The following is a 922746-nucleotide window of genomic DNA, read 5'->3' as shown; positions in this document are numbered from 1 at the left end:
AAGGATGGCAGATATGAAGATCAATACTGGCGCACGCGTTTTCGCCTTGTCCGCCCTGGCAGCAATGATGATTTCCGCACCGGCGCTCGCCAAAATTGAAGAAGGTAAACTGGTTATCTGGATTAACGGCGACAAAGGCTACAACGGCCTGGCCGAAGTGGGTAAAAAATTCGAAAAAGACACCGGCATTAAAGTGACCGTTGAACACCCGGATAAACTGGAAGAGAAATTCCCGCAGGTTGCCGCGACCGGCGACGGTCCAGACATTATCTTCTGGGCGCATGACCGTTTTGGCGGCTACGCGCAATCTGGCCTGCTGGCTGAAGTCTCCCCAGATAAAGCGTTCCAGGACAAACTGTTCCCCTTCACCTGGGACGCAGTGCGTTATAACGGCAAGCTGATCGCGTATCCGGTCGCCGTGGAAGCACTCTCGCTGATTTATAACAAAGACCTCGTACCGAACCCGCCAAAAACCTGGGAAGAGATCCCGGCTCTGGATAAAGAGCTCAAGGCGAAAGGTAAGAGCGCGCTGATGTTCAACCTGCAAGAACCGTACTTCACCTGGCCGCTGATTGCTGCTGACGGCGGATATGCGTTCAAGTTTGAAAACGGCAAATACGACGTGAAAGACGTGGGCGTGGACAGCGCTGGCGCGAAAGCCGGTCTGACCTTCCTGGTAGACCTTATCAAAAACAAACACATGAACGCGGATACTGATTATTCCATCGCAGAAGCGGCGTTCAACAAAGGCGAAACCGCGATGACCATCAACGGTCCGTGGGCTTGGTCTAACATCGATAAGAGCAAAATCAACTACGGCGTCACGCTGCTGCCTACCTTTAAAGGCAAGCCGTCTAAACCGTTCGTTGGCGTGCTGAGCGCGGGTATCAACGCCGCCAGCCCGAACAAAGAGCTGGCAAAAGAGTTCCTCGAAAACTACCTGCTGACCGATCAGGGTCTGGATGTGGTGAACAAGGATAAACCGCTGGGCGCCGTCGCACTGAAATCCTTCCAGGATACGCTGGCGAAAGATCCTCGCATTGCCGCCACCATGGATAACGCCCAGAAAGGCGAAATCATGCCAAACATCCCGCAAATGGCGGCGTTCTGGTATGCCACACGTACTGCTGTGATCAACGCGGCAAGCGGTCGTCAGACAGTGGATGCTGCGCTGAAAGACGCTCAGGGTCGTATTACGAAGTAATGCTTTTACCCCTTATTTCTCAGGGAATAAGGTTTATTGAATACGTTGTTTACGCAACATCATTCGCGTTGCATCGAGGCGGCAAGGATGCAAATCCCCGGGAGCTTACAACAGTAAGTGACCGGGGTGCGCGTCCGCAGCCAACAAAGAGGCAGCGTGAAGGATAAAGTGTAAAGAGGAAGATCCCCATGGATGTCATTAAAAAGAAGCACTGGTGGCAAAGCGACACGCTGAAATGGTCAGTGATAGGTCTGCTCGGCTTACTGGTGGGCTACCTTGTTGTTTTAATGTATGTACAGGGGGAGTACCTGTTCGCCATCATGACGCTGATTTTAAGCTCAGTTGGCCTGTATATTTTTGCCAATCGCAAAGCGTACGCCTGGCGCTACGTTTATCCGGGTGTCGCCGGGATGGGGCTGTTTGTCCTGTTCCCGCTGATTTGTACTATCGCTATCGCCTTTACCAACTACAGCAGCACTAACCAGCTCGCTCAGGAGCGCGCCCAGCAGGTGCTGATGGACCGTTCCTATCAGGCAGGAAAAACCTTTAACTTTGGTTTATATCCGGCGGGAGAGGAGTGGAAGCTGGCGCTGTCTGACGAGGAAAGCGGGAAATATTATGTCTCCGACGCCTTTAAGTTTGGCGGCGAACAAAAGCTGACGCTCAAAGAAGCGAATGCCCTGCCAGAAGGCGAACGCGCCAATCTGCGCATTATCACTCAGAATCGCCAGGCGCTGACGCAGCTCACCGCCGTGCTGCCTGACGAAAGCAAAGTCATCATGAGCTCGCTGCGCCAGTTCTCGGGCACGCAGCCGCTGTACACGCGGGCGGATGACGGCTCGCTGACCAACAACCAGACCGGCGTGAAATATCGTCCAAACAACGATATCGGCTTCTATCAGTCCGTGAACGCCGATGGCAAATGGGGTGACGATAAACTCAGCCCAGGCTATACCGTCACCATCGGCTGGGAGAACTTTACCCGCGTCTTTACCGACGAGGGCATCCAGAAACCGTTCATGGCCATTTTCGTCTGGACAGTGGTCTTCTCAGTCCTGACGGTGATCCTGACCGTGGCGGTCGGCATGGTGCTGGCGTGTGTCGTGCAGTGGGAGTCCCTGAAAGGCAAAGCCATTTACCGCGTACTGCTGATTCTGCCCTACGCCGTCCCGTCGTTTATCTCGATTCTGATTTTCAAAGGCCTGTTCAACCAGAGCTTCGGTGAAATCAACATGATGCTGGGTGCGCTGTTTGGCATTAAGCCAGCGTGGTTTAGCGACCCAACGACGGCTCGCTCGATGATTATCATCGTCAACACCTGGCTCGGCTATCCGTACATGATGATTCTGTGCATGGGCCTGCTGAAAGCGATTCCGGACGACCTGTACGAAGCCTCCGCGATGGACGGCGCGGGCGCGTTCCAGAACTTCTTTAAGATTACGCTCCCACTGCTGATCAAGCCGCTAACGCCGCTGATGATTGCCAGTTTTGCCTTTAACTTTAATAACTTCGTACTGATTCAGCTTCTGACCAACGGCAGCCCAGACCGCCTCGGCACCACCACGCCAGCGGGGTATACCGACCTGTTAGTGAGCTACACCTACCGCATCGCCTTTGAAGGCGGCGGCGGGCAGGACTTCGGTCTGGCGGCAGCGATTGCCACCCTGATCTTCCTGTTGGTTGGCGCGCTGGCGATTGTGAATCTGAAAGCCACGCGTATGAAATTCGATTAAGGGAGATAACGAAAATGGCTATGGTCCAACCCAAATCTCAAAAGCTGCGTCTCTTCGCGACGCACTTAGGTCTGCTGATTTTTATCGCAGCCATTATGTTCCCGCTGCTGATGGTTATCGCCATCTCACTGCGCGAGGGCAACTTTGCTACCGGCAGCCTGATCCCTGAGAAAATCTCATGGGAACACTGGCGACTGGCGTTAGGGTTTAGCGTCGAGCATGCCGATGGCCGCGTGACGCCGCCGCCGTTCCCGGTTCTGCTGTGGCTGTGGAACTCCATCAAAGTGGCCGGTATTACCGCCGTGGGAATTGTGGCGCTCTCAACCACCTGTGCTTACGCCTTTGCCCGTATGCGCTTCCCGGGAAAAGCGACGCTGCTGAAAGGGATGTTGATTTTCCAGATGTTCCCGGCGGTGCTGTCGCTGGTTGCGTTGTACGCGTTATTTGACCGTCTCGGTCAATACGTGCCGTTTATCGGTCTGAACACGCACGGCGGCGTCATCTTCGCCTATCTGGGCGGCATCGCGCTGCACGTATGGACGATTAAAGGCTATTTCGAAACCATCGACGGATCGCTGGAAGAAGCGGCTGCGCTGGATGGCGCAACGCCGTGGCAGGCCTTCCGCCTGGTGCTGTTACCGCTGTCGGTGCCGATTCTGGCCGTGGTCTTTATTCTGTCGTTTATCGCGGCCATTACCGAAGTGCCGGTCGCGTCTCTGCTACTGCGTGATGTGAATAGCTACACGCTGGCAGTCGGTATGCAGCAATATCTCAACCCGCAAAACTACCTGTGGGGCGACTTTGCCGCAGCCGCTGTACTCTCCGCCATCCCGATTACCGTCGTGTTCCTGCTGGCTCAGCGCTGGCTGGTTAACGGCCTGACGGCAGGCGGTGTGAAAGGTTAAGTTTCATCATGTAATGCCACTGCAACCCTCAACTTTGACGTAATTTTTGACCCAATACTCAAAATATTTTGCGGTGCTGGAAGGCGGTAAGCGAGTAAATCCCAGGAGCTTGCGAAAGTAAGTGACTGGGGTGAGTGAACGCAGCCAACCCATCAGCAGCGTAAAATATGAAAAGTAAACTTGTGACTGTTGTTAGGCGGCCCTCGGGCCGCCATTTTTTTATTCGCGCTTTAGCCGTTTCGAGTTGCACAGCCACAGGGTGATCACCAGCAGCAGGATCGCCGCCGAGTAGATCAGCACGTCGAGCGGTGATTTATGATCGACGATGATCAGCCGCACAATCGCGGTGATCCCGATATAGACAAAATAACGCAGCGGGAAGTGAAAGCCGGATTGAAAGTATTTCACAATCAGGGCGATAAATTCGAAGTAGAGAAAATAGACTACCAGTCCTTCCACCAGCTCATATTTGCTGGTTTGCTCGGGGGCGAACAGCACATCAGCCAGATGCACAGTTTCTTTGCCCAGAAAGACGACCAGTATCAGGCCAAGGCTCAACAGACCCATATTCAACACGGTCTGGAGAATCGTTGAGATAAACTCAACGCGCGGACGCGTCAGTGATGTCATACAGCACCTCAATCTCAGGGGCGAAGTACCTGTATAACGCAAAATTGTGACGGAGATCTATATTTTTTGTTTATGTTTTGTGCAAAGCGGAATTATTCCCTCTCCCTGACAGGGGGAGGGAATAAAACATCAGCGGAAGTTCACGCTCCGATCGCTGGTCATGTCGTACAGCTGGAACTTACGCCCAAGCTGCTGACCCCCGTCGCGCGTCAATGGCGTCCAGCCAATGGCCGCACGGCTGCGGGTTGGGCCGGATGAGAACAGATCAAGCGGAATCGATACATACACGCCTTTGGTGAAGTCCCCTTCGCCGTATTCGTCTGGTGAAACGTTGGTAATCGTGGCGTAACCGCCGACGACCACGCCGCTGTCGAAGCGTTTGGCAACCTCCAGCGTACCGCCTTTATCCCCCGCCAGATATTGCCCAACGCTGGCTTTCACCAGCACATCCTGCGCAAACGACGGCGTCCAGTAGGCAGTCAGATGACCGGTTTTGACGCTGTAATCGGTGAACTTCATCATGTCCTGCGCGCTACGCCAGTCACGCTGTTTCACGTAGTTGGCATCAAGGCCAAACGCCCAGTTGCTGTCGACCGGGCGGTACAAGAGTTCTGCACCCGCGCCGCCGTACATGGTTTCCAGATAACCGCCATACACCTGGCCATAGAAACTGTTGCCAAGATACTGGAAATAGTTGGCCTGCATGTTGTTCACATACACATCGTTCTGCACATATTCGCGCACGCGGGTTCGAACACGCGGCAGTTTTGAGTCGCTTGGCGGGTTGGTGTAGTTAAATTTGTCGTAGTTGTTGGCGATATTGCCAAACAGGCTACCGGTGGTCAGGAGGTGATCCGTCACCCACAGATCCGCCGTGGCCATCACGCCCAGCTGGTACATATAGAAGTTTTCTGGCCCACCAACGGACTGGTTCAATACCGGATCGACATGGAAATCAAAGCGGGATTTTTCGATATACCAGCCCTGTTCGGTAGTTTCTGGTACCACCGGTTCTACACGTTTTTGCACCAGTTCGGTTTCATGCCCCAGCGGTTCGCCTTCGAGATGACGCTTCAGGCTGGCCACGTCCGTTTCGGTCGTCACCTGCGGCATGTTGAGGCGATTTTCCGTCACGCGGATCGTACGGATCCCCTCCGGCAGATCGTTCATGATGATCCGATTCGCGCGCTCTATGCCTTCACGGGAATCGCGATATTTTACCTGCTCGCCCGTCACGTACAGCGTGTCACCTTTTGCCTGGATTTTAGGATCGGCCAGGCCCGCATTGTATTTCAGCAGCGTGAGCTGATTCGCCACCACCGAGTGCTGGATGATCGCGTCCTGCGGCTGCGGCTGATATTTTGGTCGCGCATTGTCGTTATAGGACGGCCGCATATCGTTAAAGTTAGTCCGCAGCGTGAAACCAAACATCACGGTGTTGCCGCGCTCGTAGCTGAGGTTAACGTCGGCCCAATCGGTGACCCGGTAAATAGCACCCACGTTAAACTTGCTCTTCTGCTCGATCTTGCCCGCAAAGTCCTCGGTGTAGTTGTTGCCTTCATATTCCAGCTTCAGACGCAGCGGCTGCCAGGGCGTTTGATATTCCACGCCACCAAACAGCGATGCCGGGCCGTGGAACATCTGGTCACCGCTCACCGAACCGGCTTTTTTATAGCTGTTGTCGCGAGAGCAATATTTGTCGCTGTAGGAGCAGAATGGGTTTTTCACGTTGCCGCTGGTGCCGAGATACCCCCAGCCCAAACCAAGTGAAAAATCGAACGGTCCCCAGGCTTTGCTGGCGACCAGATATTCCGCATCAAAAAGCCCTGTACCGCCGATATCACGCGCGCCCACGGACACCTGCGGCATCCAGTAACTCTCTTCCCAGAGGCGCAGTTTGAGGTCGAACGCTTTGTCTTTGTAAGTCTGGTTGCCGGAAAACGCATCAACGCTGCTGTACTGTTTGGTTCGAACATCCGTGTAGCGCAGCGTCGTTTCCAGCCACGGGAAAAGCTGTACGGAGGCCGAGTAGTAGCGGTACTGGTCGTTATCGCGATAGTTAAGACTGAGTTCACCCTCACGCGCCATGCGCGCGGTGGGGGTTTGCATGAGCCCTACACCGCCAAAATCTGACTGTGACGGACCAATGGGTGCCGGATACGTTTCGGCATGACAGGCAGCGCTTACGCAGAGCGCCAACATGCTATAGAGATAAGTTCTTTTCATTATTCCGGTATCCGCTGCGTCAGAGAGCGAAGAATGTCGGTGTTCAGCCCGTCATACGCTTTCGTCCAGAAGTGATCGGCAAAGCCGACAAAAATCACGCTGCCCGGCATGGGTTCGATGTGACGCTTATTCCAGTACGCCACGGGGACGTTTTGCCTGCGGCCATCGGGATAAATCACCCACGCGTAGCTGTTTTCCGCGCCACTCAGCAACTGTTGTTCATCCAGATAACTCGCCACGTCGCGTCCTGGCGTAAAGGGTTTTTGGCCTGGGCTGCTGACCAATCCCAGCACGGTGACGGTTGAAGGTTTCGCCACGATCCACAGCGTGTAGTCCCCTTCCAGCGTCGGGTTGCCGTTTTCCGTTACGCGCACTTCGTCGGGATCCAGATTCACCCGCTGACGTCCGGTCACGGTGATCGCCTGCAACTGCTGGCGTACCGCATTGATTGCCGCCGCCGTGTCGCCCTCTTCCTGCCCTGCCAGCCCGGTCAGGCGAGCCAGCAAAGCCTGGTGTTTTTGTTCAGCTATCGCCGTTGCCTGACGCTCGCTGATAATGGCGCCTGGCCACCAGCTGTTTGCCAGCCGGGGCTGCCCAACGAGATCGATCAGATGTTCGGCATTGGATAATGTTTTTGGCTCTTTGTTGTCCGGGGTATAGACCTTAATGGTTCCCGCAGACCACGCCAGCGGCGCGACGAGCGTGACGATCAGCGCAACGCTTGTGATGATTTTCATGATTTCGCCGCCTTGATCAGGGTGGCTTTCACCGGGAAGAAATCTGCGCCAAGGTACTGTAACGACTGACGAATCTGCCCTTCCTCATCTATCCAGAAGCGGTTGTGCCACGTCGCCCGATCGGTTGTGACTTCTTCATCCAGCACGCGGACCTGAGTTTCGTCGCTGCCCAGCGTCACGGTATCTGTCCCGTCCCAGCGGAAAACAGAACGCGCGGTGGCGTAGCGGACCTGCTTGTGCTCGGTCCAGCCCATGATGCGCGTCCAGCTTGCACCATCAACGATTTGATTCGGTTTGATGAGCGGGTCCGCCGCGAGGTTATTCACCTCAAGCAGGTTGTCACCGCCCAGCAGCGTTTTCACGATACGCCCATGCTGCGTCACGATGGTGGCCTGGTCTTGCGTCACCCATTTCTGCTGCCCGTTTTCATCGAAAGCGAGCACCACAAAAAGCTGCGGGCCATCGTTTAACTGCATGTACTGGCTGGCATACGGCATGTTTTGGATGTCATCGTCCGTAAGATGTACGCCAGGCGTGCCAAACACGCTGTCCCACAGTGAGTTGCCCAGCCCTTTTGTGGTGGCTGAGCATGCCTGTAAAAGCAGGCAAATCAGAATGATTGCAGGTCGCTTCACGACTCTTCTCCGAAGGGGCGAAATAACCACACCGAAGTGTGGTTATGATTAAAACACCCGTGATTACTGAGTGCTGGTTGTCGTGGTGGTCGTGGTTCCGGTATTGGAGCCATCACCGCCACCGGTTGCCGCCAGAGCGACACCCACGGCCGAGCCTACGGTGCTTGTCGCCGTCGCGGTAGAACTCCCCGCTGAGGCAGACGTTGCCGCTGAGCCTGCTGCTTCCCCGACCTGAACCGGAGCCGCATAGACAGACGTTGCCGCAAGCGCAGTTATGGCAAAAATGCCATACAGTACTTTCTTCATAACAATTTCCCTTCAATGAATGAATGGAGATTTGCCCAAAAAGAAATTCGGGCGGATTCGAGTATACACAACTAAAGCAGGCGGATTGACGTACGGGGAAATAGCCAGGCGGTTTTAGGATAAATGGATGAAAGGAAATATAAAACGCAAATATAAATTAATAAAATTATTTATATTCAATAACTTAAAATATAACTCTCAATATTAATACTCCGTATTTTCCTAAAATAACCCGCAGTTATTAACGGGGTAATCAGGCTTTTCGGATTAAACTTATAATAGAAATTTGCGTCAGGTAACGGACAACCGGAATTATCCGATAAAAAAATGCCGGCAGGTCGCCGGCATTCATTACGGAATAAAGATTATGCGCGCCAGGATTTATAGCGATTAATCAGACCATTTGTTGAACTGTCATGGCTGTTAATATCTTTATCGTCACCCAGCTCTGGCAGAATACGGTTCGCCAGCTGTTTGCCCAGCTCAACGCCCCACTGGTCAAAGGTGAAGATGTTCAGGATAGCGCCCTGAGTAAAGATTTTATGCTCATACAACGCAATCAACGCGCCCAGGCTGAACGGCGTAATTTCACGCAGCAGAATGGAGTTGGTTGGGCGGTTGCCTTCGAAGACCTTGAATGGCACCACGTTTTCCAGCGTCGCCGGATCTTTACCCAAATCGCGGTATTCCTGCTCAACCACATCGCGCGATTTACCAAACGCCAACGCTTCGGTCTGCGCAAAGAAGTTAGACAGCAGCTTCTGGTGATGATCAGACAGGGCATTGTGGGTTGTCGCTGGTGCGATGAAATCACACGGAACCATTTTGGTGCCCTGGTGAATCAGCTGATAGAACGCATGCTGACCGTTAGTACCCGGCTCACCCCAGATGATTGGGCCCGTCTGGTAATCCACCGCGTTGCCGTTACGGTCAACGTATTTGCCGTTGGATTCCATGTTGCCCTGCTGGAAGTACGCTGCAAAGCGGTGCATGTACTGGTCGTACGGCAGGATCGCTTCGGTCTCAGCACCAAAGAAGTTGTTGTACCAGATGCCGATCAGGGCCAGCAGAACCGGCAGGTTTTTCTCTGGTGCCGTGTTGGCAAAGTGTTTGTCCATCGCGTGCGCGCCGGAGAGCAGCTCAACGAAGTTGTCGTAACCCACGGACAGAGTAATCGACAGGCCGATTGCCGACCACAGAGAATAACGACCGCCAACCCAGTCCCAGAATTCAAACATGTTGGCGGTGTCGATACCGAATTCACCCACCGCTTTACCGTTTGTGGACAACGCCGCGAAGTGTTTCGCCACGTGTTTGTTGTCACCCGCCGTTGCCAGGAACCAGTCGCGCGCGCTGTGGGCGTTGGTCATGGTCTCTTGCGTGGTGAAGGTTTTCGACGCCACCAGGAACAGCGTGGTTTCTGGATTCACTTTCTTCAGCACTTCGGCGATGTGGGTGCCATCGACGTTAGACACAAAGTGCATGTTCAGATGATTTTTGTACGGACGCAGCGCTTCGGTCACCATGAACGGGCCGAGGTCAGAGCCACCGATACCGATGTTCACCACGTCGGTAATCGCTTTGCCGGTATAGCCTTTCCAGCTCCCGGAAATGATTTCTTCTGAGAAGGTTTTCATCTTCTCCAGCACCGCATTGACTTCAGGCATCACATCTTTGCCATCAACCATAATTGGCGTATTGCTACGGTTACGCAGCGCAACGTGCAGCACGGCACGGTCTTCGGTACGGTTGATCTTCTCACCGGAGAACATGGACTTGATAGCCCCTGCCAGATCGGTCTCTTTCGCCAGATCCTGCAGTTTCGCCAGCGTCTCTTCCGTGATGCGGTTTTTGGAGAAATCCACCAGCATCTGGTCGTCGAAGGTTGCGGAGAATTTGCCAAAACGGTCGCCGTCTTTCGCGAACAGATCCGCGATGGAGACGTCTTTCATTTCGTCGAAGTGTTTTTGTAGTGCCTGCCAGGCAGAAGTCTGCGTTGGATTGATGTTTTTCATTAGCAATACTCTTGTGATTTGAGAATTGTGACTGCGGTCGATTGTAGCGCCTGCGCGGAGAAATTGTGATGGTTTTTATGCCATTGGCCTGGCCTGTATCAAACGCGAGTGAAAAGACCCAAAAAGTATAGCTGCTGAATCCTGAGCCTGCGGGCGGTCAAAAGTAGCCCGTTCAGCGGTAAAGTGAAGGATAAAATAGCGTCCTTTTATAAGTCCTGTTACTCAGGGGGTACCCCCCATGAAAAATCCGCATAATCCCAGCGTTGACAGGACTCCTCCCGCATTTTATTTATAGGGCGGTATTTGCGCCTGCACCTGTTTTCATTTCATTCTTGTGCCAGGGTCGCTTTATTCTTTTCCTACACGAGGATGTTATGACGAGTTTTGTTGTCGCCAAGTTTGGCGGGACCAGCGTGGCCGATTACGCTGCCATGAACCGCAGCGCCGATGTGGTGCTGGCCGATCCGAATACCCGCCTGGTTGTTCTTTCTGCATCAGCAGGAGTGACTAATCTGCTGGTTGCGTTGTCTGAGGGACTGGAAGCGACAGAACGCTTTGTGAAGCTCGACGCGCTGCGCAAAATTCAGTTCGATATCCTCGAACGTATGCAAAATCCTCACGTCATTCGTGAAGAAGTTGAACGCCTGATGGAAAATATCACCACCCTGGCCGAAGCGGCCTCGCTGGCGACATCCACGGCGCTGACCGATGAACTGGTGAGTCACGGCGAGTTGATGTCCACCCTGCTTTTCGTTGAGATCCTGCGTGAACGCGACGTGATGGCGCAGTGGTTTGACGTGCGCAAAGTGATGCGCACCAGTGACCGTTTTGGTCGTGCCGAGCCGGACGTTGCTACGCTTTCTGAGCTGTCAAAACAGCAGCTGGCTCCGCGCCTTGCAGAAGGCATCGTGATTACCCAGGGCTTTATCGGGAGCGAAGCCAAAGGCCGCACCACGACGCTTGGCCGTGGCGGAAGCGACTACACGGCAGCCCTGCTGGGTGAAGCGTTGTATGCGACGCGCGTTGATATCTGGACCGACGTCCCTGGCATCTACACCACCGATCCTCGCGTGGTACCTGCCGCTAAACGTATTGATGTGATTGCATTCGAAGAAGCGGCTGAGATGGCGACATTCGGCGCAAAAGTGCTGCATCCGGCCACATTATTGCCCGCCGTGCGCAGCGATATCCCTGTGTTCGTCGGCTCCAGCAAAGATCCGAAAGCGGGCGGCACCCTGGTATGTAAAAACACTGTGAACCCACCGCTGTTCCGCGCGCTGGCGCTGCGCCGTAAGCAGACGCTGGTCACGCTGCACAGCCTGAATATGCTGCATTCGCGCGGATTCCTCGCCGAAGTGTTCGGTATTCTGGCGCGCCATAATATCTCGGTTGATTTGATTACCACGTCGGAAGTGAGCATCGCGTTAACGCTGGATACGACCGGCTCAACGTCAACCGGCGATACGCTGCTGACTCAGTCGCTGCTGATGGAGCTTTCGGCTCTGTGCCGCGTGGAAGTGGAAGAAGACCTGGCGCTGGTCGCGATCATCGGCAATAAGCTGTCACGCGCCTGCGGCGTGGGCAAAGAGGTGTTTGGCGTTCTCGACCCGTTCAACATCCGCATGATTTGCTACGGCGCATCCAGCTACAACCTGTGCTTCCTGGTGCCGGGCCACGAAGCCGAGCAGGTCGTGCAGAAACTTCATCATAATTTGTTTGAATAAAATTCCTTAGCAGGATAAACAATACCTATCAGCCGGGCACAGACCCGGCTTTTTTATAACAAAACAACACACTAAAATCGCAAGGAAAGACTATGTTATCCGCCATCACCCGGCTGTTCCCGTTATGGGCGCTGCTGCTCTCTGTGCTCGCTTATTACACGCCAACCACCTTCACCCCGATCGGCCCGTGGGTCACCACGCTGCTGATGCTGATTATGCTTGGCATGGGCGTGCACCTGAAAATCGACGACTTTAAGCGCGTGCTGTCACGCCCTGCGCCCGTCGCGGCGGGTATTTTCCTGCACTATCTGGTGATGCCGCTGGCCGCCTGGCTGCTGGCGATCGCCTTTAAGATGCCGCCGGATTTATCCGCGGGAATGGTTTTGGTCGGGAGCGTCGCCAGCGGTACGGCGTCAAACGTGATGATCTATCTGGCGAAAGGCGATGTGGCGCTGTCGGTCACCATTTCATCCGTTTCGACACTGGTGGGCGTGGTCGCCACACCGTTGCTGACGCGCCTGTACGTGGATGCGCATATTCAGGTCGATGTGATGGGAATGCTGCTCTCGATTCTGCAAATAGTGGTGATTCCGATTGCGCTAGGTCTGGTAATTCATCATCTGTTTCCGCGCGTGGTGAAGGCCGTTGAGCCGTATCTGCCCGCCTTTTCCATGGCGTGTATTCTGGCGATTATCAGTGCGGTGGTCGCGGGTTCAGCCTCGCACATCGCTTCTGTCGGTTTTGTGGTCATCATCGCGGTGATCCTGCATAACGCCATTGGCCTGCTGAGCGGTTACTGGGGCGGAAAACTGTTTGGCTTTGACGAATCCACCTGCCGTACGCTGGCAATTGAAGTCGGTATGCAGAACTCGGGTTTGGCTGCCGCGCTGGGTAAAATTTACTTCTCTCCGCTTGCGGCACTCCCCGGCGCATTGTTCTCGGTCTGGCATAATTTGTCTGGATCGTTGCTGGCGGGCTACTGGTCAGGGAAACCGATTGAAGAACCGCACAAGAAAGATAGGGTGAAAGCGGGTTAATTCGCTTCGCGCCAGGTCTGGCTTGCTTTACACTGAAGCCTCTTCTACAGGAGGCTTCAGCGATGGCTACACCGAGATTGACCCAGAAAGACATGACGGAGAGCGAACAGCGCGAGCTGAAAACCCTGCTCGATCGAGCACGCATCGCCCATGGACGCACGCTGACCAACGCCGAGACCAATCAGGTCAAAAAAGAGTACATCGACAAACTGATGGCTCAGCGAGAAGTTGAGGCCAAAAAAGCCCGCAAAGTCAAAAAAGCGCAGGCTTTTAAGCCCGACACCGAATCAACATTTTCCTGGTCAGGCAATACGGCACCACGTGGAAGGCGCTAATTAGCGCCCTTTCTTTTTGCGGCCAGGCTGAACAAAACGCTTTCCGGCTGGCTTGTTGCGTTCTTTTTCGGCAGATTTTGGTGCACTCACCACCGGGCGTTTAATTCCCTGCGTTTTCGGTTTTGCTTTCGTCTTCGGCTTCGCTTCCGAGGACGAATTTTCAATCAGTTTAAAAAGCTCAATCAGTTCATCACCGTTCAAATCACGCCATTCCCCGAGCGGAATACCCGCAAGGCTCACGTTCATAATACGTGTGCGTTCCAGCTTTGTGACTTCAAAACCAAAGTGCTCGCACATACGACGAATCTGTCGGTTTAAACCCTGAACCAGGGTAATGCGAAACGCAAACGGCGCCTCTTTTTTGACTTTACACTTCTTGGTGACGGTGCCCAGAATTGGGACGCCAGCGCCCATTCCACGAATAAAATCGTCAGTGATCGGTTTATTGACCGTGACCACATACTCTTTTTCGTGGTCGTTACCCGCACGCAGGATTTTATTGACCAGATCGCCGTGGTTGGTCAGGAAAATCAGCCCTTGTGAATCTTTATCGAGACGACCAATCGGGAAGATACGGCTGCTGTGGTTAACGAAATCCACGATATTATCGCGCTCGCCGTCTTCCGTGGTGCTGACAATGCCAACCGGTTTGTTTAGCGCGATAAACACCAGATTTTCTTCGTCTCTTGGCTCGATTAACTGACCATTCACTTTGACCACATCGCCAGGGGCGACCTGATCACCGATAGCCGCGCGTTTACCATTGATGAACACGTTACCCTGCTCGATGTAGCGGTCAGCTTCGCGGCGTGAGCAAATCCCGCTCTCGCTAATGTATTTGTTTAATCGGGTTGATTGGTTGGGCAGCATAATTTCTCCTTTATAGGCGAAATATACCTTAGGTTGCGGCGAGTAAAAAGATTAGCCGCCAATATCTCAGTCGAGTTTGCGGCGTGCTTTCAGGATCTCCACGTTAGTCATTTACTCCCCTACAAACACCTTCTAATTTCCTTCCATTCGCCAAACTGACACTGTAGTTTAAAAACAACATGGAGTAGTATGAAGGAGATTGTTCAAACAGAATCCTTCCGTTGCTGGGAGCAAAACGTAAACGATCCACGTGCAAAAACGCTTATTGCAGCGCGTTTATTCCGCCTGGCTAATGGTCTGCCGGGGGATGTAAAACCTGTTGGAGAAGGTATCAGCGAGCTACGGATTCATTACGGCCCGGGTTACAGGATCTATTTTAAATCGCAGGGAAACGTACTGATCATTTTGCTCAGTGGCGGCAATAAAAATAGTCAGGATAAAGACATCATTCTGGCAAAGACACTCGCAAGATCACTCGAACATCGGGAGTTTATACACCATGACTGAACTCACTCATTACGATCCTGCCCGGGCGCTTATCAATGATGATGAAATTAGCGTATTCATGGCTGATGCGCTAGAAACTGGCGATTCTGCCTACATTGCTAAAGCATTAGGGATCGTTGCCCGCGCAAAAGGAATGTCTACCATTGCGACACAAACGGGTTTGTCTCGCGAACAGCTGTATCGCTCTTTTAGTGAAAAAGGTAACCCAACGCTTAAAACCACGCTTGCCGTTATGAAAGCGCTGGGTCTTGGATTGACGATTAAAAGTGCTGAAGATTAATAATCATCCCTTTCGTCATCTTCGTCCGGCTGTTCCATCACGCTATAGGCCACGGCGCAAAACAGCGAGTTGAGACGTTTCATATCGCCGAGCAGCCCCAGGTGCAGAGAGCTGGTTTCGATACTTTGCACGTTTTGTTGATGCAGTCGGTCAACGTGCGCATGCGAGTAGCGGCGATTCAGAATACGGAAGCGGTGCTTATTACGGCGCAAACGGCGCGCGCTGGGCACGTCGCTGGAGAAGAAGACCGACATCGCCAGCTTCAGGTTATTGAGTAACAGTTCCAGCAACGCGTCCAGCTCGGCGACGCCCTCCAGGGAAAATGCCCGACGTGCCGCCAGCGATTTATCGGCAATCTCGCTGCCCATACGCTCGACAATATCGGATGCCTGCTCAAGGTTTAGCGACATCTCGATAATCTCCGCCCAGCGGCGGGACTCCTCTTCGGCCAGCTCATCCTGCGGCATGCGCGCCAGATAAAGTTTGATGGCGGTATAAAGCACGTTGATATCGTCAGCCAGCTTACGCAGCTCTTTTTCTTCGCGCGGCTCACCGTGCATGACCTTTTTCAGGCCATCCAGCATCGTTTCCATCGCATCGCCAATGCGCAGCGTCTCGCGCGCTGCATTGGCCAGCGCCAGCGCAGGCGTATCCAGTGCGGAGGTGTCGAGGTGTTTCGGCTTCAGGCGCGCGTCGAGCTCTGGCTCATCGCGGATCATCCGCTTGCAGAAACGCGCCATTGGCCCGGCAAACGGCACCATCGCCAGGCAACGTACCAGGTTGTAGAAAACGTGGAAGTAGATAACCAGCTCCGCTTTCGGCAAGGGCAAATTATCCATCGCGTTCGCCAGCGGATGCACAAACGGCAGAATAATCAGGCTGCCCACCAGCTTAAACAGCAAACTGCCGAGCGCCACACGACGGGCGGCGGCGTTGGCGCCGCTGTTGTTCAGCATTGCCAGCAGTCCCGAGCCAAGGTTGGCACCGATCACCAGACACAGTGCCACCGGGAATGAAATCGCGCCCGCTGCCGTCAGAGTCGCGGTCAGCAAGACCGCGGCCAGGCTGGAATAACTGACGATGGCGAAGACCGCACCGATCAGTGCATCGAGCATGATGTCGCCGGTCAGCGAAGCGAAAATAACCTGCACACCGTTAGCCTGGGTAATCGGCGTGACGGCCTGAACAATCAGTTCCAGTGCCAGCAGGATCAGGCCGAGGCCAATGCCCACGCGCCCAAGCTGGCCTTCGCGCGTCTGTTTACGCCCCAAAAAGAAGATCACGCCGATGAAAATCAGCAGCGGCGAGAGCCAGGAGAGATCGAAGGTCAACACGCGTGCCATCAGCGCGGTGCCCACATCCGCGCCCAATACGATGACCAGCGCGGGCGTCAGCGCAACCAGGTCTTGTGCCACAAACGAGGTGACGAGCATCGTGGTCGCATTGCTGCTTTGCACAAGCGCGGTGACGCCAATACCCGCGCAAAAGGCGAGCGGTTTCTTCTCAACGCTGCGGCTGAGAACAGTACGTAAGCGTGCGCCAAACACACGCATCACACCGGTACGGACAATATGAGTGCCCCATACCAGGAGAGCGACGGCAGAAAGCAGGTGTAACAGTGTCAGCACGGAAGTGGGTTCTCCTTATCGTTATGTGTTCCTTTGGTTCCCTCCCCGCTTTTTCACGTGAGGAAAGACCTTCTTCCAGTATAAGGCTTTAAACGTAATAAAGAGACAGGGCGCCGCATGAGCGCCCCGTATGTTGTAAGGAAAAGTGAAATATCCCGATTTATCTAGCGTCTGGTACGGGCTGGCAAGTAATGAAGTTTAATATTGACCGTCGGCGGCGCAGCCAGATTGCACACCAACTGCTCGCAGCGAGGGGAGCGTACACAGAGTACGTGACTCGAGCGAGAACAGCCCTGGTGCGAGCTGGCAAGTAATGAAGTTTAATATTGACCGTCGGCGGCGCAGCCAGATTGCACACGGACTGCTCGCAGCGAGGGGAGCGTACACAGAGTACGTGACTCGAGCGAGAACAGCCCTGGTGTAAGCTGGCAAGTGAGCCAGGTCAATCCGCATCGTAACCCAGGTTAGGCGCCAACCAGCGCTCCACTTCCGACACGCTCATCCCTTTACGCATGGCGTAGTCTTCCACCTGGTCGCGTTGAATTTGCGCGACCGCGTAGTATTTGCTGTCAGGATGGCTGAAATACCAGCCCGAAACAGACGCGCCTGGCCACATGGCGAAGGATTCCGTCAGCTTCATGCCGGTATGGGTTTCGACATCCAGAAGTTGCCAGATCGTTCCTTTTTCGGTGTGCTCAGGGCACGCCGGATAGCCTGGTGCCGGGCGAATACCCTGGTAATTCTCGCGGATAAGTTCCTCATTGCTGAGGTTTTCATTCGGAGCATAACCCCAATGCACTTTGCGCACGCGCTCATGCAGATATTCCGCGAAGGCCTCGGCCAGACGGTCCGAAATCGCTTTAACCATGATTTTGTTGTAATCGTCGTGCTGCGCTTCAAACGCCTCCGCGAGAGCGTCTTCTTCAAGGCCCCCGGTGACAGCGAATGCGCCAATGTAGTCCGCTTTGCCGCTGAGTTTAGGCGCGACAAAATCGGCCAGGCAGTAGTTCGCAAAGCCGACTTTTTCGGTTTGCTGGCGCAGATGACGGCTGACCGCCAGCACGCTGGTGCGGGTTTCATCGCGATAAATTTCGATGTCATCGCCCACGCGGTTAGCCGGGAACAAGCCAACCACACCGCGCGGATTTAGCGTTTTTTCTGCACTTAGCTGGTCAAGCATATCGTTGGCATCGTTGAACAAGCGCTTGGCTTCTTCACCCACCACGTCGTCCTCGAGGATGCGCGGGTATTTCCCCGCCAGCGACCAGGTCATGAAGAACGGCGTCCAGTCGATGTAGTTACGCAGCGTTTCGATGCTGGCAGTAACGTCCTGCACGCCCAGACGGTGCGCCACGGGCGGCGTATAGCTTGACCAGTCAAAAGCCAGATCGTTTTCGCGTGCGGCGGCCAGCGTCACCGGCGGCGTGCGCGGCTTTTTACGCGCATGCTGGATACGCACGGTGTCGTACTCTTTGCGCGTTCGCGCTACAAAATCATCGCGTTGCGTGTCGGACAGCAGCGCAGAAACCACGCCAACGGTGCGCGAGGCGTTCTGCACGTACACCGTTGGCCCACTGTAATTCTGCTCGATTTTGACCGCCGTGTGCGCTTTTGAGGTGGTCGCCCCGCCAATCAGCAGCGGAATGGTAAAGCCCTGCCGTTCCATCTCTTTTGCCACGTTAACCATCTCGTCGAGCGACGGGGTGATTAACCCGGACAGGCCAATCAGATCGGCATTCACTTCACGCGCGGTTTTGAGAATTTTATCCGCCGGAACCATCACGCCTAAATCGATGATTTCGTAGTTATTACACTGCAGGACCACGCCGACGATATTTTTGCCGATGTCATGCACATCGCCCTTCACGGTGGCGATCACCATCTTGCCGTTACTGGAACTTTTTTCTTTGCTGGCCTCAATATAAGGCTCTAGATAGGCCACGGCTTGCTTCATGACACGCGCGGATTTCACCACCTGCGGCAGGAACATTTTCCCCTCGCTGAACAGATCGCCCACCACGTTCATGCCATCCATCAGCGGCCCTTCAATCACTTCAATAGGACGTGCAGCCAGCTGGCGCGCTTCTTCGGTATCCAGCTCGATAAACTCCGTGATCCCTTTCACCAGCGAATATTCCAGACGCTTTTTCACATCCCACGCGCGCCATTCCGCCTGCTGAATATTCGCGCTTTCATCCGCTTTGCTGCCGCGATATTTCTCTGCCAGATCCAGCATGCGTTCAGTAGCATCATCGCGACGGTTTAAAATCACATCTTCAACCCCCTCGCGCAGCTCGGCAGGCAAGTCATCGTAAATCGCCAGCTGTCCGGCGTTGACGATACCCATGTCCATCCCGTTGCGAATCGCGTAGTAGAGGAACACGGCGTGGATCGCTTCACGCACCGGATCATTACCACGGAATGAGAACGACACGTTGGAAACGCCGCCGGAGATCAGCGCATGCGGCAGCTCGCGTTTGATGTCTTCACACGCGCCAATAAAATCCTGCGCATAGTTGTTGTGCTCTTCGATGCCGGTCGCGACGGCGAAAATATTCGGATCGAAAATAATGTCTTCCGGCGGGAAGCCGACCTCTTCGGTCAAAATCTTGTAGGCGCGTCGGCAAATCTCAATTTTGCGCTCGCGGGTATCCGCCTGACCGACCTCGTCAAAGGCCATCACCACGACGGCCGCGCCATAACGGCGCACAAGTTTGGCGTGGTGGATAAACGGCTCAATCCCCTCTTTCATCGAGATGGAGTTAACAATGCCTTTACCCTGAATGCACTTCAGCCCTTTTTCGATGACATCCCATTTCGAGGAGTCGATCATGATCGGCACGCGGGCGATGTCTGGCTCACCGGCAATCAAATTCAGGAAACGCACCATCGCCGCTTCGGCGTCGAGCATCCCTTCATCCATGTTGATGTCGATGATCTGCGCGCCGCTTTCGACCTGCTGACGCGCAACATCCAGCGCTTCGTTGTATTTCTCTTCTTTGATTAACCGTTTGAATTTGGCAGAGCCGGTGACGTTAGTACGTTCACCGACGTTCACAAACAGGCTCTCTTTGCTGATGGTCAGCGGTTCAAGACCCGCCAGACGACAGGCCACCGGCAGGTCCGGCAGCGTGCGCGGCGGCAAGCCCGCCACGGCGTGACTCATCGCGGCGATATGTTCTGGCGTTGTGCCGCAGCAGCCACCCACAATATTCAGGAAGCCAGACTCCGCCCACTCGCGAATTTGTGCTGCCATGGTCACCGCGTCGAGATCGTATTCCCCAAAAGCGTTTGGCAGGCCCGCATTCGGGTGCGCGGTGACATAGCAATCGGCGATACGTGAAAGTTCCTGGACGTACTGACGCAGTTCGTCAGGCCCCAGCGCACAGTTCAGACCGAAGGTCAGCGCGTCCGCGTGGCGCAGAGAGTTATAAAACGCTTCGGTTGTCTGCCCGGAGAGGGTACGTCCGGAGGCATCGGTAATGGTGCCAGACACCATGATCGGTAAGTCAACGCCCAGCGCTTCCATCTCTTCTTTTACGGCGAAGATGGCGGCTTTGGCATTGAGCGTATCGAAGACCGTTTCGATCATGATCAGATCGGAACCGCCTTCCACCAGCGCTTTGGTGGATTCACGATACGCGGCCACCAGCTGATCGAAAGTGACGTTACGGAAAGCGGGATCGTTAACGTCTGGTGAAATTGATGCGGTACGGTTGGTCGGCCCCAGAACACCGGCCACATAGCGTGGCTTTTCCGGCGTGCGCGCGGTCCATTCATCAGCGCAGGCGCGAGCAAGCTTTGCTGCGGTGAAGTTGATTTCCGCCGACAGGGATTCCATCTGGTAATCGGCCATGGCGATCGTTGTCGAGTTGAACGTGTTGGTTTCGACAATGTCCGCACCCGCCTCAAAATAGGCGTGATGAATCGCCGCAATGACATCGGATTTACTGAGCACCAGCAGGTCATTGTTGCCTTTCAGGTCGCAGGGCCAGTCGGCGAAACGTTCGCCGCGGAAATCGTCTTCGCTCAGACGGTAGCTCTGGATCATGGTGCCCATGCCGCCGTCCAGCACCAGAATTCGTTCGTTTAACTGCGCACGCAGTTGGTCTATTTTGCTGCTCACACTTGCTCCCGACAACGCTCACCCAGGCCACCAGGCCAGTTATCCATACTGGCATAATCTGACTGAGCGGAGAAGCCACACTGCGTTAACATGAGACATGTTCACTATCACTCCTCCGATCAGTCAGGATAACGGTTGCAAAATCACCAAATAAAACGAAAATGATTTCCACGATACAGAAAAAGGAGTTCGCTATGGTTGCCACCGTTCCCGCTAAACGCGGCAGAAAACCTGCTGCCACTACTGCCGCTCAGCCTGCGGGTCAGGTCCAGTCGTTGACGCGTGGATTAAAGCTGCTGGAATGGATAGCCGAATCGCACAGCAGCGTAGCGTTAACAGAGCTGGCGCAGCAGGCGGGCTTACCGAACTCCACAACGCATCGTCTGCTGACCACCATGCAGCAGCTGGGTTTTGTCCGTCAGGTTGGCGAGCTTGGGCACTGGTCGGTAGGCGCGCATGCGTTTATCGTCGGCAGCAGCTTCCTGCAGAGCCGTAATTTGCTGGCGATTGTGCATCCGATTCTGCGCAAGCTGATGGAAGACTCCGGCGAAACGGTCAATCTGGCCGTCCTGGACCAGAGCGATCATCAGGCGATTATTATCGACCAGGTACAATGTACGCAGTTGATGCGTATGTCTGCGCCGATTGGCGGCAAGCTGCCCATGCACGCTTCTGGCGCGGGGAAAGCGTTCCTGTCGCAGCTCAGTGAGGAGCAAGTCACTGGCCTGCTGCATCGAAAAGGGCTGCATGCCTATACGCATGCCACCCTGGTTTCACCGGTACATCTGAAAGAAGATTTAGCCCAGACCCGCAAACGCGGCTACTCGTTTGACGATGAAGAGCACGCGCTTGGCCTGCGCTGCATTGCGGCATGTATTTTTGATGAGCATCGCGAGCCGTTTGCCGCGATCTCCATTTCCGGACCGATTTCACGCGTGACTGACGATAGCGTAACGGAGTTGGGTGCGCTGGTGATCAAAGCGGCCAAAGAAGTGACGCTGGCCTATGGCGGGATTCGTTAAGGCTTTTGCGGCTTGATGCCCTCACCCCAACCCTCTCCCACGGGGAGAGGGAGAAGACACTAAAACGGCAACCGGGTTGCTGTTTGCTTTTACTCTGTGCGGCCTGATGCCCTCAGCCAGCCCTCTCCCACGGGGAGAGGGAGAAGACACTAAAACGGCAACCGGGTTGCTGTATGCTTTTACTCTGTGCGGCCTGATGCCCTCACCCCGGCCCTCTCCCACGGGGAGAGGGAGAAGACACTAAATCGGCAACGGGGATGCCGTTTACTTTTACTGTGTGCGGCCTGATGCCCTCACCCCGGCCCTCTCCCACGGGAGAGGAGAAGACACTAAATCGGCAACGGGGATGCCGTTCTGCTTTATTCTCGCTGGCAAAAGCGCTGCCGTTTGCGGTACGCGTACACATCTTCGACATGCCCCTGTTTGATTCGCGTTTGCAGACCGCGCCAGTAATCGGCGTGGAACAGATCGTCGTGCATCTCTTCAAAGAGCGGCCCGATGCGCGGGTCGGCGCAGAGCCAGTGGCGAAACTCCTCCGGGAAGACATCGCCCGGCGAGACGCTGTACCACGGCTCGCTGGCGAGTTCATCCTCTGGATATCTCGCTGCTGGAATGGTGCGGAAATTTACTTCAGTCATGTAGCAAATTTCGTCGTAATCGTAGAACACCACGCGTCCGTGACGGGTCACGCCAAAGTTTTTAAACAGCATGTCGCCGGGGAAAATATTGGCAGCGGCAAGCTGGCGGATCGCGTTGCCGTACTCTTCAATTGCATCGCGCAATTGCGCGCCTTCAACCTGCTCTAGCCAGATATTTAGCGGCACCATGCGACGTTCAATATAAAGATGGCTGATAGCAATTTTATCGCCCAAATCGGTGATTTTACCCGGCGCTTCCTGAAGGAGTAACGCCATCAGCGTGGGATCGATCTGGCGCTTATCCAGCACAAAGTTTTCAAACTCTTGCGTGTCCGCCATGCGCCCGACGCGATCGTGCTCTTTCACCAGCTGATAACAGGCGCGAACGTGCGCCGCCGTCATCTCTTTTTGTGGGGCAAACTGATCTTTAATGACTTTAAACACGCGGTCAAAACCGGGCAGCGTGAACACCAGCATCACCATGCCGCGGATACCCGGCGCTTCAATAAACTGCTCATCGGTGCTGGTGATGTAGTGCAAATATTCGCGATAGCTTTCGGTCTTAGCGTGCTTCTGGCAACCAATCGCCATGTAGAGTTCGGCGGTGGTTTTGACAGGTAATATCTCGCGTAGCCATTCGACCAGGGCGGCGGGAAGCGGGGCATAGACCATGAAATACGAGCGGGCGAAACCGAAGACAATACTGGCCTCCGCGCTGGTCGTCAGGCAGGTATCAACAAACAGTTCGCCGTCATCAGAGCGATGGATGGGCAGTAAAAAAGGGATCGTGGCTTCCGGTGTGATGAGTTTGCCAACCAGCCATGCCGCTTTGTTACGGAAAAACAGTTCGTTTGCGACCTGTAAGTGGCTGTGGCGCAACGTCTCTTCACCCAAGGTGTCGATCAGATGTGCAGCGATGTAGCCGACATCACGTGCTTTATTCTGCCAGGGCAGTCGCAGGGGTAAATCTGACAACACGTTGTTGAGGGCATTTTCCCAACCCGGTTCGGGAAAAAAATCTTTCGCCAGTGGACGGGGAATCGCCCGAAAGCGGCGCTCCGGCTGAGAACTGAAAATAAATAACCGCTCAGGAGATAACGAGCGGTGGTCAAATAACCGACAATAGACGGAGTTGAAAAAGCTCTCCGCAATCTCGAAGCGCGGGTAATCCGGTAATAAATGGGTGTAATGCTCTTTCACACGCAGCAGAAAATCCGCATCGGTGCTTTTACCCTCGGTGATGCAACGTAACTGCTCCACGACGAGACCAACATGGTGATCGTAAAGGTGAATACGCTGCTTCATGGCTTGCTGAACGGCGTGCCAGTCGGCGTGCTCAAAGCGCTGCTGTGCGCCTGACGTGACCTCCAGAAAACGACCATACTGCGCATCAAAGCCCTGCAGAATGGTTTGTGCAATCAGTAACTCCAGACCTCGCGACATAGTTTTCCCTCGCCCCCTCCCGGAGGGAGAGGGAAAAATGCGGTTAGAACTGTGATTCTTCGGTCGAGCCGGTCAAGGCGGTGACGGATGAGGCGCCGCCCTGAATAATAGTGGTGACTTTGTCGAAGTAGCCCGTGCCCACTTCCTGCTGATGAGAGGCGAAGGTGTAACCTTTTTGACTCGAAGCAAATTCCGGCTGCTGCACTTTTTCGACATAGTGGCGCATCCCTTCACCCTGCGCGTAGGCATGCGCCAGGTCGAACATGTTAAACCACATGCTGTGAATGCCCGCGAGCGTAATAAATTGATATTTGTAGCCCATCTCGGACAACTGCTGCTGGAAGCTGGCGATGGTGCTGTCATCCAGATTCTTCTGCCAGTTAAACGAGGGCGAGCAGTTATAGGCCAGCAGTTTGCCGGGGTATTTTGCGTGAATGGCATCGGCAAAGCGTTTCGCCAGCGCCAGATCCGGCGTGGAGGTTTCACACCACACCAGGTCCGCATACGGGGCATAAGCCAGACCACGGCTGATCGCCTGTTCGATACCCGCATGAGTACGATAGAAGCCTTCGCTGGTACGCTCACCGGTAATAAATTCGCTGTCGTAAGCATCACAGTCGGAAGTGATCAGGTCAGCGGCGTCGGCATCGGTACGGGCGATAACCAGCGTCGGGACACCCAGTACATCTGCTGCCAGACGCGCGGCGACCAGTTTCTGAATGGCTTCCTGAGTTGGCACCAATACTTTGCCACCCATATGCCCACACTTCTTCACGGACGCCAGCTGATCTTCAAAATGAACGGCCGCTGCACCGGCTTCAATCATGGATTTCATCAGCTCAAACGCGTTCAGTACGCCGCCAAAACCGGCTTCTGCATCGGCAACGATCGGCAGGAAATAATCGACATAACGCGGATCGTTTGGCTCAATCCCCGAAGACCATTGGATCTGATCGGCACGACGAAATGTGTTGTTGATCCGATCGACAACCGATGGCACAGAGTTAGCCGGATAGAGTGACTGATCCGGATACATGCTGGATGCCAGGTTAGCATCGGCCGCCACCTGCCAGCCGGAAAGATAGACCGCTTCGATTCCCGCTTTCGCCTGCTGTAACGCCTGGCCGCCCGTCAGCGCCCCGAGACTATTGATGTACCCTTTTTTCGATTCACCGTGCAGCAGACGCCACATTTTGGCCGCACCAAGCTGCGCAAGCGTACATTCAGGATTGACCGAGCCGCGTAATTTCACCACGTCCTCTGCGCTATACGGGCGTTGAATGCCTTCCCAGCGCGGCTGTGTCCACTCTTTTTGTAATTCTTCGATTTGTTGGGTGCGCGTTTTCATGTGCAGATGCTCCGTATTGTTATGGGGTGGATTTATGCAAGCAGGCGGTAACCTGGCAGGGTGAGGAAGTCGATTAATTCATCCGACGTCGTGATATGTTCCATCAGACGCGCGGCGTCGTCGAAACGACCGCTGCTAAAGCGGTGCTCGCCCAGCTCGTCCTGGATGGTCATCAGCTCTTCGGCCAGCATCTGGCGGAACAGCGATTTCGTCACCGGTTTGCCGTTGCTGAGGGTCTTCTGGTGATGGATCCACTGCCAGATGGAGGTACGCGAAATCTCAGCCGTCGCGGCATCTTCCATCAGACCGTAAATCGGTACGCAGCCGTTACCTGAAATCCACGCTTCGATGTACTGCACGGCAACGCGAATATTGGCGCGCATACCGGCTTCAGTTCGTTCGCCTTCGCAGGGTGCCAGGAGTTCCTCTGCGGTGACAGGCGCATCGTCTTCACGACTAACGAAAAGCTGGTTCTTGTTATCGCCTAATGTCCGGTTAAAAACGTCCATTGCCGTGTCAGCAAGGCCTGGATGCGCAATCCACGTACCGTCGTGACCGTTGTGGGCTTCCAGCTCTTTATCCGCTTTTACTTTGCTCAGCACCTGATTGTTGCGCTCGGCATCTTTGCTCGGAATAAACGCAGCCATTCCGCCCATCGCGAATGCGCCGCGCTTGTGGCAGGTTTTTATCAGTAAACGCGAGTAAGCGTTCAGGAAAGGTTTATCCATCGTGACCGCCTGACGGTCGGGTAAAACGCGGTCAGGATGATTTTTCAGGGTTTTGATGTAGCTGAAAATGTAGTCCCAGCGCCCACAGTTCAGTCCTGTGATGTGGTCACGCAACGCGTGCAGGATTTCATCCATCTGGAATACCGCAGGCAATGTTTCAATCAACAGTGTGGCTTTGATGGTCCCGCGCGGTAAATTAAAGCGATCCTCCGCATAGCTAAACACTTCACTCCACCAGGCCGCTTCTTTCCAGGACTGGGTTTTTGGCAGATAAAAATAGGGACCGCTGCCTTTTGCCAGCAAATTTTGATAGTTGTGGAAGAAGTACAACGCAAAATCAAACAGGCTGCCGGGAATCGGTTCATCACGCCAGGTGACGTGTTTTTCTGGCAGATGTAGACCTCGTACGCGGCAGATTAAGACCGCAGGATCCGGTTTGAGCTGGTAGATTTTCCCGGTTTCGTTGGTATAGCTGATCGTCCCATTAACCGCATCGCGCAAGTTGATTTGCCCTTCAATCACTTTGCGCCAGTCCGGTGCGAGCGAATCTTCGAAATCCGCCATAAACACTTTAACGTTGGCATTCATGGCGTTAATGACCATTTTGCGCTCAACCGGGCCGGTGATTTCAACGCGACGATCCTGCAAATCCTGAGGAATACCGCGAATCTTCCAGGCCGAATCACGAATGGAAGCAGTTTCCGAAATAAAGTCAGGCAGTTTGCCGTTATCTATATCCTGCTGTTGCTGAATGCGCGCCGCCAGCAGCGTTTGGCGCTTTGGCGCGAAGCGCGTGACCAGCTCAGCGAGAAATTCGACAGCCTCTGGCGTCAAAATCTGCTTTTCCTGCTCCCCGTGTGGCTGATTAAAGGCCAGTTCGTCTGCTGTCGTTGCCTGTTGAGTCATTACGCTGCTCCTCATCAAAGATCCCAATACACTCATCCAGTGCGAGCGAAAGATCGTTGGACAGTTTTCGCTCAGCAGAGTTAAGACTATCTATTATTTTTCTAAAATCAAAAATAATTTCCATTTTAATAATTAAATGAACTTAACTCACTGATTAACAATGCGTTAAATATTTTCTGGTTGTCGGTTTGTATTTCGGAAATAAAAAAGGCACCCGAAGGTGCCTTATCTGGAGAGCTGAAACGCTTTAGGATCGTTTGAGTCAGTCAATTATTCTAGCGTTGGATTCATATGTCGCAGATCGTATGGCGTGATCTGGTAGACGTAATAATTGAGCCAGTTGGTAAACAGCAAATTACCGTGGCTGCGCCAGGATGCTCTGGGCGTGTTTTGCGGATCGTTTTTAGGGAAATAATTGTACGGCACTTCCGGGCTCAGGCCTGCTTCAACATCGCGGAAAAACTCGCTTGCCAGCGTATGTGCATCGTATTCAGGATGCCCCGTGACAAAGGCAATACGCTTGTCCCTGCTGGCAAAGAGATAAGCATCGCCATCTTCCGTCTCGGCGAGGATTTCCAGATCGGTGTAATCGCGAATGAGCGCGGCCGGGAAATCAGCATAGCGCGAGTGAGGTGCCAGGAAAAAGTCATCAAAACCGCGCGTCAACAACGCGTGGGGATGCAGAATATGGTGTTCGTAGACGCCAGACAGCTTGTCTGAACGCGTCTGTTTAGGGATGCCATAAAGAATATTCAGTGCAGCCTGGACGGCCCAACAAACAAATAGCGTTGAAGTCACATGATCTTTCGCCCACTCCAGCACCTGTTTGATCTGCGGCCAATAGGCGACATCGTTAAATTCGACCAGACCAAGCGGTGCCCCGGTCACAATTAATCCATCGAAATTATCATTACGGATATCTTCAAAATCACAGTAAAAGTTGTTGAGGTGCTCAGAAGGGGTGTTGCGTGACTCGCGTGCATCAATACGTAAAAGCTGAACATCGACCTGCAGCGGTGAGTTCGAAAGAAGGCGAAGGAACTGGTTTTCCGTTTCGATTTTTTTGGGCATCAGATTGAGGATAAGGACCTTCAGCGGACGAATTTCCTGACCTGTCGCACGCGAGGCCTTCATTACAAAGACGTTTTCTTCTCGCAAAAAATTGACGGCTGGTAGCTCGTCCTGCACCCGAATCGGCATAGCCTTAAATCCTCACAGCATACGTATAAACGTTTAGACATCCAGATAGCTGACAATAACGAAGATTCATGTGAATGTCGAGTCTGTATGAGAAAGGTGAGAAAGTTTCACGGCGGGGGGAATGGATGAGATTGTCGATTTTATTGAGGAGTGGCTACAGACGCAGTAAACATCTGGCCAACGTATCAGACTGGCTTGTTTTCTGCGCAGCTCACCCAAAAAACACAAGCAAAAAACCCCGGACCTTGCGGACCGGGGTTCTTCTTTATTGATGCCTGGCAGTTCCCTACTCTCACATGGGGAGACCCCACACTACCATCGGCGCTACGGCGTTTCACTTCTGAGTTCGGCATGGGGTCAGGTGGGACCACCGCGCTAAAGCCGCCAGGCAAATTCTGTTATCAACATGCATCTCTGCACGTCAATTAATCTGTTATCAAGCTGAATATCGTCTCTTTCCGCCAAAACAGCTTCGGCGTTGTAAGGTTAAGCCTCACGGTTCATTAGTATCGGTTAGCTCAACGTATCGCTACGCTTACACACCCGACCTATCAACGTCGTAGTCTTCAACGTTCCTTCAGGACTCTCAAAGGAGTCAGGGAGAACTCATCTCGGGGCAAGTTTCGTGCTTAGATGCTTTCAGCACTTATCTTTTCCGCATTTAGCTACCGGGCAATGCCATTGGCATGACAACCCGAACACCAGTGATGCGTCCACTCCGGTCCTCTCGTACTAGGAGCAGCCCCCCTCAATTCTCCAGCGCCCACGGCAGATAGGGACCGAACTGTCTCACGACGTTCTAAACCCAGCTCGCGTACCACTTTAAACGGCGAACAGCCGTACCCTTGGGACCTACTTCAGCCCCAGGATGTGATGAGCCGACATCGAGGTGCCAAACACCGCCGTCGATATGAACTCTTGGGCGGTATCAGCCTGTTATCCCCGGAGTACCTTTTATCCGTTGAGCGATGGCCCTTCCATTCAGAACCACCGGATCACTATGACCTGCTTTCGCACCTGCTCGAGCCGTCACTCTCGCAGTCAAGCTAGCTTATGCCATTGCACTAACCTCCTGATGTCCGACCAGGATTAGCTAACCTTCGTGCTCCTCCGTTACTCTTTAGGAGGAGACCGCCCCAGTCAAACTACCCACCAGACACTGTCCGCAACCCGGATTACGGGTCTACGTTAGAACACCAGCCATTAAAGGGTGGTATTTCAAGGTTGGCTCCACGCAGACTGGCGTCCACGCTTCAAAGCCTCCCACCTATCCTACACATCAAGGACCAGTGTTCAGTGTCAAGCTATAGTAAAGGTTCACGGGGTCTTTCCGTCTTGCCGCGGGTACACTGCATCTTCACAGCGAGTTCAATTTCACTGAGTCTCGGGTGGAGACAGCCTGGCCATCATTACGCCATTCGTGCAGGTCGGAACTTACCCGACAAGGAATTTCGCTACCTTAGGACCGTTATAGTTACGGCCGCCGTTTACCGGGGCTTCGATCAAGAGCTTCGCGTTACCGCTAACCCCATCAATTAACCTTCCGGCACCGGGCAGGCGTCACACCGTATACGTCCACTTTCGTGTTTGCACAGTGCTGTGTTTTTAATAAACAGTTGCAGCCAGCTGGTATCTTCGACTGATTTCAGCTCCACGAGCAAGTCGCTTCACTTACCATCAGCGTGCCTTCTCCCGAAGTTACGGCACCATTTTGCCTAGTTCCTTCACCCGAGTTCTCTCAAGCGCCTTGGTATTCTCTACCTGACCACCTGTGTCGGTTTGGGGTACGATTTGATGTTACCTGATGCTTAGAGGCTTTTCCTGGAAGCAGGGCATTTGTTACTTCAGCACCGTAGTGCCTCGTCATCACACCTCAGCGTTAATAAGCGTCCGGATTTACCTAAACGCTCCGCCTACATGCTTAAACCGGGACAACCGTCGCCCGGCTAACATAGCCTTCTCCGTCCCCCCTTCGCAGTAACACCGAGTACAGGAATATTAACCTGTTTCCCATCGACTACGCCTTTCGGCCTCGCCTTAGGGGTCGACTCACCCTGCCCCGATTAACGTTGGACAGGAACCCTTGGTCTTCCGGCGAGCGGGCTTTTCACCCGCTTTATCGTTACTTATGTCAGCATTCGCACTTCTGATACCTCCAGCATCCCTCACAGGACACCTTCGACGGCTTACAGAACGCTCCCCTACCCAACAACGCATAAGCGTCGCTGCCGCAGCTTCGGTGCACAGTTTAGCCCCGTTACATCTTCCGCGCAGGCCGACTCGACCAGTGAGCTATTACGCTTTCTTTAAATGATGGCTGCTTCTAAGCCAACATCCTGGCTGTCTGTGCCTTCCCACATCGTTTCCCACTTAACTGTGACTTTGGGACCTTAGCTGGCGGTCTGGGTTGTTTCCCTCTTCACGACGGACGTTAGCACCCGCCGTGTGTCTCCCGTGATAACATTCTTCGGTATTCGTAGTTTGCATCGGGTTGGTAAGCCGGGATGGCCCCCTAGCCGAAACAGTGCTCTACCCCCGAAGATGAGTTCACGAGGCGCTACCTAAATAGCTTTCGGGGAGAACCAGCTATCTCCCGGTTTGATTGGCCTTTCACCCCCAGCCACAAGTCATCCGCTAATTTTTCAACATTAGTCGGTTCGGTCCTCCAGTTAGTGTTACCCAACCTTCAACCTGCCCATGGCTAGATCACCGGGTTTCGGGTCTATACCCTGCAACTTAACGCCCAGTTAAGACTCGGTTTCCCTTCGGCTCCCCTATACGGTTAACCTTGCTACAGAATATAAGTCGCTGACCCATTATACAAAAGGTACGCAGTCACCCTGATAAATCAAGGCTCCCACTGCTTGTACGTACACGGTTTCAGGTTCTGTTTCACTCCCCTCGCCGGGGTTCTTTTCGCCTTTCCCTCACGGTACTGGTTCACTATCGGTCAGTCAGGAGTATTTAGCCTTGGAGGATGGTCCCCCCATATTCAGACAGGATACCACGTGTCCCGCCCTACTCTTCGAACTCACAGTATGTGCATTTTTGTGTACGGGAGTATCACCCTGTACCCTGCGACTTTCCAGACGCTTCCACTAACACACAAACTGATTCAGGTTCTGGGCTGTTCCCCGTTCGCTCGCCGCTACTGGGGGAATCTCGGTTGATTTCTTTTCCTCAGGGTACTTAGATGTTTCAGTTCCCCTGGTTCGCTTCGTTAAGCTATGTATTCACTTAACGATAGTGCAACGGATTGCACTGGGTTTCCCCATTCGGAAATCGTCGGTTATAACGGTTCATATCACCTTACCGACGCTTATCGCAGATTAGCACGTCCTTCATCGCCTCTGACTGCCTAGGCATCCACCGTGTACGCTTAGTCGCTTAACCTCACAACCCGAAGATGTTTCGTAAAACACCCGCAGTGTTGCGAAAATTTGAGAGACTCGAACACACCGCTTATCTGCTCTTATTACGGAGAGCAGACACAGTGTGTCGTTTCAATTTTCAGCTTGATCCAGATTTTTAAAGAGCAAATATCTCAAACATGACTTACTGTTTACACAGTGCAATCAGTTTTGAGATACAGAGGTCGGCGACTTTCACTCACAAACCAGCAAGTGGCGTCCCCTAGGGGATTCGAACCCCTGTTACCGCCGTGAAAGGGCGGTGTCCTGGGCCTCTAGACGAAGGGGACACTGAAGTCTCAATCGCAAGACGCCTTGCTATTTACTTTTCATCAGACAATCTGTGTGGACACTACAAAGGCAGGTTCTTCAGGTAAGGAGGTGATCCAACCGCAGGTTCCCCTACGGTTACCTTGTTACGACTTCACCCCAGTCATGAATCACAAAGTGGTAAGCGCCCTCCCGAAGGTTAAGCTACCTACTTCTTTTGCAACCCACTCCCATGGTGTGACGGGCGGTGTGTACAAGGCCCGGGAACGTATTCACCGTAGCATTCTGATCTACGATTACTAGCGATTCCGACTTCACGGAGTCGAGTTGCAGACTCCGATCCGGACTACGACATACTTTGTGAGGTCCGCTTGCTCTCGCGAGGTCGCTTCTCTTTGTATATGCCATTGTAGCACGTGTGTAGCCCTACTCGTAAGGGCCATGATGACTTGACGTCATCCCCACCTTCCTCCAGTTTATCACTGGCAGTCTCCTTTGAGTTCCCGGCCGAACCGCTGGCAACAAAGGATAAGGGTTGCGCTCGTTGCGGGACTTAACCCAACATTTCACAACACGAGCTGACGACAGCCATGCAGCACCTGTCTCAGAGTTCCCGAAGGCACCAAAGCATCTCTGCTAAGTTCTCTGGATGTCAAGAGTAGGTAAGGTTCTTCGCGTTGCATCGAATTAAACCACATGCTCCACCGCTTGTGCGGGCCCCCGTCAATTCATTTGAGTTTTAACCTTGCGGCCGTACTCCCCAGGCGGTCGACTTAACGCGTTAGCTCCGGAAGCCACTCCTCAAGGGAACAACCTCCAAGTCGACATCGTTTACGGCGTGGACTACCAGGGTATCTAATCCTGTTTGCTCCCCACGCTTTCGCACCTGAGCGTCAGTCTTTGTCCAGGGGGCCGCCTTCGCCACCGGTATTCCTCCAGATCTCTACGCATTTCACCGCTACACCTGGAATTCTACCCCCCTCTACAAGACTCTAGCCTGCCAGTTTCGAATGCAGTTCCCAGGTTGAGCCCGGGGATTTCACATCCGACTTGACAGACCGCCTGCGTGCGCTTTACGCCCAGTAATTCCGATTAACGCTTGCACCCTCCGTATTACCGCGGCTGCTGGCACGGAGTTAGCCGGTGCTTCTTCTGCGAGTAACGTCAATCACTGTGGTTATTAACCACAATGCCTTCCTCCTCGCTGAAAGTACTTTACAACCCGAAGGCCTTCTTCATACACGCGGCATGGCTGCATCAGGCTTGCGCCCATTGTGCAATATTCCCCACTGCTGCCTCCCGTAGGAGTCTGGACCGTGTCTCAGTTCCAGTGTGGCTGGTCATCCTCTCAGACCAGCTAGGGATCGTCGCCTAGGTGAGCCATTACCCCACCTACTAGCTAATCCCATCTGGGCACATCTGATGGCAAGAGGCCCGAAGGTCCCCCTCTTTGGTCTTGCGACATTATGCGGTATTAGCTACCGTTTCCAGTAGTTATCCCCCTCCATCAGGCAGTTTCCCAGACATTACTCACCCGTCCGCCGCTCGTCACCCGAGAGCAAGCTCTCTGTGCTACCGCTCGACTTGCATGTGTTAGGCCTGCCGCCAGCGTTCAATCTGAGCCATGATCAAACTCTTCAATTTAAGTTTGATGCTCTTGAATTAAACTTCGTAATGAATTACGTATGTTCACTCAGAGACTTTGGTATTCATTTAGCGTCCGAAGACGTTTAGAATCCATGTCACTTTGAGTGCCCACACAGATTGTCTGATAAATTGTTAAAGAGCAGTGCAACGCGGCTTTCGCTCACCGTTGCGAGGTGGCGTATATTACGCTTTCCTCTTTCAGAGTCAATCCTTTATTTCAGGATTTTTCTCTTCAACCGAACCGGCTGTTTGTGTGAAGTGATTCACATCTGCCGTGTCGATGGAGGCGCATTATAGGGAGTTCTCGATCATCCGCAATACTTAAATGACAGAAAAATGACTGACTGCTGCATTCCACAGCAAAACCCCGCCTTATACCTGTTTTCACACAGACTTATCCACAATGCTGCGAAAATTTGAAAAATCACGAGCGGTGCGCAAACGTTTTCGTTAAAATGCACGCGCTAAACAAGGATGCCCCGTTAGGGGTGTTAGATGAGTTTTTTGCGAAAAATTCATCTAACACTCTCTGTCATCGTGAAATCCAGGGGATTTACCATGCAACAACGTCGTCCAGTCCGCCGCGCTCTGCTCAGTGTTTCTGACAAAGCCGGTATCGTCGAATTCGCTCAGGCACTTTCTGCACGTGGTGTAGAGCTGCTATCCACTGGCGGCACCGCTCGCCTGTTAGCAGATAAAGGTCTGCCGGTAACCGAAGTGTCCGATTACACCGGTTTCCCGGAAATGATGGATGGACGCGTAAAGACCCTGCATCCGAAAGTACACGGCGGCATTCTTGGTCGTCGCGGCCAGGACGACGGCATTATGGAGCAACACGACATCGCCCCGATCGATATGGTGGTCGTTAACCTTTATCCGTTCGCCCAAACCGTCGCCCGCGAAAACTGCTCACTGGAAGATGCCGTTGAGAATATCGATATCGGTGGCCCGACCATGGTGCGCTCCGCGGCGAAGAACCATAAAGATGTTGCCATCGTAGTAAAGAGCAGTGACTACGACGTCATTATTAAAGAAATGGATGCCAACGAAGGTTCTCTTCTACTGGCGACCCGTTTTGACCTCGCCATCAAAGCGTTTGAACACACTGCCGCTTACGACAGCATGATCGCTAACTACTTTGGTAGCCTGGTCCCGGCCTATCACGGCGAAAGCAACGAACCTTCTGGTCGTTTCCCACGTACCCTGAATTTGAACTTCATTAAGAAGCAGGATATGCGTTACGGCGAAAACAGCCACCAGAACGCTGCCTTCTATATAGAAGAAGAAATTAAAGAGGCATCCGTCGCAACCGCTCAACAGGTTCAAGGCAAAGCCCTCTCTTATAACAACATCGCTGATACCGATGCGGCGCTGGAGTGCGTGAAAGAGTTCAGTGAGCCAGCATGCGTCATCGTGAAACATGCAAATCCGTGTGGCGTTGCCGTCAGCACATCTATCCTTGAAGCCTACGACCGGGCTTACAAAACCGATCCGACGTCCGCATTCGGCGGCATTATCGCGTTCAACCGCGAACTTGATGCCGAGACGGCACAAGCCATTATTTCCCGCCAGTTTGTTGAAGTGATCATCGCGCCTTCCGCAACGGAAGAAGCCCTTAAAATCACCGCAGCCAAACAAAACGTTCGCGTACTGGTTTGTGGCCAGTGGGCAGAGCGTGTTCCAGGCCTGGATTTCAAACGTGTTAATGGTGGTCTGCTTGTTCAGGATCGCGATTTAGGTATGGTGACTGCGGGCGACCTGCGCGTCGTTAGCCAACGTCAACCAACCGAACAGGAACTGCGTGACGCGCTGTTCTGCTGGAAGGTCGCCAAATTTGTTAAATCCAACGCGATTGTATATTCGAAAGAGAATATGACGATCGGCATAGGCGCAGGCCAGATGAGCCGCGTTTACTCTGCCAAAATCGCCGGTATCAAAGCCAGCGATGAAGGCCTGGAAGTAAAAGGCTCCGCAATGGCATCTGATGCCTTCTTCCCGTTCCGCGACGGCATTGATGCAGCAGCAGCCGTTGGCGTGACCTGTGTTATCCAGCCGGGCGGATCCATTCGTGATGACGAAGTCATCGCCGCCGCTGACGAACACGGCATCGCCATGATCTTCACCGATATGCGTCACTTCCGCCATTAATCCCGGAGTCAGTAATGAAAGTATTAGTCATTGGTAACGGCGGGCGCGAGCACGCTCTGGCATGGAAAGCAGCGCAGTCGCCGCGGGTGAGCACCGTTTTTGTCGCGCCGGGTAACGCCGGTACGGCACTGGAGCCCACTCTGCAGAATGTGGCTATCGGTGTAACCGATATTCCGGCGCTGCTGAATTTTGCGCAGAGCGAGAAAATCGATCTCACCATCGTCGGTCCAGAAGCACCGCTGGTGATTGGCGTTGTTGATGCATTCCGCGCCGCGGGTCTGAAAATCTTTGGCCCAACCGAAGGTGCTGCGCAGCTGGAAGGCTCTAAAGCGTTCACTAAAGATTTCCTCGCGCGTCATAAAATCCCGACGGGCGAATATCAGAACTTTACTGAAGTCGAACCTGCGCTGGCTTATTTGCGTGAAAAAGGTGCACCGATCGTCATCAAGGCCGACGGTCTGGCGGCCGGTAAAGGCGTTATCGTTGCGATGACGCTCGAAGAAGCCGAAGCTGCCGTTCAGGATATGCTGGCGGGTAACGCCTTTGGCGATGCGGGTCATCGTATCGTGATTGAAGAGTTCCTCGACGGTGAAGAGGCCAGCTTTATTGTCATGGTTGACGGCGAGCACGTTCTGCCGATGGCCACCAGCCAGGATCACAAACGCGTTGGCGATGCAGACACCGGTCCAAACACCGGCGGAATGGGCGCTTACTCTCCGGCACCGGTTGTGACTGATGACGTTCACCAGCGCACCATGGACCGTATCATCTGGCCAACCGTCAAAGGCATGGCCGCGGAAGGCAATACCTATACCGGTTTCCTGTACGCTGGTCTGATGATCGACAAACAGGGCAATCCAAAAGTTATCGAATTCAACTGCCGCTTTGGTGACCCTGAAACGCAGCCAATCATGCTGCGCATGAAGTCCGATCTGGTTGAACTGTGTCTGGCTGCATGCGAAGGCAAGCTGGATGAAAAAACATCCGAGTGGGACGATCGTGCTTCTCTGGGCGTGGTGATTGCTGCGGGCGGTTATCCCGGTGATTACCGCAACGGCGACGAAATCCACGGTCTGCCGCTGGAAGAAGTCGACGGCGGTAAAGTGTTCCACGCCGGGACGAAACTGTCTGACGACGATCGCGTAGTGACCAACGGCGGGCGCGTTCTGTGCGCAACGGCGCTGGGAAATACGGTCGCGGAAGCGCAGAAGCGTGCGTATGCGTTAATGGCCGATATTCACTGGGACGGCAGCTTTAGCCGCAGCGACATCGGTTATCGTGCAATTGCACGCGAGCAAGGCGAGTAATTTACGCTAGCCCTCTCCGTCTGGAGGGGGTTTTCAATCAGAAGTTTTTTTCTGTCGGCTGCCAGGTACAAAAATCTTCATTTGCCACCAGCAACAGCTGCGAACCTTCGGATGCTTCAAGCCAGGCCACACTCACTTCTATTGACGAATGACGTTGACGCCTTTCGATGTGTTCCTTTGCCCACGTGTCCAAATCGGGTTTCACCGTTTGACCTTCGCAGGTGGTCACCGAGCCATCGGCATGCCAGCGCCCCTGATGCAGCACAACGCGCCCCTGACGCAGCGCATCGCTGGTCTGACGGATTTGGTCGGCACGATAACGGTATAAGGCGATTTGATCGCTCGAAAGCTGCTGTTTTTGGCCGTCAACTTCGCGCTGCATGAAGCTCAGCTCGCCGCGACTATCAAACCGGACACGAATGTGTTCAGGCGTTTTACTGTAGATGTTGAGCTCAATCAGCGACAGCGCATCATCCTGCCAGCGGTATTCCGCTGTAGAGGTATTGCCCTTGTGCCAGGGACTGAATGCAGAAAGGAGATGGACTTCACCATTGACGTCTTTACGCCAAATTCGCACCGCACCCTGATCGCCTGCGTATCCACTCGCGGTGAATGGCGGCAAAGCAGAGTCATGGCTACAGGCCGAGAGCAACAGCACGCCTGCCAGCGCCAACGTTGAGCGCCAGACAGACAAAAGGGGCGAAACCGCCCCCTTGTTAAAACTGTTCACTGCCACGCGGCTTACTTAACTGCGTCTTTCAGTGCTTTACCAGAAACAAATGCTGGTACGTTAGCAGCAATTTTGATTTCTTTACCGGTCTGCGGGTTGCGGCCAGTACGCTCAGCGCGGTGGTTCACTTTGAAGGTACCGAAACCAACCAGTTGTACAGCATCGCCTTCTTTCAGAGACTCAGTAATAGCAGCCAGGGTGGATTCCAGTGCAGCTTTAGCCTGCACTTTAGACAGATCAGCCTTGTCCGCAATTACATCAATCAGTTGAGTCTTGTTCATAAGTTATCCTTTCAATGTGTTTATCGCTTGCTAAGCATCGAGTGCGACGAAAATGCCAAAAAAGCACTCTCCTGCATACACGCACCGATAGCCACTTTTTTTCGCCCCCCAAATGTAGACCAGACGGGGGGCAGAAGGGAAGAGTAGAGGTGCGACAAAACAGGCGTTAAATCACGTTTTATTGTCTCACTGGTTAAAAATTATACCAATATTACTCTCACCCGCCTCGCGTAAGTCCGCGCGCAGGCCTTTTATCAGTTCAATATCGCGTTCTTCGCAGTCGGCCAAAAGTCGGAATATTTCCCACTGAATGTCCCATTCTTGTTCAACAGCAGGGTTCACTCTCAGCTCTTCATCGGTCATTTCACGACCTTCCTGCGTCATTTCCAGCATCGCAACGGTGGTAATCGACGCCTTACTCACTTCGATGGCGTGCTCCAGGGTTTCACCGCTTAAACGCGAATGCACCAGTTCACTCAATGCCACGCAGGCGTCGATCGCTGGATAGACACCATACATATCGTAGTCATCCGCCGATGGGATCGCCTCTTCCAGCTTTTCGAGCTGGGAGTCAAAGTTCACCTTCGCGTCTTTAACCGTCAGTGTTTCCCAGATCAGGTCGAGAATACGGCGATAAATCTGGCCTTCACCAAATTCGGTTTCCTTGCAGAACGTCGCATAATTGGGATACATGCGCTCGCACAGGCAAGCCATAAAGGTGACATGCTGCCAGCTTTCCAGCTTCTCAAGGCGCAGATGAATCGGGTTTTGTAACATGATGATGTCTCGAATCGGAAATTAGCGGCAGTTTACCTGAATCAAGGCTGAATTTCCTGCCAACGAATAAAAGCCGGGCGCGCCGATGCGACCGCATCAGCCCAGCGCGTCGGCTCTGGTAAACGGTAACCTTTCATACAACGCTGCACCCACGCAAGCGCACTGTCTGTGCTCACGCGATGCCCTGTCGCCACGAACAGCGGATTGCATCGTGCTTTGCTGCGCCAGACCCACGCCAGCTGTTCGCCTTTATCCATCAACGGTGCCAGCGCGCCCGGCTCAGCAGAAAGTGGCTCAAATTTCCCACACAGGCGCTTTTTCGCCACGCCAATTGTCGGGACATCCACCAGCAAACCAAAATGGCTGGCCACGCCCAGACGACGAGGATGGGAAATCCCATGACCATCAACGAACAGCAGATCGGGTTTTTGCGAGAGTTGTTCCCACGCTGCCAGCAGCGCGGGATATTCACGAAAGGAGAGAAAGCCAGGAATGTACGGCATGGTGGTGGCGATTCGCGCCACCTTATATTCAACCAGTTCCAGCGAGGGATACGTCAACAGCACCATCGCCGCTCGCGTCACGTCACCACCCTGCTCAAATCCCACGTCGGCGCCGGCGATCAACTGCGGCGGATCCTTATCCAGACCATCCTCACGGATCACTGACGAGGCAAGTTCGATTTGCTGAGCGCGTAACGACGCGAGATCCATAACAACTCCTTACAGATGATACTGGGCAGAATGTCGGTGCACCGCCTCCACAAACGCGCCAGCGTGCTCTGGCGGTACATCCTGATGAATTCCGTGACCCAGGTTGAAGACGTGACCTTCGCCCTGACCGAAACCTGCAAGTATAGACGCAACCTCTTCTTCGATACGTGCAGGCTGAGCGTAAAGCATAGACGGGTCCATGTTGCCCTGCAGCGCGACGGTGTCGCCCACGCGACGACGTGCGTCGGCAATATCAGTGGTCCAGTCAAGGCCCAGCGCATCGCAACCGGTGGCCGCCATGGCTTCCAGCCATTGTCCGCCGCCTTTGGTGAACAGCGTTACCGGCACACGACGACCTTCATTTTCACGTAGCAGGCCATCGATAATTTTGTGCATGTAATAGAGAGAGAACTGCTGATAATCGCGCCCGGTGAGCACGCCGCCCCAGGTATCAAAGATCATCACCGACTGCGCGCCCGCTTTAATCTGCGCATTGAGATACAGCGTGACGCTTTTCGCCAGCTTATCAAGCAACGCGTGCAGGGCCAGCGGCTCGGCATACATCATCTTTTTAATAACGGTAAAGGCTTTGCTACTGCCGCCTTCAACCATATAGGTCGCCAGCGTCCATGGGCTACCGGAAAAACCAATCAGCGGTACTTCGCCTTTTAGCTCGCGACGAATGGTGCGTACCGCGTTCATCACGTAACCCAGTTCATCTTCAGGATCCGGAATCGGCAGCTTATCAATATCGGCTTTGCTCTTAACAGGAGACGTAAAGCGCGGACCTTCGCCCGTTTCGAAATACAGCCCAAGCCCCATGGCATCCGGGATAGTCAGGATATCTGAAAAAAGGATCGCCGCATCAAGCGGGAAACGGCGCAGTGGCTGAAGCGTCACTTCACAGGCCAGCTCCGCATTTTTGCACAGCGACATAAAATCGCCCGCCTGCGCACGCGTAGCTTTATATTCCGGAAGATAGCGGCCTGCCTGGCGCATCATCCACACCGGGGTAACATCAACGGGTTGGCGCAGCAGCGCACGCAGATAACGATCGTTCTTCAGTTCGGTCATTTTGCAGGTTCCTTAAGCATCTTGCCGCTAGTGTATCACGTCATTCAGGCTTCATAGTCGGCCCGACACATTGCCACGGTATCTTCTATCAGGCGACGCGCCACGGTGCCCGGTGGCGGTAACAGCGGTAAATTGTCGTAGCGATACCAGTTTGCTTCCAGCAACTCTTTCGGGTCGATAACGATCTCGCCGCTGTCATAGTCAGCCATAAAGGCCGTCATCAGTGACATCGGGAAGGGCCACGGTTGAGAGGTAACGTAACGCAGATTTTTGACTTTAATCCCGCTCTCTTCCATCACTTCACGCGCGACGGTTTGCTCAAGCGTTTCGCCGACCTCAACAAATCCAGCCAGTACCGTGTGAATACCATTCCGGTGGCGGACATGCTGCGCCAGTAAAATCGAATCATCACGACGAATAGCAACGATGATGCACGGTGCAATTTGCGGGTAATAGCGCTCACGGCAGTGGCTGCACAGTAGCGCCCATTCGGTTTTACTTGGATGCATAGGATGACCGCAATAACCGCAGAACTTATGCGAACGGTAGAATTCGGCTAACTGCACCCCGCGTCCGGCCAGCTGAAACAGCCCCGCATCATGATCCATCACCTGACGTACCGATCCCATATCCTGACGGCGATTCTGTTGGATCAACCACACAGCATCGCCCTGCCATTCACCGATCTTTAATGCCGATTGCCCCACAAGATCGAATTGCCCGGCTTCGCCGTAAGGTAACTCTCCGGCGGGCAACCATAATTTTTGCTCATGGCTGACGATCCACCAGCCACGATCTAATTTTTCAATTATACGATCCATATCTATTGCACTACCTTCGCTTCACAGGCATGTTGATAACAATATTCTTACAAATTTAGGCGGGCAGCTTTTAACCTTAACCTTGCGGAGTCAAACATGCTAAACCAGCTAGAAAGCCTGACAGAGCGCGTTGGAGGAAGTAATAAATTGGTCGATCGCTGGCTGCACGTGCGTAAACAATTGCTTGTTGCCTACTATAATCTGGTTGGCATTAAGCCTGGCAAAGAATCCTATATGCGCCTGAATGAAAAAGCGCTGGATAATTTTTGTCAGAGTCTGGTGGATTACCTTTCCGACGGCCATTTCAATATTTATGAACGTATTATCCGTGAAATGGAAGGAACGAATCCGTATTTAGCGGCGACAAAACTCTATCCGCAGCTGGAAGCGAACACCCAGCAGATTATGGATTATTACGACTCCGCGCTCGAAAACGCGATCGACCAGGATAACTATCTGGAATTACAGCAGGTGCTGTCCGATCTGGGCGAAGCCCTGGAAGGGCGATTTACGCTGGAAGATAAGCTGATTGCCCTCGTGCTGGACCACAATTTGAAAGCCAGTAACGAAGATAACGTCGCGCGACCTGCTTGAGTTATTAATCGTTAACGCGTAGTTTACAAACACGACCCTCTCTGGAGGGGCATTACACGAAATTTTTCACGCTGCTTTTTGGACAGATGAAGAATACGTGTAAATTCTTGTCGGAGTGCCCAGTGCGTAAGCCGGGCTGAGACCGTTAATTCGGGATCCGCGGAACCTGATCAGGTTAATACCTGCGAAGGGAACAAGAGTCAAAACCCATTACACAAAACCATTCAAGTTGCATCTCCCCAGGAGCTTACCGAGTAAGTGACTGAGGTGAACGAAGGCAGCCAGCGCAGAGGCCGCTTGAGTGATGAAGTGTAATCTCCTCTTGGTTCATCCGTTGTCTGACAAGCCACTTCCTTTACTTTTATGGAATGAGCTATGTCTGCAAAATTGACCCGCCGCGAACAGCGCGCACAAGCACAACACTTCATCGATACGCTCGAAGGCACTGCTTTCCCGAGCTCAAAACGCATTTATATTACCGGTTCACAGGCTGATATCCGCGTGCCCATGCGTGAGATCCAGCTCAGTCCGACGCTTCTCGGCGGCAGCAAAGAAAATCCGCAGTTTGAGGATAACGAAGCGGTCCCGGTGTATGACACCTCCGGCCCCTATGGTGATACCGACGTTGCCATCAACGTTCAACAAGGGCTGGCAAAACTGCGCCAGCCCTGGATTGACGCGCGTAATGACACCGTGGCGCTCACCGTTCGCAGTTCCGCATACACTCAAGAACGCCTTGCAGATGAGGGGCTTGATGAACTGCGCTTTACCGGTCTGCTGACGCCAAAACGTGCGAAATCAGGAAAATGCGTCACGCAGCTGCATTATGCCCGCCAGGGTATTGTGACCCCGGAAATGGAATTTATCGCGATTCGCGAAAATATGGGCCGTGAACGTATTCGCAGCGAAGTGCTTCGCCACCAGCATCCGGGTGAAGGTTTTGGCGCGCGCCTGCCGGAGAACATCACGCCCGAGTTTGTCCGTAACGAAGTGGCAGCAGGTCGCGCCATCATCCCCGCCAATATTAATCACCCAGAATCTGAACCAATGATTATTGGCCGTAATTTCCTGGTGAAAGTTAACGCCAATATCGGCAACTCCGCCGTGACGTCATCCATTGAAGAAGAGGTCGAGAAGCTGGTGTGGTCTACACGCTGGGGGGCAGACACGGTCATGGATCTCTCTACCGGGCGCTACATCCACGAAACCCGCGAGTGGATTTTGCGAAACAGCCCCGTTCCTATCGGAACCGTGCCGATCTATCAGGCACTGGAGAAGGTCAACGGGATCGCGGAACATCTGACCTGGGAAGCGTTCCGCGACACGTTACTTGAGCAGGCGGAACAAGGCGTTGATTACTTCACCATTCACGCAGGCGTACTGCTGCGCTACGTCCCGATGACCGCCACGCGTCTGACCGGAATTGTCTCGCGCGGGGGCTCTATCATGGCGAAATGGTGCCTGTCACATCATCAGGAAAATTTCCTCTACGAACACTTCCGCGAAATTTGCGAAATCTGTGCGGCCTACGATGTATCTCTTTCGTTGGGCGATGGGTTGCGTCCTGGCTCCATTCGCGATGCCAACGATGAAGCGCAATTTGCCGAGCTGCATACGCTGGGCGAACTGACCAAAATCGCGTGGGAATATGACGTGCAGGTGATGATCGAAGGTCCAGGCCACGTCCCGATGCAGATGATTCGCCGCAACATGACCGAAGAGCTGGAGCACTGCCACGAAGCGCCGTTCTATACGCTGGGGCCGTTAACGACGGATATCGCGCCGGGCTACGACCACTTCACCTCAGGCATTGGCGCAGCAATGATCGGCTGGTTTGGCTGCGCGATGCTCTGTTACGTCACGCCAAAAGAACACCTGGGCTTACCCAACAAAGAAGATGTCAAACAGGGATTAATTACCTATAAAATTGCCGCTCACGCCGCTGACCTGGCGAAAGGCCATCCGGGCGCGCAAATCCGCGATAACGCCATGTCTAAAGCGCGCTTTGAATTTCGCTGGGAAGATCAGTTTAACCTCGCGCTCGACCCCTTCACCGCACGCGCGTATCACGACGAAACCCTGCCGCAGGAATCTGGCAAAGTGGCGCACTTCTGTTCCATGTGCGGACCAAAATTCTGCTCGATGAAAATCAGCCAGGAAGTGCGCGATTACGCCGCGAAACAGGCTATCGAAGTGGGTATGGCCGATATGTCAGAAAACTTCCGCGCGAAAGGTGGTGAAATCTACCTTAAAAAGGAGAAGGCATAATGTATCAGCCCGATTTTCCCTCCGTCCCCTTTCGCTTAGGTCTTTACCCCGTAGTAGACAGCGTGGCGTGGATCGAGCGGCTGCTTCAGGCGGGCGTTAAAACGCTCCAGCTACGCATCAAAGATAAACGCGATGAAGACGTTGAGACTGACGTGGCACATGCCATAGCGCTGGGGCGCCGTTATGGCGCTCGCTTGTTTATCAACGATTACTGGCGACTGGCCATTAAGCATCAGGCGTATGGCGTGCATCTGGGCCAGGAGGATCTGGAAACCACCGATCTCATCGCCATCCGCAACGCCGGTTTACGCCTGGGCGTTTCGACACATGACGATATGGAGATCGACATGGCGCTGGCGGCACGACCGTCCTATATCGCGCTCGGACATGTTTTTCCGACGCAAACCAAGCAGATGCCCTCCGCGCCGCAGGGTCTTGAGCAACTGACTCGTCATATTGAACGACTGGCAGATTACCCGACCGTCGCCATCGGTGGCATTAGCCTTGAACGTGTCCCTGCGGTACTGAAAACCGGCGTCGGGAGTGTTGCGGTGGTCAGCGCGATTACTCAGGCTTCAGACTGGCAGGTAGCCACAGCACAGCTATTGCAACTGGCAGGAGCGGGCGATGAATGACAGTGACTTCATGCGTTATAGCCGCCAAATCATGCTGGACGATATCGCCATCGACGGGCAGCAAAAATTGCTCGCCAGCCGGGTACTGATTATTGGTCTTGGCGGTTTAGGTGCGCCGGCGGCGCAATATCTGACGGGGGCGGGGATTGGAACGCTGGTATTAGCTGACGATGACGATATCCACTTAAGCAATTTACAACGGCAAACCCTGTTCACGATGGACGATCTCGGTCAGTCAAAAGCAGAGGTGACAAAGCAGCGGCTCGCCAGACTGAATCCTGATATTGAGCTTGTCGCCTTGAGGGAAAAACTCGCAGGCGAAAGCCTTCGCCACGAAGTTGATCGTGCCGACGTGGTGCTGGATTGCACCGACAATATGGCCACACGTCAGGCGATAAACGCGGCTTGTGTTGCCCTCAACACACCGTTAATTACCGCCAGCGCAGTGGGTTTTGGCGGACAGCTCATGGTGCTGACGCCACCGTGGACGCAAGGCTGCTATCGCTGCCTGTGGGCTGATGACGATGAGCCCCAGCGTAACTGTCGCACGGCCGGTATTCTCGGCCCGGTGGTCGGCGTGATGGGTACCTTGCAGGCGCTTGAAGCCATCAAACTGCTGAGCGGTATGGAAACCCCACGCAATACGCTGCGGCTTTTTGATGCTCGCGTCGGGGGCTGGCGGCAACTGGCGTTACAACGCGCCAGCGGATGCCGTGTCTGCGGGGGACATCATGCGAATTCTGTTTAACGACGAACCGATGCAGTGTGTGGACGGGTTAACCATCGCCACACTGCTTGACCAGTTGCAGCAGCTAAAACCTGGCGTGGCGCTGGCACTTAACCAACAGGTCCTGCCGCGCGAGCAGTGGGAGCTTCAGCAGGTGCGCGACGGCGATCAGATCCTGCTTTTTCAGGTCATTGCGGGAGGGTGAGATGCTACGTATTGCTGATAAAACCTTTGATTCACATCTATTTACCGGTACAGGAAAATTCGCCTCTCCACAGTTGATGGTAAACGCCATCCGCGAGAGCGGCAGCCAACTGGTGACGCTGGCGATGAAGCGCGTGGATCTGCGTAATCATAACGATGCCATTCTTGCGCCACTGCTTGAGGCCGGTGTGACCCTGCTGCCCAATACGTCTGGTGCAAAGACCGCTGAAGAGGCGGTCTTTGCCGCACAGCTGGCACGCGAGGCGTTGGGCACGAGCTGGCTGAAGCTCGAAATCCATCCGGATGCGCGCTGGTTAATGCCCGATCCTATCGAGACGCTGAAAGCCGCTGAGCTGCTGGTCAAACAGGGATTTACCGTTTTGCCTTACTGCGGCGCAGACCCCGTTTTGTGTAAGCGCCTCGAAGAAGTGGGCTGCGCGGCGGTCATGCCGCTCGGCGCACCTATCGGTTCAAACCAGGGGCTGGAGACCCGTGCGATGCTGGAGATCATTATCGAACAGGCCACTATTCCGGTGGTGGTGGATGCCGGTATCGGTGTGCCAAGCCACGCGGCACAGGCGCTGGAGATGGGAGCAGACGCGGTATTGGTCAACACCGCGATTGCGGTGGCTGACGATCCGCTGATGATGGCGCGTGCCTTTCGTCTGGCGGTAGAAGCCGGTGTATTGGCGCGGCAATCAGGGCCAGGGTCTCGCCGAACGCAGGCGCAGGCCAGCAGCCCGCTAACCGGATTTCTGGAGGCGTACTCATGAGCACCTTTGTCGAACGCTGGCGACAACTCAATTGGGATGAGATCCGCCTGCGGATCAACAGCAAAAAACCTGCAGATGTCGAGCGTGCGCTGCATGCGCGCCACCCCACCCGCGAAGACATGATGGCGCTGCTCTCCCCCGCTGCCAGCGCTTATCTGGAACCCATGGCACAACGTGCACAGCAGCTGACCCGCCAGCGATTCGGCAATACGGTCAGTTTTTACGTGCCACTCTATCTTTCCAATCTCTGCGCCAACGACTGTACCTATTGCGGCTTTTCGATGAGCAACCACATCAAGCGTAAAACCCTTGATGAGGTCGAGATCGCCCGTGAGTGTGCGGCGATCCGCGAAATGGGGTTTGAGCATATTTTGTTAGTAACGGGGGAGCATCAGGGAAAAGTCGGAATGGACTATTTTCGGCGTCATTTCCCGGCTATTCGCGGCCAGTTCGCTTCATTGCAGATGGAAGTCCAGCCGCTGTCTGAGGACGAATATGCCGAACTTAAAACGCTAGGGCTGGACGGTGTGATGGTCTATCAGGAGACCTATCACGAAAAAATATACGCTCAGCATCACCTGAAGGGAAAAAAACAGGACTTCTTTTTTCGCCTGGAAACGCCTGACCGGCTCGGGCGGGCGGGAATTGATAAAATCGGCCTTGGCGCGCTGACGGGGCTGTCAGACAGCTGGCGGGTTGACAACTATATGGTGGCGGAGCATCTGCTATGGCTACAGCAACATTACTGGCAGAGCCGTTACTCGATCTCTTTCCCTCGTCTACGTCCTTGTACTGGCGGTATCGAGCCGGCATCGATCATGGATGAACGACAGTTGGTGCAGGCTATTTGTGCCTTTCGTTTACTGGCACCGGATGTGGAACTATCGTTATCAACGCGGGAAGCGCCCGACTTTCGCGATCGGGTCATTCCGTTGGCGATTAATAACGTCAGCGCGTTTTCGAAAACTCAACCGGGCGGCTACGCCGATGATCATCCTGAGCTGGAGCAATTTGCCCCTCATGATGGCCGTCGTCCTGAAGATGTTGCAAAGGCGCTTACGGCACAAGGGTTACAGCCGGTGTGGAAAGACTGGGATAGCTGGCTGGGGCGCGCCTCGCAGCTTCGTTGAAACGCTGTGCAACGACGCGGAAATTTGACAAAGCGGCTCGTAATACCGTGAGCAAGTGATTGTCGGACGACGTGCGATTTTTTACTCTTATGCCGTCAGCAACGGATGCTGACCAGGGCGAAAAGCTCTTCCTCGTTTCGCCCTGCCTTCACATGATGGATGCCAGAAACGAAAAAACCCGCCATGGCGGGTTTTTTATTCACTATCACTTATCTGCTCAGGCTCTGGCCTTCATCGCTATTGTAAGCGTTAGCGAGATTATCGGCGATTACAGCGCGATAACGTTAACCGCTGACGGGCCTTTAGCGCCGTTCTCGATTGAGAACTCCACTTTCTGGCCTTCGTCTAAGGTTTTGAAATCGCTGCTCTGAATCGCTGAAAAATGTACGAATACATCTTTGCTGCCATCCTGAGGAGTGATGAAGCCAAAACCTTTTTCTGGGTTAAACCATTTTACTAAACCAGTCATTTTGTTAGACATAGATATTTCCTTTCTTATTTGAGAGCCACTCACGCGGCGAATTTGGCCTGTTTTTCAGAATTTAACTTATGCGGCACTTAGGAGGAGGCTCATGAAGAAGGGGTATCCAGGATAACGCTTGAACTGAGGACTGCTTTACTAAAACTGCTTTCATAAGGTCTGTGTTCCAAACCGATGACGCATAGTAGGCTTGGTTTGATTTATTAAGCAAGGATTAATTTTCAACTGTTCTGGAGGCGTAAAACGAAAAGCTGCTGACAAGCGAAGCGAAAGACGCGTTTTAGAAAGGCTGGATCTTATTGAATCTACAGATAAAAGCCCTGACCGTTGCAGCCAGGGCTTTTATGGTACTACTAACTTCAGATTTAACATTAATTGACTTAATAGTATTTACTGCTAATGGTACTGCTTTTAAATGTACACGTTTATTACAGATAATATTGGATACTGATACTAACTAATAGGCTCCTCTATTTACCGTTATACATATCCCGTCGGCCTGATAAAAGAACTCAAGGGCGACGACTTAAACAAGTACACTCCCCATCGCGACATATACTCTTTGATGCGTGGCCTTACTGCCGTTGCGACATTCTCTCAAAAAACATCGCAAATAGTACTAAAAAACATAGCCTTACATCGTCGCGCTTTATTCACTACTTTGCGATTTCATCTATCAACTACATGGCCTTTAAAGCATTAGCGAAGCAAGAATATTGGTTCATCTCACGTCGACTATCCCAAACAACAATACTTCGTGGCCTTCATCGCAATCCCCAGTAATACTCAACTTATACTTCCTGGATAAACAGCAAAATACTTTCTCTCTGCTGTTGAGTACTAAGTTACGCACTTCCAAAATCAAGTCAATACTGTTTTTAATAACATGTTTTTTTTGACAGTAGTCATCAAATTATTCATCCGGGCGAATTTCATAGAGATTTTTGATAAGAGTCACAACAGATAAAGACACGGCATCGAGCACCCACTTTCCCGTGACTAACCCACCTTAGGCCATGCCCACAGCTGAAGAAAAATTTCATATCGCGCTAAAATTGAAACCGGTTTCATTCAATTCCGATTTCTTTGTGATGCCTGACACACAATCGGGGTAAAGCGGTTGTTGAAGCCGTCTGCACGGGATAATTATCATTAAACACATATAGATCGAGGCTGACTATGAAGAATATCGTTTTGTGTTGTGCTGCGGGAATGTCTACCAGCATGTTGGTTCAGCGTATGAAAGACGCCGCGCAAAAAAAAGGCGTTGAAGTCACTATCAAAGCCGTTCCGGTTGCAGAGTTTAAAGACTATATCGCCACAGCCGACATCGTATTACTGGGGCCACAGGTAAAATACGAACTGGCAAAACTTCAGGCTCAGGCTGAACCGCTGGGTAAACAGGTCGCGGTGATCGATATGATGGATTACGGCATGATGAAAGGTGATGTCGTCCTTGAAAAAGCGCTTAAACTGCTGGAGCAATGAATGGAAGATTTAGAAACAACCATCATGGAGTTGCTGGTAAACGCCGGCGCTGCGCGCAGTGCTGCGCTGACGGCACTGCAACTCGCACGTAAAGGCGAGTTTGACGAAGCCGAAAAAGCGATGGAAGAGTCGCGCGAATATGTCAAACATGCGCACGTTATCCAGACACAGCTTATTGGGTTGGACGAGGGAACAGGAAAACTTCCGGTAAATTTGATTACCGTCCACTCTCAGGATCACCTGATGAATGCGATGGTGATTCAAGATTTGGCAGGTGACATGATCGAACTCTATCGCCGGTTGCCGCTTCTGAAGTAACCCTTTTCTCCCTTTTTTGTCAGACATAAAAAAACCCGCCGAAGCGGGTTTTTTATTAGCTCAAAGCACGATTAATCGTTATCAGAGCCGCCCAGACCTGCGTTCAGCAGTTCTGCCAGGCTTGCAGAAGCATCTTCCGCAGTGACCTGAGGTGCAGCTGGCAGTTCGCCCGCAGCACGACGACGCATACGATCCTGGTGATACGCATAACCCGTACCCGCTGGGATCAGACGACCCACGATAACGTTCTCTTTCAGACCGCGCAGTTCATCACGTTTGCCCGCAACAGCAGCTTCGGTCAGGACACGAGTGGTCTCCTGGAACGATGCAGCAGAGATGAAGGACTCGGTTGCCAGAGACGCTTTGGTGATACCCAGCAAGTCACGGGAGAACAACGCCGCCACTTTGCCATTCGCTTCCAGATCGCGGTTCGCAATCTTGACGCGAGAGTATTCAACCTGCTCGCCTTCCAGGAAGTCGGAGCTTCCAGCGCTATCGATGGTTGCTTTACGCAGCATCTGACGAACGATAACTTCAATGTGTTTATCGTTAATCTTAACGCCTTGCAGACGGTAAACGTCCTGTACTTCGTTGGTGATATAACGCGTTACCGCGTGTACGCCACGAAGACGCAGAATGTCGTGTGGAGCTTCTGGACCATCGGAAACCACATCACCACGTTCTACACGTTCACCTTCAAACACGTTGAGCTGACGCCATTTTGGAATCATCTCTTCGTAAGGCTCGCTACCGTCTAACGGAGTGATAACCAGACGACGTTTGCCTTTGGTTTCTTTACCGAAGGAAATGATACCGGTAATTTCCGCCAGGATTGCAGGCTCTTTCGGACGACGTGCTTCGAACAGGTCAGCAACGCGTGGCAGACCACCGGTAATATCTTTGGTACCACTGGATTCCTGAGGAATACGTGCCAGAGCGTCACCCGCACTGATCTGGATACCATCTTCCAACTGAACAATCGCTTTACCTGGCAGGAAGTACTGAGCAGGCATATCGGTGCCTGGGATCAGAACATCATTACCGTTGGCATCAACGATTTTCAACGCTGGACGCAGATCTTTACCGCCCGCGGTACGTTCTGCAGAATCCAGAACAACCAAGGAAGACAGGCCGGTCAGTTCGTCGGTCTGACGAGTAATCGTCTGGCCGTCGATCATATCGGTGAAGCGAATGAAACCACTCACTTCGGTGATAACTGGCATGGTGTGTGGATCCCAGTTTGCTACGGTTTCGCCGCCTGCAACCTGCTCGCCATCGCCTTTGCCCATTACCGCACCGTAAGGCACTTTGTAGCTTTCTTTGGTACGACCAAATTCGTCGATCAGCTTCAGCTCGGTGTTACGAGAAGTCACTACCAGTTTACCGGCAGAGTTCACAACAGACTTCGCGTTGCTGAGCTTGATGCTACCTTTGTTTTTCACCTGGATGCTGGATTCAGCAGCAGAACGAGATGCCGCACCACCGATGTGGAACGTACGCATCGTCAGCTGTGTACCCGGTTCACCGATGGACTGTGCCGCGATAACCCCGATTGCTTCACCTTTGTTGATGATGTGACCACGAGCCAGGTCGCGACCATAGCAGTGTGCACAGACGCCAAAGTCAGTTTCGCAACCTACAACGGAACGTACTTTCACGCTATCAACAGAGTTGAGTTCTAACAGGTCACACCATTGCTCATCGAGCAGGGTGTTACGTGTTACCAGGATATCAGCCGTACCCGGCTTGATGATATCTTCAGCCGTTACACGACCCAGAACGCGGTCGCGCAGTGGTTCTTTAACGTCGCCACCCTCGATAACCGGAGTCATCAGGATGCCTTCGTGAGTTCCACAGTCATCTTCGGTCACAACCAGATCCTGCGCGACGTCAACCAGACGACGAGTCAGATAACCGGAGTTAGCCGTTTTCAGTGCGGTATCGGCCAGACCTTTACGCGCACCGTGCGTGGAGATGAAGTACTGGAGTACGTTCAGACCTTCACGGAAGTTCGCGGTGATTGGCGTTTCGATGATTGAGCCATCTGGCTTAGCCATCAGACCACGCATACCTGCCAGCTGACGAATCTGTGCTGCTGAACCACGCGCACCGGAGTCGGCCATCATGTAGATGCTGTTGAAGGAAACCTGCTGCTCTTCTACGCCGTCACGGTTAGTGACGGTTTCAGTTTGCAGGTTATCCATCATCGCTTTGGATACACGATCGTTCGCCGCTGCCCAGATATCGATAACTTTGTTGTAACGCTCACCTGCGGTTACCAGACCAGACTGGAACTGCTCCTGAATCTCAGCAACTTCCGCTTCCGCTTCAGAGATGATCTCAGTTTTCTTGGCTGGGATGACCATGTCATCGATACCAACGGAGACACCTGAACGCGCTGCATAAGCAAAGCCGGTGTACATCGTTTGGTCAGCAAAGATTACCGTAGGCTTCAGACCCAGAATACGGTAACAGGTGTTCAGCATTTTGGAGATTGCCTTCTTGCCCAGCGCCTGGTTGACGATAGAGTAAGGCAGACCTTTCGGTACGATCATCCACAAAATCGCACGACCTACGGTAGTGTCGATAATGCTGGTTTTAGCAACGAACTCGTCGTTAGCATCTTTTTCGTATTCAGTGATACGCACTTTGACGCGCGCATGCAGTGAGGCCAGACCTGCGCGATAAATACGCTCAGCTTCTTTAGGGCCAGACAGCACCATGCCTTCGCCTTTAGCGTTAACACAGTCACGGGTCATGTAGTACAGACCCAATACAACGTCCTGAGACGGAACGATGATTGGCTCGCCGTTCGCAGGTGACAGGATGTTGTTGGTAGACATCATCAGCGCACGCGCTTCCAACTGAGCTTCAAGCGTCAGTGGGACGTGTACTGCCATCTGGTCACCATCGAAGTCGGCGTTATAAGCCGCACAAACCAGCGGGTGCAGCTGGATAGCTTTACCTTCGATCAGTACTGGCTCAAATGCCTGGATACCCAAACGGTGCAGAGTTGGTGCACGGTTCAGCAGTACCGGGTGTTCGCGGATAACTTCGTCCAGGATATCCCAAACGACAGCTTCTTCACGCTCAACCATCTTCTTCGCAGCTTTAATGGTGGTAGCAAGACCACGCAGTTCCAGCTTGCCGTAGATGAACGGTTTGAACAGCTCCAGTGCCATTTTCTTCGGCAGACCGCACTGATGCAGACGCAGGTATGGACCTACGGTGATAACAGAACGACCAGAGTAGTCAACACGCTTACCGAGCAAGTTCTGACGGAAACGACCCTGTTTACCTTTGATCATATCGGCCAAAGATTTCAGAGGACGTTTGTTAGAACCTGTAATCGCACGACCACGACGACCGTTATCCAGCAGGGCATCAACGGCTTCCTGCAGCATACGTTTTTCGTTACGTACGATGATGTCAGGCGCAGCCAGGTCGAGCAGGCGTTTCAGACGGTTGTTACGGTTAATGACGCGACGATACAGATCGTTCAGGTCAGACGTCGCAAAACGACCACCATCCAGCGGAACCAATGGACGCAGATCTGGCGGCAGAACCGGCAGAACCGTCAGGATCATCCACTCTGGCTTGTTACCAGACAGGACAAACGCTTCCAGCAGTTTGATACGCTTGGTCAGTTTTTTACGCTTGGTTTCGGAGTTAGTTTCGTTCAGCTCCTGACGAAGCTGCTCGCACTCTTGCTCCAGATCCATGTTTTTCAACAAGGCCTGGATCGCTTCCGCACCCATCTTCGCGTCGAATTCGTCACCGAACTCTTCCAGCGCGTCCAGATACTGTTCTTCGGTCAGAATCTGATTACGTTCCAGATTCGTCATACCGCCTTCGATAACCACATAAGATTCGAAGTACAGAACACGTTCGATATCGCGCAGCGGCATATCCAGCAGCAGGCCGATACGGGACGGCAGAGATTTCAGGAACCAGATGTGAGCAGTCGGAGACGCCAGCTCGATGTGACCCATGCGTTCACGACGCACTTTAGTCTGGGTCACTTCAACGCCGCACTTCTCACAGATCACACCACGGTGTTTCAGGCGCTTGTACTTACCGCACAGGCACTCGTAGTCTTTTACTGGCCCGAAAATACGCGCACAGAAAAGGCCGTCACGCTCAGGTTTGAACGTACGGTAGTTGATGGTTTCCGGCTTCTTAACTTCACCGAAAGACCATGAACGGATCATGTCTGGCGAGGCCAGAGCAATTTTGATCGCATCAAACTCTTCGGTTTTAGTCTGCGCTTTCAGAAACTTTAATAAATCTTTCACGGATTTGCTCCCGTCGGAGTTAGCACAATCTGGTGCCGGGTATTACGCCGGCACCAGTGACCTGTTTGAGCGAGAGTTACTCGTCTTCCAGCTCGATGTTGATACCCAGGGAACGGATCTCTTTCAACAGTACGTTGAAGGATTCCGGCATGCCCGGTTCCATCTGATGGTTGCCGTCCACGATGTTTTTATACATCTTAGTACGACCATTCACGTCATCAGACTTAACGGTAAGCATTTCCTGCAGGGTGTATGCCGCGCCATATGCTTCAAGCGCCCACACTTCCATCTCACCGAAGCGCTGACCACCGAACTGAGCCTTACCACCCAGCGGCTGCTGAGTAACGAGGCTGTAAGAACCGGTAGAACGCGCATGCATCTTGTCATCAACCAAGTGGTTCAGTTTCAGCATGTACATATAGCCAACGGTAACCTGGCGCTCGAATTGCTCACCAGTACGACCGTCGAACAGCGTGATCTGACCGGAAGTCGGCAGGCCACCCAGCTGTAACAGCTCTTTGATTTCAGACTCTTTCGCACCGTCAAAGACTGGCGTTGCGATTGGCATACCTTTTTTCAGGTTCTCAGCCAGACGCAGAACTTCATCATCACTGAAGGTGTTCAGGTCAACTTTCTGACGAACATCAGTGCCCAGATCGTACGCACGCTGGATGAACTCGCGCAGTTTCGCGACTTCTTCCTGCTGCTTCAGCATGGCGTTGATTTTCTCGCCGATACCTTTAGCAGCCATACCCAGGTGGGTTTCGAGGATCTGACCAATGTTCATACGAGACGGTACGCCCAGCGGGTTCAGTACGATATCTACCGGCGTACCGTTAGCATCGTGCGGCATATCTTCGATCGGGTTGATCTTAGAAATTACACCCTTGTTACCGTGACGACCTGCCATTTTATCACCAGGCTGAATCTGACGTTTAACTGCCAGATAGACCTTAACAATCTTCAGCACGCCTGGTGCCAGATCGTCGCCCTGAGTGATTTTACGGCGTTTCGCTTCGAGTTTTTTCTCGAACTCGTGTTTCAGTTCGTCATACTGCTCAGCCAGTTGTTCCAGCTGATTTTGTTTCTCTTCGTCGGTCAGGCCCAGTTCCAGCCAGCGATCGCGTGGCAATTTGTCAAGCTTCTCAGCTTCAACACCACCAGAGACCAGCACCGCGTAGATACGACTAAACAGGCCAGCTTCGAGGATCTGCAGTTCTTCAGACAGGTCTTTCTTCGCCTGCTTCAGCTGCATCTCTTCGATTTCAAGCGCACGTTTGTCTTTTTCTACGCCATCGCGAGTAAAGACCTGAACGTCGATGATCGTACCGGAAACACCGTTTGGTACACGCAGAGAAGAGTCTTTAACGTCAGACGCTTTCTCGCCGAAGATTGCACGGAGCAGTTTCTCTTCTGGCGTCAGCTGGGTTTCACCTTTCGGCGTTACCTTACCAACCAGAATGTCGCCGCCGGTCACTTCTGCACCGATGTAAACGATACCGGATTCATCCAGTTTAGAGAGCGCAGCTTCACCCACGTTCGGGATATCAGCAGTGATCTCTTCAGGCCCCAGCTTAGTGTCACGGGACACACATGCCAGTTCCTGAATGTGAATCGTGGTGAAACGATCTTCCTGAACCACACGCTCGGAGACGAGGATGGAGTCTTCGAAGTTGTAACCATTCCACGGCATGAACGCTACGCGCATGTTCTGACCGAGTGCCAGTTCACCGAGATCGGTAGACGGACCATCAGCCAGCACGTCGCCGCGCTCAACTGGCTCACCCAGAGACACACATGGCATCTGGTTGATACAGGTGTTCTGGTTAGAACGGGTGTATTTGGTCAGGTTGTAGATATCGATACCCGCTTCACCTGGGTACATCTCGTCTTCGTTAACTTTGATAACGATACGGGAAGCATCAACGTACTGAACGGTACCGCCACGTTTCGCAACCGCAGTTACACCGGAGTCAACGGCAACAGCACGTTCCATACCGGTACCAACCAGCGGCTTATCAGCGCGCAGAGTCGGAACCGCCTGACGTTGCATGTTCGCACCCATCAATGCACGGTTGGCGTCATCGTGTTCCAGGAATGGAATCAGTGACGCACCAACAGAAACGATCTGCTGGGTCGAAACGTCCATATAATCCACCTGATCATTGCTGAACAAGCTGGATTCGCCTTTGCTACGGCAGGTAACGAGATCGTCAACGAAACGACCTTCTTCGTCCAGGTTGGTGTTCGCCTGAGCGATGACGTAGTTACCTTCTTCGATAGCAGACAGGTAATGGATTTCGTCGGTCACAACACCGTCAGTCACTTTACGGTACGGCGTTTCGAGGAAGCCGTATTCGTTTGTCTGTGCGTACACGGACAAGGAGTTGATCAGACCGATGTTTGGACCTTCAGGCGTTTCGATAGGACACACGCGACCGTAGTGAGTCGGGTGTACGTCTCGAACTTCAAAGCCTGCGCGTTCACGGGTCAAACCGCCCGGGCCAAGTGCAGAGATACGACGTTTGTGCGTAATCTCAGACAGCGGGTTGTTCTGGTCCATAAACTGTGACAGCTGGCTGGAACCGAAGAACTCTTTCACTGCTGCAGAGATTGGCTTGGCGTTGATCATATCCTGAGGCATCAGGGTATCCAGATCGCCCAGAGACAGACGCTCTTTAACGGCTCGCTCTACACGTACCAGGCCAACGCGGAATTGGTTTTCCGCCATTTCGCCAACGGAACGGATACGACGGTTGCCGAGGTGGTCGATATCATCCACTTCGCCTTTGCCGTTACGGATATCAATGAGCTTCTTCATCACTTCGATGATGTCTTCTTTGCTCAGGATACCGGAACCTTCAATCGCATCACGCAGCAGAGAACGGTTGAACTTCATACGACCAACCGCAGACAGATCGTAGCGGTCTTCAGAGAAGAACAGGTTCTCAAACAGGTTTTCAGCTGCTTCGCGAGTTGGCGGCTCACCAGGACGCATCATGCGGTAGATTTCTACCAGTGCGCTCAAACGATCGCTGGTTGGATCGACACGTATAGTCTCAGAGATATACGCACCATGATCCAGGTCGTTGGTGAACAGCGTTTCAATGCGCTTGTGGCCAGACTGGCTCAGCTTAGCCAACAGATCCAGGCTCAGTTCCATGTTGGCTGGGCAGATCAGTTCGCCAGTTGAAGCATCAACGTAATCTTTTGCGGCAACTTTTCCGGCAATGTATTCAACCGGGACTTCGATCTGCTTGATGTCATCTTTTTCGAGCTGGCGAATGTGGCGCGCAGTAATACGGCGACCTTTTTCCACATACACTTTGCCGTCGAATTCGATATCAAACGAGGCGGTTTCACCACGCAGACGCTCCGGCAACAGCTCCATTTGCAGCTTGTTGTCGCGAATTTCGAAGATAACTTTCTCAAAGAACAGATCAAGAATCTGCTCAGTGGTGTATTGCAGCGCACGCAAAATGATGGTTGCTGGCAGTTTACGACGACGGTCGATACGGACAAACAGGTTGTCTTTCGGATCGAATTCGAAGTCCAGCCATGAACCACGGTAAGGGATGATACGTGCGTTATACAGTACTTTACCGGATGAGTGTGTTTTACCTTTATCGCTGTCGAAGAAGACGCCCGGGCTACGATGCAGCTGGGAAACGATAACACGCTCAGTACCGTTGATAACGAAAGTACCGTTGTCAGTCATGAGTGGAATTTCACCCATGTAGACTTCTTGTTCTTTGATGTCCTTAACGGTGCCTTCCGGCGCTTCACGCTCATAGACAACCAGGCGCAGTTTCACGCGCAGCGGTGCAGAATAGGTCACACCACGGATCTGACATTCCTGAACGTCAAATACCGGTTCGCCAAGACGGTAGCTGACATATTGCAGCTCAGAATTACCGCTATAGCTTTTGATTGGGAATACGGAACGGAAAGCTGCTTCCAGACCATACTGCCCTTCAGGATCTTGCTCGATAAACTTCTGGAACGAGTCAAGCTGGATAGAAAGGAGATAAGGTATATCCAAAACTTGTGGACGTTTACCAAAATCCTTACGAATACGTTTTTTCTCGGTATAGGAGTAAACCATTAGGGTTCCTCAGCTCGCTGACAAGTCGACCCATCTGCCCGACGGAGGGACAGTTTGTGCAACACCATTTTGTTGATCGGAAAATTGAATACTTTCCGCAATACCTGTTGCTATCACGCTTAAACCATTTCGTTGCAATTTACACAGCCCGTGAGGCTGTCGCAGTATATTAAGACGTCGATAGAAACAAGCATTGTCAGGACAGCCAGCAGTCAAACAGTGTGAAATGCTACTGGCGCCTTACAGCGCAAAAAGGCTGGTGACTAAAAAGTCACCAGCCATCAGCCTAATTTCTCAGGCTGCAACCGGAAGGGTTGGCTTATTTAACTTCAACTTCAGCGCCAGCTTCTTCCAGAGATTTTTTCAGTGCTTCTGCGTCATCTTTGCTCACGCCTTCTTTCAGAGCGGCTGGAGCAGATTCTACCAGGTCTTTAGCTTCTTTCAGACCCAGGCCAGTTGCGCCACGTACAGCTTTGATAACTGCAACTTTGTTCGCGCCAATACCTTTCAGAATAACGTCGAATTCAGTTTTCTCTTCAGCAGCTTCAGCTGGGCCAGCAGCTACAGCTACAGCAGCAGCAGCAGAAACGCCGAATTTTTCTTCCATTGCAGAGATCAGTTCTACAACGTCCATTACGGACATAGCTGCAACTGCTTCAATGATTTGATCTTTAGTGATAGACATTTAAATTGTTCCTGAAAATCAGAATAAGTTTATACGTAAGCGAATGCTTTATAAAGTTAACGGCTATTAAGCCGCTTCTTTCGCATCGCGAACAGCAGCCAGAGTGCGAACCAGTTTGCCAGCCGAAGCTTCTTTCATGGTTGCCATCAGGCGTGCAATTGCTTCTTCGTAGGTCGGCAGTGTAGCCAGGCGATCGATTTGCGATGCCGGGATCAACTCACCTTCAAAGGCTGCGGCTTTGACCTCAAATTTTGCATTCGCTTTCGCGAAATCTTTGAACAGACGAGCAGCTGCGCCCGGGTGTTCCATAGAATATGCAATCAGGGTCGGACCAACGAACGCGTCTTTCAGGCACTCAAACTGAGTACCTTCAACAACACGGCGCAGCAAGGTGTTACGAACAACACGCATGTATACGCCGGCTTCGCGACCTGCTTTACGCAGTTCAGTCATTTTGTCTACAGTAACGCCACGGGAATCCGCAACTACTGCAGACAGCGCGCCTTTGGCTACTTCGCTGACTTCAGCAACAATCGCTTGTTTGTCTTGAAGATTTAAAGCCATTAGCTTTGCTCCTGGATGTTTGCCAGGGCTCATGCCCTGGAACTCACTTCACTCTTCTCAAAGAAAAGAGCGTCTTAATACGGTGAGCAGAAACAAGCCAGAGTATCAGAAATAATCTTAGCGTTCTGTCACCGTCTACGCAGGGGATTAAGCCTCTTACGAGACACCTGCGGTCTTCGACGGAGGCCTGGATCAGGCCAGGCTCCAACGAACAATTCTTTTACCTGCTAACTTTAGTTAGCAAACATGGGGGTAAGATTGTAGACAAATCCACCGCCCACGTAAAGGTATTAGTTTGCTACAGCAGTCAAGCCAGCCTGATCTACTGCAACGCCTGCGCCCATGGTGGTGGACAGGCTAATTTTCTTGATGTACACGCCTTTAGCCTGTGTAGGTTTCGCTTTTTTCAGCGCAACCAGCAGAGATTCCAGGTTTTCTTTCAATTTTTCGGTTTCGAAGTCCACTTTACCGATGGTAGTGTGGATGATACCGTTTTTGTCGTTACGATAACGAACCTGACCTGCTTTAGCGTTCTTAACCGCTTCAGCAACGTTAGGCGTTACAGTACCAACTTTAGGGTTTGGCATCAGGCCACGTGGACCCAGAACCTGGCCCAGCTGGCCAACAACGCGCATTGCATCCGGAGAAGCAATAACAACGTCAAAGTTCATTTCGCCTTTCTTGATCTGATCAGCCAGATCTTCCATACCTACCAGTTCAGCGCCTGCAGCTTTAGCAGCTTCAGCGTTTGCACCCTGAGCAAATACAGCTACGCGAACGGAACGGCCAGTACCGTTTGGCAGTACAGTTGCACCACGAACGTTCTGATCAGATTTACGAGCATCAATGCCGAGGTTAACAGCAACGTCAACGCTTTCTACGAACTTAGCAGTAGCCAGTTCTTTCAGCAGTGCGATAGCTTCGGTGATGTCGTACTGTTTGGTCGCATCAACTTTGTCACGAATTACGGACATGCGCTTGGTCAGTTTAGCCATTTCTTAATCCTCCACTACCAGGCCCATGGAACGTGCAGTACCTTCAATGGAGCGAGTCATCGCTTCAATGTCAGAACCAGTCATGTCGGCAGCTTTGGTCTGCGCGATTTCCTGCAGCTGAGTGCGGGAAATTTTACCAACTTTGTCTTTGTTCGGCTTACCGGAACCAGACTTGATACCAGCCGCTTTTTTCAGCAGAACTGCTGCCGGCGGGGTCTTGGTAATGAAGGTGAAAGAACGGTCAGCGTAAACGGTGATGACAACCGGAGTTGGCAGGCCTTTTTCCAGGGATTCTGTTTTGGCGTTAAACGCTTTACAGAATTCCATGATGTTAACGCCCTGTTGACCCAGTGCTGGACCAACCGGTGGACTCGGGTTTGCCATACCAGCTGCAACCTGCAGCTTAACGTAGGCTTGTACTTTCTTAGCCATTCTAAAATCCTCTAATTGGGTTATAGCGCCTCGATGAGGCTCCCCGTGATAAAATTCGTTTTACGGGCGTAACCCATAAAAACAAAAGGCGCGAAATTGTATTCCAATCTCGCGCCCCGTGCAACGATTAAATCGTCGCTTTTTTACTCGGCTACTAGGCTTTTTCGACCTGGGCAAAGTCCAGTTCTACCGGGGTCGCACGACCAAAGATAGAAACTGAAACTGTCAGACGGGACTTTTCATAGTCCACGTCTTCAACCACGCCGTTAAAGTCAGCAAACGGACCATCACTAACACGGACCATTTCACCCGGCTCAAACAGCGTTTTAGGACGCGGCTTATCACCAACCTGCTGCAGGCGGTTCATAATCGCATCGACTTCTTTGTCGCTGATTGGCGCTGGACGGTCGGAAGTGCCGCCGATAAAGCCCATTACGCGTGGTACGCTGCGCACGAGGTGCCAGCTTGCATCGTCCATCACCATCTGGACCAGCACGTAACCCGGGAAGAATTTGCGCTCGCTTTTGCGACGCTGGCCACCACGGATCTCGACGACTTCTTCAGTCGGAACCATGACTTCACCAAACAACTCTTCCATATTGTGTAATTTGATATGCTCACGCAGCGAAGTGGCTACGCGGCCTTCAAAACCGGAGAACGCCTGAACGACGTACCAGCGCTTTTTAGGGGCTTCAGACATCTTAGAACCTCAGGCCAGTGATAAAGGATACCAGGCGAACCAGAATACCATCTAGTCCCCACAGGATCAGTGACATTACAGCAGTCACCGCTGCCACGATCAGCGTGGTGTGCAATGTTTCCTGGCGAGTAGGCCAAATGACCTTGCGAACTTCGGTTCGCGCTTCGCGGGCAAAAGCAACTGTCGCTTTACCTTTTGTCGTCAACAGCGCGACACCACCCGCTGCAGCAATAAGAATTACTACGGCCAGCGCACGCAGCGGCAGCATCATGTCACGATAAAGGAAGTTGCCAACGATAGCTACGATCAGCAGCACGGCTACAACTACCCACTTCATCGCTTCCAGGCCGCGACCGCTCCCTTGAGCTTCGGTATTCGCACTCATAAACCAACCTGTCAGAAGAATTCTACAAACATTTTCACCCCGCGATTGCGAGGCGAGCCAAGCCGAAATGCACTGCAGCTTTTCGGACTAAACGCCCTCTACAGAGCCTGTCTCAGCAATGATTATGACAAAAAAAATCACTGATGAGCCAGGTTCTGGTTCGAAAGCGTGCAAAAAGGGCATCAAATGATGCCCTTTTAATGCGCATTACGTCAAATGTTATCAGCGATTAGCTGATAACTTTAGCTACAACGCCAGCGCCTACAGTACGGCCGCCTTCACGGATTGCGAAACGCAGACCGTCATCCATCGCGATTGGGTGGATCAGGGTAACAACCATCTGAATGTTGTCGCCTGGCATTACCATCTCTACGCCTTCTGGCAGTTCGATGGTGCCGGTCACGTCAGTTGTACGGAAGTAGAACTGTGGACGGTAGCCTTTGAAGAACGGAGTATGACGGCCGCCTTCATCTTTGGACAGAATATAAACTTCAGATTCGAATTTGGTGTGCGGCTTGATTGAGCCTGGCTTAGCCAGTACCTGACCACGTTCGATTTCTTCACGTTTGATACCACGCAGCAGAACACCAACGTTCTCACCAGCACGGCCTTCGTCCAGCAGTTTGCGGAACATTTCAACGCCAGTACAGGTAGACTTAGCAGTCTCTTTGATACCAACGATTTCAACTTCTTCGCCAACTTTAACGATACCGCGCTCTACACGACCGGTTACAACAGTACCACGGCCGGAGATAGAGAATACGTCTTCGATTGGCAGCAGGAATGGCTTATCGATAGCACGTTCTGGTTCCGGGATGTAAGAATCCAGGTAGCCAGCCAGCTCAACGATTTTAGCTTCCCACTCTGCTTCGCCTTCCAGCGCTTTCAGAGCAGAACCACGGATGATTGGAGTGTCATCACCTGGGAAATCGTACTGAGACAGAAGTTCACGAACTTCCATTTCTACCAGTTCCAGCAGCTCTTCGTCATCAACCATGTCGCATTTGTTCAGGAACACGATGATGTAAGGAACGCCTACCTGACGACCCAGCAGGATGTGCTCACGCGTCTGTGGCATAGGGCCATCAGTTGCAGCAACAACCAGGATCGCGCCATCCATCTGAGCAGCACCGGTGATCATGTTTTTAACATAGTCGGCGTGGCCCGGGCAGTCTACGTGTGCGTAGTGGCGAGTCGGGGTGTCATATTCAACGTGGGAAGTGTTGATGGTGATACCACGAGCTTTTTCTTCTGGTGCGTTATCGATCTGATCGAATGCACGCGCAGAACCACCGTAGGTTTTTGCCAGAACGGTAGTGATTGCAGCAGTCAGCGTTGTTTTACCATGGTCAACGTGGCCGATAGTACCGACGTTAACGTGCGGTTTTGTACGTTCAAACTTTTCTTTAGACATCGATTGTCCCTCTAAGACACGGATAAATCGGTGATATCACCACATCAACCAGGCAAAATGCCTGAACTGTTGAATGTTTTTTAAAAGTTAACAGAGAGAAACGGGAGGGAGAAGTGAAGTGGTGCTGATACCCAGAGTCGAACTGGGGACCTCACCCTTACCAAGGGTGCGCTCTACCAACTGAGCCATATCAGCACGTCTTGGAGCGGGCAGCGGGAATCGAACCCGCATCATCAGCTTGGAAGGCTGAGGTAATAGCCATTATACGATGCCCGCATCCTGAAACTCGGCTACCCAGTTCTTTCTGTAACAAAAAAGAGATTTCTCTCTTTTTATGTTTGAGCTGATTAATGTTTTAGCCAGCTCAGGCGGCGATTACGCTGCCAGAAAGTGGTGGTGGGGGAAGGATTCGAACCTTCGAAGTCTGTGACGGCAGATTTACAGTCTGCTCCCTTTGGCCGCTCGGGAACCCCACCGGACTTGATGGTGCCGACTACCGGAATCGAACTGGTGACCTACTGATTACAAGTCAGTTGCTCTACCTACTGAGCTAAGTCGGCATCAAGTAGCGCGCATTTTATGGAGACATGGGCAGTCATGCAACTAAAAAATTGCATAAATTGTTCATTCGCTCACATTTTGTGCGCAAACAGGGAAAAACGCTGTTATTTCATGCAAAGCAGGCTAAATATTCAGCATAACGAGCCCAAATACACTGTGAAAGCGTACCGTGATGCCCTCCGCGTTAAGCATCACTCGCCCATATTTTTTCTTATTATTCGCGTCATCTGGTGTTAACCTCCTGCCCATTGTCCAAAATTAACTACTAAGTGATGGGCTATTACCTGTGACAGTTCGTAAATGTGCAGATAAATGGTTCACTGAAGCCTGCTTATGAGCAAAAAAGAGCAATCGTTAATGACACCTTATCTTCAATTTAACCGCAGCCAGTGGGCCGCCCTGCGTGATTCGGTTCCCATGACGCTCACGGAAGGTGAAATCGCGCGTTTAAAAGGGATAAACGAAGATCTGTCGCTGGAAGAAGTTGCCGAGATTTATCTGCCACTGTCCCGCTTGCTTAACTTCTATATAAGCTCCAACCTGCGCCGCCAGGCCGTACTGGAACAGTTCCTCGGTACCAACGGGCAACGCATTCCTTATATCATCAGTATTGCGGGCAGCGTGGCGGTAGGTAAAAGCACCACCGCACGCGTCTTACAGGCATTGCTGAGCCGTTGGCCAGAACATCGCAGCGTGGAGTTAATAACGACTGACGGCTTTCTGCACCCGAACGAGGTGTTAAAAGAACGCGGTCTAATGAAGAAGAAAGGTTTTCCGCTTTCTTATGATATGCACCGTCTGGTGAAATTCGTTTCCGATTTGAAGTCTGGCGCGCCAAACGTCACGGCACCGGTTTACTCTCATCTTATTTACGATCGTATCCCCGATGGCGATAAAACCGTTGCCCAGCCAGATATACTGATTCTGGAAGGGTTAAATGTTTTGCAAAGCGGCATGGATTATCCCCATGACCCGCACCATGTCTTTGTCTCCGATTTCGTCGACTTCTCTATCTATGTCGACGCCCCCGAAAATCTGCTGCAAAACTGGTATATCAACCGCTTCCTAAAGTTCCGCGAAGGGGCATTCACCGATCCTGATTCTTACTTCCATAATTACGCCCAGCTTTCCGAAGACGAGGCCGTTAATGTCGCCACCGCGCTCTGGAATGAGATCAACTACGTGAACCTGAAAGAGAACATCCTGCCGACACGTGAGCGAGCCAGCCTGATTCTGACCAAGAGTGAGAATCACGCCGTTGACCAGGTTCGGTTGCGGAAATAGCAAACGTGCAGACATAAAAAAACCGGCGATTATCGCCGGTTTTTTTGTTTACGCATTATGGGTGCGGTTTCTCACCGTTTTCATCCTGGTCGACCGCAAAGCAGGCAACCAGCTGACCACCGTACTCTTTCAACTGTGGCTGCAACTGCGTGCACGGCCCAAAGCGACGACGGCAACGGGCGTTGAAAGCGCAGCCCGGTGGCGGATTCAGCGGGCTTGGCAGCTCGCCGGTCAGCTTGATACGCTCGCGACGGTCATCCGGATTCAGGCGCGGTGTTGCCGAGAGAAGCGCCTGCGTATACGGATGTCGAGGATTATTGAAGATCTGATCTTTCGTCCCCTTCTCCACGCAACGGCCCAGATACATCACCATCACTTCATCAGCGATATGCTCAACCACAGACAGGTCATGGGAGATGAACACATATGACAACCCCAGATCCTGCTGCAAATCCATCATCAGGTTCAGCACCTGCGCACGTACGGACACGTCGAGCGCAGAAACGGGTTCGTCCGCAATCACCACATCTGGATCTAACATCAAACCACGTGCAATCGCGATACGCTGGCGCTGTCCACCTGAGAACATATGCGGATAACGATCGTAATGCTCCGTTTTGAGCCCCACTTTCGCCATCATCGCCAACGCTTTTTCGCGGCGCTGCTCTTTATTGAGCGTGCTGTTAATTTGCAGCGGCTCTTCCAGAATCTGTCCCACTTTTTTACGTGGGTTCAAAGAACCGTACGGGTTCTGGAACACGATCTGGATTTTTTGGCGACGCAGTTTCTGCGCTAGCGGGTCATGCTTGAGCAGATCCTGGCCCTGATAATAGAGTTCGCCACCGGTAGGTATCTCAATCATCGTCAGCAGACGGCCCAGCGTTGATTTACCACAGCCGGACTCACCCACCACGGCCAGCGTTTTGCCACGTTCAAGGGTAAACGATACCCCGTCCAATGCTTTGACCAGACGTTCAGGGGCAAAAAGCCCCTTCTTCACCGGGTAATACTTTTTCAGGTCGATGGCCTGCAACAAAAGTTGTTGTTTGGCGGCCTCTTGCGTACTCATAGTGTAGGCCTCCCGGCATCATCGAGTGGGTAATGACATTTAGACTGACGACCATCGTTCAGGGTAAAGAGTTCTGGCTCTTCGGCACGGCATTTATCCGTCGCATACGGACAGCGCGGATTCAGCAGGCAACCCGTCGGGCGGTCATATTTGCCCGGGACGACGCCCGGCAGTGATGCCAGACGCGCTTTATCCTGAGCAAACTCCGGCAGCGCACGCAATAGCGCCTGCGTATACGGGTGACGCGGTGCGCGGAAAATCGCGTTCGCGCTTCCGGTTTCCACCACCTGCCCGGCGTACATCACGATGATCTTGTGCGCGGCTTCCGCGACCAGTGCCAAATCATGCGTAATCAGAACCAGCGCCATATTCTCTTTCTGCTGTAACTCCAGCAGAAGTTCAATGATTTGCGCCTGAATGGTCACATCCAGTGCCGTCGTAGGTTCATCGGCAATCAGCAGTTTTGGTCGACACGCAATCGCCATGGCGATCATTACGCGCTGACTCATACCGCCCGAAAGCTGATGCGGATAAACATCCAGACGTGAGGCCGGATCGGGGATCCCCACCTGCGTGAGCAAGTCAATCGCACGCTGGAGACGGGTTTTCTTATTGCCGCCCTGATGCACTTTAATCGCTTCCATAATCTGGAAACCGACGGTGTAACAAGGGTTCAGGCTGGTCATTGGGTCCTGGAAGATCATCGCCACTTCGGCACCCACCAACTGTCGGCGCTGCTTCTCGGAGATACGCTTCAGGTCCTGACCGTTAAACTCAAGGCTTTCCGCCATCACGCGGCCTGGATAGTCAATCAGTCCCATGATCGCCAGCGAGCTGACTGATTTACCGGAACCGGACTCCCCCACAATACCGACCACTTCACCTTGATTCACGCTGTAGCTGATACGGTCTACGGCACGAAACTCGGAGCCAACGTCACCGAAGTGCACCGATAATTTATCTACATTTAATAACGCCATCTCGTGCCTCTTACTGCTTCAGTTTGGGATCAAGTGCATCACGCAGACCATCACCCATCAGGTTAAATGCCAGCACCGTGAGCAGAATCGCCAGACCCGGGAAGGTGACGACCCACCAGGCGCTTTGCGCGAACTGCAACACATCGGCGAGCATGGTGCCCCACTCCGGTGTTGGCGGTTGCGCACCCATGCCCAGGAAGCCAAGAGCAGCCATATCGAGAATGGCGTTAGAGAAACCAAGCGACGCCTGAACGATCAGTGGCGCAAGGCAGTTTGGGAGAATATTGATGAACATCTGACGCAGCGCGCCCGCACCCGCAACGCGAGACGCGGTTACGTAATCGCGGTTCACTTCTACCAGCACCGCCGCTCGGGTTAATCGCACATAGTGCGGTAACGCGACGAACGTCAGCGCCAGCGCCGCGTTGCCTATCGAGGGCCCGAACACCGCCACCAGCACCAGGGCTAGCAACAGGCTTGGCAGCGCCAGCATGATATCAACGACACGCATGATGATGTTGTCGATCAGACCACCGAAGTAACCGGCAATCAGCCCGAGGATAACGCCCAGAATCAGCGACAGTACCACCACCAGACAGCCAACCAGCAGCGACAAACGCGCACCGTACATCAGGCGTGATAAGACATCGCGGCCCACATCATCCGTTCCCAGAAGATGCGCAAACGTCCCGCCATCCTGCCAGGCTGGCGGAGAAAGCAGCACGTCCCGGAATTGGTCCGCCGGGTTATACGGTGCCAGGAAATTCGCGAAAACCGCAATGATCAGCATGATGATGACATACACCAAACCGACCACCGCGCCTTTGTTACGCTTGAAGTAGTGCCAAAACTCCTGCAGCGGCGTCATAGGCACCGGGGCAGCAATAACTTTATTTTGAGTAACTTGTGACATGATGGCCCCTTACTTCTTATGACGAATACGCGGGTTCACCACGCCGTAAAGCAGATCGACCAGCAGGTTGACGAGGATAATCATCGTCGCCACCAGCAACACGCCGCCCTGCACTACCGGATAGTCACGGCGTTGCAGCGCATCGATCAGCCAGCGCCCCAGGCCAGGCCAGGAGAAAATGGTTTCGGTCAAAATCGCCCCTGCGAGCAACGTCCCCACCTGCAGACCGATAACGGTCACCACGGGCAGCATCGCGTTACGTAAGGCGTGAACGATAATGACGCGCATACGGGTCAACCCTTTGGCGCGAGCGGTGCGGATATAATCCTCGCCCAGCACTTCCAGCATGGAAGAACGCGTCATACGCACGATGACCGCCAGTGGAATGGTCCCCAGTACTATCGCAGGCAAAATCATATGCGCGACGGCATCAATGAAGTTGCCCTCTTCACCCCAGATGGCGGTGTCGATCAGCATAAAACCAGTAAGCGGATTCGAATCATCCAGGAAGACCATATCGCTGACGCGCCCGGAAACCGGCGTCAGGTTCCATTGCACCGAGACCAGCATGATCATCATCATGCCCCACCAGAAGATAGGCATGGAATAACCGGTCAGCGCGAGGCCAACGGCGGTGTGATCGAAAATAGAGCCACGCTTCACGGCAGCCAGTACGCCGACTGGAATACCGACAGCGACGGCAAACATCATGGCGCAGACACCGAGTTCAAGCGTCGCTTTAAAACGCGGCACAAACTCGTCCCACACCGGAAGACGGCTTTTCAGCGAAATCCCTAAATCACCGTGCAGCACGCCCCAAATGTAATTGAGGTACTGCTGCCACAGCGGCTTGTTCAGGCCGAGTTCGGCCAACAGCTGCGCATGGCGTTCAGGGGAGATACCACGCTCACCTGCCATAATCATTACCGGGTCGCCGGGGATCATATGGACGAAGGCAAAAGTGAGAAGGGTGATACCGATAAACGTGGGGATGACAAGTCCCAGACGTCGGAGGATGAACTGCAACATAACCCGGATTCTCTGTAATGACGCACCATCAAAAGCGTGACGTCTTTATTGCTCACAAATGTAAATATCCTCTCCTCTGGGGAGACGATAAGGGTGAGAGGAACGGTTAAATCCCTCTCACCCCGACCCTCTCCCATCAGGAGAGGGGGACACCCTACTTATTATTCAACCGATACGTTTTCGAAGTGGTGTTTGCCCAGTGGATCTACCACGTAGCCTTTCACTTCTTTACGCACTGGCTCGTACACGGTGGAGTGAGCCACGATCAGCGCCGGAGCCTGGTCATGCATCACTACCTGAGCCTGCTTGTACAGTTCGATACGTTTGTTGTGGTCGTCGGTCGCACGCGCCGGCTGAATCAGATCTTCAAACGGCTTGTAGCACCAGCGAGAGTAGTTGGAGCCTTGTTTCGCTGCATCACAGCTGAACAGGGTCGCGAAGAAGTTATCCGGATCCCCATTGTCCCCGGTCCAACCCATCATCACCGCCTGGTGCTCACCAGCTTTGGCACGCTTCAGATACTCGCCCCACTCGTAGGTCACGATCTTGGCCTGAACGCCGATTTTAGCCCAGTCAGCCTGAACCATCTCAGCCATACGGCGAGCGTTCGGGTTGTATGGACGCTGTACAGGCATCGCCCACAGCTCAACGGTAAAGCCTTTATCCTGACCCGCTTCTTTCAGCAGTGCTTTCGCTTTCTCAACGTCGTAAGTGTAATCCTTAACGTCGTCGTTATAGCCCCACATGGTTGGTGGAATCAGGTTTTTCGCGGCAACGCCAGCACCCTGATAAACCGCCTTGATGATGGCTTCTTTGTTTACCGCGTAAGTCAGCGCCTGACGCACTTTCACGTCATCAAACGGTTTCTTCTCGGTGTTGAAGGACAGGTAACCTACGTTCAGGCCCGCCTGCTCCAGCAGGTTGATGTTTTTGTCCTGCTTCATACGCGCGATATCAGCCGGGTTCGGGTATGGCATAACCTGGCATTCGTTTTTCTGCAGTTTTGCGTAACGCACAGAGGCGTCAGGCGTGATGGAGAAGACCAGACGGTCGATCTGCGGTTTAGTACCCCAGTAACCTTCGAACGCTTTGTACAGAATGCGCGAGTCTTTCTGGTATTGCAGCAGCTGGAACGGACCGGTACCGATTGGGTTCAGATCCACTTTTTCCGGCGTGCCCGCTTTCAGCATGTTATCCGCATATTCTTTCGACAGAATAGACGCGAAGTCCATTGCCAGGTCAGCCAGGAATGGTGCTTCCGGACGGCTCAGAACAAACTGAACGGTTTTATCGTCAACTTTTTTCACTTCGGTAATCAGGTCTGGCAGACCCATACCTTCGAAGTATTCGTAGCTGCCGCCAGACACTTTATGGTACGGGTTCTGGGCATTTTTCTGACGATCAAAGGAGAACACAACGTCGTCGGCATTCAGATCGCGAGTGGGTTTAAACTCTTTGCTATCCTGCCACTTCACGCCCTGACGCAGGTGGAAGGTATAGGTTTTGCCGTCTTCGCTGACTTCCCATTTCTCCGCCAGACCCGGAATAACTTCCGTGGTACCGATTTTGAATTCAACCAGACGGTTATAGATAGGCACAGAGCTTGCGTCGTACGTGGTACCCGAGGTGAAGAGCTGTGGGTTAAAGCCTTCCGGCGAGCCTTCAGAACAGTAAACCAGGGTTTTCGCATTTACGCTTGCCGCGACGGTCAGAGCAACCAGGCTCAGACCAAGCTTCAGCATCCCTGACTTCTTCAAGGAAATACTCATTATTCTGCTCCAATGTGATGTTTTGCTTTGTTGTGTTACGCCGCCTGACCTTTATTTATTATTTACCCGGTCCGGTCGGTGATGCCCGAAGGCGTTATAAGGGATGGAGAATCCTTTCAGAAGAGCGACAGAGTTGCAGCGCAGATCGTCCCTGAAATGCCCCTCGTGCCCTACAATCTGTCAACAGAATGTGAAAACGTCAATACAGGTGGCGGGGATTTACGTTGAGGGTGAGAAACGGCAAACAAAGATTAAAAAAACTCCAGGCATCTATTTTCAGCAGGGAAATTTATGCTACTCGCCATCTTGCAGCACAAAACTCTTCATATTTCGCAACAATCAGTGATTAACATTTATTCATATCGCGTAAATTTTCTTACAGAATGGTGATTATCTGAGCACTTAATGCCATGAACGTTAAAACGCACAGCGGAAAATGCTGAGGTTATCCATAAGCAACGCGAAAAAAGATCAATCTATATATAAAAAAATACAATGGATTATGTCACAAAATCGTTAACAGGCAGGGGTAAACGAGAGGTAAGGTCTGTTTTGACAGGTTGCCACAGGTAAGTCCCTAACGCAAAACCTCGCTTGAGGGGGAGTTTCACATTTGGCTAATGCTTTTCCATTCGCAGAAGGCAAAAAGGGCCAACCTTACGGTTAGCCCTTTTTTAAATGTGGTCGGCGAGAGAGGATTACTTGCCGCTACGCGGCTCGCCCTTCGGGCCGTTGCTGAAGCAACGTTCTCTCGCTTCGCTCGAGTCAAACCTCCTTCGGAGGTTCCGCGCAGCTATTTAGGTAAAATTTATCAGGTGTGTTTCGGGGTTTTAATGCTCAACTCACACCGGAAACACCGCCAGTGCCGTTCTGACGGTGCCGATAATACAGATGTTATGGTAAATCTGTGCGGTAGACCTATTGGTTAGGCTAGTCGATATCAGAAAGCGAACCATAGTCGATATAACAGTCCATTGAACTGATAACGTCCTTGTTTTTTGATACATCTAACCACGCAGATGCTTCGTGCTCATCGCTAACTCTGTTTAGACTTTCGGTTATCGTGTAGCTATAGATACCATTTTTAAACTCTATAGAGCTGTTTAGTCCTGTACCAACAGGGATTTCTTGCGTGATACTTAGTTGTTCCTTCTTTCTTGTTAATTCCATTTCTGGCTGGGTGTTTTTCTTTCCGAATGTATATGTTAAATTTTCTCCATCCTTGTAGACTGAAATTGACTTGTTGTTTTCCGTCGAGCATTTGAAAATTAATTCGTGTGCACTAACATTTGTTGATAATGAAAATACAGCCATTATTGCCAATGTAATTAAACATCTCATACTTCTCTCCGAAGCTGGTTTGACTCTGGTTTCTCGTTTTTCATTTCACCATGCTCATTTGGAAAACGCATTTCAGTAAGAGTTGATATAGCACTGCCGTACACACAGCAACGAGCATCAAATCCATTTAACCCTCTATAGTGAGTGTCTCCAATACGTCCTGGTAGGTTGACTGACGAGCTAGCTTTCCAAAATGCTTGGCTGCGATAACAAACTTTTGTTCCTTTGTTTGTTCTTACTGAGTGTCTTTCTAGTGAGTGTTCAGCGTCGGCATATTTAGCCATTACGTTTAAACTCCAGTAGAATCCAGCACTATCAGTTGACTCATAGCTGCTATTTTCAAGGTTATCTCTCCACTCAATAACGTTACTTGGCAGATCGGCATTGTTCGAATCACCAAGATGGTTGTCTGTATCTCTCAATACACTGTTGTTATAGAGTCTCTTGTATTCAGCAGAAAGCCTATTTTTGACGTTATCAGGATAATTTCTCCCCCTAAAGCTGAAGTATTTGAAATAATTGTCAGGGCTTGTTAGCTGCAAAATACCTCTACCATGCCACGGGTAGTACCAAGCATTATGATGTCCTATAACGGCTCTTGTATGTGGATCCCTGTCGGTATACCTATATGCTTCATGAGTGGTACTCAGCCAAGCTGTTTCTTGTATTGCATTACCAAGGAAACAGGCCACTCGGAAAGGTGTATTGATCAAGTATTTCTGCATTGTGATGTTAAGGCTGCTATGAATTTTATTAGCAACACTATTTTCTTGATCATTATATTTAACTGAATCCCAATGTGTATTACTGATAGCATGCAATGGAATTAGCTGTTTTAGTTCTGGCTTGCTGAGCCAGCCACATTTGCGGAAATGGCTGATAAATGCGGCAGGGTGGAAATGCCAAAGTCGGCCTGTGCCAAGTGCTCCTGTATCAAAGCACAGAGCGGAGGCATGCTCCTTGATTTTGCTGTACTCCGTATCCGACATGACGGGTACATCTTCGCTGCCTTTTTTCAGCCAGGCATAGCGCTGGTCAAAGGTGGCTGCATTCCATTCCAGCGGAAAATAGCAGACAAGTTTGCTGCTCAGTTCGCTGAGATGCCCGCTTTTCTGTAAATCCGCAATGAGCGGGGAATTACATTGGCTGTTATTGTCCGTGTCATCGTCCACCATCCACCACCCCGTCCAGTGGGGAAAGTCGGCATCGCTGAATTTTTTTATGTCAGGAGAGGCCAGGTTAACCATTCCCTTACCTCCAGGAAAACTGACGGTACGCCACAGCGGAGCGTTGGCAGGTGTCAGGGTTTCATGTTCGGTGTTGATGACCCGCCCGAAGCGGAGGAGTTCGAACCCGGCTGACGGATTTTGTGGATATAGACGGCATGCAGTACGGTACAGACTGTACTCATAGCTAACAGGTTTACCGTCCTTATTTTTTTCGCTGTCTGCATCCACCAAGGGATCGCCCACCGTGTCATAGACAAAATCACTGGTCGCATTTTTCCTTCGCGTGACTATCGTGCAGCTACCGTTTTCAAAAGTCATGCTGATGAACAGCGGCGCTGTACTGGTGTGAACCTTATTCAGATTGCCCGTATCAGGTGAACCTGCATCGGCTACCTGCTCATAAAACGGCGTTCCCGAAGGCAGATAAAAATGAATATCGCCGTAAACCGTGTCCGTTCTGCCGTCTGTGGCAATGTTCAGGCCTGGTGTTGATCGCCCGGTCAGTTTCAGCATGTTCTCGTCATCACAGAACACCTGAAAGTGAAAGGCATTTACGTTATCCACTATGCCATTCTGCCCGATGGGATCCTTTCGCCAGATTCTGGCCCCGGCCTTAATCGCCGGATCTAACCTGTCCCGCAGGTGCATGTACAGGGAGTAGAACACGACGGTGCCACTGTCACCGGAACCGATGGCGGTTTCGTGTTTCAGCAGAACATAGCCGTCATCGGTTTTACCAATATAATTCAGCGGGAATGCATCACGCTTATCTGTGTTGGACGGTTTACGGAAAGAAACAACTTCTCCATCCGCAATGGCACGAACAACTTCAATACGGTCGTACCCTTCCTCATAGCGGTCAGTGTGGAGAACATGCACACCACCGTGCCATGATGCATGTCTGTTGAGCGGGAAATCCCGGTTTATATCCACGGGCATCATTCTGCTGACCCATGACGGATCACTTTCTCCGGCATTCCGGGGGCGGACAAACGGCGGGCTGATTACCATAATCCCCTCCATGCAAGTTGCAGCAGGATGTATTGCCGGGAGATATTTCGGGAAAGGGGAAAGCAGTTACATATGTACGAATGGCTCATTCTGTATTCCTTTCAGAAAGCATTAACAGGCAATACTTTAGCCTTGCAGAAAGAATATACAACGGCTTTACTGTAATGAAATTAACAGTAATTACAATGAATTATGATTTTTATGCGGCTCATATATGAAGTGAATGCATCCGCGGGAAATTTTTTTAATTTCGCGGGTACAAAAATTTGACGATGCGGGCTGTCATGCCGAACAAGAGACACAGGGATTGTCATACCCCCTGTGAATCTTTCGGGTCAGATATACCGCCCGGTATTCCTTTGCCGCCTGTCTGACCGTGCGGGAGAACTTTTCCACAGACAACGGCTTCCCGAGGTTGTGGTATTCCATAAACGCCAGATAGCAGTGATAGAGGTAGCGTTTCGGCTCCGGCTGGCCTGCCCATGTTCCACCGCCCATCATCATGCCTTTTGGCTCAGTCATGAAGTACAGCGCCGCGCACAAGTCAATCACCGGGTCCGTGCCGCGCTTGATAGTGAGCGCTTCCAATGAATCCCGCTGTTCGCATAAAAGCTGGCGGGCGTTCTCCGGTTCTGCAAAGGTGGACAGCAGGCGGCGAATGATAACGGGCAGTTCTGTGGCGATTTTCTCCGTAAGCATCGGGTCTTTGTCTGCTTCTCTCACCGGGTTATCAAACGGAAATATCACCCGGCGGCGGGCAATGCCCCCGTTGCGCTCCGTGAATATAATCGGTTCGTTATTGGTTGCCAGAATGACAGTGCGTAACACAGTGGTGTACTGCTACTCATACTTGCCGTCGATTTCCACCGGGTCGCCGCCCGTGATGGCCTTAATTCCGATGCCTTCTCCCGTATATCTCGGCTGGTCAGGGAGGATAATCAGACTCTTGCCGACAAACTGCGCCCGACCTCTGGCCTCATCCAGTGCTTTCATGTTGCCGCTGGCGGTGTTGTGTGCACCTGTGAGCAGTGAGGCAATGGCGGTAAACACGCTTTCCCCGCTGCCGCCTTCGCCCGTGACCTCAATAAATAGCTGCCAGTCATGGCGGTTTGCCAGCACCATAAACAGCGCCGCCAGAATACGCTTCGCCCGGTTAGCATCACCGCCTGCACCGTGCATCAGCCAGCGGTAAAATGCGGGGCATGGTCTTTCAGACTTTCGCCAGGCGTGGCCTCCGTCCAGATGATGCCATTGTGGTGCAGCAGGCCATTGTCCGGGCTGTGTGGCTGAAACTGCCCGGCATTCAGGTCATAAACCCCATTCACAAAGGCCACCTGCGCCCTCCCACTGGTGGGCAGGACCGGAACCATTATCCGCATGGACTCAATGGCGGCCTCGATACCTTTCGGGTTGTACGGAGTCTCGTGGGCTTCAAATATTGCTGCCAGCGTGCGTTTCAGGAGCGTATCCGGCTGATGCTGCCAGATGCCTTCCTGATACTGATACACCGTGCCGCTGTCGGGGTTAACTGCCACCTGTTCATAATATGCCACCAGCACCTTGCCCCGCTCACAGGCTGCCATGTGGGCAAGGTCGGCTCCGTCAGCCAGACAAGCTATCACTGCCGGAACAACGCTGCTTTCTCCACGTTCAGCCTCCGCTTTCAGTCCGGCAAGGCGAGGTGTCCAGTCCTCCAGCAGTTCGTGACTTTCAGAATAAAAACGGGCTTCCCTGACATTTGCCAGCGCCAGCCGGGTGGCAATGGTGGTGATATGGCGTTCTGACAGTGGTCCGGCACGGCAGACGCGTACAAACCGTCGTCCGTTGTCAGTGATGCTCAGATTATGCAGATTATCCAGCTCACGTCCTGCCAGTACCACAGGCGGCACGATATCCCCGGCGCGGTTATTATGCTGCCAGTCTTTTGCATGTACCCAGGCGTCAGCTCCGGCAAAAATCACCTGCTCTGTAAATCTGTCGGCAGGCTGTTGCTTCAGGTTCGGCGCTTTTTTCATCGTATCGACTCCTGGTCAGGAGAGGCCGGAGGAATGACCAACCATCCGGCACGGCGGGCTAATTCCGTGAAGCACAGCAGGCTCATTGCCATTTCATCCGGGCGCAGGAGTTGCTCTGGTGGACAACCTCGCCGTCCTCGATGGTCAGCAGTACCTGAATGCGGCAACCGTGCAGGGAGCATCCTTTCCCCGTGTCCTTCCCTGTCCGGTGCTGGCAGCTACTCATCGCGGCGTTTACGGGCCTCCGAGAGCGCCACATCGTCCAGTGAACCGAAACTGACCAGCGCACGCTTTTTATCGTCGGGGCGTACATAATTGAAACGCCAGATTTTAGCGCCGTTAGGTTTAACGAGAAGATAAAGCCCGCTACCGTCCTGTAAGGTGTGTATTCCTTTTCAGCCGGGCGCGCGGCACGAACTTCTGTTGCGGTGAGAGGGGTAGTGACTCGCGCCATGTTATACGTTCCTTTGTTATATCGGGGGTGTATAACAAAACGTATAACTAAAATATCTGGCTGTAAATATATCGGTCTGGTCTGAACAGAACGAAAAAAAGCCGCAATCCCTTAGAGATTGCGGCCTGACTTACCTTTTCTGGTCTGGACTGAACCACACCGTACTGTAATTTGGTCGGCGAGAGAGGATTCGAACCTCCGACCCACTGGTCCCAAACCAGTTGCGCTACCAAGCTGCGCTACTCGCCGAATGCGGAGCGCATCTTACTGCTGGGGTGCGCTCCCGTCAATCCCTTATCATGAAAAAGCCATTCGATTGGCGATAAACTCGCCAGACCGGTTATTGCGTGGCTTTTGTTGCACTATCAGGGATATGACACCAGTTGTTATTTTCGTTAACCCCGCCATTCGGCGAGGTATAACCGAGGCAACCCATAATCGTGTCGTACAGCTCAACGTGGCGGCGCGGCACCTTCATTTCTGCCTCTTGTTTCAGATGAGCGAACATTTTCGCTTTATCCGGGTTCTCCAGATATTTATCTGACATCCAGACCATCATCGGCACGCGGAACTGCTCTGGCGGTGCCATTTTACGCGGGGTTCCGTGCAAGTGCTCAAACTCATTGATTGACTCACCATGGTCGGCGGCATAGAAAACAATGGCTTTCTTATCGCGCACCTGATCAATCACGCTATCAATGAAATGATCGACATACAGCACCGAATTATCAAACGAGTTAACCAGCTCGTCTTTGGTGCAGTCTTTATCCACACCTACGCACTCCGGCGTCCATTTGGCGAAATTACGCGGATAACGCTGCGTATAGTTGAAGTGTGATCCCTTGGTATGCAGGATAATCATATGCTTGCCATCAGGATTGCCATTCAACGAGTTCTTCATTTCGTCAATCAGCAGCATGTCATCCACGCTCTTACCGCGGTTACGCGGCTCGGCACCGATTTGCTCGCGATAAGCAATGTTCTGCGCCATGGTGTTGCTGTAGAACCACATTTCACTCTGCATGGCGTAAAGGTCGGACGTAAACCCAAGCTGGCGCAGAACCGAGAAGACGTTTTGCTCTTTCAGCGTACGCTGAGGGTTATCATCCGCCCCGCCTTCGCGCACAAACATGCAGCGCAACGAGAGTTTAGTGGCGGTATCACAGGAGTACCCGCGATAGGCAATCAGGTTCTTTTCCTGCGACAGTTTCGGTGTCGTGTCGCGATCGTAGCCAAGAATGCCCATGTGATCCCAGCGCGTCGTTTCACCGATAATAAAGATAAAATAGGTATCATCGATGTCTTTAGGCGCTTGGTATGTAAACAATTTGGCGGGATTCTTTAACGATTTATTATCAGATGATTCGTCGACCTGCGCCCAGGCGTAAAGGCCCAGCGCCGATATCCAGTTAGAAGGAAGATAGGAATTAGCCACGACGCCGCCGTAGCTCGGCATATCTACGCCAGAGGTACGCTCATCGTATTTTTGCTTCACATCCAGCAGGCGAATCGGCCCCCAGACCATCAAACCTGCCAGCACCACCAGCGTAACGCTTCGGATGCGTTGCCCAGGTGTGCGCATTTGCCGAAGCAAAGTATAGCGGCAGCGGTTGCTCCAGATGAACAGCAGCGGCAGCGCGCTCACGCACACCAGCCAGAGAATAAAGTGCAGACCCACCACCTCTTTCGAGAGGTCAATATCCGTCGTCATGACCGAGGCAATAATGCCGTAGCCAATGACCACGTTCATGAAAGTCATGTAATAACTGGCACCCGCAGAGAACACGACCACCAGCGAGGCGAGCACACGCCACATGCGTCGACCAAATAGCGAGAGCAGACGTAACAGGAAGAACGTCACCAGAACGGTAGCGACCAGTTCAACTACTGCGGAGATTCCTTTCAAGACAGTAAAATCTTGTGCGTAACCATCAAACCGACGGAAAAAAACAGCACCATTCATAAACAGGCCGATGTACAACGCCAGCAAAAAGCTCAGCTTTTGTTGTGTCATCGATTTGATGTATTTCATGCATTCAACCCGGAAAAAGGGAGAGTAACCCCGCTTCACTTCATATGAAAAGTGAACAGACTATATATGCGCTTAGGAATCCATTATCAGAAATGTCTAAAGCGTGGTAAGTAGACCACAACGATGGAAAAAAGTGGCAGGAGAGTGTGTGATTGAAGCGGATATTTACAAAAAAACAAACTAAAGGTATCCAACCTTAAGTTTTCCTTAGATTTCATCGCTAAAAAAGGCCGGAAACCCGGCCTTTTTCGTTGTTTGTTTACGCATGCGCCTCATTATAGACTTCGCGCTGCGGTTGGCGAATCGTCGTCGACAGCGCCAGCGAAATAATCAGTAAGGCAAATATCACGCAGAAGGTCACGTAGAAGCCGCCAAACAGCGACGCGATAAGCGAACCGCAAATGCTGCCGATCCCAAACCCTAAATAAATCACGCCGTAATTCTTCGCCAGATTGTTCAGGCCAAAGAATTCGCTCACCAGTGAAGGGAAGACGGTAATGGTGCCGCCAAAGTTAAAGGCAACGCAGGCGATAGCGGCAAAGAAGGTCATTTCATTCAGCGGCGCGAACAGCAGAGCGGCCATACCGACCAACGACACGACCTGTCCCATGGTAATGACACGGATACGCGAGATTTTGTCAGACAGGATACCCAGCACCAGTCGGCCTGACAGGTTAGCAATGGAAATCACCGTCACTGCGTTGGCTGCGGTTGCCACATCCAGTTTCACCATTCCCTGAGCAATATCCTTCGCCACACCGATGACATACAGGCCACTCATACAGGCAGTCAGGAACATCACGGCCAACATCCAGTACTGCGGTTGACGCATGGACTGCGCCAGCGTGAAGTCATTTTCCACCACGCCATTCACCGTTTTGACTGCCTGCTGAGGCGCATCTTTCATCAGCGTGGCACCGAAAAGAATCATCACCAGCACAATCGCACCCCAGATCATGAACGTCTTTTCCAGACCAACAGATTCCAGTAAATGCGAGTCGATAAATTTAAAACCAAGGCTGCCCAAGCCGTAAGAACCGATTGAGAATGCGGAGATTAAGCCTTTACGTTCCGGGAACCATTTCACGCAGTTGGACAGCGTCAACAGATAGCCCGCACCGTCCGCCAGGCCAACCAGCACGCCCGCACTGAGCCACAGCATCATCAGGCTATTGGAATGCGCGGTCAGGAAAAAGCCCACACCCAGCATAATACCGGAGGCCATAGTCACGCGCTTCACACCGAAACGCTCCTGCAATTTGCCTGCGACGGAAGACGAAAGCGCTAACCCCAGACTCAGCAAGCCGAAGGAAAATGCCACCTGACTGACCGGTGCTCCCAGTTTGTCGGACAGCGCGCTGTTAAACAGGCTCCAGGTATAAACCGATCCCAACGCAAATTGCGTCACGATGGTGCCGAAGAGTGTCAGCCAACGAGTGCGGTTATAGGTTGATGTGTTCATGGCAGTTGTCCTGCAAGAGAAATTAAGGGAATTCGCTGCAGACAACGATATACAAATCCCTTTATTGCCAGGGGAGAAACGGCATGGAATGCAGTAGAGACGGAATGAAATGCCTGAAATCAGGAATGAATGACCTTGCCAGATTTCGCAATGCACCTTTGTTAGTGACTGCTATCGCCACAGGGCTTGCTGTTATTGTGTTCAAGATGTTATGGAAGCGTTACCGGAAATAATAATTTTAGAATCTCGCACTCACCCCCAGGGTATAAAGATAGTCTTCGCCTGTCATCGTACTTTCCGCCTGGGATAACGACGCATACGCCGCCAGATGGGGATAAAGCAGCACGTCGGCCCCCACCGTCACGTCCATCCAGTTGTCATACTGCAATGATGTAGGCAGTCGGCTCATCCCGGACTGCGATTTCCATTGGTTATCACCAAACTGCTGGTTATAGCTCACCTGCGCCCAAGGCCGTAAATCACCCACGCGCGTATCCACCCGCCAGCCAAGCGTGCTAACGCTGGCGTGCCAGAGCGGATCGGTGAGCGACGTTGAACTGCCGTTATCACCAAACTCGTTGTACATCATTTGCGTTGAACCATCGTAGTGCCACGCCGCCACAGGCCCGGTTGTGGTGTTGCGGGTGACCGGTATATTCAACCCCACGCTCAGGGTGCTCGCCGATTCCGCCGGGTAATTATCCGGCATATTGAGGGCCAGTCCCGGTACGTTCTGCGAAGAACGAATTCGCTCCGCAAGAATATCGTCATAGCGCGGTTGGTGATCGGCGTCCCATGTATAGCGTTCAGTCGTATGACTTTGCGCATCTGAAACGATATATTCCTGTTGCCAGGCAGAGGCTGTGCTACAAAAAAACAAACAGACTGATACACCCACCAGGCCAGAAACAGCATGGCGACCACTGATTTTTTTTATCATCATCAAAGCGACTCCAGAGAGAGCCGAGTTCGGCGATATTTGTCATTGTTTAAGAAGCGATATGAGGGCATAACCCTTAATTAAATATTGTCTTTTTAACACTCACGTCAAGCCAGGTTGGCTGAATTTTTGCGGATTCACAATCAATAAGGGAAATAACCTATGCAACGTTGCGGATGGGTAAGCCAGGATCAGCTTTATATCGATTATCACGATAAAGAGTGGGGCGTGCCGGAAAAAGACGGCAAGAATCTCTTTGAGATGATCTGCCTGGAGGGTCAACAGGCGGGATTATCGTGGATTACCGTCTTGAAAAAACGGGAAAATTACCGTAACGCCTTCCATCATTTCGACCCGGTACGCGTTGCCGCGATGACGGAAGAAGATGTCGAAAGACTGGTGCTGGACGCCGGTATCATCCGTCATCGCGGTAAGATTCAAGCTATTATCGGCAACGCGCGTGCATACCTGGCGATGGAAGAAAACGGCGAGCCTTTTTCAGATTTTGTCTGGTCGTTTGTTGACCATACCCCGAAGATCACCCAGTCCGCGACGCTGGCTGAAATCGACACATCCACGCCTGCATCCGATGCCCTTTCTAAAGCGTTGAAAAAACGTGGATTCAAGTTTGTTGGCACCACAATTTGCTACTCTTTCATGCAAGCGTGCGGCCTGGTTAACGATCATGTGACGGGCTGCTTCTGCCATCCTGGAGGACAACATGATTCGCAAATGGCAAAGTGAGAACACCGCGCCGCTGCTGAGTTTATGGCTGGAAAGCACCACCGATGCGCATCCGTTTATCGATGCGCAGTACTGGGTTGAAAGCGAAGCGCTGGTCCGTGATGCTTATCTGCCGTCAGCGGAAACGTGGGTTTGGGAAGAGTCTGGTGAAATCAGAGGCTTTATCAGCGTCATGCAGTTTCAGTTCATCGGCGCGCTATTTGTCGCCACGCCCCATCTGGGGAAAGGGATCGGGCACGCGCTGATTCAGCATGTTCAGCAGACGTACCCGTCCTTAAGTCTTGAGGTTTACCAGAAAAACAGTCGGGCGGTGAATTTCTACCATGCTCAGGGTTTTCGCATTGAAGACAGCGCCTGGCAGGAAGAGACGCAACACCCGACGTGGATTATGAGCTGGCAGGCGGATCAAACGCCGTCAGCGTAAGTTCCGGTCCCTGATATTTTTCCACCCAGGCGAGCGCCGTATTTCCCGCGCAACCATTCCCCAGCTTCGAGCTGGGGAGATCTTTGGTTAACACGTTCACCGCGCCGTTTTTACAGATTCCGCCTTCATCGCGATCCAGATCGGGCCACGCGCCCTGGTGAATACAGATCACACCAGGTTTAATCCCCGTACTGACCACGGCTCCCGCGAGCACCTGTCCGCGCGTGTTCCAGACCCGCACCACATCACCGTCGGCAATTCCACGCGCGTTGGCGTCATCCGGATGCAAGGTGATCGGCTCACGTCCCGCCACGGCGTACTGTTCACGCAGTGACGAATAGTTAAGCTGGCTGTGCAGACGATGTGCCGGATGCGCGGACAGCACCTGTAGCTGCTTCGGCTGCGCGTTACCGTGCCACTCATCGGGCTCAAGCCACATCGGATGGGGTGGGCAATCGGCATAGTTAAAGCTGGCGATACGCTGCGAATAGATCTCGATTTTGCCACTTTCCGTTTTTAGCGGATGACTCTGCGGATCGCGGCGGAAATCAGCAAAACGGACAAACTGCGCGTTCTCTTCGCTCTCCGGCATTTCAAAAATAGCATTCTCTTCCCAGAACTCTGCAAACGGCGGCAACGTCACGCCCTGCGATTCACCGCGCTGCCCGGCAATCTGGTAAAACGTCTCGAGCCATTCCAGATCCGTTTTGCCTTCCGTGAAGCGCTCGCGACCGCCCGGCTCCCACAGCTCGCTCAATGCTGCAAACACCTCAAAATCGTCACGCGCTTCGTCACGCGGCGGAACCACACGCTTCATCGGCACCATGTGCTGATTGCTGTAATCGCCAGTCATGGTCAGATCGTTACGCTCAAATGAGGTGGTCGCTGGCAGCACAATATCAGCGTGCTTCGCCGCTGCGGTCCAGAAGCACTCTGAAATGACCACCAGCTCTGGTTTCTGCCACGCACGAATCAGGCGGTTGGTATCCTGATGATGGGTAAAGTTTGCGCCGCCCGCCCACCAGACAAAACGGATATCCGGGAAATGCCGATCCATGCCGTTGTGCTGATAAAAACCGCCTGGGTTTTCCAGCGCTTCAACGATACGAGCAACCGGAATTTTATCGACCGCATCAATCCCGTTTTGCACAGAACCCTGCATCGAGGCCAGCACCGCCGCGCGGCGTGTCGGATTCCCGCCGTTGGCAAAGTGATACGACAGGCCAAAACCGCCGCCCGGCGTACCAATCTGGCCGAGCATCGCGGCAAGCGTCACCAGCATCCAGTGCTTTTGCTCGCCAAACTGCTGACGCTGCATTCCCCAGCCCGACATCAACATGGTGGTGTTTTGATGGAATAACGCCGCCAGTTCGCGAATTTTAGCGGCATCAACGCCGCAAATTTCGGCAGCCCATTCAGCGGTTTTCGCCACTCCGTCAGATTTACCGGTCAGATACTGCGTAAAGATGTCGAAACCGGTTGTACAGCGCGCCAGGAATTCAGCATCATGCCAACCGTTTTCCACTAGCGTATAGGCCACACCCAGCATCATCGCGACATCGGTGCCCATATGCGGCGCGATCCACTCGGCGCTGTCCCCGAGAAAATCGAGCGTTTCAGAACGCATAGGATCGATGCAGATCAACCGCTTACCGCTTTTACGCAGCGCGTCAAAATAGGCAATCCCCTGCTCATCGCTGGCATTCCACGCAATCTTCAGCGTGTTAAGCGGGTTGGCGCTCCACAACACCACGACGTCCGTATGTTCCAGCACCAGCGGCCAGCTGGTTTGCTGCTGATACACCTCATTGCCCCCCACGACATACGGCATGATCGCCTGGGCCGCACCGGTTGAATAATCACCCAGATGCCCCGTGTAGCCGCCCGCCAGGCTCATATAGCGTTGCAACAGCGTCGCCGCTTTATGCAGCACGCCGTTGGAGCGCCAGCCGTAAGACCCGGCAAAGATAGACGACGCGCCGTAGCTGTCGCGGATGCGTTTGTGTTGTCCGTGGATGAGCGCCAGCGCATCGTCCCAGCTCACACGTACAAATTCATCTTGCCCACGCACGCCCTGCGGATTATCCGGCGACGCTAAAAAACCTTTACGCACCATCGGCCAGCGCACACGGGTTTTACTGTGCACCTGATCGCGCACCGCAGTTTGTAATGAATTGGGATGATCGGTGGGCAGCGCCCCGCGTGAAGACAGCACGTTCTCGCCGTCGGTTTCAACCAGCATGGGCCCCCAGTGGGCTGCGGTCAGAATGGTTTTTATTGAGGTGGTCAAAGCGTGCGCTCCTGGGTTGCCTGTTGCAGGTTTCACGGCCTTCTTTGAAGCCGTTTATGGTTTGACACAAATTTCAGAGTTATCCCCGGAATTTTCTGCATAACTGGGCGTCATAATCAACCGCCACGTCCGTCGTGGCAAAGAATAAAAAGGATTAAGGAAATAAGATGAATAAACGCGTATTGGCTATTGCCGCTCTGGTGAGTGGCGCACTGGCGGTTTCTGGCTGCACAACAAACCCTTACACCGGCGAGCGTGAAGCGGGTAAATCCGGCATTGGCGCAGGTATCGGCTCATTGGTTGGCGCGGGTGTTGGCGTGCTCTCCTCATCGAAGAAAGATCGCGGCAAAGGCGCGCTGATCGGTGCAGCGGCGGGAGCGGCGCTGGGTGGCGGCGCCGGTTATTACATGGATGTTCAGGAAGCAAAACTGCGTGACAAAATGCAGGGAACCGGCGTGAGTGTGACGCGAAATGGCGACAACATCATTTTAAACATGCCGAGCAATGTGACCTTTGACAGCAGCAGCGCTACGCTGAAACCTGCCGGGGCGAACACCCTGACGGGCGTCGCGATGGTCCTGAAAGAGTACAGTAAAACCGCAGTCAATGTGATCGGCTATACCGACAGCACCGGCAGCCAGGACCTGAATATGCGTCTGTCTCAGCAGCGCGCGGACTCCGTAGCCAGCTCCCTGATCGCTCAGGGCGTGGCGGCCAACCGCATCCGCACTAGCGGGATGGGGCCGGCAAATCCAATCGCCAGCAACAGCACGGCAGAAGGCAAAGCCCAGAACCGTCGCGTCGAAATCACCCTCAGCCCGATTCAGTAAGTTTTTGTCTTCCCCTCTTCCTCTGGGAGAGGGTCGGATGAGGGCATCTGCCGCCTGTATCATCCGATATGAAGCACTTGCCATCGCTGATTTTCACGTTAAGGTGTTCTCACTTAATTCAGAGAAATCAGCGATGAGCAAATCAACACGGTCCACCATCAGCGACGTGGCGAAAGCTGCAAAAACCGGTAAAACCAGTATTTCACGCTATCTGAATGGCGAGAAACATCTGCTTTCCGACGCGCTGCTGGCACGTATCGAACATGCTATTGCTGAACTCGACTATCGCCCAAGCCTCATGGCTCGCGGGCTAAAGCATGGTCGTACCCGCCTCATCGGCCTGATTATCGCCGATATCACCAATCCCTACTCCGTCAATGTGCTGAGCGGCATCGAAGCTGCGTGTCGTGAAAAAGGCTTTACGCCGCTGGTCTGTAATACGAATAACGAGCTAAATCAGGAATTGCACTATCTTGACCTGCTGCGCAGCTATCAGGTGGAAGGTATCGTGGTCAATGCCGTGGGTATGCGCGAAGAGGGGCTTAACCGTCTCCAGCAGTCCGCGCTTCCGATGGTACTCATCGACCGCAAAATTCCGGAATTTGCCTGCGATGTCGTCGGACTGGATAACACTCAGGCCGCCACGACCGCCACGGAACACCTCATCGAGCAAGGTTTTGAAGCGATTTTGTTTATGAGCGAACCGTTGGGAATGGTCAATACCCGTCGCGATCGCCTCAGCGCTTTTCGTGCGACTCTGGCGCGCTATCCCGGCGTGATCGCCGAGAATATCGAAATTCCACTGCATGAAGCCGACCAGATGGATAACGCGCTACGTCAATTTCACACCCGCCATCGCGGAATGCGTAAAGCCGTGATTTCTGCCAACGGGGCACTCACGCTCCAGGTGGCGCGATCCCTCAAACGCATTGGCCTCCACTGGGGTAGCGATATTGGCCTGCTAGGCTTTGACGAACTGGAATGGGCAGAGCTGGCAGGCGTAGGAATCACCACGCTCAAACAACCGACCTGGCAGATTGGCTATGCCGCAGTAGAACAGGTGGTTCGCCGAATTGAAGGCATGACAGACGCCGTTCGCGAGCAGGTTTTCTCTGGCGAGCTGATCGTACGCGGTTCGACTTCCCGCTAAATTCCCTTCGTGATGGCGATCATAAATTCAACACCCTGGGCTTTTCTTTGGAACCGGTTCCATCTAGCGTGATAACTATCAGCTACGAATGGGAGTCAGCCAATGGGCAGAAAAATTATCGTCGTGACCGCGGCATACGGTGCGGATCAGGTACGTCAGGCAGGCGGCCAGCGGGCCATGCTGCCCGTCATCGCAGCGGGTGGCGCAGATGGTGTCGAAATACGTCGCGAACTCTTCAGCGAGCAAGAGCTGCAAACCCTTCCCATGCTGGCCCAATCTATCGAGCTGCTTGGCTTGCTGGTCTGTTACTCAGCACCAGCCGCATTGCTAATGCCCGATGGGACGCTTAACCCGGATCTGCCACGTTATCTTGCCGAAGCCAACGCGTTAAATGCCTTGTGGTTAAAGGTTTCTTTGGGCCATTTCCGCGATAAGGCGCCGCTGGAAGCACTACGTGAATTACTCAATGACAGCGGCATGGCGCTGGTGGTTGAAAACGATCAAACTGATTGTGGCCAACTGGCACCGATGCAGCGATTCAAAGCGGCCTGTCGGGTGATGCAATTGCCCGTCACGCTGACGTTCGATACGGGCAACTGGTTATGGGTGGGCGATTCGCCTGAAGAAGCCGCTCGTCTTCTCGCCCCTGCCGTGAGCTATATCCACGTCAAAGCGGCCATCCCGCACAATCAACACTACCGCGCTATCGCACCGGATAACGCCGATGCGCGCTGGATGGCGCTTCTGGATCAACTTCCCGCAGATGCACCGCGCGGGATTGAATTCCCACTGGAGGGTCCGGATTTAGCCGCAGTGACCCGCCATTACGTCAATCTGCTGCGCGAGGAGTCACGCCATGTCTAAGACTTTGGACGTCATCACCATCGGTGAAGCAATGGCGATGTTCGTTGCCACCGAAACGGGTACGTTAAGCGCTGTTGAACACTTTATCAAACGTGTGGCAGGCGCAGAACTCAACGTGGCGACCGGACTGGCGCGCCTGGGTATGAACGTCGGCTGGGTCAGCCGCGTAGGCAACGACAGCTTCGGTCAATTTGTCGTGGATTCGCTCAAAAAAGAGGGGATCGACGCGGCTGGCGTCACGCTCGACAGCCGTTTCGCCACAGGTTTCCAGCTAAAGTCTAAAGTTGAAAATGGAACCGATCCCATCGTGGAGTATTTCCGCAAAGGATCGGCGGCCAGTCATCTCTCTCTTGCCGATTATCACTCTGCGTACTTCTCGTCAGCACGCCACCTGCATTTGAGCGGAGTGGCGGCGGCATTGTCGAGCAGTTCGTATGAGCTACTCGATCACGCAGCCAGCACCATGAAAGCTCAGGGTAAGACGATTTCATTCGATCCCAATCTGCGTCCAGTGCTGTGGAAAAGCGAGGCCGAGATGATTAATCAGCTCAATCACCTCGCCTTCCAGGCTGACTGGGTTTTGCCTGGTATAAAAGAAGGGATGATTTTGACCGGAGAGTCATCCCCCGAAGGGATCGCCGATTTTTATCTGAATCAAGGTGTGAAAGCCGTGGTGCTGAAAACGGGAGCCGAGGGTGCATGGTTCAAGACGGCAGAAGGTGAAAAAGGGACGGTTGCCGCGATGAAAGTCGAGAATGTTGTCGATACCGTCGGCGCTGGCGATGGTTTCGCTGTCGGCGTAATCAGCGCCCTACTCGAAGGGAAAACGTTACCGCAGGCCGTCGCACGCGGTAACAAAATTGGCTCGCTCGCCATTCAGGTTCAGGGCGATAGCGAAGGATTACCGACGCGGGAAGCCTTAGGGGAATCAATCCTCGCAACCGCGAATTAAAAACACAGCCCCGCGTACCCTACATACAGCGGCGGAAGTCACCTCAACAACAGAGGCAAGTCTATGAACAAATCGACCAATGCAGTCAAACGCTGGTGGTACATCATGCCGATCGTGTTTATCACGTACAGCCTGGCGTATCTCGATCGCGCGAATTTCAGTTTCGCTTCCGCCGCGGGGATCACCGAAGATCTGGGGATCACCAAAGGGGTCTCTTCCCTGCTCGGCGCGTTGTTCTTCCTGGGCTATTTCTTCTTCCAGATCCCAGGCGCGATATATGCCGAACGCCGCAGCGTGCGCAAACTGATCTTCGTGTGTCTGATTCTGTGGGGAGCCTGTGCATCGCTCACCGGTATGGTCAACAACATTCCGGCGCTGGCCGCCATTCGGTTTATTCTTGGCGTGGTAGAAGCCGCCGTAATGCCTGCGATGCTGATTTACATCAGCAACTGGTTTACCAAATCCGAACGTTCGCGCGCCAATACTTTCCTGATCCTCGGTAACCCGGTCACGGTACTGTGGATGTCCGTCGTCTCTGGCTACCTGATTCAGTCATTCGGCTGGCGTCATATGTTCATCATTGAAGGGATCCCCGCGATTATCTGGGCCTTCTGCTGGTGGGTGCTGGTAAAAGATAAACCGTCCCAGGCGACATGGCTCTCCGAAAGCGAAAAAGCCGCGCTTCAGGCGGAACTGGAGAAAGAGCAACAGGGGCTGAAACCGGTACGTAACTACGGCGAAGCATTCCGCTCCCGCAACGTGGTACTCCTTTGCATGCAGTACTTCACGTGGAGTATTGGTGTGTACGGATTTGTGCTGTGGCTGCCGTCCATCATTCGCAGCGGCGGAGAAAACCTCGGCATGGTCGAAGTGGGCTGGCTGTCATCCGTGCCTTATCTGGCGGCGACTATTGCGATGATTGTGGTGTCCTGGGCATCGGACAAACTGCAAAACCGTAAGCTTTTCGTTTGGCCGCTGCTGCTGATTGCCGCATTCGCGTTTATTGGTTCATGGGCAGTTGGACCCGATCACTTCTGGATTTCTTATACCCTGCTGGTCATCGCAGGTGCCGCGATGTACGCGCCTTACGGTCCTTTCTTCGCCATCATTCCCGAGATGCTGCCGCGTAACGTTGCGGGCGGCGCGATGGCGCTCATCAACAGTATGGGCGCGCTGGGATCGTTCTTCGGCTCGTGGTTTGTGGGTTATCTGAACGGCACGACCGGCAGCCCGTCCGCCTCGTACATTTTTATGGGGGTGGCACTTTTCGCTTCAGTGTGGCTTACTTTGATTGTTAAGCCTGCTAATAATCAACACGTCCCTGCTGGCGCACGCCACGCCTGAACCCTTTAACATCAACGGAGATTAGCATGAAGCCGTCCGTCATTTTGTATAAAGCACTGCCCGAGGATCTGCAAAAACGTCTTGAAGAACACTTCACCGTCACCCAGGTGAAGAATCTTAATCCGGAGACCGTCGCAGAGCATGCTGACGTATTCGCCAGCGCAGCAGGATTGTTGGGATCAAGCGAAAAAGTGGATACCGCATTGCTGGAAAAAATGCCGAAGCTTCGTGCGACGTCCACCATTTCAGTCGGTTACGACAATTTTGATGTCGATGCCTTAAACGCACGCAAAATCCTGCTCATGCACACGCCTTATGCGCTGACCGAAACGGTCGCAGATACGCTGATGGCGTTGGTCCTAAGCACGGCGCGCCGGGTGGTAGAAGTTGCTGAGCGTGTAAAAGCGGGCGAATGGACGAAAAGTATTGGTCCCGACTGGTTTGGTGTGGACGTGCATGGCAAAACGCTGGGGATCGTGGGGATGGGCCGTATTGGGCTGGCGTTAGCCCAGCGCGCGCATTTCGGTTTCAACATGCCGATTCTGTACAACGCCCGCCGTCATCACAGCGAAGCGGAAGAGCGTTTCAACGCACGTTACTGTGAATTAGAGACGCTGCTGCAGGAAGCTGACTATGTTTGCCTGATCCTGCCGCTGACGGATGAGACGCATCATCTGATCGGTAAAGCAGAATTTGAGAAAATGAAGAAGTCGGCGATTTTCATTAATGCCGGGCGCGGGCCCGTGGTGGATGAAAAGGCGTTGATTGAGGCGCTGCAGGACGGGGAGATCCACGCTGCCGGTCTGGACGTGTTTGAGCAAGAGCCGCTGCCGGTTGATTCTCCGCTGCTGACATTACCGAATGTCGTTGCCCTGCCGCACATTGGGTCTGCTACGCATGAAACCCGCTACAATATGGCCGCAACGGCTGTGGATAATCTGATCAACGCACTCAACGGAAACGTTGAGAAAAACTGTGTGAATCCGCAGGTTAATGCCTGAAACGAAAAAACCCGCCAGAGGCGGGTTTTAAAATTCTTTGCTGCTGAGTTGGAAGCTTACAGGCTTACAACGTTACCAGCTGCTGGGCCTTTAGCGCCGCTTTCGATGGTGAAGGAAACTTTCTGGCCTTCGTCCAAAGATTTGTAGCCTTCGTTCTGGATAGCAGAGAAGTGTACGAATACATCTTTAGAGCCATCGTCAGGAGTGATGAAGCCGAAACCTTTATCAGCGTTGAACCATTTTACCAGACCAGTCATTTTACCAGACATAGATTTTACCTTTTAAATATTTGTTTTGCCTTCCGGCGCGATGATGGAATGTGTTACAGATTTTTAAGCGATGAAGGAAGGGTCACTACGAAGGGTATCTTTGGATAACTCATCTGGACTACTTACTTAACTAAACTGCTTTAGGTCTGTGTAACAAACCGACGAAGCTATAAAACCATAAGTGGGGTGGAGATGACAAGTTTTATTTTCAACAATCATAAAAAACCCGCTTCTCAGCGGGTTTTTTATGTTATTCCGTGGCGGTCACTGCCGAACTCCATGCCTGGCTGAAGGCCTGGTGCTGCGAGGCTAGCGGCCCAATCAGCGTGTTGTACTGGCTGGCTTGCTGAGACGTCGGGAACTGGATGCCGTTAGAGACAAAGCTCACCTGGGTTCCCTGCTGAGAGATAAAATCACCCACCTGGACCAGTTGCTGACTAAATATCTGCGCGGCCGGAATCAACGGCTGCATCGCATCTGAGGGTTTAGTCACCACTTTCTCGTACACTTTATCGAATACAGGCTTCAGATCTTCGCCTTGCTTCAGTGCGGATCGCGCCGCATCTGCCTGCATTTTTGCATTCTGCAACTGCTGGCTCAGCACGCCAAGCGCACCGTTAGACTGGCGCAGAGGCTCGCGCTGGGTCATGTAATCCTGCGGGACGCGAATCGCATTGACGCTATCCACAACGGGACGAAGGCCAGAATCCATTGCCTGATTCACTTGTTGTGAATAACCATAAAGGATGGCGTAATCAGAAACGAAGGGGCCGAACTGTTTTTTCTGATCCGCAGTCAGCGTTGGTAAATGCTCACCACTGCGCATCACGTTATTCTGAAGAAAATCGATAAACGCTTTGCGCTGATCGCCTTCTTTATCAAAACACCCGCTCAGGCTAACTACCATCAACAACGCCGCAACAGGCGCGAACCAGCGAGAGCAGGACTTTCCTGTCGCCATTTTATTACTCCTTTCACCCAAAAAAGCACATACTGGCACTGGCGTGCCTGACGTGGACAAGAATAGTCCAGGTACGCCGCGCAAGATACTCTTTTCATGCAAAATGGCTATTGCCGGTTTCTTTCTGACGATTTACAAAAAAATACCATACGAAGCCTGCTTATGATTAATCAGGTAATTAGCATAACTATCCGCTTTGCTGAAACGAGCAAGGCAATACTTACCGCACAATTAATCACGCCCGTGACGATCCGCCGACTCCTTTACAGTCTATTCTTAACAAGCTCTATGAAGTTCATGATCCTGTAGTGTGATTTATGAGGAGTTCTTAATGGAATCTAAAGATACAATGTTTGAGCTGTTAACCAGCCTGGAACAAATCGTTTTTAAGGATCTGTCGCAAACAGTAACCCTGTCCCAAAAATCCAATCCCTTTACAGAATTTGAGCGATTGCGCAAAGGGACAGGACTGAAGACTATTGATTTTGCAAGAGAAATGGGTGTCAGCGTGGCGACGGTGCAAGAGTGGGAATCAAAACGTGTTAAACCCTCTATGACCGAGTTAAAGCTGATGCGTCTGATACAGGCGGCCCCAACGCTAAGCGCATAGTCTTTAAAGATAGATTCGTATCGCCCCCGCAATTGCGGGGGTTTGTGTTTAAAAGCCTTTCTATTTTTCATCCCTAACGCGCTAAATTTTGCGAGCATCTTTCCAGAAATGGTAAGATCTTCATCTGCATAGACAATATCGATTGTCGCCCGCTTCAGTCAGCAGTATGTTCTCCCCACACCTGCAAAATCAGGTGTCAGGATTGGAACCCTGACTCACTTCACTGGCGACACCGCTTTTTTGTGTCGTGCGGCCTGCTACATCTCAATGGTGGGCCGGGCGGGGGCGCTGTAAAGCGCGCTGGTGTCAGTGAGGCCAGTAGTTCCAACCCTGTTCGGTTCCGCCGCTATGAGATTGGAACCTCTGGTGGTGGTTAAAACGCAACTCACTGAGGTTTATTGTTATATCTGCGACTCACTCGTTATTCACCCTTCCCTTCAACCATGGCACCGAATTTATCGAGCTGACTGATAACTGTGAACGCTTCACAGAGGCGTTAGTCGAGAGTGAAGATTCCGAACATAAATGGCGCTTTGCGCACGACTTTCCACCTGTCTGGAACTGCTGCAACAGACACTCCTCGATCCCATTCCCGAATATTTAAAAGAGAATCTGACCGTAGAAGACCTACCTTCTCGCACGCCAGCCTTTAAACCTGATGCGACACAATTGGGACGCTACCACCAGGAAATCACCCAGCTACTGATAAACGGTTCACTTCAGCCAAAATCGGCTATCGTGATGGAAGACTTACTCTGCGAGCTGATCGACTACTTTGCCGACACACTGAAAGCACTGCGCTGGCTAAAAACCGAGATCGGTTTGATCGCGATCGAATAAGGGGCCATAAAAAAACCCGCCATCAGAGGCGGGTTTTTTAACGTGACATGAATTACTGCAGTAGCGAAATATCCGCCACGCGCAGGAATAACTCGCGCAATTTTTCGAGCATAGAGAGACGGTTAATGCGAAGCTCTTTATCTTCAACATTTACCATCACTTTCTCGAAGAAGGCATCAATCACTTCACGCAGTTCAGCCAGTTCCACCAGCGCTTCCTGATAACGGCCTTCAGCGAAGAATGGCTCCAGCTTGTCACGCAGCACCACAACCTGCAGCGCCAGCGCAATTTCTTCCGGCTCTTTCAAGGTCGCAGCGTTAACACGCTCGTTCAGCGTTTCGTCGGATTTCGCCAGAATATTGGATACGCGTTTGTTGGCGGCAGCCAGCGCTGACGCGGCTTCCAGTGTACGGAAATGCGAAACCGCCTTCATGCGCGCATCAAAATCTGCCGGACGGGTCGGACGACGCGCCAGAACAGCCTGAATAGTGTCGACGGTATAACCTTCGTCCTGATACCAGGCGCGGAAGCGACCCAGCATAAAGTCGATAACGTCATCCACCACTTTCGCGTTGGTCAGCTTGTCACCGTACAGACGCACCGCTTCTTCGGTGAGGGTCTGCAGATCCAGATTCAGGTTCTTCTCAACGATGATACGCAGCACACCCAGTGCAGCACGACGCAGCGCAAACGGATCTTTATCGCCTTTCGGATGCTGGCCGATACCGAAGATACCCGCGAGGGTGTCCATTTTGTCGGCAATCGCGACGGCACACGCAACAGGGTTAGACGGCAGATCATCACCCGCAAAGCGCGGCTGATACTGTTCGTTCAACGCAACGGCCACATCTTCGGCTTCGCCGTCATGACGGGCATAGTGCATACCCATCACGCCCTGGGTGTCGGTAAACTCGAACACCATGTTGGTCATCAGGTCGCATTTGGACAGCAGACCTGCGCGGGTAGCGTGATTCACGTCGGCACCGATTTCACGGGCGATCCAGCCGGACAGCTCCGCAATACGGTCAGTCTTGTCGCGCAGCGTACCCAACTGTTGCTGGAACAGAACGGTTTGCAGACGCGGCAGGTGATCTTCCAGACGCTTTTTGCGGTCGGTATTAAAGAAGAACTCCGCATCCGCAAGACGCGGGCGCACCACTTTTTCGTTACCGGAGATAATCTGAATCGGATCTTTGGATTCGATATTCGCCACGAAGATAAAGTTCGGCAGCAATTTGCCGTCATCCGCGTAAACCGGGAAGTACTTCTGGTCACCCTTCATGGTGTAAACCAGCGCTTCAGCCGGAACTGCGAGGAATTTCTCTTCAAACTTCGCCGTCAGAACCACTGGCCATTCGACCAGAGAGGTCACCTCTTCCAGCAGGCTTTCGCTCAGATCGGCGTTGCCACCGATTTTGCGCGCCGCCTCTTCAGCGTCCGCTTTGATTTTTGCTTTACGCAGTTCGTAGTCAGCAATGACTTTACCGCGCTCAAGCAGAATTTGCGGATACTGATCGGCATTGTCGATGGTGAATTCCGGCTCGCCCATAAAGCGATGGCCGCGAATCACGCGATCGGACTGAATACCCAAAATCGTTGCCGGAATAACGGTATCGCCCAGCAGCAGGGTCACCGTGTGAACCGGACGCACAAAGTGCACGTCGGACGCACCCCAGCGCATCAATTTAGGAATAGGCAGCTTCGCCAGCGACGTTGCAATCATGTTTGGCAGCAGCGCCTCTGCGCTTTCGCCTTTCACGTGCGCGCGATACAGGAGCCATTCGCCTTTATCGGTTGTCAGACGCTCGGCCTGGTCAACGGTGATACCGCAACCACGTGCCCAGCCTTCTGCCGCTTTGCTCGGTTTCCCTTCAGCGTCAAACGCTTGGGCAATCGCCGGGCCGCGTTTTTCAACTTCGCGATCCGCCTGAGAAGCCGCCAGATTCGCCACTTTCAGCGCCAGGCGGCGCGGTGCAGCAAACCATTCGATTTTACCGTGCGTCAGGCCAGCGTTATCCAGCTCAGCGGTTACGTTCGCAGCAAAGGATTCCGCAAGGCTGCGCAGGGCTTTTGGTGGCAGCTCTTCAGTGCCGATTTCCACCAGGAAAGTTTTATCAGACATGGCCGCCTCTTATTTATTTCGGTTGCACATCGGGAAGCCAAGGGCTTCACGGGACGCGTAGTAAGCTTCTGCAACGGCTTTGGTCAGCGTGCGAATACGCAAAATGTAGCGCTGACGTTCAGTCACGGAGATGGCTTTACGGGCATCCAGCAGGTTGAAGCTGTGGGCGGCCTTCAAAATACGCTCGTAGGCTGGCAGCGGCAGTGGGGTTTCCAGCGCCAGCAATTGCTGCGCTTCTTTCTCGTACTGCTCGAAGCAGGTGAACAGGAAGTCCACATCCGCGTATTCGAAGTTATAGGTGGATTGCTCCACTTCGTTCTGATGGAACACGTCGCCGTACGTGGTTTTACCCAGCGGGCCGTCGCTCCAGACCAGGTCGTAAACGCTGTCTACGCCCTGAATATACATGGCCAGACGTTCCAGACCGTAGGTGATTTCACCTGTGATCGGTTTACATTCCAGACCACCAACCTGCTGGAAGTAAGTGAACTGCGTCACTTCCATGCCGTTCAGCCACACTTCCCAGCCGAGACCCCAGGCACCCAGCGTTGGGTTTTCCCAGTTATCTTCCACGAAGCGAATATCGTGAATGGTCGGGTCCACGCCAAGCTCTTTCAGGGAGCCGAGATACAGTTCCTGAATATTGTCCGGGGAAGGTTTAATCACCACCTGGAACTGATAATAGTGCTGTAAGCGGTTTGGGTTTTCGCCATAACGACCATCGGTCGGACGACGAGATGGCTGAACATAGGCCGTTGCCATGGGTTCTGGCCCCAACGCACGTAAGCTGGTCATAGGGTGTGAAGTGCCGGCGCCAACTTCCATGTCCAAAGGTTGAACGATGGTGCAGCCCTGACGAGCCCAGTAATCCTGTAAAGTCAGGATCAGGCCCTGGAAGGTCTTGGTATCAAACTTTTGCATAGTATTTCGTGCTGGATACGTGTGTTTTGAATGGAAGCGATCAGTATACCCGCTGACTGCAAGATATACAGTATGAAACGGGTTTGTTTAGGGAAAATTGGGAAATAAGGCGTCAAGCCAGTGCAGCAAGCGCACTGGTCAGCAAGAACGCAGGCGCGTTAACGCATAGAGAGATGTAAAAACTGCCCTTCCGCATCAAAAGAACAGACAAAGCTCTCTTTACGCGTGGTATACCCACGCATTTCATAGCTGCCCTGAAATTGCTCGAACCCGGTCACGTCAATTTTTTGCGCGCCCGTGTTGTACCGATGTGCTGCCTGGTCCTTGCACAATTGCTCCATATTTAATGAGCGTTCTGGGCTGACTTTACTTTTTTGCGCTCTTTGCGCCGGTGCTTCTTCTTGTGAACCACATCCTGCAAGCATAACAATCACAATCAGTGACGCAGCACGCTTCATCATCATTTTTATTACCGCCGTGGTTTCTGGCTGTTATTTTTAATCGTAAAGCTTTTATAGCTGATCGACCCGCATTCTGCGAATAGCGCGATGTTCACACAAGTCCGATAATTCAAACTCAGATTTATCCAGTGAGAGGCTGGAACACAATACGAGTCAGAACATATTTACCGCATAAACAGAGGAACTGATGCAGTCAAAAATTAACTGGATTGATAATTTGCGAGGAATAGCCTGTTTGATGGTCGTGATGATTCACACCACCACCTGGTATATCACTAATGCCCACAGTATCAGCCCGGTAAACTGGGACGTCGCGAATATTCTGAACTCGGCGTCCCGCGTCAGCGTTCCGCTGTTTTTCATGATTTCTGGTTTTCTCTTCTTTGGCGAGCGCAGCGCGCAGCCGCGTCATTTTTTGCGCATCGGGCTTTGTTTGCTGTTTTACAGTGCCATTGCGCTCCTCTATATCACCCTTTTTACATCAATCAACGGCGAACTGTCGCTCAGAAATTTACTGCAAAAGCCCGTTTTCTATCACCTGTGGTTTTTCTTCGCCATCGTCGTGATTTATCTGGTCTCACCGCTGATTCAGGTAAAAAACGTGGGGGGTAAAATGCTGTTGGCGCTCATGATCGTCATTGGCGTACTCGCCAACCCGAATACTGTCTCGCAAAAGATAGGCGGTTTTGAGTGGCTGCCCATAAACCTTTATATCAATGGTGACACCTTTTACTACGTGATTTACGGCCTGCTCGGGCGCGCAATCGGCATGATGGACACGCGCAAATCATGGCTGACGTGGCTCTGTGCCGCACTATTTATCACCGCAGTTTTTGTGATTTCTCGTGGGACATTACATGAGTTGCGCTGGCGTGGGAATTTTGCCGATACCTGGTATGTGTACTGCGGTCCAATGGTGTTTATCTGCGCGGTTTCTCTGCTCACGCTGGTCAAGAACACGTTAAACGCGCGACCACTCCCGGTGCTGGGGTTGATTTCACGTCATTCGCTGGGGATTTACGGTTTTCACGCGCTGGTGATCCACGCCCTGCGCACGCGAGGTGTTGAGTTTAAAAGCTGGCCGCTGTTGGACATCGTATGGATTTTCACCGCTACATTACTGATTAGCTTGCTCCTGTCGATGCTGTTACAGCGAGTCGATACGCGCCGCTTTGTCAGCTAACGATACGCTGTCTGGCGCGATGAAACTGACGCGGTGACGAAAATCCCGCAGCCGTGGCCGCGTGTTCAACGCCGCGTCCTTGCACTAGCCACTGCTCAGCAACCGCCAGCCGCAGCTGTTCAAGATAATCGCGCACGCTAATGCCTAAATGTGCCTGAAAAAGTCGGGTTAAATGGCGTGGGCTAACGTGCGCGAGATCCGCGATATCAGACAGTTGCCAGCCCTTTTGCGGCTCCGCCGTCAGCGCATCTTGCGCACGATGAATGGCCGGATGCAGATGATTGCGGTAACGCAGCCACGGCGAAAGCTGCGGATCGTCTCCTGAACGCCGGAACCAAACCACCATTTCGCGCGCCACCGCCAGGGCCTTTTCTGGCCCACACAGGCGGTTAATCATATGCAACGCCAGATCGATTCCCGACGTAATACCCGCGCTGGTCCAGATGTTTTGGTCCTGCACAAAAATACGATTCTCTTTGACCAATGCGCCTGGCGCTGCGGCACGAAGACGGCCAATGACGTCGTGGTGGGTGGTGCACTGTTTACCATCAAGCAGACCTGATTTCGCCGCCAGCAGCGCGCCGGAGCAGACGCACATCACGGTAATATGATGCCGATGGATCTCGGGCTGCAGGCGCATCAGCCAATGCTGAATGCTTAGCGCCTGAGGTGTGGAAAACTGATGGCTGGAATCGCTGACGCCCGACAAAATCAGCAGGCTCCCCGCTGGCAGAGCTTCCGGTAACGGTTTGATACCGCTCATCGTCAGGCCAATAGATGTCGGCACTTCTGGTTGCGGGCCAACGAAATGCAGGCGAAACGCATCGCCCGCCAGCGCAAAGGTTTCGGCCGGGCCGGTCATGTCCAACGACAACACTCCCGGCAACATCACAAACCAGACATCGGTACTCATCAAAGTGACTCCAGCGTCTCCGCTACGGTTTTGATTTCAGCAAAACGCCCATCCAGCACCGTTTCAGTACGATGGCGAAGGTCATCGGTATCCAGCGTAATGCCCTTGTGCGTCATCGGGAATGTCAGCGTGGCTTCACTGACAAAAGTGACGGCATAGCCTAAATCGGACGCGACTCGCGCCGTGGTTTCGCAGCACTGTTCAGTCCGAAGACCGCAAATGATCAGGTGATTAATATCCCGCTCACGCAGCCAATGATCAAGGCCGGTATCGGTAAAGGCATTATGGACATGTTTTTGGAAAACTACCGCAGGCTGATGACGTAAAAAGGACATTGGCTCAACGAAACCGCTTTCCAATGAGAACGGCCCGGTATCGTCTACGTGAAAGATATCAACAACGGGGATGCCATGAGATTCACAACCTTCGATAAGCCCCAGCATCGCCTGCTGGAACTCAGCGAAACCTTTTTCCTGCCAGTATTCACGGTGATGAAATGACTGCTGAGTATCGATGTTGATTAACGCGGTACGTGACATGGTGATTCTCCTCGCCAGTGGGTGTAACCCTATACTGACGAGGAGACGCACGGACGAGAAGACCAAAAAAGGACATCCTCACGCCGCATCGGGACAACGTGGGATCACGACATCAATGGCCGAAGCTGCTGATAGATTTTGCGGAACACGTCGCGCTGTTGAGCGTAATGCGCATGACGCACGGAATCCGGGTGATGCTCTTGCTCCAGCGGTAATTGTGGCAACAGCTGTGCGAGCGGTTTTGCTGGATTCATTGCAATTTGCGCCAGACGCGCGGCCCCCAACGCGGGCCCCACATCGCCACCGGTGCGGTAGTCCAGCTGTAATCCACTGATATCGGCCAACATCTGCCGCCAGTAGCTGCTGCGCGCGCCGCCGCCAATCAGCGTAATGCTGTGGGGCTTCAGTCCGCAATCGTGCACCACATCCATGCCATCTGCTAACGCAAAACCCACGCCTTCCAGCACTGCGCGCGCCAGTTCCGCCGGACCGTGCTGATGCGTTAAGCCAAAGAAAACGCCTTTCGCCTGCGGGTTGTTGTGCGGGGTACGTTCGCCCGAAAGATACGGCAGAAACCAGACGGCACCTGCACTTTCATCAGCCTGTTGTGCAGCGGCGATCAGCGCCGGTACATCGCCAAAACCCGTGAGCTTCGCAGCCCAATCCAGGCATGAAGCGGCACTCAACATCACCGACATCAAATGCCATTTACCCGGTAACGCATGGCAGAAGCTGTGAACGGCATTTTCCGGATTGCTGCGATAACCGTCGCTCACGGCAAAATAGACGCCCGATGTACCCAGCGATAACATTGCCTGACCGGCATCAACCATTCCAACGCCGACGGCACCCGCCGCATTATCCCCGCCACCCGCAACAAGCGGCACCGCGGGCATATTCCAGCGCTCGGCAAGAGACGATTGTAATGTTCCCGTCATTTCACTGCCTTCGAAAAGGGCAGGCATATGCTGACGCGTAAGCTGACAGGCGGCGAGCATCGCTTCACTCCAGTCGCGCTGAGCAACATCCAGCCACATGGTGCCTGCCGCGTCCGACATATCGCTGGCAAAGTCACCGGTCATACGAAAACGCAGATAATCTTTTGGCAGAAGCACTTTTGCGACCTGACGGAAAATCTCAGGCTCATGACGTTGCACCCACAGCAGTTTTGGCGCAGTGAAGCCCGGCATCATCAGGTTGCCGGTGATCTCGCGAGAAGTCGGCACGCGTTCTTCGAGAATGGCGCACTCTTCAGCGCAGCGACCGTCGTTCCACAAAATCGCCGGGCGCAGAACGCGATGCTCTTTATCCAGCAGCGTCGCGCCGTGCATTTGCCCGGCAATGCCCAGCGCTTTCACATTCCGTAAGCTGTGCTGTTCGCCCAGTGCTTTTATCGCGCGATCCGTCGCTTGCCACCACTCTTCAGGATCCTGCTCAGACCATAGCGGGTGTGGGCGCGAGACGTGCAGCTTTTCAGTTTGCGTAGCCAACACATCGCCCTGTTCGTTTAACAGTATGGCTTTCACACCCGACGTGCCAAGATCAATCCCGATATACATGCGGTGACTCCTTAAAAGAGAAGCCCGGTAAGGGGGTACCGGGCAATGCTGATTACTTATCGAACAGGTAGTGATTCACCAGGTTTTCAAGCAGTTCCTGATGACCGCTCTGATGGCTCGGTGCCAGGCTGTGCTGTTCAGCGTACTTCGCTATCTCAGCAAGCGATAACTGGCCTTTCAAAATTTGCTGGCCCAGCTCACTGTTCCAGCCGGCATACCGCTTCGCAACGCGTTTATCCAGCTCGCCATCTTCAATCATGCGGGCCGCCACTTTCAGCGCCAGCGCCATGGTGTCCATTGCGCCAATATGTCCATAGAACAGATCGTATTTATCGGTACTTTGACGGCGTACTTTGGCGTCAAAGTTCAGGCCGCCAGTGGTAAAGCCGCCCGCTTTGATAATTTCGTACATCACCAGCGCATTTTCTTCGACACTGATTGGGAACTGGTCAGTATCCCAGCCCAACTGCGGATCGCCACGGTTGGCATCGACAGAGCCAAAGATACCTAGCGCGATAGCAGACGCAATTTCGTGATGGAAAGAGTGCCCCGCCAGCGTCGCATGGTTCGCTTCAATATTCACTTTGATCTCTTTTTCCAGACCAAATTGTTTGAGGAAGCCGTAGACGGTCGCCACGTCATAATCGTACTGATGTTTAGTCGGTTCCTGCGGTTTAGGCTCAATGAGCAACGTGCCACGGAAACCAATTTTGTGTTTGTGCTCCACCACCATCTGCATGAAGCGGCCGATTTGTTCACGCTCCTGGCGCAGATCGGTATTAAGCAGGGTTTCGTAGCCTTCGCGGCCACCCCACAGAACATAGTTTTCACCGCCGAGTTTGTGCGTGGCATTCATCGCGGTCACGACCTGCGTTGCCGCCCAGCTGAACACTTCTGGATCCGGATTGGTCGCCGCACCCGCGCCGTAGCGAGGATTGGTAAAGCAGTTCGCCGTGCCCCACAGCAGTTTGACGCCGCTTTGCTGTTGTTTTTCTCCCAGGTAATCGACCATCTGCGCAAAGTTATTCAGATACTCTTTCAGCGAGGCGCCTTCCGGGGAAACATCGACATCGTGGAAGCAGTAATACGGCACATTCAGCTTGTGGAAGAATTCAAACGCGACATCCGCTTTGCGCTTCGCCAGCTCCAGCGCTTCGCCGGGTTGCTGCCACGGACGGTCAAAAGAGCCTACGCCGAACATATCCGCACCGTTCCAGCAGAAGGTATGCCAGTAGCAGGCAGCAAAACGCAGGTGATCTTCCATGCGCTTACCCAGCACCAGCTCGTCGGGATTGTAATGACGAAATGCGAGAGGATTAGTGGATTTCGGGCCTTCGTAACGAACACGATCGAGTTGGTCGAAATAAGCTTGCATATTTAACTCCATAATCAAGAGGTGCGGCGAATAACCGATACTGAAACTAATAGTGAATATTCATTGTGATTTGCTCAATTACGTTATTTCACACTGGTATTGAGAGAATGCTCAAACGTGCGCTGGCTCCCAAAAAAAATAATACGCAAGCAAACGATTCCTCAGCGATTATTCCAGAATGTTGTGTAATGAATAAGTTATGCATTTTAAAATCAGATCACGGTCATAAATTCGCAAATAAACCAAATATCGTAATGGGAAGATAAAAATCTGTAATTGCTAGTTTGTCGCTCCCCGTTAAGAATTTGCTGCGTATCTGACAAGAATCATCCTTTTCTCTCTGAATCTCTACCCTACAGAAAAAGGTAATAATAATTATGAAGATAAGAAACCTGTGCCTTACAATCTGCGCTTCGCTGCTGCTGACAAGCGTTGCGAGCCATGCAAAAGAAGTCAAAATCGGAATGGCTATCGACGATCTGCGTCTTGAGCGCTGGCAAAAAGATCGCGATATTTTTGTTAAAAAAGCAGAATCTCTTGGCGCAACTGTTTTTGTTCAGTCGGCTAACGGCAATGAAGAAACACAAATGTCGCAAATCGAAAATATGATTAACCGCGGCGTTGATGTGCTGGTTATTATTCCTTACAACGGTCAAGTGTTAAGTAATGTTGTGAAAGAAGCCAAACAAGAAGGCATTAAAGTTTTGGCGTATGACCGTATGATTAATAATGCCGATATCGATTTTTATATTTCCTTTGATAACGAAAAAGTCGGTGAAATTCAGGCGCAAAGTCTGATCAAAAAAGTGCCTGAAGGGAATTACTTCCTAATGGGTGGCTCACCTGTTGATAACAACGCCAAATTGTTCCGCGAAGGGCAAATGAAAGTGCTCAAGCCGTATATTGATGACGGCAAAATTAAAATCGTAGGCGACCAATGGGCTGACGGCTGGCTGCCAGAAAACGCCCTCAAAATTATGGAAAACGCTTTAACCGCTAACAACAACAAAATTGATGCAGTCGTCGCGTCAAACGATGCAACAGCCGGTGGGGCAATTCAGGCCCTTAGCGCACAAGGCCTGGCAGGTAAAGTCGCTATCTCAGGACAAGATGCCGACTTGGCTGGCGTAAAACGTATTCTTAATGGCACCCAAACCATGACGGTATATAAGCCGATCACTGAACTCGCCAATACGGCAGCTGAAATTGCCGTTGAGTTGGGTAATGGTCAACAGCCAAAGGCAGATTCCTCATTAAATAACGGTCTGAAAGACGTCCCCGCCCGTCTGTTGACGCCGATTGAAGTCACCAAAGACAACATTGATGCCACCGTTGTGAAAGACGGTTTCCACAGTAAGAGCCAATTGTAATCCAGCTATGCCCCTGTTCTGCAGGGGCATGCCGACTTGTACGGGTATTCCTTCGGGTCTTGTGGAGCAGTTATGTCTTATCTACTGGAAATGAAAAGCATCACCAAAGCTTTTGGCGCGGTGAAAGCCGTCGACAATGTAAGCCTGCGCTTGAATCCCGGCGAAATCGTCTCGCTGTGTGGTGAAAATGGCTCTGGAAAATCCACGCTGATGAAAGTGCTGTGCGGTATCTATCCGCACGGAAGTTACGAGGGCGAAATCGTCTTTGCCGGAGAGACGCTACAGGCGACTCATATTCGCGATACCGAGCGGAAAGGTATTGCCATCATTCACCAGGAACTCGCGCTGGTGAAGAATTTAACCGTGCTGGAGAATATTTTTCTCGGCGCTGAGCTTTCGCGTCACGGGGTGCTGGATTACGACACCATGACGCTGCGTTGTGAAAAACTGCTGGCGCAGGTCAGCCTTGCTATCTCACCCGACACGCGTGTTGGCGATTTGGGGTTAGGCCAGCAACAGCTCGTTGAAATCGCCAAAGCTCTCAATAAGCAGGTGCGCCTGTTGATTCTTGATGAGCCGACCGCATCCCTTACTGAACAGGAAACCGCGGTGCTGTTAAACATCATCCGCGACCTGCAAAACCACGGCATCGCCTGCGTTTATATTTCGCACAAGCTGAACGAGGTTAAAGCGATATCGGACACCATCTGTGTTATCCGCGACGGACAGCACATTGGCACCCGCGACGCAGCAGGTATGAGCGAAGATGACATTATCACAATGATGGTGGGCCGCGAACTCACCGCCCTTTATCCGAACGAACCCCACGCCACGGGTGATGAAATATTACGCGTTGAAAATCTCACCGCCTGGCATCCGGTCAATCGCCATATTAAACGCGTTAACGATGTCTCTTTCTCACTGCGACGTGGGGAAATCCTCGGGATTGCGGGGCTGGTCGGCGCCGGGCGTACCGAAGCCGTGCAGTGTCTATTCGGCGTATGGCCCGGACGCTGGGAGGGCAAAATTTTTATCGACGGCCAACCGGTGCAGATCGCTAACTGTCAGCAGGCGATTGCGCTCGGTATTGCGATGGTGCCGGAAGACCGTAAAAAAGACGGCATCGTGCCGGTAATGGCTGTCGGCAAAAATATCACGCTGGCCGCGCTTGATCAGTTTTCCGGTCCGCTGAGCAGCCTGGACGATGCTGCCGAACAGCAATGTATTCTCCAGTCCCTCGCCCGCCTCAAGGTCAAAACCTCTTCGCCCGAGCTGGCGATTGGCCGACTGAGCGGCGGCAATCAGCAAAAAGCCATTCTGGCCCGCTGTCTGCTGCTCAATCCTCGCATCCTGATTCTTGACGAACCCACTCGCGGGATCGATATCGGTGCGAAATACGAAATCTACAAACTGATTAACCAGCTTGTACAGCAGGGCATTGCCGTCATTGTGATTTCGTCTGAGCTACCTGAAGTTCTCGGCCTGAGCGATCGCGTTCTTGTGATGCACGAAGGCAAACTGAAAGCCAATTTGAACAACCAAAACCTGACGCAAGAACAGGTGATGGAAGCCGCCCTGAGGAGCGAACGCCATGTCGAAAAGCAACCCGTCTGATCTTAAAGTCCCTGTTCACACACCCGGTGTGTTTTCGGGGCTCAAGGCGCTCAATTTACAGGTTTTCGTCATGATCGCGGCCATTATCGCCATCATGCTGTTCTTCACCTGGATGACCGACGGCTCATATTTGAGCGCGCGTAACATCTCTAACCTGCTGCGCCAGACCGCTATCACTGGCATTCTGGCCGTCGGCATGGTCTTCGTCATTATCTCTGCGGAGATTGACCTCTCAGTGGGCTCGATGATGGGACTGCTGGGTGGCGTTGCCGCCATCTTTGACGTCTGGTTAGGCTGGCCGTTACCGCTCACCATCGTCGTAACGCTTGTGCTGGGTCTGCTGCTCGGCACCTGGAACGGCTGGTGGGTCGCGTACCGCAAAGTACCGTCCTTTATCGTCACCCTCGCGGGGATGCTGGCATTTCGCGGGATTCTGATTGGGATTACCAATGGCACAACCGTATCCCCCACCAGCGCGTCCATGTCGCAAATTGGGCAAAGCTACCTCTCTGACGGTCTTGGCTTTACGTTCGGTGCCATCGGTCTCATGGCGTTTATCGCCTGGCAATGGCGTGCGCGGATGCGCCGTGAAGCGCTGGGACTGGCCGCACCCGCATCAACTTCTGTCGTCGGACGCCAGGCATTAACGGCGGTCATTGTGCTGGGCGCGATCTGGTTGCTGAATGATTATCGTGGGGTGCCAACGCCCGTGTTGATACTGACGCTGCTGTTACTGGCAGGTATGTTTATGGCCACTCGCACTGCTTTTGGTCGCCGTATCTACGCCATCGGCGGCAACATCGAAGCGGCACGTCTGTCAGGTATTAACGTCGAACGGACTAAACTGGCGGTGTTTGCGATCAATGGCCTGATGGTAGCGATTGCTGGGCTCATTCTGAGTTCACGTTTGGGTGCCGGTTCGCCGTCAGCCGGGAATATCGCCGAACTGGATGCCATCGCAGCCTGTGTCATTGGTGGAACCAGCCTCGCAGGCGGGATCGGTAGCGTTGCCGGCGCCGTGATGGGCGCATTTATTATGGCGTCGCTGGATAACGGAATGAGTATGATGGACGTGCCGACCTTCTGGCAGTATATCGTTAAGGGCGCCATCCTGTTGTTGGCGGTCTGGATGGACTCCGCAACCAAGCGACGGGCCTGAGAATCACAAATTTGGGAAAGATAAGCCATGTTTGAGAAGCGTCACCGCATTACGTTGTTATTCAATGCCAACAAAGCCTATGACCGCCAGGTCGTGGAGGGCGTGGGTGAATATTTGCAGGCGTCGCAATCCGAATGGGACATCTTCATAGAAGAAGATTTTCGTGCCAGCATCGAGACAATTAAAGACTGGTTAGGTGACGGGGTTATCGCAGATTTTGATGACCCCGATATCCAAAAAATGCTTGTCGATGTCGACGTCCCCATTGTGGGCGTCGGCGGTTCTTACCACTTGCCCGAAAAATATCCGCCGGTACATTACATCGCGACCGATAACTACGCGCTGGTCGAAAGCGCGTTTTTGCATTTAAAAGAAAAAGGCGTTCACCGCTTTGCCTTTTATGGTTTGCCAGCGTCCAGCGGTAAGCGATGGGCGATGGAGCGCGAACACGCTTTTTGTCAGATTGTGGCCCAGGAAAAGTATCGTGGCGTCGTTTATCAAGGGCTGGAGACCGCACCTGAAAACTGGCAACACGCGCAAAACCGTCTGGCCGACTGGCTGCAAACGTTGCCACCGCAAACGGGTATTATTGCGGTCACAGACGCGCGTGCGCGTCATGTCCTCCAGGTATGCGACCATTTGCACATTCCGGTTCCTGAAAAACTGTGCGTCATTGGCATCGATAACGAAGAGCTTACTCGTTATTTGTCACGCGTCGCTCTGTCATCGGTTGCGCAGGGAACGCGTCAGATGGGCTATCAGGCCGCGAAATTACTTCACCGATTGCTGGATAACGAAACCCTGCCGCTGCAGCGTCTGCTGGTGCCACCTGTCCGCGTGGTGGAACGACGCTCTACCGATTACCGCTCTTTAAACGATCCTGCGGTGATTCAGGCGATGCACTACATCCGTAACCATGCCTGCAAGGGAATCAAAGTGGATCAGGTGCTGGATGCCGTGGGCATTTCTCGCTCAAATCTGGAGAAGCGTTTTAAAGAAGAGGTCGGGGAAACGATTCATGCGGTCATTCACGCCGAGAAACTGGAAAAAGCCCGCAGCCTGTTAGTGTCGACGTCGCTGTCGATCAACGAGATTTCGCAGATGTGCGGCTATCCATCGTTACAGTATTTCTATTCGGTGTTTAAAAAAGATTATGACACCACGCCGAAAGAGTATCGGGAGCGGTACAGCGAGGTGCTGATTTAGCGCTGGCTGAGTAAAGAAAAAGGCCTTCCGATGGAAGGCCTTTTTTATGGATTACGGGATTACATATGGGCGGCGATCAAACGCTGATTATCCTGGTACATCGCAAACAAGTAATTGTTGTAGCTCTGTCCTTGAGTGGAATAACCTTTCAGCTTGTGAATCATCGTGCTCGCCGTCACTTCCTGATCGGCTTTACGCAGCTGAGCGCGTGATTTACGGAATGAAGCGTACGCCGGATGCGTGTTCAGATTCACCACGTAGGCATTCACTGAATCTTTCACCGATTCGAACTGCGAATACCCTTTCACCTTGCCAGGCGCGTTGGTACAGCGGCCTTTGGTGCACTTCATGCCGAAGAGATTATTGTTGGTGCGGGCCAGTTTTGATGTCCCCCAACCACTCTCCGCAGCAGCCATTGTCGCCACCATGCTGCCTGGAATAATGTCTACGCGTTCAAGCAGTGAGTTCCACGGAACACGACGTGTATTACCGTTCCAGCTCACATTGTAGCGTTTAGCGATCTCTTTCAGACGCGTACGCTCGGTCGGCGACCAGCGGCTAGCGTACTGTTTTGAGATCAACCAGTTACGATCTGCGGTAATCGCAGAATTTTGGCTTGTAATATAAGGCATTACCGTCCGGAGAAACGCTTTTTTTCTTGGTGTCCCGGAAGGGTATTTTCGCAAATCAGGCAGTGAACTACTCTTAACACTATTGCGAGAATACTCTTTCTTACTGCTAACCTTACTCTTACTGCTTGTTGTCGTCGTCTTTATGACGTGGGCTTTCTTACTCGTTGTATCCGTGTGCGTTTTAGCAAGCACCTCACCTGAAAAAGTCACGGTGAGCAACATGAGTATCGTAGCCCCAAATCGTCGTATGGGAGTCGATATCATTAGGTCTCCTGGTCGGATATTTATGTTCCAACCCTTTATTTTTTTCACAAAATTGAGAGCGGAATCTCAAATCATAGCAAAAATAACCTTTAAGAGCATCCAAAGAAATAGTCTAATTCCGAAACTATGTCACCTGAAACTTGCTCATATAAGCATCATTCCTGCAAATTTGTGTGCGATATCGCAGATAACAGCCTAATTTTGCGCGAGATCACTCATCCTTGCCCCTCCACCTGAAAGATCGCGTCTGGGGATGAGTCCTGCACATACGCCTGGTGGCACACTGGTTAAAATTGCCACAACAGGAAAAAGGAATGAAACGCTCCGCTTTAGCCCTCTTGCTCTTACCCGCGATGGCAAACGCTGGCTGGTCATCCCCGGATTTCTCTACGTTTAAAGCAGAAGGAACCGGACTTTTCACAGGCCATGCAACGCTCGCGAAGGGTACGCGTCCTCTTACGCTCAGTTTTGACAATGCGTGCTGGCAGCCAACCGAAGCCGTAAAACTCAACGAAATGCTCTCGCTTAAACCGTGCGAAGGAACCCCACCGCAATGGCGCTTATTCCGCGAAGGGGATTACCAAATGCGCATTGATACGCGCTCTGGCACACCTACGCTGATGCTTACCGTGCAAAGTGTAACCGACAAACCTGTCACGGACGTCACTCGACAATGTCCTAAATGGGACGGCAAGCCCCTCACCCTTGACGTAACGAATACGTTCCCGGAAGGCTCCGTCGTACGAGACTTCTACAGCAAGCAAACCGCTATGGTGCAGCAAGGTAAAATCACACTTCAGCCTGCAGCCAACAGCAATGGCCTACTGCTGCTTGAGCGCGCCGAAACTGAAAAAACAGCGCCCTTTAGCTGGCAAAACGCCACCGTTTATTTCGTCCTGACGGATCGTTTTGTAAACGGGGATCCGTCAAACGACAACAGCTATGGCCGACACAAAGACGGCATGCAGGAGATTGGGACTTTCCACGGCGGCGATCTCAAAGGGCTCACCACTAAACTGGATTATTTGCAAAATCTGGGCGTCAACGCGCTCTGGATAAGCTCGCCGTTAGAGCAAATTCATGGCTGGGTCGGCGGCGGAACCAAGGGCGATTTCCCACATTACGCCTATCACGGCTACTACACGCAGGACTGGACACGACTCGACGCGAACATGGGCCAGGAGGACGATTTACGCCATCTGGTCGACGAGGCACACAAGCGCGGGATACGCATTCTTTTTGATGTGGTCATGAATCACACCGGCTACGCCACCCTTGCGGATATGCAGGAATATCAGTTCGGCGCGTTGTATGTCCAGGGTGATGAATTGAAAAAAACGCTGGGCGAGCGCTGGACCGACTGGAAGCCAGGCGCGGGGCAAAGCTGGCACAGCTTTAATGATTACATTAATTTTAGCGACAAAGCGGGATGGGAAAACTGGTGGGGTAAAAAATGGATCCGCACCGACATTGGCGATTACGACAACCCCGGTTTCGATGATCTGACCATGTCGCTGGCCTTCTTACCCGATCTCAAAACGGAATCCGCTGCGCCTTCCGGTCTGCCTAATTTCTATCGGCATAAGCCGGACACGCACGCCAAAGCCATCGCTGGTTATACCCCACGCGATTATTTAACTCATTGGCTGAGTCAATGGGTTCGCGATTACGGCATCGATGGTTTTCGCGTGGATACCGCTAAACATGTTGAAATGGCGGGCTGGCAACAGCTGAAAGAACAGGCTACTGCGGCGCTGAAAGACTGGAAAACAGCCAATCCGGAGCAAAAGCTCGATGACGCTCCGTTCTGGATGACCGGCGAATCCTGGGGTCATGGCGTGATGCAAAGCGACTATTATCGCCATGGTTTCGACGCCATGATCAATTTTGATTATCAGGAACAGGCAGCAAAAGCGGTGGATTGTCTGGCTGATATGGACCTGACCTGGCAACAAATGGCCGAAAAACTGCAGGGTTTCAACGTCCTGAGCTATCTCTCCTCTCACGACACGCGCTTGTTCCGCGAAGGTGGCCAACGTGCAGCCGAACTGCTGCTGCTCGCGCCAGGTGCCGTACAACTCTACTATGGCGACGAATCTGAACGCCCGTTTGGCCCGACCGGTTCCGATCCGCTTCAGGGGACACGCTCCGATATGAACTGGCAAGCGGTGTCGGGCAGCCAGGCGCAAACGGTCGCTCACTGGCAAATATTGGGGCAGTTCCGCGCCCGTCATCCGGCCATTGGCGCAGGCACTCAAACCACGCTATCCATGAAGCAGGGCTACGGTTTTACCCGTCAACACCAGACCGACAAAGTGATGGTGGTGTGGGCGGGAAATCAGTAAACCGCTCCGTCTCCGCTCCCCAAAAGAGCGGAGACCCACCTGGAATAATCAACCACCCAACCAGAAATCCATAGCACAAAACAATAATCCGCTTCGCCTTTCACGATTTGCACCTGCGCATTTGTAGCGTTATGGTGGCGCACTCTTAGAATAAGTACGATAGATCACCTGCTATGACCTTTTCACTGTTCGGCGATAAATTCACCCGCCATTCAGGCATTACCCGCCTGATGGAGGATCTCAACGACGGCCTGCGCACACCGGGCGCCATCATGCTCGGCGGCGGAAACCCGGCGCAAATCCCGGCCATGAATGAATATTTTCAGGACCTGCTGACGGAGATGATGCAAAACGGCAAAGCCGCTGATGCACTTTGCAATTATGACGGCCCGCAGGGAAAAACCGAGCTGCTGTCGCTTCTGGCAAATATGCTGCGCGATGAACTGGGTTGGGATATCGAACCACAGAATATTGCACTGACAAATGGCAGCCAGAGCGCATTTTTCTACTTGTTTAATCTTTTCGCAGGACGACGCGCAGACGGTACGACCCGGAAAGTGCTTTTCCCACTGACCCCTGAATACATTGGCTATGCCGATTCCGGGCTGGAAGAGGACCTGTTTGTCTCAGCACGCCCCAATATAGAGTTGCTGCCGGAAGGACAGTTCAAGTATCACGTCGATTTTGAACATTTGCACATTGGTGAAGAGACCGGCATGATTTGTGTGTCGCGACCGACCAACCCAACGGGCAACGTCATCACAGACGAAGAGCTGATGAAGCTGGATGTGTTGGCGAATCAGCACGGCATTCCGCTGGTGATCGATAATGCTTATGGCGTGCCATTCCCGGGCATTATCTTTAGCGAAGCGCGCCCGCTGTGGAATCCGAATATCGTCCTTTGCATGAGCCTGTCTAAACTTGGCCTGCCGGGCAGCCGCTGCGGCATTATTATTGCCAATGAAAAAATCATCTCCGCTATTACCAACATGAACGGGATTATTAGCCTCGCACCTGGTGGTATTGGCCCAGCAATGATGAGTGAAATGATCAAGCGTAACGATCTGCTGCGCCTGTCAAATGATGTGATTAAGCCGTTCTACTATCAGCGCGTTCACGAAACGATTGCGACAATTCGCCGCTATCTTCCCGAAGATCGTTGCCTTATTCATAAACCCGAAGGAGCCATTTTCCTTTGGTTATGGTTTAAAGATCTGCCGATTTCAACCGAACTGCTGTATCAGCGCCTGAAAAAACGCGGCGTATTGATGGTGCCCGGCGATTACTTTTTCCCTGGGCTGGATAAGCCATGGCCGCACACTCACCAGTGCATGCGCATGAATTACGTCCCGGACCCAGAAAAGATCGAGGCCGGTGTTAAAATTCTTGCTGAAGAAATTGAAATCGCCTGGAGCGAAAAGTAGTAGCACATAAATAAGGCGCTTCAACTGGAGTGCCTTATTTTTTGTGGTCTCATATTGAAAATAAAATATTCTAATCCTAGAACACCTTATCTCCATGATTAATTTAATAAATGGTCGATTTTATTTACATTGCATCGATCAAATAATGCTTTTGAAAAATGACGATTATTCCCACAAGCGTATCCCTTTTATTTTTCCAACAATATATTTATTTTTCTACCCGTTGATATTGTTATAGGCCGTAACCAACCCAAAAAATAAAAATATGCTCGCTGATACGCCGCTCGGCGTTTTATTAAGTGATGCTACCTAATAACGTCAACCGAAGCAGCGTTATTACTGTCGCGGTCCTGCTCGCATTTTCTCTTTCTGCCTACAGTGGAAGCGGCGCGTCCGGCCGGCAACATTCCGTCAGACAGCAGCAACCGCGACTGGCGCTACAGCCTAACGCTGACGTGGAATTTCAATAACTTACTGTAATCTCTCAGAACGCAGTTGGGCGACGTCGACACAAGAGAGCGCATGTGTTGGGCAGGCCTCTACGCAGGCAGGTCCTTGCGTCCTGTGATGACATAAATCACATTTGATCGCCTGTGCACGGTGGTGATTCACCACGACCCGCAACGCGCCAAACGGACACGCGATCATGCAGCTTTTACATCCAATACACTGGCGCTGATCCACCGCTATTCTGCCCTGCTCACGCCGAATGGCACCCGTTGGGCAAACATTGCCACATGGCGCATCTTCACAGTGATGGCAGGTCACGGCCGTCGAAAAGGTATCCCCTTTCACCACCTGGATTCGCGGGAGAAAAGCCTCTGCTGAAAGCTGCGCGCAGTCCTGTTCTTGCTGATGTGCCACGACGCAGGCCACCTCACACGTGCGGCAGCCGATGCATTTTTCCGAATTCGCCACGATAAACCGGTTCATCCCCTACTCCGCGCAACAGGTAAAAAAACCAGAGTGCCCGAAAAGCACGACAGGGTGCTTTGATCCTAAACGGGGAAGGCATCAGATTTGTGGTTTCTGCCATCCTTTACGGTCGTTTGCCAGAGATTTAATTGAGCACTGTGATGTTAATCATTTCAATTATGTGGAAATAATCACAGTAGCGGCACAGTCCACAGCCCGCCCAGTCAAGGTTATAAAGAGATTTAGGCGATACATTCTGCATGGTGATCATCTACATATATAACATTATTTATGTATCTATCTTTGTAAGTACATTTTTATTGTTAATTCGTAATTGTGATCATTGCCTCGGAATCATTTATTAAAACTAAAACATCAGGACACCTTATTGAAAAAAATAAAATTTAATGATATCTCATTTATCACACAACTAATCTTGAGGTTTTAGAATGGACTTTACTGAGAGACTCAACGTTTTATCTGTTAAAATAAAACAACAACTCAATGCTATTACTACTGAAGAAGCAACAAAAACAGCATTTGTTATGCCATTTATTCATAACGTTCTCGGTTATGATGTTTTTGATCCTTCCGAGGTTACCCCTGAATTTGTTTGTGATGTGGGAACAAAAAAAGGTGAGAAGATTGATTATGCGATAATTAAAAACAATGAGGTACAAATACTTATAGAATGCAAAAAAATAGGAGAACCCCTGAATATTAATCATGCCTCACAGTTATTTAGATACTTCCATGTTACTAATGCACGAATATCCATTTTGACTAATGGACAAATCTACCGCTTTTATACGGACTTGGATGCGCCGAATAAAATGGATGAGAAACCTTTTTTAGAAATTGATCTATTAGATATTGATGAAAACATTATCCCTGAGTTAAATAAACTCACTAAAGCTTCTTTTGACCTTGAGTCAATAATAAATGCAGCAGGCGAGTTAAAATACGTCAGCCAAATTAAGAAAATCATTCACACACAACTAAACAATCCAGAAGATGATTTTGTAAAATTTTTTGCCTCAAGGGTATATGATGGAATATTGACGCAAAAAGTGAGAGAGTCTTTCCTAAATCTAACAAAAAAAGCTGCAAGCCAATATATTAACGATCAGATTAACGAAAGATTGAAATCAGCTATCACTGGAATTCCGTCGATTAGCTCAGAGCCACAAAGTGAAGCATTACCTGAAGACGAAGACACTCAAAAAGATGATAGCGATGTGGTCACAACTCTCGAGGAACTTGAGGGGTATCATGTAGTCAAAGCGATCACAAGGACTGTATTGGATGCATCTCGAATTACTCAACGTGACACAAAAAGTTACTTTGGCATACTTGTTGATGATAATAATCGCAAGCCAATCTGCCGACTGCACTTTAACAGATCGCAAAAATACATAGGGTTATTTGATATAGAGAAAAATGAGACACGTCATCCTATAGGCACGGTAGATGACATCTATTCTTTTGCAGATATTTTAAAAGCTACTGCCAGCTTGTATATATAGTAAGGAAATTAAGTAACATTTCCCAAACTACTCATTTTGAATGATGTTTTCGGCGTCAGAAAGGCTAATACGCTTTATATTATCTTTCCGCTGCCTTGAGATTCGTAAACGTCCACTTTCATCAGTACAGAATCCCAATTAATGTAAACAAAACTAGATATGAGCATTCAACAGACCTCTTAAGCCAACTTAATAAACCCGGTGGCGCTAAACATACCCAGGCTGTATTTCACAGGCCGGGTAGGTACAGCACCACCGGGTAGAGTGTGGGGTTGCCCTCATCCTTGAGGGCAAATGCAGGGGGCTTAGAAACGCCAGCTCAAGCCAGTCATCAGCGCGAGACTGTCTTGCTTGTCAATCATTGGGCTGTTCTTCACGTCGTCAGGTAATACGGTATAGGCGGCGCTGGCATTCAGGATAAGGGTATCCGTCAGCTCATATTTGGCAACCAGAGCCACGTATGGGTTCCAGCTATCTCCGGCGGAGTAGCGTTCCATGCCGCTGCGGCGTGACTCTTTACCAGAAACACCGTAGTAGTAATCGTTGAAGCTTTCGTCATAATACAGAACGCCAACCGATGGAATCAGAGTCAGGTAGTCCATGCGAATCGGCTTGAAATACGATATTTCGCCGACCACACCACCGCTTTCATCCATGGCGTCCGCCGCGACAGCAAACTTCATGCTGCCCCATTTTTCATGACGGTAATAAGCACCTCCCAGCATCGCAGAGGCTTTACGTTCATCGAGTTTTGCCATGGCGTGGTCGTCATTGTCATCCGGATCGAAGTGCAGTGGCATCCATGAAGCCGTCAGGCTTAATTCATTTTTGCTATCTTTCCAGAATGTCCAACCCGCCGTAAATTGACGCACATAGAAATTATCGCCTTCATAACTGATTAAAGGAATTGCTAAAACTTTCTCGTTATATCCTTTATAAGCCGATTCATTAAATACCGCCCCCGCACCCAGTGAAAAATCACTGGCCATGGCTGAAGATGCAGAAAATAATGCCGCGACGATAAGTAAATTCTTTTTGATATTCATTCCCTGTAATCCATTAAATGCCAAATAGCAGGCGAATAATAATGGTTACAAATTTATCTATGCAATGGCGCAAATAGTATAATATTATATACAAAATCATATAAATGGCTTTTCACGATGAATGATTTACAGATTAAACTGCGTGAGTTAAAGATCATTTCCGTCATTGCTGCAACACACAGTATCGGAGATGCCGCCGCCCTGTTAGGCATGGCGCAGGCAAATGTCAGTAAATATCTTTCCGATTTTGAAATGCGTGTTGGGCTGAAAGTATTCGAACGGACAACGCGACAGCTGGCGCTGACTCAGTTCGGGGAAGCGCTGGTGCCCTATGTCAATGCTTCACTGGATAAAAATAGCCAACTCATTAATTTTATTGCCGATTACAAACACGAAAAGAGCGGCCGCGTAACAATTTATGCCCCTACCGGAATCATCACCTATCTTGCGCGTCACGTCGTACATGAGATTGAAGATATAGGGGATATTCATCTCGCGTTGAAAACCTACAATCTTGATCGCAACGAATTTGCCGAAGGCGTGTCCTTTCCGGATGATTGCGATATATTAATTACCTATGCACAACCTAAAGACGAAAATTTAGTGGCCAGCGTACTGACAAAATATTCTGTGACCGCGTTCGCCACTGAAGCCTATTTAAAGCAACATCCCATTCAAGGACCAGATGATTTAATTCATCACTCCTGTATTTTGATTGATTCAATGCTGGTCGATGATGCAAATATTTGGCGATTTTGCGTTTATGACAGCAATGAAATACGCGACTACAAAGTTACCGGAAATTATATTTGTGATAATACGCAAACAGCGTTGGAATTAGCGCGTAATAATTTAGGTATTGTCTTCGCGCCGAAAGAAAGCCTGCAGCAGGAGATCAATAAAGGAACGCTGATTCCCTGCTTTCCGCATCGGGAGGAGTGGTGGCTCGATCTAACCGCCATTTTCCGTAAGCGAGAGTATCAACCGTGGCGTGTCCAGTACGTGCTTGACGGCGTTCTAAACAGCTTACGCAAGCATATTTCTCAGGCCGTCCAGGGACGGCCTTCACCAGATAATTAGAACAATCCCAGCGGCTTATCAGAATAGCTGACCAGCAGACATTTCGTTTGCTGGTAATGATTCAGCATCATCTTATGCGTTTCGCGCCCAATTCCCGACTGCTTATATCCGCCAAACGCGGCATGGGCCGGATAGGCGTGATAGCAGTTTGTCCAGACGCGTCCGGCCTGAATTCCGCGCCCCATTTTATACGCCAGATTGCCGTTGCGGCTCCAGACGCCTGCACCAAGGCCATATTGCGTATCGTTGGCCAACTCCAGCGCATCCTCCATGGTTTTAAACGTTGTCACTGCCAGCACCGGACCGAATATTTCCTCCTGGAAAACGCGCATATCATTTTTGCCAAACAGAATGGTTGGTTCGAGGTAAAAGCCATCTTTCAGATCGCCTTCAAGCATTTTTCGACGCCCACCCGTCAGAATATCTGCGCCCTCTTTTTTACCGATATCAATGTAATTGAGGATAGTCTCAAGCTGCCCCTGAGAAACTTGCGCCCCCATCTGCGTGACGCTGTCCAGAGGATTACCGCTGCGGATAGATTCCACCCGACGAATAGCCCGTTCCATAAAGCGTTCATAAATAGATTCCTGCACCAGCGCACGGCTTGGACAGGTGCACACCTCGCCCTGGTTAAAGGCAAACAGCGCAAACCCTTCCAGCGCTTTGTCGAAGAAAGCGTCCTCTTCATCCATGACATCGGCAAAGAAAATGTTCGGCGATTTACCACCCAACTCCAGCGTGACCGGAATGATATTTTGAGTCGCATACTGCATGATCTGTTGGCCCACTTCCGTGGAGCCAGTGAACGCGACTTTCGCGATACGCTTAGACGTCGCCAGATATTCACCGATTTCGCCGCCCGCCCCGTTCACAACGTTAATCACGCCCGGCGGAACCAGGTCGCCGATGATTTCCATCAGCAGCAATACGGACAGCGGCGTTAAGCGCGCCGGTTTGAGGATCACACAGTTGCCCGCCGCCAGCGCGGGTGCCATTTTCCAGCTTGCCATCAGCAGCGGGAAGTTCCACGGAATAATCTGCCCCACGACACCCAGCGGCTCGTGGAAGTGGTAGGCAACCGTTTCACTGTCAACTTCGCTGATTCCCCCTTCCTGAGCACGAATACAGGAGGCAAAATAACGGAAGTGGTCGATAGCCAGCGGGACGTCCGCGCCGGTGGTTTCGCGGATCGGTTTGCCGTTATCCCAGGTTTCAGCCGCTGCCAGCAGCTCGAGGTTTTGCTCCATCCGATCGGCAATTTTCAACAGAATGGCGGCGCGATCCTGAACCGAGGTATGTCCCCACTTCTCTTTCGCTTTATGCGCCGCATCCAGCGCCAGATCGATATCTTTTTTGCCTGAACTGGCGATTTCGCACAGCGGTTGCCCAGTGACAGGCGTTAGGTTTGAGTAATATTCGCCGTCGACGGGAGCAACCCAGCCGCCGCCTATGAAGTTGTCGTAACGGGGTTTTAACTTGAGGGGATAACCATACTCGCCAGGCTGCAAACGCGTTGAGGGAGGATTATTCGTCATGACCGTCTCCTTGCTGTTGATGTCTAACAAGGGTAGTCACGACTGGCGATTTTTTCGCCAGCCGCTTACAGCTTTACGACAGGAATCACGGATTACATCGCCGCACGATAAATCGTCATAATTTCATCATGCGTGGCCTGGACTGGATTAGTAAATCCACAGGCGTCTTTTAGCGCGTTGGTCGCCAGAATCGGGAAGTCCGCTTCCTTCACGTTGAGGTCACGCAGTCCCGCCGGGATATTCACCTGACGCGCCAGAGAGCGAATCTCTGCGATACACGCCTGTGCGCCCTGTTCTGCTGTCATTTGACTGACATCAACACCCATCGCCTGGGCGCAATCACGCAGGCGCGAGGCCGCCACTTTACAGTTAAACGTCTGCACGTGTGGCAACAGTATCGCATTGCACACGCCGTGCGGCAGATCGTAAAAACCGCCCAGCTGATGCGCCATTGCATGCACATACCCGAGAGACGCATTGTTAAATGCCATACCCGCGAGGAATTGCGCGTAGGCCATTGCTTCACGGGCGGCAGCGCTGCTGCCGTCTTCTACCGCGTGCGCCAGGTTCTCGGCGATCATCGTCATTGCTTTTAATGCGCAAGCGTCGGTAATTGGCGTGGCTGCCGTGGAAACATAAGCTTCTATCGCGTGGGTCAACGCATCCATGCCGGTTGCGGCCGTCAGGGATTTCGGCATGCCAACCATCAGCGAAGAGTCATTCACGGACAAAACAGGCGTGACATGTTTATCGACAATGGCCATTTTAATATGACGCACTTCATCGGTAATGATGCAGAAACGGGTCATTTCGGATGCTGTACCCGCAGTGGTATTAATCGCAATCATGGGTAACTGCGGTTTTGCCGAGCGATCGACGCCCTCATAGTCACGAATATCCCCACCGTTTGCCGCGACCAGCGCAATGCCTTTCGCGCAATCATGTGGAGAACCACCGCCGAGCGAAATAACGCAATCACAGCTATTTTCTTTTAATATTTTCAGCCCTGCAGCGACATTAGCAGTGGTTGGATTAGGGTGCGTGCCATCAAATACAACGCTAACAATATCGCGTTCCTGAAGCGCGTTTTGAATATCGGCAACCATCCCCATTTTGTTTAAAACCGCGTCAGTCACAATCAGGGCGCGACGCCAGCCGTAATCGCGCATAGTATCCATTGCGCTAACTAATGAATCAGAGCCTATAATATTCACCGAAGGAATATAAAATACGGATGCTGCCATAGTAATACCTCGAAGGTGTTAGAGTTCAAGGCAGAATACAAAAATGAGAATATAAAAACATGATCAGAACGGTAATATTGCGTAGATATTCGCAGGCTTTTTATTTTTAAGCCTGCGAAATATATTATTTAGTATATAAACTTATCTTTTTGTTAATTTGTATTATGGAATGATGTTATCTCAGGAAATAATAACGAATCCCGTAATAGATGATCATTACCACGACGACGCGTAAAACCAATCCGGTTAAAATATTCCAGAATTTGAATCGCCAGCTTACGCCCGACATTAAGCCGATCGCGGAAGTCAGCCGCACAGGTCGATCCCTTTTCCTGATCCAACTCGCGAATCAAATTGGCAAACGTCACGATCCGATCGTTGCGGTAGTAGCGATCTTTCACGATCGCGGTAATCAGACCCTGCTGCGCTGAATGGCGCAATACCTGGCGCATTAGCTGCTCGTCTGTCCCCGTTTTCTGGGCCAGATCGCGCACCCACCAGGGTTCATCACCAAATAACGGCGCCGCTTTTTGCCATATCGCGTCTTGTGCAGGCGTAAAGCCCGCTTTGTGGTCCGGCAGATGCAGCCAACCGTGGTGGCTTTGAATGACGCCGCTTTCACGCATCTTTTCAATCAACAGCAGAACCAGCGCGTCATCTTCCATCGGCAGAGCCATACGGCGCAGCCGTTCGCGCCCAGGCCCTGGCTCGTCCTGATGCTGTTCGTGATAAGTCGCAAGCGTTGTCAGCACTTTACGCTGCCAGCGCGCGGCGACCGTCGCATTCAGTAAATTATTACCCGCCTGAATAAAATCGGGCTGCTGCGACAATCGGTGCAGCCCGTCGTCACTCAGCTGGCGCGCCCAGGCAAAATCAGCAAGATTTACCGCACCACGCTCAAGATGAACCGACAGCGCAGCGCTATCATTCTCTGTCAGCGCGAGCGCCGTCAGCCATTGCAGATATTCAGCTTTACGTTTGCCGCGACGCGGTGGGTTTAACGTCACCACGCGTGCCCCCGCCAGCGTGGTCCGCGCGGAGATATCGCGCAGTACCAGTCGGTCATTATCAGCAAGCCAAAGCGGCGTATCGAATACCAGCTCTGCCAGATCGTTTTCCAGCAGAGAAACGCGGCCCGTAACGTGGCTGGCGGCATGGTGGATGTGCAGCGGCTGCCACTGCGTCAGCGGCACAGGAGTTTGCAGAGAAACAATCACGCGCTCGGACGGTTCCGGTGGGGCGTCTGACAGCAGCCAGTCGCCGCGGTTGAGCTGTTCTTTTTCGGCATCGCCCGCAATGTTCAGCGCGATACGCTGCCCGGCATGTGCCTGTTCAGATGGCTGATTCTGCGCGTGTAGACCCCGAACACGCATCGGTTTGTTGACGCCCGTCAGCCACAGGCTGTCCCCCACTTTCACTTCACCGCTCAGCGCCGTACCGGTGACGACCAGTCCAGCCCCTTTCACGGTAAAGGCGCGGTCAATCGCTAAACGGAAGCGATGATCGCGGGTTTGCTCACGCGAGGAAAGCTGCTGAAGATGTGCACGAAGTTCGTCGATTCCCCGCCCTTCTGTAGCGACCGTGACAAAAATGGGCGCATTGGCAAAACCGTATTCCTGTAATATCGCCTGAAGCTGTTGGCGTACTTCATCAATACGGCTCTCATCGACGCGATCCGCTTTCGTCAGCGCAACCGTGAGCTGCGGATTTCCGGTCAAGTGCAATATGGTCAGATGTTCGCACGTTTGCGCCATCACGCCGTCATCACAGGCCACCACCAGCAGTGCATGGTCGATTCCGCCAACGCCTGCCAGCATATTCGAGAGAAATTTCTCGTGCCCAGGGACATCGATAAAACCCAGCACCCGGCCATCAGGTTGCGGCCAGTAGGCATATCCCAGATCGATGGTCATGCCGCGTTTTTTCTCTTCGGGCAAGCGATCGGCATTCACACCCGTGATGGCCTGCAGCAGCGTGGTTTTCCCGTGGTCAACATGACCGGCAGTGGCAATAATCATTTCAGCAACATCTCCAGAAACTGTTCTTCATCTTCAAGGCAGCGCAGATCCAGCCACAGCCGCCCATCATAGATGCGGCCAATAATCGGCGTAGACAAGGCCCGCCAGCGAGATGACAGCGCTTCGAGCTGGCTACCGCGCCCGTCGCGAGGCGTAAACGTCAGCGCCGCACTCGGCAGGCGATCAACCGGTAACGATCCGCTGCCAATCTGCGACCGACAGGATTCGACATGCACATCAAACGCCACAAAATGCGCAGCGATTTTTGCGCGCAATAACTCGGCCTGAGCACGAATAGACGCCGCATCACGCGACAGCAATCGCAACGTGGGTAACCGTTCCGCCAGTTTTTCTGGATGGAGATACAGTTGCAGCGTGGCTTCAAGCGCCGCCAGCGTCATTTTATCGGCGCGAAGCGCGCGCTTTAGCGGATGCTGCTGTAGCTTTTCAATTAGCTCGCGTTTGCCAACGATAATGCCCGCCTGCGGACCGCCCAGCAGCTTATCGCCAGAAAAACTGACCAGGCTGACGCCTGCGGCGATCATCTCCTGCGGCATCGGCTCTTTCGGCAAGCCGTACAGACTGAGATCCACCAGCGAACCGCTGCCCAGATCGGCAATCACCGGCACGTTCAGCTCGCGGCCGATCTCTGCCAGTTCCGCCTCTTCAACGGTTTTGGTAAAGCCGTCAATCTGATAATTACTGGTGTGGACTTTCATCAACAGCGCGGTGTTTTCATTTACCGCAGCGCGATAGTCTTTCGCATGCGTCCGGTTTGTCGTCCCCACTTCATGCAGGGTGCAACCAGCCTGGCGCATCACATCCGGAATGCGAAACGCCCCGCCAATCTCCACTAGCTCACCGCGCGACACCACAACCTCTTTTCCGCTTGCGGTCGCCGCCAGCATCAGCAGCACTGCCGCCGCGTTGTTATTCACGACGCAGGCATCTTCCGCGCCCGTAATCTGGCACAGCAGATCCGCCAACGCCCGGTCGCGATGACCACGGCCTGCGCCATCCAGATCGTATTCCAGCGTCACGGGCGAACGCATCGCCTGGGTAACAGCCTCAATTGCCTCTTCAGCCTGCTGCGCGCGGCCTAAATTGGTGTGAAGTACGGTCCCAGTGAGATTAATGACCGGGCGCAATGCGCTCTGCGCTTTCGCCTTCAATCGCTTTTCTACCTCCAGCGGCCAGTCGGCACACCACTGCGGCAGTGCATTTTCAGCCTGAATATGCTGGCGAGCTTCATCCTGTAACACACGTAATAACGCGACGGCGCGAGTATGTCCGAACTGTTCAAGAAGGGGAGTGAAACGAGGATCACGCAGCAGGCGATCGGACGCAGGTATCTGGCTGTAGAGGGAATGATGAGTCGTCATTGTCATGCCTGGAAATGGGGTATTTATCCCCCTCCCGACGGGAGAGGGAGTCAATTTCTAAAGGGATTGTACAGGGTAAAGAGGAGAAGTGTTATAACCCGCATCAAGCCTTCGGCGGTTCCGTACGCGCAAAACTTTCGCGCTGGAAGAGCGTTTCAGCGAGTTTGACCAGCAGCGGACGTTCTACGCACCAGCCAGGCGAAACATGGCGGAAATTGAGATAACCCACCGCGCAGGCAATGGCAATCGTGGCCAAATTCAGCGTATCAGTTTTAATACGGCCGTCATGCAGCAGCTGTTCGCACCAGTCAAGACTGCGGCTGATTTTTTCCCGCTGACGCAACAGCTCAGTTTCGGATTGCTGCGCCGCAGGGCGGGCTTGCTCGCGCACGGACGCCAGCGCCGCATCCATAATGCCATCCGCCAGCGCTTCGATTTGCCTCACGGCAAGCGCGGCTTTCGGTTCTCGCGGCACCATCGCAGGCGCAATGCCGAGCAGTTCGATATATTCCGCAATAATCGGTGAGTCAAACCAGTATTCGCCATCATCGGTGACCAGCGCCGGGACTTTACCCAACGGGTTATACTGCGCCACGCCATTCTCTGCGTTGTAAGGCTGTTCATTCACAAACTCGAACGTGATGCCCTTTTCCAACAGGAGAACCGAAATTTTACGCACGAATGGGCTGGTGTAGCTGCCGATGAGTTTCATTGCCTGATCCTTGATGCTCCCAAAAGGGTAAGTATGGATCAGGCAACGAAAAAAGGCAGAATCTTAATGATCGAGGTAGAGGTAATGCATCCAGCTGGTCATGCGCAGCAGCACTTTTCGCATCACCGAGACGTGGGAGAAATGGTCGGAATAGACGGCCACTTGCGCATAGATGCCGTCCGGCAGTGCTTCGACATCCGCATTTGGCTCAAGCTCAATCGTGCCTATAACCCCATCCATACCTGGAGTCACCGTTAAAGATTGCAGCGCACCTTGAGCCTGATAAGAGCCACCCGGTACAACCGGCAAAATGCTGGTGAGCTTACCGCTGAAAACCTGGCCCGGCAGCGCGTTGAATACCACTTCGGCTTCGTCACCCGGTTTCAAGCGCAGTAACGAGTTCTGGCGGAACTGCGCCACGATGAGACGTTTCTGCTCTGGAATAAACACCATCACCGGACGTAACGGCAGCGCGGCAGCATACGTCCCCGGACGGATCAGCACCTGAGTGACATAGCCGTTGCTGGGCGCGCGCACCACGGTTTGTTCGAGGTTGTAGTTGGCTTCCGTCAGCTGAGCGCGTAGCGAGACAATTTGCGATTGTTCGCCGTTAACCATGCTGTCTAACTGACTTTTGATTTGCGCTTGATCCGCAATGGACGCTTTGACCATCGCATCCTGCGCCAGATAGTTTTGCCGCGCGTTATCAATGTCGCTTTCTGAGAAGGGATTGACCTTCGCCTGGCTGCCCTTCAGATAGCGCTGGAAATCTTTATAAAGCCTGTCGCGTTCGGCTGACACGCGTGTCGTATTGGCTTCGGCTTCAGAAAGCTGCGCTTTAAGGACATCAATATTGTGTGTCGCCGTCACCAAATCCGCTTTAAGTCTGTCGACTCTGGCCTGATAGCGCACCGGATCTAGTTTAAATAACACATCGCCTTTTTTAATGAGCTGATTATTTTTATCCGTCACTTCACTTACTATCCCAGTGACCTGCGGGGTAATCGGAATAGAAATTACCGCTTTCTGTGCCGTGAACGTATACGGATGGTTGTAGTTCATTAATAAAATCAAACCCGCGACAATAAATACCCCGCCTAATGCGGCAGTAGACAGCGTCCATTGATTAACCGGTATGCGAAAGATTTTAAATATTGCCCACGCAAACGCCACGTAAGTCAAAATAATGAGCAGGTCCATACTTAGCCCTCCGCCATATTTTTATCTGCAGGCGTTTTATCAGCGGGAGTTGGCGCGGCAGCAAGCTGCTGTTCCAGTGCGGCAATGCGTTTTGACAGGGCATCAATATCCGGTTGCTGCGGGCCTGGCACCGTGTGGTTTTGCATACCCCATCCGCGCTCAGGCTGGTACAATGTGGCCCAAATCCACAGGAACGGCCAGATAATGTGGAGTGTAAACAGACTGACCCAGCCCGCCGTATGGATTGCATCAGCGTGGGGATGATTACGCTTTTTTGCCATTAAATAAGGGATGTCGTGGATGGCAATGACTCCATAGAAAATAACAAGGAAAACGAAAATCAAAGCACCCAGCGCAAAATAGTTTAAAAACATATTTGCCTCACTCAAAACAACGTCAACTCATTAAAATAATTAAATGGTAAGCAACCAAATTAATTTGTTTTAAGCACATTCTTATGCGCTTATATTTCAGAGCGGAGGAGTATGATTTTTTATTATATCTCCATGCAAGTTTACAAACGTGACAAAATATATCATGAAGAATAAATATACTTAAGTTTACATAATGAGCTTAATCCAGGTTCTTACTTTTCGCCATAAACTAAAATATGAAATGAGTTTAGCTTTTCGTGTGACCTCGTGCTGGCTTTGGATGGCGATACAGAGTTTGCCGCCGATCACATCCAGAGAAATCCGCATAAAAATATTTTGTGAAATCAATCACAATAACGAGACAAACACTCAGTTGTAAAATGTGATCAACTTCACATTAACATGCCTGATACGCTACTTTTCTCTCCATTGTATTTTTTTCATACTCTCATTTTGTGACGACGATCACTTCAATCTTATCCGCACCCCCTATATTTGCGTGACGAAGATCACATAAATTTTCGTTGTCTGGACAGTTGAACGATTCGGTGCCAGATTTCACAGCAACAGAACAGGGCTCAGCAACCTCTGCCGCCGCACATTAACGATAAACCTCGGGCTGAAAGCCTAAGCGTAAACATAAGAAGGGGTGTTTTATGTCATCCGATTTCAAGATCAAAGTACAAAGCTTTGGTCGTTTCCTCAGCAACATGGTGATGCCAAATATCGGCGCGTTTATCGCGTGGGGTATCATCACCGCTTTGTTCATTCCAACAGGATGGTTGCCGAGCGAAACCCTGGCGAAGCTTGTTGGCCCAATGATTACCTATCTGCTGCCCCTGCTCATCGGTTTTACCGGTGGTCGTTTGGTCGGCGGTGATCGTGGTGGCGTAGTCGGTGCAATTACGACCATGGGCGTGATCGTCGGCGCGGATATGCCGATGTTCCTTGGTGCAATGATCGCTGGTCCGCTGGGCGGCTGGGCGATTAAGAAATTCGACGTTTGGGTTGATGGCAAAATCAAATCCGGCTTCGAAATGCTGGTGAACAACTTCTCCGCTGGCATCATCGGTATGATCCTGGCGATTCTGGCGTTCCTCGGCATTGGCCCAGCGGTTGAAGTGCTGTCAAAAGTGCTGGCTGCTGGCGTTAACTTCATGGTCGTTCACGACATGCTGCCGCTGGCGTCTATCTTTGTTGAACCGGCGAAAATCCTGTTCCTCAACAACGCAATTAACCACGGTATCTTCTCGCCGCTGGGTATTCAGCAGTCTCATGAACTCGGCAAGTCCATTTTCTTCCTGATTGAAGCAAACCCAGGTCCGGGTATGGGTGTTCTGCTGGCGTATATGTTCTTTGGTCGCGGCAGCGCGAAACAGTCTGCAGGCGGCGCGGCAATCATCCACTTCCTGGGTGGTATCCACGAAATTTACTTCCCATACGTGCTGATGAACCCACGTCTGATCCTGGCCGTTATCCTCGGCGGTATGACGGGTGTGTTCACTCTGAGCGTGTTGGGCGGCGGTCTGGTTTCTCCCGCGTCTCCAGGTTCTATCCTGGCGGTACTGGCGATGACGCCAAAAGGCGCTTACTTCGCAAACATCGCAGCGATTTGTGCTGCAATGGCGGTCTCCTTCGTAGTGTCTGCCATCTTGCTGAAAACCAGCAAAGTGAAAGAAGAAGACGATATCGAAGCAGCGACCCGTCGCATGCATGATATGAAGTCCGAATCCAAAGGCGTTGCAACGCCGCTGTCTGCTGGCGACGTGTCTAACGACCTGAGCCATGTGCGTAAAATCATCGTGGCTTGCGATGCGGGTATGGGTTCCAGCGCCATGGGTGCCGGTGTGCTGCGCAAAAAAGTCCAGGATGCGGGTCTGACCCACATCTCCGTGACCAACAGCGCCATTAACAGCCTGCCGGGGGACGTTGACCTGGTCATCACGCACCGCGATCTGACTGAACGCGCTATGCGTCAGGTTCCGCAGGCACAGCATATTTCGCTGACCAACTTCCTGGATAGCGGTCTGTACTCCAGCCTGACCGAACGTCTGGTTGCCGCGCAGCGCCACACCGACAACGAAGTGAAAGTTCGTGATAGCCTGAAAGACAGTTTTGATGCGAACGACAGCCACCTGTTTAAACTGGGTGCGGAGAACATCTTCCTGGGCCGCACGGCGAGCCACAAAGAAGAAGCGATTCGCTTTGCCGGTGAGCAACTGGTAAAAGGCGGCTACGTTGAGCCAGAATACGTTGATGCCATGCTGGAACGTGAAAAGCTGACCCCAACCTATCTGGGCGAATCCATTGCGGTTCCGCACGGTACGGTTGAAGCGAAAGACCGCGTATTGAAAACCGGCGTGGTGTTCTGTCAGTATCCTGATGGCGTGCGCTTTGGCGAAGAAGAAGACGATATCGCCCGTCTGGTGATTGGGATCGCCGCTCGCAACAACGAGCACATCCAGGTGATTACCAGCCTGACAAACGCGCTGGATGATGAAACCGTTATCGAGCGTCTGTCACAGACCACCAGCGTTGAAGAAGTGCTGGCTCTGCTGAACAAATAAGGCCTATCCCCCTCTCCCTTTGGGGAGAGGGTTAGGGTGAGGGAAAAGCCTCATCCCAGCCCTCTCGGGTAAAAACATTGATGAAGGTTAATACGATGAAAGCATTACATTTTGGCGCAGGTAATATCGGTCGTGGCTTTATCGGCAAACTGCTGGCAGACGCAGGCATTACGCTGACATTCGCCGATGTGAATCAGGTGGTGCTCGATGCCCTGAATGCCCGTCATAGCTACGATGTTCACGTTGTCGGCGAAAACGAACAGGTTGAAACCGTCTCAGGCGTAAACGCTGTTAGCAGCATTGGCGACGATGTGGTTGACCTGATCGCCAGCGTTGATCTGGTGACCACCGCCGTCGGGCCGGTAGTGCTTGAGCGCATCGCCCCTGCCGTCGCAAAAGGCCTCGCAAAACGCAAAGCGCAAGGTAACAACACTCCGCTGAACATCATCGCCTGTGAAAACATGGTACGCGGTACCACCCAACTGAAAGGCCACGTTCTGGCCGCCGTGGCTGATGAAGATAAAGCCTGGGTTGAAGAGCACGTCGGTTTTGTGGATTCTGCCGTTGACCGCATCGTTCCCCCATCCGAATCTGCGACCAACGATCCGCTGGAAGTGACCGTTGAAACCTTCAGCGAGTGGATCGTCGATAAAACCCAGTTCAAAGGCGCGCTGCCGGCTATTCCTGGCATGGAATTGACGGATAACCTGATGGCCTTTGTCGAACGCAAACTCTTCACGCTGAACACCGGGCATGCTATAACCGCGTACCTCGGAAAATTGGCCGGTCATCAAACCATTCGTGATGCGATTCTCGATGAGAAAATCCGTGCTGTGGTAAAAGGTGCAATGGACGAGAGCGGCGCGGTTCTGATCAAACGCTACGGTTTTGATGCTGAGAAACACGCGGCATACATTCAGAAAATCCTCGGTCGTTTTGAAAACCCGTATCTGAAAGATGATGTTGAGCGCGTTGGCCGCCAGCCGCTGCGTAAACTCAGCGCGGGCGACCGTCTGATCAAACCTCTGCTGGGCACGCTGGAATACGGCTTGCCACACGCCAATTTAGTGAAAGGTATCGCCGCCGCGATGCATTATCGCAGTGAGCAAGATCCGCAGGCAATTGAGCTGGCAGAACTGATTGATACCAAAGGCCCGCAAGAAGCGCTGGCGCAGCTTTCTGGCCTTGAAGCGAAGAGTGACGTAGTGCTGGAGGCGGTTAACGCATACAACGCGACGAAATAATGATGCAGGTTCTGGCGCAGGTCGCCCTGCGCCCGATGGATAGATTGTCAGATATGCAGGCAATAATGGAACAAACCCAGGCCTTTGAAAATCGTGTGCTTGAGCGTCTGAATGCTGGCAAAACCGTACGAAGTTTCCTGATTGCTGCCGTCGAGTTACTCACCGAGGCAGTCAATATTCTGGTTCTTCAGGTGTTTCGCAAAGACGACTACGCGGTAAAATATGCTGTAGAACCGTTACTGGACGGAGACGGACCGCTGGGCGATTTGTCAGTACGCCTGAAGCTGATTTATGGTCTTGGCGTGCTCAGCAGGCATGAATATGAAGATGCTGAATTGCTCATGGCGTTGCGCGAAGAGTTAAATCACGACGGCAATGAATATGCTTTTACCGATGACGAAATTCTTGGGCCCTTCGGCGAGTTACATTGCGTCACAGCGCTGCCGCCTGCTCCGCATTTCGATAATAGCGATCCTGAATTGTATGCGATGCAAAAGCTTCGTTATCAACAGGTTATGCGGTCAACGATGGTACTTTCCCTGACTGAGCTGATTTCCCGAATCAGCTTAAAGAAAGCGTTTCAGAAGTAAGACCGCCCACATTGGTGTATCCTTCCTGTAATTCCCCCGTTTTTAGAGCAATATGTGATGAAAGAAGTCGAAAAGAACGAAATTAAACGCCTGAGTGACCGTCTGGATCTGATCCGCCACCAGCAGGCTGATATGTCTCTTGTTGAATCTGCCGAAAAATATGCAGAGCTTGAAAAAGAGAAAGAGAAAATCGAAGGCGAAATCGAGCGCCTGCGTGCCGTTAAAGGCCATAAGCTGAGCAAAGAAGCGCAAAAGCTGATGGGCATGCCGCATCGCCGTGCGATCACCAAAAAAGAACAAGCCGACATGGGCAAGCTGAAGAAAAGCGCGCGCGGCCTGGTCGTTGTACACCCGATGACTGAGCTGGGTCGTGAAATGGGCCTGCAAGAGATGACTGGGTTCTGTAAGACTGCGTTCTGATTTTCCCTCTTCGGATGTGAGAGGGGCATTGTGAGCCTGTTGCCCTTCTCACACTTAAATAGGTGTTGGCTTTTTATTTCTCCCTCCCCGTGAGGGATGCTGAGAGAAAACACCCCTGTGGCCGCTATGCAGAAACGACAAGGCCTGAGTCCGGAAGAGTGCCGAATCAGGCCTGGTTGCTTTCTTATATAAAACGCACCACTTTACGTGAGCAGCGGCTTTTATCTTCAGATCCCCGCCATCGTTTATGATTTACAGGAATCCGAAGAATGAAGAGAAGACGTTTTTACAAACGTTCGATTTCCACGGTCAACGTTCCTTTCATAGAACCCGCAGTTGCACTCTGACCTGACAGTTTAACCGATTGCAAACCTAAATTAGCGGTACCATCTTTTTTAACTTCCAGGTTGCCGTTATTAATTAAAACGGGTTTGGTTGTGTCGTAATCATATATCCCGATACCTACACCGGTGGCAGTGCCGGAATTTTGTAAAACGGTGCCAGTGGCATTGTCGCCCTGCCCTGTTAATCTTAACGCCAGACGGCCATTCTGAATAACATCATAGCAATCCGACAGGTTCTTCACGCCATAAATATGCAGTGGAACAATTGTCATATGCGTACCGTTTTCATCTTGATTAAGAAGATCGGTATCATCCATAGATTCAAGTAAAATGGTGTTACCACCAATAACGCCCACAGAGCATCCGGCGACCTCGCTGTCAGTGACAGAACCTGAGATGTTCAACGTTGCTGATTGATCGGTAGGATTTACCCCGGCATTCACGGTACCGGTAATAAATAAGGACAGTAAACCAGATAGAATAACCTTTCGATTTAACATGCAAATTTCTCCTCAATAAAATTAATTGTATTTCTTAGTAAAAAATCACATGGTAGATATGTTATGGGTTTTATTTTTATGAACACATTATTAATGATTCCAATTTTAGATAAGGATAAGACTTCGGCATCAAAGGGAATTAACATGTTATTAGACGTATCTATTTGTAAGATTTATCAACTGAAAATCAGGCATATGTATCCGTTTTATTAGCAGTAATAGGTTTTGAATATTATCTGGTGATGTTCAAAACCTATTACGGATGAAAAAATAGTTTTCCGAGTGAATGGCTATTCATAATTTTACACCTTGAATTCTACGCTACGATTCTTGAATGCTCTTTCTTGCCAATACGTTGACTTTTTTCCCGCAGCCTTAGGAGTGAAAGCCTCTAAACACCCATCGAAAAATTGGCCCAACCAATATGACTGGCGCGCCTTCCTGGTTCACATTTCCATTATTCTTACTCACAAAATCATTGCCCATCCATAACATTTGATTAACCATTCATTGTCATTCACCCTACATCACACTATTGGCAGGACCACTTTTACACTTATTGTGACGCGATAATGAGCTTAGACTCACCCGTGTGACGTGAAGCGTGGTCCTCAGGAGACCTGCATGAGCCTCTGGCAACAAAATTACGACCCGGCCGGTAATATCTGGTTGTCTAGCCTGATCGCATCGCTACCGATCCTGTTCTTTTTCTTCGCGCTGATTAAACTCAAGCTGAAAGGCTATCTGGCCGCGACGTATACCGTTGCTATCGCGCTCGCGGTAGCGCTGTTGTTCTACAAAATGCCGGTCGACCATGCGCTGGCATCCGTCGTTTACGGCTTTTTCTACGGCCTGTGGCCCATTGCGTGGATCATCATTGCCGCGGTATTTGTCTATAAAATCTCGGTTAAAACCGGTCAGTTTGACATTATCCGCTCGTCGATTTTGTCCATCACACCGGACCAACGCCTGCAAATGCTGATCGTCGGCTTCTGCTTCGGGGCGTTCCTCGAAGGGGCCGCGGGATTTGGCGCACCGGTGGCGATTACCGCTGCACTGCTGGTAGGGTTGGGCTTTAACCCGCTGTACGCTGCGGGCCTGTGCCTGATCGTTAACACCGCACCGGTGGCGTTTGGCGCGATGGGCATCCCGATTCTGGTTGCCGGACAGGTCACCGGCCTGGACAGCTTTGAAATCGGCCAGATGGTGGGCCGCCAGCTACCGTTCCTGACCATAATCGTGCTGTTCTGGATCATGGCGATTATGGACGGCTGGCGCGGCGTGAAAGAGACCTGGCCTGCGGTGATGGTCGCAGGTGGCTCGTTCGCCATCGCGCAGTATCTCAGTTCGAACTTCATAGGCCCGGAACTGCCGGACATTATCTCGTCGCTGGTGTCATTAGTGTGTCTGACTCTGTTCCTGCGACGCTGGCAGCCGGTGCGCATCTTCCGCTTTGGCGATATGGGCGCGTCGCAAGTCGATCAAACGCTGGCACGGACAAACTACACGGTTGGACAAATTATCCGCGCCTGGTCGCCGTTCCTGTTCCTGACGGCCACCGTCACCCTGTGGAGCGTTCCGCCGTTTAAGGCGCTGTTCGCCCCAGGCGGCGCGCTGTATGACATGGTGATCAACATTTCCGTACCGTTCCTCGACAAAATGGTGGCGCGCATGCCGCCAGTGGTTCACGACGCCACGCCGTATGCTGCGGTGTATAAATTTGACTGGTTCTCCGCCACCGGCACGGCGATTTTGTTCGCGGCGATCCTTTCTATCGTGTGGCTGCGTATGAAGCCAGCCGCGGCGATACAGACTTTCGCCAACACGCTGAAGGAACTGGCGCTGCCGATTTACTCCATCGGGATGGTGCTGGCGTTTGCGTTTATCTCGAACTATTCCGGCCTGTCATCGACGCTGGCTTTAGCGCTCGCCCACACCGGCCACGCGTTTACCTTTTTCTCGCCGTTCCTCGGCTGGCTGGGAGTATTCCTGACCGGTTCGGATACGTCCTCAAACGCACTGTTTGCCGCATTGCAGGCGACCGCTGCCCAGCAGATTGGCGTGTCGGACGTGCTCTTAGTCGCCGCCAACACCACGGGTGGCGTGACGGGAAAAATGATTTCGCCGCAGTCTATCGCCATTGCCTGTGCCGCAGTGGGACTGGTCGGTAAAGAGTCGGATCTGTTCCGCTTTACCGTTAAACACAGCCTGATTTTCACCTGCATGGTCGGCGTCATCACCACGCTGCAGGCTTACGTCTTAACCTGGATGATTCCATGATAGTGATGCCAAAACGCTTGTCCGACGAGATCGCCTCTCGCGTGCGGGCGCTGATTGCAGAACAACAGCTGGAAGCGGGCATGAAATTGCCCGCCGAACGCCAGTTGGCCGCCCAGCTAGGCGTGTCGCGTAATTCACTGCGCGAAGCGCTGGCGATGCTGATCAGCGAAGGGGTGCTGCTGAGCCGTCGTGGCGGCGGGACGTTTGTGCGCTGGCAGCACGACGACTGGTCCGAACAAAACATCGTCCAGCCGCTGAAGACGCTGATGGAGAACGATCCCGATTACAGTTTCGACATCCTGGAAGCGCGCCACGCGATTGAAACCAGCACCGCCTGGCACGCCGCGATGCGCGCTACGGACAGCGATAAAGAGAAGCTCAAAGCCTGCTTTGAAGCCACGCAAAGCAGCGACCCGGATATCGCCTCGCAGGCAGACGTCCGCTTTCATCTGGCGATTGCTGAGGCCTCACACAACGTCGTGCTGCTGCAAACCATGCGCGGATTTTTCGATCTGCTGCAATCGTCCGTTAAGCAGAGTCGCCAGCGCATGTATCTGGTGCCGCCGGTTTTCGCACAGTTGACTGAACAACACGAAGCGGTGCTGAACGCCATTCTGGCCGGTGACGCCGAAGCCGCACGCAAGGCGATGATGGCGCATCTGGGCTTCGTACATACCACCATTAAACGATTCGATGAAGATCAGGCCCGACAGGCACGCATTACCCGCCTGCCCGGCGATCATGATATGTCCAGGGAGAACAACACATGATTATTTCCGCAGCCAGTGACTATCGCGCAGCGGCGCAGCGCATCCTGCCCCCGTTCCTGTTCCATTACATTGACGGCGGTGCCTATTCGGAATACACCCTGCGTCGCAACGTGCAAGATTTGTCAGAGGTGGCTCTGCGCCAGCGCGTGCTGAAAAATATGTCAGATCTGAGCCTTGAGACAACACTCTTCAACGAGACGCTGTCGATGCCCGTAGCCCTTGCGCCCGTTGGATTGTGCGGTATGTATGCGCGCCGTGGTGAGGTCCAGGCTGCGGCTGCGGCTGATGCGAAAGGGATCCCATTTACCCTTTCAACCGTGTCCGTTTGCCCGATTGAAGAAGTTGCACCCACCATCAAGCGCCCAATGTGGTTCCAGCTGTACGTGCTGCGTGACCGCGGCTTCATGCGTAACGCGCTGGAACGCGCCAAAGCGGCGGGCTGTTCCACGCTGGTGTTTACCGTCGATATGCCGACGCCGGGCGCACGTTATCGTGATGCGCACTCCGGAATGAGCGGCGCAAATGCGGCGATGCGCCGTTACTGGCAGGCGGTGACGCATCCGCAATGGGCGTGGGATGTCGGCGTTAACGGCCGTCCGCACGATCTGGGGAATATCTCGGCCTATCTCGGGAAACCGACCGGTCTTGAGGATTACATCGGCTGGCTGGCGAATAACTTCGATCCGTCGATTTCATGGAAAGACCTGGAGTGGATCCGCGAGTTCTGGGATGGTCCTATGGTGATCAAAGGGATCCTCGATCCGGAAGATGCCCGTGACGCGGTGCGCTTTGGCGCGGATGGGATTGTGGTGTCGAACCACGGTGGACGACAGCTGGACGGCGTGCTTTCTTCTGCACGTGCCCTGCCTGCGATTGCCGATGCGGTGAAAGGGGATATTGCGATCCTGGCCGACAGCGGCATTCGTAACGGACTGGACGTGGTGCGCATGATTGCGTTGGGCGCAGACAGCGTGCTGCTGGGGCGGGCGTATCTGTACGCGCTGGCGACGCACGGCCAGGCAGGTGTGGCCAATCTGCTGAATCTGATCGAGAAAGAGATGAAAGTGGCGATGACCCTGACCGGCGCGAAGACCATCAGTGAAATCAGCAAAGACTCGCTGGTACAGGAGTTGAGCCGAGTTCCTGCGGCGCTGGCACCGCTCGCGCAGGGGAGTGCGGCGTAAGGTATTGTGGTCGTCTGTTGCCCTCACCCCCTCTCCCACAGGGAGAGAAAAGAGGCAGATTCTGCTATCCTGCCCCCGCATTTTCAGAGCCTAATCCAGTTGGCGTTGATTGTTGCAGACAGTTTGGACGCGGACAGCGCGGAACACCCGGAGCGAACACACGGTACGCGAGAAAGGTGAGCACTGCCAACGTCCAAAATGGCAAATAAAATAGCCTAACGGGATAGGCTCAGGGGACAGCATGCTTAACATCGTACTATTCGAACCAGAAATTCCGCCTAATACCGGCAATATCATTCGCCTGTGTGCCAATACCGGTTTTCGTCTGCATATTATTGAGCCGATGGGCTTTACGTGGGACGACAAACGCCTGCGCCGCGCGGGACTGGATTATCATGAATTTACGGCCGTCGTTCGCCATCACGATTACGCGGCCTTTGTGGAAGCGGAAAATCCGCAGCGCATGTTTGCGCTGACGACCAAAGGCACACCGGCGCACAGCGCAGTGAGTTATCAGGAAGGCGATTATCTGATGTTTGGTCCGGAGACGCGTGGCCTGCCAGCCACTATTCTGGATGTCCTGCCCGCTGAGCAAAAAATCCGTATTCCAATGATGCCGGATAGCCGCAGCATGAACTTGTCTAACGCGGTGTCGGTCGTGGTGTATGAAGCCTGGCGCCAGTTGGGATATGCCGGCGCCGTGCTCAGAAGCTAGATACCGTCACCATACTCAAAGGTATGGTGAATGCCGTTGAAATGCTGATCCATATCCATCGCCGGTTTATCGCTCTCGGGTTTGCCCACGATGCGCGCTGGAACACCCGCGGCGGTGGTGTGCGGCGGAACAGGTTGAAGCACAACCGAGCCTGCGCCAATTTTCGCACCGCGTCCGACTTCAATGTTGCCGAGAATTTTCGCGCCCGCGCCAATCATCACGCCTTCGCGAATTTTGGGATGGCGATCGCCACTGGTTTTGCCGGTACCACCAAGGGTCACGGATTGCAGAATTGACACGTCATCTTCGATAACCGCCGTCTCACCGACGACAATGCCGGTGGCGTGGTCAAGCATGATGCCGCGACCAATTTTCGCTGCCGGGTGGATATCCACCTGGAACGTCACGGACACCTGATTTTGCAGGAAAATAGCCAGCGCACGGCGGCCTTCGTTCCACAGCCAGTGGCCGATGCGATAGGCCTGTAAAGCATGAAAACCTTTGAGATACAGCAGCGGCGTGGAGTATTTATCCACTGCCGGGTCACGCGTTCGCACGGCCTGAATATCGCAGGCAGCGGAGGCGATCATTTCGGGATCGGCGGCATACGCCTCTTCAACGACTTCGCGGATGGCAATGGCGGGCATGATTGAAGAAGCGAGTTTGTTCGCGAGCATATAGCTCAGGGCGCTGCCGAGATTTTCATGCTTGAGTAACGTCGCGTGGTAAAAACTGGCCAGCATGGGCTCGCAGTCGGCTAAAGCCCGGGCTTCGGCTTTAATATTGTTCCAGACGATATCCAGTTCTTCACACGGCATTGCATACTCCAGGCGTAATTAGACGACCGGCCAGTCTATGCTGGCCGTGTCGTTGGGCGACAACGGTTCCCTATTAGCTACTGCTGCGCTCTTCCTTGCGTGAGCGACCTAATAAGGTCAATGCTGCCTCGCGCGCATTTTTTCCGCAATACAATACCTGATAAATTTCCTCGGTTATTGGCATTTCGACACCAAAACGGTGCGCCAATTCCCGAACTTCTTTGGTATTGCGATAGCCTTCGACCACCTGACCAATCTTTTCCTGCGCGCCCATCACATCCATGCCCTGTCCGAGCATCATGCCAAAGCGGCGATTACGAGACTGGTTGTCGGTACAGGTCAGCACCAGATCGCCCAAGCCAGCCATCCCCATAAAGGTGGCGGGATCGGCACCCAACGCTTCGCCAAGACGCGACATCTCTGTCAGTCCACGGGTGATCAATGCCGTACGCGCATTCGCGCCAAAGCCGATACCGTCAGACATACCCGCGCCGATCGCGATAACGTTCTTCACCGCACCGCCCAGCTGTACACCGATAAAATCCGGGTTGCTGTAGACGCGGAAGCTTTTGCCACAGTGCAGCAAATGCTGAAGATCGTCGGAGAAGGTTTGATCGGTTGAAGCCAGAGAAATTGCCGTCGGCAGGCCAGCGGCCAGCTCTTTGGCAAACGTCGGTCCGGAGATCACCGCCAGCGGAATATCATCACCCAGCACTTCACGGGCCACATCCTGCAACAGACGTCCCGTTTCCGCTTCCAGCCCTTTCGTTGCCCACACAATGCGCGCATCAGCACGCATCAGCGGCTTGATCTGGTGCAGCACCTGACCAAACACATGGCTTGGCACGACAACTAAGATATTGCGGCTGGCAGCAAGCGCCGTGGCGAGATCGCTTTCTAAGTGCAGCGAATCAGGGAAAGGAACATCAGGAAGGAACGCAATATTACAGCGATCGTGCTGTAACGTCGCGATATGTTTGGGATCGTGGCCCCAAAGCACCACTTCGTGACCATTTCTTGCCAGGGTAATAGCAAGAGCGGTGCCGTACGAGCCGGCACCGATCACAGTCATTGACGCATTAACTGTACTCATCAGGCATCCTGATGTTCTTCAGTACCTTCGCCAGCTTGCTGCTGCAGATAGTTCATGAACAGCGCATCAAAGTTAACTGGCGCAAGGTTCAATTGCGGGAATGTACCGCGTGATACCAGGCTGGTGATGCATTCGCGAGCATACGGGAACAGAATGTTCGGGCAGTATGCACCCAGGCAATGCGCCAGCTGATTACCTTCAATACCGCCAACGGAGAAGATACCACCCTGCTGTACTTCACACAGGAATGCCGTTTCTTCACCCAGCGCAGCGGTGACGGTCACGCGCAGTACAACTTCATACACGTCGTCTGCCAGTTGGGTAGACGCAGTATCAAGATCAAGTTTAACCTCTGGCTGCCAATCTTTCTGGAAAACATGCGGCGCATTTGGCGCTTCGAAAGAGACATCCTTGGTGTAGATGCGCTGAATCTGGAAACTCATTTCGTTGTTGTTTTGTTCTGACATGGAAATACCCTTTTTAATTGTCCTAAAACGCTATTACAGCAGGGGATCAAGCCCACCACGTGCATCAAGCGCATACAAGTCATCACAGCCGCCAATGTGCTGCGCATCAATAAAAATCTGCGGAACCGTCGTACGGCCACTACGTTTGATCATCTCTTCACGTTTTGCCGCGTCGCCATCGATAGGCAGTTCCTGAAAGGTGACGCCTTTGCTGCTCAGCAGCGCTTTCGCGCGATGGCAGAACGGGCAGGTCGCTTTGGTGTACATTTCGATATTGGCCATAACGTCGTTCCTCTTATTTACCGCGAACTAAAGGCAGATTCTCGCCGCTCCAGCCGGAGACGCCGTCTTTCAGCACATAGACCTTTTCAAAACCCGCCTTGATCAGCGCGCTGGCCGGATCTTGCGCCTGCATACCGGTACCGTCGACAACGATAATCGGCTGCGCTTTATGCTTGTCCAGTTCACCAACATTATTTGCTTTGATTTCAGCAGGCAGCAGATTGATAGAACCTGCAATATGACCTTTACGGAAATCATCACGCTGACGCAGATCCACAACCACGGCGTCTTCTTTATTGATAAGACGCGTTGCTTCGCCACGAGTGATAACCTTCACTTTAGAGGTAAGGCCTTTGAACGTGGTGAACAGCACAGCTGCCAGTAAACCAATCCACGCGATACTCAGTACCGGATGGCGGCTAACAAATTGCATAATTTCTTGCATGGGGGGTAACAACTCCCGACGTAGTGATTAAAAAAACCAGGACAGGAGTATACCTGTGCGGTGTGGCAAATACAGCCAGCGGGAATAAGCTAATCCATTTTCTGCGGCATGCCACGAAAAAAATAGTGCAAAATCGCCTTCATGGCCCCTGCCCCTGCGTTTTCTTTGATCTTCTGAGGCTACTTTATCGATTCAGCTGTAGTAAAATTACGCAAATTTTTTGTCTCTTGAGCATGAGGATGTCGCAATGTCGGTTTCTAAAAAACCTATGGTACTGGTGATTCTGGATGGTTATGGCTATCGCGAAGACAGCCAGGATAATGCCATTTTCAACGCAAAAACTCCGGTAATGGATGCGCTGTGGGCACAACGTCCGCATACCCTGATTGATGCGTCCGGCCTGGAAGTGGGTCTGCCAGATCGCCAGATGGGCAACTCCGAAGTCGGACACGTCAACCTGGGTGCGGGCCGTATTGTTTATCAGGATCTGACCCGTCTGGATGTTGAGATTAAAGAACGCACGTTCTTCTCCAACCCTACGCTGACCGGTGCTGTCGATAAAGCCGTGAACGCAGGCAAAGCGGTTCACATTATGGGTCTGCTCTCTGCGGGCGGCGTTCACAGCCACGAAGACCACATCCTGGCGATGGTAGAAATGGCAGCGGAACGCGGCGCAGAAAAAATCTACCTGCATGCTTTCCTGGACGGTCGCGACACCCCGCCGCGCAGCGCCAAATCGTCACTGCAAACCCTTGAAGACAAATTTGCCGAGCTGGGCAAAGGCCGCGTTGCCTCGATCATTGGCCGTTACTACGCGATGGACCGCGATAACCGCTGGGATCGCGTTGAGCAAGCGTATGACCTGATGACTATGGCAAAAGGTGAGTTCCAGTTTGATACCGCCGTTGCCGGTCTGGACGCCGCTTACGCGCGTGATGAAAACGACGAGTTCGTGAAAGCGACCGTGATCCGTGCTGAAGGCCAGGCTGACGCAGCGATGGAAGGCGGCGATGCGCTGATCTTCATGAACTTCCGTGCCGACCGTGCGCGTGAAATCACCCGTGCATTCGTGAATGCCGATTTTGACGGTTTCGCCCGCAAGAAAGTGGTGAACCTCGACTTCATTATGCTGACCGAATACGCCGCTGATATCAAAGTGCCCTGCGCATATCCACCAGCGTCACTGGCTAACACCCTGGGCGAGTGGATGGCGAAGCACGACAAAACGCAGCTGCGCATTTCCGAAACCGAGAAATACGCGCACGTGACGTTCTTCTTTAACGGCGGCGTAGAAGAGCCGTTCAAAGGCGAAGACCGCATTCTGATTAACTCCCCGAAAGTGGCGACTTACGATCTGCAGCCAGAAATGAGCTCTGCTGAGCTGACTGAAAAACTGGTCGCGGCAATCACAAGCGGCAAATACGACACCATTATCTGTAACTATCCGAACGGCGATATGGTCGGCCATACCGGCGTGATGGAAGCGGCCGTGAAAGCGGTTGAAACGCTGGATCACTGCGTTGAGCAAGTAGCCAAAGCCGTTGAAGCCGTCGGCGGTCAGTTGCTGATCACCGCCGATCACGGTAACGCTGAGCAGATGCGCGATCCGTCGACCGGTCAGGCGCATACGGCGCACACAAACCTGCCTGTTCCGCTGATTTATGTGGGTGAGAAATCTCTGAAAGCGGTGGAAGGCGGTAAGCTTTCTGACATCGCACCAACCATGTTGACGCTGATGGGGATGGAAATCCCGAAAGAGATGACTGGCAAGCCGCTGTTCATCGTGGAATAATCCTTCCCCATGAGGGGAAAGGCGATTTTTTCAATCACATGGGTCGTGAAGCTGCTACGGTTTTCAGTCAGGCCTTTGCTTTACGCCAGCGCGCTTAGCGCTGGCGTATTGTTGTGCGCCACATCCGCCCACGCTGACGATCGCGATCAGCTCAAATCGATTCAGGCCGATATCGCCGCGAAAGAGCGCGCGGTTCGCCAGCAGCAACAGCAACGCGCTTCACTGCTTGCGCAACTAAAGCAGCAGGAAGAAGCCATCTCCGCCGCCGCGCGGAAATTACGCGAAACGCAAAACACCCTTTCACTGCTCAATAAGCAAATCGATGAAATGAATGCGTCGATTGCCAAACTAGAACGCCAGCGCGACGCCCAGGAACGTAATCTTGCGGCCCAGCTGGATGCGGCATTCCGTCAGGGTGAGCATACCGGTATTCAGTTGATTCTCAGCGGTGAAGAGAGCCAGCGCGGCCAGCGCTTGCAGGCCTATTTTGGTTATCTTAACAAGGCTCGCCAGGAGACCATCGCGCAGCTTAAGCAGACGCGCGAAGAGGTCAACACCCAGAAAGCGGAGCTTGAAGAGAAGCAAACCCAGCAGCAGACCCTGCTTTACGATCAGCAGGCGCAACAGGCGAAGCTGGAACAGGCGCGGAATGAGCGTAAGAAAACGCTTTCCGGTCTGGAGTCATCGATCCAGGAAGGTCAGACGCAGCTGGGTGAAATGCGAGCCAACGAATCAAAACTGCGCAACAGCATTGCACGTGCCGAAGCAGCAGCCAAAGCACGGGCCGAAAAAGAGGCGCGTGAAGCGCAGGCCGTAAAAGATCGCCAGCAAGAAGCATCGCGTAAAGGTTCAACCTATAAACCGACCGAAAGCGAGCGTTCGCTTATCTCGCGTACCGGCGGACTCGGTGCCCCACGCGGACAAGCGTTCTGGCCCGTTCACGGTTCAATTCTGCATCGCTATGGCGAACAGTTGCAGGGTGAGCTACGTTGGAAGGGTATCGTTATTGGTGCCTCCGAAGGTAGCGAAGTCAAAGCCATCGCCGATGGCCGCGTGATCCTCGCCGACTGGCTGCAGGGCTACGGTCTTGTCGTGGTAGTTGAACACGGCAAAGGCGACATGAGTCTTTACGGCTACAACCAGAGCGCATTGGTCAGCGTAGGCACACAGGTCCGTGCCGGACAACCCATCGCCCTTGTGGGCAGCAGTGGCGGTCAGGGCCGCCCGTCACTCTATTTCGAAATTCGTCGCCAGGGTCAGGCGGTCAATCCACAGCCGTGGTTGGGAAGATAAGTTTTGCTTCAATTTCGTCGTCTTGTTTTATCCGTCGTCAGCGCACTGGCGCTGGCTTCACCGGTTTACGCAGGCAAACTTGCCATCGTCATTGATGATTTCGGTTATCGCCCGCACAACGAAAATCAGGTGCTGGCGATGCCCACTGCCGTCTCCGTTGCCGTGTTACCCAATGCCCCACATGCGCGCGAAATGGCGACCAAAGCCCACAACAGCGGGCACGAAGTGCTGATCCACCTGCCGATGGCCCCCCTCAGTAAACAACCGCTGGAAAAAGACACCTTACGCCCGGACATGAGCAGCAGCGAGATCGAGCGCATTATTCGCGATGCTTATGGCAAAGTTCCCTTTGCGGTTGGGCTGAACAACCACATGGGCAGCGCGATGACGTCCAGCCTGTTCGGCATGCAAAAAGTGATGCAGGCGCTAGAGCGCTACAATCTCTATTTCCTCGACAGCATGACCATTGGCAATAGCCAGGCTCTGCGCGCCTCTCAGGGCACTGGTGTAAAGGTAATTAAGCGCAAAGTCTTCCTGGATGACACGCAGAACGATGCGGATATTCGCGCTCAGTTCAATCGTGCGGTTCAGCTCGCACGCCGCAACGGGTCGGCTATCGCGATTGGGCATCCCCATCCGTCCACCGTGCGCGTCTTGCAGCAAATGCTGCCATCACTGCCATCGGATATCACGCTGGTCCGGCCGAGCGATCTGCTGAATGAGCCGCAAGTGGATACCTCACGGCCAGACACGTCATCGCCGCCTGGCACAAACCCGGCGACAAAACCGCGAAATCCGTTTAAGGGTGTGACCCTCTGCAAGCCGAAACAGCCGCTGGAACCTGTGTATGCCACCCGGTTCTTCTCGGTGATCGGTGAAAGCGTGGGCCAAAGCTCGCTGGTGAAATACGTCCAGCATCAGTGGCAAGGTTGGGGGAAAAAGGCGTAATTCATTGCTGTCCGCCATCATTCGATGAGATGAGAATCCACGGGCTTTTCTGCCGTGGACTCTTCTTGTTCTTTATCCTGATCCAGATACCAGGCCTTAAAATATTTCAAAAAACTGTATGAGACCGCGTACAGCCCCGTCACGACCCCCACTTTCCCTTGTCGCCATGCGCCGCTGAACAGATACCATTTGAAAAATGCACCCGTGGCGCTGATCACCCCGCGCCCGATAGACGGCCTCACTTTCTGGTATTTCACCAGCCGCGACGTGTAGCTATTCAGCTTATTAAAGACTTCATGAAGCGTGTAAAACGTGTCATGCCGCACGCGTCCCGGCATTTTGGTGGTCTGCACATTGCCTTCAACTTTGTCATCTACCGGACGGTAATTGAATCGCGCCCGCGTGCGATTGAACAGGCGTACCGGATAATCCGGCGAGGAAATGGGGTAAATCGTTCGCACTTCTTCACCCAATACATACCAGTAACGTGCGATACGCCAGGCACTGTTGGCCGCAGGCGCTTCGCCCGCTTTCAGTGCCAGAATGAAATCGACCGTTTCGGCATCCATGATTTCATCGCTGTCCATGCACAGCACCCAATCATGCGTTGCCAAATCAATCGCATAATTCATCTGCGCGCCGTGCATAGCGTAAGGATGATGATGAACGGAAAGGCCGTACTCTCGACAAATAGCCAGAGTCGAATCGGTACTTCCGGAATCCACCACAATAAATTCGTCCGCCACGGTCAGTAACGGAGGCATGACTTCGCGAAGCAAACGCGCGGAATTACAGGTCAATAAACAAACGGTAAGCTTGAGCATAGGCGCTGTAAAAGTAAACGAATGTTAAACAAACTTTATAAGCGTGTGGGTAAAAAAGCGAAGGAATAGTGGAAATAATCCGATTGCGGATGCCAGAAGTGTGAATGGGTCGAGAAAAAGCGCCCGCAGGCGCTCTCTTTTTTAATCCCAGCTCAGAATGACTTTTCCTGACTGGCCCGAGCGCATTGCGTCAAAGCCTTTCTGGAAATCATCAATTCCGAAATGGTGAGTAATGATCGGCGTCAGATCCAGACCAGACTGGATCAGTGCCGCCATCTTGTACCAGGTTTCAAACATCTCGCGGCCATAAATGCCCTTGATGAACAAACCCTTAAAGATAACTTTATTCCAGTCAATCGACATATCTGACGGAGGAATTCCCAGCATGGCGATACGTCCGCCGTGGTTCATTGTATCCAGCATAGAGCGGAACGCAGGCGGCGCGCCGGACATTTCCAGACCGACGTCGAAGCCCTCGGTCATGCCCAGCTCAGCCATTACGTCGTTCAGGTTCTCTTTAGAGACGTCCACCGCGCGGGTGACACCCATTTTACGCGCCAGCGACAGGCGGTATTCGTTAACGTCGGTGATCACCACGTTACGTGCACCAACGTGTTTCGCCACGGCAGCGGCCATAATGCCGATAGGGCCAGCGCCGGACACCAGCACGTCTTCGCCGACCAAATCGAATGACAACGCCGTGTGAACCGCATTACCAAACGGATCGAAGATAGAAGCCAGATCGTCAGAAATATTGTCCGGGATCTTGAAGGCGTTGAACGCCGGGATCACCAGATATTCTGCGAAACAGCCCGGACGGTTCACGCCCACGCCCACGGTGTTACGGCACAAATGCGTGCGTCCGCCACGGCAGTTACGGCAATGCCCGCAGGTGATGTGGCCTTCGCCGGAAACGCGATCGCCAATTTTGAAACCTTTCACTTCCTGGCCAATGCCAACCACTTCACCGACATATTCGTGGCCCACAACCATTGGCACGGGAATGGTTTTTTGTGACCATTCGTCCCAGTTATAGATATGCACGTCAGTGCCGCAAATCGCGGTTTTGCGAATTTTGATCAGCAGATCGTTATGACCGACTTCCGGCTCCGGCACGTCGGTCATCCAAATCCCTTCTTCGGCTTTCAGTTTGGATAACGCTTTCATCACACGTCCTTAGGCAATTACGCCCAGTTGTTTGCCGATGCGGATAAAGGCTTCAACCGCACGCTCGATTTGTTCAGGTGAATGCGCCGCAGACATCTGGGTGCGGATACGCGCCTGACCTTTTGGCACCACCGGGAAGAAGAATCCGGTGACGTAAATGCCCTCTTTTTGCAGTTCACGCGCGAAGTTCTGCGCTACAACTGCATCGCCCAGCATCACGGGGATAATCGCGTGATCGGCACCCGCCAGCGTAAAGCCCGCCGCGCTCATTTTTTCGCGGAACAGACGGGCGTTGGACCACAGACGATCGCGCAGTTCAGCGCCGGACTCGACCATTTCCAATACTTTGATGGACGCAGAAACAATCGCTGGCGCCAGGGAGTTGGAGAACAGATACGGACGCGAGCGCTGGCGCAGCCACTCCACCACTTCCTTGCGTGCGGCGGTGTAACCGCCGGAAGCACCGCCAAGCGCTTTGCCCAGCGTACCGGTGATGATGTCTACGCGGCCCATCACGTCACAGTATTCGTGGGAACCGCGACCGTTTTCGCCAACAAAACCGACTGCGTGAGAGTCATCGACCATCACCAGCGCGTCGTATTTATCTGCCAAATCGCACACGCCTTTCAGGTTGGCGATCACACCGTCCATCGAGAACACACCGTCGGTGGCGATCAGCACATGACGCGCACCCGCTTCACGGGCCTCTTTCAGACGCGCTTCCAGCTCGTGCATATCGTTGTTGGCGTAGCGGAAACGCTTCGCTTTACACAAACGCACGCCGTCGATGATGGACGCGTGGTTCAGGGCATCGGAGATAATCGCGTCTTCCGCGCCCAGCAGCGTTTCGAACAGGCCGCCGTTAGCATCAAAACAGGAAGAGTAGAGAATCGCATCTTCCATGCCGAGGAAATCGGCCAGCTTCTTCTCAAGCACTTTGTGGCTGTCCTGCGTACCGCAGATAAAGCGCACAGAGGCCATTCCGAAGCCGTGAGTGTCCATCCCCTTTTTGGCGGCAGCAATCAGATCAGGGTGATTCGCAAGACCTAAGTAGTTGTTCGCGCAAAAGTTGATCACATGGCTGCCATCAGCGACGGTGATATCCGCCTGCTGCGCAGAAGTGATAATACGTTCTTCTTTGAACAACCCTTCCGCGCGAGCGGTTTCGAGGTCGCTGTCTAACTGTTTGTAAAAATCACCACGCATTGCAATTCTCCAGACTCGGCAAATTTCGGCACATATTACCCAAAGCTATACGTCGATACGAGATGACGCATCATGAGTTCTCGTTTTTGCAGCATAAATCACGTGTAGCATTTATTGCATATAAACAAAATCATGCAAGTTGCATCAAGGCGGCAAGCGAAGAAATCCCCGGGAGCATAGATAACTCTGTGACCGGGATTTCTAAGCGCAGCCACCGTAGAGGCAGCTTGAAGGATGAAGTGCATATCGGTGAATGGCTGAAGACAGCGCATTGTGATGATATGATAAAGATATTAGCGTCCGGGATTGTCCCCAGACTCCACACTTCAAAGGTTACCGTTATGATCATCGTTACCGGCGGCGCAGGCTTTATCGGCAGCAATATTATCAAAGCCCTGAATGACAAAGGCATCACCGACATTCTGGTGGTGGACAATTTGAAAGATGGCACCAAGTTCGCGAACCTGGTGGATCTGAATATTGCCGACTACATGGATAAAGAAGATTTTCTGATCCAGCTTATGGCGGGTGAAGAGTTCGGCGAAATCGACGCCATCTTCCATGAAGGCGCGTGCTCTTCCACAACAGAGTGGGACGGCAAGTATATGATGGATAATAACTATCAGTACTCAAAAGAAGTGCTGCACTACTGCCTGGAACACGAAATTCCGTTCCTGTATGCCTCTTCTGCTGCCACCTACGGCGGCCGCACGTCTGACTTTATCGAATCCCGCGAATACGAGCAGCCGCTGAACGTGTACGGCTATTCCAAATTCCTGTTCGACGAATATGTGCGTCAAATTCTGCCAGAAGCGAACTCCCAAATCGTTGGCTTCCGCTATTTCAACGTCTATGGTCCGCGCGAAGGCCACAAAGGCAGCATGGCGAGCGTTGCTTTCCATCTGAATACCCAGTTGAACAACGGCGAAACCCCGAAACTGTTCGAAGGCAGCGACGGCTTTAAGCGCGATTTCGTCTACGTGGGCGACGTGGCAGCGGTCAATCTGTGGTTCTGGGAAAACGGCGTATCCGGCATCTTTAACCTGGGCACAGGCCGCGCAGAATCCTTCCAGGCCGTGGCTGACGCAGCGCTGGCCTTCCATAAAAAAGACAGCCTCGAGTACATTCCATTCCCGGAAAAACTGAAAGGCCGTTATCAGGCATTCACTCAGGCTGATCTGACCAACCTGCGTGCTGCCGGTTATGACAAGCCATTTAAGACTGTCGCCGAAGGTGTAGCGGAATATATGGCCTGGCTGAACCGCAACTGAGTGAATCCCAGACGCATTGAATAACGGTGTGTCTGGGGTAAACAAAGGCAGCCAACGCAGAGACAGCTTGAAGGATGAAGTGAATGAGAATACTGGTGATCGGCCCGTCATGGGTGGGCGACATGATGATGTCGCAAAGTCTTTATCGCACGCTCAAGGCGCGCTATCCCCAGGCGATAATTGATGTGATGGCACCTGCGTGGTGCCGTCCGCTTTTATCGCGCATGCCGGAAGTGAACGAAGCGATCCCAATGCCACTCGGCCACGGGGCGCTGGAGATTGGTCAACGCCGCAAGCTGGGTCACATTCTGAGTGCGAAACGCTATGACCGCGCTTACGTGCTGCCTAACTCCTTTAAATCTGCCCTCGTGCCCTTCTTTGCAGGCGTGCCGCACCGTACCGGCTGGCGTGGCGAGATGCGCTACGGTTTGCTAAATGACGCGCGCGTGCTGGATAAAGACGCCTGGCCGCTGATGGTCGAGCGCTATGTTGCTCTGGCGTACGATAAAGGCGTGATGCGCACGGCGAAAGATTTACCGCAGCCGCTGCTGTGGCCGCAGTTGCAGGTGCATGAAGGCGAAAAATCGCAAACCTGCAATGCCTTTAATCTCTCTTCCGAACGCCCGATGATTGGTTTCTGTCCTGGCGCAGAATTCGGTCCGGCAAAACGCTGGCCGCACTATCACTACGCCGAATTAGCCAAACAGCTGATCGACGAAGGCTATCAGATTGTGCTGTTCGGCTCGGCGAAAGATCACGAAGCGGGCAACGAAATCCTCGCGACCCTGAGCAATGAACAACAGGCCTGGTGTCGGAATCTGGCCGGCGAAACGCAGCTTGAGCAGGCGGTGATTTTACTGGCCGCCTGTAAAGCGGTGGTGACGAATGATTCAGGTCTGATGCACGTTGCAGCGGCGCTCAATCGCCCGCTGGTCGCGCTGTATGGCCCAAGCAGCCCAGACTTCACGCCGCCGCTGTCGCACAAAGCTCGCGTCATCCGCCTGATCACCGGCTATCACAAAGTGCGAAAAGGTGACGCCGCCGAAGGGTATCACCAGAGCCTGATCGACATTACGCCGCAGCGCGTCCTGGACGAACTCAACGAGCTGTTGTTGAGCGAAGAAGGATAACGAATGCGGGTCCTGATCGTTAAAACCTCCTCAATGGGCGACGTATTGCACTCCCTGCCATCGCTGACGGATGCGATGCGCGCCATCCCGGGTATCCGTTTTGACTGGGTCGTAGAAGAAGGCTTCGCGCAGATCCCTGGCTGGCATGAAACGGTCGACCGCGTGATCCCGGTGGCGATTCGCCGCTGGCGTAAAGCCTGGTTTTCCGCTCCGGTGAAAGCCGAACGCCAGGCCTTTCGCGATGCGGTACAGGCTCAGCAGTACGATGCAATTATCGACGCGCAGGGGCTGGTGAAAAGCGCCGCGCTGGTGACACGTCTGGCACACGGTGTGAAGCACGGTATGGACTGGCAAAGCGCGCGCGAGCCGCTGGCCAGCCTGTTCTATAACCGCCGTCACCGCATCAGCAAGCAGCAGCACGCCGTCGAACGCACTCGCGAGCTGTTTGCCAAAAGCCTGGGTTATCAAAAACCGGAAGCGCAGGGTGATTACGCTATTTCGCAGCATTTCCTGCATGGCGCTTCGCAAGACAGCCAGCCTTACTTAATTTTCCTCCACGCCACTACGCGTGACGATAAACATTGGCCGGAATCACACTGGCGTGAGCTGATTGGTTTGCTCGGCGAATCCGATGTACGCATCAAACTTCCGTGGGGCGCGCCGCATGAAGAGGCGCGCGCCAAACGTCTGGCAGACGGCTTTGACTACGTTGACGTTCTGCCTCGCATGAAGCTGGATGGTGTGGCGCAGGCATTAGCGGGCGCAACGGCGGTGGTGTCGGTTGATACCGGTCTCAGCCACCTGACGGCTGCGCTGGATCGCCCTAATATTACGCTCTACGGCCCAACGGATCCGGGTCTTATTGGCGGCTACGGAAAAAATCAATATATCTGCCGCCCGGAAAATTCTTCGCAGTTGAGCACGCTCAGCGCCGCTGCGGTTTATGCGCAATTAGAGCCTTTGCTGGCAGCAGAGAGAGCCTATGTCTGAATTTTTCTCAGCGGAGCGCCCACCCAAGCGCGTGCTGATCATCAAGCTGCGTCACCACGGTGACGTTTTGCTGACCTCTCCGGTCTTTACCGTATTGAAAAAAAACTGGCCAGACGTCCAGGTTGACGCACTGGTGTATGACGACACCCAGGCGATGCTCACCAGCCATCCCCATATTGATCAGGTACATACGATAGGCCGAAACTGGCGCAAAAAAGGCTGGTTTGAGCAGTTCCGTCTGTATCGTGCACTGGTGAACACCCTCAAAGGCCGCCAGTACGACGTCCTGATTAACCTGACTGAACACTGGCACGGTGCGCGTCTGGCACGTCGTTTAAAACCGCGCGTATCCGTGGGTTTCAAACCGGACAAACGCAGCGGGCTGGCGCGCCGTCGCTGGGTCAAATCATTTACGACCCTGTACCCCGCCATTCAGGACAACAGCCGTCATATGGTGGAAGTGAACCTCGACGCGCTGCGTCGCATCGGCATTCACCCGCAATGTGATGAAGATAAACACACGCTGTTTGTCCCCGGCGATGCGGCGGAAGCGTCTATCGCCGAGAAACTGGCGGGATTCGGGCTGACCTCTAAATCGTATATTTTGGTGCATCCGACGTCACGTTGGATGTTCAAGGCCTGGGAAATCAACAAGCTGGCGGCGACGATCAATAATCTCGCATCACGCGGGCTGCCAATCATTCTTTCCGCTGCGCCGTCAAAAGAAGAGTCAGCTTACATGGATGAGTTGCGTGCTGCGCTCACTCACCCGGTGTTTGATTTAAGCGGGCAACTCAATCTGAAAGAGCTTGGCGCGCTGATGAAACACGCGCGCGTTTACTTTGGCGTGGACTCCATGCCGATGCATCTCGCCAGCGCCGTTGGCACCCCAACCGTTGCCATCTTTGGCCCGACCGGCGCAATAAAATGGGCACCGTGGGGCGTGAATTATCGCGTGATTACCGCCGGATTCACCTGCCAGCCTTGCGGTAAAGCGGGCTGCGGTGACGGAGGCGTTTCCGACTGCATCACGGCGATTACCCCGCAGCAGGTCTTGAGCGCGATCGATACGATGCTGCTGGAAACCCTTCCATGAAGCTGGCGATCGTTCGACAGACTTACAATCCCAACGGCGGCGCAGAGCGTTTTGTGTCACGCGCGCTTAACGTGCTGGCGCAGGACACCGCGCTGGATGTCACGCTCATCGCTCGCCAGTGGGAAGACGCCGCTGGCTGGCAGACGCTGACGGTGAATCCGCCATTTAGCAATCGTCTCGGCCGCGAATCGGGTTTTGCTGAGGCCGCCGCCGCAGAGTTTGCCAGGTTCGACATCGTTCAAAGCCATGAGCGTATTCCAGGCGCCACGATTTTCCGTGCGGGTGACGGCGTGCATGCCACCTGGCTTGAGCAGTACAGCCGCATTTTGTCGCCGCTGGCGCGCTGGGCGCAGTCATTAAGCCGCTATCACCGCTACATTTTGCAGGCAGAAGCCCAGATGTTTACCCATCCGCAACTGCGAAAAGTGATCTGTAACTCGAAGATGGTGCGCGATGACATCGCCCGCCGTTTCGCCTTGCCTGACGATAAGCTGACGGTTATCTATAACGGTGTTGATACCACGCATTTCAGCCCGGACGTGCGCGCGTTTTCGCAGCGTGAGGTGCTGGGTATCCCACCTACTGCACCGGTGCTGGCGTACGTGGGCTCAGGCTTTAGCCGTAAAGGCGTTGCGACGGCGCTGCGTGCGATTGTGCCGCATCCCGATGTCTGGCTGCTGATCGCGGGTCGCGATAAACACGCACGCAAATTCGAAAAGCTGGCGGCAACGCTGGGCGTGGCTTCGCGCGTACGTTTCCTGGGGCCGGTCGCGGATGTGCGTCAGGTTTACGGCACGGCTGACGCCTTGATTTTACCGACACTCTACGATCCCTTCCCAAATGTCTGCGTGGAAGCGCTGGCCTGCGGATTGCCGCTATTAACCAGCCACGGCTGTGGCGCGGCAGAATGGGTTGAGGAAGGCGTGAACGGCTGGGTGCGTGACGCGCTGGATAGCAAAGGTTATCAGCAGGCGATCGGTGAATGGCTACAAGGCCGTGAACAGGGCGTTAACTACTCTGCGGCGGCACGCGCCACCGCAGAACCCTACACCCTGGATCGTATGGCTAAAGAGTTGCAGGCGCTTTATCGCGACGTGCTGCGCTGAGCCGCATCGGAAAAGACGTTCTCCATCGCATCCAGCATGCACTCGCGAGTGAAATGGGCGCAAAGGTAATCGAATCCTTGCTGCGCCAGTTGCTCGCGAAGATTTGCATCGTCATACAGTTTGACGATTGCGTCTTGCAGCGCAGTTTCATCACGTTGAGCAATCAAAATCCCGGTTTTACCATTAATCACCGCATCTGCGGTGCCACCCGCGTCGGTGGCAATGGTAGCTATCCGCGATGCCAGGGACTGCAATACGCCCTGCGGAACGCCTTCCATGTCGTGCGAGGGACTCAGGGCGATATCAAACGCCGGGAACCATCGCTCAGGATCGCTGCGATGCCCTGCCATCACCACGCGTTGCTGTAATCCCAGCGCCACAATTTCTTGTTCCAGCGTCGCCTTATGCGGGCCTTCACCCACGATCGCCAGCTTAATACGTGGATTGTCGATCTTTGCCAACGCACGCAGCAACACGCTATGGCCTTTGTTCGGACGCAGATGCGAGACCACGCCGAGCCAAAAATCATCCTGCGAGAGGCCACAATGCGCTCTGGCATCGTGTTTATCAGCGGGATGAAAGCGTTGCGTATCGACGCCGCTCGGCACCGACGTGCTTTGCGCCAGCGGGACGCCGATATCCGCCACCTGATGGCGGAGCGCTTCGCCGGTAGTGACGATGTGTGTACAGGCTTTGCGAAACAGCCAACGGGTTGTCCAGTTATTACGCGGTACACCCGATGCATGACGCGTTCGCACCAGCGGAATCGGATTCGAAAGCGTGAGATTCGCGAGTGCCACCAGCCAGGTATCGGCTGAATTGTGACTATTGATGACATCAATAGATTGGCGATGGCTTTTGAGCCAGTGACGCAGTGATTGCAGATTTTTAAGGTTTTTACGTCTGAGAGGCATGGTCACGACTGTCAGCCCGGCATCTTGTGCCAGGGCGTGCAACGGTGCGCTTTCCGGGCAGAGAATGGTCACCTGATGGCCGCGCTGAATCAGCCCGAGCGACTCATTAATAATACGTAATGGTTGCCCGCCTTTGCCGCCATCTGCTTCAGTGTGAACGATATGCATAAATTTCCTGTTGATGGGCTGAAACCTGGCTAATCAAGGCATTATATACGCTGTCAGCTGCAGAATGTACAAAGTCAGGCTTACCTAAAAATGAGCAGATTATTCTTGCTTACAAACATTGTCCTTCTGTAGTTAGGGCTTCTGTGGTAATTTTCTCTGACTTTTATTCCCTCCGGATATCCGTGGAATTAACGTACACCACTGTTAAATAACCCGTTTAAAAGCCGAAATTCTTAACCATTACCATAATTATGACAAATATTCGTAACATCCTGACGGGCCTTTTAGTACTGGCTGTACTGGCATTGTGTTTTATGTGGCCGATTCCTAATGACCAGCTTCCTTTCCACCGTAATGGTCTCATCTATCCCATTATTGTGGTTGCATTAGGGCTGTTCTTTAGCTCTTCTCAGGCCAAACAGAGGCTGAATTTAAGCAAAATTAAGTTTGTTCTTATCGTTGTATGGGTATTAACGTTCTTCATTTTGATCAACGGATTTTTTGTCGCTCCCGATATAAAAGAGATGTTTTCTACCTGGGATGGGCAATGGCTTCGCCCGGTATTACTGTTCTGCGCAGGACTGGTATTATTACCGGCCATTCAGGATAAATTCCCCTCTATATCAGCAGCCCGCTATTTTACCCTGATCGTTCTCTTCTTCTGGGGTGTGGTTTGTGTCCATTTATTGGATACGGTTTGGCTCTACTGGCGCGACGGCGTGATCCACTGGGGTGAAACGCGGATTGTCTTCAATCGCACGCGCATGAGCTTCCAGGTCAATATGATCACTGGCTTCATTCTTGCCGAACTGCTGGCGCGTGGCTTACTGCATCAGCGTTTCATGCGCCTTAACACGCCCTTCCTCGCTTTTATGCTGCTGTGTAATTTGCTTTGCACCGCGCTGGTTGATACCCGCTGGGGCACCATTGGGCTGGTAGGCAGCTTGTTTTCTACCTTCATTTTGCTGAGTTTTCACAGCATGCGCCGCAGCCGCGTGGTATTAACGGGTACCATTCTGATCGGGATTTTCGCGGCTTCCGCGTTACTCGGCTACGCGTCGTGGAAAACGGATCCGCGCTGGCAAAGCCTTGAAAGCGATGCGGTTACCGGCTGGAACGCCCCCTTCACCAGTTTTTGCTACAACAAAACAAGTGGGACGATCCCCAAGAACGATTTAGGTCGTCCAATGAACCATTCAAATGGCTGTCGCGCAAGTTTCTTCCGCCAGGGTTGGGGATTGGTTGCGGAACACCCGGCAGGTATGGGCCCTCGCAAAGAAGCCTTCCGTTACGTGCTGCGGCGCGATACGCAGGATAACCGAATTAACATTCCACACAGCCACTACGGCTTGATTGAGTTTGGTATTCAGAACGGTATTGCCGGTATTGCGGGCTGGTTGATTTTGCTGGCGGGTTGCTGGTACATCGGCTGGCGCGAATTCCGCCATGGCAATACGATGATTGGCCTGTTCCTTCTGCTGTTTACGATCGGATTTTTCTCCAGAACGATGGTCGATCACAATCTGAAAGACCATTACCTGGAGCAATACATGATGTTGACCGGGCTGCTCATTGGTATGTGTGCGCTACGCCCTCTTCAGGATCATAAGAAAATTTCCTGATGATGTATCACCTGCGCCAGGGTCAACGCCCTGGCGTAAAAAAGACGGAGTAAGCATGTCTGACGCGCCGCAATTAAGCCTCATTATCGCTGTATACAACGGCGAATCCTTTCTGAGCGCCTTTTTTGACAGCATTAAGAAGCAGAATCTGGAAAGCCTGGAACTGATCGTTGTTAATGACGGTTCCACCGACGGTTCTTCTGAGATTATCGCCCGCTACGCCAGCGAATTCAGTGATTATAACGTTATCGATCAGGCCAATGGCGGCGTATCAGCGGCTCGCAACGCGGGACTTGCTGTCGCGAAAGGTCAATATGTGGCGTTCCCGGATATCGATGATGTTATTTATCCGGGAATGTACCCTCGCCTGCTGGAGATAGCGCTTGCCGGCAACCTGGATGTCGCCACCTGTAACGGCACCTATATTTACGATGACGGGCGTCCGTCGAAAAAGATTTTCCCCTCTGACAAGCTGACGTCAACGGGTGTGCTGGATGGCCCAACATGGCTGCAAATGGCGCTGGAATCGCGCAAGTTCCTGCACGTCACCTGGCTCAATATCTACCGTCACGCCTTCATCAAAGAGCAGGGCTTTACCTTTGAACACGGCCTGCGTCATCAGGACATCCCGTGGACGACTGAAGTGTTGCTGACCGCCAAACGCGTGCAGTATATCGATGAAGTGTTTTACGATTATCTGATTCACTCGGCATCGGTTTCACACACGCCTGGCACCGACGATACCCGCATGCGCTCCTCTCGCCATTATATGAAAATCCTGGAAATGCTGGATGCCATCAATAAACGCCATCCCGATTTGGTGAAACGCGTACCCGCTTGCCAGTGGCAAATTGCGAAAGAAGGCTTAGGCATTCTGCACAGCATCAACAATATCGACGATATGGCGAAAAAGCGTGAGATCACGCGCGAGCTTTTTGAGCGCGGTATCTGGTCTATGATCTGGCGCAACGCGCGCGGTTTCCGCCAGCGCTGGCGTTTAGGACGTCGCTATTTCCGCCTTAAAAAAATTCTCGGCTAACGGACAATATGAGCAAACTCAAACTCCACGCGGTTTCCCGCGCAGACTTCATCGCGAAAAACTACGCAGATTTTCAGACGCTGCTGGATAACCGCGTTAATCCGGATGATATCCCTGAACGTTTCTATTGCGGTGGACGTGGCGGCTGGACGTTTCAAACCACGCTGGCGTTGAAACATTATTACGGCGACGATATTGAATGTTCGTTTGGCTCTGAATGCCGGCCGGATGCTATCAACCTGATGCACAATGATGATTTCGGCTCTCGCGTTAAACCGTGGCGCGGATTTACCGTCGTTGCGCGTGCCGATCGCCCTCCGGTTGTGGGCGCCGATATTGTCGTTGACCAGAATCCTGAAGTTGACGGGCACAGTAACCGCATTTTCGTGCCTTACTGGCCGCAGCCTGGCGTTAAACCGCGTGAACGTACCGATGAAACGGTGAAAACCGTGGCGTTTTTCGGCCGTGTTGACAGCTTTCCGCAGGAATACCGTGAAGGTGATTTTAAACAACGGCTGGCCGAGCAGGGAATTGACCTGCGCATTTCATTTGATAACTGGACGAACTATCAGGACGTGGATGTTTGCATCAGTTTCCGCAAATCGCACGACCACAAGCTTGCGCGCAAACCCGCCAGCAAATTAATTAATAACTGGCTGGGCAAAACCGTGATGGTGTGTGATGACGAACCGTCTTACCGCGCTATCCGTGAAAGCGATCTGGATTATCTGATTGCCAAAAATCCTGACGAAGCCTTTGAGGCGATTATGCGTCTGAAGAATTCTCCTGAGCTGTATCGCCAAATGCGTGAACAGGGAGAAAAACGTTTGCAGGTCTATTCCCGTGAAGCGGTTGCCGCTCGCTGGTTTGCCCTGTTTGAGGATATCTGGCGGAAAGGATTGCACAATCGCCCCACGCTGGTTCGCGCGCTGCGCTTTGGTTTTGGTAAAGCGATTCGTCCGCTGACTAAAAAGTTCTGAGTTAGATTGAGTCTGAACATGTTCAAAACATCTGCACAATCATCACTCACGCTACGCCGCAATATCCTGCGAACCGTGGTGTTGACGCTGGCTTTCCTGGTGCTGTTTTCACTTTCTGAAATCATCATCCTGTTAAAAGACCATGTCTATCAACCGAAAGCCGGTGATATCTCGCTGTATCTGATCATCTCGCTGCTGGCTGCCGTCAGCGCACGTTTCTTCGTTACGCGCCTTCTGCTGGCCGTCACGTTTATTGTGCAGATATCAGAAGCGATCTATTACCAGTTTTATGGCCAGTTCTACGGCCCAAGCGAAGTCTGGCTTGCGTTTGTCGAAACGAAAGATATTGCCAGCGGAATTACCGACAGCCTCGGATCGCTGGGGATTTACTTCGCGATCATGGTCCTGGCAGTCGTGTTTGCACTGGTCTTCACCCGTCGCATGGCACCTCAGTGGCATAAAGGTCTCGCGATGCCCTGCCTGCTCGCCATCGTTGTTATGTTTGCCGGCCAGTTTTACAAGGCCATCGATGGTCAGATGTACAAGTTCAACCCAGACCTGCGCCACTCTTTACTGCGCAACGGTCTGTCAGCCATGAGCTTTAGCGCCATTCGTCTGATCCCGGAAGCCCTGTCTGGCGAAAACCAGAGCGTGACCCATTACGAACCTTATAAGGTGACGCCGATTGAGGGATCGCATGCAGGCAAATACTCCATCATCCTGGCGATTGGCGAAAGCCTCAACCCGCATCACGTCAGTGCGCTGGGCTACGAGCGCGATACCACGCCAGAGCTGAAAGCCCTGATGAAGCAGTATCAGGGTACGGGTCGTCTGGTGGTATCGAACGCCGTGTCAACGCGTGTCGCCATTCCTATGCTGGTGAACAATCTGCGCGAGCCGGATAACTACGGCGCGTATAAATCCAGGTCGACCAATATCTTTGCGAATGCGAAAAAACAGGGTTATCAGACCGCATTTATCTCAGCGCAAGGTCTGGAAGGGTTGAGCAACTGGATCGGTATCCACGACATTGACCTGTGGGAAGACACGCAAATTCGCCCGGCTCCGGATGTGGGCGCGGACGTGGTACTCACGCCATCGGTCGAGAAAGCCACGCTGGACTGGAGCAAACCGTTCCTGATGGTGCTGAACAGCCGCGCACCGCATATCCCTTATGAGCGTAATATCCCGCAGGGATTTGCGGAATTCTCGACGCCGCATCTGAGTAATGACGTTGAGCAGAAGAAAAATGAGTACGACGATGCAGTGCGTTTGTACGATAAAGAGCTGGCGTCCGCCATCCGCACGACGATGGCGAAATCCAAACTGCCTGTGCTGGTGTTCATTACCTCGGATCACGGAGAGCGCGTGGGCGACGGCGGACTGTTTGGTCATTCGGTTGTGGAAATGCCAATTGCCCAGGTGCCATTCCTCTATTTCAGCAACGACCCGGCGTATTCAATGAATGCGATCAGCCCGCAAGTCCCGCTGAACCACTATCAGGTTGCGACGCTTATCAACAAAATGCTGGGCTATTCTGTCAGCAACCCGAATCAGAAAGATGACAGCTTCTTCATCACGGGCGGCGATATTCGTGGTCTGTCGGAGCGTGTGACCTACCACTTAAATGCGCTCCCTGAAGCAGAGCGTTAATCTGCAAGTCATCAAACGGGCAAACACTGCCCGTTTTTTTATCGTTGAATGAACGTAACGCAGGCAGACAAGTGAGCTAAAATGCCAAAGAGATAGCTTTAAACGGCCTAAATGCTTAGAATTTGCCCGCTGAAACTGAAAAACGGATAATCGCTTGGAATTGTTGTATACCGCTTTGCTCTACATTATTCAGCCGCTGGTGTGGCTAAGACTGCTGCTTCGTAGCCGTAAAGCGCCTGCGTATCGAAAACGTTGGGCTGAACGTTATGGCTACTGTCGTAATAAAGTTGTGCCAGACGGTATTCTGCTGCATTCCGTATCCGTCGGTGAAACGCTGGCGGCCATCCCGCTGGTCCGCGCGCTGCGCCACCGTTATCCCTATTTGCCGATTACCGTCACCACCATGACCCCCACGGGTTCTGAACGCGCGCTGTCGGCATTTGGCAAAGACGTGCATCACGTTTACCTGCCTTATGATTTACCCTGCGCCATGAACCGCTTCCTCAACACTGTGCGTCCAAAGCTGGTGATTGTGATGGAAACCGAACTCTGGCCAAACATGATTTCCGCCCTGCATGCCCGCAAAATTCCGCTGGTGGTGGCGAATGCTCGCCTGTCTGAACGCTCCGCGAAAGGCTATGGCAAGCTGGGTAAATTTATGCGTCGCCTGCTGTCCAAAATTACGCTGATCGCCGCCCAAAACGAAGAAGATGCCGCGCGCTTTATCTCCCTGGGGCTGAAACGCAATCAGCTCGCCGTAACCGGTAGTCTAAAGTTTGATATTTCCGTCACGCCAGAACTCGCGGCGCGTGCCCTCACGTTACGCCGCCAGTGGGCACCACGCCGTCAAGTGTGGATCGCAACCAGCACCCACGATGGCGAAGAAGAGATTATTCTGCAGGCGCATCGCAAACTGCTCGAAACATTCCCGGACTTACTGCTGATTCTGGTTCCTCGTCATCCCGAGCGCTTTAAGGATGCCCGTGAATTGGTACAGAAAGGCGGATTTAGCTTCACGCTGCGCAGCAGCGGTGAGATCCCATCGGGTAGCACTCAGGTGGTGATTGGCGACACGATGGGCGAACTGATGCTGCTCTACGGCATTGCCGATCTGGCGTTCGTGGGCGGCAGCCTGGTCGAACGCGGCGGACACAATCCGCTGGAGCCGGCCGCACATGCCATTCCTGTGCTGATGGGTCCCCACACGTTTAACTTCAAAGATATCTGCGCCAAATTGCAGCAAGCCGACGGCTTGATTACCGTAAACGATGCGGACTCCGTGGTGAAGGAGGTATCAACCCTGCTCACCGATGAAGATTACCGTTTGTGGTACGGTCGCCATGCCGTGGAGGTGCTGCATCAGAATCAGGGCGCATTGACCCGTCTGCTGCAACTTCTTCAACCTTACTTGCCGCAGCGGAGTCATTAATGTCAACGCGTCTGTCGGTCGTAATGATCGCCAAAAACGCTGCCGACCTGCTTCCGGACTGCCTCGCGTCTGTTGCCTGGGCTGACGAAATTGTCTTGCTGGATTCCGGAAGTGTGGATAATACGGTTGAAATCGCCCGTGCCGCAGGCGTGAACGTGTTCATCGATACCGACTGGCAGGGCTATGGCATTCAGCGTCAGCGCGCGCAATCTTTTGCCACTGGCGACTACGTGCTGATGATCGACACTGACGAGCGCATCACGCCGGAACTCCAGCAGGCCATACAAACCGTACTGATGTCGCCGAAGCCTGGCGTTGTGTACAGCATTGCGCGCCGGAACTATTTCCTGGGCCGCTTTATGCGTCACAGCGGCTGGTATCCCGACCGCGTGATGCGTCTTTACGAGCGCGATCGCTATCAGTACAACGCCAATCTGGTTCACGAAGCTCTGGATTGTCATCAGGCTCAGGTGATGATGCTAAGCGGCGATCTGCTGCATCTCACCTGCCGGGATTTTGCGAGCTTCCAGCGCAAGCAACTCAACTACGCCACGGCCTGGGCACAAGAGCGCCACCAGCGCGGTAAAAAGGCCTCTCTGACGGGAATTTTTGCGCATACGCTAGGTGCGTTTTTGAAAACACTGCTGCTGCGCGGCGGTGTCCTGGATGGCAAACAAGGCTGGTTACTGGCAGTGGTGAATGCACAGTATACTTTCAACAAATATACCGAGCTGTGGGCGTTAAACCGCGGCTACTCAGAGAAACGTGAGCCATGAGCACAAAAGCGATTTATCCGGGTACCTTCGATCCCATCACTAACGGTCATATTGATATCATTACGCGTGCTGCCAGCATGTTTGATCGCGTGATTCTGGCGATTGCTGCCAGTCCCAGCAAAAAACCCATGTTCGATTTAGATGAACGCGTCGCGCTCGCCACTACCGCGCTTCAGCACCTGCCGAATGTTGAAGTCATGGGCTTTAGCGATTTGATGGCCAATTTCGCCCGCGCACAGCAAGCCAATATTCTGATTCGCGGATTGCGTGCCGTGGCTGATTTTGAATACGAGATGCAGCTGGCACACATGAACCGTCATCTGATGCCGGAACTGGAAAGCGTCTTCCTGATGCCGTCAAAAGAGTGGTCGTTTATTTCGTCATCACTGGTGAAAGAAGTGGCGCGCCACGCGGGGGATGTGGCGCATTTTCTGCCTGCGAACGTTCACCAGGCGTTGATGGAAAAGCTCAAATAATTTATTTCTGACACTGGCGGCAGTAAAACGTCGCACGCTGCGCATGTTTCGATGCAACGATGGGAGTGCCGCACACTCTGCACGGCTCGCCTTTACGGCCATACACCTGCAGTTCCTGCGCAAAATACCCCGGCTTACCGTCACTTTGCAGGAAATCCTTCAGCGTCGTCCCGCCCTGCTCGATTGAGCGCAGCAAAACGGCTTTGATGACTTTCACCAATATCTCGCACTCGTGCTCTGAGAGCGACGATGCGAGCCTGTCAGGGTGAATCCCGGCCGCGAAAAGCGACTCGCTGGCATAGATATTCCCAACCCCCACCACCAGCTTGTTATCCATCAGCCAGGGTTTGATCGGCGTTTTCTTTTTGGCGCACCGTGCTTTCAGGTAGTCAGCGTTAAATGCTTCGCTCAGCGGCTCTGGGCCGAGATGCGCCAGCACGTTGTGCCCCTCAAGCTCTTTAGTCCACAACCATGCGCCAAAGCGTCTAGGGTCGGTATAGCGCAGCACTTTGCCGTTACTCATGACCAAATCCACGTGATCGTGTTTTTCGGCAGGTAACTCTTCACTGAGGATACGCAAACTCCCGGACATCCCAAGATGGATGATTATCCAGCCGTCGGGCAGCTCCAGCAGCAGGTATTTTGCGCGTCGCTGCACGCTCAGAACCGGCTTGTCGCTCAGGGTATGTATCTCATTGGAAACGGGCCAGCGAAGACGACCGTTACGCACGACAGCATGAAGTATGGTCGCGCCCACCAGATGCGGCTCGATACCGCGACGGCTGGTTTCTACCTCAGGTAATTCAGGCATGTTTCCTCCATTGAGAGACACAGACATTGAGAAACGCAGAATGCAAAAAACCCCGCGATTGCGGGGTTTTTCTTTACAAGGAATCTAAAATTATTTGATTTTAGCTTCTTTGTATAAAACGTGCTGACGGACAACTGGATCGAATTTTTTCAGTTCCAGTTTTTCCGGTTTAGTACGCTTGTTCTTCGTGGTGGTGTAGAAGTGACCAGTACCAGCAGAAGAAACCAGCTTGATTTTCTCACGAATACCTTTAGCCATGATTTATTTCCTCTTTAAGTACTTAGTACTTTTCGCCACGGGCACGCAGTTCGGACAGAACTGTATCGATGCCTTTCTTATCAATAACACGCATACCTTTAGCAGATACACGCAGGGTGACAAAACGCTTCTCGCTCTCAACCCAAAAACGGTGAGAGTGCAGGTTCGGCAGGAAACGGCGTTTAGTCGCGTTCAGTGCGTGGGAACGGTTGTTACCGGTCACCGGACGCTTGCCAGTAACTTGGCAGACTCGGGACATGTCTATTCTCCAAAAATCAAATTAGCTCGAGCTTCGTATGGGGTATCGGCGCCTCGTCAGGCTTTACAGCCCGGTCATCGCGGTTCTAAGTGAACACTCGATTGCCAGGCCCAAATGCCAAACCCGAGATTCTCAAAGGTGGCGTAGTATACGCTGACTCGACGATGTGCTCAAGTCCCGAACAGACAAAGATCCCGATGGATCGCGAGAAAAGGTCTAAATCCAACCACGTTCAGCTAAAGAAACATACTCTCCACGTCCCACAATAAAATGGTCAAGTACACGAATGTCCATGAATTGACAGCATTTGATGATACGTTCGGTGATCTCTTTGTCGGCTTTACTCGGTTCAGCGCAACCAGAGGGGTGATTATGCGCGAGGATCACGGCGGCTGCATTCACTTTTATCGCTTCTCGCACAATTTCTCGCGGATGAACCTCAACATGCCGCAATGTTCCCGAAAACATGCGGCTATGTTTCACCACCCGATGTTGATTATCGAGAAAGATCACCATGAAGATTTCACGTTCTGCATCAGAGAGCTGACTCTGTAGAAAATCTTTTGTCATTTCAGGATTTAACAGCGGATTATCACCAAGTACCCGCACGCTATGATAGCGTCGGGCAAGCTCGGCAATGCCCTTAAGCTGCGCAAATTTAGCCAGCCCGATTCCTTCGACATACCGAAATTCGTCAAGATCGGCGTTCAATAACCCGTGCAGCGATCCAAAATGCTGTAACAGTTCCTGCGCTAATATAAACACGCTCTTTCCTGATGTACCGGTGCGCAAAAAAAGTGCCAGTAGCTCGGCATCCGTCAGTGATGTGATACCAAAATTCAGCATTTTCTCCCGCGGCAAGAGCGCCAACTCATCATCCATGTCCCGTCTCCCTGTTTTGCTTTCGTTATGCTGGCACAGGAATTCTCACTACTCGACGGGTACTTTTCGTTCTTGCGTAGCGCCTCGCAAAGTGGACCGCGCACATTTTTACGTCGATTTTCGTATTGTGATAAAATGTTTCCCTCTGGATAAACCCAACAGGAAAGAATCATGATGAGCCTGGCTGGCAAAAAAATCGTTCTTGGCGTGAGCGGCGGCATCGCCGCGTATAAAGCGCCAGAGCTGGTGCGCCGCTTGCGAGATCGCGGGGCAGAGGTGCGGGTCGCGATAACGGAAGGCGGCAAAGCGTTTATTACCCCGTTGAGCCTACAAGCCGTTTCAGGGTATCCGGTATCCGATAGCCTGCTCGACCCGGCCGCCGAAGCCGCAATGGGCCATATTGAACTGGGCAAATGGGCAGACCTGGTTATCCTCGCTCCCGCAACGGCGGATTTAATCGCACGCGTTGCGGCAGGCATGGCCAACGATCTGGTTTCAACGATTTGTCTGGCTACGCCCGCACCTGTCGCCGTCGTGCCAGCGATGAACCAGCAGATGTACCGCAATGTCGCGACCCAGCATAACCTTGAGATTCTGGCCTCTCGCGGGTTGCTCATTTGGGGTCCAGATAGCGGGAGTCAGGCATGTGGGGATGTGGGTCCAGGACGCATGCTCGATCCGCTTGCCATTGTCGATATGGCCGCCACGCATTTTGCGCCTGTCAACGATCTGCAACATCTCAACATCATGATTACTGCCGGTCCGACACGCGAACCCTTGGATCCCGTGCGATACATCACGAACCACAGTTCCGGCAAGATGGGGTTTGCCATTGCCGCGGCAGCAGCAAAACGCGGAGCAAACGTCACGCTGGTCAGCGGGCCGGTCTCTTTAGCTACGCCACCTTTCGTGCAACGCATTGATGTTACTACCGCACTGGAAATGGAAGCAGCCGTTCAAGCGCACGCACAGATGCAGCAAATATTTATCGGCTGCGCGGCCGTCGCCGATTACCGCGCCGAGACCATTTCTGATGCCAAGATTAAAAAGCAAGGCGATGAATTAACGATAAAAATGGTGAAAAATCCTGACATCGTTGCCGGTGTTGCCGCACTAAAAAGCCATCGACCTTACGTCGTTGGGTTTGCCGCCGAAACAAATAATGTGGAAGAATATGCCCGGCAAAAACGGACCCGCAAAAATCTCGATTTGATTTGCGCGAACGATGTTTCGCTGGCGACACAAGGATTTAACAGCGACAGCAACGCATTACACCTTTTCTGGCAGGATGGAGATAAAGTCTTACCGCTTGAGCGCAAGGAACTCCTGGGCCAACAATTACTGGACGAGATCGTTACCCGTTATGATGAAAAAAATCGACGTTAAGATTCTGGACCCGCGTGTTGGCCAGCAATTTCCGCTGCCAACCTATGCCACCTCCGGCTCCGCCGGTCTTGACCTGCGAGCCTGTCTCGATGACGCCGTCGCGCTGGCGCCAGGCGCCACCACGCTGATCCCGACAGGTCTGGCGATTCACGTTGCAGACCCTTCACTGGCAGCGATGATTTTGCCTCGCTCTGGTCTTGGTCATAAGCATGGTATTGTGCTGGGCAATCTGGTCGGGCTCATTGATTCCGACTACCAGGGTCAACTGATGGTCTCTGTATGGAACCGTGGCCAGGACAGCTTCACGATTGAGCCGGGCGAACGTATCGCGCAGATGGTCTTTGTGCCTGTGGTTCAGGCTGAATTTAATCTGGTAGACGATTTTGATGCCACCGACCGTGGCGAAGGCGGCTTCGGCCACTCTGGGCGCAAATAAGCCCAACGATACGCACCTCACAGCGTAATAATGCAATAACACACCGCAAACGCGTGTTTGCGGTCGCTGTGTGGATGCCAGCCGGACAGGCGCTTATTTTCAGGGGTATTTTGTAACATGGCAGAAAAACAAACCGCGAAAAGGAACCGTCGCGAAGAAATACTTCAATCTCTGGCGCTGATGCTTGAATCCAGCGATGGCAGTCAACGCATCACTACCGCAAAACTGGCGGCCTCTGTCGGCGTATCAGAAGCGGCGCTGTATCGTCATTTCCCCAGCAAAACGCGGATGTTTGATAGCCTCATCGAGTTTATCGAAGACAGCCTCATTACCCGTATCAATCTGATTCTTAAAGACGAAAAAGACACCACCGCCCGCTTGCGATTGATTGTGTTACTGATTCTTGGTTTCGGCGAACGCAATCCCGGCCTGACGCGAATCATGACTGGGCATGCGCTGATGTTTGAGCAGGACAAGCTCCAGGGACGTATCAATCAGCTTTTCGAACGCATTGAAGCCCAGTTGCGCCAGGTTCTGCGTGAAAAGAAAATGCGTGAAGGTGAAGGCTACACCACGGATGAAAATGTGTTGGCTGGGCAGCTGTTAGCATTCTGCGAAGGAATGCTTTCTCGCTTTGTACGCAGTGAATTTAAATATCGCCCAACGGATGATTTCGACACCCGTTGGCCGCTCGTGGCTGCGCAATTGCAGTAAACGCGTTGAAGCCCGGTCAGCATCACGCGACCGGGCAAATGCCTTAAACGCCAAACTCTTCCCGATACGCGCGCACCGAAGCCAGATGATCCGCCATCTCAGGTTTCTCTTCCAGGTAGGCAATCAGGTCTTTCAACTTAATAATTGAAATCACGTTGCAGCCATAATCACGCTCAACTTCCTGAATGGCTGAAATCTCGCCACGGCCACGCTCCTGGCGATCGAGAGAAATCAAAACGCCAGCAAGCGAAGCGCCATTGGCCTGAATAATTTCCATCGACTCACGGATTGCCGTGCCTGCGGTGATCACGTCATCCACCAGCATAATTCGCCCCTGCAATTCACTGCCAACCAGATTGCCGCCTTCACCGTGGGTTTTGGCCTCTTTGCGGTTGAAGCAGTACGGGACATCGCGATCGTGATGTTCCGCTAGCGCAACTGCCGTGGTGGTCGCAATCGGGATACCCTTATACGCAGGACCAAACAGCAGGTCGAAATCAATCCCGGAATCCACAAGTGCTTCGGCGTAAAAACGGCCTAATAAAGCCAGATCGCGCCCAGTATTAAACAGCCCGGCGTTGAAGAAATAGGGGCTTTTACGCCCGGATTTCAGCGTAAATTCGCCAAACTTAAGTACCTGCTTGTTAAGCGCAAACTCAATAAACTGGCGCTGATAGGGTTTCATGGATTTGCTCCTCAAGACTTTTCTACGGACAAAAAAAAGGGCGACAACGTCGCCCTTACATCAATCTTCTAACGCCGCTTTCTGCGTCGTGACAATAGATTCAATTCCCCCTCGGGCTAACGCCAGCAAGGTAAGAAGCTCTTCGTGAGTAAACGGCTCGCCTTCTGCCGTGCCCTGCACTTCAATGATACGACCGTCTTCGGTCATCACCACATTCATGTCGGTTTCGGCTGCGGAGTCTTCAACGTATTCCAGATCGCAAAGCGCTTCGCCGTTTACGATACCTACAGAGACAGCTGCAACCATTCCCTTCATCGGGTTCTTTTTCAACTTACCGGCAGCAATCAGCTTGTTCAGCGCATCGGCCAGTGCAACGCATGCACCGGTAATGGATGCCGTGCGCGTACCCCCATCAGCCTGAATTACATCGCAGTCCAGGGTAATGGTGAATTCGCCCAGCACTTTCAGATCGACAGCCGCACGAAGTGCGCGAGCGATCAAACGCTGGATTTCCATGGTACGACCGCCCTGCTTGCCTTTTGCCGCTTCGCGGGCGTTACGGGTATGCGTTGCGCGCGGCAACATACCGTATTCAGCCGTGATCCAGCCCTGGCCCTGGCCTTTCAGAAAGCGCGGTACGCCCTCTTCAATAGAGGCAGTGCACAGTACTTTAGTGTCGCCAAATGCAACAAGCACGGAACCTTCAGCGTGTTTTGTATAGTTACGGGTCAGGGTGACGGGACGCACCTGATTGGCGCTACGGCCTGATGGACGCATGATGATATCTCCGGCTTGAAACGAATGTGGCTGCGCATTATACGGATTAAAGTCGCTTATTCCTATCCTGTGAAAGCCACGAAAGCTATAATCCCCCATCTCTCCTCTAAAAACGGGAATGTCTATGATACGCAGTATGACCGCCTACGCCCGGCGTGAAATCAAAGGTAGCTGGGGTAGCGCTACCTGGGAAATGCGCTCGGTGAACCAGCGCTATCTGGAAACTTATTTCCGTATGCCAGAACAGTTTCGCAGCCTTGAGCCGGTCGTGCGCGAGCGCATTCGTGCTCGACTGACGCGCGGTAAGGTTGAATGTAACCTGCGTTTTGAACCCGATGCGAGCGCCCAGGGGGAGCTGATCCTCAATGAAAAACTGGCTAAACAGCTGGTAAATGCCGCGAACTGGGTCAAAATGCAGAGCGACGAAGGTGAAATCAACCCGGTTGATATCCTGCGTTGGCCTGGCGTTATGGCCGCTGGAGAGCAGGATTTGGATGCGATCACCACCGAAATCCTCGGGGCGCTAGACGGCGCTCTGGATGATTTTATTGAGGCGCGGGAGACTGAAGGTCAGGCATTAAAAGCGATGATTGAACAGCGCCTCGAAGGGGTCAGTGCAGAAGTCGTCAAAGTACGCGCTCATATGCCTGAAGTCCTGCAGTGGCAGCGCGAACGCCTGATTGCCAAACTGGAAGATGCCGAAGTTCAGCTGGAAAACACCCGCCTTGAGCAAGAGTTAGTGCTGATGGCTCAGCGTGTTGACGTCGCGGAAGAGCTTGATCGACTCGAAGCTCATGTTAAAGAGACGTACAATATTCTGAAGAAGAAAGAAGCAGTTGGCCGTCGCCTCGACTTTATGATGCAGGAATTTAACCGCGAATCGAACACGCTGGCATCTAAATCCATCAACGCCGAAGTCACTACGTCAGCCATTGAATTAAAAGTGCTTATTGAGCAAATGCGCGAGCAGATTCAGAACATTGAGTAACGCCATTTCCTCCCGATCCTGAATAAAAAAAGCCATTATAAAAATGGCTTTTTTTGTGCCTCACGCAGTAAGGATGACTCAAATACCTCCAAAACCTCTTCAGGTTAACCCTTGCCTACCATCCGTCTTGCGATGTGCGATGTGCGATGTGCGATGAAAAGTGTGATCGGAAACAAACATACAGTCATGAAAAAAACTAATGCCTTAAACTCCATAAACCTTTCCATAGGCACTGATAGCAGCAAAAATATATGAGTAAAAGTATCCCTTGAGCTGTCGGGCATAAAAAATCTAAATCGTGATGTGTTGTGTAAAACGTTACCCTAGCGCGCTCAATCTGGGGGAAGAGATGCTGCTACACATATTATATTTGGTCGGTATTACGGCTGAAGCCATGACAGGAGCGCTGGCTGCTGGACGCCGTCGCATGGATACTTTCGGCGTCATTATTATCGCCACAGCAACCGCCTTGGGCGGCGGCTCCGTTCGCGACATACTGCTAGGTCACTATCCGCTGGGCTGGGTCAAACATCCCGAATACGTGGTGATCGTTGCGGTTGCCGCGGTGCTGACTACGATTGCGGCCCCGGTGATGCCCCATTTGCGACGTTTATTCCTCATTCTGGATGCCGTGGGATTAGTGGTCTTTTCTATTATCGGCGCGCAAATTGCCCTTGATATGGGGGAAGGACCGATCATTGCCTCAATCGCTGCCGTTGTGACGGGTGTTTTTGGCGGTGTTCTCCGTGATATGTTCTGTAAACGCATTCCACTCGTGTTTCAGAAAGAACTGTATGCCGGCATTTCTTTTGCTTCGGCGGTGTTGTACATCGCTTTGCAACATTATGTCTCAAGTCTCGATGTCGTTGTCATCGCGACGTTACTCTTCGGTTTTACCGCGCGGATGCTCGCGCTACGCTTAAAATTGGGGCTTCCCGTATTTCATTACACCCATGACTCACACTAGGTTTTCGACAGGTTCACTTTAAAACCCGTCAATACCTTGTTCACCGAGCCAGGTCGCAAGACGCGTGATCTGCGGATCGTGTACAAACTCTACCAACTTTCGTGCCTTTTCTGCGCCGATACCCGGGAGCTGGCTCCAACTGCCCGCATTTTTGTCTTGTAATTGGCGCCAGGAATGAACGCTCAATGCTTTGGCTGCGACTTGCGGTAAGGGTATGCCAAGCGCATTTATCCATCGCTTGAAAGGCTGATGGCGAGCAAACTCGAAACGATGCCATAGCTGTAAACGTCGTCCTGGATTCAAACCAGGTGTCTTTTCTATTTGTTCCTGCGTTAAAGCCAGCCAGGAAAAAATGTGTTCAAAATGATAAGTCTGATGTAACAGTCGCCAGTTGGAATCACCCAACCCTTCCATATCGAGAACCGGCTTTGAGCTGAGCCATACCAGGCGGGCAAAAAATTGCTCCAGACATTCTGGTGAAGCATAAAAACAAGTGAGTGGGTGATAGTGCGATGCAGGCGGCACTGGCTTTTTTCGATCGCTTCCACGCCATACGACTTTATCCACTCGCGGGATACCCTGCCCGGCAAGACTCACCAGTACCTGATCACCCGGCGCAATATCCAGAGCCTGCCAACGGCTCACAGAACCGAGGTTAACGCGCTTCACACGTTTATCATCCAGTTGTATCGATTCCAGTGTGGCCACAACAGAAATCTTACCCGTACGCCCAATCGCAAATTGAATAGCGTTAACTTCCGCTACCTGTGAAACAGGCGAGTACTTCCACGCGACGACCCAATCCCCTTCTCCCGGTAACCAATGCTCACCGATTGGCTCAACCGAGGATCGAACTATAATGCCGTCAGTCACAAAAGGAAGAGGTGACGTCAGCCATTCCTTTCTGTTTTTTTCAACCTCATCTGCCGTGCTCACTGCTCGCGTGTACCGTGCTGTCAGGTTAAAACCGGCTTTTGTGAGCTCAGAAAGACGTTGCGGCATAGACTGCGGACCATCAGGCCATGCCCAAATAAAGACACCGAGATTATCCAGATCCCTCTTGTCATTCAGGCGCATCATCATTCCCGCTGCTTTAGCTCTGGCATTCATCCCTCCCATCTGCTGCTGAATATGCCCTTCACGCAGTAAAAAAATTTCTCCTTGAAGAACGCTTTCCGAAAGCACGCCCTGCACGCTTAAAGGAATAGAGGGGATTGCTTGTACTCTTGCGGTCCAGTCTTCACCTTTCACTCCGTCGCCACGACTGATCGCCTGCGCCAACTTCCCTTTGCGATAAACCAATGTGACTGCCACACCATCGACTTTAGGTTGCACCCACAAATCGCGTCGTGAGTGCATCCACTGACGCAACTCTTCTTTATCAGCCACCTTGTGCACACCCGTATGTGCAAAAGGGTGTCGTAGTGTTCCGTTGGTGTGAGGAATATCCTCTTTCACATGCTCATGATTAAAGCACTGCTGCCACTGCTTTAGCCTGGTATTCAATTGATCATAAACCTCATCGCTCACGTCGCTTTTACCTTCTTGCCAGTAAGCATCATTCCAGCGAGCAATCTGAGCGTTTAACCCCGCAATTTGTTGTTCTGCTTTGGCATGCGACCACGCGGGGCATACCGCTATTCCATAGCTACTCCACACCATCATGACTACGCCAGCCCATTTCCACATCGTTAATCCTCCCTGGTTTGGGGAAGTTATAACGGTCCGATTTGAGTCTGACTACCCGCAAAGATGCACTTTACGAGGAGCTTTCCATGTAATATTTTTTTGGCTGCAAAGGGACAAGAAAATTGGAAAACGCCACGCAAAAATCAACAATCCAAGGGAAAAAGTGTGACAAAGACTACGTCACACCGTGGCGACGTGTATAATAAGCCCGTATGTAGGACTTAATCGCTAACACATACGAAAGACTCTCATGGCTCAAGGCACGCTTTATATTGTTTCTGCTCCAAGTGGCGCGGGTAAATCCAGCCTGATTCAGGCACTGTTAAAAACCCAACCGTTGTACGATACGCAAGTGTCGGTATCTCACACCACGCGTCAGCCGCGGCCTGGTGAAGTGGACGGTGAACATTATTTCTTTGTCAGTCATGATGAATTTAGAACGATGATTAGCAGAGATGCGTTTCTTGAACACGCAGAAGTCTTCGGTAACTACTATGGTACCTCTCGAGAAACTATCGAGCAGGTTCTGGCAACTGGCGTCAATGTGTTCTTAGACATCGACTGGCAAGGCGCCCAGCAAATCCGTAGTAAGATGCCGCAGGCTCGCAGTATTTTTATACTACCGCCGTCGAAAGAAGAGTTGGACCGCCGTCTTCGCGGACGTGGTCAGGATAGCGAAGAAGTTATTGCGAAACGTATGGCACAGGCCGTTGCAGAAATGAGCCATTACGCTGAATATGATTACCTGATTGTGAATGATGATTTTGATACCGCTCTTGGCGATCTTAAGACTATTATTCGCGCCGAACGACTGCGTATGAGCCGCCAGAAGCAGCGACATGACGCTTTAATCACCAAACTGTTGGCAGACTGAACCCACATTCAGTATCATGCCCAGTCATTTCTTCATCTGTGGAGCACTATAAGTATGGCACGCGTAACTGTTCAGGACGCTGTAGAGAAAATTGGTAACCGTTTTGACCTGGTACTGGTCGCCGCGCGTCGCGCTCGTCAGATGCAGTCCGGCGGCAAAGATCCACTGGTACCAGAAGAAAACGATAAAACCACCGTTATCGCATTGCGCGAAATCGAAGAAGGTCTGATCACCAATCAGATCCTCGACGTACGTGAGCGCCAGGAGCAGCAAGAGCAGGAAGCCGCAGAACTGCAGGCCGTAACCGCCATTGCTGAAGGCCGTCGTTAATTAAACCTGCGGGTCGCCCTTGTATCTGTTTGAAAGCCTGAATCAGCTGATTCAACACTACCTGCCAGAAGACCAAATCAAACGTCTTCAGCAGGCGTATCTCGTTGCACGTGACGCTCACGAGGGCCAAACACGTTCAAGCGGTGAACCCTATATCACGCACCCGGTAGCGGTGGCCTGCATTCTGGCCGAGATGAAACTCGACTACGAAACGCTAATGGCTGCGCTTCTGCATGACGTGATCGAAGATACCCCCGCCACCTACCAGGATATGGAACAGTTGTTTGGCAAAAGCGTTGCCGAACTGGTGGAAGGGGTCTCTAAGCTTGATAAGCTGAAATTCCGCGACAAGAAAGAGGCGCAAGCCGAAAACTTCCGCAAGATGATCATGGCGATGGTGCAGGATATCCGCGTCATCCTTATCAAACTGGCTGACCGTACCCACAATATGCGCACGCTGGGCTCATTGCGCCCGGATAAACGTCGCCGCATTGCCCGCGAAACGCTCGAAATCTATAGCCCACTGGCGCACCGTCTAGGTATCCATCACATTAAAACTGAGCTTGAAGAGCTGGGTTTTGAAGCGTTGTACCCAAACCGCTATCGTGTGATTAAAGAAGTCGTTAAAGCCGCGCGTGGCAACCGTAAAGAGATGATTCAAAAGATCCTCTCTGAAATTGAGGGACGCTTACAGGAAGCGGGAATACCGTGCCGCGTCAGCGGTCGCGAAAAGCACCTGTACTCTATTTACTGCAAAATGGTGCTCAAAGAGCAGCGTTTTCACTCAATCATGGATATCTACGCGTTTCGCGTTATCGTCCATGACTCGGACACTTGCTACCGTGTTCTCGGTCAGATGCACAGCCTTTACAAACCGCGTCCAGGTCGTGTTAAAGATTACATCGCCATTCCAAAAGCGAACGGCTATCAATCTTTGCATACCTCCATGATTGGTCCACACGGCGTACCGGTTGAAGTGCAAATTCGCACCGAAGACATGGATCAAATGGCGGAAATGGGTGTTGCAGCGCACTGGGCTTATAAAGAGCACGGTGAGACCAGCACGACCGCGCAAATCCGCGCGCAGCGCTGGATGCAAAGTTTGCTGGAGCTACAACAAAGCGCCGGCAGCTCGTTTGAATTTATCGAGAGCGTTAAATCCGATCTCTTCCCGGATGAGATTTACGTTTTCACACCAGAAGGGCGAATTGTCGAACTGCCCGCAGGCGCTACACCGGTCGACTTCGCTTATGCCGTGCATACCGATATTGGTCATGCCTGCGTTGGCGCACGCGTAGACCGCCAGCCGTATCCGCTTTCACAACCGCTCACCAGCGGCCAGACGGTAGAAATCATTACCGCACCGGGTGCACGTCCAAACGCGGCGTGGTTGAATTTTGTCGTGAGCTCCAAGGCACGCGCCAAAATTCGTCAGTTGTTGAAAAACCTCAAGCGTGATGACTCCGTCAGCCTGGGTCGCCGTTTGCTCAACCATGCGTTGGGTGGCAGCCGTAAGCTTGCCGAGATCCCGCCGGAGAATATCCAGCGTGAACTTGAGCGTATGAAGCTCGCTGCACTGGACGATCTGCTGGCAGAAATTGGTCTCGGTAATGCCATGAGTGTTGTGGTGGCGAAAAACCTGCAGCAAGGCGACGCCTCTTCTGTGCAGTCAACCACGCAGGGCCACGGCCATTTACCGATAAAAGGCGCAGACGGTGTCCTGATTACCTTCGCGAAATGCTGTCGACCGATTCCTGGCGATCCAATCATTGCACACGTGAGCCCGGGCAAAGGTCTGGTCATCCACCACGAATCCTGCCGTAACATCCGTGGCTATCAGAAAGAGCCTGAGAAGTTTATGGCCGTCGAGTGGGATAAAGAGACCGAGCAGGAGTTCATCACCGAAATTAAGGTGGATATGTTCAACCACCAGGGTGCGCTGGCTAACCTGACGGCAGCAATCAACACGGCTTCTTCCAACATTCAAAGCCTGAATACAGAAGAAAAAGATGGCCGCGTTTACAGCGCCTTTATTCGTCTGACGGCCCGTGACCGTGTGCATCTGGCAAACATCATGCGTAAAATTCGCGTCATGCCAGACGTCATTAAAGTCACCCGTAACCGTAACTAACCTGATGAATTCTCAGCGTTATGCTCGTATCTGTGAGATGCTCGCCAGACGTCAGCCCGATCTGACGGTCTGTATGGAGCAGGTCCACAAACCTCATAACGTCTCTGCCATTGTGCGTACCGCTGATGCCGTGGGTGTTCATGAAGTTCACGCGGTCTGGCCAGGCAATCGCCTACGTACCATGGCGTCCAGTGCAGCCGGCAGTAACAGTTGGGTGACGGTCAAAACGCATCCGACGATTTCAGAGGCTGTTGCGCAGTTGAAAGCGGCCGGAATGCAAATCCTGGCAACCCATCTTTCTGATAAAGCAGTTGATTTTCGCGAGATCGATTACACCCGCCCGACCTGTATTTTAATGGGACAAGAGAAAACCGGGATCACCCAGGAAGCGCTGGATCTCGCCGATCGCGATATTATTATCCCGATGATCGGCATGGTACAGTCCCTGAATGTGTCTGTTGCCTCCGCGTTAATTTTGTATGAGGCACAGCGCCAGCGTCAGAATGCAGGTATGTACGAACGTAAAAACAGCATGCTGCCAGAAGAGGAACAGCAGCGATTGTTGTTTGAAGGCGGATATCCGGTGCTCGCCCGCGTAGCAAAGCAAAAGCAATTGCCTTACCCCCATGTTAACGCGCAGGGCGAAATCGAAGCGGATGCCGAGTGGTGGTCCACAATGCAGTACGCAGGATAAATCATGAAGGGCCGCCTGCTGGATGCTATCCCGCTGAATTCACTCACTGGTGTTGGCGCGGCGCAAAGCAGCAAACTCGCTAAAATCGGTCTGCACACCGTGCAAGATCTCCTGCTTCACCTCCCCTTACGTTACGAAGACCGCACTCAGCTTTATGCCATCGGTGATCTGCTTCCCGGAATTTATGCCACGGTTGAAGGTGAAATCCTGAACTGTAACGTCACCTTTGGTGGCCGTCGAATGATGACCTGCCAAATCAGCGATGGCTCCGGCATCCTCACCATGCGTTTTTTCAATTTCAGTGCTGCCATGAAAAACGGTCTTGCTGCGGGGCGACGGGTGCTGGCCTATGGCGAAGCAAAACGGGGCAAATTCGGCGCGGAGATGATCCACCCGGAGTATCGCGTACAAGGCGACCTCAGTACCCCGGAATTACAAGAAACGCTAACGCCCGTTTATCCAACGACTGAAGGTATTAAACAGGCGACACTGCGCAAACTTACCGATCAAGCACTTGAGCTATTAGATACCTGCGCCATTACTGAACTGCTGCCACCTGAACTGGCGCAAGGAATGATGAGTCTGCCTGAAGCGATTCGTACCCTCCATCGCCCCCCGCCCTCTTTACAGCTTGCTGACCTGGAAAGTGGAAAACATCCTGCGCAACGGAGATTAATCCTCGAGGAATTACTGGCACATAACCTGAGCATGTTGGCGCTCCGCGCAGGAGCGCAGCGTTTCCACGCACTACCGCTCGCTGCCCGTGACGATCTTAAACATAAACTTCTGGCATCACTGCCATTCAAACCGACAAATGCGCAGGCGAGAGTCACGGCGGAGATAGAACGTGATGTGGCGTTAGATATTCCCATGATGCGTCTGGTGCAGGGCGATGTAGGTTCCGGTAAAACGTTGGTAGCGGCACTGGCAGCCTTACGTGCAATAGCGCATGGCAAGCAAGTCGCATTAATGGCGCCAACGGAACTGCTGGCGGAACAGCATGCCAATAACTTCCGAAACTGGTTCGCGCCGCTTGGGATTGAAGTAGGTTGGTTGGCGGGCAAACAAAAGGGTAAAGCGCGACTGGCACAGCAAGACGCCATCGCGAGCGGACAGGTGCAGATGATTGTCGGAACCCATGCCATTTTTCAGGAACAGGTGAAATTTAACAGTCTCGCCCTGGTCATTATTGATGAGCAGCACCGATTCGGCGTGCATCAGCGTCTGGCGCTGTGGGAAAAAGGGCTTCAGCAAGGGTTTCATCCGCATCAGTTAATAATGACGGCCACGCCTATTCCGCGCACCCTGGCAATGACAGCCTATGCCGATCTGGACACGTCAACCATTGATGAACTACCACCGGGCCGCACGCCGGTGACTACCGTCGCTATTCCTGACACCAGACGGAGCGAGATTGTCGATCGTGTGCGAAACGCCTGCATCCAGGAAGGTCGTCAGGCCTACTGGGTCTGCACGCTCATTGAAGAATCCGATTTACTGGAAGCCCAGGCCGCGGAAGCCACATGGGAAGAACTTAAGCTGGCGCTTCCTGAACTCAACGTCGGGTTAGTGCATGGCCGTATGAAATCATCGGAAAAACAACAGGTCATGCAGGATTTCAAGCAAGGTGAGCTGCATTTACTGGTTGCCACTACGGTTATCGAAGTCGGTGTGGATGTACCCAATGCCAGCCTGATGATCATTGAAAATCCGGAACGCTTAGGGCTTGCTCAGCTTCATCAGCTGAGAGGCCGCGTAGGACGTGGTGCGGTGGCGTCACATTGTGTGCTGTTGTTCAAATCACCGCTGTCCAAAACGGCGCAGTTGCGATTGCAAGTACTGCGCGACAGCAATGACGGTTTTGTCATTGCGCAGAAAGATCTTGAGATCCGCGGGCCAGGCGAGTTATTAGGAACGCGTCAGACGGGGAATGCGGAATTTAAGGTCGCAGACCTGATACGGGATCAGGCAATGATCCCGGAAGTGCAAAGACTTGCACGCCACATCCATGAGCGTTACCCCGACCAAGCGGCAGCGTTGATTGAGCGCTGGATGCCCGAAACCGAACGCTACTCCAATGCGTGATTGATAATTCATGCATATTATTGACTAATATATAATCCCCACGCATTAATTAATAAATAAACAATACATTCTTAAAGCAAATAATATCAATTTATCTAACCACCGATCGTTTTAAGTGTAAATTTAGAACTCTCTACGCTATCCATCCCCCTATCCTGGCATTATATTTATAAGAGTAATTACTGTTACTCATTTTTGGGGTTGGGCAATTCAATGGAGATGAAGAATGAATCTTAAAATCACATTACTTACTGCAATTTGTCTTTCGACTTGTGCCGCCGTCTATGCACAAGAAGCACCAAACGATGTTTCAGCAACTCTACAGGTGGCGGGAACAGTAAATGATACTGAATCAACTTGCGATCTCTCACTGAGTGCTTCAAGTATTGCGATCAAAGATGTAAAAGTGAGTGAATTACCTGTTCAGGGAAGTGATGCAGAACCGTTAAAACTCGATTCTATTGGCATCCATTTGAACGGAGAAAAATGCAACAAAACGAACTTAAAGTTTATTGCTTCTACCGATCCAACTGCTCACGATACGCTGCTAAATAGTTCTAATAATACCACATCAGCTAAAGGTGTTGGAATTGGCGTCTATGATGCACGTGGGTCCGCAATAGATCTTACCAAAACGATTTCTTCTGACTGGTGGATAGATTTCTCCAATGTTTATCCAATTTATTTCCGCACGGTCAAACTTGCGGGAGCAACGCCCACCGGAGGTGATGTTCAGGCATCATTAACGGTTCAGTTAGAAAATCTCTAATCTTTTCGTAAAATTAATTTTTTAGAACACCGAGTTTAAAATGAAACAAACACTTCTCGTATCACTGCTTGCAACTTTTTTATGGTCAACAGTATCTCATGCATCATTAACGCTTAATGTAGATCGCCTTGTCTATAAAGAAAGTGAAGGAGATGCCTCTCTTACGGTTCACAGTACCGAGGAGCGCGCTTATCTAATTCAATCATGGCTGGATGCGGGTGACAGTACGGTCAAAAAGGATTTACCTTTTGTCGTTACGCCTCCATTATTTCGCCTGGCTCCGCACAGTGATAACGTTATTCGTATTATGTATTTAGGTAACGGCCTTCCTAAAGATCGCGAAAGTCTTTACTGGTTAGATGTTAAAGGAGTGCCAGGTCTTAATGATGAAGAATCAAAGGCCGAAAGCCGTATGGTGCTTGCAATTAACAATCGGATTAAATTCTTCTTTCGCCCATCTGCATTAAAAGGAGATCCAGGTGTGGCGATGAAAGATCTCCATTGGACGCATGCGGGGAGCACTATTACAGCTAAAAATGATTCACCTTTTTATCTTGTGTTAAATAATATCGTTTGTGACAAAGAAAACATCCCGGTTTCTGTTGTTGATAACAATACTGTTATCCCACCATTTGGCAGCAAGTCCTTTAAGTTGAAACATGAACCTGCTGGCGGTTCTAATGTTGAATGGAATGCACTTAACGATTTTGGTATTGCATCTAATACTTTTACGCAGCGTTTTTAATTAATTAGATGGATGTATGCGTTGTTTTAAATTTACCTGGTTAATGCCTTTTGCCGTTTCAGCAGTGTGTTCTCACTCATCCTGGGCGGGTGAACATTTTGACCCTGGATTATTACAATCAGTTAATGGAAGTTCGGTAATCAATGACACCGCACTTCTCAGTCAGGGGTTTCAGCCTCCGGGAACCTATTCTGTACATATTGATGTTAACGGTAAAAGCGTATTGGTAAGTAGTGTTCGGTTTGAGGCAAACAACGATAAACAACTGGTTGCTTGCCTCTCATTTGAGGTCTACAAAAAACTGGGGGTCGATATGAGTAAGCTCAAATCGGGAGCAGAGGATAATGCGCTGAAAGGAGGCTGTGTCTCTATTGAAGAGCAAATTCCTGGTGCAAAAACAAACTTCGATTTTTCAAAGCTTAAACTCGAGATCGCGCTTCCTCAGACCGTATTGAGAGATGAGTCATTACAAGGCGTGCCTCAGGAAGAATGGGACGATGGGATCCCTGCATTACTGACCATGTATCAACTCTCAGGCCAGCAATACATTAAGCACGATGATACGACATCTGATTCGCTCTACGCCAACCTGACAAACGGCATCAATATTGGGCGTTGGCGTTACCGCAATAATTCTACCGTCAGTAAGGAAGAAGGCTGGAAAAACATTAGCAACTATGTTGAGACAGCGGTTCGCACTTTGAAAGGTGAGCTCACGCTGGGTGACGCCAGCACGCCGGGAGATATTTTCGATGGCTTGCTCATCCGAGGTGTTCAACTAAGTTCAGATGATGATATGACGCCAGACCAGCTCACAGGGTTCGCTCCAATGATTCGCGGTATTGCGAAGAGCAACGCGCGGGTGACTGTCAGAGAAAATGGAAACATTATTTATCAACGCTCCGTTCCTGCGGGTCCCTTTGTCATTACCGATCTATCCTCTGTTTCAAACGGCGGCAAACTTGACGTAACCATCACAGAGGCTGATGGCTCAGAAACGCACAGTACTGTCGCATATTCCAATGTGCCGCAGCTGCTTCGCACAGGCCAGATGAAATACAGCCTGTCCGCGGGGAAATACCTGTCGGGCTCAAGCGGCGTTGAGAAGAAGCCGGAAGTGTTGCAATCAACCCTCTCTTTGGGGCTTCCGCTCAATACAACCCTCTATGGAGGCAGTCAATTTCATGAGAAATTCCTCGCGTTTAGCCTTGGGCTAGGTTTTGACTTGCACCGCGCAGGCGGCGTGGCCGTTGACATGACGACCAGCAAAGGCCGACATGACAATGTCGATCAAACTCGGGGAGAAATGGTACGGCTCACTTACCGCAATAGCATCCCCGAAACTGATACACAAATTCAGATGGATAGTCGCTTTTATGAGCATGACTATCAATCGTTTAGCGACTGGGCAAATAGCAACGACGAGTATCAAGACACGCGCAAACGTCGTGAATATAACCTGACAGTTAACCAGTCTTTAACTGAAGAACATAGTTTTTATGCGACGGTCAGCCGCTCTGAAAATACTGACAATACCATTTCGCGGATGTGGCAGTTGGGTTGGAATGGCTCATTCAAAATCGCCAGCTTCTCTCTTGCTTACAGTATGACCCGTGAAGATAGCGCAGCAGAGTGGGATAAACAGCTCGCACTGACCGTTTCGGTTCCCTTTAGTGAGCTTTTCCCGAAATCGCAGCCGATGGTTAGCCTCACGACGATGTCCACACTGAAAAGCGATTTATCCAACCAGCTTGGAGTGACAGGAAAAGTCGGCGATCGTCAGGATTTGAACTGGAATACGCAACTCTCCTACGCCTCACAAAAAGACGAGGAAGACACGAAAAGTGGTTCAGCTGGGTTGAGTTATCAGGGCCGTTACGGCGATCTGGATGTGACATGGAATGCTGATAAAAATCAGTCTATTAGCTGGAATGCGTCTGGTAATGTTATTGCACACCGACACGGCATCACTGCGGGACGATATTCGAACGGTAGCATGGCACTTGTCGCCATTCCCGGCGCAGCGGATGTCGCGCTTGAGGGCGGCCAAAATACGTTAACGGATTCTCGAGGATACGCCATTGTCCCGGATCTGCGTAGTTATCACCGAAACGCCTTAAATATCGATACAAGAGCCAGTAAGAACGTCGATTTCGCGAGTACATCCACGCAAGTCACACCGACCAAAGATGCCGTTGTGCTGGCAAACTTCAAAGCTATCATCGGCCGAAAAGCGGTGATGACGATCAAATATAAAGGTGAATACTTACCGTTTGGCACGCGAGCACGAATAGAAGGAAGTGACGACACGTACTATGTGGGCGATCAGGGTCAAGTCTATTTAAATGCCGCACCGGAAGAGGGTGTCGTCAATTTCAAATGGGGCGATAAACAGACGTGCTCCACTCCATTCAAAATTGATGTAACTGATAATTCACTACCTATTACGTTACTCTTACTGGATTGTCATTAAATAAAATGAAAAATTTTTTCTCCATAATATTACTTATTTTACTTCAGAATATTACGCTGGAAGTCATGGCTGACACCTGTATGCCACAGACACCGGTTAGAGCAAAGAATTTAACAGTTCCATTAGTCGTACAGTTACCGATTCAGACCGCTACTGCGCCAACGGGTACAGTCCTCTTTAAAAAGGAGGCTTCTCTCGCGCAATTAACCGGGTCCCACAGCCTGATCGCTAACGACTGTTTGAAGAAATTTAAAAAAATTCTGAGCGGACGAATGACCACAACACAAAGTGGATCGGGTGTATTTACAACGTCTACCGAAGGGCTTGGCCTACGGGCAACGCTCGTTTTTGATAAGGCGAACCACCCACATAAAGAATGGGTTCTCCCGTTTAACGAGCCCGTTACCGACCTGGCGAGCGATGCAATTACAACTGATGATATAAAATTACGCTTCGAAGCAATCAAAACAGGAATGATTAAAGGTGGCACGATGAGCGTGCAATTGCCTTCTTTGCTTTCTTTAAATGATAACTCATTGGTGGTCAACCTTGCGATGAAAATTCTGGCGGCGAAATCGCATTGCTCTATTCAAATGCTTACGCCACAAATTGACTTGCCAGCAATCGATGCCGCCACTATCGAGAAACAAAGGACGTCAAAAGCCTACCCTGCCAATGTTAATTTACTTTGCTTTAACACTCAAAAAGCAAGTATTAATATTGAAGGCAATAACAATGCTAATACGCCTTCTGTATTTAATAACCTGGCAACAGATAACGCCGCATCCGGCGTGGGCATTGAGATGCTCTATGATGGCAGCACTTTAACGCCGGGTAGACCAATAGATATTGTATTACCAAACCAAAGTAATTATGCGCTACCTATTAGCGTACGTTATGCACGATTAAATGAAAAAATCAAAGAAGGAAACATAAAGGCGCAAATTACGCTACGAATTAACTACCTCTAAAGAAATAAGGAAGCACAATCGTCTTACGATGATTGTTCTTCACCTATTTCATATACATTACATATAAGGATATTATTATGAATAAGTCTATTTTAGGACTGGCAATTTCTACCATTTTTATGGTTGGCGCAGCTCAGGCTGCTGTGAATCCAAACGATGTTTCAGCAACGCTGAACGTTACAGGTTCCGTTACACATAACGTAACTTGTACCGTGAATCTCAGTACTCCTTCCGTAACGCTTTACGCAGACTTGGATAAAATGCCAACTCAAGGGGACGGTAATGTTGACGGCGCAACCATTGTTGATCTGACCCTGAGCGGCGAAGGATGCAGCGATATGGCCACCGATGGCAAGATCGCCTATACCTTCACCGGCACTGCCGACTCTGCAGATGGCACCGCTCTGGCAAATACCTTATCAGCAGGTGATGCTGCACAGGGTGTTGGCATTGCGCTCTACAATACCGGAGCGGGTAATAGTTTGATTCGCGTTAACCGGGACAATGTGACTGCAGTGGCAGCACCTTCTAGCAATAAACTCGGCCTCACCCTGGTCAAACTGAAAGACCAGACTGCAAAAGCCGGTGCCGTTCAAGGTTCCGTCACCATTCAGATTGAACGTCTGTAATTATCCTTACCCCTCTCCTCGTTTAACAAAAGGATATTGAAATGAAAAAGACACTATTGGGTTTGACTTTTGCGTCTCTGTTTATGGCAGGCGCTGTGCAGGCTGAAGACCATTCTGCAACCATTGATATCAGCGGTAATGTTACTGCCGATCAGATGGAATGTACCGTCTACACTGATTCTTCAACCGTAAATCTGAGCGGTAAAATCGCCGATCTCCCTTCTCAGGGCGGTAACGCGACGAATGATATCGCGGTGCTCAATTATTCCGTGGGTTCAAATAATTCCTCACAATCCTGTTACGGGAAAGTAGCGTTACAGTTCCACGGTATTCCTGATCAAGCTGATGGCACTGTGCTTGAAAACAGCGATACCAGCGCGACAGCAGCTAAAGGTGTGGGTATCGGAATTTATGATTCCAACCTCAACCCATTATTCGTTAACGTCAACACATTAGAACCACAAGCAAGTGGCCAAATTTATCTGCAGATGGTCAAGCTGAATGGGCAAACGCCTGTTGAAGGCAGCGTACATGGTTCACTGACTATCGACATCGTGCGTCTGTAATCGCCTCAAAACATGCACCTTAATTCGGTGCATGTTTTACCGATCAGCGCGTTTAGAAAACGCGTTAGAAAGAATGTGTTGTCATTAATGACTGGCCGCATTCATTTCTCTGCAGAAAATAAGGATTTTGAAAATGAATAAGACTTTATTAAGTTTGACGTTTGCGTCGCTCTTTATGGCAGGCGCAGCGCAGGCCGCAGATCATTCTGCTGTAGTTGATATTAGCGGCTCCCTTACCGGCGATCATTCAGAATGCACCGTGCAGACCGATCTTTCATCCGTCGATCTTAGCGGCGAAATTGTCGATCTTGCTCCACAGGGTAGCTTTTTACATGACAAAGCCAAAAAGCTTAACTATACGGTAGAGTCAACAGGTGAGTCCTGTTACAACCGAGTCGCATTGCAATTTCATGGCGTAACAGATGCCACGGGTAAGGTGTTGGCAAACATCGATACCGGTGAAACCGCAGCCAAAGGGGTGGGCATCGGCCTGTATGACATGTATAAAGAACCACTGGATATTAATAGTCAGATTACTGCGCATACTGAGGGCTCGCTTTATTTGCAATTGGTTAAGTTGGATGGACAAACGCCGGTGGAAGGAAACGTTAACGGCGCACTGACCATCGACATTGTTCGCCTGTAAACATTCTCACTGTTAGAGAAAATAATTAATCAGCTGTTATTTCCGTTAATTAATTAAATTTCTCTGAAATATAAAAGGATTTTTATATGAAAAAGACCTTAATGGCTTTGACATTTATGTCGTTGGCCATGGCTAGTGCAGCGCAGGCAGAAGACCACTCTGCGACTGTCAACATACATGCCTCTCTGACAAACAATATCGTTAAATGTCAATTTGACCCGGTAGACACGACAGTAAATTTAAAAGGCGACATCGGTGATTTTCCTATTGAAGGAGAAAATGCCAAGGCGCCAACTAAAATCGCATATCATATATCCGACTCATGCGATATCAACACGTTTGCGTTGCAACTTCGTGGAATTCACGGTAGCACCGGTGGAACTATATTAGTCAATTCAGATGAAAGTGAGGTGGGTGCAAGAGGTATTGGTGTTGGCGTCTATGACAGCAATTTATCACCAATGCAGGTTAATAGTGTTATTGCTATCCCGCCGACAATATCAGCCCGTTATATCAATGTGGAACTGGCTAGATTTAAAAACCAGCTTCTAAAACCCGGTTACATCAGCAGTGCCTTAACTATCGACATCGTTCACCTTTAATTATCGTTGTCACGTCGAAGAGTGTTTATTGATGTTCCATAGCCACTTCTTCATAGAGAGAGAATACAATGAAGAAATTAGTATTAGCATTAACCCTAAGCGGTATTTTTTTAACGGGTGCCACCAGCGCAATGGCTGACATATCTCATGGCCTGTCGATTATGGGTCGTCTGGAAACAGCCAAAAGCGGTTGCACGGTATTAATGAGCAAATATGTGGTGAGTCTTTACCACGAAGACAAATCATTGCCGGTTCAGGGCACAACGATTAACTCCGCTGTATCTGATGATCAGGTTTACATTCAGCTGGGTGGCGAACATTGTGATGCCAATGAAACTAGCGGTAATATTGGTCTGAAATTTATTGGTACACCTGATAATTCCATGGGGAATACCCTGGCTAATATCGACACCGGAAGTGATGCGGCCAAAGGTGTTGGCGTGCAACTATCTGATATGCAAAATCAGATTCTGATTCCTAACGTGTCGATTGGAAAATTTTTTATATATAAAAACGGCGACGGAGAATATGCCCATTCCAATTCTTTCCCTCTGAATTTCGCCCTGGTTCAGTTAAAAGGTCAAACGTCAACACCAGGCAATATTCAGACAAACATGACGGTACAAATTGAGCGGCTGTAAGCCCGGTACATATAAGTTATTAAAGGGATGAAAAATGACTAAACGTTTATTAACAAGCTTCGCGATTTCGGCGCTCCTTGCAGCAGTGCCGGCACTGGCGGTACAAACGGACAATACCAGCACCACGATTCAGATTAACGGAGTTGCCACATCCGACTATGAATTGGTTTGTGCCGTAGTTCCGAGCGAAAGCTCCGTTTCACTGCTGGAAATGCCAGATACGCTGATTAAGCAAGGCGCTGATGCAACCTCACCGGTACAGGTCCATTTGGCAGTTCAGGGTCCTGTCGACAAATGTGATCCACTGGTGGAAGCGGGTAAAATTGCCTTCCGTTTCTCCGGTAAAATCGACAATGCCGACGGCACTGTGCTGGCCAACAGCCTGACCGATGACTCCGCAGCCAAAGGCGTTGGGGTGGGTATTTTTGATGCCGATAACAGGCCTGTGAACGTTAATGGTGGCTTAGTGCATGCTCAGAAAGATACCGTGATTGGCCTGCAGATGGTCCAGCTCAAGGGTCAGGAAGCGGTAGCAGGTAACATCAATAGTTTTGTGACTATCGACATCGAGCGCCTGTAACATTCAGGCCCATCTCAGGATGGGCCTTTCATCTGTGAACGTTATCATTCCCACACACTCATCAATCCATATCCCCTCAGAGCTGAATAGCACCCTTACCGCCCATTTCAATGCACACGCCACGGTATTTATTTCACTCGCAAACGTTTGCTTTTACCAACCGGTCAGATAAAATGCCCGCTTTTCCACCGTGGGATTGCCGCCGATGTCTGCGAACGCCATTGAGTCTCAGGATGCGCAACCGATTGCGCCTATTCAGCATAACAGTGAATTAATTTACCGCCTCGAAGACCGTCCGCCATTGGCGCAGACCCTCTTCGCCGCCTGCCAGCATCTGCTGGCGATGTTTGTCGCGGTGATCACCCCCGCTCTGCTGATTTGTCAGGCGCTGGGTTTACCGGCACAGGACACGCAACACATCATCAGCATGTCTCTTTTTGCCTCTGGCGTGGCATCAATTATCCAGATAAAAGCCTGGGGCCCGGTGGGTTCCGGCCTGCTCTCCATTCAGGGCACCAGCTTTAACTTTGTTGCACCGTTAATCATGGGTGGCACAGCCCTCAAGACCGGTGGCGCAGATGTCCCCACCATGATGGCGGCGCTTTTCGGCACGCTGATGCTGGCAAGCTGTACAGAGATGGTAATCTCACGCGTACTGCATCTGGCGCGTCGTGTTATCACGCCGCTGGTTTCTGGCGTGGTCGTCATGATTATCGGGCTGTCATTAATTCAGGTGGGCCTGACGTCCATCGGTGGCGGTTACGCAGCCATGAGCGACAATACCTTCGGCGCACCCAAGAATTTGCTTTTAGCGGGGGTCGTGCTGGCCATCATTATTCTGCTCAACCGTCAGCGTAACCCGTATCTACGCGTGGCTTCCCTGGTGATCGCCATGGCCGCCGGATATCTGATGGCATGGGCGCTGGGCATGTTGCCGGAAAACATCGCCCCCACCAGCAGTCCGATGATTATGGTGCCAACGCCGCTGTACTATGGTTTGGGCATCGACTGGAACCTGCTGCTTCCGCTGATGCTGGTCTTTATGATCACGTCTCTGGAAACCATCGGTGATATCACCGCAACGTCAGACGTTTCAGAACAACCGGTTTCTGGCCCGGTTTATATGAAGCGCCTGAAAGGCGGCGTACTGGCGAACGGTCTGAATTCATTCGTCTCTGCGGTGTTCAATACCTTCCCGAACTCCTGCTTCGGCCAGAACAACGGTGTGATCCAGCTGACCGGCGTGGCCAGCCGCTATGTAGGCTTTGTTGTTGCGCTGATGCTGATCGTGCTCGGCCTGTTCCCGGCGGTGAGTGGCTTTGTGCAGCACATTCCGGAACCGGTTCTGGGTGGTGCCACGCTGGTGATGTTCGGTACCATCGCGGCATCTGGCGTGCGCATCGTGTCGCGCGAGCCGCTGAACCGCCGCGCAATCATGATTATCGCGCTGTCTCTGGCCGTCGGCCTGGGAGTGTCTCAGCAGCCGCTGATTTTGCAGTTCGCACCAGACTGGGTGAAAAACCTGCTCTCCTCCGGCATCGCTGCGGGCGGTATCACAGCCATTGTATTGAACCTCGTTTTCCCGCCCGAAAAGAACTGATCGACAACACAGCAGGCATGAATCGCCTGCCGTGAAATCTAAATACACCATTCCCGCCTTGAGGATTGCGTATAAATCGTGCATAACTCCTCTATGTGCGTTTGACGGGATGGAAGACCATGAAATTTATTGGAAAGCTGCTCATCTGGATCCTGATTGCGGTACTGATCGTAATTCTGGCTCTCTATATTCTGGTGCAAACCCGCTGGGGCGCGGCTCAGGTGAGCAGTTGGGTCACGGTGAATACCGATTACGAGCTCAATTTCGACCTGATGGATCACCGCTTTTCATCGCCTTCACATATCCTTCTCGAAAACGTCACCTTTGGTCGTGATGGCAAACCCGCGACATTGGTCTCAAAGACTGTCGATATTGGCCTAAGCAGCCGCCAAATCACCGATCCACTGCACATGGACACCATCACGTTGCGCGATGGCACCCTAAATCTCTCGCCACAAACCGCGCCGCTCCCCTTCCAGGCCGATCGTCTGCAATTGAATAATATGGCGTTTAACAGCCCCAACACCGAATGGGATCTGAGCGCGCAAAAAGTCACTGGCGGCGTCAGCCCATGGCAGCCAGAAGCGGGGAACGTGCTGGGTAAAAAAGCGCATATTCAGATGAGCGCCGGATCGCTCACCCTCAACGGCGTTCCCGCCAGCAACGTGCTCATTCAGGGCGAACTCAACGGTAAAGAAGTGGTTCTGAGCACCATTGGCGCGGATATGGCGCGCGGATCGCTCACCGGTACCGCACGGCGCAACGCCGATGGCGGTTGGGTCATCGACACTCTGCGGCTCAACGATATTCGCCTGCAAAGCGACAAATCGCTTCTGGATCTCTTTGCACCGATCACCACGCTGCCGTCGTTACAGGTGGGTCGTCTCGACATCACCGATGCGCGTCTGCAAGGCCCGGACTGGGCGGTCACCGATCTCGATTTAAGTCTGCGTAATCTGACGGTGAGCAAAGGCGACTGGCAGACGCAGGAAGGGCGTTTATCGATGAACGCCAGCGAATTCATTTACGGTTCGCTGCATCTTTTCGACCCGATTCTGAATGCGGAATTCGCCCCGCAAGGGATCGCGTTGCGTCAGTTCACTTCCCGCTGGGAAGGCGGCATGGTCCGCACGTCCGGCAACTGGCTGCGTAACGGTAAAGCGTTGGTGCTGGATGATGTCGCCGTTGCCGGGCTGGAATACACCCTGCCACAGAACTGGAAAACATTGTGGATGGAGCCGCTCCCGGAATGGCTCAACGCAGTGACCCTGAAAAAATTCGGCCTGAGCCGAAATCTGGTGATTGATATCGACCCCGCGTTCCCATGGCAAATCACCTCGCTTGACGGCTACGGTGCAAATTTACGTCTGGCGAAAGATCGCCAGTGGGGCGTGTGGGGCGGCAACGCCACGTTGAATGGTGCAGCGGCGACGTTTAACCGCGTGGATGTGCGTCGCCCGTCGCTGGCACTCGCAGCCGACGCCTCAGCGGTGAACATTACGGAGTTGAGTGCATTCACCGAGAAAGGGATTCTGGAAGCGACAGCGGCGGTCTCACAGTTGCCGCAACGCCAGACCACCGTGAGCCTGAATGGGCGCGGCGTACCCTTTAAGATTTTGCAACAGTGGGGCTGGCCTGAGTTACCGATTACGGGTGACGGCAACGTGCAACTCACCGCCAGCGGCAGCATTCAGGCGAAAGCGCCGCTAAAACCCACGGTGAACGGTAAGCTGAGCGCGGTGAATATGGATAAACAGAAGGTGGAACAGACGATGACGCGGGGCCAGGTGAGTACGACGTCGCAGCCGACTGTTACACCCTCACCCCAGCCCTCTCCCTGAGGGAGAGGGAGAAAACCGGAGCCAGCCGTCGCACTTGTTTCAGCGGAAACCGCACTGAACGATTCTCTCCCCCAGACTGGTATCGGAGGAAAAGCAGCACCAAACGATTCTCTCACCTGACTGGGACCGAGGGAAAAGCAGCACCAAACGATTCCCTCACCCTGACTAGGATCGAGGGAAAAGCAGCACCAAACGATTCCCTCACCCTGACTGGGATCGGGGGGAAACCCGAACCCAATTACGGCGTCTCTGTGCATCAATCCGCACCGAACTATTCCCTCTCCCTGAGGGAGAGGGTGAGGGTGAGGGCAATGAGAAAACGCAGCACTACAGCGTAACAACCACCTCATTCCCCTGGGCGCTCACCACCACGCCCCACTCGCTTCCAGCCTGAGAACCGCCCGTCACGCCGCTTATCCGCTGCACGTTACGCAGACAAATCGACCAGTTCAGCGCTTTGCCCTCAGCGCTAAACGTCACTTTGTCACCAATACGAGATGCCACCAGCGTAAACACTACCGAGCCGTCCGCCGCAGGTACTTCGCTTCTCGCCGTACACCCGTCCGCCAGACTAAACAGCTGGAATTGTGTCCCTTCGCTCCACGCATAATCAGGTTTCTGGCGATTGTTGCCGAGCGCCAGCAAGGTATTTTCGCGCACATAAACAGGCAGGCTCTGGAAGTCGTGCTGCTGCGTATGCCAGCGACTGCCCTGCACTTCGTCGTTATGCCACAGATGCGTCCAGCGGCCTTCCGGCAGATAAAACTGTACATCGCCCGCTGAAGTAAAGACCGGCGCAACCGCGATGGAATCACCCAGCATGTACTGGCGATCGAGATAATCGCACGCCGGATCGTCCGGGAATTCCAGCATCATCGCGCGTAGCATCGGCGTACCACACTCGCGGGCCAGCGCCGCCTGGCGGTACAGGTACGGCATCATCCGGCATTTCATCTGCGTGAAATGGCGCACCACATCACACGACTCGTCATCGTACGCCCACGGCACACGATAGGATTTACTCCCGTGCAGGCGGCTGTGACTCGACAACAGCCCGAACGCACACCAGCGCTTATAGACATCCGCCGGTGCCGTGTTTTCAAACCCGCCAATATCATGACTCCAGAAGCCAAAGCCCGACAGGCCGATAGACAGCCCACCGCGCAGGCTTTCCGCCATCGATTCATAGTTGGCATAGCAGTCGCCGCCCCAGTGCACCGGGAATTTCTGCGCACCGACGGATGCGGAACGCGCAAACAGGACCGCCTCTTCTTCGCCCACGGTCTCTTTCAGCACGTTCCACACCAGCTCGTTATAGATATAGGCGTAATGGTTGTGCATTTTCTGCGGATCGGAACCGTCATGCCACAGCACATCGGTCGGGATGCGTTCACCAAAGTCCGTCTTGAAGCAATCGACGCCGATATCCACCAGGCCTTTCAGCTTGTCGGCGTACCATTTGCAGGCGTCTGGATTTGTAAAATCGTAAATCGCCAGCCCCGGCTGCCACTTATCCCACTGCCACACCGAGCCGTCCGGGCGCTTCAGCAAATAGCCCTTTTGTTTCAGTTCCTGGAACACCGGTGATTTCTGGCCGATATACGGGTTAATCCACACGCAGACTTTCAGCCCTTTGTCCTTGAGACGGCGAATCATCCCTTCGGGATCGGGGAACGTCACCGGGTCCCACTCAAAATCGCACCACTGGAACGCCTTCATCCAGAAGCAGTCGAAATGGAACACGTGCAGCGGCAGGTCGCGCTCGGCCATACCGTCGATAAAGCTGTTCACCGTCGTTTCGTCATAATTCGTCGTAAACGACGTGGTGAGCCACAGGCCAAACGACCAGGCCGGCGGCAACGCGGGACGACCAGTAAACTGCGTATAGCGATCCAGCACCGCTTTCGGCGTCGGCCCGTCGATCACGAAATATTCCAGATATTCGCCTTCAACGCTGAACTGCACTTTCGAGACTTTTTCGGAACCCACTTCAAACGACACGTTCTCCGGATGATTCACCAGCACGCCGTAGCCGCGATTGGTGAGATAGAACGGGATATTTTTATACGACTGTTCAGTGCTGGTGCCGCCGTCGCGGTTCCAGGTTTCGACGTTCTGGCCGTTACGCACCAGCGCCGTGAAACGCTCGCCAAGACCGTACACCGCTTCGCCCACGCCCAAATCCAGACGCTCAAACACATAATTGCGCTCGGTGTTGCCGTCCTGCACATAACCGTTATTTTTGAGCTGACTGCCGGTGATCCGCTGCCCTTCACGCAGGAAATCCAGCGCCCAGGATTCGCCTTTGGTCACCCGCGCGCTGATGCTTCCGCTTTTCAGCTCGGCAAATTCTGCGTTGTTCTCGATCTGCACGTTTACGTCTTTCAGAACATTGAGCGGATAATGCGGGCCGTTATCCAGCGCGCCCTGGAAATGCTCGATGCGCACGCCGACGATCCCTTCCTGCGGAGCAAACAGGCGCACCGTAAACATCAAGGTATCGAGCTGCCAGGTGCGCTCGCGCACGTCACGCGGCGCCACATACACCACCAGGTCGTAGCCCTGCTGCTCCACGTCAAACACCTGTACAGGATACGTCACGTTCAGACCCGGCTGAATGAGCCAGTTTCCATCACTGATTTTCATCTTTCGTCCTCTTAGTTCTGCAATTCTTTGCTGACCGGCACGCTGTCAAATTCCTGCTGGTTGCGCCGCGCGCCTTGCGCCAGCTCGCCCATGATTTTGGTCAGGAAGGGGGTTTTCAGGGTGTAATAGCGTTTGGCGACAATCGCGCTCAGCACGTAGCACAGCGCTGGCGCCAGCGTGAACAGACCGATGATGATGTTGAGGGTGGCGCCGTTTTGCGTTTTGGCTGCGGCATCGTAACCGCCTCCAGCAAGCATCCAGCCGATCAACGCGCCACCCAGCGCCAGTCCCAGCTTCAGCACGAACAGCGTCCCGGCAAAGCTGATGCCGGTGAGGCGTTTACCGGTGGTCCACTCGCCGTAATCAACGGTGTCGGACATCATCACCCACTGAATTGGCGTCACCAGTTGATGCAGCACGCCAATCACGAAGATAAAGCTGAACATCATTACCGTGGCGTGCATCGGCACGAAGAACATCGCCACGCTCGCCACTGCCAGCAGGGCATTGGTCCACCAGAAGACGCTGACTTTGCATTTCCAGTCGGTGAGCGGCTTAGCCAGCGCGGAGCCGATGAGGTTGCCGACGCAATAGGTGGTGAGGAACGCGACGAAGATTTCCGGCGAGCCGATAATCCAGGTGCAGTAATACATCATCGCCCCGCCGCGCACGCACACCGCGAGAATGTTGAGAATGGTGAGCACGCCCACGATACGCCACTGGTCGTTTTGCCAAATATCACGCAGGTCTTCGCGCATGGACGTGGTGCTCGGCGGCACCTGGATACGCTCTTTGGTGGTAAAGAAACAGAACGCCAGCATCAGGAAGGCCACCACCGACAGCACGGCGATCCCGCCCTGGAAGCCCAGAGCCTTATCGTCGCCGCCAATCAGATTCACCAGCGGCATCATCAGCACCGTTGAGAGCATGCCGCCCGCGGTCGCCAGCACAAAGCGCCAGGATTGCAGGGAGATGCGCTGCGTCGGGTCGTTAGTAATGACGCCGCCGAGCGCGCAATAAGGGATATTGACCACGGTATAAAGCAGCGTCAGCAGCGTGTAGGTGATGGCAGCGTAGATCATTTTGCCGTTCAGGCTGAGATCTGGCGTGGTGTAAGCCAGCACGCAAACCAGGCCAAACGGGATCGCGCCAAACAAAATCCACGGACGGAATTTACCCCAGCGGCTGCGGGTACGGTCGGCCAGCAGGCCCATACAGGGGTCCGAAATCGCATCCAGCGCGCGCGCCAGCAGGAACATAGTGCCGACAAACCCGGCAGGGATACCGAAAATATCGGTATAGAAAAACATCATATACAACATGACGTTATCAAAAATGATATGGCTGGCGGCATCTCCCATGCCGTAGCCAATCTTTTCCTTAACATACAAGACTTCGCTCTTCATTGTTTTAATCCTTTGACGCTGTAGGGGCGCTGAGACCGGTTACAGACGTTGTAAACTATCCCTGATAGAGCAGGTATTCTGTTTTCTGGTTAATAACTTACGATTCTTCTTTTTTGTGATCGCGTTAAAACTCGCCGCACGCAAAGATAACCTGAGGATTTTCTTAAGATTTAAGGTAAACGAATTAATGCAGATCAAAAGAGACGTGAAAAAGATGTGCGAAAGGATGGGGTAAACGATTGAAAGTAGCTATACTGCGCTCCGCCTCCATGTAGCAATCGAGGCGCGGAAGATCGTCATCTCCGGTGAGGTGGCTGGATTTCAAATCCAGTTGGGGACGCCAGCGTTCCCGGGCAGGTTCGACTCCTGTGATCTTCCGCCAAAATAACTCTAAATTTCATTTACTGCTCTCTTTAAAAGAATAAAATCATCATGGCTTTTGGTGTTGTGATAATTGAATTATTTTAAGGAATAAAATGAACAAAATATTTGAAATGGAATATAAAGATATAATAATGACGGCAGCAGTAATTATTGGTCCAATTCTTGCCGTTCAAGCACAAAAAATTATTGAGCAATTTAGAGAGCGAAAACGTAGTCGTTTATCAGTTTTTAGAGTCTTAATGTCGACTAGAGCTCAAAGACTAAATCGAGAGCATGTACAAGCTTTAAATATGATAGATATTGAATTTTATGGTAGGAAAATTCCTTTCTTAAAAATCAGATATCAAACAAAAAAAGAGCAAGCTATAACACATGCTTGGAAAAGTTATAATAACCATCTAAGTAAGGTTCATGATTATCCTGACATAAACATATGGATCTCTAAATCAGATGATTTGTTCACTGAGTTATTATATGCTCTTTCCCAAGCGATGAATTATGACTTTGATAAAGTACAGTTGCAAAGAGATTGTTACCGACCCATTGCTCATGGTGATTTAGAAACTACACAGGCCAATATTATTAAAGGGCTTGAGAAAGTATTCTCCGGGGAAAATGCTTTGCCTATGTATATAACAAATTTTCCCGAAAATATCCCAAACGAAGGCGAAACCCCATCAGATGAACCATCCGATTTGGATGCTAATGTTCGCTAGTTAATTAAGCTTTAGGTTCGATTCCTTTTAGTCGCAAAGCCTCTCTTGCCAGCTCTTTCAACCAGCTGGCAAGACTCACCCCTTCCTCAGCAGCTACAGCATCCAACTGTTCTTTCAATGCCGGATCAATACGCATTTTAAACTGCGGAGACTGTCCGCCGCCTTTTGGTTTTTTTTCGCGCGATATGATTGACATGGGGCCACCTATCCAACTAATCTAAACATAATTAGGAGGCCACTTAATCCTCCTTTTAAGCAACGCTTCGATGTGCAGGAACACAAACGAAGCGTCTAACCTCACCAACTATCAAGGAGTTGATTATGGCTGATTCGCATTCTACCCCAGACGCCGCAGAAACCGGAACTGAGCGCACGATAATTGTGGGATATCGCCCGCAAGCTCTCGATAAATCCACGCCGAATATCATGCTTTCCGGCAAATGGCTGCGCGCCGCAGGGTTTGAAACCGGGCAACAGGTGACGGTCAAAGTCATGAACGGGTGCATCGTTCTGCTGGCTTACAACGAGCAGGAACAGCGGTTGCTGGGTGAATTAAAACAGGCGCAGGCGAAATTGAAAGGGATTGAGGGGGCGCTAGTCGGGATTCATTAAGGACGGCGCGGGCTTTTTCCCTTATCCCAACCCTCTCCCCGAAAGGGAGAGGGAAACGATCGCGCACGTCTTGTTGGTTGGCCGTTCTCAACGCCCGCTTTGTATAAACCCCATATGGTGACAAAATTCCACGCTCTGCGATTTTTGCTCGTTAACATCTACCTCATTCGCGTCAACATGGTAAAAGGCATATTTCAGCAATAATTCCCCTACATCTTTCCGCGGATTGCATCGTCGATAAAGGCATTTCGATACTTTTTCATCGACGGCTAAAAGCCATAAATTATTCCGGCGTTATCTAAAGCAATCGCGACCTGTAAGTTGGGAGGATAAGCGTTGAGCAATAACGGGCGCAATACCGCGATACCGCCGTCATGTAAAAGTGATCCATAGCGTGAACGGAGGATTCCCAGACTACGACGAGACGTCTGTATTGTGAAAGGATTGCAGTTTCTATTTTCATGATGGGATCATGCTGATGCAAAGGTTTTAAAGCTAGCGAGAACCATCACTAGGCCATCATTTCCCTTTCCCCCAACGAGATCCAAATATTTTCCGCACGATTTCGCATAAAACTTTTTTGTAAGAAGAGTATGAATCAATCTCAACCACAAAAAGTATAAGGAAATCATCATGTCTGTCCCCGCTTATTTATGGCTTTACAATAAATCAGGCAGTCTCATCCAGGGCGGTAATCAGGTTCTTGGGCGTAAGGGCGCAATAGAAATGCAGAGTTTTAATCATGGGTTACATATCCCCTACGATCATAACTTTGGTCGGCTCACCGGAACTCGTGTTCATGATCAATTGAGTATTTCTAAAGAGTTTGATAAAGCAACACCGTATCTTTATCGTGCTGTATCAACAGGAGAACCACTTCAGAAAGCAATAATTAAATGGTATCGAATTAACGAGACGGGTATTGAAGAAGAGTTTATGCATTTTATTCTCGACAATGTGAAAATTGTCGCTGTGACACCCGTAATGCATAATTTTAAAAGTACATCTGGACTAAATAACAATCCTACTGAGTCGATATCTTTAGCCTATGAGAAAATCACTTGGTTATATCTTGACGGAAATATCCAATTCTCAGATTCATGGAATCAGAGGATGACAGCGTGATTCATTGTAATGTCGACTTTAATAACCTTTATGATGAAGGGCGTGTTGCACGCATTGATGTAGGGGGTGTTGGTTCATTTCCTGTATTCAGTGGCCTTGGCGAGTTAGCAAATAAATCCGAATGTTCATACCTGGCAAATGCAGCCGTTCCACCTGGTAGCTATTGGATTGTCGACAGACCATCTGGGGGTGCGCGGTCAAGTGCTGAAACATGGTTGAAACATGCCTTCACGGGGAATAATTATTACGACTGGTTTGCACTTTTTCGCAAAGATGGCGTTATTGATGATGTTATGCGATTTGATATAGGTACTTTCCATTACAACCGCAAACATTTTCGGCTTCACCCTCCCCGCCCCGACGGTTCAGGAATCAGTGAAGGTTGTATAACGTTCTTTCGTAGTACGGATTTTTACACGGTAAGAGCTGCACTTTTGCGAGCACATAAACATAGAATTCTTGGAGGAAATGAGTTGTGGGCTTACGGTGATATCACTGTGATCGGTAATACCGATGGGGCTTGCAATGTCCAAACGCGCTAAATGGCTACTGCGGACTTTCACTTTCCTGGTGATGATGTATCTTCTCTTAGTAAGTGGAATATTTTATCCGTTGGCTCAACGCCTGCAAATCCCCTTTGCCAGCTTTATGAATTATTTTAATTTTGGCGATCCCGTACTTTTTACAGATTATTACTCGGACAATCTCGAACACATCTGGTTATATATTTATGTATCTATGAATATTTTTTCGGGAGTCACTCTTGTCACATTTTTCGAATTCTTAGTTAAACTTGCAAAAAAGAATGGTTGAGGCCGTCTCTGCGGGCTTTTCCCCTTCCCCCACCCCTCTCCCGCCGGGAGAGGGAATCACATACTCAAACCCGCACCTCCAGCACCGCATACACTCCGTCTTTCGGCACCACCACGGTGACGTTTTCCGGCGGCACACCTGCCGCGATATGAATGTCCTGCAACTGCTGTAGCGAGCGCGGGAAGATGGGTGCCCAGCCGATGCAGCGGAGGATAAAATCAATCTGCGGGCTGGTCGTGAGCATATTCGACACAATCACCGCCCCACCGGGTTTAACCAGCCGCAGAGCGCGCTGCAGGAAAATCACTGCGTCGGCATCGTTGAAATATTCGAAAATCCCCAGCGCATCCACCAGTTCGGCCTGATGCTCGCCCAGCTCGAGCAGCAGATCGTCGTTGCGGATAAATTGATGAAGCAGATGGCGATTCAGCAGCGTCAGCTGCTCACCCACGTTTAACCCCTCCTGCGCCGCCATTGTCTCGGCCCACCGTAAGGCGACAGGGTCGTTATCCACGAGCGTAAGATGTACTTTTTGCCCATCCAGTTTTGCGGTGCGCAGCGCCTCCAGCACCGGGATAGCCGCGCCGCTCGCCAGGCTTATCCAATCGCTTTCGATATCGTTATGGATGTATTTTTCGACCAGTGCAGCCAGCACCTGCGCGCGGGAGCGTACGCCGATGGCATCATTGGCGTGAATAAACCACTGGCGGCTTTCGCTGTCCATTTTGGTGCCTTCCGGCAGCCGTTCTTCCAGCGGATTTTGCACCACAAACAGCGCTAACGCCCTGGGGACAAGTCGTGCGCGCCAGGCCGCCATCGCCGGACGCGTGCGATACGCCTGTTCAGACCAGGCATGCCGCGGAGTCAGCATTGGTAACCCATTCTCGCCTTCCTCAAGCAGCGGCGGCAAGAGCTCGGGGTTAGCCTTCATGGCCTGATTCAGCGCGTTAATCTCTCTGACAACGTCGTCTTTCATCGGCCATTGATCGCTAATATCGGGAAATGACGCGCTAAAAATCGTCATGTTTTTCGGCGCGTCACCGCGAAAAGGTTGCCAGTTCATCTCGTTATCTCCCGTTCGACCCTAAACGGAAGTCTATCTACGCGCCGCGCCATTGCCCTACGAAAAAAGCACGAAATGACGCCGCGCGTTATGCTACTGCTTCACCCACACCAGTTGGTCGACGCGGAACCCCAGGCCGCGAGCGATGCTCACGTAATCCTGCTTCACAGCGTCCGGAATGGTCGGCGTGCGCGACAAAATCCACAGATAGTCGCGGTTCGGCCCGCTTACCAGCGCATATTGGTACTCATCATCCAGCGCGATCACGTTATAGCCGCCATAGAAAGGCCCGAAGAAAGAAACTTTCAGCGCGGCGGTGGTCGGCTCACCGGTGAAATACGCTTTACCTTCGCTCTCGTTCCATTTGTTTTTCACCGGATCGTAGCCCCGGTTGAGCACGCTTATTCCGCCGTCGCTGCGCTTACCGTACGTGGCAGTGACCTGCTCAAGCCCGCGCTCAAAGCGGTTTTCCAGACGGGCAACTTCATACCATTTGCCCAGATAGCGCCCGGCATCAAAGTGGGTGATAGGCTTAACGCCTTTCGGTGGCGTCGGGGATTGGCAGGCAACCAGCGTCAAGGCGATCGCAACGCCTGTCAAAACGGGCCATAGCTTCATGTGAACTCCTTTCATATGCTCGTGGGAGATATACCCAAAATAATTCGAGTTGCAGGAAGGCGGCGACACAGTGAGTCAAAAACTTGACTGGAGAAAACGAGTAATGCCAACGCCCCTGCAACGTGAAGTATGACGGGTATAAGTGTAGTGCACGCATCAGGCTCTTCATTCAGCCGACGAATATTCGTAGTATATTGAGACTAATCTTTCTGATCGGACGTATCCATGTCTTACTCCATCGGCGAATTCGCCAGACTTTGCGGAATCAACGCCACCACGCTTCGGGCATGGCAGAGCCGCTATGGTCTGCTGAAACCGCTGCGCACCGATGGCGGGCATCGGCTTTACAGCGATGACGATGTGCAACAGGCGCTCAAAATTCTCGACTGGGTGAAAAAAGGCGTGCCCGTCAGTCAGGTCAAACCGCTGCTGGCGCGCCCTGGCGTGCGACGGACCAACAACTGGGTCACATTGCAGGAGTCGATGCTCCAGCGGCTCAGAGAAGGCAAAATCGAATCATTGCGCCAGCTGATTTACGATGCGGGCCGTGAATATCCGCGCCCGGAACTGGTGACGCAAGTCCTGCGGCCGCTGCGCAGTTCTGTCTCGGCCAACACACCGACCATGATGACGCTGCGCGAGGTGCTGGACGGCATTATTATTTCCTACACCTCGTTTTGTCTGGAAGGCGATCGCAAAGCGCGCGGCGATAATTTCCTGCTGACCGGCTGGCACCTCACCGACCCGTGTGAAATCTGGCTCGAAGCGCTCAAGCGCACCGGCCAGGGCCATCGTATCGATGTGCTTCCACTTTCGCCTGCGGCGCTGGCACCTGAAATGTTTCCCGAACGCCAATGGCTGCTGATCACCAGTGGCAAATTAACCATTGCACGTAAAAAACAAATAGAGAAATGGCGCGAACAGGTTAATTTCCTCGAGGTCGTCACCTTGTAAAAATAACGGACGTACCAGTTATCACGGAAAGTTGAATATTATTTTTCCCGTAGAGTGCTAAATTTTTTCCTGTTATTTTCATCTGACAGGATTTCAACATGAATAAGATTTCTGGCCTTATTGTTCTCTCTTCTCTGGCATTCATTCCGGCGGCGTTTAGCGCCCCGGTCGGCACGTTGAGCGTGCACATTCTTAATCAGCAGACCGGGTTACCCTCACCTGACGTCACCGTAACGCTGGAAAAACAGCAGCAGAACAGCTGGACCACGCTGGCAAGCGCGAAAACCGACCCTGACGGACGCATCAAATCGCTTTATCCGCAGGAGCAGGATATGCAGCCTGGGGTTTACAAAGTGACGTTCAAAACCAGCGAATACTTCCGCAGCCAAAAGCTGGATTCATTCTTCCCGGAAATCCCGGTGCAATTCACCGTCACCCGCACCAATGAAAAGCTGCATATCCCTCTGCTGCTGAGCCAGTACGGCTACTCCACTTACAAAGGAAGCTAAACAATTTGTGGCGTTTAAACCAAAAATTAACGCCACAAAAACATTGATTATTAAGGAAAATAAAATTAAACCTCAATAAAACTTAGACAATAAAACACATTTGTCTAAGTTTTAGCTATACTGTTTTCATCAGCCCATAACAGGTAGCCAGAGGTGACGTCATGAACAATCAACCCGTACTCGGTATCAGCGGATGCCTGACCGGATCGGCCGTGCGCTTTGATGGCGGCCACAAACGGATGGGTTTTGTGATGGACGCCCTGGCAAAAGAGGTAACGTTCAAACCGGTTTGCCCCGAGATGGCGATTGGCCTACCTGTCCCACGACCTGCTCTGCGCCTGGTGAAAACGCCTGTCGGCGATATTCGCATGCGCTTCACCCATGCTCCCCATGACGATGTGACCGATAAAATGGCGGATTTTGCCGCGCAATATTTACCGTCAATCGCGAATCTGGATGGATTTATCGTCTGCGCCAAATCGCCAAGTTGCGGTATGGAGCGGGTGAGAGTTTACGATGAAGCGGGGAATCGAGGCGCGAAGGAAGAAAGTGGCATATTTACCGCCGCCATGATGGCGCGGTATCCGTGGTTGCCGGTGGAAGAGGACGGACGCTTGCACGATCCGGTGCTGCGGGAGAATTTCATTGCGCGCGTTTTTGCCCTTCACGAGCTGAACGCCGTACGCGCCAGCGGTCTGACCCGCCGTGCGCTTCTGGCCTATCACAGCCGCTACAAGCTGCAGCTGCTGGCACACAATCAAGCCGGATACCGTGAGATTGGTCCGTTCGTTGCCGCCATGCATGAATGGAAAGATCTGGACGCTTTTTTCGAAGCCTATCGGGAAAAGCTGATGGCGATTCTGAAACAGCCCGCCTCCCGGAAAAATCACACCAACGTGCTGATGCATATCCAGGGCTATTTCCGCGAACAGCTCAACACGCGCCAGCGCCTCGAGCTGCGTGAAGTGATCCTGAACTATCGCGCCGGATTGTTACCGATTCTCGCACCGCTGACGCTGCTGAAGCACTATCTGGCCGAGCATCCGGACGATTATCTCCTGACGCAAAACTACTTTAACCCCTATCCCGATGAGCTGGGCCTGCGCCTGGCGATCGCCTGACGATTTCATAACGCGAAGGCCCCTAGCCCGAGAGGTCCGAACACGTAATACCTTTAGACGACATCCTCACTGTCGTCTTTTTTTGGTATCGATAAAAATACTGTTATTATATACAGGTTAAAACAACATCGGATGCCAGTAATGATCAGAACGCTGCACATTGAAAACTACCGCTCCATTCGCCGTATGTCGCTGGAGCTGGAACAGCTCAATATCGTTTTTGGGCCGAACGGCACCGGTAAGTCGAATATTTATAAAGCGATTCACCTGCTGCACAGCGCGGCGCAGGGTCAGTTTTCGCAGGCACTGGCGAATGAAGGCGGCATTTTAAAGGTATTTTGGGCGGGAAAAACGCGCAGCGACCAGCTACGCCGCGTGAATCTGGCGGTGGAAACCGAAACCTACGAATACGAACTTCAGGTGGGATTTGTCGAAAAGCTGCCCTATCCCTCTCAATTCCAGCTCGACCCGGTCATTAAAGAAGAGACCATCTGGCTCAGCGATCACCATCGTCGCCCCTCGTCGCGCCTGATGCAGCGCAAAAACCAGACCGTTTTTCTTAACAACGTTCATCACGAGAAAGTGACCCACAGCGGCACGCTTTACGAGAATGAATCGGTGTTTGGGCAGTTGGGCGAGCCGCATCTTTACCCCGAGGTATCACAGATGCGTGAAGCACTGCGCAACTGGCGTTTTTACCACGAATTTTCCGTCTCTTCCGGCTCGGCGATGCGTGCCCCTCAGGTGGGATTCCGGTCACCCGTCTTAGCCAGCGACGGGGCAAATCTGGCGGCAGCGTTCCAGACGATTGTAGAAATTGGCGACGAACTGCTGCTGATGCGCATCCTCGATCAGGCGTTTCCCGGCTGCGTGTTTTACAGCGACAATTCCGACGGACGTTTTCGGATGATGATGCAGCGTGAAGGGTTAAGCCGGGCGCTGGAACCGGCAGAATTTTCAGACGGTACGCTGCGTTTCTTGTGCCTGGCGGTGGCGCTGTTAAGCCCGCGCCCGCCGGCCTTTATCGCCCTTAACGAGCCGGAAAATAGCCTGCATCCGCAAATGCTGCCCGCGCTGGCGAGCCTGATTGCCGAAGCCAGCCGCTACTCGCAGATCTGGCTCACCAGCCACTCGCCGGAACTGGCGAATTTAATCGAAAAACACTGCGCGTTTTCGCTCTATCAACTGTCGATGGAGGAGGGGGAAACCCGGATCGCACGACAGGCATAACGTGATTCAGTATCAGCGTGTTAACTCAGCGCATCATACCAATAAAGGGCCCAAGATACCCTATCCGACTCAACCATAAAAAAGGGCTCGTCAGGCCAGAACGCCGGAAATTTATGAGTTCTTTCATGGGGGCCAGACCGTCATTTTTGATATTCTCGCTCTTCGCGCGATATCGACAGTGCAAGATTAAAAAAACAATCCCGGCAATACCCAGGCCAAAATAACTGTCGGGGCTTCCCCAAAAGTGGGGTTGTTTTTTTACATAAATCATCCCCCATCCCCCCAGTAAAAAAATGATAAAACAACTGGCGGCAATATTCATATCGCGCTTATTTCCCAGCCCGAAAAAGATGGCATCAAAAAAATGTAGTGACGTGAAAGGCGCTTGCAGGCTTCTTTTTGTCGCTTTACTGAATCGATAAAATATTACTGTTCCCATGGTAAACGCAGAAAGTGAGATAAAAAGCAGAATATAAATATACATCATTGGTTTAATCCTTTCTGTTACAACAGAAATAGCATAGGGAAGGGAGTACACCACCGGACATCAAGGTATCTATTGCAGCTACAGCCATTTGGCAGGACAGTGGTGTATTTCCGCTACAGGTTTCTTTGATTGCCGCCGCCAGTACACTCGCCAGCGAGTTATTCTCCACTGCATTTTTACCGAAAACCGCTCTGATATTTTTATTGCCCGAAATTTCTCCAGGCTATAGCATGCTTTTGAGATTCTATTCCAAGATTTTGTACAATCTTACCCCATAATTCATCATTTCCATCTGATGCATTTACAAGAGACTCAACCAACCCGGTAGCTACCGCTGTGGCCAAATCATCATCATTGGATAGCATTCCATCTTCTATATGTTGGAACAACATGGCCTTATCAGCGTCGTTAAACATGTTAAACTGATTTACAAGAGATTTCCCTATTACGGAAAACAGCAATATTAACGGAGCTTGTTCAGGCGCCCAATAATCCAGGCATCGATTAACTGCATTCTTTATATACACTGATCGTTCAGTAAACATACTTATATAACTATTTGTTAAACTGTTCATCATTTACCCTTAAGTGCATTTTGCATGTCTTTAAGAACATTTTCAGCAGCGGCTTTATCACTTGTCGAAGCTTGCGGGTTTTTGTTTAACCAATCCTGTAAAGCTTTTGAATAAGTTTCAGCTTTTTCAATATGACCTCTACCACCGACTTTTTCGCCAGTGGCTATTTCGTACCGGACCGCATCAGCAGTGCTCCCGCTTCCGATCTTAGCTTTAGGTCTATATAAATCATCGATTATATTACTCAGATTCTCATTCTGGACATTTGGTTTTTCCATTGACGCTCGTAAAGAATCAACATACCTCTCGTACTCTGCCCTATTTTAAGGGTTACCCGTAGACTCATTTTTCCTGGCATTTTCCTCATCTTCAGGCCCATGTCCACCTGAAGTTCCAGTTCCAGTTCCAGTTCCAGTTCCACCATACTCAGCTTTTTCATCATCAGTAAGATTTTTACCGACATTAGGTCCAGTTTCCTGGTCTATATCATCCGAAGAACATGCACCTCCAAAGCTACATTGTGTCGCCTTATCAATGGCATCAAAAACATCATCCAGGGAAGAAGCCATTTTATCGTTAGCATCTTTGATGACTTTATCACCAGGACTAACAGGAACGCCTGGAATTGGGACCGGGATAGGGGCTGGTACAGAAAGAGCATTATTCTCAACCGCATTTTTCCCGGCCTGAGCGCCCGCCGTCGTGCCACTGGCGTTACCGCTGACGATGTTCCCCGCCAGTCCCGATGCTAGCGTTGCCAGGTTGCTGACCAGTTGCTTATCCGCTTCATCCAGATCGCTGTTACCCTTTCCCGCAGTTGAGCGGTAAAGCCGTGCGCAGCAGTGGCTGCCGCGCGGCAGAGGATAGGCGCTAAAAATCCCGGCTCGGTGGCCGGGATTTGTCATTTAACGTTTCAGGCTCTTATAAAAATCTAAAACACTGTCTAGATCACTTCTCCATTCAGATATTTTCATACCCTCTTCATTATGAGTAGTTCGCTCATCAATAAATTCGTTTATCTTCTCCGGAGAAAAAATTTTGTGCTCCTCAAGAAAGATAATGCTATTTTGCACATGAACTATTTCAGCCTTAAAGTATAACACCCAAACAAAAACAAAATTTGCTAGCTCAGGCTCATAGATTGAGACAGCAAGAGCTGCATGGTTTCTCTTTATTAATCCCTCTTCAAGTGACTTCAACCAACTTTTTTTATAATCATTAATATTCCAGTAACTTAAGGGAATATTCATAGATTCTCTAAAGTCACCAATAACGATTGACGCAGGTGCAAAAATCGCACCATCAATGTCATTCTGCTTATCCTCAGGGAAGATACCAAACATATATCAGTCCTTAATTTTGTTTAGCTCACTATCGTAACACCACAACTGCCGCCTGCGAGCTACAGACGCACTATTACACTGTGGGCTACTGGCGGCCCAACCAAGGTCAGCCGAACCCGCTGCCTCAACTGACCATCAATGGCCGCTGGCTCGGGTAAGCGCGATTCAACGTCACAGAGAACCCTTTCCAAAGCACGCGGCGGATGAAGATCGGTTATGTCAGTATCCGGCATTTTGACCCCCGCACCTGCATGACCACGTACTATTCCAGCGGCCCCAGCCGGCGCCTGAACGGCAACTGGCTGGCAGAAGCGGGATTCAGCACCGATACGCCGGTGATAGTCAGCGTGGAACAGGGAAGACTGGTGATCGAGCCGGTTAAGGGCTGACGGGTAAAAGACGATCCCGGCGCAAGGGCCGGGATCGTCTTTAGGTATGAGATAATTTATCTATCTTTACTATGTCCATAACCACTTGGCTATCAAGACTGGTTTTATCCAATTGATTTAAGAAAGAACTAATGCGTCGAAGAGAAGGCAACGAAGACTTTATCTCACCATGACCTAAAGAAGCTATAGAGGATATTAATTGTCCATCATAGTCTTCCCCAGCCAGAGGATCTTTCTGTAAAATAATTTCAGCCTTTGGCAAAATATATTCCAAAAATATATCTTGTCTTATTGCTCTAGCAACATCACCAACTTCTAATTCATCGATAGGGACATCCAGAATTCCGCTAAACCATTCATCCAAAGAAGAACGACTGTTGGGTTCATAATTACTATTATTAACCAATAACAACTCTCTAAATGTTGTCATATACCATGACCCTTTATTGCTGATTCAAGTTTATTAATGGCATCAGTTGCTCTTCCATATGCTGCTTGCGCTTCGGGATTATTGACATTTTTTAAGGTGTTCGCATGATTTTTCAACCCATTGAGAGTGTCTTGCATTTCCTTCATATGATTCCAATATTTCCCACCGCTATCTGGTTTTATTATCGGATTACCATCCATATCTTTCAACGTACCAGTAATATCATGATCCTTGATCGAGTTTTTTATCAAATTATCAATCTTCCTGATTGAGCTTTCCTGCTTCTGATTCAGCTTTTGTTCAGCGTTCTTATTTTGCTGATTAGAATCATTTTCCGGCGGTGGTGGTGTACCGGTTCCTGAACCGGTACCACCCAACTCAGCCTTCTCCACATCTGTCAGATCTTTGCCAATATTTGGATTGGCGGCATTTCCAGAGTCGTACTTATCCTGCAGCGAACTGAGATACTTACTGGTGACCTCATCATTACCCATCATTTCAAGGGTAACAAGATGATCCAGTTCATCAGCAGTCAGCTTGTCGGCAAGTGTTTTCGCCACGGCGCCAGTAATACCGGCTTTGACCCCGATTTCCAGCAACTGTTCAGCGACTTTTGTACGACAGGGAGCTGCAATCGCACACCCTTCTACCAGAGCCTTACCGAGCAGGTTATTCTCAACAACAACTCGATCCTGTGCACTTTGCTGTGATGATAACTGTTTTTACCTTTACTATAAGATATCTAAATCCGTTTTCTCTGTTGTAATTCCGGAACGGCAACTTTTTGCCCCGACGCGCCTTTTTCGCCTGAGCAAGCTACCGCTTCGGCTAACCTAAGTCCTATTTGGATCGTTAGATTAATCCGAAGCTTTCCCGTCATATGTGAATCCACCTTTGATTCCGGGATTCATCTAACTTACTTTTTTTTCTGTTCTTCGTAATTTTGCAGATATTCTTTTAGAGGATGTGCGGTACCAAACACATGAATCTCACCCGTGTCTTTATCAACTATAAAAGGAGCGTTTCCAGCAAGTAATGCAGAAGTTTCTCCTGTTTCGAGATACTCTCGGGACTGAAAGCAAAAAAACCACCCTTCAGAAAAACGTCCTAAAGACGTTATCACCACAGGGATATCAGCATCACCTAGATAGTGATGGGCTTTTTGTATAGCATCTTCAAATGTAATCATTAATTAGTTCTCAACATTTTGAATGACTCGAATTTGCTAAGATCAGCAACTTTACCAGTTTGACCATCCAGGAACCGAATTGTCCCATTTTGGTTAACGACATTGAATACATGCCCTGGCTGATCTGGACCATAAGAGCCATAAATAATACCTCTAGCTCCATTCCCCGCATCTAACATTTTCTGCGCAATGGCATCAGGAGTGGATATATTTACAAACCTATTCCCAAATTGCCTCTCAAGAACAGTTAATGAAACTCCTGCTGTTGAATTTATAGGCAATGCAGATGCAGGATTACCCGCTAAAGTGGCATCCGTTGCTACGGCACAGTTTACACAGTTGTGCGTACGACCGGGCTCAGGGTATCCAGGATTCACGTCTCTAATTGAACCAGCAGTAGGAGCTTCCCCGCCCCACCAATCGCCGCAGTCGTATGGATGACAGTCATTGTGTCGTAAAGCGTTGAGGCCGTTTCCAGGCTTACACCCCAGTTCTGCACAATACGCTGAACATCGGTATCGCGCTGTGCTTTCGCATCGGCAGTAGCGTATTGCCATTGCTGCCCGGCAATTTTATCGGTACCGTCCTTGTACACGCTGCCAAGAGTACCAACATACTGCCCGTCCATCTGCTCATCATAGCTCCGGCCCATCGCCGCCAGTTCCTGACGCATCCCCTTACAGGCATCTGGCGACACTCCATTACAGGCTTTATCCAGCGCAGTATCGAACGCTTTATCTTTCGCATCGAGATCAGCAACCAGTTTTTCAGCCTTCGCTTTCTGGTCTGCATCTTTGATGTACGGAAGTGACCACTTCGCATCCTGCCTTTGTTTCTCATCTTTAGCAGACAGTGAGTTATTCTCAGCGCAGCCGTGGCAACCGCGCGGCAGACGACTGGCGAAAAAAATCCCGGCGCGGTGGCCGGGATTTTATGTTTATTTTATAAGGGTAACTCTGGATAAATTATCATTCTGATTAAATTGTAAATGAAGGGCATACCCATCTTTTTCATACTTTATCCAACGATCAATATAACCCATGAGCGCATCCATTTTCCCACCACCTGAAGCCGAAGGGTGGCCTAATATTTGAACAGCCTCATGCTCCGAACTGTTAATCGATACTGGTAGCTCCCCTTTATACTCAGAAAAACCCTCGCCCTGCTTTGCATAAAAAGTAATCTGATCTACAACTTCATCTTCTAATAAAAATGAAACACCTGAATGTAAAAAAGAGTAATAATTTCTGTCACCTAAAACACTCTCCTCAATTGCAGGCAACTCATTAAAATCACTTGAAATTTCAATAAACTTACCATCAAGTTTTGAGCAACCTAATAACTTAATAAATTCATTCCATATCAACATTATTTTGTTACTCCTGTTTGAGTATTTCTTTCCTTGAGTTGTCTTATTGCATCATCGACCAGCTTAGGATCATATCCCCGATCCAGCATATTCTTTCTCAATGCATCTGTATCACGACATTCTGCACCACAAAGATTTATTGCGTCTTGTTTTACCTGGGATGGAGTATTTTTACCACCATAAGTAGGGCCAGCCTGATGTACATCTTTAGGTACTTCAATAGTTGTTGCATTGTTATATAAGGTTTTTTCTTCTGCTGGAGTTAACTTTCTCCCCAGCTCATTTTCTTTTGCCTGACGGATAGCAGCAAATGATGGGATATGATCGTGCTCTAATCCGTCGCCAACTACTGAACGATCTTTAAGTTCTCTATATGAACCAACATCTAATGGCTTGACTGCCTGAATCTCATCACTGGCCTTATTAATCAGTCTTGAAGCTTCAGCCACATCACCTTTCTTCAGCGCCGTTTCTGCTGCCTTGATAGCTTTACCTGCCGCATCACCTGCACCCGGTATCAGCCCAATTGCCGCCGCAAGATAATCCAGTGCCGACTGCGCTTCCGCAAAGCTTTTGATATCACCCACAACAGGCACGAAGTCAGCGCCCAGTGATCCCGTTTCTTTCAGCGCTTCACGCCGCTCTTCGTACATCTTCACCGAGCAGGCTTCGGCGCTCATTCCGCCGCAGTTTGCCTTTTTATATCGCTCGTTTTCGGCCTCAACGTACTCGCCTGCCTTCTGCTCAAGCGTCTTGCCTTCAGCCTGCGCCTGCGCAATATCACTCAGCGAGTTATTCTCAGCCGCATTTTTCCCGGCCTGAGCGCCCGCCGTCGTGCCACTGGCGTTACCGCTGACGATGTTCCCTGCCAGTCCCGATGCTAGCGTTGCAAGGTTGCTGACCAGTTGCTTATCCGCTTCATCCAGATCGCGGTTATCTTTACCCGGGAAAAATTGCGCTTTTATGGCGCGTGCGGCAAGTTCTCCCGTCAATGCTCCCGCAGCACCTGCACCGGCACTCTTACCCTGCAACGAGGCCACCACGCCGCCCAGCAGCGCATGAGCTATCAGCGCGTCATTGTCGCTGAGGCCAGAATGGTGCCCGATGATATTTGCCAGCTCCGGGGCCGATGCCGCTGCCAGTGCGCCCGCAAGGTCGCCACCACCAGCCAGCACGGTCAGGGCTCCTGTGGTTGCCTGAATACCGCGCTGAACCGCACCACCCGTGCCATAGAGCGACGACGTATTGTTGTACGCACGTTGTTCCACAGCAGCATCTGTGACCGCTTTTCCTTCAACAGCCAGCTGCTGGCGTGCTTCTTCCAGTGATGCCGGGTCTTTCGCTGCTTTACGCCCGGCCAGCTCGCCCTGCGATCTGGCTACGTCTGCGGCCTGACCCGCGATATCACTGATAAGCCCCACCGCTTTCAGGCGGTTCTGCTCTTTTTCCTTATCGAAGATCGGGCTGATGCTGTCATTGGCATGCGCCGTGTCGCGACTCAGGTCTGCCACGTCCTGTTTCTGGCTGGCCTTATCGCGGATGGTGACAGAGCCGTCAGAGATTGCTGCCTGAGATGTTCCCTCTGCGTGGCCTTTGCTCCCACCGCCTGCCAGCAGGGTACTTGCCGCATTGCTGGCAAACTGCCCGGCGATACTGCCCCCGCTGTTAAACGAGCCGCCCGCGTGCTGAGTTTTAAAATCCGCCTCGTTGTGGATATCACTAAAGCCCAGCGTCCCGGTGTCGAGGCTATTTTTATCTGCCGTCGCCGTCGAAGCAATGACCGCACCGTCGAGCTGAGTGTGATTGCCAACGGTGATGTCGAAGCCACCAGCACCGGCAAACAGCCCGGTCTGTTCGGCCACGGAGTCGAAGCGACTCTTCATCTTATCCTGGCTGACGCTGATGTAGCCCGAGCCGGTCATGGAGCCAAACGTGAAGCTGCCTCCTCCCGCCACGCTGGTCTGTTTGCTATCGTATTTATTCGTGTCCTGCTGGCTGCTCATCAGCAGGTCGTGACCGACGTCAGCGATAATTGTATTGCCGTTGACCTGCGCCCCGTCGAGTACCGTGTCATGCCCGCTGTTGATGGTCACGGTTTTGCCGCTGTCGATCGTGGTCTCGGTCCAGTCGGTACCGTTGCCTTTGTCCTTGCCGTGCGCAGAGTTAGCGTTGGCAAATACACTGATGCCCCAGCCACCGCTGCCGACGCCAATACCGACCCCAACGCCCCCACCGCTGCTGCTGTTCTTGCTGCTGGTTTGCTGAGTGTTCGCTGCCCCTGCGAGCACAATATCGTTCTGTGCATCCAGGGTGGTGTCGCCGCCCGCTTTCAGCTGGCTGCCCGCGATCACAATATCGCCACTATTCGGGCCTTTGCCTTTCCCGTTCGCGATGATGGAGAGGTTATTGCCCGCATTCAGCGTGCTGCCCGTCACCGCATCGCTTTTCGCATGCTGTTCAGATTTAGACTTCTGCGTGGTCAGCGAGGCACTGACACCAATTGTATTGGTGTTTTCAGGCTGTTCACCCCTGGCGGCGTCCAGCGCGACACCCTGTCCCGCCTGCACGCCGGAGAGCACCGCTTTTGTGGCCTGCAACGCCGCCACGCGACCATCACTTTCCTCTTTCGCGGCCTGCGCCGACTGCACCGCGCTGTTAATCGCGCTCCCTACCGCACCCGAAAGGGCGACTGTCAGGCCGCTGGCTTTTTGTTCAAACGTCTCATCACGCGTGCGTTTATCGTGCCCCGGTTCGATGATGACGCTATCGCCCTTCAGCGCGAGATCTTTGCCCGCCACCAGATCCGCGCCGCCGACATGGAGCTGATTACCGGCCGCGATATCAACATTGCCGCCCGTTGAGCCCACGGTGCTAAAGCTCTGGCTCTGAGTAGTGCCCTTCTCACGGAGATCGTGCGTGGATTTACTGCTGCCGATGGTGAAACCAATTCCACCGGTTCCCATCAGGCCGCTTTTTTTCTCCTCTTTGAAGCGCCAGTCGGTGTTGCTGTTGGTCGCCGCCACAATATCGACGTTGTTACCGGCTTTCAGCCCAACCTCATCTTCGACGACAGTCGGGAATGTTTACTGGATAATTAATTTTCTTAAATGTTTTAAGCTAATGTCATTAACATCCATTTTAAGATCATTACAAATATTTATAGCTAAATCATACTCAGACTGACTAATCGGTACTTCATACTCGCTTAAATGATCGCAAATCGTTTCAAAAGCTAACCCCTCTTTCACCATGCCCTACATACCCTACGGCATCCTGAAGCATTTCATTATCTAACCACCCCTTAAAAAGGTCGCCTAAAAAATATTTTTTAATCTAAATCAATCATTTAAACACCATAATTGTTTAATCTTTTTATAACTTCTCGGTATCAAGCCATTATCAGGAAAAGCTGTAACAATTTTGCCCCGACATGCGTTTTTGGCCCGGAGACGCTGCCGCACCATTATCACATCAGCATGAAGACGTGATGCCACGACACACGCCTTAGAAGCGTCTGTAAGTGACTGTTGTCAGTAAAGCCGCGGGATATGCGTTGCCAGGTTTATTCTGTATCGCCCGTGCTTTCACGCTCTGCCGGGTGGGTCGTGGCATGCACCGCCTGTAACGCCCGCACCGATACCTGCGTGTATATCTGCGTGGATTCAACACTGGCATGGCCCAGCATCGACTGTATCCAGCGCAGGTCTGCGCCGTTTTCCAGCATCTGGGTCGCCATCGCGTGGCGGAACAGGTGACAGCTTCCGTGCGCTCCCAGCCCGGAAGCTTTCATGTAGGGGCTAACGGCGTTAGTGACGCCGTTCGGCCCCAGTCCTTCCACACCGTCGAGTGCGATTAACGGCGCCTTACAGTGCGCATTGACCTGCACCTGCGGCCGCACATGGTGGTCAGAATTGATAAACTACGTTGTAGCTGCTACCGAGTTCTTCTTGTAACTTTATTGCTAGCTTCCTGCCATCCTCAATGAAAACACTCTCCATCATTTCATTTTCAAACCCAGACGAGGCCGGATCATCCATATTAAGAGTCAAATCATATCTCGCAGCCCAATCATGCAAGTTATTCTTAAGTTCTAAAGAAATAGGCAAATCATCAGGAGATATGTCACCAAAATCATCTGATTCCATTCCCCATAATGGGTGACATTGATAGTCAGCCATTAGTTTTATTTTTTTCATTTCACCGCACCTCTAAGGTTTGCTCCGACGATAAATCCATTGTTGCCAACCGTTACCGCGATATTATATTTCTTGTCATTATCGTCGTCTCATATATTGGCCGATCAGCTCCGCTACCGCCATGCTATCAGCCAGCACATCACCATATTTCTGCTGTCAAGTCGTAGGATTGATCGCACAGTCTCTGATAAGCTGCTGTTGCTGGGAGGTACTTGTTCCTCATACTTTCTGATAATGCCATCACAGTCACCGCCGCCGACCTTACAGGATTTCATTTCAGCAGACCAGGCACCTATCTGTTTGCTGCTAAGATAGTTATTCTCAACTTGAGATATAACTATTTAAATAAATGCAAATACACCCACAAAATGTAAGCCAGCCTGACCACCCACAGTATTATGTAACGTGGTTTTAAAGCTAAATTCAAAAAAAACTCTCTAAATATAAGTGTTTTTTGACCACTCTGAAAAAGTTATCCCTGAGCAATACCTGCAGTGAATAAATAATAGAATAACAGGTATCATCCATGCTAATTCCTCAGCAAGATTCCCCGCCCCTCCAGATCTAAAAAAATCAGAAAAAGATAAGAAAGCAAATGAAAGAATCATTGTAATAGCGGCCCCGTTAGCCTTCCATCCCGAGCTAAAGAGCATGAAATCAAAGAATAAAAAAAGTCTCTTCCGAACTTAACACCCCCAATTACCTTATATATAAAATGAACAAAAAAAAACACTTGTGATCAACATGAATAATGCAGCAAGCGTCATGAATAAATTTGAATTATTTAAAGTCATGTCGATAAACCTCCTTTGTCCCGCTTCCATTAACGTCTACACCATTAAATTTTGTTCCAGATATACCCCAAGATGGGCCGACTCCAATATACAAGCTAATACCATCTTTACTATTGGTCACACTGAATGTCCCAGCCCCATGCTTGCATTGAATGAATAATCACTAGTTGGTGTTCCAAAAGTACCTTGCAAATATGGGCCAAAATTTAAGCCTACGGAACCCCCAGTTTGCAATCCAACAGTAGTGGAATCTCCACCGTTAGCTGAAAAATGATTGTCATCTATTGTGGTACCGAAAGTCTCACCTTTCACAAGTAAACCGCCATTGACACTCGCTTGCACTGTGGGGTGAACTTTATATTCAGTCCCCCATGACGGCCCTATATGAGAAGCATCTATTGCATCACCAACCTCTTCGGCACTCTTTCCTTGTTGATTCGGACCAAACGCCAGAGAAGTATCCTGCTGTACGCGAGGCGGCACAAGCCCAGACATTGAGTTATTCTCAACAACAACTCTCTCTGACGCGGATTCAGCAGGCCGCGCAGAGTTTTTCCAGCACACTCAGCAGGTTAGAAGTACTTTCTCCACTGTATTTTAATGGAGAGGCACCAGTGCCCTGATACGCGATTTTGCTCCCCGTTTTCCATTTTCCATTTTCCCGGTGCTATTAAAGAGCATACTCCCAAAGGACTACGTACTATTCCTGCCAACCCAGTCTGCACCTGAACGGTAACTGGCTGAGAGAGGCGGGATTCAGCACCGACACGCCGGTTTTTGTCAGCGTGGAAGAGGGACGACTGGTGATCGAGCCGGTTATGGGCTGACGGAAAAGAGAAGATCCCGGCGCTAAGGCCGGGATTTAGTTTATAGATATTTAGCTGGTACATGAGATAACTGCTCTTCTAAGGGCCAACTCTCAGGCTCAGATTTTTTATGGTACCACTTGGCACCATTATCTAACCATTTCGACCGGTACATCTTAATTCCCTGTAAGGTTGAATCTTCATAGCCAAACTCTACTCCACAACAATCACATATATCGTATGTTGGTGATTCACCATCATCACCCCAGGGAGCATCTACCTGTTCGGAACCACATATACGACAAATATATAGCTCATTATTTTTGTGCATTGAAATAGTCCAAATTTGTTGGATAACCATGATCTTTTGGATCCGGTCTAAACATTGTTTTTGGCACGCCGTCAGCATTTTTTACGGCAAAAGTATTAGATGATTGGTTGTAATAAATCGTATCACCGTTTTTACGTGTTGTTGTAAGCGTACCTGCGGGCGGATTATTTACAAAGGTATGAGTGGCTTCCGCATATTGTTTTGCATTTTGATACTCCGGAAATTCTTTCCCATGTTTTGTCCAGTGCCCCTAAGCATTACTCACAGGCTCCGCTTTCTTGGTTTCTGTCCAGATCTGAGTATCTTTAGATTTACCACCTTTCAGCAGGTCTCCATCTCATCTATCACGCCCATCTTCAGCATGGGGTTAATGTCGTAGATACATTGGGTTTCGATTCCTAACTTGAATCATCCGAAGAACATGCACGCCCAAAGCTACACTGAGTGGCTTTATCAATCGCATCAAACAGATCATCCACAGCTGACGCTATTTTGTCATTGGCATTTTTGGTGACCTAATCTCCCGGGCTTACCGGAACCCCGGGAACAGGCACCGGAACCGGAGGCGCAACACCCAGCGTGTTATTCTCAACACCATCGTAAGTGCCTATCCGTTTATCTAATTACTCTTTTCTTAGGTATACCAGCAAACCATTTGTATTATTTATCCTCTGCGGGCCTCAGCCCTGGCTGTATTGCCCGGCTATCTTGCGGGAGGTGTGAAGTACACGCAGGATGCGCATACGAGCGCTTTCTGCGACATACACGATGATGAACGGGAAGTGCGGCACCACCAGTTTACGCTGCTTCTCTAAACGTCCGGCTTTCACTCCGGCAAGCGGGTTTTCCGCAAGAATAGTGACCATACCTGCCAGACGGTCGTCAGCCGCGATAGCCACCATTGCCCCCGCCTCGCGGTTCAGGTACCGGAAGAGGTTTTCTCTGTCATGCTGTGCGCGTTTTTCCCACTCAACCCTGATGCTCACGCTTACCCCGCATGGCCTGTTGTTTCAGCGTGTTCATCCGGCTTTCCATATCATCATTGCTGATGTACTCACCTTCACCTGCATCATGGCGGCTGAACGCCTGGGCTATCTGTGTTTCCAGCCAGCCTTCATGCTCGCTGTTCTGGTAGCGGCGCTCTTCTGCGGCCAGCTCTTCGGCCCGCTGGCGCATCAGTTCCGTCAGGCTCATCTGCTGGCGCTCTGCGGCCTGCATTGCCAGCCGCTTGGTTTCTTCGTCGATACGGAAGTGGATAGTGCTGCTCATCGTCATAACCTCACGTGGTGTCAGTTGTGTTGTCATTATGATGTCACTCTTCCGTATTGTCATCTTTTGCCATGCATCTGTATTTCTCCGACAGACGGGTGAACACGCTCTCTGCACTCAGACTGTCACCGCTATTGATGCCTGCGGCAACGTCATCTGTCAGCACTTCTGCGTCACGCTCTGCCGGGTACGTCGTGGCATGCACCGCCTGTAACGCCCGCACCGATACCTGCGTATAAATCTGCGTGGATTCAACACTGGCATGGCCCAGCATCGCCTGTCTCCAGCGCAGGTCTGCGCTGTTCCCCGGTATCTGCGTCGCCATCGCGTGACGGAACAGGTGGCAGCTTTCGTGCGCAACCAGCCCGGAAGCTTTCATGTAGTGACTGACGGTGTTAGTGATGCCGTTCGGTCCCAGCCCTTCCACGCCATCGAGTGCGATGAACAGTGCTTTACAGTGTGGGTTGACCAGCAACTGCGGCCGCACATGATGCAGATAACGCTGTATCCACCACAGCGCACGTTCACCCACCGGCACCACACGGTCCTGCTTTCCCTTGCCCTGCACGATGGTCAGGGTGCGGCGGTTCGCATCGACGCTGTATACCTCAAGTCCTGCGGCCTCGCTGCGTCGTATGCCCGTGGACCACAGCACTTCCATCAGCGCCCGGTCACGGATACCGCCGGGAGTCGTCAGGTCAGGCAGCGCCAGCACCTGCTCCACTTCATCCACGCTCAGGATGTAACGCGGCAGGCGCTTTTCCAGTCTCGGCAGCTCAAGGTCTGCCGCCGGGTTCGCCAGTAACAGGTTCTGTTGGGTCATCCAGCGGAACCACACCTGTATCGGCTGTACGGCCGTGCGCTGGGTCCGGGTGGTCAGCGGGTCGCCGTTGCGTTTGCGGTACTGGTACAGATGACGCTGGTAGCGTTCCAGCACCGGACGCGTTATCTCTGCCGGATGGTGCAGACCGCGTTCAGCCGCCCACAGGATGAAGCGGTAGCTGTGATGGGTCTGCACCTTAAGCGTGGTTTCTGACCAGTTGCGCTCCCGTCGCCACGCCACGAACCGCAGCAGCAGGTTATACAGGCTTTTCGGGTCGGAGGCAGGACCGACTGCCTGACTGTCTTTCACTGTGACTATTTTTCCTCTGCCATGATATTGCAGATGCAGTTTTAATGTACTGTTACGCATGACTGATGCTCCTGTATGCTTTTCCCACGCATCACCATGCATCACTCACGCTCTGTTCCGCATTATCATGCACGCCCGTGCACAGGGGCGCATGATTACGCATCGATAAATAAAACGATACCAGAAGTAATATAGTAGGCTTATTTTTGGCGACCCATGGAAGGGATTCAAAGGGCAACCCTTTAGCACGCGACTGTGTATACAGTCGGTAACGTGCCTCTGTCAGATAATGCAACTAAAGACCAAATCAGGGGAGTTTCGTTAAGTTGCATTAAATTTCATTAATGCCAGTTCTTGTTGCAATAAGTTGCACTAAATTTCATTAATTTGAATTAACTATCGCAACAAAAAAAATTATCAACAGTAGATCCACCCAGTCGTTTCTCTGCGATACAAATAAAACATCACGGTTCATTTTTTATTAAAATATTTTTGAGAGTTATTTATACTGATATTATTCGCCTTTTTTGTAGAGTCGGATTAGAGTCGTTAATAATATTTATGGGATTCACATCAGATTCAATGGCTAAAAAATGACGACTCTACTCCCTGTAAAAATCAGAGTGCACTCTAGAGTATACTCCACTTAAAGCCTTGCTACATGTGGGCATACTCTAATCAGACTCTAGAGTGTACTCTAATCAGAGTCTATGTAGAGTCGTCGGCGACTCTGTTTCATTATCCGGCGTTAAAATCACCATAACATTTTCCAATTAACCATATGAATTTAAACAATAATCATGCAAGATGCAATCTTGCGAGGGGTGTGGGGATTTTGAGGTGAGAAGCAGGCTATCGTAAAATAGCCTGCCGGAATGGATTCAGTATTTATCGAAATAATTGCGAAGCAAAAAAAAATCCCGGCGCGGTGGCCGGAATTTCGCTTAGCCTTTGTAAGGCTGGTAGTCTTCATATTCCCAGGCGAATACTCGAGAAAGTTTTTGCGCTATTTCCATCCAGTCTTCCCCCTCGCACTCCTCGATATAATCTGTAATCGTCTTTTTAATTTCATCCAGATCGTATTTGCGAACCAGAAGAGTGTGGCGCATTAACCCCGGTACCCAGCGGTTTTTAGCCAACCATTCGGGGGTACAAACTAATACTTGATAATCATGTCCTCCCGCTTGCTTTTCAGGGCCAATACACAAATTTATCCATACACCAAAGCAGTCAACCTCTTCAGGTTGATAAGTTTCTGGAGTGTAATCAGCAGAATTAACTCCTAAGGATTTGAGTTGTCCTTTCATTGAGTTATCACCATGTGTGCATTACCGACTTTTTTTCCATCTATTAGTGTTTCGAAATTAGCCTGAACACCTGTCGGGCTTAATTCCTCTGGTGTATTTGGCTTCGATGCAGGATAGCGATAAACACGAGTTCCATCAGCGCTTATTAAACCTTTTCCATCACTAAGTGGCCTTGCGCCGTCACCCACCCAAATTTTCCCCAGCTCATCTGCTTCCGTTTTTGAGCCTGAACCAACACCATAATTCAGCTTGCCGTTGTCTCCCTTAACCACTGCTGCAAGCCTCGGATCCTGCTTCGCAATATTACTCAGGTTCTGTTGTACCAGATCGTCTTTCAGCTTTGGGTATGTCGCCACATTATAGGCGGAGATATCATCGCTGGCTTTATTGATCAGCCTCGACGCTTCAGCTACATCTCCTTTCTTCAGTGCCGTTTCCGCCGCCTTGATGGCTTTTCCTGCCGCATCACCGGCACCCGGTATCAACCCTACCGCTGCGGCAAGATAATCCAGTGCGCTCTGTGCTTCCGCAAAGCTCTTAATATCACCAACGACAGGAACAAAATCTACGCCAAACGAAGCCATATCTTTCAGCTCTGCCTGACGCTGAGTGTACATTTTCACAGAGCACGCTTCTGCGCTCATCCCGGCACAGTTTTCTTTCTTATAGCGCTCGTTTTCTGCCTCGATACGTTCTTTCGCTACCTGCTGAGGTGTCTTATTCTGAGATACCGCGTCCAGTACATCACTGAGCGCGTTATTCTCAACAACAACTCTCTCTGACGCGGATTCAGCAGCCTGTGCAGAGTTTTTCCAGAACACTCAACAGGTTAGAAGTACTTTCCCCACTGTATTTTGATGGAAAGGCACCAGTGCCCCGATACGCGGTTTTGCTCCCCGTTTTCTCTTTCCCCATCGCTGTTAAAGAGCCTGTAAACGCGATTCTACGCCAAAGATCTTTTTCCAAAGCACAGCGGCGGATGAAGATCGGCTATGTCAGTATCCGGCATCTTTACCACCACAACTACACTGCCACCTGGTTTTCCCGCAGCCCCAGCCTGCGCCTGAACGGTAACTGGATGGCAGAAGCGGGATTCAGCACCGACACGCCGGTCATTGTCAGCGTGGAACAGGGATGACTGGTAATAGAGCCGGTTAAGGGCTGACGGTTAATAAGAAGATCCCGTCCTGAGGCCGGGATTAGTCATAGCTATCAGGATGTTATTTCTCTGGATTGATATATGTATATCTACTATCTATTTCTAGTCCAAGATCATTAGCTATTTTAAGCACTTGTGTGTATTCATCTTTGCTAATCACAACATCATAATCAGCGATGTGATCACATAGCGTTTCGAATGCTAATACGTTCTCTGAGAACCCAATATAATCTAGGGCAAAGTCAACTAGCGAAGGATCCAATCGGTCCTTTAACCCTTCACCTAAAGATCTAATTTTGTCATTAATATCCATTGCGACCACACTATTTCTTAATTGGCTTTAAAGCTGGAGGTGTCGGATTATTATCCGGGAACGCTGTTACTATTTTCCCACTAGCTGGCTCGTATACCACACGAACTCTAACACCCTCTCGCTCTTCCCAGGCAACCCATCTTGCTGGTCTTCCTGCATTTGTATACGTCCCGCCCGTTCCGGTCTGGGCAAACCATTTGGTATCGGGTGAAGTGGCTATATCACTCACAGTATGAACAACCTTGTCTGCTGACCAACTTTGAGGGAAAACTGTTTTGCCTGGATTTCCGGGATACAGATGTCCACCTTATGTGGTGCTATCCCCATATAAAATATGCTGTTTCGCTTCCGGCGAAAGGATATCCACATATTTCTGGTTTGCAGGTGATAATCCAAGATCGGAGCTTTTCGCAACAGATAAAAACGCTTTAGCTGCTACATACTGAATCAGTTTTGCTTCACTCGTCGGCACACCACTCGCCAGGATTTCCGCCGCTTGTTGCGGTGTCATTTCTCCATTTGCGGTCAACGCACTGACCGGAACCCCAAAGAATTCGCCCCAGGCAGTCAACAGACCTTTAACGGCATCCTGCCCTTCAGGTATCTGACCCTGTGAGTTTTTAATCAGTGCTTCTGTTAACTCATCTGCCGTAGCGCCATTCTGGATCATACTGGCTGCAAGCGACTGCTGGGATAACCCCATATCAGCCATGCCTTTTCCGAAGCTGTTCGGACCCAGCGCATTATTCTCAACCGCATTTTTGCCAGCCTGCGAGCCCGCCGCTGCTGACAATGTGCTATCGCCTGCTAACCCTCCGGCTATTCCCGCTGAGATAGATGCCAGCGTACTGATCGTCTGCTTTTGATCTTCTGTCAGTTTATCTTTCGGTACATTCGGGTAAAGTTGGCTGGCAATCACTTCACCAACGGCAGCCCCCGCGGCCCCTGCCATTGCATTGTTACCTTGCAACGCCGCTACTGCACCGCCAAGAATGGCGTGGGCAATCGCTTTGGTCGCAGGGTCATCATCAATACCCATATGATGACCGATAATATTAGCCAGCTCCGGTGCAGACGCTCCCGCCAGTGCGCCAGCGATATTGCCGCCTGCCAGCCCTTGAAGCGCTGCTGTTACCGACTGAATACCGCGCTGGAGAGTACTGCCCGTACCAAAGTTCGCCATCTCTTTTTGATAAGCCGGGGAACTGCGCAAATCCTTCACATACTGTTCGCGCTCTTTATCTGTGGCGTTTTCCTTAAGGGCAGGCACCTCTTTTTTCGCCGCTTCCAGGGCATAGATATCGCCTTGGGTTTTGGCAATATCCGCTGCCTGGCTACCAATATCGCTAATCAGGCCAACCGTTTTCAGGCGATTTTGCTCTTTCTCTTTGTCGAAGATCGGGCTGATGCTGTCGTTGGCGTTTTCGGTATCGCGGCTGAGGTTTGCCACATCTTGCTTCTGGTTAGCGGTATCGCGCACGGTGATGGTACCGTTCGCCACCGCCGCCTGGGTGGTGCCCTCTGCGTGCCCACTATGGCTTGCCGCTGAAATCATCCCACCCATCGAAAAATCACCGCCCGATGGCTTACTGCTGCTCAGGCTGATCCCCGTATGGCTCACTTTATAATCTGCTTCATTTTGCAGATCGCTAAAGCCGAGCGTGCCGGTATCCAGACTGTTTTGCGCGATACCGCCGCCAGATACCCGGTCAGCAGATTGGTACTCTCGCCAACCACCCCGCACGCCGCCATATCTGCCGTGATGCGCGCTGCAAGGTCGGGGGATTTCAGCAGGGCCAGCGCCGCCGCCTCGTCTTCGCCGCTGACCACAACAACTAGTCAGGAGTAGTTATTATGGCTAAGCGCGATTCAACGTCACAGAGAACCCTTTCCAAAGCACGCGGCGGATGAAGATCGGTTATGTCAGTATCCGGCATTTTGACCCCCGCACCTGCATGACCACGTACTATTCCAGCGGCCCCAGCCGGCGCCTGAACGGCAACTGGCTGGCAGAAGCGGGATTCAGCACCGATACGCCGGTGATAGTCAGCGTGGAACAGGGACGACTGGTGATCGAGCCAGTCAGGGGCTGACGGGTAAAAAGATCCCGGCGTGGTGGCCGGGATTATTGTTAATTACTAATTGATATTGAAGGACTAATAGAGGCTAAAATATCTATTACATCGTCCATAGTTGAGAACATATAATGAACGACTCCATCATGTATATTACCGTTTTGCTCATTAAACCATTCTAGATATTTAGATTTTTCAACGCGATAAAGTCCTGTAAGCATCATCCCTTTTTGCTCTTCCTGCATTTTCAATAGGTCACCTTCATCCGTCACTCGGAAGGAATAAATCCAATCGAACAGCACCTTAACTTTGCTGCCTTCAGCGTTATCACCTGAAGATAAAATCAACTCTAGGGAACCAGAGGAATATCGAAAATCCTCAAGTTGACTATTATGAAGAGAACCCTCAGCAAGGGGGATTTTAATCAATTTTTCAGACATATATGATTACTCGTCATACCTAAATTTGATCCTATTCTTCCCTGATTGGATCTCCAAAGTTGGGCGACCATCAGTACTACGCTCACGTACGATAACCGTTCGCCCATCGGGTAGTTTACCGACCCTTCCGCTTGGTATTTCTTTAATTTCTGTGGGAGATAAGGCATCGAACTCTTTATTAGCAGCATTACTACCACCTGTTCTTTCGAAAAGTTTTGAACGCCCTGTAGTTTCAGGCCCTTTCGATGATGTCGAGGTTAAATCCTCAACAGTAATATTTTGCTTTTGACTGTTCCGCGCATTCTCCTCATCCTGCGGCTCCCAGCCTCCCGGCGAGCCTGAACCCGCACCGCCAAGTTCTGCTTTCTCACCATCCGTCAGATCCTTGCCAATATTCGGGTTCGAAGCACTCCCTGAACCGTACTTATCCTGCAGCGAACTGAGATACTTACTGGTGACCTCATCATTACCCATCATTTCAAGGGTAACAAGATGATCCAGTTCATCAGCAGTCAGCTTGTCGGCAAGTGTTTTCGCCACGGCGCCAGTAATACCGGCTTTGACCCCGATTTCCAGCAACTGTTCAGCGACTTTTGTACGACAGGGAGCTGCAATCGCACACCCTTCTACCAGAGCCTTACCGAGCAGGTTATTCTCAGCCGCATTTTTCCCGGCCTGAGCGCCCGCCGTCGTGCCACTGGCGTTACCGCTGACGATGTTCCCTGCCAGTCCCGATGCTAGCGTTGCCAGGTTGCTGACCAGTTGCTTATCCGCTTCATCCAGATCGCGGTTATCTTTACCCGGGAACAATTGCGCTTTTATGGCGCGTGCGGCAAGTTCTCCCGTCAATGCTCCCGCAGCACCTGCACCGGCACTCTTACCCTGCAACGAGGCCACCACGCCGCCCAGCAGCGCATGAGCTATCAGCGCGTCATTGTCGCTGAGGCCAGAATGGTGCCCGATGATATTTGCCAGCTCCGGGGCCGATGCCGCTGCCAGTGCGCCCGCAAGGTCGCCACCACCAGCCAGCACGGTCAGGGCTCCTGTGGCTGCCTGAATACCGCGCTGAACCGCACCACCCGTGCCATAGAGCGACGACGCATTGTTGTACGCACGTTGTTCCACAGCAGCATCTGTGACCGCTTTTCCTTCAACAGCCAGCTGCTGGCGTGCTTCTTCCAGTGATGCCGGGTCTTTCGCTGCTTTACGCCCGGCCAGCTCGCCCTGCGATCTGGCTACGTCTGCGGCCTGACCCGCGATATCACTGATAAGCCCCACCGCTTTCAGGCGGTTCTGCTCTTTTTCCTTATCGAAGATCGGGCTGATGCTGTCATTGGCATGCGCCGTGTCGCGACTCAGGTCTGCCACGTCCTGTTTCTGGCTGGCCTTATCGCGGATGGTGACAGAGCCGTCAGAGATTGCTGCCTGAGATGTTCCCTCTGCGTGGCCTTTGCTCCCACCGCCTGCCAGCAGGGTACTTGCCGCATTGCTGGCAAACTGCCCGGCGATACTGCCCCCGCTGTTAAACGAGCCGCCCGCGTGCTGAGTTTTAAAATCCGCCTCGTTGTGGATATCACTAAAGCCCAGCGTCCCGGTGTCGAGGCTATTTTTATCTGCCGTCGCCGTCGAAGCAATGACCGCACCGTCGAGCTGAGTGTGATTGCCAACGGTGATGTCGAAGCCACCAGCACCGGCAAACAGCCCGGTCTGTTCGGCCACGGAGTCGAAGCGACTCTTCATCTTATCCTGGCTGACGCTGATGTAGCCCGAGCCGGTCATGGAGCCAAACGTGAAGCTGCCTCCTCCCGCCACGCTGGTCTGTTTGCTATCGTATTTATTCGTGTCCTGCTGGCTGCTCATCAGCAGGTCGTGACCGACGTCAGCGATAATTGTATTGCCGTTGACCTGCGCCCCGTCGAGTACCGTGTCATGCCCGCTGTTGATGGTCACGGTTTTGCCGCTGTCGATCGTGGTCTCGGTCCAGTCGGTACCGTTGCCTTTGTCCTTGCCGTGCGCAGAGTTAGCGTTGGCAAATACACTGATGCCCCAGCCACCGCTGCCGACGCCAATACCGACCCCAACGCCCCCACCGCTGCTGCTGTTCTTGCTGCTGGTTTGCTGAGTGTTCGCTGCCCCTGCGAGCACAATATCGTTCTGTGCATCCAGGGTGGTGTCGCCGCCCGCTTTCAGCTGGCTGCCCGCGATCACAATATCGCCACTATTCGGGCCTTTGCCTTTCCCGTTCGCGATGATGGAGAGGTTATTGCCCGCATTCAGCGTGCTGCCCGTCACCGCATCGCTTTTCGCATGCTGTTCAGATTTAGACTTCTGCGTGGTCAGCGAGGCACTGACACCAATTGTATTGGTGTTTTCAGGCTGTTCACCCCTGGCGGCGTCCAGCGCGACACCCTGTCCCGCCTGCACGCCGGAGAGCACCGCTTTTGTGGCCTGCAACGCCGCCACGCGGCCATCGCTCTCCTCTTTCGCTGCCTGCGCCGACTGCACCGCGCTGTTAATCGCGCTCCCTACCGCACCCGAAAGGGCGACTGTCAGGCCGCTGGCTTTTTGTTCAAACGTCTCATCGCGCGTGCGTTTATCGTGCCCCGGTTCGATGATGACGCTATCGCCCTTCAGCGCGAGATCTTTGCCCGCCACCAGATCCGCACCGCCGACATGGAGCTGATTACCGGCCGCGATATCAACATTGCCGCCCGTTGAGCCCACGGTGCTAAAGCTTTGACTTTGGGTTGTGCCGCTTTCGCGCAGATCGTGCGTGGATTTACTGCTGCCGATGGTGAAACCAATTCCACCGGTTCCCATCAGGCCGCTTTTTTTCTCCTCTTTGAAGCGCCAGTCGGTGTTGCTGTTGGTGGCCGCCACGATATCGACGTTGTTACCGGCTTTCAGCCCCACTTCACCGTCGCCGACCACCGAAGAGCCTTGCACCAGCAGGTTATTTCCCGCCGTGACCTTCACGTTATCCCCGCTCAGCAGCGTTCCGGCTTCGCGTGTCGCACTGCTTTCCTGGATGGTATGGGTGGTTTTTTTGCTGAGGAAACCGCTCTTGGTTTTGGTTTGCTCTTTGTAGTAGTAATCGCTTTCCGTCGTCGTCGTCAGATTAACGTCGTGACCCGCAGCCACACCGATATCGCCCTGCGCGGTCACCTGCGTGGCCTGCGCATTCACATCACGTCCGGCGATAATCGCGGTGTTGCCGCCGCTGGCGATTTCGGTTCCCTGCTGGCGCACGGACTCGTTAATAACGGTTTTCTTGCTCGACTTGTAGCTGTCGCCTTCGCCGGTCGACTGGGCCGCGAGATTCACATCGCGTCCGGCCTGTAGCCCGACGTTTTTCTCCGCCGCCAGCGCTGCCGCCTGTGCATTGATGTCCTGTCCGGCTTTCAGCACCAGGTTTTCACCTGCAGAAATCGTCGTGCGATCGACGTCGGTGCTGTGCGATTCACTCTTCCCGTTACGGCTGCTTTCGCTGGTTTGCGCCGCGTTCAGGTTCAGATCGTTGCCCGCGCTCAGTCCCGCGCTGCCGCCGGCTTTGACGTCGCTGGCGGTGAGATCGATATTGTGTCCGGCATTGACGATGAGATCGCCGCCCGCGCTGACGCTACTTCCCTGATACGTCACGGATGAACGGCTGGTTTTGGCCTGAGCAGAGCTGTAGGCGTCATTCACCTGATTGGCGTTGACGGCGATATCGCCCCACGCGTTCAGCAGCATATCGCCGCCGGATGCCAGGTTCGCGCCGGTGACGGTGATGTTTTTCCCCGCCTCCAGCGACAGTGAATCCTGCGCGGTAATCGACGCCGTGGAGCCCAGCACGGTGTCTTTGATCGTCACATTGTTGCGTTTGCCCTTCGCATTGATATCAATCTGGTCCGCCAGCGTCAGGTTATTGATGCTGCCGTCCAGGCTCTCCAGCGCCACCGTCTTACCGCTGATGGTTGAGCTGATATTATTGATATCGCCTATAGCGCTGAGGTTCAGCGCGCCGCCCGCTTTCATCAGGCCGTCGTTGAGGTTGCTGATGCTGTTCTGGCTGTCGATCGTCAGGCTGTTATTGGCCAGCAGGGAGCTGCCGCTGTTGGTGATGTTGCCGCTTTTCAGGGTGACGTTGCTGCCGGCAATCACGCTACCGTTGTTGACGGTGACATCTTTCGGCGACAGGTAAACCTTCGGCACCATCACCGTTTCGCCGTTGATAGTCGCTTTTTCCCACCAGATGATGCTGTGGTCGAGCGCAGCAATCTGATCGGCGTTGAGCGAGACGCCAAACTGCAGGCCGAGCGCCTGCTGCTGCGCGGCGGCGTTGTCCATCAGATAGCGCATCTGATCGAGATCGGAGCCGATACCGTTCAGGTAGCGGTTGCCGGTCTGATTGAGCACAGTGTTGCTGACGTAGCGGGTATCAAACGCCGCATCGCCGAGGAAGCGGTAGTCGTAGTCCGGATTGAGGTTCAGACGTCCCAGCATGTAGGACGAGCCGAGCACCTGTTTTTCATCGGTATACGCGGTGCGCGTTTCTTGTGGTGCAGCTGTCGACGGTTTAACGCCGAGCAGTGCATTCAGGTCGGTAAACAGCGCCGGATCCAGTTTCCCGAGGTCGTTGAGTTTCGGGTTGACGTTAATCAGGTACGGGCTTTTCGGGTTATCCGAAATCACAAAATAGCCGTTGTTGCCTGACGGCAGCGGGTAGGCGCTGGTATCCACGGTTTTACCCTGGTACTGCCCCGTCGCGCCGCCTGTGGCGCTGTTCAGCGCCGCGGTCGTAACGCCCGCGTTCGCCAGGCTGCCCAGTTTGCCGAGGTTGGCGTTGCCTTTTTGGGTGGTAGAAATGTTGGTCAGCGCGGCGTTACTCGCGCCGTTGCTGTCCAGCGCGCCGCCGCCGTTGATCTGCTGCAACGCGCCCTGGAGCTGATCGTTCCATTCCGGTGAATTGACCGCCACCGTACCGGTATTCGCCAGGCTCTGCTTTTGCGCCCCGCTACCAATGGTTTGATTGCTGAGCGTATTCAGCGATGGCGCGGAAATGGTATTGCTGACGCCGCCCGCATTGGCTGTGGTATTGGTGTTGCTGATGTTACTGGAGAAGTTTGCCGTAACGTTGCCACCGGCTTGAATGACGGCGCGGTAGATTTGGCCAATCTCTTCGCGAATTTCATGCCCAACTAATGTTAATGATATGGAGCTTTTGACGGGTGCTTTAGTAGTGTCCTGCAACCCACCACCACCGCCTGAGTTCGATACCGATCCAGGAACAACAGTGCCGGCAATAACTCCCTTGTACTCATAAATCAGATAGTCTGTTTTAACGCTGGTCTGGAAGCTAGAGTTATTAAGCGTGTTTCCCGCCAGAGATATATTATCGTTTGCCAATATATTGCTGGCGGTATTCTCTAAATTGACAGCATTAATATTAATATTCTTGCCAGAAGAAATACGCGATGCGGGGCTTTCACTGTCAACGGTAAGCGTTTCCTTACTGCCCGCCAGCGCTTTTTGGACGCCCCTCTCTTTTAGGGCATAAACTTGTTGCATGATATGGTATTCAAAACACCAGTGGCTGCTACATGAACCAGCGTGAATCACATTATCAATCGCGTAAGTACCGTATTCTCCCGCTTCAAAAAATGAGAGTGGAACGTCCGCGACAGCATCTCCTAGCCATGGATAAGCCTGGCTTAAATCTTCCTTAACAGAAGTGGCATGTAACCCATCACGCTGATTTAAAAGCTGCGCCGTTTTTATCGTGATATCACCGCGCGTGGTCTCGATAGTCCCCGACGTATTAGTCACCTGGCTGTTGGCATTTCCCGCCGCGTCTTTCTGCATCCACAGGTTATTTCCGGCGAGGATATCGCCGCGCTGGTTGGTGATGATGTTGGCGTACAGCGCCAGATTATTGGCCGCGTACAGCAGCGCGGTGTTGATGATGGAACCCGGCGCACTCAGCGTCAGGGAACCGCGCGTGCCGGTAAAACCGTCAACGGTAATATTGCCGCGGCTGGCAATGTTGATATCGCCGCCGCCCTGAATGGTTCCCGCACCGTTAAGCGCCACGGTACTGCCGGAAAGCGTGCTCGCCCCGGTTCCGGTGGTGATCTGTCCGTTATTCGTTAACTGCCCACCCGCCGTCAGATTGACCGCCTGCCCCTGCATCACGCTGCGGTTATCGATCGCTCCATTGCTGCTGATCGCGAGCGTTTTACCCGCGGCCAGCGCCGTTTTACTGGTAAACGCGTTGGTGAGTTTTAAGGTCAAATTGCCGAGCGAGACGACCTGCCCGACCACATCCAGCCCTTTGCTGTCGAGCCACAGATCGCCGCCGCTGAACAGTTTACCCGCTGCGTTCTGATTCACCTGATCGGCATCAATCGTCAGCTGCGTATTGCCCAGCAGTGTGCCGCTGTTGGTCAACTGGGTGTAATTCACGGCAAGCGTGCCCGCCTGCGTGGTGCCCTGATGGGTAAGGGTGTTGCCCGTCAGCGTCGCCCGATCGGCGACCCAGGTGCCGCTGTTGGTGGCAGTCGCGGCGTTCAAAATGAGATTCGTCGCCTGCAGCCAGCCCGCGCCGGTGTACTGCGGTGTGGTCAGCGTGAGGCGCGCGCCAGACAACAGTTTGCCGTCGTTCCGCGCCTGGCTGGTAGCGGTGACGCTGGTTTCGCCGCCGCCCTGTATCAGCCCGTAGTTAAACAGGGAAGGCGTCGTTACCGTCAGCGCCTGACGGCTGACAATTTCCCCGCCCGCGTTATTGATCAAATTGCCGCTGAGGCCAAGCGTGACGCCGTTATCGCCCTGCAAACGCCCGTTGTTGGTCAACGCACCGGTGGTGACCCCGAGCGTCGCACCCTGAATTTTGCCGTCGTTGTTGACGGACTGAGCGTTCACATTCAGCGCCCCGCCGGAGAGCATCGTCCCGCTCTGCTGCTGAGTCACTGCCCCCGTTTGCGCCAGCGTGAGGCCGTTAACGCCGCTGATCGCACCGCTGTTGCTGAGCGTCGTGCCTTTCAGCGTCAGATTTTTGGCCACCCAATGCCCCTGATTGCTGAGCGACAACGCCTGCAGCGTCGCCGTGCCCATCGCGGTAATTTTGCTCCCCGCACTGCTGGTCAGAGTATTCGCCAGCGTCAATTGCAGCGCATCGGCACTCTGCACCGCGCCGCTGTTCGTCAGCGACTGAGCGTTAAGCAGAATGTTTTGTCCCTGCCAACTTCCGGCGTTCGTCACGGCCCCGGACGTGATATTCAGCGTGCCCTGCGTGAGCAGCGCGCCGCTCGCACCGTTGATTAACTCCTGCTGCGGCGCGGCCATCGCCATACGCGCCATCAGCTGCTGACGGGCGTCGATCGTCAGGCTGTCCAGCCCGGTCAACGTTCCCTGGTTGTTGATGCTGGTCTGATGCAGGGCGAGATTTTTCCCCTGCACCGTGCCGCTGTTTTTCAGCATCGCGCCGCCGAGCGTCACGTCGCCTTCGCCGAGCAATTGCCCACGGTTATCCAGCGTTTGCGCCGTCACGTCCGCCGCGCCTTTGCTCATCAGCGATCCGGTTGAGGTGAGCGTCCCGCCAACATTCGCGGTCAATCCGCCCAGGCTCAGAAGCGATCCGCCGTGCGTCCAGCCGTCAGACGTGACCTCGACGTTGTTGCCCTGAAGCTTGCCCTGCGTGGTCAATTGGCCTGCATCCAGCGTTAACGTGCCGCCGGTCAGCGTGCGGGAGGTCGCCATGGTGGCAAGCGTATCCCCGGTGAGCGTCAGGCCATCCGAGCCCTGCCATAGCCCGCTGTTAGTGAGATCGCGGGCATTCAGCACCAGAGTTTTACCGGTCATACGGCCCGGGTTGAGGATGCCGTCGGCGCTGACATTCAGCGCGCCGCCGCTCTGTATCTGTCCGCTGTTGGTCAGTTTTCCGCTAAACGTCCCGGTGAATCCGTTAAGTCCGTTGAGTGTTCCGCCGTTGTCCAGCGACGTCGCCGTGAGGCCAATCGTCGCCCCCTGTACTGCGCCAGCATTCGTCAGCTGGCCGCCGTTGAGCGTCAGCGCCCCGCCAGAAATCCACTTGCCCGCCGCGTCGTTGGTGATACGGCTGGCCGTCGCGTCGGCGTTGTCATTGCCCTGAACCAGCCCGCTGTTGCGAATATCCGTGCCGCTCAGGGACAGGGTTTTCCCCGCCAGCGTTCCGCTGTTGGTCAGCGTTGGCGCGTTCAGCGTCGCGCCGTTTCTGGCCACAATACCGCCCTGATTATTCAGCGTTTTGCTGAGCGCAAAATCCAGCGCATCCGCCTGAATATCGCCGCGGTTAAGCAGATCCTTTCCCTTCAGCGTGAAGCGCTGATTTACCTGCATCAGCCCGGCGTTGTCGAGCTTATCGAGATCCAGATCCAGCGCACCGCCGCTGACCAGCTGCCCGCTCTGCGCGTTCGTCAGGTTGCGGGTTGTCAGCGTCAGGCTGTCGTTACCCTGCAGGGTGCCGGTGTTGGTAAGCTGCGGGGTGTTGAGCGTCAACGATTTGGCTGCCAGCTGGCCGTCGTTAAACAGCTGCGCCGCCGTCAGTTCAAACAGATTTTGGCTGAGCATCGCGCCCTGATTATCCAGCCGCCCGTCGACGTTGAGTTTCAGGCGATCCAGCGCCTGCACCGAGCCGCTGTTGGTCAGCGTGTCGGCGGTGAGCGCCGCGTCGCGCGACTGAATTTGCCCCTGATTGTTCAGACTGGTTCCGGAAAGGGTCAGCGTTTCGCCGCCCGTCACCTGGCCCTGCGCCTGGTTGGTAAACTGGTCGCCCGTCCAGGCCAACGCATCGCTGCCCTGCAACAGCCCGCTGTTGAGCAGATCGCCGTGCAGCGTCAACACTTTCGCCAGCAATTGTCCCTGATTTGTGATGTTGGGGGCGTTCAGATCGAGCTGCTGCTGGCTCAGCACGTTGCCCTGATTAGAGAACGATCCGCTGACCGTTGCCGTTACGCCCGCTTCGCCCAGCGCGTTGCCGCTGTTGATCCACTCGCCCGTCGCCAGGTTGAGGGTTTTGCCCTGCAACAAACCGGCGTTGGTCAACGTGGCGTTTTGCAGATGCAGTTCACCGCCGGAGAGCAGCTTGCCCGCCTGTTGGTTTTCAAGCCGTTTGCCCGTCGCGGTCAGCGCATTTGTCCCTTGCAGCGTCCCGCTGTTGAGAATAGCGCCCGCGTTGAGTTGGGTGTTTACCCCCGCCAGCAGCCCGCTGTTGAGCAGCTCTGGCGCGGTGAGCGTCAGGCCTTTTTTGGCGATAATTTTGCCGTCAGCGCGGTTATTCATCTGGCGCGTCAGCGTGAAAAGCAGATCGGTGGCGCTCAGCTCACCTGCGTTCTCAAACGATGCGCCGCGCAGATCCAGCGTGCCGTCGCTGAGCAACGCACCGCTGTTGTGTATCTCTGCGGCGTTCAGCGTCAGCGCCTTATCGCCCTGCATCACGCCGTGGTTTTGCAGGCTATCTGTCGTCAGCTGCAGGGTGTTCGCCGCCATCTGACCGTCGTTAACCAGCGCCGTGCCCGTAACATTCAACTGGTCATCTGCCAGCAAACGACCCGCCGTCTGATTCGCCAGGCTGGCGTTATCGAGACGCAGATTGACGCCGTTAATTTCGCCAGCGTTAGTCAGGACATTGCCCTTCAGCCACAGATTTCCATCGGTGGTGATCAGTCCCTGGTTGGTGAGTTCCGGCAGATCGAGCGTCAGATCGCGAACGCTGTACAGCGCACCGCTGGCAAGGTTATCCAGCGCATCGGCGTGCAGGTTGAACTGGGTATTCGCCTGCAGCAGACCGCCGTTGGTGATGCGCTGCCCGTCAAGGGTCAGGCCGTCGGCCACCAGCGTTCCGCTGGACGTGATGAATTCCGGGGCGGTAAAAGTGATATTTTTGGCTTTCGCGATGCCGCTGTGGGTGATGCGTTGTCCGTGCAGAGAAATACTGTCCGCCGTGAATTCGCCGCCGGTGGTAATCCCTTCTGTGGCGCTAAACGTCAGCGTTTTCGCTGTTGATTGACCGTCGTGGTCGAGCGTCTGCGCCGTAACGTTAAGCGCCCCTTTCGCCGCCTGAATGCCGTTGAGCGTGACGTTTTGCGCCTGCAACGTCAGATCCTGGCCGCTCTGGAGATGTGCATCCGCGCGAGTGTTCAGATTTTTGGCGCTGACGTTCAGCGCTCCTGCGGCATCCGTCTGGCCGTTAAGATCCGCAAGCTGCGCGGCAGTCAGCTGGATATTGCCCTGGCTGGTGGTGCGCGACCCTTTGCCGCTGGTGAGACTGTCGGCGTTGACGCTCAGCGCTTTCGCTCCTGAAAGCACACCGTTTTGCGCCAACGCGCCGGTTTTGACCGTTAGCCCGCCGTCAGCGAGCAAATCGCCGCTGTTTTGCAGCGTTTCGCTGACGTTGAGATCAACGTCCCCTTTGGCACTGAGCATACCCTGCTGGTTCAGCGTCCCGGCATTGATCGCCAGCTGGCTGCCGCTTTGCAGCGTGCCTTTATTGATGACGGTTTGACCTTGCAGCGTGACGCCGTTGCCCTGCAGCGAACCGCTGTTATTCAGCGCGCGCGTTTGCGCATCCACCCGGCCTTTTGCCGCCATTTGGCCGCTGTTATCAACGCTATTGCCGGAGATCGCCAGATCGCCAGCGGCATTGATTTGCCCCTGATTCGTTAGATTTTCGCCTTCAAGACGAACGTTACCGCTGGCATCCGCGCGGTTGCGGTTGTCCAGCACCAGCTGTTGGCCTTTAAGCGTGAGATCTTTACCCGCCGACAACGACCCGGCGTTCGCCGTAAGCGTTCCGCCGCTGGTTAGCGTGGTGCTGGCATCGCTGCCCACCGCCGCGTTGGCGACAGTCATGCCCTGTCCGCTGGTGACGCTGAGTTCACCGCGACTGCTCAGGCTGCCGCCGTTAACGGTCAGCTTGTCGCTGGCAGCCAGCGTCGTTTTTCCCTGCCCAACCAGCGTCGTGTTGGTGAGCGTCATCTCTTTCTGGTTGGAGACAACCAGCGCGGCGCCGTTGCCCGACACGCCACCGCCGTTGATGTTCAGCTTACCGTTGCTGCTGAGCGTGGTATTTCCCTGGCCCACCAGCCTGGCATTCGTCAGCGCCATATCCTGGCTGCTGTTTACCGTCAGCGCGCCTTTGCTGGTCGCTCCGCCGCCAGTCGCCTGGAGTTTGCCGTCGCTCGTGAGGCGCATCTCGCCGCCGCTGGTGAGCGACGCGTTGTTTAGCGTCATGTCCTGCGTACTGGCAACGTTCAGCGCGCCGCCCGCCTGTTGGCTGCCTTTCAGCGTCACGCCTGCGCCTTTCGCGGTTAGCGATCCGCTGGCAAGACTGTTGGCAACCGTCAGTTTGCCGCTGGCATCGAGCTGAATATCGCCCTGCCGCGCGTTAAGATTCCCGAGGTTAACGCCCACGCCTTTATCGCTCGACACCAGACGAATGCGGTTTGCGTACATCCCGCCCAGTGCACCCGTATCAACCGCCACGGTCGGCGTCGCACCCTGTCCGGCAATCGCTTTAACGTTGCCGTCCGCGCTCACACGATTCGCACCGGCGGTAACGCTCAGATCGTTGGCGTGAATGGCCGCATTGACCTCGGTCGCGCGGGAGATAATCGACAGTGCATCGCTTTTGCTGGCATCCAGCCCCTGACCTTCAACCGTAATCGCCCCTTTGGTGACGTCCAGCGCCATCAAATTACCGCTGGCATCAAACTGCGGCTTACCAGTGGTTAAGGTCACATTCGGCGTATTGATGAATCCGCAGCCGTTACACGTAATTCCGTAAGGGTTGGCGACCATCACGTTCGCCGGTTTCCCGCCGACTTCGGTATAGCCCTGAAGCTGCGAGCGGCTCCCGCCCGTCACTTCGTTGATAATCCCTTTCGCTTCACGCCCCGCCTGCAAATTGGGGTTGTTCTGGATCAGGCCGCCAAGCTGGGTTGCGGTCAGGCGATCGGTCGCGTTATTGAGGATCACGCCCTCTTTGCCGACGTTGTAGCTGTTGAACTGGTTATGGGAAATCCCCGCCCCGTTCGGCGTGGCGATATTCACCACCGGCACGCCGTTCCCGGCCTTGTCCATCGTGGTGTTGCCGGTCGGCGTCATTACCGCCGCAAAAGCCGGTGCCATCGGCTGCCAGATCATTAAGCCGCAGACGACCCAGCTAATCAGACGCTGAGAGAAACGAACAGGAGGGTGACGGGTAGCCATAGTCGTATGATTCTCTTAAAGCATAAACGCGATGCGCCAGTTGACGCTGACGTGATCCGGGCCAAGCCAGTCAGGGTAATGCACGGGTGTACCCACTGAAATCTGGCTGCTGTACCAGCGGCCTGAACTGCTGAGGCCAACAGATGCGCCCCACAGCGTGCCGGAGGCGAAGCGGTCCTCACGGTCTTTTTCGAGCCAACCGCCGTCGAACGCGACGGTCGCGCTGACCTGTCCGATCACCGGCAATGTGAAAAGCGTGTAGCCGAGTTCATTGCGCAGATAGCCGCCGTTGTCGCCGGACAGATACTGCTCCTTAAAGCCACGCACTGAGCTTTCGCCGCCGAGCGTCAGGCGCTCAGCACCGTACAATCGGTCGGGCGACCACTGGCCGTAGACGCTGGTGAGCCATCCCAGATCCTGGGTTAGCGGGCGCTGAAAACTGGCATTCAGGCTCCATTTGCGGAACAGCGCTCGCGGCGCGTCGCCGGTTTTGTCTTCATCGGTTTCGGCGTTAAACCAGGGCATGCCGTGGCTGTAGGTGGGGTTGAATGTCGCCACGCCACCGGCCATTTTTTGCGTGTGGGTGATGCCGAGGATCAGGCTGGAGAGATTCCGCGTGCTGCTTTGCAGCGGCGCATCGTTGAGCCAGTTTCGGCTTGAGCGTTGCACAACGCCTGCCGCCAGACCTGTTTTCACGTCACCGTTGCGATAGACGACCCAGGAGGCGTTAAGGCGGTGCGTTTTGGTGTCACCCCTCGAAACCCACGGATATCCAACGTTGTCGATTGTGGTGCGGTAGTTGCTCCACGCGTAGCTGTAGTCCAGCAATCCATAGCCGAACGGTACGCTGACGCCCGCCTGGAAATTTTGCGCGTCATAAGCACGGGCGAAATCGCTGCTGCGACCGCCGCTAACGAACCATTTATCGGCAATGCCGAGCATATTATTGCCCGTCAGTGAGCCATTCAGTTGTTCTTCGCCGGTACTCTTCTGCCCGCTATTATCCAGACTGATTGATGCACTTAATGGAAATTCAGGCTGAGCGGTAAGATTAACCACTGAATAACCAGGCTGCGATGCCGGGATAATTTCAATTTGCACCGGCTGGACACGCAAACGATTAATTTGCTCCATGCCTTGTTCAATATCCCGCAAATTAAGCACGCGCCCTTTCAGCCCTGGAAATGCCATTTTCAGCATCAAGGGCGTTTTACCGTCCAGGCGAATTTCAGCCAGTTTTCCTTCGAGTACGACAATATTGAGCTGACCGCTGGAAAGATCTTGTTCCGTCAGAAAGGCACGGCTGGTGATATAGCCCCGGCTGATATACCAGTCGGAAATGGCCGTGGTTAATTCGGTTATTTTTGCCATGTTCAGGCACTGGCCTTCCCACGGCGAAACCAGCGTGTGCTGGGCTTTGGCGGAAATTAAGGTCACACCCGATAAGGTGATATTATCGATACGAAAACACGGCCCAGACCCCGAGGATACTGGCTTTTCAGGAGTGGGCGCGGGTAATAAAATACTGCGTTCCAGCTCATCACGCTGCTGCTGGTTTTGTAATAACAGCTGCTGTTGCTGCTGCTGAATAGCATCACGATCGCTTGGCAAAAGAGGTGCGGCGTGTAGCGTAAAAGAAAAAACGCCTACCGATAAAATAGCGTAAATATAATTTCTGGATGAAATTATTATAAATTTGAAGGTGCTAAACGCCCTGTCCATCTTTCCCTGAATGAAAACATGTCTGAATATTTCCGAGACTATAAGGCGAGTCTCAAATAAGGGGTACAAAATTTAAGTTAAGCGTTATATTTTTGCAAAATATGTGATTTAGATTAAATATTACATTCAGCCTTAAAAAGATATTTAATATATCGGCACCGCATCATATCCGTTTGTTTATCCCTGCGCCGCCGATACGTCATATGTGTCGCCATTCTGCCACTTCCAGTAAAACCCTGCGGTGGCTTATTAACACCACCGCAGCCAGCAATTAACCCACATGCCACCAGGCACGCGAGCATCGCTTCTTAAGATTCCAGAACTTGACTGGCGTTTTCTCATAGTGTTTCACGACGCTATCCTCGCTGACGTTAGGGTCGGGGATAAAACTCGCTGGTACCTCAACAATCTTGCTGCCAGAGGCAATGTAATAGTATTTGCCAGCCTCAGGAATAAAGGAAGAGTCCGAATCGATCAGGTAGCTGCCCCTATTTTTGATCTGTGAAACAGAATACTGAGCACCAGGTTTAACCCTGCTGACAATCACTTTTCCTTTAGATTCGAGGAAATTCGATTCCAGCTGGTACCTGTCGACCATATCGTAGCAGGCATCTTTTTCATTAAATTTGTAGCTGCCCAGATAAATAGTGCCGACGTTGCCCTGCTGATTCAGGGTATAGATCGTTGCCGCATCACTGCCCTGATAATTAGTATAATCAAGGGGTAATAACCGAGAACATGCACTTAGCGCCAGAGGAATAATGGCAGCGAGCACGATGCTTTTAATCTTCATTTTTCTTTCCTTGTCTGTGCAAAATAAGCCACCCACCCCAATCAAAAACCGGGCGGGGAGCTTATTTTGCGTGCTTTCCTTAATATCAAAAGCCTATTAAACGACCACTCTATGCCCCTTATTAACCATTAACATGGTGTGGGTTTCATTCCCAGCCCGGAACTGCCCCGCCGTTAAAGATTTTTTCTGCCGCTTTCGCCACTTCCGGTGACTGATAGGACTGAACAAATTCTTTTACGTTCTCTGCATCTTTGTTGTCTTCACGGGTGACGACAATATTCACGTAAGGTGAGTTTCCGTCTTCGATAAACACGCCGTCATGGACAGGCGACAGGCCCGTTTGCTGGAGATACGTGGTGCTGATAATCGCCACGTCTACTTTTGGGTCGTCCAGCACGCGCGGGAGCTGTGCGCCTTCCAGCTCCATGATTTTCAGGTTCTTAGGATTGGCGGTGATGTCCAGCGCCGTTGGCAGCAGCCCGGTATCCGGTTTAAGCGCGATCAGCTTTTGACTTTGCAGCAGCAACAGCGCACGGCCAAGATTGGTTGGGTCGTTTGGAATGGCAATCGTTGCGCCCTCTTTCAGCTCGGAAACGGATTTCACCTTGCGCGAATACCCCGCCATCGGAAAGACGAACGTATTGGCGACCGCCACCAGCTTATAGTTGTGCGCTTTGTTATCCTCGGCCAGGAAAGGGCGATGCTGGAACACGTTGGCGTCCAGTTCGCCCTGATTGGTTGCATCGTTTGGCAGAAGCGACCCGCTGAAGCCCACCAGCTCAACCTCCAGACCGTATTTCTCTTTCGCCACCTTTTTGGCAACTTCTGCCACATCTTGCTCTGCGCCGTTGATGACCCCGACTTTAATATGTTTAGCATTGCTGCCGCTTTGGTCACAGCCCGCGAGCAGCAGGCCCGCCAGCAGTAATGCGCCGAATTTCAGTTTCACGAGACCGCTCCTTTTGATAGACGTTTTCACGACTATATCGATAACGCAGCGGCGCGCGAAAAACCGAAAAGGAATCAATCAGAAGAAAAAAATCTATCCCGCTCAACGGTGCTTTTTTTCATGGGCGATGAGCCACGCTTTACGCGCTATTCCGCCGCCATAGCCGGTCAATGAACCGTCTTTGCCGATAATGCGATGGCAGGGAATGACGATCGCGACTCGGTTTGCCCCATTTGCCCCCGCCACGGCACGCACCGCTGCGGGTTTGTCGATCTGTTTTGCCAGCGCCTGATAGTGTGACGTTTCGCCAAAAGGCACGGCCTGTAACGCCTCCCAGACGGTGCGCTGAAATTCGCTTCCAGGCATGTCGAGAGTGACCTCGAATTGCTGACGAGTGCCTGCAAAATATTCCCCCATCTCCGCTTCCATCTGACGGGTATGCCGATTTTCACCCGCCATGATTCTGGCCTTCAGCAAACGCTGTAAGTCGCTGAACTCGGTTTCCAGCATCCGCCTGTCGACAAATTCCAGCAAACAGATGCCGCGCTCCGTCGCACACACAAACATCGGGCCGAGAGGCGTGGTAAAGCGATGGATCAGAATCACCTGGCGGCTTTCACTCGGCGCATGCCCCGTGAGCTTTTTACAGGTGTAGCCAAATCCACTCAAGGATTCATAACCGCTGTCGAACGCCACGTCAGTCGCCGTGCGGCCACTTTTTAGCTCCTGCAACGCCACGTTAACCCGCTGCATCCGCTGAAATGCCTGAAAGGTCATGCCGTGGTTTTGCAAAAACCAGCGGCGGACGCGTTCCGGGCCGATCCCTTTTTGGCGCAGCTCAGTGTCACTCACGCGCGCTTTTGGATTCTCGCGCAGCATACCGAGTGCCTGCGCAATGAAATCCGGGGCGGTAAAGGCATTTTCTGTGGGACGACATACTTTGCAAGGGCGAAAACCCGCGTCCAGCGCAGATTTAAAATCATCGTAGAAATCGACGTTTTCACGCTTTGGCTTGCGCGCCCGGCAGACCGAGATGCAGAAGACGCCGGTGGTTCTGACGCCCACGAAAAAGACGCCCGTGAACTCCGACGCACGGTCGAGCAACGCCTGATACCAGGTATCGCACTGGCTGCTGTCAGTGACTTTCATGGCTGAAAACTCCCGCGAAGGACTGCTCATTTTGGATCGTTAACAGTAAATCCTTTAGGCGCGTTTGTATCGAAGAATGGACAAAATTTCCCATGGAGATACGCCGCACGCCTGATACGGCGAGCGTAGCGAAATCAGCCAGAGTGGGCATACACATCACATTTAGCGGCAGGGGAACATCACGAACGAGCGCGCGGATATGCTCTTCTCGGGTCACGCCAGGCACGAAAAAGCCGTCAGCACCCTGCGCCGCATAAAGCTGGCCGCGACGGCGGGTCTCGTTCAGCGCGTTGTCGTCATTTAGCAGAAAACCGTCGGTGCGAATATTCAGGAACATTTCAGGGCACGCTTGACGAATTTGCCCGAGCTTTGTGGCAAATGCAGAAGCATTTTCCGGCTGACGTACGCCCTCAATCACCCGGCTGTCTTCAAGATTAACGCCCACAATGCCGAGCTGCGCCAGACGCTGAATATTTTCAATGATGCCGTTTGTCGTTTCGCTGTACCCGGATTCCAGATCGACGCTGAGCGGCAACGTGGTGACCGCCTGAATGCGCGTCACCATAAACAACAGCTCATCAAACGAGATCGCCTCGCCGTCTTCGTAACCCAGCAGGGCAGCAATCGCCGCGCTGGATGTGCCGAGTGCAAGATATCCAGCCTGGTGGGCCGCCAGTGCGCTGCTGGCATCCCAGACGTTGGCGATAATGAGCGGTGCGGGTTGATGATGAAGCGCGGCAAAATTCATGGTTGTCTCCGGTTATAGGGTGTGCCGGATGAGTGTGGCGCGTTCGGCTCATCTCCCACAACCGAAAATCGGACGACCATTTTTACGCGCTACGGATGCCCATTATCCCGGCGCAGCGGCGATTCGCGTAAAAACCACGACAGAGCAAACGCCAGCACCATAATCCCAGCCGCAATCATAAATACGGCGTGGATCGCAGAACCAAACGCGTCAAGATAGCCCAGGCGCAGGGCATCCGGCAGATGATGAATAGCGACAGGATTGAGTTCGCGCGGCAGTTCGGTACCTTCCGGTAAGCGTTCAATCAGTCCGGATTGCAGGACATGCGTGAACACTGCACCAAACAGCGCGACGCCAATCGCCCCGCCAATCGAGCGGAACAGCGTCACGCCGGATGTCGCCACGCCGTACTGGCTGGACGAGACGCTGTTTTGTACCGCCAGCACCAGCACCTGCATCACCAGCCCTAACCCCATTCCCAATACGCCGGTAAACAAGTACAGCTGCCAGGTCGGTGAATCAATGGTAATCCGTGTCAGTAACGCCATACCGATCACGCCCAGAAGGGTGCCGAGAATCGGAAACAGCCGGTATTTTCCGGTGCGGCTGATGATGCGCCCGCTGATGATAGAGGTCAGCAGCAGGCCGCCCATCAGTGGAATCAACTGCAGCCCCGCCTGCGTCGGGGTGGCATTTTTGACCACCTGCAAATAGAGCGGCAGGAACGTCACTGAACCAAACAGCGACATCCCGATAATAAAGCCGATCAGACTGCACAGCAGAAAGCTGCGATCGCGGAACAGCGACAGGGGAATAATCGGCTCCCACGCCAGCCGCTCCTCATAAATAAACCCGGCAATCCCCGTCAGCCCGAAGGCTAAAATGCACCATAGCTGCGGATCGCTCCACTCGCGTATTGTGCCCCCTTCGGTGGTGAAAAGAATAATGCACAGCAGCGCCATGCTGAGATAAAACGCCCCGAGATAGTCGATCTCATGCGCGCTGCGTTTGCTACTGCTGTGGAACACCGCACCGATCACCAGCAGGGCGAATAGCCCAAGCGGCAGGTTGATATAGAAAATCCAGCGCCAGGAGGCGTGCTGCACGATAAATCCGCCGATCAGCGGCCCGATAACCGTAGCCAGACCAAACACGCCGCCAAACAGACCCTGATAACGGCCGCGATCGGCAGGAGGAATCACATCCGCCACCGCGGCCATGCTGATCACCATCAACCCACCGCCGCCCAGGCCTTGCAGAGCGCGCATGAGCACCAGCTGGGTCATATTTTGCGCCAGCCCGCAGAGCGCGGAGCCCACAAGGAAGAGTACAATCGCGATTTGCAGAACAATTTTTCGGCCAAATAGATCGCCAAATTTACCGTATAAAGGCACCGCTATCGTTGAGCTGAGAATATAGGCGGTCACCACCCACGAGAGTTTATCCAGCCCGCCCAGCTCCCCGACAATCGTCGGCAGGGCAGTGGATACAATGGTCTGGTCGAGCGCCGACAGCAACATCACCAGCAGCAATGCGCTGAACAGCAGACGCACCGATGGCGCGTTTTGTTGCACAGCGTTTTGGGTTTGAGTCGAAGGTTCAGACTCCATAAAACACCACTTGAAATTAATTAATGAGATAATTAATATTCATCCAAGTGATGAACCACGTCAAGGAATCCGCGTACTATGCCAGCACAAAAGGACCATTCTGAATCCACGCCGCAAAGCCGTCGCCCCGGACGCCCGCGTGGAACAAAGCCCACAGCCACCGGCCGGGAACGATTGCTGGACATTGCCCTTGATCTGTTTTCCCGCCAGGGCATCGCGAATACGTCCCTCAATGCCATTGCGAAAGAAGCGGGCGTGACGCCAGCAATGCTGCATTACTATTTCAATTCTCGTGAGCAATTACTCGACGCCATGGTCGAGGAGCGTTTTCTGCCACTTCGCAGCGCGATCGGCGCGGTTTTTGACGCACATCCAGATGATCCCGTCACGGCGCTGACTTTGATGGTAAAAAAACTGGCAGAACTCGCCGGGCAATATCACTGGTTTGCGCCGCTGTGGATGCAGGAAGTGATTGGCGAAATGCCGGTGCTGCGCACCCATCTGCAGGCACGCTTTGGAGATGATAAATATCAGGCGACGCTTGCCAATATTGCGCGCTGGCAGCAGGAAGGCAAACTGAACCGCGAGCTTGCGCCAGAGTTGCTCTTCACCACCCTATTAAGCCTGGTGCTGGTGCCGTTCTCGCGGATGCGAAACGACGAAAGGCTAAAAGCGCTCTCACCGGAGATTATCGTGAGACATGCGCTTGCGGTGATTGGCGAGGGGATCGGCGGTTAGAGCACTTTCGACAGGTAATGCCGCTGCATGCCCTTTTGCGGAAAATCATCCAGCGTCATTTGCAGCCGATAGCCCTGCTTTTCATAAAACGGGCGGGCCTGAAAGCTAAACGTGTCCACCAGCGCATGGAGGCATCCCATACGTTTTGCCTCTTCTTCGGCGGCCTGCATAATTTGGCTCCCAAGTCCGGTGCCGCGCGCATCGCTGCTGACCCACAAATAGTCAATGTTCAGCCATTCTCCTTTGCGGTTGCCCATCAGCCCACCGATCATCACGCCCTTTTCATCACGCGCATAAACCGCAACGTCGCCGCTCACGTTGGCAAAGTTAATAAACTGACGGTTGTAAGAGCGTAATCCGCTCAGGAGTTCATCTTTCTCATGTGCGGTAATCGTGTTGGTGACGCTCAGTTGCATTTTATCTCCTTGTTTTTAGCCCAATGATTCTCTCAAGAATAATGTGCGGGTCCCGCGAATAGCAAACGCACAGCGTGTATTCGCGACAGCGAATAAATATTTTTTCAGGCAATAGAGAGCGGCAAAATCTGCGGCTACGCTTAAAACGTCTCATACCCGCGAACGATCAATTTCATACTTTCGACTTGAATCGCAACCATGAATGTAACGATATATTTCAGAAGACAATGCGTGTTTTTTTCGGGGGTTTCAATGAAAGTTGCACACCTGTTTTGCCTGGTTGTCTGTTTACTTTTTGCCGCCTTCGCCCATGCGAAGGAGACGCGAGATCCGGCTAAAGATGAGAAAATTAAACAAGTCGTGATGAAAGATATCAAAAAAGTCTGTTCGCCTCAGAGCAAGCAGACGGATAAAGAGTGGCAGACCATGATTATGTCATCGGAGGCGAATAAGCTGCTGATTAAAAACGCCGTGCTGGCGATGGAACGCGACAATCTGGACAACTACTGGGAGGCGGTTGGAAAGGTCGATTGCATGGAGGATTACTGAGCGTGAAGCCTAAGCTTCACGCTTTTTTTTAACGCTTGCGGATATCTGGAATAATCAAATCACCACGCAAAACGTATGAGCCGAGCATCTGCGTTTTTTCATTGAGCCACGCCACAATACGCGCCGCCATGGCATCCATCGAATATTCAATCGCCGGAATTGTTGGAATCCCTGGCAGATGCAGCGAACCGGCCAGACTAAAGACCATGATGTCTTCCGGCACCGATTTATTGAACGCCTGCAGCTGCGGGATCACGCGATGTGCTTCTTGCTCATCAGCCACCAACAGCGCATTAAAATTCAGCGTCGTGGCGTTATTGAGCAATTCCTGCAACGCCACGGATGACGATGTGGCATCCATAAACACCAGATTACGATTAAACGGCAGGAAGTTTTTCTCCAGCGCGTGTTTGTAACCGAGCAGCACCTGATCGGCAAAACCACTGCCCTGCGGCTGGATCAGCGCAATCTGGCGGCGGCCCTGGCTGGTCAGATAATTACAGGCGGTTTCGGCGGCAAAGGCGTGATCAAACTGGATGCTATTGGCATTATCAGACTCCATGCAGTCCACCAGAATGACGTTTTCCTGATCGACTTGCAGAGGGAAGCGCGCACCGATAATCAGAATGTCATCGCACAGTCCGCAGGAGAGTTCATCAAGTGCATTAAGCACTTCACTTTTCGTGTTTGCGAAGCGCAGCAGCAGGTGTTTTTGATGCTGACTGAGGTGTTTTTCCAGCGCGTACAGATAGCCCGTCGTCTGGTTGATATTATCCTGCGCGCAAATAACACCGATACAGCCGGTCGATTGGCTCAGCAGCGACTGCGCAATGACGTTTGGCCGATAGTTCAGCTCATCCGCCGCTTTTAATACGGCCTCACGGCTGGCTTCCTTAACGCCGCGCGACCCGCTCAACACCCGTGATACCGTGGCTTTTGACACCCCGGCCAGACGTGATACATCGTTGATTGTAGACATCATATTCCCCTGACAGGCCCCACGTAGCCTGTAATTCCCGTTACCGCTTCGGCTCACAATATAGCCAATCAGGAGTATATCCGTTTCCGTTTTCCATGGAAACCGATTTTCCGTTTCCACTCATTTTGATATTGAAAACGCCAAATTTCGTGACGCAAATCCTATTAATAAGCCCCGTGAGTAACGGACTTTGAAGGATGTCACACTTCTGTCCTTTATGAATGGAAACCGGTTTCCATATGTTATCCAATCAGCCCCGCAATAACTTTTTACATTTATAGGATGGTTGTCGATGTTCAAGATTATGCTGTGCTGCTCTGCCGGGATGTCCACCAGCCTGCTGGTGAGGAAAATGGTCGAGGCAGCAGAAGAACGCGGTCTACCTGTGAAAATTGATGCGTACGGCGTGTCCGAATTTGATACGCAGTTTCCGCAATACCAGGTCGTGCTTCTCGGACCCCAAGTGAAATACATGTTAAAGACACTCGCAGACAAGGCTGCTACGCAAGGTATTCCGGTACAAGCCATCGATATGATGGACTACGGAATGCAGCGTGGTGATAAGGTTCTGGACTACGCTCTGTCGCTCATCGAAGCGGCACACTAAGAAGGTGTTCTCATGAGTTCGTTATATCAATCCATGGTTGCGGTGATCGAGCAGTCCATCACCCCGCTGGCGGCCAAACTGGGTCAGCAAAAGTACGTGATTGCGATCCGTGACGGCTTTACCGCCGCCCTGCCGTTTATGATCATCGGCTCGTTTATGCTGGTGTTCATCTTCCCGCCGTTCTCCGCGGATACGACCAACAGCTTTGCACGCGGCTGGCTTGATTTCTCCCAGACCTACCGCGAACAGCTGATGCTGCCGTTTAACCTCAGCATGGGCGTAATGACCTTCTTTATCTCGGTGGGCATTGGTGCAAGCCTGGGCCGCCAGTTTAATCTCGATCCGGTGATGTCAGGCCTGCTGGCGTTTATGGCGTTCCTGCTGGTCGCCGCCCCGTATGCCGACGGCAAAATCTCCACGCAGTACATGTCCGGCCAGGGCATTTTCACCGCGTTGATTACCGCTATCTACTCCACCCGCGTTTATGCGTGGCTGAAGGAAAACAAAGTAACAATCCGTCTGCCGAAAGAAGTCCCAACCGGCGTGGCGCGCTCCTTTGAAATCCTGATCCCTGTGATGGTCGTTATCGGTACGCTGCACCCGCTGAACCTGTTCATCGAAGCGCAGACCGGCATGATTATCCCGCAGGCGATTATGCACCTGCTGGAGCCGCTGGTTTCTGCATCGGATTCCCTGCCAGCCATTCTGCTTTCCGTCCTGCTGTGCCAGATCTTCTGGTTCGCGGGTATCCACGGCTCGCTGATTGTCACCGGTATTATGAACCCGTTCTGGATGGCGAATCTGTCGGCAAACCAGGCTGCACTGGCGGCTGGCACGGCGCTTCCACACGTTTATCTGCAAGGTTTCTGGGATCACTATCTGCTGATCGGTGGCGTGGGCTCGACTCTGCCGCTGGCGTTCCTGCTACTGCGTAGCCGTGTGGCGCACCTGCGCACTATCGGCAAAATGGGTGTGGTGCCAAGCTTCTTTAACATCAACGAACCGATTCTGTTCGGCGCACCGATCATCATGAACCCAATGCTGTTCCTCCCGTTCGTGTTCGTGCCGTTGATTAACGCCTGCCTGGCGTATGGCGCAACTAAACTCGGCTGGATCGCACAAGTTGTATCTCTGACGCCATGGACTACGCCTGCCCCAATCGGCGCATCGTGGGCCGCCAACTGGGCGTTTAGTCCGGTCGTGATGTGCGTTATTTGTATGGTGATGTCAGCAATCATGTATCTGCCGTTCCTGCGTGCTTACGAGCGTTCTTTGATGAAAAACGAAGAACAAAAAGCCCAGGCAACCGTGGGTGCAGCTGAACCAGCCAGTAATTAAGTCAAAGAGGAAGCATCATGAAATATTCATTTCCCGATAACTTTTGGTGGGGTAGCGCAAGCTCCGCGTTGCAGACCGAAGGGGACCGCCCAAGCGACGGAAAGGGACTGACCACCTGGGATCACTGGTTCGGCCGCGAGCCAAACCGTTTTCACCAGGGCGTGGGGCCGCAGGATACCTCAACGTTCTGTCAGAACTGGAAAGCGGATATTCAGCTGTTGAAGCAGCTGAACCATAACAGCTTTCGCACCTCGATTAGCTGGGCGCGTCTGATTCCAGACGGTGTCGGTGAAGTGAATCCGCAGGCGGTAGACTTCTACAATCAGGTGTTCGACGAGCTGCTTGAACAGGGCATTACGCCGTTCATCACCCTGTTCCACTTCGATATGCCGATGGCGATGCAGGAGATTGGCGGCTGGGAAAACCGTGACGTCGTGGCTGCGTATTCCCGCTACGCGCAGATTTGCTTTGAGCTGTTTGGCGATCGCGTGCTGCACTGGTTTACCTTCAACGAGCCGATTGTGCCGGTAGAAGGCGGTTATCTTTACGACTTCCATTATCCGAACGTGGTTGATTTCCGTCGTGCGGCGACCGTCGCGTACAACACGGTGCTGGCTCATGCACAGGCGGTTCGCGCCTTCCGCGCCGGGCATTATCCCGGTGAAATTGGCATCGTGCTGAACCTGACGCCGTCGTATCCGCGGTCGCAAAACCCGCAGGATGTGAAAGCCGCGCACTACGCGGACCTGATGTTCAACCGCAGCTTCCTCGATCCGGTTCTGCGCGGCGAATATCCGGCCGATTTGGTCGCGCTGTTGAAGTCCTACGATCAGCTTCCTGCCTGTCAGCCTGACGACAGCGCGGTGATTGCGGAAGGCACCATCGATTTGCTGGGCATCAACTACTATCAGCCGCGTCGCGTGAAATGTCGTGACAGCGCGGTGAATCCTAAGGCGCCGTTTATGCCGGAGTGGTTCTTTGATAATTACGAAATGCCAGGCCGTAAAATGAATCCGTACCGTGGCTGGGAAATCTACGAGCCGGGTATTTACGATATTCTCGTTAATCTGCGCGAAAATTACGGCAACCCACGCTGCTTCATTTCTGAAAATGGTATGGGTGTCGAAAACGAGCAGCGTTTTATTGAAAACGGTCAAATTAACGATCAGTATCGTATCGACTTTATTTCCGAACATCTTAAATGGGTACATAAAGGCATTAGCGAAGGCAGTAATTGTCTTGGTTACCATATGTGGACATTTATTGATAACTGGTCATGGTGTAATGCGTATAAAAACCGCTACGGCTTTATTCAGCTGGATCTGGCGACGCAGAAACGCACCATTAAGAAAAGTGGAGAATGGTTTGCTGCCACGTCTCTGAATAATAGTTTTGATAAAGAGTAATGAATGATGATCGCATTAGAAGAAGCCGTAATGGAAATTATCGTCAATGCGGGTCAGTCGCGCAGCCTGTGCTTTGAAGCACTGCACGCTGCGCGTCAGGGCAATCTTGACGAAGCGAAGAGTCTGCTGCGCGAGGCCGATGGCTACGCGCGCCAGGCGCACCATATGCAAACCAAGCTCATCGAACAGGACGCGGGCGAAGCCCGTCAGCCGATGACTTTAATTATGGTGCATGCCCAGGATCATTTAATGAACTCGCTGCTGGCCCGTGAATTATCCGAAGAGATTATTCACCTGTATCAGCGTTAATAATTAAATATCAGTGATGGAGAAATCGTTACGATAATACTGTAGACCCTCTGTACCTATAAAATATCGACCCCCCTTATTTTGGTGATAGCGACAATTTATGTCAGTCCAGAATGGGACGGTTATTGTCTGAATAAAATTTAAATATATTGAGATGACAATGAAAATTATTAAAAAACTTCCATTAACAATGGCGGTTATCGCCGCGCTTTGCCCAATTTCTGTACTTGCGCAGGATTTCACACAAGAGCAAATCGACGCCATTGTGGCCAAAGCGGTGGATAAAGCCCTGGCAGATCGTCAGGCAAAAATGGACGCTGCCGTCGCCAAAAAAGTCGACGTTGTGACGGAGCCGCAAAGCGCGGCGCAATCACCGGATATGGCGATTCCCTTTGGCGTTAAATTTACCGGTTATGCCCGCTACGGCGCGCACTTCCAGGCTGCCGACCAGAAATACGTCGCCGTCGACGGTTCCTATAATGGCGGCTCCGCGATTGGTCGTCTGGGTAACGAAGGCAACGGCGGTGAATTCCAGCTCTCAAAAGCCTTCAAAGGCGAGAACGGCGCGATCTGGGACATCAACGTCATGATCGACCACTGGGGTGACGAAGTTAACCTCAAAAAAGCCTACGCTGGCGTGACCAATATTATGGCATCCAACCCGAACGCCTATTTCTGGGCCGGTCGTGATTTCCACCAGCGTCCGCAACAGGGCATCAACGATTACTTCTGGATGAACCACGACGGCCAGGGCGCCGGGGTGAAGAACTTCGACATCGGCGGCGTGCAGTTTGACGTCGCAACGGTCGCCGCCGTTGAATCCTGTAATCCGGAAATTGAAAACGATGGCTCTAACCCATCGCGCATTTCCTGTACCGGCGGTTCCGGCACGGGCGATAAAGGCAACTATGCGGCAACCTCCAAAATTCACGGCATGAAAGTTGGTCCGTTGGATCTGGAACTGTACGCCAACTACGGCTTTGACTCGAAAGCCATCGAAAGCGATGAACGCCTGAACGCCTGGCAGGGCGGCGTGGTGCTGAGCCACACCAACGACAGCGGCGTGAACAAAGTGATCGCCCGTTACTCTGATAACTCAGACAACAGCGTGTTCAACAAAACCGAAGACTTGACCACGGTATACGCTAGCTTCGAAGGGTTGTATAAATTCACCCAGGCTACACAGGTGGAGTACATCCTGGCCTTCCACGACTATGACAATAGCCGCGACAACACCGACAACCGCAAAAACTACAACGCGATTGTGCGTCCAATGCACTGGTGGAACGACGTTCACTCTACCTGGCTGGAAGCAGGCTGGCAGCATGTTGACTATGACAACGGCGGCGATAACAAAGGCTGGAAGCTGACGCTTTCCCAGAACATGTCTATCGCAATGGGACCGGAATTCCGTCCGATGCTGCGCTTCTACGTGACCGGCGGCAAGGTGGATAACGAGCGTACCGCGCGCGTAAATGGCACCAAAGACGAAACGCTCGACGATTTCAACGTCGGCGCGATGTGGGAAGCCTGGTTCTAAGCAAGGCAAAAGCAAAACGGCAGCCAGACGGCTGCCGTTTTTGGTGTCCGCCCCCTCTCCCCGTGGGAGAGGGCTGGGGTGAGGGCATCAGGTTACGCCGATGTCCGCCCGCGCCTTCTCGAATCCATCGAAATCAGCACGACCGACGAAACAATCAAGAACGTCCCCAGCCAGTCCGGCAACGAAAACGCCACGCCTAGTAGCATTACGGAAAGCAGCGCGCTGCTGAGCGGTTCGGCGCAGCTCAAAATACTCGCTTTAGGTCCGCCGATCATCTGCGCCCCTTTCAGATACAGGCTGAATGTCAGCGCCGTGCCGATCACCACCAGATAGAAAAACGCCAGCAGCAGGCTGCCATCGATCACAAACGTGGTTCCGCGCCCGGCGTAGAACGGTGTAAGCATCAGCCCTGCGAGCAGCATACTCCAGCCGACAATCGGCAGCGTGCCGTAACGGGCAATCAGCGTGGAGGGATAGGTGGTGTAAAACGCGGCGGCAAAGGCCGAAGCGATACCCCACGCAAGCGCGGCCGGAGAAATGGTGAGCGACGTCGGATCGCCGTGCGTGACCAGCAGGAATGTGCCGATAAGCGACGTCATAATCGCCGCGAAGACAAATATCCCAGGACGCTTTTTACGCACCAGCGCGAACCACGCCACGATAATGGTTGGCGATAAAAATTGCAGCACGGTGGCGGTGGCGGCGTTGGATTTCTCAATCGTCACCAGGAAAGTGAGCTGCACGACCAGCGCGCCGAAAAGCGAAAAAATCAGCAGGCTAAGGGCGTCTTTGCGATTTTTGATGACCGAGAAAATTTTGTCGCCGTGGACGAAGGATAATGTCAGCAGAATCACGCCGGTGAACAGCAGGCGGATCATAGTTAAATACGGCGAGGAGATCTGGCTTTTCTCCATGATGTACTGCGCGCAAACCCCTGAACTCCCCCATAAAACGGCGGCGATCAGGACGTTTAGCATCCCTTTTCTTGTGGAACCCATGTTCTCCCCTGCGATGTATTGGTCTCTTTTTCGGTCAACAGCATAGCATGGGATTTTACCTGATGCGGTGCGGTCTGAAGCCCTCACCCCGGTCTGTACCCCCATGGGGAGAGGGAGAAAATGCGTCACTCACTCCGCCACGAGAGATAACGTGCATGATTTCCTCTCCCTATTGGAGAGGGTTAGGGGAACCTACTTCGCCTTTACTTTTCCTGCCACCAGCAGCGCGGTGAGCAGCATCAGCGTGCCGGACAGCACCAGCGGCGACGTCAGGCCTAAATTATCCAACGCGTAACCGCCTACTGCGGCACCACAGGTATTCGCCAACTGAATGACAGCCACCTGGATAGATCCGGCTTTTTCTGCCTGATCGGCGAGAGAGCGGGTGATCCACGTTGACCAGCCAACCGGCACCAGCGCGAAGGCAAAGCCCCAGATAATCGCAATCGCAGACGCCACCCACTTATCGCTGCCCCAGAAAATCAGCACGGCGGCGCTTATCGCCAGCACCAGCGGTGCGCCTGCCAGCGCCACTTTCAGCGAGCGTTTCAGGAACTGTGCCGACAGTGACGTACCGACAAAACTGGCGATACCAAAGCTCAACAGCACCAGAGTCAGGCCGTCGACGTCAAAGCCCGAAAGCGTGGTGAAAATCGGACGAATATAGGTGAAGAACGCAAACTGCCCGGCAAAGGCCATAAAGATGGCGGTCATCCCCGCCAGTACGCCAGGGCGTTTGAGCAGGCTAAACATATTCTCTTTGTGGTGCGCAGGCTCACCTGGCAGCGACGGCAGCGCTTTCCACACCCAGAAAATACACAACACGCCCATCACCGCTGCACCGTTAAACACATTGCGCCAGCCAATGATTCCGCCGAGGAAACTGCCCAGCGGCGCGGCGATCACCAGCGCGATTGAGACTGCGCCGAAGATAACGGACAGCGCTTTTGGCACTTTGCGCGCCGGCACCAGGCGCATCGTCAGCGACGCCGACATCGCCCAGAATCCGCCTAATCCCAACCCCAGGCAGGCTCGCCCCAACAGCAGCAGGGTAAAGTTATTGGCAAACGACACCAGCACGCAGGAGAGTGTTAACAGCACTGCGAACAAAATGACCACTTTGCGGCGATCGACAGTCCCGATGACCTGGGTGATAAACAGGCTAGCGAACATTGCAACAAATGCCGTGACGGTAACGGACTGACCGGCCACGCCTTCGGAAATCCCCAGATCCTGCGCCATCGGTGTGAGCAGGCTAACCGGCAGAAATTCCACGGTAATCAGGCAGGCGACGCAAAACGCCACGGAAAAAACCGCCGACCAGTTCGGGCGCGAGACCTCTTTGGTATGCGGTGTGGGCGTTGATGGAGTGTGTTCTGTCATGGCGTTACCTGATGATAAACGTGCGGAAAAGTCGCACAGTTTAGCATCAAAAGTGTGACCAATTTAACGTTTTGACAACTTTTGTGGTTTTGCCAGGCGGTGCGATCAGCCCATTTTGATGCCGATACGCTGCCCGACAAGACGGATAGCGCTTGCGTGCATCCGATGAAATCAGTGCAAAAAGAACACGCCCTCTTCCGGCAGGAACAATTGGTTGTAGCGCAGCTGGAAAGCGTTCAGCTCATGCGCTTCCGGCTCCATTTCGCGCATAAAACCGAGCGCCAGGCGAATTTGTGCGTCGGTTATTGGCGCGGCCAGACGCGCTTTGCGCAGCAATCGATGCCAGGTTTGCAGATTATCTTCGCTGCCATCAACGATGCAGACCTGCCAGATCAGCAAGACCTGCGCGGCGTTTTGCAGATGGGCCTCATCCGGACGCTCAAGATAGCGGATAAACTCATTGCCTGCGGTTTTACCAAACTGGTCAATCATCGATTCCAGCGGCACCGGCGTGATACCCAGACGTTCAGTTAAACGTTTGATGGCGCGGCGGGAATCGGACGTCAGGATGCGAAACCCAACGATAAACACCACTGCGAGGGTGGCCAGCATTATCCAGACCATGCGTTCTCCTTAATTTTAGCCGCTCATGATATCGGGAAACGCGCGGAGTCAACAGCGGACGACACGATAATAGTGAACTGGAAAAATTGGAAAGGTGTCGAAAACAGAAACGGCAGGCTTGAAGAGCGACGCTCTGGTCAATAGGCATAAAAAAGCCCGGCGGTCAGCCGGGCAACGCATTACTGCATACTCAAGCCATTTTCAGGCGCTGGATACGTTTCTCGCGGCGGATTTTGCGCTCTTCCAGTACGGCGACCATCGCCATCAGGCAGATACAGGCAATCGCGGCGGCGTCCAGCGCGGCGAAGGTGCCCGCCCAGCCGGTCAGACCGAAAATCGGGGTGCCGTCGGCAATCATTCCCAGGCCTAATTTTGCGAAACTGTCGCCGATCAAATAGGCGAAGGTGCCTTTAATCCCATCGGCTGCGCCGATCGCTTTTTTCGGCACAAATCCGACGGCCGCGACGCCAATCAACAGCTGCGGGCCAAACACCAGGAAGCCAAGCGCAAACAACGACGCCAGATACACATATTGATTGCTGGCGTGCTGATAAACACCGAGCGTGGCGATGATCAGTGCCAACGCAACACACGCTACCAGCGCGCGGCGACCGTTCGCCAGATCCGACAGCCAGCCCCACAGCAGCGTGCCAACCAGCGCACCCACTTCAAACAGGGTAAAGCCCTGAATCGCCACCTCTTTCGACAGTTTTAGCTCCTGGAAGGCATACACGGTAGACCACTGATCGATACCGATGCGTACCACGTACAGGAAGATATTGGAGAAACACAGCAGCCAGATGACTTTGTTTTTCAGCACATACTCCACGAAGATCTGCCATTTGGTCATCGACTCATCTTCGGCTTCTTTGTCTTCTTCGCTTAGCTCTTCGTCAAACAGCTCTTCCGCTTTGCCCAGGCCATAGGATTCCGGGGAGTCGCTGCCGTAGCGCAGGCCGATAAAGCCCACAATCAGCGCGATAATCGACGGGAAGATAAACATACCAATGACGTGACCGTCGAACAGGACGTTTGCGCCGAACAGCGCCACGCCTGCTGCACCCGCCCCGCCGAGGTTGTGGGAGATATTCCACATGCCGAGGTAAGACCCACGCTTGCGGCGCGGCGTCCATTTGGTGATGGTCGAATAGCTGCACGACCCGCCGGTACTCTGGAAGAATCCGCTCAGGGCGTAGAAGGCGATCATCATAAACAGGCTGACCGAGCCGGTGCCCATGCTGGCGCTAAAGCCGAGCATACAAATGGCAGAGAGGATCAGCATAAACGGCAGGAACTGTTTGGTATTTTTGCCGTCCGCGTAATAGGACACCACCGTTTTGCCTACGCCGTAGGTGATGGAAAAGCCCAGACCGATCATCCCCAGCTGCGTCATGCTCAGCCCGTAAGTGGTGATCATGTCGTTCTGTGCGATGTTGAAGTTTTTGCGGATCAGATACATGGTCAGGTAGCCGATAAAGACCACCAGATAGGACTGCATGAACGGCTTAAACCACATCTTGCGCCGCACATCGAGCGGCAGATCCAGGGTCGGCTTGCGCACCTGATTGAGGAAGGCCAGCATGGGTATCTCCTGAGCTGATTTTTTGTCCTGCGAATGGCTGGCATTGTAAAAATCAGCGGAGAGACTCGCCTGAGACAGCGTCCAGGCGAAACCGAGAAAATTTCTTAGTTTTGCCCCGGTTGGGGTGAAAAGGTGAGGCGCATCACGCTTCGCTCACCGCGCGCGGGGCTTGAGCATTCAAAAAGGGCAGCAACAAGAGGGCAGAAATCCCCGCCGCGATGGCGATGACCGCAAAGAAACCGCTCCAGTGCCAGACGTCGATCACCCGCGCCAGCGGCCAGCCAGAAAGCGACGCGCCCAGATAGGCAAACAGGCCGACAAAACCCGTTGCCGCGCCCGCCGCCTCTTTGTGAGAACACTCTGCAGCCGCCATACCGATCAGCATTTGCGGGCCGAACACGAAGAAACCGGTGGTGAAGAAACACGCCGCCTGCATCACATAGCTGGCGAACGGCATCAGCCATAGCGACCCCACGGAGAGCAGGATCCCGGCGGCAAAAATCAGGTTCATCGGGCCACGATTGCCATTGAACAGTTTGTCCGACCCCCAGCCTGCGACCAGCGCGCCGATAAAACCGCCCAGCTCAAACATCGTCACCGCCGAGTTGGCCGTCACCAGATCCACGCCCAGCGTCTCGGACATGTACAAATTGCCCCAATCGTTGATCGCCGCACGCACCACGTACACCAGCACGTAGCACAGCGATAACAGCCAAATGTACGGATTCAACAGTACGTATTTGGTGAGGATCTCTTTGCGGGTGAGTCCTGCCCCCTCCTGCTGCTGGGCGATTTCCATTTCGTCATGCCGCCAGTCGCCCACCTCCGGCAGACCGACGGTTTGCGGCCTGTCGCGCAGACGCCAGCAGAGGAACAGCCCGGCGAGAATCGCCAGCCCGCCCGCAATCATCATCCCGGTCCGCCAGCCATAGTGCAGCGCTGTCGCACCAACCACCATCGGGATCAGCGCCCCGCCGACGTTATGCGCCGTATTCCAGATGGCCCACCAGCCGCCGCGCTCGTTGCGTGAATACCAGGTGGTCAGCAGACGGGCGCACACCGGCGCGCCCCATCCCTGGAAAAAGGCGTTCAGCGCCCACAGCAACGCAAACGCCCACAGCGACGTCGAAAAGCCGAACAGGATATTCACCACGCCGGTGGCAATCAGCCCAAGACCCATAAAATAGCGGGCGTTGGAGCGGTCGCTGACGATGCCGGAGAAAAACTTCGACAGCCCATAAGTGATGTAAAACAGCGTTGCCAGCAGGCCGATATCGGTGCGCGTCATCACGCCGCTGGCGAGAATTTCCGGCGCGGCGGCGTTAAAGCTTTTGCGGGTGAAATAGAACAGCGCGTAGCCCAGCCAGATGGTCATCAAAATATGGCGTCGCCAGTAGCGATAGCGCGCGTCGATTTCCGCTTTATCGGCCATCGGCGCGGCGTTTGCAGGCGTTTTTAGGAAGGTAAACATCATCGGTCCTTAGGCAACGCGTCGCGGCAAACTGACGCTGACGCGCGTGCCGTGGGTGCATGAAATCGCCAGCGTGCCGCCGAGCGCCGTCACGCGCTCGCGCATCCCCGCCAGGCCAAAGCCCTGCTGGCCTGACCCTGGCGGCAAGCCGCAGCCATCGTCTTCGATAAGCAGCATTAGCCGCTCATCCTGTTGCCAGCCCTTCAGCGTCACCGCGCGGGCGTTGGCGTGCTTAACGATATTATTCAGCCCTTCCTGACAGACGCGGAACAGCGTGACGCGCTGGCCTTCGCTCAGGGTTGATTCGTCAATGTGCCACTCGAGATGGCTGACGATACCGCGACTTTCCAGCTCCATCTCACGCATCAGAGAACGCACCGCCTGTTCAAGCGTGAGGTCGTCGAGCTGGCGCGGACGTAAACGCCCAAGCAAACGGCGCACCGAATCGTACACCCCGAGCGAAAGCTGTTCGATATGCGCCCCGCTCTGGATCACGCCGCCGTTTTCCGGCGCAAGGCGCTGAACAATCCCTGCCTGGGTGCGAATGGCGGTAATTGTCTGGCCGATATCGTCGTGCAGTTCGCGCGCCACTTCCTGCCGCACGCTCTCTTCGGTTTCGACCAGCCGTTCTGCCAGACGTCGGTTGCGTGCCAGCTCGTTTTGCAATGACTGATTGAGTTCACGCAGGCGCTGAATACCCGCGCCCAGCAGCAGCCCGGTCAGGCTTTGTGCCAATAGCGAGAGCAATAAATCGACGGGATGATCGTGCCAGGTCTGGCTGGCAATCAGGGCGATAGCGTTCATCAGCGTGGCGATAAGCGCCCCTTGCCAGCCGTAGTGCCACGCCAGCGCAATAATCGGCAACGCCAGACAAAACGGCGTAAAGCGCGAAAGTTCAGCGGGCAGGCCGAGCTGTAGCCAGAGGCTGACCACAAACAGCAGCAGATACCAGATCAGATGCCGGGCGCGCCAGTTCACCGGCTGGGAAACCAGCGCAGGGCCGAGCGGCTGCCAGACGGTGCTGGTGAGATAGTGCCAAATCACGAGGCAAGTGGGCGCGAGCGTCAACCCTCCGGTGAGCGTCAGCAGCAAAGCGTTGAGCATGTCTTGCTGGCCTAACCACGGCAGTGACTGCAGGAGCGCGGCGGCAATCAGCGCCGCGCCCTGACCGAGCAACGTGCGCCAGTCACGCTGGTGGCGATAGCGCGAGATCAGCGCCACGGGCAGGAGCGTCAACACGCCGCCGAGAATCAGCAAAGGCAGGTGCGCCAGCGCCACTTCCTGTGCGAGCCAGAACAGCATTAACCATTCCGCGCCCAGCAACACGGGCCAGTAACTGCGCGGGCATTGCAGCATCAGCCCGAGGCGCAGGCCAAACGGGAACAGCAACACGGCCAGTTCGGGCCGTTCGACCAGATGCAGGCTGATGCTCCACAGGCAAAACCAGGCGGCAGAGAAGATAAAGAAGCTTGCGACACCGGAGACCAGTCGCGAGAAAAACGGATTCATTGCCAGCCGTCAAACATGCGGCGCGCCAGTTCAACGTCATTGCTCACGTCGAGTTTCTCCATCAGGTTGGCGCGGTGGACGTGAACGGTTTTGGGTGATAACCCCAGCTCGACGGCGATTTCTTTCACCGCCATTCCCTGCGCCAGTTTTTCTGCCACCTGTCGCTCGCGTTTCGTCAGCGGGTCCTGACGCCCTGCCGCAAGCTTAATGGCGATCTCCGGGGTGAGATAGCAGCCGCCCGCCGAAACGGTGCGCACCGCAGAAATCAGTTCATCGGGGCTACAGCGTTTAGACAGAAACCCGCGCGCGCCCGCGTTAAGCGCCTGTTCCACCAGCGCCGGGCTGTCGTGCACCGAGAGCATAATGGTCGACAGACCTTTTGGCAGTTGGCTGAGCAAGTCCAGTCCGGAAAGGTCCGGCATCGAGATATCACAAATACAGACCTGCACACCGCGCCCCGGCAGACCCACCAGCGCGTCGCGGCCCGAACCGAATTCGGCGACGACCTGAAAATCCGGCTCCAGGCTCAGAAGCTGGGCAAAACCGGAGCGGACGATAAGGTGATCGTCGATGAGGGCGATGGTGGTCATGTTGCTGTCCTGGCGGGTTAAAAAACGCGCTTACCATAACGGTATGCGCGTCATCCTTCAAGCTGCCTCAGCGATGGCGACGTCTGCTCACCCCAGTCACTGACCTGAGCCAGCTCCCGGGTATCCGCGCATTTGCCGCCTTGAGGCAACGTGAATGACTTTGCGTATTAGCGCGTAACCATTCCGGCGATGAGCCGCTTATTCAAAGAACACTGAAATTTTGTTGAACATCGTGGGATCGGACTGGTTGCGCACCACTTTGGTCACGTCTTCCAGCTTATCGATCTGGGCCATCATCTGTTCGAGGCGCTGATCGTCATTCACTAACAGCCAGATGCGGCTGTGTTCGCTGCCCTGAATTGGCAAGCAGAGAATGCCTTCGACGTTAAACGCACGGCGGGCAAACAGCCCGCAGACGTGAGTCATGACGCCAGGGTGGTTGCGGACGGTGAGTTCCAGAATGACGTTATCATGTTGTTTCTGCATGGTTTATTCCCCCACCATTTCAGTATTGGCCGCACCTGGCGGGACCATCGGATAGACTTTTTGCTGTGGATCGATACGCACGTGGATCAGCGCCGGTCCTGGGCGCGAAATCGCGTCCTGCAACGCCGCGTGCGGATCGGCTTCCTCGTTCAAATCGCAGGCGTGCAGACCAAAGCCCGCGGCGATCTGCATAAAGTTGATCATCCCAGGATAGGTCGCAGCAAACACCCCCTGCGTGTAGAACAGGCTCTGCTGCTGATGCACTAAACCCAGCGCCTCGTTGTTCATCAGAATGATTTTTACATCCAGCTGATTTTCAGCCGCCGTCGCCATTTCCTGAATGTTCATCATCAGGCTGCCGTCGCCGGAGAAGCAAATCACTTTGCGATCCGGATTGGCCAGCGCCGCGCCGACCGCAGCAGGCAAACCAAAGCCCATCGTCCCCAGCCCGCCGGACGTCAGCCACTGGCGCGGACGGTTCAGCGGATAGGCCTGCGCGGTCCACATCTGGTGCTGACCGACGTCGGTGGTGATGATAGCGCTGTCGTCAACGCAGGCGGCCACGGCGTTGATCAGCCCGTAATGGCTCAGCGGATCGCCTTCGGTTGGGATCGCGCTCGGGAATTCACGTTGCAGATCGGCCACCAGCTGGCGCCATTCTGCATGTTCATTCGCATGCGTTTGCGGAATTAATTGCGCCAGAACTTCGGCGACATCGCCTTGAATCGCCACGTGCGGCTGCTTGATTTTACCGAGTTCAGAGCGATCGATATCGACATGAATAATTTTGGCGTTCGGGCAGAACTGCGCGGTTTTACCAATCGCCCGGTCATCAAAACGTGCACCGAGAACAATCAGCAAATCAGACTCTTGCAAAATATAGTTAGTGCTGCGCGCGCCGTGCATCCCCAGCATGCCCAACGACAGCGGGTGCGCTTTTGGCAACATCCCGAGCGCCATTAAGGTCATGGTGGTTGGCAGATGGGCTTTTTCAGCAAATTCACGTACGGCTTCAGAAGCGTCGATTGCTCCACCGCCCAAATACAACACCGGGCGTTTGGCGGCGTTAATCATCGCTGCCGCGTCACGTACGCTGTCGGCGCTAAATTCTGGCGCGGGTGCACGGTCGCCCGGCTCCGGGAAAACGTCGATATCGATTTCAGCGGTTTGCACATCCTTAGGAATGTCTATCCACACCGGGCCTGGGCGGCCGGATTGTGCGATACGAAACGCATCGCTAATAACCTGCGGTAATTCGGCGATATCGCGAACTAAATAGTTATGTTTGGTGATGGGGATAGAGATGCCGTAGGTGTCGACTTCCTGGAACGCATCGGTACCGATCATCGAAGAAGGGACCTGACCTGTAATACAAATCAACGGGATGGAGTCGAGGCGCGCATCGGCGATAGCAGTGACCAGGTTGGTCGCGCCCGGTCCGCTACAGGCCATGCAGACTGCCGGCTTGCCCTGGGTTCGCGCCATTCCTTGCGCGATAAAACCTGCGCCCTGTTCGTGACGCGCCAGTACATGGCGGATTTGCGTGCTTTGGCTTAACGCGTCATACAGCGGCAGAACGGTACCGCCAGGGATTCCAGAAACGATGGAAATGCCCTGTCGTTCCAGTAAATGAACGATTAATTGCGCGCCAGTGAAACGCGTCTTGGTTGTTGTCTTGCCCGAACTTGTCATGCTCCAGTCCTTTTCTTCTGAGCCGACTTTACGCGTCGTCGTTCACGTTGCAGATGTGTTGGCTGCGTTCACTCACGCCGGTCACGTACCTGTGTACGCTCCCGAAGATTTGCTCACTTGCCGCCTTCCTGCAACCCGAACGACTTAGCGTTTCCGGGGGGCGTTTAAAACTAAAAACCCCGCCCGGTTTGCGCCGGCGGGGTTTTGGATTCGTGTGTTGATCCAGTCCCTACGGCGCATTGCCGACGACCACCACCACACGCACGACGACCACTGCGGCTGGTAGCGCAGTTTTTAGTAGGGTCGACGTCATCATGGAAGTTGTCATTTAGGACCTGTGTTTGGAATCATTGATGGAATTTATACAACCACAGGTTCCTGAGCGTGACAATGGAAATATTTTCATCTGGTCAAAAATGCTTCAGGGATCACGTTTCAGTACGTTGCTCGCTCATTCCAGGAGTCACTATAGATGACATTGCCGTCGCAATGCTTCCAGGTGATTTTCTCGTAGCGTATTAGAACCGTTTCAAGGTGTGTTCCGGTGTTTGCGTCGGGATACAGGTCTGGTGTGATTGAGGTTATTTTCACATTCTCCAGGAGGATATTAAAATATTCCTGTTCTAAACCCGCCTCATTAATCTGATACATCTTAATGGTGGCTGACTGGAGCGTTCTTCCCGTACTCAGCGCCCGAAATAAAATCGGGGTTACACGATCAAATTCCTTCTGAAACATGACGGGCATGTGTATGCGCGTGCCCGTCAATTTCCCGGTATTCCCGTCTACCGGGATGTTTACATTATGAGTGAACGATTTGAGTTCAATTGCGCCTTCACGCCCTGACACAAGGCAAGGACCAATCATGGGAGAACCATTTTCATCATTTAGAAATAAATAAGCCGGATTTGACATAAAAACTCCTTTTTATAAAATTCAATCGTATTTATCAAAGCGGCCGAAAATTATCGGATGGACAATAATAAATACCACGATAGCAATGAACGTTAGTAACACCCAGTGGTCAGGCAACAACCACAGGAACAAAGAGGCGCATGCAAAAATATAAACGGGGAATAAAATATCCGTAAATAGAATTGATAGCAGACTCTTAAACATGCTACTTGTCCTTTAAGTCGTCATAAATCGCATCGAAATCCCTGTAGAATCCCATTTGCACCTTCTTAATGAGTTCAGACAGGAATGGCTCAAAAAAGTAGTAAAGCATCTCCAGTTGTGCGGCATAGAGGGTGGCGTAATATTTTGGGTCCAACGTTTTCAAGCGACGGGCAGCAAGAGCACACTTCTGGTCCGTGCCAATCAGTTGAAGCGCCATGACAACGTTAGGTACGCGGCGTGCAAGCCGCTCGACGACAATTTCTGAGAGCAGACCAGATTCGGAAAGATATATTGCCAGCCCCCATGCTATCGCTAAACGCGCTGCCTTGCTTGTCGGTATGTTTTTAACAAGCCCGGTTAATTTTGTATCCGTCTTGCGAACGCGATTTTGTTCATTTCCATTTTCAGAGTCCGTTATAATACCTTCAAAATAAAGATAGAGCATGTGTGCTATTACATCGCGATAACGGTAAACAGACACAATTGAGAGGTACATCCTCTTTTCTTCTGAAAGAAGCTCATCACATACATCGTGATTGCTGGGGATTAAGCATGATGAGTACCAGCTTACACGTTCCATTCCTGAGTAAATATCAGAGCCGATCCCCTTTAATGCTTTCCATGTCCCTGTAATGCCTTGCTGTCCATAAATAGCCAACTGCCTGTCACTCTGGAACTTCATCTTTAAATAATCAGATGCTTGCATAATGTATCCATACAGTATTTTCGGCCCTAGAAATATACAATGAAAATCTCTGGAATTCAAACCAGTGAAATTATTTAAACTAAACATTCACGTAAATAATAAGTTGGCTAGCTTTTATTTATTACTATTATAGGCGGAACAATTTAATTACTTGAGGGCTATTAGTCGTTATATGAGTTTATAAATTTAGTGGTGTTATCTTACAAAATGAGCCTAATACCTCTCCTTTAAATAGAGTTGCTTAAGCGATCCTAACTAGTCCACAGCGAAGCCAAATAGCAGAACCCTCGCTAATCCAGCAGTTTTTATGGATAGAACAGAAAACAAAAAACCCCGCCGGAGCGAGGTTTTTTCAGGGTTATGCGGTTGGTTTCCGCAGAACACACTGTGTTACGTCAACGCACAAAGTATACGCGATCGGCGACGAACGCGCAATTTCAGGCACGGATTTTGACGTAATGGAGTATGGATCGCCCGTTGAATTTTGTCCACAAATACCTGTTCATGCATACAGTATTTATCTATACTGATGTTGTTCGCAGTGCGTAAGGGGGCCGCAAGCAGTACACCGGCGCAACGAAGTCCTGGCTGAAACGGGTGGTGCCGTCAGTGCCTTAACCCCTGAAGTGAGCACACTGTGTTACGTCAATAAAGGTGCTGGCAACAGGCGGCGGAGAGGTACGTCAGCACCGTGCTCCTTTTGACTAAAAGGAGACGCGTATGGGCGCCGTGGATATGGTGATACTTATCCTCAGACTCATTGTTGCGGTACTGCAACTGCTTGATGCCGTCCTGAAATACCTGCGGTAGTTCAGGTTCAAGTCGCACCTGAGAGGGGCGGGCAACCGCCCCTCTTTAATCACGAGGGAATGCTATGTCGCGTTTGTTAATTGAGCCTATTACCCCTGATGAACCGGGCTATATAGCCCTAAAAGCGGAAAGCCTCGCGCTAAATTTCACTATGCTGCACAGGCTCGAAGAGAACTGGCAGCGCGGCGAAAACCGCTTTAACGCGCCGGGTGAAAAGCTGCTGGGTGCATTTCTGAACGGGAAGCTGGTCGGCGTGTGCGGAATCAACCGCGATCCCTTTAGCCAGCAGCCTCGGGCCGGGCGCATCCGCCATCTTTACATCAGCGAAAAGTGCCGTGGCCTGGGGATCGGCAAACAGCTGCTTGCGGTGGTGATGGCCGATGCCAGCATCTGGTTTGATTTCCTCAATACTCATGCACCAAAGGCCGCGTACGGATTTTACCATCGTGCTGGGTTTAGCCTGGTCGCCGATGAGCCGCGCATCACACACCGCCTTTTTTGCGCGGTATAACGCCCCCCGTTTACCCTGACCTGCTGGCAACATAAGTTGCCGAGCATTGTTTATAAATCCTGCCTTATCCCGCTCAATCATTCACCTTTGTAATGATTAATTCGTCACGCCGCTGTGGTAGATTCCACGCGCAATTACGGCAAACCGTAGTCACTTATTCTTCATTTATCTCTTTTGGCGAACGTATTTAGCGACATGAAAAAACAACGGAACGTTAATTTACTGTTGATGCTGGTGTTACTGGTGGCCGTCGGTCAGATGGCGCAAACCATTTATATTCCGGCCATTGCCGACATGGCAAAGGATCTCAGCGTGCGCGAAGGCGCAGTCCAAAGCGTAATGGCCGCCTATCTGCTGACCTATGGCGTATCGCAACTCTTCTACGGGCCGCTGTCCGACCGCGTCGGGCGTCGTCCGGTGATCCTGGTTGGGATGTCGATTTTCATGCTGGCCACGGCGATCGCCATGACGACGCACAGCCTGACCCTTCTGATTGCCGCCAGCGCGCTGCAAGGCATGGGAACCGGCGTGGGCGGCGTGATGGCCAGAACGCTGCCGCGCGATATGTATCAAGGCACGCAGCTGCGCCACGCGAATAGCCTGCTGAACATGGGTATTCTGGTCAGCCCGTTGCTGGCTCCGCTGGTTGGCGGCGTGCTGGACAGCATCTGGTCATGGCGCGCCTGTTACGCTTTCCTGCTGGTGCTGTGCATCATCGTTACGTTCAGCATGGCGCGCTGGATGCCCGAAACGCGTCCAGTTGGCGCACCGCGCACAAAACTTATCGCCAACTATAAAACGCTTTTTGGCAATGGGGCGTTCAGCTGTTATCTGCTGATGCTGATTGGTGGCCTGGCAGGCATTGCGGTGTTCGAGGCGTGCTCCGGCGTGCTGCTGGGCGCGGGTTTGGGGCTGAGCAGCATGGTGGTGAGTATTCTGTTTATCCTGCCGATTCCGGCGGCATTTTTTGGCGCATGGTTCGCCGGTCGCCCGAATAAGCGCTTTTCGACGCTGATGTGGCAATCGGTAATCAGCTGCTTGCTGGCTGGCGTGATGATGTGGATCCCCGGTTTGCTTGGGGTGATGACGGTCTGGACGCTGCTGATCCCCGCCGCGCTGTTCTTCTTTGGTGCAGGTATGCTGTTTCCGCTGGCCACCAGCGGCGCGATGGAGCCGTTTCCGTTCCTCGCCGGCACCGCGGGCGCGCTGGTGGGCGGTTTGCAAAATATCGGTTCCGGCGCGCTGGCCTGGCTTTCAGCGATGATGCCACAGACCGGTCAGGCTAGCCTTGGCCTGCTGATGACGCTGATGGGGCTGCTGATTTTGCTTTGCTGGCTACCGCTGGCGTCGCGTGAACCGCATCACGAGCAGATGGTTTAACCGCATGATGGCCCGGCGTCTCGTCGGGCTTTTCGCAAACCGGTGTCATCATCACCTGCAATAACGGTTCTGGTGCCGACCGCCACGCCCCCTCTTCCCCGTCATAAAACTGAAAATCCGCGTTAATTGCATAGGGGATTTTGGCCTGTTGTAGCTCGCAAGCCATAAAGCTGGCGAAGGCCATCTGCTCCACCGACGGCGTCAGGCGGCTGGATTCACCCACGCCCCAACCGCCCACCCAACTGACGTGTCCGGTTTTTTGCTGCCAGCGCAGCGCCACGTTTATCCGGCTACGAATAGCCGATTTTTCTGCCGCCGTGCCCGACGTCCACGGGTATTTGCCACTATTTTTGAGCGGTCCCCACGGGAAAATATGCCATTCAGCCAGCACATAGTTTTGGCTGTGCGCGGGGAGTTTCAGGCTGGAGAGATCTTCCGGTGCCGCGCGTAAGCGCGGAGCGACAAAAATCATTCTTTGCGCATCGATGCCGTGAATAGTTTTGATCGTTTTGTCGTAGACGCGATTCAGGGACGCCAGATTGTGATTCAGCTTATCCGCGGGCTCATAAATCAGGTCGAATCCCAGCAACGGCGAGCTTTTTTCGAAGTAGTGCGCCACGGCAATCCACCAGTTCACCACCTCTTTTTCGTTTTCCACTTTCGGGTCGTTTTTATATTCATCAGCCTGATAGGCGATAATCGGAATGACGCCGTATTGATCGCAGGCCTCCACCAGTTTGCGAAGATGGATCAGACGCGCTTCCGTGGGTTCGCCCGCCACGCGAATACGTACGTGGGTAAACCCTTTCGCGCGAAAATCGCGGACCACCAGCGGATCAAACTCACGGATACCGCGCTCGGTGCGTGCCCAGTCTACGTCGATACCCACGCCGAGTGCTTGCGCATAGCGCGCAGCCGTCAGCGGGGGATCGGCAGCAAAACAGAAGCCTGCAGAGAAAATGAGCGCAGCAGCAATCAACGGTTTTAACACGGTTAACCTTGCGTAAAATCGAAAGCAATACTCTGTATTTAGCACGCTTTTTCGTCAATGGTGTAGAGTCAACGCGAACTTATTCTGAGAAAAATGATGAATACAACTGCAATCCGCTCACTCATCGCCCAGTTTCCTTTGGTCGCAGATCTTATCGCCCTGAAAGAGACGACCTGGTTTAATCCGCACACCACCACGCTTGCCGAGGGTTTGCCGCATGTCGGCCTCACCCAGGCGGATGTTGACGATGCCCATGCGCGCCTGGCGCGTTTTGCACCGTATCTGGCAAGCGCATTTCCAGAAACGGCTGAGAAAAACGGCATTATCGAATCCGACGTGGTCGCTATCCCTTCCATGCATCAGCATCTGGAAAAGAGATCGGGTGAAAAAATCCCTGGCACACTGCTGCTGAAAAAGGACAGTCACCTGCCCATTTCTGGCTCCATCAAAGCCCGTGGCGGGATTTACGAAGTGCTGACGCATGCCGAAAAGCTGGCGCTGGAAGCCGGACTGCTATCGTTAACGGACGATTACCGCATTTTACTGGAACCCCGCTTTACGGATTTTTTCAGTAACTACAGCATCGCCGTGGGCTCCACCGGCAATCTGGGCATGTCGATCGGGATAATGAGCGCGCGTATCGGCTTCAAGGTCACGGTGCATATGTCCGCCGACGCCCGCGAATGGAAAAAGGCGAAACTGCGTAGCCATGGCGTAGACGTGGTTGAATACGCACAGGATTACGGTGTCGCCGTCGAGCAGGGACGCAAAGCCGCCGAAAGCGATCCAAACTGTTTCTTTATCGATGACGAAAACTCACGCACGCTGTTTTTAGGCTATGCGGCGGCCGGCGAGCGTCTGAAAGCGCAATTCGCAGCGCAGGGGCGGGTCGTGGATGCGGAACATCCGCTGTTTGTCTATCTGCCGTGCGGGGTCGGCGGCGGTCCCGGCGGCGTCGCGTTCGGGCTGAAGCTGGCGTTTGGGGATAACGTTCACTGTTTCTTTGCCGAGCCGACGCATTCGCCGTGCATGCTGTTAGGCGTCTACACCGGACTGCATGACCAGATAGCGGTGCAGGATCTGGGCATTGATAACGTGACGGCGGCGGACGGGCTGGCCGTGGGGCGCGCATCCGGGTTTGTGGGCCGTGCGATGGAGCGCCTGCTGGACGGATTCTACACTCTCTCCGATCAAAGTATGTACGACATGCTGGGCTGGCTGGCGCAGGAAGAAGGCATCCAGCTTGAGCCGTCTGCGCTGGCGGGCATGGCCGGGCCAATTCGCGTTTCAGCGAGCAAAAAATACGTGCTGGATAAGGCAACGCACCTGGTCTGGGCCACCGGTGGCGGTATGGTTCCGCAGGATGAGATGGCGAAATATCTGGCGAAGGGAAGGTGATTTTTCTGCGGCTGGCGCGTTCATTTCATGCAGAACGTCAGCCGCAGCGGTTTAGCGCCTGTTATTTACGATCTTAAAAACAGAAAAATTTGCTGTAGGTGCGTCACCGCAAACAGTAATGCGAGGGAGAGCACCGCGAGCGCAATCAGGAATTTGTCACGCACGGCTTTCGGCTGCACGAAATCAGCGTGAGTCACGTCCATCACATTGCGATTGCGCGTGTAGCGCCACAAAATAATCCCGACCAAGGCCAGTACCATAATCGATATCCAGAATGGCAGTCCCGTACGATGCCAGTTGTGCTTAATCGCCAGCGCGATCAGCGCGCCGTAACCCAGCATCGTGCGCAGCCAGGCGAGCGAGGTGCGCTCCGGTTGCAGGCCGGGATCGGCCTCGCGCCGCGCTTTGCGGCTATCCACCATAAAACACCAGCACCATTACCACGGCAGCCACCGACAGCAACATCACGCTGATGATGAACAGCCCGCGCGTATAGGGCAGATCCTGCTTGAGGCGCATCGCTTTTTCATTGCGCAGCCAGCGCAAGTAGCCGTAGATCGCCAGGATACCCGCAAACAGGCAGAGCAGTAACGCCAGCACTTCGCGAATCAGCGGCGTGGCGAAGTCCGGGGCAAGCTGGTCCAGCCCAACGCCTGCCGCCAGAAAGCCCAGCGCAGTGCGGATCCACGCCAAAAATGTACGTTCGTTTGCCAGCGAAAAGCGATAATCGGGCGCTTCGCCGAAGCGGGAAATTCTCATGAAAACTCCTTGTCGTGCCGCATGCTGGCCTCAGCATAGCGTAAATCGACACGGACAAGGAGACCGGCATCAGGACGATGCCGGTGGTCAGGATTAATGCAGTTCTGGCCAGTAATCTTTATTAGCGTCGATCAGGTCATCAAGAATGGCTTTCGCCACAGAAGCGCTCGGCACAGTTTTCGACAGCGTAATCGCCTGCCACAGTTTGGTGTAGGAGCGCTGTTCCCAGGCATCAACCACCAGTTTTTCGACGGCCACCTGCTGGCCCATCAGCCCTTTCTGGAAGTGCGGAATATCACCCACGGTTAACGGTTCCGGGCCATTTTTGCCTACCAGGCACGGAATTTCGACCATCGCGTCCGCATCAAAGTTATGGATAGCGCCGTTGTTTGGCACAATCAACAGCATGCGTTCTTGTGTGTTGAAGGCGATAGCGGTCGCCAGATCGACGATGTACGACGCATGTTCGTCGATTTCCAGCTCACCGGCGGAGGATTTCCCGGCTTCGATAATCGCCCGACACGAGCTAAATACGTGCTTCTCACGGTGATCCATCACTTCATTCGCCCGGGTGCGTTCTGGATTGGAGTGTGCCACCACGTAGTCCGGGAAAAGGTAATATTTGAGATAAGTGTTTGGCATCGTGTCCGGGTCCAGCGCCTGAACGTCTTTCGCCTTGGCAAAGGTATCGTTCCAGCTCGCTTCGGTATGCACATCGTCAGACGGCGGCACATAGCCATGTTTCGCGACATATTCACGCAATTTCGGCATCAGATCGTTACCGTTTAAATCTTCAATCGACGTCCACCAGCCAAAGTGATTAAGACCGTAGTAACGCACACGCATCTCTTTGCGATCCTTCAGGCCGACAATCTGCGCCATGCGCCCTTCAATGCCGATCGGCATATCACAGATGTTGAGGATTTTGGCGTTCGGGCGCAGCCGACGGGTCGCTTCCGCCACAATCGCCGCTGGGTTGGAGTAGTTCAGCATCCACGCGTTCGGCGAGTATTGCTCCATATAATCCACCAGTTCAAGGACGCCACCAATAGAGCGCATACCGTAGGAGATCCCGCCAGGACCGCAGGTTTCCTGACCCAGCACGCCGTGACGCAGCGGGATTTTTTCGTCTTTTTCACGCATCGGATATTTGCCGACGCGAATATGCGCCATCACAAAATCAACGTCGGTAAACGCCGCTTTCGGGTCGGTGGTGTAACTAAAATCGACCTCGGGTGCCTGTTCCTGAAGAATAATTTTGCACGCCTCGGCGATGGTTTCCTGACGTGCGCCGTCGTTGTCATAGAATTTCAGCGCGCGGAGCGGAAAGCGATCGCGGTTTGCCAACAGCATCAGAACGATACCCGGTGTAAACGTGCTGCCGCCGCCTGCGATAACAACTGAGAATTTTTTCATGATACAGCCTCTGTCATGGTGGATGATTCAAGGGGAGAAGGCGTTTTCATCAGCGATTCAAGCTGATCGCGCACCTGCGGGACGTGCAGGCCGACAATCACCTGAATGCCGTTGCCGCGACGCACCACGCCGTGGGCGCCAAGGGATTTGAAGACGTCGTCACTTTGTGTGTTTGCCATATCGACCAGCGTGATACGCAGCCGGGTGGCGCAGTTATTGATGCTTTCGATGTTGCCCGCCCCGCCCAGCGCCTGCAGATAACCCACTGCCTGGCCTGAGGAGGTATTCGCCGCCACGGTGGTTTGCCCACGCGCAGCCTTATAGTCGGCCTTACTGTAGAGTTTGATTTCACTCTCTTCGCGGCCCGGCGTTTTGAAGTTGAAGCGTTCGATCAGCGTTTTAAAGACCATGAAGTAGAGCGCGGTGAAGCACAGGCCGATGCCTATCTGGGTGAACATCATTGAGGCATGGTTGTGGAACATCGGGATCCAGTTTTGCGGCAGGAACTGGTCAAGCAGCCCGCCGCCCATGTTGCCCACTACGCCGAACATGTACATCACCATCGCCATGGTGGCAGCCAGCACGGCGTGAACGGCAAACAGCAGCGGCGATATAAACAGGAAGGTGAATTCAAGCGGTTCGGTAATGCCTACCAGCACCGCGGTGAGCGTCGCGGGGATCAGCAGCCCGGCAACCTTGACGCGGTTTTCCTTTGCTGCGGTGTACCACAGCGCCAGCGCAATCCCGACAGAGCCAAACACTTTCGAATTACCGTGCAAGGCAAAGCCGCCTTCCGGGAACAGGGTTTTCAGCGGTTCGGTGCTCTGGCTAAATTCCTGTAAGTGCTGCGCCCAGTACACCTGAATGCCGCCCTCTACCGCTGCCGGACCGAAAATAAACGGACCATAGATAAAGTGATGCAGGCCGGTTGGGATCAGAATGCGTTCCAGGAAGGTATAAACCCACACACCGAGTGCCCCGGCGGAGCGTAAAAAGACCTGAAGGGATTCAATGCCCATCTGAACTTTCGGCCAGCCGAGCAGCGTGAGCCACGCACATGGAATCATCACAAAGAACGCGATAATCACCACAAACGAGGTGCCCTGGAATATGCCGAGAAAGACGGGAAGCTGTTTATCGAAATAGCGGTTGTGAATTGCCGTCACTAGACCGGAAATAATAATCGCACCAATAATGCTGGTATCGAGGGTTTTGATACCGGCGATCATCGCCAGCCCGCTGCCGGCTGTGGGCTCGGCCATAAAGTTCACACCAAAGAAGTGACCCCAGGTCATTCCCATCGCGTTAATAAAGTAGTTCCAGGTCAGGAAGCTAATCAGCACGGCCAGACAGGCGCGGCCCTGAGCCTGTCTCGCCAAACCAATCGGTAAGCCAACGGCGAAAATAAGCGGCATATTACGAAATACCGCCCAGCCGCCCTCTTCAATAATATGAATAATCTGTGCAAATAAATTATCGGGAGCGGTTAAGGCCTCGCCCACAAAAAGCGGATTGCTAAGCATGATGGCAATACCGACCACAATGCCTGCGAAGGGAAATAACAGCACCGGGGTAAACATGGCGCCGCCAAAACGTTGTATTTGACTGAGCATCTTTAAATCCTCATTTCACAACCTGTAGGAGTAGAGGCCTTTATGGTTTTTTGCTGGCCTGAAATCAGAATAAGAATTTGCTCAGTCGTTAACATCGCGCGCCGCTGCGATTCGTGATCGTATTCATGGTTTTATTTTGCCCAGTGAGGTCTACTTTTTACTTAAAATCTGGACATGTTTGAGCGGAATGACCGGATAAATACGGACAGAGAGGTCTACAGGTGATCTACAAATCTATTGCTGATCGGTTACGTTTGCGGCTGAATTCATCCGACTACAATATCGGTAGCCCTTTACCCGGTGAGAAAACGCTGGCGATCGAGTTTGGCGTCGCCCGTATGACCGTCCGTAAAGCCATCGATCTACTGGTGAGCTGGGGCCTGGTGGTGCGTCGTCACGGCAGCGGCACCTTTGTGGCGAGAAAAGACGTCCATCATGAAACCACCAACCTGACGGGGTTAGTGGAGGTGCTACGCCAGCAGGGAAAAGAGGTGCAGAGTAAGGTGTTGCAGTTTGAAGTGATGCCCGCGCCGCCTGCCATTGCCAGCCAGTTGCGCATTCAGATTGATGAGCGGATCTATTTTTCGCGGCGGGTGCGTTACGTCGAAGGGAAACCACTGATGCTGGAAGACAGCTTTATGCCAGTAAAACTGTTCCGCCATCTTTCCCTGGCGCATCTTGAAGGGTCGAAGTTTGATTATATTGAGAAAGAGTGCGGGATAACGATCAGCGGCAACATTGAGAGTCTGACGCCGGTTTTAGCGGATAAGCAGCTTGCCAACTATTTGAACTTACCTGAGCATACGCCGCTGCTGCGGATAACGTCTCTTTCCTACAGCGACAGCGGCGAGTTCCTTAACTATTCCGTGATGTTCCGTAATACCAGCGATTACCAGGTGGACTACCACCTGCGGCGCATCCATCCGGACGCGCTATTAGCCCATCCCCCAGAACAGCACAGCCAGTAGCTGTGGGGTGATGATGCGCATGAACATCACCAGCGGATAAACCGTGGCATAGGACAGCGCCGCCGCGCCGCTGGTAGCGTGGAGATTATTGGCAAAGGCCAGCGCAGGCGGATCGGTCATTGAACCCGCCAGCATGCCGCACAGCGTCAGGTAATTCATGTTGGTGAAAATTCGCGCCAGAATCCCGACCGTCAGCAGTGGGACGGCGGTGATGAAAAAGCCGTAACCAATCCAGCTGACGCCCTCTCCGTGGGTCAGCGTATCAATAAAATCCCCCCCCGATTTGAGCCCGACAACGGAAAGAAACAGCACGATCCCCAGTTCGCGTAACGCCAGGTTAGCGCTTGGCGGCATAAACCAGTACAGCTTACCAATGCAGCCGATACGTCCAAGGATCAGCGCCATGATCAACGGCCCACCCGCCAGACCGAGCTTCAGCGCCACCGGAAAACCCGGCACATACAGCGGAATAGACCCGAGCAACACGCCAAGACCAATGCCGATAAACACCGGCAGCATCTGTACCTGCTGCAATTTTTGCTGGGCGTTGCCCACCATATCGGCCACGGCGTCGATAGAGGACGGACGCCCCACCAGATTGAGGATATCGCCAAACTGCAGACTGGCATCCGGGCTGGCGACCAGCTCCACGCCCGCGCGATTAAGACGGGAGATCACCACGTCGTAACGCTCTTTTACCTGCAGATCGCGGATTTTCTTGCCCAACACCTGTTCATTAGTGACCACCACACGCTCCACGCGCATATCGGTTCCGCGTGTGGAAAGAGAGGTCTCAACCTCCTGGCCGATCACCAGCTGCGCGCTGTGTAAATCACCCGGCTGCCCGACGAGATGCAGTAAATCGCCGATTTGAATGATGGTCCCAGGTGACGGCACCATCAGCATATCGCCACGTTTGAGGCGTGAGCAGATGATACTGATGCTGTTCAGAATCGGTACATCCTGAATCGCCATATTACTGAGGTTGGGATTTTCGACGCGGATATTGATGGTTTTGATCAGCGCGTGGCCGTTAGTCATCGCGGATTCGTGCTTTTTAGCTTCGTCGTCAACGTTGATCCGAAACAGAACGCGCACCAGCCACATGGTCAGCAGAATCCCGCAGATCCCGAACGGATAAGCCATCGCATAGCTCATCCCCATCTGGTCTACGACGCCAGGCGCGATGCCCAGATCGCGCAATATTTGCTGTCCTGCGCCGAGGGCGGGCGTGTTGGTGACCGCACCGGAGAAAATCCCCAGAACCACCGGAAGCGGTATTTCGAAGAGTTTGTGCAGAATGGCGGTCACTACGCCGCCCATCACCACAATCCCGAGCGCAAAAAGGTTGAGCCGTAAGCCGGAGACGCGCAGAGAGGCGAAAAAGCCCGGGCCCACCTGAATGCCGATGGTGTACACAAAGAGGATCAGGCCAAACTCCTGGATGAAATGCAGCATCTCAGCGCTGAGCGTGATGCCCAGTTGCTCGGCGAAATGGCCAACGAAAATCCCACCGAATAGCACCCCGCCAATGCCAAGCCCAACACCACGAATTTTGATATTGCCAATCCACAGCCCAACCACCGCCACCAGGGCCAGCACGCTAACCGTTAATGCGATATCACTCATGATCGATTCCCTGAGCATAACCTGAGTTATTTTAAGGATTCTCTCAGAGCGCAAAGGCGTTGTATGGGCGATGGCGCACAAAAAAGCCCTGCCGAGGCAGGGCTTTATCTTTTCACCCTCTCCCTGTGGGAGAGGGTCGGGGTGAGGGCATCAACCCGCAGAGGATTAGCTGTTCAGTGCCGGACGCTCGCTGATGGCGATACGCTGCGGAGCCAACGCTTCGGGCACGTTACGGGTCAAATCGATATGTAACAGCCCGTTGGTAAATGTCGCACCGGTAACTTCCATATGGTCAGCCAGCGTGAAGCTCAGGCTGAACGGCTGAATAACCAGCCCCTGATGCAGCCATTTGGTTTCGGTTTCCGGTTTTTCAGGCGTCCCTTTCACGGTTAAACGTGTGCCTTCGAGCTGGATATCCAGATCGTCCTGACGGAACCCGGCCAGCGCCAACGTGATGCGATAGTGGTTGTCATCGCTTTTTTCGATGTTGTACGGCGGAAAAGCCTGATGTTCAGCGGTGCTTTGCAGGGCGTTAGCCAGTTTGTCAAAACCAATCCACTGACGCAGAAGTGGGGATAAATCATGATTACGCATACTATTTTCTCCTTCTGAGAAGCGAGTTCAGCACATTTTTTGTGCGCAGTTGTACCTGCAAATCCCTGTGGATTCGCATTTGCTCCCTTACGGCAAGCAATTCTGGATGGGCCGCCAGCGCGACCCGCTTAATTAGTTAATCTCGATACGGCGCGGTTTTTTCTCTTCCGGAATCACACGTTCCAGATCGACAAACAGCAGACCGTTGACCAGGTTTGCGCCTTTGACATGAATGTTTTCGGCGAGCTGGAATTTGCGCTCAAAGTTGCGCTCAGCGATGCCCTGGTAAAGATAGGTACGCTCTTTTTGCTCGGCCGTATGCGCGCCTTTCACCACCAGCAGGTTGTCCTGCGCGGTGATCTCCAGTTCGCTTTCTGCAAACCCGGCGACGGCAATGGCGATGCGGTAGTGGTTTTCGTCCACCAGCTCAACGTTGTAAGGAGGGTAGCCGTTACTCTGGCTTTGATTATTTTCTAAGTGGTTGAACAGACGGTCAAAACCAATAGCAGAACGGTAAAGCGGAGATAAATCGAAATTACGCATAAGTCAAAGCTCCTGAAATCAGCAAGTCATGTTTGCCTTCCACTATGGACAGGCCACTGAGCCACCGAACACCCCGCAGGCGTGTTCGTTCTCGGGCTACACACATAAAATGGGTCCGCTTCCGTTCTTTTCAATACTCATCTTGTAAGATTTTTTTGCACTTTGCTGGCACTCGCATAGACTTGGGGCTACAGCACAAAGGGGTAAATTGCGATGGCTGCCACAGAGCAGTGCTTTACACCTATTCATTTCGCACATGGCTCGTTATAAATTGATATTGCTATTCTATCGGGCCATTAACGTTGATTAACTGATGATGAAAAATGTTCTGATAAAGCTGACGGCGTGCAGCGTGCTGGTTTTACTTTGCGGGTGTTCGAGCGTGATGTCTCACACTGGCGGTAAAGAAGGAACATATCCTGGCACGCGCGCCAGCGCTGAGATGATTTCGGATGACGAGACAAACTGGGGCACCAAATCCCTGGCGATCCTGGATCTGCCTTTTACAGCGGTAATGGATACGTTATTAGTCCCATGGGACCTGTTCCGCACCGACAGCTCCGTGCGCTCACGGGTCGAAAAAAGCGAGAAACAGAATCTGGCGACCAATGCTGTTATCCCGCCTGCTGCAATGCCTGCCCCGTAATTACTTTCCGGTTTCCGTTACCCAAAGTTGACGGAAACCGGCAGTCTCTTCCATCCACGCAATAAACTGTCCATCCGGCGAAAAGACGATGGCGTCACCTGACGGTGGATTACCGTGATCGGATGTCAAAAAGGTCACTTTCCCGGTGTGTGAATCCGCAAGCGCAATGCGATTTTCCAGCACAAACCCCAGCGCGTCGCCCGACGGATGCCAGTTAAACGCCGACTGAATGTCGCTGGCGTGATGCGTCAGTTGGCGCGGTTCTCCGCCTTCTGGTGCGATCAGCCATAGTTGCACCACACCGAACTCATCACGCATCAGGAACGCAATTTCTGTGGCCTGCGGATGAGTACGCACCCAGTGACGCGGGATATTGACCAGACCGGGAAAACGATTTTGATGGGTAAAGGTTAAACGCCGTTGCACCACGCCGGCAGGCGGTGCGGGCATCTTCTCAGCCGTTCCTTCCAGCGGCTCACGGCCTGCGCGTTTCCAGCCCTGCTCGTCTTTTGGCAGATCGACAATAAACAGTTCTGGCACTTTTTCGCCGCTTTTACTCAGCGTATCGCCGATAAACGCCACACGATCGTTACCCACCCACCCCTCTTCATAAGCGCGGTTGATCTCATCGCTGTCTGGCACTGGCGTTGGCGTCGTGCGGCTCACCAGCACGCTCCAGAATGCGCCTGCATATTCTCGCGGATGATTGCCGCACGGCGTTACCGGGCCAAAGGGTGCGGCCACGCCCACGTTGCGTAAATCGAGTTTTGCATCGCGCTCGTGCAGCACATGGTCGTTGTAGGTAAAACTAACAAACTGGCCGTTGGGACTAAATACATGGACATGGCTGCCGCCGCGCAGCGCACCGGGCGTGTAGGGCGCGGTGATGTCCATTGCGTCGAGATTTTCTACCTGCGCGTTTTGCACCGTCACACCCTGGCGATGATGAAAATCGTACTGCCAGCTCGCATCCGGATTTTCCGGGCCGTGGATAAATACGTATTTGTCATCGGTCGGATGAACGGTCACCACGCCAACGTGCGCGCCATGGCCGGAACGATAAATCACCTCGCACTCACCTGTTTCGACATTCACACGTTCAATGGTTTCGCCGGTAAACGACGCGCCGGACGGACGCACGTCAAACACCAGCCAGTGGCTGTCGGCAGTCCAGGTATTGATATTGGTGAGTTGATGATGGCGGGGAGCGAACGTGATTTGTTTCATAGGGATACCCTGATGCGCGGTTATCGCATCAGGGTAAAGCATCGCAAAGCTTTAGCCTACACGTTTCACATCGCCAACCAGCAGGATGTAAGAGAGTGCGCCAATCAGCGCCACGGCAGCGATATACACCAGCGCCGGGCCAAAGCCGTAATCCTGCGCCAGATAGCCTACCACCAGCGGAACCGTGATCCCGCCGAGGCCGCCGACGAAGTTAAACACGCCGCCCGTCAGGCCGATCAGACGCATCGGCGCAAGCGATGAAACCAGCGACCAGGTGATCGACGCAAAGCCGTTACCGAAGAACGCAATCGCCATCAGGGTCATAATCCACACCGGATCGTTGGTGTAGTTTGCGCCCATAATGCAGGTCGAAATCAGCAGGCCGCAGATAATGGGCGTTTTACGCGCCACACCCAGCGAATACCCTTTTTTCACCAGCTTATCGGCCAGCCAGCCCGAAAGCAGCACGCCGAAGAACGCCGCCAGGAACGGTACGGTGGTCATGAATCCGGCTTTCAGCGCGGTAATGCCTTTTTCCTGCGTCAGATAGTTCGGGAACCAGGTCAGGAAGAACCACAGCGTTGACGTGACCGCAAACTGCCCGATGTAGACCCCCACCAGCTTGCGGTTGAAGACCAGTTTCCAGTCCGCTTTGGTCATCGGCTGGCGCGATTCTTTTTTGACGGGCGCGTCGCCATCGATCAGACCGCCACCGTCACGAATGTACTCCAGCTCGGCTTTGGTGATGCTTTTGGTCAGGCGCGGCGGCTGATAAACCTTAATCCAGATAAACGACCAGATAATGCCGATACCGCCGGTGACAATAAACACCCAATGCCAGCTCAGCAGTTCCTGAATCCAGATCAGCAGCGGCGTCAGGAAGGCCAGGCCGACAAATTGCCCCGAGGTGTAAAAGCCCACGGCAGAAGCGCGTTCGTGCTCCGGGAACCAGCTGGTGACCATCCGGTTATTGGTCGGGAACGCCGGTGCTTCAAAAATGCCGGTGATGGCACGCAGGCCAATCAGCGACATTAAACCGGTCGCAAAACCCTGGAAGAGCGTCGCCACTGACCAGCCAAATATCGCGATAAAATAGGTCAATCGTGAACCCACGCGGTCAAGGAACCAGCCGCCGGGAATTTGGCAGAGCGTATACAGCCAGGCAAACGCGGAAAAGACGTAGCCCATTTCCGATTTAGTGATGCCAAATTCTTCCTGAATATGGGCCGACGCAACGGCAAGGTTGGCGCGGTCGACGTAGCAAATCACCACGGTAATAAAGATCATAATCAGCGTCAGATAGCGGCGACGCCCTGGTTTTGCAGCAGTAACTGGAATATCCATCGTAATCTGTCTCCAGATTTTGGGCATAGCGAAGCCGCTCACCATGCCCTGTAGTTTCAGAGGGTGTAATTATTTTTTTATTTAAAAAAGTAGCCGGAATGCGCTAAATAATTCGTGCTGGGGGAAGGCGGCAAGCTTTTGCATCCCCGGGAGCATACAAAAAGTATGTGACCGGGGTAAGAAAGCGCAGCCAACGCATCACCAGCGCGAAATATGCCGCGCATTTACCATTCTGCGACCGATCCATCTTCATGCCGCCACAACGGATTACGCCAGTCCGGCGCATTTTTACTCAGCTCAATGACTTTGGCTTCATCGATTTCCACGCCCAGTCCTGGCTTCGTTAACGGTTTAAAGAAACCGCCTTCCATGTTGAAGTCTTCTTTGTTTTTCACAAAATCGAGCAGTTCCGCGCCCTTGTTATAGTGAATGCCCATGCTCTGTTCCTGGAACACTGCGTTGCGCGAAACGAAGTCCACGTGCAGACAGGCCGCCAGTGCGATCGGTCCCAGTGGGCAATGCGGCGCTAATGCCACGTCGTAGGCTTCCGCCATCCCGGCGATTTTGTAGCATTCGGTGATACCGCCTGCGTGTGACAGATCCGGCTGCAGAATCGCCAGGCCACCCGCTTCAAGCACGCGTTTGAATTCGAAGCGCGAGAACATACGTTCGCCCGCCGCAATCGGAATATGGGTTTGCGCCGCCAGTTTCGGATAGTACTCGGCCTGTTCCGCCAGCACGGGTTCTTCGATAAACAGCGGGCGATATTGCTCAAGTTCTTTGATCAGCACTTTCGCCATCGGGGCGCTGACGCGACCGTGGAAATCGAGACCAAATTCAATTTCATTGCCGAAAGCTTCGCGGATCTGCGCTACGGTATTCACCGCTTTGTCCACCGCGCGCGAGTTATCAATGATGCCCATCTCTTCGCAGCCGTTCAGCTTGAAGGTATCAAAGCCGATGTTGCGCAGAGTTTTAATCCCGTCGATCACTTCCGCCGGACGATCACCGCCGACCCAGCTGTAGGCTTTTATTTTGTCGCGAACCAAACCGCCCATCAGCTGCCATACCGGCGCGTTCAGCACTTTGCCTTTGATGTCCCACAGCGCCTGATCGATACCCGCGATAGCGCTCATCAGAATCGGGCCGCCGCGGTAAAAACCTGCGCGGTACATGACTTGCCACAGGTCGTTGATGCGCGCCGGGTCCTGACCAATTAAATATTCTTTTAGCTCATGTACCGCCGCTTCGACGGTACGTGCGCGGCCTTCGATGACCGGCTCGCCCCAGCCAACGACGCCTTCGTCAGTTTCGATTTTCAAAAACATCCAGCGCGGGGGTAAACGGTACGTGGTGATGTTGGTTATTTTCATTTCACTGCCTCTCGATACGCCTTAACAAATGCGGCTGCCTGCTCTGCGGTACGTTCCACGGACTGTCCTGCGCGATACAAATCGCTGCCCAGGCCTGCGCCCACACAACCGGCTTTCAACCATTGCGCCAGGTTTTCTGGCGTCACGCCGCCTACAGCGAAGACCGGAACATCCGCCGGAAGCACGGCTTTCAACGCTTTGATGTAGTCCGGGCCGAAGGCCGACGACGGGAAAATTTTCAGCGCCTGCGAGCCCGCATCCAGCGCGGTAAACGCCTCTGTCGCCGTGGCGCATCCTGGGCAGACGGTCATGCCGTAACTGACTGCGCGGCGAATCACCTCTGGATTGATGTTCGGCGTGACGATGAGCTTGCAGCCCATTTTCGCGAGCTGGTCCACCTGTTCAGGTTTCAGAACCGTACCGGCTCCAATCAGCGCTTTATGACCGTACGCATCAACGACCACAGGAATGCTTTTCTCCCATTGCGGCGAGTTCAGCGGGATTTCGACCGCGTCAAATCCGGCGTCAATAACGGCGCCAACGTGCGCCAGCGCGTCGTCCGGCGTGATGCCGCGCAAAATCGCGATAAGAGGAAGATTAGTTTGCCACTGCATGAGCGATGCTCCTTATGCCTGCCTGAAATGCCGTATCGCCTGCCACGGTTGCAACATTGCGTCCAATGGCGCTGAACGCCTGCTGGTAACGCGACGTTAACGATGAACCGGCGACGATCGTGATGGCCTGCTCGTGGGCGATGAAATCGCGCATGCTGGCGACTTCAGCGCCAATCAGCAGGCCGGACAGAAATTCGCTGACCTCTTCACGCGGGAGATTTCCCAGCACGTGTGACGCGCGAACTTCAAAAAGTTGTGGCAGAACGGCAGGCGAGGCGAGACCCCGCTCAAGCCCGGCAGTGAAGGCGGCGGGCGCGTTTTTTTGCTCCGGTAAACCCGCGCCAACCAGCGAATGACGCAGCAGCAAATGGTGCAGTTCACCGGTCATCACGGTACGAAAATCGTGGATTTTCTCGCCATCCGCCAGCACCCATTTACAGTGGGTACCGGGCATCACGTACACAGAAGAAGGAGAAAGTGAGCGCGCGCCGAGCAGCTGCGTTTCTTCGCCGCGCATCACGTTATGGTTATCGTCGCGAGACACGCATAAGCCTGGGATGATCCAGATTTTGTCGCCAACGGACGTTAACTGCTCACCAATGGCAGAGAAATAGGCAGGAACGGGCAAATACGGGGCAATTTTCCAGCCGACGTTGCTGCCTACCATTCCAGCCATCACTACCGGTGTGGTGCTATCGCGCCAGCCCGCTGTCACCTCTGCTAACACCGCCTCGGGGGATTTACCGTTCAGGCGCGTCACGCCTGCTTCGGATTGCCTGCTTTCCAGGCATCTGTCGTCCTGATAAAGCCAGGCGCGCAGATTGGTCGATCCCCAGTCAATAGCGATGTAGCGAGATGTCATGTGATTTCCTTTAGCCTTCGTGTTGAGCTGGCGATCATGGTGAGCGCCGCCTGCTCTGCCGCATCGCTGTCCTGATGCCGTATCGCATCGAACAACGCTTTATGTTCCTGGAGCGTCTTCGGCATGTTGGCCTCATCGCCCATCCAGGTCCGTTCAAATACTGCGCGCTGTAGCGAGCTGATCGCGACGCTAAGCTGCTGCAGAACCGGGTTGTGAACTGACTGCAACACCGCCTCGTGGTAGCGGATATCCGCTTCGTTAAAGGCATCCCGATCCTGATTGTTAGCAATCATGTCGTTAAGCGCCGACTCAATTTGCGCCAGATCGCCCGAGGTCGCGCGTTCCGCCGCCCAGCGTGCGATGGCCGGTTCCACCAGGTTTCGCACCTCGCTCATCGCGCCAATCAGACGCGGGTCGTAGTCGTTTTCCAGTACCCACTGCAGGACATCGGTGTCGAGGTAATTCCACTGGTTACGCGGGGCAACAAACGCGCCACGGTAACGTTTCATTTCGATCAGCCGCTTCGCCATCAGCGAACGAAACACTTCGCGGATGATATTGCGCGAAGTTTCAAACTCTTCGCAGAGCTCCGCTTCTGCGGGTAGCGGCGAGCCGGGTACGTATTTGCCGCTCACAATCTGGTTGCCCAGCGTGATAACGATGCGGTCGGTTTTATTCAGCGTCATGGAGAGTCCTTGTGCTCTATGTGTCCATCACTACTTTACCGCGACCGCTGATTTTCGCCTCACTTTTGCAGTACAAACGTGAGGTCGTTCGTCATTGCTGTGTTGGTAATGTAGTACAACATGAATTAGTTGTACTACAATCCAGATCACAAAAAGAACAATTCATTAATATGAAGGCAAAAAAAAGCCCCGGTCTATAACCGAGGCTGATGAGTTGAGTCAGGCTTAATTCAGGACAAATTTCTCGATAGCGTAGGCAACGCCGTCTTCCAGGTTGGATTTGGTCACGAAATTGGCGACATCTTTCACCGACGGGATCGCGTTTTCCATCGCTACGCCCATCCCTGCGTATTCGATCATTGCGATGTCGTTTTCCTGATCGCCAAGGGTCATGATCTCTTCCGGTTTGATGCCCAGCGCGTCGGCCAGCGATTTTACGCCCGTGCCCTTATTGACGCGTTTATCGAGGATTTCGAGGAAGTACGGCGCACTTTTCAGCACGGTATATTTCTCTTTTACCTCCGCCGGAATGCGGGCAATCGCCTGATCCAGAATCGCGGGCTCGTCAATCATCATGACTTTCAGGAATTGCGTGCTCGGATCCATTTTCTCGGCTTCGCAGAACACCAGCGGAATGGTGGCGACAAAGGATTCATGGACGGTGTAGTAGCTGATATCGCGGTTAGCGGTGTAGAGCGTATTGCGATCGAGCGCGTGGAAATGGGAACCGACTTCGCGTGACAGTTTTTCGAGGTACAGGTAATCGTCATAGCTCAATGCCGTTTGCGCCACGGTGCTGCCGTCAGCGGCTTTCTGTACCAGCGCGCCGTTATAGGTGATGCAGTAATCACCGGGCTCATTCATGTGCAGCTCTGTCAGATAGCTGTGAACGCCGGCATAGGGACGCCCCGTGGTCAGCACCACATTCACGCCTTTTGCGCGCGCGGCGGCAATCGCCTTTTTAACAGCAGGAGAAATAGTGTGGTCTGGCAGCAGCAATGTGCCGTCCATGTCGATTGCAATGAGTTTAATGGCCATGAGATCCCCGATTTAAATGAGTCTGTCCTCATGCTAACGCGATTCCGCACGGAAAACAGTAAAAGAGTCGTGGAGAAAGGGGGATGGAGTTGAGGAAGGGGATTCCTCTTTTGTGAGGTGTTTTCCCCCTCACCCCGCCCCTTTCCCAAAGGGAAGAGAGCGGGACGAGGGAGTTTTACAACTTAGATATCGATATTCGCGGCTTTCAGGGCGTTCTCTTCAATGAAGGCGCGGCGCGGTTCTACGGCATCGCCCATCAATGTCGTGAACAGCTGGTCGGCAGCAATCGCATCTTTCACGGTCACGCGCAGCATACGGCGGCTTTCCGGATCCATCGTCGTTTCCCACAGCTGATCCGGGTTCATTTCACCCAGACCTTTATAACGCTGAATATACAGACCACGACGGGACTCTTTGACCAGCCATTCCAGCGCCTGCTCAAAGCTGGCAACAGGCTGACGGCGCTCGCCACGTTCGATGAAGGCATCGTCTTCGATCAGACCGCGCAGCTTCTCGCCCAGCGTACAAAGACGACGGTATTCGCCACCGGTCACAAACTCATGATCCAGCGGATAATCGGTATCTACGCCGTGAGTACGCACACGAACGATTGGCTCGAACTGGTGCAGCTCAGCATTTTCGCGGACATCAAACTTCCACATGCTGCCATGCTGCTCGTTCTCATTCAGCTCGGTGATCAGCTGGTTAATCCAGCGAGTCACGGTCTGCTCATCGCTCAGATCGGCTTCGGTCAGCGTTGGCTGATAAACCAGCGCCTTCAGCAGCGTGCGCGGGAAGCGACGCTCCATACGGCCAATCATTTTCTGCGTCGCGTTGTACTCAGAAACCAGTTTTTCAAGAGGCTCACCCGCCAGCGCCGGAGCGAACGCGTTGGCGTGCAGAGAAGCACCGTCCAGAGCGATAGAGATCTGGTACTGGTCCATCGCTTCATCGTCTTTAATGTACTGTTCTTGCTTGCCTTTCTTCACTTTGTACAGCGGTGGCTGTGCAATGTAGATGTGGCCACGTTCAACGATTTCTGGCATCTGACGGTAGAAGAACGTCAGCAACAGCGTACGGATGTGTGAACCATCGACGTCCGCATCGGTCATGATGATGATGCTGTGATAGCGCAGTTTATCCGGGTTGTACTCGTCACGACCGATACCACAGCCGAGAGCCGTGATAAGCGTAGCCACTTCCTGAGAAGAGAGCATTTTGTCGAAACGCGCTTTCTCAACGTTGAGGATTTTACCCTTCAACGGCAGAATCGCCTGGTTCTTACGGTTACGGCCCTGCTTCGCAGACCCGCCCGCAGAGTCACCTTCCACCAGGTACAGTTCGGAGCGAGCCGGATCGCGTTCCTGGCAGTCCGCCAGTTTGCCCGGCAGGCCCGCCAGATCCAGCGCACCTTTACGGCGAGTCATTTCACGGGCTTTACGCGCCGCTTCACGCGCACGTGCCGCATCGATAATTTTGCCGACCACGATTTTCGCGTCAGACGGGTTTTCCAGCAGGTATTCGCTCAGCAGTTCGTTCATCTGCTGTTCAACGGCGGTTTTCACCTCGGAAGAAACCAGTTTGTCTTTGGTCTGAGAGGAGAATTTCGGGTCCGGTACTTTGACTGATACCACAGCAATCAGGCCTTCACGGGCATCATCACCGGTCGCGCTGACTTTCGCTTTTTTGCTGTAGCCTTCTTTATCCATGTAGGCGTTCAGCGTACGGGTCATCGCCGTACGGAAACCGACAAGGTGTGCGCCGCCATCACGCTGCGGAATGTTGTTAGTGAAGCAGTAGATATTTTCCTGGAAACCATCGTTCCACTGCAGCGCAACTTCGACGCCGATACCGTCTTTTTCGGTGGAGAAATAGAAGATATTCGGGTGAATAGGCGTTTTGTTTTTGTTGAGATACTCAACAAATGCCTTGATGCCGCCTTCGTAGTGGAAATGGTCTTCTTTGCCGTCACGCTTATCGCGCAGACGAATCGACACGCCAGAGTTCAGGAATGACAGCTCGCGCAGGCGTTTTGCCAGAATTTCGTATTCAAATTCAACCACGTTAGAAAACGTCTCGTGGCTCGGCCAGAAACGTACGGTGGTACCGGTTTTTTCCGTGTCGCCAGTGACGGTCAGCGGAGCCTGCGGCACGCCGTGAGAATACACCTGGTGATGCGCTTTACCTTCGCGGTAGATAACCAGTTCCAGCTTCTGCGACAGGGCGTTCACAACGGAAACGCCAACACCGTGCAGACCGCCGGACACTTTATACGAGTTATCATCGAACTTACCGCCCGCGTGCAGAACGGTCATGATGACTTCTGCAGCAGACACGCCCTCTTCCGGGTGAATACCGGTCGGGATACCACGGCCATCATCCTGTACGGAAACGGAGTTATCGCCGTGAATGGTGACGATAATATCTTTACAGTGACCCGCGAGTGCTTCGTCGATAGCGTTATCCACAACCTCGAATACCATGTGGTGCAGACCGGTGCCGTCATCGGTATCGCCGATATACATACCTGGGCGCTTACGCACCGCATCCAGCCCTTTCAGGACTTTGATACTGGAGGAGTCATAAGAATTCGACATCAACGTTTCTCGCTCATTTATTCTTGGGTTAATCCGTTATTTTACCCTTTTCCACGGTGAACATCTTCGAATTTTTGTCCGACATGTCCAGAACGTGTTCAGCGCTAATTGCGCTGACGAAAACCTGCGACTGCGTGGCTTTTAAGCGGCTGGCAAGCAGTCCGCGCCGTGCGTCGTCGAGTTCCGAGGCAAAATCATCTATCAGATACAGACAGCGCCGCCCACTTTCGCGGGTGAGGAACTCCCCTTGCGCCAAACGCAGTGCGCACATCAGGAGTTTGAGCTGTCCGCGCGACAAGGTATCTTCGACCGGTGCGCCGTCGGCACGAATGCGGAAGTCCGCTTTGTGTGGGCCGTGCGCGGTATAGGTCAGCATGCGGTCGCGTTCGAAGCTTCTCTCCAGCACTTCGGCATAATCCGTCTCTTTCTCCCAGCCGCGCTGGAAGGAGAAGGTGAGAGAAAACTCGGGTAGAAATTGTTTGCAGGTATCCGCCATATCTTCGGCAATGCCTGCGCTGTATTCGGCTCGCCAGCGGCTGATTTGCTCCGCAAGGGGGACCAGTTCCATATCCCACGGGCGCACCTGCGCGTAACGAGTAACCTGTCGCAGCGCGGCATTGCGCTGTTTGAGCAGTCGCTTAAGATTGCTCCAGGCGTTAAAGAAACCCGCTTCGTTGTGAAAACATCCCCAATCGAGGAATGCTCTTCTGTATTTGGGGCCGCCGTTGAGTAACGTAAACCCCTCAGGCGTAATCAGCTGCATCGGCATCAGCAAGGCCAGCTCAGCAACTTTGTGCCCATCGGTGCCGTCGATGCGCACTTTGCTGTCGCCCTGCTTGTCTTTCGTCAGACCAATCGAGGTTTCACGCTCGCTGCCCTGTAATCGACCGTGCAGAATAAACGATTCCTGTTCATGACGGATGACGCGCCCCACCTGCAAGCTGCGAAAGGCGCGGCCATGACCCAGCGTGTAGATCGCTTCCAGCACGCTGGTTTTCCCGCTGCCGTTAGCGCCGACCAGGAAATTAAAGCCGGGAGATAAAGCGAGATCCGCATTTTCGATATTGCGGAAGTCTTTGATGAGCAGGCGCGTCAGTGACATATATCAGTACATTGATCCATAGATCCAGGGCGTAATCGGCGCAGCCAGTTTCAACGCGGACTGCGCGCAGACCCTGGAGCGTACACGGAGTACGCGACAGGGGCGAGTACAGCCCAGGTTGAAAATGGCAAGTAAGATAGCCCGATATTTTCCACTAGAGGCGCATTGGCATGACGACGTAGGCTGCGCTTTGTGAGGCCGCATCTTCAATCTGCACGCTTGAAACCGAATCGGTCAGCAGAATACGAACGTTCTCGCATTTCAGCGCATTCAGTACATCCAGCACGTAGCTGACGTTGAAGCCGATTTCCATTTCAGTCCCGGCGTAGGTGACGTCCAGAATCTCTTCTGCCTCTTCCTGCTCCGGGTTATTCGCGGTGATTTTGATCTGGTTTTCACTCACGTACAGACGCACGCCGCGGAATTTCTCGTTTGAGAGGATCGCTGCACGGGCAAAGGCCTGTTTAAGGATATCGCAGCCCGCCTCCAGCGTTTTGTCCGGATTCTTCGGCAAAACGCGGCGATAATCAGGGAAACGACCATCAACCAGCTTGGACGTAAAGATAAAATCGCCAACGTGTGCGCGAATATTATTGCTACCAATTTGCACGCGCAGCGGGTTTTCGCCGCCGTCGAGCATACGCATCAGCTCAATCACGCCTTTACGCGGGACGATCACCGAATGGCTGGGCAACGTCACGCCAATGGGCATCGAGCAGACCGCCAGACGGTGGCCGTCGGTCGCCACGGTACGGAGTTCTTCACCTTCGGTTTCGAACAGCATGCCGTTTAAATAGTAACGAACGTCCTGATGCGCCATCGAAAACTGGGTGGCTTCAATCAGACGTTTCATCGTCGCCTGCGGCAGGGTGAATTCAACTTCACTTTGCCAGTCGTCGAGGTTCGGAAAATCAATCGCAGGCAGCGTTGAGAGTGAGAAACGACTGCGGCCAGAACGCACCAGAATACGGTCGCCTTCCAGCTGCACAGCAATTTCCGCGCCCTCTGGCAATCCACGGCAAATATCAAAGAATTTACGCGCCGGGACAGTCGTTGCGCCTGCATCATGTGGCTGAGACAGCGTCACACGAGCAACCATTTCCATTTCAAGATCGGTTCCCGTCAGCGACAGCGTGCCGTCAGCGACCTGCAATAGCAGATTGCCAAGAATAGGCAGCGTCGGGCGGCCACCTAATGGGCCACTCACCTGTTGCAGCGGTTTTAATAAATGTTCACGTTCAACGGTAAATTTCATAGCGTCACGATGATAGGGTTCTGATTAAATTGGAAAAATCTTCTTTTATGTCATGGCTTTCTTCACGTAACTGCTCAATCTTACGGCAGGCATGAAGGACGGTCGTATGGTCACGGCCACCAAACGCGTCGCCAATTTCCGGCAGACTGTGGTTGGTCAGCTCTTTTGCCAGTGCCATCGCCATCTGACGCGGACGCGCTACCGAGCGAGAACGACGCTTGGACAGCAAGTCGGCAATTTTGATTTTGTAATACTCGGCCACCGTCTTCTGGATATTGTCGATGGTAACCAGTTTTTCCTGAAGCGCCAGCAGATCGCGTAGCGCTTCACGCACGAAATCAATGGTAATCGCGCGGCCCGTAAAATTGGCGTTGGCAATCACACGATTCAGCGCGCCTTCCAGCTCACGAACGTTGGAACGCAGTCGCTTAGCAATAAAGAACGCCACTTCACCCGGCAGGCGAATGTCGTTTTCGTCCGCTTTTTTCATCAGGATCGCAACGCGGGTTTCCAGCTCCGGCGGCTCGATCGCCACGGTCAGACCCCAACCAAAACGAGATTTTAGACGATCTTCAACGCCGTTGATCTCTTTTGGGTAACGATCCGAGGTCAAAATGATCTGCTGATTGCCTTCAAGCAATGCGTTGAAGGTGTGGAAAAACTCTTCCTGGGATCGTTCTTTATTGGCAAAGAATTGAATGTCATCGATCAACAGCGCATCGACGGAGCGGTAGTAGCGTTTAAACTCTTCGATCGCGTTGTTTTGCAGGGCTTTTACCATGTCCTGAACGAAGCGCTCGGAGTGCATATACACTACTTTTGCGTTGGGCTTGCGCGCCACAATGCCGTTGCCCACCGCATGCAGCAAGTGCGTTTTACCTAAGCCAGTGCCGCCATAAAGGAACAGTGGGTTATAGGCGCCGCCTGGGTTGTCCGCAACCTGACGGGCCGCAGCACGCGCCAGCTGGTTCGATTTACCTTCTACAAAGTTATCAAACGTATGTTTAACGTTAACGTTGGAGCGGTAGGTCGGTTCCGCGGGGGCTGGAACGTTGTCCCAACCCGAACGTGCGGGCTGGATGATGCGTGGAGTAGGCACATGAATCTGTGCGGGAGCCGCTACGTTCACGGTCTCTCTGACGGTCTGGGTGACGGGTTTCGTCCCCACCTCAAAACGCAGCTGCGGGGCATCTGCTCCGCAAAAATCGTTAAGCAATCCATTGATGTTATTGAGGTATTTATCCCTTACCCAATCGAGCACGAAACGGTTTGGCGCATACAAAGCCAGCGTGTTATCGCTCAGTTCCGCCTGCAACGGGCGGATCCACATACTGAATTCTGTGGCTGGTAACTCATCCTGCAATCGGGCAAGACATTGCTGCCAAAGCGAAAGTGACACGGCGGACTCCACTCGAACAATAAAAGAAAGACACTGAATAATCGTGATTGTTGGCACACGTCGACAAGACCCTGTGCAAAAGGGTGACGTGCGAATTGCTATCTGCAATTTTGCCTGACCTGACCCACTGGGATCCCGATCAGGACCGCGGATCATAGCCTAAACTGAGCCAGAGATCTTCTGTTTCTCACAGATTCTTCCCGATTTATCCACAGGAAGATCCGAAACCGGGTAAGTGTAATCGATCCTGGCTGGAGCACGCACGATTTGGCCCGCATATTGGAAAATTTAATGAGCAAAGACAATTTTCTGCTTAAATGATCTCATGAAGATCCTGGACGATCCTTGCGATTTGGTTGGGAGGTCGTATAATCCTCCACCCGGCGCGTGATGCTCGACTTCCTGCGTCGGACCGTTGTTCATTTTCCACGCGAAAAGGTGCGGAAATACGCGGGAAATAAGGAAAGAGAATTGACTCCGGAGTGTACAATTATTACAATCCGGCCTCTTTAATCACCCACGCTGAGGCGTTAGTCGTTCGTTAATCGTTCGGGTATACGCGAAAGTCAGTGAATTTATTCAAGTTTAGGTAGAAACCGCCATGAAACGCACTTTTCAACCGTCTGTACTGAAGCGCAACCGTTCTCACGGCTTCCGTGCTCGTATGGCTACTAAAAATGGTCGTCAGGTTCTGGCACGTCGTCGTGCTAAAAGCCGTTCTCGTCTGACCGTTTCCAAGTAATAAAGCTAACCCCTGAGTGGTTAAGCTAGCATTTCCCAGGGAGTTACGTTTGTTAACTCCCACTCATTTCACATTCGTCTTCCAGCAGCCATATCGGGCTGGCACGCCGCAAATCACCATCCTCGGCCGCCAAAATTCGCTGGGGCATCCCCGCATCGGTCTCACAGTCGCCAAGAAAAACGTTAAGCGTGCGCATGAACGCAATCGGATTAAACGTCTGACGCGTGAAAGCTTCCGTTTACGTCAACACGAACTTCCGTCAATGGATTTCGTTGTGGTGGCGAAAAAGGGGGTTGCTGACCTCGATAACCGTGCTCTCTCGGAAGCGTTGGAAAAACTATGGCGCCGCCACTGTCGCCTGGCTCACGGGTCCTGATAGGCCTTATCAGGGTCTATCAGCGCCTGATCAGTCCGCTGCTGGGGCCGCATTGTCGTTTCACGCCAACGTGCTCTAGCTACGGAATTGAGGCATTGCGCAGGTTTGGAGTGATAAAAGGCAGTTGGTTGACGGTGAAACGCGTATTAAAATGCCACCCTTTACACCCTGGTGGTGACGACCCCGTCCCGCCCGGACCATTTGATACCAGAGAACACTAACGATGGATTCGCAACGCAATCTTTTAGTCATCGCTTTGTTGTTCGTGTCTTTCATGATCTGGCAAGCATGGGAACAGGATAAAAATCCTCAACCCCAGCAACAGCAGACCACGCAGACCACGACCACCGCAGCGGGTAGCGCCGCCGACCAGGGCGTACCGGCCAGTGGCCAGGGAAAACAGATTACGGTTAAAACCGATGTGCTTGAGCTGACAATCAACACCCGTGGTGGTGATATTGAGCAGGCGCTGCTGTTGACCTACCCGAAAGAGCTGAAGTCAAACGAACCGTTCCAGTTACTGGAAACGACGCCAGAGTTCCTCTATCAGGCACAGAGCGGCCTGACCGGTCGTGATGGCCCAGATAACCCGGCTAACGGTGCTCGTCCGCTGTATAACGTCGATAAAGATACGTTTGTGATGGCTGATGGCCAGAACGAACTCGCGATCCCGATGACTTACACTGACGCGGCCGGCAACACGTTCACCAAAACCTTCACCCTGAAACGCGGTGAGTATGCGGTGAGTGTGGGCTATAACGTGCAGAACACCAGTGCGAAACCACTGGAAGTTTCGACGTTTGGTCAGCTGAAGCAATCCATCAATCTGCCGTCTCACCGTGACACCGGAAGCAGCAACTTTGCGCTGCACACCTTCCGTGGCGCGGCGTACTCCACGCCAGATACCAAGTACGAGAAATACAAATTCGACACCATCGCGGATAACGAAAACCTGAACGTCAGTGCTAAAGGCGGCTGGGTTGCGATGTTGCAGCAGTATTTCGCGACAGCGTGGGTGCCGAACAACGACGGTGTTAACAACTTCTATACTGCAAATCTGGGCAATGGCATCGCCGCTATCGGCTATAAGTCACAGCCGGTTCTGGTTCAGCCGGGTCAAACCGGTACGCTGGGCAGCACCCTGTGGGTCGGTCCGGAAATCCAGAATAAAATGGCAGCCGTCGCACCGCACCTGGATCTGACGGTAGATTACGGTTGGTTGTGGTTCATCTCTCAGCCGCTGTTCAAACTGCTGAAATGGATCCATAGCTTCCTGGGCAACTGGGGCTTCTCCATCATCGTTATCACCTTTATCGTTCGTGGCATCATGTACCCGCTGACCAAGGCGCAGTACACCTCCATGGCGAAGATGCGTATGCTGCAGCCGAAGATTGCGGCGATGCGTGAGCGTCTGGGCGATGACAAACAGCGTCAAAGCCAGGAAATGATGGCCCTGTACAAAGCAGAGAAGGTAAACCCTCTGGGTGGTTGCTTCCCGCTGCTGATTCAGATGCCAATCTTCCTTGCGCTGTACTACATGCTGATGGGCTCCGTTGAATTGCGCCACGCGCCATTCGCACTGTGGATCCATGACTTGTCTGCACAGGACCCGTACTACATCCTGCCGATCCTGATGGGTATCACGATGTTCTTCATTCAGAAGATGTCGCCGACCACTGTGACCGACCCGATGCAGCAGAAGATCATGACCTTTATGCCGGTCATCTTCACCGTGTTCTTCCTGTGGTTCCCGTCAGGTCTGGTGCTGTACTATATCGTCAGCAACCTGGTGACGATCCTTCAGCAGCAGCTGATTTACCGTGGTCTGGAAAAACGTGGTTTGCATAGCCGCGAAAAGAAAAAATCCTAATCCGGTAAGATAACGCTAAAATAAGGGCGGTCATTTGACCGCCTTTTTTATTTGTATTTGACGAGAAAAACCATGAGCCATAACGACACTATCGTCGCCCAGGCAACCCCACCAGGACGCGGTGGCGTAGGGATTTTGCGTATCTCCGGCCTGAAGGCGCGCGAGGTGGCCGAAGCCGTGCTGGGCAAATTGCCAAAGCCGCGCTACGCCGACTATCTCCCATTTAAAGATGCGGACGGCACCGCGCTGGATCAGGGCATCGCGCTGTGGTTCCCCGGCCCAAATTCCTTTACCGGCGAAGACGTGCTGGAGCTGCAGGGTCACGGCGGTCCCGTTATCCTCGACCTGCTTTTAAAACGTATTCTGACGCTGCCGGGCCTGCGCATCGCTAAACCGGGTGAGTTCTCCGAGCGTGCGTTCCTGAATGACAAGCTTGATCTGGCCCAGGCCGAAGCCATTGCCGACCTGATTGACGCCAGTTCCGAACAAGCGGCCCGTTCCGCACTGAACTCGTTGCAAGGTGCGTTTTCCGCACGCGTGAATCACCTTGTGGAAGCACTTACTCACCTGCGAATCTACGTCGAAGCGGCCATCGACTTCCCGGACGAGGAGATCGACTTCCTGTCTGACGGCAAAATCGAAGCACAGCTGAACACTGTGATGGCCGATCTGGATGCGGTTCGTGCCGAAGCGCGTCAGGGAAGTTTGCTCCGCGAAGGGATGAAAGTGGTGATTGCCGGGCGTCCAAACGCCGGAAAATCAAGCCTGCTGAACGCCCTTGCAGGTCGCGAAGCGGCGATCGTGACCGATATCGCGGGCACAACCCGCGACGTTCTGCGCGAACACATTCATATCGACGGCATGCCGCTGCATATTATTGATACTGCTGGCCTGCGCGATGCCAGCGACGAAGTTGAACGTATCGGCATCGAGCGTGCCTGGCATGAAATTGAACAAGCCGACCGCGTGCTATTTATGGTGGATGGCACTACCACCAGCGCAGTGGATCCTGCGGATATCTGGCCTGACTTTATTGCTCGTCTGCCCGCTAAGCTACCGATTACCGTCGTGCGTAACAAAGCCGATATGACCGGCGAAACGCTGGGTCTGAGCGATGTAAACGGTCACTCACTGATTCGCCTGTCGGCTCGAACCGGTGAAGGCATTGAAGACCTGCGTAACCATCTCAAGCAGAGCATGGGCTTTGAAACCAATATGGAAGGCGGCTTCCTGGCGCGTCGTCGTCATCTACAGGCGCTTGAAGCGGCTGCAAATCACCTCGATCAGGGTAAAGCACAACTGCTCGGCGCGTGGGCGGGAGAACTGCTGGCAGAAGAGCTGCGCCTGGCGCAGCAGAGTCTGAGCGAGATCACCGGCGAATTTACCTCAGATGATTTGCTGGGCCGCATTTTCTCCAGCTTCTGTATCGGTAAATAATCCTCATGATCCCCTAGTGATTTCCTGACAGGAAATCACTAGTGTCCAAATGGCAACTCGTACTTTCACCGTAATCCCCCTATGCTTTGCGCCTGCCTGACATGGGGGATTTATGGCGCGTTTTCTGTTTTGTAGTTTTGCTTTAGTTCTACTTTATCCATCAGGCATCGATATGTATCTGGTTGGCCTTCCGCATATCGCGCGAGACCTGGGGGCAAGCGAAGCGCAATTACATATCGCGTTTTCAGCCTATCTGGCGGGTATGGCATCGTCGATGTTATTTGCCGGTAAGATCGCCGACAAAGCCGGACGACAGCCCGTCGCCATTACCGGCGCAGTAATCTTTGCTTTGGCTTCCGTACTCTGCTCAATGGCGCAGGACAGCACGCTGTTCCTCTCTGGCCGTTTTATCCAGGGCATCGGCGCGGGCGGTTGCTACGTGGTGGCATTTGCGATTTTACGCGATACCCTCAGCGCTCAGCGTCGCGCCAAAGTGCTTTCCATGCTGAACGGTATCACCTGTATTATTCCAGTGCTTGCGCCGGTTGTCGGCTATCTGATTATGCTCAAGCTGCCGTGGCAGAGCCTGTTCTGGACGATGGCCGCCATGGGCGCGTTGGTCTTTATTCTGTCGATCACCGTGCTAAAAGAGACGCACCCCGGCTCGCATCATTCCGGGCATTCCGCAACGATCCAACCCGCCGAAACGCTGCTCAACCGCTTTTTCATCAGCCGCCTGTTAGTCACGACGATGAGCGTGGCCGTCATTCTCACCTTTGTAAACGTTTCCCCGGTATTGCTAATGGAAACGATGGGGTTTGATCGGGGCGAATATTCAACGGTGATGGCGCTGACGGCGATGGTCAGCATGGCGGTGTCGTTTTCTACACCCTTTGCACTCAACGTCTTCAGCCAGCGTACGCTGATGCTCACTTCTCAGGTGTTGTTCCTGGCCGCAGGCGTGATCCTGGCGACCGCAAGCTCACATACCCTCATGCTGGGAGGCATTACGCTGATTTGCGCCGGTTTCTCCGTGGGGTTTGGCGTGGCGATGAGCCAGGCGTTAGGGCCGTTCTCATTGCGGGCGGGCGTCGCCAGTTCCGCGCTGGGTATAGCACAGGTGTGCGGGTCATCCCTGTGGATATGGCTCGCTGCGGTGATCGGCCTTAATGCCCTGAATATGCTGATCGGGATTCTGATTGGCTGTAGCATGCTGTGTATCCTGTTACTTATGGCGATACAGCCCGCGGCGCATTATGAAGAAGCCCCTCAGCAGTCTCGATCTTAACCTGTTACTGTGCCTGCAGCTGTTACTGCAGGAGCGCAGCGTCACCAAAGCGGCAAAGCGCATGAACGTCACGCCGTCGGCGGTCAGTAAATCGCTGGCGAAACTGCGCGACTGGTTTGACGACCCGCTGTTTGTCAAAACGCCGCTGGGCCTGCTCCCGACACCGCTGACGGTCAGTCTTGAGCAAGACCTCACGGACTGGATGCAGATTGGCAATCAGATCCTCGATAAATTCCATCACGATTCGCCGGGCGGACTGAAATTCGAACTGGCGGCGGAAACGCCGCTGATGCTGATCCGTTTTAACACTTTGCTGGAGCAGGTGAATGAGCGCTATCCGCAGGCGACCGTGCGTATGCGGCACTGGGATTACGATTCGCTGGACGCCATTACGCGAGGGGAAGTCGATCTCGGCTTTACCGGACGCGAAACGCACCCACGCTCGCGCGAACTCCTGAAACTGATGCCGTGGTTTATCGACTACGAAATCCTGTTTAGCGACCGTCCCTGCGTCTATTTGCGCGAAGATCACCCCGCGCTCCAGGAAGAGTGGAATCTGGAGACGTTTCTGCGTTATCCGCACATCAGCATCTTCTGGGAACGCAGCGACACCTGGGCGCTGGACGAAGTGCTCAGAGAGATGGGACACGAGCGCAACATTGCTCTCAGTCTGCCGGGTTTTGAGCAGTCGATGTTTATGGCCGCGCAACCTCACCACAACTACATTGCGACCGCGCCGCACTATTGCCATCACTATAACCAGATCCACCAGCGCAATCTGGTCAGCCGCCCAATCCCCATTGACGAAGCGCTGTCTGAAAAACTCACCGTCCCCTTCACGCTGATCTGGCATAAACGGAATAGTCACAACCCCAAACTTGTCTGGTTGAAAGAGACAATCAAGGCGTTGTATTGCGATTCACTGCGCTAAGGATCTCTTTTTTGCCCCTGCAAATGTAAAGTTCGGTTCATTGGCTTCTCATACCCTCATTTACCGATTAAAACAGATGCAAAGTTAAGCGATAATGGTGTAACCGTTTAACCTGTCACTGACCATTATCATGGAGCGAAAAATGGCAACGCATTTTGCAAGAGGGATACTGACAGAAGGACGACTTGCCTCCGTCAGGCTCTCTTCGGCCTGCCACAATCAGGCACGTACGCTACCGGAACATCGACGCACGCGATTCCTGGCCTCCCGTGCGCTACTCGCCGAGCTGATGTTTATGCTTTATGGCACGAGCGAACTCCCCGAAATGCTTACGCAGCCCGAAGGCCGCCCCGTTTTTGCGGATCCTGAACTCCCGAGTTTTTCGGTGGCGTATACGGGGAATATCGTGGGTGTGGCGCTGACGACGGAGGGAGATTGTGGGCTGGATATGGAACTTCAGCGCGTCACGCATAGCTTCCACGGTCCCCACGCGCACGACGATTACCCGCTCTCCAGCAATGAAAAGCTGTGGGTGCGCAATCAAAACGATCCCAACGAAGCCAAAGCGCAGCTGATTACGCTCCGTCAGAGCATCCAAAAACTCTCCGGTTGCGCGGTCGATGATGCGAGCTTGTTGCAGCTCCTGCCGGGTTCAGGCCGCCTGCGTTCCGCCAAAGCGGCACGCGTTGAAGCGCTTAGCGACGCGGAAGACGTTTTGATCTGGTCCATTGCCGTGACGCCTGCCATTGAGCGCCTGAGAATCTGGGAATTTGACAGTCGATACGGGTGGCGTAGCCTGCCTGATGTTCCGGCTCGCGCTAACAAACCCGCAGCACGCCTGATAAGATTAATCAGCTTACCGACAGAAAAAGCGTTAACCCTCAATTGACCCGTCCTGGGCCATCATGGCGAAAAGGAGTAATCATGTCTGATACGTTGAAAGTTGTTACGTTACTGGGAAGCCTGCGTAAAGGCTCATTTAATGGGATGGTTGCCCGCACGCTACCCAAGATTGCCCCTGCGGGAATGGACGTGTCGGCATTACCCTCCATTGGTGATATTCCACTGTATGACGCCGATGTTCAGCAGGAAGAGGGTTTCCCGCACAGCGTGGAAGCGCTTGCAGAGCAAATCCGCCAGGCGGACGGCGTAGTGATTGTCACACCGGAATATAACTACTCGGTGCCGGGTGGGTTGAAGAATGCGATCGACTGGCTGTCACGCTTACCCAATCAGCCGCTTGCCGGTAAACCGGTGCTGATTCAGACCAGCTCAATGGGCGCGATTGGCGGCGCACGCTGTCAGTATCATCTGCGCCAAATCCTGGTGTTCCTGGATGCGATGGTGATGAACAAGCCGGAATTTATGGGCGGTGTGATTCAGAATAAAGTGGATACGCAAACGGGCGAAGTGGTCGATCAAAGCACGCTGGATCATCTGACCGGTCAGCTGACCGCGTTTGGGGATTATATTCAGCGGGTTAAAGCATAAGAGAAGTGCGAACCCTCTCCCACCGGGAGAGGGAACTCAGATCGTAGGTCAGGAAAGCAAAGCGCCACCTGACACCACTGGCAACTTAGTGTGCATCGATAAACACAATCTTCAGCACAAACAGCAGCGCCACGACAACAACGCATGGGCTGAGCTCGCGGAAACGACCGGTACCGATTTTCATCACGCAGTAAGAGATGAAGCCCAGCGCGATACCTTCGGTGATCGAGAAGCTAAACGGCATCATCACGGCAGTAATAAACGCCGGAACCGCTTCGGTTAAATCTTCCCACTTCACACGCGACAGGCTAGACGTCATCAGCACGCCCACATAAATCAGCGCGCCTGCGGCCGCATACGGTGGAACCATCCCCGCTAGCGGCGAAAGGAAGATCACCAGCAGGAACAGAAGGCCAACCACAACGGCCGTCAGACCGGTACGGCCACCGACGGAAACGCCGGACGACGACTCAATATAAGCGGTAACAGACGACGTACCGATAAATGAGCCCGCGACAGACGACACGCTATCAACAAACAGCGCCTGCTTCATGCGCGGGAATTTGCCGTTCTCATCTGCCAGACCGGCTTTGTCGGTCACGCCGATCAGCGTCCCGGAGGAGTCGAACAGGTTGACCAGCATGAAGGAGAAAATCACGCCCGCAAGGCCCAGGTTAAACGACCCCGCCAGATCAACGTGACCAATCACGCTAGACACGCTCGGTGGCGCGGAGACGATGCCGTGATACTGCACGTCGCCCATCATCCAACCCAGCAGCGTCGTCACCACGATAGACACCAGCACTGCCGCATGAATATTGCGGGAGGCCAGAATCGCGATGATAAAGAAGCCCAGCACGCCCAGCAGAACGCTGTGAGACGTCAGATTGCCAATGCTCACCAGGGTTTCTGGGTTCGCGACAATAACGCCCGCGTTTTTCAGCCCCATCATGCCGATGAACAGGCCGATCCCGCTGGTGATCCCCACGCGCAGGCTCACCGGGATATTGGCAATCATCCAGTAACGCACGCGGAAAATGGTCAGCAGCAACAGGCCGACAGCGCCCCAGAAGATGGCGCCCATCCCCACTTGCCACGGCAGCCCCATCGCCTGCACGACAACAAAGGCAAAGAAGGCGTTAAGACCCATCGCCGGCGCCAACGCCACCGGGAGGTTAGCAAACACGCCCATCAGAATACTGCCGAGAGCAGCAATCAGACAGGTGGTGACGAAGACGGCGCTGGTATCCATGCCAGCAACGCCCAAAATTTGCGGGTTAACAAAAACGATATACACCATCGTCAGGAAGGTGGTGAAACCAGCGATCACTTCGGTGCGTGCCGTCGTGCCGTGCTCGCGCAATTTGAACACGCGCTCAAGCAAACCCTGACCAGACGTCTGGGTAGTGTGTTGTTGACTCATCATCAATTTCCGAACATAGGAGGGAAAATTCGTCGCTATCCTATACCAAAATGCGACAATAAGGGCGGTTACGAGATACTTTTTTTCATTGATTTTGCTTATACGGCAACGATTGCGTCTCGTGATTCTGCAGTACGTAAACGTTAAACTTGTTAAAAGGGAAAAGCATGTCTGAGATTGAAGCGGTATTTTTCGACTGCGACGGTACGCTGGTCGACAGTGAGGTCATTTGTTCCCGCGCGTATGTCAGCATGTTCCAGGAATTTGGCATTACGCTCGATCTCGAAGAGATTTTTAAGCGCTTTAAAGGCGTGAAGCTTTACGAGATTATTGACATCATCAACGCCGAGCACGGCGTCAGTCTTGCGAAAGCGGACTTAGAGCCTGTTTACCGCGCCGAGGTCGCACGCCTCTTCGACTCGGAACTGGACGTCATCGCGGGCGCAAACGCGCTGCTGGATTCCATGGCGGTACCGATGTGCGTAGTGTCAAACGGCCCGGTCACCAAAATGCAGCACTCTCTCGGCAAACTGAAGATGTTGCATCACTTCCCGGAAAAACTGTTCAGCGGTTACGATATCCAGCGCTGGAAGCCCGATCCTGCGTTGATGTTCCATGCGGCGAAAGCGATGAACGTGAACGTGGAGAACTGTATTCTGGTGGACGATTCCAGCGCGGGCGCGCAGTCGGGGATTGATGCGGGAATGGAGGTGTTTTACTTCTGCGCCGATCCGCATAACAAGCCGATTGACCATCCGAAAGTCACGACCTTTACCGATTTAGCGCAACTGCCGGAATTGTGGAAAGCGCGCGGGTGGAAGATTACCCGCTAAGTTTCCCCTCCCCCCTCTTCTTCCACAGGAGAGGGAGAAAAGCGAAACGCTCAGTGATTGAGGGAACATCGCGAAACCTTCCCTCTCCCGGTGGGAGAGGGTTAGGTCAACATCACTCTTTCGGATCGCTACCCGCCAGCAGTTTGTCCAGCTCATCGCCCCCGACGTGACGGAAATCTTGTCCCTTCACGAAGTAGAAGATGTATTCGCAAATGTTCTGACAACGATCGCCGATACGCTCGATAGAGCGGGCGCAGAACAGCGCGGTCAGGACGCTTGGAATGGTGCGCGGATCTTCCATCATGTAGGTCATCAGCTGACGCACAATGCCTTCATATTCCTGGTCGACCTTCTTGTCTTCACGGTAGATACGCACCGCTTCATCCAGATCCATACGCGCAAAGGCATCCAGCACATCATGCAGCATTTGCACAGTGTGGCGGCCCAGCGACTCCAGGCTGACCAGCAGCGGCTGGTGCTGGTGAGAGAATTTCTCCAGCGCCGTGCGGCAGATTTTATCGGCTACATCGCCAATACGTTCCAGTTCCGCGATGGTTTTGATGATCGCCATTACCAGACGCAGGTCGCTCGCCGTCGGCTGACGCTTCGCAATAATGCGCACGCAGGCTTCGTCGATCGCGACTTCCATCATGTTGACGTTTTTGTCGCCTTCCACCACGCGCTTCGCCAGCTCGCTGTCCTGATTGTGCATCGCGGTAATCGCATCAGAAAGCTGCTGCTCCACCATGCCACCCATGGTCATGACCTGAGTGCGAATGCTTTCCAGCTCGGCGTTAAACTGACCGGAAATGTGTTTATTAAGGTTGAGATTGTCCATCATTCCTCCAGATGCCCAAAATATTTCTGGCTGCAACAGGGCGGCAACTGAGCAAATCCCCGAAAGCGTAGTTCTCTACGTGACCGGAGTAAGCAAAGGCCGCCAACGCGGGTACAGCCTAAAAGATGAAGGACATATCAGCCGTAACGACCGGTAATGTAGTCTTCTGTTTGTTTTTTGGCGGGCTTGGTGAACAGATCGTCCGTGTTGCTAAACTCAATCAATTCGCCCAGGTACATAAACGCCGTATGGTCTGAACAACGCGCGGCCTGCTGCATGTTATGGGTGACAATCACCACGGTGTAATCTTGCTTCAGCTCGGTGATCAGCTCTTCAATACGGCCCGTTGAGATCGGATCCAGCGCTGAACATGGCTCATCGAGCAGTAGCACTTCCGGGCGAATCGCGATACCGCGCGCGATGCACAGACGCTGCTGCTGGCCCCCAGAGAGAGAATATCCGCTCTGGTGCAACTTATCTTTGGTTTCGTTCCAGAGTGCGGCCTTGGTCAACGCCCACTGCACGCGCTCGTCCATATCGGCGCGAGACAGCTTTTCGAACAGACGCACGCCAAAGGCGATGTTGTCGTAAATGGACATCGGGAACGGCGTCGGTTTCTGGAATACCATGCCCACTTTGGCACGCAGCAGCGCGATATCCTGGGTATTGGTGAGAATATTGTCGCCATCCAGCAGGATTTCGCCTTCCGCACGCTGCTCCGGATAGAGCGAGTACATTTTGTTAAAGGTACGCAGCAGGGTGGATTTGCCACAGCCTGATGGACCGATAAATGCCGTCACCTGGTTTTTGGCGATATCCAGGTTGATGTTTTTCAGTGCATGGAATTTACCGTAGTAGAAGTTCAAATCACGAACCTGAATCTTACCCGGTGCAGTATCAACCATACTCATTGACTCATTTCCTCATTCGGCGCCGCGTGATGCCGCGCCGTAAAAATTAACCGTGTTTCTGTTTCGCGAAAATGACGCGCGCCAGAATGTTCAGCAACAGTACGCACAGAGTGATAATTAACACCCCTGCCCAGGCCAGTTGTTGCCACTCGGCAAACGGGCTCATCGCAAATTTAAAGATGGTGACCGGCAGGTTAGCGATGGGCTGCATCATGTCGGTGCTCCAGAACTGGTTCGAAAGCGCGGTAAACAGCAGCGGCGCGGTTTCGCCTGCGATACGCGCAATCGCCAGCAGGATGCCGGTCATGATTCCGGAGACTGACGCTTTCAGCGTAATCGCGGAAATCATCTTCCATTTCGGTGTACCCAGCGCATAAGCCGCTTCACGCAGGCTGTCCGGCACCAGCTTCAACATGTTCTCGGTAGTACGGATAACGATAGGCACTTGCAGCAGCGCCAGCGCAATCACGCCCGCCCAGCCTGAGAAGTGCTCCATCTGCGCGACCACAATGGTGTAGACGAACAGGCCAACCACAATAGACGGCGCGGAAAGCAGAATATCGTTGATGAAACGAATCACCTCAGCGACCCAGGATTTACGGCCATATTCCGCCAGATAAATCCCCGCCATGATGCCGAGAGGCGTTCCGACAACGGTCGCCCAGAAGATCAGCAGGCCACTGCCTGCCAGGGCGTTTGCCAGCCCGCCACCCGCCGTATTTGGCGGCGGCGTCATCTCGGTGAACAGCGCAATCGACATCCCGTCGATGCCGCGCGTGATCGTCGAGAACAGGATCCACACTAACCAGAACAGGCCAAACGCCATCGTCGCCATGGAAAGTGTCAGCGCAAGGCGATTTTTGAAGCGACGGCGCGCCTGCATTTTGCGGCGAGATTCTGCCAGCGCAGTGGTGCTTTGCATTTCGAGCGTAGCCATTAGCGTGCCCCCTCATTTTTCGCCAGGCGCATGATCATCAGCTTGGAGATCGCCAGAACGATGAAGGTGATAACGAACAGAATCAGACCCAGTTCCATCAACGCCGCCACATGCAGACCGGATTCCGCCTCGGCAAATTCATTTGCCAGCGCGGAGGTAATACTGTTACCCGGCATAAACAGCGAGGCGCTGTCGAGCTGGTAGGTGTTACCGATGATAAAGGTCACCGCCATGGTTTCACCCAGCGCACGACCCAGACCCAGCATGACGCCGCCGATAACACCATTTTTGGTGAACGGCAGGACGATGCGCCAGATAACTTCCCAGGTGGTGCAGCCGATACCGTAGGCCGACTCTTTCATCATCACCGGCGTTTGCTCAAACACATCGCGCATGACCGCCGCAATGTACGGGATAATCATGATGGCGAGAATCACGCCTGCGGCCAGAATACCGATCCCGAACGCCGGGCCGGAGAACAGCGCGCCAACAAAAGGAATATTCGACAGGACATTGCCCACCGGTTCCTGGAAGTATTTCGCAAACAGCGGAGCAAAGATAAACAGGCCCCACATGCCGTAAACGATACTCGGAATCGCCGCCAGCAGTTCAATCGCGATGCCCAGCGGACGCCTGAGCCAGTTAGGGGCCAGCTCCGTCAGGAACAGCGCGATACCAAAGCTCACCGGAACGGCAATCAGCAGGGCGATAAACGAGGTCACCAGCGTGCCGTAAATCGGCACCAGTGCACCGTAAATATCGTTCGGTGCATCCCACTCTTTGGTCCACAGGAAGGCGAACCCGAATTTCTGGATGCTCGGCCAGGAGGAGAAAATCAGTGACACGATAATGCCGCCCAGCAGCAATAGCACAATCAGCGCAGCCAGTTTTACCAGCGCGCTGAAAATCTTGTCACCATTTTTACCCGGAGGGTTAAAAGCAGGCTTGGTTGCAGCCATAAATTACTCTTCTGTTAAATACGTTTTACGAAGTAAAGCGGGTGAAATTCACCCGCCATTTTCGTCAGTATGCCAAATCAATACAATGCTTTACCGCTGCTGTCTTTCACGTTTGTTTTCCATGCAGCACGAATCTGCTCAACCACGCTGTCCGGCAGGCTTGCGTAATCCAGGTCGTTAGCCTGTTTGCCACCGTTTTTGTATGCCCAGTCGAAGAACTTCAGCACTTCAGCGCCCTGCTCAGGTTTCTTCTGATCTTTGTGCACCAGGATGAACGTGGTGGACGTGATTGGCCACGCGCCGTCACCTTTCTGGTTCGTCAGATCCTGTGCGAAGGATTTGCTCCAGTCAGCGCCTTTCGCGGCATTTGCGAAGTTTTCTTCGGTCGGGCTAACCGGTTTACCGTCAGCTGAAATCAGCTTGGTGTAAGCCAGGTTGTTTTGCTTGGCGTAAGCGTATTCAACGTAACCGATTGAACCCGGCAGACGCTGTACGAACGCGGCGATACCGTCGTTACCTTTACCGCCCAGACCGGTCGGCCAGTTAACAGTAGAGCCAGAACCGATTTTGGATTTCCACTCTTCGTTCACTTTCGCCAGGTAGCTGGTGAAGACGAAGGACGTACCGGAACCGTCAGCACGACGAACCACAGCGATGTTCTGCGAAGGCAGTTTCACGCCTGGGTTCAGTTTGGTGATGGCTTCATCATCCCATTTTTTGATTTTGCCGAGGTAGATATCGCCAAGTGTTTTGCCATCCAGTACCAGTTCGCCAGATTTCAGACCCGGGATATTCACGGCCAGCACAACACCACCGATAACGGTTGGGAACTGGAAAAGACCTTCCTGAGCCAGTTTGTCATCAGACAATGGCGCGTCAGATGCACCGAAATCGACGGTATTAGCCGTAATTTGTTTAACGCCACCGGAGGAGCCGATACCCTGATAGTTAACCTTGTTACCGGTCTCTTTCTGGTAGGTATCTGCCCATTTGGCATACACCGGCGCAGGGAAAGTTGCACCAGCGCCAGTCAGGCTTGCTTCTGCGAATACAGAGAACGCGCTCATAGATAAGGTCGCGGCGACAACAGTTGCGACAGTGGTACGCATAACTTTCATAATGTCTCCTGCAAGGATTTCGTAAATCGTTGTTTAGTGGCTACGATGAGCAAAATAGGACAATCAGGTGACAGATAAATGTACGAAATATGACAGTTTTATGACATGAAAAGTTTAACTTAAAAACTCGCGAAATAAGCATTAATAAACAGAAGGTTAGATATGTTTATGACACTCTGTTTTCAGAAAAATTTTATTTGTGTGACACTGAAAAAGTAGCTGAAAATGACAGATTGTCATCAACAAAGAGAGAAGGGATTGATTAAAAACAAACCAGCAGGAAAGAGAAAAGCTCCACCCGAAGGTGGAGCCTGAAGGGATTATTCTACGGTAACTGACTTCGCCAAGTTACGCGGTTGGTCAACGTCAGTGCCTTTAATCAGCGCGACGTGATAAGCCAACAGTTGCAGCGGAACGGTATAGAAGATCGGTGCAATCACCTCTTCCACATGCGGCATCTCGATGATGTGCATGTTGTCGTTGCTAACAAAACCGGCATCCTGATCGGCAAAGACGTACAGCTGACCACCACGGGCGCGCACTTCTTCAATGTTGGATTTCAGTTTTTCCAACAGTTCGTTGTTCGGCGCAACGACGATAACCGGCATGTCCGCGTCAATCAGCGCCAGTGGGCCATGTTTCAGCTCACCTGCCGCGTAGGCTTCGGCGTGGATATAGGAGATCTCTTTCAGCTTCAGCGCGCCTTCCAGCGCAATCGGATACTGATCGCCACGGCCCAGGAACAGCGCGTGGTGTTTATCAGAGAAATCTTCCGCCAGCGCTTCAATGCGTTTGTCCTGAGACAGCATCTGCTCGATACGGCTCGGCAGCGCCTGCAAACCATGAACGATATCGTGCTCAATCGACGCATCCTGGCCTTTCAGACGCGCCAGTTTCGCCACCAGCATCAGCAGAACGGTCAGCTGGGTGGTGAACGCTTTGGTCGACGCCACACCGATTTCCGTCCCCGCTTTGGTCATCAGCGCCAGATCGGACTCACGCACCAGCGAAGAGCCCGGCACGTTACAGATCGCCAGAGAACCGAGATATCCCAGCTCTTTTGACAAACGCAGTGCTGCCAGGGTATCCGCCGTTTCACCGGACTGGGAAAGGGTGATCATCAGGCTGTTGCGACGCACCGCTGATTTGCGATAGCGGAATTCAGAGGCGATTTCCACATCGCACGGCACGCCAGCCAGCGCTTCAAACCAGTAACGCGAAACCATGCCGGAGTTGTAAGACGTTCCGCAGGCAACGATCTGAATATGCTCCACTTTCGCCAGCATCTCATTCGCGTTTGCGCCCAGCTCACTCAGATCCACTTCGCCGTGATTGATGCGCCCGATCAACGTGTTTTTGATCGCGTTCGGCTGCTCGTAAATCTCTTTCTGCATGTAGTGACGATAAGTGCCTTTGTCACCCGCGTCGTACTGCAGGCTGGATTCGATCTCCTGACGCTTCACCTCTGCGCCAGATTTATCAAAGACCGTAACGCTACGGCGCGTCACTTCGGCGATATCACCCTCTTCCAGGAAGATAAAGCGACGGGTGACCGGCAGCAGAGCCAGCTGATCGGAGGCGATAAAGTTTTCGCCCATACCCATGCCGATGACCATCGGGCTACCGGAACGGGCAGCCAGCAGGGTGCTTGGATCGCGAGAATCCATGATCACCGTACCGTATGCACCGCGCAGTTGAGGGATCGCACGCAGCACCGCTTCACGCAGCGTACCGCCTTGCTCCAGTTCCCAGTGAACCAGGTGAGCAATAACTTCGGTATCAGTTTCAGAAACGAAGGTATACCCCCGCGCTTTGAGTTCCTCGCGCAGCGGTTCGTGGTTTTCGATAATGCCGTTATGCACCACGACGATGTGTTCAGACACATGCGGGTGTGCGTTACCTTCTGAGGGTTCGCCGTGCGTCGCCCAGCGCGTATGTGCAATACCGGTGCCGCCATGCAGCGGTGTTTCTTCCGCGGCTTGCGCCAGCATTTGCACTTTACCGAGGCGGCGCAGGCGGGTCATGTGCCCTGCTGCATCCACCACTGCCAGACCGGCAGAGTCGTAACCACGGTATTCCAGACGACGTAATCCTTCGATAAGGATTTCAGCAATATCACGCTGCGCAACTGCGCCAACAATTCCACACATAGTTAGATTTCCTGATTATGGCGTTATGCCATGCGTTGCCGCTGATCTGTATTACTCTTCGTCTTTCACGCTGCGACTGCGTTGGCTGCACGTGCTCGCCACGGTCACTTACTTAAGTAAGCTCCCATGGACTCTCACAATTGCCGCCTTGTCACAACGCGAAATCCTTTGAGTATGCCCGTTTCCGGGCGCCCCGAGCCTTGTAGAGAGTGGGGCTATATTTTTGGTTACTGCATTTTGGGCGGAGGATTATGTTATCCCCTCATCCCGACCCTCGCCCCTTTGGGGCGAGGGAGAAAACACTGCACCGAACGATCCTCGATGGGAGGACGGTTCAGGTGAGGTCAGTTATTTTTTCTTTACCGGACGCTGCCAGCCTTGCTTGTGAACCTGCGGCACACGGCTGAGAACGAGCTCATTTTCCGCCACATCACGCGTAACGGTCGTGCCCGCCGCAATCGTAACGCCTTTACCGATTGTGACTGGCGCCACCAGCTGGCTGTCAGAACCGACGAACACATCATCGCCGATAATGGTTTTGAATTTATTGGCACCATCGTAGTTACAGGTAATCGTACCCGCACCGATATTCACGTTATCGCCAATTTCCGCATCGCCGAGATAGGTCAGATGACCGGCTTTCGAGCCTTTACCCAGACGGGCCTTTTTCATCTCAACAAAGTTGCCAACGTGCGCACCTTCCAGCAGTTCAGCACCTGGACGCAGACGCGCGAACGGACCAATAGTACAGGCGGCTTCAAGACGTGCATCTTCCACCACGCTGTACGGGCTAATCTCGCAATCGTCACCAATGACGCTGTTTTTGATGACACATCCGGTACCGATTTTAACGCGATGACCCAGCGTCACTTGGCCTTCAATAATAACGTTAGTGTCAATTTCGACATCACGCCCGTGAGCAAGCGTACCGCGCAGGTCGAAACGCGCCGGATCGCGCAGCATCACACCCGCAAGCAGCAGTTTTTCCGCCTGCTCAGCCTGATAGATACGCTCCAGACGGGAAAGCTGAAGACGGTTGTTTACGCCGTCAGTTTCGCTGATCCGCGTCGGATGAACGGCTATAATTTCATGGCCTTCGTGATGCGCCATTGCGATGATATCGGTGATGTAGTATTCACCCTGCGCATTGTTGTTGTTCAGTTTTGACAACCAGCGTTTCAGATCCGCGCCGTTGGCGATCAGAATGCCGGTATTAATTTCCTGAATCTGGCGTTGCTCGTCGGAGGCGTCTTTATGCTCGACAATGCCCGTCACCTTGCCGTTTTCACGGGTGATACGGCCATAGCCCGTCGGGTCGTCCAGTTTTACAGTGAGTAAACCGATGCCACCCTGTGGTTTGGCTTCACGCAGACGCGTTAAGGTTTCAACAGCAATCAGCGGAACGTCGCCGTAGAGCATCAGAATGTCTTCGTCGTCTGCAAAGAATGGCGCGGCCTGCTGCATAGCATGGCCGGTACCCAACTGTTCAGCCTGAAGCACCCAGTTGAGATTCTCATCGCCCAGCGTCTTTTTAAGCAAATCACCGCCGTGTCCGTAGACCAGGTGAACATTGCTCGCGCCCAATTCATTTGCAGCATCAATGACATGCTGCACCATCGGCTTTCCTGCCAACGTGTGCAACACCTTAGGAAGATCGGAATACATGCGGGTGCCTTTGCCTGCGGCAAGGATGACCACGCTCATTGTATTGTTCAACATACGCGTCCTGACTGTAATTTGAGTGAGAAGTAGAACCCTTTGACGTTGAAAATTCTACATATTTTGCAGCATAAAATGGGCTGCTGGTAAAACGCTCAACATCCGGCATTAATGGCTATTTGAAGATACTTTTAAGGGCAGAGTAAATCACTTTTCATCCTGAAAATAGCTTTCTAGTGGGAAGTCGCGAGCGCCTACAACAGGTTAGCTATTTTTTCGCCTCATGAATAAAGATCGCCTCAAAGCAAAACAACGTTTTAATTATCCAATATTGTGACAACCAAAAAAGAAACGACGTTTCATCTTGATGATAATGGCGCTCAAATATCAATCAGGAGAATAAGATGAATTATAAAATACCTCTGGCCCTAATGATGTGTAGCTCCTTTATTGTCAACGCAGCAGAACAGAATCACGTCTGGAAAGCCATTGCGTTTGGCCAATCGACAGACGTGAATTTCTCATCAAACGTGTTGCCCGAGAAAATCGGTGTCAACGACGTCACTATAGATGGAAAAAAACTGACGCCACAAGACGCGGTTGATCTCTCCAAACCCATCACGATTGAAAGCCGGGGAGGCAAAATCGCCAATTCGCACGACGGATTGACGTTTTTCTATACCGAGCTTCCAACCCGCGAGAATTTTATTTTAGAAGCGACCGTCAGGGTCGATCAGTTTGGTCCGGAGAATGGGGCTAAGCCAGCAGCGCAGGAAGGCGCAGGTCTGTTAGTGCGTGATGTGATCGGCGTGCCGCGTCAGCAACCGCTGAAAGAGGGCTACGAAGAGTTTCCTGCAGCGTCGAATCTGGTGATGAATGCCATTATGACGCAGGATAAAAAGGACCATCAGCGGGTAAAAATGCAAGTAATCACGCGTGAAGGTGTTTCCCGTCCGTGGGGCAACGCAGGCGCGGCGATAAAAAAACAGAGCTACAAAGAAGAAGTGGATTTAAGCCAGACGCCTGAATTTCGGCTTAAGCTGCAAAGAACGAACGAAGGGTTTGTCACCGCGTGGGCCCCCGCTGGGAGTGACGCGTGGGTCAGCCAAAGCGTTCCCCGTGCCAATTTAATTTCGGTACAAAATCAGGATCGCTATTACGTTGGGTTCTTTGCTTCCCGTAACGCAAAAATCACCGTGACCGATGCGGCTCTGACAACATCTGTGGCAGAAACGGTTGCCAGCAAGCCCTGGCAACCAAAAGCATTACCACCTGTTGTGCAGATCGCCTCGCCAGGCAAGAGCACCTCTGAAGATTATCAGGTACAAGCGCGCGCCAACTACGATGGCGTCTTCCGTCTTCGCCAAAACGAAGTGGTGATCGGCAATGATAAATCCGTTAAAGCGGGTGAAATGTATTCCGTGCCTGCGAAACTGAGTGATAACAACGCCTTTGACTTAACGTTTACGCCTGCCAGCGGTGAGCCTGTGCAGCAGAAATTCACCGTCGAAAAAGTGGCAGGTATCACGGCAACGACCTTGCACGTTTCCCCGGAAGGGAAAGCGGAGGGTCAGGGAACGGTCGCTTCACCGATGGATTTAACGACTGCTATTAGCCTGCTGGCGCCTGGCGGCAAAATCATCATGGCGAAAGGTGATTATCCGCGCAGCGAAATCCCGGTTTCGTCCAGCGGCAGCGCGGACAACATCAAAACGCTGCAAGCGGATGGGAGAGTGGTGATTCAGGGGTTGCTGGTGGATGCCAGCTATTGGCACATCAACGGAATTGACGTTACCGGGAAAAGCCTGCGCGTTCAGGGCAGTCATAATCTGATTGAAGATGTGACGGCTTATCGCAATGACGATACCGGCATTCAGATTTCATCCCCGGATAACGTAGGCCGCCCGCTGTGGGCAAGCTATAACCGGGTGATCAACGCCGAATCCTATTCCAATGAAGATCCTGGCAAAATTAACGCCGATGGATTTGCGGTGAAGATGCGCGTCGGTGAGGGTAATCGCCTGGAAAACTGCATTTCTCATGACAATATCGACGACGGCTTTGATCTGTTCAATAAGATTGAAGATGGTGCCAACGGCGTTGTGGTGATCGAGAATTCCATTGCACGCAACAACACCAGCAACGGTTTTAAACTCGGCGGTGAAGGGCAACCCGTCGCGCATGAAGTGCGTAACAGTAAGGCGGTGGGAAATCATCTGGATGGTTTTACCGATAACTTCAACCCAGGCCAACTGGTTGTCGAAAATAATGTGGCGGTGGACAACCAGCGCTTTAACTTTATCTTCCGACCAAGCCCGTACGGCGATCCCTCTACACAGGGCATTTTCTCCGGTAATAAGTCAGTACGCACGCAGCCTGGACGCTATGACGACGCCGTCGTCGGTAACGTTGATAAGACGAATTACTTTATGCAGAAAGGGAAAAGCGTGAATAGCGAGGGGAAGGTATTAGACGAAAAAGCCACGTTAGCTGAGCTGAAGTTGTAGCAGATGGCGCTTGCTTATCGAACCACTGTAAGCACAGCGCCACATTGCATATCAGCGGTATTACAGGTTGAAAGTCCCGAAAGAGATATTCATGCTGCTGAAAAGGGCGATGATTTTGTTGATCAGTTTCATGTTGGCATCCTGTTTTTAATCTGAATTAATTATGTGACACACATCACAAAAACAAGTCTACACCTCAAAATTTAACCGATCAAGATTTTTGTGAGATACATCACAAAATAATAAAACGCCTTTTCAGTTTCAATTATCCTGAAACGCAAGCATAAAAAAAGCCAGTCTGAAACCAGACTGGCTTTTGTACTTTTCAAGCCGGTGTTACATCGCTTTTTTAGTCAACTCGATAACGCGTAATTTCGCGATCGCTTTGGCCAGTTCAGCAGACGCCTGTGCGTAATCCACGTCGCCATGAGAGCTCTTAATATGCTCTTCTGCTTTACGCTTCGCTTCCAGAGCTCGCGCTTCGTCGAGATCCTGGCCACGAATAGCGGTATCAGCAAGAACGGTCACACTGCCAGGCTGCACTTCAAGAATGCCGCCGGACAGATAGATAAACTCTTCATGACCGAACTGTTTTACGATGCGGATCATACCAGGCTTAATGGCGGTGAGCAGCGGCGCGTGTCCTGGGAAAATACCCAGTTCACCTTCACTACCCGTTACCTGGATTTTCTCGACCAGACCAGAGAACATTTGTTGCTCTGCGCTGACGACGTCCAGGTGGTAAGTCATTGCCATATCACCCTCCGATTAAGGCGTTAAAGTTTTTTGGCTTTTTCCACGGCTTCGTCGATGGAACCAACCATGTAGAACGCCTGCTCCGGCAGGTGATCGTATTCGCCTTCCATGATGCCTTTAAAGCCACGGATGGTGTCTTTCAGGGAAACGTATTTACCAGGGGAACCGGTGAATACTTCCGCTACGAAGAACGGCTGGGACAGGAAGCGCTGAATCTTACGTGCGCGAGCTACCACCAGTTTATCTTCTTCAGACAGCTCATCCATACCCAGGATGGCGATGATGTCTTTCAGTTCCTGGTAACGTTGCAGCAGGGACTGTACGCCACGCGCGGTGTCGTAGTGTTCCTGACCAACAACCAGTGGATCCAGCTGACGGCTGGTGGAGTCCAGCGGGTCAACGGCTGGGTAGATACCCAGAGACGCGATCTGACGGCTCAGTACCACGGTTGCATCTAAGTGAGCAAAGGTGGTGGCTGGAGATGGGTCAGTCAAGTCATCCGCAGGGACGTATACAGCCTGAACGGAGGTGATAGAACCGGTTTTGGTAGAAGTGATACGTTCCTGCAGAACGCCCATCTCTTCCGCCAGGGTCGGCTGGTAACCTACCGCTGAAGGCATACGGCCCAGCAGCGCAGATACTTCAGTACCGGCCAGGGTGTAACGGTAGATGTTATCTACGAACAGCAGTACGTCACGACCTTCGTCACGGAACTTCTCAGCCATAGTCAGACCGGTCAGCGCAACGCGCAGACGGTTTCCTGGTGGCTCGTTCATCTGGCCATAAACCAGGGATACTTTATCCAGAACGTTGGAATCGGTCATTTCGTGGTAGAAGTCGTTACCCTCACGAGTACGCTCACCCACGCCTGCAAACACGGAGTAACCGGAGTGCTCGATCGCGATGTTACGGATCAGCTCCATCATGTTTACAGTTTTACCCACGCCCGCACCGCCGAACAGACCAACTTTACCGCCCTTAGCGAACGGACACATCAGGTCGATAACTTTGATGCCGGTTTCCAGCAGTTCCTGAGAGCTAGACAGCTCTTCATAGGAAGGTGCTGCACGGTGGATTGCCCAACGGTCTTCTTCACCGATGTCGCCTTTCATGTCGATTGGTTGACCCAAAACGTTCATGATACGACCCAGTGTTGCTTTACCTACCGGGACTTCGATCGGGTGTTCGAGATCTTTAACAGCCAGACCACGACGCAGACCGTCGGAAGAACCCATGGCGATAGTACGTACGATACCACCACCGAGCTGCTGCTGAACTTCCAGCACCAGACTCTCGTTACCATTCTGTACCTCAAGAGCATCGTACACGCGCGGTACGGCATCCTGAGGGAATTCGACGTCAACCACGGCGCCGATTACCTGGACAATTTTTCCAGTAGCCATCTTGAATCCTCTACGAATTAACCTGGTTATACCGCGGATGCACCACCGACGATTTCGGTGAGTTCCTGAGTAATGCTGGCCTGACGAGCTTTGTTGTATACCAACTGCAGCTCTTTAATCAGGCTGCCGCCATTGTCGGTCGCGGCTTTCATCGCCACCATACGTGCGGCCTGCTCGCTGGCCAGGTTTTCTACCACGCCCTGATAAACCTGAGATTCAACGTAACGACGCAGCAGGGTATCCAGCAGCGGTTTCGGATCGGGTTCATACAGGTAATCCCAGGCTTTCTGCTTCAGCTCTTTATCTTCTGATGCCGGTAAAGGCAGCAGCTGAGTGAGGGTCGGAACCTGAGACATGGTGTTAATAAATTTGTTGCTGACAACGTAAAGTCTGTCCAGACGGCCTTCATCATAGGCCTGCAACATCACTTTAACCGGGCCAATCAGCTCGGACAGGGATGGGTTATCACCCATGCCCGTCACCTGAGCGACAATATTGCCGCCTACGGAATTAAAGAAAGAGACGCCTTTAGAGCCGATCATCGCGATATCGCTCTGAACGCCTTTATCAGACCAGACTTTCATATCCGCCAGCAGTTTTTTGAACAGGTTAATGTTCAAGCCACCGCACAGACCACGGTCGGTAGACACCACCAGGTAGCCCACGCGTTTAACGTCGCGTTCTTCCAGGTAAGGATGCTTGTATTCCAGATTACCGTTTGCAAGGTGACCAATCACTTTGCGCATGGTATCTGCATAAGGACGGCTGGACGCCATGCGATCCTGCGATTTACGCATTTTGGAAGCGGCGACCATCTCCATCGCTTTAGTGATCTTCTGCGTGTTCTGGACGCTTGCGATCTTACTACGTATCTCTTTTGCGCCGGCCATGAGCTTCTCCTCAATGCCTTGCGGTCTGCCCTAAGACAGACCGCCGGACGTTACCAGGACTGGGTTGCTTTGAAGGAATCGAGGATGCTTTTCAGCTTGCCTTCGATTTCGTCGTTATAGCCACCGGACTGGTTGATCTCTTGCATCAGCGGAGCGTGATCACGGTCAACGTAAGCCAGCAGAGCGGCTTCGAAGCTACCGATTTTCGCCAGTTCCACATCTTCGAGGTAACCGCGTTCAGCCGCGAACAGCACCAGGCCCTGTTGTGCAACAGACATTGGGGCATACTGTTTCTGCTTCAGGAGTTCGGTCACTTTCTGACCGTGGCTCAGCTGTTTACGGGTTGCTTCGTCCAGATCGGACGCGAACTGCGAGAACGCCGCCAGTTCACGATACTGTGCCAGCGCGGTACGAATACCACCGGACAGTTTCTTGATGATCTTGGTCTGAGCAGCACCACCAACACGGGATACGGAGATACCTGGGTTAACTGCAGGACGAATACCGGAGTTAAACAGGTTGGTTTCCAGGAAGATCTGACCATCGGTAATCGAAATAACGTTGGTTGGAACGAACGCAGAAACGTCACCCGCTTGGGTTTCGATAATCGGCAGAGCAGTCAGAGAACCGGTTTTACCTTTTACTTCACCTTTCGTGAAGTTCTCAACGTATTCCGCGTTTACGCGGGATGCGCGCTCAAGCAGACGGGAGTGGAGATAAAACACGTCGCCCGGGAATGCTTCACGTCCTGGTGGACGGCGCAGCAGCAGGGAAACCTGACGGTAAGCAACAGCCTGTTTAGACAGGTCATCGTATACGATCAACGCATCTTCACCGCGGTCACGGAAGTATTCGCCCATTGCGCAACCGGCATAAGGCGCCAGGTATTGCAGTGCAGCGGATTCAGAAGCGGTCGCAACCACAACGATGGTGTTAGACAGCGCGCCGTGCTCTTCCAGTTTACGAACCACGTTAGAAATGGTGGACGCTTTCTGGCCGATAGCCACGTACACACATTTGATACCGGAGTCGCGCTGGTTGATGATCGCATCGATTGCCATCGCGGTTTTACCGGTCTGACGGTCGCCGATGATCAGTTCACGCTGACCACGACCGATTGGGATCATGGCATCAACGGATTTATAACCAGTCTGCACTGGCTGATCAACGGACTGACGTTCGATAACGCCTGGTGCGATAACTTCGATTGGCGAGAAGCCATCGTTATCAACCGGGCCTTTACCGTCGATTGGTGCACCCAGGGTGTTCACCACGCGACCCAGCAGGCCACGGCCGACCGGTACTTCCAGAATACGACCAGTACATTTGACTTTCATGCCTTCGGCAAGGTCAGCGTACGGGCCCATCACAACTGCACCTACGGAGTCGCGCTCCAGGTTCAGTGCGATTGCGTAACGGTTACCCGGCAGGGAAATCATCTCACCCTGCATACAATCGGCCAGGCCGTGGATGCGGATAACACCGTCACTTACAGAAACAATAGTACCTTCGTTATGAGCTTCGCTCACAACACTAAACTGAGCAATGCGCTGCTTGATCAGTTCGCTGATTTCGGTGGAATTCAGTTGCATGCTCCAGTCCCCTTAAGACTGCAAGACGTCTGCAAGGCGTTCAAGACGGCCGCGTACGCTACCATCAATGACCATATCACCCGCTCGGATGATTACGCCTGCCATTACAGACTTATCGATTTTGCAATTCAGCTTAACTTTGCGTGACAGACGTTTTTCCATCGCGGCGGTGATCTTCGCAAGCTGTTCTTCACTCAGTTCGTTCGCCGAGGTTACTTCAACTTCGGCGGTAGCTTCACTGAGAGCACGTAAGTGCTCGAACTGCTCAAGAACATCCGGGAGCACGCGTAGACGACCATTTTCAGCCATAACCTTAATCAGGTTCTGGCCGCTGGCGTCCAGCTGCTCGCCACAAACGGCGATAAACGACGCAGCAAGCGTTTCTGGTGCTAAAGCACCTGAAAGCATCTCAGCCATTTGCTCGTTTTTCGTTACCTCAGCGGCAAACGCCAGCATATCCTGCCAGCGATCGACATTTTGGTGTTCGACAGCAAAGTCAAAAGCTGCTTTGGCGTAGGGGCGAGCTACCGTAACAAATTCAGACATCAGCCCCTCCCTCCTTACAGTTCAGCGACAAGTTTGTCCACGATGTCGCTGTTAGCAGCTTCATCCACGGAACGTTCGATGATCTTCTCGGCGCCAGCAACAGCCAGAATCGCAACCTGCTTACGCAGTTCTTCACGTGCACGTTTACGCTCAGCATCAATTTCAGCCTGCGCCTGTGCAACGATCTTAGTGCGTTCCTGTTCTGCTTCAGCTTTTGCTTCGTCCAGGATCTGTGAACGGCGTTTGTTAGCCTGTTCAATGATGACCTGAGCTTCTGCTTTCGCTTTTTTCAGCTGGTCTGTCGCGTTGGCCTGTGCAAGGTCCAAATCTTTCTTAGCGCGCTCTGCAGAAGCCAAACCGTCAGCAATTTCTTTCTGACGTTTTTCGATGGCAGCCATTAAAGGCGGCCATACATACTTCATGCAGAACCAGACAAAGAGAATAAACGCGATGGCCTGGCCGAGGATTGTTGCGTTCATGTTCACAGCACAATACCTCTTAAATTTCTGTGGCTTAGGTTTTTCGAACTACTACTACGCGACAGCAAACATCACGTACAGACCCAGACCTACAGCGATCATTGGGATTGCATCCACCAGACCCATAACGATAAAGAACTGAGTACGCAGCAGAGGAATCAGATCCGGTTGACGCGCTGCGCCTTCCAGGAATTTGCCCCCGAGGATGCCGATACCGATCGCAGCACCGATAGCCGCCAGACCCATCATCACAGCGGCAGCCATGTACAGCAGATCCATATTCAGGTTTTCCATGACAGTCTCCAGTTTGTTTCAAAAAAAAACGTAGTAGTGTTGGTAAAAAATCAGTGCTCTTCAGACGCCATCGACAGATAGACGATCGTCAGAACCATGAAGATAAAGGCTTGCAGCGTAATGATCAGGATGTGGAAAATGGCCCATGGCACATTCAGAATCCACTGTGACCACCACGGCAGAAGACCCGCGATCAGAATGAAAATCAGCTCACCCGCATACATGTTGCCGAACAGTCGCAGACCGAGAGAAACCGGTTTGGACAGCAGGCTCACGCCTTCCAGGATCAGGTTGACCGGAATAAACGCCCAGTGGTTGAACGGCTGCAAGGTAAGCTCTTTCACGAAGCCGCTTACGCCTTTCATTTTGATACTGTAGAAAAGAATCAGGATGAATACGCCCAGCGCCATGGACAGGGTGATGTTCACGTCAGCAGACGGAACCACACGCAGTGCAGGCAGGCCGAAGACATGCTCACCGATGTATGGCAGCAGGTCGATAGGCAGAAGGTCCATCAGGTTCATCAGGAAGACCCAGACGAAGACAGTCAACGCCAGTGGAGCAATCAGCTTGCTCTTACCGTGATACATGTCTTTGACGCTGCCATGAACAAAGCCGATGACTAATTCAATTGCCGTCTGGAATTTCCCTGGAACGCCGCTGGTCGCTTTTTTAGCAACGCTACGGAACATGGCCAGGAACAACAGACCCAACACCACCGAGAAGAACATGGAGTCAATGTTGAGCGTCCAGAAGGTGGCCGGGGGGTTATGCGGATCCACCAGCGAGAATGTACGCAGATCCATCTGAAGGTTCGTCAGATGATGACCTATGTAATCCTGCGGCGTCATATTTTCTGAAGCCATGATGCCTTTTACCCTTTGTTGTTGATTACAGCTGGTGCCAGAACTTGTACCACCAGCACCAAAACCCACGTCACGATCAGCGGCAAAAATACCACTTTGAAAACAGCCAGCGCCACCACCAAAAAGGCAAAGGTCAGCAACACCTTACACACTTCGCCAAGAGCGAAGGACCAGGCCACGCGGCCTTTGGCGGGTGTATGCGCCTGATGACGCCAGGCAAAAATCATAAATAACATGTTAGGCAAAACAACTGCCAGACCTCCACAAACAGCGGAGATGCCCCAGAAGGGGTCTTTCAGGCTGAACAGCAGTCCACTTGCTACTACGGCCAAAAACTGTATGAACAGAAGTTTACGTGCAACGTTTCTACTCAAGAGCGACACAGACATCACGTTAAACTCCTGCTCCCTTCGAGGTACGTCGCGTGTCGTATAAAACGTTCTTTAAGGCTCAGAGTCAAGCAGCAAAAAGCGGACAAATTATACGGTGCGCCCCCGTGAATTCAAACAATAAGTAGCGAAAAGGTGAATAAATGTTTAAAAATTTTTCACCACCGCTATTTTTTAACTTTTCATCAAAGAGTGAGCCAGGATGCAAAACGGCAAACAGCTCGGAAACGTTGATGATAAAGCGTGCACGAGATCACAAAATATACATTTACGATAAGGTCATATTAATCAAATCCATAAATCAGATTATTTCATCTTTATGATATTAAAGGTTAATTAACGCAACTTTTCTCAAAACAACCCTATCTACAACAAAAACCTTTCATTGACATTCTTAATAAAAATTTAACATCAACGTGTCGTTACTCAATCCGACTTTTCGCAGGCTTATATTTTCGTGGTTGACTATCTTTTGGGTGAACAACGCTGATTACGTTAACTTCAGGAAAACCCCAAGTAACAATCAGGTTAAATCAGCCTTTAAGGGAATCTTTTTTCCGTGCTGTTTTTTAACACACTAAGAACAGCACAAATTCCACATTTTTATACATTTTTAAAAATGATTTGGTTTAATCACCACCAAATGACGCTCACCATCAAGTTGCGGAACCTGAAGCTTAGCAATGGACTCTACGCTATAACCCGCAGGTAGCTGGGCGATTTCATCGTCAGGAACCAACCCTTTAAGCGCATAAAAACGGCCATCCTGCGCGGGTAAATGTTTGCACCAGCTCACCATATCGTTGAGGGAAGCAAAAGCACGGCTGATCACGCCATCAAATGGAGGCTCGGAAGGAAACGCTTCTACCCTGCTCTGCACCGGCTCAATATTTTCAAGCTTCAGCTCATGCTGCACCTGGCGCAGGAAACGTACTCGCTTGCCAAGGCTGTCCAGCAGGGTGAAGTGGCATTCAGGACGCACAATAGACAGCGGAATACCGGGTAACCCCGGACCAGTCCCGACGTCAATAAAGCGCTCGCCGCGCAGATGAGGCGCAACCACAATGCTATCGAGAATATGGCGAATCAGCATCTCGTTAGGATCGCGTACTGACGTAAGGTTATACGCTTTATTCCATTTGTTCAGCATATCGACATACGCCACCAGCTGGTTTTTCTGGTGATCGGTGAGCGAAATGCCGGCCTGTTCCAGCAGACGAGAGAGTTTGTTGAGCACGGCGAATACCTGTAGAGAGGATTGTTAGCCCGGCCAACGCAACGCGACCGGGCAACGATTATCATAGACTTAAGCGCTGCGGCGCAGCATACCTTGTTTTTTCAGCCAGACCAGCAGAATGGAAATGGCTGCAGGTGTAACGCCAGAAATACGCGATGCCTGACCGATCGAAACGGGTTTATGATCGTTAAGTTTGGCGATCACTTCGTTAGACAACCCCGTCACCTGACGGTAATCCAGCATTTCTGGCAGCAGCGTATTTTCGTTGCGCTGCTGTTTTTCGATCTCATCCTGCTGACGCGCGATGTAACCTTCGTATTTGATCTGAATTTCAACCTGCTCAGCCGCTTCAGCATCGTCGAGGCCTGGTGCAAATGGCGTCATCTGAACCAGCTGTTCGTAAGTCATGCCGGGACGACGTAACAGATCTTCACCGCTCGCTTCACGGGAGAGCGGCGCTGCTAAGTGAGCATTCACTTCGGCAACGGACTCGGCTAACGGATTCACCCAGGTAGATTTCAGGCGCTGACGTTCGGTTTCGATACGTTCCAACTTTTCGTTGAAGCGTGCCCAGCGTTCGTCATCAACCAGACCCAGCTCACGCCCCATTTCGGTAAGACGCAAATCGGCGTTATCTTCGCGCAGCATCAGACGATATTCCGCGCGAGAGGTAAACATACGGTACGGCTCTTTTGTGCCCATGGTGCTGAGATCGTCAACCAGAACCCCAAGGTAAGCCTGATCACGACGCGGCGCCCAGCCCTCTTTTTCGGCAGAAAAACGTGCGGCGTTCAAGCCTGCCAACAACCCTTGGGCAGCGGCTTCTTCGTAACCCGTTGTCCCGTTAATTTGACCGGCAAAGAACAGACCCTGAATGAATTTGCTTTCCAGCGTCGGTTTCAGATCGCGAGGGTCGAAGAAATCGTACTCAATCGCGTAGCCGGGACGCACAATTTTCGCGTTTTCCATGCCCTGCATCGAACGAACGATTTGGATCTGAACATCAAACGGCAGGCTGGTGGAGATGCCGTTCGGATAAATTTCGTTGGACGTCAGGCCTTCCGGCTCCAGGAAAATCTGGTGCTGGTTACGATCGGCAAAACGCATCACTTTGTCTTCGATCGACGGGCAGTAGCGTGGACCGATCCCCTCGATCACTCCCGCGTACATCGGGCTGCGATCGAGATTATTACGGATCACATCATGGGTTTTCTCGTTGGTATGCGTGATGTAACACGGCACCTGTCGAGGATGTTGAGCAGCATTGCCCATGAACGAGAAGACAGGAATGGGCGTGTCACCCTGCTGTTGAGCCAGCACGCTGAAATCGATAGTGCGCGCGTCGATGCGCGGCGGCGTACCGGTCTTCAGGCGATTAACACGCAGCGGCAGCTCGCGTAAACGACGGGAGAGCGAAATGGATGGCGGATCGCCAGCACGGCCACCGCTGTAATTATCCAAACCGATATGAATTTTGCCGTCGAGGAAAGTCCCCACCGTTAACACAACCGCTTTGGCACGGAATTTCAACCCCATTTGGGTCACTGCACCGACAACCCGATCGTTTTCAACGATAAGATCTTCAACCGCTTGCTGGAAGATCATCAGGTTGGGTTGATTCTCCAGCGCAGTACGCACCGCCTGCCGGTATAACACACGATCGGCCTGAGCACGGGTGGCACGAACGGCCGGCCCTTTACTCGCGTTTAGTATCCTAAACTGGATTCCAGCATGATCGATCGCTTTCGCCATCAAGCCGCCGAGGGCATCGACTTCTTTTACCAGGTGTCCTTTCCCAATGCCGCCAATCGCCGGATTACAGGACATTTGTCCCAGCGTGTCGATATTGTGTGTCAAAAGCAGGGTCTGTTGACCCATACGCGCTGCGGCCATAGCGGCCTCAGTGCCTGCATGACCCCCGCCAATGATGATGACGTCAAAAGGATCCTGATAAAACATGCTTTCCTGCCTTGCGTAAAGCGGTTTGAAAATGGATTTAAGCCCGGGCCGTGGATTCTACTCAAGTTTAGTCTTTCGAGAAAGCACTGGGATCCTGGCTATTAAAAAGAAGATCTTCTTATTTAGAGATCTGTTTTACTATGATCTCTTATTAGGATCGCACGTTTCTGTGGATAAGCGGGATCTCATCAGGAAGATCATAACGTTAGAAAGGATCGTTTGCTGTGAATGATCGGTGATCCTGGACAGTATAAGCTGGGGTTAGATCGTGACTTTATCCACAGCTCAAAAAGGAAGCAAGCGTTATACATTGGATAACTACCGCTTAATCCAAGCTTTTAACCAGACTTATACACATCTGATCGCGTGATCTTTAATCGTTTTTGAGTAAATTTTTCCATTCACCCAACCATTCTTCGGCCGGATCCTCTGGAATATCGTGATCGAGGATGTTGATCTTCAGTGTTTCACCGATCTGTTTTGCACCGCAGGACTTGATCGCGGCTTCTACTTTCTCAACTGCACCGCAAAACGTGTCATATTCGCGACTACCTATACCCACGGCACCGAAACGTACGGCGGTCAGGTTCGGTTGCTGCTCAAGTAGCTCATCATAGAGAGGTTGCAGATTGTCCGGGATGTCGCCAGCGCCATGCGTCGACGTGATCAGCAGCCAAATCCCATCAGTGGGGAGATCTTCCAGTAACGGCCCGTGCAGCGTTTCGGTCGAAAAACCAGCGTCTTCGAGCTTTTCGGCCAAATGTTCTGCAACGTATTCCGCGCCGCCAAGAGTACTGCCACTGATAAGAGTTATATCTGCCATGATCGCTCGCTCATATAAAGAGGGGATCATTGTACGCTGTGAGTGAGCTGGGATCTACCTGTGGAAAATGTGGTGATTAAAATGCCCTGTTAAGGGCGGATGGTGCGCATGATCGGGTTTTGCAGGGAGATCAGTGTCTCGGTGGACTGAATTTCATCAATTGTTTGGATCTTGTTGATAAGTACCTGTTGCAGGGCGTCGATCGATCGGCACATGACCTTAATAAAGATGCTGTAGTGGCCAGTGGTGTAATAGGCTTCTGTCACTTCTTCCAGGCTCTCGAGTCTTGCCAGCGCTGACGGATAATCCTTCGCACTTTTCAGAATAATGCCAATAAAGCAGCACACGTCATAACCCAACTGTTTAGGGCTCACATCAATACGCGCCCCGGTAATGATCCCGGCCTGCTTCATCTTCTCTACACGAACGTGAATCGTGCCGGGGCTAACGCCAAATTGTTTTGCCAGTTCGGCGTAAGCGGTGCGCGCATTCGCCATTAATGCTTCGAGGATGCCGCGGTCCAGATTATCGATCTGATAATTTTCCATCGTTTTTTCTTATGAAGAATGAGTAATCACTCTATTCTAGCGTCTTATTTTATCGAATCAAAAGTGAACGTGGCTTTTTGTTGTTGGATTATTGAATTGATGCCCGTTTTTGTTGCTTAATCAATATCAACAGGACGCAGGAGTATAAAAATGAAAACCGCTTACATCGTAAAACAACGCCAGATCAGCTTCGTTAAATCCCATTTTTCACGTCAGCTTGAAGAGAAGCTGGGCCTGATTGAAGTTCAGGCACCGATCCTCAGCCGCCTAGGTGATGGAACGCAAGATAACCTGTCTGGTTGCGAAAAAGCGGTACAGGTCAAAGTGAAAACGTTGCCAGATGCCCAGTTCGAAGTGGTTCATTCACTGGCGAAATGGAAGCGTCAAACGTTAGGGCAACACGACTTCAGCGCGGGCGAAGGGCTTTACACGCACATGAAAGCCCTGCGCCCCGATGAAGACCGCCTGACAGCCATTCATTCTGTCTATGTTGACCAGTGGGACTGGGAGCGCGTGATGGGCGATGGCGAGCGCCATGTCGGTACGCTGAAATCTACCGTAGAAGCGATTTATGCGGGAATTAAAGCGACTGAAGCTGCCGTCAGTGAAGAATTCGGTCTGGCACCGTTCCTGCCAGACACGATCCACTTTATTCACAGTCAGGATCTGCTAAGTCGTTTCCCGGATCTTGATGCAAAAGGCCGGGAACGTGCGATCGCAAAAGAGCTGGGCGCGGTATTCCTCATCGGTATCGGGGGCAAACTGTCCGATGGCAAACGTCATGACGTTCGTGCGCCGGATTATGATGACTGGAGCACCTCAGGTGAAAGCGAACGCGCGGGTTTGAACGGCGATATTCTGGTGTGGAACCCGATTCTGGAAGACGCGTTTGAGCTTTCTTCAATGGGGATCCGCGTGGATGCCGATGCGCTTAAGCGTCAGCTGGCGGTGACGGGTGATGAAGATCGCCTGAAACTCGAGTGGCACCAGGCGCTGCTGCGCGGCGAAATGCCGCAGACGATCGGCGGCGGTATTGGTCAGTCTCGTTTAACGATGTTGCTCCTGCAACTTTCCCATATCGGCCAGGTTCAGTGTGGTGTATGGCCACAGCAGGTGCGTGCGAGCGTGGATTCTCTTCTTTAATTAGCGTTTCCAGCGTCGGATAAGACGGCTACGTAACCCGGTATCAAAGCGCCAGATATGATCGAAAATGCGCATGATCCCGGGTTTTCCATGTGCAGACATCGCCACAGCATGAAAGCGATGTTGTTGATCTCGCTGCAATGACTTCACTTTTGCTACTACGTCGTCCGGCAATCTCTGGGCAATAAAATCAGAAATCACTACCGCGTCGGCGTCATACCAGTCTCCGCCCTGCATTCGTTCGATGATGGAACGAAAACAGCTGGCGATATCCGTCCCGCCGCGAAAGCGCTGGCTCAAAAAGCGGATCGCCTGTTCGATACCTTGTTCAGCCGTTAACTCGTAGCCCACGACTTCACTGGAAAACAGCATAATAAAACAGCGACGCCGGTCAGCGAGGGCGACGCGCATCAGTGCCAGACAAAACGCTTTAGCGCACTGTTCGTTGAAACCGCCCATTGAGCCAGAGGTATCAACGCAGACAATAAAGGGTCCGCGAGGTTGTTCATCAAAATCCTGATGAATGACCGGGCGCTGGCTGATTTTTTCATGCCAGGATTCACCCTGCAGGCGATAGGTGAGCAGCTGTTTCTCCACCAGCCGGCGGTAAAATTCATATTCCAGTTCGGTGATGCCGAGCGTCGCCAGTTCGGTCGGCAACAGACGTAAAATATCGTCACTCTGTTGTAATCCATCCACCTGCTCAGGTACGGTGGCGGGCTCGCGCACCAGCGTGCGGAAGGTTTCCATCGGGGCGTCTTTTTTCGGCACGGACTTGGCTTCTCGGGATCGACCAAGCTGTTCTGCGAGCTGCATGAGTTCGGGTTGTTGTGTCAGAAAATCACCGTATTTCACAATCAGCTGATAATCACCGCGCTTGATTTTTCCCGCGCTCATATCCCAAAGACGTCCGGCAGAATTTTCATTTTCCACCAGCACCTGTTCCAGTTGCCCGGTCAGCGTCATGCGTTCCTGAACTTCACTGAGCAATTGTTCACGTTCTTCTTCCAGAAGCTGTTGATTAAGGGACGTGGTTTGTACCACCAGACTGAGCCGCCAGCGCTGCAAAAACAGGGTATGCAACGCAGGGGTAAACGTTGCGTTGTCCGTTACCAGCTTGCGGGCCTGAGCCGCATAAGGCGAGTGAACTTTATCGAGCAGCGTCAGAATTTGCGGCAATTGAACAATGAATTGTGGTGTGGATAACCGCTGACACTGCTGATAGCACACCACCTCTTCCGTCAGTTCAGGCGGGACTTCTGTCTCTTTGAGACGTCTGCGCAGGCTATCGCGCCAGCGCGGGAGGTCGTCGGTAACAGCCTTTTTAATTCGGGGAAATTTTTCAAAGAAAGCAGCCAGCTGCGGAGAAGCCAGTAAGGTGATTACGACCTCTTCGATCAGCCCTTCTTCTCCTACAGCCAGCATCACATTCAGCGTATCCAGCGTTAGCATTGACGCGCCTGTTTAATCTGCGCGCTGACATCCTGCAAGCTGGCTTCGATACGACCCAACCAGTCGCTATGAACAAAGAGGCATTTTTGTTGCTCGCTGAAGCGCGTATGTTGCTGGTGCCACTCGGTGTCCAGCGCTTCCAACTGCTGTTTGATCTCTTCCGGAACGTTCTCGGCCGCGTTGCCTGGCAGGGCAAGACGCGATCCTTGCAGACTGACATCGCGGATCACCAAATGCAGGCTGGTATCCACTTCCATATTCAGGATCTGCGCAAAACCGATCCCGTTTAGCTTCCCGCGGATCTCACCGCTTTTATCTAGCCACTGCGCCAGCGCTTCGCGCTCCAGGGTGATGTGCACCACCTGCATATCGTGGAGTTTCAGCGGCTGTTGCAGAAGAAGCGTCAGCGACGTCTCTGTCAGTTCTGCGGGGAGTTCATAGTGAGGTTTACGTGAGAACATCCCGCCGAGGCGGCTGACTTTAAGCGCTGTTTTATCACTTTGCTGCTGTTGAAGCTGGATGCGTCGTTGAGTGATAGCGCCCAGCTGATTAAGCATCGCCTGCTGCCCCCACGCGTGCCCGGTCATCAAAACGTCCAGCTGCTGCTGCATAAGATTCATGCCTTCAGCATCGTGCCACAGGCAGTCTTTCAGCAGGATAAGATCGATTGGGGCGACGGCGTCTCTCCCGCTAAATAACGCGCTCGACTGCAACAGGCGAATGGCTTTTTTCCAGCGACGGTCTGACACATAGGGTGCTGACGGCAATAAGTCCAGCTGCTGGCGAAGCATGAAGATCAGCTCAAACACGGAATCGGGCAGCTTTATCTTGCCGATATCCTGCTGCCACTGTTGATACTCTTCGTCGGTCACCTGTAACGAAGGCGAAACCGGATTTTCATTTTCATCCTGCTGGCTCACGAGCATCGAACGGAAATTGGATTTGTCCTGCACCTTGTCCAGCCACAGGCGAATCAGCATGCGGTCATACAGCGCCTCAAGGCTGTTATCTGCTTCCGGCAGTTCATTGGATGCGGCCACCAGCAGACGCATCGGGATTTTTTCTTCAAATGCGCCGTTGCGAAAACGTCGTTCGTTGATGGCGGTGAGCAGCGTATTCAGGATGGCGGGACCGGCTTTCCAGATCTCATCCAGAAAAACGATTTCGGCTTCGGGGAGATAACCGGCCGTTAAACGCTGATAGCGCCCTTCATCTTTGAGCGCCTGAATCGACAGCGGGCCAAACACCTCTTCCGGCGTGGAGAAGCGAGTCATCAAATACTCAAAGGCGCGTGCATTTTGAAAGGCGAACTTCAGGCGGCGGGCGATCAGGCTTTTTGCGATGCCGGGAGGGCCCAATAAAAAGACGCTTTCACCGCTCAATGCGGCCAACAAACACAAGCGAATCGCATGGCTACGCTCGAAAAGGCCTTTTTCCAGCGCACTGCTGAGGCGGGAAATTCTTTCTGCTAATAAATGTGAGTGAGCCATAATAGTTTTGCGTCCTTTCGCTGTCGTTGCAGCTATTTGATGCGAGTATAGACGTTTCGGGTTGGGCTGGTAATAGACTGAACTCCGGCGCTATTTTCTTTGCGCTAAATTAATACGGTTGCATTTAAGGATACGATCTTGCGATTAATCGTGCATACTGTGCGCCTTTTTGTGGGCCAAGGGACTCAGCACACATTTGTTCTACAACGAAAAGACTAGTCTATGAGCACTGATAATAAGCAATCATTACGCGCTATAACGCTTGCGGCGATTGGGGTTGTCTACGGTGATATTGGCACCAGCCCGCTTTACACGCTTCGCGAATGTCTGTCCGGTCAGTTTGGTTTTGGTGTCGAACGTGACGCCGTGTTTGGCTTTTTGTCACTCATCTTCTGGCTGCTGATTCTGGTGGTCTCGCTTAAATATCTCTCTTTCGTCATGCGCGCGGATAACGCCGGTGAAGGCGGGATCCTGACGTTGATGTCCCTGGCGGGGCGTAACACGTCGGCAAGAATGACCTCTTTCCTGGTGATCATCGGGTTGATAGGTGGCAGCTTCTTCTATGGGGAAGTGGTGATTACGCCTGCGATTTCGGTGCTTTCGGCGATCGAGGGGCTGGAGATTATCGCGCCGCAGCTGGAGACGTGGGTGGTTCCGCTCGCCATTGTTGTCCTGACCCTGCTGTTTGCGATTCAGAAACATGGCACCGGGCTTGTCGGTAAGCTGTTTGCACCGATTATGCTGGCCTGGTTCCTGATCCTGGCGGCACTGGGTTTGCGCGGAATTATTGGCAATCCAGAAGTGCTGCAGGCTCTTAACCCGGCATGGGCGGTTCATTTCTTCCTGGAATACAAAACCGTTTCGTTTGTTGCCCTCGGCGCGGTCGTGCTTTCTATTACCGGCGTCGAAGCGCTGTACGCGGATATGGGTCACTTCGGGAAGCTGCCGATTCGCCTCGCGTGGTTTACCGTCGTGCTGCCGTCTCTGGTACTGAATTACTTCGGTCAGGGTGCGCTGCTGCTGAAAAACCCTGAGGCTATCAAGAACCCGTTCTTCCTGCTGGCACCCGAATGGGCGCTGGTGCCGATGTTGATTATCGCCACGCTGGCGACCGTTATCGCATCTCAGGCGGTGATCTCGGGGGTGTTCTCGTTGACGCGTCAGGCGGTTCGCCTGGGTTATCTGTCGCCGATGCGGATTATTCATACCTCGGAGATGGAATCCGGTCAGATCTACATTCCTTTCATTAACTGGCTGCTTTACGTTGCCGTGGTGATTGTGATTGTCAGCTTTGAACACTCCAGCAATCTGGCGGCGGCGTACGGTATTGCCGTCACAGGGACGATGGTGCTTACGTCGATTCTGTCGACCACCGTGGCGTATCGGAACTGGCACTGGAATAAGTTCCTTGTGGCGCTGATTCTGGTGGGGCTGCTGTGTATTGATTTGCCATTGTTCTCGGCAAACCTGGATAAAATCGTCTCGGGTGGCTGGCTGCCGTTGACGCTGGGTCTGGTGATGTTCATCGTGATGACAACGTGGAAAAGCGAGCGTTTCCGCCTGTTACGTCGCATGCATGAGCACGGTAACTCTCTTGAGGCGATGATCGCCTCGCTGGAGAAATCACCGCCGGTGCGCGTGCCAGGGACTGCGGTATATATGTCGCGTGCGCAGAAAGTGATTCCGTTTGCGCTGATGCATAACCTCAAGCACAACAAAGTGCTGCACGAACGCGTGATTTTGCTGACGCTGCGTACCGAAGATGCGCCGTACGTGCATAACGTTCGTCGCGTGCAGATAGAACAATTATCCCCGACGTTCTGGCGCGTAGTCGCAAGCTACGGCTGGCGTGAAACGCCGAATGTGGAAGAGGTCTTCCACCGCTGCGGTCTCGAAGGGTTGAGCTGTCGCATGATGGAGACCTCGTTCTTTATGTCGCACGAGTCGCTGATTGTCGGCAAACGGCCATGGTATCTGCGCCTGCGCGGCAAGCTGTATCTTATTCTGCAACGTAACGCCCTGCGTGCGCCGGATCAGTTTGAGATTCCGCCTAACCGCGTGATTGAATTAGGAACGCAGGTCGAGATTTAAATCGCCGCACGAATGCCGGGAAGCGTAACGCTCACCCGGCATTTTTCTTTGTATTTTTCCCTTCAGATTTTACTTAGCGAAACGTTTCGACGTTGATCACAATTCTGTTACGTCATGATGGTTTTCTGAACACTCTTACGGCTACACTTATTTCAGCGAAACGTTTCGCTAGTGGAGCAAGAAAATGAAGAAAGGCACGGTACTCAATTCTGAAATCTCATCGGTTATTTCCCGTCTTGGGCATACCGATACGCTGGTGGTTTGCGATGCAGGCTTACCGGTTCCGCACAGCACAACGCGTATTGATATGGCATTAACGCAGGGTGTTCCCTCGTTTATGCAGGTACTTGAAGTGGTGACGGCGGAGATGCAGGTTGAGACAGCCATTCTCGCGACGGAAATTAAACAACATAATCCGCAACTCCACGAAACGTTGCTCGGCCACATAGAGCAACTGCAACAACACCAGGGAAACACCATTGAAATTCGTTACACAACGCATGAACAGTTCAAACAACAAACCGCAGACAGTCAGGCGGTGATTCGCAGCGGGGAGTGTTCCCCGTATGCGAATATCATTCTCTGTGCTGGCGTCACGTTCTGAGGCCGTCATGGACGCATTATTACAACTCAAAGGGATCGATAAATCGTTCCCGGGCGTAAAAGCCCTCTCTGGCGCGGCGTTGAATGTTTACGCCGGTCGCGTGATGGCGCTGGTCGGTGAAAACGGCGCTGGCAAATCCACCATGATGAAAGTGCTGACCGGCATCTATCAACGCGATGCGGGTTCGCTGGTGTGGCTGGGGAAAGAAACCACCTTCACCGGACCGAAATCCTCTCAGGAAGCTGGGATCGGCATTATCCATCAGGAATTAAACCTGATCCCGCAGCTCACCATTGCAGAAAATATCTTCCTTGGCCGTGAATTCGTGGGCCGCTTTGGCAAAATCGACTGGAAGCAGATGTATGCTGAAGCCGACAAACTGCTGGCGAAACTGAATCTGCGCTTCAAGAGCGACCGTCTGGTGGGCGATCTTTCGATCGGCGACCAGCAGATGGTGGAAATCGCTAAAGTCCTGAGCTTCGAGTCAAAAGTCATCGTGATGGACGAACCGACCGATGCGCTCACTGATACCGAAACCGACTCCTTATTCCGCGTCATCCGCGAGCTCAAAGCGCAAGGACGAGGCATTGTTTATATCTCTCACCGCATGAAAGAGATTTTCGAGATTTGCGATGATGTCACCGTGTTCCGCGACGGACAGTTTATTGCCGAGCGCGAGGTGGCCTCTCTGACCGAAGATTCACTAATCGAAATGATGGTGGGACGCAAGCTGGAAGATCAGTATCCGCGACTGGATAAAGCGCCGGGTGAAATCCGCCTGAAGGTGGATAACCTGTGCGGTCCAGGCGTCGACAATGTCTCCTTTACGCTGCGCCAGGGGGAAATCCTGGGTGTGGCGGGTCTGATGGGCGCAGGCCGTACCGAATTGATGAAAGTGCTGTACGGTGCGCTGCCGCGTACCAGCGGTTACGTCACGCTTAACGGTCATGAAGTTGTCACCCGTTCTCCGCAGGATGGGCTGGCAAACGGCATCGTTTATATCTCTGAAGACCGTAAACGCGATGGACTGGTGCTGGGTATGTCGGTCAAAGAGAACATGTCTCTGACTGCGCTGCGCTATTTCAGTCGTAACGGCGGCGGCTTAAAGCATAAAGATGAACAGCAGGCGGTCAGTGATTTTATCCGCCTGTTCAATGTGAAAACGCCTTCGATGGAACAGGCTATCGGCCTGCTTTCCGGCGGTAATCAGCAGAAAGTGGCGATTGCGCGTGGTTTGATGACGCGGCCAAAAGTGCTGATCCTCGATGAGCCGACTCGCGGCGTGGACGTCGGCGCCAAGAAAGAGATTTATCAGCTGATCAACCAGTTTAAGGCTGACGGGCTGAGCATCATTCTGGTCTCTTCCGAGATGCCAGAAGTATTAGGCATGAGCGATCGCATTATTGTCATGCATGAAGGGCATCTCGGCGGTGAATTCACTCGCGAGCAGGCCACCCAGGAAGTTCTGATGGCTGCCGCTGTGGGCAAGCTTAATCGCGTGAATCAGGAGTAACAAGATGACTACCCAGGCTGTTTCTGGTCGCCGCTATTTCACTAAGGCATGGCTGTTGGAACAAAAATCGCTGATTGCACTGCTGGTGCTGATCGCGGTGGTTTCGACCATGAGCCCAAACTTTTTTACCGTAAATAACCTGTTCAATATTCTCCAGCAGACGTCGGTGAACGCCATTATGGCCGTCGGGATGACGCTGGTGATTTTGACGTCGGGTATCGACCTGTCCGTCGGTTCTCTGCTGGCGCTCACCGGCGCGGTCGCGGCTTCCATTGTCGGGATTGAAGTGAACGCGCTGGTGGCCATCGCGGCGGCTCTGGCATTGGGTGCTGCGATTGGTGCTGTCACAGGAATGATTGTGGCAAAAGGCCGGGTGCAGGCATTTATTGCGACTCTGGTGATGATGCTGCTGCTGCGTGGCGTCACGATGGTCTATACCAACGGCAGTCCCGTCAACACCGGCTTTACTGACAATGCCGATCTGTTTGGCTGGTTTGGTATTGGCCGCCCGCTTGGGGTTCCAACCCCGGTCTGGATCATGGGTATCGTCTTCCTGGCCGCATGGTACATGCTGCATCACACCCGTCTCGGTCGTTATATTTATGCGCTGGGCGGCAATGAAGCGGCAACGCGTCTGTCAGGCATCAGCGTTAACAAAGTGAAGATTATCGTTTACTCCCTTTGCGGCTTGCTGGCTTCGCTGGCGGGCATCATCGAAGTGGCTCGTCTCTCCTCGGCACAGCCGACGGCGGGTACGGGTTATGAACTGGATGCGATTGCGGCGGTTGTGCTGGGCGGTACCAGCCTTGCGGGCGGTAAAGGTCGCATTGTTGGGACATTGATCGGCGCACTGATCCTTGGTTTCCTCAATAATGGCTTGAATTTGTTAGGTGTTTCTTCCTATTACCAGATGATCGTTAAAGCAGTGGTGATTTTGCTGGCGGTTCTGGTAGACAACAAAAAACAGTAACTGACGACACACTACAGGACATCACTGATATGAATATGAAAAAACTGGCTATCCTGGTTTCTGCTGTGGCACTGAGCGCCACCGTAAGTGCTAACGCAATGGCGAAAGACACCATCGCGCTGGTGGTCTCTACGCTAAACAACCCGTTCTTCGTTTCGCTGAAGGATGGCGCGCAGAAAGAAGCTGATAAGCTGGGCTACAACCTGGTTGTACTGGACTCTCAGAACAACCCGGCGAAAGAGCTGGCTAACGTTCAGGACTTAACCGTGCGTGGCACTAAAATTCTGTTGATCAACCCAACGGATTCAGACGCTGTAGGTAACGCCGTTAAGATGGCAAACCAGGCGAATATTCCGGTTATCACCCTTGACCGCGTTGCCGCTAAAGGCGAAGTGGTAAGCCACATTGCTTCTGATAACGTGTTGGGCGGCAAAATCGCCGGCAACTACATCGCGAAGAAAGCCGGTGAAGGCGCAAAAGTTATCGAGCTGCAGGGTATCGCAGGGACTTCCGCAGCGCGTGAGCGTGGTGAAGGCTTCCAGCAAGCCGTTGCTGCACACAAATTTAACGTACTGGCGAGCCAGCCAGCTGACTTTGACCGTACTAAAGGTCTGAACGTGATGCAGAACCTGCTGACCGCGCATCCTGACGTGCAGGCAGTCTTCGCGCAGAACGATGAAATGGCATTGGGCGCGCTGCGTGCGCTGCAAACTGCCGGTAAAACAGATGTGATGGTTGTCGGCTTTGACGGCACGCCAGACGGCGAGAAAGCGGTAAACGATGGTAAACTGGCGGCGACCATCGCTCAGTTACCTGAGCAGATTGGCGCAACAGGCGTTGATACTGCAGATAAAGTGCTGAAAGGCGAAAAGGTTCAGGCTAAATATCCCGTTGACCTGAAGCTGGTCATCAAGCAGTAATAGGCGATTCAGGTCGTCGAGAACGGCCTGAGGGACTCAAAATAAAGAAAAGTGTGGCACACGCCACCGGGTCAAACCGGTGGCGCTCTTAGATGGACACCTCATACATGAAAACCGCAGGCAATCTCGTCGTCCTTGGCAGTATTAATGCCGATCACATTCTTAACCTTGAATCTTTCCCCACTCCGGGTGAAACCGTTACGGGTAATCAGTATCAGGTGGCTTTCGGTGGTAAGGGTGCAAACCAGGCCGTAGCGGCCGGGCGCAGTGGTGCGAATATTGCCTTTATTGCCTGTACGGGTGATGACGATACCGGCGAACGTGTTCGCAAGCAGCTCGAAAGCGACAACATCGATATTGCGCCCGTGAGCGTGGTGGCAGGGGAATCAACCGGCGTGGCGCTGATTTTCGTCAACGCAGAAGGTGAGAATGTTATCGGTATTCACGCGGGGGCAAACGCGGCGCTGAACATTGAACGTGTAGAGGCACAGCGTGAAATTATTGCCCGTGCTGAAGCGTTGCTGATGCAGCTGGAGTCTCCGGTCGAAAGCGTGCTGGCGGCGGCAAAAATTGCGCATGAAAATCATACCACTGTCGTACTTAACCCCGCGCCAGCGCGTGTATTATCAGACGAGCTGTTGGCGCTGGTGGACATCATTACGCCAAACGAAACCGAAGCAGAAAAGCTGACGGGTATTCGTGTTGAAAACGATGACGACGCCGCGCGAGCCGCTAAGGCATTGCACGAGAAAGGCATCGACACCGTGATTATCACGCTCGGTAGTCGTGGCGTGTGGGCGAGCGTTAACGGTGAAGGTCGTCGCGTGCCCGGCTTTAAGGTTAAAGCCGTTGATACTATCGCTGCGGGAGACACCTTTAACGGTGCGCTGGTCACGGCGTTGCTGGAAGGTAAGCCGATGGATGATGCCATTCGCTTTGCCCATGCCGCGGCCGCAATTGCGGTGACGCGTAAAGGTGCTCAGCCTTCCGTTCCATGGCGCAAAGAGATTGATGAATTTTTGATTCAGCAGAGGTAACGCTTGGCCACAATGAAAGATGTCGCCCGCATGGCGGGCGTTTCTACCTCGACAGTCTCTCACGTAATCAATAGCGATCGCTTCGTCAGCGACGCCATTAAGGCGAAAGTCGAAGCCGCAGTTAAAGACCTCAATTATGCGCCTTCGGCGTTAGCGCGCAGTCTTAAGCTCAATCAGACCCACACTATCGGGATGCTTATCACCGCCAGTACCAACCCTTTCTATTCTGAGCTGGTTCGCGGCGTGGAGCGTAGCTGCTTTGAGCGCGGTTACAGCCTGGTGCTATGTAACACGGAAGGCGATGAGCAACGCATGAACCGTAATCTTGAAACGCTGATGCAAAAACGCGTGGATGGGTTGCTGTTGCTGTGTACCGAAACGCACCAGCCCTCGAAAGAGATAATGCAGCGCTATCCTTCAGTCCCTACCGTGATGATGGACTGGGCACCGTTCGACGGAACCAGCGATCTCATCCAGGACAACTCGCTTGTCGGTGGCGATATGGCGACGCAGCATTTGATTGATAAAGGGTATCGTCGCATCGCCTGTATCACGGGGCCACTTGATAAAACACCCGCGCGTTTACGTCTGGAAGGGTATCTGACCGCGATGGATCGCGCCGGTTTATCCGTACCAGAAGGTTATCGCATCACGGGCGATTTTGAGTTCAATGGTGGCCTCGAGGCGATGCAAAAATTGCTGGCGCAGGAACAGCGTCCGCAGGCGGTATTTATTGGTAACGATGCGATGGCATTTGGTGCTTATCAGGCGTTATATCAGGCGGGGTTAAGCGTTCCGCATGATATGGCGATAGTTGGCTACGATGACATTGAACTGGCGCGCTTCATGACTCCGCCGCTTACCACTATTCATCAACCGAAAGATGAACTGGGGGAGCTGGCCATTGATGTGTTGATTCATCGAATGGCACAGCCCACATTGCAGCAGCAGCGCTTGCAGCTTACTCCTGTTCTGATGGAACGCGGTTCGGTTTCGTCGGGTGGCGATCTTTAATCAGGTTTCGGCCATCCTTCGGCTTCAATAATAAAAACACCAGAGCGGAAACCACAGTAATGACGCCCATCGTAATAAAGGTGTAGTGGAACTGCTCGACGGTGTTTGTGCCTTCTATACCTTCATACACGCGAAGTACCGCTGCGCTCACTGCCACGCCTAAACTTATCGAAAGCTGTTGAGTGACGGCCAGAACACTATTACCGCCGCTGGCATTTTCATCGGTGAGGTCAGCGAGGCTGATGGTGTTCATCGAGGTGAACTGGATAGACATCGCCATCCCCAATATAAAGAGCGGCAGGATCAGCATCCACGCGGGCAGTGCCGATGACTGTAACGAGAACTGCGCAATCATCGCGCCAATAAAGACCGTTATTCCAACCAGCGTTTTCCGGTAGCCCAGCCCACGCAGTATTTTCGTCACCATCGATTTCGCCAGAATAGATCCGACGGCGGTCGGAGCCATCATTATCCCCGCTATCAGCGCCGGATAGCCAAATCCTACCTGTAACATCAACGGCATTAAAAAGGGTACGCAGCCAGTGCCAAGACGCGAGGCGATATTCCCTGCGATCCCGACGGAGAAAGTCCGAGTCTTAAAAAGCTGTAATGAGATAAGTGGCGTTGGATGACGTCGCGCGTGACGTATATAAAGAAGGAAAAGCAGAACGCTGCCAAAGATAATCGACAATGCTATCCTGGTCGCGACTATTTTCTCGCCGAATAACTCCATGCCGATGGAGAACAATACAAGGCTCACGCCGAAAAGGAAAAAACCGCCCATGTCGAAACTGCGCTTGGGCGTAGTGAAATTCGGCATGTATTTGCGGGCATAGCATAGCCCAGCGATACCAATCGGAATGTTGATCAGGAAAATCCAGTGCCAGCTTGCCCAGGTCACCAGTACGCCACCCAATACCGGGCCGAGGATAGGACCGACCAGACCGGGCATGGTAACGAAATTCAGCACGGGTAATAGCTCGCTGCGTGGATACGCGCGTAATAACGCGAGTCGTGCGACCGGCATCATCATTGCGCCGCCTATACCCTGAAGTACACGAAAGGCCACGAGCTCAGTTAATGAGGTTGAAAGTGCGCACGCCAGCGAGCCGAGCGTAAATAGCGTGACGGCGAACATAAATATTCGGCGTGTTCCAAAACGGTCGGCCAGCCAGCCGCTAACAGGAATTAGCATCGCGACGGTCAACGTATAGCTAATGATGGCGGACTGCATGGCCAGTGGAGAGCGGTTGAGGCTTTGGGCGATGGCCGGCAGAGCTGTATTTAGAATGGTGGCATCCAGCGCTTGCATAAAGAAAGCCATAGCGGCAATCCATGGCAATCCCGCCATGCTGCGTGATTTTTTCTCGTTCATCGATTTCCTGTTACTGATTTGGGGCAGCCAACAAAGCCTGGCAAGCGTGTAATGCGCGTTGTCCATCGCTATCCTGGATAGCATCAACAATGGCCTGGTGCAGATCGAGCTTAACCACTTCATCCTGGGTAATAGAAGCAAAGTAGGTGTGGTACACAGAGTGGAACAGGGACGCAAATGAGGTCAGGAAGGGATTTCCGCTCATCAAGTAAATGTGCTCATGCCACGTCATGTCGACTTCAATCCAACGCTGGCGGTTAAAGTGCTGCTTCAGGAAGGTCATCTCTTCCATTAAAGTGTTCAACTGCGCTTTTTGTTCGGCGCTGCCCAACATCGCGGCGAGTAAACACGCCTGAGGCTCAAGGCTGCTGCGCATTACCAGGAAATGGTCAACAACCTGATGGAAGTTATCCTCAGTCATCCACCAGGAAAGCAACTCCTGATCGAGGAAGTTCCAGTTACTTTGGGGCATAACCCGAGTACCAATACGAGGACGCGGGAGCACCATTCCTTTTGCCGTTAATGTTTTTACTGCTTCACGAACGGCGGTGCGGCTCACGCCAAACTGTTCACCGAGTTCCATTTCTCCGGGCAAAATGCTTCCTGGAGCATATTTTCCCGCCAAAATTCGTTGAGCCAGCTTTTCAGCCAACACATAAGATAGGTTTTTTTGTGCCGCCAGCTGTTGTGCGCTTAAGGGCATAGCTCTTATTCCTTAATTGTTCTTGCTAATAAGTATGCCACCTGGAGTGTGATTGTGGCTGCAAAAACAACAAATAGAACAATATATGACTTGTTATTAGCGGTTTTGGTGAAAAAAAACACGGTTGGAAATTAATTTTAAATTTCCTCTTGTCACCTCAGAATAACTCCCTATAATGCGCCTCCACTGACACGGAACAACGGAACACAAGCCGCCGGGTCAGCGGGGTTCAGCGATGAACGCCGGCAGAGAAAAGCGAAAATAAACGCTTGACTCTGAATGAGGAAAACGTATTATACGGGACCTCGCAACGGTGAGCGAAAGCCGCGTTGCACTGCTCTTTAACAATTTATCAGACAATCTGTGTGGGCACTCAAAGTGACATGGATTCTAAACGTCTTCGGACGCTAAATGAATAACCAAGTCTCAGTGAGTGAACATACGTAATTCATTACGAAGTTCTTTTCTTTAGAAATAAAGAAACACGAGCATCAAACTTAAATTGAAGAGTTTGATCATGGCTCAGATTGAACGCTGGCGGCAGGCCTAACACATGCAAGTCGAGCGGTAGCACAGGAGAGCTTGCTCTCTGGGTGACGAGCGGCGGACGGGTGAGTAATGTCTGGGAAACTGCCTGATGGAGGGGGATAACTACTGGAAACGGTAGCTAATACCGCATAATGTCGCAAGACCAAAGAGGGGGACCTTCGGGCCTCTTGCCATCAGATGTGCCCAGATGGGATTAGCTAGTAGGTGGGGTAATGGCTCACCTAGGCGACGATCCCTAGCTGGTCTGAGAGGATGACCAGCCACACTGGAACTGAGACACGGTCCAGACTCCTACGGGAGGCAGCAGTGGGGAATATTGCACAATGGGCGCAAGCCTGATGCAGCCATGCCGCGTGTATGAAGAAGGCCTTCGGGTTGTAAAGTACTTTCAGCGAGGAGGAAGGCATTGTGGTTAATAACCGCAGTGATTGACGTTACTCGCAGAAGAAGCACCGGCTAACTCCGTGCCAGCAGCCGCGGTAATACGGAGGGTGCAAGCGTTAATCGGAATTACTGGGCGTAAAGCGCACGCAGGCGGTCTGTCAAGTCGGATGTGAAATCCCCGGGCTCAACCTGGGAACTGCATTCGAAACTGGCAGGCTAGAGTCTTGTAGAGGGGGGTAGAATTCCAGGTGTAGCGGTGAAATGCGTAGAGATCTGGAGGAATACCGGTGGCGAAGGCGGCCCCCTGGACAAAGACTGACGCTCAGGTGCGAAAGCGTGGGGAGCAAACAGGATTAGATACCCTGGTAGTCCACGCCGTAAACGATGTCGACTTGGAGGTTGTTCCCTTGAGGAGTGGCTTCCGGAGCTAACGCGTTAAGTCGACCGCCTGGGGAGTACGGCCGCAAGGTTAAAACTCAAATGAATTGACGGGGGCCCGCACAAGCGGTGGAGCATGTGGTTTAATTCGATGCAACGCGAAGAACCTTACCTACTCTTGACATCCAGAGAACTTAGCAGAGATGCTTTGGTGCCTTCGGGAACTCTGAGACAGGTGCTGCATGGCTGTCGTCAGCTCGTGTTGTGAAATGTTGGGTTAAGTCCCGCAACGAGCGCAACCCTTATCCTTTGTTGCCAGCGGTTCGGCCGGGAACTCAAAGGAGACTGCCAGTGATAAACTGGAGGAAGGTGGGGATGACGTCAAGTCATCATGGCCCTTACGAGTAGGGCTACACACGTGCTACAATGGCATATACAAAGAGAAGCGACCTCGCGAGAGCAAGCGGACCTCACAAAGTATGTCGTAGTCCGGATCGGAGTCTGCAACTCGACTCCGTGAAGTCGGAATCGCTAGTAATCGTAGATCAGAATGCTACGGTGAATACGTTCCCGGGCCTTGTACACACCGCCCGTCACACCATGGGAGTGGGTTGCAAAAGAAGTAGGTAGCTTAACCTTCGGGAGGGCGCTTACCACTTTGTGATTCATGACTGGGGTGAAGTCGTAACAAGGTAACCGTAGGGGAACCTGCGGTTGGATCACCTCCTTACCTGAAGAACCTGCCTTTGTAGTGTCCACACAGATTGTCTGATGAAAAGTAAATAGCAAGGCGTCTTGCGATTGAGACTTACACGTCCCCTTCGTCTAGAGGCCCAGGACACCGCCCTTTCACGGCGGTAACAGGGGTTCGAATCCCCTAGGGGACGCCACTTGCTGGTTTGTGAGTGAAAGTCGCCGACCTCTGTATCTCAAAACTGATTGCACTGTGTAAACAGTAAGTCATGTTTGAGATATTTGCTCTTTAAAAATCTGGATCAAGCTGAAAATTGAAACGACACACTGTGTCTGCTCTCCGTAATAAGAGCAGATAAGCGGTGTGTTCGAGTCTCTCAAATTTTCGCAACACTGCGGGTGTTTTACGAAACATCTTCGGGTTGTGAGGTTAAGCGACTAAGCGTACACGGTGGATGCCTAGGCAGTCAGAGGCGATGAAGGACGTGCTAATCTGCGATAAGCGTCGGTAAGGTGATATGAACCGTTATAACCGACGATTTCCGAATGGGGAAACCCAGTGCAATCCGTTGCACTATCGTTAAGTGAATACATAGCTTAACGAAGCGAACCAGGGGAACTGAAACATCTAAGTACCCTGAGGAAAAGAAATCAACCGAGATTCCCCCAGTAGCGGCGAGCGAACGGGGAACAGCCCAGAACCTGAATCAGTTTGTGTGTTAGTGGAAGCGTCTGGAAAGTCGCAGGGTACAGGGTGATACTCCCGTACACAAAAATGCACATACTGTGAGTTCGAAGAGTAGGGCGGGACACGTGGTATCCTGTCTGAATATGGGGGGACCATCCTCCAAGGCTAAATACTCCTGACTGACCGATAGTGAACCAGTACCGTGAGGGAAAGGCGAAAAGAACCCCGGCGAGGGGAGTGAAACAGAACCTGAAACCGTGTACGTACAAGCAGTGGGAGCCTTGATTTATCAGGGTGACTGCGTACCTTTTGTATAATGGGTCAGCGACTTATATTCTGTAGCAAGGTTAACCGTATAGGGGAGCCGAAGGGAAACCGAGTCTTAACTGGGCGTTAAGTTGCAGGGTATAGACCCGAAACCCGGTGATCTAGCCATGGGCAGGTTGAAGGTTGGGTAACACTAACTGGAGGACCGAACCGACTAATGTTGAAAAATTAGCGGATGACTTGTGGCTGGGGGTGAAAGGCCAATCAAACCGGGAGATAGCTGGTTCTCCCCGAAAGCTATTTAGGTAGCGCCTCGTGAACTCATCTTCGGGGGTAGAGCACTGTTTCGGCTAGGGGGCCATCCCGGCTTACCAACCCGATGCAAACTACGAATACCGAAGAATGTTATCACGGGAGACACACGGCGGGTGCTAACGTCCGTCGTGAAGAGGGAAACAACCCAGACCGCCAGCTAAGGTCCCAAAGTCACAGTTAAGTGGGAAACGATGTGGGAAGGCACAGACAGCCAGGATGTTGGCTTAGAAGCAGCCATCATTTAAAGAAAGCGTAATAGCTCACTGGTCGAGTCGGCCTGCGCGGAAGATGTAACGGGGCTAAACTGTGCACCGAAGCTGCGGCAGCGACGCTTATGCGTTGTTGGGTAGGGGAGCGTTCTGTAAGCCGTCGAAGGTGTCCTGTGAGGGATGCTGGAGGTATCAGAAGTGCGAATGCTGACATAAGTAACGATAAAGCGGGTGAAAAGCCCGCTCGCCGGAAGACCAAGGGTTCCTGTCCAACGTTAATCGGGGCAGGGTGAGTCGACCCCTAAGGCGAGGCCGAAAGGCGTAGTCGATGGGAAACAGGTTAATATTCCTGTACTCGGTGTTACTGCGAAGGGGGGACGGAGAAGGCTATGTTAGCCGGGCGACGGTTGTCCCGGTTTAAGCATGTAGGCGGAGCGTTTAGGTAAATCCGGACGCTTATTAACGCTGAGGTGTGATGACGAGGCACTACGGTGCTGAAGTAACAAATGCCCTGCTTCCAGGAAAAGCCTCTAAGCATCAGGTAACATCAAATCGTACCCCAAACCGACACAGGTGGTCAGGTAGAGAATACCAAGGCGCTTGAGAGAACTCGGGTGAAGGAACTAGGCAAAATGGTGCCGTAACTTCGGGAGAAGGCACGCTGATGGTAAGTGAAGCGACTTGCTCGTGGAGCTGAAATCAGTCGAAGATACCAGCTGGCTGCAACTGTTTATTAAAAACACAGCACTGTGCAAACACGAAAGTGGACGTATACGGTGTGACGCCTGCCCGGTGCCGGAAGGTTAATTGATGGGGTTAGCGGTAACGCGAAGCTCTTGATCGAAGCCCCGGTAAACGGCGGCCGTAACTATAACGGTCCTAAGGTAGCGAAATTCCTTGTCGGGTAAGTTCCGACCTGCACGAATGGCGTAATGATGGCCAGGCTGTCTCCACCCGAGACTCAGTGAAATTGAACTCGCTGTGAAGATGCAGTGTACCCGCGGCAAGACGGAAAGACCCCGTGAACCTTTACTATAGCTTGACACTGAACACTGGTCCTTGATGTGTAGGATAGGTGGGAGGCTTTGAAGCGTGGACGCCAGTCTGCGTGGAGCCAACCTTGAAATACCACCCTTTAATGGCTGGTGTTCTAACGTAGACCCGTAATCCGGGTTGCGGACAGTGTCTGGTGGGTAGTTTGACTGGGGCGGTCTCCTCCTAAAGAGTAACGGAGGAGCACGAAGGTTAGCTAATCCTGGTCGGACATCAGGAGGTTAGTGCAATGGCATAAGCTAGCTTGACTGCGAGAGTGACGGCTCGAGCAGGTGCGAAAGCAGGTCATAGTGATCCGGTGGTTCTGAATGGAAGGGCCATCGCTCAACGGATAAAAGGTACTCCGGGGATAACAGGCTGATACCGCCCAAGAGTTCATATCGACGGCGGTGTTTGGCACCTCGATGTCGGCTCATCACATCCTGGGGCTGAAGTAGGTCCCAAGGGTACGGCTGTTCGCCGTTTAAAGTGGTACGCGAGCTGGGTTTAGAACGTCGTGAGACAGTTCGGTCCCTATCTGCCGTGGGCGCTGGAGAATTGAGGGGGGCTGCTCCTAGTACGAGAGGACCGGAGTGGACGCATCACTGGTGTTCGGGTTGTCATGCCAATGGCATTGCCCGGTAGCTAAATGCGGAAAAGATAAGTGCTGAAAGCATCTAAGCACGAAACTTGCCCCGAGATGAGTTCTCCCTGACTCCTTGAGAGTCCTGAAGGAACGTTGAAGACTACGACGTTGATAGGTCGGGTGTGTAAGCGTAGCGATACGTTGAGCTAACCGATACTAATGAACCGTGAGGCTTAACCTTACAACGCCGAAGCTGTTTTGGCGGAAAGAGACGATATTCAGCTTGATAACAGATTAATTGACGTGCAGAGATGCATGTTGATAACAGAATTTGCCTGGCGGCTTTAGCGCGGTGGTCCCACCTGACCCCATGCCGAACTCAGAAGTGAAACGCCGTAGCGCCGATGGTAGTGTGGGGTCTCCCCATGTGAGAGTAGGGAACTGCCAGGCATCAATAAAGAAGAACCCCGGTCCGCAAGGTCCGGGGTTTTTTGCTTGTGTTTTTTGGGTGAGCTGCGCAGAAAACAAGCCAGTCTGATACGTTGGCCAGATGTTTACTGCGTCTGTAGCCACTCCTCAATAAAATCGACAATCTCATCCGTATCATTGAGATTTAAAACTGGCATCTGTATTTTCAGTGAAACATCACTGGCAACGGCAATCACATCCTGATCCAACGTTAACTCATCGACTCCATGCCCGGTACCCTGTCTGAACAACAGTATCTTAGCCACCGATTCCAGCTTAAATCCCTCAACTAAAACCAGATCCAATGCTGAATGATCCATACGACTCACAAGATAATTGAGATCGAGTGTGTCTTTTTCTGGTGTCTCAGTCATCAGTGCCCATCGCTGCGCACTGGCAACCATGGTTTGCGCAGCGCCAGCGTGGCGCAATTCGTAACTGTCTTTACCCGGTTTATCGATATCCATATTGTGATGGGTATGCTTAATTACCCCAGTACGGATACCTCGGGCGTAAAGCGCAGGAATGAGTTTTTTAAGAAGAGATGTTTTACCTGTGCCACTCCACGCGGCGATGGCTAAAACGGGTTTCATACAATCCCCTGTATATTTCGCAGATCTTCAGGTGTATTCACGTTAATAAAAGCAGATTTTTGGTCGCTAAAATCGACTGAATGACCGCCGGATTGACGCATGAATATCATCACTCGACGTTCTCCGGATGTCAGGTACGCTTTCATTTCAGCAATTAACTTTCTATTAATCAATGCAATAGTAGGATGATCTCGCTCGCCATCGTGTACCCAGACGACAGAAGCATTATTCCGATTGTTGACCAATCGCTCAGCAAGACAAGTTGGAATAAAAGGCGTATCGCAGGGGCAAAAGAGAAACCATTCTCGCTCTGACTGCTGCATAACGCTGAGCATACCGGCTAAAGGCCCCGGATAATCATCAAGACTGTCTTGATAGACGGGATAACCACTTTGCTGATAAATATCGATATGCCGGTTAGCACTAATAGCGATCGCATCGACTTGCTTACTAAGCGTATCGGCCACATGTTTCCATAAAGGCTTTCCATCAAGTTCTTGTAAGCCCTTATCTCTTCCCCCCATTCGTGTCGCTCTTCCACCTGCCAGAACCACAGCAAGTACTTCCTTGCATTGATTCACAAATATCGCCTCTTTTATTGTGGGATTGACCCTGATAACGTATTCCCATAAACGAAAGGAGCATCGCAATGAAATGTAAACGTCTGAACGAAGTTATTGAACTCCTCCAGCCAGCCTGGCAAAAAGAGCCTGAACTGAATCTAATCCAATTTTTACAGAAACTGGCGAAAGAGTCAGGTTATGACGGCGAACTGACCGACCTTTCTGATGACATTCTGATCTATCACCTCAAAATGCGCGATTCTGCAAAAGATGCTGCGATTCCAGGGATAAAGAAAGATTACGAAGAAGACTTTAAAACCGCACTTCTGCGAGCCCGTGGTGTAATTAAAGAGTAAAACCTTGTAAGAGGCGCCACCGAAATCGCTGTGAAATGATATCCTGAATCATTCGTATAATTTCCGGATGATCGGATGAACGACAAGTCTTTTACTTTCCAGACATTACACCCGGATACCATTATGGATGCCCTGTTCGAGCAGGGTATCCGCGTAGACTCCGGGTTAACCCCCCTTAACAGCTATGAAAACCGCGTCTATCAATTTCAGGATGAAGACCGCCAGCGTTTTGTCGTTAAGTTTTATCGGCCTCAACGTTGGTCTGCTGAGCAAATTCAGGAAGAGCATCAGTTCGCCTTGGATCTCGTGAATGATGAGATTCCTGTAGCCGCGCCGATTCAATTTGATAGCCAAACGTTATTGACGCATAAAGGCTTTTTTTATGCAGTTTTCCCAAGTCTCGGCGGCCGTCAGTTTGAGTCCGATAATATCGATCAAATGGAGTGGGTTGCCCGCTATCTGGGGCGCATTCATCAGACTGGCCGAAAAAAAACCTTTAGTGCCCGTCCTGCGATCGGTATTCAGGAATATTTAACAGAACCCCGTCAGGTTTTTGAAACCACCACGCTGATCCCCAAGGCTCTTAAAGATGACTTTCTTAAAGCAACTGATGCACTGATTAATGCGGCTGCGATGCACTGGGATGGTCAGGCAGAAACGTTGCGTCTTCATGGGGATTGTCATGCCGGTAATATCCTGTGGCGAGACGGGCCTTTGTTTGTCGATCTCGACGATGCCAGAATGGGACCCGCGGTTCAGGATCTCTGGATGCTGCTGAATGGTGATAAAGCGGAACAACGCATGCAGCTTGAAACCATCATTGAAGCGTATGAAGAGTTTAGCCCCTTCAATTCAGATGAAATCGCTCTGATTGAACCTTTACGCGCCATGCGTTTTGTATATTATCTCGCATGGTTAATCAGGCGTTGGGACGATCCCGCGTTTCCTAAAAACTTCCCGTGGTTAACCGGGGAGGATTACTGGCGCAGCCAGACAACCACATTTATTGAGCAGGTTAAGGTTCTCAATGAACCTCCACTGCAATTAACGCCAATGTATTAATCGGAAACATCAGGAGAAAGTTGATCATGAAAAAAATATGGCTGGCGCTGGCAGGTATGATTCTGGCATTTAGCGCATCCGCTGCTCAATTTAGCGATGGCAAGCAGTTCAATACCCTTGAAAAACCGGTCGCCGGTGAGCCTCAGGTGCTTGAGTTTTTCTCATTCTATTGCCCACATTGCTATCAGTTTGAGGAAGTGCTGCACGTTTCAGATAACGTGAAGAAAAAGTTGCCTGAAGGCACCAAAATGACCAAATATCATGTCGAATTCCTGGGTCCTTTGGGCAAAGATTTGACCCAGGCTTGGGCTGTGGCACTGGCGTTAGGTGTGGAAGATCAAGTTACCGCGCCAATGTTTGAAGCCGTTCAGAAAACCCAAACCGTTCAGACAACCGCCGATATTCGCAAAGTCTTTGTTGATGCCGGTGTGAAAGGTGAAGATTACGACGCTGCATGGAATAGCTTTGTCGTGAAATCCCTGGTCGCCCAACAGGAAAAAGCTGCCGCGGATCTTCAGCTGCAGGGTGTTCCAGCCATGTTCGTAAATGGCAAATATCAGGTGAACCCACAAGGTATGGATGCAAGCAACATGGACATTTTCGTGCAGCAATACGCTGACACCGTAAAATATCTGGTTGAGAAGAAATAAAAAAGAAAACGCCGGTTAACAGCCGGCGTTTTTATTTGGTGATTTAATCCTGTCTATCAGCTCATCTTTATCATTCCACAGCGTGTTTAGCCAAAGCTGAAAGCGACGTTTGAAGTGCTTATCGTTAATGTAATCGCCGTGCAACTCTTCATTCACCTCGACAACGTTAACCCGCACCACCATGTGCGTTAACTTTCCGCAGAGCATATCGTAGAACGGTTTTTTGCTATTTTCTGAATAGTACAAAGTGACATTCAGCAGCTTATCGAAGTTTTTCCCCAGGACATTAATCGCCATAGCGATCCCCGCAGCTTTGGGTGGCAGCAAATTTTTATAAGGGGAACGAGCCTGCAAGCGTTTCTGTTCTGTAAAGCGAGACCCTTCGACAAAATTGACAATAGTTGTCGGAAGCACGCGAAATTTTTCGCATGAACGGCGTGTCGTTTCAACGTCTCTACCGCGGTGCTGAGGGTGGCGAAGCAGATAACTACGTGAATAGCGTTTCATAAACGGCATATCTAATGCCCAACAGGCCAGGCCAATAAAAGGAATCCACGCTAACTGCTGTTTCAGAAAATATTTGTTCATTGGAATGTGTTTGCGAAACAGCACGCATAACACGACGATATCTGCCCAGCTGTAGTGGTTGCAGACAAGCAAATATCCCTTGTTCTTACTCAGTCCATCTAACCCTTCGATATCCCATTTCAGGTCGGGGTTTAGACAAAGCAGGAACGCTAACCCTTCGCACCAGCAATACATCATGAAATTACAGAATGTCGAGACTGTGCGCCAAACGATGGGAACAGGCAGCAATAATTTTATTATGCCAGCGAGAATTATAGGCACAGCGCAAAAGAGAGTGATCAGAATCGTTAAAGTGATGCTGAGCAGTAAGGTTGCTGCAGCGAGGAATCTCGACATGATGGGTTTTTCAGGTGGTTAGCGGATAATCAACGAGGGTATCGCTGAGGCAGGACGCTGATTTTATCAGAAAACATAGCGTCGGATGTACTTTCACTCAGTGATTATTTAGAACTGATTTTGCGACAGAGTATTTCACCCGAAAATGATTTTAGTGCAGGTAATATCCACACAGAGTAAATAATCAGCGCCCGGAAATATACGGATGGAATACTTTCTTAGTACTTTGATCATAAAGCATAAATTATAAAATCTGATATTTTGAAGGATACGATTATTGTTATGTCATGAAAGTATTCACAAAGTTATCCACAGTTTGAATTTGCGAGGGATCCTGAGGATCGCGAAATCTTTTGCTGTACACAGCGCTAAAAACTGATGTTTTCATCCGTCTGTGGCATCCTTGAGCCATAAATTAATTAAAGGCACGTACACTATGGTTCAGATCCCAGAAAACCCTCTTATTCTCGTCGATGGCTCTTCTTACCTTTATCGGGCGTATCATGCGTTTCCTCCTCTGACCAATAGCGCGGGATTGCCTACCGGCGCGATGTACGGTGTGCTGAACATGCTGCGCAGTCTGATCCTTCAGTATCAGCCATCGCATGCAGCGGTCGTTTTTGACGCGAAGGGCAAAACGTTCCGCGATGAACTGTTTGAAGATTACAAATCCCACCGTCCACCTATGCCGGACGATTTGCGTGCGCAAATTGAGCCTCTACATGCCATGGTGAAAGCGATGGGCTTGCCGTTGCTTGCCGTTTCTGGCGTTGAAGCCGATGACGTCATCGGTACGCTGGCGCGCGAAGCTGAAAAATTAGGTCGTCCGGTGCTCATCAGCACGGGTGATAAAGACATGGCGCAGCTGGTGACCCCTGGTATCACCCTAATCAATACCATGACAAATACCATTCTTGGGCCAGATGAAGTCGTCACCAAATATGGCGTACCTCCAGAACTGATTATTGATTTCCTGGCCTTGATGGGTGACTCCTCGGATAACATCCCAGGCGTGCCGGGCGTAGGTGAAAAGACCGCGCAAGCGCTGCTGCAAGGGCTAGGTGGGCTGGACACCCTCTATGCCGAATCGGATAAAATCGCTGGCTTAACATTCCGTGGCGCGAAGACCATTGCCGCGAAGCTGGAACAGAATAAAGAGGTGGCCTACCTCTCTTACAAACTGGCGACCATTAAAACCGACGTTGAACTAGAACTGACCTGTGAACAGCTTGAGGTTCAGCAGCCGATTGCTGAAGAGCTGCTTGGCCTGTTTAAGCAATATGAATTCAAGCGCTGGATAACGGATGTCGAAGCCGGTAAATGGATGCAAGCTAAGGGCGGCAAACCTGCCGCGAAGCCAAAAGACACTATCGTCGTCAATGCTGAAGACGAAGTGGAAGAAGAGGCAGCGACGCTCTCTTATGAGAACTATGAAGTTGTGCTTGAAGAGTCGCAGCTTATTGCCTGGATTGAAAAACTGAAAAAAGCGCCCGTCTTTGCTTTTGATACCGAAACTGACAGCCTTGATAATATCTCTGCCAACATGGTGGGTCTGTCATTTGCAACGGAACCTGGCATGGCGGCTTATGTTCCCGTTGCGCATGACTATCTCGATGCCCCTAATCAGATCTCACGCGACCGCGTGCTGGAATTACTGAAACCGCTTCTCGAAGATGAGAACGCGAAAAAAGTGGGGCAAAACCTCAAGTTTGACCGCGGCATTTTGCAAAATTACGGCATTGAGCTGCGCGGTATTGCCTATGACACCATGCTGGAATCTTACATTCTAAACAGTGTCGCGGGTCGCCACGATATGGATTCGCTTTCAGATCGCTGGCTTAAGCATAAAACCGTCACCTTTGAAGAGATCGCGGGTAAGGGCAAAAATCAGCTGACGTTTAACCAGATCGCGCTGGAAGAAGCGGGCCGTTACGCGGCTGAAGACGCCGACGTCACTCTGCAACTGCATCTGAAAATGTGGCCAAAACTGCAAAAGCAGGAAGGTCCGCTGAATGTATTCGAGCATATTGAAATGCCGCTGGTGCCCGTTATATCGCGCATTGAGCGCAACGGCGTCAAAATCGATCCGGCGGTGTTGCATAAACATTCTGAGGAACTCGCCCTACGATTGAGCGAGCTTGAGCAAAAAGCCCATGAGATTGCCGGTGAGCCGTTCAACCTGTCCTCAACCAAGCAGTTGCAGACTATCTTGTTTGAAAAGCAAGGCATCAAGCCGCTGAAGAAAACCCCTGGTGGCGCCCCGTCGACGTCTGAAGAGGTACTGGAAGAGCTGGCGCTGGATTACCCGTTACCTAAAGTGATTCTGCAATACCGGGGTCTCGCTAAGCTTAAATCGACTTACACCGATAAGCTGCCGTTGATGATCAACCCAAAAACCAGTCGCGTTCACACCTCTTATCATCAGGCGGTTGCGGCGACGGGGCGTTTATCCTCTACCGAGCCAAACCTGCAGAACATCCCTGTTCGTAATGAAGAGGGGCGCAGAATCCGTCAGGCATTTATCGCGCCGAAAGATTATCTGATTGTCTCTGCCGACTACTCGCAAATTGAACTGCGCATCATGGCGCATTTGTCGCGTGACAAAGGCTTACTGACCGCGTTTGCCGAAGGCAAGGATATCCATCGCGCGACGGCTGCAGAAGTTTTTGGATTGCCACTGGATAGCGTGACCAACGAACAGCGCCGCAGCGCGAAAGCGATCAATTTCGGTTTGATTTACGGCATGAGCGCGTTTGGTCTTTCTCGCCAGTTAAATATTCCGCGTAAAGAGTCGCAAAAGTACATGGATCTCTACTTTGAGCGTTATCCTGGCGTTCTGGAATATATGGAACGCACTCGCGCGCAGGCGAAGGAAAAAGGTTACGTCGAAACGCTGGATGGCCGTCGCCTTTATCTCCCTGACATCACGTCAAGCAATGCGGCGCGTCGAGCTGGAGCAGAGCGAGCGGCGATCAACGCACCGATGCAGGGAACGGCAGCCGACATTATCAAACGTGCAATGATTGCAGTGGATGCGTGGCTTGAAAAAGACAAACCGCGCGTGCGCATGATCATGCAGGTACACGATGAACTGGTGTTCGAAGTTCATCACGAAGATCTGGAAGCCGTTTCGAAAAAAATCCATGAACTGATGGAAAGCAGCATGACACTCGATGTGCCGTTGCTGGTGGAAGTGGGAAGCGGTGAAAACTGGGATCAGGCTCACTAATGATTCGATGCGTAATGCGCTTTTTATGTAAGTAAGCAACATAACAGCGCGCATTATGTGACATTCATTAGATTTACCTATGTAAAGAGTGAAAAAAAACTACAAAAAGTGCTTTGTCCAGCGATAAAAAAAGAGTAGAGTTATTCGCGTAGGGTACAGAGGTAAGATGTTCTATCTTTCAGACCTTTTACTTCACGTAATCGGATTTGGCTGAATATTTTAGCCGCCCCAGTCAGTAATGACTGGGGCGTTTTTTATTGCGGCAAAGAAAATTTTAGGCCAAAAAAAAGCGCGAGCATCGCCGCGCTTCTTATCACTCTTCCGCTTCTACAGCGGGTTCCAGTCCGTTATACCAACTGTCTAGCTTTTGGCGTAACACATCTACGCCTTGCTTTTTCAGCGATGAAAACGTCTCAATTTGCACGTCACCGTTGAATGCCATCGCGGCTTCACGCACCATTTTAAGCTGCGCTTTACGTGCTCCGCTGGCCAGCTTGTCGGATTTGGTCAATAGCACCAGTACAGGGATTTCACTCGCTACCGCCCAATGGATCATCTGCTGATCCAGATCTTTAAGCGGGTGGCGGATATCCATCAGCACAACCAGACCTTTCAGGCACTGGCGTTTTTCCAGATATTCACCCAGGGCTTTTTGCCATTTGAGTTTTACCTCTTCTGGAACTTCCGCATAGCCATAACCGGGTAAATCAACCAGTCGCTTGCCTTCAGCAACTTCAAATAAGTTAATAAGCTGGGTGCGCCCTGGCGTTTTTGAGGTACGCGCCAGGCTTCTCTGGTTAGTCAGCGTATTGAGGGCGCTTGATTTCCCGGCATTAGAACGGCCCGCAAACGCCACTTCAATCCCGGTATCTGGGGGTAAATGGCGGATATCAGGCGCACTGGTGACAAAATTCGTCTGTTGATAGTTCCAGTTAGTCACGTACTTGTCTCCAAAATTCTTATTCTGTGAGGGATTATACCTGAATGCAGGCAAAAGGCTTTCCCTTCGCGAATACGGCGTACGTGAATACCCTATCCATTGTGAGATATGCGCCATGAAAGCTATGGGAAATATCAGACTAACGCCAGGCGAGAAATTAACCAAAGCATTTAAAATCAATATCTTATTTTTAAGTAATTTTCCTAAAATCTTTTTTTGTACACTTTCGTTACTTGTCAGAAGAAGTGAAAAAGGTAAAGTAGCACCCACGGCGAGGATGCCATCAGGATTATGACTTAAGGATGAGGGTCAGGAGCGCCAGGAGGCGTTTTAAAGGGAAATGGAACTGCATCACGGATGATTCCGCTAAAGGATAAACAGGGTTAGTTGTTGGCGAACAGGGATTGTAAAACCCGTTTAGGGTGGTGAGTCAGGAAAAAAGGCGACAGATTGCTCTGTCGCCTTTTTTCTTTGCTTGCTTTCTGCTAGATTTCGCCGCAATTCTATACTGAATAAAACGGCTTAAAGACAAGACATCATGAAAAAACCGACCTCTGCAGCGGGCGCAAAACGCCCGGCAAAAGCGCACCGCAAAACGCGTGAAGAACTGAATCAGGAAGCACGCGATCGCAAACGTGTTAAAAAGCACAGTGGGCATTCTGCGGGGAGCCGTGCGAATGGTAGCAGTGCATCAGGTTCTGCTGCACAAAACAGCAAACAGAAAGATCCGCGCATCGGCAGTAAAACGCCAATTCCACTGGGCGTGACAGACACCCCAGTCGTCAAGCAGCACAAACCTAAGAGCGAGAAACCTATGCTTTCACCGCAGGCAGAGCTGGATATGCTGGAGAATGATGAGCGCCTGGACGCGCTGCTGGAACGCCTTGAAGCAGGCGAAAAACTGAATGCTGAAGAGCAAAAATGGGTCGATGCCAAATTAGACCGTATTGATGAACTGATGCAGCAGCTCGGCCTCTCTTACGAAGATGATGAAGACGACGAAGAAGAAGAGAAGCAGGACGACCTGATGCGTCTACTGAAAGGTGGAAACTAACATTTGCACCCGGCAGGCACTATCGTCCTGCTTATAACCCTTCCGGTTATATGTTATCTGGTGTGGTTATTCGTTAAACTACGGCGGTTGTCGCGGCGACAGAGGTTGTTGCGCACCCGAATGATGACCCGCAATGGGGTTAAAACGGGCCGCCGTATACGAATGCGACACCAACGGAAGGAGTGAACATGTCTGTACCGAGCATCGACTGGGATCTGGCCCTGATCCAAAAATATAACTATTCCGGGCCGCGTTATACCTCATATCCGACTGCGCTGGAGTTTGCCGAAACGTTCAGTGAGGCTGATTTCCAGCAGGCGGTGGTGCGTTATCCTGAGCGCCCGCTTTCGCTGTATGTTCACATCCCTTTCTGCCACAAGCTCTGCTATTTTTGCGGCTGTAATAAGATCGTGACTCGCCAGCAGCATAAAGCCGACTACTATCTCGATGCGCTTGAGCAGGAAATTCTGCATCGCGCACCGCTTTTTGCTGGCCGGCATGTGAGCCAGCTGCACTGGGGCGGCGGTACGCCGACCTATCTGAACAAAGTGCAAATCAGCCGTCTGATGGATCTGCTGCGGGCAAACTTCCGGTTCGATGCTGATGCCGAAATTTCTATCGAAGTCGATCCGCGTGAAATTGAGCTGGACGTCCTTGATCACCTGCGGGCGGAAGGTTTTAACCGTCTGAGTATGGGGGTCCAGGACTTCAACAAAGAGGTTCAGCGTCTGGTTAACCGCGAGCAGGATGAAGATTTTATTTTTGCTCTGTTGAACCATGCTCGCGAAATCGGTTTTACCTCAACCAATATTGATCTGATTTATGGCCTACCGAAGCAGACGCCCGAAAGCTTTGCCTTCACGCTTAAACGAGTGGCAGAACTGAATCCCGATCGCCTGAGCGTCTTTAACTATGCGCATCTGCCAACGCTGTTTGCGGCTCAACGTAAAATTAAAGATGCCGACCTGCCGTCCGCGCAGCAGAAGCTCGATATTCTGCAAGAAACCATCACGTCACTGACGGAAACAGGCTATCAGTTTATCGGTATGGATCACTTTGCCCGCCCGGATGACGAGCTAGCGGTCGCCCAACGCGAAGGCATTTTGCATCGTAATTTCCAGGGCTACACCACTCAGGGCGACAGCGACTTGCTGGGCATGGGCGTCTCTGCCATCAGTATGATCGGCGACTGCTACGCGCAAAATCAGAAAGAGCTGAAGCAGTATTATCAGCAGGTGGATGACATCGGGAATGCGCTGTGGCGCGGGATTGCGTTAACGCGCGACGATTGTATTCGCCGTGACGTTATTAAGGCGCTTATCTGTAACTTCCGCCTCGATTTTGAGTCGGTAGAAGCGCAATGGGATCTGAAATTTGCAGACCATTTTGCCGAAGATTTACAGCTGCTCGCCCCGCTGGCGAAAGATGGGCTGGTGGATGTGACGGATAAAGAGATTCAGGTGACGCCGAAAGGGCGCTTATTAATTCGTAATATCTGCATGTGTTTTGACGCTTATCTGCGCCAGAAGGCAAGGCTGCAACAGTTCTCAAGGGTGATTTAAGTAAAAAACCGGAGGCTCAAGCCTCCGGTTTTAGCTGTACTTACTCCATTCCCAACTCTTTCAGCTTGCGGGTCAGGGTATTTCGCCCCCAACCCAGCAGTCGCGCCGCTTCCTGCTTGTGTCCTTGCGTGTGGCGAAGCGCGGTCGTCAGCAACGTACGCTCCATCTCTGGCTGTGCTTCTGACAGTAAATTTTGATGACCGGAACGCAGTGCGCGATCCGCCCATTGCGCCAGAAGTGTCGCCCAGCTGTCGGGCAATGACTGCCCGTTGCTGCTCTCTGGCGCCGTCGCTTCAAACAACTCACTCGGTAAATCCTGGATTAACACTTCCTGACCGGCTGCCATTACGGTCAGCCAGCGGCAGGTGTTTTCAAGCTGGCGCACGTTTCCGGGCCAGGCCAGGCGAGTTAATGCGGCATCTGTCTCCGGATGCAGGAGTTTGGCTTCCACGCCCAATTCGCGGGCGGCAACCTGCAAAAAGTGACGTGCCAGGCGGGGAATATCTTCACGGCGCTCGCGCAGCGGCGGCAGATGGACGCGGATCACGTTCAGGCGGTGGAACAAATCCTCACGGAATTTGCCTTCCTGCACACGCTGCTCCAGATTTTGGTGTGTCGCGGCGATAATGCGCACGTCCACTTTCACCGGCGCGTATCCACCGACGCGATAGAACTGACCATCCGCTAAAACGCGAAGCAGACGAGTCTGCACATCCATCGGCATATCACCGATTTCATCGAGGAACAGTGTCCCGCCATCGGCCTGCTCAAAGCGCCCCTGACGAACGGTGTTCGCGCCGGTAAAGGCCCCTTTCTCGTGGCCAAACAGTTCCGACTCAATTAAGTCTTTTGGAATCGCCGCCATATTCAGCGCGATAAACGGCGCTTTCGCACGCGGGCTGTGGCGGTGCAGGGCGTGAGCAACCAGCTCTTTACCGGTCCCGGACTCACCGTTAATCAGGACGCTGATGGATGAGCGCGACAAACGCCCGATGATGCGAAAGACATCCTGCATAGCAGGTGCTTCGCCAATAATATCGGTCGTTGGCCCAAAGACTGGCGCATTGCGCGGCTGCTGCTGTTCCTGATAATGACTGATCGCGCGCTCAACCAGAGCCACCGCTTCGTCGATATCAAACGGCTTGGGCAAATAATCAAACGCACCCTGCTGGTACGCGCTCACGGCCGCATCCAGATCGGAATGAGCGGTCATTATGATGACCGGCAACATCGGGTGACGCTGTTTAATTTGCTTCAGTAACGCAAGCCCGTCCATTCCCGGCATGCGAATATCAGAAAGCAGCACGTCCGGGGTTTTGGTGATGAGCGCGTCGAGCACTTCGCTACCGCTTTCAAAGGTGGTGCAGTTTAATCCTGCTCCGGTAAGCGCGCGTTCGAGCACCCAGCGTATGGAACTATCATCATCGACTACCCAGACTATCCCTCGTTGCATCGTCGTCACCTTATTTTTTTATTGGCAGGTAAACCGAAAACTCGGTATGACCCGGCCAACTGGTAAATTCAATTTTGCCGGAGTGTTGGTCGATCAAATTGCGGGCAATGGACAACCCAAGCCCGGTGCCGCCTTCGCGGCCGCTCACCATCGGGTAGAAAAGCGTATCCTGAAGATGCGACGGAATGCCCGGCCCGTTGTCCTCAACGTCGATTCTCGCCGCCAGGCGATAGCGCACGCCGTGCAGCGTCAACTGGAATGCCGTGCGGGTACGCAGGATAATTTCGCCGCCTTCGGGGCCGAGGGCCTGTAGGGCATTGCGCACGATATTGAGCAGAACTTGCTCAACCTGGTCGGGGTCATGCGGCAATTCCGGCAGGCTCGGATCGTAATCGCGAATCAGTTTGACGTTCGGCGGGAGCTCCATCGACACCAGCTTCACGACCCGCTCCGCCACTTTATGAATACTTTCCGTCACGTGCATACCCGGCTGCTGCGGCCCAAGTAATCGGTCAACCAGATTGCGCAGGCGATCGGCCTGCTCAATGATGACGTTGGTATATTCCGCCAGCGCAGGGTCCGGCAGCGCTTTGGTTAACAGCTGCGCTGCGCCCCGTAAACCGCCTAATGGGTTTTTGATTTCATGCGCAAGGCCTCTCACCAGATCGCGTGCAGCAATCTGCTGTGCATGCTGAAGCTGTTCCTGACTGAGCCGACGCAGATTATCCATCGGCGCCATTTCCAGTAAAATCAGGCCGTCCGGCAAACGTTGTGCCGTTAACGAGAGGATATGCGAGCGTCCGTCAATCACCAGGGTCACTTCGTTATCGGTAAATCCCTGACCCGCAGCCAAACTTTCCTGCATCAACGGGATATTCAGCGAAAAATAACTCAACAGTTCCGGCAAGGGTGTGCCGAATAATTTGCGTGAGCTTTGGGCGAGCAGCTGCTGCGCCGCAGGGTTGGCGTAATGGACCGCCAGCTCATCATCGACAAGTAAGATGCTGTTGATTAAAGAATTGAGGATCTGCCCAGCATCGGGCAGCGCGCCAGTTGCCATTCAGCAGTCTCCTGGAGTAGGTGCACTAATTTAGTGCAGTATAGCTTTTTCGTTGTAAAAAGCGCGTCAGATCAGTCTGTTGGTGGAGAAAAAAGCCCATCCGAAGATGGGCTGAAAGTTTCCACGGCAACAAAAATCTTCTCGCGTTTTTCTCGCCACAACGGCGTTGGCCGCCTTTGCTCACCCCAGTCACATCGTTATCTATGCGCCTGGGGATGTATGAGAGGCATTCTGCCTCTCACCAGCTGCCGCCTTGTTGCGACAAGAAATCCACCGAGTATTTATTTCTTAAACGCTGTAGTACAGCTCGAACTCAACCGGGTGTGGAGTCATGCGTACGCGGTCGTTCTCTTCGATACGCAGGCCGATGTAAGCATCGATTGCATCGTCAGTGAACACGCCGCCAGCCGTCAGGAACTCGCGGTCAGCGTCCAGCGCGTTCAGTGCTTCTTCCAGAGAACCGGCAACCTGTGGGATCTCTTTCGCTTCTTCTGGCGGCAGGTCATACAGGTTTTTATCCATGGCTTCGCCTGGATGGATTTTGTTCTTAATGCCGTCCAGACCCGCCATCAGCAGCGCTGCGAAGCACAGGTATGGGTTAGCCGCTGGATCCGGGAAACGCACTTCGATACGACGTGCTTTCGGAGATGCCACCACTGGGATACGGATAGAAGCAGAACGGTTACGTGCGGAGTAAGCCAGCATAACAGGGGCTTCATAACCCGGGACCAGACGCTTGTAGGAGTTGGTCGTTGGGTTTGCCAGGGCGTTAATCGCTTTAGCGTGCTTGATAACACCGCCGATGTAGAACAGCGCCTGCTCAGACAGACCCGCATATTTGTCACCAGAGAACAGGTTTACGCCGTTCTTGGACAGGGACATGTGGCAGTGCATACCGGAACCGTTGTCGCCAAACATAGGTTTTGGCATAAAGGTCGCGGTTTTGCCGAAGCGGTGAGCAACGTTGTGCACCACATATTTGTAAATCTGAATTTCATCCGCTTTTTTGGTCATGGTGTTAAAGCGGGTCGCGATTTCGTTCTGGCCCGCAGTGGCCACTTCGTGGTGGTGAGCTTCAACCACCAGGCCCATCTCTTCCATGATCAGACACATGGTAGAGCGGATGTCCTGTGAAGAATCGACCGGAGGAACCGGGAAGTAACCGCCTTTCACGCCAGGACGGTGACCTTTGTTGCCGCCTTCGTATTTGGTGGAGGAGTTCCATGCGCCTTCGATATCATCGATAGCGACGTGGGAACCAGAAATGGACGCACCAAAACGAATGTCGTCGAACAGGAAGAATTCTGGCTCTGGCCCAAACAGAACGGTGTCTGCAATGCCAGTGGAGCGCAGGTACTCTTCAGCGCGTTTCGCGATGGAGCGTGGGTCGCGATCGTAGCCCTGCAGCGTGCCTGGCTCAAGAATGTCGCAACGGATAATCAGGGTAGACTCTTCGTAGAACGGGTCAATGAGCGCAGTCGTTGAATCTGGCATCAGCACCATGTCGGATTCGTTAATGCCTTTCCAGCCACCGATAGAGGAGCCGTCAAACATTTTGCCTTCTTCGAAGAATTCGGCATTTACCTGGTGAGCAGGAATTGTGACGTGCTGTTCTTTGCCTTTGGTATCGGTGAAGCGCAGATCAACAAACTTCACTTCATGTTCGTTCAGCATCGTCAAAACGTGTTCAGCGGACATACTTAACTCTCCCGGATTGGTCATTGTCGTCGTGGTAACGAGGTCTTCAATTCTGTTTAAGGCTGGCGTCGTCGCCATCTTTTTGCCGTATTTTTATAAAGCGAAATCTGTGCCAACTTTCAAATTACCCCCAAAAGGCGTTATCATGCACACCATAGTGCAAACGACCTGCACCACGAACGTCACATTGCACCATTATAGTGCTTCAATGTGAACATTGAGCACCATAATGGTGCGATTTCCGTTAAAGTGCACTTTTTACGCTGCGTGAAAGCGATCACAAAGCAACTCTGCAATACTTGTTTGCGGAGGATGTTTGTGATCCTGTTTAGTCCTGCGATTAATCCGTGTACAATAACGCGCTATTTCTAAATGCCTGAGGCAAAGTTGTGATCGAAAATCTGCGTAATATCGCCATCATCGCGCACGTTGACCATGGTAAAACTACCCTGGTTGACAAGCTGCTACAGCAATCCGGTACTTTCAGCAATGAACGTGCAGAAGCCACCGAACGCGTGATGGACTCCAACGATTTGGAGAAAGAGCGTGGGATTACCATCCTCGCTAAAAACACCGCTATCAAATGGAATGACTACCGTATCAACATCGTTGATACCCCAGGGCACGCCGACTTCGGTGGTGAAGTTGAACGTGTGATGTCCATGGTAGACTCCGTTCTGCTGGTCGTTGACGCAATGGATGGCCCAATGCCGCAGACGCGCTTCGTAACCAAAAAGGCATTTGCCCATGGTTTGAAGCCAATCGTGGTTATCAACAAAGTTGACCGTCCTGGCGCGCGTCCTGACTGGGTTGTGGATCAGGTCTTCGACCTGTTCGTAAACCTGGATGCAAGCGACGAGCAACTCGATTTCCCAATCATCTATGCATCAGCATTGATGGGTATCGCGGGCAACGACCACACTGATATGGCGGAAGACATGACCCCGCTGTACCAGGCTATCGTTGACCACGTTAAAGCACCGAGCGTAGATCTTGACGGTCCGTTCCAGATGCAAATCTCCCAGCTGGATTACAACAATTACGTTGGCGTAATCGGCATCGGTCGTATCAAACGTGGCCGTGTTAAACCTAACCAGCAGATCACTCTGATCGACAGCGAAGGTAAAACACGTAACGGTAAAGTGGGTAAAGTTCTGACTCACCTCGGTCTGGAGCGTATTGAATCCACCGAAGCTGAAGCGGGCGATATCATCGCGATCACCGGTCTGGGCGAACTGAACATCTCCGACACCCTTTGCGATCCGCAAAATGTCGAAGCGCTGCCAGCGCTGTCTGTTGATGAACCAACAGTCACCATGTTCTTCAACGTCAACACCTCTCCGTTCTGTGGCAAAGAAGGTAAATATGTTACCTCTCGTCAGATTCTTGACCGCCTGAACAAAGAGCTGGTGCACAACGTGGCACTGCGTGTTGAAGAAACCGAAGATGCGGACGCGTTCCGTGTATCCGGTCGTGGTGAGCTGCACCTGTCTGTTCTTATCGAAAACATGCGTCGTGAAGGCTTCGAACTGGCTGTGTCCCGTCCGAAAGTTATCAACCGCATGATCGACGGCCGTATGCAAGAGCCGTTCGAGAACGTGACGCTGGATATCGAAGAACAGCACCAGGGTTCTGTGATGCAGGCAATGGGCGAGCGTAAGGGTGATGTTAAAGACATGATCCCTGACGGCAAAGGCCGTATTCGTCTGGATTACCTGATCCCGGCACGTGGCCTGATCGGCTTCCGTACCGAGTTCATGACCATGACGTCTGGTACAGGTCTGCTGTACTCCACGTTCAGCCACTACGATGACGTTAAACCGGGTGAAATCGGCCAGCGCCAGAACGGCGTGCTGATCTCTAACGGCCAGGGTAAAGCAGTTGCGTTCGCACTGTTCAGCCTGCAGGATCGCGGTAAGCTGTTCCTGGGTCACGGTGCAGAAGTTTACGAAGGCCAGATCATCGGTATTCACAGTCGTTCTAACGACCTGACTGTAAACTGCCTGACCGGTAAGAAACTGACCAACATGCGTGCTTCCGGTACTGACGAAGCGACCACGCTGGTTCCAGCACTGAAAATGTCTCTTGAGCAGGCTCTGGAATTTATCGATGACGACGAACTGGTAGAAGTTACCCCTACCTCCGTACGTATCCGTAAACGTCACCTGACTGAGAACGACCGTAAACGTGCGGGCCGTGGCAGCAAAGACTAATACGACGCCTGTAAAGACGCCGTATACCGGGTGGGCGTAAGCCTCGCCCGGAACGTAAAAAGCCGCTGAAATCAGCGGCTTTTTTATTAGAACGAATACCGCATCCCCAGGCGAATGCGGTACTGCTCGCGGTTGTAATCATTCCATCTGTCCAGCCACTGAAGTTCCAGATACGGCATCCAGTTCCGGTCGATTTTATAGCTAAACTTGTTGGTAATTTCCCAGTGATGATCCTTACCGTTTTTACTGTGGTAATCATTCACCCGCTGGAAATAATGCGGCTCAAAGGTATAGAACAACGAATCGGTTAATTTGAAATTCCAGTAATTGGCAAACTCATGGGTATCGTTTTTATCCATCTCGCCGTTAAAGTCAGGCGTATCATAATTATTATGGTTATAGCGATAACGAAACGTCAGATTAAACGCGTCAGTAAATTTATAATTGGTATCCAGATAAAGGGCACCTCCCGATCCATCTTTGCTGTCGTTGATTAACCCGCCGGGCTGAAAAGTGAGTTTAGCCGTCGGTTTAAATAAGGGATACCATCCTTCGATTTCGTTATAGCTGTGCTTAATTTCATCCCATTTCCCCACGTCATAGGCGTTCGTGAACATCAGACCCGCGCCCATATCAAAATTATAACCGGCTCGCAGGATCACCTCATGGCGTTCAGAGGCAGTGTTGTAGGCTTCACGTGTTTCGACATAGGCCCCCGCAAAAGCAGAGCCAGACACAGACGAAACGAGGAGTACTGTCGCTATTTTTTTCATAATTCTTCCATGTGTCAGGTACAGAAAGGCCGCCCCTCCTGATGAACAGGAAGGGAATACCGGCTGGGTTTATTGTTATAAAGTGACGGGTGAGGCTTTATTCTCGTTATTCAAGGGCGTTACGTCGCCCATTTTTTTCTTCCGTTTGCTTATCTCCTTAATAATAAGAGCGAAGCGCGCTTCATTGAGTTTATAAAAAAGTCCCATGGTGATGGCCGCAATAATGGCTAGCCCGCAGGGCCAGAGAAAGATCAGCTGACGTAACCCCAGTAGCGTGCCCGCGCTTTGTACGGCATGCGGAACATAGCCAATCTGCGTGAGCATGATGCCCGGCAGGAAACCGGCAAGCGCGGCGGAAATCTTGCGTGAAAAGGTATACCCGGTATACACCGACCCTTCGGCGCGAATCCCGGTTTTCCACTCGCCATAGTCCACGGTGTCGGGCACCAGCGCCCAGTTCAGGCTGTTGACAAAGGCGGTGCCGAAAAAGGCCATACAGGAGAAGAGCACAAACGTGGTGGAACTGCTCCCCCAGAAGAAATTCAGCACGTCGCCCACGGCCCACAGCGCCAGCCCACCCAAATAAACCTGTTTCTTACCAAAACGCTTTACCGCGCCGGGCACGAGGAAAACGCCTACCAGAATGCAGCCCATGCTGAAAAATCCCATCCACGACAGCAGATGGATATCGTTCAGCACGTACTGGGTGTAATAGACCTGGATGGCGAGCTTGATGTTAAACGCCGCCAGCGTGCAGAGATTGGCGATGCATAACACCAGCAGTGGGGGATTGCGAAAGATGGCGCAGAAGGATTTTAAAATGCTGGGTTTGTGATGAACGGGCGAAACCTCGACATAGCGTTCCTTCACCCCGCTGTAGCACCACCACATGCAGAACAGCCCGCAGGTCACAAACAGCAGAGCCGCAACGAGGTAGCCCAGCGACGGTTGGCTGACAAAGAGTGCCTGGACAGGCATAAAGCCCACCGTGCACAGCAGCAAGCCCACTGTGGCACCCCCCTGACGCCACGCGGCCAGCTGCGCCCGCTCGTTCGGGTTTTTGGTGATCGCCGGAACCATCGCCCCATAAGAACAGTTCATCAGGCTGTAGAACAACCCGAACAGCATAAACAGAACGGTCGCGAGGGCGGTTTTCACCGTCAGGTTAAAATCATTCGCCACAAACTGCGCCGTCGCCGCCAGCGCGACGGGAACGGAAGCATAGAGAATAAAAGGCCTGAACTTGCCCCGCGCGCCAATGTGACGCCGTGAATCCAGCAGCACGCCGGTCAGCATATCGGTGAACGCGGTGAAGAACTTGGCGACCAGAAAAATAATGCCGCCATAGAAGGCAGGCAGACCCAGCTCATCGGTATAAAACTTCAGCAGATACAGCGTGCCAATACACAGCATCAGGTTAGAGCCAAAATCGCCCATCCCATAGGCGCACTTCTCTCGCAGGCTCAGTTTCAGGGTTAACGGATCAGGAGTGTGATTCATAGTCGATCCTCGTAGCGCCCGTGAGAGCGCTAAGACAGTTCATTCAGGCCGGACGTTTACGCTGTTCTATCTCTTCAACGATGCGTACATACATCTTTTCGTTGAGATTATAGAAACAGCCCATCGCCACGATGGTGATCACCGCGAGGAGGCTGGGGTAGATGAAGATTAGCTGCCGCAACCCTTCAACCGTACCTGCCGACTGCACCACATTCGGTATATAGCCGATTTGCGTCAGCATAATGCCGGGGAAGAAGCCCGCCAGCGCCTGCGACACCTTGCGAAAGAAGGTAAAGCCGGTATAGACCGTCCCTTCCGAACGCACACCGGTACGCCATTCGCCGTACTCGACCGTGTCGGACACCAGCGCCCAGTTCAGGCTGTTCACAAACGCAGAACCGAAGAAAGCCAGGCACGAGAACGCAACAAAGCTGACCGAACCGCCGCCAAAGAAGTAGTTAAGAAGATCGCCTGCCACCCAGATCAGCAATCCGCTGATATAGACTTTTTTCTTACCGAAGCGACGCACGGCACCGGGCATCAAAAAGACCCCAATGAAAATGCAGCCCATGCTGAAAAAGCCCATATAGGACAGCAAAATCGGATCGTTAAGGACGTATTGGGTGTAGTAGACCTGAATGGCGAGTTTGACGTTGAACGCGCCCAGGGTACAAAGGTTGGCGATGCACAAAATAAACAGCGGTCGGTTACCCGCAATCGCCCGAAACGACTGTAACAGCCCCGGTTTATGCGTCGGGTGCGCCGGCTGTGCCTCCACGTAACGTTCTTTCACGCCGCGGTAGCACCACCACATAAAGAACAGCCCGAACAGCGAGAAGAGGGTAGCGGCAAAGATATACCCGAGCTGGTCGTTCCCCTCGATCAGGTTCATCACCGGAACAAACCCCACGGTACAGAGCAACAGACCCAGCGTCGCGCCGCCCTGTCGCCATGCAGCAAGCGAGGCGCGCTCGTCAGGGTTTTTGGTGATCGCGGGCACCATGGCGCCGTAGGAACAGTTCATCATGCTGAAGAACAAGCCATACAGCATGAACAACACCGTGGCCATCACCGTCTTGCCGGTCACCTCAAACGGCGTACCGACAAAGTTGGCGATAGCTAATAGCGTCACCGGAAACGCCGCATAAAGCACGAACGGGCGGAACTTGCCTTTTGGCCCGATTTTGCGCCGCGAGTCGAGCATGATACCGGTGCCCATATCGGTGAAGGCGGTAAAGAATTTGGCAATCAAAAAGATAATCCCGCCATACGTGCCCGGTAACCCCAGCACGTCGGTGTAAAACTTCAGCAGGTACAAGGTGCCGATATCTAACAGAATATTGGACCCTAAATCGCCCATTCCGTAGGCGAGTTTTTCTTTAAACGGCAGTCGTAGGGTTGCCGGATCGGATGCATGTTGACTCATTATTATTCTCCGTCTGCCCGCAGGTTTCCCTGCGGGCGAGCCTTATCAGAGTTGACGTAAGCGGCCAAACAGATCGGCCCATTCACTTTGCTCGCGCCAGAAGACCGGGGGTTGGCCAAGAGGCGCGGCAACGGTCACTTCGCCTCCCTGATAGCGCTCTCCGGTCCAGGCATTGACCCAGTTGTCCTGCGGCAGATACAGCGTCCAGTCGCTGCGGCCCTCTTCATACACCGGCGCAACCAGCAGATCGCGGCCAAACAGATACTGATATTTCAGCGTGTAGGTATGGGCGTCATCCTCGTAATGCAGGAAGAGCGGGCGCATCACCGGCAGGCCAGATTTGGCGTTCTGGGCTACAGCGTCTTTGATGTAAGGTTTGAGGGTCGTGAAGACGGTGGTCATACGGGCAAAATGGGCGATGGTTTCAGCATCGCTGTCAAACTGCCAGTTATCACCGGGGCGATTGCCTTCGTGGGTGCGCATCATGGGAGTAAAGGCGCTGAAATCGCACCAGCGCAACAGCAGCTCTTTACTGCGCTTCATCTCAAAGAGCGTGGTGTAACCGCCAATGTCGCTATGGTGCAGGCCGTGTCCGGTCATCGCCAGCGACAGCGCCGCCGGGATCACCGAGGCCAGACCATCGTCCAGGCTCCAGTCCACGTTCTGATCGCCTGCCCACATCATCAGGGAGTGTTTCTGGCTGCCGGTGTAACCTGCCCGCATAAAGAACAGGATCTCCCCGAGCTTGCCGGTCTCTTCCAGCGCCTCGTAGTTACATTTTGCCCACAGTGCAGGCCAGGCGTTATGCATGATCTCAGCGCTGACGCCGTTGTGCAGGAAGGTGTCGGTCGGCAGATACTCACCGAAGTCGGCCATCCAGCCACCGCACCCGAGTTCTATTAAATTCTTTTTGATGACCTCTTTGTACCAGGCGTAAGCCTCCGGATTGGTCAGATCAATAACGCCGGCATAAAACTCACCAAACTCAACGTGGTAATCCTTCCCGTCAGTGTCTTTGGTGAGATACCCGCGTTTAGAGGCCTCTTCGCACAAGTCACGGTCGCTGGCGACGTACGGGTTGATATACGAAAGGTACTGCACCCCTTCGCGCTTCCACTGCGCAATACGCTCATCCAGCTGCGGATAAAGCTCACTGTTCCACTTCCAGTTCCACATCACGCGCTTGCCGAAAGAGGTCATGCGGATGCCGGACCAGTCCTGCGCCCAGATCCCATTAACCTTGACGCCACCGTTGCGCAGGGTGTCCAGCTTTTGCTGGCAAACGTCGGTTCCGCCCTGAATCCCCAGCGTCACGCCATCGTAAACCCAGTCTGGCAGTTCAGGCTGACGGCCCAGCAGCCCCGTTAATTTTTCCAGCAGATCGATATACGTTTCTGCACATTCGAAGCGCAGCGTGGCGTTATCTTCCCAGAAGGCCAGTTCGTGGAAGTCGGGCGCGCTAAAATCAAAATTCATATAGCAGCTGTTATCAACGTGGCAGTAATACTTTTGCGTGCTGACAAAGGTTGGCTGCGGGAAGAAGGTCCAGTAATAATCGCCGCCCGCATTCTCTTTACAGTCAGCCTGCCAGGTGACATACGTCTGTTTGTTACGCCCCACGCCCTGTTCGCTGGTCCACAGCGGGAAGGGTTTGCCACGCAAATCGAAATACGAGAACTGTTCGCCACAGCCGTAGATGTGATCTTCAGGCTCTGCCGCCAGCCGCAGCCAGATGCGGTTATGGCTGGCGGCATCGTTTTTGAGTTTAATTTCAAGTCGGCCCTGATCGTCTGCCTCGACAAGCAGCGTGGCACTCACCGTATCGCCACGGGTAAAGCGAATCGCCCAGCCGTTTTGCTGGTGGGTGACGGTCGCCTCTGTCAGTGCGATTTTTTCATTCAGCTTATCTTTGATGCTGAAATTACCGCGAAACATCTCGATATCCGCCATACCGGTGCCGATCCACAGGCAGGGCGCTTCATCGGTATGGGCCAAAATTAGCCGGTTTTGCCAGCGTAACGTAAAGCCATTGTCGAGCGTGGTCAGGTTGACATCATGTAGGGTAGTCATACGATCTCCATCGTTTCGGGAGTATTGTTATTTGGCCTGGCTGTCGAGTAGCCCGGCGGCGACCGCAGGCGCAAGCCCCGGTGCCAGCGGCAGGCGAGGGATCACCAGACAGTGCAACAGATGGTAGATATCCTGTTTGCCATCCCAGACTTTGGTCGTCACTTCATTGTTGGTGTCCAGTTCCTGCCACCATGAGCCGTTTTCGTAATCCATCAGGTACTTGATGCAGTAATCCCACCATTTCTGATACCAGGCTTCGTACTGCGGATCGCCGGTGACGGTATAGAGTGCATAGGCCGTACCCATGGCCTCAACAATCGGCCAGCGCACGCGTTCACGCACAATCGGTTTACCGTCCCAGCCTACGGAATAGACAAACCCGTCGGCGCCATCAGGTGCCCAGGCGTCACGGATCGTGGCGTGGAATAAGCCTTTTGCATCTTCCAGCAGCCATTCCGGTGGGGTTTCAAAGCGTGCTTCCAGCGCGGCGCGCAGATGCAGCATCAGACGGCCCCACTCGATCCAGTGGCCCGGCGTCCCGCCATAGGCACGAAAACGGTGCGCGGGGTTATCCTTGTTGTAATCGCGGATCGGGTTCCAGTGGGTGTCGAAATGCTCATTCACGCGGTACTCACCCTTACGGGCGACGTCGTGAATAATCACTGACGCAATGCGCAGGGCACGATCGAGCCATTTACGATCGTGCGTAACGTCATAGACGATGAGAAACGCTTCGACCGCGTGCATATTGGCGTTACCGCCGCGGTAATCTTCGGTTTTGCTGAAGGCTTCGTCCCAGGATTCCAGGCACATTTGTTCCTGTTCGCTCCAGAAGTATTTCTCGATAACGGCGATGGCCTCATCAAGCAGCGGGCGCGCCTCAGGGTGACCGGTGGTGACCGCACTGGCGGCCCCCAGCAGGACGAAGAAGTGCTGATAACCCTGTTTGGAGGCATCGACCACACCTTCGTCATTCACGCAGGCGTACCAGCCGCCGTACTGCTGGTCGCGCAGCGCGCCGTTCAGGGTTTTAATGCCATGATCGACCAGCGCATACGCGCCGGGGCGGCCCATTCCGGCGGCGACCGCATAGACGTGCAGCATGCGGGCGGTGATCCACAGATGCGTGCCCATATCGCTTCGCACCTGACCGTTATTGCCCAGCCAGCCAAAACCGGTCGGGACGGCGGCGTTTTTACCAAAATCCAGAATGCGATCGGTCTCTTGTTCCAGCCAGCGGTTGTGGCTGAGAGTGTTAAACCATTTCATGTTCATGTCCTTTTCTAGCGGCGAGCCATCATTTCGTCGACGATTTCGCCCAATCGCTGCAGTTTCGGCACAGAAATATCGCGCAGCATCAGCTCGGTATCCGGCAGACCCACTACGGAAGACCACACGGCTCGTCCGGCGAGGAAGCCAGACGCCCCTGCCTGCATTGCCACGCTCACCGCGCGCGGGAACAGCTTCTCATCGACACCGGACGAGAGAATCACCCACGGCATGTTGATCTGCTCATTCAGCTTTTGCGAGGAGTTCAGCAGGGCTTGCTGTGTGCCTTTACCGTAAAGCGGCATCTCGACTTTGTAGAGATCTGCCCCGCTGTCACCCAGCTCTTTTGCCGCTTCGATAATGGCCTGCTCGCGGTCAAAAACATCACCCCGACGCGGTGGGCGCACAACGGGTTCGATAATGCTGAGCAAGCCATTCGCATGGCAAAGCTGGTTAAAATTACGCACCATCTCCAGGCGTTGCGCGGGATCTTCGTCACTGCGCCACAGCACCAGCAGCTTGAGCGCTTTGCCGCCATCGCGTTTTACCGCTTGTGCATCCACACCTTTATCAATCACCACGCTGTCGACCGGAATACCATTGCCCGGAATAAATTCGTCTGCGGCGACAATCATGGCGCAGCTTTTTGCTATCGCGTTTTGTTCCACGATCTGGTGGTAGCAGAATTGCTGATCGACCAGAATCGCCGAGGCATAGGGTGACAGAATCTTTGCCGCGTTCACTTTGAAATCGGTTAAATGCCGATCGGTCACCGGCGCAGGCACACCCGCAGCGGCAAACATCAGGCGCATCGCTTCACGCTGATCGACCGCCAGCATGGAAAAACCGCCGGAAGGTCGGGTGATATCTTTCAGGGTGTACGTCGTCATGCAATAGTCCTTTTCTTCATCAGTGTTGGTTGTTCAGCCCGGCAGATGCGCGAACCTGTTCAAGAATGGCGGTCCAGTCTTCGCGACCGCGCCCGGCGGCACGCGCCTGGTTATAAACTTCACGAGAGGCTGCGCCGAGCGGCATGGGAACGTGCAGCTGATTAGCCACGTCCAGCGCGATGCCCAGATCTTTATGCGCGAGGTCGATCATGAACGCTGGCGAAAGATCGCCTTTCAGCACTTTGTTGGGCCACGAGGTGGTGAAATGCCCTTTGCCCGCCGGCGTGCCGCTCATGACCTTAAGGGCCACATCGAAGGAGAGACCCAATGCTTCGCACAGCACGGCGGCCTCGGCGGACAACGCGTTCAGGGCAATACTCATGTAGTTATTGATAAGCTTCACGCGGATGCCCATCCCCGGGCCGCCTGCCTCGATTAACTCGTTTCCCATCGCCATCAGCACCGGGGTGGCGCGCTCAACCTGCTGCGACGTACCGCCTGCCAGTAGCAGCAGCGTTCCGGCGATTGCATGATCGGACGTCCGGCCAACAGGCGCGTCCATCATGCTAAAACCACGCTCGACCATCTCAGCGATGAGTTTGTCGGTTTGCAGCGGATGAATGGTCGACATATCAATGACCAGTGCATCACGGGATAAGCCGTCGCAAACCCCGTTCTCACCGAATAACACGGCACGGACCAGATCGCCGTTTGGCAGCATCGTGATGATAAATTCCGCCCCTCTGGCGGCATCGGCGGGCGTTGCGGCAGACGCCGCACCTTTTTCGACCAGCACCTGAACCGCCTGCGGGTTAACGTCATAAACGTGAAGCTGATGACCCTGTTTGAGCAGATTGCTCGCCATCGGCGCGCCCATTTGTCCCAGACCAATAAATGCAATCACTGACATGCCTCTCTCCTGCTAATACGTTATTGTCACAGTTTGTCTATTCGTGAGCGTTTGTGGTGTCTGTTTTTGATCGTATTTGTAATTTATAGTCAAAAAATAGACATGGGTCACTTTTTAAACATTTGATGAAATTAAAATGGTCACATCCAATTGAGGGAAGGAATCACCATGGCTCGAATCGCTTGTGTTGGCATCACCGTGCTGGATCGCATCTGGTATCTCGCTGATTTACCCAAAGAGGGAGGCAAATATGTGGCAAACAATTACACGGAAGTGGGCGGTGGTCCGGCGGCCACTGCGGCGGTGGCTGCGGCGAAACTGGGGGCCGACGTGGACTTTATTGGGCGGGTGGGCGATGACGATACCGGCAGTCGGCTCCTCGCGGAGCTGGAGTCCCTGGGAGTAAATACGCGCTTTACCCGGATTTTTAAGGGCGCGCGCTCTTCGCAATCGGCGGTGCTGGTCGATGCCAGCGGCGAACGGATTATTGCCAACTACCCGAGCCCCGATCTCCCGGAGGAAGCGGACTGGTTGCAGGATATCGACTTTTCTCAGTGGGATGTGGTGCTGGCAGACGTACGCTGGCATGACGGCGCAAAACAGGCCTTAACCCTGGCTCGTCAGCAAGGGGTTACAACGGTTCTGGATGCGGATATCACCCCGCAGGATATCGCCGAACTGGTGGCCTTAAGCGATCACGCCGCCTTTTCCGCCCCGGGCCTGCAGCGTATGACGCAAATCGCCGAGGCTGAAAGCGCCCTGAAAAAAGCACAAACGCTCACAAATGGACATGTGTACGTCACGCAGGGCAAAGACGGTTGTTATTGGCTTGAAAAGGGGGCACTGAGCCATCTGCCGGCTTTTCAGATCGACGTCGTGGATACCACTGGAGCAGGGGATGTTTTTCACGGTGCACTGGCGGTGGGACTGGCGCAGAATCAGCCCGCACAGGAAGCGGTGCGCTTTGCCAGCGCCGTCGCGGCATTAAAATGTACCCGCCCCGGCGGACGGGCGGGAATCCCCGACTGTGATCAAACCCGCTCTTTCTTGTCACTTTTTGTATAAAATGCGGGGCGTGATGGTTTTCAGAGGACAGCCCATGAGCCTTACCGAAATGACCGGTAATCCACGGCACGATCAACTGCTCACATTGATCGCCGATCGTGGCTACATGAACATTGATGAACTGGCGCAACTGCTGGATGTCTCAACGCAAACGGTGCGGCGTGATATTCGCAAGCTCAGCGAGCAAGGATTGATTACGCGCCATCACGGCGGCGCGGGGCGTGCGTCGAGTGTGGTGAATACGGCGTTTGAACAGCGTGAAGTCTCTCTGACGGAGGAGAAACGGGCAATCGCCGAAGCCATTGCTGATTACATCCCGGATGGTTCGACGATTTTCATCACCATTGGTACCACGGTGGAACATGTGGCGCGCGCCCTGCTGAATCACAACCATCTGCGCATTATCACCAACAGTCTGCGGGTGGCGCATATTCTCTATAAAAATCCGCGTTTTGAAGTGATGGTGCCGGGCGGAACGTTGCGTGCGCATAACGGCGGCATTATTGGCCCTGCCGCCACGGCTTTTGTCTCAGGTTTTCGGGCAGATTACCTGGTGACCAGCGTCGGAGCCATTGAACCCGACGGAGCAATGATGGAGTTTGACGTCAATGAAGCCAGCGTCGTAAAAACGATGATCGCCCACGCCCGGCATGTTTTACTGGCGGCCGATCATACAAAATATCAGGCCTCCGCCGCCGTTGAGATCGGTAACGTCGCCCAGGCGACCGCCTTGTTTACCGATGAGCTTCCCGGCACCGCATTGCAATCCCTTCTCAGAAACAGCCATGTTGAGCTGGTCGAAGTCAGCTCCAGCGAAGAACAGCAGGCAGGCTAATCTCCCTGACAGGCAGACCCGGTCCACACCGCACCGGGTTTTTTGCTCTCTTTCTCTAAGCTGAATCTGGCGCATAGCCAAAGCTTATCTTTCCCGCTACAGTTATTTCTCCACGGAGCGAAGGGGATAAACATGCTTTATATCTTTGACTTAGGAAATGTCATCGTTGATATCGATTTCAATCGGGTGCTGGGGGCGTGGAGCGATTTCAGCCGTGTCCCGCTGGCGACGCTCAAGCAGAACTTCGCCATGGGCGAGGCGTTTCATCAGCATGAGCGCGGTGAAATCAGCGATGAGGCCTTCGCAGAAGCGATGTGCCATGAAATGGATTTGCCGCTGAGCTACGAACAATTTTCCCACGGCTGGCAGGCGGTCTTTGTGGCGATACGTCCGGACGTTGTCGACATCATGCACAAACTGCGTGAGCAGGGACATCGCGTGGTGGTCCTGTCCAATACTAACCGTCTTCACACCACGTTCTGGCCGGAGGAATATCCGGAGATCCGCGCAGCAGCCGATAAAATTTACCTTTCTCAGGAGATGGGCATGCGTAAGCCGGAAGCGCGAATTTATCAGGCCGTCTTGCAGGCCGAAGGTTTCTCCGCCGCCGATGCGGTCTTTTTTGACGACAACGCCGATAATATAGAGGGAGCTAACCAGTTGGGTATCACCTCAATTCTGGTGACAGGAAAAGAGACGATACCGAACTATTTTGCGAAGCAGGTATGTTAAAAAACGTTCATCAAAAAGCCGCACATCACACCCGTCCGTTTCGGGCATGGGTAAAACTGCTCTGGCAGCGCATTGATGAGGACAACATGACCACGCTGGCGGGCAACCTCGCGTATGTGTCACTGCTCTCATTGGTGCCGCTGGTGGCGGTGATTTTTGCGCTGTTCGCTGCATTTCCGATGTTTTCGGAAGTCAGCGTCCAGCTGCGACACTTTGTCTTCGCTAACTTTATGCCCGCTACGGGCGACGTTATTCAGCGCTATATCGAACAGTTTGTCGCTAACTCCAACAAGATGACGGCAGTCGGTGCCTGTGGGCTGATCGTCACGGCGCTGCTGCTGATGTATGCCATCGATAGCGCGCTCAATACCATCTGGCGCAGCAAAAAAGTGCGGCCAAAAGTGTACTCTTTTGCCGTCTACTGGATGATCCTCACGCTCGGGCCACTGCTGGCTGGGGCAAGTCTGGCCATCAGTTCTTATCTGCTGTCGCTGCGCTGGGCCAGCGAGCTGAACACGGTGATCGATAACGTGCTTCGGCTCTTTCCGTTAATCCTGTCGTGGCTCGCTTTTTGGCTACTGTACAGCGTAGTGCCGACCACGCGCGTGCCTAATCGCGATGCCATGGCGGGCGCGCTTGTCGCCGCGATTTTATTTGAGCTGGGCAAAAAAGGCTTCGCGCTTTACATCACCACGTTCCCTTCCTATCAGCTGATTTATGGCGTGCTGGCCGTCGTGCCGATCCTATTCGTCTGGGTCTACTGGACCTGGTGCATCGTCTTGCTTGGGGCGGAAATAACTGTCACTCTCGGGGAATACCGCAAACTCAAATTAGCCGCAGAACAAGAAGAAGCAGACCAACCATGATTGCATTGATTCAGCGCGTAACCCGTGCCAGCGTCACCGTGGAGGACGAGGTGACGGGTGAAATTGGCCCAGGACTTTTGGTGTTGTTAGGTGTCGAAAAGGATGATGACGAGCAAAAAGCCAACCGCTTGTGCGAGCGAGTGCTCGGCTATCGCATTTTCAGCGATGCAGACGGCAAGATGAATCTCAACGTCCAGCAGGCCGGTGGCAGCGTGCTGGTGGTGTCTCAATTTACGCTGGCGGCCGATACCGATCGCGGCATGCGCCCTGGATTTTCAAAAGGCGCCGCGCCCGATCGTGCAGAGGCGTTGTACGAATACTTTGTTGAGCGTTGTCGCCAACAGGAAATGAATACGCAAACCGGACGTTTCGCTGCAGATATGCAGGTTTCGCTGGTGAACGATGGCCCCGTCACCTTCTGGCTGCAGGTATGAGCCAGCTGGCGGCCTGGCCGCGGGTAACAAGAGAGAGTACCGCTATGTATCATCTACGCGTACCGCAAACAGAAGAAGAGTTAGAGGTTTACTACCATTTCCGTTGGGAAATGCTGCGCAAACCGTTGCATCAGCCGAAAGGCTCAGAGCGTGATGCCTGGGATGCGATGGCGCACCATCAGATGGTGGTGGACGAAGAGGGGAATCTGGTTGCGGTCGGCCGCTTATACATCAACGCCGACTATGAAGCCTCCATCCGCTTTATGGCGGTGCATCCCTCCGTACAGGACAAAGGTCTGGGCACCCTGATGGCGATGACGCTGGAGTCCGTGGCCCGTCAGGAGGGCGTAAAGCGCGTCACCTGCAGTGCCCGCGAAGATGCGGTCGAGTTTTTCTCCAAGCTGGGATTCGTCAACGAAGGCGAAATTACCGCGCCGCAAACCACGCCGATTCGCCACTTCCTGATGATTAAACCGATCGCTTCACTCGATGATATTCTGCATCGCGGCGACTGGTGCGGTCAGCTTCAGCAGGCCTGGTATCAGCACATTCCGCTCAGCGAGAAAATGGGCGTACGCATCCAGCAATATACCGGCCAGAAATTCATTACCACCATGCCGGAAATCGGCAATCAAAATCCGCACCATACGCTGTTCGCCGGGAGTCTGTTCTCGCTGGCGACACTGACGGGCTGGGGGCTGATCTGGCTGATGCTGCGCGAACGTCACCTTGGCGGGACCATTATTCTTGCCGATGCGCATATTCGTTACAGCAGACCCATCAGCGGTAAACCGAGCGCTATTGCCGATTTAGGCTGCCTGAGCGGCGATCTGGACCGTCTGGCGCGTGGACGTAAAGCCCGCGTGCAGATGCAGGTAGAGCTGTTTGGCGACGAGACGTCGGGCGCTGTGTTCGAGGGAACCTATATCGTCCTGCCTGCGAAACCGTATGGTGCCTTTGAAGAGGGCGGCAACGAGGAAGAGTAAGACTGTCGTAATGGCCTGATCGATTCGTCTTTCGGGCCCGTTTAAAAGATTCCTTTGCCGTGTCGTTCTGCACGTCTAGTGGCTGTTCTGGAAAGCGGCTCGCAGAAATCATTCTCGCTATCATAATCTTCTTTAGCCTTTCTAATACCAGGTGTATTTTGCTGGTTAATTCACCACGCATGATATACTGGAGGTATATATGAGCATGATGGCGGGAAGGGACATGGGCAGAATTCTACTCGATCTATCAGACGAGGTGATAAAACGGCTGGACGACCTCAAGGTGCACCGGAACGTCCCTCGCGCTGAATTGTTGCGGGAAGCCGTTGAGCAATATCTTGAAAGACACGATCAGGCTGAAAGCACGATCTCAGATGCCCTTGGCCTGTGGCATGGCTGTGAGGAAGAGGGTGTTGATTATCAGCGCAAGCTTCGTGAGGAGTGGTAATGGCGAAAGGGTCTGCTCTTTTTGACACCAATATTCTCATCGACTTGTTCAGTGGAAGGGCAGAGGCAAAGCACGCATTAGAGAGTTGGCCGCCGCAAAATGCGATTAGCATCATCACCTGGATGGAAGTCATGGTGGGAGCAAAAAAATACCATCAGGAGCATCGTACCCGGATTGCCTTAAGTGCGTTTAACGTCCTTGGTGTTTCACAAGAGGTTGCTGAGCGGAGTGTTGATCTCCGGCAGGAGTATCGAATGAAGCTCCCGGATGCCATTATTCTGGCTACTGCACAAATTCATCGTCTTGAACTGGTTACGCGTAATACCAAGGATTTCGGTAACATCCCTGATGTGGTCACGCCCTACAATTTGTAGGCCGGGCGACTTTACGCCGCCCGGCTTTTGACAGGAGACTACTCCCCTTCACCCGGGAACAGGAACGGGTTGATAGAGCTGCGGGCAAAGCCCTCTTGCTCCATATGCGCGTCCAGTACCAGCGTGGCGAGATCGTCCGCGACGGCTTCCACTTTCGGGTCTTTTTCCTGATAAAGAATCTTCAGATACGTCCCGCAATCACCGCAACTTTCCGCTTTAACGGCCGCGTTTTCGTTTTCCAGCGACCAGTAGTTCAGATCGCGGGTCTGCTCGCAGTTGCTGCATTTAATGCGCACCACGTGCCACTCGGTTTCACACAGGTTGCAGTGCAGATAGCGCAGGCCTTGCGTCGTGCCGATTTGCACCATGCTGGTGACCGGCATTGAGCCGCAGACCGGGCAGAACTGGCGGGCTTCGCCATACTCCGCGCGCGCTTTGCCCGGAATCAGGCTGGCCATTTGCGCCCAGTAGAGCGACAGCGCAGCCCAAATAAACGGTGCTTTATCACTGCTGACTAGCGCGAAATCCGCAGCAAACAGCGCGCTCGCCATCTCTTCCAGTTCAAGCTCAGAGGCTTTTTCCAGATTCTCGATAACTGCCAGCGCTGGGCCGCTCATCTCGGGCTTCAGCTCAGCAATCAGGGAGTGCAGCAGCGTGTGCCAGTGCTTATCGCGCGGTAAAACGTGGATATCCAGCGGCGGCTTGCCCTGATCGTTCGCTTCTTTGATGCGCGCGGTCAGGTCGATTTGCAGCGGGTGATCGTACAGCACCACTTCCTGCGCATGGGCGATCAGCGCGGCGAAGCGTAAGAAATCGCCAAGCGGATTGTTCTCTGCCAGCTCGCGCAGACGCTCTGCGCGGCGGTTGTAGAGGTTCTTGAGTCTGGGGAATAACAACGGCGGAATGTAATCCGCCGTGCGTTTCTCGCTCGAACCCAGCTCATCTTGCGGGATTATGCGAATACTCATTCAGTTTTCTTTTCCGTTGTCTTTCGAACTTCTCGGTACCAGCGCGGGTGATGTTTCTTCGCCCAGGCACTGGTAACCCATCCTTCCACCATCGCGGTAATGGTGCCTTTGACCCAAAGGGCCGCGTAAATATGCACCATGATAACCACAATTAACGCTACTGCGGCAAATGAATGCAGCATCAGCGCAAATCGGATCACCGGGATTGAGAAAGCAGGCGCAAAGTACGGACGCCAGATGATCACACCGCTCACCAGCAGCAGAACCAGGAAAATAATCGCCGCCCAGAATACGCATTTCTGGCCGAAGTTATAACGCCCGGTGTCACCCACTTCCTCGTTGACGACGATCTTACGAATATTCTTCGCCCAAAAGATATCATCCCGATTGATTAGGTTATGGTGCCAGTAACGGAAAAACATGATGATGAAGGACGCAAACATAATCACGCCGACAAACGGGTGCAGAATTCGCGCCAGCTGCGGGGTGCCCATGATTTGCATCAGCCAGTTGAAGGATGGGAAGAAAAATCCCAGCCCGCTTATCGCCGCCAGCATGAAGCAGAAAGCGGTGACCCAGTGGTTGATACGTTCGGGCGCGGTGTAGCGCACGATGGTGTCACGTTTCCTCATTTGCGCTCCTCCTCACGATCGTCACGAGGCGTGTCTTTTTCCTCATGAAGATTGTCTTCTTCATCATCCGCACGGTTAGGACCGACACCGACGTAGTGGAAGATACTGGCGGCAAACGTCGCCGCAAAGCCAACGGCGGCCAGCGGTTTCCAGATACCTTTCCAGAACTTCACGGTCGCGCTGATCTCCGGGTTCTCCGGCAGGCCGTGATACAGATTCGGCTTGTCGGCGTGGTGCAGTACATACATCACGTGCGTCCCGCCAACACCCGCCGGATCGTACAGACCTGCGTTGTCATATCCACGGGTTTTCAGCTCGGAGACGCGCTCGCCCGCCAGCGTTTTCATATCCTCTTTTGAGCCAAAGTGGATAGCGCCCGTCGGACAGGTTTTCACGCAGGCCGGCTCCTGGCCGACATTCACGCGGTCAACGCACAGCGTACATTTGTAGACGCGGTTGTCTTCCGGGTTCATGCGCGGGACGTCGAACGGACAGCCTGCGATGCAATAGCCGCAGCCAATGCACTGCTCGGACTGAAAATCGACGATGCCGTTGGCATACTGAATGATAGCCCCTTCCGACGGACACGCCTTCAGGCAGCCCGGATCGGCACAGTGCATACAGCCGTCTTTGCGGATCAGCCATTCCAGTTTGTCGTTCTGTTCCACTTCCGAAAAACGCATCACCGTCCAGGATTTCGCGGTCAAATCGGCGGGGTTATCGTACACCCCGACGTTATGTCCCACTTCGTCACGGATATCGTTCCACTCGGAACACGCCACCTGACAGGCCTTACAGCCGATACAGGTGGTGACGTCAATAAGCTTCGCCACTTCCTGCTGGTGGTCCCGCGCCTGAGGCGCGGGCGTGAAACCGTTAGTCGCGGAACGACGAATAATGTCTTGCGATTGATAAGCCATAAGTCGTCTTCCTTACACCTTTTCCACATTCACGAGGAAAGCCTTAAACTCCGGCGTCTGCGTATTTGCATCACCGACAAACGGCGTCAGGGTGTTGGCAATAAAGCCTTTCTTCGCCACACCTTCGTAACCCCAGTGAATCGGAATACCAATGGTATCCACCTGCTGGCCGTGAACATTCAGCGTGCGAATACGTTTAGTCACCACCGCCTTGGCTTTGATATAGCCACGGTTAGACGAGACTTTCACCGTGTCGCCGTGCGCGATGCCGAGCTTATTCGCCAGCTTCTCACCGATCTCCACAAACTGTTCTGGCTGCGCGATGGCATTAAGCAGCGCGTGCTTGGTCCAGTAGTGGAAGTGCTCGGTCAGGCGGTAAGTGGTGCCGACATACGGGAATTTATCTTTTTTACCCAGCGCTTCCAGATCGCCTTTAAAGATACGGGCGGCCGGGTTAGAGATAACATTTGGGTGCAGCGGGTTAGTGCCCAGCGGCGTCTCAAACGGCTCGTAGTGTTCCGGGAACGGTCCTTCCGCCATCTTATCGATAGCAAACAGGCGGCCCATCCCTTCAGGCTGCATGATAAACGGTCCCACGTCGCTGCCCGGTGCGGCGGCGCTGTAGTCCGGAATATCGACGCCACCCCATTTCGCGCCGTCCCATTTCAGGAGTTGGCGTTTCGGGTCCCACGGATTGCCCTGCGGATCGGCGGATGCGCGGTTATACAAAATTCGACGGTTCAGCGGCCACGCCCACGCCCAGCCCAGCGTATTGCCAAGACCTGACGGATCGGCGTTATCGCGGTTAGCCATCTGGTTGCCTTTCGGCGTCCAGCTACCGGCGAAGATCCAGCAACCGCTGGAGGTCGAGCCGTCATCGCGCAGGTGCGCAAAGGTGCTCAGCTGTTCACCTTTCTTCGCCAGCACGGTGCCGGTGGCCGGATCGATAATATCCGCCAATGCTTTACCGTTGCTCTCCATCGCCACTTCTTCTGGCGCTGGATTTTCTGGCGTCGAATAGTTCCAGGTCATGTTCAGAACCGGTTCCGGATTGGCGCCGCCTTCGGTCGCATACATCTTACGCAGGCGCATGAAGATACCGGCCAGGATCTCGCCGTCGTTCATGGCGATGCCCGGGGCGTCCGCGCCTTTCCAGTGCCACTGTAGCCAGCGGCCGGAGTTGACGATCGAACCGTTCTCTTCGGCGAAGCAGGTCGATGGCAGACGGAACACTTCGGTCTGAATCTTCGACGGATCTACGTCGTTCGATTCACCGTGATTCTGCCAGAAAGTCGCGGTCTCGGTATTGAGCGGATCAATGGTGACCAGGAATTTCAGCTTGGACAGTGATTCCACTACCTTGTTTTTGTTCGGGAACGAGGCGACCGGGTTAAAGCCCTGGCACAGATAGCCGTTCACTTTGCCCTGGTGCATCATCTCGAAGTACTGCAGCACGTCGTACCCTTTGTCCCACTTCGGCAACCAGTCAAAGCCCCAGCTGTTCTCAGCCGTCGCTTTGTCGCCGTAGAAGGCCTTCATCATTGAGACGAAGAATTTCGGGTAGTTGCCCCAGTAGTTGACCTGGCCTTCCAGCAGCGGTTTCGGCGTGTTGGCAGTCAGATAGGTCTGGAGGTCGGTCTGCTTCTCGCTTGGCAGCGTCATATAGCCCGTCAGGCTTTGTGACAGCAGACCAAGGTCGGTGAGCCCCTGAATATTGGAGTGACCGCGCAGGGCGTTGACGCCACCGCCTGCCATCCCCATGTTGCCGAGCAGCAGCTGAATCATCGCCATGGTGCGGATGTTCTGTGCCCCGACGGAGTGTTGCGTCCAGCCGAGCGCATACAGGAACGACGCCGTTTTGTCTTTGGCGCTGGTTTCCGCAATGTATTCGCACACTTTCAGGAAATCCGCTTTTGGCGTGCCGCAGATGTTTTCGACCACATCTGGCGTGTAACGGGAAACGTGCTCTTTCAGCAGATTCCATACACAGCGTGGATGCGTCAGCGTGGTGTCGCGTTTCGCAAAGCCGTTCTCGTCCAGCTCGTAGTTCCAGCTGGTTTTGTCGTACTTGCGTTTTTCGGCGTCGTAACCGCTGAACAGGCCATCTTCAAAGCCATAGTCCTCACGCACGATCAGGCTGGCGTTGGTGTAGGCTTCGGCGTATTCACGGTTATATTTTTCGTTGGTGAGCAGATACAGCAAAACGCCCGACAGGAAAGTAATGTCAGTACCCGATCGAATAGGGGTGTAGAAATCCGCCACTGACGCAGTTCGCGTGAAGCGGGGATCGATCACAATCAGTTTCGCGCCATTATGGATTTTGGCTTCCATCGCCCAGCGGAATCCCACCGGATGCGCTTCTGCCGCGTTCCCACCCATCACGACGATGAGGTTGGCGTTTTTGATGTCGACCCAGTGGTTGGTCATCGCACCGCGACCAAATGTTGGAGCAAGACTTGCTACCGTTGGTCCGTGTCAGACACGCGCCTGGTTGTCGACCGCGAGCATACCGAGTGCACGCGTGAATTTCTGCGTTAAATAGCCGGTTTCGTTGCTGGACGCCGAGGCACACAGCATCCCGGTGGAGAGCCAGCGGTTGACCGTTACGCCGTCCGCATTTTGCGGCATAAAGTTGGCGTCGCGATCTTCTTTCATCAGCTTAGCGATGCGGTCAAATGCGTCGTCCCAGGTGATTTGCTGCCACTTATCAGATCCAGGCGCGCGGTACTCGGGGAATTTGAGGCGGCTTTCTGAGTGGATGAAATCCACCAGACCTGCGCCTTTCGGGCACAGCGCGCCACGGTTGACCGGATGGTCCGGGTCACCTTCGATATGGAAAATAGATGCTTTAGCGTTTTTCGCGCCGTCGCCGAGGCTATACATTAACAGCCCACAACCGACAGAGCAGTAAGTGCAGGTATTACGGGTTTCACGGGTGCGCAGCAGTTTGTACTGCCGTGTTTCCGCGAGCGCGACGCCTGGGGCAAAGCCCAGCGCGGCTACCGTCGTGCCTGCCATACCGCCAGCGCAGATCTTAAAGAACTGCCTTCTGCTGACCTGCATGGGTCACTCCTTGTTTCGACATTGCCACCCTTCATTCCTCGGACAGCGGGCGTTTAACCCGTTAGGCGAGTTATTTAGGGGCATTATTGTTTTACTTTATGGATGAGAAAGAACCACAAAGGTGAAAAATTGATTTATTCCCCCATTTGCACGAGGGATATGTTGAGAATACCACAATGTCGGTAAGCCTGTTCCCGCCGTGTTAAAACAAAGTGAGCGTATTATCACTATGACGATTATAAAGTGTGATATTAATCACATTTTACTTAAGGGATGTTACGATTTTGTATCGGTGTCAACGTTGTGCCTCTCCAGAAGGAGTAGGTAAACTTGAAGGGTATGGGAGCCGAAAAGTTGATCCATACTATGCGCGAGGCCTGCGGTTTATGATGCAATAGCAGGTCTCACCTACGTGGTTGCTCAGGAATACCGTTGTGTCAAAACAGAATCGTGATGCCCAATTGTCTACACTGCCTGTGGGCGTGGTGGAACATTCGGTACACAGACCCCCTCACATTACCCATTCCGTCCCTGATTTTCTGGCGGAGGAAGTGCCCGTTGCGCTGGTTTACAACGGAATTTCCCATGTCGTGATGATGGCTTCGCCTAAAGATCTCCAGCTGTTCGCCATCGGCTTTTCGCTATCTGAAGGCATTATCGAGCAGCCTCAGGAAATCTACGGCATGGACGTGGTCAACGTCTGCAACGGTCTCGAAGTACAAATCGAGCTGTCCAGCCGCCGCTTTATGGGGCTCAAAGAGCGTCGCCGCGCGCTGGCTGGTCGCACGGGCTGCGGCGTATGCGGTGTCGAGCAACTCAACGATATCGGCAAGCCCATTACCCCGCTGCCGTTCACCCAGACGTTCAATCTCCGGCAGCTCGATCATGCTCTGGAGCATCTCAACGATGTTCAGCCCATTGGTCAACTGAGCGGCTGCACGCATGCCGCCGCCTGGGTTTTACCGTCGGGTGAAATTGCAGGCGGACACGAAGATGTAGGACGTCACGTCGCGCTCGATAAACTGCTGGGCCGTCGTGCGGGTGAACGTGACGCGTGGCAGCAGGGTGCTGTTCTGGTGTCCAGCCGGGCAAGTTATGAGATGGTGCAAAAAGCCGCGATGTGTGGCGTTGAAATCCTGTTCGCGGTATCCGCGGCGACGACGCTGGCGGTCGAGGTAGCGCAGCGCTGCAATCTGACGCTGGTGGGCTTTTGTAAACCAGGACGCGTGACGATTTATACGCATCCTGAGCGCTTGATTATTGATCAGTAAATTTGAATAACCTGAGCAAATCCTTCCGCTTTTAGTTGTCGGTGATGAGGCCTATTATTATCACATCAAGGCATAACGCCTTATCTAAACAACTTACTGAAGGATTTACATCATGAAAAACATCAAAACTTTTGTTGCAGTAATCGCACTGGCTACTTCTTTCGGTTCATTTGCTGCTCAGTCAGTGACCGCGACCGCAACCACCATTGACGGTGCAGAAGCGAAAATTGCTGCTCAGGCACAAGAAGCGGGCGCGTCATCTTATAAAATTACTCAGGCATTCACCGGTAACCAGGTTCACATGACCGCTGAACTGACTAAATAAGCGAATCACCTGTCGAAAGAGCGCCCCTGGGGCGCTTTTTTAGTTTATGCCTGCCAGGCGCAGTAGCGCAGTGGCAATGGCCGCCGCAAAAATCACCACGATCAGCGGCATTTTCCGCCACGCCAAAAACACCGCAAACGCCACACCTGTCACCCGCGCCATTCCGGCAAAATGTTCGCCTTCGTAGAAGGTGGTTGCCAGCGCCACGGAAAATAACAGCACCGTTGCGGCATCGGATAGCAGCGCCTGAGAACGCTCAGAAAGCGCTAAACGATTCCCCAGCTTCGCGCCGCCGAGGCGCATCAGGTACGTTCCCGCCGATAAAATGGCGATGCCGAGGATGAAAACCGTCATATTGCCCATTATTTCTTCCTCGCGGCGAGACCCAGCAACGAGAGCAACACCGGCAAACCGACGGGTGCAAACGGCACCGCCGCCAGCGACAGCGCCGCACCGCTACAGGCGCGGATAAGCGTGGTGCGATTCTTAAACGCGGGCACCACCAAAGCCAATAAAATGGCCGGGAAAACGGCGTCCAGGCCGATGGTCTCCGGCGCAGGCAATAATTTCCCCACCCCTGCGCCCAGCAGCGTGCCGAGCGGCCAGATGATGGCGACGCCCAATCCGCACAGCCAATAGGCTGCTTTGCGCTGCTCCGGCGTCTTTTGCGACAGACCAAATACCACGCTTTCATCATTCATAATGTGGCAGCCTAAAAAGCTCGCGCCGCGCTTGCCGACCAGATCGCGCACCGTGACACCAAACGGGACATGGCGCGCATTAACCAGTAACCCTGCGGCGGCTGCAGCAAGCGGATTTCCGCCGCTGGCGACAATGCCGATAAACATAAATTCCGATGCACCTGCCAGCACGGTGAGTGAAAGGAGAAACGGCACCCATATCGGGAAACCATACGCCATCGCCAGCGAACCGTAGGACACCCCAACGACGCCCACGGCCAGGCACACCAGGACGATTGCTTTTATCGTGTCGCCTTTCAGGCAGGAGAAATAATGCTTCATACAATTTTAGCCATATCGAACGAGTTTCCATTATAATGAACGCATCAATATTGTTTTACAAGATGAACGATTCGTTCGATTTATAGAACAGAGGCCCTTTTTATGACGCAGCCAATTAGCGTTATCGCCAAAAGTCTGGTGCGAGAGCGTACCCGGACCGGGCTTTCACTGGCGGAAATCGCGCGTCGTGCCGGGATCGCGAAATCTACGCTTTCTCAGCTAGAGTCCGGCAACGGCAATCCGAGCCTGGAAACATTATGGTCGCTTTGCGTCGCACTCGACATTCCGTTTGCCCGTTTACTGGAGCCGCAGCAGCCCACCACGCAGGTAATTCGTCGTGGCGAAGGGACAAAAGTGACCGCCGAGCACGCAAATTATCAGGCGATTTTGTTGGCCGCATGCCCGCCAGGCGCTCGTCGCGATGTGTATATGCTGATGGCCCAGCCGGGCGCGGATCGCGTTTCGCAGCCACATCCGCCGGGGTCAGTGGAACACATTATTGTGACACAAGGCCGGGCGTTGGTTGGCCTGACGGAAGCGCCTGAAGAGCTGGGCGAAGGGGACTATATTTGCTATCCCGCAGACCAGCCGCATATCTTCAAAGCCCTTGAGCGAGATACGTACGCGCTTATGGTGGCGGAACAAAACTAAACAGCAGGACACGGAAAATCATGTCGCTTAAAGCCATTGCCAAAGAACTGGGGCTGTCCGTTACCACCGTCAGTCGCGCCCTCAACGGATATGATGACGTGTCCAGCGAAACGCGCGCGCGCGTTGAAGCCGAAGCCCAGCGCCGTGGCTATCGCCCGAATACGTTTGCCCGTCGCCTGAAAATGGGCAAAATCGACGCTGTTGGGCTGGTGTTTCCGGTGCATCCGGTTCCGCTCAATAACAGCGTGTTTATGGATATGGTCGGCGAAATTAGCCACGAACTGGCGCGACATGAGATCGATTTGCTGCTGATCGCGGACGACGATTTGGCCGACAAACACAGCTATATGCGCATGGTACAAAGCCGGCGCGTGGATGCGTTGATTGTGGCGCATACGCTCGATCACGATCCGCGTCTTGAACAGCTTCAGGCGGCGGGATTCCCTTTCCTGGCGCTGGGTCGCAGTCAGTTGCCGCAGCCTTACGCCTGGTTTGATTTTGACAACTACGCCGGGACGTATAACGCCACACGCTGGTTGATTGCAAAAGGTCATCAGCGTATTGCGCTGCTGGGTGAAAGCAATAATCAGGCGTTCATAACCCAGCGTCGACAGGGTTATCTCGATGCACTGTGTGAAGCCGGACTGTCCAGCGAATGGCTGCGCGCTATGCCGCCATCTCGTCGCGCAGGGTATAACGCCACGCAAGCGCTGCTCGCGCTCGCACAACCGCCGAGCGCCATTATCACCGATTGCAACACCCACGGTGACGGGGCCGCCATGGCGCTGGCGCAAGCCGGGCGTTTAAGCGGTGAACACGCGGTGGCGCTGATCGTGTATGACGGCCTACCGCAGGACAGCATTGTTGAGACCGACGTAGCGGCGGTGATTCAGTCCACCCGGCAGGGCGTAGGCAAACAAATTGCTGACATGGTGCGCCAGCTGATTGGCGGCGATGACCTCTCTCAACTTCAGGTGCTGTGGCAACCTGAATTCTCGCCAGGCGAAACCGCCTAAACGCGTTAAAATCATAAACCGATCACAAATCCGAAACGTTTAGGTTGGTATCCGAAACGTTTCGGATCAACACTCAGGACATCTGATGACAGGAGATGTCCGATGCACGATTTCATTTTACGACTCGAAAGCCATTCGGTTGACGTGGTGATAAAAACGCACCCATTCGCCGAAATTCTTTACTGGGGGCCGCATCTTCGCCACTTTTCTCCGCAAGATGTGCAAAGCCTTTCCCGCCCGATTGCCAACGGCCGACTGGATGTTGATATCCCGCTGACGCTGATGGCAGAGCTGGGCCACGGATTGTTTGGCGCGCCCGGCATTGAAGGCCATCGTCAGGGACTCGACGGTTCACCGATATTCAAAACGATTGCTGTGGCGCAGGAAGGACAACATCTTTCCATCACCGCCGAAGATGACAATGCAGGGTTACGTCTGACCAGTGAAATTGCCCTCGATGAGAGCGGTGTGCTGGTGGTGCGTCACGGCCTGACGAATTTACGCGCACAGCCGTGGCAGGTCGACAGGCTCGCCGTCACGCTGCCAATCGCCGAGCGCGCCCAGGAAGTGATGGCCTTTCATGGCCGCTGGATCCGCGAGTTTCAGCCGCATCGCGTCACGCTTGAGCACGACAGCTTTGTGATTGAAAGCCGTCGCGGGCGCTCTTCTCATGAACATTTCCCGGCCCTGATGACCGGCACGCCATCGTTTAACGAAATGCATGGCGACGTGTGGGGCGTACATTTGGGATGGAGCGGCAACCACCGCCTGCGTGCCGAAGCCAAAACAGACGGTCGCCGTTATCTGCAGGCTGAGGCGCTCTATCTGCCAGGCGAAATGGCGGTGGAAGAGGGTGAAACGCTGTGGACGCCACGCCTCTACGCCAGCTATTCCGCCCACGGGCTAAACGGCATGAGTCAGCAGTTCCACCGCTATCTGCGTAAAAATATCATTCGCTTCCCGGAAAACAAACCGCGCCCGGTGCATCTCAATACCTGGGAAGGGATCTACTTCGACCACGATCCGCACTACATCATGCGAATGGCGGACGAAGCCGCTGGGCTCGGCGTGGAGCGTTTTATCATCGACGACGGCTGGTTTAAGGGGCGCAATAACGACCACGGCGCGCTGGGTGACTGGTATCTTGATGAGAGAAAATATCCTGACGGCTTAACGCCGGTGATTAACCACGTCAAAAATCTTGGCATGGAGTTCGGGATTTGGGTCGAACCCGAGATGATCAGCCCTGATTCGGATTTGTACCGCGCTCACCCCGACTGGGTGCTGGCTCTGCCGGGCTACACGCAGGCCACAGGACGCCATCAGTGGGTGCTCAATCTGAACATTCCTGAAGCCTTTGATTATTTACTCGAGCGCCTGAGCTGGCTTCTCGGTGAACACGCGATTGATTACGTAAAGTGGGACATGAACCGCGAGCTGGTGCAGCCTGCCCATAACGGTAAAGCTGCCGCCGACGCGCAAACCCGCCAGTTCTACCGTCTGCTGGATGTATTGGGTGAACGCTTCCCGCAGGTTGAATTTGAATCCTGCTCGTCGGGCGGTGGGCGTATCGATTATGAAGTGCTGACCCGCTGCCACCGTTTTTGGGCGTCGGACAACAATGATGCGCTGGAGCGCAACACCATCCAGCGCGGTATGAGCTATTTCTTCCCGCCGGAGGTGATAGGCGCGCATATCGGTCATCATAAATGCCACGCCACATTCCGCCAGCACAGTATCGCCTTCCGGGGCCTGACCGCGCTGTTTGGTCATATGGGACTGGAGCTGGATCCGCTGAGTGTCGATGAGCACGAGCGAGACGGGTATCGCCACTACGCCGCGCTGCACAAGCAGTGGCGTGAGGTGATTCATCATGGCACGCAGTGGCGCGTGGATATGCCGGATGCCAGCACGCTGGCGCACGGTATCGTGAGTGGCGACAAAGGGCAGGGGCTGTTTATTGTCAGCCAGTTGGCGATGCCAGATTACACGCTGATGATGCCGCTGCGCATGCCGGGGCTGGAGGCGAGCGCACAGTACCGCATCACGCTGCTCGATCATCCGAATATTTGTCTAACGGGCGAGGGCGGGCACACCATGCGCAAGCTCCCGGCGTGGATGGAAGAGCCGCAAACGGTGAGCGGCGAATGGTTGATGCAGGCAGGCATTGCGCTGCCGATTCTGGATCCGGAAACCGCCATTCTGATTGGCGTTGAACGCGTGTAAAGGTGACGGGCCGGATAGCCGGCCCTCAGTTGAGGATAAAAATAATGAACACGACTGCCTGTACCCACAAAGACAACCCTAATTTCTGGATTTTCGGGGCGTTCTTCTTTCTCTACTTCTTTATCATGGCCACCTGTTTTCCGTTCCTGCCGATCTGGCTGTCGGATGTCATCGGCCTTAACAAAACCCATACCGGGATTGTTTTCTCCTGTATTTCGCTTTCTGCGATCGCCTTCCAGCCAGTGCTGGGCGTGATTTCTGACAAACTGGGGCTGAAAAAACATCTGCTATGGATAATCGCGGTACTGCTGTTTTTGTTCGCCCCGTTTTTCCTGTATGTCTTCGCGCCTCTGTTAAAAACCAGTATCTGGCTTGGGGCGCTAAGCGGCGGGCTGTATATCGGCTTTGTCTTCTCGGCGGGGTCGGGTGCCATTGAGGCCTACATCGAACGCGTCAGCCGCAACAGCTTCTTCGAATATGGCAAAGCGCGCATGTTCGGTTGTCTGGGCTGGGGACTTTGCGCCTCAACGGGTGGCGTGCTGTTCAGCATCGATCCGTCGCTGGTGTTCTGGATGGGGTCTGGGGCGGCGTTGCTGCTTATGCTGCTGTTAGTCGTCGCCAGGCCGAAGCCAAACCAGACGGCGGAAGTGATGAACGCGCTCGGCGCAAACCAGCCGCAAATCACCGCTAAAACCGTCATGAGCCTGTTCCGTCAGCGCAAAATGTGGATGTTTATTTTGTACGTGATTGGCGTGGCGTGCGTCTACGACGTGTTCGATCAGCAGTTTGCCACCTTCTTTAAATCATTCTTCGCCACCCCAGAAGAAGGCACGCGAGCCTTCGGATTTGCGACGACGGCAGGGGAAATTTGTAACGCGATTATCATGTTCTGCTCGCCGTGGATCATTAACCGCATTGGCGCAAAAAATACGCTGCTGATTGCCGGACTGATCATGGCGACGCGCATTATCGGCTCGTCGTTCGCCACCACGGTGGTAGAAGTGATCGCCCTGAAAATGCTGCATGCGCTGGAAGTGCCGTTCCTGCTGGTGGGCGCGTTCAAATACATTACCGGCGTGTTTGATACCCGACTGTCTGCGACGATCTATCTGATAGGTTTCAATTTTGCCAAACAGTCGGCGGCGATTTTCCTGTCCGCCTTTGCCGGAAATATGTATGACCGGATCGGCTTCCAGGACACCTACCTGATGCTGGGCTGTATTGTGCTGACGATAACGGTGATTTCGGCATTTACGCTGAGTAGCAAACAGCAGATTGCCGCAAGAGGGAACACGGTGCAGGCCAGTTAAAAACAAGGCGCTGCCGCGAGTTCATGCGGCAGCGCAAAAAGCTTACTCCAGGTAAAACACGCTTTTCAGCTCTGCACTCACCGGGCTGTTGTCCGGATTCGAGGGCATGACGTCACGCATGTGCCTCCACCAGCGCTGGCAAACGTCGGTTTGTGCCACCGCGTTCCAGCGCTCTTCCGATTCAATCTCGACGGTCGCAAACAGCAGATTGCGGGCTTTATCCAGATAAATGGCGTAATGGTGCGCACCGTGGTCTTTCAGGACCGATTCCAGTTCTGGCCAGATCGGCGTGTGGCGGCGCTCATATTCGTCGTGTGAATCTGGGTTCACCTGCATCACAAAAGCTTTGCGGATCATAATGCCTCCAGATACAGCTCGCGTACTTCGTTGCGGCTGGCGGTACGCGGGTTGCACGGTGCGCAGGGGTCAGCCAGCGCTTTGTCCAGCCAGCCTTCGATATCCGCTTGGGTTACGCCGAGTTGGCTAAAGCCCGATGGAATGCCGACGCGCGTGCTCAGATCGCGGATGGCCTGAATCGCTGACATGCTTGCCGCGTCGTCGCTCATTCCCTGCGTCTCAACGCCCATCGCCTGTGCCACGCGGGCAAAACGTGCGACCGCATTGGGACGGTTAAAGTTTTCGATGATCGGCAGCAGGATGGCGTTGCACACGCCGTGCGGCAGGTTGTGCGTCGCGCCGGGTTGATGGGCAAGGGCATGCACCAGCCCCAGACCGGCGCTGTTAAACGCCATACCCGCCAGATACTGACCAAAGGCCATCTGCTCACGGGCTTGCAGATTATGCCCGTCATCGACCGCTTTCGGCAGCCACAGCGCGATCAGGCGAATGGCTTCCAGCGCGTTGGCGTCGGTCAGCGGGTGCGCACCAACAGACACATAAGCTTCGATGGCGTGCGTCAGCGCATCCATCCCCGTTGCCGCAGTGACGGAAGCGGGAATATCGAGCATCACGCTGGCGTCATCCACGGCGATATCCGGGATAATGTTCGAATCAATAATGACTTCTTTCACCTGGCGCACGGTATCGATAATCACCGCGTTGCTGGTCATTTCTGCCGCCGTACCCGCCGTGGTATTGATCGCCACCAGCGGCACGCCTGCATTTTTGACTTTCCCGACGCCCGAATAGGCGGTGGACGGGCCAGGATTCGCCGTCAGGATTTTAATCGCCTTTGCGGTATCAATCGGGCTGCCGCCGCCGAAGGCAATCAGGTAATCACAATCCGCATCCTGATACGCTGCAAACCCTTTCTGCACCAGCGCTTCGGTCGGATTTGGAAACACGTCATCGAACAGATGATAGGACATCTGGTGGGCGTCCAGCGCCGTAAACAGGCTGTCGAGCAGGCCCATTTTCACCAGCTGTCCGTCGGTAACAATCAGCGCTTTACCCCACTGTTTGTTTGCCACCAGATTGACCATATCGCCGATTGCGCCCGCGCCGTGCAGGCTGATTTTGGGAAGCGCCAACATAAAGCTCATGATAATTCTCCTTAACATTGATTTTGGGAAATCCTGTTCCCCTCGCCCCGGCCCTCTCCCAGGGGGAGAGGCGGCTGCTCGGTGTGTTTTTTCACCCCTAGGGATGAGGGGACTCAAATCCGTCTTCGCTGCATCATCCGGCGAGTGATAATCGGCAGGGAGATCACCACAATCAGCATCGCACCGATAATCACCGACATCACAATGCCGGGCACATTCAGCAGGCTCAGGCCAAAGGTGACCAGCCCCATCAGGAAGGCGGCGATAATCACGCCCACCATGCTGCCGGACCCGCCGAGAATATTGACACCGCCGAGCACCGCCATCGTGACAACCGCCAGCTCCCAGCCCATTGCAATCGTCGGGCGCGTGCTGCCTAAACGCGAGGTGAGCAATACCGACGCCAGCCCGGACATCAGCCCCACCAGCGCAAACAGCAGTAAGTTGTGACGTTTCACGTTGATGCCGGAATACCACGCCCCGGTTGGATTGTTGCCGATGGCGTAGGTGCGGCGACCAAAGTTGGTGCGATGCAACACGAAGGCAAACACCGTCGCCAGCACGATGAACAGCGCAAATTCGAATGACAGCGCGCCCCACACGTAGCCTTGACCCAGCCAGGCGAAGCTTTCGGGATAGCTGTTCAGCGCCTGATCGCCGAGCAAAATGTAGGTAATGCCGCGATACAGACTCATGGTGCCGATAGTGATAACAATCGACGACAGGTTAAAGCGGGTCACCAGCAGGCCGTTGAACAATCCGCACAGCAGCCCAACGCCTAATCCCACACAAACCAGCAGCGGTGTATCCACCCCCGCCGCCGCACAAAAGCCCATCACCGTGGAGCTCAGCGCGATGGTCGACGCCACCGACAGATCGATTTCGCGGGCGATAATCAGCATCGCCATCGGCAGCACGATGATCGCTTTTTCGGTGAAGTTAAACGTCGCGTCCGACAGATTCCAGATATCGAGGAAATAGGGCGAGGCGAACGCATTGACCACAAACACTGCCAGAGTCACCGCCAGCAAAAATCCTTCCCAGCACAGCAGACGCTGGAAAATCCCCGTGGGCGCAGTCGTAGTGTTGATCTCTTCCGACGTCATCATTTTGCTCATGAGTTCACCGCCTGTTTCTGACGTGCCAGCGCCGCATCGCGCAAGATCAGCCGTCCTTTGCGTTTATTGCCGCGTTCGTTAAGCAGCACTGCAATCACAATCACCGTGCCGGAAATCGCCATTTGCCAGAACGGCGAAACGCCAATTACCGGTAGCGCGTTATTGATAATGCCGAGGAACAGCGCGCCGAACAGGCAGCCGAGCACACGCCCGGTGCCGCCCATGGTGCTGATGCCGCCAATCACGCACGCCGCCACGACCTGTAGCTCAAACCCGTTTGCCACATCGACGTAGGCCACCGCGAAGCGCGAGATCCACAGATAGCCGCAGAATCCGGCCAGCGCGCCCGACAGGCAGAAGCTGACGAACTGCATTTTCCCGGCGTTAATCCCGGTGTAATACGCCGCCGTCGCGTTGCCGCCCGCAGTGTAAAGGGCGCGTCCGGTGCGGCTGTAGCGCAGGAAATAACCCACTAACAGCAGCGCGGCAACCGCACACCAGCTCAGCACGGGCAGACCTAAAATCGCTGTGCGCGGCAGGGCGAGAAAATCCGCGCCCATCTGGTTGGAGTTCACCCAGCCGCCGCCGGAGAGCAAAAAGATAATTCCGCGGTAAATGCTCATGGTGCCGAGCGTCACCACAATCGCCGGGATGCCGAGCTTCCACACCAGCAGGCCGTTGATCGCGCCCATCAACAACCCAAGCCCGGTGGCCAGAATCAGCAGCGTCCAGACGGGAACAGCCGGATAATGGAAATTAATCAGCGCGACAATCATCCCGGTCAGTGCCAGGTTTGCCGCCATCGACAGGTCGATGCCTTTGGTCAGCAACACCATCATCTGACCGAGCGCGAGAATGATCAGAATGGCGGTGTCGTTGAACATCTCCACCAGATTGCCCGGCGCGATAAATGACGGCACGCGGCTACCGATGGCGAGAATCATCAGCACGATCACGGCACCCAACAGCGCCTCACGGTGCTTCAGCAGTTGCTTTATCATTACGCCGCCTCCTGTTTTGCACCGCTGGCCGCGCTGACGATGGTTTCCGCCGTTGCGCCGCCCGCCTGATATTCCGCCACCATCAACCCCTCGTGCATCACGATAATGCGGTCAGCCATACCCATCACTTCCGGCAGCTCCGACGACACCATGATCACCGCCAGCCCCTGTCCAACCAGCTCGGACATAAACTGATGCACGGCCGCTTTTGAGCCAATATCGATGCCTTTTGTCGGCTCATCGAGGATTATCACGTCTGGATGCGTCGCCAGCCATTTGCCGATAACCACTTTTTGCTGATTGCCGCCGGAGAGCGTTTCGACAGGCTGTTTCCAGCTAAAGGCCTTCACCTGCAGACGCGTCGCGTATTCGTCCGCCAGCGCCCATTCGCGGCGGTCATTTAACACGCCGTTGGGGTTGAGCTTGCCGAGCTGCGGCAGGCTGATGTTTTGCGCAATCGGCAGAGCAATAATCGCCCCCTGTTTTTGCCGCTCCTCCGGCACGCAGACAATCCCTGCTTTGATGGCGTCGGACGGCTGGCGGAACTGTTGCGCTTTGCCGTTCAGCACGATTTGCCCGGAGGACGGGCGCGTGACGCCAGACAGCGCCTGCATCAGCTCGGTACGTCCTGCACCGACCAGGCCGTAAAAGCCGAGGATTTCGCCTTTGCGCAGTGAGAACGAAATGTGTGCGAATTCGGTCGGATGGCAGAGATCGTTGACCTCCAGCACCGTCTCGCCTTTTTCGCACGCCACCTTTGGGAAGGTTTGGGTAATGGCACGGCCCACCATCATTGAGACCATGCGCTCTTCGGTGATGTCATTCATCGCGCCCGCACCGACAAACACGCCGTCGCGCAAAATGGTGTAGTGATCCGCCAGCTCGAAAATCTCGTCGAATTTGTGCGAGATAAACAGAATGGCTTTGCCTTCCTGCTTTAAGCGCTCAACGATGTGATAGAACTCGAGGATTTCATGCTGAGACAATGCAGCGGTGGGCTCATCGAGGATAACCACCTGTGCCTCGAACGACAGCGCACGGGCGATGGCCACCATATGACGTTGAGCAATGCTCAGGGTTTTGAGCGTGGCGCGCGGGTCAATTTGCACCTCGAGCCGTGACAAAATCTCCTGCGCGCGACGGTGCATTTCCGGCCAGTCGAGCTTTTTGAAAAAGCCTTTGTGCAGATACTGACCGACGAAAATATTTTCCGTCACCGACAGTTCATCGAAGAGCACGGTTTCCTGATGAATGGCGGTGATCCCGACTTTGTGCGCCGATTCCGGCGTCGGGAGCTGAATGGGGATCGCTTTGTAGAGGATTTCGCCCTCTTCAGGCTGGTAAATGCCGGTCATCACTTTGACCAGCGTCGATTTGCCCGCGCCGTTTTCGCCGATAAGGGCGGTGACTTTGCCGGGCCAAAGCTCAAGCTGCACGTTCTCAAGAGCGCGCACGCCCGGGAAAATCTTGGTGATGCCGTTGAGTTGAAGCAATGGGGTCATGATAGTTCTCCAAAGTATCCCCTCTCCCTCAGGAGAGCGTTTGGATGAGGGGAAATACAGCCCTCACCCCGGTGCTCTCCCACAGGGAGCGGGAGAAAGGATCAGAAGATTTTCGAGAACTTATCAATATTGCTGGCATCGTAAACGAACGGCTCAGCCATCGCGCCGCTGCCGTCGGCATCAAGCTTCACTTTGCCCAGTTTGCCCATGCTGGCTTCGTCTTTGGTGGCGGTGCCTTTCACCAGATCGTCTGCCAGATAGGTGGCGGCGTAGCCGAGATCGATTGGGTTCCAGATAGCGAAACTTTTGCTCGCGCCGGATTTCACTGCGCCCGCCATTTCAGACGGCAAGCCCAGACCGGTGACGTACACTTTGCCGATTTTTCCCTGGTCTTTTACTGCCTGCGCGGCAGCGACAATGCCGACGGAGGACGGCGAGACAATCACTTTCAAATCAGGATAGGTTTTCAACAGGCCAACCGCTTCGCGGTAGCTTTTGTCAGAGAGATCATCGCCGTAGGCCACGGTCACCAGATTGACGGACGGGTACTTCGGCAGCACCTTTTTCATCTCGGCAATCCAGGTGTTCTGGTTAGTGGAGGTCGGCGTCGCGCTCAGTACCGCCACATCGCCTTTTTCCACGTTCAGAGCTTTCAATGCGTCTGCCGCCAGCTTGACGTTGGTTTCACCGATCAGCGCATTATTAGACGGATTCAGGTGGATCTGCCGCCCGGCTTTTGCCACGCCAGAATCCCACGACACCACTTTAATGCCGCGCTGCATGGCTTTTTTGAGTACCGGAACCAGGGCATCCGGATCGTTAGCGGAAATGGCGATCGCATCCACGCCCTGTGCGATCAAGCCGTTTAACACTTCGATCTGCGCTTCAGCGGTGGTCGTCGTGGGGCCGGTGTAAATCACTTTCACATCACCCAACTCTTTGGCCGCCTCCTGTGCGCCGACGTTCGCGGCTTCGAAGAATCCATTCCCGAGGGATTTCGCCACCAGGGCGATTTTGACTTCTGCTAATGCGGAACCGGACAACGCCAGAGCGGCAACGGTGAGGATTAAGCTTGTCTTTATTTTCATTGCTTTGACTCCACTTAGGGTGATTCCCGTCGTCTATCACGTTGCGGGTGCGTTGGCTTTCTCGCTCACCCCAGCCACTTACTTTTGTAAGCGCCTGGGGATTCACTGCGAAGCCGCCTTCCTGCACCGCGAAATCCATAGGGAATATGTGTAGGGATTGCAGGTGTTTTTCGCCCCGTCTCAGTGAGCGGGGCGCGATGTTGTTATTTGTATAGCGCTAACGCCGATTTCATCGGGTTCACGTCAAAGCGTTTGCCCAGTGCAATCAGTTCTTCCTGAGTAATGGTCTGTTTCATTCCGCCCATGGAATAGACTTTGACCAACACTTCGGCGGATTTCTCGGCGGTATCGATCAGGCCAAAGGCTTCATCCAGCGTCGGACCGCTGCCGAACACACCGTGGAACGGCCACAGAACCAGAGAATGTTTTTGCATCTCTTGCGCCGTCGCCTGGCCGATCTCGTCGGTACCCGGCACCATCCACGGCAAAATGCCCACGCCGTCCGGGAACACCACCAGACATTCGGTGCTGCCTTCCCACAGTTTGCGGGTGATGAACGCACTGTCGTTTTCCAGCACGTAAGTCAGTGCGATCAGGTTGGTGGCATGACAGTGCATGATCACGCGGTCTTTCCCATCGGTCGCTTTAATACGTTCGCAGTGGGAGAGGAAATGCGCCGGCAGCTCGGACGTCGGTACCGCGTCGTTCGTCAGCCCCCAAAGAATGTGATACCCCGCGCCGTCGCTGTCCACTTTTACCACGCCTAAATTCGCGGTCGGATCGAGCTGCACGTTGCGGAAGAACTTACCGGAGCCCGTGACGATAAACGCCGTATTGGCGAGCAGCGGCATCGGCTGACTCAGCGCGATATAGCGCGGCTTGTGGTGAAAATCCGCCTCGAACGGCGCGATATCTGCATCGTCAAGACGCAGCGTCAGGTTGCCGCCGTTGCGCTCGTCCCAGCCTTTCAGCCAGGCGTCGGTGGTGGCTTTAATCATGCCCTGGACGAACCAGGCGTTGGTGATGGTCTGCATAGTTTCTCTTTCCTTCAACGAGCCGGGTGGCGCTGCGCTTGCCCGGCCTACAAAATCTGGTATTCGGTGAGGCCTGATGCCCTCACCCTAGCCCTCTCCCACAGGGAGAGGGGACTGTTCGGTGCTGTTTCTCCTCTCACACAGGGAGAGGGGACTGTTTTCGGTGCGGTTTTCTCCCTTTCCACACAGGGAGAGGACTGTTTCGGAGCTGTTTCTCCCCTCCCACACAGGGAGAGGACTGTTCTTTTCTCCCTCTCCCTCAGGGAGAGGGCAGGGGTGAGGGTTGTGTTACCCGCGTTGACTCAACACCTCTTTCTCATAGGCCCGCACGTTGTCCAGCCACTGGCTGCCGACGGGCGCGTCGTTGCGCTGGCAGTACATTTCCCAGATGGCCTGCCACGGCAGGGATTTTTGCTCCTCCAGCAGCGCCAGACGCGCGGTGTAGTCGCCGTTTTCTTCCAGCTGTTTCAGCGCAGAGGTTGGCTCCAGCAGCGCGCGCAGCAGGGCTTTTTTCATATTGCGCGTACCAATCACCCATGCGGCGATGCGGTTGATAGAGGCGTCAAAGAAGTCGAGGCCAATGTGCACGCGGTCGAACAGATCGTGGCGGATGATTTCGCTGGCGATGGCCTGGGTTTCGTCATCCAGCAGCACCACGTGGTCGCTGTCCCAACGCACCGGACGGCTGACGTGCAGCAGCAGGCGCGGTACGTACAGCATGGCGGCGGAGATTTTGTCGGAGATCACTTCCGTTGGATGGAAATGGCCAGCATCCAGGCACAGCGCGGTTTGGCGGCTGGTGGCGTAACCCATGTAGAACTCGTTCGAGCCGACGGTGTAGCTTTCCGCGCCGATACCGAACAGCTTGCTTTCCACGGCATCGATGTGATGCGCCGGATTTATCTTTTCGCTGATGATCTCATCGAGCGCCGCCAGCAGGCGCTGGCGTGGGGCCAGGCGGTCGACGGTGATGTCTTTCATGCCGTCCGGGATCCAGATGTTCATCACTGACGGCGTACCAAGCTGTTCGCCAAAATAAGCGGACACGCGGCGGCTGGCCTTCACGTGGTCGATCCAGAACTGGCGAATTTCATCATCTGCGTGAGACAGGGTAAAACCGTCGGCGCTCAGCGGATGTGAGAAGCAGGACGGGTTGAAATCCAGCCCGAGTTTGTTGGCTTTTGCCCACTCAACCCAGTTCTTAAAGTGTTCCGGTTTGATTTCGTTACGCGCGACTGGCTCTGGAGCTTCGTGATAAATCGCATGCAGATTCAGGCGTTTTGGGCCCGGGATTAAGCTCAACGCCAGCTCCAGATCGGCGCGCAGCTCGGTCGCGTTACGCGCTTTGCCTGGATAATTACCGGTGGCCTGAATACCGCCCGTCAGCGCGGCGCCGGTATTTTCAAAGCCTGCGACGTCATCGCCTTGCCAGCAGTGCATGGAAACCGGCAGACGATCGAGCTGGCGCAGCGCCTCGTCGACATTCACGCCGACGTCGGCGAAACGCTGTTTAGCCAGTTCCCAGGCTTGTTCAAGTTGAGTGGTCATGCGCAAAGCTCCTTAGTCAGTCGTTTTTGCTGAAACTGCGCTCGGTAGCGGGCAATTTCATGGCAGGAATTAGGGGTAAACGTGGTGAGGGCATAGTTGCCCGTGACCACGGTGCGGAAATCGTCCACGTTGGTGAGTTCGTCCAGCGTCATCAACTGGATGCCGATATTGCCGAGCGTGGAGGCCTCTACAGGACCCGCCACGACGGAGATCCCGCAGGCGTCGGCACACAGCTGATTCAGCAGATTGTTCTGGCAGCCGCCGCCCACGATATGCAGCTGGCTGAAGGGTTTGCCGCGCAGTGCTGCCAGCTCTTGCAGCACGTCGGCGTACAGCAGCGCGAGGCTGTCGAAAATACAGCGCGCCAGCTCGGCTGGGGTGTCAGGAACAGGCTGGTGTGTTTCGCGACAGGCGGCCTGAATCTCGGCGCTCATATTGGCCGGATTGATAAAGCGATCGTCGTTCGGGTTGATCACGAAACGGCACGCTGTCAACGCTTCGGTATCGGCAATCAGCGCCGACAGGTCGGAGACGTTTTGCTCTTTCAGCACGCGCTGGAGTAGCCACAGCCCCATGATATTTTTCAGCACCCGATAGCGGCCTTCCGCGCCGCCTTCGTTGGTGATATTGGCTGCCAGCGCCGCATCGCTGGTGTACGGCGTTTTGCTCTCAAAACCCATCAGCGACCAGGTGCCGGACGAGAGATACGCCGCGTCTTTGCTGGCGAGCGGAGAGGCGATTACAGCGCTGGCGGTGTCGTGGCTTGCCACCGCGACGACGGGAATTTGATTGCCCAGCGGGCAAATCCAGTGACCGATCACATTGCCGGGATGCGTCGGCGTACCAAACCAGGCGGCGGAGACGCCGGTCCAGTTGAGCAGGCGTTCATCCCAGTTATCGGAGTTTATGTTGACCAACTGCGTGGTGGTGGCGTTGGTATATTCCCAGTTCAGATTGCCGGTGAGGCGATAGCTAAAATAGTCGGGGATCAGCAGCGCGTGGGCGACGTTTTTAATCAGCGCCGGCTGCTGTTCCGCCAGCGCACGCAGCTGATATAGCGTATTGAACGGTAAAAACTGAATGCCGCTGCGCCCGTAGATGTCCGCTTTGCCAAGCTGTTCAATGGCGCGGGCCATCACGCCGTCGGTACGGCTGTCGCGATACGACACCGGCAAACCGATGCGCGCGCCGTCGCGGTCGAGCAGGACATAATCCACGCCCCAGGTATCAATCCCAATACTGTCAATCAGAATGCCTTCTTCGCAGACCTTGTTCAGGCCAGTGCGGATTTCAGCTTCCAGGCTGTCAATATCCCAGGTGTCCACGCCGTCCTGCTTTTGCAGGCAGTTAACAAAACGGTGGATCTCGCGAAGAGTCAGCGTGCGCTGTTCAGGGGCGTAGCAGGCCAGCATTACGCGGCCGCTGGAGGCGCCTAAATCGACAGCGACACAATGGCGAAGAGTCATGTTCCGGTCCTTCTTTAAGTCATTACCGGAGAGTGTAAGAAAGGAAGGAAAAACAGACCTTCTCGCCACTGACAGGCAAAATCCGCGGCTGGCAAGAAATCAAAGATGAACGTGAGGGAGTTCACAGTTTCCAGTTATGGCGCGGATGTCAGGCCATGTGACGGTTGCCGCATTTCCCGATCTTTCCCGCTGTTTCTTAAAAATCCGACAGGCTTTGCGTGCTTTGCTGTCGAAAATTGAAGGTGAGAATCGCGCCCCTTAATTACTATTTTGAGAACATTTCTCATTGGTGGTGGCCGTTATGACCGTACTGCACAGCGTGGATTTTTTCCCTTCCGGACATTCGCCCGTTGCGATTGAGCCGCGCCTGCCGCAGGCGGCCTTTCCGGAGCATCACCATGATTTTCATGAAATTGTGATTGTTGAGCATGGAACGGGCATTCACGTTTTTAACGGCCAGCCGTACACCATCAGCGGGGGTACGGTCTGCTTTGTACGCGATCACGACCGCCACATGTATGAACATACCGACAACCTGTGCCTGACGAATGTGCTCTATCGTTCCCCGGACGCGTTCCAGTTTTTATCGGGGCTAAACCAGCTGTTGCCGCAGGAAAAAGACGGGCACTATCCGTCGCACTGGCGAGTGAATCAGTCCACGCTGCAGCAGGTGCGCCAGTTGGTCACCCAGATGGAGCAGACCGAGGAAAATACGGAATCACATGCGCTCGCCAGCCGTGAGCTGTTGTTCATGCAACTGCTGGTGCTTCTGCGTCGGAGCAGTCTGGTGGAAGGGCTGGAGAATAACGACGCGCGGCTCAATCAACTGATGGCCTGGCTGGAAGATCACTTTGCCGAAGAGGTGAGTTGGGAGACGGTGGCGGATGTATTTTCGCTTTCTCTGCGCACTTTGCATCGCCAGCTCAAACAGCACACCGGTTTGACGCCGCAGCGCTATTTGAATCGCCTGCGATTGATTAAAGCCCGCCATCTTTTGCGTCATACGGACGAGAGCGTGACGGATATCGCTTATCGCTGCGGCTTTGGCGACAGTAACCACTTTTCGACGCTTTTTCGCCGGGAGTTTAGCTGGTCACCGCGCGAAATCCGTCAGGGACGGGATGCGTCACTTCAGTAACGCGAGGGCAATCACCGTTTTTTTCTCGCGAAACGGCTAATAATGTTCGGTTATTAGCCGCTGGGGTGTGTTGTGGGCGTTCCGTTAATCCTTCGCAAATCTGATTTTTTTGCCAACACCGGACAGGCCGTCGCGGTGGCTGACCGCTATCCGCAAAATGTCTTTGCTGAGCACACGCACGAGTTTTGCGAGTTAGTGCTGGTGTGGCGCGGCAACGGCCTTCACGTCCTCAACGATCGTCCCTATCGTATTACGCGCGGTGACCTGTTTTATATCCGCGCGGAAGACAAACACTCCTACGCCTCGGTTAACGATCTGGTTTTGCAAAACGTCATTTATTGCCCGGACAGGCTCAAGCTGAACGTTGACTGGGCCAGCAATATTCCTGGCTTTAACGATACACCAGGCGCGCCGCACTGGCGTTTGAGCAGCAACGGTATGGCGCAGGTCAGGCCCGTTATCGCGCAGCTTGAACAGGAGAGTTTGAAGGCTGACCCGAGTGCGAACGAAATGGCTGAACTGCTGTTTGCCCAACTGGTGATGACGCTCAAACGCTTTCGTTATGCGATCGATAACCCTTCGGCGAACGAGCAAGAGGCGCTGCTGGATAAGTTGATTACTGCGCTGGCTGGCAGCCTGAATCGCAGCTTTGTGCTGGAGACGTTTTGCGAACAGGAACAGTGCAGTGAACGCGCCTTGCGTCAGCAGTTTCGCACCCAGACGGGCATGACCGTGAATCACTATTTGCGCCAGCTACGCATTTGCCACGCGCAATATCTGCTGCAACACACGGAGCTGATGGTGAGTGAGGTGGCGATGCGCTGCGGCTTTGAGGACAGTAACTATTTTTCGGTGGTGTTTAACCGCGAAGTAGGGATGACGCCGGTTCAGTGGCGTCATCGCAGTCGAAAAGCGGCGTAATTAACTCGCCATGCCCAGGCCGACAATGTTGGCGGCAATAATGATCACCACACAACCCAGACTCAGCACGCCCACCGGACGACGCCCGGCGTTGTTCCACTCTTTCAGCACCAGACCTACCAACCCGCCGCACAGCACGTAGAAGCTCATGTGCAGCATCCAGCTCATATAGTCATACTGCGCCGGAATGCTGGCGTGTCCCCAGGCGTAGAAGAAGAACTGCAGATACCACATCAGGCCGCCAAGCGCGGAGAGCAGCACGTTGGTGATGATTAACGATTTTGCCCGCGAGAAGTCGGCTTTTACCGACAGATTCTTCACTTTTGCCAGACGAACAAAACAGAAGCCCAGGTTGACCAGCGCCCCGCCGCCCATAATCACCACATAGCTTGGCAGTGCGACGTACAGCGGATCGACGCCGAGCGCGGCAGCGGCTTCGTGCATCGGTTTTGCCGCGTTCATCGCAAAGGACATGCCCGCCGAGAAAATGCCGCACATCACCGCCAGCACCAGCCCTTTCTTCAGATTGAAATCCTCGGCGGTGATGCCCATTTTGCGCTCTTTCAACTGGCCCGCGCGGGTGACAATCCCCACGCCAATCACCGCCACCAGCACGCCGAGCAGCGTCATTCGTCCGCCACGGGTGTTGATCAGCACGTCAAAATTACCGTTCAGAATCGGCGTCATCAGAGTGCCGACAATCAGGGTGATCCCGATGGCAATCCCAATCCCCATCGACATGCCCAGATAGCGCATCGTCAGGCCGTAGTTGATATTACCGATGCCCCACATCGCGCCAAACAGAAAAACGGGCAGCAGCGTGGAGGCGCTAAAGGAAGAGAAATATCCCCAGAAATCAGGGAGGAGCAGAGCGCTGACCGTCCAGGGCAAGATAAGCCACGAGACAGTACCGCCAACAGACCACATGGTTTCCCATGACCAATGTTTGACCTTTTTAAACGGGGCATAGAAACAGGCTGCACTGGCTGCGCCTATCAAATGCCAGAAAATACCCATCGTAATCGCATGATTCATTTTTACATCCTCATCGTTTTTATATGTCGTTGGCTTCCCTCCGACCCGATGAGTGTAAAAATTACGCGGTGAGCGAACCTTCAGAAGGTTGCCGCACTTTTCTTCCAAATGGCAATCAACGCGTTAACCGCGTGAGCAGACTCACAATTTCACGATTGACACAAAAATGAATAACCTTATAAAAAGTACGGCATTGATAATCATTTTCAATATCATTTAATTAACTATAATGAACCAACTGCTTACGCGGCATTAACAGCTGTGCCGCCCGACAATAATGGAGAGGATTATGAGTTATACACTGCCATCCCTGCCGTATGCCTATGACGCACTGGAACCGCATTTCGACAAGCAGACGATGGAAATCCATCACACTAAACACCACCAGGCTTATGTAAACAACGCGAACGCTGCGCTGGAAAGCCTGCCAGAATTCGCTGAATTGTCTGTTGAAGAGCTGATCACCAAACTGGATCAACTGCCAGCAGACAAGAAAACCGTTCTGCGTAACAACGCGGGCGGCCACGCTAACCACAGCCTGTTCTGGAAAGGCCTGAAAACCGGCACCACCCTGCAGGGCGACCTGAAAGCGGCTATCGAGCGCGATTTCGGTTCTGTGGATGCTTTCAAAGCGGAATTCGAAAAAGCCGCTGCAACCCGTTTCGGTTCTGGCTGGGCGTGGCTGGTGCTGAAAGGCGACAAACTGGCTGTGGTTTCTACCGCTAACCAGGATTCCCCGCTGATGGGTGAAGCAGTTTCTGGCGTGTCTGGTTTCCCAATTGTGGGCCTGGACGTGTGGGAACACGCGTACTACCTGAAATTCCAGAACCGTCGTCCAGACTACATCAAAGCATTCTGGGACGTGGTGAACTGGGACGAAGCAGCAGCGCGTTTCGCCGCTAAAAAATAATATTTTCGCTTGAGCAACCATTGCTCTCAGAAATATAAGCCTGACTATGTGTCAGGCTTTTTTATATATTGCACATTATCTGCGCTAATATTTCTCCGAAACTTCTCACTCTGACGCTCAAGTTTTTCATCATGCTTATTTTAAATTTTTTCTATGAAAAGAGGTAATTAATATTCTGTGAGTAAACGCACCTCCTTGAAATGGAAATGAATAATAATTTGATCCACTATCGCCATTAATTTACTTAAAAATATTTCAGGTGAAATTATGCGCGATAATAGAAGAGCAGCGGCATGCTTGCAGATACTCCTTTATCTCCATTTGATTTTTTTTCATACATTTCTCTTTTCGTTCTCCGCCTCTGCCGAAGAAACGCCTGCCGTCATTACGGTAAATAAAGAAGCGAAAAAAACGATAAATACAGATCAGCAATCCGGAGATGAACAGGAAAAAGAGATCGCTGCTGGCATCTCTTCTGCGGGTGCAATGTTAAGTCAGGATGATCGTATGGATGCGGTTATTAACGGTATGGTCAACCAAAGTACCGGGAAAGTGACGGAAGAACTCCAGCAGTGGCTTCAGCAATTTGGTACGGCACGGATTAATATCGGCGTCGACCGACAGCTTGATCTCTCCAGCGGCGACTTGGATTTTTTACTTCCTGTCTATAACCAGGACCAGCACCTCTTCTTTACGCAAACAGGCGTTCGACGTAATGACGATCGTAATATCATGAATCTTGGCGTCGGTTATCGTTATTTTGCTAAAAACTGGATGTGGGGGGTGAATACCTTTTACGATCAGCAGCTCTCGCAGAATACCCATCAGCGCGTTGGCATAGGTGGTGAACTTGGCTGGGACTACGTAAAACTGAGCGCAAATAGTTATCTGCGGATCTCCGACTGGAAAAATTCTGCCGCCTACATGGATGAAGAAGAACGCGTGGCAAATGGTTACGACGCGCGCGTTGAGGGCTATTTACCCGCCTGGCCGCAGTTGGGTATGCAGCTTATTTGGGAACAGTATTATGGTAAACATGTGGGTTTATTTGGCAATGATAAAGATCAGCGACAACACAACCCTTACGCCGTTACGGCGGGCCTGAATTATACCCCATTCCCGTTGATTTCATTTGGTGTCAATCAGAAAGCAGGCAAAGGGGACAAGCATGATACTCGCGCCGACCTTAATGTAAATTGGGTGATGGGAATGCCGTTTGTCGATCAAATTGATATGGATAGCGTTAAGGAACACCGTACTCTACGCGGAGGGCGCCTGGATCTTGTTAATCGCAATAATAATATTGTTTTGGAATACCGTAAAAAAGAGACCATTTCCCTCTCACTACCAAATAATATTGAAGGTGAAGAGTCAGAGACGCTACCGATAGCGGTGAAAGTATCGACTAAACACCCCTTAAGCCAAATTATTTGGCACGATGCGGGTCTTATCAGCCATGGCGGTAAAATTATTAATACGGATGGTGCCTGGTCAATAGTACTTCCTTATTATGAGCAAGATGGAGCGGAAAATAATATTTATGTTATCTCGGCTACGGCTTATGACGTAAAAGGAAATCAGTCAGACACTGCTTATATCTCGGTAGCGGTTAAAGGTTATAATATACTGACCGCAACGACACTTACCACCACAACCAGTTCCAGTTTATTGGCTGACGGCGTGAGTTCTACTCCGGTCACGCTGACGATAATGTCCGGTTCCGGCAAGCCGATTAGTGGCGTGGAAAGTCAATTGAGCACGCAATTGATCCATCCAGTGAATGCAAAAATAACGACGCTTAAACGTGCCGTTTCTGCCTCAGCCGACGGCGAAAATATCACCCCCTTCAAAGAACAAAGCCCGGGCATTTATACCTGCGCATACACGAGCGGTAAAACGGCTGGCACGGTCATTATCCAGCCGAAATACAACAATACTCTGCTCAGCAAAGCGACGGTTAAGCTTGTGGCGGTGAATTCACTCGCTAAATTTACGCAACTGGACGCAGTAAAAACCACCGCGCTGGCAAACGGGCAGGACGTGATTACTCTGCAAGCCCATATCGTGAATGCCCAAAATGAACCCGCTGAGGGAGTCGCTATTCAATGGCAGTCCAGTAACGCCAACGCGCTGTTATCGGCAACACACAACGTCAGCGATGCGCAGGGAAATGCCAGCGTTTCACTGACCAGCGATCAGGTGCTGAATACTCTCGTGAGCGCAGAGCTTGAAAACGGTGAGAGTGTGAAAAGCCCTGACCTGCAATTTACGGCCGACGCCCAGACGGCAAAGGTGGTCCAGCTGACTGCAGAGAAAAAGATCGCCAAAGCAAACGGCCATGATGTGATTACGCTTAGCGCTGTGGTGAAAGATGCGAGCAATCATCCACTCGCAGGGCAGTCTGTTAAGTGGGAAGTCTCCTCATCCAGTATCACTGCGCAACTATCTCAGAGCCAAACCACGACGGATGATAAGGGTGTGGCAACCGTAGCGTTAACCTCCACTCAGGCCGGCGATGTCGCTATTTCTGCCTCTACAGGAACCAGTGCAGCAATAGATTCCGGGACGCTCAGCTTTGTTGCGGATAGTGATAGTGCGGTTCTGGGTGCCGTCACGGCGGATAAATTATCCGGGCTGGCGGATGGCGCTGATGTTATTACGTTGAAGGTTAAAGTCGAAGACGCAGAAAAAAATCCGGTTCCGGGGGCGAAAATAAATTGGGCGACGGCCAGCACAACGGCGCAGTTGTCCGCTGATTTTTCACTATCCGGCAATGATGGCGTGGCGATGATTGACGTCACTTCTACTACCGTGGAAGCACTTCAGATCTCCGCTAAGATGGCGCAGCAGACGCAGACTTCAGCGCAATTGAGTTTTACTGCTGACAGCACTACGGCAAAGGTGAAATTGCTGCAAGCAGATAGCCTGCATGCCACCGCGAACGATGACGATGCCATAACGCTTACCGCCAGCGTCGTCGATGCTAGCGATCACCCGGTGGCGGCAGCACCGTTGCATTGGACGATTGTAGAAGGGCAAGGCGTATTGAGTCAGTCGCAAACCACGACGGATGCGCAGGGAGAAAGCGCCATCACGCTGTCGTCGGCAGATGTCGGGAAAATTGTCGTTTCAGCCGCTTCAACGGCAGGTGCAGCAGTGAATTCCCCGGAGTTGACGTTTATCGCGGATACCTCGACGGCAAAAGTTTCCGCCGTAACGGTGGATAAAACGCAGGCGCTAGCCAATGGCAAAGATTCTGTCACCTATCAGGCGACGGTAGTAGACGACGAAGGAAATCCTGTCAGAGCCCAAAAAGTGAAATGGACTGCAACGCCAACGACGGCAAAATTGGCTTCTCTCAACACGCTAACTGATACCAACGGCGTAGCGACGGTCACGCTTGTCACGAGCGCTGCCGGAGAAGTGAACGTGACGGCCAAGGCAGGAACGGGCGTGGCCGGTAACGCGCCTTCGGTGATGTTTACCGCTGACAGTGCTACAGCGCAGGTCAGCGGCCTGAGCGTGAGCCAACAAACCGCGCTGGCAAATGGCCTTGATAGCGTCACGATTTCGGGTCTGATTGCGGATACGAAGGGTAATGTGGTGAAAGACGTTAATGTGGCGTGGTCCGTTTCTCCTGTCTCAGGGCTGCTTTCAACCGTATCCGGCAAAAGCGATGCGCAGGGGCGCATTGCGGTGACGCTAACATCGACACATATCGCGAACTATCGCGTGACGGCCACAGTGAATGGTACTCAGGAAACGTCAGGTGCAATTTCATTCACTGCGGATGCCGCGACGGCTGCGATAAGCAGCCTGAGCGCAGATAAAACAGTGGATATCATTGCGGGCACGGACTCTGTGACGCTATCTGCTATTGTTCAGGACGCTAACGGCCTGCCGGTTTCAGGCGCAGTTGTATCGTGGGCAGGTGATAATGCGAAGGGCGTATTTAGCGAGACACGTTCGTCTACGGACAGTAATGGCTCTGCGTCTGTCACCTATAGCAGCACCCTGGCGATACCAACGGTTATCACGGTGAAAACGGGCGCTGTCAGCCAGAAAACGGTAAATCTCACATTCATTCCCGATCTGCAAACTGCGGCAATATCAACAGTGACAAACGATAAAAGGAGCGCGGTGGCTAGTGGAACCGATCTCATTTCAATGCTTGCCACGGTAAAAGATCGGTACGGTAATCCGGTGAGTCAGGCAAATGTCAGCTGGCAGGTTATTCCCACAGGCAATACGCAGCTTTCTGCGGTTTCGCAACTTACCGATGCCAACGGCCAGACTGGCGTCACACTCGGTTCAACCGACCGGGGTGCCTTTAAAGCGGTAGCGACCTATAACAGCGTGAGTAAATCATCGCTCGCGGTGCTTTACGTCTCTGATCTCGCAACGAAAGCGGTGACGGATATCACTGCCGATAAGACCACGGGAGTGATTGCTGGAAAAGATGTCATCACCCTAAAGGCGACGGTCAAAGATGAAAACGATAACCCTGTGAGTAACGCGGAGGTGTATTGGGGATCCGACAACGATAGCGGAACATTCGCGCCGGACGATACCAGCGTCACCAATGCGCTTGGTGTGGCGGAGATTACCTATTCGGCGACGTCAGCGGTACCGACCGTTATTGGCGCGGGCGTGAACAGTGAGTATAAAACGCTGGGCGTTGATTTCACGGGCGATGCGAGTACGTCTCTGATTGCGGCAGTACAAGCGGATAAAACCAAAGCCGTTGCGGATAATGCCGAGCAGGTGACGTGGCATGCGGTTGCTAAGGATGCCAACGGCAACGCTTTGCCTGGTGTTACGGTGAACTGGAGCAGCGCTAATGCCGATCTGAAACTGAGCGGTGTAAGCAGTGTGACCGACGCAACGGGAACCGCGAGCATCAGCGGTTATACCGCTAAAGCGGGTGATTTCCTCGTGACGGCAACGATTGTCGCGACCGGGAAATCATTGACTGCCGCAAAAGTGAGCTTTGTGGGGGATGTCAAAACGGCGGGCGTAAGTGCCTTAATATCGGATAAAAAGACAGTCGCTGCCAACAACTCTGATTCAGCGAAATACAGCGTAACGGTTAAGGATGTTAATGGGAACCTGGTTCCGGATGCGACAGTGGTCTGGACGACATCCATGAATACGTTGTCTGCGAGCAGCAGCCAAACGGATGCAAACGGCAGCGCGTTGGTGAATCTTACCGGAGCGACGATCGGGCAGGTGACGGTCACCGCAACGATTGGCAGCTCAACGCGCAAGGTTGATGACGTGGTTTTCGTGAATAATCTGGAGGATTTGTGGGTAGTGAATTCGGCCAATTCCGAATATGATTCTCCGGAGATTAAGGGGTTCCGGAGTCTGGGATTTGTGACAGACTTACCCACAACGGGTCCAACCACGCTTGACTGGCAGACGAATGGATATTCTGATGTCACTACGCCAATCACCCTGATAAGCGAAAGCGGTAAACAGTACATTGTGAACCTGAAAGGTTATCGCGAATCTGCCTGCACAAGGCGCCCTCTTAATGCAGCCGCAAGCTGCGAGGATGTTGAGGCAGGAATGAAGGCCATCTTTACGTATGCACAAACGGACAATCCGGGTTTACCTGCTGGGCACTATATGGGCGTCATTCATTTCTCAGCTAAAGACTGGAATAGTAGTTATACATTTGCCTACACATTGACGATGGATCTGACCGTCAACTAATCAAAAATACTTGCACGCTGATAAGGGAAAGGCGAGTCTGATGGCTCGCCTTTTTTGTATCCTAAGGAGCAGCGATGCACTATCCGGTAAATGTGTTTACAGGCAAGGTCAGGGACTACGATGGTAGCCGTCCGAGCGCGATTGCTAAAGTGCAGGTTGATGGTGAGCTCACGTTGACCGAACTGGGGCTGGCGGGTGACGAGCAGGCCGAGAAAAAAATCCACGGCGGGCCTGAGCGCGCGCTGTGTCATTATCCCCGCGAACATTATCTCCATTGGGCGCGTGAACTCCCCGAGCAGGCGGATCTCTTTGTCGCTCCCGCGTTTGGTGAAAACCTGTCGACCGACGGCATGACCGAAAAAGACGTCTTTATCGGCGACATTTATCGCTGGGGTGATGCGCTGATTCAGGTCACGCAGCCGCGCTCCCCGTGCTTCAAACTCAACTTCCATTTCGGTATCAGCGATATGTCTTCGCTGATGCAAAGCGCGGGTAAAACCGGCTGGTTGTATCGCGTGGTGCTGGCGGGGCAGGTTTTTGCCGATGCACCGCTCGAGCTGGCGTCGCGCCTGAGTGATGTGTCGGTTTATGATGCTTGCGCCATCGCCTGGCATATGCCGTTTGATGATGAACAATATCATCGGCTATTGTCCGCGGCGGGTCTGTCGACAAGCTGGACCAGAACCATGCAGAAGCGACGAATTGCTCGCAAGATCGAGGATAATTCCCGGAGGTTGTGGGGCAAATAGCGTGCTGTTATCCCCTCACCCCGGCCCTCTCCCAAGGGGAGAGGGAGAAAGACAGTAGGGAGCTCTTTTCTTTCCCAAGGGAAGCGGGAAAAAACTGCACGGAGCCGTTCCTTCTCCTGTCGGAGAGGGGGAAAAACTGCACGGAGCCATTCCTTCTCCTGTCGGAGAGGGGAAAAAACTGCACGGAGCCGTTCCTTCTCTTGTCGGTGAGGGGAAAAAACTGCACGGAGCCATTCCCTCTCCCTGTGGGAGAGGGGTAGGGTGAGGGCAAAAAGTTACGAACGCTTATACAGCGGCAACCACATGGTTAACCGTAATCCCCCCAGCGGACTGTCGTCGGCTTTAACCCAGCCACGGTGCTGCTGAATGGCGGTTTCGACAATCGCCAGCCCAAGCCCCGTCCCGCCTGACTCGCGATCGCGCGCTTCGTCGGTACGGTAGAATGGACGGAAAATTTGTTCGCGATCTTCCGCGCTCACGCCAGGACCGTCATCATCCACGTTGATGGTGACCCCATCTTTATCGACCGAGAACGCCACCTCAATCTTCGTGTGCGAGTAGCGCAGCGCGTTACGCACGATATTTTCCAGCGCGCTTTCCAGCGTGTTGGGGTTACCGTACAGCGGCCACGGCCCCGGCGGGAAGTTGACGGTAAACGACTTGCCCATCTGTTCGGCTTCGAACGCGGCATTATCCAGCACCTCATGCCACAGGTGATTGGCTTTCACCGTTTCGCTCACCAGCGCATTTTTTTGCTGATTGCGCGACATCACCAGCAGATCGTTGATCATGCTGTCCAGACGATGCGCTTCCATCTCGATACGCTCCAGCTCTTTACTCTCGCCGCTACGACGACGCAGCAGCGCGGTGCCGAGTTGCAGACGCGTGAGCGGGGTGCGCAGCTCGTGAGAGATGTCAGATAACAGGCGTTGCTGTGACGTCATCATCCTTTCGAGTGCGGTGACCATCTGGTTAAAACTGGCGCCAGCGGCAAGGAATTCTTGCGGTCCGGCTTCCAGTTCCGGATGCTGTCGCAGGTTGCCCTGAGCCACTTCGTCCGCCGCGTTTTTCAGCTTACGCGCCGGTTTTGCCAGGCTCCACGCCAGCCATAACAGCAGCGGAGAACTCAACAGCATGGTGACAATCAGCAGCAGTAGCGGACGGTCAAACAGCAGGTTGATGAAATCAGTTTGCGAACTGCTAGCCGGTCGAATCAGATAGAGCTGGTAATTATCTTCCCCATCCCTGATGGAAAATGGCCCCACCATTTCTACCCGACCGTACTTTTTCTTTTGCGGATGATCGGCGTTATCCGCCTGGCCAATGAAGTTACGGATAATCTGCATTTCATTGCGTTCCGCACCGATCACGCGGCCTTCGCTGGTAACCAGCAGCAGCCGTTGTCCGGGCGGCGCCCATTTGTCGATAGCGCGAAACAGCCTGCGCCACCACATCAAATCATTGGGCGGATCGTTTGCCAGTTCAGCTTCCACGTGTTGTTCGATCATCACGCCCTGACGTTGCTCGCTGTCGAGAAGCTCCGTCATCTGGCGTGAGTCGAGTTTTGGCAACATCAAAACCAGCATCAAAACCAGTGCCAGCGTCAGCCAAAAAATGGCGAAAATGCGGGCGGTTAAGCTGCCAATCATGAAGCGGAAACCATCAGGTAGCCGCGGCCACGTAAGGTTTTAAACCATGGGTGACCATCTTTGCGCTCCGGCAGCTTCCGGCGCAGGTTAGAGATGTGCATGTCGATGGCGCGGTCAAACGGTGTAAGACGCTTGCCCAGCACTTCCTGACTCAAATGTTCACGCGATACCACCTGGCCGAGATGCTGCGCCAGCAGATAAAGCAGGGTGAACTCGGTGCCGGTTAATTCCAGCGCGACCCCATCAAAGCTCGCTTCCTGACGTCCTGGGTTCAGGCTAAGGGAATCCACTTCGAGCGTCGGTGAACTGTTATCGCTATTCTGCTGCTGTTCGCTCCAGTGGGAACGACGCAGAATCGCGCGGATACGCGCTACCAGCTCGCGATCGTTAAACGGTTTAGGTAAATAGTCATCGGCACCCAGCTCAAGGCCGAGAACGCGATCCAGTTCGCTGCCGCGAGCGGTCAGCATGATTACAGGTGTCTGATAGGTCTGGCGTAGTTCTTTAAGCGTATCAATACCGTTTTTCTTCGGCATCATCACGTCAAGCAAAAGCAAGTCAATGCTGTCGTCCAGAAGACTCAGCGCCTGTTCCCCATCATGGGCAACAATCACGTTGAAACCTTCCATGTCCAGCAGCTCTTTTAGAAGAGATGTAAGCTCTCGGTCATCATCGACTAACAGGATTTTATTCATTGTTTAAATACCTCCGAGGCAGAAATTACGTCATCAAGGCTATCTAATCCATGACTTTACGTTGTTTTACACCCCCTGACGCATGTTTGCAGCACGTATCGTAATCTGTCTTCGTTGAATCGCGACACGAAAGATTTTTGGGAGCAAGTGATGCGCAAAGTTACCGCTGCCGTCATGGCCTCAACGCTGGCGTTTAGTGCTTTAAGCCAGGCTGCTGGAGTCATCACCGGCGTTAACGGGTCCTCAGCTGAGGGCATTACGCAGCACAGTGGCCAGAGCCATATGTTTGACGGCATAAATTTAACTGAACACCAGCGTCAACAGATGCGAGATCTGATGCACAGGGCAAGACACGATCAGCCCCCTGTTAATGTTAGCGAAATAGAGACAATGCATAGCCTTGTCACTGCAGAAAATTTTGACGAAAGCGCTGTACGCGCTCAGGCACAAAAGATGGCACAGGAACAAGTGGCCCGCCAGGTCGAGATGGCCAGGGTTCGCAACCAAATGTTCCACCTGCTATCGCCCGAGCAGCAAGCGGTTTTGAACGAGAAACATCAGCAACGAATGGATGAGTTGCGTGAGGTTGCCCGGATGCAACAAAGCGCTGAGATGACGTTTTTCAGTAGCAATACCCGTAGTAACCAGTAGACCCTGTTTTCCTTGCCATAGACACCATCCCTGTCTTCCCCCTCATGATGAGGGGGTTTTTTTTGCCTTTCATTCTGATTTGTTAACCGTTTATTCATGCTTTACCTGCTGATGCATCCGTTATACTAGCGGCATGGCATGACAGGAGCATGTATGAATCATTCTTATGGCCGGCTGGTGAGCCGCGCCGCAATCGCCGCGACGGTTATGGCGTCGTGTTTGCTCATCATCAAAATCTTTGCATGGTGGTATACCGGCTCGGTCAGTATTCTGGCGGCGCTGGTGGATTCCCTCGTCGATATCGCCGCGTCGTTAACCAATCTGCTGGTGGTGCGCTACTCGTTGCAACCCGCGGATGATGAACACACTTTCGGCCACGGCAAAGCGGAATCACTCGCCGCGCTGGCGCAAAGTATGTTTATTTCTGGTTCTGCGTTATTTCTCTTTTTAACCGGTATTCAGAATTTGATATCACCCGTTCCGATGAAAGATCCGGGTGTTGGCGTGGTCGTCACGGTAATAGCACTTATTAGCACAATTGTTCTGGTAACGTTCCAACGCTGGGTTGTTCGCAAAACCCAAAGTCAGGCGGTACGGGCGGATATGCTTCATTATCAGTCTGATGTTATGATGAATGGTGCGATTCTTGTTGCGCTCGGACTCGCATGGTATGGATGGCATCGTGCCGACGCGTTATTTGCGTTAGGGATTGGGATCTATATTTTATACAGCGCCTTACATATGGGTTATGAAGCTGTGCAATCGCTTCTTGACCGCGCGCTTCCCGATGCAGAACGAGCAGACATCTTTAATATCGTCACCACCTGGCCGGGCGTCAGTGGTGCTCACGATCTTCGTACGCGGCAGTCAGGGCCGACCCGCTTTATTCAGATTCATTTAGAAATGGAAGATAACCTGCCGCTGGTTCAGGCGCATGTGATTGCTGAGCAGGTTGAACAGGCGATTTTGCAGCGTTTCCCGGGTTCGGACGTCATTATTCACCAGGATCCCTGCTCGGTCGTACCAGGACATTTGAGCTTTCGTAATTCGTTGTAAAAAAGTGAGCCAGGCCAGCATTTTGTGGATAAATTACCCCCATTGGGGCTGACCTGAATCAATTCAGCTGGAAGTGGTTGATATACTATTTGCAGTATTGGTTGGTTGAATAGACCCGTCATATTTCAAGTTGCATGCGCGTAGTCTGCGCTTTTCTGCAAATTGAACTATGTAGGGTATAGACCTCTTCCGGCAACAGATTTCATTTTTGCATTCCTAAGTTCAGAGGTAGTCATGATTAAGAAAATCGGTGTGTTGACAAGCGGCGGTGATGCCCCAGGCATGAACGCGGCAATTCGTGGTGTTGTGCGTGCAGCGTTGACGGAAGGTCTGGAAATTTTTGGCGTTTATGACGGTTATCTGGGTCTGTATGAAGACCGTATGGTCCAGCTCGATCGCTACAGCGTATCTGACATGATTAACCGTGGCGGCACCTTCCTGGGTTCCGCGCGCTTCCCGGAATTCCGCGAAGAGCACATCCGTCAGGTGGCTATCGAAAACATGAAAAAACGCGGCCTGGACGCGTTAGTGGTTATCGGCGGTGACGGTTCTTATATGGGCGCCAAACGCCTGACTGAAATGGGTTTCCCATGTATCGGTCTGCCGGGCACTATCGATAACGACATCAAAGGCACCGACTACACCATCGGCTTCTTCACGGCCCTCGGGACGGTTGTTGAAGCGATTGACCGTCTGCGTGACACCTCTTCTTCTCACCAGCGTATTTCCATCGTTGAAGTGATGGGCCGTTACTGCGGGGACCTGACGCTGGCTGCGGCCATTGCTGGCGGCTGCGAGTTCATCGTAGTGCCTGAAGTCGAGTTCAGCCGTGAAGACCTGGTCAACGAAATCAAAGCCGGTATCGCGAAAGGCAAAAAACACGCCATCGTCGCGATCACTGAACACATCTGTGATGTGGACGAGCTGGCAAAATACATCGAAACCGAAACCAAGCGCGAAACGCGTGCCACGGTTCTGGGTCACATCCAGCGCGGCGGTTCCCCGGGTCCTTACGACCGTATTCTGGCCTCCCGCATGGGCGCATACGCTATCGACCTGCTGCTGCAGGGTCATGGCGGCCGTTGCGTCGGTATTCAGAACGAAAAACTGGTTCACCATGACATCGTTGACGCGATCGAAAGCATGAAGCGTCCGTTCAAAGGTGACTGGCTGGACTGCGCGAAAAAACTGTATTGATCTCTTCGCCCTCTCTATCTGGAGAGGGCTGTTTATTCCCCTAAGTTATAGCCAATCTTTTTTTATTCTTTTATCGTCATAATCCTTTCTGGCAACCTGCATTCATCAAAACACTACACAAGAGAGTTGGGCGATGAACAAATGGGGCGTGGGATTAACGTTATTGCTGGCATCGACCAGCGTTCTGGCAAAAGACATCCAGTTACTGAACGTGTCGTACGATCCGACGCGTGAGCTTTACGATCAATACAACAAAGCGTTCGCGGCGCATTACAAGCAAGAGACCGGCGATAACGTGGTGATTCGCCAGTCGCATGGCGGCTCCGGAAAACAGGCTACGTCCGTCATTAACGGTATTGAAGCTGATGTGGTCACCCTGGCGCTGGCCTACGATGTAGACGCCATCGCTGAGCGTGGTCGTATTGATAAAAACTGGATTAAACGTCTGCCGGACAACTCTGCGCCGTATACCTCCACCATCGTTTTCCTGGTACGTAAAGGTAATCCCAAACAGATTCATGACTGGAACGATCTGATTAAACCCGGCGTTTCCGTGATCACCCCCAACCCGAAAAGCTCCGGTGGCGCACGCTGGAACTACCTGGCGGCCTGGGGCTACGCGCTGCATCACAACAACGGTGATCAGGCTAAAGCACAGGATTTCGTTAAATCCCTGTTCAAAAATGTCGAAGTGCTGGATTCCGGCGCGCGCGGCGCAACCAATACCTTCGTAGAACGCGGCATTGGCGATGTGCTGATTGCATGGGAAAACGAAGCGCTGCTGGCAACCCATGAACTGGATAAAGATAAGTTCGAAATTGTCACCCCGAGCGAATCTATTCTGGCGGAACCAACCGTTTCTATCGTCGATAAAGTGGTTGAGAAAAAAGACACCAAAACGGTGGCCGAAGCCTATCTGAAGTACCTGTACTCTCCAGAAGGCCAGGAAATCGCGGCGAAAAACTTCTATCGCCCACGTGACCCGGACGTAGCGAAGAAATATGACAGCGCGTTCCCGAAACTGAAGCTGTTCACCATTGATGAAGAGTTCGGCGGCTGGGCGAAAGCACAGAAAGAGCACTTCTCTAACGGCGGCACCTTCGACCAGATCAGCAAACGCTAAGCGTTCAACCCGCATGACAAGAGACCCGGCGCGAGAAATCCGCCGGGTTTTTATTTGGTCATCATTTTGCGTTACTCTTTCGCTTCAACTGGATACAGGGAATGCGTGATGAAAAAACTTATCGTACTGGTACTGGTGGTCAGCGTGGCTGTCGCGGGCGGCTGGTTCTGGATGAAGTCCGGTAATCCTGACGCATTGCGCCATATCGTTCTCGAACAGTGTCTTGTGAATCAGCAGCAGCACCGCAATCCCGCGCCGTGCGCGCAGGTTAAACCGGATGCCGGTTACGTCGTGTTTAAAGATCGCAACGGGCCGCTGCAATACCTGCTGATGCCAACTTACCGTATCAACGGCACCGAAAGCCCGCTGCTGACCGAGCCGCAGACGCCGAATTTCTTCTGGCTGGCGTGGCAGTCGCGCAACTTTATGAGCATGAAGCGCGGTGTGGAAGTGCCGGATAGCGCCATCTCGCTCACGATCAATTCGCCAACCGGGCGCACGCAAAATCATTTTCATATTCACATTTCCTGCCTGGGTGCCGATGTGCGCGAAAAGCTGGACGCGAATCAGGGACAAATTAGCACGCAGTGGCTGCCGTTTCCTGGCGGCCTGGAGGGGCATGAGTATCTTGCGCGACGGGTGACGGAAGCCGAGCTGGTAAAACACAGCCCGTTTATGATGCTGGCGCAAGAACTGCCGGAAGCGCGTGAGCACATGGGGCGGTTTGCCATGGCGATGGCGCAGCAGTCCGACGGTTCGTTTGTGCTGCTGGCGACCGAGCGAAATTTACTGGTGCTTAACCGCGCATCTGCTGAGGAATTACAGGATCATCAATGCGATATCCTGAATTGACCCCACCATAAATAGCGTTTACTCGTACTGCCTGTCGCCGTAGACTTGCTGAAAAATTCGACAGGAGACAGGTATGTCGCTCTGGTTTACTCACCCTCTTTTTCTGCCCTCGGTCATTGTTGGCATCACTATCGTGCTGTGGGCGACCTCGCTCCTGCCGGAATTTATCACCGCGCTGCTGTTCTTTACGGCGGCGATGATCGCCAAAATTGCCCCAGCGGATGTCATTTTTGGGGGCTTTGCATCATCGGCCTTCTGGCTTGTCTTTAGCGGATTTGTACTCGGCGTGGCGATTCGCAAAACTGGCCTGGCGGACAGGGCGGCGCGAGCGCTATCGGCAAAATTGACCGATTCGTGGGTGTTGATGGTGGCAAGCGTGGTGCTGCTGAGTTATGCCCTGGCATTCGTGATGCCGTCGAACATGGGCCGTATCGCGCTTCTGATGCCGATTGTGGCGGCGATGGCGAAACGGGCCAGCATCGCGGACGGCTCGCGTGCGTGGTTTGGTCTGGCGCTGGCGGTGGGTTTTGGCACGTTCCAGCTTTCTGCAACCATTCTACCCGCTAACGTGCCCAATCTGGTGATGAGCGGCGCGGCAGAAGGTTCATACGGCATCCACCTGAACTACGTGCCTTATCTGCTGCTGCATACGCCGGTGCTCGGCATTCTGAAGGGGCTGATTCTGATTGGGCTGATCTGCTGGCTGTTTCCCGGTTCACCCAAACATCCGCAGGAGGTTTCTGCCCCGGAACCGATGGGGCGCGATGAGAAGCGGCTCGCCTGGCTTCTGGCGGTGGTGCTGGTGATGTGGGTGACGGAGGGCTGGCACGGGATTGGCCCTGCGTGGACCGGGCTGGCGGCATCGCTGGTGGTGATGCTCCCGCGCATCGGTTTTATTACCGGCGAGGAGTTTTCGGCGGGCGTGAATATGCGCACCTGCATCTACGTGGCGGGCATTTTGGGGCTGGCCATCACCGTCACGCAGACGGGAATAGGGAGCGCTGTAGGTGAAGCGCTGCTTCGTCTGATGCCGCTGGACGCAGATAAACCGTTTACCAGTTTTCTGGCGCTTACGGGGATCACCACAGCGCTTAACTTCATCATGACCGCCAACGGTGTTCCGGCGTTGTACACCACGCTGGCGCAGAGTTTTTCCGATGCGACCGGTTTCCCGCTGCTCTCGGTGATTATGATTCAGGTGTTGGGTTATTCCACGCCGCTGTTGCCGTATCAGGCGTCGCCGATTGTGGTGGCGATGGGGCTCGGGAAAGTGCCTGCAAAGGCGGGAATGATGCTGTGTCTGGCGCTGGCAGTGGCGACCTGGCTGGTCCTGCTACCGCTCGATTATGTGTGGTTCAGCGTGCTGGGGAAATTATAGGTTCTTTTCGATTTTCCCCTCTCCCCATCGGAGAGAGGGGACGAGCCATTAAGCCTGTTTAGCGGCTTCTGCTGCTTTAACGATCACCGCGAAAGCGTCAGCTTTCAGGGATGCACCGCCAACCAGCGCGCCGTCGATGTCCGGCTGGGTGAACAGCTCAGCAGCGTTTGCCGCGTTAACGGAACCGCCGTACTGAATGATCACTTGCTCAGCGACTTTCGCGTCGGCTTTAGCAATGTGGTCACGGATAAATTTGTGAACAGCCTGTGCCTGCGCAGGGGTTGCTGATTTGCCAGTACCGATTGCCCATACAGGTTCGTAAGCGATAACTACGCCTTCGAACGCGCTTGCGCCCTGGGTTTTCAGCACAGCGTCGATCTGACGTGCGCACACTTCTTCGGTTTTGCCTGCTTCGTTTTCTGCTTCGGTTTCACCGATGCACAGAACTGGAATCAGACCCTGCTCTTTCAGCACAGCGAATTTCTTCGCGATGAACTCGTCAGACTCTTTGTGATAAGTACGACGCTCAGAGTGGCCGATGATGATGTATTTTGCGCCGATATCTTTCAGCATTTCAGCGGAGGTTTCACCGGTGAATGCACCAGACAGGTTAACGTCAACGTTCTGTGCACCCAGAACGATGTGGCTGCCGTCAGCAGCGTGTTTAGCCAGATCCAGATAAATGTCTGGTGGAGCGATCGCTACAGCACAGCCCGTCACGCCAGCCAGCTCTGTACGCAGGTTCGCGATCAGCTCGTTTACCATATGGCGGCTGCCGTTCAGTTTCCAGTTACCCATCACTAAAGGATGTCGCATTTCAATTCTCCACGCTACTAAAGCGAATTAAGGATTATGGCCGCCCTGTCGGGCAGCATGGTCTGTGAATCAGTATAGAGATTTTCCCTCGAAAGGCTTTGCTTTTTGTCATTAATTCGCCCCTCCGAGTGTGTCAGATAGCGCCAGCTTAATCGGTTCAACGGCGAAGGTCAGCCCCTTTTCGCCGTGATCTGCGACCACATAGCGGATCGCGCCGTCTGTTTCGGCGTAGTAACGTTTATTTTTACCGGCGGTTAGCAATTTTTGCAGCTTTTGCTGGCTTTGCACTTTGGTCAAAATCGGGGTAAAGGCGCGCAAAATGGCGCTCATGTACTCCAACGCTTTGGCTTTGGCCGCTTTCTGTTCCGGGCCTTGAATCGGCAACCAGGTGATTTGCATACTTTTGATTTTTAACGTGCCGCGCTCAAGTGCGGTCGAGGCGTACAGATTTTCGTTAATTTTACTCGCTGCACGCGTCAGGGTTGGCGTGTCTTTTGCGCCGTCTATCGCGCGAAATTCACCCAGCGCCAGCGTGGGATTATCTTTGTTGAACGTTTCACGAAACTGACTGATCGATTGATCGAACGACGGCGCGCCTTGCAGAAGATACGGCGCAGTCGCAGGCGGAGAAGCGTCATTGGCGAGCAGGGAAAAGCTGGCGATAAGCATCGTTAAACACAGCAGAATCGGGTGAGTCCATCTTTTCATCAATATTATCCCTGGCGGTCATTGCTCATGATTAAAACGATATCTGCCCGGCTTGTCAAAAGGTCGGCACTCCAGGGTAAACTACGCGGCAGACGATAATAAGGAACCTGACATGACCATACAGCAGTGGCTGTTTTCATTCAAAGGGCGTATTGGACGCCGTGATTTCTGGATTTGGATCGTGACGTGGATTGTCGCGATGCTGGTGCTTTTCGGCCTGGCGTACAGCAACTGGTTGGGCACCCAAACGGCGGCTTTTGCACTCGTATGTCTGCTGTGGCCAACGGCTTCAGTCATCGTTAAACGTCTGCATGACAGGGGCCGTTCCGGTTTGTGGGCGCTGCTGGTTCCACTGGCGTGGATGCTGGTGGCGGGCAACTGGGCAATACTGCCGTCGGTACTGCCCTGGGTGGTTGGGAAACTCATTCCGACGGTGATTTTTGTGATGACCCTTATCGATCTGGGCGCATTTGTGGGCACCCAGAGCGAGAATAAATACGGCAAGGACACCCTGGAAGTGAATTTCCGCTAATTACCAGTAGTGTTCAGCAGTCATATGGCCCGGTCGGCGGCGCAAATGTTTGGTCATCTGCCGGGAATCTTTCAGCAACTGCTGAGTATCACGTACCATCTGCGGGTTGCCGCACAGCATCACATGGCTGGTTTCAGCATTCATCTGTAAACCCACGGCGGATTCAAGTTCGCCACTTTCAATCAGCGCCGGAACGCGTCCGGTAAGCGCACCATCCACGGTTTCACGGCTCACCACCGTCTGGATTTTCAACTTCCCTTCGTAGCGTTTTTCAAGCTCCTGCATCAGCGGCAGATAGCTCAGATCGGCGGCATAGCGTGCGGCATGAACCAGAACGATATTTTTGAATCGCTCCAGATCCTTCCCGTATTGCAAAATCGAGAGATAAGGGCCGATGGCTGTACCGGTTGCCAGCATCCACAAGGTGTCGCAGTCGGGGATCTCTTCCAGCACAAAGAAACCGGCGGCTTCGCTGACCATCAGAATGTCATCACCGGGCTGGAGCGCTGCCAGGCGTGGGCTGAGTTTGCCGTCAGGGACGGTCACCAGATAAAACTCGAGATCCGGATTATCCGGCGCATTGACGTAGGAATAGGCGCGTTGCACGCGTTCACCGTCAATTTCCAGCCCCAGCTTGGCAAATTGCCCGGCCGTGAACGGATGGATGGGGGCATGAACGGTGATACTAAAAAGTGCATCGGTCCAGAACGTTACTTTTGTGACTTTACCTGTTACCCAGTCCGCCATGACGATCTCCTGTGCTGATATCTGTTTCTATCTTCCGTTCTTGCCGGAGAGATTTCCAGCCCAGCGGGGCCGGAAAGCTCTATTGATCAAATCACCTTACAGGATGTGAGTTTGAACATTCGGGTCTTTGCGATCCAAATAGTGAATCGACTGAATACGACGAATGGTGCGTGATTTTCCGCGAATCAACAGCGTTTCGGTGGTGGCCATATTGCCCTTGCGGGTGATGCCGTCCAGCAGATCGCCTTTAGTGATGCCCGTTGCCGAGAAGATCACGTTATCGCTGCGCGCCATGTCATCCAGTGACAGCACTTTATTCGCTTCAATGCCCATCGCTTTGCAGCGCGCCAGCTCCTGTTCACCGATGCGACGGTTCTCTTCGCTGTCACCTTTCACGTCATGACGCGCCAACAGGCGGCCCTGCATATCACCATCTAGCGCGCGGATCACCGCAGCGGACACCACGCCCTCCGGCGCGCCGCCAATGCCGTACAGCACGTCGACTTCGCTATCTGGCATACAGGTCAAAATAGACGCCGCGACGTCGCCATCCGGAATGGCAAAAACACGCACGCCCAGCTGCTGCATATGCGCAATGGTGACGTCATGGCGCGGTTTGGCGAGAATAGTGACGGTCAGTTCACTGAGCGGTTTATTCAGCGCGGCCGCGACATTGCGCAGGTTATCCGCCAGAGGCAGATTGAGATCGATAGCGCCTTTCGCGCCAGGACCGACAATCAGTTTTTCCATGTACATATCAGGCGCGTTGAGGAAGCAGCCTTTATCGCCGACCGCCAGCACCGCCAGCGCGTTCGCCTGGCCCATCGCCGTCATGCGCGTGCCTTCAATCGGGTCGACGGCGATATCTACCGCGTCACCGTTACCGGTGCCCACTTTCTCACCGATGAACAGCATTGGCGCTTCGTCGATCTCGCCTTCGCCGATGACAATGGTCCCGTCAATGTTGACCTGATTGAGCATAATGCGCATCGCGTGAACGGCCGCGCCGTCAGCAATATTTTTGTCGCCCCGGCCTAACCACTTATAGCCTGCGAGGGCGGCGGCTTCGGTGACGCGGGAGAATTCGATGGCAAGTTCACGTTTCATGGGGTACTCGTGCAGTCAAAAGGAATTGTACGAAGTTTATCACAGAGTGGGATGGGGTGCGGATTGATGCGGTGCGGTGTGTTGCCCTCACTCCGGCCATTTCCCACGGGGAGAGGGAGAAAAGCGGTCAGGATTAACACGAGTCGGTCAGGAAAAAAAAGTGGCAGAGAAAGTGTGAGTGAAAACCAGAAAACCCCTCTCCCATTCGGAGAGGGGTAGGGGGAAAATCACTCTTCGTGCTCTTCCCACGCCAGTGCGCGTTTCACCGCTTTTTTCCAGCCGCTGTAGCGATAGTTACGCTCGGTCGTCTCGATACCCGGACGGAATTCACGCTCAATGACCGCTTTTTCCTGCAGCTCATCCAGATTCTGCCAGAAGCCAACCGCCAGACCAGCCAGATACGCGGCACCCAACGCGGTGACTTCGCGCACTTCTGGGCGCTCAACGCGGGTGCCCAGAATGTCAGACTGGAACTGCATCAGGAAGTTGTTCGCCACCGCACCGCCGTCCACGCGTAGAGCGTGCAGACGAATGCCGGAGTCGGCTTGCATCGCTTCCAGCACGTCACGCGTCTGGTAGGCGATAGATTCCAGCGTCGCGCGGATGATGTGGTTCGAGTTCACCCCACGGGTCAGGCCGAAAATCGCGCCGCGCGCATACGGGTCCCAATATGGCGCGCCCAGGCCTGTGAATGCAGGTACCACGTACACACCGTTGGTGTCTTTCACTTTGGTGGCGAAATATTCGGAATCGAACGCATCGCTGATGAGCTTCATTTCGTCGCGCAGCCACTGAATGGATGCACCGGCCATGAATACCGCACCTTCCAGCGCATAGTTCACTTCGCCGCGTGGGCCACAGGCGATGGTGGTCAGCAGGCCGTTTTCTGATTTCACCGCTTTCTCGCCAGTGTTCATCAGCATAAAGCAGCCGGTACCGTAGGTGTTTTTCGCCATCCCTTCTTTCACGCACAGCTGGCCAAATAGCGCTGCCTGCTGGTCACCGGCGATACCGGAGATTGGAATACGCGTGCCGCCTTTACCACCGATGTTGGTCTGGCCGTACACTTCTGACGATTTACGCACTTCGGGCAGCATGGCGCGCGGGATGTCCAGCGCTTCCAGCATTTTGTCATCCCAGTCCAGCTCGTGGATGTTGAACAGCATGGTACGGGAGGCGTTGGTGTAATCGGTAACGTGCACACGCCCTTGAGTCATCTTCCAGATGAGCCAGGTATCAACGGTACCGAACAGGAGTTCGCCGCGTTTTGCACGCTCGCGGGAGCCTTCAACGTGATCCAGAATCCACTTCACTTTGGTGCCAGAGAAGTACGGATCCACCACCAGACCGGTGGTGCTGCGGATGTAATCTTCCATGCCGTCGCGCTTGAGCTTCTCGCAGATTTCCGCCGTACGACGGCACTGCCAGACGATGGCGTTGTAGATTGGTTTGCCGGTTTCACGTTCCCATACAATCGCGGTTTCACGCTGGTTGGTGATACCAATTGCCGCGATTTCATCGGAACTGATGTCGGCTTTCGCCAACACTTCGACCAGCGTTGAGCTTTGGGTAGCCCAGATTTCCATCGGATCGTGCTCTACCCAGCCTGGCTTAGGATAGATTTGTTCGAATTCGCGCTGTGACACGCTGACGATATTCGCGTCATGATCCATTACGACAGCGCGGGAGCTGGTAGTGCCCTGGTCGAGCGCAACGATATATTTTTTGTCGGTCATAGTATGTGTCCCGTAGTCAGATTACAGCGAAGCTTTTTGTTGTGCGGTAGAGGTCGTTTCTTTCTCATCTTCCACACAGGTGTCGCACGGTAAGTGGCGACCAATTAATTTGCGATAGCCGAATGCGCCCAGCGCAGCCCCTGCAATCGGGCCGAACAGCGGCACCAGGAAGTAAGGGATATCTTTAGCGCCGGTAAAGGCCACTTCACCCCAGCCTGCAAAGAAGGCGAAGGTTTTCGGCCCCAGGTCACGCGCCGGGTTCATCGCAAAGCCCGTCAGTGGACCCATTGATGCGCCGATCACCGCAATCAGTAAACCAATCAGCAGTGGCGCCAACGGGCCGCGTGGAATGCCGTTACCATCATCGCCCAGCGCCATGATAACGCCCATCAGAATAGCGGTAATCACCATCTCAACCGCAAAGGCCTGCACAAAATTGATATGCGGGTTTGGATACGTTGAGAAGATACCGGCCAGATCCAGACTTTCGACACTGCCGCGCACCATATGATGCGTCTGTTCGAAGTCGATGAAAAGATTGTAATAAAGCCCGTAAACTAATGCTGCTGCGCAAAAGGCGCCGGCAAACTGAGAAATAATGAACGGCACAACTTTGCGTCCGTCAAAGCAGGCAAACAGCCACAACGCGATGGTTACCGCCGGGTTAAGGTGTGCGCCGGAAACCCCTGCAGTCAGGTAAATGGCCATGGCCACGCCCAAACCCCAGATGATGCTGATTTCCCACTGGCCGAAGGTCGCGCCAGCTACTTTCAGGGCAGCAACACAGCCTACACCGAAGAAAATCAACAACCCGGTACCAAGGAACTCGGCGATGCACTGGCCTTTTAAGGTTGATGTCTGACTCATAATCGGAATCCTGAAGAAAGATGAATGTTTATTGTTAGCGCAGCGACAGCGGACAGCCACGATGTCCTGTAGACATGCTGTTAATTTATCGTTAACGAGCAAAAACGAGAAATATCGAAATCAAAATGTGTGTGCTGTGTCAATAAAATGAGCGTTTTCGCGCTATAAAGCGTGTTTTAGCGGTATCAGGTAAATGTGAGCTGAATCATTTCATTAACTAAAGTATTAACAATTTAGGGGTAGATGGCGCGAATGCACCAGGACCAGACCGAAAAGTGTTGCAAACCGCGATCTGCGCGGCGTGCCGCTGGACAGGCGACGCCGCGCTCCATACAATCGACATTAAATATGTTGCGCGCGTTTTACACGCCATTGTTCAATTTTCTTCCTTGATGAAATGTGAATGATGTAGCGTAAGTTCGAAGCGTCGCCTTGCCATTCAGAAGAGGTATGACCATGTCATTAGAAGTGTTTGAGAAACTGGAATCAAAAGTACAGCAGGCGATCGACACCATCACACTGCTGCAGATGGAAATCGAAGAACTGAAAGAAAAGAACAATGCACTGGCGCAGGAAGTTCATTCTGCTCAGAATGGTCGTGAAGAGCTGGAGCGCGAAAATCACCAGCTGCGCGAGCAGCAGAGCGGCTGGCAGGATCGCCTGCAGGCGTTGCTCGGACGTATGGAAGAAGTCTAATTACGCTTTTTCTTTCGCGCCGTAGCGGCGTTGGCTGTGTTCAGCTACCCCAGTCACGTAGTTGACTACGCTGCTGGGGATATCTTCGTTTGCCGCCTTGCTACAACACGAAATCTTGTGCGTAATTGCCCAGCAGTCAAATGCTGGCCAAAAGAATCCATAAAAAAAGGCACCTTTCGGTGCCTTTTTTCATTATTCGATATCGAGAGGATCTTCGGAAAGGATGATGCCGGTATTGTCGGCGTAGAGATGGTCGCCGGAGAAGAAGGTGACGCCACCGAAGTTAACGCGCACATCGCTTTCGCCGATGCCTTCGCCTGCTGCACCCACGGGGATGGCTGCAATGGCCTGAATGCCCAAATCCAGCTCTTCCAGATCGTCAACCTGACGGACCGCCCCGTATACCACAATCCCTTCCCACTCGTTTTGCAGGGCCAGACGGGCAAGATCGGCGTCGATCAACGCACGACGAACAGAGCCGCCGCCATCAACCAGCAAAATGCGGCCACGGCCATTTTGTTCGAGCAACTCATACAGCAACCCGTTGTCCTCGAAACATTTTACCGTGATGATTTGTCCGCCAAATGACGACCGTCCCCCAAAGTTGGAAAACAGCGGTTCCACGACGTTGACATCTTCTTGATAGATGTCACAAAGCTCGGAAGTATCGTATTTCATAGGTTTAACGCTCGGTTGCTGCGAATGTGTTCAGTATATCGCGCTAAACGCGTTGTTGGCAAAATCATCAATTGTTAATTGATATTTGTCAGTTAACTCAGCGTCTGGCTCAGAATAATCCCAAGTACGAACAAGAGGTTAGTTAACAATGCTCCTTTTACCGTACGTTCGAGCATGGGCGGCATCGCTGAGGGGTTGAGCTCGCGAATCACGAAACGTGCCTGTTTGACTAACAGCGGCGCGGCCAGAACAAACAGCCAGCCCCAGAGACTATGCAGTGAAAGCAGATTAAACAGCGCCAGACAGATCAGCGCGCCCATCAGCAGGCCAGCGTGATAGCGACGGGCGTTGACCGGGCCTAACCGCACCGCCAGGGTGTTTTTTCCGTTCTGACGGTCACTTTCGATATCACGCAGATTATTGATATTGAGAACCGCAGCGGCCAGTAATCCGCAGGCAGTAGCGGGCAAGAATAGTGCTGGAATCAGCGTATGCGCCTGCAAATACCAACTGCCCATCACGCTCAGCCAGCCGAAGAAAACCAGCACGGAAATATCACCCAGACCGATATAACCATAAGGGCGCGTGCCGACGGTATAGGTAATCGCGGCAACAATCGCCAAAAGCCCCAACACCATAAATCCGATGAAATCGGCCGTCGTTTTGCACGCCACCGACACCAGCGCCAGGCCTGAAAGACAGATGAGCACCACGGTGATTATCAGCGCACGTTTCATCTGCGCCTGAGTAATCACCCCTTTCTGCATGCCGCGCAGCGGCCCAATACGATCGGGTTTGTCGCTGCCCTTGACCGCATCGCCGTAGTCGTTCGCGAGGTTAGAGAGGATTTGCAGCAGGCCCGCGGTAATGAGCGCCAGACCGGCAACCAGCGGATCGAAATGACCCTGCCACCAGGCAAGCGTGGTGCCAACGACGATAGCGGCAAAGGCCAGAGGTAATGTCTTAGGACGCAGGCTCTCGAGCCACGCCTGAGTACGGCTGATATCAGTCATTTTATTTAGCCAATAAAAATGGGGGCATTAGCCCCCATCAACAGTGATGAAAATGCATTAACCGCGATTATAAGATAAAACGGCTTAGATCTTCATCTGCCACTAACGCATCCAGATGTTTACGCACATAATCTGCGTCAATGGTAATACTCTGGCCGTTCAGATCGCTGGCTTCATAAGAGATATCTTCGACCAGACGTTCCAGCACGGTGTGTAAACGACGCGCACCGATGTTTTCGGTGGTTTCGTTAACCTGCCATGCAGCCTGCGCGATACGCTTGATACCGTCTTCGGTGAATTCAATGGTCACGCCTTCGGTCGCCATCAGCGCTTTATACTGCACGGTGATGGAGGCATTTGGCTCAGTCAGAATGCGCTCAAAATCGTCGGTGGTCAGCGCCTGCAACTCTACGCGAATCGGCAGACGACCCTGCAATTCCGGAATGAGATCGGAAGGCTTAGCCACCTGGAATGCGCCAGATGCGATAAACAGAATGTGATCGGTTTTGACCATGCCGTGCTTGGTCGAAACGGTACAGCCCTCGACCAGCGGCAACAGATCGCGCTGAACGCCTTCGCGAGACACGTCCGGACCGTTTGATTCACCGCGCTTACAGATCTTGTCGATTTCATCGATAAACACGATACCGTGCTGCTCAACCGCGTCGATTGCGTCCTGTTTCAGCTCTTCTGGATTCACCAGTTTGGCCGCTTCTTCTTCAATCAGCAGCTTCATTGCATCTTTGATTTTCAGCTTGCGCGGCTTTTGCTTCTGGCCGCCCAGATTCTGGAACATCGACTGCAGCTGGCTGGTCATCTCTTCCATGCCCGGAGGAGACATGATTTCAACACCCATTGGCGCTGCAGCGAGATCGATTTCAATCTCTTTGTCGTCCAGTTCGCCTTCACGCAGTTTTTTGCGGAATGCCTGACGCGCGGCGGACGGCTCCTGAGGTTGTTCATTCTGACCCCAGTTGTTTTTTGCCGGTGGGATCAGCACGTCGAGAATGCGTTCTTCGGCCATTTCTTCCGCGCGATAGCGGTTTTTCTCGATGGCTTGCACACGCACCATTTTCATCGCTGAATCGGCCAGATCGCGGATGATAGAGTCCACTTCTTTACCGACGTAGCCCACTTCAGTGAACTTGGTGGCTTCAACTTTGATGAACGGCGCGTTAGCCAGCTTAGCCAGACGACGGGCGATTTCGGTTTTACCGACGCCGGTCGGGCCGATCATCAGAATATTTTTTGGGGTCACTTCGTGGCGCAGCTCTTCATCAAGCTGCATACGACGCCAGCGGTTACGCAGGGCGATTGCCACGGAACGCTTGGCGTTGTCCTGGCCGATAATGTGTTTGTTCAGCTCGCTGACAATTTCGCGTGGGGTCATTTCAGACATGGGAGATCCTTACGCTTTGGAGGTCAATTCTTCGATGGTATGGAAGTGGTTGGTGTAAATGCAGATATCACCTGCAATTCCCAACGCCTTCTCGGCAATTTCGCGGGCGCCCAGCTCAGTATTTTCAAGCAAAGCACGCGCAGCGGCCTGGGCGTAAGGACCGCCGGAGCCGATAGCAATCAAATCATTTTCTGGCTGAATGACGTCACCGTTCCCGGTGATAATCAGAGAGGCGTTTTCATCCGCGACGGCCAGCAGCGCTTCGAGCTTGCGCAGCATGCGGTCGGTGCGCCAGTCTTTCGCCAGCTCAACGGCCGCTTTGACCAGGTGGCCCTGGTGCATTTCAAGCTTGCGTTCAAACAGTTCGAAGAGCGTGAAGGCGTCAGCGGTACCGCCCGCAAAACCGGCGATCACTTTGTCGTTATACAGGCGGCGCACTTTTTTCACGTTGCCTTTCATGACGGTATTACCCAGCGTGGCCTGGCCATCACCGGCGATTACCACATGGCCGTTACGGCGTACACTTACTATTGTTGTCACGAGCAGACCCCCTGGTTACAAATTCGAAACAGATGCCCTGAGCTGATACTCAGGGCTGAATAGAATGATAGATGGGGGGGATTTTTGGGGTTTCAACCCCCGGAGGCGAGTCGAATGCAGTTTGTGTGGCCGGCAATTTTCAAGCGGCTAATGGTGCCGTCTGCATTTTCTTTACCCTTCACCGGGCCGATCACAACGCGATTCCAGCCACCGTTGGTGGTCACGCGTGAATCAAAACCTTCGAAGGCCAACTGCGCGCGCACGGTTTCTGCCTGGTCTGCACCTTTGAACGATCCGCACTGAACCATCCAGCGACGATCGTCTTTCTTCTCGGCCGTTTGTTTCGGCGCTTCAGTTTGCTGCGTAACCGGTGCGCTCTGCTGTGGCTGCGCTTTCGGCTGCTGCGCGGTGTTATGCGCTGGCGTTTGCAGCAGATCCTGATACGGCTGCGCTGATGCAGTTTGTTTCTGCTGTTGCACCGGTGCCTGGCGCGGCTGCTGGGCAGGCTGAGTCTGCACGGTACGCGTTTGCTGCTGCGGCTGCTGATACGGTTGTTCGGTCACACGCGGCTGCGTGCGTGGTTGCTGTACCGGCTGCGTTTGCGTCAACTGCTGTTGCTGAACTTGTTGCTGTGCCTGACGCTGGCGTTGCAGCGTTTGCTGGCGCTGCTGTGGCGTTTGTTCGTTCCACGGGACTTCGGTCAGCTGCGTTGGCTGCTGACGCATATCGGCCTGCATCTGCGCCAGAAGCTGGCGTTGCTCATTCGTAAGCTGATCGGCATTTTTCACTTCACCACCGGCAGAAGGCTCCGTCGGCGCACGCACGCCTGGCTGGCGGCTTTCCAGCTCTTTGATATAGCGCCAACGCTCTTCAGGTTTTGGCGGCAGGCCATTACCGGCCACTTTGTTGCCCTGAAGCGCTTCAGACTCTTCTTTTTTGTGGTGAGTAATAAAGTATAAACCGCCGATAAAGGCCACGAGCACAGCCGCGGCTATCGCGACCATAGCGGGCGAGACGGAGGGCAGGTTACTTTTCTTGCTCCGTGAGGTGCTCTTTTTGCGTCGCGAAGGTGCCGGCTGGCCGCGACGTACATAATCTCGTTGTGCCACTATCGTTTCGCTGTATTTATGCATTCGTCAGCCCGCCATGTTACTTAAGCGGCGGGCCTTTGACCAGATGAGGGAGTCTTAAAGCCGTTTACTTTAAGTAAGCGCCTGTGTAGAGCCCCGAATAATAAGTTCGCAATCCAGTAACCGCGAGCCGCTGCTGACGGTTTGCCCATGCAGTTGATCAAGCAGCAACAGCATGGCCTCGCGTCCAATATCATAGCGCGGTTGCGCGACGGTCGAGAGGGGAGGATCGCAAAACTCGGAAAGGGAAATATTATCGAACCCGATAATCGACAAATCTTGCGGCACGCGCAGGCCCCGACGTTTGGCATACGACAACGCGCCCATCGCCATCACGTCGCTGTGGCAGAAAACGGCCGTTGGCGGCACAGGCTGCGCCAGTAATTGCTCGAGCGCCAGGCCTCCGGCTTCAAGCGTGAAATCACCGCGCGCGATGTAATGCGGATCGACCGTCACGCCTGCGCGGCGCAATGCCTGAACGTAGCCCTGCAGGCGATAATGGCACAGCGGCATCTCTTCTGGCCCGGCGATACAGCCAATGCGCTTATGCCCCAAATCCTGAAGATAGTTCACGGCGTTAAACGCGGCGGTCAGATTATCAATATGGACCGTCGGCAGTTTAAGCTCAGGTGCAAATTCATTCGCCATCACCATAGGCGGCAGGTTGCGTTGCTCTTCAATGCTGGCATCAAACGGCAAACGCGACCCGAGCAGCAGCATACCGTCGATCTGCTTGGTGATGATGAGGTCGATAAAGGTTTTTTCTTGCTGATTCTGATGCGCGCAATCGCCGATCAGCACCAGATAACCCTGTGCGGCGGCCGTCACTTCGATGCCGCGAATGATTTCGCTGAAGAAGGGATCGCAAATGTCCGGCACAATTACCAGGATGGTCCGCGATTCGTTACGCTTGAGGTTACGGCCCATCGCCTGAGGTAAATAGCCCACTTCCAGCGCCGCCTGCTCGACGCGATTACGCGTCGTCTGAGAGACTTTATCCGGGTTCATTAACGCGCGGGACACCGTTGCCGTGGACACTTTGGCTTTCTGGGCAACGTCTTTCATGGTCGCCGGGGCAACCTCTTTCCTGGACTTCAACGTCTTCTCCTCGCAGGACCACCAACTACTGACTGATTCATTTTTACAGATAGTGAATGGAAGCGGTTACAGAATTTTCATAAAAAGTGTGAGGGGCGTTTGATTTTTCGATCCCTCTCGCATCGTTTCTACCCTTCGATAGGGTCGACATCCAGAACCCACTTCACTTTTCGCGCTTCTGGCAACGTGTTGATGAGCGCCAACGTGCCACTAATTACATGTTGTAAACGCACGCGAGAAGGGTGCTGAAGCAAAATTTGCCAGCGATATCGACCACCGCGTTTAGGCGCCAGCGCCGGAACGGGGCCTAAAATCCACAGCTGATTATCTACCAGAGGACTGGCCTGCAACAGATTGCGTAATTGCTGCAAAAACAGCGGTGCCTGCTGATTGTTATGATCTTCCGCGCGAATAATCACGTGGCTGGTCCACGGCGGAAGTTGCATGGTCTGGCGCTCGGCCAGCGCCTGCTCGGCAAACGCGTCATAGCCTTTATGGAGCAACGTTTGCAGCAGTGGGTGTTCAGGGTGATGCGTTTGCAATACCACTTCACCCTGCTTACCCGCGCGACCGGCACGCCCGGCTACTTGCGTGTAAAGCTGGGCGAAACGTTCAGCGGAACGGAAATCGGCAGAAAACAGCGCGCCATCGACGTCCAGCAGCGCCACCAGGGTGACGTCCGGGAAGTGGTGCCCTTTCGCCAGCATCTGCGTACCAATCAGAATGCGCGCGCCGCCGCGATGAACCTCAGCCAGCTGTTGCTCCAGAGCCCCTTTACGGCTGGTGGTGTCGCGGTCAATACGCGAAAGCGGTACGCCGGGGAAAAACGGTGCCAGCGCCTGTTCGAGCTGCTCGGTGCCAAGACCGACCGGAACCATATGCGTAGAGCCGCACGACGGGCACTGGCGCGGCACCGGGCGCTGGCTGTCGCAATGGTGGCAGCGTAAATGATGCTGGGCCTGGTGCAGCGTGTAGTAATGATCGCAGCGCGGGCACTCTGCTATCCAGCCGCAGTCGTGGCACAGCAGCGTCGGAGCGAATCCACGGCGGTTCAGGAACAGAATCACCTGATTATCAGCCTGCAAATGCTGGCGCATGCGAGTGATTAACGCGGGCGCTAATCCGGCCTGTACCTGCTGACCTTTCAGATCCAGCACATGCTGAATGGCCGGGCGCGCATTACCCGCGCGGCGGGTCAGGCGCAGCATGTGGTATTTCCGCTGGCGGACGTTGTGCAGCGTTTCCAGGGCGGGCGTTGCCGAGCCCAGAATAATCGGGATTTGTTCGCTGTGCGCACGGTAAACGGCCAGGTCGCGGGCGTGATAGCGCCAGCCTTCCTGCTGTTTATAGGAACTGTCGTGTTCTTCGTCGATCACGATGACGCCCAGATTTTTAAATGGCGTAAACAGCGACGAGCGGGTACCAATCACAATCGCCGCCTCGCCATTTTTGGCTTTCAGCCAGACGTTCAGGCGTTCGGTATCGTTTAAACCGGAATGGAGTACTTCTACCGGGGCGTTAAAACGTTCGCGAAAACGGGCGATAGTCTGCGGCGTCAGGCCGATCTCAGGCACCATCACCAGCGCTTGTTTACCCTGTGTGAGCGCGTTTTCGAGTACGCTCAGATAAACTTCGGTCTTACCGGAACCGGTCACGCCCGCTAACAACCAGGCGGAAAAACGGTCAGACGCGCTGTGAATCGCGCCAACGGCGGTCGCTTGTTCCGTGTTGAGACGCAGTCGCTCGCCCGCCACGCTAAAACCGTCGCGCCAGTCCACCAGCGCAGGAGATTCGCTGGCAAGCTCGCTCAGCCCTTTTTTGCGCAACGCCTGCAGCGCTGCGTCGTTAAATTCCAGCTCTTCAACCTGATGACGCCAGATTTTGCCCTGGCGCAGCGCGGCCAGCGCCTGCTGCTGTTTCGGCGATCGTTTCAGGCTGTTGATATCGACGACTTGGCCCTCTTCCGTCGCAAACCAGTACCACGTCGGGGCATGGCTGGCGCTTTTACCCTGACGCAGCAAAATCGGCAACGCGTGAAACAGCACATCGCCAATCGGGTGGTGATAATAATCCGCCGCCCACAGCAGCAGTCGCCAGACGCTTGCGGAGTAAACCGGCTCAACGTCGAGCACATCGACCACCGCTTTTAATTCATTGATCGGCAGCTCGCTTTGGTTGCTTACCGACACCACTACGCCGACGCGCTGCTGCTTGCCAAACGGCACGGTTACGCGACAGCCCGCTTTGGCGCTCATGCTGTCGGGCAGCAAATAGTCAAAGGTGCGGGGAAGCGGAACGGGCAGGGCAACGTGAGCAACGGGCATCGAATCTTCCTGACTTGAAAAGTGGCGCGTTAGTATACACATTAGATGCTATAGACGTGCTGATCAGTTTGCATCCATCGAATGGATTCTGTATGATTCGCCGCCTTTGGTGTAACTTTACGCCAAAGAATTTACTATCAACATCGCGTGGTGTCTGGCGTTAGGGCTGGAAGAGCGACGCGGCCTTAACTGAGGTTCTCCCCATGAAAAAAGATATTCACCCGAAATACGATTTTATTACTGCAAACTGCTCTTGCGGTAACGCGATCAAAATCCGCTCTACAGTGGGTCACGATCTGAACCTGGACGTGTGCGGTCAATGCCACCCGTTCTACACTGGTAAGCAGCGTGATGTTGCAACCGGTGGCCGTGTTGACCGCTTCAACAAGCGTTTCAGCATCCCGGGCGCTAAATAAGCTACCCGAAAAAAAAGCGCCGAAAGGCGCTTTTTTTGTATCTGCAAATCAGTATTCCCACGTATCCGGGTCGATACCCAGTTCACGCATAATCACTTTCGCCGCTTCCGGAATTTCATCGCTACGCTCTTTGCGCAGGTCTTCATCATTCGGCAGGGGTTGGCCAGTAAACGCATGCAAAAATGCTTCGCAGAGCAGTTCGCTGTTTGTCGCGTGACGCAGGTTGTTCACCTGACGACGCGTGCGTTCATCGGTGAGGATCTTTAACACCTTCAGAGGAATGGAAACCGTAATTTTTTTTACTTGCTCACTCTTCTTACCGTGCTCAGCGTATGGGCTGATATATTCGCCGCTCCATTCAGCCATGAGATACCTTTAATCCTCTCTGTCATTTATAAGGGCATAAAGCCATAGATTATATGGGGCTTTATACCGTAATCTCGCGTAGTTTACCGTAAGGACGATACCGTGACACGGATATTGCGCCCGAGCCGTGCACTAAAGCATGTCATTTTAACGGCTATTCTCGCATTGCTCAATCTATACGCAAAGAAGTTTAGATGTCCAGATGTATTGACGTCCATAAGTTCAGTGTTTACTCTGGTGCCTGACTTTTCACCTCATTAGCCAGGAAGCCTTCACCATGACGCGTAAACAGGCCACGATTGCAGTGCGTAGCGGATTGAATGATGACGAGCAGTACGGCTGCGTTGTCCCGCCGATTCATCTTTCCAGTACCTATAATTTCACCGGATTTAATGAACCTCGTGCGCATGACTATTCACGTCGTGGCAACCCGACGCGTGACGTAACCCAGCGCGCGCTGGCGGAACTCGAAGGCGGCGCAGGCGCGGTCCTGACCAATACCGGTATGTCGGCCATTCATCTGGTGACCACGGTATTCCTGAAACCTGGCGATTTACTGCTGGCCCCGCACGACTGTTACGGTGGCAGCTACCGACTTTTTGATAGCCTGGCAAAACGCGGCTGTTATCGCGTGCTCTTTGTCGATCAAAATGACGAACAGGTGCTAAAACAAGCACTTGCCGAAAAACCTAAGCTCGTTTTGGTGGAAAGCCCAAGCAACCCGTTATTGCGTGTTGTCGATATCGCGAAAATTTGTCAGCTCGCAAGGGATGCGGGAGCGATAAGTGTAGTGGATAATACGTTCCTCAGTCCGGCGCTTCAGAACCCACTTTCCTTGGGTGCGGACCTGGTATTGCATTCATGCACTAAATATTTGAACGGTCACTCTGACGTGGTCGCTGGCGTGGTGATTGCAAAAGATCCGGAGATTGTCACCGAACTGGCATGGTGGGCCAATAACATTGGCGTGACTGCGGGTGCGTTCGACAGCTATTTGCTATTGCGCGGTATCCGCACGCTGTCGCCACGTATGGAAGTGGCACAACGCAATGCCCAGGCGATTGTCGATTTCCTGAAAAACCAGCCGCTGGTGAAAAAGTTGTATCACCCGTCGCTGCCGGAAAACCAGGGCCACGAGATTGCCGTGCGCCAGCAGAAAGGCTTTGGCGCGATGTTAAGTTTTGAACTGGATGGCGATGAGCAAACGCTGCGTCGCTTCCTGAGTGCGTTGTCACTGTTTACGCTGGCGGAATCCTTAGGGGGCGTTGAAAGCTTGATCTCCCACGCCGCAACAATGACACACGCAGGCATGGCGCCAGAAGCGCGTGCCGCAGCCGGAATTTCTGAGACGCTGCTGCGCATCTCAACCGGTATTGAAGACTGTGAAGATTTAATTGCCGATCTGGAAAATGCCTTCCAGGTCGCAGCCAAGGGGTAATCATGAGTGTGATAGCGCAGGCAGGGGCGAAGGGTCGTCAACTGCATAAGTTTGGTGGTAGTAGTCTTGCTGATGTGAAATGTTACCTGCGTGTTGCAGGGATCATGGCGGAGTATTCGATGCCGGGCGACATGATGGTTGTCTCGGCGGCGGGCAGCACTACCAACCAGTTGATTAGCTGGCTCAAACTGAGCCAGACCGATCGTCTTTCTGCGCATCAGGTTCAACAAACGTTACGCCGTTATCAGAGCGATTTGATTTCCGGCCTGCTGCCCGCGCAAGCGGCTGACGGGCTGATCAGCGCTTTTGTTCACGATCTTGAGCGCCTTGCGGCGCTGCTGGACAGCGGCATTAACGATGCGGTTTACGCTGAAGTGGTCGGCCACGGTGAAGTCTGGTCTGCGCGCCTGATGGCCGCAGTGCTGGAACAGCAAGGTCTCGAGGCCGCCTGGCTGGACGCACGCGATTTCCTGCGCGCCGAACGTGCTGCGCAGCCGCAGGTCGACGAAGGGTTATCTTATCCGCTGCTGCAACAGCTTTTGGTGCAGCATCCGGGTAAACGTATCGTTGTCACCGGCTTTATCAGCCGCAGCAACGCGGGTGAAACCGTGCTGTTGGGCCGTAACGGCTCTGACTATTCCGCCACGCAAATCGGTGCACTGGCGGGAGCGTCTCGCGTCACCATCTGGAGCGATGTGGCCGGCGTCTACAGTGCCGATCCCCGCAAAGTCAAAGATGCCTGTCTGCTGCCGCTGCTGCGTCTGGACGAAGCCAGCGAGCTGGCACGTCTCGCGGCTCCGGTTCTGCATGCGCGTACGCTGCAGCCGGTTTCCGGAAGCGATATTGATTTGCAACTGCGCTGCAGCTACACGCCGGATCAGGGTTCCACGCGCATCGAACGCGTTCTGGCGTCGGGTACGGGCGCACGTATTGTCACCAGTCACGATGATATTTGCCTGATTGAGTTCCAGGTGCCGGCGGGCCAGGACGTCAAGCTGGCGCATAAAGATATCGATTTAATTCTCAAGCGTGCGCAGGTGCGTCCGCTGGCGGTTGGCGTGCACAGCGATCGTCATTTACTGCAATTCTGCTATACCGCGGAAGTGGCCGACAGCGCGCTCAAAATGCTGGATGAAGCTGGTTTGCCGGGCGAACTCCGTCTGCGTCAAGGCCTGGCGCTGGTGGCGATGGTCGGCGCGGGTGTCTCGCGTAACCCGCTGCATTGCCACCGTTTCTGGCAACAGTTGAAAGGTCAGCCGGTCGAATTTACCTGGCAGTCGGAGGAGGGCATCAGCCTGGTTGCCGTGCTGCGTAAGGGGCCAACCGAGAGTCTGATTCAAGGCCTGCACACCACGCTGTTCCGCGCGGAAAAACGTATCGGTCTGGTGCTGTTTGGTAAAGGTAATATCGGTTCCCGCTGGCTGGAGCTGTTCGCTCGCGAGCAAACGACGCTGTCGGCGCGTACCGGATTTGAATTTGTACTGGCAGGCGTTGTGGACAGTCGCCGTAGCCTGCTCAATTACGAAGGGCTGGACGCCAGCCGCGCGCTCGCATTCTTCAATGACGAAGCCGTCGAGCAGGATGAAGAGTCGCTGTTCCTGTGGATGCGTGCGCACCCGTACGACGATTTAGTGGTGCTGGATGTTACGGCCAGCGAACAGCTTGCCGACCAGTATCTGGATTTCGCCAGCCATGGTTTCCATGTCATCAGCGCGAATAAACTGGCGGGCGCGAGCAGCACCGATAAATACCGTCAGATTCACGATGCGTTTGAAAAAACCGGGCGTCACTGGTTGTACAACGCCACCGTAGGCGCTGGCTTACCGGTTAACCATACGGTGCGGGATCTGATTGACAGTGGCGACAGCATTTTAGCGATCAGCGGGATTTTCTCCGGGACACTTTCGTGGCTGTTCCTGCAGTTCGACGGCACGGTGCCGTTCACCGACCTGGTCGATCAGGCGTGGCAGCAGGGGCTGACCGAGCCCGATCCGCGTGTGGATCTGGCCGGGAAAGACGTGATGCGCAAGCTGGTGATTCTGGCGCGTGAGGCGGGTTACGATATCGAGCCGGGCCAGGTGCGTGTGGAATCGTTAGTTCCTGCGGGCTGCGAAGAGGGGTCAGTCGATCACTTCTTTGAAAATGGTGATGAGCTGAACGACCAGATGGTGCAACGTCTGGAGGCCGCGCAAGAGATGGGGCTAGTGCTGCGCTACGTGGCGCGTTTTGATGCCAACGGTAAAGCCCGTGTGGGTGTGGAAGCGGTGCGTCCGGAGCATCCGCTGGCGGCGCTGCTGCCGTGCGATAACGTCTTTGCCATCGAAAGCCGCTGGTATCGCGATAATCCGCTGGTGATTCGTGGGCCAGGCGCGGGGCGTGATGTGACTGCCGGTGCCATTCAGTCGGATATTAACCGTCTGGCGCAACTGCTGTAGTTTTTGCTCTGCATCGTTTGATGCCCTCACCCTAACCCTCTCCCACGGGAGAGGGAATCGTTCGGGGCGGTCTTCTCCCAGTCTCCGCAAATAAGAGGAACTGTTTTCTCCCTGTTCCTTACGCGGCGAACGGACTGTTTTCTCCCTCATTACAATGTGGCGAAAGGATTGTTTTCTGCCTCATCACAATACGGCGAAAGGATTTTTTCCTCCCTCATCGCAATGCGGCGAAAGGGTTGTCTTCCCCCCTCTCCCTGTGGGAGAGGGCTGGGGTGAGGGCATCAAACCGCACTCTTTCCCCGCCATCATGAACATCTTTCATCTTGCCTGAACATTCCTCACCGTTATGACTGATTATTTCAGTTGACGGCATTCGCGTTTTCCGTCATTTTTACATCCAGACGTCTAAATGGATAGATGTTTATAACGAGCAATAATTATCACGCGATTGATGAGGTAAGGTATGAGCTTTTTTCACGCCAACCAGCGGGAAGCCCTGAATCAGAGCCTGGCTGAAGTGCAGGGCCAGATTAACGTCTCTTTTGAATTCTTTCCGCCGCGCACCAGTGAAATGGAGCAAACCCTATGGAGCTCTATCGATCGCCTGAGCAGCCTGAAGCCGAAATTTGTCTCCGTCACCTACGGGGCAAACTCTGGCGAGCGCGACCGTACGCACAGCATTATCAAGGGCATTAAGGACCGTACCGGGCTTGAAGCCGCGCCGCATTTGACCTGTGTGGATGCGACTCGCGACGAACTGCGCGCTATCGCCCAGGATTACTGGAACAGCGGGATTCGCCACATCGTCGCCCTGCGCGGTGATTTGCCGCCGGGGAGCGGCAAACCGGAAATGTACGCCACCGATCTGGTCGCGTTACTCAAGGACGTGGGCGATTTTGATATCTCCGTCGCCGCGTATCCGGAAGTGCATCCGGAAGCGAAAAGCGCCCAGGCCGATCTGCTCAACCTGAAACGGAAAGTCGATGCCGGTGCCAACCGCGCGATTACCCAGTTTTTCTTCGACGTCGAAAGCTATCTGCGTTTTCGTGACCGCTGTGTTAACGCTGGAATCGACCTGGAAATTATCCCGGGCATCCTGCCGGTCTCGAACTTCAGGCAGGCGAAGAAATTTGCGGACATGACCAACGTGCGCATTCCACTGTGGATGCAGAAAATGTACGAAGGTCTGGATGACGACGCCGAAACCCGCAAGCTGGTGGGCGCGAATATCGCGATGGACATGGTGAAAATTTTGAGCCGTGAAGGGGTGAAGGATTTCCACTTCTACACGCTAAACCGCGCCGAGATGAGTTACGCCATCTGCCACACCCTCGGCGTTCGCCCTGGACTGTAATCTCATGACCCTCTTCGGAGGGTTTTTGCTTATCTGACCTTCCGCCCTTCTCCGGCCTGACGGCATTTTTACCGATTCACTAAAAAAGCTTACATTTTCCAGGGTAATTTAAACGGTAATAACTATCGAATCTGTGGGTTATCTCAATTATACCTATCTGGCTTCGGTGTATATCTTAAGGGAAATACGATCAAGGGAGTATAAAGATGAGCATGTCAGAAGAGACCAATAATTCGTCATCCAGCGGCAAGTGTCCTTTTCACCATGGAGGGTCTGACCAGAGCGCAGGCGCGGGGACAGACAGTCGCGACTGGTGGCCCAAGCAGCTGCGCGTAGAACTCTTAAACCAACATTCCAACCGTTCGAACCCTTTGGGTGAAGACTTCGACTACCGCAAAGAATTCAGCAAACTCGATTATTCCGCTCTGAAAGGCGATATCAAAGCTCTCCTGACCGATTCTCAATCCTGGTGGCCTGCCGACTGGGGCAGCTATGTGGGCCTGTTTATCCGTATGGCATGGCACGGCGCAGGGACTTACCGTTCCGTGGATGGTCGTGGCGGTGCCGGTCGCGGTCAGCAGCGTTTTGCTCCTCTGAATGCATGGCCAGATAACGTGAGCCTCGACAAAGCGCGTCGTCTGCTGTGGCCTGTTAAACAAAAATACGGGCAGAAAATCTCCTGGGCCGATCTGTATATCCTGGCGGGGAACGTGGCGCTGGAAAATTCAGGCTTCCGTACGTTTGGCTTTGGTGCCGGGCGCGAAGATGTCTGGGAGCCAGATATGGACGTTAACTGGGGTGATGAAAAAGCCTGGCTGACCCATCGCGATCCTGAATCACTGGCGAAGCGTCCGTTGGCCGCTACCGAAATGGGGCTGATTTACGTCAATCCGGAAGGGCCAAACGCCAGCGGTGAGCCGCTGTCGGCCGCCGCAGCGATTCGCGCGACGTTCGGCAACATGGGCATGAACGATGAAGAGACCGTCGCGCTGATTGCGGGCGGACATACGCTCGGCAAAACGCACGGTGCAGCGGCGGCCACGCATGTGGGTGTCGATCCGGAAGGGGCGTTGATTGAATCTCAGGGCTTAGGCTGGACCAGCACCCACGGAACGGGCGTGGGTGCAGATGCAATCACCTCCGGTCTGGAAGTCGTCTGGTCACAGACGCCAACCCAGTGGAGTAATTACTTCTTCGAAAACCTGTTCAAATACGAGTGGGTACAGACCCGCAGCCCGGCAGGCGCTATCCAGTTTGAAGCCGTTGACGCGCCGGAAATTATTCCCGATCCGTTCGACCCGTCGAAAAAACGCAAACCGACCATGCTGGTGACCGACCTGACGCTGCGTTTCGACCCAGAGTTCGAGAAAATTTCTCGTCGCTTCCTGAACGATCCGCAGGCGTTTAACGAAGCATTCGCGCGGGCCTGGTACAAACTGACGCACCGAGATATGGGGCCAAAAGCACGTTACATCGGTCCTGAAGTGCCGAAAGAAGATCTGATTTGGCAGGACCCGCTGCCGCAGGCGGTGTTCAATCCGTCTCAAGAAGATATTGCGAGTCTGAAAGCGGAAATTGTGGCGTCCGGGCTTTCCGTTAGCGAGCTGGTGTCGGTTGCCTGGGCGTCTGCGTCCACCTTCCGTGGCGGTGACAAACGCGGTGGTGCCAACGGCGCGCGACTGGCTCTGGCTCCGCAGCGCGACTGGGATGTTAATGCCGCCGCGGTACGCGTCTTACCAACGCTGGAAGCGATTCAACGTACAACCAACAAAGCATCGCTCGCCGATATCATCGTGCTGGCGGGCGTCGTCGGCGTTGAGCAGGCGGCAAAAGCGGCGGGGGTTTACATCACCGTGCCGTTTACGCCGGGCCGCGTGGATGCGCGTCAGGATCAGACTGATATCGAGATGTTTAATCTCCTTGAGCCAGTTGCAGATGGTTTCCGCAACTATCGCGCACAGGTTGATGTCTCCACAACGGAATCGCTGCTGATTGATAAAGCGCAGCAGCTGACGCTTACCGCGCCAGAACTGACCGCGCTGGTCGGGGGAATGCGCGCGCTGGGAGCCAACTTTGATGGCAGCCAGAACGGCGTGTTCACCGATCGCGTGGGTGTGCTGACCACCGATTTCTTTGTGAATCTGTTGGATATGGGCACCCAGTGGAAAGCCACAGACGAATCCAATGAACTGTTTGCGGGCAGCGACCGTGCGAGTGGTGAGGTGAAATACACCGCAACGCGTGCCGATCTGGTGTTTGGTTCAAATGCGGTTCTGCGTGCGCTGGCGGAGGTTTATGCCAGTCAGGATGCTAGCGAGAAGTTCGTCAAAGATTTTGTCGCGGCATGGACCAAAGTGATGAATCTGGATCGTTTTGATGTGAAGTAATCAGACATCAGTCATAAATAAAAATCCCCGCCTCGGCGGGGATTTTTTATGTCAGACGTTATTCCCACTCATGCAGGCAACGCTGACCATACTGATCGGCGACCAGCAGCGCTGCATATACCTCATCTGGCGTCACGCCGCCCGGCATATTGTGAATGGTTTCGCCTTCCGCGCAGGCAGTTTTTGCCACCAGACGCATCTTGGCAGGAACATCTTCTTTGATACCCAGCTGTGCCAGGGTGATGGGCAGCCCAACGCTGTGACACAGTGCGGCAACCGTTTCGATCTCTTCTACCGGCGCGTTTTCCAGCACCAGCTGGGTGAGCGTGCCGAACGCGACTTTTTCACCGTGATAGTAATGGTGCGCATCCGGAATCGCCGTCAGCCCATTGTGTATCGCGTGGGCTGCGGCCAGTCCACCACTCTCAAAGCCCACGCCGCTGAGGTAGGTATTGGCTTCGACGACGCGCTCAAGGGCCGGCGTGACGACATGCTGTTCCGCTGCCAGCATCGCCTTTTCTCCCTCTTCAATCAGCGTGTTATAGCAAAGCTCCGCCAGCGCGAGAGCTGCCTGCGTGCATTTTCCTCCGGCCATGGTGGTGGCACCGCTGCGTGAGCAGGCGCGCGCCTCAAACCAGGTCGCCAGCGCATCGCCAATCCCTGCGGCCAGAAGACGCGCAGGCGCACCCGCCACGATTTTGGTATCGACGATAACCATATTGGGATTGTGCGGGAGCATAAGGTAATGATCGAACTCGCCGCTGTCGGTGTAGATGACTGAAAGGGCGCTACACGGTGCATCCGTAGAGGCAATGGTTGGCGCGATGGCCACCGGTACATCCATAAAATGCGCTAATGCTTTAGCGGTATCGAGCGTTTTACCGCCGCCAATACCTAGCACGGCCTGACAGTCAGCGCCTTTGGCCAGCTTGCGCAGACGGTCGATCTCATTTTGTGAACATTCGCCGCCAAATGGCGCGATTTCGACGTGCAGTTCTGCCTGTTTGAAACTTTGGCGCAAGGTTTCTTCCGCAAAGCCTAAAACAAACTTATCCCCGACAACCAGCCAGCGTTTTGCCAGCGGTTTGAGATAGTCGCCGAGTCGAGTGAGGGCATCTGCACCCTGAATGTATTTGCCCGGTGATTGAATGATACGGTCCATAACATTTCTCCCATAGAGGTTGAGGTTACTAAACGCGTTTTTCCCGTCGTGCTCGAACGTCACTATTGTGACTTTACCGCCACAGTAGCTGGCATTTGTTGCGCTAAATCTAAGGTGGGGGATTTTTGGGCAAAAAAAAGGCCACACCCTGTGTGACCTTTTGATTCGGAAAACCGTTAGCCGGTGTTACGCATGCCTGCCGCAACGCCCGCAATCGTCACCATCAGCGCCTGTTCGACGCGTGGGTCCGCCTCTTTGCCTTCTTCTTCGGCCTTGCGCGAGCGATGCAGCAGCTCAGCCTGCAGAACGTTTAGCGGGTCGGTGTAGATATTTCGCAACTGGATGGATTCGGCAATCCACGGCAAATCAGCCATCAGATGGGAGTCGTTAGCGATATCCAGAACAATTTTGATGTCGCTTTCGAGCAGATCGCGCAGCTCTTTACCTAACGCCCACAGTTCGGGTTTCACCAGACGCTGATCGTAGTATTCCGCCAGCCACAGGTCGACTTTGGAGAACACCATTTCCAGCATACCCAGGCGCGTGGAGAAGAACGGCCAGTCGCGGCACATCGTCTCAAGCTCAGTCTGCTTACCGTCTTCCACCACTTTTTGCAGCGCTGCACCGGCACCCAGCCAGGCGGGTAGCATCAGGCGGTTTTGCGTCCAGGCGAAGATCCACGGAATCGCGCGCAGGGATTCCACACCGCCGGTCGGACGGCGTTTTGCCGGACGAGAACCCAGCGGCAGTTTGCCCAGTTCCTGCTCTGGCGTGGCCGAGCGGAAATAAGGTACGAAGTCTTTGTTTTCGCGCACGTAGCCACGGTACAAGTCGCAGGAGATATCCGACAGCTCATCCATGATGTGACGCCATGCGTCTTTCGGCTCAGGCGGCGGCAGCAGGTTGGCTTCAAGAATCGCGCTGGTGTAGAGCGACAGGCTGCTGATCGTCACTTCTGGCAGACCGTATTTAAAGCGAATCATCTCGCCCTGCTCGGTGACGCGCAAACCGCCTTTCAGGCTGCCCGGGGGCTGAGAGAGCAGTGCAGCATGAGCTGGTGCACCGCCGCGACCGATAGAACCGCCGCGTCCGTGGAACAGCGTTAATTCGATCCCGGCTTTTTCGCAGGTTTTGATCAGCGCATCTTGTGCCTGGTACTGCGCCCAGGATGCCGCCATCACGCCCGCGTCTTTTGCGGAGTCGGAATAGCCAATCATCACCATCTGTTTGCCCTGGATAAAGCCGCGATACCAGTCGATGTTCAGCAACTGGGTCATCACGTCGTTGGCATTATTCAGGTCGTCGAGGGTTTCAAACAGCGGTGCGACAGGCAGCGCAAAGCTGATACCGGCTTCTTTCAACAGCAAATGAACGGCCAGCACGTCAGACGGCGTTTTGGCCATGGAGATCACATAGGCCGCGACCGATCCTTTTGGCGCATCGACGATCGCTTTACAGGTGTTGAGGACTTCGCTGGTTTCTTCGCTTGGTTCCCAGCTGCGTGGCAGAAGTGGACGTTTGGAATTCAATTCGCGGATCAGGAACGCCTGTTTGTCGGCTTCTGACCAGCTTTCGTAATCGCCAATGCCAAGATAACGGGTCAACTCGCCCAGCGCTTCGGTATGGCGGGTGCTTTCCTGACGCACGTCAATGCGCACTAAAGGCACGCCAAAACACTTCACGCGGCGCAGGGTGTCGAGCAGTTCACCGTTGGCGATGATGCCCATGCCGCACGCTTGCAGTGATTTATAACAGGCGTACAGCGGGTCCCAGAGCTGTTCGTTTTGACTCAGCAGCCCTGCGGGTTTTGGCAGGCGCTGGCCTTTCAAACGTGCTTCCAGCCAGGCTTGGGTCGCCATCAGCTGGCCGCGCAGGCCTTTTAACAAGAAGCGGTACGGTTCGGTTGCACCGGCTTCGCCGACTTGTTCGAGCAGTTCTGGCGTGGCTTCAACCATCGACAGCTCAGAAATCAGGATCTGAATATCTTTCAGGAACAGGTCGGTGGCTTTCCAGCGGCTGAGCAACAGCACATGGCGGGTGATTTCGGCGGTGACATTGGGGTTACCGTCGCGGTCGCCACCCATCCAGGAGGTGAAACGCACCGGAACAAAATCCACCGGCAGGCGATAGCCAAGGTTCTCTTCCAGCTGTTCGTTTAATTCGCGCAGGTAGTTCGGCACGCCTTCCCACAGGCTGTTTTCGACAACCGCAAAACCCCATTTGGCTTCATCAACCGGGCTTGGGCGATATTTGCGAATTTCATCGGTGTGCCAGGACTGGGCGATCAGCTGGCGCAGGCGGCGCATCAGCTGGTTACGTTCGTAATCGACGATGTCTTTGTTGTCTAACTGCTTGAGACAGCTATTCACTTCGCCCATTTTGTGAATCAGCGTACGGCGGGTGATTTCGGTCGGGTGTGCAGTCAGCACCAGCTCCAGCGAGAGGGATTCAACCGCTTTTTTGATGGTCTCTTCGTTCAGTTCAGGCTGGTCTTTGAGTTTTCTGAGCGTACGGGCAATCACTTCCGGGTTGCTGGCACCTTCGCCTTTTGGCGAAATGCTGTGGTATTGCTCGGCGGTGTTAGCCAGATTCAGGAACTGGCTGAACGCACGCGCCACGGGCAGAAGCTCATCATTTGACAGGTTTTGCAGCGTGGTGAGCAGCTCCTGACGATTAGCTTCATTTCCTGCACGGGAGGATTTGGACAGCTTACGGATTGTTTCGACGCGGTCGAGAATAGTCTCTCCTAGCGCATCCTTGATGGTATCTCCCAGCACTTTGCCGAGCATACTGACATTACTACGCAACGCGGAATATTGTTCGTTCATATAAACCCAGACACCCCATCATTTTTGTAAATGCCCTGCATCTTTCAAACCACAGCCGTGTTGGCTGCTCTCACCCACTCAGGTCACTTACTTATGTAAGTTTCCGAAGATGCGCTCGTTGCCGCCTTGCCGCAGCTTGAAATCTCTCGGACATAATTTTTCAGTTGTCCTTTATAAAGCCACGTAAAACCCCTGTCGTCAATTGCTGCGAAAACGGTTCAGCAAACGAATAAATGCAGGCAATTTACGAAATTTAATTCGCTTCGCGTCAGATAAGAGATGCTTATGGGAATGTGATGGGGATCATGCGTTATGTTGTCCTCACCTGACCCTCTCCCACCGGGAGAGGGGATAGCTCGGCGCTGTTTTTTTACGCTCTCGCCCCCTTGGAAAGCGTGTTGTTAATGCCAGCAGAAGTGATGCACAACCTGCGTAATTAACTCGCGAGTGGGCTTAATAAAGCGCGTTTCCAGGTATTCATCCGGCTGGTGGGCCTGATTGATGGAGCCCGGACCCAGCACCAGCGTCGGGCACAGCGTCTGGATAAACGGTGCTTCGGTGCAGTAGTTCACCACGTCCGTTTTTTCGCCGAGCAGTTTCTCAACCACTTGCACCAATTGATGATCCGGCGGGCATTCGTAACCTGGAATTGGCGGATGCAGATCGAAAATGGTCAGACGGCCAGGCCAGCGTTCACTTACCGGGGCCAGCGCTTCGCTCAGTAAGCCATTGAGATCGTCGAGCGTCATGCCTGGCAGCGGGCGAATATCCATATGCAGTTCGCAGCAGGCGCAGATGCGGTTAGAGGCATCGCCGCCGTGCAGGCTACCGAGATTGAGCGTGGGATATGGTACGGTGAAGGAGTCGTGGTGGAAGCGTTCTTTCAGGGCGTCGCGCAGCACCATGATGCGGCCAATGGCGTCGTGCATCAGCTCAATGGCATTGACGCCGCGTGCCGGATCGCTGGAGTGGCCTGACTGGCCCAACACGCGCACCGCCGTAGAGATATGGCCTTTATGCGCCCGAATCGGTTGCAGTGACGTCGGTTCGCCAATGATCGCGCAGTCCGGGCGAATGGCGGTGTTTTCCGAGAAATAGCGCGCGCCCGCCATGCTGGTTTCTTCGTCGGCGGTCGCCAGAATGTATAGCGGTTTTTTAAGCGTCTTCACATCAACGTCACGCAGCGCATCGAGAATAAAGGCAAAAAAGCCTTTCATGTCGGCGGTACCCAGACCGTAAAGCTTGCCGTCATGCTCGGTGAGCGTGAAAGGATCGCGCGTCCAGCGCCCATCATCGAAGGGCACGGTGTCCGTATGGCCAGCCAGTAAAAGGCCGCCTGCACCCTGTCCGGCACTGGCCAGCAGGTTAAATTTTTGACGGGTTCCTGGAACGGGTTGAACTTCCACCTTAAAGCCGAGATCGCTAAACCATCCAGCCAGCATATTGATTAAAGACTCATTGCTCTGGTCGAGCGCTTCTTCGGTCGCACTGATGGACGGCGTGGCAATCAGGGCGCGGTAAATCTCGATAAAGGGTGGTAAATTCATTTTCATTGTTGACATACCTTAGGTCGTGATAGTATCAATATTCATGCACTAAATGTGAATAAAAATACACTAACGTTGATCGTAAAGGAACCCGATGTTGAATACGCTGATTGTGGGCGCTAGCGGTTATGCGGGCGCAGAGCTTGTAAGCTACGTGAATCGCCATCCTCATATGACCATAACCGCTTTGACTGTCTCAGCGCAAAGCAATGATGCGGGAAAGTTAATTTCCGATTTGCATCCGCAACTTAAGGGAATCGTCGATCTCCCGTTGCAGCCGATGTCCGATATCAGTGAGTTTGTTGGTGGCGTAGACGTGGTGTTTCTGGCCACGGCGCACGAAGTCAGCCACGATCTGGCCCCGCAGTTTTTGGCGGCGGGTTGTGTGGTGTTTGACCTCTCCGGCGCGTTCCGCGTAAACGACAGTGCGTTCTACGAAAAATATTACGGTTTCACTCACCAGCATACCGATCTGCTTGAGCAGGCGGTCTACGGCCTGGCGGAGTGGAATGACGACAAGATAAAAGAAGCCAATCTGATCGCTGTTCCGGGTTGTTATCCGACGGCGGCGCAGCTTTCGCTTAAACCGCTGATCGACGCTGACCTGCTGGATCTCAATCAGTGGCCGGTGATCAACGCCACCAGCGGCGTGAGCGGTGCCGGGCGCAAGGCGGCGATTGCCAATAGTTTCTGCGAAGTGAGTCTGCAACCGTATGGCGTGTTCAACCACCGTCATCATCCGGAGATCACCACGCATCTGAGTGCAGAGGTGATTTTCACACCGCATCTGGGCAATTTCCCGCGCGGGATTCTGGAAACCATTACCTGCCGTCTGAAGCCGGGCGTGACCAAAGACCAGATTTCTGAAGTCTTTACGCAGGCCTATGCCAATAAACCGCTGGTCCGCCTGTATGACAACGTGCTGCCAGCGCTGAAAAATGTAGTCGGTCTGCCGTTCTGTGACATCGGCTTTGCCGTTCAGGGCGAGCATCTGATTGTGGTTGCGGCGGAAGATAACCTTCTTAAAGGCGCTGCCGCTCAGGCTGTGCAGTGCGCAAATATTCGTTTTGGCTACGCTGAAACCCAGTCTCTTATTTAAGGTGTGATGATGAATCCATTAATTATCAAACTCGGTGGCGTATTGCTGGACAGCGAAGAAGCGCTGGAGCGTCTGTTTAGCGCGCTGGTTGATTATCGCGAATCCCATCAACGTCCGCTGGTGATTGTTCACGGCGGCGGCTGCGTGGTGGATGAGCTGATGAAAGGCCTCAACTTGCCGGTGAAAAAGAAGAACGGTCTGCGCGTGACGCCTGCCGATCAGATTGACATCATCACCGGTGCGCTGGCGGGAACGGCGAACAAAACGCTGCTGTCATGGGCGAAGAAACATCATATCGCGTCGGTCGGCCTGTACCTCGGCGATGGCGACAGCGTAAAAGTGACGCAGCTCGACGAAGAGTTGGGCCACGTTGGACTGGCGCAGCCGGGTTCGCCTAAGCTGATTAATACGCTGCTGGAAGGCGGTTTCTTGCCAGTGGTGAGCTCTATCGGGGTAACCGAAGAAGGGCAACTGATGAACGTGAACGCCGATCAGGCCGCAACGGCGCTGGCCGCCACGCTGGGCGCTGACCTGATTCTGCTTTCCGACGTGAGCGGCATTCTGGACGGTAAAGGCCAGCGTATCGCCGAGATGACGGCGGCAAAAGCGGAGCAGCTGATTTCTCAGGGCATCATTACGGATGGCATGATTGTAAAAGTGAACGCGGCGCTGGACGCTGCGCGCACCCTGGGTCGTCCGGTGGACATTGCCTCATGGCGTCACGCGGAACAACTCCCGGCGCTGTTTAACGGCACGCCGATTGGCACACGTATTCTGGCGTAAGCATTTTTCCCCTCATCAGAGGGTATCTCTAAACGAATTTAAGGAAGCATGTTATGGCACTTTGGGGTGGGCGTTTTACACAGGCAGCGGATCAACGGTTCAAACAGTTCAACGACTCTTTGCGCTTCGACTACCGCCTGGCCGAACAAGATATCGTCGGCTCTGTGGCCTGGTCCAAAGCGCTGGTCACCGTTGGTGTATTAAGCGCTGATGAGCAATTACAGCTCGAAGAGGCGCTGAACAACCTGCTGGAAGAAGTGCGCCTGAATCCGCAGCAAATCCTCGAAAGCGACGCGGAAGATATTCACAGCTGGGTGGAAGGCAAGCTGATCGACAAAGTGGGTCAGCTGGGTAAAAAACTGCACACCGGGCGTAGTCGTAACGACCAGGTGGCGACAGACCTGAAGCTGTGGTGTAAAGACACTATCGTGGAACTGCTGTCGGCGAACCGTCAGCTGCAGAATGCGCTGGTTGAAACTGCGCAAAACAATCAGGATGCAGTGATGCCGGGTTACACCCACCTGCAGCGCGCGCAGCCGGTTACGTTTGCTCACTGGTCTCTGGCGTATGTCGAGATGCTGGCGCGTGACGAAAGCCGTTTGCAGGATACGCTGAAGCGTCTGGACGTTAGCCCGCTGGGCAGCGGTGCGCTGGCCGGTACCGCCTATGAAATCGATCGCGAACAGTTGGCGGGCTGGTTAGGTTTTGCCTCTGCGACCCGCAACAGTCTGGACAGCGTGTCGGATCGTGACCACGTCCTGGAATTGCTGTCGAACGCCTCTATCGGCATGGTGCATTTGTCGCGCTTTGCCGAAGATCTGATTTTCTTCAACTCCGGTGAAGCCGGTTTTGTGGAGCTGTCCGATCGTGTCACCTCTGGCTCTTCATTGATGCCGCAGAAGAAAAACCCGGACGCGCTGGAGCTGATCCGCGGTAAGTGTGGCCGTGTGCAGGGCGCGCTGACGGGCATGATGATGACCCTGAAAGGTCTGCCGTTGGCCTACAACAAAGATATGCAGGAAGATAAAGAAGGGCTGTTCGATGCGCTCGACACCTGGCTGGATTGCCTGCATATGGGCGCGCTGGTGCTGGACGGCATTCAGGTGAAACGTCCGCGTTGCCAGGAAGCGGCACAACAGGGCTATGCGAACTCCACCGAGCTGGCGGATTATCTTGTCGCCAAGGGCGTACCGTTCCGCGAGGCGCACCATATTGTGGGCGAAGCCGTGGTAGAGGCGATTCGTCAGGGCAAACCGCTGGAAGATCTGACGCTGGCCGATTTGCAGAAATTCAGTGCCGTGATAGGCGATGACGTGTACCCGATTCTTTCGCTGCAATCCTGTCTGGATAAGCGCGCGGCGAAAGGTGGCGTGTCACCGAAGCAGGTCGCACAGGCGATTGCGGATGCGAAAGCGCGCCTTGTTTAGGATTTGTGCGGGCTGATGCCCTCACCCCGGCCCTCTCCCACAGGAGAGGGAGTAAACACCAAAAATGGCAACGTCGGTTGCCATTTTGCTTTTACCTTGTCTCAATCCCGGCCCTCTCCCAATGGAGGGGGAGTAAACACTAAAAATGGCAACGTCGGTTGCCATTTTGCTTTTACCTTGTCTCAACCCGAGCCTCTTCCATGGTGAAAGGCGCGAGCTGTCTCCTCTCTTTGGGAGAGAGCCAGGTGCGGGAAGAATAGGCAGCCTGGTTAAAAGCCGGGCTTTTTTACGCAAAAAAAAAGCGGACCACGGGGTCCGCAAAAGTTCACGTTGGCTTTAGTTGTTCGAGTCAGGGATAAACTCGTGTGGCTCGGCGGGGACGTCAAGGGTCAAACACGTGCCGCCTCGTCTATGTGGTGTATTATTCAACAGAGTGCTTGATAGGGATAATCGTTCGTTGCTATGCTATCTATCGCCATGAACTATCATGGCGATAGAGGATGAATAATGAATATTCGTGATCTTGAATACCTGGTTGCACTCGCTGAGCACCGACATTTTCGCCGCGCGGCAGATTCCTGCCACGTGAGTCAGCCCACGCTGAGCGGTCAGATCCGCAAGCTGGAAGATGAGCTGGGCGTAATGCTGCTGGAGCGCACCAGCCGTAAAGTGCTGTTCACTCAGGCCGGTTTGTTGCTGGTGGATCAGGCGCGCACCGTATTGCGCGAGGTCAAAGTGCTCAAGGAAATGGCGAGCCAGCAGGGCGAGGCGATGTCCGGTCCGCTTCATATTGGCCTGATCCCGACCGTTGGCCCGTATCTCCTGCCGCTCATCATTCCGATGCTGCATCAGACCTTCCCGAAACTCGAAATGTATCTGCACGAAGCGCAGACACATCAATTGCTGGCCCAGCTCGACAGCGGCAAGCTCGACTGCGCGATCCTGGCGCTGGTTAAAGAGAGCGAGGCGTTTATTGAGGTGCCGCTGTTTGATGAGCCGATGATGCTGGCGATCTACGAAGATCACCCGTGGGCCAATCGCGATCGCGTACCGATGGGCGATCTGGCGGGTGAAAAGCTGTTGATGCTGGAAGACGGTCACTGCCTGCGCGATCAGGCGATGGGGTTCTGCTTTGAGGCGGGTGCTGAGGAAGATACCCATTTCCGCGCAACCAGTCTGGAAACGCTGCGTAATATGGTGGCGGCGGGAAGTGGTATTACGCTGCTGCCTGCGCTGGCCGTACCGCGCGAGCGTCGACGTGATGGTGTGGTTTATCTGCCATGCATTAAGCCAGAACCACGTCGTACGGTTGGCCTGGTTTATCGTCCGGGATCGCCCCTGCGCAGCCGCTATGAGCAGCTAGCAGAGGCCATCCGCAGTTCGATGGATGGCCATTTTGACGACGCGTTAAAACAGGCGGTTTAAGCCATTTAGCGCCGCTACCCGATAGGCTTCTGCCATCGTCGGGTAGTTAAAGGTGGTGTTAACGAAGTACTCGATCGTGTTACCGCCACCTTTTTGCTCCATGATTGCCTGACCGATGTGAATGATTTCCGCCGCACGTTCACCGAAGCAGTGAATGCCGAGGATCTCTTTCGTCTCGCGATGGAACAAAATCTTCAGCGTCCCCACGCTCATTCCCACGATTTGCGCCCGCGCCAGATGTTTAAACTGCGCGCGACCGACCTCGTACGGCACTTTCATCGATGTCAGCTGCTGTTCGGTTTTACCCACAGAGCTGATTTCCGGAATGGTGTAAATGCCGGTTGGAATATCTTCAATCAGATGGGCGGTGGCTTCACCTTTCACCAACGCCTGAGCCGCGATGCGCCCCTGATCGTAAGCGGCGGATGCCAGACTCGGATACCCAATCACATCGCCTACCGCGTAGATATGCGGCAGCGCCGTCTGGTACATGCTGTTGACCTTCAACTGGCCGCGACTGTCGGTGGCAAGGCCAATGTTTTCCAGCGCCAGCGAATCGGTGTTACCGGTACGGCCATTCGCGTACAGCAGGCAATCGGCTTTCAGCTTTTTGCCAGACTTCAGATGCATAATCACGCCGTCGTCGCAGGGCTCGATTCTTTCGTACTCTTCGTTGTGGCGAATCACCACACCGCTGTTCCAGAAGTGGTACGAGAGCGAATCGGACATCTCTTGATCGAGAAACGCCAGCAGGCGGTCGCGGGTGTTAATCAAATCAACTTTGACTTCCATTCCACGGAAAATGGAGGCGTATTCGCAGCCAATGACCCCTGCGCCGTAAATCAGCACATGGCGTGGCTCATGATGCAGGCTCAAAATAGAGTCGCTGTCATAAACGCGCGGATGTGAAAAATCGACATCGTCCGGATGATAGGGGCGTGAACCGCAGGCGATGACGAATTTCTCGGCGGTAATGGTCTCGACGGAACCGTCGTGACATTTCAGCGCCAGGGTATGCTCGTCAACAAAGTGCGCGTCACCCTGCAGGATTTCGCAGTGGTTGCGTTCGTAAAACCCCTGGCGCATCCGCGTCTGCTGATTAATCACGGTATCAGCATGGTTGAGGATGTCGGCAAAAGAGGAACGAAGAAGACGGGAGTGGTCGCTGTAAAGAGGGTTTTGGTTAAATTCGATAATGCGGCTAACGGCGTGGCGGAGGGCTTTTGAAGGGATGGTGCCCCAGTGGGTACAACCGCCGCCAACATTATGGTAGCGCTCAATGACCGCTACTCTGGCTCCCTGTTTAACCAGACCCATAGCAGCGCCTTCGCCGCCGGGGCCGGAACCAATAACTATTGCGTCGTAATCGTAGGAATGTGACATGGCAAGGCTTACCTGTTCTTATACATAAAAGCAACAGAATAGTAACATCATTAGCGGGATAACCCAATTATCGTTGTGCTCTTTTCGGGCTGTGGAGCACAAACCTCGCGTAAACAATCATTCACAAAGCTGTGCAAACAGATTAATTTTATTCTCTGGTATAGTGCCTTAAGGCCTTTGGAAGGATTCAACTATTGTGATGGGCGTAAGAGCACAACAAAAAGAGAAAACCCGGCGTTCGCTGGTGGAAGCGGCATTCAGTCAACTGAGCGCTGAGCGAAGCTTTGCCAGTTTAAGCCTGCGCGAAGTCGCACGCGAGGCCGGGATTGCGCCAACGTCTTTCTATCGTCATTTCCGTGATGTGGATGAACTGGGCCTGACCATGGTGGATGAGAGCGGCTTAATGCTGCGCCAGCTCATGCGCCAGGCGCGTCAGCGTATTGCCAAAGGTGGCAGCGTGATCCGCACGTCGGTCTCTACTTTTATGGAATTTATTGGCAACAACCCTAACGCATTCCGCCTGTTATTACGGGAACGTTCGGGAACGTCGGCGGCTTTCCGTGCCGCTGTAGTGCGAGAAATTCAGCATTTTATCGCGGAACTTGCCGACTATCTGGAACTCGAAAACCATATGCCACGTGCCTTCACGGAAGCGCAGGCCGAGGCGATGGTGACCATTGTTTTCAGTGCGGGTGCCGAAGCACTGGATGTGGGCGTTGAACAACGCAAACAACTCGAAGAGCGACTGGTATTGCAACTGCGGATGATTTCCAAAGGCGCTTATTACTGGTATCGCCGTGAACAAGAAAGGTCGGCGCATCAAATCGACGAAGGGTGAGTAATGAAACAGTCAGGTCAGGATAAAGGTACGTTGTTGCTGGCATTGATCGCTGGCTTATCTATTAATGGTACGTTTGCAGCGGTGTTCAGCTCGATTGTGCCGTTTTCGATTTTCCCGATGATCGCGTTGGTCCTGACGGTTTACTGTCTGCATCAGCGCTATCAAAACCGCACCATGCCGGTAGGTTTACCGGGCCTGGCGGCGGCGTTCTTTATTCTGGGTGTCCTGCTGTATAGCACCGTTGTGCGCGCGGAGTATCCGGATATCGGCTCCAATTTCTTGCCCGCTGTGCTGTCTGTGGCGCTGGTGTTCTGGATTGGCATCAAAATGCGTCACCGTAAACACCAGCTTCCTGAATAATGGCGTTATTTCAACGTTAACAGTACGCCGCATTCCATATGGTGCGTGTAGGGGAACTGATCGAACAGCGCCAGACGTTCAACCTTGTGCGTCTGGCTTAATGTTTCCAGATTCTTGCATAGCGTTTCCGGGTTGCAGGAAATGTACAAAATACGCGGATACGCCTGCACCATCTTTTCGGTTTCGCTGTCCAGCCCGCTGCGCGGGGGATCGACGAAAATCGTCTCGCACTGGTAACTCTTCAAATCGATACCCTGCAAACGGTTGAATTCGCGCTCACCGTTCATTGCCTGCGTAAACTCTTCTGCCGCCATACGAATGATCTGCACGTTATCGATATGGTTGGCGGCAATATTGTATTGCGCGGAAGCAACGGATGGCTTGGCAATTTCGGTTGCCAGTACGCGCTCAAAGTTACGCGCCAGCGCCAGCGAGAAGTTGCCGTTACCGCAGTACAACTCCAGCAGATCGCCTTTTGACCCTTCCGTTGCACTCAGCGCCCACTCCAGCATTTGCACATTCATGGCCGCATTCGGCTGGGTGAAGCTGTTTTCGACCTGGCGATAAATCATCTCTTTACCAGCCACCGGCAGGCGCTCATCCACGTAGTCCTGATCGAGCATGATTTTAGTTTTAGTCGCGCGGCCAATCAGATGGACGTTGATATTCTGCGCCCGCAGCGCATCGCGCAGGACTTCGGCTTCTTTGCGCCATTCGTCGTCCAGCTTTTTGTGATACAGCATCGAGACGATAGCCTGATTGCTTTGGGTGGTCAGGTAATCAATCTGGAACAGTTTATGACGCAACTGAGGGTTAGTGCGTACCCCTTCAATCATCAGCGTCATTAATTGGTTAATTAATTCGCTGGCTGCCGGGAAACTGTTTACGCGGATACGGGATTTGGTCTGCTGATCGAAAATGATGTGATACAGGTCGTCGCCGTCATGCCAGATACGGAACTCAGCACGCATGCGGTAATGGCTGACAGGAGAACGAAACACCTCGGGAACGGGCGCGGCAAAAGGCGTCATCATACTTTGCAGACGGACAACTTTCTCTGCCAGCTGCGCGTCGTACTGTTCTGTCGGGAGGTGTTCGGGTGTCATCATGCATCCTGAGTGGTAAAGAATTTCGCGGGGATTGTAAGCACTGTACAGGGGATGTCCAGATTTAATCCTGCATAGCTGTCTGGACATCCATACGTTTCTAATTGTAGCATTCTGTTTCCGGTCTCATGTAAGTGAAAAGGGAATCCAGTGCAAATCTGGAGCTGACGCGCAGCGGTAAAGACTGGCGGGATGAATGTTGTAGACACTGTGAAAATGGGAAGTCGTCATCCGTAAAACGCCACCAAGCCCGAAGACCTGCCGGAATTACGTCGCATCTGGTTTCATCATCGCGTGCTATAGATGACGCCTGCGGCATCCTTCTTATATTGTGGATGCTTTAAAAATGATTAAAAAAGTATCGCTGATGACGGCTCTTTCCGTCACGGCATTTTCGGGCTGGGCGCAGGATAGCGCTGACTCATTGGTGGTCACAGCAAACCGTTTTGAACAACCGGCAAATACCGTTCTGGCACCGACTTCTGTTGTAACGCGTGAAGATATTGAGCGCTGGCAGGCAAAAAGCGTCGTCGAAGTCATGCAGCGTTTACCTGGCGTGGATATTGCGCAAAGCGGCGGAATGGGGGCAAACGCGTCAACCTTTATTCGTGGAACCGAATCCCGTCACGTTCTGGTGCTTATCGATGGTATTCCGCTAAATAATGCCGGAATCAGCAACGTTGCCGATCTGAGTCAAATTCCAACGTCCCTTATTCAACGTATCGAGTACATTCGCGGCCCGCGTTCTGCGCTGTACGGTTCCGATGCAATTGGCGGCGTGATCAACATTATTACCGGGCGTGATAAGCCTGGCGCGGACATTACCGCGAGTGTCGGCTCGAAGGGCTATCAGTCTTACGATGGTTCATTCCAGCAGGTGCTGGATAAAACCAAAATCACGATGGCTGGAAACTATACCTATACCCGTGGTTTTGATATTGATGCGCAGGATGCGCCGCGTCAGCCGGATCGCGATGGCTTTATGAGTAAGTCGCTCTACGGGTCTATCGAACAGCAGATTAACGACAGCCTGAGTGGTTTCGTTCGCGGTTTTGGCTATGACAACCGCACGGCATACGACGGGTATGATAGCTACGACAATAATTTCAATTTTACCGGCACGCCGGATACGCGTCAGTTATACAGCCAGAACTGGGATACCGGGCTGCGTTACAAGCAGGGCATTTATCAGACGCAGCTGGTGGCGGGCTACGGTCGCAGTAAAGACCAGAACTACGATCCGAGTAAAGGTCGCTATGCCGCCTCTTCTACTATGGATGACGTGAAGCAATACACCACGCAATGGATGAATACCTTTACCGTAGGCCACGGCAATATTGGTGCGGGTGTGGACTGGCAGAAGCAGCAGACGCAGGCGGGTACGGGTCTTCTTGATCAAGGCTTCAAACAGCACAACACCGGCGTTTTCCTTTCGGCGATGCAGCAGTTTGATAGCGTCACGCTGGAAGCGGCAGCGCGTCATGATGATAACTCTAACTTCGGTAACCACAGCACCTGGCAGACCAGTGCGGCGTGGGAGTTTGTTGATGGCTATCGCATCATCGGCTCTTACGGTACAGCGTATAAAGCACCAACGATGAGCCAGATCCACAGTGCAGATTATGGCAATCCGGATCTTAAGCCAGAAGAGAGTGAACAGTGGGAAGGTGGTTTTGAGGGGCTGACAGGTCCGGTGACCTGGCGCATCAGCGCTTATCGTAATGACGTTGATAACTTAATTGGCTTTGGCAACAGAAATCGTCCTTATAACGTTGATAAAGCGCGTATCGAAGGGGTTGAAGCCACGGCACAGTTTGATACCGGCCCTGTCGGTCATCAGATCTCTTATGATTATGTTGACCCGCGCAATGCCACAACCAATCAGGTGCTTGCCCGTCGTTCTAAGCAACAGGTGAAATACCAGTTGGATACGCAGGTATGGGATTTCGACTGGAATCTGGCGTATCGCTATCTCGGCACGCGTTATGATGTGGCCGTCGATCCCAATACCTTCACCACTGAACGTGTACAAATGGGGGGCGTAAGCTTGTGGGATCTCGCAGTTTCATATCCTGTCACCTCACATCTCACAGTTCGTGGTAAAATAGCCAACCTGTTCGATAAAGATTACGAGACAGTTTATGGCTACGAAACTGCAGGACGGGAATACACCTTGTCTGGCAGCTACACCTTCTGATCCACGTCCCACCGTGCTGGTGTTTGACTCCGGCGTCGGTGGGCTTTCGGTCTACGATGAGATTCGGCATCTTCTGCCGGATCTTCATTACATCTATGCTTTCGATAATGTCGCCTTTCCGTATGGGGAAAAGAGCGAAGACTTTATTGTCGAACGTGTGGTTGAAATCGTCACAGCAGTTCAGGCGCGCTACCCCTTAGCGTTAGCCGTCATTGCCTGCAACACGGCGAGTACCGTTTCTCTTCCTTCATTACGTGAAAAGTTCCCGTTCCCGGTTGTGGGTGTCGTTCCGGCGATTAAGCCTGCTGCGCGTCTGACGGCGAATGGCATCGTTGGGTTATTAGCGACGCGCGGAACGGTGAAGCGTCCTTATACGCGTGAGCTCATTGAACGCTTTGCCAACGAATGCAAGATTGCAATGTTAGGCTCAGCTGAGCTGGTGGAGATGGCCGAAGCGAAGCTGCACGGTGAACCCGTTTCGCTGGAAGAGCTGCGACGCATTCTCGGCCCATGGCTTCGCATGGCTGAACCGCCTGATACGGTGGTGCTGGGCTGCACGCATTTCCCTCTATTACAGGATGAGCTACTGGAGGTGTTGCCGGAGGGGACGCGTCTTGTGGATTCCGGTGCGGCAATCGCCCGACGGACAGCCTGGTTGCTGGAACATGAAGCGCCAGATGCTAAATCCAGTGATAAGAACATTGCCTTTTGCATGGCGTTAACTTCTGAGACTGAGCAACTTTTACCCGTTTTACAGCGTTACGGCTTTGAAACGCTCGAAAAACTCGCACTTTAACGTGCTTTTGGGTAAAAAAGAGACGGTTGGAAATTAATTTTAAATTTCCTCTTGTCACCTCAGAATAACTCCCTATAATGCGCCTCCACTGACACGGAACAACGGAACACAAGCCGCCGGGTCAGCGGGGTTCAGCGATGAACGCCGGCAGAGAAAAGCGAAAATAAACGCTTGACTCTGAATGAGGAAAACGTATTATACGGGACCTCGCAACGGTGAGCGAAAGCCGCGTTGCACTGCTCTTTAACAATTTATCAGACAATCTGTGTGGGCACTCAAAGTGACATGGATTCTAAACGTCTTCGGACGCTAAATGAATAACCAAGTCTCAGTGAGTGAACATACGTAATTCATTACGAAGTTCTTTTCTTTAGAAATAAAGAAACACGAGCATCAAACTTAAATTGAAGAGTTTGATCATGGCTCAGATTGAACGCTGGCGGCAGGCCTAACACATGCAAGTCGAGCGGTAGCACAGGAGAGCTTGCTCTCTGGGTGACGAGCGGCGGACGGGTGAGTAATGTCTGGGAAACTGCCTGATGGAGGGGGATAACTACTGGAAACGGTAGCTAATACCGCATAATGTCGCAAGACCAAAGAGGGGGACCTTCGGGCCTCTTGCCATCAGATGTGCCCAGATGGGATTAGCTAGTAGGTGGGGTAATGGCTCACCTAGGCGACGATCCCTAGCTGGTCTGAGAGGATGACCAGCCACACTGGAACTGAGACACGGTCCAGACTCCTACGGGAGGCAGCAGTGGGGAATATTGCACAATGGGCGCAAGCCTGATGCAGCCATGCCGCGTGTATGAAGAAGGCCTTCGGGTTGTAAAGTACTTTCAGCGAGGAGGAAGGCATTGTGGTTAATAACCACAGTGATTGACGTTACTCGCAGAAGAAGCACCGGCTAACTCCGTGCCAGCAGCCGCGGTAATACGGAGGGTGCAAGCGTTAATCGGAATTACTGGGCGTAAAGCGCACGCAGGCGGTCTGTCAAGTCGGATGTGAAATCCCCGGGCTCAACCTGGGAACTGCATTCGAAACTGGCAGGCTAGAGTCTTGTAGAGGGGGGTAGAATTCCAGGTGTAGCGGTGAAATGCGTAGAGATCTGGAGGAATACCGGTGGCGAAGGCGGCCCCCTGGACAAAGACTGACGCTCAGGTGCGAAAGCGTGGGGAGCAAACAGGATTAGATACCCTGGTAGTCCACGCCGTAAACGATGTCGACTTGGAGGTTGTTCCCTTGAGGAGTGGCTTCCGGAGCTAACGCGTTAAGTCGACCGCCTGGGGAGTACGGCCGCAAGGTTAAAACTCAAATGAATTGACGGGGGCCCGCACAAGCGGTGGAGCATGTGGTTTAATTCGATGCAACGCGAAGAACCTTACCTACTCTTGACATCCAGAGAACTTAGCAGAGATGCTTTGGTGCCTTCGGGAACTCTGAGACAGGTGCTGCATGGCTGTCGTCAGCTCGTGTTGTGAAATGTTGGGTTAAGTCCCGCAACGAGCGCAACCCTTATCCTTTGTTGCCAGCGGTTCGGCCGGGAACTCAAAGGAGACTGCCAGTGATAAACTGGAGGAAGGTGGGGATGACGTCAAGTCATCATGGCCCTTACGAGTAGGGCTACACACGTGCTACAATGGCATATACAAAGAGAAGCGACCTCGCGAGAGCAAGCGGACCTCACAAAGTATGTCGTAGTCCGGATCGGAGTCTGCAACTCGACTCCGTGAAGTCGGAATCGCTAGTAATCGTAGATCAGAATGCTACGGTGAATACGTTCCCGGGCCTTGTACACACCGCCCGTCACACCATGGGAGTGGGTTGCAAAAGAAGTAGGTAGCTTAACCTTCGGGAGGGCGCTTACCACTTTGTGATTCATGACTGGGGTGAAGTCGTAACAAGGTAACCGTAGGGGAACCTGCGGTTGGATCACCTCCTTACCTGAAAGAACCTGCCTTTGTAGTGTCCACACAGATTGTCTGATGAAAAATAAGCAGTAAAGAATCTCTGCAGGCTTGTAGCTCAGGTGGTTAGAGCGCACCCCTGATAAGGGTGAGGTCGGTGGTTCAAGTCCACTCAGGCCTACCAAATTTTCCCTGAATACTGCGTTGCGAAATAACTCGCATACTTCAGTATGCTTCGTTCTTCCACGCCTTGTCTCAGGAAAAATTGTCGGTAACGAGATTTGCATTTACGATGGGGTTATAGCTCAGCTGGGAGAGCGCCTGCCTTGCACGCAGGAGGTCTGCGGTTCGATCCCGCATAGCTCCACCATCCTTTTACTGCTGAAAACAAGAAAACTTCAGAGTGTACCTGAAAAGGTGCGCTGCGAAGTTTTGCTCTTTAAAAATCTGGATCAAGCTGAAAATTGAAACGACACACTGTGTCTGCTCTCCGTAATAAGAGCAGATAAGCGGTGTGTTCGAGTCTCTCAAATTTTCGCAACACTGTGGGTGTTTTACGAAACATCTTCGGGTTGTGAGGTTAAGCGACTAAGCGTACACGGTGGATGCCTAGGCAGTCAGAGGCGATGAAGGACGTGCTAATCTGCGATAAGCGTCGGTAAGGTGATATGAACCGTTATAGCCGACGATTTCCGAATGGGGAAACCCAGTGCAATCCGTTGCACTATCGTTAAGTGAATACATAGCTTAACGAAGCGAACCAGGGGAACTGAAACATCTAAGTACCCTGAGGAAAAGAAATCAACCGAGATTCCCCCAGTAGCGGCGAGCGAACGGGGAACAGCCCAGAACCTGAATCAGTTTGTGTGTTAGTGGAAGCGTCTGGAAAGTCGCAGGGTACAGGGTGATACTCCCGTACACAAAAATGCACATACTGTGAGTTCGAAGAGTAGGGCGGGACACGTGGTATCCTGTCTGAATATGGGGGGACCATCCTCCAAGGCTAAATACTCCTGACTGACCGATAGTGAACCAGTACCGTGAGGGAAAGGCGAAAAGAACCCCGGCGAGGGGAGTGAAACAGAACCTGAAACCGTGTACGTACAAGCAGTGGGAGCCTTGATTTATCAGGGTGACTGCGTACCTTTTGTATAATGGGTCAGCGACTTATATTCTGTAGCAAGGTTAACCGTATAGGGGAGCCGAAGGGAAACCGAGTCTTAACTGGGCGTTAAGTTGCAGGGTATAGACCCGAAACCCGGTGATCTAGCCATGGGCAGGTTGAAGGTTGGGTAACACTAACTGGAGGACCGAACCGACTAATGTTGAAAAATTAGCGGATGACTTGTGGCTGGGGGTGAAAGGCCAATCAAACCGGGAGATAGCTGGTTCTCCCCGAAAGCTATTTAGGTAGCGCCTCGTGAACTCATCTTCGGGGGTAGAGCACTGTTTCGGCTAGGGGGCCATCCCGGCTTACCAACCCGATGCAAACTACGAATACCGAAGAATGTTATCACGGGAGACACACGGCGGGTGCTAACGTCCGTCGTGAAGAGGGAAACAACCCAGACCGCCAGCTAAGGTCCCAAAGTCACAGTTAAGTGGGAAACGATGTGGGAAGGCACAGACAGCCAGGATGTTGGCTTAGAAGCAGCCATCATTTAAAGAAAGCGTAATAGCTCACTGGTCGAGTCGGCCTGCGCGGAAGATGTAACGGGGCTAAACTGTGCACCGAAGCTGCGGCAGCGACGCTTATGCGTTGTTGGGTAGGGGAGCGTTCTGTAAGCCGTCGAAGGTGTCCTGTGAGGGATGCTGGAGGTATCAGAAGTGCGAATGCTGACATAAGTAACGATAAAGCGGGTGAAAAGCCCGCTCGCCGGAAGACCAAGGGTTCCTGTCCAACGTTAATCGGGGCAGGGTGAGTCGACCCCTAAGGCGAGGCCGAAAGGCGTAGTCGATGGGAAACAGGTTAATATTCCTGTACTCGGTGTTACTGCGAAGGGGGGACGGAGAAGGCTATGTTAGCCGGGCGACGGTTGTCCCGGTTTAAGCATGTAGGCGGAGCGTTTAGGTAAATCCGGACGCTTATTAACGCTGAGGTGTGATGACGAGGCACTACGGTGCTGAAGTAACAAATGCCCTGCTTCCAGGAAAAGCCTCTAAGCATCAGGTAACATCAAATCGTACCCCAAACCGACACAGGTGGTCAGGTAGAGAATACCAAGGCGCTTGAGAGAACTCGGGTGAAGGAACTAGGCAAAATGGTGCCGTAACTTCGGGAGAAGGCACGCTGATGGTAAGTGAAGCGACTTGCTCGTGGAGCTGAAATCAGTCGAAGATACCAGCTGGCTGCAACTGTTTATTAAAAACACAGCACTGTGCAAACACGAAAGTGGACGTATACGGTGTGACGCCTGCCCGGTGCCGGAAGGTTAATTGATGGGGTTAGCGGTAACGCGAAGCTCTTGATCGAAGCCCCGGTAAACGGCGGCCGTAACTATAACGGTCCTAAGGTAGCGAAATTCCTTGTCGGGTAAGTTCCGACCTGCACGAATGGCGTAATGATGGCCAGGCTGTCTCCACCCGAGACTCAGTGAAATTGAACTCGCTGTGAAGATGCAGTGTACCCGCGGCAAGACGGAAAGACCCCGTGAACCTTTACTATAGCTTGACACTGAACACTGGTCCTTGATGTGTAGGATAGGTGGGAGGCTTTGAAGCGTGGACGCCAGTCTGCGTGGAGCCAACCTTGAAATACCACCCTTTAATGGCTGGTGTTCTAACGTAGACCCGTAATCCGGGTTGCGGACAGTGTCTGGTGGGTAGTTTGACTGGGGCGGTCTCCTCCTAAAGAGTAACGGAGGAGCACGAAGGTTAGCTAATCCTGGTCGGACATCAGGAGGTTAGTGCAATGGCATAAGCTAGCTTGACTGCGAGAGTGACGGCTCGAGCAGGTGCGAAAGCAGGTCATAGTGATCCGGTGGTTCTGAATGGAAGGGCCATCGCTCAACGGATAAAAGGTACTCCGGGGATAACAGGCTGATACCGCCCAAGAGTTCATATCGACGGCGGTGTTTGGCACCTCGATGTCGGCTCATCACATCCTGGGGCTGAAGTAGGTCCCAAGGGTACGGCTGTTCGCCGTTTAAAGTGGTACGCGAGCTGGGTTTAGAACGTCGTGAGACAGTTCGGTCCCTATCTGCCGTGGGCGCTGGAGAATTGAGGGGGGCTGCTCCTAGTACGAGAGGACCGGAGTGGACGCATCACTGGTGTTCGGGTTGTCATGCCAATGGCATTGCCCGGTAGCTAAATGCGGAAAAGATAAGTGCTGAAAGCATCTAAGCACGAAACTTGCCCCGAGATGAGTTCTCCCTGACTCCTTGAGAGTCCTGAAGGAACGTTGAAGACTACGACGTTGATAGGTCGGGTGTGTAAGCGTAGCGATACGTTGAGCTAACCGATACTAATGAACCGTGAGGCTTAACCTTACAACGCCGAAGCTGTTTTGGCGGAAAGAGACGATATTCAGCTTGATAACAGATTAATTGACGTGCAGAGATGCATGTTGATAACAGAATTTGCCTGGCGGCTTTAGCGCGGTGGTCCCACCTGACCCCATGCCGAACTCAGAAGTGAAACGCCGTAGCGCCGATGGTAGTGTGGGGTCTCCCCATGTGAGAGTAGGGAACTGCCAGGCATCAAATTAAGCAGTAAACCGGGGCAATAAACCGGTGCAATAAACAGGTGTATGCAGAAGTCTTCGGTGGAGCGGTAGTTCAGTCGGTTAGAATACCTGCCTGTCACGCAGGGGGTCGCGGGTTCGAGTCCCGTCCGTTCCGCCACTTATTATAAAATTAAGCCTGCTAAACAAGCAGGCTTAATAGTAAGAAAATTTAGGGGCGTAGCTCAGTTGGTAGAGCACCGGTCTCCAAAACCGGGTGTCGCGAGTTCGAGTCTCTCCGCCCCTGCCATATATGAATCCTTTGCTTAGGCAAAGGATTTTTTTTGCTTTGAAATCCCCAAAACCCTCAAAACCTGCATCCTTGCAAGTCTTCAGCAATTAATCCATCACATTGATTTTTAAAAGATCCTTTATTTGCATCTGCTTATCACTATTCTGAAGCCAAACGGCGTACAGCGGTCTTGAAAGTGTTGTTGAATCTGCAACAGTGTGCAAATTCGGCTTCTCATCGGCCCAGCGAACGGGCAACCATGTGCACCCCTTAAGAGTCGCTAATTGCTGACAAGCCATCTCTGCTGAGCTTGTTGTCAGTGCCGGGACGTCATCCGCTGCAATCAAACCCGTTTCGTGCTGTTGAAAATCAGGCCCCCACTCCAGGCGCAAATAGGTCAGATCCGCTTTCATCATTGAAGGCGCAGAGGCGTAAAGTGCGAGACTAAACTGTCCAAGGATTTGACTACTGAACTCGTCCATTTTAGGGGCTTCGGTTGTAATCAGAAGATCCAACTGACGTTCATGCAGCTGTTTCACAAGAGATTGTCTCTGAGCGATCCTGGCCTCGAACTGCAAATTGTCATGCGAGCTGTATAAACGGGTAAGCCACTGGCTAAGCATGCATTCCCACAAAGAAGCACTGGCTCCAATGGAAAACTCATTATATCGCGAGGTGTGAGCGACTTCTTTTCGCGCTGCTTGCCAGGTGTTCATCAACGTTTCTGCATAAGGAAGGAGTTTTTCCCCGGCAGTAGTTAAGCGAATATTGTTACGATGACGGGTAAAAAGATTCACACCAAGCTGATTTTCTAGCTGGCGAATACGAAAACTGACGGCTGATTGCGTCAGATAAAGCGCTTCTGCTGCCCGCCCAAAGTGACGCGTTCTGCTCACTTCGAGGAAAGTTTTTAGCAATTCCGTATCCACTTCTTTCTCCGCAAAATCATTTGTCGTTATGATTTAAATCTTTTGTTTTACACTCTGTCAAGCGTAACTAATACTCCGCGCCATAAATAGCTCGGCCAAAGAATTAGGAGCGTGTAGGATGGCGGAAAGCTTTACGACGACTAATCGTTTTTTTGACAATAAAAATTATCCGCGTGGGTTCTCTCGTCACGGTGATTTCACCATTAAAGAAGCGCAACTGCTTGAACGTCATGGTTACGCTTTTAACGAGTTAGATCTGGGTAAACGTGAGCCTGCAACGGAAGACGAGAAACAGTTTGTTGCCGTTTGCCGTGGAGAGCGTGAGCCAGAATCTGAAATAGAACGTGTGTGGATCAAGTACATGGGCCGTATCAAGCGGCCAAAGCGTTTTCATACACTGTCTGGCGGTAAGCCACAGGTAGAAGGCGCGGAAGACTACACCGAATCGGACGATTGATATAATGAAAAAGGGGCTTAGGCCCCTTTTTTACGTCAGCATCTTTTGCAGATGCAGCAGCAGACGGTCTATCGCGCGATAGCTTAATGCTTCTTGCAAATGCCTCCTCTCGATATCCCTACAACTCTCCAAATCTGCAATGGTTCGTGCGACCTTCAATAAGCGTTGCCAGGCCCGCACTGAAAGCCCAAGCAGCGTTAACGTCTCCTCCAGCCACCGGGAATCCTCTTCTGACAAGCAGCAGCGCTGGCGAATCTCAGCATTATCGAGACGTGCATTAAGTTTATTTTGCCGTTTCAACTGTCGTTCCTGTGCGATGATCACCCTGTCCCGTACGGTTCCACTGGTTTCTCCCGTCGCATTTGCCTGACTGAGCACACCAGGTGGAGGTAGCGGGATCTCCAGAGACAAATCAAAACGGTCAAGGAAGGGGCCTGACAACCTCCCTAAATAGCGAAGCGTTTGTTCAGGGGTACTCCGGTTGTGATTGCCCTGATAGTGTCCTGATGGGCTTGGATTCATCGCGGCAATAAGTTGAAACTGTGCGGGGTAGCTAATCTTCGCGCGTGTACGAGAAATATGGATCTGTCCAGACTCGATAGGCTCACGTAATGCATCCAGAACCCGTCGTTCAAACTCCGGTAATTCATCAAGAAAAAGAATTCCATTATGAGCTAAAGAGATTTCACCTGGCTCAGGAATGGCGCCGCCGCCGACCATCGCGCAGAGTGAGGCACTATGATGAGGAGAGCGAAACGGTCGTCTCTTCCATTGCTTCTTCAATGATGCCGAATTCGCCAGACTAATGATTGCGGCACTCTCAAGCGCTTCCTGATTATTTAAGGGTGGGAGCAGCCCGTTCAGCCGGCTTGCTAACATCGTTTTTCCTGTCCCTGGCGGGCCGATAAGCAGCAGGTTATGACCACCGGCCGCAGTGATTTCCAGCGCACGCTTTCCCTGATCCTGACCAATGATATCGCTCAAGTCATCAAGAGAGTCTAATACGACTAAACGATTTTCCTCAGGTTCGGCAAGCTCATGACGGCCTTCAAGAAAAGCACAGACTTCTTGTAAATGGCTGGCAATCAGGCAGCCCTTTTTCTCGATAAGGCTGACCTCTGATGCATTTTCGGCAGCAACGATAATCTCTCTTCCCGCCTGCAAGGCGGCTAACGCACCAGAGATTGCGCCGGGAACGCCACGTAACGCGCCTGTAAGCGCTAATTCGCCCACGAACTCGTACGTGTTCAGTCTGGGGGCGTTAAGTTGCTCAGAGGCGGTAAGAAGCGCTATAGCGATAGGTAAATCATATCGCCCGCCTTCTTTTGGCAAATCTGCAGGCGCAAGGTTGATGGTTATCTTTTTTGCCGGAAAGATATAACCACTATTGATAATGGCGCTGCGAACGCGATCTCGGGCTTCTTTCACTGTCGTTTCAGGAAGCCCGACAAGTGTTAAGCCAGGAAGGCCGTTACTCAGATGAACTTCAACAGAGATGAGCGGTGCCTGCACTCCTAAAGCAGCGCGGGTATAGACAACAGACAGTGACATGTACGCCTCCTTTTGATGTCACTATGCCTTGATTATTTTTTGTTTTTTAGCAGCAATTTGTAGCATTACGAGGCACTTTCACGTTTTTTAAAGATGTTATGCAACGTTTGCATAATGCCTGAATCACGCTCGCAATCTGAAGTAAACCGGTGTATCGCCTCACGGCAGATACAAAAAAATAATGAAAAATCTTCATTTTATAAATTTCTTATATAAAACAATCATTTTTAACAAAACGATTCGCTTGCCAAATGAATGCGCAGTAAATATTCCTTGTCTTCAAATCAATATCTGTGTTACCTCTTTAGGTATTCCTTCGAACAAGATGCAAAAATAACTGAATATGAAAGCCCTTCTACAAGTGATTAGCCTAGTCGTAATTAGCGTGGTGGTGATTATTATCCCACCGTGCGGGGCTGCACTTGGACGAGGAAAGGCTTAAAAAAACAAGCCTTAACGAACTAAGACCCCCGCACCGAAAGGTCCGGGGGTTTTTTTATGACTTAAAAACTTAAACGGGGAACAGATAATGATGACTAGCATAAAATACTGTTTCTCTCGAAGTATGACGGGGAACTGACTATGAATGGGGCACAGTGGGTAGTACATGCGTTGCGCGCGCAGGGAGTCGAGATAGTGTTCGGATATCCAGGAGGCGCAATTATGCCGATTTACGATGCACTGTATGACGGCGGCGTGGAACATCTGTTGTGTCGACACGAGCAGGGCGCGGCAATGGCGGCGATTGGTTTCGCCCGTGCCACGGGGAAAACAGGCGTCTGTATGGCGACTTCCGGCCCCGGGGCGACTAACCTGATCACCGGCCTGGCAGATGCGTTACTCGACTCTGTTCCTGTCGTGGCCATTACCGGTCAGGTGGCGTTGCCCCTGATTGGTACAGATGCATTCCAGGAAGTGGACGTTCTGGGTTTATCACTGGCCTGCACCAAGCACAGTTTTTTGGTGCAGTCTCTGGAAGAGCTGCCGCGCGTAATGGCAGAAGCTTTTGAGGTGGCAAACTCAGGTCGCCCGGGTCCGGTCCTGATCGACATTCCTAAAGATATCCAGCTCGCAATGGGCGATCTGGAACCCCATTTTTCCACGGTTGAAACGGAAGATGCTTTCCCGTACGGGGAAGTGGAAGACGCCCGCCAGATGTTAGCGCAGGCGCAGCAACCCATCCTGTATATCGGCGGTGGCGTAGGCATGGCGCAGGCGGTTCCGGCTCTGCGGGAATTTATCGCCGCCACTCAGATGCCTGCAACCTGCACGCTGAAAGGCCTCGGCGCGGTGGATGCTGATTACCCGTTCTATCTGGGTATGTTGGGCATGCACGGGACGAAAGCTGCTAATCTGGCTGTTCAAGAATGCGATTTACTTATCGCGGTAGGGGCCCGCTTTGACGACCGGGTGACCGGTAAGCTGAATACGTTTGCGCCGAATGCGAAGGTGATCCACATGGATATCGACCCCGCCGAAATGCACAAACTGCGTCAGGCACACGTGGCACTTCAGGGCGACCTGAATGCCTTGTTGCCCGCATTACAGCAATCTTTGTCGATCGATGCATGGCGTCAGCACACTGCGGCGATGCGCACAGAAAATGCCTGGCGTTACGACCACCCGGGTGACGCGATCTATGCGCCATTGCTGTTAAAGCAGCTGTCGGATCGCAAACCGGCTGACAGCGTGGTCACCACCGATGTCGGCCAGCACCAGATGTGGTCCGCACAGCACATGACCTACACCCGCCCGGAAAATTTCATCACCTCCAGCGGCTTGGGCACCATGGGCTTTGGATTACCAGCGGCGGTGGGGGCACAGGTTGCGCGTCCGAATGATACGGTTATCTGTATCTCGGGTGACGGCTCGTTCATGATGAACGTTCAGGAACTGGGCACCGTTAAGCGTAAACAGTTACCGCTGAAAATCCTGTTACTGGATAACCAGCGTTTGGGGATGGTTCGCCAGTGGCAGCAGTTGTTCTTCAACGAACGTTATAGCGAAACGACACTGACCGATAACCCCGATTTCCTCGTGTTAGCCAGCGCCTTCGGCATCCCAGGCCAACACATCACCCGTAAAGACCAGGTTGAAGCGGCACTCGACACCATGCTGTCCAGCGAGGGGCCCTATCTGCTTCATGTCTCAATCGACGAGCTTGAGAATGTCTGGCCATTGGTGCCACCCGGCGCCAGTAACGCACAAATGCTGGAGAAATTATCATGATGCAACATCAAGTCGCCGTGCAGGCCCGCTTCAACCCAGAAACGTTAGAGCGCGTACTGCGCGTGGTGCGCCATCGTGGCTTTCAGATTTGCGCCATGAATATGGAAACCGCCACCGATGCCCAGAACATAAATATTGAATTGACCGTTGCCAGCCCACGGTCGGTCGACTTACTGTTTAGCCAGCTAAGTAAACTGGTCGATGTTGCCCACGTCGCCATCTGCCAGAGCACAACCGCATCACAACAAATTCGCGCCTGAGAGCGCAATAGGAAGAAAAATGACCACGAAGAAAGCTGATTACATTTGGTTCAACGGTGAGATGGTGCGTTGGGAAGACGCGAAGATCCATGTGATGTCCCACGCCCTGCACTACGGCACCTCCGTTTTTGAAGGTATCCGTTGCTATGACTCTCACAAAGGACCCGTGGTGTTCCGCCATCGCGAACACATGCAGCGTCTGCGTGACTCAGCCAAAATCTACCGTTTTCCTGTCTCTCAGAGCGTTGATGAATTGATGGAAGCGTGCCGCGCCGTGATTCGTCAAAACAACCTGACCAGCGCCTACATTCGTCCGCTGGTTTTTGTGGGTGATGTCGGAATGGGCGTAAACCCGCCAGACGGTTACAGCACTGACGTGATCATTGCCGCCTTCCCATGGGGTGCATATTTGGGCGCGGATGCGCTGGACCAGGGGATCGACGCCATGGTCTCTTCCTGGAATCGCGTGGCACCAAACACCATCCCGACCGCAGCGAAAGCCGGCGGCAACTACCTTTCTTCTCTGTTGGTGGGAAGCGAAGCGCGCCGCCACGGCTACCAGGAAGGTATCGCCCTGGATGTGAATGGCTACATCTCTGAAGGCGCGGGTGAAAACCTGTTTGAAGTGAAAGACGGCATTCTGTTCACGCCGCCGTTCACCTCCTCTGCACTGCCGGGGATCACGCGCGATGCCATCATCAAGCTGGCAAAAGAGTTGGATATTGAAGTGCGTGAGCAGGTTCTTTCCCGCGAATCGCTGTATCTGGCCGATGAAGTGTTCATGTCCGGAACGGCGGCAGAAATCACCCCCGTTCGCAGCGTTGACGGCATCCAGGTAGGCGAAGGCCGCTGTGGCCCGGTCACCAAACGTATTCAGCAAGCATTCTTTGGCCTCTTCACCGGTGAAACGGAAGATAAATGGGGCTGGTTGGATCAAGTTAATTCATAAGCATAATTTTGGGGCGGCACGCACCGTCCCACTAATGAGAGAGATTAAGCATGCCTAAGTATCGTTCTGCCACCACCACTCACGGCCGCAATATGGCCGGTGCCCGCGCGCTGTGGCGCGCCACCGGGATGACCGACGACGACTTCGGTAAACCGATTATCGCCGTGGTTAACTCCTTCACCCAGTTTGTGCCGGGCCATGTGCACCTGCGCGATCTCGGCAAGCTGGTCGCCGAGCAAATCGAAGCGTCCGGCGGCGTGGCGAAAGAGTTCAACACCATCGCGGTGGACGACGGTATTGCCATGGGCCACGGAGGCATGCTTTATTCCCTGCCGTCGCGCGAACTGATCGCCGACTCCGTGGAATACATGGTAAACGCCCACTGCGCCGACGCCATGGTCTGTATCTCCAACTGTGACAAAATCACCCCAGGGATGCTGATGGCGTCCTTGCGCCTGAACATTCCGGTGATCTTCGTTTCCGGCGGTCCGATGGAAGCCGGTAAAACCAAGCTCTCTGACCAGATAATCAAGCTCGATCTCGTCGATGCGATGATTCAGGGTTCGGATCCGAAAGTCTCCGATGCACAAAGCGATCAGGTGGAACGTTCCGCGTGTCCGACCTGCGGGTCCTGTTCCGGGATGTTCACCGCCAACTCCATGAACTGTCTGACTGAAGCGTTGGGTCTTTCTCAGCCAGGCAACGGTTCACTGCTGGCGACCCACGCCGATCGTGAGCAGCTGTTCCTGAATGCCGGAACGCGCATCGTTGAGCTGACCAAACGCTATTACGAGCAAGACGATGCCAGCGCGCTACCGCGCAACATCGCCAACAAAGCCGCATTTGAAAACGCCATGACGCTGGATATCGCCATGGGTGGTTCAACCAATACCGTTCTGCACCTGCTGGCGGCGGCCCAGGAAGCCGAAATCGACTTCACCATGAGTGATATCGACAAGCTCTCTCGCAAAGTGCCGCAGCTGTGTAAAGTCGCACCAAGCACGCCAAAATATCACATGGAAGATGTGCACCGTGCCGGTGGCGTTCTGGGGATTTTGGGTGAGTTGGATCGTGCCGGGCTGTTGAACCGTGAAGTGAAAAACATTCTCGGGCTGACGCTGCCGCAGTCGCTTGAGCAGTACGACATCATGCTCACCAAAGACGATGCGGTGAAAAGCATGTTCCGTGCGGGTCCAGCCGGGATTCGTACCACCAAAGCGTTCTCGCAAAACTGCCGTTGGGATACGCTGGACGATGACCGCGCCGAAGGCTGTATTCGCTCGCTGGAGCATGCTTACAGCCAGGAAGGTGGCCTGGCGGTTCTGTACGGTAACTTTGCCGAAAACGGCTGTATCGTTAAAACCGCAGGCGTAGATGACAGCATCCTGAAATTCACCGGCCCGGCGAAAGTGTACGAAAGCCAGGACGATGCCGTCGAAGCGATTCTGGGCGGAAAAGTGGTGGCGGGCGACGTGGTCGTGATTCGCTACGAAGGGCCAAAAGGCGGACCGGGCATGCAGGAAATGCTTTACCCAACCACCTTCCTGAAGTCGATGGGCCTGGGCAAAGCCTGTGCGCTGATCACCGACGGTCGTTTCTCGGGCGGCACTTCCGGACTCTCAATCGGTCACGTTTCACCGGAAGCGGCGAGCGGTGGGAATATCGCGATTATCGAAGACGGCGATCTTATCGAAATCGATATTCCAAACCGTGGCATTCAGCTCCAACTGAGCGATCAAGAAATCGCGGCTCGCCGTGAAGCGCAAGACGCTCGCGGTGATAAAGCCTGGACGCCGAAAGATCGCCAGCGTGAGGTCTCTTACGCATTGCGTGCTTACGCCACGCTTGCCACCAGTGCTGACAAAGGCGCAGTGCGCGATAAATCCAAACTTGGGGGCTAATGATGGCCGAATCACAACCCTTATCCGCCGCCCCCGATGGGGCGGAATATCTCCGGGCGGTACTGCGTGCGCCAGTCTACGAGGCGGTACAGGTCACGCCGCTGCAAAAAATGGACAAGCTGTCGTCACGTCTTGATAACGTGATTCTGGTGAAGCGCGAAGACCGTCAGCCCGTGCACAGCTTCAAGCTGCGCGGTGCTTACACGATGATGGCCGGGCTGAACGAGGAGCAAAAAGCACGCGGTGTGATCACGGCTTCTGCGGGCAACCATGCGCAGGGCGTGGCGTTTTCCGCCGCGCGCCTGGGCGTGAAAGCGCTCATCGTGATGCCTGTGGCAACAGCCGATATCAAAGTCGATGCGGTACGCGGTTTTGGCGGTGAAGTGTTATTGCACGGCGCCAACTTTGACGAAGCCAAAGCGAAAGCGATCGAGCTCGCGCAACAGCAGGGTTTTACCTGGGTACCGCCGTTTGATCATCCAATGGTCATTGCCGGTCAGGGTACGCTGGCCCTGGAACTGTTACAGCAGGATGCGCACCTTGATCGGGTATTTGTCCCGGTCGGTGGCGGCGGCCTTGCCGCAGGCGTCGCGGTGCTCATCAAGCAGTTGATGCCGCAAATCAAAGTCATCGCCGTTGAGGCGGAAGACTCAGCGTGTCTGAAAGCGGCGCTGGATGCCGGTCATCCTGTCGATCTGGCACGGGTGGGGTTGTTTGCCGAAGGCGTTGCCGTGAAGCGTATTGGCGACGAAACCTTCCGCGTGTGTCAGGAATATCTCGATGACATCATCACCGTCGACAGCGATGCCATTTGCGCGGCAATGAAAGATCTGTTCGAAGATGTTCGTGCAGTCGCGGAACCCTCCGGTGCGCTCGCGCTGGCGGGGATGAAGAAATACATCGCGCAACACAACATTCGCGGCGAACGTCTGGCGCATGTGTTGTCTGGGGCTAACGTCAATTTCCACGGCTTGCGTTACGTTTCCGAACGCTGCGAGCTGGGCGAACAGCGTGAAGCGCTTCTTGCGGTGACCATTCCGGAAGAGAAGGGCAGCTTCCTGAAATTCTGCCAACTGCTTGGCGGGCGTTCAGTCACCGAATTTAACTACCGTTTTGCCGATGCCAAAGACGCCTGTATTTTTGTCGGTGTGCGTTTGAGCCGCGGCGTTGAGGAACGGAAAGAGATTCTGAGTTTGCTGAACGAAGGCGGCTACAGCGTGGTGGATCTTTCCGACGATGAAATGGCGAAGCTGCACGTACGCTACATGGTCGGCGGACGTCCGTCTAAACCATTGCAGGAACGTTTGTTCAGTTTTGAGTTCCCGGAATCACCGGGCGCTTTACTGAAATTCCTGCATACGCTGGGAACGCACTGGAACATTTCCCTGTTCCATTATCGCAGCCACGGTACGGATTTCGGGCGCGTACTGGCCGCCTTTGAGCTGGGCGAGCACGAGCCAGATTTCGAAACGCGGCTGAACGAGTTGGGCTACGATTGTCATGACGAAACTCATAACCCGGCGTTCAGGTTCTTCCTGGCGGGCTAGTGGTTCGGCAAAATCTGCCAAAAAGCGTCAATAAGCGGCTCATGCAGCCGCTTTTTTTGTGCGCACACGCCAAGTTCAAACGGTGTTTTCTCATCGCTACGCTCCAGAATCATCACGCGATTACGCACCGGCTCCGGGCTGTTTTCCAGCACCACTTCCGGGAGCAGCGCCACGCCGCATCCGAGCGCCACCATCGACACCATCGCTTCGTGACCGCCTACCGTGGCGTAAATGGACGGATTGCTGATTTTCTGGCGACGGAACCACAGCTCAATGCGGCGGCGCACGGGACCCTGATCGGCCATGATAAACGGCACCGTTGACCAGTCAGGATCTTCCACCGAGATCTGATTACGCACCGGGCAGGGCAGTGCTGGAGCAATTAGCACTACCGCCAGATTTTCCAGCATCGAGAACGCCACCGCGCCCGGCAACGTTTCCGGTTTACCGGCAATCGCCAGATCCGCTTCACCCGTCACCACTTTTTCCATCGCGTCTGCCGCATCGCCGGTGGTGAGCTTTATTTCAACTGACGGATGCTCTGCGCGGAAGCGGTCAAGGATGGGCGGTAAATGGCTGTAGGCTGCCGTCACGGAACAAAAAATATGAAGTTCACCCGAGAGCGATGGACCTTGCTGATCGAGGGTGTGGCGCAACTGCTGATATTGCAAAAGCGTTTGCTGGGCGAAAACGCGCAACTCTTCTCCCGCTTCCGTCAGCGTGACGGTGCGGTTATCGCGGACAAACAGCGCCTGACCGAGATCCTCTTCGAGGCGCTGGATCTGCCGGGAAAGCGTGGAGGGACTGACGTGCATCGCCCGTGCGCTGCGGCCAAAATGGCGGCTTTCCGCCAGATGCAGAAAGGTTTTGAGATCGCGTAAATCCACAGGCCGCACTCCACGATTTTACGTTGCAGAAATTGCAACGTGACGTTGTGAATATATCAATTTCCGCAATAAATTTCCTGTCATATAGTAAGTTCATTCTCGCATAAGCGAAGTACACCGAATAATAAGCACCACAACACAACATCACGAGGTTCCACCATGGCTAACTACTTCAACACACTGAATCTGCGTCAGCAGCTGGCGCAGCTGGGCAAATGCCGCTTCATGGCGCGCGACGAATTTGCCGATGGCGCAAGCTACCTTCAGGGTAAAAAAGTGGTCATCGTCGGCTGTGGCGCACAGGGTCTGAACCAGGGCCTGAACATGCGTGACTCCGGTCTGGATATCTCTTACGCCCTGCGTAAAGAAGCGATTGCTGAAAAGCGCGCATCATGGCGTAAAGCGACCGAAAACGGCTTTAAAGTGGGCACCTACGAAGAGCTGATCCCGCAGGCGGATCTGGTGGTTAACCTGACGCCAGACAAACAGCACTCTGACGTTGTGCGTTCCGTTCAGCCGCTAATGAAAGACGGCGCTGCGCTGGGTTACTCTCACGGTTTCAACATCGTTGAAGTGGGCGAGCAAATTCGTAAAGACATCACCGTGGTGATGGTTGCGCCGAAGTGCCCTGGCACCGAAGTGCGTGAAGAATACAAACGTGGATTCGGTGTTCCGACGCTGATCGCCGTTCACCCGGAAAACGATCCAAAAGGCGAAGGCATGGCGATTGCCAAAGCCTGGGCAGCTGCAACCGGTGGTCACCGCGCGGGCGTTCTGGAATCCTCTTTCGTGGCAGAAGTAAAATCTGACCTGATGGGTGAGCAGACCATTCTCTGCGGCATGCTGCAGGCCGGTTCTCTGCTGTGCTTCGACAAGCTGGTGGAAGAAGGTACCGATCCGGCGTATGCCGAAAAACTGATTCAGTTCGGCTGGGAAACCATCACCGAAGCGCTGAAGCAGGGCGGTATTACGCTGATGATGGACCGTCTGTCTAATCCAGCAAAACTGCGCGCTTACGCGCTGTCAGAGCAGTTGAAAGAGATTATGGCTCCGCTGTTCCAGAAACACATGGACGATATCATCTCCGGTGAATTCTCCTCCGGTATGATGGCTGACTGGGCGAATGACGATAAAAACCTGCTGACCTGGCGTGAAGAGACCGGCAAAACCGCGTTCGAAACCGCTGCGCAGTTTGACGGTAAAATCAGCGAGCAAGAGTACTTCGATAAAGGCGTTCTGATGATCGCGATGGTGAAAGCGGGCGTTGAGCTGGCATTCGAAACCATGGTTGATTCCGGCATCATCGAAGAGTCTGCTTACTACGAGTCACTGCACGAGCTGCCGCTGATTGCGAACACCATCGCCCGTAAGCGTCTGTATGAAATGAACGTGGTTATCTCAGATACCGCCGAGTACGGTAACTATCTGTTCTCTTATGCCTGCGTACCGCTGCTGAAAGAGTTCATGACGACCCTGCAGACAGGCGACCTGGGTAAAGCGGTTGCTGAAGGCGCGGTAGACAACGCTCAGCTGCGTGACGTGAACGAAGCGATCCGCAGCCATGCGATCGAAAGCGTAGGTCATACGCTGCGCGGTTATATGAAAGATATGAAGCGTATTGCTGTCGCTGGCTGATTCCCCGTCGTCCTTCGATCTGCAGATGGGTTGGTAGCATTCGCACAGTCCAGTCACAGAGTTATTTATGCTCCTGGCCTGTGCGCATTTGCCGCCTTCCTGCAAATCGAAATCCTGAGGGGAATACCTTCGCGTCCAGGCCCGGTAAGGCGTAGCCGCTACCGGGCTTTTTGCTTTGCGAGGATAGGGCGGCCTGGTGCCCTCACCCCAGCCCTCTCCCACGGGAGAGGGTACAAATACAAAAAGCCTTCTCTAAGAGAAGGCTTTGCTATTAATTCCGATAAAGCACTTTAATGATGTGGTAACCGAACTGCGTGTGCAGTGGGCCAGTTGGCTCCAGCACCGGGCAGGAAAACACCACTTTATCGAACGCCGGAACCATCTGGCCCTGACGGAATTCACCCAGATGGCCGCCTTTTTTACCGGATGGGCAGGTAGAGTGTTTCTTCGCCAGCTTCTCGAAGTCTGCGCCGTTTTTGATTTGCTCCAGAAGATCTAAAGCCAGTTTTTCTTCTTTAACAAGGATATGCAGTGCTGCCGCTGTTTTTGCCATGATCGTGCCTTAATTGGGTTGAGAGACATCAGGGCGCGATTTTAGCATGCGTTAGCGGCGATACAGCACCTTAATGATATGGTAGCCAAACTTGGTTTTTACGGGACCGTAGGGCTTCAAAAGCGGGCAGCTAAAGACCGCCTGGTCAAAAGGCCCAACCATGGCCCCCTGCTTAAACTCGCCTAACTCACCGCCATTGCGCCCCGACGGACAGCGAGAATAGCGCTTTGCCAGATGGTCGAAGCTAATACCCCGCTCCAGTTTTTTCAGGATCTCTTGCGCAAGTGTCTCTTCTTTTACCAGAATGTGCAGGGCCGCGGCGGTCTTGTTCATTGTTTTGCTTCCGGAATAAAACAGGGTCGAATCACTTTATCATTAGCCGGTAAATCTGCGCCCGGCTTTCTGCTACAATCCACAACCCGTTCGAAGATTGAGCAACTTTCCCATGCGTTTAAACCCTGGACAACAACAAGCGGTCGAATTTGTAACTGGACCCTGCCTGGTGCTGGCGGGGGCCGGTTCAGGAAAGACACGCGTTATCACCAATAAGATTGCCCACCTTATTCGTGGCTGCGGCTATCAGGCACGACATATTGCGGCCGTGACGTTTACAAACAAAGCCGCGCGCGAGATGAAAGAGCGCGTCGGGCAAACGCTGGGACGCAAAGAAGCACGTGGCCTGATGATCTCGACGTTCCACACGCTGGGCCTGGATATCATCAAGCGCGAATATGCCGCGTTGGGGATGAAATCGAATTTCTCATTATTTGACGATACCGATCAGGTGGCGTTGCTCAAAGAGCTGACCGAAGGGCGGATCGAAGACGACAAGCTGATCCTCCAGCAGCTGATCTCGACGATCTCAAACTGGAAAAACGATCTGATGACGCCCGCTCAGGCCGCCGCGAGTGCTAAAGGCGAGCGCGACCGGATCTTTGCGCACTGCTACAGCCTGTACGATGACCATCTTAAAGCCTGTAATGTTCTCGATTTTGACGATTTGATTCTGCTGCCGACGCTGCTTTTACAGCGTAATGAAGAGGTGCGGGAGCGCTGGCAAAACAAGATTCGTTATCTGCTGGTGGATGAATATCAGGACACCAACACCAGCCAGTATGAACTGGTGAAATTGCTGGTGGGACAGCGCGCGCGCTTCACCGTGGTTGGTGATGACGACCAGTCGATTTATTCCTGGCGTGGCGCTCGCCCGCAAAACCTGGTACTGCTGAGCCAAGATTTTCCGGCATTACAGGTGGTTAAGCTGGAGCAGAATTACCGCTCTTCAGGACGGATCCTGAAGGCGGCAAATATCCTGATCGCCAATAATCCCCACGTTTTTGAAAAGCGCCTTTTCTCCGAACTGGGATACGGCACGGAACTCAAAGTGCTTAGCGCAAATAACGAAGAGCATGAGGCTGAACGCGTGGCGGGTGAGCTGATTGCCCATCACTTCGTCAATAAAACGGCGTACAAAGACTATGCGATCCTTTACCGCGGCAACCACCAGTCGCGGGTGTTTGAAAAGATGCTGATGCAAAACCGCATCCCGTACAAAATCTCGGGCGGCACATCGTTTTTCTCTCGTCCAGAGATTAAAGATCTCCTCGCTTATCTGCGCGTGCTCACCAATCCGGATGACGACAGTGCGTTCTTGCGTATCGTGAATACACCGAAGCGTGAAATTGGTCCGGCGACGCTGCAAAAGCTGGGTGAGTGGGCGATGACGCGCAACAAAAGCATGTTCACCGCGAGCTTTGATATGGGTCTTAGCCAGTCGCTGACCGGGCGCGGTTATGAATCGCTGACTCGCTTTACCCAGTGGCTGGGTGAAATCCAGCGTCTCGCCGAGCGTGAACCGGTCTCCGCGGTGCGCGATTTGATTCACGGCATCAACTATGAATCCTGGCTGTATGAGACGTCCGCGAGCCCGAAAGCGGCGGAAATGCGCATGAAAAACGTCAACCAGCTCTTTACGTGGATGACCGAAATGCTGGAAGGCTCCGAAATTGATGAGCCCATGACGCTGACCCAGGTCGTCACCCGATTTACCCTGCGCGATATGATGGAGCGTGGGGAGAGTGATGAAGAGACGGATCAGGTTCAGTTGATGACGCTGCATGCGTCCAAAGGGCTGGAATTTCCGTATGTCTATTTAATCGGGATGGAAGAGGGTTTACTGCCGCATCAGAGCAGCATTGACGAAGATAACGTCGATGAAGAGCGGCGACTGGCGTACGTAGGAATCACCCGTGCCCAAAAAGAGCTGACATTTACGCTCTGTAAAGAGCGCCGTCAATATGGCGAAATGGTGCGTCCGGAACCGAGCCGATTCCTGCTGGAGTTACCTCAGGACGATTTGCAGTGGGAACAAGAACGCAAAGTGATTACAGCGGAAGAAAGGATGCATAAAGGTCAGGCAAACGTGGCGAATATCCGTGCGATGCTGGCAAAAGCGAAAGAGAAATAGCCCGCTATTTCACGTCTAAAGCCCAGTGGACATAACTTTGCCACTGGCATTCCTGCTCCACCATTTCTGCACCAAGCGGATGATTAGCTAACCAATCTTCTGGAAGCGTGATCGTCAGGCTTTCACCTTCGGCCTCAAGTGTGATCGCAGGCAGCAAATCATCGCGGCGGCGGCTGGCAAACAAAATCGCCAGACGCAGCAGTCGACAGAGATGTTCGGCAACGCGCGGTGGCACGGCATTTTGCTGATGCAAAGAGGAGAGATCGACCGTATTCGTTTGGTTGAGGAGCAACGTGGCGAGAAGTTTTTTCTGCGCCGGGGTAAACCCAGGCAGATCAAGATTTCGTACCAGATAGGCGGCATGAACAGGCGCCTGCCTGAAATCAATGCTCAGGCCCATTTCATGCAGCGCACAGGCGCTGATGAGCAAATCCCGGCTTAATGGCTCAAGAGCCCACGTTGTTGCGAGTTGATTCGCGAAGCTGGAAGCCAGCTGTGCAACGCGCTGTGCCTGTTCCGTATCAACAATAAAGCGGCGCTGGACATTGCGCAGCGTACGGCTGCGAATATCCTGTTCAACCGCCAAATGCAACATACCGTAAACCAGCCCTTCGCGCAGCGCACCGCCCGCAAGCGTCATACAGTGAATGTTCAACTCGGAGAAAATGGCGATCAGAATTGCCAGGCCGCTTGGGAAAACCAGCGCGCGCTCGAGCGTTAGCCCTTCAATTTCCAGCTCTTCAAGGCGACCACACTGGATAGCGCGCTGTTTGAGCTGTTGCAGTTTGGCAAGCGTAATTCGCTCGTCCATGCCCTGCGCCATCATGATTTCTTGCAGTGCCTGAACCGTACCCGACGCTCCGACGCACACTTTCCAGCCGTGATAACGCAGTTTGTCCATGACCGGGCGCAGCACTTCACGCGCGGCATTTTCAGCCTCGTCGAAATTTTCCTGGCCAAGATTGCGATCGGTAAAATAGCGTTCGAGCCAGGTTACGCATCCCATCGACAGGCTAAACAGCGACGTGGCCTGCGCACCGGTACCGGTGACCAGTTCCGTACTTGCACCACCAATATCCACAACCAGCCGACGATCGTCGCCGCCGGTGGTATGGGCAACGCCCTGGTAAATCAGACGCGCTTCTTCTTCGCCGCTGATCACCTGTACCGGACAGCCCAGAATTTCCTGCGCTTTAGCAATAAAATCAACGGAGTTGACCGCCAGGCGTAGGGTAGCTGTCGCGACAACGCGGATTTGATTGTGCGGGATGTCCTGCAGGCGTTCTGCGAAGAGACGCAGGCATTGCCAGCCGCGTTCCATCGCTTCGGGAGAAAGGTGATTATCTTGACTCAGGCCCGCCGCGAGACGGACCTTGCGCTTAATACGTGTCAGGGTTTGAATGCTCCCCGCCACCTCGCGTACTACCAGCATATGAAAACTATTCGAACCTAAATCAATAGCGGCGTAGAGCGAGGAACCGGTGATCATCATTTTTAGCCCGGACGACGACGATTGCGCGGCGCACCAGTACGACGCGGACCATTGCCGGAACGTGCACGCGTCAGGCGTTTCGGCGGTGGCAGTTCGCTCAGCAACGCGTCTGGATTGTACTTGCTCTGCGGAACAGAGTGACCGATATAGGTCTCAATTGCGGTAAGGTTCAGCGCGTACTCTTCACAGGCCAGGCTGATAGAGTGACCGCTTGCGCCAGCACGACCGGTACGACCGATACGGTGAACGTAATCTTCGCAATCGTCAGGGAGATCGTAGTTAAAGACGTGCGTGACGGCTGGGATGTGCAGGCCGCGCGCGGCAACGTCAGTCGCAACCAGAATATCCAGATCGCCACGGGTGAAATCTTCAAGAATACGCAGACGTTTTTTCTGCGCGACGTCGCCCGTCAGCAGGCCCACGCGATGTCCATCCGCAGCCAAATGGCCCCAGATATCTTCACAGCGGTGTTTGGTGTTCGCAAAAATAATGGCGCGATCTGGCCACTCTTCTTCGATAAGGGTCTGCAGAAGACGCATTTTCTCTTCGTTCGAAGGATAGAAAAGCTCTTCTTTAATACGGTGGCCCGTTTTCTGTTCCGGCTCAACTTCAACGTATTCGGCGTTGTTCATTTGTTCGAACGCCAGTTCACGCACACGATAAGAGAGGGTGGCAGAGAAAAGCATATTCAGGCGCTGCGGCGTTGGCGGCATGCGACGGAACAACCAGCGGATATCTTTAATGAAGCCCAGATCGTACATACGGTCTGCTTCGTCGAGTACCACAACCTGGATCGCACCGAGGTTAATGTGGTTTTGCTTGGCGTAATCGATAAGACGGCCAGTGGTGCCGATCAGAATATCAACACCGCTTTCTAATACTTTCAGCTGTTTATCGTAACCATCGCCGCCATAAGCCAGACCCAGCTTTAAGCCAGTGGTCTGCGCCAGGGGTTCTGCGTCAGCATGGATCTGAACCGCTAGTTCTCGCGTTGGGGCCATAATCAGCGCACGCGGTTGGTTAACTTTTCGGTCAGCCATTGCCGGGTTTGAGAGTAAATAATGGAACGTTGACGTTAAAAACGCCATCGTTTTGCCAGTACCGGTTTGCGCCTGCCCTGCAACATCGCGACCCGCCAGCGTGAGCGGCAGGGCGAGGGCTTGAATGGGCGTGCAGTTATGGAAGCCTTTATTTTCAAGGGCTTCGATGACTTTTGCATGCAGGGCGAAGTCGGAAAACTTCTGTTCTGTTAAATGTGTTTTGCTCATAGTGTGGTAGAATATCAGCTTACTATTGCTTTACGAAAGCGTATCCGGTGAAATAAAGTCAACCTTTAGTTGGTTAATGCTACATCAACACGTCGTTGATTAATCCTACACCAACACGCCAGGCTTATTCCTGTGGAGTTATATATGAGCGATAAAATTATTCACCTGACTGACGATAGTTTTGACACGGACGTACTTAAAGCTGACGGGCTGATCCTCGTCGATTTCTGGGCTGAATGGTGTGGTCCTTGCAAAATGATTGCTCCGATTCTGGATGAAATCGCTGACGAGTATCAGGGCAAACTGACGGTTGCCAAACTGAATATCGACCAGAACCCAGGCACCGCGCCGAAATACGGCATTCGTGGCATCCCGACACTGCTGCTGTTCAAAAACGGCGAAGTGGCTGCTACCAAAGTGGGCGCACTGTCCAAAGGTCAGTTGAAAGAGTTCCTGGACGCGAATCTGGCGTAAGGTCTCTCGGCTCGTGGCGTCTGGAATTCCGAATTGATTCGGATCTCTGGACGCCCGGCTTTAGTCGTGCTAAGTTACTTATGACTTCGATTTAAACATACCTTGTCGTTCTTGTTTTACCCGATGCTTCCCATTGTTAACACTCACAGTGCGTGAAGTTGCTAGATTCCGGGCTTGTCACTCAATCCGTCTTGTCGTTTCAGATCTGCGTTCTTTCCCTGTAACCAGACAGCGAACAGACATGAGTTGATGGCCGCAAACAGGCATGGATGACCCTTCCATACCATTCACAAATTAAGTTCGAGATTTACCCCGAGTTTAAGAACCCACACCATTATGAATCTTACCGAATTAAAGAATACGCCGGTTTCTGAGCTGATTACTCTCGGCGAAAACATGGGCCTTGAAAACCAGGCTCGTATGCGCAAGCAGGACATTATTTTTGCCATCCTGAAGCAGCATGCTAAGAGTGGCGAAGATATCTTTGGCGACGGTGTACTGGAGATATTGCAAGACGGATTTGGTTTCCTCCGTTCTGGAGACAGTTCCTACCTCGCCGGTCCTGATGACATCTACGTATCCCCTAGCCAAATCCGCCGTTTCAACCTCCGTACTGGTGACACCATTTCAGGTAAGATTCGTCCTCCTAAAGAGGGTGAACGCTACTTTGCGCTGTTGAAAGTTAACGAAGTTAACTACGATAAACCTGAAAACTCGCGCAATAAGATCCTGTTTGAAAACTTAACGCCGCTGCACGCGAACTCTCGCCTGCGCATGGAGCGTGGTAACGGTTCTACCGAAGACCTGACGGCTCGCGTTCTGGATCTGGCTTCTCCGATTGGTCGTGGTCAGCGTGGTCTGATCGTGGCACCTCCGAAAGCAGGTAAGACCATGCTGCTGCAGAACATCGCGCAGAGCATTGCTTACAACCATCCTGATTGTGTACTGATGGTGCTGCTGATCGATGAGCGTCCAGAAGAAGTGACGGAGATGCAGCGTTTGGTTAAAGGTGAAGTGATTGCTTCTACCTTTGATGAGCCAGCGTCTCGCCACGTTCAGGTTGCTGAAATGGTTATCGAGAAAGCGAAGCGTCTGGTCGAACACAAGAAAGACGTTATTATCCTGCTCGACTCCATCACTCGTCTGGCGCGTGCGTACAACACCGTGGTTCCGGCTTCCGGTAAAGTACTGACCGGTGGTGTGGATGCGAACGCATTACACCGTCCGAAGCGTTTCTTTGGTGCCGCGCGTAACGTTGAAGAGGGCGGAAGCCTGACGATTATCGCGACAGCTCTGGTTGATACCGGCTCTAAAATGGATGAAGTTATCTACGAAGAGTTTAAAGGTACCGGCAACATGGAGCTGCACCTGGCGCGTAAAATTGCTGAGAAGCGCGTCTTCCCGGCGATTGATTACAACCGTTCAGGTACGCGTAAAGAAGAGCTGCTCACGACTCAGGAAGAGCTGCAGAAAATGTGGATCCTGCGTAAGATCATTCACCCGATGGGCGAAATCGACGCAATGGAGTTCCTCATCAATAAGCTGGCAATGACCAAGACCAACGATGAATTCTTCGACATGATGAAACGCTCGTAAAACAAATAAACCCAGCAAACGCCACGTTTTTACGTGGCGTTTTCTTTTTTTGGACTATACGCTATAACCGCAGACTCCCATTTTTGACCTGCCAATGCGACAATCAGAATGTTTGTAACGTCAAAGATTAATTGATTGAAAAACATACAAAGGGAGTGGTAAGAGGCCAGCTTTAATCCTTCGGGAGCGGTGGCTTCATGGTTATACTTCCAGAACTAACATTTGTTGAGAGCAAGCATTGTGAATCTACTCACAGCGGTTACTGAGCTAATCAGTATTTTTTTATTCACAACCTGTTTTTTATTTTTCGCCCGCAAAGTGGCAAAAAGAATAGGGTTGGTGGACAAGCCCAATTATCGTAAACGTCATCAAGGTTTGATCCCATTGGTTGGCGGGATCTCCGTTTACGCAGGCATTTGCTTCACGTTCGGTATCGCAGATTATTATATTCCTCACGCGGCGCTCTATCTGGCCTGCGCGGGTGTTCTGGTGTTAGTAGGTGCTCTCGATGACCGATTTGATATCAGCGTAAAATTCCGTGCATCCGTTCAGGCTGCCATCGGTATCATTATGATGGTTGTCGGCAAACTGTATCTCAGCAGTCTCGGCTATATTTTTGGTACCTGGGAAATGGTTCTCGGGCCGTTCGGTTTCTTCCTGACGCTATTCGCCGTTTGGGCAGCAATCAATGCCTTTAATATGGTTGATGGGATTGATGGTTTGCTCGGCGGGTTGTCATCCGTTTCGTTTGCCGCTATCGGCATTATTTTATGGTTTGATGGCCAGTACAGCCTGTCGATGTGGTGTTTCGCCATGATCGCCGCCATCCTGCCTTACATCCTGTTAAATCTGGGTGTGTTGGGCCGTCGCTATAAAGTCTTTATGGGTGATGCGGGCAGTACGCTGATTGGTTTTACCGTTATCTGGATTTTGTTAGAAACCACGCAGGGTAAAACGCACCCTATCAGCCCGGTAACGGCGCTGTGGATTATTGCTATCCCCCTGATGGATATGGTCGCGATCATGTACCGTCGACTGCGCAAAGGGATGAGTCCTTTTTCTCCAGACCGCCAGCATATTCATCATCTGATCATGCGTGCGGGCTTTACGTCACGTCAGGCATTTGTGTTGATCACCCTGGCCGCCGCGCTTCTGGCGGGCATTGGCGTGGCTGCAGAATATGCGCATTTTATTCCTGAATGGGTAATGTTGGTATTATTCTTGCTAGCATTCTTCCTGTACGGATACTGTATTAAACGCGCATGGAAAGTCGCGCGCTTTATCAAACGTATAAAACGCCGGATGCGTAAAAACAGTGGTAAAAATCCAACACTAACTAAGTAAAACCGGGATTGTGATGACTCAACCGTTGGCAGGATCGAAATCAGTAGTAACTGAGAATGAACTGGATATTCGTGGTTTATTTCGTGTTTTGTGGGCGGGCAAGCTGTGGATTGCAGGCATTGCACTGGGGTTCGCACTGCTCGCGCTGGCATATACCTTTTTTGCAAAACAAGAATGGAGTGCGACAGCGATTACTGACCGACCAACGGTGAATATGCTGGGAGGGTTTTACTCCCAGCAGCAATTCCTGCGCAATCTCGACATCAAGGCAAGCCTCGCGTCGACCGACCAACCCTCGGTGATGGATGAGTCTTACAAAGAGTTCATCATGCAGCTAGCTTCCTGGGATACCCGTCGCGATTTCTGGTCCCAGACGGATTACTACAAGCAGCGCATGGTGGGTAACAGCAAAGCAGATGCCGCGCTTCTTGATGATTTGATTAATAACATCCAGTTTATGCCTGGCGATGTTATGCGAAATATCAACGATAACGTGAAGCTGATCGCTGAAACCGCGCCAGATGCCAACAATCTGCTGCGTCAGTACGTTGCTTTTGCCAGCCAACGGGCGGCCAGTCATCTGAACGATGAGCTCAAAGGTGCCTGGGCTGCGCGGACAATCCAGATGAAAGCGCAGGTGAAGCGTCAGGAAGAAGTGGCTAAAACGATTTTCTCCCGTCGTGTACACAACATCGAACAGGCTCTGAAAATTGCCGAACAGCGCAATATTTCTCGCAGTGAAACCGATGTTCCCGCCGACGAATTACCTGATTCAGAGATGTTCCTGCTTGGGCGCCCGATGCTTCAGGCTCGCCTGGAGAATTTGCAGGCCGTTGGGCCAGATTTTGACCTCGATTACGATCAAAACCGCGCCATGCTGAACACCCTGAATGTGGGGCCTACGCTCGACCCACGTTTTCAGACCTATCGTTATTTGCGAACGCCTGAAGAACCTGTAAAACGCGATAGTCCGCGTCGCGCATTCCTGATGATTATGTGGGGTATTGTGGGCGCGCTGATTGGCGCTGGGGTGGCACTCACGCGTCGTCGCACAATTTAAGAACGCCGTCTACGATGAAGGCTTCGGCCTTCATCGCCTAATCGAAGAGAATCGATGTGAAAGTACTTACCGTATTTGGCACAAGGCCGGAAGCCATCAAGATGGCACCGCTGGTCCATGCGTTGGCAAATGATCCCTGGTTTGAGGCGAAAGTTTGCGTCACTGCGCAGCATCGGGAGATGCTTGATCAGGTCTTAAATCTCTTTTCTATTGTCCCGGATTACGATCTTAATATTATGAAACCGGGACAAGGATTGACCGAAATTACCTGCCGCATTCTGGAAGGGTTAAAACCCATTCTGGAATCATTTAAGCCAGACGTCGTTCTGGTTCATGGTGATACCACCACCACCATCGCAACGAGCCTGGCGGCTTTTTATCAGCGTATCCCTGTTGGGCACGTCGAAGCCGGTTTACGCACGGGTGATCTCTATTCTCCGTGGCCAGAAGAAGCGAACCGTACTCTGACCGGGCATCTTGCGATGTACCACTTTGCGCCAACTGAAAACTCCCGGCAGAACCTGCTGCGCGAAAACATTGCCGATAACAAAATTTTCGTCACCGGGAACACAGTGATTGACGCGCTGATTTGGGTTCGCGATCGCGTTCTGGCCAGCGACACACTGCGCGCAGAGCTATCCGATCGTTATCCTTTCCTCTCAACTGGCAAAAAAATGATTCTGGTGACGGGCCATCGCCGCGAGAGCTTTGGCCGTGGGTTTGAGCAAATCTGCCACGCGCTGGCGGAAATCGCCGCGCAGAACAGCGATGTGCAGATCGTTTATCCAGTGCACCTGAACCCTAACGTCAGCGAGCCGGTCAACCGCATTCTGGGCCATATCGAGAATGTCATTTTGATTGAGCCGCAGGATTACCTGCCGTTCGTCTGGTTGATGAATCACGCCTGGTTAATTTTGACCGATTCCGGTGGCATTCAGGAAGAGGCCCCCTCGCTGGGTAAACCGGTGCTGGTGATGCGCGAAACCACTGAACGACCGGAGGCGGTGAAAGCCGGAACCGTGCGGCTGGTGGGGACAGACATGAAACGTATCGTGGACGAGGTGACGAACCTGCTGCGCGACGAAAAAGAGTACCAGGCCATGAGCCACGCCCATAATCCTTATGGTGACGGGCAGGCCTGCAGCCGTATTTTGCATGCACTTAAACACAATCGGGTATCGCTATGAGTTTTACAACCATCTCTGTCATAGGTCTTGGCTACATTGGACTGCCTACTGCGGCAGCCTTTGCATCGCGTCAAAAGCAGGTTGTCGGAGTGGATATCAACCAGCACGCGGTTGATACCATCAACCGGGGTGAAATTCATATTGTCGAGCCCGATCTCGACAGAGTGGTGAAAACCGCGGTTGAAGGCGGTTTTTTGAAAGCAACGACCGCGCCCGTTGAAGCGGATGCCTATCTGATTGCCGTTCCAACGCCGTTTAAGGGCGATCATGAGCCGGATATGGTGTACGTCGAAGCGGCGGCAAAATCCATTGCACCCGTGCTCAAGAAAGGCGCGCTGGTGATTCTGGAGTCAACGTCACCCGTTGGGGCGACGGAGCAAATGGCCCAGTGGCTGGCAGAGGCTCGCCCGGATTTAACGTTCCCGCAGCAAGCGGGTGAACAGGCGGATATTAATATCGCCTATTGTCCGGAACGTGTGCTGCCAGGTCAGGTGATGGTTGAGCTTTTCAAAAATGACCGCGTGATTGGCGGGATGACTCCCGTCTGTTCAACGCGTGCCAGCGAGCTTTATAACATCTTCCTTGAAGGCGAGTGTGTGGTCACTAACTCCCGCACGGCTGAAATGTGCAAGCTGACGGAAAACAGCTTCCGTGATGTCAACATCGCGTTCGCCAATGAACTGTCGCTGATTTGCGCCGATCAGGGGATTAACGTCTGGGAACTTATCCGTCTGGCGAATCGCCATCCTCGCGTCAATATTCTTCAGCCCGGCCCAGGTGTCGGCGGCCACTGTATCGCGGTTGACCCGTGGTTCATCGTGGCGCAAAACCCTGACCAGGCGCGTCTGATCCGCACCGCGCGTGAAGTAAACGACGGCAAACCGCATTGGGTTATGAATCAGGTTAAAGCGACGGTGGCAGATTTTCTCGCTGACAGCGGCAAACGCGCCAACGACGTAAAAATTGCCTGCTTTGGCCTGGCGTTCAAGCCAAACATCGACGATCTCCGCGAAAGTCCGGCGATGGGGATTGCTGAGATGATTGCGACCTGGCATACGGGGGAAACGCAGGTTGTTGAGCCTAATATTCACACGTTGCCGAAGAAACTGGCCGGAACGTGCCAGCTCGTGACGTTAGACGACGCGCTGAAAACCGCCGATGTCCTGGTTCTGCTGGTCGATCACAAAGAATTTAAAGCGATCGGCGGCGATGCCGTGCGTCAGAACCATATTGTCGACACCAAAGGGGTGTGGCGTTGAGTCAACTGCACGGCGTGCTTGAGCCGCTCGAATGGGAAAGCCAGTTTTTTGGCCTCTCTTCGGCGGTTGTGCGCTTTCGCGATAACGCACCGGCACTTACGGCGGCGGATTTCGCGCCATGGCAGCGCGTGCAGGCAAAAATTCCTGCCGCCGATGCCGACTGCCTCGATGCACTTCAGCAGGTGGGATTCCAGCTTGTGGAAGGTGAAGTTGACCTGAAAATGGCGATCACTCATTCGGCACCGTCTGATGCTGAGAGGGCAGCGGAGCAGGATATTCCTGCGTTGCGCCAGATGGCTGCGCTTGCTTTTGCGCAAAGTCGTTTCCGTGCACCGTGGTATGCGGCGGATGACAGTGGCCGCTTTTACGCCCAGTGGATCGAAAACGCGGTAAAAGGCACGTTTGATCATGAATGCCTGGTCTTTCGCGCAACAAACGGTGAGATTCAGGCGTTTGTTTCCCTGCGACAACTGAATGACAGCGAAGCGCGCATTGGCCTGCTCGCTGGACGCGGCATGGGTGACAAATTAATGCACGCTGCCGCTCACTGGGCGGCAGCGCGTCAGCTATCAACTTTGCGGGTGGCGACCCAGATGGGCAACACCGCCGCGCTTAAACGTTATATTGCGAGTGGTGCCAACGTTGACACAACCGCTTACTGGCTTTACAGGTGACCTGATGATTCCATTTAACGCACCTCCCGTTGTGGGAACCGAACTCGACTATATGCAGTCTGCCATGGGCAGCGGTAAGCTTTGCGGAGACGGCGGTTATACCCGTCGCTGCCAGCAGTGGATGGAGCAGCGTTTCCACAGCGCGAAGGTGCTGCTGACGCCATCCTGCACGGCATCACTGGAGATGGCCGCGCTGCTGCTGGACATCCAGCCCGGCGACGAAGTCATCATGCCAAGCTACACCTTCGTTTCCACTGCGAATGCCTTTGTGCTGCGCGGGGCGAAAATCGTGTTTGTTGATGTCCGTCCGGATACGATGAACATTGACGAAACCCTGATTGAAGCAGCCATAACTGACAAAACGCGGGCGATTGTTCCGGTTCATTACGCGGGTGTAGCGTGTGAGATGGATACCATTATGGCCCTCGCTAAAAAACACGATCTCTTTGTGGTAGAAGATGCCGCACAGGGCGTGATGTCGACCTACAAAGGCCGTGCGCTGGGGACGATTGGTCACATCGGGTGCTTTAGCTTCCATGAAACCAAAAACTATACCGCGGGCGGTGAAGGCGGAGCGACGCTGATTAACGATCGTTCGCTGGTGGAGCGGGCAGAAGTGATTCGCGAAAAAGGCACCAACCGCAGCCAGTTTTTCCGTGGCCAGGTCGATAAATATACCTGGCGCGACATCGGCTCCAGCTATTTGATGGCCGATCTGCAGGCCGCATTCCTGTGGGCGCAGCTCGAAGCCGCCGAGCGTATCAATCAGCAGCGTTTGTCCCTGTGGCAAACCTATTACGACGCTTTGGCGCCGCTGGCGAAAAAAGGGCGGATTGAACTGCCGACGATCCCAGCAGATTGCGTACACAATGCCCACATGTTTTACATCAAACTGCGCGATAACGACGATCGTAGCGATTTGATTGCCTATCTGAAAGAAGCCGAAATTATGGCGGTGTTCCATTACATCCCGCTTCACTCCAGCCCGGCAGGAGAAACGTTCGGTCGATTTGCCGGTGAAGACCGCTACACCACCAAAGAAAGTGAGCGTTTGCTTCGTCTGCCGCTGTTCTACAATCTCGCGCCCGTCAATCAGCGCACGGTGATTAATACGCTCCTGAGCTATTTCCACTGATATGTCTCTGGCGAAAGCATCGGTGTGGACCGCCGCGTCCACGCTCGTAAAGATTGGCACCGGGCTGTTAGTGGTTAAACTTCTGGCCGTCTCGTACGGCCCTTCAGGCGTTGGACAGGCCGGTAATTTCCGCCAGCTTGTGACCGTGCTTGGGGTTCTCGCAGGTGCCGGTATTTTCAACGGCGTGACCAAATATGTTGCACAGTATCATGACGACGACGCCGCATCGCTTCGCAAGGTGGTTGGCACGTCGTCCGCGATGGTATTGGGCTTCTCGACCCTGCTGGCGGTTGTATTTCTTCTTGCGGCGGCCCCCATCAGTCAGGGGCTTTTCGGCAACACGCATTATCAGGGCCTGGTGCGCCTGGTTGCGCTCGTGCAGATGGGCATTGCCTGGGCCAACCTGCTGTTAGCCTTGATGAAAGGTTTTCGTGATGCGGCCGGGAACGCGCTGGCGCTGATTGCGGGCAGCCTTATCGGCGTTATTGCCTATTACTTTTGCTATCGTCTGGGCGGCTACGAAGGCGCACTGCTTGGCCTGGCGCTGGTTCCCGCGCTGGTCGTGATCCCCGCTGCGTTAATGTTAATGCGCAGACGCACGATTCCGCTTAGCTATCTCAAACCGCAGTGGGACAAAATTCTGGCAGGGCAATTGGGGAAATTTACCCTAATGGCACTCATCACGTCCGTTACATTGCCCGTGGCGTACGTGATGATGCGTAACCTGCTGGCGGCGCACTACAGCTGGGATGAAGTGGGGATCTGGCAAGGTGTGAGCAGTATTTCTGACGCGTATCTTCAGTTTATCACCGCGTCATTTAGCGTTTATTTACTGCCGACCTTGTCGCGTCTGGTGTCAAAAAAGGACATTACGCGCGAGATTGGCCGCTCTCTGCGTTTTGTACTTCCCGCTGTGGCCGCCGCGAGTTTGACCGTCTGGTTGCTGCGAGATGTGGCGATCTGGCTGCTGTTCTCGGCGAAATTTACCGCGATGCGCGATCTGTTTGCCTGGCAACTGGTGGGCGATGTACTGAAAGTGGGTGCTTACGTTTTTGGCTATCTGGTGATTGCTAAAGCGTCGCTGCGATTGTACATCCTGGCGGAAATCAGCCAGTTTGCGCTCTTAACCGCTTTCTCTCTTTGGCTGATCCCTGCGCACGGCGCCCTGGGGGCGTCACAGGCCTATATGGCAACTTACATCGTCTATTTCGCTGCCTGTTGCGGCGTATTTTTACTTTGGCGTAAACGCGCATGACTGCACTGATTCATGTGTTGGGATCGAATATCCCGCACCATAACCAAACCGTTTTGCGGTTCTTCAATGATGAGCTGGCGAGCACGAGCGCCGATGCGCGCGAATTTATGCTCGTTGGCCAGGACAATGGGCTAGGCGACGCTTACCCGGCACTGTCGTTGACCTGCTTTGCGGACAAAGCGACGCTGGCGAAAGCCGTTATCGCCAAAGCAAAAGCTAATCGCGATCGGCGTTTCTTCTTTCACGGGCAGTTCAACACCGGTTTATGGCTGGCGTTGCTGAGCGGCGGTATTAAGCCTGCACAGTTTAGCTGGCATATCTGGGGCGCGGACCTGTATGAAGCGTCGCGCGGCTGGAAATTCCGTCTCTTTTATCCGCTGCGCCGCATGGCCCAGGGACGCGTGGGCTGCGTCTTTGCGACGCGCGGCGATCTGAATTATTTTGCGAAGCAGCATCCGAATGTCCGTGGGGAGTTACTCTATTTTCCGACACGTATGGATCCTGCGCTGAATGGGATGGCAATCGACGCCCAGCGCGAAGGTAAACTCACCGTCCTGGTGGGCAATTCGGGCGATCGCAGCAACGACCATATTGCGGCACTGAAAGCGGTGCACCAGCAGTTTGGCGATACGGTAAACGTTATCGTCCCCATGGGCTATCCTGCTAATAACGACGCGTACATTGACGAGGTACGACAGAGTGGTCTGGCGTTGTTCAGCGCCGAGAATCTGCAGATTCTCAGCGATAAGCTGGCGTTTGACGAGTACCTGGCTTTGCTGCGTCGATGCGATCTCGGTTACTTCATCTTTGCGCGCCAGCAGGGGATTGGAACGCTGTGTCTGCTGATTCAGGCCGGCATTCCGTGCGTCCTCAATCGTGAAAATCCGTTCTGGCAGGATATGGCGGAGCAGAATATTCCCGTCCTGTTTACGACAGATGAATTGAATGAAAACGTGGTGCGTGAAGCGCAACGTCAACTGGCGCTGGTGGACAAAAATGCCATCGACTTTTTCAGCCCTAACTATCTCACGCCGTGGCACCAGGCGCTGCGAATTGCTGCGGGAGACAACGCATGAGCCAGTTGCAATTTAGCGGCTTGTTGGTGATTTGGCTTCTGAGCTCGCTGTTTATCGCGACATTGACCTGGTTTGAATTCCGCCGCGTGCGCTTTAACTTTAACGTCTTCTTTTCTCTTTTGTTTTTACTGACTTTTTTCTTCGGTTTCCCGCTAACCAGTATCCTGGTGTTTCGTTTTGATGTGGGCGTCGCGCCGCCCGAAATTCTGATGCAGGCGTTGTTATCGGCAACCTGTTTCTACGCGGTTTATTACGTGACCTATAAAACGCGCTTACGCCCGGTAAACCACGCCCCGCGTCGCCCGTTGTTCACCATGAATCGGGTGGAAACGCACCTGACATGGGTGATGCTGATGATTATCGCGCTGGTTAGCGTCGGTATCTTCTTTATGCATAACGGCTTTTTGCTGTTTAAGCTGCATTCTTATAGCCAGATTTTCTCTGCAGAAGTGTCGGGTGTAGCGCTTAAGCGCTTCTTCTACTTCTTCATTCCGGCAATGCTGGTGGTCTATTTTCTGCGTCAGGACAGCAAGGCGTGGCTGTTTTTCCTGGTCAGCACCGTGGCGTTTGGCATGCTCACCTACATGATTGTCGGCGGCACACGCGCAAACATTATCATCGCTTTCGCCATCTTCCTGTTTATCGGTATCCTTCGCGGCTGGATTTCCCTGTGGATGCTGGTCGCGGCAGGCGTGTTTGGTATTGTCGGTATGTTCTGGCTCGCGCTGAAACGCTATAGCCTGGACGTGAGCGGTGACGAAGCGTTTTATACTTTCCTGTACCTCACCCGCGACACCTTCTCGCCGTGGGAAAACCTGGCGTTGCTGCTGCAAAACTACGACAAAATCGAATTTCAGGGGCTGGCGCCGATCGTGCGCGATTTCTACGTCTTTATCCCCACCTGGCTATGGCCAGACCGACCAGGAATTGTGCTGAACACGGCGAATTATTTCACCTGGGAAGTACTGAACAACCATTCTGGGTTGGCAATTTCGCCAACGTTAATCGGCTCACTGGTCGTTATGGGGGGCGTTTGGTTTATTCTGCCCGGCGCGGTGGCGGTGGGTTTAATCATCAAATGGTTTGACTGGCTATACGTCCGTGGGAACGAGGAGACGAATCGCTATAAGGCGGCGATTTTGCACAGTTTCTGCTTTGGTGCCATTTTCAATATGATCGTATTGGCGCGTGAAGGGCTGGATTCGTTCGTCTCGCGCGTGGTGTTCTTCATGGTGGTTTTTGGTGTCTGCCTGCTCCTGGCGAAGCTGTTGTACTGGCTGTTTGATGTTGCTGGCCTGGTTCACAAACGCGAGCTGCGGGCTGCCAGGACGCTTTCCCAAGTCTGAGTAAGGATAATAATGACTGACAATACTTCTGCGCCAGTGTACGCGCTGCGCGGCCTGCAACTCATTGGCTGGCGTGATATGCAGCATGCGCTGGATTTTTTATGCGCTGCTGATGGACAGATAAAATCCGGTACGCTGGTGGCGATTAACGCGGAGAAGATGCTGGCCATTGAGGATAACGCTGAAGTGAAAGACCTCATTGATGCGGCAGAATTCAAATATGCCGATGGCATCAGCGTTGTGCGCTCTATTCGTAAGAAATTCCCTGAGGCGCGTGTTTCACGCGTGGCGGGCGCGGATCTGTGGGAAGCCTTAATGGCGCGTGCCGGGGCTGCCAATACGCCAGTATTTCTTATCGGTGGCAAGCCAGAAATTCTTTCACAAACAGAGCAGAAACTGCGTACGCAGTGGAACGTGAATATCGTGGGAAGTCAGGACGGCTACTTCAAACCGGAAGATCGTCAGGCGCTTTTTGAACGCGTCCGTGACAGCGGTGCAAAGATTGTGACCGTTGCGATGGGCTCCCCGCGTCAGGAGATTCTGATGCGCGACTGCCGACTGATTTGCCCTGATGCGCTCTATATGGGCGTGGGCGGCACGTACGATGTCTTTACCGGTCATGTAAAACGTGCACCGAAAGTGTGGCAAAATTTAGGGCTTGAGTGGCTGTATCGTCTGCTTTCTCAGCCAAGTCGCATCACGCGACAGATTAAACTCCTGCGGTACCTCGCCTGGCATTACACCGGCAAAATGTAATCAAAATGTAGCGCGATATGCTGTTCGCGCTGCAACTCCCCTGCAAAACTGCTGCGTTTGTGTGCAATGCATTCATTTATTTAATGCATCGTTTGCCATTTGGCAGAATTTAAGAAACCATTCTCACCCTCATCGCAGTGCCATGGTGTTTTTGCGCCAACCGTTAATCATGACGGTCGGTGCAGCATGGCCTGTTATGGCGAAATCTTTACCCATAACAATAACCGGCGTAGGCCCGGAAGAAGCAAACACAACCGAGGATTTATGGCAGAGAAAAAACCTGAGCTACAGCGTGGGCTGGAAGCTCGACACATTGAATTGATAGCGCTTGGCGGCACCATCGGCGTTGGCCTGTTTATGGGCTCCGCCAGTACGCTGAAATGGGCGGGTCCGTCCGTTTTGCTGGCATATATTGTCGCCGGGTTATTCGTCTTCTTTATCATGCGCTCGATGGGTGAAATGCTGTTCCTTGAGCCAGTTGCCGGGTCATTTGCCGTCTACGCGCACCGCTACATGAGTCCCTTCTTTGGCTATCTCACGGCCTGGTCCTACTGGTTTATGTGGATGGTGGTGGGGATATCAGAAATTACCGCGATAGGGGTTTACGTCCAGTTCTGGTTCCCGGATATGGTGCAGTGGATACCCGCCTTGATAGCCGTGGGGTTGGTGGCATTAGCTAACCTCGCTGCCGTGCGTTTGTACGGCGAAATTGAGTTCTGGTTTGCAATGATCAAGGTCACCACCATTATCGTGATGATTGTCGTGGGTCTGGGCGTGATTTTCTTTGGCTTTGGTAACGGCGGTCAGGCGATTGGTTTCGGGAATCTGACCGAGCACGGCGGCTTCTTTGCCGGCGGCTGGAAAGGTTTTCTGACGGCGCTCTGCATTGTGGTCGCATCTTATCAGGGCGTAGAGCTGATTGGGATCACCGCGGGTGAAGCGAAAAACCCACAGGTCACGCTGCGCAGCGCAGTGGGTAAGGTGCTGTGGCGTATCCTGATTTTCTATGTGGGCGCGATTTTCGTTATCGTAACGATCTTCCCGTGGAACCAAATTGGCACTACCGGCAGCCCGTTCGTGCTCACCTTCGCTAAAATTGGCATCACTGCAGCAGCGGGGATCATTAACTTTGTGGTGCTGACCGCAGCGCTATCCGGCTGTAACAGCGGAATGTACAGCTGCGGGCGTATGCTCTACGCATTAGCCAACAATCGTCAGTTGCCGGCAGCCGTTGGAAAAGTCTCCCGTTCAGGCGTACCGGTTGCGGGCGTGGCTATTTCCATTGGCATTCTGCTGGTCGGGTCGTGCCTGAACTACATTATTCCGAATCCGCAGCGCGTGTTTGTTTACGTCTATAGCGCAAGCGTGCTGCCGGGCATGGTCCCGTGGTTCGTTATCTTGATCAGTCAGCTGCGTTTTCGCCAGGCGCATAAAGAAGCGATTGCCAGCCATCCGTTCCGCTCCATTATGTTCCCGTGGGCTAACTATTTGACGATGGCATTTCTGATTTGTGTTTTGATTGGCATGTATTTCAATGAAGACACTCGCATGTCGCTGTTTGTCGGCATGATCTTTATGGCTGCAGTGTCGGTCGGATACAAGATTTTTGGCCTGAGTCGGCACGCTTAACGCTAAAAAGTAGAGTTAGAAACAGCAAAATGCGCAAAGCATAACCAAACGCGCATTTATTTTGAAAAAGCACTAGACAGCAGGCCGAGACCTCCGTAATATCCAGCCCCGCAACGGCGCTAAGCGCCCGTAGCTCAGCTGGATAGAGCGCTGCCCTCCGGAGGCAGAGGTCTCAGGTTCGAATCCTGTCGGGCGCACCATTTACCCGGTGCTGGAGCTGCGGTGGTCTGTTAAGTAGACAGAACCGCGTGAAAGAATAAGTTGTGGTGGCTATAGCTCAGTTGGTAGAGCCCTGGATTGTGATTCCAGTTGTCGTGGGTTCGAGTCCCATTAGCCACCCCATTATTATAAGTTGTGACATGCGACGGTGGCGGAATTGGTAGACGCGCTAGCTTCAGGTGTTAGTGTCTTAACGGACGTGGGGGTTCAAGTCCCCCCCCTCGCACCACGACTTAAAGAGTTGAACTAGAAATTCAAAAAAGCAGTATTTCGGCGAGTAGCGCAGCTTGGTAGCGCAACTGGTTTGGGACCAGTGGGTCGGAGGTTCGAATCCTCTCTCGCCGACCAATTTTGAACCCCGCTTCGGCGGGGTTTTTTGTTTTCTGCGATTCCTTCATCTGTAGTCATTTCCCGACAACGCCATCGCGGTTTGTCGCAATTCAGAGACATATAGTTATCTGATTTTTAAGGTAATTTTAATAACTGGATTATAGTGTCTCTGCCAGGAGACACCTGGGGCAGCTTTGCGCTCTCACTTTCAGTATCTATTCACTCCAAAAAGAAAAAACTCCTTAATTCTTAAAATGTTGCAAAGCGAATAAGTTATGGATGCAACCCTGGCACGTAACATGCAATAATATACGCGTAGATGCTCATTCCACCTCTTATGTTCGCCTTAGTGCCTCATAAACTCAGGAATGACGCAGAGCCATTTACGGTGCTTATCGTCCACCGACAGATGTCGCTTCGGCCTCATCAAACACCATGGACACAACGTTGAGTGAAGCACCAAATATGTTGTCGAATAGATCTGTTTAACGCCTGCTTTTTAGCAGGCGTTTTTTTATGGATTATTCCCGGTAACGCGCCATCACTGCTGCCACCATTATTAACGCGCTGGCGGACACGATATACAACGCCTGACCGGCCCCAAGCGTTGCAGCAAGCACTGCTGCAAAACAGGTGAACACGGACGCACTAAGAGTTTGCCACCGCCATGCTTTACCGCTCGCGGCTGAAACCTGTCGCGTCTCAAAATGACTCAATACCCCATAGGTTCCGGCTGCAAACACAATGTTTGAGACCAAATGAGCGACAAAAATCATCCCCAGGGCCGCTGTCTGGACTCCCGCACAAAGCGGAATCAGCCCATAAGCCAGTAAAAAGAGGCTCAGGCAGGTTAGCAAAGGACGATTGCGATTTGCGTAGCGCGGAAGGCTGTCTCTATTCAACAGCATCGGTCCGCACAGTTGGCCGAGGCTACGGGCAAACAGCAAAGGGAGTGCCAGCCCCGCTGCGTTGGTCGGGTGGATTTGCTGCGCTAGCGCGGGAAGCAGTGCCATCGCGGGCGCCCCCACGGCTGCCAGAGCCGGAAGAAGCAGGAGGCTGCGTTTCTGTTGCACAGAGAGTCTCTTCCAGTGCAACGGTTCTGACGTCGTGGTTTTTGCAGGACCTGCCGCCCTTAACGTCAGCGCGCTTCCAGCCAGCGATAACATCACGAGAGAACCGATAAAGCTGGCGGCGTCTATGGCCAACAGCGTCAGTACCGGCAGATAGTCAAACAGCACAATCCCCAACCCCATTCCTAACAGCACTTGCGAAGCAAAAATCACATTTTCCAGACAGGTGGCGGCAGGGAGTTCGTCTGCGGTTAAAGCTCGCTTAAACAGCAGAGTGAGGGCAGGCCAGCTCATCCCGGTAAGCAGAGTTTCCGTTGACTGAACGGCTAATAACGCCGTGACGCTGTGATAATGAATGCCCAGCAGGGGAAAGAGCAGAGCCGTTAGGCCTAAAAGCTCCGTCAGTATCAACAGATGAACAGGTGAGTAAAACCGGCAGAGTTTTTCCCCTATCAGGCTGCCAATAAATCCCGGTAAGGTCGCGAAAAGATAAGCGACTGTGAGCAATGAGGCGGGGGCTTTCCAGCTCAACAGCAAGCCAAAGATAACGACCTGCGTTAAGCCATTCCCCAGAGAGGTAAAGACGAACGCACAGGCTAGCATGCGAAGCCAACGATGGCGTCGCAGCGCTTCAAAGAGCGCATACAAAAGGGTGTTCATAAAACGGTCCTTTCAAGAACGATTTGTTCCACGCAGCAAAATGCGCGTGTATGAAAAAAAGGTTAATGAAAAGACATCGTTACATTGGCGGGAGAGTTCTCTAATGACGTTGCTAAGAATGTAGCAGGAGAAAGGGAATAAAAAAAGGAGGCCGTTTGGCCTCCCTTTTGATGTTTACACATGATGGATGCTTAAACCTCACTGCCGTTATTTTGCAACGTGAGCAGCAGGCCATCACGACGCATCGCTGCGGCTTCTTCTGGCTTGTGCTGTTTGTCCAGCGAGTCGGCAAGCCATGCATAATCAAACGCATCCGGGCGCTGTTTTAACGCAGCGCGGAAGGCGAGGCTCGCCTCCTGCCATTCGCCGTGCTTCATCAGCGACTGACCCAGCGTACTCCATAGCAGCGGACGATCGCCTACCGTCTTGATCTGCTGGCGTAACATTTTTTCCATCTGCTCAGGATTATTGGTCTTGAGACGCGGGATCACCATCACCAGACGATCGTCATACTGACGCTTCAGACCATCAAGAATGATCTCCTGCGCGGTGTCATGATCGTCACATTCGATGAGATGTTCAGCCATCGCCACCTGCAATGGAACTTGCTGGCGCGTCTTACGGCTCTGATTTTTCCACCAGGTTTTCAGACCGTCGCTACCCAGATCGGCACGCGCCTGATCCATCAGGCCAATCCACGCCTGACGTTGCAGTGCATCGCGGTGTTCATCATCGCCCACCTCTGCTTTCGCTATGGAAGGAATAATATCCAGCAATGAACCCCAGGCGCCGGTGCGGATATACGCCTGCTCTGCAAGACGCAATACTTCCGGATGGCGTGGCGTGATTTCCAGCAAACGGTCTACACCGTGACGCGCTGCGTGGTTTTCACCTCGCGCCAGCTGCAGGCGCACGCGTGTGATTTCAACCGGAATCTGGTCGTTAGAAGCCAGTTCGGACGCACGCTCAAGATGCTGATTGGCACGCATTTCATCGCCGCGCTGCTGGGCGGCTTCTGCTGCCAGCAGATAGTTCACCACGGGCTGCTCAGCGTGATCGGCGTTTTTCGACATTAGCTTTTCAACTTGCTGATAATCGCCTTCAGCCAGTTTCAGCAGCGCCTGTTCGGTCTGCTTGCGTGCGCGACGGCGTTTGCGGCCAACAAACCAGCTGCGGGTATGTGCACCCGTGCGGAAAATATGGCGCAGGATCCATTCGATGGCAAAGAGCACCACCATGGTGAGGATCAAGATGATCACCAGCCCCGTGACGCTCGTTTCGATGTTGTAGTTATCGGTCTGGATCAGCACGTAGCCTTGATGGCCTGCCAGCATGGGACCCAAGACGATCCCGCCGATCAACAATAAGAAGAGTAATAAGACTTTTAACATGATTACTCTCCTTGAGGCGCGCTTTCGGGCGCAGGGGCTGCTGCATCTTGCTGTGCGGCAACGCCGGGCTGTGCCAGCAAGTTACGCACGCGGGTTTGCATCAGCTTTTCCAAAATTGGCTGGCTTTCGAGCTGGTCCGGAACGTTCATCGTGATGTTCTGCTGACTCAGCTTATCAACGTCATCCAAAAACGCCGTTGTGGTGGCATCGCTGGTGTCGTAGTAAGCACGGACCCACGTAGACACATTATCCAGCGCCTGTTTGTACGTCTCTTCCTGATGGCGCGGTACGGCCTGCGCGGCGACCAGCAGGCGGGAACGAATGTTTTCGCGCAGATAGACGTCCTGGTTTGGGGCTAACAGCGGCACGGCGGTCTCGTCACGACGGCGGACAGTAATGAAGCTGTCCATAAAGTTCTGCCAGCTTTTTTGCAGGTTGATGCGCCACTCCCTCAGGGAACTCGACAGCTCAGTGCCGTCAGAATCCATCGGGGTGTCGTCGTCGTTGTTATCGGCCAGACGCAGATTATCTATCTGATTCGACAGCTGATTTACTTTGAGAATAATACCGTCGTAATCAACTTGCGAGACGGCACCCAGGCTGGCGATATCTTCGGTAATGGCACGGCGAGCGGTGATAAGACTCGGATCGTTCATGTCAGCCAGGCTGGCGTCCGCGCTCTTCAGCAGCGCAGCAGCAGTGGTGACATCCTGATCGCTCCACAGCTTGCGCCCGGCCAGTTTCACCAGGAAATCCGCCTGCGAAAGCAGCCAGGTTTTGGCATCCGTTCCAGAAATCGTCGCGACTTTTTCTTGAACTTCACCAAGCTGTTTGGTCAGCTCTTCTTGCTTCGTATTCGCTTCGGCAAGCTGCGTTGATTGCTGCTTAATCACGCTTTCCAGCTCGGCTTTCTGCGTTTCTTGCGCTTTTTGCAGGGCCGTTATCTGATTCACCAGCGCATCGCTGGTCGCCGACTGATTTGTCGCCTGTTTCTTCACCACGCCATACAAGCCAACGCCTGCCGCCAGCGCAATGGCGATGGCGATAGCGCTCAGCGCCAGACTGGTTTTGTTATTGCCGTTTTTCTTCTCAACTGTTTTCTCAGTCGTCTCTGGCTGTGGCGCAATCTCCACAGTCTCCTTGGTCTCTTCAACCACGGCGGAGGATTTTTCTTGTTCCGTCATTATGGCTTCCCATTATGAGAGTTATTGTAATGCGCGCAGCAGCGCATCGTTGTCGGCGTTATCAGCGATCCGAATCTCTTGCCAGCCCAATTCCCGGGCCAGGTTCGCCAGACGCTCACTGACGACCAGAAGTCGGCAGCGGAGTAACCAGTTTTCACGATACCATTGTGGAATCAGCGACCAGAGCTGTTGCAGCATTTCGCCGCTGGTGACCACCAGTGTATCAACGCCGCGCTGATGCCAGCGCATTGCCTCTTCTGCCCCATCATAATATTTCGCACAGCGCTGGTAGCACTCGCAGAACGTGACCTCTGCGTTGCGTGCCGTTAAGGTTTCGCCCAATAATTCACGCCCACCGTTTCCGCGAAGAATCAGCGCGCGCTTTCCAGCAACAGTTTGTAATTCAGGTAATTGTAGCAAGACTTCGCTGATTTCCCGATCTAATGGATAGCGAACGTCAATTCCACTGACGGTATGCAATGCCAGAGCGGTGGTACGCCCGATGGCAAAATAGCGCGGTGCAGTCGGCCAGCGTCTGTTTTCTTGCTGCAACTGGGCATGCGCAAACTCCACGGCATGTTGTGACAAAGCGAAAACGAGATCGCCTTCTTGCAGGGCATAAAGCGAGTTGGCGAGCGTGGAAAGCTCGCGACCCGGGGAGAACTCAATCAGCGGAAAGCTCCATGCCACCTGCCCAAGTGTGCGCAGACGGCTCACTAATTGCTCTCCTGCGGGAGACGGGCGGGTGACGAGAATATTCATGCTGGTGGTTCTCCGTTATAAACGTCAGCGAGGATCGCGCGCGCGCCGTTATCAAGCAGCTCTTCGGCCAGTGATACACCCAGCATTTCGGCATCTAGTGGCAAGCCGCGGCGCTCACCGCGCACCATTTGTGAACCGTCAGGTGCGCCCACTAATGCGCGCAGCCAAAGTTCACCGTTAATCAATTCAGCATAGCTGCCAATCGGAACCTGACAGCCGCCTTCAAGACGCATATTCATCGCCCGTTCAGCCTGGACGCGAATGGCGGTTTCCTCGTGATTCAACGGTGAAAGCAGTGCGCGGGTGCGGTCGTCATCGAGACGACATTCAATGCCCACAGCGCCCTGGCCGACAGCAGGCAGGCAAAGCTCTGGTGGCATGGCGACACGAATTCGTGATTCCAGCCCAAGGCGCTTAAGGCCAGCGACCGCCAGAATAATGGCATCATAATCGCCATTATCGAGCTTACCGAGGCGTGTGCCGACGTTTCCGCGCAGAGAGCGGATAACCAAATCGGGGCGGCGTTCAGCCAGCTGACACTGACGGCGTAAACTTGACGTGCCAACCACGCTTCCTTCCGGCAAATCGTCCAGGGAAGCGTAGTGGTTTGAAACGAAAGCATCGCGGGGATCTTCGCGCTCGCAAATTGTCACCAGCCCTAATCCTTCTGGGAATTCGACCGGGACATCCTTCATCGAATGGACAGCGATATCGGCGCGGTTCTCAAGCAGTGCGATTTCCAGCTCTTTGACAAACAAGCCTTTTCCGCCCACTTTTGCCAGTGGCGTATCAAGAATCACATCGCCGCGCGTCACCATCGGTACCAGTTCAACACGCAACCCCTGATGGCAGGCTTCGAGGCGCTGCTTAACATATTGTGCCTGCCAAAGCGCGAGTGGGCTTTGGCGTGTGGCAATTCTCAAAACATTGTCTAACATGCTTGTTACCGTCTTTATCGTCCACCATGCATCCTAACATTGTTGACTCTGGGATGTCAGTTTTACGGTCGATGAAGGGGAGAGGGACTCGGCGGTGCTCTGGCCATCCGCAGCCGTATTAAGGAATTTACACGTTAAGATCGATGCTACACTTGTCTGTAGCGCATCTTTCTTTACGGTCAATCGGCAAGGTGTTAGATTGATCACGTTTTAGACCATTTTTTCGTCTGTGCCACCATAATGATAAGGACGAAAAAGGGTAACGGTTCTTTTTTGAAATACTGCGGGCTCGTAATCTTTCGCTTTATTGAACGGTTGCTACGTCCGGAAACATCAGGCGATATGTCTTGTACCTCTATATTGAGACTCTGAAACAGAGACTGGATGCCATAAATCAATTGCGCGTGGATCGTGCGCTTGCTGCCATGGGACCTGCTTTCCAACAGGTTTACAGTCTGCTGCCAACATTATTGCACTACCACCATCCGCTGATGCCGGGCTACCTTGACGGTAACGTTCCCAGGGGCATCTGCATTTTCACGCCTGATGAAACCCAACAGCATTATCTTAGCGAACTCGAACTTTACCGAGGTATGCCAGCGCAGGAGTCTCCAGAAGGTGAGTTGCCTATTACCGGCATTTACACCATGGGGAGTACCTCATCGGTAGGACAGAGCTGTTCTTCTGATCTGGATATCTGGGTTTGCCATCAATCCTGGCTCGATAACGAAGAGCGTCAGCTGTTGCAGCGTAAATGCAGCCTGCTCGAAAGCTGGGCGGCGTCTCTTGGCGTGGAAGTCAGCTTCTTCCTGATTGATGAAAACCGTTTCCGCCATAATGAAAGTGGCAGTCTGGGTGGTGAAGACTGCGGCTCAACGCAGCACATGTTACTGCTGGATGAATTTTATCGCAGTGCTGTGCGCCTCGCCGGTAAGCGTATTCTTTGGAATATGGTGCCGTGCGAAGAAGAAGAGCATTACGACGATTACGTCATGTCGCTCTATTCGCAGGGTGTGTTAACCCCAAACGAATGGCTGGATTTGGGCGGTTTAAGCTCCCTGTCTGCTGAAGAATACTTTGGCGCAAGCCTGTGGCAGCTCTACAAAAGTATCGATTCACCGTACAAAGCGGTGTTAAAAACGCTGCTGCTTGAGGCATATTCCTGGGAATATCCCACGCCACGCCTGTTGGCAAAAGATATCAAACAGCGTCTGCATGATGGGGAAATTGTCTCCTTCGGGCTTGATGCCTACTGCATGATGCTGGAACGCGTCACTGAATACCTGAAAGCCATCGATGACCACACGCGTCTCGATTTGGTGCGTCGATGTTTCTATCTCAAAGTCTGTGAAAAACTCAGCCGCGAACGCGCATGCGTTGGCTGGCGTCGTGAAGTGGTGAGTCAGCTTGTCAAAGAGTGGGGATGGGACGAAGAACGTCTGTCCATGCTCGATAACCGCGCCAACTGGAAAATCGATCAGGTACGTGAAGCGCACAACGAATTGCTCGATGCGATGATGCAGAGCTACCGTAACCTGATTCGTTTTGCCCGCCGCAATAATCTCAGCGTTTCCGCCAGCCCGCAGGATATCGGTGTTTTGACCCGTAAACTGTACGCAGCGTTTGAAGCGCTGCCTGGCAAAGTCACGCTGGTTAACCCGCAGATTTCACCGGATCTGTCAGAGCTCAATCTGACCTTTATTTATGTCCCGCCAGGTCGCGCGAACCGCACCGGCTGGTATCTCTACAACCGTGCGCCAAGCATGGATTCGATCGTTAGCCATCAGCCGCTGGAATATAACCGCTATCTTAACAAGCTGGTGGCCTGGGCTTGGTTTAACGGCCTGCTGACCTCTCGCACTCGCCTGTTTATTAAGGGCAACGACGTTGTTGATTTAGCCAAGCTGCAGGAGATGGTCGCGGACGTGTCGCATCACTTCCCGCTGCGTCTGCCTGCGCCGACGCCGAAAGCGCTCTACAGCCCGTGTGAAATTCGTCATCTGGCGATTATCGTCAACCTGGAATACGACCCGACGGCGGCGTTCCGCAATCAGGTTGTCCATTTTGATTTCCGCAAGCTGGATGTCTTCAGCTTTGGCGAGCAGCAAAATTGCCTGATTGGTAGCGTTGACCTGCTGTATCGCAACTCGTGGAACGAAGTGCGAACCCTGCATTTCAACGGCGAGCAGGCGATGATTGAGGCGTTAAAAACGATTCTCGGGAAGATGCATCAGGATGCCGCGCCGCCAGACAGCGTCGAAGTGTTCTGCTACAGCCAGCATCTGCGGGGCCTGATCCGTACCCGTGTGCAGCAGCTTGTCTCTGAATGTATTGAACTGCGTCTTTCGAGCACCCGTCATGAAACCGGGCGTTTCAAAGCGCTGCGCGTTTCCGGCCAGACCTGGGGCCTGTTCTTCGAACGCCTGAATGTGTCCGTGCAAAAACTGGAAAACGCGATCGAGTTTTATGGTGCCATCTCGCACAACAAGCTGCACAGCCTGTCCGTTCAGGTCGAAACCAATCCAGTCAGTCTGCCGCAGGTGGTGGATGGCTATGCCAGCGAAGGGATTATTCAGTTCTTCTTCGAAGAGGCGGATGATGAATCTGGATTTAATATTTACATTCTGGATGAAACCAACCGTGCAGAGGTTTATCACCACTGCGAAGGGAGCAAAGAAGATTTGGTTCGCGATGTGAGCCGTTTCTATTCGTCATCGCACGATCGCTTTACCTACGGCTCAAGCTTCATCAACTTTAACTTGCCGCAGTTCTATCAGATTGTGAAAGTCGATGGACGTGCGCAGGTCATTCCGTTCCGTAATCAGGTGGTTGCAGCCCCTCCGATGAACCTGGACGAAAACCAGCCGCTGTTACAGCAGTATTTTTCCTGAGTGCGACCCGACCCTCTCCCGTGGGAGAGGGTGCAAACAGTCAAAATCGTCTCTGACAGAAGAAAGTGACTGTTAACCTCGGAAACTGATCGCTTCGCCTGCCTGTTGCGTCGCCGCCTGTTCCAGCAAATCCCAGAACATCTCGCCGCTACGGTCGCAAATCCAGTCGTCCCCTTTCAGATTGAAATGGTAGCCGCCCTGTTTTGTTGCCAGCCACACCTGATGAAGCGGCTCCTGGCGATTAATAATAATTTTGCTGCCGTTCTCGAAGGTTAATGTCAGCACGCCGCCGTTGATCTCACAATCAATATCGCTGTCGCCATCCCAGTCGTCCAGACGCGCTTCGATGGTCTGCCACAAGTTATCGGCAAGGCGATGAAATTCACTGTCATTCATGGTTTTGTTCCTGTTTTTCGTGATGGCGGGAGTATAACGCTAAATAAATCCCGTTGCAGGAAAGCGGCAAACTCTTGCTTTTGTGTCTTCTCCTGCGATGATAGAAACAGAAAGCATGAACTTACGGGCCACCACTAATGAAAAACGTTTTTCGAACGCTTGCCGTTCTCGTCACTCTGTTTAGCCTGACCGGCTGTGGACTGAAGGGACCGCTCTATTTCCCGCCTGCGGATAAATCCGCGCCACCGCCGACGAAACCGGTGAACAGTCAGATTGAGTCATCCACGCCTGTGAGCAACGATCGCGGCGATAACGGTGGCCCAAGCCAGGTCAATTACTGAGAACCAGTTTCGGTACCCGCGCAATGGAGTAGATGATGCAGTTCTCTAAAATGCATGGCCTTGGCAACGATTTTATGGTCGTCGACGCGGTAACGCAGAATGTCTTTTTCTCACCCGAGCTGATTCGCCGCCTCGCGGATCGGCATGTGGGCGTCGGTTTTGATCAGCTGCTGGTGGTCGAGCCGCCGTACGATCCGGATCTCGATTTTCACTATCGCATCTTTAATGCGGACGGCAGTGAAGTCTCGCAGTGTGGCAACGGCGCGCGCTGTTTCGCGCGCTTTGTGCGTCTGAAAGGCCTGACTAACAAGCGCGATATCTGCGTTAGCACGGCGAATGGCCGGATGGTGTTAAGCGTCACAGACGATGAGCTGGTGCGCGTGAATATGGGCGAGCCCAACTTCGAGCCATCAGCCGTACCGTTTCGCGCCATCAAAGCGGAAAAGACCTATATTATGCGCGCGTCCGAGCAGACAGTATTGTGCGGCGTCGTCTCAATGGGAAATCCCCACTGCGTGATTCAGGTTGATGATGTTGATATGGCAGCCGTAGAAATCCTCGGCCCCATCATGGAAAGCCACGAGCGCTTTCCGGAGCGGGCGAATATCGGATTTATGCAGGTGATGAAGCGTGAACACATCCGCCTGCGCGTCTATGAGCGCGGCGCTGGCGAAACGCGAGCCTGTGGCAGCGGCGCTTGTGCGGCCGTGGCTGTCGGTATATCGCAAGGTCTACTGGCAGAAGAGGTTCGCGTGGAATTGCCGGGCGGTCGTCTTGATATCGCCTGGAAAGGTCCGGGTCATCCGCTGTTTATGACTGGCCCGGCGGCACATGTTTATGACGGGTTTATCCATCTATGAAACAACCAGGGGAAGAACTGCAGGAAATAATGACGGAACTGGATGACCGGGCTGTTGTTGATTATCTGCTGCGCAATCCTGAGTTTTTTATCCGCAATGCACGCGTGGTTGAACAAATGCGCGTGCCGCATCCCGTGCGCGATACCGTGTCGCTGGTTGAATGGCACATGGCGCGTTCGCGTAAACACATCGATCAGCTCGAAGAAAACATGACCCTGCTGATGGAACAGGCCAGCAATAACGAAAGCCTGTTTTATCGTCTGCTGAACTTGCAGGCGCGGCTGGCGTCGGCGCACAGCCTTGAAGAGTTTCTCAGCCGCTTCCACCGCTGGGCGCGTGAAATAGGCCTGGCGGGGGCGACGATTCGTTTATTCCCCGATCGCTGGCGCATCGGCGCGCCGTCCGGTTTTACGCATCTGGCCTTGAATCGTCAAACGTTTGAACCGCTGCGCATCCAGCGTCTTGGGCACGAGCATCACTATCTTGGGCCGCTGAACGGACCTGAGCTGCTGGTAGTTCTGCCGGAAGCCAAAGCGATTGGCTCAGTGGCGATGTCGCTGATGGGGCGTGAAGGCGATCTGGGCGTGATGTTATTCACCAGCCGCGACGCGCACCATTACGAACAGGGACAGGGCACGCATTTGCTGCAGGAAATCGCCCTGATGCTGCCGGAACTGCTGGAGCGTTGGATTGAGCGCGTATGACGGACGCTCCTCTTAGCCTCTTCGTTGCGCGTTTTCTGCGTTATCTGGGCGTTGAACGCCAGCTCAGCCCAATTACGCTGCTGAACTATCAGCGTCAGCTGGATGCGATAATGCAACTGGCGGAAGAGATCGGCCTCAAAAGCTGGCCGCTTTGCGATGCCGCGACCGTACGCGCGTTTGTTGTGCGCAGTCGTCGTAAAGGTCTGGGTCCGGCGAGCCTGGCGCTACGTCTTTCGGCATTGCGCAGTTTCTTCGACTGGCTGGTAAGCCAGGGCGAACTCAAAGCCAATCCGGCAAAAGGCATATCTACTCCCAAAGCCCCGCGTCATCTGCCGAAAAACATCGACGTTGATGATGTGAATCGCCTGCTTAATATCGATCTTAACGATCCGCTGGCCGTGCGCGATCGCGCCATGCTGGAAGTGATGTACGGCGCGGGATTACGTCTGTCAGAACTGGTGAATTTAGATCTGAAACACCTCGATTTGGATACCGGCGAAGTGTGGGTGATGGGCAAAGGCAGCAAAGAGCGACGCTTGCCGATTGGCCGCAACGCGGTGGCCTGGATTGAACACTGGCTGGATCTGCGTGGGCTGTTTGGTGCAGAGGAAAATGCGCTGTTTCTCTCGAAGCTTGGGAAGCGAATTTCGGCGCGCAACGTACAAAAACGTTTCGCCGAGTGGGGCATTAAGCAGGGGTTAAACAGCCACGTCCATCCGCACAAGCTGCGCCATTCGTTTGCGACGCATATGCTTGAATCCAGCGGTGACCTGCGCGGCGTGCAGGAGCTGCTAGGCCACGCCAATTTATCCACTACCCAAATCTATACCCATCTTGATTTTCAACATCTTGCGTCAGTCTATGACTCGGCGCATCCGCGCGCCAAACGGGGGAAATAATGCGTTTTTACCGCCCATTAGGTCAGATTTCTGCGCTGACTTTTGATCTTGATGACACGCTTTATGACAACCGCCAGGTGATTTTACGCACCGAGCAGGAAGCGCTGGCGTTTGTGCAAAATTACCATCCATCCTTAAAAACACTGCAAAACACCGATTTTCAGCGTTTGCGGCAGGCCTTGCGCGAGACGGAGCCGGACATTTATCACGACGTGACCGAATGGCGTCGTCGTGCAGTGGAACAGGCGATGATCAATGCGGGGCTTACGGCAGCTGAAGCCGCGCTGGGCGCGGAAGCATCCATGGCCAATTTTGCCAAATGGCGCAGCCGAATCGACGTGCCGCAAGAGACGCATGACACGCTGGCGAAACTGGCCGAAAAATGGCCGCTGGTGGCGATCACGAATGGCAACGCCCAGCCAGAGCTGTTTGGGCTTGGCGACTATTTTACCTTCGTCTTCCGCGCGGGTCCGCACGGGCGTTCAAAACCGTTTAGCGATATGTATCATCTGGCGGCAGAAAAATTGGATTTGCCGCTGGGCGAAATCCTGCACGTTGGCGGCGATCTGACGACCGATGTTGCCGGGGCGATCCGCTGCGGCATGCAAGCCTGCTGGATCAAACCCGAAAACGCTGACCTGATGCACACCATCGACAGCCGCCTGTTGCCGCACGTAGAAATTTCGCGGTTGGCATCCCTCACCACGCTGATATAATCACCAGCAGTATTGTATAAATCAACAGTATGTCCGGCAGGCAAAACGCTGCCGGACAGATGACTTCTGGCGGTGCCAATGGACGTTTCTTACCTGCTCGACAGCCTTAATGACAAACAACGTGAAGCGGTCGCCGCGACGCGGACCAATATGCTGGTGCTGGCAGGGGCGGGCAGTGGTAAGACGCGTGTTCTGGTACACCGCATCGCGTGGTTGCAGAGTGTAGAAAACTGCTCGCCGTATTCCATCATGGCCGTGACGTTTACCAACAAAGCGGCGGCGGAGATGCGCCATCGTATTACCCAACTGATGGGCACCAGCCAGGGCGGCATGTGGGTGGGCACGTTCCACGGGCTGGCGCACCGGCTGCTGCGTGCGCACCATATGGACGCGAATCTGCCACAGGATTTCCAGATCCTCGACAGCGAAGACCAGCTGCGATTGCTGAAACGTCTGATTAAGGCGATGAACCTTGACGAGAAGCAATGGCCGCCGCGTCAGGCGATGTGGTACATCAACGGTCAAAAAGACGAAGGGCTGCGCCCGCACCATATTCAAAGCTTTGGCAATCCGGTTGAGCAAACCTGGCAGAAGGTTTACCAGGCCTATCAGGAAGCATGCGATCGCGCGGGTCTGGTGGATTTTGCCGAGCTGCTGCTGCGCGCGCATGAGCTGTGGCTGAACAAGCCGCACATTCTTCAGCATTACCGCGAACGCTTCACCAATATCCTCGTGGATGAGTTCCAGGATACCAACAACATTCAGTACGCGTGGATCCGCATGCTGGCGGGTGACACCGGTAAAGTTATGATCGTGGGCGATGATGACCAGTCGATTTACGGCTGGCGTGGCGCACAGGTCGAAAATATTCAGCGTTTCCTTAATGATTTCCCCGGCGCAGAAACCATTCGTCTGGAGCAAAACTACCGCTCGACGAATAATATTTTGAGCGCCGCCAACGCCCTGATTGAGAACAACAACGGGCGTCTGGGCAAAAAACTGTGGACCGATGGCGTCGACGGCGAACCGATTTCACTCTACTGCGCGTTCAACGAGCTGGATGAAGCCCGTTTTGTAGTCAATCGCATTAAAACCTGGCAGGACAACGGCGGCGCGCTGGAAAAATGCGCCATTCTCTATCGCAGTAACGCCCAGTCGCGCGTGCTCGAAGAGGCGCTGTTGCAGGTCAGCATGCCGTACCGCATTTACGGCGGCATGCGCTTCTTCGAACGCCAGGAGATCAAAGATGCGCTCTCGTATTTGCGCCTGATTGCTAACCGTAACGACGATGCGGCGTTTGAGCGTGTCGTGAATACCCCGACGCGCGGAATCGGCGATCGCACCCTGGACGTGGTGCGTCAGGCTGCCCGTGAGCGCCAGCTCACGCTGTGGCAATCCTGCCGTGAGCTATTGCAGGAAAAAGCGCTAGCCGGGCGCGCAGCCAGCGCGTTACAGCGCTTTATTGAACTGATTGACGCCCTGGCGCAAGAAACCGCCGATATGCCGCTACACGTTCAGACGGACCGCGTGGTGAAGGACTCGGGGCTGCGCATGATGTATGAGCAGGAAAAAGGCGAAAAGGGTCAGACGCGTATCGAGAACTTAGAGGAACTGGTGACGGCAACGCGCCAGTTCAGCTACAACGAAGAAGACGAAGATTTGATGCCGCTGCAGGCGTTCCTCTCCCACGCAGCGCTGGAAGCGGGCGAAGGGCAAGCGGATACCTGGCAGGATGCGGTTCAGCTGATGACGCTGCACTCCGCCAAAGGGCTGGAGTTCCCGCAGGTGTTTATTGTCGGGATGGAGGAGGGGATGTTCCCGAGCCAGATGTCGCTGGATGAGGGCGGACGTCTGGAAGAGGAGCGCCGTCTTGCCTATGTTGGCGTGACGCGTGCAATGGAAAAGCTGACGCTGACCTATGCGGAAACACGTCGTCTGTATGGCAAAGAGGTGTATCACCGTCCGTCACGCTTTATCGGCGAGCTGCCGGAAGCCTGCGTTGAAGAGGTGCGCCTGCGCGCCAGCATCAGCCGTCCGGTTAACCATCAGCGGATGGGAACGCCGATCTCGGAAAATGATACCGGCTACAAGCTGGGTCAGCGCGTCCGCCATTCGAAATTTGGCGAGGGTACCATTGTGAATCTGGAAGGGAGTGGCGAACACAGTCGCCTGCAGGTGGCGTTCCAGGGACAGGGCATCAAATGGCTGGTCGCCGCTTATGCGCGTCTGGAAAATGTGTAACTTTCAGAAAAATATCATTATTTTGTAATACTCTGCTAGCCTTAATAGCTGGCGGCTATTAAAAGGCCTTCAGCGTTTCGCTGCGTGTTGACGCCACTATTACAGCTGGCGTAACATGCGCGCACGATTACGCTAAGAGGACATTCGCCTTGGACACACCCAGTACATACTGGCTCAATTCCCTGTCATCCAGGAACAACTCCTAAGGCTATCTCCTCTTGCTGATGGCCTTAGTGGTTGTCAGCGATCTGTTTTTTCCCGTCGCGCTGAGTCAGGCTGTTTAATGGTCTGAAACCCTTATTGTTTCTGTGTGCCCACCGAACTGTCCGATATTTTTTGCATTGGGAGTCCCGGTCATGTTGAGCGCATTTCAACTCGAAAAAAACCGACTGATTCGGCTTGAAGCTGAAGAGTCACAGCCCCTCATTGATGCCGTATGGGTGGATCTGGTCGAGCCGGACGACGATGAACGCTTGCGCGTACAATCAGAACTCGGACAAAGCCTGGCAACCCGTCCTGAACTGGAAGATATCGAAGCATCCGCGCGTTTTTTTGAAGACGAAGACGGCCTGCATATTCACTCCTTTTTCTTTTTTGAAGATGCGGATGACCATGCCGGTAACTCCACGGTGGCATTTACCATTCGCGATGGTCGCCTGTTCACCTTACGTGAGCGCGAACTGCCGGCATTTCGACTCTACCGCATGCGCGCTCGTAGCCAGGCAATGGTCGACGGCAACGCCTACGAGCTGCTGCTCGATCTGTTCGAGACCAAAATTGAACAGCTGGCGGATGAAATCGAAAACATCTACAGCGATCTGGAAAAGCTGAGTCGCGTGATCATGGAAGGTCATCAGGGTGATGAATATGACGAAGCGCTGTCGACGCTGGCAGAGCAGGAAGATATCGGCTGGAAAGTGCGTTTGTGTCTGATGGATACCCAGCGCGCGTTGAATTTCCTGGTGCGTAAAGCGCGTTTACCGAGCGGTCAGCTTGAGCAGGCGCGTGAAATTTTGCGCGATATCGAATCCCTGTTGCCCCACAACGAATCCCTGTTCCAGAAGGTGAACTTCCTGATGCAGGCGGCGATGGGCTTTATCAACATCGAGCAGAACCGCATCATCAAGATCTTCTCGGTGGTCTCCGTGGTGTTCCTGCCGCCTACGCTTGTGGCATCCAGCTACGGGATGAACTTTGAGTTTATGCCCGAGCTGAAGTGGAGCTTTGGCTACCCTGGCGCGATTATCTTTATGCTGCTTGCCGGGCTAGCGCCGTATTTGTACTTCAAGCGCCGCAACTGGCTGTAATGCTGACGCCCTCTCCCGAGCAGGAGAGGGCTAAACGCTACAATCCTTTCTTCACTCTGCGCTGGGTATAGAGCGCATCGGCAACGAATACCGCCAACGCCACCCAGATGAACGCAAACGTCACCATCTTATCGGCACCCGGAACTTCTCCGTAGAACATCACCGCCAACAGGAACATCAGCGTTGGCCCGATATACTGGAAGAAACCGAGCGTCGACAGGCGCAAGCGGGTCGCCGCGCCAGTAAAGCACAGCAGCGGAATGGTAGTGACCACCCCTGCGGCGATCAGCATCAGGTTCAGCGACCACGGATTACTGCCCATATGGCTGGTGCTGCTGTCGGCAATGCCGAACAGGTAAATAGCTGCCAGCGGGAGCAACCACAGGGTTTCGAACAGCATCCCGGTTTGCGCTTCGACGGCGATTTTTTTCCGTACCAGACCATAAAACGCAAAGCTAAACGCCAGGCCCAAGGCGATGATCGGCAGCGAACCAAACGTCCAGAGCTGTACCAGCACGCCGCACAGGGCTAACAGTACCGCCACCCACTGCATACGCCGGAAACGCTCGCCGAGGAACAGCATCCCCAACACGATATTGACCAACGGATTGATAAAGTAACCGAGGCTAGCTTCGAGCATGTGATGGTTGTTAACCGCCCAGATAAACAGCAGCCAGTTTCCGCCAATCAGCACCGCTGAAAGGGCGAGCAGAAAAATTTTCTTCGGCGTTTGCAGCAGCTTTTTTACGCCTGACCACTGACGGCTGACGCTCATCAGCGCCACCATAAAGAAAAATGACCAGATTACGCGGTGGGTAAGGATTTCGTCGGCTGGTACGTAGTAAATCAGCTTGAAGTAGGCGGGTGCGATACCCCAAATAAAATAAGCGGCAAGGGCGAGTAAAACGCCCTGCCGCGTCTGTTTAGCATCCATCGGTAAAATCCGTGACAAAAAAGTGAAGTAATTTTACCCGATTTTGCCGCCTCAACCCACCATATAAGTGGCTGTTGCGCTGGCGATGTAAACTTGTTCTTCGTTATGCAATTCGACGCGGGCCACGGCCACTTTATTGCCCGCCCGCAGCAAACTGCTGGTGGCGGTGAAGCGATTGCCACGGCCAGGGCGTAAATAGTCCACGCGCAAATCGATGGTGCCCATCCGCGACAGGCGCTGACGCAATTCGTCTTCATTAATGGTGTCGTGACGCGCCAGCGTACTGCCCACGCATACCAGCCCTGCGGCGACATCCAGCGCGGAGGCGATCACGCCGCCATGCAAAATACTTTGCGCCCAGTTGCCGACCATCATGGGCTGATTGTTGAAACTGAGTTGGGCGAATCCCTTCTCGTAACGCTCCAGTTCAAGCCCGAGCGCACGGTTAAAGGGCATATGGTAAACAAAAATCTCGCCCACAAGTTTCAAAGCGTCTTCAGCGGTAAGCGTGGCTGACATCAGAAATCACATCCTTATTGTTAATGAGATGTTGATTTTATGCTTCTGGCATACGAATTTCCACTTTCAGAAACGAGGGGGAGACGTAAACGAAGAAATCGGTAGAATGAGCTGCTCATAATATTCACAAAATTTTATTTCGCAGGAGAGCACCACCGATGCGGACGTATCTGGGTTGGTTACTGGCGGCGATTGCGCTGCCCTTTACGGCATTTGCGCAGGAAGCCACTATTAAAGAAGTGCATGATAAGCCCGCCGTTCATGGCAGCATTATTGCGAACCTTCTTCAGGAGCATGACAATCCGTTCACGCTTTACCCGTATGACACTAACTATCTGATTTACACCCAAACCAGCGACATCAATAAAGAGGCTATTAGCTCTTACAATTGGTCAGATAACGCGCGCAAAGACGAAGTTAAATTCCAGCTCAGCCTGGCGTTTCCGCTCTGGCGCGGCATATTAGGGCCGAGTTCAGTGCTGGGCGCGTCTTACACGCAAAAATCCTGGTGGCAGCTGTCTAACAGCGGTGAGTCTTCTCCGTTCCGCGAAACGAACTATGAACCGCAGCTGTTTCTCGGCTTTGCAACGGATGACGAATTCGCAGGCTGGACCTTACGCGACGTTGAAGTGGGTTATAACCACGATTCGAATGGTCGCGCTGACCCCACCTCCCGCAGCTGGAACCGTCTCTATACCCGTTTGATGGCGCAAAACGGTAACTGGATGGTGGAAGTTAAACCGTGGTACGTGCTGGGAAGCACCGACGATAATCCGGATATCACCAAATACATGGGCTACTATCAACTGAAAGTGGGCTATCAATTGGGTGATGCTGTACTGAGTGTGAAAGGGCAATATAACTGGAACACCGGCTACGGGGGCGCGGAAATGGGCCTGAGCTATCCGGTGACCAGGCATATGCGCATCTACACGCAGGTTTACAGCGGTTACGGTGAATCGCTCATCGACTATAACTTCAACCAGACCCGTGTGGGTGTGGGCGTGATGCTGAACGATCTTTTCTAAGCATCGCGAATGTTTTTGCGTTAAACGTTGAAGTTTCTCTCTCAGGCGCTGAAAATAGCGCCTGTTTTATTTCTGGCAAATGGGGTTAACGTGGCGCAGGCGGAAGTTTTGAATCAGGAATCGCTGGCTAAACAGGTTTTACAAGAAACCTTTGGCTATCAGCAATTCCGCCCTGGCCAGGAAACCATCATTGAAACCGTGCTGGAAGGCCGCGATTGTCTGGTGGTCATGCCGACCGGCGGCGGAAAATCCCTGTGCTATCAGGTGCCCGCGCTGGTGCTCAACGGCCTGACGGTCGTGGTGTCACCGCTCATCTCGCTGATGAAAGATCAGGTGGACCAGCTGCTGGCGAACGGTGTTGCCGCAGCCTGTATCAACTCCACGCAAACCCGTGAACAGCAACAGGAAGTGATGGCGGGTTGCCGTACCGGACAAATTCGCCTGCTCTATATCGCGCCGGAACGCCTGATGCTGGATAACTTCCTCGAGCATCTCGCGCACTGGAATCCAGTGCTGCTGGCGGTGGATGAAGCGCACTGTATTTCGCAGTGGGGACACGATTTCCGTCCGGAATATGCTGCGCTCGGTCAGCTGCGCCAGCGCTTCCCGGCGCTACCGTTTATGGCGCTTACCGCCACGGCTGACGACACGACCCGCCAGGATATCGTCCGTCTTCTTGGACTTAACGATCCGTTTATCCAGGTCAGCAGCTTCGATCGCCCCAATATCCGCTACATGCTGATGGAAAAATTCAAGCCGCTTGATCAGCTCTTGCGTTACGTGCAGGAGCAGCGCGGCAAATCGGGCATTATTTACTGCAACAGCCGCGCGAAAGTGGAAGACACCGCCGCACGTTTGCAAACCCGTGGATTTAGCGCTGCGGCTTACCATGCCGGATTAGAAAATCACATTCGTGCCGACGTGCAGGAGAAATTCCAGCGCGACGACCTGCAAATTGTTGTTGCCACAGTCGCATTCGGGATGGGCATCAATAAGCCCAACGTGCGCTTTGTGGTGCATTTCGACATCCCGCGCAATATCGAATCCTACTATCAGGAAACGGGCCGTGCCGGGCGTGACGGCCTGCCTGCGGAAGCGATGCTGTTTTACGACCCGGCTGATATGGCCTGGCTGCGTCGCTGTCTTGAAGAGAAACCGCAAGGGCAGATGCTGGATATCGAGCGTCATAAGCTCAACGCGATGGGCGCGTTTGCCGAAGCGCAAACCTGCCGCCGTCTGGTGCTCCTCAACTACTTCGGTGAAGGGCGTCAGGAGCCGTGCGGTAACTGCGATGTCTGCCTTGACCCGCCGAAGCAGTACGATGGCTTAATGGATGCGCGTAAGGCGTTGTCGACTATCGGGCGCGTCAATCAGCGCTTCGGGATGGGCTACGTGGTGGAAGTGCTGCGCGGGGCGAACAACCAGCGTATCCGCGAGATGGGCCACGACAAATTACCTGTCTACGGCATCGGCAAAGAGCAGAGCCACGAGCACTGGGTAAGCATTATCCGCCAGCTGATTCACCTGGGTTTCGCAACACAGAATATTGCCCAGCACTCTGCGCTGCAGCTGACCGAAGCCGCACGCCCGGTGCTGCGCGGTGATATCGAGCTACAGCTTGCCGTGCCGCGCGTTATCGCCCTGAAACCGCGCGTTATGCAGAAATCCTACGGCGGAAATTACGACCGCAAGCTGTTCGCTAAACTGCGCAAGCTGCGTAAAGCCATTGCCGACGAAGAGAACATTCCGCCGTATGTGGTGTTCAACGATGCGACGCTTATCGAAATGGCCGAGCAGATGCCGCTCAGCGCCAGCGAAATGCTCAGCGTTAACGGTGTCGGCACGCGCAAACTCGAGCGCTTTGGTAAAGAGTTTATGGCGTTGATTCGTTCGCATGCTGATGGCGATGATGAGGAGTAGTCAGACCGGCGAAAAAGTGCCAGGATGATTGCTCTGTGAATTATTTCCCCGCGAGTTAACTATGTTAATGCTATTTCTCACCGTGGCGTTGGTGCATATCGTTGCGCTGATGAGCCCTGGCCCAGACTTTTTCTTTGTATCCCAGACCGCCGTCAGCCGCTCCCGCAAAGAGGCGATGATGGGTGTGCTCGGCATTACCATGGGCGTCATGGTATGGGCAGCTGTCGCGCTGCTTGGCCTGAATTTGATCCTCGCGAAAATGGCCTGGCTGCATAACATCATTATGGTCGGCGGCGGATTGTATCTGTGTTGGATGGGTTATCAGATGCTGCGCGGGGCGCTGAAGAAAGAAGAAAAAGTGGCGGGTGAACCTCATATCGAACTGGCAACGGGTGGCCGCAGCTTTGTGAAAGGTCTGCTGACCAATCTGGCGAACCCAAAAGCGATTATCTATTTTGGCTCCGTGTTCTCCCTGTTTGTCGGTGATGACGTGGGCGCAGGCGCGCGCTGGGGGATTTTCCTGCTGATCGTGGTGGAAACGTTCGCCTGGTTTACGGTGGTGGCAAGCCTGTTTGCGCTCCCGTCAATGCGCCGTGGCTATCAGCGCCTGGCGAAATGGATCGACGGTTTTGCCGGCGCACTGTTCGCCGGCTTTGGCATTCATCTCATCCTCTCTCGCTAAGCATGGCGCGCTGACGCAAGCAGCGCGCCAATCAGCATAAACAGCGATCCAAAGATTTTATTCAGGGCCTTCATCTGTTTAGGCCCTTTAATCCATCCCGCAATTCGCTGCGCCAGCGTCGCGTAGCCAATCATCACGATGATATCGACAATAATGGTCGTCGCGCCAAGCACGATGTACTGCATCACCTGTGGCTGATGCGGGACGATAAACTGCGGGAACAGCGCGGCCAGAAAGACGATGCTTTTCGGGTTGGTCAGATTGACGAACACGGCGCGTTTGAACAGTCGCCCACGGCTTTGCGTGTGCGCCAGTGTGTTCAGGTCAATTGAGCCCGCCGCGCGCCACTGCTGGATGCCCAGCCAAATCAGATACGCCGCGCCCGCCCATTTCAGCACTTCAAAGGCCAGAATAGATCGCGAGAAGAGCGTGCCCAAACCGATGCCAACCAGCACGATGTGGATCCCCAGCCCCGTTTGCAAACCGGCGATAGACGCCGCCGCACCGCGATAACCGTGGCTAATGGAGGTGGTCATGGTATTGATCGCGCCAGAACCCGGTGAAAGGCTCAGGATAATGGATGTCAGCAGGTAAGCGAACCACCACTCGAAGGTCATTTGAAACTCCCGAATCGTCTATTTTTATGCCACAATACGCTATTGTCAGCGCATTTTGTGATGCGTCACGAAAAAACGATATTCCATGGCTTACAGGGGTGGAAACCCAATGTTTCAGCAGAAAAAGGACTGGGAAACACGCGAGAACGCATTTGCTGCTTTCTCCATGGGGCCGCTGACCGATTTCTGGCGTCAGCGCGATGAAGCCGAGATCATGGGCGTGGACAATGTCCCGGTTCGCTTTGTGCGTTTTCGGGATAGCAAAAACGATCGCGTGATCGTCGTGTGCCCCGGTCGTATTGAAAGCTACGTTAAATACGCTGAATTGGCTTACGACTTGTTCCATCTTGGTTTTGATGTCTTCATTATTGACCATCGTGGGCAAGGGCGTTCCGGGCGTTTACTGTCGGACACGCATCGTGGCCACGTTGATCATTTCAGTGATTATGTCGACGATCTCGCCGCATTCTGGCAGCAGGAGGTGCAGCCAGGCCCGTGGCGTAAACGTTATATTCTTGCGCACTCTATGGGGGGCGCGATCGCCACGCTGTTTTTACAGCGCTATCCCCAGCATCAGTGCGACGCCATTGCGCTCACTGCGCCCATGTTTGGCATCGTCATGCGTTTTCCGGACTGGATGGTGCGCCATATTCTCGACTGGGCTGAGGGCCATCAGCGCATTCGCGAAGGCTATGCTATCGGAACCGGACGCTGGCGCGCGTTGCCCTTTGCGATTAACGTGCTGACACACAGTCGGCAACGTTATCGCCGAAATCTGCGTTTCTATGCCGATGAACCGCGTTTGCGCGTGGGCGGCCCAACGTATCACTGGGTGCGTGAAGGTATTCTCGCGGGTGAGTCTGCTCTGGCAGGCGTGGGTGACGATAATACGCCGACATTATTGATTCAGGCAGAAGAGGAGCGTGTGGTGGATAACCGCATGCATGAACGCTTTTGCGAATTGCGCGCTGCGGCGGGTCACCCTTGCGAAGGGGGAAAACCGCTGGTCATAAACGGTGCGTTCCATGAGATCCTTTTTGAAAAGGACGCCATGCGCTCAGTCGCGCTAAACGCCATTGTTGAATTTTTCGACAGGCATAACTGATTTTCTATTGAGGTTAAATTCTCCTATGTACCAGGTTGTTGCATCTGACTTAGATGGCACGTTACTTTCCCCCGATCACACCTTATCGCCGTACGCGAAAGAGACCTTAAAACTCCTGACCGCGCGTGGCGTGAATTTTGTCTTCGCGACGGGTCGCCACCATGTTGACGTCGGGCAAATCCGCGATGGCCTGGAGATTAAGGCGTACATGATCACCTCCAACGGTGCGCGCGTGCACGACACTGATGGCAATCTTATTTTCACTCACGATCTGGATCGCGATATCGCGGCCGATCTGTTCGGCGTCGTGCATGACAACCCGAAGATCGTCACTAACGTCTATCGCAACGACGACTGGTTTATGAACCGTCACCGCCCGGATGAGATGCGTTTCTTCAAAGAAGCGGTATTTAACTACACGCTGTATGAGCCCGCTTTACTGGAGCCGGAAGGGATCAGCAAAGTGTTCTTCACCTGCGATACCCACGAAGAGCTGCTGCCGCTGGAGCAGGCGATTAACGCGCGCTGGGGCGATCGCGTGAACGTCAGCTTCTCCACGCTGACCTGTCTCGAAGTGATGGCGGGCGGCGTGTCGAAAGGCCACGCCCTGGAAGCGGTTGCCAAACGCATGGGCTTTGAGCTGAAAGATTGCATCGCCTTTGGCGACGGCATGAATGACGCAGAAATGCTCTCCATGGCGGGCAAAGGCTGCATCATGGAAAACGCGCACCAGCGTTTGAAAGATCTGCACCCAGAGCTGGAAGTGATCGGCACCAACGGCGATAACGCCGTGCCGAATTATCTGCGTAAGCTGTTTCTTGAGTAATTGCCCTAACGTCTCGACTGATTAATTAACGCTCAGTTGTCAACTGAAGAGTCCGCTACAATGCCTGTCCTTCTTCCTGAGAGACAAGCATTGTGGCGCTACTCATTATCACCACTATTCTGTGGGCCTTCTCGTTCAGCCTGATCGGTGAATATCTCGCCGGGCATGTCGATAGCTATTTCTCCGTGCTGATGCGCGTGGGGCTGGCGGCGCTGGTGTTCCTGCCCTTTCTGCGTCTGCGCGGACAAACGTTCAAAACCATTCTGCTGTATATGCTGGTGGGCGCGATGCAGCTCGGCGTCATGTATCTGTTCAGCTTCCGCGCGTATGTCTATCTGTCGGTCTCAGAATTCCTGCTGTTCACCGTGCTGACGCCACTCTATATCACGCTAATTTACGACCTGCTGAGCAAACGGCGTTTACGCTGGGGCTACGTGCTAAGCGCGCTGCTGGCGGTGGCGGGCGCGGCGATTATTCGCTACGACAAAGTGAGCGATCACTTCTGGACCGGGCTGATGTTCGTTCAGCTCGCTAACATCAGCTTTGCGATGGGCATGGTTGGCTACAAACGCCTGATGGAAACCCGTCCAATGCCGCAGCACAATGCCTTTGCATGGTTCTACATGGGGGCGTTTATCGTCGCCGTCGTGGCGTGGTTTATGCTGGGTAATCCGCAGAAATTGCCGACGACCACGGTGCAGTGGAGCGTGTTGATTTGGCTGGGCGTTGTGGCGTCAGGGCTGGGCTACTTTATGTGGAACTACGGCGCTACGCAGGTAGACGCCGGAACGTTGGGCATTATGAACAACGTTCATGTGCCCGCTGGCCTGCTGGTGAACCTGGCCATCTGGCAGGAACAACCGCACTGGCCGAGCTTTATCATTGGGGGAGCGGTGATCCTGGCTTCACTGTGGGTGCATCGCCATTGGGTCGCTCCGCGCTCCGAACAAACGGCAAATGGTCGCAAGCGTGATTCCGCGCTGAACGAATAAAGGCTTCCGTGACCGGCTGACGCTGCTCGCCATCGCGCACGGCGGAGTACAGCCGGCTCCACAATCCCTCGCCCAGGGTTTTGGTGACCACCAGACCCTGGCGCTCAAAACTCTCTACCACCCAGTGCGGCAGCGCTGCGATACCCATCCTGGCTGCCACCATCTGAATCAACAGCAGCGTGTTATCGACGCTTTTCAGGTTCGGGCTGATGCCCGCTGGTTGCAGGAAATGCCGCCAGATATCCAGACGACTGCGCTGCACCGGATAAATCAGCAGCGTTTCGGTCGCCAAATCTTCCGGCGTGATACGCGTTTTCACTGCCAGCGGATGATCCGGAGCCAGCACCAGACGCACTTCATAATCAAACATCGGCGAGTAGTGCAGCCCGCTGCGCGGCAGAATATCGGACGTCATCACCAGATCCAGTTCGCCCTGCTGAAGCGACGGCTGCGGGTCAAACGTCATACCCGATTTAAAGTCCATCTCCACCTGCGGCCAGTGCTGGCGGAAATTCTCTAGCGCGGGCGTCAGCCACTGAATACAGCTGTGACACTCAATGGCGATGCGCAATTTCGTTTGCTGCGGTTCATTGCAAGACTGTAGCGCGGTGGCGATCTGCGGCAATACCTGATTGGCAAGCTGGAGCAAAATTTCACCCTGCGGCGTAAAGCGCAGCGGCTGGCTCTTACGCACGAACAGACGAAAGCCAAGGCGTTGTTCCAGATCGCTGAACTGGTGTGACAGTGCGGATTGCGTCTGATGCAGCGTGGCCGCCGCCGCCGCGAGCGACCCGCAATTCCGCAACGCTTGTAGCGTTTTCAGGTGTTTTATCTCGATCATGAAAGTCCTTCACTTCGCCATGAGTATTTTGCGCTTGAGGAATATACAGTAACCGCCAATTATGGATGTGTAAACATCTGGACGTCCAAATCCTTCGTCTTTTAAATTTATGGTGCGTTGGCTGCGTTTACTCACCCCGGTCACTTACTCATGTAAGCTCCCGGGGATGAGCAAACTAGCCGCCTTCCCTAAATTCAAAATCCATCGGATTTATAAACATTTAGAGGAATGACACATGACTGTAATCAACCACACTCTCGGTTTCCCTCGCGTTGGTTTGCGCCGCGAACTGAAAAAAGCACAAGAAAGTTACTGGGCGGGTCACTCCACCCGCGAAGAGCTGTTGGCTGTTGGCCGCGAGCTGCGCGCTCGTCACTGGGATCAGCAAAAACAGGCAGGCATTGATCTGCTGCCGGTGGGCGATTTCGCCTGGTACGACCATGTTCTGACTACCAGCCTGCTGCTTGGCAACGTGCCGGCTCGTCATCAGAACAAAGATGGATCGGAGGATATCGACACCCTGTACCGCCTGGGCCGTGGCCGTGCGCCAACCGGCGAGCCAGCGGCGGCGGCAGAAATGACCAAATGGTTTAACACCAACTATCACTATATGGTTCCTGAGTTCGTGAAAGGTCAGCAGTTCAAACTGACCTGGACACAGCTTCTGGATGAGGTGGACGAAGCGCTGGCGCTGGGCCACAACATTAAGCCGGTTTTGCTCGGGCCGGTGACGTATCTGTGGCTGGGTAAAGTGAAAGGCGAGCAGTTTGACCGCCTGAGCCTGTTAAACGACATTTTGCCGGTATACCAACAGGTGCTGGCTGAACTGGCAAAACGCGGCGTTGAGTGGGTACAAATCGATGAGCCTGCGCTGGTGCTAGAGCTGCCGCAGGCGTGGCTGGAAGCGTTTAAACCGGCTTACGACACGCTGGCGGGCCAGACCAAACTGCTGCTGACCACCTATTTTGAAGGCGTCACGCCGAATCTCGACACCATCACCGCGCTGCCAGTGCAGGGTCTGCATGTGGATCTGGTTCACGGCAAAGATGATGTGGCTGAACTTAACAAACGCCTGCCGTCCGACTGGCTGCTGTCTGCGGGCCTGGTGAACGGGCGTAACGTCTGGCGCGCCGATCTGACCGAGAAATACGCACAGATTAAGGACATCGTCGGCAAACGTGATTTGTGGGTTGCCTCTTCGTGCTCCTTGCTGCACAGCCCAATCGATCTGAGCGTCGAAACGCGACTGGATGCGGAGATCAAAAGCTGGTTCGCCTTCGCACTGCAAAAATGTGAAGAGCTGGCCCTGCTGCGTGATGCGCTGAACAGCGGCGACACCGCGAAGCTGGTCGAGTGGAGCGCGCCGATTCAGGCGCGTCGTCATTCGACTCGGGTGCATAACGCGGCGGTGGAAAAACGTCTGGCGGCAATCACCGCGAAAGACAGCCAGCGTGAAAACGCCTACGCAGTGCGTGCCGAAGCGCAGCGTGCGCGCTTCAACCTGCCCGCGTGGCCGACCACCACGATCGGTTCTTTCCCGCAGACCACTGAAATCCGCAGCCTGCGTCTGGAATTCAAAAAAGGCAATCTCGACGCCAACCACTACCGCACCGGCATTGCGGAACACATCAAGCAGGCGATTGTTGAGCAGGAGCGTTTGGGGCTGGACGTGCTGGTGCATGGCGAAGCCGAGCGTAATGACATGGTGGAATACTTTGGTGAGCACCTGGATGGTTTTGTGTTTACCCAAAACGGCTGGGTGCAGAGCTACGGCTCCCGCTGTGTGAAACCGCCGGTCGTGATTGGTGACGTCAGCCGTCCAGAAGCGATTACCGTTGAGTGGGCAAAGTACGCGCAATCCCTGACGGACAAACCGGTGAAAGGCATGTTGACCGGTCCGGTGACCATTCTTTGCTGGTCATTCCCGCGTGAAGATGTGACCCGTGAAACCATCGCCAGACAGATTGCCCTGGCGCTGCGTGACGAAGTGGCGGATCTCGAAGCCGCAGGCATCGGCATTATCCAGATTGACGAACCGGCTCTGCGCGAAGGCTTGCCGCTGCGTCGTAGCGACTGGGATGCTTACCTGCAATGGGGCGTGGAGGTTTTCCGTATCAGCGCCGCCGTGGCAAAGAACGATACGCAGATCCACACCCATATGTGTTACTGCGAATTTAACGACATCATGGCGTCTATTGCGGCGCTGGATGCCGACGTGATCACCATCGAAACCTCGCGTTCAGACATGGAACTGCTGGAGTCGTTCGAAGAGTTCGACTATCCGAACGAAATCGGCCCGGGCGTGTACGACATTCACTCCCCGAATGTGCCAAGCGTGGAATGGATCGAGGCCTTGCTGGCAAAAGCCGCTCAGCGTATTCCGGCTGAGCGCCTGTGGGTGAACCCGGACTGCGGCCTGAAAACCCGTGGCTGGCCGGAAACCCGCGCCGCGCTGGCGAATATGGTACAAGCCGCGCAGAATCTGCGTCAGGGTTAATGGCCTGAATAGCCCTCTTCGGTTTGGGGAGAGGGTAAGGTGAGGGGAACAGGCGACTGAAAAGTCGCTTTGTTCATCTCAAACGCCAGCCCTAAGCATGGCCTTCCATTAACCGGCTAATATGAATGCTCAGCCACGTCAGCTCGTCTTTTGGCAGCGTGAGTTGATATTTTTCCTGCACATAATCGCGGATCACCCATGCTACGGTCATGGCATCCGGGCGATGACGCATTAACTCCTGGTAAAAATCGTCGGTCTCGCTGACCACAATTTTCCCGGTTAAAACCCGCTCGGCAAAGTAGCGCAGATGGGTAATAAATCGCATGTAGTTCACCGACTGCGTATCAATGGCTTTGCTCAATTTATACCGCACAATCTCGGCGATACGATTGACCAGCTCAACCTGCAGATGCGCCGAACTGTCGTCGGTCTGGCCGCTGGCGTTAATCAGATGAAAGGCGATGTTCACCGCTTCATCTTCCGGCAGGTCAACGCCAAACTGCGCGTTCACGCTTGCCCGCGCCTGCATCCCGACGCTGTATTCTTGCGGGTAGTAGCGCTTCACTTCCCAGCTCAGCTTATTGAGGATCACCTGCCCGCTGCGGCTGCGTTCTACCGCAAAGTGCAGATGCTCGGCGAGGGTGAAAAGCAGCACCGAGTTGAGTTTGTCGCCGCAAACGCTGCGCGCCAGCGTCAAAATCTCGTGGCTTATTTCAAAGAATGCCGCAGGAATGGTGTCCGTGAGCGATAAAAAGTGACGGGACTTAAGATCGCTCAGCGGCAGGAAGACTTTCTCCACCTGCGTCAGGTCGATTTGGCTCCCCGCTTTCGCGCCAAAGCCAATCCCTTTGCCAAACAAAATCATCTCCCGCTGATCGTTGTCGACCAGCAGCATGCTGTTATTGAGCGATTTTTTTATCGTAATCACGGTTATTCCTGCGGCCTGGCCGTTTAGCGCATGTCAGCGCCATTGCTGGCGATCACTTTCTGATACCACTCAAAAGAGTCTTTTTTCAGGCGCTTTAAGGTGCCGTTGCCTTCGTCATCCTGATCGACATAGATAAAGCCATAGCGCTTGGACATCTGCGACGTGCCTGCGCTAATAATGTCGATGCATCCCCAGGTGGTGAATCCCATCACATCCACCCCTTCATTGATAGCCGCCAAAGTTTGCTCAAAATGGGCGCGGAAGTAGTCGATACGATAGCTGTCGTGAATCTTGCCATTCTCGACGATATCCTTCGCGCCCAGCCCGTTTTCAACGATAAACAGCGGCTTTTGGTAACGGTCGTAGAGTTCGAGCAGGGAAATTTTTAGCCCAACCGGGTCGATTTGCCACCCCCATTCCGACGCAGGCAGATACGGGTTTTTTACCCCAAGAATGGTGTTGCCTGGGATGCGTTCAACGTCCGGCTGCGTCGATTCGGTCAGTGACATGTAGTAACTGAACGAGACGAAATCGACGGTGTTTTCTTTTAAAATGCGCTGATCGTCGGCCTGCATGTCAATTTGAATGTCGCGGCTCGCCAGATCGCGCAGGATCAGCGGCGGGTATTCCCCGAACACCTGCACATCCGCATAGAAATAGTTTTCGAGATTCTTTTTCAGCGTCGCTTCAACGTCTTCCGGGCGGCAGCTGTGCGGATAGGTGGTGAGTTTGGTGAGCATACAGCCCACCTGGCTGCCGGGAATTTTGGCGTGGCAGTCACGCGTCACCAGCGCCGAGGCGACAAACTGATGATGCAGCCCTTGATAAATATCCTGTTGCGCTTTGCCCGGCGCACATTTCTCTTCGCGGATACCGGCGGTGGTAAACGGGTGGCGGTGGATGCTGTCGATTTCGTTAAACGTGAGCCAGTAGCGCACCAGATCTTTATAGCGGTCGAAACAGACATTACTGAATCGCACAAACGCGTCCAGCACGTTGCGGTGTACCCAGCCGTTATATCGCTCGCTGAGCGCCAGCGGCATCTCGTAATGGGACAGCGTCACCAGCGGCTCGATGTTATGGCGACGCAGTTCGCGGAACATCTCTTCGTAAAATTGCAGGCCTGCTTCATTCGGTGCAGCGTCTTCACCATCTGGGAAAATACGCGACCAGGCGATGGACACACGCAGGACTTTAAAGCCCATTTCGGCGAACAGCGCGATATCGTCTTTATAGTGGTGATAGAAATCGATGCCGCGACGTTTTGGGTAAAGTTTGTCGTTTTTGCCTTCAAACGCATCCTGAATATTTTCATCCGTCAGCGCCATATGGCCATCATAATCTTTCAGCGACAGATTGGGTTTCCAGGTGATGGCATCCGCCACCGACGGCCCTTTGCCATCAACGTTCCACGCGCCTTCGGCCTGATTAGCGGCAATTGCGCCGCCCCATAAAAAACCTTGCGGGAACGGGAGGGATTTATCCATTACACGGACTCCTTTAGCGTCATGATGATGTGAGGATTTGGATTTTTGTCGTCGTAGCTATGTGGCGTGAGCGAGAAACGTTCGCCGTTCGTCACCACCATTATCACCACCGGATCGAGACCTGCTGCGGTGAGGGTATCAAGAGAAAATTCAATCAGCGTTTCGCCGCTTTTCACGTGCTGGCCTTCCTGAACCTTGGGGGAAAACCCTTCGCCTTGCAGCTTGATGGTGTCGATTCCGATGTGGAAAATCAGTTCTACACCCGCGTCGGTGAGAAGACTCAGCGCGTGGCCGCTTTCAAACACGTTAACGATGGTGCCGTCCGCCGGGGCACGCAGCACGCCTTGAGAGGGGACAATCGCGATGCCGTCACCCATGATTTTGCGGGAGAAAACATCGTCGTTCACGTTTTCCAGCGGAATGATTTGCCCTTCAATCGGACGCGTGAACGTCAGTTCGTCGGTTTGCTCAGTGACTTTATCGCGCCACAGCAGCAGGGCACTGATAAACGCGATGGCGAATGACAGACCCGCTCCGGCAAACGCCCAGAGGATGTTGAGCGGGTTATCTGGCGAGACGAACATGGAGATACTGGCAAGGCCAGGACCCACAATCGCAAAGGCTTCAACCGCCATCCAGCCGATAAAAGCGCCGCCCACGATGCTGCCGAGGATCACGCTGTAGAGCGCTTTTTTATTCAGCAGCGTGACGCCGTAAAGCGCGGGTTCAGTAATGCCAAACAGCGCGGAAATGCCCGCTGAAAACGCGGTCGATTTCAGCACCTTGTCTTTGCTTTTAAGCGCAATCGCCAGGCATGCGCCAGATTCAGCAATGTTGTGCGCCAGCGATGCGGGGAGATACAGCAGTTCGCGGCCAAACTGGCTCATGGATGCCACGGCATAGGGCAGCATCGGTTTGTGCATTCCGGCCGCGACCATAAACGGCAGCGCGGCGGCGAGCAATCCTGTTGCCACAAAACCGAGTTTCCCGTAAAGCCACAGAATGACCGTCGCCAGGCCTGCGCCCAGTTCATAGCCCAAAGGCCCTAAAATCAGCAGCGTGACGGGAACCGTGGCCAGCAACGACAGCATCGGTGAAAGGAAAATACGCAGCGCGCCGGGTGAGTAACGATTAAAAAACTTTTCCGTCTGCGCATAAAACAGCACGCATAGAATAGCCGGGAAGACCTGTGAGGCGTAGGCCACGTTGCGCAGATCGAACGACATGAATTCCGCGCCATCGGCCAGCTGTTTGGTCATCGCCGGTAACACCATAACCGCAACGGCTGAGACGGCAACCAGCACGTTGACCTTGAGCTTTGTCGCGGTCGTGATAGCGACAAGGATCGGCAGGAAATAGAGTGGGGCAGAGCCGATATTATCCAGCACTTTGTAAGTGGAGCTGTCGCGGCTGAGCCAGCCCACGACATCCAGCAACAGCAGCAGTGATTTCAGTACACCGCCGCCGGCAATCGCGGGGACCAAAGGCTGGAAAACACTAATCACAAAATCGACGATTTGCGCCCAACGGTTGGGTTTATTGGCGTGTGGCTGGGTATTGCCCTGCGGCGTGCCGACCAGAGACCGCACCGCTTCGTAAACCTGAACCACTTCATGCCCGATAATCACCTGGCACTGCACGTTGACGCGCACGCCCAGCACACCGTCAATTTTCGCCAGCGCGGTTTCATTCACTTTACCGTTGTCGTACAGGCTCAACCGCAAGCGGGTAGAGCAATGCTCGATATGTTCGATATTCTCAGCGCCACCCACATGGGCGATGACGTCCAGTGCTGTCTGCAAATGATTCATGTCTGGCCCCTGTCTCCAGAGCAAAAAAAAAGACCTGAAGCCCATTTCCCCCGGGGAGGAGAAATGGGCTTCAGGTCTTGCCTACGGATCGTAGTTACACGCCTGTGCTTTTTATATCGGTCAAAAGCTGTTTCAAAGTCAATCAACCGTTGTGCTTCGTACGTTAAATTGTGAGCGGCTTAACCCTTTTTCGCGCCATACTGCCGGAACCACGCCAGCATTCGCTGCCAGCCGTCTTTGGCCGATTCTTCGTGATAGCTTGGGCGATAATCGGCGTTAAACGCATGGCCCGCCTCCGGATAAACCACGATTTCTGCTTTGGCATTCGCGGCACGCAGCGCCTGCCGCATCGTCTCGACGCTCTCCAGCGAAATGCCCGTATCTTCGCCACCGTAAAGCCCAAGAACGGGCGCATTGAGATCGACCGCGATATCCACCGGATGCTTAGGTGAATTCAGCGTTTTCTCGCCAACCAGCTTGCCATACCAGGCCACGGCGGCTTTCAGTTGCGGATTGTGTGCGGCATAAAGCCAGGTGATGCGTCCGCCCCAGCAGAAGCCCGTGACCATTAGCCGATGCGCATCGCCGCCGTTACGCGCCGCCCAACTGGCGACATGATCGAGATCGGCCAGCACCTGCGCATCGGGTACTTTGCTAACCAGATTGCTGAACAGCGTGGGGATATCGCTGTATTCATTGGGGTCGCCCTGGCGGAAGTACAGCTCCGGCGCGACGGCCAGATACCCCTCCAGCGCCAGGCGGCGGCAGACGTCCCGAATATGTTCGTGAACGCCAAAAATCTCCTGAACCACAATGACGATCGGCAAAGGCCCGTCCACGCCCTTTGGACGCGCGTGATAAGCGGGCATGTTTTCACCCTGGGAAGGGATCGAGGTTTCGCCTGCCGTGATAGCGTCTTCAGACGTTGAAACGATGGTTGACGCGAGAGGGGCGGCGGCAGGTGCAAAATTCGTTTTTTGAGTCATGGTATTCTCCGTACCCGTTGGTGCAAATAAATATAGACCTCAAGTTAACAATTCACAGTGCCCGAAACGGGCTATCTTTTGTGCAGTAGTAAACGATATAACTTGTTAGTGTGATGAGTGTCACTATTTTATGGTAATTAACTGCAATCATTTTCATTCGTGGTGAGGTCTGTCACGAAAATGTGCCCGGGGCTTCTGTAAAGTACCGTTTTACTTCTTCTGACAACCCGACCCACAGAGGAGTCACCTATGTCTAAGTCTGATGTTTTTCATCTCGGCCTCACTAAAAACGATTTACAAGGGGCTACGCTGGCTATCGTCCCTGGCGATCCTGAGCGTGTGGAAAAGATCGCCGCGCTGATGGATAAGCCGGTTAAGCTGGCTGCGCATCGCGAATTCACCACCTGGCGTGCAGAGCTGGATGGCAAAGCCGTTATCGTGTGTTCGACCGGTATCGGTGGTCCGTCTACCTCTATCGCTGTTGAAGAGCTGGCACAGCTGGGCATTCGTACTTTCCTGCGTATCGGGACAACTGGCGCTATTCAGCCGCATATCAACGTCGGCGACGTGCTGGTGACCACTGCATCTGTGCGTCTTGACGGTGCAAGCCTGCACTTTGCGCCAATGGAATATCCGGCTGTGGCAGATTTTGAATGTACCACTGCGCTGGTTGAAGCTGCGAAATCCGTGGGCGCAACGACTCACATCGGCGTGACTGCCTCTTCTGACACCTTCTACCCAGGCCAGGAGCGTTATGACACCTTCTCCGGTCGCGTGGTGAACCGCTTTAAAGGTTCGATGGAAGAGTGGCAGTCCATGGGCGTAATGAACTATGAAATGGAATCTGCAACGCTGCTAACCATGTGCGCAAGCCAGGGTCTGCGTGCCGGTATGGTGGCGGGCGTCATCGTTAACCGCACCCAGCAAGAAATTCCAAACGCAGAAACCATGAAGAAAACCGAAAGCCACGCGGTGAAAATCGTGGTTGAAGCGGCTCGCCGCCTGATCTAGTTTCCCCTTTCAGATAAAAGGCCGACGCGTTCGGCCTTTTCTTTTTGCGTAGCGCCTCGCAGGAAACCCCTTTCAAACTGGACGTTTATACAGCACAATTCTATTTTGTGCGGGTAATGGTTTGATGCAGGGGGTGTTGTGGATATCTCAGTCCTAATTTATGCAGTCATTGCGCTGGTGGGCGCGGGTGTGGGCTGGCTGATGTCCAGCTACCAGCATGCGCAACATAAAGCCGATCAGCTGGCCGATCGTGAAGAGATGGTGGCTGAGCTCAGTGCTGCAAAACAACAGCTTACGCAGAGCGCACACTGGCGCGAAGAGTGCGAATTGCTCAACAACGAGCTGCGTAATCTGCGTGATATCAATACCTCTTTAGAAGCCGATCTGCGCGAAGTCACGACCCGTCTGGAATCCACCCAGCTGCATGCCGAAGACAAAATCCGTCAGATGATCAACAGCGAGCAGCGCCTGAGCGAGCAGTTTGAAAATCTGGCTAACCGTATCTTTGAGCAGAGCAACCGCCGCGTTGATGAGCAGAATCGTCAGAGCCTGAACGGTTTGCTGACCCCCCTTCGTGAACAACTGGATGGTTTTCGTCGTCAGGTGCAGGACAGCTTTGGCCAGGAGTCACGTGAACGCCACACGCTGGCGCATGAAATTCGTAATCTCCAGCAGCTGAATGCGCAGATGGCGCAAGAGGCGGTCAACCTGACGCGTGCGCTCAAGGGCGACAATAAAACGCAGGGGAACTGGGGCGAAGTAGTGCTCACCCGCGTGCTGGAAGCCTCTGGTCTGCGCGAGGGGTATGAATACGAAACGCAGGTCAGCATTGAAACCGACACCCGATCGCGGATGCAGCCCGATGTCATCGTGCGCCTGCCGCAGGGCAAAGACGTGGTGATTGACGCCAAAATGACGCTGGTAGCCTATGAGCGCTACTTCAATGCCGAAGATGATTTCACCCGCGAATCCGCACTCCAGGAGCACATCGCCTCGGTACGAAATCACATTCGCCTGTTGGGGCGAAAAGATTATCAACAGTTGCCAGGGCTGCGCTCGCTGGATTATGTGCTGATGTTTATTCCGGTCGAACCGGCATTTTTGCTGGCATTGGACAGACAACCAGAACTTATTACCGAAGCGTTGAAAAACAATATTATGCTGGTCAGCCCAACCACGCTGCTGGTGGCGCTGCGCACCATCGCAAACCTGTGGCGGTACGAGCATCAAAGCCGTAACGCGCAGCAAATTGCCGATCGCGCCAGCAAGCTGTACGACAAAATGCGCCTGTTTGTGGACGACATGACATCTGTTGGGCAAAGCCTGGACAGGGCACAGGATAATTACCGCCAGGCGATGAAAAAACTCTCGTCGGGTCGAGGAAATCTGCTTTCACAAGCTGAGGCATTTCGCAGTCTGGGCGTTGAGGTCAAGCGCGAGATTAATCCGGAATTGGCCGAACAGGCCACGGCTCAGGATGAAGAATATCGCCTTCGTGACGGGGTGAATGAGCAAAATACAGACAATCAAGACAATGATTTAGCCGCACAAGCGTCGTCCGAAACGCAGGCAAACCGATTCTTTCAGGGTGGTTGAATCGTAGGGCAAACGCGCCCAATCTGTTACACTTCACGAACATTTGACGGATTAGCAGGCACTGAGATGGTTGACGATTCACAAGATACTACACACTTTGGCTTTCAGACTGTCGCCAAAGCGCAGAAAGCTGACATGGTTGCCCACGTATTCCATTCCGTGGCGGCAAAGTACGATGTCATGAATGACCTGATGTCATTCGGAATTCATCGCTTGTGGAAGCGCTTCACTATCGACTGTAGCGGCGTTCGTCGTGGTCAAACCGTGCTGGATCTGGCGGGTGGTACGGGTGATTTAACCGCGAAATTCTCCCGTATGGTTGGCGATACCGGCCGCGTGGTGCTGGCAGATATCAATGACTCCATGCTGAAAATGGGGCGTGAAAAGCTGCGTAATATTGGCGTTGTCGGCAACGTTGAATATGTTCAGGCCAATGCCGAAGCCCTGCCATTCCCGGATAACACGTTTGACTGCATCACTATCTCTTTTGGTCTGCGTAACGTCACCGATAAAGAAAAAGCGCTGCGTTCTATGTATCGCGTGCTTAAGCCAGGTGGCCGTTTGTTGGTGCTCGAATTCTCCAAACCTATTATCGAACCGCTGAGCAAAGCCTACGATGCCTACTCGTTCCACGTTTTACCGCGTATCGGTGAAATGGTGGCAAACGACGGCGAAAGCTACCGCTATCTGGCGGAATCTATCCGTATGCACCCGGATCAGGACACCTTAAAAGCGATGATGCAGGATGCAGGCCTTGAGAACGTTGAGTATTTCAACCTGACAGCCGGTGTTGTTGCGCTGCATCGCGGCTACAAGTTCTGAGTGGAAGCGGCCTATGCCTATTAAACCCTTAGTCACCGCAGGCATCGAAAATGTCCTGAACACGTTTCTGTATCGCTCTCCGGCGCTGAAAACGGCTCGCCAGCGTCTGAACGGTAAAGTCCTTCGCATCGTGTTGAAGGAGTTCTCCACACCGCTGGTGCTGGTCTTTAGTGAACGTCAGCTTGATGTGCTGGGCGAGTGGGAAGGTGAGGCCGACTGCTCCGTCATCACCCATATGAGCGTGTTACCGAAACTCCGCGACCGTCAGCAACTGACCGCACTGATTCGCAGTGGCGAACTGGAAGTGGAAGGCGATCTGCAGGTTGTGCAGAACTTTGTGGCGCTTGCCGATCTGGCTGAGTTTGATCCGGCTGAACTGCTGGCACCCTACATTGGCGATATCGCCGCTGAAAGCATTAGCAAGGTACTTCGTGGCGGCTCGTCATTCTTACGTAAAGGGTTACAGCGTCAGCAACGCTATGTTGCCGAGGTGATTACCGAAGAGTGGCGGATGGCACCAGGCACGCTGGAATTAGCATGGTTTGCGGAAGAAACGTCTGCCGTTGAACGTGCAGTCGACGCGCTAACCAAACGGCTGGAAAAACTGGAGGGCAAATGACGCCTGGTGAAATTCGGCGCCTCTATTTTATCGTTCGCACCTTTTTAAGTTACGGGCTCGACGAACTCATTCCCAAAATGCGAATCACTCTGCCGCTGCGGATTTGGCGACGGATGCTGTTCTGGATGCCTAATCGTCACAAGGACAAACTGCTGGGCGAACGGTTACGACTGGCACTACAGGAGCTTGGACCGGTATGGATTAAGTTTGGGCAGATGCTGTCTACTCGCCGCGACCTTTTTCCGCCGCAAATTGCCGATCAGCTGGCCTTGCTGCAGGACCGTGTTGCTCCCTTTGACGGTGCGCGGGCAAAGCAGCAGATCGAAGAGGCGATGGGGAATATCCCTGTCGAAACCTGGTTTGATGATTTTGATATCAAGCCTTTGGCGTCCGCTTCCATTGCGCAGGTTCATACCGCGCGCCTGAAAGAGAACGGCAAAGAGATCGTCATTAAAGTGATTCGCCCGGATATTTTGCCGGTTATCAAAGCGGACATGAAGCTGATTTATCGCCTGGCGCGCTGGGTTCCGCGTTTACTGCCAGATGGCCGTCGACTGCGCCCGTTGGAAGTGGTGCGTGAGTATGAAAAAACGCTCATCGATGAACTCAATTTGCTGCGCGAATCTGCCAACGCCATCCAGCTGCGTCGTAACTTTGAAAATAGCTCGATGCTCTACGTGCCAGAAGTTTATTCTGACTATTGCAGCCAGGATATGATGGTGATGGAGCGCATTTACGGCATTCCCGTGTCGGATATCGTGGCGCTGGAAAATCAGGGAACGAACATGAAACTGCTGGCCGAGCGCGGCGTGCAGGTCTTCTTCACCCAGGTTTTCCGCGACAGCTTTTTCCATGCCGATATGCACCCGGGGAATATCTTTGTCAGTTACGAGCACCCGGAAGATCCGAAATATATCGGCATTGACTGCGGTATCGTCGGCTCGTTGAACAAAGAAGATAAGCGCTATCTGGCGGAAAACTTTATCGCCTTTTTCAATCGTGATTACCGTAAGGTGGCTGAGCTACACGTCGATTCCGGTTGGGTCCCGCCTGATACCAACGTTGAAGAGTTTGAATTTGCGATTCGCACCGTATGTGAGCCGATTTTTGAGAAGCCGCTTTCCGAAATCTCATTTGGTCACGTCCTGCTGAATCTCTTTAACACGGCTCGACGTTTTAATATGGAAGTGCAGCCGCAATTAGTTTTACTTCAAAAAACATTACTTTACGTCGAAGGCGTAGGCCGGCAGCTCTATCCTCAGTTAGACTTATGGAAAACCGCTAAACCTTTCCTTGAGTCGTGGATCAAGGATCAGGTCGGTCTGCCTGCGCTGGTGCGCTCTTTTAAAGAGAAAGCCCCGTTCTGGATTGAAAAAATGCCGGAGATTCCTGAGCTGATCTATGACAGTTTGCGTCACAGCAAGAATCTTCAGCACAGTATGGATAAAATCACCCGCGAGCTTCAGTCTAACCGCGTGCGACAGGGGCAATCGCGCTATCTCTTTGGTATTGGCGCAACTCTGCTGCTGAGCGGAACGTTGCTACTCATTAATCGACCAGACTGGCAAATGATGCCCGCCTGGTTGATGGCCGGCGGCCTTGTGGTTTGGCTCATTGGGTGGCGAAAGACGCGCTGAATTTGCGTCGCTATCACCGGGTTGCATACGTATAATGTGACCTGATTAATTAATCATCTATCGAGGATGTTGTATGGGTGGTATCAGTATCTGGCAATTGTTGATCATTGCCGTCATCGTCGTTCTGCTGTTTGGTACCAAAAAGCTCGGTTCTATCGGTTCCGATCTTGGCGCGTCCATCAAGGGCTTCAAGAAAGCCATTAGTGATGATGAAGATAAGCAGGATAAATCCAACCAGGATGCGGATTTCACGGCCAGGTCTATCGCTGATAAACAAGACGAAGCCAAAAAGGAAGACGCTAAACGCCACGATAAAGAGCAGGTGTAATTCGTGTTCGACATTGGCTTTGGTGAACTGGTACTGGTATTCGTGATCGGCCTGATCGTTTTAGGTCCGCAGCGTTTACCGGTAGCGGTAAAAACGGTTGCAGGCTGGGTGCGCGCGCTGCGTTCGCTGGCGACGACGGTTCAAAATGAACTGGCGCAGGAACTCAAAATGCAGGAGTTTCAGGACAGCCTGAAAAAGGTTGAAAAAGCGAGCATGAGCAATTTATCACCGGAGCTAAAAGCGTCGATGGATGAGTTGCGCGAGGCTGCTGAATCCATGAAGCGTTCCTACAGCGCGAACGACCCTGAAAAAGCGAGCGATGAAGCCAACACCATTCGTAATCCGCTGGTGAAGGATAATGAAGCGCAGCACGAAGGCGTAACGCCTGCGGGTGCAGAGCATCAGGCCAGCGCACCTTCGCAAGCGCCTGAAGCGCAAGAACCCTTGCCTACGGCAGAATCCGTTGCGAAAGTGACACCCGCAGAAGTGAAAGCCACCGCACCCGCTTCCGAATCATCCCCCTCGTCGAGTGATAAAGCGTAAACATGGCTGTAGATGATACTCAACCACTCATTGCGCATCTGATTGAGCTGCGTAAGCGTTTGTTAAACTGCATCATTGCAGTTTTGCTGATTTTCCTGTGCCTGGTTTATTTCGCGAACGACATCTATCAGATAGTCTCCGCGCCGTTGATTAAGCAGATGCCGCTGGGCGCAACGATGATTGCGACCGATGTGGCCTCGCCGTTTTTCACGCCAATCAAGCTGACTTTCTGGGTTTCGCTGATCGCTTCTGCGCCCGTCATTTTGTATCAGGTGTGGGCTTTCGTGGCACCGGCGTTGTATAAGCACGAACGCAAGCTGGTAATCCCGCTGCTGGTCTCCAGCTCGCTGCTGTTTTATATCGGCATGGCCTTTGCCTACTTTGTGGTCTTCCCGTTGGCTTTTGGCTTCCTGACGCATACCGCGCCGGAAGGCGTACAGGTTTCGACGGACATCGCCAGCTATCTTAGCTTCGTTATGGCGCTGTTTATGGCGTTCGGCGTGGCGTTTGAAGTGCCTGTCGCTATCGTTCTTCTGTGCTGGATGGGCGTGACCACGCCTGATGACTTGCGCAAGAAACGTCCATATATGCTGGTTGGCGCATTTGTTATCGGTATGCTGCTGACGCCGCCGGATGTTTTCTCGCAAACGCTGCTGGCCGTACCGATGTACTGTCTCTTTGAAGTCGGCGTGTTCTTCTCGCGTTTCTACGTGGGCAAACGACGTCCGCAGGAAGACGAAGAAGACGAGCCAGAAAAAACGACAGAAGAATAAAACCAGCCGCCCGAAAGGGCGGTTGTCATATGGGAGACCGCATGTTTGATATCGGATTGAATCTGACCAGCCCTCAATTTGCCAACGACCGCGATGACGTTGTGGGGCGCGCGTTTACCGCAGGTGTGAAAGGGCTGCTGCTTACGGGGACGAACCTTCACGAAAGCGAGCAAGCGCAAGCACTGGCAAAGGGATACGCGCGATGCTGGTCGACGGCGGGAGTGCATCCGCATGACAGCAGCCAGTGGACGCACGAAAGTGCTGAAACGCTGTATAAACTGACGAAATTCGAGGAAGTCGTTGCCATCGGCGAATGCGGTCTTGATTTCAATCGTAACTTTTCCACGCCCGTTGAGCAGGAAGCGGCGTTCACCGCTCAGCTCGCCATCGCAGCAGAATTAGAAATGCCGGTGTTTATGCATTGCCGCGATGCCCATGAGCGCTTTCTGACCTTGCTGGAGCCGTGGCTGGATAAACTGCCTGGCGCGGTGTTGCACTGCTTTACCGGCTCACGGCAGGAGGCTGTTGATTGCCTGAATCGGGGGCTCTATCTGGGCATTACCGGCTGGGTGTGTGACGAACGACGCGGTCTGGAATTGCGTGAGCTTTTGCCGGTGATACCTGCCGATCGACTGTTGGTCGAAACGGATGCGCCGTATCTTCTGCCACGCGATATGAAGCCGAAACCGGCGTCGCGACGTAATGAACCGGCTTATCTTGGGCACATTATTGAGCGTATTGCGCACTGGCGCGGAGAAGATCGGCAGTGGCTTGATGCACAGACCGATGAAAACGTGCGTCGCCTGTTCGGCATTACATTTTAAACTTTACGGAAGGCGGTGTTTGCAACGCTCTGGAGCACTTGTTTATTCAGCAAATTGAGCAGCAGCATCGAACGGGCCTCGCCGTCCGGCTCCGAGAATATCGCCTGCAATCCTTCGAATGCGCCTTCGGTGATCACCACATCATCGCCGCTGAAGGGCGTGTCGGGATCGGTTATATCGTCCGGCTGCTTATAGACAGAAAGCTGGTGAATAACCGTTGAAGGAACGGTGGCGGGTTGCGCACCAAAGCGAACAAAGTGGCTGACGCCGCGCGTGGCGTTGATAGTAGTAGTATGAATTACTTCGGGGTCGAACTCGACGAACAGGTAGTTCGGAAAAAGGGGTTCGCTGACCGTAGTACGTTTACCGCGCTGGATTTTTTCAAGCGTGATCACGGGGGTCAGACAATTGACGGCCTGACGCTCAAGATGTTCTTGCGCACGCTGGAGCTGCCCACGTTTGCAATACAGTAAATACCACGCTTGCATAATTACCCTTTCCCTTTGTTTGCGGCGCAAGCATATCAAAACCCTGGCGGGATCGCTAAGTTGATTATAATGGCCGAAAGTGGATGATGACGTGGAAGTTCACGCTAATTTAACAAAATTACAGCGTACTGGTGACGAACGCCGTATAATGAAGCGCTTACAGAGAGGCCATGACTAACTTCATGAAATACCACGATCTACGCGACTTCCTGGCGCTGCTGGAAAAGCAGGGCGAACTCAAACGCATCACGCTTCCTGTTGATCCCTATCTGGAAATGACAGAAATTGCTGACCGCACACTGCGTGCCGGTGGCCCTGCGCTGCTGTTTGAAAATCCGAAAGGCTATTCCATGCCGGTGCTGTGTAACCTGTTCGGCACGCCTAAACGCGTGGCGATGGGCATGGGGCAGGAAGACGTGTCGGCGTTGCGTGAAGTCGGCAAATTGCTCGCGTTTTTGAAAGAGCCGGAGCCACCAAAAGGCTTCCGCGATCTGTTCGATAAATTGCCGCAGTTCAAACAAGTGTTGAACATGCCGACCAAACGCCTGCGCGGTGCGCCGTGTCAGCAGAAAATCCTCGAAGGCGATGCGGTCGATCTAACCCGTATCCCGATCATGCAGTGTTGGCCAGAAGATGCTGCGCCGCTGATTACCTGGGGTTTGACCGTCACTCGCGGTCCGCATAAAGAACGCCAAAATCTGGGTATTTATCGTCAGCAGCTAATCGGCAAAAATAAGCTGATTATGCGTTGGCTGTCGCATCGCGGCGGCGCGCTTGATTTCCAGGAGTGGTGTGCGGCACATCCGGGCGAACGTTTCCCGGTTTCTGTCGCGTTGGGAGCCGATCCCGCCACTATTCTCGGTGCGGTTACGCCGGTTCCTGACACCCTTTCCGAATATGCTTTTGCTGGCCTGTTGCGCGGTACGAAAACCGAAGTGGTGAAGTGCGTTTCCAATGACCTGGAAGTGCCGGCCAGCGCAGAGATTGTGCTCGAAGGGTATATCGAACAGGGCGAAATGGCGCCGGAAGGGCCTTACGGCGATCACACGGGATACTACAATGAAATCGATAATTTCCCTGTGTTTACCGTTACCCATATTACTCAGCGTGACGATGCTATTTATCACTCGACTTACACAGGCCGTCCGCCGGATGAGCCCGCCGTGCTGGGCGTGGCGCTGAACGAAGTGTTTGTGCCGATTCTGCAAAAGCAGTTTCCGGAAATTGTCGATTTCTATTTGCCGCCGGAAGGCTGTTCATATCGCCTGGCCGTTGTGACCATTAAGAAGCAGTATGCAGGTCACGCCAAACGCGTAATGATGGGCGTATGGTCTTTCCTGCGCCAGTTTATGTACACCAAATTTGTTATTGTCTGTGATGATGACGTTAACGCCCGTGACTGGAATGATGTCATCTGGGCGATCACCACGCGCATGGACCCCGCGCGTGACACGGTGTTAGTTGAAAACACGCCAATTGATTATCTGGATTTTGCCTCGCCGGTTTCCGGTCTTGGTTCAAAAATGGGACTGGATGCCACCAATAAATGGCCCGGCGAAACTTCGCGCGAATGGGGTCGTCCGATTCAAAAAGACCCTGAAGTGACGGCACGAATTGACGCGATATGGGACGAGCTAGCCATATTGAATGACGGTAAGCCTGCATCTGACCGTTAAGCCCTTTAGACTTCCCGACAGAGAGAGCTAATGACAACCTTAAGCTGTAAAGTGACCTCGGTAGATGCAATTACCGACACCGTATATCGCGTCCGTTTGGTTCCAGAGGCGGCATTTTCTTTCCGCGCTGGCCAATATTTGATGGTTGTGATGGATGAGCGTGATAAGCGTCCTTTCTCTATGGCGTCTACGCCAGCGGAGCAGGAGTTTATTGAGTTACACATAGGTGCGTCAGAGCTTAATCTTTATGCCATGGCTGTTATGGATCGCATCCTGAAAGAGCGTGAAATTCAGGTCGACATTCCGCATGGCGAAGCGTGGCTGCGTGAAGACGAAGACCGTCCGCTGATTTTGATCGCGGGCGGTACCGGTTTTTCTTACGTGCGTTCCATTCTGCTCACTGCGCTGGCGCACAATCCTGACCGCGATATCACCATCTACTGGGGCGGTCGTGAAGAAAAACACCTGTACGACCTGTCTGAGCTGGAAGCGTTGAGCGTGACCCACCAAAATCTGCGCATCGAACCGGTTGTTGAGCAGCCGGAAGAGGGATGGCGTGGGCGCAGCGGTACGGTGCTGACGGCGGTGCTGCAGGATCACGGAACGCTGGCCGGGCACGATATCTATATTGCAGGCCGTTTTGAGATGGCAAAAATTGCCCGCGATTTGTTCTGTAACGAACGCGATGCGCGTGAAGATCGTCTGTTTGGCGATGCGTTTGCGTTTATCTGAGAATAAAAAACCCGCCCCTGACAGGCGGGAAGAACGGCAACTAAACCTTCTCTCTTCGCCATTAATGCCATAACTGCGTTGGCTGCGCGCACTCACCCGAATCGCTTACCTGTGTAAGCTCATCGGGATTTGTTTGCTTGCCGCCTTGTTCTGGCCTCAATGGCTTTGAGATAACGCCAGCGTCATTGACGATGGCGCTTCACATCTGTTTAAACCCTTTCAAACACCGTCGCGATCCCCTGACCCAGCCCGATGCACATCGTCGCCAGACCAAACTGCGCGTCTTTGCGTTCCATCAGGTTAATCAGCGTGGTGCTGATACGCGCACCTGAGCAGCCCAGCGGATGACCTAGCGCAATTGCGCCGCCGTTGAGGTTGATCTTCTCGTCGATCTGCTCCATCAGGCCCAGATCTTTAATGCACGGCAGGATCTGCGCGGCGAACGCTTCGTTCATCTCAAAAAGATCGATATCGCTGGCGGTCAGCCCGGCTTTCTTCAGCGCCAGTTTTGAGGCCGGAACCGGACCATAACCCATTATTGAGGGATCGCAGCCGACCACCGCCATGGAGCGGATTCGCGCGCGCGGCGTGAGACCCAATTCACGAGCACGACTTTCACTCATTACCAGCATGGCGGCTGCACCATCGGAAAGAGCCGATGACGTTCCCGCTGTGACCGTGCCGGTTACCGGATCGAATGCGGGACGCAGCGTGGAAAGCGCTTCAACCGTCGTTTCCGGGCGGATCACTTCGTCGTAGTAATACTGTTTCAGCACGCCATCAACATCGTGGCCGCCGGTTGGCAGAATTTCGTTCTTAAATGCGCCGGATTGCGTCGCGGCCCAGGCACGGGCGTGGGAACGAGCGGCGAACTGGTCCTGCATTTCACGGCTGATACCGTGCATGCGGGAGAGCATTTCGGCGGTCAGCCCCATCATGCCAGCGGCTTTGGCGACGTTGCGGCTCATACCGGGATGGAAATCCACCCCGTGGCTCATCGGGACGTGACCCATATGTTCCACGCCGCCGACCATGCAGACCTGCGCATCGCCAGTCATGATCATGCGCGCCGCATCGTGCAAGGCCTGCATAGACGATCCGCACAGGCGGTTGACGGTAACTGCCGGAACGGAGTGCGGGATTTCCGCCAGTAGAGAGGCGTTACGCGCAATGTTAAAACCTTGCTCCAGCGTCTGCTGCACGCAGCCCCAGTAAATATCATCAATCGCACTTGCTTCCAGCGCCGGGTTGCGCGCCAGCAGGCTCCGCATCAGGTGCGCGGAGAGATCTTCGGCGCGTACGTGACGGAATGCGCCACCCTTTGAACGGCCCATCGGGGTGCGAATTGCATCGACAATGACAACCTTTTCCATTGTGACTCCTTAAGCCGTTTTCAGCGCGCCGACCGGACGGGCTGGCTCAACTGGCGGATAATACGGTTCGTTATGGCGGGCTTTGTTACGCAGACCTTCCGGCACGTCATATAGCGGACCGAGCTGCTGATACTGCTGAGCCATATCGAGATATTTGGCGCTGCCGAGCGTATCCAGCCAGCGGAATGCGCCGCCGTGGAACGGAGGGAACCCGAGGCCGTAAACCAGCGCCATATCAGCTTCTGCCGGGCTGGCGATAATGCCTTCTTCCAGACAACGCACCACTTCGTTGACCATCGGGATCATCATGCGCGCAATGATCTCGTCGTCGCTGAAATCGCGCTTCGGCTGGCTAATGTCGGCCAGTAAACCCTCTACCGCGGCATCGTCTTCTTTCTTCGGCTTGCCTTTGCTGTCTTCTTTATAGCGCCAGAAGCCCAGGCCGTTTTTCTGCCCGAAGCGATGAGCATCAAACAGGGCGTCGATAGCATCGCGATAATCTTTCTGCATGCGCTGCGGGAAACCAGCCGCCATCACCGCCTGAGCGTGATGTGCGGTATCAATCCCGACCACATCCAGCAGATAGGCAGGGCCCATCGGCCAGCCGAACTGTTTTTCCATCACTTTATCGACTTTGCGGAAGTCAGCGCCGTCGCGGAGCAACTGGCTAAAGCCTGCGAAGTAAGGGAATAGCACGCGGTTGACGAAAAATCCTGGGCAGTCGTTAACGACGATCGGCGTTTTGCCCATTTTGCTGGCCCACGCCACCACTTTGGCGATGGTTTCGTCGGACGTTTTTTCTCCGCGAATGACTTCAACTAGCGGCATGCGGTGCACCGGGTTAAAGAAGTGCATACCGCAGAAGTTTTCCGGGCGCTTAAGAACGCTCGCCAGTTCGCCAATCGGAATGGTGGAAGTGTTAGACGCCAGAACGGTATCCGGACGAACTTTATCTTCTGTTTCTGCCAGCACCGCTTTTTTGATTTTCGGGTTTTCCACCACCGCTTCGACGACTACATCAACACGGTTAAAGCCGCTGTAATCCAGCGTTGGATGGATAGTCGAAATGACGCCCGAAAGTTTCAGGCCATCAATTTTCCCGCGTTCCAGCTGTTTATTCAGTAGCTTAGCGGCCTCTGTCATGCCCAGCGTCAGGGATTTGTCGTTGATGTCCTTCATGATCACCGGCACGCCTTTCCAGGCGGACTGATAAGCGATCCCACCGCCCATGATGCCTGCGCCCAGAACGGCAGCCTGTTTTGGCATCTCAACATTTTTTGTCAGCTGTTTTGCTTTGCCTTTCACGAACTGATCGTTCAGGAAAATGCCAACCAGGGCGCGGGCTTCATTGGTGTGCGCCAGCGGGACGAAACTTTGGTTTTCGAGTTTAAGCGCCTCTTCACGACCAAAGCGCGCAGCGGCTTCAATGGTTTTTACAGCGGTAATCGGCGCCGGGTAATGTTTGCCCGCCGTCTGCATCACCATGCCTTTGGCAATGGTAAAGCTCATGGTGGCTTCAATTTTGCTGAGCTTCAGCGGCTCAAGCTTCGGCTGACGTTTGGCTTTCCAGTCGAGATCGCCATTGATCGCCTGACGTAAAATGCCGACCGCGCCATCGCGGAGTTTTTCGGCTTTCACGATGCCGTCGATCAGACCGATTTTGAGCGCCTGATCCGCGCCGACGTCTTTACCGGCAGCAATGATTTCCAGTGCGCTATCAGCACCCAGCATGCGCGGCGTACGAACGGAGCCGCCAAAGCCCGGCATGATACCCAGTTTGGTTTCCGGCAGGCCGATGCGTAGATCTGGCGTTGCCAGACGGTAGTCGGTCGCCAGCACGCATTCACAACCCCCGCCGAGCGCATAGCCGTTAACGGCCGAAATCGTCGGGACCGGTAAATCTTCCAGTCGATTAAACACGCTATTGGCAAAATGGAGCCACTGGCTGAGCTGCTCTTCCGGGACCTGGAATAAAGAGAGGAACTCAGTGATATCCGCGCCAACGATAAAGGCGGCTTTTTCGGAACGCAGCAGCAGACCTTTGAGATCAGATTGTTTTTCGAGCACATCCAGCGCGTGGCCAAGGCTGGCTACGGTCGCGGTATCGAGCTTGTTGACTGAACCGGGGGCATCAAACACCAGTTCGGCGATGCCATCTTCCAGCCAGTCCACGTATAGGGTGTCACCTTTGTAGAGCATGTCAGTCTCCTGAATCCAGCAAGGGGATCTGGTCATACCAGATGAGACCGAGTGTGGGATTTATGTTAATAAAATGCAAATTTATCATTAAGGAATTGCTGCGGGGATCACGCTCGGCGGAGATCACGCAGGATAAGTGAGGTGTGCTAAGATGCGAAGACTAGAGCTCAAACATGAAAGGAATAATGATGGACTCACTGGCAGCACTTTATAAAAATCATATTGTTACGTTGCAAGAGCGTACCCGCGACGTATTGGCTCGCTATAAACTCGATGCGCTGCTTATCCACTCCGGTGAGCTGTTGAATGTCTTCCTCGATGACCATGCTTATCCTTTCAAGGTAAATCCACAGTTCAAAGCCTGGGTTCCAGTGACACAGGTTCCCAACTGCTGGTTGCTGGTTGATGGCGTGAACAAACCGAAACTGTGGTTCTACTTGCCGGTCGATTACTGGCACAACGTTGAGCCGCTGCCGACGACGTTCTGGACGGAAGAAGTGGATGTGATTGCGCTGCCGAAAGCGGATGCTATTGGCAGCCAGTTACCCGCTACACGCGGCAACATCGCTTACATCGGACCGGTTCCTGAGCGCGCTTTGGCTCTGGATATTCCAGCAGACAAAATCAACCCGAAAGGCGTGATCGATTATCTGCATTACTACCGCGCTTATAAGACCGACTATGAACTGTCCTGCATGCGTGAAGCACAGAAAACCGCAGTGAATGGTCATCAGGCTGCGCATGAAGCCTTCCTGTCCGGCATGAGCGAGTTTGATATTAACCAGGCTTACCTGACGGCGACGGGTCATCGTGATACCGATGTGCCTTACGGGAATATCGTGGCGCTGAACGAGCACGCCTCCGTTCTGCACTACACCAAACTGGATCACCGCGCGCCTTCTGAAATTCGCAGCTTCCTGCTGGATGCGGGTGCTGAGTACAACGGTTACGCGGCGGATCTGACGCGTACCTGGGCTGCCAACAGCGATACCGATTTTGCGCATTTGATTAAAGACGTGAACGACGAACAGCTGGCGCTTATCAGCACCATGAAAGCGGGCACGAGCTATGTTGACTATCATATTCAGTTCCATCAGCGCATCGCTAAGCTGCTGCGTAAGCATCAGATTGTGACGGATATGAGCGAAGAGGCGATGGTCGAAAACGATCTCACCGGGCCATTTATGCCACATGGGATTGGCCATCCGCTGGGTCTGCAGGTACATGATGTGGCCGGTTTTATGCAGGATGATATGGGTACGCACCTGGCGGCGCCGTCTAAATATCCGTACCTGCGTTGCACCCGCGTGCTGGAACCGCGCATGGTGTTGACCATCGAGCCGGGCATCTACTTTATTGATTCTCTGTTGAATCCGTGGCGTGAAGGCCAGTTCAGCAAGCACTTCAACTGGCAGAAAATTGATGCGCTGAAACCGTTTGGTGGTATTCGTATTGAAGATAACGTGGTGGTTCACGAGAACAATATCGAGAACATGACGCGAGATCAGAAGCTGGCGTGATGGACAGTTGGCTGATACCGGCCGAGCCGGTCACCTTCTCTGAAGAGATTAAAAAAAGCCGTTTTATCACGCTGTTGTCTCACACCGACGGCGTGGAGGCGGCGAAAGCGTTTGTTGAGTCGGTTCGTGCAGACCATCCCGACGCCCGCCACCATTGCGTGGCGTGGGTCGCCGGCGCACCGAACGATTCGCAACAGCTGGGATTCTCTGATGATGGTGAACCTGCAGGAACGGCCGGTAAACCGATGCTCTCTCAGCTGATGGGGAGTGGCGTCGGTGAAATTACCGCGGTCGTCGTTCGTTATTATGGCGGCATATTATTAGGTACCGGCGGGCTGGTTAAGGCCTACGGTGGTGGCGTTCAGCAGGCGCTTAATCAGCTTAATACCCTCCGCAAAACGCCATTAACCGAATATACTTTGTTGTGTGATTACGCCCAGTTGTCCGGCATTGAGACGTTACTTAAGCAATTTAACGGTGTGATTGTGCAAAGTGATTACCAGGCGACGGTTCAATTACGCGTGGCACTTCCTCTGGCGGAGCACTCGGCTTTTTCAGCAAAACTGGCTGATTTTAGTCGCGGTGCGTTGCAATTGCTGCCGATTGAAGAATAATCCCCACCTTACTTTCTGAATACCAAAGGAAACGGCAGAGATGCATTTTCGTGCCATAACCCGAATCGTTGGACTGCTGGTTATCCTCTTCTCCGGGACGATGATTCTCCCTGGACTGGTGGCGCTTATCTATCGGGACGGCGCGGGGCGTGCGTTCACACAAACCTTCTTTGCTGCGCTGGTGATTGGTTCCATGCTGTGGTGGCCAAACCGTCGTGAAAAGGGCGAACTGAAATCCCGCGAAGGCTTTCTGATCGTGGTTCTGTTCTGGACCGTGCTGGGAAGCGTGGGGGCGCTGCCGTTTATCTTCGCGGAGCAGCCTAACCTGACGGTCACCGATGCCTTCTTTGAATCCTTTTCCGGGTTGACGACCACGGGTGCGACGACGCTGGTGGGGTTAGATTCGTTACCGCATGCGATTCTTTTTTATCGTCAGATGCTGCAGTGGTTCGGTGGTATGGGGATCATCGTATTAGCCGTTGCGATTCTGCCTATTCTGGGGGTCGGGGGGATGCAGCTCTATCGCGCGGAAATGCCCGGGCCGCTTAAAGATAATAAGATGCGCCCGCGTATTGCGGAGACGGCCAAAACCCTCTGGTTCATCTATGTGTTGCTGACCGTTGCCTGCGCGCTGGCCCTCTGGTTTGCCGGGATGCCTGCGTTTGATGCGATAGGGCACAGCTTCTCGACGATTGCGATTGGCGGATTCTCCACGCACGACGCCAGCGTGGGGTATTTCGACAGTCCGACCATCAACACCATCATTGCTGTCTTCTTACTGATCTCCGGCTGTAACTATGGTCTTCACTTCTCTTTATTAAGTGGACGTAGTTTGAAGGTGTACTGGCGCGACCCGGAGTTCAGGATGTTTATTGGAGTGCAGTTAACGCTGGTGGTGATTTGTACATCGGTCTTGTGGCTCCACGATGTTTACAGCTCGGCAGTTACCACTCTCAACCAGGCGTTCTTCCAGGTTGTGTCGATGGCGACCACCGCGGGGTTTACGACGGACAGTATTTCCCGCTGGCCGCTGTTCCTGCCGGTCTTGCTTTTATGCTCTGCCTTTATAGGCGGGTGTGCGGGGTCGACGGGCGGGGGATTGAAGGTGATTCGTATCCTTCTGCTGTTTAAACAGGGGAACCGTGAGCTGAAACGACTGGTGCATCCGAACGCGGTCTACAGTATTAAGCTTGGTAACCGCGCGTTACCGGAACGTATCCTCGAAGCGGTATGGGGCTTCTTCTCGGCTTATGCGCTGGTCTTTATTGTCAGCATGCTGGCCATTATTGCGACCGGCGTTGATGATTTTTCGGCGTTTGCGTCTGTCGTGGCAACGCTTAATAACCTCGGGCCAGGGCTTGGCGTCGTAGCGGACAACTTTGCCAGTATGAATCCGGTGGCGAAATGGATCTTGATTGCCAATATGCTTTTTGGGCGTCTTGAGGTCTTTACGCTGCTGGTGCTGTTCACCCCAACATTCTGGCGCGATTAAGGAAGTATCTGGTGAAGACATTAATACTATTCTCCACACGTGACGGACAGACGCGCGAGATTGCCTCTTATCTGGCGTCTGAATTAAAAGAGCAGGGCATTTATGCCGACGTAGTGAATCTGAATCGTACGGAAGAGATTGTTTGGCAAGACTACGACCGTGTGGTGATTGGTGCGTCGATTCGGTACGGACACTTTCATCCAGCAGTTGATCGCTTCGTGAAGAAGCATGCAGCCACGTTGAATGCGATGCCGAGCGCTTTCTATTCTGTGAACCTCGTAGCGCGTAAAGCAGAGAAGCGTACGCCACAGACGAACAGCTATACGCGTAAGTTCCTGCTGAGCTCTCCCTGGCAGCCAAAGTTATGCGCCGTGTTTGCTGGCGCGCTGCGTTATCCCCGTTATCGCTGGCTTGACCGCTTTATGATTCGTTTAATTATGAAGATGACAGGCGGGGAAACCGATACAACTAAAGAAGTGGTCTATACCGACTGGCAACAGGTCGCCAGTTTTGCGCGGGAAATCGCACAATTAACGGCCAATGCGCGGATTTAATAAACGTAAAGTTTGAAAAATAAGCGAACGAAAACTTTTTTGAAATTTATGCTTGTCACCTCAGAATAACTCCCTATAATGCGCCTCCACTGACACGGAACAACGGAACACAAGCCGCCGGGTCAGCGGGGTTCAGCGATGAACGCCGGCAGAGAAAAGCGAAAATAAACGCTTGACTCTGAATGAGGAAAACGTATTATACGGGACCTCGCAACGGTGAGCGAAAGCCGCGTTGCACTGCTCTTTAACAATTTATCAGACAATCTGTGTGGGCACTCAAAGTGACATGGATTCTAAACGTCTTCGGACGCTAAATGAATAACCAAGTCTCAGTGAGTGAACATACGTAATTCATTACGAAGTTCTTTTCTTTAGAAATAAAGAAACACGAGCATCAAACTTAAATTGAAGAGTTTGATCATGGCTCAGATTGAACGCTGGCGGCAGGCCTAACACATGCAAGTCGAGCGGTAGCACAGAGAGCTTGCTCTCGGGTGACGAGCGGCGGACGGGTGAGTAATGTCTGGGAAACTGCCTGATGGAGGGGGATAACTACTGGAAACGGTAGCTAATACCGCATAACGTCGCAAGACCAAAGAGGGGGACCTTCGGGCCTCTTGCCATCAGATGTGCCCAGATGGGATTAGCTAGTAGGTGGGGTAATGGCTCACCTAGGCGACGATCCCTAGCTGGTCTGAGAGGATGACCAGCCACACTGGAACTGAGACACGGTCCAGACTCCTACGGGAGGCAGCAGTGGGGAATATTGCACAATGGGCGCAAGCCTGATGCAGCCATGCCGCGTGTATGAAGAAGGCCTTCGGGTTGTAAAGTACTTTCAGCGAGGAGGAAGGCATTGTGGTTAATAACCACAGTGATTGACGTTACTCGCAGAAGAAGCACCGGCTAACTCCGTGCCAGCAGCCGCGGTAATACGGAGGGTGCAAGCGTTAATCGGAATTACTGGGCGTAAAGCGCACGCAGGCGGTCTGTCAAGTCGGATGTGAAATCCCCGGGCTCAACCTGGGAACTGCATTCGAAACTGGCAGGCTAGAGTCTTGTAGAGGGGGGTAGAATTCCAGGTGTAGCGGTGAAATGCGTAGAGATCTGGAGGAATACCGGTGGCGAAGGCGGCCCCCTGGACAAAGACTGACGCTCAGGTGCGAAAGCGTGGGGAGCAAACAGGATTAGATACCCTGGTAGTCCACGCCGTAAACGATGTCGACTTGGAGGTTGTTCCCTTGAGGAGTGGCTTCCGGAGCTAACGCGTTAAGTCGACCGCCTGGGGAGTACGGCCGCAAGGTTAAAACTCAAATGAATTGACGGGGGCCCGCACAAGCGGTGGAGCATGTGGTTTAATTCGATGCAACGCGAAGAACCTTACCTACTCTTGACATCCAGAGAACTTAGCAGAGATGCTTTGGTGCCTTCGGGAACTCTGAGACAGGTGCTGCATGGCTGTCGTCAGCTCGTGTTGTGAAATGTTGGGTTAAGTCCCGCAACGAGCGCAACCCTTATCCTTTGTTGCCAGCGGTTCGGCCGGGAACTCAAAGGAGACTGCCAGTGATAAACTGGAGGAAGGTGGGGATGACGTCAAGTCATCATGGCCCTTACGAGTAGGGCTACACACGTGCTACAATGGCATATACAAAGAGAAGCGACCTCGCGAGAGCAAGCGGACCTCACAAAGTATGTCGTAGTCCGGATCGGAGTCTGCAACTCGACTCCGTGAAGTCGGAATCGCTAGTAATCGTAGATCAGAATGCTACGGTGAATACGTTCCCGGGCCTTGTACACACCGCCCGTCACACCATGGGAGTGGGTTGCAAAAGAAGTAGGTAGCTTAACCTTCGGGAGGGCGCTTACCACTTTGTGATTCATGACTGGGGTGAAGTCGTAACAAGGTAACCGTAGGGGAACCTGCGGTTGGATCACCTCCTTACCTGAAGAACCTGCCTTTGTAGTGTCCACACAGATTGTCTGATGAAAAATAAGCAGTAAAGAATCTCTGCAGGCTTGTAGCTCAGGTGGTTAGAGCGCACCCCTGATAAGGGTGAGGTCGGTGGTTCAAGTCCACTCAGGCCTACCAAATTTTCCCTGAATACTGCGTTGCGAAATAACTCGCATACTTCAGTATGCTTCGTTCTTCCACGCCTTGTCTCAGGAAAAATTGTCGGTAACGAGATTTGCATTTACGATGGGGTTATAGCTCAGCTGGGAGAGCGCCTGCCTTGCACGCAGGAGGTCTGCGGTTCGATCCCGCATAGCTCCACCATCCTTTTACTGCTGAAAACAAGAAAACTTCAGAGTGTACCTGAAAAGGTGCGCTGCGAAGTTTTGCTCTTTAAAAATCTGGATCAAGCTGAAAATTGAAACGACACACTGTGTCTGCTCTCCGTAATAAGAGCAGGTAAGCGGTGTGTTCGAGTCTCTCAAATTTTCGCAACACTGTGGGTGTTTTACGAAACATCTTCGGGTTGTGAGGTTAAGCGACTAAGCGTACACGGTGGATGCCTAGGCAGTCAGAGGCGATGAAGGACGTGCTAATCTGCGATAAGCGTCGGTAAGGTGATATGAACCGTTATAACCGACGATTTCCGAATGGGGAAACCCAGTGCAATCCGTTGCACTATCGTTAAGTGAATACATAGCTTAACGAAGCGAACCAGGGGAACTGAAACATCTAAGTACCCTGAGGAAAAGAAATCAACCGAGATTCCCCCAGTAGCGGCGAGCGAACGGGGAACAGCCCAGAACCTGAATCAGTTTGTGTGTTAGTGGAAGCGTCTGGAAAGTCGCAGGGTACAGGGTGATACTCCCGTACACAAAAATGCACATACTGTGAGTTCGAAGAGTAGGGCGGGACACGTGGTATCCTGTCTGAATATGGGGGGACCATCCTCCAAGGCTAAATACTCCTGACTGACCGATAGTGAACCAGTACCGTGAGGGAAAGGCGAAAAGAACCCCGGCGAGGGGAGTGAAACAGAACCTGAAACCGTGTACGTACAAGCAGTGGGAGCCTTGATTTATCAGGGTGACTGCGTACCTTTTGTATAATGGGTCAGCGACTTATATTCTGTAGCAAGGTTAACCGTATAGGGGAGCCGAAGGGAAACCGAGTCTTAACTGGGCGTTAAGTTGCAGGGTATAGACCCGAAACCCGGTGATCTAGCCATGGGCAGGTTGAAGGTTGGGTAACACTAACTGGAGGACCGAACCGACTAATGTTGAAAAATTAGCGGATGACTTGTGGCTGGGGGTGAAAGGCCAATCAAACCGGGAGATAGCTGGTTCTCCCCGAAAGCTATTTAGGTAGCGCCTCGTGAACTCATCTTCGGGGGTAGAGCACTGTTTCGGCTAGGGGGCCATCCCGGCTTACCAACCCGATGCAAACTACGAATACCGAAGAATGTTATCACGGGAGACACACGGCGGGTGCTAACGTCCGTCGTGAAGAGGGAAACAACCCAGACCGCCAGCTAAGGTCCCAAAGTCACAGTTAAGTGGGAAACGATGTGGGAAGGCACAGACAGCCAGGATGTTGGCTTAGAAGCAGCCATCATTTAAAGAAAGCGTAATAGCTCACTGGTCGAGTCGGCCTGCGCGGAAGATGTAACGGGGCTAAACTGTGCACCGAAGCTGCGGCAGCGACGCTTATGCGTTGTTGGGTAGGGGAGCGTTCTGTAAGCCGTCGAAGGTGTCCTGTGAGGGATGCTGGAGGTATCAGAAGTGCGAATGCTGACATAAGTAACGATAAAGCGGGTGAAAAGCCCGCTCGCCGGAAGACCAAGGGTTCCTGTCCAACGTTAATCGGGGCAGGGTGAGTCGACCCCTAAGGCGAGGCCGAAAGGCGTAGTCGATGGGAAACAGGTTAATATTCCTGTACTCGGTGTTACTGCGAAGGGGGGACGGAGAAGGCTATGTTAGCCGGGCGACGGTTGTCCCGGTTTAAGCATGTAGGCGGAGCGTTTAGGTAAATCCGGACGCTTTTTAACGCTGAGGTGTGATGACGAGGCACTACGGTGCTGAAGTAACAAATGCCCTGCTTCCAGGAAAAGCCTCTAAGCATCAGGTAACATCAAATCGTACCCCAAACCGACACAGGTGGTCAGGTAGAGAATACCAAGGCGCTTGAGAGAACTCGGGTGAAGGAACTAGGCAAAATGGTGCCGTAACTTCGGGAGAAGGCACGCTGATGGTAAGTGAAGCGACTTGCTCGTGGAGCTGAAATCAGTCGAAGATACCAGCTGGCTGCAACTGTTTATTAAAAACACAGCACTGTGCAAACACGAAAGTGGACGTATACGGTGTGACGCCTGCCCGGTGCCGGAAGGTTAATTGATGGGGTTAGCGGCAACGCGAAGCTCTTGATCGAAGCCCCGGTAAACGGCGGCCGTAACTATAACGGTCCTAAGGTAGCGAAATTCCTTGTCGGGTAAGTTCCGACCTGCACGAATGGCGTAATGATGGCCAGGCTGTCTCCACCCGAGACTCAGTGAAATTGAACTCGCTGTGAAGATGCAGTGTACCCGCGGCAAGACGGAAAGACCCCGTGAACCTTTACTATAGCTTGACACTGAACACTGGTCCTTGATGTGTAGGATAGGTGGGAGGCTTTGAAGCGTGGACGCCAGTCTGCGTGGAGCCAACCTTGAAATACCACCCTTTAATGGCTGGTGTTCTAACGTAGACCCGTAATCCGGGTTGCGGACAGTGTCTGGTGGGTAGTTTGACTGGGGCGGTCTCCTCCTAAAGAGTAACGGAGGAGCACGAAGGTTAGCTAATCCTGGTCGGACATCAGGAGGTTAGTGCAATGGCATAAGCTAGCTTGACTGCGAGAGTGACGGCTCGAGCAGGTGCGAAAGCAGGTCATAGTGATCCGGTGGTTCTGAATGGAAGGGCCATCGCTCAACGGATAAAAGGTACTCCGGGGATAACAGGCTGATACCGCCCAAGAGTTCATATCGACGGCGGTGTTTGGCACCTCGATGTCGGCTCATCACATCCTGGGGCTGAAGTAGGTCCCAAGGGTACGGCTGTTCGCCGTTTAAAGTGGTACGCGAGCTGGGTTTAGAACGTCGTGAGACAGTTCGGTCCCTATCTGCCGTGGGCGCTGGAGAATTGAGGGGGGCTGCTCCTAGTACGAGAGGACCGGAGTGGACGCATCACTGGTGTTCGGGTTGTCATGCCAATGGCATTGCCCGGTAGCTAAATGCGGAAAAGATAAGTGCTGAAAGCATCTAAGCACGAAACTTGCCCCGAGATGAGTTCTCCCTGACTCCTTGAGAGTCCTGAAGGAACGTTGAAGACTACGACGTTGATAGGTCGGGTGTGTAAGCGTAGCGATACGTTGAGCTAACCGATACTAATGAACCGTGAGGCTTAACCTTACAACGCCGAAGCTGTTTTGGCGGAAAGAGACGATATTCAGCTTGATAACAGATTAATTGACGTGCAGAGATGCATGTTGATAACAGAATTTGCCTGGCGGCTTTAGCGCGGTGGTCCCACCTGACCCCATGCCGAACTCAGAAGTGAAACGCCGTAGCGCCGATGGTAGTGTGGGGTCTCCCCATGTGAGAGTAGGGAACTGCCAGGCATCAATAAAGAAGAACCCCGGTCCGCAAGGTCCGGGGTTTTTTGCTTTTGACATTATGTAAGATCTCAGACTTCCTCCTGCCAAACTAATCCCCAATCGACTCACATATACGGTAAACTATCGCAGAAATTGCATCAGGATAGCGTCTATGAATCATAACCTTAAGCCCTGGAATACCTTTGGTATTCAACGAATTGCCGATAACATTGTACGTGCCGATAATACTCACCAACTTCTTGATGCGTGGAACACGGCGACTGAAAATAATCAACCTGTGCTGATCCTGGGTGAAGGAAGTAACGTCCTTTTCCTTGATGATTTTGCCGGTACAGTCATTATTAACCGCATTATGGGCATTGAGGTTAGTGAAACGGATGAGAGCTGGCATCTGCATGTAGGGGCGGGTGAAAACTGGCATAAATTGGTGCAATTCACGCTTGAAAAAGGGATGGCAGGGCTGGAAAACCTGGCGCTGATTCCTGGCTGCGTTGGCTCTTCCCCCATTCAGAATATTGGTGCTTATGGCATTGAACTTAAACATGTTTGTGACTATGTCGACTGCATCGAATTGGCGACCGGAAAAGCGAGCCGCCTGACCGCAGAACAGTGCCGTTTTGGTTATCGAGACAGTATTTTCAAGCATGAGTATCAGGATCGCTATGTCATCGTGTCCGTGGGTTTGCGCCTCGCAAAACGCTGGCAGCCAGTATTAACCTACGGTGATTTAACCCGCCTTGATCCGACAAAAGTCACTGCGCGTGAAGTTTTCGACGCTGTATGTCATATGCGGATGACAAAACTTCCCGATCCTAAAGTAAATGGAAATGCCGGTAGTTTCTTCAAAAACCCCGTTATCAGCGGCGAATCGGCAAAAACGTTGCTCGCAGAATGGCCCAACGTACCGCATTACCCGCAGGCAGACGGGGAGGTGAAGCTGGCTGCTGGATGGCTTATCGATCAGTGTCAGCTCAAAGGTTCGGTAAAAGGGGGGGCAGCGGTGCATCGTCAGCAGGCTCTGGTGCTGATCAATGAAAATAATGCGACCAGCGACGATGTCGTCGCTCTGGCCCATTATGTTCGCCAATGTGTTGGCGATAAATTCGGTGTTTGGCTTGAACCAGAGGTCCGTTTTATCGGACCTAAGGGTGAAGTAAATGCCGTGGAGACGATTGCGTGAGAGATAATACCGTTCCATTAACGCTGATTAGCATTCTTGCTGATGGTGAATTCCACTCGGGTGAGCAACTGGGCGAACGCTTGGGCATGAGTCGTGCGGCGATCAATAAGCACATTCAGACCCTGCGCGACTGGGGCGTTGATGTTTTCACTGTACCCGGCAAAGGCTATAGTTTGCCGGAACCTATTCAGCTATTGGATGAAAATGTCATTCGCAGCCAGTTGAAGCAGGGAAAAGTGACCGTACTGCCGGTTATCGACTCCACAAATCAGTATTTGTTAGACCGAATTAATGAACTGAACTCTGGTGATAGCTGCGTCGCTGAATATCAGCAGGCGGGTCGGGGACGTCGGGGACGTAAGTGGTTCTCACCGTTTGGAGCAAATCTTTATCTCTCCATGTTCTGGCGTCTTGAACAAGGTCCGGCTGCCGCCATCGGTTTAAGTCTGGTGATCGGCATCGTGATTGCCGAAGTGTTGCACAGTCTGGGCGCGGATAAAGTACGTGTAAAATGGCCTAACGATCTTTATCTGAACGATCGGAAACTTGCAGGCATTTTGGTCGAAATGACGGGGAAAACCGGCGATGCAGCACAGATCGTGATCGGTGCCGGTCTCAATATGGTCATGCGCAACGTGCAGGCGGACGTCGTCAATCAGGGTTGGATAACGCTCCAGGAAGCGGGCGTGACTATTGATCGTAATATTCTTGCTGTGCGTCTAATTAAAGAATTACGTCAATCATTAACGCTTTTTGAGCAAGAAGGGCTTTCGCCGTTCCTGGGTCGTTGGGAAAAGCTGGATAATTTTATTCATCGCCCGGTGAAGCTGATTATTGGTGATAAGGAGATCTTTGGTACTTCACGTGGCATCGATGCTCAAGGTGCTCTCTTGCTAGAACAGGAGGGTATTTTAAAGCCGTGGGTGGGTGGCGAAATCTCACTGCGAAGCGCAGAATAACCTAAGGGAGCCAAAGGCTCCCTTTTTTGTGCGCGCGTATATTACCCCCCCTAAAGTAGTAGGCCTTGAAAGAATATTAGTAAGAATAAGGAGTTAACGAAAGTCGGCAAAAATTAACGACGAAAAAGTATTTCTAAATATTTCTCAGGGTAACTTTTTATTAAAACAGGAATCACATTAAGTAGGTATAAAATCCATTTAACCATTTTTAGTCGATATTTAAATCTGTCTTTTAACTTATTCGTTGAATTTTAAATCTGTAAATTACCTTTAGTTAAGTCAATGAGATCACCGTGTTTTTTTCGTTCAAAAACAGTTAGCATGTGTCGAGTCGATGTTTACTGTTAAGTCGTAAATAAACACCCCGGCATTAAAACCATAATTTAAGCATGCCCATAATAAACGTTCAGTTAACTCTGCAACGTCACTGTACACCTACACCTGAATAAAACTCGTCTGTCGATCGTAAATGGCCACGTGAGTCAAACTGTGGTGTGTACATTATGTATTTGTAAATCATGAGTATAACTATGAATCACTATGATGATTTGCAGCGATTTAAGGACAAAACGCGCAATCAGGCGCTCGATTTTAAAGACTTCTCAGGACAAACTCAGGGGAGCGAGCAAGGAAGTTGGGCCATTCTTAATCAACTTCTTCCAGCAACGGAAACAAATGCCCTTGCAGTTGGGGGACACGTCTCTTTACCCATTCCGCAACCCGTCACGCCTGAAGCATTTGCACTGACGGATGCTGCCTTCGTGCCCGACAGGGTTGCGATTGAGACGGTGTCTCATGATGCCCCTTCGATATTAAATGACGTTGCCGAGCAGCTTGCCGCAGTGCCTGACACACTCTCTGTAGCACCTGCACCTGCACCTGCACCTGCACCCGAATCGGTTCGTGCCGTTATGCCTGCGCCTGCTCCGGCTGAGGTGAATTTCTCGCGTCTGTTTGCGCCTGCGACGAACACCCCGACGCCCACCGCTGAAAAAAATCAGCCCCTGAATTCCCTGCTGGAAAGGATCGCCACATGCCGTTAGTTTGCATTTGTTCGCCAAAAGGCGGCGTGGGTAAGACGACCATGACCGCAAATCTGGCTTATGCGCTCGCGCGCTCGGGAAGTAAGGTTTTAGCGCTGGATTTCGATGTGCAAAATGCGTTACGCCTGCATTTTGGTGTGCCGCTTTCTGACACCCGTGGCTACGTTGCCAGAGCAGCAGAATCCTCCGACTGGAGCCAGTTTGTGCTCACAGCCGGTGGAAACTTATTTGTGTTGCCGTACGGCGATGCCACCGAACCGCAACGCATGGCGTTTGAAGAACGACTCACACATGATGAGCATTTCCTCACGCGCGGTTTAAGCACCCTTTTGAATTATCCTGGGCTGATTATTATTGCCGATTTCCCACCGGGACCGTCGCCAGCCTTAAAAGCGATGTCACGCCTGGCGGATCTGCACTTGATTACGCTGATGGCAGACACCGCTTCACTCTCCCTGTTGCCGCAAATTGAAAATCAACGCCTGACGGGCGGCGCGCTCAATCATAAAGCCGGGCACTATTTTATCCTCAATCAAAGCGACAACCGCCGACAGATCAGTCGTGATGTCACCGCCTTTGTTGAAAATAAACTTGGCGACAAATTGCTGGGCGTTGTACACCGCGACGAAAGCGTTGGCGAAGCCAATGCCTCCCAACAGTCCGTATTTGACTTCAGTCCGGCATCCGCCGCGGCCTTCGACATTGAGCTTATTGCCAAAAAAGTCGCGGGTATTCTTGGAGTGAAAGTGGGTGACGGCACTGTTCACACCCTTCCGCGTCATTCCGGGTTTTAAACTCAGGCAGAGCAACCTATGAAAAAGTTTCTATTTATTTTGCTGGCCTTAGCAATGATTCCTGTTGCCTTGCTCATCATCATCACGCCGATGGACAGCCAGAAACAATATATCTTCGGCTTTATCAGTATTGGCCTTCTGTTTTTAATGGGCTTTAGCAAAAGACGCAGTATTTCTGTAATTATGGTGGTGATGTCATTATTGATGTCGACCCGCTATATGTATTTCCGCCTCACGCAAACCCTGCATTTTAATTCTGAGATTGAAACAATACTCGGGATGGGGTTATTTCTGGCGGAAGTCTACGTCTGGGTGCTCTTGCTGCTCAACTATCTGCAAACCATCTGGCCGCTAAAGCGTGAAATTGTCCCGCTGCCCGACGATATGTCGAAATGGCCAACGGTTGACGTCTACATCCCAACCTATAACGAATCGCTGGACGTGGTGCGTGATACGGTGCTGGCTGCGCAGTGTATCGACTACCCGCGCGACAAAATGAAGATTTACCTGCTCGATGACGGGAAGCGCCGCGAGTTTGCCGTCTTCGCGGCAGACGTTGGCGTGGGTTATATCACCCGTAACGACAACTCTCACGCGAAAGCGGGCAACCTGAACCATGCGATGAAACTGACGCAGGGTGAGCTGATTACGGTGTTTGACTGCGACCACGTTGCCACGCGTATTTTCCTGCAAGCTACCGTGGGCGGGTTCCTGAAAGATCCTAAGCTGGCACTGGTGCAAACGCCGCACTATTTCTATTCGCCGGACCCGTTCGAACGTAACCTCTCCGTCGGGCGCAATATCCCGAATGAAGGGACGCTGTTCTACGGCCCAATCCAGCAGGGTAACGACAACTGGAACGCCACGTTCTTCTGCGGCTCCTGTGCGGTTATCCGCCGTAGCGCATTGGAAGAGATCGGCGGCTTCGCCGTGGAAACTGTCACCGAAGATGCGCACACCGCGTTGAAAATGCAGCGTCTCGGCTGGAAATCCGCCTTTCTTGATATCCCCCTGGCCGCCGGTCTTGCTACCGAACGTCTGGTGCTGCACGTCATCCAGCGAACCCGTTGGGCACGTGGCATGACGCAAATTTTCCGTCTGGATAACCCGCTGTTAGGCCGTGGGCTGACGATTCAGCAGCGCCTGTGCTACCTCAGCGCCATGCTCTACTATCAGTTCGCGCTGCCGCGTATCGCATTCTTAACCGCGCCGCTGGCCTATCTGCTGTTCAACCTCAACATCATTCACTCGTCGGCGGGTCTGGTGTTTGCCTATGCGCTGCCGCACCTGTTCCTGGCGATTTACCTCAACTCGCGGATGAACGGACGCTATCGCTACAGCTTCTGGGGCGAAATCTACGATTTGGTGCTGGCGTTCCATCTGGTATTGCCAACTGCCGTGACCATGATTTTCCCGAAGCGCGGCAAGTTCAACGTGACGGATAAAGGGGCGCTGCTTAACGTCGGCTACTTCGATTTCCGGGTCGTGCGCCCGCATCTGGTGATCGCCATTTTGCTGGCTATCGGCGTCATCGCCGGTATCGTTCGCGCGTGTGCCCACGACTACTACGGCGTCGATCCCAGCGTTATCGCGCTCAACGTCGGTTGGGGACTTTACAGCCTGATCTTCCTGCTGGCGGCGATTGCCGTCGCCCGTGAAACGCGCCAGACGCGCAAAACCATTCGTATCGACGTCAAAATCCCGGTGCTGATTCACTACGCCAGCGGGATCTCTTCCCGCAGCCAGACGGCGGATTTATCGATGGGCGGTTGCCGTATCGAACTCCCGGATGATCGCCATCTGACGGATGAAATCGAAGAGGTGGAACTGCTGCTGCAATCGGGTGCGATCAGTATTCCGGTGAAGGTGGTCGCCACTGACGAAGAGTATATCCGCCTGATGTTTGAAGATATTCCTCTGGCGCGCCGCCGTGAACTGGTGCGCGTGGTATTGGCTCGCGCTGATGCGTGGATCCAGCCGCCAAAACCGCAGGACAATCCGTTCCGTTCGCTGCTGACCATCGTGCGCTGCGTCTTTGATCTCTTCTGGCTGACGTGGAAAACGCGCCGGGAGAACCGCCGTGCGCAAGCGCAAGTGCAGGAGGACGGCAACGTATGAAGCACCTGACAAAACTCACTCTGCTGGCGGCGTCGTTATTTGCGCTGCCGCTGCATAGCGAAGAAACCTCTGTTGAGGCGCTCTTGCCGGTAGAAATGCCCGCGCCGACCACGCCAGTGCTGGCGAATTTTGTGCCGTCCACGGTAAACAGTATCAGCGTGGCGCAGATGGGCCAGCCGCAGGGCCTGGTGCTGAGCGGCGGCCAGTTACAGGGCGGGATGAACTTCACTCTCCCGGTCGATCAGGTCATCACGAACGCGCAACTCTCGTTGAACCTGAAAGTCTCTCCGGCAATGGCAACGCGCAACGCCACTATGCAACTGATGCTCAACGGTCAGCCGCTTGGCACCGTGCCGCTGGGTGCGGCAGACAGCGATGTGTCTCGCTTCCAGCTTGATATCCCCGCTGCGCTGTTGGTATCCAGCAACAGCCTGAGCTTCAAGATTAACGATGGCGATGCGATGCAGTGCCAGCGCGATCTGTCGGAAAAATACCGCGTCACGATCCTGCCGGACTCTCGCTTTGATTTGGAAGGCCAGCAGCTCGATATCGGCTCGGATCTCAGCCATTTCCCGCGCCCGTTCTTTGATTCGATGCAGATGACGCCGGCCACCATTGCTTTCGCCTTTGGGCCCACGCTCAGCAGCGATACGCTCAGCGCAGCGGCGTCGATCTCCTCCTGGCTCGGCATTCAGGCGGATTATCGCGGCGTCTCATTTGCCGCGCTGCACGACACGCTGCCAGAGAAAAACGGCATTCTGATCGGCCACCCCGGTGAGAAAATTGGTGGCCTGACGCTGCCGCAGTCTTCTCAGCCGATGCTGCAGGTTATCGATAACCCGGCGAACCCGGTTTATAAACTGCTGCTGATCGTCGGTAACGACGACGCGGCGCTGCGCACCGCCGCATGGCGACTGACGCGGGGCAACTTCACGCAGCAAACCGCCAGCATGACGATCCCCACGCAGACGATCCCGGCGAGCAAGCCGTACGACGCGCCGCGCTGGATCCCAACCGATCGTCCGGTGAAGCTCTCAGAGCTGATCCGCAAGGATCAAAGTCTGACCGTCACCGGGATCTGGCATGCGCCGCTGCGCGTGGCCTTCCGCGCCGCGCCGGATCTGTTTCTGTGGGACGGTGAAACCATTCCGCTGCATATCGGCTACCGTTTCCCGACCGAAAGCTGGATCGATGAAAACAAGTCCTGGCTGAGCATGACCATGAACGACACGTTCCTGCACAACCTGCCGGTCAACAAGCAGGGCGCGCTGGAAACGCTGTGGCACAAAGTCGGTGGCGATGCACGGCAGGAGAAATTCGACATGCCGCTTGAGCCGTACATGATTTACGGCGACAACCAGCTGTCGCTCTATTTCAACATCACGGCGAAAGAGAACGCGCCGTGTAGCGTGCTGATGAACAACAACATCAAGAGCCGCATCGACGAAGACTCGTGGATCGATCTGAGCCACACGCGCCACTTCTCGCTTCTGCCGAATCTTTCCTATTTTGTCGGCGCATCCTTCCCGTTTACGCGTCTGGCCGACTATTCGCAGACCGTTCTGCTGCTGCCTGAACAGCCGACCGAAACGCAAATCGCGACGCTGCTGGATATGGCAGCGCGTTCCGGTAATGCCACCGGCACGGCGCTGTATAACAACCGCGTGGTGCTCGGCGTGCCGACAGCCGGTGGCAATCTGGAGCTGTTGCGCACGCGCGATGTTCTGGCGGTCAGCGGCATGGCGCAGCACGACTTTAACCAGGCGCTGTTGAGCAGCTCGCCGTTTACCTCCCATGACAACACGCTGGGCGTTCGCACCCCGTCAACCTGGCAGAAACTGCAACGCTGGCTGGCGGGCGACTGGACCTCCGATGGCGTCGAAGCCGATCGCTATTTCTCCTCGAACGAAGCCTGGCGCGGGTTTGTCAGTTTCCGTTCCCCGTGGAGCAGCGATCGTCTGGTGGTGATGGCGCTCGGCAGTAACGACGAGCAGTTAGCCCGTCTGCATGACGATTTAACCTCCGCGCGCATCAACGCCGGAATTCGCGGTGACGCGGCCATTATCACCAACGAAAACGGCGTACGCAGCTTCCGCGTGGGGTCGCAGTTCCCGAGCGGCGAAATGCCGACCCAGATGATGATTGTCTGGTACGCCAACCAGCACTCGGCGCTGCTGGCGATTCTGGGACTGATCATGAGTACGCTTTGCGGGTTGGGGCTGTATGCCTGGCTGAAAAAGCGCGCGCGTAAGCGTTTGAATCCGGAGACGGGAAAGTGAAAAAAATAACCATTAAATCGGCAATCTGTCTCTCCGGCGTGCTGGCGTTTGGATCGGCGGCTTATGCGGCGCAAAACGATGCGGCGCTGAAAGCGTTGTTCGACCAGGCCAACTACTGGCACGAAAAATCTCACGATGACCTGGCGAGCGAATCGCTCAAAAAGGTGTTGATGGTTGATGCCAACAACACGCAAGCGCTGTATCTGATGGCATTGTGGGCGCAGCAAAACGGTGATTTACAGGGCGCGGCGCAGTGGCGTGCGCGGCTGGCAAAAGTCTCGCCGGGCGATGCGAGTTTGCAATCGCTGGATAATGCCAAACAGATGACGCAAGTCCCGCAGGGCACGCTGACGCTGGCGCGTCAGCAGGCGCGGAGCGGTAATATTCCCGCCGCGCTGGCGACCTGGAAAACGCTGTTTAGCGGTGACACGCCGCCTGCGAGCCTGGCGCCCGAATATTACCAGACCATGGGCAGCGATAAATCGCGCTATCCGCAGGCACTCGCGGAATTACAGCGCTTTGCGGCGCAAAACCCGCAGGACAACGCCGCACGCGTAACGTTGGGCAAAATGCTGACCTGGCAGGAAAGCACGCGCCGCGACGGGATTATCCAGCTCCAACAGATGGCGAGTGGCAGCAAAGACGCGGATGCAGGCTTGCGTCAGGCGCTGCTGTGGCTGGGACCCAAAGCGGGTGACGAGCAGTTCTACGACACCTGGCTGCAACGTCATCCGCAGGACAGCGAAGTGCAGGCGTACTATCGCAAAAATATTGGCGGTGCCGCGAAAGGTGAAGGGTATACCGCGTTGAACAGCGGCAATACCGACGCGGCAAAACGTCAGTTTGAGCAGGTGCTGCAAACCAACCCGCAGGATGCCGACGCGCTAGCGGGAATGGGGTATATCGCTCAGCGCAGCGGTGACTATCAGGCGGCCGCGCAATATCTCGGACGCGCCGCCAGCCAGGGCGGGGACGCATCAACGGAGCGCCAAACGCAGGCCGACGACGCTGCATTTTACGGTCAACTCGCCCAGGCGCAGCAGGCGCTGAGAGAGGGCAACGTCAGCCAGGCGCTGGCGCTCTCTGCGCCGCTGGTGCAGCAAAGTGGCGAACGTGGAACGGCGGCCAAACTGTTCCGCGCCGATGTGCTGCGCCACAACAAGGATTATCCGCAGGCCGAACAGACGCTGCGTGAGTTGATTAACCAGCAGCCGCAAAACGGCGCGGCGCGGGAAAACCTCTATTACGTTCTGAAAGAGCAGAACAAAACGGAAGACGCACAGGCGATGCTGCGCACGTTGCCAGCGAGTTTGCAGGCGAAGCTCCAGCCGCGTGTGGTGGCGGGTTTGCCGGGCGATCCGATTCGTCGTCAGGCGCAGCAGGCAGCGGCCAGCGGCAATACCGAACAGGCCATCGGCATTCTGCGTCAGGGCATTGCGCGTTTACCGGATGACCCATGGTTACGTCTCGATCTGGCGCGTTTGCTGCAAAAATCAGGTGCGGATGGCGAAGCGGCGGCGGTGATGCAACCCGTATCCCGTCCGGGGGCTGGCGCAAGTTCCCTGTACGCGGCGGCGTTATTTGCCAGTGAAAGTGGGGCATGGCAGCAATCACAAACCCTTCTGTCGCGTATTTCTCCTGCCAGCCAGACGCCACAAATGCGCGAGCTGGCGCAGCGCGTGAATACCAATCTGCAAATGGTGACGGCTGAACGCTATCTGGCGCAGGGGAATTCTGTGGCAGCGGCGAACACGCTTAAAACGCTGTCAGCGCGTCCGCCGGAAAGCCCGGCAGATGCGGGCAAACTGGCGCGAATGCTGGCGCAAAGCGGCGATCTCACTACCGCCGTGTCGGTGGTACGCAGCAATATGCGTGAGGGCGTGCAGGGGAACGCGGGCGATTATGCCGATCAGGTCGCGGTGCTGAATCAGGCCGGGCTGAACGGCGAAGCGCAGAGTTTCCTGTCGAATCCAGAATTGCTCTCGCGTAGCACGCCAACGCAGCTTGCGGGCGTGCGAAATGGCTATGTGATCAATGAAGCGGATCAGCTTCGTGAGCAGGGCAACTATGCGGCAGCGTATGACAAGCTGATTCGCGCTCTGCAAAGCGATCCGCAAAATACCGATCTGATGTTTGCGATGGCGCGTCTGTATCAGACCGGCAAAATGAACAAAGAAGCGGGTGTGGTTTACGACTACCTGATGACGCGGGACACGCCAACTCAGGACGCTCGCGTGGGCGCAATCGATGTGGCGCTGGCAGAAGATAACGTGGCCAAAGCGAAACAGCTCGCCAACGGCCTGCAAAGCGATACGTCGCCGCAGCGTCTGATTTTACTGGCACGGCTGGAAGAGGCGCAGGGCAATCATCAGCAGGCGATGACTTATCTGCGCAGCGCGCGCGGCAAGCTGCTGGGGCTGCAATCGACCAACAGCTCTGCGACACCGACTATGGGCGGCCTGCTGCTGGCGGATAATCCGTTCGTCACGACCAGCCGTTCGTCACAGGCGATAGGCGCGACAACGTCCAGCGATAGCGCATTGCCGTGGCAACTGGCGCAAACCGCACGGGAGCCGGGCACGACGCTTCCGGGCACGATGCGTACCGATTTGCCGCAGGAGACGGCCCAAAGCCGCGCGCTGCGTCAGGTGGACGACATGATGCAGCGGATGGACGAACAGACCGGCATGTGGCTGCAGGGCGGCGTCGAAGTGCGCGGTCGCGATGGCGAATCGGGCACCAGCAAACTGACCGAAGCCAAAGCCCCGCTGACCTGGTCCAGCTCGCCGTTTGGTGAGTCGCGTTTCGAGTTTACCGCCACACCGGTGACGCTGAGTGCGGGTAGCGCCAGCGGAGACGCGTGGCGTCGCTTTGGTTCTAACCCACTGGCGAATGCCGCCTCGAATATGGTTTCAACAGCGACGAACGAACAAAAAGCCATTGCGGCAATGAGTGCAACGGAGCGTGCCACTTACCTCGCTGCTCACCCTGGTGCTGAGTCGTTGGCTGGCCTTGGGACGCTGGATAGCAATGACTACAACCTTACCAGCTCCGACGGTCAGCTAAATCTGGCAAAATTGGGCAGTTACGATAGCGGAAAGGTGGGTGATTATCTCGAAGCATCAAATCTGAAGCCAAACGTTAATCAGCCCGGCGATGTGTCTACGGATTCCCAAAAGGCGAATGGCGTTGAACTGAACATGGCGCTCAGCGGTAAGGATTATCGTCTGGATGTTGGTAGCACGCCGTTAGGGCAGGATTTGAGTACGCTGGTGGGGGGCGTGAAATGGTCGCCAAAACTGACAAACTACCTGTCGTTGATCCTGACCGGTGAACGCCGCGCGGTGACCGATAGCCTTCTTTCGTATGTCGGGCTGGAAGACAAATACTCGGGTAAGCGCTGGGGTCGCGTGACCAAAAACGGAGGGAGCTTGCAACTGAGCTATGACGACGGCGATGCAGGTTTTTATGTGGGCGGCGGCGGTTACAGCTATCTCGGCGAAAACGTCGCGAGCAATACCAGCATGAATACCAATGCGGGCGTCTATCTGCGGCCATATCACGATGATTTCCGCGAAGTGAAAACCGGTTTAAGCATGAGCTGGATGGACTTCTCGAAAAATCTCAGTCAGTTCACCTTTGGTCAGGGTGGCTACTTCAGTCCGCAGAACTATGTCAGCGTCTCGCTGCCAATCGATTATTCGCAAAAAATCGATAACTGGAAGCTGAAACTGGGCGGCTCAGTGGGCTACCAATCCTACAGCCAGGACAGTAGCGACTATTTCCCGACCAATGATAACTGGCAGCAGCTGCTGGAAGGCGCGGTCGAGAGCGGTTTCGCGAAAACAGCCACTTACAAAGGCACGTCTGAAAATGGCATTGGCTATACGATGCGCGCCGGCGTGGATTACAACGTCAACAAAGACATGACCATCGGCGGCAAAGTGGGTTATGACACCTTTGGCAGCTATAACGAAAGTACGGCGGGGCTCTATTTCCGCTACATGCTGGGAGAAAAATAATGACAACGACACTGGAAAACCCTGCGCTATTGGGTTGGTTTCGCGGACAGCAAACGCCGGAAGGGTGGTTTGATCTGCTGGCGCTGATTGTGGACGGCATGGTGCGCAACGTGGGCGAACTGGAGAGCCAGCCGTTCTTACGCCAGATGGGTATCGCGCTGGCCGATCAGTATCCACTCCCGCCATCCGAAACTGTGGGTGAACTCGAAGCGAATATCAACGCGCAACTGGCGCGTTTTGGCTGGGGATGTGTGGAGATCGAAACCAGCGATACCGATCTTACGCTGCGTCATCAGGCCCTGCCGGTGAGCCGGATTGATGAGCAGCAAAGCCGCTGGTGCCATGCCTTCTGTGCAATACTGGAAGGGCTTTATGTCCGCTGGATGCAGGGGCAGGGCGGAAAAGCGCACGTGACGGTGAGTCGCGAGCGTCTTTTTTCCCTTTCAGACGTGCAGTTCCGTTACCACAACCCACAATGAGCTAATTATGCGTAAGCCCGCATGCGCCGTACTGGCGGTCATGATGACTGTGATGTTTTCCCCGTTCTCTCAGGCCGGACAGGCCTGGGAGAGTTATAAAGCGCGCTTTTTGATGCCGGATGGCCGGATTGTCGATACCGGCAACGGCAATGTTTCCCACACCGAAGGGCAAGGCTTTGCCATGCTGATGGCGGTGGCGAGCGACGACAAAACGGCGTTCGACAAGCTTTGGCAGTGGACGGACAGTACGTTGAAAAACAAAAGCAACGGCCTGTTTTACTGGCGCTACAATCCGGTCCTGCCGGACCCGATTCCTGACAAAAATAATGCCTCCGATGGCGACGCGCTGATCGCCTGGGCGTTATTAAAAGCGGACGCGCGCTGGCATGATGCGCGTTACAGCCAGGCATCTGATGCGATCACCAAATCGCTGGTGGCGCGCACGGTTATTCACTATGCGGGTTACCGCGTGATGCTGCCGGGCGCGCAGGGATTCAATCTCAACAGCGAAGTGATTCTGAATCCGTCGTACTTTATTTTCCCAGCCTGGCAGGCCTTCGCCGATCGCAGCCATTTGCAGGTGTGGCGCGAGCTGATTCAGGATGGACACAAGGTGCTGGGCAAAATGGGTACGGGGACGGCGAATTTGCCGACCGACTGGATGTCACTGGCGGCGGGCGGCAAGCTGACCCCCGCCAACGCCTGGCCGCCGCGCATGAGCTACGATGCGATCCGTATTCCGCTGTATATCCACTGGTCGAGTCCGCAAAGTCCGTCACTGACGCCATGGCGCAGCTGGTTTGGACAGTTTAGCCGCGAGAAAACCCCAGCCTGGGTGAATGTCACGACCAATGAATACGCGCCTTACATGATGCAAGGCGGGTTGCTGGCAGTGCGTGATTTAACGATGGGGCAATCCACTGGCGAACCGGATATCACCGCGATGGATGATTATTATTCGGCGAGTCTGAAGATGTTGGTGTGGTTGGCGGAGCAGTAGTAACGTTTTCTCCTCGCGAGGGAGAGAGTATACCTGCGCAGCTCCCTCTCCATTAGGGAGAGGGCTGGGGCGAGGGGGATATGCGGTTCAGTGGATTGTTCCGTTCACTTCCAGTTTCGTGCTTTTCTATCAATCCTGAACCTGTGAACGTGCCAGGGTGGCTCAATCGCCACCACCCTGGCAACCCCGGCTCCCGGCAAGAAAATCGCCGCTACGCGATTCCCTCAGCTTTTCCCTTCAGGCTTTCGGGCCGGGCGCGATCCTGCATCCTTGCAGGTCACGCCCTCGCCGCGCATCCCTGCGCGTCGTCCCGGCCTTACGGAAACGCTTCGGCGATTTACAGCCGGAAAAAGGCATGGCTTTGGTTTTTTTACCCCTATCAGCAAGGAAATCGCTGCACTGACAAACGGCACTGATTGTTCCCTCTCCCTAAATGGAGAGGGCGTATTTGCAGCAATCGACAGCCATAAGTGGAAAGCGTTTACTGCGGATACGGTACCCAATCCCCGCCATTCAACCGCACGTACGGTTTATCCTGGTACTGAATCACTACCGCGTTGGCATTCTCGGACACTTCCGCCGTCTGCGGCAAACCGCTGGTGAGCTGATTCCAGTTCACGCTATCCTCCACAAACAGCTTTCCGTCCACTGCACGCGCCACCAGTTCTGAAATCGCCAGATAGCTGCTCGGCTGGGTAATCTCAATCGGCGCACCCTGATGCGGTGCTTTCATGCCAAAGAATTTAATCCCGGCCGGCACGTTGGTGATCGACGGGCTTGGAATATCGCGCAGACCAGACACCTGCATTCTGTCGCCTTTCAGCGCGCCGCCATGTTCCGGCACAACGACAACCATCACCTTACGGCCAGATTTTTCCAGCTCGGTAAAGAAGGCATCCAACTCATCGAAGAACTTCTGCGCGCGCACTTTGTAATCCGCCGTTTTGCTCACGCCCGGATAGTGGTTCCCGTCGTGCAGCGGCAGGGTGTTATAGAATGTCGCGCTGCGGGCGTTATCGTCCTTACCGACCGTTTGCAGCCAGCGTTGCAGCACGGCGGTATCGTCGTAGACCGGCGAGCCGTCAAAGCCGAGCAGCGGAACCGGCAGACCTGTTTGATCCATCAGCGGCGCATGCATGCCGCCGTTTTCACGCACTTCTTTCAGGAAGCCGCCGAAAATACCGTTATGACCGAGCATCAGGTGCTGAGAGAAGCCCAGTTTTTCAAGGTTATCGAACAAATAACACTGATTTCCCGCAGGCTGATACAAATTCTTATGCGACGGCTGACCGCAGCTTGCGCGCAGCAGACGAATCGCCGCCGGACCGCTGTACGATGTGGCCGAGTTGAAGTCTTTGAATTGAATATCAAAATGCGACCACAGCGGATGCGACATCAAACCGGCGGCTTCCACGTCCGCCCACGAAAGGGAGCAGATGTTAATCACCAGCAGTTCAAAAGGCTGCGCATCGGCCGGTAACGCATCCGGGAATTTGGTCTGGCGCTTGGCTTCTGCGTTATAAAAACTGGAAAGCCAGGCATTGAGATTGGTGTTGGTCGGCGGCGCGGTTTGTGACGGGATATCACCAATGACCGGCGTGGCTCCGGCAGTGGCGACGGTAGGTGCTGCCGTACCGCCCGTGGTGGTGACCGTTTCTGTCGCTTGGCCGGCTGGCCACAAAGAGAAGCTCGGACCGGCCAGCGTTAACACGTTCAGCCAGATCATTATCGCCACCACAAACACTGTGATGCGCAGCCATTGCGACAGGAAAAGCCACGCAATGAACAGCACGAAAATCGCGCCGATCATCTGCCAGTTAATAAACCGCTCGACCAGATCCTGAATATAGCCCGCGCTAAAGCCCGCGACCTGCGAACCCTGGCTCATGATGCTTTCCGGGCCTGGCAGCCAGGTGTCGTGCCAGAACAGCGCAAAACCAATCGGGATGGCTATCCAGTGACGCAGGCGGTGCAGCTTCAGGTTGGGGATTGGCATCAGCAAAAATGCCATAAACACCAGGTTTAGCAGCGGGTGGAAATTCAGATAGCCCGCCCACAGCAAACCAAACTTCACCAGAAAGTAGAAGTTCCAGCCGGAAAGGCCGCGCCAGTATTGCCAAAGCGGCGAAGGTGCCGAAGCAGTATAAGTAGAATTAGTCATGTTTTCGGTTTGCCTTGACGTGTGTAGCCCGTTTCAGTGTTCCTGCTGGTTTAACGTAGCGAGGTTTTGCAAACAGCAATCTCGTCGTATCACGAATACGGCGCAGCGAATGGCGTGCAAGGTAGCCAAGCGGGAAGAAAATGATCGCACAGACGATCACCAACTGAATGATATCGCTGTTATTCATGATGAAGCTCTCTCTTGGGCATCACTCAACAAACGAAGCGGCTCAGGGGTGCGACGCCAGGCGTGCCCGTCGTGCGTCGCATTCAGCACGGGTTTCGCATCGCTCGCCATCAGCAGCGGTTTGCCCCACTGCTCAGGTTCCAGCATTTGCATCTGCACGATTTCGGCGCTGATCAGATTGTCTTCGAACCAAATCATACGGTTAGAGAAGATATCGCCGGTCGGTAGCGGGAATATGTGGTTTAGCGCGGTGTCCAGGTCGTTAACCCGACAGAAGGATAAAAATAACACCAGACGATTATCGCCAATGGTCATGATATCGCCGGTACGGTTAGGGCGACACAGCGTCAGCGCCTGCTCAATACGAATACCCGGAACCGGGCGCAGCGCGACCATCACGCCTTTACCATTTTCCGGCAGCAGCGTGTTGCTCATCATATTGCTGACCGCTTCGCAGAAGGTGTCCCACTTCTGATAGCCGCGTAATTTCATCGGCTGAGTCATGGAAAGCAGCGTCGAAATGTCCTCCGGGACGTAGCGAGTAAACTGCTGGCCCTGAATACTTTCGATCAGCGTCAAACAGCGCGAAAGGGGCGCGTTCCACGGAATCACCATATTCGCCCCACAGCCAAGGAGCAGACGCTCATCGGTGGCGCGCAGGCTGGTGGTATTCTCACGCACAACGATTTTCAACGCGCTGCCGCGCTGACGGCGCAGGGTATGGATCTGCCGCGCCATCGCCTCAATTTGATTATTCTGAGTGAGCGAAAAAACAATCGTTGCGGCCTGGGTCGTGCGGGCCTCGTTAAACAAACCTTCGTTGGTTTCAAACAGCGACCAATATTCAGAAAGCGCAGGCGCACCTTCTAATACTGCAATGTGACTCAAAATGCGTTTTTCATCATTACGCGGTTGAACGACGGTTTCTTCCTGCTGCGCAACGTGCCACTCGCCATTATTATGCATAAGCGTGAGTTGTTGCCGCGCGCTTACGCCTTTTTCATTACACCAGAAGGCAATATCGTAAACATGGCTGTCGGCCTGATGGCGGATGCTGGCAAGACCAAAGAGAGAGCGATATTCACTCATTAAAAATGAGAACTGCTTATCATTATTACTGCCTGGGCTGATTACCAGCAGCGTACAATTTTGAACCCGCGCCCATTTATTGATCTTTTCCAGCCACAGACGCAATTTTTCTGAAGATATATTTTGCCAAAAATTATTCGTGCATTTGAGAACCACTAAATAATGTTCGGGGTCAATACTGCACTGAATATCGCGGGGCAAAAAGTATAGACCATCTTCTTCATGTGGCATCGAAAACAAGCGCACTTTATCGGGACCGTGCGTTTCATTGAGTCTGATGATTTTTTTAGGGTCTTCACCCATAGTGACAACGGCGACTTTTGCGCCCTTATCTTGTGCTGCAATTGTTTGATTCACCAGACTTATAGCATCGTCATTGCGATCCGTGCTAATCCACCAGACTCCGCCGGCTGGCATGTGGCGCAATTCATCCCACAATGACTGGATACCAACTGAAAATATGGGGTTCACAGTGTCCCTCTTGGCGTTTAATTTACCTGTATCTCAGTTTACTAGCGAAAGCGCAGAAATAAACCTAACATTGAAATTAAAGAGCATCAGATTTAGCATGTAAATGAATTTTCGCTGGCAGGAAGCCTTTCTACGTCCGTAGTTCGTTTGGTTTTAATAAAGGGATGAAACTAAAATGCATAATAATGACCCTGCAACGCCGGTTGATTCTAGCCTGGGGTACACATTCCAAAACGATTTTTTGGCGCTTAGCCAGGCATTTTCATTGCCAGAAATAGATTACACCGATATTTCCCAACGGGAACAGTTGGCGGCGGCGATTAAACGCTGGCCTTTATTAGCTGAATTTGCCCGTCAACAATAAGGGAGCCATTGATGGCCATACTCGGATTACAGGGCATTCGTGGCGGTGTGGGCACGACGTCTATCGCAGCGGCGCTGGGATGGTCATTACAGGTATTAGGTGAATCCGTCCTGGTTATTGATGCCTGCCCTGATAATTTGTTGCGCATGTCTTTTAACGTCGATTATGACGTGTCCGACGGCTGGGCGCGCGCGCTGCTTGATGGCCGCGACTGGCGTGACACCGCGCAACGTTATACCTCGCAGCTTGATATCTTGCCTTTTGGTCAACTGACCGTGAGCGAGATGGAATCGCTGCACACCCGTTTTGGAACGCTGGGATATTTTGCAGATGCCCTGCAACTGCTGCAGGAAAAAAGCCACTATCAGTGGATTTTGCTGGATCTGCCAAACGGCTTTTCACCGCTGACTCGCCAGTTAATCGAACACTGCGACCATATGCTGACCATCGTCAATGCCGATGCCAATTGCCATATTCGCCTGCATCAACAGGCGCTGCCGGCGGGCGCACATATTCTGATCAATGATTTACGTATCGGCAGCCAAATTCAGGATGATTTGTATCAGGTTTGGCTGCAAAGCCAGCGCCGTCTGCTGCCGATGGCCATCCATCGTGACGAAGGGATGGCGGAATGTCTGGCATCAAAACAACCGTTAGGTGAATATCGCGGCGACTCGCTGGCAGCCGAAGAGATCCTTACGCTGGCCAACTGGTGTCTGCTGCACTATACCGGACGTCCGGAACCGGGCAGGAGCCATCCATGAGCCGCGTGTCCGCCTGGTTACTCATCCCGCCGGTTAGCGCCCGTTTAAGCGAGCGTTACCGGAATTACCGCCGTCATGGCGCGTCGTCTTTTAGCGCCGCGCTCGGCTGTTTCTGGATGGTCCTGGCCTGGATTTTTATCCCGCTCGAACACCCGCGCTGGCAGCACATTCGCGCACGCCATCGCGAACTGTATCCGCATCTCAATCCTGACCGGCCAAGGCCGTTAGATCCTGCGCGTTACGCGATTCAGGCCCTTTGGCTGATTGCCACGTCGGCTAAGAAAGAAAAAACAGAACCGCGCTGGCGCGGTACGGGCGGGTTTAAGAATCTGCGTGGCCGTTACCATCAGTGGCTCGAAAATCTGCCAGACCGCGTCAGAAATCAGACCCGTCATCTTGAGAGCGAAAAAGAGCTGGGGCATCTGCATCCCGGATTACGGCGCTTTATCCTGGGCGTTATCGTCGTTTTCTCGCTGATTCTGGCGCTGGTCTGCATCACCCAGCCGTTTAACCCGCTGGCGCAGTTTATCTTCCTGATACTGCTGTGGGGCGTGGCGCTGCTGGTGCGCCGCATTCCGGGGCGATTCTCGGCGATGATGCTGATTGTCCTGTCGCTGACTGTTTCCTGCCGCTACATCTGGTGGCGTTACACCTCCACGCTGAACTGGGACGATCCGGTAAGTCTGGTGTGTGGCCTGGTGCTGCTGTTTGCTGAAACCTACGCGTGGATTGTCCTGATTTTGGGGTATTTCCAGGTCGTATGGCCGCTGAATCGGCAGCCGGTTCCGCTGCCGAAAGACACGCGTGTGTGGCCGACCGTCGACATTTTTGTCCCGACGTATAACGAAGATTTGAGCGTGGTGAAAAACACCATTTATGCTTCGCTGGGCATCGACTGGCCGAAAGACAAACTCAAAATCTGGCTCCTCGACGACGGCGGTCGCGAAGAGTTTCGCCACTTTGCGCAGAGCGTCGGGGTGGAATATATCGCCCGTACCACGCACGAGCATGCCAAAGCCGGGAACATCAACAATGCGCTGAAATACGCCACGGGTGAATTTGTCTCGATCTTCGACTGCGACCACGTCCCGACGCGCTCATTCCTGCAAATGACGATGGGATGGTTCCTGAAAGAGAAACAGCTGGCGATGATGCAGACGCCGCACCACTTCTTCTCTCCCGATCCGTTTGAACGCAATCTGGGGCGTTTTCGCAAAACGCCGAACGAAGGGACGCTTTTCTACGGGCTGGTGCAGGACGGTAACGACATGTGGGATGCCACGTTCTTCTGCGGCTCCTGCGCGGTGATTCGACGCGCTCCGCTGGACGAAATCGGCGGCATCGCGGTCGAAACCGTCACCGAAGATGCGCACACTTCGCTGCGTCTGCACCGTCGCGGCTATACCTCCGCGTATATGCGTATTCCGCAGGCGGCGGGGCTGGCGACCGAATCGCTGTCGGCGCACATAGGTCAACGTATTCGCTGGGCTCGCGGGATGGTACAGATTTTCCGTCTCGATAACCCGCTGTTTGGCAAAGGGCTGAAGATGGCGCAGCGCCTGTGTTATCTCAACGCCATGTTCCATTTCTTATCCGGTATTCCGCGGCTGATCTTCCTGACCGCGCCGCTGGCCTTCCTGCTGCTGCATGCATACATCATCTTCGCCCCGGCGTTGATGATCGCGCTGTTTGTGCTGCCGCACATGATCCACGCCAGCCTGACGAACTCAAAAATTCAGGGCAAATATCGCCATTCGTTCTGGAGTGAAATCTACGAAACGGTGCTGGCCTGGTACATCGCACCGCCGACGCTGGTGGCGCTGATCAACCCGCACAAAGGCAAATTTAACGTTACCGCCAAAGGTGGCCTGGTAGAGGAAGAGTACGTCGACTGGGTGATCTCCCGTCCGTACATTTTCCTCGTGCTGCTGAATATTGTCGGCGTGCTGGTGGGGATCTGGCGCTACTTCTACGGACCGGAAAGCGAAATGCTGACCGTGATCGTGAGCCTCGCGTGGGTCTTCTACAACCTGATTATCCTTGGCGGCGCGGTGGCGGTATCTGTGGAGAGTAAACAGGTGCGCCGCGCGCACCGCGTCGAAATCTCCATGCCTGCGGCCATTGCCCGCGAAGATGGGCATCTTTTCTCCTGTACCGTCCAGGACTTCTCGGACGGCGGTTTGGGCATCAAGATCAACGGCCAGGCAAAAGTGCTGGAGGGGCAAAAAGTGAAATTACTGCTCAAGCGCGGCCAGCAGGAATATGTCTTCCCGACGCAGGTGGTCCGCGTTTTGGGGGATGAAGTTGGGCTGCAATTGATGCCGCTCACTAAGAAGCAACATATCGATTTTGTGCAGTGTACGTTTGCCCGCGCGGATACGTGGGCGCTCTGGCAGGACAGCTTCCCGGAAGATAAACCACTGGAAAGTCTGCTGGATATTCTGAAGTTGGGGTTCCGTGGTTATCGCCACCTTGCAGAATTTGCTCCGCCGTCAGTGAAAATAATTTTCCGGTCACTTACCTCGCTGGTTTCCTGGGTGGTGTCGTTTATCCCTCGTCGTCCTGAGCGAGATGAGGCGATACAGCAACCGGACCCGGTTATGGCTCAACAATGATGATAACGCGATGAAAAGAAAACTTTCCTGGATATGTGCTGTGGCGGTTGGGATGAGTGCGCTGCCCGCGATGATGGCTCAAGCGGCGCCTGAAAATACGGCGGCAACGCCTGCACCGACCGTGCCTGTCGTCGCGCAAGCGACCGATCCGGTGGTCACCGCAGCGCCAACGCAAACTGAAAACCTGGTGCCAAATCAGCCAACCGAGGGCAACACCCTTCCGGCGACGCCGACAGGTGCGCAGGCGGTTGGGCAGGTGATGCCGGGCGTTAACGGGGCGAATGCGCCTATTGTGGCTGAAAACACCCCGTCACGTGACGTGAAGCTGACGTTTGCACAGATCGCGCCGCCGCCGGGCAGCATGATTTTGCGCGGTATCAACCCGAATGGCGGCGTTGAGTTTGGGATGCGCAGCGATGAAGTGGTGTCGAATGCCCTGCTGAATCTCGAATACACGCCATCGCCGTCTCTGCTGCCGGTTCAGTCCCAGTTGAAGGTCTATCTCAATGATGAGCTGATGGGCGTTCTGCCGGTCACGAAAGAGCAACTGGGCAAGAAAACGCTGGCGCAGGTGCCGATCAATCCGCTGTTTATCACCGATTTTAACCGCGTACGTCTGGAGTTTGTCGGTCACTATCGCGACGTGTGCGAAAACCCGGCCAGCAGCACGCTGTGGATGGATGTGAGCCGCAATTCCTCGCTGAGCATGACTTACCAGACGCTGGCGGTGAAAAACGATCTCTCTGCGTTCCCGGTGCCGTTCTTCGATCCGCGTGACAATCGCGAGCTGAATCTGCCGGTGGTATTCGCCGGTTCGCCGGATATTACCCAGCAGCAGGCGGCCACCATCGTCACCTCGTGGTTTGGCTCCCGTTCAGGCTGGCGCGGGCAAAGCTTCCCGGTCCTGTTCGACAAACTGCCGGACCGCAACGCCATTGTGTTTGCCACCAATGAGAAGCGTCCCTCTTTCCTGCGCGACCATCCTGATGTGAAAGGGCCAATGGTCGAAATGGTGAATCATCCGGATAAACCGTATGTGAAGCTGTTGGTGGTCTTTGGCCGCGACGATAAAGATTTGGTGCAAGCCGCGAAAGGCATTGCGCAGGGCAACGTCCTGTTCCGTGGCAATAGCGTTGCCATTGGCGAAGTCAAACCGCTGCTGGCGCGTAAACCGTACGATGCGCCGAACTGGATCCGCACCGACCGTGCGGTCACCTTTGGCGAGCTGAAAACCTATGAAGAGCAGCTTCAGTCAACGGGGCTTGAGCCGTCAGCGATTAACGTCCCGCTGAATCTGCCGCCGGATATGTACCTGCTGCGCAGTAACGGGATTGATATTGCGCTGAACTATCGCTACACCGCGCCGCCAACCAAAGACAGCTCGCGGATGGATATCAGCCTGAACAACCAGTTCCTGCAATCCTTCCCGCTGACCAGCAGCCAGGACACCAACAAACTGCTGCTGCGTCTGCCAGTATTGCAAGGCCTGCTGGACGGCAAAACGGACGTTTCGATTCCGGCCCTGAAGCTCGGCGCGGTGAACCAGCTGCGCTTCGATTTCCAGTACATGAACCCGATGCCGGGTGGCTCGGTGGATAACTGTATTACCTTCCAGCCGGTGCAGAATCATGTGGTTATCGGCGACGATTCGACTATCGACTTCTCGAAGTACTATCACTTCATTGCGCTGCCGGATCTGCGCGCGTTTGCGAACGCCAGCTTCCCGTTCAGCCGGATGGCCGATCTGTCTGAATCCATTGTGGTGATGCCTAAAACGCCAAACGAAGGGCAGATCGCTACGCTGCTGGATGCCATGGCCGCCGTAGGCGCGCAAACGGGGTTACCCGCTATTAACGTCACGTTGACCGATGATGGCAGCCAGATCCAGAACAAAGACGCCGACATTATGGTGATCGGCAACATCCCGGAAAAATTGAAAGACGATAAACGTATCGACCTGCTGGTTCAGGCGACGGAATCCTGGGTCAATACGCCGCTGCGCCAGACGACGTTCCCGAGCATCATGCCGGATAATGCGGATCGCGAAGCGAGCGTGCAGACGAATGTCAGCTCGCAAGGCCCGATGGCGGCGATTGTCGGGTTCCAGTCACCGTACAACGAACAGCGCAGCGTCATCGCTCTGCTGGCGGACAGCCCACGCGGGTATGAGTTGCTGAACATGGCGATGAATGACAGCGGCAAACGCGCGGCGATGTTCGGTTCCGTGGCGGTGATTCGTGAGTCTGGCGTCAACAGCCTGCGCGTGGGCGATGTTTACTACGTCGGCCATTTGCCGTGGTTTGAGCGTATCTGGTATGCGCTGTCCAATCACCCGGTTCTGCTGGCGGTGTTTGCGGCTATCAGCGTGGTGTTGCTGGCGTGGGTGATGTGGCGTCTGCTGCGAATCATCAGCCGTCGTCGTCTCCATTCGGATAACGAGTAACGGACGATGAACGCGCTTCGTGGGTGGATGATAGTCGCGCTGGTTCTGGCGGCAACGAATGCGCGTGCAGCCTGTAGCTGGCCTGCGTGGGAGCAGTTTAAACAGGACTACATCAGCGATGGCGGGCGCGTCATTGATCCCAGTGACGCGCGGAAAATCAGCACCTCAGAAGGGCAAAGCTATGCGCTGTTCTTTGCCCTTGCTGCTAACGACCGCAAGGCCTTCGATTTGCTGCTGAACTGGACGAGCGACAATCTCGCCCAGGGGTCTCTCAGTCAACATCTGCCTGCCTGGTTGTGGGGAAAAAAGGATGCGGATACCTGGGCGGTGATCGACAAAAACTCTGCCTCTGATGCCGATATCTGGATAGCCTGGTCGTTGCTGGAGGCGGGGCGTTTGTGGAAAGCGCCGCAATATACCGCCACCGGCAAAGCGCTGCTAAAACGCATCGCCAGCGAAGAAGTCATTAAAGTGCCGGGTTTAGGACTGATGCTCCTGCCCGGCAACGTCGGTTTTACCGAGGAGAAAGCCTGGCGCTTTAACCCCAGCTATCTCCCGCCGCAACTGGCGAACTATTTCACCCGCTTTGGAGCGCCGTGGACCACGCTTCGCGAGACAAATCTGCGTTTGCTGCTGGAAACTGCGCCAAAAGGATTTTCACCCAACTGGGTGCAGTATCAGCAAAATAAAGGCTGGCAACTGCAGCCAGAAAAAAACGTTATTGGCAGTTACGACGCGATTCGCGTGTATCTCTGGACGGGCATGATGCACGACCGCGATCCGCAAAAAGCCCGACTGCTGGCACGTTTTAAACCGATGGCGACGCTCACAACAAAAAATGGCGTCCCGCCGGAGAAGGTCGATGTCACAAGCGGTAAACCCACGGGCGATGGCCCGGTAGGCTTCTCCGCCTCGCTGCTGCCGTTTTTACAGGACCGCGATGCACAAGCGGTGCAACGCCAGCGCGTCGCCGACTATTTCCCCGGCAATGATGCCTATTACAGCTACGTGCTGACCCTGTTCGGACAAGGATGGGATCAGCACCGTTTTCGCTTTACCGCAAAGGGTGAATTACACCCTGACTGGGGCCAGGAATGCGCAAGTTCTCATTAAGTTTACTCAGTTTATCGCTTGGCTTAACGCTGATGCCGCTGGCGCAGGCCGCCAACTCTCCACAGCAAAAACAGTTGCTGGAACAGGTTCGGCTCGGCGAAGCGACGCAGCGCGAAGATCTGGTCCGCCAGTCGCTCTATCGCCTGGAGCTCATCGACCCGAATAATCCGGATGTGATCGCCGCGCGATTCCGCTATCTGCTGCGTCAGGGCGATAATGCGGGCGCGCAAAAAGAGTTGGATCGCCTGAAAGGTATCGCGCCGAGTTCGAGTGCTTATCTGTCTTCACAAAACGCCATGTTGCTCTCGACGCCAGAAGGGCGTCAGGCATTACAGCAGGCGCGTTTACTGGCGACCACCGGACATACGCAGGAAGCGATTGACGCATACGAGAAAATCTTCTCAGGCAATCCACCAAACGATGCGCTGGCGACGGAATACTGGACCGTTGTTGCGAAGAACCCTGCGCGTCGCGTTGAAGCGATCAATCAGCTCAAAAAAATTAATCTCACCAGCCCCGGCGATACGCAGCTGCAAAACACGCTGGCGCAGCTTCTGTTCCAGAGCGGGCGCAGCGATGAAGGCTTTGCGGTGCTGCGGCAAATGGCGAAATCCAACGCCGGACGCGATGCGGCTTCCGATCTCTGGTATCAGCAGATCAAAGACGCACCGGTGAGTGCCGCCAGCGTGAAAGCCCTGCAGGATTATTTGCAGGTGTTCAGCACGGGCGATAACGTCACCGCTGCCCGCTCGCAGCTTGATGACCAACGAAAACGCTTAGCCGATCCGGCTTTCCGTGCCAAGGCCGAAGGGCTGGCAGCGGTGGAAGCGGGACAGGGCGGTAAAGCCGTTGCCGAGCTACAGCAGGCGGTTAGCGCCAATCATGCCGACAGCGAAGCCGTGGGCGCGCTGGGGCAGGCGTATTCCCAGCGCGGCGATCGTGCGCGTGCGGTCACTCAGTTTGAAAAGGCGATCGCGCTTGATCCACAAAGCGATAACCGCGGGAAATGGGACAGCCTGCTGAAGGTCAACCGTTACTGGCTGTTGATTCAGCAGGGTGATGCCGCGCTGAAAGCCAATAATATTAGCCAGGCGGAACGTCATTATCAGCAGGCGCGTAACATCGATAATACCGACAGTTACGCGGTGCTGGGTCTGGGCGATGCGGCCGTTGCACGCAAAGATACGGCCGCCGCCGAGCGTTTTTATCGTCAGGCGCTGCGCATGGACAGCGGCAACAGCAACGCGGTGCGCGGGCTTGCCAATATTTATCGCGCAGAATCACCGGAAAAAGCCGACCAGTTTATCCAGTCACTTTCCGCCAGCCAGCGTCGCAGCATTGATGATATCGAGCGCAGTCTGAATAACGACCGGCTCGCGCAGCAGGCGGAACAGCTTGAAAATCAGGGCCGTTTTGCTCAGGCGGCTGAAATTCAGCGCCGTCGGCTGGTGCTCGATCCGGGCAGCGTGTGGATCACCTATCGTCTGTCACGCGATCTCTACAGCGCCGGGCAGCGCAGCCAGGCGGATGCGCTGATGCGACAGCTGGCGAGCCAAAAACCGGGCGATCCGGAGCAGGTTTACGCCTACGGTTTGTATCTTTCCGGTAACAACCAGGATCGCGCCGCGCTGGCCCATCTCAATACGCTCTCACGCGATAAATGGAACGGCAATATTCAGGAGCTGGCTGACCGACTGCAAGGCGATCAGGTGCTGGAAACGGCCAATCGCCTGCGTGACAGCGGCCAGGAGCGCGAGGCGGAAACGCTATTACGCCAGCAGCCGCAGTCTACGCGTATCGATTTAACGCTGGCAGACTGGGCGCAGCAGCGGGGCGATCGTACCGCTGCCAAAGCCGCTTACCGCAGCGTTTTGCAGCGGGAACCGCAAAATACCGATGCGATTCTCGGCCTGACGGAAGTCTATCTTTCTGAAGGCGATAAAGACGCTGCTCGTACGCAGCTGGCGATGCTGCCCGCCGGGCAAAATAACGAGCCGCCGTCGGTGAATATGCAGCGTCGCGTTGCGCTGGCGCAGGCTGAGCTGGGCGATACCGCCGCCGCAGAGCAGACGTTCAGCAAACTGGTTCCGCAGGCAAAATCGCAGCCGCCGTCCATGGACAGCGCGCTGGTGCTGCGCGATGCAGCACGCTTCCAGGCCAGTAACGGCCAGCCGCAACAGGCGCTCGAAAGCTATAAAGATGCGATGGTCGCGTCCGGCATCACCCCGACGCGCCCTGAAGATAACGACAGTTTTACGCGTCTGACGCGCAATGACGAAAAAGATGACTGGCTGAAACGCGGCGTGCGCAGTGATGCAGGCGAGCTATATCAACAGCAGGATCTCAACGTCACGCTGCAGCATGACTACTGGGGCTCCAGCGGGACTGGCGGGTATTCCGACCTGAAAGCGCATACCACCATGCTGCATGTCGATGCGCCGCTGTCCGACGGACGGATGTTCTTCCGCAGCGATCTGGTGAATATGAATGCCGGTTCCTTTGAGACCAAAAACGGCACCTACGATCCTAAATGGGGGACCTGCGCCGGTACGCCGTGTTACGGCAGCACCAATCAAAGCGCGAACGGCGCGAGTGTGGCGGTGGGCTGGGAAAACAAAACCTGGGCCATGGACATCGGCACCACGCCAATGGGCTTTGACGTTGTCGACGTGGTGGGTGGCCTAAGTTACAGCAATGATTTAGGGCCGATTGGCTATACCGTGAATGCCCATCGCCGTCCGATCTCCAGCTCCATGCTGGCGTTTGCCGGGCAAAAAGATCCTAACACGGGCACGACATGGGGCGGCGTGCGAGCCACCGGTGGTGGTGCGAGCATCAGTTACGACAAAGGCGAAGCCAATGGCATCTGGTCGAGTCTGAACATGGATGCGCTTGAGGGCAAAAACGTTGAGGATAACTGGCGCATCCGCTGGATGACCGGCTACTACTACAAAATCATCAACAAAAACAACGAGCGTCTGACGGTTGGGCTGTCGAATATGCTCTGGCATTACGACAAAGATTTGAGTTCCTATTCGCTGGGTCAGGGCGGCTATTACAGCCCGCAGGAGTATGTTTCCTTCGCGGTGCCTGTGACCTGGCGTAAACGCACCGAAAACTGGTCCTGGGAACTGGGCGGTTCTGTTTCCTGGTCGCATTCTAAGACCAAAGACGGAATGCGCTATCCGATTCAGGGGCTGATCCCGACGAATGAACCGGGACGATACGGCGACAGAAACGAACCTGAAGAGGGCAGCAGTTCGTCCGGAACCGGTTATACCGCGCGGGCGATTGTGGAACGTCGCGTGACGTCAAACTGGTTTGTCGGTATGGGCGTCGATATTCAGCAAGCGAAGGACTATACCCCGAGCCATGCGCTGCTTTATGTGCGCTACTCTGCCGCAGGCTGGCAGGGCGATATGGATTTACCGCCGGAACCGCTCACACCTTACGCGGACTGGTAACCGGAATTATCCTTAATAGAAATCTTAGGCTCTCTCAAATTCGTTGCGATCGGGTATACTCTGGCGGCAATAGGGTAACGTTTTGTTACTCTATGCTTTGGGTTTGTGGAGAGTCAAATTGCGTGTCAGCCGTTCTTTAACGATCAAACAAATGGCGATGGTGTCTGCCGTCACTATGGTGTTTGTTTTCATATTTTGCGTTATTTTGCTGTTTCATTCCGTACAGCAGAATCGCTACAACACGGCTTCGCAACTGGAAAGTATCGCCCGCTCGGTTCGTTTACCGCTCTCGGCCGCCATTCTGAAAGGGGATATCCCCGAAGCAGAAACCATTTTACAGCGCATTCAGCCCGCGGGCATTGTCAGCCGGGCGGATGTGGTGCTGCCCAATCAATTCCAGGCGCTGCGGATGAGCTTTATTCCCGAGCGTCCGGTTCCGATGATGATCATGCGCCTGTTTGAGCTGCCGGTGCAGATTTCGCTCCCGCTTTATTCCCTTGAACGCCCTGCCAATCCGCAGCCGTTAGCCTATTTGGTTTTACAGGCGGATGCGTATCGGATGCACAAGTTTGTGATGAGCTGGATCTCGACGTTAGTAACTACTTACTTACTTTTGACGCTGATCCTGAGCGTGGCGCTGACCTGGTGTATCAATCGGTTGATTGTCCATCCGCTGCGCAAAATTGCCCGTGAGCTGGATAATCTCTCGCCGCAGGACCAGGTGGGACACCAGCTTTCACTGCCGCGCCTGCATCATGACGATGAAATCGGCATGCTGGTGCGCAGTTACAATATCAACCAGCAGCGCTTGCTGCGCCATCATGATGAGCTGAACAGTAACGCCACGCGTTTCCCGGTATCTGAACTGCCAAACAAAGCCTTCCTGATGGCGTTACTGGAACAAACCGTCGCGCGACAACAGACCACGGCGCTGATGGCTATCGCCTGTGAAACCTTGCAGGACACTGCTGGCGTGCTGAAAGAGAGCCAGCGCGAAATGCTGCTTCTGACGCTGGTGGAAAAAATCAAATCGGTGCTCGCGCCGCGAATGGTACTCACCCAGGTGAGCGGCTACGATTTTGTGATCCTCGCCCACGGGGTGAAAGAGCCGTGGCACGCCATAACGTTAGGTCAGCAAGTGCTCACTGTCATAAATGAGCGTCTGCCGGTGCAGGGCATCCAGCTGCGTCCGAGCGCCAGTATCGGTCTGGCGATGTATTACGGCGATCTGACGGCAGAACAGCTCTATCGACGCGCGTTCTCAGCGGCCTTTACCGCCCGTCGCAAAGGTAAAAATCAAATTCAGTTCTTCGAACCGGAGCAGATGGAAAAGGCGCAGCGACGGTTGACGGAAGAGAGCGATATTCTCACGGCACTGGATAATAATCAGTTCGCGCTGTGGCTGCAGCCGCAGGTTAATCTTGAAACGGGCGAAGTGAAAAGTGCCGAAGCGTTGTTACGCGTGCAACAGCCGGATGGTTCGTGGGAGCTGCCCGAAGGGCTGATTGAGCAGATTGAATCCTGTGGGCTGATGGTGACAGTGGGTTATTGGGTGCTGGAAGAGTCGTGCCGTCAGCTGTCTGCGTGGCAGGAACGCGGCATAGAGATGCCGCTGTCGGTCAACCTTTCCGCCTTACAGCTAATGCACCCGACGATGGTGTCGGAGATGCTTGAGCTGATCAATCGCTATCGGATCAAGCCCGACACGTTGATCCTCGAAGTCACGGAAAGCCGCCGTATTGATGACCCTAATGAGGCGGTGGCGATTCTGAAACCGCTGCGTAATGCCGGTATTCGCATTGCGCTGGATGATTTTGGCATGGGCTACGCGGGGCTGCGCCAGCTCCAGCACATGAAAACGCTGCCCGTTGACGTACTGAAGATCGATAAGACTTTTGTCGACGGTCTGCCAGACGACAGCAGCATGGTTGAGGCCATTATTCAGATGGCGCGCAGCCTTGATTTGCATGTGATTGCTGAAGGTGTCGAAACGGAAGCCCAGCGCGACTGGCTGGCGAAGGCAGGTGTCGAAAGTGGTCAGGGCTTCCTGTTTGCTCGCGCCGTGCCGTCCGATGAATTTGAAAAACGGTATCTCAGCGCCGAAAACACTCCCGCAAAAGTGTAAGTTTGTTGCTGGCTTGTTCGAGTCAGCTCTAATTTCTTAACATTTTTGTTTCATTTTTGACGTGTGTTCATTTCTGTCCTGTTTTACGGGTGTTATTTTAAAGCCGCAGGTGAGTCTTACCCATAAAAAACCTGTGGTTTTTCTTCCCAAGGACACCCTATGAAAACCTCACTCTTTAAAAGTCTCTACTTTCAGGTCCTGACAGCGATTGCCATTGGTATTCTCCTTGGCCATTTCTATCCTGAACTGGGCGCTCAAATGAAACCGCTTGGCGACGCGTTCGTGAAGCTCATCAAAATGATCATCGCGCCCGTTATCTTCTGTACCGTAGTGACCGGAATCGCTGGCATGGAAAGCATGAAGGCGGTCGGTCGTACCGGTGCGGTTGCCCTACTGTATTTCGAAGTCGTTAGTACCATTGCGTTAATTATCGGCCTCATTATCGTGAACGTGGTGCAACCGGGCGCGGGGATGAACGTTGATCCTTCCACGCTGGATGCCAAAGCGGTCGCGATTTATGCCGAGCAGGCCAAAGATCAGGGTATCGTCGCGTTCCTGCTGGATATTATTCCCGGCAGCGTGATTGGTGCCTTTGCCAGCGGCAACATTTTGCAGGTGCTGCTGTTCGCCGTGCTGTTTGGTTTTGCCCTGCATCGCCTGGGCAGTAAAGGCCAGCTGATTTTCAACGTGATTGAAAGCTTCTCGCAGGTCATTTTCGGCATTATCAATATGATCATGCGCCTGGCGCCCATTGGTGCGTTCGGGGCGATGGCCTTCACGATCGGTAAATATGGCGTGGGCACGCTGATTCAGCTCGGCCAGCTGATCATCTGCTTCTATATCACCTGTATTCTGTTTGTGGTGGTGGTGCTCGGTTCAATTGCACGCGCGACCGGTTTCAGCATCTTCAAATTTATCCGATACATCCGCGAAGAGCTGCTGATTGTGCTCGGTACGTCCTCGTCTGAATCTGCGTTGCCGCGCATGCTCGATAAGATGGAGAAGCTTGGCTGCCGTAAATCGGTCGTGGGGCTGGTGATACCGACCGGCTACTCCTTCAACCTCGACGGAACGTCGATTTATCTGACCATGGCCGCCGTGTTTATCGCCCAGGCGACAAACAGCCATATGGATATTTTCCATCAGATAACCCTGCTGGTAGTGCTCCTGCTTTCATCAAAAGGGGCGGCGGGCGTTACGGGCAGCGGGTTTATCGTCCTGGCGGCCACCATTTCGGCCGTAGGACACCTGCCAATTGCGGGTCTGGCGTTGATTCTCGGTATCGACCGCTTTATGTCTGAAGCCCGTGCCCTGACCAACCTGATCGGTAACGGCGTTGCCACCGTGGTGGTAGCGAAATGGGTCAAAGAGCTGGACCATAAAAAACTCGACGATACGCTGAATAATCGCGTGCCAGATAGCAAAACCCAAGGTTTATCCTCATAAAATCAGCACTTATGCCCGCTTACCCTTGTCGGGGGGCGGGCTCCTGCGCATAATAACGACTCATATCTGTCATACTTCGACAAGATTTTTTTCGGGAATTTTTCACTTCATGCCGTGACGTTTCACCCTTCACGCGGTCTAATCGAAGTGTTTGAACGTTTTTTACAGAGTGCTCGAGGCAGTGAGACACTCTTTTTAACCAGGATTGTTGATCAGGGGTTTACATGCAGGGCACAAAAATTCGACTCTTAACCGGCGGTTTGCTGATGATGGCAGCAGCCAGTTATGTGCAGGCAGATACTCTCCAGCCCGACCCGGCCTGGCAACAGGGAACACTGGCGAATGGTTTTCAGTGGCAAGTTTTAGCCACGCCGCAGCGTCCCAGCGATCGCATTGAAATTCGCCTTTCTGTTAATACCGGTTCACTGACTGAAAGCTCTCAGCAGAGCGGGTTCAGCCATTTTATTCCTCGACTGGCGCTGACCCAAAGCGGCAGTTTGCAAGCCGTGCAGGTGCGTTCACTATGGCAGCAGGGCATTGACCCGAAGCGTCCACTTCCGCCTGCCGTTGTCTCTTACGACTACACCATGTTTAACCTCAGCCTGCCGAATAACCGTAACGATCTGCTGAAAGAATCGCTGACCTGGCTCGGTGATACCGCTGGCAAAGTGGCGATCACGCCGGATACGGTCAACTATGCGCTAAGCAACAGTGACATGGTGGCGACCTGGCCCGCGGACACCAAAGACAGCTGGTGGCGTTATCGCCTGAAAGGCTCCACGCTGCTGGGACATGACCCGGCAGAGTCGGTCAAACAGCCGGTCGATATCGAGCAAGTTAAGTCGTTTTATCAGAAATGGTACACCCCGGATGCGATGACGCTGATCGTGGTGGGTAACGTAGATAGCCGTTCAGTGATCGAGCAGATCGGCAAAGCGTTTGGCGATCTCAAAGGCAAACGTGATGTGCCAGCGCCGGTCCCAACGCTGTCGCCGCTGCGCCCAGAGCCAGTGAGCATTATGACTGACGCCGTGCGCCAGGATCGTCTGGCGTTGATGTGGGACACGCCGTGGCAGCCGATTCGTGAATCTGCGGCGCTGCTGCGTTACTGGCGCGCTGATTTAGCGCGTGAAGCACTGTTCTGGCATGTTCAGCAAACGCTCAGCAAAAACAATGCGAAAGATATCGGCATTGGCTTCGACTGCCGCGTGCTGTTCCAGCGTGCCCAGTGCGCGATTAACGTTGAATCCCCGAGCGATAAGCTGAACGCCAATCTCAGCGTGGTCGCGAAAGAGCTGGCAAAAGTGCGTAAAGACGGCCTGTCGAAAGAGGAGTTTGATGCGCTGGTGGCACAGAAAGGCCTCGAGCTGCAAAAACTGTTCGCCACTTATGCCCGCACGGATACTGACGTTCTGATCAGTCAGCGTATTCGTTCCCTGCAAAACCAGGTGGTGGATATCGCGCCAGAGCAGTATCAGAAACTTCGGCAGGATTTTCTGAATAGCCTGACCGTTGAGATGATTAATCAGGATCTTCGTCAGCAATTGTCTCAGGACATGGCGCTGGTGTTGCTGCAGCCGAAAGGCGAACCGGAATTTAACATGAAGGATTTGCAGGCCACCTGGGATGAGATCATGACGCCGGAAGCCGCGCTTGCTGCACAGCCAGCGGTAGATGATTTACATCAGGATGCGTCAGATATTCCGCGCACGCAGTAATGTGTGGGCGGATGTCCTGATTCTGGCCCTCTCCTGCGGGAGGGGGCAAGGCCATCATCAAACCCCTCCCAGAAAACAGTACTGTTCCGTCTACTCTCCATTTATCGGGTTTGTTGTTCCTGCTTTTTCTTCATCCATGCGTCATCATATTTAATATTGCCCCTGACATAATTCCATTCAATTGCCCGGAATCTCAGCCCCACAACCTCATGCATATTTGGCGCGGTACTGCCCGGATAATAAACATGAGTAAAATCTAAGGACGAGATAACCACGCTTTCCAGCGTGATGCGGTAGATCTCAACTTCAATTCCCGCCTCGACAATCTCATAATATTTAATGACCGCTTTCTGTAATCGTCGTGATTCACTAATTACATTAGCAAGATACGGACTGACTTTATCGAGTTGTTTATGAATGACAACGGGATCATGCTGTCGGGTTCCTGTCAGGTTTCCGGTATGGCTATCGACACCTGTTCGTATGCCATAGCTACTGTTCATCACCTCTATGGCACCCTCTCGGCCTGGCGCCATACAATCCCCGGTGACTTGCATTCCATTTTCATCGTATAAAAATAAATAGGCGGGCAGTGACATTCTTATTACCTTAATTCCCTTAGTTGTCCATTGTTATTAATAAAGAACTCATGAACATAATCTTCACCATTTAAACCGTATGAAACAGCATAGCTATAACCATATTTCCACTTTATGTTAATGCAGTCATCAGGATAAGAGAGTTTTAGATTTGTATCATGTTTTATTGTTGTATATCCTTTCTCCTGATCAGATTCTATACGGTAGTAATTCAAAACGTCTTTTTTATCTACGCTAAAACAAAGCCTTTCATTACTGATGTAAGTGTATCTGTTTTCAGGAGCAGGCCTCCCTCCTGGACAACCAGACAGCAGGAGTATTAGAGGAATAATAACGAGTCTTTTCATCCAGGAAATCCTTTTAACACGGCTTTATATTTTTGAATCAAAGAGTAAACAGATTCACTAGAGTTATAATCACGATATACATGTAGATCACAATAATCTGTTAATTTATTATTAAGTAATAGCCAGTAATCACTAGCAATGGATGCTTGTTGTTCTAATCCATAATGTAGGAAATCTGCTTTATCTAAGCTGTAACTGTAATCAGCGAAACGAGAAAATAAGCCCCGTGTTCTGACAAACATACCCTTTTGTGCTTGCCAGGCGTGAACCATCTCATGCATAAATCTGTGTTTTTTTCCTACGAGCTCTAAAGAGAAATCGTGTGAATAGGTTTCTTCTCTAAACCACAGTTCACCGTTGGGCGTCATCGCAACATCGATAGGCTGTAGGTTAAAGGGGAGATAGCTTTCTCGGTGTACCCATATTTTACTGTAAATGAGACTTCCCCCGAACAGTGTCTTAGCAAGAGCGATTTCTCCTATAGTAAGGAGTCTCAATCCATCGGGCTTTATCCGGGTTCCTGATGTTGGATCAATATTTTCGTTAACGGGCACTCAATAACCCTCTCATCCTTGTTGGTATTGAGCACTTATCCTACAACCAGAAAATAGATGAAAGAAGCGATATTTTTCGAGATATTCACTGAACAATAATATTCACGAATAAATTAAATCAACGCATTGCTTTAACTAATTAATGTAATTCGACACCATGCAATTACATTCGAAAATTAGATGCTCCTTCCAGTAATAACCATTTTAAAAATAACGTTCTCACCGTATTATTTTTACGCACCTGCAATAACAGGTGTCGGGATTAGCCTCCTGAAACCTTCACTGACGACACCGCTATTTTGTGTCGTTCGCACGGCTACGCTAATATGGCGGGCCGGGCGGGGGCGTCGCAAGACGCGCCGGTGTCAGTGAGGCCGGTAAGGCTAACCCCGCTCGGATCCGCCACCCGTGAGATTAGCCTCTCTCTGGCGGTCATTAAAATCTCTCACTGGAGTTTTCTCTATGACACCAATCTTTACTCCCGAGCACGACTTATTCACTGTCCCCTTCAGCGCCGCGACCGATTTCACCGATCTCGCCGACTGCTGCGATCGCTTTGCCGAAACGCTGATGGAATGCCATGAACCTGTCGAGAAAATGGCGCTGCTTGGCCGCATCGGCGCTTGTCTCGCGCTGCTACGCCCGACGCTCAGCGAGCCGATCCCGCCGCACCTGATCGGGCGTTTTACCGTCGATACGCTGCCCGAAACGGCTCCGTATTTTGAGCCGGATGCCGAAGCCCTGTGCGATTACTGCCAGTCGCTGACGCTGGTGCTCTGCGGACAATCGCTACTGCCGGAAACGGAAAAAACGCTGAAAGCGCTGCTGTGTGAGCTGATGTGGATGTTTGCAGGAGATCTCAAAGCGCCGCGCTGGTCTTGAGACCAGACCGCGCGCTGATGAAGGGCGTTTAGCGCAGATTGAGCAGGCAACAGGAAAGACGGGGCAATCGCATCAGCAGATTGCCCCATAGCCTTCCCGGCTAAGACAGTTGTTTGCTACGTTTACTCAGGCATCGCATCACGTGGAATAATCGCCCCGCGATACTGAATCACGGTGCTTGCCGTCAGATGGCCGCGTTTGGCGGCGTCTTCAGGCGTGCCGCCCGTCAAACGCACGGCCAGATAGCCCGCGCTGAATGAATCGCCTGCCGCCGTGGTATCGACCACTTTGTCTTTGGCTAATTTCACCGCAGGGACGTCAATCACGGCTTCACCTGCCACCGAGACCAGACAAGAATCTGCGCCGCGCTTAATCACAACTTCGGAAACACCCGCATCATGCGTGCGAGCAATCACCTCTTCAACCGGCTTTTCACCCCATAACGCATCTTCGTCATCGAGGGTTAAGAACGCGATATCGGTACAGTGCAGCATCTGCTGGTAAACCTGCTGCGTCTCTTCGCGGCTGGCCCACAAACGTGGACGGTAGTTGTTATCGAAAATCACTTTGCCACCATTTGCACGGCACTCGTGCATCAGGGACAGTAATTTTTCACGGCTGGACGGGCTTAAAATGGCCAGGCTAATGCCGCTCAGATAGAGATAATCAAACGTCGCCAGCTCTTCGCAAATGGCCGCCGAATCTTCGCTCTCCAGCCAGAATTTGGCGGCAGCTTCGTTGCGCCAGTAATAGAAAGTACGTTCGCCGGTGCTGTCGGTTTCAATGTAATACAGCCCTGGCAGACGGTTTTCCATGCGCTGAATCAGCGAGGTTTGTACGTTTTCACTCTGCCAGGCTTCCAGCATCTGCTGGCTAAAGCTGTCGGTACCCAGCGCAGTGACGTAATTGACGGCAAGCGCTTCAGGGGCGACCTGGCGCGCAATGTAAACCGAAGTATTCAACGTGTCGCCACCAAAGCCGCGGCTAACTTCTGCGCCTTTCTGTGACAACTCAATCATGCATTCGCCAATCACGGCAATTTTTTTAGACATAGTCGTGAACCTGAACAGATAAATTAAAGTGAGTGTGCGCTGTGAGAAATTTATGGTCAACTATATTAAAACGTCGTTCCATAATTTTTTTTGAGCCAGCGCGTGTTCCGGAAAGTTTCTGTCATCTTAATTTCATTTTCCCGGCCAATTGAACATAAAGTTCTCACCTCGTAGGCCGATAACTCTTTGACGAGTCCAGACAGGTCATCTCTTTTCAACAGGACATCTGAAATGAAGTCAGAGCAGGTTATCCAGCGGCTATGCACCACTCCAGAAGCTAGTATCGAAAGCTTGCAGGAGCATCGCTATTGGCTGCAATGTGAGCGTGCTTATACTTATCAGCCTATCTACCGTATCAACGGCAGACTCATGGCAGTTGAGATTTTAACCGTCGTGACGCATCCATCCGATCCCACGCAACGTATCGCCCCTGACCGCTATTTTGCGGAGGTCAGCGTGCGCCAGCGTCTTGATGTTCTGGAAGAGCAGCTGGAAATGCTGGCGACGAAAGAAGCCTTTTTCGTGCGCAATGACATTCTGGCGTCGGTCAACGTTGATGGCCCCACGCTTATCGCCCTGCGCCAGAATCCAGGGCTGCAAAAACTCGTCGCCTCGCTGCCGTGGATGCGTTTTGAACTGGTTGAACATGTGCAGTTACCGCAGGACTCTTCGTTTGCATCGATGTGCGAATTTGGCCCGCTGTGGCTGGATGACTTCGGCACGGGTATGGCGAATTTCTCGGCGCTGAGCGAAGTCCGTTACGACTACATCAAAGTCGCGCGCGACCTGTTCATCATGCTGCGCCAGACCCCGGAAGGCCGAAATCTGTTTACCCTGTTGCTGCAACTGATGAACCGCTATTGCCAGGGCGTGATTGTCGAAGGCGTAGAAACGCTCGAAGAGTGGCGCGATGTTCAGAATTCGCCAGCGGCAGCGGCTCAGGGCTATTTCCTGTCTCGCCCCGTACCAATGGATACACTCGAGAACGTTATTATCACCCTGTAACGCTTGCTGTTTCCCACAATAGCGCGTCAGTAAAACGCGCTATTGCCGGAAGCAGCAAATCCCCATTTCGCTTTGCCTGAACTATATTCATGAAAGGCAAGGTTATAAAGAAAGGGGACAGTGATGACAAAAACGACCAGGATCGTCACCTGGGTGGCAGGGATTTTCTTGTTGTTGATTGTGGTAGCAATCATCATTATTGCGACGTTCGACTGGAATCGTCTCAAGCCGACCATCAACCAGAAAGTCTCAACCGAACTTAACCGACCCTTCGCCATTCGCGGCGATCTTGGCGTGGTGTGGGAGCGTCAGAAAGACGAAACCGGCTGGCGCAGCTGGGTTCCCTGGCCGCACGTTCACGCTAACGACATTATTCTCGGCAATCCGCCGGACATTCCTGAAGTCACCATGGTGCATCTGCCACGCGTAGAAGCCACGCTTGCGCCATTGGCGCTGCTGACGAAAACGGTTTATCTGCCGTGGATCAAACTGCAACAGCCCGATGCGCGGCTGATTCGTCTTTCAGAGAAAAACGACAACTGGACGTTTAACCTGGCCGGCAGCGATGAAGAAAAAGATCCCAACGCGCAGCCATCAGCCTGGTCATTCCGTCTGGATAATATTCTGTTTGATCGCGGGCGGATCGCGATTGATGACAAGGTCAGCAAAGCGGATGTGGAGATCTTTGTTGATCCGCTCGGTAAACCGCTGCCGTTCAGCGAAGTCACCGGTAATAAAGGCAAAAACGATACTCACAACGTGGGCGATTACGTTTTCGGCCTGAAAGCGACAGGACGTTACAACGGCCAGCCGTTAACCGGCACGGGCAAGATCGGCGGCGTGCTGGCGCTGCGAAGCGCAGGTACACCGTTCCCTGTGCAGGCGGATTTCCGCTCCGGTAACTCCCGCGTGGCGTTTGTCGGCACGGTCAACGATCCGATGAAAATGGGCGGCGTCGATGTGCAGCTTAAATTCTCCGGCGACTCGCTGGGTGAACTTTATGATTTAACGGGTGTACTCCTGCCGGACACTCCGCCGTTTGAGACGGACGGGCGTCTGGTGGCAAAAATCGATACCGAAAAATCCTCTGTGTTTGATTATCGCAATTTCAACGGACGTATCGGCGACAGCGATATTCGCGGCTCGCTCACGTATACCACCGGAAAACCACGGCCAAAACTGGAAGGCGATCTCGAATCCCGCCAGTTGCGGCTGGCCGATCTCGGCCCGCTGATCGGCGTTGATTCCGGTAAAGGCGCGCAGAAGGCAAAAAGCGCCGAGCAGAAAAAGGGCGAGAAAGATATCCAGCCGGCGGGCAAAGTGCTGCCCTACGATCGCTTTGAAACCGACAAATGGGATGTGATGGACGCCGATGTGCGCTTCAAAGGCCGTAAAATCGAGCACGGCAGCACGTTGCCTATTAGCGATCTTTCAACGCACATCATCCTGAAAAATTCAGATTTGCACCTGCAACCGCTGAAATTCGGTCTGGCGGGAGGAACCATCTCGTCGAATATTCATCTCGACGGCGACAAAAAACCGATGCAGGGACGGGCGGATATTCAGGCGCGCAGGCTGAAGCTGAAAGAGCTGATGCCAAACGTTGAGCTGATGCAAAAAACCCTCGGTGAGATGAACGGCGATGCGGAGATCCGCGGCGTGGGTAACTCGATTGCTGCGCTGCTGGGCAGCAGTAACGGGAATCTTAAGCTGCTGATGAACGACGGGTTGATCAGCCGTAACCTGATGGAGATTCTGGGGCTGAACGTCGGTAACTTCATCATTGGGCAGATTTTTGGCGATGACGAAGTGCGCGTGAACTGTGCGGCGGCGAATCTGGATCTGGTCAACGGAGTGGCGCGTCCGCAGATTTTTGCCTTCGATACGGAAAACGCGGTGATCAACGTGACGGGCACCGCGAGCATGGCGTCAGAACAGCTGGATTTGACGATTAATCCCGAGAGTAAGGGGTTCCGCATCATTACGCTGCGTTCCCCGCTCTACGTGCGCGGTTCGTTTAAAAATCCGCAAGCCGGTGTCAAACCCGGCCCGCTGATTGCGCGCGGTGCCGTGGCTGCGGCGTTGGCCACACTAGTGACGCCTGCGGCCGCGCTGCTGGCGCTGATTTCGCCATCAGAAGGGGACGCGAATCAGTGCCGCAATATTCTGTCGCAAATGAAGAAATAACGTGGGGAGCCTGGAGGGCGTTATCGCCTCAGCGTGAGGATGGGTAACGCTTTCCTCCTCTCCATTTAGGGAGAGGGGGAGAGATCGCTTCGGAGGTGATTCCGTTCACTTTCAGATACGTGCTTATTTAACGTTTCGGAACCCGTGAACGTGCCAGGGTGGCTCAATCGCCACCACCCTGGCAACCCGGGCTCCCGGCAAGAAAATCGCCGCTTCGCGGTGCCCTCGCCTTATTTCTTTCGGCTGACGGGGTCGGGCGCGTGTAACGTCCCTGTAAATGCGCCCTCGCCGCGCATCCCTGCGCGTCGCCCCGGCCTACAGAAAACGACTCAGCGATTTACAGCCGGATCAGAGCGTTGCTGCATTCCAGTCATCACTTAGACGACTTGCTCGCGGATAGAGAAGCACTCACTGGAAGTGAACGGAATACCCTCCAAAGCGGTATAGCCCTTCACCCCAGCCTTCTCCCTAAAGGGAGAGGGCATCCCTTATGCGAATCATCAATAAATCACAACGACCGATCGCGCGTCTCGTGCGTTAACAGCAACGCAATCAGCGTCAGCGCGGCCATCGATGCCAGATAAACCCCCACGTAGAACAGACCGTAATTTGCCTGTAACCAGGTCGCGATATACGGCGCAACGGAAGCACCCAGAATCGATGAAACGTTATAGGAGAACGACGCGCCGGTGTAGCGCACTTCCGTCGGGAACAGCTCCGGCAGCAGCGCGCCCATTGGGCCAAACGTCAGTCCCATCAGGCTCAAACCAATCAGCAGATAAACCATCACCAGCGCCGGACTGCCGGAACCCAACAGCGGCGGGAAGACGAACAGCGCGAACAGAATGATAAGCGTTGTAATGACGATCATGCTTGAGCGACGGCCAAATTTATCCGCCAGCAGGCCTGCAATCGGCACCATTACGCCAAAGCCAATCACCGCCATCATCAGCATCCACAGCACTTCATTACGTGGCAGGCCCAGCCCAACCGGTGCCGCAGCGGTGCTGAAGGTCATGGAATACACGGTCATGATGTAAAACAGCGTGTAGGTCGCCAGCATGATGAACGTGCCCAGCACCGTCACGCGGACGTGTTTGGTCAGCAGCGTACCCAGCGGGATTTTGACCTGTTTTTTCGCCGCCGCGACTTTGGCGAAAACGGGCGTTTCGTGCAGAGAAACGCGCACGTACAGGCCAATCAACACCAGCACAGCAGAGAAGATAAACGGAATACGCCAGCCCCAGCTCATGAACTGCTCGTCGGTCAGCAGCCACGACAGCAGCAGGAACGTGCCGTTAGCGAAGAAGAAGCCAATCGGCGCGCCTAACTGCGGGAACGAGCCGTACAGCGCGCGTTTGCGCGGCGGGGCATTTTCAGTCGCCAGTAACGCCGCACCACCCCATTCACCGCCCAGGCCCAAACCCTGACCAAAGCGCGCCAGCGCCAGCAGAATCGGGGCTAAAATACCGATTGTTTCGTAGGTTGGCAGCAGGCCAATCGCGACGGTGGAAATCCCCATGGTCAGCAGCGATGCCACCAGGGTGACCTTGCGGCCAACGCGATCGCCAAAGTGCCCGAAGACAGCCGAACCAATCGGGCGCGCGATAAAGGCGATAGCGAACGTTGCCAGCGATTGTAGCGTTGCCGCCGTAGGATCGCCCTGCGGGAAGAAAATGTGCGGAAAGACAATGACCGCAGCAGTGGCGTAAATGTAGAAATCGAAGAATTCGATGGCGGTGCCAATCAGTGAGGCAACGACGACTTTATTACGCGAGTTGACCGGTGTGCTTTCTGGTTCGGAGTCGATGGTAGTGGCTGTGGCTTGCATAAAATTTTCTTATTTTTTGGCGAACGAACGGCCATATTACGCATAGCAAAAGCGACATTTCAATCTGTAACAAAGTGACGAAGCGGCGATAAAAGCAGCAAAAAGCGGATAATATTCAGGGCGGCGAAATATCTTCTATGAAATGCTTCACAGATTTTATATATCAGAGGATAAAACTGGTTTTTGGTTAAATAAAAGTTACAGGCTGGATTTATATGCTGAAATGCCGAATCGGGCTGATATTATGCATGCTTATTCAGCCCGATGGCGGATTTACCGGTGCGTTTTGCCCGGCATTCTTGGGTCGTCTTTGTACTGCGCGGTGGCGATCCACGCGGCGCAGAAGAGCGTCAGGCGAGCAAAGAAGTAGAAGAACGCCATAAGCCCTAACACCGAGCCAAACGCGGCCCCAGACGGTGATTTCACCAGCGCCGGAAGGGTGTACGTCATGACGATTTTAATCACTTCAAAGCCAATCGCCGCGATAAACGTCCCACGAATCAACGCTTTTTTGCGCGGGCGGTGGCGCGGCAATCGCCAGAATATCCAGAAGAAAAGCAGATAGTTGGCAAAAATAGAAATGGCCAGGCCGATAACCCGCCAGGCCGGTTTGAGCCACTCAATGTAATCGAGATACAGCGCGGAGATAATCATCTGCTGCGCTGACCCGGCGACGGAGGTAATCGACAGCGTCACGATCAGCGCAATCAGCAGGCCTATCAGCGAGACGAAATCGCGCAGATATTTAATCCAGATTTTTTCTTCGTCCTGCGGCCTGCGCTCCCACACATCGCGCGACTGGGCGCGAATGGCTTCACGCAGGTTTCCCATCCAGTTAACACCTGAATAGAGCGCAATCAGCAGCCCGACAATCCCCACGGTGGTTCGTTGCTGAACCGCGGTGTTAATGGTGCTTTTGAGCGTGGCGGCGAGCGTAGGGTCGCTGACGTTCACCAGAATTTTGTTGAAGATGTCCTGTAACAGCGTGGGATGCGAGGCGAGGATAAAACCGGCCGCTGCAAACGACACCATCATAATCGGGATCATGGATAAGAAGGAGAAATAGGTAATCGCCGCCCCAAACTGATTGCCCATGCGATCGTTAAAGCGCTCGGCGGCGCGTATCAGGTGCGCAATCATTGGGCGGCGCTGAATTTTCTGCGCCGTGTCGGTCACCGTTTCCAGTGCCTTATTCGCTTTGCCGGGAGAGGGCTTTTTTTCTGGCTCCGTTTCCATTTTTTTAATGGGATCGTATTCCAGTTCCTGAGTCGGTCGTTGCTGGTTGTTTTCCGGCGTCACGCGCATTTTCCTTATTCGTTTGACTGGAGGTTACAGAATTATAGCTTGCGACTAGTCAACGTAGGCTTTCATTATGCCGGTGAGCCACTCCATGAACAGGTGGACGCGTCGGGAGAGGTTGCGACGATGGGGATAAATCAGCGACACGGGCATCGGTTCGGCGCGATATTGCGGCAGGATCTCTACCATTTTTTTCGCCCGCAGCGCCTCGCGGACGCCGACGCGTGGCACCTGGATAATCCCCAGTCCGGCAAGGCACGCCGCATGATAGGTTTCGGTACTGTTGACCGTTAAAATGCCCCCGGTTTTCACCCACACCGTTGCATCACCGTTAAAAAATTCAAAACCCTGCGGGCGCGTGCCCAGATTCACGGCGTAATGAATGACCGCGTGAGACGCGAGATCGTCCAGATTGTCCGGATACCCGAAACGCGCCAGATAATCGGGGCTGGCGCAGTTAATCATCGACAGTTTGCCTAGCGTACGCGCGATCAAGCCAGAATCCTTCAGCGTGCCGACGCGCACCACGCAGTCGAACCCTTCACGAATCACATCCACCAGCCGATCGCTGCTGCTCAATTCCAGCTCAATGCCGGGATATTGCTGTAAGAAGGAGGGCAGTTTCGGGATGACTAAATTTCGCGCAACGGCAACCGGCATATCGACGCGCAATCGTCCGCTGATGCTGGTGGGGTCACTCTGGAAAAGGCCATCCAGTTCGTCGAGGTTGGCGAGCAGATCTTTTGCCCGCTCGTAATAGACCATGCCGTCTTGCGTCAGGCTGACGCGGCGCGTGGTGCGGTGTAAAAGCTGGGTGCCCAACAGGTTTTCCAGCGCCTGAATCTGGCGCGATACGCTACCTTTAGGAAGACCTAACGTGTCCGCAGCGCGAGAAAAACTCTCCAGTTCCGCCACGCGGATAAAGAGCTGCATTGCGTGAATTTTATCCATAGGCTGCGCTCATTATTGTTGTCAGTGAAACAGTGAAGCGTTCTTTGCCGTCTTTATTGATTTTCTATCACCTAATAAGCTCTTACTCAATCTCCATATCAACCGAAACGAGGTTTTTCATGAGTGAACGTATTGCATTAGTGACGGGTGGGAGTCGCGGACTGGGTAAAAACGCGGCCTTAAAGCTGGCAGCAAAGGGGACGGGAATCATCCTGACTTACCACAGCAGCCAGAAAGAAGCCTTTGATGTGGTCCATCAGATTGAAGAGAAAGGCGTGAAGGCCGTGGCTTTGCCGCTCAATGTCGGTGACGTCGCGAGCTTTGAACGTTTTGTGAGCGAGGTGCGCTCACAGCTAAAACATGTCTGGCAGCGTGATTCGTTCGATTATTTATTGAACAATGCTGGAACGGGTTTATACGCCCCGTACGCAGAGACCACGGAAGCGCAATTTGATGATGCGATGAATATCCATTTTAAAGGACCTTTCTTCCTGACGCAGGGTCTGCTGCCTGTCATTAAAGACGGCGGGCGTATTTTGAACGTCTCGAGCGGGTTGGCGCGTTTTGCCCAGCCGGGTTCCAGCGCCTATGCGGCGATGAAAGGGGCAATGGAAGTGCTCACGCGCTACCAGGCAAAAGAGTTGGGCGCGCGCGGCATATCAGTCAATATCATCGCCCCGGGCGCTATCGAAACCGATTTTGGCGGCGGTCGCGTGCGGGACAACGAGCAGTTGAATCAGATGATTGCTTCGCAAACGGCGCTGGGCCGCGTCGGGCTGCCGGACGATATTGGTGACGCGATCGCGGCATTGCTGAGCGATGACCTGGGCTGGATGAACGCGCAGCGCATTGAGGTGTCAGGGGGGATGTTCCTGTAACCCTCAACGCGCTGGAACCACATGCTCGTGTTTGAGCAAGCCAAATACCCAGTCATTATGCCAGCCCCCAGACAGCCAGAAGTTTTCTCGCAGCTCGCCTTCCAGTACAAAGCCTGCTTTTTCCAGCAGGCGCCGGGAGGCGATGTTGCCCGCCGTTACCGTTGCGGTCAGACGGCGGATCCCGCCCTGCTCAAACGCGAAATCGCACAGCGCGCGTAACGACTCATAGCCATAGCCTTTACCCTGAGCTTCCGGCGCGAATAAAAACCCGACTTCTGCGCAATCATTTTCTCTATGTATATATCCAGTCGCTCCCAGCGGTATCTGGCTGACGGCGTCACGCACAATTAAGCACAGCCAGTGATCGCTGCCAGGCGTCCAGTGCTGAAGACGCGGTTCGAATGCTGCGCGGATCGTCGCAATTGGCCGCTGATTTGCAACAAATTTCATCACCTCCGGGTCTTGCTGGAGCGACAGATAAAATGGCCAGTCTTGCTCTTCGACAGGTGAGCAAATCAGGCGGGGCGTCGTTATCACCGGCATGCATTTTCTCCTATAACAATTTTCAATGATTATAGGGTTATCACTTTATTTCTCCATATTCTCAGTTATGTTTAAGGGCGCATAAATTAAAAAAATTAGCCCGTTGCGGCCGACTTCTCCTTTTTGCAGTACTTAAGGTAAATGATGACATCAAGCACATCACATCACATTCGTGGGCAATTTGAACAATGCATCGGCATTATTCGGCTCGCCTCCGTGGAGATCTTGCTGTTACTTGATCTGCGCGTCTCTGAAGGGAAAGATCCCCGCTGGTTCCTGGAACAACTCGACACGGCCCGCCTGGGTCTGGGCGGATGGGGACCGGTGGCGAAACGCCTGAATCTCAATGATGCCGAAATGTCCGATTTCACGCTGCAATTGCGGCTACTACAGCAGCGCGTGCCGCAGTATGAAAGCGGTCAGGATGTCAGTGAAAATCAGCTGATCGCTGCCGTGCGGTTTGTTACTTCGCTGGAACATCTGCGGTTGCAACAGCCGCTGCTGGGCTACAACACTGACCTCGCGCCGGGAGATGAATCGCAGCAATTGCAGGCGCATAAGCAGGTGCGTGCCATTGAGCTGATCATTAGATCGTTAATTATGCAGGCCTGGCCCGATCAGGTGCGGCTGAACAACCATCTAAAAACCTTATTCAATGCCGACCGCGTCAGACGCTGGCTGAAACTCGGTGAGCGTAACGATGTCCTGAGCGGCATGATGTTCAGCGAAATGGCGCAGATGCTGGTCGATAAGAAAGAGTTCAGCCGCTATTACTCACGTCTGTTCAACGATGGCACCAACCTGACCCTGCTGGTTGAACCACGTAAAACGCTGCAGATTTTTCTGGATGATATTCGACAGATCCGTAATGCCCTGACTGTTCAGCAAACCTTAAGCTCCGCACAACTCCTGATGCTGGATAATTACTATGGGCAGATCTCCCGGCCTATCCAGCGCGCTTTCGAAGAAGGGCGCACGCGCATTAACCCGACCGGACTGATGGCGGTCGATGCCAGTGAGCTGCACACTTTCTGGGAAAACGCGCAAAAAATGGACAGGCAGACCGGGGGCGATCTCTTTGAGGTACGTGACAGTATTGAAAAGCCGACGCAGCGCGCGCCGCGTACTCCGGAGCAACGCGATCAGCTGATCTCCGGCACGCTGTGGGGGGCGGTGGGCGTGATGGTGCTCGCTATCATTGCGGGCGGCGTGTGGTTGGTGGTCAGCGAGATGCCTTCTGCTCCGGCGGCCACCGTGACAGCACAGGTGCAGGCCCCGTTGCCCGAGACGCGTGAAAAGCCGTCTCCGCGAGAAAAGCTGACGCGCATGGGCGTGACATGGGATGAAAACAGTCTTCGCTCCGCCATCGATCGCAACGATACGCAGATGACTCTGCTGTTCCTGCAAAGTGGAATGGACTGGAAACTGTCATGGACCGAGCAGGCGATGGCGTCTAAACATGACGAAGTGCTGGAAGTGCTGATGCGCTATCCGCAGAAAATGGTGGAGGAAAAACCGTGCCGCCGCTTCATCAGTACCTTGAGCCATGCGATGTCGAACGGGGAGCCGCTCACGTCGGTGCGTAAACAGTTCCTCTCCGCTTTTTGTACCGTGCCTGCGGTTGTGAAGCGTCAGAAACGTGAAGCCGAGCAAGCGACGTTGCGAGCACAAGCGCAGCCGGATGAAAGCAACAAACGTTGGCAGTCTATCCAGACGGATATCTACAATGTGATTCGCTAAACACGTATGTTAAACACATACGTTAAACAAAAACGCTGAACAGAGGGGAACTACGGTTCCCCATACAGTCCAATCAAACGCCGCACCACACCGTTCGTCCAGCCAAACCCATCCTGCAACGGATATTCACCCCCGCCACCTTCGCGCGGTGTGCTGCTGGCAATGTGATACTTTTCAATCAGCTTGTGATGCGCTTTGTAGAAGTGATTCACCGTTTGCAGCCAGCTCCAGGCGATCTCATCTCCCAATGAATCATTGCCGTACTGCTTGAATCCCTGGACGGCCATCCATTGCAGCGGTGCCCAGCCGTTGGGTTTATCCCACTGCTCGCCGGTTTCGTGCTCCGTCGCCATAATTCCGCCCGGCGTGAGCAGGCGGGCTTTGACCGTATCTGCCAGGCGGTCGGCCTGTTCATGCGTCGCCATCCCGACATACAGCGGTACGATGCTGGCGGCAGAAAAAAGCGCCATCTCTTCGCGACGCCAGTCGTAATCGCGATAACAGCCGTTTTCGTCATCCCACAGGAATCGGTTCACGGCGGCACGGCGATCGTTGGCTTTCTGACGGAAAAGCTCAGACGTCTCTTTATCGCCTTTCGATGCCGAAATATTGGCAATCGCGCTTTCGAGTTTGAACAAGAACGCGTTCAAATCGATGGGGATAAATTGCGTGGTACGGATGCTGGCGAGCCGCCCGGCATCGCGCAGCCAGCGAGAAGAGTAATCCCAGCCGGACGCCGCGCCTGCGCGGAGATCGCGATACACTTCGTTCGGCGGACGGCCTGAGTGCTTGGCCGTTTCAACGTCTTCTACCCACGACTCATCACGCGGAGTATCGCGGTCGTCCCAATAGCGGTTGAGCAGCGAGCCATCCGGCATACGCACCGCGTGACGGTAAGCCTGGTTCGGAATCAGCGAATCCGCGCCGTCCATCCAGAATGCGTACTCCATCATCAGGTGATCCAGATAACGCTTCGCGCCGCGCACGCCGTCCTCTTCAAACAGCTCAACCATCAACGCAAATACCGGCGGCTGTGAACGGCTGAGATAATAGGTTCGGTTGCCGTTCGGGATATGGCCGTAGCGCTCAATCATCCACGCGAAATTATCCGCCATACACTTGAGCAGATCGTTGCGCCCGCTTTCCGCGAGGCCCAGCATGGTGAAATACGAATCCCAATAGTAGGTTTCGCTAAATCGTCCCCCCGGCACGATATACGCCTGCGGCAGCGCCAGCAGTGATGACCATGGGATGTGATCCTGCGGCTCGCGCGTCAGCACCGGCCACAGATTATCAATATGCTCTTTGAGCGACAGACTGGGGTCGGAGACATATTCAGTTGTCAGGTTTTCCGGCATCCAGAAGTGATTCTCAACGAAGCGCTGCAAATCAAAGTCGCGATGACGGCGAACTTTACGGTAGCGAATCAGAATATCCAACGGATCCATCTTCGGCGCGCAGTCAGGGAACGTTTTGCTGTCCGCAAACAGGCGCGTCGATTGCACGTGCTCAAAAAGTTCCAGATAACGATCGGCAGGGGTGAGCGCATCGGATGCAGGCAGCCCCTCGATCATCTCTGGTTCCGGCTCCGCCTCGATCATCTCATCCAGTTTCAATTCGCAGGGATCGGTCTCATAGCGCAGCTCTTCTGCGATTTCGAACTCGATAATGTCTGCAGCATGTAATTTCTGGTTGAACATGGTGGTTAGGACCTCCGGTTTGCATTGTCACAAATACGGGTGTTTCCCGGACATAGAATAAGCTTAGACACTCGCTTCGGTCTGTGGGGTGCGAAGTGTGCGGTAGATCACATATCATTAGTGGATATTAAGACCCCTAAAATCGCGTAACAGATTGATTTAAAGTATTTTACTCGCAATTTCTGCAGTATAGACGATGAGTGAAATTCAGAGCATTCGTTTTGCAACGATTTATGTATGTTAACGCGAACTCTGCTTCATAAGAGGGCAACGGGTGTAAAACGACGTTCGTACCGCCTCCCTTATTGTGTTGTCGTGATATTTGCGAAGGTTTAATAATGCGCAATGAACATATCACCTGGCGTTTTGAATTCTTACGGCGTTCTTATGATATTTAAATGTATATTTTTAGTTTGCTGATGTTAATTATGTGTTGATCAGAATGAATGAATTATAGTCGCGCATGGCAGGTATTTTTTAAATTTTAAACTGATGATACATTTTAAAATTAGCGTAAATGTAATTTCAGGATGTATATATTTAAGCTGATTAAAATACAAAACGAGACAATACAATAGAGTCATTTCTTCTTTTTTCCTGTAATTTAATCGGCATAATCTGAAACCTGAAGGACAAAGATAGCTCCCTTTTTAACGGCATTTGCAGCTGACGCATTATTCATAAAAATTAATGCATTGTGAGTGAGTAATCCTTTTTTCTTATAGAGTTGTGAAAATGAAGATAATGACGCGATCGCGTTGCGAACACGGCTAATATAACATCATCCTTATTTGATATTAACCTCTACATGCGACGTGAGCTGGGCGAACCTGATACGGTACACATTGTATTAAATTTTATGGAGAAAATATGTCGATAGTGTTAATAAAAAATGAAGTGAAAGAAAATAAGTGAATGAAGCGTGTTCAAAAGGAGGGAATATCATTTTTGTGAAGGTTAATGCCGCCTAATAAATGATGTTTCTTATGGGCAGCTATTCACGACCAGATTCTGGTTTACATGCAGATTTGACCTGCACACCTGTTTTTAATTCTACACAATAAAGGGAGATAATAACGTATGAATGTCCCCCATACCGTAAAACCTGAAGCGGCAATCCGTGGCCCCGTACTGACCTTTACAGGAGATCCTTTCAAACAAGCACCTGATGAGGTGATGGTATATGAACCCGATGGGATCGTCGCATTTGGCGGCGGAAAAATCACCCATTTCGGCTCCGCAGAGGTGATTGAAAAGCAGCTTCCGCCTGACATTGAGATTACGAATTATGGTCCCGACTCGCTAATCTCGGCAGGGTTTCTTGATAGTCACGTCCATTTTCCTCAAACGCCCATGATCGGCGCCTTCGGTGAGCAACTGCTCGACTGGCTTAATACATACACCTTCCCGATGGAGAGGCGATATGCCGATAAGACGTTCGCCAGCGCGGTGGCGAAAATGTTTCTTAACGAGTGTCTGAAAAACGGAATCACCACCAGCTGCGTGTATTGCACCGTTTACCCGCAGTCGGTTGACGCGCTTTTTGAAGAAGCAGACCGTCTCGGTATGCGGATCGCCGGGGGTAAGGTGATGATGGACCGCAACGCGCCGGACTACCTGCTCGACACCGCCCAGACCAGCTACGAGGAGTCAAAAGCCCTCATCGAAAAATGGCATGGTCACAATCGCATCATGTACGCCATTACGCCACGTTTCGCGCCTACCAGCTCACCTGAACAGCTTGCCGTTGCTGGCGCACTCTGGGACGAATACCCGGATTGCTACATGCAGACGCACATTGCAGAAAACCTCGAGGAGATCGAGTGGGTTAAGTCGTTATTTCCGGAACGAAAAGGGTATCTCGATGTTTACGATCATTATGGATTGTGCCGCCCGCGCGCGGTATTCGGTCACGGCATCCATTTAACCGAAGATGAATTATGCACGATGCATCAAACGGGTTCGGCTATCGCGCATTGTCCAACCTCGAATTTCTTCCTCGGGAGCGGTTTTTTCAACGCCAGACGCGCGATGCAGGAAGAACGCCCTGTTCGCGTGGGGATCGGGACCGATCTTGGCGCCGGAACATCTTTCTCGATGTTAACCACGCTCAATGAAGCTTATAAAGCCGCACAGCTCAATGATTACGCGCTTACTGCCGCGCAGGCGTACTACATGGCAACGCGGGGTACCGCACAGGCAATGTATATCGACGACAAGGTCGGCAGCATCGCCCCCGGAATGGAGGCAGACATCGTTGTACTCGACATGAAATCGACGCCAATTATCGATTATCGCATGCAGTTCGTGAAGGACATCCACGAGGCGTTGTTTGTACAAATGACGCTGGGGGATGACCGGGCAATTCAGGCGACGTATATCGCCGGCATTAAACGCTATAGCAGAGGCTAAAGCGATTTCAAAAATGACAAATACCTTATCCAGGATGGATTCCGGATAAGGTGCATACCTCAAGGGGAGACTGGAAATGAAAAATGTAATATCCAGCCAGACAACACGATGTGACGAGCAGCCCGTGGGCGGCGCAAAAGCCTGGTGGATTTGGGCTCTGGGGGTCACTTTCGTCGTATTTCTCTTCAGCTTCCAGACGGGCTATTCCGCGTCTAACCTCCGCGTTCAGCAGGATATCGGACTTACCATCGCACAGGTCAGTATGGTGGCGGCGGTGTACACGTGGGTCTTCGCGGTAGGGCAGTTTTTCAGCGGAGCATTACTGGACAGGCTGGGCGCCGGGCGGGTCACGCCAGTCGCGATCTCACTGGTGACCGTCGGGATTTTCATTTTTGCCAATGCGCAAAGTTTTGAAATGTTGCTGGTGGCGCAGTTCGTGATTGCCTGCGGCGCCTGTTGTGGCTTTGTAGGCGCCGGATTTATTGGAGGGCAATGGTTTGGGTTGGCTAAATACAGCGTGATGTTCGGCCTGGTTCAGGTGGTGGCCTCGACGGGGTCTTCCTTCTCACAAAACCTGATCAACATCGGGCTGGATCAAATGCACTGGCGCATTTTCTTCAACAGCTATGCCGTCTTTGGGGTGCTGTTGGCGATACTGGCTTTTGTGTTTGTCCGCAACCGCACGCCGGCGACAGGAATGGGTCAGGACGGGGCAGGCGTTTTCCTGAAATCGGTAGTGAAGAACATCATCACCGTGGGAAAAATGCCGCACATCATCGTCGTGTCGATCATGAGCGCCACCACGTTCGCGACATGGCTGTCGATGGGGATTATCTGGGCGCGCCGTCTTCTTCAGTCAGTTCACGGTTTCGATCCGGGATGGGCCAATTTCGGCGGCTCACTCATCTTCCTTGGTATGGCGGTAGGCTCGGCCATTGTCCCGCGAATCTCGGATATCACTCAGAAGCGCAAACCGTTGATGATTGCGGGAGCGGCTATTCAGCTGGTTACGCTGCTGGCGCTGCTCTATGTACCAAACCCAGGTTTACTCTTCGCTCTGGTAACGTGTTTCCTGTTCGGGCTCGGCTCTTCCGGTTCAATGTTGCCGTTCAGTTCTGCCGCTGACGTCGTGAAGCCAGATCAGGTCGGTACTTCAGCCGCTATCGTTAACGGTGTGTCGTTTATCCTCGCGGGCTTCATGATGAGCCGCCCCGGCGTGATCATCGAGCGAGGCATGGCAGCGGGTACGGATATGGGTCTGTTTGATATCGCGCAGGCTGCGGCGATGCCACTTCTGTTCTGTGCCGCTATTCCGGTGGTGCTGGGGTTCTTTATGAAAGAATCCTACCCGACGCAACGGTCGGCGTGAGCGGAGCGTTAGGGCTATGGTCATCCTCATTGAAATACCGCTTCTTGTTTCCATGACGGTAGCGATCCTGTCCCTGTATCTGGGGATAAGGATCAACCAGGCCCTGAAGGCGTTTCACACCTGGGGGATCCCAAACGTAGTCACTGGCGGCCTGGTGGTCGCCAGTGTTTGCGGTCTGTTGTATACGTTGACGAATATCCACCTTAGTTTTGATCTCTGTGCGCGCGATATTTTACTCCTGTATTTTTTCACCAGCATTGGACTCAATATTCGATTATCCGATGTGTCGCGCGGGGGAAAGTCCCTGTGCATTCTTTTCTGCCTGACCAGTGGACTCATGGTTCTTCAAAATCTGGTTTCCAGCTCCGTCGTGTCTGCCTTTTCGCTACCTCCATCGCTAAGCATACTGCTGGGATCGCTTGCGTTAACAGGAGGACATGGAACAGCCATTGCCTGGGCACCGATGATTGATGCGCATTATGGTATTGAAAATGCGCATGAGATTGGAATTGCCGTTGCCACGCTTGGGTTGATTGCAGGGAGCCTGATCGGAGGGCCGCTCGCGCACCGGCTTATTTCGCGCTTTCGCTTAAAAGCGACCGGCGCATCGCTTCCCGTTGTTGGTCTTCCTGAAGCCCTGGGCAGTGATGGCGCAAACGATATTAACCATTTCGTTCTGTTGCGGACGATCGCCTTTATCCATATTGCCATTTTATCGGGTTATGGCATGGACGCGGTGCTGCAATATATGGGCATAAAAATGCCGCTGTTTGTCTCTGCCCTGGTCATGGCGATGGTCATTGCAAATGGCGTCCCCCGGCTATTTCCGCGCATCGCCATGCCGGCCAGGACCCGTGCGCTGGCGCTGATCTCAGATTTGTCGCTTGAACTTTTTCTGGCACTTTCGCTGATCGGCATGCAGCTCTGGCAGCTCGCGGACGTCGGATTGGCCGTTCTGGTTCTGTTCTTGCTTCACGTTGTTATCGCTGTGCTGTATATCCTTCTGATTGTTTTTCCGCTGATGGGCAGAGACTACGATTCCGCCGTCATCGCCTCCGGTTTTGCGGGGATCGCGCTAGGCTCGACTGCAACAGCCTTTACCAATATGTCGACGACAACAGCAATGCATGGCTCCTCACCAAAAGCGTTTATCCTTTTGTCGCTGGTAGCCGCACTCTTCCTGGATATTGCCAACTCCTCGCTGGTTGCGCTGCTGATGAGATAGAAGCAAACCTTCAGAAGGTGATTATTTTCGACGTATATTTATTCTGTGATAGCAACCGTGATATCACCACGGATAAGAGAAAAACAAGTACCAGCGAGTGCAGCGTTATCCCCAGATTAAAGAGTTCATATACTCTGACCAGAATATAATAAACGCTGTAATGAATAATGTAGACACCCACCATCGTTGGACCCATAAAGTTTATCGTCTTTTTAATGGCCTTCGATTTTATGGCTGTGCGATTGAAGATAATAAATAAAATAGTGCATAGAATGAATAATTGAGAATGCTCAAGCAGAAGCCATGGGCTCACATAAACGGTTTGATGGTTTACCAGATACAGTTCGCTGAAATAGAGACTCATTAAGGCAGGGAATAACAGGATTTTTGCCAGTTTAGTAATGGCTGGGTTGTTCATAAAACGTCTGAATGGCTTGCCAGCAAACACATGGCCAAGAATGTAATATCCGGGCCAAACCCATATTGAGGTATAATCCGTAAAAATGTCGATACCTGCGTTAGGCGTAGAGGCACGTAATACGTCAAACGTTAGCAGTCCCAGTAAACCTACCAGCACCAGCAATATCAACACGTTCAGCTTATCCTTTCCTTTTACAAGGAACGGGTAGAGAAAATAGATCGCCGCCATGTTGATGAGGATCCCGCTTTGCAGTAAATAACTCGCCTCAAGGCTTCTTGAACTCAGCAAGGTCAGCACAGCACTCCAGAAAATGAGAATGCCTAAAACCGATCTGACTTTCGCAAAAAATTGTGCCGGGGATAAATGATCAAGCTCATCAATATAACCCATTATGATGAAAAATAACGGTTTGGACACCATGGAGATCAAATAAAAAATATTGACGACATTGGGTTCAAACAAACATTCCGTTGTGCAGGCCTGACTGGTTGAAAAAAATGTCACTGCGGCAAAACAGCTCAATGTTTTAAGTGAATGTAATCCTGAACTTCCCGTCATTTTCACCTGCTTTCATGTCTGTTGTCTGCCTGTAAAAGAGAGGAGTCTTACAAAATAATTAAATTAGAACGTTGAGTGTATCGTCATTTATTACGATCATCTATCAGTTATCATTAACTATTAATTACGTGACAAATATATGGAAAAAGGAAGCGAGATCTTAAAAAACTGACGATAATAAGCAGCCGGAAATAAAATAATGACATTTTCAACAGGAGGGAGTGAACAGGTATTGAGTGATGAGTCGATATATTGCACATCGACAGACGAAAAACTGGCCTCTTACAGCCAGTTTTTCGTGAAGTTGCATTAACGCATGGTGACAAATTCTTCTGCGGCGGTAGGGTGAATCGCCACGGTATTGTCGAAGTCTTTCTTCGTTGCACCCATTTTCAGCGCCACCGCAAAGCCTTGCAGGATCTCGTCCATACCAAAGCCAATGCCATGGATGCCGACGATTTTTTCTTCCGGCCCCACGCAAACCAGCTTCATACGGCATGGCTGGCGATGCGAAGTGACGGCGGTATACATCGCGGTGAATGACGATTTGTACACTTTCACCTGGTCGTCACCATACTGCTCGCGCGCCTGCGGCTCGGTTAAACCGACGGTGCCGATTGGCGGATGGCTGAAGACCACGGTTGGAATGTTGCTGTAATCCAGATGCTCGTCCGGCTTGTTATTGAACAAACGTTCTGACAGACGACGACCCGCTGCCACGGCGACAGGCGTCAGCTCAACGGCACCGGTGTTATCACCGACCGCATAAATGCCCGGAACGCTGGTGTTCTGGAATTTATCGACGTCGATATATCCTTTCTCGTTCGTTTTAACGCCGGTCACCGCCAGGTTGAAATTGTCGTTAGCCGGTTCGCGACCAATCGCCCAAATCAGGCAGTCAACGGTCTGGCTGCGGCCGTCGTCTAATTGCAGCGTCAGGCTACCGTCGGCGTTTTTCTCGATGGCTTTCGGCACCGCGTGGGTGTGCAGCGTCGGGCCTTCGGTATTCATCACTTCAACCAGCGTCTCGACGATCAGCGGATCAAAGCTGCGCAGCGGCGCGTGTTTACGCACAAACAGATGCGTTTCCGCGCCCAGCCCGTTGATCACGCCCGCCAGTTCCACGGCGATATAACCCGCACCAACCACGGCAACGCGTTTCGGCAGCGCTGGCAGCTCGAAGAAACCGTCTGAGTCGATACCGAATTCAACGCCCGGAATGTTCGGATGGCTCGGACGGCCACCGGTGGCGATCAGGATGTGATCGGCAGTGATCGTCTCGCCATTCACTTCGATCGTTTTGGCATCGACGAAGCGCGCAAAACCTTTGATGACATCGACATTATTTTTACCCAGCACGTTATCGTACGACGTGTGAATACGGTCGATATAGGCGGTACGGCTGGCAATGAGCTTGTCCCAGTCGAAGTGATTAATAGTGGTGTCAAAACCGTAATCCGGGCCGTACATGTGGATGGCTTCGCGAATTTGCGCAGCATGCCACATCACTTTTTTCGGTACACAACCGACGTTAACGCAGGTGCCGCCCAGCTCTTTGGCTTCGATCAGCGCACATTTCTGGCCGTACATGGCTGCACGGTTAATAGAGGCGATACCGCCGCTGCCGCCGCCAATGGCGATGTAGTCATAATGCTTGCTCATGGGTCTTGTCCTTAATTTCTGATTGCCGCGATTGTATACCTGAAATCAATAGTTTCCACCGATGACTGCGATTACTCCGGCACGATCCAGCTGACTGTGGCATGGCCAATTCCGCCTGGCACCAGCGTTTTGTGCAGCCACGGCAGCACGTTGTTCATTTGTGCTTCGAGCTTCCACGGTGGGTTAACCACGATCATGCCCGAGCCCGTCATGCCGCGCTGATCGCTATCAGGACGTACAGCCAGTTCAATCTGCATGATTTTACGAATGCCTGTCGCTTCCAGTTCTTTGATCATGCGTTTGATTTGCGCGCGCAACACCACCGGATACCACAGTGCGTAAGTGCCGGTCGCGAAGCGTTTATAGCCTTCGTGAATACCGGTCACTACCGCCTGATAGTCAGTTTTGATTTCGTAGGGTGGGTCGATCAATATCAGACCACGACGGGAAACCGGCGGCAGTTTGGATTTAAGCTGCTGATAACCATCAGCTTTTTCCACGCGCGCGCGGGCGTCTTTTTGGAATTCAGAGCGCAGCAGCGGGAAATCGCTTGGGTGCAGTTCGGTCAGCTGCAGGCTGTCATGTTCGCGCAACAGCTGGCGAGCAATCAGCGGGGAGCCAGGGTAGTAGCGCAACTGGCCGCTGCGGTTGTAATGCTTCACTACGTTGATGTACGGCTCCAGCTCGGCGGGGAGAGAGTCCTGCTGCCAGATGCGAGCGATACCTTCCAGATATTCACCGGTACGCTCCGCGTGCTGACTGCTTAACTGGTAGCGGCCCGCGCCCGCGTGGGTGTCCAGATAGAGAAAGGGTTTATCTTTCTCTTTCAGAGACTCGATAATCAGGCTCTGAACGGTATGTTTGAGGACATCGGCGTGGTTGCCCGCGTGGTAGCTGTGGCGATAACTGAGCATGGGTAAAGGTGTTCCAGTAAGTAAACGTAGAGCCGGATCGCGGTGCGCGGTCGGGCAAAAAATAGCATATCGCCACAGTATACAGAAAAGTCATCGCCGCCGCGAAAGCGCAACGTTTGGCATTGAAATTCACTACACTTAACCCCATTCTACAAACAATATGCACAGCGCCGGATGCGCGCTTCATTCATCTATTTCTACAGGACAGCGCTTATGACCAATCCATTACTGACGCCTTTCTCGTTACCGCCGTTTTCTAAAATCCAGCCAGAGCATGTCGTTCCAGCCGTCACCAAAGCGCTGGACGATTGCCGCACGGCGGTAGAAAGCGTGGTCGCGAAGGGCGGACCGTACACCTGGGAGAATTTGTGCCAGACGCTGGCCGAAGTGGATGACGTGTTGGGTCGCCTTTTCTCACCGGTCAGCCATCTGAACTCCGTAAAAAACAGCCCGGAACTGCGCGAAGCCTACGAGCAAACGCTGCCGCTGCTGTCGGAATACAGCACCTGGGTGGGTCAGCACGAAGGGTTGTACAACGCCTATCGCGATCTGCGCGACGGTGAGAACTACGCCAAACTGGATATCGCCCAGAAAAAAGCGGTCGATAACGCGCTGCGCGATTTTGAACTGTCCGGGATTGGCCTGCCAAAAGAGAAACAAACGCGCTACGGCGAAATCGCCGCGCGTCTGTCAGAGCTGGGCAATCAGTACAGCAACAACGTTCTTGATGCCACCATGGGCTGGTCGAAACTGATTACCGACGAATCTGAACTGGCGGGCATGCCGGAGAGCGCGCTGGCGGCGGCCAAAGCGCAGGCCGAAGCGAAAGAGCAGGAAGGTTTCCTGTTAACGCTTGATATCCCGAGCTATCTGCCGGTCATGACCTATTGTGACAATCAGGCGCTGCGTGAAGAGTTGTACCGCGCGTACAGTACGCGTGCGTCTGATCAGGGCCCAAATGCCGGGAAATGGGACAACAGCCCGGTGATGGCCGAAATCCTCGCGCTGCGCCACGAGCTGGCACAGCTGCTGGGCTTCGACAGCTACGCCGAAAAATCCCTCGCCACCAAAATGGCGGAAAACCCACAGCAGGTTCTGGAGTTCTTAACCGATCTGGCAAAACGTGCGCGTCCGCAGGGCGAAAAAGAGCTGGCACAGCTGCGCGCATTTGCGAACGCTGAGTTTGGCGTCGACGACCTGCAACCGTGGGACATCGCCTACTACAGCGAAAAACAGAAACAGCATTTGTACAGCATCAGCGATGAACAGCTGCGTCCGTACTTCCCCGAGAACAAAGCCGTAAACGGCCTGTTTGAAGTGGTGAAACGCATTTACGGCATTACCGCCAAAGAGCGTACCGACGTGGATGTCTGGCATCCGGAAGTGCGTTTCTTCGAGCTGTATGACGAGAAAAACGAACTGCGCGGCAGTTTCTATCTGGATCTGTATGCGCGTGAAAACAAACGCGGCGGCGCATGGATGGACGACTGCGTCGGCCAGATGCGTAAAGCCGACGGTTCGTTGCAAAAACCGGTCGCTTACCTGACCTGTAACTTTAACCGTCCGGTTAGCGGCAAGCCTGCGCTATTCACGCACGATGAAGTGATCACTCTGTTCCACGAATTCGGCCACGGTCTGCATCATATGCTGACGCGTATTGAAGCGGCGGGTGTGTCGGGTATCAGCGGTGTTCCGTGGGATGCCGTCGAGCTGCCAAGTCAGTTTATGGAAAACTGGTGCTGGGAGCCGGACGCGCTGGCGTTTATCTCTGGCCATTACGAAACAGGCGAGCCGCTGCCAAAAGCGCTGCTGGATAAAATGCTGGCCGCGAAAAACTACCAGGCGGCGATGTTTATCCTGCGCCAGCTGGAGTTCGGTCTGTTCGATTTCCGTCTGCATGCCGAATTCAGCCCAGAGCAGGGGGCAAAAATCCTCGAAACCCTGGCTGAAATTAAAAAGCAGGTCGCGCTGATCCCTGGTCCTACGTGGGGCCGATTCCCGCACGCGTTTAGCCATATCTTTGCTGGCGGATACGCGGCAGGCTATTACAGCTATCTGTGGGCAGACGTGCTGGCCGCAGATGCCTACTCTCGCTTCGAAGAAGAAGGGATCTTCAACCGTGAAACCGGTCAGTCGTTCCTGGATAACATCCTGACGCGCGGGGGGGCTGAGGAGCCAATGGAGCTGTTCAAACGCTTCCGTGGCCGCGAGCCGCAGCTGGACGCGATGCTTGAGCATTACGGTATCAAAGGCTGATCGCAGCGTGAAAATCTGCTTAGTCGATGAAACAGGCGCCGGAGACGGCGCCTTATCTGTTCTTGCGGCCCGCTGGGGGCTTGAACACGATGAACAAAATTTGATGGCGCTGGTGATGACGCCGGAACATCTTGAACTGCGTAAGCGTGATGAGCCCAAGCTCGGCGGCATCTTTGTTGATTTCGTTGACGGCGCGATGGCGCATCGGCGTAAGTTTGGCGGCGGTCGCGGGGAAGCGGTAGCGAAAGCGGTGGGTGTCAAAGGGCGTTATCTGCCGGACGTGGTGGATGCAACGGCGGGGCTGGGCCGCGACGCCTTTGTGCTGGCGTCCGTGGGCTGTCGCGTGCGTATGCTGGAGCGTAACCCGGTGGTCGCGGCGCTGCTCGACGATGGTCTGGCGCGCGGCTATGCCGATCCAGAGATAGGCGCGTGGTTACAGGAACGTTTACGGCTGATTCATGCGTCGAGCCTGACGGCATTGACGGATATCACGCCGCGTCCGCAGGTGGTGTATCTCGATCCGATGTTCCCGCATAAGCAGAAAAGCGCGCTGGTCAAAAAAGAGATGCGCGTGTTTCAGTCGCTGGTGGGACCGGATTTAGATGCGGATGGTTTGCTGGAACCTGCGCGGTTGCTGGCCACAAAACGGGTGGTGGTGAAGCGCCCTGATTACGCACCGCCGCTGGCGGACGTGGTGACGACAAATGCCGTGGTGACCAAAGGGCACCGGTTTGATATTTATTCGGGAACGGCTGAGGTGAGTGCGGGCTGATGCCCTCACCCTATAACCCTCTCCCACAGGGAGAGGGAAGTAGCCGGAGCTGTCTTTACGCCCTCTCCCCTATGGGGAGAGGGCTGGGGTGAAGGGATACAGAATTACTCGTCTTCTTCGTCACGCAGTGGGACGATCAGCATATCAACGTGAACGGTGTTAATCAGCTGACGCGCAGAAGACATCAGTTTGCTCCAGAAATCCTGGTGATGACCGCAAACCACCAAATCCATATCGTATTTCTTAATCGCATCAACCAGCACCTGGCCGAGATCGCCGCTACCGCTTAAAGTTTCGGTAATCGGGTATCCCGCGTTGGTGGACAACTCAGTTAACGCGTGGTGAGTTTCTTCAGAAATGCGCTTCTGCATGTCGCCAAGATTGACGTCGATGAGGCCGGTGTAGAGATCGGAGTAATTCACATCAACGTGAATCAAAGAAACTTTCGCGTTATAGGGACGTGCCATGGATACCGCTTTATCAACCAGCACTTTGCTCTCAGGAGAGAGGTCTACCGCGATAAGAATGTGTTTGTAAGCCATAGTGTTACTCCTTCCTTAAGTTATCGATGACCCATGAGTGAAGCCGTCGTCTATCTGTCTTTATTACGGCCCAGTTAGCGAAAATTATCAAGCTTTGGTGTTGATAACGATTAACCTTGTGGCAAAAAAATTAGCGGATCTCCTACACTATTGAATGAGCCGTTCGGATAATTAAACGTGAACCCGATCGACTTTCGTCATTCTTTCACTGAACTGTCTGTCAGGGCATTGGGGTGCGGTTGTCCAGAAGCCTTGCTTCGTGGGCGGACGCCGGGGAGGAAGTATGATTAGCACTGTCGCATTGTTTTGGGCGTTATGTGTGGTTTGCATAGTGAATATGGCGCGTTATTTCTCATCATTACGCGCGCTATTAGTGGTACTTCGTGGTTGCGATCCGTTGCTTTATCAGTATGTGGATGGTGGAGGCTTCTTCACGTCGCATGGACAGCCCAGCAAACAGATGCGTCTGGTGTGGTACATCTACGCCCAACGCTATCGCGATCATCATGACGATGAATTTATCCGTCGTTGCGAGCGTTTACGTTGTCAGTTCATTTTGACCAGCGCCCTGTGTGGACTGGTTGTGGTGAGTATGGTGGCGCTCCTGATCTGGCATTGAGTATGAAAATGAGGATAAAAAAAGCGGGTCAGTTTCCTGACCCGCTTTTTTATGCACGCTTTTCGTTAAATCAGCTTCAGGGAGATCCAGTACAGACCGCCTGACAGCAGAATTGACGCCGGCAGGGTAAACACCCAGGCCATCAGAATGTTGGTCACGGTTTTGCGTTGCAGACCGCCACCGTCAACAATCATGGTACCCGCCACGGACGAAGACAGTACGTGAGTGGTGGAGACCGGCATGCCGGTGTAACTCGCCAGACCGATAGAGACCGCAGCCGTCATCTGCGCGGACATACCTTGCGCATACGTCATGCCTTTCTTACCGATCTTTTCACCGATAGTAGTAGCAACACGACGCCAGCCAATCATCGTACCGATACCCAGCGCCAGCGCGACCGCCATGATGATCCAGATTGGCGCGTACTCAATGGTATTGAGCATATCGCCTTTCAGTTTCTTCAGCAGGCGCTTATCGTCTGCGTTCACTTCTGGCAACTTCGCGACTTTATCAGTCACATCAGAGATGCAGAGCATGATACGACGCAGCTGACCACGTTGATCGACGGACAGTTTGTCGTAGCTTTCGATATCACCCAGCATCACCTTCACACGTTCCAGCGCGTTGATCGCGTTTGCCGGATGGCAATGGAACTCGCCAGGTGCGGTGGACACACCCGGTTCAGGCGAAGGAATCAACTGGTCAACGCCGGTGGCTTTCTTCAACAGCGCAGGATGCTGCTGGAAGTAAACTTCGACGTTATTGATGGCATCGCGGGTACGGGTGATTTCGTAGCCGGAGGCGTTCATGTTAACCACGAAACCTGCCGGCGCTACGCCAATCAATACCAGCATCACCAGGCCAATGCCTTTCTGGCCGTCGTTCGCGCCATGAGAGAAGGCCACACCAATAGCGGAAATAATCAGAGCAATACGCGTCCAGAATGGCGGCTTTTTCTTGCCGTCTTTCTTTTCACGCTCTGCGGGCGTCAGGTGAATACGGGCGCGTTTTTTGGTTCCGCTCCAGTAACGGCGCAGGATGAAAATCAATCCACCCGCAACGACCAGGCCCACGATGGGGGAAATGATAAGCGAACCAAAAATCCCCATCACTTTCGGGATATTCAGCGCATCAACGACTGACGTACCGGTCATCAGGGCGTTGGTTAACCCAATACCGATAATCGCGCCGATCAGCGTGTGAGAACTGGATGCAGGCAGACCGAAATACCAGGTTCCGAGGTTCCAGATAATCGCGGCAAGCAGCATTGAAAATACCATCGCCAGACCATGGGCTGAACTCATATTCAGAAGGAGGTCTGTAGGCAGCATGTGAACGATGGCGTAGGCTACGCTTAGACCACCAAGGAGAACACCAAAGAAGTTAAATACAGCCGCCATCACAACCGCAACTTGCGATCGTAAAGCACGAGTATAGATAACGGTAGCTACTGCGTTCGCCGTATCGTGGAAGCCATTGATAGCTTCATAGAACAAGACAAATGCCAGAGCAAGCAATAATAAAAGTCCGGTATGTAAATCCAGACCAGCAAACAAATGTAGCATAGGACGTTACGCCATTTTGGAGGACATGAACGCGGCGCATTATCCAGGACAAACGCGCAACGGGCAAAGTGAAATATAGCTTTTTTTTGATATACCTTCTGCTTTGTATGTGTCCGGTAAAGAAATATATTTTATATTTCAAGTAAATGACTGAGATATCGGATATTTGCGCTGGTGCGACCACATAGGAAACTTTACAATTCGCGCCGGTAAAACAAGAGGATTTTGATGTGGAAAGGTTTGATGCCGTTGTAATTGGCGCCGGTGCGGCGGGTATGTTCTGTGCGGCAATGGCCGGACAGGCGGGTCGACGTGTGCTGCTGCTGGATAATGGCAAGAGGCCTGGACGCAAGATTCTGATGTCTGGCGGGGGGCGCTGTAATTTTACTAACTTATATGTTGAACCCGCCGCGTATTTGAGCCAAAACCGTCATTTTTGCAAATCTGCCCTGGCGCGTTATACCCAGTGGGATTTCATTGAACTGGTGGGGAAACACGGCATTGCCTGGCACGAGAAAACGCTGGGACAGCTGTTCTGCGATGATTCCGCACAGCAGATTGTCGATATGCTGGTGGCAGAATGCGAAAAGGGCGGCGTTATCACGCGCCTGCGCACCGACGTGCTGAACGTGACCCGCGATGACGACGGCTATACCCTGGAGCTGAACGGTGACACCGTGAGCGCCGATAATCTGGTGATTGCCAGCGGCGGTCTGTCGATGCCTGGGCTGGGCGCTACGCCGTTTGGCTACAAAATTGCGGAGCAGTTTGGCCTGAAGGTCTTGCCCACGCGCGCCGGGCTGGTGCCCTTTACGCTGCACAAGCCGCTGCTGGAACAGCTCCAGACGCTCTCCGGCGTATCGGTTTCGTCTACCATCACCGCGGAAGACGGGACGCTTTTTCGCGAAAATCTGCTCTTCACCCATCGCGGTCTCTCTGGACCGGCGGTGTTACAAATTTCCAGCTACTGGCAGCCGGGTGAATTTGTGACGGTGAATTTGGTGCCGGATTGCGATCTGGACAGCTTTATCACCGAGCAACGCGCTGAACATCCGAATCAAAGTTTGAAAAATACGCTGGCGATGCAACTGCCGAAGCGTTTGATTGAGTGCCTGCAGCTGCTGGGGCAAATTCCGGATGTGACGCTCAAGCAGCTCAACAGCCGCGAGCAGCAAGCGCTGGTCGACACGCTGACGAACTGGCGCGTTCAGCCAAACGGCACCGAAGGGTATCGCACAGCGGAAGTGACGCTCGGCGGTGTCGACACCGATGAACTCTCTTCACGCACCATGGAAGCCCGCAACGTGCCAGGGCTGTACTTTATTGGTGAAGTGATGGATGTGACCGGCTGGCTTGGCGGGTATAACTTCCAGTGGGCGTGGGCCAGCGCCTGGGCCTGTGCGCAGGCGCTGGCTCATGTGCGATAATATGAACCCGAGATACAGCAGCGTTCTAACTAACAGGCCATATTGCCTGATTGCGCAATGTCGCTCACTAATTGTTTTGGGGATCTCGAATGAAGTAAATATTAACAACAATAATTTATACCGTTATTTGGTATTCATAAATGGTACCGCCCGTTATTTGTTGCGCCACATAGCCATGTGGGTTAATTAAATCATACAAAATATGTGGGTTGCCATTCTCCAGATTTCATTACTTCAGCGTGGCGTCTGGCTCTGTCCGGTGTCTGCCGTGCCCAAACGCTATTCAACATTTGTAACGCTGCACCATCCCAGTTTTCTTGTGTAATCATTTTAAGCATTTGGTGGAATCCTCCAAGTCCGCCGACACCCATCTGATATGCCATCGATGTGAGAATATCCTTCCGGGGTTGACTACAATGTGAAAGTGCACCAGCAATCTCATGGTTTTGAATCATGGCAGCTTGCACACGTTCAATGTTGTTATTCAGCCAGGCGTCAATGGTCTTATCGTTAAGCGTAAATGTATAATTTTTTAGCGAAGCGCCATGTGGCCCAAGTTTAAAGCCCACCCCACTGGTCGGATAGCCAAGACTGTCAATGTAAGGTGTATACCGGACACCTTCTTCATAGCGTAATAACGCAATAATTTCATTTTTCTGATTCATCAGTTTTATCTCCTCACTTGTGTTTAATATCTTGTAAAGGCATAGCTGCGTTAGTAACAAAATGGTTTTATTTTAATTATTTATTTCTTAAACGTGCTTAATCTGTTTTATTAAAAAGAAGTTCTATGAGAATATATAGTGTGCCGCATTTTTATTTCTATATTGTCTATTTTTCGCACAGAAATGTGCATGGAAAAATGTTTGCTATGAAAAATCTCGGTTAACACAGTTGAGTGAGAGCAAAAACGAAGAATTTAAGCAACATAAAAAATGTGCCATTATTATTCATTTGATAAGTCATTTTTGCGCAAGTAGAGTACACGTATACTGTATTTTGATTGCAAGGGGATTTTGAAAGATATATGAAAGCGTCATACACATCCGGCTTAATGGTATGATCTAATTATGCATATATTTTATTCTCATGCTAAAACTTGAAAAATTTAAACGGAGTATGCATGGCTTTGCTAATGTCGAAAAAATTAAAATATTTCATAGTTTGTTTCGAAACTCGGTGCATTAATCATGCTGCTGACCAGTTATGTGTTACTCGCTCACCTTTAACTCGAGTTATGTATGAGTTGGAAGAAAAGGCTGGTGGGAAGTTATTTGTTAGAAAATACAACCACCTAGAGCCAACTGAACTGGCATTTAACTTATATGAAAAAATTAAACCCGTTTATGATCTTCTTTGTGCTATAGAAAGCGAGTTTGGCATTTCGGCAAACCTTACCAGGTTCGAATTACTTTGTGATATTAGCGTTCCATTTGTTATCTACCAGCACATATCTTCATTGTTAAGTAAGTCTAATTGTTCAATAAGTTGTAGGCGAGTTTCAGTCTCTTGTAACGAAATTCAGTCGCTAAAAACAAATCCTGATGTAGGTATAATCTCTTTTCGCGAAATTGCTCTGACAGAAAATTTTGTTTTTCATAAAGTAAGTGAGGAAGGGCTTTTTTTATTAATGCCTGAGGGCATTCATGAAAAATCTTTAAAAGATTTTGAAAGTATAAAGGATATTAAGTTGTTAATCAGGAAGGATGTTTTTTCACCAGAGCTAAAAGGGATTATAGCAAAAAGTATACGGGATTTTGCGCCATACATTGATATTAGAGAAACAGATAGAGATACTACATCGATGCTTATTTCTGTCTGTGCGGGGGAAGGTATGATGCTTCTTCCTGAATGTTTAAGCTCCTACTTTTCTCCGCCAGGGACATGTAAAATTAAAGTCCCAAATGTACGAATTAAGACTGGTCTTTATGTGAACAAAAGACAAAAAAATAAAACAATCATATCAAGTATAACCGATATGTTGATGTCAATTACAAAATAAAAAATTATAGTTCGTATTTTAATCCAAACTCTTTAATAATTGGATGCAGAGCTTCAAACTCTGGTGTGTATTTAGGAAGGATACACATCAGAGACTGCATTGGTTTAGTAATAACTACTGACATTCGGCATTCATCGATCTTAAATCTAAACTCTTCCGAACAAATTTCATTAACTCTTTGAAGATAAACCATTTCATCGTGAGTAACGGTTTCTATAAACAGTTCTTGTACTGTGTTCTTGGTAATGATTTTGCATACGGTTAACAAAAGTGGCAAATTTTGCAATGACAGGATTTCGTTCATTTTAAAAGGTATTTATGATTCGTCCATTATAAGAGTAAACGAGTATAAGTCATTAAGAACAAAAAAAGGAGGGAAAGGAGTGAAAAATTTTGTCAAGCTTCACTCAATATCTAACTAATATAGATTACCATTTGCAATTAAAAAAATAATGCTACCTTTCATATGGTTACGCCATTTTACTTTTGGCGGGCCCATGTTATGGGGGGTATCACTAATAGTAGTTTACCAATAATTGCACAATGCTATTAGCGCTGCATTAAATGAAAAGCGTCGGTTTATTTTTATGTTGTCAGATTTGTTTTTTTTAAGTATATTCATCCAGTTATCTTATACATAGGTTTTTTTTTGAATATGATTCTTTTGAAATAATTGAGTTGTGTGTGGTTAGTTGTTTATATAACTCTATAGAGTAACTGCAATATTTTATTTTTTTAGTGAATTCCCACAATATTTTTCTCAAATTAGTTTAAATGTAATTATCATTTGATTTTTTAGAGAGTGTTTAATTTTTGAACGTGCCATTTTGATTGTTGCGGTAAAATGCATAAGCGCGCAATTACCTCTCCTGGTTCCTGCGCTACTCTTGACGGCAATAATGCTCAAATTTTAATGCTTTCTTCATAAAAAATGAATTTTTTGAAGGGGAATTGTGCAATGCGCCAAATTTGTTAGTATTTCCTGTAGGGATCCATTGACGTATCGTGAGCAGCTGCTTAAGAGATTAAAAGTGTTACTGATAACTATTAACTGATTTCATATTAATGCAAACAATAAAAAAATGCCAAGTTTTTGACTCAATAATGTTGCTGAAAATATTATTACGGTATCCTATAACCCTGAGTCGACCGGTGTGATTATAGGGACTTAAGGCTCTGATCTGAAAAATATTTTTTGTTACGGAAACTTTCTTTTGACGAAGGATAGTTAATTCTAGTTGTTATTTACTATCTAATTAATATTAAATTAGCTGGTGTAGAGACTTTCACAAGCTAGAAATTTAAGCCTTGTTGGATTTTTAACCTGTCTATCACATTACACGCAAAATCTTCAGTCTGGTCACTCTATGCCATTGTTGATATTGTGTTTTTATCTGCTTTCGTATTAATAATAAATATTATTCTCCAAATATAATGGGTGCTTATAACTAATTGTTTGTACAGATAGTTATCGTTGTAAGAATCTAATTTGGATAACTAAAATTAATGTTTATTTCGAAATAGAAATTTTGCTATATCAACCCCAGTTCTTTTCTTAATCGCATAAATTAGAATCTGGCTTATTCCATGTGAACCAATTAATGCAATGCAGATAGCAATAGCGCCGGAGGAAACTTTCGTCCCTATCATTTCAGAAAGTTGAATAATATGGGGGCGAATTAAGTAAAAAAGAAGTAGGCTGATAATTAAATCCCCCGCCATTTCTCTTATGCGGCCCCCACCATACAACCATCGCCCCAACTCGCCTAAAGTAAGTATTAAAAATATTTTTATAACTTCGACAGGCTCTGAAATTAATGCTGAAAGCAAAGTGCCTAGGGTTATTTTACCACTCATTGATAATTCCTTTTAGTATCACTTTATTAAATTGTTTATAGGGTGATTATTTCTGATATATTTTTACATCTTGTTGCTGTCAGACTCTTACAAAAGAATGTGAGCTAATGATTTCAGTTTAAAATTCACTCTCTAAAGAGCTCTTTTCAACAAGGACGAACCCCATTTGTTGAAGTTGTCTCGTTAGTCCTTATTCTGTCAAATAAATAAAAAGCAAGTTTAATAATTGTGCAATTGCATATTATTGGATAAATTTTATTTGTATTTGAAATCCGAATTATAATAAACCCATTCTAAAGTGCCCATAAGCGTACTCTCCCATCTAGAAAAGTTGTCTATGGGCATGGGGATATCTAATTATTATTATAGTAAATCTTCGTATATAGTTCTTTGCTGATTAAATCATTCTTTGTGAATGTAATCATTTTCCATTTCTGGTGTAGTGAATTCCACAAAATTCATTTTTCCAAGTGGATACGCATTATTGTAAACATGCACATTGACATCTTCAGAAAACGTATCAGTCACTTCAAGAGCAAAAGTGGTTGTCGATGGTATCTTGGAATTTGTGCCTGTGTCATATACTGCATGCTGATCGACGTACATAGGGTATCTCGCAGTATCATAGCCATATACCATATTCGGTGTTCTGCCGTCTGCAGGAGCATTCTGCGTGAGTTGATAATTGCCAAAACTTGATACGGTATAAGCACTCACAAATTTCATGCTGTCCACAACGGTATATCCTGAGCCGACGGCTGTTACAACAACGGTTACTGCCTGGGAACTGGAAATATCGACGCGACCATAGCCCAGATCATCCAGAATGACCGGATTTGTGGTGACCACGGAAGCCGGACCGTCTACAGAAACGGTAATTTCTGCTCCCGGCGTACCGTGAAAACCAATTGGGTTGACTGCATTCGACTGAACCATCGTGGTAACAGCATCCGTCACGCAGTACATGGTAAATTTATTTTGAATTAGAACACCCGAAAGCGCCGTTTTAAACTCTCCCGCATTCGCTGTTGGCTGAGCCGGGTACAGTATCCAGTCTGTGGGGGCATCGTTGCCCAGTACGACTAAAGGTATTTGACGGGATTCATCCCAGCTGGCAACCAAAGTGGTAGTGTATTGCCATGCCACCAGACCGTTATCATCCATTACCCCCAACTGTAGCGGCACGGTGACAAGACCTTTGGTTTTGTTAAGTACTACCAGTATTCCCTCGACTGACGACACGCCGTTCGCCACACTCGCAGTATTCATAACCTGAGGCCAGGTCTGGGTGGCGCAGGCCACCACTTTCTGAGTTTTGTCATCCGGGAGCAGCAGTACGCGCACGACCACATCGTTTTCACCCAGCGTGGTGCCTTGCACCGTCGGGGCAGAGAGTATCGCCGGGAAGTCGGCCGTCAGGTCTGACACATCCGTAATGATATAGCTGTCCCGGTAGGTGCGGAAGTCAAAAGTGGAGGTATCCAACGTGAGTAAAGAGTGTGCCATCAGTCGTTCACTGCCGGTTTTTACCGACTTCCAGTTCCAGGAATACAACGGATCACGCAATAAAGTGCTCTGCTGTTCGGTCAACACCATACTGCTTCCCTGCCAGTTGAAGTCGCTATATAACGACAACCCAGCCGGGCCTGCTGAGACAATTACGTTGACCGATTTGCTGTTGCCGCTGATGGCCGCTGTTACGGTGGCTGTGCCTGGTGCGTCATTGTCGCTTAGCTGAACGTTAGCCTGGCCGTTGCTATCCGTTACGGATGACAGGGTGTTTAGATTGCCCAGTGTACTGCTCCAGTTTACCGTTACACCGCTTTTCACCAGACCATTGATGCTGTCCTTCACTGTCGCCGTAAGGGTGGCGATATCGGCACCATTATCCGCAATGCTGGTTTTGTCAGAGGTTAGATCGCTGATAAAATCTGCAGAGGTTGAACCACCGTTCAGTACCACTTTCCAGCTACCGTCCGAATTCATCTGCGGTGCGCCAAACGACCAGCCCGTCGGGAAGCCTGAAGTGCTGATGAGCTTGATCATTCCACCCAGATACTCCAGCACTACCGTGCCGTTTCCGGCCCAGTTAACTGTTCCGCTGGCCGTGTTGTAATCCCCGAGGCGGCAGTTTGCCACTACAGAGCTACCTTCGGCCAGAGGGACAAAGCTCAACATGCCGCGGTGCCCAGGAAGGGTAAGTGTGGTGACATTTGTTGTACTACCACCAACCTGAGAAGTGGATGCCAGCGCGTTCGGTGAGGCCTGGTTATCATCCATTTCCAGCCAGACAACGGCGACAACTGCTGGGTCTAGCCCCAGGTACTGCAACGGAAGTTGGGCTGACGGATAGAGTGCCGGCAGGCTGGAAATATTCGCGGTAATAACATCTTCAATATGCTGCTGATAATTAATACTGCTGTCGTTAATGTTGACCTGACTCAGAACGGCGGCGTGCATATCGGACATTGCAACAGAGTTATAGGCCCAACCGATAGATGTGTTGGTAAGCGTACCCATCACACCGTGTGCCACGCTGGTGTAGTTACCACTATAGTTCGCACCGGTATAAAAAAGCAGGCTCATGCCTGATGAATCAATTGATGACATAATATTATCCATAATATTTTGAATTAAAGGGGGGTAATAAATGATAAGGAGCCGGTTACGTTGGCATTCGATACATCAGGCAAAGAAAGCGTAAAAGCGACAGTTTCCACAACTGTGTCGATAACATCGAAACCACCCGCATGGCTGGTACTAATATCAATAAAGGCAATTTTGATCCCAGATTGAGTGATAATAGCGTCGCCGGTATTCAACGTCAGTCTGGCCTGTGTCGCGGTAATGGAGGATGACGTTTTCAACCATACACAGCACGGCATTATTCCATCTGCACTTGCGCCGGTAGTGAATCCATAAAACTGTAAATCGCCATTTCCATTAATCCAATTCGTGAAAGTCATACTGGCTGCGGCGCTGAGAATAGGATTTGTAATTACGTAAGCACTTACCAGAACGTTACCTACAGCTAAGGAATACACATCTGCTGAAGCTCGACCATTACTGTCTAAACGTAGGTGTAGGGTTTGGGTTCCATTAGGGTTAAACCAGGCACTAGAACCTGTGGCAAGAGATAACTCAACGTCCGCACCCGGAGGGCCAGACATCACGACAGTATTGAGGGGGCGAACCATCACCGTTGGATCGAATATTGGGGCGCCTGTGCTACAACTCATCGATAATTCTGCTACAGATGATAAATCGAGTTTAACATCTGCCGCGACTGAAGATGCTGTACCACCTTGATTATTAAACATAACTTGATATTTACCTTCTCCGTAGCCTTTGCCCACAGGTGTGATAGCGCTGGCGGGAATATGAAAGACAGCGAGTGATAATTGGGCTTCCTGAGCTGTCAACGTTCGAGTTTGTGTCCACTGAGTGCCGGGAACAGGTGTTCCTGGCGAGGTCACATAGCCTAACCAGAAGGCGGTGACAATATCTCCAGTGGTCATACCGCTATACGTCACATCCATTTCTGTTCCGTTGCCTGCGGTAACTTCTGCGGAGGTGATCGTGTTATCCCCAGCAGCAGCAGGGAAAGTGGGGGGTGGCAGCATTCCAGGATGGAGAATATCCAAATTTACCTGGGCTGCTGCCGAGATACCTTGCTGACTGCTACCGGAATAGTCGACTTGATACCAGGCCTGTAGGGTCCCAACCCCAATGGGGGCCATATTTGCGTAAGGTAATGTGACTTGAAATCCGGTGATGATTTCAGAGCCAGATACAGCATGTGGTGATGCACTACCGCTGCTGCCAGCCACGGGGTTATTCCCGGTATAGCCTTGCCAACTGACAGTGACAACATCTCCGACAGAGATCCCCGAATAAGCGGGTACAGCAATTGGCGTACCGTTAACGGCTTCGTTGGTATCGATCCAACCGTCATTACCTTCAGTGAAAATAGGGGCAATCAATGAGATCTGAGTGATATCAATCTGTACTACGGCTGTGTCGGAGTTTTTGGCCACGCCACCCACAGGGAGGACTGAATACCAGGATGAGGCTGTTCCGACGCCAATGACGGAAACATAGGGTGCGAGAATATTCACCGAAAATCCGTTGATCAGATCGTTTGCCTTAACAATATAAGAAAGACTAGTAACGCTGGCTGGGACTGGTTGGTTGTAATGATCTGTACCCGCCCAATAAATCGTAACCTGATCGCCAGATGTCATTCCTGAATAAACAGGAATATGAACGGGTGTGCTGTCGTCATAAATGTCATCAGCTGTAATCGTATTATTGTTAGCTTCAGGGAAATCTGGGGCCGGCAGATCGCCCGTATCGCTGCGACGCACGATTGCGGTAGTCATGAGTGATGACGCAATATTGGCGGCTTGATCTACTCGAGTATAATAAACCTGATAACTCCCATCCGGCACGGCGCTAGAGGGGATAATTGTCGTCCAGGGATAAGAGTCTGAAGGTGTATTGGTTCCTGTATAAAGCGTATTTGCGGCAGTACCATTCCAGTACAAAGTCAGATAATCCCCACGTAAAGCATCTTGGGGCTCGTTTATCACAACTATCACACCGCCATCGTTAATCAGATCTGCGACATTAATGACATTGTCTGCTGTCATTTGCGGCAGCATTGGGGGATAAAGAGAAATAATGCCTGCATTTGTCGTGTTCATAAGCGTCACGTTTTAGTTTGATAAGTGCCCACATGCGGCTAAGTATGTGGGCAAGAGAGTTATGCTTTAGTATCAATACCGACATTAGCCACAGCTGAGGATTGCAAATCACTACCGTTAGCTGGGGTCATGGTGAACCAGGCCTTGGCCGAACCATTCTGTATCCCCTGAGGGATATCAGTAGATGGAACAGTAATATCCATACTACCCGCGGTGACCTGCTCATCGGTGACGGTACCTGCCAACTGATCGTCCAGTAGCAACTGCACGCCATTTTGGTCATAAACAACCCAGGTGAGATTTACCAAATCACCTTTTTGCATATTTTTCCACGTCACACTGGCAGGTGTGCCATTCAGCGCCAGCATGGAATTAATCCAGCCGCCGTTGCCGTCGGCTTCAGGGAAATCAGGAGCCAACAGAGTTGGCGCTGGTTGGCTGCCATTTACAGTTTCCTTCCTTGGCATGGAAACACCGAAGTTGCCATTGCTGTCCCTAAACTGGTAGTAGAGTGAGTACTGACCGTTGACCAGACATTCTGGCGGGAGCGAAGTCTTAGCATTAATGACCCACGGGAAATCTGTTGCAGGATCCGCAATAGTTTTCCCAAGTGAGTGAATATCATCCCAATAAAAATTCACCAAATCGCCACGGGTAGCATCTGGATATGCCTGGATAGTGATAGTCACACCGCTTGCGATGTCATACTGGTCGATTTTAAAATCACCGCCGTCATTGATCTGTGGGATGGGATTATCTGTACTGGCGAGGCGAATAGTGCCTGTAGCGCCAGTCGAAGGGTCTGAATCCAGATAAGCAATAAAAGGAAAAACACTGAGGCCCGCAGTAAGGTCAGTGAGCTTAACGTCCAGTATTGCTACACCAGAGGCGTCTGTATCTGATGTTTCATTTACCCCAACTTCATCCAGCGTGTTGTGCCATGTTACGGTGGCACCTGACACTGGCACATTATCGATATCAACGACTGTAGCTGAAAGTGTGATGGTAGTTGTTACACCAGGCACTGCATCCACAGGTGAGACGCGAACAACGCTAACTCTGTTTTTATCTTCGAAAAGCATCTGTTATTTCCTTCTATAGTGGTTTTAAAATGAATTTTCGTTATTAATGCTCTTAAGTGAGCCAATGTAATTTAAAATAATTCCGTGCGAATAAATGGGCTAAAGCCAAATTTAAAGATGCTAAATTAAGTCACTTATGTTAGTGCCTGGACAAGAAGCGGTGTTAATGGGATGTTATTTTTTCGAAAGTTTTTCTGATATTATATTTCGTTGAGATAAACTATTTTGATTTATTAATGAGTGTCGATAGCGTTATATTTGCAAAATACTTATTACAGTCTATTTTTCATGTTTTTTATTAATTATAATCATTTTTAACTCATTGGGATTAATGAGTGCTAGTAGTGGTAAACATAATAAAAATTTCACTTTTGTTGAGGATAGGATGTCGAAAATGGAATCATTGTGGCTGAATTCTAAGGGTAAACTACGTAGATTTTTTTCTAAGTTATTGATTGCAATGCAGTTATACCCAATAATTGCTCCAAGTGTGCTTGCTGGAGCCGGAAATATCGAAGAAACTAATATAGTTATCCCTTTTTCTTCAGAAGCTCAGAGATTTGCTGATAGCACTGCAACTAACGGCATCAATGGAATTAAAAATACGGCCACTAGTATGGCTACTGGTGCAGCAGTCACAACCGTTGAGGAATGGTTAAGTTATTTCGGTACTGCGCAAATCAATCTGAATGTTGATAATGACGGACACTGGGATAACAGTTCTTTCGATTTTCTTACGCCTGTTTATGAAAATTAAAAGTCAACTCTATTTGCCCAGATAGGGTTGCGTGCTCCCGATGGTCGCACGACAGGAAATGTTGGCGTGGGTGTTCGTACATTTTATACCCAGAAGTGGATGTTCGGAGGAAATGTATTTTTTGATAATGATTTCACAGGTAAAAATCGCCGCGTTGGTTTCGGCGCAGAAGCTTGGACGGATTATTTAAAATTATCAGCTAATACTTATGTTGGTACTACCGAATGGCATAGTTCAAGGGATTTTGATAACTACCATGAGAAACCTGCCGACGGGTTTGATATTCGAATGGAAAACTATTTTCCTGCTTGCCCACAGCTAGGGTTAAAAGCCATGTATGAAGAATATTATGGCGACAAGGTGGCGTTATTCGATAAAGATCATTTGCAGAGCAACCCATCGGCCGTCACAGTCGGATTAAATTACACGCCAATTCCATTAATTACCGCTGCATTAGATTATAAACGTGGTCAGGATTCTTTGGATGAAACAAAAGTAAGCCTGAATCTTCATTATACATTGGATCAGTCATGGCAGTCGCAAATCTCTCCTGATCAGGTTGCTTTACGGAGAAGTCTCGCAGGCAGTCGCAATGATATTGTTAATCGCAATAATGAAATAATTCTCCAATATAAAAAGAAAGAAACTTCTGCAGTTCTGGCTGATATGGTGCTGACGACGATTAAGGACAATAGTCCTGCCGATGGCGATAAGACGAATACAGTGACGCTCCACGCGGTTACTTCTGATGGTAAATCTGTGGCAAATGCTTCGAATGTCTGGAGCGTGACAGGAACCGCGAAGCTCAATATGACAACGGGAATCACAGACGCTAACGGCAATGCTTCCGTTAATCTGAGCAACACAACTGCGGAACAGGTTATCGTTAGCGCGACATCAGAAACAATCACTCGACATACCACGTCATCATTTACCCAATCTGTTGCAGCGCTAGATCTCTCGTTGACGAAAAATAACAGTAAAGCTGATGGTCTCGACCAGAATGTGGGTTTGGCAACGCTCACAGATACAAGCGGAAAACCAATAGCAGGAATCCCCGTGATCTGGACGACTGGGAACGGAGCTAAAATTGTGAGTAGCGACACCAGCACTGACAGCAAAGGCCATGCAACTATTCACTTTTCTAGCGCAACGGCCGGTACGGTAAAGCTAAGCGCAAGTGCGGGAGGAAAAAAAGAGTCGGTTAATTCTGTTTTTACAGATCAGATTGTCAATAATGTTGCCGTCTCTATGTCGACTAATAATGCAGCGGCAAACGGAACTACCGCAAATATCGCTCAGGCTCTCATCACCGATGCTGACAATCATTCGATGGAAGGCGTGAGTGTAAACTGGAGTCTCAATAGTAGCACTGCCGCTATGCTGACGCCTCAGGTTGCTGTTACGAATAGTAAGGGAATTGCCACCCTTAATCTCGCGGATAACGTGGCGGAAGATGTTACGGTAACGGCGAGTGCAGGAAATCGATCGGAGCACACCGTAGCCACATTCATCGCAGACGGTGCCACTGCACATGTCTCTGCATTGACCATTGATAAAGATGGTAGTGTGGCTGACGGTGTGGCGCAGAACCATGCAACCGCAACGGTGACGGACAGTGGAAATAACATACTGGCGAACACGGTTGTAACCTGGAGCATCACGGGCAGTGCCGGACTGACATCGGTAAGCAGTACGACGAATGCCAGCGGACAGGCAAAGATGACGTTTACAGATACGCACGCGGAAACGGTGACGCTGACGGCAAAATCGGGTGGCGCTGACAACGGCCAGTCAAAAACCAGTAGTTTTGTGGCGAATACCGCAACTGCACATGTCTCGTCCCTGACTATTGATGATGATAACCATACTGCAAATGGTACAGCGCAAAACCGTGCCACAGCGACAGTAACGGATGCGAATGGCAATATTGTCTCAGGCAGTACAGTCGACTGGAATGTGGGTGGCAGCGCCACTTTGTCAGCCACGACCAGCCAGTCAGATGCGAATGGCAAAGCTATCGTATCATTGACCGATGTTGTTGCTGAGACAGTGAATCTGAGCGCAAGAGTTGGCAGTACAGCGGAGAAAACGCAGGCTACGACATTCATCGCAGACGGTGCCACTGCACATGTCTCTGCATTGACCATTGATAAAGATGGTAGTGTGGCTGACGGTGTGGCGCAGAACCATGCAACCGCAACGGTGACGGACAGTGGAAATAATATTCTGGCGAACACGGTTGTAACCTGGAGCATCACGGGCAGTGCCGGACTGACATCGGTAAGCAGTACGACGAATGCCAGCGGACAGGCAGAGATGTCGTTTACAGATACGCACGCGGAAACGGTGACGCTGACGGCAAAATCGGGTGGCGCTGACAACGGCCAGTCAAAAACCAGTAGTTTTGTGGCGAATACCGCAACTGCACATGTTTCGTCCCTGACTATTGATGATGATAACCATACTGCAAATGGTACAGCGCAAAACCGTGCCACAGCGACAGTGACGGATGCGAATGGCAATATTGTCTCAGGCAGTACAGTCGACTGGAATGTGGGTGGCAACGCCACTTTGTCAGCCACGACCAGCCAGTCAGATGCGAATGGTAAAGCTATCGTATCATTGACCGATGTTGTTGCTGAGACAGTGAATCTGAGCGCAAGAGTAGGAAATACCATGCCGCAGGTTCAAAAAACCACCTTCACTTTCATCGTTGATCACCTAACGATGACGATGTTAGTTGACGGACATGGTGGGTTGGGCTCTTCAACGCCAAATGTTGTTAAGGTTACTGCTTATGATGTTAATAATGATCCGATGCCCGGCGTTGCTCTGAGCCTGAGGGATAATGATCTCAGTATCACGACAACCTTTAATCCTTCTAAAGGTAAAACCGGTGCTGATGGCAGTTTAACCTCTGATGTTTTCTCAAACACTCTCGGCGTACTGCTGCTCGTTGCAGAGGTGACAAACTCCGATGTACCAACCACCGCAGGGAAAACTTCGGTGAATGCCACATTCACTTCCAGGGACTAGGGGTAATTTAGAAGGCTCACTGAACAGGTGGGCCTTCTGAATTCAGTTATTGTTCTTTTTCCATCACCTGCTGCCAGGGATTTCATTTATCTACATCTTTATAAGTAATAGATGCCTTGCTAAAGAGAGCGACTCTATTTCCAGCCACTTGCAACCCATTGATTGATATTGGAATGATAATGGACCGGTATGACGCATCGCGAAATTGTATCTTTCAAAAAAGTGCTTTTTTGTGAAATCTCATTGCGCTAACCATTGCAAAAAGCACGTGTCCCAGCTGGAAATTGAAGTCAGCACAGCAGATGTATAACGCTTGCCTTCTGAGGTAAAGTACAACACTTTCTCGAGTTGACTGTTGTGCTCTGGATGTTTAGGAGTGCGTAAACAGTCCACTCTTTACTTTACTGGCTCCGCCAGTCTGCATGGGTTGTATTTGTCTTCAAAAAGGGTTGTGTCATGGCTTCTGCTCATCTCGGTTTCCCGACGGAAACCGTCGTTGTCTTTGTTGTGATGGCCGTGGGGGCGATGTTTATCGACCTCTTCATGCACCGTCACGACAAACCTATTTCGCTGAAAAGCGCCGCGATGTGGTCCATTTTTTGGGTCATGATGGCAATGGCCTTCGCGGGGTTTCTGTACGTTCACCACGGCGCAGAGGTGGCGAGTTTGTTCCTCACCGGTTATGCGCTGGAAGAGGTGCTCTCGGTTGATAACCTGTTCGTGATGATGGCGATTTTCGCCTGGTTCGGGGTGCCGGATAAATATCGTCACCGGGTACTGTACTGGGGCGTTCTGGGGGCGATTGTGTTCCGCGGGATTTTTGTGGCCATCGGCACCAGCCTGTTGAGTCTTGGGCCATACGTGGAAGTGATCTTCGCGCTGGTGGTGGGCTGGACGGCGCTGATGATGCTCAGACGCAACGAAGAGAGCGATGAGGTCGAGGATTACTCGCATCATCTGGCCTATCGACTGGTGAAACGCTTTTATCCGGTCTGGCCGAAGATCAGCAGTAACGCATTTCTTCTGACGCAAAAAGAGGTAGATGCAGAGCTTGAGAAACCCGAAAACGAGGACGTGATGGTTGGCCGGGTGAAGAAAGCGAAACGCTACGCCACACCGCTGCTGCTGTGCGTTGCGGTAGTTGAGCTGTCTGACGTGATGTTTGCGTTTGACTCCGTGCCGGCGATTATCGCCGTTAGCCGTGAACCGCTGATTATCTACAGCGCCATGATGTTCGCGATCCTCGGATTGCGTACGCTCTATTTTGTGCTCGAAGCGCTGAAGCAGTATCTGGTGCATCTGGAGAAATCAGTGGTTCTGCTGCTGTTCTTCGTTGCCTTTAAGCTGGGGCTGAATGCAACAGATCACTTCTGGCATCACGGCTATAGCATTTCCGCCACGGCAAGTCTGTTTGTGGTATTGGGCGTGCTGGCACTGGGAATTATCGTGAGCGTGATGTTCCCGGGGAAACGAGCCGAAAGGTAAAAGCAAAACGGCAACTGAGGTTGCCGTTTGTGTTTGCTCCCTCTCCCCGTAGGAGAAGGTCGGGGTGAGGGCAACAGACCGCGCAAGGTAAAAGCAAAACGGCAACTGAGGTTGCCGTTTGTGTTTACTCCCTCTCCCCGTAGGAGAAGGTCGGGGTGAGGGCAACAGACCGCGTAAGGTAAAAGCAAAACGGCAACTGAGGTTGCCATTTGTGTTTACTCCCTCTCCCCGTGGGAGAGGACGGGGTGAGGGCAACAGGCCGCAGCTAGTTCTTGATCGGTGAATGACGACGCGCTTTAGGCGGATGGAAATGACGCCAGTGGGGATCTTGTGCCGCGGCCAGCAGCTCATGATCACCACGCGTATCGCCCCAGGCGCGCAGGTGATAATCGCTCAGATTGCCATACACACGCTCAAGTCGGGCCACCTTCTGCGCGCAACGGCAGTTGTGCCCGGTGATACGCCCGGTCAGTTTGCCGTCTGCCACTTCCAATTGCGTACCAATCAGCTTAATGCCGAGCTTATCGGCCCATGGTTGGAGAACCAGCGCGGGCGACGCTGAACAGATCGTCACTTCTGCGCCGGAATTCACTTCAGCCGCAACCGCCATAACCCCTGCCGGACGCATCAGTTTGTTCCAGTATTTCTCGCAAAACAGTTCCGCCTGCTCGCGCATCCAGTGCTCATCCACGCCCGTCAGGAAGGTTTTAATCAGCACTTCCTTGAGCTCATCGCGCGTCAGTTTGCGGCGGACGCAGTGAAGGGTGGGTAGCGCCATACGCACCAGACGCCCGGCAAAATAACGTTTACCAAAGGCAAAACGCAGGAAAGGGATAAAACTGTCGTGATGCGTCAACGTTCCATCAAAATCAAAAACGGACAGCACTCGGGATTTGGCCACTGCCTCATCGGCAATCATATTGGTCATAAATACGTCTTAGCTGAAATACACATTCTGCTCATTAGTTTACCTGCTTTACCTCTCCAGTCCTTATACCACGCCGATTTTTTTCTCATTCTTGCGACACTCGCTGAGTCCGATATTGGATTCATCAGGCTTTGTTCAAAAAACGATCTGTCTATATTATCGCCACCTCGAAAGGTGATTCGGGGGAACACGGTCTCCTCACTGGTAAGGAAAAATTCACTCAATTTAAGTTATCGTTATGATTTTTAGACTTCTTATTTCAATAATCGCGTTAAGTTTTGCCTCTGCTGCATTAAGTTTTCAACTGCCCGCATCGATGTTATCGCAACATCATCCGCTTTCTGCGTCTACCGCGAAGACCGCGCTGGAGCATAAGGATACCGGCCCGCTTCGTGGACGGATCCTGACGCAATACCAAAAATGGAAAGGGACGGACTACAAGTGGGGCGGCACCAGCCATCGTGGCGTGGATTGCTCCGCGCTGATGCAGCATTTATTCAGTGACGCGGCGCATCTTTCGCTGCCGCGTACCACCGGGGAGCAGATCCACCGTGGCGTTCAGGTAGCGGAACACCGTCTTAAAGCCGGGGATCTGATTTTCTTCCAGACCGGGCCTAACCGACGCCACGTGGGGGTGTATATCGGCAATCGTCAGTTTATCCACGCCTCCACCAGCCAGGGCGTCACGGTCTCAACGCTGGCGAACGATTACTGGCATTCGCACTTTATTACCGCTCGCCGGATCACCGGTTGAGTCATTAAATAATATCGTCCACGACACCACCATCGACACGCAGCGCTGCGCCGGTGGTGGCGGAAGCCTGAGTTGAGCAAACATAAACCACCATGTTTGCCACTTCTTCCACCGTGGCGGCACGCTGGATAATCGAGGCTGGACGATTGGCCATGACGAATTCTTTCGCCAATGTTTCCAGCGATTTCCCGGTTTTCTCCCTCTCGTCTTTCATCATCTCGGCAAAACCATCTGACATAGTCGGACCCGGCAAGACGCTGTTCACCGTGACGCCGCTTCCGGCGACGAATTTCGCCAGACCGCGTGCCAGCGACAGCTGCGCCGTTTTCGTCACGCCGTAGTGGATCATGTCTGCGGGAATGTTGCAGGCCGATTCAGAAGAGATAAACACCACGCGGCCCCAGCCTTTTTGCACCATCCCGGGCAGCAGCGCGCGCGACAGCCGGACGCCAGACATCACGTTGGTTTGCCAGTAGTTATTCCAGGTGTCGTCGTCGGTAGCGTAAAAATCCTGTGGGCCGTAAATCCCGGCGTTGTTCACCAGAATATCGACATTAGACGCCACTTTTAGCAGCGATTCGACGCCGTCAGGTGTGCTGAGATCGGCAATCGCCGCGCGAACCTGAACGCCAGGCACTACCTGCTGAAGCTGCTGAATGCCCTTATTGACGGACTCTACGCTGCGTCCATTAATAATCACTTCAGCCCCGCTTTCTGCCAGGCCGCGTGCAATGGCAAATCCGATGCCGCCGGTAGAGGCGGTGACAAGTGCGACTTTCCCCGTAAGATCGATTTTCATGGTCTGTTCCTTTTGATGATAAAAGTGCAGACCATAAAGCGTAGCAGAGGGGAACTTCTATGCCGGAATCAGAGGACCGTGACGGCGTTGTCGTCGAGCGTAAAGGGGGTAGGGGTGCAGACCGCCAGACTCAGCGCGCCAAACTGACAGTGGCTGACGCTCAGGGCGGATTTGAAGGTGCTGTCGATACTGACAATTTGCCAGGCGCTGCCGCCGCGTTGTTTCACTATCGCCTCTTTGCGCGTCCAGATGCGCCAGAACGCCGACAGTTTTTCCTCTGGCGTTTCGCGCTCCAGCTCGTCATGTTCCGCGACGCTAAAAACGGCATTGGCGAGTGCTTGCCAGTTATCGCGTGGTCGAATCACTTCGATATCGCAGCCCACTTCGCCTTCGTCGCTCACCAGCAGGGCGATGTCATCGCCGCTATGGCTCAGGTTGAACCAGAAGGGATTTGCATCGACAAATGCGGGTTTTCCCTGCTCGCCAAAAACGATTTCCGGCAACGACGCGGGTGATAAGGCGCGCGTAAGCAGCGTTCGCCCCGCCAACCAGCGGGCACGACGTGCACCCAGCGGTGCCCTGTCTGCAAGCGCTGACACCAAAGGGTCAGCGTTAAGAGTCGAAATTTTTCCCAGTACCAACTGGTACATAGTTACGCCCAACGTTTAATGATGATGGAGGTGTTAATGCCGCCAAAGGCGAAATTATTGCTTTGCAGATATTCACAGTCAATCTGACGTGCTTCCCCCATAATATAATCTAAAGCGCCAAATTACTCATCAGCTTGTCTTAAATTGAGCGTCGACCGGCCGCGCCATGCTTCCCGCGCCCGTAGGCTCCTATCGTACGACCCAAATAACGCGTTGATGACGAGAGGGGCACGGTATCACTGTGGTCATGTTTTTATGAAGCTAAATTTACCCCGGAAGCCGGCTTTTGGGTCGCCCAGGTCCAAGAAGAATCGCCAGTTTGCCGCCGCCTTTGGTGGTTTCCATCCATATTTTACAGACGCTGGTGAGCGGTACGGAAAGCAGCATCCCGACCGGGCCGAGTAGCCATCCCCAGATTAATAATGACAGGAAGACGACCATCGTTGACATGCCCAGGCGGTGGCCCATCATGCGTGGCTCTACGATATTGCCCAGGATCATATGCACCACCAGGAATAGCGCGCCGACCAGCATGCATTCGTAAAAACCGTTGAACAGAAACGCCTGGATCATCGGCGGCACGGCGGAAAGCACCGCGCCGATATTGGGCACGTAGTTCATCAGAAACGCCAGCACGCCCCACATCAGCGCGAACTGTACGCCCATGAGCGTCAGCCCCAGCCACACAATCACGCCGGTCCACAGGCTCAGTAGCGTTTTCAGCGCCAGATATTTGGATACGCCTTTTAGCGCGCGGTGCAGGCCCGCAATATGAATTTGCGGATTATTGAGCGCAAAGCGCAGTTTGTACGGCACATGGCGCACCTCAAACAGCATAAAGACCACCGTCATCACCAGCAGCAAAATGCTGGCCATCGCACCAGAAAGCCCGGTCATCAGCGTGGTGGCGAAGGTCATGATTTTTTCTGAATCCATGCGCTGCAACATGCGTTCAGGCGACATGTGAAGATTGAGGAACGGCAGCATCTCCTGTAATTCCAGCGCCTTGCGGGTCAGTTCTTTGTTGTATTTTGGGAGCATGGTAGAAAATTCACTGAGCGAGGCCGCCAGCACGCCGAACAGCGCTGTCAGCACGATCAGCATGACCAGGACAACGATGGTGATCGCCACGGGCCGTCTGATGCCCCGACGGATAAACCAGGTGACTAATGGATTGAGAACGATAGCGAAAAAGAGCGCCAGTAAAAGTTGAACAATAATATCGGCTGCGGCATGGATCCCCGCGAGGATCACCACCAGACAGGCGAGTTTTAACAGAATATGGAGACCCGTTTTATCGGGCTGAGCGGATGTCATGCTGATTCCTTATGTTGTATGCCCGTTAAGTGTAGTGCCTGCGATGCGCTTCGCTTGAGGCTGTTAATCTGAAAGTCGCTGCTGATTTTCACCGCGTGACGTGGTAATAGTGAAACACTGTTGCAAAAATCCAGGTAGAAAGTCATGCCCGTACCTGCCGCCGAACCGGCGCTTAGCGGATTGCGCCTCAATCTGCGCATTGTTTCTGTTGTCATGTTTAACTTCGCCAGCTATCTCACCATTGGTCTGCCGCTGGCGGTCTTGCCCGGTTATGTCCACGACGTGATGGGATACAGCGCCTTCTGGGCGGGGCTGGTGATCAGCCTGCAATATTTCGCCACGCTGTTGAGCCGTCCACAGTCAGGGCGTTATGCCGACCTGTTTGGACCAAAAAGTATCGTGGTGGTTGGATTATGCGGCTGTTTCCTGAGCGGCCTGAGTTATTTGCTGGCAGCCACCACCAGCGGCTGGCCGATAATGAGTCTGGCGCTGCTGTGCCTTGGGCGCGTGATTTTGGGAATAGGGCAAAGCCTGGCGGGAACGGGCTCAACGCTGTGGGGCGTGGGCGTCGTCGGTAATGCGCACATTGGCCGCGTGATTTCGTGGAACGGGATCGTGACTTACGGCGCGATGGCGCTCGGCGCACCGCTTGGGGTGCTGTGCTATGCGTGGGGCGGGCTGCACGGCCTGGCTCTGACCATTATGGCCGTCGCGTTTATTGCTATTTTGCTGGCGATTCCACGACCAAAAGTCAAAGCCACGAAAGGCAAGCCGCTGCCGTTTCGCGCCGTTCTCGGGCGCGTCTGGCCGTACGGCATGGCGCTGGCGCTCGCCTCCGCCGGTTTTGGCGTGATCGCCACCTTTATCACGCTGTTCTACGACGCCAAAGGCTGGGATGGCGCGGCGTTCGCGCTGACGCTGTTTAGCTGCGCGTTTGTCGGGGCGCGTTTGCTGTTCCCGAACGGCATCAATCGCCTTGGCGGCCTGAACGTGGCGATGATTTGCTTCGCCGTTGAGATTATCGGCCTGCTGTTGACCGGGATCGCCGACGAACCATGGATAGCGAAGATTGGCGTGTTCCTCGCGGGCGCAGGATTTTCATTGGTCTTTCCCGCGCTCGGCGTGGTGGCGGTTAAAGCGGTACCGCAGCAAAACCAGGGATCGGCACTGGCCACCTACACGGTGTTTATGGATATGTCGCTGGGCGTGACGGGCCCGCTGGCAGGGCTGCTGATGGCGTGGGCGGGCGTGCCGGTGATTTATCTGGCAGCGGCGGGGCTGGTGGGGGTGGCATTACTGCTGACGTGGCGCTTAAAAAAACGGCCCCCGACGCAAACGCCGGAGGCCGTTGAATCCTCATCAAAAATTACTTGATGACGATGGTATTGATGATGTTTTCAGCCGTGGTTTGTGCTTTCTGCTGATCTTCTGCTGGCAGCGTGATCTGCAGGGTCAGCAGTTTGCCATCTACTTTACCGAGCACCACGGAAGAGTAAGCGGTCTGGCCCTTCGCGGAGATGATGCTGTCCAGCTGTTGCAACGTGTGGCCTTTCAAGTCGATAGACTTGTTGGTCACAACCTGGAGCTGCGGGTCGCGGCTACGCTGCTGATCTTCCAGACGCTTTGCCAGCACGGCCAGATCTTCGTTGGAGTCGTCGCCCACAATCACAATCACGGCTTTCTGTCCGGTTGCATCGGAATAGACGTGCATATTATTCGCCTGCGTCCCCAGCTTACCGCTCTGATCGGTCATATCCGCTGGCAGGGCGAAACTGAGTTTGCCATCCATCAGCTCGACCGCCTGGCCGGTCGCATTACTTTCTGCGGCCGCGCCCTGAACAGGTGTTTTGGTGTCGCTGTTATCACAGGCCGCAAGACCCACGACCAGCAGGCCAATCCCGACATACTTAACCAGATTGCGCATTGACTTCTTCCTTTCGATAAACGGCCATAACGGCTCATTCATCCATCTTATCACAACTGATAAAGCGAACGTTTAACCAGCCTGCAATGCCGTGATTTCAGATTTATCTGCCAGCCTTTTCAGCAGCATATTTAACAATACGCCGTACATCGGCAGGAAGAACACGATGCTAATAAGCACCTTGAAGCAGTAATCGACCAGCGCGATTTCCATCCAGTGCTCGGCCATAAATGCATCGGGGCTGCGCCAGAAGGCAATAAAGAAGAAGGCCAGCGTGTCGCTCACGTTACCGAACAGCGTTGAGGCGGTCGGTGCCATCCACCAGCGATGGTTTTGACGCAGACGGTTAAATACATGGACGTCAAGAATCTGTCCCAGCGCATAGGCCATAAAGCTTGCGGCGGCGATACGGGCAACAAACAGGTTGAAGTGCAGTAGCGCCTCGAAACCTTGCCAGCTTCCCATATAAAAAAGTGATGAAATGCCATACGACACGAACAGCGCAGGCAGCATCACCGCAAAAATAATGCGTCGAGCCAGCGGCGCGCCAAAAATGCGCACGGTTAAATCAGTCGCGAGAAAAATAAACGGGAAACTGAATGCGCCCCAGGTGGTATGAAAACCAAAAATGGCGATCGGGAGCTGCACCAGATAGTTGCTGGAGGTAATCACCAGCAGATGAAAAAGCGATAGCCAGAACAACGCTTTTACGCGCTGCGATTGAGAGAACTGCGTCATATTGTGACCTTTTTGATTAATGTTTGGGGTGAGGGAACCCAATTTGAATCTGACACCTTAGGCTTCAACAACGAGGCCTGATGGCCCAGATTCTGAACCGGCCGCATAATACTGCTTTGCCTGTACATTGCAATGGCTAATTTTCACGCAATCGTTAACCTGGTTTGCTTTGCCCAAAACGCGGCGTAAACTACAGCCGTTTTTAGATGATTGAGACGATGATGACCGACCTGTTTTCCACTCCAGACCACACCCTTGATGCCCAGGGCCTTCGCTGCCCGGAGCCTGTTATGATGGTGCGTAAAACCGTGCGCACGATGCAAACCGGCGAAACGCTGCTGATTATCGCTGACGATCCGGCGACCACGCGAGACATCCCCGGTTTTTGTACTTTTATGGAACATGAGCTGATCGCGAAAGAGACCGACGCGCTGCCGTATCGCTATCTTTTACGCAAAGGCGCGTGATCGAATCTACGATTTCAAACCATCGTTTCAAAATTTATCGCTTTTGTGAGTTGCTTCACCCCCGCTTTCCAGGACGTAGTCTAATTTTTAAGCGTAAAAATAAAACAACGTTTTAACGCTTATCTCACTACCCTGGAGTTGACCCGATGAAAACGACCCTTAAGCCGTTACTGGCCTCGTTGTGCCTGTCCACCGCGTCACTGCTGTTCGCCACCACGGCGGCAGCGCAAACGATCAAAGCTGCTGATGTTCATCCTGAAGGCTACCCAAACGTGGTGGCCGTGCAAAACATGGGTGAAAAACTCAACCAACAAACCGATGGCAAGCTGGAGATTAAAGTTTTCCCTGGCGGCGTCCTGGGCGATGAAAAGCAAATGATTGAACAGGCGCAGATGGGCGCTATCGATATCATTCGCGTCTCAATGGCGCCTGTGGCGGCGATTTTACCGGATATCGAGGTCTTTACTCTGCCGTACGTGTTCCGCGACGAAGACCACATGCACAAGGTGATTGACGGTGATATCGGCAAAGAGATTGGCGAAAAACTGACGGCTAACCCGAAATCGCGCCTGGTGTTTCTGGGCTGGATGGACTCCGGCACGCGTAATCTGATCACCAAAGAGCCGATCGTCAAACCAGAAGACCTGCAGGGCAAGAAAATCCGCGTGCAGGGCAGCCCGGTCGCACTGGCAACCTTGAAAGCGATGGGGGCCAACTCGGTAGCGATGGGCGTCAGCGAAGTCTATAGCGGGATGCAAACCGGGGTGATTGACGGCGCGGAAAACAACCCGCCAACCTTTGTGGCGCATAACTACATGCCGGTTGCTAAAAACTACACCCTCAGCGGCCACTTCATCACGCCGGAAATGCTGCTCTACTCCAAAGTGAAATGGGACAAACTCAGCGCTGACGATCAGCAGAAAATCAAAACTCTGGCGCGTGAGGCGCAATTTGAGCAGCGCAAACTCTGGGACGCTTACAACCAGCAGGCGCTGGATAAAATGAAAGCGGGCGGCGTGCAATTCCACGACATCGACAAAGCGGTGTTTATCAAGGCGACTGAACCGGTGCGCGCGCAGTACGGCGATAAGCACAAGGAACTGATGCAGGCCATCGCGGACGTCCAGTAAACCCTAACGTGTTCGTGGAGGACGTATGTCCGAACTCTACCTGAAGTGGATGGACCGCCTGTACCTCTTCGCCATGGGCGTCGCGGGCGTGTCGCTACTGGTCATGACGATTGTTATCCCCATCGGCATTTTCTCGCGCTATGTGCTCAATCGCGGGGAATCCTGGCCGGAACCGATCGCGATTATTTGCATGGTGACTTTCACCTTTATCGGCGCGGCGGTGGGGTATCGCGCCGGGTCGCATATTGCGGTGAATATGCTCACCGATCGTCTGCCCGACATGCTCAAAAACCTGTGCGCGCGGATCGTGGATCTGCTGATGTTGCTCATTTCCGCATTGATCTTCTGGTACAGCCTGCTGCTGTGTATCGAACTGTGGGAACAGCCCGTCGCAGAGTTCCCCATCCTCACGTCGGGTGAAAGCTATCTGCCGTTGCCGGTAGGTTCGGCCATTATGATCCTGTTTGTCATTGAGCGTTTGCTGTTTGGCTCGCAGGAAAACCGTCCGGTCGTGTTGATCGGTAACCACAGTTAAGGGGTGAACAATGGATGCATTTATTTTGTTATTCACCCTCGCCATTTTACTGGCGCTGGGGATGCCGGTGGCCTTCGCCGTCGGGCTAAGTGCGGTTGCGGGTGCGCTATGGATTGATCTGCCGCTGGAAGCATTGATGATCCAGATTACCAGCGGGGTGAATAAATTCACGCTGCTGGCGATCCCGTTCTTTATCCTGGCGGGCGCGATCATGGCAGAAGGAGGCATTGCGCGACGGCTGGTGAACTTTGCGTACATTTTCGTCGGCTTTATTCGTGGCGGCCTGTCGCTGGTCAATATCGTCGCATCGACGTTTTTCGGCGCGATTTCCGGTTCATCGGTAGCGGATACGGCATCAATCGGCAGCGTGATGATCCCCGAAATGGAGAAAAAGGGGTATCCGCGCGAGTACGCCGCCGCGGTGACGGCCAGCGGATCGGTGCAGGCGATTTTGATTCCACCCAGCCATAACTCGGTGATTTACTCGCTGGCGGCGGGAGGCACGGTGTCGATCGCCACGCTGTTTATCGCAGGCGTACTACCAGGGTTATTGCTCGGTGTAAGCCTGATGGTTCTGTGCCTCGGTTTTGCGCACAAACGCGGCTATCCGAAAGGTGAAAGAATCCCCTTTAAGCAGGCGGTGAAGATTTTCTTCGATGCGCTGTGGGGGCTGTTGACGGTGGTGATCATTCTGGGCGGAATTTTGTCTGGGATATTCACCGCGACAGAATCGGCGGCAGTCGCCTGTCTGTGGGCGTTTTTCGTCACCATGTTTATCTATCGCGACTACAAGTGGAAAGAGCTGCCGAAACTGATGTGCCGCACGGTGAAAACGGTCACGATCGTGATGATCCTGATTGGCTTTGCGGCCGCGTTTGGTGCGGTGATGACCTACATGCAACTGCCGATGCGGATCACCGAGTTCTTTACATCGCTGTCCGATAACAAGTACGTGATCCTGATGTACCTCAACATCATGCTGCTGCTGATTGGCACGCTGATGGACATGGCGCCGCTGATCCTGATTTTGACGCCAGTACTCTTGCCGGTGACCAACTCGCTGGGTATCGATCCGGTGCACTTCGGGATGATCATGATGGTCAATCTGGGGATCGGACTGATTACGCCGCCGGTTGGCTCGGTGCTGTTTGTCGCCAGCGCGGTGAGTAAACAGCGCATCGAAACCGTAATGCGCGCGATGTTGCCGTTTTACGCCATGCTGCTGGTGGTGCTGGGGATGGTGACGTATATCCCAGCGATATCATTGTGGTTACCGGGGGTTCTGGGGATGCAGTGACAAGGTAAAAAAACGGCAACGTCGGTTGCCGTTTGAGTCATTTCTCCCTCTCCCTGTGGGAAAGGGTTGGGGTGAGGGCATCAGACTGCACAAGGTAAAAAACGGCAACGTCGGTTGCCGTGTGAGTCATTTCTCCCTCTCCCCGTGGGAGAGGGTTGGGGTGAGGGCACCAGTCCGCTCTATTTCTTTCGCAGCAACCGCAGCGCATTTGCGGTCACCAGCACCGTCGCACCGGTATCCGCCAGCACGGCCAGCCACAGTCCAGTTATGCCCAACAGCGTGGTGACCAGGAAAATCCCTTTCAGCCCCAGCGCAATACCAATGTTTTGGCGGATATTGGCACGCGTCGCGCGCGCCAGACCGATCATCTGTGCCAGCCCGGTCAGGCGATTATGAGTCAGCGCGGCGTCGGCCGTTTCCAGCGCCACATCGGTACCGCTGCCCATGGCGATCCCGATGGTCGAGGCTTTCATCGCCGGGGCGTCGTTGATGCCATCGCCCACCATCGCCAGCGGGGCCTGGCCGTTGAGCGCGGTGACGGCCTGCACTTTATCCGCGGGCAAGAGTCCGGCTTTGAATTCAAGGCCCAGCTCATTGGCAATGGCGGCAGCGGCGCGTGGATTATCCCCTGTCAGGATCACACCCTGAATACCCAGCTGATGCAGCGCATCAACGGCCTCTTTGGCATCGTCACGCAGCGTATCGCGCAGCGCCAGAATGCCTTTTGCGATGCCGTCTACAGCCACAATGATGACGGTCTGCCCGGCCTGTTCCAGCTCACTAATTTGCTGGCTCAACGCCTGCGACGGGAATTTATCAGCGGCGGTGATAAGGACTTTTTTCCCGTCTACGTCGGCTTCAATTCCTGAACCGACCAGCGCACGCTGCTCATTTGCTGCCGGAAGAGTTAAGCCGCGCGACTGCGCTTCACGCACAATCGCCTGCGCCAGCGGGTGAGTAGAACCCTGTTCGACGGCGGCGGCCAGCGTCAGCAGAGCGTCTTCGGTCGATTCAAGCGGATAAATACCGGTGACCTGCGGTTTGCCCACGGTCAGCGTGCCGGTCTTATCAAAAGCGACGTGCTGAATCTGGCTCAATTGCTCCAGCGCCGCGCCGCCTTTAATCAATGCCCCACGGCGCGCCGCAGCGGCCAGCCCGGAGGTGATCGCTGCAGGCGTCGAAATTACCAGTGCGCACGGACAACCGATCAGCAGCAGCGTCAGCCCTTTGTAAATCCACTCCTGCCAGGAGGCGGCGAAAAGCAGCGGCGGGACAATCGTCACCAGCAGGGCGATCAGCATAATCACTGGGGTGTAAATTCGGCTGAAACGGTCAATAAAACGCTCGACGGGCGCGCGGCGCTCTTCGGCTTCTTCAATGAGTTTCAGAATGCGGTCGATGGCGCTTTCACCCGGTTCGGAGAGCACGCTGAGCTGCACCAGACGGTCAACGCTGGTGGCGCCCGCAGGCACTTTTTCACCCGTTGCACGCTCAACGGGAATGGATTCGCCGGTCAGCGCGCTTTCATCAAAACTTGCCGTGGCGGTGATCAATGTGCCATCGGCAGGCAGACGGCCGCCGGCCGCCACTTCAATCACATCGCCCGGACGCAGCGTGTTGATCGCCACGGTCTGACGCTCGCCGTCGAAAACCCGCGTGGCGGTTTCAGGTTTTAACGCCATTAACGCGCTGACGCCTTTGCGCGCGCGACTCGCCGCCCAGCCTTCAAGGCGTTCGCCTACCAGGAACAGCAGCAGGACCATTGCGGCTTCTGCCGTCGCCCCGATAAACAGCGCGCCGATGGCCGCGACGCTCATCAGCGTTTCAATCGCAAACCAGCTCCCGCTTTTCATCAGGCGCAGCGCCTGACGCGCAATAGGGAACAGCCCCACCAGCGTGGTGGCGATAAACGCCAGATTGCCTAAAGGATGGTTGAAATGTTCCAGCCCCCAGCTTAACGCCATCATGATAATCAGCGTGATGAGCGGCAGATTTTCACGCAAGGGAGAGACTTTTTCGGCGGGCGCATCTTCGGCCCTGAGGGAATACCCGGCTTTAGTGACCGCCGCTTCGACGTCGGCACTCACGTCATTTTCTGCACTGACCAGCAGCTTTTCCGTGGCGAACAGTACCTGCACGTGGTTGACGCCCGCGACCTGTTTTACCGCGTTTTCCACTTTGCGGGCGCAGGCGGCGCAGTCCATTCCGTTGACGACCCACGTGTAACGCTCACCGCTGGCGGGCAGTGCTGGCGCGCTCTGTGTGTCGCACGTACCTGCACTGCAGCAATCCTCTTTGGCGGGGACGGGGCTGAGTTTGAGTGCCGAGAATTGCGGCACTTTTTTAGATGTGTCTGGAGTCGACATGGCACTCTCCGGTAATGATAATTTTCTCATTAACCGCAGCATACACTCTGGAGTCGACTCCAGAGTCAAGGGTTATTAGATATACAGCGAACGCACGATCAGGAAGTGGCCGCCAAAGTAGCAGGCCGCCGCAATGGCGTTATCCGCGCGGAAACGGCGACGATAATGGCTACCCAGCCAGACGATATTCCCCAGCAACAGCAGCGTCGCACCAAAGAAAGCCGACATCGCTGGTGCGGTTGGGCGGAAGAACCACAGTTCACCGGCGAGCCAGACCATCACCAGCGTCATGGCGATAAACGTACACACCGGCCAGCGCATCTCTTCGAGGCGCGACCAGACAACGGCGACCAGCAGCGCACCAATCACCAGCAGAACCAGCGGCAGCGGCCAGAAGAAGGACAGCGTCATCTGGCTGGCGAAATAAATGGTGTACAGCAGATGTGAGAGGAAAAATGCCCCGACGGCGTATAACACGCGCTGACGCGGGAGCAGCGTTAAGGCATCGCCAATCAGCGAGGCGCACAGGCCAGCCAGCACCAGATAACTCACTGCGTTGAACATCGGCGCCTGCCAGGCGAGTAACAGCAATAGCAGTAACGTGACGGGCTTAAACAACCAGCGCTGCCACACGGGACCGCGATACGACGCATCGACGTAGAGCCATGCGGAAAAACAGACAGCGATAAATGACCAAAGCATATTAACTCCCTGTATCTGTTATTTTTGAATAAACATTCTCTGATTCAGTGTAGTGACGCGGGCGGGCGTTTGGCAATGCCGGATCCGGCGAGGTATCCTGATTTCCGCATAATCTGATGGGATTCAACAATGAGCAAAATGCCGATTTTTTTGATTATCGTGGTGGCGATCATAGTGATTGCCGCCTCGTTTCGTTTTGTGCAGCAGCGTCGTGAAAGGGCCGATAACGACGCCGCACCGCTTCTGCAAAAACGCGTGGTGGTGAGCAACAAACGCGAGAAAGCGCTTGATAACCGGCGCTCTCGCCAGCAGCAGGTGACGCCCGCTGGCACAGCGATGCGTTATGAGGTGAGTTTTAAGCCGCAAAGCGGCGGGCTGGAGACGACGTTTCGCGTCGATGAAAAGCAGTATCACCAGCTCACGGTAGGGGAGAAAGGGACGCTGAGTTACAAGGGATCGCGGTTTGAGGGGTTCACGGCGGAGCCGTAGTTTTCCCTGTCGATCCTGCGGTGCGAGGGGACTGTTTGGTGCGGTTTCTGGCAATACGGGTGTGTTCTTTTTTGCCCTCTCCTTTGGGAGAGGGTTAGGGTGAGGGCATCAGACGCCTTATTTCTTAGTCTGCGCCTTAAACTTTTTCATCCACACCAGCAGCTCGAACACGCCAAAAATAAACACGCGCAGCTGCTGCCAACCCGTCATCGGCGGGCTGTCTTTCGGCAAGCCGTTTTTCAGCATCACCATCTGCAGGGCATGCATAAACGCGGTGAATATCAGCGCCACGTTGACGAAAATGTTCAGCGGACGCGGGAACGGATGGACCAGATTCAGGATCAGAAACGCCCAAACGCCCACCATCAGCAAGCGCCCAAAATTAATCAGTATCGGCATGAGACTCTCCTTGTACTTCACGGTGATATAAACGATAGGCAACCTGCCCGGCGACCTGTTCACGATGTAAGTTCCAGTGCATGGGCACCGGCGGTAAGCCGTTTTCGACTTCGCTTTCAACGTAAATTAGCGCGTCATCCGCCAGCCAGCCGTTATTTTCCAGAAGCGTGAGTGTCTCTTCCAGCAGCCCTTTACGGAACGGCGGATCGATGAACACCACGTCGTGCGGCGTGCCCGGCTGCGCGAGAAAAGCAAGGGTATTGGTCGTGACGACTTTGGCATTCGTTGCTTTGAGCGTAGCGAGATTTTGCTGTAATTGCTGCGCAACGCCACGCTCCATCTCCAGCAGCGTGGCGCTGGCGGCATACCGCGACAGGGCTTCAAGGCCCAGTGCGCCGCTTCCCGCGAAGCAGTCCAGGCATTTCGCGTCTACCATCGATGGGGCCAGCCAGTTAAACAGTGTTTCTCTGACGCGATCGGTCGTGGGGCGCAGACCTGGGCTATCGGGCACAGGGAGTTTACGGCCACGCCACTGGCCGCCGATAATGCGAATTTGTCCGGCCGGGCGGTTTGTTTTCTTCATTTCTGGAAAGCTCTGCTAACAATTGGCCTGCGATTCCAGGCGGTGATGTCAATTAAGTAAAGTGTTAGACTATTTCATCATTTTTATAGCTTCCATGTATATAGCGCCAGAAATTAACCGCAAGGGGTGTAGTCGCAGATGGCAAAACAAAAAAAACGTGGCTTCTTTTCCTGGTTGGGCTTTGGTGAAAAAGAGCAAGAAACAGAACAAAAAACCGAAGAGCAACAGACGGTTGAAGAACAATCACAGCCAGAAACGCCCGTTGAAACGGCAGCGATAGTCGAGGCGGAAGAACAGACTCACAGCGACGCTGAAACTGAAGCCTTCGCCGAAGACGTTGTTGAGGTGACTGAGCAGGTTCAGGAAAGCGAAAAGCCGCAGCCCGTAGAAGCCGAACCGGCTGTTGCAGAGCCTGTTGTCGACGCGGTTGTTGAGCCGGTGGTTGAAGAAACCCCGCGCGCTGTGGTTGAACACGAAGAATTACCGCTTCCGGAAGAGGTGAAAGCGGAAGAAATTGTGCCGGAAGAGTGGCAGGCAGAAGCCGAGACCGTTGAGATCGTCGAAACGGTTGAAGAAGAATTCGTAGAACAAAACGTGGCTGAAGAGGCCGACAACGACGCCGATATCACTGACGAAGAGCTGGAAGCGCAGGCGCTGGCAGCGGTTGCCGCAGAAGAAGCGGAAATCGTTGTTCCGGTCGCAGACGCGGACGAACCTGTCGAAGAGATCGTTCAGGAGCAGGAAAAACCAACCAAAGAAGGTTTCTTCGCCCGCCTGAAACGCAGCCTGCTGAAGACCAAAGAAAATCTCGGTTCCGGATTTATCAGTCTGTTCCGCGGCAAAAAGATCGACGATGATCTGTTCGAAGAGCTGGAAGAACAGCTGCTGATCGCGGATGTCGGCGTAGAGACGACCCGTAAAATCATCGCCAGCCTGACTGAAGGCGCGAGCCGTAAACAGCTGCGCGATGCCGAGGCGCTTTACGGTCTGCTGAAAGACGAGATGGGCGAAATTCTCGCAAAAGTTGACGAACCGCTTAATATTGAAGGCAAAACACCGTTTGTTATTCTGATGGTTGGCGTGAACGGCGTGGGTAAAACCACCACGATCGGCAAGCTGGCGCGTCAGTTTGAGCAGCAGGGTAAATCGGTCATGCTGGCGGCGGGCGATACCTTCCGTGCGGCGGCCGTTGAGCAGCTCCAGGTCTGGGGCCAGCGTAACGACATTCCGGTGATTGCGCAGCATACGGGCGCAGATTCCGCGTCGGTTATCTTCGATGCCATTCAGGCGGCGAAGGCGCGTAACGTGGACGTGTTGATTGCCGATACCGCAGGTCGTTTGCAGAATAAATCGCACCTGATGGAAGAACTGAAAAAAATCGTCCGTGTGATGAAGAAGCTGGACGAAGACGCGCCGCATGAAATTATGCTGACTCTGGACGCCAGCACCGGGCAGAACGCTATCAGCCAGGCGAAGCTGTTCCATGAGGCGGTAGGGCTGACCGGCATTACGCTGACTAAACTGGACGGCACCGCGAAAGGGGGAGTGATCTTCTCCGTGGCGGATCAGTTCGGTATTCCAATCCGCTACATTGGTGTCGGCGAACGTATCGAGGATTTGCGTCCGTTTAAATCGGACGACTTTATTGAGGCACTTTTTGCCCGAGAGGATTAACAATGATTCGCTTTGAACATGTCAGCAAGGCCTATCTCGGTGGGAGACAAGCGTTGCAGGGAGTGACATTTCACCTGCAGCCAGGCGAGATGGCATTCCTGACCGGCCATTCCGGCGCGGGAAAAAGTACCCTGCTCAAGCTTATCTGTGGGATCGAGCGGCCAAGCGCCGGGAAAATCTTATTTGGCGGCCACGATATTAGCCGCCTGAAAAACCGTGAGGTGCCGTTTTTACGTCGCCAGATCGGGATGATTTTCCAGGATCACCACCTGCTGATGGATCGCACTGTTTTCGATAACGTAGCCATTCCGTTGATTATTGCGGGTGCCAGCTTTGATGATATTCGCCGTCGTGTGTCAGCGGCGCTGGATAAAGTCGGGCTGTTGGACAAAGCGAAAAATTTCCCGATTCAGCTCTCCGGCGGTGAACAACAGCGCGTGGGTATTGCTCGTGCGGTGGTCAACAAACCTGCCGTTTTGCTGGCGGACGAACCGACCGGTAACCTGGACGATGCACTCTCGGAAGGGATCTTGCGTCTGTTTGAAGAGTTTAACCGCGTCGGCGTGACGGTACTGATGGCAACGCACGACATCGGCCTTATCTCGCGTCGTTCGTACCGCATGCTGTCGCTGAGCGACGGTCATTTGCACGGAGGCCTGAGTGAATAAGCGCGATGCAATAAACCAGATTCGGCAGTTTGGTAATCGATTTGACCGTTTCCGTCCTTCGCAGGGCGGTGGTGACGGCAACCGAAACGCGCCAAAACGCGCCAAATCGTCGCCGAAACCGCAGTCGCGGAAAACCAACGTATTTAATGAGCAGGTGCGTTACGCCTTCCAGGGCGCGTTGCAGGATCTGAAAAGCAAGCCGCTGGCTACGTTCCTGACGGTGATGGTGATTGCCATCTCCCTGACGTTGCCGAGCGTTTGCTACATGGTCTACAAAAACGTCAATCAGGCCGCGTCGCAATATTATCCTTCGCCGCAAATCACGGTGTATCTGGACAAAGCGCTCGACGATAACGCAGCAGCGCAGGTGGTGGGACAACTCCAGTCTGAACAGGGCGTGGAGAAGGTTAACTATCTCTCGCGCGACGAGGCGTTGGGCGAGTTCCGCAACTGGTCTGGCTTTGGTGGCGCGCTGGACATGCTTGAAGAAAACCCGTTGCCCGCCGTGGCGGTGGTCATTCCTAAGCTTGATTTCCAGGGTACGGAATCGCTGAACACCTTGCGCGATCGTATCAGCCAGGTGAAGGGTATTGATGAAGTGCGCATGGACGACAGCTGGTTTGCACGTCTGGCGTCACTCACCGGCCTGGTGGGACGCGTGGCGGCGATGATTGGCGTGTTGATGGTGGCGGCGGTCTTCCTCGTCATCGGTAACAGCGTGCGCCTGAGTATCTTTGCCCGTCGCGATACGATTAACGTGCAAAAACTGATTGGTGCGACGGATGGATTCATCCTGCGTCCGTTCCTTTACGGTGGCGCATTGCTCGGTTTTTCCGGGGCATTTCTTTCACTGATATTGTCAGAAATTTTGGTGATGCGGCTTTCGTCTGCGGTAACTGAAGTGGCGCAAGTTTTTGGAACTAAGTTTGATATCAGTGGGTTAGGCTTCGATGAGTGCCTGTTATTACTGCTGGTGTGTTCGATGATCGGCTGGGTCGCTGCATGGCTCGCAACCGTCCAACATTTACGCCACTTTACCCCCCAATAAAAATTTTCTGATATAATCTTTCCCTGCAATGAGTACTTCACTCGGCAGGGAAAGAGTATCTGTTCACTCTTCTCCCGCGAACCGCACTCCATGTCACATTTTGTGCGTAATGTATTCACAGCGGTACATGGAACTTGTGGATAAAATCACGGTCTGATAAAAGAGTGAATGTTAGTCTCACTGCTCAAATGCTTTGGCATGCTTGTTGCCTGATGGGGACAAACCACCGCCAGAAGACACTATATTGAGAGGAATGAATGACCAAAGAAATGCAAACTTTAGCTTTAGCCCCTGTTGGTAACCTGGAATCTTACATCCGGGCCGCTAACACCTGGCCGATGTTGACGGCCGAGGAAGAAAAGGAGCTTGCTGAAAAGCTGCATTACCAGGGCGATCTGGAAGCAGCTAAGACGCTGATCCTGTCTCACCTGCGCTTTGTTGTTCACGTTGCTCGTAATTATTCGGGCTACGGCCTACCGCAGGCGGATTTGATTCAGGAAGGCAACATCGGCCTCATGAAGGCTGTACGTCGCTTCAACCCGGAAGTGGGTGTGCGCTTGGTTTCTTTCGCCGTGCACTGGATTAAAGCTGAAATTCACGAATACGTTCTGCGTAACTGGCGTATCGTGAAAGTTGCGACCACCAAAGCGCAGCGCAAACTGTTCTTCAACCTGCGTAAAGCCAAGCAGCGTCTGGGCTGGTTCAACCAGGATGAAGTCGAAATGGTTGCGCGTGAATTGGGTGTTTCCAGTAAAGACGTGCGTGAGATGGAATCCCGTATGGCCGCGCAGGACATGACGTTTGATATGTCCTCCGACGACGATGCGCAGGATAGCCAGCCGATGGCACCGGTTCTGTATTTGCAGGATAAAACCTCTAACTTTGCCGACGGCATCGAAGAGGACAACTGGGAAGATCAGGCCGCGAACAAACTGACCCACGCGATGGAAGGTCTCGACGAGCGTAGCCAGGCGATTATCCGCGCCCGCTGGCTGGACGAAGACAACAAGTCCACGCTGCAGGAACTGGCAGACCGCTACGGCGTCTCCGCTGAACGTGTACGTCAGCTTGAAAAGAACGCCATGAAAAAACTTCGCGCCGCTATCGAAGCGTAATCCCCGCGAAGTCCCCGATAACCCCTGGATGAAAATCTGGGGGTTTTGTTTTTCTGCTCCCCGCTTATTTTTCTGCGCCGCTCTGGCGAATATCTCCCCCGTGGCAAACACTTACAGATGCGCTGTAAGTTTAGCTTGCTGACAATTTTAGGGGGATGGGGTGAAAAATAACGAATTGAATGACCGGCGTTTACAGGCCACGCCGCGTGGCGTCGGCGTCATGTGTGGCTTTTACGCCGACAAAGCCGAAAATGCGACCCTGTGGGATGTGGAAGGCAACGAAGTGATCGACTTCGCGGCGGGCATCGCGGTGCTCAATACCGGTCATCGCCATCCTAAAGTGATCGCCGCCATTGAAAATCAGCTGCAATCCTTTACCCATACGGCCTGGCAGATTGTGCCTTACGAGAGCTATATCGCCTTGGCGGAACGTATCAACGCCCGCGTGCCGATCGACGGGCCAGCCAAAACGGCGTTCTTCTCGACGGGCGCAGAAGCTGTCGAAAATGCCGTTAAAATCGCGCGGGCTTACACTAAACGCCCCGGACTCATTACCTTTGGCGGTGCGTTCCATGGCCGTACCTTTATGACCATGGCCCTCACCGGCAAAGTGGCACCGTATAAACTCGGCTTCGGCCCGTTCCCTGGCTCGGTCTATCACGCGCAATATCCCAACATGCTGCACGGCGTCAGCTCGCAAGAGGCGTTGAAAAGCGTTGAGCGCATCTTCAAAGCCGATATCGCGCCCGATCAGGTGGCCGCTATTATTCTTGAACCGGTTCAGGGGGAAGGCGGGTTTAACGTTGCTCCGGCCGATTTTATGCAAGGGCTGCGTGCGCTGTGCGATACCCACGGCATTTTGCTGATTGCGGATGAAGTGCAAAGTGGCTTTGCCCGTACTGGAAAACTGTTTTCGATGGAACACCACTGCGTGAAGCCTGATTTAATTACCATGGCGAAAAGTCTGGCGGGCGGAATGCCGCTCTCGGCAGTGTCTGGTCGTGCCGACGTGATGGATGCCCCTGCGCCGGGGGGGTTGGGCGGGACTTACGCCGGTAACCCGCTGGCGATCGCCGCTGCGCTGGCAGTGCTGGACGTCATTGATGAAGAGGATCTCTGCACCCGTGCGGCGCATCTGGGCCATCATCTGGTCGAAGTGCTGAACAAAGCCAAATCTGATTGCCCGTTTATTGCCGATATTCGCGCTCAAGGGTCGATGGTGGCGGTCGAATTCAATGACCCGCAAACCGGACAGCCGTCCCCAGAATTTACCCGCGAGGTGCAGAACCGCGCGTTGCAGGAAGGTCTGCTGCTGCTGAGCTGCGGCGTGTACGGTAACGTGATTCGTTTCCTCTATCCGCTCACCATTCCTGAAGCACAGTTCCGCAAAGCGCTGGATATTATCTCTGCCTCGCTGACACGTTAAAGCGCTCCGTCCGGCAGCCAACGCTGTCGGGCTTATCATATATTCATTTCAAATTAGCTATTCCAAAATCATAAAAATGGGGTATGTTTTAGCAGAGTGTGCTGAAAATGCGCGAACGGTACACCTATAATTGAAATAAAGCGCTGCACAACAACATCACAACAATCGTTATAACCATAATAATGGGGAATCTCAGGATGAATATGAAGGGTAAAGCGTTACTGGCAGGATGTATCGCGTTGGCATTTAGCACGATGGCTCAGGCAGATATTAAAGTGGCCGTTGTCGGTGCGATGTCCGGTCCGGTAGCGCAGTACGGCGATCAGGAATTTACGGGTGCAGAACAAGCGGTTGCAGACATTAATGCCAAAGGCGGAATCAAAGGCGAGAAACTGCAAATCGTAAAATATGATGATGCCTGTGACCCGAAACAAGCGGTCGCGGTTGCGAACAAAGTGGTGAACGACGGGATCAAATACGTCATCGGTCACCTGTGCTCTTCCTCCACTCAGCCCGCGTCTGATATCTACGAAGACGAAGGCATTCTGATGATCACCCCAGCCGCCACTGCGCCAGAGCTGACGGCTCGCGGTTATAAAATGGTGATGCGTACCACCGGTCTGGACTCCGATCAGGGCCCAACGGCGGCAAAATACATCGTGGAGAACGTGAAGCCGAAGCGCATCGCGATCATCCATGATAAGCAGCAGTACGGCGAAGGCCTGGCGCGTTCCGTGCAGGATAACCTGAAGAAAGCCAATGCTAACGTGGTGTTCTTTGATGGCATCACCGCCGGGGAGAAAGACTTCTCCACGCTGGTAGCGCGTCTGAAGAAAGAGAACATCGATTTCGTTTACTACGGTGGTTATCACCCGGAAATGGGTCAGATTCTGCGTCAGGCGCGTGCCGCTGGCCTGAAAACCCACTTCATGGGCCCAGAAGGCGTGGCGAACGTTTCGCTGTCTAATATCGCCGGCGAATCCGCAGAAGGCATGTTAGTGACCAAACCGAAGAACTACGATCAGGTTCCGGCAAACAAACCTATCGTAGACGCGATCAAAGCCAAGAAACAAGATCCGAGCGGCGCGTTCGTCTGGACTACCTACGCTGCGCTGCAGTCTCTGCAGGCGGGTCTGAACCAGTCAGCCGATCCGGCTGAAATCGCTAAATACCTGAAAGCTAACTCTGTTGAAACCGTTATGGGGCCGCTGTCCTGGGACGAGAAGGGCGATCTGAAAGGCTTTGAGTTCGGTGTCTTTACCTGGCATGCAGACGGTACGGCGACTGACGCGAAATAATTTTCCCGTCGCCTTTCGTGCCGCAGGTGCGTTGACTGCGTGATTCAACCCCGGTCTCTTACTGATGTAAGCTTCCGGGGTTTTCATCACTTGCCACCTGCCTGCACGCGACATTGTCGTGAAAAGGTCTGAGATGCGTTGTTGCGTGTCTGCTGTGCAAACGGCAACGTCGTTCTTGCTCATACCGCCTTCTCCCCGCGGGAGAGAGGAATTGCGCGATACGGTTTTGTCTTCCTCTCCGCGTGGGACAGGGGAAGTGCGCGGTGCGGTTTTTGCTCCTTCTCCCCGTGGGAGAGGGCCGGGGTGAGGGCATCAGACCGCAAAAAACTTACCGCTTTTCCCATCCCATCTCCACATCCACAAATCCCAGCGCCTGCATAAACGCCGCCATTGTATTGCGGTCTTCGACGCCGACATCGGCCATCCACCAGGACGTCACGTCTGGATGATGGCGAATCACTTCTTCGACCAAATATTGCCCCACGCCACGACGTCGTGTGACATCCCGCACGCGCAGAGAATCCAGCGCGCCTCGCGTACCGCTCAGCGTGACGCGCACTGCGCCCAGCAAGCGTTCGTTAAAACGGGCGGCGTAGATACGATGATGTTCATCAACAGCGAGCGAAGAGGGGGAATATTCCGGCCAGATTTTGCCCAGGTCGATAAGATCCTGGTCGCTAAAGGACACCAGACGAAGGATAGTCAGTTTCATTAGCTGCTTGTCCAAATCAAAAAGAGTAAGGCAGTGTACTCAATTTATCTCACCAGCGGCTTCCACTTTTTAAATCCATTCTCCAGGTGATTACTTTTTTGGCAGCAAAAAGAGCAGCTATAAAACGCAGGGATCGAAAAATAAGCAGAATTTTAACCTAATGGGTAGTGATTTATTCGGCGCTTTGTACCGTTATTTTATGCTGCAAACTGCGCTTTTATTTGTTTATCTCTGTCTGATTTCAGAATATTATCTTTGCTTAATCGCCTGAAAAATAGAGATTTTAGTCTGGTTTTTGGCAAAAAACTGCGCTAAACCATTAAAGGCACTGGTAAAAATAGCGTTGTTCATTAAAAGTACAGAATGCTTTTTAACCATAATAAAACAAAATATATACACGACATCACGAATGGGGATTCAGAGATGAAAAGGAACGCGAAAGCATTTATCGCGGGAATGGTTGCACTGGCGATTTCGCAGGCAGCTATGGCGGAAGAGATTAAAATTGCCGTGGTGGGTGCGATGTCCGGTCCGGTTGCCCAGTGGGGTGATATGGAATTTAACGGCGCGCGTCAGGCAATCAAAGACATCAACGCCAAGGGCGGCATCAAAGGCGACAAACTGGTCGGCGTGGAATACGACGATGCCTGTGACCCTAAACAAGCCGTCGCCGTGGCCAACAAAATCGTTAACGATGGCATTCAGTATGTGATCGGTCACCTCTGCTCATCCTCCACACAGCCCGCTTCCGACATCTACGAAGACGAAGGCATTCTGATGATAACGCCAGGTGCGACCAACCCGGAACTGACTCAGCGTGGCTATCAGCACATCATGCGTACCGCCGGCCTGGACTCTTCACAGGGACCGACAGCGGCTAAATACATTCTGGAAAAAGTGAAACCGCAGCGCATCGCGATCATTCACGATAAACAGCAATACGGCGAAGGCCTGGCGCGTTCCGTACAAGAGAACCTGAAAAAAGGCGGCGCTAACGTGGTCTTCTTCGACGGTATCACTGCGGGCGAGAAAGATTTCTCAGCGCTGCTGGCCCGTCTGCAAAAAGAGAATATCGACTTCGTTTACTACGGCGGTTATTACCCGGAGATGGGCCAGATGCTGCGCCAGGCGCGGGCAACCGGTCTGAAAACGCAGTTTATGGGGCCGGAAGGGGTGGGTAACGCCTCGCTGTCTAATATTGCGGGGAATGCAGGCGAAGGCATGCTGGTGACGATGCCAAAACGCTATGACCAGGAACCGTCGAATAAAGCTATCGTAGACGCGCTCAATGCGCAGAAAAAAGATCCGAGTGGTCCGTATGTGTGGATCACCTATGCCGCCGTGCAGTCTCTGGCTACCGCCCTGGAACGCACCGGCAGCAAAGCGCCGCTGGATTTAATCAAAGATTTAAAAGCTCACGGTGCGAATACCGTGATTGGGCCGCTGAACTGGGATGAGAAAGGCGATCTGAAGGGATTTGAATTTGGTGTCTTCCAGTGGCATGCCGACGGTTCCTCAACCGTCGCGAAATAACGCCTGAAGACAAGTTATCCCGCCGCCCGCATTCAGCGGGCGGATTTAAAAAGGTTTCCTTATGTCAGAGCAGTTTCTCTATTTCTTGCAGCAGATGTTTAACGGCGTCACGCTGGGAAGCACCTACGCGCTGATCGCCATCGGTTATACGATGGTGTACGGCATTATCGGCATGATCAACTTCGCCCACGGCGAGGTCTACATGATCGGCAGTTATGTCTCCTTTATGATCATTGCCGCGCTGATGATGATGGGCATCGACAGCAGCTGGCTGCTGGTCGCCGCCGGATTTGTGGGTGCGATTGTGATTGCCAGCGCCTACGGCTGGAGCATCGAACGCGTGGCCTATCGGCCAGTGCGCAGCTCCAAACGCCTGATCGCGCTGATCTCCGCCATCGGGATGTCGATATTCCTGCAAAACTACGTCAGCCTGACCGAAGGCTCCCGCGACGTGGCGCTGCCAAGCCTGTTTAACGGCCAGTGGATTGTCGGCGCAAGTGAAAACTTCTCTGCCTCTATCACCACCATGCAGCTGGTTATCTGGATTGTGACCTTCCTGGCGATGCTGGCGCTGACCATTTTTATCCGTTATTCCCGCATGGGACGCGCCTGTCGTGCCTGTGCAGAAGACCTGAAAATGGCGAGCCTGCTCGGTATCAACACTGACCGCGTGATTGCGCTGACCTTTGTGATTGGCGCGGCGATGGCGGCGGTGGCGGGCGTTCTGCTCGGCCAGTTCTACGGCGTGATTAACCCGTACATCGGCTTTATGGCCGGGATGAAAGCCTTCACCGCAGCGGTGCTGGGCGGGATCGGCAGCATTCCTGGCGCGATGATTGGCGGCCTGATTCTGGGCGTGGCCGAAGCGCTCTCCTCGGCGTATCTGAGTACGGAATATAAAGATGTGGTGTCGTTTGCGCTGCTGATTGGCGTGCTGCTGGTGATGCCTACCGGGATTCTGGGCCGTCCGGAGGTCGAAAAAGTATGAAACCAATGCATTTTGCGATGGCGTTGCTCTCCGCCGCCATGTTCTTTGTTCTCGCGGGCGTCTTCATGGGCGTGCAGTTAGAACTTAACGGCACCAAACTGGTGGTGGATGTCGCGTCTGATATCCGCTGGCAGTGGGTGTTTGTTGGCACCGCGGTGGTCTTTTTGTTCCAGCTGCTGCGCCCGGTATTCCAGAAAACGTTGAAAAACGTCTCCGGACCAAAATTTGTTTTACCGGCTATTGATGGCTCGTCCGTTAAGCAGAAGCTGTTCCTGGTCGCGCTGCTGGTCGCGGCGGTGGCCTGGCCGTTTATGGTGTCGCGCGGCACGGTGGATATCGCCACGCTGACCATGATCTATGTGATTTTGGGTCTTGGCCTGAACGTGGTGGTGGGGTTGTCTGGCCTGCTGGTGCTCGGCTACGGCGGTTTCTACGCTATCGGCGCGTACACCTTTGCGCTGCTGAACCACTATTACGGTCTCGGCTTCTGGACCTGTCTGCCGCTGGCGGGGCTGGTGTCCGCTGCCGCAGGTTTCCTGCTGGGCTTCCCGGTGCTGCGCTTGCGGGGAGACTATCTGGCGATCGTGACGCTGGGCTTCGGGGAGATCGTCCGTATCCTGCTGCTGAATAACACCGAAATCACCGGCGGTCCGAATGGCGTCAGCCAGATCCCTAAACCGACGTTCTTCGGTCTGGAGTTCAGCCGTACCGCGCGCGAAGGCGGGTGGGATACGTTCAGCAACTTCTTCGGCATTAAATATGACCCGTCGGACCGCGTGATTTGGCTCTATCTGGTGGCGCTGCTGCTGGTCGTGATGACGCTGTTCGTGATTAACCGCCTGCTGCGGATGCCGCTGGGCCGTGCGTGGGAAGCCTTGCGAGAGGACGAAATCGCCTGCCGTTCACTGGGTCTGAACCCGACCCGCATCAAGCTGACGGCGTTCACCATCAGCGCCGCGTTTGCGGGTTTTGCCGGAACGCTGTTTGCCGCGCGCCAGGGCTTCGTCAGCCCGGAATCGTTCACCTTTGCCGAGTCGGCTTTCGTGCTGGCGATCGTCGTGCTGGGCGGAATGGGCTCGCAGTTTGCGGTTATCCTCGCGGCGATTTTGCTGGTCGTTTCCCGCGAACTGATGCGCGACTTTAATGAATACAGCATGTTAATGCTGGGTGGTTTGATGGTGCTGATGATGATCTGGCGTCCGCAAGGCTTGCTGCCGATGACCCGTCCACAGCTGAAGCTGAAAAACGCTCAGGCGAAAGGAGAACAGGCATGAGTCAGCCATTATTAACCGTGAACGGCCTGATGATGCGTTTTGGCGGCCTGCTGGCGGTCAACAACGTGTCGCTGGATTTGCATCCAAAAGAGATCGTCTCCCTGATTGGCCCGAACGGCGCAGGGAAAACCACCGTTTTCAACTGCCTGACCGGGTTTTATAAGCCAACGGGCGGGACCATCATGCTGGGCGACAAGCACCTCGAAGGCTTACCGGGGCAGCAAATCGCGCGGATGGGCGTGGTGCGGACCTTCCAGCACGTGCGTCTGTTCCGTGAGATGACGGTGATTGAAAACCTGCTGGTGGCACAGCATCAGCAGCTTAAAACCGGTGTTTTCTCGGGCTTACTGAAAACCCCTGCCTTCCGTCGTGCGCAGGCCGAAGCCCTGGATCGTGCGGCGACCTGGCTCGACCGTATCGGCTTGCTTCAGCACGCTAACCGTCAGGCGAGCAACCTCGCCTATGGCGATCAGCGTCGTCTGGAGATTATCCGCTGCATGGTGACGCAGCCAGAAATTCTGATGCTGGATGAACCCGCCGCAGGCTTGAACCCGAAAGAGACCAAAGAGCTGGACGAACTGATCGTCGAGCTGCGTAACCATCACAACACCACTATCCTGCTGATTGAGCACGATATGAAGCTGGTGATGGGGATCTCCGATCGTATCTACGTGGTCAACCAGGGTACGCCGCTGGCGAACGGTACGCCGGACGAAATTCGACACAACCCGGACGTGATCCGCGCCTATTTGGGTGAGGCATAAGATGGAAAAAGCGATGTTATCTTTTGACAAAGTCAGTGCCCACTACGGCAAAATTCAGGCGCTGCATGACGTGAGCCTGCACATTAATCAGGGCGAAATCGTCACTCTGATTGGCGCAAACGGTGCGGGTAAAACCACGCTGCTCGGCACCTTGTGCGGCGATCCGCGCGCCACCAGCGGGCGTATCGTCTTTGATGGAAAAGACATTACCGACTGGCAGACCGCGAAAATCATGCGCGAAGCGGTAGCGATTGTGCCGGAAGGGCGTCGTGTCTTCTCGCGAATGACGGTGGAAGAGAACCTGGCAATGGGCGGCTTCTTTGTTGAGCGCGACCAATACCAGTCCCGTATGAAGTGGGTGTATGAACTCTTCCCGCGCCTGTATGAACGTCGTATTCAGCGTGCGGGCACCATGTCCGGCGGGGAACAGCAGATGCTGGCGATCGGTCGTGCGCTGATGAGCCAGCCGCGTTTGCTGCTGCTCGATGAGCCATCGCTCGGACTTGCACCGATCATCATCCAGCAGATTTTCGACACCATTGAACAGTTGCGTAAAGAAGGCATGACTATCTTCCTCGTCGAGCAAAACGCCAACCAGGCGCTGAAGCTCGCCGATCGCGGCTACGTGCTGGAAAACGGCCGCGTGGTGCTGGAAGACACAGGCGATGCGCTGCTTGCGAACGAAGCGGTGCGCAGCGCTTATCTGGGTGGCTAGGTAAAAACAAAAGGCAACGTATGTTGCCTTTTTAATGTTTTCCCCTTCTCCTGCGGAGAGGGCTGAGTTGAGGGCATCAGGCCGCATCCGCTCAAAGCAAAAAGCAACGCACGTTGCTTTTTTAGTGCGTTCTCCCTCTCCCGTGGGAGAGGGCCGGGGTGAGGGCATCTGGCCGCATCCGCTCAAAGCAAAAGGCAACGCACGTTGCCTTTTTTAGTGCTTTCTCCCTCTCCCTGTGGGAGAGGGCCGGGGTGAGGGCATCTGGCCGCACAACATTATTATTCCCGCCATATTACCTTCACCGTACCATCATCCCGCTGCCTCCTGGTTGTCACTTATTTGTAATTAAACAGTTATTTTTCTGTCATTCGAACATGTCATGTTACCTCGCGAGCATAAAACGCGTGATATCGCGCATCCGGCACAAAAAAGAGAGATGACAATGACATCGTTACGACACACAGCTTTGGGTCTGGCAATCGGTCTGGCTTTTGCGACGAACGCAATGGCTGTCACGTCCATTCCGTTCTGGCATTCCATGGAAGGGGAACTGGGTAAAGAAGTTGACTCCCTGGCGCAGCGTTTCAACGACACCCACCCGGATTACAAAATTGTGCCGGTGTACAAAGGCAACTACGAGCAGAGCCTGAGCGCAGGTATCGCGGCGTTCCGTACCGGCAATGCTCCGGCGTTGCTCCAGGTTTACGAAGTCGGCACCGCGACCATGATGGCGTCCAAAGCCATCAAACCGGTGTACGAAGTGTTCAAAGATGCGGGCATCAACTTTGACGAATCTCAGTTCGTGCCGACCGTTTCCGGTTACTACACCGATTCCAAAACCGGCCACCTGCTGTCTCAGCCGTTTAACAGCTCCACGCCGGTGCTGTATTACAACAAAGACGCCTTCAAGAAAGCCGGTTTAAACCCGGATCAGCCGCCGAAAACCTGGCAGGACCTGGCGGACTACACCGCGAAGCTGAAAGCAGCAGGCATGAAGTGTGGCTACGCGAGCGGCTGGCAGGGCTGGATCCAGATCGAGAACTTCAGCGCCTGGCATGGTCTGCCCGTGGCGACCAAAAATAACGGTTTCGACGGCACTGATGCGGTTCTGGAGTTCAATAAGCCAGAGCAGGTCAAACATATCGCGCTGCTGGAAGCCCTGAATAAGAAGGGCGATTTCAGCTATTTCGGGCGTAAAGACGAATCAACCGAGAAGTTCTACAACGGCGATTGCGCGATCACGACCGCCTCTTCCGGCTCGCTGGCGGACATCCGTCACTACGCTAAATTCAACTACGGCGTGGGCATGATGCCGTACGACGCAGACGTGAAAGGCGCGCCGCAGAACGCCATCATCGGCGGGGCGAGCCTGTGGGTGATGCAGGGCAAAGACAAGGGCACCTACAAAGGCGTCGCGGAGTTCCTCGACTTCCTGGCAAAACCTGAAAACGCGGCTGAATGGCACCAGAAAACCGGTTATCTGCCTATTACCAAAGCCGCGTACGATCTGACTCGCGAGCAGGGTTTCTATGAGAAAAACCCAGGCGCTGATATTGCCACGCGTCAGATGATGAACAAGCCGCCGTTGCCGTTCACGAAAGGCCTGCGTCTGGGCAATATGCCGCAGATTCGTACCATCGTGGATGAGGAGCTGGAAAGCGTGTGGACCGGTAAGAAAACCCCTCAGCAGGCGCTGGATTCTGCGGTAGAGCGCGGAAATCTGCTGCTGCGTCGCTTTGAGCAGTCAACGAAGTCTTAATGCTTTTGCCGGATGGCGCTGCGCTTATCCGGTCTACAGGTTTAGTGCGAGCTGATGCCCTCACTAAACCCTCTCCCACTGGGAGAGGGAGAAAATGTACCTTGTAGGCCGGGTAAGGCGACGCTGCCACCCGGCGTTTTCTGGAAAAGAGTCCCTTTATGTCATCATCCCGTCCGGTGTTCCGTTCGCGCTGGCTGCCGTATCTGCTGGTCGCCCCGCAGCTGATTATCACCGTCATCTTCTTTATCTGGCCTGCCGGCGAAGCGCTGTGGTACTCGGTACAAAGTGTCGATCCTTTCGGTTTGTCCAGCCAGTTCGTGGGTCTGGATAACTTCGCTGCGTTGTGGCACGACAGCTACTACATCGATTCCTTCTGGACGACGATAAAATTCAGCACCATGGTGACCGTCAGTGGTCTCCTGGCCTCGCTGTTCTTCGCCGCCCTGGTGGATTACGTGGTGCGCGGCAGTCGTATTTATCAAACGCTAATGCTGCTGCCGTACGCCGTTGCGCCTGCCGTTGCCGCCGTGCTGTGGATTTTCCTGTTTAACCCAGGACGCGGATTAATAACCCATTTCCTCGGTGAGATGGGATACGACTGGAACCATGCGCAAAACAGCGGCCAGGCGATGTTTCTGGTGGTTTTCGCCTCGGTCTGGAAGCAGATCAGCTACAACTTCTTATTCTTCTTTGCCGCGCTGCAATCCATTCCGCGATCGCTGGTTGAAGCCGCCGCAATTGACGGCGCAGGCCCGATCCGTCGCTTCTTTAAGCTGGCACTGCCGCTGATCGCCCCGGTGAGTTTTTTCCTGCTGGTGGTCAACCTGGTCTACGCCTTCTTCGATACCTTCCCGGTGATCGACGCCGCCACCGCCGGTGGGCCGGTGCAGGCCACGACGACCTTGATTTATAAAATTTACCGCGAAGGGTTTGCGGGTCTGGATCTCTCTGCGTCTGCTGCCCAGTCGGTGGTGCTGATGCTGCTGGTGATTGTGCTGACGGTGGTTCAGTTCCGCTATGTCGAAAGTAAGGTGCGCTACCAATGATTGAGAACCGTCCGGGGCTGACGATTTTCAGCCACACCATGCTGATTCTGGGGATTATCGTCATCCTCTTCCCGCTGTACATCGCCTTTGTGGCCGCCACGTTGGACACTAAAGCCGTGTTTGAAACGCCGATGACGCTGATCCCCGGTGGTCATCTTTTTGAAAACATGGCGACCATCTGGACGCAGGGCGTGGGCGCGAATAGCGCGCCGTTCTGGCTGATGATGCTGAACAGCTTCATCATGGCGTTCGGCATCACGGTCGGCAAAATTGTGGTGTCGATGCTCTCTGCGTTCGCCATCGTTTGGTTCCGTTTTCCGCTGCGCAACCTGTTCTTCTGGATGATTTTTATCACCCTGATGCTGCCGGTTGAAGTGCGTATTTTCCCGACGGTCGAAGTGATCGCCAACCTGAAAATGCTCGACAGTTACGCGGGTCTAACGCTGCCGCTGATGGCGTCAGCAACGGCGACGTTTTTGTTCCGCCAGTTCTTTATGACGTTGCCGGACGAGCTGATTGAAGCGGCGCGAATCGACGGTGCGTCACCGATGCGCTTTTTCCGTGACATCGTGCTGCCGCTCTCCAAAACCAACCTTGCGGCGCTGTTCGTGATCACCTTTATCTACGGCTGGAACCAGTATCTGTGGCCGCTGCTGATTGTGCAGGACGTCAATCTCGGCACCGCCGTAGCGGGCATCAAAGGCATGATCGCCACGGGCGAAGGCACCACGCTCTGGAATCAGGTGATGGCGGCGATGCTGCTCACCCTCATCCCTCCGGTCGTTATCGTTTTAGCCATGCAGCGCGCGTTTGTGCGTGGCTTAGTGGACAGTGAGAAATAAGATGGCTGGATTAAAATTACAGGCAGTAACCAAAAGCTGGGACAGCAAAACTCAGGTCATTCAGCCGCTGACGCTAGACGTGGCAGATGGTGAGTTTATCGTGATGGTCGGCCCGTCCGGCTGCGGAAAATCCACGCTGCTGCGCATGGTCGCCGGGCTTGAGCGCGTGACCAGCGGCGATATCTGGATTGACAGGCAGCGCGTCACGGAGATGGAGCCAAAAGACAGAGGCATCGCGATGGTGTTCCAGAACTACGCGCTGTATCCACACATGAGCGTGGAAGAGAACATGGCCTGGGGGCTGAAAATTCGTGGGATGGGCAAGGGCCACATCGAAGAGCGTGTCAAAGAGGCGGCGCGCATTCTGGAACTCGACGGCTTGCTGAAACGCCGTCCGCGCGAGTTGTCCGGTGGGCAGCGTCAACGCGTGGCGATGGGGCGCGCTATCGTGCGCGATCCGGCGGTCTTCCTGTTCGATGAACCGCTCTCTAACCTCGACGCCAAACTGCGCGTGCAAATGCGCCTTGAGTTACAGCATTTGCATCGTCGCCTGAAAACCACCTCGCTGTACGTCACCCACGATCAGGTCGAAGCCATGACGCTGGCACAACGCGTGATGGTGATGAATAAAGGGATTGCGGAGCAAATCGGTACGCCGGTTGAAGTGTATGAAAAACCGGCCAGCCGCTTTGTGGCGAGCTTTATTGGCAGTCCGGCGATGAATTTGCTGGAAGGGCGCATCAGCCACGCGGGCACCCATTTCGAGCTTGAGAGCGGTATGGCGCTGCCGATCAACTGGTATTATCGCGGTTATGCCGGACGTAAAATGACGCTGGGTATCCGCCCGGAACATATTGCGTTAAGCTCGCAGGCGGACGGCGGCGTGCCGTTAGTCATGGACACGCTGGAGATGCTGGGAGCGGATAACCTGGCGCACGGGCGCTGGGGCGATCAAAAAATGGTGGTGCGTCTGGCCCATCAGGAACGCCCTAAAGCCGGCAGCACGCTCTGGCTGCATCTGCCCGAAAATCATCTGCACTTATTTGATGGCGAAACAGGACAACGCGTATGAGTCACTGGCCTTATCCTCACATCGTCGCCCATCGCGGCGGCGGTAAACTGGCACCGGAAAACACGCTGGCAGCGATTGACGTGGGTGCGCATTACGGTCATCGGATGATCGAGTTTGACGCTAAGCTGTCGCAAGACGGTGAAATCTTCCTGCTGCATGACGACAATCTGGAGCGTACCAGTAATGGCTGGGGCGTGGCGGGAGCGCTGCCGTGGCGCGATCTGCTGAAAGTGGACGCAGGCAGCTGGTACAGCAGTGAATTCAAAGGCGAACCGCTGCCGCTGCTGGCGGAAGTGGCGGATCGCTGTCGTCAGCACGGTATGATGGCCAACATTGAAATCAAACCGACCACCGGCAGCGGGCCGCTCACAGGCAAAGTGATTGCGCTGGCGGCGCGCGAAATGTGGGACGGGATGACGGCGCCGCTGCTGTCGTCGTTTGAAATCGACGCGCTGGAAGCCGCTCTTGCGGCCGCACCGGAGCTGCCGCGCGGTTTGCTGCTGGATGAATGGCGTGACGACTGGCAGGCGCTAACAACGCGTTTAGCCTGCGTGTCGATTCATCTAAATCACAGACTGCTGGATGAAGCGCGCGTAAAAATGCTGAAAGACGCCGGATTACACATTCTGGTTTATACCGTTAACAAACCCCAGCGCGCGGCAGAGCTGCTGCGCTGGGGCGTCGACTGCATCTGTACCGATGCCATCGACGTGATTGGTCCAGACTTTAATTCAGCGGCGGACTGAGTAATTCGCCGTTCTGGCGCTGCGGCAGCATATGCTGTTGCTGCGGCGCAACCCCTCCGCTATCACCCCCCAGAAGCGTTCTGGAACTCGGTCGTGGCGTGCTGTTGAGCATGCCGCCGTTGGCGTTCGGCAATGGCTGCTCACGCATCTGGCCCTGCTGGATCCGCTGGGTATTGGTGTTCATCTGCGTTTGCAGATGCTGCTGCTGAAGCTGTGTTTGGGTTCTCAACTGTTGATTGAGCATCCCTTTTTGCTGCTGCTGTTGGTTCATCATCTCCGTCTGCATCCGCTGCTGACTCGGAATGACATACCCCGGTTGATTGGGGTTGTTCATCGTATTCAGTGGCTGTGGTTGTGCCAACGCAGCAAACGGGAGCAGCGCCGTAATAAGCAAAAGTCGTTTCATTATCTTTTCCTCCCTCTGAGGCTTCTCTTAAGTTTATCTCGATTCTGACACCACGATGATTTTTTAGGAGTTGTGAACCAGGCTTAAACGGGAATATGGATCCCATCACCTGGAGAATAACAATGATAAAACCAACGTTTCTGCGCTGGGTCGCTATCGCTGCGCTGATGGCAGGCGGCACGTTCACCGTGGCGGCAAATCCGCCTGCCGCACCGCCTGTCTCGTATGGCGTCGAAGAAGATGTATTTCATCCCGTTCGCGCGAAGCAGGGCATGGTGGCATCGGTTGACGCGATGGCGACCCAAGTGGGCGTGGATATTCTCAAGCAGGGCGGTAATGCCGTGGATGCTGCGGTTGCCGTGGGTTATGCGCTGGCGGTGACCCATCCGCAGGCGGGGAATCTGGGCGGCGGCGGGTTTATGATGCTGCGCACCAAAGACGGGAAAACGACGGCGATCGATTTCCGCGAAATGGCGCCGAACCAGGCTTCCCGCGATATGTTCCTCGACGATCAGGGCAACCCGGACAGTAAAAAATCGCTGACGTCACATCTGGCAACCGGCACGCCGGGCACGGTGGCAGGCTTCTCGCTGGCGCTGGAAAAATACGGCACGCTGCCGCTGAACAAAGTGGTGCAGCCTGCTATCACGCTCGCGCGCGACGGTTTTGTGGTGAACGACGCCCTGGCAGACGACCTCGAAACTTACGGCAGTGAAGTCATTCCCAACCATGAAAACAGCAAAGCGATTTTCTGGAAAGACGGCGAGCCGCTGAAAAAGGGCGACAAGCTGGTGCAGAAAAATCTGGCGAAAAGCCTGGAGCTGATTGCTGAAAACGGCCCGGATGCGTTCTACAAAGGGGCGATTGCCGACCAAATCGCGGAAGAGATGCAAAAGAACGGCGGACTGATCACCAAAGCCGATCTGGCGGAATATAAAGCTATCGAGCGCGAGCCGATCGGCGGCGACTATCGCGGGTATCAGGTGTACTCAATGCCACCGCCGTCTTCTGGTGGGATCCACATTGTGCAGATCCTTAATATTCTTGAAAACTTCGATATGCACAAATTCGGCTTTGGTAGTGCCGATACGATGCAGGTGATGGCCGAAGCGGAGAAGTTTGCTTACGCGGATCGCTCGGAATATCTCGGCGATCCGGATTTCGTTAAAGTGCCGTGGCAGGCGCTGACCAACAAAGCGTATGCCAAATCGCTGGCGGATCAGATTGATATCAACAAGGCAAAACCGTCGAGCCAAATTCGTCCCGGCAAACTGGCGCCATACGAGAGCAATCAGACCACCCATTTCTCGGTGGTGGATAAAGACGGTAACGCGGTGGCGGTGACCTATACGCTCAATACCATTTTTGGCACCGGGATTGTGGCGGGTAATAGCGGCATTTTACTGAACAACGAAATGGATGATTTCTCGGCTAAACCGGGTGTACCGAACGTTTACGGACTGGTGGGCGGCGACGCCAATGCGGTCGGGCCGAAGAAGCGTCCGCTATCGTCAATGTCCCCGACAATTGTGGTGAAAGACGGTAAAACCTGGCTGGTCACCGGTAGCCCTGGCGGCAGCCGTATTATCACCACTGTGCTGCAAATGGTGGTGAACAGCATTGATTTTGGTATGAACGTGGCGGAGGCGACTAACGCACCGCGTTTCCATCATCAGTGGCTGCCGGACGAGTTGCGCGTGGAGAAGGGCTTTAGCCCGGATACCTTAAAACTGCTGGAGCAGCGCGGGCAGAAAATTGCGGTGAAAGAGGCGATGGGCAGCACCCAGAGCATTATGGTTGGGCCGGACGGTACGCTGTTTGGCGCATCCGATCCACGCACCGTCGATGATTTGACGGCTGGATACTGATGTCTTCCCCTCTCGCCACAGGGGCGGGGGGAAGTGCATGTCGGGCAATCCCCTCTCCCTGTGGGAGAGGGTGAGGGCAACAAACTACTTCATTCGCGCCATATAATACGCATCGACATACTCGCCGTTACGCAGCGCAAACTTCTTGCCGGTGCCTTCAATTTCAAAGCCATATTTGCGATACAGCGCCAGTGCGGCTGGGTTATCTGAAAATACCGTCAATTCAATACGTTCGATGCGCATCCAGTTGTCGCAAAGATTGATCATCTCACGCATTAACGCACTGCCTACGCCGCGCCCTTGCGCATCCGCTGCTACGCTGATGCCAAAGGATGCCACATGGCTGCGCCGTGGACTGGCTTCTACCTGTAACGACAGGTCGCCGACGATTTTCTCATCAATGCAGGCCACCAGACGTCTTTGCCCGGGCTTAACAACCAGGCGCTCTTGCCACATTTCGAGAGAAGGATGAGGTAGCTGTAGCGTGTCATGATACACCCCCGGATGCATGTAATTCTGGCGTATGGCCGCGGCATCATTCGGTTCAGCGTGGCGTATCACTATCTCACTCATTCCTTTGTCCTCGTTAGGTTGATCTCCCTTTTAACATCATTGAGTTTGAAATTTGAGTCAACTCACTTTTTTGCAAAAAGTATTGGACAACTGCGAATGAGAATGATTATTATTGTCTCGCGTTCAGGAAGACCTCTACGGAAACCTGAAAGCACGACATTGCTCACATTGCTTCCAGTATTACTTTAGCCAGCTTCTCGCTGGCTTTTTTTTGTCTATTTTTCAGCCTGGCTTACGTGCCATTCTGCCGCCGGGAAGTGCTCGCAATCCTCACGTACTGTGTATACGCTTCGGTTGCTGCGCGCTTGCTGTGAATAATCTGACTGCGCCACTCACGCCCGAAGGATGGGCTAAGTCAACGCTGGGGTGAAGGGAAAAGTTGCGCTATGGTAGGAACAGCAACCTTAAAAAGGACTGAGCCATGACGTTACATTGCGCATTTATTGGATTTGGTAAAAGCACCACCCGCTATCACCTTCCGTATGTTCTCAACCGTAAAAACAGCTGGCATGTGGCGCATATTTACCGCCGCAGCGCGAAGCCGGAAGAGCAGGCTCCGCAGTATTCACATATACATTTCACCAGCGATCTGGATGAAGTGCTGGGCGATCCGCAGGTCAAACTGGTGATCGTCTGCACGCACGCCGACAGCCACTTTGATTACGCGAAACGCGCGCTGGAAGCGGGCAAAAACGTGCTGGTGGAAAAACCCTTTACCCCGACAATGGCTGAAGCTAAAGCGCTTTTCGCACTGGCAAAAAGCAAAGGGCTGACCGTAACGCCGTACCAGAATCGCCGCTTTGACTCTTGCTTCCTGACGGCGAAAAAAGCCATCGAGAGCGGCAAGCTGGGGGAGATTGTTGAAGTCGAAAGCCATTTTGATTACTTCCGCCCGATTGCTGAAACCAAGCCTGGCCTGCCGCAGGACGGGTCGTTTTACGGCCTTGGCGTGCATACCATGGACCAGATTATCTCCCTGTTTGGCCGCCCGGATCACGTGGCTTACGACATCCGCAGCCTGCGTAATAAAGCCAACCCCGACGACACTTTCGAAGCGCAGCTGTTTTATGGCGATGTAAAAGCGATCGTCAAAACCAGTCATCTGGTGAAAATCGATTACCCAAAATTTATCGTTCACGGCACCAGAGGCTCGTTTATCAAATACGGCATTGACCAGCAGGAAACCAGCCTGAAAGCCAATATTATGCCCGGCGAAACGGGTTTTGCCGCGGATGACTCCCTCGGCGTGATGGAGTACGTCAATGCCGACGGTGTGACGGTCAAAGAAGAGATCGCAGCGGAAATTGGCGACTATGGCCGCGTCTATGATGCGCTCTTTGAAACCATCACCGAAGGGACGCCAAATTACGTCAAGGAATCTGACGTTCTGACCAATCTGGAAATCCTTGAACGGGCGTTTGAGCAGGCCTCTCCTGCTACGGTAACCCTCGCGAAATAAGCAAAAGTGGCTCCTCTGGACTTGTTCATAATTTTTGAACAGAGGAGTCAATTTTCACCCACTATCATCCCAGCGCGAATACGTCCACACTTACTCCATCGAAACGAACTGGGGTGAAAAACAATGATCTTCTTACGCAAAGCTAACGAACGTGGTCACGCAAATCATGGCTGGCTGGACTCATGGCATACCTTCTCGTTTGCTGACTATTACGACCCGAATTTCATGGGCTTCTCGGCACTGCGCGTGATTAACGATGACGTGATTGATGCAGGCCAGGGCTTCGGCACTCACCCGCACAAAGACATGGAAATTTTGACCTATGTGCTCGAAGGTGCCGTGGCACACAAAGACAGCATGGGTAACGAAGAGCAGGTTCCGGCGGGTGAATTCCAGATCATGAGCGCAGGGACCGGTGTACGTCACTCGGAATACAACCCGAGCAAAACGGAAAAACTGCACCTGTATCAAATCTGGATCATTCCAGAAGAAACCGGTATTACGCCGCGCTACGAGCAGCGTCGCTTTGATGCAGAACAGGGCAAACAGCTGGTGCTCTCTCCCGATGCTCGTGATGGCTCGCTGAAAGTACATCAGGATATGGAACTGTATCGCTGGGCGCTGGCGAAAAACGAACAATCTGTGCACCAGATTGCTGCGGAACGCCGCGTGTGGATCCAGGTCGTAAAAGGCGAGGTGAGCATTAACGGCACCAAAGCCACCACTGCCGATGGTCTGGCGATTTGGGATGAGCAGGCGCTATCCATCCATGCCGACAGTGAAAGTGAAATACTGCTTTTCGATCTGCCACCGGTCTGAAGATGCGTCATCCGTTAAGCCGCATCGTCGTTGGCTTAACTCGTAACCCCGGTCGCGTAGATATGTACGCGACCGGGGTTTCACTGCGTCGCCGCCTCGATGCAACTCGAATGATTACGTGTATTTTTTTGATAAAAGGCTAACCCTCACCATTTGACAGGGGAAGGTTGGCCTTTGTCCGTGATAAACTGAGAAAATCTCTCACTCAAGATTTCTCAGGACGATGAAAAAGAAAAGACCCGTACTTCAGGATGTAGCCGATCGCGTCGGTGTGACCAAAATGACGGTCAGCCGCTTTTTGCGTAACCCGGAACAGGTTTCCCTGGCGTTGCGTGGCAAGATTGCCGCTGCTCTCGATGAACTGGGTTATATCCCCAACCGCGCCCCCGATATTCTCTCCAATTCCACCAGCCGCGCGGTCGGTGTCCTGCTTCCTTCCCTGACCAACCAGGTTTTCGCCGAAGTGCTGCGCGGTATCGAAAGCGTCACCGATGCTTACGGTTATCAGACCATGCTTGCGCACTATGGGTACAAACCGGAACTGGAAGAGGAACGTCTTGAATCCATGCTTTCCTGGAACATCGACGGTCTGATTTTAACGGAACGTACTCACACCCCTCGCACGCTCAAAATGATTGAAGTCGCCGGGATTCCGGTCGTCGAGCTGATGGACAGCCAGTCTCCGTGTCTGGATATCGCCGTCGGATTCGACAATTTTGAGGCCGCTCGCCAGATGACTGCCGCCATTCTTGCGCGTGGGCATCGCCACGTCGCCTATCTTGGCGCACGTCTGGATGAACGTACTATCATCAAACAGAAGGGCTACGAGCAGGCCATGCTCGACGCGCATTTAACGCCGTACAGCGTGATGGTGGAGCAATCGTCTTCCTATTCGTCCGGTATTGAGCTGATGCGTCAGGCGCGTCGTGAATATCCGCAGCTCGATGGCATCTTCTGTACCAACGATGACCTGGCGGTTGGCGCTGCGTTTGAATGCCAGCGTTTGGGGCTGAAAATCCCTGATGACATCGCGATAGCCGGTTTCCATGGCCACGATATCGGCCAGGTGATGGAGCCGCGACTGGCGAGCGTCCTGACACCGCGTGAACGCATGGGCCGCATTGGTGCGGAACGCCTGCTGGCGCGCATTCGGGGTGAAGTGGTGACGCCGAAAATGTTAGATTTAGGTTTCACCTTGTCACCAGGTGGATCAATTTAGTCTGACAAGTTTGACCTGGCTCACACTTATTCACTTCACGCACGTTTGGATATTGCTTCTCTTTTGCCCCGGCAGGACAATGTTACCGATAACTGTTACCCGTAACAATTGACTGAGGGACTCTCTTTGAGCACGACGAATCTCGATCACCACGTTTATGTCCTGATGGGCGTTTCCGGTAGCGGTAAATCCGCCGTTGCCAGTGAAGTGGCGCATCAACTTCAGGCCGCATTTCTTGATGGCGACTTCCTTCATCCGCGCAGCAATATCACCAAAATGGCCGCTGGCGAGCCGTTGAATGATGACGACCGCAAGCCGTGGTTGCAGGCGTTGAATGATGCCGCGTTCGCCATGCAGCGCACCAATAAAGTGTCGCTGATTGTCTGCTCCGCGCTGAAAAAGACCTACCGCGATCTGCTGCGTGACGGCAATCCGAATCTCTCTTTCATCTATCTGAAAGGCGATTTCGAGGTGATTGAAAGCCGTCTGAAAGCGCGTAAAGGCCACTTCTTTAAAACTCAGATGCTGGTTACTCAGTTTGACGCGTTGCAGGAACCGGGCGCGGATGAAAGCGATGTCTTGATCGTGGATATCGATCAGCCGCTGGACGGTGTTGTTGCCAGCACCATCGAGGTCATTAATAAAAGGCAGTAAGTTTTGAGTACATTAACGTTAGTTTTGACAGCAGTTGGCTCCGTTTTGCTGCTGCTGTTTTTAGTGATGAAAGCGCGTATGCACGCCTTCGTTGCTTTGATGGTGGTTTCTATTGGTGCAGGTCTCTTTTCCGGCATGCCGCTCGACAAAATCGCAGCGACCATGGAAAAAGGGATGGGAGGCACGCTGGGTTTCCTGGCGATTGTGGTCGCGCTGGGCGCGATGTTTGGCAAGATTTTGCATGAAACGGGCGCGGTCGATCAGATTGCCGTCAAAATGCTCAAGTCCTTTGGTCACAGCCGCGCGCATTATGCGATTGGTCTGGCCGGTCTGATTTGCGCGCTGCCGCTGTTCTTCGAAGTGGCCGTAGTGCTGCTGATTAGCGTGGCGTTCTCGATGGCGCGTCATACCGGAACCAACCTCGTGAAGCTGGTGATCCCGCTGTTTGCGGGCGTGGCGGCCGCGGCGGCGTTCCTGCTGCCTGGGCCTGCGCCGATGCTGCTGGCGTCCCAGATGCACGCTGACTTTGGCTGGATGATCCTGATTGGCCTGTGTGCCGCAATCCCGGGGATGATTATCGCTGGGCCGCTGTGGGGCAATTTCATCAGCCGCTACGTTGAGCTGCACATCCCTGACGATATTACCGAGCCGCATCTTGGCGAAGGCAAAATGCCGTCCTTCGGTTTTAGCCTGGCGCTGATCCTGCTGCCGCTGGTATTGGTCGGGCTGAAAACTATCGCTGCGCGCTTTGTGCCGGTCGGTTCCAGTACCTACGAATGGTTTGAATTTATTGGCCATCCGTTCACCGCGATTCTGGTTGCCTGTCTGGTGGCGATTTATGGCCTGGCGATCCGTCAGGGCATGCCGAAAGACAGAGTCATGGAAATCTGCGGCGCGGCGCTGCAACCGGCGGGCATTATCCTGTTGGTAATTGGTGCGGGCGGCGTGTTCAAGCAGGTGCTGGTGGATTCCGGCGTGGGTCCTGCACTGGGCGAAGCGCTGACCGGGATGGGCTTGCCGATTGCCGTGACCTGCTTCGTGCTGGCGGCCGCGGTGCGCATCATCCAGGGTTCCGCCACCGTGGCGTGTCTGACGGCCGTGGGCCTGGTGATGCCGGTGATTGAACAGCTGAACTACTCCGGCGCGCAGATGGCGGCACTGTCCATCTGTATCGCGGGCGGTTCGATTGTGGTCTCTCACGTGAATGACGCAGGCTTCTGGCTGTTCGGTAAATTTACCGGCGCGACCGAAGCGCAGACCCTTAAAACCTGGACGCTGATGGAGACTATCCTCGGGACGACAGGTGCGATTGTCGGGATGATTGCGTTTACGTTGTTGAGCTAAGGCATCGCAGGTAGAAAGAAAAGGACAACGTGAGTTGTCCTTTTTTGTTGCCCCTCACTCTGTGGGAGATAGAGAGGAGAGGGTATCGGGCCGCAGAGGTCGTATTTTTGTAGGGTGGCGGCTTTGCCTTTGTTGGTTTTCTCCCTCTCCCATGGGAGAGGGCAGGGGAGAGGGCAGGGGAGAGGGCAGGGGTGAGGGCATCAGAGCGCACCATCCCTCTTTTTAAAGTAGCGCAACGCCCTCTTCAGTGCGCAACCAGCGCGGTGCTTTCAGCGTATCGCTGTAAAATCCCACCAAATCCTGCAGTAAATCGCCCGCCACCCTTTCGTCACGCTCTGACAGTGAGCGCGTTAACAGCAGATGGGTTAAGAGCTGGCAATAACGTCCCAGTTGATCGCTTTCAGGCTCAAAAACGGGCACGTCCAGCGGCAGGTCATCCACCGTCAGGCTTGCTTTTAAATGTTCAGGCACCGGTTCCAGCAGCGTTGGCTGAAGCAGGGCAAGACAGGCAGAAAGCCGTCCGCACAGCGCCATTTTTTGTGCCGGATCTTCGCATTCCACTATCACTTCAGCAAACCTTTCGCAGTTGTCTGCCAGCGCGGTGAAATCGGTGTTGCTATCGAATGGGACGGTAAATAAAGAATGAGAAAAGCTAAGGGTAGTCGTCATATGACAGCCTCTAATGAGATTAATTGACCACCACAGAAGGGACCAACCTTGCTGGTGGTGGACTGAACGGAGTTGGTCCTACCGGCCTCATCAGCTACCGGCGCGTCTTGCGACGCCACCGTCCAGCCCACCATTGAGGTGTAGCTGTCCACGCAATAAAAACGAGTTTTATCGCGGATGAGGATAACAGGGGACCAACCCCGACGCCTGATTTTGCAGGCGTGGCGAGAAGATACTGCTTTGCTGATTGGCTGGCAAGAGAGGCACTGGAAGCACGCTCGCAGAACCTGAAATTAAACCTTAGCGATACAAAAGCCCAGGGGGACGACAGACTTTCAGCGATGGCCTGGGTCCGGCTGTAAATCGCTGAGTCGTTGACCAAAGGCCGGGGCGAGGCGCATGGATGCGCCGAGAGGGCGTGACCTGCATGGATGCAGGATCGCGCCTGACCCGAAGCCGAAGGGAATAAGACGAAGGTATCGCGAAGCGGCGATTTTCTTGCCGGGAGCCGGGATTGTTAGGGGGGCGGCGATGTATGAACCGGTCACATGGGTTACAGATCTGACCGGTTCATACACGATAGCCCCCTTAACACGTTCACCGGTTCCGTCATTCCAGAGAAACACGGATCTGGAGGTGAACGGAATAGACCGCAGAGCCGCATGTTGACCTCACCAAACCCGCAGGCCAACTGATTGTGCGGTCTGATGCCCTCACCCCGGCCCTCTCCCACGGTGAGAGGGAGAAAACATTAAAAAAAGCAACGTGCGTTGCCTTTTGCATTGAGCGGATGCGGTCTGATGCCCTCACCCCAGCCCTCTCCCACGGGAAGAGGGAGAAAACACTAAAAAGGCAACTGACGTTGCCGTTTTGCATTGGGCTTGTGCGGTCTGATGCCTTCAGTCCGACCCTCTCCCACGGGGAGAGGGAGAAAACACTAAAAACGACAACTGTTGTTGCCGTTTGGCATTGGGCTTGTGCGGTCTGATGCCCTCATCCCAGCCCTCTCCCACAGAGAAAGGGAAAACATCACCCCTTCATCCATGCCCGGATCCCATCCAGGAACATCTGCGTCGCCATCATCACCAGAATCAACCCCATCAGGCGCTCCAGCGCATTCACCCCTTTCTCGCCCAGCAGGCGCAAGAACAGCGACGATTGCAGCAAAATAATGAACGTTCCGCCCCAGGCGATCAGCAGGGCGATCACCAGATGGCTCATCTGATTGGGATACTGATGCGACAGCAGCATCAGCGTGGCAAGAATCGTGGGACCGGCGACCAGTGGGATCGCCAGCGGCACGATAAACGGTTCTTCGCCCGCGGGCAGGCCGCTGCTGCTGCCTTCGGCACTGGGGAAAATCATCTTAATGGCGATCAGGAACAGAATAATACCGCCGGATATTGAAACCGTTTCAGCGCGCAGGTTCAGGAACGCGAGGATTTTTTCACCGGCGAACAGGAAGATAAACATCACCAGCAGCGCGATAAGCAACTCGCGGATCATGATCGCCCGACGGCGCTTGGGTTCAGTGTGTTTCAGCACTGACATAAAGATGGGCAGGTTGCCGAGTGGATCCATAATCAGGATCAATAGCACTGCGGCGGAAATGATTTCAGTCATTATTTTTATCCCTGATAAAGCCTGTGGTTTCTGGTGTAATTAGTGGTATTACTGATCGCAGCGCCATCATCGATTAATTTCGCTTGCGACTTTGGCAGCATTTTGTAATGTGAAGCATATCCCAGTTGAATACTGGTTTGCACAAACAGCACACACCTCTGCAGGAAATAATAGATATGAAAAACGTTGGTTTTATCGGCTGGCGCGGTATGGTCGGCTCTGTTCTCATGCAACGCATGGTCGAAGAGCGCGATTTTGACGCCATCCGCCCGGTCTTCTTCTCCACTTCCCAGTTCGGGCAAGCTGCGCCCGCGTTCGGCGGCGCGTCTACGGGCACGCTTCAGGACGCCTTTAATCTGGAAGCGCTGAAGGCGCTCGACATTATCGTGACGTGCCAGGGCGGCGATTATACCAACGAAATTTATCCAAAGCTGCGTGAAAGCGGCTGGCAGGGCTACTGGATTGACGCGGCGTCTTCCCTGCGCATGAAAGACGATGCCATCATTATTCTCGACCCGGTTAACCAGGGCGTCATCACCGACGGCCTGAACAACGGCGTAAAAACCTTTGTGGGCGGCAACTGTACCGTCAGCCTGATGCTGATGTCGCTGGGCGGCCTGTTCGCACAGGATCTGGTTGAGTGGGTTTCGGTTGCCACTTACCAGGCGGCTTCCGGTGGCGGTGCGCGTCACATGCGTGAACTGTTGGCGCAGATGGGCCAGCTGCATCATCACGTGGCCGATGAGCTGGCGAACCCGGCTTCAGCCATTCTGGATATCGAACGTAAAGTGACTCAACTGAGCCGCAGCGGCGAGTTGCCGGTCGATAACTTTGGCGTGCCGCTGGCGGGCAGCCTGATCCCGTGGATCGACAAACAGCTTGATAACGGTCAGAGCCGTGAAGAGTGGAAAGGCCAGGCTGAGACCAACAAAATTCTCAATACCTCCACGGCGATCCCGGTTGATGGTCTGTGCGTTCGCGTCGGCGCGCTGCGCTGCCATAGCCAGGCATTCACCCTCAAACTGAAAAAAGATGTGTCGATTCCGACCGTGGAAGAGCTGCTGGCAGCGCACAATCCGTGGGCGAAAGTGGTGCCAAACGACCGCGACATCACCATGCGCGAACTGACGCCTGCGGCTGTTACCGGCACGCTGACCACGCCGGTGGGCCGTCTGCGTAAGCTCAACATGGGGCCGGAGTACTTATCGGCCTTCACCGTCGGCGACCAGCTCCTGTGGGGCGCCGCCGAGCCGCTACGCCGCATGCTACGCCAGCTGGCGTAATAAATTTTTCAACACAGGGGTGATTTTCACCCCTTTTTTTTGCGTACTACATGGAGTAAAAACGCAGATGTCACATTTTTTATCGGGAGTGATGTAGAGCGTTGGCTATGCTTTAAGGGAGATTGAATTCTTACCTGAGGGTGGGACGGAGCAGATTGGACAATTTTGCTGCATCGTTCAGGTCACATTAAAAGTCGTTCCGGAGCGCTTAAATAGGACGACATTAAAAAAACAGGATGAATACCATGTCCGATCGTATTGATAGAGACGTGATAAATGCGCTAATTGCGGGTCATTTTTCCGACCCATTTTCTGTGCTGGGTATGCACCCAACAGAGGTGGGGCTGGAAGTCCGTGCGTTGTTACCTGATGCCACTGAAGTGTGGGTCATTGAACCCAAAACTGGCCGAAAAGTGGGCAAGCTTGAGTGCCTCGACTCGCGCGGTTTCTTTTCTGGCGTGATCCCCCGCCGTAAAAATATCTTCCGTTATCAGCTTGCCGTGCTCTGGCATGGACAAGAAAACCTGATTGACGATCCCTACAGCTTTGGCCCCCTGATCCAAGAAATGGACGCCTGGCTGCTGTCTGAAGGCACCCATTTACGCCCCTACGAAACGCTGGGCGCACATGCTGATACGATGGACGGCATCACCGGAACGCGTTTTTCCGTGTGGGCACCCAACGCGCAGCGCGTCTCGGTTGTGGGTCAGTTCAACTACTGGGATGGCCGCCGCCACCCGATGCGTCTGCGTCGTGAGTCCGGCATCTGGGAACTGTTCATCCCCGGCGCGCACAATGGCCAGCTGTATAAGTTCGAGATGATCGATGCCCACGGCAAGCTGCGGGTCAAAGCCGATCCGTATGCCTTTGAAGCACAAATGCGCCCGGCCACCGCCTCGCTGATTTGCGGGCTGCCGGAGAAAGTCGTTCAGAGCGAAGAGCGCAAACAGGCGAATAATTTTGATGCGCCGATTTCGATTTACGAAGTACATCTGGGCTCATGGCGTCGTCATACCGACAATAATTTCTGGCTGAGCTATCGGGAACTGGCGGATCAGCTGGTGCCGTACGCCAAATGGATGGGCTTTACCCATCTGGAACTGCTGCCGATTAATGAACACCCGTTCGACGGTAGCTGGGGCTATCAGCCCACGGGGCTTTACGCGCCAACGCGCCGTTTCGGGACGCGCGATGATTTCCGCTATTTCATCAACGCCGCCCACGCCGCCGGATTGAGCGTCATTCTCGACTGGGTGCCGGGTCATTTCCCGTCCGATGATTTTGGTCTTTCGGAATTTGACGGCACCGATTTGTACGAACACAGCGATCCGCGCGAAGGTTATCATCAGGACTGGAATACCCTGATTTATAACTACGGGCGTCGCGAAGTGGCGAACTATCTGGTCGGCAATGCGCTGTACTGGATTGAACGCTTTGGTATTGACGCATTGCGCGTGGATGCGGTGGCGTCGATGATTTATCGCGATTACAGCCGCAAAGAGGGCGAGTGGATCCCGAATGAGTACGGCGGCCGTGAAAACCTCGAAGCCATTGAATTCCTGCGCAACACGAACCGTATTCTCGGCGAGCAGGTGCCGGGAGCGGTGACGATGGCGGAAGAGTCGACCGATTTCCCTGGCGTGTCGCGTCCACCGTCAATGGGCGGGCTGGGCTTCTGGTACAAGTGGAATCTTGGCTGGATGCACGACACGCTGGATTATTTCAAGCTCGATCCCGTGTTCCGTAAGTATCACCACGACAAACTCACTTTCGGGATGCTCTACAACAACACCGAAAACTTCGTGCTGCCGCTGTCGCACGATGAAGTGGTCCACGGTAAGAAATCGATTCTCGACCGCATGCCGGGCGACGCATGGCAAAAATTTGCCAACCTGCGCGCCTACTACGGCTGGATGTTTGCCTTCCCGGGTAAAAAACTGCTGTTTATGGGCAATGAGTTTGCTCAGGGACGGGAGTGGAATCACGACTCCAGCCTCGACTGGCATCTGCTGGAAGGCGGCGACAACTGGCACCACGGCGTGCAACGTCTGGTGCGCGATCTCAACCTGACCTATCGCCATCACAAAGCCCTGCACGAGCTGGATTTTGATTCGTACGGGTTTGAATGGCTGGTGGTGGATGACCACGAGCGCTCGGTGTTTATTTTTGTGCGTCGCGACAGTGCGGGCAATGAAATCATTGTGGCCAGTAACTTTACGCCTGTGCCGCGCCCGCATTATCGCTTTGGTATTAATCAGCCAGGTAAATGGCGCGAAATCCTCAATACCGACTCCAGCCATTATCACGGTAGCAACGCGGGCAATGCGGGTGCGGTTCACAGCGATGAATATGAAAGTCATGGCCGACCCAACTCGTTAAGCCTCACGCTGCCACCGCTGTCCACCATTTGGCTCGTCCGGGAGGGTGAATGACCCAACTCACGGTAGGAAAACCCGCACCGCTCGGCGCCAGTTTTGACGGCAAAGGGGTGAATTTCACCCTCTTTTCCGCCCATGCGGAGCGGGTAGAACTCTGTGTGTTTGACCGCGAAGGCAACGAATATCGCTACGATCTGCCTGCGCGGGAAGGGGATATCTGGCACGGCTATCTTGAAGACGGCAAGCCAGGGTTGCGTTACGGTTTTCGCGTCCATGGCCCCTGGCAGCCTGAGCACGGGTTGCGCTTCAATCCGGCTAAATTACTGCTCGACCCCTGCGCGCTGCGCGTGGAAGGCGATGTCAAAGACGATCCCCTTTTCCTGGATGGCGAACAGCAGCCCGATCCCCGCGATAGCGCAGCCATTGCGCCCAGAAGCGTGGTTGTGAGCGATGTGTATGACTGGGAAGGCGACAGCTCACCCGACATTCCGTGGGGCAACACGGTGATTTACGAGGCCCACGTAAAAGGGCTGACGTATCTGCACCCGGCGATCCCGAAAGAGATCCGCGGCACCTACAAGGCGCTCGGCCATCCGGTGATGATTGCCTATCTTCAACATCTCGGCATCACCTCGCTTGAACTCTTGCCGATCTGGCATTTTGCCAGCGAGCCGCGTTTGCAGCGGCTTGGGCTGACCAATTACTGGGGCTATAACCCGCTGGCGATGTTTGCCCTTGATCCGCGCTACGCCTCGCATCCCGAGAGAGCGCGCGACGAGTTTCGTGATGCCGTAAAAGCGCTGCATCAGGCGGGTATTGAGGTGATTCTGGACGTGGTGCTGAACCACAGCGCGGAGCTGGATCTCGACGGACCGACGCTCTCGCTGCGCGGAATCGATAACCGTAGCTATTATTGGATCAGGGAAGATGGCGATTATCACAACTGGACCGGCTGCGGTAACACCCTCAATCTCAGTCATCCGGCAGTGGCGGAGTATGCGCACGCGTGCCTGAAATACTGGGTTGAGACTTTCCATATCGACGGTTTCCGCTTCGATCTGGCTTCGGTGATGGGCAGAACGCCGTCGTTCAGCCAGCAGGCGCCGTTGCTTGAGGCGATTAAAAACTGTCCGGTGCTCTCGCGCGTGAAGCTGATCGCTGAACCGTGGGACATCGGTGAAGGCGGCTATCAGGTGGGGAATTTCCCGCCGCCATTTGCGGAGTGGAACGATCATTTCCGCGATGCGACGCGCCGTTTTTGGCTCGAAAGAAGTTTGTCGCTGGGTGAGTTTGCCGGACGATTTTCCGCCTCCAGCGATGTGTTTAAGCGTCAGGGGCGAAAACCGTTCTCCACGGTCAATCTGGTGACGGCGCACGACGGATTTACCCTTCGCGACTGCGTTTGTTTCAATCAGAAACACAATGAGGCGAACGGTGAGGAAAATCGCGATGGCACTAACAATAACCACAGTTTCAATCATGGTATAGAAGGGTTAGGCGGCAGTCAGGATGTCATCGAGCGGCGACGCGCCAGCGTCCATGCGCTTCTGACAACATTGCTGCTTTCACAGGGGACGCCGATGTTGTTGGCCGGTGATGAACAGGGTCACAGTCAGCACGGCAACAACAATGCGTATTGTCAGGATAACCCCTTAACCTGGCTCGACTGGGAACAGGCGAATAGCGGACTCACGCATTTCACGGCGGCGCTGATTCAGCTTCGCCAGCGCATTCCCGCACTCACTGCGGATACGTGGTGGGAAGAGGGTGACGGTAACGTCCGCTGGTTAAATAAAGATGCGCAGCCGTTGAGCGCGCCAGAGTGGCAGAACGGTATTCCGTGCCTGCAAATCCTGCTTTCGGATAACTGGCTCATCACGTTTAACGCGACGCAAGATGTCGTTGAAATTGTTTTACCTGACGGGGAGTGGCGCGCCATTCCTCCTTTTGCTGGAGAGGATAATCCGGTAGTGGCGGCTGTCTGGCACGGGCCTGCGCACGGAGTGTGTGTATTCCAAAGATGATAAAAAAGGAGTTAGTCATGGTTAGATTAGAGAAGAACGATCCCTTGATGTTAGCGCGCCAGTTGCCCTTAAAAACGGTTGCGCTGATTCTTGCCGGTGGACGTGGTACCCGTCTAAAAGATTTGACCATCAAGCGTGCTAAGCCTGCCGTTCACTTTGGTGGTAAGTTCCGCATTATTGATTTTGCATTGTCGAACTGCCTTAACTCCGGTATTCGCCGTATCGGTGTCATCACTCAGTATCAGTCGCACACGCTGGTGCAGCACATCCAGCGCGGCTGGTCATTCTTCAGCGAAGAGATGAACGAGTTTGTCGATCTGCTTCCGGCCCAGCAGCGCGTTCACGGTGAAAACTGGTATCGCGGCACGGCGGATGCGGTCACGCAAAACCTCGACATCATTCGTCGCTACGGCGCGGAATACATCGTTATCCTTGCGGGTGACCATATTTATAAGCAGGACTACTCGCACATGCTGATCGACCACGTCGAAAAAGGGGCGCGTTGCACCGTCGCGTGTCTGCCGGTGCCCGTTGCTGAGGCGACGGCGTTTGGCGTGATGGACGTGGACGAAAACGATCTCATTATTGATTTCGTCGAAAAACCGGCGAATCCGCCGACCATGCCGTCAGACCCGACCAAATCGCTCGCCAGCATGGGTATCTATATCTTTGATGCAGAATACCTTTACGACCTGCTGGAAGAGGACGACAAAGACGAGAACTCCAGTCACGACTTTGGCAAAGACATCATCCCGAAAATTACCAAAGCTGGCATGGCTTATGCACATCCCTTCCCGTTGTCCTGTGTGCAGTCTGACCCAACAGCAGAACCGTACTGGCGCGACGTCGGCACGCTTGAAGCGTACTGGAAAGCGAACCTGGATTTAGCGTCTGTGACGCCTGAGCTGGATATGTATGACCAGAACTGGCCGATTCGCACGCATATGGAATCGCTCCCGCCCGCGAAATTCGTGCAGGACCGTTCCGGAAGCCACGGCATGACCCTGAACTCGCTGGTGTCGGGGGGCTGTATTATTTCCGGTTCAGTCGTTGTGCAATCAGTGCTGTTCCCGCGTGTGCGGATCAATTCCTTCTGCAATATTGATTCGTCAGTATTGCTGCCGGATGTGTGGATCGGGCGTTCGTGCCGATTGCGTCGCTGCGTCATTGACCGCGCCTGTATTATCCCGGAAGGCATGGTGATTGGCGAAAATGCGGAAGAAGACGCGCGTCGTTTCTACCGCTCAGAAGAGGGCATTGTACTGGTCACGCGTGAAATGCTGCGCAAACTGCAGATCAAACAGGAGCGATGATGCAGGTTTTACATGTCTGTTCAGAGATGTTCCCGCTGCTGAAAACGGGCGGGTTGGCGGATGTGCTCGGCGCATTACCAGCGGCACAAATTGCAGAGGGCATCGACACGCGCGTGTTGTTGCCCGCTTTCCCTGATATTCGTCGTGGCATTCCCGACGCGCAGGTGGTGAGCCGTCGCGACACGTTCGCCGGGCGCATCACCCTGCTGTTTGGACATTACAATGGCGTCGGTATTTACCTGATTGACGCGCCGCACCTTTACGATCGTCCAGGGAGTCCGTACCACGACACGAACTTATTCGCTTATACCGACAACGTGCTGCGTTTTGCGCTGCTCGGTTGGGTCGGGGCGGAAATGGCGACCGGTCTGGACCCGTTCTGGCGTCCGGATATTGTCCATGCGCACGACTGGCACGCCGGTCTTGCACCGGCTTACCTCGCGGCGCGTGGCCATCCGGCAAAGTCGGTCTTCACGGTGCACAACCTGGCGTATCAGGGCATGTATTATGCCCATCACATGAATGAAATCGATCTGCCATGGTCGTTCTATAACATGCACGGCCTGGAGTTTAACGGGCAGATTTCGTTCCTGAAGGCTGGACTGTATTACGCCGATCATATTACGGCGGTCAGCCCGACGTATGCCCGCGAAATCACCGAGCCGGAGTTTGGATATGGGATGGAAGGGTTGCTGCGTCAACGCCAGCGTGAAGGACGCCTGACGGGCATTCTGAACGGTGTGGACGAAAATATCTGGAACCCGGAAACCGATCTTTTGCTGGCATCGCGCTTTAACCGTGATTCGGTTGAAGACAAGGCCGAGAACAAACGGCAACTGCAAGTGGCGATGGGACTTAAAGTGAACGACAAAGTCCCGCTGTTTGCGGTGGTGAGCCGTCTCACTAGCCAGAAAGGGCTGGATTTGGTGCTCGAAGCACTCCCTGGATTGCTGGAGCAGGGCGGCCAACTGGCGCTTCTTGGCGCGGGCGATCCGGTATTGCAGGAAGGTTTCCTTGCTGCTGCCGCGGAACACCCGGGGCAAGTCGGTGTGCAGATTGGTTATCACGAAGCGTTCTCCCATCGCATTATGGGCGGTTCCGACGTGATCCTTGTGCCGAGCCGCTTTGAACCGTGTGGCTTAACGCAGCTCTACGGATTGAAATACGGCACGCTGCCGTTAGTACGACGCACGGGTGGGCTGGCGGATACGGTGTCCGACACCTCGCTTGAGAATCTGGCGGACGGCATCGCCACCGGATTTGCATTTGAAGACAGCAATGCCTGGTCGCTGCTACGGGCGATTCGGCGGGCATTTGTATTATGGTCGCGTCCCTCTTTGTGGCGTTTCGTGCAACGCCAGGCGATGGCGATGGATTTTAGTTGGCACGTTGCGGCGCAGTCCTACCGCGATCTTTATCAACGCTTGAAGTCGTAAGGCGGAGTTACTGATATGAATGCACCATTTAGTTATGCATCCCCGACGCTCAGCATCGAGGCATTAAAACATTCCATCGCCTACAAGCTGATGTTTACGATCGGGAAAGATCCCGTGATCGCCAACAAACACGAGTGGCTCAACGCCACGCTGTTTGCGGTGCGTGACCGTCTGGTGGAACGCTGGCTGCGCTCTAACCGCGCCCAGCTGTCACAGGAAACGCGTCAGGTGTATTACCTGTCGATGGAGTTTTTGATTGGTCGCACTCTTTCCAACGCGCTGTTATCGCTCGGTATTTATGACGATGTCAAAAACGCACTGGAAGAGATGGGGTTAGATTTAGAAGAGTTGATCGACGAAGAGAACGACCCCGGTTTAGGCAACGGCGGTTTGGGGCGTCTGGCGGCCTGTTTTCTTGACTCGCTGGCCACGCTGGCGCTGCCTGGGCGCGGGTACGGCATTCGCTACGATTACGGTATGTTCAAGCAAAATATCGTCGACGGGCGTCAGAAAGAGTCACCGGATTACTGGCTGGAATACGGCAACCCGTGGGAATTCAAACGCCACAACACGCGCTATAAAGTGCGGTTTGGCGGGCGTGTTCAGCTCGAAGGTAAAAAGAGCCGCTGGCTCGAAACCGAAGAGATCCTGGCGGTGGCCTACGACCAGATTATCCCTGGCTACGACACCGATGCGACCAACACATTGCGTCTGTGGAACGCGCAGGCCAGTAGCGAAATCAACCTCGGTAAATTCAACCAGGGCGATTACTTCGCGGCGGTGGAGGATAAAAACCACTCCGAAAACGTCTCGCGCGTGCTCTATCCGGATGATTCCACCTATTCCGGGCGCGAACTGCGGCTGCGTCAGGAGTATTTCCTGGTGTCGTCGACCATCCAGGATATTCTCAACCGCCACTATCAGTTGCACAAAACCTACGACAATCTGGCAGAAAAAACGGCGATTCACCTCAACGACACCCACCCGGTGCTGTCCATTCCAGAGCTGATGCGCCTGCTGATGGATGAGCATAAATTTAGCTGGGAAGAGGCATTTGAAGTCACCTGCCAGGTCTTCTCCTACACCAACCACACGTTGATGAGCGAAGCGCTGGAAAGCTGGCCTGTCGATATGCTCGGCAAAATCCTGCCGCGCCATCTGCAGATCATCTTTGAAATTAACGACTACTTCCTGAAAACGTTGCAGGAACAGTACCCCGAAGATACCGGCTTGCTGAGCCGCACGTCGATCATTGATGAATCCAACGGGCGTCGCGTGCGCATGGCGTGGCTGGCGGTGGTCGTCAGTCATAAAGTGAACGGGGTGTCTGAACTACACTCGAATCTGATGGTGCAATCGCTGTTTGCCGATTTCGCGAAAATCTTCCCGATGCGTTTCTGCAACGTGACGAACGGCGTCACGCCGCGCCGCTGGCTGGCGCTGGCGAACCAGCCGTTGTCGGAAGTGCTGGACGAAAATATTGGTCGCACGTGGCGAACCGATCTCAGCCAACTGAGCGAACTCGAACAGCACATGGATTTCCCGCTGGTGAACAAAGCGGTGCGTGATGCCAAGCTACTGAACAAAAAACGCTTAGCCGTTTACATGGCGCAGCATCTGAACGTGGTCGCGAACCCAAAAGCGCTGTTCGACGTGCAGATTAAACGTATCCACGAGTACAAACGTCAGCTGATGAACGTGCTGCATGTGATTACGCGCTACAACCGCATTAAGGCCGATCCGACGGCCGAATGGGTGCCGCGCGTGAATATTTTTGCCGGAAAAGCCGCCTCGGCGTACTACATGGCAAAACACATTATTCACCTCATCAATGATGTCGCAAAAGTGATCAACAACGATCCGCAGATTGGCGATAAACTGAAGGTTGTGTTTATTCCAAACTACAGCGTGAGTCTGGCACAGCTGATCATTCCGGCGGCGGATCTCTCCGAACAGATTTCGCTGGCGGGTACGGAAGCGTCCGGAACCAGTAACATGAAGTTTGCACTGAACGGGGCGTTGACGATCGGCACGCTGGATGGTGCAAACGTGGAGATGCTGGAGCACGTTGGAGCGGATAACATCTTTATCTTTGGTAACACGGCGGAAGAAGTGGAAGAACTGCGTAAGCAGGGCTATAAACCGCGTGATTACTACGAGCAGGATGAAGAGCTGCGCGAAGTGCTAACGCAAATCGCCACCGGCGTGTTCAGCCCCGAAGAGCCTGGTCGCTACCGTGACCTGGTCGATTCGCTGATTAACTTTGGCGATCATTATCAGGTGCTGGCGGATTTCCGCAGCTACGTGGACTGTCAAGAAAAGGTGGACGAGCTTTATCGCCATCAAGAGGAGTGGGCCGCCAAAGCGATGCACAACATCGCCAATATGGGTTATTTCTCATCGGACAGAACCATCAAAGAGTATGCCGAGAAGATCTGGCATATTGATCCGGTGAGGTTATAAACCGCTTACCCTCTTCCCTTAGGGGAGAGGGGCTGCTCAGCGCTGTTTTATAGGGCTGGCACACCGCACAGAAGTAAAAGCAAAAAGGCAACGTAAGTTGCCTTTTTTAATGTTTTCTCCCGCTCCACTATGAAAGCCAGTAGGAGAAGATCTGGGTCTGCGCCTTCCCCAGTGGGCGATTTCAGCTTTGCTCCAGCTCCCGGGGGGAAGGCGATCTCAGCTTTGCTTCTGCTCCCAGTGGGAAAGCGATCTCAGTATTGCTCCCTCTCCCTGTGGGAGAGGGTTGGGGTGAGGGCATCAGACCGCACCGACTCAGGACGCTAACGACAGCTCACCCTTTCCCGCATTTTGCGCCAGCCATTGCGCTACGCGAGACTGCTGCTCGGCATCAAGCCACATCCCTTCTTTGGTACGACGCCAGATTGCATCGTCCAGGCGACGCACCCATTCGTGTTCAACCAGATAACGCAACTCTGCTTCATAAAGCTCATGCCCAAAATGCTCGCCCAGATCGGCAATACTTTGCGCTTCACCGAGGATCAGCTCGGTATTGCTGCCATAGGTGCGTGCGAAGTGGCGGGCCATCGATTCGGTAATGAACGGATAGCGGCGGCGCAGTTTTGCGGCGTAATCATCGCGGTTGCTGCCGATGTCTCCGCCAGGCAGCGTTGCGCCTTTCGTCCAGGCCGGACCGATATTTTTGTAGTACGGCGTCAGTTTTTCCAGCGCATGTTCAGCCAGCTTACGGTAGGTCGTCAGTTTACCGCCAAATACCGACAGCAGCGGTGCCTGGCCATCCACGTCGTGAATATCCAGCGTGTAGTCACGGGTGATTGCCTGCGGTGAATCTGACTCATCATCGCACAGCGGACGCACGCCAGAGTAAGTCCAGACCACGTCATCACGCCCCAGCTGTTTCTTGAAGTGCGCGTTGTACACCTTCAGCAAATAGCCAATTTCATTCTCGTCGATCTCGACGTTTTTCGGATCGCCGTTGTACTCCACGTCAGTGGTACCAATGATAGAGAAATCATCCATCCACGGAATAACAAACACGATGCGCTTATCTTCGTTTTGCAGGATGTAAGCCTGTTTCTGGGTATGCGCACGTGGAACGACGATGTGGCTGCCTTTGATCAGGCGAATACCGTATGGGGAGGGCAGATGCATACCGTCGTCGAAGAACTGTTTCACCCACGGGCCGGTGGCGTTGACCAGACCGCGCGCCTGCCAGCTGAATTTCTCGCCGGTATCAATATCTTCGGCATCGACAATCCACAGGCCGTTTTCACGGCGAGCGGCGGTCGCACGGGTGCGGGTTTTCACTTCACCCTCTTTCTTCACCACCATCTGCGCATTCGCGAGTACGAGGCGGGCATCGTCCACCCAACAGTCGGAATATTCGAAACCGCGCACGATTTCCGGTTTCAGCACCGAATCTGCGCCAAAACGCAAACCGGTAGAGGCGGGAAGACTGGTGCGTTTACCCAGATGATCGTACATAAACAGACCGATACGAATCATCCACGCGGGGCGCAAATGCGGGCGATGAGGCAGGCGGAAACGCATCGGAATCGCCAGATGCGGAGCCATTTTAAGTAAAACTTCACGCTCGGCCAGCGCTTCGCTGACCAGACGGAATTCGTAGTGTTCCAGGTAGCGCAGGCCGCCGTGGATCAGTTTGGAGCTGGCGGACGATGTCGCACAGGCGAGATCGTTGGCTTCCAGCATCAATACAGATAAACCGCGTCCTGCGGCATCTGCCGCGATGCCGGCACCGTTGATGCCGCCGCCTATCACAATCAGATCTTTGGTTTCCATGTCACCCTCATGCACTTTCGTTAAAGCTCATAAATGTTCGATATCGCTCATAATAGCAAAGGAACGCGTTTTTGGTAACATCAAAAAAACAATTTTGAGTGATAGAGATAACATAATGGCGTTTAGCCGCCGCCAGGACGTACACTACGCGGTAAAATAGTGCGGTCTGATGCCCTCACCCCAGCCCTCTCCCACGGAGATAGCGGGCAGATTTCCTCTACCCGGGTGTATTTTTCTCCCTGGAGGAGAGGGTAACGTCGCACCAACCTGAATAATGAAAAGAGAAAACCATGGATCAATTTGAATGCATTAACGTTGAAGAAGCCCATCAGAAAATGCATCAGGGAAAGGCGGTGTTGGTGGATATCCGCGATCCGCAAAGCTACGCGATGGGACATACGCCGGGTGCGTTCCACCTGACGAACGACACCCTGGGCGCGTTTATGCGCGATAACGATTTTGAAACGCCAGTGATGGTGATGTGTTATCACGGCAACAGCAGCAAAGGCGCAGCACAGTATCTGCTCCAGCAGGGATACGACGCGGTCTACAGTGTTGATGGTGGCTTTGACGCCTGGCATCGCCATTTCCCGGCGGAAGTTGAGCACGCGTTTGGGGGCTAAAACCTCTATACTGTCCCCCTTTGTGTGGAACTAAGCGACTGCCGCCCATGTTGATGATTACCTCTTTTACCAATCCGCGCGTCGCTCAGGCGTTTGTCGATTACATGGCGACGCAGGGCGTCGTTCTGACGATCCAGCAGCATACGCAAACTGACGTCTGGCTGGCGGATGAAAGCCAGGCTGAGCGCGTGAATGCTGAGCTGGCGCGTTTCCTTGAGAATCCCGCCGACCCGCGTTATCTGGCTGCGAGCTGGACCACCGGCCATATGGACAGCGGATTGCATTATCAGCGCTTCCCTTTCTTTGCCACCGTGCGCGAACGCGCAGGGCCGTTTACGCTGCTGCTGATGGCGGCCTGCATTCTGGTGTTTATCATCATGAACGTGGTCGGTGACCAACCTGTGATGATCGCCCTGGCGTGGCCGTACGGTCCAGCAGTGCAATACGACGTCTGGCGCTACTTTACTCACGCGCTGATGCATTTCTCGGTTCTGCATATTCTCTTTAACCTGCTGTGGTGGTGGTATCTCGGCGGCGCAGTTGAGAAACGACTCGGCAGCGGCAAGCTGATTGTGATCACCCTTATCAGCGCCTTGCTCAGTGGCTATGTGCAGCATAAGTTTAGCGGCCCGTGGTTTGGCGGTTTGTCGGGCGTGGTGTACGCCTTGATGGGATATGCCTGGCTTCGCGGTGAGCGTGACCCGGAAAGTGGCATTTATATGCAGCGCGGTTTGATAACCTTTGCATTAATATGGCTAATTGCCGGATGGTTTGATCTGTTTGGTATGTCTATCGCGAACGGGGCGCATGTCACCGGGCTGGCCGTTGGGCTGGCGATGGCCTTCGCTGATACGCTGAATGCGCGAAAACGAACATAATTCCAGGGATATTTCATGAAACAGACACAGCGACATGACGCCATAATCGAACTGGTTAAAAAACAGGGATACGTCAGCACCGAAGAGTTGGTTGAGCAATTTGCCGTTAGCCCGCAGACCATCCGCCGTGATTTGAACGATCTGGCCGACCAGAACCGAATTTTGCGCCATCACGGCGGTGCGGCTTTGCCCTCCAGCTCGGTGAACACGTCATGGCACGACCGTAAAGCGACGCAAACGGCCGAGAAAGAGCGCATTGCCCATAAAGTGGCAAGCCAAATTCCTAACGGCGCGACGCTGTTTATCGATATCGGGACCACGCCAGAAGCGGTGGCGCATGCGCTGCTCAACCATGAAAATCTGCGCATCGTGACGAACAACCTGAACGTGGCCAATACGCTGATGCAGAAAGAAGATTTCCGCATCATTCTGGCAGGTGGCGAATTGCGTAGCCGCGACGGTGGAATTATCGGTGAGGCGACGCTCGACTTTATCTCTCAGTTCCGCCTCGATTTCGGCATTCTGGGGATCAGCGGCATCGACAGCGACGGTTCGTTGCTGGAGTTTGATTATCACGAAGTCCGCACCAAACGCGCGATTATCGACAATTCCCGCCACGTTATGCTGGTGGTGGATCACTCCAAGTTTGGGCGTAATGCGATGGTGAACATGGGCAGCATCAGCATGGTGAATGCGGTATATACCGATGTGATGCCGCCAGCGGGCGTGTTGCAGGTGATTAAAGATAACAACGTGCAATTAGAGCTGTGCTGAAGTCAAAGCAAAACGGCAACCTGAGGTTGCCGTTTTTGGTTTTGCTCCCGAGTCTCTTGGGTGAGGGACGGGCGCATCAGGCACAGCACCCGAAAAACAGAACGGCACCGAAACTGCCTTTTTGATGTTTGCTCCCTCTACCAGTGGATGAGGGCATCAGGCATCATTACCCTCGCAGACCGCAGACCGCAGACCGCAGACCGCAGACCGCAGACCGCAGACCGCAGACCGCAGACCGCAGACCGCAGACCCTAAACTCCATACCCCATCATTTTAAGCAGCTGTTGCGCATGCTGCACGGCATCCTGCCGATGCGCCACGCCCAGTTTCTGATATAAGTTGCGAATGTGCGTTTTGATGGTGGTCGCCGCGACGGCCAGTTCACCCGCAATTTGCTCATTGCTGTAGCCAGAATAAATCAGCCCCAGGACCTGCCATTCACGCTGCGTCAGCGGGCTGGTGCGGATCAGTTCCGGCACTTCCGGGTGCGTCAGCAGGCGTTCGACAAAGTTCTCATCAAAGTGCGCGAATTTATGTCGATGATGCTGATTTATCTCACGCAAAATACGCTGGGCGCGGTGCTGGTCCAACTCCGGCAACGTATTGAGCTGAATCAGCTGGCGCAGCTGCTGCGCCATGACTTCGCCTTCAATCACAAAGTGGCTGATAAAACCGGTACGATTTGCTAATTGCAGCGCCTCCAGCAGCACACGCTGGGCATCATTTTTACGCCCTGCCTGCCAGTAAAGCTGATTGAGCAGCAGCAGGTTGCGGTTGAGATCGCTCATCAGACGCAGGCTGCGGGCATTTTCATTCAACTCTTCCAGCACGATTTCTGCGGGTTCAAAGTCTCCCAGCAGGATCTGCACACGGGCAATATTGCGCCACTGGCTTTGCAGGAAGTGGTTGTTGGCAAACTCGGGTTTTGGCGTTTGTCGCAGCCAGTTGGCGGCTGATTTTTTATCGCCGATCATTTGCCAGTAAATCACCCGCACTTTATCGGCGTTAGACACCCAGTCGCTATGGTACTGACCGTTGCCGAGCAAGTTTTCCAGACGATTAAGATGGTTGCGGGCGTTATCCAGATCGCCACGTGCCAGCGAACACTGCACCAGCAGCGCCAGGCATTGCAGCTGCTGCTGTGGTTGAAACGCGGAAAGCACTTCGACACCGTGACGGGCGGAGCTTTCGGCCTCATCCAGACGCGACCACGCCCACAAAAGCTGAGCGCGAATGCGTAACAAGAACTCATGCATCGGCAGCTGTTCCAGGTGCTGATCGTGAATCAGCTGGAACGCTTTTTCCTGCGTCTCCCAGGCCGCTTGCAGGAACCCTTGCGCGAATAAAATTTCGCTTTGCTGGATCATGCTCCACAAAGCGTAATGCCAGATATCGTGGCGGCGAGCCATCTGTTCCGTTTGCTGCATCAGCGCCAGGGAACGGCTGAGATCGCCTTTACAGTGAAGCACTTCGCCGTGTACCGACGTGGCGACAATTCGGCTGTAGAAGTTGGCCAGCGGCAGTTCATCCAGGGCGATCATCGAAAGGCGTTCGGCCTCTTCCGGATCGCCATCGTTAATCGCGACCTGCGCACGCAAGGCGTTAAATTCGCCGTGCAGCGTGGGATCCATTTCACCCTTCATCTCTTGTTCGGCGCGCGCCAGCAGCAGGTTCACTTCGCTGTAGCGGTGCTGGCTTTGCATCAGCCAGGCCTGCAGAAGCACCAGACGCGGATTTTCCAGCAGGCTTTCCCACGGCAACGCGCGCAACGACTCTTCGAGCAGCGTCAGTTCGCTATGGTTAAACAAGCCCCATGCGTGGTTGAGTAAAATATCGCGCAGCATATTCGCGTCGCCCGCGGCCAGCGCATGATGAATGGCTTCGCTCGGGAAGCCCTGCGCCATCCAGCTTTCTGCGGCTGCGCGGTGAACTTCTGGTAATTCTGTGGCCAGTTCCCACTGGCAGCGCTGACGCAGGAAGCTGCCAAAAAGCGGGTGAAAGCTGAACCATTCGCCAGAGTCATCCATGCGTTGCAGGAACAGGCCCTGACGTTCAATTTCTTCGAGGCGCATTTGCCCGTTGTCTTCGCCGGTAACACGCACAATGAGCGCATCGTTCATCGAACGCAGCAGCGAGCTTTTCAGCAAGAACTGACGAGTGACGGGATCGACGCTGTCCAGAACTTCATCGACCAGATAATCGGATAAATGGCTGGCGTTAATGCCTGACAGGCGACGCGCTGATTGATGCGTCGGGCTGTTATTTTGTCGCGCAGAGAGGGCGATCAGCTGTAATGCGGTGGCCCAGCCCGCGACGTCATCGCACAGGCGGCTGCTTTCTGCGGCTTCAATGGGCGAGCTGAGACGGCAGTCAAAAAACTGTTTGGCTTCCTGATGGTTAAAAGAAAGCTGTTGGCTGCCGACTTCCAGCAGCTGATCGCGTACGCGCAGGTTAGCGATACCCAACTGCGGCAAGTTACGTGACAGCACGACCAGCGTCAGGTTTTCCGGCTGATGGCGCAGGAAGAAGCGCATGGATTCATGGATGACCGGGTTGGTGATCAGATGATAATCATCAATCACCAGATAAAGCGGGCGATGCCATTCGGCAAGTTCGATAAAGAGCTGAGCGAAAAGCGACGAGAGACTTGCGTACTGGCGCTTTTGCACCATGATTTCGCTGGTGACGCAGTGCCCGTTTGTGGCCTGCTGAATGGCAGCAATCAAATAGCTGGCGAAACGTTCTGTTTGGTTATCCCCTTCATCAAGAGAGTACCAACCTAAATCGCTTTTGCCGGAGGCCCACTGAGAAATGAGCGTCGTTTTTCCATAGCCTGCAGGGCTCGTTACCAGCGCCAGTCGGAAATTATTCGCGCCGGAAAGTTTCGCCAACAGACGTTCGCGGACCACAGTATGGTCAAGACGAACCGGGCGACTTAATTTGGACGGAATCAACATAAGTTTTCACTTCACTGTGGGGGAAACGAGGAAATCGATTTTTTTTGCGCTTCGTAATTAATAGATATAAGGTCGGCCAGAAAGAGAACTATTGCAAGTTATGTCCGTGTTTTCTGTGCCTTAATTTGCACTCTGTCACAAATTTATTTTGATCGGGGTGGGAACTTTTCGATATGCCCTATAAACCGCGTGGATGCTGGCTTGTATGCATTTAGTGCGGTTAAACTGAAATCGGTTTCAGTCAGCCTGATATTGCGCAAAGGAATAAATATTCTGTGTGACGGCGTCGATAAAATAACGTGCCTGAATAATTACAAAAGTCATAAATATTATTTCACGTAAACATTTATTTCTGGGTCAATTAATTTCGACCGAAACTGCATTTCATTTTTTTGACACTCTTCCGATTTATCCTGACGCCGAATGGGCACACTCGTTCTATGCTCAAGAGTGGCCTTGATCACACTTTAGCGCTCATCCCTGCTACTCCTCCCTGTCTAATCCCCGTCAGGAGGAGGAAGAGAAAACATGAGCCAGGCACACTAGCGCCAATATCGTTACTTTATCTACAGGATGCCGATTCCCTATGTCACAGCCTACCTTCAATAAAGATCACTTTCAGGCAGCCCTGACGCGTCAGTGGCAGCGTTTTGGTTTGCACGCGGCAGAAGACATGACGTCTCATCAGTGGTGGCAGGCAGTGAGCGGTGCGCTGGCTGAATTGCTCAGCGCGCAGCCCGTGGCGAAGCCAGTGAAAAACCAGCGTCACGTTAACTACATCTCCATGGAGTTCCTGATTGGTCGTCTGACCGGGAATAACCTGCTCAATCTTGGCTGGTATCAGGAGGTGAGCGAAGTGCTCAACGAGCACAATATCCATCTGACTGATTTGTTGGAAGAAGAGACCGATCCGGGGCTGGGTAACGGTGGGCTAGGACGTCTGGCGGCGTGTTTCCTGGATTCCATGGCGACCGTGGGACAATCCGCGACGGGCTATGGTCTGAACTATCAATACGGTCTGTTCCGCCAGTCTTTTGCGGATGGCCATCAGAGTGAAGCGCCGGACGACTGGCATCGCGGCACCTATCCGTGGTTCCGCCATAATGCGCAGCTCGACGTGCAGGTGGGGATCGGCGGGAAAGTGTCGAAGCAGGGTCAGTGGGTGCCGGATTTTGTCATTACCGGCGAAGCCTGGGATCTGCCGGTGCTGGGCTACCGCAATGGCGTCGCACAGCCGCTGCGTCTGTGGCAGGCGAAGCACGCGCATCCGTTTAACCTGACCAAATTTAACGACGGCGATTTCCTGCGCGCTGAACAGCAGGGTATCGACGCTGAAAAACTGACCAAAGTGCTCTACCCGAACGACAACCATCTGGCCGGCAAAAAGCTGCGTCTGATGCAGCAGTATTTCCAGTGCGCCTGCTCCGTGGCCGACATTTTGCGTCGCCATCATCTGGAAGGGCGCAAGCTGGCGGAACTGCCGGATTACGAAGTGATTCAGTTGAACGACACGCACCCGACAATTGCGATTCCTGAGCTGCTGCGCGTGCTGATCGATGAGCACCAGCTGAGCTGGGACGCGGCCTGGGCGATCACCAGCCGTACCTTCGCGTATACCAACCACACTCTGATGCCAGAGGCGCTGGAGTGTTGGGATGAGAAGCTGGTGAAGGCGCTGCTGCCGCGCCATATGCAAATCATCAATCAGATCAACGACCAGTTTAAAGTACTGGTGAAGAAAACCTGGCCGGGCGACAAAGACGTCTGGGCGAAGCTGGCCGTGGTGCATGACAAACAGGTCCGCATGGCGAATATGTGCGTGGTCAGCGGTTTTGCGGTGAACGGTGTGGCGGCGCTGCACTCGGATCTGGTGGTCAAAGATCTGTTCCCGGAATATCACCAACTGTGGCCAAACAAATTCCATAATGTGACTAACGGCATCACGCCGCGTCGCTGGATCAAACAGTGCAACCCGGCGCTCGCCGCACTGCTGGATAAAACGCTGAAAAAAGAGTGGGCCAACGATCTCGACCAGCTCATCAACCTGGAAAAGCAGGCCGATGACGCGAAATTCCGTGCCAAATACCGCGCGATTAAGCTGGATAACAAAGTGCGTCTGGCGGAGTTTGTGAAAGTACGCACGGGCGTTGAAATCAATCCCCATGCCATTTTTGATATCCAGATTAAGCGTCTGCATGAATACAAACGTCAGCACCTGAATCTGCTGCACATTCTGGCGCTGTACAAAGAGATTCGTGAGAACCCGAGCGCCGATCGCGTGCCGCGCGTGTTCCTGTTTGGCGCAAAAGCCGCACCGGGTTACTACCTGGCGAAAAACATCATCCTCGCCATTAATAAAGTGGCGGAAGCGGTAAACAACGATCCTGCCGTGGGCGATAAGCTCAAAGTGGTGTTCCTGCCGGATTATTGCGTCTCCGCTGCTGAGTTGCTGATTCCGGCGGCGGATGTCTCGGAGCAGATCTCTACAGCGGGTAAAGAAGCGTCCGGTACAGGCAATATGAAGCTGGCGCTGAATGGGGCATTAACCGTGGGCACGCTGGACGGTGCAAACGTCGAAATTGCCGAGCAGGTTGGCGAAGAAAATATCTTTATCTTCGGCCATACCGTAGAGCAGGTGAAAGCGCTCAAAGCCAAAGGCTACGATCCGCTGAAATGGCGCAAAAAAGACAAAGTGCTGGATGCCGTGCTCAAAGAACTGGAAAGCGGCAAATACAGCGATGGCGATAAGCATGCGTTTGACCAGATGCTGCACAGCATCGGCAAACAGGGCGGTGACCCGTATCTGGTGATGGCTGACTTTACCGCTTACGTTGACGCGCAAAAGCAGGTAGATGTGCTGTATCGCGACCAGGACGCCTGGACCCGCGCGTGCATTCTGAACACCGCGCGCTGCGGGATGTTCAGCTCTGACCGCTCAATCCGTGATTATCAGGCCCGTATCTGGCAGGCAAAACGCTAAGGAAGCGCGATGGATAGCAAACGTCTGGATAATGCCGCGCTGGCGGCGGGGATCAGCCCCAGTTATATCAATGCTCACGGCAAACCGCAGTCAATTGGCGCTGAAACCAAAAGACGTTTGCTGGATGCCATGCACAAGGCACAACCCGTCGCGAAAGCGGCGGTAAGCCCGGTTCCTGTCGTTAAGGTGTATACCCACGGCAAAAAAATGCCGTTACCGATTGACGGAAAAGGGGAATTTAGCTGGGAACTGACCACCGAAGAGGGTCAGCAGCATAGCGGTCACGCCACGGGGGGGAAAACGCTGACCCTTCCGGCAAAGCTGCCAGAGGGCTACCACACCCTGACGCTCACGCAGAACAGCCAGCGCTTCGCGTGTCGGGTGATCGTCGCACCGAAACGCTGCTTTGAACCACAGCCATTGCTCGAAGGTAAAAAGCTGTGGGGCGCTTGCGTGCAGCTTTATACCCTGCGTTCAGACGATAACTGGGGCATCGGCGATTTTGGCGATCTGAAAAAGATGCTGGGGGAAGTGGGTAAACGCGGCGGCGCGTTTATCGGCCTGAACCCGATTCACGCGCTTTATCCGGCGAACCCGGAAAGCGCCAGCCCGTACAGCCCGTCGTCCCGCCGCTGGATGAACGTGATTTATATCGACGTTAACGCGCTGGATGATTTCAAAAAGAGCAAAGACGCGCAGGCGTGGTGGAAACTCAGCACCACGCAACAGATGCTGAAGCACGCGCGTGAGGCAGATTGGGTCGATTATTCAACCGTCACGTCGCTCAAAATGGCGGCGCTGCGTCTGGCGTGGAAAGGCTTCTCAGCGCGCGATGACGAGCAGATGACGGCATTTCGTCAGTTTATCGCGCAGGAAGGCGAAAGCCTATACTGGCAGGCGGCGTTTGACGCGCTACATGCCTATCAGGTGAAAGAGGACGAAATGCGCTGGGGCTGGCCAGTGTGGCCAGAGGCGTATCAGTCCGTTGATTCCCCGGAAGTGAAAGCATTCTGTAAAAAACATGCGGATGAGGTGGACTTCTTCCTGTGGCTGCAATGGCTGGCGTACAGCCAGTTTGCGGCCTGCTGGCAGCAAAGTCAGGGCGATAACATGCCGATTGGTCTGTATCGCGATCTGGCCGTTGGCGTGGCGGAAGGCGGGGCGGAAACCTGGTGTGACCGCGAGCTGTACTGCCTGAAAGCGTCGGTCGGCGCGCCGCCGGATATTCTGGGGCCGCTCGGGCAAAACTGGGGTTTGCCACCGATGGATCCGCATGTGATGGTCGCGCGTGCTTACGCACCGTTTATCGATCTGCTGCGCGCCAACATGCAAAACTGTGGGGCATTGCGTATCGACCATGTGATGTCGGTGCTGCGTTTGTGGTGGATTCCGTACGGCGAAACGGCCGATCATGGCGCGTATGTGCACTATCCGGTGGATGACTTGCTGTCCATCCTCGCCCTCGAAAGCAAGCGTCACCACTGCATGGTGATAGGCGAAGATCTTGGCACCGTGCCGGTTGAAATCGTTAGCAAATTACGCGACAGTGGCGTCTATTCCTACAAAGTTCTGTATTTCGAGAGTGACCATGAGAAGACGTTCCGTTCGCCGAAAGCGTACCCTGAACAATCAATGGCTGTCGCGACAACGCATGATCTTCCTACGCTGCGAGGCTATTGGGAAAGCGGTGATCTCACGCTCGGCAAAACGCTAGGCTTGTATCCTGACGACGTGGTGCTGCGCGGTTTGTATCAGGATCGCGAACTGGCAAAACAGGGTCTGCTGGATGCGTTACGTAAGCATGGCTGTTTGCCAAAACGTACCGGACACAAAGCTTCGTTGATGTCGATGACCGCGACGTTAAATCGTGGAATGCAGCGTTACATCGCCGACAGTAACAGCGCGTTGCTTGGGCTACAGCCGGAAGACTGGCTGGGCATGGCGGAGCCGGTGAACATTCCGGGCACCAGTTATCAGTACAAAAACTGGCGGCGCAAACTCTCCACAACGCTTGAAAAGATGTTTGCCGATGAAGGGGTGAACAAGCTGATTAAAGATTTGGATAAACGTCGTAAGGCCGTCGTGAAGAAAAGATAAAACGAAGAACATATGAAACAAAGAACCCGCCAACTGGCGGGTTCTTTTTTGCGTTTAAATCACCATGTTCAGCAGCAGAACCCCGATCAGGCCGCATACCGAGATAATGGTTTCCAGCACAGACCAGGACTTGATGGTCTCGCCGATAGTCAGGTTGAAGTATTCCTTGAACAGCCAGAAGCCAGGATCGTTCACGTGGGAGAAAATCACGCTACCGGAACCGACTGCGATGACCATCAGCTCTGGGCTCACGCCGGTTGTCGCAATCAGTGGAGCCGCAATACCGCCAGCGGTAATCGCCGCCACGGTCGCAGAACCCAACGCGATACGCAGAACCGCAGCAATAGACCATGCCATCAGCAGCGGAGAAATATTGGTGGAATGCATCATGGAGGCGATGTATTTGTCCACGCCGCTGTCGACCAGAACCTGTTTGAACGCACCGCCACCGCCGATGATCAGCAGCATCATGGCAATGATTTTGATGGAAGAGGTCAGCGTTTCGTTGATCTGATCCATGTTGCGGCCACGATTCAGACCAAAGGTAAACAGGGCGATCAGCACCGCAATCAGCGTCGCCATGACCGGGTCACCCAGGAATTCCGCAACGGACAGGAACGGATGGCCTTTCGGCAGAATCATCTCCGCAACCGCACGCATCGCCATCAGGACGACCGGGACCAGCGAGGTCCAGACGCTGACGCCAAAGCTTGGCATCTCTTCTTCTGTGAAGGTTTTTGCGCTGTACAGGCCTTCAGGAATCGGCTTGTCGATGCCTTTCAGGCAGCGAGCAAACACCGGTCCTGCCAGAATAACCGTTGGAATCGCCAGAATGGTACCGAACAGCAGGGTTTTGCCCATATCTGCGTGGAAAATGGTCGCGATTGCGGTTGGACCCGGGTGCGGGGGCAGGAAGCCGTGGGTGACAGACAGCGCAGCCGCCATTGGCACGCCAACATACAGCAGCGGAATGTTAGCGGCGGCCGCGATGGTAAACACCAGCGGCAGCATCAGTACGAAGCCCACTTCGTAGAACAGTGCAAAACCAACCGTGAAGCCAGTTAATACCACGGCCCACTGGATGTGTTGTTTACCGAATTTGGCAATCAACGTGGTGGCGATACGCTGCGCGCCGCCACAGTCTGCCAGCATTTTGCCGAGCATGGCGCCGAAGCCCATAATCAGCGCCAGACTGCCGAGCGTTCCGCCCACACCGGCCTTGATTGAGCTAATAACTTTTACCAGCGGCATCCCTTGCATCAAACCGACTGCGAGTGCCACCAGAACCAGAGCGATGAACCCGTTCAGTTTGAAACGGATCATCAAGAGCAGTAATAAGACAACACCGATAGCGACGATAACTAATGGCATGATTGACCTGGCCTATGATTTGTTATGGGTAACGTCATTGTTTCAACGACACTTTCCGATTGCCCCAACTGGGAACAGAGTGTTTACGGCACTAATACTGATTGCCTGCGAAACCATTAAGTTTAGTCGGCTGTTATGAGGGTGCTTAGTGCTTGGGGGAATGATACGGGTAACATCTATCGATTGAGAATCACCCTGGGGGGCAAAATTTGAATTATGAGACGCAGGTCATGTTATCGCGGGAAGGGGAAATGCGGCCCGGCAGGAGGGACGTTGCCGGGCAGAGACAGACGGGAGCTTAGTAGTAGGAGTGCTCGCCGCGCTGGTGTTCAGTGAGGTCGCGAACGCCTTTCAGCTCCGGGAACTCGTTCAGCATCTGCTTCTCGATGCCTTCTTTGAGGGTCACGTCGACCATGGAACAGCCGTTACAGCCGCCACCAAACTGCAGGATCGCTAAGCCGTCATCGGTGATTTCCATCAGCGTCACACGACCACCGTGGCCTGCCAGCTGCGGGTTAATCTGCGATTGCAGCAGATATTCCACACGTTCCATCAGCGGCGCATCGTCAGACACTTTACGCATTTTGGCGTTAGGTGCTTTCAGCGTCAGCTGAGAACCGAGCTGGTCGGTAACAAAATCGATTTCCGCATCGTCAAGATACGGTGCGCTTAACTCATCGACATAGGCGGTGAGTTGTTCAAATTTAAGGGCAGTGTCAGATGCTTCCACAGCGTCCGGAGGACAATAAGAAACACCGCATTCTGCATTCGGAGTGCCTGGATTGATCACAAACACGCGGATCTGCGTCCCTTCTTCCTGATTTGCCAGCAGTTTGGCAAAGTGCGCTTGTGCAGAATCGGAAATACGGATCATAGCTTTGGCCTAATAGTTGACTAAAATACTTGGGTATTATTATACGCCCATCGGAAAAGGGCTACAAGGTACGACACAAACACCATACCTGAACCGACGCCGCGCCGCTTTGCAAAAGCAGTCGGGAAAGTTCGGACACGGTGCTGCCCGTCGTGACGACATCATCCACAATCGCGATATGGCGACCTTTCACCGACAATTCAAGGTGAAAGGCATTTTTAAGGTTTCTTTTACGCAGTCGGGCGTTGAGCTGGTGCTGGACAGCCGTTGCGCGCGTGCGTTTCAACGCGCCAGAGAAGTAAGCACAGCTTAGCCAATGTGCGAGCGGACGGCACAATAAATCGCTTTGATTATACCCGCGACGCCAGTGGCGGCGGCAGTGCAGCGGTACGTTGATAATAAGATCGACGTTTGGCAACGCCCGCACCCGCCTGGCGTGTAAAACCGCCAGCACTAACAGACGGGCAAGGGGTGAAGCCAGCTGGCTCTGACCCGTAAATTTCAGTTTGTGGATCAGGCCGCTCAGCGGCTGGACATAATCATCGACCGCCACCAGAGCACACCACGGCGGCGGATTTTGCAGGCATCTCCCACAAGGTAACGTTGGGCTCATCGCCGGTAAACCGCATTGCGGACAGCATCGACGACGGGTATTGAACGATCGCGTACAGACCGAACACACGCCCCACCGACTCATCATGAGCGGCATTCGGCATAGCCAGCACAAGCCAGGCACTGTTAGCATGAGCAACTTCCTTGTTAAAAAAGAGAACCATAACCGATGAAGAATCTTTGGTGGCAGACTGTCGGCACGGGAAATTGTCATCTTGTGCTGCTGCACGGATGGGGACTGAATGCCGAGGTGTGGCATTGCATTCAGGAGGAATTGGCCTCGCATTTCACGCTGCATCTGGTCGATCTGCCCGGCTTTGGGCGCAGCCGTGGTTTTGGTGCCATGACGCTTGATGAGATGGCGCAGCAGGTTTTGCAACACGCGCCGCCAAAAGCCGTTTGGCTCGGCTGGAGTCTCGGCGGGCTGGTGGCAAGCCAAATTGCATTACACTCCCCGGAGCGAGTTCAGGCATTGGTGACCGTCGCATCGTCACCGTGCTTTAGCGCGCGTGAGGGATGGCCGGGCATCAAGCCCGACGTTTTATCCGGTTTCCAGCATCAGCTAAGCGAAGATTTTCAGCGTACGGTGGAGCGTTTTCTGGCGTTGCAAACGCTGGGAACGGAAACCGCGCGGCAGGATACGCGGATGCTGAAAAGCACGGTGCTGGCATTGCCGATGCCCAACGTGGACGTACTCAACGGCGGTCTTGAAATCCTGAAAACGATCGATTTGCGTGAGGAACTGGCAACGCTTGATGTGCCGCATCTGCGGATCTATGGCTATCTTGATGGGCTGGTTCCACGCAAAGTGGTCCCGCTGCTGGATGCGCTGTGGCCGCAAAGTGAATCGCAGGTGATAGCGAAAGCCGCGCATGCGCCGTTTATTTCGCATCCCGATGAATTTTGCGCAGCGCTGGTTGCGTTAAGTCAACGTTTCAACTGATTTTTATTCTCATCCTGGCAAAAGTCACTCGCCGCAACAATACTTCAAATGTCGTTGCGGCGATTCAGCCGACGATAATCAAAACTACAATTTATGGGAGTGATCGCTATGAAGCTTGTTTCCGGTATTGTTGCCTCTCTGGTTATTGGGTCTTTGTCTTTCAGTGTATTCGCAGCGCAAGAGCTGGAGAAAGATAAAGTGGCTGGCATGAATTTGACGAAGATCGGTGATATCACGACGTCGGATACCACGGCTCCGATGGATGCGAAAAAAGAGCTGTCGAAAAAGGCTGATGAGCTGGGTGGCACTTACTATGTGATTACCAGCGCGAATAAGAACGAAAAATCTGTTCACGCCACAGCTGACGTTTATAAATAATGACTACACGCCGGAGGCGAAATGCCTCCGGCGTGTCTGTTTATCGTAATGCCCACCACTCCTTCAGACAGGCCTTTCCTTCCGGGCAACGCTTGCAACTCCCCGTGAGACAACCGTCGGCATCTTCTTGAATGCGTCGAGCTTTCCCCATCGCTTCCATTCTTTCGAGCATGGCCTCGATCAACGGTTGTGGCGTGTGCAAAGAGAGGCTGAGCTGTTTTGCCTCCATGCGTCCCTGCAGCGCCAGTAAATCTCTCACCTGAATCATAGATGCCATGTTGACCTCTTAGTGGCAGTCGCCAGCCGGGCTGTTACAACAATTTGCTGCCGTCTTGTTGGTGACCAGCAGGTTAACGTCGACGCGGCTTCGCGCCCGACGCAGCAGGCCAAGCAGAACAACGTTAAACAGCACTACCGCCAGAATGCACACCAGACTGTAGCGTGGGTGCTGGCTGAAATTGGTCGCCTGATAGAAAACGGTAGAGAGTGAATAGGCAATATTCAGCCCCCACAGAACCGAGAAGCCCATCCAACCGCGGCTGGATTCGCGCGCTATCGCACCCATCACGGAAATGCAGGGGATGTAGAGCAACACAAAAATCAGGTAGCTGTAAGCCGCTGACGCGCTGCCAAATTTCTCGCTCATCACGCCCATCGCGCCTGTTGCCATCTCGCCATCGCCTTTGCTGGCTTCGATAGGGTTAGCCAGGACGCTCAGGCTGAAGGTGCCTTTCAGACTCTGCCAGGTTTCATCGACCGCCCCGAACAGCTCATCGCCGAGATGGAATTCCGCTGGGTTGAACGCTTCTTCCTGAATATTTTCTGCCGTGTAGAGCGTGTTCAGCGTACCGACGACCACCTCTTTCGCCATCGCGCCGGTGAATAGCCCCACGGTCGCTTGCCAGTTGTCTTCGTGGACGCCAATCGGTTTGAACAGCGGAGTAATGACACGGCTGACGGAGGCCAGGGCAGAGTCGTTGATGTTATCTGCGGCTTTGCCATCGAGCGTAAAGCTGTTCAACGCACTCAGGAAAATGCTGACAATCACGATCACTTTACCTGCACGTAAAACAAAGCCTTTCAGACGCTGCCAGGTTTGGATCAGCAGGCTTTTCACGTGCGGAACGTGATAAACCGGCAGTTCCATCACAAAGGGTGACGCTTCGCCGCGCATGATGGTGTGTTTGAGCATCAGACCCGTGAGAATTGCCATCACGATGCCGAGTATATACAGCGAGAAGACCGCCAGCGCGCCTTGCTGGCCGAAGAAGGCCGCAGCAAATACGGCAAAAATGGCCAGGCGCGCACCGCAAGACATAAACGGTGCCATCATGATGGTCATCAAGCGCTCGCGAGGCGCATCCAGCGTACGCGCGCCCATCACCGACGGCACGTTACAGCCAAATCCAACAATCAGCGGAACGAAGGATTTACCCGGTAAACCGAGCGCTTGCATCAGACGATCCATGACGAATGCCGCGCGGGCCATATAACCTGAATCCTCAAGGAAAGAGAGGAACAGATACATCATGCCAATTTGCGGTACTAACGGCAGTACGGTGTTAACCCCGCCGCCAATCCCCTGAGCCAGGAAAATGGTCAACCATTCCGGGAAGTGCAGCGTGTAGCCAACCCATTGCAGCCCGTGAATAAAGATAGCCACCGACCCCACATCAAACAGCGGTTGTAACGCCCCACCAATGTTAATGGCCAGCAGGAACATCAAATACATCACCAGCAGGAATACCGGCAGGCCGAGAAAACGGTTCAGAATAATTCTATCGACAGCTGCGGTGAAACGGCTGTGTTCCGCCGTCAGCGTGTTACTGACCACTTCGCAAATGGCGGCAATACTTTGATAGCGCGCATCGGCGATATGCAGCGCCGGATCGTCGAGTTGTTCATTGAGTCGTGCGAGGGAAAGATCCAGCTTCTGCGCGGCATCGCCTGCATAGCGACGGCTATAAATATCGCCTTCCAGCATTTGCAGACCGAGCCAGCGGCGCTGTTTTTGCGGCATCGTCTGCGCCATTTCCTGCGCCAGATGATCGGCTTCTTGCAGCAGCGGTTTGGCGTAATGCACCAGCTCGAGATCGGTATTTTGCGAGTGACGATCGACGGCCAGCTTTAAGGCATCAATACCCCGTGCGCGGGTCGACACCAGAGGTACAACCGGGCAGCCAAGGCGAGCGGAAAGCGCGTCGATGTCGATGCGAATTTGCTGTTTTTCTGCCAGGTCGAGCATGTTTAGCGCAACGATGCACGGAATGCCCAACTCGAGCAATTGCAGCGTCAGGTAAAGGTTACGTTCGAGATTGGACGCATCGACGACGTTAATCAGTAAATCCGCATCACCACTCAAAATATAGTGGCAGGCAATTTGCTCATCGAGCGAGGTCTGCGACGAAATCGTGGTTAACGAATAGGTCCCGGGCAGATCAACGAGCGTGACGAGATTGTCGGTCGTTGAAAAATGACCTTCTTTACGTTCGACCGTTACGCCAGCCCAGTTTCCCACGCGCTGACGTGCGCCGGTTAACTGATTGAATAACGTTGTCTTGCCGGAATTAGGATTACCAATTAAGCCAATGGTTAATTTTTTCATTGTTGTAGACTCGGAATAACGACTGGCGATTTATCGGGTTAAGGCTTCGACTTCTAATAAGGCGAGGTCTTTTTTGCGCAGGACCAGATTAACGCGTCGGGTTTCGATATGAACTGGATCGCCCAACGGCGCAATGCGAACGACCTGGAAGGACGAGCCAGGCAACATGCCTAATGACAGCAGTTTCTGACGATACGCCGGGCTAATTTCGCGGGAAAAACCGGTAATTTTCCAGGCACTGTCTGGTGTGAATTGCATAGACACCACTTTCACCGAAGGTTAAATAATCAACAGATGCAATGATAATGAGAATGGTTTCTACCAGCAATATTTAAAATGTGACGTAATGTTGTTATGGCTATTAATTCGCGGACAGTTTGACCTTGCTCAATATTTAATGATTTTGCAAGTGAGAGGGAAATCACTTATTTGTTAACGAAGTGATAATTGTCGGTTTAAATACGGATATGCAATCGGTTCCACATTGCATAAATAACCCTCCGCCTTTTCAGGAGGAGGGTGAGATGCAGAATTAACGCTTTTTACCCATCGCCGCAGCGAGCGCGTCCATCATCGCGCTGTTGCCTGCGGGCTGGGCGTCGCGACCGCGCGGTTGCGCCGGTTTTGCCGCCGGGCGCGCCTGTTCGCGTGCACCACCGCCGTTGCCACGGCGTGCGTTGGTTTCGCCAGGCTGCTCATCCAGACGCATTGTCAGCGCGATACGCTTACGCGGCATATCCACGTCGAGCACTTTCACCTTCACGATGTCGCCCGCTTTCACTACGGTATGCGGATCCTGAACAAACTTATCCGCCAGGGAAGAAATATGGACCAGACCGTCCTGATGCACGCCGATATCGACAAATGCGCCAAAGTTGGTGACGTTAGTGACTGCGCCTTCCAGAATCATGCCAGGCAGCAGATCTTTCATCGTCTCCACACCTTCAGCAAATTTCGCCGTTTTAAACTCAGGACGCGGGTCGCGGCCAGGTTTTTCCAGCTCTTTGATGATGTCAGTAACGGTCGGGATACCGAATCGCTCATCGGTGAAATCGACGGCTTTCAGGTTGCGCAGTTCCGCGCTGTTGCCCATCAGATCTTTCAGCGCTTGCTGCGTGACGGCCAAAATGCGTTCCACCACCGGATACGTTTCCGGGTGAACCGTTGAGGCGTCCAGTGGGTTATCGCCGTGGTTGATACGCAGGAAACCCGCGCACTGTTCAAAGGCTTTTGGCCCGAGACGGCTGACGTTGAGTAACTGCTGACGGTTCCGGAACTGTCCGTTTTCATCACGCCAGGAGACGATATTTTGCGCCATCATGCGCGTCAACCCAGCCACGCGGGTGAGCAGCGCGACGGACGCGGTGTTCAGATCCACGCCAACGGCGTTCACGCAGTCTTCCACTACCGCATCCAGCTTACGCGCCAGCTGGGTCTGGCTGACGTCGTGCTGGTACTGACCCACACCAATAGATTTCGGATCGATCTTCACCAGCTCGGCCAGCGGATCCTGTAAACGACGGGCGATAGAGACGGCGCCGCGAAGGGAAACGTCCAGATCCGGGAATTCCAGCGCAGCCAGTTCGGACGCGGAATAGACCGATGCCCCCGCTTCGCTCACGATCACCTTCTGTGCGGTGACTTTCGGGAACTGTTCCTGTACGTCCAGGAAGAAGCGTTCGGTTTCACGCGATGCCGTGCCGTTACCAATCGCCACCAGCTCGACGTTATGTTTCTCGCACAGCGCCGCCACGGCCACGGCGGCTTTTGCTGCCTGACCGGTGTGCGGATAAATCGTGTCGGTGGCGACCAGCTTGCCGGTGGCGTCAACGACCGCTACTTTCACGCCGGTGCGCAGGCCGGGATCGAGACCCATCGTGGCGCGCAGACCCGCCGGAGCCGCCATCAGCAGGTCATGCAGGTTACGGGCAAAGACATTGATGGCTTCGTCTTCAGCGCGTTCGCGCACGGTGCCCATCAGTTCGGTTTCAAGGTGCATCAGCACTTTGATACGCCACGTCCAGCTCACCACGCCTTTACGCCAGCTATCAGCGGGCGCGTTATTCAGGCGCAGGCCAAGATGGTCGGTGATGATCTGCTCGCAATAGCTCTCTTTCGGCGGCTCATCAAACTGCGGATCGGCATTGAGAGAAAGCTGCAGGATGCCTTCGTTACGGCCACGGAACATTGCCAGCGCACGGTGCGATGGCGCGGTAGAAATCGGTTCGTGATGATCGAAGTAGTCGCGGAATTTCGCACCTTCCTCTTCTTTACTACTGACCACTTTCGCGACGATGTGCGCGTTTTTCCACAGATAATCACGCACTTTTGACAGCAAAGCGGCGTCTTCGGCGAAGCGCTCCATCAGAATATAACGGGCGCCATCGAGGGCGGCTTTGGTGTCCGCGACGCCTTTGTCAGCGTCGATGAATTTCGCGGCTTCCGTTTCAGGATCGTGCGACGGCGTGTTCCACAGCAGATCGGCCAGCGGCTCAAGACCCGCTTCAATCGCGATCTGCCCACGGGTGCGACGTTTCGGTTTATACGGCAGATAGAGGTCTTCAAGCTCGGTTTTGCTCATCGTACCGTTGATGGCACCCGCCAGCGCCTCTGTCAGCTTACCCTGTTCGCCAATGGACTTGAGAATGGCCTGACGACGGTCTTCCAGCTCACGCAGGTAGCCCAGACGGGTTTCCAGGTTACGTAACTGCGTGTCATCCAGACCACCGGTGATTTCCTTACGATAACGTGCGATAAACGGCACGGTGTTCCCTTCATCAAGCAGGCGAACGGCAGCTTCTACCTGTTCGGCTCTGGCCTGAATATCACCCGCAATAATGCGGCAGAGCGAATCTTTCATCATGGCTATTTCATCTTTAGGATCGAAATTTAGGGGGATAGTTATACGGACTGACACGGTAAAATGCCAGCCGTGGAGGGCGCTCTCGGACTATTTTACGTACTCAATTTCGTTCACGTACCAGCTCGCTTCGCCCGACGGCGTTTGAACTATCGCTAAATCACCAACTTCCTTTTTCAGCAGCGCGCGAGCCATCGGCGAGTCGATAGAGATGTAATCCTTACGACCAAAAATTTCATCGTAGCCGACAATGCGAAAACGCTTGGTATCGCCGTCGTCATTTTCGATTTCAACCCAGGCACCAAAGAAGACTTTTCCTTCCTGCTGAGGGGAATAATCCACGATCCGCAGGTACTCAAGGCATTTGGTGAGATAACGCACCCGGCGGTCGATTTCTCGCAGCCGTTTCTTATTATACTGGTAGTCAGCGTTCTCACTGCGATCGCCGAGGCTCGCCGCCCATGTCACCTTTTTGGTCACCTCCGGGCGTTCTTCACGCCAAAGGTAATCCATCTCTTTTTTCAGTTTTTCGTACCCTTCACGGGTGATCAGCGGCGTTTTCATGGTATGACCTATACGACTCGACTCGGTTGCAAACAATGCGCACATTACGTACCACATAGCTTAACAGACAGGACGCATGATGATTTATGTGATGAAATGTGCAGATAAGCTGCTGTTAAATATGCTTTGTAACAATTTCGACTAGAATTTATACCAGAATTAGCTGGTGGTAAACGCGCACTTTTTTAGAATACGTACTGGAATACTATCCGGACCTTTGGGAGTACACATATGCAAGAGAATTATAAGATTCTGGTCGTGGATGACGACATGCGCCTGCGTGCGCTGCTTGAACGTTATCTGACCGAGCAGGGCTTCCAGGTTCGTAGCGTGGCGAACGCCGAGCAAATGGATCGCCTGCTGACCCGTGAATCGTTCCATCTGATGGTGCTCGATCTGATGCTGCCAGGTGAAGATGGTCTGTCGATTTGCCGTCGTCTGCGCAGTCAAAGCAACCCGATGCCGATCATTATGGTGACGGCGAAAGGGGAAGAGGTTGACCGTATCGTGGGCCTCGAAATTGGCGCTGACGATTACATTCCAAAACCGTTCAACCCGCGTGAACTGCTGGCGCGTATTCGCGCGGTGCTGCGTCGTCAGGCTAACGAATTGCCAGGCGCGCCGTCTCAGGAAGAGGCCGTGATTGCGTTCGGTAAGTTCAAGCTGAATCTCGGTACGCGCGAAATGTTCCGCGAAGATGAGCCTATGCCGCTGACAAGCGGAGAATTCGCCGTCCTCAAAGCGCTGGTCAGCCACCCGCGTGAACCGCTTTCTCGTGACAAGCTGATGAACCTGGCGCGTGGTCGCGAATATTCCGCCATGGAACGCTCCATCGACGTGCAAATTTCTCGCCTGCGCCGCATGGTGGAAGAAGATCCAGCGCATCCTCGTTATATTCAGACCGTTTGGGGTCTGGGCTACGTCTTTGTGCCGGACGGTTCTAAAGCATGAGGCGAATGCGCTTCTCACCGCGAAGTTCGTTTGCCCGCACGCTGCTATTGATTGTCACCTTGCTGTTCGTCAGCCTGGTGACAACCTATCTGGTGGTGCTGAACTTTGCGATTCTGCCAAGCCTCCAGCAGTTTAATAAGGTCCTGGCCTACGAAGTGCGTATGCTGATGACCGATAAACTGCAGCTGGAGGACGGCACGCAGTTGGTCGTTCCACCTGCGTTTCGCCGTGAGATTTACCGCGAGCTGGGGATTTCGCTGTACTCTAACGAGGCAGCGGAAGACGCAGGTCTTCGCTGGGCGCAACATTACGAATTTTTAAGCCAGCAGATGGCGCAGCAGCTGGGCGGCCCAACGGAAGTGCGCGTTGAGGTCAACAAAAGCTCGCCGGTCGTCTGGCTGAAAACCTGGCTGTCGCCCAATATCTGGGTGCGTGTGCCGCTCACCGAAATTCATCAGGGCGATTTCTCACCGCTCTTCCGCTACACGCTGGCGATTATGCTGATGGCGATAGGCGGCGCGTGGCTGTTTATCCGAATACAAAACCGACCGCTTGTCGATCTCGAACATGCCGCGTTGCAGGTTGGTAAAGGTATTATTCCGCCACCGCTGCGCGAGTATGGCGCATCGGAAGTCCGTTCTGTGACGCGCGCGTTTAACCATATGGCGGCGGGTGTTAAACAGCTGGCGGATGACCGTACGTTATTAATGGCTGGCGTGAGTCACGATCTGCGCACGCCGTTAACGCGAATTCGTCTGGCGACTGAAATGATGGGCGAAGAAGACGGTTATCTCGCGGAGTCCATTAACAAGGACATCGAAGAGTGTAACGCCATCATCGAGCAGTTTATCGATTACCTGCGCACCGGCCAGGAAATGCCAATGGAAATGGCGGATCTCAACGGCGTGCTGGGTGAAGTGGTGGCAGCGGAAAGCGGCTATGAGCGTGAAATCGACACCGATCTGCAGCCTGGCGAAATTCAGGTGCGCATGCATCCGTTATCCATCAAACGCGCGGTGGCGAATATGGTGGTGAACGCAGCGCGTTACGGCAACGGCTGGATAAAAGTCAGCAGTGGTTCTGAGCTGAATCGCGCCTGGTTCCAGGTGGATGATGACGGCCCGGGGATTAAACCCGAGCAACGTAAGCATCTCTTCCAGCCGTTTGTGCGTGGTGACAGTGCGCGCAGCACCAGCGGGACCGGTTTAGGTCTGGCGATTGTGCAGCGTATTATCGATAACCATAACGGTTTGCTTGAGATTGGTACCAGCGAGCGGGGCGGTTTGAGTATTCGCGCCTGGTTGCCGGTGCCGGTATCGCGTATCCAAAGCAAGGATTGATACGTAACAAGAGAGAGGCAATATGCCTCTCTCTTGTTTTTGGTTAAATGACTTTTAACTGGTTGATGATAAAAGGATTAGACTGAAGCAGTAAAAGGATTTTTCTTGGCGCACCTGTTGGCTGGCGTCTCTTCGTTTCCCAGCTTTTTACCAGGTCATAACTGACCCCCACGGCCACGGCAAAATCTTGCTGACGCAATCCCGTCGCTTCCCGAATAGCCTTTACATCGATTTCACTGAATGTGTGCACGCATTCTGGCTTAGGTGTTTCTTCGCCTTTTTCGATACGTACCATCTCTTCTGCACTGGCCAGCAGATCGGCAAATAATTCATCTTTCATCTGTATCTCATCGCCCTTTGTCGACGCCGCACCCGGACTGTTTCCATGGTGGGAGTTACAGAACTTCAGCGTTATACCAGCATATCGGATAACTGCTTCAGAACTTTTTTCTGCTCGTCGGTAAGATCATCCTGTTCATTTTTTGGATAAATCAATGCCAGGTAAATTCGTCCTTTACGACTGACGTTATAATAAATGATTCTGACGCCGCCACGCTTTCCCATACCTGAACGGCTCCAGCGGATTTTTCTAAACCCTCCGGTCCCTGCAATGATTTCCCCGACCTCAGGATCGTCGATGAGCACCTCCTGAAAAGCTCTGAGCTCATCGTCAGGGAGCAGCAATTTCCGCCGTTTACTAAATCCTTGTAGTTCAATAAATGTGAACATGACGCTTCCTGCGCACATTGATGTTAAGTGAGATTGTAGGTGTACTAGGTACATATTGGAAGTGTCTGGTGAACAAAAAATAGCCTTTACCCAGAAAAGTAAAGGCTACTATTGTTCTGTGGGATTAAAGCTTCGGTCCTGCACTCACCAACGCCGCACCTGCTGGCGTATCGGTGTACTTCTCAAAGTTCTCAATAAACAGCTTCGCCAGCGCTTCGGCCTTCTCTTGCCACTGTTCAGGCGAACCATAGGTGTTGCGTGGGTCGAGGATATGCGTATCCACGCCAGGCAGCGCCGTCGGGATCGCCAGATCAAACATTGGCAGAGTGAACGTTTCCGCATCATCCAGTGAACCATCAATAATGGCGTCGATAATGGCGCGCGTATCCTTAATCGAAATACGTTTACCCGTCCCGTTCCAGCCGGTATTCACCAGATAAGCCTGCGCGCCCGCCGCCTGCATGCGTTTCACCAGCACTTCTGCGTACTGCGTCGGGTGCAGCGACAGGAACGCTGCGCCAAAGCAGGCAGAGAAGGTTGGTGTGGGCTCTGTGACGCCACGCTCGGTGCCCGCCAGTTTCGCGGTAAAACCGGACAGGAAATGATACTGCGTCTGGCTTGCCGTCAGGCGAGACACCGGCGGCAGAACGCCAAAGGCGTCGGCAGTCAGGAAAATCACCTTCGACGCGTGACCCGCTTTTGACACCGGCTTCACGATATTATCGATATGATAGATCGGATAAGAGACGCGGGTGTTTTCCGTTTTAGAGGCATCATCGAAATCGACCGTGCCATCAGCAAGCACGGTGACGTTTTCCAGCAGCGCATCACGACGGATGGCGTGGAAGATGTCCGGCTCGGCCTCGGCAGACAGGCGAATGGTTTTCGCGTAGCAGCCGCCTTCAAAGTTGAACACGCCGTCATCATCCCAACCGTGCTCGTCATCGCCAATCAGGCGACGTTTCGGATCGGTGGAAAGGGTGGTTTTGCCGGTGCCGGACAGGCCAAAGAACACCGCCACGTCCCCCTCTTCGCCGACGTTCGCCGAACAGTGCATGGAGGCAATACCCTGTAGCGGCAGCAGGTAGTTCATGACCGAGAACATCCCTTTCTTCATTTCGCCACCGTACCAGGTGCCGCCAATCAGCTGGATGCGCTCCGTCAGGTTGAACGCGATAAAGTTTTCTGAATTCAGACCCTGCTCTTTCCACTGTGGGTTCGTGCATTTCGCGCCGTTCATCACGATGAAATCAGGCTCGAAATCCTGTAATTCTTCATCGGTTGGGCGAATAAACATGTTCTTCACGAAATGTGCCTGCCAGGCAACTTCAGTGATAAAGCGAACGGAAAGGCGGGTGTCGGCATTCGCGCCACAGAAGGCGTCGATAATAAACAGGCGCTTGCCGGAGAGTTGATGAGTGACGAGACCTTTCAGGTGCTGCCAGGTTTCCTGGGAGAGCGGTTTGTTGTCGTTCTTCCCTTTTCCTTTATCTGCCCACCACAGCGTATCGCGGGTAGTGTCGTCACGGACGATATACTTATCTTTTGGCGAACGGCCGGTAAAAATACCCGTGTCCACGGCGATAGCACCAGTTTTCGTCAACACACCTCGCTCGTATCCTTCCAGTGCTGGATTGAGCTCTTCCTGATACAGCGTATCGTAATCGGGGTTGTAAACGAGTTCCTGGACGTCGTTAATACCATAAGCCTTGAGATCTTGCGGGGTTAAATCGTTAACACGCATATCACTGCTCCTTAGCCAATTTGTACTGCCTAAAATTGTAGGGTTTTTCTGAGGTTGTTGACCGCGACGGGGCTCATAGATTTACGTATTGAGAGAAAACCCTTACTAACGGAAAACGCTGTGACTCCTGTCACGAAGCAGGGCGGATTATCGCAGGAATCGAATTTTAGTTGTGGAAAATGTTCCTAAAAGGTTAAACGCTGGTGTATTTAACCAGAGTAATGTGAATGTAATCGCATACATGTAAGAAAGTTACGTAAGAGTTACATGCTGATAATCGATTCACGTCTCTGTCAACAAGGCTGGAAACGAAGGGTGTCGTGAGCCGTTCGCGAGATTATGATGAAAGCGTAAAGTGCGATAACAATCAGGGACTGTGAAATGGAAAATAGTGAAGGCTTATCTCCTGCAACGCGGGCAGGCATCGTTCTTGTCGGGGCGATACAGGGCTTTATCTGTTATTTAGTGACGTGGTACATCGCTTACGCCGATCTTCCCGCCGACAGTTTTTGGCTGGTGTGCGTTGTGCCAGCCACCGTGGTGCTATCGACTACGCTCGCACTGTCGGTCACCTCTTTCAAACAGCGTACGTTATGGCTGGCACTTACCGTGATTGTACTGGCGGTTGCTGGCATGGGCGCATGGCTCAAATGGACTCTTTACGGCCTTGAGCGGTGGGATATCAGAGATGCACTGATTTTCTTTAGCTTTAACCTTCTGCTGATGAGTTTTCTGATGCTGCCATGGTTGCAGCGAAAGCTTCACCCGGCTTCCGGGAATGATTTCTACACCGATTTTCATAACAGAAGCTGGCATAACGCTTTGACGCTGGCGCTCATTTTCCTCTCTAACGGACTGTTCTGGCTGGTGCTGTTTTTGTGGGCGGAGTTGTTCAAGCTCGTCGGGATCCGCTTCTTTGAAATGCTCTTTTTTGATACCGACTGGTTTATCGCGATTGCGATTGGCACTGTTTCGGCCTGCGCGGCCATTCTCGCTCGAATGCAGCTGCGGTTAATTCAGGCGCTGCAAAATCTCTTAACCCTGATTGCCACCGGCCTGCTGCCGCTGGTGGCACTTCTCTCGCTGCTCTTTATCGCCGTGCTGCCGTTTGTGGGCTTTGAAGCGATTTCTGCACGAACATCGGCGGCGGGGCTGCTGCTGAGCCTGAGCATGTTGCTGCTGATACTGGCAACGGTCGTCTGGAGTCCGCAGCGCGTTCTGCTTCCTTATCCGTTCCCACTGCGCTGGCTTATTCGGGTGGCGTTACTGGTCGCGCCGGTCTATCCCCTGCTGACGACGTGGGCCTTGTGGCTGCGTATTGGGCAATACGGCTGGACGCCTGAGCGGTTATACGCGGTGCTGACCACTCTCGTGGCGCTGGTTTGGGCGGTCGGTTTTTGCATCAGCGTGATCAATCCGCGGCGCAATCCGCTGTCGGTACAGCGTTACGTCACCCCGACCGTTGCACTCCTCGCACTGGCGTGTCTGATCCTGATTCACACACCGATTCTCGATCCGTGGCGCATCAGCGTGGCGAGTCATATGGCGCGTTATCATGACGGCAGGATCACCGCCGATCAGGTGAGTCTTCACATGTTAAGTCAAACCGGGCGCAAGGGCCGCGAAGCGCTGGTTGCGCTGCAAAACGATCCGCAGTTCACGGCAGATGCGAAACGTCAGCGGGATGTGAATCAGCTGCTGGCAGGACAAAAAGGGAAAGCGGATGGATTGACCGCGGCGATACTGGCGAATGTTATACAACGCGCGCCTGGAACGCCGCCTCTGGACAACGGGCTATGGCAAGAGATGATGAAATACAAATATCGTTTCGAGACCTGCACGACTGAAAATGGCGCTTGTCTGCTAGTATCACAGGATCTGAACGGTGACGGTCAACCGGAAGCGGTTGTGTATCAGTTCGTTGATCGGGCGATTCTGGTGTTTACCGGGCACGGTAAAAACTGGGCTCTTGCGGGAGAGTCCTGGAAAATGCCGGAAGCGTTATCGCGGGCTGAATTTGATCGTGCTCTTGAGCAAGGCAAGGTGGGTACGGCGGTTAAGCCTTGGGCGGATATCACTATTTTCGGGGAACGCGTAAAGGTGGACTACGATTATTAGCAAAAAGAACGGCTCCCTTGGGAGCCGTTCTGACAAAAATTAATGGACCTGCGGATCGGCCGGAGAAGCGTTATTGCGGATCTCGGCGATGTCCATGGCGTTGAAGACGTAGTGAGAACCACAGTAATCGCAGTTCATGTCGATTTCACCGTCTTCGGCCATGATGCTGTCGATCTCTTCGTCCGGCAGCGTTCTCAGCGCACCCGCACAGCGTTCACGAGAACAGGTGCATTTGAACTCAACATCCTGCGGATCGTAAAGCGTCACTTCTTCTTCGTGGTACAGACGCCACAGCACTTCGTTGGCAGGCAGAGTGAAGAGCTCTTCGGTTTTGATGGTTTCGGTCAGCGTCGCCAGATGCTCAAAATCATTGCCCTGGGCATTTTGCGCAGGCAGAACCTGCAGCAGCATGCCGCCCGCCGCCAGTTGACCTTCAACCTCGCCGGTGCGAATAAACAGGCGTGTCGGCAACTGCTCAGAACGCAGGAAGTAATCTTCCAGACACTCTGCCAGCGTATCGCCTTCAAGGCCTACCACGCCCTGATAGCGCTCGCCTTCGTCTGGTGTGATGGTAATCACGAGGAAACCGTTGCCCACCAGCGTTTTCAGGTCAGCGCCTTCTGGCACGTCGCCCTGCACGCGAGCCACACCGCGCATCTGCTGCTGATTATTACCGTTGATAACCGCCATGTTCATCGGGCCGTCACCCTGCAACTGCACGGTGATATCGCCAGCAAATTTCAGCGTTGCGGTTAGCAGGCTTGTCGCCACCAGCAGTTCGCCCAGCACTTTTTTAACAGGCTGCGGATAATTGTGGTTCTCCAGAATCTGTTTCCAGGTTTCGGAGACGGTTACCAGCTCACCGCGAACGGCAAATTGCTCAAACAGATAGCGGTGTAATTGGTCGTGTTGGGCCATAATTTTCTCTCATCAAACGACGATTATTCAATTTCGCCGTGCTTAAATTTCATCAGATCGCGACGTTCTTTTTTGTCCGGTCGTCTGTCCGGGTGCGGCATGGTTAGCGCATTCATCTTGCGCGCCAGCGCCACTTTCTCGCGCTTCTCGACGCTTTCTGTCGTTTCTTCATACATTGCGGTCGCTTCGGTCGCCGGACGACGCTGTTCGGTAATGGATTTTATCACGACCGTTTTTTCATCGTTTCCCTGACGTAACGTCAGAGTGGCGTTCAGTTCAACAAGCTTACTCGGCTTGCTGCGCTGCCCGTTGTAATGCACTTTGCCACCGTCAACCATTTCACGGGCGAGGGCGCGCGTTTTATAAAAACGGGCCGCCCATAGCCATTTGTCGAGCCTTACCCCATCAGAGGGTTTTTCTTTCATGGCTTCTCCTTCACGCTGAGTGAGGGGATCATTCGACGGTAATCGTTCAACGCCGGATGCCGCTGATAGCTTTTTTCAGCCTGTCCAGAATCGGGATTGGTCACGCCCAGGCAATACCGAACCCCAAATTTTGCTGCGGCATCCAGGATCGGTTCACTGTCATCAATGAACAAGGTTCTGTCTGGCTGCAAACCGGTTTTCTCCGCGACGGCCTGCCATAACCGCTGATCCTCTTTCGGATACCCAAATGTGTGGGTGGAAAGTAATAAATCAAGGTGTGACGCTAATCCAGTATGTTCCAGCTTCACGGCCAGATTATGCGGATGCGCGTTGGTCAGCAAAATACGTCGTTTGCCGCTCGCCTTCAGGGCATCCAAAAACGGCACCGTATCTTCACGCAAAACTGCGTGCGGCCCTTGAGCGGTGGTCATGGCACAAATATCCAGACCGAGGCGGTCGCTCCAGTAATCCAGGCAGTACCAGTTTAGCGTATGTTGCACGGCGTGATACTGCTGACGAATGTAATCCTGCGCTTCTGACGGAGTGATACCCTGCTGCGCACCGTAGGTTTCGGGCACCAGCTTTTGCCAGAAATGGGTGTCAAATGCGAGATCGAGCAGCGTGCCGTCCATATCCAGCAGAACGGTATCAACGTCCTGCCAGGCGATATCAAGATGCATGAGGGGGAACTCTCCAGCCAGAAGAAACGTGCGCGACAGGTTAGCACAACTTGTCGCGCAGAGGCGTTATCCGATCAGGCTCTCAGGCGCGGAGATAAGTTTAGGATTGAGGCAATTATCGTAATATTGCTGGATCTCGGCCAGACGAGTACGTGAGCGCTGATAGCGGCGCAGGGCAGCAAAACCGTTCCAGATGATGCAAATCAACATGGCCATCATGAGCAGTGTCGTCCCGATATAACGCCACAATCCGGCGCTGTCCGGCATGCGATGCAGATCGACATGCCGCGTGCCGTTCGCATCGGTAAAGGTTCCGGTGACGATCCCTTCTGCGCTAAATGGCGTTTGCATCAGCATTTGCGCCAGGCGCTGGAACTCGCCCCACTGTTCCTGGGCCGGATAATCATAGAGCGCTACAGGCGGATACGGCTGATCAACCAAGTCGCTACCCTCTTCACTGGCAATCACAAAACCGCCGGGTGCCGGGCTGTTAAGCGCCTGAGCCGCACGGGAGGTTTCACGCATCACAAACGGCGCGGTTGACGTGGCGACCAGATTTTCCAGGGACTCCGCACTCACCGGACGTAACAACACATTCACGCCGTCCAGTCGGCCTGCCTCAGCGCGTTTGACCAGTGCTTCCCAGTCTTTGCTGTTCCCGAGGTTGACGAGGGCATTTTTGAGACGAACACACTCATCCTCTGCAGAACATAAGTCCTGTGTTTTCATCACGATGTCGCCAAAATCATCCAGCAAAACCATTCCGGATTTTTGAATGGCAGAGCGCAAAGACTGACTGACGCGCGAATTCTCGTCGGGTTTTGGGTGTAGCTGGCGATTAAGCGCCTGCGTCAAAGCCGTCGCTTTACTGACGGTATCGGATTCCGGCAGCGGCAACGGCGGCGCGTCATTCCAGATGATCTGTGAGCAATCGAAGGGGGTGAAGGGCGAATTTTGGCGTGTATTCCAGGTTCCCGGCGCATGAATATTACACATACCCGTACCTTTCAGCTTCAGGGTGTCCCCCACGCGAACGCCAGCCTCTTCCAACTGATGAACGCTTGTCGCTTCGATAGTTTGCGCGCCTTTAATCCACGACACGGTGAATTTAATTGGCATATCAAGGGGAACAAGGAAAATCAGTAACGCCAGAACGAGCGCCGCGCCACCTGCAATAATGCTGCTGCGCAGCCAGTGCTGGAGCGGGAAGTTTTTCACCTCATCATGCAGCGATAAAAAACGCCCCTGACGGACCACCTGGCGATCGAGATAGATATCAATATCGGTTTTTTGCCCTAAATCCTGAGCAATCCACGGCTGCCAGTGACGCGGGTAAATAAGATCGATAATGCCGAGCGAAATATTGTTGATGTGCTCCTGATCGTTCTCACCGAACAGACCCCAGCGTTTTGGCGTACCACGTAAGCAGTGGATTTCGCGCAAGGCCGTTTTAGCCGGAGAAGCAAAAAGCCCCCACAACCCTGCGGCGATCAACAGGACAGCGCCGCCTGCGAGCCACGGGGCAAAAACGTCGGGCGTCATCAGGCACAGGAAAAACAGCAGGAAAGCGGCGACAATTAAAATTGCTTCACGGATGCCATCCGGGCGGCTCAGCGCGTACTCTTCGTACGTTTCCTGGCGAATATTGAGCAGTTCAATCTGTTCGGTCTCTTCGCCACGGATGGACGCTTGCGTAGAGTTTGCTCGTTCGAGCGCAAAGCGCGGCGCTTCCTGAACATATTCACTCAGGGTATGGCCATTCAGGGCGATAACCAGCGGAATGGAATCGGTATGGATGAGCTCGACGCTATTTTCATCATTGATGTATTGCTCCCAGAACGGTGGCAAATGCACTTCGACGGAGTCGAGATAGTAGCGCCACTTATTAGGGTCATCGGTGGTGATGCCATAGCGGGTGATCGAGCGCGTCACGCACAACACGGTGTCGCTGTGCGCGTTGAGATTCAGAGATACAGGCGCTGCAGTGGCGCCGGTCGGCCCTGGCGTCTGAAGGATGCGGTTCAGCGTATCGAGATAATTTTCAATGGCGCTGCGTTCATCGGCGGCCAGCGTACGCGTGGTCGCACCGGCGAAAGCGTTTAAAAAGGGCAGTCGAAGTCGACGTTGCGCCCGGCGTCTGAGTAACCATCCTGCAATGAATACGCAGGCCAGCATAGCAGCGAAAAATATCAAAATGGTGCTCATGCTTTCCCCATCTTACTTATTTCAGGTGTAGTCAGTCGCACCTATTACCGTGAATGTGTCTCTGTGGTTGGCTATCGGCAAGCATGGAGTCGAACTTGAGCAATCTGAAGCGCATCCCAGTGATCAAAAATGATAGCAAAGGCAACCAAAGCGGAATATCAGCAAATTCCTGGAGTTATTTCAACCTCTTGACTTTTAATTTGAAATAATAACTGGTTTAGGATAAGTTGCAAAAATGTAAATTTAGGGCAAATGACATTGCCGAAACCGTGCGTCATATCGCACAATGCACTCAGTTTACCCAGCAAAGACCCGTCAAGATGAGCAAACCCTTACAAAAGCCCATTATTCTGAATGTTGAAACAATCGCCAAATCGCGGCTGTTTAATGTGGAAAGTGTGGATCTGGAGTTCAGCAACGGCGTGCGACGCGTGTATGAACGTATGCGCCCATCAACGCGCGAAGCGGTAATGATCGTTCCGATTGTTGATGACCATCTTATCCTGATTCGTGAATATGCGGTGGGCACAGAATCTTACGAACTGGGTTTCTCTAAAGGACTGATCGATCCGGGTGAATCCGTTTTTGAAGCAGCCAATCGTGAGCTGAAGGAAGAGGTGGGTTTTGGTGCGAACGATCTGACCTTCCTGAAAAAGCTCTCCATGGCGCCGTCCTATTTCTCCAGCAAAATGAATATTGTGCTCGCCGAAGATCTCTATCCAGAAAAACTGGAAGGTGACGAGCCAGAGCCGTTACCGCAGGTTCGCTGGCCGCTGGCACATTTGATGGATTTGCTGGAAGAACCTGATTTCCATGAGGCTCGCAACGTGAGTGCGCTGTTCCTGGTGCGTGAATGGCTCAAAGGGCAAGGGCGGCTGTAGCTCTTCGACGGCTATGCCTCGTCTCGCTCGTCTCAGGCGAAAGTACACAAAAAAACGGTAACCCTTGGGTTACCGTTTTTACTATGAGTTTCAGTGGGGGCTGTTCGTCAGAACAACTCGTGCGTCTCGCCGTTATCAATCAGCTCAGTCCCTACCTCATGCACCGCCTGCGTTGTCGGCTGCGTGCCCTCAATGAAGAACTCTTCACGGCTGTTTCCGCCGTTGGCTAACTGGCCGGTGCTACGGTCGATATTGACTGTCACAATACCTGGCGGCGGCGTGAGTGGCTGTTCAGGAACGCCCTCCAGAACCGCTTTCATATAAGCATCCCAGGCCGGCTGTGCGCTCTTCGCGCCGCCTTCGTAACCAGAAATCTGATCTTTAATCGCACCCGATGCCGACGTTCGGCCCAAATCGCGACGGTGATCGTCAAAGCCGATCCACACGGACGTCACCACGCCCGGACCGAAACCGGAGAACCAGGCGTCTTTAGAACTGTTGGTCGTCCCGGTTTTGCCGCCGATGTCGCGCCGCTGTAAATCACGGCCCGCACGCCAGCCCGTGCCTTGCCAGCCCGGTTCACCAAAGATATTGGTATTCAGGGCGCTCTTAATCAGGAAGGAGAGCGGCGTATTGATCACATGCGGAGCATATTCCTGCGCACCGCTTTGCGCGACAAGCGCCTGGTTTGCCTGCTCCAGTTGCGGCTGCGGAACGGTGGAATTCTGTCGCTCCTGCGACAGGGCGACATCTTCCATGTCTTTATTTTCCAGTACGTTCGATTTCGGCGTGTCGCCGTAAATCACCGGGATATCACATTCCGGGCAGGCGATTTTTGGCTTAGCTTCAAAAATCACGCCGCCCTGATCGTTTTCAATTTTACTGATGAAATACGGATCGACCAGGAAACCGCCGTTCGCCATCACCGAGTAACCGCGAGCGACCTGCAATGGCGTAAAGGATGCGGAGCCCAGCGCCAGCGATTCGGTATGCACGATATTTTGTGCCGGGAAACCGAAACGTTGGAGATATTCCGCAGCGTAATCGACGCCCATTGCACGCATCGCGCGAACCATGACCACGTTTTTAGACTGCCCCAGACCCTGACGTAAACGGATTGGACCGGAATACTCCGGCGGAGAGTTTTTCGGCTGCCAGTCGGAACCTGCGCCCGCATCCCAGCGAGAGATCGGCACATCGTTGAGGATACTGGCGAGCGTCAGCCCTTTATCCATCGCCGCGGTGTACAGGAAAGGCTTGATGTTGGAGCCGACCTGACGCAGAGCCTGCGTTACACGGTTAAATTTGCTCTGATTAAAATCAAAACCACCGACCAGCGCCATCACCGCGCCATTCTGCGGGTTGATGGAGACTAACGCCGAGTTCACATCCGGAACCTGCGCCAGCCACCAGGCGTCGTTGACTTTACGAACCCAGATTTGCTGCCCGGTCTGGACCACATCCGTGACTTTACGCGGCGTTGGGCCTTGCGATGTATCGGAGCGATACGGGCGAGCCCAGCGAATGCCATCCATGCGCAGAGAAACCGAGGTCCCGTCTCCAAGCGTAGCGGTCGCTTCCTGCGGATCGGCCGCCGTGACAACGGCAGGAAGGAGCGGGCCGTAAGTCGGCAGTGCTTTCAGCGAATCCGTGATTTTTTTGCTGTCCCATGCGCTTTCGCCCACTTTCCACAGCACATTAGACGGGCCACGGTAGCCGTGACGCATGTCGTAATCCATCACGTTGTTACGCACCGCCTGCTGCGCCGCCTGCTGAACTTTACGCGTGATGGTGGTGGTGATGCGGTACCCGTCTTCATACGCCTGTTCACCGTAGCGACTCACCATCTCCTGACGGACCATTTCCGTGAGATACGGGGCCGAGAAGGCGATTTTGGGCGCGTGATAGTTAGCGTCAATCACATCATTGCGCGCCTGATCGTACTGTGTCTGGCTGATATAGCCTTCGCTTAGCATGCGTGACAGCACTACGTTACGGCGCGCAGTGGCACGATCGAGTGAGTAGAGCGGGTTAAACGTCGACGGTGCTTTAGGCAGACCCGCAATGGTCGCCATTTCGCTTAAGGTCAGCTCCTGGACAGGCTTACCGAAATAGACCTGCGCCGCCGCGCCCACGCCGTACGCGCGATATCCCAGATAGATCTTGTTGAGATAAAGCTCGAGGATTTCGTCTTTGCTCAGCAATTGCTCGATGCGAATAGCAAGAAACACTTCCTTGATCTTACGCGTCAGCGTTTTTTCCGGGCTCAGGAAGAAGTTACGCGCCAGCTGCTGCGTAATCGTACTTGCCCCCTGGGAAGCGTGACCGGAGAACAATGCCACGCTTGCGGCACGGAAAATCCCCACAGGATCGACGCCATGGTGTTCATAAAAACGGCTGTCTTCCGTGGCGATAAAGGCCTTCACCATCACCGGAGGAATTTCATTTAAGGTCAGCGGAATACGGCGCTTTTCGCCATATTGAGCGATCAATTCACCGTCGGCACTGTAGACCTGCATCGGGATTTGCAGTCGCACATCGCGTAGCGTGGCGACATCAGGCAGTTGCGGCTCAATATATTTGTACAAACCATAAATCGAGCCTGCTCCCAGCAGAATGCAACAGACTGCAAGGATCAATAAATACTTTACGAACTTCACTGGAGATTTCCCATTTAGTTTCACTTGGGCAGTTTCTAAACAATCGGCCGGTAGTATAAAGGCAAGCCTGAATCATTGATATAGCCGTCAAAAGGACGGGCGATAAGGAGATCGTGAAGCATGGCTTTCAAAACGTGGCGAACAGGTGTTCATATTCAACAAGATAGGGTTTTAGCTGTCTGTCTTACAAAGGAGCGAACCGGATGGAATCTGCGCCGTTGGTGGCAAATTCCGCTGGAGCGGGGAATTATCCGTGATGGACAAATTATTGAGCCAGAACAATTGGTTGCTGCGCTACGTACCTGGAGCAAGGTCTTGCCGCACCATCACCGGATTTTCCTCGCATTCCCCGCTGCACGAACGTTGCAAAAAGCGCTTCCTTGTCCGGCACTCAACTTACGCGACAGTGAGCAAGCCTCGTGGATTGCTTCAGCCATGTCACGCGAGCTTGAAATGGCACCCGATGCGCTGTGCTTCGATTATGTGCAGGATACGCTGACCCGTTCGTTCCAGGTAACCGCTGCACAAAACAAAGAGGTCGCGGCATTGTTAACGCTGGCAAACACGCTCCGTCTGCATGTTGCGGCGATTACGCCGGATGCGGGTGCGCTGGTGAATTTACTGCTACTTCTTCAGCCTCCTTTCCACTGCGCGGTCTGGCGCGACGATCGCCACTGGCTATGGGCAACGCGTCACCAGTGGGGCCGTAAGCCACTGACCGAGGCAGCAGCGGTGGGAGATCTGGCGGCGCTTTTGGCGCTTAAGCCTGAAGATATGGCTCTTTTCGCGGCTGATAATCTTGATCCTTTCACTCTGGTCTCACGTAATTTGCCGCCATTGCCTGACTGTGGAGCGGACTTTACCGTCGCTCTGGCCCTTGCGATGGGGGACATCGTTGAATGAAAACCACTAACTTTTTGCCGTGGCGGCAATGGCGACAACAGCGTTGCTGGCGTTTCTGGACGTTACTCTTTGTTGGGTCGTTACTGCTTTCCCTCACCGTGATGATGAGTCTGCGATCGCGCTTCGCGATACGTTCGCACGTGCTGGAGGTGTATCTGGTGGGCGATATGGCGATTCAACAAAAGCTCGAGGCCCATCGTGCGCGCTGGCGAGCGCAACACGAGCAACAGCAACTCACCCAACAAGCGGCTGTTTTGCTGACTAAAACGCAAGCCTGGCAGCCAACGCTCGTGGCGCTGGCGTTGGCGATTCCGGAGCAGGTATGGCTCACGCAAATGTCATTTCAGCAGTCCAGCCTGGTGTTGAAAGGTTATGCCACGACGCTTTTATCCCTTCAAAAACTCACTGAATCATTGAAGCACTTCGGTGGCTTCACGCTTGGGCCTGCGGGGGAGCTGCAGCAGGATAATCAGGGGCGCTGGACGTACAGCCTCACACTCCAGCGCCAGGAGTGAGACGTGCACAGCTTATTCGAACGGTGGTATGCGTTTCGTTCGCGCACGCGCATTCTGATCTGGGGCCTGATTTCAGGCTGCGTGCTGCTGACGGCGTATTTGATACTCACGCGCCCGGCGATACAGCACGTTTCTCAACTTGAAACAAAACGAGAGCCCATCACCACAGTGGTGAAAGCACTTTGGACGAGCGAAGTTCAGCGAGGCCATGCTGAGGAACAACCAGATATTTCTGGGCGGCAGGCCTTTTCGCCTCTGGATTTTCAAACGCATGGTGCGCGGTTAGTTCGCTGGCTGCCCAATGCGAAAGGCGGTGAACTCTCTTTAGACGCAGACTGGATGCAGATTCCCGATCTGTTTGACGCGATCGCGCAGCGTGGAATGGGGGTGACGGCCTTTTCCGTCGAACCCGGCGAATCACGGCTAAAGCTAATCGTGCAGGTGGAGAGTCTACATGCGAACTGAGCTACGCGGGTTGATCCTGTGCTCACTGGTTTTTCTCACTGGGATGCGCGATCCGTTTCGACCGCCCGTGGATCGCTGTGAGGTCGGGAAGCTCAACAAATGGCACTACCAGGGACTCATCCGCAGCGCAGGTGTTGTGGGCATTATGAAAGATGAGCAGGATCGCTGGCATCGTGCCCATCAGGAAGATCACCTGCCATCAGGCTGGCGAGTTCTGGCGATAAATGATACGGAAATGGTCATCGAGGTTGGTGACGGATGTGACCCGAAGGAATGGCAATGGAAACGAGAAGGAACGAAAAATGAAAATAACAAGGATAGTCGCCCTGCTAGCGCTGTTCAGCACGTCGGCATGGAGCATCGCTCAAAAGCCAGTGACCCTGGTGGTTGATGACGTACCGGTTGTTCAGGTTTTGCAGTCGTTGGTCGAGCTGGAGAACCGTAACCTTATCGTTTCACCCGATGTTACCGGTACGCTATCGCTGCATTTAACGCGTGTGCCCTGGCGGCAGGCGCTGCAAACCGTAGTCACCAGCGCTGGGCTGGTGTTACGCGAGGAGCGCGGTATTTTTTATGTTAACACTGCCGCATGGCAACGTGACCAGCAGGCGCGTAATGAAGAGGAGAAGACCAGGCTCAAACTGGATGTCCCGCTTGCGTCGCGCAGCTATGCTCTGGCCTATGCAGACGGCGGCGAACTACAGAAATCCGCCGAGAAACAGCTCAGCCCAAAAGGGAGTTTATCCGTCGACAAACGCACGAATCGATTACTGGTGCGCGATATTCCTTCAGTGCTTGATAACTTTCAACACTGGGTAAAAGAGATGGATCTGCCCATCGCTCAGGTGGAGCTGGAAGCGCATATCGTCACGATAAATGAAAAAAGCCTGCGTGAGCTTGGCGTGAAATGGAATCTTGCCGAGGCGCAAGGTGCAGGGGCACCGGGGCAAGTCACCACGATGGGCGTCGATCTTTCCGTTGCCAATGCCACTACCCATGTCGGATTCAACATTGGTCGAATTGACGGCAGACTTTTGGATCTGGAGCTTTCCGCCCTTGAGCAAAAGCAACAGTTGGAGATTATTGCCAGTCCCCGGCTTTTGGCTTCGCATATGCAGCCCGCCAGTATTAAACAGGGCAGCGAAATTCCTTACCAGGTTTCCAGCGGTGAGAGCGGAGCGACCTCGGTGGAATTTAAAGAGGCGGTTTTGGGCATGGAAGTGACGCCAGTCGTGCTTCCCAACGGACGGGTGCGTTTGAAGCTGCGTATTAGCGAAAATATGCCGGGGCAAGTTTTACAGCAGGCTGATGGTGAAACGCTGGCGATTGATAAGCAGGAGATCGAAACTCAGGTCGAAGTGAAAAGTGGAGAAACGCTGGCACTGGGCGGTATTTTCTCTCAAAAGAATAAAACGGCCAGTGATAGCGTCCCGGGTCTCGGACATGTTCCCTTGCTGGGCCAGTTTTTCCGCCATGACGGCAAAGATAACGAGCGTCGCGAGCTGGTGGTGTTTATTACGCCACGCCTGATTGATATTCAGTAACCGAAACGATCACCGCGAGGATTTTGCACCCAGTTTGTTGCAGATGTTTGACGTGAGGCATGAATTAGCATACAAGGAGTACCGATTTGAGTTTCAGCTTCTCTAATCTTACCTCTTGTTGCCCCTAAGCATTTGGCATGGTGATTTAATCAGTTGCCAAACAAGCAGGACTACTGAGATAATTTTTAGTCTGACTCTCGCACTATCGCATATGAGGTTTCAGTTCATGTCCTGCTACGTTGAGTACTCGCGAAGCCGGAATTACCATTAACGAATAGTCTTAGTAGTACCGAAAAAATGGCAGAGAAACGCAATATCTTTCTGGTTGGGCCTATGGGTGCCGGCAAAAGCACTATTGGGCGCCAGTTAGCTCAACAACTCAATATGGAATTTTACGATTCTGATCACGAGATTGAGAAACGAACCGGAGCTGATGTGGGCTGGGTCTTCGATGTAGAAGGCGAAGAAGGTTTCCGTGACCGTGAAGAAAAAGTTATCAATGAACTTACGGAAAAACAGGGCATTGTGCTGGCTACTGGCGGCGGTTCTGTAAAATCTCGTGAAACGCGTAACCGTCTCTCGGCCCGCGGCGTTGTGGTTTATCTTGAGACGACTATCGAGAAACAACTCGCACGTACGCAGCGTGATAAAAAGCGCCCGTTACTGCAGGTTGAAACGCCTCCACGTGAAGTTCTTGAAGCACTGGCTGGTGAACGCAATCCACTGTACGAAGAAATTGCTGACGTAACGATTCGTACCGACGATCAGAGCGCAAAAGTCGTTGCAAACCAGATTATTCATATGCTGGAAAGCAACTGATTCTGGCTTTATATACACTCGCCCACGGGTAATAGCATTTAAGGTGGATGTCGCGTCATGGAGAGGATTACAGTTACTCTCGGGGAACGTAGTTACCCTATCACCATCGCGGCTGGTTTGTTTAACGACCCAGCTTCCTTCTTACCACTGAAAGCGGGTGATCAAGCTATGCTTGTCACCAACGAGACGCTGGCTCCGCTTTATCTCGACAAAATTCGTCATCTGCTGGAACAGGCAGGTGTGAACGTCGACAGTGTGATTTTGCCTGATGGCGAGCAGTATAAAAGCCTGGCGGTCCTTGAGACCGTCTTTACCGCATTACTGCAAAAACCGCATGGTCGCGATACGACACTACTTGCCCTCGGCGGTGGTGTTGTTGGCGATCTAACGGGTTTTGCTGCGGCAAGTTATCAACGTGGTGTTCGTTTTATTCAAATTCCTACCACGCTTTTATCACAGGTCGATTCTTCGGTTGGCGGCAAAACAGCGGTTAACCATCCGCTTGGCAAAAACATGATTGGCGCGTTCTATCAGCCCGCATCGGTGGTTGTGGATCTCGACTGTCTGAACACATTGCCCCAGCGCGAATTGGCATCAGGCCTGGCTGAAGTGATCAAATACGGCATTATTCTGGACGGCGAGTTCTTTAGCTGGCTGGAAGAGAACATGGATGCATTGCTTAACCTTGACGGTAAAGCGCTGGCTTACTGCATCCGCCGTTGTTGTGAGCTAAAAGCAGAAGTCGTTGCAGCAGACGAGCGTGAAACGGGCTTACGTGCTTTACTGAATCTGGGGCACACGTTCGGTCACGCGATTGAGGCGGAGATGGGTTACGGCAATTGGCTTCATGGCGAAGCGGTTGCAGCGGGCATGGTGATGGCCGCGCGTACCTCTGAACGTCTGGGTCAATTTAAGCAAGAAGAGACTCAACGCATCATCACGCTGCTTGAGCGTGCTGGCTTACCGGTAACGGGGCCGCGCGAGATGTCTTCGCACGCGTATTTACCCCACATGATGCGCGATAAAAAAGTTTTGGCGGGTGAGATGCGCTTAGTGCTCCCACTGGCAATAGGGAAGAGTGAAGTGCGCGGCGGAGTGTCGCATGATGTGGTTCTTGGCGCTATTGCTGATTGCCAGCAGGCGTAACAACTAGAAAGGTCAGGCTACTGTTACAGGTAGCTATTTAGCTTCAGGTGAAATGCAACGTCGTAAGCATGAGCCTTTGAGTGGGGTGTTAAATGGATGAATTCAAACCAGAAGACGAGCTGAAACCCGATCCCAGCGATCGTCGTACTGGTCGTTCTCGTCAATCTTCAGATCGCGATGATAATGAGCCGCAAATCAACTTCGATGATGTTGATTTGGATGCAGACGATCGTCGTCCGTCACGTAGCCGCAACGCGCGCGATGAGCGTGAAGAAGAGGATTATGAGTCTGATGATGAATCACTGGACGAAGAGTCTGTAGAGCGTCGCCCGCGTAAACGTAAAAAAGTGGCGGCGAAACCCGCTTCACGTCAGTACGTTATGATGGGTCTTGGCGTTTTTGTCCTGCTGCTGCTGATTATCGGCATCGGTTCTGCGCTGAAAGCACCGTCTACCCCCTCAAATGAGCAGACCGCTTCAACCGAAAAGAGCATCAATCTTTCGGGCAATAATAATGATGCAGCAGATCAGGCCAATGGTGTGCAACCTGCGCCAGGCACGACGTCTGCTGAACAGACCGCGGGCAATCCAACCAATGCTCCGCAGGATGTCTCACTGCCTCCTGTTTCGGCTACGCCAACTCAGGGCCAGGCAAGTGCGGCACCTGAAGGCCAGCAGCGTGTTGAAGTTCAGGGCGATCTGAACAACGCGCTCACGCAGAACCAGGATCAGGTGAATAACGTGGTGGCTAACTCCACGCTGCCAACCGAGCCTGCAACCGTCGCGCCAATTCGTGGCGGGAATGCACAACCGCAAACCGCAGCAACCGAAACCAAACCGCGTCAAACTCAGGCTGCCACTTCGCGTCCAGAGCGTCAAAAAGCGGTGATTGAGCCGAAGCGCGAAACGAAACCGCAGACCGTTGCTAAAGCCACGGAAGCCAAACCGGTTGCCCAGCCCAAGCCAACGGAAACCGCTACCAGCACGCCGGTGAAAACACCTGTAGCGACAGCGGCACCGAAAGTCACCGCAGCAACACCGGCTCCTGCCGCGACTGCATCAACGTCTGGCTCTGCATCCGGTAAGTCTTCGGGTAATGTTGGGGCAATGAAGGCCGCACCGTCCAACAATTACACGCTTCAGTTGAGCAGTTCGTCTAACTACGACAATCTGAATAACTGGGCGAAAAAATCGAACCTGAAAAACTATGTGGTTTATCAGTCGACTCGCAACGGGCAGCCATGGTACACGCTGGTTAGTGGCGTTTACGCCTCTAAAGACGAAGCGAAACGCGCTGTGGCAACGTTACCTGCTGACGTTCAGGCGAAAAACCCATGGGCGAAACCGATTCATCAGGTTCAGGCCGACTTGAAGTAATGTTTAAAGCGCAGAATGCTGTCGGAGCTTTTCCACAGCTGGAAAAGGTGTAATCAGTTAGTCAGCATGAAAAAAAATCGCGCTTTTCTAAAATGGGCAGGGGGAAAATTCCCCCTGCTTGACGATATTAAAAAACACCTGCCGAAGGGCGAGTGCCTTATCGAGCCCTTTGTGGGTGCCGGGTCCGTGTTTCTCAACACCGACTTCTCTCGTTATATCCTGGCGGATATCAACAGCGATCTGATTAGCCTCTATAACATCGTTAAAGATCGTACCGACGAGTACGTTGACGAGGCGCGTAAGTTGTTTACGCCTGAGACGAATCAATCTGAAGTTTACTATCAGCTTCGCGTAGAATTTAACCAAAGCCGCGATCCTTTCCGGCGGGCGTTATTATTCCTGTATCTTAACCGACATGGCTACAACGGCCTGTGCCGGTATAATCTGCGCGGGGAATTCAACGTGCCGTTTGGCCGCTACAAGCGCCCTTATTTCCCGCAGGTTGAGTTGTATCACTTTGCTGAGAAAGCACAGAATGCACTCTTTATCTGCGAGTCGTACGCAGACAGCATGGCGCGCGCGGATCATCAGTCGGTCGTGTATTGCGATCCGCCGTATGCGCCGCTGACGGCGACGGCCAACTTTACGGCGTACCACACCAACAGTTTCAATTTGAAAGAGCAGGTGCATCTGGCGGAGATCGCCGAGGGCCTGGTGAAAAAGCGTATTCCCGTGCTGATTTCAAATCACGATACGGAAATGACGCGCGAATGGTATCAGTTAGCGACTCACCGATACGTCGTTCAGGTGCGGCGCAGCATCAGCAGTAACGGTGGCACACGTAAAAAGGTGGACGAACTGCTGGCTCTTTATCGCCCCTGAGCCGTTTCGCCCGCCGGTAAACACATTTCAAGGAGATGCGGATGAAACAGTTTTTGATTGCTCCCTCAATTCTGTCGGCCGATTTTGCCCGCCTGGGTGAAGACACGGCCAACGCGCTGGCCGCCGGTGCGGATGTGGTGCATTTTGATGTGATGGATAACCACTACGTACCTAATCTGACCATCGGCCCGATGGTGCTGAAAGCGCTACGTAACTACGGAATCACCGCCCCGATTGATGTTCACCTGATGGTCAAACCGGTTGATCGCATCGTGCCGGATTTTGCCGCAGCGGGCGCGAGCATTATCACCTTCCACCCTGAAGCCTCCGAGCATGTCGATCGCACGTTGCAGCTCATCAAAGAGAACGGCTGTAAGGCGGGGCTAGTGTTTAACCCGGCGACGTCGCTGAGCTATCTTGATTACGTCATGGACAAGCTGGACGTGATTCTGCTGATGTCCGTCAATCCAGGTTTTGGTGGCCAATCCTTTATTCCGCAAACGCTGGATAAGCTACGTGAAGTGCGCCGTCGCATCGACGAGTCTGGCTATGACATTCGTCTTGAAGTGGATGGCGGCGTGAAGGTCAACAACATTGGCGAAATCGCTGCAGCGGGTGCGGATATGTTCGTGGCAGGCTCCGCCATTTTTGACCAACCGGATTACAAAAAAGTCATCGATGAGATGCGCAGTGAACTGGCAAAGGTAAGTCATGAATAAATTACAGGCAATTCGCGGTGTCGCGTTTGACCTTGATGGCACGCTGGTCGACAGCGCGCCGGGTTTAACCAGCGCCGTCGATCAGGCGCTGTATGCGCTTGAGCTGCCCGTTGCGGGTGAAGATCGGGTGATAACCTGGATTGGTAACGGTGCTGATGTGCTGATGGAACGCGCGTTGACGTGGTCCCGTCAGGAACGCGCCTTTCAACGTTCGGCGCAGGGTAAACCCGGCGTTGATCATGCTGATATCCCGCAGGATGAACAGCTACGCGTTCTGCGTAAACTGTTCAATCGCTTTTACGAAGAGACCGTGGAAGAGGGCAGTTTTCTATTCCCTGACGTCGTCGATACCCTGAGCGCGTTGCATGCCAATGGCATGCCGTTGGCGCTGGTCACCAACAAGCCAACGCCGTTTGTGGCGCCGTTGCTGGAAGCGCTCGACATCGCAAAATATTTCTCGGTGATTGTCGGCGGTGACGACGTGCAGAATAAAAAACCGCATCCGGAACCGATTTTGCTGGTGGCAGGAAAATTATCCTTGGCGCCTGAGCAGCTGCTTTTTGTCGGCGATTCGCGCAATGATATTCTGGCCGCCAAAGCCGCAGGTTCGCCGTCTGTGGGTCTCACCTACGGCTATAACTACGGTGAATCCATCACGCTGAGTGAACCGGACGCCGTGTTCGATCACTTCAAAGATTTACTGCCCGCACTCGGGCTTTCGCACAGTGAACATCAGGAATCAAAAAATGACTAAGCCCATCGTATTTAGTGGCGCGCAGCCTTCAGGCGAATTGACCATTGGCAACTACATGGGTGCGTTGCGTCAGTGGGTGGGTATGCAGGATGATTACCACTGCATTTACTGCATCGTGGATTTGCATGCGATTACCGCGCGCCAGGATCCTGAGAAACTGCGTAAAGCCACGCTGGATACGCTGGCACTGTATCTGGCTTGCGGTATCGATCCGCAAAAAAGCACCATTTTCGTACAATCGCACGTGCCAGAGCACGCACAGCTTGGTTGGGCGCTGAACTGCTACACCTATTTCGGCGAACTGAGCCGCATGACCCAGTTCAAAGACAAATCTGCACGCTACTCCGAGAACATCAACGCCGGTTTGTTTGACTATCCCGTGCTGATGGCCGCTGACATTCTGCTGTATCAAACCAACCAGGTACCGGTTGGCGAAGACCAGAAACAGCACCTCGAACTGAGCCGTGATATCGCGCAGCGCTTCAATGCGATCTACGGTGATGTCTTTAAAGTGCCAGAGCCGTTTATCCCGAAATCGGGCGCGCGCGTGATGTCACTGCTTGAGCCGACCAAAAAGATGTCCAAGTCTGACGATAACCGCAACAACGTTATCGGCCTGCTGGAAGATCCGAAAGCGGTAGTGAAAAAGCTGAAACGCGCAGTCACAGATTCCGACGAGCCACCTGTTGTGCGTTACGATGTGCAGAACAAAGCGGGCGTTTCAAACCTGCTGGATATTCTCTCTGGCGTCACCGGGCAGAGTATTCCTGAGCTTGAACAGCACTTTGAAGGCAAAATGTACGGCCATCTCAAAGGCGAAGTGGCGGATGCGGTTTCCGGCATGTTGACTGAACTGCAGGAGCGTTATAACCGTTTCCGCAATGACGAAGCGCTGCTGAATCAGGTAATGCGAGACGGTGCCGACAAAGCCAGCGCGCGTGCCGCTGAAACCCTGAAAGCGGTTTACCAGGCGATTGGCTTTGTGGCAAAACCCTAGGTAAAAGCAAAACGGTAATCGCATTATCGTTTCGAGTCTTTGTACTCTCCCCCTGTGGGAGAGGGCAGCGCGAGTGCCTCAGACCGTACTCGCTGCAATAAAAAACCGGGAAATTCCCGGTTTTTTTATTGCCTGAACAATGCTTATTGTTCTGCCGCGGGTCCGCAACCGCCAATTATTTTAGAAATTGAGATCGCCGGATGAAGCAAGTAATCGTAGCTGCAATTATTTTTGGTATTTTGAACGTGACCGGTGCAAGCCGTCAGGGTGGATAAGATGCCGACGACGAGCGCGGCTTTTGCCAGGTTAAACATACACTTTCCTTGTCAGTGACAAAATGAGCTGAAATGACCACGAGGGAATAAATGGAGAGATTCCATTTCGCGGAAGGTATGTTAGCGGCTGGGGTAAGAGGGGAGTAGTCCATATAAGGACTACTCAATTAAGGTCAGTTGTGCAGCGAGGGTTTAGTGGTTTGAAAACCAGTTGAGCTTTTCGCGAAGTTCAACCACGCGCCCGACGACGATCAGCGCCGGGCTTTCAACCTGTTTCGCCAGCTCGCCGAGCTGTGTGAGCACGCCGCTCACGACGCGCTGGGTAATCGCCGTGCCATTTTCGACCAGCGCCACCGGCATATCGTGCTGCATGCCGTGTTCCAGCAGTTTTTCCTGAATGGTCGCCGCCTGATTCAGCCCCATGTAGAACACCAGCGTCTGCTTTTCAGCGGCCAGGTTGTGCCAGTCCAGCTCACTTCCCGTTTTGAGATGGCCCGTCACCAGGCGCACGCATTGAGCATAATCGCGATGGGTAAGCGGGATACCGGAATAGGCAGAGCAGCCAGAAGCCGCAGTGATTCCAGGCACCACTGAGAACGGCACACCCGCGTTGCAGAGCGTTTCCAGCTCTTCACCGCCACGACCAAAGATAAACGGATCGCCGCCCTTCAGGCGCACCACGCGTTTGCCTTTGAGCGCTTCACGCAGCAGGATCTGGTTAATTTCTTCCTGCGGAACGCAGTGATAGCCCGCGCGTTTGCCCACGAATACGCGGTCGGCGTCACGACGGACCAGATTCATAATGTCATCAGACACCAGACGGTCATACACCACGATATCCGCCTGCTGAATCTGCTGTAATCCTTTCAGTGTTAAAAGACCCGCATCTCCAGGCCCTGCACCCACCAGCACCACTTCGCCGCGGTGATTCAGCGGTTCAGTCAGCAGGCGCTCGGTCGTCTCTTCGACGGCCTGATGATCCTGATTCGCCAGCGACTGCGCCAGGCGGTCATTGACGAAGAATTTTTCCCAGAAGCGGCGGCGCTCGCCGACGGTTGCAAACGTCGTTTTCACCCGGGCGCGAAGCTGGCCGGCATAGCGCGCCACCTTCCCTAAATGCTGAGGTAAAATCGATTCGAGTTTTTCGCGCAATAAACGCGCCAGCACCGGTGACGTGCCGCCGGATGACACCGCCACCATCAGCGGGGAACGGTCAATAATCGACGGCATAATAAAGCTGGCTTCTTTTGGCGCATCGACCACGTTGCAGAAAATACGACGGGTTTCGCAGGCATCGCTGACGCGCTGGTTCACTTCGTCGTCATCAGTTGCGGCGATCGTTAACCAGCAAGTATCGAGCAGGGACTCGTCAAACTCGCCCTGCACCAGCGTCAGCATGCCTTCCTGCGCCCACACGTGAAATTGCGGATCGAAGGCCAACGCATTAACGGTAAGTTGTGCACCTGCTTCTAATAGCAAACGCGCTTTACGCTCAGCGACATCGCCACCGCCCACTAACAGGCAGTCTCGATGACGTAATTGACAGAAAATCGGCAGGTGATCCACGACATTACCTCTTAGGAATTGGCTTTCGCCTGTGCAGTTGCGATGGTGACGGGAGTCGGACGCTCCGCTTTAGGAGTAGCATACCAGTATCCTAAGCCCATAAACACTGCACCCGAAAGGGTATTGCCCAGAGTTACCCACAACAGGTTATGACCGATGCCCGAAAGGGTGAACGCGTCGTTGTGATGGCCAAACCAGGAGAGTGCGAAAAGCGTCATGTTTGCCACGGAGTGTTCGTAGCCGGAGGCAATAAACGCCAGCAAACACCACCAGATTGCGATGAATTTCGCGGCACCTTCCGTGCGGATTGCCATCCAGATCGCCAGGCACACCAGCCAGTTACAGAGCACGCCCTTGAAGAACAGCGTCATGGCTGGCTGCGTGGTTTTGGCGAGCGCAACGGTGTGTACAATGCTGGTATCCACCGGTAACAAACTGCCGCCACCCCAGCTGTACAGCAAGGCCACGAAGACGGAACCCAACAGGTTGCCGACCCAGGTTTGCGGCAGAATCGCCCACATTTGTCCCTGGCTAATTGTCCCCGCTTTGACGCCCAGCGCCAGGAACATGGTATGGCCGGTGAACAGCTCTGAACCGGCGATAATGACCAGGGTTAACGCGAGCCCAAACGTTGCGCCCATCACTAATGGACGAATGGAGGGTTCAAGTAAATTCCCCAGCGTGAAGATGAGAATAATACCGAGACCGACATAAGCCCCGGCCATGGCGGAACTGATCCAGAAGCCGAGAGGGTTATTTTGACTGAGGCGGGCAATGCGCGCAGCGTTAGCCGCACACTTATTAATGGTGTCTGCAAACATGTGATTATCCTTGTACACGCCCCCTCTATGCTGCCGACAAGAGGCAATGCGACGGGGTTGTGCAAAAAAGTTGAAAAGCTCCCGAACGGGAGAAAAGTACAAAAAAGGGGGCATTGCGCCCCCGATAACAATCAGCCCCTCAGCTGCACGTTGCCGTCTTTTACGCGGACGTCATAGTGCTTCACTGAGTGACTTTCATCTTCCATGCAGTGTCCGTCGCTTAAACGGAAACGCTGTTTTTTCAGTGGACTCGCCACCCACAGTTCGCCCTGATGCTCCGCAATCAAACCGCGAGACAGCACGCTGGCCTGAAAGAACGGGTCGATATTGCTGATCGCAAAGACCTGTTCGTCATGACGAGGGCGGAAAATGGCGACCTGTTCCGTACCCAGCAGTGCGCAAACGCCGGTCGCTGGAATGATGTCGTTAACTTTGCAGATGTTTACCCACTGGCTCATACGTTTTCCTCCACCAGAGTCACCGGAATGCGCTCGTATGGCGTCGCCGGACGATGCTGCTCACGCTCAGGAACAATCTGTACGTTCGGATCGCGCTGGGCGCTGTTGATAAAGTGTTTGAAGCGAACCTGCGCCGCCGGGGAATTCACGGTTTCAGTCCACTCGCAAATCACGGCGTCGCGCAGACGGGCCATTTCGGCTTCCAGCGCATCGTTCAGACCCAGTTTGTCGTCGATGATGACCGATTTCAGATACTCAATGCCGCCTTCCAGATTGTCCAGCCAGGACGCTGTACGCGTCAGCTTATCGGCGGTGCGGATGTAGAACATCATGAAGCGGTCGAGGTAATTCAGCAGGGTTTCACGATCCAGATCCGCGGCCAGCAGGTCTGCGTGACGGGGTTTCATCCCGCCGTTACCGCAAACGTACAGGTTCCAGCCTTTCTCGGTCGCGATGATGCCGACGTCTTTGCCCTGGGCTTCCGCACATTCACGGGTACAGCCGGAGACGCCAAACTTCATTTTGTGCGGCGTACGGATGCCTTTGTAGCGGTTTTCCAGCTCCACGCCGAAGCCCACGCTGTCGCCAACACCGTAGCGGCACCAGGTGCTGCCCACGCAGGTTTTCGCCATACGCAACGCTTTGGCGTACGCGTGACCGGTTTCGAAGCCCGCTTCGATAAGCTGACGCCAGATTTCTGGCAGGTCGTCTTTCTGCGCACCAAACAGGCCGATACGCTGGGAACCGGTGATTTTGGTGTACAGGTTGAATTCACGCGCCACTCGGCCAACTGCCACCAGTCCTTCCGGCGTAATTTCGCCACCGGCAGAACGCGGTATGACGGAGTACGTCCCGTCTTTCTGGATGTTCGCCAGGAAGTTGTCGTTGGTATCCTGCAGCGGCGTATGTTCTGGTTTCAGAACGTATTCGTTCCAGCAAGACGCCAGCAGAGAACCGACCGTCGGTTTACACACTTCGCAGCCATAACCCTGACCGTGTTTTTCCAGCAGTTCGTCAAAGGTCTTAATGCCTTCAACGCGGATGAGATGGTAAATCTCCTGGCGTGAGTAAGAGAAGTGCTCACACAGGTTGTTGTTAACTTCGATACCCTGTTTCGCCAGTTCGGCGTTCAGCACCTGAGTGACCAGCGGGATACAACCGCCGCAGCCGGTACCGGCTTTGGTTTCGGCTTTCAGCGCCGCAACGGTGTGGCAGCCCTTATTGATCGCGGAGATCAGCATGCCTTTGGTGACGTCGAAGCAGGAACAAATTTGCGCGCTGTCCGGCAGTTTATCCACGCCAATTGACGGCTTACCGTTGGAGGCATGCGCAGGCAGAATCAGCGCATCCGGGTTTTCTGGCAGCTCGATGGCGTTCAGAACCAGTTGCAGCAGATTGCCAAAATCGGTGGTGTCGCCCACCAGCACCGCACCCAGCAGGGTCTTATTATCCGGGCTGACAATCAGACGTTTGTAGACTTCTTTGCTTTCATCGAGATAAACGTAGCTGCGGGAGTTCGGAGTGCGGCCATGTGCATCGCCGATACCACCGACGTCCACGCCGAGCAGCTTCAGCTTGGCGCTCATATCTGCGCCGACGAAGGCATTTTCGTTACCCAGGATGTGGTCAACGGCGACCTGCGCCATTTTGTAACCTGGAGCGACCAGACCGTACACGCGATTGTTCCAGCTTGCACATTCGCCGATCGCGTAGATATCCGGGTCGGACGTCTGGCAGGCATCGTTAATCATGATACCGCCACGCTGCGCCACGGCCAGACCGCACTGGGTCGCCATTTTGTCGCGCGGACGAATACCAGTTGAGAAGACGATAAAATCTACTTCCAGCTCGCTGCCATCGGCAAAGCGCATGGTTTTGCGCGCTTCGGTGCCTTCCTGAACGATCTCTTTGGTGTTTTTGCTGGTGTGAACTTTCACACCCATGCTTTCGATTTTACGGCGGAGCTGGTCGCCACCCATGTGGTCGAGTTGTTCAGCCATCAGCATCGGGGCAAATTCGATGACGTGGGTTTCGACGCCTAAGTTTTTCAGTGCGCCTGCCGCTTCGAGGCCAAGCAGACCGCCACCGACTACCGCACCACGTTTACTGCGGCGTGCGCAGGATTCGATCGCTTTCAGGTCTTCAATGGTACGATAAACGAAGCAATCCTGTGTTTCCGACCCTTTGATCGGCGGGATCCACGGGTATGAGCCAGTCGCCATAATCAGCTTGTCGTAAAAAACCGTGCGTCCGGCACTGGAGTGAATCACTTTTTCCTGGCGGTTAATGGTGATGGCGCGTTCGCCAACCAACACATTCACGCCATGCTTCTCATAGAAACCTTCACGAACCAGAGAAAGTTCTTCAGCGGTGTGGTGGGAGAAGTAGGAGGACAGGTGCACACGATCGTACGCCTTACGGGGTTCTTCACAGAAGACGGTAATATCAAACTGGGTAGCGTCTGCTTTATCGAGAAGATCCTCAATAAAGCGATGGCCGACCATGCCGTTACCAATGATAGCGAGTCTGACTTTGCTCATTTTTGCCTCGATTTCTTTTATATTACTGCCTACCTTAACGATTCAGCACAGGCGCTTATTGATGCAAATCAAATACGCCTTCAACTACTCCTTAGTGGGTAGATGACTGATTTGTCAGGAATTTTCTAAGTGGCGGAAATAACTCGCTTTTCATAAGCGATGAATTTGTGTACAAAATTTGAGGTTAATCTGCAAAAGTTCGTACTCCCAAATTTCAGCACTGTTTTTCAGGGGAAAGGTATGTCTACATCACCGCTTTGGCTGGTTCAGAACGTTCGGTTACCGCAGCAAGAAGGGCTATGGCAAATTGCCATTCAGAATGGCCGTTTTGGCGAAATTACCCCAATAGGTGATGCGCCCGATGAAAGCCACGAAGTCCTCAACGCCCGTGGTGGCCTGGCGATTCCGCCGTTTATTGAACCGCATATTCATCTCGATACCACCCAGACGGCCGGAGAGCCGAGCTGGAACCAGTCTGGAACCCTGTTCGAGGGCATCGAACGTTGGGCGGAACGTAAAGCGTTCCTCAGCCATGACGATGTCAAAGCGCGTGCGTGGAAGACGTTGAAATGGCAAATGGCTAACGGCATTCAGTTTGTTCGCACCCACGTTGACGTCTCTGACCCTACGCTCACGGCGCTAAAAGCGATGCTGGAAGTGAAGCAGGAAGTTGCGCCGTGGATCACCCTGCAAATCGTCGCTTTCCCGCAGGAGGGGATTCTATCCTATCCCAACGGTGCGGCGCTGCTTGAAGAAGCGTTACAGCTCGGCGCTGACGTGGTCGGCGCCATCCCGCATTTTGAATTCACGCGCGAATATGGCGTGCAGTCGCTGCACATCGCGTTTGAACTGGCAAAAAAATACGATCGTCCGCTGGATATTCACTGCGACGAAATCGACGATGAACAGTCTCGTTTCGTTGAAACGGTTGCCACGCTGGCGTATGAGGCCGGGATTGGATCGCGTGTCACCGCCAGCCACACCACCGCAATGCACTCCTACAACGGGGCATACACCTCGCGGCTGTTCCACTTGCTGAAAATGTCTGGCATTAACTTTGTCGCTAACCCGCTGGTCAACATTCATTTGCAGGGGCGATTTGACGATTACCCGAAACGTCGCGGAATTACCCGCGTTAAAGAGCTTCAGGAAGCGGGTATCAACGTCTGCTTCGGTCATGACGACGTTTTCGATCCGTGGTATCCGCTGGGGACGGGCAATATGCTGCAAGTGCTGCACATGGGGCTACACGTCTGTCAGATGATGGGTTATCCGCAAATCGACAGCGGCCTCGATTTGATTACCCACAACAGCGCACGCACGTTTGGGCTGACGGATTACGGTATTAAGACGGGCAACCCGGCGAATCTGATCATTTTGCCTGCGGAAAGTGGTTTTGATGCGGTGCGCTGTCAGGTGCCGGTGCGCTGGTCGATTCGTCAGGGTAGAGTGATTGCGACGACGCAACTGGCGCAAACGTGGATTCAAACGGATAGCGGGGGTGAAGAGGTGAGCTTTACGAATAACAGCCCCTTCGCTGAGCGCAAAGGGGCGTAAGGGTTAGTGCGAAGCCGCTGCCGTGTTGTGCTGACGGTGGCGGGTTACAAAGCCCAGAATCAGACACATGACAAACACCACGGCATACAGACCGTTAGCCGTTTGCAGCGCCGCCAGCGGGCCGCTGTGTGCCACAATCGGCCCTGTGACCACGAAGGTCAACATGGTGCCAATGGTCCCGCAGGTCAGAACAAAGTTCACAAGCTTAGGTGACGCCACTTTGGTTTGCAGTGAGCCGAGGGTGATGATTGAGGTGTAAATCGCGCTGGAGAAGAAACCGAGCGTCAGAATAAACCACGCCATATGCTCCGGCGCACCGTTGATAAACAGATACATCAGCACGGTTGCCAGACCCGCCAGCACCGTCAAAATGCGCTGCAAATCGAAGAAACGCAGAATGAAGCTAAATGCCCACATGCCGAACATGTAAGACATCCAGAAATCGCTCACCAGTTTGCCCGCGTCGTTGAGGCTCATGCCCAGGCCTTTCGCGTATTCCGGAACCCAGGAGATAAAGCCCAACTGGCCGAGGATATAGCACAGCGCCGCAACGGACAGAAACAGTACGCCGATCCCCCATTTTTCTTTTGCGGCAGGCTGCTCGCTCTGATCCGCTTTTTGACCCAGAACCGGGAATTCACAGCCAAAGGTCAGCACAAAAATAGCCACGTAGACCAGGCCGATACAGGCGTACACCCAATACCACTCGATGCTGCGAGCCAGCAGAACGGCGGCCACCATAGGGAAAATCATCCCCGCCATGCTGAAGAAGGAGTCGGTGAACAGCAGGCGTGCGCCGCGCTGACGGCCTTCATACATGTGGGTAATCAGGAACGTACCGATGGACATGGTGATCCCGCTGACCAGGCCCAACACAAACATTGAGGCGGAGAACAGCGCGATACTGTGGCTGACCATCAGTCCCGCTACGGCCGCGACCATCAGGACAAAGCCGAAGCGCAGCTGCGTTTTCAGCGGCACGATTTCCATCAGCCAGGCATTCAGGAAAATGGAGATCAGAATACCGGCGTTAAGGAAGGTAAAGGTGTTGCTCATGCTGGAAACGGGGAGCTGGAAATAGTTGGCGATATCACCCATCACCATTCCGGTGACGATCACCAGTGCGCCGGTCAGGGCGTACGAGAAGAAGCTGATCCATGTGAGCTTAATGCGATTGCTGTTAGTCATGTCTGGCCTGTGAATTTACCCCGTGTCCTTCACGCTGCAAAGGCGTTTGCCGCCTGCCTGCATCACGAATTAATAAGGGTAATGAAAAGTAAAACGCGTTGACCGCGCCGTGTGCGCAGGGATTTTAATCATTAAAGTGATCCATATAAATCTTTTATGAAAATTAAGATCTGAATTGCATTAATTAGTGTGATTTAGGTCGCTTAATTGTGCGTCGGTTCCTACCCTTTTTACGGTTACAACTGTTTCAAATTCGTAAAATTAGGTAAAAGGCTAGCCTCCATCCATACTGCTCTTTAGAATCAAGCCACTTGCCTTTTTTACTGCGCTTTGTTAAGGAATTCTCATGCTCAAATCAACTCTGGCGGCTGTCGCGGCTGTGTTTGCCCTCTCTGCTGTTTCTCCTGCTGTTCTGGCAGCGAAAGGCGATCCCCATGTCTTGCTGACAACGTCTGCCGGAAATATTGAGCTGGAACTGAATAGCCAGAAAGCTCCGGTATCGGTGAAAAACTTCCTCGATTACGTGAACAATGGTTTCTATAACAACACCACGTTTCACCGCGTGATCCCGGGGTTCATGCTCCAGGGCGGCGGTTTTAACGAGCAAATGCAGCAAAAGCAGCCGAATGCGCCAATCAAAAACGAAGCCGACAACGGTCTGCGTAACACGCGCGGCACCATTTCGATGGCTCGTACAGCGGATAAAGACAGCGCCACCAGCCAGTTCTTCCTGAACGTTGCGGATAACGCTTTCCTCGATCACGGCCAGCGCGACTTCGGATACGCGGTGTTTGGTAAAGTTGTGAAAGGTATGGATGTGGCTGATAAGATCTCGCAGGTACAGACGCATGACGTCGGTCCTTACCAGAATGTACCGACAAAACCGGTTGTTATTCTGTCCGCAAAAGTTCTGCCGTAACCCTTTTCTCTACGGGCGGTTCTCGCCCGTAACACTTGCGTCTCCCTGCGAAAGCGCGTTTTGCTGCTTATACTTGTGGCAAACGGACATATCAGGGAGGCGTTAAGTGAAAAAACTCACCGACAGGCAAAAATCCCGTCTCTGGGAACAGCAGCGCAACGTTAACTTTCAGGCCAGTCGGCGTCTGGAAGGCGTCGACAGCCCGCTCGTCACGCTAAATGCAGCAGACGCTCAACACCGTCTTGAGGAACTCAGGAGGCACTATGAGCGATAAAATCGGTGACGATCGCGATCCGTACCTCTATCCCGGCCTGAACGTGATGCGCAATAAGCTCAATATTCGTCAGGCGGATCGCCTTGCGCAGGCTTCATATGAACTCACGGCATTGCGTGCCGCAACCTTACCGCTTGGGCCGCCCGCACGCGGTTTGCCGCACCTGTGCGCCATTCATCGCCATCTTTATCAGGATATTTTCGACTGGGCAGGTGATATCCGTGAAGTCGATATTTATCAGGGCGATACGCGATTCTGCCATTTCGCCTATATCGAAAAAGAAGGCAACGGCCTGATGCAGGATCTTGAGGAAGAGGGCTATCTTGTCGGACTCGAGAAAAGTGAGTTTATCGCCCGCCTCAGCCATTACTATTGCGAAATCAACGTCCTGCATCCGTTCCGGATTGGTAACGGGATCGCGCAACGCGTCTTTTTCGAGCAACTGGCCATTCACGCGGGTTATCAACTGAGCTGGCGGGATATTGAACCTGATTATTGGTCTGCCGCCAATCAGAGCGGGGCTATGGGGGATTTAACCGACCTGACAACCATCTTCGCCAAAGTTGTGAGCGAAGCGCGGGAAACTGAGTAGAATAGGGCGGCTAATTTTTTGGAGCCGCCATGATTCTGCTGATTGATAATTACGATTCATTTACCTGGAACCTGTACCAGTACTTTTGTGAACTGGGTGCTGAGGTGGTTGTCCGGCGCAATGATGACATCACGCTGGGAGATATCAACGCGCTGGCACCGCAGAAAATTGTCATTTCACCAGGGCCTTGTACCCCTTCTGAATCGGGTATTTCGCTGGATGTGATCCGCGATTTTGCTGGCAAACTGCCGATTCTGGGCGTCTGCCTGGGGCATCAGGCGATCGGCCAGGTCTTTGGCGCGACCATCGTTCGTGCCGCAAAAGTGATGCACGGCAAAACGTCTCCGGTGACGCATACCGGAACCGGCGTGTTTCTCGGTCTGAACAATCCGCTCACGGTGACGCGCTATCATTCGCTGGTGATTGACCCGCCCACGCTGCCCGATTGCTTTGAGGTGACGGCCTGGAGCGACACTCAGGAGATCATGGGCATTCGTCATCGCGAATGGGATCTCGAAGGCGTGCAGTTCCATCCGGAAAGTATCCTGAGCGAACAGGGGCATCAACTGCTGGCTAATTTCCTCCATCGTTGATTGGTTATTGCTTTGTTGTGATTTTTTATGCATATTTTGTGATTATATTTTCACGGTTAATGTGACATAAAATGGATGGGCATGACATGGCAACTGAACAATCTGCAATTACGCGCGCAACTTTCGATGAAGTGATCCTGCCGATTTATGCACCGGCTGAGTTTATCCCGGTAAAAGGGAAAGGCAGTCGCGTGTGGGATCAGCAGGGCAAAGAGTACGTTGATTTTGCGGGTGGTATTGCAGTGACGGCGCTGGGGCATTGCCATCCTGCTCTGGTCGAGGCGTTAAAAACGCAGGGCGAAACCCTGTGGCACACCAGCAACGTATTCACCAATGAACCCGCGCTGCGTCTGGGGCGCAAAATCATCGACGCCACGTTTGCCGAGCGCGTTCTTTTCATGAACTCAGGCACCGAAGCTAACGAAACCGCGTTCAAGCTGGCGCGTTATTACGCCTCAACGCGTCACAGCCCGTACAAATCCAAAATTATTGCCTTCCATAACGCCTTCCACGGGCGGTCGCTGTTTACGGTTTCCGTCGGCGGACAGCCGAAGTATTCCGATGGTTTTGGCCCAAAACCTGCCGATATCGTTCATGTGCCGTTTAACGATCTTCACGCCGTAAAAGCGGTGATGGACGATCACACCTGCGCGATTGTGGTTGAGCCGATTCAGGGTGAAGGCGGTGTAATGGCGGCGACGCCAGAGTTCCTGAAAGGCCTGCGTGAACTGTGCGACGAACATCAGGCGCTGCTGGTGTTTGATGAAGTGCAGAGCGGTATGGGGCGTACCGGCTCCCTGTTTGCCTACATGCATTACGGCGTGACGCCGGACATTCTGACAAGCGCCAAAGCGCTCGGGGGCGGCTTCCCGGTCAGTGCTGTGCTGACAACCCAGGAGATCGCGTCGGCATTCCATGTGGGATCTCATGGGTCGACCTACGGCGGGAATCCGCTGGCTTGTGCTATCGCGGGTGCGGCGTTTGATATTATCAATACGCCAGACGTGCTGAACGGTGTGAGTACGAAACGCGAACAGTTTGTGAAACATCTTCAGCAGATTGATGCCCAGTACGATGTGTTCAGCGATATTCGTGGAATGGGACTGCTGGTTGGTGCAGAACTGAAGCCACAATACCAGGGCCGCGCGCGTGATTTCCTCCATGCTGCCGCGCACGAAGGGGTGATGGTGCTGAATGCTGGACCGGACGTGATGCGCTTTGCACCGTCGCTGGTGGTTGAAGCACAGGATATCGACGACGGTATGGCGCGCTTTGCCGCAGCGGTAGGGAAAATCGTTAAGGGTTAATGGGATTCGCGCCGCAGCAGGCGCGTTAACCAAATTCCGTGATGCGGGCGTTGCCGCCAGGCTACCGATGAAATGGTGTGCATGGTGTTCAGATGCCCGAGTATGCGCTGCAAGTGCTGTTCCAGCGTGCTCATCGGACCGTAGGTGAGCGTTTCTGGTCCTTCAAGAATATTCATATCCCCTGATTCACCCGGCGCGTCATATTCCAGGCGCTGCTGACACCGCTGCAATGCAATTTCACACGACTGCAAATAACGCTGCGCCAGGTCCGGCGTCAGCATCGTATGCTCGCGCGCCAGCGTGGTCATCGCGTTGATATGCTCGACAATGAACTGGCTGTGGGTGACCCACAGTTTCATATCGGCCAGATAGTGCGAATTAAAGCCCGGCTCTTGCATGGCCTGATTCAGCGAGTTAAACAGCGCGTTATGAGCCTGATTGACCTTCATGCGTTGGTACGCCAGCGGCGACGGCTGCGGATCGGCGCTGAGAATCAGGCGAATAGCCTGCTGGTCGGCCTCGAGCGCATCATGCGCATTCTGGCGCAACAGGCCGCTTTGCCACTGTGGCCACAGCCAGACCATACCGCCAAACGCAATCAGACAGCCAATCAGCGTATCCACCAGTCGGGCGACAATAAACTGTTCGCCATTCAGGGTAAGCAGTTGCAGGGTATATACCGCGGTGACCGTAAAGCCGACCATCGCCCAGCCGTAGTTTTTACGGATAAACAGATAGCTGACCAGCGTAATAAACAGCATGCCCGCCAGGGTGTAACCGTCCGGGACGTGGAAGTGCAGCGTGACGCCCGCAATCACCAGACCGGCAAGGGTCCCGCCCGCCCGGTGCAGGATCCGCACCCGCGTCGCGCCATAGCCGTTCTGCGTCACGAACAGCACGGTCATTAAAATCCAGTAGGGCTTGGGTAAATGCAGCGCCACGCCCATCAGGCTGGCGATACTGAGCATCACGCTAATGCGCGCCGCATTACGCAAAGCAGGGGATTTAAATGACAGATAGCTTTTGAGCGCCGGCAGCAGTGGCAAACGTTTCTGCTTATCCGCCATCAGATCACGGGAATAGAGCGGACGCTGAGTGCGCAGCACGCGTGCGATACGGCTGAAGTGCCAGGCGCAGAACTGCCCGACCGGGTTGTCGGGATGCTGACGGGCAATTTTCTCCAGCGCGCCCAACTGTTTATCCATGGTAAAGCGTGTGGGATAGCGGTGATAGAGAATATCGTCAGCCAGCACGCGCAGTCGCGCCGCGACCGTCTGGGCATTCCAGCGGATCACCGCTTCGGCGTGACTGCGCTCCACCAGCTTTTGCACTTCCTGTGGATGATGCAGGCTGACGGAAATATGTTCCTGTAAATCCAGCCCTACCTGAAACGTGCGCAGTAGCCGTTTGTATTCATGATTTTTATTGGCCGCCAGCATGTGTAGCTGCTGATAACACTGGCTGATTAAATCGACCACTTTTTGCTGACGCGTCAGCAGCGGCGGCAGCGCCTTTTCCGGATCGGTGTGCTGCGTCAGCAGGGTGTATTTTGCTTCGCAGTAATCAGCGAGCTGAACGTAGAGCAGGCTTAAGGATTCGCGCAACGGCTGCTCGCGCCACATCCAGAACCAGAACCAGTTGAATAATCCGTACCACAGCGTGCCAAACGCGTAGATCAGCAGCGGTTCCCAGACGGGCATATTCCCGGCGAGGCTGAGCGTAAAGATCGATGCAATCAGTGAGGCGGGAAGCAAGCGGGCATGCAGAGAACTGATTTCCGCCGTCACGCCGAGCGTGAGTGCCAGTACGGTCAAAATCAACGGCAGGGGGATATCGCGCGCCAGTAATAGCTGTACCGCGAGACTGCATCCGGCAAACAGCGAGCCGCCAATAATCAGGCGCTTGAAAAAGCGTTTATGCGGGGTATCGAGACCGGCAATATTACAGCAGGCAGGAACGAGAGAAAAAAGCAGACCGTGTTGCAGATGACCCAGAATCAAACCGACGGCCACGGGGAGACATAACACCAGCGTTTGCCGAAGTGCGTAGTTAACTTCCGGGTGATAGATCAGCCTGCGCCACATAGATGCCAGAGACAAAAACGGCGTGACACCTTGCGATGGCACGCCGTTCGACCGGAATTAACGCGTTCCGTAAACCACGATGGTTTTACCGTGAGCGGAGATCAGGTTCTGATCTTCCAGCATTTTCAGGATACGGCCAACGGTTTCACGGGAGCAACCCACGATCTGACCAATTTCCTGACGGGTAATTTTAATTTGCATGCCGTCAGGGTGGGTCATAGCGTCAGGCTGTTTCGCCAGGTTCAACAGCGTTTGCGCGATGCGACCCGTTACATCCAGGAAGGCGAGGTTACCCACTTTCTCGGAGGTGATTTGCAGGCGGCGAGCCATCTGCGAAGACAGGCGCAACAGAATATCCGGGTTAACCTGAATCAACTGACGGAATTTTTTGTAGGAGATCTCAGCCACTTCACAGGCTGATTTTGCACGTACCCAGGCGCTACGTTCCTGGCCTTCTTCAAACAGGCCCAGTTCGCCGATGAAATCGCCCTGGTTCAGATAAGAAAGGATCATCTCTTTTCCTTCTTCATCTTTGATAAGCACTGCCACCGAGCCTTTGACGATGTAATACAACGTTTCCGCTTTTTCACCCTGGTGAATCAGCGTGCTCTTCGATGGGTACTTATGAATATGGCAATGAGACAAGAACCATTCGAGAGTCGGGTCTGTTTGCGGTTTGCCAAGCACCATGCGCTGTTATCCTCTGTTATAAGCTGTCACCAGAGTCATAAATCGCATCCTGACTCTGGGGTTGCAATCGAATTCTTCCCCGTACCTGGGAACTAGGCTGTCATAAATGTTTGCAGCCTGTAATGTTTGATGTCCTCTGCATACATGTGTAACGTCAATGTATTACTGTAGCATCCAGAGTGTTTTAGCATAGCTTTTGCCGCGTGTCTCCTGGTGTCTCGCTTCAGCATGACGCAGGTCGTCTTCCGTTGCGAGAATTGTAACGCGCGGGTAATCTGTCCGGAAAAATGCAACGTCGGAGTGAATAAAATGCAAGCGCGTGTGAAATGGGTTGAAGGTTTAACGTTCCTCGGCGAATCCGCTTCAGGACACCAGATTTTGATGGATGGTAACTCCGGCGATAAAGCGCCAAGCCCGATGGAAGTGGTGCTGATGGCGGCGGGCGGATGCAGCGCCATTGACGTCGTCTCGATTCTGCAAAAAGGGCGTCATGACGTCACCGATTGTGAAGTGAAGCTGACATCTGAGCGTCGCGAAGAAGCGCCGCGTCTGTTTACGCATATCAATCTGCACTTCATTGTGACTGGCAAAGCGTTGAAAGATGCCGCGGTTTCCCGTGCGGTGGATCTTTCTGCGGAGAAGTACTGCTCGGTGGCGTTGATGCTGGAGAAAGCGGTGAAAATCACGCACTCCTACGAGGTGATCGACGCGTAAGCGTTGACGAGAGTCAGACCCTCTCCCACAAGGAGAGGGAAAAGGATCATTCGATCTTTTTGCCTTCCATCAGCCGTTGCACCAGCGGCATCATGATCAGCTCCATCGCCAGTCCCATCTTCCCGCCCGGCACCACCAGCGTATTAATGTGCGAAATAAACGAGCCCTGCAGCATCGCCAGCAGCCACGGATAATCAATATCGTCCAGATTACGGAAGTGGATCACCACAAAGCTTTCGTCCAGAGACGGAATCGTTTTTGCCGCAAAGGGATTCGAGGTATCCACCGTCGGGACGCGCTGGAAGTTAATGTGCGTGCGGGAAAACTGCGGCGTCAGGAAGTTAATGTAATCTTCCATTGAGCGCACCACCGAGTCCATGACCGCTTCACGCGAATGGCCGCGCTCGCTGGTGTCGCGGGTGAGCTTCTGGATCCACTCCAGGTTGACGATAGGCACCACGCCAACCAGCAGATCGACGTGCTGCGCCACGTCATGCTGCGGCGTCACCACACCGCCGTGCAATCCTTCGTAAAACAGCACATCGGTCGGTTCCGGGAGCGGCTGCCACGGCGTAAACGTGCCGGGCACCTGGTTCCACGGCACCGCTTCGTCATAGGTGTGCAGATATTTACGCGATTGCCCTGTGCCGGTATGGCCGTACTCGGCAAAGGTTTGCTCCAGCAAACTGAAGTCGTTGGCGTCTGGTCCGAAGTAGCTGATGTGTTTGCCGAGATCGCGCGCCTTGCGGATCGCCATGTCCATTTCGGGGCGGGTATAGCGATGAAAACTGTCTCCTTCTACCTCGGCGGCGCGCAAGTTGAGCTGCGCGAAAATCTTACGAAACGCGAGGCTGGTGGTCGTGGTTCCCGCACCACTTGACCCCGTAACGGCAATAACCGGATGTCTGGCGGACATAGCAACTCCCTGACTGGAATGATGAAGCGATCAGCCGCGAAACTGATTGCGCGGCATGATGTTGACGGTTTCGTGCAGTTCAGACCACACCAGCAACACCTCGCCATTTTGTAGCTGCCGTTTCACATCGGCGACCTTTTGTTCAAGCGAGCGTTCATGTTCACCATAATCGGTGCCTTCGCGTAATACAAAGCTTTCAATCAGACTGTCCAGCGTTTCGGGAGCCAGATCTTGCCAGGGAATCATCATCGTGTTTTTTCCAGCCAGGGGGTTAACCAGTCGGGGATACGCGTTTCCAGCCACATTTTCGGACGCCGTAACGTGCCGCCGATAAAGCCAACGTGGCCGCCATGTTCGGTCAGCTGATACTGCACGTTAGCCGGCAAATAGCCCGGTGCCGGAATCGAATGGTGATCCATAAAGGGATCGTCTTTCGCGTGGATAATCAGCGTCGGTTTGGTTATCTGATTCAGCAACGGCATGGCGCTGCACTGACGATAATAGTCTAGCGCGTCGGCGAAACCGTGGATCTTCGAGGTGATCAGATCGTCAAACTCCCGCAGACGGCGCATGCGCTTGAGCTGTTGCAGGTTGATCGGCAGCGTATCGGGATAGGCTTTCAATTTGCGTGCCGCGTTGGCTTTCAGCAAATTCAGCAGATAGCGCTGATAAACGCGCGAAAAGCCCTTTTCCATATGATAGCTGCACTGCTCAAGCATAAACGGCGCAGAGACGATCACCGCAGCGTCCAGCGGCACGGCGTCGCTCTCTTTCGCCAGCAGGCAGGCCAGCATATTGCCACCCAGCGAATAGCCAACCGCCGCGGTAGGTGCCGCGCCGTAGGTCTTCGCCAGCCAGTGTAAAAACCAGGTGCCGTCTTCGGTTTCGCCGGAATGATAAATCCGCTCGCGACGGTTTGGCTCGCCGCTGCATCCGCGAAAATGCATCACCACACCGAGCCAGCCGCGCGCTTTTGCCGCGTGGATCAAGCCGTGCGCATACGGGCTGTGCAGGCTGCCTTCCAGCCCGTGGAACACCACCAGCCGAGGTTTATGCCTGGCCTGGTCGGGATCTTCGCTCCACGCTAAATCGACGAAATCACCGTCCGGCAGGTCGAGGCGTTGCCAGTGCGGATCAAACTGCAGTTTACGGCGCAGGAGCCTTGGCAGCATGGTTTGCAGATGCGGGTTAGCGACGCCACGCATTGGCACAAATGCGGCGCTCTCTTCACACGTGATATCAAAGTCAGATGGAATAATTTGGGTCATAACGATGCGATGTTCACTCTTGTCAGCCTTTACTATACCTGTCGAAGCGGATCCTGTTTACGAAAATGAGGCGGTGTTGACCTCCGATTCAGCTATTTCCTGTCTGAGCTAGCGTTTTTTTCCGAAACGTTATCTGATCTTGATCATAAATATTCATTCTGATTATTACTCTCAGGCTAATGATTCACCTCTACGCTTAATTGATGCCTTTCTCACCAGAGCGCACACTTTACTCAGCGTTAAGCAAATCAAAATGATGTGCTGAATCAGGAGGTTAATAATGTTATCTGGGCAAACGCCACCCCGGGTCTGGAACACACGCCGCACAGAGAAAGCGCGCCGTCTGGCTTCCGTTCCGGTGCAGGGCAAAGTACTGCCAACCGACGATTTCGTCGCCATGCTGGAAAAACTGATCGCCCCGGGCGACAAAGTGGTGCTGGAAGGCAACAACCAGAAGCAGGCAGATTTTCTGTCCCGCTCACTTGCTGAAGTGAACCCGCAACTCGTCCATGACCTGCATATGATTATGCCAAGCGTCGGGCGCAGCGAACATCTCGATATCTTTGAAAAGGGCATCGCCCGCAAGCTTGATTTCTCCTTCTCCGGCACGCAAAGCCTGCGCATTTCGCAGCTGCTGGAAGACGGTCTTCTCGAAATCGGCGCTATCCACACCTACATCGAACTTTATTCTCGTCTTTACGTTGATCTCTCGCCAAACGTGGCGCTGATTGCCGGTTTCAAAGCGGACCGCAAAGGCAATCTGTACACCGGCGCAAGCACTGAAGACACGCCCGCGCTGGTTGAAGCCGCCGCGTTCCATGACGGTATCGTCATTGCGCAGGTGAACGAGCTGGTCGACGACGAAAGTGACCTGCCGCGTGTGGATATCCCCGGTTCCTGGATTGACTACGTGGTAGTGGCGGACAAACCGTTCTTTATCGAACCGCTGTTCACCCGCGATCCGCGCCTGATCAAGCAAGAACACATCCTGATGGCGATGATGGCGATTAAAGGCATCTACGCCGAACATCAGGTCCAGTCCCTGAACCACGGGATCGGTTTTAATACCGCCGCGATTGAACTCCTGCTGCCCACCTACGGCGAGCAGCTCGGGCTGAAAGGCAAAATCTGTAAGCACTGGACGTTGAATCCGCATCCGACGCTGATTCCAGCGATTGAAAGCGGCTGGGTCGAAAGCGTGCACTGCTTCGGCGGTGAGCTGGGTATGGAAGAGTACATCCGCGCGCGCCCTGACGTGTTCTTTACTGGCGCCGACGGGTCGATGCGTTCTAACCGCGCGCTCTGCCAGCTGGCAGGTCAGTACGCGGTGGATATGTTTATCGGCTCGACGCTGCAGGTGGATGGCGATGCTAACTCCTCAACGGTGACCCGTGGACGTCTCTCCGGTTTCGGCGGTGCGCCAAACATGGGCCACGATCCGCACGGTCGTCGCCATGCGACGCCAGCCTGGCTGAATATGAAAACCGAACCGGACCTCATGCAGCGCGGTAAAAAGCTGGTGGTGCAGATGGTCGAAACATTCCAGGCGGGTGTGAAACCAACCTTTGTCGAAAAACTCGATGCCATCGACGTGGCGAAATCCTCCGGGATGCCGCTTGCGCCGGTGATGATTTATGGCGATGACGTCACCCACGTATTGACCGAAGAAGGGATCGCTTACCTGTATCGCGCCGAAAGTCTGGAAGAGCGTCGCGCAATGGTTGCGGCGGTGGCCGGGATCACCGATGTCGGTCTGGGTGTTGACGCCAAACGCGTCGCGGCGCTGCGCCAAAGTGGCAAAGTGGTCTATCCGGAAGATATGGGCATTCGCCGTACGGACGCCACGCGTTCTCTGCTGGCGGCGGGTAGCGTGTCGGATCTGGTCGAATGGTCCGGCGGTCTCTACAACCCACCTGCGAAATTCCGGAGCTGGTAATGAAACTTCTGCCCCAGATTCAGGTTGAAGGCGGTGCCGAATGGCTGGCGCAAACCGCCACGCAGTGTCTGATTGACGAAGCACGATTAAGCCCGAAACCCGGTCTGGTGGACAGTCGGGGGAGCGGCGCGCACCGCGATCTCACGCTCGCCTTGATGGAGCGCTCAGCGCAAAGTTTGACCCCAACGTTCCAGGCGCTGGCGCTGCAAAGCTGGCAGCGTCCGGCAGATATTTCGCTTCGACAAACCATAGGGCGGCTCGGACGCGAAGGCGAACAGCAAATGATGGCGGCGACAAACGGCGTCAATACCCATCGCGGGGCGATTTGGGCGCTGGGTTTGCTGGTCAGCGCGGTCGCCATGCTTGGCGGCGATACCCAACCGCAGACCGTCGCAGCAACCGCCGCGGAGCTGGCGAAATTGCCTGACGACGCCGCACCGAAAGTCTTCAGCAAAGGGCTTCGCGTCACGCACCGTTACCGTGTACCGGGCGCGCGCGAAGAGGCGCAGCAGGCGTTTCCGCACATTATCCAGCGGGCATTGCCGCAGCTTCGGCTCAGCCGACTCAACGGCAGCAGTGAAACGCACAGCCGGCTTGATGCGCTGATGGCGATCATGACCACCCTCACCGACACCTGCGTGTTGTCTCGTGCCGGAATGGAAGGGCTGGACGCCATGCAGGACGGTGCCCGTGCGGTGCTGAGCGCGGGCGGAACGGCTCAGCTTGACGGACAGCGCGCGCTGGCTGCGTTAGATCGCCACATGCTGGCGCTCAACGCGTCGCCCGGGGGCGCGGCCGATCTGCTTGCCGCCACGCTGTTTCTTGATCGCGTCGAAACGCCTAATTCACAGCATTAAGAGGATGTTATGGAAAAAATTACATTGACCGTGCCGGCCAGCCGCGTAGTGAGCGGCAGGGCGCTGGCAGGAGTTGTCGGCTCCGGGGATATGGAGGTGTTGTTCACCGCCGACCAGAGCCAGACGTTAACCATCGAAATCACCACATCTGTCGATAACAGCCGCAGCCGCTGGGAGGCGCTGTTCAACCGTCTGCAAACTGTGAGCAGCCTGCCTGCCGGGACGCTGACGATCCACGATTTTGGCGCCACACCCGGCGTGGCGCGCATCCGTATCGAACAGGTTTTTGAAGAGGTGAGCTATGCGTGACGATCGCAGTTTTATCGAATTAAAAGCGCGTCAGCGCGCGCATGCGCTGCTGGACGACGGCAGCTACCGCGAACTGCTGGACCCGTTTGAAGGCATCACCTCTCCGTGGCTGGCCGCGCAGGGCATAGTCCCGCAGGCGGATGACGGCATGGTGGTTGCGAAAGGCACCATTAACGGCAAACCAGCAGTGGTTGTGGCGATTGAAGGCGCATTCCAGGGCGGCAGCATGGGCGAAGTGTCCGGTGCCAAAATGGCGGCAGCGCTGGAGCTGGCGGCGGAAGATAACCGCAACGGCATTCCGACGCAGGCAGTATTAAGCCTTGAAACCGGCGGCGTGCGTTTACAGGAAGCCAACCTTGGCCTGGCGGCGATTGCCGATATCCACGCGGCCATTGTCGATTTACGTCGCTACACGCCGGTTGTCGGCATTGTCGCGGGAACCGTCGGCTGCTTCGGCGGGATGTCTATCGCGGCGGCGCTGTGCAGCTATCTGATCGTGACCCGGGAAGCGCGTCTCGGCCTGAATGGCCCGCAGGTTATTGAGCAGGAAGCCGGGATTGAAGAGTACGACTCCCGCGATCGTCCGTTTATCTGGAGCATGACCGGCGGCGAAATTCGCTACCAGAGTGGTCTGGTGGATGCGCTGGTGGGCGACGGGGTGAACGCGGTGAAACAGGCGATGAACGACGCGCTTGCGAAAGGCGTTCCGGCGAAACATCGCACCGATAACTACGACGACTATCTCGCGCGTCTGTCGAATTTTGACACCCGCAAACAGGCGGATACCGAACAGATCCATGCGCTTTTTGCCCGGGAGGTGAAATGATGACTAATACAATCAGCCGCGGCGAATTATGGCTGCAAACGCTCGCGCCTCATGCCAAACGTCTGTCAGGCCTGTGCCCGTCCGTGCAGGCGGCAGACGCTGACATCAACGGCGAAGCGGTACGTTTTATTTCCGTGGTGCCGGATGTCCATAACCATTTCCCGCGTGCTGCGCTGGGTGAAGTGGGTCTGATGGAAGGCTGGACGTTGGCGAAAGTGGTCAGCGAAACCGTTGCCGCCGATGCGGATAACGATGTGAAGCGCCCGATTGTGGCGGTGATTGATGTGCCAAGCCAGGCGTATGGCCGTCGCGAAGAGGCGTTTGGGATCCACCAGGCGCTGGCCGGTGCGGCTGCGGCCTATGCCAACGCGCGTCTGGCCGGTCACCCGGTCATTGGATTGATCGTCGGCAAAGCGATGTCGGGCGCGTTTCTGGCGCACGGCTATCAGGCTAACCGTCTGATTGCTTTCAACGACAAAGGCGTGCTGATCCATGCGATGGGCAAAGAGTCCGCCGCGCGGATCACTCTGCGCACCGTCGAGGCGCTGGAAAAACTGGCGGCCACCATTCCGCCAATGGCATACGACATCAGCAATTACGCCACGCTGGGGCTGCTTGAAAACTTGCTGGATATCAGCAACCCGGATGCGCCATCGGAAAGCGATGTGGCGCTGGTGAAATCCACCCTGCAACAGGCCATCAACGACGCACGTCAGGACACCACGCTAAAAAGCCGTTTGGGTGCTGACAATCGCCGCAGCTCTGCTCTTGTTCGTGAGCGCATGCGAGCAAGCTGGTAAGTAGAAAAAAGAGACCTGCCAGAGGCATTTCCCCGCGGGCGTAGCGATTGCGCCCGTGCGGGAGCGTGCATTCTGAAAATAATAATCATCGCGCCAGTGCTAAAACTTTTTTACTACAGGTGATTTATGACTTACGTAATTGTTCATGCTCTTGCACCGATTTTCATCATCATGTTGCTGGGATTCTGGGCCGGTAAGGCAAAGATGGTCGATAACAAAAATGTTTCCCTGCTCAATATTTTCGTCATGGATTTTGCGCTGCCCGCCGCGCTGTTCAGTGCGACGGTACAAACGCCGTGGGCCGGCATTGTGGCCCAGTCGCCGCTAATTGTGGTGCTGACGCTGGCGATGTGGGTGACCTACGCGGGCATCTATTTCCTCGCCACCGGCGTCTTCAAAAAATCCCCGCAGGATGCCGCGGTGCTCACGCTGACGGTTGCGTTGCCGAACTACGCCGCATTGGGTTTACCGATTCTGGGCAGCGTGCTGGGCGAAGGGTCTGCGACGTCGCTCTCCGTGGCGGTCTCTATCGCCTGCGGTTCCGTACTGATGACGCCGTTCTGCCTGCTGATTCTGGAACGTGAAAAAGCGCGTGCCGAAGGCGCGAACACCGGTTCAACGCTGTCGATGCTGCCCGTGCTGATGTGGCGTTCAATTAAAAAACCGATTGTGATGGGGCCGCTGCTGGGTGTGATTTTGTCTGCGATTGGCATCAAAATGCCGGAGCTGGTGCTGGCCGCGATTAAACCGCTGGGTCTGGCCGCAACGGCCGCCGCGCTGTTCCTGACGGGCGTGATCTTGTCTGCCCGTAAGCTGCAGATCAACACCATGGTGATTAGCGCCACTATCACCAAGCTGCTGATTCAGCCTGCAATTGCCTGGGGTATCGTGCTGATTTTCGGTCTGCACGGTTCCGTGGCTATTACTGCGATTCTGATGATTGCCCTGTCCGCCGGTTTCTTTGGCGTGGTCTTCGGCAACCGCTTTGGCGTGCAGTCTCCTGATGCAGAAGCGGTGCTGCTGTTAAGCTCGGTCCTGTGTATCCTGTCGCTGCCGCTGTTTATCTCACTGACTTCAGGAATGTAATCATGACCGCAACATTACGCCCGCACGATCTTATCTGGCTTACCGCGCGTGACGCGCTGGAAGGTATCACCGAATCCTGGGTGGATAGCGTGTGGCATACCGGTTTGCCTGTGGTGGTGCGGCGTGATGTTGATGATGCAGGACGAATTCCCGTCGGCGTACGTGGGCTGAAGCGCGACCAGCGCGCGGCGGGATGGGTGAACGCTCAGCGTATTGCGCGCGTGGTTTCTCCCGACGATCTTTGCGTGCTCAACGATCTGCTGCGCTCACCTTTTATTACCCAGCCGCCGGTTCAGGTAGCGCTGCAACTGGCGCAGCAGTCGTGGCCGTGGACGTGGGGCATCACCGGCAGTACGGGCTACGCGCTGGCGACCGGCATTCCGGTTATCCACGCCGACAGCGATCTCGATCTGCTGATCCGTGCGCCGCAGCCCTTGCCACCGGCGGCTTTCGAACGCTGGCAGTCTCAGCTCAGCAGTGCCCTTTGTCGCGCCGATACGCAGGTGGAAACGCCGCTTGGCGGCTTCGCGCTGAACGAATGGCTGCGCGACGGTAAAGCGCTGCTGAAAACACGTCATGGGCCGCGCCTGATGACCGATCCATGGCACAGGGAGGAATGATGAAAATTCTGTTTACCTTTCCGGGACAGGGGACGCAGTATCCTGGCATGCTGAAAGCGCTGCCGGGAACGGAAATGGCGCTGGCGCGAGAGGTGCTGGGCGCAGAAGTGGATTCACTGGATTCACCCGACGCCTTGCAGCACACCCGCGCGGTTCAGCTCGCGCTGCTTATCGCAGGCGTGGCGTGGGCGCGTGAAGTACAGCGTCGCGGCGTTTCGCCCGATATCGTGAGCGGTTTGTCCATCGGCGCGTATCCGGCAGTGGTGATTGCCGGCGCGCTGGAGTTTACCGATGCGCTTAGGCTGGTGGCGCTGCGCGGCGATCTAATGGAAAAGGCGTATCCGCACGGCTATGGCCTGACGGCGATTATGGGGCTGACGCTACCGCAGGTTGAAAAGCTTATTGAGGGGAGCGGAACCTATATCGCTAACCTGAATGCTGAAACGCAGATTGTGATTGCGGGTTCTGACGACGCCATGGCGGAGGTTGCGAAACGCGCGCTGGAGAAAGGGGCGAGCAAAGCGCACCGGCTGGCCGTCAGCGTGCCATCACATTGTGAACTGTTGGCTCCGCCTGCGCAAAAGCTGGTAGCGGCATTTGAAAACGTAAGGCTCTCTCGCCCGCGCTGCGCGTATCTCAGCGGCAGCACCGGACGCGTGCTGTGGACGCCTGAAAAGATTGCCGACGATCTGGCGATGAACATGGCGCGGACGGTGCGCTGGCAGGAAGCGGTGATTTCCGCCAACGAACGCGAGGCACGACTGGCGATTGAGATGCCGCCGGGTGGCGTGTTGACCTGTCTTACGCGACAGGCTGCGTGGGAAGGCGAATCGATTTCGCTGGAACGCAGCGGCATTGATGTGGCGGTGCATCTGGCGCAACGCCTTAGCGCGTAGCGTTTTGCTCCCGGCTGCGGGCGTACATTCGGCCCTCTGCGGCCAGCGCGCGCAGGCTGGGGTCTTGCTCGCGGTTGCGCGCGAAGACAATGGCGATGAGCTGCTGCATTTGATACGGCTGCGCCAGCTTGAGCAGTTGCACGGAATTCTCGTACACCTTTTTCATTCTGCCCGGCATCAGCGTAAAGCCGACACCCGCCTGCACCAGACTTAACATCGAGAAAATGTCGTTAACGCGCGTCACGATCTCCGGCTCAAAACCGGCGATGTGGAACGCCTCCTGAAAGCCGGCGTAAGTTGCAAAGCCTTCCGCCAGCGAGACAAACTTCTGATCTTTATAGTCGCGCAAGTCGGCCAGGCCGTTGCCGATCAGTTTTGCTGTCGCGGGTGCGGCCAGGAAGATGTCGTCGTGGAACAGGGGCAAGACTTCGAGGCTGTTGCGATCGATATCGCTTTCGGAGATGGAGATCAGAATCGCGTCCAGCGCGCCTTCATCCAGCAAATGCAGCAGCATTTCGTTAGAACCCATCGTCAGATCCATTTCCAGATCCGGACGGCGCAGCTTCATGCCCATAATCAGGCGCGGCACGGTTTCCATTGTCAGCGAATAGAGCGTGCCCACGCGCAAACGGCCCTGGCCGATACCGGCGATTTTACGCGCTTCGTCCAGCCCGCGATCCATCACCTGCATCACTTCCTGGCAATATTCCAGCAGCGTCCACGCGGAGGGCAGCGCAATCAGATTACGGCCCTTATGGGTGAACAGCGGGCAGCGCACGTTCTCTTCCAGCGTGTGCAGCGCGCGATGAACGCTCACCCCGCTAAGACCAAGCGCTTCTGCGGTGCGTGCGATGTTGCCCTTTTCCATAAAGGTCATGAATATGCTTAGCTTGCGAAAAGTGATTTCGCTGGTGATGTCGATACTCATAACCCTCCGGTTGCGTTAGTCGCTTTGCAGCATTGCTTCCAGCTGTTCCTGTGCATCCAGCCACGCCATTTCGCAATCCTCAAGACCCGATTTGGTTTTTGCCTGAATTTGCAAACACTCGGTCAGCTCGGCTTTGCGGCTTTGATCGTACAACCCGCTGTCACCCAGTTTTTCTTCGACGGTAGCCAGTGTTGCGTGAAGCTTTTCCAGCTCTTTTTCCAGACGGGCGATCTCTTTACGCAACGGCTGCGTTTGGGTGCGCAGCTCTGCTTCGCGACGCTTTTGATCTTTGCGCGACTGGGCGCTGTTGGCGTTGTCTTTCGCATCGTCAGAGGGCTGATTTTCTTGCTTCTGCACATCGGTCAGCCACTGCTGATAATCTTCCAGATCGCCATCGAATGGCTCAACTTTACCGTCGTGAACCAGGTACAGATCGTCAGTGGTGGAGCGGATCAGGTGGCGATCGTGCGAGACGACGACCAGCGCGCCTTCAAACTCGATGAGCGCTTCGGTCAGTGCCTGACGCATGTCAAGATCCAGGTGGTTGGTAGGTTCATCGAGCAGCAGCAGATTTGGACGCTGCCAGACGATCAGCGCCAGCACCAGACGGGCTTTTTCGCCGCCGGAGAAGCGCTCGGTGATTTCGGTGACTTTATCGCCCTGGAAGCCAAAACCGCCGAGATAATCACGCAGCTTCTGTTCCATTTCCTGTGGAGCAAGGCGCGCCATATGCTGAATGGGGGATTCGTCAGCGCGTAAAAACTCCAGCTGATGCTGCGCGAAGTAGCCAAGCTTAATGCCCTTCGCCAGACCGATATCACCGCTGACCGGATTAAGCTCGCCCGCCAGCAGTTTAATCAACGTGGACTTACCGGCACCGTTACGCCCGAGCAGACCGATACGAGAACCCGGCACCAGGTTGAGCTTGATGGAATCCAGAATAATGCGATCGCCATAGCCCGCGCTGACCTTTTCCATTTTTAACAGTGGATTGGGCAGGCTCTCAGGCGCGCGGAAGCTGAAGTGGAACGGGTTGTCGACGTGCGCAGGCGCGATCATCTCCATGCGTTCCAGCATTTTAATGCGGCTCTGCGCCTGCTTGGCTTTGGAGGCTTTGGCTTTGAAACGGTCAACAAAGCTTTGCAGATGCGCGACGCGCTGCTGCTGGCTTTCGTACATCGACTGTTGCTGCGACAGGCGCGTGGCGCGCTGGCGCTCGAAAGAGCTGTAGTTGCCGGTGTATTCGAACATCGACTCTTGTTCGATGTGAATGATTTTATCCACCACCGGATCAAGAAAATCACGGTCATGGGAGATCAGAATCAGCGTGCCCTGATAGCTTTTCAGCCATTTTTCCAGCCAGATAACGGCATCGAGATCGAGGTGGTTCGTTGGTTCATCGAGCAGCAGCAAATCGGAACGACACACCAGCGCCTGCGCCAGGTTCAGGCGCATACGCCAGCCACCGGAGAAGTCACTCACGGGGCGTTCGAGCTGTTCGTTGCTAAAGCCCAAGCCGTGTAGCAGGCTGGAGGCGCGAGAGCGAATAGTCCACGCGTCGATGGCGTCCAGCTTGCCGTGAACGGTGGCGATGGCGTGGCCGTCGTTACGCTCGTTGGCGGCGTTCAGCTCGGCTTCCAGCTTGCGGTATTCGCGGTCGCCGTCAATCACGTATTCAAGCGCCGGTACGCTCAGGGCAGGCGTTTCCTGGTTGACCCAGGCCAGTTGCCAGTTGCCCGGATAGGTAAAGCTGCCCGCATCGGCGCTCATTTCGTTTTTCAGAAGCGAAAGCAGAGTGGATTTGCCGCAGCCGTTTTTGCCCACCAGGCCGACTTTTTGGCCAGGATTAATGGTGGCAGTAGCGTTGTCCAGCAGGACGCGTACGCCGCGACGAATTTGTAAGGAGGAGAAAACAATCATAGAGCGCCGTGTATTCCGACTATGTTAGGTTGTCATTATAATCAGGTTAAAAATCTGTCCCGCCAGGCTGTTTTTTCAACAATGAGGCGTGAGGGGCCAGACTGAATAATGCCGCGCATGGCGCGGGTGTGCCATGGTAGCCGAAAATGGCAATGATGACGACCCGGGAGGGGAATGATGTCTCAGACAGCAAAAGTGCTGCTGTTGTATGCCCATCCGGAATCCCAGGACTCGGTCGCAAACCGGGTTTTGCTTAAACCGGCTCAACAGCTGAGCAATGTGACGGTGCACGACCTTTACGCGCACTATCCTGATTTTTTTATTGATATTCCTCGCGAGCAGGAGCTGTTGCGTCAGCATGACGTGATTGTGTTCCAGCATCCGCTTTACACCTACAGTTGCCCCGCGTTGCTGAAAGAGTGGCTGGACCGGGTGCTGAGCCGCGGGTTTTCCAGCGGGCCTGGGGGGAACCAACTGGCGGGAAAGTACTGGCGGAGTGTCATTACGACCGGTGAACCAGAAAGTGCTTACCGCCACGACAGCCTGAACCGCTACCCCATGAGCGATATTTTGCGCCCTTTTGAACTGACGGCGGCGATGTGTCGTATGCACTGGATGAGCCCGATGATTGTTTACTGGGCGCGCCGCCAACAACCTCAGGCGCTGGCAAGTCACGCCAAAGCTTACGGTGAATGGCTGGCCTCCCCGATTCCGACGGGAGGTCACTGATGGAAGGTACCGATCTTTTATTAGCCGGAGTGCTGTTTTTGTTTGCCGCCGTGGTGGCGGTGCCGTTGGCCGCGCGGCTTGGCATCGGCGCGGTGCTGGGGTATTTGCTGGCGGGCATCGCTATCGGGCCGTGGGGCCTTGGATTTATTAGCGATGTAGACGAGATCCTGCACTTCTCGGAGCTTGGCGTGGTCTTCCTGATGTTCATTATCGGGCTGGAGCTGAATCCCGCTAAGCTGTGGCAATTGCGGCGATCGATTTTCGGCGTGGGTGCGGCGCAGGTGTTGTTTAGCGCGGTCATCCTCGGTGGATTGCTGATGCTGACGCAGTTCAAATGGCAGGCGGCGGTGATTGGTGGGATTGGCCTTGCCATGTCGTCGACGGCAATGGCGTTGCAGCTGATGCGCGATAAAGGGATGAATCGCAACGAATCAGGACAACTGGGTTTCTCGGTGCTGCTGTTCCAGGATCTCGCGGTTATCCCGGCATTAGCCCTGGTGCCGTTGCTCGCCGGTTCGGGTGACGATCATTTTGACTGGATGAAAGTTGGCATGAAGGTGCTGGCTTTTGTGGGAATGCTAATTGGCGGTCGCTATCTGCTGCGCCCGGTATTCCGCTTTATTGCGGCCTCCGGTGTGCGCGAAGTGTTTACCGCGGCGACGCTGCTGCTGGTGTTAGGTTCGGCGTTGTTTATGGATGCGCTGGGGCTGTCGATGGCGCTTGGGACCTTTATCGCCGGGATTCTGCTGGCCGAAAGTGAGTACCGCCACGAGCTGGAGATTGCGATTGACCCTTTCAAAGGGTTGCTGCTCGGGTTGTTCTTTATCTCCGTGGGTATGGCGCTGAATCTGGGTGTGCTTTATACCCATCTGCTGTGGGTGGCGGTCAGCGTTGCGGTGCTGGTGGCTGTGAAAACAGGTGTGCTTTACACGCTGGCGCGGATCTACGGCCTGCGCAGTTCAGAGCGAATGCAGTTTGCCGGTGTGTTGAGCCAGGGTGGCGAGTTTGCTTTTGTGCTCTTCTCCACAGCAGCGTCCCAGCGTTTATTCCAGGATGATCAAATGGCGCTGCTGCTGGTGACGGTGACGCTGTCGATGATGACCACGCCGTTGCTGATGAAGCTTATCGATAAATTGCTTTCGCGCCGCTTCAATCAACCTGACGACGAGGACGAAGCGCCGTGGGTCGAAGACGATAAACCGCAGGTGATCGTGGTGGGCTTTGGCCGTTTTGGGCAGGTCATTGGCCGTCTGCTGATGGCGAACAAGATGCGTATTACGGTGCTTGAGCGTGATATCAGCGCGGTGAATCTGATGCGCAAATATGGCTATAAAGTGTATTACGGTGATGCCACGCAGCTTGAGTTGCTGCGTTCTGCGGGCGCGGAGGCTGCGGAATCTATCATCATCACCTGTAACGAGCCGGAAGATACGATGAAGCTGGTGGAACTGTGCCAGCAACATTTCCCGCATCTGCATATTCTGGCGCGAGCGCGGGGACGCGTTGAGGCACATGAATTGTTGCAGGCGGGCGTGACCAATTTTTCACGCGAGACGTTTTCCAGTGCCCTTGAATTAGGGCGCAAAGCGCTGGTTTCGCTGGGTATGCATCCGCATCAGGCGCAACGGGCACAAATGCATTTTCGGCGTCTCGATATGCGTATGCTCCGGGAGTTAATGCCCGTGCATTCGGACACGGCGCAGATATCTCGCGTACGGGAAGCGCGGCGCGAGCTTGAAGAGATTTTCCAGCGGGAGATGCAGCAAGAGCGACGGCAGTTTGACGGCTGGGATGAATTTGAATAGGGGCAAAAGTATGGCAATTCGTAAACGTTTTATTGCAGGTGCAAAATGCCCGTCCTGCCAGGCGCAAGATTCGCTGGCGATGTGGCGTGAAAATAATATTGATATTGTTGAGTGTGTTAAGTGCGGTCATCAGATGCGAGAGGCGGATAAAGAAGCGCGCGAGCATGTTCGCAAAGAAGAGCAGGTGATCGGTATTTTTCATCCGGACTAGCGATATGCCCTCAGTTTTTTTAAGCTAAAGGGTACACGGGTGCAGATTTCCGCTACAATCTGCGCCAGCAATTTTCCCACGCTCAGGAGATATCATGAAAGTAGCAAAAGACCTGGTGGTCAGCCTGGCCTATCAGGTACGTACAGAAGACGGTGTGTTGGTTGATGAGTCTCCGGTGAGTGCGCCGCTGGACTACCTGCATGGTCACGGCTCCCTGATTTCCGGCCTGGAAAACGCGCTGGAAGGCCACGATGTTGGCGATAAATTTGACGTTGCTGTAGGCGCGAACGACGCTTACGGTCAGTATGATGACAACCTGGTTCAGCGCGTTCCTAAAGACGTGTTCATGGGCGTTGACGAGCTGCAGGTTGGCATGCGTTTCCTGGCTGAAACTGACCAGGGTCCAGTACCGGTTGAAATCACCGAAGTTGAAGACGAGCACGTTGTGGTTGACGGTAACCACATGCTGGCTGGCCAGAACCTGAAATTCAACGTTGAAGTGATTGCGATCCGTGAAGCAACCGAAGAAGAACTGGCTCATGGCCACGTTCACGGTGCGAACGGTCACGACCACGATCACGACCATGACGGTTGCTGCGGTGGTCACGGCCACGATCATGACCATGGTCATGAGCACGGTAAAGGCGGTTGTGGCGGTAACGGCGGTTGCGGCTGCCACTAATACTTCGGTATTCGCTGTATCGCACGCACAAAAAAGCGGGAAATATTCCCGCTTTTTTTACGCCTCAGCGTTGTTAGCCTCAATAATGCGGCGGTGGGGTCTCTTCGGACGGTGAAGCCATATGTGACGATTGTGTCGCTTTCACTTTCTCTGTCAGTAAACGCAGCAGATCGCGAAGTTTCGCCATTTCCAGTTCATGAGCTGTCACGGTCTGGTTGAGTTCGTCGATAGTTACTTCCTGAAAAGCGAGACGGCTTTCCAGCTCGGCCAGCCGCACTTCCATAGATGTATCTTGCATGATTGACCTCGTTGTGTGTTCTGCGCCACCGGGCGTTAGCAAAGACAAATTTTACCCGAGTTTGTCCCAATGTGCAGTATCCATCCCTTTGGCACGAAACTAATTTAAACAAAAATAGTCTCAAAAGAGACGATAATAGGGGGAGTCTGTCTATAGATTTCCTCCGCAACGTTCTATAGTACGCTTCTCATTTACGTTTAACGCTGGGGTGAGAGGCCCTGGTCCTGGAGAAATGGATGAAATCACTGTTTAAAGTAACGCTGCTGGCGACCACTATGGCTGTCGCACTGAATGCGCCGCTGTCTTTCGCTGCTGATACTGCTGCGAAACCTGCTGCAAGCGCAGACAGCAAAGCTGCGTTCAAAAATGACGACCAGAAATCAGCCTATGCGCTGGGCGCTTCTCTGGGTCGTTACATGGAAAACTCTCTCAAAGAGCAGGAAAAACTGGGCATCAAACTGGATAAAGATCAGCTGATCGCCGGTGTTCAGGATGCATTTGCAGATAAGAGCAAACTGTCTGACCAGGAAATCGAACAGACTCTGCAAGCTTTCGAAGCTCGCGTGAAGGGTGCTGCTCAGGGCAAGATGGAAAAAGACGCAAAAGACAACGAAGCGAAGGGCAAAGCCTACCGCGATACTTTTGCGAAAGAAAAAGGTGTGAAAACCTCTTCTACCGGTCTGCTTTACAAAGTTGAGAAAGCCGGTACTGGCGATGCGCCAAAAGACAGCGACACCGTTGTAGTGAACTACAAAGGTACACTGATCGACGGTAAAGAGTTTGATAACTCTTACACGCGCGGCGAGCCACTGTCCTTCCGTCTTGACGGTGTTATCCCAGGTTGGACTGAAGGCCTGAAAAACATCAAGAAAGGCGGCAAAATCCAGCTGGTTATTCCACCGGATCTGGCTTACGGCAAAACCGGCGTTCCGGGTATTCCGGCTAACTCCACTCTGGTCTTTGATGTAGAGCTGCTGGACATCAAACCAGCACCGAAGGCAGATGCTAAACCTGCCGCTGCAGAAGATGATAAAGCTGCAGACGCAGCGAAGAAGTAAAACGCTGAAAACCGCCGCCTTCAAGGCGGCGGTTTTTTTATTGCAGGCCAGATATAATAAACACTGGAAAGCCTTGCCTACGCTGTATTAATTTAGTTGTCCGTGTAAATATGAGCCTGCCCTGACAACCTAACGACAGGCTCCTGAAAAGGAGTGTTTTTTTCATGTCCAGGTCGCTTTTAACCAACGAAACCAGTGAACTTGATTTGCTGGATCAACGTCCTTTCGATCAGACTGACTTCGATATTCTGAAATCCTACGAAGCGGTAGTGGACGGGTTAGCGATGCTCATTGGCTCTCACTGCGAAATCGTATTGCACTCCCTGCAAGATCTGAAATGTTCCGCCATCCGTATTGCCAATGGTGAGCATACTGGCCGCAAAATTGGATCGCCAATTACCGACCTTGCACTGCGTATGCTCCACGACATGACCGGCGCCGATAGCAGCGTCTCCAAATGTTATTTCACCCGTGCCAAAAGCGGCGTACTGATGAAGTCAGAGACCATCGCCATCCGTAATCGCGATCATCGGGTGATTGGATTGCTGTGCATCAACATGAACCTTGATGTGCCGTTCTCACAAATCATGAGCACTTTTATTCCACCTGAAACACCGGAAGTGAACTCCTCCGTTAACTTTGCCTCCTCTGTGGAAGACCTTGTCACGCAGACTCTGGAATTCACCATTGAAGAGGTGAATGCCGATCGCAACGTATCGAACAACGCCAAGAATCGTCAAATCGTGCTGAACCTCTATGAGAAAGGCATTTTCGATATCAAAGATGCGATTAACCAGGTTGCCGACCGACTGAATATTTCCAAACACACGGTGTATCTCTACATTCGTCAGTTCAAAAGCGGTGATTTTGTGGGGCAAGAGAAGTAATGCGTTTTGCCTTAATGGTGACGGGGCCAGCTTACGGCACGCAGCAGGCCAGCAGCGCGTTGCAGTTTGCGCAAGCGGTATTGGCTGAAGGGCACGAGCTGAGCAGCGTGTTTTTCTATCGAGAAGGCGTCTTCAATGCCAATCAGTTAACGTCTCCTGCTTCTGATGAATATGATCTGGTGCGTGGCTGGCAGGCGCTTAACGAAAAACAGGGCGTTGAGCTGCACATCTGTGTGGCGGCGGCGCTGCGTCGTGGCGTCGTGGACGAAACCGAGGCTAAGCGTTTGGGGCTTTCTGGCGCCAATCTGCAGCCTGGGTTTACGCTCAGCGGCCTGGGCGCATTGGCGCAGGCGGCGCTGACATGCGATCGGATGGTGCAATTCTGATGAACCGCATTGCGTTTGTGTTTACTTCTGCTCCTCACGGCAGCTCAGCGGGTCGGGAAGGGCTTGATGCGCTTCTGGCGACCTCTGCCCTGACAGAAGATATTGGTGTTTTCTTTGTCGGCGACGGCGTATTTCAGATTCTCAACGGACAACAGCCGCAACGGATACTGGCGCGCGATTATATTTCGACGTTTAAGGTCTTGCCTTTGTATGACATCGACACGTTTTGGGTGTGCGCTGCATCGTTAAAAGAGCGAGGGATTGACGAAAATGTCCCGTTGGTCCTGGATGCAGACGTGATTTCACCGAACGATCTGCGCGAAAAACTCTCCCATTATCATGTCGTTCTGACATTCTGAGGTCGTCATGCTTCACACTCTACGTCATTCACCGTGGCAAGCTGATATTGAAGGATTGCTAAGAATGCTGGGCGATGGCGATGAATTATTGCTGATCCAGGACGGCGTTTTTGCTGCCATTGACGGTGGGCGCTTCATTGAAATTCTCAATAATGCCCCCATAAAGGTCTTAGCGCTGAAAGATGACATTGATGCCCGCGGTCTTGTTGGTCAAATTTCCACCAAAATTGACGTTGTTGGCTATACTGACTTCGTCAAACTCGCGATTAAGCACTCGACTCAAATGAGTTGGTGATCCGAGATCACTGTATATTTCTTGACACCTTTTCGGCGTAGCCCTAGAATTTCGCGTCCTCATATTGTATGAGGTCGATTTATTACGTGTTTACGAAGCAAAAGCTAAAACCAGGAGCTATTTAATGGCAACAGTTAACCAGCTGGTACGCAAACCACGCGCTCGCAAAGTTGCAAAAAGCAACGTGCCTGCGCTGGAAGCCTGCCCGCAGAAACGTGGTGTATGTACCCGTGTATATACCACCACTCCTAAGAAACCAAACTCCGCACTGCGTAAAGTATGCCGTGTGCGTTTGACCAACGGTTTTGAAGTGACTTCCTACATCGGTGGTGAAGGTCACAACCTGCAGGAACACTCCGTGATCCTGATCCGTGGCGGTCGTGTAAAAGACCTTCCGGGTGTTCGTTATCACACCGTTCGTGGTGCACTTGACTGTTCCGGCGTTAAAGACCGTAAGCAGGCTCGTTCCAAGTATGGCGTGAAACGTCCTAAGGCTTAATGGTTCTCCGTTAAGTAAGGCCAAACTGTTTTAACTTAATGTCAAAATAAACTCTTTGAGTTTTGGACAATCCTGAATTAACAACGGAGTATTCCCATGCCACGTCGTCGCGTCATTGGTCAGCGTAAAATTCTTCCAGATCCTAAGTTCGGATCAGAACTGCTGGCAAAATTTGTAAATATCCTGATGGTAGATGGTAAAAAATCTACTGCAGAAGCAATCGTATACAGCGCGCTTGAGACCCTGGCTCAACGCTCTGACAAAAATGCACTGGAAGCTTTCGAAGTCGCTCTCGACAACGTGCGCCCGACTGTAGAAGTTAAGTCTCGCCGCGTTGGTGGTTCTACTTATCAGGTTCCAGTTGAAGTTCGTCCGGTTCGTCGTAATGCCCTGGCAATGCGTTGGATCGTTGAAGCTGCTCGTAAACGCGGTGATAAATCCATGGCTCTGCGTCTGGCGAACGAACTTTCTGACGCTGCAGACAACAAAGGTACTGCAGTTAAGAAACGTGAAGACGTTCACCGTATGGCAGAAGCCAACAAGGCGTTCGCACACTACCGTTGGTAATCCCTTCGGAGTCATAGTCACCAGGCGGACACTTCCCAGAAGCTGTCCGCTCTGGGTTACTTAATTGAACGCCTAAAGAAATAAACGAGGAATCAAATGGCTCGTACAACACCCATCGCACGCTACCGTAACATCGGTATCAGTGCGCACATCGACGCCGGTAAAACCACTACTACCGAACGTATTCTGTTCTACACCGGTGTAAACCATAAAATCGGTGAAGTTCATGACGGCGCAGCTACCATGGACTGGATGGAACAGGAGCAGGAGCGTGGTATTACTATCACCTCCGCAGCGACTACTGCATTCTGGTCAGGTATGGCTAAGCAGTACGAACCGCATCGCGTAAATATCATCGACACCCCAGGCCACGTTGACTTCACTATCGAAGTTGAACGTTCTATGCGTGTTCTCGATGGTGCGGTAATGGTTTACTGCGCAGTTGGTGGTGTTCAGCCACAGTCTGAAACCGTATGGCGTCAGGCAAACAAATACAAAGTTCCACGCATTGCGTTCGTTAACAAAATGGACCGCATGGGTGCAAACTTCCTGAAAGTTGTTGGTCAGATCAAAACCCGTCTGGGCGCGACAGCTGTTCCGCTTCAGTTGGCGATTGGTGCTGAAGAAGGTTTCACCGGTGTTGTTGACCTGGTGAAAATGAAAGCCATCAACTGGAACGATGCCGATCAGGGCGTGACCTTCGAATACGAAGACATCCCTGCTGACATGGTTGAGCTGGCAAACGAATGGCGCCAGAACCTGGTTGAATCCGCAGCTGAAGCTTCTGACGAGCTGATGGATAAATATTTGGGCGGCGAAGAGCTGACCGAAGAAGAAATCAAAACCGCGCTGCGTGCACGCGTACTGAGCAACGAGATCATTCTCGTTACTTGCGGTTCTGCGTTCAAGAACAAAGGTGTTCAGGCAATGCTGGATGCGGTAATTGATTACCTGCCAGCACCAACTGACGTACCAGCAATCAACGGTATGCTGGACGACGGTAAAGACACTCCAGCTGAACGTCATGCTACTGATGATGAGCCGTTTGCTGCACTGGCATTCAAAATCGCTACCGACCCATTCGTGGGTAACCTGACGTTCTTCCGCGTGTACTCTGGCGTGGTTAACTCTGGTGATACTGTATATAACCCAGTGAAAGCAGCACGTGAGCGCTTTGGTCGTATCGTTCAGATGCACGCTAACAAGCGTGAAGAGATCAAAGAAGTTCGTGCGGGTGACATTGCTGCGGCAATCGGCCTGAAAGACGTGACCACAGGTGACACCATCTGTGATCCGGACCACGTGATCATTCTGGAGCGTATGGAATTCCCTGAACCGGTAATTTCTATCGCTGTAGAACCAAAAACCAAAGCTGACCAGGAAAAAATGGGTCTGGCTCTGGGTCGTCTGGCTAAAGAAGATCCATCATTCCGCGTATGGACTGATGAAGAATCTAACCAGACTATCATCGCTGGTATGGGTGAACTGCACCTCGACATCATCGTTGACCGTATGAAGCGTGAATTCAACGTTGAAGCTAACGTGGGTAAACCTCAGGTTGCTTACCGCGAAGCGATTCGTGCGAAAGTTACCGATGTTGAAGGTAAACACGCTAAGCAGTCTGGTGGTCGTGGTCAGTTTGGTCATGTTGTTATCGACATGTACCCACTGGAGCCGGGCTCTAATCCGAAAGGTTATGAGTTCATCAACGACATCAAAGGTGGTGTGATTCCTGGTGAATACATCCCTGCCGTTGATAAAGGTATTCAGGAACAGCTGAAGTCTGGTCCTCTGGCGGGTTACCCAGTAGTAGATCTCGGCGTGCGTCTGCACTTCGGTTCTTACCACGACGTTGACTCCTCCGAGCTGGCGTTTAAACTGGCCGCTTCTATTGCCTTCAAAGATGGCTTTAAGAAAGCGAAACCAGTTCTGCTTGAACCAATCATGAAGGTTGAAGTAGAAACTCCAGAAGAGAACACTGGTGACGTTATCGGTGACCTTAGCCGTCGTCGTGGCCAGCTGAAAGGTCAGGAATCTAACGCTACTGGCGTTCAGATTCATGCTGAAGTACCGTTGTCTGAAATGTTCGGATACGCAACTCAGCTGCGCTCACTGACTAAAGGTCGTGCTTCTTACTCCATGGAGTTCCTGAAGTATGATGACGCGCCGAACAACGTTGCTCAGGCCGTAATCGAAGCCCGTGGCAAATAAGCCATAGGTTAAAAACCAAAATCCCGTGCCCTCTCGGTGAGAGGGCACTATAGTAAGGAATATAGCCGTGTCTAAAGAAAAATTTGAACGTACAAAACCGCACGTTAACGTTGGTACTATCGGCCACGTTGACCACGGTAAAACTACCCTGACTGCTGCAATCACTACCGTTCTGGCAAAAACCTACGGTGGTTCTGCGCGTGCATTCGACCAGATCGATAACGCACCAGAAGAAAAAGCTCGTGGTATCACCATCAACACTTCCCACGTTGAATATGACACCCCGACTCGCCACTACGCACACGTAGACTGCCCGGGCCACGCCGACTATGTTAAAAACATGATCACCGGTGCTGCTCAGATGGATGGCGCGATCCTGGTTGTTGCTGCAACTGATGGCCCTATGCCACAGACGCGTGAGCACATCCTGCTGGGTCGTCAGGTAGGCGTTCCTTACATCATCGTGTTCCTGAACAAATGCGACATGGTTGATGACGAAGAGCTGCTGGAACTGGTAGAAATGGAAGTTCGTGAACTTCTGTCTCAGTACGATTTCCCAGGTGATGACACTCCAATCATCCGTGGTTCTGCTCTGAAAGCGCTGGAAGGCGAAGCAGAGTGGGAAGCTAAAATCGTTGAGCTGGCTGGCTACCTGGATTCTTACATCCCGGAACCAGAACGTGCTATCGATAAGCCATTCCTGCTGCCAATCGAAGACGTATTCTCTATCTCCGGCCGTGGTACTGTTGTAACCGGTCGTGTAGAGCGCGGTATCGTTAAAGTTGGCGAAGAAGTTGAAATCGTTGGTATCAAAGAGACTGCTAAGTCTACCTGTACTGGCGTTGAAATGTTCCGCAAACTGCTGGACGAAGGCCGTGCTGGTGAGAACGTTGGTGTTCTGCTGCGTGGTATCAAACGTGAAGAAATCGAACGTGGTCAGGTACTGGCTAAGCCAGGCTCAATCAAGCCGCACACCAAATTCGAATCTGAAGTTTATATTCTGTCCAAAGATGAAGGCGGCCGTCATACTCCGTTCTTCAAAGGCTACCGTCCACAGTTCTACTTCCGTACAACTGACGTGACCGGCACCATCGAACTGCCAGAAGGCGTAGAGATGGTAATGCCAGGCGACAACATTCAGATGGTTGTTACCCTGATCCACCCAATCGCGATGGATGACGGTCTGCGTTTCGCAATCCGTGAAGGCGGCCGTACTGTAGGCGCTGGCGTTGTAGCTAAAGTTATCAGCTAATCGCTGATAACATTTAAGCAATGCGTATTTAAAGGGCATCAGATGATGCCCTTTTTGCTATCTATGGTTTATGACTTGTCACATTTTTTCGCATTTTTTGCCTCCTGATAATGTCTGTCCAGACGTATCTGCTATTGAAATCATAATTATTCTCACTTACACTTTGTGCATAAATTGAACGGGAGTTTCTATGTACGTTTGTTTGTGTAATGGCGTGAGTGACAAAAAAATACGTCAAGCCGTTCGACAGTTTCATCCTCAATCTTTCCAACAGCTTCGTAAATTTGTTCCGGTAGGAAATCAATGCGGTAAGTGCGTACGCGCGGCACGTGAGATTATGCAGGACGAATTGATGCAGATCCCGGAATACAAAGAGATCGCTTAAGGCTGTATCTTTTTTTTGACATCCCTGTAGCCCCATCTACGCTTCAATAAGTGGAAGCGGAGGGACTATATAATGAAAGGTGATGTTAAAATCATACGTTATCTCAATAAATTATTGGGAAATGAGCTTGTCGCGATAAACCAGTATTTTCTTCATGCAAGAATGTTCAAGAACTGGGGGCTGACGCGCCTCAACGATGTTGAATATCATGAATCCATCGACGAAATGAAACACGCTGATCAATACATCGAGCGTATTCTCTTTCTTGAAGGCATTCCTAACCTGCAGGATCTTGGCAAACTCGGCATCGGTGAAGACGTGGAAGAGATGCTTCGTTCAGATCTCACGCTTGAGCTTGATGGTGCAAAAGATCTCCGGGAAGCTATCGCCTATGCTGATAGTGTCCATGACTACGTTAGCCGGGATATGATGATTAAGATCCTGGCAGACGAAGAGGGCCACATTGATTGGCTTGAGACAGAGCTGGATCTGATTGGCAAAATTGGTCTGCAAAATTATCTCCAGTCTCAAATCAAAGTGGAAGGGTGATTAAACTTTGCCAACCCGTTAATAAACCTGCTGCCGCCATAAAAGGTCCAAACGGTAGCGGGTTTTTATGTATCTGCATTCCAGGTTTCAAAAGCACCAGGATCAGCACATATGTCGCGCCAAGAAGCGCGGCTACTAGCGCCAACGCTGGCAATGCAAGCCAGCCGTGCCATGCTCCCAAAGCAGCAAGATATTTTACATCTCCATAGCCAAGCCCCTCGCGTTTATACATCAAATAAAACCCCCAATATAAGCACGCAAAGCCGATGTAACCTGCAATGGCCCCGCCAACAGCACTGGCCAGAAATGCACGATCATTAATGAGATGAAACAGAAGTCCTGACCAGAGAAGCGGGCAGACATATTTATCCGGTAACAGACCTGAACGCGTGTCTTCACGCACGAGAAAGTAGGTCAACATTGCATAGATAACGAAAAAGGGAAACGCAGCAAGCATGATTAAAATCTCTAAGGTGATCGCTGCGACATCTTCTTTCTTAGCGTACGTTCAAACAAACAGTAAAATCAGCTTTTGCGTAGAGCATTCCAACGGATCGACTGAACCTCTGAGTACGACATGCGAATTGCGAACAGGCTCGTAAATCTGGGCTTCCAGGTTGTTTTCTAAACTGCACTTGCGTTATGTCCTATTTTGCGTATAATGCGCGGGCTTGTCGTAATTGACAGCTGGTTCAATCTGAACCTGGGTAACAGTTTTTTGTTACCTAACAATGCTCCCAATTGGGGGGCTACGTAAGAACGGTTACACTCACCCATCAATCGTAATGGGTATGAGTAGTAATCATTTTCGCTTATAAAATAATTGGAGCTCTGGTCTCATGCAGAACCAAAGAATCCGTATCCGCCTTAAAGCGTTTGATCATCGTCTAATCGATCAATCAACCGCGGAAATCGTCGAGACTGCTAAGCGCACTGGTGCGCAAGTCCGTGGTCCGATCCCGCTGCCGACCCGCAAAGAGCGCTTTACCATTCTGATCTCTCCACACGTCAACAAAGACGCGCGTGATCAGTATGAAATTCGCACTCACAAGCGTCTGGTTGACATCGTTGAGCCAACTGAAAAAACCGTTGATGCTCTGATGCGTCTGGACCTGGCTGCCGGTGTAGACGTGCAGATCAGCCTGGGTTAATCAGGTCATCGAGCGATTGAGAGGTTGAAACAATGATTGGTTTAGTCGGTAAAAAAGTGGGAATGACCCGCATCTTCACTGAAGATGGCGTATCTATCCCAGTAACCGTTATCGAAGTTGAAGCAAACCGCGTTACTCAGGTTAAAGACCTGGCTAACGATGGCTACCGTGCAGTTCAGGTTACCACTGGCTCTAAAAAAGCAAGTCGTGTAACTAAGCCGGAAGCTGGTCACTTCGCTAAAGCTGGCGTTGAAGCTGGCCGTGGTCTGTGGGAATTCCGTCTTGCTGAAGGCGAAGAGTTCACTGTAGGTCAGGACATTAGCGTTGAGCTGTTTGCTGAAGTTAAAAAAGTTGACGTAACCGGTACCTCTAAAGGTAAAGGTTTTGCTGGTACCGTTAAGCGCTGGAACTTCCGTACTCAGGATGCCACGCACGGTAACTCCTTGTCTCACCGCGTTCCGGGTTCTATCGGTCAGAACCAGACTCCGGGCAAAGTGTTCAAAGGCAAGAAGATGGCAGGTCAGATGGGCAACGAACGCGTAACTGTCCAGAGCCTGGATGTGGTACGTGTTGACGCTGAGCGCAACCTGCTGCTGGTTAAGGGTGCTGTTCCGGGTGCAACCGGTAGCAACCTGATCGTTAAACCAGCTGTGAAGGCGTGAGGAGATAGCAATGGAATTAGTATTGAAAGACGCGCAGAGCGCGCTGACTGTTTCCGAAACTACCTTCGGTCGTGATTTCAACGAAGCGCTGGTTCACCAGGTTGTTGTTGCTTATGCAGCTGGTGCTCGTCAGGGTACTCGTGCTCAGAAGACTCGTGCTGAAGTAACTGGTTCCGGCAAAAAGCCGTGGCGCCAGAAAGGTACCGGCCGTGCGCGTTCAGGTTCTATTAAGAGCCCGATCTGGCGTTCCGGTGGCGTGACCTTCGCTGCTCGCCCACAGGACCACAGTCAAAAAGTAAACAAAAAGATGTACCGCGGCGCGCTGAAAAGCATTCTGTCCGAACTGGTACGTCAGGATCGTCTGATCGTTGTCGAAACGTTCTCTGTAGAAGCGCCTAAAACTAAGCTGCTGGCCCAGAAACTGAAAGACATGGCTCTGGAAGATGTGCTGATCATCACCGGTGAGCTGGACGAGAACCTGTTCTTAGCTGCGCGCAACTTGCATAAAGTTGACGTACGCGATGCAACTGGTATCGACCCGGTTAGCCTGATCGCCTTCGACAAAGTCGTAATGACTGCTGATGCTGTTAAGCAAGTTGAGGAGATGCTGGCATGATTCGTGAAGAACGTCTGCTGAAGGTGCTTCGTGCGCCGCACGTTTCTGAAAAAGCGTCTGCTGCGATGGAAAAAACCAATACCATCGTTCTCAAAGTTGCTAAAGACGCGACCAAAGCAGAAATCAAAGCTGCTGTGCAGAAACTGTTTGAAGTCGAAGTCGAAGTCGTTAACACCCTGGTTGTTAAAGGGAAAGTTAAACGTCACGGACAGCGTATCGGTCGTCGTAGCGACTGGAAAAAAGCTTACGTCACCCTGAAGGAAGGCCAGAATCTGGACTTCGTTGGCGGCGCTGAGTAAGTCGGAGGAGTAATACAATGGCAGTTGTTAAATGTAAACCGACATCTCCGGGTCGTCGCCACGTAGTTAAAGTGGTCAACCCTGAGCTGCACAAGGGCAAGCCTTTTGCTCCGCTGGTTGAAAAAAACAGCAAATCCGGTGGTCGTAACAACAATGGCCGCATCACTACGCGTCACATCGGTGGTGGTCATAAGCAGGCTTATCGTATTGTTGACTTCAAACGCAACAAAGACGGTATCCCAGCTACTGTTGAACGTCTTGAGTACGATCCGAACCGTTCCGCGAATATCGCGCTGGTTCTGTACAAAGATGGCGAACGCCGTTACATCCTGGCCCCTAAAGGCCTGAAAGCTGGCGACCAGATTCAATCTGGCGTTGATGCTGCAATCAAAGCAGGCAACACCCTGCCGATGCGCAATATCCCGGTTGGTTCTACCGTTCATAACGTAGAAATGAAACCAGGTAAAGGCGGTCAGCTGGCACGTTCCGCTGGTACTTACGTTCAGATCGTTGCTCGTGATGGTGCTTATGTCACCCTGCGTTTGCGTTCTGGTGAAATGCGTAAAGTCGAAGCAGACTGCCGCGCTACTCTGGGCGAAGTTGGCAATGCTGAGCATATGCTGCGCGTTCTGGGTAAAGCAGGTGCTGCACGCTGGCGTGGTATTCGCCCTACCGTTCGCGGTACTGCGATGAACCCAGTCGACCACCCACATGGTGGTGGTGAAGGTCGTAACTTTGGTAAGCACCCTGTAACACCATGGGGCGTTCAGACCAAAGGTAAGAAGACCCGCAGCAACAAGCGTACTGATAAATTTATCGTACGTCGCCGTAGCAAATAATTTTAGAGGATAAGCCATGCCACGTTCTCTCAAGAAAGGTCCTTTTATTGACCTGCACTTGCTGAAGAAGGTAGAGAAAGCGGTGGAAAGCGGAGACAAGAAGCCCCTGCGCACTTGGTCCCGTCGTTCAACGATCTTTCCTAACATGATCGGTTTGACCATCGCTGTCCATAATGGTCGTCAGCACGTTCCAGTCTTTGTTTCCGACGAAATGGTCGGTCATAAACTGGGTGAATTCGCACCGACTCGTACTTATCGCGGCCATGCTGCTGATAAAAAAGCGAAGAAGAAATAAGGTAGGAGGAAGAGATGGAAACTTTAGCTCAACATCGCCATGCTCGTTCTTCTGCTCAGAAGGTTCGCCTTGTTGCTGACCTGATTCGCGGTAAGAAAGTGTCGCAGGCCCTGGACATCCTGACTTATACCAACAAGAAAGCTGCGGTATTCGTCAAGAAAGTACTGGAATCTGCCATTGCTAACGCTGAACACAACGATGGCGCTGACATTGACGATCTGAAAGTTGCGAAAATTTTCGTAGATGAAGGCCCAAGCATGAAGCGCATTATGCCGCGTGCGAAAGGTCGTGCAGATCGCATCCTGAAGCGCACCAGCCACATTACTGTGGTTGTGTCCGATCGCTGAGACTCTGGAGACTAGCAATGGGTCAGAAAGTACATCCTAATGGTATTCGCCTGGGTATTGTAAAACCATGGAATTCAACCTGGTTTGCGAACACCAAAGAATTCGCTGACAACCTAGACAGCGATTTTAAAGTACGTCAGTACCTTACTAAGGAACTGGCTAAAGCGTCTGTATCTCGTATCGTTATCGAGCGTCCGGCTAAAAGCATTCGTGTGACTATTCACACTGCTCGCCCGGGTATCGTTATCGGTAAGAAAGGCGAAGACGTAGAAAAACTGCGCAAGGTCGTTGCGGATATCGCTGGCGTTCCTGCACAGATCAACATCGCTGAAGTTCGTAAGCCTGAACTGGACGCTAAATTGGTTGCTGACAGCATCACTTCACAGCTGGAACGTCGCGTTATGTTCCGTCGTGCTATGAAGCGTGCAGTACAGAACGCAATGCGTCTGGGCGCTAAAGGCATTAAAGTTGAAGTTAGCGGCCGTTTGGGCGGCGCGGAAATCGCACGTACCGAATGGTACCGCGAAGGTCGTGTACCGTTGCATACTCTGCGCGCTGACATCGACTATAACACCTCTGAAGCGCACACCACTTACGGTGTAATCGGTGTTAAGGTATGGATCTTCAAAGGTGAGATCCTGGGTGGCATGGCTGCTGTTGAACAACCGGAAAAACCGGCTGCTCAACCTAAAAAGCAGCAGCGTAAAGGCCGTAAATAAGGAGCGTCGCTGATGTTACAACCAAAGCGTACAAAATTCCGTAAAGTGCACAAAGGCCGCAACCGTGGTCTGGCGCAGGGTACGGATGTTAGCTTCGGCACTTTCGGTCTGAAAGCTGTTGGCCGTGGTCGTCTGACTGCACGTCAGATCGAAGCAGCACGTCGTGCAATGACCCGTGCAGTTAAGCGTCAAGGTAAAATCTGGATCCGTGTATTCCCGGACAAACCAATTACCGAGAAGCCGCTGGAAGTTCGTATGGGTAAAGGTAAAGGTAACGTGGAGTATTGGGTTGCCTTGATTCAGCCGGGCAAAGTCCTGTATGAAATGGACGGTGTACCGGAAGAGCTGGCCCGTGAAGCATTCGGACTGGCAGCAGCGAAACTGCCGATTAAAACCACCTTTGTAACTAAGACGGTGATGTAATGAAAGCAAATGAGCTGCGTGAAAAAAGCGTTGAAGAGCTGAACGCTGAGCTGCTGAACCTGCTGCGTGAGCAGTTTAACCTGCGTATGCAGGCTGCAAGTGGCCAGCTGCAACAGACTCACCTGCTGAAGCAAGTGCGTCGCAATGTTGCACGCGTTAAGACTTTACTGACTCAGAAGGCGGGTGCGTAATGACCGATAAAATCCGTACTCTGCAAGGTCGTGTTGTTAGTGACAAAATGGAGAAATCCATCGTTGTTGCTATCGAACGTATTGTGAAACACCCGATCTACGGTAAATTCATCAAGCGTACGACCAAACTGCACGTACATGACGAGAACAATGAATGCGGTATCGGTGACGTGGTAGAAATCCACGAATGCCGTCCGCTGTCCAAGACTAAGTCCTGGACGCTGGTTCGCGTTGTAGAGAAAGCAGTTCTGTAATAGACTAGCCTTCTCAATACGAATAAACGGCTCAGCAATGAGCCGTTTATTTTTTCTACCCATATTGTAGAACCGGTGTTATAATGCCGCGCCCTCAATATGGGGCTTTTCGACGACTCTGATTTTTAGGGTCTCAGGTAGTAGTTGACATTAGCGGAGCACTGAAATGATCCAAGAACAGACTATGCTGACCGTCGCCGACAACTCCGGTGCACGTCGCGTAATGTGTATCAAGGTTCTGGGTGGCTCGCACCGTCGCTACGCAGGCGTAGGCGACATCATCAAGATCACCATCAAGGAAGCAATTCCACGTGGTAAGGTCAAAAAAGGTGATGTGCTGAAAGCGGTAGTGGTGCGCACCAGGAAGGGTGTTCGTCGCCCTGACGGTTCTGTCATTCGCTTCGATGGTAATGCATGCGTTATTTTAAACAATAACAGCGAGCAGCCTATCGGCACGCGTATCTTTGGGCCGGTAACTCGTGAACTTCGTACTGAAAAGTTCATGAAAATTATCTCTCTGGCACCAGAAGTACTCTAAGGAGCGAATCATGGCAGCGAAAATCCGTCGTGATGACGAAGTTATCGTGTTAACCGGTAAAGATAAAGGTAAACGCGGTAAAGTAAAAAATGTTCTGTCTTCCGGCAAGATCATTGTTGAAGGTATCAATCTGGTTAAGAAACATCAGAAGCCGGTTCCGGCCCTGAACCAACCAGGTGGCATCGTTGAAAAAGAAGCTGCAATTCAGGTTTCTAACGTTGCGCTCTTCAACACGGTAACTGGCAAGGCTGACCGTGTAGGCTTTAGATTCGAAGACGGCAAAAAAGTCCGTTTCTTCAAATCTAATAGCGAAACTATCAAGTAATTTGGAGTAGTACGATGGCGAAACTGCATGATTACTACAAAGACGAAGTAGTTAGCAAACTCATGACTGAGTTTAACTACAATTCTGTCATGCAAGTCCCTCGGGTCGAGAAGATCACCCTGAACATGGGTGTTGGTGAAGCGATCGCTGACAAGAAACTGCTGGATAATGCAGCAGCTGATTTGACAGCAATCTCCGGTCAAAAGCCGTTGATCACCAAAGCACGCAAATCTGTTGCAGGCTTCAAAATCCGTCAGGGCTATCCGATCGGCTGTAAAGTAACTCTGCGTGGCGAACGCATGTGGGAGTTCCTTGAGCGCCTGATCTCTATTGCTGTTCCACGTATCCGTGACTTCCGTGGCTTGTCCGCTAAGTCATTCGATGGTCGTGGTAACTACAGCATGGGTGTCCGTGAGCAGATCATCTTCCCAGAGATCGACTACGATAAAGTCGACCGCGTGCGTGGTTTGGATATTACCATTACCACTACTGCGAACTCTGATGAAGAAGGCCGTGCTCTGCTGGCTGCCTTTGACTTCCCGTTCCGCAAGTAAGGTAGGGTTACTGAATGGCTAAGCAATCAATGAAAGCACGCGAAGTAAAGCGCGTAGCTTTAGCTGATAAATTCTTCGCTAAACGCGCTGAACTGAAAGCGATCATCTCTGATGTGAACGCTTCCGACGAAGACCGTTGGAATGCAGTTCTGAAGCTGCAGTCTCTGCCGCGTGATTCCAGCCCGTCTCGTCAGCGTAACCGCTGTCGTCAAACTGGTCGTCCGCACGCTTTCCTGCGGAAGTTCGGGTTGAGCCGTATTAAGGTCCGTGAAGCCGCTATGCGCGGTGAAATCCCGGGTCTGAAAAAGGCTAGCTGGTAATTGTCACCAATTGAATCACGGGAGTAAAGACAGATGAGCATGCAAGATCCGATCGCGGATATGCTGACCCGTATCCGTAACGGTCAGGCCGCGAACAAAGTTGCGGTCACCATGCCTTCCGCCAAGCTGAAAGTGGCAATTGCCAATGTGCTGAAGGAAGAAGGTTTTATCGAAGATTTTAAAGTTGAAGGCGACACCAAGCCGGAACTGGAACTTACTCTCAAGTATTTCCAGGGTAAAGCTGTTGTAGAAAGCATTCAGCGTGTCAGCCGCCCAGGCCTGCGCATCTATAAGAAAAAAGATGAGCTGCCTAAAGTTATGGCTGGTCTGGGTATCGCAGTTGTTTCTACCTCTAAAGGTGTTATGACTGATCGTGCAGCGCGCCAAGCTGGTCTTGGTGGCGAAATTATCTGCTACGTAGCCTAATCGGAGGAAACAATGTCTCGTGTTGCTAAAGCACCGGTCGTTATTCCTGCCGGCGTTGATGTAAAAATCGACGGTCAGGTTATTACGATCAAAGGTAAAAATGGCGAGCTGACTCGTACCCTCAACAATGCTGTTGAAGTTAAACATGCAGATAATGCTCTGACCTTCGGTCCGCGAGATGGTTTCGTAGACGGATGGGCTCAGGCTGGCACCGCGCGTGCACTGCTGAACTCAATGGTTGTTGGTGTTACCGAAGGCTTCACTAAAAAGCTTCAACTAGTTGGTGTAGGTTATCGTGCAGCTATCAAAGGGAATGCAGTAGGCCTGTCTCTGGGCTTCTCACACCCTGTTGAGCATCCGCTGCCGGCCGGTATCACTGCAGAATGTCCGACCCAGACTGAAATCGTGCTGAAAGGCGCGGATAAACAGCTGATCGGTCAGGTTGCAGCAGATCTGCGCGCCTACCGTCGTCCTGAGCCTTATAAAGGCAAGGGTGTTCGTTACGCCGACGAAGTCGTGCGTACCAAAGAGGCTAAGAAGAAGTAAGGTAACACTATGGATAAGAAATCTGCTCGTATCCGTCGTGCGACCCGCGCACGCCGCAAGCTCAAAGAGCTGGGTGCAACTCGCCTGGTGGTACATCGTACCCCGCGTCATATTTACGCACAGGTAATTGCACCGAACGGTTCTGAAGTTCTGGTAGCTGCTTCTACTGTAGAAAAAGCTATTACAGAACAATTGAAGTACACCGGTAACAAAGACGCTGCCGCAGCTGTTGGTAAAGCTGTTGCTGAACGCGCTCTGGAAAAAGGCATCAAAGTTGTGTCCTTTGACCGTTCCGGGTTCCAATATCATGGTCGTGTCCAGGCACTGGCAGATGCTGCCCGTGAAGCTGGCCTTCAGTTCTAAGGTAGAGGTGTAAGATGGCTCACATCGAAAAACAGGCTGGCGAACTGCAGGAAAAGCTGATCGCGGTTAACCGCGTATCTAAAACCGTTAAAGGTGGTCGTATTTTCTCCTTCACAGCTCTGACTGTTGTTGGTGATGGTAATGGTCGCGTTGGTTTTGGTTACGGTAAAGCGCGTGAAGTTCCAGCAGCGATCCAGAAAGCGATGGAAAAAGCCCGTCGCAATATGATTAACGTCGCGCTGAACCACGGCACCCTGCAACACCCTGTAAAAGGTGTTCACACGGGTTCTCGTGTCTTCATGCAGCCGGCTTCTGAAGGTACCGGTATTATTGCCGGTGGTGCAATGCGCGCCGTCCTGGAAGTCGCTGGAGTTCATAACGTTCTGGCCAAAGCATATGGTTCCACCAACCCGATTAACGTGGTTCGTGCAACTATTGATGGCCTGGAAAATATGAATTCTCCAGAAATGGTCGCTGCCAAGCGTGGTAAATCCGTTGAAGAAATTCTGGGGTAATTGACCATGGCAAAGACTATTAAAATCACTCAAACCCGCAGTGCAATCGGTCGTCTGCCGAAACACAAGGCAACGCTGCTTGGCCTGGGTCTGCGTCGTATTGGTCATACCGTTGAGCGTGAGGATACTCCCGCTGTTCGTGGTATGGTCAACGCGGTTTACTTCATGGTTAAAGTTGAGGAGTAAGAGATGCGTTTAAATACTCTGTCTCCAGCCGAAGGCTCTAAAAAGGCGGGTAAACGCCTTGGTCGTGGTATCGGTTCTGGCCTCGGTAAAACCGGTGGTCGTGGTCACAAAGGTCAGAACTCTCGTTCTGGCGGTGGCGTACGTCGCGGTTTCGAGGGTGGCCAGATGCCACTGTACCGTCGTCTGCCGAAATTCGGTTTCACTTCTCGCAAATCAGCGATCACAGCCGAAATTCGTCTGTCTGACCTGGCGAAAGTTGAAGGCGGCGTTGTAGACCTGAACACGCTGAAAGCTGCAAACATTATCGGTATCCAGATCGAGTTCGCGAAAGTGATCCTGGCTGGTGAAGTTTCTACTCCGGTAACTGTGCGTGGTCTGCGTGTTTCTAAAGGCGCTCGTGCTGCTATCGAAGCTGCTGGCGGTACAATTGAGGAATAAGTAGCAGATGGCTAAGCAACCGGGATTAGATTTTCAAAGTGCCAAGGGTGGATTTGGCGAACTGAAACGCAGACTTTTGTTTGTTGTTGGTGCGCTAATCGTTTTCCGTATTGGCTCTTTTATTCCGATCCCTGGTATCGATGCCGCTGTACTTGCCAAACTGCTTGAGCAACAGCGAGGCACCATCATTGAAATGTTTAACATGTTCTCTGGTGGTGCTCTCAGCCGCGCTTCTATCTTTGCACTGGGTATCATGCCGTATATTTCGGCATCGATTATCATACAGCTGTTAACGGTCGTTCATCCGGCCCTCGCAGAGCTGAAGAAAGAAGGGGAGTCTGGTCGTCGTAAGATCAGCCAGTACACCCGTTACGGCACTCTGGTGCTGGCAATATTCCAGTCAATCGGTATTGCTACCGGTTTACCGAATATGCCTGGTATGCAAGGCTTGGTAATTAATCCTGGCTTTGCATTCTATTTCACCGCTGTTGTAAGTCTGGTCACAGGAACAATGTTCTTGATGTGGCTCGGCGAACAGATTACTGAACGAGGTATCGGCAACGGTATCTCGATCATTATCTTCGCTGGTATCGTTGCGGGACTCCCGCCAGCCATTGCCCATACTATCGAGCAAGCGCGTCAAGGCGAACTGCACTTCCTCCTGTTGCTGTTGGTTGCAGTATTAGTATTCGCAGTGACCTTCTTTGTTGTCTTCGTTGAACGTGGTCAACGCCGCATTGTGGTGAACTATGCTAAACGTCAACAAGGACGTCGTGTCTATGCTGCACAGAGCACACATTTACCGCTGAAAGTAAATATGGCGGGTGTAATCCCGGCAATCTTTGCTTCCAGTATTATTCTGTTCCCGGCGACCATCGCGTCCTGGTTTGGGGGCGGAACCGGTTGGAACTGGCTGACAACAATTTCGCTGTATTTGCAGCCTGGGCAACCGCTTTATGTGTTACTCTATGCGTCTGCAATCATATTCTTCTGTTTCTTTTACACGGCGTTGGTTTTCAATCCGCGTGAGACAGCAGATAACCTGAAGAAGTCCGGTGCATTTGTACCAGGAATTCGTCCGGGAGAGCAAACGGCGAAGTATATTGATAAAGTAATGACGCGCCTGACCTTGGTTGGTGCACTTTACATTACATTTATCTGCCTGATCCCGGAGTTCATGCGTGATGCGATGAAAGTACCGTTCTATTTCGGTGGGACTTCACTGCTTATCGTTGTCGTCGTGATTATGGACTTTATGGCTCAAGTGCAAACTCTTATGATGTCAAGTCAGTATGAGTCTGCCTTGAAGAAGGCGAACCTGAAAGGCTACGGCCGTTAATTGGTCGCCCGAGAAGTTACGGAGAGTAAAAATGAAAGTTCGTGCTTCCGTCAAGAAATTATGCCGTAACTGCAAAATCGTTAAGCGTGAAGGTGTTATTCGCGTGATTTGCAGTGCCGAGCCGAAACATAAACAGCGTCAAGGCTGATTATTTCGCATATTTTTCTTGCAAAGTTGGGTTGAGCTGGCTAGATTAGCCAGCCAATCTTTTGTATGTCTGTACGTATCCATTTGAGTATCCTGAAAACGGGCTTTTCAGCATGGTACGTACATATTAAATAGTAGGAGTGCATAGTGGCCCGTATAGCAGGCATTAACATTCCTGATCAAAAACATGCTGTGATCGCATTAACTTCGATCTATGGCGTCGGCAAGACCCGTTCCAAAGCCATTTTGGCTGCAGCGGGTATCGCTGAAGATGTTAAGATCAGTGAGCTGTCTGAAGAACAAATCGACACGCTGCGTGACGAAGTTGCCAAATTTGTCGTTGAAGGTGATCTGCGCCGTGAAGTTAGCATGAGCATCAAGCGCCTTATGGACCTTGGTTGCTATCGCGGTTTGCGTCATCGTCGTGGTCTCCCGGTTCGCGGCCAGCGCACCAAGACCAACGCACGTACCCGTAAGGGTCCGCGCAAACCGATCAAGAAATAATCGGGGTGATTGAATAATGGCAAAGGCACCAGTTCGTGCACGTAAGCGTGTAAGAAAACAAGTCTCTGACGGCGTGGCTCATATCCATGCTTCTTTTAACAACACCATCGTTACTATTACTGATCGTCAGGGTAACGCATTGGGTTGGGCAACAGCCGGTGGTTCCGGTTTCCGTGGTTCTCGCAAATCGACTCCGTTCGCAGCCCAGGTTGCAGCAGAGCGTTGTGCAGAAGCCGTAAAAGAATACGGTATCAAGAATCTGGAAGTTATGGTCAAAGGTCCGGGTCCGGGTCGCGAATCAACTGTTCGTGCTCTGAACGCCGCTGGTTTCCGCATCACTAATATTACTGATGTGACTCCGATCCCTCATAACGGTTGTCGTCCGCCGAAAAAACGTCGCGTATAACGCTTACGTTTTCTAGGATTGTTGGAGATAGAAAATGGCAAGATATTTGGGTCCTAAGCTCAAGCTGAGCCGTCGTGAGGGCACCGACTTATTCCTTAAGTCTGGCGTTCGCGCGATCGATACCAAGTGTAAAATTGAACAAGCTCCTGGCCAGCACGGTGCGCGTAAACCGCGTCTGTCTGACTATGGTGTACAGTTACGTGAGAAGCAGAAAGTTCGCCGTACCTACGGTGTGCTGGAGCGTCAGTTCCGTAACTACTATAAAGAAGCAGCGCGTCTTAAAGGCAATACCGGTGAAAACCTGTTGGCTCTGCTGGAAGGTCGTCTGGACAACGTTGTTTACCGTATGGGCTTCGGTGCTACTCGTGCTGAATCTCGTCAGCTGGTTAGCCATAAAGCAATCATGGTAAACGGTCGTGTTGTTAACATCGCTTCTTATCAGGTTAAAGCGAATGACGTTGTTTGCATTCGTGAGAAAGCGAAAAAGCAATCTCGCGTGAAAGCAGCTCTCGAGCTGGCTGAGCAGCGTGAAAAGCCAACCTGGCTGGAAGTTGATGCTAGCAAGATGGAAGGTACGTTCAAGCGTCAGCCGGAACGTTCTGATCTGTCTGCGGACATTAACGAACACCTGATCGTTGAGCTTTACTCCAAGTAAAGCTTAGTACCAAAGAGAGGACACAATGCAGGGTTCTGTGACAGAGTTTCTAAAACCGCGCCTGGTAGATATCGAGCAAGTGAGTTCGACGCACGCCAAGGTGACCCTTGAGCCTTTAGAGCGTGGCTTTGGCCATACTCTGGGTAACGCACTGCGCCGTATTCTGCTCTCGTCGATGCCGGGTTGTGCGGTAACCGAAGTTGAGATTGATGGTGTGCTCCATGAGTACAGCACCAAAGAAGGCGTTCAGGAAGATATCCTTGAAATCCTGCTCAACCTGAAAGGGCTGGCGGTGAGAGTTCAGGGGAAAGATGAAGTTATCCTTACTCTGAATAAATCTGGCATTGGCCCTGTGACTGCAGCCGATATCACCCACGACGGTGATGTCGAAATCGTCAAGCCGCAGCACGTGATCTGCCACCTGACCGATGAGAACGCAGCGATTAGCATGCGTATCAAAGTTCAGCGCGGTCGTGGTTATGTGCCGGCTTCTGCCCGAATTCATTCGGAAGAAGATGAGCGCCCAATCGGCCGTCTGCTCGTCGACGCATGTTACAGCCCTGTAGAGCGTATCGCCTACAATGTTGAAGCAGCACGTGTCGAACAGCGTACCGACCTGGACAAGCTGGTCATCGAAATGGAAACCAACGGCACAATCGATCCTGAAGAGGCGATTCGTCGTGCGGCAACCATTCTGGCAGAACAACTTGAAGCTTTTGTTGACCTACGTGATGTTCGTCAGCCAGAAGTTAAAGAAGAGAAACCAGAGTTCGATCCGATCCTGCTGCGCCCTGTTGACGATCTGGAATTGACTGTCCGCTCTGCTAACTGCCTCAAGGCAGAAGCTATCCACTATATCGGTGATCTGGTACAGCGTACCGAGGTTGAGTTGCTGAAAACGCCGAACCTGGGTAAAAAATCTCTTACTGAGATTAAAGACGTGCTAGCTTCCCGTGGTTTGTCTCTGGGCATGCGCCTGGAAAACTGGCCACCAGCAAGCATTGCTGACGAGTAACCGGATCACAGGTTAAGGTTTTACTGAGAAGGATAAGGTCATGCGCCATCGTAAGAGTGGTCGTCAACTGAACCGTAACAGCAGCCATCGCCAGGCTATGTTCCGCAACATGGCAGGTTCACTGGTTCGTCATGAGATCATCAAGACGACCCTGCCTAAAGCGAAAGAGCTGCGTCGTGTAGTTGAGCCACTGATTACTCTTGCCAAGACTGACAGCGTTGCAAATCGTCGTCTGGCATTCGCCCGCACTCGTGATAACGAGATCGTGGCAAAACTGTTTAACGAACTGGGCCCGCGTTTCGCGAGCCGTGCCGGTGGTTACACTCGTATTCTGAAGTGTGGCTTCCGTGCAGGCGACAACGCTCCGATGGCTTACATCGAGCTGGTTGATCGTTCTGAATCTAAAGCAGAAGCTACTGCAGAGTAATCTGTAGTAACGTAAAAAGACCCGCTTCGGCGGGTTTTTTTATATCTTGAAGATCCCCGCCTCTCTCTCTAGTCGCCGTAATATTCTTCTTTCATTTTCAATTGGTTAAGTGGTATCGCTTGTTTATTCTGGCAAGTTAATTCGCAATAATTGTCTCGCAGGATTCTGTGACCTGTACAGTTATCTGGCTCAAACTTAACAAATCCACTTAGATATGATGATTTTGAGGCTTTTGGCGCTGACTGAGATAAGCACCATTAGACCCCATATTGCTGCGCTTTCTTGTATGATGACGATTAGGGCTGTTGAAAAATTAATGAGGGCAAACTATGTACCGCATCGGTGAACTCGCAAAATTGGCTGACGTTACGCCAGACACTATTCGATATTACGAAAAACAGCAGATGATGGAACACAAAGTTCGTACTGAAGGTGGGTTCCGTCTTTATACCGAAACAGATCTTCAGCGACTCAAGTTTATCCGTTATGGAAGACAGCTTGGTTTTACACTGGATTCTATTCGTGAGTTACTTTCGATCCGCATCGATCCTGCACACCACACTTGTCAGGAATCAAAAAGCATCGTGCAGGCCAGGTTGAATGAAGTCGAGTTACGTATTGAGGAGTTGCAGATTATGCAGCGTTCATTGCAGCGCCTGAACGACGCATGTTGTGGTAGCGCGCACAGTAGCGTTTATTGCTCCATTCTCGAAACGCTGGAGCAAGGTGCTAGCGGTATACACCATGGTTGTTGATTTCTTAACACTGAGGATCTACACTCACGCCGTTTTTATCCACCATCTGGAGATTTCATGAGCCATTATCAACATAAGAAAGGGCAAATCAGAGATAACGCCATAGAGGCATTACTTCATGATCCTTTATTTAGACAACGAGTCGAAAAGAACAAAAAAGGGAAAGGGAGTTTCTTGCGCAAAGGGAAGCATGCTAAGAAAGGTAAGTGGGAGGCCAGCGGTAAGAAAGAGAATCTCTTTTTTACCGCTGGCCTTCTGACTTTACGCGGCCGATTAAATACGGTTGTTCTGTTCTTTTAACAGATCGCGAATTTGAGTCAACAAGACCTCTTCCTTGGAAGGGGCCGGAGGCACCGCTGCCGGTTCTTCTTTCTTGCGATTCAATCTGTTAATAAGCTTAATGGCCATAAAGATTGCAAACGCAACAATGACAAAATCAAAAACGTTTTGAATAAACACGCCGTAGTGCATCACTACTGCAGGAATATCGCCTTGCGCATCCCTCAAAGTGACGGCGAACTGTTTGAAATCAATCCCACCAATTAAAAGACCTAACGGCGGCATAATGATGTCGGCAACCAAAGATGAAACAATCTTGCCGAATGCTGCACCAATAATCACACCCACAGCAAGGTCTACTACATTCCCACGCATCGCAAATTCGCGAAACTCTTTAACAATACTCATTTTCTTTCTCCTTAAGCCAACAGATAAAGTTAAGTCTAACAAATGATTAGCCAATTTCCATTGAGGATAAATAATCGCTACGAAAGTTAATCATTATAAAATAAATAGTTAATGAAAGAGGTGCTCTTGAAAAGCACCGCTTATCGCTAAAGGAAGAAAGGACTGGGCTGGAATAAACGTTCAACGTCGCTAATAAATTTTTTGTCTGTCAGGAACATAATGACATGATCGCCCTGTTCGATACGAAGATTATCATTCGCGATCATGACGTCATTACCTCGAACGACGGCGCCGATAATTGTGCCTGGCGGCAACTTGATTTCATCGATGGCACGACCCACAACGCGAGACGTAGTTTCATCCCCATGCGCCACCGCTTCTATCGCTTCTGCTACGCCACGGCGAAGAGAGGAAACGCCCACAATATCAGCTTTACGCACATGGCTTAACAAAGCCGAAATGGTTGCCTGCTGTGGAGAGATTGCGATATCAATAACACTGCCTTGCACAAGATCGACGTAAGCACGGCGCTGAATGAGCACCATCACTTTTTTAGCGCCCATACGTTTAGCCAGCATCGCAGACATGATGTTCGCTTCATCATCATTGGTGACGGCAATAAAGAGATCAACTTGATCGATATGTTCTTCCGCCAGCAACTCTTGATCCGAAGCATCGCCATAAAAAACGATCGTGTTTTGCAGTTTCTCTGCTAATTCAGCGGCACGTTGTTGATCGCGCTCGATCAATTTTACGCTGTAATCTTTCTCCAGTCGGTGGGCAAGACCTGCGCCAATATTACCGCCGCCAACCAGCATGATACGCTTGTAAGGTTTTTCCAGACGTTGGAGTTCACTCATTACGGCGCGAATATGCTGAGATGCTGCAATAAAGAACACCTCATCACCCGCTTCAACAATGGTTGAACCCTGCGGTCGAATCGGTCTGTCATGACGAAATATTGCTACCACGCGAGTATCAATATGCGGCATGTGTTCACGCATAGTAGACAATGCGTTACCAATCAGAGGCCCGCCATAATAGGCTTTAACTACCGCCAGGCTAACTTTGCCTTCAGCGAAGTTCACAACCTGCAGCGCACCCGGATATTCTATTAATCGATAAATACTGTCGATAACCAGCTGTTCCGGAGCGATGAGATGATCGATGGGAACGGCTTCTGAATTGAATAGTTTATCCGCATCACGGACGTAATCTGGGGATCGTATACGCGCAATACGATTCGGGGTATTGAACAGCGAAAAAGCGACCTGACAGGCAATCATGTTCGTTTCATCAGAACTGGTGACCGCAACCAGCATGTCAGCGTCATCCGCACCTGCCTCACGGAGTACACGAGGATGGGAGCCATGTCCCTGAACAACACGCAGATCGAATTTATCCTGCAGCTCGCGAAGGCGATCTCCATTGACGTCAACGATGGTGATATCGTTATTCTCACCCACGAGGTTTTCGGCCAGCGTTCCGCCGACTTGCCCAGCACCCAGAATGATAATCTTCATAGATTGCGACCTGTTTTAAATATCACTCTTTGATTAGCTTAGCGTAAAAGAAGCCGTCACCGTCTTCTGCTCCAGGGAGGTTTTGTATGCCTGGTTTATCGGGAGTACCGGTAGCCCGCAGAGTGGCATTAGACGTGCGTTTCAGGAATGCAGCAATCTGTTGGCTATTTTCTTCCGGAAGGACTGAGCAGGTTGCGTAAACCAACGTACCGCCAGGCTTAAGATGCGGCCAAACGGCGTCAAGAATTTCGCTTTGAAGTTGCGCCAGTTCGTTAATATCACGATCCCGGCGTAGCCATTTGATGTCTGGATGTCGGCGAATAACGCCGGTCGCAGAGCAGGGAGCATCAACCAAAATACGATCAAACTGTTCATCCCCGCACCACTGCGCAGGCGTCCGTCCGTCACCCTGTTTGACTTCTGCTTTCATGCCCAGGCGTTTTAAGTTGTCGTACACGCGAGAAAGTCGTTGCTCATCAATATCGACAGCCATGACGCTGGCTTTAGGAGCAACTTCAAGAATATGTGTCGTTTTACCGCCAGGTGCTGCACAGAGATCAAGAATACGATCGCCGTTTTGCGGCTCGAGATACGTCATACAGCCCTGTGCTGAAGCGTCCTGGACTGTCACCCATCCTTGCTCGAAACCTGGCAATGATTGCACCGGAGCTGGAGAGGCAAGGCGTATTGCATCAGGATAGGCATCATGCGTAAAGCCGTTCATCTCCGCTGTTTCCAGCAAAGCCAGCCATTCATCGCGAGTATGATGGTTTCGATTTACGCGCAGCCACATAGGAGGACGTTGATTATTTGCCTCAACTATTGCCTGCCACTGTGATGGGTAAGCTTTCTGCAGGCGCTTCAGTAGCCACTCAGGATGTAGAAAACGCTTATCAGAATCTGCAAACTCAGCCAGCAGCTCTTCCTGTTGACGCTGGAATTGACGTAACACGCCGTTTATCAAGCCCTTTAATTGCGGTCGCTTGATCACAACCGCTCCTTCAACGGTCTCGGCCAATGCCGCATGAGGCGGAATTCGGGTATGAAGCAGCTGGTAGAAACCCACCATTATTAAATAATGGATGGTGCGCTGCTTGCCTGTCATTGGCCTGGACATCAGCTTGCTGATGAGCCATTCCTGTTGTGGGAGCGTGCGTAGGACACCAAAGCACAGCTCCTGGAGCAGGGCTTTATCTTTATCGGAAACTTTTTGTTGAAGCGGTGGCAGGATATTACTCAGAGATTGACCCTGTTCGACCACTTTCTCGATGGCACTTGCTGCCATGCTACGAAGATTTTGTTTTTTCATAACCGCAAAAATAAAAATGCCCGGAAAAACCGGGCCTTAGATTAAATATAATCAGGCGAGACGCGTGCCTGGGGTAAACCACTCGCGACGTGAATTCAGCAAATCTTGCGCGCTCATGGCTTTTTTACCCGCAGGTTGTAGCGATTCCAGATTGAGAATGCCGTCTGCGGTTGCAACCTGAATACCTTCTCGGGTTGCTTCAATAATAGTGCCTGGCTCCGCTTTAGCTTCCCCACTGATAACGGAAGCTTTCCAGATTTTCACTGGCTGCTCGTCAATGGTCATCCAGCTCATTGGCCAGGGATTAAATGCGCGGATACAACGTTCCAGCTGTGCTGCAGAAAGTGACCAGTCGAGTTGAGCTTCTTCTTTACTGAGCTTCTCAGCGTAAGTTACGAAGGCTTCATCCTGTACTTCTGGCTGCACTTTACCGTCGGCAAGTTGCTGCAATGTTTCGATTAAGCCTTGCGGGCCGAGATCCGCCAGTTTGTCATACAACGTTGCGCTGGTATCTTCTGCCGTGATGGGGCACGCCAGTTTGTAAAGCATGTCACCTGTATCCAGCCCGACATCCATCCGCATGATGGTGACACCCGTTTCGCTATCACCCGCCCACAGTGAACGCTGGATAGGCGCCGCGCCGCGCCAGCGAGGAAGCAGAGAACCGTGCACATTGATACAGCCGAGACGTGGCATATCAAGTACGGCTTTTGGCAAAATTAATCCGTATGCCACGACAACCATGACATCAGCATTGAGCTCATAGACAAGCTGCTGATTTTCTTGAGGACGTAAGGATACTGGCTGAAATACCGGTAAGTTATGTTTTTCAGCGAGGACTTTAACCGGGCCAGGCATCAGTTTTTTGCCACGACCAGCAGGGCGGTCTGGTTGGGTAAACACACCAACAATCTGGTGGCCAGAAGAGAGCAGCGCATCGAGATGACGCGCTGCGAAGTCAGGTGTTCCCGCGAAAATTATGCGTAGCTTTTTAGACACGTTATTCCTTGTATCCGAGGGGCACGTTATGCGCGTGCGCGCATACGATCCAGTTTCTCGACCTTCTGACGAATACGCTGTTGTTTCAGGGGAGAGAGATAATCGATAAACAGTTTACCGACTAAGTGGTCCATCTCATGCTGAATACAGATTGCGAGTAAATCGTCGGCTTCCAGTTCAAATGACTTACCGTCACGATCCAGCGCACGGATTTTGACCTTCTCGGCACGAGGAACCAGCGCGCGCTGTTCTGGAATAGACAGGCAGCCTTCCTCAATTCCGGTTTCACCGCTCTGCTCGAGCAGTTCTGGATTAATCAATACCAGGCGATCTTCGCGGTTTTCAGATACATCGATAACGATGATGCGTTTATGAATGTCAACCTGCGTTGCCGCGAGACCAATGCCTTCTTCTGCGTACATCGTATCGAACATATCATCAACGATACGCTGAATTTCTGCATTCACTTCTTTTACCGGTTCAGCAACGATGCGAAGGCGCTCGTCCGGGATATGTAACACTTGCAAAACTGCCATAAATTTCCAGAGTCGTGTTCAGGAGTTGAAAAGATTATTACCTCTATTCTAGACAAATCCCCTGCTGATTGACAGCATCCCTAACCAATCGCAAAGATTGCTGAGGCTGCTTATGGCAGGGAAAAGGATGACTTCCACAGAGATATGGTTACGTCTGATGCACGTCGGGGATTTATGTGGTGACACGATGCTGGGGGCTGCACAAAATCTGGCCGCTCGCGAAAATATCGACGACACGACGTTGAAGAATGTTGGCCTAACGAGCAAGCAGGCCCGCAACTTTTTGTGTGTAAAAGAAGCCGAACTCGAACGTTCTTTTAACTGGCTAGAACGACCGGGGCATTATCTGCTTCCTGCTGACAGCCCTCTCTATCCGCCACGGTTGCGAAGCCTATCCGACTATCCCGGCGCGTTATTTGTGAATGGCAGTATCGATGTGTTAAGTCACTTTCAACTTGCCGTCGTCGGCAGCCGCTCTCCTTCCTGGTACGGCGAAAGGTGGGGGAACCTATTCTGCGAATATCTGGCGCGAAATGGCGTCACGATTACCAGTGGGTTAGCGTGTGGCATTGATGGTGTCGCTCATCGGGCTGCGATTTCTGGGCAGGGCAAAACTGTCGCGGTGCTGGGTAGTGGTCTGTCCAGTATTTACCCTAAACGGCATGTTCCTCTTTCGGACAAAATTATTGAAACGGGAGGAGCGGTTATTTCTGAGTTTCCTCTCGCCACCCCACCCTGGCCCGGTAATTTTCCTCGCCGCAATCGCATTATTAGTGGTTTGAGCCACGGAGTATTAGTCATCGAGGCGGCATTGCGAAGCGGATCGCTAGTGACAGCCAAATGCGCGCTTGAGCAAGGGCGTGAAGTTTTTGCGTTGCCGGGGCCGATAGGCAATCCTGGATGTGAAGGCCCTCATTGGCTGATTAAGCAGGGGGCAACGCCTGTCACAAGTGCCGAGGAAATTCTTGAAAATTTGCGATATGGATTGAATTGGATTCCCAAGGAATCAGAAATGGCACTTTATTCATCAGATCAGGAGGAGGTAGCATTGCCATTTCCTGAGCTCCTGGCTAACGTAGGAGATGAGGTAACACCTGTTGACGTTGTCGCTGAACGTGCCGGCCAATCTGTGCCAGTCACGGTAGCACAGCTACTGGAACTGGAGTTAGCAGGATGGATCGCAGCTGTACCCGGCGGCTATGTCCGATTAAGGAGGGCATGCCATGTTCGACGTACTGATGTATTTGTTTGAGACTTACATCCATAACGAAGCAGAAATGCGCGTGGACCAGGACCGACTGACGCGGGATCTTACCGATGCGGGATTTGAACGGGAAGATATTTATAACGCATTGTTGTGGCTAGAAAAACTGGCTGATTATCAGGAAGGGCTTGTCGAACCCATGCAGCTTGCTTCCGATCCTCTGTCCGTGCGTATTTACACGGCTGAAGAGTGTGAAAGGCTGGATGCCAACTGCCGGGGATTCGTTTTATTCCTGGAGCAAATTCAGGTGCTAAACCTCGAAACGCGAGAAATGGTGATAGAGCGTGTCATGGCGCTGGATACTGCAGAATTTGAACTGGAAGACCTGAAATGGGTCATTCTGATGGTTCTGTTCAACATCCCTGGTTGTGAAAACGCCTATCAGCAAATGGAAGAATTACTCTTTGAAGTGAATGAAGGTATGCTTCATTAATTCATTACATTGCTCCAAGAGTTGTTATGGCCAAATCAGCACTGTTTACGGTGCGTAATCAAGAGCCCTGCCCACAATGTGGGGCTGAACTTGTCATTCGGTCCGGGAAACACGGTCCGTTTCTCGGTTGTTCACACTATCCGGAATGTGATTATGTCCGTCCCCTGAAAAATCAGGCGGACGGGCATATCGTAAAAATTCTGGAAGGGCAAACGTGCCCAGTCTGTGGTGCGAATCTCGCGCTGCGTCAGGGGCGTTTTGGCATGTTTATCGGATGCAGCCATTACCCTGAATGTGAACATACTGAACAGATCGATAAGCCAGATGAAACAGCGATAGCCTGTCCACAGTGTCAACAGGGGCAGTTAGTCCAACGACGTTCCCGTTTCGGTAAAACTTTTCATTCCTGCGATCGCTATCCTGAATGCCAGTTCGTTATCAATTTTAAGCCAGTTGCGGGTATATGCTCTCATTGCGATTATCCGCTCCTTATAGAGAAGAAAACTGCACAAGGCATCAAACGCTTTTGCGCCAGTAAACAATGTGGAAAGCCGGATTCGGCGGATTAAACCTGTGAATAATAATTTTCCATTAGGCTCTATCGCACAGGCGGTGGACGTACTAAAAAATGAAGAAGTCATCGCTTATCCCACTGAAGCTGTGTTTGGGGTTGGATGCGATCCTGATAGTGAAACGGCAGTGACTCGTTTACTAAAACTCAAACAGCGCCCGGTCGAAAAAGGGTTAATTTTGATTGCTGCAAACTTTGAGCAGCTCAAACCCTATATCGATGATTCAATGTTGACAGAGCAGCAGCGCAATACCATTTTTGCCGCCTGGCCTGGTCCGGTCACCTTTGTTTTCCCGGCTCGACCCACCACGCCGAGCTGGTTGACAGGGCGCTTTGACTCACTTGCTGTTCGCGTAACAGACCATCCGTTGGTTATTGAACTGTGCGAGACTTTTGGGAAGCCGCTCGTTTCAACCAGTGCCAACCTAACGGGATTGCCGCCTTGCCGTACATCGCAAGAAGTGCTGACCCAGTTTGGTGACGATTTTCCAGTGGTCGTCGGTGAAACCGGTGGCCGACTGAATCCTTCAGAAATCCGAGATGCGTTGACCGGCGAGCGTTTTCGCCAGGGGTAATATGATGGATAAGTACGCTGTATTTGGTAACCCAATTGCGCACAGTAAATCGCCATTTATTCATCAGCAATTTGCCCAGCAACTGCACATCAACTATTCATATGATCGTGTCCTGGCGCCTGTTGATGATTTCCTCGCTACGCTCAATGCTTTTTTCTGCGAGGGGGCGAGAGGCGCAAATATTACCGTGCCATTTAAAGAAGAAGCTTTTGAGCGAGCGGATGAGTTGACAGAGCGTGCATCGCTTGCGGGTGCGGTGAATACACTTAAACGTTTGGACGATGGACGTCTGCTTGGTGATAACACCGACGGCATCGGTTTATTGAGCGATCTGGAAAGACTCTCTTTCATTAAACCAGGGTCGCGCATTTTGCTGATTGGAGCCGGCGGGGCATCTCGTGGAGTTTTGCTTCCGCTTCTATCGTTGGATTGTGCTGTGACGATTACCAATCGTACATATTCCCGTGCGAAAGACCTGGCAACGCTGTTTGCTCACACGGGGAGTATCAATGTCGTGGCGATGAGGGATTTGGAAGGGCATGAGTTCGACCTTATTATTAATGCCACATCCAGCGGTATTGCCGGTGATGTACCCGCCATTCCAGCCTCTCTGGTGAAACCACACGTTTACTTCTATGACATGTTCTATCAAAAAGGAAGTACGCCTTTCCTGAGTTGGTGCGAAGGGCATGGGGCAAAACATTTTTCGGATGGACTGGGAATGCTGGTGGGCCAGGCCGCGCATGCGGTGCTACTTTGGCATGGCGTATTACCTGCAGTGGAACCTGTTATTGAAAAACTGAAACAGGAATTACTGGCGTGAATCAGGCGATCCACTTTCCCGATAGAGAAACCTGGGATGAAGATAAACAGGCCGTCTGTTTTCCAGTATTGGTAAATGGTGTGCAATTGATCTGCGCGATCAAAAGCGAAGTATTACTCCGTCGTTTTGGTGGCGCTGTGCCGCTTGAAGTGTTCAAAGATAATCGCTGGGATCTGGAAGAAGAAGCCAGCGATTTGATTCGGGATCAGCAGGAAGACGATCAGGGCTGGATTTGGTTTTCCTGAGCCAGGTATTCGTCCTTCCATTTCACGTAATTATTCGCTGAGTATTGTAGGCCTGCGATTTCCGCTTCATTTAAGGGGCGGATTTGTTTTACTGGGCGGCCTAAATAGAGATAGCCGCTTTCCAGGCGTTTGTTTTGTGGTACCAGGCTTCCGGCCCCTATCATAATATCGTCTTCTACTATTACCCCATCTAATAGAATCGATCCCATACCAACCAACACGCGATTACCGATGGTGCAGCCGTGCAGCATCACTTTATGACCAATAGTGACATCTTCACCAACGATCAGAGGACACCCCTCGGGGTTATGGGTCGACTTGTGAGTGACATGCAGAACGCTGCCATCTTGAATATTGGTGCGTGAACCAATCATGACATGGTTCACATCGCCCCTAATGGCGACTAACGGCCAGATGCTTACATCATCGGCCATCCTGACATCGCCAACGACGACGCTACTACTATCGATCATCACGCGATCGCCTTTCTGAGGGAACAGATCTTTGAAGGGACGCAATACGGCGGACATATCTACCTCGACTGATTAACACTATATAGAAGACTTTGATCGCATTATCCGGCTGGGGCAAGAGATAAGTGCATCAATATTTAAGCAGATCGGGTGGGATTTCAGCGAAAAGAGTGGAAAAGCAGCAGTCAGAAAAAAAGATCCAAAAAAACCTTGTGCTAAAAGCTGGGATCCCTATAATGCGCCTCCATCGACACGGCGGATGTGAATCACTTCACACAAACAGCCGGTTCGGTTGAAGAGAAAAATCCTGAAATAAAGGATTGACTCTGAAAGAGGAAAGCGTAATATACGCCACCTCGCAACGGTGAGCGAAAGCCGCGTTGCACTGCTCTTTAACAATTTATCAGACAATCTGTGTGGGCACTCAAAGTGACATGGATTCTAAACGTCTTCGGACGCTAAATGAATACCAAAGTCTCTGAGTGAACATACGTAATTCATTACGAAGTTTAATTCAAGAGCATCAAACTTAAATTGAAGAGTTTGATCATGGCTCAGATTGAACGCTGGCGGCAGGCCTAACACATGCAAGTCGAGCGGTAGCACAGAGAGCTTGCTCTCGGGTGACGAGCGGCGGACGGGTGAGTAATGTCTGGGAAACTGCCTGATGGAGGGGGATAACTACTGGAAACGGTAGCTAATACCGCATAATGTCGCAAGACCAAAGAGGGGGACCTTCGGGCCTCTTGCCATCAGATGTGCCCAGATGGGATTAGCTAGTAGGTGGGGTAATGGCTCACCTAGGCGACGATCCCTAGCTGGTCTGAGAGGATGACCAGCCACACTGGAACTGAGACACGGTCCAGACTCCTACGGGAGGCAGCAGTGGGGAATATTGCACAATGGGCGCAAGCCTGATGCAGCCATGCCGCGTGTATGAAGAAGGCCTTCGGGTTGTAAAGTACTTTCAGCGAGGAGGAAGGCATTGTGGTTAATAACCACAGTGATTGACGTTACTCGCAGAAGAAGCACCGGCTAACTCCGTGCCAGCAGCCGCGGTAATACGGAGGGTGCAAGCGTTAATCGGAATTACTGGGCGTAAAGCGCACGCAGGCGGTCTGTCAAGTCGGATGTGAAATCCCCGGGCTCAACCTGGGAACTGCATTCGAAACTGGCAGGCTAGAGTCTTGTAGAGGGGGGTAGAATTCCAGGTGTAGCGGTGAAATGCGTAGAGATCTGGAGGAATACCGGTGGCGAAGGCGGCCCCCTGGACAAAGACTGACGCTCAGGTGCGAAAGCGTGGGGAGCAAACAGGATTAGATACCCTGGTAGTCCACGCCGTAAACGATGTCGACTTGGAGGTTGTTCCCTTGAGGAGTGGCTTCCGGAGCTAACGCGTTAAGTCGACCGCCTGGGGAGTACGGCCGCAAGGTTAAAACTCAAATGAATTGACGGGGGCCCGCACAAGCGGTGGAGCATGTGGTTTAATTCGATGCAACGCGAAGAACCTTACCTACTCTTGACATCCAGAGAACTTAGCAGAGATGCTTTGGTGCCTTCGGGAACTCTGAGACAGGTGCTGCATGGCTGTCGTCAGCTCGTGTTGTGAAATGTTGGGTTAAGTCCCGCAACGAGCGCAACCCTTATCCTTTGTTGCCAGCGGTTCGGCCGGGAACTCAAAGGAGACTGCCAGTGATAAACTGGAGGAAGGTGGGGATGACGTCAAGTCATCATGGCCCTTACGAGTAGGGCTACACACGTGCTACAATGGCATATACAAAGAGAAGCGACCTCGCGAGAGCAAGCGGACCTCACAAAGTATGTCGTAGTCCGGATCGGAGTCTGCAACTCGACTCCGTGAAGTCGGAATCGCTAGTAATCGTAGATCAGAATGCTACGGTGAATACGTTCCCGGGCCTTGTACACACCGCCCGTCACACCATGGGAGTGGGTTGCAAAAGAAGTAGGTAGCTTAACCTTCGGGAGGGCGCTTACCACTTTGTGATTCATGACTGGGGTGAAGTCGTAACAAGGTAACCGTAGGGGAACCTGCGGTTGGATCACCTCCTTACCTGAAGAACCTGCCTTTGTAGTGTCCACACAGATTGTCTGATGAAAAGTAAATAGCAAGGCGTCTTGCGATTGAGACTTACACGTCCCCTTCGTCTAGAGGCCCAGGACACCGCCCTTTCACGGCGGTAACAGGGGTTCGAATCCCCTAGGGGACGCCACTTGCTGGTTTGTGAGTGAAAGTCGCCGACCTCTGTATCTCAAAACTGATTGCACTGTGTAAACAGTAAGTCATGTTTGAGATATTTGCTCTTTAAAAATCTGGATCAAGCTGAAAATTGAAACGACACACTGTGTCTGCTCTCCGTAATAAGAGCAGATAAGCGGTGTGTTCGAGTCTCTCAAATTTTCGCAACACTGCGGGTGTTTTACGAAACATCTTCGGGTTGTGAGGTTAAGCGACTAAGCGTACACGGTGGATGCCTAGGCAGTCAGAGGCGATGAAGGACGTGCTAATCTGCGATAAGCGTCGGTAAGGTGATATGAACCGTTATAACCGACGATTTCCGAATGGGGAAACCCAGTGCAATCCGTTGCACTATCGTTAAGTGAATACATAGCTTAACGAAGCGAACCAGGGGAACTGAAACATCTAAGTACCCTGAGGAAAAGAAATCAACCGAGATTCCCCCAGTAGCGGCGAGCGAACGGGGAACAGCCCAGAACCTGAATCAGTTTGTGTGTTAGTGGAAGCGTCTGGAAAGTCGCAGGGTACAGGGTGATACTCCCGTACACAAAAATGCACATACTGTGAGTTCGAAGAGTAGGGCGGGACACGTGGTATCCTGTCTGAATATGGGGGGACCATCCTCCAAGGCTAAATACTCCTGACTGACCGATAGTGAACCAGTACCGTGAGGGAAAGGCGAAAAGAACCCCGGCGAGGGGAGTGAAACAGAACCTGAAACCGTGTACGTACAAGCAGTGGGAGCCTTGATTTATCAGGGTGACTGCGTACCTTTTGTATAATGGGTCAGCGACTTATATTCTGTAGCAAGGTTAACCGTATAGGGGAGCCGAAGGGAAACCGAGTCTTAACTGGGCGTTAAGTTGCAGGGTATAGACCCGAAACCCGGTGATCTAGCCATGGGCAGGTTGAAGGTTGGGTAACACTAACTGGAGGACCGAACCGACTAATGTTGAAAAATTAGCGGATGACTTGTGGCTGGGGGTGAAAGGCCAATCAAACCGGGAGATAGCTGGTTCTCCCCGAAAGCTATTTAGGTAGCGCCTCGTGAACTCATCTTCGGGGGTAGAGCACTGTTTCGGCTAGGGGGCCATCCCGGCTTACCAACCCGATGCAAACTACGAATACCGAAGAATGTTATCACGGGAGACACACGGCGGGTGCTAACGTCCGTCGTGAAGAGGGAAACAACCCAGACCGCCAGCTAAGGTCCCAAAGTCACAGTTAAGTGGGAAACGATGTGGGAAGGCACAGACAGCCAGGATGTTGGCTTAGAAGCAGCCATCATTTAAAGAAAGCGTAATAGCTCACTGGTCGAGTCGGCCTGCGCGGAAGATGTAACGGGGCTAAACTGTGCACCGAAGCTGCGGCAGCGACGCTTATGCGTTGTTGGGTAGGGGAGCGTTCTGTAAGCCGTCGAAGGTGTCCTGTGAGGGATGCTGGAGGTATCAGAAGTGCGAATGCTGACATAAGTAACGATAAAGCGGGTGAAAAGCCCGCTCGCCGGAAGACCAAGGGTTCCTGTCCAACGTTAATCGGGGCAGGGTGAGTCGACCCCTAAGGCGAGGCCGAAAGGCGTAGTCGATGGGAAACAGGTTAATATTCCTGTACTCGGTGTTACTGCGAAGGGGGGACGGAGAAGGCTATGTTAGCCGGGCGACGGTTGTCCCGGTTTAAGCATGTAGGCGGAGCGTTTAGGTAAATCCGGACGCTTATTAACGCTGAGGTGTGATGACGAGGCACTACGGTGCTGAAGTAACAAATGCCCTGCTTCCAGGAAAAGCCTCTAAGCATCAGGTAACATCAAATCGTACCCCAAACCGACACAGGTGGTCAGGTAGAGAATACCAAGGCGCTTGAGAGAACTCGGGTGAAGGAACTAGGCAAAATGGTGCCGTAACTTCGGGAGAAGGCACGCTGATGGTAAGTGAAGCGACTTGCTCGTGGAGCTGAAATCAGTCGAAGATACCAGCTGGCTGCAACTGTTTATTAAAAACACAGCACTGTGCAAACACGAAAGTGGACGTATACGGTGTGACGCCTGCCCGGTGCCGGAAGGTTAATTGATGGGGTTAGCGGTAACGCGAAGCTCTTGATCGAAGCCCCGGTAAACGGCGGCCGTAACTATAACGGTCCTAAGGTAGCGAAATTCCTTGTCGGGTAAGTTCCGACCTGCACGAATGGCGTAATGATGGCCAGGCTGTCTCCACCCGAGACTCAGTGAAATTGAACTCGCTGTGAAGATGCAGTGTACCCGCGGCAAGACGGAAAGACCCCGTGAACCTTTACTATAGCTTGACACTGAACACTGGTCCTTGATGTGTAGGATAGGTGGGAGGCTTTGAAGCGTGGACGCCAGTCTGCGTGGAGCCAACCTTGAAATACCACCCTTTAATGGCTGGTGTTCTAACGTAGACCCGTAATCCGGGTTGCGGACAGTGTCTGGTGGGTAGTTTGACTGGGGCGGTCTCCTCCTAAAGAGTAACGGAGGAGCACGAAGGTTAGCTAATCCTGGTCGGACATCAGGAGGTTAGTGCAATGGCATAAGCTAGCTTGACTGCGAGAGTGACGGCTCGAGCAGGTGCGAAAGCAGGTCATAGTGATCCGGTGGTTCTGAATGGAAGGGCCATCGCTCAACGGATAAAAGGTACTCCGGGGATAACAGGCTGATACCGCCCAAGAGTTCATATCGACGGCGGTGTTTGGCACCTCGATGTCGGCTCATCACATCCTGGGGCTGAAGTAGGTCCCAAGGGTACGGCTGTTCGCCGTTTAAAGTGGTACGCGAGCTGGGTTTAGAACGTCGTGAGACAGTTCGGTCCCTATCTGCCGTGGGCGCTGGAGAATTGAGGGGGGCTGCTCCTAGTACGAGAGGACCGGAGTGGACGCATCACTGGTGTTCGGGTTGTCATGCCAATGGCATTGCCCGGTAGCTAAATGCGGAAAAGATAAGTGCTGAAAGCATCTAAGCACGAAACTTGCCCCGAGATGAGTTCTCCCTGACTCCTTGAGAGTCCTGAAGGAACGTTGAAGACTACGACGTTGATAGGTCGGGTGTGTAAGCGTAGCGATACGTTGAGCTAACCGATACTAATGAACCGTGAGGCTTAACCTTACAACGCCGAAGCTGTTTTGGCGGAAAGAGACGATATTCAGCTTGATAACAGATTAATTGACGTGCAGAGATGCATGTTGATAACAGAATTTGCCTGGCGGCTTTAGCGCGGTGGTCCCACCTGACCCCATGCCGAACTCAGAAGTGAAACGCCGTAGCGCCGATGGTAGTGTGGGGTCTCCCCATGTGAGAGTAGGGAACTGCCAGGCATCAAATTTAGCGTGCTGATATGGCTCAGTTGGTAGAGCGCACCCTTGGTAAGGGTGAGGTCCCCAGTTCGACTCTGGGTATCAGCACCACTTAACACGGGTTTAAGTTTGGCACTAAGTAAAAGAATTTGTCTGGCGGCTTTAGCGCGGTGGTCCCACCTGACCCCATGCCGAACTCAGAAGTGAAACGCCGTAGCGCCGATGGTAGTGTGGGGTCTCCCCATGTGAGAGTAGGGAACTGCCAGACATCAATTAAGTGAAAAGGCCATCCGAAAGGATGGCCTTTTTGCATTGGGCGATCTCATGAGTCTTACGCTAACTTCTGCATTACTACGCCCGAGGATGATATTCCCCCAGGCGTAATATCCTGTTTATTCAATCAGTTAATGGATAACCTGCGATAAGAACGCTCTTGTACGTTCAGATTTCGGATTGGCGAAAAACTCTTCCGGCGGTGCCTGTTCCACAATTTCACCTCGGTCCATAAAGATCACTCTATCTGCCACCGTTCTCGCAAATCCCATTTCATGTGTCACGCAGAGCATGGTCATTCCCGACTGAGCCAGACCAATCATCGTATCCAACACCTCTTTAACCATCTCCGGGTCAAGGGCTGACGTAGGCTCATCAAACAGCATAATTTTGGGCTTCATACACAGGGAACGCGCAATCGCAACGCGCTGCTGCTGCCCTCCTGAAATTTGCCCAGGGAATTTATGCGCATGCTCGGCAATACGAACACGTTCCAGATAATGCATCCCTAAGACTTCGGCATCCTTTTTAGACATCTTCTTGACCCAAATAGGGGCCAGCGTACAGTTCTGCAATACCGTTAGATGCGGGAACAAATTGAAGTGTTGGAATACCATGCCCACTTCCTGGCGCACGCGTTCAATATTGCGAATATCTTCATCCAACTCGATCCCATCAACGACGATGCGTCCTTGCTGATGTTCTTCGAGATGATTAATACAACGAATAGTTGTCGACTTTCCAGAACCCGATGGGCCACACAGGACGATACGTTCGCCTTGCGTTACCTTCAGGTTGATATTTTTCAGTACGTGAAACTGTCCGTACCATTTATTGACGTTTTCCAGGGTAATCATCGCGTCAGCAGGGGTCACAGGGGTCATAATAATTTTGCTCATAAGTTCCTCAGTGCGGTGTCCGCCCGGTGTTAAAACGTTTCTCAAGATGCTGGCTATAGCGCGACATGCTGAAACAAAAAATCCAGTAAATCAGTGCGGCAAAGACATAGCCTTCGGTCGACATGCCAAGCCATACAGGGTCTACGGTAGCCTGTTGAACACTGCTGAAAAGATCGAATAACCCAATAATGATCACCAGGCTCGTATCTTTAAAGAGGGCAATAATCGTATTCACAAGCCCTGGAATAACCAGTTTGAGGGCCTGCGGTAAAATCACTAACCCCTGCGTTTTCCAGTATCCGAGTGCCAGTGATTCAGCCGCTTCGTATTGTCCTTTTGGCAGAGCCTGTAACCCACCGCGAACGACTTCTGCGACATAAGCGGACTGAAATAAAATAACGCCTACGAGTGCGCGGATCAGCTTGTCGATCGTAGTACCTTCCGCCATGAATAATGGCAACATCACCGACGACATAAACAGCACGGTAATCAGCGGCACGCCGCGCCAGAACTCGATAAAGATCACTGAAAGCACACGCACTACCGGCATCGTTGAACGACGGCCAAGCGCCAACAAAATACCCAGCGGCAGCGCGCCTGCGATCCCGACTGAAGCGATGATCAAGGTTAATGTCAGCCCACCCCACTGGCGAGTTTCGACCCGCTCAAGCCCCAGAACTCCCCCGTATAGCAACAACCAAACAATCAGCGGATAAACCACTGCCCAGCAAGCAATGTAGCGCCCACGGCGTGGCAAATGTTTCCAGAACATCGGAACGATCGACAACAACCCAACGATCAGGGCCACGTTGATACGCCAGCGTTGATCGTGTGGATACAAGCCATACATGAACTGGCCAAAACGCTCATGAATGAATACCCAACATGCGCCCGCTTTGGTGCAGTCAGCCCGTGTGGAGCCAACCCAGTTTGCCTGTAGAAATGCCCAGTTTATAAGCGGCGGGATAAGTTCCCACATCAGCCAAAGACAGATGATGGTGAGAAGACTGTTACTCCAGGAGGAGAACAGATTTTTACGTGCCCAGGCGATAAAACGCCAGCCCCCAGCGCTAGAAGGGCGCGGGGCGTGAGACAGTACGGCTTTTGTCATCATGGCTCCTTAACGCTCGACCAGTGCGATGCGACGGTTATAGATATTCATCAACAGAGAGATTGTCAGGCTAATAACCAGATAAACCGACATGGTGATGGCGATCGTTTCGATAGCTTGTCCCGTCTGGTTAAGCACTGTCCCGGCGAACAGTGAAACCATATCGGGATAACCGATAGCGGCAGCCAACGAAGAGTTTTTAGCAATATTCAGATACTGACTGGTCAGCGGCGGGATGATCACGCGTAAAGCCTGAGGAATGATCACCTGACGGAGTGTGACCGGGTTTGGGAGTCCGAGCGATCGCGCTGCTTCATGCTGCCCGTGTGGAACAGCCTGAATACCAGAGCGAATAATTTCTGCAATAAATGCAGACGTATAAATGGAAAGTGCCAACGTAAGAGCAGCCAGCTCAGGAATCAATACCATCCCACCACGGAAGTTAAATCCACGCAGTTCCGGAATATCCCAATGCAGTGCTGAACCAAATATCCCTTGGGCCAGTAAAGGTAAACCCACGATCAAAAGTAATCCGACGGGCCAGGTTTTGCGAAGCTGCCCGGTTTTAATCTGATGCATGCGGTTATAGCGAAACAGCCCAACGGATACTGCAACAGCGATAATAATAGCGGCAATAGCAGCCCATAATCCTTCGCCAGCCATTGGCGAGGGAATATACAACCCGCGATTGCTGAGAAAAAATAACTCAAAAGCATCAATGGCCTGGCGTGGCCCCGGCAGATTACGCAGGACGGCGAAATACCAGAAAAAGATCTGCAACAGGGGCGGAATGTTGCGAAACGTCTCGATATAAACCGTAGAAAGTTTACGCAGGAGCCAGTTTTCAGATAATCGGGCGAGGCCGAGGAAAAATCCGAGGAATGAAGCAAAGACGATACACAGTGCAGAGACCAGAAGCGTATTCAGCAGGCCAACCAGAAATACTCTGCCATACGTATCGCTCTCCTGATAATCAATCAGGTGCTGCACAATTCCAAATCCAGCAGTGCGATCCAGAAAGGCAAAGCCCGAAGTAATGCCGCGATTGCTCAGGTTAGTTACGGTGTTATGAATCAAATAAATCGCAACGACCACGACGACGACAATGGCAATGATCTGAAATAGCCAGGCGCGGACCGCGGGATGCGAAAAGGAAAGTTTTCCTTTTAAGGCTAAGCGGCGATGGGACATAAAGAAACCTCGGTAACCATGACTCTGGGCTGGGCACCGCTCATGCAGTGCCCGTTACAGCTAAAAACTAGCGTACTGGTGGCGCGTACTGGATGCCGCCGTTGTTCCAGAGGTTGTTCTGGCCACGTTTGATTTTCAGAGGGCTTTCCGATCCCACGTTACGCTCGAAGATCTCTCCGTAGTTGCCAACGTGTTTAATGATGTTGTAAGCCCACTTGTTATCGAGCTTGAGATCCTTGCCGTAATCACCTTCTTTACCCAGAAGATGAGCCATATCCGGAGTGGATGGCGCCGCCGCTTTCTCATCGACGTTCTTCGAATTAATCCCCATTTCTTCGGCATTCAGCATGGCGAAGAGAGTCCATTTAACAATCGAAGTCCACTCTTCATCACCGCGACGTACGACGGGACCAAGAGGTTCTTTAGAGATAACTTCAGGCAGAACAATCCACTCGGCAGGATTGCTGAGCTTAATGCGCAGGGCATACAGCTGAGACTGGTCAGATGCCAGGGTATCGCAGCGGCCTGATTCCAGTGCTTTTGCTGACTCATCAGAACGATCGAACGTCACTGGGGTGTATTTCATCTTATTCGCTTTGAAATAATCCGCGACGTTCAACTCGGTATCAGTACCGGCCTGGATACAGACAGTCGCACCGTCGAGTTCTTTTGCACTCTTAAGGCCCGCTTTATTGTGAGTCAGGAAGCCGATACCGTCATAATAGGTGACGCCCGTAAACGTCATTCCCATGCCAGTATCGCGAGACGAGGTCCAGGTCGTATTACGAGAGAGCACATCAACTTCACCAGATTGCAAAGCGGTGAAGCGTTCTTTCGCCGTCAGTGGGGTGTATTTTACTTTGGTATCATCACCGAAGAGAGCCGCTGCAACGCCCCGGCAAACGTCAACGTCGATCCCAGAGAATTTCCCGTTGGCATCCGCGTAGGAGAAACCCGGTAACCCATCGCTAATACCGCACTGTACAAAGCCTTTCTTTTTCACGGCATCCAGAGTTGCGCCTGCATGCGCCTGACCCGCAACTGCAAACAACATGCCGGCTGCGGCCAGGCTGGCTATCATCGTCTTTTTCATATGCATCCTGTGTGGCGAAAATTATTGTTATAGAAAGTCGTTTTAAAACGCTTTTACCTGTCTGTGGCGTTGGCCGACGTTTATAAAGCAAACGTAATGCCAGTTTTCGTATTCAGCTAAAAAGAGAGTTATCTGAACGCGTAATGCTGAGTGTAGACAGGGATATTTAAATCAAGCGCCCTGAAATGGTGCGAAATGACAACCTACGCCACAAATCAGAGCAAAAGTTGATGAGACGAAACTGGAATTATTGAGATGGTTTCAGACGTGAATATTGGCAGGATACTGAATGTTATTAATCTGTGAAAAATATCACGTATTACAGTGCAACTTAGATTTCGAGTAAATAAAAACGTGAGAACAATCAAAGATGAAAAGAGGCACAGAATTGTTACAGGGAAGATTTTTAACAGAGAGAGAAATAACTGCACTGGTATGAAGCAAAAGCGCGGAGATACCGCGCTTTTGTCAGAGAGCTTTATTTGGTTAACGCAACGATACCCAACGTCAGACCGGCAATAGCCGCAGCCCCGCCAGCAATCGCGCCAGCTGTTTCCCAGTTATCCTGAGTGGTACCTTTCATACACGTATTGGTATGGACAAGGCGGCCTTGATCGTCGTAAACCGGTACACACGGAGAATCGTGGGCACAACCAGCCAGAAGCGCAGCGAGCGTTGCAACGCAAATGAATCTTTTCATGATGTTACCTCAGAATAAAAACTGACTCGCCATAAATCCAATAGGGTATTTACCGAGCTGAGCGCTATTTTATCACTACTCAGGGCTACCGAAGCTAGATGAATAATCTCAAAGTATGTGGTTTGTAAAAATGATGGAGAGGGACAGCTGAGCGCATGAATGAAGATTTAAAAGTAATATCGAACAGAATGAACTTAATTAAAAATATTAAAATGTTTCATTATCTTATCGGCTTCGTTTAAAAGGGGCTAATACTTGTTTAAACATAAAGCAGTAGGCGCCATTCAGCGCCTACTGCTTTTTTTAATGATGTTGATGATTAAATCGCCGTCTTACGACAACAAAAAAGACGGGAACAAAAAAGATAGCCAGCAGCGTCGCGGACAACATCCCGCCCATGACACCTGTGCCTACCGCATTTTGTGCGCCGCTCCCTGCGCCGTTACTGATCACTAACGGCATTACGCCCAGAATGAACGCCAGAGAAGTCATCAGAATGGGGCGAAGCCGCATACGCGAAGCGTCTAACGTAGCTTCAACAACCCCTTTGCCTTCTTTTTCCATCAGGTCTTTAGCAAACTCAACAATCAGAATGGCATTCTTAGCAGAAAGCCCAATGGTGGTGAGAAGACCTACCTGGAAATAGACATCGTTGTTCAGTCCGCGCAGGGATGCACCGAGGAGTGCGCCAATAACGCCTAATGGCACCACTAACATCACCGAAAATGGAATCGACCAGCTCTCGTAAAGTGCAGCCAAACACAAGAACACGATGATAAGTGAGATAGCATAAAGCGCGGGTGCCTGATTTCCAGACAGTCGCTCCTGGTACGACATTCCCGTCCAGTCGTAGCCAATTCCTGAAGGCAGTTTCTTCGCCAGGCTTTCCAGCATGGCCATGGCTTCACCTGTACTCTTGCCGGGCGCAGACTCCCCAAGTATTTCCATTGAGGGCATGCCGTTGTAGCGCTCAAGTCGCGGTGAACCGGAAACCCAGCGTGAAGTGCTGAAGGCGGAGAACGGGACCATCTCGCCGTTTGCACTGCGTACATAAAGATTATTGATATCACCCGGTAACATGCGGAACTGCGCAGCTGCTTGCGCGTAGACTTTTTTGACACGGCCGTGATCGATGAAGTCATTAACGTATGTTCCTCCCAGCGCAGTAGAAATCGTCTGGTTGATATCAGATACGCTGACGCCTAGCGCCTGGGCTTTCTCCTGATCAATATCGAGCTTGAACTGCGGCGTGTCTTCCAATCCATTAGGACGTACACGCACCAGCAGGTCAGGGTGGTCTTTGACCATTCCCAGGAGTTGATTTCGGGCCTGCGTGAGGGAGGTATGTCCCAGGTTTGCCTGATCGATTAACTCAAAGTCGAATCCCGTTGCGGTACCCAACTCGATAATGGCAGGGAGATTAAAGGGAAAAACAAGACCATCTTTAATCTGACTAAAGGCTTTTGTTGCACGGCCCACTATCGCTTCGACGCCATTTTTTTCCCCAGGACGGTCTTCCCACGGTTTGAGGCTGACAAACGCGATACCTGAGTTTTGTCCCTGACCGCTGAAACTAAAACCATTAACCGTAAAGACCGACTCAACGTTCGCTTTTTCTTCGGTCAAATAGTATTGCTGAACCTGATCCAGAATTTGCTGCGTGCGGGTTTGCGTCGCACCGGCGGGTAGCTGAACCATTGTCATGAACACGCCCTGATCCTCTTCTGGCAGGAAAGAGGTGGGGAGACGCAAAAAGAGCACCGCCATGCCGCCAACGATCAGCATATAAATCACAAGGTAGCGTCCCGTTTTACGAAGGATCCCGCTGACGCTGTTACTGTAATGGTCGACGCTTTTATCAAAGAGTGTATTAAACCAGGCAAAGAAACCGCCTTTTGCATGGTGCTCTTCAGAGGCCGGTTTCAGCAGCGTCGCGCAGAGGGCAGGTGTCAGAATCAGTGCGACTAAAACGGAAAGCGCCATTGCAGAAACGATGGTCAGTGAGAACTGGCGGTAAATAGCTCCGGTAGAACCACCAAAAAAGGCCATCGGTATAAACACCGCTGAAAGCACCATTGCGATGCCAACTAACGCGCCCTGAATTTGCTCCATTGATTTTTGCGTCGCCTCTTTAGGCGGTAGCTTGTCTTCTACCATGACGCGTTCGACGTTTTCAACGACCACGATAGCATCGTCGACCAACAACCCTATGGCCAACACCATGCCAAACATGGTGAGCGTGTTGATGGAAAACCCAAATGCCGACAAAATGGCAAAAGTACCGAGCAAGACAACCGGCACTGCGATGGTGGGAATGAGCGTGGCGCGCAGGTTTTGCAGGAACAAATACATCACCAGGAAAACGAGGACAATCGCCTCGAACAGCGTTTTAATCACTTCATGAATGGAGATTTTGACGAAAGGGGTCGTGTCGTAGGGATAGACGACTTTCACTCCTTGCGGGAAAAAGGACTGTAATTCCGCGAGCTTTGATTTGATCGCCGCTGCAGTATCAAGCGCGTTTGCCCCCGTTGCCAGCTTAATCCCAAGACCCGTCGCAGCCTGACCATTAATCTTGGTCACCATATTATAGTTTTCGCCACCAAGCTCAACGCGAGCCACATCTTTCAGATGCACCATTGAGCCATCTTGATTCACTTTCAGCGTGACGTTTCCAAACTCTTCCGGGGTTTTTAGGCGGGTTTGCGCGATGATAGAGGCATTTAACTGTTGCCCCGGAATCGATGGCGTTCCACCTAACTGACCAGCAGCGATTTGGTTATTCTGGATTTTTAGTTGGTTGATGACATCCAGTGGCGTTAGCTGAAATTTGTTTAATGCATTGCTGTCGAGCCAAATACGCATGGCGTACTGCGCGCCAAATAGCTGAACGTCACCCACGCCCGACGTACGACTGATCGCGTCTTTGACGTTCGACGCCACGTAGTCTGAGATATCGTCCTGCGTCAGCGTTTTATTATCGGAGACAAAACCGGCTACCAGAAGGAAGCTGCTGCTGGATTTCTCCACGCCAATACCTTGCTGCTGAACTTCTTGTGGCAGCAGCGGCATGGCGAGCTGCAGTTTGTTCTGAACCTGCACCTGCGCGATATCAGGATCGGTACCGGACTGAAAGGTCAACGTGATCGTGACGTTACCCGCTGAATCGCTGGTGGAAGACATGTACATCAGGTTATCGATACCATTCATATTCTGTTCGATAACCTGCGTCACGGTATCTTGCACCGTTTGTGCATCCGCGCCGGGATACGTTGCGGTGACGGCAACGGCGGGAGGTGCAATAGTTGGATATTGCGCCACGGGCAATTGAAGAATAGCCAGCCCGCCCGCAATCATCAGAATGATGGCAAGTACCCAGGCGAAAATCGGCCTTTGAATAAAGAAATTAGCCATTTCGTAATCCCTTAACTGGCTGTTTTGGAAGCGGAATCAGGCACCGCAACCACGGTGGCGCCAGGATGGATTTTCTGCAGGCCACTGACGACCACGCGATCGCCATCTTTGAGTCCTTCAGCGATCAACCAGCGTTCTCCAATGGCCTGAGGCGCAATAACGTTACGCAATTCAACCTGGTCTTTATCATTCACCACCAGAACGGTTGCATCGCCACGTGGGGTGCGGGTCACGCCCTGCTGAGGCACTAAAATGGCGTCAGGCTGTATGCCTTCATCAATACGGGCGCGCACGAACATACCCGGCAACAGTCTGTGTTGAGGATTGGGAAATACGGCGCGAAGCGTGATGGAACCTGTACTTTCGTCGACAGTGACATCCGAAAATTGCAGCGAGCCTTTGAGTGGGTAAGGCTGACCATTTTCCATTAACAGCTGGACGCTGCTGGTAGCGTTGTTTTTCTGTAAATTGGACTGCTTCAGATGCATAAAATCATTGCTGGACTGCGTAACATCAACATAGATCGGATCAAGCTGCTGGACGGTCGCCAGGGCAGACGCCTGCCCGTTCGTGACCAACGCGCCTTCGGTTACGCTGGATTTACCAATACGTCCATTAATAGGGGATGACACTTTGGTATAGGCGAGATTAATACGTGCGGTTTCGACACTCGCTTGCGCTGCAATAACGCTGGCGTCGGCTTGCCTGGCATTGGCTACGGCCTGATCGTACTCTTGCCGACTAATATATTGTGTCCCTACCAATGGCTCGTAACGTTTCACCGTCAAGTGAGCAATGTTTGCTGCCGCCTCGGCTTTTGCCATCTCCCCTTTAGCGCTGTCATAGGCAGCTTTATACGTTGCAGGATCGATTTGATAAAGAGAATCACCAGCGCTGACGTCGCTGCCTTCAGTGAAATTACGACGTAAAACAATGCCGCTTACCTGCGGGCGAACCTCAGCGACGCGAAATGCATCTGTTCGCCCTGGCAATTCAGTTGTCACTGCCAAAGGCGCACTTTTCACGACATAAACCGTTACCTGCGGAGCCTGTGCGCTTTGCTTTGGGTTGTCAGAACCATCACAGCCTGTCAGCAGTGTGGCGTAGACAAAAAAAACGGATAGAGGTAAAAGCCTGAAGTGTGTCGTCATTACTGTTCCTTTAAAAACAATAAACTGATATCTGCCGTGGGGATATGAAAAAAGAGAAAGGCAAAAAGTCAAAAATCCAGCGCACATCATAATGAGGTGCGTTGGCTTTTTTTAATTTATAAGTGCGGCACAGGGTCTATTAATACATAATTCAGATTAAAACGTGGTAAATGAAGGATGTGGTGGCCTATAAACAAAGAGGGATTTTATTTTCACTCTCGGTTATTTATATGTTTAATGAATTTAATTATCGGAATTCATTTGCGGAAATTATTGGTTCCTCAAATTGACTTTTTTTGTTCAAAGCAAAACGGGAATTTAGTGAATACTGCCTGGACGGTGAGCGCTACGGATTCAACAGTGAGTGCAAATATTTATGTGATGGATAAGAGTCTATGGCACGCAAAACAAAAGAAGAGGCACAAAAAACGCGGCAACAGTTGATTGAGGCGGCCATCACACAATTCTCTACGCGTGGCGTAGCCAGCACCACACTGACGGATATCGCAGATGCGGCAGGCCTGACGCGCGGTGCGGTATACTGGCATTTCACCAGTAAAACTGAATTGTTTAATGCGATATGGGATCAACAGTTACCGCTAAGTGATTTGATTGATGAACGTCTTACTCTGGATACAAGAGACGATCCGTTATTCACTCTTCGGGAGCGTTTTATCGTTGCCTTGCAATACATCGCTCATGAACCTCGCCAAAAATCCCTGCTGCAAATCCTGTATCATAAGTGTGAATTTAATAAAGAATTGACATCAGAATGTGATATTAGAAAAAGAATTGGTTTCAATTATGACAATGTACGGGCGTTACTGGAGAAATGTCTGGCTCAGGGCGTTATTGATCCGCAGATTAATATTGATATGACGCTGGTTGTTTTTCACGGTTTTTTTAGCGGGTTAATTAAAAACTGGTTGATGAATAGCGAGAGTATTAACCTTTATCAACAAGCGCCAGCGTTAGTAGATAATATTCTGGCGACGTTAAACATCACGCGTAAGCCACCCGTAAAATATTATGTTGCCTCTTAAGGGGCGATGTCATGAGAAAGGTTATTTTTTATCATCTCGGGACTATGACAAAGTTCCTCAACGGCTTGTGCCGATACGGGTTTGCCGAGCAGATATCCCTGAAGCATATTGCAGCCAAGCTCCGTCAGGAATGCCTGCTGCGCCTCGGTTTCTACCCCTTCGGCAACCACTTTAAGATTTAACGTTTTTGCGAGTGCGACAATGGCAGAGACGATAGTGGCATCATCACTTTCACCGCTCAGATCTTTCACAAACGCGCGATCAATTTTCAATTCGCAGGCGGGAAGTCGCTTGAGATAAAGCAGGCTGGAATACCCTGTTCCAAAATCATCAATAGACGCTTTGACTCCCGCATTCGTCAGCTCTGTAAGAATCCTTACGCTTTCGTCCGGATTATTCATCGCGGTAGTTTCTGTCACTTCCAGGATCAACGATTCTGGTGGAAGCAGATGCCGGGCCAGGCAATCGAGCACGGTATTTACCAGCGAAGGTTGCTCAAACTGCAGGGTCGACAAATTAACGGCCACCGACCAATCCGTGTGGCCCTGAATATGCCACGCGCGCAGTTGTCGACACGCTTCATTGATCACCCAGTTACCTATCGGAATAATCAAACCGGTTTTCTCTGCCACCTTAAGAAACACATCAGGAGTCAACAACCCTTGTTTTGGATGTTCCCAGCGCAGCAGTGCTTCGAAGCCCAGAACAGGACCTGCGGGGGCATGAAACTTCGGCTGATAGTGTAGGCGCAGTTCATCGCGCTCAACGGCCATCCACAGATCGTTCATCAACTGTAAATGCGTTTGCGCCAGTGTGTTCATCGACGGCTGAAAAAATTGATACCCATTCCGCCCAACATGCTTGGTGTGATACATCGCGGCATCGGCGTTGAACATCATTTCACGATCGGTTTTCCCATCGTGCGGATACAATGCAATGCCAATACTAATGGTCACGACCAGTTCATAGGGGTCAACGCTGAAAGGACTGTCGATAGCGCGCACCAGCGCGTTGGCCAGTGAGGCGGCATCATCAGGTCCATTGGCTTCAATAAGCAGAACAAACTCATCACCGCCGATGCGGGCAAGTGTGTATTGCCCTTTCAGCGGTAACAGCAGTCGCTTAGTGACTGCGACCAACAGCTTGTCGCCAGTGACATGGCCGTAGGCGTCATTCACGGCTTTAAAGCCATCAAGATCCATAAACATCAGCGCGAAGTGCGTTCCTTCCCTGTCAGCTTTGCTGATCGCCTGGCTGAGTCGGTCTTCAAAGAGAATACGATTTGGCAATCGTGTCAGCGTATCGTGAAGGGCCAGTTGCGCCAGTTCACGGTTAGCTTCAGCAAGCGATGAGGCCAACAACGTGGTCCGTGCCTGAAGCCGGGCATCAAGCATTGAGACCAGCAATGTGATCGCCAGAATCGAGAGTGCGACCACGCTAACCAGAATGGCCAGCCAACTGCCATTAATCCCGTGATGATGCATCTGCGTTGTGGCTGGAAACTGTGCCGCTTTCATGCCTGCGTAATGCATGCCGGCAATCGCAATGCCCATTGTTAACGCCGCGCCCAGACGCATCAGCGCAACTTGCGCGGCTTCATAACGTAATCGAAAGGTCAGCCACAGCGCCACCAGCGATGCCGCTAGCGCGATAGCGACGGAAATGGCGACCCAGGTTTTATCCCACACAATTCCCGGCGACACCTCAAGTGCCGCCATGCCAGTGTAATGCATCGCGACGATGCCAGTCCCCATCACGAAAGCGCCCGGTAACAGACGTCGCAAACGAAGTTGTTCACCACTCACCAACCATAGGGCAAACATGGAGGAGCCAATTGCAATCGCCATTGAAAGCGCAGTGATTGCGACGTCATAGCTCATGCTCATGGCAAGATCCATCGCCAGCATACCGATGAAGTGCATGGCCCAGATGCCGATGCCCATCGCCACGCCACCGCCTGTGAGCCAAATGCGTGCAGCAATGCCCTGGCTCCCGACGACTCGTCCGGCCATATTGAGTGCGGTATAAGCAGCAAGGATGGCGACGACAAAGGAGATGACGACAAGGATTTGGTTGTATTGGCTAACCAGCATGGTCTGTATAACTCATTCGTAGTGAGACGTTAGGGAATAGCATCTGGAAAGGGCAGTGACATTATCACCGTACGGGAATGACGAAAAGGGATTTAAATCCCTGTTTTTAATAGGTGAAAAGAGTGTTTTTGCCGACGTTTGGGCTTAATCGAGATCCGAACAGTTGACTAATTTTAAGGGATTCACGGAATTCATATTACGGCACTTGTCGGTTTCGGTGCTCAGCAGCTCAATCCACTGCATGAGCAGCGCATCAAAAAGGAAAACCGAGACGGCAAAGATAACCAGCCACCAGTATTTACGAATCATTGTGTCGTTCCGGGGTAGAGGAGCGAAAGAAGTGGTGGAAATATACACGAAAAGCGGGCGTTTAAAAGGAGGATAACTGAAGGTTTACAAATGGTTGACGGTACGGAACGCAGGCAATAAAAAAGGCGCGTCCCCATGCCAGGTAGCGCCTTTTTAAACAAGCAGTTAGCTAATCGAAATTAGTTCATGCCGTATTTTTTGAGTTTCTTACGCAGGGTACCACGGTTGATACCCATCATCAGGGCAGCGCGGGTTTGGTTACCGCGGGTGTATTGCATCACCATGTCCAACAGTGGCTGTTCAACTTCAGCCAGTACCAACTCATACAGGTCACTCACATCCTGACCATTCAGTTGAGCAAAATAGTTCTTCAGTGCTTGTTTAACCGAGTCACGGAGAGGTTTTTGAGTCACCTGATCCTGAGAGTTAACGGTAGAAACGGTCAGTACGTCAGAATTTACGCGTTGTTCGAACATAGTTCTGTCAGCTCTTTATTTCTGTTTACGCAAAATTTTCGAAGTATGCCTCCAACGCCTCCAGCTGTACGCTGGCATCCTCTATGGCGTTGAATGTGCGCCGAAACTGGTCATTTGGAGCGTGTTCCTGGAGATACCAGGATACGTGTTTCCGCGCAATTCGGTACCCTTTTGCCTGACCGTAAAAGTCATGCAGTTCCCGAATATGCGCACAAAGCAAGCGCTTAACCTCTGCCAGAGGCAGTGGAGCAAGCAACTCCCCAGTGTCCAGATAATGCTGGATTTCCCGAAAGATCCAGGGTCTTCCCTGAGCGGCACGTCCTATCATCAGAGCATCTGCCCCTGTATAGTCGAGCACAGCCCTGGCTTTTAGCGGGTCAGTTATGTCGCCATTCGCGATAATCGGAATGGAAACTTTCTGCTTAACTGCCCGAATGCTGTCGTATTCCGCATTGCCGTTGAACAAACAGGCGCGAGTGCGTCCATGAATGGTCAGGGCCTGGATACCACAGTCTTCGGCCAGTTGGGCAATTTCTACACAGTTACGGTGTTCCGGCGCCCAACCAGTGCGAATTTTCAACGTAACGGGAACATCCACTGCATTTACCACCCCCAACAAGATCGACTTCACCTGATCGGGGTATTGCAGAAGGGCTGAACCTGCAAGCTTACGATTCACCTTTTTTGCCGGGCAACCCATATTGATATCAATAATTTGGGCGCCACTTTCAACGTTAATACGCGCGGCTTGCGCCATTTCTTCAGGATCGCTTCCGGCAATTTGCACGGTGCGAATACCTGGCTCATCAACGTGCACCATCCGTAGACGGGATTTATCGCTTTCCCAAACCTGCGGGTTAGACGACATCATCTCGGAAACGGTTAAACCGGCTCCCATCTCGTAGCACAGCGTCCTAAAAGGCCGGTCAGTAATACCTGCCATTGGCGCTGCGATCAGGCGATTTCTGAGCTGATAGTGTCCGATGCGCATGAGTTAAGAAATGACCATACTGTGACTGCAAGGCGGCGTATATTACGCATTTTTTACATGAGATGAAAGGCCAAACTTTGAACAATCTGCTGCTGCAGATCAAGGAATTGCTACTCAACGTTAAGTCAGTGAATTATTCATTAATTAAATCATTGTGTTATGTGGATTTATTTATTTTGTAGACGCTTACAAATTCCCGTAACTTCTCATCATTTCTCGATGAATGAATCATTTAATCGGGATAATCTGCTGTTTTTAGCAGCAGATTATTGCCCTTCTTTGCGATCTGGGTCCCATTTCAGGACATGATATCAGCGCGCAATGTGAACATTATTCAACCACAACACGCCCATGAAGTGACTGTACCGGGCGGTTATTATCGTGATGCATAGTGTGGGTGAATTTTTCCAACTGAGCGGCGGAGAGGGTCATCGGATTTTTGAGTACAATCCAGGTTACCCCTTCTGAACAAGGCGGCGTCGTCAGAGAACCGCTAAACCGCCAGTAGGTTTTGTTTTTAGGTAACAGTTTGTTCAGGTCAAGTTTCGTTTCCAGCGTCGCGGATTGTTCGGCTTGCCCTGGCATGATGCCCCACAGTTTATCAAGCTCTGCGTTGGCGGCCCCTTTATCAAACATCACCGCAACCACGGTCAGTGCACCCTCGGCATCTTTATGAACAAGGTGCATTTCCATGTCGAATTTTTTACCGTGGATCGTATTTTCACTCGGCGCATGGAAGTGGAATTGCTGCAAAGCCCAGGCCTGATTATCAAGCGTGATCGTATCTGCCGTGTCTGGCTTTTCGACCGCCTGAATCGTATGGCCGTTATTGGTCAGCGTGACAGGGCCATCGATGTAATGGGTTTTTAACGGTGTGAGATGGGCTTTAATCGTTGAGTCAATATTAACAGGGGACTGGTTCATTCCGCTTTGACAGGTTTTATACGCCTCATCCAGCGCACCCCAATGCTCCGGGGCACCTTCGCCCTCATAGCTCCAGTGAGATGCATAAGCTGAAGCAGACACGATGCTCAGCGCCAGGATTGCTGCCTTACCAATAAATGGGGTCATAATATTCTTCCGGTGAATTTAGTCATTTAAATCATATAATAGGCATATGATTTACAAGGTTATTATACCGGAGGGAAATAACGCGCGTGGAGAATTTTTGCAGTAAAAATGGCGTGATCGACCGATCACGCCAGAAGGGATTACTTCTTACGACCTGTAATGCGACACCACTCTTCTTTCTCAACCACCGGATCGAGAGCGAAGCGCTCAGTGTAGGCTTCACACACGCTGTCTGCCTGGCTGGCCAGAATACCGGAAAGCCCCAGTAAACCGCCCTCAACGGGCAGCACGCTGATTAACGGTGCCAGCTCACGTAACGGGCCTGCCAGGATATTTGCGACCACGACATCCGCTCTCATGGCTTCTGGCTGGTCATTAGGTAAATACAGTTCAAGGCGATCGGACACCCCGTTTCGCTCGGCATTATCGCGGCTGGCCTGAATTGCCTGCGGATCGATATCGATCCCGATCGCTTTGGCGGCGCCGAGTTTCAGTGCGGCAATGGCGAGGATCCCGGATCCACAGCCGAAATCGATCACCGTTTTCCCTTCCAGATCCAGTCCATCAAGCCATTGCAGGCACAGAGAGGTGGTTGGATGGGTACCCGTACCAAACGCCAGGCCCGGATCGAGCATCACGTTTACGGCATTGGCATCCGGCACATCGCGCCAGCTTGGGCAGATCCACAGACGTTTGCCGAACTGCATCGGGTGGAAATTATCCATCCACTCGCGTTCCCAGTCTTTGTCTTCCAGTTGCTCGATTTTATGCACAAATCCTGCGCCCAGAAGCGGGTGGTTTTCCAGAATCGCCACGACGTCTTTCATGTCAGTTTCTGCGTCAAACAGGCCGATGACGTCGGTATCACCCCACAGGCGCGTTTCGCCGGGCAAGGGTTCAAACACCGGCGTGTCATGCGTGTCCTGGAAAGTAATGGAAACCGATCCGACTTCCATTAACGCATCACTCAGTTCTTCGGCGTTCGCGCCGGTTGTATTCAGTTTTAGTTGGATCCACGGCATGGCAAAACTCTTTATTTATGAGTAGAAATGACGGCCGCCTGTGGGACGGGTTGACCGAAACGGTTCCCCACCACAAACGCCAGCAAACTTAACAGTAACGAAGGCACAATCGGATGGAAGCCCAGATACTGAATTTTAAACGTGGCGAGCACCGCGTACAGTACGCCACCCACAATCATTCCGCTGAGCGCACCCGCCGCATTTGCGCGTTCCCAGTACAGACCGAGCACCAGCGGCCACAGGAACACCGCCTCCAGTCCGCCGAATGCCAGCAGGTTTAACCAGATGATCATCTCCGGTGGACGCCATGCGGCAAGCATCATCAAAATGCCCAGCACCAGCGTTGTCCAGGTTGAGATACGCTTCAGGCGATGCTCATTATGGATTTTAGTGGGTTGTGCGCTGAGCCACAGATCTTTAATGATCGTGGCAGAGGCTTGCAACAAATGTGCATTCACATTCGACATTATGGCCGCCATTGGCGCGGCGAGGAACAAACCCGCGGCCCACGGCGGTAATACTTGCACCATTAAGGTGGGGATCACCTGATCCGGCACCGTCAGATTAGGTAATATCGCGCGGCCTAGCGCCCCTGCCAGGTGCATTCCCAGCATCAGCAGCGACACCACGACAGTGCCGATAATAATTCCGCGGTGAACCGCTTTGCTGTCTTTATAAGAGATACAGCGCACGGCGGTATGGGGCAGACCGATCACGCCAAAGCACACCAGCACCCAGAATGACGTCATAAATGCCGGGGTAAGAATGTCGTCCGCACCGTGGGGGCTCACCAGCTTCGGATCGATCTTCTCCAGCGTTTCTACCGCATTGCCCAAACCGCCGGCCGCGTAAATCACGCCAACCAGCAGCACCAGCGTGCCTATCAGCATCACCATGCCTTGCATGGTGTCGTTCAACACGCTGGCACGGAAACCGCCAAACGCGGTGTACAGCGCGATGGTAATGCCGAAAATCAACAGGCCATTTTCGTATTTAATGCCCGCAGCGGTTTCCAGCAATCGCGCGCCACCGATGAATTGCACGGCAATTGCACCGACGAATGCCACCAGCAGACTGACGCTGGCGATCCAAACCACTGCGCGGTTTTGGTAGCGCGCCTGCAACATGTCATTCAGCGTGATTGCATTGTATCGTCGGGCAAGAATCGCGAATTTTTTACCTAAAATGCCCAGCGATAACCAGATGGTCGGGACCTGAATCATCGCCAGCAGCACCCAGCCCAGCCCATATTTATACGCCGCACCCGGGCCACCGATAAACGAGCTGGCGCTCACATAGGTTGCCGTCAGCGTCATCGCCAGAACGAAACCGCCCATCGAGCGGCTGCCCAGGAAATACTCACTGAGAAACGAGCCGGTGCTGCGTTTGCGCATGGCGTAAGCCGAAAGGCCGAATACCACGAAGAGATAAATAATCAGAACGGCGATGATTTCAGTTTGCATCGCTATCCTCCAAAGAGATATCGCGGAAGATAAAACGCACCATCAGCCAGCACAGCACAATAAAAACCAGCGGCATCAGAAGGCAGGCCATTTCGAACCAGTGTGGAAGGCCGGTAAACCCCGCGGTCGAATCAGGTAAGTAAGCAGTCACTAACCAAGCAACAAGGTAGAGAAGGGTCAGCCACAGCGCCCAGCGCGCTTCTTTATGGGCTTGAACAAAACGCTTGTCCATTTTATATCCCTTGTGGATGAAGAAAGCGGGGATTGTACATGATGGGTCTTAGCGATCCCCACAAATAAAAAAGGCCGGAATCTCCGGCCTTTTAATGAGAATGCAGTCTTATTTTTCGTGAAGACCGAGTTTTTTCTCCAGATAGTGGATGTTCGTTCCACCGTTCTGGAAATGCTCGTCGTTCATGATACGAACCTGCAGATCAATGTTGGTTTTGATACCGTCGATGATCAGTTCCTGCAAGGCGTTCTTCATGCGGGCAATTGCCACATCACGATTTTCGCCATAGCAGATAAGCTTGCCAATCATTGAGTCATAGTACGGTGGCACAGTATAGCCAGCGTAGATATGAGATTCCCAACGCACGCCAAAACCGCCCGGCGCGTGGAAACGCGTGATTTTACCCGGGCTTGGCAGGAAGGTGTTCGGGTCTTCGGCGTTGATACGACACTCTACCGCATGACCTTTGACGATCACTTCTTCCTGCTTGATGGACAGTGGCTGACCCGCAGCGATACGCAGCTGTTCTTTAATCAGGTCAACACCGGTAATCATTTCGGTGACAGGGTGTTCAACCTGAATACGGGTGTTCATCTCGATGAAATAGAACTCGCCGTTTTCGAACAGGAACTCGAACGTACCTGCACCGCGATAACCGATATCCACGCACGCTTTAGAGCAACGCTCGCCGATGTAGCGACGCAGTTCCGGCGTGATGCCTGGCGCTGGTGCTTCTTCAACGACTTTCTGGTGACGGCGCTGCATGGAGCAGTCGCGCTCAGCCAGATAGATAGCGTTACCCTGACCGTCAGCCAACACCTGAATTTCGATGTGACGTGGGTTTTCCAGGTATTTTTCCATGTAAACCATGTCATTGCTGAAAGCCGCTTTCGCTTCAGCTTTGGTCATGGCAATGGACTGAGCCAGGTCGGTATCGCTACGTACAACGCGCATACCACGACCGCCGCCGCCGCCGGACGCTTTGATGATAACCGGATAGCCAATGCGTTTAGCATGGGCACGGTTAGCATCCATATCGTCGGTCAGAGGGCCGTCGGAACCAGGAACAGTTGGTACGCCAGCTTTCTTCATTGCGGTGATTGCAGAGACTTTGTCACCCATCAGGCGAATCGTGTCTGCTTTCGGGCCGATAAAGATAAAGCCAGAACGTTCAACCTGCTCGGCAAAGTTGGCATTCTCAGAGAGGAAGCCATAACCCGGATGGATTGCCACCGCGCCGGTGATTTCAGCGGCGCTGATGATTGCCGGGATATTCAGATAACTTTTTACGGACGGAGCCGGACCGATACAGACCGTCTCATCCGCCAGTAATACGTGTTTTAAATCGCGGTCCGCGCTTGAATGCACAGCAACAGTCTTAATGCCCAATTCTTTACAGGCACGAAGGATTCGCAATGCGATCTCGCCACGGTTGGCGATAACAATTTTATCCAGCATGTTCGCCTCGTTACTCGATGACGACCAGCGGCTCGTCAAATTCTACCGGCTGACCACTTTCGACCAGAATCGCTTTCACAGTACCAGACTTGTCTGCTTCGATTTGGTTCATCATTTTCATGGCTTCAACGATGCACAGGGTATCGCCTACATTGACTTTCTGACCCACTTCGATGAACGCCTTCGCGTCCGGGCTCGGGGTGCGGTAGAAAGTACCAACCATTGGGGAACGTACGATGTGACCACTGATTTCTGCTGCTGCAGCAACCGGCGCTTCTGCTGCCGGAGCGACTGCGTTAGACAGAGCAGGCTGTTGCATCACAGGTGCAGCATAAGCTTGCTGCATGACTGGGTAGCCAACATTTGGCGCGGCACGACTGATGCGTACAGACTCTTCGCCTTCAGAAATTTCCAGTTCGGAGATGCCTGATTCTTCAACCAGCTCGATCAGCTTTTTAATCTTACGAATATCCATGAGTGGGTTCCGTACTCTTGTTTAGTGTGATTGTGACAAGCGTTTTACCGCTGTCTGTAAAGCGTATGAATAACCGTCAGCACCAAGTCCGCAGATAACGCCCGTGGCGATATCAGACAGATATGAATGGTGGCGGAACGGTTCACGGGCATGCACATTGCTCAGGTGGATCTCGATAAACGGGATGCTCACGGCAAGCAGTGCGTCGCGGATAGCTACACTGGTGTGCGTAAACGCGGCCGGATTAATCAGGATATAGTCCACAGTGTCTTTAGCCTGATGAATTCGGTCGATGATTGCGTACTCCGCATTTGACTGAAAATGATCCAGTTCCACATTGAGTGACGCTGCTTCCGTACTCAGACGGTTAACAATTTCGCTTAATGTCAGAGAGCCATACTTCTCCGGCTCACGGGTTCCGAGCATGTTAAGGTTCGGTCCGTTCAGAACTAAGATGTGGAATTTATCAGCCATTGTGCCGCTATCTCCTGCGAATCTCGGGTAAAAAAACAAAATATACCTTCAACGCGCAATTGTCACCTTTTCAGAGGCTCAAAACCCCTGTCAGGAAAACCAAAGTCGCACATTATAACGATTTCGTAGCATTTGGCAGCTAAATACTGGTCTTATCAGGGAAGATTATCAACCGCAAAGCCAAAAAGATTCGCGGTTGATGGGTATTCTGCGGGAAAACGCACAGTTTAGCGGATTATCGCCACCACTGGCGGAACTTCTTGTAACGCCATGCCAGAAGCCCGAGTGCGAGCAACGCATAGATGACAGGTTGCGGCGATAAAATCTTTACCGACCACAGGTAATGTATCGGCGCCAGGATCGCAACGAGATAAACGAAGTTATGCAGCAATTGCCAGCGTCTGCCCAATTTTCGCTGCGCATACTGTGTTGAGGTTAACGTCAGCGCAAGCAGTATTACCCAGCTTACAATACCTAGCGTTAAATACGGGCGCGATATTAGCTCGCTTCCGAGCAATGCCAGATTGTTAATCCCCAGTTCCAGCAACGCGTAACTGGTCAAATGGAGCGTTGCCCAGGCAAAACACCACAAGCCTAAAAGGCGGCGAGTGCGGATCAATAATGGCTGTTTAGCGTAGCGTGCCAGGGGTGAAATCAGCAAGCTGGCTAACAAAAATTTCAGAGCCATCCTACCGGTAAAATGTTGGATATCTTTGGCCGGATCGGCGCTGAAATAGCCCTGACTGGCCGCCCAGAATAACCATATAAAAGGAAGCAAACCGGCAAGGTGTAAAATCACCTTTAACCCGGTAATCTGCTTTGCGGTTAAACGCACTTAGAAATTCTCCTGCAAGTTGATGCCCCGATAAAGAGACGCGACTTGATCCGCATAGCCGTTAAACAGCAATGTCGGCTGGCGTTTGACGTCCAGCGCACCGCCCGAGCCGATAAAACGCTCCGTGGCTTGAGACCAGCGCGGGTGATCGACGTGTGGGTTCACGTTCGCCAGAAATCCATATTCGTCAGGGGCGGCCAAATTCCAGGTTGTAGGGGGGCGCTCGCGAGTCAGTTTGATGCTGACAATCGATTTGATGCCCTTAAAACCATATTTCCACGGCACGGTTAAGCGGATAGGCGCACCGTTTTGCGGCGGCAGCGCCTTGCCATACACGCCAACGGTCAGCAGCGTCAATGGGTGCATGGCTTCATCCAGACGAAGCCCTTCCACGTAGGGATACGCCAGCCCACCGCCGATAAACCGGTCCTTTTGTCCTGGCATTTGCTCCGGCGAGTAAAGCGTCTGGAAAGAGACATATTTTGCATTGCTGGTGGGTTCAACCAACGCCAGCAGTTTATGCAGCGGGAAGCCAACCCATGGCACGACCATCGACCAGGCTTCGACGCAGCGCATGCGGTAGATGCGCTCTTCAAGCGGGAATCGAGTGGTCAAATCGTGATGATCCAGCGTCAGTGGTTTTGCCACTTCACCTTCAATTTTGAGCGTCCAGGGATCGGTTTTCATACTGCCTGCGTTGGCGGCAGGGTCCGCTTTATCCAGGCCAAACTCATAAAAATTATTGTAACCGGTGACTTTATCTTCCGGCGTCAGTGCCAGTTTATTCTGCCATTGTGCGGGTTGGGTAAAATCCAGCGGCTGTCCGGAGGGCGCTTTGGGGCGGTCATTGCCTTTAAACCAGTCAAGCAGGTCGGCATGAGCGGCAGGGGAAAGTGAAAGCGCGGTGGCGCTGATACCAAGCATCTTCAGGATCTGGCGGCGCTGTAACATAAAGACAGATTCGGACGTTACGTCGGCTTCCGTCAGTTTTCGGTTTTTCATGGCACTCTCCGTCATGCATTTTTTATAAGCATGACGGAGGAGTGTAGTTATCGCGAATATGTCACGAAAATTTGAAGATTAGGCAATCTTCACCAGCGCGCGGCCATGGAACTGGTTGTCCATGATTTTTTCAGCAAATTCAGGTGCCTGTCCAAGACTGATTTCAGTTGCGCTCTGGGTATAGAACGATTCCGGTAAATCACGTACCAGTCGCTCCCAGGCCTGCGTACGGCGTGCGGCAGGCGTCATCACGGAATCCACACCTTGCAGACGCACATTACGCAGAATAAACGGCATCACGGTGGTTGGTAGGGCAAAACCCCCCGCCAGACCGCAAGCGGCAACGCATCCACCGTAATTCATCTGCGCCAGTAATTTTGCCAGCACTTTGTCGCCCACGGTATCCACCGCACCTGCCCAGATTTGTTTTTCCAGCGGACGGGTTTCAGCAAACTCTTCACGACCCAGAATGCGGTTTGCACCCAGTGAACGCAGGTAATCATGCGTGCTTTCACGACCAGAAACGGCGGCAACCTGATAGCCTAATTTGTGCAGCAGGGTGATGGCGGTACTGCCTACACCGCCACTTGCACCGGTTACCACGATTTCACCTGATTCGGGACGAATTCCCGCGTCTTCCAGCGCCATTACGCACAGCATCGCCGTAAAGCCAGCCGTACCGATGATCATCGCTTTGCGACCGTCCATGCCTTTTGGCATTGGCACAAGCCAGTCGCCTTTAACGCGGGCTTGCGCGGCCAGTCCGCCCCAATGGTTTTCACCCACGCCCCAGCCCGTTAACAGCACCTGCTGTCCAACGTGGAAACGCGGATCTTCACTCGCGTGAACATGACCCGAGAAGTCGATTCCAGGCACCATCGGAAAGTTTCGGATGATTTTACCTTTGCCGGTAATGGCGAGTGCGTCCTTGTAGTTCAGGCTGGACCAGTCAATGTCAACGGTGACGTCGCCTTCAGGCAAGCGGGTCGCCTCGATGGATTGAACCGACGCCAGGGTTTTGCCGTCTTGTTGTTCTAAGATCAATGCCTGCATACAGATGTCCTCACTAAGCATGGTGATTGGAAAATAATTTCTGGAGACTATACTCGCTCATTGAAACGCTATGCCGATTTAACGCAATAAATTGCCAGATATATCAGGTTTGCTAGTATGCGCCACGAAACATGAAAGTTAGCGCTCACTCACCCCATCAACCAGCGGAGTAATCTCAAGGATGCGATTATCGACGAAATTTTCGGCTTTTATTACGTTGCTGACGGGGTTAACCATCTTTGTCACCCTGATAGGCTGTTCGCTCAGCTTTTATAACGCCATTCAGGACAAGTTAACGAATCGAGTGCAGTCTGTCGCGTCCGTCATCGACACGCGACTCGTAACATCAACCCTTCCCGCGCTTTCGCAGCAGCTTGATGAAATCATGGTGCCGGTAGATATCGTCCATATCGACATCCTACAGGGAAGTAACGTCGTCCTCAGCCATGCTCGGCAAAGCAGCTATCGTCCGGTGGGCACGCTCCCTCAGTACCGCGAGCTCACGGTGCAATCATTAAAAAGCCCAGGCATGTCTATCCGGTTGGTCTATCAGGACCCGATGGCAAATTATTTCCGTTCGTTGATGACTACCGCGCCGCTGACTTTCGCGGTGGGCTTTATGGTGATACTGATTTTTCTGGCTGTGCGCTGGCTGCGACGTCAGCTTTCCGGGCAGGAGCTGCTGGAATCACGCTCCCTGCGCATTTTAAACGGAGAGCGAGGCGCGAAAGTGCGCGGCTCGGTCTATGAGTGGCCGTCGCGTACCAGCAGTGCGCTCGATGTTTTACTCTCTGAAATTCAGTTTGCCAGCGAGCAGCGCAGCCGGATGGATACGCTGATTCGATCGTATGCCGCGCAGGATAATAAAACCGGTCTAAACAACCGCCTTTTCTTTGATAATCAACTGGGAACGCTGCTGGAAGATCCTGAAAAGGTTGGGACGCACGGGGTGGTGATGATCATCCGCCTGCCCGATTTCGATTTGCTGCGCGATACCTGGGGTCGGTCAGTGGCAGAAGATCACCTCTTCACGCTGATTAATCTGTTATCGACATTTATTATGCGCTATCCCGGCGCGCTACTGGCCCGCTATCACCGCAGTGATTTCGCCGTACTGTTACCGCACCGCACGCTGAAAGAGTCAGAAAGTATCGCCAGCCAGTTACTGAAAGCGGTTGATGCACTCCCGCAAACCAAAATGCTCGATCGCGATGACATGGTCCATATCGGGATTTGCGCCTGGCGTGGCGGGCAGCAGACGCAACAGGTCATGGAGCATGCCGAAGCGGCAACGCGCAACGCTGTGTTGCAGGGCGCAAATAGCTGGGCGATTTATGACGATTCTTTGCCAGAAAAGGGGCGCGGAAACGTACGTTGGCGTACGCTTATTGAGCAAATGCTGAGCCGAGGCGGACCCCGGATTTATCAGAAGCCAGCGGTCCTGCGTAACGGCCAGGTTCATCATCGTGAATTAATGTGTCGCCTCTTTGACGGAACCGAAGAGGTCATTTCCGCCGAATATCTGCCGATGGTGCTACAGTTTGGTCTCTCTGAAGAATACGACCGTCAACAAATCTCGCGCCTTATCCCATTTTTATCTTTCTGGCCTGAAGAAAATCTGGCATTACAGGTTACGGTAGAGTCGCTGATTCGCCCGCGTTTTCAACGCTGGTTGCGTGATGTCTTAATGCAATGCGAAAAATCGCAACGTAAACGCATTATTTTTGAACTTGCAGAGGCAGATGTCTGTCAACATATCAGCCGCTTACAGCCTGTGGTCCGTTTGTTGAATGCGCTTGGCGTACGCATCGCGGTGACCCAGGCAGGTTTAACCCTGGTCAGTACCAGCTGGATCAAAGAACTGGATGTCGAACTTTTGAAGCTGCATCCGGGGCTGGTCAGGAATATTGAAAAGCGCGCAGAAAACCAACTTTTGGTTCAGAGTCTGGTCGAAGCCTGCAAGGGTACGCAGACGCAAGTCTTCGCCACGGGCATACGTTCACGGAGTGAATGGCAGATGTTGACGGAGCGCGGTGTGGCGGGTGGTCAAGGGGATTTTATTGCGTCCTCTCAGCCGCTTGACAGCAATGTGAAAAAATATTTGCAAAGATACTCTGTTTGACCTGCCGTTTAATTTGTTTTCACGTAGAATATCGCGCCTGTAGCTTTGAGTATGACGAGCAAAACGCCAGTGAACGACCTTGAATGTTGCAAATAGACGTGAGGGACGCAGCTGTTGACTCAGCCCTGATGGAATCAGGTAATACATTTGTAACATTAGGAAACGTGCTGCACTAATTTTCACCGTAGCAGATGATTTTTGCGCCTTGTCGCTGCTGCGTGTGGTTGGTAAAGTAAGCGGATTTTATTTTTCCGCCCCAGCTTTCAGGATTATCCCCTAGTATGTTGAAAAAATTTCGTGGCATGTTTTCCAATGACCTGTCCATTGACCTGGGTACTGCGAATACCCTGATTTATGTTAAAGGACAAGGCATCGTATTGAATGAGCCTTCCGTTGTGGCCATTCGTCAGGATCGTGCCGGCTCCCCTAAAAGTGTGGCAGCCGTAGGACATGATGCGAAGCAGATGCTGGGTCGTACCCCAGGTAACATCGCCGCGATCCGCCCAATGAAAGATGGCGTTATCGCTGACTTCTTCGTCACCGAAAAAATGCTTCAGCACTTCATCAAACAGGTTCACAGCAATAGCTTCATGCGCCCAAGTCCGCGCGTGCTGGTTTGTGTGCCGGTGGGTGCGACTCAGGTTGAGCGTCGTGCGATCCGTGAGTCTGCTCAGGGTGCGGGTGCGCGTGAAGTCTTCCTGATTGAAGAGCCAATGGCTGCTGCAATCGGTGCGGGTCTTCCGGTTTCCGAAGCGACGGGTTCCATGGTGGTGGATATCGGTGGCGGTACCACAGAAGTGGCGGTTATCTCCCTGAACGGCGTGGTTTATTCCTCCTCCGTGCGTATCGGTGGTGACCGTTTCGATGAAGCCATTATTAATTATGTGCGCCGTAATTACGGCTCTCTGATTGGTGAAGCCACCGCAGAGCGAATTAAGCACGAAATCGGTTCCGCTTATCCTGGCGACGAAGTCCGCGAAATTGAAGTTCGTGGTCGTAACCTGGCTGAAGGTGTTCCGCGTGGCTTTACCCTGAACTCCAACGAAATCCTGGAAGCGCTGCAAGAGCCGCTGACCGGTATCGTTAGCGCGGTGATGGTTGCGCTGGAGCAGTGCCCACCAGAACTGGCTTCCGACATCTCCGAACGCGGTATGGTTCTGACCGGTGGTGGTGCGCTGCTGCGTAACCTCGACCGCCTGTTAATGGAAGAGACAGGTATTCCTGTCGTAGTTGCAGAAGATCCACTGACTTGCGTAGCCCGTGGCGGCGGCAAGGCGCTGGAAATGATCGACATGCACGGCGGCGACTTGTTCAGCGAAGAGTAGTCGGGTGTGAAAGGGTAGCGATCGCTACCCTTTCTCTCTGACGCGAGAATACGCATAGCCTATGAAGCCAATTTTTAGCCGTGGCCCGTCGCTGCAGTTTCGCCTGATCCTGGGGGTTCTGGTAGCGCTTGGGATCATCATTGCCGACAGCCGCCTTGGTATGTTCAGCCAAATCAGAACATACATGGATACCGCCGTCAGCCCTTTCTACTTTGTATCTAATGGTCCCCGTGAATTACTCGACAGCGTTTCACAAACGTTGTCTTCGCGCGATCAACTCGAGCTTGAAAACCGGGCCTTACGCCAGGAACTGCTGCTCAAAAACAGCGAACTGCTGATGCTGGGTCAGTATCGTCAGGAAAACGCCCGACTGCGTGAACTGCTGGGTTCGCCGCTGCGTCAGGATGAGCAGAAAATGGTGACGCAGGTGATCTCCACCGTTAACGATCCGTATAGCGATCAGGTGGTGATCGACAAAGGCAGCGTGAATGGTGTTTACGAAGGCCAGCCCGTTATCAGTGATAAAGGGGTTGTGGGTCAGGTCGTGGCGGTGGCGAAGTTGACCAGCCGCGTTCTGCTTATCTGTGATGCAACGCATGCGTTGCCAATTCAGGTACTGCGCAACGATATTCGTATCATCGCAGCCGGTAACGGATGCACGGATGACTTACAGCTTGAACATCTGCCTGCCAACACCGATATTCGCGTCGGTGACGTCCTCGTGACGTCCGGTCTGGGTGGTCGCTTCCCTGAAGGCTATCCGGTGGCTGTGGTTTCCTCCGTTAAGCTGGATACACAACGCGCTTACACCGTCATTCAGGCTCGTCCGACCGCGGGTTTACAGCGCTTGCGTTACCTTCTGCTGCTGTGGGGGGCCGATCGTAATGGCTCAAACCCAATGACGCCGGAAGATGTCCACCGCGTGGCCAATGAACGTTTAATGCAAATGATGCCACAGGTACTGCCTGCGCCTGATTCCATGGGACCGCCTGCACCTGTACCAGCCCCTGCGACGGGATTAACGCAGCCAACGTCTGATGCGCCACCGCCGCCGCAGCTCTCCTCAGGAGGGCAGTAGTGGCAAGCTATCGTAGTCAGGGTCGTTGGGTTATTTGGCTCTCGTTCTTCATCGCACTGTTGCTGCAAGTTATGCCCTGGCCGGACGACCTTCTCGTTTTCCGGCCAAACTGGGTGCTGCTCATTTTACTCTACTGGTCCCTCGCACTACCGCACCGCGTAAATGTGGGCACAGGTTTTGTGATGGGTGCCATACTGGATCTCATTAGTGGCTCAACGCTTGGCGTGCGCGCCTTGTCCATGAGTATTATTGCGTACCTCGTCGCACTGAAATTCCAGCTTTTCCGAAACCTCGCGCTCTGGCAACAGGCGCTGGTGGTGATGTTGTTGTCGCTTGCCGCGGATATCATTGTTTTCTGGGCTGAGTTTTTAGTGATCAACGTCTCTTTCCGACCGGAAGTGTTCTGGAGTAGTGTAGTTAACGGTGTGCTCTGGCCGTGGTTGTTCCTGCTGATGCGTAAAATTCGCCAGCAGTTTGCCGTGCAATAAAAGGTTTCTATGACGTCTTTATATCTTGCCTCTGGTTCCCCGCGCCGTCAGGAGCTCCTCACGCAGTTAGGTGTCTCTTTTGAACGTATCGTCACCGGTATTGAAGAAAAACGGGCCGAAGGCGAAAGCGCGCAGCAGTATGTGTCCCGTCTAGCGCGAGAAAAAGCACAGGCTGGCGTGGCACAAACGCCGCGAGACTTACCGGTGCTGGGGGCGGATACCATCGTGATTTTCAACGGTGAAGTTCTCGAGAAACCGCGTGACGCAGAACATGCGGCACATATGCTGCGTAAACTATCCGGGCAAACACATCAGGTGATGACAGCCGTTGCGCTGGCAGACAGCCAAAACGTGCTCGATTGTCTGGTGGTTACGGACGTCACATTCAGAGTGCTTACCGATGAGGAAATCGCCGGTTATATCGCCAGCGGTGAACCTATGGATAAAGCAGGTGCATACGGTATTCAAGGGCTGGGTGGCTGTTTTGTCAGGAAGATCAATGGCAGCTATCACGCCGTAGTCGGCTTACCGCTGGTGGAAACGTATGAGTTGCTAAGCAATTTTAACTCACTGCGTGAGGGAAGGGATAATTATGACGGCTGAACTGTTGGTGAACGTAACGCCATCGGAAACTCGGGTGGCTTATATAGATGGCGGCATTCTTCAGGAAATTCATATTGAGCGCGAAGCGCGACGCGGAATAGTAGGCAATATCTACAAAGGTCGTGTCAGTCGTGTACTACCGGGTATGCAGGCGGCATTTGTAGATATTGGTCTTGATAAAGCGGCGTTTCTGCATGCCTCAGACATCATGCCCCATACCGAATGCGTGGCGGGCGAAGAGCAAAAACAGTTTACCGTTCGTGACATCTCCGAACTGGTCCGTCAGGGCCAGGATTTAATGGTGCAAGTGGTGAAAGACCCGCTCGGCACCAAAGGCGCGCGCCTCACGACAGACATCACTTTACCTTCTCGCTATCTGGTCTTTATGCCGGGCGCATCGCACGTAGGCGTCTCTCAGCGTATTGAGAGTGAGGACGAGCGCGAGCGCCTGAAAAAGGTGGTCGGTGCGTATTGTGATGAGCAGGGCGGTTTCATTATTCGTACGGCGGCAGAGGGGATCAGCGAAGAGGATCTCGCCTCAGATGCAGCCTATCTGAAACGCGTCTGGACCAAAGTGATGGAACGTAAAAAGCGCAACCAGACCCGTTATCAGTTGTATGGCGAGCTGGCGCTGGCCCAACGCGTGTTACGCGATTTTGCCGATGCACAGCTCGACAGAATTCGCGTGGATTCTCGTCTGACGTACGACGCATTGCTGGAATTTACCGCGGAATACATTCCTGAGATGCCGGGTCTGCTGGAACACTATTCTGGTCGTCAGCCGATTTTCGATCTCTTTGATGTCGAAAATGAAATCCAGCGCGCCCTGGAGCGCAAAGTCGAGCTGAAATCGGGTGGCTATCTGATCATCGATCAGACCGAAGCGATGACCACCGTGGATATCAATACCGGCGCGTTTGTTGGTCACCGCAATCTTGACGACACTATTTTCAACACCAATATTGAAGCGACCCAGGCGATTGCGCGCCAGCTGCGTCTGCGCAATCTCGGCGGCATTATCATCATCGACTTTATCGATATGAATAATGAAGATCACCGTCGTCGCGTCCTGCATTCTCTGGAGCAGGCGCTGAGTAAAGATCGTGTGAAAACCAGTATTAATGGTTTCTCGCAGCTTGGCCTGGTGGAGATGACCCGCAAACGCACGCGCGAAAGCGTTGAGCATGTGCTGTGCAATGTATGCCCGTCCTGTAACGGGCGCGGCACGGTGAAATCCGTCGAAACTGTCTGTTATGAAATCATGCGTGAAATCGTTCGCGTTCATCACGCCTACGACTCCGATCGTTTTCTGGTCTATGCTTCCCCAGCAGTGGCAGAAGCACTGAAAGGCGAAGAGTCGCATGCGCTTGCGGAAGTGGAAATCTTTGTCGGCAAACAGGTAAAAGTGCAAATTGAGCCGCTCTATAATCAGCAGCAGTTTGATGTGGTAATGATGTAAAACAACGCAGCGACGCTGCAAGAGAACGGCTGACAAGGAGAGATGCGTGAGGCGATTGCCAGGAATTTTACTGCTTACAGGGGCAACGCTTGTCGTCATTGTGGCGTTGCTCGTGAGCGGGCTGCGCCTCGTTCTGCCGCATCTGGACAGCTGGCGCCCGCAGGTGCTGGCAAAAATAGAAAGTGCCACCGGCGTTCCGGTGGATGTCAGCCAGCTCAGCGCGAACTGGCAAAATTTTGGCCCGACGCTGGATGCGCGCGATATCAACGCCGCGCTGCCAGACGGCGGCTATCTTAAAATCAAACGTGTTACCCTGGCGCTGGATGTCTGGCAAAGTTTGCTGCATATGCGCTGGCAGTTTCGCGATCTCACCTTTTATCAACTCCAGTTTGTGACCAATACGCCTCTGCGCAGCAGCGACAGCAAAGGGATCGAAACCAACCGTATCAGCGATCTTTTCCTGCGGCAGTTCGATCACTTCGATCTGCGTGACAGTGAAATCAGCTTTATTACGCTTTCTGGCCAACGCGCAGAACTGGCGATCCCGCAGCTCACCTGGCTGAACGGTAAAGATCGCCACCGCGCAGAAGGACAGGTCAATCTTTCCAGCCTGACCGGGCAACACGGCATCATGCAGGTGCGCATGGATCTGCGTGATGATAATGGTTTGCTGAACAGTGGCCGCGTGTGGCTGCAGGCGGATGACGTCGACGTCAAGCCGTGGTTGGGCAAATGGATGCAGGATAACGTTGCGCTGCAACGTGCGCGTTTTAGCCTTGAAGGCTGGCTCACCCTGACGGATGGCGATATTGCGGCGGGCGATGTCTGGCTCAAGCAGGGTGGCGCGGCATGGAAAGGTGACAATCAGTCCCATGATATGTCTGTCGATAATCTGACCGCGCATGTCACTCGTCAGGGTGCAAACTGGCAATTCTCTATTCCTGATACGCGCATTACGATGGATGGCAAAGCCTGGCCGCGTGGCGCGTTAACGATGGCGTGGATTCCTGAGCAGGAAGTGGGTGGCGCTGACAATAAGCGCAGCGATGAACTGCGTATTCGCGCGAGCAATCTTGAGCTGGCCGACCTCGAAGGCCTGCGCCCTATCGCAAACCGAATATCTGCCTCACTGGGCGATGTCTGGCAAGCCACGCAGCCGAGCGGGCAGATTGATAAGTTGGCGCTCGATATTCCCCTGCAGGCGACAGAAAAGACCCGATTCCAGGCATCCTGGAAAAATCTCTCCTGGAAGCAATGGAAGCTGCTGCCCGGAGCAGAACACTTCTCTGGAACGCTTGAGGGCGGCGTTGAAAATGGCCGACTCACGGTGCAAATGAATGATGCCAAAATGCCCTATGAAACGGTTTTCCGTGCGCCTCTGGAGATTGAAAAAGGTGCCGCTACGCTCAACTGGCTGAAAAACGATAAAGGTTTCCAGCTTGATGGGCGCGACATCGACGTCAAAGCCACTGGCGTTCGGGCGGCGGGGAATTTCCGCTATTTGCAGCCAGAAGGCAATGAACCCTGGCTCGGCATTCTCGCCGGGATCAGTACTGATGACGGTGGCCAGGCTTGGCGTTATTTCCCGGAAAACCTGATGGGGAAAGCGCTGGTGGACTACCTGAGCGGCGCGATTCAGGGCGGACAGGCCGATAACGCCACGCTGGTGTATGGCGGGAATCCGCATCTTTTCCCTTACAAACATAACGAAGGCCAGTTCCAGATTCTGGTCCCGCTGCGTAACGCTACTTTTGCCTTCCAGCCCGACTGGCCAGCCCTCAAAAACCTGGATATTGAGCTGAACTTCCTGAATGACGGCTTGTGGATGAAAACCGACAGCGTGGCGCTGGGCGGTGTGACAGCCAGCAATTTAACCGCTGTGATCCCGGATTATTCCAAAGAGAAACTGCTGATCGACGCGGACATCAACGGGCCGGGTAAAGCCGTGGGTCCTTACTTTGAAGACACACCGCTGGACGATTCTTTGGCTGCGGCGCTGAAAGAGTTGCAGATTGATGGCGATGTGAATGCCCGCCTGCACCTTGATATCCCGCTGGACGGTGAGATGACGACCGCTGAAGGCGACGTCGTGTTGAATAACAACAGTTTGTTCATCAAGCCGCTCAATAGCACGCTGAAAAACCTGAGCGGGAAATTCAGCTTTGTGAACGGCAATTTGAAAAGTGAACCGCTAAAGGCGACCTGGTTTAATCAGCCGCTGAATGTGGATTTCTCAACCACAGAGGGTGAGAAAGCGTATCAGGTGGCCGTCAATATGGATGCTAACTGGCAGCCGTCAAAAATGGATGTGTTGCCAAAACCTGTCGCTGAGTCCATTGCGGGGTCCGTTGCTTGGAATGGCAAAGTGGGCATTGATCTGCCGTATCATTCTGGCGCGCGTTATAAGGTCGATATCACGGGCGATCTCAAGAATGTAAGCAGTCACTTACCGGCTCCGCTCGATAAGCGAGCAGGTGAGGCGCTGCCAATGAAAATAAACGTCGACGGCGATCTGAACAGCTTTGCGCTGAACGGTAATGCTGGCGCTAAAAATCATTTTAACAGCCGCTGGCTCCTGAGCCGTAAGCTGAAGCTTGATCGTGCCATCTGGACGACGGACAGCCGCACCATTCCGCCGCTGCCTGAGCAGTCGGGCGTAGAACTGAATTTACCGGCGTTGGATGGCGCTGAGTGGCTGGCGATGTTCAATCGCGGCGTCGGACAAAACGTCGGTGATACGGCCCAGTTCCCGCAGAAAGTGACCGTGCGTACCCCGGCGCTAACGCTAGGCGGACAGCAGTGGAATAACCTCAGCATTGTTTCTGAGCCGACAGCGAACGGCTCGAAAGTTGACGCGCAGGGGCGTGAGATCAACGGTACGCTGACGATGCGCGACAATGCGCCGTGGCAGGCTGCGATTCGTTATCTTTATTACAACCCGACAACGGCTTCGCCAAAAGGCGAAACCAGCACGCCTGCGCCACTCGCGGAAGTGACAAAAGTGGATTTCAGTGGTTGGCCGGATCTGCAATTCCGCTGTGCTGAATGCTGGTTGATGGGGCAAAAATATGGCCGCATTGACGGTGACTTTGCGATCGCGGGCAATACGCTGAGTCTCTCCGGTGGCCTTATCGACACGGGCTTTGGGCGTTTAACGGCCGATGGTCAGTGGGTGAATGCCCCAGGCGAACAGCGCACGTCATTGAAAGGTCAAATCAAGGGAAGCAAAGTGGATAGCGCCTTTGATTTCTTTGGCGTCAGTACCCCGGTGAGGGGCTCTTCTTTCGATGCTAATTACGATTTGCACTGGCGCGCGCAGCCGTGGAAGCCGGATGAAGCGTCGCTAAACGGTATCCTGAAAGTTAACCTTGGCAAAGGTGAAATCGCCGATGTCAGTACCGGGCATGCCGGACAGATATTGCGTCTGCTGAGTTTTGACGCCTTGCTGCGTAAACTGCGCTTTGACTTTAGCGACACCTTCAGCGAAGGGTTCTACTACGATTCCATTCGCAGCACCTCGTGGATTAAAGACGGCGTGCTGCACACGGACGACACGCTGGTGGACGGTCTGGAGGCGGATATCGCCATGAAAGGCTCTGTCGATCTGGTACGCCGTGAACTGAATATGGAGGCGGTGGTCGCACCTGAAATCTCCGCGACCGTTGGCGTAGCGGCAGCCTTTGTAGTTAACCCGATTGTGGGGGCAGCGGTCTTCGCTGCCAGTAAGGTGCTGGGGCCTCTGTGGAGCAAAGTCTCAATTTTGCGCTATCGAATTACCGGCCCGATGGATAAGCCACAGATTAATGAGGTACTTCGCCAGCCCCGCAAAGATGCACAGCAATGATTTGACGCGGGCGATATATTGCCTCACTCTCATTTATATTGATCTTTTATACCGCCCGCCGGGCGGCAACGAACGAGTAGCAAAACGATGAGTCTGAACCTGGTAAGTGAACATTTGCTCGCAGCGAACGGCCTGAGTCATCAGGATCTGTTCTCCATTCTTGCCCAACTGACCGAGCGTCGTCTCGACTACGGCGATCTCTATTTTCAGTCGAGCTATCATGAGTCCTGGGTTTTAGAAGACAGCATCATTAAAGATGGCTCTTATAATATCGACCAGGGCGTTGGCGTTCGCGCCGTGAGCGGTGAAAAAACCGGTTTTGCCTATGCCGATCAGATTAGCCTGTCGGCACTGCAACAGAGCGCCCAGGCGGCACGTACGATTGTCCGTGAAACCGGTGATGGCCGCGTCAAAACGCTGGGTGAAGTACAACATACCGCGCTGTATACCAGCATCGATCCGCTGCAAAGCATGAGTCGTGAAGAGAAGCTGGACATTCTGCGCCGCGTGGACAAAGTGGCGCGTGCGGCAGACAAACGCGTGCAGGAAGTGTCGGCCAGTTTAACGGGTGTATACGAACTGATTCTGGTTGCGGCAACGGACGGTACGCTGGCGGCAGATGTGCGCCCGCTGGTTCGTCTGTCGGTGAGCGTTCAAGTGGAAGATGACGGCAAACGTGAGCGTGGCTCCAGCGGCGGCGGTGGACGTTTTGGCTACGAGTGGTTCCTGGCTGACGAAGACGGCGACGTGCGTGCGGATGCATGGGCAAAAGAGGCTGTCCGTATGGCGATGGTTAATCTGAACGCGGTCGCAGCACCTGCGGGCACGCTGCCAGTGGTATTGGGCGCGGGCTGGCCAGGCGTTCTGCTCCATGAAGCGGTCGGTCACGGTCTTGAAGGCGACTTTAACCGTCGCGGCACGTCCGTCTTTAGCGGTCAAATGGGTGAGCTGGTGGCGTCTGAGCTGTGCACCATTATTGATGACGGCACCATGGCCGATCGTCGTGGCTCCATTTCCATCGATGATGAAGGGACGCCTGGGCAGTACAACGTGCTGATCGAAAATGGCGTGCTGAAAGGCTACATGCAGGACAAACTGAACGCACGTCTGATGGGCGTTGCGCCAACGGGCAACGGTCGTCGTGAATCCTACGCGCACTTACCGATGCCGCGCATGACCAACACCTATATGCTGGCGGGTAAATCAACGCCGCAGGAGATTATCGAATCCGTTGATTACGGTATCTTCGCGCCAAACTTTGGCGGCGGACAGGTAGATATCACCTCCGGTAAATTTGTCTTCTCAACCTCAGAGGCCTATCTGATCGAGAAAGGCAAAGTCACCAAAGCGGTGAAAGGTGCCACGCTGATTGGTTCTGGAATCGAAGCGATGCAGCAGATTTCAATGGTCGGTAACGATCTCAAACTGGATAAAGGTGTTGGCGTCTGCGGTAAAGAAGGCCAGAGCCTGCCGGTTGGCGTAGGCCAGCCGACGCTGAAAGTCGACAGTTTGACGGTCGGCGGCACAGCCTGATTGTGGATTCAAAATGCCCTCTACGGAGGGCATTTTATTACTCTTTTCGTCTTCCTCGCATCCCCTGATACAACTCTGCCACTTCCACAAAATAATCCGTCAAATAGTTAATACAGACCTGAACCTTGAGCGGCAGCTTGTCTTTCTCGGTATACAGTGCGTAGACCGGGCGCGGATCGGACTGATAGCGCGGGAAGAGGATCTCCAGTTCACCGCTGTTGATCTCATTGATCACCCACATCAGCGGTACGTATGCGATCCCCGCACCGGCCACCAGCCAGCGAGAAATGGTCATCGGATCGTTGGTCACAAACCGCCCCTGCGGCAGCAATTTGGTTGAAATGCCTTCAGGTGCGATCAGCTCAAACTCGTTGTCCGGCCGCACGCTGTATTCCAGCCATGAATGATTGCTTAGATCCGCAGGTTTTTCCGGGACGCCAAATTGCGCCAGATAGTTTTTTGAGGCACAGACGACCATGGGCATACTGCCCAGTCGACGGGAGAAAAGGCTCGAGTCCTGGAGCGCGCCGACGCGGATCACGACGTCCAGCCCGTCAGCAATCAGGTCCGGTGCCGGGATCCCGGTAACTAAATTAACCGTTAGCCCTGGGTACTCTTTCAGCATTTCCGCGGTCATACCGGCAAGAACATTTTGTGCCATAGTTGAAGAACAGCCAATCCGAAGTGTGCCGATTGGCGTGTTATTAAAGGCATAAAGTTGTTCATGCACATCCTGGACTTCATGCAGCATGCGCCGACAGCCCTGATAATAAATTTTACCCGCCTCCGTCAGCCCGATGCTACGGGTGCTGCGGTTTAGCAGCTTGACCTGGAGTTCATCTTCCAGTTTTGACACCGTCTGGCTGATGGATGACACACTCATGTGCAGCTGTCTTGCGGCGGCGGTAAAAGAGCCAAATTCGACGACTTTGGCAAAGACGGACATGCGCTTTAAACGTTCCATTGTTCACTCTGGCTTAAAAGTGATTTAGATCACATATTATAGATAACAGCATAACAGTTACGTTAAAATATTATTAATGAGTTAACGGCTTCGCCATTCCCGCCCGGCTTTTCTTGCCTTCCTGCGATGGCGTGAGCGTAAAAAATTCAGTCGCCTGCTCGCTCTATAATCAAGGTCAACATGAGTCTGTTTCCCGTTTTCGTGGTGTTTGGTCTCTCCTTCCCACCGATTTTTTTCGAACTGATTTTATCACTGGCGATTTTCTGGCTGGTGCGTAAGGTGCTGGTCCCGACCGGTATCTACGATTTTGTCTGGCATCCTGCATTGTTTAATACCGCGCTGTATTGCTGCCTTTTCTACTTAATATCGCGCATGTTTGTCTGAGGTAGATGTGAAAACACTAACAAGAAATATCTCCCGTACTGCCATTACCGTGGCGCTGGTTATTCTGGCCTTTATCGCCATCTCACGCGCATGGGTATTTTATACCGAATCACCCTGGACGCGTGATGCGCGCTTTAGCGCGGATATCGTGGCGATTGCGCCTGATGTGGCGGGCCTTATTACAGCGGTCAATGTGCGTGATAATCAGCTGGTCAAAAAAGATCAGGTTCTCTTCACGATTGACCAGCCGCGCTATCAGAAAGCATTAGAAGAGTCAGAAGCAGACGTGGCCTATTATCAGGCGCTCGCCACGGAAAAACGCCGTGAGGCGGGGCGTCGCAATAAGTTAGGCATTCAGGCCATGTCTCGCGAAGAAATTGATCAGTCGAACAACCTGCTGCAAACCGTTCTTCATCAGTTGGCAAAAGCAGAAGCTACCCGCGATCTGGCGAAACTGGATCTGGAGCGTACGGTCATCCGCGCGCCCTCAGATGGCTGGGTCACAAACCTCAACGTCTACACTGGTGAGTTTATTACGCGCGGCTCAACGGCAGTGGCGCTCGTCAAACAGCACTCCTTCTACGTTCTGGCTTATATGGAAGAGACCAAGCTTGAGGGCGTTCGTCCAGGGTATCGCGCCGAAATCACCCCGCTTGGCAGCAACCGTGTGCTGAAAGGCACGGTGGACAGCATTGCCGCAGGCGTCACCAACTCAAGTGCCACTCGCGACAGTAAAGGAATGGCCACCGTAGATTCCAATTTAGAGTGGGTACGCCTGGCGCAGCGTGTGCCGGTGCGTATTCGCCTGGATGACGAGCAGGGGAACCTGTGGCCCGCCGGCACCACGGCGACGGTTGTCATTACTGGCGAGAAAGATCGCAACGCCAACAACGACTCACTGTTCCGTAAAATCGCGCACCGCCTGCGTGAGTTTGGTTAATCGCGATGGGCATTTTTACCATTGCCAGCCAGCATCTGCGCTTCGCCGTTAAGCTGGCGTCTGCCATCGTTCTGGCACTGTTTGTAGGCTTCCACTTTCAGCTGGAGACACCGCGCTGGGCAGTGCTGACAGCGGCGATTGTTGCAGCCGGTCCCGCTTTTGCCGCCGGGGGCGAACCCTATTCCGGCGCTATCCGCTATCGCGGTATGCTGCGTATCGTCGGGACTTTTATCGGCAGTGTGGCCGCGCTGGTTATCATTATTACGATGATTCGCTCGCCGCTGCTGATGCTAATGGTGTGCTGCGTCTGGGCCGGTTTTTGCACATGGGCTTCTTCGCTGGTGAAAGTGGAAAACTCGTATGCCTGGGGGCTGTCCGGTTACACCGCGCTGATTATTGTGATTACGATTCAGGCTGAGCCTTTACTTGCACCGCAGTTTGCCGTTGAGCGTTGCAGCGAAATCGTGATTGGTATTGTCTGCGCGATCGTTGCCGATCTGCTGTTCTCGCCGCGATCCATTAAACAAGAAGTCGACCGTGAGCTGGATGCCATTATTGTCGCTCAGTACCAACTCATGCAGCTGTGCATTAAGCATGGCGACAGCGAAGAGATGGACAATGCCTGGGGGGCGCTTGTCCGCCGTACCGCTGCGCTGGAAGGAATGCGCAGCAACCTGAATATGGAATCTTCACGCTGGTCGCGTGCTAATCGACGCCTGAAAGCCATTAATACGGTGTCATTAACGCTAATCACCCAAGCGTGCGAAACCTTTCTTATCCAGAACACCCGCCCTGAAGTGGTCACGGATACTTTTCGCGAACTGTTCGAGGAGCCGGTCGAAACGGTGCAGGATGTGCATCGACAGCTCAAACGCATGCGTCGGGTGATGGCGTGGACCGGTGAGCACGATACGCCGGTGACGATCTATACCTGGGTCGGCGCGGCGACGCGTTTTCTGCTGCTCAAGCGCGGCGTGGTGAGTAACACCAAAATCAGCGCTATCGAAGAAGACGTTTTGCAGAGTGAAGTGGTGATCAAACCCGAATCGGCCGAACGCCACCATGCTATGGTCAACTTCTGGCGAACTACGCTGGCCTGCATGCTCGGCGCGTTATTTTGGCTCTGGACCGGCTGGACATCCGGGACAGGGGCGATGGTGATGATTGCCGTCGTCACATCGCTGGCGATGCGGCTGCCGAATCCACGCATGGTGGCGATTGACTTCCTTTACGGCGCTATCGCTGCACTGCCCATCGGTGCGTTCTACTTCCTGGTGGTCCTCCCGTCGACCCAGCAAAGCATGTTACTGCTGTGTATCAGCCTGGCGGTGCTGGCGTTCTTTATTGGGATTGAAGTGCAGAAACGTCGGCTGGGCTCGCTCGGTGCGCTGGCCAGCACCATCAACATCCTGGTGTTAGATAACCCGATGACGTTTCACTTTAATCAGTTCCTCGACAGTGCGTTAGGCCAGCTGGTGGGCTGCTTCCTGGCGATGATGGTGATTCTGCTGGTGCGTGATAATTCTCAGGCGCGTACCGGACGTGTGCTGCTGAACCAGTTTGTCTCTGCGGCCGTTTCGGCGATGACGACCAATACCGCGCGTCGCAAAGAAAATCATCTGCCCGCGCTGTATCAGCAGCTGTTTTTACTCTTGACGAAATTCCCCGGCGATGTCGCTAAATTTCGCCTGGCGCTGACCATGATCATCGCCCACCAGCGGCTGCGAAATGCGCCGGTGCCCATCAATGATGATTTGTCAGCGTTTCACCGCCAGCTTCGCCACACCGCCGATCGCGTTATTTCGGCCTCCAGCGACGACAAACGCCGTCTCTACTTTAGCCAGTTGCTGGAGGAGCTAAACGTTTATCAGGAGAAACTGCGCGTCTGGGAGGCCCCACTGCAGGTGACGGAACCGGTCCGACGGCTAACGGACGTCCTCCATCGCTATCAAAATGCGCTGACCGATAGCTAAAGACCGAAAAAACCGACGCCAAAAAGCGTCGGTTTTTTTGTGGCTATACTTAATCTGGCAGGTTCTTAAACCCAGATCAGGAGGACACATGACCACCCAGACTCTTCAGGATAATGCGCTTTTCCAGACCGGCTATCTGGTCGACGGCGTGTGGAAAACGCTGGACACCACATTTGATGTGCTCAACCCGGCAACGGGTGAAGTGGTCGCGAAAGTGGCTAAAGCGGGGAAAAAAGAGACCGAAGAAGCCATCGCGGCGGCTAGCCGTGCTTTTCCTGAATGGCGAGCCAAAACGGCGAAAGCGCGTTCAGCGATCCTGTATCGTTGGTATGAATTAATTATCGAGAATAAAAGCTGGCTCGGGCAACTGATGACCACGGAGCAAGGCAAACCCTTGAAAGAAGCGGAAGGTGAAGTGGAATATGCCGCCAGCTTTATTCAGTGGTTTGCTGAACAGGCAAAACGCGCTAACGGCGAGATCATCCCGCCCGTAAAACCCGGCTCCCGCATTCTGGCAACCCGTGAGCCGATCGGTGTCGTAGCGGCAATCACGCCGTGGAATTTCCCGATGGCGATGCTGACCCGCAAGCTCGGCCCGGCACTCGCCGCAGGCTGTACCGGGGTGATTAAACCCGCTAACAATACTCCGCTGAGCGCGTTCGCGCTGCTAACGCTGGCTAAAAAAGCCGGCGTCCCGGATGGCGTGCTTAACGCTGTGGCGGGAAATACCCATGAAATCAGCGATGCGATTATGGCCAGCCACGAGGTGCGCAAAATCTCGTTTACCGGTTCTACCGAAGTGGGTAAAACGCTCATGCGTAACGCTGCGGAAACCATGAAAAAGGTGTCGATGGAACTGGGCGGCAATGCGCCTTACATCGTCTTTGAGGATGCGGACATCGATGCGGCTGTGAAAGGTGCGATTGCCAATAAATTCCGTAACGCGGGTCAGGTGTGCGTCAGCGTGAACCGCTTCTACATCCAGGAATCTGTCTATGACTCCTTCGTGAACAAACTCGCCGACGCGGTTGAGGCGCTGAAAGTGGGGAATGGTCAGGAAGAGGGCGTCATTGTGGGCCCATTAATTGAACCTTCCGCGGTCAAAAAAGTGCGCGAGCACGTCGAGGATGCTGTTGCTAAAGGCGCGACCGTGCTGGCGGGGGGGAAACCGCATGCACTGGGCGGCAATTTCTGGCTCCCAACCGTGCTAGGCGATTGTCACGAGGGCATGAAGCTTGCCGAAGAAGAGACGTTTGGCCCCGTTGCCGCGTGCTTCCGATTTACCTCGGAGGATGAAGTTATTCAACGTGCGAATAATACACCGTTTGGTCTGGCGGCTTATTTTTATACGCAGAACCTGCAGCGTGTTTTCCGCGTCTCGCAGGCGATTGAAAGCGGGATGATTGGCATCAATGAATGCGCTGTATCCACCGAGCTGGGGCCGTTTGGCGGTGTGAAAGAGTCAGGGCTGGGCCGCGAGGGATCGGTCCTGGGGCTGGAGGAATTTCTGGAAGTCAAAACCCTGCATATCGGGGGATTATAATCAGCGTCAGGGCGGCGGAAGTCGTCTGTCTGGACGGGGTGGCGGCAATGAATATCTACACGTTTGATTTTGATGAAATCGACAGTCAGGAAGACTTCTGGCATGAATTTTCACGTACATTTGGACTTGAACGGGGAAAAGTCACCGATCTGGATTCGCTGTGGGATGTGATTATTAGCGGGGGATTGCCCATGCCGCTGGAGATCGAGTTTACCCATTTGCCGGAGAAACTACGTCGGCGATTTGGCGCTTTGATTCTGCTGTTTGATGAAGCGGAAGAAGAGCTGCAAGGGCAATTACGTTTTAACGTTCAGCCTTCCTGATAGGCATAAAAAAGCCCCTGACAACGTGTCAGGGGCAAGTCGTATGATGAGATACGACGAGGGTTTATTTGTACAGCTCAGCCGTTGCGTGCCAGTGATCGCCCTGAGTTAACTCAGTCACGCGATAGCTGCTGGCGCCTGCTTTCTCAGCTTTAGCCGCCAGTTCCTGACGGATATCCATTGGTGCGCCCCCAATAGAGGTGACCGATACGCTACCCATTGATTGCAGATTCTGCGCTTCGTCTGAATTCACCAGGTGTGCAGCAGCGCTGGCACCGAAGGAGAGAACGGAAGCTAAGCCAAGGGTTGCGATGATTAATTTGGTTTTCATAGTCATTTTCCTCAATAACGTTTTCTCAACGGCCAGAAGGATTAAACTGCTTTTTTTATGCCTGGTGCCGCTGAGTTGATAATTACAGTGTTCGGTGTGGCCTTAACTTATTTGTACAGCTCAGCAGTCGCATGCCAATGATCGCCTGAACGCGCTTCAATAACGCGATAAGAGGATGCACCTTGCTCTTGCGCTTTTTTGTTCAGCATTTCATGCATATCCATCGGAGAAGTACCGATTGCGCCTACTGATACGGTGCCCATTGCCTGACGGGACTGTGCTTGATCCGCGTTAATAGAGTCGGCGGCGAAAGCACCGAATGACAGGACGGATAGAATGCTCAGTGCTGCTACAGTTGATTTGATTTTCATGATTCTTTACCTCGTCGAATTTATTGGGGTCTTTTGTTTCGTGACCCTCATCACAAAATCAAGTATACACTAATCACGCTAAAAATTAATACCAGACTAATGGTTTCCTATGTAATTAGGTGTTAATGAGCTGAGTAGATATAACCAAAATGAATAAAAATGGTTAAAAAATCGACATTTAAATTTTTAATTTTAATAAAATCATCATGATAGGTATTTTTGATTTTTTGTGCGTTTTGTTGATGTGACATTCACTGGATGAATAGGAAAAGGCAGGGGAAAGCACTAATTGCAAAATAGAAGGGCAAAATAATAGGGTGTGAAAGGGGGAAGGGGCAGAAGATTCCCCGCTGCCATTAACAGCAGGGAAGGACTTTAAAGCTCTTGTTCGAACAGCATCAGGATGGCTTCGTACAGATCTTTAACCGAGAAACCGTTCGCAGGCGTCGTGAAGATTGTATCGTCACCCGCAATTGTTCCCAGAATACCTTCAGATTTACCCAATGAATCAAGCAGGCGAGCGATCAGCTGTGCAGCGCCTGGGCTGGTGTGAATCACGACAACGGCATCGTTATAATCAATGTCCAGAACCAGATTCTTCAAAGGGCTGGAGGTGGTCGGCACGCCTAACTCTGCTGGCAAGCAATAGACCATTTCCATTTTGGCGTTGCGAGTCCGTACCGCGCCAAACTTGGTTAACATGCGGGAGACTTTTGACTGATTGATATTCTCGAAGCCCTGTTCCTGTAAGGCCAGGACGATCTCTCCCTGAGAGCTAAATTTCTCTTCTTTAAGCAGCGCTTTAAACGCTTTCACTAATTCTTCTTGTTTTGACGAGCTTCGCATATGTCACCCTATTCAGGACGATGGAATGTCATCATTATGCATGTAAATGAATTTTTATGCAAATTATCGGACGAGGATGAGGGGGAGATAATGTTATGAAAGGGAGTGATTTTATCAAATTTTGTTATCGGAAAACATGCCTGGGTCACGTCGCGCAAATAACCTTAAAAGTAAATTAAATGTTATCAAAATGATGTTGTTTTGATGACGAGGCAGGGTGTATGGTAACCCCCTCTTGATTCGTTGCTTTGTTGCTGAAAATTGCCCGTAAGCGTTCAGGCGAAGGCGAAAGAAGTGCGACCTCAAATTCTTTAGCTACGAAAATTGTTTTTATTCATCTGCTGAATTAAGGTCGCCGCAACGGAGTCACAGACATTTAAGTTAACCATAATAAGGAGTTTAGGATGAAAGTCGCAGTCCTCGGCGCTGCTGGTGGTATCGGCCAGGCGCTTGCCCTACTACTGAAAACCCAACTGCCTTCCGGCTCAGAACTCTCCCTGTATGATATTGCTCCGGTCACACCTGGTGTGGCAGTTGACTTGAGCCACATCCCAACAGCTGTGAAAATCAAAGGCTTCTCCGGTGAAAACGCACGTCCGGCGCTTGAAGGCGCAGATGTGGTGCTGATCTCCGCAGGTGTCGCGCGTAAACCGGGGATGGATCGTTCCGATCTGTTCAACGTTAACGCCGGTATCGTGAAAAACCTGGTTCAACAGATTGCTGAAACCTGCCCGAAAGCGTGCGTGGGTATCATCACTAACCCAGTAAACACCACGGTTGCTATCGCAGCAGAAGTGCTGAAGAAAGCCGGTGTATACGATAAGAACAAACTGTTTGGCGTGACCACGCTGGACATCATCCGTTCCAACACGTTTGTTGCGGAACTGAAAGGCAAATCGCCATCTGATATCGAGGTTCCGGTTATCGGTGGTCACTCTGGCGTGACGATTTTGCCATTGCTGTCGCAGATCCCTGGCGTGAGTTTCTCCGAGCAGGAAGTGGCTGACCTGACTAAACGTATTCAGAACGCCGGCACCGAAGTGGTCGAAGCGAAGGCGGGTGGCGGTTCAGCGACACTGTCTATGGGCCAGGCGGCTGCACGTTTCGGTCTGTCTCTGGTGCGTGCGCTGCAAGGCGAGAAAGGCGTAGTAGAATGTGCGTATGTTGAAGGGGATGGCGAGCATGCCCGCTTCTTCTCACAGCCGCTGCTGCTGGGCAAAAATGGTATCGAAGAACGTCAGTCAATCGGCAAGCTGAGCGCGTTTGAACAACAAGCGATGGAAGGCATGCTGGACACGCTGAAGAAAGATATCACTCTGGGTGAAGAGTTCGTAAGCAAGTGATCGACCCCCAGTTATAAAAAAACCGGAGCCATGCGCTCCGGTTTTTTATGCTTTTTAGTTAGTGGCGGGATATTCCTGAATCGTCACCTGAAGCGTCAGTTTTTTGTCATTACGCATCACTTCGACTGGAATAATCGAGCCAGGACGAATCTCCGCCACCTGATCCATGGTTTCCAGCGCGGATACGGCAGGCGTGCCGTTGACCGAAACAATCACGTCATTCACCTGTAGCCCTGCGTTAGCCGCCGGACCGCCCGGTGTCACTTCATTGACCACGATACCCTGAATCTGATCGATGCCGCCGCCCTGGGTGTGCATTGGCGCAATTTCACGGCCACCGATGCCAATATAGCCACGGATCACGCGGCCATCGCGAATCAGCTTGTCCATAATTTTGTTTGCCAACTGGAACGGGATCGCAAAGCCGATGCCCTCAGGCGTCTCGCCATCGTTACTTTTATCGAACGACAGGGTATTGATGCCCATGAGTTCTCCCAGCGAGTTCACCAGCGCGCCGCCGGAGTTACCGTGGTTAATAGAGGCGTCCGTTTGCAGGAAATTTTGTCGCCCGGAGGGGTTCAAACCGATACGACCGGTTGCGCTGATTATCCCCTGGGTAATAGTTTGCCCAAGGTTATAAGGGTTACCAATCGCCATCACCACATCGCCAATATGCGGCGTGCGTTTACGGTTGATCGGAATCACCGGCAGCCCGCCCGTGGCATTGATTTTGAGGACGGCGAGGTCGGTCAGCGTGTCCGAGCCAACCAATAAGGCTTCAAACACACGGCCATCCTGCAGGGCGACGATAATCTGATCCGCGTCGTTGATAACGTGTTTATTGGTAATGATGTAGCCGCGCTCATCCATGATCACGCCTGAGCCGAGAGTACGAATCTCCAGTTGATTATGCGCGGAGCTATTGAGGCCGCGGTTATAGACGTTAACCACAGCAGGCGCAGCACGGCGAACCGCCTGGTTGTAGCTCACAGGCGTCTCATCAGCACTGTCGAAACGCGGTGCCGCCAGCTGATTTAACTGACGTAAAGAGGGCATTGCAGCCAGTAATAGGCCGCCAACGACTAAACCGATAGCAACTGAACGAAATAGCTTAAGAAACATGATGCGGGCGTCATTAATTAAGGGACGGATGCAGCATAGCATGACTTATCCGGACATCACATGCAGCGGTGATGTCCGGATGAGCGAATGCTTAGCGTAACAGGATGTAGAGCGTATCGTTGCCACGGACGATTTGCAGCGCAATCACGGCTGGCTTGCTTTCCAGGACCTTACGCATCTCTGCGATCGACTGAACACGGTTACGGTTAACACCGATAATGACGTCATCCTGATGCAGGCCTGCCTGTGCGGCGGGACTGCTCTTTTCGACGCTCTCGATAGAAATACCTTTGGTACCGTCTTTAAGCTGCCCATCGCTGAGCGCCGCGCCTTGCAGTGCAGGGGCGATCAGTTCAGCACTGGCCGATGATGAGGTGCTCTTATCCAGTGTGACTTCGACTTCCAGCGGCTTGCCATCGCGCAGCAGCCCAAGTTTCACCTTCGTCCCGGGCTCCGTGGTGGCAACACGGGAGCGTAATTCAGCGAAGCTGCTCAGCGGTTTACCGTTGAGGCTAACGATGATATCACCCGATTTCACCCCCGCTTTTGCGGAGCCGGAGTTCGGCAGAACTTCACTGACAAATGCACCGCGCTGCACGTCGAGATTAAAGGCTTTTGCGATGTCAGCGCTCATTTCCATGCCTTTAATTCCCAGCAGCCCGCGCTTCACCTCGCCTGATTCAATCAGCTGCTGCGACAGGATTTTGGCCATATTGCTGGGGATCGCAAAGCCGATCCCGACGCTGCCGCCACCGGGCGCGAGGATCGCGGTGTTGATACCAATCAGCTCACCGTTGAGATTCAGCAACGCGCCGCCGGAATTGCCGCGGTTAATGGAGGCATCAGTCTGGATGAAGTTCTCCAGGCCTTCGAGATTCAGACCGCTACGACCCAATGCGGAGATAATCCCGGAGGTCGCCGTCTGGCCCAGACCGAAAGGGTTACCCACGGCGACAGCAAAATCACCGACGCGGAGTTTGTCGGAATCCGCGATAACAATTTGCGTCAGCTTGCTGGGATTTTGGATTTGCAGTAGCGCGATATCACTTTGATCGTCGCTGCCAATCAGTTTGGCATCAAACTCGCGACCATCGTTCATCTGCACACTGATTTTATCGGCCTGGCTGATAACGTGATTGTTCGTCAGCACGTAGCCCTTCGCCGCGTCAATCACCACTCCGGAGCCTAGCCCTTCAAACGGCTGGGTTGGCTGATCGGGCCCCTCTTCACCAAAATATTTTTTAAGCTCTTCGGGTATACGTTGGCTCTGCGCCGCCGTGCCCTCAACCTTGATGCTGACCACCGCCGGCAACACTTTTTCAAGCATTGGCGCAAGGCTTGGAATAGCTGCCTCACCAGGCACCTGTGAAGGCAGGGCCGCAGTCGCAGGCCATGACGCCGTGAGAGATAACCCGACACTTAACGCGATAGCGCTTAACAGCTGGTTTTTTTTCTTCATTGATGCTGGCTCTCATAACCTGGAATAAAGGGAAAAACGGCCCAAAAACAGTTTGATGTTATTGAATTTTAAACCACTGAACAATGAGGTAATTGACTAAATAATAGCTGGGAAGGGAAAGAAAGGACGGGCGCAAGGGCTGCGCCCGTAAAATATATTGGAGATGTGCGATTAATCGCGTTTTACACCACCGCGCAGCAGGCCGGAAGCACCGTCTGAATAATCACGCGGCATCTGCACTGGAACCTGGTCGTTGCTGGCTTCGGACTCAGCCAGACGGTTGCGGAACGGGTTGCTTTCAGCGCCCATCTCCGGCAGCAGATTGCTGGAGCTTTTTGCCATATGTTGGTACAGCTGGCGATAGTCATCGGCCATGTTGTCCAGCAGCTCGGCGCTACGGGCAAAGTGGCTGACCAGCTCTTCACGATACTCTTCCAGTTCGGCTTTGTTTTTTTCCAGTTCGTATTGTAACGACTGTTGCTGACGCAATTTGCGATTACCGAAACGCATGGCTACAGCACCGATTGCGATGCCGACGACTAAACCAATTAGCGCATATTCCCAGGTCATGAACTTCTCCCGTTGTCTTGTGGTTCCGTAGGGTATTGGCGCGGCTCCTGCCTGTGCCTGATTATGCCACTATAACCGCTATTTCTTCAGAAGTGGAATCCTGACGTATCATCGCGTACTGTAGAACGGCCTTTTTTTCACCAGTTGAGCATGCTGGCGAGGATTAATTGAAGGAATAACAACAAGATCATGCAAAGCCTGTCTCCAACATCGCGTTACCAACAAGCCCTGGACGAGGGCACTCACCAGCCAGATGATGTGCAGCGCGACGCGGTAAATCGCCTGAATTCTATCTATCAAAAATTGACGACCGAACCCACTGAAACGGCGCAAACCAGCGGGCTGAAAGCCGCGTTTGGGCGACTGTTGGGGAAAAAAGAGCCGCAGACGGCTCCCCCGATTCGCGGCTTATATATGTGGGGCGGTGTGGGGCGGGGCAAAACCTGGCTAATGGATATGTTTTATCAAAGCCTGCCCGGCACGCGGAAGCAGCGTTTGCACTTCCACCGCTTTATGCTGCGCGTGCATGAAGAACTCACGGCGCTGCAAGGCCACAGCGATCCGCTGGAAATTGTCGCCGACCGTTTTAAAGCGGAAACCGACGTCCTGTGCTTTGATGAGTTTTTTGTCTCAGATATCACCGACGCCATGCTGCTTGGCGGCCTGATGAAAGCCCTTTTCGCGGGTGGCATTACGCTGGTGGCGACGTCGAATATTCCGCCAGACGATCTGTACCGTAACGGTCTACAACGCGCGCGCTTCTTACCTGCAATCGATGCGATTAAAGAACACTGCGACATCATGAATGTGGATGCGGGTGTGGATTACCGTCTGCGCACGCTGACCCAGGCGCATCTCTGGCTGTCTCCTTTGAACGAGCAGACCCAGGGCCAAATGGATAAACTGTGGCTCGCGCTGGCGGGTGCTAAGCGTGATACATCGCCTGAACTGGAAATCAATCACCGCCCATTGCAAACCCTTGGGGTGGAAAACCAAACTTTGGCCGTGTCCTTTGCGACGCTGTGTGTAGATGCCCGCAGCCAGCACGATTACATTGCACTCTCGCGTCTGTTCCACACCGTGATGCTATCTGATGTTCCGGTGATGACGCCGCTGATGGAGAGCGAAGCCCGCCGTTTCATTGCACTGGTGGATGAGTTTTACGAGCGCCACGTCAAACTGGTGGTCAGCGCGGAAGTGCCGTTATATGAAATTTACCAGGGCGAGCGGCTGAAATTTGAATTCCAGCGCTGTTTGTCACGTTTGCAGGAAATGCAAAGCGAAGAGTATTTGAAGCGTGCTCACATGCCCTAGCGCATGGTTTTTAACGGTGTGAAAGGTGTTGTCAGAGAACGCATTCGACAAAACTGGCCGCTTACCGGAAAACCTTGCGACTAATCACATTTAGGGGTCGATCTTTGACCCTGACTTCTCTATAATCTTGCGACCCCACGTTACGAGAAGGTTTTTTTCCCAAAACTTTCTATGTGCCGGCATAGGCTATTCGAAGGGGTAGGTTTGCTGGACAATGTCGTGTGAGCCTCAACTGACTAAACGTTTGGGTGTTCACCAACGTGTAACTTATTATTTGGGTAAGCTTTTAATGAAAACTTTTACAGCTAAACCAGAAACCGTAAAACGCGACTGGTATGTTGTTGACGCGACCGGTAAAACTCTGGGTCGTCTGGCTTCCGAACTGGCTCTTCGCCTGCGCGGTAAGCACAAAGCGGAATACACTCCGCACGTTGATACTGGTGATTACATTATCGTTCTGAACGCAGAAAAAGTTGCTGTAACCGGCAACAAGCGCGAAGACAAAATTTATTACCATCACACCGGTTTCATCGGTGGTATCAAACAAGCGACCTTTGAAGAGATGATTGCCCGCCGTCCTGAGCGTGTGATTGAAATCGCGGTTAAAGGCATGTTGCCAAAGGGCCCGCTGGGTCGTGCTATGTACCGTAAACTGAAAGTTTACGCAGGCAACGAGCACAACCACGCGGCACAGCAACCGCAAGTTCTTGACATCTAATCGGGATTATAGGCAATGGCTGAAAATCAATACTACGGCACTGGTCGCCGCAAAAGCTCCGCCGCTCGTGTGTTCATCAAACCGGGCAGTGGTAAAATCGTAATCAACCAGCGTTCTCTGGAACAGTACTTCGGTCGCGAAACTGCCCGCATGGTAGTTCGCCAGCCGCTGGAACTGGTTGATATGGTTGAAAAATTGGATCTGTACATCACTGTTAAAGGTGGTGGTATCTCTGGTCAGGCTGGTGCGATCCGTCACGGTATCACACGCGCTCTGATGGAGTACGACGAATCCCTGCGTTCTGAACTGCGTAAAGCTGGCTTCGTCACTCGTGACGCGCGTCAGGTTGAACGTAAGAAAGTGGGTCTGCGTAAAGCACGTCGTCGTCCACAGTTCTCCAAGCGTTAATCTTTTTTCTGCCTTGGCAGAAGGATTGGCGAAAAACCCGCTTCGGCGGGTTTTTTTTATGGATAATGTTAATGTTATCCACAGTATTTATTTGATTCTCAGTTCTTTTTCAGCATTTCCAGAATCCCCTCACCACAAACCCTGCAAAATCTGGTAAACTATCATCCAATTTTCTGCCCAAATGTCGGCGAACCCTCGATTTTTGTTCAATTTATGCACAAATCGGTTGTTCTCTGGGATGGGTGACAAATCATCTGGCTAGCCATCGTGGCTAGTAGCAGTACTATTCTGAATATACCTGGAGGTTTTCATGGCTGTCGCTGCCAACAAACGTTCGGTAATGACGCTGTTTTCTGGTCCTACTGACATTTATAGCCATCAGGTTCGTATCGTGCTGGCCGAGAAGGGTGTCAGTTTTGAGATCGAGCATGTGGAAAAGGATAACCCGCCTCAGGATCTGATCGATCTCAACCCGAACCAGAGCGTACCAACGCTAGTGGATCGCGAGCTGACCCTGTGGGAATCCCGCATCATTATGGAATATCTGGATGAGCGTTTCCCTCATCCGCCGCTGATGCCGGTTTACCCGGTTGCGCGTGGCGAAAGCCGCCTGTATATGCAGCGTATCGAGAAAGACTGGTACACGCTGATGAACGTTATCGCCAACGGTTCCTCTTCTGAAGCGGATGCTGCTCGTAAGCAACTGCGTGAAGAACTGCTGGCGATCGCCCCGGTGTTTGGTCAAAAACCATTCTTCCTGAGCGATGAGTTCAGTCTGGTCGATTGCTATCTGGCTCCGCTGTTATGGCGCCTGCAGTCTCTGGGCGTAGAATTTAGCGGTCCGGGTGCGAAAGAGCTGAAAGGCTATATGACTCGGGTGTTTGAGCGTGATTCTTTCCTCGCCTCCCTGACAGAGCCGGAACGCGAAATGCGTCTTGGCCGAGGTTAACGATTGTGGAAATGTCACAGCTGTCTCCACGCCGTCCGTATCTGCTGCGCGCCTTCTATGAATGGCTGCTGGACAACCAGCTGACGCCGCACCTGGTGGTGGATGTGACGTTGCCGGGTGTGCAAGTTCCGATGGAATACGCGCGCGACGGGCAAATCGTGTTGAATATTGCTCCGCGTGCGGTCGGTAATCTTGAGCTGTCCAACGACGAAGTGAGCTTCAACGCCCGCTTCGGCGGTGTACCGCGTCAGGTTTCTGTGCCACTGGCAGCCGTACTGGCGGTCTATGCGCGTGAAAACGGCGCGGGTACGATGTTTGAGCCGGAAGCGGCTTATGATGAAGACGTCGCCCGCCTCAACGATGAAGACGGCTCTACCGGTAGCGAAAGCGAAACGGTCATGTCCGTTATCGATGGCGATAAGCCCGATCATGACAATGACAACGATCCGGATGACGATCCGCCGCCGCGCGGTGGTCGCCCAGCGTTACGTGTTGTGAAATAATCAAACAGGCCCCTTGGGCCTGTTTTGCTATCCAGGGATTTTCGCTACGCTAAAAATCCTATGATATGATAAATCGTTGTCACTGATTGTCACTCTTCTGACCCGAGTTTTTATGAAACCAACTGATCTTCAAGCGGAAAATTCAACCGAAACCGTGGGTCGCAGTTTGCGTCGTCGTCCGCTGGCGCGTAAAAAACTCTCCGAAATGGTCGAAGAAGAACTGGAGCAAATGATTCGCCGGCAGGAGTTTGCGCAGGGAGAACAACTCCCGTCAGAGCGTGAACTGATGGAGTTCTTCAACGTTGGGCGTCCATCCGTGCGTGAAGCGCTGGCCGCCTTAAAACGCAAAGGGCTGGTGCAGATTAACAATGGTGAGCGCGCGCGCGTTTCCATGCCTTCTGCCGACACCATCATCGGTGAACTCTCCGGCATGGCGAAAGATTTCCTCACGCAACCCGGCGGGATTACCCACTTTGAGCAGCTACGGCTGTTTTTTGAATCCAGCCTGGTGCGCTATGCGGCGGAATACGCCACGGATGAGCAGGTTGAAAGCTTGTCAAAGGCGCTCGAAATCAACAGTCAGTCACTCAGTGACAATGCGCTATTTATCCGATCCGATGTCGATTTTCACCGCGTGCTGGCGGAGATCCCCGGTAATCCCATCTTTATGGCGATCCACGTAGCGCTGCTGGATTGGCTGATCGCGGCCCGTCCAAAAGTCTCCGACGCCGAACTCTACGAGCACAATAACGTCAGCTATCGCCAGCATATTGCGATTGTCGATGCGATCCGCCGACACGATCCCGATGAAGCCGATCGGGCGCTTCAATCCCATCTCAACAGTGTTTCCGCCACCTGGCACGCGTTCGGCCAGGGATCCAAAAAGAAGAAATAACGATCCTTTAGTGAAGCAGATCGCATTATAAGCGTTCTGTATGCAGTGCTGCTTATTTGTTCTGGTATAACAGGTATAAAGGTATATCAATTAAGTAGACCAAAACACACTGAGGTATCTATGGCAAAGCAATTACGTGGCGTGATGGCCGCACTCCTGACTCCATTCAACAATCAGCAGGCACTCGATAAAGAGAGCTTACGTCGTCTGGTGCAGTTCAATATTCAGCAGGGGATCGACGGTCTGTACGTCGGCGGTTCAACCGGCGAAGCCTTTGTACAAAGCCTTTCCGAGCGCGAACAGGTTCTCGAAATCGTGGCGGAAGAGGCGAAAGGCAAAATCACGTTAATCGCGCATGTCGGCTGCGTAAGCACGGCGGAAAGCCAGCAGTTAGCGGCGTCTGCCAGCCGTTTTGGGTTTGACGCTGTGTCAGCCGTCACACCGTTTTACTATCCCTTCAGCTTTGAAGAACATTGCGACCACTACCGTGCAATTATTGATTCTTCGAATGGTTTGCCGATGGTGGTGTACAACATTCCGGCGCTGAGCGGCGTGAAGCTGACGCTTGATCAGATCAACACCCTGGTGACGCTGCCGGGCGTTGGCGCGCTGAAGCAAACGTCGGGCGATCTCTTCCAGATGGAACAGATCCGCCGCGCGCATCCGGATCTGGTGCTCTATAACGGCTATGACGAGATCTTCGCTTCAGGTTTGCTGGCAGGCGCTGATGGCGGTATCGGCAGCACGTACAACATTATGGGCTGGCGCTACCAGGCCATCGCCAAAGCTGTCCGCGAGGGTGACAACGCGACGGCCCAGCACCTGCAAAGTGAGTGCAATAAAGTTATCGATCTGCTGATAAAAACCGGCGTATTCCGTGGCCTGAAAATGGTTCTGCATTACATGGATGTGGTCTCCGTCCCGCTATGTCGCAAACCCTTTGCACCGGTGGCTGAACAATATTTGCCTGAGCTAAAAGCGCTGGCGAAACAATTGATGGTTGAGAAGGCGTAGTGCGTTGCCCGGCGGCGCATTGCCGCTGGGCTAAACAGACAAAAACAGAGCGTCGGGAGAGTTAAATGCGTATTCCTACCCAAAGCATCCCGTGGTACCGCCATCTCAGCCGCCCCCAGTGGCGTGCCTTCTCCGCCGCGTGGTTGGGATATCTGCTGGATGGTTTCGATTTTGTATTGATAGCGCTGGTGTTAACGGAAGTTAAAACGGAGTTCGGACTGACAACGGTCGAGGCGGCCAGCCTGATATCCGCCGCCTTTATCTCCCGATGGTTTGGCGGCTTGCTGCTTGGCGCTATGGGCGATCGCTACGGGCGAAAACTGGCGATGATCACCAGTATCGTGCTGTTTTCCTGTGGGACGCTGGCGTGCGGTTTTGCGCCGGGCTACATCACGATGTTTATTGCCCGCATGGTGATCGGCATGGGAATGGCAGGCGAATATGGCTCGAGCGCCACCTACGTGATCGAAAGTTGGCCCAAGCATCTGCGTAACAAAGCCAGCGGCTTTTTGATCTCCGGTTTCTCTGTGGGGGCCGTTATCGCGGCGCAGATCTACAGCCTCGTCGTACCCGTCTGGGGCTGGCGCGCGCTGTTCTTTATCGGCATTCTGCCGATCATTTTTGCTCTGTGGTTGCGTAAAAATATTCCGGAAGCGGAAGACTGGAAAGCGAAGCACGAAGGCAAAGCGCCCGTGCGCACGATGGTGGATATTCTCTATCGTGGCAAACATCGGGTGATAAATATTGTCATGACGCTCTTCGCGGGCACGGCGCTGTGGTTCTGTTTTGCTGGAGAGCTAAACAATGCCGGTCTGGTGATGATCCTCGGCCTGCTGTGCGCCTTTGTGTTTATCAGCTTTATGGTGCAAAGCAGCGGTAAGCGCTGGCCAACGGGCGTGACGCTGATGGTGGTCGTGCTGTTTGCGTTCCTCTATTCATGGCCGATTCAGGCGCTGCTGCCGACCTATCTGAAAACGGATCTGGCTTACGATCCGGCGATGGTGGCGCGTGTGCTGTTCTTCAGCGGATTTGGTGCAGCGGTTGGCTGCTGTGTTGGTGGTTTCCTGGGCGACTGGCTGGGGACGCGCAAAGCATACGTTTGCAGCCTGCTGGCCTCGCAGCTCCTTATCATTCCGGTCTTCGCCATTGGCGGTTCCAATATTTGGGTACTCGGTTTTCTGCTCTTCTTCCAGCAGATGCTCGGGCAGGGTATTTCCGGCATTCTGCCGAAGCTCATCGGCGGCTATTTCGATACCGATCAGCGTGCAGCGGGGTTGGGCTTTACCTACAACGTCGGCGCGTTGGGTGGGGCGATTGCGCCGGTGATTGGTGCGCTGCTGGCGCAACGTCTGGAGCTGGGCACCGCGCTCGGTTCGCTCTCGTTCGGCTTAACGTTTGTTGTCATCCTGCTGATTGGCCTGGATATGCCGTCTCGCGTGCAGCGCTGGATCCGCCCTGAGGCACTGCGCACCCATGATGCGATTGACGGTAAACCGTTCAGCGGAGCTGTTCCTTTAGGCAGCATCAAAAGCGAACGTGAGGCGGTGAAATGACGACGCTGGCTATTGATATCGGCGGGACAAAACTCGCTGCCGCGCTGATCGACAACGCATTGCACATTCGTGAGCGACGCGAAATGCCCACGCCCGCCAGCAAAACGCCCGATGCGCTAGTCGCTGCGTTAACGGAGCTGGTGACCCCGCTGATGAAGCAGGCAACGCACGTCGCCATCGCCTCGACGGGCATTATTCGCGAAGGTATTTTGCTGGCGATTAACCCCCTTAATCTTGGCGGGCTGCTTCATTTCCCGCTGGTACAGACGCTGGAAAACATCACCGGTCTGCCTGCCATGGCGGTGAACGATGCGCAGGCTGCGGCATGGGCGGAATACCACGCGCTGGAGATTGACTTTAGAGAGATGGTTTTTATTACCGTCTCAACCGGCGTCGGCGGGGGCATGGTGCTGAACGGGTTATTGCAAACGGGATCGGGTGGTTTGGCCGGGCATCTGGGCCACACGCTTGCCGATCCGCAGGGGCCGGTATGTGGTTGCGGGCGGACGGGGTGCGTGGAGGCTATCGCCTCTGGCCGGGGTATTGCGGCGATGGCGCAGGGCGATCTGGCTGGGTTGAATGCCAAAGCGATATTCAGCCATGCGGCGCAGGGCCATCAGCAGGCCCGCGACGTTATTGCGCGTTCCGCACTGACGCTGGCGCGACTGATTGCCGACGTCAAAGCCGTCACCGACTGTCAGATGGTCGTTGTGGGTGGCAGTATCGGGCTGGCCGAAGGGTATTTACCCCAGGTCGTTGAGTCGTTAGCGCAGCTCCCGCCGGTCTATCACGTTGCCGTGCGCCCGGCACATTACCGGCATGATGCCGGTTTATTGGGTGCGACATTACTGGGTCGAGGAGGTTAATCATGATGATGGGTGAGGTGAGAGCGCTGTCTTTATCGGGAATTCATCCGGTCTTGCAAGACGCGTTGATGCTGGGCGTTGCGGCCTGGCCGCAGGATAAACCGCCGGGTCGCTATGCATTACAGGGCGACGATATCTTCATGAACGTAATGGAATTTGCCACCCAGTTACCGGAACAGAAGAAAGCGGAATTACACGCATGTTACATCGACATCCAGCTTTTATTGGCAGGTGAAGAGCGGATTCAGTTCGGCGTGTCAGGTTCGGCGCGGCAGTGCGAGGAGCAACACGCAGAAGACGATTATCAGCTGTGTAGCCTGATTCATGGTATGCAGCAGATCGATATGAAGCCGGGGATGTACGCGATTTTTATGCCCGGTGAGCCGCATAAACCCGGCTGCGTGGTGACGGAATCTGAAGAGATAAAGAAAGTGGTGATTAAAGTGCGCGCCAGTTTACTGAGCGCATAAAAAAGCCGGATGGTTAACCCATCCGGCTTTCGTTTTTACACTTCCAGGTAGTTCATGATCCCTTCGGCCGCTTTACGGCCTTCGGCAATCGCTGTCACCACCAGGTCTGAACCGCGAACGATATCGCCACCGGCGAAGATTTTCGGGTTGCTGGTCTGGAAGGCGTTTTCGTTACCTTCCGGGGCAATCACGCGGCCCTGCGAGTCCAGCTCAACGCTGTGTTTCGCCAGCCACTCCATGCTGTGAGGACGGAAACCAAACGCCATCACCACCGCATCAGCCGGAACCACATGCTCTGAACCTGCCACGATTTCCGCGCGACGGCGACCTTGCGCGTCTGGCTGACCCATTTCGGTACGCGCCATTTTCACGCCGCTCACTTTACCGTTCGCATTCACTTCCACGCCCAGAGGCTGGACGTTGAACTGGAACTCCACGCCCTCTTCACGCGCGTTTTTTACCTCGCGTTTAGAACCTGGCATGTTCTCTTCGTCACGACGATAAGCACAAATCACGTGCGTGGCATCCTGGCGAATAGAGGTGCGCACGCAGTCCATCGCGGTATCACCGCCGCCAAGGACGACAACGCGTTTACCTTCCATGCTGACGTACGGCTCAGCGGTGGTTTCACCGAAGCCCATCATCTGCTTGGTGTTGGCAATCAGGAACGGCAGGGCGTCAAACACGCCCGGAGCGTCTTCGTTTTCCAGACCGCCGCGCATCGACTGATAGGTCCCGACGCCGAGGAATACGGCATCGTAATCCTTCAGCAGATCGTCGATCTGGATATCACGACCCACTTCGACGTTCAGTTTGAACTCAATACCCATGTCAGTGAAGATTTCACGACGACGCGTCATCACCTCTTTTTCCAGCTTAAAGGCTGGAATACCGAAGGTCAGCAGGCCGCCGATTTCCGGGTGACGGTCAAACACGACAGCTTTGACGCCGTTGCGGGTCAGCACGTCAGCACAGGCCAGGCCAGCCGGACCCGCGCCGATAATGGCGACGCGTTTGTCGGTCTGACGCACGCCGGTCATGTCTGGACGCCAGCCCATCTCAAACGCTTTATCGTTGATATAGCGCTCGATGTTACCGATAGTCACCGCGCCAAACTCGTCGTTCAGCGTACAAGAACCTTCGCACAGACGGTCCTGCGGGCACACGCGGCCACACACTTCCGGCAGGGTGTTGGTCTGGTGAGACAGCTCAGCGGCTTCGAAGATACGCCCTTCATTAGCCAGTTTCAGCCAGTTCGGGATGTAGTTGTGTACCGGGCATTTCCATTCACAGTAAGGGTTGCCGCAGGACAGGCAGCGATCTGCCTGTGCCTTGGCCTGGCCTTCTGAAAACGGCTCATAAATTTCTACAAATTCAATTTTGCGGATCTTCAGCGGTTTCTTCGGCGGATCAACGCGCTGCAGATCGATAAACTGGTATACGTTCTGACTCATTGCTACCCCTTACTGCGCCTGCACACGCAGCTCTGCTGCGCTACGACTACGGTGACCCAACAGTGCTTTAACATCGCTGGACTTCGGTTTGACCAGCGCGAATTTCGCTGAGAATGCTGGCCAGTTTGCCAGGATCTCTTCGCCGCGCGAAGAACCGGTATGCTGCACGTGTTCGGTAATCAAACCGCGCAGATGTTCTTCATGGATGGCCAGTGTTTCAACGTCCAGCACTTCCACCAGCTCTGGGTTCACGCGTTTGCGGAACTCACCGTCCTCATCCAGGACGTAGGCGAAACCGCCCGTCATGCCCGCGCCGAAGTTCACGCCGGTTTTGCCCAATACGCAGACAATCCCGCCGGTCATGTATTCACAGCCGTTATCGCCGATGCCTTCAACCACCGTGATGGCGCCCGAGTTACGCACCGCGAAACGTTCACCTGCGCGACCTGCGGCAAACAGACGACCACCGGTGGCACCGTACAGACAGGTATTGCCGATAATGCTGGCTTCATGACTGCGGAACGCAGAACCGACCGGAGGACGCACCGCCAGCAATCCACCTGCCATGCCTTTCCCGACGTAGTCGTTGGCATCGCCAGTCAGATACAGCTCAACGCCGCCCGCATTCCAGACGCCAAAGCTCTGACCTGCAGTACCGCTGAAGTGCGCGATAATCGGATCGGCAGCTAAGCCCTGATCGCCATGGGTTTGCGCGATATAACCAGAAAGCGTCGCGCCAACAGAACGGTCAGTGTTGCGAATATCAAACCAGAACGTTTTGCTCTGTTTGTCATCAACAAACGGTTTCGCCTGCTGCAACAGTTGGGCGTTGAGCACGCCGTTATCAAACGGCGGGTTGGTCTCGGTCCAGTAAACGGCTTTGCCAGGATGCGGCTGTGCAGTTTCCAGTAGCTTAGACAGCTCCAGCTTCTGCTGTTTGGCGGTGAAACCTTCCAGCTCTTTCAGCAGGTCGGTACGGCCAATCAGATCTACCAGACGCGTCACGCCCAGTTGCGCCATCAGCTCGCGGGTTTCGCGGGCGATGAATTCAAAGTAGTTGGTCACTTTGAACGGCAAACCGTGGTAATGGTTTTTACGCAGTTTTTCGTCCTGAGTTGCCACGCCCGTTGCACAGTTGTTCAGGTGACAAATACGCAGGTATTTACAGCCGAGCGCAACCATTGGGCCCGTACCAAAGCCGAAGCTTTCAGCCCCCAGAATAGCGGCTTTAATGATGTCGAGACCGGTTTTCAGACCGCCGTCAACCTGCAGACGGATCTTGTGGCGCAGACCGTTGGCCACCAGTGCCTGTTGCGTTTCAACCAAGCCCAGCTCCCACGGACAACCCGCATATTTCACGGAGGAAAGCGGGCTTGCACCCGTACCGCCGTCGTAGCCCGCGATGGTAATCAGATCCGCATAGGCTTTTGCCACGCCAGTCGCAATGGTGCCCACGCCCGGTTCAGAAACCAGCTTCACGGAGATCAGCGCTTTCGGGTTGACCTGCTTCAGGTCGAAAATCAGCTGTGCCAAATCTTCGATAGAGTAGATATCGTGATGCGGCGGCGGGGAGATCAGCGTCACGCCCGGCACTGAGTAGCGCAGTTTGGCGATGTACGGCGTCACTTTATCGCCCGGCAGCTGACCGCCTTCGCCCGGTTTTGCACCCTGAGCGACTTTAATCTGAATCACATCGGCGTTAACCAGATATGCGGGAGTGACGCCGAAGCGACCTGAAGCCACCTGCTTGATGCGTGACACTTTATTGGTGCCGTAGCGCGCAGGATCTTCGCCGCCTTCGCCGGAGTTCGAGTTGCCGCCGATGCTGTTCATCGCTTCAGCCAGCGCTTCGTGCGCCTCAGGGCTCAGTGCACCGATGGACATGGCCGCGGTATCAAAGCGTTTGTACAGCTCGCTCGCCGGTTCCACGTCATCAATATTGACCGTTTTGCCGTCCGGCGTGACCGCCAGCAAATCGCGCAGGGTAGCTGCAGGACGTTCGTTCACCAGCTTCGAATACTGCTGATAATCGCTGTATTCACCGCTCTGAACCGCCTGTTGCAGCGTGCGAACCACGTCCGGGTTGTAGGCGTGATATTCGCCACCGTGAACGTATTTCAGGAATCCACCCTGATCCAGCGGTTTACGCGCCAGCCAGGCCCGTTTCGACAGGTTCAGCAAGTCCTGCTGGAAGTCAGAGAATCCAGCTCCGCCGATACGGCTGATCACACCCTGGAAACAGAGATCGGCGACGTCATCGTGCAAACCGACCGCTTCGAACAGCTTGGAGCAACGGTAAGAGGCGATGGTCGAGATGCCCATCTTGGACATGATTTTGTACAGGCCTTTGTTGATGCCGTTACGGTAGTTCAGCATCACGGTGCGGTAATTTTTTTCGATGACGCGCCCATCAACCAGTTTCGCCAGCGTTTCGTAGGCGAGATATGGATAGATGGCGGTAGCGCCAAAGCCCAGCAGCACGGCGAAGTGGTGCGGGTCGCGCGCGCTGGCGGTTTCAACGATGATGTTGGCGTCGCAGCGCAGGCTCTTATCCACCAGACGGGTCTGGATCGCGCCCACCGCCATCGGTGCAGGAACCGGCAGGCGGTTCTTAGCGATGTTACGGTCTGACAGCACCAGCAGAACGGTGCCATCACGCACCATTTGTTCTGCTTTATCACACAAGGCTTTCACCGTTTCTTCGAGGCTCGCTTCGGTCACGTCGAACGTAATATCGAGCGTGTCGGCGCGGTAATGCTCCTCTGTCATGGTGGTGAGCTGTTTGAAATCGGAGTACAGCAGGATCGGCGATTTAAAGCTCAGGCGGTGCGCCTGGCCTTCGGCTTCACAGAAGACGTTCATTTCGCGACCGATGCTGGTCGCCAACGACATCACATGCGCTTCACGCAGCGGATCGATTGGCGGGTTGGTTACCTGCGCAAACTGCTGACGGAAGTAGTCGTAAATGATGCGTGGCTGGCTGGAAAGCACGGCAAACGGGGTATCGTCACCCATTGAACCGACGGCTTCCTGGCCGTTCTCACCGAGCACGCGGATAATTGAATCCAGCTCTTCGGCGTTGTAGTTAAACTGTTTCTGGAAGCTGGCAAGCGTGTCGTCATCCAGTTCACGACTGCCCACTTCTTCATCCTGCAGATCTTCGAACGGCACCAGACGGCGGACGTTTTTCTCCATCCACTCTTTGTACGGGTGACGGCTTTTCAGATCGTCATCCGTTTCTGCCGAGTGCAGAATGCGTCCACTGCGGGTGTCGATAACCATCAACTCACCCGGACCGACGCGGCCTTTTTCGACCACTTCGTCAGGCTGGTAATCCCAGATGCCCACTTCTGATGCGCAGGTGATCAGCTTATCTTTGGTGATGACGTAGCGCGCCGGACGCAGACCGTTACGGTCCAGGTTACAGGCTGCATAACGTCCATCGGACATTACGATGCCCGCCGGGCCGTCCCACGGCTCCATGTGCATGGAGTTAAAGTCAAAGAACGCGCGCAGCTCAGGATCCATATTCGGGTTGCTCTGCCAGGCAGGCGGAACAAGCAGACGCATCGCACGCACGATATCCATCCCGCCTGCCAGCAGCAGTTCCAGCATGTTATCCATGGAGCTGGAATCCGAGCCGGTTTCATTCACGAACGGTGCGGCATCGTGAAGATCGGGGATCAATGGGGTCTGGAATTTATAAGTACGTGCACGCGCCCACTGGCGATTACCGGTGATGGTATTGATCTCACCGTTGTGTGCCAGGTAGCGGAAAGGCTGAGCCAGCGGCCAGCGCGGAACGGTGTTCGTGGAGAAGCGCTGGTGGAACAGGCAAATGGCCGATTCCAGACGCAGGTCCGCGAGGTCCAGATAAAAGCGCGGCAGGTCCGTCGGCATACACAGACCTTTGTAGATGTTCACCAGATTTGAGAGGCTACACACGTAGAACTCTTTATCATCCAGCAAACGTTTTTCAATGCGACGGCGGGCAATGAACAGTCGGCGTTCCATATCACGCGGACGCCAGCCCGCAGGCGCATTCACAAAAATTTGTTCAATACGAGGCAGCGAGGAGAGGGCGATTTCACCGAGTACTCCTTCGTTGGTTGGCACATTGCGCCAGCCGACAATCGACAGGGTTTCGCGTTGAAGTTCTTCTTCGACGATGCGGCGTGATGCGGCAGCTTTTTCAGGATCCTGATTCAGGAACAGCATGCCGACAGCGTAGTTTTTGGCTAAACGCCAGCCGCGCTCTTGCGCAACAATGCGGAAGAAACGATCCGGTTTTTGCAGCAGCAGACCGCAACCGTCGCCGGTTTTACCATCAGCGAGGATCGCGCCACGGTGCTGCATGCGGGCCAGTGCGTGTATAGCGGTACGCACCACCTTGTGGCTAGGTTCGCCTTCTATGTGGGCGATCAGGCCGAAACCACAGTTATCCTTCTCAAGGGATTTATCGTACAACATATCAGTGAACCTCCCCAGGCTCTTCGGGCTTCCCATCTGGACGTGGCGCACAGGCACAGAAAGAGCGCGGCGACGGGGTTTGCGTGTCATACGCGTACCTCGCATTCGCCCTCTTAATATCCTTTTCGCACAGGTCAAACAAGTTTGAGGACTTGCTTCAGAGGGAATCTCAATTACTGCATAAATATGATGAGCAGGCTGCTCATCCAGAAAGCTTCCAGCGGATTTCCAACTTATCGGGAATTGATACACAGGTCAAATGGCAATCTTATTTATACAAAAGTGTGCTAAAGAGGGGTTATATTTTTGATTTAAAAGGTTATTTTGAGTATTTTTGACGAACTTAACGCAGAGGAAGCAATAAGAGAGTGTGATCTGACTCACTGTCTGAAAGCGGTATTATCAATGCAGCATGCTGAATACCAGAATAATTGCAGGATATTACACTGGCACTGTTGAACAACCCGCATAATCGCACTGTTTTTCAGCTCTGACGGTATAAGTGAAAAAAAGGGCCTGAGCATAAGCAAAAGTAATTGCCAGAATGATGAATGAAATTGCAGTAATAGTGGGTTTTTATTCAAATGAATAATAGCGGTCCAGAGCGATTGATCCAGGTCATCGCCGACTGAAGCTAAAAATGGCAGGCTTACCCCCTTTGTTCGGGGCGGTCTATCAGATTATGCAGTTACAGAAATTAGTCAATATGTTTGGTGGGGATCTTTTGCGTCGTTACGGTGAAAAGGTTCATAAGCTCACGCTACACGGGGGCTTTAGCTGCCCCAATCGCGATGGCACCATTGGGCGTGGCGGCTGTACTTTCTGTAATGTGGCCTCGTTTGCTGACGAAACGCAGCAGCACCATTCTATTGCAGTGCAGCTCGCCCATCAGGCCCGTCTCGTCAACCGTGCAAAGCAATATCTGGCTTATTTCCAGGCTTACACCAGCACCTGGGCAGAAGTACAAGTGTTGCGCTCGATGTATCAGCAGGCCATCAGTCAGGCAAATATTGTCGGGTTATGCGTCGGAACGCGTCCGGACTGCGTGCCAGAAGCCGTGCTTGATCTGCTCAGCGAATATAAAGATTTGGGTTACGAAATTTGGCTGGAGCTGGGACTACAAACCGCACATGACAAAACCTTGCACCGCATTAACCGTGGACACGATTTTGCTGGCTACCAACGCACTACGCGACTTGCCCGCGAGCGTGGGCTAAAAGTGTGTTCGCACCTGATTGTGGGTCTACCGGGAGAGGGGCAGCAACATGGCCTGGAGACGCTGGAAAAGGTGGTTGAGACTGGCGTCGATGGCATCAAGCTCCATCCGTTGCATATCGTCAAAGGCAGCATTATGGCGAAGTCCTGGGAAGCGGGGCGATTAAACGGTATTGAGCTGGATGAGTACACCGTTACGGCGGGTGAGATGATTCGTCACACGCCGCCAGACGTGATTTATCACCGTATTTCCGCCAGCGCCCGTCGCCCGGAACTGCTCGCGCCGCTTTGGTGTGAGAACCGCTGGACAGGGATGGTTGAGCTCGACCGCTACCTGAACGCGCACGGTGTACAGGGTTCTGCGATTGGTAGACCCTGGGTTTCTCCGCTAACGTCGTCGGCCGCCGAGTAGGCTACCCAGCATCCCGCGGACAATCTGATTTGTCACCTGACGCGCTGCGCTTTTCGCCATGGTCTGAACGACGCCATCGCGCTTACCGCCGCGTGGCCCGGTACTGCCGAAGAGAATATCTTTCAGCCCGCCGAGTATTCCGTCATCCACCGCAACCGACTCGCCTTTTGCTACGGGCGTATTTTGCTGCTCAGTATTGGCCTGAACGCCTTTTTGCAGCATTTCGAAGGCGGATTCTCTGTCGACCTCGTCCTCGTATTTTCCGTACACCGGCGAATGATTTATCAGTCCGTTTCGCTCATCCTCCGTCACGGGTCCCATGCGGGAGAAAGGCGCGATAACCATTGCACGCTCGACGATGGACGGGCTGCCTTTCGCGTCCAGGAAAGAAATCAGCGCCTCACCCGTCCCGAGCGCCTGAATGGCTTGCTCGGTATCAAATGCCGGGTTGGTGCGCATCGTTTGTGCGGCGGCTTTTACGGCTTTCTGATCCTTCGGTGTGAAGGCGCGGAGTGCGTGCTGCACGCGGTTGCCCAACTGCCCCAGAACGTTGTCAGGAATATCAGAAGGGTTTTGCGAGACGAAATACACCCCCACGCCTTTAGAGCGAATCAGGCGGATCACCTGTTCGATTTTATCCAGCAGGACCTGTGGAGCATCGCTAAATAGCAGATGCGCTTCGTCAAAGAAAAACACCAGCTTGGGTTTGTCGAGATCGCCCGCTTCCGGCAGCTGTTCATAAAGTTCTGAGAGCATCCACAGCAGGCTAGCGGCATACAGTTTAGGCATCTGGTAGAGCTTTTCGGCGCTCAGGATGTTGATGATGCCCTTGCCGTTGCTGTCGGTGCGCATCCAGTCTTTGATATCCAGCATCGGTTCGCCAAAGAAATGTTCGGCGCCCTGTTGCTCAAGAGTCAGAAGCCCACGCTGAATTGCGCCCACCGAGGCGCTGCTAATATTGCCGTACTGATTCTGGAAGGATTTTGCGTTATCCCCGATATACTGCGTTATCGCGCGGAGATCTTTGAAATCGAGCAGCAGCAAGCCCTGATCGTCCGCGATGCGAAAGATGATATTCAGCACGCCGGATTGCACATCGTTCAGATTGAGGAGCCGCGCCAGCAGTAAAGGGCCGACGTCGGATACGGTCGCGCGCACCGGATGGCCTTTCTCACCGAAAATATCCCACACCACCACCGGACTACCTTGCGGTTGCCAGTCGGTCACCCCGATATTTTTCAGGCGATCGAGCAGTTTTTCAGACGCAGTGCCTTCCTGCGCGATGCCGGTCAAGTCGCCTTTCACGTCGGCCATAAACACTGGGACGCCAATTTCAGAAAAAGACTCCGCTAGCTTTTGCAGCGTGACGGTTTTTCCCGTCCCCGTCGCACCGGTAATTAACCCGTGGCGGTTCGCCATACCGGGCAGCAGGAAAAGCTCTTTCTCCAGCGTTCGGGCAATCAGCAATGGTGTACTCATGGTGCGCGTCCTCTCTTTGTCCTGCGTGGAGTATAGGCAACCTGACGGCAAAATGACTCAGTAAATTCCTGACTTTGCGGCGCATTATCCAGTGCAGGCTATGCTTTTGCATACGGTTCACAAAATTTTGGGAAGCTATGTCCAGATTCTTTTTTAACGATCGCAAACAGCTGGTCAACGACGCCATTGAAGGCATACTGATTTCCGCACCGCACGGGAATCTCGTCAAACTCGATATCGATCCGGCCATCCGAGTGGTTGCGCGTGGCGACTGGGATAAAAGCCGTGTAGCGGTGATTTCTGGTGGTGGCTCGGGCCACGAACCCGCTCATGCCGGATTTGTCGGCAAAGGGATGTTGACCGCTGCCGTGTGTGGCGATCTGTTTGCCTCACCGAGCGTGGATGCGGTGTTAAACGCAATTGTAGCGGTAACGGGCGATCACGGTTGCCTGTTAATCGTCAAAAACTATACCGGCGATCGGCTTAACTTTGGCCTCGCGGCAGAAAAGGCCAAACGCTATGGGCTGAAGGTTGAGATGGTGATTGTTGCCGATGACATCGCACTGCCGGACAACAAACAGCCGCGTGGCATTGCGGGTACGGCGCTGGTGCACAAAATTGCCGGACATGCCGCCGAACAGGGGAAATCACTGGCTGAGGTACGGGATAGTGCGCAGCAGGCCTGTGAGAATATCTGGAGCCTGGGCGTGGCGATGCAAACCTGTAATCTGCCGGGCAGCGACGATGAAGAGGGGCGTATCAAGAAAGGGCATGTCGAACTTGGGTTGGGTATTCACGGCGAGCCGGGTGCGTCGGTCGTTGATACGCACAACAGCAAAGAGATTATCGACACCCTGGTGAAGCCGCTAAAAGAGAAGGCCGGCGAGGGCAAATTTGCGGTGCTGATTAATAATCTTGGCGGTGTATCGGCGCTGGAGATGGCGCTGCTCACAAAAGAACTGGCGGATTCTGCGCTGAAGGACAATATTGCGTATCTGATAGGTCCTGCGCCGCTGGTGAGTTCGCTGGATATGAAAGGCTTTTCGCTGTCACTGTTGCAGCTTAATGACGCCTTTGAGAACGCTATAAACGCCCCAGTCGAAACTATCGGCTGGCAAAAGCCGGTAGCGTTCGCGCCATTACGCACGCTTTCACATACTGCGATTCAGGATCGTGTTGAATTTACGCCTTCCGGGAATGCCGAGGTCGCTGCGATAGTGGCGGCAGCGACGCAAACGTTGCTTGTGCTGGAGAACCGTTTGAATGCGCTGGACGCCAAAGTGGGTGACGGCGATACCGGATCAACGTTTGCGCTAGGGGCGCGGGAAATTGCGCAGCTTCTGGAGCAAAAACAGCTTCCGCTGAACGATGTGTCTCAGCTGCTGTTGCTGATTGGCGAACGGCTGGCGACGGTCATGGGCGGATCGAGTGGCGTTCTGATGTCGATCTTCTTTACAGCGGCCGGGCAGAAAATGCATGACGGAGAATCACTGCCGGAGGCATTGCTGAGCGGGCTTGCGCAAATGAAGCAATACGGCGGAGCGGATCTTGGCGATCGTACCTTGATCGACGCGCTACAACCTGCGTTAGAAGCGCTGCAAAACGGCGATATTCAGGCCGCTGCCCAGGCCGCGAAAAAGGGGGCTGAGGACACCGCTGGCATGCAAAAAGCCGGAGCCGGGCGTTCGTCGTATGTGAATAAAGAGAACCTGGAGGGCGTAACGGATCCCGGGGCCGTCGCGGTTGCAGAGGTGTTTGCGGCAGTGGCCAAAGCTAAACGTTAGCACGTGTGCGTGCACCCTCTCCCGTGGGAGAGGGTTGGGTGCGGGCATTAGCTCGCACCCTATATCTGAGTGACGTAAATCAGAAATCTGCTTTCAACACGACACGATAACGGGCTTTGCCGTCACGAACGTGCTGAATAGCTTCATTGATTTTAGACATCGGATACAGTTCGGTCGTTGGCGCAACCTTCGTACGGCCCGCAAATTTCATCAGCTTGCGCAATTCGTAAGGCGTACCGGTCGCAGAACCCGACACGCTACGGTCGCCGCCAATCAGCGTGAACGCAGGCACCGGCAGTGGTTTCAGGACCGCACCGACGGTATGGAAGTTACCGCCATAGGCCAGCGCTTCAAAGTACGGCTGCCAGTCGAGATCGACGTTAACGGTGTTGATGATCAGATCAAACTGACCGGCCAACGCTTTTAACAATTCCGGATCGCGGCTGTTAACCACTTTATCGGCACCCATCGCCAGGACTTCTTGCTCTTTTGCTGGGTTAGAGCTGAACGCGGTGACTTCGCAGCCCATGGCGTGCAGCAGCTTGATGGCGATGTGGCCCAGACCGCCAATACCGATAACACCTACACGGCTGGTGGCCGTCACGTGATGCATCAGGAGCGGTTTGAAGACGGTGATACCGCCGCACAGCAGTGGGCCTGCGGATTCGATATCAATGCTGTCCGGCAGTGGAATAACCCATTGCCAGTCGGCGCGGAGCTTGTCGGCGAAACCGCCTTTGTTGAGGATTGTCGGGACAGCGCCTTCCAGGCAGTTGATCTGGTTGCCGCTAATACAGGCATCACAATGTCCGCAGCTACGTGCAGTCCAGCCGATACCGACACGCTGACCGATTTTAAGCCCTTTGTCCTGGGCAGCCGTCCCGAGTGCGACCACGCGACCAATAACTTCGTGTCCAGCAACCAGCGGATAGCTTGAGAAACCCCATTCGTTGTCGATCATCGACAGGTCTGAGTGGCAGATCCCGCAATAATCAACCTGTACTTCGACGTCTTCTGCTTTCAGCTCGCCCGCATCATATTCGTACAGTTCAAGTTCTGCACCTGCCTGCGGTGCGGCGTAGCTTTTTATCTTCGACATCGTCTTTCCCCCGTTTTGGTGTGAACTGAGAGTGTAGAGCATTCAGTTTACAGCCGCTTAACAGAAGAGGGCGGGAAAGGAATTTACAGATTTTTCAGCATTCTGACTTCGCAGTCGACGTGCCCGGTACAACCGAGGGGTTCTGAGATGTGCTCAAAGCCGAGGTGTTCATACAACCCAATAGCGTCTTTGAGGAACGCGGTGGTTTCGAGATAACAGCGCTTAAATCCCTGCCCGCGAGCGTGATCGAGTGCTACCAGCGCCAGCTTTTTCGCCAGCCCTTGGCCGCGCACGGACGGCAGGAAGTACATTTTTTGCAGTTCGCAGATGTCGGGTTCGCTGCAGCTCAGCGGTGCAACACCGCCTCCGCCGACGACATTACCATTTTGCTCAATGACCCAGTAGGCGTGGCCTGGCTGACTGTAGAGCTGATACAACTCATCCAGATTCGGGTCAGCAACGGTGTAGCCCTTATCGGCCGTCAGACCATATTCAGCCGAAACCGCACGAATGACGGTGGCGATGCCGGAATTATCCAGCTCTGTTATCCGACGCATCGTGGTCGCGGCGGTCGGGGTAATTACGCTCATAGCATGGCTCATGACAAAAATTGACACACAGTTGCAGTTAATAGCATCGCAGAAAAGGGAGTGCAAGCGAGGATATTTCAGGGAGGAGTCCCCTTACCTGCGAACAGGTAAGGGGCTAAGCTCTTACAGCGCAGCGATAACCGCTTGCTGTTCGATCAGTTTCGCTTTTGCATCAGCGAATGCAACCAGGCGTTCACGCTCTTTCGCGATAACCGCTTCAGGTGCACGCGCCACGAAACCTTCGTTGGACAGCTTGCTTTCGATCTTGCCAATTTCGATCTCGACTTTGGCCACTTCTTTCGCCAGACGCGCCAGCTCAGTGTCTTTGTCGATAAGACCAGCCATTGGGATCAGCAGCTCAGCACCATCGATGATTTTGGTCACGGAAACCGGACCTTTATCATTGGCTGGCAGCACGGTGATGCTTTCCAGACGCGCCATGTTTTGCAGGAAGTTACGGTTCTCGCTAACACGACGAATCGCAGCATCACTGCAACCGCGCAGCAGCAGTTCCAGCGGTTTGCCCGGAGAGATGTTCATTTCCGCACGAATATTACGTACGGCAACGATCGCCTGTTTTAGCCATTCGGTATCGGAAGCCGCGGCTTCATCCACTTGGGTGGCATCAAACTCCGGGAACGGCTGGAGCATAATGGTATCGGCAGTAATGCCTTTGATAACCTTCACGCGCTGCCAGATGGTTTCGGTAATGAATGGAATGATCGGATGCGCCAGGCGCAGTAAACCTTCCAGAACGGTGATCAGCGTGTTGCGCGTGCCGCGCAGTTCAGCTTCATTGCCGCCGTTCATCACCGGCTTGGTCAGCTCCAGATACCAGTCACAGAACTGGTTCCAGGTGAATTCGTACAGGATACCTGCCGCGATATCAAAGCGGTAAGTGTCCAGCGCTTCACGGTATGCTTTGATGGTCTGGTTGAATTCCGCGAGGATCCAGCGATCCGCCAGCGACAGCGTCATCTCGCCACCGTTGAAACCACAATCCTGATCTTCCGTGTTCATCAGCACAAAGCGGCTGGCGTTCCACAGTTTGTTACAGAAGTTGCGGTAACCTTCCAGACGTTTCATGTCCCAGTTGATGTCGCGACCGGTAGAGGCCAGCGCCGCCAGGGTGAAACGCAGGGCGTCGGTGCCGTGCGGCTCGATGCCGTCCGGGAATTGCTTCTCGGTGCGCTTGGCGATTTTTTCCGCCAGCTGCGGCTGCATCATGTTGCCGGTACGTTTTTCCAGCAGGTCTGCCAGCGAAATACCGTCAACCATATCCAGCGGGTCGATAACGTTGCCCTTGGATTTGGACATTTTCTGGCCTTCATCGTCACGAATCAAACCGGTCATGTAGACGGTTTTAAACGGAACCTGAGGTTTGCCGTTTTCATCTTTGATGAAGTGCATGGTCATCATGATCATGCGGGCGATCCAGAAGAAGATAATGTCGAAGCCGGATACCATCACGCTGGTTGGGTGGAACTGACGCAGCGCGTCGGTGTTCTCTGGCCAGCCGAGCGTAGAGAAAGTCCACAGTGCGGAAGAGAACCAGGTATCGAGAACGTCGTCGTCCTGACGCAGCGCAACATCGGCACCGAGGTTATTTTCCTGGCGCACTTCGTCTTCGGTGCGGCCGACAAACACGTTGCCCTCGTTGTCGTACCACGCTGGGATACGGTGACCCCACCACAGCTGACGAGAAATACACCAGTCCTGAATATCACGCATCCAGGAGAAGTACATGTTTTCGTACTGTTTCGGCACGAACTGAATGTCGCCGTTTTCAACCGCTTCAACCGCAGGTTTTGCCAGCACATCGGCACGTACGTACCACTGGTCGGTCAGCATTGGTTCGATAACCACGCCGCCACGGTCGCCGTAAGGAACGGTCAGATCGTGTGGTTTGATCTCTTCAAGCAAGCCAAGCGCGTCAATGGCGGCAACCACCGCTTTACGCGCGGCAAAGCGTTCCAGCTTCTGGAATTCCGCAGGAATATCGCTTGGGTAAACGTCAGATTCTTCGCCTTTGGTGTCGTACACTTCTGCGCTTTCGCGGATGTCACCGTCAAAGGTCAGAATATTGATCATCGGCAGAGCGTGACGACGACCCACTTCATAGTCGTTGAAGTCGTGCGCCGGGGTGATTTTCACACAGCCGGTGCCTTTTTCCATGTCGGCGTGTTCGTCGCCCAGAATCGGGATGCGACGATTCACCAGCGGCAATTCTACAAACTTGCCGATCAGGTCTTTATAGCGTGGATCTTCCGGGTTAACGGCCACACCAGTATCGCCCAGCAGGGTTTCCGGACGGGTCGTGGCTACGACCAGATAATCTTTACCGTCTGCGGTTTTCGCGCCATCTGCCAGCGGATAGCGGATGTGCCACATCGAGCCTTTAGACTCGCGGTTTTCCACTTCCAGATCGGAGATTGCTGTGCGCAGTTTTGGATCCCAGTTTACCAGGCGTTTGCCACGGTAAATCAGATCTTCTTTGTACAGGCGGACGAACACTTCTTTCACGGCATTGGAAAGGCCTTCGTCCATGGTGAAGCGCTCGCGCTCCCAGTCCACGGAGTTGCCGAGACGGCGCATCTGACGGGTAATGGTGCCGCCAGATTCTGCTTTCCACTGCCAAATTTTGTCGATAAAGGCGTCGCGACCGTAGTCGTGGCGGGTTTTACCTTCTTCAGCGGCAATTTTACGCTCAACCACCATCTGGGTAGCAATACCCGCGTGGTCAGTACCTGCCTGCCACAGGGTGTTTTTACCCTGCATGCGCTGGTAGCGGATCATGGTGTCCATGATGGTTTGCTGGAAAGCATGACCCATATGCAAACTGCCGGTGACGTTCGGCGGCGGGATCATGATGCAGAAGGACTCTTTGCTTTCATCGCCGTTAGGCTTGAAATAGCCCTGCTCTTCCCAGTGCTCGTAAAGCGGCTGTTCGATATCTCGTGGGTTGTATGTCTTTTCCATTATTTCCAGGTTGCCGTATTCAGGTTAAAACCAGCCAGGCGGTACGCTTTGTAGCGTTCGCGCGCCAGTTGTTTCAGAGAATCTTCGTGAGGGACAAAGTCTACCACTTCTGTGAAAGCGGTGGCAAAATCTGCAAAGCCCGCACGCAAGCTAATCAAGATATCGCGTGCGCTGCTGTTGCGTTTTTGCGGCCAGGCAATTTCCACCGGCGCGCCGCCGCGTGGTCCTTCACCCGATAAATTGTGCGGGACAAAACTCTCGGGCGGTCTTGCCCACAGCGCTTCGTCGAGGCGAATAGCCTGCTGTTCATCTTCGCAGGCAATCAGTACACGTTTTCCATTTCGCCAACGTTCTGCGGCAATTTCACACACCAGCTGTTCGACGGCGCTGAGACCATCCTGATGGGTATCATTGTCCAGAAGGTAGAACGTTGCATTCTTCATATATGGGGCTTCTTGTGGTGAATTTAAACGTAGTGCCCGACGGCAACGCGCCAGTCGGGCATACGATTAGTTTACTCTTCGCCGTTAAACCCGGCGCGGTTGAGCAGGAACTGTGACAGCAGGGCGACAGGACGACCGGTCGCGCCTTTGGCTTTACCGGAACGCCATGCGGTGCCCGCGATATCGAGGTGCGCCCAGTTGTACTTACGCGTGAAGCGCGCCAGGAAGCAGCCTGCGGTGATAGCGCCACCCGGACGACCGCCGATGTTCGCCATATCCGCAAAGTTGGATTCCAGCTGTTCCTGATACTCATCGCCCAGCGGCAGACGCCACGCGCGATCGCCAGCCTGTTCGGAGGCACCGATCAGCTCATGCGCCAGCGGGTTGTGGTTCGACATCAGGCCGGTGATGTGATGGCCCAGGGCAATCACACAGGCACCGGTCAGCGTAGCGACATCGATAACCGCTTCAGGCTCGAAGCGCTCAACGTAGGTCAGCACATCGCACAGCACCAGACGGCCTTCGGCGTCGGTATTTAGAACTTCGACAGTCTGGCCGGACATGGTGGTCAGCACATCGCCAGGACGATACGCTCGCCCGCCAGGCATGTTTTCGCAGCCCGCCAGCACGCCGATAACGTTAATCGGTAGCTGCAGTTCGGCCACCATACGCATCACACCGTACACCGCCGCAGCGCCGCACATGTCGTACTTCATCTCATCCATGCCTTCAGCAGGCTTGATAGAGATACCGCCGGAGTCAAAGGTAAGCCCTTTACCGACGAGCACAATCGGGCGTGCATCTTCCGACGGGTTGCCTTTGTACTCAATCACCGACATCAGCGATTCGTTTTGGGAACCGTTGCCGACCGCAAGGTACGAGTGCATCCCCAGCTCTTTCATCTGCTGTTCGCCGATGACGCGAGTGACGATATTTTTGCTGTACGAATCCGCCAGCTGGCGCGCCTGAGACGCCAGATAGCCCGCGTTACAGATATTCGGCGGCATATTGCCGAGATCTTTTGCCGCTTTGATACCGGCAGCAATCGCCAGACCGTGCTGAATAGCGCGTTCGCCGCTGGTGAGTTCGCGACGAGTGGGCACATTAAAGACCATCTTACGCAGCGGACGACGCGGTTCGCTTTTGGTGGTTTTCAGCTGATCAAAGCTGTAGAGACTTTCTTTCGCTGTCTCAACCGCCTGGCGCACTTTCCAGTAGGTATTACGGCCTTTAACGTGCAGTTCGGTCAGGAAGCAAACGGCCTCCATCGAGCCAGTATCATTCAGCGTGTTGATGGTTTTCTGAATAACTTGTTTATACTGACGTTCATCCAACTCACGCTCTTTACCACAGCCGATCAGCAGAATGCGTTCGGACAGCACATTGGGAACATGATGCAGCAACAGCGTCTGCCCAGGTTTGCCTTCCAGTTCGCCACGGCGAAGCAGGGCGCTGATATAGCCGTCACTGATTTTATCGAGTTGTTCGGCGATCGGGGAGAGACGGCGTGGTTCAAAGACGCCCACAACGATACAGGCACTCCGCTGTTTCTCCGGGCTACCGCTTTTTACACTGAACTCCATGCACTACGCTCCTGAATCTTAAAGACAACGACGGCGGCTACGGATAGAATTGAAACCTTTCGTAACTCACATCCGCTGTTGTGGTGACTTCGTGTTAATCTTACGTTACTACGGTTTCGGCAGTTCAAAAAATTTCCTGAAGCGCGAATCCGCCGGGTTTTTTAATTTTAGCGATGATTTCGACGACTCAAGAGAATAAATGACCTTTAAGCCATGAAACAAGCAATATTCCAGCAAAGAGACGGGTTTTTACGGGCGTATTTAAAGTGATAATCATAAGATATCTGGTACGGGAGACGCTCAAGAGCCAACTGGCCATCCTTTTCATCCTGCTTCTGATCTTTTTCTGTCAGAAGCTGGTCAGGATCCTCGGTGCGGCTGTTGACGGTGAAATCCCAACAAATCTGGTGCTTTCTCTGCTCGGATTAGGCGTGCCTGAAATGGCGCAGCTTATTCTGCCGCTAAGTCTTTTCCTCGGCCTGCTCATGACGCTGGGCAAACTCTATACCGAAAGCGAAATCACGGTCATGCATGCCTGCGGCTTAAGCAAAGCCGTGTTGGTCAAAGCGGCGATGGTGTTGGCGCTGTTCACGGGTATCGTGGCTGCAGTGAACGTCATGTGGGCTGGTCCCTGGTCTTCAAAACATCAGGACGAAGTGCTCGCAGAGGCCAAAGCGAACCCAGGCATGGCTGCATTGGCGCAAGGCCAGTTCCAGCAAGCTTCTGACGGCAGTTCTGTGCTCTTTATCGAGAGCGTGGACGGTAGCCGTTTCGATGATGTGTTCCTCGCGCAAATCCGGACTAAAGGCAACGCCCGTCCGTCGGTGGTGGTGGCTGATTCCGGTCAACTCACTCAACGTAAAGACGGCTCTCAGGTTGTGACGTTGAATAAGGGTACGCGTTTTGAAGGCACAGCGTTGTTGCGCGATTTCCGTATTACGGACTTCCAAAACTATCAGGCGGTTGTCGGGCATCAAAACGTTGCGCTTGACCCGACGGATACCGAGCAGATGGACATGCGCACGCTAATCAATACCGATACCAATCGCGCCCGCGCAGAATTGCACTGGCGTCTGACGCTGGTATTCACCGTATTTATGATGGCGCTGATGGTCGTGCCGCTGAGCGTGGTCAATCCGCGTCAGGGCCGCGTACTGTCAATGTTACCCGCCATGCTCCTCTATCTGGTGTTCTTCCTGCTGCAAACGTCCATCAAGTCTAACGGTGGAAAGGGTAAGATCGATCCCATGATTTGGACATGGGCAGTCAACGGTCTTTACCTGCTACTGGCGGTAGTATTGAACCTGTGGGATACCGTGCCGATGCGTCGCATGCGTTCCCGTTTAATGCGTAAAGGAGCGGTGTAATGCAGGCGTTTGGCGTTCTTGACCGCTATATCGGTAAAACTATTTTCACCACCATCATGATGACGTTATTCATGCTGGTGTCGCTCTCCGGCATCATCAAGTTTGTTGACCAGTTGAAAAAGGCCGGGCAAGGCAGTTACGACGCACTGGGTGCGGGGATGTATACCCTTCTGAGCATCCCGAAAGATGTGCAGATTTTCTTCCCCATGGCCGCGCTGCTTGGCGCATTGTTAGGTCTGGGGATGCTGGCGCAGCGCAGTGAGTTGGTGGTGATGCAGGCGTCGGGTTTCACCCGTATGCAAGTGGCGCTGTCGGTTATGAAAACGGCGATTCCGCTGGTGTTACTGACCATGGCGATTGGCGAGTGGGTGGCACCGCAGGGCGAGCAGACGGCGCGTAATTACCGCGCGCAAGCCATGTACGGCGGCTCGCTGATGTCCACGCAGCAGGGCTTGTGGGCAAAAGACGGCAATAATTTTGTCTATATCGAACGCGTGAAGGGCGAAGATGAACTGGGCGGCGTGAGTATTTACGCCTTCAATGATAATCGTCGTTTGCAGTCCGTCCGGTATGCGGCGACGGCAAAATTTGATTCTGCAAAAAGGGTGTGGCGTTTGTCGCAGGTGGATGAATCTAACCTGCAAGATCCTAAGCAAATCACCGGTTCTCAGACGGTATCAGGCACCTGGAAGACCAACCTGACCCCAGACAAACTGGGTGTAGTGGCGTTGGATCCCGATGCGTTATCGATCAGCGGCTTACATAACTACGTGAAGTATCTGAAGTCGAGCGGCCAGGATGCAGGGCGTTATCAGCTCAACATGTGGAGCAAAATTTTCCAGCCGATGTCGGTTGCGGTGATGATGCTAATGGCCCTGTCGTTTATCTTCGGGCCGCTGCGTAGCGTGGCAATGGGCGTGCGCGTGGTGACGGGGATCAGCTTCGGTTTCGTCTTTTACGTGCTGGATCAGATCTTTGGTCCGTTGACGTTGGTATACGGCATTCCTCCGCTGATTGGTGCGCTGTTGCCAAGCGCTTCGTTCCTCCTGATAAGCCTTTGGTTGCTCCTCAGACGCTCCTGATGACCTGACTCACTCCCGCATCGCCGGGAGTGAGTCTCACCACCCGCTTCACTCCGAACTTTTTCACACAACCTTCAACGTCTTGCCTCAAATTTGAGTATGATTGAGCGATGATGTTGTGAAGGGATCCCCTATGAAGCAAATTCGTATGCTGGCGCAGTATTACGTCGATCTGATGATGAAGCTCGGCTTGGTGCGTTTCTCCCTACTGTTGGCGCTGGCACTGGTGGTGCTGGCGATTGTGGTACAGATGGCCGTGACCATGGTGCTGCACGGTCAGGTTGAGAGCATTGACGTTATCCGCTCAATCTTCTTTGGTTTGTTGATCACGCCGTGGGCTGTCTATTTTCTCTCGGTGGTGGTGGAGCAGCTGGAGGAGTCACGCCAGCGTCTTTCCCGGCTGGTGCAAAAGCTGGAGGAGATGCGCGATCGCGATCTCAAACTCAACGTGCAGTTGAAGGACAACATTGCGCAGTTGAACCAGGAGATTTCAGATCGTGAGAAGGCGGAAGCGGAACGTCAGGCCACGCTTGAGCAACTGAAAATCGAGATGAAAGAGCGCGAAGTGACGCAAATTCAGCTCGAACAGCAATCCTCATTCCTGCGTTCTTTCCTTGATGCCTCACCCGATCTCGTTTTCTATCGCAATGAAGATAAAGAATTTTCCGGCTGCAACCGGGCCATGGAGTTGTTGACGGGAAAAAGCGAAAAGCAGCTGATACACCTTAAACCGCAGGACGTTTACTCAGAAGAAGCCGCGGTCAAAGTGATTGAAACCGATGAGAAAGTTTTCCGTCACAATGTCTCGTTGACCTACGAACAGTGGCTGGATTATCCGGATGGGCGCAAAGCCTGTTTTGAAATCCGCAAAGTGCCGTATTACGATCGCGTCGGTAAACGTCACGGACTGATGGGCTTTGGCCGCGATATTACCGAGCGTAAGCGCTATCAGGATGCGCTTGAGCGTGCCAGCCGCGACAAAACCACCTTTATCTCCACCATCAGCCATGAGTTGCGTACGCCGCTGAATGGCATCGTGGGTCTCAGCCGTATTTTGCTGGATACCGAACTAACCAGCGAACAGGAGAAATACCTCAAAACCATTCATGTTTCAGCGGTGACGCTGGGTAATATTTTCAATGATATTATCGACATGGATAAGATGGAGCGCCGCAAAGTCCAACTGGATAACCAGCCGGTAGACTTCACCGGTTTCCTGGCCGATCTTGAAAATCTTTCTGGCTTACAGGCCCAGCAAAAAGGGCTGCGTTTTGTGCTTGAGCCAACATTGCCGTTGCCGCATAAAGTGGTGACTGACGGGACGCGGCTGCGTCAGATCCTGTGGAATCTTATCAGCAACGCCGTGAAATTTACCCAGCAGGGTGAAGTGGTGGTTCGCATCCGTTTTGACCAGGGCGATATGCTGCACTTTGAAGTGCAAGATTCCGGTATCGGTATTCCGCAGGATGAGCACGACAAGATTTTCGCCATGTATTATCAGGTGAAAGACAGCAACGGCGGGAAACCCGCCACCGGAACCGGGATTGGCCTGGCCGTATCCCGCCGCCTGGCAAAAAGCATGGGGGGGGATATCACGGTTTCAAGCCAGCAGGGTAAAGGCTCAACGTTTACGCTGACTGTCCATGCCCCGGCGGTAGCGGAAGAAGTGGAAGACACCTTCGAAAATGACGAACTGCCATTACCGGCGCTGCATGTGCTGTTGGTTGAAGATATTGAGTTGAACGTGATTGTCGCCCGTTCGGTACTGGAAAAACTCGGTAATAGCGTCGATGTGGCCATGACCGGCACCGCCGCGCTGGAGATGTTTACCCCCGGCGAATATGATCTTGTGCTGCTGGATATCCAGCTTCCGGACATGACCGGGCTGGATATCTCTCGCGAGCTGACGCAACGTTATGCTCGTGATGAACTTCCGCCGCTGGTCGCGCTGACGGCGAACGTGCTGAAGGACAAAAAAGAGTACCTCGATGCCGGTATGGACGATGTGCTCAGCAAGCCGCTGGCGGTGCCCGCCCTGACTGCCATGATCAAGAAATTCTGGGATACCTGTGATGAAGAGGAGAGCACCATGACGTCCGTTGATAGCGAAAAAGCACAAACGATTCTGGATATCGCCATGCTTGAACAGTATATCGAGTTGGTTGGACCGAAGCTGATTACCGATGGCCTGGCTGTATTCGAAAAAATGATGCCAGGATATTTAAGCGTGCTGGAATCCAACCTGACGGCTCGCGATCAGAAGGGTATCGTCGAAGAAGGTCACAAGATTAAAGGTGCCGCCGGGTCGATTGGCTTGCGTCATTTGCAGCAGTTGGGTCAGCAGATCCAGTCTCCCGATTTACCCGCATGGTCAGATAACGTGGGTGAATGGGTTGAAGAGATGAAGCAGGAATGGCAAAACGATGTTGCCGTGCTGAAAGCGTGGGTGGAAAGTACAAAAAAATGACCCCGGATAAACCGGGGTGCGCGAAATACTGCGCCAACACCAGGGAAATCGTGGCCGCGCCTGATTTTTTGTGTTGTTTTCGCATGGACGCTGCCTTAAGAATTAGGCCGCACGCAGTTAAGATAGCAAATCTTAAATGATTTGTTACATGAATCAGTGAAATGTGTGAAGCATAGCGTTTTAATCAGAATTTTTAATATGCTTCAGACGGTTGCAGAGAAGGAGCAGCAAGATGAAAAAAGTGGGTGTAGTGCTAAGTGGGTGCGGCGTTTACGACGGTGCGGAGATCCATGAATCCGTTCTGACGCTGCTTGCGCTGGCAAAACAGGGCGCAGAAGCCGTTTGCTTTGCGCCGGATAAAAATCAGGTGGATGTGATTAACCATCTGTCTGGTGAACCGATGTCTGAAACGCGTAATGTGCTCATTGAAGCTGCCCGTATTGCGCGAGGCAATATCTTGCCTTTGGCGCAGGCAAATGCTGATGAACTGGACGCGCTGATCGTTCCCGGTGGGTTTGGCGCGGCAAAAAATTTGAGCACTTTTGCCAGCCAGGGGAGTGAATGCCACGTCGATAGCGCGTTGCAAGCGTTGGCTCAGCGCATGCATGCTCTGGGAAAACCACTGGGCTTTATGTGTATCGCGCCCGCTATGCTGCCAAAGATTTTTGATTTCCCGTTACGTTTGACCATTGGTACCGATATTGACACGGCGGAAGCGATCGAAGAGATGGGCGGTGAACATGTCCCTTGCCCGGTCGACGATATCGTTGTCGACGAAGACAATAAGATCGTTACCACGCCAGCTTACATGGTGGCGCAAAACATCGCAGAAGCCGCAACCGGTATTGATAAGCTGGTTGACCGCGTGTTGGTTCTGACCCAGTGAGTCAAAAACGTTCTCCCGTCGCATGGGCGAAGCGAATCTTCATTCGCGTGGTGCTGGCGCTGGCCGTTTTCTGGGGCGGCGGCATCGCGTTATTTAGCATTATGCCCGTGCCCTTTTCGGCGGTGATGCTGGAGCGTCAAATCAGCGCATGGCTAACCGGCCATTTCAGTTATGTGGCACATTCCGACTGGGTGAGCATGGACGAGATTTCGCCATGGATGGGACTGGCGGTGATTGCGGCGGAAGATCAGAAGTTCCCGGAACACTGGGGGTTTGACGTTTCCGCCATCGAGAAGGCGCTGGCCCACAATGAGCGCAATGAAAAACGCGTACGCGGCGCATCAACACTTTCACAGCAGACGGCGAAAAATCTGTTTTTGTGGGATGGTCGAAGCTGGGTACGAAAAGGGCTGGAGGCCGGGTTGACGGTCGGAATGGAAACGGTCTGGAGTAAAAAACGCATTCTGACGGTGTACCTGAATATCGCCGAGTTTGGCGATGGGGTATTTGGTGTTGAGGCCGCTGCACAACGCTATTTCAACAAGCCCGCCAGCCGCCTGAGCCAGTCAGAGGCGGCGCTGCTGGCCGCCGTTTTGCCGAACCCCATCATCTATAAAGCGAATGCGCCATCGGGATACGTCCGCAACCGCCAGGCGTGGATTATGCGCCAGATGCGTCAGTTAGGTGGGGAAGGGTTTATGACCGGGAATAAACTGTACTGAGTGAGACTCAAGCCCCTTGAACTCGTGCAAAGGGGCGAAGGGCAAACCGCTTAATCAGTCCTCGTCAAAGCCTGAGTTAAACAGGGCAACCACCGCTTCGAGCGCCTCAACTTCTTGCGGGCCGGTGGCTTCGACTTCAATCTGTCGACCTTTGGCGGAATCGAGCATGAGCAGCGCGATAACGCTGTTGGCTTCAGCTTCGGTGCCTTCGTCGTTACGCAACAACACTTCAGCGTCAAAACCCTGCATCAATTCAAACAATTTCATCGCTGGACGGGCGTGCATGCCCAGCTTATTGGTGATCTCAACGGTATGTTTTACGGTCATGTTTTGCGTTTTTCCAGCGTGCGATGACGAGACTGTACGTTTTTACCGCGTGAGCGGAAATAGTCGGCCAGCTGTTCAGCAATATACACCGAACGATGTTTCCCGCCGGTACAACCAATGGCTACGGTCAGGTAGCTGCGGTTGTTGGTTTCCAGCATAGGTAACCATAGCTCAAGGTAGCTACGCGTCTGGTATATAAAATTGTGAACTTCTGTGTGTCTGTCGAGGAATGCTGCAACAGGCTTATCCAGACCGGTCATTGGACGCAGTTTAGGGTCCCAGTGCGGGTTGGGCAGGAAGCGTACGTCAAACACATAATCCGCATCGATAGGGATCCCATGTTTGAAGCCAAACGATTCGAACACCATGGTGAGTTCACGCTCACGTTTACCCAGCAAGCGGGTGCGCAGCATCTCGGCCAGTTCGTGAACCGACATCTCGGAGGTGTCGACAATCAGATCGGCACGGGAACGCAGCGGCTCCAGTAAATCACTCTCTTCGTCGATAGCGCTCTCGAGAGAGAGATTTTTGCTGGAAAGCGGATGCAAACGTCGGGTATCACTGTAGCGACGAATCAGCGTGTTGCGATCGGCATCCAGGAACAGCAATTGCGGAGTGAAGGTTTCTGGCAGGCTGCTCATCGCCTGCTCAAAGACTTCCGGCGATTCCGGCATATTACGGACGTCGATGCTGACGGCCGCAGAAATTTGTCTGTCAGCCAGCGTACGCGCCAGTTCTGGTAACAGTACGACCGGAAGGTTATCGACGCAGTAAAAACCCATATCTTCGAGCGCCCGAAGGGCCACGGATTTCCCCGAGCCCGAACGACCGCTGACGATCATCAGCACCATGTTCCGTTTCTCCTCGCGCCTGCAGATGTGGAGGCCATCTTATGGTTACGCATCATCCTGATTGCCTTCCACTTCGGTGATAATTTGATACAGTTCTTCATCACTTTGGGCTGCGCGCAGACGGCGGCAAATTGTTTTATCTGCCAGACGCTTGGCCACTAGCGAGAGCGTGTGCAAATGGGTTTTGGTCTGGTCAGCAGGCACCAGCAGCGCGAAAAGCAGATCGACGGGCTGGTTATCAATCGCGTCAAATGCGATTGGCGTTTCCAGTTGGACAAACACGCCAACGGCGCGCAGTGTGTCCTCCTCCAGCTTGCCATGCGGAATGGCAATACCATTGCCGATACCGGTACTGCCCATTTTTTCACGGGTCAGGATGGCCTCAAACACCACCTGAGGTGGCAGGCTTAACTGTTTTGCGGCCAGTTCACTGATGATTTCCAGAGCGCGTTTTTTGCTCTGGCAGTGAACGCCACTGCGGGTACATTCCTGGTTAAGGACATGACTTAATTGAAGACCGGAATCGTTGTTCATCATAATTTCACCTAAGCGCTAACTGTACATATGGCCTGTTGTGTTTTACAACAGGCCGCCCTGCACCCGTTAACTGCTCGGACAATCAGTGTTGTTTCAGTTTATCTTTATGTTTATTAAGCTGTCGCGCAAGCTTGTCAATCAAGCCGTCGATAGCCGCGTACATGTCTTGCCCTTCCGCACTGGCATGGATTTCGCCCCCATTTATGTGCAGGGTTGCGTCCGAGATATGAGTCACTTTCTCCACTTTCAACACAATGTAGACCTGATTAATCCTCTCGAAATACTGCTCCAGCTTCGCGAATTTAGTGTTTAAAAAATCGCGTAAAGCCTCAGTGATTTCGACATTGTGTCCTGTGATGTTGAGCTGCATAGTGTCTTCCTTATCGGTTGTGTCAAACCAGTTGTTTACGCTGGTTAGACGGCGGAATGGATAAAGACTCTCGATACTTCGCAACAGTACGACGTGCCACCATGATACCCTGATCGGACAGCAGGGTGGTTAACTTACTGTCACTCAGTGGCTTCGCGGGGTTTTCCGCGGCGATCAACTTCTTCACCAGAGCACGAATGGCCGTCGACGAGGCTTCGCCACCGCCTTCGGTATTCACATGACTGGAGAAGAAATACTTAAGCTCAAAAATACCACGCGGACTGTGCAGATACTTCTGCGTGGTCACACGCGAAATGGTCGATTCGTGCATCTCAACGGCCTGGGCAATATCTGCCAGGACCATCGGTTTCATAAATTCTTCGCCCTGCTCAAAAAAGCCTTGCTGCTGTTCCACAATGCATCGACTCACGCGTAGCAGCGTATCATTTCGGCTTTCGAGGCTTTTGATCAGCCATCGCGCTTCCTGAAGATTGCTACGAATATATTGATTGTCGGAGTCGTTCCGCGCACTGGTGCACATAGACGCGTATTGCTGGTTGATTTGCAGGCGGGGAATGCTGTCGGAATTGAGTTCTACGGTCCAGAGACCGTTGTGCTTTCGGACCAGAACGTCAGGAATCACATATTCGGGTTCGCCGGTTTGAATCGATTGGCCCGGACGGGGATCGAGCGACTGGATCAGACTCACCGCTTCTTTCAGCACGTCTTCTTTGAGTCGCGTAACGCGCATCAGACTGCGGAAATCATGATTCGCCAGCAAATCCAAATGTTCGCTGATAATCAGCCGCGCTTCGTCGAGTCTTGGCGTCTCTTTTGCAAACTGAGAAAGCTGGATCAGCAAGCAGTCGCGCAGATCTTTTGCTGCGACGCCGACAGGGTCAAAGCGTTGAATGCGCTTGAGAACGGCTTCGATCTCGTCGAGTTCGATTTCGCAATCACCCATGCTTTCCAGAATCTCGTCCAGGGTTACCGTTAAATACCCGGTGTCATCCACGGCATCGACAATGGACGTGGCAATCGCACGATCGGTTTCGGTGAAAGGGGTCAACTCCACCTGCCACATCAGATAATCCTGTAGCGACTGCGTAGTTTCACCCTGATAAACCGGTAGCTCATCATCCTGATAATCAGCGCGCGTGCCGGATGGGGTTCCAGCGGTGTAAATTTCATCCCAGCTGGCATCCAGCGGTAACTCGTCAGGCATCTCTTTCTGCTCAAGGGCATCTGCCGTATCGAGCGTTTCGGTGTCCTGCTTTTCCTGGGTATCTACCTCATCATGAAGATCGGTTTGCTCCAGCAGTGGATTACTGTCCAGCGCTTGCTGCAGTTCCTGCTGAAGTTCTAACGTTGACAGTTGCAACAGACGGATTGCCTGTTGTAACTGTGGCGTCATCGCCAACTGTTGGCTGAGCCGTAATTGCAAACCTTGCTTCATGTTCAGGGCGTTTTTCTCCGGTCCTGCGTGACTTAACCTCTACCCTATCAGAGTCTGAAGTCTTCCCCAAGGTACACGCGCTTAACATGTTCATCTTCGAGGATTTCGAGTGGCGTGCCGTGAGCAATCAAATGGCCCTGGCTGACGATATATGCACGCTCACAAACTGCCAGCGTTTCACGCACGTTGTGGTCGGTAATCAGCACACCAAGACCGCTGTCGCGCAGATGTTCAATGATACGTTTAATGTCGATAACGGAGATAGGGTCGACGCCGGCAAACGGTTCATCCAAAAGGATAAATTTCGGATTGGCTGCCAGTGCGCGGGCAATTTCTACTCGACGGCGTTCACCGCCCGAAAGTGCCTGGCCGAGGCTGTCGCGCAGGTGTTCAATATGGAACTCTTCCATCAATTCGTTGGCGCGATCCTGACGCTGCTCAGAGGTCAAATCGTCACGGATTTGCAGGACGGCCATCAGATTGTCGAACACGCTAAGACGGCGGAAAATAGACGCTTCCTGCGGCAGATAGCCAATTCCGCGACGCGCGCGGGCGTGCAGCGGCAGCAGGCTAATGTCTTCATCATCAATGATGATGTTGCCCGCGTCGCGCGGAACAATGCCGACCACCATGTAAAAGGTGGTGGTTTTACCTGCACCGTTAGGACCCAACAGGCCAACAATTTCGCCGGAGTTAACGGTCAGACTGACATCTTCCACGACGCGGCGGCCTTTGTAGGCTTTGGCGAGGTTTTTTGCAGTTAATGTTGCCATAACGAATTAGTTACTCTTTTGCTGTGCGGGAGCCTGGGTTTTACCTTTGTCCTGCAACTGGGACGGAACCAGTACGGTTGTCACGCGCTTACCTTTCTCGCTGGAAGCCTGCATTTTCTGCTCTTTCACAAGATACGTGATCTTATCGCCAGTGATGTTGCTGTCCAACTGCTCCAGATAAGCATTGCCGGTCAGAATGACAAGGTCCTTCGCCAGCTCATAGTGCATGTGCGAGGCGTGGCCTTTAACCGGCTTACCGTTATCCTGCATCTGATAGAACGTTGCGGGATTACCGTAGCCATCAATAATTTCTTTGCCTTGTTCACCACCAGGACGGGTAACAACCACTTTGTCGGCATTGATTTTGATGGTGCCCTGCGTCATCACGACGTTGCCCGTGAAGGTCACAACGTTCCCCTGCATATCAAGTGACTGCGTGTCAGATTCGATATGAATAGGTTGCTCAGTATCTCCTGTCACCGCAAGGGCAGGGAGACTGGCGGCCAGCAGCGCGCTGGCGATAACAAAATTAAGGCTGAGTTTGTTTATTTTGAATTTCATATGAGGTTCTAACCTTTTCAATCAGCTCGGCGTTTTTGCTGCGTAAGTTCCCGCGCATTCTCAAACCGCTGGAATTAAATGTCGTGCCGTATAACGTCACCAGATCCTGCGATGTCACATCCTGGGTCACCAGGTTGATCTGCGCATTATCCGTCGTAATTTTGCGTAGTTGTGAGTCAGCGGTCAGGGCGTTCACTTCGACGTGACCATACAGATAAAGCATACGGTCATTTGTCAGTTTTGCCCTGTCAGATTTGATCGACCAGGTCGGCACCTTATTAGTGTCAAACGTGGTCATGACCGGCTGAGTAAACCACGAGATGCCTTCATCGGAAAAATACTCAACGTGCTGGGCAATCAAGCGATAGTTCAGCGCGCCTTCCGGACTATAAACCACCGTGTCGCTATGATCGCTTTTATAGGTCGGATCGCTGGTGGCGATCACTTCTGCTGGTGCATCGTCATTGTCAGCGAGATTTACGCCAATCAATACCAACACGGCCAGTGAAAGCAGAATGATAACCCAACGTCTGGTTTTACTCATATCGATTGCCCTTTGGCCTCATCAAGCTTGCCCTGCGCCAGCAATAACAAATCGCACACCTCGCGAACGGCACCACGCCCCCCGTTGATCCGGGTGACATAGTCCGCGCGCGGGATCAGCAGAGGATGCGCATCGGCGACGGCGATACTTAAACCCACTTCCGCCATCACAGGCCAGTCGATCAGATCGTCCCCGACATAGGCCACATTCTCAGGTGCGATGGCAAGTTTCGCCAGTAAATCCCTGAAAGCGACCATTTTGTCAGACTGGCCCTGATACAGATGGGTGATGCCCAATGTCTCACAGCGATCTTCTACCAGTTTAGCCTTACGCCCGGTGATGATGGCAACTTCTATCCCGGATGTGAGCGCACAACGAATGCCATAACCGTCGCGCACGTTAAATGCTTTCAGCTCTTCGCCGTTATTGCCCATAAAAATCAAGCCATCGGAAAGGACGCCATCCACATCCAGAATCAACAGACGAATCTTTTCCGCCTGCGCCATCATTTGCGTGCTTACCGGACCATAACAGGTTGCAAGGGATGCACCCGCATTACTCATTGTCTTATCCTTTATTACACTACGCCTGCGCGCAGAAGATCATGCATATGTACCACACCCAGCAGTTGGTCGCCATCGGCAACCATGACGGCGGTAATATGACGGGACTGCATTAGGTTCAAAACGTCGACTGCCAGAGTGGCGGGACGGACCCTGATGCCGCCTGGCGTCATTACGTCAGCGATCCCCAGCGTGCGGACATCAACGCCCATATCGAACACGCGGCGTAAATCGCCATCCGTGAAGATCCCTTCGATGTTCATCTGGTCGTCGCAAATCACCGTCATGCCGAGATTTTTACGCGTAATTTCCAGCAATGCGTCGCGTAGCGGGGCATCTTTACTGACGCGAGGGATCTCCGCGCCCGTATGCATAATATCATTTACTCGCAGCAGTAGCTTACGTCCGAGCGCCCCCCCTGGATGCGAGAGTGCGAAATCTTCTGGCGTAAAGCCTCGGGCTTCAAGAAGCGCAACGGCGAGGGCATCTCCCATAACCAGCGCAGCGGTCGTGCTGGAGGTTGGCGCAAGGCCGAGTGGGCAAGCTTCTTTGGGCACTTTTACGCATAAATGAACATCAGCGGCGCGCGCCATCGTGCTTTCTGGTCGGCTGGTCATGCAAATGAGCGGGACGTGGAGTCGCTTCAGTACGGGAATCAGCGCCAGAATCTCGTTGGACTCACCCGAGTTCGACAGGGCGATAACAATGTCATGCGGTGTCACCATGCCGAGATCGCCATGGGCGGCTTCACCGGGATGAACAAAGAATGAGGATGTGCCGGTACTGGCAAACGTCGCGGCCATTTTGCGCCCAATATGACCCGATTTTCCCATGCCCATCACCACGACTTTGCCCGCGCAGGAGAATATTTTCTCGCATGCCAGGCTGAAATCCTGATTGATGTATTGATCTAACTGCGCCAGACCTTCACGTTCAATCTCCAGAACTTTTTTGCCTGCTTTCTGAAAGTCAAAACCCGGTTGCAATTCTATTTGCGACATAATGCGTTCCGTTTACCCAGAGAGAAGAGGCGACAGCCAATACAGCATCGCCATCCATACGATAAAACCACCCGTCAGCAAGGCACCCGCGCCTTTGCCAATCTGTTGTTTCCGTCGCCAGCACAGCAGGGCGAAAATAATACTCACAAGGAGCATCACCCCGTAATCGCGCGAGAAGGCCAGCGGATTAAATGCCCCTGGCGCAATCAGCGCCGGTAAACCCATCACAATAGCGATGTTAAAGATATTGGAGCCAATGATATTGCCAATCGCCATATCGCCTTCACCTTTACGTGCGCCGGCAACGGCGGTCGCCAGTTCTGGCAAGCTGGTGCCAATCGCTATCACCGTCAGGCCGATAGTCAGCTCACTGATGGCGTAGAAATTGGCGAGCACGGTGGCGTTATCAACGACCATTCTCGTGGCCATTGGCATGATAATGAGCGCGACGCCCAGCCACAGCAGAGCGACGGGCAGAGTCCCTTCACGAGGCAATTCCGCGACTTGCTCACGCGTCAGGCTGTCATTTCCCTGTTTTTCCGCCAGACGAGCAATTTTAACGATATACAGCAGCCAGATGATCGCCAGCGCGATAAGCAGGATGCCGTCATCCCGCGTGAGTTGCCCGTCGTACAGCACGTAACCTGCCAGCAGGCTAACAATTAACATTAGCGGCAATTCGCGGCGCAGAACATCAGAATGCACGCGAAATGGATGCATCAGCGCGGCGAGGCCAAGGATCAATAATATATTGACGATGTTAGAGCCAATTGCCGTCCCAATCGCGAGGTCAACCTGCCCATGAAGAGAGGCTGAAGCAGAGACGATAATTTCTGGAAGCGATGTTCCGACACTCACCACGGTCATCCCGATGATAAGGGGCGGTATGCCAAAAAGCCGACAAAGAATGGATGCTGCAAAAACCAGACGGTCAGCACTGTAGACCACTAACAGTAAACCGATTATTAACAGGGCCGTTGCTAAAAGCATCAAAAATCCTTTATTCAGGTATACTCGCCGGTCCACTGAGAATGAATCTCTGGCGCCGCATGCAGTCTGTAGACGTAACGATTCTCTAATTTTGACTTTATGCGTCGGAAAAGTAAAACAAATGCCAGCTTTCGCTAACCTGTGCAGACAATATTCTGCAAAAATGTCGGGTTTAAGGCTGAATTAAGCGCCATGCTTAACCTCAAAGGGAAAGAAAGGAATTTTAAATGAGCCAAACAATGGCGAATTTAGTCGATGTCCGTGACGTCAGCTTCTCCCGCGGCAACCGATTGATCTTCGAAGATATTACATTGACGGTACCGCGTGGCAAGATCACTGCGATCATGGGGCCATCCGGAATCGGCAAAACAACGCTGCTGCGTCTGATTGGTGGACAGATCCCGCCAGACAGCGGCGAAATTCTTTTTGATGGCGAAAATGTGCCTGAAATGTCCCGCACTCGCCTCTATACCGTCCGTAAGCGCATGAGCATGTTGTTTCAGTCAGGTGCGTTATTCACTGATATGAACGTCTTTGATAACGTGGCTTATCCGCTGCGTGAGCACACGCGTTTGTCCCCTGAGCTGCTGAAAACGACGGTCATGATGAAGCTTGAAGCGGTGGGGCTACGTGGAGCTGCCAAGCTGATGCCTTCTGAATTGTCTGGCGGAATGGCGCGGCGTGCGGCGTTGGCGCGTGCTATCGCGCTGGAACCGGACTTGATCATGTTCGACGAACCTTTTGTCGGGCAGGATCCGATCACCATGGGCGTGCTGGTCAAGCTGATCTCAGAGCTTAACAGCGCACTCGGCGTCACCTGTGTTGTGGTATCGCATGATGTCCCCGAAGTGCTGAGCATCGCGGATTACGCCTATATTGTGGCGGATAAAAAAATCGTCGCGCACGGCGGCGCTCAAGAATTGCAGAATAATAGCGATCCGCGGGTTCGACAGTTCCTCGACGGTATTGCGGACGGTCCTGTTCCGTTCCGTTATCCCGCGTGTGATTATCATCAAGATTTATTGGGAATAGGGAGTTAAGCCACTGATGCTGTTAAATGCGTTGGCCGCTCTGGGACACCGTGGCATAAAAACCATCAGGACGTTCGGGCGTGCCGGGTTGATGTTGTTCAATGCGCTGGTTGGCAAGCCGGAATTCCGCAAACATGCGCCATTGCTGGTGCGCCAGCTCTATAATGTCGGCGTGCTGTCGATGCTCATTATTATTGTTTCCGGTCTGTTTATCGGCATGGTTCTTGGGCTGCAAGGCTACCTTGTTTTAACCACGTACAGCGCTGAAACCAGCCTGGGTATGCTGGTGTCTCTTTCTCTGTTACGAGAGCTTGGACCGGTTGTTGCGGCGCTGCTTTTTGCCGGGCGTGCCGGTTCTGCGTTAACCGCAGAAATCGGTTTGATGCGCGCAACGGAACAGCTCTCCAGCATGGAAATGATGGCGGTTGATCCCCTGCGGCGCGTCATCTCTCCGCGTTTTTGGGCGGGTGTAATTTCGCTACCTCTGCTGACGATTCTTTTTGTGGCCGTCGGCATATGGGGCGGTTCGCTGGTTGGAGTGCAGTGGAAAGGGATTGACGCGGGTTTCTTCTGGTCCGCGATGCAGGATGCGGTTGATCTGCGTATGGATCTCGTGAACTGCCTGATTAAAAGCGTGGTCTTCGCGTTTACGGTTACCTGGATTGCGTTGTTCAATGGTTACGATGCGATACCGACCTCTGAAGGGATTAGTCGCGCGACAACGCGCACTGTAGTTCATTCGTCGCTGGCCGTACTGGGTCTGGATTTTGTGCTCACCGCACTGATGTTTGGGAATTGAGTTCATGCAAACAAGAAAAAGTGAAATTTGGGTAGGTGTGTTTCTTGTGCTGGCGTTGTTAGCCGCACTGTTTATTTGCCTTCGCGCGGCGGACATCACCTCAATTCGGACTGAACCCACTTATCGTCTCTATGCAACATTCGATAACATTGGGGGACTGAAGGCGCGTTCACCGGTTCGTATCGGCGGCGTGGTGATTGGACGAGTGGCAGACATTACGCTCGATGAAAAAACCTATCTACCGCGTGTAGAAATGGATATCGAAGAGCGCTACAACCACATTCCGGACACCAGCTCTCTCTCCATCCGTACTTCCGGTCTGCTGGGTGAACAGTATCTGGCGTTAAACGTCGGTTTTGAAGATCCGGAACTGGGAACGTCTATCCTTAAAGACGGTGGCGTGATCCAGGATACCAAATCTGCGATGGTGCTCGAAGATATGATTGGTCAGTTCCTTTACAGCAACAAAGGGGACGACAAAAAAACTGACGATGCCTCTGCAAAGAGCGAAGGCCAAACTGACGTTGCACCGACCTCTGGCGCAACCACTTCATCTCAGGAGAAGTAATTGATGATTAAACGACTATTGATGGTTGCCATGCTGGTGATTGCCCCTCTGAGTGCCGCCTATGCAGCGGATCAGGCCAATCCTTATAAACAGATGGACGAAGCGGCGAAGAAGACGTTTGACCGCCTCAAAAATGAGCAATCAAAAATTCGTTCCAATCCGGATTATCTCCGCGATGTGGTTGATCAGGAGCTGTTGCCTTACGTACAGGTGAAATATGCTGGCGCGTTAGTTCTGGGTCGCTATTACAAAGATGCCACCCCAGCACAGCGTGAGGCTTACTTTGCGGCGTTCCGCGAATACCTGAAGCAGGCTTATGGTCAGGCGCTGGCGATGTATCATGGCCAGACCTATCAGATTGCACCAGAGCAACCGCTGGGCGATGCGACCATCGTACCTATCCGCGTCACTATCATCGATCCAAATGGCCGCCCGCCGGTGCGTCTGGATTTCCAGTGGCGTAAAAATACGCAGACAGGGAACTGGCAGGCTTATGACATGATTGCCGAAGGTGTGAGCATGATTACGACTAAGCAAAACGAGTGGAGCGATCTCCTGCGCACCAAAGGCATTGATGGTCTTACCGCACAGCTGAAATCTATCTCCAGCCAGAAAATCTCGTTGGATGAGAAAAAGTAATGACGCAGCCATTAAGCTGGACGCGTGAGAGTGACACACTGTTCTTGTCAGGCGAGCTTGATCAGGATCTGCTGATGCCCTTGTGGGATTCGCGTGAATCCGCTATGCAAGGCGTCACGCTGATTGATTTGCATCGCGTGACGCGCGTGGATACCGCAGGCGTTGCACTGTTAGTGCATCTCGTGGCTGAAGGCAAAAAACAGGGCGTAGCTGTAAAACTGGCGGGTGCCAGCGAAAACGTTCTCACCCTGGAAAAACTTTATAATTTGCCCGAAGACGTATTACCTCGCTAATTTTTTCAGTGCGTTACTTCTTAAAGCCTCGACTGTTTCACGGTCGGGGCTTTTTGCTTGTTTAAGACTGCGTCACTTTGCTCTAAGATGTTGGGCTTGTTTTCACTAAAGATGATTTAGAACCCATGGAAAATCATGAAATCCAGTCGGTGCTGATGAACGCACTCTCCCTTCAGGAAGTCCACGTCACCGGCGATGGCAGTCACTTTCAGGTTATTACTGTGGGTGAGATATTCGACGGCATGAGCCGTGTGAAGAAACAGCAGGCTGTTTACGCGCCGCTGATGGAATACATTGCGGATAACCGCATCCACGCCCTGTCGATCAAAGCTTATACCCCGCAAGAGTGGGAACGCGATCGCAAACTAAACGGTTTTTGAGCTGAGGGTGGTTTGCCCGCAGCACGGTTGAATTCATAAGAGAGCACAATAATGGATAAATTTCGTGTACAGGGGCCTACGCGTCTCCAGGGCGAAGTCACAATTTCCGGCGCGAAAAATGCCGCGCTGCCGATTCTGTTTGCCGCACTGCTTGCGGAAGAGCCGGTAGAAATTCAGAACGTACCGAAGCTGAAAGATATCGACACCACGATGAAGCTGCTCACCCAGTTGGGCACCAAAGTGGAACGTAACGGTTCGGTTTGGATTGATGCCAGCAAGGTGAATAACTTTTCTGCCCCGTACGATCTGGTGAAAACCATGCGTGCGTCCATCTGGGCGCTAGGCCCGCTGGTGGCGCGTTTTGGTCAGGGTCAGGTTTCTCTGCCGGGCGGCTGTGCGATTGGCGCGCGTCCGGTTGATTTGCATATCTTCGGCCTTGAAAAGCTCGGTGCGGATATCAAGCTCGAAGAGGGCTACGTTAAAGCCTCCGTCAATGGCCGTCTGAAAGGCGCGCACATTGTGATGGATAAAGTCAGCGTCGGTGCAACGGTCACTATCATGTCAGCTGCGACGCTGGCGGAAGGCACGACCATTATCGAAAACGCGGCCCGCGAGCCGGAAATTGTCGATACGGCGAATTTCCTCGTCGCACTTGGCGCGAAGATTACCGGACAGGGCACCGACCGCATCACCATCGAAGGTGTTGAACGTCTTGGCGGCGGCGTGTATCGCGTGTTACCAGACCGTATTGAAACAGGCACGTTCCTGGTCGCTGCAGCGATTTCAGGGGGTAAAATTCTGTGTCGTAATGCGCAACCAGACACCCTGGATGCCGTATTAGCAAAACTGCGCGATGCCGGTGCAGATATTGAAACCGGTGAAGACTGGATTAGCCTGGACATGCACGGTAAGCGCCCTAAAGCGGTTAACGTACGCACTGCTCCGCATCCGGCGTTCCCAACCGATATGCAGGCACAGTTTACGCTGCTGAACCTGGTGGCTGAAGGGACGGGCTTCATTACTGAAACCATCTTCGAAAACCGCTTTATGCACGTACCTGAACTTATTCGTATGGGTGCGCACGCTGAAATCGAAAGCAACACGGTGATTTGTCATGGTGTAGAAATGCTTTCTGGCGCTCAGGTGATGGCAACGGATTTGCGTGCTTCTGCGAGCCTGGTGCTGGCGGGTTGCATTGCGGAAGGCACAACCGTTGTGGACCGCATTTACCACATCGATCGTGGCTATGAGTGTATTGAGGACAAACTGCGCGCTCTGGGTGCAAATATCGAGCGTGTGAAGGGTGAGTAATCGCTCCGGCAGCCCCCTGCCAAATGACCGGGGGGTTGCTGTTCTTTTCTCCTGCAAGTCTTCTGCAAGCGCTAGTCCTGGTGCTCGTCTTCCTGCTTTTTCTGACGCATCATTCGTGTTCTGTCGATAAATTCATGGGTAATGGGGTCGTGGTAACGCGAAGGCCATATAATCCAGGGCTGGGTTTCCAGCGCCGTCGCAATAATCAATTCTCCTTTTGGCCATGGGCGAGTCAACGCGTTGGCAAGCGTTGAAGAGCTGAGCCCATTGCGCCTGGACTCTGCTGCAAGTGAGGTCCCTTTTTTGCGCAGTGCGGCAATAATGTCGGCCGAATGCCAGTCGATAAACTTCTTTTCCATATGCTGTCCTTAGATTCAAGTACGTCCACGTCATTCAGGTGAAGTGACGTGAGTTACTATACCTTCTTAGACGGGCTGTTCTAAAAAGTTCGCATAACTGGAGGCAATATTCGGAATATGACAGGGCTTTATTCATGCAGCCTGTAAGCTGATGAATTAACAGGAATGAAGTGTTTATTGGAATTTATTGGAGTCTCCCCGGCACGGGTGCGGGGAGACGTAGAGCATTTAACGATCGCGCTGAACAGCGATGTGGGCAAGGCCAATTAACGCATCACGCCATGGGCTATCTGGAATAACCTGAAGGGCTGTAATCGCCTTATCCGCTTCTTCTTCGGCGCGCTGGCGTGTCCATTCAAGCGATCCGCAGATTGCCATTGTTTCCAGTACAGGTTCCAGAAGATGTCGACCATTTCCTTGCTCGATCGCTTCACGAATTAATTTCGCCTGATCCGGTGAACCATTGCGCATTGCATGCAGCAGCGGGAGGGTGGGTTTACCTTCGTTCAGGTCATCACCCACGTTTTTACCCAGCGTTTCGCCATCAGCACTGTAATCCAGTAGATCGTCGATCAGCTGGAATGCGGTACCAAGGTAGCGACCATAGTCCTGCAAACCACGCTCTTGCGCTTCAGTACAGCCCGCAAGGATACCGGAGCATTGTGCTGCGGCTTCAAACAGACGCGCCGTTTTGCTGTAAATCACACGCATATAGTTTTCTTCGGTGATGTCCGGATCGTTGACGTTCATCAACTGCAGCACTTCACCTTCGGCGATGACGTTTACGGCCTCTGACATGACTTCCAGCACCTTTAACGAGCCAAGGCTCGTCATCATCTGGAATGCGCGGGTGTAGATAAAATCCCCCACCAGAACGCTTGCTGCGTTGCCAAATGCGGCGTTTGCGGTCGCTTTCCCGCGACGCATATCGGATTCATCCACCACATCATCATGAAGAAGTGTCGCGGTGTGGATAAATTCGATGAGTGCCGCAATATTGACGTGCGCGTCTCCCTGATATCCAACGGCTCTGGCAGCCAGAATGGCGATCATTGGACGAATACGTTTACCGCCGCCACTGACGATGTAATAACCCAACTGATTGATGAGCTGAACATCAGAGTTGAGTTGCTCCAGGATTACTGCATTCACACCCGCCATATCTTGCGCGGTTAACTCGTTGATTTTATCTAAATTCATCGCAAAAGCCGGGCTTCTTATCCTGTTTACCACATATCAAATGGGCTAACGAAGGGTTTGGTTTATCAAATAGTATGCCTGATTGTACTGAAAAAACGGCTCAGATAAACGTTACCGTACGTGTTGTGTTTTTTTTCTGCATGTATTGATGGTAGCACTTGTCAAAGGCTCGCGTTTTGCGTAATATTCGCGCCCTATTGTGAATATTTATAGCGCACTCTGAATCACACGAGGATGTGCGCGGAAGCGGAGTTCTATATGTACGCGGTTTTCCAAAGTGGTGGTAAACAACACCGAGTAAGCGAAGGTCAGACCGTTCGCCTGGAAAAGCTGGACATCGCAACTGGCGAAGCTGTTGAGTTCGCTGAAGTTCTGATGATCGCAAACGGTGAAGAAGTCAAAATCGGCGTTCCTTTCGTTGATGGCGGCGTTATCAAAGCTGAAGTTGTTGCTCATGGTCGTGGCGAGAAAGTTAAAATCGTTAAGTTTCGTCGTCGTAAACACTACCGTAAGCAGCAGGGCCACCGTCAGTGGTTCACTGATGTGAAAATTACTGGCATCAGCGCCTAAGACCTGAGGAGAGATTTAAATGGCACATAAAAAGGCTGGCGGCTCAACTCGTAACGGTCGCGACTCAGAAGCTAAACGTCTTGGCGTTAAGCGTTTCGGTGGCGAAACCGTTCTGGCGGGTAGCATCATCGTTCGTCAACGTGGCACCAAATTCCACGCTGGTAACAACGTAGGTTGCGGTCGTGACCACACTCTGTTTGCTAAAGCAGACGGTAAAGTGAAATTTGAAGTTAAAGGCCCGAACAACCGTAAATACATCAGCATCGTTGCTGAGTAAGTTTTTCGTGGTCCGGTAACGGATTAAAGCCCCGCAACGTGTTGCGGGGCTTTTTACATTGAAAACCCGGAAAAATTTTCTGCAGGAAAAACGGGCATGAAACAGCAGGCAGGCATCGGTATTCTTTTGGCACTCACTACGGCGGTGTGCTGGGGAGCGTTGCCCATTGCCATGAAGCAGGTTCTGGAAGTCATGGAACCGCCTACGGTAGTGTTTTATCGCTTTTTAATGGCCAGTATTGGCCTTGGCGCGATTCTGGCGATAAAAAGAAAACTTCCACCGCTGCGGATTTTTCGTAAACCGCGTTGGCTGATTCTCCTGGCTATCGCAACGGCTGGCCTGTTCGGTAACTTCATTCTGTTCAGTTCTTCTCTGCAATATTTAAGCCCCACCGCATCACAGGTCATCGGCCAGCTTTCGCCTGTGGGCATGATGGTTGCCAGCGTCTTTATCCTCAAGGAGAAGATGCGTGTCACGCAGATAGTGGGTGCAAGTATGTTGTTATGCGGTCTGGTGATGTTTTTCAACACCAGCCTGATCGAGATTTTTACCCGCCTGACGGATTACACCTGGGGTGTGATTTTTGGGGTTGGGGCAGCAACGGTCTGGGTGACCTATGGCGTCGCGCAAAAGGTGTTATTGCGCAGGCTCGGCTCACCGCAGATCCTCTTTTTATTGTACACTTTGTGTACAATAGCATTATTGCCGTTAGCAAAACCGGGTGTCATTACCCAGCTCAGCGACTGGCAACTGGCGTGTCTCATTTTCTGTGGGCTTAACACGCTGGTCGGTTATGGCGCGTTGGCCGAAGCGATGGCGCGCTGGCAGGCAGCACAAGTGAGTGCATTAATTACACTCACGCCGCTGTTTACGCTGTTATTTTCAGATTTATTATCAATGGCCTGGCCCGATTTCTTCGTCAAACCGATGTTAAACCTCTTGGGATATCTCGGTGCGTTTGTCGTGGTTGCGGGCGCGATGTATTCCGCCATTGGTCATCGTCTTTGGGGACGTTGGCGCAAAAATGAAGCGGTTGTAGTTGTCCCCCGCTCAGGCGAATGATTTACGGAGAGTAAAATGAAGTTTGTTGATGAAGCAACAATCCTGGTTGTTGCAGGTGATGGCGGTAATGGTTGCGTAAGCTTCCGCCGTGAAAAATATATTCCTCGTGGTGGTCCTGACGGCGGCGATGGCGGTGATGGCGGTGATGTGTGGTTAGAGGCGGATGAAAACCTCAACACGCTGATCGATTACCGTTTCGAAAAATCTTTCCGCGCCGAACGTGGTCAGAATGGCCAGAGCCGCGACTGTACCGGTAAGCGTGGCAAAGACGTGACCGTTAAAGTCCCGGTCGGGACGCGCGTTATCGACCAGGGCACTGGCGAGACGTTAGGCGATATGACCAAGCATGGTCAGCGCTTGATGGTGGGTAAGGGCGGTTGGCATGGTCTGGGTAACAGCCGTTTTAAATCCTCTGTTAACCGTTCTCCGCGTCAGAAAACAATGGGTACGCCTGGTGATAAACGCGATCTGCAGCTCGAGCTAATGCTGCTGGCAGACGTGGGTATGCTGGGGATGCCAAACGCGGGTAAATCGACCTTTATCCGTTCTGTTTCTGCTGCTAAACCTAAAGTCGCCGATTATCCGTTTACCACGCTGGTACCAAGCCTCGGCGTTGTCCGCATGGATAACGAAAAGAGCTTTGTGGTTGCTGATATCCCGGGTCTGATCGAAGGTGCTGCTGAAGGCGCTGGCCTGGGGATTCGTTTCCTGAAACACCTTGAGCGTTGCCGCGTTCTGTTGCACCTCATCGATATCGATCCAATCGACGGTTCAGATCCGGTTGAAAATGCCCGTATCATCGTTGGCGAGCTGGAAAAATACAGCGATAAGCTGGCTGCTAAACCGCGTTGGCTGGTCTTTAACAAGATCGACCTGATGGACAAAGCGGAAGCTGAAGCCAAAGCGAAAGCCATTGCTGACGCGATGGGCTGGGAAGATAAATACTATCTGATCTCTGCTGCAAGCCAGATGGGCGTCAAAGATCTTTGCTGGGATGTGATGACCTTCATCATCGAGAACCCAATTACTCAGGCAGAAGAAGCTAAGCAGCCTGAAAAAGTTGAGTTTATGTGGGATGACTATCACCGCCAGCAGCTTGAAGAACAAGAAGTTGAAGTCGAAGATGACGAAGAGTGGGATGAGGATTGGGACGAAGACGACGAAGAAGGTGTCGAATTCATCTACAAACGTTGATCCCGTGAAAAGCCCCCTGTTGAAGGGGGCTTTTTTTATGCATGTTAGCTCAACGTCGACGGTAGCCAGCAACTGGCGATTAACCCGCCCTCAGGTGCATTATCGAGTCGTAAATTGCCACGATGAAGCTGCACGATGCGCTGAACAATACTCAGCCCCAGACCACTCCCACCAAAACGTTGATCGAGTCGACGGAAGGGTTCGGTAATTGAATGCCTGTGGGCTTCATCAATTCCCGGTCCATGATCGATAACGCTAACTTGTGTCCCGTCTTCATGCTCAGTCAGTGTGATTTCGATAGGGGTGCCAGATGGACTGTATCGAGCCGCGTTTTCCAGTAGGTTCCGCAGCATCAGTCGCAGCAATATGGCATCGCCCTGAACGGTAAGTTCGCTGTACGCGGGCCAAATCACCGGATGATCTTTGAATTCATGCTCCAGCTTTAACGGGGCAATAATATGATTTGTCCAACTGACGGTATCGTAATGACCACTCGCCATGGCTTGTCCCGCCCGCGCCAGCATCAAAAGCTGTTCAACCGTATGCATGAGCTGATCGATACGATTGATAAGCGTAGACGCCTGTGGAGAGCCTGATTGCGCCATGAGTTCAAGATGGAGCCGAATACCAGCCAGCGGCGTTCGGAGCTCGTGAGCAGCGTCAGCGGTAAATAGACGCTCTTGCTTAATGGTTTGGTCCAGGCGAGCCAGCAATTGATTCAGAGACGTTGTGACGGCACCAATCTCTTCCATATCGGAAAATTCAGGAAGAGGAGTGAGATTATCTGCAGATCGATTCGCCAGGCTAATGCGCAGCTTGTTGAGGGGGCGCGTTATCCAGGTGATCGCCCAGAAAGAGAAAAATAGTGTGAAACCAACCATCACCAACGAAGGAACCAAAAGCGACGCAATGGCTTCGCGGATTTCCTTTTCGACATGCTGGTTACGCGCTTTGGCTGATAGGGTTTCGCTCACCAGGAAGCTAATTTGCTCTCGGCTTTCATGCCAGAGCCAAATCACGCTGATGAGCTGGAAAAATAACAGAATGACCGCCAGCAAAACCATCAATCGCCGACGCATGCTATTCATTGTGGGTTCTCAAGACGATAGCCGACGCCGCGAATGGTTTTGATCCGATCCTTACCGAGTTTACGTCGAAGGTTATGAATGTGCACTTCGAGGGTGTTTGAGCCCGGATCGTCTTGCCAGCTGTAGATATCCTGCTGCAGCGTTTCGCGGTGTACGGTTTGCCCCGATCGCATAATCAGGCGCGTGAGCAGTGCAAACTCTTTTGGCGTGACTTCGACGGGGTGAGAATTGCACAGAACCTGCTGGGTTTGCAGATTGAGCGTGAGATCGCCATCGGCCACCAGATTATCGCTGTGGCCTTGATAGCGGCGAATCAGCGCGCGTGCCCGAGCCTGTAATTCAGCAAGCGCAAAGGGTTTGACCAGGTAATCATCTGCCCCCGAGTCAAGTCCATGAATTCTGTCTTCGATAGCATCTCGGGCCGTGAGGATGAGGACCGGATTATCAACGCCGCGACGACGCCACTGGCTAAGCAGCGTCGCGCCATCTTTGTCAGGCAGGCCCAGGTCGAGGATAACAAGGCTGTACTCGCCACTTTGAATGAGCGAGTCAGCCTCTGCGGCGGTAGCCGCACAGTCCAGCGCATAGCCTTCGTTGGCCAGCCCCAGAGCCAGCCCTTCCTGTAAAAGAAGATCGTCTTCAACAATGAGTAATTTCATCGCTAGTTATTCTGATAAATGTCCTTGTAAAGCCTGCTTTCGAAACGTACCAGAGGAATACGACGATTACGCTGGTCACCCGGTTCGACGGCATAGCCGGATAGATACTGTACAAACGCCATACGCTGCCCGCTGGCCGTGGTAATAAAGCCAGCCAAATTATACACGCCCTGCAGCGAGCCAGTTTTAGCGGAGACTTTACCATCGACGCCGGCTGCGTGCAGGCCTGCGCGATACTGCAGAGAGCCATCGTAGCCCGCCAACGGAAGCATCGAAATAAAGTTTAGCTCAGTGTCATGCTGGGCAATGTACTGAAGAACTTGCATCATTGTTGCTGGAGAGATCAAGTTATGCCTTGAAAGGCCTGAACCATCAACAGCGATAGTATTCCCAAGATCGATTCCCGCCTGCTGGCGCAAAATCTGACGAACAGCATCTGAACCTGCGCGCCAGGTTCCTGGAACGCCAAAACGTGCATGTCCAATCATGCGGAACACGGTATCGGCAATCATATTGTCCGATTTTTTCAGCATAATCTTAAGCAAGTCGTGTAGGGGAGCGGATTGCTTGCTGGCAATCACCGTACCGGCTTCACTCGGTTGCGTCTGACGTAATAACGTGCCTGAATACGTGATATTAGCCTGTTTTAGCTCATCTTTCAGAATCGCACCCGCGTAACTTGCGCCATCCTGGATAGCGAAAGCCAACGGTAGCGGGTCAGCGCGTTGCGTCAGGCAGCCCGTCAACGTAAAACGATTGAGATCGCCGGGAACGACATCGAGTTCACAATATTGCGCATCCGGTGATCCTTTCGCCAGGGTTCTGACCTGACTGAACATGGTCACTGGATAATAGGACGCCACGCGAATAAAGGCTAAATCATCGGGTTTTGGTGCGCTGTACAGCGAAACCGAGAAGCAGTTGCGGTCGACAATAGCGGCGGCTGGCGGCGCGCTAAAGCATTGGGTCATGTCATTCCAGGGCCAGCCGGGTGCTTTATCGTGACTGGCGAAAATAGACGTGTCGATCAGCACGTTGCCCTCGATTTTTTGGACCCCGGACTTTTTCAGAACGGCGACCATATTGCGGATATCCTGACGTTTAAACGTCGGATCGCCGCCAAATCGAGCAATCAAGTCACCTTTCAGAACGCCGCCATCCACATTCCCCTTGGTTTCAAGCGTCGTGGTGAAGCGGAAGTCTGGGCCGAGTTGCAACAGTGCAGCCAGCGCTGTAATCACTTTCTGCGTACTGGCGGGCAGGGCCATTTGCTGGCTGTGATAATCAATCTCCGGTGCCTGGGCACCCACTTTTTGCACCATGAGCGCAAGGTTAGCGCCAGCAGGGAGTTGGTTGATATATTCATCAACATTCGCTGCGTTTGCAGTGAATGCCATACTGGTAGTCAATCCGATGATAAATCTGGAAAATCGCATAATCTCGCGCTAACAACCCGTAAACAAACCGCCATACTACGGTGCAACGCCCTGTAAAGTAAACGATGACCCATAGTGAACTTCGCGGTAAAATACGTATCAAATTGAAAAATTGCTGCTGACCTGGAACTTTGCTTCCGGGTCAGTTTTCTTTTGCTCCTGACCTGAGACAGGCATTGAAGTCTGCGAGGCCGGTAGTCGGGGTGAGTGAGTCGCTCCCAACAGGAATGTTTAAGAGGTATAACAAATGCAAGCTATTCCGATGACCCTACGTGGCGCAGAAAAACTGCGCGAAGAACTGGATTTTCTGAAATCGGTTCGCCGTCCTGAGATCATTGCCGCTATCGCAGATGCGCGTGAACACGGGGATCTGAAAGAGAACGCTGAATATCACGCCGCGCGTGAGCAGCAGGGTTTTTGTGAAGGGCGCATTAAAGATATCGAGGCTAAGCTGTCTAATGCGCAAGTCATCGACATCACCAAAATCCCAAACACGGGCCGCGTGATCTTTGGTTCTTCGGTGAAAGTACTGAACCTGGACAATGACGAAGAGCAGACTTATCGCATCGTGGGTGATGACGAAGCAGACTTTAAACAGAATTTAATCTCTGTAAACTCACCTATTGCGCGTGGTCTGATTGGCAAGGAAGAAGAGGACGTCGTTGTCATCCGTACGCCCGGCGGCGAAGTGGAATTCGAAATTATTAAGGTCGAGTACCTCTGATTCGCATCTCAGCGCAGATGTTGATACATTGTAAAGAAAGGAAAAAGGCCGCATAGCGGCCTTTTATCAACTGTCGGAGCATGGCATTTTGCTCACCTACGAATGGAAATCCCTCGTTTTACACAGAAAAAGTGTTCGATTCAGGATATTCTTAGCGTGGTAGCGAGATTTTACGCTCTTTAGTCGGGCGATAGAGCACCAGCGTTTTACCGATAACCTGTACATTACAGGCACCGGTTTCACGCACGATAGCTTCCACGATTAAGGTTTTAGAGTCTCTGTCTTCAGAGGCGATTTTCACCTTGATTAACTCGTGGTGCTCAAGCGCTAGTTCGATCTCGGCAAGCACCCCTTCGGTCAAACCATTGTTGCCAAGCATGACTACAGGCTTGAGTGGATGTGCCAGACCTTTAAGGTGCTGTTTTTGTTTAGTACTCAGATTCATCGTATATTTTTGCTTACGTTGGGATTGAAAACGGTTCATTCTACCGCCATCTCCCTTATATCGCCAAATAGCTGCGTAGAAATTTACGTCACAGGCAAATTACGATGAACCAGGACGGAAAGTGAAATGACAGGTAAAAAGCGTTCTGCCAGCTCCAGCCGCTGGCTCCAGGAACACTTTAGCGATAAATATGTTCTACAGGCGCAGAAAAAGGGATTACGTTCCCGCGCCTGGTTTAAACTTGATGAAATACAGCAAAGTGACAAACTCTTTAAACCGGGAATGACGATTGTCGATCTCGGTGCTGCACCCGGTGGATGGTCTCAGTATGCGGTTACGCAGATTGGTGGCCAGGGTCGAATCATCGCTTGCGATCTTTTACCAATGGATCCAATCGTCGGTGTTGACTTCCTTCAGGGCGATTTTCGTGATGAATTAGTGCTGAAAGCGCTGCTTGAACGAGTCGGTGACAGTAAGGTTCAAGTTGTCATGTCGGATATGGCGCCAAATATGTGCGGAACACCAGCGGTGGATATCCCCCGTTCCATGTATCTGGTTGAACTGGCGTTAGAAATGTCTCGTGATGTTCTAGCACCTGGTGGTAGTTTTGTAGTGAAGGTGTTCCAGGGCGAAGGTTTCGAGGAGTATCTTAAGGAAATTCGCTCCCTGTTTGCGAAGGTGAAAGTTCGTAAGCCGGACTCTTCCCGTGCTCGTTCACGAGAAGTGTATATTGTAGCGACAGGACGTAAATGATAACCGGTTGATTTCAAACGTGAGTTTGGGAAAATCCAGGTGCAGACTATCCTGACGCTGTTTTTAACACAGTTGTAATATGAGGTTCATCCCTTGAGTGACATGGCGAAAAACCTAATACTCTGGCTGGTCATTGCCGTTGTGCTGATGTCAGTGTTCCAGAGCTTTGGGCCCAGCGAGTCGAATGGCCGCAAGGTGGATTATTCTACCTTCCTGCAAGAGGTCAATCAGGACCAGGTTCGCGAAGCGCGTATCAACGGACGTGAGATCAACGTTACCAAGAAAGATAGTAACCGTTACACGACTTACATCCCGGTGAACGATCCTAAGCTGCTTGATAACCTTCTGACTAAAAACGTCAAGGTGGTAGGTGAGCCGCCGGAAGAACCGAGCCTGCTGGCTTCTATCTTCATTTCCTGGTTCCCGATGCTGCTGCTTATCGGTGTCTGGATCTTCTTTATGCGTCAAATGCAGGGCGGCGGTGGCAAAGGTGCCATGTCGTTCGGTAAGAGCAAGGCGCGTATGCTTACGGAAGACCAGATCAAGACCACTTTTGCTGACGTTGCAGGCTGTGACGAAGCAAAAGACGAAGTGGCGGAACTTGTTGAATACCTGCGTGAGCCAAGCCGTTTCCAGAAACTGGGCGGTAAGATTCCGAAAGGCGTTCTGATGGTCGGCCCTCCAGGTACCGGTAAAACGCTGTTGGCGAAAGCCATCGCGGGTGAAGCGAAAGTACCATTCTTTACTATTTCTGGTTCTGACTTCGTCGAAATGTTTGTGGGTGTGGGCGCATCTCGTGTGCGTGACATGTTCGAACAGGCTAAGAAGGCAGCGCCGTGTATTATCTTCATCGATGAAATCGACGCCGTAGGCCGCCAGCGTGGCGCGGGTCTGGGCGGCGGTCACGATGAACGTGAACAGACTCTGAACCAGATGTTGGTTGAGATGGATGGCTTCGAAGGTAACGAAGGTATTATCGTTATTGCTGCGACGAACCGTCCAGACGTACTTGATCCTGCATTGCTTCGTCCAGGCCGTTTCGACCGTCAGGTTGTGGTTGGTTTGCCGGATGTTCGTGGTCGTGAACAGATTCTGAAAGTCCACATGCGTCGCGTACCGTTGTCTCCAGATATTGATGCGGCAATCATTGCGCGTGGTACTCCCGGCTTCTCCGGTGCTGACTTGGCAAACCTGGTCAACGAAGCGGCGTTGTTTGCTGCTCGCGGTAATAAGCGCGTGGTGTCCATGGTGGAATTCGAAAAAGCGAAAGACAAAATCATGATGGGTGCGGAACGTCGCTCCATGGTGATGACGGAAGCGCAGAAAGAATCCACGGCATATCACGAAGCAGGTCACGCGATTATCGGTCGTCTGGTACCGGAACACGATCCGGTACACAAAGTCACCATTATCCCACGTGGCCGTGCGCTGGGCGTAACGTTCTTCCTGCCGGAAGGCGATGCCATCAGCGCCAGCCGTCAGAAGCTGGAAAGCCAGATTTCGACCCTTTACGGTGGTCGTCTTGCTGAAGAAATTATCTACGGTGTGGAACATGTTTCTACCGGTGCGTCGAACGACATTAAAGTCGCGACCAACCTGGCACGTAACATGGTGACCCAATGGGGCTTCTCCGACAAACTCGGTCCGCTGCTTTACGCGGAAGAAGAGGGCGAAGTATTCCTGGGCCGCTCTGTCGCGAAAGCGAAACATATGTCTGATGAAACAGCACGTATCATCGATCAGGAAGTCAAAGCGCTGGTTGAACGCAACTATGGCCGCGCACGTGAAATCCTGAATGAAAACCTGGATATTCTGCACTCTATGAAAGATGCGCTCATGAAATATGAGACGATCGATGCTCCGCAGATCGATGACCTGATGGCGCGCCGCGAAGTGCGTCCGCCAGCCGGTTGGGAAGATCCAGGCACTTCCAATAACTCTGACAACAATGGCACCCCGCGTGCGCCGCGTCCGGTTGATGAACCCCGTACGCCAAACCCGGGTAATACCATGTCAGAGCAGTTGGGCGACAAATAAGTCACTGCCTGAAATAGGTTAATCTGTACCCAAACCCTGGAGCTTGCTCCGGGGTTTTTCTTATCTGCTCATTTAAATACCAGGGATTTAGCCATGAAACTTTTCGCCCAGGACTCGACTCTCGATCTCTCACATCCCCATGTGATGGGGATCCTGAACGTTACGCCTGACTCGTTCTCCGACGGCGGCGCGCACAATACGCTGATTGAAGCGGTGAAGCATGCCAATCTGATGATCAATGCGGGTGCGACGATTATTGATATCGGCGGTGAGTCGACGCGTCCTGGCGCATCGGATGTGAGTGTGGAAGAAGAGTTAGCGCGCGTAATCCCGGTGGTGGAAGCGATAGCTCAACGCTTTGAAGTGTGGATCTCTGTGGATACGTCTAAACCTGAAGTAATCAGAGAATCCGCGCGAGTAGGGGCTCACATCATTAACGACATTCGCTCGCTTACCGAGCCGGGTGCACTAGAAGCGGCTGCCGAAACCGGTTTGCCGGTATGTCTGATGCATATGCAGGGGCAACCCAAAACAATGCAATCAGCCCCGAAGTATGACGATGTTTTTGCCGATGTGAATCGCTACTTTAATGAGCAAATCGCACGTTGTGAGCGTGCGGGTATCGCAAAAGAGAAATTGTTGCTCGACCCGGGATTCGGATTCGGTAAAAATCTCTCCCATAACTATGAGTTGCTTGCGCGTTTATCAGCATTTCACCATTTTGGTCTGCCGTTGCTGGTCGGAATGTCGCGAAAAACGATGGTAGGGCAATTGCTTAATGTGGGTCCTGGCGAACGTCTGAGTGGAAGTCTTGCGTGTGCAGTTATTGCGGCGATGCAAGGCGCGCACATTATTCGCGTCCATGACGTCAAAGAGACAGTAGAAGCTATGCGTGTGGTTGAAGCCACATTGTCAGCGAAGGAAAACAAACGCTATGAGTAATCGTAAATATTTTGGCACCGACGGCATTCGTGGGCGCGTGGGCGATGCACCGATCACCCCAGAATTTGTTCTTAAACTTGGTTGGGCCGCAGGTAAGGTCCTGGCTCGTCACGGCTCGCGTAAAATTATCATCGGGAAAGATACCCGTATTTCGGGCTACATGCTGGAGTCAGCATTAGAAGCTGGTCTTTCAGCCGCAGGGCTTTCCGCTTCATTCACCGGCCCAATGCCAACGCCTGCTGTCGCGTATCTCACACGCACCTTCCGTGCAGAAGCAGGCATTGTGATTTCGGCCTCGCACAATCCGTTCTACGATAACGGGATTAAATTTTTCTCCATTGATGGCACAAAATTGCCTGACGAAGTTGAAGAAGCTATCGAAGCGGAAATGGAAAAAGAGCTGACCTGCGTCGATTCATCAGAGCTGGGCAAAGCAAGCCGTATCGTTGATGCAGCGGGCCGCTACATTGAGTTCTGCAAAGGCACGTTCCCTAATGAGCTGAGCCTGAGTCATCTCAAAATTGTGGTCGATTGTGCCAATGGCGCGACCTATCACATCGCCCCGAATGTTTTTCGCGAACTCGGCGCAAAAGTTATCGCGATTGGCTGTGAGCCTGATGGCCTCAACATCAATGAGGAAGTGGGCGCGACGGACGTGCGTGCTTTGCAGGCCCGCGTGCTTGCTGAAAAAGCCGATCTGGGCATTGCGTTTGACGGTGACGGCGACCGCGTGATCATGGTTGATCACGAAGGAAACAAAGTCGACGGCGACCAGATTCTGTACATCATTGCCCGCGAAGGTCTGCGTCAGGGCCAGTTGCGCGGTGGCGCTGTAGGCACCTTGATGAGCAATATGGGGCTGGAACTGGCTCTCAAACAGCTGGGGATTCCGTTTACCCGAGCGAAAGTGGGCGACCGCTACGTGCTGGAGAAACTCCAGGAGAAAGGCTGGCGTATAGGTGCAGAAAACTCTGGCCATGTGATTCTGCTGGACAAAACGACGACCGGTGACGGCATCGTGGCAAGTCTTCAGGTTGTTGCTGCGATGGTGCGTAACCATATGAGTTTGCATGACCTGTGCAGTGGCATGAAAATGTTCCCACAGATTCTGGTTAACGTTCGCTTTACTGCCGGAAATGGCGATCCGCTGGAAAATGAAAATGTGAAAGCGGTCATGGCAGAAGTAGAGGCAGCGCTGGGAAATCGCGGTCGCGTTCTGCTCCGCAAATCGGGTACAGAGCCTTTGATTCGCGTGATGGTTGAAGGCGAAGAAGAAGCGCAGGTGACTGAGTTTGCTCATCGAATTGCCGATGCGGTTAAAGCGGCATAATCCTTCGCAGTAAGTGTTTAAAAAGGCGGCGTTTGCCGCCTTAAGATTGTCCAATACAGGCGCTTTTGCTGTTTTTTTCCGCAGTTGATACAATGCGCTAAAATTGCCCTTGCGAAGGCCATTCGCTTTGGTTAGTATTCACACCCGCTTCAGTGGGAAATAAAAATCCTGCTAAATTGGTCGAAGCATTGGTATGCGGCAAATCCGCAAGGAACAGGTTGATTATGTACGAAGCTCTTTTAGTTGTTTTCCTTATTGTAGCCATCGCTCTCGTAGCGCTGATCATGCTGCAGCAAGGTAAAGGCGCTGATATGGGAGCCTCCTTCGGAGCAGGCGCTTCCGGTACGCTGTTTGGCTCAAGTGGTTCTTCGAACTTCATGACCCGTACAACGGCGATTCTGGCTACGCTATTCTTCATTATCAGTCTGGCGCTTGGCAACATCAACAGCAACAAGACCAGCAAAGGAAGCGAGTGGGAAAACCTGAATGCTCCGTCTAAAACCGAGCAAACTCAGCCAGCTGAACCGGCTAAGCCGACCAGCGATATCCCGCAGTAAGGTTTCAGTACCGAGGTGGTGGAATTGGTAGACACGCTACCTTGAGGTGGTAGTGCCCTAACGGGCTTGTGGGTTCGAGTCCCATCCTCGGTACCAATATTCCAGAAGAAAGACATCGAAAGGTGTCTTTTTTTCGTCTGTAGGTTTGAGCGTGTCCAGACAATCGCAGCGTGATGACCGTTGCCATTATGATCGACAGAAAATGATAGTCGGATCAGCGGCCGACATCTGACAGACACAAAAAAGGCGCCCTTCGGCGCCTTTTGTATTTTTATTCGCGATCACTTTTTATCGCTGTGTTCCAGATTCTCAACCTGCGGCAGGCCATTACCGGAAGACGCAGAGAGCAAACCGGTTTCAATGTAATTAAACAGTTTCTCACGCGTGTCGGTGATATCCAGATTTCGCATCGTTAATTGGCCGATACGATCATCCGGTGAGAAGACAGAATCCCCTTTCTCCATGGTCAGGCGTTCAGCTTTATACGTCAGGTTGTCAGACACCGTATTCAGGATGGAGTAGTCGTTGCCGCGACGTAGCTCCAGCGTCACTTCACCCGTAATGGCGCTGGCGACCCAGCGTTGCAGCGCATCACGCAGCATCAGCGCCTGTGGATCGAACCAACGGCCCTGATACAGCAATTTACCCAACTGGCGACCATGAGAGTGGTACTGCTCAATAGTGTCCTCGTTGTGAATACCGGTCAGCAGACGCTCGTAAGCAATGTGCAGCAGTGCCATTCCCGGTGCTTCATAGATCCCGCGGCTTTTCGCTTCGATGATGCGGTTTTCAATCTGATCGCTCATGCCTAAACCGTGACGACCACCAATGCGATTTGCTTCCAGCATCAGCTCTACATCATCAGAGAAGGTCTGGCCGTTCAGCGCTACCGGATGACCACGTTCGAAACGGACGGTCACTTCCTCAGCCTGAATCTTGACGCTTTCATCCCAGAATTTCACACCCATGATGGGATTGACGATTTTCACGCTAGAGTTCAGGAACTCAAGATCCTTCGCTTCGTGCGTCGCGCCCAACATGTTGGAGTCGGTGGAGTAGGCTTTCTCGGCAGACATTTTGTAGTCAAAGCCGGAAGCCACCATGAACTCAGACATTTCCTGGCGGCCACCCAGTTCATCAATGAAATCCGTGTCCAGCCAAGGTTTATAAATCTGCAACTCTGCGTTGGTCAGCAGGCCGTAACGATAGAAACGTTCAATATCGTTGCCTTTATAGGTACTGCCGTCGCCCCAAATATTCACGCCATCATCTTTCATGGCCGCCACCAGCATCGTGCCGGTAACCGCGCGGCCCAGAGGCGTGGTGTTGAAATAGGTCAGACCGCCCGTCGTGTTGTGGAAAGCGCCGCATTGAATGGCTGCGATGCCCTCAGCAACCAGTTGCTTACGGCAGTCAATCAGACGTGCGTTCTCTGCACCGTATTCCATGGCGCGACGAGGAATCGCATCATAGTCTTCCTCATCCGGCTGACCCAGGTTCGCTGTATATGCATAAGGAACCGCTCCCTTTTGGCGCATCCACAGGAGTGCAGCGCTAGTATCCAGGCCGCCAGAAAAAGCGATGCCTATACGTTGTCCTACCGGAAGATGCTTGAGAATCGTCGTCATAAAATAAAACCCTGCTTGATTGACTGATGAGAGACCGCTTTCAGCTCTCTTTGCATGTTTATGCAAAATAAGTGAGTTTTCATTTAATCATCTTTTGCCAATGACCGGAAGAGATTCGTGAGTTTTTTGTAAAAATTTCCCACTGTTTAGGCCGCCAGACATGCAGACGTCAGAACAGAATAGTGCGTGCTAGCTTATTCAGCAAAACGCATAGCTTGTAGGGTTGACAGGTGGGGTTAACTATCAATATACTAAACGCCGATTTAAAGTCCCGTCCTCGGTACCAAATCCCAGCATTATTTGCATTTTTTACCCAAAACGAGTAAAATTTGCCACGTTTCAGGCGCGGGGTGGAGCAGCCTGGTAGCTCGTCGGGCTCATAACCCGAAGGTCGTCGGTTCAAATCCGGCCCCCGCAACCACTTTCCTATAAAGTTCTTTTTCAAATATACTGTGAAGACATAGCGGCTTCGTAGCTGGATTTGAAAAAATTCTTTCAGAAAGTGCTCCAGGCCGCAGTTGCGGCTATAGGGTTCAGTTATCTAAAGCCCCGATTTATCGGGGTTTTTTGTTATCTGACTACAGAATAACTGGGCTTTAGGCCCTTTTTTTACGTCTTGGGGGTGGGCTTGTCCACATTAGAGCAAAAATTAACAGAGATGATTAAAGCACCGGTCGAAGCACTGGGCTACGAACTGGTCGGCATCGAATTTATTCGCAGCCGTACATCCACGCTGCGCATCTATATTGATAGTGAAGATGGCATCAATGTTGATGATTGTGCTGATGTTAGCCACCAGGTCAGTGCGGTTCTTGACGTTGAAGATCCTATTACTGTTGCCTACAACCTGGAAGTTTCCTCGCCTGGCCTCCATCGTCCAATGTTTACTGCTGAACACTACACTCACTATATTGGTGAAGAAGTGGCTATCGTACTGCGTATGGCCGTGCAAAACCGCCGTAAATGGCAGGGCGTTATTAAGGCCGTTGATGGTGAGATGATCACAGTAACAGTCGAAGGCAAAGATGAAGTGTTCGCGCTGAGTAATATCCAGAAGGCGAACCTGGTTCCCCACTTTTAACAGTCTGGATTGAGGTGAAAAGCCCGCGATGAACAAAGAAATTTTGGCTGTTGTTGAAGCCGTCTCTAACGAGAAATCACTGCCGCGTGAGAAGATTTTCGAAGCGCTGGAAAGTGCACTGGCTACAGCAACCAAGAAAAAATACGAACAAGAGATCGATGTTCGCGTAGAAATCGATCGTAAAAGCGGTGACTTCGATACATTCCGTCGTTGGGTAATTGTTGAAGAAGTGACCCAACCGACTAAAGAAATTACGCTGGAAGCGGCTCGTTACGAAGACGAAAGCTTCAATGTCGGCGAATATGTTGAAGATCAGATTGAATCGGTGACGTTTGACCGTATCACTACCCAAACGGCAAAGCAGGTTATCGTACAAAAAGTACGTGAAGCTGAACGCGCCATGGTGGTTGATCAGTTCCGTTCACACGAAGGTGAAATCATCACTGGCGTTGTGAAGAAAGTGAACCGTGACAATATCGCGCTTGATCTGGGTAGCAATGCGGAAGCGGTTATCCTCCGCGAAGATATGTTGCCGCGTGAGAACTTCCGTCCAGGCGACCGCATCCGCGGTGTTCTGTATGCGGTACGTCCAGAAGCGCGCGGTGCGCAGCTGTTCGTTACACGTTCTAAAGCAGAGATGCTGATTGAACTGTTCCGCATTGAAGTACCAGAAATTGGTGAAGAACTTATCGAGATCAAAGCAGCGGCCCGCGATCCGGGTTCACGCGCTAAAATCGCGGTAAAAACCAACGACAAGCGTATCGACCCTGTCGGTGCTTGCGTAGGTATGCGTGGTGCGCGCGTTCAGGCTGTATCAACTGAACTGGGCGGTGAGCGTATCGACATCATCCTTTGGGACGACAACCCGGCACAATTCGTGATTAACGCGATGGCTCCGGCAGATGTTGCTTCCATTGTGGTCGACGAAGACAAGCACACCATGGATATCGCTGTTGAAGCCGGTAACCTGGCACAGGCTATCGGTCGTAACGGTCAGAACGTACGTTTGGCTTCTCAACTGAGTGGTTGGGATCTGAACGTGATGACTGTTGATGATCTGCATGCGAAGCATCAGGCTGAAGCTCATGCCGCGATCGCGACCTTCACGAAGTACCTGGAAATTGACGAAGATTTCGCAACTGTCCTGGTCGAAGAAGGTTTCTCTTCGCTTGAAGAACTGGCCTATGTGCCAATCAAAGAACTGCTGGAAATTGACGGCCTGGATGAAGCAACCGTTGAAGCCCTGCGTGAACGCGCTAAAAACGCACTGACCACCCTGGCACTGGCTCAGGAAGAAAGCCTTGGTGATAATAAGCCGGCTGATGACCTGCTGAATTTAGAAGGTCTTGATCGTGCGATTGCGTTCAAGCTGGCTGCCCATGGTGTTTGTACGCTGGAAGATCTCGCTGAGCAAGGCGTTGATGACCTGGCTGATATCGAAGGTTTAACCGACGAGAAAGCCGGCGAACTCATCATGGCCGCACGTAATATTTGCTGGTTCGGCGACGAAGCGTAATAAACTGTAGCAGGAAGGAACAGCATGACTGATGTAACTGTAAAATCGCTGGCTACTGAGATTCAGACCTCCGTGGAGCGCCTGGTACAGCAATTTGCTGATGCAGGGATCCCGAAGGCGGCTGATGATTCGGTAACCGCGCAAGAAAAACAAACGCTGTTAGCGCACCTGAACCGTGAACACGGTTCTACGCCTGATAAGCTGACGTTGCAGCGCAAAACGCGTAGCACGTTGAGTATTCCAGGTACCGGTGGAAAAAGTAAATCGGTACAAATCGAAGTCCGCAAGACACGCACCTTTGTAAAACGTGATCCGCAAGAGGCCGAGCGCCTTGCAGCGGAAGAGCAGGCACAGCGTGAAGCGGAAGAGCAAGCTCAGCGTGAGGCTGTTGAAACAGCTAAACGTGAGGCCGTATTAAAAGCTGAACGTGAGGCCGCAGAAAAAGCGAAGCGCGATGCACATGATAAAGCGAAGCGCGACGCTGCGGAAAAAGACAAAGTGAGCAATCAACAGACTGACGAAATGACCAAAACTGCCCAGACAGAAAAAGCCCGCCGTGAAAATGAAGCTGCGGAGCTGAAGCGCAAAGCGGAAGAAGAAGCCCGTCGCAAACTCGAAGAAGATGCGCGTCGTGTAGCGGAAGAAGCCCGTCGTATGGCTGAAGAAAATGCAGGCGTTTGGGCTGAGCAAGAGAAAGCGAAAGGTGAAGAGGATAAGAGCGATTATCACGTCACCACTTCTCAGCACGCTCGCCAGGCTGAAGACGAAAACGACCGTGAGGTTGAAGGTAACCGTAGCCGTACGCGTACTGCGACGAAAGCTGCTCGTCCTCAGAAGAAAGGCAACAAACACGCTGAATCCAAAGCAGACCGCGAAGAAGCGCGTGCTGCGGGTCGCGGTGGCAAAGGTGGCAAGCGTAAAGGTTCATCTTTACAGCAGGGCTTCCAGAAACCAGCTCAAGCCGTTAACCGTGACGTTGTGATTGGCGAAACCATCACCGTTGGCGATCTGGCGAACAAAATGGCTGTTAAAGGCTCTCAGGTCATCAAAGCGATGATGAAACTGGGCGCTATGGCAACCATCAACCAGGTTATCGATCAGGAAACAGCGCAGCTGGTTGCTGAAGAGATGGGCCATAAAGTTACCCTGCGTCGTGAAAACGAGCTGGAAGAAGCAGTAATGAGCGACCGTGACACTGGCGCTGCGGCAGAGTCTCGCGCACCGGTTGTGACCATCATGGGTCACGTTGACCACGGTAAAACCTCTCTGCTTGACTACATTCGTTCTACGAAAGTGGCATCCGGCGAAGCAGGCGGCATTACCCAGCATATCGGTGCTTACCATGTTGAAACAGACAACGGTATGATCACCTTCCTGGATACCCCGGGTCACGCCGCGTTTACCTCTATGCGTGCTCGTGGTGCTCAGGCAACGGATATCGTTGTTCTGGTTGTTGCAGCAGACGATGGCGTGATGCCACAGACGATCGAAGCTATCCAGCACGCAAAAGCGGCGCAGGTACCGGTCGTTGTTGCAGTCAACAAAATCGATAAGCCTGAAGCAGACATGGATCGCGTTAAGACCGAACTGTCTCAGTACGGCGTGATGCCGGAAGAGTGGGGCGGTGAATCTCAGTTCATCCCAGTTTCTGCGAAAGCGGGTACCGGTATTGATGACCTGCTGAACGCTATCCTGCTGCAAGCTGAAGTTCTGGAGCTGAAAGCGGTTCGCAACGGCATGGCAAGCGGCGCAGTGATCGAATCCTTCCTGGATAAAGGTCGTGGTCCAGTTGCTACCGTACTGGTTCGCGAAGGTACGCTGAACAAGGGCGATATCGTGCTGTGTGGCTTCGAATACGGCCGTGTTCGTGCGATGCGTAACGAACTGGGTCAGGAAGTACTGGAAGCAGGTCCATCCATTCCAGTGGAAATCCTGGGTCTGTCCGGTGTTCCGGCTGCCGGTGACGAAGTGACCGTTGTTCGTGACGAGAAAAAAGCGCGTGAAGTTGCACTGTATCGTCAGGGCAAATTCCGTGAAGTTAAACTGGCTCGTCAGCAGAAATCTAAACTCGAGAACATGTTCGCTAACATGACTGATGGCGAAGTTCACGAAGTGAACGTCGTACTGAAAGCGGACGTTCAGGGTTCTGTGGAAGCGATCTCCGATTCTTTACTGAAACTGTCTACCGACGAAGTGAAAGTAAAAATCATCGGTTCTGGTGTTGGTGGTATCACCGAAACCGACGCCACGCTGGCGGCTGCTTCGAACGCGATTCTGGTTGGCTTCAACGTGCGTGCTGATGCCTCTGCACGTAAAGTTATCGATTCAGAAAGCTTGGATCTGCGCTACTACTCCGTCATCTATCATCTGATTGACGAAGTGAAAGCTGCGATGAGCGGCATGCTGTCTCCGGAACTGAAACAGCAGATCATCGGTCTGGCTGAAGTTCGTGACGTGTTCAAATCACCTAAATTTGGTGCGATCGCGGGCTGTATGGTCACCGAAGGTACCATTAAACGTCACAACCCAATCCGCGTTCTGCGTGACAACGTGGTTATCTACGAAGGCGAGCTGGAATCCCTGCGTCGCTTCAAAGATGACGTCAACGAAGTCCGTAACGGCA

815 protein-coding genes, 22 tRNA genes, 16 rRNA genes, 1 other RNA gene, 11 pseudogenes, 2 riboswitches and 1 other annotated feature (1 of these 868 running past the window's edge) are annotated in these 922746 nt (G+C 53.1%); of the genes and pseudogenes, 472 read left to right on the top strand and 393 right to left on the bottom strand.

The features are described 5' to 3' along the window. Positions 1-13 precede the first annotated feature (13 nt). The 3 genes from malE to malG all read left to right on the top strand — a co-directional run bounded on the left by malE (position 14) and on the right by malG (position 3842). Entirely contained in the window at positions 14-1204 is a 1191-nt protein-coding gene (malE, locus tag I6L74_RS09955) for a maltose/maltodextrin ABC transporter substrate-binding protein MalE (protein WP_059179832.1), read from the top strand. A 188-nt stretch (positions 1205-1392) separates the two neighbouring features. Further along, positions 1393-2937 carry a maltose ABC transporter permease MalF gene (gene malF / locus I6L74_RS09950; RefSeq protein WP_059179831.1) on the top strand — a complete coding sequence of 515 codons (1545 nt, stop codon included), beginning with the start codon at positions 1393-1395 and terminating at the stop codon, positions 2935-2937. 14 nt (positions 2938-2951) lie between these two features. Next, the gene (gene malG / locus I6L74_RS09945; RefSeq protein ID WP_011915499.1) at positions 2952-3842 is read left to right on the top strand and encodes a maltose ABC transporter permease MalG; all 891 of its coding nucleotides are present in this window, start codon (positions 2952-2954) and stop codon (positions 3840-3842) included. A gap of 219 nt (positions 3843-4061) precedes the next feature. On the opposite strand, the gene psiE is transcribed toward malG, so the two are convergent. From psiE to pgi, 6 genes are all read right to left on the bottom strand, one after another. Beyond that, positions 4062-4472: a phosphate-starvation-inducible protein PsiE gene (psiE, locus tag I6L74_RS09940; protein WP_011915498.1), complete on the bottom strand. Its 411-nt coding sequence runs from the start codon at positions 4470-4472 to the stop codon at positions 4062-4064. A 129-nt stretch (positions 4473-4601) separates the two neighbouring features. Then, positions 4602-6698: a YjbH domain-containing protein gene (locus I6L74_RS09935; protein WP_059179830.1), complete on the bottom strand. Its 2097-nt coding sequence runs from the start codon at positions 6696-6698 to the stop codon at positions 4602-4604. After that, positions 6698-7435 carry a capsule biosynthesis GfcC family protein gene (locus tag I6L74_RS09930; protein ID WP_059179829.1) on the bottom strand — a complete coding sequence of 246 codons (738 nt, stop codon included), beginning with the start codon at positions 7433-7435 and terminating at the stop codon, positions 6698-6700. Before I6L74_RS09930 ends, I6L74_RS09935 begins: the two co-directional genes overlap by 1 nt. After that, a complete protein-coding gene (locus tag I6L74_RS09925) occupies positions 7432-8070 on the bottom strand; it encodes a YjbF family lipoprotein (protein ID WP_059179828.1) in 639 nt (212 codons plus the stop codon). Before I6L74_RS09925 ends, I6L74_RS09930 begins: the two co-directional genes overlap by 4 nt. 63 nt (positions 8071-8133) lie before the next feature. Next, positions 8134-8376, bottom strand: coding sequence for an exopolysaccharide production protein YjbE (yjbE, locus tag I6L74_RS09920; protein ID WP_011915494.1), 243 nt, complete (start codon positions 8374-8376; stop codon positions 8134-8136). A gap of 365 nt (positions 8377-8741) precedes the next feature. Further along, on the bottom strand, positions 8742-10391 hold the full coding sequence (gene pgi / locus I6L74_RS09915) for a glucose-6-phosphate isomerase (RefSeq protein WP_059179827.1): 1650 nt from the start codon (positions 10389-10391) through the stop codon (positions 8742-8744). Positions 10392-10765: 374 nt separating this feature from the next. Between pgi and lysC the strand changes: the two genes are divergently transcribed. The 3 genes from lysC to I6L74_RS09900 all read left to right on the top strand — a co-directional run bounded on the left by lysC (position 10766) and on the right by I6L74_RS09900 (position 13487). Further along, the gene (gene lysC, locus I6L74_RS09910; protein WP_059179826.1) at positions 10766-12115 is read left to right on the top strand and encodes a lysine-sensitive aspartokinase 3; all 1350 of its coding nucleotides are present in this window, start codon (positions 10766-10768) and stop codon (positions 12113-12115) included. Positions 12116-12207: 92 nt separating this feature from the next. Continuing rightward, on the top strand, positions 12208-13152 hold the full coding sequence (panS, locus tag I6L74_RS09905; protein ID WP_059179825.1) for a ketopantoate/pantoate/pantothenate transporter PanS: 945 nt from the start codon (positions 12208-12210) through the stop codon (positions 13150-13152). A gap of 62 nt (positions 13153-13214) precedes the next feature. Then, the gene (locus I6L74_RS09900; RefSeq protein WP_059179824.1) at positions 13215-13487 is read left to right on the top strand and encodes a YjbD family protein; all 273 of its coding nucleotides are present in this window, start codon (positions 13215-13217) and stop codon (positions 13485-13487) included. On the opposite strand, the gene rluF is transcribed toward I6L74_RS09900, so the two are convergent. After that, positions 13488-14357 carry a 23S rRNA pseudouridine(2604) synthase RluF gene (gene rluF / locus I6L74_RS09895; protein ID WP_059179823.1) on the bottom strand — a complete coding sequence of 290 codons (870 nt, stop codon included), beginning with the start codon at positions 14355-14357 and terminating at the stop codon, positions 13488-13490. A 189-nt stretch (positions 14358-14546) separates the two neighbouring features. Between rluF and I6L74_RS09890 the strand changes: the two genes are divergently transcribed. Both I6L74_RS09890 and I6L74_RS09885 read left to right on the top strand, forming a co-directional pair. After that, positions 14547-14864 (top strand): type II toxin-antitoxin system RelE/ParE family toxin, encoded by a 318-nt coding sequence (locus tag I6L74_RS09890; protein WP_059179822.1) that lies wholly within the window; start codon positions 14547-14549, stop codon positions 14862-14864. Beyond that, a complete protein-coding gene (locus I6L74_RS09885) occupies positions 14857-15144 on the top strand; it encodes an addiction module antidote protein (RefSeq protein WP_059179821.1) in 288 nt (95 codons plus the stop codon). The genes I6L74_RS09890 and I6L74_RS09885 overlap by 8 nt, the downstream gene beginning before the upstream one ends. Here the strand turns inward: I6L74_RS09885 and I6L74_RS09880 are convergent. Together I6L74_RS09880 and metH are read right to left on the bottom strand one after the other, a co-directional pair. After that, positions 15141-16772, bottom strand: a complete 1632-nt coding sequence (locus tag I6L74_RS09880; RefSeq protein WP_059179820.1) for a Na/Pi cotransporter family protein — start codon at positions 16770-16772, stop codon at positions 15141-15143. The genes I6L74_RS09885 and I6L74_RS09880 overlap by 4 nt on opposite strands. A gap of 442 nt (positions 16773-17214) precedes the next feature. After that, positions 17215-20898 (bottom strand): methionine synthase, encoded by a 3684-nt coding sequence (gene metH, locus I6L74_RS09875; RefSeq protein WP_059179819.1) that lies wholly within the window; start codon positions 20896-20898, stop codon positions 17215-17217. 194 nt (positions 20899-21092) lie between these two features. Between metH and iclR the strand changes: the two genes are divergently transcribed. Continuing rightward, a complete protein-coding gene (iclR, locus tag I6L74_RS09870; protein ID WP_072241915.1) occupies positions 21093-21920 on the top strand; it encodes a glyoxylate bypass operon transcriptional repressor IclR in 828 nt (275 codons plus the stop codon). 359 nt (positions 21921-22279) lie between these two features. On the opposite strand, the gene aceK is transcribed toward iclR, so the two are convergent. From aceK to I6L74_RS09830, 8 genes are all read right to left on the bottom strand, one after another. Next, positions 22280-24001 (bottom strand): bifunctional isocitrate dehydrogenase kinase/phosphatase, encoded by a 1722-nt coding sequence (gene aceK / locus I6L74_RS09865; protein ID WP_059179817.1) that lies wholly within the window; start codon positions 23999-24001, stop codon positions 22280-22282. A gap of 43 nt (positions 24002-24044) precedes the next feature. Beyond that, on the bottom strand, positions 24045-25349 hold the full coding sequence (gene aceA / locus I6L74_RS09860; RefSeq protein ID WP_059179816.1) for an isocitrate lyase: 1305 nt from the start codon (positions 25347-25349) through the stop codon (positions 24045-24047). A 32-nt stretch (positions 25350-25381) separates the two neighbouring features. Then, positions 25382-26983 (bottom strand): malate synthase A, encoded by a 1602-nt coding sequence (gene aceB / locus I6L74_RS09855; RefSeq protein ID WP_059179815.1) that lies wholly within the window; start codon positions 26981-26983, stop codon positions 25382-25384. A gap of 270 nt (positions 26984-27253) precedes the next feature. After that, entirely contained in the window at positions 27254-28183 is a 930-nt protein-coding gene (metA, locus tag I6L74_RS09850; protein WP_059179814.1) for a homoserine O-acetyltransferase MetA, read from the bottom strand. A gap of 273 nt (positions 28184-28456) precedes the next feature. Further along, positions 28457-28572, bottom strand: a 5S ribosomal RNA gene (gene rrf / locus I6L74_RS09845). Positions 28573-28665: 93 nt separating this feature from the next. Continuing rightward, positions 28666-31576 (bottom strand): 23S ribosomal RNA (locus I6L74_RS09840). 231 nt (positions 31577-31807) lie between these two features. After that, a tRNA-Glu gene (locus I6L74_RS09835) sits at positions 31808-31883 on the bottom strand. Between the two features lie 84 nt (positions 31884-31967). Next, positions 31968-33507, bottom strand: a 16S ribosomal RNA gene (locus I6L74_RS09830). Positions 33508-34068: 561 nt separating this feature from the next. Here I6L74_RS09830 and purH point away from each other — a divergent pair. Beyond that, positions 34069-35658, top strand: a complete 1590-nt coding sequence (gene purH / locus I6L74_RS09825) for a bifunctional phosphoribosylaminoimidazolecarboxamide formyltransferase/IMP cyclohydrolase (protein WP_059180761.1) — start codon at positions 34069-34071, stop codon at positions 35656-35658. 14 nt (positions 35659-35672) lie between these two features. Then, the gene (gene purD / locus I6L74_RS09820) at positions 35673-36965 is read left to right on the top strand and encodes a phosphoribosylamine--glycine ligase (protein WP_059180762.1); all 1293 of its coding nucleotides are present in this window, start codon (positions 35673-35675) and stop codon (positions 36963-36965) included. Positions 36966-37002: 37 nt separating this feature from the next. Here the strand turns inward: purD and I6L74_RS09815 are convergent, their stop codons facing one another. The 6 genes from I6L74_RS09815 to nudC form a co-directional block, all read right to left on the bottom strand. Beyond that, positions 37003-37695: a DUF1481 domain-containing protein gene (locus I6L74_RS09815; protein WP_059180777.1), complete on the bottom strand. Its 693-nt coding sequence runs from the start codon at positions 37693-37695 to the stop codon at positions 37003-37005. Positions 37696-37706: 11 nt separating this feature from the next. After that, entirely contained in the window at positions 37707-37976 is a 270-nt protein-coding gene (hupA, locus tag I6L74_RS09810) for a nucleoid-associated protein HU-alpha (protein WP_059180763.1), read from the bottom strand. A gap of 186 nt (positions 37977-38162) precedes the next feature. After that, on the bottom strand, positions 38163-38753 hold the full coding sequence (locus tag I6L74_RS09805; RefSeq protein ID WP_011915476.1) for a YjaG family protein: 591 nt from the start codon (positions 38751-38753) through the stop codon (positions 38163-38165). A 41-nt stretch (positions 38754-38794) separates the two neighbouring features. Further along, complete coding sequence (gene nfi, locus I6L74_RS09800) at positions 38795-39466, bottom strand: deoxyribonuclease V (RefSeq protein ID WP_059180764.1); 672 nt, start codon at positions 39464-39466, stop codon at positions 38795-38797. Between the two features lie 9 nt (positions 39467-39475). Further along, on the bottom strand, positions 39476-40540 hold the full coding sequence (gene hemE / locus I6L74_RS09795) for a uroporphyrinogen decarboxylase (RefSeq protein WP_059180765.1): 1065 nt from the start codon (positions 40538-40540) through the stop codon (positions 39476-39478). Between the two features lie 44 nt (positions 40541-40584). Then, a complete protein-coding gene (gene nudC, locus I6L74_RS09790; protein ID WP_059180766.1) occupies positions 40585-41361 on the bottom strand; it encodes an NAD(+) diphosphatase in 777 nt (258 codons plus the stop codon). Between the two features lie 96 nt (positions 41362-41457). On the opposite strand from nudC, the gene I6L74_RS09785 reads away from it, so the two are divergent. The 7 genes from I6L74_RS09785 (at position 41458) to thiH (ending at position 47692) form a co-directional block, all read left to right on the top strand. Continuing rightward, positions 41458-41955 (top strand): Rsd/AlgQ family anti-sigma factor, encoded by a 498-nt coding sequence (locus I6L74_RS09785; RefSeq protein WP_059180767.1) that lies wholly within the window; start codon positions 41458-41460, stop codon positions 41953-41955. Positions 41956-42056: 101 nt separating this feature from the next. Next, a riboswitch (TPP riboswitch) is annotated at positions 42057-42165 on the top strand. A gap of 165 nt (positions 42166-42330) precedes the next feature. Beyond that, the gene (gene thiC / locus I6L74_RS09780; RefSeq protein WP_059180768.1) at positions 42331-44223 is read left to right on the top strand and encodes a phosphomethylpyrimidine synthase ThiC; all 1893 of its coding nucleotides are present in this window, start codon (positions 42331-42333) and stop codon (positions 44221-44223) included. Continuing rightward, on the top strand, positions 44223-44858 hold the full coding sequence (gene thiE, locus I6L74_RS09775; RefSeq protein WP_059180769.1) for a thiamine phosphate synthase: 636 nt from the start codon (positions 44223-44225) through the stop codon (positions 44856-44858). Before thiC ends, thiE begins: the two co-directional genes overlap by 1 nt. Continuing rightward, positions 44851-45606 (top strand): HesA/MoeB/ThiF family protein, encoded by a 756-nt coding sequence (locus tag I6L74_RS09770; protein WP_059180770.1) that lies wholly within the window; start codon positions 44851-44853, stop codon positions 45604-45606. Before thiE ends, I6L74_RS09770 begins: the two co-directional genes overlap by 8 nt. Continuing rightward, positions 45590-45790 (top strand): sulfur carrier protein ThiS, encoded by a 201-nt coding sequence (gene thiS / locus I6L74_RS09765; protein WP_059180771.1) that lies wholly within the window; start codon positions 45590-45592, stop codon positions 45788-45790. The genes I6L74_RS09770 and thiS overlap by 17 nt, the downstream gene beginning before the upstream one ends. Before the next feature lies 1 nt (position 45791). Further along, entirely contained in the window at positions 45792-46562 is a 771-nt protein-coding gene (gene thiG / locus I6L74_RS09760) for a thiazole synthase (protein ID WP_059180772.1), read from the top strand. Continuing rightward, the gene (gene thiH, locus I6L74_RS09755; RefSeq protein WP_059180773.1) at positions 46559-47692 is read left to right on the top strand and encodes a 2-iminoacetate synthase ThiH; all 1134 of its coding nucleotides are present in this window, start codon (positions 46559-46561) and stop codon (positions 47690-47692) included. Before thiG ends, thiH begins: the two co-directional genes overlap by 4 nt. Before the next feature lie 268 nt (positions 47693-47960). Here thiH and cspE (I6L74_RS09750) read toward each other — a convergent pair whose 3' ends face one another. Then, on the bottom strand, positions 47961-48173 hold the full coding sequence (gene cspE, locus I6L74_RS09750) for a transcription antiterminator/RNA stability regulator CspE (RefSeq protein ID WP_011915465.1): 213 nt from the start codon (positions 48171-48173) through the stop codon (positions 47961-47963). 1179 nt (positions 48174-49352) lie between these two features. Here cspE (I6L74_RS09750) and I6L74_RS09745 point away from each other — a divergent pair. Together I6L74_RS09745 and I6L74_RS09740 are read left to right on the top strand one after the other, a co-directional pair. Beyond that, the gene (locus I6L74_RS09745) at positions 49353-49661 is read left to right on the top strand and encodes a PTS sugar transporter subunit IIB (RefSeq protein WP_011915464.1); all 309 of its coding nucleotides are present in this window, start codon (positions 49353-49355) and stop codon (positions 49659-49661) included. Then, entirely contained in the window at positions 49662-49979 is a 318-nt protein-coding gene (locus I6L74_RS09740) for a PTS lactose/cellobiose transporter subunit IIA (protein ID WP_011915463.1), read from the top strand. A 71-nt stretch (positions 49980-50050) separates the two neighbouring features. Here the strand turns inward: I6L74_RS09740 and rpoC are convergent, their stop codons facing one another. From rpoC to I6L74_RS09675, 13 genes are all read right to left on the bottom strand, one after another. Then, on the bottom strand, positions 50051-54274 hold the full coding sequence (rpoC, locus tag I6L74_RS09735; protein ID WP_059180774.1) for a DNA-directed RNA polymerase subunit beta': 4224 nt from the start codon (positions 54272-54274) through the stop codon (positions 50051-50053). A 76-nt stretch (positions 54275-54350) separates the two neighbouring features. Beyond that, entirely contained in the window at positions 54351-58379 is a 4029-nt protein-coding gene (rpoB, locus tag I6L74_RS09730; protein WP_059180775.1) for a DNA-directed RNA polymerase subunit beta, read from the bottom strand. A 319-nt stretch (positions 58380-58698) separates the two neighbouring features. Next, complete coding sequence (gene rplL, locus I6L74_RS09725; protein WP_011915460.1) at positions 58699-59064, bottom strand: 50S ribosomal protein L7/L12; 366 nt, start codon at positions 59062-59064, stop codon at positions 58699-58701. Positions 59065-59130: 66 nt separating this feature from the next. After that, the gene (rplJ, locus tag I6L74_RS09720) at positions 59131-59628 is read right to left on the bottom strand and encodes a 50S ribosomal protein L10 (protein ID WP_007704673.1); all 498 of its coding nucleotides are present in this window, start codon (positions 59626-59628) and stop codon (positions 59131-59133) included. Positions 59629-59918: 290 nt separating this feature from the next. After that, on the bottom strand, positions 59919-60623 hold the full coding sequence (gene rplA / locus I6L74_RS09715; RefSeq protein WP_059180776.1) for a 50S ribosomal protein L1: 705 nt from the start codon (positions 60621-60623) through the stop codon (positions 59919-59921). Between the two features lie 3 nt (positions 60624-60626). Then, positions 60627-61055, bottom strand: coding sequence for a 50S ribosomal protein L11 (gene rplK / locus I6L74_RS09710; protein ID WP_011915458.1), 429 nt, complete (start codon positions 61053-61055; stop codon positions 60627-60629). A gap of 154 nt (positions 61056-61209) precedes the next feature. Continuing rightward, positions 61210-61755 carry a transcription termination/antitermination protein NusG gene (gene nusG / locus I6L74_RS09705; RefSeq protein WP_011915457.1) on the bottom strand — a complete coding sequence of 182 codons (546 nt, stop codon included), beginning with the start codon at positions 61753-61755 and terminating at the stop codon, positions 61210-61212. A gap of 1 nt (position 61756) precedes the next feature. Further along, positions 61757-62140 (bottom strand): preprotein translocase subunit SecE, encoded by a 384-nt coding sequence (secE, locus tag I6L74_RS09700; protein WP_011915456.1) that lies wholly within the window; start codon positions 62138-62140, stop codon positions 61757-61759. A gap of 229 nt (positions 62141-62369) precedes the next feature. Next, positions 62370-63554 carry an elongation factor Tu gene (gene tuf, locus I6L74_RS09695; RefSeq protein WP_096759551.1) on the bottom strand — a complete coding sequence of 395 codons (1185 nt, stop codon included), beginning with the start codon at positions 63552-63554 and terminating at the stop codon, positions 62370-62372. Positions 63555-63673: 119 nt separating this feature from the next. Then, a tRNA-Thr gene (locus tag I6L74_RS09690) sits at positions 63674-63749 on the bottom strand. Between the two features lie 6 nt (positions 63750-63755). Then, a tRNA-Gly gene (locus I6L74_RS09685) sits at positions 63756-63830 on the bottom strand. A gap of 115 nt (positions 63831-63945) precedes the next feature. Then, a tRNA-Tyr gene (locus tag I6L74_RS09680) sits at positions 63946-64030 on the bottom strand. Positions 64031-64038: 8 nt separating this feature from the next. After that, positions 64039-64114, bottom strand: a tRNA-Thr gene (locus I6L74_RS09675). Positions 64115-64448: 334 nt separating this feature from the next. Here I6L74_RS09675 and coaA point away from each other — a divergent pair. After that, complete coding sequence (gene coaA, locus I6L74_RS09670) at positions 64449-65399, top strand: type I pantothenate kinase (RefSeq protein ID WP_059180409.1); 951 nt, start codon at positions 64449-64451, stop codon at positions 65397-65399. Between the two features lie 55 nt (positions 65400-65454). Here coaA and dppF read toward each other — a convergent pair whose 3' ends face one another. The 16 genes and pseudogenes from dppF to I6L74_RS09600 form a co-directional block, all read right to left on the bottom strand. Continuing rightward, positions 65455-66468 carry a dipeptide ABC transporter ATP-binding subunit DppF gene (dppF, locus tag I6L74_RS09665; protein ID WP_059180410.1) on the bottom strand — a complete coding sequence of 338 codons (1014 nt, stop codon included), beginning with the start codon at positions 66466-66468 and terminating at the stop codon, positions 65455-65457. Beyond that, positions 66465-67448 carry a dipeptide ABC transporter ATP-binding protein gene (gene dppD, locus I6L74_RS09660; RefSeq protein WP_059180411.1) on the bottom strand — a complete coding sequence of 328 codons (984 nt, stop codon included), beginning with the start codon at positions 67446-67448 and terminating at the stop codon, positions 66465-66467. Before dppD ends, dppF begins: the two co-directional genes overlap by 4 nt. 10 nt (positions 67449-67458) lie before the next feature. After that, complete coding sequence (gene dppC / locus I6L74_RS09655) at positions 67459-68361, bottom strand: dipeptide ABC transporter permease DppC (RefSeq protein ID WP_059180412.1); 903 nt, start codon at positions 68359-68361, stop codon at positions 67459-67461. A 9-nt stretch (positions 68362-68370) separates the two neighbouring features. Then, positions 68371-69390 carry a dipeptide ABC transporter permease DppB gene (dppB, locus tag I6L74_RS09650; RefSeq protein WP_011915450.1) on the bottom strand — a complete coding sequence of 340 codons (1020 nt, stop codon included), beginning with the start codon at positions 69388-69390 and terminating at the stop codon, positions 68371-68373. A 161-nt stretch (positions 69391-69551) separates the two neighbouring features. Beyond that, on the bottom strand, positions 69552-71159 hold the full coding sequence (gene dppA, locus I6L74_RS09645; protein WP_059180413.1) for a dipeptide ABC transporter periplasmic-binding protein DppA: 1608 nt from the start codon (positions 71157-71159) through the stop codon (positions 69552-69554). A 681-nt stretch (positions 71160-71840) separates the two neighbouring features. Beyond that, a non-coding RNA gene (locus I6L74_RS09640) (RtT sRNA) lies at positions 71841-71968 on the bottom strand. A 121-nt stretch (positions 71969-72089) separates the two neighbouring features. Beyond that, on the bottom strand, positions 72090-72500 hold the full coding sequence (locus I6L74_RS09635) for a hypothetical protein (protein ID WP_059180414.1): 411 nt from the start codon (positions 72498-72500) through the stop codon (positions 72090-72092). Continuing rightward, positions 72497-74740, bottom strand: coding sequence for a M23 family metallopeptidase (locus I6L74_RS09630; protein ID WP_059180415.1), 2244 nt, complete (start codon positions 74738-74740; stop codon positions 72497-72499). Before I6L74_RS09630 ends, I6L74_RS09635 begins: the two co-directional genes overlap by 4 nt. A gap of 282 nt (positions 74741-75022) precedes the next feature. Continuing rightward, positions 75023-75568, bottom strand: coding sequence for a primase-like DNA-binding domain-containing protein (locus I6L74_RS21425; protein WP_059180416.1), 546 nt, complete (start codon positions 75566-75568; stop codon positions 75023-75025). A gap of 12 nt (positions 75569-75580) precedes the next feature. Then, positions 75581-75919: a hypothetical protein gene (locus I6L74_RS21420; RefSeq protein WP_059180417.1), complete on the bottom strand. Its 339-nt coding sequence runs from the start codon at positions 75917-75919 to the stop codon at positions 75581-75583. Then, complete coding sequence (locus I6L74_RS21415; protein WP_059180418.1) at positions 75919-76755, bottom strand: hypothetical protein; 837 nt, start codon at positions 76753-76755, stop codon at positions 75919-75921. The genes I6L74_RS21420 and I6L74_RS21415 overlap by 1 nt, the downstream gene beginning before the upstream one ends. A 221-nt stretch (positions 76756-76976) precedes the next feature. Further along, positions 76977-77209: pseudogene (locus I6L74_RS09620) on the bottom strand (integrase arm-type DNA-binding domain-containing protein); the annotation flags it as partial. A 172-nt stretch (positions 77210-77381) separates the two neighbouring features. Next, positions 77382-77458 (bottom strand) — tRNA-Pro (locus tag I6L74_RS09615). Between the two features lie 91 nt (positions 77459-77549). Further along, positions 77550-79241, bottom strand: coding sequence for a kdo(2)-lipid A phosphoethanolamine 7''-transferase (gene eptB, locus I6L74_RS09610; RefSeq protein ID WP_059180420.1), 1692 nt, complete (start codon positions 79239-79241; stop codon positions 77550-77552). Positions 79242-79500: 259 nt separating this feature from the next. After that, positions 79501-80703 (bottom strand): L-lactate MFS transporter, encoded by a 1203-nt coding sequence (locus tag I6L74_RS09605; RefSeq protein ID WP_059180421.1) that lies wholly within the window; start codon positions 80701-80703, stop codon positions 79501-79503. Between the two features lie 238 nt (positions 80704-80941). Next, positions 80942-81646, bottom strand: coding sequence for an autotransporter domain-containing protein (locus tag I6L74_RS09600; RefSeq protein WP_059180422.1), 705 nt, complete (start codon positions 81644-81646; stop codon positions 80942-80944). A 159-nt stretch (positions 81647-81805) separates the two neighbouring features. On the opposite strand from I6L74_RS09600, the gene tag reads away from it, so the two are divergent. Beyond that, entirely contained in the window at positions 81806-82387 is a 582-nt protein-coding gene (gene tag / locus I6L74_RS09595; protein ID WP_011915440.1) for a DNA-3-methyladenine glycosylase I, read from the top strand. Continuing rightward, positions 82365-82811, top strand: coding sequence for an N-acetyltransferase (locus I6L74_RS09590; RefSeq protein WP_059180423.1), 447 nt, complete (start codon positions 82365-82367; stop codon positions 82809-82811). Before tag ends, I6L74_RS09590 begins: the two co-directional genes overlap by 23 nt. Here I6L74_RS09590 and I6L74_RS09585 read toward each other — a convergent pair. Further along, positions 82774-85101, bottom strand: a complete 2328-nt coding sequence (locus I6L74_RS09585; protein WP_072241971.1) for a molybdopterin guanine dinucleotide-containing S/N-oxide reductase — start codon at positions 85099-85101, stop codon at positions 82774-82776. The two genes, I6L74_RS09590 and I6L74_RS09585, sit on opposite strands and share 38 nt — an antisense overlap. A 167-nt stretch (positions 85102-85268) precedes the next feature. Between I6L74_RS09585 and I6L74_RS09580 the strand changes: the two genes are divergently transcribed. The 6 genes from I6L74_RS09580 (at position 85269) to ghrB (ending at position 91242) form a co-directional block, all read left to right on the top strand. Then, positions 85269-85931: an OmpA family lipoprotein gene (locus I6L74_RS09580; RefSeq protein WP_059180424.1), complete on the top strand. Its 663-nt coding sequence runs from the start codon at positions 85269-85271 to the stop codon at positions 85929-85931. 133 nt (positions 85932-86064) lie between these two features. After that, positions 86065-87081, top strand: a complete 1017-nt coding sequence (locus I6L74_RS09575) for a LacI family DNA-binding transcriptional regulator (RefSeq protein WP_059180425.1) — start codon at positions 86065-86067, stop codon at positions 87079-87081. A gap of 102 nt (positions 87082-87183) precedes the next feature. After that, entirely contained in the window at positions 87184-87945 is a 762-nt protein-coding gene (locus I6L74_RS09570; protein WP_059180426.1) for a sugar phosphate isomerase/epimerase family protein, read from the top strand. After that, on the top strand, positions 87938-88897 hold the full coding sequence (locus tag I6L74_RS09565) for a sugar kinase (RefSeq protein ID WP_059180427.1): 960 nt from the start codon (positions 87938-87940) through the stop codon (positions 88895-88897). The genes I6L74_RS09570 and I6L74_RS09565 overlap by 8 nt, the downstream gene beginning before the upstream one ends. Before the next feature lie 63 nt (positions 88898-88960). After that, entirely contained in the window at positions 88961-90241 is a 1281-nt protein-coding gene (locus I6L74_RS09560; protein ID WP_059180428.1) for an MFS transporter, read from the top strand. Positions 90242-90267: 26 nt separating this feature from the next. Then, positions 90268-91242, top strand: a complete 975-nt coding sequence (ghrB, locus tag I6L74_RS09555; protein ID WP_059180429.1) for a glyoxylate/hydroxypyruvate reductase GhrB — start codon at positions 90268-90270, stop codon at positions 91240-91242. A gap of 56 nt (positions 91243-91298) precedes the next feature. Here ghrB and cspE (I6L74_RS09550) read toward each other — a convergent pair whose 3' ends face one another. Together cspE (I6L74_RS09550) and I6L74_RS09545 are read right to left on the bottom strand one after the other, a co-directional pair. After that, positions 91299-91511: a transcription antiterminator/RNA stability regulator CspE gene (gene cspE, locus I6L74_RS09550; protein WP_006177792.1), complete on the bottom strand. Its 213-nt coding sequence runs from the start codon at positions 91509-91511 to the stop codon at positions 91299-91301. A 250-nt stretch (positions 91512-91761) separates the two neighbouring features. Further along, positions 91762-92472, bottom strand: a complete 711-nt coding sequence (locus I6L74_RS09545; protein WP_011915431.1) for a DUF3053 domain-containing protein — start codon at positions 92470-92472, stop codon at positions 91762-91764. Between the two features lie 331 nt (positions 92473-92803). Here I6L74_RS09545 and I6L74_RS09540 point away from each other — a divergent pair, with 331 nt between their 5' ends. Together I6L74_RS09540 and I6L74_RS09535 are read left to right on the top strand one after the other, a co-directional pair. Further along, positions 92804-93082, top strand: a complete 279-nt coding sequence (locus I6L74_RS09540; RefSeq protein ID WP_059180431.1) for an HTH-type transcriptional regulator — start codon at positions 92804-92806, stop codon at positions 93080-93082. 403 nt (positions 93083-93485) lie between these two features. After that, positions 93486-93922, top strand: a pseudogene (locus I6L74_RS09535) (hypothetical protein). 52 nt (positions 93923-93974) lie between these two features. Here I6L74_RS09535 and glyS read toward each other — a convergent pair. The 3 genes from glyS to I6L74_RS09520 all read right to left on the bottom strand — a co-directional run bounded on the left by glyS (position 93975) and on the right by I6L74_RS09520 (position 97429). Beyond that, positions 93975-96044, bottom strand: coding sequence for a glycine--tRNA ligase subunit beta (gene glyS / locus I6L74_RS09530; RefSeq protein ID WP_059180432.1), 2070 nt, complete (start codon positions 96042-96044; stop codon positions 93975-93977). Between the two features lie 9 nt (positions 96045-96053). Next, entirely contained in the window at positions 96054-96965 is a 912-nt protein-coding gene (glyQ, locus tag I6L74_RS09525) for a glycine--tRNA ligase subunit alpha (protein WP_011915428.1), read from the bottom strand. Positions 96966-97123: 158 nt separating this feature from the next. Then, positions 97124-97429, bottom strand: a complete 306-nt coding sequence (locus tag I6L74_RS09520) for a YsaB family lipoprotein (protein WP_059180433.1) — start codon at positions 97427-97429, stop codon at positions 97124-97126. Positions 97430-97613: 184 nt separating this feature from the next. Between I6L74_RS09520 and I6L74_RS09515 the strand changes: the two genes are divergently transcribed. After that, positions 97614-98609: an acyltransferase gene (locus I6L74_RS09515; RefSeq protein ID WP_059180434.1), complete on the top strand. Its 996-nt coding sequence runs from the start codon at positions 97614-97616 to the stop codon at positions 98607-98609. On the opposite strand, the gene I6L74_RS09510 is transcribed toward I6L74_RS09515, so the two are convergent. From I6L74_RS09510 to xylA, 4 genes are all read right to left on the bottom strand, one after another. Beyond that, complete coding sequence (locus I6L74_RS09510; protein ID WP_059180435.1) at positions 98602-99522, bottom strand: GlxA family transcriptional regulator; 921 nt, start codon at positions 99520-99522, stop codon at positions 98602-98604. The genes I6L74_RS09515 and I6L74_RS09510 overlap by 8 nt on opposite strands. Continuing rightward, positions 99522-100061 (bottom strand): isochorismatase family protein, encoded by a 540-nt coding sequence (locus tag I6L74_RS09505; protein ID WP_059180436.1) that lies wholly within the window; start codon positions 100059-100061, stop codon positions 99522-99524. Before I6L74_RS09505 ends, I6L74_RS09510 begins: the two co-directional genes overlap by 1 nt. Before the next feature lie 104 nt (positions 100062-100165). Then, positions 100166-101620, bottom strand: a complete 1455-nt coding sequence (xylB, locus tag I6L74_RS09500) for a xylulokinase (protein ID WP_059180437.1) — start codon at positions 101618-101620, stop codon at positions 100166-100168. A 52-nt stretch (positions 101621-101672) separates the two neighbouring features. Beyond that, positions 101673-102995, bottom strand: a complete 1323-nt coding sequence (xylA, locus tag I6L74_RS09495; RefSeq protein WP_011915422.1) for a xylose isomerase — start codon at positions 102993-102995, stop codon at positions 101673-101675. Between the two features lie 377 nt (positions 102996-103372). Between xylA and xylF the strand changes: the two genes are divergently transcribed. The 4 genes from xylF to xylR all read left to right on the top strand — a co-directional run bounded on the left by xylF (position 103373) and on the right by xylR (position 108344). Further along, positions 103373-104365 (top strand): D-xylose ABC transporter substrate-binding protein, encoded by a 993-nt coding sequence (gene xylF, locus I6L74_RS09490; protein ID WP_059180438.1) that lies wholly within the window; start codon positions 103373-103375, stop codon positions 104363-104365. A 72-nt stretch (positions 104366-104437) separates the two neighbouring features. Continuing rightward, a complete protein-coding gene (locus I6L74_RS09485; RefSeq protein ID WP_059180439.1) occupies positions 104438-105979 on the top strand; it encodes a xylose ABC transporter ATP-binding protein in 1542 nt (513 codons plus the stop codon). Beyond that, complete coding sequence (gene xylH, locus I6L74_RS09480; RefSeq protein ID WP_059180440.1) at positions 105957-107138, top strand: xylose ABC transporter permease XylH; 1182 nt, start codon at positions 105957-105959, stop codon at positions 107136-107138. Before I6L74_RS09485 ends, xylH begins: the two co-directional genes overlap by 23 nt. A gap of 27 nt (positions 107139-107165) precedes the next feature. Then, complete coding sequence (xylR, locus tag I6L74_RS09475) at positions 107166-108344, top strand: D-xylose utilization transcriptional activator XylR (RefSeq protein ID WP_059180441.1); 1179 nt, start codon at positions 107166-107168, stop codon at positions 108342-108344. A gap of 59 nt (positions 108345-108403) precedes the next feature. On the opposite strand, the gene I6L74_RS09470 is transcribed toward xylR, so the two are convergent. After that, complete coding sequence (locus I6L74_RS09470) at positions 108404-109240, bottom strand: protein bax (RefSeq protein WP_059180442.1); 837 nt, start codon at positions 109238-109240, stop codon at positions 108404-108406. Positions 109241-109554: 314 nt separating this feature from the next. Here I6L74_RS09470 and I6L74_RS09465 point away from each other — a divergent pair, with 314 nt between their 5' ends. Beyond that, positions 109555-111585: an alpha-amylase gene (locus I6L74_RS09465; protein ID WP_059180443.1), complete on the top strand. Its 2031-nt coding sequence runs from the start codon at positions 109555-109557 to the stop codon at positions 111583-111585. A gap of 173 nt (positions 111586-111758) precedes the next feature. Beyond that, complete coding sequence (avtA, locus tag I6L74_RS09460; RefSeq protein WP_059180444.1) at positions 111759-113009, top strand: valine--pyruvate transaminase; 1251 nt, start codon at positions 111759-111761, stop codon at positions 113007-113009. Between the two features lie 471 nt (positions 113010-113480). Here avtA and I6L74_RS09455 read toward each other — a convergent pair whose 3' ends face one another. Continuing rightward, positions 113481-113942, bottom strand: coding sequence for a 4Fe-4S dicluster domain-containing protein (locus tag I6L74_RS09455; protein WP_072241972.1), 462 nt, complete (start codon positions 113940-113942; stop codon positions 113481-113483). Between the two features lie 431 nt (positions 113943-114373). Here I6L74_RS09455 and I6L74_RS09450 point away from each other — a divergent pair, with 431 nt between their 5' ends. Further along, the gene (locus I6L74_RS09450) at positions 114374-115450 is read left to right on the top strand and encodes a type I restriction endonuclease (protein ID WP_059180445.1); all 1077 of its coding nucleotides are present in this window, start codon (positions 114374-114376) and stop codon (positions 115448-115450) included. A gap of 305 nt (positions 115451-115755) precedes the next feature. Here I6L74_RS09450 and I6L74_RS09445 read toward each other — a convergent pair whose 3' ends face one another. Further along, the gene (locus tag I6L74_RS09445) at positions 115756-116496 is read right to left on the bottom strand and encodes a MipA/OmpV family protein (RefSeq protein WP_059180446.1); all 741 of its coding nucleotides are present in this window, start codon (positions 116494-116496) and stop codon (positions 115756-115758) included. A gap of 117 nt (positions 116497-116613) precedes the next feature. On the opposite strand from I6L74_RS09445, the gene I6L74_RS09440 reads away from it, so the two are divergent. Beyond that, positions 116614-117576, top strand: a complete 963-nt coding sequence (locus tag I6L74_RS09440; RefSeq protein WP_059180447.1) for a LysR family transcriptional regulator — start codon at positions 116614-116616, stop codon at positions 117574-117576. Here I6L74_RS09440 and exaC read toward each other — a convergent pair. The 7 genes from exaC to I6L74_RS09405 form a co-directional block, all read right to left on the bottom strand. Next, a complete protein-coding gene (gene exaC, locus I6L74_RS09435) occupies positions 117573-119111 on the bottom strand; it encodes an acetaldehyde dehydrogenase ExaC (protein ID WP_059180448.1) in 1539 nt (512 codons plus the stop codon). The two genes, I6L74_RS09440 and exaC, sit on opposite strands and share 4 nt — an antisense overlap. A 92-nt stretch (positions 119112-119203) precedes the next feature. Further along, the gene (gene yiaY / locus I6L74_RS09430) at positions 119204-120355 is read right to left on the bottom strand and encodes an L-threonine dehydrogenase (RefSeq protein ID WP_059180449.1); all 1152 of its coding nucleotides are present in this window, start codon (positions 120353-120355) and stop codon (positions 119204-119206) included. A 152-nt stretch (positions 120356-120507) separates the two neighbouring features. After that, complete coding sequence (gene selB, locus I6L74_RS09425; RefSeq protein WP_059180450.1) at positions 120508-122373, bottom strand: selenocysteine-specific translation elongation factor; 1866 nt, start codon at positions 122371-122373, stop codon at positions 120508-120510. Further along, complete coding sequence (gene selA / locus I6L74_RS09420; protein ID WP_059180451.1) at positions 122370-123755, bottom strand: L-seryl-tRNA(Sec) selenium transferase; 1386 nt, start codon at positions 123753-123755, stop codon at positions 122370-122372. The genes selB and selA overlap by 4 nt, the downstream gene beginning before the upstream one ends. A gap of 103 nt (positions 123756-123858) precedes the next feature. Beyond that, positions 123859-124467, bottom strand: coding sequence for a glutathione S-transferase (locus I6L74_RS09415; RefSeq protein ID WP_059180452.1), 609 nt, complete (start codon positions 124465-124467; stop codon positions 123859-123861). A gap of 63 nt (positions 124468-124530) precedes the next feature. Continuing rightward, complete coding sequence (locus I6L74_RS09410) at positions 124531-125667, bottom strand: HlyD family secretion protein (protein ID WP_059180453.1); 1137 nt, start codon at positions 125665-125667, stop codon at positions 124531-124533. A 2-nt stretch (positions 125668-125669) separates the two neighbouring features. Further along, positions 125670-126041, bottom strand: a complete 372-nt coding sequence (locus I6L74_RS09405) for a DUF3302 domain-containing protein (RefSeq protein WP_059180454.1) — start codon at positions 126039-126041, stop codon at positions 125670-125672. 656 nt (positions 126042-126697) lie between these two features. Here I6L74_RS09405 and I6L74_RS09400 point away from each other — a divergent pair. The 4 genes from I6L74_RS09400 to I6L74_RS09385 all read left to right on the top strand — a co-directional run bounded on the left by I6L74_RS09400 (position 126698) and on the right by I6L74_RS09385 (position 130862). Next, positions 126698-128608 (top strand): PTS mannitol transporter subunit IICBA, encoded by a 1911-nt coding sequence (locus tag I6L74_RS09400; RefSeq protein ID WP_059180455.1) that lies wholly within the window; start codon positions 126698-126700, stop codon positions 128606-128608. 95 nt (positions 128609-128703) lie between these two features. Beyond that, entirely contained in the window at positions 128704-129852 is a 1149-nt protein-coding gene (gene mtlD / locus I6L74_RS09395; protein WP_072241974.1) for a mannitol-1-phosphate 5-dehydrogenase, read from the top strand. Further along, entirely contained in the window at positions 129852-130442 is a 591-nt protein-coding gene (gene mtlR, locus I6L74_RS09390; RefSeq protein WP_059180457.1) for a mannitol operon repressor MtlR, read from the top strand. Before mtlD ends, mtlR begins: the two co-directional genes overlap by 1 nt. Positions 130443-130499: 57 nt before the next feature. After that, positions 130500-130862, top strand: a complete 363-nt coding sequence (locus I6L74_RS09385) for a YibL family ribosome-associated protein (protein WP_059180458.1) — start codon at positions 130500-130502, stop codon at positions 130860-130862. A 286-nt stretch (positions 130863-131148) separates the two neighbouring features. On the opposite strand, the gene I6L74_RS09380 is transcribed toward I6L74_RS09385, so the two are convergent. Then, a complete protein-coding gene (locus tag I6L74_RS09380; protein WP_059180459.1) occupies positions 131149-131706 on the bottom strand; it encodes a fimbrial protein in 558 nt (185 codons plus the stop codon). 624 nt (positions 131707-132330) lie between these two features. Between I6L74_RS09380 and lldP the strand changes: the two genes are divergently transcribed. From lldP to trmL, 4 genes are all read left to right on the top strand, one after another. Next, positions 132331-133986: an L-lactate permease gene (gene lldP / locus I6L74_RS09375; protein WP_059180460.1), complete on the top strand. Its 1656-nt coding sequence runs from the start codon at positions 132331-132333 to the stop codon at positions 133984-133986. Then, complete coding sequence (gene lldR, locus I6L74_RS09370; RefSeq protein WP_059180461.1) at positions 133983-134756, top strand: transcriptional regulator LldR; 774 nt, start codon at positions 133983-133985, stop codon at positions 134754-134756. Before lldP ends, lldR begins: the two co-directional genes overlap by 4 nt. Then, on the top strand, positions 134753-135940 hold the full coding sequence (gene lldD, locus I6L74_RS09365; protein WP_059180462.1) for an FMN-dependent L-lactate dehydrogenase LldD: 1188 nt from the start codon (positions 134753-134755) through the stop codon (positions 135938-135940). Before lldR ends, lldD begins: the two co-directional genes overlap by 4 nt. Before the next feature lie 241 nt (positions 135941-136181). Continuing rightward, positions 136182-136655 (top strand): tRNA (uridine(34)/cytosine(34)/5-carboxymethylaminomethyluridine(34)-2'-O)-methyltransferase TrmL, encoded by a 474-nt coding sequence (gene trmL, locus I6L74_RS09360; protein ID WP_059180463.1) that lies wholly within the window; start codon positions 136182-136184, stop codon positions 136653-136655. Here trmL and cysE read toward each other — a convergent pair. The 5 genes from cysE to I6L74_RS09335 form a co-directional block, all read right to left on the bottom strand. After that, on the bottom strand, positions 136652-137473 hold the full coding sequence (cysE, locus tag I6L74_RS09355; RefSeq protein WP_059180464.1) for a serine O-acetyltransferase: 822 nt from the start codon (positions 137471-137473) through the stop codon (positions 136652-136654). The genes trmL and cysE overlap by 4 nt on opposite strands. Before the next feature lie 73 nt (positions 137474-137546). Beyond that, positions 137547-138566 (bottom strand): NAD(P)H-dependent glycerol-3-phosphate dehydrogenase, encoded by a 1020-nt coding sequence (gpsA, locus tag I6L74_RS09350; RefSeq protein WP_059180465.1) that lies wholly within the window; start codon positions 138564-138566, stop codon positions 137547-137549. Beyond that, positions 138566-139033, bottom strand: a complete 468-nt coding sequence (secB, locus tag I6L74_RS09345; RefSeq protein WP_059180466.1) for a protein-export chaperone SecB — start codon at positions 139031-139033, stop codon at positions 138566-138568. Before secB ends, gpsA begins: the two co-directional genes overlap by 1 nt. 33 nt (positions 139034-139066) lie before the next feature. Next, on the bottom strand, positions 139067-139315 hold the full coding sequence (gene grxC, locus I6L74_RS09340; RefSeq protein ID WP_059180467.1) for a glutaredoxin 3: 249 nt from the start codon (positions 139313-139315) through the stop codon (positions 139067-139069). 13 nt (positions 139316-139328) lie between these two features. Continuing rightward, complete coding sequence (locus I6L74_RS09335; protein ID WP_011915390.1) at positions 139329-139760, bottom strand: rhodanese-like domain-containing protein; 432 nt, start codon at positions 139758-139760, stop codon at positions 139329-139331. Positions 139761-140007: 247 nt separating this feature from the next. On the opposite strand from I6L74_RS09335, the gene gpmM reads away from it, so the two are divergent. From gpmM to I6L74_RS09320, 3 genes are read left to right on the top strand one after another with little or no spacing between them, the layout of a single operon-like run. Continuing rightward, positions 140008-141552: a 2,3-bisphosphoglycerate-independent phosphoglycerate mutase gene (gene gpmM / locus I6L74_RS09330; protein WP_059180468.1), complete on the top strand. Its 1545-nt coding sequence runs from the start codon at positions 140008-140010 to the stop codon at positions 141550-141552. Positions 141553-141585: 33 nt separating this feature from the next. After that, the gene (envC, locus tag I6L74_RS09325) at positions 141586-142845 is read left to right on the top strand and encodes a murein hydrolase activator EnvC (RefSeq protein ID WP_243398849.1); all 1260 of its coding nucleotides are present in this window, start codon (positions 141586-141588) and stop codon (positions 142843-142845) included. A 3-nt stretch (positions 142846-142848) separates the two neighbouring features. Continuing rightward, on the top strand, positions 142849-143793 hold the full coding sequence (locus I6L74_RS09320) for a divergent polysaccharide deacetylase family protein (protein WP_059180470.1): 945 nt from the start codon (positions 142849-142851) through the stop codon (positions 143791-143793). Positions 143794-143810: 17 nt separating this feature from the next. Here I6L74_RS09320 and I6L74_RS09315 read toward each other — a convergent pair whose 3' ends face one another. From I6L74_RS09315 to kbl, 3 genes are all read right to left on the bottom strand, one after another. Beyond that, positions 143811-144617: a glycosyltransferase family 2 protein gene (locus I6L74_RS09315; protein WP_059180471.1), complete on the bottom strand. Its 807-nt coding sequence runs from the start codon at positions 144615-144617 to the stop codon at positions 143811-143813. Positions 144618-144758: 141 nt separating this feature from the next. Further along, entirely contained in the window at positions 144759-145784 is a 1026-nt protein-coding gene (tdh, locus tag I6L74_RS09310) for an L-threonine 3-dehydrogenase (RefSeq protein ID WP_011915385.1), read from the bottom strand. Positions 145785-145793: 9 nt separating this feature from the next. Next, positions 145794-146990: a glycine C-acetyltransferase gene (kbl, locus tag I6L74_RS09305; protein ID WP_059180472.1), complete on the bottom strand. Its 1197-nt coding sequence runs from the start codon at positions 146988-146990 to the stop codon at positions 145794-145796. A 341-nt stretch (positions 146991-147331) separates the two neighbouring features. On the opposite strand from kbl, the gene rfaD reads away from it, so the two are divergent. The 5 genes from rfaD (at position 147332) to I6L74_RS09280 (ending at position 152583) form a co-directional block, all read left to right on the top strand. Next, on the top strand, positions 147332-148261 hold the full coding sequence (gene rfaD, locus I6L74_RS09300) for an ADP-glyceromanno-heptose 6-epimerase (protein ID WP_059180473.1): 930 nt from the start codon (positions 147332-147334) through the stop codon (positions 148259-148261). A gap of 83 nt (positions 148262-148344) precedes the next feature. Continuing rightward, positions 148345-149391, top strand: coding sequence for an ADP-heptose--LPS heptosyltransferase RfaF (gene rfaF, locus I6L74_RS09295; protein WP_059180474.1), 1047 nt, complete (start codon positions 148345-148347; stop codon positions 149389-149391). 3 nt (positions 149392-149394) lie between these two features. Further along, entirely contained in the window at positions 149395-150381 is a 987-nt protein-coding gene (gene rfaC / locus I6L74_RS09290; protein ID WP_059180475.1) for a lipopolysaccharide heptosyltransferase RfaC, read from the top strand. Then, entirely contained in the window at positions 150374-151477 is a 1104-nt protein-coding gene (rfaQ, locus tag I6L74_RS09285) for a putative lipopolysaccharide heptosyltransferase III (protein ID WP_059180476.1), read from the top strand. The genes rfaC and rfaQ overlap by 8 nt, the downstream gene beginning before the upstream one ends. Continuing rightward, the gene (locus tag I6L74_RS09280) at positions 151474-152583 is read left to right on the top strand and encodes a glycosyltransferase family 4 protein (RefSeq protein WP_059180477.1); all 1110 of its coding nucleotides are present in this window, start codon (positions 151474-151476) and stop codon (positions 152581-152583) included. Before rfaQ ends, I6L74_RS09280 begins: the two co-directional genes overlap by 4 nt. Here the strand turns inward: I6L74_RS09280 and I6L74_RS09275 are convergent. Then, complete coding sequence (locus I6L74_RS09275) at positions 152562-153665, bottom strand: glycosyltransferase family 4 protein (RefSeq protein ID WP_059180478.1); 1104 nt, start codon at positions 153663-153665, stop codon at positions 152562-152564. The genes I6L74_RS09280 and I6L74_RS09275 overlap by 22 nt on opposite strands. A 251-nt stretch (positions 153666-153916) precedes the next feature. On the opposite strand from I6L74_RS09275, the gene I6L74_RS09270 reads away from it, so the two are divergent. The 7 genes from I6L74_RS09270 to coaD all read left to right on the top strand — a co-directional run bounded on the left by I6L74_RS09270 (position 153917) and on the right by coaD (position 161640). After that, positions 153917-155287, top strand: a complete 1371-nt coding sequence (locus tag I6L74_RS09270) for an O-antigen ligase family protein (RefSeq protein WP_072241975.1) — start codon at positions 153917-153919, stop codon at positions 155285-155287. Between the two features lie 55 nt (positions 155288-155342). Beyond that, positions 155343-156326 carry a glycosyltransferase gene (locus I6L74_RS09265; protein ID WP_059180480.1) on the top strand — a complete coding sequence of 328 codons (984 nt, stop codon included), beginning with the start codon at positions 155343-155345 and terminating at the stop codon, positions 156324-156326. An 8-nt stretch (positions 156327-156334) separates the two neighbouring features. Next, complete coding sequence (locus I6L74_RS09260) at positions 156335-157306, top strand: glycosyltransferase family protein (protein ID WP_059180481.1); 972 nt, start codon at positions 156335-156337, stop codon at positions 157304-157306. An 18-nt stretch (positions 157307-157324) separates the two neighbouring features. Next, positions 157325-158959 (top strand): sulfatase-like hydrolase/transferase, encoded by a 1635-nt coding sequence (locus I6L74_RS09255; RefSeq protein WP_059180482.1) that lies wholly within the window; start codon positions 157325-157327, stop codon positions 158957-158959. Between the two features lie 154 nt (positions 158960-159113). Beyond that, entirely contained in the window at positions 159114-160388 is a 1275-nt protein-coding gene (gene waaA / locus I6L74_RS09250; protein WP_059180483.1) for a lipid IV(A) 3-deoxy-D-manno-octulosonic acid transferase, read from the top strand. Next, positions 160388-161164: a glycosyltransferase family 2 protein gene (locus I6L74_RS09245; RefSeq protein ID WP_059180484.1), complete on the top strand. Its 777-nt coding sequence runs from the start codon at positions 160388-160390 to the stop codon at positions 161162-161164. The genes waaA and I6L74_RS09245 overlap by 1 nt, the downstream gene beginning before the upstream one ends. Continuing rightward, positions 161161-161640 carry a pantetheine-phosphate adenylyltransferase gene (gene coaD / locus I6L74_RS09240; RefSeq protein ID WP_059180485.1) on the top strand — a complete coding sequence of 160 codons (480 nt, stop codon included), beginning with the start codon at positions 161161-161163 and terminating at the stop codon, positions 161638-161640. The genes I6L74_RS09245 and coaD overlap by 4 nt, the downstream gene beginning before the upstream one ends. A 1-nt stretch (position 161641) precedes the next feature. Here the strand turns inward: coaD and mutM are convergent, their stop codons facing one another. From mutM to radC, 4 genes are all read right to left on the bottom strand, one after another. Next, positions 161642-162451, bottom strand: a complete 810-nt coding sequence (gene mutM / locus I6L74_RS09235) for a bifunctional DNA-formamidopyrimidine glycosylase/DNA-(apurinic or apyrimidinic site) lyase (protein ID WP_059180486.1) — start codon at positions 162449-162451, stop codon at positions 161642-161644. Between the two features lie 90 nt (positions 162452-162541). Continuing rightward, positions 162542-162709, bottom strand: a complete 168-nt coding sequence (gene rpmG, locus I6L74_RS09230) for a 50S ribosomal protein L33 (protein WP_003024094.1) — start codon at positions 162707-162709, stop codon at positions 162542-162544. A 22-nt stretch (positions 162710-162731) separates the two neighbouring features. Continuing rightward, positions 162732-162968, bottom strand: a complete 237-nt coding sequence (rpmB, locus tag I6L74_RS09225) for a 50S ribosomal protein L28 (protein ID WP_002436699.1) — start codon at positions 162966-162968, stop codon at positions 162732-162734. A 216-nt stretch (positions 162969-163184) separates the two neighbouring features. Then, positions 163185-163850: a RadC family protein gene (radC, locus tag I6L74_RS09220; RefSeq protein WP_059180487.1), complete on the bottom strand. Its 666-nt coding sequence runs from the start codon at positions 163848-163850 to the stop codon at positions 163185-163187. A gap of 174 nt (positions 163851-164024) precedes the next feature. Here radC and coaBC point away from each other — a divergent pair, with 174 nt between their 5' ends. The 3 genes from coaBC (at position 164025) to slmA (ending at position 166386) form a co-directional block, all read left to right on the top strand. Further along, on the top strand, positions 164025-165236 hold the full coding sequence (coaBC, locus tag I6L74_RS09215) for a bifunctional phosphopantothenoylcysteine decarboxylase/phosphopantothenate--cysteine ligase CoaBC (protein WP_096759600.1): 1212 nt from the start codon (positions 164025-164027) through the stop codon (positions 165234-165236). Continuing rightward, positions 165214-165672, top strand: a complete 459-nt coding sequence (dut, locus tag I6L74_RS09210) for a dUTP diphosphatase (RefSeq protein WP_059180489.1) — start codon at positions 165214-165216, stop codon at positions 165670-165672. Before coaBC ends, dut begins: the two co-directional genes overlap by 23 nt. Before the next feature lie 117 nt (positions 165673-165789). After that, positions 165790-166386 (top strand): nucleoid occlusion factor SlmA, encoded by a 597-nt coding sequence (gene slmA, locus I6L74_RS09205; protein WP_011915366.1) that lies wholly within the window; start codon positions 165790-165792, stop codon positions 166384-166386. Between the two features lie 43 nt (positions 166387-166429). Here slmA and pyrE read toward each other — a convergent pair whose 3' ends face one another. Beyond that, on the bottom strand, positions 166430-167071 hold the full coding sequence (gene pyrE, locus I6L74_RS09200) for an orotate phosphoribosyltransferase (protein ID WP_059180490.1): 642 nt from the start codon (positions 167069-167071) through the stop codon (positions 166430-166432). A 60-nt stretch (positions 167072-167131) separates the two neighbouring features. Next, positions 167132-167848: a ribonuclease PH gene (gene rph / locus I6L74_RS09195; RefSeq protein ID WP_059180491.1), complete on the bottom strand. Its 717-nt coding sequence runs from the start codon at positions 167846-167848 to the stop codon at positions 167132-167134. Positions 167849-167972: 124 nt separating this feature from the next. Between rph and I6L74_RS09190 the strand changes: the two genes are divergently transcribed. Next, the gene (locus I6L74_RS09190) at positions 167973-168836 is read left to right on the top strand and encodes a YicC/YloC family endoribonuclease (RefSeq protein WP_059180492.1); all 864 of its coding nucleotides are present in this window, start codon (positions 167973-167975) and stop codon (positions 168834-168836) included. Positions 168837-169185: 349 nt separating this feature from the next. Next, positions 169186-169803 (top strand): trimeric intracellular cation channel family protein, encoded by a 618-nt coding sequence (locus tag I6L74_RS09185; RefSeq protein ID WP_059180493.1) that lies wholly within the window; start codon positions 169186-169188, stop codon positions 169801-169803. Positions 169804-169821: 18 nt separating this feature from the next. On the opposite strand, the gene ligB is transcribed toward I6L74_RS09185, so the two are convergent. Beyond that, positions 169822-171492, bottom strand: coding sequence for an NAD-dependent DNA ligase LigB (gene ligB, locus I6L74_RS09180; protein WP_059180494.1), 1671 nt, complete (start codon positions 171490-171492; stop codon positions 169822-169824). Positions 171493-171742: 250 nt separating this feature from the next. Here ligB and gmk point away from each other — a divergent pair, with 250 nt between their 5' ends. The 17 genes from gmk (at position 171743) to I6L74_RS09095 (ending at position 189669) form a co-directional block, all read left to right on the top strand. After that, a complete protein-coding gene (gene gmk / locus I6L74_RS09175; RefSeq protein WP_059180495.1) occupies positions 171743-172366 on the top strand; it encodes a guanylate kinase in 624 nt (207 codons plus the stop codon). Between the two features lie 54 nt (positions 172367-172420). Next, positions 172421-172696 carry a DNA-directed RNA polymerase subunit omega gene (rpoZ, locus tag I6L74_RS09170; RefSeq protein ID WP_011915358.1) on the top strand — a complete coding sequence of 92 codons (276 nt, stop codon included), beginning with the start codon at positions 172421-172423 and terminating at the stop codon, positions 172694-172696. Between the two features lie 19 nt (positions 172697-172715). Further along, positions 172716-174827, top strand: coding sequence for a bifunctional GTP diphosphokinase/guanosine-3',5'-bis pyrophosphate 3'-pyrophosphohydrolase (gene spoT, locus I6L74_RS09165; protein ID WP_011915357.1), 2112 nt, complete (start codon positions 172716-172718; stop codon positions 174825-174827). Between the two features lie 4 nt (positions 174828-174831). Then, complete coding sequence (gene trmH / locus I6L74_RS09160) at positions 174832-175521, top strand: tRNA (guanosine(18)-2'-O)-methyltransferase TrmH (protein WP_059180496.1); 690 nt, start codon at positions 174832-174834, stop codon at positions 175519-175521. 3 nt (positions 175522-175524) lie between these two features. After that, positions 175525-177606 carry an ATP-dependent DNA helicase RecG gene (gene recG / locus I6L74_RS09155; RefSeq protein WP_059180497.1) on the top strand — a complete coding sequence of 694 codons (2082 nt, stop codon included), beginning with the start codon at positions 175525-175527 and terminating at the stop codon, positions 177604-177606. Between the two features lie 226 nt (positions 177607-177832). Beyond that, complete coding sequence (locus tag I6L74_RS09150; protein ID WP_059180498.1) at positions 177833-178375, top strand: fimbrial protein; 543 nt, start codon at positions 177833-177835, stop codon at positions 178373-178375. 40 nt (positions 178376-178415) lie between these two features. Next, on the top strand, positions 178416-179120 hold the full coding sequence (locus I6L74_RS09145) for a fimbrial biogenesis chaperone (protein ID WP_059180499.1): 705 nt from the start codon (positions 178416-178418) through the stop codon (positions 179118-179120). A 16-nt stretch (positions 179121-179136) separates the two neighbouring features. Next, complete coding sequence (locus I6L74_RS09140) at positions 179137-181593, top strand: fimbria/pilus outer membrane usher protein (protein WP_059180500.1); 2457 nt, start codon at positions 179137-179139, stop codon at positions 181591-181593. A 5-nt stretch (positions 181594-181598) separates the two neighbouring features. Next, positions 181599-182564 (top strand): fimbrial protein, encoded by a 966-nt coding sequence (locus I6L74_RS09135; RefSeq protein WP_059180501.1) that lies wholly within the window; start codon positions 181599-181601, stop codon positions 182562-182564. 77 nt (positions 182565-182641) lie between these two features. Next, the gene (locus tag I6L74_RS09130) at positions 182642-183193 is read left to right on the top strand and encodes a fimbrial protein (protein ID WP_059180502.1); all 552 of its coding nucleotides are present in this window, start codon (positions 182642-182644) and stop codon (positions 183191-183193) included. A gap of 41 nt (positions 183194-183234) precedes the next feature. After that, positions 183235-183759: a fimbrial protein gene (locus I6L74_RS09125; protein WP_059180503.1), complete on the top strand. Its 525-nt coding sequence runs from the start codon at positions 183235-183237 to the stop codon at positions 183757-183759. 133 nt (positions 183760-183892) lie between these two features. Then, on the top strand, positions 183893-184405 hold the full coding sequence (locus I6L74_RS09120) for a fimbrial protein (protein WP_059180504.1): 513 nt from the start codon (positions 183893-183895) through the stop codon (positions 184403-184405). Positions 184406-184491: 86 nt separating this feature from the next. Continuing rightward, entirely contained in the window at positions 184492-185007 is a 516-nt protein-coding gene (locus tag I6L74_RS09115; protein WP_059180505.1) for a fimbrial protein, read from the top strand. Positions 185008-185075: 68 nt separating this feature from the next. Continuing rightward, the gene (locus I6L74_RS09110; protein WP_059180506.1) at positions 185076-185648 is read left to right on the top strand and encodes a fimbrial protein; all 573 of its coding nucleotides are present in this window, start codon (positions 185076-185078) and stop codon (positions 185646-185648) included. A 34-nt stretch (positions 185649-185682) separates the two neighbouring features. Beyond that, positions 185683-186228, top strand: a complete 546-nt coding sequence (locus tag I6L74_RS09105) for a fimbrial protein (RefSeq protein ID WP_059180507.1) — start codon at positions 185683-185685, stop codon at positions 186226-186228. Between the two features lie 205 nt (positions 186229-186433). Next, the gene (locus I6L74_RS09100; RefSeq protein WP_059180508.1) at positions 186434-187828 is read left to right on the top strand and encodes a nucleobase:cation symporter-2 family protein; all 1395 of its coding nucleotides are present in this window, start codon (positions 186434-186436) and stop codon (positions 187826-187828) included. A 119-nt stretch (positions 187829-187947) separates the two neighbouring features. Next, the gene (locus I6L74_RS09095; protein WP_059180509.1) at positions 187948-189669 is read left to right on the top strand and encodes an AsmA family protein; all 1722 of its coding nucleotides are present in this window, start codon (positions 187948-187950) and stop codon (positions 189667-189669) included. A 327-nt stretch (positions 189670-189996) separates the two neighbouring features. Here I6L74_RS09095 and yicI read toward each other — a convergent pair whose 3' ends face one another. Beyond that, the gene (gene yicI / locus I6L74_RS09090; RefSeq protein ID WP_059180510.1) at positions 189997-192315 is read right to left on the bottom strand and encodes an alpha-xylosidase; all 2319 of its coding nucleotides are present in this window, start codon (positions 192313-192315) and stop codon (positions 189997-189999) included. An 11-nt stretch (positions 192316-192326) separates the two neighbouring features. Beyond that, a complete protein-coding gene (locus I6L74_RS09085; protein ID WP_059180511.1) occupies positions 192327-193721 on the bottom strand; it encodes a glycoside-pentoside-hexuronide family transporter in 1395 nt (464 codons plus the stop codon). Between the two features lie 287 nt (positions 193722-194008). Between I6L74_RS09085 and I6L74_RS09080 the strand changes: the two genes are divergently transcribed. Continuing rightward, positions 194009-194103: transfer RNA gene (locus tag I6L74_RS09080), tRNA-Sec, on the top strand. Positions 194104-194197: 94 nt separating this feature from the next. Further along, positions 194198-194821 (top strand): DUF6680 family protein, encoded by a 624-nt coding sequence (locus I6L74_RS09075; protein ID WP_059180512.1) that lies wholly within the window; start codon positions 194198-194200, stop codon positions 194819-194821. Positions 194822-194825: 4 nt separating this feature from the next. On the opposite strand, the gene I6L74_RS09070 is transcribed toward I6L74_RS09075, so the two are convergent. After that, complete coding sequence (locus tag I6L74_RS09070; protein WP_059180513.1) at positions 194826-195017, bottom strand: toxin-antitoxin system HicB family antitoxin; 192 nt, start codon at positions 195015-195017, stop codon at positions 194826-194828. Between the two features lie 125 nt (positions 195018-195142). On the opposite strand from I6L74_RS09070, the gene I6L74_RS09065 reads away from it, so the two are divergent. The 4 genes from I6L74_RS09065 (at position 195143) to I6L74_RS09050 (ending at position 197371) form a co-directional block, all read left to right on the top strand. After that, positions 195143-195433, top strand: a complete 291-nt coding sequence (locus tag I6L74_RS09065) for a SymE family type I addiction module toxin (RefSeq protein ID WP_059180514.1) — start codon at positions 195143-195145, stop codon at positions 195431-195433. Positions 195434-196066: 633 nt separating this feature from the next. Next, positions 196067-196558, top strand: coding sequence for an Hcp family type VI secretion system effector (locus I6L74_RS09060; protein WP_059180515.1), 492 nt, complete (start codon positions 196067-196069; stop codon positions 196556-196558). Further along, a complete protein-coding gene (locus I6L74_RS09055) occupies positions 196555-197100 on the top strand; it encodes a DUF2778 domain-containing protein (protein WP_082691951.1) in 546 nt (181 codons plus the stop codon). The genes I6L74_RS09060 and I6L74_RS09055 overlap by 4 nt, the downstream gene beginning before the upstream one ends. Further along, a complete protein-coding gene (locus I6L74_RS09050; protein ID WP_059180516.1) occupies positions 197084-197371 on the top strand; it encodes a hypothetical protein in 288 nt (95 codons plus the stop codon). The genes I6L74_RS09055 and I6L74_RS09050 overlap by 17 nt, the downstream gene beginning before the upstream one ends. A gap of 64 nt (positions 197372-197435) precedes the next feature. Here the strand turns inward: I6L74_RS09050 and I6L74_RS09045 are convergent, their stop codons facing one another. Both I6L74_RS09045 and I6L74_RS09040 read right to left on the bottom strand, forming a co-directional pair. After that, positions 197436-198434 (bottom strand): class I SAM-dependent methyltransferase, encoded by a 999-nt coding sequence (locus tag I6L74_RS09045; protein WP_059180517.1) that lies wholly within the window; start codon positions 198432-198434, stop codon positions 197436-197438. Positions 198435-198527: 93 nt separating this feature from the next. Beyond that, positions 198528-199052, bottom strand: coding sequence for a lipocalin family protein (locus I6L74_RS09040; RefSeq protein WP_059180518.1), 525 nt, complete (start codon positions 199050-199052; stop codon positions 198528-198530). 225 nt (positions 199053-199277) lie between these two features. Here I6L74_RS09040 and I6L74_RS09035 point away from each other — a divergent pair, with 225 nt between their 5' ends. The 4 genes from I6L74_RS09035 to I6L74_RS09020 all read left to right on the top strand — a co-directional run bounded on the left by I6L74_RS09035 (position 199278) and on the right by I6L74_RS09020 (position 202866). Further along, positions 199278-200006 carry a MerR family transcriptional regulator gene (locus tag I6L74_RS09035; RefSeq protein WP_059180519.1) on the top strand — a complete coding sequence of 243 codons (729 nt, stop codon included), beginning with the start codon at positions 199278-199280 and terminating at the stop codon, positions 200004-200006. 98 nt (positions 200007-200104) lie between these two features. Further along, positions 200105-200515, top strand: a complete 411-nt coding sequence (gene uraH, locus I6L74_RS09030) for a hydroxyisourate hydrolase (protein WP_059180520.1) — start codon at positions 200105-200107, stop codon at positions 200513-200515. A 161-nt stretch (positions 200516-200676) separates the two neighbouring features. After that, positions 200677-201636, top strand: a complete 960-nt coding sequence (locus tag I6L74_RS09025; RefSeq protein WP_059180521.1) for a YbgA family protein — start codon at positions 200677-200679, stop codon at positions 201634-201636. A 141-nt stretch (positions 201637-201777) separates the two neighbouring features. After that, positions 201778-202866, top strand: coding sequence for an AAA family ATPase (locus I6L74_RS09020; RefSeq protein ID WP_059180522.1), 1089 nt, complete (start codon positions 201778-201780; stop codon positions 202864-202866). Between the two features lie 25 nt (positions 202867-202891). On the opposite strand, the gene I6L74_RS09015 is transcribed toward I6L74_RS09020, so the two are convergent. The 5 genes from I6L74_RS09015 to I6L74_RS09000 all read right to left on the bottom strand — a co-directional run bounded on the left by I6L74_RS09015 (position 202892) and on the right by I6L74_RS09000 (position 205271). Next, positions 202892-203353 (bottom strand): hypothetical protein, encoded by a 462-nt coding sequence (locus I6L74_RS09015; RefSeq protein WP_243398845.1) that lies wholly within the window; start codon positions 203351-203353, stop codon positions 202892-202894. Between the two features lie 200 nt (positions 203354-203553). Next, a complete protein-coding gene (locus I6L74_RS09010; RefSeq protein WP_243398846.1) occupies positions 203554-203931 on the bottom strand; it encodes a hypothetical protein in 378 nt (125 codons plus the stop codon). Beyond that, a complete protein-coding gene (locus I6L74_RS21410; RefSeq protein WP_059180524.1) occupies positions 203928-204206 on the bottom strand; it encodes a hypothetical protein in 279 nt (92 codons plus the stop codon). The genes I6L74_RS09010 and I6L74_RS21410 overlap by 4 nt, the downstream gene beginning before the upstream one ends. Before the next feature lie 45 nt (positions 204207-204251). After that, positions 204252-204833 (bottom strand): VENN motif pre-toxin domain-containing protein, encoded by a 582-nt coding sequence (locus I6L74_RS21405; protein ID WP_059180525.1) that lies wholly within the window; start codon positions 204831-204833, stop codon positions 204252-204254. Beyond that, positions 204834-205271, bottom strand: a complete 438-nt coding sequence (locus I6L74_RS09000; protein ID WP_059180526.1) for a hypothetical protein — start codon at positions 205269-205271, stop codon at positions 204834-204836. A gap of 77 nt (positions 205272-205348) precedes the next feature. Here I6L74_RS09000 and I6L74_RS21400 point away from each other — a divergent pair. Both I6L74_RS21400 and I6L74_RS08995 read left to right on the top strand, forming a co-directional pair. Continuing rightward, positions 205349-205423, top strand: a pseudogene (locus tag I6L74_RS21400) (SymE family type I addiction module toxin); the annotation flags it as partial. A gap of 51 nt (positions 205424-205474) precedes the next feature. Beyond that, entirely contained in the window at positions 205475-205660 is a 186-nt protein-coding gene (locus I6L74_RS08995) for a SymE family type I addiction module toxin (protein WP_059180527.1), read from the top strand. A gap of 40 nt (positions 205661-205700) precedes the next feature. Here I6L74_RS08995 and I6L74_RS08990 read toward each other — a convergent pair whose 3' ends face one another. The 11 genes and pseudogenes from I6L74_RS08990 to I6L74_RS08940 all read right to left on the bottom strand — a co-directional run bounded on the left by I6L74_RS08990 (position 205701) and on the right by I6L74_RS08940 (position 214133). Then, entirely contained in the window at positions 205701-206090 is a 390-nt protein-coding gene (locus I6L74_RS08990; protein ID WP_059180528.1) for a contact-dependent growth inhibition system immunity protein, read from the bottom strand. Beyond that, positions 206087-206773 (bottom strand): annotated as a pseudogene (locus I6L74_RS08985) (polymorphic toxin type 28 domain-containing protein); the annotation flags it as partial. The gene I6L74_RS08990 and the pseudogene I6L74_RS08985, both read right to left, overlap by 4 nt. Positions 206774-207006: 233 nt before the next feature. After that, positions 207007-207279, bottom strand: coding sequence for a YrhB domain-containing protein (locus I6L74_RS08980; protein ID WP_059180529.1), 273 nt, complete (start codon positions 207277-207279; stop codon positions 207007-207009). Beyond that, the gene (locus tag I6L74_RS08975; protein ID WP_072241977.1) at positions 207279-207656 is read right to left on the bottom strand and encodes a toxin glutamine deamidase domain-containing protein; all 378 of its coding nucleotides are present in this window, start codon (positions 207654-207656) and stop codon (positions 207279-207281) included. Before I6L74_RS08975 ends, I6L74_RS08980 begins: the two co-directional genes overlap by 1 nt. Beyond that, complete coding sequence (locus I6L74_RS21395; RefSeq protein WP_336994213.1) at positions 207653-208078, bottom strand: DUF6862 domain-containing protein; 426 nt, start codon at positions 208076-208078, stop codon at positions 207653-207655. Before I6L74_RS21395 ends, I6L74_RS08975 begins: the two co-directional genes overlap by 4 nt. Before the next feature lie 138 nt (positions 208079-208216). Then, positions 208217-208648, bottom strand: coding sequence for a DUF6392 family protein (locus I6L74_RS08970; RefSeq protein ID WP_059180531.1), 432 nt, complete (start codon positions 208646-208648; stop codon positions 208217-208219). 599 nt (positions 208649-209247) lie between these two features. Next, positions 209248-211719 (bottom strand): annotated as a pseudogene (locus tag I6L74_RS08965) (hemagglutinin repeat-containing protein); the annotation flags it as partial. Positions 211720-211731: 12 nt separating this feature from the next. Further along, complete coding sequence (locus tag I6L74_RS21630; RefSeq protein ID WP_128130999.1) at positions 211732-211899, bottom strand: MafI family immunity protein; 168 nt, start codon at positions 211897-211899, stop codon at positions 211732-211734. 311 nt (positions 211900-212210) lie between these two features. Further along, positions 212211-212546: pseudogene (locus I6L74_RS08955) on the bottom strand (tyrosine-type recombinase/integrase); the annotation flags it as partial. A 7-nt stretch (positions 212547-212553) separates the two neighbouring features. Continuing rightward, positions 212554-212844, bottom strand: a complete 291-nt coding sequence (locus tag I6L74_RS08950) for an immunity protein CdiI family protein (RefSeq protein WP_059180794.1) — start codon at positions 212842-212844, stop codon at positions 212554-212556. Between the two features lie 911 nt (positions 212845-213755). Next, positions 213756-214133, bottom strand: coding sequence for a polymorphic toxin type 25 domain-containing protein (locus I6L74_RS08940; RefSeq protein WP_128130998.1), 378 nt, complete (start codon positions 214131-214133; stop codon positions 213756-213758). 206 nt (positions 214134-214339) lie between these two features. Here I6L74_RS08940 and I6L74_RS08935 point away from each other — a divergent pair. After that, positions 214340-214465 (top strand): annotated as a pseudogene (locus tag I6L74_RS08935) (SymE family type I addiction module toxin); the annotation flags it as partial. Positions 214466-214505: 40 nt separating this feature from the next. On the opposite strand, the gene I6L74_RS08930 reads toward I6L74_RS08935, so the two are convergent. The 7 genes and pseudogenes from I6L74_RS08930 to I6L74_RS21390 all read right to left on the bottom strand — a co-directional run bounded on the left by I6L74_RS08930 (position 214506) and on the right by I6L74_RS21390 (position 219304). Continuing rightward, positions 214506-214805 (bottom strand): hypothetical protein, encoded by a 300-nt coding sequence (locus tag I6L74_RS08930; RefSeq protein WP_243398851.1) that lies wholly within the window; start codon positions 214803-214805, stop codon positions 214506-214508. Beyond that, positions 214762-215088 (bottom strand): annotated as a pseudogene (locus I6L74_RS21625) (VENN motif pre-toxin domain-containing protein); the annotation flags it as partial. The gene I6L74_RS08930 and the pseudogene I6L74_RS21625, both read right to left, overlap by 44 nt. A 367-nt stretch (positions 215089-215455) precedes the next feature. After that, the gene (locus tag I6L74_RS08925; protein WP_059180795.1) at positions 215456-215761 is read right to left on the bottom strand and encodes a type II toxin-antitoxin system RelE/ParE family toxin; all 306 of its coding nucleotides are present in this window, start codon (positions 215759-215761) and stop codon (positions 215456-215458) included. Then, positions 215745-216044: a hypothetical protein gene (locus I6L74_RS08920; protein WP_059180796.1), complete on the bottom strand. Its 300-nt coding sequence runs from the start codon at positions 216042-216044 to the stop codon at positions 215745-215747. The genes I6L74_RS08925 and I6L74_RS08920 overlap by 17 nt, the downstream gene beginning before the upstream one ends. A gap of 43 nt (positions 216045-216087) precedes the next feature. Further along, complete coding sequence (xerC, locus tag I6L74_RS08915; protein WP_082691957.1) at positions 216088-217236, bottom strand: site-specific tyrosine recombinase XerC; 1149 nt, start codon at positions 217234-217236, stop codon at positions 216088-216090. 884 nt (positions 217237-218120) lie between these two features. Beyond that, entirely contained in the window at positions 218121-218483 is a 363-nt protein-coding gene (locus tag I6L74_RS08910) for an immunity 8 family protein (protein ID WP_059180797.1), read from the bottom strand. Continuing rightward, entirely contained in the window at positions 218480-219304 is an 825-nt protein-coding gene (locus I6L74_RS21390; RefSeq protein WP_252686600.1) for a hemolysin, read from the bottom strand. The genes I6L74_RS08910 and I6L74_RS21390 overlap by 4 nt, the downstream gene beginning before the upstream one ends. Before the next feature lie 158 nt (positions 219305-219462). Here I6L74_RS21390 and I6L74_RS08895 point away from each other — a divergent pair, with 158 nt between their 5' ends. Next, positions 219463-219621, top strand: a complete 159-nt coding sequence (locus tag I6L74_RS08895; RefSeq protein ID WP_072242002.1) for a SymE family type I addiction module toxin — start codon at positions 219463-219465, stop codon at positions 219619-219621. Between the two features lie 82 nt (positions 219622-219703). On the opposite strand, the gene I6L74_RS08890 is transcribed toward I6L74_RS08895, so the two are convergent. The 3 genes and pseudogenes from I6L74_RS08890 to I6L74_RS08880 form a co-directional block, all read right to left on the bottom strand. Then, positions 219704-219955, bottom strand: coding sequence for a MafI family immunity protein (locus I6L74_RS08890; protein ID WP_059180798.1), 252 nt, complete (start codon positions 219953-219955; stop codon positions 219704-219706). Positions 219956-219965: 10 nt separating this feature from the next. Beyond that, a complete protein-coding gene (locus I6L74_RS08885) occupies positions 219966-220253 on the bottom strand; it encodes an EndoU domain-containing protein (protein WP_096759560.1) in 288 nt (95 codons plus the stop codon). A 327-nt stretch (positions 220254-220580) separates the two neighbouring features. Beyond that, positions 220581-221639: pseudogene (locus I6L74_RS08880) on the bottom strand (VENN motif pre-toxin domain-containing protein); the annotation flags it as partial. A gap of 271 nt (positions 221640-221910) precedes the next feature. Between I6L74_RS08880 and I6L74_RS21385 the strand changes: the two are divergent. Beyond that, positions 221911-222048, top strand: coding sequence for a SymE family type I addiction module toxin (locus I6L74_RS21385; RefSeq protein ID WP_243398850.1), 138 nt, complete (start codon positions 221911-221913; stop codon positions 222046-222048). A 38-nt stretch (positions 222049-222086) separates the two neighbouring features. On the opposite strand, the gene I6L74_RS08870 is transcribed toward I6L74_RS21385, so the two are convergent. From I6L74_RS08870 to I6L74_RS08835, 8 genes are all read right to left on the bottom strand, one after another. Further along, complete coding sequence (locus I6L74_RS08870) at positions 222087-222470, bottom strand: hypothetical protein (RefSeq protein WP_059180802.1); 384 nt, start codon at positions 222468-222470, stop codon at positions 222087-222089. Positions 222471-222476: 6 nt separating this feature from the next. Beyond that, complete coding sequence (locus I6L74_RS08865; protein ID WP_254204913.1) at positions 222477-234695, bottom strand: hemagglutinin repeat-containing protein; 12219 nt, start codon at positions 234693-234695, stop codon at positions 222477-222479. 15 nt (positions 234696-234710) lie between these two features. Next, positions 234711-236417, bottom strand: a complete 1707-nt coding sequence (locus tag I6L74_RS08860; protein ID WP_394373361.1) for a ShlB/FhaC/HecB family hemolysin secretion/activation protein — start codon at positions 236415-236417, stop codon at positions 234711-234713. 271 nt (positions 236418-236688) lie between these two features. After that, entirely contained in the window at positions 236689-237210 is a 522-nt protein-coding gene (locus I6L74_RS08855; protein ID WP_059180619.1) for a hypothetical protein, read from the bottom strand. A 145-nt stretch (positions 237211-237355) separates the two neighbouring features. Further along, entirely contained in the window at positions 237356-238159 is an 804-nt protein-coding gene (gene nlpA, locus I6L74_RS08850) for a lipoprotein NlpA (protein WP_059180620.1), read from the bottom strand. Between the two features lie 102 nt (positions 238160-238261). After that, on the bottom strand, positions 238262-239308 hold the full coding sequence (locus I6L74_RS08845) for a bifunctional transcriptional activator/DNA repair enzyme AdaA (RefSeq protein ID WP_059180621.1): 1047 nt from the start codon (positions 239306-239308) through the stop codon (positions 238262-238264). After that, positions 239295-240056, bottom strand: coding sequence for an isocitrate lyase/PEP mutase family protein (locus I6L74_RS08840; protein WP_059180622.1), 762 nt, complete (start codon positions 240054-240056; stop codon positions 239295-239297). The genes I6L74_RS08845 and I6L74_RS08840 overlap by 14 nt, the downstream gene beginning before the upstream one ends. Positions 240057-240145: 89 nt before the next feature. Further along, complete coding sequence (locus tag I6L74_RS08835) at positions 240146-241666, bottom strand: MDR family MFS transporter (RefSeq protein WP_059180623.1); 1521 nt, start codon at positions 241664-241666, stop codon at positions 240146-240148. Positions 241667-241744: 78 nt separating this feature from the next. Here I6L74_RS08835 and I6L74_RS08830 point away from each other — a divergent pair, with 78 nt between their 5' ends. Further along, a complete protein-coding gene (locus I6L74_RS08830; protein ID WP_059180624.1) occupies positions 241745-242404 on the top strand; it encodes a TetR/AcrR family transcriptional regulator in 660 nt (219 codons plus the stop codon). Here I6L74_RS08830 and I6L74_RS08825 read toward each other — a convergent pair. Next, positions 242401-242820 (bottom strand): GNAT family N-acetyltransferase, encoded by a 420-nt coding sequence (locus I6L74_RS08825; protein WP_059180625.1) that lies wholly within the window; start codon positions 242818-242820, stop codon positions 242401-242403. The genes I6L74_RS08830 and I6L74_RS08825 overlap by 4 nt on opposite strands. A gap of 252 nt (positions 242821-243072) precedes the next feature. Here I6L74_RS08825 and I6L74_RS08820 point away from each other — a divergent pair, with 252 nt between their 5' ends. Further along, complete coding sequence (locus I6L74_RS08820) at positions 243073-243369, top strand: YicS family protein (RefSeq protein ID WP_059180626.1); 297 nt, start codon at positions 243073-243075, stop codon at positions 243367-243369. A 28-nt stretch (positions 243370-243397) separates the two neighbouring features. Here the strand turns inward: I6L74_RS08820 and I6L74_RS08815 are convergent, their stop codons facing one another. Then, positions 243398-244348, bottom strand: coding sequence for a LacI family DNA-binding transcriptional regulator (locus I6L74_RS08815; RefSeq protein ID WP_059180627.1), 951 nt, complete (start codon positions 244346-244348; stop codon positions 243398-243400). 292 nt (positions 244349-244640) lie between these two features. Here I6L74_RS08815 and I6L74_RS08810 point away from each other — a divergent pair, with 292 nt between their 5' ends. The 5 genes from I6L74_RS08810 to I6L74_RS08790 all read left to right on the top strand — a co-directional run bounded on the left by I6L74_RS08810 (position 244641) and on the right by I6L74_RS08790 (position 249548). Further along, positions 244641-244955, top strand: a complete 315-nt coding sequence (locus tag I6L74_RS08810; RefSeq protein ID WP_011915306.1) for a PTS sugar transporter subunit IIB — start codon at positions 244641-244643, stop codon at positions 244953-244955. A 12-nt stretch (positions 244956-244967) separates the two neighbouring features. Next, on the top strand, positions 244968-246293 hold the full coding sequence (locus tag I6L74_RS08805) for a PTS sugar transporter subunit IIC (RefSeq protein ID WP_059180628.1): 1326 nt from the start codon (positions 244968-244970) through the stop codon (positions 246291-246293). A 17-nt stretch (positions 246294-246310) separates the two neighbouring features. Then, the gene (locus I6L74_RS08800; RefSeq protein WP_059180629.1) at positions 246311-247699 is read left to right on the top strand and encodes a glycoside hydrolase family 1 protein; all 1389 of its coding nucleotides are present in this window, start codon (positions 246311-246313) and stop codon (positions 247697-247699) included. 6 nt (positions 247700-247705) lie between these two features. Further along, on the top strand, positions 247706-248008 hold the full coding sequence (locus tag I6L74_RS08795; protein ID WP_072241990.1) for a PTS lactose/cellobiose transporter subunit IIA: 303 nt from the start codon (positions 247706-247708) through the stop codon (positions 248006-248008). A gap of 160 nt (positions 248009-248168) precedes the next feature. Next, positions 248169-249548 (top strand): carbohydrate porin, encoded by a 1380-nt coding sequence (locus I6L74_RS08790; RefSeq protein WP_059180630.1) that lies wholly within the window; start codon positions 248169-248171, stop codon positions 249546-249548. 92 nt (positions 249549-249640) lie between these two features. Here I6L74_RS08790 and I6L74_RS08785 read toward each other — a convergent pair whose 3' ends face one another. The 12 genes from I6L74_RS08785 to I6L74_RS08730 all read right to left on the bottom strand — a co-directional run bounded on the left by I6L74_RS08785 (position 249641) and on the right by I6L74_RS08730 (position 261708). After that, the gene (locus tag I6L74_RS08785; protein ID WP_059180631.1) at positions 249641-250546 is read right to left on the bottom strand and encodes a DMT family transporter; all 906 of its coding nucleotides are present in this window, start codon (positions 250544-250546) and stop codon (positions 249641-249643) included. A 192-nt stretch (positions 250547-250738) separates the two neighbouring features. Further along, on the bottom strand, positions 250739-251929 hold the full coding sequence (nepI, locus tag I6L74_RS08780; RefSeq protein WP_059180632.1) for a purine ribonucleoside efflux pump NepI: 1191 nt from the start codon (positions 251927-251929) through the stop codon (positions 250739-250741). Between the two features lie 171 nt (positions 251930-252100). Further along, the gene (locus I6L74_RS08775) at positions 252101-252553 is read right to left on the bottom strand and encodes a DUF1198 domain-containing protein (protein ID WP_059180633.1); all 453 of its coding nucleotides are present in this window, start codon (positions 252551-252553) and stop codon (positions 252101-252103) included. Positions 252554-252743: 190 nt separating this feature from the next. Continuing rightward, complete coding sequence (gene uhpT / locus I6L74_RS08770; protein WP_059180634.1) at positions 252744-254135, bottom strand: hexose-6-phosphate:phosphate antiporter UhpT; 1392 nt, start codon at positions 254133-254135, stop codon at positions 252744-252746. 142 nt (positions 254136-254277) lie between these two features. Next, entirely contained in the window at positions 254278-255606 is a 1329-nt protein-coding gene (locus tag I6L74_RS08765) for an MFS transporter (RefSeq protein WP_059180635.1), read from the bottom strand. 9 nt (positions 255607-255615) lie between these two features. Then, on the bottom strand, positions 255616-257115 hold the full coding sequence (uhpB, locus tag I6L74_RS08760; protein WP_059180636.1) for a signal transduction histidine-protein kinase/phosphatase UhpB: 1500 nt from the start codon (positions 257113-257115) through the stop codon (positions 255616-255618). Continuing rightward, positions 257112-257705 (bottom strand): response regulator transcription factor UhpA, encoded by a 594-nt coding sequence (uhpA, locus tag I6L74_RS08755; RefSeq protein WP_059180637.1) that lies wholly within the window; start codon positions 257703-257705, stop codon positions 257112-257114. The genes uhpB and uhpA overlap by 4 nt, the downstream gene beginning before the upstream one ends. Positions 257706-257903: 198 nt before the next feature. Continuing rightward, a complete protein-coding gene (ilvN, locus tag I6L74_RS08750) occupies positions 257904-258191 on the bottom strand; it encodes an acetolactate synthase small subunit (RefSeq protein ID WP_059180638.1) in 288 nt (95 codons plus the stop codon). 3 nt (positions 258192-258194) lie between these two features. Next, the gene (gene ilvB, locus I6L74_RS08745) at positions 258195-259883 is read right to left on the bottom strand and encodes an acetolactate synthase large subunit (protein WP_059180639.1); all 1689 of its coding nucleotides are present in this window, start codon (positions 259881-259883) and stop codon (positions 258195-258197) included. A gap of 229 nt (positions 259884-260112) precedes the next feature. Beyond that, the gene (ivbL, locus tag I6L74_RS08740; protein WP_072241986.1) at positions 260113-260211 is read right to left on the bottom strand and encodes an ilvB operon leader peptide IvbL; all 99 of its coding nucleotides are present in this window, start codon (positions 260209-260211) and stop codon (positions 260113-260115) included. A 107-nt stretch (positions 260212-260318) separates the two neighbouring features. Further along, on the bottom strand, positions 260319-260798 hold the full coding sequence (locus tag I6L74_RS08735) for an Hcp family type VI secretion system effector (protein ID WP_059180640.1): 480 nt from the start codon (positions 260796-260798) through the stop codon (positions 260319-260321). A 205-nt stretch (positions 260799-261003) separates the two neighbouring features. Beyond that, the gene (locus tag I6L74_RS08730; RefSeq protein ID WP_059180642.1) at positions 261004-261708 is read right to left on the bottom strand and encodes a hypothetical protein; all 705 of its coding nucleotides are present in this window, start codon (positions 261706-261708) and stop codon (positions 261004-261006) included. 720 nt (positions 261709-262428) lie between these two features. Here I6L74_RS08730 and tisB point away from each other — a divergent pair. From tisB to emrD, 3 genes are all read left to right on the top strand, one after another. Then, positions 262429-262518, top strand: coding sequence for a type I toxin-antitoxin system toxin TisB (gene tisB, locus I6L74_RS08725; RefSeq protein ID WP_059180643.1), 90 nt, complete (start codon positions 262429-262431; stop codon positions 262516-262518). Between the two features lie 64 nt (positions 262519-262582). After that, positions 262583-263029 (top strand): GNAT family N-acetyltransferase, encoded by a 447-nt coding sequence (locus I6L74_RS08720; RefSeq protein ID WP_059180644.1) that lies wholly within the window; start codon positions 262583-262585, stop codon positions 263027-263029. 195 nt (positions 263030-263224) lie between these two features. Beyond that, positions 263225-264409, top strand: coding sequence for a multidrug efflux MFS transporter EmrD (gene emrD / locus I6L74_RS08715; RefSeq protein ID WP_059180645.1), 1185 nt, complete (start codon positions 263225-263227; stop codon positions 264407-264409). Here the strand turns inward: emrD and I6L74_RS08710 are convergent. After that, positions 264312-265400 carry a cellulase family glycosylhydrolase gene (locus I6L74_RS08710; RefSeq protein WP_059180646.1) on the bottom strand — a complete coding sequence of 363 codons (1089 nt, stop codon included), beginning with the start codon at positions 265398-265400 and terminating at the stop codon, positions 264312-264314. The two genes, emrD and I6L74_RS08710, sit on opposite strands and share 98 nt — an antisense overlap. 96 nt (positions 265401-265496) lie before the next feature. On the opposite strand from I6L74_RS08710, the gene dsdA reads away from it, so the two are divergent. Next, complete coding sequence (gene dsdA / locus I6L74_RS08705; RefSeq protein ID WP_059180647.1) at positions 265497-266798, top strand: D-serine ammonia-lyase; 1302 nt, start codon at positions 265497-265499, stop codon at positions 266796-266798. A 65-nt stretch (positions 266799-266863) separates the two neighbouring features. Here dsdA and I6L74_RS08700 read toward each other — a convergent pair whose 3' ends face one another. The 4 genes from I6L74_RS08700 to I6L74_RS08685 form a co-directional block, all read right to left on the bottom strand. Continuing rightward, the gene (locus tag I6L74_RS08700; protein WP_059180648.1) at positions 266864-267220 is read right to left on the bottom strand and encodes a DUF202 domain-containing protein; all 357 of its coding nucleotides are present in this window, start codon (positions 267218-267220) and stop codon (positions 266864-266866) included. After that, a complete protein-coding gene (locus tag I6L74_RS08695; RefSeq protein WP_059180649.1) occupies positions 267210-267557 on the bottom strand; it encodes a YidH family protein in 348 nt (115 codons plus the stop codon). Before I6L74_RS08695 ends, I6L74_RS08700 begins: the two co-directional genes overlap by 11 nt. Positions 267558-267650: 93 nt before the next feature. After that, on the bottom strand, positions 267651-268973 hold the full coding sequence (locus I6L74_RS08690; protein ID WP_059180650.1) for a 6-phospho-alpha-glucosidase: 1323 nt from the start codon (positions 268971-268973) through the stop codon (positions 267651-267653). Beyond that, positions 268970-270586: an alpha-glucoside-specific PTS transporter subunit IIBC gene (locus tag I6L74_RS08685; RefSeq protein ID WP_059180651.1), complete on the bottom strand. Its 1617-nt coding sequence runs from the start codon at positions 270584-270586 to the stop codon at positions 268970-268972. Before I6L74_RS08685 ends, I6L74_RS08690 begins: the two co-directional genes overlap by 4 nt. A gap of 221 nt (positions 270587-270807) precedes the next feature. Here I6L74_RS08685 and I6L74_RS08680 point away from each other — a divergent pair, with 221 nt between their 5' ends. Continuing rightward, the gene (locus I6L74_RS08680; RefSeq protein WP_059180652.1) at positions 270808-271554 is read left to right on the top strand and encodes a GntR family transcriptional regulator; all 747 of its coding nucleotides are present in this window, start codon (positions 270808-270810) and stop codon (positions 271552-271554) included. Here the strand turns inward: I6L74_RS08680 and I6L74_RS08675 are convergent. The 3 genes from I6L74_RS08675 to ibpA form a co-directional block, all read right to left on the bottom strand. Beyond that, the gene (locus I6L74_RS08675) at positions 271522-273183 is read right to left on the bottom strand and encodes a putative transporter (protein ID WP_059180653.1); all 1662 of its coding nucleotides are present in this window, start codon (positions 273181-273183) and stop codon (positions 271522-271524) included. The genes I6L74_RS08680 and I6L74_RS08675 overlap by 33 nt on opposite strands. A 165-nt stretch (positions 273184-273348) precedes the next feature. Beyond that, positions 273349-273777, bottom strand: coding sequence for a small heat shock chaperone IbpB (gene ibpB / locus I6L74_RS08670; protein WP_059180654.1), 429 nt, complete (start codon positions 273775-273777; stop codon positions 273349-273351). Positions 273778-273909: 132 nt separating this feature from the next. Further along, positions 273910-274320, bottom strand: coding sequence for a small heat shock chaperone IbpA (ibpA, locus tag I6L74_RS08665; RefSeq protein WP_059180655.1), 411 nt, complete (start codon positions 274318-274320; stop codon positions 273910-273912). Beyond that, positions 274314-274386: a sequence feature (ROSE (Repression Of Heat Shock gene Expression) occurs in the 5'-region of heat shock genes and acts as an RNA thermometer to modulate expression.), on the bottom strand. Its footprint overlaps the gene before it by 7 nt. Before the next feature lie 247 nt (positions 274387-274633). On the opposite strand from ibpA, the gene I6L74_RS08660 reads away from it, so the two are divergent. Then, the gene (locus I6L74_RS08660; protein WP_059180656.1) at positions 274634-274966 is read left to right on the top strand and encodes a YceK/YidQ family lipoprotein; all 333 of its coding nucleotides are present in this window, start codon (positions 274634-274636) and stop codon (positions 274964-274966) included. Here I6L74_RS08660 and I6L74_RS08655 read toward each other — a convergent pair whose 3' ends face one another. The 11 genes from I6L74_RS08655 to dnaA all read right to left on the bottom strand — a co-directional run bounded on the left by I6L74_RS08655 (position 274967) and on the right by dnaA (position 288463). Next, entirely contained in the window at positions 274967-276193 is a 1227-nt protein-coding gene (locus I6L74_RS08655; protein WP_072241988.1) for a YidR family protein, read from the bottom strand. 51 nt (positions 276194-276244) lie between these two features. Further along, positions 276245-277582 (bottom strand): MFS transporter, encoded by a 1338-nt coding sequence (locus I6L74_RS08650; RefSeq protein ID WP_082691955.1) that lies wholly within the window; start codon positions 277580-277582, stop codon positions 276245-276247. A gap of 179 nt (positions 277583-277761) precedes the next feature. Beyond that, complete coding sequence (gene dgoD / locus I6L74_RS08645) at positions 277762-278910, bottom strand: galactonate dehydratase (RefSeq protein WP_059180659.1); 1149 nt, start codon at positions 278908-278910, stop codon at positions 277762-277764. Next, the gene (locus I6L74_RS08640) at positions 278907-279524 is read right to left on the bottom strand and encodes a 2-dehydro-3-deoxy-6-phosphogalactonate aldolase (RefSeq protein ID WP_059180660.1); all 618 of its coding nucleotides are present in this window, start codon (positions 279522-279524) and stop codon (positions 278907-278909) included. Before I6L74_RS08640 ends, dgoD begins: the two co-directional genes overlap by 4 nt. Further along, positions 279508-280386 carry a 2-dehydro-3-deoxygalactonokinase gene (locus I6L74_RS08635; RefSeq protein ID WP_059180661.1) on the bottom strand — a complete coding sequence of 293 codons (879 nt, stop codon included), beginning with the start codon at positions 280384-280386 and terminating at the stop codon, positions 279508-279510. The genes I6L74_RS08640 and I6L74_RS08635 overlap by 17 nt, the downstream gene beginning before the upstream one ends. Further along, positions 280383-281072, bottom strand: a complete 690-nt coding sequence (gene dgoR, locus I6L74_RS08630) for a D-galactonate utilization transcriptional regulator DgoR (protein WP_011915274.1) — start codon at positions 281070-281072, stop codon at positions 280383-280385. The genes I6L74_RS08635 and dgoR overlap by 4 nt, the downstream gene beginning before the upstream one ends. Before the next feature lie 225 nt (positions 281073-281297). After that, positions 281298-282110, bottom strand: a complete 813-nt coding sequence (gene yidA / locus I6L74_RS08625) for a sugar-phosphatase (RefSeq protein WP_059180662.1) — start codon at positions 282108-282110, stop codon at positions 281298-281300. Between the two features lie 182 nt (positions 282111-282292). Next, entirely contained in the window at positions 282293-284707 is a 2415-nt protein-coding gene (gene gyrB / locus I6L74_RS08620) for a DNA topoisomerase (ATP-hydrolyzing) subunit B (protein ID WP_059180663.1), read from the bottom strand. 28 nt (positions 284708-284735) lie between these two features. Continuing rightward, a complete protein-coding gene (recF, locus tag I6L74_RS08615) occupies positions 284736-285809 on the bottom strand; it encodes a DNA replication/repair protein RecF (RefSeq protein ID WP_011915271.1) in 1074 nt (357 codons plus the stop codon). 154 nt (positions 285810-285963) lie between these two features. After that, on the bottom strand, positions 285964-287064 hold the full coding sequence (dnaN, locus tag I6L74_RS08610) for a DNA polymerase III subunit beta (protein ID WP_059180664.1): 1101 nt from the start codon (positions 287062-287064) through the stop codon (positions 285964-285966). A gap of 4 nt (positions 287065-287068) precedes the next feature. Then, positions 287069-288463, bottom strand: a complete 1395-nt coding sequence (gene dnaA / locus I6L74_RS08605; RefSeq protein ID WP_041689172.1) for a chromosomal replication initiator protein DnaA — start codon at positions 288461-288463, stop codon at positions 287069-287071. Between the two features lie 601 nt (positions 288464-289064). Between dnaA and rpmH the strand changes: the two genes are divergently transcribed. The 9 genes from rpmH (at position 289065) to I6L74_RS08560 (ending at position 296598) form a co-directional block, all read left to right on the top strand. Beyond that, positions 289065-289205 carry a 50S ribosomal protein L34 gene (gene rpmH, locus I6L74_RS08600; protein WP_002220736.1) on the top strand — a complete coding sequence of 47 codons (141 nt, stop codon included), beginning with the start codon at positions 289065-289067 and terminating at the stop codon, positions 289203-289205. 16 nt (positions 289206-289221) lie between these two features. After that, positions 289222-289581 (top strand): ribonuclease P protein component, encoded by a 360-nt coding sequence (rnpA, locus tag I6L74_RS08595; protein ID WP_041689569.1) that lies wholly within the window; start codon positions 289222-289224, stop codon positions 289579-289581. Further along, complete coding sequence (yidD, locus tag I6L74_RS08590) at positions 289545-289802, top strand: membrane protein insertion efficiency factor YidD (protein WP_015585463.1); 258 nt, start codon at positions 289545-289547, stop codon at positions 289800-289802. The genes rnpA and yidD overlap by 37 nt, the downstream gene beginning before the upstream one ends. A 2-nt stretch (positions 289803-289804) precedes the next feature. Continuing rightward, the gene (gene yidC / locus I6L74_RS08585; protein ID WP_015961104.1) at positions 289805-291451 is read left to right on the top strand and encodes a membrane protein insertase YidC; all 1647 of its coding nucleotides are present in this window, start codon (positions 289805-289807) and stop codon (positions 291449-291451) included. Positions 291452-291523: 72 nt separating this feature from the next. Continuing rightward, positions 291524-292888 carry a tRNA uridine-5-carboxymethylaminomethyl(34) synthesis GTPase MnmE gene (gene mnmE / locus I6L74_RS08580; protein ID WP_059180665.1) on the top strand — a complete coding sequence of 455 codons (1365 nt, stop codon included), beginning with the start codon at positions 291524-291526 and terminating at the stop codon, positions 292886-292888. A 112-nt stretch (positions 292889-293000) separates the two neighbouring features. Beyond that, a complete protein-coding gene (locus I6L74_RS08575) occupies positions 293001-294176 on the top strand; it encodes an MFS transporter (protein WP_059180666.1) in 1176 nt (391 codons plus the stop codon). Beyond that, positions 294145-295107 (top strand): HTH-type transcriptional regulator YidZ, encoded by a 963-nt coding sequence (gene yidZ, locus I6L74_RS08570; protein WP_059180667.1) that lies wholly within the window; start codon positions 294145-294147, stop codon positions 295105-295107. Before I6L74_RS08575 ends, yidZ begins: the two co-directional genes overlap by 32 nt. A gap of 142 nt (positions 295108-295249) precedes the next feature. Further along, positions 295250-295996, top strand: coding sequence for a 4'-phosphopantetheinyl transferase family protein (locus I6L74_RS08565; protein WP_059180668.1), 747 nt, complete (start codon positions 295250-295252; stop codon positions 295994-295996). Positions 295997-296031: 35 nt separating this feature from the next. Beyond that, complete coding sequence (locus I6L74_RS08560; protein ID WP_059180669.1) at positions 296032-296598, top strand: NADPH-dependent FMN reductase; 567 nt, start codon at positions 296032-296034, stop codon at positions 296596-296598. 85 nt (positions 296599-296683) lie between these two features. On the opposite strand, the gene I6L74_RS08555 is transcribed toward I6L74_RS08560, so the two are convergent. Continuing rightward, positions 296684-298021: an NCS2 family permease gene (locus tag I6L74_RS08555; protein ID WP_138108109.1), complete on the bottom strand. Its 1338-nt coding sequence runs from the start codon at positions 298019-298021 to the stop codon at positions 296684-296686. 167 nt (positions 298022-298188) lie between these two features. Here I6L74_RS08555 and yieH point away from each other — a divergent pair, with 167 nt between their 5' ends. Then, a complete protein-coding gene (yieH, locus tag I6L74_RS08550; protein ID WP_015961097.1) occupies positions 298189-298854 on the top strand; it encodes a 6-phosphogluconate phosphatase in 666 nt (221 codons plus the stop codon). 112 nt (positions 298855-298966) lie between these two features. Here the strand turns inward: yieH and phoU are convergent, their stop codons facing one another. The 7 genes from phoU to glmU all read right to left on the bottom strand — a co-directional run bounded on the left by phoU (position 298967) and on the right by glmU (position 307486). Continuing rightward, entirely contained in the window at positions 298967-299692 is a 726-nt protein-coding gene (phoU, locus tag I6L74_RS08545; protein WP_015961096.1) for a phosphate signaling complex protein PhoU, read from the bottom strand. A 137-nt stretch (positions 299693-299829) separates the two neighbouring features. Further along, positions 299830-300603, bottom strand: coding sequence for a phosphate ABC transporter ATP-binding protein PstB (pstB, locus tag I6L74_RS08540; protein ID WP_015961095.1), 774 nt, complete (start codon positions 300601-300603; stop codon positions 299830-299832). A 46-nt stretch (positions 300604-300649) separates the two neighbouring features. Next, positions 300650-301540 carry a phosphate ABC transporter permease PstA gene (pstA, locus tag I6L74_RS08535; RefSeq protein ID WP_015961094.1) on the bottom strand — a complete coding sequence of 297 codons (891 nt, stop codon included), beginning with the start codon at positions 301538-301540 and terminating at the stop codon, positions 300650-300652. Further along, positions 301540-302499: a phosphate ABC transporter permease PstC gene (gene pstC, locus I6L74_RS08530; protein WP_059180671.1), complete on the bottom strand. Its 960-nt coding sequence runs from the start codon at positions 302497-302499 to the stop codon at positions 301540-301542. The genes pstA and pstC overlap by 1 nt, the downstream gene beginning before the upstream one ends. Positions 302500-302576: 77 nt before the next feature. Next, positions 302577-303617 carry a phosphate ABC transporter substrate-binding protein PstS gene (pstS, locus tag I6L74_RS08525; RefSeq protein ID WP_059180672.1) on the bottom strand — a complete coding sequence of 347 codons (1041 nt, stop codon included), beginning with the start codon at positions 303615-303617 and terminating at the stop codon, positions 302577-302579. Positions 303618-303937: 320 nt separating this feature from the next. Next, complete coding sequence (gene glmS, locus I6L74_RS08520) at positions 303938-305767, bottom strand: glutamine--fructose-6-phosphate transaminase (isomerizing) (RefSeq protein ID WP_059180673.1); 1830 nt, start codon at positions 305765-305767, stop codon at positions 303938-303940. Positions 305768-306115: 348 nt separating this feature from the next. Continuing rightward, on the bottom strand, positions 306116-307486 hold the full coding sequence (glmU, locus tag I6L74_RS08515; protein WP_059180674.1) for a bifunctional UDP-N-acetylglucosamine diphosphorylase/glucosamine-1-phosphate N-acetyltransferase GlmU: 1371 nt from the start codon (positions 307484-307486) through the stop codon (positions 306116-306118). A 344-nt stretch (positions 307487-307830) separates the two neighbouring features. Here glmU and I6L74_RS08510 point away from each other — a divergent pair, with 344 nt between their 5' ends. Beyond that, positions 307831-309933, top strand: a complete 2103-nt coding sequence (locus I6L74_RS08510; protein ID WP_059180675.1) for a right-handed parallel beta-helix repeat-containing protein — start codon at positions 307831-307833, stop codon at positions 309931-309933. Positions 309934-309936: 3 nt separating this feature from the next. Next, positions 309937-310089 (top strand): hypothetical protein, encoded by a 153-nt coding sequence (locus tag I6L74_RS08505; RefSeq protein WP_164841599.1) that lies wholly within the window; start codon positions 309937-309939, stop codon positions 310087-310089. Positions 310090-310269: 180 nt separating this feature from the next. Here the strand turns inward: I6L74_RS08505 and I6L74_RS08500 are convergent, their stop codons facing one another. The 13 genes from I6L74_RS08500 to asnC all read right to left on the bottom strand — a co-directional run bounded on the left by I6L74_RS08500 (position 310270) and on the right by asnC (position 321715). Further along, positions 310270-310689, bottom strand: a complete 420-nt coding sequence (locus I6L74_RS08500) for a F0F1 ATP synthase subunit epsilon (protein ID WP_003023809.1) — start codon at positions 310687-310689, stop codon at positions 310270-310272. 20 nt (positions 310690-310709) lie between these two features. Then, entirely contained in the window at positions 310710-312092 is a 1383-nt protein-coding gene (atpD, locus tag I6L74_RS08495) for a F0F1 ATP synthase subunit beta (RefSeq protein WP_015961088.1), read from the bottom strand. 26 nt (positions 312093-312118) lie between these two features. After that, positions 312119-312982 (bottom strand): F0F1 ATP synthase subunit gamma, encoded by an 864-nt coding sequence (gene atpG, locus I6L74_RS08490; RefSeq protein ID WP_059180676.1) that lies wholly within the window; start codon positions 312980-312982, stop codon positions 312119-312121. 50 nt (positions 312983-313032) lie between these two features. Further along, the gene (gene atpA / locus I6L74_RS08485; RefSeq protein WP_015961086.1) at positions 313033-314574 is read right to left on the bottom strand and encodes a F0F1 ATP synthase subunit alpha; all 1542 of its coding nucleotides are present in this window, start codon (positions 314572-314574) and stop codon (positions 313033-313035) included. Between the two features lie 12 nt (positions 314575-314586). After that, complete coding sequence (atpH, locus tag I6L74_RS08480) at positions 314587-315120, bottom strand: F0F1 ATP synthase subunit delta (protein WP_059180677.1); 534 nt, start codon at positions 315118-315120, stop codon at positions 314587-314589. A gap of 14 nt (positions 315121-315134) precedes the next feature. Then, a complete protein-coding gene (atpF, locus tag I6L74_RS08475; RefSeq protein ID WP_015961084.1) occupies positions 315135-315605 on the bottom strand; it encodes a F0F1 ATP synthase subunit B in 471 nt (156 codons plus the stop codon). A gap of 48 nt (positions 315606-315653) precedes the next feature. Continuing rightward, complete coding sequence (gene atpE, locus I6L74_RS08470; RefSeq protein ID WP_000429386.1) at positions 315654-315893, bottom strand: F0F1 ATP synthase subunit C; 240 nt, start codon at positions 315891-315893, stop codon at positions 315654-315656. A gap of 50 nt (positions 315894-315943) precedes the next feature. Further along, complete coding sequence (gene atpB, locus I6L74_RS08465) at positions 315944-316759, bottom strand: F0F1 ATP synthase subunit A (RefSeq protein WP_015961083.1); 816 nt, start codon at positions 316757-316759, stop codon at positions 315944-315946. A gap of 8 nt (positions 316760-316767) precedes the next feature. Beyond that, the gene (atpI, locus tag I6L74_RS08460; protein WP_059180678.1) at positions 316768-317148 is read right to left on the bottom strand and encodes a F0F1 ATP synthase subunit I; all 381 of its coding nucleotides are present in this window, start codon (positions 317146-317148) and stop codon (positions 316768-316770) included. A 613-nt stretch (positions 317149-317761) separates the two neighbouring features. Continuing rightward, positions 317762-318385: a 16S rRNA (guanine(527)-N(7))-methyltransferase RsmG gene (gene rsmG, locus I6L74_RS08455; RefSeq protein ID WP_059180679.1), complete on the bottom strand. Its 624-nt coding sequence runs from the start codon at positions 318383-318385 to the stop codon at positions 317762-317764. Between the two features lie 69 nt (positions 318386-318454). Then, entirely contained in the window at positions 318455-320344 is a 1890-nt protein-coding gene (mnmG, locus tag I6L74_RS08450; protein ID WP_059180680.1) for a tRNA uridine-5-carboxymethylaminomethyl(34) synthesis enzyme MnmG, read from the bottom strand. A 373-nt stretch (positions 320345-320717) separates the two neighbouring features. After that, positions 320718-321167, bottom strand: coding sequence for an FMN-binding protein MioC (gene mioC / locus I6L74_RS08445; RefSeq protein ID WP_059180681.1), 450 nt, complete (start codon positions 321165-321167; stop codon positions 320718-320720). A gap of 89 nt (positions 321168-321256) precedes the next feature. Continuing rightward, positions 321257-321715, bottom strand: coding sequence for a transcriptional regulator AsnC (gene asnC / locus I6L74_RS08440; protein ID WP_041689565.1), 459 nt, complete (start codon positions 321713-321715; stop codon positions 321257-321259). 150 nt (positions 321716-321865) lie between these two features. On the opposite strand from asnC, the gene asnA reads away from it, so the two are divergent. Next, the gene (gene asnA / locus I6L74_RS08435) at positions 321866-322858 is read left to right on the top strand and encodes an aspartate--ammonia ligase (protein ID WP_059180682.1); all 993 of its coding nucleotides are present in this window, start codon (positions 321866-321868) and stop codon (positions 322856-322858) included. Here the strand turns inward: asnA and viaA are convergent, their stop codons facing one another. After that, on the bottom strand, positions 322859-324310 hold the full coding sequence (gene viaA / locus I6L74_RS08430) for an ATPase RavA stimulator ViaA (RefSeq protein ID WP_059180683.1): 1452 nt from the start codon (positions 324308-324310) through the stop codon (positions 322859-322861). Further along, positions 324304-325800: an ATPase RavA gene (gene ravA / locus I6L74_RS08425; protein ID WP_059180684.1), complete on the bottom strand. Its 1497-nt coding sequence runs from the start codon at positions 325798-325800 to the stop codon at positions 324304-324306. The genes viaA and ravA overlap by 7 nt, the downstream gene beginning before the upstream one ends. A 222-nt stretch (positions 325801-326022) precedes the next feature. Between ravA and kup the strand changes: the two genes are divergently transcribed. The 7 genes from kup to rbsR all read left to right on the top strand — a co-directional run bounded on the left by kup (position 326023) and on the right by rbsR (position 333949). Then, positions 326023-327891, top strand: a complete 1869-nt coding sequence (gene kup, locus I6L74_RS08420) for a low affinity potassium transporter Kup (protein WP_059180685.1) — start codon at positions 326023-326025, stop codon at positions 327889-327891. A gap of 184 nt (positions 327892-328075) precedes the next feature. Next, on the top strand, positions 328076-328495 hold the full coding sequence (gene rbsD, locus I6L74_RS08415) for a D-ribose pyranase (RefSeq protein WP_059180686.1): 420 nt from the start codon (positions 328076-328078) through the stop codon (positions 328493-328495). A gap of 7 nt (positions 328496-328502) precedes the next feature. Beyond that, positions 328503-330008, top strand: a complete 1506-nt coding sequence (gene rbsA / locus I6L74_RS08410; RefSeq protein WP_059180687.1) for a ribose ABC transporter ATP-binding protein RbsA — start codon at positions 328503-328505, stop codon at positions 330006-330008. A gap of 4 nt (positions 330009-330012) precedes the next feature. Then, on the top strand, positions 330013-330978 hold the full coding sequence (gene rbsC, locus I6L74_RS08405) for a ribose ABC transporter permease (protein ID WP_015961071.1): 966 nt from the start codon (positions 330013-330015) through the stop codon (positions 330976-330978). Between the two features lie 29 nt (positions 330979-331007). Beyond that, on the top strand, positions 331008-331898 hold the full coding sequence (rbsB, locus tag I6L74_RS08400) for a ribose ABC transporter substrate-binding protein RbsB (RefSeq protein ID WP_059180688.1): 891 nt from the start codon (positions 331008-331010) through the stop codon (positions 331896-331898). A 107-nt stretch (positions 331899-332005) separates the two neighbouring features. Continuing rightward, a complete protein-coding gene (gene rbsK, locus I6L74_RS08395; protein WP_041689737.1) occupies positions 332006-332935 on the top strand; it encodes a ribokinase in 930 nt (309 codons plus the stop codon). A 3-nt stretch (positions 332936-332938) separates the two neighbouring features. Continuing rightward, positions 332939-333949 (top strand): ribose operon transcriptional repressor RbsR, encoded by a 1011-nt coding sequence (gene rbsR / locus I6L74_RS08390; RefSeq protein WP_072241989.1) that lies wholly within the window; start codon positions 332939-332941, stop codon positions 333947-333949. Here rbsR and mdtD read toward each other — a convergent pair. Next, positions 333897-335324 carry a multidrug transporter subunit MdtD gene (gene mdtD, locus I6L74_RS08385; protein WP_059180690.1) on the bottom strand — a complete coding sequence of 476 codons (1428 nt, stop codon included), beginning with the start codon at positions 335322-335324 and terminating at the stop codon, positions 333897-333899. The genes rbsR and mdtD overlap by 53 nt on opposite strands. Positions 335325-335334: 10 nt before the next feature. Next, positions 335335-336027: a FadR/GntR family transcriptional regulator gene (locus I6L74_RS08380; protein WP_059180691.1), complete on the bottom strand. Its 693-nt coding sequence runs from the start codon at positions 336025-336027 to the stop codon at positions 335335-335337. 499 nt (positions 336028-336526) lie between these two features. Here I6L74_RS08380 and I6L74_RS08375 point away from each other — a divergent pair. From I6L74_RS08375 to rrf (I6L74_RS08360), 4 genes are all read left to right on the top strand, one after another. Then, positions 336527-338068 (top strand): 16S ribosomal RNA (locus I6L74_RS08375). 84 nt (positions 338069-338152) lie between these two features. After that, positions 338153-338228 (top strand) — tRNA-Glu (locus I6L74_RS08370). A 231-nt stretch (positions 338229-338459) separates the two neighbouring features. Then, positions 338460-341369 (top strand): 23S ribosomal RNA (locus tag I6L74_RS08365). Positions 341370-341462: 93 nt separating this feature from the next. Then, positions 341463-341578, top strand: a 5S ribosomal RNA gene (gene rrf / locus I6L74_RS08360). 104 nt (positions 341579-341682) lie between these two features. Here rrf (I6L74_RS08360) and mobB read toward each other — a convergent pair. Both mobB and mobA read right to left on the bottom strand, forming a co-directional pair. Next, positions 341683-342189 carry a molybdopterin-guanine dinucleotide biosynthesis protein MobB gene (gene mobB / locus I6L74_RS08355; protein WP_096759556.1) on the bottom strand — a complete coding sequence of 169 codons (507 nt, stop codon included), beginning with the start codon at positions 342187-342189 and terminating at the stop codon, positions 341683-341685. Further along, complete coding sequence (gene mobA, locus I6L74_RS08350) at positions 342186-342770, bottom strand: molybdenum cofactor guanylyltransferase MobA (protein ID WP_059180615.1); 585 nt, start codon at positions 342768-342770, stop codon at positions 342186-342188. Before mobA ends, mobB begins: the two co-directional genes overlap by 4 nt. A 68-nt stretch (positions 342771-342838) precedes the next feature. Between mobA and I6L74_RS08345 the strand changes: the two genes are divergently transcribed. The 3 genes from I6L74_RS08345 to dsbA all read left to right on the top strand — a co-directional run bounded on the left by I6L74_RS08345 (position 342839) and on the right by dsbA (position 344820). After that, entirely contained in the window at positions 342839-343108 is a 270-nt protein-coding gene (locus I6L74_RS08345; RefSeq protein WP_059180536.1) for a YihD family protein, read from the top strand. A gap of 75 nt (positions 343109-343183) precedes the next feature. Beyond that, complete coding sequence (locus I6L74_RS08340) at positions 343184-344170, top strand: serine/threonine protein kinase (RefSeq protein WP_059180537.1); 987 nt, start codon at positions 343184-343186, stop codon at positions 344168-344170. Positions 344171-344196: 26 nt separating this feature from the next. Next, positions 344197-344820, top strand: coding sequence for a thiol:disulfide interchange protein DsbA (dsbA, locus tag I6L74_RS08335; protein WP_059180538.1), 624 nt, complete (start codon positions 344197-344199; stop codon positions 344818-344820). 15 nt (positions 344821-344835) lie between these two features. Here dsbA and yihG read toward each other — a convergent pair whose 3' ends face one another. Continuing rightward, positions 344836-345744, bottom strand: coding sequence for a 1-acylglycerol-3-phosphate O-acyltransferase, YihG family (gene yihG / locus I6L74_RS08330; RefSeq protein ID WP_059180539.1), 909 nt, complete (start codon positions 345742-345744; stop codon positions 344836-344838). A 436-nt stretch (positions 345745-346180) separates the two neighbouring features. Between yihG and polA the strand changes: the two genes are divergently transcribed. Further along, positions 346181-348973 (top strand): DNA polymerase I, encoded by a 2793-nt coding sequence (gene polA, locus I6L74_RS08325; protein WP_059180540.1) that lies wholly within the window; start codon positions 346181-346183, stop codon positions 348971-348973. A 166-nt stretch (positions 348974-349139) separates the two neighbouring features. Then, positions 349140-349187, top strand: a complete 48-nt coding sequence (gene spfP, locus I6L74_RS21750; RefSeq protein ID WP_071892919.1) for a small protein SpfP — start codon at positions 349140-349142, stop codon at positions 349185-349187. Between the two features lie 99 nt (positions 349188-349286). Here the strand turns inward: spfP and yihA are convergent, their stop codons facing one another. Beyond that, complete coding sequence (gene yihA / locus I6L74_RS08320; protein ID WP_059180541.1) at positions 349287-349913, bottom strand: ribosome biogenesis GTP-binding protein YihA/YsxC; 627 nt, start codon at positions 349911-349913, stop codon at positions 349287-349289. 538 nt (positions 349914-350451) lie between these two features. On the opposite strand from yihA, the gene yihI reads away from it, so the two are divergent. Together yihI and hemN are read left to right on the top strand one after the other, a co-directional pair. Then, positions 350452-350967: a Der GTPase-activating protein YihI gene (gene yihI / locus I6L74_RS08315; RefSeq protein ID WP_059180542.1), complete on the top strand. Its 516-nt coding sequence runs from the start codon at positions 350452-350454 to the stop codon at positions 350965-350967. A gap of 188 nt (positions 350968-351155) precedes the next feature. Beyond that, positions 351156-352529, top strand: a complete 1374-nt coding sequence (gene hemN / locus I6L74_RS08310) for an oxygen-independent coproporphyrinogen III oxidase (protein ID WP_059180543.1) — start codon at positions 351156-351158, stop codon at positions 352527-352529. 40 nt (positions 352530-352569) lie between these two features. On the opposite strand, the gene glnG is transcribed toward hemN, so the two are convergent. From glnG to glnA, 3 genes are all read right to left on the bottom strand, one after another. Continuing rightward, positions 352570-353982, bottom strand: a complete 1413-nt coding sequence (glnG, locus tag I6L74_RS08305) for a nitrogen regulation protein NR(I) (protein WP_015961056.1) — start codon at positions 353980-353982, stop codon at positions 352570-352572. A 10-nt stretch (positions 353983-353992) separates the two neighbouring features. After that, on the bottom strand, positions 353993-355042 hold the full coding sequence (glnL, locus tag I6L74_RS08300; RefSeq protein WP_059180544.1) for a nitrogen regulation protein NR(II): 1050 nt from the start codon (positions 355040-355042) through the stop codon (positions 353993-353995). A gap of 288 nt (positions 355043-355330) precedes the next feature. Next, positions 355331-356740, bottom strand: coding sequence for a glutamate--ammonia ligase (glnA, locus tag I6L74_RS08295; RefSeq protein WP_015961054.1), 1410 nt, complete (start codon positions 356738-356740; stop codon positions 355331-355333). A 389-nt stretch (positions 356741-357129) separates the two neighbouring features. On the opposite strand from glnA, the gene typA reads away from it, so the two are divergent. Further along, entirely contained in the window at positions 357130-358953 is a 1824-nt protein-coding gene (gene typA / locus I6L74_RS08290; RefSeq protein ID WP_059180545.1) for a ribosome-dependent GTPase TypA, read from the top strand. Positions 358954-359039: 86 nt separating this feature from the next. Here typA and ompL read toward each other — a convergent pair whose 3' ends face one another. The 7 genes from ompL to yihU all read right to left on the bottom strand — a co-directional run bounded on the left by ompL (position 359040) and on the right by yihU (position 367791). Then, positions 359040-359726, bottom strand: a complete 687-nt coding sequence (ompL, locus tag I6L74_RS08285) for a porin OmpL (RefSeq protein ID WP_059180546.1) — start codon at positions 359724-359726, stop codon at positions 359040-359042. A 75-nt stretch (positions 359727-359801) separates the two neighbouring features. After that, positions 359802-361226 (bottom strand): MFS transporter, encoded by a 1425-nt coding sequence (locus I6L74_RS08280; RefSeq protein ID WP_059180547.1) that lies wholly within the window; start codon positions 361224-361226, stop codon positions 359802-359804. A gap of 43 nt (positions 361227-361269) precedes the next feature. Then, positions 361270-362652: an MFS transporter gene (locus tag I6L74_RS08275; protein ID WP_059180548.1), complete on the bottom strand. Its 1383-nt coding sequence runs from the start codon at positions 362650-362652 to the stop codon at positions 361270-361272. A gap of 45 nt (positions 362653-362697) precedes the next feature. After that, a complete protein-coding gene (locus I6L74_RS08270; protein WP_059180549.1) occupies positions 362698-364722 on the bottom strand; it encodes an alpha-glucosidase in 2025 nt (674 codons plus the stop codon). Between the two features lie 27 nt (positions 364723-364749). After that, positions 364750-365991, bottom strand: a complete 1242-nt coding sequence (yihS, locus tag I6L74_RS08265) for a sulfoquinovose isomerase (protein ID WP_059180550.1) — start codon at positions 365989-365991, stop codon at positions 364750-364752. Between the two features lie 14 nt (positions 365992-366005). Next, positions 366006-366881, bottom strand: a complete 876-nt coding sequence (yihT, locus tag I6L74_RS08260) for a sulfofructosephosphate aldolase (RefSeq protein WP_059180551.1) — start codon at positions 366879-366881, stop codon at positions 366006-366008. Between the two features lie 19 nt (positions 366882-366900). Further along, positions 366901-367791: a sulfolactaldehyde 3-reductase gene (gene yihU, locus I6L74_RS08255; RefSeq protein WP_059180552.1), complete on the bottom strand. Its 891-nt coding sequence runs from the start codon at positions 367789-367791 to the stop codon at positions 366901-366903. Positions 367792-367959: 168 nt separating this feature from the next. Between yihU and I6L74_RS08250 the strand changes: the two genes are divergently transcribed. The 8 genes from I6L74_RS08250 to I6L74_RS08215 all read left to right on the top strand — a co-directional run bounded on the left by I6L74_RS08250 (position 367960) and on the right by I6L74_RS08215 (position 373531). Further along, on the top strand, positions 367960-368856 hold the full coding sequence (locus I6L74_RS08250; protein ID WP_059180553.1) for a sugar kinase: 897 nt from the start codon (positions 367960-367962) through the stop codon (positions 368854-368856). A gap of 34 nt (positions 368857-368890) precedes the next feature. Further along, positions 368891-369691: a DeoR/GlpR family DNA-binding transcription regulator gene (locus I6L74_RS08245; RefSeq protein ID WP_059180554.1), complete on the top strand. Its 801-nt coding sequence runs from the start codon at positions 368891-368893 to the stop codon at positions 369689-369691. Positions 369692-369823: 132 nt separating this feature from the next. Continuing rightward, positions 369824-370423 carry a glucose-1-phosphatase gene (gene yihX / locus I6L74_RS08240; protein WP_015961052.1) on the top strand — a complete coding sequence of 200 codons (600 nt, stop codon included), beginning with the start codon at positions 369824-369826 and terminating at the stop codon, positions 370421-370423. Next, on the top strand, positions 370417-371289 hold the full coding sequence (locus I6L74_RS08235) for a virulence factor BrkB family protein (protein ID WP_059180555.1): 873 nt from the start codon (positions 370417-370419) through the stop codon (positions 371287-371289). Before yihX ends, I6L74_RS08235 begins: the two co-directional genes overlap by 7 nt. Next, positions 371286-371723 (top strand): D-aminoacyl-tRNA deacylase, encoded by a 438-nt coding sequence (dtd, locus tag I6L74_RS08230; RefSeq protein ID WP_059180556.1) that lies wholly within the window; start codon positions 371286-371288, stop codon positions 371721-371723. Before I6L74_RS08235 ends, dtd begins: the two co-directional genes overlap by 4 nt. A gap of 44 nt (positions 371724-371767) precedes the next feature. Continuing rightward, the gene (fabY, locus tag I6L74_RS08225) at positions 371768-372709 is read left to right on the top strand and encodes a fatty acid biosynthesis protein FabY (protein WP_041689564.1); all 942 of its coding nucleotides are present in this window, start codon (positions 371768-371770) and stop codon (positions 372707-372709) included. A 205-nt stretch (positions 372710-372914) separates the two neighbouring features. Beyond that, positions 372915-373157: a ribbon-helix-helix domain-containing protein gene (locus I6L74_RS08220; RefSeq protein WP_164841605.1), complete on the top strand. Its 243-nt coding sequence runs from the start codon at positions 372915-372917 to the stop codon at positions 373155-373157. Continuing rightward, a complete protein-coding gene (locus tag I6L74_RS08215; protein ID WP_059180558.1) occupies positions 373157-373531 on the top strand; it encodes a type II toxin-antitoxin system VapC family toxin in 375 nt (124 codons plus the stop codon). The genes I6L74_RS08220 and I6L74_RS08215 overlap by 1 nt, the downstream gene beginning before the upstream one ends. 38 nt (positions 373532-373569) lie before the next feature. Here the strand turns inward: I6L74_RS08215 and fdhE are convergent, their stop codons facing one another. From fdhE to fdnG, 4 genes are read right to left on the bottom strand one after another with little or no spacing between them, the layout of a single operon-like run. After that, the gene (gene fdhE / locus I6L74_RS08210) at positions 373570-374499 is read right to left on the bottom strand and encodes a formate dehydrogenase accessory protein FdhE (RefSeq protein WP_059180559.1); all 930 of its coding nucleotides are present in this window, start codon (positions 374497-374499) and stop codon (positions 373570-373572) included. Next, entirely contained in the window at positions 374496-375131 is a 636-nt protein-coding gene (fdoI, locus tag I6L74_RS08205; protein ID WP_059180560.1) for a formate dehydrogenase cytochrome b556 subunit, read from the bottom strand. The genes fdhE and fdoI overlap by 4 nt, the downstream gene beginning before the upstream one ends. Then, positions 375128-376051: a formate dehydrogenase subunit beta gene (fdxH, locus tag I6L74_RS08200; protein ID WP_015961045.1), complete on the bottom strand. Its 924-nt coding sequence runs from the start codon at positions 376049-376051 to the stop codon at positions 375128-375130. Before fdxH ends, fdoI begins: the two co-directional genes overlap by 4 nt. Before the next feature lie 12 nt (positions 376052-376063). Next, a complete protein-coding gene (gene fdnG, locus I6L74_RS08195) occupies positions 376064-379114 on the bottom strand; it encodes a formate dehydrogenase-N subunit alpha (RefSeq protein ID WP_138108107.1) in 3051 nt (1016 codons plus the stop codon). Positions 379115-379548: 434 nt separating this feature from the next. On the opposite strand from fdnG, the gene fdhD reads away from it, so the two are divergent. Both fdhD and I6L74_RS08185 read left to right on the top strand, forming a co-directional pair. Continuing rightward, the gene (gene fdhD, locus I6L74_RS08190; RefSeq protein ID WP_059180562.1) at positions 379549-380385 is read left to right on the top strand and encodes a formate dehydrogenase accessory sulfurtransferase FdhD; all 837 of its coding nucleotides are present in this window, start codon (positions 379549-379551) and stop codon (positions 380383-380385) included. 112 nt (positions 380386-380497) lie between these two features. Further along, positions 380498-380710, top strand: coding sequence for a YdgH/BhsA/McbA family protein (locus tag I6L74_RS08185; protein ID WP_015961041.1), 213 nt, complete (start codon positions 380498-380500; stop codon positions 380708-380710). 39 nt (positions 380711-380749) lie between these two features. On the opposite strand, the gene I6L74_RS08180 is transcribed toward I6L74_RS08185, so the two are convergent. Both I6L74_RS08180 and I6L74_RS08175 read right to left on the bottom strand, forming a co-directional pair. Continuing rightward, complete coding sequence (locus I6L74_RS08180; RefSeq protein ID WP_059180563.1) at positions 380750-381073, bottom strand: AzlD domain-containing protein; 324 nt, start codon at positions 381071-381073, stop codon at positions 380750-380752. Further along, entirely contained in the window at positions 381073-381732 is a 660-nt protein-coding gene (locus I6L74_RS08175; RefSeq protein WP_059180564.1) for an AzlC family ABC transporter permease, read from the bottom strand. Before I6L74_RS08175 ends, I6L74_RS08180 begins: the two co-directional genes overlap by 1 nt. A gap of 102 nt (positions 381733-381834) precedes the next feature. On the opposite strand from I6L74_RS08175, the gene I6L74_RS08170 reads away from it, so the two are divergent. From I6L74_RS08170 to I6L74_RS08155, 4 genes are all read left to right on the top strand, one after another. Further along, complete coding sequence (locus I6L74_RS08170) at positions 381835-382383, top strand: helix-turn-helix domain-containing protein (RefSeq protein ID WP_059180565.1); 549 nt, start codon at positions 381835-381837, stop codon at positions 382381-382383. Between the two features lie 20 nt (positions 382384-382403). After that, positions 382404-383399 (top strand): LacI family DNA-binding transcriptional regulator, encoded by a 996-nt coding sequence (locus I6L74_RS08165; RefSeq protein WP_059180566.1) that lies wholly within the window; start codon positions 382404-382406, stop codon positions 383397-383399. 102 nt (positions 383400-383501) lie between these two features. After that, a complete protein-coding gene (locus I6L74_RS08160; protein WP_059180567.1) occupies positions 383502-385625 on the top strand; it encodes an alpha-galactosidase in 2124 nt (707 codons plus the stop codon). Positions 385626-385669: 44 nt separating this feature from the next. Then, positions 385670-386935, top strand: coding sequence for an MFS transporter (locus I6L74_RS08155; RefSeq protein ID WP_059180568.1), 1266 nt, complete (start codon positions 385670-385672; stop codon positions 386933-386935). 42 nt (positions 386936-386977) lie between these two features. Here the strand turns inward: I6L74_RS08155 and rhaM are convergent, their stop codons facing one another. The 9 genes from rhaM to rhaB form a co-directional block, all read right to left on the bottom strand. Next, a complete protein-coding gene (gene rhaM / locus I6L74_RS08150) occupies positions 386978-387292 on the bottom strand; it encodes an L-rhamnose mutarotase (protein WP_059180569.1) in 315 nt (104 codons plus the stop codon). Then, positions 387289-388437: a lactaldehyde reductase gene (gene fucO, locus I6L74_RS08145; RefSeq protein WP_059180570.1), complete on the bottom strand. Its 1149-nt coding sequence runs from the start codon at positions 388435-388437 to the stop codon at positions 387289-387291. The genes rhaM and fucO overlap by 4 nt, the downstream gene beginning before the upstream one ends. 113 nt (positions 388438-388550) lie before the next feature. Beyond that, positions 388551-389555, bottom strand: coding sequence for an ABC transporter permease (locus I6L74_RS08140; RefSeq protein ID WP_059180571.1), 1005 nt, complete (start codon positions 389553-389555; stop codon positions 388551-388553). After that, positions 389552-390556 (bottom strand): ABC transporter permease, encoded by a 1005-nt coding sequence (locus I6L74_RS08135; RefSeq protein WP_059180572.1) that lies wholly within the window; start codon positions 390554-390556, stop codon positions 389552-389554. Before I6L74_RS08135 ends, I6L74_RS08140 begins: the two co-directional genes overlap by 4 nt. After that, positions 390556-392058: a sugar ABC transporter ATP-binding protein gene (locus I6L74_RS08130; protein ID WP_059180573.1), complete on the bottom strand. Its 1503-nt coding sequence runs from the start codon at positions 392056-392058 to the stop codon at positions 390556-390558. The genes I6L74_RS08135 and I6L74_RS08130 overlap by 1 nt, the downstream gene beginning before the upstream one ends. A gap of 101 nt (positions 392059-392159) precedes the next feature. After that, positions 392160-393146 carry a rhamnose ABC transporter substrate-binding protein gene (rhaS, locus tag I6L74_RS08125; protein ID WP_059180574.1) on the bottom strand — a complete coding sequence of 329 codons (987 nt, stop codon included), beginning with the start codon at positions 393144-393146 and terminating at the stop codon, positions 392160-392162. Positions 393147-393349: 203 nt separating this feature from the next. After that, positions 393350-394180 carry a rhamnulose-1-phosphate aldolase gene (gene rhaD, locus I6L74_RS08120; RefSeq protein ID WP_059180575.1) on the bottom strand — a complete coding sequence of 277 codons (831 nt, stop codon included), beginning with the start codon at positions 394178-394180 and terminating at the stop codon, positions 393350-393352. Between the two features lie 288 nt (positions 394181-394468). Continuing rightward, positions 394469-395728 carry an L-rhamnose isomerase gene (locus tag I6L74_RS08115; protein ID WP_059180576.1) on the bottom strand — a complete coding sequence of 420 codons (1260 nt, stop codon included), beginning with the start codon at positions 395726-395728 and terminating at the stop codon, positions 394469-394471. Then, positions 395725-397194 (bottom strand): rhamnulokinase, encoded by a 1470-nt coding sequence (gene rhaB / locus I6L74_RS08110; RefSeq protein WP_059180577.1) that lies wholly within the window; start codon positions 397192-397194, stop codon positions 395725-395727. The genes I6L74_RS08115 and rhaB overlap by 4 nt, the downstream gene beginning before the upstream one ends. Before the next feature lie 301 nt (positions 397195-397495). Between rhaB and rhaS (I6L74_RS08105) the strand changes: the two genes are divergently transcribed. Beyond that, positions 397496-398332, top strand: a complete 837-nt coding sequence (gene rhaS, locus I6L74_RS08105; RefSeq protein ID WP_059180578.1) for an HTH-type transcriptional activator RhaS — start codon at positions 397496-397498, stop codon at positions 398330-398332. Positions 398333-398404: 72 nt separating this feature from the next. Continuing rightward, on the top strand, positions 398405-399253 hold the full coding sequence (gene rhaR, locus I6L74_RS08100; RefSeq protein WP_059180579.1) for an HTH-type transcriptional activator RhaR: 849 nt from the start codon (positions 398405-398407) through the stop codon (positions 399251-399253). Here rhaR and rhaT read toward each other — a convergent pair whose 3' ends face one another. Further along, positions 399254-400288: an L-rhamnose/proton symporter RhaT gene (gene rhaT / locus I6L74_RS08095; RefSeq protein ID WP_059180580.1), complete on the bottom strand. Its 1035-nt coding sequence runs from the start codon at positions 400286-400288 to the stop codon at positions 399254-399256. Between the two features lie 289 nt (positions 400289-400577). Here rhaT and sodA point away from each other — a divergent pair, with 289 nt between their 5' ends. From sodA to yiiM, 3 genes are all read left to right on the top strand, one after another. Further along, positions 400578-401198 carry a superoxide dismutase [Mn] gene (sodA, locus tag I6L74_RS08090; protein ID WP_015961022.1) on the top strand — a complete coding sequence of 207 codons (621 nt, stop codon included), beginning with the start codon at positions 400578-400580 and terminating at the stop codon, positions 401196-401198. 267 nt (positions 401199-401465) lie between these two features. Beyond that, positions 401466-406916 (top strand): Ig-like domain-containing protein, encoded by a 5451-nt coding sequence (locus I6L74_RS08085; RefSeq protein ID WP_059180581.1) that lies wholly within the window; start codon positions 401466-401468, stop codon positions 406914-406916. Positions 406917-406990: 74 nt separating this feature from the next. Next, a complete protein-coding gene (yiiM, locus tag I6L74_RS08080) occupies positions 406991-407665 on the top strand; it encodes a 6-hydroxyaminopurine reductase (RefSeq protein ID WP_059180582.1) in 675 nt (224 codons plus the stop codon). A gap of 275 nt (positions 407666-407940) precedes the next feature. Here the strand turns inward: yiiM and cpxA are convergent, their stop codons facing one another. Together cpxA and cpxR are read right to left on the bottom strand one after the other, a co-directional pair. Beyond that, entirely contained in the window at positions 407941-409314 is a 1374-nt protein-coding gene (cpxA, locus tag I6L74_RS08075) for an envelope stress sensor histidine kinase CpxA (protein WP_059180584.1), read from the bottom strand. Next, positions 409311-410009, bottom strand: a complete 699-nt coding sequence (cpxR, locus tag I6L74_RS08070; RefSeq protein WP_059180585.1) for an envelope stress response regulator transcription factor CpxR — start codon at positions 410007-410009, stop codon at positions 409311-409313. Before cpxR ends, cpxA begins: the two co-directional genes overlap by 4 nt. Positions 410010-410159: 150 nt before the next feature. Between cpxR and cpxP the strand changes: the two genes are divergently transcribed. The 6 genes from cpxP (at position 410160) to I6L74_RS08040 (ending at position 416266) form a co-directional block, all read left to right on the top strand. Continuing rightward, positions 410160-410660, top strand: coding sequence for a cell-envelope stress modulator CpxP (cpxP, locus tag I6L74_RS08065; protein ID WP_059180586.1), 501 nt, complete (start codon positions 410160-410162; stop codon positions 410658-410660). Between the two features lie 153 nt (positions 410661-410813). After that, positions 410814-411716, top strand: coding sequence for a CDF family cation-efflux transporter FieF (fieF, locus tag I6L74_RS08060; RefSeq protein ID WP_059180587.1), 903 nt, complete (start codon positions 410814-410816; stop codon positions 411714-411716). A 234-nt stretch (positions 411717-411950) separates the two neighbouring features. Next, entirely contained in the window at positions 411951-412913 is a 963-nt protein-coding gene (gene pfkA, locus I6L74_RS08055) for a 6-phosphofructokinase (RefSeq protein ID WP_015961015.1), read from the top strand. Positions 412914-413046: 133 nt separating this feature from the next. After that, positions 413047-414036 carry a sulfate ABC transporter substrate-binding protein gene (locus I6L74_RS08050; RefSeq protein WP_059180588.1) on the top strand — a complete coding sequence of 330 codons (990 nt, stop codon included), beginning with the start codon at positions 413047-413049 and terminating at the stop codon, positions 414034-414036. A gap of 108 nt (positions 414037-414144) precedes the next feature. Then, on the top strand, positions 414145-414888 hold the full coding sequence (locus tag I6L74_RS08045; RefSeq protein WP_059180589.1) for a CDP-diacylglycerol diphosphatase: 744 nt from the start codon (positions 414145-414147) through the stop codon (positions 414886-414888). 73 nt (positions 414889-414961) lie between these two features. Next, positions 414962-416266 (top strand): SLC13 family permease, encoded by a 1305-nt coding sequence (locus I6L74_RS08040; protein WP_059180590.1) that lies wholly within the window; start codon positions 414962-414964, stop codon positions 416264-416266. 48 nt (positions 416267-416314) lie between these two features. On the opposite strand, the gene tpiA is transcribed toward I6L74_RS08040, so the two are convergent. Then, positions 416315-417082 (bottom strand): triose-phosphate isomerase, encoded by a 768-nt coding sequence (tpiA, locus tag I6L74_RS08035; protein ID WP_059180591.1) that lies wholly within the window; start codon positions 417080-417082, stop codon positions 416315-416317. Positions 417083-417193: 111 nt separating this feature from the next. Beyond that, complete coding sequence (locus I6L74_RS08030; protein ID WP_059180592.1) at positions 417194-417790, bottom strand: DUF1454 family protein; 597 nt, start codon at positions 417788-417790, stop codon at positions 417194-417196. A gap of 112 nt (positions 417791-417902) precedes the next feature. On the opposite strand from I6L74_RS08030, the gene I6L74_RS08025 reads away from it, so the two are divergent. Beyond that, entirely contained in the window at positions 417903-418322 is a 420-nt protein-coding gene (locus I6L74_RS08025; protein WP_059180593.1) for a DUF805 domain-containing protein, read from the top strand. Here I6L74_RS08025 and fpr read toward each other — a convergent pair whose 3' ends face one another. The 4 genes from fpr to I6L74_RS08005 form a co-directional block, all read right to left on the bottom strand. Continuing rightward, positions 418323-419069, bottom strand: a complete 747-nt coding sequence (fpr, locus tag I6L74_RS08020) for a ferredoxin--NADP(+) reductase (RefSeq protein ID WP_059180594.1) — start codon at positions 419067-419069, stop codon at positions 418323-418325. 96 nt (positions 419070-419165) lie between these two features. Beyond that, the gene (gene glpX, locus I6L74_RS08015) at positions 419166-420176 is read right to left on the bottom strand and encodes a class II fructose-bisphosphatase (RefSeq protein ID WP_059180595.1); all 1011 of its coding nucleotides are present in this window, start codon (positions 420174-420176) and stop codon (positions 419166-419168) included. Between the two features lie 227 nt (positions 420177-420403). Further along, on the bottom strand, positions 420404-421912 hold the full coding sequence (gene glpK / locus I6L74_RS08010) for a glycerol kinase GlpK (protein ID WP_059180596.1): 1509 nt from the start codon (positions 421910-421912) through the stop codon (positions 420404-420406). A gap of 21 nt (positions 421913-421933) precedes the next feature. Next, complete coding sequence (locus tag I6L74_RS08005; protein ID WP_015961005.1) at positions 421934-422779, bottom strand: MIP/aquaporin family protein; 846 nt, start codon at positions 422777-422779, stop codon at positions 421934-421936. Between the two features lie 450 nt (positions 422780-423229). On the opposite strand from I6L74_RS08005, the gene zapB reads away from it, so the two are divergent. Beyond that, positions 423230-423475 carry a septal ring assembly protein ZapB gene (zapB, locus tag I6L74_RS08000; RefSeq protein WP_096759555.1) on the top strand — a complete coding sequence of 82 codons (246 nt, stop codon included), beginning with the start codon at positions 423230-423232 and terminating at the stop codon, positions 423473-423475. A 192-nt stretch (positions 423476-423667) separates the two neighbouring features. Here the strand turns inward: zapB and rraA are convergent, their stop codons facing one another. The 7 genes from rraA to priA all read right to left on the bottom strand — a co-directional run bounded on the left by rraA (position 423668) and on the right by priA (position 431657). Continuing rightward, positions 423668-424153, bottom strand: a complete 486-nt coding sequence (rraA, locus tag I6L74_RS07995; RefSeq protein WP_015961003.1) for a ribonuclease E activity regulator RraA — start codon at positions 424151-424153, stop codon at positions 423668-423670. A gap of 92 nt (positions 424154-424245) precedes the next feature. Beyond that, on the bottom strand, positions 424246-425166 hold the full coding sequence (gene menA, locus I6L74_RS07990) for a 1,4-dihydroxy-2-naphthoate polyprenyltransferase (protein ID WP_059180597.1): 921 nt from the start codon (positions 425164-425166) through the stop codon (positions 424246-424248). A 67-nt stretch (positions 425167-425233) separates the two neighbouring features. After that, positions 425234-426565: an ATP-dependent protease ATPase subunit HslU gene (gene hslU, locus I6L74_RS07985; RefSeq protein WP_059180598.1), complete on the bottom strand. Its 1332-nt coding sequence runs from the start codon at positions 426563-426565 to the stop codon at positions 425234-425236. Positions 426566-426574: 9 nt separating this feature from the next. Further along, positions 426575-427105: an ATP-dependent protease subunit HslV gene (hslV, locus tag I6L74_RS07980; protein WP_059180599.1), complete on the bottom strand. Its 531-nt coding sequence runs from the start codon at positions 427103-427105 to the stop codon at positions 426575-426577. 92 nt (positions 427106-427197) lie between these two features. Next, positions 427198-428214 (bottom strand): cell division protein FtsN, encoded by a 1017-nt coding sequence (gene ftsN, locus I6L74_RS07975; RefSeq protein ID WP_059180617.1) that lies wholly within the window; start codon positions 428212-428214, stop codon positions 427198-427200. A 93-nt stretch (positions 428215-428307) separates the two neighbouring features. Next, a complete protein-coding gene (gene cytR, locus I6L74_RS07970) occupies positions 428308-429333 on the bottom strand; it encodes a DNA-binding transcriptional regulator CytR (RefSeq protein WP_059180600.1) in 1026 nt (341 codons plus the stop codon). Between the two features lie 128 nt (positions 429334-429461). Beyond that, on the bottom strand, positions 429462-431657 hold the full coding sequence (priA, locus tag I6L74_RS07965; protein WP_059180601.1) for a primosomal protein N': 2196 nt from the start codon (positions 431655-431657) through the stop codon (positions 429462-429464). Between the two features lie 203 nt (positions 431658-431860). Between priA and rpmE the strand changes: the two genes are divergently transcribed. Next, positions 431861-432073: a 50S ribosomal protein L31 gene (rpmE, locus tag I6L74_RS07960; RefSeq protein ID WP_015960996.1), complete on the top strand. Its 213-nt coding sequence runs from the start codon at positions 431861-431863 to the stop codon at positions 432071-432073. Between the two features lie 48 nt (positions 432074-432121). Here the strand turns inward: rpmE and metJ are convergent, their stop codons facing one another. Next, positions 432122-432439, bottom strand: coding sequence for a met regulon transcriptional regulator MetJ (gene metJ / locus I6L74_RS07955; RefSeq protein WP_015960995.1), 318 nt, complete (start codon positions 432437-432439; stop codon positions 432122-432124). 277 nt (positions 432440-432716) lie between these two features. Here metJ and metB point away from each other — a divergent pair, with 277 nt between their 5' ends. The 4 genes from metB (at position 432717) to katG (ending at position 440053) form a co-directional block, all read left to right on the top strand. Further along, complete coding sequence (gene metB / locus I6L74_RS07950; protein ID WP_059180602.1) at positions 432717-433877, top strand: cystathionine gamma-synthase; 1161 nt, start codon at positions 432717-432719, stop codon at positions 433875-433877. Between the two features lie 2 nt (positions 433878-433879). Continuing rightward, positions 433880-436312, top strand: coding sequence for a bifunctional aspartate kinase/homoserine dehydrogenase II (locus I6L74_RS07945; protein WP_059180603.1), 2433 nt, complete (start codon positions 433880-433882; stop codon positions 436310-436312). Positions 436313-436775: 463 nt separating this feature from the next. Further along, on the top strand, positions 436776-437666 hold the full coding sequence (metF, locus tag I6L74_RS07940; RefSeq protein WP_059180604.1) for a methylenetetrahydrofolate reductase: 891 nt from the start codon (positions 436776-436778) through the stop codon (positions 437664-437666). A gap of 206 nt (positions 437667-437872) precedes the next feature. Then, a complete protein-coding gene (gene katG, locus I6L74_RS07935) occupies positions 437873-440053 on the top strand; it encodes a catalase/peroxidase HPI (protein WP_059180605.1) in 2181 nt (726 codons plus the stop codon). 58 nt (positions 440054-440111) lie between these two features. On the opposite strand, the gene gldA is transcribed toward katG, so the two are convergent. The 3 genes from gldA to argE form a co-directional block, all read right to left on the bottom strand. Beyond that, complete coding sequence (gldA, locus tag I6L74_RS07930) at positions 440112-441215, bottom strand: bifunctional L-1,2-propanediol dehydrogenase/glycerol dehydrogenase (protein ID WP_059180606.1); 1104 nt, start codon at positions 441213-441215, stop codon at positions 440112-440114. A gap of 176 nt (positions 441216-441391) precedes the next feature. Continuing rightward, entirely contained in the window at positions 441392-444043 is a 2652-nt protein-coding gene (ppc, locus tag I6L74_RS07925) for a phosphoenolpyruvate carboxylase (protein WP_059180607.1), read from the bottom strand. A 401-nt stretch (positions 444044-444444) separates the two neighbouring features. Then, positions 444445-445596: an acetylornithine deacetylase gene (argE, locus tag I6L74_RS07920; protein WP_059180608.1), complete on the bottom strand. Its 1152-nt coding sequence runs from the start codon at positions 445594-445596 to the stop codon at positions 444445-444447. An 88-nt stretch (positions 445597-445684) separates the two neighbouring features. Between argE and argC the strand changes: the two genes are divergently transcribed. The 4 genes from argC to oxyR all read left to right on the top strand — a co-directional run bounded on the left by argC (position 445685) and on the right by oxyR (position 450324). Then, entirely contained in the window at positions 445685-446689 is a 1005-nt protein-coding gene (gene argC, locus I6L74_RS07915) for an N-acetyl-gamma-glutamyl-phosphate reductase (protein ID WP_059180609.1), read from the top strand. Between the two features lie 6 nt (positions 446690-446695). After that, positions 446696-447472 carry an acetylglutamate kinase gene (argB, locus tag I6L74_RS07910; protein WP_096759554.1) on the top strand — a complete coding sequence of 259 codons (777 nt, stop codon included), beginning with the start codon at positions 446696-446698 and terminating at the stop codon, positions 447470-447472. Between the two features lie 53 nt (positions 447473-447525). Further along, entirely contained in the window at positions 447526-448899 is a 1374-nt protein-coding gene (gene argH / locus I6L74_RS07905) for an argininosuccinate lyase (protein ID WP_059180610.1), read from the top strand. A gap of 507 nt (positions 448900-449406) precedes the next feature. Beyond that, positions 449407-450324, top strand: coding sequence for a DNA-binding transcriptional regulator OxyR (gene oxyR, locus I6L74_RS07900; RefSeq protein WP_015960984.1), 918 nt, complete (start codon positions 449407-449409; stop codon positions 450322-450324). Here the strand turns inward: oxyR and sthA are convergent. After that, positions 450307-451707 (bottom strand): Si-specific NAD(P)(+) transhydrogenase, encoded by a 1401-nt coding sequence (gene sthA / locus I6L74_RS07895; protein ID WP_059180611.1) that lies wholly within the window; start codon positions 451705-451707, stop codon positions 450307-450309. The two genes, oxyR and sthA, sit on opposite strands and share 18 nt — an antisense overlap. 196 nt (positions 451708-451903) lie before the next feature. On the opposite strand from sthA, the gene fabR reads away from it, so the two are divergent. Both fabR and I6L74_RS07885 read left to right on the top strand, forming a co-directional pair. Beyond that, positions 451904-452545, top strand: coding sequence for an HTH-type transcriptional repressor FabR (fabR, locus tag I6L74_RS07890; RefSeq protein WP_015960982.1), 642 nt, complete (start codon positions 451904-451906; stop codon positions 452543-452545). Between the two features lie 3 nt (positions 452546-452548). Continuing rightward, on the top strand, positions 452549-452908 hold the full coding sequence (locus tag I6L74_RS07885) for a YijD family membrane protein (RefSeq protein WP_015960981.1): 360 nt from the start codon (positions 452549-452551) through the stop codon (positions 452906-452908). Positions 452909-452913: 5 nt separating this feature from the next. Here I6L74_RS07885 and trmA read toward each other — a convergent pair whose 3' ends face one another. Continuing rightward, positions 452914-454014: a tRNA (uridine(54)-C5)-methyltransferase TrmA gene (trmA, locus tag I6L74_RS07880; protein WP_059180612.1), complete on the bottom strand. Its 1101-nt coding sequence runs from the start codon at positions 454012-454014 to the stop codon at positions 452914-452916. 104 nt (positions 454015-454118) lie between these two features. Beyond that, a riboswitch (cobalamin riboswitch) is annotated at positions 454119-454294 on the top strand. 66 nt (positions 454295-454360) lie between these two features. Between trmA and btuB the strand changes: the two genes are divergently transcribed. From btuB to I6L74_RS07835, 9 genes are all read left to right on the top strand, one after another. Beyond that, complete coding sequence (gene btuB, locus I6L74_RS07875; protein WP_059180613.1) at positions 454361-456211, top strand: TonB-dependent vitamin B12 receptor BtuB; 1851 nt, start codon at positions 454361-454363, stop codon at positions 456209-456211. Next, positions 456156-457007: a glutamate racemase gene (gene murI / locus I6L74_RS07870; RefSeq protein ID WP_059180614.1), complete on the top strand. Its 852-nt coding sequence runs from the start codon at positions 456156-456158 to the stop codon at positions 457005-457007. Before btuB ends, murI begins: the two co-directional genes overlap by 56 nt. Positions 457008-457408: 401 nt before the next feature. Continuing rightward, positions 457409-458950: ribosomal RNA gene (locus I6L74_RS07865) — 16S ribosomal RNA — on the top strand. 71 nt (positions 458951-459021) lie between these two features. Continuing rightward, positions 459022-459098 (top strand) — tRNA-Ile (locus I6L74_RS07860). A gap of 110 nt (positions 459099-459208) precedes the next feature. After that, positions 459209-459284 (top strand) — tRNA-Ala (locus I6L74_RS07855). Positions 459285-459492: 208 nt separating this feature from the next. Beyond that, a 23S ribosomal RNA gene (locus I6L74_RS07850) occupies positions 459493-462402 on the top strand. A gap of 93 nt (positions 462403-462495) precedes the next feature. Continuing rightward, a 5S ribosomal RNA gene (gene rrf / locus I6L74_RS07845) occupies positions 462496-462611 on the top strand. A 68-nt stretch (positions 462612-462679) separates the two neighbouring features. Further along, positions 462680-462756: transfer RNA gene (locus I6L74_RS07840), tRNA-Asp, on the top strand. Between the two features lie 53 nt (positions 462757-462809). Next, positions 462810-462885, top strand: a tRNA-Trp gene (locus I6L74_RS07835). A gap of 89 nt (positions 462886-462974) precedes the next feature. Here the strand turns inward: I6L74_RS07835 and hdfR are convergent. Continuing rightward, positions 462975-463796, bottom strand: a complete 822-nt coding sequence (gene hdfR / locus I6L74_RS07830) for an HTH-type transcriptional regulator HdfR (protein ID WP_059180759.1) — start codon at positions 463794-463796, stop codon at positions 462975-462977. Between the two features lie 118 nt (positions 463797-463914). On the opposite strand from hdfR, the gene I6L74_RS07825 reads away from it, so the two are divergent. After that, positions 463915-464253 (top strand): MaoP family protein, encoded by a 339-nt coding sequence (locus tag I6L74_RS07825; protein WP_015960976.1) that lies wholly within the window; start codon positions 463915-463917, stop codon positions 464251-464253. A 30-nt stretch (positions 464254-464283) separates the two neighbouring features. Here I6L74_RS07825 and I6L74_RS07820 read toward each other — a convergent pair whose 3' ends face one another. Further along, positions 464284-465804, bottom strand: coding sequence for a YifB family Mg chelatase-like AAA ATPase (locus I6L74_RS07820; RefSeq protein ID WP_059180758.1), 1521 nt, complete (start codon positions 465802-465804; stop codon positions 464284-464286). A 343-nt stretch (positions 465805-466147) separates the two neighbouring features. Between I6L74_RS07820 and ilvL the strand changes: the two genes are divergently transcribed. The 6 genes from ilvL to ilvA all read left to right on the top strand — a co-directional run bounded on the left by ilvL (position 466148) and on the right by ilvA (position 472690). Then, on the top strand, positions 466148-466246 hold the full coding sequence (gene ilvL / locus I6L74_RS07815) for an ilv operon leader peptide (protein WP_071818784.1): 99 nt from the start codon (positions 466148-466150) through the stop codon (positions 466244-466246). 140 nt (positions 466247-466386) lie between these two features. Further along, the gene (gene ilvG / locus I6L74_RS07810) at positions 466387-468033 is read left to right on the top strand and encodes an acetolactate synthase 2 catalytic subunit (protein WP_059180757.1); all 1647 of its coding nucleotides are present in this window, start codon (positions 466387-466389) and stop codon (positions 468031-468033) included. Then, positions 468030-468293, top strand: a complete 264-nt coding sequence (gene ilvM, locus I6L74_RS07805; protein WP_015960973.1) for an acetolactate synthase 2 small subunit — start codon at positions 468030-468032, stop codon at positions 468291-468293. Before ilvG ends, ilvM begins: the two co-directional genes overlap by 4 nt. A gap of 19 nt (positions 468294-468312) precedes the next feature. After that, complete coding sequence (locus I6L74_RS07800) at positions 468313-469242, top strand: branched-chain amino acid transaminase (protein ID WP_059180756.1); 930 nt, start codon at positions 468313-468315, stop codon at positions 469240-469242. A gap of 50 nt (positions 469243-469292) precedes the next feature. Next, complete coding sequence (gene ilvD / locus I6L74_RS07795) at positions 469293-471143, top strand: dihydroxy-acid dehydratase (RefSeq protein ID WP_059180755.1); 1851 nt, start codon at positions 469293-469295, stop codon at positions 471141-471143. A 2-nt stretch (positions 471144-471145) separates the two neighbouring features. Then, on the top strand, positions 471146-472690 hold the full coding sequence (gene ilvA / locus I6L74_RS07790; protein WP_096759598.1) for a threonine ammonia-lyase, biosynthetic: 1545 nt from the start codon (positions 471146-471148) through the stop codon (positions 472688-472690). On the opposite strand, the gene ilvY is transcribed toward ilvA, so the two are convergent. Continuing rightward, complete coding sequence (gene ilvY, locus I6L74_RS07785; RefSeq protein ID WP_059180753.1) at positions 472687-473577, bottom strand: HTH-type transcriptional activator IlvY; 891 nt, start codon at positions 473575-473577, stop codon at positions 472687-472689. The genes ilvA and ilvY overlap by 4 nt on opposite strands. A 159-nt stretch (positions 473578-473736) precedes the next feature. On the opposite strand from ilvY, the gene ilvC reads away from it, so the two are divergent. Further along, entirely contained in the window at positions 473737-475212 is a 1476-nt protein-coding gene (gene ilvC, locus I6L74_RS07780) for a ketol-acid reductoisomerase (RefSeq protein WP_059180752.1), read from the top strand. A gap of 271 nt (positions 475213-475483) precedes the next feature. Here ilvC and ppiC (I6L74_RS07775) read toward each other — a convergent pair whose 3' ends face one another. After that, positions 475484-475765, bottom strand: a complete 282-nt coding sequence (gene ppiC, locus I6L74_RS07775; protein ID WP_015960967.1) for a peptidylprolyl isomerase PpiC — start codon at positions 475763-475765, stop codon at positions 475484-475486. A 51-nt stretch (positions 475766-475816) separates the two neighbouring features. Next, positions 475817-476098 carry a peptidylprolyl isomerase PpiC gene (gene ppiC, locus I6L74_RS07770; RefSeq protein ID WP_059180751.1) on the bottom strand — a complete coding sequence of 94 codons (282 nt, stop codon included), beginning with the start codon at positions 476096-476098 and terminating at the stop codon, positions 475817-475819. Between the two features lie 112 nt (positions 476099-476210). Between ppiC (I6L74_RS07770) and rep the strand changes: the two genes are divergently transcribed. Further along, complete coding sequence (rep, locus tag I6L74_RS07765; RefSeq protein ID WP_059180750.1) at positions 476211-478232, top strand: DNA helicase Rep; 2022 nt, start codon at positions 476211-476213, stop codon at positions 478230-478232. A 4-nt stretch (positions 478233-478236) separates the two neighbouring features. On the opposite strand, the gene gppA is transcribed toward rep, so the two are convergent. Continuing rightward, positions 478237-479721, bottom strand: a complete 1485-nt coding sequence (gppA, locus tag I6L74_RS07760; protein WP_059180760.1) for a guanosine-5'-triphosphate,3'-diphosphate diphosphatase — start codon at positions 479719-479721, stop codon at positions 478237-478239. Positions 479722-479726: 5 nt separating this feature from the next. After that, complete coding sequence (gene rhlB, locus I6L74_RS07755) at positions 479727-480992, bottom strand: ATP-dependent RNA helicase RhlB (RefSeq protein ID WP_059180749.1); 1266 nt, start codon at positions 480990-480992, stop codon at positions 479727-479729. 144 nt (positions 480993-481136) lie between these two features. Here rhlB and trxA point away from each other — a divergent pair, with 144 nt between their 5' ends. From trxA to I6L74_RS07670, 17 genes are all read left to right on the top strand, one after another. After that, positions 481137-481466, top strand: a complete 330-nt coding sequence (gene trxA / locus I6L74_RS07750) for a thioredoxin TrxA (RefSeq protein WP_006179218.1) — start codon at positions 481137-481139, stop codon at positions 481464-481466. A gap of 336 nt (positions 481467-481802) precedes the next feature. Further along, on the top strand, positions 481803-483062 hold the full coding sequence (gene rho, locus I6L74_RS07745) for a transcription termination factor Rho (RefSeq protein WP_059180748.1): 1260 nt from the start codon (positions 481803-481805) through the stop codon (positions 483060-483062). A gap of 240 nt (positions 483063-483302) precedes the next feature. After that, positions 483303-484406 (top strand): UDP-N-acetylglucosamine--undecaprenyl-phosphate N-acetylglucosaminephosphotransferase, encoded by a 1104-nt coding sequence (gene wecA / locus I6L74_RS07740; protein ID WP_059180747.1) that lies wholly within the window; start codon positions 483303-483305, stop codon positions 484404-484406. A gap of 13 nt (positions 484407-484419) precedes the next feature. Then, positions 484420-485466 (top strand): ECA polysaccharide chain length modulation protein, encoded by a 1047-nt coding sequence (gene wzzE / locus I6L74_RS07735; RefSeq protein ID WP_059180746.1) that lies wholly within the window; start codon positions 484420-484422, stop codon positions 485464-485466. A gap of 56 nt (positions 485467-485522) precedes the next feature. Beyond that, positions 485523-486653, top strand: coding sequence for a non-hydrolyzing UDP-N-acetylglucosamine 2-epimerase (gene wecB, locus I6L74_RS07730; RefSeq protein ID WP_059180745.1), 1131 nt, complete (start codon positions 485523-485525; stop codon positions 486651-486653). Beyond that, positions 486650-487912, top strand: coding sequence for a UDP-N-acetyl-D-mannosamine dehydrogenase (gene wecC / locus I6L74_RS07725; protein WP_059180744.1), 1263 nt, complete (start codon positions 486650-486652; stop codon positions 487910-487912). Before wecB ends, wecC begins: the two co-directional genes overlap by 4 nt. Continuing rightward, positions 487909-488586 (top strand): dTDP-4-amino-4,6-dideoxy-D-galactose acyltransferase, encoded by a 678-nt coding sequence (gene rffC / locus I6L74_RS07720; RefSeq protein WP_059180743.1) that lies wholly within the window; start codon positions 487909-487911, stop codon positions 488584-488586. The genes wecC and rffC overlap by 4 nt, the downstream gene beginning before the upstream one ends. A 4-nt stretch (positions 488587-488590) precedes the next feature. Next, the gene (rffA, locus tag I6L74_RS07715) at positions 488591-489721 is read left to right on the top strand and encodes a dTDP-4-amino-4,6-dideoxygalactose transaminase (protein ID WP_059180742.1); all 1131 of its coding nucleotides are present in this window, start codon (positions 488591-488593) and stop codon (positions 489719-489721) included. 1 nt (position 489722) lies between these two features. Then, positions 489723-490976 carry a lipid III flippase WzxE gene (gene wzxE, locus I6L74_RS07710; protein ID WP_059180741.1) on the top strand — a complete coding sequence of 418 codons (1254 nt, stop codon included), beginning with the start codon at positions 489723-489725 and terminating at the stop codon, positions 490974-490976. Next, positions 490973-492052, top strand: a complete 1080-nt coding sequence (locus I6L74_RS07705) for a TDP-N-acetylfucosamine:lipid II N-acetylfucosaminyltransferase (protein ID WP_059180740.1) — start codon at positions 490973-490975, stop codon at positions 492050-492052. The genes wzxE and I6L74_RS07705 overlap by 4 nt, the downstream gene beginning before the upstream one ends. Continuing rightward, positions 492049-493398 carry an ECA oligosaccharide polymerase gene (gene wzyE, locus I6L74_RS07700; protein WP_059180739.1) on the top strand — a complete coding sequence of 450 codons (1350 nt, stop codon included), beginning with the start codon at positions 492049-492051 and terminating at the stop codon, positions 493396-493398. The genes I6L74_RS07705 and wzyE overlap by 4 nt, the downstream gene beginning before the upstream one ends. A gap of 12 nt (positions 493399-493410) precedes the next feature. After that, positions 493411-494154, top strand: a complete 744-nt coding sequence (gene wecG, locus I6L74_RS07695) for a lipopolysaccharide N-acetylmannosaminouronosyltransferase (protein WP_059180738.1) — start codon at positions 493411-493413, stop codon at positions 494152-494154. A 264-nt stretch (positions 494155-494418) separates the two neighbouring features. Beyond that, positions 494419-495783, top strand: coding sequence for a bifunctional threonine/serine APC transporter ThrP (thrP, locus tag I6L74_RS07690; protein WP_059180737.1), 1365 nt, complete (start codon positions 494419-494421; stop codon positions 495781-495783). Between the two features lie 123 nt (positions 495784-495906). Then, positions 495907-495983, top strand: a tRNA-Arg gene (locus I6L74_RS07685). Positions 495984-496049: 66 nt separating this feature from the next. Beyond that, positions 496050-496125 (top strand) — tRNA-His (locus I6L74_RS07680). Positions 496126-496144: 19 nt separating this feature from the next. Next, positions 496145-496231: transfer RNA gene (locus tag I6L74_RS07675), tRNA-Leu, on the top strand. 42 nt (positions 496232-496273) lie between these two features. Further along, positions 496274-496350: transfer RNA gene (locus tag I6L74_RS07670), tRNA-Pro, on the top strand. 503 nt (positions 496351-496853) lie between these two features. Here the strand turns inward: I6L74_RS07670 and I6L74_RS07665 are convergent. The 5 genes from I6L74_RS07665 to hemC form a co-directional block, all read right to left on the bottom strand. Further along, the gene (locus I6L74_RS07665) at positions 496854-498062 is read right to left on the bottom strand and encodes an MFS transporter (protein WP_059180736.1); all 1209 of its coding nucleotides are present in this window, start codon (positions 498060-498062) and stop codon (positions 496854-496856) included. 191 nt (positions 498063-498253) lie between these two features. Further along, positions 498254-499453 carry a protoheme IX biogenesis protein HemY gene (gene hemY / locus I6L74_RS07660; RefSeq protein ID WP_059180735.1) on the bottom strand — a complete coding sequence of 400 codons (1200 nt, stop codon included), beginning with the start codon at positions 499451-499453 and terminating at the stop codon, positions 498254-498256. Between the two features lie 2 nt (positions 499454-499455). Then, positions 499456-500637, bottom strand: a complete 1182-nt coding sequence (gene hemX / locus I6L74_RS07655) for a uroporphyrinogen-III C-methyltransferase (RefSeq protein WP_059180734.1) — start codon at positions 500635-500637, stop codon at positions 499456-499458. A 21-nt stretch (positions 500638-500658) separates the two neighbouring features. Continuing rightward, positions 500659-501399 (bottom strand): uroporphyrinogen-III synthase, encoded by a 741-nt coding sequence (gene hemD / locus I6L74_RS07650; RefSeq protein WP_059180733.1) that lies wholly within the window; start codon positions 501397-501399, stop codon positions 500659-500661. Next, entirely contained in the window at positions 501396-502337 is a 942-nt protein-coding gene (gene hemC, locus I6L74_RS07645; protein WP_059180732.1) for a hydroxymethylbilane synthase, read from the bottom strand. The genes hemD and hemC overlap by 4 nt, the downstream gene beginning before the upstream one ends. 347 nt (positions 502338-502684) lie before the next feature. Between hemC and cyaA the strand changes: the two genes are divergently transcribed. Further along, positions 502685-505228 (top strand): class I adenylate cyclase, encoded by a 2544-nt coding sequence (cyaA, locus tag I6L74_RS07640; RefSeq protein WP_059180731.1) that lies wholly within the window; start codon positions 502685-502687, stop codon positions 505226-505228. Between the two features lie 72 nt (positions 505229-505300). Here the strand turns inward: cyaA and cyaY are convergent, their stop codons facing one another. Then, the gene (gene cyaY, locus I6L74_RS07635; protein WP_059180730.1) at positions 505301-505624 is read right to left on the bottom strand and encodes an iron donor protein CyaY; all 324 of its coding nucleotides are present in this window, start codon (positions 505622-505624) and stop codon (positions 505301-505303) included. Between the two features lie 137 nt (positions 505625-505761). On the opposite strand from cyaY, the gene lptM reads away from it, so the two are divergent. The 8 genes from lptM to corA all read left to right on the top strand — a co-directional run bounded on the left by lptM (position 505762) and on the right by corA (position 512692). Beyond that, positions 505762-505965 (top strand): LPS translocon maturation chaperone LptM, encoded by a 204-nt coding sequence (lptM, locus tag I6L74_RS07630; RefSeq protein WP_059180729.1) that lies wholly within the window; start codon positions 505762-505764, stop codon positions 505963-505965. Positions 505966-506000: 35 nt separating this feature from the next. Next, positions 506001-506825, top strand: a complete 825-nt coding sequence (gene dapF / locus I6L74_RS07625) for a diaminopimelate epimerase (protein WP_059180728.1) — start codon at positions 506001-506003, stop codon at positions 506823-506825. Further along, on the top strand, positions 506822-507529 hold the full coding sequence (locus I6L74_RS07620) for a DUF484 domain-containing protein (protein ID WP_015960942.1): 708 nt from the start codon (positions 506822-506824) through the stop codon (positions 507527-507529). The genes dapF and I6L74_RS07620 overlap by 4 nt, the downstream gene beginning before the upstream one ends. Then, on the top strand, positions 507526-508428 hold the full coding sequence (gene xerC / locus I6L74_RS07615; protein WP_059180727.1) for a tyrosine recombinase XerC: 903 nt from the start codon (positions 507526-507528) through the stop codon (positions 508426-508428). The genes I6L74_RS07620 and xerC (I6L74_RS07615) overlap by 4 nt, the downstream gene beginning before the upstream one ends. Continuing rightward, positions 508428-509144: a 5-amino-6-(5-phospho-D-ribitylamino)uracil phosphatase YigB gene (yigB, locus tag I6L74_RS07610; protein ID WP_059180726.1), complete on the top strand. Its 717-nt coding sequence runs from the start codon at positions 508428-508430 to the stop codon at positions 509142-509144. Before xerC (I6L74_RS07615) ends, yigB begins: the two co-directional genes overlap by 1 nt. A 78-nt stretch (positions 509145-509222) precedes the next feature. Continuing rightward, entirely contained in the window at positions 509223-511385 is a 2163-nt protein-coding gene (gene uvrD, locus I6L74_RS07605; RefSeq protein ID WP_059180725.1) for a DNA helicase II, read from the top strand. A 149-nt stretch (positions 511386-511534) separates the two neighbouring features. After that, positions 511535-511591, top strand: a complete 57-nt coding sequence (gene ysgD, locus I6L74_RS21620) for a YsgD/CorL family protein (protein ID WP_353889132.1) — start codon at positions 511535-511537, stop codon at positions 511589-511591. A gap of 150 nt (positions 511592-511741) precedes the next feature. Beyond that, on the top strand, positions 511742-512692 hold the full coding sequence (corA, locus tag I6L74_RS07600) for a magnesium/cobalt transporter CorA (RefSeq protein ID WP_059180724.1): 951 nt from the start codon (positions 511742-511744) through the stop codon (positions 512690-512692). A gap of 37 nt (positions 512693-512729) precedes the next feature. Here the strand turns inward: corA and rarD are convergent, their stop codons facing one another. Both rarD and yigI read right to left on the bottom strand, forming a co-directional pair. Beyond that, the gene (rarD, locus tag I6L74_RS07595; RefSeq protein WP_059180723.1) at positions 512730-513626 is read right to left on the bottom strand and encodes an EamA family transporter RarD; all 897 of its coding nucleotides are present in this window, start codon (positions 513624-513626) and stop codon (positions 512730-512732) included. 51 nt (positions 513627-513677) lie between these two features. Beyond that, a complete protein-coding gene (gene yigI, locus I6L74_RS07590) occupies positions 513678-514145 on the bottom strand; it encodes an acyl-CoA thioesterase YigI (protein ID WP_059180722.1) in 468 nt (155 codons plus the stop codon). A gap of 158 nt (positions 514146-514303) precedes the next feature. Between yigI and pldA the strand changes: the two genes are divergently transcribed. From pldA to rhtC, 3 genes are all read left to right on the top strand, one after another. Beyond that, on the top strand, positions 514304-515173 hold the full coding sequence (pldA, locus tag I6L74_RS07585; RefSeq protein ID WP_059180721.1) for a phospholipase A: 870 nt from the start codon (positions 514304-514306) through the stop codon (positions 515171-515173). Between the two features lie 90 nt (positions 515174-515263). Continuing rightward, positions 515264-517093, top strand: a complete 1830-nt coding sequence (gene recQ / locus I6L74_RS07580; protein WP_059180720.1) for an ATP-dependent DNA helicase RecQ — start codon at positions 515264-515266, stop codon at positions 517091-517093. 61 nt (positions 517094-517154) lie between these two features. Further along, on the top strand, positions 517155-517775 hold the full coding sequence (gene rhtC, locus I6L74_RS07575) for a threonine export protein RhtC (protein ID WP_059180719.1): 621 nt from the start codon (positions 517155-517157) through the stop codon (positions 517773-517775). Here rhtC and rhtB read toward each other — a convergent pair. After that, positions 517772-518392: a homoserine/homoserine lactone efflux protein gene (gene rhtB, locus I6L74_RS07570; RefSeq protein ID WP_059180718.1), complete on the bottom strand. Its 621-nt coding sequence runs from the start codon at positions 518390-518392 to the stop codon at positions 517772-517774. The genes rhtC and rhtB overlap by 4 nt on opposite strands. Positions 518393-518501: 109 nt before the next feature. Between rhtB and pldB the strand changes: the two genes are divergently transcribed. The 3 genes from pldB to I6L74_RS07555 all read left to right on the top strand — a co-directional run bounded on the left by pldB (position 518502) and on the right by I6L74_RS07555 (position 521315). Beyond that, positions 518502-519497 (top strand): lysophospholipase L2, encoded by a 996-nt coding sequence (gene pldB / locus I6L74_RS07565; RefSeq protein ID WP_059180717.1) that lies wholly within the window; start codon positions 518502-518504, stop codon positions 519495-519497. A gap of 25 nt (positions 519498-519522) precedes the next feature. Further along, on the top strand, positions 519523-520323 hold the full coding sequence (gene yigL / locus I6L74_RS07560) for a sugar/pyridoxal phosphate phosphatase YigL (RefSeq protein WP_059180716.1): 801 nt from the start codon (positions 519523-519525) through the stop codon (positions 520321-520323). A 92-nt stretch (positions 520324-520415) separates the two neighbouring features. Continuing rightward, positions 520416-521315: a carboxylate/amino acid/amine transporter gene (locus tag I6L74_RS07555; RefSeq protein WP_059180715.1), complete on the top strand. Its 900-nt coding sequence runs from the start codon at positions 520416-520418 to the stop codon at positions 521313-521315. Here the strand turns inward: I6L74_RS07555 and metR are convergent. Next, positions 521203-522156 carry an HTH-type transcriptional regulator MetR gene (gene metR, locus I6L74_RS07550; protein WP_059180714.1) on the bottom strand — a complete coding sequence of 318 codons (954 nt, stop codon included), beginning with the start codon at positions 522154-522156 and terminating at the stop codon, positions 521203-521205. The two genes, I6L74_RS07555 and metR, sit on opposite strands and share 113 nt — an antisense overlap. Before the next feature lie 235 nt (positions 522157-522391). On the opposite strand from metR, the gene metE reads away from it, so the two are divergent. Further along, positions 522392-524653, top strand: a complete 2262-nt coding sequence (metE, locus tag I6L74_RS07545) for a 5-methyltetrahydropteroyltriglutamate--homocysteine S-methyltransferase (RefSeq protein ID WP_059180713.1) — start codon at positions 522392-522394, stop codon at positions 524651-524653. Between the two features lie 91 nt (positions 524654-524744). On the opposite strand, the gene I6L74_RS07540 is transcribed toward metE, so the two are convergent. From I6L74_RS07540 to I6L74_RS07525, 4 genes are all read right to left on the bottom strand, one after another. Beyond that, positions 524745-525581: a PRD domain-containing protein gene (locus tag I6L74_RS07540; protein ID WP_059180712.1), complete on the bottom strand. Its 837-nt coding sequence runs from the start codon at positions 525579-525581 to the stop codon at positions 524745-524747. Positions 525582-525604: 23 nt separating this feature from the next. Beyond that, positions 525605-527068, bottom strand: coding sequence for a glycoside hydrolase family 1 protein (locus I6L74_RS07535; RefSeq protein ID WP_059180711.1), 1464 nt, complete (start codon positions 527066-527068; stop codon positions 525605-525607). Beyond that, complete coding sequence (locus tag I6L74_RS07530; RefSeq protein WP_059180710.1) at positions 527068-528879, bottom strand: beta-glucoside-specific PTS transporter subunit IIABC; 1812 nt, start codon at positions 528877-528879, stop codon at positions 527068-527070. The genes I6L74_RS07535 and I6L74_RS07530 overlap by 1 nt, the downstream gene beginning before the upstream one ends. A 179-nt stretch (positions 528880-529058) precedes the next feature. After that, the gene (locus I6L74_RS07525; protein WP_059180709.1) at positions 529059-529865 is read right to left on the bottom strand and encodes a dienelactone hydrolase family protein; all 807 of its coding nucleotides are present in this window, start codon (positions 529863-529865) and stop codon (positions 529059-529061) included. Positions 529866-530114: 249 nt separating this feature from the next. Here I6L74_RS07525 and udp point away from each other — a divergent pair, with 249 nt between their 5' ends. The 9 genes from udp (at position 530115) to tatD (ending at position 538018) form a co-directional block, all read left to right on the top strand. After that, a complete protein-coding gene (gene udp / locus I6L74_RS07520) occupies positions 530115-530876 on the top strand; it encodes a uridine phosphorylase (protein ID WP_015960922.1) in 762 nt (253 codons plus the stop codon). A 138-nt stretch (positions 530877-531014) separates the two neighbouring features. Then, entirely contained in the window at positions 531015-532472 is a 1458-nt protein-coding gene (rmuC, locus tag I6L74_RS07515) for a DNA recombination protein RmuC (protein ID WP_059180708.1), read from the top strand. A 66-nt stretch (positions 532473-532538) separates the two neighbouring features. Then, a complete protein-coding gene (ubiE, locus tag I6L74_RS07510) occupies positions 532539-533294 on the top strand; it encodes a bifunctional demethylmenaquinone methyltransferase/2-methoxy-6-polyprenyl-1,4-benzoquinol methylase UbiE (RefSeq protein ID WP_015960920.1) in 756 nt (251 codons plus the stop codon). A 13-nt stretch (positions 533295-533307) separates the two neighbouring features. Continuing rightward, positions 533308-533913 (top strand): ubiquinone biosynthesis protein UbiJ, encoded by a 606-nt coding sequence (ubiJ, locus tag I6L74_RS07505; RefSeq protein ID WP_059180707.1) that lies wholly within the window; start codon positions 533308-533310, stop codon positions 533911-533913. Beyond that, positions 533910-535550: a ubiquinone biosynthesis regulatory protein kinase UbiB gene (ubiB, locus tag I6L74_RS07500; protein ID WP_059180706.1), complete on the top strand. Its 1641-nt coding sequence runs from the start codon at positions 533910-533912 to the stop codon at positions 535548-535550. Before ubiJ ends, ubiB begins: the two co-directional genes overlap by 4 nt. Positions 535551-535623: 73 nt before the next feature. After that, the gene (gene tatA / locus I6L74_RS07495) at positions 535624-535878 is read left to right on the top strand and encodes a Sec-independent protein translocase subunit TatA (protein WP_059180705.1); all 255 of its coding nucleotides are present in this window, start codon (positions 535624-535626) and stop codon (positions 535876-535878) included. A gap of 3 nt (positions 535879-535881) precedes the next feature. After that, positions 535882-536421, top strand: coding sequence for a Sec-independent protein translocase protein TatB (tatB, locus tag I6L74_RS07490; protein WP_059180704.1), 540 nt, complete (start codon positions 535882-535884; stop codon positions 536419-536421). Positions 536422-536423: 2 nt separating this feature from the next. Then, the gene (gene tatC / locus I6L74_RS07485; protein WP_059180703.1) at positions 536424-537194 is read left to right on the top strand and encodes a Sec-independent protein translocase subunit TatC; all 771 of its coding nucleotides are present in this window, start codon (positions 536424-536426) and stop codon (positions 537192-537194) included. A gap of 41 nt (positions 537195-537235) precedes the next feature. After that, on the top strand, positions 537236-538018 hold the full coding sequence (gene tatD / locus I6L74_RS07480) for a 3'-5' ssDNA/RNA exonuclease TatD (protein WP_059180702.1): 783 nt from the start codon (positions 537236-537238) through the stop codon (positions 538016-538018). On the opposite strand, the gene rfaH is transcribed toward tatD, so the two are convergent. Continuing rightward, on the bottom strand, positions 538015-538506 hold the full coding sequence (rfaH, locus tag I6L74_RS07475) for a transcription/translation regulatory transformer protein RfaH (protein WP_059180701.1): 492 nt from the start codon (positions 538504-538506) through the stop codon (positions 538015-538017). The genes tatD and rfaH overlap by 4 nt on opposite strands. A gap of 170 nt (positions 538507-538676) precedes the next feature. Between rfaH and ubiD the strand changes: the two genes are divergently transcribed. Next, the gene (ubiD, locus tag I6L74_RS07470; protein WP_059180700.1) at positions 538677-540182 is read left to right on the top strand and encodes a 4-hydroxy-3-polyprenylbenzoate decarboxylase; all 1506 of its coding nucleotides are present in this window, start codon (positions 538677-538679) and stop codon (positions 540180-540182) included. A gap of 30 nt (positions 540183-540212) precedes the next feature. After that, complete coding sequence (gene fre, locus I6L74_RS07465) at positions 540213-540914, top strand: NAD(P)H-flavin reductase (RefSeq protein WP_059180699.1); 702 nt, start codon at positions 540213-540215, stop codon at positions 540912-540914. 209 nt (positions 540915-541123) lie between these two features. Here the strand turns inward: fre and fadA are convergent, their stop codons facing one another. Both fadA and fadB read right to left on the bottom strand, forming a co-directional pair. Next, complete coding sequence (gene fadA / locus I6L74_RS07460; protein WP_059180698.1) at positions 541124-542287, bottom strand: acetyl-CoA C-acyltransferase FadA; 1164 nt, start codon at positions 542285-542287, stop codon at positions 541124-541126. Positions 542288-542296: 9 nt separating this feature from the next. After that, positions 542297-544486 carry a fatty acid oxidation complex subunit alpha FadB gene (fadB, locus tag I6L74_RS07455; RefSeq protein WP_059180697.1) on the bottom strand — a complete coding sequence of 730 codons (2190 nt, stop codon included), beginning with the start codon at positions 544484-544486 and terminating at the stop codon, positions 542297-542299. 188 nt (positions 544487-544674) lie between these two features. Between fadB and pepQ the strand changes: the two genes are divergently transcribed. The 18 genes from pepQ to I6L74_RS07365 all read left to right on the top strand — a co-directional run bounded on the left by pepQ (position 544675) and on the right by I6L74_RS07365 (position 568139). Continuing rightward, the gene (gene pepQ / locus I6L74_RS07450; RefSeq protein WP_059180696.1) at positions 544675-546006 is read left to right on the top strand and encodes a Xaa-Pro dipeptidase; all 1332 of its coding nucleotides are present in this window, start codon (positions 544675-544677) and stop codon (positions 546004-546006) included. Next, positions 546006-546620, top strand: coding sequence for an IMPACT family protein (locus tag I6L74_RS07445; protein WP_059180695.1), 615 nt, complete (start codon positions 546006-546008; stop codon positions 546618-546620). The genes pepQ and I6L74_RS07445 overlap by 1 nt, the downstream gene beginning before the upstream one ends. A gap of 40 nt (positions 546621-546660) precedes the next feature. Beyond that, a complete protein-coding gene (gene trkH, locus I6L74_RS07440; RefSeq protein WP_059180694.1) occupies positions 546661-548112 on the top strand; it encodes a Trk system potassium transporter TrkH in 1452 nt (483 codons plus the stop codon). An 11-nt stretch (positions 548113-548123) separates the two neighbouring features. Continuing rightward, a complete protein-coding gene (hemG, locus tag I6L74_RS07435; RefSeq protein WP_059180693.1) occupies positions 548124-548666 on the top strand; it encodes a menaquinone-dependent protoporphyrinogen IX dehydrogenase in 543 nt (180 codons plus the stop codon). A 402-nt stretch (positions 548667-549068) separates the two neighbouring features. After that, positions 549069-550608, top strand: a 16S ribosomal RNA gene (locus tag I6L74_RS07430). A 70-nt stretch (positions 550609-550678) separates the two neighbouring features. Further along, positions 550679-550755: transfer RNA gene (locus I6L74_RS07425), tRNA-Ile, on the top strand. 110 nt (positions 550756-550865) lie between these two features. Then, positions 550866-550941 (top strand) — tRNA-Ala (locus I6L74_RS07420). 208 nt (positions 550942-551149) lie between these two features. Then, positions 551150-554059: ribosomal RNA gene (locus tag I6L74_RS07415) — 23S ribosomal RNA — on the top strand. 93 nt (positions 554060-554152) lie between these two features. Continuing rightward, a 5S ribosomal RNA gene (gene rrf / locus I6L74_RS07410) occupies positions 554153-554268 on the top strand. A gap of 148 nt (positions 554269-554416) precedes the next feature. Continuing rightward, positions 554417-555445: a UDP-N-acetylmuramate dehydrogenase gene (gene murB / locus I6L74_RS07405; protein ID WP_059180403.1), complete on the top strand. Its 1029-nt coding sequence runs from the start codon at positions 554417-554419 to the stop codon at positions 555443-555445. Next, a complete protein-coding gene (birA, locus tag I6L74_RS07400) occupies positions 555442-556404 on the top strand; it encodes a bifunctional biotin--[acetyl-CoA-carboxylase] ligase/biotin operon repressor BirA (protein ID WP_059180402.1) in 963 nt (320 codons plus the stop codon). The genes murB and birA overlap by 4 nt, the downstream gene beginning before the upstream one ends. Before the next feature lie 530 nt (positions 556405-556934). Beyond that, positions 556935-557447: a cellulose biosynthesis protein BcsO gene (gene bcsO, locus I6L74_RS07395; RefSeq protein ID WP_059180401.1), complete on the top strand. Its 513-nt coding sequence runs from the start codon at positions 556935-556937 to the stop codon at positions 557445-557447. Continuing rightward, the gene (gene bcsQ, locus I6L74_RS07390) at positions 557438-558241 is read left to right on the top strand and encodes a cellulose biosynthesis protein BcsQ (protein WP_015960901.1); all 804 of its coding nucleotides are present in this window, start codon (positions 557438-557440) and stop codon (positions 558239-558241) included. The genes bcsO and bcsQ (I6L74_RS07390) overlap by 10 nt, the downstream gene beginning before the upstream one ends. A gap of 18 nt (positions 558242-558259) precedes the next feature. After that, positions 558260-560359, top strand: a complete 2100-nt coding sequence (gene bcsA, locus I6L74_RS07385) for a UDP-forming cellulose synthase catalytic subunit (RefSeq protein WP_059180400.1) — start codon at positions 558260-558262, stop codon at positions 560357-560359. Beyond that, complete coding sequence (gene bcsB / locus I6L74_RS07380) at positions 560356-562638, top strand: cellulose biosynthesis cyclic di-GMP-binding regulatory protein BcsB (protein WP_059180399.1); 2283 nt, start codon at positions 560356-560358, stop codon at positions 562636-562638. Before bcsA (I6L74_RS07385) ends, bcsB (I6L74_RS07380) begins: the two co-directional genes overlap by 4 nt. Then, on the top strand, positions 562635-566660 hold the full coding sequence (locus I6L74_RS07375) for a cellulose biosynthesis protein BcsC (RefSeq protein ID WP_059180398.1): 4026 nt from the start codon (positions 562635-562637) through the stop codon (positions 566658-566660). The genes bcsB (I6L74_RS07380) and I6L74_RS07375 overlap by 4 nt, the downstream gene beginning before the upstream one ends. Beyond that, a complete protein-coding gene (gene bcsD / locus I6L74_RS07370; RefSeq protein ID WP_059180397.1) occupies positions 566660-567139 on the top strand; it encodes a cellulose biosynthesis protein BcsD in 480 nt (159 codons plus the stop codon). Before I6L74_RS07375 ends, bcsD begins: the two co-directional genes overlap by 1 nt. 7 nt (positions 567140-567146) lie before the next feature. Continuing rightward, positions 567147-568139, top strand: coding sequence for a family 8 glycosyl hydrolase (locus I6L74_RS07365; protein WP_059180396.1), 993 nt, complete (start codon positions 567147-567149; stop codon positions 568137-568139). 481 nt (positions 568140-568620) lie between these two features. Here the strand turns inward: I6L74_RS07365 and bcsG are convergent, their stop codons facing one another. From bcsG to bcsE, 3 genes are read right to left on the bottom strand one after another with little or no spacing between them, the layout of a single operon-like run. Beyond that, positions 568621-570300, bottom strand: a complete 1680-nt coding sequence (bcsG, locus tag I6L74_RS07360) for a cellulose biosynthesis protein BcsG (protein WP_059180395.1) — start codon at positions 570298-570300, stop codon at positions 568621-568623. Next, the gene (gene bcsF, locus I6L74_RS07355) at positions 570293-570490 is read right to left on the bottom strand and encodes a cellulose biosynthesis protein BcsF (RefSeq protein WP_059180394.1); all 198 of its coding nucleotides are present in this window, start codon (positions 570488-570490) and stop codon (positions 570293-570295) included. The genes bcsG and bcsF overlap by 8 nt, the downstream gene beginning before the upstream one ends. Next, positions 570484-572046, bottom strand: coding sequence for a cellulose biosynthesis c-di-GMP-binding protein BcsE (gene bcsE / locus I6L74_RS07350; protein ID WP_059180393.1), 1563 nt, complete (start codon positions 572044-572046; stop codon positions 570484-570486). Before bcsE ends, bcsF begins: the two co-directional genes overlap by 7 nt. Positions 572047-572221: 175 nt before the next feature. Here bcsE and bcsR point away from each other — a divergent pair, with 175 nt between their 5' ends. From bcsR to I6L74_RS07305, 9 genes are all read left to right on the top strand, one after another. Further along, a complete protein-coding gene (gene bcsR / locus I6L74_RS07345; protein ID WP_059180392.1) occupies positions 572222-572410 on the top strand; it encodes a cellulose biosynthesis protein BcsR in 189 nt (62 codons plus the stop codon). Between the two features lie 11 nt (positions 572411-572421). Beyond that, entirely contained in the window at positions 572422-573174 is a 753-nt protein-coding gene (gene bcsQ, locus I6L74_RS07340) for a cellulose biosynthesis protein BcsQ (RefSeq protein ID WP_059180391.1), read from the top strand. Further along, the gene (bcsA, locus tag I6L74_RS07335; RefSeq protein ID WP_059180390.1) at positions 573171-575789 is read left to right on the top strand and encodes a UDP-forming cellulose synthase catalytic subunit; all 2619 of its coding nucleotides are present in this window, start codon (positions 573171-573173) and stop codon (positions 575787-575789) included. The genes bcsQ (I6L74_RS07340) and bcsA (I6L74_RS07335) overlap by 4 nt, the downstream gene beginning before the upstream one ends. 10 nt (positions 575790-575799) lie before the next feature. Next, positions 575800-578232, top strand: coding sequence for a cellulose biosynthesis cyclic di-GMP-binding regulatory protein BcsB (gene bcsB, locus I6L74_RS07330; protein WP_059180389.1), 2433 nt, complete (start codon positions 575800-575802; stop codon positions 578230-578232). Between the two features lie 6 nt (positions 578233-578238). Beyond that, positions 578239-579345, top strand: a complete 1107-nt coding sequence (gene bcsZ, locus I6L74_RS07325) for a cellulose synthase complex periplasmic endoglucanase BcsZ (protein ID WP_059180388.1) — start codon at positions 578239-578241, stop codon at positions 579343-579345. Further along, positions 579327-582809, top strand: coding sequence for a cellulose synthase complex outer membrane protein BcsC (gene bcsC / locus I6L74_RS07320; protein ID WP_059180387.1), 3483 nt, complete (start codon positions 579327-579329; stop codon positions 582807-582809). Before bcsZ ends, bcsC begins: the two co-directional genes overlap by 19 nt. Before the next feature lie 118 nt (positions 582810-582927). Beyond that, positions 582928-584934 carry a biofilm formation regulator HmsP gene (hmsP, locus tag I6L74_RS07315; RefSeq protein WP_059180386.1) on the top strand — a complete coding sequence of 669 codons (2007 nt, stop codon included), beginning with the start codon at positions 582928-582930 and terminating at the stop codon, positions 584932-584934. Between the two features lie 159 nt (positions 584935-585093). Next, positions 585094-586380 (top strand): dicarboxylate/amino acid:cation symporter, encoded by a 1287-nt coding sequence (locus I6L74_RS07310; protein WP_059180385.1) that lies wholly within the window; start codon positions 585094-585096, stop codon positions 586378-586380. Positions 586381-586604: 224 nt separating this feature from the next. Further along, positions 586605-588098, top strand: coding sequence for a M16 family metallopeptidase (locus tag I6L74_RS07305; protein WP_059180384.1), 1494 nt, complete (start codon positions 586605-586607; stop codon positions 588096-588098). A 101-nt stretch (positions 588099-588199) separates the two neighbouring features. On the opposite strand, the gene I6L74_RS07300 is transcribed toward I6L74_RS07305, so the two are convergent. From I6L74_RS07300 to I6L74_RS07290, 3 genes are read right to left on the bottom strand one after another with little or no spacing between them, the layout of a single operon-like run. Next, complete coding sequence (locus tag I6L74_RS07300) at positions 588200-588697, bottom strand: Hcp family type VI secretion system effector (RefSeq protein WP_059180383.1); 498 nt, start codon at positions 588695-588697, stop codon at positions 588200-588202. A gap of 5 nt (positions 588698-588702) precedes the next feature. Beyond that, positions 588703-589044 (bottom strand): putative T6SS immunity periplasmic lipoprotein, encoded by a 342-nt coding sequence (locus I6L74_RS07295; RefSeq protein ID WP_059180382.1) that lies wholly within the window; start codon positions 589042-589044, stop codon positions 588703-588705. Continuing rightward, positions 589041-589598 carry an alpha-crystallin domain-containing protein gene (locus I6L74_RS07290; protein WP_059180381.1) on the bottom strand — a complete coding sequence of 186 codons (558 nt, stop codon included), beginning with the start codon at positions 589596-589598 and terminating at the stop codon, positions 589041-589043. The genes I6L74_RS07295 and I6L74_RS07290 overlap by 4 nt, the downstream gene beginning before the upstream one ends. A 462-nt stretch (positions 589599-590060) precedes the next feature. Between I6L74_RS07290 and I6L74_RS07285 the strand changes: the two genes are divergently transcribed. Further along, a complete protein-coding gene (locus tag I6L74_RS07285; protein ID WP_059180380.1) occupies positions 590061-590480 on the top strand; it encodes a hypothetical protein in 420 nt (139 codons plus the stop codon). A 122-nt stretch (positions 590481-590602) separates the two neighbouring features. Here I6L74_RS07285 and kdgK read toward each other — a convergent pair whose 3' ends face one another. After that, positions 590603-591532: a 2-dehydro-3-deoxygluconokinase gene (gene kdgK / locus I6L74_RS07280; RefSeq protein ID WP_059180379.1), complete on the bottom strand. Its 930-nt coding sequence runs from the start codon at positions 591530-591532 to the stop codon at positions 590603-590605. Between the two features lie 231 nt (positions 591533-591763). On the opposite strand from kdgK, the gene pdeH reads away from it, so the two are divergent. After that, positions 591764-592537, top strand: coding sequence for a cyclic-guanylate-specific phosphodiesterase (pdeH, locus tag I6L74_RS07275; protein ID WP_059180378.1), 774 nt, complete (start codon positions 591764-591766; stop codon positions 592535-592537). 123 nt (positions 592538-592660) lie between these two features. Then, positions 592661-594724, top strand: a complete 2064-nt coding sequence (locus I6L74_RS07270) for an AsmA family protein (protein WP_059180377.1) — start codon at positions 592661-592663, stop codon at positions 594722-594724. Between the two features lie 508 nt (positions 594725-595232). Here the strand turns inward: I6L74_RS07270 and I6L74_RS07265 are convergent. From I6L74_RS07265 to I6L74_RS07255, 3 genes are all read right to left on the bottom strand, one after another. Next, positions 595233-596555: an MFS transporter gene (locus I6L74_RS07265; protein ID WP_059180376.1), complete on the bottom strand. Its 1323-nt coding sequence runs from the start codon at positions 596553-596555 to the stop codon at positions 595233-595235. 273 nt (positions 596556-596828) lie between these two features. Continuing rightward, positions 596829-597854, bottom strand: coding sequence for an inner membrane protein YhjD (yhjD, locus tag I6L74_RS07260; RefSeq protein ID WP_059180408.1), 1026 nt, complete (start codon positions 597852-597854; stop codon positions 596829-596831). A gap of 51 nt (positions 597855-597905) precedes the next feature. Further along, positions 597906-598805, bottom strand: coding sequence for a LysR family transcriptional regulator (locus tag I6L74_RS07255; RefSeq protein ID WP_059180375.1), 900 nt, complete (start codon positions 598803-598805; stop codon positions 597906-597908). A gap of 119 nt (positions 598806-598924) precedes the next feature. On the opposite strand from I6L74_RS07255, the gene I6L74_RS07250 reads away from it, so the two are divergent. After that, entirely contained in the window at positions 598925-599683 is a 759-nt protein-coding gene (locus I6L74_RS07250) for an SDR family NAD(P)-dependent oxidoreductase (protein ID WP_059180374.1), read from the top strand. A gap of 3 nt (positions 599684-599686) precedes the next feature. Here I6L74_RS07250 and I6L74_RS07245 read toward each other — a convergent pair whose 3' ends face one another. Beyond that, positions 599687-600226 carry a GNAT family N-acetyltransferase gene (locus I6L74_RS07245; RefSeq protein WP_059180373.1) on the bottom strand — a complete coding sequence of 180 codons (540 nt, stop codon included), beginning with the start codon at positions 600224-600226 and terminating at the stop codon, positions 599687-599689. Positions 600227-600370: 144 nt separating this feature from the next. Here I6L74_RS07245 and I6L74_RS07240 point away from each other — a divergent pair, with 144 nt between their 5' ends. Further along, complete coding sequence (locus I6L74_RS07240; protein ID WP_059180372.1) at positions 600371-601966, top strand: STY4199 family HEPN domain-containing protein; 1596 nt, start codon at positions 600371-600373, stop codon at positions 601964-601966. 50 nt (positions 601967-602016) lie between these two features. Here the strand turns inward: I6L74_RS07240 and I6L74_RS07235 are convergent, their stop codons facing one another. After that, positions 602017-603666 (bottom strand): alpha,alpha-trehalase, encoded by a 1650-nt coding sequence (locus tag I6L74_RS07235; protein WP_059180371.1) that lies wholly within the window; start codon positions 603664-603666, stop codon positions 602017-602019. A gap of 1080 nt (positions 603667-604746) precedes the next feature. Here I6L74_RS07235 and guaD point away from each other — a divergent pair. From guaD to gltS, 3 genes are all read left to right on the top strand, one after another. Next, entirely contained in the window at positions 604747-606078 is a 1332-nt protein-coding gene (guaD, locus tag I6L74_RS07230) for a guanine deaminase (protein WP_059180370.1), read from the top strand. Positions 606079-606154: 76 nt separating this feature from the next. Further along, a complete protein-coding gene (locus tag I6L74_RS07225) occupies positions 606155-607447 on the top strand; it encodes an MFS transporter (protein WP_059180369.1) in 1293 nt (430 codons plus the stop codon). 16 nt (positions 607448-607463) lie between these two features. Continuing rightward, the gene (gltS, locus tag I6L74_RS07220; RefSeq protein ID WP_059180368.1) at positions 607464-608672 is read left to right on the top strand and encodes a sodium/glutamate symporter; all 1209 of its coding nucleotides are present in this window, start codon (positions 607464-607466) and stop codon (positions 608670-608672) included. Positions 608673-608682: 10 nt separating this feature from the next. On the opposite strand, the gene I6L74_RS07215 is transcribed toward gltS, so the two are convergent. The 3 genes from I6L74_RS07215 to I6L74_RS07205 all read right to left on the bottom strand — a co-directional run bounded on the left by I6L74_RS07215 (position 608683) and on the right by I6L74_RS07205 (position 612227). Continuing rightward, a complete protein-coding gene (locus I6L74_RS07215) occupies positions 608683-609651 on the bottom strand; it encodes an acyltransferase family protein (RefSeq protein ID WP_133115697.1) in 969 nt (322 codons plus the stop codon). Positions 609652-609960: 309 nt separating this feature from the next. After that, complete coding sequence (gene gorA / locus I6L74_RS07210) at positions 609961-611313, bottom strand: glutathione-disulfide reductase (protein WP_059180366.1); 1353 nt, start codon at positions 611311-611313, stop codon at positions 609961-609963. Between the two features lie 71 nt (positions 611314-611384). Then, on the bottom strand, positions 611385-612227 hold the full coding sequence (locus I6L74_RS07205; RefSeq protein WP_059180365.1) for a 23S rRNA (adenine(2030)-N(6))-methyltransferase RlmJ: 843 nt from the start codon (positions 612225-612227) through the stop codon (positions 611385-611387). Positions 612228-612440: 213 nt separating this feature from the next. Between I6L74_RS07205 and prlC the strand changes: the two genes are divergently transcribed. Together prlC and rsmJ are read left to right on the top strand one after the other, a co-directional pair. After that, positions 612441-614483, top strand: a complete 2043-nt coding sequence (gene prlC / locus I6L74_RS07200; protein WP_059180364.1) for an oligopeptidase A — start codon at positions 612441-612443, stop codon at positions 614481-614483. A 7-nt stretch (positions 614484-614490) separates the two neighbouring features. Then, a complete protein-coding gene (rsmJ, locus tag I6L74_RS07195) occupies positions 614491-615255 on the top strand; it encodes a 16S rRNA (guanine(1516)-N(2))-methyltransferase RsmJ (RefSeq protein WP_059180407.1) in 765 nt (254 codons plus the stop codon). 104 nt (positions 615256-615359) lie between these two features. On the opposite strand, the gene uspA is transcribed toward rsmJ, so the two are convergent. Next, a complete protein-coding gene (uspA, locus tag I6L74_RS07190; protein WP_049848808.1) occupies positions 615360-615797 on the bottom strand; it encodes a universal stress protein UspA in 438 nt (145 codons plus the stop codon). 283 nt (positions 615798-616080) lie between these two features. Between uspA and uspB the strand changes: the two genes are divergently transcribed. Next, positions 616081-616416 (top strand): universal stress protein UspB, encoded by a 336-nt coding sequence (gene uspB, locus I6L74_RS07185; RefSeq protein ID WP_015960868.1) that lies wholly within the window; start codon positions 616081-616083, stop codon positions 616414-616416. Between the two features lie 65 nt (positions 616417-616481). On the opposite strand, the gene pitA is transcribed toward uspB, so the two are convergent. Further along, positions 616482-617981, bottom strand: a complete 1500-nt coding sequence (gene pitA, locus I6L74_RS07180) for an inorganic phosphate transporter PitA (RefSeq protein WP_059180363.1) — start codon at positions 617979-617981, stop codon at positions 616482-616484. Positions 617982-618211: 230 nt separating this feature from the next. Here pitA and I6L74_RS07175 point away from each other — a divergent pair, with 230 nt between their 5' ends. Further along, a complete protein-coding gene (locus tag I6L74_RS07175) occupies positions 618212-619408 on the top strand; it encodes a BaiN/RdsA family NAD(P)/FAD-dependent oxidoreductase (RefSeq protein WP_059180362.1) in 1197 nt (398 codons plus the stop codon). Between the two features lie 191 nt (positions 619409-619599). Here I6L74_RS07175 and I6L74_RS07170 read toward each other — a convergent pair whose 3' ends face one another. Beyond that, on the bottom strand, positions 619600-620073 hold the full coding sequence (locus I6L74_RS07170) for a glycoside hydrolase family protein (protein ID WP_059180361.1): 474 nt from the start codon (positions 620071-620073) through the stop codon (positions 619600-619602). A 458-nt stretch (positions 620074-620531) separates the two neighbouring features. Here I6L74_RS07170 and I6L74_RS07165 point away from each other — a divergent pair, with 458 nt between their 5' ends. Beyond that, positions 620532-621410: a LysR family transcriptional regulator gene (locus I6L74_RS07165; RefSeq protein WP_059180360.1), complete on the top strand. Its 879-nt coding sequence runs from the start codon at positions 620532-620534 to the stop codon at positions 621408-621410. Positions 621411-622913: 1503 nt separating this feature from the next. On the opposite strand, the gene I6L74_RS07160 is transcribed toward I6L74_RS07165, so the two are convergent. The 4 genes from I6L74_RS07160 to I6L74_RS07145 all read right to left on the bottom strand — a co-directional run bounded on the left by I6L74_RS07160 (position 622914) and on the right by I6L74_RS07145 (position 629055). Next, positions 622914-623267 carry a hypothetical protein gene (locus I6L74_RS07160; protein WP_059180358.1) on the bottom strand — a complete coding sequence of 118 codons (354 nt, stop codon included), beginning with the start codon at positions 623265-623267 and terminating at the stop codon, positions 622914-622916. Positions 623268-623669: 402 nt separating this feature from the next. Next, complete coding sequence (locus I6L74_RS07155) at positions 623670-625877, bottom strand: Ig-like domain-containing protein (protein WP_059180357.1); 2208 nt, start codon at positions 625875-625877, stop codon at positions 623670-623672. Positions 625878-625900: 23 nt separating this feature from the next. Then, positions 625901-627973, bottom strand: a complete 2073-nt coding sequence (locus I6L74_RS07150) for a hypothetical protein (RefSeq protein ID WP_072241962.1) — start codon at positions 627971-627973, stop codon at positions 625901-625903. A 59-nt stretch (positions 627974-628032) separates the two neighbouring features. Continuing rightward, positions 628033-629055, bottom strand: coding sequence for an Ig-like domain-containing protein (locus I6L74_RS07145; protein WP_059180355.1), 1023 nt, complete (start codon positions 629053-629055; stop codon positions 628033-628035). 331 nt (positions 629056-629386) lie between these two features. Here I6L74_RS07145 and I6L74_RS21380 point away from each other — a divergent pair. From I6L74_RS21380 to I6L74_RS07130, 3 genes and pseudogenes are all read left to right on the top strand, one after another. Further along, a pseudogene (locus I6L74_RS21380) lies at positions 629387-630415 on the top strand (inverse autotransporter beta domain-containing protein); the annotation flags it as partial. Between the two features lie 63 nt (positions 630416-630478). Beyond that, positions 630479-632851: a beta strand repeat-containing protein gene (locus I6L74_RS07135; protein ID WP_243398834.1), complete on the top strand. Its 2373-nt coding sequence runs from the start codon at positions 630479-630481 to the stop codon at positions 632849-632851. Positions 632852-633307: 456 nt separating this feature from the next. Further along, on the top strand, positions 633308-634336 hold the full coding sequence (locus tag I6L74_RS07130; RefSeq protein ID WP_059180352.1) for a TerC/Alx family metal homeostasis membrane protein: 1029 nt from the start codon (positions 633308-633310) through the stop codon (positions 634334-634336). A 265-nt stretch (positions 634337-634601) separates the two neighbouring features. Here I6L74_RS07130 and I6L74_RS07125 read toward each other — a convergent pair whose 3' ends face one another. Then, entirely contained in the window at positions 634602-635264 is a 663-nt protein-coding gene (locus tag I6L74_RS07125; protein ID WP_072241960.1) for an HAD family hydrolase, read from the bottom strand. A gap of 238 nt (positions 635265-635502) precedes the next feature. On the opposite strand from I6L74_RS07125, the gene I6L74_RS07120 reads away from it, so the two are divergent. Then, the gene (locus I6L74_RS07120; protein ID WP_059180351.1) at positions 635503-636018 is read left to right on the top strand and encodes an NlpC/P60 family protein; all 516 of its coding nucleotides are present in this window, start codon (positions 635503-635505) and stop codon (positions 636016-636018) included. Between the two features lie 4 nt (positions 636019-636022). Here I6L74_RS07120 and I6L74_RS07115 read toward each other — a convergent pair whose 3' ends face one another. From I6L74_RS07115 to I6L74_RS07105, 4 genes and pseudogenes are all read right to left on the bottom strand, one after another. Next, complete coding sequence (locus tag I6L74_RS07115; protein WP_059180350.1) at positions 636023-636817, bottom strand: SDR family NAD(P)-dependent oxidoreductase; 795 nt, start codon at positions 636815-636817, stop codon at positions 636023-636025. A gap of 68 nt (positions 636818-636885) precedes the next feature. Beyond that, positions 636886-637467, bottom strand: coding sequence for a 4'-phosphopantetheinyl transferase AcpT (acpT, locus tag I6L74_RS07110; protein WP_059180349.1), 582 nt, complete (start codon positions 637465-637467; stop codon positions 636886-636888). Between the two features lie 2 nt (positions 637468-637469). Further along, positions 637470-637711 (bottom strand): annotated as a pseudogene (locus tag I6L74_RS21375) (beta-ketoacyl-ACP synthase); the annotation flags it as partial. Between the two features lie 23 nt (positions 637712-637734). Continuing rightward, positions 637735-638784, bottom strand: coding sequence for an AI-2E family transporter (locus I6L74_RS07105; RefSeq protein WP_059180348.1), 1050 nt, complete (start codon positions 638782-638784; stop codon positions 637735-637737). 144 nt (positions 638785-638928) lie between these two features. Here I6L74_RS07105 and I6L74_RS07100 point away from each other — a divergent pair, with 144 nt between their 5' ends. After that, complete coding sequence (locus tag I6L74_RS07100) at positions 638929-640158, top strand: MFS transporter (protein WP_059180347.1); 1230 nt, start codon at positions 638929-638931, stop codon at positions 640156-640158. Here I6L74_RS07100 and I6L74_RS07095 read toward each other — a convergent pair. Both I6L74_RS07095 and I6L74_RS07090 read right to left on the bottom strand, forming a co-directional pair. Continuing rightward, complete coding sequence (locus tag I6L74_RS07095; RefSeq protein ID WP_059180346.1) at positions 640151-640708, bottom strand: DcrB family lipoprotein; 558 nt, start codon at positions 640706-640708, stop codon at positions 640151-640153. The genes I6L74_RS07100 and I6L74_RS07095 overlap by 8 nt on opposite strands. A gap of 72 nt (positions 640709-640780) precedes the next feature. Beyond that, a complete protein-coding gene (locus tag I6L74_RS07090; RefSeq protein ID WP_059180345.1) occupies positions 640781-641446 on the bottom strand; it encodes a 7-cyano-7-deazaguanine/7-aminomethyl-7-deazaguanine transporter in 666 nt (221 codons plus the stop codon). A gap of 221 nt (positions 641447-641667) precedes the next feature. On the opposite strand from I6L74_RS07090, the gene tusA reads away from it, so the two are divergent. The 4 genes from tusA to I6L74_RS07070 all read left to right on the top strand — a co-directional run bounded on the left by tusA (position 641668) and on the right by I6L74_RS07070 (position 644875). After that, positions 641668-641913 carry a sulfurtransferase TusA gene (tusA, locus tag I6L74_RS07085; protein ID WP_059180405.1) on the top strand — a complete coding sequence of 82 codons (246 nt, stop codon included), beginning with the start codon at positions 641668-641670 and terminating at the stop codon, positions 641911-641913. Between the two features lie 146 nt (positions 641914-642059). After that, positions 642060-643043 carry a TRAP transporter substrate-binding protein gene (locus tag I6L74_RS07080; RefSeq protein ID WP_059180344.1) on the top strand — a complete coding sequence of 328 codons (984 nt, stop codon included), beginning with the start codon at positions 642060-642062 and terminating at the stop codon, positions 643041-643043. Positions 643044-643068: 25 nt separating this feature from the next. Continuing rightward, positions 643069-643578, top strand: a complete 510-nt coding sequence (locus tag I6L74_RS07075; RefSeq protein WP_059180343.1) for a TRAP transporter small permease — start codon at positions 643069-643071, stop codon at positions 643576-643578. A gap of 10 nt (positions 643579-643588) precedes the next feature. Then, positions 643589-644875 (top strand): TRAP transporter large permease, encoded by a 1287-nt coding sequence (locus I6L74_RS07070; protein WP_059180342.1) that lies wholly within the window; start codon positions 643589-643591, stop codon positions 644873-644875. 179 nt (positions 644876-645054) lie between these two features. Here the strand turns inward: I6L74_RS07070 and zntA are convergent, their stop codons facing one another. Continuing rightward, positions 645055-647241, bottom strand: a complete 2187-nt coding sequence (gene zntA / locus I6L74_RS07065) for a Zn(II)/Cd(II)/Pb(II) translocating P-type ATPase ZntA (RefSeq protein WP_059180341.1) — start codon at positions 647239-647241, stop codon at positions 645055-645057. 75 nt (positions 647242-647316) lie between these two features. Next, positions 647317-647943: a lysoplasmalogenase gene (locus I6L74_RS07060; protein WP_059180340.1), complete on the bottom strand. Its 627-nt coding sequence runs from the start codon at positions 647941-647943 to the stop codon at positions 647317-647319. Positions 647944-648072: 129 nt separating this feature from the next. Between I6L74_RS07060 and I6L74_RS07055 the strand changes: the two genes are divergently transcribed. Continuing rightward, on the top strand, positions 648073-648432 hold the full coding sequence (locus I6L74_RS07055) for a DUF2500 domain-containing protein (protein ID WP_059180339.1): 360 nt from the start codon (positions 648073-648075) through the stop codon (positions 648430-648432). Positions 648433-648549: 117 nt separating this feature from the next. On the opposite strand, the gene I6L74_RS07050 is transcribed toward I6L74_RS07055, so the two are convergent. Both I6L74_RS07050 and rsmD read right to left on the bottom strand, forming a co-directional pair. After that, positions 648550-648831, bottom strand: coding sequence for a DUF1145 family protein (locus I6L74_RS07050; RefSeq protein WP_059180338.1), 282 nt, complete (start codon positions 648829-648831; stop codon positions 648550-648552). Further along, positions 648815-649414 (bottom strand): 16S rRNA (guanine(966)-N(2))-methyltransferase, encoded by a 600-nt coding sequence (gene rsmD, locus I6L74_RS07045; protein WP_059180337.1) that lies wholly within the window; start codon positions 649412-649414, stop codon positions 648815-648817. Before rsmD ends, I6L74_RS07050 begins: the two co-directional genes overlap by 17 nt. Before the next feature lie 138 nt (positions 649415-649552). Here rsmD and ftsY point away from each other — a divergent pair, with 138 nt between their 5' ends. The 6 genes from ftsY to I6L74_RS07015 all read left to right on the top strand — a co-directional run bounded on the left by ftsY (position 649553) and on the right by I6L74_RS07015 (position 656643). Next, positions 649553-651088: a signal recognition particle-docking protein FtsY gene (gene ftsY, locus I6L74_RS07040; protein ID WP_059180336.1), complete on the top strand. Its 1536-nt coding sequence runs from the start codon at positions 649553-649555 to the stop codon at positions 651086-651088. Between the two features lie 2 nt (positions 651089-651090). After that, positions 651091-651756, top strand: a complete 666-nt coding sequence (gene ftsE, locus I6L74_RS07035; protein ID WP_015960827.1) for a cell division ATP-binding protein FtsE — start codon at positions 651091-651093, stop codon at positions 651754-651756. After that, a complete protein-coding gene (gene ftsX / locus I6L74_RS07030) occupies positions 651749-652804 on the top strand; it encodes a permease-like cell division protein FtsX (RefSeq protein WP_059180335.1) in 1056 nt (351 codons plus the stop codon). Before ftsE ends, ftsX begins: the two co-directional genes overlap by 8 nt. Before the next feature lie 257 nt (positions 652805-653061). Beyond that, complete coding sequence (gene rpoH, locus I6L74_RS07025; RefSeq protein ID WP_059180334.1) at positions 653062-653919, top strand: RNA polymerase sigma factor RpoH; 858 nt, start codon at positions 653062-653064, stop codon at positions 653917-653919. 160 nt (positions 653920-654079) lie between these two features. Continuing rightward, complete coding sequence (locus I6L74_RS07020) at positions 654080-655345, top strand: 4-aminobutyrate--2-oxoglutarate transaminase (protein ID WP_059180333.1); 1266 nt, start codon at positions 654080-654082, stop codon at positions 655343-655345. Between the two features lie 197 nt (positions 655346-655542). Continuing rightward, positions 655543-656643: a branched-chain amino acid ABC transporter substrate-binding protein gene (locus tag I6L74_RS07015; protein ID WP_072241959.1), complete on the top strand. Its 1101-nt coding sequence runs from the start codon at positions 655543-655545 to the stop codon at positions 656641-656643. Between the two features lie 328 nt (positions 656644-656971). On the opposite strand, the gene panM is transcribed toward I6L74_RS07015, so the two are convergent. Further along, complete coding sequence (panM, locus tag I6L74_RS07010; RefSeq protein ID WP_059180331.1) at positions 656972-657355, bottom strand: aspartate 1-decarboxylase autocleavage activator PanM; 384 nt, start codon at positions 657353-657355, stop codon at positions 656972-656974. A gap of 423 nt (positions 657356-657778) precedes the next feature. Between panM and livK the strand changes: the two genes are divergently transcribed. The 10 genes from livK to ugpQ all read left to right on the top strand — a co-directional run bounded on the left by livK (position 657779) and on the right by ugpQ (position 668094). Further along, on the top strand, positions 657779-658888 hold the full coding sequence (gene livK / locus I6L74_RS07005; RefSeq protein ID WP_059180330.1) for a high-affinity branched-chain amino acid ABC transporter substrate-binding protein LivK: 1110 nt from the start codon (positions 657779-657781) through the stop codon (positions 658886-658888). A gap of 61 nt (positions 658889-658949) precedes the next feature. Next, entirely contained in the window at positions 658950-659876 is a 927-nt protein-coding gene (livH, locus tag I6L74_RS07000; protein WP_059180329.1) for a high-affinity branched-chain amino acid ABC transporter permease LivH, read from the top strand. After that, a complete protein-coding gene (locus tag I6L74_RS06995) occupies positions 659873-661150 on the top strand; it encodes a high-affinity branched-chain amino acid ABC transporter permease LivM (protein WP_059180328.1) in 1278 nt (425 codons plus the stop codon). The genes livH and I6L74_RS06995 overlap by 4 nt, the downstream gene beginning before the upstream one ends. After that, entirely contained in the window at positions 661147-661914 is a 768-nt protein-coding gene (gene livG / locus I6L74_RS06990; RefSeq protein ID WP_059180327.1) for a high-affinity branched-chain amino acid ABC transporter ATP-binding protein LivG, read from the top strand. Before I6L74_RS06995 ends, livG begins: the two co-directional genes overlap by 4 nt. A gap of 1 nt (position 661915) precedes the next feature. After that, the gene (livF, locus tag I6L74_RS06985) at positions 661916-662629 is read left to right on the top strand and encodes a high-affinity branched-chain amino acid ABC transporter ATP-binding protein LivF (protein WP_059180326.1); all 714 of its coding nucleotides are present in this window, start codon (positions 661916-661918) and stop codon (positions 662627-662629) included. A 442-nt stretch (positions 662630-663071) separates the two neighbouring features. Next, entirely contained in the window at positions 663072-664388 is a 1317-nt protein-coding gene (gene ugpB, locus I6L74_RS06980) for a sn-glycerol-3-phosphate ABC transporter substrate-binding protein UgpB (protein WP_059180325.1), read from the top strand. Positions 664389-664546: 158 nt separating this feature from the next. Next, entirely contained in the window at positions 664547-665434 is an 888-nt protein-coding gene (ugpA, locus tag I6L74_RS06975) for a sn-glycerol-3-phosphate ABC transporter permease UgpA (RefSeq protein WP_059180324.1), read from the top strand. Next, positions 665431-666276, top strand: a complete 846-nt coding sequence (gene ugpE, locus I6L74_RS06970; protein ID WP_059180323.1) for a sn-glycerol-3-phosphate ABC transporter permease UgpE — start codon at positions 665431-665433, stop codon at positions 666274-666276. Before ugpA ends, ugpE begins: the two co-directional genes overlap by 4 nt. 1 nt (position 666277) lies before the next feature. After that, positions 666278-667348 (top strand): sn-glycerol-3-phosphate import ATP-binding protein UgpC, encoded by a 1071-nt coding sequence (locus tag I6L74_RS06965; RefSeq protein WP_059180322.1) that lies wholly within the window; start codon positions 666278-666280, stop codon positions 667346-667348. Then, the gene (gene ugpQ / locus I6L74_RS06960; protein ID WP_059180321.1) at positions 667345-668094 is read left to right on the top strand and encodes a glycerophosphodiester phosphodiesterase; all 750 of its coding nucleotides are present in this window, start codon (positions 667345-667347) and stop codon (positions 668092-668094) included. The genes I6L74_RS06965 and ugpQ overlap by 4 nt, the downstream gene beginning before the upstream one ends. Here the strand turns inward: ugpQ and I6L74_RS06955 are convergent. Further along, entirely contained in the window at positions 668075-668500 is a 426-nt protein-coding gene (locus I6L74_RS06955) for a DUF2756 family protein (protein WP_059180320.1), read from the bottom strand. The two genes, ugpQ and I6L74_RS06955, sit on opposite strands and share 20 nt — an antisense overlap. Before the next feature lie 122 nt (positions 668501-668622). Between I6L74_RS06955 and ggt the strand changes: the two genes are divergently transcribed. Further along, on the top strand, positions 668623-670368 hold the full coding sequence (gene ggt, locus I6L74_RS06950) for a gamma-glutamyltransferase (RefSeq protein WP_059180319.1): 1746 nt from the start codon (positions 668623-668625) through the stop codon (positions 670366-670368). Positions 670369-670452: 84 nt separating this feature from the next. Here the strand turns inward: ggt and yhhY are convergent, their stop codons facing one another. Then, entirely contained in the window at positions 670453-670941 is a 489-nt protein-coding gene (gene yhhY / locus I6L74_RS06945) for an N-acetyltransferase (protein ID WP_059180318.1), read from the bottom strand. 421 nt (positions 670942-671362) lie between these two features. On the opposite strand from yhhY, the gene I6L74_RS06940 reads away from it, so the two are divergent. The 5 genes from I6L74_RS06940 (at position 671363) to gntU (ending at position 676436) form a co-directional block, all read left to right on the top strand. Beyond that, entirely contained in the window at positions 671363-672400 is a 1038-nt protein-coding gene (locus I6L74_RS06940) for an oxidoreductase (RefSeq protein WP_059180317.1), read from the top strand. Positions 672401-672523: 123 nt separating this feature from the next. Then, a complete protein-coding gene (locus tag I6L74_RS06935) occupies positions 672524-673219 on the top strand; it encodes a pirin family protein (RefSeq protein WP_059180316.1) in 696 nt (231 codons plus the stop codon). A gap of 223 nt (positions 673220-673442) precedes the next feature. Then, entirely contained in the window at positions 673443-674438 is a 996-nt protein-coding gene (gene gntR / locus I6L74_RS06930) for a gluconate operon transcriptional repressor GntR (RefSeq protein ID WP_059180315.1), read from the top strand. 126 nt (positions 674439-674564) lie between these two features. After that, the gene (gene gntK, locus I6L74_RS06925; protein WP_059180314.1) at positions 674565-675092 is read left to right on the top strand and encodes a gluconokinase; all 528 of its coding nucleotides are present in this window, start codon (positions 674565-674567) and stop codon (positions 675090-675092) included. Between the two features lie 3 nt (positions 675093-675095). Beyond that, positions 675096-676436, top strand: a complete 1341-nt coding sequence (gene gntU / locus I6L74_RS06920) for a gluconate transporter (protein WP_015960804.1) — start codon at positions 675096-675098, stop codon at positions 676434-676436. A 222-nt stretch (positions 676437-676658) separates the two neighbouring features. Here gntU and I6L74_RS06915 read toward each other — a convergent pair whose 3' ends face one another. Next, on the bottom strand, positions 676659-677105 hold the full coding sequence (locus tag I6L74_RS06915) for a hypothetical protein (protein WP_059180313.1): 447 nt from the start codon (positions 677103-677105) through the stop codon (positions 676659-676661). 1029 nt (positions 677106-678134) lie between these two features. Beyond that, complete coding sequence (yhgN, locus tag I6L74_RS06910) at positions 678135-678728, bottom strand: NAAT family transporter YhgN (RefSeq protein ID WP_015960802.1); 594 nt, start codon at positions 678726-678728, stop codon at positions 678135-678137. Between the two features lie 176 nt (positions 678729-678904). On the opposite strand from yhgN, the gene asd reads away from it, so the two are divergent. From asd to glgP, 6 genes are all read left to right on the top strand, one after another. Next, positions 678905-680011: an aspartate-semialdehyde dehydrogenase gene (asd, locus tag I6L74_RS06905; RefSeq protein ID WP_059180312.1), complete on the top strand. Its 1107-nt coding sequence runs from the start codon at positions 678905-678907 to the stop codon at positions 680009-680011. A 245-nt stretch (positions 680012-680256) separates the two neighbouring features. After that, the gene (gene glgB / locus I6L74_RS06900; protein WP_059180311.1) at positions 680257-682443 is read left to right on the top strand and encodes a 1,4-alpha-glucan branching enzyme; all 2187 of its coding nucleotides are present in this window, start codon (positions 680257-680259) and stop codon (positions 682441-682443) included. Continuing rightward, entirely contained in the window at positions 682440-684413 is a 1974-nt protein-coding gene (gene glgX / locus I6L74_RS06895; protein ID WP_059180310.1) for a glycogen debranching protein GlgX, read from the top strand. Before glgB ends, glgX begins: the two co-directional genes overlap by 4 nt. Positions 684414-684430: 17 nt before the next feature. Then, positions 684431-685726, top strand: a complete 1296-nt coding sequence (glgC, locus tag I6L74_RS06890) for a glucose-1-phosphate adenylyltransferase (protein ID WP_059180309.1) — start codon at positions 684431-684433, stop codon at positions 685724-685726. Further along, a complete protein-coding gene (gene glgA, locus I6L74_RS06885) occupies positions 685726-687162 on the top strand; it encodes a glycogen synthase GlgA (protein WP_059180308.1) in 1437 nt (478 codons plus the stop codon). Before glgC ends, glgA begins: the two co-directional genes overlap by 1 nt. Before the next feature lie 15 nt (positions 687163-687177). Next, entirely contained in the window at positions 687178-689625 is a 2448-nt protein-coding gene (glgP, locus tag I6L74_RS06880; protein ID WP_059180307.1) for a glycogen phosphorylase, read from the top strand. 312 nt (positions 689626-689937) lie between these two features. Here the strand turns inward: glgP and glpD are convergent, their stop codons facing one another. Beyond that, on the bottom strand, positions 689938-691446 hold the full coding sequence (glpD, locus tag I6L74_RS06875) for a glycerol-3-phosphate dehydrogenase (protein WP_059180306.1): 1509 nt from the start codon (positions 691444-691446) through the stop codon (positions 689938-689940). A gap of 290 nt (positions 691447-691736) precedes the next feature. On the opposite strand from glpD, the gene glpE reads away from it, so the two are divergent. The 3 genes from glpE to I6L74_RS06860 are packed head-to-tail and all read left to right on the top strand — an operon-like array spanning position 691737 to position 693721. Then, positions 691737-692069, top strand: coding sequence for a thiosulfate sulfurtransferase GlpE (gene glpE / locus I6L74_RS06870; RefSeq protein WP_059180305.1), 333 nt, complete (start codon positions 691737-691739; stop codon positions 692067-692069). 47 nt (positions 692070-692116) lie between these two features. Beyond that, positions 692117-692947, top strand: a complete 831-nt coding sequence (gene glpG, locus I6L74_RS06865; RefSeq protein WP_059180304.1) for a rhomboid family intramembrane serine protease GlpG — start codon at positions 692117-692119, stop codon at positions 692945-692947. A 15-nt stretch (positions 692948-692962) separates the two neighbouring features. Next, positions 692963-693721 (top strand): DeoR/GlpR family transcriptional regulator, encoded by a 759-nt coding sequence (locus I6L74_RS06860; RefSeq protein ID WP_059180303.1) that lies wholly within the window; start codon positions 692963-692965, stop codon positions 693719-693721. 251 nt (positions 693722-693972) lie between these two features. On the opposite strand, the gene malT is transcribed toward I6L74_RS06860, so the two are convergent. After that, on the bottom strand, positions 693973-696678 hold the full coding sequence (gene malT / locus I6L74_RS06855) for an HTH-type transcriptional regulator MalT (protein ID WP_059180302.1): 2706 nt from the start codon (positions 696676-696678) through the stop codon (positions 693973-693975). 586 nt (positions 696679-697264) lie between these two features. Here malT and malP point away from each other — a divergent pair. Continuing rightward, entirely contained in the window at positions 697265-699658 is a 2394-nt protein-coding gene (gene malP, locus I6L74_RS06850) for a maltodextrin phosphorylase (protein WP_059180301.1), read from the top strand. A 9-nt stretch (positions 699659-699667) separates the two neighbouring features. Continuing rightward, positions 699668-701755: a 4-alpha-glucanotransferase gene (malQ, locus tag I6L74_RS06845; protein WP_059180300.1), complete on the top strand. Its 2088-nt coding sequence runs from the start codon at positions 699668-699670 to the stop codon at positions 701753-701755. Positions 701756-701809: 54 nt separating this feature from the next. Here the strand turns inward: malQ and gntT are convergent, their stop codons facing one another. From gntT to gntX, 3 genes are all read right to left on the bottom strand, one after another. Then, positions 701810-703126 (bottom strand): gluconate transporter, encoded by a 1317-nt coding sequence (gene gntT / locus I6L74_RS06840; protein WP_015960788.1) that lies wholly within the window; start codon positions 703124-703126, stop codon positions 701810-701812. A 298-nt stretch (positions 703127-703424) separates the two neighbouring features. After that, the gene (nfuA, locus tag I6L74_RS06835; RefSeq protein ID WP_059180299.1) at positions 703425-704000 is read right to left on the bottom strand and encodes a Fe-S biogenesis protein NfuA; all 576 of its coding nucleotides are present in this window, start codon (positions 703998-704000) and stop codon (positions 703425-703427) included. 61 nt (positions 704001-704061) lie between these two features. Then, on the bottom strand, positions 704062-704745 hold the full coding sequence (gntX, locus tag I6L74_RS06830) for a DNA utilization protein GntX (RefSeq protein ID WP_059180298.1): 684 nt from the start codon (positions 704743-704745) through the stop codon (positions 704062-704064). Between the two features lie 36 nt (positions 704746-704781). On the opposite strand from gntX, the gene bioH reads away from it, so the two are divergent. Both bioH and I6L74_RS06820 read left to right on the top strand, forming a co-directional pair. After that, a complete protein-coding gene (gene bioH, locus I6L74_RS06825) occupies positions 704782-705555 on the top strand; it encodes a pimeloyl-ACP methyl ester esterase BioH (protein WP_059180297.1) in 774 nt (257 codons plus the stop codon). Between the two features lie 108 nt (positions 705556-705663). Continuing rightward, complete coding sequence (locus I6L74_RS06820) at positions 705664-705933, top strand: YdgH/BhsA/McbA-like domain containing protein (RefSeq protein ID WP_015960784.1); 270 nt, start codon at positions 705664-705666, stop codon at positions 705931-705933. Positions 705934-705973: 40 nt separating this feature from the next. Here I6L74_RS06820 and feoC read toward each other — a convergent pair whose 3' ends face one another. From feoC to greB, 5 genes are all read right to left on the bottom strand, one after another. Further along, positions 705974-706210: a [Fe-S]-dependent transcriptional repressor FeoC gene (gene feoC, locus I6L74_RS06815; protein WP_059180296.1), complete on the bottom strand. Its 237-nt coding sequence runs from the start codon at positions 706208-706210 to the stop codon at positions 705974-705976. A gap of 9 nt (positions 706211-706219) precedes the next feature. Then, positions 706220-708538 (bottom strand): Fe(2+) transporter permease subunit FeoB, encoded by a 2319-nt coding sequence (gene feoB, locus I6L74_RS06810; RefSeq protein WP_059180295.1) that lies wholly within the window; start codon positions 708536-708538, stop codon positions 706220-706222. Positions 708539-708568: 30 nt separating this feature from the next. Then, positions 708569-708796, bottom strand: coding sequence for a ferrous iron transporter A (feoA, locus tag I6L74_RS06805; protein WP_015960781.1), 228 nt, complete (start codon positions 708794-708796; stop codon positions 708569-708571). Positions 708797-709070: 274 nt separating this feature from the next. After that, positions 709071-711401 carry a Tex family protein gene (locus tag I6L74_RS06800; protein ID WP_059180294.1) on the bottom strand — a complete coding sequence of 777 codons (2331 nt, stop codon included), beginning with the start codon at positions 711399-711401 and terminating at the stop codon, positions 709071-709073. An 87-nt stretch (positions 711402-711488) separates the two neighbouring features. Then, positions 711489-711962 carry a transcription elongation factor GreB gene (gene greB / locus I6L74_RS06795; RefSeq protein WP_015960779.1) on the bottom strand — a complete coding sequence of 158 codons (474 nt, stop codon included), beginning with the start codon at positions 711960-711962 and terminating at the stop codon, positions 711489-711491. A 231-nt stretch (positions 711963-712193) separates the two neighbouring features. Here greB and ompR point away from each other — a divergent pair, with 231 nt between their 5' ends. Together ompR and envZ are read left to right on the top strand one after the other, a co-directional pair. Beyond that, positions 712194-712913 (top strand): osmolarity response regulator transcription factor OmpR, encoded by a 720-nt coding sequence (gene ompR, locus I6L74_RS06790; RefSeq protein ID WP_001157751.1) that lies wholly within the window; start codon positions 712194-712196, stop codon positions 712911-712913. Continuing rightward, positions 712910-714253 carry a two-component system sensor histidine kinase EnvZ gene (gene envZ / locus I6L74_RS06785; RefSeq protein WP_059180293.1) on the top strand — a complete coding sequence of 448 codons (1344 nt, stop codon included), beginning with the start codon at positions 712910-712912 and terminating at the stop codon, positions 714251-714253. The genes ompR and envZ overlap by 4 nt, the downstream gene beginning before the upstream one ends. Positions 714254-714296: 43 nt before the next feature. Here envZ and nadS read toward each other — a convergent pair whose 3' ends face one another. The 3 genes from nadS to pckA all read right to left on the bottom strand — a co-directional run bounded on the left by nadS (position 714297) and on the right by pckA (position 716726). Further along, positions 714297-714593, bottom strand: coding sequence for a NadS family protein (nadS, locus tag I6L74_RS06780; protein WP_059180292.1), 297 nt, complete (start codon positions 714591-714593; stop codon positions 714297-714299). A 71-nt stretch (positions 714594-714664) separates the two neighbouring features. Next, a complete protein-coding gene (locus I6L74_RS06775; protein ID WP_059180291.1) occupies positions 714665-714982 on the bottom strand; it encodes a type II toxin-antitoxin system RelE/ParE family toxin in 318 nt (105 codons plus the stop codon). A 124-nt stretch (positions 714983-715106) separates the two neighbouring features. Next, positions 715107-716726 (bottom strand): phosphoenolpyruvate carboxykinase (ATP), encoded by a 1620-nt coding sequence (pckA, locus tag I6L74_RS06770; RefSeq protein ID WP_059180290.1) that lies wholly within the window; start codon positions 716724-716726, stop codon positions 715107-715109. A 381-nt stretch (positions 716727-717107) separates the two neighbouring features. On the opposite strand from pckA, the gene I6L74_RS06765 reads away from it, so the two are divergent. Next, positions 717108-718844, top strand: a complete 1737-nt coding sequence (locus tag I6L74_RS06765) for a DUF4153 domain-containing protein (protein ID WP_059180289.1) — start codon at positions 717108-717110, stop codon at positions 718842-718844. 39 nt (positions 718845-718883) lie between these two features. On the opposite strand, the gene hslO is transcribed toward I6L74_RS06765, so the two are convergent. The 4 genes from hslO to I6L74_RS06745 all read right to left on the bottom strand — a co-directional run bounded on the left by hslO (position 718884) and on the right by I6L74_RS06745 (position 723072). Continuing rightward, on the bottom strand, positions 718884-719762 hold the full coding sequence (hslO, locus tag I6L74_RS06760; RefSeq protein WP_059180288.1) for an Hsp33 family molecular chaperone HslO: 879 nt from the start codon (positions 719760-719762) through the stop codon (positions 718884-718886). A 23-nt stretch (positions 719763-719785) separates the two neighbouring features. After that, on the bottom strand, positions 719786-720187 hold the full coding sequence (hslR, locus tag I6L74_RS06755) for a ribosome-associated heat shock protein Hsp15 (RefSeq protein ID WP_015960774.1): 402 nt from the start codon (positions 720185-720187) through the stop codon (positions 719786-719788). Beyond that, positions 720184-720867: a GMP/IMP nucleotidase gene (gene yrfG, locus I6L74_RS06750; protein WP_059180287.1), complete on the bottom strand. Its 684-nt coding sequence runs from the start codon at positions 720865-720867 to the stop codon at positions 720184-720186. The genes hslR and yrfG overlap by 4 nt, the downstream gene beginning before the upstream one ends. Before the next feature lie 66 nt (positions 720868-720933). Further along, positions 720934-723072 carry an intracellular growth attenuator family protein gene (locus I6L74_RS06745; RefSeq protein WP_059180286.1) on the bottom strand — a complete coding sequence of 713 codons (2139 nt, stop codon included), beginning with the start codon at positions 723070-723072 and terminating at the stop codon, positions 720934-720936. Between the two features lie 320 nt (positions 723073-723392). Between I6L74_RS06745 and nudE the strand changes: the two genes are divergently transcribed. Continuing rightward, positions 723393-723953, top strand: coding sequence for an ADP compounds hydrolase NudE (nudE, locus tag I6L74_RS06740; RefSeq protein ID WP_059180285.1), 561 nt, complete (start codon positions 723393-723395; stop codon positions 723951-723953). 107 nt (positions 723954-724060) lie between these two features. On the opposite strand, the gene mrcA is transcribed toward nudE, so the two are convergent. Further along, positions 724061-726613: a peptidoglycan glycosyltransferase/peptidoglycan DD-transpeptidase MrcA gene (gene mrcA / locus I6L74_RS06735; RefSeq protein ID WP_059180284.1), complete on the bottom strand. Its 2553-nt coding sequence runs from the start codon at positions 726611-726613 to the stop codon at positions 724061-724063. 120 nt (positions 726614-726733) lie between these two features. Between mrcA and pilM the strand changes: the two genes are divergently transcribed. From pilM to trpS, 12 genes are all read left to right on the top strand, one after another. Continuing rightward, positions 726734-727516 (top strand): pilus assembly protein PilM, encoded by a 783-nt coding sequence (gene pilM, locus I6L74_RS06730; RefSeq protein ID WP_059180283.1) that lies wholly within the window; start codon positions 726734-726736, stop codon positions 727514-727516. After that, positions 727513-728031 (top strand): PilN domain-containing protein, encoded by a 519-nt coding sequence (locus I6L74_RS06725; RefSeq protein ID WP_059180282.1) that lies wholly within the window; start codon positions 727513-727515, stop codon positions 728029-728031. Before pilM ends, I6L74_RS06725 begins: the two co-directional genes overlap by 4 nt. A gap of 3 nt (positions 728032-728034) precedes the next feature. After that, positions 728035-728496, top strand: a complete 462-nt coding sequence (locus I6L74_RS06720; RefSeq protein ID WP_059180281.1) for a HofO family protein — start codon at positions 728035-728037, stop codon at positions 728494-728496. After that, positions 728486-728887 carry a HofP DNA utilization family protein gene (locus I6L74_RS06715; protein ID WP_059180280.1) on the top strand — a complete coding sequence of 134 codons (402 nt, stop codon included), beginning with the start codon at positions 728486-728488 and terminating at the stop codon, positions 728885-728887. Before I6L74_RS06720 ends, I6L74_RS06715 begins: the two co-directional genes overlap by 11 nt. Continuing rightward, a complete protein-coding gene (gene hofQ / locus I6L74_RS06710; RefSeq protein ID WP_059180279.1) occupies positions 728799-730040 on the top strand; it encodes a DNA uptake porin HofQ in 1242 nt (413 codons plus the stop codon). The genes I6L74_RS06715 and hofQ overlap by 89 nt, the downstream gene beginning before the upstream one ends. Before the next feature lie 297 nt (positions 730041-730337). Continuing rightward, complete coding sequence (gene aroK / locus I6L74_RS06705; protein WP_015960764.1) at positions 730338-730859, top strand: shikimate kinase AroK; 522 nt, start codon at positions 730338-730340, stop codon at positions 730857-730859. A gap of 57 nt (positions 730860-730916) precedes the next feature. Next, complete coding sequence (gene aroB, locus I6L74_RS06700) at positions 730917-732005, top strand: 3-dehydroquinate synthase (protein WP_059180278.1); 1089 nt, start codon at positions 730917-730919, stop codon at positions 732003-732005. A 92-nt stretch (positions 732006-732097) separates the two neighbouring features. Beyond that, positions 732098-733381: a cell division protein DamX gene (gene damX / locus I6L74_RS06695; RefSeq protein ID WP_059180277.1), complete on the top strand. Its 1284-nt coding sequence runs from the start codon at positions 732098-732100 to the stop codon at positions 733379-733381. Between the two features lie 66 nt (positions 733382-733447). Further along, the gene (gene dam, locus I6L74_RS06690; RefSeq protein ID WP_059180276.1) at positions 733448-734263 is read left to right on the top strand and encodes an adenine-specific DNA-methyltransferase; all 816 of its coding nucleotides are present in this window, start codon (positions 733448-733450) and stop codon (positions 734261-734263) included. A 41-nt stretch (positions 734264-734304) separates the two neighbouring features. Then, positions 734305-734982 carry a ribulose-phosphate 3-epimerase gene (gene rpe / locus I6L74_RS06685; protein WP_015960760.1) on the top strand — a complete coding sequence of 226 codons (678 nt, stop codon included), beginning with the start codon at positions 734305-734307 and terminating at the stop codon, positions 734980-734982. Then, positions 734975-735736, top strand: coding sequence for a phosphoglycolate phosphatase (gph, locus tag I6L74_RS06680; protein ID WP_059180275.1), 762 nt, complete (start codon positions 734975-734977; stop codon positions 735734-735736). The genes rpe and gph overlap by 8 nt, the downstream gene beginning before the upstream one ends. Next, positions 735729-736733, top strand: a complete 1005-nt coding sequence (gene trpS / locus I6L74_RS06675; protein WP_059180274.1) for a tryptophan--tRNA ligase — start codon at positions 735729-735731, stop codon at positions 736731-736733. The genes gph and trpS overlap by 8 nt, the downstream gene beginning before the upstream one ends. 143 nt (positions 736734-736876) lie before the next feature. Here trpS and I6L74_RS06670 read toward each other — a convergent pair whose 3' ends face one another. The 5 genes from I6L74_RS06670 to nirB form a co-directional block, all read right to left on the bottom strand. After that, a complete protein-coding gene (locus I6L74_RS06670; protein ID WP_072241954.1) occupies positions 736877-737047 on the bottom strand; it encodes a YhfL family protein in 171 nt (56 codons plus the stop codon). Positions 737048-737200: 153 nt separating this feature from the next. Then, positions 737201-738574, bottom strand: coding sequence for a siroheme synthase CysG (gene cysG / locus I6L74_RS06665; protein ID WP_059180273.1), 1374 nt, complete (start codon positions 738572-738574; stop codon positions 737201-737203). A gap of 11 nt (positions 738575-738585) precedes the next feature. Next, entirely contained in the window at positions 738586-739395 is an 810-nt protein-coding gene (nirC, locus tag I6L74_RS06660) for a nitrite transporter NirC (protein ID WP_059180272.1), read from the bottom strand. Between the two features lie 131 nt (positions 739396-739526). After that, entirely contained in the window at positions 739527-739853 is a 327-nt protein-coding gene (gene nirD / locus I6L74_RS06655) for a nitrite reductase small subunit NirD (RefSeq protein ID WP_015960755.1), read from the bottom strand. Next, positions 739850-742393 (bottom strand): nitrite reductase large subunit NirB, encoded by a 2544-nt coding sequence (nirB, locus tag I6L74_RS06650; RefSeq protein ID WP_015960754.1) that lies wholly within the window; start codon positions 742391-742393, stop codon positions 739850-739852. Before nirB ends, nirD begins: the two co-directional genes overlap by 4 nt. Before the next feature lie 240 nt (positions 742394-742633). Between nirB and I6L74_RS06645 the strand changes: the two genes are divergently transcribed. Then, entirely contained in the window at positions 742634-743950 is a 1317-nt protein-coding gene (locus I6L74_RS06645; RefSeq protein WP_059180271.1) for a cytosine deaminase, read from the top strand. Between the two features lie 3 nt (positions 743951-743953). Here I6L74_RS06645 and tsgA read toward each other — a convergent pair whose 3' ends face one another. Then, entirely contained in the window at positions 743954-745138 is a 1185-nt protein-coding gene (gene tsgA / locus I6L74_RS06640; RefSeq protein WP_059180270.1) for an MFS transporter TsgA, read from the bottom strand. Positions 745139-745484: 346 nt separating this feature from the next. On the opposite strand from tsgA, the gene ppiA reads away from it, so the two are divergent. The 5 genes from ppiA to argD all read left to right on the top strand — a co-directional run bounded on the left by ppiA (position 745485) and on the right by argD (position 748823). Continuing rightward, a complete protein-coding gene (ppiA, locus tag I6L74_RS06635; RefSeq protein WP_015960751.1) occupies positions 745485-746057 on the top strand; it encodes a peptidylprolyl isomerase A in 573 nt (190 codons plus the stop codon). A gap of 106 nt (positions 746058-746163) precedes the next feature. Further along, positions 746164-746331 carry a FicA/YhfG family antitoxin gene (ficA, locus tag I6L74_RS06630; RefSeq protein WP_072241953.1) on the top strand — a complete coding sequence of 56 codons (168 nt, stop codon included), beginning with the start codon at positions 746164-746166 and terminating at the stop codon, positions 746329-746331. Continuing rightward, positions 746321-746923 (top strand): putative adenosine monophosphate-protein transferase Fic, encoded by a 603-nt coding sequence (locus I6L74_RS06625; RefSeq protein WP_059180269.1) that lies wholly within the window; start codon positions 746321-746323, stop codon positions 746921-746923. Before ficA ends, I6L74_RS06625 begins: the two co-directional genes overlap by 11 nt. A 29-nt stretch (positions 746924-746952) precedes the next feature. Next, positions 746953-747516 (top strand): aminodeoxychorismate synthase component 2, encoded by a 564-nt coding sequence (gene pabA / locus I6L74_RS06620; protein ID WP_059180268.1) that lies wholly within the window; start codon positions 746953-746955, stop codon positions 747514-747516. An 86-nt stretch (positions 747517-747602) separates the two neighbouring features. Continuing rightward, positions 747603-748823, top strand: a complete 1221-nt coding sequence (gene argD / locus I6L74_RS06615; protein WP_174521012.1) for a bifunctional acetylornithine/succinyldiaminopimelate transaminase — start codon at positions 747603-747605, stop codon at positions 748821-748823. Here argD and I6L74_RS06610 read toward each other — a convergent pair. Together I6L74_RS06610 and crp are read right to left on the bottom strand one after the other, a co-directional pair. Next, entirely contained in the window at positions 748820-750907 is a 2088-nt protein-coding gene (locus I6L74_RS06610) for a YccS/YhfK family putative transporter (RefSeq protein WP_059180266.1), read from the bottom strand. The genes argD and I6L74_RS06610 overlap by 4 nt on opposite strands. Positions 750908-750964: 57 nt before the next feature. Next, positions 750965-751597, bottom strand: a complete 633-nt coding sequence (crp, locus tag I6L74_RS06605; RefSeq protein ID WP_015960746.1) for a cAMP-activated global transcriptional regulator CRP — start codon at positions 751595-751597, stop codon at positions 750965-750967. Positions 751598-751906: 309 nt separating this feature from the next. Between crp and I6L74_RS06600 the strand changes: the two genes are divergently transcribed. Next, entirely contained in the window at positions 751907-752311 is a 405-nt protein-coding gene (locus I6L74_RS06600) for an OsmC family protein (protein ID WP_059180265.1), read from the top strand. A 46-nt stretch (positions 752312-752357) separates the two neighbouring features. On the opposite strand, the gene I6L74_RS06595 is transcribed toward I6L74_RS06600, so the two are convergent. Genes I6L74_RS06595 through I6L74_RS06585 form a run of 3 tightly spaced genes read right to left on the bottom strand, consistent with a single transcriptional unit; the run spans position 752358 to position 754495 of the window. Next, on the bottom strand, positions 752358-753227 hold the full coding sequence (locus tag I6L74_RS06595) for a phosphoribulokinase (protein ID WP_059180264.1): 870 nt from the start codon (positions 753225-753227) through the stop codon (positions 752358-752360). Between the two features lie 30 nt (positions 753228-753257). Further along, positions 753258-753476, bottom strand: a complete 219-nt coding sequence (locus I6L74_RS06590; RefSeq protein ID WP_059180263.1) for a YheU family protein — start codon at positions 753474-753476, stop codon at positions 753258-753260. Continuing rightward, positions 753473-754495, bottom strand: a complete 1023-nt coding sequence (locus tag I6L74_RS06585) for a hydrolase (RefSeq protein WP_059180262.1) — start codon at positions 754493-754495, stop codon at positions 753473-753475. The genes I6L74_RS06590 and I6L74_RS06585 overlap by 4 nt, the downstream gene beginning before the upstream one ends. Positions 754496-754775: 280 nt before the next feature. Here I6L74_RS06585 and mdcA point away from each other — a divergent pair, with 280 nt between their 5' ends. The 8 genes from mdcA (at position 754776) to mdcH (ending at position 761825) form a co-directional block, all read left to right on the top strand. After that, positions 754776-756431 carry a malonate decarboxylase subunit alpha gene (gene mdcA, locus I6L74_RS06580; protein WP_059180261.1) on the top strand — a complete coding sequence of 552 codons (1656 nt, stop codon included), beginning with the start codon at positions 754776-754778 and terminating at the stop codon, positions 756429-756431. Next, entirely contained in the window at positions 756431-757288 is an 858-nt protein-coding gene (locus I6L74_RS06575) for a triphosphoribosyl-dephospho-CoA synthase (protein WP_059180260.1), read from the top strand. Before mdcA ends, I6L74_RS06575 begins: the two co-directional genes overlap by 1 nt. Before the next feature lie 9 nt (positions 757289-757297). Continuing rightward, complete coding sequence (gene mdcC, locus I6L74_RS06570; protein WP_059180259.1) at positions 757298-757597, top strand: malonate decarboxylase acyl carrier protein; 300 nt, start codon at positions 757298-757300, stop codon at positions 757595-757597. Further along, positions 757590-758423: a biotin-independent malonate decarboxylase subunit beta gene (locus I6L74_RS06565; protein WP_059180258.1), complete on the top strand. Its 834-nt coding sequence runs from the start codon at positions 757590-757592 to the stop codon at positions 758421-758423. The genes mdcC and I6L74_RS06565 overlap by 8 nt, the downstream gene beginning before the upstream one ends. Then, positions 758423-759223, top strand: a complete 801-nt coding sequence (gene mdcE / locus I6L74_RS06560; RefSeq protein ID WP_059180404.1) for a biotin-independent malonate decarboxylase subunit gamma — start codon at positions 758423-758425, stop codon at positions 759221-759223. The genes I6L74_RS06565 and mdcE overlap by 1 nt, the downstream gene beginning before the upstream one ends. A 126-nt stretch (positions 759224-759349) precedes the next feature. Next, positions 759350-760309 carry an AEC family transporter gene (locus I6L74_RS06555; protein ID WP_059180257.1) on the top strand — a complete coding sequence of 320 codons (960 nt, stop codon included), beginning with the start codon at positions 759350-759352 and terminating at the stop codon, positions 760307-760309. Between the two features lie 2 nt (positions 760310-760311). Then, a complete protein-coding gene (locus tag I6L74_RS06550; protein ID WP_059180256.1) occupies positions 760312-760929 on the top strand; it encodes a malonate decarboxylase holo-ACP synthase in 618 nt (205 codons plus the stop codon). Beyond that, positions 760929-761825 (top strand): malonate decarboxylase subunit epsilon, encoded by an 897-nt coding sequence (mdcH, locus tag I6L74_RS06545; RefSeq protein WP_059180255.1) that lies wholly within the window; start codon positions 760929-760931, stop codon positions 761823-761825. Before I6L74_RS06550 ends, mdcH begins: the two co-directional genes overlap by 1 nt. Here the strand turns inward: mdcH and I6L74_RS06540 are convergent. Together I6L74_RS06540 and I6L74_RS06535 are read right to left on the bottom strand one after the other, a co-directional pair. Further along, entirely contained in the window at positions 761815-762753 is a 939-nt protein-coding gene (locus I6L74_RS06540) for a LysR family transcriptional regulator (protein ID WP_059180254.1), read from the bottom strand. The genes mdcH and I6L74_RS06540 overlap by 11 nt on opposite strands. 15 nt (positions 762754-762768) lie before the next feature. Continuing rightward, on the bottom strand, positions 762769-764673 hold the full coding sequence (locus I6L74_RS06535; RefSeq protein WP_059180253.1) for an ABC transporter ATP-binding protein: 1905 nt from the start codon (positions 764671-764673) through the stop codon (positions 762769-762771). A gap of 174 nt (positions 764674-764847) precedes the next feature. Here I6L74_RS06535 and kefG point away from each other — a divergent pair, with 174 nt between their 5' ends. The 4 genes from kefG to slyD all read left to right on the top strand — a co-directional run bounded on the left by kefG (position 764848) and on the right by slyD (position 768100). Then, positions 764848-765402, top strand: coding sequence for a glutathione-regulated potassium-efflux system ancillary protein KefG (kefG, locus tag I6L74_RS06530; RefSeq protein ID WP_071818778.1), 555 nt, complete (start codon positions 764848-764850; stop codon positions 765400-765402). Further along, positions 765402-767207: a glutathione-regulated potassium-efflux system protein KefB gene (gene kefB, locus I6L74_RS06525; protein WP_059180252.1), complete on the top strand. Its 1806-nt coding sequence runs from the start codon at positions 765402-765404 to the stop codon at positions 767205-767207. The genes kefG and kefB overlap by 1 nt, the downstream gene beginning before the upstream one ends. 10 nt (positions 767208-767217) lie before the next feature. Next, on the top strand, positions 767218-767418 hold the full coding sequence (locus I6L74_RS06520) for a YheV family putative zinc ribbon protein (RefSeq protein ID WP_005121675.1): 201 nt from the start codon (positions 767218-767220) through the stop codon (positions 767416-767418). 94 nt (positions 767419-767512) lie between these two features. Continuing rightward, positions 767513-768100, top strand: coding sequence for a peptidylprolyl isomerase (slyD, locus tag I6L74_RS06515; protein ID WP_059180251.1), 588 nt, complete (start codon positions 767513-767515; stop codon positions 768098-768100). A 79-nt stretch (positions 768101-768179) separates the two neighbouring features. On the opposite strand, the gene I6L74_RS06510 is transcribed toward slyD, so the two are convergent. Further along, a complete protein-coding gene (locus I6L74_RS06510) occupies positions 768180-768398 on the bottom strand; it encodes a protein SlyX (RefSeq protein ID WP_059180250.1) in 219 nt (72 codons plus the stop codon). A gap of 236 nt (positions 768399-768634) precedes the next feature. Between I6L74_RS06510 and fkpA the strand changes: the two genes are divergently transcribed. The 11 genes from fkpA to bfr all read left to right on the top strand — a co-directional run bounded on the left by fkpA (position 768635) and on the right by bfr (position 776846). Beyond that, positions 768635-769456 (top strand): FKBP-type peptidyl-prolyl cis-trans isomerase, encoded by an 822-nt coding sequence (gene fkpA / locus I6L74_RS06505; protein WP_015960726.1) that lies wholly within the window; start codon positions 768635-768637, stop codon positions 769454-769456. 164 nt (positions 769457-769620) lie between these two features. Then, on the top strand, positions 769621-770343 hold the full coding sequence (locus I6L74_RS06500) for a helix-turn-helix transcriptional regulator (RefSeq protein WP_059180249.1): 723 nt from the start codon (positions 769621-769623) through the stop codon (positions 770341-770343). Next, positions 770343-770729 (top strand): sulfurtransferase complex subunit TusD, encoded by a 387-nt coding sequence (tusD, locus tag I6L74_RS06495; RefSeq protein WP_059180248.1) that lies wholly within the window; start codon positions 770343-770345, stop codon positions 770727-770729. The genes I6L74_RS06500 and tusD overlap by 1 nt, the downstream gene beginning before the upstream one ends. Next, entirely contained in the window at positions 770729-771088 is a 360-nt protein-coding gene (gene tusC, locus I6L74_RS06490; RefSeq protein WP_059180247.1) for a sulfurtransferase complex subunit TusC, read from the top strand. Before tusD ends, tusC begins: the two co-directional genes overlap by 1 nt. Before the next feature lie 7 nt (positions 771089-771095). Further along, positions 771096-771383, top strand: a complete 288-nt coding sequence (tusB, locus tag I6L74_RS06485; protein WP_059180246.1) for a sulfurtransferase complex subunit TusB — start codon at positions 771096-771098, stop codon at positions 771381-771383. A gap of 124 nt (positions 771384-771507) precedes the next feature. Then, positions 771508-771882, top strand: coding sequence for a 30S ribosomal protein S12 (gene rpsL / locus I6L74_RS06480; RefSeq protein ID WP_000246815.1), 375 nt, complete (start codon positions 771508-771510; stop codon positions 771880-771882). Between the two features lie 96 nt (positions 771883-771978). Further along, positions 771979-772449, top strand: coding sequence for a 30S ribosomal protein S7 (rpsG, locus tag I6L74_RS06475; protein ID WP_015960721.1), 471 nt, complete (start codon positions 771979-771981; stop codon positions 772447-772449). A gap of 96 nt (positions 772450-772545) precedes the next feature. Beyond that, positions 772546-774660, top strand: a complete 2115-nt coding sequence (fusA, locus tag I6L74_RS06470) for an elongation factor G (protein WP_059180245.1) — start codon at positions 772546-772548, stop codon at positions 774658-774660. A gap of 67 nt (positions 774661-774727) precedes the next feature. Further along, positions 774728-775912 carry an elongation factor Tu gene (gene tuf / locus I6L74_RS06465; protein WP_096759551.1) on the top strand — a complete coding sequence of 395 codons (1185 nt, stop codon included), beginning with the start codon at positions 774728-774730 and terminating at the stop codon, positions 775910-775912. Between the two features lie 190 nt (positions 775913-776102). Beyond that, entirely contained in the window at positions 776103-776297 is a 195-nt protein-coding gene (bfd, locus tag I6L74_RS06460) for a bacterioferritin-associated ferredoxin (RefSeq protein ID WP_059180778.1), read from the top strand. Positions 776298-776369: 72 nt separating this feature from the next. Then, positions 776370-776846 carry a bacterioferritin gene (bfr, locus tag I6L74_RS06455; RefSeq protein ID WP_059180779.1) on the top strand — a complete coding sequence of 159 codons (477 nt, stop codon included), beginning with the start codon at positions 776370-776372 and terminating at the stop codon, positions 776844-776846. On the opposite strand, the gene I6L74_RS06450 is transcribed toward bfr, so the two are convergent. Continuing rightward, positions 776830-777303: a prepilin peptidase gene (locus tag I6L74_RS06450; protein WP_059180780.1), complete on the bottom strand. Its 474-nt coding sequence runs from the start codon at positions 777301-777303 to the stop codon at positions 776830-776832. The two genes, bfr and I6L74_RS06450, sit on opposite strands and share 17 nt — an antisense overlap. Before the next feature lie 382 nt (positions 777304-777685). Between I6L74_RS06450 and rpsJ the strand changes: the two genes are divergently transcribed. The 30 genes from rpsJ (at position 777686) to I6L74_RS06300 (ending at position 792401) form a co-directional block, all read left to right on the top strand. Then, complete coding sequence (gene rpsJ, locus I6L74_RS06445; protein WP_009639175.1) at positions 777686-777997, top strand: 30S ribosomal protein S10; 312 nt, start codon at positions 777686-777688, stop codon at positions 777995-777997. Between the two features lie 32 nt (positions 777998-778029). Beyond that, positions 778030-778659 (top strand): 50S ribosomal protein L3, encoded by a 630-nt coding sequence (gene rplC / locus I6L74_RS06440; protein WP_015960717.1) that lies wholly within the window; start codon positions 778030-778032, stop codon positions 778657-778659. A 10-nt stretch (positions 778660-778669) separates the two neighbouring features. Continuing rightward, positions 778670-779275, top strand: a complete 606-nt coding sequence (gene rplD / locus I6L74_RS06435; RefSeq protein WP_015960716.1) for a 50S ribosomal protein L4 — start codon at positions 778670-778672, stop codon at positions 779273-779275. After that, positions 779272-779574, top strand: a complete 303-nt coding sequence (rplW, locus tag I6L74_RS06430) for a 50S ribosomal protein L23 (RefSeq protein WP_004868363.1) — start codon at positions 779272-779274, stop codon at positions 779572-779574. Before rplD ends, rplW begins: the two co-directional genes overlap by 4 nt. Before the next feature lie 17 nt (positions 779575-779591). Next, positions 779592-780413, top strand: a complete 822-nt coding sequence (gene rplB / locus I6L74_RS06425; protein WP_015960715.1) for a 50S ribosomal protein L2 — start codon at positions 779592-779594, stop codon at positions 780411-780413. A gap of 16 nt (positions 780414-780429) precedes the next feature. Next, positions 780430-780708, top strand: coding sequence for a 30S ribosomal protein S19 (gene rpsS / locus I6L74_RS06420; protein WP_001138115.1), 279 nt, complete (start codon positions 780430-780432; stop codon positions 780706-780708). A gap of 14 nt (positions 780709-780722) precedes the next feature. Beyond that, positions 780723-781055 (top strand): 50S ribosomal protein L22, encoded by a 333-nt coding sequence (rplV, locus tag I6L74_RS06415; RefSeq protein ID WP_015960714.1) that lies wholly within the window; start codon positions 780723-780725, stop codon positions 781053-781055. A gap of 17 nt (positions 781056-781072) precedes the next feature. Further along, a complete protein-coding gene (gene rpsC / locus I6L74_RS06410; protein WP_000529945.1) occupies positions 781073-781774 on the top strand; it encodes a 30S ribosomal protein S3 in 702 nt (233 codons plus the stop codon). A gap of 12 nt (positions 781775-781786) precedes the next feature. Continuing rightward, positions 781787-782197: a 50S ribosomal protein L16 gene (gene rplP, locus I6L74_RS06405; RefSeq protein ID WP_002919759.1), complete on the top strand. Its 411-nt coding sequence runs from the start codon at positions 781787-781789 to the stop codon at positions 782195-782197. Next, entirely contained in the window at positions 782197-782388 is a 192-nt protein-coding gene (gene rpmC, locus I6L74_RS06400; protein WP_006817276.1) for a 50S ribosomal protein L29, read from the top strand. Before rplP ends, rpmC begins: the two co-directional genes overlap by 1 nt. Continuing rightward, on the top strand, positions 782388-782642 hold the full coding sequence (gene rpsQ / locus I6L74_RS06395) for a 30S ribosomal protein S17 (protein WP_015960713.1): 255 nt from the start codon (positions 782388-782390) through the stop codon (positions 782640-782642). The genes rpmC and rpsQ overlap by 1 nt, the downstream gene beginning before the upstream one ends. A gap of 166 nt (positions 782643-782808) precedes the next feature. Then, entirely contained in the window at positions 782809-783180 is a 372-nt protein-coding gene (gene rplN / locus I6L74_RS06390) for a 50S ribosomal protein L14 (RefSeq protein ID WP_015960712.1), read from the top strand. Between the two features lie 10 nt (positions 783181-783190). Continuing rightward, a complete protein-coding gene (gene rplX, locus I6L74_RS06385) occupies positions 783191-783505 on the top strand; it encodes a 50S ribosomal protein L24 (protein ID WP_015960711.1) in 315 nt (104 codons plus the stop codon). Between the two features lie 14 nt (positions 783506-783519). Then, a complete protein-coding gene (gene rplE / locus I6L74_RS06380) occupies positions 783520-784059 on the top strand; it encodes a 50S ribosomal protein L5 (protein ID WP_015960710.1) in 540 nt (179 codons plus the stop codon). A gap of 14 nt (positions 784060-784073) precedes the next feature. After that, positions 784074-784379 (top strand): 30S ribosomal protein S14, encoded by a 306-nt coding sequence (rpsN, locus tag I6L74_RS06375; protein WP_015960709.1) that lies wholly within the window; start codon positions 784074-784076, stop codon positions 784377-784379. Positions 784380-784412: 33 nt separating this feature from the next. After that, entirely contained in the window at positions 784413-784805 is a 393-nt protein-coding gene (gene rpsH, locus I6L74_RS06370) for a 30S ribosomal protein S8 (RefSeq protein ID WP_006178918.1), read from the top strand. A 12-nt stretch (positions 784806-784817) separates the two neighbouring features. Continuing rightward, positions 784818-785351, top strand: a complete 534-nt coding sequence (gene rplF, locus I6L74_RS06365; protein WP_006178917.1) for a 50S ribosomal protein L6 — start codon at positions 784818-784820, stop codon at positions 785349-785351. A gap of 9 nt (positions 785352-785360) precedes the next feature. After that, positions 785361-785714 carry a 50S ribosomal protein L18 gene (gene rplR / locus I6L74_RS06360; protein WP_015960708.1) on the top strand — a complete coding sequence of 118 codons (354 nt, stop codon included), beginning with the start codon at positions 785361-785363 and terminating at the stop codon, positions 785712-785714. A gap of 14 nt (positions 785715-785728) precedes the next feature. Then, positions 785729-786229, top strand: coding sequence for a 30S ribosomal protein S5 (gene rpsE / locus I6L74_RS06355; protein WP_002438697.1), 501 nt, complete (start codon positions 785729-785731; stop codon positions 786227-786229). 6 nt (positions 786230-786235) lie between these two features. Continuing rightward, positions 786236-786415 carry a 50S ribosomal protein L30 gene (gene rpmD / locus I6L74_RS06350; protein ID WP_003863301.1) on the top strand — a complete coding sequence of 60 codons (180 nt, stop codon included), beginning with the start codon at positions 786236-786238 and terminating at the stop codon, positions 786413-786415. 3 nt (positions 786416-786418) lie between these two features. Further along, a complete protein-coding gene (gene rplO / locus I6L74_RS06345) occupies positions 786419-786853 on the top strand; it encodes a 50S ribosomal protein L15 (RefSeq protein ID WP_015960707.1) in 435 nt (144 codons plus the stop codon). Between the two features lie 7 nt (positions 786854-786860). Further along, positions 786861-788192, top strand: coding sequence for a preprotein translocase subunit SecY (gene secY, locus I6L74_RS06340; RefSeq protein WP_015960706.1), 1332 nt, complete (start codon positions 786861-786863; stop codon positions 788190-788192). Positions 788193-788223: 31 nt separating this feature from the next. Next, positions 788224-788340, top strand: a complete 117-nt coding sequence (gene rpmJ, locus I6L74_RS06335; protein ID WP_015960705.1) for a 50S ribosomal protein L36 — start codon at positions 788224-788226, stop codon at positions 788338-788340. Between the two features lie 146 nt (positions 788341-788486). Further along, positions 788487-788843, top strand: a complete 357-nt coding sequence (gene rpsM, locus I6L74_RS06330) for a 30S ribosomal protein S13 (protein WP_003031135.1) — start codon at positions 788487-788489, stop codon at positions 788841-788843. Positions 788844-788859: 16 nt separating this feature from the next. Further along, positions 788860-789249: a 30S ribosomal protein S11 gene (gene rpsK / locus I6L74_RS06325; protein ID WP_003863312.1), complete on the top strand. Its 390-nt coding sequence runs from the start codon at positions 788860-788862 to the stop codon at positions 789247-789249. Between the two features lie 34 nt (positions 789250-789283). Further along, positions 789284-789904, top strand: a complete 621-nt coding sequence (rpsD, locus tag I6L74_RS06320; RefSeq protein ID WP_015960704.1) for a 30S ribosomal protein S4 — start codon at positions 789284-789286, stop codon at positions 789902-789904. 25 nt (positions 789905-789929) lie between these two features. Then, a complete protein-coding gene (locus I6L74_RS06315; protein ID WP_002919219.1) occupies positions 789930-790919 on the top strand; it encodes a DNA-directed RNA polymerase subunit alpha in 990 nt (329 codons plus the stop codon). A 40-nt stretch (positions 790920-790959) separates the two neighbouring features. Beyond that, on the top strand, positions 790960-791346 hold the full coding sequence (gene rplQ / locus I6L74_RS06310; RefSeq protein ID WP_015960703.1) for a 50S ribosomal protein L17: 387 nt from the start codon (positions 790960-790962) through the stop codon (positions 791344-791346). Positions 791347-791675: 329 nt separating this feature from the next. Continuing rightward, positions 791676-792101, top strand: a complete 426-nt coding sequence (zntR, locus tag I6L74_RS06305) for a Zn(2+)-responsive transcriptional regulator (RefSeq protein WP_059180781.1) — start codon at positions 791676-791678, stop codon at positions 792099-792101. Between the two features lie 57 nt (positions 792102-792158). After that, complete coding sequence (locus I6L74_RS06300; RefSeq protein ID WP_059180782.1) at positions 792159-792401, top strand: alternative ribosome-rescue factor A; 243 nt, start codon at positions 792159-792161, stop codon at positions 792399-792401. Here the strand turns inward: I6L74_RS06300 and mscL are convergent. The 5 genes from mscL to def all read right to left on the bottom strand — a co-directional run bounded on the left by mscL (position 792375) and on the right by def (position 797155). After that, positions 792375-792788, bottom strand: coding sequence for a large-conductance mechanosensitive channel protein MscL (gene mscL, locus I6L74_RS06295; RefSeq protein WP_015960700.1), 414 nt, complete (start codon positions 792786-792788; stop codon positions 792375-792377). The genes I6L74_RS06300 and mscL overlap by 27 nt on opposite strands. A gap of 146 nt (positions 792789-792934) precedes the next feature. After that, positions 792935-794311: a Trk system potassium transporter TrkA gene (gene trkA, locus I6L74_RS06290; protein WP_059180783.1), complete on the bottom strand. Its 1377-nt coding sequence runs from the start codon at positions 794309-794311 to the stop codon at positions 792935-792937. Between the two features lie 22 nt (positions 794312-794333). Continuing rightward, entirely contained in the window at positions 794334-795620 is a 1287-nt protein-coding gene (rsmB, locus tag I6L74_RS06285) for a 16S rRNA (cytosine(967)-C(5))-methyltransferase RsmB (RefSeq protein ID WP_059180784.1), read from the bottom strand. Between the two features lie 51 nt (positions 795621-795671). After that, the gene (gene fmt, locus I6L74_RS06280) at positions 795672-796619 is read right to left on the bottom strand and encodes a methionyl-tRNA formyltransferase (RefSeq protein WP_059180785.1); all 948 of its coding nucleotides are present in this window, start codon (positions 796617-796619) and stop codon (positions 795672-795674) included. A gap of 26 nt (positions 796620-796645) precedes the next feature. Then, the gene (def, locus tag I6L74_RS06275; protein ID WP_059180786.1) at positions 796646-797155 is read right to left on the bottom strand and encodes a peptide deformylase; all 510 of its coding nucleotides are present in this window, start codon (positions 797153-797155) and stop codon (positions 796646-796648) included. Between the two features lie 127 nt (positions 797156-797282). Between def and dprA the strand changes: the two genes are divergently transcribed. Genes dprA through I6L74_RS06245 form a run of 6 tightly spaced genes read left to right on the top strand, consistent with a single transcriptional unit; the run spans position 797283 to position 801066 of the window. Continuing rightward, positions 797283-798407 (top strand): DNA-protecting protein DprA, encoded by a 1125-nt coding sequence (dprA, locus tag I6L74_RS06270; protein ID WP_059180787.1) that lies wholly within the window; start codon positions 797283-797285, stop codon positions 798405-798407. Continuing rightward, positions 798379-798852 (top strand): DUF494 family protein Smg, encoded by a 474-nt coding sequence (gene smg / locus I6L74_RS06265; RefSeq protein WP_059180788.1) that lies wholly within the window; start codon positions 798379-798381, stop codon positions 798850-798852. Before dprA ends, smg begins: the two co-directional genes overlap by 29 nt. Positions 798853-798878: 26 nt before the next feature. Further along, entirely contained in the window at positions 798879-799421 is a 543-nt protein-coding gene (locus I6L74_RS06260; protein ID WP_072241999.1) for a DNA topoisomerase family protein, read from the top strand. 4 nt (positions 799422-799425) lie between these two features. Beyond that, positions 799426-799998, top strand: a complete 573-nt coding sequence (gene tsaC / locus I6L74_RS06255) for an L-threonylcarbamoyladenylate synthase type 1 TsaC (protein WP_059180789.1) — start codon at positions 799426-799428, stop codon at positions 799996-799998. Positions 799999-800002: 4 nt separating this feature from the next. After that, positions 800003-800821, top strand: a complete 819-nt coding sequence (gene aroE, locus I6L74_RS06250) for a shikimate dehydrogenase (protein WP_096759595.1) — start codon at positions 800003-800005, stop codon at positions 800819-800821. Further along, positions 800818-801066 (top strand): DUF1488 family protein, encoded by a 249-nt coding sequence (locus I6L74_RS06245; RefSeq protein WP_059180791.1) that lies wholly within the window; start codon positions 800818-800820, stop codon positions 801064-801066. Before aroE ends, I6L74_RS06245 begins: the two co-directional genes overlap by 4 nt. On the opposite strand, the gene I6L74_RS06240 is transcribed toward I6L74_RS06245, so the two are convergent. Continuing rightward, positions 801042-801596, bottom strand: coding sequence for a gamma carbonic anhydrase family protein (locus tag I6L74_RS06240; RefSeq protein WP_059180792.1), 555 nt, complete (start codon positions 801594-801596; stop codon positions 801042-801044). The two genes, I6L74_RS06245 and I6L74_RS06240, sit on opposite strands and share 25 nt — an antisense overlap. Before the next feature lie 474 nt (positions 801597-802070). On the opposite strand from I6L74_RS06240, the gene I6L74_RS06235 reads away from it, so the two are divergent. The 6 genes from I6L74_RS06235 to rrf (I6L74_RS06210) all read left to right on the top strand — a co-directional run bounded on the left by I6L74_RS06235 (position 802071) and on the right by rrf (I6L74_RS06210) (position 807367). Then, a 16S ribosomal RNA gene (locus tag I6L74_RS06235) occupies positions 802071-803610 on the top strand. 84 nt (positions 803611-803694) lie between these two features. Next, a tRNA-Glu gene (locus I6L74_RS06230) sits at positions 803695-803770 on the top strand. A 231-nt stretch (positions 803771-804001) separates the two neighbouring features. Next, positions 804002-806911, top strand: a 23S ribosomal RNA gene (locus tag I6L74_RS06225). Positions 806912-807004: 93 nt separating this feature from the next. Further along, a 5S ribosomal RNA gene (gene rrf / locus I6L74_RS06220) occupies positions 807005-807120 on the top strand. 14 nt (positions 807121-807134) lie between these two features. After that, positions 807135-807210: transfer RNA gene (locus tag I6L74_RS06215), tRNA-Thr, on the top strand. A gap of 41 nt (positions 807211-807251) precedes the next feature. Beyond that, a 5S ribosomal RNA gene (gene rrf / locus I6L74_RS06210) occupies positions 807252-807367 on the top strand. Between the two features lie 136 nt (positions 807368-807503). Here rrf (I6L74_RS06210) and I6L74_RS06205 read toward each other — a convergent pair. From I6L74_RS06205 to I6L74_RS06175, 7 genes are all read right to left on the bottom strand, one after another. Continuing rightward, the gene (locus tag I6L74_RS06205; RefSeq protein ID WP_059177268.1) at positions 807504-808271 is read right to left on the bottom strand and encodes an amino acid ABC transporter ATP-binding protein; all 768 of its coding nucleotides are present in this window, start codon (positions 808269-808271) and stop codon (positions 807504-807506) included. 7 nt (positions 808272-808278) lie between these two features. After that, entirely contained in the window at positions 808279-809382 is a 1104-nt protein-coding gene (locus I6L74_RS06200) for an amino acid ABC transporter permease (RefSeq protein WP_059177269.1), read from the bottom strand. Between the two features lie 9 nt (positions 809383-809391). Then, positions 809392-810573, bottom strand: a complete 1182-nt coding sequence (locus I6L74_RS06195) for an amino acid ABC transporter permease (protein WP_059177270.1) — start codon at positions 810571-810573, stop codon at positions 809392-809394. 67 nt (positions 810574-810640) lie between these two features. Continuing rightward, positions 810641-811666 (bottom strand): amino acid ABC transporter substrate-binding protein, encoded by a 1026-nt coding sequence (locus tag I6L74_RS06190; protein ID WP_059177271.1) that lies wholly within the window; start codon positions 811664-811666, stop codon positions 810641-810643. 478 nt (positions 811667-812144) lie between these two features. Then, positions 812145-812366, bottom strand: coding sequence for a lipoprotein (locus I6L74_RS06185; protein WP_059177272.1), 222 nt, complete (start codon positions 812364-812366; stop codon positions 812145-812147). 303 nt (positions 812367-812669) lie between these two features. Continuing rightward, positions 812670-815780: an efflux RND transporter permease subunit gene (locus tag I6L74_RS06180; protein ID WP_059177273.1), complete on the bottom strand. Its 3111-nt coding sequence runs from the start codon at positions 815778-815780 to the stop codon at positions 812670-812672. Between the two features lie 11 nt (positions 815781-815791). Further along, complete coding sequence (locus tag I6L74_RS06175) at positions 815792-816931, bottom strand: efflux RND transporter periplasmic adaptor subunit (RefSeq protein WP_059177274.1); 1140 nt, start codon at positions 816929-816931, stop codon at positions 815792-815794. Between the two features lie 395 nt (positions 816932-817326). On the opposite strand from I6L74_RS06175, the gene envR reads away from it, so the two are divergent. After that, on the top strand, positions 817327-817974 hold the full coding sequence (envR, locus tag I6L74_RS06170; protein WP_059177275.1) for an acrEF/envCD operon transcriptional regulator: 648 nt from the start codon (positions 817327-817329) through the stop codon (positions 817972-817974). On the opposite strand, the gene I6L74_RS06165 is transcribed toward envR, so the two are convergent. From I6L74_RS06165 to acuI, 14 genes are all read right to left on the bottom strand, one after another. Continuing rightward, complete coding sequence (locus tag I6L74_RS06165) at positions 817971-820067, bottom strand: putative bifunctional diguanylate cyclase/phosphodiesterase (RefSeq protein ID WP_059177276.1); 2097 nt, start codon at positions 820065-820067, stop codon at positions 817971-817973. The genes envR and I6L74_RS06165 overlap by 4 nt on opposite strands. Positions 820068-820211: 144 nt before the next feature. Next, on the bottom strand, positions 820212-820376 hold the full coding sequence (locus tag I6L74_RS06160) for a DUF2556 family protein (RefSeq protein ID WP_015960679.1): 165 nt from the start codon (positions 820374-820376) through the stop codon (positions 820212-820214). A 179-nt stretch (positions 820377-820555) separates the two neighbouring features. Continuing rightward, complete coding sequence (fis, locus tag I6L74_RS06155) at positions 820556-820852, bottom strand: DNA-binding transcriptional regulator Fis (protein ID WP_003855228.1); 297 nt, start codon at positions 820850-820852, stop codon at positions 820556-820558. A 25-nt stretch (positions 820853-820877) separates the two neighbouring features. Further along, entirely contained in the window at positions 820878-821843 is a 966-nt protein-coding gene (gene dusB / locus I6L74_RS06150; RefSeq protein WP_059177277.1) for a tRNA dihydrouridine synthase DusB, read from the bottom strand. 330 nt (positions 821844-822173) lie between these two features. Beyond that, positions 822174-822914 (bottom strand): carbonic anhydrase, encoded by a 741-nt coding sequence (locus I6L74_RS06145; RefSeq protein WP_059177278.1) that lies wholly within the window; start codon positions 822912-822914, stop codon positions 822174-822176. A 140-nt stretch (positions 822915-823054) separates the two neighbouring features. Then, positions 823055-823936 carry a 50S ribosomal protein L11 methyltransferase gene (gene prmA, locus I6L74_RS06140; RefSeq protein WP_059177279.1) on the bottom strand — a complete coding sequence of 294 codons (882 nt, stop codon included), beginning with the start codon at positions 823934-823936 and terminating at the stop codon, positions 823055-823057. A gap of 11 nt (positions 823937-823947) precedes the next feature. Next, positions 823948-825399 (bottom strand): sodium/pantothenate symporter, encoded by a 1452-nt coding sequence (gene panF, locus I6L74_RS06135; RefSeq protein WP_059177280.1) that lies wholly within the window; start codon positions 825397-825399, stop codon positions 823948-823950. Then, entirely contained in the window at positions 825389-825631 is a 243-nt protein-coding gene (locus I6L74_RS06130; protein ID WP_059177281.1) for a YhdT family protein, read from the bottom strand. The genes panF and I6L74_RS06130 overlap by 11 nt, the downstream gene beginning before the upstream one ends. A 108-nt stretch (positions 825632-825739) precedes the next feature. After that, a complete protein-coding gene (gene accC / locus I6L74_RS06125) occupies positions 825740-827089 on the bottom strand; it encodes an acetyl-CoA carboxylase biotin carboxylase subunit (RefSeq protein ID WP_059177282.1) in 1350 nt (449 codons plus the stop codon). Positions 827090-827099: 10 nt separating this feature from the next. Next, positions 827100-827564: an acetyl-CoA carboxylase biotin carboxyl carrier protein gene (gene accB, locus I6L74_RS06120; RefSeq protein ID WP_015960672.1), complete on the bottom strand. Its 465-nt coding sequence runs from the start codon at positions 827562-827564 to the stop codon at positions 827100-827102. A 21-nt stretch (positions 827565-827585) separates the two neighbouring features. After that, on the bottom strand, positions 827586-828038 hold the full coding sequence (aroQ, locus tag I6L74_RS06115; RefSeq protein WP_059177283.1) for a type II 3-dehydroquinate dehydratase: 453 nt from the start codon (positions 828036-828038) through the stop codon (positions 827586-827588). A 235-nt stretch (positions 828039-828273) separates the two neighbouring features. Beyond that, positions 828274-828873, bottom strand: coding sequence for a protein-methionine-sulfoxide reductase heme-binding subunit MsrQ (gene msrQ, locus I6L74_RS06110; RefSeq protein ID WP_059177284.1), 600 nt, complete (start codon positions 828871-828873; stop codon positions 828274-828276). Continuing rightward, positions 828874-829875, bottom strand: a complete 1002-nt coding sequence (msrP, locus tag I6L74_RS06105; protein WP_059177285.1) for a protein-methionine-sulfoxide reductase catalytic subunit MsrP — start codon at positions 829873-829875, stop codon at positions 828874-828876. It lies immediately after the preceding gene. Between the two features lie 78 nt (positions 829876-829953). After that, the gene (gene acuI / locus I6L74_RS06100) at positions 829954-830928 is read right to left on the bottom strand and encodes an acrylyl-CoA reductase (NADPH) (protein WP_059177286.1); all 975 of its coding nucleotides are present in this window, start codon (positions 830926-830928) and stop codon (positions 829954-829956) included. Between the two features lie 181 nt (positions 830929-831109). On the opposite strand from acuI, the gene csrD reads away from it, so the two are divergent. The 8 genes from csrD (at position 831110) to tldD (ending at position 843380) form a co-directional block, all read left to right on the top strand. Next, positions 831110-833050 (top strand): RNase E specificity factor CsrD, encoded by a 1941-nt coding sequence (gene csrD, locus I6L74_RS06095; RefSeq protein ID WP_059177287.1) that lies wholly within the window; start codon positions 831110-831112, stop codon positions 833048-833050. A gap of 281 nt (positions 833051-833331) precedes the next feature. Beyond that, the gene (mreB, locus tag I6L74_RS06090; protein ID WP_000913396.1) at positions 833332-834375 is read left to right on the top strand and encodes a rod shape-determining protein MreB; all 1044 of its coding nucleotides are present in this window, start codon (positions 833332-833334) and stop codon (positions 834373-834375) included. A 61-nt stretch (positions 834376-834436) separates the two neighbouring features. Next, positions 834437-835453, top strand: coding sequence for a rod shape-determining protein MreC (mreC, locus tag I6L74_RS06085; RefSeq protein ID WP_059177288.1), 1017 nt, complete (start codon positions 834437-834439; stop codon positions 835451-835453). Continuing rightward, positions 835453-835941 (top strand): rod shape-determining protein MreD, encoded by a 489-nt coding sequence (gene mreD, locus I6L74_RS06080; protein WP_015960665.1) that lies wholly within the window; start codon positions 835453-835455, stop codon positions 835939-835941. The genes mreC and mreD overlap by 1 nt, the downstream gene beginning before the upstream one ends. A 9-nt stretch (positions 835942-835950) precedes the next feature. Continuing rightward, a complete protein-coding gene (locus I6L74_RS06075) occupies positions 835951-836544 on the top strand; it encodes a Maf family protein (RefSeq protein WP_059177289.1) in 594 nt (197 codons plus the stop codon). Beyond that, positions 836534-838003, top strand: coding sequence for a ribonuclease G (rng, locus tag I6L74_RS06070; protein ID WP_059177290.1), 1470 nt, complete (start codon positions 836534-836536; stop codon positions 838001-838003). Before I6L74_RS06075 ends, rng begins: the two co-directional genes overlap by 11 nt. Positions 838004-838049: 46 nt before the next feature. Then, on the top strand, positions 838050-841847 hold the full coding sequence (yhdP, locus tag I6L74_RS06065) for an AsmA2 domain-containing protein YhdP (protein ID WP_059177291.1): 3798 nt from the start codon (positions 838050-838052) through the stop codon (positions 841845-841847). 87 nt (positions 841848-841934) lie between these two features. Further along, positions 841935-843380: a metalloprotease TldD gene (gene tldD, locus I6L74_RS06060; protein WP_059177292.1), complete on the top strand. Its 1446-nt coding sequence runs from the start codon at positions 841935-841937 to the stop codon at positions 843378-843380. 37 nt (positions 843381-843417) lie between these two features. Here the strand turns inward: tldD and aaeR are convergent, their stop codons facing one another. Beyond that, a complete protein-coding gene (gene aaeR / locus I6L74_RS06055; protein ID WP_059177293.1) occupies positions 843418-844344 on the bottom strand; it encodes an HTH-type transcriptional activator AaeR in 927 nt (308 codons plus the stop codon). 180 nt (positions 844345-844524) lie between these two features. Between aaeR and aaeX the strand changes: the two genes are divergently transcribed. The 5 genes from aaeX to I6L74_RS06030 all read left to right on the top strand — a co-directional run bounded on the left by aaeX (position 844525) and on the right by I6L74_RS06030 (position 849507). Continuing rightward, positions 844525-844728 carry a p-hydroxybenzoic acid efflux pump operon protein AaeX gene (gene aaeX / locus I6L74_RS06050; RefSeq protein ID WP_059177294.1) on the top strand — a complete coding sequence of 68 codons (204 nt, stop codon included), beginning with the start codon at positions 844525-844527 and terminating at the stop codon, positions 844726-844728. A gap of 7 nt (positions 844729-844735) precedes the next feature. Continuing rightward, the gene (gene aaeA, locus I6L74_RS06045; protein WP_059177295.1) at positions 844736-845668 is read left to right on the top strand and encodes a p-hydroxybenzoic acid efflux pump subunit AaeA; all 933 of its coding nucleotides are present in this window, start codon (positions 844736-844738) and stop codon (positions 845666-845668) included. A 5-nt stretch (positions 845669-845673) separates the two neighbouring features. After that, positions 845674-847641, top strand: coding sequence for a p-hydroxybenzoic acid efflux pump subunit AaeB (aaeB, locus tag I6L74_RS06040; protein WP_059177296.1), 1968 nt, complete (start codon positions 845674-845676; stop codon positions 847639-847641). 88 nt (positions 847642-847729) lie between these two features. Further along, positions 847730-849184, top strand: a complete 1455-nt coding sequence (locus tag I6L74_RS06035; protein WP_059177297.1) for an NAD-dependent succinate-semialdehyde dehydrogenase — start codon at positions 847730-847732, stop codon at positions 849182-849184. 47 nt (positions 849185-849231) lie between these two features. Further along, positions 849232-849507 (top strand): barstar family protein, encoded by a 276-nt coding sequence (locus I6L74_RS06030; protein WP_059177298.1) that lies wholly within the window; start codon positions 849232-849234, stop codon positions 849505-849507. Positions 849508-849571: 64 nt separating this feature from the next. Here I6L74_RS06030 and yhcN (I6L74_RS06025) read toward each other — a convergent pair whose 3' ends face one another. From yhcN (I6L74_RS06025) to argR, 3 genes are all read right to left on the bottom strand, one after another. Continuing rightward, positions 849572-849838, bottom strand: a complete 267-nt coding sequence (gene yhcN / locus I6L74_RS06025) for a peroxide/acid stress response protein YhcN (RefSeq protein WP_059177299.1) — start codon at positions 849836-849838, stop codon at positions 849572-849574. 107 nt (positions 849839-849945) lie between these two features. Beyond that, on the bottom strand, positions 849946-850209 hold the full coding sequence (yhcN, locus tag I6L74_RS06020) for a peroxide/acid stress response protein YhcN (protein WP_059177300.1): 264 nt from the start codon (positions 850207-850209) through the stop codon (positions 849946-849948). 375 nt (positions 850210-850584) lie between these two features. Continuing rightward, positions 850585-851055, bottom strand: a complete 471-nt coding sequence (argR, locus tag I6L74_RS06015) for a transcriptional regulator ArgR (protein WP_015960652.1) — start codon at positions 851053-851055, stop codon at positions 850585-850587. Positions 851056-851459: 404 nt separating this feature from the next. Between argR and mdh the strand changes: the two genes are divergently transcribed. Further along, positions 851460-852398: a malate dehydrogenase gene (gene mdh / locus I6L74_RS06010; RefSeq protein WP_015960651.1), complete on the top strand. Its 939-nt coding sequence runs from the start codon at positions 851460-851462 to the stop codon at positions 852396-852398. Positions 852399-852452: 54 nt separating this feature from the next. Here mdh and degS read toward each other — a convergent pair whose 3' ends face one another. The 3 genes from degS to zapG all read right to left on the bottom strand — a co-directional run bounded on the left by degS (position 852453) and on the right by zapG (position 855549). Next, entirely contained in the window at positions 852453-853520 is a 1068-nt protein-coding gene (degS, locus tag I6L74_RS06005) for an outer membrane-stress sensor serine endopeptidase DegS (RefSeq protein WP_059178018.1), read from the bottom strand. Between the two features lie 91 nt (positions 853521-853611). Further along, positions 853612-854979: a serine endoprotease DegQ gene (gene degQ, locus I6L74_RS06000; RefSeq protein WP_059177301.1), complete on the bottom strand. Its 1368-nt coding sequence runs from the start codon at positions 854977-854979 to the stop codon at positions 853612-853614. A 171-nt stretch (positions 854980-855150) separates the two neighbouring features. Continuing rightward, positions 855151-855549 carry a Z-ring associated protein ZapG gene (gene zapG, locus I6L74_RS05995; protein ID WP_059177302.1) on the bottom strand — a complete coding sequence of 133 codons (399 nt, stop codon included), beginning with the start codon at positions 855547-855549 and terminating at the stop codon, positions 855151-855153. Positions 855550-855738: 189 nt separating this feature from the next. Here zapG and zapE point away from each other — a divergent pair, with 189 nt between their 5' ends. From zapE to nanQ, 10 genes are all read left to right on the top strand, one after another. Then, positions 855739-856863: a cell division protein ZapE gene (gene zapE, locus I6L74_RS05990; RefSeq protein ID WP_059177303.1), complete on the top strand. Its 1125-nt coding sequence runs from the start codon at positions 855739-855741 to the stop codon at positions 856861-856863. 289 nt (positions 856864-857152) lie between these two features. Beyond that, a complete protein-coding gene (gene rplM / locus I6L74_RS05985; protein ID WP_015960646.1) occupies positions 857153-857581 on the top strand; it encodes a 50S ribosomal protein L13 in 429 nt (142 codons plus the stop codon). Positions 857582-857596: 15 nt separating this feature from the next. Continuing rightward, the gene (rpsI, locus tag I6L74_RS05980) at positions 857597-857989 is read left to right on the top strand and encodes a 30S ribosomal protein S9 (RefSeq protein WP_003860436.1); all 393 of its coding nucleotides are present in this window, start codon (positions 857597-857599) and stop codon (positions 857987-857989) included. Positions 857990-858299: 310 nt separating this feature from the next. Continuing rightward, complete coding sequence (gene sspA, locus I6L74_RS05975; protein WP_059177304.1) at positions 858300-858938, top strand: stringent starvation protein SspA; 639 nt, start codon at positions 858300-858302, stop codon at positions 858936-858938. Between the two features lie 5 nt (positions 858939-858943). Continuing rightward, complete coding sequence (gene sspB / locus I6L74_RS05970; protein WP_059177305.1) at positions 858944-859441, top strand: ClpXP protease specificity-enhancing factor; 498 nt, start codon at positions 858944-858946, stop codon at positions 859439-859441. A 112-nt stretch (positions 859442-859553) separates the two neighbouring features. Beyond that, the gene (nanR, locus tag I6L74_RS05965; RefSeq protein ID WP_059177306.1) at positions 859554-860336 is read left to right on the top strand and encodes a transcriptional regulator NanR; all 783 of its coding nucleotides are present in this window, start codon (positions 859554-859556) and stop codon (positions 860334-860336) included. A gap of 120 nt (positions 860337-860456) precedes the next feature. Next, a complete protein-coding gene (gene nanA / locus I6L74_RS05960) occupies positions 860457-861350 on the top strand; it encodes an N-acetylneuraminate lyase (RefSeq protein ID WP_059177307.1) in 894 nt (297 codons plus the stop codon). Positions 861351-861415: 65 nt separating this feature from the next. Beyond that, complete coding sequence (locus I6L74_RS05955; protein WP_059177308.1) at positions 861416-862903, top strand: MFS transporter; 1488 nt, start codon at positions 861416-861418, stop codon at positions 862901-862903. Continuing rightward, the gene (gene nanK / locus I6L74_RS05950) at positions 862900-863769 is read left to right on the top strand and encodes an N-acetylmannosamine kinase (RefSeq protein WP_059177309.1); all 870 of its coding nucleotides are present in this window, start codon (positions 862900-862902) and stop codon (positions 863767-863769) included. Before I6L74_RS05955 ends, nanK begins: the two co-directional genes overlap by 4 nt. A 2-nt stretch (positions 863770-863771) precedes the next feature. Next, entirely contained in the window at positions 863772-864239 is a 468-nt protein-coding gene (nanQ, locus tag I6L74_RS05945; RefSeq protein WP_059177310.1) for an N-acetylneuraminate anomerase, read from the top strand. A gap of 35 nt (positions 864240-864274) precedes the next feature. Here nanQ and I6L74_RS05940 read toward each other — a convergent pair whose 3' ends face one another. Both I6L74_RS05940 and gltB read right to left on the bottom strand, forming a co-directional pair. Then, positions 864275-865693 (bottom strand): glutamate synthase small subunit, encoded by a 1419-nt coding sequence (locus tag I6L74_RS05940; protein ID WP_059177311.1) that lies wholly within the window; start codon positions 865691-865693, stop codon positions 864275-864277. 9 nt (positions 865694-865702) lie between these two features. Then, a complete protein-coding gene (gene gltB, locus I6L74_RS05935; protein ID WP_072241712.1) occupies positions 865703-870163 on the bottom strand; it encodes a glutamate synthase large subunit in 4461 nt (1486 codons plus the stop codon). A gap of 682 nt (positions 870164-870845) precedes the next feature. Here gltB and mnmL point away from each other — a divergent pair. After that, complete coding sequence (mnmL, locus tag I6L74_RS05930) at positions 870846-871790, top strand: tRNA modification radical SAM protein MnmL/YtqA (protein ID WP_096759594.1); 945 nt, start codon at positions 870846-870848, stop codon at positions 871788-871790. Here the strand turns inward: mnmL and I6L74_RS05925 are convergent. Beyond that, positions 871767-873269 (bottom strand): helicase HerA-like C-terminal domain-containing protein, encoded by a 1503-nt coding sequence (locus I6L74_RS05925; RefSeq protein ID WP_059177314.1) that lies wholly within the window; start codon positions 873267-873269, stop codon positions 871767-871769. The two genes, mnmL and I6L74_RS05925, sit on opposite strands and share 24 nt — an antisense overlap. 137 nt (positions 873270-873406) lie before the next feature. Here I6L74_RS05925 and I6L74_RS05920 point away from each other — a divergent pair, with 137 nt between their 5' ends. Then, a complete protein-coding gene (locus tag I6L74_RS05920) occupies positions 873407-875053 on the top strand; it encodes a dihydroxyacetone kinase subunit DhaK (protein ID WP_059177315.1) in 1647 nt (548 codons plus the stop codon). 79 nt (positions 875054-875132) lie between these two features. On the opposite strand, the gene ahr is transcribed toward I6L74_RS05920, so the two are convergent. From ahr to pepA, 5 genes are all read right to left on the bottom strand, one after another. Beyond that, on the bottom strand, positions 875133-876152 hold the full coding sequence (gene ahr, locus I6L74_RS05915; RefSeq protein WP_015960633.1) for an NADPH-dependent aldehyde reductase Ahr: 1020 nt from the start codon (positions 876150-876152) through the stop codon (positions 875133-875135). Positions 876153-876235: 83 nt separating this feature from the next. Then, complete coding sequence (locus I6L74_RS05910; protein WP_059177316.1) at positions 876236-876742, bottom strand: GNAT family N-acetyltransferase; 507 nt, start codon at positions 876740-876742, stop codon at positions 876236-876238. Between the two features lie 123 nt (positions 876743-876865). Further along, entirely contained in the window at positions 876866-879721 is a 2856-nt protein-coding gene (locus tag I6L74_RS05905; protein WP_059177317.1) for a valine--tRNA ligase, read from the bottom strand. Next, positions 879721-880164, bottom strand: a complete 444-nt coding sequence (holC, locus tag I6L74_RS05900; RefSeq protein ID WP_059177318.1) for a DNA polymerase III subunit chi — start codon at positions 880162-880164, stop codon at positions 879721-879723. The genes I6L74_RS05905 and holC overlap by 1 nt, the downstream gene beginning before the upstream one ends. A gap of 71 nt (positions 880165-880235) precedes the next feature. Further along, on the bottom strand, positions 880236-881747 hold the full coding sequence (gene pepA / locus I6L74_RS05895; RefSeq protein WP_015960629.1) for a leucyl aminopeptidase: 1512 nt from the start codon (positions 881745-881747) through the stop codon (positions 880236-880238). A gap of 266 nt (positions 881748-882013) precedes the next feature. On the opposite strand from pepA, the gene lptF reads away from it, so the two are divergent. From lptF to mtgA, 5 genes are all read left to right on the top strand, one after another. Further along, on the top strand, positions 882014-883114 hold the full coding sequence (lptF, locus tag I6L74_RS05890; RefSeq protein WP_059177319.1) for an LPS export ABC transporter permease LptF: 1101 nt from the start codon (positions 882014-882016) through the stop codon (positions 883112-883114). Beyond that, positions 883114-884196 carry an LPS export ABC transporter permease LptG gene (gene lptG, locus I6L74_RS05885; protein WP_059177320.1) on the top strand — a complete coding sequence of 361 codons (1083 nt, stop codon included), beginning with the start codon at positions 883114-883116 and terminating at the stop codon, positions 884194-884196. The genes lptF and lptG overlap by 1 nt, the downstream gene beginning before the upstream one ends. A gap of 133 nt (positions 884197-884329) precedes the next feature. Beyond that, on the top strand, positions 884330-886663 hold the full coding sequence (gene arcB, locus I6L74_RS05880; protein WP_059177321.1) for an aerobic respiration two-component sensor histidine kinase ArcB: 2334 nt from the start codon (positions 884330-884332) through the stop codon (positions 886661-886663). Positions 886664-886895: 232 nt separating this feature from the next. Continuing rightward, complete coding sequence (elbB, locus tag I6L74_RS05875) at positions 886896-887549, top strand: isoprenoid biosynthesis glyoxalase ElbB (protein WP_059177322.1); 654 nt, start codon at positions 886896-886898, stop codon at positions 887547-887549. Continuing rightward, the gene (gene mtgA, locus I6L74_RS05870; RefSeq protein ID WP_059177323.1) at positions 887546-888271 is read left to right on the top strand and encodes a monofunctional biosynthetic peptidoglycan transglycosylase; all 726 of its coding nucleotides are present in this window, start codon (positions 887546-887548) and stop codon (positions 888269-888271) included. The genes elbB and mtgA overlap by 4 nt, the downstream gene beginning before the upstream one ends. Before the next feature lie 54 nt (positions 888272-888325). Here mtgA and npr read toward each other — a convergent pair whose 3' ends face one another. The 11 genes from npr to I6L74_RS05815 all read right to left on the bottom strand — a co-directional run bounded on the left by npr (position 888326) and on the right by I6L74_RS05815 (position 896244). After that, positions 888326-888598 carry a PTS phosphocarrier protein NPr gene (npr, locus tag I6L74_RS05865; protein ID WP_015960623.1) on the bottom strand — a complete coding sequence of 91 codons (273 nt, stop codon included), beginning with the start codon at positions 888596-888598 and terminating at the stop codon, positions 888326-888328. Then, positions 888595-889449: an RNase adapter RapZ gene (gene rapZ / locus I6L74_RS05860; RefSeq protein ID WP_015960622.1), complete on the bottom strand. Its 855-nt coding sequence runs from the start codon at positions 889447-889449 to the stop codon at positions 888595-888597. The genes npr and rapZ overlap by 4 nt, the downstream gene beginning before the upstream one ends. A 45-nt stretch (positions 889450-889494) precedes the next feature. Next, positions 889495-889986 carry a PTS IIA-like nitrogen regulatory protein PtsN gene (gene ptsN, locus I6L74_RS05855; RefSeq protein WP_059177324.1) on the bottom strand — a complete coding sequence of 164 codons (492 nt, stop codon included), beginning with the start codon at positions 889984-889986 and terminating at the stop codon, positions 889495-889497. An 82-nt stretch (positions 889987-890068) separates the two neighbouring features. Beyond that, positions 890069-890356: a ribosome hibernation promoting factor gene (gene hpf, locus I6L74_RS05850; RefSeq protein ID WP_015960620.1), complete on the bottom strand. Its 288-nt coding sequence runs from the start codon at positions 890354-890356 to the stop codon at positions 890069-890071. Between the two features lie 22 nt (positions 890357-890378). Then, positions 890379-891812, bottom strand: a complete 1434-nt coding sequence (rpoN, locus tag I6L74_RS05845) for an RNA polymerase factor sigma-54 (protein WP_059177325.1) — start codon at positions 891810-891812, stop codon at positions 890379-890381. A gap of 47 nt (positions 891813-891859) precedes the next feature. After that, the gene (gene lptB, locus I6L74_RS05840; protein ID WP_059177326.1) at positions 891860-892585 is read right to left on the bottom strand and encodes an LPS export ABC transporter ATP-binding protein; all 726 of its coding nucleotides are present in this window, start codon (positions 892583-892585) and stop codon (positions 891860-891862) included. A gap of 6 nt (positions 892586-892591) precedes the next feature. Then, on the bottom strand, positions 892592-893146 hold the full coding sequence (gene lptA / locus I6L74_RS05835; protein ID WP_059177327.1) for a lipopolysaccharide ABC transporter substrate-binding protein LptA: 555 nt from the start codon (positions 893144-893146) through the stop codon (positions 892592-892594). Further along, positions 893115-893690 carry an LPS export ABC transporter periplasmic protein LptC gene (gene lptC, locus I6L74_RS05830; protein ID WP_059177328.1) on the bottom strand — a complete coding sequence of 192 codons (576 nt, stop codon included), beginning with the start codon at positions 893688-893690 and terminating at the stop codon, positions 893115-893117. The genes lptA and lptC overlap by 32 nt, the downstream gene beginning before the upstream one ends. After that, the gene (kdsC, locus tag I6L74_RS05825; RefSeq protein ID WP_059177329.1) at positions 893687-894253 is read right to left on the bottom strand and encodes a 3-deoxy-manno-octulosonate-8-phosphatase KdsC; all 567 of its coding nucleotides are present in this window, start codon (positions 894251-894253) and stop codon (positions 893687-893689) included. Before kdsC ends, lptC begins: the two co-directional genes overlap by 4 nt. A 14-nt stretch (positions 894254-894267) precedes the next feature. Next, a complete protein-coding gene (gene kdsD, locus I6L74_RS05820) occupies positions 894268-895254 on the bottom strand; it encodes an arabinose-5-phosphate isomerase KdsD (protein ID WP_059177330.1) in 987 nt (328 codons plus the stop codon). 12 nt (positions 895255-895266) lie between these two features. After that, positions 895267-896244: a calcium/sodium antiporter gene (locus I6L74_RS05815; protein ID WP_059177331.1), complete on the bottom strand. Its 978-nt coding sequence runs from the start codon at positions 896242-896244 to the stop codon at positions 895267-895269. A gap of 227 nt (positions 896245-896471) precedes the next feature. On the opposite strand from I6L74_RS05815, the gene mlaF reads away from it, so the two are divergent. The 7 genes from mlaF to murA all read left to right on the top strand — a co-directional run bounded on the left by mlaF (position 896472) and on the right by murA (position 901265). Beyond that, positions 896472-897284 (top strand): phospholipid ABC transporter ATP-binding protein MlaF, encoded by an 813-nt coding sequence (gene mlaF / locus I6L74_RS05810; RefSeq protein WP_059177332.1) that lies wholly within the window; start codon positions 896472-896474, stop codon positions 897282-897284. Positions 897285-897291: 7 nt separating this feature from the next. Continuing rightward, positions 897292-898074, top strand: a complete 783-nt coding sequence (mlaE, locus tag I6L74_RS05805) for a lipid asymmetry maintenance ABC transporter permease subunit MlaE (RefSeq protein ID WP_059177333.1) — start codon at positions 897292-897294, stop codon at positions 898072-898074. 4 nt (positions 898075-898078) lie between these two features. Further along, a complete protein-coding gene (gene mlaD, locus I6L74_RS05800) occupies positions 898079-898642 on the top strand; it encodes an outer membrane lipid asymmetry maintenance protein MlaD (RefSeq protein ID WP_059177334.1) in 564 nt (187 codons plus the stop codon). A 3-nt stretch (positions 898643-898645) separates the two neighbouring features. Next, positions 898646-899281, top strand: a complete 636-nt coding sequence (gene mlaC / locus I6L74_RS05795) for a phospholipid-binding protein MlaC (protein WP_059177335.1) — start codon at positions 898646-898648, stop codon at positions 899279-899281. Beyond that, positions 899281-899574: a lipid asymmetry maintenance protein MlaB gene (gene mlaB, locus I6L74_RS05790; protein ID WP_059177336.1), complete on the top strand. Its 294-nt coding sequence runs from the start codon at positions 899281-899283 to the stop codon at positions 899572-899574. Before mlaC ends, mlaB begins: the two co-directional genes overlap by 1 nt. A gap of 125 nt (positions 899575-899699) precedes the next feature. Beyond that, positions 899700-899954: a BolA family iron metabolism protein IbaG gene (ibaG, locus tag I6L74_RS05785; RefSeq protein WP_015960607.1), complete on the top strand. Its 255-nt coding sequence runs from the start codon at positions 899700-899702 to the stop codon at positions 899952-899954. Between the two features lie 51 nt (positions 899955-900005). Beyond that, complete coding sequence (murA, locus tag I6L74_RS05780; protein WP_059177337.1) at positions 900006-901265, top strand: UDP-N-acetylglucosamine 1-carboxyvinyltransferase; 1260 nt, start codon at positions 900006-900008, stop codon at positions 901263-901265. Positions 901266-901336: 71 nt separating this feature from the next. Here murA and sfsB read toward each other — a convergent pair whose 3' ends face one another. Together sfsB and ispB are read right to left on the bottom strand one after the other, a co-directional pair. Then, complete coding sequence (gene sfsB / locus I6L74_RS05775) at positions 901337-901624, bottom strand: DNA-binding transcriptional regulator SfsB (RefSeq protein WP_059177338.1); 288 nt, start codon at positions 901622-901624, stop codon at positions 901337-901339. Between the two features lie 228 nt (positions 901625-901852). Next, entirely contained in the window at positions 901853-902824 is a 972-nt protein-coding gene (ispB, locus tag I6L74_RS05770) for an octaprenyl diphosphate synthase (protein WP_059177339.1), read from the bottom strand. 258 nt (positions 902825-903082) lie between these two features. On the opposite strand from ispB, the gene rplU reads away from it, so the two are divergent. From rplU to cgtA, 4 genes are all read left to right on the top strand, one after another. Next, a complete protein-coding gene (gene rplU / locus I6L74_RS05765) occupies positions 903083-903394 on the top strand; it encodes a 50S ribosomal protein L21 (RefSeq protein ID WP_015960603.1) in 312 nt (103 codons plus the stop codon). A 19-nt stretch (positions 903395-903413) separates the two neighbouring features. After that, a complete protein-coding gene (rpmA, locus tag I6L74_RS05760) occupies positions 903414-903671 on the top strand; it encodes a 50S ribosomal protein L27 (protein WP_007673187.1) in 258 nt (85 codons plus the stop codon). Between the two features lie 96 nt (positions 903672-903767). Next, positions 903768-904733 (top strand): DMT family transporter, encoded by a 966-nt coding sequence (locus tag I6L74_RS05755; protein WP_059177340.1) that lies wholly within the window; start codon positions 903768-903770, stop codon positions 904731-904733. 15 nt (positions 904734-904748) lie between these two features. Next, positions 904749-905927 carry an Obg family GTPase CgtA gene (gene cgtA, locus I6L74_RS05750; RefSeq protein ID WP_059177341.1) on the top strand — a complete coding sequence of 393 codons (1179 nt, stop codon included), beginning with the start codon at positions 904749-904751 and terminating at the stop codon, positions 905925-905927. Between the two features lie 44 nt (positions 905928-905971). On the opposite strand, the gene pmrB is transcribed toward cgtA, so the two are convergent. From pmrB to dacB, 3 genes are read right to left on the bottom strand one after another with little or no spacing between them, the layout of a single operon-like run. After that, the gene (pmrB, locus tag I6L74_RS05745) at positions 905972-907015 is read right to left on the bottom strand and encodes a two-component system sensor histidine kinase PmrB (protein WP_059177342.1); all 1044 of its coding nucleotides are present in this window, start codon (positions 907013-907015) and stop codon (positions 905972-905974) included. Then, the gene (pmrA, locus tag I6L74_RS05740) at positions 907012-907674 is read right to left on the bottom strand and encodes a two-component system response regulator PmrA (RefSeq protein ID WP_059177343.1); all 663 of its coding nucleotides are present in this window, start codon (positions 907672-907674) and stop codon (positions 907012-907014) included. The genes pmrB and pmrA overlap by 4 nt, the downstream gene beginning before the upstream one ends. Positions 907675-907676: 2 nt before the next feature. Next, positions 907677-909110: a serine-type D-Ala-D-Ala carboxypeptidase gene (dacB, locus tag I6L74_RS05735; RefSeq protein WP_059177344.1), complete on the bottom strand. Its 1434-nt coding sequence runs from the start codon at positions 909108-909110 to the stop codon at positions 907677-907679. 247 nt (positions 909111-909357) lie between these two features. Here dacB and greA point away from each other — a divergent pair, with 247 nt between their 5' ends. After that, positions 909358-909834 carry a transcription elongation factor GreA gene (gene greA / locus I6L74_RS05730; protein ID WP_059177345.1) on the top strand — a complete coding sequence of 159 codons (477 nt, stop codon included), beginning with the start codon at positions 909358-909360 and terminating at the stop codon, positions 909832-909834. 151 nt (positions 909835-909985) lie between these two features. Here the strand turns inward: greA and yhbY are convergent, their stop codons facing one another. Continuing rightward, complete coding sequence (gene yhbY, locus I6L74_RS05725; RefSeq protein WP_041689726.1) at positions 909986-910279, bottom strand: ribosome assembly RNA-binding protein YhbY; 294 nt, start codon at positions 910277-910279, stop codon at positions 909986-909988. A gap of 126 nt (positions 910280-910405) precedes the next feature. On the opposite strand from yhbY, the gene rlmE reads away from it, so the two are divergent. From rlmE to I6L74_RS05695, 6 genes are all read left to right on the top strand, one after another. Further along, a complete protein-coding gene (rlmE, locus tag I6L74_RS05720; RefSeq protein WP_015960595.1) occupies positions 910406-911032 on the top strand; it encodes a 23S rRNA (uridine(2552)-2'-O)-methyltransferase RlmE in 627 nt (208 codons plus the stop codon). A gap of 102 nt (positions 911033-911134) precedes the next feature. Then, positions 911135-913069 (top strand): ATP-dependent zinc metalloprotease FtsH, encoded by a 1935-nt coding sequence (ftsH, locus tag I6L74_RS05715; RefSeq protein ID WP_059177346.1) that lies wholly within the window; start codon positions 911135-911137, stop codon positions 913067-913069. A 93-nt stretch (positions 913070-913162) separates the two neighbouring features. Next, positions 913163-914011, top strand: coding sequence for a dihydropteroate synthase (gene folP / locus I6L74_RS05710; RefSeq protein ID WP_059177347.1), 849 nt, complete (start codon positions 913163-913165; stop codon positions 914009-914011). After that, positions 914004-915341 (top strand): phosphoglucosamine mutase, encoded by a 1338-nt coding sequence (gene glmM / locus I6L74_RS05705; RefSeq protein ID WP_059177348.1) that lies wholly within the window; start codon positions 914004-914006, stop codon positions 915339-915341. The genes folP and glmM overlap by 8 nt, the downstream gene beginning before the upstream one ends. 224 nt (positions 915342-915565) lie before the next feature. Further along, entirely contained in the window at positions 915566-915898 is a 333-nt protein-coding gene (gene secG, locus I6L74_RS05700) for a preprotein translocase subunit SecG (protein ID WP_041689537.1), read from the top strand. A gap of 9 nt (positions 915899-915907) precedes the next feature. After that, positions 915908-915994: transfer RNA gene (locus I6L74_RS05695), tRNA-Leu, on the top strand. A 185-nt stretch (positions 915995-916179) separates the two neighbouring features. On the opposite strand, the gene argG is transcribed toward I6L74_RS05695, so the two are convergent. After that, complete coding sequence (gene argG, locus I6L74_RS05690) at positions 916180-917526, bottom strand: argininosuccinate synthase (RefSeq protein WP_059177349.1); 1347 nt, start codon at positions 917524-917526, stop codon at positions 916180-916182. A 344-nt stretch (positions 917527-917870) separates the two neighbouring features. Between argG and I6L74_RS05685 the strand changes: the two genes are divergently transcribed. The 4 genes from I6L74_RS05685 to infB form a co-directional block, all read left to right on the top strand. Further along, positions 917871-917947 (top strand) — tRNA-Met (locus I6L74_RS05685). Between the two features lie 207 nt (positions 917948-918154). Next, complete coding sequence (rimP, locus tag I6L74_RS05680) at positions 918155-918607, top strand: ribosome maturation factor RimP (protein ID WP_059177350.1); 453 nt, start codon at positions 918155-918157, stop codon at positions 918605-918607. 28 nt (positions 918608-918635) lie between these two features. After that, positions 918636-920123, top strand: coding sequence for a transcription termination factor NusA (nusA, locus tag I6L74_RS05675; RefSeq protein WP_059177351.1), 1488 nt, complete (start codon positions 918636-918638; stop codon positions 920121-920123). Between the two features lie 24 nt (positions 920124-920147). Then, positions 920148-922746, top strand: partial view of a translation initiation factor IF-2 gene (gene infB, locus I6L74_RS05670; RefSeq protein ID WP_059177352.1) — the 5' portion only. It continues 98 nt past the right edge of the window; 2599 of the gene's 2697 nt are visible here — the first part of the coding sequence; its start codon is at positions 920148-920150; its stop codon lies off the right edge, out of view.

It is taken from the genome of Lelliottia amnigena (assembly GCF_019047465.1).
Taxonomy (GTDB): Bacteria; Pseudomonadota; Gammaproteobacteria; order Enterobacterales; family Enterobacteriaceae; genus Enterobacter; species Enterobacter amnigenus.
Note: the sequence above shows the minus strand (reverse complement) of the source record. Positions and strands in the feature narration are given on the sequence as shown.

Bases quoted from the DNA above. Each gene is read 5' to 3' on its own strand.
- malE (WP_059179832.1), top strand. From the start codon at position 14: ATGAAGATCAATACTGGCGCACGCGTTTTCGCCTTGTCCGCCCTGGCA.
- malF (WP_059179831.1), top strand. From the start codon at position 1,393: ATGGATGTCATTAAAAAGAAGCACTGGTGGCAAAGCGACACGCTGAAA.
- malG (WP_011915499.1), top strand. From the start codon at position 2,952: ATGGCTATGGTCCAACCCAAATCTCAAAAGCTGCGTCTCTTCGCGACG.
- psiE (WP_011915498.1), bottom strand. From the start codon at position 4,472: ATGACATCACTGACGCGTCCGCGCGTTGAGTTTATCTCAACGATTCTC.
- I6L74_RS09935 (WP_059179830.1), bottom strand. From the start codon at position 6,698: ATGAAAAGAACTTATCTCTATAGCATGTTGGCGCTCTGCGTAAGCGCT.
- I6L74_RS09930 (WP_059179829.1), bottom strand. From the start codon at position 7,435: ATGAAAATCATCACAAGCGTTGCGCTGATCGTCACGCTCGTCGCGCCG.
- yjbE (WP_011915494.1), bottom strand. From the start codon at position 8,376: ATGAAGAAAGTACTGTATGGCATTTTTGCCATAACTGCGCTTGCGGCA.
- pgi (WP_059179827.1), bottom strand. From the start codon at position 10,391: ATGAAAAACATCAATCCAACGCAGACTTCTGCCTGGCAGGCACTACAA.
- lysC (WP_059179826.1), top strand. From the start codon at position 10,766: ATGACGAGTTTTGTTGTCGCCAAGTTTGGCGGGACCAGCGTGGCCGAT.
- panS (WP_059179825.1), top strand. From the start codon at position 12,208: ATGTTATCCGCCATCACCCGGCTGTTCCCGTTATGGGCGCTGCTGCTC.
- I6L74_RS09900 (WP_059179824.1), top strand. From the start codon at position 13,215: ATGGCTACACCGAGATTGACCCAGAAAGACATGACGGAGAGCGAACAG.
- rluF (WP_059179823.1), bottom strand. From the start codon at position 14,357: ATGCTGCCCAACCAATCAACCCGATTAAACAAATACATTAGCGAGAGC.
- I6L74_RS09890 (WP_059179822.1), top strand. From the start codon at position 14,547: ATGAAGGAGATTGTTCAAACAGAATCCTTCCGTTGCTGGGAGCAAAAC.
- I6L74_RS09885 (WP_059179821.1), top strand. From the start codon at position 14,857: ATGACTGAACTCACTCATTACGATCCTGCCCGGGCGCTTATCAATGAT.
- iclR (WP_072241915.1), top strand. From the start codon at position 21,093: ATGGTTGCCACCGTTCCCGCTAAACGCGGCAGAAAACCTGCTGCCACT.
- aceK (WP_059179817.1), bottom strand. From the start codon at position 24,001: ATGTCGCGAGGTCTGGAGTTACTGATTGCACAAACCATTCTGCAGGGC.
- aceA (WP_059179816.1), bottom strand. From the start codon at position 25,349: ATGAAAACGCGCACCCAACAAATCGAAGAATTACAAAAAGAGTGGACA.
- aceB (WP_059179815.1), bottom strand. From the start codon at position 26,983: ATGACTCAACAGGCAACGACAGCAGACGAACTGGCCTTTAATCAGCCA.
- metA (WP_059179814.1), bottom strand. From the start codon at position 28,183: ATGCCGATTCGGGTGCAGGACGAGCTACCAGCCGTCAATTTTTTGCGA.
- purH (WP_059180761.1), top strand. From the start codon at position 34,069: ATGCAACAACGTCGTCCAGTCCGCCGCGCTCTGCTCAGTGTTTCTGAC.
- purD (WP_059180762.1), top strand. From the start codon at position 35,673: ATGAAAGTATTAGTCATTGGTAACGGCGGGCGCGAGCACGCTCTGGCA.
- hupA (WP_059180763.1), bottom strand. From the start codon at position 37,976: ATGAACAAGACTCAACTGATTGATGTAATTGCGGACAAGGCTGATCTG.
- I6L74_RS09805 (WP_011915476.1), bottom strand. From the start codon at position 38,753: ATGTTACAAAACCCGATTCATCTGCGCCTTGAGAAGCTGGAAAGCTGG.
- nfi (WP_059180764.1), bottom strand. From the start codon at position 39,466: ATGGATCTCGCGTCGTTACGCGCTCAGCAAATCGAACTTGCCTCGTCA.
- hemE (WP_059180765.1), bottom strand. From the start codon at position 40,540: ATGACCGAACTGAAGAACGATCGTTATCTGCGTGCGCTGCTGCGCCAA.
- nudC (WP_059180766.1), bottom strand. From the start codon at position 41,361: ATGGATCGTATAATTGAAAAATTAGATCGTGGCTGGTGGATCGTCAGC.
- I6L74_RS09785 (WP_059180767.1), top strand. From the start codon at position 41,458: ATGCTAAACCAGCTAGAAAGCCTGACAGAGCGCGTTGGAGGAAGTAAT.
- thiC (WP_059180768.1), top strand. From the start codon at position 42,331: ATGTCTGCAAAATTGACCCGCCGCGAACAGCGCGCACAAGCACAACAC.
- thiE (WP_059180769.1), top strand. From the start codon at position 44,223: ATGTATCAGCCCGATTTTCCCTCCGTCCCCTTTCGCTTAGGTCTTTAC.
- I6L74_RS09770 (WP_059180770.1), top strand. From the start codon at position 44,851: ATGAATGACAGTGACTTCATGCGTTATAGCCGCCAAATCATGCTGGAC.
- thiS (WP_059180771.1), top strand. From the start codon at position 45,590: ATGCGAATTCTGTTTAACGACGAACCGATGCAGTGTGTGGACGGGTTA.
- thiG (WP_059180772.1), top strand. From the start codon at position 45,792: ATGCTACGTATTGCTGATAAAACCTTTGATTCACATCTATTTACCGGT.
- thiH (WP_059180773.1), top strand. From the start codon at position 46,559: ATGAGCACCTTTGTCGAACGCTGGCGACAACTCAATTGGGATGAGATC.
- cspE (WP_011915465.1), bottom strand. From the start codon at position 48,173: ATGTCTAACAAAATGACTGGTTTAGTAAAATGGTTTAACCCAGAAAAA.
- I6L74_RS09745 (WP_011915464.1), top strand. From the start codon at position 49,353: ATGAAGAATATCGTTTTGTGTTGTGCTGCGGGAATGTCTACCAGCATG.
- I6L74_RS09740 (WP_011915463.1), top strand. From the start codon at position 49,662: ATGGAAGATTTAGAAACAACCATCATGGAGTTGCTGGTAAACGCCGGC.
- rpoB (WP_059180775.1), bottom strand. From the start codon at position 58,379: ATGGTTTACTCCTATACCGAGAAAAAACGTATTCGTAAGGATTTTGGT.
- rplL (WP_011915460.1), bottom strand. From the start codon at position 59,064: ATGTCTATCACTAAAGATCAAATCATTGAAGCAGTTGCAGCTATGTCC.
- rplJ (WP_007704673.1), bottom strand. From the start codon at position 59,628: ATGGCTTTAAATCTTCAAGACAAACAAGCGATTGTTGCTGAAGTCAGC.
- rplA (WP_059180776.1), bottom strand. From the start codon at position 60,623: ATGGCTAAACTGACCAAGCGCATGTCCGTAATTCGTGACAAAGTTGAT.
- rplK (WP_011915458.1), bottom strand. From the start codon at position 61,055: ATGGCTAAGAAAGTACAAGCCTACGTTAAGCTGCAGGTTGCAGCTGGT.
- nusG (WP_011915457.1), bottom strand. From the start codon at position 61,755: ATGTCTGAAGCCCCTAAAAAGCGCTGGTACGTCGTTCAGGCGTTCTCC.
- secE (WP_011915456.1), bottom strand. From the start codon at position 62,140: ATGAGTGCGAATACCGAAGCTCAAGGGAGCGGTCGCGGCCTGGAAGCG.
- tuf (WP_096759551.1), bottom strand. From the start codon at position 63,554: ATGTCTAAAGAAAAGTTTGAACGTACAAAACCGCACGTTAACGTCGGT.
- coaA (WP_059180409.1), top strand. From the start codon at position 64,449: ATGAGCAAAAAAGAGCAATCGTTAATGACACCTTATCTTCAATTTAAC.
- dppF (WP_059180410.1), bottom strand. From the start codon at position 66,468: ATGAGTACGCAAGAGGCCGCCAAACAACAACTTTTGTTGCAGGCCATC.
- dppD (WP_059180411.1), bottom strand. From the start codon at position 67,448: ATGGCGTTATTAAATGTAGATAAATTATCGGTGCACTTCGGTGACGTT.
- dppC (WP_059180412.1), bottom strand. From the start codon at position 68,361: ATGTCACAAGTTACTCAAAATAAAGTTATTGCTGCCCCGGTGCCTATG.
- dppB (WP_011915450.1), bottom strand. From the start codon at position 69,390: ATGTTGCAGTTCATCCTCCGACGTCTGGGACTTGTCATCCCCACGTTT.
- dppA (WP_059180413.1), bottom strand. From the start codon at position 71,159: ATGAGTATTTCCTTGAAGAAGTCAGGGATGCTGAAGCTTGGTCTGAGC.
- I6L74_RS09635 (WP_059180414.1), bottom strand. From the start codon at position 72,500: ATGAGATGTTTAATTACATTGGCAATAATGGCTGTATTTTCATTATCA.
- I6L74_RS09630 (WP_059180415.1), bottom strand. From the start codon at position 74,740: ATGGTAATCAGCCCGCCGTTTGTCCGCCCCCGGAATGCCGGAGAAAGT.
- I6L74_RS21420 (WP_059180417.1), bottom strand. From the start codon at position 75,919: ATGCACGGTGCAGGCGGTGATGCTAACCGGGCGAAGCGTATTCTGGCG.
- I6L74_RS21415 (WP_059180418.1), bottom strand. From the start codon at position 76,755: ATGAAAAAAGCGCCGAACCTGAAGCAACAGCCTGCCGACAGATTTACA.
- eptB (WP_059180420.1), bottom strand. From the start codon at position 79,241: ATGAAATACATCAAATCGATGACACAACAAAAGCTGAGCTTTTTGCTG.
- I6L74_RS09605 (WP_059180421.1), bottom strand. From the start codon at position 80,703: ATGAACACATCAACCTATAACCGCACTCGTTGGCTGACACTCTTCGGC.
- I6L74_RS09600 (WP_059180422.1), bottom strand. From the start codon at position 81,646: ATGATGATAAAAAAAATCAGTGGTCGCCATGCTGTTTCTGGCCTGGTG.
- tag (WP_011915440.1), top strand. From the start codon at position 81,806: ATGCAACGTTGCGGATGGGTAAGCCAGGATCAGCTTTATATCGATTAT.
- I6L74_RS09590 (WP_059180423.1), top strand. From the start codon at position 82,365: ATGATTCGCAAATGGCAAAGTGAGAACACCGCGCCGCTGCTGAGTTTA.
- I6L74_RS09580 (WP_059180424.1), top strand. From the start codon at position 85,269: ATGAATAAACGCGTATTGGCTATTGCCGCTCTGGTGAGTGGCGCACTG.
- I6L74_RS09575 (WP_059180425.1), top strand. From the start codon at position 86,065: ATGAGCAAATCAACACGGTCCACCATCAGCGACGTGGCGAAAGCTGCA.
- I6L74_RS09570 (WP_059180426.1), top strand. From the start codon at position 87,184: ATGGGCAGAAAAATTATCGTCGTGACCGCGGCATACGGTGCGGATCAG.
- I6L74_RS09565 (WP_059180427.1), top strand. From the start codon at position 87,938: ATGTCTAAGACTTTGGACGTCATCACCATCGGTGAAGCAATGGCGATG.
- I6L74_RS09560 (WP_059180428.1), top strand. From the start codon at position 88,961: ATGAACAAATCGACCAATGCAGTCAAACGCTGGTGGTACATCATGCCG.
- ghrB (WP_059180429.1), top strand. From the start codon at position 90,268: ATGAAGCCGTCCGTCATTTTGTATAAAGCACTGCCCGAGGATCTGCAA.
- cspE (WP_006177792.1), bottom strand. From the start codon at position 91,511: ATGTCTGGTAAAATGACTGGTCTGGTAAAATGGTTCAACGCTGATAAA.
- I6L74_RS09545 (WP_011915431.1), bottom strand. From the start codon at position 92,472: ATGGCGACAGGAAAGTCCTGCTCTCGCTGGTTCGCGCCTGTTGCGGCG.
- I6L74_RS09540 (WP_059180431.1), top strand. From the start codon at position 92,804: ATGGAATCTAAAGATACAATGTTTGAGCTGTTAACCAGCCTGGAACAA.
- glyS (WP_059180432.1), bottom strand. From the start codon at position 96,044: ATGTCTGATAAAACTTTCCTGGTGGAAATCGGCACTGAAGAGCTGCCA.
- glyQ (WP_011915428.1), bottom strand. From the start codon at position 96,965: ATGCAAAAGTTTGATACCAAGACCTTCCAGGGCCTGATCCTGACTTTA.
- I6L74_RS09520 (WP_059180433.1), bottom strand. From the start codon at position 97,429: ATGATGATGAAGCGTGCTGCGTCACTGATTGTGATTGTTATGCTTGCA.
- I6L74_RS09515 (WP_059180434.1), top strand. From the start codon at position 97,614: ATGCAGTCAAAAATTAACTGGATTGATAATTTGCGAGGAATAGCCTGT.
- I6L74_RS09510 (WP_059180435.1), bottom strand. From the start codon at position 99,522: ATGAGTACCGATGTCTGGTTTGTGATGTTGCCGGGAGTGTTGTCGTTG.
- I6L74_RS09505 (WP_059180436.1), bottom strand. From the start codon at position 100,061: ATGTCACGTACCGCGTTAATCAACATCGATACTCAGCAGTCATTTCAT.
- xylB (WP_059180437.1), bottom strand. From the start codon at position 101,620: ATGTATATCGGGATTGATCTTGGCACGTCGGGTGTGAAAGCCATACTG.
- xylA (WP_011915422.1), bottom strand. From the start codon at position 102,995: ATGCAAGCTTATTTCGACCAACTCGATCGTGTTCGTTACGAAGGCCCG.
- xylF (WP_059180438.1), top strand. From the start codon at position 103,373: ATGAAGATAAGAAACCTGTGCCTTACAATCTGCGCTTCGCTGCTGCTG.
- I6L74_RS09485 (WP_059180439.1), top strand. From the start codon at position 104,438: ATGTCTTATCTACTGGAAATGAAAAGCATCACCAAAGCTTTTGGCGCG.
- xylH (WP_059180440.1), top strand. From the start codon at position 105,957: ATGTCGAAAAGCAACCCGTCTGATCTTAAAGTCCCTGTTCACACACCC.
- xylR (WP_059180441.1), top strand. From the start codon at position 107,166: ATGTTTGAGAAGCGTCACCGCATTACGTTGTTATTCAATGCCAACAAA.
- I6L74_RS09470 (WP_059180442.1), bottom strand. From the start codon at position 109,240: ATGATATCGACTCCCATACGACGATTTGGGGCTACGATACTCATGTTG.
- I6L74_RS09465 (WP_059180443.1), top strand. From the start codon at position 109,555: ATGAAACGCTCCGCTTTAGCCCTCTTGCTCTTACCCGCGATGGCAAAC.
- avtA (WP_059180444.1), top strand. From the start codon at position 111,759: ATGACCTTTTCACTGTTCGGCGATAAATTCACCCGCCATTCAGGCATT.
- I6L74_RS09455 (WP_072241972.1), bottom strand. From the start codon at position 113,942: ATGAACCGGTTTATCGTGGCGAATTCGGAAAAATGCATCGGCTGCCGC.
- I6L74_RS09450 (WP_059180445.1), top strand. From the start codon at position 114,374: ATGGACTTTACTGAGAGACTCAACGTTTTATCTGTTAAAATAAAACAA.
- I6L74_RS09445 (WP_059180446.1), bottom strand. From the start codon at position 116,496: ATGAATATCAAAAAGAATTTACTTATCGTCGCGGCATTATTTTCTGCA.
- I6L74_RS09440 (WP_059180447.1), top strand. From the start codon at position 116,614: ATGAATGATTTACAGATTAAACTGCGTGAGTTAAAGATCATTTCCGTC.
- exaC (WP_059180448.1), bottom strand. From the start codon at position 119,111: ATGACGAATAATCCTCCCTCAACGCGTTTGCAGCCTGGCGAGTATGGT.
- yiaY (WP_059180449.1), bottom strand. From the start codon at position 120,355: ATGGCAGCATCCGTATTTTATATTCCTTCGGTGAATATTATAGGCTCT.
- selB (WP_059180450.1), bottom strand. From the start codon at position 122,373: ATGATTATTGCCACTGCCGGTCATGTTGACCACGGGAAAACCACGCTG.
- selA (WP_059180451.1), bottom strand. From the start codon at position 123,755: ATGACGACTCATCATTCCCTCTACAGCCAGATACCTGCGTCCGATCGC.
- I6L74_RS09415 (WP_059180452.1), bottom strand. From the start codon at position 124,467: ATGAAACTCATCGGCAGCTACACCAGCCCATTCGTGCGTAAAATTTCG.
- I6L74_RS09410 (WP_059180453.1), bottom strand. From the start codon at position 125,667: ATGGACCTGCTCATTATTTTGACTTACGTGGCGTTTGCGTGGGCAATA.
- I6L74_RS09405 (WP_059180454.1), bottom strand. From the start codon at position 126,041: ATGTTTTTAAACTATTTTGCGCTGGGTGCTTTGATTTTCGTTTTCCTT.
- I6L74_RS09400 (WP_059180455.1), top strand. From the start codon at position 126,698: ATGTCATCCGATTTCAAGATCAAAGTACAAAGCTTTGGTCGTTTCCTC.
- mtlD (WP_072241974.1), top strand. From the start codon at position 128,704: ATGAAAGCATTACATTTTGGCGCAGGTAATATCGGTCGTGGCTTTATC.
- mtlR (WP_059180457.1), top strand. From the start codon at position 129,852: ATGATGCAGGTTCTGGCGCAGGTCGCCCTGCGCCCGATGGATAGATTG.
- I6L74_RS09385 (WP_059180458.1), top strand. From the start codon at position 130,500: ATGAAAGAAGTCGAAAAGAACGAAATTAAACGCCTGAGTGACCGTCTG.
- I6L74_RS09380 (WP_059180459.1), bottom strand. From the start codon at position 131,706: ATGTTAAATCGAAAGGTTATTCTATCTGGTTTACTGTCCTTATTTATT.
- lldP (WP_059180460.1), top strand. From the start codon at position 132,331: ATGAGCCTCTGGCAACAAAATTACGACCCGGCCGGTAATATCTGGTTG.
- lldR (WP_059180461.1), top strand. From the start codon at position 133,983: ATGATAGTGATGCCAAAACGCTTGTCCGACGAGATCGCCTCTCGCGTG.
- lldD (WP_059180462.1), top strand. From the start codon at position 134,753: ATGATTATTTCCGCAGCCAGTGACTATCGCGCAGCGGCGCAGCGCATC.
- trmL (WP_059180463.1), top strand. From the start codon at position 136,182: ATGCTTAACATCGTACTATTCGAACCAGAAATTCCGCCTAATACCGGC.
- cysE (WP_059180464.1), bottom strand. From the start codon at position 137,473: ATGCCGTGTGAAGAACTGGATATCGTCTGGAACAATATTAAAGCCGAA.
- gpsA (WP_059180465.1), bottom strand. From the start codon at position 138,566: ATGAGTACAGTTAATGCGTCAATGACTGTGATCGGTGCCGGCTCGTAC.
- secB (WP_059180466.1), bottom strand. From the start codon at position 139,033: ATGTCAGAACAAAACAACAACGAAATGAGTTTCCAGATTCAGCGCATC.
- grxC (WP_059180467.1), bottom strand. From the start codon at position 139,315: ATGGCCAATATCGAAATGTACACCAAAGCGACCTGCCCGTTCTGCCAT.
- I6L74_RS09335 (WP_011915390.1), bottom strand. From the start codon at position 139,760: ATGCAAGAAATTATGCAATTTGTTAGCCGCCATCCGGTACTGAGTATC.
- gpmM (WP_059180468.1), top strand. From the start codon at position 140,008: ATGTCGGTTTCTAAAAAACCTATGGTACTGGTGATTCTGGATGGTTAT.
- I6L74_RS09315 (WP_059180471.1), bottom strand. From the start codon at position 144,617: ATGCTCAAGCTTACCGTTTGTTTATTGACCTGTAATTCCGCGCGTTTG.
- tdh (WP_011915385.1), bottom strand. From the start codon at position 145,784: ATGAAAGCGTTATCCAAACTGAAAGCCGAAGAAGGGATTTGGATGACC.
- kbl (WP_059180472.1), bottom strand. From the start codon at position 146,990: ATGCGTGGTGATTTTTACAAACAGTTAGACAGCGACCTCGAAACCGCT.
- rfaD (WP_059180473.1), top strand. From the start codon at position 147,332: ATGATCATCGTTACCGGCGGCGCAGGCTTTATCGGCAGCAATATTATC.
- rfaF (WP_059180474.1), top strand. From the start codon at position 148,345: ATGAGAATACTGGTGATCGGCCCGTCATGGGTGGGCGACATGATGATG.
- rfaC (WP_059180475.1), top strand. From the start codon at position 149,395: ATGCGGGTCCTGATCGTTAAAACCTCCTCAATGGGCGACGTATTGCAC.
- rfaQ (WP_059180476.1), top strand. From the start codon at position 150,374: ATGTCTGAATTTTTCTCAGCGGAGCGCCCACCCAAGCGCGTGCTGATC.
- I6L74_RS09280 (WP_059180477.1), top strand. From the start codon at position 151,474: ATGAAGCTGGCGATCGTTCGACAGACTTACAATCCCAACGGCGGCGCA.
- I6L74_RS09275 (WP_059180478.1), bottom strand. From the start codon at position 153,665: ATGCATATCGTTCACACTGAAGCAGATGGCGGCAAAGGCGGGCAACCA.
- I6L74_RS09270 (WP_072241975.1), top strand. From the start codon at position 153,917: ATGACAAATATTCGTAACATCCTGACGGGCCTTTTAGTACTGGCTGTA.
- I6L74_RS09265 (WP_059180480.1), top strand. From the start codon at position 155,343: ATGTCTGACGCGCCGCAATTAAGCCTCATTATCGCTGTATACAACGGC.
- I6L74_RS09260 (WP_059180481.1), top strand. From the start codon at position 156,335: ATGAGCAAACTCAAACTCCACGCGGTTTCCCGCGCAGACTTCATCGCG.
- I6L74_RS09255 (WP_059180482.1), top strand. From the start codon at position 157,325: ATGTTCAAAACATCTGCACAATCATCACTCACGCTACGCCGCAATATC.
- I6L74_RS09245 (WP_059180484.1), top strand. From the start codon at position 160,388: ATGTCAACGCGTCTGTCGGTCGTAATGATCGCCAAAAACGCTGCCGAC.
- coaD (WP_059180485.1), top strand. From the start codon at position 161,161: ATGAGCACAAAAGCGATTTATCCGGGTACCTTCGATCCCATCACTAAC.
- mutM (WP_059180486.1), bottom strand. From the start codon at position 162,451: ATGCCTGAATTACCTGAGGTAGAAACCAGCCGTCGCGGTATCGAGCCG.
- rpmG (WP_003024094.1), bottom strand. From the start codon at position 162,709: ATGGCTAAAGGTATTCGTGAGAAAATCAAGCTGGTTTCTTCTGCTGGT.
- rpmB (WP_002436699.1), bottom strand. From the start codon at position 162,968: ATGTCCCGAGTCTGCCAAGTTACTGGCAAGCGTCCGGTGACCGGTAAC.
- radC (WP_059180487.1), bottom strand. From the start codon at position 163,850: ATGGATGATGAGTTGGCGCTCTTGCCGCGGGAGAAAATGCTGAATTTT.
- coaBC (WP_096759600.1), top strand. From the start codon at position 164,025: ATGAGCCTGGCTGGCAAAAAAATCGTTCTTGGCGTGAGCGGCGGCATC.
- dut (WP_059180489.1), top strand. From the start codon at position 165,214: ATGATGAAAAAAATCGACGTTAAGATTCTGGACCCGCGTGTTGGCCAG.
- slmA (WP_011915366.1), top strand. From the start codon at position 165,790: ATGGCAGAAAAACAAACCGCGAAAAGGAACCGTCGCGAAGAAATACTT.
- pyrE (WP_059180490.1), bottom strand. From the start codon at position 167,071: ATGAAACCCTATCAGCGCCAGTTTATTGAGTTTGCGCTTAACAAGCAG.
- rph (WP_059180491.1), bottom strand. From the start codon at position 167,848: ATGCGTCCATCAGGCCGTAGCGCCAATCAGGTGCGTCCCGTCACCCTG.
- I6L74_RS09190 (WP_059180492.1), top strand. From the start codon at position 167,973: ATGATACGCAGTATGACCGCCTACGCCCGGCGTGAAATCAAAGGTAGC.
- I6L74_RS09185 (WP_059180493.1), top strand. From the start codon at position 169,186: ATGCTGCTACACATATTATATTTGGTCGGTATTACGGCTGAAGCCATG.
- ligB (WP_059180494.1), bottom strand. From the start codon at position 171,492: ATGTGGAAATGGGCTGGCGTAGTCATGATGGTGTGGAGTAGCTATGGA.
- gmk (WP_059180495.1), top strand. From the start codon at position 171,743: ATGGCTCAAGGCACGCTTTATATTGTTTCTGCTCCAAGTGGCGCGGGT.
- rpoZ (WP_011915358.1), top strand. From the start codon at position 172,421: ATGGCACGCGTAACTGTTCAGGACGCTGTAGAGAAAATTGGTAACCGT.
- trmH (WP_059180496.1), top strand. From the start codon at position 174,832: ATGAATTCTCAGCGTTATGCTCGTATCTGTGAGATGCTCGCCAGACGT.
- recG (WP_059180497.1), top strand. From the start codon at position 175,525: ATGAAGGGCCGCCTGCTGGATGCTATCCCGCTGAATTCACTCACTGGT.
- I6L74_RS09150 (WP_059180498.1), top strand. From the start codon at position 177,833: ATGAATCTTAAAATCACATTACTTACTGCAATTTGTCTTTCGACTTGT.
- I6L74_RS09145 (WP_059180499.1), top strand. From the start codon at position 178,416: ATGAAACAAACACTTCTCGTATCACTGCTTGCAACTTTTTTATGGTCA.
- I6L74_RS09140 (WP_059180500.1), top strand. From the start codon at position 179,137: ATGCGTTGTTTTAAATTTACCTGGTTAATGCCTTTTGCCGTTTCAGCA.
- I6L74_RS09135 (WP_059180501.1), top strand. From the start codon at position 181,599: ATGAAAAATTTTTTCTCCATAATATTACTTATTTTACTTCAGAATATT.
- I6L74_RS09130 (WP_059180502.1), top strand. From the start codon at position 182,642: ATGAATAAGTCTATTTTAGGACTGGCAATTTCTACCATTTTTATGGTT.
- I6L74_RS09125 (WP_059180503.1), top strand. From the start codon at position 183,235: ATGAAAAAGACACTATTGGGTTTGACTTTTGCGTCTCTGTTTATGGCA.
- I6L74_RS09120 (WP_059180504.1), top strand. From the start codon at position 183,893: ATGAATAAGACTTTATTAAGTTTGACGTTTGCGTCGCTCTTTATGGCA.
- I6L74_RS09115 (WP_059180505.1), top strand. From the start codon at position 184,492: ATGAAAAAGACCTTAATGGCTTTGACATTTATGTCGTTGGCCATGGCT.
- I6L74_RS09110 (WP_059180506.1), top strand. From the start codon at position 185,076: ATGAAGAAATTAGTATTAGCATTAACCCTAAGCGGTATTTTTTTAACG.
- I6L74_RS09105 (WP_059180507.1), top strand. From the start codon at position 185,683: ATGACTAAACGTTTATTAACAAGCTTCGCGATTTCGGCGCTCCTTGCA.
- I6L74_RS09100 (WP_059180508.1), top strand. From the start codon at position 186,434: ATGTCTGCGAACGCCATTGAGTCTCAGGATGCGCAACCGATTGCGCCT.
- I6L74_RS09095 (WP_059180509.1), top strand. From the start codon at position 187,948: ATGAAATTTATTGGAAAGCTGCTCATCTGGATCCTGATTGCGGTACTG.
- yicI (WP_059180510.1), bottom strand. From the start codon at position 192,315: ATGAAAATCAGTGATGGAAACTGGCTCATTCAGCCGGGTCTGAACGTG.
- I6L74_RS09085 (WP_059180511.1), bottom strand. From the start codon at position 193,721: ATGAAGAGCGAAGTCTTGTATGTTAAGGAAAAGATTGGCTACGGCATG.
- I6L74_RS09075 (WP_059180512.1), top strand. From the start codon at position 194,198: ATGAACAAAATATTTGAAATGGAATATAAAGATATAATAATGACGGCA.
- I6L74_RS09070 (WP_059180513.1), bottom strand. From the start codon at position 195,017: ATGTCAATCATATCGCGCGAAAAAAAACCAAAAGGCGGCGGACAGTCT.
- I6L74_RS09065 (WP_059180514.1), top strand. From the start codon at position 195,143: ATGGCTGATTCGCATTCTACCCCAGACGCCGCAGAAACCGGAACTGAG.
- I6L74_RS09060 (WP_059180515.1), top strand. From the start codon at position 196,067: ATGTCTGTCCCCGCTTATTTATGGCTTTACAATAAATCAGGCAGTCTC.
- I6L74_RS09050 (WP_059180516.1), top strand. From the start codon at position 197,084: ATGTCCAAACGCGCTAAATGGCTACTGCGGACTTTCACTTTCCTGGTG.
- I6L74_RS09045 (WP_059180517.1), bottom strand. From the start codon at position 198,434: ATGAACTGGCAACCTTTTCGCGGTGACGCGCCGAAAAACATGACGATT.
- I6L74_RS09040 (WP_059180518.1), bottom strand. From the start codon at position 199,052: ATGAAGCTATGGCCCGTTTTGACAGGCGTTGCGATCGCCTTGACGCTG.
- I6L74_RS09035 (WP_059180519.1), top strand. From the start codon at position 199,278: ATGTCTTACTCCATCGGCGAATTCGCCAGACTTTGCGGAATCAACGCC.
- uraH (WP_059180520.1), top strand. From the start codon at position 200,105: ATGAATAAGATTTCTGGCCTTATTGTTCTCTCTTCTCTGGCATTCATT.
- I6L74_RS09025 (WP_059180521.1), top strand. From the start codon at position 200,677: ATGAACAATCAACCCGTACTCGGTATCAGCGGATGCCTGACCGGATCG.
- I6L74_RS09020 (WP_059180522.1), top strand. From the start codon at position 201,778: ATGATCAGAACGCTGCACATTGAAAACTACCGCTCCATTCGCCGTATG.
- I6L74_RS09015 (WP_243398845.1), bottom strand. From the start codon at position 203,353: ATGATGTATATTTATATTCTGCTTTTTATCTCACTTTCTGCGTTTACC.
- I6L74_RS09010 (WP_243398846.1), bottom strand. From the start codon at position 203,931: ATGATGAACAGTTTAACAAATAGTTATATAAGTATGTTTACTGAACGA.
- I6L74_RS21410 (WP_059180524.1), bottom strand. From the start codon at position 204,206: ATGGAAAAACCAAATGTCCAGAATGAGAATCTGAGTAATATAATCGAT.
- I6L74_RS21405 (WP_059180525.1), bottom strand. From the start codon at position 204,833: ATGACAAATCCCGGCCACCGAGCCGGGATTTTTAGCGCCTATCCTCTG.
- I6L74_RS09000 (WP_059180526.1), bottom strand. From the start codon at position 205,271: ATGTTTGGTATCTTCCCTGAGGATAAGCAGAATGACATTGATGGTGCG.
- I6L74_RS08995 (WP_059180527.1), top strand. From the start codon at position 205,475: ATGAAGATCGGTTATGTCAGTATCCGGCATTTTGACCCCCGCACCTGC.
- I6L74_RS08990 (WP_059180528.1), bottom strand. From the start codon at position 206,090: ATGACAACATTTAGAGAGTTGTTATTGGTTAATAATAGTAATTATGAA.
- I6L74_RS08980 (WP_059180529.1), bottom strand. From the start codon at position 207,279: ATGATTACATTTGAAGATGCTATACAAAAAGCCCATCACTATCTAGGT.
- I6L74_RS08970 (WP_059180531.1), bottom strand. From the start codon at position 208,648: ATGTTGATATGGAATGAATTTATTAAGTTATTAGGTTGCTCAAAACTT.
- I6L74_RS21630 (WP_128130999.1), bottom strand. From the start codon at position 211,899: ATGGTGAAAGAGGGGTTAGCTTTTGAAACGATTTGCGATCATTTAAGC.
- I6L74_RS08950 (WP_059180794.1), bottom strand. From the start codon at position 212,844: ATGAAAAAAATAAAACTAATGGCTGACTATCAATGTCACCCATTATGG.
- I6L74_RS08940 (WP_128130998.1), bottom strand. From the start codon at position 214,133: ATGTCTGGGCTTGTGCCGCCTCGCGTACAGCAGGATACTTCTCTGGCG.
- I6L74_RS08930 (WP_243398851.1), bottom strand. From the start codon at position 214,805: ATGGTTATCCAACAAATTTGGACTATTTCAATGCACAAAAATAATGAG.
- I6L74_RS08920 (WP_059180796.1), bottom strand. From the start codon at position 216,044: ATGAGCAGCACTATCCACTTCCGTATCGACGAAGAAACCAAGCGGCTG.
- xerC (WP_082691957.1), bottom strand. From the start codon at position 217,236: ATGCGTAACAGTACATTAAAACTGCATCTGCAATATCATGGCAGAGGA.
- I6L74_RS08910 (WP_059180797.1), bottom strand. From the start codon at position 218,483: ATGAAAGGACAACTCAAATCCTTAGGAGTTAATTCTGCTGATTACACT.
- I6L74_RS08895 (WP_072242002.1), top strand. From the start codon at position 219,463: ATGAAGATCGGCTATGTCAGTATCCGGCATCTTTACCACCACAACTAC.
- I6L74_RS08890 (WP_059180798.1), bottom strand. From the start codon at position 219,955: ATGGATATTAATGACAAAATTAGATCTTTAGGTGAAGGGTTAAAGGAC.
- I6L74_RS21385 (WP_243398850.1), top strand. From the start codon at position 221,911: ATGACCACGTACTATTCCAGCGGCCCCAGCCGGCGCCTGAACGGCAAC.
- I6L74_RS08870 (WP_059180802.1), bottom strand. From the start codon at position 222,470: ATGTCTGAAAAATTGATTAAAATCCCCCTTGCTGAGGGTTCTCTTCAT.
- I6L74_RS08865 (WP_254204913.1), bottom strand. From the start codon at position 234,695: ATGGCTACCCGTCACCCTCCTGTTCGTTTCTCTCAGCGTCTGATTAGC.
- I6L74_RS08860 (WP_394373361.1), bottom strand. From the start codon at position 236,417: ATGGACAGGGCGTTTAGCACCTTCAAATTTATAATAATTTCATCCAGA.
- I6L74_RS08855 (WP_059180619.1), bottom strand. From the start codon at position 237,210: ATGAAGATTAAAAGCATCGTGCTCGCTGCCATTATTCCTCTGGCGCTA.
- I6L74_RS08845 (WP_059180621.1), bottom strand. From the start codon at position 239,308: ATGAAAGTCACTGACAGCAGCCAGTGCGATACCTGGTATCAGGCGTTG.
- I6L74_RS08840 (WP_059180622.1), bottom strand. From the start codon at position 240,056: ATGAATTTTGCCGCGCTTCATCATCAACCCGCACCGCTCATTATCGCC.
- I6L74_RS08835 (WP_059180623.1), bottom strand. From the start codon at position 241,666: ATGGAGTCTGAACCTTCGACTCAAACCCAAAACGCTGTGCAACAAAAC.
- I6L74_RS08830 (WP_059180624.1), top strand. From the start codon at position 241,745: ATGCCAGCACAAAAGGACCATTCTGAATCCACGCCGCAAAGCCGTCGC.
- I6L74_RS08825 (WP_059180625.1), bottom strand. From the start codon at position 242,820: ATGCAACTGAGCGTCACCAACACGATTACCGCACATGAGAAAGATGAA.
- I6L74_RS08820 (WP_059180626.1), top strand. From the start codon at position 243,073: ATGAAAGTTGCACACCTGTTTTGCCTGGTTGTCTGTTTACTTTTTGCC.
- I6L74_RS08815 (WP_059180627.1), bottom strand. From the start codon at position 244,348: ATGTCTACAATCAACGATGTATCACGTCTGGCCGGGGTGTCAAAAGCC.
- I6L74_RS08810 (WP_011915306.1), top strand. From the start codon at position 244,641: ATGTTCAAGATTATGCTGTGCTGCTCTGCCGGGATGTCCACCAGCCTG.
- I6L74_RS08805 (WP_059180628.1), top strand. From the start codon at position 244,968: ATGAGTTCGTTATATCAATCCATGGTTGCGGTGATCGAGCAGTCCATC.
- I6L74_RS08800 (WP_059180629.1), top strand. From the start codon at position 246,311: ATGAAATATTCATTTCCCGATAACTTTTGGTGGGGTAGCGCAAGCTCC.
- I6L74_RS08795 (WP_072241990.1), top strand. From the start codon at position 247,706: ATGATCGCATTAGAAGAAGCCGTAATGGAAATTATCGTCAATGCGGGT.
- I6L74_RS08790 (WP_059180630.1), top strand. From the start codon at position 248,169: ATGAAAATTATTAAAAAACTTCCATTAACAATGGCGGTTATCGCCGCG.
- I6L74_RS08785 (WP_059180631.1), bottom strand. From the start codon at position 250,546: ATGGGTTCCACAAGAAAAGGGATGCTAAACGTCCTGATCGCCGCCGTT.
- nepI (WP_059180632.1), bottom strand. From the start codon at position 251,929: ATGACAGAACACACTCCATCAACGCCCACACCGCATACCAAAGAGGTC.
- I6L74_RS08775 (WP_059180633.1), bottom strand. From the start codon at position 252,553: ATGGTCTGGATAATGCTGGCCACCCTCGCAGTGGTGTTTATCGTTGGG.
- uhpT (WP_059180634.1), bottom strand. From the start codon at position 254,135: ATGCTGGCCTTCCTCAATCAGGTGCGCAAGCCGACCCTGGATCTGCCG.
- I6L74_RS08765 (WP_059180635.1), bottom strand. From the start codon at position 255,606: ATGTTTACCTTCCTAAAAACGCCTGCAAACGCCGCGCCGATGGCCGAT.
- uhpB (WP_059180636.1), bottom strand. From the start codon at position 257,115: ATGAATCCGTTTTTCTCGCGACTGGTCTCCGGTGTCGCAAGCTTCTTT.
- uhpA (WP_059180637.1), bottom strand. From the start codon at position 257,705: ATGACCACCATCGCCCTCATCGACGATCACCTTATCGTCCGCTCCGGT.
- ilvN (WP_059180638.1), bottom strand. From the start codon at position 258,191: ATGCAGAAACAACATGATAACGTCATTCTGGAACTCACCGTCCGCAAC.
- ilvB (WP_059180639.1), bottom strand. From the start codon at position 259,883: ATGACAAGTTCGGGCAAGACAACAACCAAGACGCGTTTCACTGGCGCG.
- ivbL (WP_072241986.1), bottom strand. From the start codon at position 260,211: ATGACAACTTCCATGATGACGTCGACCCTACTAAAAACTGCGCTACCA.
- I6L74_RS08735 (WP_059180640.1), bottom strand. From the start codon at position 260,798: ATGTCAAATCCGGCTTATTTATTTCTAAATGATGAAAATGGTTCTCCC.
- I6L74_RS08730 (WP_059180642.1), bottom strand. From the start codon at position 261,708: ATGCAAGCATCTGATTATTTAAAGATGAAGTTCCAGAGTGACAGGCAG.
- tisB (WP_059180643.1), top strand. From the start codon at position 262,429: ATGGGCGCCGTGGATATGGTGATACTTATCCTCAGACTCATTGTTGCG.
- I6L74_RS08720 (WP_059180644.1), top strand. From the start codon at position 262,583: ATGTCGCGTTTGTTAATTGAGCCTATTACCCCTGATGAACCGGGCTAT.
- emrD (WP_059180645.1), top strand. From the start codon at position 263,225: ATGAAAAAACAACGGAACGTTAATTTACTGTTGATGCTGGTGTTACTG.
- dsdA (WP_059180647.1), top strand. From the start codon at position 265,497: ATGAATACAACTGCAATCCGCTCACTCATCGCCCAGTTTCCTTTGGTC.
- I6L74_RS08700 (WP_059180648.1), bottom strand. From the start codon at position 267,220: ATGGTGGATAGCCGCAAAGCGCGGCGCGAGGCCGATCCCGGCCTGCAA.
- I6L74_RS08695 (WP_059180649.1), bottom strand. From the start codon at position 267,557: ATGAGAATTTCCCGCTTCGGCGAAGCGCCCGATTATCGCTTTTCGCTG.
- I6L74_RS08690 (WP_059180650.1), bottom strand. From the start codon at position 268,973: ATGAAAAAATTCTCAGTTGTTATCGCAGGCGGCGGCAGCACGTTTACA.
- I6L74_RS08685 (WP_059180651.1), bottom strand. From the start codon at position 270,586: ATGCTCAGTCAAATACAACGTTTTGGCGGCGCCATGTTTACCCCGGTG.
- I6L74_RS08675 (WP_059180653.1), bottom strand. From the start codon at position 273,183: ATGAGTGATATCGCATTAACGGTTAGCGTGCTGGCCCTGGTGGCGGTG.
- ibpB (WP_059180654.1), bottom strand. From the start codon at position 273,777: ATGCGTAATCATGATTTATCCCCACTTCTGCGTCAGTGGATTGGTTTT.
- ibpA (WP_059180655.1), bottom strand. From the start codon at position 274,320: ATGCGTAATTTCGATTTATCTCCGCTTTACCGTTCTGCTATTGGTTTT.
- I6L74_RS08660 (WP_059180656.1), top strand. From the start codon at position 274,634: ATGATGAAAAATGTTCTGATAAAGCTGACGGCGTGCAGCGTGCTGGTT.
- I6L74_RS08655 (WP_072241988.1), bottom strand. From the start codon at position 276,193: ATGAAACAAATCACGTTCGCTCCCCGCCATCATCAACTCACCAATATC.
- I6L74_RS08650 (WP_082691955.1), bottom strand. From the start codon at position 277,582: ATGGTGAGCGGCTTCGCTATGCCCAAAATCTGGAGACAGATTACGATG.
- dgoD (WP_059180659.1), bottom strand. From the start codon at position 278,910: ATGAAAATAACCAACATCACCACGTACCGTTTACCCCCGCGCTGGATG.
- I6L74_RS08640 (WP_059180660.1), bottom strand. From the start codon at position 279,524: ATGCAGTGGCAAACTAATCTTCCTCTTATCGCGATTTTGCGCGGCATC.
- I6L74_RS08635 (WP_059180661.1), bottom strand. From the start codon at position 280,386: ATGACATCTCGCTACATCGCTATTGACTGGGGATCGACCAATCTGCGC.
- dgoR (WP_011915274.1), bottom strand. From the start codon at position 281,072: ATGACGCTGAATAAAACCGACCGCATCGTTATCACGCTGGGCAACCAG.
- yidA (WP_059180662.1), bottom strand. From the start codon at position 282,110: ATGGCCATTAAACTCATTGCAATCGACATGGACGGCACATTGCTGCTG.
- gyrB (WP_059180663.1), bottom strand. From the start codon at position 284,707: ATGTCGAATTCTTATGACTCCTCCAGTATCAAAGTCCTGAAAGGGCTG.
- recF (WP_011915271.1), bottom strand. From the start codon at position 285,809: ATGTCACTGACGCGCCTGCTCATCAAAGACTTCCGCAATATCGAAAAT.
- dnaN (WP_059180664.1), bottom strand. From the start codon at position 287,064: ATGAAATTTACCGTTGAACGTGAACATTTATTAAAACCGCTGCAACAG.
- rpmH (WP_002220736.1), top strand. From the start codon at position 289,065: ATGAAACGCACTTTTCAACCGTCTGTACTGAAGCGCAACCGTTCTCAC.
- yidD (WP_015585463.1), top strand. From the start codon at position 289,545: ATGGCGCCGCCACTGTCGCCTGGCTCACGGGTCCTGATAGGCCTTATC.
- yidC (WP_015961104.1), top strand. From the start codon at position 289,805: ATGGATTCGCAACGCAATCTTTTAGTCATCGCTTTGTTGTTCGTGTCT.
- mnmE (WP_059180665.1), top strand. From the start codon at position 291,524: ATGAGCCATAACGACACTATCGTCGCCCAGGCAACCCCACCAGGACGC.
- I6L74_RS08575 (WP_059180666.1), top strand. From the start codon at position 293,001: ATGGCGCGTTTTCTGTTTTGTAGTTTTGCTTTAGTTCTACTTTATCCA.
- yidZ (WP_059180667.1), top strand. From the start codon at position 294,145: ATGAAGAAGCCCCTCAGCAGTCTCGATCTTAACCTGTTACTGTGCCTG.
- I6L74_RS08565 (WP_059180668.1), top strand. From the start codon at position 295,250: ATGGCAACGCATTTTGCAAGAGGGATACTGACAGAAGGACGACTTGCC.
- I6L74_RS08560 (WP_059180669.1), top strand. From the start codon at position 296,032: ATGTCTGATACGTTGAAAGTTGTTACGTTACTGGGAAGCCTGCGTAAA.
- I6L74_RS08555 (WP_138108109.1), bottom strand. From the start codon at position 298,021: ATGAGTCAACAACACACTACCCAGACGTCTGGTCAGGGTTTGCTTGAG.
- yieH (WP_015961097.1), top strand. From the start codon at position 298,189: ATGTCTGAGATTGAAGCGGTATTTTTCGACTGCGACGGTACGCTGGTC.
- phoU (WP_015961096.1), bottom strand. From the start codon at position 299,692: ATGGACAATCTCAACCTTAATAAACACATTTCCGGTCAGTTTAACGCC.
- pstB (WP_015961095.1), bottom strand. From the start codon at position 300,603: ATGAGTATGGTTGATACTGCACCGGGTAAGATTCAGGTTCGTGATTTG.
- pstA (WP_015961094.1), bottom strand. From the start codon at position 301,540: ATGGCTACGCTCGAAATGCAAAGCACCACTGCGCTGGCAGAATCTCGC.
- pstC (WP_059180671.1), bottom strand. From the start codon at position 302,499: ATGGCTGCAACCAAGCCTGCTTTTAACCCTCCGGGTAAAAATGGTGAC.
- pstS (WP_059180672.1), bottom strand. From the start codon at position 303,617: ATGAAAGTTATGCGTACCACTGTCGCAACTGTTGTCGCCGCGACCTTA.
- glmS (WP_059180673.1), bottom strand. From the start codon at position 305,767: ATGTGTGGAATTGTTGGCGCAGTTGCGCAGCGTGATATTGCTGAAATC.
- glmU (WP_059180674.1), bottom strand. From the start codon at position 307,486: ATGTTGAACAATACAATGAGCGTGGTCATCCTTGCCGCAGGCAAAGGC.
- I6L74_RS08510 (WP_059180675.1), top strand. From the start codon at position 307,831: ATGAATTATAAAATACCTCTGGCCCTAATGATGTGTAGCTCCTTTATT.
- I6L74_RS08505 (WP_164841599.1), top strand. From the start codon at position 309,937: ATGGCGCTTGCTTATCGAACCACTGTAAGCACAGCGCCACATTGCATA.
- I6L74_RS08500 (WP_003023809.1), bottom strand. From the start codon at position 310,689: ATGGCAATGACTTACCACCTGGACGTCGTCAGCGCAGAGCAACAAATG.
- atpD (WP_015961088.1), bottom strand. From the start codon at position 312,092: ATGGCTACTGGAAAAATTGTCCAGGTAATCGGCGCCGTGGTTGACGTC.
- atpG (WP_059180676.1), bottom strand. From the start codon at position 312,982: ATGGCCGGCGCAAAAGAGATACGTAGTAAGATCGCAAGCGTCCAGAAC.
- atpA (WP_015961086.1), bottom strand. From the start codon at position 314,574: ATGCAACTGAATTCCACCGAAATCAGCGAACTGATCAAGCAGCGCATT.
- atpH (WP_059180677.1), bottom strand. From the start codon at position 315,120: ATGTCTGAATTTGTTACGGTAGCTCGCCCCTACGCCAAAGCAGCTTTT.
- atpE (WP_000429386.1), bottom strand. From the start codon at position 315,893: ATGGAAAACCTGAATATGGATCTGCTGTACATGGCTGCCGCTGTGATG.
- atpB (WP_015961083.1), bottom strand. From the start codon at position 316,759: ATGGCTTCAGAAAATATGACGCCGCAGGATTACATAGGTCATCATCTG.
- atpI (WP_059180678.1), bottom strand. From the start codon at position 317,148: ATGTCTGTGTCGCTCTTGAGTAGAAACGTTGCACGTAAACTTCTGTTC.
- mnmG (WP_059180680.1), bottom strand. From the start codon at position 320,344: ATGTTTTATCAGGATCCTTTTGACGTCATCATCATTGGCGGGGGTCAT.
- mioC (WP_059180681.1), bottom strand. From the start codon at position 321,167: ATGGCAGATATAACTCTTATCAGTGGCAGTACTCTTGGCGGCGCGGAA.
- asnC (WP_041689565.1), bottom strand. From the start codon at position 321,715: ATGGAAAATTATCAGATCGATAATCTGGACCGCGGCATCCTCGAAGCA.
- asnA (WP_059180682.1), top strand. From the start codon at position 321,866: ATGAAAACCGCTTACATCGTAAAACAACGCCAGATCAGCTTCGTTAAA.
- viaA (WP_059180683.1), bottom strand. From the start codon at position 324,310: ATGCTAACGCTGGATACGCTGAATGTGATGCTGGCTGTAGGAGAAGAA.
- ravA (WP_059180684.1), bottom strand. From the start codon at position 325,800: ATGGCTCACTCACATTTATTAGCAGAAAGAATTTCCCGCCTCAGCAGT.
- kup (WP_059180685.1), top strand. From the start codon at position 326,023: ATGAGCACTGATAATAAGCAATCATTACGCGCTATAACGCTTGCGGCG.
- rbsD (WP_059180686.1), top strand. From the start codon at position 328,076: ATGAAGAAAGGCACGGTACTCAATTCTGAAATCTCATCGGTTATTTCC.
- rbsA (WP_059180687.1), top strand. From the start codon at position 328,503: ATGGACGCATTATTACAACTCAAAGGGATCGATAAATCGTTCCCGGGC.
- rbsC (WP_015961071.1), top strand. From the start codon at position 330,013: ATGACTACCCAGGCTGTTTCTGGTCGCCGCTATTTCACTAAGGCATGG.
- rbsB (WP_059180688.1), top strand. From the start codon at position 331,008: ATGAATATGAAAAAACTGGCTATCCTGGTTTCTGCTGTGGCACTGAGC.
- rbsK (WP_041689737.1), top strand. From the start codon at position 332,006: ATGAAAACCGCAGGCAATCTCGTCGTCCTTGGCAGTATTAATGCCGAT.
- mdtD (WP_059180690.1), bottom strand. From the start codon at position 335,324: ATGAACGAGAAAAAATCACGCAGCATGGCGGGATTGCCATGGATTGCC.
- I6L74_RS08380 (WP_059180691.1), bottom strand. From the start codon at position 336,027: ATGCCCTTAAGCGCACAACAGCTGGCGGCACAAAAAAACCTATCTTAT.
- mobB (WP_096759556.1), bottom strand. From the start codon at position 342,189: ATGAAACCCGTTTTAGCCATCGCCGCGTGGAGTGGCACAGGTAAAACA.
- I6L74_RS08345 (WP_059180536.1), top strand. From the start codon at position 342,839: ATGAAATGTAAACGTCTGAACGAAGTTATTGAACTCCTCCAGCCAGCC.
- I6L74_RS08340 (WP_059180537.1), top strand. From the start codon at position 343,184: ATGAACGACAAGTCTTTTACTTTCCAGACATTACACCCGGATACCATT.
- dsbA (WP_059180538.1), top strand. From the start codon at position 344,197: ATGAAAAAAATATGGCTGGCGCTGGCAGGTATGATTCTGGCATTTAGC.
- yihG (WP_059180539.1), bottom strand. From the start codon at position 345,744: ATGTCGAGATTCCTCGCTGCAGCAACCTTACTGCTCAGCATCACTTTA.
- polA (WP_059180540.1), top strand. From the start codon at position 346,181: ATGGTTCAGATCCCAGAAAACCCTCTTATTCTCGTCGATGGCTCTTCT.
- yihI (WP_059180542.1), top strand. From the start codon at position 350,452: ATGAAAAAACCGACCTCTGCAGCGGGCGCAAAACGCCCGGCAAAAGCG.
- hemN (WP_059180543.1), top strand. From the start codon at position 351,156: ATGTCTGTACCGAGCATCGACTGGGATCTGGCCCTGATCCAAAAATAT.
- glnG (WP_015961056.1), bottom strand. From the start codon at position 353,982: ATGCAACGAGGGATAGTCTGGGTAGTCGATGATGATAGTTCCATACGC.
- glnL (WP_059180544.1), bottom strand. From the start codon at position 355,042: ATGGCAACTGGCGCGCTGCCCGATGCTGGGCAGATCCTCAATTCTTTA.
- glnA (WP_015961054.1), bottom strand. From the start codon at position 356,740: ATGTCCGCTGAACACGTTTTGACGATGCTGAACGAACATGAAGTGAAG.
- ompL (WP_059180546.1), bottom strand. From the start codon at position 359,726: ATGAAAAAAATAGCGACAGTACTCCTCGTTTCGTCTGTGTCTGGCTCT.
- I6L74_RS08280 (WP_059180547.1), bottom strand. From the start codon at position 361,226: ATGAATCACACTCCTGATCCGTTAACCCTGAAACTGAGCCTGCGAGAG.
- I6L74_RS08275 (WP_059180548.1), bottom strand. From the start codon at position 362,652: ATGAGTCAACATGCATCCGATCCGGCAACCCTACGACTGCCGTTTAAA.
- I6L74_RS08270 (WP_059180549.1), bottom strand. From the start codon at position 364,722: ATGACTACCCTACATGATGTCAACCTGACCACGCTCGACAATGGCTTT.
- yihS (WP_059180550.1), bottom strand. From the start codon at position 365,991: ATGAAATGGTTTAACACTCTCAGCCACAACCGCTGGCTGGAACAAGAG.
- yihT (WP_059180551.1), bottom strand. From the start codon at position 366,881: ATGACGACGTACACCCTGAAAGATATCACCCGACCTTCCGGCGGTTTT.
- yihU (WP_059180552.1), bottom strand. From the start codon at position 367,791: ATGTCAGTGATTGCATTTATTGGTCTGGGACAAATGGGCGCGCCGATG.
- I6L74_RS08250 (WP_059180553.1), top strand. From the start codon at position 367,960: ATGGCTCGAATCGCTTGTGTTGGCATCACCGTGCTGGATCGCATCTGG.
- I6L74_RS08245 (WP_059180554.1), top strand. From the start codon at position 368,891: ATGAGCCTTACCGAAATGACCGGTAATCCACGGCACGATCAACTGCTC.
- yihX (WP_015961052.1), top strand. From the start codon at position 369,824: ATGCTTTATATCTTTGACTTAGGAAATGTCATCGTTGATATCGATTTC.
- I6L74_RS08235 (WP_059180555.1), top strand. From the start codon at position 370,417: ATGTTAAAAAACGTTCATCAAAAAGCCGCACATCACACCCGTCCGTTT.
- dtd (WP_059180556.1), top strand. From the start codon at position 371,286: ATGATTGCATTGATTCAGCGCGTAACCCGTGCCAGCGTCACCGTGGAG.
- fabY (WP_041689564.1), top strand. From the start codon at position 371,768: ATGTATCATCTACGCGTACCGCAAACAGAAGAAGAGTTAGAGGTTTAC.
- I6L74_RS08220 (WP_164841605.1), top strand. From the start codon at position 372,915: ATGATGGCGGGAAGGGACATGGGCAGAATTCTACTCGATCTATCAGAC.
- I6L74_RS08215 (WP_059180558.1), top strand. From the start codon at position 373,157: ATGGCGAAAGGGTCTGCTCTTTTTGACACCAATATTCTCATCGACTTG.
- fdhE (WP_059180559.1), bottom strand. From the start codon at position 374,499: ATGAGTATTCGCATAATCCCGCAAGATGAGCTGGGTTCGAGCGAGAAA.
- fdoI (WP_059180560.1), bottom strand. From the start codon at position 375,131: ATGAGGAAACGTGACACCATCGTGCGCTACACCGCGCCCGAACGTATC.
- fdxH (WP_015961045.1), bottom strand. From the start codon at position 376,051: ATGGCTTATCAATCGCAAGACATTATTCGTCGTTCCGCGACTAACGGT.
- I6L74_RS08185 (WP_015961041.1), top strand. From the start codon at position 380,498: ATGAAAAACATCAAAACTTTTGTTGCAGTAATCGCACTGGCTACTTCT.
- I6L74_RS08180 (WP_059180563.1), bottom strand. From the start codon at position 381,073: ATGGGCAATATGACGGTTTTCATCCTCGGCATCGCCATTTTATCGGCG.
- I6L74_RS08175 (WP_059180564.1), bottom strand. From the start codon at position 381,732: ATGAAGCATTATTTCTCCTGCCTGAAAGGCGACACGATAAAAGCAATC.
- I6L74_RS08170 (WP_059180565.1), top strand. From the start codon at position 381,835: ATGACGCAGCCAATTAGCGTTATCGCCAAAAGTCTGGTGCGAGAGCGT.
- I6L74_RS08165 (WP_059180566.1), top strand. From the start codon at position 382,404: ATGTCGCTTAAAGCCATTGCCAAAGAACTGGGGCTGTCCGTTACCACC.
- I6L74_RS08160 (WP_059180567.1), top strand. From the start codon at position 383,502: ATGCACGATTTCATTTTACGACTCGAAAGCCATTCGGTTGACGTGGTG.
- I6L74_RS08155 (WP_059180568.1), top strand. From the start codon at position 385,670: ATGAACACGACTGCCTGTACCCACAAAGACAACCCTAATTTCTGGATT.
- rhaM (WP_059180569.1), bottom strand. From the start codon at position 387,292: ATGATCCGCAAAGCTTTTGTGATGCAGGTGAACCCAGATTCACACGAC.
- fucO (WP_059180570.1), bottom strand. From the start codon at position 388,437: ATGAGCTTTATGTTGGCGCTTCCCAAAATCAGCCTGCACGGCGCGGGC.
- I6L74_RS08140 (WP_059180571.1), bottom strand. From the start codon at position 389,555: ATGAGCAAAATGATGACGTCGGAAGAGATCAACACTACGACTGCGCCC.
- I6L74_RS08135 (WP_059180572.1), bottom strand. From the start codon at position 390,556: ATGATAAAGCAACTGCTGAAGCACCGTGAGGCGCTGTTGGGTGCCGTG.
- I6L74_RS08130 (WP_059180573.1), bottom strand. From the start codon at position 392,058: ATGACCCCATTGCTTCAACTCAACGGCATCACCAAGATTTTCCCGGGC.
- rhaS (WP_059180574.1), bottom strand. From the start codon at position 393,146: ATGAAAATAAAGACAAGCTTAATCCTCACCGTTGCCGCTCTGGCGTTG.
- rhaD (WP_059180575.1), bottom strand. From the start codon at position 394,180: ATGCAGACCATCACCAACGCCTGGTTCGTCCAGGGCATGATTAAAGCC.
- I6L74_RS08115 (WP_059180576.1), bottom strand. From the start codon at position 395,728: ATGACCACTCAACTTGAACAAGCCTGGGAACTGGCTAAACAGCGTTTC.
- rhaB (WP_059180577.1), bottom strand. From the start codon at position 397,194: ATGACTCTTCGCCATTGTGTCGCTGTCGATTTAGGCGCCTCCAGCGGC.
- rhaS (WP_059180578.1), top strand. From the start codon at position 397,496: ATGACCGTACTGCACAGCGTGGATTTTTTCCCTTCCGGACATTCGCCC.
- rhaT (WP_059180580.1), bottom strand. From the start codon at position 400,288: ATGAATCATGCGATTACGATGGGTATTTTCTGGCATTTGATAGGCGCA.
- sodA (WP_015961022.1), top strand. From the start codon at position 400,578: ATGAGTTATACACTGCCATCCCTGCCGTATGCCTATGACGCACTGGAA.
- I6L74_RS08085 (WP_059180581.1), top strand. From the start codon at position 401,466: ATGCGCGATAATAGAAGAGCAGCGGCATGCTTGCAGATACTCCTTTAT.
- yiiM (WP_059180582.1), top strand. From the start codon at position 406,991: ATGCACTATCCGGTAAATGTGTTTACAGGCAAGGTCAGGGACTACGAT.
- cpxA (WP_059180584.1), bottom strand. From the start codon at position 409,314: ATGATTGGCAGCTTAACCGCCCGCATTTTCGCCATTTTTTGGCTGACG.
- cpxR (WP_059180585.1), bottom strand. From the start codon at position 410,009: ATGAATAAAATCCTGTTAGTCGATGATGACCGAGAGCTTACATCTCTT.
- cpxP (WP_059180586.1), top strand. From the start codon at position 410,160: ATGCGCAAAGTTACCGCTGCCGTCATGGCCTCAACGCTGGCGTTTAGT.
- fieF (WP_059180587.1), top strand. From the start codon at position 410,814: ATGAATCATTCTTATGGCCGGCTGGTGAGCCGCGCCGCAATCGCCGCG.
- pfkA (WP_015961015.1), top strand. From the start codon at position 411,951: ATGATTAAGAAAATCGGTGTGTTGACAAGCGGCGGTGATGCCCCAGGC.
- I6L74_RS08050 (WP_059180588.1), top strand. From the start codon at position 413,047: ATGAACAAATGGGGCGTGGGATTAACGTTATTGCTGGCATCGACCAGC.
- I6L74_RS08045 (WP_059180589.1), top strand. From the start codon at position 414,145: ATGAAAAAACTTATCGTACTGGTACTGGTGGTCAGCGTGGCTGTCGCG.
- I6L74_RS08040 (WP_059180590.1), top strand. From the start codon at position 414,962: ATGTCGCTCTGGTTTACTCACCCTCTTTTTCTGCCCTCGGTCATTGTT.
- tpiA (WP_059180591.1), bottom strand. From the start codon at position 417,082: ATGCGACATCCTTTAGTGATGGGTAACTGGAAACTGAACGGCAGCCGC.
- I6L74_RS08030 (WP_059180592.1), bottom strand. From the start codon at position 417,790: ATGAAAAGATGGACTCACCCGATTCTGCTGTGTTTAACGATGCTTATC.
- I6L74_RS08025 (WP_059180593.1), top strand. From the start codon at position 417,903: ATGACCATACAGCAGTGGCTGTTTTCATTCAAAGGGCGTATTGGACGC.
- fpr (WP_059180594.1), bottom strand. From the start codon at position 419,069: ATGGCGGACTGGGTAACAGGTAAAGTCACAAAAGTAACGTTCTGGACC.
- glpX (WP_059180595.1), bottom strand. From the start codon at position 420,176: ATGAAACGTGAACTTGCCATCGAATTCTCCCGCGTCACCGAAGCCGCC.
- glpK (WP_059180596.1), bottom strand. From the start codon at position 421,912: ATGACCGACAAAAAATATATCGTTGCGCTCGACCAGGGCACTACCAGC.
- I6L74_RS08005 (WP_015961005.1), bottom strand. From the start codon at position 422,779: ATGAGTCAGACATCAACCTTAAAAGGCCAGTGCATCGCCGAGTTCCTT.
- zapB (WP_096759555.1), top strand. From the start codon at position 423,230: ATGACCATGTCATTAGAAGTGTTTGAGAAACTGGAATCAAAAGTACAG.
- rraA (WP_015961003.1), bottom strand. From the start codon at position 424,153: ATGAAATACGATACTTCCGAGCTTTGTGACATCTATCAAGAAGATGTC.
- menA (WP_059180597.1), bottom strand. From the start codon at position 425,166: ATGACTGATATCAGCCGTACTCAGGCGTGGCTCGAGAGCCTGCGTCCT.
- hslU (WP_059180598.1), bottom strand. From the start codon at position 426,565: ATGTCTGAAATGACCCCACGCGAAATTGTCAGCGAGCTGAACAAACAC.
- priA (WP_059180601.1), bottom strand. From the start codon at position 431,657: ATGCCCGTTGCTCACGTTGCCCTGCCCGTTCCGCTTCCCCGCACCTTT.
- rpmE (WP_015960996.1), top strand. From the start codon at position 431,861: ATGAAAAAAGATATTCACCCGAAATACGATTTTATTACTGCAAACTGC.
- metJ (WP_015960995.1), bottom strand. From the start codon at position 432,439: ATGGCTGAATGGAGCGGCGAATATATCAGCCCATACGCTGAGCACGGT.
- metB (WP_059180602.1), top strand. From the start codon at position 432,717: ATGACGCGTAAACAGGCCACGATTGCAGTGCGTAGCGGATTGAATGAT.
- I6L74_RS07945 (WP_059180603.1), top strand. From the start codon at position 433,880: ATGAGTGTGATAGCGCAGGCAGGGGCGAAGGGTCGTCAACTGCATAAG.
- metF (WP_059180604.1), top strand. From the start codon at position 436,776: ATGAGCTTTTTTCACGCCAACCAGCGGGAAGCCCTGAATCAGAGCCTG.
- katG (WP_059180605.1), top strand. From the start codon at position 437,873: ATGAGCATGTCAGAAGAGACCAATAATTCGTCATCCAGCGGCAAGTGT.
- gldA (WP_059180606.1), bottom strand. From the start codon at position 441,215: ATGGACCGTATCATTCAATCACCGGGCAAATACATTCAGGGTGCAGAT.
- ppc (WP_059180607.1), bottom strand. From the start codon at position 444,043: ATGAACGAACAATATTCCGCGTTGCGTAGTAATGTCAGTATGCTCGGC.
- argE (WP_059180608.1), bottom strand. From the start codon at position 445,596: ATGAAAATGAATTTACCACCCTTTATCGAGATTTACCGCGCCCTGATT.
- argC (WP_059180609.1), top strand. From the start codon at position 445,685: ATGTTGAATACGCTGATTGTGGGCGCTAGCGGTTATGCGGGCGCAGAG.
- argB (WP_096759554.1), top strand. From the start codon at position 446,696: ATGATGAATCCATTAATTATCAAACTCGGTGGCGTATTGCTGGACAGC.
- argH (WP_059180610.1), top strand. From the start codon at position 447,526: ATGGCACTTTGGGGTGGGCGTTTTACACAGGCAGCGGATCAACGGTTC.
- oxyR (WP_015960984.1), top strand. From the start codon at position 449,407: ATGAATATTCGTGATCTTGAATACCTGGTTGCACTCGCTGAGCACCGA.
- sthA (WP_059180611.1), bottom strand. From the start codon at position 451,707: ATGTCACATTCCTACGATTACGACGCAATAGTTATTGGTTCCGGCCCC.
- I6L74_RS07885 (WP_015960981.1), top strand. From the start codon at position 452,549: ATGAAACAGTCAGGTCAGGATAAAGGTACGTTGTTGCTGGCATTGATC.
- trmA (WP_059180612.1), bottom strand. From the start codon at position 454,014: ATGACACCCGAACACCTCCCGACAGAACAGTACGACGCGCAGCTGGCA.
- btuB (WP_059180613.1), top strand. From the start codon at position 454,361: ATGATTAAAAAAGTATCGCTGATGACGGCTCTTTCCGTCACGGCATTT.
- murI (WP_059180614.1), top strand. From the start codon at position 456,156: ATGGCTACGAAACTGCAGGACGGGAATACACCTTGTCTGGCAGCTACA.
- I6L74_RS07825 (WP_015960976.1), top strand. From the start codon at position 463,915: ATGGCGGAAAGCTTTACGACGACTAATCGTTTTTTTGACAATAAAAAT.
- I6L74_RS07820 (WP_059180758.1), bottom strand. From the start codon at position 465,804: ATGTCACTGTCTGTTGTCTATACCCGCGCTGCTTTAGGAGTGCAGGCA.
- ilvL (WP_071818784.1), top strand. From the start codon at position 466,148: ATGAAAGCCCTTCTACAAGTGATTAGCCTAGTCGTAATTAGCGTGGTG.
- ilvG (WP_059180757.1), top strand. From the start codon at position 466,387: ATGAATGGGGCACAGTGGGTAGTACATGCGTTGCGCGCGCAGGGAGTC.
- ilvM (WP_015960973.1), top strand. From the start codon at position 468,030: ATGATGCAACATCAAGTCGCCGTGCAGGCCCGCTTCAACCCAGAAACG.
- I6L74_RS07800 (WP_059180756.1), top strand. From the start codon at position 468,313: ATGACCACGAAGAAAGCTGATTACATTTGGTTCAACGGTGAGATGGTG.
- ilvD (WP_059180755.1), top strand. From the start codon at position 469,293: ATGCCTAAGTATCGTTCTGCCACCACCACTCACGGCCGCAATATGGCC.
- ilvA (WP_096759598.1), top strand. From the start codon at position 471,146: ATGGCCGAATCACAACCCTTATCCGCCGCCCCCGATGGGGCGGAATAT.
- ilvC (WP_059180752.1), top strand. From the start codon at position 473,737: ATGGCTAACTACTTCAACACACTGAATCTGCGTCAGCAGCTGGCGCAG.
- ppiC (WP_015960967.1), bottom strand. From the start codon at position 475,765: ATGGCAAAAACAGCGGCAGCACTGCATATCCTTGTTAAAGAAGAAAAA.
- ppiC (WP_059180751.1), bottom strand. From the start codon at position 476,098: ATGAACAAGACCGCCGCGGCCCTGCACATTCTGGTAAAAGAAGAGACA.
- rep (WP_059180750.1), top strand. From the start codon at position 476,211: ATGCGTTTAAACCCTGGACAACAACAAGCGGTCGAATTTGTAACTGGA.
- gppA (WP_059180760.1), bottom strand. From the start codon at position 479,721: ATGATCACCGGTTCCTCGCTCTACGCCGCTATTGATTTAGGTTCGAAT.
- rhlB (WP_059180749.1), bottom strand. From the start codon at position 480,992: ATGAGCAAAACACATTTAACAGAACAGAAGTTTTCCGACTTCGCCCTG.
- trxA (WP_006179218.1), top strand. From the start codon at position 481,137: ATGAGCGATAAAATTATTCACCTGACTGACGATAGTTTTGACACGGAC.
- rho (WP_059180748.1), top strand. From the start codon at position 481,803: ATGAATCTTACCGAATTAAAGAATACGCCGGTTTCTGAGCTGATTACT.
- wzzE (WP_059180746.1), top strand. From the start codon at position 484,420: ATGACTCAACCGTTGGCAGGATCGAAATCAGTAGTAACTGAGAATGAA.
- wecC (WP_059180744.1), top strand. From the start codon at position 486,650: ATGAGTTTTACAACCATCTCTGTCATAGGTCTTGGCTACATTGGACTG.
- rffA (WP_059180742.1), top strand. From the start codon at position 488,591: ATGATTCCATTTAACGCACCTCCCGTTGTGGGAACCGAACTCGACTAT.
- wzxE (WP_059180741.1), top strand. From the start codon at position 489,723: ATGTCTCTGGCGAAAGCATCGGTGTGGACCGCCGCGTCCACGCTCGTA.
- I6L74_RS07705 (WP_059180740.1), top strand. From the start codon at position 490,973: ATGACTGCACTGATTCATGTGTTGGGATCGAATATCCCGCACCATAAC.
- wzyE (WP_059180739.1), top strand. From the start codon at position 492,049: ATGAGCCAGTTGCAATTTAGCGGCTTGTTGGTGATTTGGCTTCTGAGC.
- wecG (WP_059180738.1), top strand. From the start codon at position 493,411: ATGACTGACAATACTTCTGCGCCAGTGTACGCGCTGCGCGGCCTGCAA.
- thrP (WP_059180737.1), top strand. From the start codon at position 494,419: ATGGCAGAGAAAAAACCTGAGCTACAGCGTGGGCTGGAAGCTCGACAC.
- I6L74_RS07665 (WP_059180736.1), bottom strand. From the start codon at position 498,062: ATGAACACCCTTTTGTATGCGCTCTTTGAAGCGCTGCGACGCCATCGT.
- hemY (WP_059180735.1), bottom strand. From the start codon at position 499,453: ATGTTAAAAGTCTTATTACTCTTCTTATTGTTGATCGGCGGGATCGTC.
- hemX (WP_059180734.1), bottom strand. From the start codon at position 500,637: ATGACGGAACAAGAAAAATCCTCCGCCGTGGTTGAAGAGACCAAGGAG.
- hemD (WP_059180733.1), bottom strand. From the start codon at position 501,399: ATGAATATTCTCGTCACCCGCCCGTCTCCCGCAGGAGAGCAATTAGTG.
- hemC (WP_059180732.1), bottom strand. From the start codon at position 502,337: ATGTTAGACAATGTTTTGAGAATTGCCACACGCCAAAGCCCACTCGCG.
- cyaY (WP_059180730.1), bottom strand. From the start codon at position 505,624: ATGAATGACAGTGAATTTCATCGCCTTGCCGATAACTTGTGGCAGACC.
- lptM (WP_059180729.1), top strand. From the start codon at position 505,762: ATGAAAAACGTTTTTCGAACGCTTGCCGTTCTCGTCACTCTGTTTAGC.
- dapF (WP_059180728.1), top strand. From the start codon at position 506,001: ATGCAGTTCTCTAAAATGCATGGCCTTGGCAACGATTTTATGGTCGTC.
- I6L74_RS07620 (WP_015960942.1), top strand. From the start codon at position 506,822: ATGAAACAACCAGGGGAAGAACTGCAGGAAATAATGACGGAACTGGAT.
- xerC (WP_059180727.1), top strand. From the start codon at position 507,526: ATGACGGACGCTCCTCTTAGCCTCTTCGTTGCGCGTTTTCTGCGTTAT.
- yigB (WP_059180726.1), top strand. From the start codon at position 508,428: ATGCGTTTTTACCGCCCATTAGGTCAGATTTCTGCGCTGACTTTTGAT.
- uvrD (WP_059180725.1), top strand. From the start codon at position 509,223: ATGGACGTTTCTTACCTGCTCGACAGCCTTAATGACAAACAACGTGAA.
- corA (WP_059180724.1), top strand. From the start codon at position 511,742: ATGTTGAGCGCATTTCAACTCGAAAAAAACCGACTGATTCGGCTTGAA.
- rarD (WP_059180723.1), bottom strand. From the start codon at position 513,626: ATGGATGCTAAACAGACGCGGCAGGGCGTTTTACTCGCCCTTGCCGCT.
- yigI (WP_059180722.1), bottom strand. From the start codon at position 514,145: ATGTCAGCCACGCTTACCGCTGAAGACGCTTTGAAACTTGTGGGCGAG.
- pldA (WP_059180721.1), top strand. From the start codon at position 514,304: ATGCGGACGTATCTGGGTTGGTTACTGGCGGCGATTGCGCTGCCCTTT.
- rhtC (WP_059180719.1), top strand. From the start codon at position 517,155: ATGTTAATGCTATTTCTCACCGTGGCGTTGGTGCATATCGTTGCGCTG.
- rhtB (WP_059180718.1), bottom strand. From the start codon at position 518,392: ATGACCTTCGAGTGGTGGTTCGCTTACCTGCTGACATCCATTATCCTG.
- pldB (WP_059180717.1), top strand. From the start codon at position 518,502: ATGTTTCAGCAGAAAAAGGACTGGGAAACACGCGAGAACGCATTTGCT.
- yigL (WP_059180716.1), top strand. From the start codon at position 519,523: ATGTACCAGGTTGTTGCATCTGACTTAGATGGCACGTTACTTTCCCCC.
- metR (WP_059180714.1), bottom strand. From the start codon at position 522,156: ATGATCGAGATAAAACACCTGAAAACGCTACAAGCGTTGCGGAATTGC.
- metE (WP_059180713.1), top strand. From the start codon at position 522,392: ATGACTGTAATCAACCACACTCTCGGTTTCCCTCGCGTTGGTTTGCGC.
- I6L74_RS07535 (WP_059180711.1), bottom strand. From the start codon at position 527,068: ATGGATAAATCCCTCCCGTTCCCGCAAGGTTTTTTATGGGGCGGCGCA.
- I6L74_RS07530 (WP_059180710.1), bottom strand. From the start codon at position 528,879: ATGAATCATTTGCAGACAGCACTGGACGTCATCGCCCATGTGGGTGGC.
- I6L74_RS07525 (WP_059180709.1), bottom strand. From the start codon at position 529,865: ATGACTCAAAAAACGAATTTTGCACCTGCCGCCGCCCCTCTCGCGTCA.
- udp (WP_015960922.1), top strand. From the start codon at position 530,115: ATGTCTAAGTCTGATGTTTTTCATCTCGGCCTCACTAAAAACGATTTA.
- ubiE (WP_015960920.1), top strand. From the start codon at position 532,539: ATGGTTGACGATTCACAAGATACTACACACTTTGGCTTTCAGACTGTC.
- ubiJ (WP_059180707.1), top strand. From the start codon at position 533,308: ATGCCTATTAAACCCTTAGTCACCGCAGGCATCGAAAATGTCCTGAAC.
- ubiB (WP_059180706.1), top strand. From the start codon at position 533,910: ATGACGCCTGGTGAAATTCGGCGCCTCTATTTTATCGTTCGCACCTTT.
- tatA (WP_059180705.1), top strand. From the start codon at position 535,624: ATGGGTGGTATCAGTATCTGGCAATTGTTGATCATTGCCGTCATCGTC.
- tatC (WP_059180703.1), top strand. From the start codon at position 536,424: ATGGCTGTAGATGATACTCAACCACTCATTGCGCATCTGATTGAGCTG.
- tatD (WP_059180702.1), top strand. From the start codon at position 537,236: ATGTTTGATATCGGATTGAATCTGACCAGCCCTCAATTTGCCAACGAC.
- rfaH (WP_059180701.1), bottom strand. From the start codon at position 538,506: ATGCAAGCGTGGTATTTACTGTATTGCAAACGTGGGCAGCTCCAGCGT.
- ubiD (WP_059180700.1), top strand. From the start codon at position 538,677: ATGACTAACTTCATGAAATACCACGATCTACGCGACTTCCTGGCGCTG.
- fre (WP_059180699.1), top strand. From the start codon at position 540,213: ATGACAACCTTAAGCTGTAAAGTGACCTCGGTAGATGCAATTACCGAC.
- fadA (WP_059180698.1), bottom strand. From the start codon at position 542,287: ATGGAAAAGGTTGTCATTGTCGATGCAATTCGCACCCCGATGGGCCGT.
- fadB (WP_059180697.1), bottom strand. From the start codon at position 544,486: ATGCTCTACAAAGGTGACACCCTATACGTGGACTGGCTGGAAGATGGC.
- pepQ (WP_059180696.1), top strand. From the start codon at position 544,675: ATGGACTCACTGGCAGCACTTTATAAAAATCATATTGTTACGTTGCAA.
- I6L74_RS07445 (WP_059180695.1), top strand. From the start codon at position 546,006: ATGGACAGTTGGCTGATACCGGCCGAGCCGGTCACCTTCTCTGAAGAG.
- trkH (WP_059180694.1), top strand. From the start codon at position 546,661: ATGCATTTTCGTGCCATAACCCGAATCGTTGGACTGCTGGTTATCCTC.
- murB (WP_059180403.1), top strand. From the start codon at position 554,417: ATGAATCATAACCTTAAGCCCTGGAATACCTTTGGTATTCAACGAATT.
- bcsO (WP_059180401.1), top strand. From the start codon at position 556,935: ATGAATCACTATGATGATTTGCAGCGATTTAAGGACAAAACGCGCAAT.
- bcsQ (WP_015960901.1), top strand. From the start codon at position 557,438: ATGCCGTTAGTTTGCATTTGTTCGCCAAAAGGCGGCGTGGGTAAGACG.
- bcsA (WP_059180400.1), top strand. From the start codon at position 558,260: ATGAAAAAGTTTCTATTTATTTTGCTGGCCTTAGCAATGATTCCTGTT.
- bcsB (WP_059180399.1), top strand. From the start codon at position 560,356: ATGAAGCACCTGACAAAACTCACTCTGCTGGCGGCGTCGTTATTTGCG.
- bcsD (WP_059180397.1), top strand. From the start codon at position 566,660: ATGACAACGACACTGGAAAACCCTGCGCTATTGGGTTGGTTTCGCGGA.
- I6L74_RS07365 (WP_059180396.1), top strand. From the start codon at position 567,147: ATGCGTAAGCCCGCATGCGCCGTACTGGCGGTCATGATGACTGTGATG.
- bcsG (WP_059180395.1), bottom strand. From the start codon at position 570,300: ATGACTAATTCTACTTATACTGCTTCGGCACCTTCGCCGCTTTGGCAA.
- bcsR (WP_059180392.1), top strand. From the start codon at position 572,222: ATGCATAATAATGACCCTGCAACGCCGGTTGATTCTAGCCTGGGGTAC.
- bcsQ (WP_059180391.1), top strand. From the start codon at position 572,422: ATGGCCATACTCGGATTACAGGGCATTCGTGGCGGTGTGGGCACGACG.
- bcsA (WP_059180390.1), top strand. From the start codon at position 573,171: ATGAGCCGCGTGTCCGCCTGGTTACTCATCCCGCCGGTTAGCGCCCGT.
- bcsB (WP_059180389.1), top strand. From the start codon at position 575,800: ATGAAAAGAAAACTTTCCTGGATATGTGCTGTGGCGGTTGGGATGAGT.
- bcsZ (WP_059180388.1), top strand. From the start codon at position 578,239: ATGAACGCGCTTCGTGGGTGGATGATAGTCGCGCTGGTTCTGGCGGCA.
- bcsC (WP_059180387.1), top strand. From the start codon at position 579,327: ATGCGCAAGTTCTCATTAAGTTTACTCAGTTTATCGCTTGGCTTAACG.
- I6L74_RS07310 (WP_059180385.1), top strand. From the start codon at position 585,094: ATGAAAACCTCACTCTTTAAAAGTCTCTACTTTCAGGTCCTGACAGCG.
- I6L74_RS07305 (WP_059180384.1), top strand. From the start codon at position 586,605: ATGCAGGGCACAAAAATTCGACTCTTAACCGGCGGTTTGCTGATGATG.
- I6L74_RS07300 (WP_059180383.1), bottom strand. From the start codon at position 588,697: ATGTCACTGCCCGCCTATTTATTTTTATACGATGAAAATGGAATGCAA.
- I6L74_RS07295 (WP_059180382.1), bottom strand. From the start codon at position 589,044: ATGAAAAGACTCGTTATTATTCCTCTAATACTCCTGCTGTCTGGTTGT.
- I6L74_RS07285 (WP_059180380.1), top strand. From the start codon at position 590,061: ATGACACCAATCTTTACTCCCGAGCACGACTTATTCACTGTCCCCTTC.
- kdgK (WP_059180379.1), bottom strand. From the start codon at position 591,532: ATGTCTAAAAAAATTGCCGTGATTGGCGAATGCATGATTGAGTTGTCA.
- pdeH (WP_059180378.1), top strand. From the start codon at position 591,764: ATGAAGTCAGAGCAGGTTATCCAGCGGCTATGCACCACTCCAGAAGCT.
- I6L74_RS07270 (WP_059180377.1), top strand. From the start codon at position 592,661: ATGACAAAAACGACCAGGATCGTCACCTGGGTGGCAGGGATTTTCTTG.
- I6L74_RS07265 (WP_059180376.1), bottom strand. From the start codon at position 596,555: ATGCAAGCCACAGCCACTACCATCGACTCCGAACCAGAAAGCACACCG.
- I6L74_RS07255 (WP_059180375.1), bottom strand. From the start codon at position 598,805: ATGGATAAAATTCACGCAATGCAGCTCTTTATCCGCGTGGCGGAACTG.
- I6L74_RS07250 (WP_059180374.1), top strand. From the start codon at position 598,925: ATGAGTGAACGTATTGCATTAGTGACGGGTGGGAGTCGCGGACTGGGT.
- I6L74_RS07245 (WP_059180373.1), bottom strand. From the start codon at position 600,226: ATGCCGGTGATAACGACGCCCCGCCTGATTTGCTCACCTGTCGAAGAG.
- I6L74_RS07240 (WP_059180372.1), top strand. From the start codon at position 600,371: ATGACATCAAGCACATCACATCACATTCGTGGGCAATTTGAACAATGC.
- I6L74_RS07235 (WP_059180371.1), bottom strand. From the start codon at position 603,666: ATGTTCAACCAGAAATTACATGCTGCAGACATTATCGAGTTCGAAATC.
- guaD (WP_059180370.1), top strand. From the start codon at position 604,747: ATGAATGTCCCCCATACCGTAAAACCTGAAGCGGCAATCCGTGGCCCC.
- I6L74_RS07225 (WP_059180369.1), top strand. From the start codon at position 606,155: ATGAAAAATGTAATATCCAGCCAGACAACACGATGTGACGAGCAGCCC.
- gltS (WP_059180368.1), top strand. From the start codon at position 607,464: ATGGTCATCCTCATTGAAATACCGCTTCTTGTTTCCATGACGGTAGCG.
- I6L74_RS07215 (WP_133115697.1), bottom strand. From the start codon at position 609,651: ATGACGGGAAGTTCAGGATTACATTCACTTAAAACATTGAGCTGTTTT.
- gorA (WP_059180366.1), bottom strand. From the start codon at position 611,313: ATGAGCAAGCATTATGACTACATCGCCATTGGCGGCGGCAGCGGCGGT.
- I6L74_RS07205 (WP_059180365.1), bottom strand. From the start codon at position 612,227: ATGCTCAGTTATCGCCACAGCTACCACGCGGGCAACCACGCCGATGTC.
- prlC (WP_059180364.1), top strand. From the start codon at position 612,441: ATGACCAATCCATTACTGACGCCTTTCTCGTTACCGCCGTTTTCTAAA.
- uspA (WP_049848808.1), bottom strand. From the start codon at position 615,797: ATGGCTTACAAACACATTCTTATCGCGGTAGACCTCTCTCCTGAGAGC.
- uspB (WP_015960868.1), top strand. From the start codon at position 616,081: ATGATTAGCACTGTCGCATTGTTTTGGGCGTTATGTGTGGTTTGCATA.
- pitA (WP_059180363.1), bottom strand. From the start codon at position 617,981: ATGCTACATTTGTTTGCTGGTCTGGATTTACATACCGGACTTTTATTA.
- I6L74_RS07170 (WP_059180361.1), bottom strand. From the start codon at position 620,073: ATGAATCAGAAAAATGAAATTATTGCGTTATTACGCTATGAAGAAGGT.
- I6L74_RS07165 (WP_059180360.1), top strand. From the start codon at position 620,532: ATGGCTTTGCTAATGTCGAAAAAATTAAAATATTTCATAGTTTGTTTC.
- I6L74_RS07160 (WP_059180358.1), bottom strand. From the start codon at position 623,267: ATGAGTGGTAAAATAACCCTAGGCACTTTGCTTTCAGCATTAATTTCA.
- I6L74_RS07155 (WP_059180357.1), bottom strand. From the start codon at position 625,877: ATGTCATCAATTGATTCATCAGGCATGAGCCTGCTTTTTTATACCGGT.
- I6L74_RS07150 (WP_072241962.1), bottom strand. From the start codon at position 627,973: ATGAACACGACAAATGCAGGCATTATTTCTCTTTATCCCCCAATGCTG.
- I6L74_RS07145 (WP_059180355.1), bottom strand. From the start codon at position 629,055: ATGCTTTTCGAAGATAAAAACAGAGTTAGCGTTGTTCGCGTCTCACCT.
- I6L74_RS07135 (WP_243398834.1), top strand. From the start codon at position 630,479: ATGGTGCTGACGACGATTAAGGACAATAGTCCTGCCGATGGCGATAAG.
- I6L74_RS07130 (WP_059180352.1), top strand. From the start codon at position 633,308: ATGGCTTCTGCTCATCTCGGTTTCCCGACGGAAACCGTCGTTGTCTTT.
- I6L74_RS07125 (WP_072241960.1), bottom strand. From the start codon at position 635,264: ATGACCAATATGATTGCCGATGAGGCAGTGGCCAAATCCCGAGTGCTG.
- I6L74_RS07120 (WP_059180351.1), top strand. From the start codon at position 635,503: ATGATTTTTAGACTTCTTATTTCAATAATCGCGTTAAGTTTTGCCTCT.
- I6L74_RS07115 (WP_059180350.1), bottom strand. From the start codon at position 636,817: ATGAAAATCGATCTTACGGGGAAAGTCGCACTTGTCACCGCCTCTACC.
- acpT (WP_059180349.1), bottom strand. From the start codon at position 637,467: ATGTACCAGTTGGTACTGGGAAAAATTTCGACTCTTAACGCTGACCCT.
- I6L74_RS07105 (WP_059180348.1), bottom strand. From the start codon at position 638,784: ATGACATCCGCTCAGCCCGATAAAACGGGTCTCCATATTCTGTTAAAA.
- I6L74_RS07100 (WP_059180347.1), top strand. From the start codon at position 638,929: ATGCCCGTACCTGCCGCCGAACCGGCGCTTAGCGGATTGCGCCTCAAT.
- I6L74_RS07095 (WP_059180346.1), bottom strand. From the start codon at position 640,708: ATGCGCAATCTGGTTAAGTATGTCGGGATTGGCCTGCTGGTCGTGGGT.
- I6L74_RS07090 (WP_059180345.1), bottom strand. From the start codon at position 641,446: ATGACGCAGTTCTCTCAATCGCAGCGCGTAAAAGCGTTGTTCTGGCTA.
- tusA (WP_059180405.1), top strand. From the start codon at position 641,668: ATGACCGACCTGTTTTCCACTCCAGACCACACCCTTGATGCCCAGGGC.
- I6L74_RS07080 (WP_059180344.1), top strand. From the start codon at position 642,060: ATGAAAACGACCCTTAAGCCGTTACTGGCCTCGTTGTGCCTGTCCACC.
- I6L74_RS07075 (WP_059180343.1), top strand. From the start codon at position 643,069: ATGTCCGAACTCTACCTGAAGTGGATGGACCGCCTGTACCTCTTCGCC.
- I6L74_RS07070 (WP_059180342.1), top strand. From the start codon at position 643,589: ATGGATGCATTTATTTTGTTATTCACCCTCGCCATTTTACTGGCGCTG.
- zntA (WP_059180341.1), bottom strand. From the start codon at position 647,241: ATGTCGACTCCAGACACATCTAAAAAAGTGCCGCAATTCTCGGCACTC.
- I6L74_RS07060 (WP_059180340.1), bottom strand. From the start codon at position 647,943: ATGCTTTGGTCATTTATCGCTGTCTGTTTTTCCGCATGGCTCTACGTC.
- I6L74_RS07055 (WP_059180339.1), top strand. From the start codon at position 648,073: ATGAGCAAAATGCCGATTTTTTTGATTATCGTGGTGGCGATCATAGTG.
- I6L74_RS07050 (WP_059180338.1), bottom strand. From the start codon at position 648,831: ATGCCGATACTGATTAATTTTGGGCGCTTGCTGATGGTGGGCGTTTGG.
- rsmD (WP_059180337.1), bottom strand. From the start codon at position 649,414: ATGAAGAAAACAAACCGCCCGGCCGGACAAATTCGCATTATCGGCGGC.
- ftsY (WP_059180336.1), top strand. From the start codon at position 649,553: ATGGCAAAACAAAAAAAACGTGGCTTCTTTTCCTGGTTGGGCTTTGGT.
- ftsE (WP_015960827.1), top strand. From the start codon at position 651,091: ATGATTCGCTTTGAACATGTCAGCAAGGCCTATCTCGGTGGGAGACAA.
- rpoH (WP_059180334.1), top strand. From the start codon at position 653,062: ATGACCAAAGAAATGCAAACTTTAGCTTTAGCCCCTGTTGGTAACCTG.
- I6L74_RS07015 (WP_072241959.1), top strand. From the start codon at position 655,543: ATGAATATGAAGGGTAAAGCGTTACTGGCAGGATGTATCGCGTTGGCA.
- panM (WP_059180331.1), bottom strand. From the start codon at position 657,355: ATGAAACTGACTATCCTTCGTCTGGTGTCCTTTAGCGACCAGGATCTT.
- livK (WP_059180330.1), top strand. From the start codon at position 657,779: ATGAAAAGGAACGCGAAAGCATTTATCGCGGGAATGGTTGCACTGGCG.
- livH (WP_059180329.1), top strand. From the start codon at position 658,950: ATGTCAGAGCAGTTTCTCTATTTCTTGCAGCAGATGTTTAACGGCGTC.
- I6L74_RS06995 (WP_059180328.1), top strand. From the start codon at position 659,873: ATGAAACCAATGCATTTTGCGATGGCGTTGCTCTCCGCCGCCATGTTC.
- livG (WP_059180327.1), top strand. From the start codon at position 661,147: ATGAGTCAGCCATTATTAACCGTGAACGGCCTGATGATGCGTTTTGGC.
- livF (WP_059180326.1), top strand. From the start codon at position 661,916: ATGGAAAAAGCGATGTTATCTTTTGACAAAGTCAGTGCCCACTACGGC.
- ugpB (WP_059180325.1), top strand. From the start codon at position 663,072: ATGACATCGTTACGACACACAGCTTTGGGTCTGGCAATCGGTCTGGCT.
- ugpA (WP_059180324.1), top strand. From the start codon at position 664,547: ATGTCATCATCCCGTCCGGTGTTCCGTTCGCGCTGGCTGCCGTATCTG.
- ugpE (WP_059180323.1), top strand. From the start codon at position 665,431: ATGATTGAGAACCGTCCGGGGCTGACGATTTTCAGCCACACCATGCTG.
- I6L74_RS06965 (WP_059180322.1), top strand. From the start codon at position 666,278: ATGGCTGGATTAAAATTACAGGCAGTAACCAAAAGCTGGGACAGCAAA.
- ugpQ (WP_059180321.1), top strand. From the start codon at position 667,345: ATGAGTCACTGGCCTTATCCTCACATCGTCGCCCATCGCGGCGGCGGT.
- I6L74_RS06955 (WP_059180320.1), bottom strand. From the start codon at position 668,500: ATGAAACGACTTTTGCTTATTACGGCGCTGCTCCCGTTTGCTGCGTTG.
- ggt (WP_059180319.1), top strand. From the start codon at position 668,623: ATGATAAAACCAACGTTTCTGCGCTGGGTCGCTATCGCTGCGCTGATG.
- yhhY (WP_059180318.1), bottom strand. From the start codon at position 670,941: ATGAGTGAGATAGTGATACGCCACGCTGAACCGAATGATGCCGCGGCC.
- I6L74_RS06940 (WP_059180317.1), top strand. From the start codon at position 671,363: ATGACGTTACATTGCGCATTTATTGGATTTGGTAAAAGCACCACCCGC.
- I6L74_RS06935 (WP_059180316.1), top strand. From the start codon at position 672,524: ATGATCTTCTTACGCAAAGCTAACGAACGTGGTCACGCAAATCATGGC.
- gntR (WP_059180315.1), top strand. From the start codon at position 673,443: ATGAAAAAGAAAAGACCCGTACTTCAGGATGTAGCCGATCGCGTCGGT.
- I6L74_RS06915 (WP_059180313.1), bottom strand. From the start codon at position 677,105: ATGACGACTACCCTTAGCTTTTCTCATTCTTTATTTACCGTCCCATTC.
- yhgN (WP_015960802.1), bottom strand. From the start codon at position 678,728: ATGACTGAAATCATTTCCGCCGCAGTGCTATTGATCCTGATTATGGAT.
- asd (WP_059180312.1), top strand. From the start codon at position 678,905: ATGAAAAACGTTGGTTTTATCGGCTGGCGCGGTATGGTCGGCTCTGTT.
- glgB (WP_059180311.1), top strand. From the start codon at position 680,257: ATGTCCGATCGTATTGATAGAGACGTGATAAATGCGCTAATTGCGGGT.
- glgX (WP_059180310.1), top strand. From the start codon at position 682,440: ATGACCCAACTCACGGTAGGAAAACCCGCACCGCTCGGCGCCAGTTTT.
- glgC (WP_059180309.1), top strand. From the start codon at position 684,431: ATGGTTAGATTAGAGAAGAACGATCCCTTGATGTTAGCGCGCCAGTTG.
- glgA (WP_059180308.1), top strand. From the start codon at position 685,726: ATGCAGGTTTTACATGTCTGTTCAGAGATGTTCCCGCTGCTGAAAACG.
- glgP (WP_059180307.1), top strand. From the start codon at position 687,178: ATGAATGCACCATTTAGTTATGCATCCCCGACGCTCAGCATCGAGGCA.
- glpD (WP_059180306.1), bottom strand. From the start codon at position 691,446: ATGGAAACCAAAGATCTGATTGTGATAGGCGGCGGCATCAACGGTGCC.
- glpE (WP_059180305.1), top strand. From the start codon at position 691,737: ATGGATCAATTTGAATGCATTAACGTTGAAGAAGCCCATCAGAAAATG.
- glpG (WP_059180304.1), top strand. From the start codon at position 692,117: ATGTTGATGATTACCTCTTTTACCAATCCGCGCGTCGCTCAGGCGTTT.
- I6L74_RS06860 (WP_059180303.1), top strand. From the start codon at position 692,963: ATGAAACAGACACAGCGACATGACGCCATAATCGAACTGGTTAAAAAA.
- malT (WP_059180302.1), bottom strand. From the start codon at position 696,678: ATGTTGATTCCGTCCAAATTAAGTCGCCCGGTTCGTCTTGACCATACT.
- malP (WP_059180301.1), top strand. From the start codon at position 697,265: ATGTCACAGCCTACCTTCAATAAAGATCACTTTCAGGCAGCCCTGACG.
- malQ (WP_059180300.1), top strand. From the start codon at position 699,668: ATGGATAGCAAACGTCTGGATAATGCCGCGCTGGCGGCGGGGATCAGC.
- gntT (WP_015960788.1), bottom strand. From the start codon at position 703,126: ATGCCATTAGTTATCGTCGCTATCGGTGTTGTCTTATTACTGCTCTTG.
- nfuA (WP_059180299.1), bottom strand. From the start codon at position 704,000: ATGATCCGTATTTCCGATTCTGCACAAGCGCACTTTGCCAAACTGCTG.
- gntX (WP_059180298.1), bottom strand. From the start codon at position 704,745: ATGCTAACAGTGCCTGGCTTGTGCTGGCTATGCCGAATGCCGCTCATG.
- bioH (WP_059180297.1), top strand. From the start codon at position 704,782: ATGAAGAATCTTTGGTGGCAGACTGTCGGCACGGGAAATTGTCATCTT.
- I6L74_RS06820 (WP_015960784.1), top strand. From the start codon at position 705,664: ATGAAGCTTGTTTCCGGTATTGTTGCCTCTCTGGTTATTGGGTCTTTG.
- feoC (WP_059180296.1), bottom strand. From the start codon at position 706,210: ATGGCATCTATGATTCAGGTGAGAGATTTACTGGCGCTGCAGGGACGC.
- feoB (WP_059180295.1), bottom strand. From the start codon at position 708,538: ATGAAAAAATTAACCATTGGCTTAATTGGTAATCCTAATTCCGGCAAG.
- feoA (WP_015960781.1), bottom strand. From the start codon at position 708,796: ATGCAATTCACACCAGACAGTGCCTGGAAAATTACCGGTTTTTCCCGC.
- I6L74_RS06800 (WP_059180294.1), bottom strand. From the start codon at position 711,401: ATGATGAAAGATTCGCTCTGCCGCATTATTGCGGGTGATATTCAGGCC.
- greB (WP_015960779.1), bottom strand. From the start codon at position 711,962: ATGAAAACGCCGCTGATCACCCGTGAAGGGTACGAAAAACTGAAAAAA.
- ompR (WP_001157751.1), top strand. From the start codon at position 712,194: ATGCAAGAGAATTATAAGATTCTGGTCGTGGATGACGACATGCGCCTG.
- envZ (WP_059180293.1), top strand. From the start codon at position 712,910: ATGAGGCGAATGCGCTTCTCACCGCGAAGTTCGTTTGCCCGCACGCTG.
- nadS (WP_059180292.1), bottom strand. From the start codon at position 714,593: ATGAAAGATGAATTATTTGCCGATCTGCTGGCCAGTGCAGAAGAGATG.
- I6L74_RS06775 (WP_059180291.1), bottom strand. From the start codon at position 714,982: ATGTTCACATTTATTGAACTACAAGGATTTAGTAAACGGCGGAAATTG.
- pckA (WP_059180290.1), bottom strand. From the start codon at position 716,726: ATGCGTGTTAACGATTTAACCCCGCAAGATCTCAAGGCTTATGGTATT.
- I6L74_RS06765 (WP_059180289.1), top strand. From the start codon at position 717,108: ATGGAAAATAGTGAAGGCTTATCTCCTGCAACGCGGGCAGGCATCGTT.
- hslO (WP_059180288.1), bottom strand. From the start codon at position 719,762: ATGGCCCAACACGACCAATTACACCGCTATCTGTTTGAGCAATTTGCC.
- hslR (WP_015960774.1), bottom strand. From the start codon at position 720,187: ATGAAAGAAAAACCCTCTGATGGGGTAAGGCTCGACAAATGGCTATGG.
- yrfG (WP_059180287.1), bottom strand. From the start codon at position 720,867: ATGCATCTTGATATCGCCTGGCAGGACGTTGATACCGTTCTGCTGGAT.
- I6L74_RS06745 (WP_059180286.1), bottom strand. From the start codon at position 723,072: ATGAGCACCATTTTGATATTTTTCGCTGCTATGCTGGCCTGCGTATTC.
- nudE (WP_059180285.1), top strand. From the start codon at position 723,393: ATGAGCAAACCCTTACAAAAGCCCATTATTCTGAATGTTGAAACAATC.
- pilM (WP_059180283.1), top strand. From the start codon at position 726,734: ATGGCTTTCAAAACGTGGCGAACAGGTGTTCATATTCAACAAGATAGG.
- I6L74_RS06725 (WP_059180282.1), top strand. From the start codon at position 727,513: ATGAAAACCACTAACTTTTTGCCGTGGCGGCAATGGCGACAACAGCGT.
- I6L74_RS06715 (WP_059180280.1), top strand. From the start codon at position 728,486: ATGCGAACTGAGCTACGCGGGTTGATCCTGTGCTCACTGGTTTTTCTC.
- hofQ (WP_059180279.1), top strand. From the start codon at position 728,799: ATGAAAATAACAAGGATAGTCGCCCTGCTAGCGCTGTTCAGCACGTCG.
- aroK (WP_015960764.1), top strand. From the start codon at position 730,338: ATGGCAGAGAAACGCAATATCTTTCTGGTTGGGCCTATGGGTGCCGGC.
- aroB (WP_059180278.1), top strand. From the start codon at position 730,917: ATGGAGAGGATTACAGTTACTCTCGGGGAACGTAGTTACCCTATCACC.
- damX (WP_059180277.1), top strand. From the start codon at position 732,098: ATGGATGAATTCAAACCAGAAGACGAGCTGAAACCCGATCCCAGCGAT.
- dam (WP_059180276.1), top strand. From the start codon at position 733,448: ATGAAAAAAAATCGCGCTTTTCTAAAATGGGCAGGGGGAAAATTCCCC.
- rpe (WP_015960760.1), top strand. From the start codon at position 734,305: ATGAAACAGTTTTTGATTGCTCCCTCAATTCTGTCGGCCGATTTTGCC.
- gph (WP_059180275.1), top strand. From the start codon at position 734,975: ATGAATAAATTACAGGCAATTCGCGGTGTCGCGTTTGACCTTGATGGC.
- trpS (WP_059180274.1), top strand. From the start codon at position 735,729: ATGACTAAGCCCATCGTATTTAGTGGCGCGCAGCCTTCAGGCGAATTG.
- I6L74_RS06670 (WP_072241954.1), bottom strand. From the start codon at position 737,047: ATGTTTAACCTGGCAAAAGCCGCGCTCGTCGTCGGCATCTTATCCACC.
- nirC (WP_059180272.1), bottom strand. From the start codon at position 739,395: ATGTTTGCAGACACCATTAATAAGTGTGCGGCTAACGCTGCGCGCATT.
- nirD (WP_015960755.1), bottom strand. From the start codon at position 739,853: ATGAGCCAGTGGGTAAACATCTGCAAAGTTAACGACATCATTCCAGCG.
- nirB (WP_015960754.1), bottom strand. From the start codon at position 742,393: ATGAGCAAAGTCAGACTCGCTATCATTGGTAACGGCATGGTCGGCCAT.
- I6L74_RS06645 (WP_059180271.1), top strand. From the start codon at position 742,634: ATGTCTACATCACCGCTTTGGCTGGTTCAGAACGTTCGGTTACCGCAG.
- tsgA (WP_059180270.1), bottom strand. From the start codon at position 745,138: ATGACTAACAGCAATCGCATTAAGCTCACATGGATCAGCTTCTTCTCG.
- ppiA (WP_015960751.1), top strand. From the start codon at position 745,485: ATGCTCAAATCAACTCTGGCGGCTGTCGCGGCTGTGTTTGCCCTCTCT.
- I6L74_RS06625 (WP_059180269.1), top strand. From the start codon at position 746,321: ATGAGCGATAAAATCGGTGACGATCGCGATCCGTACCTCTATCCCGGC.
- pabA (WP_059180268.1), top strand. From the start codon at position 746,953: ATGATTCTGCTGATTGATAATTACGATTCATTTACCTGGAACCTGTAC.
- argD (WP_174521012.1), top strand. From the start codon at position 747,603: ATGGCAACTGAACAATCTGCAATTACGCGCGCAACTTTCGATGAAGTG.
- I6L74_RS06610 (WP_059180266.1), bottom strand. From the start codon at position 750,907: ATGTGGCGCAGGCTGATCTATCACCCGGAAGTTAACTACGCACTTCGG.
- crp (WP_015960746.1), bottom strand. From the start codon at position 751,597: ATGGTGCTTGGCAAACCGCAAACAGACCCGACTCTCGAATGGTTCTTG.
- I6L74_RS06600 (WP_059180265.1), top strand. From the start codon at position 751,907: ATGCAAGCGCGTGTGAAATGGGTTGAAGGTTTAACGTTCCTCGGCGAA.
- I6L74_RS06595 (WP_059180264.1), bottom strand. From the start codon at position 753,227: ATGTCCGCCAGACATCCGGTTATTGCCGTTACGGGGTCAAGTGGTGCG.
- I6L74_RS06590 (WP_059180263.1), bottom strand. From the start codon at position 753,476: ATGATGATTCCCTGGCAAGATCTGGCTCCCGAAACGCTGGACAGTCTG.
- I6L74_RS06585 (WP_059180262.1), bottom strand. From the start codon at position 754,495: ATGACCCAAATTATTCCATCTGACTTTGATATCACGTGTGAAGAGAGC.
- mdcA (WP_059180261.1), top strand. From the start codon at position 754,776: ATGTTATCTGGGCAAACGCCACCCCGGGTCTGGAACACACGCCGCACA.
- I6L74_RS06575 (WP_059180260.1), top strand. From the start codon at position 756,431: ATGAAACTTCTGCCCCAGATTCAGGTTGAAGGCGGTGCCGAATGGCTG.
- mdcC (WP_059180259.1), top strand. From the start codon at position 757,298: ATGGAAAAAATTACATTGACCGTGCCGGCCAGCCGCGTAGTGAGCGGC.
- I6L74_RS06565 (WP_059180258.1), top strand. From the start codon at position 757,590: ATGCGTGACGATCGCAGTTTTATCGAATTAAAAGCGCGTCAGCGCGCG.
- mdcE (WP_059180404.1), top strand. From the start codon at position 758,423: ATGACTAATACAATCAGCCGCGGCGAATTATGGCTGCAAACGCTCGCG.
- I6L74_RS06555 (WP_059180257.1), top strand. From the start codon at position 759,350: ATGACTTACGTAATTGTTCATGCTCTTGCACCGATTTTCATCATCATG.
- I6L74_RS06550 (WP_059180256.1), top strand. From the start codon at position 760,312: ATGACCGCAACATTACGCCCGCACGATCTTATCTGGCTTACCGCGCGT.
- mdcH (WP_059180255.1), top strand. From the start codon at position 760,929: ATGAAAATTCTGTTTACCTTTCCGGGACAGGGGACGCAGTATCCTGGC.
- I6L74_RS06540 (WP_059180254.1), bottom strand. From the start codon at position 762,753: ATGAGTATCGACATCACCAGCGAAATCACTTTTCGCAAGCTAAGCATA.
- I6L74_RS06535 (WP_059180253.1), bottom strand. From the start codon at position 764,673: ATGATTGTTTTCTCCTCCTTACAAATTCGTCGCGGCGTACGCGTCCTG.
- kefG (WP_071818778.1), top strand. From the start codon at position 764,848: ATGATGTCTCAGACAGCAAAAGTGCTGCTGTTGTATGCCCATCCGGAA.
- kefB (WP_059180252.1), top strand. From the start codon at position 765,402: ATGGAAGGTACCGATCTTTTATTAGCCGGAGTGCTGTTTTTGTTTGCC.
- I6L74_RS06520 (WP_005121675.1), top strand. From the start codon at position 767,218: ATGGCAATTCGTAAACGTTTTATTGCAGGTGCAAAATGCCCGTCCTGC.
- slyD (WP_059180251.1), top strand. From the start codon at position 767,513: ATGAAAGTAGCAAAAGACCTGGTGGTCAGCCTGGCCTATCAGGTACGT.
- I6L74_RS06510 (WP_059180250.1), bottom strand. From the start codon at position 768,398: ATGCAAGATACATCTATGGAAGTGCGGCTGGCCGAGCTGGAAAGCCGT.
- fkpA (WP_015960726.1), top strand. From the start codon at position 768,635: ATGAAATCACTGTTTAAAGTAACGCTGCTGGCGACCACTATGGCTGTC.
- I6L74_RS06500 (WP_059180249.1), top strand. From the start codon at position 769,621: ATGTCCAGGTCGCTTTTAACCAACGAAACCAGTGAACTTGATTTGCTG.
- tusD (WP_059180248.1), top strand. From the start codon at position 770,343: ATGCGTTTTGCCTTAATGGTGACGGGGCCAGCTTACGGCACGCAGCAG.
- tusC (WP_059180247.1), top strand. From the start codon at position 770,729: ATGAACCGCATTGCGTTTGTGTTTACTTCTGCTCCTCACGGCAGCTCA.
- tusB (WP_059180246.1), top strand. From the start codon at position 771,096: ATGCTTCACACTCTACGTCATTCACCGTGGCAAGCTGATATTGAAGGA.
- rpsL (WP_000246815.1), top strand. From the start codon at position 771,508: ATGGCAACAGTTAACCAGCTGGTACGCAAACCACGCGCTCGCAAAGTT.
- rpsG (WP_015960721.1), top strand. From the start codon at position 771,979: ATGCCACGTCGTCGCGTCATTGGTCAGCGTAAAATTCTTCCAGATCCT.
- fusA (WP_059180245.1), top strand. From the start codon at position 772,546: ATGGCTCGTACAACACCCATCGCACGCTACCGTAACATCGGTATCAGT.
- bfd (WP_059180778.1), top strand. From the start codon at position 776,103: ATGTACGTTTGTTTGTGTAATGGCGTGAGTGACAAAAAAATACGTCAA.
- bfr (WP_059180779.1), top strand. From the start codon at position 776,370: ATGAAAGGTGATGTTAAAATCATACGTTATCTCAATAAATTATTGGGA.
- I6L74_RS06450 (WP_059180780.1), bottom strand. From the start codon at position 777,303: ATGCTTGCTGCGTTTCCCTTTTTCGTTATCTATGCAATGTTGACCTAC.
- rpsJ (WP_009639175.1), top strand. From the start codon at position 777,686: ATGCAGAACCAAAGAATCCGTATCCGCCTTAAAGCGTTTGATCATCGT.
- rplC (WP_015960717.1), top strand. From the start codon at position 778,030: ATGATTGGTTTAGTCGGTAAAAAAGTGGGAATGACCCGCATCTTCACT.
- rplD (WP_015960716.1), top strand. From the start codon at position 778,670: ATGGAATTAGTATTGAAAGACGCGCAGAGCGCGCTGACTGTTTCCGAA.
- rplW (WP_004868363.1), top strand. From the start codon at position 779,272: ATGATTCGTGAAGAACGTCTGCTGAAGGTGCTTCGTGCGCCGCACGTT.
- rplB (WP_015960715.1), top strand. From the start codon at position 779,592: ATGGCAGTTGTTAAATGTAAACCGACATCTCCGGGTCGTCGCCACGTA.
- rpsS (WP_001138115.1), top strand. From the start codon at position 780,430: ATGCCACGTTCTCTCAAGAAAGGTCCTTTTATTGACCTGCACTTGCTG.
- rplV (WP_015960714.1), top strand. From the start codon at position 780,723: ATGGAAACTTTAGCTCAACATCGCCATGCTCGTTCTTCTGCTCAGAAG.
- rpsC (WP_000529945.1), top strand. From the start codon at position 781,073: ATGGGTCAGAAAGTACATCCTAATGGTATTCGCCTGGGTATTGTAAAA.
- rplP (WP_002919759.1), top strand. From the start codon at position 781,787: ATGTTACAACCAAAGCGTACAAAATTCCGTAAAGTGCACAAAGGCCGC.
- rpmC (WP_006817276.1), top strand. From the start codon at position 782,197: ATGAAAGCAAATGAGCTGCGTGAAAAAAGCGTTGAAGAGCTGAACGCT.
- rpsQ (WP_015960713.1), top strand. From the start codon at position 782,388: ATGACCGATAAAATCCGTACTCTGCAAGGTCGTGTTGTTAGTGACAAA.
- rplN (WP_015960712.1), top strand. From the start codon at position 782,809: ATGATCCAAGAACAGACTATGCTGACCGTCGCCGACAACTCCGGTGCA.
- rplX (WP_015960711.1), top strand. From the start codon at position 783,191: ATGGCAGCGAAAATCCGTCGTGATGACGAAGTTATCGTGTTAACCGGT.
- rplE (WP_015960710.1), top strand. From the start codon at position 783,520: ATGGCGAAACTGCATGATTACTACAAAGACGAAGTAGTTAGCAAACTC.
- rpsN (WP_015960709.1), top strand. From the start codon at position 784,074: ATGGCTAAGCAATCAATGAAAGCACGCGAAGTAAAGCGCGTAGCTTTA.
- rpsH (WP_006178918.1), top strand. From the start codon at position 784,413: ATGAGCATGCAAGATCCGATCGCGGATATGCTGACCCGTATCCGTAAC.
- rplF (WP_006178917.1), top strand. From the start codon at position 784,818: ATGTCTCGTGTTGCTAAAGCACCGGTCGTTATTCCTGCCGGCGTTGAT.
- rplR (WP_015960708.1), top strand. From the start codon at position 785,361: ATGGATAAGAAATCTGCTCGTATCCGTCGTGCGACCCGCGCACGCCGC.
- rpsE (WP_002438697.1), top strand. From the start codon at position 785,729: ATGGCTCACATCGAAAAACAGGCTGGCGAACTGCAGGAAAAGCTGATC.
- rpmD (WP_003863301.1), top strand. From the start codon at position 786,236: ATGGCAAAGACTATTAAAATCACTCAAACCCGCAGTGCAATCGGTCGT.
- rplO (WP_015960707.1), top strand. From the start codon at position 786,419: ATGCGTTTAAATACTCTGTCTCCAGCCGAAGGCTCTAAAAAGGCGGGT.
- secY (WP_015960706.1), top strand. From the start codon at position 786,861: ATGGCTAAGCAACCGGGATTAGATTTTCAAAGTGCCAAGGGTGGATTT.
- rpmJ (WP_015960705.1), top strand. From the start codon at position 788,224: ATGAAAGTTCGTGCTTCCGTCAAGAAATTATGCCGTAACTGCAAAATC.
- rpsK (WP_003863312.1), top strand. From the start codon at position 788,860: ATGGCAAAGGCACCAGTTCGTGCACGTAAGCGTGTAAGAAAACAAGTC.
- rpsD (WP_015960704.1), top strand. From the start codon at position 789,284: ATGGCAAGATATTTGGGTCCTAAGCTCAAGCTGAGCCGTCGTGAGGGC.
- I6L74_RS06315 (WP_002919219.1), top strand. From the start codon at position 789,930: ATGCAGGGTTCTGTGACAGAGTTTCTAAAACCGCGCCTGGTAGATATC.
- rplQ (WP_015960703.1), top strand. From the start codon at position 790,960: ATGCGCCATCGTAAGAGTGGTCGTCAACTGAACCGTAACAGCAGCCAT.
- zntR (WP_059180781.1), top strand. From the start codon at position 791,676: ATGTACCGCATCGGTGAACTCGCAAAATTGGCTGACGTTACGCCAGAC.
- I6L74_RS06300 (WP_059180782.1), top strand. From the start codon at position 792,159: ATGAGCCATTATCAACATAAGAAAGGGCAAATCAGAGATAACGCCATA.
- mscL (WP_015960700.1), bottom strand. From the start codon at position 792,788: ATGAGTATTGTTAAAGAGTTTCGCGAATTTGCGATGCGTGGGAATGTA.
- trkA (WP_059180783.1), bottom strand. From the start codon at position 794,311: ATGAAGATTATCATTCTGGGTGCTGGGCAAGTCGGCGGAACGCTGGCC.
- rsmB (WP_059180784.1), bottom strand. From the start codon at position 795,620: ATGAAAAAACAAAATCTTCGTAGCATGGCAGCAAGTGCCATCGAGAAA.
- def (WP_059180786.1), bottom strand. From the start codon at position 797,155: ATGGCAGTTTTGCAAGTGTTACATATCCCGGACGAGCGCCTTCGCATC.
- dprA (WP_059180787.1), top strand. From the start codon at position 797,283: ATGACTTCCACAGAGATATGGTTACGTCTGATGCACGTCGGGGATTTA.
- smg (WP_059180788.1), top strand. From the start codon at position 798,379: ATGTTCGACGTACTGATGTATTTGTTTGAGACTTACATCCATAACGAA.
- I6L74_RS06260 (WP_072241999.1), top strand. From the start codon at position 798,879: ATGGCCAAATCAGCACTGTTTACGGTGCGTAATCAAGAGCCCTGCCCA.
- aroE (WP_096759595.1), top strand. From the start codon at position 800,003: ATGGATAAGTACGCTGTATTTGGTAACCCAATTGCGCACAGTAAATCG.
- I6L74_RS06240 (WP_059180792.1), bottom strand. From the start codon at position 801,596: ATGTCCGCCGTATTGCGTCCCTTCAAAGATCTGTTCCCTCAGAAAGGC.
- I6L74_RS06205 (WP_059177268.1), bottom strand. From the start codon at position 808,271: ATGAGCAAAATTATTATGACCCCTGTGACCCCTGCTGACGCGATGATT.
- I6L74_RS06200 (WP_059177269.1), bottom strand. From the start codon at position 809,382: ATGACAAAAGCCGTACTGTCTCACGCCCCGCGCCCTTCTAGCGCTGGG.
- I6L74_RS06195 (WP_059177270.1), bottom strand. From the start codon at position 810,573: ATGTCCCATCGCCGCTTAGCCTTAAAAGGAAAACTTTCCTTTTCGCAT.
- I6L74_RS06190 (WP_059177271.1), bottom strand. From the start codon at position 811,666: ATGAAAAAGACGATGATAGCCAGCCTGGCCGCAGCCGGCATGTTGTTT.
- I6L74_RS06185 (WP_059177272.1), bottom strand. From the start codon at position 812,366: ATGAAAAGATTCATTTGCGTTGCAACGCTCGCTGCGCTTCTGGCTGGT.
- I6L74_RS06180 (WP_059177273.1), bottom strand. From the start codon at position 815,780: ATGGCTAATTTCTTTATTCAAAGGCCGATTTTCGCCTGGGTACTTGCC.
- I6L74_RS06175 (WP_059177274.1), bottom strand. From the start codon at position 816,931: ATGACGACACACTTCAGGCTTTTACCTCTATCCGTTTTTTTTGTCTAC.
- envR (WP_059177275.1), top strand. From the start codon at position 817,327: ATGGCACGCAAAACAAAAGAAGAGGCACAAAAAACGCGGCAACAGTTG.
- I6L74_RS06165 (WP_059177276.1), bottom strand. From the start codon at position 820,067: ATGCTGGTTAGCCAATACAACCAAATCCTTGTCGTCATCTCCTTTGTC.
- I6L74_RS06160 (WP_015960679.1), bottom strand. From the start codon at position 820,376: ATGATTCGTAAATACTGGTGGCTGGTTATCTTTGCCGTCTCGGTTTTC.
- fis (WP_003855228.1), bottom strand. From the start codon at position 820,852: ATGTTCGAACAACGCGTAAATTCTGACGTACTGACCGTTTCTACCGTT.
- dusB (WP_059177277.1), bottom strand. From the start codon at position 821,843: ATGCGCATCGGACACTATCAGCTCAGAAATCGCCTGATCGCAGCGCCA.
- I6L74_RS06145 (WP_059177278.1), bottom strand. From the start codon at position 822,914: ATGACCCCATTTATTGGTAAGGCAGCAATCCTGGCGCTGAGCATCGTG.
- prmA (WP_059177279.1), bottom strand. From the start codon at position 823,936: ATGCCGTGGATCCAACTAAAACTGAATACAACCGGCGCGAACGCCGAA.
- panF (WP_059177280.1), bottom strand. From the start codon at position 825,399: ATGCAAACTGAAATCATCGCCGTTCTGATTATTTATCTCTTCGTGGTA.
- I6L74_RS06130 (WP_059177281.1), bottom strand. From the start codon at position 825,631: ATGGACAAGCGTTTTGTTCAAGCCCATAAAGAAGCGCGCTGGGCGCTG.
- accC (WP_059177282.1), bottom strand. From the start codon at position 827,089: ATGCTGGATAAAATTGTTATCGCCAACCGTGGCGAGATCGCATTGCGA.
- accB (WP_015960672.1), bottom strand. From the start codon at position 827,564: ATGGATATTCGTAAGATTAAAAAGCTGATCGAGCTGGTTGAAGAATCA.
- aroQ (WP_059177283.1), bottom strand. From the start codon at position 828,038: ATGGCTGATAAATTCCACATCTTAGTTCTGAACGGACCGAACCTTAAC.
- msrP (WP_059177285.1), bottom strand. From the start codon at position 829,875: ATGAAAAACCGAAAACTGACGGAAGCCGACGTAACGTCCGAATCTGTC.
- acuI (WP_059177286.1), bottom strand. From the start codon at position 830,928: ATGCAGGCATTGATCTTAGAACAACAAGACGGCAAAACCCTGGCGTCG.
- csrD (WP_059177287.1), top strand. From the start codon at position 831,110: ATGCGATTATCGACGAAATTTTCGGCTTTTATTACGTTGCTGACGGGG.
- mreB (WP_000913396.1), top strand. From the start codon at position 833,332: ATGTTGAAAAAATTTCGTGGCATGTTTTCCAATGACCTGTCCATTGAC.
- mreC (WP_059177288.1), top strand. From the start codon at position 834,437: ATGAAGCCAATTTTTAGCCGTGGCCCGTCGCTGCAGTTTCGCCTGATC.
- I6L74_RS06075 (WP_059177289.1), top strand. From the start codon at position 835,951: ATGACGTCTTTATATCTTGCCTCTGGTTCCCCGCGCCGTCAGGAGCTC.
- rng (WP_059177290.1), top strand. From the start codon at position 836,534: ATGACGGCTGAACTGTTGGTGAACGTAACGCCATCGGAAACTCGGGTG.
- tldD (WP_059177292.1), top strand. From the start codon at position 841,935: ATGAGTCTGAACCTGGTAAGTGAACATTTGCTCGCAGCGAACGGCCTG.
- aaeR (WP_059177293.1), bottom strand. From the start codon at position 844,344: ATGGAACGTTTAAAGCGCATGTCCGTCTTTGCCAAAGTCGTCGAATTT.
- aaeX (WP_059177294.1), top strand. From the start codon at position 844,525: ATGAGTCTGTTTCCCGTTTTCGTGGTGTTTGGTCTCTCCTTCCCACCG.
- aaeB (WP_059177296.1), top strand. From the start codon at position 845,674: ATGGGCATTTTTACCATTGCCAGCCAGCATCTGCGCTTCGCCGTTAAG.
- I6L74_RS06035 (WP_059177297.1), top strand. From the start codon at position 847,730: ATGACCACCCAGACTCTTCAGGATAATGCGCTTTTCCAGACCGGCTAT.
- I6L74_RS06030 (WP_059177298.1), top strand. From the start codon at position 849,232: ATGAATATCTACACGTTTGATTTTGATGAAATCGACAGTCAGGAAGAC.
- yhcN (WP_059177299.1), bottom strand. From the start codon at position 849,838: ATGAAAACCAAATTAATCATCGCAACCCTTGGCTTAGCTTCCGTTCTC.
- yhcN (WP_059177300.1), bottom strand. From the start codon at position 850,209: ATGAAAATCAAATCAACTGTAGCAGCACTGAGCATTCTATCCGTCCTG.
- argR (WP_015960652.1), bottom strand. From the start codon at position 851,055: ATGCGAAGCTCGTCAAAACAAGAAGAATTAGTGAAAGCGTTTAAAGCG.
- mdh (WP_015960651.1), top strand. From the start codon at position 851,460: ATGAAAGTCGCAGTCCTCGGCGCTGCTGGTGGTATCGGCCAGGCGCTT.
- degS (WP_059178018.1), bottom strand. From the start codon at position 853,520: ATGTTTCTTAAGCTATTTCGTTCAGTTGCTATCGGTTTAGTCGTTGGC.
- degQ (WP_059177301.1), bottom strand. From the start codon at position 854,979: ATGAAGAAAAAAAACCAGCTGTTAAGCGCTATCGCGTTAAGTGTCGGG.
- zapG (WP_059177302.1), bottom strand. From the start codon at position 855,549: ATGACCTGGGAATATGCGCTAATTGGTTTAGTCGTCGGCATCGCAATC.
- zapE (WP_059177303.1), top strand. From the start codon at position 855,739: ATGCAAAGCCTGTCTCCAACATCGCGTTACCAACAAGCCCTGGACGAG.
- rplM (WP_015960646.1), top strand. From the start codon at position 857,153: ATGAAAACTTTTACAGCTAAACCAGAAACCGTAAAACGCGACTGGTAT.
- rpsI (WP_003860436.1), top strand. From the start codon at position 857,597: ATGGCTGAAAATCAATACTACGGCACTGGTCGCCGCAAAAGCTCCGCC.
- sspA (WP_059177304.1), top strand. From the start codon at position 858,300: ATGGCTGTCGCTGCCAACAAACGTTCGGTAATGACGCTGTTTTCTGGT.
- nanR (WP_059177306.1), top strand. From the start codon at position 859,554: ATGAAACCAACTGATCTTCAAGCGGAAAATTCAACCGAAACCGTGGGT.
- nanA (WP_059177307.1), top strand. From the start codon at position 860,457: ATGGCAAAGCAATTACGTGGCGTGATGGCCGCACTCCTGACTCCATTC.
- I6L74_RS05955 (WP_059177308.1), top strand. From the start codon at position 861,416: ATGCGTATTCCTACCCAAAGCATCCCGTGGTACCGCCATCTCAGCCGC.
- nanK (WP_059177309.1), top strand. From the start codon at position 862,900: ATGACGACGCTGGCTATTGATATCGGCGGGACAAAACTCGCTGCCGCG.
- nanQ (WP_059177310.1), top strand. From the start codon at position 863,772: ATGATGATGGGTGAGGTGAGAGCGCTGTCTTTATCGGGAATTCATCCG.
- I6L74_RS05940 (WP_059177311.1), bottom strand. From the start codon at position 865,693: ATGAGTCAGAACGTATACCAGTTTATCGATCTGCAGCGCGTTGATCCG.
- gltB (WP_072241712.1), bottom strand. From the start codon at position 870,163: ATGTTGTACGATAAATCCCTTGAGAAGGATAACTGTGGTTTCGGCCTG.
- mnmL (WP_096759594.1), top strand. From the start codon at position 870,846: ATGCAGTTACAGAAATTAGTCAATATGTTTGGTGGGGATCTTTTGCGT.
- I6L74_RS05925 (WP_059177314.1), bottom strand. From the start codon at position 873,269: ATGAGTACACCATTGCTGATTGCCCGAACGCTGGAGAAAGAGCTTTTC.
- I6L74_RS05920 (WP_059177315.1), top strand. From the start codon at position 873,407: ATGTCCAGATTCTTTTTTAACGATCGCAAACAGCTGGTCAACGACGCC.
- ahr (WP_015960633.1), bottom strand. From the start codon at position 876,152: ATGTCGAAGATAAAAAGCTACGCCGCACCGCAGGCAGGTGCAGAACTT.
- I6L74_RS05910 (WP_059177316.1), bottom strand. From the start codon at position 876,742: ATGAGCGTAATTACCCCGACCGCCGCGACCACGATGCGTCGGATAACA.
- I6L74_RS05905 (WP_059177317.1), bottom strand. From the start codon at position 879,721: ATGGAAAAGACATACAACCCACGAGATATCGAACAGCCGCTTTACGAG.
- holC (WP_059177318.1), bottom strand. From the start codon at position 880,164: ATGAAGAATGCAACGTTCTACCTTCTGGACAATGATACCCATCAGGAT.
- pepA (WP_015960629.1), bottom strand. From the start codon at position 881,747: ATGGAGTTCAGTGTAAAAAGCGGTAGCCCGGAGAAACAGCGGAGTGCC.
- lptG (WP_059177320.1), top strand. From the start codon at position 883,114: ATGCAGGCGTTTGGCGTTCTTGACCGCTATATCGGTAAAACTATTTTC.
- arcB (WP_059177321.1), top strand. From the start codon at position 884,330: ATGAAGCAAATTCGTATGCTGGCGCAGTATTACGTCGATCTGATGATG.
- elbB (WP_059177322.1), top strand. From the start codon at position 886,896: ATGAAAAAAGTGGGTGTAGTGCTAAGTGGGTGCGGCGTTTACGACGGT.
- npr (WP_015960623.1), bottom strand. From the start codon at position 888,598: ATGACCGTAAAACATACCGTTGAGATCACCAATAAGCTGGGCATGCAC.
- rapZ (WP_015960622.1), bottom strand. From the start codon at position 889,449: ATGGTGCTGATGATCGTCAGCGGTCGTTCGGGCTCGGGGAAATCCGTG.
- ptsN (WP_059177324.1), bottom strand. From the start codon at position 889,986: ATGATGAACAACGATTCCGGTCTTCAATTAAGTCATGTCCTTAACCAG.
- hpf (WP_015960620.1), bottom strand. From the start codon at position 890,356: ATGCAGCTCAACATCACAGGACACAATGTCGAAATCACTGAGGCTTTA.
- rpoN (WP_059177325.1), bottom strand. From the start codon at position 891,812: ATGAAGCAAGGTTTGCAATTACGGCTCAGCCAACAGTTGGCGATGACG.
- lptB (WP_059177326.1), bottom strand. From the start codon at position 892,585: ATGGCAACATTAACTGCAAAAAACCTCGCCAAAGCCTACAAAGGCCGC.
- lptA (WP_059177327.1), bottom strand. From the start codon at position 893,146: ATGAAATTCAAAATAAACAAACTCAGCCTTAATTTTGTTATCGCCAGC.
- lptC (WP_059177328.1), bottom strand. From the start codon at position 893,690: ATGAGTAAAACCAGACGTTGGGTTATCATTCTGCTTTCACTGGCCGTG.
- kdsC (WP_059177329.1), bottom strand. From the start codon at position 894,253: ATGAGTAATGCGGGTGCATCCCTTGCAACCTGTTATGGTCCGGTAAGC.
- kdsD (WP_059177330.1), bottom strand. From the start codon at position 895,254: ATGTCGCAAATAGAATTGCAACCGGGTTTTGACTTTCAGAAAGCAGGC.
- I6L74_RS05815 (WP_059177331.1), bottom strand. From the start codon at position 896,244: ATGCTTTTAGCAACGGCCCTGTTAATAATCGGTTTACTGTTAGTGGTC.
- mlaF (WP_059177332.1), top strand. From the start codon at position 896,472: ATGAGCCAAACAATGGCGAATTTAGTCGATGTCCGTGACGTCAGCTTC.
- mlaE (WP_059177333.1), top strand. From the start codon at position 897,292: ATGCTGTTAAATGCGTTGGCCGCTCTGGGACACCGTGGCATAAAAACC.
- mlaD (WP_059177334.1), top strand. From the start codon at position 898,079: ATGCAAACAAGAAAAAGTGAAATTTGGGTAGGTGTGTTTCTTGTGCTG.
- mlaC (WP_059177335.1), top strand. From the start codon at position 898,646: ATGATTAAACGACTATTGATGGTTGCCATGCTGGTGATTGCCCCTCTG.
- mlaB (WP_059177336.1), top strand. From the start codon at position 899,281: ATGACGCAGCCATTAAGCTGGACGCGTGAGAGTGACACACTGTTCTTG.
- ibaG (WP_015960607.1), top strand. From the start codon at position 899,700: ATGGAAAATCATGAAATCCAGTCGGTGCTGATGAACGCACTCTCCCTT.
- murA (WP_059177337.1), top strand. From the start codon at position 900,006: ATGGATAAATTTCGTGTACAGGGGCCTACGCGTCTCCAGGGCGAAGTC.
- sfsB (WP_059177338.1), bottom strand. From the start codon at position 901,624: ATGGAAAAGAAGTTTATCGACTGGCATTCGGCCGACATTATTGCCGCA.
- ispB (WP_059177339.1), bottom strand. From the start codon at position 902,824: ATGAATTTAGATAAAATCAACGAGTTAACCGCGCAAGATATGGCGGGT.
- rplU (WP_015960603.1), top strand. From the start codon at position 903,083: ATGTACGCGGTTTTCCAAAGTGGTGGTAAACAACACCGAGTAAGCGAA.
- rpmA (WP_007673187.1), top strand. From the start codon at position 903,414: ATGGCACATAAAAAGGCTGGCGGCTCAACTCGTAACGGTCGCGACTCA.
- I6L74_RS05755 (WP_059177340.1), top strand. From the start codon at position 903,768: ATGAAACAGCAGGCAGGCATCGGTATTCTTTTGGCACTCACTACGGCG.
- cgtA (WP_059177341.1), top strand. From the start codon at position 904,749: ATGAAGTTTGTTGATGAAGCAACAATCCTGGTTGTTGCAGGTGATGGC.
- pmrB (WP_059177342.1), bottom strand. From the start codon at position 907,015: ATGAATAGCATGCGTCGGCGATTGATGGTTTTGCTGGCGGTCATTCTG.
- pmrA (WP_059177343.1), bottom strand. From the start codon at position 907,674: ATGAAATTACTCATTGTTGAAGACGATCTTCTTTTACAGGAAGGGCTG.
- dacB (WP_059177344.1), bottom strand. From the start codon at position 909,110: ATGCGATTTTCCAGATTTATCATCGGATTGACTACCAGTATGGCATTC.
- greA (WP_059177345.1), top strand. From the start codon at position 909,358: ATGCAAGCTATTCCGATGACCCTACGTGGCGCAGAAAAACTGCGCGAA.
- yhbY (WP_041689726.1), bottom strand. From the start codon at position 910,279: ATGAATCTGAGTACTAAACAAAAACAGCACCTTAAAGGTCTGGCACAT.
- rlmE (WP_015960595.1), top strand. From the start codon at position 910,406: ATGACAGGTAAAAAGCGTTCTGCCAGCTCCAGCCGCTGGCTCCAGGAA.
- ftsH (WP_059177346.1), top strand. From the start codon at position 911,135: ATGGCGAAAAACCTAATACTCTGGCTGGTCATTGCCGTTGTGCTGATG.
- folP (WP_059177347.1), top strand. From the start codon at position 913,163: ATGAAACTTTTCGCCCAGGACTCGACTCTCGATCTCTCACATCCCCAT.
- glmM (WP_059177348.1), top strand. From the start codon at position 914,004: ATGAGTAATCGTAAATATTTTGGCACCGACGGCATTCGTGGGCGCGTG.
- secG (WP_041689537.1), top strand. From the start codon at position 915,566: ATGTACGAAGCTCTTTTAGTTGTTTTCCTTATTGTAGCCATCGCTCTC.
- argG (WP_059177349.1), bottom strand. From the start codon at position 917,526: ATGACGACGATTCTCAAGCATCTTCCGGTAGGACAACGTATAGGCATC.
- nusA (WP_059177351.1), top strand. From the start codon at position 918,636: ATGAACAAAGAAATTTTGGCTGTTGTTGAAGCCGTCTCTAACGAGAAA.